At 63.7% G+C, this 900,217-nt stretch carries 918 protein-coding genes, 10 tRNA genes, 4 pseudogenes and 2 riboswitches; of the genes and pseudogenes, 346 read left to right on the forward strand and 586 right to left on the reverse strand.

Annotated elements, in window-relative coordinates; translation table 11 throughout:
* Window positions 1-47: 47 nt before the first annotated feature.
* Window positions 48-212 (forward strand): DUF465 domain-containing protein, encoded by a 165-nt coding sequence (locus tag QU596_RS03745; protein ID WP_308517255.1) that lies wholly within the window; start codon window positions 48-50, stop codon window positions 210-212.
* Window positions 213-277: 65 nt separating this feature from the next.
* Here the strand turns inward: QU596_RS03745 and QU596_RS03750 are convergent, their stop codons facing one another.
* Window positions 278-706 carry a DUF1622 domain-containing protein gene (locus QU596_RS03750; protein WP_308517256.1) on the reverse strand — a complete coding sequence of 143 codons (429 nt, stop codon included), beginning with the start codon at window positions 704-706 and terminating at the stop codon, window positions 278-280.
* Between the two features lie 60 nt (window positions 707-766).
* On the opposite strand from QU596_RS03750, the gene QU596_RS03755 reads away from it, so the two are divergent.
* Together QU596_RS03755 and QU596_RS03760 are read left to right on the forward strand one after the other, a co-directional pair.
* On the forward strand, window positions 767-1,144 hold the full coding sequence (locus tag QU596_RS03755; protein ID WP_308517257.1) for a YidH family protein: 378 nt from the start codon (window positions 767-769) through the stop codon (window positions 1,142-1,144).
* Entirely contained in the window at window positions 1,141-2,460 is a 1,320-nt protein-coding gene (locus tag QU596_RS03760; RefSeq protein WP_308517258.1) for an SLC13 family permease, read from the forward strand. The genes QU596_RS03755 and QU596_RS03760 overlap by 4 nt, the downstream gene beginning before the upstream one ends.
* Window positions 2,461-2,539: 79 nt before the next feature.
* Here the strand turns inward: QU596_RS03760 and dksA are convergent, their stop codons facing one another.
* On the reverse strand, window positions 2,540-2,905 hold the full coding sequence (gene dksA, locus QU596_RS03765) for an RNA polymerase-binding protein DksA (RefSeq protein ID WP_308517939.1): 366 nt from the start codon (window positions 2,903-2,905) through the stop codon (window positions 2,540-2,542).
* Between the two features lie 398 nt (window positions 2,906-3,303).
* On the opposite strand from dksA, the gene surE reads away from it, so the two are divergent.
* Entirely contained in the window at window positions 3,304-4,068 is a 765-nt protein-coding gene (gene surE / locus QU596_RS03770; protein ID WP_308517259.1) for a 5'/3'-nucleotidase SurE, read from the forward strand.
* Between the two features lies 1 nt (window position 4,069).
* Here the strand turns inward: surE and QU596_RS03775 are convergent, their stop codons facing one another.
* From QU596_RS03775 to QU596_RS03785, 3 genes are read right to left on the reverse strand one after another with little or no spacing between them, the layout of a single operon-like run.
* Entirely contained in the window at window positions 4,070-4,855 is a 786-nt protein-coding gene (locus QU596_RS03775; RefSeq protein ID WP_308517260.1) for a polysaccharide deacetylase family protein, read from the reverse strand.
* Window positions 4,855-5,877, reverse strand: a complete 1,023-nt coding sequence (locus QU596_RS03780; protein ID WP_308517262.1) for a GNAT family N-acetyltransferase — start codon at window positions 5,875-5,877, stop codon at window positions 4,855-4,857. The genes QU596_RS03775 and QU596_RS03780 overlap by 1 nt, the downstream gene beginning before the upstream one ends.
* A gap of 30 nt (window positions 5,878-5,907) precedes the next feature.
* Window positions 5,908-6,885 (reverse strand): aspartyl protease family protein, encoded by a 978-nt coding sequence (locus QU596_RS03785; protein WP_308517263.1) that lies wholly within the window; start codon window positions 6,883-6,885, stop codon window positions 5,908-5,910.
* A gap of 164 nt (window positions 6,886-7,049) precedes the next feature.
* On the opposite strand from QU596_RS03785, the gene QU596_RS03790 reads away from it, so the two are divergent.
* On the forward strand, window positions 7,050-7,733 hold the full coding sequence (locus QU596_RS03790; protein WP_308517264.1) for a PilZ domain-containing protein: 684 nt from the start codon (window positions 7,050-7,052) through the stop codon (window positions 7,731-7,733).
* Here QU596_RS03790 and QU596_RS03795 read toward each other — a convergent pair.
* The 8 genes from QU596_RS03795 to QU596_RS03830 all read right to left on the reverse strand — a co-directional run bounded on the left by QU596_RS03795 (window position 7,730) and on the right by QU596_RS03830 (window position 15,085).
* Window positions 7,730-8,365, reverse strand: a complete 636-nt coding sequence (locus tag QU596_RS03795; RefSeq protein ID WP_308517265.1) for a DUF938 domain-containing protein — start codon at window positions 8,363-8,365, stop codon at window positions 7,730-7,732. The two genes, QU596_RS03790 and QU596_RS03795, sit on opposite strands and share 4 nt — an antisense overlap.
* On the reverse strand, window positions 8,362-8,871 hold the full coding sequence (locus tag QU596_RS03800) for a CcdC protein domain-containing protein (RefSeq protein WP_308517266.1): 510 nt from the start codon (window positions 8,869-8,871) through the stop codon (window positions 8,362-8,364). Before QU596_RS03800 ends, QU596_RS03795 begins: the two co-directional genes overlap by 4 nt.
* On the reverse strand, window positions 8,871-10,466 hold the full coding sequence (gcvPB, locus tag QU596_RS03805) for an aminomethyl-transferring glycine dehydrogenase subunit GcvPB (RefSeq protein WP_308517267.1): 1,596 nt from the start codon (window positions 10,464-10,466) through the stop codon (window positions 8,871-8,873). Before gcvPB ends, QU596_RS03800 begins: the two co-directional genes overlap by 1 nt.
* The gene (gcvPA, locus tag QU596_RS03810; RefSeq protein WP_308517268.1) at window positions 10,463-11,821 is read right to left on the reverse strand and encodes an aminomethyl-transferring glycine dehydrogenase subunit GcvPA; all 1,359 of its coding nucleotides are present in this window, start codon (window positions 11,819-11,821) and stop codon (window positions 10,463-10,465) included. Before gcvPA ends, gcvPB begins: the two co-directional genes overlap by 4 nt.
* The gene (locus QU596_RS03815; protein WP_308517269.1) at window positions 11,821-12,570 is read right to left on the reverse strand and encodes a class I SAM-dependent methyltransferase; all 750 of its coding nucleotides are present in this window, start codon (window positions 12,568-12,570) and stop codon (window positions 11,821-11,823) included. The genes gcvPA and QU596_RS03815 overlap by 1 nt, the downstream gene beginning before the upstream one ends.
* Window positions 12,567-12,938, reverse strand: a complete 372-nt coding sequence (gene gcvH, locus QU596_RS03820) for a glycine cleavage system protein GcvH (RefSeq protein ID WP_308517270.1) — start codon at window positions 12,936-12,938, stop codon at window positions 12,567-12,569. The genes QU596_RS03815 and gcvH overlap by 4 nt, the downstream gene beginning before the upstream one ends.
* A complete protein-coding gene (gcvT, locus tag QU596_RS03825; protein WP_308517271.1) occupies window positions 12,935-14,134 on the reverse strand; it encodes a glycine cleavage system aminomethyltransferase GcvT in 1,200 nt (399 codons plus the stop codon). Before gcvT ends, gcvH begins: the two co-directional genes overlap by 4 nt.
* Before the next feature lie 63 nt (window positions 14,135-14,197).
* Window positions 14,198-14,271: riboswitch (glycine riboswitch) on the reverse strand.
* A gap of 1 nt (window position 14,272) precedes the next feature.
* Window positions 14,273-14,364, reverse strand: a riboswitch (glycine riboswitch).
* A gap of 79 nt (window positions 14,365-14,443) precedes the next feature.
* A complete protein-coding gene (locus QU596_RS03830) occupies window positions 14,444-15,085 on the reverse strand; it encodes a hypothetical protein (RefSeq protein WP_308517272.1) in 642 nt (213 codons plus the stop codon).
* An 89-nt stretch (window positions 15,086-15,174) separates the two neighbouring features.
* Between QU596_RS03830 and ispH (QU596_RS03835) the strand changes: the two genes are divergently transcribed.
* Window positions 15,175-16,131, forward strand: a complete 957-nt coding sequence (ispH, locus tag QU596_RS03835; RefSeq protein ID WP_308517273.1) for a 4-hydroxy-3-methylbut-2-enyl diphosphate reductase — start codon at window positions 15,175-15,177, stop codon at window positions 16,129-16,131.
* Window positions 16,128-16,586, forward strand: coding sequence for a ribonuclease HI (rnhA, locus tag QU596_RS03840; protein ID WP_308517940.1), 459 nt, complete (start codon window positions 16,128-16,130; stop codon window positions 16,584-16,586). Before ispH (QU596_RS03835) ends, rnhA begins: the two co-directional genes overlap by 4 nt.
* A 124-nt stretch (window positions 16,587-16,710) precedes the next feature.
* Here rnhA and QU596_RS03845 read toward each other — a convergent pair whose 3' ends face one another.
* Window positions 16,711-17,805 (reverse strand): NAD(P)/FAD-dependent oxidoreductase, encoded by a 1,095-nt coding sequence (locus QU596_RS03845; RefSeq protein WP_308517274.1) that lies wholly within the window; start codon window positions 17,803-17,805, stop codon window positions 16,711-16,713.
* Window positions 17,806-17,855: 50 nt separating this feature from the next.
* On the opposite strand from QU596_RS03845, the gene QU596_RS03850 reads away from it, so the two are divergent.
* From QU596_RS03850 to QU596_RS03885, 8 genes are all read left to right on the forward strand, one after another.
* A complete protein-coding gene (locus tag QU596_RS03850) occupies window positions 17,856-18,341 on the forward strand; it encodes an A24 family peptidase (RefSeq protein ID WP_308517275.1) in 486 nt (161 codons plus the stop codon).
* A gap of 46 nt (window positions 18,342-18,387) precedes the next feature.
* Entirely contained in the window at window positions 18,388-19,419 is a 1,032-nt protein-coding gene (gene cpaB, locus QU596_RS03855) for a Flp pilus assembly protein CpaB (RefSeq protein WP_308517276.1), read from the forward strand.
* Window position 19,420: 1 nt separating this feature from the next.
* A complete protein-coding gene (locus QU596_RS03860) occupies window positions 19,421-20,875 on the forward strand; it encodes a type II and III secretion system protein family protein (protein WP_308517277.1) in 1,455 nt (484 codons plus the stop codon).
* Between the two features lie 29 nt (window positions 20,876-20,904).
* The gene (locus QU596_RS03865) at window positions 20,905-21,543 is read left to right on the forward strand and encodes a CpaD family pilus assembly lipoprotein (protein WP_308517278.1); all 639 of its coding nucleotides are present in this window, start codon (window positions 20,905-20,907) and stop codon (window positions 21,541-21,543) included.
* On the forward strand, window positions 21,543-22,808 hold the full coding sequence (locus QU596_RS03870; RefSeq protein WP_308517279.1) for a pilus assembly protein CpaE: 1,266 nt from the start codon (window positions 21,543-21,545) through the stop codon (window positions 22,806-22,808). The genes QU596_RS03865 and QU596_RS03870 overlap by 1 nt, the downstream gene beginning before the upstream one ends.
* Before the next feature lie 65 nt (window positions 22,809-22,873).
* Window positions 22,874-23,839: a type II secretion system F family protein gene (locus QU596_RS03875; protein WP_308517280.1), complete on the forward strand. Its 966-nt coding sequence runs from the start codon at window positions 22,874-22,876 to the stop codon at window positions 23,837-23,839.
* Window positions 23,840-23,857: 18 nt separating this feature from the next.
* Window positions 23,858-24,856: a type II secretion system F family protein gene (locus QU596_RS03880; RefSeq protein WP_308517281.1), complete on the forward strand. Its 999-nt coding sequence runs from the start codon at window positions 23,858-23,860 to the stop codon at window positions 24,854-24,856.
* 82 nt (window positions 24,857-24,938) lie between these two features.
* A complete protein-coding gene (locus QU596_RS03885) occupies window positions 24,939-25,202 on the forward strand; it encodes a hypothetical protein (RefSeq protein ID WP_308517282.1) in 264 nt (87 codons plus the stop codon).
* Here QU596_RS03885 and glyS read toward each other — a convergent pair.
* Together glyS and QU596_RS03895 are read right to left on the reverse strand one after the other, a co-directional pair.
* A complete protein-coding gene (gene glyS / locus QU596_RS03890; protein ID WP_308517283.1) occupies window positions 25,199-27,346 on the reverse strand; it encodes a glycine--tRNA ligase subunit beta in 2,148 nt (715 codons plus the stop codon). The two genes, QU596_RS03885 and glyS, sit on opposite strands and share 4 nt — an antisense overlap.
* Window positions 27,346-28,209, reverse strand: coding sequence for a glycine--tRNA ligase subunit alpha (locus QU596_RS03895; protein WP_308517284.1), 864 nt, complete (start codon window positions 28,207-28,209; stop codon window positions 27,346-27,348). The genes glyS and QU596_RS03895 overlap by 1 nt, the downstream gene beginning before the upstream one ends.
* Before the next feature lie 109 nt (window positions 28,210-28,318).
* On the opposite strand from QU596_RS03895, the gene QU596_RS03900 reads away from it, so the two are divergent.
* The 6 genes from QU596_RS03900 to ychF all read left to right on the forward strand — a co-directional run bounded on the left by QU596_RS03900 (window position 28,319) and on the right by ychF (window position 33,446).
* On the forward strand, window positions 28,319-29,221 hold the full coding sequence (locus tag QU596_RS03900) for a TraB/GumN family protein (protein WP_308517285.1): 903 nt from the start codon (window positions 28,319-28,321) through the stop codon (window positions 29,219-29,221).
* A gap of 210 nt (window positions 29,222-29,431) precedes the next feature.
* On the forward strand, window positions 29,432-30,238 hold the full coding sequence (locus QU596_RS03905; RefSeq protein WP_308517286.1) for a TraB/GumN family protein: 807 nt from the start codon (window positions 29,432-29,434) through the stop codon (window positions 30,236-30,238).
* Window positions 30,239-30,344: 106 nt separating this feature from the next.
* The gene (locus tag QU596_RS03910) at window positions 30,345-31,007 is read left to right on the forward strand and encodes a 50S ribosomal protein L25/general stress protein Ctc (RefSeq protein WP_308517287.1); all 663 of its coding nucleotides are present in this window, start codon (window positions 30,345-30,347) and stop codon (window positions 31,005-31,007) included.
* A gap of 89 nt (window positions 31,008-31,096) precedes the next feature.
* Window positions 31,097-31,678, forward strand: a complete 582-nt coding sequence (pth, locus tag QU596_RS03915; RefSeq protein ID WP_308517288.1) for an aminoacyl-tRNA hydrolase — start codon at window positions 31,097-31,099, stop codon at window positions 31,676-31,678.
* A complete protein-coding gene (locus tag QU596_RS03920; protein ID WP_308517289.1) occupies window positions 31,675-32,250 on the forward strand; it encodes a TIGR02466 family protein in 576 nt (191 codons plus the stop codon). Before pth ends, QU596_RS03920 begins: the two co-directional genes overlap by 4 nt.
* 95 nt (window positions 32,251-32,345) lie before the next feature.
* Complete coding sequence (gene ychF, locus QU596_RS03925; RefSeq protein WP_308517290.1) at window positions 32,346-33,446, forward strand: redox-regulated ATPase YchF; 1,101 nt, start codon at window positions 32,346-32,348, stop codon at window positions 33,444-33,446.
* Here the strand turns inward: ychF and QU596_RS03930 are convergent.
* From QU596_RS03930 to QU596_RS03940, 3 genes are all read right to left on the reverse strand, one after another.
* Entirely contained in the window at window positions 33,436-34,068 is a 633-nt protein-coding gene (locus QU596_RS03930) for a phosphatase PAP2 family protein (RefSeq protein ID WP_308517291.1), read from the reverse strand. The genes ychF and QU596_RS03930 overlap by 11 nt on opposite strands.
* 36 nt (window positions 34,069-34,104) lie before the next feature.
* Window positions 34,105-36,597, reverse strand: a complete 2,493-nt coding sequence (locus QU596_RS03935; RefSeq protein ID WP_308517292.1) for a TonB-dependent receptor — start codon at window positions 36,595-36,597, stop codon at window positions 34,105-34,107.
* Between the two features lie 133 nt (window positions 36,598-36,730).
* Complete coding sequence (locus QU596_RS03940; protein ID WP_308517941.1) at window positions 36,731-38,287, reverse strand: tetratricopeptide repeat-containing sulfotransferase family protein; 1,557 nt, start codon at window positions 38,285-38,287, stop codon at window positions 36,731-36,733.
* An 88-nt stretch (window positions 38,288-38,375) separates the two neighbouring features.
* Between QU596_RS03940 and QU596_RS03945 the strand changes: the two genes are divergently transcribed.
* Window positions 38,376-38,837 carry a MaoC family dehydratase gene (locus QU596_RS03945; RefSeq protein ID WP_308517293.1) on the forward strand — a complete coding sequence of 154 codons (462 nt, stop codon included), beginning with the start codon at window positions 38,376-38,378 and terminating at the stop codon, window positions 38,835-38,837.
* On the opposite strand, the gene QU596_RS03950 is transcribed toward QU596_RS03945, so the two are convergent.
* From QU596_RS03950 to QU596_RS03975, 6 genes are all read right to left on the reverse strand, one after another.
* A complete protein-coding gene (locus tag QU596_RS03950; protein ID WP_308517294.1) occupies window positions 38,834-39,316 on the reverse strand; it encodes a hypothetical protein in 483 nt (160 codons plus the stop codon). The two genes, QU596_RS03945 and QU596_RS03950, sit on opposite strands and share 4 nt — an antisense overlap.
* 81 nt (window positions 39,317-39,397) lie before the next feature.
* Window positions 39,398-40,990 (reverse strand): M20/M25/M40 family metallo-hydrolase, encoded by a 1,593-nt coding sequence (locus QU596_RS03955; protein ID WP_308517295.1) that lies wholly within the window; start codon window positions 40,988-40,990, stop codon window positions 39,398-39,400.
* A 78-nt stretch (window positions 40,991-41,068) separates the two neighbouring features.
* Complete coding sequence (locus QU596_RS03960) at window positions 41,069-42,007, reverse strand: cytochrome c1 (protein WP_308517296.1); 939 nt, start codon at window positions 42,005-42,007, stop codon at window positions 41,069-41,071.
* A 16-nt stretch (window positions 42,008-42,023) separates the two neighbouring features.
* The gene (locus QU596_RS03965) at window positions 42,024-43,337 is read right to left on the reverse strand and encodes a cytochrome b (RefSeq protein ID WP_308517297.1); all 1,314 of its coding nucleotides are present in this window, start codon (window positions 43,335-43,337) and stop codon (window positions 42,024-42,026) included.
* Between the two features lie 15 nt (window positions 43,338-43,352).
* Window positions 43,353-43,931, reverse strand: coding sequence for a ubiquinol-cytochrome c reductase iron-sulfur subunit (petA, locus tag QU596_RS03970; protein ID WP_308517298.1), 579 nt, complete (start codon window positions 43,929-43,931; stop codon window positions 43,353-43,355).
* A gap of 304 nt (window positions 43,932-44,235) precedes the next feature.
* Window positions 44,236-45,129 carry a TSUP family transporter gene (locus QU596_RS03975; protein WP_308517299.1) on the reverse strand — a complete coding sequence of 298 codons (894 nt, stop codon included), beginning with the start codon at window positions 45,127-45,129 and terminating at the stop codon, window positions 44,236-44,238.
* Window positions 45,130-45,337: 208 nt separating this feature from the next.
* Here QU596_RS03975 and glnA point away from each other — a divergent pair, with 208 nt between their 5' ends.
* Both glnA and QU596_RS03985 read left to right on the forward strand, forming a co-directional pair.
* On the forward strand, window positions 45,338-46,750 hold the full coding sequence (glnA, locus tag QU596_RS03980; RefSeq protein WP_308517300.1) for a type I glutamate--ammonia ligase: 1,413 nt from the start codon (window positions 45,338-45,340) through the stop codon (window positions 46,748-46,750).
* A 146-nt stretch (window positions 46,751-46,896) separates the two neighbouring features.
* A complete protein-coding gene (locus tag QU596_RS03985; RefSeq protein WP_308517301.1) occupies window positions 46,897-47,796 on the forward strand; it encodes a PilZ domain-containing protein in 900 nt (299 codons plus the stop codon).
* On the opposite strand, the gene QU596_RS03990 is transcribed toward QU596_RS03985, so the two are convergent.
* The 3 genes from QU596_RS03990 to QU596_RS04000 are packed head-to-tail and all read right to left on the reverse strand — an operon-like array spanning window position 47,793 to window position 51,873.
* Window positions 47,793-49,181 carry a hypothetical protein gene (locus QU596_RS03990; protein WP_308517302.1) on the reverse strand — a complete coding sequence of 463 codons (1,389 nt, stop codon included), beginning with the start codon at window positions 49,179-49,181 and terminating at the stop codon, window positions 47,793-47,795. The genes QU596_RS03985 and QU596_RS03990 overlap by 4 nt on opposite strands.
* Window positions 49,181-50,455: an MFS transporter gene (locus QU596_RS03995; protein WP_308517303.1), complete on the reverse strand. Its 1,275-nt coding sequence runs from the start codon at window positions 50,453-50,455 to the stop codon at window positions 49,181-49,183. The genes QU596_RS03990 and QU596_RS03995 overlap by 1 nt, the downstream gene beginning before the upstream one ends.
* Window positions 50,452-51,873: an amino acid permease gene (locus QU596_RS04000; protein ID WP_308517304.1), complete on the reverse strand. Its 1,422-nt coding sequence runs from the start codon at window positions 51,871-51,873 to the stop codon at window positions 50,452-50,454. Before QU596_RS04000 ends, QU596_RS03995 begins: the two co-directional genes overlap by 4 nt.
* Window positions 51,874-52,283: 410 nt before the next feature.
* On the opposite strand from QU596_RS04000, the gene QU596_RS04005 reads away from it, so the two are divergent.
* Window positions 52,284-53,036: a hypothetical protein gene (locus tag QU596_RS04005; RefSeq protein ID WP_308517305.1), complete on the forward strand. Its 753-nt coding sequence runs from the start codon at window positions 52,284-52,286 to the stop codon at window positions 53,034-53,036.
* Window positions 53,037-53,083: 47 nt separating this feature from the next.
* On the opposite strand, the gene QU596_RS04010 is transcribed toward QU596_RS04005, so the two are convergent.
* The 4 genes from QU596_RS04010 to QU596_RS04025 all read right to left on the reverse strand — a co-directional run bounded on the left by QU596_RS04010 (window position 53,084) and on the right by QU596_RS04025 (window position 62,838).
* Window positions 53,084-56,233: an efflux RND transporter permease subunit gene (locus QU596_RS04010; RefSeq protein WP_308517306.1), complete on the reverse strand. Its 3,150-nt coding sequence runs from the start codon at window positions 56,231-56,233 to the stop codon at window positions 53,084-53,086.
* Window positions 56,234-56,393: 160 nt separating this feature from the next.
* Window positions 56,394-60,563: a translocation/assembly module TamB domain-containing protein gene (locus tag QU596_RS04015; RefSeq protein ID WP_308517307.1), complete on the reverse strand. Its 4,170-nt coding sequence runs from the start codon at window positions 60,561-60,563 to the stop codon at window positions 56,394-56,396.
* On the reverse strand, window positions 60,563-62,575 hold the full coding sequence (locus QU596_RS04020) for an autotransporter assembly complex protein TamA (protein WP_474198362.1): 2,013 nt from the start codon (window positions 62,573-62,575) through the stop codon (window positions 60,563-60,565). Before QU596_RS04020 ends, QU596_RS04015 begins: the two co-directional genes overlap by 1 nt.
* A 53-nt stretch (window positions 62,576-62,628) precedes the next feature.
* On the reverse strand, window positions 62,629-62,838 hold the full coding sequence (locus QU596_RS04025) for a hypothetical protein (RefSeq protein WP_308517309.1): 210 nt from the start codon (window positions 62,836-62,838) through the stop codon (window positions 62,629-62,631).
* A 111-nt stretch (window positions 62,839-62,949) separates the two neighbouring features.
* On the opposite strand from QU596_RS04025, the gene QU596_RS04030 reads away from it, so the two are divergent.
* Entirely contained in the window at window positions 62,950-63,120 is a 171-nt protein-coding gene (locus tag QU596_RS04030) for a hypothetical protein (protein WP_308517310.1), read from the forward strand.
* Here the strand turns inward: QU596_RS04030 and QU596_RS04035 are convergent.
* Entirely contained in the window at window positions 63,117-63,761 is a 645-nt protein-coding gene (locus QU596_RS04035; RefSeq protein WP_308517942.1) for a S24 family peptidase, read from the reverse strand. The two genes, QU596_RS04030 and QU596_RS04035, sit on opposite strands and share 4 nt — an antisense overlap.
* 271 nt (window positions 63,762-64,032) lie before the next feature.
* Between QU596_RS04035 and QU596_RS04040 the strand changes: the two genes are divergently transcribed.
* Window positions 64,033-64,368: a hypothetical protein gene (locus QU596_RS04040; protein WP_308517311.1), complete on the forward strand. Its 336-nt coding sequence runs from the start codon at window positions 64,033-64,035 to the stop codon at window positions 64,366-64,368.
* Here the strand turns inward: QU596_RS04040 and QU596_RS04045 are convergent.
* Together QU596_RS04045 and QU596_RS04050 are read right to left on the reverse strand one after the other, a co-directional pair.
* Window positions 64,365-64,898, reverse strand: coding sequence for a hypothetical protein (locus QU596_RS04045; RefSeq protein WP_308517312.1), 534 nt, complete (start codon window positions 64,896-64,898; stop codon window positions 64,365-64,367). The two genes, QU596_RS04040 and QU596_RS04045, sit on opposite strands and share 4 nt — an antisense overlap.
* 36 nt (window positions 64,899-64,934) lie before the next feature.
* Window positions 64,935-65,516, reverse strand: a complete 582-nt coding sequence (locus QU596_RS04050) for a DJ-1/PfpI/YhbO family deglycase/protease (protein WP_308517313.1) — start codon at window positions 65,514-65,516, stop codon at window positions 64,935-64,937.
* Window positions 65,517-65,566: 50 nt separating this feature from the next.
* Between QU596_RS04050 and QU596_RS04055 the strand changes: the two genes are divergently transcribed.
* Genes QU596_RS04055 through QU596_RS04070 form a run of 4 tightly spaced genes read left to right on the forward strand, consistent with a single transcriptional unit; the run spans window position 65,567 to window position 69,594 of the window.
* Entirely contained in the window at window positions 65,567-66,697 is a 1,131-nt protein-coding gene (locus tag QU596_RS04055) for a DNA topoisomerase IB (protein ID WP_308517314.1), read from the forward strand.
* Window positions 66,698-66,734: 37 nt separating this feature from the next.
* Window positions 66,735-67,907 carry a mechanosensitive ion channel family protein gene (locus QU596_RS04060; protein WP_308517315.1) on the forward strand — a complete coding sequence of 391 codons (1,173 nt, stop codon included), beginning with the start codon at window positions 66,735-66,737 and terminating at the stop codon, window positions 67,905-67,907.
* Between the two features lie 39 nt (window positions 67,908-67,946).
* Window positions 67,947-68,402: a MaoC family dehydratase gene (locus QU596_RS04065; RefSeq protein ID WP_308517316.1), complete on the forward strand. Its 456-nt coding sequence runs from the start codon at window positions 67,947-67,949 to the stop codon at window positions 68,400-68,402.
* Window positions 68,403-68,412: 10 nt separating this feature from the next.
* The gene (locus tag QU596_RS04070) at window positions 68,413-69,594 is read left to right on the forward strand and encodes an acetyl-CoA C-acyltransferase (RefSeq protein WP_308517317.1); all 1,182 of its coding nucleotides are present in this window, start codon (window positions 68,413-68,415) and stop codon (window positions 69,592-69,594) included.
* A gap of 7 nt (window positions 69,595-69,601) precedes the next feature.
* Here the strand turns inward: QU596_RS04070 and QU596_RS04075 are convergent, their stop codons facing one another.
* Together QU596_RS04075 and QU596_RS04080 are read right to left on the reverse strand one after the other, a co-directional pair.
* On the reverse strand, window positions 69,602-70,069 hold the full coding sequence (locus tag QU596_RS04075; RefSeq protein WP_308517318.1) for a hypothetical protein: 468 nt from the start codon (window positions 70,067-70,069) through the stop codon (window positions 69,602-69,604).
* Window positions 70,066-71,310, reverse strand: coding sequence for a TCR/Tet family MFS transporter (locus QU596_RS04080; RefSeq protein WP_308517319.1), 1,245 nt, complete (start codon window positions 71,308-71,310; stop codon window positions 70,066-70,068). Before QU596_RS04080 ends, QU596_RS04075 begins: the two co-directional genes overlap by 4 nt.
* Window positions 71,311-71,384: 74 nt before the next feature.
* Here QU596_RS04080 and QU596_RS04085 point away from each other — a divergent pair, with 74 nt between their 5' ends.
* Genes QU596_RS04085 through QU596_RS04095 form a run of 3 tightly spaced genes read left to right on the forward strand, consistent with a single transcriptional unit; the run spans window position 71,385 to window position 73,662 of the window.
* Window positions 71,385-71,984, forward strand: a complete 600-nt coding sequence (locus QU596_RS04085; RefSeq protein WP_308517320.1) for a DUF4126 domain-containing protein — start codon at window positions 71,385-71,387, stop codon at window positions 71,982-71,984.
* Window positions 71,985-72,010: 26 nt separating this feature from the next.
* Entirely contained in the window at window positions 72,011-72,262 is a 252-nt protein-coding gene (locus QU596_RS04090) for a hypothetical protein (protein WP_308517321.1), read from the forward strand.
* Complete coding sequence (locus QU596_RS04095) at window positions 72,259-73,662, forward strand: MFS transporter (RefSeq protein ID WP_308517323.1); 1,404 nt, start codon at window positions 72,259-72,261, stop codon at window positions 73,660-73,662. Before QU596_RS04090 ends, QU596_RS04095 begins: the two co-directional genes overlap by 4 nt.
* Before the next feature lie 9 nt (window positions 73,663-73,671).
* Here the strand turns inward: QU596_RS04095 and QU596_RS04100 are convergent, their stop codons facing one another.
* Both QU596_RS04100 and QU596_RS04105 read right to left on the reverse strand, forming a co-directional pair.
* On the reverse strand, window positions 73,672-74,904 hold the full coding sequence (locus QU596_RS04100; RefSeq protein WP_308517324.1) for a polyhydroxyalkanoate depolymerase: 1,233 nt from the start codon (window positions 74,902-74,904) through the stop codon (window positions 73,672-73,674).
* A gap of 86 nt (window positions 74,905-74,990) precedes the next feature.
* A complete protein-coding gene (locus QU596_RS04105; protein WP_308517327.1) occupies window positions 74,991-75,977 on the reverse strand; it encodes a hypothetical protein in 987 nt (328 codons plus the stop codon).
* A gap of 136 nt (window positions 75,978-76,113) precedes the next feature.
* Here QU596_RS04105 and QU596_RS04110 point away from each other — a divergent pair, with 136 nt between their 5' ends.
* Window positions 76,114-77,892, forward strand: coding sequence for an ABC transporter transmembrane domain-containing protein (locus QU596_RS04110; protein WP_308517328.1), 1,779 nt, complete (start codon window positions 76,114-76,116; stop codon window positions 77,890-77,892).
* 108 nt (window positions 77,893-78,000) lie between these two features.
* Window positions 78,001-80,124: a M13 family metallopeptidase gene (locus QU596_RS04115; RefSeq protein WP_308517329.1), complete on the forward strand. Its 2,124-nt coding sequence runs from the start codon at window positions 78,001-78,003 to the stop codon at window positions 80,122-80,124.
* Between the two features lie 53 nt (window positions 80,125-80,177).
* Here the strand turns inward: QU596_RS04115 and QU596_RS04120 are convergent, their stop codons facing one another.
* From QU596_RS04120 to phaR, 3 genes are all read right to left on the reverse strand, one after another.
* On the reverse strand, window positions 80,178-80,741 hold the full coding sequence (locus QU596_RS04120) for a hypothetical protein (protein ID WP_308517330.1): 564 nt from the start codon (window positions 80,739-80,741) through the stop codon (window positions 80,178-80,180).
* A gap of 358 nt (window positions 80,742-81,099) precedes the next feature.
* The gene (locus QU596_RS04125; RefSeq protein WP_308517331.1) at window positions 81,100-81,546 is read right to left on the reverse strand and encodes a hypothetical protein; all 447 of its coding nucleotides are present in this window, start codon (window positions 81,544-81,546) and stop codon (window positions 81,100-81,102) included.
* A 4-nt stretch (window positions 81,547-81,550) separates the two neighbouring features.
* A complete protein-coding gene (gene phaR, locus QU596_RS04130) occupies window positions 81,551-82,075 on the reverse strand; it encodes a polyhydroxyalkanoate synthesis repressor PhaR (RefSeq protein ID WP_308517332.1) in 525 nt (174 codons plus the stop codon).
* A gap of 64 nt (window positions 82,076-82,139) precedes the next feature.
* Between phaR and QU596_RS04135 the strand changes: the two genes are divergently transcribed.
* Both QU596_RS04135 and QU596_RS04140 read left to right on the forward strand, forming a co-directional pair.
* On the forward strand, window positions 82,140-83,156 hold the full coding sequence (locus QU596_RS04135; RefSeq protein ID WP_308517334.1) for an alpha/beta hydrolase: 1,017 nt from the start codon (window positions 82,140-82,142) through the stop codon (window positions 83,154-83,156).
* A gap of 29 nt (window positions 83,157-83,185) precedes the next feature.
* Window positions 83,186-83,262, forward strand: a tRNA-Arg gene (locus tag QU596_RS04140).
* Here QU596_RS04140 and QU596_RS04145 read toward each other — a convergent pair.
* The 12 genes from QU596_RS04145 to QU596_RS04200 form a co-directional block, all read right to left on the reverse strand.
* Window positions 83,233-83,757, reverse strand: coding sequence for a hypothetical protein (locus tag QU596_RS04145; RefSeq protein ID WP_308517335.1), 525 nt, complete (start codon window positions 83,755-83,757; stop codon window positions 83,233-83,235). The genes QU596_RS04140 and QU596_RS04145 overlap by 30 nt on opposite strands.
* Window positions 83,758-83,781: 24 nt before the next feature.
* The gene (locus QU596_RS04150; RefSeq protein WP_308517336.1) at window positions 83,782-84,513 is read right to left on the reverse strand and encodes a PEPxxWA-CTERM sorting domain-containing protein; all 732 of its coding nucleotides are present in this window, start codon (window positions 84,511-84,513) and stop codon (window positions 83,782-83,784) included.
* Between the two features lie 915 nt (window positions 84,514-85,428).
* Window positions 85,429-86,277: an N-acyl homoserine lactonase family protein gene (locus QU596_RS04155; protein WP_308517337.1), complete on the reverse strand. Its 849-nt coding sequence runs from the start codon at window positions 86,275-86,277 to the stop codon at window positions 85,429-85,431.
* 10 nt (window positions 86,278-86,287) lie between these two features.
* Window positions 86,288-86,764 (reverse strand): c-type cytochrome, encoded by a 477-nt coding sequence (locus QU596_RS04160; RefSeq protein ID WP_308517339.1) that lies wholly within the window; start codon window positions 86,762-86,764, stop codon window positions 86,288-86,290.
* A gap of 15 nt (window positions 86,765-86,779) precedes the next feature.
* Window positions 86,780-86,980 (reverse strand): hypothetical protein, encoded by a 201-nt coding sequence (locus tag QU596_RS04165; RefSeq protein WP_308517340.1) that lies wholly within the window; start codon window positions 86,978-86,980, stop codon window positions 86,780-86,782.
* Between the two features lie 50 nt (window positions 86,981-87,030).
* Window positions 87,031-87,921, reverse strand: a complete 891-nt coding sequence (locus QU596_RS04170) for a shikimate dehydrogenase (protein WP_308517341.1) — start codon at window positions 87,919-87,921, stop codon at window positions 87,031-87,033.
* Between the two features lie 42 nt (window positions 87,922-87,963).
* The gene (locus QU596_RS04175; RefSeq protein ID WP_308517342.1) at window positions 87,964-91,026 is read right to left on the reverse strand and encodes a TonB-dependent receptor domain-containing protein; all 3,063 of its coding nucleotides are present in this window, start codon (window positions 91,024-91,026) and stop codon (window positions 87,964-87,966) included.
* A 36-nt stretch (window positions 91,027-91,062) separates the two neighbouring features.
* Window positions 91,063-92,313, reverse strand: coding sequence for an MFS transporter (locus QU596_RS04180; RefSeq protein WP_308517343.1), 1,251 nt, complete (start codon window positions 92,311-92,313; stop codon window positions 91,063-91,065).
* A 351-nt stretch (window positions 92,314-92,664) separates the two neighbouring features.
* A complete protein-coding gene (locus QU596_RS04185; protein WP_308517345.1) occupies window positions 92,665-94,422 on the reverse strand; it encodes a thiamine pyrophosphate-binding protein in 1,758 nt (585 codons plus the stop codon).
* A complete protein-coding gene (locus QU596_RS04190) occupies window positions 94,419-95,285 on the reverse strand; it encodes a citryl-CoA lyase (RefSeq protein ID WP_308517346.1) in 867 nt (288 codons plus the stop codon). Before QU596_RS04190 ends, QU596_RS04185 begins: the two co-directional genes overlap by 4 nt.
* A complete protein-coding gene (locus QU596_RS04195; protein ID WP_308517347.1) occupies window positions 95,282-96,475 on the reverse strand; it encodes a CaiB/BaiF CoA transferase family protein in 1,194 nt (397 codons plus the stop codon). The genes QU596_RS04190 and QU596_RS04195 overlap by 4 nt, the downstream gene beginning before the upstream one ends.
* Window positions 96,476-96,477: 2 nt before the next feature.
* Window positions 96,478-98,001: an aldehyde dehydrogenase gene (locus tag QU596_RS04200; RefSeq protein ID WP_308517348.1), complete on the reverse strand. Its 1,524-nt coding sequence runs from the start codon at window positions 97,999-98,001 to the stop codon at window positions 96,478-96,480.
* A gap of 121 nt (window positions 98,002-98,122) precedes the next feature.
* On the opposite strand from QU596_RS04200, the gene QU596_RS04205 reads away from it, so the two are divergent.
* Complete coding sequence (locus QU596_RS04205) at window positions 98,123-98,896, forward strand: FadR/GntR family transcriptional regulator (RefSeq protein ID WP_308517349.1); 774 nt, start codon at window positions 98,123-98,125, stop codon at window positions 98,894-98,896.
* Between the two features lie 2 nt (window positions 98,897-98,898).
* Here QU596_RS04205 and QU596_RS04210 read toward each other — a convergent pair whose 3' ends face one another.
* The 4 genes from QU596_RS04210 to QU596_RS04225 all read right to left on the reverse strand — a co-directional run bounded on the left by QU596_RS04210 (window position 98,899) and on the right by QU596_RS04225 (window position 102,770).
* On the reverse strand, window positions 98,899-99,219 hold the full coding sequence (locus QU596_RS04210) for a hypothetical protein (protein ID WP_308517350.1): 321 nt from the start codon (window positions 99,217-99,219) through the stop codon (window positions 98,899-98,901).
* A gap of 19 nt (window positions 99,220-99,238) precedes the next feature.
* Window positions 99,239-99,652: a pseudoazurin gene (locus QU596_RS04215; RefSeq protein WP_308517351.1), complete on the reverse strand. Its 414-nt coding sequence runs from the start codon at window positions 99,650-99,652 to the stop codon at window positions 99,239-99,241.
* A gap of 101 nt (window positions 99,653-99,753) precedes the next feature.
* Window positions 99,754-100,737 (reverse strand): ThuA domain-containing protein, encoded by a 984-nt coding sequence (locus tag QU596_RS04220; RefSeq protein WP_308517354.1) that lies wholly within the window; start codon window positions 100,735-100,737, stop codon window positions 99,754-99,756.
* Window positions 100,738-100,739: 2 nt separating this feature from the next.
* Window positions 100,740-102,770: an outer membrane protein assembly factor BamB family protein gene (locus tag QU596_RS04225; RefSeq protein ID WP_308517355.1), complete on the reverse strand. Its 2,031-nt coding sequence runs from the start codon at window positions 102,768-102,770 to the stop codon at window positions 100,740-100,742.
* A 148-nt stretch (window positions 102,771-102,918) separates the two neighbouring features.
* Here QU596_RS04225 and QU596_RS04230 point away from each other — a divergent pair, with 148 nt between their 5' ends.
* A complete protein-coding gene (locus QU596_RS04230) occupies window positions 102,919-103,299 on the forward strand; it encodes a VOC family protein (protein ID WP_308517356.1) in 381 nt (126 codons plus the stop codon).
* The gene (locus tag QU596_RS04235) at window positions 103,296-104,135 is read left to right on the forward strand and encodes a sugar phosphate isomerase/epimerase family protein (RefSeq protein WP_308517357.1); all 840 of its coding nucleotides are present in this window, start codon (window positions 103,296-103,298) and stop codon (window positions 104,133-104,135) included. Before QU596_RS04230 ends, QU596_RS04235 begins: the two co-directional genes overlap by 4 nt.
* Here the strand turns inward: QU596_RS04235 and QU596_RS04240 are convergent.
* From QU596_RS04240 to QU596_RS04270, 7 genes are all read right to left on the reverse strand, one after another.
* A complete protein-coding gene (locus QU596_RS04240) occupies window positions 104,119-105,141 on the reverse strand; it encodes a Gfo/Idh/MocA family protein (protein ID WP_308517359.1) in 1,023 nt (340 codons plus the stop codon). The two genes, QU596_RS04235 and QU596_RS04240, sit on opposite strands and share 17 nt — an antisense overlap.
* The gene (locus QU596_RS04245; protein ID WP_308517360.1) at window positions 105,138-106,169 is read right to left on the reverse strand and encodes an alpha/beta hydrolase family protein; all 1,032 of its coding nucleotides are present in this window, start codon (window positions 106,167-106,169) and stop codon (window positions 105,138-105,140) included. Before QU596_RS04245 ends, QU596_RS04240 begins: the two co-directional genes overlap by 4 nt.
* A gap of 48 nt (window positions 106,170-106,217) precedes the next feature.
* Window positions 106,218-107,876: a carboxylesterase/lipase family protein gene (locus QU596_RS04250; RefSeq protein WP_308517362.1), complete on the reverse strand. Its 1,659-nt coding sequence runs from the start codon at window positions 107,874-107,876 to the stop codon at window positions 106,218-106,220.
* A 654-nt stretch (window positions 107,877-108,530) separates the two neighbouring features.
* Window positions 108,531-108,719: a hypothetical protein gene (locus tag QU596_RS04255; RefSeq protein ID WP_308517364.1), complete on the reverse strand. Its 189-nt coding sequence runs from the start codon at window positions 108,717-108,719 to the stop codon at window positions 108,531-108,533.
* A 21-nt stretch (window positions 108,720-108,740) separates the two neighbouring features.
* Window positions 108,741-109,001, reverse strand: a complete 261-nt coding sequence (locus QU596_RS04260; protein WP_308517366.1) for a hypothetical protein — start codon at window positions 108,999-109,001, stop codon at window positions 108,741-108,743.
* A gap of 18 nt (window positions 109,002-109,019) precedes the next feature.
* A complete protein-coding gene (locus QU596_RS04265; RefSeq protein ID WP_308517369.1) occupies window positions 109,020-109,229 on the reverse strand; it encodes a hypothetical protein in 210 nt (69 codons plus the stop codon).
* A gap of 122 nt (window positions 109,230-109,351) precedes the next feature.
* The gene (locus tag QU596_RS04270) at window positions 109,352-109,558 is read right to left on the reverse strand and encodes a cold-shock protein (protein WP_308517373.1); all 207 of its coding nucleotides are present in this window, start codon (window positions 109,556-109,558) and stop codon (window positions 109,352-109,354) included.
* A gap of 1,217 nt (window positions 109,559-110,775) precedes the next feature.
* On the opposite strand from QU596_RS04270, the gene QU596_RS04275 reads away from it, so the two are divergent.
* Window positions 110,776-111,027, forward strand: a complete 252-nt coding sequence (locus QU596_RS04275) for a hypothetical protein (protein WP_308517375.1) — start codon at window positions 110,776-110,778, stop codon at window positions 111,025-111,027.
* Between the two features lie 847 nt (window positions 111,028-111,874).
* On the opposite strand, the gene QU596_RS04280 is transcribed toward QU596_RS04275, so the two are convergent.
* The gene (locus tag QU596_RS04280) at window positions 111,875-112,252 is read right to left on the reverse strand and encodes a hypothetical protein (protein ID WP_308517379.1); all 378 of its coding nucleotides are present in this window, start codon (window positions 112,250-112,252) and stop codon (window positions 111,875-111,877) included.
* 40 nt (window positions 112,253-112,292) lie between these two features.
* Complete coding sequence (locus QU596_RS04285) at window positions 112,293-113,234, reverse strand: LysR substrate-binding domain-containing protein (RefSeq protein ID WP_308517383.1); 942 nt, start codon at window positions 113,232-113,234, stop codon at window positions 112,293-112,295.
* 234 nt (window positions 113,235-113,468) lie between these two features.
* Here QU596_RS04285 and argH point away from each other — a divergent pair, with 234 nt between their 5' ends.
* Window positions 113,469-114,875 carry an argininosuccinate lyase gene (argH, locus tag QU596_RS04290; RefSeq protein ID WP_308517388.1) on the forward strand — a complete coding sequence of 469 codons (1,407 nt, stop codon included), beginning with the start codon at window positions 113,469-113,471 and terminating at the stop codon, window positions 114,873-114,875.
* Here the strand turns inward: argH and QU596_RS04295 are convergent.
* Genes QU596_RS04295 through argC form a run of 5 tightly spaced genes read right to left on the reverse strand, consistent with a single transcriptional unit; the run spans window position 114,864 to window position 119,983 of the window.
* Entirely contained in the window at window positions 114,864-116,093 is a 1,230-nt protein-coding gene (locus QU596_RS04295) for an argininosuccinate synthase (protein WP_308517390.1), read from the reverse strand. The genes argH and QU596_RS04295 overlap by 12 nt on opposite strands.
* Window positions 116,094-116,095: 2 nt before the next feature.
* The gene (locus tag QU596_RS04300) at window positions 116,096-116,947 is read right to left on the reverse strand and encodes an ornithine carbamoyltransferase (protein WP_308517391.1); all 852 of its coding nucleotides are present in this window, start codon (window positions 116,945-116,947) and stop codon (window positions 116,096-116,098) included.
* A complete protein-coding gene (gene argB / locus QU596_RS04305) occupies window positions 116,944-117,822 on the reverse strand; it encodes an acetylglutamate kinase (protein ID WP_308517392.1) in 879 nt (292 codons plus the stop codon). Before argB ends, QU596_RS04300 begins: the two co-directional genes overlap by 4 nt.
* A complete protein-coding gene (gene argJ, locus QU596_RS04310) occupies window positions 117,819-118,979 on the reverse strand; it encodes a bifunctional glutamate N-acetyltransferase/amino-acid acetyltransferase ArgJ (RefSeq protein WP_308517393.1) in 1,161 nt (386 codons plus the stop codon). Before argJ ends, argB begins: the two co-directional genes overlap by 4 nt.
* Window positions 118,976-119,983, reverse strand: coding sequence for an N-acetyl-gamma-glutamyl-phosphate reductase (gene argC, locus QU596_RS04315; protein WP_308517395.1), 1,008 nt, complete (start codon window positions 119,981-119,983; stop codon window positions 118,976-118,978). The genes argJ and argC overlap by 4 nt, the downstream gene beginning before the upstream one ends.
* 54 nt (window positions 119,984-120,037) lie before the next feature.
* Between argC and argR the strand changes: the two genes are divergently transcribed.
* Window positions 120,038-120,490, forward strand: coding sequence for an arginine repressor (gene argR / locus QU596_RS04320; RefSeq protein WP_308517397.1), 453 nt, complete (start codon window positions 120,038-120,040; stop codon window positions 120,488-120,490).
* On the opposite strand, the gene QU596_RS04325 is transcribed toward argR, so the two are convergent.
* Window positions 120,482-121,669, reverse strand: a complete 1,188-nt coding sequence (locus QU596_RS04325; protein WP_308517398.1) for a hypothetical protein — start codon at window positions 121,667-121,669, stop codon at window positions 120,482-120,484. The genes argR and QU596_RS04325 overlap by 9 nt on opposite strands.
* Window positions 121,644-123,065: an MBOAT family O-acyltransferase gene (locus QU596_RS04330; RefSeq protein ID WP_308517399.1), complete on the reverse strand. Its 1,422-nt coding sequence runs from the start codon at window positions 123,063-123,065 to the stop codon at window positions 121,644-121,646. Before QU596_RS04330 ends, QU596_RS04325 begins: the two co-directional genes overlap by 26 nt.
* Before the next feature lie 170 nt (window positions 123,066-123,235).
* Here QU596_RS04330 and QU596_RS04335 point away from each other — a divergent pair, with 170 nt between their 5' ends.
* The 5 genes from QU596_RS04335 to QU596_RS04355 all read left to right on the forward strand — a co-directional run bounded on the left by QU596_RS04335 (window position 123,236) and on the right by QU596_RS04355 (window position 127,768).
* Window positions 123,236-124,015: a nucleotidyltransferase gene (locus tag QU596_RS04335; protein WP_308517400.1), complete on the forward strand. Its 780-nt coding sequence runs from the start codon at window positions 123,236-123,238 to the stop codon at window positions 124,013-124,015.
* 3 nt (window positions 124,016-124,018) lie between these two features.
* Window positions 124,019-124,726 (forward strand): metallophosphoesterase family protein, encoded by a 708-nt coding sequence (locus QU596_RS04340; RefSeq protein ID WP_308517401.1) that lies wholly within the window; start codon window positions 124,019-124,021, stop codon window positions 124,724-124,726.
* Window positions 124,727-124,794: 68 nt separating this feature from the next.
* Window positions 124,795-126,291, forward strand: a complete 1,497-nt coding sequence (locus QU596_RS04345) for a sensor histidine kinase (RefSeq protein WP_308517402.1) — start codon at window positions 124,795-124,797, stop codon at window positions 126,289-126,291.
* Entirely contained in the window at window positions 126,288-126,728 is a 441-nt protein-coding gene (locus QU596_RS04350; protein WP_308517403.1) for a response regulator, read from the forward strand. Before QU596_RS04345 ends, QU596_RS04350 begins: the two co-directional genes overlap by 4 nt.
* Window positions 126,728-127,768 (forward strand): response regulator, encoded by a 1,041-nt coding sequence (locus QU596_RS04355; protein WP_308517404.1) that lies wholly within the window; start codon window positions 126,728-126,730, stop codon window positions 127,766-127,768. Before QU596_RS04350 ends, QU596_RS04355 begins: the two co-directional genes overlap by 1 nt.
* Before the next feature lie 3 nt (window positions 127,769-127,771).
* Here the strand turns inward: QU596_RS04355 and QU596_RS04360 are convergent, their stop codons facing one another.
* The 11 genes from QU596_RS04360 to paaI are packed head-to-tail and all read right to left on the reverse strand — an operon-like array spanning window position 127,772 to window position 138,626.
* On the reverse strand, window positions 127,772-128,551 hold the full coding sequence (locus QU596_RS04360; protein ID WP_308517405.1) for an SDR family NAD(P)-dependent oxidoreductase: 780 nt from the start codon (window positions 128,549-128,551) through the stop codon (window positions 127,772-127,774).
* Entirely contained in the window at window positions 128,538-129,761 is a 1,224-nt protein-coding gene (locus QU596_RS04365; RefSeq protein WP_308517406.1) for a zinc-dependent alcohol dehydrogenase, read from the reverse strand. The genes QU596_RS04360 and QU596_RS04365 overlap by 14 nt, the downstream gene beginning before the upstream one ends.
* A 10-nt stretch (window positions 129,762-129,771) precedes the next feature.
* Window positions 129,772-130,458 (reverse strand): SRPBCC family protein, encoded by a 687-nt coding sequence (locus QU596_RS04370; protein WP_308517407.1) that lies wholly within the window; start codon window positions 130,456-130,458, stop codon window positions 129,772-129,774.
* Between the two features lie 51 nt (window positions 130,459-130,509).
* Entirely contained in the window at window positions 130,510-131,712 is a 1,203-nt protein-coding gene (locus tag QU596_RS04375) for a dihydrolipoamide acetyltransferase family protein (RefSeq protein ID WP_308517408.1), read from the reverse strand.
* A 1-nt stretch (window position 131,713) separates the two neighbouring features.
* Window positions 131,714-133,765, reverse strand: coding sequence for an alpha-ketoacid dehydrogenase subunit alpha/beta (locus QU596_RS04380; protein WP_308517409.1), 2,052 nt, complete (start codon window positions 133,763-133,765; stop codon window positions 131,714-131,716).
* A 2-nt stretch (window positions 133,766-133,767) separates the two neighbouring features.
* Window positions 133,768-134,961 (reverse strand): amino acid aminotransferase, encoded by a 1,194-nt coding sequence (locus tag QU596_RS04385; RefSeq protein WP_308517410.1) that lies wholly within the window; start codon window positions 134,959-134,961, stop codon window positions 133,768-133,770.
* A 19-nt stretch (window positions 134,962-134,980) separates the two neighbouring features.
* Window positions 134,981-136,054, reverse strand: a complete 1,074-nt coding sequence (gene paaE, locus QU596_RS04390; protein ID WP_308517411.1) for a 1,2-phenylacetyl-CoA epoxidase subunit PaaE — start codon at window positions 136,052-136,054, stop codon at window positions 134,981-134,983.
* Window positions 136,054-136,881: a 1,2-phenylacetyl-CoA epoxidase subunit PaaC gene (gene paaC / locus QU596_RS04395; protein WP_308517412.1), complete on the reverse strand. Its 828-nt coding sequence runs from the start codon at window positions 136,879-136,881 to the stop codon at window positions 136,054-136,056. The genes paaE and paaC overlap by 1 nt, the downstream gene beginning before the upstream one ends.
* Complete coding sequence (paaB, locus tag QU596_RS04400; RefSeq protein WP_308517413.1) at window positions 136,881-137,165, reverse strand: 1,2-phenylacetyl-CoA epoxidase subunit PaaB; 285 nt, start codon at window positions 137,163-137,165, stop codon at window positions 136,881-136,883. The genes paaC and paaB overlap by 1 nt, the downstream gene beginning before the upstream one ends.
* Entirely contained in the window at window positions 137,162-138,142 is a 981-nt protein-coding gene (paaA, locus tag QU596_RS04405) for a 1,2-phenylacetyl-CoA epoxidase subunit PaaA (RefSeq protein ID WP_308517414.1), read from the reverse strand. The genes paaB and paaA overlap by 4 nt, the downstream gene beginning before the upstream one ends.
* A 31-nt stretch (window positions 138,143-138,173) precedes the next feature.
* A complete protein-coding gene (gene paaI, locus QU596_RS04410) occupies window positions 138,174-138,626 on the reverse strand; it encodes a hydroxyphenylacetyl-CoA thioesterase PaaI (RefSeq protein ID WP_308517415.1) in 453 nt (150 codons plus the stop codon).
* Between paaI and paaG the strand changes: the two genes are divergently transcribed.
* Window positions 138,625-139,404 (forward strand): 2-(1,2-epoxy-1,2-dihydrophenyl)acetyl-CoA isomerase PaaG, encoded by a 780-nt coding sequence (gene paaG / locus QU596_RS04415; protein ID WP_308517416.1) that lies wholly within the window; start codon window positions 138,625-138,627, stop codon window positions 139,402-139,404. The two genes, paaI and paaG, sit on opposite strands and share 2 nt — an antisense overlap.
* A 2-nt stretch (window positions 139,405-139,406) precedes the next feature.
* Window positions 139,407-139,598: a hypothetical protein gene (locus tag QU596_RS04420; RefSeq protein WP_308517417.1), complete on the forward strand. Its 192-nt coding sequence runs from the start codon at window positions 139,407-139,409 to the stop codon at window positions 139,596-139,598.
* Here the strand turns inward: QU596_RS04420 and QU596_RS04425 are convergent.
* Both QU596_RS04425 and QU596_RS04430 read right to left on the reverse strand, forming a co-directional pair.
* Window positions 139,595-140,614 (reverse strand): phosphotransferase family protein, encoded by a 1,020-nt coding sequence (locus QU596_RS04425; protein ID WP_308517418.1) that lies wholly within the window; start codon window positions 140,612-140,614, stop codon window positions 139,595-139,597. The two genes, QU596_RS04420 and QU596_RS04425, sit on opposite strands and share 4 nt — an antisense overlap.
* Window positions 140,611-141,846 carry an acyl-CoA dehydrogenase family protein gene (locus QU596_RS04430; protein ID WP_308517419.1) on the reverse strand — a complete coding sequence of 412 codons (1,236 nt, stop codon included), beginning with the start codon at window positions 141,844-141,846 and terminating at the stop codon, window positions 140,611-140,613. Before QU596_RS04430 ends, QU596_RS04425 begins: the two co-directional genes overlap by 4 nt.
* Window positions 141,847-141,891: 45 nt before the next feature.
* Here QU596_RS04430 and QU596_RS04435 point away from each other — a divergent pair, with 45 nt between their 5' ends.
* Window positions 141,892-142,641 (forward strand): SDR family NAD(P)-dependent oxidoreductase, encoded by a 750-nt coding sequence (locus tag QU596_RS04435; protein WP_308517420.1) that lies wholly within the window; start codon window positions 141,892-141,894, stop codon window positions 142,639-142,641.
* A gap of 11 nt (window positions 142,642-142,652) precedes the next feature.
* Here QU596_RS04435 and QU596_RS04440 read toward each other — a convergent pair whose 3' ends face one another.
* Both QU596_RS04440 and QU596_RS04445 read right to left on the reverse strand, forming a co-directional pair.
* Window positions 142,653-143,336, reverse strand: a complete 684-nt coding sequence (locus QU596_RS04440) for a PEPxxWA-CTERM sorting domain-containing protein (protein WP_308517421.1) — start codon at window positions 143,334-143,336, stop codon at window positions 142,653-142,655.
* 95 nt (window positions 143,337-143,431) lie between these two features.
* Window positions 143,432-144,598: a JmjC domain-containing protein gene (locus QU596_RS04445; RefSeq protein ID WP_308517422.1), complete on the reverse strand. Its 1,167-nt coding sequence runs from the start codon at window positions 144,596-144,598 to the stop codon at window positions 143,432-143,434.
* Between the two features lie 73 nt (window positions 144,599-144,671).
* On the opposite strand from QU596_RS04445, the gene QU596_RS04450 reads away from it, so the two are divergent.
* Together QU596_RS04450 and QU596_RS04455 are read left to right on the forward strand one after the other, a co-directional pair.
* Window positions 144,672-145,187: a DUF1993 domain-containing protein gene (locus QU596_RS04450; protein WP_308517423.1), complete on the forward strand. Its 516-nt coding sequence runs from the start codon at window positions 144,672-144,674 to the stop codon at window positions 145,185-145,187.
* Window positions 145,184-145,444 (forward strand): hypothetical protein, encoded by a 261-nt coding sequence (locus QU596_RS04455; RefSeq protein WP_308517424.1) that lies wholly within the window; start codon window positions 145,184-145,186, stop codon window positions 145,442-145,444. Before QU596_RS04450 ends, QU596_RS04455 begins: the two co-directional genes overlap by 4 nt.
* A 273-nt stretch (window positions 145,445-145,717) precedes the next feature.
* On the opposite strand, the gene QU596_RS04460 is transcribed toward QU596_RS04455, so the two are convergent.
* The 3 genes from QU596_RS04460 to QU596_RS04470 form a co-directional block, all read right to left on the reverse strand.
* A complete protein-coding gene (locus QU596_RS04460) occupies window positions 145,718-147,748 on the reverse strand; it encodes an FG-GAP repeat domain-containing protein (RefSeq protein WP_308517425.1) in 2,031 nt (676 codons plus the stop codon).
* Window positions 147,749-147,974: 226 nt separating this feature from the next.
* On the reverse strand, window positions 147,975-151,271 hold the full coding sequence (locus QU596_RS04465; protein WP_308517426.1) for an FG-GAP-like repeat-containing protein: 3,297 nt from the start codon (window positions 151,269-151,271) through the stop codon (window positions 147,975-147,977).
* Between the two features lie 215 nt (window positions 151,272-151,486).
* Window positions 151,487-151,816 carry a hypothetical protein gene (locus QU596_RS04470; protein WP_308517427.1) on the reverse strand — a complete coding sequence of 110 codons (330 nt, stop codon included), beginning with the start codon at window positions 151,814-151,816 and terminating at the stop codon, window positions 151,487-151,489.
* A gap of 233 nt (window positions 151,817-152,049) precedes the next feature.
* Between QU596_RS04470 and QU596_RS04475 the strand changes: the two genes are divergently transcribed.
* The 3 genes from QU596_RS04475 to QU596_RS04485 all read left to right on the forward strand — a co-directional run bounded on the left by QU596_RS04475 (window position 152,050) and on the right by QU596_RS04485 (window position 153,996).
* Window positions 152,050-152,556, forward strand: a complete 507-nt coding sequence (locus QU596_RS04475) for a fasciclin domain-containing protein (RefSeq protein WP_308517943.1) — start codon at window positions 152,050-152,052, stop codon at window positions 152,554-152,556.
* Window positions 152,557-152,620: 64 nt separating this feature from the next.
* Window positions 152,621-153,259 carry a sigma-70 family RNA polymerase sigma factor gene (locus QU596_RS04480; RefSeq protein ID WP_308517428.1) on the forward strand — a complete coding sequence of 213 codons (639 nt, stop codon included), beginning with the start codon at window positions 152,621-152,623 and terminating at the stop codon, window positions 153,257-153,259.
* Window positions 153,256-153,996, forward strand: coding sequence for an anti-sigma factor (locus QU596_RS04485; protein WP_308517429.1), 741 nt, complete (start codon window positions 153,256-153,258; stop codon window positions 153,994-153,996). Before QU596_RS04480 ends, QU596_RS04485 begins: the two co-directional genes overlap by 4 nt.
* Window positions 153,997-154,106: 110 nt before the next feature.
* Here the strand turns inward: QU596_RS04485 and QU596_RS04490 are convergent, their stop codons facing one another.
* Window positions 154,107-155,924: an FG-GAP-like repeat-containing protein gene (locus QU596_RS04490; protein ID WP_308517430.1), complete on the reverse strand. Its 1,818-nt coding sequence runs from the start codon at window positions 155,922-155,924 to the stop codon at window positions 154,107-154,109.
* Between the two features lie 119 nt (window positions 155,925-156,043).
* Complete coding sequence (locus QU596_RS04495; RefSeq protein WP_308517431.1) at window positions 156,044-157,000, reverse strand: threonine ammonia-lyase; 957 nt, start codon at window positions 156,998-157,000, stop codon at window positions 156,044-156,046.
* Window positions 157,001-157,207: 207 nt separating this feature from the next.
* On the opposite strand from QU596_RS04495, the gene paaZ reads away from it, so the two are divergent.
* From paaZ to QU596_RS04510, 3 genes are all read left to right on the forward strand, one after another.
* Window positions 157,208-159,226: a phenylacetic acid degradation bifunctional protein PaaZ gene (paaZ, locus tag QU596_RS04500; protein ID WP_308517432.1), complete on the forward strand. Its 2,019-nt coding sequence runs from the start codon at window positions 157,208-157,210 to the stop codon at window positions 159,224-159,226.
* 14 nt (window positions 159,227-159,240) lie between these two features.
* On the forward strand, window positions 159,241-160,899 hold the full coding sequence (locus QU596_RS04505; RefSeq protein ID WP_308517434.1) for an FAD-dependent oxidoreductase: 1,659 nt from the start codon (window positions 159,241-159,243) through the stop codon (window positions 160,897-160,899).
* Between the two features lie 62 nt (window positions 160,900-160,961).
* Window positions 160,962-161,390, forward strand: coding sequence for a CBS domain-containing protein (locus tag QU596_RS04510; RefSeq protein WP_308517435.1), 429 nt, complete (start codon window positions 160,962-160,964; stop codon window positions 161,388-161,390).
* Between the two features lie 63 nt (window positions 161,391-161,453).
* On the opposite strand, the gene QU596_RS04515 is transcribed toward QU596_RS04510, so the two are convergent.
* From QU596_RS04515 to QU596_RS04535, 5 genes are read right to left on the reverse strand one after another with little or no spacing between them, the layout of a single operon-like run.
* Complete coding sequence (locus QU596_RS04515; protein WP_308517436.1) at window positions 161,454-162,002, reverse strand: F0F1 ATP synthase subunit B family protein; 549 nt, start codon at window positions 162,000-162,002, stop codon at window positions 161,454-161,456.
* Window positions 161,995-162,486, reverse strand: coding sequence for a F0F1 ATP synthase subunit B family protein (locus QU596_RS04520; RefSeq protein WP_308517437.1), 492 nt, complete (start codon window positions 162,484-162,486; stop codon window positions 161,995-161,997). The genes QU596_RS04515 and QU596_RS04520 overlap by 8 nt, the downstream gene beginning before the upstream one ends.
* 45 nt (window positions 162,487-162,531) lie before the next feature.
* Window positions 162,532-162,759 carry a F0F1 ATP synthase subunit C gene (locus tag QU596_RS04525; protein ID WP_249830143.1) on the reverse strand — a complete coding sequence of 76 codons (228 nt, stop codon included), beginning with the start codon at window positions 162,757-162,759 and terminating at the stop codon, window positions 162,532-162,534.
* 21 nt (window positions 162,760-162,780) lie between these two features.
* Complete coding sequence (locus QU596_RS04530; protein ID WP_308517438.1) at window positions 162,781-163,557, reverse strand: F0F1 ATP synthase subunit A; 777 nt, start codon at window positions 163,555-163,557, stop codon at window positions 162,781-162,783.
* 12 nt (window positions 163,558-163,569) lie between these two features.
* Window positions 163,570-163,908, reverse strand: coding sequence for an AtpZ/AtpI family protein (locus QU596_RS04535; protein ID WP_308517439.1), 339 nt, complete (start codon window positions 163,906-163,908; stop codon window positions 163,570-163,572).
* Between the two features lie 149 nt (window positions 163,909-164,057).
* Here QU596_RS04535 and QU596_RS04540 point away from each other — a divergent pair, with 149 nt between their 5' ends.
* Window positions 164,058-164,795, forward strand: coding sequence for a PdaC/SigV domain-containing protein (locus QU596_RS04540; RefSeq protein ID WP_308517440.1), 738 nt, complete (start codon window positions 164,058-164,060; stop codon window positions 164,793-164,795).
* Here QU596_RS04540 and QU596_RS04545 read toward each other — a convergent pair.
* From QU596_RS04545 to QU596_RS04555, 3 genes are read right to left on the reverse strand one after another with little or no spacing between them, the layout of a single operon-like run.
* Complete coding sequence (locus tag QU596_RS04545) at window positions 164,777-165,139, reverse strand: YdbL family probable chaperone protein (RefSeq protein WP_308517441.1); 363 nt, start codon at window positions 165,137-165,139, stop codon at window positions 164,777-164,779. The genes QU596_RS04540 and QU596_RS04545 overlap by 19 nt on opposite strands.
* On the reverse strand, window positions 165,139-165,342 hold the full coding sequence (locus QU596_RS04550; protein WP_308517442.1) for a YnbE family lipoprotein: 204 nt from the start codon (window positions 165,340-165,342) through the stop codon (window positions 165,139-165,141). The genes QU596_RS04545 and QU596_RS04550 overlap by 1 nt, the downstream gene beginning before the upstream one ends.
* Before the next feature lie 8 nt (window positions 165,343-165,350).
* Entirely contained in the window at window positions 165,351-168,593 is a 3,243-nt protein-coding gene (locus QU596_RS04555) for an intermembrane phospholipid transport protein YdbH family protein (RefSeq protein WP_308517443.1), read from the reverse strand.
* A gap of 115 nt (window positions 168,594-168,708) precedes the next feature.
* Here QU596_RS04555 and radC point away from each other — a divergent pair, with 115 nt between their 5' ends.
* The 3 genes from radC (at window position 168,709) to QU596_RS04570 (ending at window position 171,698) form a co-directional block, all read left to right on the forward strand.
* Entirely contained in the window at window positions 168,709-169,404 is a 696-nt protein-coding gene (radC, locus tag QU596_RS04560; protein ID WP_308517444.1) for a RadC family protein, read from the forward strand.
* A gap of 42 nt (window positions 169,405-169,446) precedes the next feature.
* A complete protein-coding gene (purB, locus tag QU596_RS04565; protein WP_308517445.1) occupies window positions 169,447-170,772 on the forward strand; it encodes an adenylosuccinate lyase in 1,326 nt (441 codons plus the stop codon).
* Window positions 170,773-170,852: 80 nt separating this feature from the next.
* On the forward strand, window positions 170,853-171,698 hold the full coding sequence (locus tag QU596_RS04570; RefSeq protein ID WP_308517446.1) for a hypothetical protein: 846 nt from the start codon (window positions 170,853-170,855) through the stop codon (window positions 171,696-171,698).
* A gap of 4 nt (window positions 171,699-171,702) precedes the next feature.
* Here the strand turns inward: QU596_RS04570 and dnaJ are convergent, their stop codons facing one another.
* The 4 genes from dnaJ to fabD all read right to left on the reverse strand — a co-directional run bounded on the left by dnaJ (window position 171,703) and on the right by fabD (window position 176,629).
* The gene (gene dnaJ / locus QU596_RS04575) at window positions 171,703-172,818 is read right to left on the reverse strand and encodes a molecular chaperone DnaJ (RefSeq protein ID WP_308517447.1); all 1,116 of its coding nucleotides are present in this window, start codon (window positions 172,816-172,818) and stop codon (window positions 171,703-171,705) included.
* 70 nt (window positions 172,819-172,888) lie between these two features.
* Window positions 172,889-174,832 carry a molecular chaperone DnaK gene (gene dnaK, locus QU596_RS04580; RefSeq protein WP_308517448.1) on the reverse strand — a complete coding sequence of 648 codons (1,944 nt, stop codon included), beginning with the start codon at window positions 174,830-174,832 and terminating at the stop codon, window positions 172,889-172,891.
* 129 nt (window positions 174,833-174,961) lie between these two features.
* Entirely contained in the window at window positions 174,962-175,702 is a 741-nt protein-coding gene (gene fabG / locus QU596_RS04585; RefSeq protein WP_308517449.1) for a 3-oxoacyl-[acyl-carrier-protein] reductase, read from the reverse strand.
* On the reverse strand, window positions 175,703-176,629 hold the full coding sequence (gene fabD / locus QU596_RS04590; protein ID WP_308517450.1) for an ACP S-malonyltransferase: 927 nt from the start codon (window positions 176,627-176,629) through the stop codon (window positions 175,703-175,705). It abuts the gene before it with no gap.
* An 81-nt stretch (window positions 176,630-176,710) separates the two neighbouring features.
* Between fabD and QU596_RS04595 the strand changes: the two genes are divergently transcribed.
* Window positions 176,711-178,051 (forward strand): APC family permease, encoded by a 1,341-nt coding sequence (locus tag QU596_RS04595; RefSeq protein ID WP_308517451.1) that lies wholly within the window; start codon window positions 176,711-176,713, stop codon window positions 178,049-178,051.
* Here the strand turns inward: QU596_RS04595 and QU596_RS04600 are convergent.
* The gene (locus tag QU596_RS04600; RefSeq protein ID WP_420030941.1) at window positions 177,984-179,180 is read right to left on the reverse strand and encodes an aromatic ring-hydroxylating oxygenase subunit alpha; all 1,197 of its coding nucleotides are present in this window, start codon (window positions 179,178-179,180) and stop codon (window positions 177,984-177,986) included. The genes QU596_RS04595 and QU596_RS04600 overlap by 68 nt on opposite strands.
* A 135-nt stretch (window positions 179,181-179,315) precedes the next feature.
* Here QU596_RS04600 and rpsF point away from each other — a divergent pair, with 135 nt between their 5' ends.
* The 4 genes from rpsF to QU596_RS04620 all read left to right on the forward strand — a co-directional run bounded on the left by rpsF (window position 179,316) and on the right by QU596_RS04620 (window position 181,271).
* The gene (rpsF, locus tag QU596_RS04605) at window positions 179,316-179,723 is read left to right on the forward strand and encodes a 30S ribosomal protein S6 (RefSeq protein WP_308517452.1); all 408 of its coding nucleotides are present in this window, start codon (window positions 179,316-179,318) and stop codon (window positions 179,721-179,723) included.
* The gene (gene rpsR, locus QU596_RS04610; protein WP_308517454.1) at window positions 179,723-179,947 is read left to right on the forward strand and encodes a 30S ribosomal protein S18; all 225 of its coding nucleotides are present in this window, start codon (window positions 179,723-179,725) and stop codon (window positions 179,945-179,947) included. The genes rpsF and rpsR overlap by 1 nt, the downstream gene beginning before the upstream one ends.
* 12 nt (window positions 179,948-179,959) lie before the next feature.
* Entirely contained in the window at window positions 179,960-180,571 is a 612-nt protein-coding gene (gene rplI / locus QU596_RS04615; protein ID WP_308517455.1) for a 50S ribosomal protein L9, read from the forward strand.
* Window positions 180,572-180,734: 163 nt separating this feature from the next.
* A complete protein-coding gene (locus QU596_RS04620; protein WP_308517457.1) occupies window positions 180,735-181,271 on the forward strand; it encodes a hypothetical protein in 537 nt (178 codons plus the stop codon).
* 57 nt (window positions 181,272-181,328) lie between these two features.
* Here QU596_RS04620 and QU596_RS04625 read toward each other — a convergent pair whose 3' ends face one another.
* Window positions 181,329-181,820, reverse strand: coding sequence for a DUF6456 domain-containing protein (locus QU596_RS04625; protein WP_308517458.1), 492 nt, complete (start codon window positions 181,818-181,820; stop codon window positions 181,329-181,331).
* A 90-nt stretch (window positions 181,821-181,910) separates the two neighbouring features.
* Here QU596_RS04625 and QU596_RS04630 point away from each other — a divergent pair, with 90 nt between their 5' ends.
* Window positions 181,911-182,474: a helix-turn-helix domain-containing protein gene (locus tag QU596_RS04630; RefSeq protein WP_308517459.1), complete on the forward strand. Its 564-nt coding sequence runs from the start codon at window positions 181,911-181,913 to the stop codon at window positions 182,472-182,474.
* Between the two features lie 13 nt (window positions 182,475-182,487).
* Entirely contained in the window at window positions 182,488-182,880 is a 393-nt protein-coding gene (locus QU596_RS04635) for a DUF1801 domain-containing protein (RefSeq protein ID WP_308517460.1), read from the forward strand.
* A gap of 12 nt (window positions 182,881-182,892) precedes the next feature.
* On the opposite strand, the gene QU596_RS04640 is transcribed toward QU596_RS04635, so the two are convergent.
* The 4 genes from QU596_RS04640 to QU596_RS04655 all read right to left on the reverse strand — a co-directional run bounded on the left by QU596_RS04640 (window position 182,893) and on the right by QU596_RS04655 (window position 185,934).
* Window positions 182,893-182,968 (reverse strand) — tRNA-Val (locus QU596_RS04640).
* Window positions 182,969-183,011: 43 nt separating this feature from the next.
* Window positions 183,012-183,935, reverse strand: coding sequence for a MarR family winged helix-turn-helix transcriptional regulator (locus tag QU596_RS04645; RefSeq protein ID WP_308517461.1), 924 nt, complete (start codon window positions 183,933-183,935; stop codon window positions 183,012-183,014).
* Between the two features lie 393 nt (window positions 183,936-184,328).
* Window positions 184,329-185,153 carry a 3'(2'),5'-bisphosphate nucleotidase CysQ gene (gene cysQ, locus QU596_RS04650; protein ID WP_308517462.1) on the reverse strand — a complete coding sequence of 275 codons (825 nt, stop codon included), beginning with the start codon at window positions 185,151-185,153 and terminating at the stop codon, window positions 184,329-184,331.
* Between the two features lies 1 nt (window position 185,154).
* Entirely contained in the window at window positions 185,155-185,934 is a 780-nt protein-coding gene (locus QU596_RS04655) for an SDR family NAD(P)-dependent oxidoreductase (RefSeq protein ID WP_308517463.1), read from the reverse strand.
* Between the two features lie 146 nt (window positions 185,935-186,080).
* On the opposite strand from QU596_RS04655, the gene QU596_RS04660 reads away from it, so the two are divergent.
* Window positions 186,081-187,388, forward strand: coding sequence for a L,D-transpeptidase family protein (locus tag QU596_RS04660; protein WP_308517464.1), 1,308 nt, complete (start codon window positions 186,081-186,083; stop codon window positions 187,386-187,388).
* 69 nt (window positions 187,389-187,457) lie between these two features.
* On the opposite strand, the gene QU596_RS04665 is transcribed toward QU596_RS04660, so the two are convergent.
* The 24 genes and pseudogenes from QU596_RS04665 to QU596_RS04780 form a co-directional block, all read right to left on the reverse strand.
* A complete protein-coding gene (locus QU596_RS04665; RefSeq protein ID WP_308517465.1) occupies window positions 187,458-188,294 on the reverse strand; it encodes an outer membrane protein in 837 nt (278 codons plus the stop codon).
* A gap of 143 nt (window positions 188,295-188,437) precedes the next feature.
* On the reverse strand, window positions 188,438-188,935 hold the full coding sequence (locus QU596_RS04670) for a DUF2793 domain-containing protein (RefSeq protein ID WP_308517466.1): 498 nt from the start codon (window positions 188,933-188,935) through the stop codon (window positions 188,438-188,440).
* Between the two features lie 13 nt (window positions 188,936-188,948).
* The gene (locus QU596_RS04675) at window positions 188,949-191,072 is read right to left on the reverse strand and encodes a phage tail protein (protein ID WP_308517467.1); all 2,124 of its coding nucleotides are present in this window, start codon (window positions 191,070-191,072) and stop codon (window positions 188,949-188,951) included.
* 3 nt (window positions 191,073-191,075) lie between these two features.
* Window positions 191,076-191,465, reverse strand: a complete 390-nt coding sequence (locus QU596_RS04680; RefSeq protein ID WP_308517468.1) for an NlpC/P60 family protein — start codon at window positions 191,463-191,465, stop codon at window positions 191,076-191,078.
* Window positions 191,466-191,467: 2 nt separating this feature from the next.
* On the reverse strand, window positions 191,468-192,274 hold the full coding sequence (locus QU596_RS04685; protein ID WP_308517469.1) for a DUF2163 domain-containing protein: 807 nt from the start codon (window positions 192,272-192,274) through the stop codon (window positions 191,468-191,470).
* Window positions 192,275-192,276: 2 nt separating this feature from the next.
* Window positions 192,277-194,577 carry a DUF2460 domain-containing protein gene (locus QU596_RS04690; protein ID WP_308517470.1) on the reverse strand — a complete coding sequence of 767 codons (2,301 nt, stop codon included), beginning with the start codon at window positions 194,575-194,577 and terminating at the stop codon, window positions 192,277-192,279.
* Complete coding sequence (locus tag QU596_RS04695; RefSeq protein WP_308517471.1) at window positions 194,574-195,143, reverse strand: tail tape measure protein; 570 nt, start codon at window positions 195,141-195,143, stop codon at window positions 194,574-194,576. Before QU596_RS04695 ends, QU596_RS04690 begins: the two co-directional genes overlap by 4 nt.
* Window positions 195,136-195,342: a phage tail assembly chaperone gene (locus QU596_RS04700; RefSeq protein WP_308517472.1), complete on the reverse strand. Its 207-nt coding sequence runs from the start codon at window positions 195,340-195,342 to the stop codon at window positions 195,136-195,138. The genes QU596_RS04695 and QU596_RS04700 overlap by 8 nt, the downstream gene beginning before the upstream one ends.
* On the reverse strand, window positions 195,342-195,656 hold the full coding sequence (locus tag QU596_RS04705) for a gene transfer agent family protein (RefSeq protein ID WP_420030942.1): 315 nt from the start codon (window positions 195,654-195,656) through the stop codon (window positions 195,342-195,344). The genes QU596_RS04700 and QU596_RS04705 overlap by 1 nt, the downstream gene beginning before the upstream one ends.
* Window positions 195,653-196,060, reverse strand: a complete 408-nt coding sequence (locus tag QU596_RS04710; RefSeq protein WP_308517475.1) for a phage major tail protein, TP901-1 family — start codon at window positions 196,058-196,060, stop codon at window positions 195,653-195,655. The genes QU596_RS04705 and QU596_RS04710 overlap by 4 nt, the downstream gene beginning before the upstream one ends.
* Before the next feature lie 25 nt (window positions 196,061-196,085).
* Window positions 196,086-196,508 (reverse strand): tail completion protein gp17, encoded by a 423-nt coding sequence (gp17, locus tag QU596_RS04715; RefSeq protein ID WP_308517477.1) that lies wholly within the window; start codon window positions 196,506-196,508, stop codon window positions 196,086-196,088.
* The gene (locus QU596_RS04720) at window positions 196,460-196,669 is read right to left on the reverse strand and encodes a hypothetical protein (RefSeq protein WP_308517478.1); all 210 of its coding nucleotides are present in this window, start codon (window positions 196,667-196,669) and stop codon (window positions 196,460-196,462) included. Before QU596_RS04720 ends, gp17 begins: the two co-directional genes overlap by 49 nt.
* A complete protein-coding gene (locus QU596_RS04725; protein ID WP_308517479.1) occupies window positions 196,666-196,992 on the reverse strand; it encodes a phage head closure protein in 327 nt (108 codons plus the stop codon). Before QU596_RS04725 ends, QU596_RS04720 begins: the two co-directional genes overlap by 4 nt.
* Window positions 196,989-197,507 (reverse strand): head-tail connector protein, encoded by a 519-nt coding sequence (locus tag QU596_RS04730; protein ID WP_308517480.1) that lies wholly within the window; start codon window positions 197,505-197,507, stop codon window positions 196,989-196,991. Before QU596_RS04730 ends, QU596_RS04725 begins: the two co-directional genes overlap by 4 nt.
* Entirely contained in the window at window positions 197,507-197,791 is a 285-nt protein-coding gene (locus QU596_RS04735; protein ID WP_308517481.1) for a phage fiber-tail adaptor protein, read from the reverse strand. The genes QU596_RS04730 and QU596_RS04735 overlap by 1 nt, the downstream gene beginning before the upstream one ends.
* Window positions 197,792-197,813: 22 nt before the next feature.
* Window positions 197,814-197,954 (reverse strand): hypothetical protein, encoded by a 141-nt coding sequence (locus QU596_RS04740; protein WP_308517482.1) that lies wholly within the window; start codon window positions 197,952-197,954, stop codon window positions 197,814-197,816.
* A complete protein-coding gene (locus tag QU596_RS04745; RefSeq protein ID WP_308517483.1) occupies window positions 197,951-200,173 on the reverse strand; it encodes a glycosyl hydrolase family 28-related protein in 2,223 nt (740 codons plus the stop codon). The genes QU596_RS04740 and QU596_RS04745 overlap by 4 nt, the downstream gene beginning before the upstream one ends.
* 72 nt (window positions 200,174-200,245) lie before the next feature.
* A pseudogene (locus QU596_RS04750) lies at window positions 200,246-201,365 on the reverse strand (phage major capsid protein).
* A gap of 96 nt (window positions 201,366-201,461) precedes the next feature.
* Window positions 201,462-201,845 carry an HK97 family phage prohead protease gene (locus QU596_RS04755; RefSeq protein ID WP_308517484.1) on the reverse strand — a complete coding sequence of 128 codons (384 nt, stop codon included), beginning with the start codon at window positions 201,843-201,845 and terminating at the stop codon, window positions 201,462-201,464.
* Window positions 201,842-202,168, reverse strand: coding sequence for a DUF6127 family protein (locus QU596_RS04760; protein ID WP_308517485.1), 327 nt, complete (start codon window positions 202,166-202,168; stop codon window positions 201,842-201,844). The genes QU596_RS04755 and QU596_RS04760 overlap by 4 nt, the downstream gene beginning before the upstream one ends.
* Complete coding sequence (locus QU596_RS04765) at window positions 202,161-203,204, reverse strand: phage portal protein (protein ID WP_308517486.1); 1,044 nt, start codon at window positions 203,202-203,204, stop codon at window positions 202,161-202,163. The genes QU596_RS04760 and QU596_RS04765 overlap by 8 nt, the downstream gene beginning before the upstream one ends.
* 113 nt (window positions 203,205-203,317) lie before the next feature.
* Complete coding sequence (locus QU596_RS04770) at window positions 203,318-204,667, reverse strand: DNA-packaging protein (protein ID WP_308517487.1); 1,350 nt, start codon at window positions 204,665-204,667, stop codon at window positions 203,318-203,320.
* Window positions 204,549-205,136, reverse strand: a complete 588-nt coding sequence (locus QU596_RS04775) for a protein kinase family protein (protein WP_308517489.1) — start codon at window positions 205,134-205,136, stop codon at window positions 204,549-204,551. The genes QU596_RS04770 and QU596_RS04775 overlap by 119 nt, the downstream gene beginning before the upstream one ends.
* Window positions 205,137-205,765: 629 nt before the next feature.
* The gene (locus QU596_RS04780; protein WP_308517491.1) at window positions 205,766-206,374 is read right to left on the reverse strand and encodes a DUF4145 domain-containing protein; all 609 of its coding nucleotides are present in this window, start codon (window positions 206,372-206,374) and stop codon (window positions 205,766-205,768) included.
* Between the two features lie 241 nt (window positions 206,375-206,615).
* Between QU596_RS04780 and QU596_RS04785 the strand changes: the two genes are divergently transcribed.
* Window positions 206,616-206,936 (forward strand): cupredoxin domain-containing protein, encoded by a 321-nt coding sequence (locus tag QU596_RS04785; protein ID WP_420030943.1) that lies wholly within the window; start codon window positions 206,616-206,618, stop codon window positions 206,934-206,936.
* 7 nt (window positions 206,937-206,943) lie between these two features.
* Here QU596_RS04785 and QU596_RS04790 read toward each other — a convergent pair whose 3' ends face one another.
* From QU596_RS04790 to QU596_RS04800, 3 genes are all read right to left on the reverse strand, one after another.
* The gene (locus tag QU596_RS04790; RefSeq protein ID WP_308517493.1) at window positions 206,944-207,432 is read right to left on the reverse strand and encodes a GAF domain-containing protein; all 489 of its coding nucleotides are present in this window, start codon (window positions 207,430-207,432) and stop codon (window positions 206,944-206,946) included.
* A 69-nt stretch (window positions 207,433-207,501) separates the two neighbouring features.
* Window positions 207,502-208,062 carry a hypothetical protein gene (locus QU596_RS04795; RefSeq protein WP_308517494.1) on the reverse strand — a complete coding sequence of 187 codons (561 nt, stop codon included), beginning with the start codon at window positions 208,060-208,062 and terminating at the stop codon, window positions 207,502-207,504.
* 184 nt (window positions 208,063-208,246) lie between these two features.
* Window positions 208,247-209,365, reverse strand: coding sequence for a lipase family protein (locus QU596_RS04800; RefSeq protein WP_308517495.1), 1,119 nt, complete (start codon window positions 209,363-209,365; stop codon window positions 208,247-208,249).
* 826 nt (window positions 209,366-210,191) lie between these two features.
* On the opposite strand from QU596_RS04800, the gene QU596_RS04805 reads away from it, so the two are divergent.
* The 3 genes from QU596_RS04805 (at window position 210,192) to QU596_RS04815 (ending at window position 214,529) form a co-directional block, all read left to right on the forward strand.
* Entirely contained in the window at window positions 210,192-212,480 is a 2,289-nt protein-coding gene (locus QU596_RS04805) for an ATP-dependent helicase (RefSeq protein ID WP_308517496.1), read from the forward strand.
* Between the two features lie 148 nt (window positions 212,481-212,628).
* Window positions 212,629-213,126 (forward strand): L,D-transpeptidase family protein, encoded by a 498-nt coding sequence (locus QU596_RS04810; protein ID WP_308517497.1) that lies wholly within the window; start codon window positions 212,629-212,631, stop codon window positions 213,124-213,126.
* A 119-nt stretch (window positions 213,127-213,245) separates the two neighbouring features.
* Window positions 213,246-214,529, forward strand: a complete 1,284-nt coding sequence (locus QU596_RS04815; protein WP_308517498.1) for a L,D-transpeptidase family protein — start codon at window positions 213,246-213,248, stop codon at window positions 214,527-214,529.
* On the opposite strand, the gene QU596_RS04820 is transcribed toward QU596_RS04815, so the two are convergent.
* Genes QU596_RS04820 through QU596_RS04840 form a run of 5 tightly spaced genes read right to left on the reverse strand, consistent with a single transcriptional unit; the run spans window position 214,526 to window position 219,705 of the window.
* The gene (locus tag QU596_RS04820; protein ID WP_308517499.1) at window positions 214,526-215,146 is read right to left on the reverse strand and encodes a hypothetical protein; all 621 of its coding nucleotides are present in this window, start codon (window positions 215,144-215,146) and stop codon (window positions 214,526-214,528) included. The genes QU596_RS04815 and QU596_RS04820 overlap by 4 nt on opposite strands.
* Before the next feature lie 41 nt (window positions 215,147-215,187).
* Window positions 215,188-215,700, reverse strand: a complete 513-nt coding sequence (locus QU596_RS04825; RefSeq protein WP_308517500.1) for a superoxide dismutase family protein — start codon at window positions 215,698-215,700, stop codon at window positions 215,188-215,190.
* Window positions 215,701-215,732: 32 nt separating this feature from the next.
* The gene (locus QU596_RS04830; RefSeq protein WP_308517501.1) at window positions 215,733-217,634 is read right to left on the reverse strand and encodes an acetyl/propionyl/methylcrotonyl-CoA carboxylase subunit alpha; all 1,902 of its coding nucleotides are present in this window, start codon (window positions 217,632-217,634) and stop codon (window positions 215,733-215,735) included.
* Complete coding sequence (locus QU596_RS04835) at window positions 217,631-218,101, reverse strand: nuclear transport factor 2 family protein (RefSeq protein WP_308517502.1); 471 nt, start codon at window positions 218,099-218,101, stop codon at window positions 217,631-217,633. The genes QU596_RS04830 and QU596_RS04835 overlap by 4 nt, the downstream gene beginning before the upstream one ends.
* 2 nt (window positions 218,102-218,103) lie before the next feature.
* Window positions 218,104-219,705, reverse strand: a complete 1,602-nt coding sequence (locus QU596_RS04840; protein WP_308517503.1) for a carboxyl transferase domain-containing protein — start codon at window positions 219,703-219,705, stop codon at window positions 218,104-218,106.
* Window positions 219,706-219,818: 113 nt separating this feature from the next.
* Here QU596_RS04840 and QU596_RS04845 point away from each other — a divergent pair, with 113 nt between their 5' ends.
* Window positions 219,819-221,891 (forward strand): M13 family metallopeptidase, encoded by a 2,073-nt coding sequence (locus tag QU596_RS04845; RefSeq protein WP_308517504.1) that lies wholly within the window; start codon window positions 219,819-219,821, stop codon window positions 221,889-221,891.
* 290 nt (window positions 221,892-222,181) lie between these two features.
* Here QU596_RS04845 and QU596_RS04850 read toward each other — a convergent pair whose 3' ends face one another.
* Window positions 222,182-223,333: an acyl-CoA dehydrogenase family protein gene (locus tag QU596_RS04850; protein WP_308517505.1), complete on the reverse strand. Its 1,152-nt coding sequence runs from the start codon at window positions 223,331-223,333 to the stop codon at window positions 222,182-222,184.
* 105 nt (window positions 223,334-223,438) lie between these two features.
* On the opposite strand from QU596_RS04850, the gene QU596_RS04855 reads away from it, so the two are divergent.
* The 4 genes from QU596_RS04855 to QU596_RS04870 all read left to right on the forward strand — a co-directional run bounded on the left by QU596_RS04855 (window position 223,439) and on the right by QU596_RS04870 (window position 225,646).
* Window positions 223,439-224,632, forward strand: a complete 1,194-nt coding sequence (locus tag QU596_RS04855; RefSeq protein WP_308517506.1) for a thiolase family protein — start codon at window positions 223,439-223,441, stop codon at window positions 224,630-224,632.
* 12 nt (window positions 224,633-224,644) lie between these two features.
* The gene (locus QU596_RS04860) at window positions 224,645-225,040 is read left to right on the forward strand and encodes a GFA family protein (protein ID WP_308517507.1); all 396 of its coding nucleotides are present in this window, start codon (window positions 224,645-224,647) and stop codon (window positions 225,038-225,040) included.
* A 61-nt stretch (window positions 225,041-225,101) separates the two neighbouring features.
* Window positions 225,102-225,527 carry a hypothetical protein gene (locus QU596_RS04865; RefSeq protein WP_308517508.1) on the forward strand — a complete coding sequence of 142 codons (426 nt, stop codon included), beginning with the start codon at window positions 225,102-225,104 and terminating at the stop codon, window positions 225,525-225,527.
* Complete coding sequence (locus QU596_RS04870; RefSeq protein WP_308517509.1) at window positions 225,524-225,646, forward strand: hypothetical protein; 123 nt, start codon at window positions 225,524-225,526, stop codon at window positions 225,644-225,646. The genes QU596_RS04865 and QU596_RS04870 overlap by 4 nt, the downstream gene beginning before the upstream one ends.
* 6 nt (window positions 225,647-225,652) lie before the next feature.
* Here QU596_RS04870 and QU596_RS04875 read toward each other — a convergent pair whose 3' ends face one another.
* A complete protein-coding gene (locus QU596_RS04875; RefSeq protein ID WP_308517510.1) occupies window positions 225,653-226,384 on the reverse strand; it encodes a class I SAM-dependent methyltransferase in 732 nt (243 codons plus the stop codon).
* Window positions 226,385-226,479: 95 nt separating this feature from the next.
* Here QU596_RS04875 and QU596_RS04880 point away from each other — a divergent pair, with 95 nt between their 5' ends.
* Complete coding sequence (locus tag QU596_RS04880) at window positions 226,480-227,517, forward strand: glycosyltransferase family 2 protein (protein WP_308517511.1); 1,038 nt, start codon at window positions 226,480-226,482, stop codon at window positions 227,515-227,517.
* On the opposite strand, the gene radA is transcribed toward QU596_RS04880, so the two are convergent.
* Window positions 227,514-228,881, reverse strand: a complete 1,368-nt coding sequence (gene radA / locus QU596_RS04885; protein ID WP_308517512.1) for a DNA repair protein RadA — start codon at window positions 228,879-228,881, stop codon at window positions 227,514-227,516. The two genes, QU596_RS04880 and radA, sit on opposite strands and share 4 nt — an antisense overlap.
* 97 nt (window positions 228,882-228,978) lie before the next feature.
* Between radA and QU596_RS04890 the strand changes: the two genes are divergently transcribed.
* From QU596_RS04890 to QU596_RS04915, 6 genes are all read left to right on the forward strand, one after another.
* On the forward strand, window positions 228,979-229,863 hold the full coding sequence (locus QU596_RS04890; RefSeq protein WP_308517513.1) for an alpha/beta fold hydrolase: 885 nt from the start codon (window positions 228,979-228,981) through the stop codon (window positions 229,861-229,863).
* A gap of 71 nt (window positions 229,864-229,934) precedes the next feature.
* Window positions 229,935-231,101 carry a Na+/H+ antiporter NhaA gene (gene nhaA, locus QU596_RS04895; RefSeq protein WP_308517514.1) on the forward strand — a complete coding sequence of 389 codons (1,167 nt, stop codon included), beginning with the start codon at window positions 229,935-229,937 and terminating at the stop codon, window positions 231,099-231,101.
* Window positions 231,092-232,315 (forward strand): cation:proton antiporter, encoded by a 1,224-nt coding sequence (locus QU596_RS04900; protein ID WP_308517515.1) that lies wholly within the window; start codon window positions 231,092-231,094, stop codon window positions 232,313-232,315. Before nhaA ends, QU596_RS04900 begins: the two co-directional genes overlap by 10 nt.
* A 22-nt stretch (window positions 232,316-232,337) precedes the next feature.
* Window positions 232,338-233,618: an MFS transporter gene (locus tag QU596_RS04905; protein ID WP_308517516.1), complete on the forward strand. Its 1,281-nt coding sequence runs from the start codon at window positions 232,338-232,340 to the stop codon at window positions 233,616-233,618.
* Window positions 233,615-234,541, forward strand: a complete 927-nt coding sequence (gene cysK / locus QU596_RS04910; protein WP_308517517.1) for a cysteine synthase A — start codon at window positions 233,615-233,617, stop codon at window positions 234,539-234,541. Before QU596_RS04905 ends, cysK begins: the two co-directional genes overlap by 4 nt.
* Window positions 234,542-234,649: 108 nt before the next feature.
* Window positions 234,650-237,331 carry a putative bifunctional diguanylate cyclase/phosphodiesterase gene (locus tag QU596_RS04915; protein WP_308517518.1) on the forward strand — a complete coding sequence of 894 codons (2,682 nt, stop codon included), beginning with the start codon at window positions 234,650-234,652 and terminating at the stop codon, window positions 237,329-237,331.
* Between the two features lie 4 nt (window positions 237,332-237,335).
* Here QU596_RS04915 and QU596_RS04920 read toward each other — a convergent pair whose 3' ends face one another.
* From QU596_RS04920 to QU596_RS04930, 3 genes are all read right to left on the reverse strand, one after another.
* On the reverse strand, window positions 237,336-238,658 hold the full coding sequence (locus tag QU596_RS04920; protein WP_308517519.1) for a L,D-transpeptidase family protein: 1,323 nt from the start codon (window positions 238,656-238,658) through the stop codon (window positions 237,336-237,338).
* A 159-nt stretch (window positions 238,659-238,817) separates the two neighbouring features.
* A complete protein-coding gene (locus QU596_RS04925) occupies window positions 238,818-239,297 on the reverse strand; it encodes a hypothetical protein (protein ID WP_308517520.1) in 480 nt (159 codons plus the stop codon).
* A gap of 169 nt (window positions 239,298-239,466) precedes the next feature.
* A complete protein-coding gene (locus tag QU596_RS04930; protein WP_308517522.1) occupies window positions 239,467-239,991 on the reverse strand; it encodes a DUF4402 domain-containing protein in 525 nt (174 codons plus the stop codon).
* Between the two features lie 303 nt (window positions 239,992-240,294).
* Between QU596_RS04930 and QU596_RS04935 the strand changes: the two genes are divergently transcribed.
* The gene (locus QU596_RS04935; RefSeq protein ID WP_308517523.1) at window positions 240,295-240,705 is read left to right on the forward strand and encodes a PilZ domain-containing protein; all 411 of its coding nucleotides are present in this window, start codon (window positions 240,295-240,297) and stop codon (window positions 240,703-240,705) included.
* Window positions 240,706-240,720: 15 nt separating this feature from the next.
* Here QU596_RS04935 and QU596_RS04940 read toward each other — a convergent pair whose 3' ends face one another.
* Complete coding sequence (locus QU596_RS04940; RefSeq protein ID WP_308517525.1) at window positions 240,721-242,517, reverse strand: acyl-CoA dehydrogenase C-terminal domain-containing protein; 1,797 nt, start codon at window positions 242,515-242,517, stop codon at window positions 240,721-240,723.
* Between the two features lie 298 nt (window positions 242,518-242,815).
* Between QU596_RS04940 and msrA the strand changes: the two genes are divergently transcribed.
* From msrA to QU596_RS04955, 3 genes are all read left to right on the forward strand, one after another.
* Complete coding sequence (msrA, locus tag QU596_RS04945) at window positions 242,816-243,412, forward strand: peptide-methionine (S)-S-oxide reductase MsrA (RefSeq protein WP_308517526.1); 597 nt, start codon at window positions 242,816-242,818, stop codon at window positions 243,410-243,412.
* Between the two features lie 96 nt (window positions 243,413-243,508).
* Entirely contained in the window at window positions 243,509-244,957 is a 1,449-nt protein-coding gene (gene purF / locus QU596_RS04950; protein WP_308517527.1) for an amidophosphoribosyltransferase, read from the forward strand.
* An 18-nt stretch (window positions 244,958-244,975) separates the two neighbouring features.
* Complete coding sequence (locus tag QU596_RS04955) at window positions 244,976-245,710, forward strand: SDR family NAD(P)-dependent oxidoreductase (RefSeq protein ID WP_308517528.1); 735 nt, start codon at window positions 244,976-244,978, stop codon at window positions 245,708-245,710.
* 217 nt (window positions 245,711-245,927) lie between these two features.
* Here the strand turns inward: QU596_RS04955 and QU596_RS04960 are convergent, their stop codons facing one another.
* The 7 genes from QU596_RS04960 to QU596_RS04990 all read right to left on the reverse strand — a co-directional run bounded on the left by QU596_RS04960 (window position 245,928) and on the right by QU596_RS04990 (window position 254,683).
* Entirely contained in the window at window positions 245,928-246,392 is a 465-nt protein-coding gene (locus tag QU596_RS04960; RefSeq protein WP_308517529.1) for a pyridoxamine 5'-phosphate oxidase family protein, read from the reverse strand.
* A gap of 81 nt (window positions 246,393-246,473) precedes the next feature.
* A complete protein-coding gene (locus tag QU596_RS04965; protein ID WP_308517530.1) occupies window positions 246,474-247,856 on the reverse strand; it encodes an RNB domain-containing ribonuclease in 1,383 nt (460 codons plus the stop codon).
* The gene (locus QU596_RS04970) at window positions 247,853-249,100 is read right to left on the reverse strand and encodes a class I SAM-dependent methyltransferase (protein ID WP_308517531.1); all 1,248 of its coding nucleotides are present in this window, start codon (window positions 249,098-249,100) and stop codon (window positions 247,853-247,855) included. The genes QU596_RS04965 and QU596_RS04970 overlap by 4 nt, the downstream gene beginning before the upstream one ends.
* A gap of 22 nt (window positions 249,101-249,122) precedes the next feature.
* Complete coding sequence (locus QU596_RS04975; RefSeq protein WP_308517532.1) at window positions 249,123-250,034, reverse strand: metal-dependent hydrolase; 912 nt, start codon at window positions 250,032-250,034, stop codon at window positions 249,123-249,125.
* Between the two features lie 14 nt (window positions 250,035-250,048).
* A complete protein-coding gene (locus QU596_RS04980; protein ID WP_308517533.1) occupies window positions 250,049-251,059 on the reverse strand; it encodes a 2-oxoacid:ferredoxin oxidoreductase subunit beta in 1,011 nt (336 codons plus the stop codon).
* 76 nt (window positions 251,060-251,135) lie between these two features.
* A complete protein-coding gene (locus QU596_RS04985; RefSeq protein ID WP_308517534.1) occupies window positions 251,136-253,031 on the reverse strand; it encodes a 2-oxoacid:acceptor oxidoreductase subunit alpha in 1,896 nt (631 codons plus the stop codon).
* A 56-nt stretch (window positions 253,032-253,087) separates the two neighbouring features.
* Window positions 253,088-254,683 carry a Na+/H+ antiporter gene (locus tag QU596_RS04990; RefSeq protein ID WP_308517535.1) on the reverse strand — a complete coding sequence of 532 codons (1,596 nt, stop codon included), beginning with the start codon at window positions 254,681-254,683 and terminating at the stop codon, window positions 253,088-253,090.
* A 116-nt stretch (window positions 254,684-254,799) separates the two neighbouring features.
* Here QU596_RS04990 and QU596_RS04995 point away from each other — a divergent pair, with 116 nt between their 5' ends.
* The 3 genes from QU596_RS04995 to QU596_RS05005 all read left to right on the forward strand — a co-directional run bounded on the left by QU596_RS04995 (window position 254,800) and on the right by QU596_RS05005 (window position 256,749).
* On the forward strand, window positions 254,800-255,120 hold the full coding sequence (locus QU596_RS04995; protein WP_308517536.1) for a hypothetical protein: 321 nt from the start codon (window positions 254,800-254,802) through the stop codon (window positions 255,118-255,120).
* Window positions 255,121-255,235: 115 nt separating this feature from the next.
* Entirely contained in the window at window positions 255,236-256,237 is a 1,002-nt protein-coding gene (locus tag QU596_RS05000; protein ID WP_308517537.1) for a transporter, read from the forward strand.
* Between the two features lie 38 nt (window positions 256,238-256,275).
* The gene (locus tag QU596_RS05005) at window positions 256,276-256,749 is read left to right on the forward strand and encodes an RNA pyrophosphohydrolase (RefSeq protein ID WP_308517539.1); all 474 of its coding nucleotides are present in this window, start codon (window positions 256,276-256,278) and stop codon (window positions 256,747-256,749) included.
* Between the two features lie 50 nt (window positions 256,750-256,799).
* Here QU596_RS05005 and QU596_RS05010 read toward each other — a convergent pair whose 3' ends face one another.
* The 4 genes from QU596_RS05010 to QU596_RS05025 all read right to left on the reverse strand — a co-directional run bounded on the left by QU596_RS05010 (window position 256,800) and on the right by QU596_RS05025 (window position 258,745).
* Window positions 256,800-257,441, reverse strand: a complete 642-nt coding sequence (locus QU596_RS05010; RefSeq protein ID WP_308517540.1) for a hypothetical protein — start codon at window positions 257,439-257,441, stop codon at window positions 256,800-256,802.
* 108 nt (window positions 257,442-257,549) lie between these two features.
* Window positions 257,550-258,137, reverse strand: a complete 588-nt coding sequence (locus QU596_RS05015; protein WP_308517541.1) for a PilZ domain-containing protein — start codon at window positions 258,135-258,137, stop codon at window positions 257,550-257,552.
* A 116-nt stretch (window positions 258,138-258,253) separates the two neighbouring features.
* Complete coding sequence (locus QU596_RS05020; RefSeq protein ID WP_308517542.1) at window positions 258,254-258,499, reverse strand: hypothetical protein; 246 nt, start codon at window positions 258,497-258,499, stop codon at window positions 258,254-258,256.
* Window positions 258,500-258,550: 51 nt separating this feature from the next.
* Entirely contained in the window at window positions 258,551-258,745 is a 195-nt protein-coding gene (locus QU596_RS05025) for a hypothetical protein (protein ID WP_308517543.1), read from the reverse strand.
* A gap of 193 nt (window positions 258,746-258,938) precedes the next feature.
* Between QU596_RS05025 and QU596_RS05030 the strand changes: the two genes are divergently transcribed.
* Window positions 258,939-259,508, forward strand: a complete 570-nt coding sequence (locus QU596_RS05030) for a hypothetical protein (protein WP_308517544.1) — start codon at window positions 258,939-258,941, stop codon at window positions 259,506-259,508.
* Complete coding sequence (locus tag QU596_RS05035) at window positions 259,481-259,807, forward strand: hypothetical protein (protein ID WP_308517545.1); 327 nt, start codon at window positions 259,481-259,483, stop codon at window positions 259,805-259,807. The genes QU596_RS05030 and QU596_RS05035 overlap by 28 nt, the downstream gene beginning before the upstream one ends.
* On the opposite strand, the gene QU596_RS05040 is transcribed toward QU596_RS05035, so the two are convergent.
* On the reverse strand, window positions 259,804-261,123 hold the full coding sequence (locus tag QU596_RS05040) for a surface lipoprotein assembly modifier (protein WP_308517546.1): 1,320 nt from the start codon (window positions 261,121-261,123) through the stop codon (window positions 259,804-259,806). The two genes, QU596_RS05035 and QU596_RS05040, sit on opposite strands and share 4 nt — an antisense overlap.
* A gap of 14 nt (window positions 261,124-261,137) precedes the next feature.
* Window positions 261,138-261,953, reverse strand: coding sequence for a HupA family protein (locus tag QU596_RS05045; protein ID WP_308517547.1), 816 nt, complete (start codon window positions 261,951-261,953; stop codon window positions 261,138-261,140).
* Between the two features lie 391 nt (window positions 261,954-262,344).
* Here QU596_RS05045 and QU596_RS05050 point away from each other — a divergent pair, with 391 nt between their 5' ends.
* A complete protein-coding gene (locus QU596_RS05050) occupies window positions 262,345-263,754 on the forward strand; it encodes a winged helix-turn-helix domain-containing protein (RefSeq protein ID WP_420030944.1) in 1,410 nt (469 codons plus the stop codon).
* On the opposite strand, the gene QU596_RS05055 is transcribed toward QU596_RS05050, so the two are convergent.
* The 3 genes from QU596_RS05055 to QU596_RS05065 all read right to left on the reverse strand — a co-directional run bounded on the left by QU596_RS05055 (window position 263,751) and on the right by QU596_RS05065 (window position 268,222).
* Window positions 263,751-265,775 carry a TonB-dependent receptor gene (locus QU596_RS05055; protein ID WP_308517549.1) on the reverse strand — a complete coding sequence of 675 codons (2,025 nt, stop codon included), beginning with the start codon at window positions 265,773-265,775 and terminating at the stop codon, window positions 263,751-263,753. The genes QU596_RS05050 and QU596_RS05055 overlap by 4 nt on opposite strands.
* A gap of 82 nt (window positions 265,776-265,857) precedes the next feature.
* The gene (locus QU596_RS05060) at window positions 265,858-266,166 is read right to left on the reverse strand and encodes a hypothetical protein (protein ID WP_308517550.1); all 309 of its coding nucleotides are present in this window, start codon (window positions 266,164-266,166) and stop codon (window positions 265,858-265,860) included.
* Between the two features lie 76 nt (window positions 266,167-266,242).
* The gene (locus QU596_RS05065) at window positions 266,243-268,222 is read right to left on the reverse strand and encodes a transglycosylase domain-containing protein (protein ID WP_308517551.1); all 1,980 of its coding nucleotides are present in this window, start codon (window positions 268,220-268,222) and stop codon (window positions 266,243-266,245) included.
* 102 nt (window positions 268,223-268,324) lie between these two features.
* Here QU596_RS05065 and QU596_RS05070 point away from each other — a divergent pair, with 102 nt between their 5' ends.
* Window positions 268,325-269,788: an ABC transporter substrate-binding protein gene (locus QU596_RS05070; RefSeq protein ID WP_308517552.1), complete on the forward strand. Its 1,464-nt coding sequence runs from the start codon at window positions 268,325-268,327 to the stop codon at window positions 269,786-269,788.
* A complete protein-coding gene (locus QU596_RS05075; protein WP_308517553.1) occupies window positions 269,788-270,216 on the forward strand; it encodes a DUF4112 domain-containing protein in 429 nt (142 codons plus the stop codon). Before QU596_RS05070 ends, QU596_RS05075 begins: the two co-directional genes overlap by 1 nt.
* Here the strand turns inward: QU596_RS05075 and QU596_RS05080 are convergent.
* The 16 genes from QU596_RS05080 to QU596_RS05155 form a co-directional block, all read right to left on the reverse strand.
* Window positions 270,213-270,932 (reverse strand): TonB family protein, encoded by a 720-nt coding sequence (locus QU596_RS05080; protein ID WP_308517554.1) that lies wholly within the window; start codon window positions 270,930-270,932, stop codon window positions 270,213-270,215. The genes QU596_RS05075 and QU596_RS05080 overlap by 4 nt on opposite strands.
* A 15-nt stretch (window positions 270,933-270,947) precedes the next feature.
* The gene (locus tag QU596_RS05085; RefSeq protein ID WP_308517555.1) at window positions 270,948-271,271 is read right to left on the reverse strand and encodes a hypothetical protein; all 324 of its coding nucleotides are present in this window, start codon (window positions 271,269-271,271) and stop codon (window positions 270,948-270,950) included.
* Between the two features lie 127 nt (window positions 271,272-271,398).
* On the reverse strand, window positions 271,399-271,968 hold the full coding sequence (locus QU596_RS05090) for a CAP domain-containing protein (RefSeq protein ID WP_308517556.1): 570 nt from the start codon (window positions 271,966-271,968) through the stop codon (window positions 271,399-271,401).
* A 133-nt stretch (window positions 271,969-272,101) separates the two neighbouring features.
* Entirely contained in the window at window positions 272,102-273,142 is a 1,041-nt protein-coding gene (gene nadA / locus QU596_RS05095; RefSeq protein WP_308517557.1) for a quinolinate synthase NadA, read from the reverse strand.
* Window positions 273,143-273,199: 57 nt separating this feature from the next.
* Complete coding sequence (locus tag QU596_RS05100) at window positions 273,200-273,943, reverse strand: DUF4230 domain-containing protein (protein ID WP_308517558.1); 744 nt, start codon at window positions 273,941-273,943, stop codon at window positions 273,200-273,202.
* Window positions 273,928-274,773: an MBL fold metallo-hydrolase gene (locus tag QU596_RS05105; protein ID WP_308517559.1), complete on the reverse strand. Its 846-nt coding sequence runs from the start codon at window positions 274,771-274,773 to the stop codon at window positions 273,928-273,930. The genes QU596_RS05100 and QU596_RS05105 overlap by 16 nt, the downstream gene beginning before the upstream one ends.
* A gap of 32 nt (window positions 274,774-274,805) precedes the next feature.
* Complete coding sequence (locus QU596_RS05110; RefSeq protein WP_308517560.1) at window positions 274,806-275,651, reverse strand: hypothetical protein; 846 nt, start codon at window positions 275,649-275,651, stop codon at window positions 274,806-274,808.
* Window positions 275,652-275,693: 42 nt separating this feature from the next.
* Window positions 275,694-276,938 (reverse strand): glycosyltransferase, encoded by a 1,245-nt coding sequence (locus QU596_RS05115; protein ID WP_308517561.1) that lies wholly within the window; start codon window positions 276,936-276,938, stop codon window positions 275,694-275,696.
* 255 nt (window positions 276,939-277,193) lie between these two features.
* Window positions 277,194-277,445 carry a Grx4 family monothiol glutaredoxin gene (gene grxD / locus QU596_RS05120; RefSeq protein ID WP_420030959.1) on the reverse strand — a complete coding sequence of 84 codons (252 nt, stop codon included), beginning with the start codon at window positions 277,443-277,445 and terminating at the stop codon, window positions 277,194-277,196.
* 63 nt (window positions 277,446-277,508) lie between these two features.
* The gene (locus QU596_RS05125) at window positions 277,509-277,748 is read right to left on the reverse strand and encodes a BolA family transcriptional regulator (protein WP_308517563.1); all 240 of its coding nucleotides are present in this window, start codon (window positions 277,746-277,748) and stop codon (window positions 277,509-277,511) included.
* A complete protein-coding gene (locus QU596_RS05130; protein WP_308517564.1) occupies window positions 277,748-278,074 on the reverse strand; it encodes a DUF1476 domain-containing protein in 327 nt (108 codons plus the stop codon). Before QU596_RS05130 ends, QU596_RS05125 begins: the two co-directional genes overlap by 1 nt.
* Window positions 278,075-278,132: 58 nt before the next feature.
* Window positions 278,133-278,489, reverse strand: coding sequence for a VanZ family protein (locus QU596_RS05135; RefSeq protein ID WP_308517565.1), 357 nt, complete (start codon window positions 278,487-278,489; stop codon window positions 278,133-278,135).
* A complete protein-coding gene (locus QU596_RS05140) occupies window positions 278,486-279,472 on the reverse strand; it encodes an NADPH:quinone oxidoreductase family protein (protein ID WP_308517566.1) in 987 nt (328 codons plus the stop codon). Before QU596_RS05140 ends, QU596_RS05135 begins: the two co-directional genes overlap by 4 nt.
* On the reverse strand, window positions 279,472-280,362 hold the full coding sequence (locus QU596_RS05145) for an N-acyl homoserine lactonase family protein (protein WP_308517567.1): 891 nt from the start codon (window positions 280,360-280,362) through the stop codon (window positions 279,472-279,474). Before QU596_RS05145 ends, QU596_RS05140 begins: the two co-directional genes overlap by 1 nt.
* A 24-nt stretch (window positions 280,363-280,386) precedes the next feature.
* Entirely contained in the window at window positions 280,387-281,043 is a 657-nt protein-coding gene (locus tag QU596_RS05150) for a CoA transferase subunit B (protein WP_308517568.1), read from the reverse strand.
* Window positions 281,043-281,750 (reverse strand): CoA transferase subunit A, encoded by a 708-nt coding sequence (locus QU596_RS05155; RefSeq protein WP_308517569.1) that lies wholly within the window; start codon window positions 281,748-281,750, stop codon window positions 281,043-281,045. Before QU596_RS05155 ends, QU596_RS05150 begins: the two co-directional genes overlap by 1 nt.
* Before the next feature lie 125 nt (window positions 281,751-281,875).
* On the opposite strand from QU596_RS05155, the gene QU596_RS05160 reads away from it, so the two are divergent.
* Window positions 281,876-282,238 (forward strand): bleomycin resistance protein, encoded by a 363-nt coding sequence (locus tag QU596_RS05160; protein ID WP_308517570.1) that lies wholly within the window; start codon window positions 281,876-281,878, stop codon window positions 282,236-282,238.
* Window positions 282,239-282,245: 7 nt separating this feature from the next.
* On the opposite strand, the gene QU596_RS05165 is transcribed toward QU596_RS05160, so the two are convergent.
* Both QU596_RS05165 and QU596_RS05170 read right to left on the reverse strand, forming a co-directional pair.
* The gene (locus tag QU596_RS05165) at window positions 282,246-282,758 is read right to left on the reverse strand and encodes a DUF2306 domain-containing protein (protein ID WP_308517571.1); all 513 of its coding nucleotides are present in this window, start codon (window positions 282,756-282,758) and stop codon (window positions 282,246-282,248) included.
* 4 nt (window positions 282,759-282,762) lie between these two features.
* Window positions 282,763-283,062 carry an SCP2 sterol-binding domain-containing protein gene (locus QU596_RS05170; RefSeq protein ID WP_308517572.1) on the reverse strand — a complete coding sequence of 100 codons (300 nt, stop codon included), beginning with the start codon at window positions 283,060-283,062 and terminating at the stop codon, window positions 282,763-282,765.
* A gap of 74 nt (window positions 283,063-283,136) precedes the next feature.
* Between QU596_RS05170 and QU596_RS05175 the strand changes: the two genes are divergently transcribed.
* Genes QU596_RS05175 through QU596_RS05185 form a run of 3 tightly spaced genes read left to right on the forward strand, consistent with a single transcriptional unit; the run spans window position 283,137 to window position 287,049 of the window.
* Window positions 283,137-284,558 carry an NAD-dependent succinate-semialdehyde dehydrogenase gene (locus tag QU596_RS05175; protein WP_308517573.1) on the forward strand — a complete coding sequence of 474 codons (1,422 nt, stop codon included), beginning with the start codon at window positions 283,137-283,139 and terminating at the stop codon, window positions 284,556-284,558.
* Window positions 284,555-286,228, forward strand: a complete 1,674-nt coding sequence (locus tag QU596_RS05180) for a thiamine pyrophosphate-binding protein (RefSeq protein WP_308517574.1) — start codon at window positions 284,555-284,557, stop codon at window positions 286,226-286,228. The genes QU596_RS05175 and QU596_RS05180 overlap by 4 nt, the downstream gene beginning before the upstream one ends.
* A gap of 17 nt (window positions 286,229-286,245) precedes the next feature.
* Entirely contained in the window at window positions 286,246-287,049 is an 804-nt protein-coding gene (locus tag QU596_RS05185) for a class I SAM-dependent methyltransferase (protein WP_308517575.1), read from the forward strand.
* Here the strand turns inward: QU596_RS05185 and QU596_RS05190 are convergent.
* Window positions 287,042-287,833, reverse strand: coding sequence for a bifunctional sulfur carrier protein/thiazole synthase protein (locus tag QU596_RS05190; RefSeq protein ID WP_308517576.1), 792 nt, complete (start codon window positions 287,831-287,833; stop codon window positions 287,042-287,044). The genes QU596_RS05185 and QU596_RS05190 overlap by 8 nt on opposite strands.
* The gene (gene thiS / locus QU596_RS05195; protein ID WP_308517577.1) at window positions 287,834-288,052 is read right to left on the reverse strand and encodes a sulfur carrier protein ThiS; all 219 of its coding nucleotides are present in this window, start codon (window positions 288,050-288,052) and stop codon (window positions 287,834-287,836) included.
* A 108-nt stretch (window positions 288,053-288,160) separates the two neighbouring features.
* Between thiS and accB the strand changes: the two genes are divergently transcribed.
* Entirely contained in the window at window positions 288,161-288,685 is a 525-nt protein-coding gene (gene accB / locus QU596_RS05200; protein WP_308517578.1) for an acetyl-CoA carboxylase biotin carboxyl carrier protein, read from the forward strand.
* The gene (accC, locus tag QU596_RS05205) at window positions 288,685-290,040 is read left to right on the forward strand and encodes an acetyl-CoA carboxylase biotin carboxylase subunit (protein WP_308517579.1); all 1,356 of its coding nucleotides are present in this window, start codon (window positions 288,685-288,687) and stop codon (window positions 290,038-290,040) included. Before accB ends, accC begins: the two co-directional genes overlap by 1 nt.
* A gap of 34 nt (window positions 290,041-290,074) precedes the next feature.
* On the opposite strand, the gene QU596_RS05210 is transcribed toward accC, so the two are convergent.
* Window positions 290,075-290,311, reverse strand: coding sequence for a GCG_CRPN prefix-to-repeats domain-containing protein (locus QU596_RS05210; protein ID WP_308517581.1), 237 nt, complete (start codon window positions 290,309-290,311; stop codon window positions 290,075-290,077).
* 149 nt (window positions 290,312-290,460) lie between these two features.
* Here QU596_RS05210 and QU596_RS05215 point away from each other — a divergent pair, with 149 nt between their 5' ends.
* Window positions 290,461-291,162: a TonB family protein gene (locus tag QU596_RS05215; RefSeq protein ID WP_308517582.1), complete on the forward strand. Its 702-nt coding sequence runs from the start codon at window positions 290,461-290,463 to the stop codon at window positions 291,160-291,162.
* Here the strand turns inward: QU596_RS05215 and QU596_RS05220 are convergent.
* Window positions 291,159-292,532 (reverse strand): L,D-transpeptidase family protein, encoded by a 1,374-nt coding sequence (locus tag QU596_RS05220; protein ID WP_308517946.1) that lies wholly within the window; start codon window positions 292,530-292,532, stop codon window positions 291,159-291,161. The two genes, QU596_RS05215 and QU596_RS05220, sit on opposite strands and share 4 nt — an antisense overlap.
* Window positions 292,533-292,594: 62 nt before the next feature.
* Window positions 292,595-293,164: a hypothetical protein gene (locus QU596_RS05225; protein ID WP_308517584.1), complete on the reverse strand. Its 570-nt coding sequence runs from the start codon at window positions 293,162-293,164 to the stop codon at window positions 292,595-292,597.
* Window positions 293,165-293,362: 198 nt separating this feature from the next.
* On the opposite strand from QU596_RS05225, the gene arsC reads away from it, so the two are divergent.
* Both arsC and aat read left to right on the forward strand, forming a co-directional pair.
* Window positions 293,363-293,710 (forward strand): arsenate reductase (glutaredoxin), encoded by a 348-nt coding sequence (gene arsC, locus QU596_RS05230; protein WP_308517586.1) that lies wholly within the window; start codon window positions 293,363-293,365, stop codon window positions 293,708-293,710.
* Between the two features lie 9 nt (window positions 293,711-293,719).
* A complete protein-coding gene (gene aat / locus QU596_RS05235) occupies window positions 293,720-294,457 on the forward strand; it encodes a leucyl/phenylalanyl-tRNA--protein transferase (RefSeq protein ID WP_308517588.1) in 738 nt (245 codons plus the stop codon).
* 35 nt (window positions 294,458-294,492) lie between these two features.
* On the opposite strand, the pseudogene QU596_RS05240 reads toward aat, so the two are convergent.
* The 5 genes and pseudogenes from QU596_RS05240 to QU596_RS05260 form a co-directional block, all read right to left on the reverse strand.
* Window positions 294,493-294,726, reverse strand: a pseudogene (locus QU596_RS05240) (DUF2155 domain-containing protein); the annotation flags it as partial.
* Window positions 294,727-294,863: 137 nt separating this feature from the next.
* Window positions 294,864-295,247: an NADH:ubiquinone oxidoreductase subunit NDUFA12 gene (locus QU596_RS05245; protein WP_308517590.1), complete on the reverse strand. Its 384-nt coding sequence runs from the start codon at window positions 295,245-295,247 to the stop codon at window positions 294,864-294,866.
* 47 nt (window positions 295,248-295,294) lie between these two features.
* Window positions 295,295-295,654: a DUF192 domain-containing protein gene (locus tag QU596_RS05250; RefSeq protein ID WP_308517591.1), complete on the reverse strand. Its 360-nt coding sequence runs from the start codon at window positions 295,652-295,654 to the stop codon at window positions 295,295-295,297.
* A 113-nt stretch (window positions 295,655-295,767) separates the two neighbouring features.
* Window positions 295,768-296,370, reverse strand: a complete 603-nt coding sequence (locus QU596_RS05255; protein ID WP_308517592.1) for a cold-shock protein — start codon at window positions 296,368-296,370, stop codon at window positions 295,768-295,770.
* A 40-nt stretch (window positions 296,371-296,410) separates the two neighbouring features.
* Entirely contained in the window at window positions 296,411-296,950 is a 540-nt protein-coding gene (locus QU596_RS05260; RefSeq protein WP_308517594.1) for a regulatory protein RecX, read from the reverse strand.
* Window positions 296,951-297,060: 110 nt separating this feature from the next.
* On the opposite strand from QU596_RS05260, the gene QU596_RS05265 reads away from it, so the two are divergent.
* Window positions 297,061-298,833: a fatty acyl-AMP ligase gene (locus QU596_RS05265; protein ID WP_420030945.1), complete on the forward strand. Its 1,773-nt coding sequence runs from the start codon at window positions 297,061-297,063 to the stop codon at window positions 298,831-298,833.
* Window positions 298,834-298,882: 49 nt separating this feature from the next.
* Here QU596_RS05265 and QU596_RS05270 read toward each other — a convergent pair whose 3' ends face one another.
* The gene (locus QU596_RS05270; protein WP_308517596.1) at window positions 298,883-300,508 is read right to left on the reverse strand and encodes a sensor histidine kinase; all 1,626 of its coding nucleotides are present in this window, start codon (window positions 300,506-300,508) and stop codon (window positions 298,883-298,885) included.
* Window positions 300,509-300,634: 126 nt separating this feature from the next.
* On the opposite strand from QU596_RS05270, the gene QU596_RS05275 reads away from it, so the two are divergent.
* The 4 genes from QU596_RS05275 to QU596_RS05290 all read left to right on the forward strand — a co-directional run bounded on the left by QU596_RS05275 (window position 300,635) and on the right by QU596_RS05290 (window position 302,979).
* Window positions 300,635-300,919: a PilZ domain-containing protein gene (locus QU596_RS05275; protein WP_308517597.1), complete on the forward strand. Its 285-nt coding sequence runs from the start codon at window positions 300,635-300,637 to the stop codon at window positions 300,917-300,919.
* Window positions 300,920-301,021: 102 nt separating this feature from the next.
* Window positions 301,022-302,053 carry a glycosyltransferase family 2 protein gene (locus QU596_RS05280; protein WP_308517598.1) on the forward strand — a complete coding sequence of 344 codons (1,032 nt, stop codon included), beginning with the start codon at window positions 301,022-301,024 and terminating at the stop codon, window positions 302,051-302,053.
* Window positions 302,050-302,859 (forward strand): COG4705 family protein, encoded by an 810-nt coding sequence (locus QU596_RS05285; protein WP_308517599.1) that lies wholly within the window; start codon window positions 302,050-302,052, stop codon window positions 302,857-302,859. The genes QU596_RS05280 and QU596_RS05285 overlap by 4 nt, the downstream gene beginning before the upstream one ends.
* A 44-nt stretch (window positions 302,860-302,903) precedes the next feature.
* Window positions 302,904-302,979, forward strand: a tRNA-Trp gene (locus tag QU596_RS05290).
* 117 nt (window positions 302,980-303,096) lie between these two features.
* Here QU596_RS05290 and QU596_RS05295 read toward each other — a convergent pair.
* Window positions 303,097-303,678 carry a PEPxxWA-CTERM sorting domain-containing protein gene (locus QU596_RS05295; protein WP_308517601.1) on the reverse strand — a complete coding sequence of 194 codons (582 nt, stop codon included), beginning with the start codon at window positions 303,676-303,678 and terminating at the stop codon, window positions 303,097-303,099.
* 214 nt (window positions 303,679-303,892) lie between these two features.
* On the opposite strand from QU596_RS05295, the gene secE reads away from it, so the two are divergent.
* Together secE and nusG are read left to right on the forward strand one after the other, a co-directional pair.
* The gene (gene secE / locus QU596_RS05300) at window positions 303,893-304,090 is read left to right on the forward strand and encodes a preprotein translocase subunit SecE (protein WP_308517602.1); all 198 of its coding nucleotides are present in this window, start codon (window positions 303,893-303,895) and stop codon (window positions 304,088-304,090) included.
* A gap of 25 nt (window positions 304,091-304,115) precedes the next feature.
* The gene (nusG, locus tag QU596_RS05305; RefSeq protein WP_308517604.1) at window positions 304,116-304,655 is read left to right on the forward strand and encodes a transcription termination/antitermination protein NusG; all 540 of its coding nucleotides are present in this window, start codon (window positions 304,116-304,118) and stop codon (window positions 304,653-304,655) included.
* A gap of 145 nt (window positions 304,656-304,800) precedes the next feature.
* Here the strand turns inward: nusG and QU596_RS05310 are convergent, their stop codons facing one another.
* From QU596_RS05310 to QU596_RS13715, 3 genes are all read right to left on the reverse strand, one after another.
* Window positions 304,801-305,244, reverse strand: coding sequence for a cupin domain-containing protein (locus QU596_RS05310; RefSeq protein ID WP_308517606.1), 444 nt, complete (start codon window positions 305,242-305,244; stop codon window positions 304,801-304,803).
* A gap of 86 nt (window positions 305,245-305,330) precedes the next feature.
* Complete coding sequence (locus QU596_RS05315; RefSeq protein WP_308517607.1) at window positions 305,331-307,193, reverse strand: ABC-F family ATP-binding cassette domain-containing protein; 1,863 nt, start codon at window positions 307,191-307,193, stop codon at window positions 305,331-305,333.
* Between the two features lie 112 nt (window positions 307,194-307,305).
* Window positions 307,306-308,274 (reverse strand): helix-turn-helix domain-containing protein, encoded by a 969-nt coding sequence (locus tag QU596_RS13715; protein ID WP_308517609.1) that lies wholly within the window; start codon window positions 308,272-308,274, stop codon window positions 307,306-307,308.
* A 148-nt stretch (window positions 308,275-308,422) separates the two neighbouring features.
* On the opposite strand from QU596_RS13715, the gene QU596_RS05325 reads away from it, so the two are divergent.
* From QU596_RS05325 to rplL, 6 genes are all read left to right on the forward strand, one after another.
* Entirely contained in the window at window positions 308,423-308,635 is a 213-nt protein-coding gene (locus QU596_RS05325; RefSeq protein WP_308517611.1) for a hypothetical protein, read from the forward strand.
* A 201-nt stretch (window positions 308,636-308,836) separates the two neighbouring features.
* A complete protein-coding gene (gene rplK, locus QU596_RS05330; protein ID WP_308517613.1) occupies window positions 308,837-309,268 on the forward strand; it encodes a 50S ribosomal protein L11 in 432 nt (143 codons plus the stop codon).
* 4 nt (window positions 309,269-309,272) lie between these two features.
* Window positions 309,273-309,968 (forward strand): 50S ribosomal protein L1, encoded by a 696-nt coding sequence (gene rplA, locus QU596_RS05335; protein WP_308517615.1) that lies wholly within the window; start codon window positions 309,273-309,275, stop codon window positions 309,966-309,968.
* A 76-nt stretch (window positions 309,969-310,044) separates the two neighbouring features.
* Entirely contained in the window at window positions 310,045-312,711 is a 2,667-nt protein-coding gene (locus QU596_RS05340) for a M1 family metallopeptidase (protein ID WP_308517617.1), read from the forward strand.
* A gap of 260 nt (window positions 312,712-312,971) precedes the next feature.
* Window positions 312,972-313,487 (forward strand): 50S ribosomal protein L10, encoded by a 516-nt coding sequence (rplJ, locus tag QU596_RS05345; RefSeq protein WP_308517619.1) that lies wholly within the window; start codon window positions 312,972-312,974, stop codon window positions 313,485-313,487.
* A gap of 61 nt (window positions 313,488-313,548) precedes the next feature.
* Window positions 313,549-313,926 carry a 50S ribosomal protein L7/L12 gene (rplL, locus tag QU596_RS05350; protein WP_308517620.1) on the forward strand — a complete coding sequence of 126 codons (378 nt, stop codon included), beginning with the start codon at window positions 313,549-313,551 and terminating at the stop codon, window positions 313,924-313,926.
* Between the two features lie 71 nt (window positions 313,927-313,997).
* On the opposite strand, the gene QU596_RS05355 is transcribed toward rplL, so the two are convergent.
* Genes QU596_RS05355 through QU596_RS05365 form a run of 3 tightly spaced genes read right to left on the reverse strand, consistent with a single transcriptional unit; the run spans window position 313,998 to window position 315,828 of the window.
* Complete coding sequence (locus QU596_RS05355) at window positions 313,998-314,321, reverse strand: DOPA 4,5-dioxygenase family protein (protein WP_308517621.1); 324 nt, start codon at window positions 314,319-314,321, stop codon at window positions 313,998-314,000.
* A 17-nt stretch (window positions 314,322-314,338) separates the two neighbouring features.
* The gene (locus QU596_RS05360) at window positions 314,339-315,196 is read right to left on the reverse strand and encodes an alpha/beta fold hydrolase (protein ID WP_308517622.1); all 858 of its coding nucleotides are present in this window, start codon (window positions 315,194-315,196) and stop codon (window positions 314,339-314,341) included.
* On the reverse strand, window positions 315,193-315,828 hold the full coding sequence (locus QU596_RS05365; protein ID WP_308517623.1) for a TetR/AcrR family transcriptional regulator: 636 nt from the start codon (window positions 315,826-315,828) through the stop codon (window positions 315,193-315,195). Before QU596_RS05365 ends, QU596_RS05360 begins: the two co-directional genes overlap by 4 nt.
* Window positions 315,829-315,944: 116 nt before the next feature.
* Here QU596_RS05365 and QU596_RS05370 point away from each other — a divergent pair, with 116 nt between their 5' ends.
* Window positions 315,945-318,401: a TonB-dependent receptor gene (locus QU596_RS05370; RefSeq protein ID WP_308517625.1), complete on the forward strand. Its 2,457-nt coding sequence runs from the start codon at window positions 315,945-315,947 to the stop codon at window positions 318,399-318,401.
* A gap of 64 nt (window positions 318,402-318,465) precedes the next feature.
* Here QU596_RS05370 and QU596_RS05375 read toward each other — a convergent pair whose 3' ends face one another.
* Together QU596_RS05375 and QU596_RS05380 are read right to left on the reverse strand one after the other, a co-directional pair.
* On the reverse strand, window positions 318,466-319,848 hold the full coding sequence (locus tag QU596_RS05375; protein ID WP_308517626.1) for a phosphatase PAP2 family protein: 1,383 nt from the start codon (window positions 319,846-319,848) through the stop codon (window positions 318,466-318,468).
* 101 nt (window positions 319,849-319,949) lie between these two features.
* The gene (locus tag QU596_RS05380) at window positions 319,950-322,514 is read right to left on the reverse strand and encodes a hypothetical protein (RefSeq protein ID WP_308517627.1); all 2,565 of its coding nucleotides are present in this window, start codon (window positions 322,512-322,514) and stop codon (window positions 319,950-319,952) included.
* Window positions 322,515-322,882: 368 nt separating this feature from the next.
* On the opposite strand from QU596_RS05380, the gene rpoB reads away from it, so the two are divergent.
* The 3 genes from rpoB to QU596_RS05395 all read left to right on the forward strand — a co-directional run bounded on the left by rpoB (window position 322,883) and on the right by QU596_RS05395 (window position 332,196).
* Entirely contained in the window at window positions 322,883-327,055 is a 4,173-nt protein-coding gene (gene rpoB / locus QU596_RS05385) for a DNA-directed RNA polymerase subunit beta (RefSeq protein ID WP_308517628.1), read from the forward strand.
* Between the two features lie 52 nt (window positions 327,056-327,107).
* Entirely contained in the window at window positions 327,108-331,379 is a 4,272-nt protein-coding gene (rpoC, locus tag QU596_RS05390) for a DNA-directed RNA polymerase subunit beta' (RefSeq protein WP_308517630.1), read from the forward strand.
* A gap of 118 nt (window positions 331,380-331,497) precedes the next feature.
* Window positions 331,498-332,196, forward strand: coding sequence for a hypothetical protein (locus tag QU596_RS05395; RefSeq protein ID WP_308517631.1), 699 nt, complete (start codon window positions 331,498-331,500; stop codon window positions 332,194-332,196).
* 277 nt (window positions 332,197-332,473) lie between these two features.
* Here the strand turns inward: QU596_RS05395 and QU596_RS05400 are convergent, their stop codons facing one another.
* Window positions 332,474-332,614, reverse strand: a complete 141-nt coding sequence (locus tag QU596_RS05400) for an entericidin EcnA/B family protein (protein WP_308517632.1) — start codon at window positions 332,612-332,614, stop codon at window positions 332,474-332,476.
* Between the two features lie 136 nt (window positions 332,615-332,750).
* Between QU596_RS05400 and QU596_RS05405 the strand changes: the two genes are divergently transcribed.
* On the forward strand, window positions 332,751-333,962 hold the full coding sequence (locus tag QU596_RS05405) for a S41 family peptidase (RefSeq protein ID WP_308517633.1): 1,212 nt from the start codon (window positions 332,751-332,753) through the stop codon (window positions 333,960-333,962).
* Here the strand turns inward: QU596_RS05405 and QU596_RS05410 are convergent.
* Window positions 333,940-334,734, reverse strand: coding sequence for a thymidylate synthase (locus QU596_RS05410; protein ID WP_308517634.1), 795 nt, complete (start codon window positions 334,732-334,734; stop codon window positions 333,940-333,942). The two genes, QU596_RS05405 and QU596_RS05410, sit on opposite strands and share 23 nt — an antisense overlap.
* 127 nt (window positions 334,735-334,861) lie before the next feature.
* On the opposite strand from QU596_RS05410, the gene QU596_RS05415 reads away from it, so the two are divergent.
* Window positions 334,862-335,266 carry a JAB domain-containing protein gene (locus QU596_RS05415; protein WP_308517635.1) on the forward strand — a complete coding sequence of 135 codons (405 nt, stop codon included), beginning with the start codon at window positions 334,862-334,864 and terminating at the stop codon, window positions 335,264-335,266.
* Here the strand turns inward: QU596_RS05415 and QU596_RS05420 are convergent, their stop codons facing one another.
* The 4 genes from QU596_RS05420 to QU596_RS05435 are packed head-to-tail and all read right to left on the reverse strand — an operon-like array spanning window position 335,267 to window position 340,607.
* Window positions 335,267-335,962 (reverse strand): class I SAM-dependent methyltransferase, encoded by a 696-nt coding sequence (locus tag QU596_RS05420; protein WP_308517636.1) that lies wholly within the window; start codon window positions 335,960-335,962, stop codon window positions 335,267-335,269.
* Window positions 335,952-337,079 (reverse strand): peptide chain release factor 2, encoded by a 1,128-nt coding sequence (prfB, locus tag QU596_RS05425; protein ID WP_308517637.1) that lies wholly within the window; start codon window positions 337,077-337,079, stop codon window positions 335,952-335,954. The genes QU596_RS05420 and prfB overlap by 11 nt, the downstream gene beginning before the upstream one ends.
* A 37-nt stretch (window positions 337,080-337,116) precedes the next feature.
* Complete coding sequence (locus QU596_RS05430; RefSeq protein WP_308517638.1) at window positions 337,117-339,741, reverse strand: penicillin-binding protein 1A; 2,625 nt, start codon at window positions 339,739-339,741, stop codon at window positions 337,117-337,119.
* Between the two features lie 44 nt (window positions 339,742-339,785).
* Window positions 339,786-340,607 (reverse strand): N-acetylmuramoyl-L-alanine amidase family protein, encoded by an 822-nt coding sequence (locus tag QU596_RS05435; RefSeq protein WP_308517639.1) that lies wholly within the window; start codon window positions 340,605-340,607, stop codon window positions 339,786-339,788.
* A 455-nt stretch (window positions 340,608-341,062) separates the two neighbouring features.
* Between QU596_RS05435 and QU596_RS05440 the strand changes: the two genes are divergently transcribed.
* From QU596_RS05440 to QU596_RS05450, 3 genes are all read left to right on the forward strand, one after another.
* Window positions 341,063-343,540, forward strand: a complete 2,478-nt coding sequence (locus QU596_RS05440; RefSeq protein WP_308517640.1) for an Rne/Rng family ribonuclease — start codon at window positions 341,063-341,065, stop codon at window positions 343,538-343,540.
* Between the two features lie 78 nt (window positions 343,541-343,618).
* Window positions 343,619-345,019 carry a M48 family metalloprotease gene (locus QU596_RS05445; protein ID WP_308517641.1) on the forward strand — a complete coding sequence of 467 codons (1,401 nt, stop codon included), beginning with the start codon at window positions 343,619-343,621 and terminating at the stop codon, window positions 345,017-345,019.
* The gene (locus tag QU596_RS05450) at window positions 345,016-345,741 is read left to right on the forward strand and encodes a DsbA family protein (protein ID WP_308517642.1); all 726 of its coding nucleotides are present in this window, start codon (window positions 345,016-345,018) and stop codon (window positions 345,739-345,741) included. Before QU596_RS05445 ends, QU596_RS05450 begins: the two co-directional genes overlap by 4 nt.
* Here QU596_RS05450 and QU596_RS05455 read toward each other — a convergent pair.
* Genes QU596_RS05455 through QU596_RS05465 form a run of 3 tightly spaced genes read right to left on the reverse strand, consistent with a single transcriptional unit; the run spans window position 345,734 to window position 348,769 of the window.
* On the reverse strand, window positions 345,734-347,026 hold the full coding sequence (locus tag QU596_RS05455) for an NRAMP family divalent metal transporter (protein WP_308517643.1): 1,293 nt from the start codon (window positions 347,024-347,026) through the stop codon (window positions 345,734-345,736). The two genes, QU596_RS05450 and QU596_RS05455, sit on opposite strands and share 8 nt — an antisense overlap.
* A gap of 34 nt (window positions 347,027-347,060) precedes the next feature.
* Window positions 347,061-347,717, reverse strand: a complete 657-nt coding sequence (locus tag QU596_RS05460) for an RlmE family RNA methyltransferase (protein WP_308517644.1) — start codon at window positions 347,715-347,717, stop codon at window positions 347,061-347,063.
* A complete protein-coding gene (locus QU596_RS05465; protein ID WP_308517645.1) occupies window positions 347,714-348,769 on the reverse strand; it encodes a Ppx/GppA phosphatase family protein in 1,056 nt (351 codons plus the stop codon). The genes QU596_RS05460 and QU596_RS05465 overlap by 4 nt, the downstream gene beginning before the upstream one ends.
* A 144-nt stretch (window positions 348,770-348,913) precedes the next feature.
* On the opposite strand from QU596_RS05465, the gene QU596_RS05470 reads away from it, so the two are divergent.
* A tRNA-Gln gene (locus tag QU596_RS05470) sits at window positions 348,914-348,987 on the forward strand.
* 28 nt (window positions 348,988-349,015) lie between these two features.
* Entirely contained in the window at window positions 349,016-350,437 is a 1,422-nt protein-coding gene (locus QU596_RS05475) for a glycoside hydrolase family 43 protein (protein ID WP_308517646.1), read from the forward strand.
* On the opposite strand, the gene QU596_RS05480 is transcribed toward QU596_RS05475, so the two are convergent.
* Window positions 350,421-350,984: a GIN domain-containing protein gene (locus QU596_RS05480; RefSeq protein WP_308517647.1), complete on the reverse strand. Its 564-nt coding sequence runs from the start codon at window positions 350,982-350,984 to the stop codon at window positions 350,421-350,423. The genes QU596_RS05475 and QU596_RS05480 overlap by 17 nt on opposite strands.
* 101 nt (window positions 350,985-351,085) lie before the next feature.
* Here QU596_RS05480 and QU596_RS05485 point away from each other — a divergent pair, with 101 nt between their 5' ends.
* Complete coding sequence (locus QU596_RS05485) at window positions 351,086-351,835, forward strand: glutathione S-transferase family protein (RefSeq protein ID WP_308517648.1); 750 nt, start codon at window positions 351,086-351,088, stop codon at window positions 351,833-351,835.
* On the opposite strand, the gene QU596_RS05490 is transcribed toward QU596_RS05485, so the two are convergent.
* Complete coding sequence (locus QU596_RS05490; protein ID WP_308517649.1) at window positions 351,832-352,335, reverse strand: LytR/AlgR family response regulator transcription factor; 504 nt, start codon at window positions 352,333-352,335, stop codon at window positions 351,832-351,834. The two genes, QU596_RS05485 and QU596_RS05490, sit on opposite strands and share 4 nt — an antisense overlap.
* A gap of 171 nt (window positions 352,336-352,506) precedes the next feature.
* On the reverse strand, window positions 352,507-353,271 hold the full coding sequence (locus tag QU596_RS05495; protein ID WP_308517650.1) for a cell wall hydrolase: 765 nt from the start codon (window positions 353,269-353,271) through the stop codon (window positions 352,507-352,509).
* A 329-nt stretch (window positions 353,272-353,600) separates the two neighbouring features.
* Here QU596_RS05495 and QU596_RS05500 point away from each other — a divergent pair, with 329 nt between their 5' ends.
* Window positions 353,601-354,002, forward strand: coding sequence for an EVE domain-containing protein (locus tag QU596_RS05500; RefSeq protein WP_308517651.1), 402 nt, complete (start codon window positions 353,601-353,603; stop codon window positions 354,000-354,002).
* Window positions 354,003-354,016: 14 nt separating this feature from the next.
* Here QU596_RS05500 and typA read toward each other — a convergent pair whose 3' ends face one another.
* The gene (typA, locus tag QU596_RS05505; protein WP_308517652.1) at window positions 354,017-355,834 is read right to left on the reverse strand and encodes a translational GTPase TypA; all 1,818 of its coding nucleotides are present in this window, start codon (window positions 355,832-355,834) and stop codon (window positions 354,017-354,019) included.
* Between the two features lie 127 nt (window positions 355,835-355,961).
* Between typA and QU596_RS05510 the strand changes: the two genes are divergently transcribed.
* Window positions 355,962-356,186: a plasmid stabilization protein gene (locus QU596_RS05510; protein WP_308517653.1), complete on the forward strand. Its 225-nt coding sequence runs from the start codon at window positions 355,962-355,964 to the stop codon at window positions 356,184-356,186.
* 3 nt (window positions 356,187-356,189) lie between these two features.
* Here QU596_RS05510 and QU596_RS05515 read toward each other — a convergent pair whose 3' ends face one another.
* A complete protein-coding gene (locus QU596_RS05515; protein ID WP_308517654.1) occupies window positions 356,190-356,600 on the reverse strand; it encodes a MarR family winged helix-turn-helix transcriptional regulator in 411 nt (136 codons plus the stop codon).
* 86 nt (window positions 356,601-356,686) lie between these two features.
* Between QU596_RS05515 and QU596_RS05520 the strand changes: the two genes are divergently transcribed.
* Window positions 356,687-357,871 carry an MFS transporter gene (locus QU596_RS05520; RefSeq protein WP_308517655.1) on the forward strand — a complete coding sequence of 395 codons (1,185 nt, stop codon included), beginning with the start codon at window positions 356,687-356,689 and terminating at the stop codon, window positions 357,869-357,871.
* Here the strand turns inward: QU596_RS05520 and QU596_RS05525 are convergent.
* Genes QU596_RS05525 through QU596_RS05535 form a run of 3 tightly spaced genes read right to left on the reverse strand, consistent with a single transcriptional unit; the run spans window position 357,831 to window position 361,545 of the window.
* Window positions 357,831-358,463 carry a cytochrome b gene (locus QU596_RS05525; protein WP_308517656.1) on the reverse strand — a complete coding sequence of 211 codons (633 nt, stop codon included), beginning with the start codon at window positions 358,461-358,463 and terminating at the stop codon, window positions 357,831-357,833. The two genes, QU596_RS05520 and QU596_RS05525, sit on opposite strands and share 41 nt — an antisense overlap.
* A gap of 57 nt (window positions 358,464-358,520) precedes the next feature.
* On the reverse strand, window positions 358,521-359,417 hold the full coding sequence (locus QU596_RS05530) for a hypothetical protein (RefSeq protein ID WP_308517657.1): 897 nt from the start codon (window positions 359,415-359,417) through the stop codon (window positions 358,521-358,523).
* Between the two features lie 46 nt (window positions 359,418-359,463).
* Window positions 359,464-361,545 carry a 3-hydroxyacyl-CoA dehydrogenase NAD-binding domain-containing protein gene (locus QU596_RS05535; protein WP_308517658.1) on the reverse strand — a complete coding sequence of 694 codons (2,082 nt, stop codon included), beginning with the start codon at window positions 361,543-361,545 and terminating at the stop codon, window positions 359,464-359,466.
* A gap of 149 nt (window positions 361,546-361,694) precedes the next feature.
* On the opposite strand from QU596_RS05535, the gene QU596_RS05540 reads away from it, so the two are divergent.
* A complete protein-coding gene (locus QU596_RS05540) occupies window positions 361,695-362,687 on the forward strand; it encodes a sensor histidine kinase (RefSeq protein ID WP_308517659.1) in 993 nt (330 codons plus the stop codon).
* Here QU596_RS05540 and QU596_RS05545 read toward each other — a convergent pair whose 3' ends face one another.
* Window positions 362,688-363,722 (reverse strand): NADH:flavin oxidoreductase/NADH oxidase, encoded by a 1,035-nt coding sequence (locus QU596_RS05545; RefSeq protein ID WP_420030961.1) that lies wholly within the window; start codon window positions 363,720-363,722, stop codon window positions 362,688-362,690.
* A gap of 79 nt (window positions 363,723-363,801) precedes the next feature.
* Window positions 363,802-364,812 (reverse strand): LLM class flavin-dependent oxidoreductase, encoded by a 1,011-nt coding sequence (locus QU596_RS05550; RefSeq protein WP_308517661.1) that lies wholly within the window; start codon window positions 364,810-364,812, stop codon window positions 363,802-363,804.
* A gap of 225 nt (window positions 364,813-365,037) precedes the next feature.
* Between QU596_RS05550 and QU596_RS05555 the strand changes: the two genes are divergently transcribed.
* Genes QU596_RS05555 through purQ form a run of 4 tightly spaced genes read left to right on the forward strand, consistent with a single transcriptional unit; the run spans window position 365,038 to window position 368,303 of the window.
* Entirely contained in the window at window positions 365,038-366,198 is a 1,161-nt protein-coding gene (locus tag QU596_RS05555) for an acyl-CoA dehydrogenase family protein (RefSeq protein ID WP_308517662.1), read from the forward strand.
* Between the two features lie 4 nt (window positions 366,199-366,202).
* Window positions 366,203-367,333, forward strand: a complete 1,131-nt coding sequence (locus QU596_RS05560; RefSeq protein ID WP_308517663.1) for an acyl-CoA dehydrogenase family protein — start codon at window positions 366,203-366,205, stop codon at window positions 367,331-367,333.
* A gap of 59 nt (window positions 367,334-367,392) precedes the next feature.
* Complete coding sequence (gene purS, locus QU596_RS05565) at window positions 367,393-367,638, forward strand: phosphoribosylformylglycinamidine synthase subunit PurS (protein WP_308517664.1); 246 nt, start codon at window positions 367,393-367,395, stop codon at window positions 367,636-367,638.
* Complete coding sequence (gene purQ / locus QU596_RS05570) at window positions 367,635-368,303, forward strand: phosphoribosylformylglycinamidine synthase subunit PurQ (protein WP_308517665.1); 669 nt, start codon at window positions 367,635-367,637, stop codon at window positions 368,301-368,303. Before purS ends, purQ begins: the two co-directional genes overlap by 4 nt.
* Here purQ and QU596_RS05575 read toward each other — a convergent pair.
* Window positions 368,300-368,509 carry a hypothetical protein gene (locus QU596_RS05575; RefSeq protein ID WP_308517666.1) on the reverse strand — a complete coding sequence of 70 codons (210 nt, stop codon included), beginning with the start codon at window positions 368,507-368,509 and terminating at the stop codon, window positions 368,300-368,302. The genes purQ and QU596_RS05575 overlap by 4 nt on opposite strands.
* Before the next feature lie 55 nt (window positions 368,510-368,564).
* Window positions 368,565-369,305, reverse strand: a complete 741-nt coding sequence (locus QU596_RS05580) for a queuosine precursor transporter (protein ID WP_420030962.1) — start codon at window positions 369,303-369,305, stop codon at window positions 368,565-368,567.
* Between the two features lie 90 nt (window positions 369,306-369,395).
* Here QU596_RS05580 and QU596_RS05585 point away from each other — a divergent pair.
* Window positions 369,396-369,472 (forward strand) — tRNA-Arg (locus QU596_RS05585).
* A 17-nt stretch (window positions 369,473-369,489) separates the two neighbouring features.
* On the opposite strand, the gene QU596_RS05590 is transcribed toward QU596_RS05585, so the two are convergent.
* Together QU596_RS05590 and QU596_RS05595 are read right to left on the reverse strand one after the other, a co-directional pair.
* Window positions 369,490-369,831: a hypothetical protein gene (locus QU596_RS05590; protein WP_308517668.1), complete on the reverse strand. Its 342-nt coding sequence runs from the start codon at window positions 369,829-369,831 to the stop codon at window positions 369,490-369,492.
* Window positions 369,832-369,985: 154 nt separating this feature from the next.
* Window positions 369,986-371,401, reverse strand: coding sequence for an FAD-binding oxidoreductase (locus QU596_RS05595; RefSeq protein WP_308517669.1), 1,416 nt, complete (start codon window positions 371,399-371,401; stop codon window positions 369,986-369,988).
* 52 nt (window positions 371,402-371,453) lie between these two features.
* Here QU596_RS05595 and QU596_RS05600 point away from each other — a divergent pair, with 52 nt between their 5' ends.
* Window positions 371,454-371,939, forward strand: coding sequence for a dihydrofolate reductase (locus QU596_RS05600; protein ID WP_308517670.1), 486 nt, complete (start codon window positions 371,454-371,456; stop codon window positions 371,937-371,939).
* On the opposite strand, the gene QU596_RS05605 is transcribed toward QU596_RS05600, so the two are convergent.
* From QU596_RS05605 to QU596_RS05790, 38 genes and pseudogenes are all read right to left on the reverse strand, one after another.
* On the reverse strand, window positions 371,936-372,589 hold the full coding sequence (locus tag QU596_RS05605) for an adenylate kinase (protein ID WP_308517671.1): 654 nt from the start codon (window positions 372,587-372,589) through the stop codon (window positions 371,936-371,938). The two genes, QU596_RS05600 and QU596_RS05605, sit on opposite strands and share 4 nt — an antisense overlap.
* Before the next feature lie 30 nt (window positions 372,590-372,619).
* Window positions 372,620-373,987 (reverse strand): preprotein translocase subunit SecY, encoded by a 1,368-nt coding sequence (gene secY, locus QU596_RS05610; RefSeq protein ID WP_308517674.1) that lies wholly within the window; start codon window positions 373,985-373,987, stop codon window positions 372,620-372,622.
* Window positions 373,988-374,084: 97 nt separating this feature from the next.
* Complete coding sequence (rplO, locus tag QU596_RS05615) at window positions 374,085-374,630, reverse strand: 50S ribosomal protein L15 (protein ID WP_308517948.1); 546 nt, start codon at window positions 374,628-374,630, stop codon at window positions 374,085-374,087.
* 51 nt (window positions 374,631-374,681) lie between these two features.
* The gene (gene rpmD, locus QU596_RS05620; protein ID WP_308517675.1) at window positions 374,682-374,864 is read right to left on the reverse strand and encodes a 50S ribosomal protein L30; all 183 of its coding nucleotides are present in this window, start codon (window positions 374,862-374,864) and stop codon (window positions 374,682-374,684) included.
* Window positions 374,865-374,870: 6 nt separating this feature from the next.
* Complete coding sequence (gene rpsE / locus QU596_RS05625; protein WP_308517676.1) at window positions 374,871-375,629, reverse strand: 30S ribosomal protein S5; 759 nt, start codon at window positions 375,627-375,629, stop codon at window positions 374,871-374,873.
* On the reverse strand, window positions 375,630-375,983 hold the full coding sequence (gene rplR, locus QU596_RS05630) for a 50S ribosomal protein L18 (RefSeq protein ID WP_308517677.1): 354 nt from the start codon (window positions 375,981-375,983) through the stop codon (window positions 375,630-375,632).
* A 3-nt stretch (window positions 375,984-375,986) separates the two neighbouring features.
* Window positions 375,987-376,523, reverse strand: coding sequence for a 50S ribosomal protein L6 (gene rplF / locus QU596_RS05635; RefSeq protein ID WP_308517678.1), 537 nt, complete (start codon window positions 376,521-376,523; stop codon window positions 375,987-375,989).
* Window positions 376,523-376,918: a 30S ribosomal protein S8 gene (rpsH, locus tag QU596_RS05640; RefSeq protein ID WP_308517680.1), complete on the reverse strand. Its 396-nt coding sequence runs from the start codon at window positions 376,916-376,918 to the stop codon at window positions 376,523-376,525. Before rpsH ends, rplF begins: the two co-directional genes overlap by 1 nt.
* A 10-nt stretch (window positions 376,919-376,928) precedes the next feature.
* Window positions 376,929-377,234 carry a 30S ribosomal protein S14 gene (gene rpsN / locus QU596_RS05645; RefSeq protein WP_308517681.1) on the reverse strand — a complete coding sequence of 102 codons (306 nt, stop codon included), beginning with the start codon at window positions 377,232-377,234 and terminating at the stop codon, window positions 376,929-376,931.
* Between the two features lie 37 nt (window positions 377,235-377,271).
* A complete protein-coding gene (gene rplE, locus QU596_RS05650) occupies window positions 377,272-377,850 on the reverse strand; it encodes a 50S ribosomal protein L5 (RefSeq protein ID WP_308517682.1) in 579 nt (192 codons plus the stop codon).
* The gene (gene rplX, locus QU596_RS05655; RefSeq protein ID WP_308517683.1) at window positions 377,843-378,160 is read right to left on the reverse strand and encodes a 50S ribosomal protein L24; all 318 of its coding nucleotides are present in this window, start codon (window positions 378,158-378,160) and stop codon (window positions 377,843-377,845) included. Before rplX ends, rplE begins: the two co-directional genes overlap by 8 nt.
* Before the next feature lie 2 nt (window positions 378,161-378,162).
* The gene (gene rplN / locus QU596_RS05660) at window positions 378,163-378,531 is read right to left on the reverse strand and encodes a 50S ribosomal protein L14 (protein ID WP_192585726.1); all 369 of its coding nucleotides are present in this window, start codon (window positions 378,529-378,531) and stop codon (window positions 378,163-378,165) included.
* A gap of 194 nt (window positions 378,532-378,725) precedes the next feature.
* Window positions 378,726-378,956, reverse strand: a pseudogene (gene rpsQ / locus QU596_RS05665) (30S ribosomal protein S17); the annotation flags it as partial.
* A gap of 13 nt (window positions 378,957-378,969) precedes the next feature.
* Entirely contained in the window at window positions 378,970-379,176 is a 207-nt protein-coding gene (rpmC, locus tag QU596_RS05670) for a 50S ribosomal protein L29 (protein ID WP_308517684.1), read from the reverse strand.
* Between the two features lies 1 nt (window position 379,177).
* Window positions 379,178-379,612, reverse strand: coding sequence for a 50S ribosomal protein L16 (gene rplP / locus QU596_RS05675; protein WP_187537824.1), 435 nt, complete (start codon window positions 379,610-379,612; stop codon window positions 379,178-379,180).
* Between the two features lie 22 nt (window positions 379,613-379,634).
* Window positions 379,635-380,348, reverse strand: a complete 714-nt coding sequence (gene rpsC / locus QU596_RS05680) for a 30S ribosomal protein S3 (protein WP_308517685.1) — start codon at window positions 380,346-380,348, stop codon at window positions 379,635-379,637.
* Between the two features lies 1 nt (window position 380,349).
* Window positions 380,350-380,727, reverse strand: a complete 378-nt coding sequence (rplV, locus tag QU596_RS05685; RefSeq protein ID WP_308517686.1) for a 50S ribosomal protein L22 — start codon at window positions 380,725-380,727, stop codon at window positions 380,350-380,352.
* Complete coding sequence (gene rpsS, locus QU596_RS05690; protein WP_308517687.1) at window positions 380,727-381,002, reverse strand: 30S ribosomal protein S19; 276 nt, start codon at window positions 381,000-381,002, stop codon at window positions 380,727-380,729. The genes rplV and rpsS overlap by 1 nt, the downstream gene beginning before the upstream one ends.
* Before the next feature lie 3 nt (window positions 381,003-381,005).
* Window positions 381,006-381,842 carry a 50S ribosomal protein L2 gene (gene rplB / locus QU596_RS05695; protein ID WP_308517688.1) on the reverse strand — a complete coding sequence of 279 codons (837 nt, stop codon included), beginning with the start codon at window positions 381,840-381,842 and terminating at the stop codon, window positions 381,006-381,008.
* A complete protein-coding gene (locus QU596_RS05700; RefSeq protein WP_308517689.1) occupies window positions 381,842-382,165 on the reverse strand; it encodes a 50S ribosomal protein L23 in 324 nt (107 codons plus the stop codon). The genes rplB and QU596_RS05700 overlap by 1 nt, the downstream gene beginning before the upstream one ends.
* Complete coding sequence (gene rplD / locus QU596_RS05705; protein ID WP_308517690.1) at window positions 382,158-382,784, reverse strand: 50S ribosomal protein L4; 627 nt, start codon at window positions 382,782-382,784, stop codon at window positions 382,158-382,160. The genes QU596_RS05700 and rplD overlap by 8 nt, the downstream gene beginning before the upstream one ends.
* 1 nt (window position 382,785) lies before the next feature.
* Window positions 382,786-383,664: a 50S ribosomal protein L3 gene (gene rplC / locus QU596_RS05710; protein WP_308517691.1), complete on the reverse strand. Its 879-nt coding sequence runs from the start codon at window positions 383,662-383,664 to the stop codon at window positions 382,786-382,788.
* Between the two features lie 179 nt (window positions 383,665-383,843).
* Window positions 383,844-384,155: a 30S ribosomal protein S10 gene (rpsJ, locus tag QU596_RS05715; RefSeq protein WP_187480673.1), complete on the reverse strand. Its 312-nt coding sequence runs from the start codon at window positions 384,153-384,155 to the stop codon at window positions 383,844-383,846.
* Window positions 384,156-384,382: 227 nt separating this feature from the next.
* Window positions 384,383-384,688 (reverse strand): hypothetical protein, encoded by a 306-nt coding sequence (locus QU596_RS05720; RefSeq protein ID WP_308517692.1) that lies wholly within the window; start codon window positions 384,686-384,688, stop codon window positions 384,383-384,385.
* Window positions 384,689-384,842: 154 nt separating this feature from the next.
* Entirely contained in the window at window positions 384,843-386,033 is a 1,191-nt protein-coding gene (gene tuf / locus QU596_RS05725) for an elongation factor Tu (protein ID WP_308517693.1), read from the reverse strand.
* Between the two features lie 75 nt (window positions 386,034-386,108).
* Window positions 386,109-388,202 (reverse strand): elongation factor G, encoded by a 2,094-nt coding sequence (fusA, locus tag QU596_RS05730; RefSeq protein ID WP_308517694.1) that lies wholly within the window; start codon window positions 388,200-388,202, stop codon window positions 386,109-386,111.
* A 66-nt stretch (window positions 388,203-388,268) separates the two neighbouring features.
* On the reverse strand, window positions 388,269-388,739 hold the full coding sequence (gene rpsG, locus QU596_RS05735) for a 30S ribosomal protein S7 (protein ID WP_308517695.1): 471 nt from the start codon (window positions 388,737-388,739) through the stop codon (window positions 388,269-388,271).
* Window positions 388,740-388,803: 64 nt separating this feature from the next.
* Entirely contained in the window at window positions 388,804-389,175 is a 372-nt protein-coding gene (gene rpsL, locus QU596_RS05740; RefSeq protein WP_109270953.1) for a 30S ribosomal protein S12, read from the reverse strand.
* Window positions 389,176-389,357: 182 nt separating this feature from the next.
* Entirely contained in the window at window positions 389,358-390,092 is a 735-nt protein-coding gene (locus tag QU596_RS05745; protein ID WP_308517696.1) for a sulfotransferase-like domain-containing protein, read from the reverse strand.
* A complete protein-coding gene (locus QU596_RS05750; RefSeq protein ID WP_308517697.1) occupies window positions 390,089-391,006 on the reverse strand; it encodes an aminotransferase class IV in 918 nt (305 codons plus the stop codon). Before QU596_RS05750 ends, QU596_RS05745 begins: the two co-directional genes overlap by 4 nt.
* 35 nt (window positions 391,007-391,041) lie before the next feature.
* A complete protein-coding gene (locus tag QU596_RS05755; RefSeq protein WP_308517698.1) occupies window positions 391,042-391,437 on the reverse strand; it encodes a cupin domain-containing protein in 396 nt (131 codons plus the stop codon).
* Between the two features lie 3 nt (window positions 391,438-391,440).
* Window positions 391,441-391,788, reverse strand: coding sequence for a DUF3140 domain-containing protein (locus QU596_RS05760; protein WP_308517699.1), 348 nt, complete (start codon window positions 391,786-391,788; stop codon window positions 391,441-391,443).
* A 50-nt stretch (window positions 391,789-391,838) separates the two neighbouring features.
* Entirely contained in the window at window positions 391,839-392,771 is a 933-nt protein-coding gene (locus QU596_RS05765) for a cation diffusion facilitator family transporter (RefSeq protein WP_308517700.1), read from the reverse strand.
* A 76-nt stretch (window positions 392,772-392,847) separates the two neighbouring features.
* Window positions 392,848-394,212 carry a hypothetical protein gene (locus tag QU596_RS05770; RefSeq protein ID WP_308517701.1) on the reverse strand — a complete coding sequence of 455 codons (1,365 nt, stop codon included), beginning with the start codon at window positions 394,210-394,212 and terminating at the stop codon, window positions 392,848-392,850.
* A 53-nt stretch (window positions 394,213-394,265) separates the two neighbouring features.
* On the reverse strand, window positions 394,266-395,681 hold the full coding sequence (lpdA, locus tag QU596_RS05775) for a dihydrolipoyl dehydrogenase (RefSeq protein ID WP_308517702.1): 1,416 nt from the start codon (window positions 395,679-395,681) through the stop codon (window positions 394,266-394,268).
* A complete protein-coding gene (locus QU596_RS05780) occupies window positions 395,674-396,063 on the reverse strand; it encodes an acyl-CoA thioesterase (RefSeq protein ID WP_308517703.1) in 390 nt (129 codons plus the stop codon). The genes lpdA (QU596_RS05775) and QU596_RS05780 overlap by 8 nt, the downstream gene beginning before the upstream one ends.
* Window positions 396,064-396,068: 5 nt before the next feature.
* Entirely contained in the window at window positions 396,069-396,278 is a 210-nt protein-coding gene (locus QU596_RS05785) for a hypothetical protein (RefSeq protein ID WP_308517704.1), read from the reverse strand.
* Window positions 396,279-397,610, reverse strand: coding sequence for a pyruvate dehydrogenase complex dihydrolipoamide acetyltransferase (locus QU596_RS05790; protein WP_308517705.1), 1,332 nt, complete (start codon window positions 397,608-397,610; stop codon window positions 396,279-396,281).
* 126 nt (window positions 397,611-397,736) lie between these two features.
* On the opposite strand from QU596_RS05790, the gene QU596_RS05795 reads away from it, so the two are divergent.
* Complete coding sequence (locus QU596_RS05795; protein ID WP_308517706.1) at window positions 397,737-398,204, forward strand: universal stress protein; 468 nt, start codon at window positions 397,737-397,739, stop codon at window positions 398,202-398,204.
* Here the strand turns inward: QU596_RS05795 and QU596_RS05800 are convergent.
* From QU596_RS05800 to QU596_RS05810, 3 genes are read right to left on the reverse strand one after another with little or no spacing between them, the layout of a single operon-like run.
* Window positions 398,201-398,680 (reverse strand): GAF domain-containing protein, encoded by a 480-nt coding sequence (locus tag QU596_RS05800; protein ID WP_308517707.1) that lies wholly within the window; start codon window positions 398,678-398,680, stop codon window positions 398,201-398,203. The two genes, QU596_RS05795 and QU596_RS05800, sit on opposite strands and share 4 nt — an antisense overlap.
* Window positions 398,680-399,090, reverse strand: a complete 411-nt coding sequence (gene arfB, locus QU596_RS05805) for an alternative ribosome rescue aminoacyl-tRNA hydrolase ArfB (protein ID WP_308517708.1) — start codon at window positions 399,088-399,090, stop codon at window positions 398,680-398,682. Before arfB ends, QU596_RS05800 begins: the two co-directional genes overlap by 1 nt.
* Window positions 399,080-399,730 (reverse strand): RluA family pseudouridine synthase, encoded by a 651-nt coding sequence (locus tag QU596_RS05810; protein ID WP_308517709.1) that lies wholly within the window; start codon window positions 399,728-399,730, stop codon window positions 399,080-399,082. Before QU596_RS05810 ends, arfB begins: the two co-directional genes overlap by 11 nt.
* A gap of 165 nt (window positions 399,731-399,895) precedes the next feature.
* Here QU596_RS05810 and ctrA point away from each other — a divergent pair, with 165 nt between their 5' ends.
* Window positions 399,896-400,609, forward strand: coding sequence for a response regulator transcription factor CtrA (ctrA, locus tag QU596_RS05815; protein ID WP_308517710.1), 714 nt, complete (start codon window positions 399,896-399,898; stop codon window positions 400,607-400,609).
* A 52-nt stretch (window positions 400,610-400,661) separates the two neighbouring features.
* Here the strand turns inward: ctrA and QU596_RS05820 are convergent, their stop codons facing one another.
* The 3 genes from QU596_RS05820 to QU596_RS05830 all read right to left on the reverse strand — a co-directional run bounded on the left by QU596_RS05820 (window position 400,662) and on the right by QU596_RS05830 (window position 403,296).
* On the reverse strand, window positions 400,662-401,078 hold the full coding sequence (locus QU596_RS05820; RefSeq protein ID WP_308517711.1) for a hypothetical protein: 417 nt from the start codon (window positions 401,076-401,078) through the stop codon (window positions 400,662-400,664).
* A 69-nt stretch (window positions 401,079-401,147) separates the two neighbouring features.
* On the reverse strand, window positions 401,148-401,957 hold the full coding sequence (locus QU596_RS05825) for an arginyltransferase (RefSeq protein WP_308517712.1): 810 nt from the start codon (window positions 401,955-401,957) through the stop codon (window positions 401,148-401,150).
* Window positions 401,958-402,078: 121 nt separating this feature from the next.
* Window positions 402,079-403,296: a threonine ammonia-lyase gene (locus QU596_RS05830; RefSeq protein WP_308517713.1), complete on the reverse strand. Its 1,218-nt coding sequence runs from the start codon at window positions 403,294-403,296 to the stop codon at window positions 402,079-402,081.
* A 51-nt stretch (window positions 403,297-403,347) separates the two neighbouring features.
* Between QU596_RS05830 and QU596_RS05835 the strand changes: the two genes are divergently transcribed.
* Window positions 403,348-404,994, forward strand: a complete 1,647-nt coding sequence (locus QU596_RS05835; RefSeq protein WP_308517715.1) for an amidohydrolase — start codon at window positions 403,348-403,350, stop codon at window positions 404,992-404,994.
* Here the strand turns inward: QU596_RS05835 and QU596_RS05840 are convergent.
* From QU596_RS05840 to QU596_RS05860, 5 genes are read right to left on the reverse strand one after another with little or no spacing between them, the layout of a single operon-like run.
* On the reverse strand, window positions 404,963-406,948 hold the full coding sequence (locus QU596_RS05840) for a protein-disulfide reductase DsbD family protein (RefSeq protein ID WP_308517716.1): 1,986 nt from the start codon (window positions 406,946-406,948) through the stop codon (window positions 404,963-404,965). The genes QU596_RS05835 and QU596_RS05840 overlap by 32 nt on opposite strands.
* A 28-nt stretch (window positions 406,949-406,976) precedes the next feature.
* Window positions 406,977-409,607, reverse strand: a complete 2,631-nt coding sequence (gene metH / locus QU596_RS05845) for a methionine synthase (RefSeq protein WP_308517717.1) — start codon at window positions 409,605-409,607, stop codon at window positions 406,977-406,979.
* 4 nt (window positions 409,608-409,611) lie between these two features.
* Window positions 409,612-410,658 (reverse strand): homocysteine S-methyltransferase family protein, encoded by a 1,047-nt coding sequence (locus QU596_RS05850; protein WP_308517718.1) that lies wholly within the window; start codon window positions 410,656-410,658, stop codon window positions 409,612-409,614.
* A complete protein-coding gene (gene metF / locus QU596_RS05855) occupies window positions 410,655-411,557 on the reverse strand; it encodes a methylenetetrahydrofolate reductase [NAD(P)H] (RefSeq protein ID WP_308517719.1) in 903 nt (300 codons plus the stop codon). Before metF ends, QU596_RS05850 begins: the two co-directional genes overlap by 4 nt.
* The gene (locus QU596_RS05860; protein ID WP_308517720.1) at window positions 411,554-412,513 is read right to left on the reverse strand and encodes an ArsR/SmtB family transcription factor; all 960 of its coding nucleotides are present in this window, start codon (window positions 412,511-412,513) and stop codon (window positions 411,554-411,556) included. The genes metF and QU596_RS05860 overlap by 4 nt, the downstream gene beginning before the upstream one ends.
* A 171-nt stretch (window positions 412,514-412,684) precedes the next feature.
* On the opposite strand from QU596_RS05860, the gene QU596_RS05865 reads away from it, so the two are divergent.
* Window positions 412,685-412,924, forward strand: a complete 240-nt coding sequence (locus QU596_RS05865) for a hypothetical protein (RefSeq protein WP_308517721.1) — start codon at window positions 412,685-412,687, stop codon at window positions 412,922-412,924.
* Between the two features lie 279 nt (window positions 412,925-413,203).
* Here the strand turns inward: QU596_RS05865 and groL are convergent, their stop codons facing one another.
* From groL to QU596_RS05880, 3 genes are all read right to left on the reverse strand, one after another.
* Window positions 413,204-414,847 carry a chaperonin GroEL gene (groL, locus tag QU596_RS05870; RefSeq protein ID WP_308517722.1) on the reverse strand — a complete coding sequence of 548 codons (1,644 nt, stop codon included), beginning with the start codon at window positions 414,845-414,847 and terminating at the stop codon, window positions 413,204-413,206.
* 69 nt (window positions 414,848-414,916) lie between these two features.
* On the reverse strand, window positions 414,917-415,204 hold the full coding sequence (gene groES, locus QU596_RS05875; protein ID WP_249867751.1) for a co-chaperone GroES: 288 nt from the start codon (window positions 415,202-415,204) through the stop codon (window positions 414,917-414,919).
* Window positions 415,205-415,309: 105 nt separating this feature from the next.
* Complete coding sequence (locus tag QU596_RS05880; protein WP_308517723.1) at window positions 415,310-416,731, reverse strand: MATE family efflux transporter; 1,422 nt, start codon at window positions 416,729-416,731, stop codon at window positions 415,310-415,312.
* A 101-nt stretch (window positions 416,732-416,832) separates the two neighbouring features.
* On the opposite strand from QU596_RS05880, the gene sppA reads away from it, so the two are divergent.
* Complete coding sequence (gene sppA / locus QU596_RS05885; RefSeq protein ID WP_308517724.1) at window positions 416,833-418,692, forward strand: signal peptide peptidase SppA; 1,860 nt, start codon at window positions 416,833-416,835, stop codon at window positions 418,690-418,692.
* A 20-nt stretch (window positions 418,693-418,712) separates the two neighbouring features.
* A complete protein-coding gene (locus tag QU596_RS05890) occupies window positions 418,713-420,062 on the forward strand; it encodes a M28 family metallopeptidase (protein ID WP_308517725.1) in 1,350 nt (449 codons plus the stop codon).
* Here the strand turns inward: QU596_RS05890 and QU596_RS05895 are convergent.
* The 7 genes from QU596_RS05895 to mdh all read right to left on the reverse strand — a co-directional run bounded on the left by QU596_RS05895 (window position 420,059) and on the right by mdh (window position 428,808).
* Window positions 420,059-420,772: a DUF4336 domain-containing protein gene (locus QU596_RS05895; protein ID WP_308517726.1), complete on the reverse strand. Its 714-nt coding sequence runs from the start codon at window positions 420,770-420,772 to the stop codon at window positions 420,059-420,061. The two genes, QU596_RS05890 and QU596_RS05895, sit on opposite strands and share 4 nt — an antisense overlap.
* Window positions 420,773-420,788: 16 nt before the next feature.
* On the reverse strand, window positions 420,789-422,180 hold the full coding sequence (gene lpdA / locus QU596_RS05900) for a dihydrolipoyl dehydrogenase (protein ID WP_308517727.1): 1,392 nt from the start codon (window positions 422,178-422,180) through the stop codon (window positions 420,789-420,791).
* A gap of 107 nt (window positions 422,181-422,287) precedes the next feature.
* Entirely contained in the window at window positions 422,288-423,589 is a 1,302-nt protein-coding gene (gene odhB / locus QU596_RS05905) for a 2-oxoglutarate dehydrogenase complex dihydrolipoyllysine-residue succinyltransferase (protein WP_308517728.1), read from the reverse strand.
* A 9-nt stretch (window positions 423,590-423,598) separates the two neighbouring features.
* Window positions 423,599-426,430 carry a 2-oxoglutarate dehydrogenase E1 component gene (locus tag QU596_RS05910; RefSeq protein WP_308517729.1) on the reverse strand — a complete coding sequence of 944 codons (2,832 nt, stop codon included), beginning with the start codon at window positions 426,428-426,430 and terminating at the stop codon, window positions 423,599-423,601.
* The gene (gene sucD, locus QU596_RS05915) at window positions 426,427-427,314 is read right to left on the reverse strand and encodes a succinate--CoA ligase subunit alpha (protein WP_308517730.1); all 888 of its coding nucleotides are present in this window, start codon (window positions 427,312-427,314) and stop codon (window positions 426,427-426,429) included. The genes QU596_RS05910 and sucD overlap by 4 nt, the downstream gene beginning before the upstream one ends.
* Window positions 427,315-427,330: 16 nt before the next feature.
* Window positions 427,331-427,816 carry a hypothetical protein gene (locus QU596_RS05920; protein ID WP_308517731.1) on the reverse strand — a complete coding sequence of 162 codons (486 nt, stop codon included), beginning with the start codon at window positions 427,814-427,816 and terminating at the stop codon, window positions 427,331-427,333.
* A gap of 29 nt (window positions 427,817-427,845) precedes the next feature.
* The gene (mdh, locus tag QU596_RS05925; protein WP_308517732.1) at window positions 427,846-428,808 is read right to left on the reverse strand and encodes a malate dehydrogenase; all 963 of its coding nucleotides are present in this window, start codon (window positions 428,806-428,808) and stop codon (window positions 427,846-427,848) included.
* 225 nt (window positions 428,809-429,033) lie between these two features.
* Between mdh and QU596_RS05930 the strand changes: the two genes are divergently transcribed.
* The 3 genes from QU596_RS05930 to QU596_RS05940 all read left to right on the forward strand — a co-directional run bounded on the left by QU596_RS05930 (window position 429,034) and on the right by QU596_RS05940 (window position 430,745).
* Complete coding sequence (locus tag QU596_RS05930) at window positions 429,034-429,378, forward strand: hypothetical protein (RefSeq protein ID WP_308517733.1); 345 nt, start codon at window positions 429,034-429,036, stop codon at window positions 429,376-429,378.
* Window positions 429,379-429,490: 112 nt separating this feature from the next.
* Complete coding sequence (locus tag QU596_RS05935) at window positions 429,491-429,868, forward strand: hypothetical protein (RefSeq protein WP_308517734.1); 378 nt, start codon at window positions 429,491-429,493, stop codon at window positions 429,866-429,868.
* Between the two features lie 100 nt (window positions 429,869-429,968).
* Window positions 429,969-430,745, forward strand: a complete 777-nt coding sequence (locus tag QU596_RS05940; protein WP_308517735.1) for a succinate dehydrogenase iron-sulfur subunit — start codon at window positions 429,969-429,971, stop codon at window positions 430,743-430,745.
* On the opposite strand, the gene QU596_RS05945 is transcribed toward QU596_RS05940, so the two are convergent.
* Complete coding sequence (locus QU596_RS05945; RefSeq protein ID WP_308517736.1) at window positions 430,742-431,122, reverse strand: tetratricopeptide repeat protein; 381 nt, start codon at window positions 431,120-431,122, stop codon at window positions 430,742-430,744. The two genes, QU596_RS05940 and QU596_RS05945, sit on opposite strands and share 4 nt — an antisense overlap.
* A 99-nt stretch (window positions 431,123-431,221) precedes the next feature.
* Here QU596_RS05945 and QU596_RS05950 point away from each other — a divergent pair, with 99 nt between their 5' ends.
* From QU596_RS05950 to QU596_RS05970, 5 genes are all read left to right on the forward strand, one after another.
* Complete coding sequence (locus QU596_RS05950) at window positions 431,222-431,713, forward strand: PaaI family thioesterase (RefSeq protein ID WP_308517737.1); 492 nt, start codon at window positions 431,222-431,224, stop codon at window positions 431,711-431,713.
* On the forward strand, window positions 431,710-432,816 hold the full coding sequence (gene zapE / locus QU596_RS05955; RefSeq protein ID WP_308517738.1) for a cell division protein ZapE: 1,107 nt from the start codon (window positions 431,710-431,712) through the stop codon (window positions 432,814-432,816). The genes QU596_RS05950 and zapE overlap by 4 nt, the downstream gene beginning before the upstream one ends.
* Window positions 432,817-432,869: 53 nt before the next feature.
* A complete protein-coding gene (locus QU596_RS05960) occupies window positions 432,870-434,297 on the forward strand; it encodes a M20/M25/M40 family metallo-hydrolase (RefSeq protein ID WP_308517739.1) in 1,428 nt (475 codons plus the stop codon).
* Between the two features lie 7 nt (window positions 434,298-434,304).
* Window positions 434,305-435,744, forward strand: a complete 1,440-nt coding sequence (locus QU596_RS05965; protein WP_308517740.1) for a M20/M25/M40 family metallo-hydrolase — start codon at window positions 434,305-434,307, stop codon at window positions 435,742-435,744.
* Between the two features lie 198 nt (window positions 435,745-435,942).
* Complete coding sequence (locus QU596_RS05970) at window positions 435,943-438,354, forward strand: PAS domain-containing protein (protein WP_308517741.1); 2,412 nt, start codon at window positions 435,943-435,945, stop codon at window positions 438,352-438,354.
* Between the two features lie 162 nt (window positions 438,355-438,516).
* Here the strand turns inward: QU596_RS05970 and QU596_RS05975 are convergent, their stop codons facing one another.
* Window positions 438,517-438,990: a peroxiredoxin gene (locus QU596_RS05975; protein WP_308517742.1), complete on the reverse strand. Its 474-nt coding sequence runs from the start codon at window positions 438,988-438,990 to the stop codon at window positions 438,517-438,519.
* On the reverse strand, window positions 438,987-441,680 hold the full coding sequence (locus QU596_RS05980; protein ID WP_308517743.1) for a bifunctional [glutamine synthetase] adenylyltransferase/[glutamine synthetase]-adenylyl-L-tyrosine phosphorylase: 2,694 nt from the start codon (window positions 441,678-441,680) through the stop codon (window positions 438,987-438,989). The genes QU596_RS05975 and QU596_RS05980 overlap by 4 nt, the downstream gene beginning before the upstream one ends.
* Window positions 441,681-441,799: 119 nt before the next feature.
* On the opposite strand from QU596_RS05980, the gene QU596_RS05985 reads away from it, so the two are divergent.
* A complete protein-coding gene (locus tag QU596_RS05985; RefSeq protein WP_308517744.1) occupies window positions 441,800-441,937 on the forward strand; it encodes a hypothetical protein in 138 nt (45 codons plus the stop codon).
* 13 nt (window positions 441,938-441,950) lie between these two features.
* Here QU596_RS05985 and QU596_RS05990 read toward each other — a convergent pair whose 3' ends face one another.
* From QU596_RS05990 to QU596_RS06000, 3 genes are all read right to left on the reverse strand, one after another.
* The gene (locus QU596_RS05990) at window positions 441,951-442,589 is read right to left on the reverse strand and encodes a sigma-70 family RNA polymerase sigma factor (protein ID WP_308517745.1); all 639 of its coding nucleotides are present in this window, start codon (window positions 442,587-442,589) and stop codon (window positions 441,951-441,953) included.
* A gap of 88 nt (window positions 442,590-442,677) precedes the next feature.
* Window positions 442,678-442,833, reverse strand: coding sequence for a hypothetical protein (locus QU596_RS05995; protein WP_308517746.1), 156 nt, complete (start codon window positions 442,831-442,833; stop codon window positions 442,678-442,680).
* 63 nt (window positions 442,834-442,896) lie between these two features.
* Window positions 442,897-443,697 carry a response regulator gene (locus tag QU596_RS06000; RefSeq protein WP_308517747.1) on the reverse strand — a complete coding sequence of 267 codons (801 nt, stop codon included), beginning with the start codon at window positions 443,695-443,697 and terminating at the stop codon, window positions 442,897-442,899.
* A 298-nt stretch (window positions 443,698-443,995) separates the two neighbouring features.
* On the opposite strand from QU596_RS06000, the gene QU596_RS06005 reads away from it, so the two are divergent.
* Both QU596_RS06005 and QU596_RS06010 read left to right on the forward strand, forming a co-directional pair.
* A complete protein-coding gene (locus QU596_RS06005; RefSeq protein ID WP_308517749.1) occupies window positions 443,996-444,190 on the forward strand; it encodes a NepR family anti-sigma factor in 195 nt (64 codons plus the stop codon).
* A gap of 24 nt (window positions 444,191-444,214) precedes the next feature.
* The gene (locus QU596_RS06010) at window positions 444,215-445,747 is read left to right on the forward strand and encodes a sensor histidine kinase (protein WP_308517750.1); all 1,533 of its coding nucleotides are present in this window, start codon (window positions 444,215-444,217) and stop codon (window positions 445,745-445,747) included.
* Window positions 445,748-445,879: 132 nt separating this feature from the next.
* On the opposite strand, the gene tatC is transcribed toward QU596_RS06010, so the two are convergent.
* The 13 genes from tatC to ftsZ all read right to left on the reverse strand — a co-directional run bounded on the left by tatC (window position 445,880) and on the right by ftsZ (window position 458,175).
* Window positions 445,880-446,722 carry a twin-arginine translocase subunit TatC gene (gene tatC, locus QU596_RS06015; protein ID WP_308517751.1) on the reverse strand — a complete coding sequence of 281 codons (843 nt, stop codon included), beginning with the start codon at window positions 446,720-446,722 and terminating at the stop codon, window positions 445,880-445,882.
* Window positions 446,719-447,057, reverse strand: coding sequence for a Sec-independent protein translocase protein TatB (gene tatB / locus QU596_RS06020; protein WP_308517752.1), 339 nt, complete (start codon window positions 447,055-447,057; stop codon window positions 446,719-446,721). Before tatB ends, tatC begins: the two co-directional genes overlap by 4 nt.
* A 15-nt stretch (window positions 447,058-447,072) precedes the next feature.
* A complete protein-coding gene (locus QU596_RS06025; protein WP_308517753.1) occupies window positions 447,073-447,357 on the reverse strand; it encodes a twin-arginine translocase TatA/TatE family subunit in 285 nt (94 codons plus the stop codon).
* A gap of 28 nt (window positions 447,358-447,385) precedes the next feature.
* A complete protein-coding gene (gene scpB, locus QU596_RS06030) occupies window positions 447,386-447,964 on the reverse strand; it encodes an SMC-Scp complex subunit ScpB (RefSeq protein ID WP_308517754.1) in 579 nt (192 codons plus the stop codon).
* The gene (locus QU596_RS06035) at window positions 447,964-448,719 is read right to left on the reverse strand and encodes a segregation and condensation protein A (RefSeq protein WP_308517755.1); all 756 of its coding nucleotides are present in this window, start codon (window positions 448,717-448,719) and stop codon (window positions 447,964-447,966) included. Before QU596_RS06035 ends, scpB begins: the two co-directional genes overlap by 1 nt.
* 62 nt (window positions 448,720-448,781) lie before the next feature.
* Window positions 448,782-450,395: a S10 family peptidase gene (locus QU596_RS06040; protein ID WP_308517757.1), complete on the reverse strand. Its 1,614-nt coding sequence runs from the start codon at window positions 450,393-450,395 to the stop codon at window positions 448,782-448,784.
* An 87-nt stretch (window positions 450,396-450,482) separates the two neighbouring features.
* Window positions 450,483-451,493 (reverse strand): beta-N-acetylhexosaminidase, encoded by a 1,011-nt coding sequence (gene nagZ / locus QU596_RS06045; RefSeq protein ID WP_308517758.1) that lies wholly within the window; start codon window positions 451,491-451,493, stop codon window positions 450,483-450,485.
* Window positions 451,494-451,503: 10 nt separating this feature from the next.
* On the reverse strand, window positions 451,504-452,157 hold the full coding sequence (locus QU596_RS06050; RefSeq protein ID WP_308517759.1) for an SPOR domain-containing protein: 654 nt from the start codon (window positions 452,155-452,157) through the stop codon (window positions 451,504-451,506).
* Window positions 452,158-452,160: 3 nt separating this feature from the next.
* Window positions 452,161-453,891 carry an arginine--tRNA ligase gene (argS, locus tag QU596_RS06055; RefSeq protein ID WP_308517760.1) on the reverse strand — a complete coding sequence of 577 codons (1,731 nt, stop codon included), beginning with the start codon at window positions 453,889-453,891 and terminating at the stop codon, window positions 452,161-452,163.
* Window positions 453,892-453,992: 101 nt separating this feature from the next.
* Entirely contained in the window at window positions 453,993-454,307 is a 315-nt protein-coding gene (locus QU596_RS06060) for a hypothetical protein (RefSeq protein WP_308517761.1), read from the reverse strand.
* A 40-nt stretch (window positions 454,308-454,347) separates the two neighbouring features.
* A complete protein-coding gene (locus QU596_RS06065; protein WP_308517762.1) occupies window positions 454,348-455,511 on the reverse strand; it encodes a deoxyguanosinetriphosphate triphosphohydrolase in 1,164 nt (387 codons plus the stop codon).
* Window positions 455,511-456,674 carry a tetratricopeptide repeat protein gene (locus QU596_RS06070; RefSeq protein WP_308517763.1) on the reverse strand — a complete coding sequence of 388 codons (1,164 nt, stop codon included), beginning with the start codon at window positions 456,672-456,674 and terminating at the stop codon, window positions 455,511-455,513. Before QU596_RS06070 ends, QU596_RS06065 begins: the two co-directional genes overlap by 1 nt.
* Window positions 456,675-456,825: 151 nt before the next feature.
* Window positions 456,826-458,175, reverse strand: coding sequence for a cell division protein FtsZ (ftsZ, locus tag QU596_RS06075; protein ID WP_308517764.1), 1,350 nt, complete (start codon window positions 458,173-458,175; stop codon window positions 456,826-456,828).
* A gap of 406 nt (window positions 458,176-458,581) precedes the next feature.
* On the opposite strand from ftsZ, the gene QU596_RS06080 reads away from it, so the two are divergent.
* From QU596_RS06080 to QU596_RS06095, 4 genes are all read left to right on the forward strand, one after another.
* Window positions 458,582-460,480 carry a hybrid sensor histidine kinase/response regulator gene (locus tag QU596_RS06080; protein WP_308517765.1) on the forward strand — a complete coding sequence of 633 codons (1,899 nt, stop codon included), beginning with the start codon at window positions 458,582-458,584 and terminating at the stop codon, window positions 460,478-460,480.
* A 49-nt stretch (window positions 460,481-460,529) separates the two neighbouring features.
* Window positions 460,530-460,988, forward strand: a complete 459-nt coding sequence (locus tag QU596_RS06085; RefSeq protein WP_308517766.1) for a hypothetical protein — start codon at window positions 460,530-460,532, stop codon at window positions 460,986-460,988.
* Window positions 460,989-461,062: 74 nt separating this feature from the next.
* A complete protein-coding gene (locus QU596_RS06090; RefSeq protein WP_308517767.1) occupies window positions 461,063-461,281 on the forward strand; it encodes a hypothetical protein in 219 nt (72 codons plus the stop codon).
* Window positions 461,282-461,351: 70 nt separating this feature from the next.
* A complete protein-coding gene (locus QU596_RS06095) occupies window positions 461,352-461,858 on the forward strand; it encodes a hemerythrin domain-containing protein (RefSeq protein WP_308517768.1) in 507 nt (168 codons plus the stop codon).
* On the opposite strand, the gene QU596_RS06100 is transcribed toward QU596_RS06095, so the two are convergent.
* The 18 genes from QU596_RS06100 to QU596_RS06185 form a co-directional block, all read right to left on the reverse strand.
* A complete protein-coding gene (locus QU596_RS06100) occupies window positions 461,855-463,072 on the reverse strand; it encodes an MFS transporter (protein WP_308517949.1) in 1,218 nt (405 codons plus the stop codon). The two genes, QU596_RS06095 and QU596_RS06100, sit on opposite strands and share 4 nt — an antisense overlap.
* The gene (gene ftsA / locus QU596_RS06105; RefSeq protein WP_308517769.1) at window positions 463,069-464,322 is read right to left on the reverse strand and encodes a cell division protein FtsA; all 1,254 of its coding nucleotides are present in this window, start codon (window positions 464,320-464,322) and stop codon (window positions 463,069-463,071) included. Before ftsA ends, QU596_RS06100 begins: the two co-directional genes overlap by 4 nt.
* The gene (locus tag QU596_RS06110) at window positions 464,322-465,242 is read right to left on the reverse strand and encodes a cell division protein FtsQ/DivIB (protein WP_308517770.1); all 921 of its coding nucleotides are present in this window, start codon (window positions 465,240-465,242) and stop codon (window positions 464,322-464,324) included. Before QU596_RS06110 ends, ftsA begins: the two co-directional genes overlap by 1 nt.
* Window positions 465,239-466,165, reverse strand: a complete 927-nt coding sequence (locus QU596_RS06115; RefSeq protein ID WP_308517771.1) for a D-alanine--D-alanine ligase — start codon at window positions 466,163-466,165, stop codon at window positions 465,239-465,241. Before QU596_RS06115 ends, QU596_RS06110 begins: the two co-directional genes overlap by 4 nt.
* Window positions 466,162-467,055, reverse strand: coding sequence for a UDP-N-acetylmuramate dehydrogenase (gene murB, locus QU596_RS06120; protein ID WP_308517772.1), 894 nt, complete (start codon window positions 467,053-467,055; stop codon window positions 466,162-466,164). Before murB ends, QU596_RS06115 begins: the two co-directional genes overlap by 4 nt.
* A complete protein-coding gene (gene murC / locus QU596_RS06125) occupies window positions 467,052-468,461 on the reverse strand; it encodes a UDP-N-acetylmuramate--L-alanine ligase (protein WP_308517950.1) in 1,410 nt (469 codons plus the stop codon). The genes murB and murC overlap by 4 nt, the downstream gene beginning before the upstream one ends.
* Window positions 468,461-469,615, reverse strand: coding sequence for an undecaprenyldiphospho-muramoylpentapeptide beta-N-acetylglucosaminyltransferase (gene murG / locus QU596_RS06130; protein WP_308517773.1), 1,155 nt, complete (start codon window positions 469,613-469,615; stop codon window positions 468,461-468,463). The genes murC and murG overlap by 1 nt, the downstream gene beginning before the upstream one ends.
* Window positions 469,612-470,835 carry an FtsW/RodA/SpoVE family cell cycle protein gene (locus QU596_RS06135; RefSeq protein WP_308517774.1) on the reverse strand — a complete coding sequence of 408 codons (1,224 nt, stop codon included), beginning with the start codon at window positions 470,833-470,835 and terminating at the stop codon, window positions 469,612-469,614. Before QU596_RS06135 ends, murG begins: the two co-directional genes overlap by 4 nt.
* On the reverse strand, window positions 470,832-472,166 hold the full coding sequence (murD, locus tag QU596_RS06140; RefSeq protein WP_308517775.1) for a UDP-N-acetylmuramoyl-L-alanine--D-glutamate ligase: 1,335 nt from the start codon (window positions 472,164-472,166) through the stop codon (window positions 470,832-470,834). The genes QU596_RS06135 and murD overlap by 4 nt, the downstream gene beginning before the upstream one ends.
* Window positions 472,163-473,233 (reverse strand): phospho-N-acetylmuramoyl-pentapeptide-transferase, encoded by a 1,071-nt coding sequence (gene mraY / locus QU596_RS06145; protein ID WP_308517776.1) that lies wholly within the window; start codon window positions 473,231-473,233, stop codon window positions 472,163-472,165. Before mraY ends, murD begins: the two co-directional genes overlap by 4 nt.
* Window positions 473,221-474,606 (reverse strand): UDP-N-acetylmuramoyl-tripeptide--D-alanyl-D-alanine ligase, encoded by a 1,386-nt coding sequence (locus QU596_RS06150; RefSeq protein WP_308517777.1) that lies wholly within the window; start codon window positions 474,604-474,606, stop codon window positions 473,221-473,223. The genes mraY and QU596_RS06150 overlap by 13 nt, the downstream gene beginning before the upstream one ends.
* The gene (locus QU596_RS06155) at window positions 474,603-476,015 is read right to left on the reverse strand and encodes a UDP-N-acetylmuramoyl-L-alanyl-D-glutamate--2,6-diaminopimelate ligase (protein ID WP_308517778.1); all 1,413 of its coding nucleotides are present in this window, start codon (window positions 476,013-476,015) and stop codon (window positions 474,603-474,605) included. The genes QU596_RS06150 and QU596_RS06155 overlap by 4 nt, the downstream gene beginning before the upstream one ends.
* A gap of 6 nt (window positions 476,016-476,021) precedes the next feature.
* Window positions 476,022-477,734 (reverse strand): peptidoglycan D,D-transpeptidase FtsI family protein, encoded by a 1,713-nt coding sequence (locus tag QU596_RS06160; RefSeq protein ID WP_308517779.1) that lies wholly within the window; start codon window positions 477,732-477,734, stop codon window positions 476,022-476,024.
* Window positions 477,731-478,510 (reverse strand): hypothetical protein, encoded by a 780-nt coding sequence (locus tag QU596_RS06165; RefSeq protein ID WP_308517780.1) that lies wholly within the window; start codon window positions 478,508-478,510, stop codon window positions 477,731-477,733. Before QU596_RS06165 ends, QU596_RS06160 begins: the two co-directional genes overlap by 4 nt.
* Window positions 478,507-479,475 (reverse strand): 16S rRNA (cytosine(1402)-N(4))-methyltransferase RsmH, encoded by a 969-nt coding sequence (gene rsmH, locus QU596_RS06170; RefSeq protein ID WP_308517781.1) that lies wholly within the window; start codon window positions 479,473-479,475, stop codon window positions 478,507-478,509. The genes QU596_RS06165 and rsmH overlap by 4 nt, the downstream gene beginning before the upstream one ends.
* Complete coding sequence (locus QU596_RS06175; RefSeq protein ID WP_308517782.1) at window positions 479,472-479,960, reverse strand: division/cell wall cluster transcriptional repressor MraZ; 489 nt, start codon at window positions 479,958-479,960, stop codon at window positions 479,472-479,474. The genes rsmH and QU596_RS06175 overlap by 4 nt, the downstream gene beginning before the upstream one ends.
* A gap of 224 nt (window positions 479,961-480,184) precedes the next feature.
* Window positions 480,185-480,937, reverse strand: a complete 753-nt coding sequence (locus QU596_RS06180) for a Gldg family protein (protein WP_308517783.1) — start codon at window positions 480,935-480,937, stop codon at window positions 480,185-480,187.
* Window positions 480,934-481,209: a hypothetical protein gene (locus QU596_RS06185; protein WP_308517784.1), complete on the reverse strand. Its 276-nt coding sequence runs from the start codon at window positions 481,207-481,209 to the stop codon at window positions 480,934-480,936. Before QU596_RS06185 ends, QU596_RS06180 begins: the two co-directional genes overlap by 4 nt.
* A gap of 45 nt (window positions 481,210-481,254) precedes the next feature.
* On the opposite strand from QU596_RS06185, the gene QU596_RS06190 reads away from it, so the two are divergent.
* From QU596_RS06190 to QU596_RS06210, 5 genes are all read left to right on the forward strand, one after another.
* The gene (locus QU596_RS06190; RefSeq protein WP_308517785.1) at window positions 481,255-481,593 is read left to right on the forward strand and encodes a lipoprotein; all 339 of its coding nucleotides are present in this window, start codon (window positions 481,255-481,257) and stop codon (window positions 481,591-481,593) included.
* A gap of 60 nt (window positions 481,594-481,653) precedes the next feature.
* A complete protein-coding gene (locus tag QU596_RS06195; protein ID WP_308517786.1) occupies window positions 481,654-483,315 on the forward strand; it encodes a serine hydrolase domain-containing protein in 1,662 nt (553 codons plus the stop codon).
* 46 nt (window positions 483,316-483,361) lie between these two features.
* Window positions 483,362-485,653, forward strand: a complete 2,292-nt coding sequence (purL, locus tag QU596_RS06200; RefSeq protein WP_308517787.1) for a phosphoribosylformylglycinamidine synthase subunit PurL — start codon at window positions 483,362-483,364, stop codon at window positions 485,651-485,653.
* 80 nt (window positions 485,654-485,733) lie between these two features.
* Entirely contained in the window at window positions 485,734-486,066 is a 333-nt protein-coding gene (locus tag QU596_RS06205) for a hypothetical protein (protein ID WP_308517788.1), read from the forward strand.
* A gap of 26 nt (window positions 486,067-486,092) precedes the next feature.
* On the forward strand, window positions 486,093-486,533 hold the full coding sequence (locus QU596_RS06210; protein ID WP_308517789.1) for a hypothetical protein: 441 nt from the start codon (window positions 486,093-486,095) through the stop codon (window positions 486,531-486,533).
* Here the strand turns inward: QU596_RS06210 and QU596_RS06215 are convergent.
* The 5 genes from QU596_RS06215 to panB form a co-directional block, all read right to left on the reverse strand.
* Window positions 486,530-486,964, reverse strand: a complete 435-nt coding sequence (locus QU596_RS06215; protein WP_308517790.1) for an Hpt domain-containing protein — start codon at window positions 486,962-486,964, stop codon at window positions 486,530-486,532. The two genes, QU596_RS06210 and QU596_RS06215, sit on opposite strands and share 4 nt — an antisense overlap.
* Window positions 486,965-487,025: 61 nt before the next feature.
* Complete coding sequence (gene der / locus QU596_RS06220) at window positions 487,026-488,375, reverse strand: ribosome biogenesis GTPase Der (RefSeq protein WP_308517792.1); 1,350 nt, start codon at window positions 488,373-488,375, stop codon at window positions 487,026-487,028.
* A 41-nt stretch (window positions 488,376-488,416) separates the two neighbouring features.
* Window positions 488,417-489,751: a PQQ-binding-like beta-propeller repeat protein gene (locus tag QU596_RS06225; protein WP_308517793.1), complete on the reverse strand. Its 1,335-nt coding sequence runs from the start codon at window positions 489,749-489,751 to the stop codon at window positions 488,417-488,419.
* Between the two features lie 7 nt (window positions 489,752-489,758).
* Window positions 489,759-490,457, reverse strand: coding sequence for a tetratricopeptide repeat protein (locus tag QU596_RS06230; RefSeq protein WP_308517795.1), 699 nt, complete (start codon window positions 490,455-490,457; stop codon window positions 489,759-489,761).
* A gap of 121 nt (window positions 490,458-490,578) precedes the next feature.
* Window positions 490,579-491,448, reverse strand: coding sequence for a 3-methyl-2-oxobutanoate hydroxymethyltransferase (gene panB / locus QU596_RS06235; RefSeq protein WP_308517796.1), 870 nt, complete (start codon window positions 491,446-491,448; stop codon window positions 490,579-490,581).
* A gap of 143 nt (window positions 491,449-491,591) precedes the next feature.
* Between panB and QU596_RS06240 the strand changes: the two genes are divergently transcribed.
* Window positions 491,592-491,771, forward strand: coding sequence for a hypothetical protein (locus QU596_RS06240; RefSeq protein WP_308517797.1), 180 nt, complete (start codon window positions 491,592-491,594; stop codon window positions 491,769-491,771).
* 1 nt (window position 491,772) lies between these two features.
* Here QU596_RS06240 and QU596_RS06245 read toward each other — a convergent pair whose 3' ends face one another.
* Complete coding sequence (locus QU596_RS06245) at window positions 491,773-492,204, reverse strand: RrF2 family transcriptional regulator (RefSeq protein WP_308517798.1); 432 nt, start codon at window positions 492,202-492,204, stop codon at window positions 491,773-491,775.
* A gap of 178 nt (window positions 492,205-492,382) precedes the next feature.
* Between QU596_RS06245 and QU596_RS06250 the strand changes: the two genes are divergently transcribed.
* The 4 genes from QU596_RS06250 (at window position 492,383) to QU596_RS06265 (ending at window position 495,448) form a co-directional block, all read left to right on the forward strand.
* On the forward strand, window positions 492,383-492,640 hold the full coding sequence (locus QU596_RS06250) for a hypothetical protein (RefSeq protein ID WP_308517800.1): 258 nt from the start codon (window positions 492,383-492,385) through the stop codon (window positions 492,638-492,640).
* A 92-nt stretch (window positions 492,641-492,732) separates the two neighbouring features.
* Entirely contained in the window at window positions 492,733-493,416 is a 684-nt protein-coding gene (locus QU596_RS06255; protein WP_308517801.1) for a winged helix-turn-helix domain-containing protein, read from the forward strand.
* Between the two features lie 17 nt (window positions 493,417-493,433).
* Complete coding sequence (locus QU596_RS06260; protein WP_308517802.1) at window positions 493,434-494,801, forward strand: sensor histidine kinase; 1,368 nt, start codon at window positions 493,434-493,436, stop codon at window positions 494,799-494,801.
* A 101-nt stretch (window positions 494,802-494,902) separates the two neighbouring features.
* On the forward strand, window positions 494,903-495,448 hold the full coding sequence (locus tag QU596_RS06265) for a hypothetical protein (protein ID WP_308517803.1): 546 nt from the start codon (window positions 494,903-494,905) through the stop codon (window positions 495,446-495,448).
* Between the two features lie 39 nt (window positions 495,449-495,487).
* Here the strand turns inward: QU596_RS06265 and QU596_RS06270 are convergent, their stop codons facing one another.
* From QU596_RS06270 to QU596_RS06310, 9 genes are all read right to left on the reverse strand, one after another.
* Window positions 495,488-496,063: a L,D-transpeptidase family protein gene (locus QU596_RS06270; protein WP_308517804.1), complete on the reverse strand. Its 576-nt coding sequence runs from the start codon at window positions 496,061-496,063 to the stop codon at window positions 495,488-495,490.
* 100 nt (window positions 496,064-496,163) lie between these two features.
* The gene (locus QU596_RS06275; protein WP_308517805.1) at window positions 496,164-497,657 is read right to left on the reverse strand and encodes a M28 family peptidase; all 1,494 of its coding nucleotides are present in this window, start codon (window positions 497,655-497,657) and stop codon (window positions 496,164-496,166) included.
* Window positions 497,648-499,207 (reverse strand): glutamine-hydrolyzing GMP synthase, encoded by a 1,560-nt coding sequence (gene guaA, locus QU596_RS06280; RefSeq protein WP_308517806.1) that lies wholly within the window; start codon window positions 499,205-499,207, stop codon window positions 497,648-497,650. The genes QU596_RS06275 and guaA overlap by 10 nt, the downstream gene beginning before the upstream one ends.
* A 65-nt stretch (window positions 499,208-499,272) precedes the next feature.
* Window positions 499,273-500,850, reverse strand: a complete 1,578-nt coding sequence (locus QU596_RS06285; RefSeq protein WP_308517807.1) for a toll/interleukin-1 receptor domain-containing protein — start codon at window positions 500,848-500,850, stop codon at window positions 499,273-499,275.
* A 155-nt stretch (window positions 500,851-501,005) separates the two neighbouring features.
* Window positions 501,006-501,524, reverse strand: a complete 519-nt coding sequence (locus QU596_RS06290) for a hypothetical protein (protein ID WP_308517808.1) — start codon at window positions 501,522-501,524, stop codon at window positions 501,006-501,008.
* Window positions 501,525-501,629: 105 nt separating this feature from the next.
* The gene (locus tag QU596_RS06295; protein WP_308517809.1) at window positions 501,630-501,827 is read right to left on the reverse strand and encodes a hypothetical protein; all 198 of its coding nucleotides are present in this window, start codon (window positions 501,825-501,827) and stop codon (window positions 501,630-501,632) included.
* Between the two features lie 78 nt (window positions 501,828-501,905).
* Window positions 501,906-504,038: a prolyl oligopeptidase family serine peptidase gene (locus QU596_RS06300; RefSeq protein ID WP_308517810.1), complete on the reverse strand. Its 2,133-nt coding sequence runs from the start codon at window positions 504,036-504,038 to the stop codon at window positions 501,906-501,908.
* A gap of 85 nt (window positions 504,039-504,123) precedes the next feature.
* Complete coding sequence (gene rplQ, locus QU596_RS06305) at window positions 504,124-504,543, reverse strand: 50S ribosomal protein L17 (RefSeq protein ID WP_308517811.1); 420 nt, start codon at window positions 504,541-504,543, stop codon at window positions 504,124-504,126.
* Window positions 504,544-504,665: 122 nt separating this feature from the next.
* Complete coding sequence (locus tag QU596_RS06310; protein WP_308517812.1) at window positions 504,666-505,769, reverse strand: fatty acid desaturase family protein; 1,104 nt, start codon at window positions 505,767-505,769, stop codon at window positions 504,666-504,668.
* A 103-nt stretch (window positions 505,770-505,872) separates the two neighbouring features.
* Here QU596_RS06310 and QU596_RS06315 point away from each other — a divergent pair, with 103 nt between their 5' ends.
* Window positions 505,873-507,015, forward strand: coding sequence for an N-acetyltransferase (locus QU596_RS06315; RefSeq protein ID WP_308517813.1), 1,143 nt, complete (start codon window positions 505,873-505,875; stop codon window positions 507,013-507,015).
* A 17-nt stretch (window positions 507,016-507,032) separates the two neighbouring features.
* Window positions 507,033-507,359, forward strand: a complete 327-nt coding sequence (locus QU596_RS06320) for a hypothetical protein (RefSeq protein ID WP_308517814.1) — start codon at window positions 507,033-507,035, stop codon at window positions 507,357-507,359.
* 7 nt (window positions 507,360-507,366) lie between these two features.
* Here the strand turns inward: QU596_RS06320 and xth are convergent, their stop codons facing one another.
* Both xth and QU596_RS06330 read right to left on the reverse strand, forming a co-directional pair.
* Complete coding sequence (gene xth / locus QU596_RS06325) at window positions 507,367-508,140, reverse strand: exodeoxyribonuclease III (RefSeq protein WP_308517815.1); 774 nt, start codon at window positions 508,138-508,140, stop codon at window positions 507,367-507,369.
* A gap of 23 nt (window positions 508,141-508,163) precedes the next feature.
* The gene (locus QU596_RS06330; RefSeq protein ID WP_308517816.1) at window positions 508,164-508,901 is read right to left on the reverse strand and encodes a helix-turn-helix domain-containing protein; all 738 of its coding nucleotides are present in this window, start codon (window positions 508,899-508,901) and stop codon (window positions 508,164-508,166) included.
* Window positions 508,902-509,364: 463 nt separating this feature from the next.
* Between QU596_RS06330 and QU596_RS06335 the strand changes: the two genes are divergently transcribed.
* Window positions 509,365-510,000 (forward strand): hypothetical protein, encoded by a 636-nt coding sequence (locus tag QU596_RS06335; RefSeq protein ID WP_308517817.1) that lies wholly within the window; start codon window positions 509,365-509,367, stop codon window positions 509,998-510,000.
* On the opposite strand, the gene QU596_RS06340 is transcribed toward QU596_RS06335, so the two are convergent.
* Both QU596_RS06340 and QU596_RS06345 read right to left on the reverse strand, forming a co-directional pair.
* Window positions 509,997-510,329, reverse strand: a complete 333-nt coding sequence (locus QU596_RS06340) for a HesB/IscA family protein (protein WP_308517818.1) — start codon at window positions 510,327-510,329, stop codon at window positions 509,997-509,999. The two genes, QU596_RS06335 and QU596_RS06340, sit on opposite strands and share 4 nt — an antisense overlap.
* Window positions 510,330-510,366: 37 nt before the next feature.
* Window positions 510,367-511,416 carry a M23 family metallopeptidase gene (locus tag QU596_RS06345; RefSeq protein ID WP_308517819.1) on the reverse strand — a complete coding sequence of 350 codons (1,050 nt, stop codon included), beginning with the start codon at window positions 511,414-511,416 and terminating at the stop codon, window positions 510,367-510,369.
* Between the two features lie 363 nt (window positions 511,417-511,779).
* Here QU596_RS06345 and QU596_RS06350 point away from each other — a divergent pair, with 363 nt between their 5' ends.
* Both QU596_RS06350 and serA read left to right on the forward strand, forming a co-directional pair.
* Complete coding sequence (locus QU596_RS06350) at window positions 511,780-512,913, forward strand: phosphoserine transaminase (RefSeq protein ID WP_308517820.1); 1,134 nt, start codon at window positions 511,780-511,782, stop codon at window positions 512,911-512,913.
* A 32-nt stretch (window positions 512,914-512,945) separates the two neighbouring features.
* Window positions 512,946-514,499 (forward strand): phosphoglycerate dehydrogenase, encoded by a 1,554-nt coding sequence (serA, locus tag QU596_RS06355; protein ID WP_420030963.1) that lies wholly within the window; start codon window positions 512,946-512,948, stop codon window positions 514,497-514,499.
* A 74-nt stretch (window positions 514,500-514,573) separates the two neighbouring features.
* Here the strand turns inward: serA and QU596_RS06360 are convergent, their stop codons facing one another.
* The 3 genes from QU596_RS06360 to QU596_RS06370 all read right to left on the reverse strand — a co-directional run bounded on the left by QU596_RS06360 (window position 514,574) and on the right by QU596_RS06370 (window position 515,571).
* The gene (locus QU596_RS06360; protein WP_308517822.1) at window positions 514,574-514,837 is read right to left on the reverse strand and encodes a hypothetical protein; all 264 of its coding nucleotides are present in this window, start codon (window positions 514,835-514,837) and stop codon (window positions 514,574-514,576) included.
* A 150-nt stretch (window positions 514,838-514,987) separates the two neighbouring features.
* Entirely contained in the window at window positions 514,988-515,266 is a 279-nt protein-coding gene (locus QU596_RS06365; protein WP_308517823.1) for a type II toxin-antitoxin system RelE/ParE family toxin, read from the reverse strand.
* Complete coding sequence (locus tag QU596_RS06370) at window positions 515,263-515,571, reverse strand: CopG family ribbon-helix-helix protein (RefSeq protein ID WP_308517824.1); 309 nt, start codon at window positions 515,569-515,571, stop codon at window positions 515,263-515,265. Before QU596_RS06370 ends, QU596_RS06365 begins: the two co-directional genes overlap by 4 nt.
* A gap of 228 nt (window positions 515,572-515,799) precedes the next feature.
* On the opposite strand from QU596_RS06370, the gene QU596_RS06375 reads away from it, so the two are divergent.
* The gene (locus tag QU596_RS06375; protein WP_308517825.1) at window positions 515,800-517,089 is read left to right on the forward strand and encodes an adenylosuccinate synthase; all 1,290 of its coding nucleotides are present in this window, start codon (window positions 515,800-515,802) and stop codon (window positions 517,087-517,089) included.
* Here QU596_RS06375 and fabI read toward each other — a convergent pair.
* The 3 genes from fabI to QU596_RS06390 form a co-directional block, all read right to left on the reverse strand.
* A complete protein-coding gene (gene fabI, locus QU596_RS06380) occupies window positions 517,086-517,889 on the reverse strand; it encodes an enoyl-ACP reductase FabI (RefSeq protein ID WP_308517826.1) in 804 nt (267 codons plus the stop codon). The two genes, QU596_RS06375 and fabI, sit on opposite strands and share 4 nt — an antisense overlap.
* Window positions 517,886-518,866 carry a YihY/virulence factor BrkB family protein gene (locus QU596_RS06385; protein WP_308517827.1) on the reverse strand — a complete coding sequence of 327 codons (981 nt, stop codon included), beginning with the start codon at window positions 518,864-518,866 and terminating at the stop codon, window positions 517,886-517,888. Before QU596_RS06385 ends, fabI begins: the two co-directional genes overlap by 4 nt.
* Before the next feature lie 63 nt (window positions 518,867-518,929).
* The gene (locus QU596_RS06390; RefSeq protein ID WP_308517828.1) at window positions 518,930-519,901 is read right to left on the reverse strand and encodes a DnaJ C-terminal domain-containing protein; all 972 of its coding nucleotides are present in this window, start codon (window positions 519,899-519,901) and stop codon (window positions 518,930-518,932) included.
* 80 nt (window positions 519,902-519,981) lie between these two features.
* Between QU596_RS06390 and pdxH the strand changes: the two genes are divergently transcribed.
* Genes pdxH through QU596_RS06405 form a run of 3 tightly spaced genes read left to right on the forward strand, consistent with a single transcriptional unit; the run spans window position 519,982 to window position 522,274 of the window.
* Window positions 519,982-520,560, forward strand: coding sequence for a pyridoxamine 5'-phosphate oxidase (gene pdxH / locus QU596_RS06395; RefSeq protein WP_308517829.1), 579 nt, complete (start codon window positions 519,982-519,984; stop codon window positions 520,558-520,560).
* A gap of 11 nt (window positions 520,561-520,571) precedes the next feature.
* Entirely contained in the window at window positions 520,572-521,495 is a 924-nt protein-coding gene (locus QU596_RS06400) for a cation diffusion facilitator family transporter (protein ID WP_420030964.1), read from the forward strand.
* Window positions 521,492-522,274 carry a PhzF family phenazine biosynthesis protein gene (locus QU596_RS06405; protein ID WP_308517830.1) on the forward strand — a complete coding sequence of 261 codons (783 nt, stop codon included), beginning with the start codon at window positions 521,492-521,494 and terminating at the stop codon, window positions 522,272-522,274. The genes QU596_RS06400 and QU596_RS06405 overlap by 4 nt, the downstream gene beginning before the upstream one ends.
* Here the strand turns inward: QU596_RS06405 and QU596_RS06410 are convergent, their stop codons facing one another.
* From QU596_RS06410 to QU596_RS06425, 4 genes are all read right to left on the reverse strand, one after another.
* The gene (locus QU596_RS06410) at window positions 522,275-523,342 is read right to left on the reverse strand and encodes an alpha/beta fold hydrolase (RefSeq protein WP_308517831.1); all 1,068 of its coding nucleotides are present in this window, start codon (window positions 523,340-523,342) and stop codon (window positions 522,275-522,277) included.
* A gap of 3 nt (window positions 523,343-523,345) precedes the next feature.
* On the reverse strand, window positions 523,346-523,810 hold the full coding sequence (locus QU596_RS06415; RefSeq protein WP_308517832.1) for an NUDIX hydrolase: 465 nt from the start codon (window positions 523,808-523,810) through the stop codon (window positions 523,346-523,348).
* Entirely contained in the window at window positions 523,794-524,906 is a 1,113-nt protein-coding gene (gene mnmA, locus QU596_RS06420; protein ID WP_308517833.1) for a tRNA 2-thiouridine(34) synthase MnmA, read from the reverse strand. The genes QU596_RS06415 and mnmA overlap by 17 nt, the downstream gene beginning before the upstream one ends.
* Before the next feature lie 80 nt (window positions 524,907-524,986).
* The gene (locus QU596_RS06425; protein WP_308517834.1) at window positions 524,987-525,178 is read right to left on the reverse strand and encodes a hypothetical protein; all 192 of its coding nucleotides are present in this window, start codon (window positions 525,176-525,178) and stop codon (window positions 524,987-524,989) included.
* Between the two features lie 124 nt (window positions 525,179-525,302).
* Between QU596_RS06425 and sciP the strand changes: the two genes are divergently transcribed.
* On the forward strand, window positions 525,303-525,602 hold the full coding sequence (gene sciP / locus QU596_RS06430; protein WP_308517835.1) for a CtrA inhibitor SciP: 300 nt from the start codon (window positions 525,303-525,305) through the stop codon (window positions 525,600-525,602).
* A 166-nt stretch (window positions 525,603-525,768) separates the two neighbouring features.
* Window positions 525,769-526,020, forward strand: a complete 252-nt coding sequence (locus QU596_RS06435; RefSeq protein WP_308517836.1) for a GlsB/YeaQ/YmgE family stress response membrane protein — start codon at window positions 525,769-525,771, stop codon at window positions 526,018-526,020.
* 62 nt (window positions 526,021-526,082) lie between these two features.
* On the opposite strand, the gene QU596_RS06440 is transcribed toward QU596_RS06435, so the two are convergent.
* The gene (locus QU596_RS06440) at window positions 526,083-526,793 is read right to left on the reverse strand and encodes an SIMPL domain-containing protein (protein ID WP_308517837.1); all 711 of its coding nucleotides are present in this window, start codon (window positions 526,791-526,793) and stop codon (window positions 526,083-526,085) included.
* Between the two features lie 75 nt (window positions 526,794-526,868).
* Entirely contained in the window at window positions 526,869-527,129 is a 261-nt protein-coding gene (locus QU596_RS06445; RefSeq protein ID WP_308517838.1) for a GlsB/YeaQ/YmgE family stress response membrane protein, read from the reverse strand.
* A gap of 195 nt (window positions 527,130-527,324) precedes the next feature.
* Between QU596_RS06445 and QU596_RS06450 the strand changes: the two genes are divergently transcribed.
* The 4 genes from QU596_RS06450 to QU596_RS06465 are packed head-to-tail and all read left to right on the forward strand — an operon-like array spanning window position 527,325 to window position 534,002.
* Window positions 527,325-528,500, forward strand: a complete 1,176-nt coding sequence (locus QU596_RS06450) for an efflux RND transporter periplasmic adaptor subunit (RefSeq protein WP_308517839.1) — start codon at window positions 527,325-527,327, stop codon at window positions 528,498-528,500.
* Between the two features lie 31 nt (window positions 528,501-528,531).
* Entirely contained in the window at window positions 528,532-531,924 is a 3,393-nt protein-coding gene (locus QU596_RS06455; RefSeq protein ID WP_308517840.1) for an efflux RND transporter permease subunit, read from the forward strand.
* Between the two features lie 48 nt (window positions 531,925-531,972).
* Window positions 531,973-533,232, forward strand: a complete 1,260-nt coding sequence (locus QU596_RS06460; RefSeq protein WP_308517841.1) for a DUF445 domain-containing protein — start codon at window positions 531,973-531,975, stop codon at window positions 533,230-533,232.
* Window positions 533,229-534,002, forward strand: coding sequence for a GNAT family N-acetyltransferase (locus tag QU596_RS06465; RefSeq protein ID WP_308517842.1), 774 nt, complete (start codon window positions 533,229-533,231; stop codon window positions 534,000-534,002). Before QU596_RS06460 ends, QU596_RS06465 begins: the two co-directional genes overlap by 4 nt.
* Here QU596_RS06465 and murA read toward each other — a convergent pair.
* A complete protein-coding gene (gene murA, locus QU596_RS06470) occupies window positions 533,999-535,282 on the reverse strand; it encodes a UDP-N-acetylglucosamine 1-carboxyvinyltransferase (RefSeq protein ID WP_308517843.1) in 1,284 nt (427 codons plus the stop codon). The two genes, QU596_RS06465 and murA, sit on opposite strands and share 4 nt — an antisense overlap.
* 82 nt (window positions 535,283-535,364) lie before the next feature.
* Here murA and QU596_RS06475 point away from each other — a divergent pair, with 82 nt between their 5' ends.
* Window positions 535,365-535,697 carry a DMT family protein gene (locus QU596_RS06475; RefSeq protein ID WP_308517844.1) on the forward strand — a complete coding sequence of 111 codons (333 nt, stop codon included), beginning with the start codon at window positions 535,365-535,367 and terminating at the stop codon, window positions 535,695-535,697.
* A 3-nt stretch (window positions 535,698-535,700) separates the two neighbouring features.
* Here the strand turns inward: QU596_RS06475 and clpS are convergent, their stop codons facing one another.
* Both clpS and QU596_RS06485 read right to left on the reverse strand, forming a co-directional pair.
* A complete protein-coding gene (gene clpS / locus QU596_RS06480) occupies window positions 535,701-536,051 on the reverse strand; it encodes an ATP-dependent Clp protease adapter ClpS (RefSeq protein ID WP_420030946.1) in 351 nt (116 codons plus the stop codon).
* A gap of 135 nt (window positions 536,052-536,186) precedes the next feature.
* Complete coding sequence (locus QU596_RS06485; protein WP_308517845.1) at window positions 536,187-536,930, reverse strand: phasin family protein; 744 nt, start codon at window positions 536,928-536,930, stop codon at window positions 536,187-536,189.
* Between the two features lie 125 nt (window positions 536,931-537,055).
* Here QU596_RS06485 and gmk point away from each other — a divergent pair, with 125 nt between their 5' ends.
* Window positions 537,056-537,700: a guanylate kinase gene (gmk, locus tag QU596_RS06490; protein ID WP_308517846.1), complete on the forward strand. Its 645-nt coding sequence runs from the start codon at window positions 537,056-537,058 to the stop codon at window positions 537,698-537,700.
* Here the strand turns inward: gmk and QU596_RS06495 are convergent.
* Genes QU596_RS06495 through QU596_RS06520 form a run of 6 tightly spaced genes read right to left on the reverse strand, consistent with a single transcriptional unit; the run spans window position 537,694 to window position 541,413 of the window.
* Window positions 537,694-538,389 carry an ATP12 family chaperone protein gene (locus tag QU596_RS06495; protein WP_308517847.1) on the reverse strand — a complete coding sequence of 232 codons (696 nt, stop codon included), beginning with the start codon at window positions 538,387-538,389 and terminating at the stop codon, window positions 537,694-537,696. The two genes, gmk and QU596_RS06495, sit on opposite strands and share 7 nt — an antisense overlap.
* Window positions 538,386-538,604 (reverse strand): hypothetical protein, encoded by a 219-nt coding sequence (locus QU596_RS06500; RefSeq protein WP_308517848.1) that lies wholly within the window; start codon window positions 538,602-538,604, stop codon window positions 538,386-538,388. The genes QU596_RS06495 and QU596_RS06500 overlap by 4 nt, the downstream gene beginning before the upstream one ends.
* Window positions 538,597-539,262, reverse strand: a complete 666-nt coding sequence (locus tag QU596_RS06505) for an HAD-IA family hydrolase (RefSeq protein WP_308517849.1) — start codon at window positions 539,260-539,262, stop codon at window positions 538,597-538,599. The genes QU596_RS06500 and QU596_RS06505 overlap by 8 nt, the downstream gene beginning before the upstream one ends.
* Window positions 539,259-540,353: an RluA family pseudouridine synthase gene (locus QU596_RS06510; RefSeq protein WP_308517850.1), complete on the reverse strand. Its 1,095-nt coding sequence runs from the start codon at window positions 540,351-540,353 to the stop codon at window positions 539,259-539,261. Before QU596_RS06510 ends, QU596_RS06505 begins: the two co-directional genes overlap by 4 nt.
* A gap of 20 nt (window positions 540,354-540,373) precedes the next feature.
* The gene (locus QU596_RS06515) at window positions 540,374-540,742 is read right to left on the reverse strand and encodes a ribose-phosphate pyrophosphokinase (protein ID WP_308517851.1); all 369 of its coding nucleotides are present in this window, start codon (window positions 540,740-540,742) and stop codon (window positions 540,374-540,376) included.
* Window positions 540,739-541,413, reverse strand: coding sequence for a DUF4893 domain-containing protein (locus QU596_RS06520; RefSeq protein ID WP_308517852.1), 675 nt, complete (start codon window positions 541,411-541,413; stop codon window positions 540,739-540,741). Before QU596_RS06520 ends, QU596_RS06515 begins: the two co-directional genes overlap by 4 nt.
* A 94-nt stretch (window positions 541,414-541,507) precedes the next feature.
* Here QU596_RS06520 and rarD point away from each other — a divergent pair, with 94 nt between their 5' ends.
* Genes rarD through QU596_RS06535 form a run of 3 tightly spaced genes read left to right on the forward strand, consistent with a single transcriptional unit; the run spans window position 541,508 to window position 543,247 of the window.
* Complete coding sequence (gene rarD / locus QU596_RS06525) at window positions 541,508-542,416, forward strand: EamA family transporter RarD (protein WP_308517853.1); 909 nt, start codon at window positions 541,508-541,510, stop codon at window positions 542,414-542,416.
* Window positions 542,417-542,432: 16 nt separating this feature from the next.
* Window positions 542,433-542,654 carry a hypothetical protein gene (locus QU596_RS06530; RefSeq protein WP_308517854.1) on the forward strand — a complete coding sequence of 74 codons (222 nt, stop codon included), beginning with the start codon at window positions 542,433-542,435 and terminating at the stop codon, window positions 542,652-542,654.
* Window positions 542,651-543,247, forward strand: coding sequence for a YdeI/OmpD-associated family protein (locus QU596_RS06535; RefSeq protein WP_308517855.1), 597 nt, complete (start codon window positions 542,651-542,653; stop codon window positions 543,245-543,247). The genes QU596_RS06530 and QU596_RS06535 overlap by 4 nt, the downstream gene beginning before the upstream one ends.
* Before the next feature lie 4 nt (window positions 543,248-543,251).
* Here the strand turns inward: QU596_RS06535 and QU596_RS06540 are convergent, their stop codons facing one another.
* Window positions 543,252-545,024, reverse strand: coding sequence for a PHA/PHB synthase family protein (locus QU596_RS06540; RefSeq protein WP_308517856.1), 1,773 nt, complete (start codon window positions 545,022-545,024; stop codon window positions 543,252-543,254).
* Window positions 545,025-545,042: 18 nt separating this feature from the next.
* Here QU596_RS06540 and QU596_RS06545 point away from each other — a divergent pair, with 18 nt between their 5' ends.
* The 3 genes from QU596_RS06545 to QU596_RS06555 are packed head-to-tail and all read left to right on the forward strand — an operon-like array spanning window position 545,043 to window position 547,391.
* Complete coding sequence (locus tag QU596_RS06545) at window positions 545,043-545,663, forward strand: trimeric intracellular cation channel family protein (protein WP_308517857.1); 621 nt, start codon at window positions 545,043-545,045, stop codon at window positions 545,661-545,663.
* Window positions 545,660-546,886, forward strand: a complete 1,227-nt coding sequence (locus QU596_RS06550; RefSeq protein WP_308517858.1) for a serine hydrolase domain-containing protein — start codon at window positions 545,660-545,662, stop codon at window positions 546,884-546,886. Before QU596_RS06545 ends, QU596_RS06550 begins: the two co-directional genes overlap by 4 nt.
* Window positions 546,887-546,902: 16 nt before the next feature.
* Window positions 546,903-547,391, forward strand: coding sequence for a hypothetical protein (locus QU596_RS06555; RefSeq protein WP_308517859.1), 489 nt, complete (start codon window positions 546,903-546,905; stop codon window positions 547,389-547,391).
* A 1-nt stretch (window position 547,392) separates the two neighbouring features.
* On the opposite strand, the gene QU596_RS06560 is transcribed toward QU596_RS06555, so the two are convergent.
* Window positions 547,393-547,824 (reverse strand): DUF4440 domain-containing protein, encoded by a 432-nt coding sequence (locus tag QU596_RS06560; RefSeq protein ID WP_308517860.1) that lies wholly within the window; start codon window positions 547,822-547,824, stop codon window positions 547,393-547,395.
* 116 nt (window positions 547,825-547,940) lie between these two features.
* Here QU596_RS06560 and QU596_RS06565 point away from each other — a divergent pair, with 116 nt between their 5' ends.
* From QU596_RS06565 to QU596_RS06575, 3 genes are read left to right on the forward strand one after another with little or no spacing between them, the layout of a single operon-like run.
* Window positions 547,941-548,348, forward strand: a complete 408-nt coding sequence (locus QU596_RS06565; protein ID WP_308517861.1) for a hypothetical protein — start codon at window positions 547,941-547,943, stop codon at window positions 548,346-548,348.
* A 44-nt stretch (window positions 548,349-548,392) separates the two neighbouring features.
* Entirely contained in the window at window positions 548,393-548,755 is a 363-nt protein-coding gene (locus tag QU596_RS06570; protein WP_308517862.1) for a hypothetical protein, read from the forward strand.
* A 36-nt stretch (window positions 548,756-548,791) separates the two neighbouring features.
* Window positions 548,792-549,379, forward strand: a complete 588-nt coding sequence (locus QU596_RS06575) for a thermonuclease family protein (RefSeq protein WP_308517863.1) — start codon at window positions 548,792-548,794, stop codon at window positions 549,377-549,379.
* 1 nt (window position 549,380) lies between these two features.
* Here the strand turns inward: QU596_RS06575 and QU596_RS06580 are convergent, their stop codons facing one another.
* Complete coding sequence (locus QU596_RS06580; protein WP_308517864.1) at window positions 549,381-549,566, reverse strand: hypothetical protein; 186 nt, start codon at window positions 549,564-549,566, stop codon at window positions 549,381-549,383.
* Between the two features lie 244 nt (window positions 549,567-549,810).
* On the opposite strand from QU596_RS06580, the gene QU596_RS06585 reads away from it, so the two are divergent.
* Both QU596_RS06585 and QU596_RS06590 read left to right on the forward strand, forming a co-directional pair.
* Window positions 549,811-550,395 (forward strand): hypothetical protein, encoded by a 585-nt coding sequence (locus QU596_RS06585; protein ID WP_308517865.1) that lies wholly within the window; start codon window positions 549,811-549,813, stop codon window positions 550,393-550,395.
* Between the two features lie 106 nt (window positions 550,396-550,501).
* Window positions 550,502-551,548, forward strand: a complete 1,047-nt coding sequence (locus tag QU596_RS06590; protein ID WP_308517866.1) for a PAS domain-containing protein — start codon at window positions 550,502-550,504, stop codon at window positions 551,546-551,548.
* 170 nt (window positions 551,549-551,718) lie between these two features.
* On the opposite strand, the gene QU596_RS06595 is transcribed toward QU596_RS06590, so the two are convergent.
* From QU596_RS06595 to QU596_RS06610, 4 genes are all read right to left on the reverse strand, one after another.
* A complete protein-coding gene (locus tag QU596_RS06595; RefSeq protein WP_308517867.1) occupies window positions 551,719-552,039 on the reverse strand; it encodes a hypothetical protein in 321 nt (106 codons plus the stop codon).
* A gap of 136 nt (window positions 552,040-552,175) precedes the next feature.
* Window positions 552,176-552,400, reverse strand: coding sequence for a hypothetical protein (locus QU596_RS06600; RefSeq protein ID WP_308517868.1), 225 nt, complete (start codon window positions 552,398-552,400; stop codon window positions 552,176-552,178).
* A 281-nt stretch (window positions 552,401-552,681) separates the two neighbouring features.
* On the reverse strand, window positions 552,682-552,837 hold the full coding sequence (locus tag QU596_RS06605) for a hypothetical protein (protein ID WP_308517869.1): 156 nt from the start codon (window positions 552,835-552,837) through the stop codon (window positions 552,682-552,684).
* A 131-nt stretch (window positions 552,838-552,968) separates the two neighbouring features.
* Window positions 552,969-553,151, reverse strand: a complete 183-nt coding sequence (locus QU596_RS06610; RefSeq protein WP_308517870.1) for a hypothetical protein — start codon at window positions 553,149-553,151, stop codon at window positions 552,969-552,971.
* 262 nt (window positions 553,152-553,413) lie between these two features.
* Here QU596_RS06610 and QU596_RS06615 point away from each other — a divergent pair, with 262 nt between their 5' ends.
* The 3 genes from QU596_RS06615 to QU596_RS06625 all read left to right on the forward strand — a co-directional run bounded on the left by QU596_RS06615 (window position 553,414) and on the right by QU596_RS06625 (window position 555,314).
* Window positions 553,414-553,950: a thermonuclease family protein gene (locus QU596_RS06615; protein WP_308517871.1), complete on the forward strand. Its 537-nt coding sequence runs from the start codon at window positions 553,414-553,416 to the stop codon at window positions 553,948-553,950.
* Window positions 553,951-553,959: 9 nt separating this feature from the next.
* Complete coding sequence (locus tag QU596_RS06620) at window positions 553,960-554,568, forward strand: YdeI/OmpD-associated family protein (protein WP_308517872.1); 609 nt, start codon at window positions 553,960-553,962, stop codon at window positions 554,566-554,568.
* Between the two features lie 203 nt (window positions 554,569-554,771).
* Window positions 554,772-555,314 (forward strand): hypothetical protein, encoded by a 543-nt coding sequence (locus tag QU596_RS06625; RefSeq protein ID WP_308517873.1) that lies wholly within the window; start codon window positions 554,772-554,774, stop codon window positions 555,312-555,314.
* Here the strand turns inward: QU596_RS06625 and QU596_RS06630 are convergent.
* The 8 genes from QU596_RS06630 to QU596_RS06665 form a co-directional block, all read right to left on the reverse strand.
* Window positions 555,311-555,970 carry a DUF4145 domain-containing protein gene (locus tag QU596_RS06630; protein ID WP_308517874.1) on the reverse strand — a complete coding sequence of 220 codons (660 nt, stop codon included), beginning with the start codon at window positions 555,968-555,970 and terminating at the stop codon, window positions 555,311-555,313. The two genes, QU596_RS06625 and QU596_RS06630, sit on opposite strands and share 4 nt — an antisense overlap.
* 5 nt (window positions 555,971-555,975) lie before the next feature.
* Window positions 555,976-557,037, reverse strand: a complete 1,062-nt coding sequence (locus QU596_RS06635; protein ID WP_308517875.1) for a ribonucleotide-diphosphate reductase subunit beta — start codon at window positions 557,035-557,037, stop codon at window positions 555,976-555,978.
* A 2-nt stretch (window positions 557,038-557,039) separates the two neighbouring features.
* Window positions 557,040-557,399, reverse strand: coding sequence for a hypothetical protein (locus tag QU596_RS06640; RefSeq protein ID WP_308517876.1), 360 nt, complete (start codon window positions 557,397-557,399; stop codon window positions 557,040-557,042).
* Complete coding sequence (locus QU596_RS06645; protein ID WP_420030947.1) at window positions 557,399-557,713, reverse strand: hypothetical protein; 315 nt, start codon at window positions 557,711-557,713, stop codon at window positions 557,399-557,401. Before QU596_RS06645 ends, QU596_RS06640 begins: the two co-directional genes overlap by 1 nt.
* On the reverse strand, window positions 557,710-558,132 hold the full coding sequence (locus tag QU596_RS06650; protein WP_308517877.1) for a PepSY domain-containing protein: 423 nt from the start codon (window positions 558,130-558,132) through the stop codon (window positions 557,710-557,712). The genes QU596_RS06645 and QU596_RS06650 overlap by 4 nt, the downstream gene beginning before the upstream one ends.
* A 75-nt stretch (window positions 558,133-558,207) precedes the next feature.
* On the reverse strand, window positions 558,208-558,438 hold the full coding sequence (locus QU596_RS06655; RefSeq protein WP_308517878.1) for a hypothetical protein: 231 nt from the start codon (window positions 558,436-558,438) through the stop codon (window positions 558,208-558,210).
* Window positions 558,435-560,672 carry a transferrin receptor-like dimerization domain-containing protein gene (locus QU596_RS06660; RefSeq protein WP_308517879.1) on the reverse strand — a complete coding sequence of 746 codons (2,238 nt, stop codon included), beginning with the start codon at window positions 560,670-560,672 and terminating at the stop codon, window positions 558,435-558,437. The genes QU596_RS06655 and QU596_RS06660 overlap by 4 nt, the downstream gene beginning before the upstream one ends.
* Before the next feature lie 225 nt (window positions 560,673-560,897).
* The gene (locus QU596_RS06665; protein WP_308517880.1) at window positions 560,898-562,769 is read right to left on the reverse strand and encodes a ribonucleoside-diphosphate reductase subunit alpha; all 1,872 of its coding nucleotides are present in this window, start codon (window positions 562,767-562,769) and stop codon (window positions 560,898-560,900) included.
* 387 nt (window positions 562,770-563,156) lie between these two features.
* On the opposite strand from QU596_RS06665, the gene QU596_RS06670 reads away from it, so the two are divergent.
* Together QU596_RS06670 and QU596_RS06675 are read left to right on the forward strand one after the other, a co-directional pair.
* Window positions 563,157-564,845: a M20/M25/M40 family metallo-hydrolase gene (locus QU596_RS06670; protein ID WP_308517881.1), complete on the forward strand. Its 1,689-nt coding sequence runs from the start codon at window positions 563,157-563,159 to the stop codon at window positions 564,843-564,845.
* 55 nt (window positions 564,846-564,900) lie between these two features.
* A complete protein-coding gene (locus QU596_RS06675; protein ID WP_308517882.1) occupies window positions 564,901-565,662 on the forward strand; it encodes a sterol desaturase family protein in 762 nt (253 codons plus the stop codon).
* Between the two features lies 1 nt (window position 565,663).
* Here the strand turns inward: QU596_RS06675 and QU596_RS06680 are convergent, their stop codons facing one another.
* Window positions 565,664-565,966, reverse strand: coding sequence for a hypothetical protein (locus QU596_RS06680; protein ID WP_308517884.1), 303 nt, complete (start codon window positions 565,964-565,966; stop codon window positions 565,664-565,666).
* Window positions 565,967-566,171: 205 nt separating this feature from the next.
* Between QU596_RS06680 and QU596_RS06685 the strand changes: the two genes are divergently transcribed.
* Both QU596_RS06685 and QU596_RS06690 read left to right on the forward strand, forming a co-directional pair.
* Window positions 566,172-566,423, forward strand: coding sequence for a PilZ domain-containing protein (locus tag QU596_RS06685; protein ID WP_308517885.1), 252 nt, complete (start codon window positions 566,172-566,174; stop codon window positions 566,421-566,423).
* A 10-nt stretch (window positions 566,424-566,433) separates the two neighbouring features.
* On the forward strand, window positions 566,434-567,075 hold the full coding sequence (locus QU596_RS06690; RefSeq protein ID WP_308517886.1) for a L,D-transpeptidase family protein: 642 nt from the start codon (window positions 566,434-566,436) through the stop codon (window positions 567,073-567,075).
* 47 nt (window positions 567,076-567,122) lie between these two features.
* Here QU596_RS06690 and QU596_RS06695 read toward each other — a convergent pair whose 3' ends face one another.
* Window positions 567,123-567,809, reverse strand: coding sequence for a PEPxxWA-CTERM sorting domain-containing protein (locus QU596_RS06695; protein WP_308517887.1), 687 nt, complete (start codon window positions 567,807-567,809; stop codon window positions 567,123-567,125).
* Between the two features lie 137 nt (window positions 567,810-567,946).
* Here QU596_RS06695 and QU596_RS06700 point away from each other — a divergent pair, with 137 nt between their 5' ends.
* The 4 genes from QU596_RS06700 (at window position 567,947) to QU596_RS06715 (ending at window position 570,119) form a co-directional block, all read left to right on the forward strand.
* Entirely contained in the window at window positions 567,947-568,273 is a 327-nt protein-coding gene (locus QU596_RS06700; RefSeq protein WP_308517888.1) for a hypothetical protein, read from the forward strand.
* Window positions 568,264-568,704: a PilZ domain-containing protein gene (locus QU596_RS06705; protein ID WP_308517889.1), complete on the forward strand. Its 441-nt coding sequence runs from the start codon at window positions 568,264-568,266 to the stop codon at window positions 568,702-568,704. The genes QU596_RS06700 and QU596_RS06705 overlap by 10 nt, the downstream gene beginning before the upstream one ends.
* A gap of 85 nt (window positions 568,705-568,789) precedes the next feature.
* Entirely contained in the window at window positions 568,790-569,584 is a 795-nt protein-coding gene (locus QU596_RS06710; RefSeq protein ID WP_308517890.1) for a transporter, read from the forward strand.
* Window positions 569,585-569,651: 67 nt separating this feature from the next.
* Complete coding sequence (locus QU596_RS06715) at window positions 569,652-570,119, forward strand: hypothetical protein (RefSeq protein ID WP_308517891.1); 468 nt, start codon at window positions 569,652-569,654, stop codon at window positions 570,117-570,119.
* Between the two features lie 3 nt (window positions 570,120-570,122).
* Here QU596_RS06715 and QU596_RS06720 read toward each other — a convergent pair whose 3' ends face one another.
* From QU596_RS06720 to QU596_RS06735, 4 genes are all read right to left on the reverse strand, one after another.
* Window positions 570,123-571,298 (reverse strand): LL-diaminopimelate aminotransferase, encoded by a 1,176-nt coding sequence (locus tag QU596_RS06720; RefSeq protein WP_308517892.1) that lies wholly within the window; start codon window positions 571,296-571,298, stop codon window positions 570,123-570,125.
* A 43-nt stretch (window positions 571,299-571,341) separates the two neighbouring features.
* The gene (locus QU596_RS06725) at window positions 571,342-571,674 is read right to left on the reverse strand and encodes a hypothetical protein (RefSeq protein ID WP_308517893.1); all 333 of its coding nucleotides are present in this window, start codon (window positions 571,672-571,674) and stop codon (window positions 571,342-571,344) included.
* A gap of 80 nt (window positions 571,675-571,754) precedes the next feature.
* Entirely contained in the window at window positions 571,755-572,186 is a 432-nt protein-coding gene (locus QU596_RS06730; protein WP_308517894.1) for a hypothetical protein, read from the reverse strand.
* 63 nt (window positions 572,187-572,249) lie between these two features.
* Window positions 572,250-572,510, reverse strand: coding sequence for a DUF2171 domain-containing protein (locus QU596_RS06735; RefSeq protein ID WP_308517895.1), 261 nt, complete (start codon window positions 572,508-572,510; stop codon window positions 572,250-572,252).
* 102 nt (window positions 572,511-572,612) lie between these two features.
* Here QU596_RS06735 and pepN point away from each other — a divergent pair, with 102 nt between their 5' ends.
* Both pepN and QU596_RS06745 read left to right on the forward strand, forming a co-directional pair.
* Window positions 572,613-575,246, forward strand: a complete 2,634-nt coding sequence (pepN, locus tag QU596_RS06740; protein WP_308517896.1) for an aminopeptidase N — start codon at window positions 572,613-572,615, stop codon at window positions 575,244-575,246.
* Between the two features lie 52 nt (window positions 575,247-575,298).
* Window positions 575,299-575,853, forward strand: a complete 555-nt coding sequence (locus tag QU596_RS06745; RefSeq protein ID WP_308517897.1) for a CAP domain-containing protein — start codon at window positions 575,299-575,301, stop codon at window positions 575,851-575,853.
* 3 nt (window positions 575,854-575,856) lie between these two features.
* Here QU596_RS06745 and QU596_RS06750 read toward each other — a convergent pair whose 3' ends face one another.
* Genes QU596_RS06750 through QU596_RS06765 form a run of 4 tightly spaced genes read right to left on the reverse strand, consistent with a single transcriptional unit; the run spans window position 575,857 to window position 579,309 of the window.
* Window positions 575,857-576,459, reverse strand: a complete 603-nt coding sequence (locus QU596_RS06750) for an ABC-type transport auxiliary lipoprotein family protein (RefSeq protein ID WP_308517898.1) — start codon at window positions 576,457-576,459, stop codon at window positions 575,857-575,859.
* Window positions 576,456-577,409 carry an MlaD family protein gene (locus QU596_RS06755; protein WP_308517899.1) on the reverse strand — a complete coding sequence of 318 codons (954 nt, stop codon included), beginning with the start codon at window positions 577,407-577,409 and terminating at the stop codon, window positions 576,456-576,458. The genes QU596_RS06750 and QU596_RS06755 overlap by 4 nt, the downstream gene beginning before the upstream one ends.
* Window positions 577,409-578,209: an ABC transporter ATP-binding protein gene (locus QU596_RS06760; protein WP_308517900.1), complete on the reverse strand. Its 801-nt coding sequence runs from the start codon at window positions 578,207-578,209 to the stop codon at window positions 577,409-577,411. Before QU596_RS06760 ends, QU596_RS06755 begins: the two co-directional genes overlap by 1 nt.
* Window positions 578,206-579,309: an ABC transporter permease gene (locus tag QU596_RS06765; RefSeq protein WP_308517954.1), complete on the reverse strand. Its 1,104-nt coding sequence runs from the start codon at window positions 579,307-579,309 to the stop codon at window positions 578,206-578,208. The genes QU596_RS06760 and QU596_RS06765 overlap by 4 nt, the downstream gene beginning before the upstream one ends.
* A 97-nt stretch (window positions 579,310-579,406) precedes the next feature.
* Here QU596_RS06765 and QU596_RS06770 point away from each other — a divergent pair, with 97 nt between their 5' ends.
* The 5 genes from QU596_RS06770 to QU596_RS06790 all read left to right on the forward strand — a co-directional run bounded on the left by QU596_RS06770 (window position 579,407) and on the right by QU596_RS06790 (window position 584,404).
* A complete protein-coding gene (locus QU596_RS06770) occupies window positions 579,407-580,528 on the forward strand; it encodes a CDP-alcohol phosphatidyltransferase family protein (RefSeq protein WP_308517901.1) in 1,122 nt (373 codons plus the stop codon).
* A complete protein-coding gene (locus QU596_RS06775; protein ID WP_308517902.1) occupies window positions 580,525-581,289 on the forward strand; it encodes an NTP transferase domain-containing protein in 765 nt (254 codons plus the stop codon). Before QU596_RS06770 ends, QU596_RS06775 begins: the two co-directional genes overlap by 4 nt.
* Entirely contained in the window at window positions 581,286-581,957 is a 672-nt protein-coding gene (locus QU596_RS06780) for an HAD family hydrolase (RefSeq protein WP_308517903.1), read from the forward strand. The genes QU596_RS06775 and QU596_RS06780 overlap by 4 nt, the downstream gene beginning before the upstream one ends.
* Window positions 581,958-582,000: 43 nt before the next feature.
* Entirely contained in the window at window positions 582,001-583,338 is a 1,338-nt protein-coding gene (locus tag QU596_RS06785) for a cryptochrome/photolyase family protein (RefSeq protein ID WP_308517904.1), read from the forward strand.
* A gap of 181 nt (window positions 583,339-583,519) precedes the next feature.
* Window positions 583,520-584,404, forward strand: coding sequence for an alpha/beta fold hydrolase (locus QU596_RS06790; protein ID WP_308517905.1), 885 nt, complete (start codon window positions 583,520-583,522; stop codon window positions 584,402-584,404).
* Window positions 584,405-584,438: 34 nt separating this feature from the next.
* Here QU596_RS06790 and QU596_RS06795 read toward each other — a convergent pair whose 3' ends face one another.
* The 5 genes from QU596_RS06795 to lgt are packed head-to-tail and all read right to left on the reverse strand — an operon-like array spanning window position 584,439 to window position 588,933.
* The gene (locus tag QU596_RS06795) at window positions 584,439-585,749 is read right to left on the reverse strand and encodes a cystathionine gamma-synthase family protein (protein ID WP_308517906.1); all 1,311 of its coding nucleotides are present in this window, start codon (window positions 585,747-585,749) and stop codon (window positions 584,439-584,441) included.
* Window positions 585,750-585,801: 52 nt separating this feature from the next.
* Window positions 585,802-586,569, reverse strand: coding sequence for a peptidoglycan editing factor PgeF (gene pgeF / locus QU596_RS06800; RefSeq protein ID WP_308517907.1), 768 nt, complete (start codon window positions 586,567-586,569; stop codon window positions 585,802-585,804).
* A complete protein-coding gene (locus QU596_RS06805; RefSeq protein WP_308517909.1) occupies window positions 586,566-587,093 on the reverse strand; it encodes a GNAT family N-acetyltransferase in 528 nt (175 codons plus the stop codon). Before QU596_RS06805 ends, pgeF begins: the two co-directional genes overlap by 4 nt.
* Complete coding sequence (locus QU596_RS06810) at window positions 587,066-588,043, reverse strand: class I SAM-dependent methyltransferase (protein WP_308517910.1); 978 nt, start codon at window positions 588,041-588,043, stop codon at window positions 587,066-587,068. The genes QU596_RS06805 and QU596_RS06810 overlap by 28 nt, the downstream gene beginning before the upstream one ends.
* Entirely contained in the window at window positions 588,040-588,933 is an 894-nt protein-coding gene (gene lgt, locus QU596_RS06815) for a prolipoprotein diacylglyceryl transferase (RefSeq protein WP_308517911.1), read from the reverse strand. The genes QU596_RS06810 and lgt overlap by 4 nt, the downstream gene beginning before the upstream one ends.
* Window positions 588,934-588,990: 57 nt before the next feature.
* On the opposite strand from lgt, the gene QU596_RS06820 reads away from it, so the two are divergent.
* Genes QU596_RS06820 through QU596_RS06840 form a run of 5 tightly spaced genes read left to right on the forward strand, consistent with a single transcriptional unit; the run spans window position 588,991 to window position 594,748 of the window.
* Window positions 588,991-590,655: a class I adenylate-forming enzyme family protein gene (locus tag QU596_RS06820; RefSeq protein WP_308517912.1), complete on the forward strand. Its 1,665-nt coding sequence runs from the start codon at window positions 588,991-588,993 to the stop codon at window positions 590,653-590,655.
* Window positions 590,652-592,754: a molybdopterin cofactor-binding domain-containing protein gene (locus QU596_RS06825; RefSeq protein ID WP_308517913.1), complete on the forward strand. Its 2,103-nt coding sequence runs from the start codon at window positions 590,652-590,654 to the stop codon at window positions 592,752-592,754. Before QU596_RS06820 ends, QU596_RS06825 begins: the two co-directional genes overlap by 4 nt.
* Window positions 592,751-593,755, forward strand: a complete 1,005-nt coding sequence (hemH, locus tag QU596_RS06830) for a ferrochelatase (protein WP_308517914.1) — start codon at window positions 592,751-592,753, stop codon at window positions 593,753-593,755. The genes QU596_RS06825 and hemH overlap by 4 nt, the downstream gene beginning before the upstream one ends.
* A gap of 31 nt (window positions 593,756-593,786) precedes the next feature.
* Entirely contained in the window at window positions 593,787-594,509 is a 723-nt protein-coding gene (gene phbB / locus QU596_RS06835; RefSeq protein WP_308517915.1) for an acetoacetyl-CoA reductase, read from the forward strand.
* On the forward strand, window positions 594,509-594,748 hold the full coding sequence (locus tag QU596_RS06840) for a ribbon-helix-helix domain-containing protein (RefSeq protein ID WP_308517916.1): 240 nt from the start codon (window positions 594,509-594,511) through the stop codon (window positions 594,746-594,748). Before phbB ends, QU596_RS06840 begins: the two co-directional genes overlap by 1 nt.
* Here QU596_RS06840 and QU596_RS06845 read toward each other — a convergent pair.
* From QU596_RS06845 to QU596_RS06855, 3 genes are all read right to left on the reverse strand, one after another.
* Window positions 594,705-595,565 (reverse strand): ATP-grasp domain-containing protein, encoded by an 861-nt coding sequence (locus tag QU596_RS06845; protein ID WP_308517917.1) that lies wholly within the window; start codon window positions 595,563-595,565, stop codon window positions 594,705-594,707. The genes QU596_RS06840 and QU596_RS06845 overlap by 44 nt on opposite strands.
* A 1-nt stretch (window position 595,566) precedes the next feature.
* Window positions 595,567-600,207: an NAD-glutamate dehydrogenase gene (locus QU596_RS06850; RefSeq protein WP_308517918.1), complete on the reverse strand. Its 4,641-nt coding sequence runs from the start codon at window positions 600,205-600,207 to the stop codon at window positions 595,567-595,569.
* Window positions 600,208-600,304: 97 nt separating this feature from the next.
* Window positions 600,305-601,627 carry a PAS domain-containing protein gene (locus QU596_RS06855; protein WP_308514355.1) on the reverse strand — a complete coding sequence of 441 codons (1,323 nt, stop codon included), beginning with the start codon at window positions 601,625-601,627 and terminating at the stop codon, window positions 600,305-600,307.
* A gap of 138 nt (window positions 601,628-601,765) precedes the next feature.
* Here QU596_RS06855 and QU596_RS06860 point away from each other — a divergent pair.
* Window positions 601,766-601,841, forward strand: a tRNA-Thr gene (locus QU596_RS06860).
* A 200-nt stretch (window positions 601,842-602,041) separates the two neighbouring features.
* Here QU596_RS06860 and QU596_RS06865 read toward each other — a convergent pair.
* The 3 genes from QU596_RS06865 to QU596_RS06875 are packed head-to-tail and all read right to left on the reverse strand — an operon-like array spanning window position 602,042 to window position 604,286.
* Window positions 602,042-603,616 carry a recombinase family protein gene (locus QU596_RS06865; RefSeq protein ID WP_308514357.1) on the reverse strand — a complete coding sequence of 525 codons (1,575 nt, stop codon included), beginning with the start codon at window positions 603,614-603,616 and terminating at the stop codon, window positions 602,042-602,044.
* Window positions 603,613-604,017: a DUF2924 domain-containing protein gene (locus tag QU596_RS06870; RefSeq protein WP_420030965.1), complete on the reverse strand. Its 405-nt coding sequence runs from the start codon at window positions 604,015-604,017 to the stop codon at window positions 603,613-603,615. Before QU596_RS06870 ends, QU596_RS06865 begins: the two co-directional genes overlap by 4 nt.
* A gap of 35 nt (window positions 604,018-604,052) precedes the next feature.
* Window positions 604,053-604,286, reverse strand: coding sequence for a DUF3489 domain-containing protein (locus QU596_RS06875; protein WP_308514361.1), 234 nt, complete (start codon window positions 604,284-604,286; stop codon window positions 604,053-604,055).
* Between the two features lie 284 nt (window positions 604,287-604,570).
* On the opposite strand from QU596_RS06875, the gene QU596_RS06880 reads away from it, so the two are divergent.
* Window positions 604,571-604,987 carry a hypothetical protein gene (locus tag QU596_RS06880; RefSeq protein ID WP_308514363.1) on the forward strand — a complete coding sequence of 139 codons (417 nt, stop codon included), beginning with the start codon at window positions 604,571-604,573 and terminating at the stop codon, window positions 604,985-604,987.
* A gap of 613 nt (window positions 604,988-605,600) precedes the next feature.
* Here the strand turns inward: QU596_RS06880 and QU596_RS06885 are convergent.
* Window positions 605,601-606,104: a hypothetical protein gene (locus QU596_RS06885; RefSeq protein WP_308514365.1), complete on the reverse strand. Its 504-nt coding sequence runs from the start codon at window positions 606,102-606,104 to the stop codon at window positions 605,601-605,603.
* Window positions 606,105-606,156: 52 nt separating this feature from the next.
* Entirely contained in the window at window positions 606,157-606,654 is a 498-nt protein-coding gene (locus QU596_RS06890) for a hypothetical protein (RefSeq protein ID WP_308514368.1), read from the reverse strand.
* Between the two features lie 86 nt (window positions 606,655-606,740).
* On the opposite strand from QU596_RS06890, the gene QU596_RS06895 reads away from it, so the two are divergent.
* A complete protein-coding gene (locus QU596_RS06895) occupies window positions 606,741-607,220 on the forward strand; it encodes a hypothetical protein (protein WP_308514370.1) in 480 nt (159 codons plus the stop codon).
* A 344-nt stretch (window positions 607,221-607,564) separates the two neighbouring features.
* Entirely contained in the window at window positions 607,565-608,068 is a 504-nt protein-coding gene (locus QU596_RS06900) for a hypothetical protein (RefSeq protein WP_308514372.1), read from the forward strand.
* 121 nt (window positions 608,069-608,189) lie between these two features.
* On the opposite strand, the gene QU596_RS06905 is transcribed toward QU596_RS06900, so the two are convergent.
* From QU596_RS06905 to QU596_RS06920, 4 genes are read right to left on the reverse strand one after another with little or no spacing between them, the layout of a single operon-like run.
* Complete coding sequence (locus tag QU596_RS06905; RefSeq protein WP_308517955.1) at window positions 608,190-608,600, reverse strand: DoxX family protein; 411 nt, start codon at window positions 608,598-608,600, stop codon at window positions 608,190-608,192.
* A gap of 44 nt (window positions 608,601-608,644) precedes the next feature.
* A complete protein-coding gene (locus QU596_RS06910; RefSeq protein ID WP_308514374.1) occupies window positions 608,645-609,373 on the reverse strand; it encodes a DNA-binding domain-containing protein in 729 nt (242 codons plus the stop codon).
* Window positions 609,363-610,190, reverse strand: coding sequence for an MNIO family bufferin maturase (gene bufB, locus QU596_RS06915; RefSeq protein ID WP_308514377.1), 828 nt, complete (start codon window positions 610,188-610,190; stop codon window positions 609,363-609,365). Before bufB ends, QU596_RS06910 begins: the two co-directional genes overlap by 11 nt.
* Before the next feature lie 3 nt (window positions 610,191-610,193).
* A complete protein-coding gene (locus tag QU596_RS06920; protein ID WP_308514379.1) occupies window positions 610,194-610,472 on the reverse strand; it encodes a BufA1 family periplasmic bufferin-type metallophore in 279 nt (92 codons plus the stop codon).
* 165 nt (window positions 610,473-610,637) lie between these two features.
* On the opposite strand from QU596_RS06920, the gene QU596_RS06925 reads away from it, so the two are divergent.
* A complete protein-coding gene (locus QU596_RS06925; protein WP_308514381.1) occupies window positions 610,638-611,609 on the forward strand; it encodes a LysR family transcriptional regulator in 972 nt (323 codons plus the stop codon).
* Here the strand turns inward: QU596_RS06925 and QU596_RS06930 are convergent.
* The 3 genes from QU596_RS06930 to QU596_RS06940 all read right to left on the reverse strand — a co-directional run bounded on the left by QU596_RS06930 (window position 611,547) and on the right by QU596_RS06940 (window position 613,680).
* Window positions 611,547-611,942: a carboxymuconolactone decarboxylase family protein gene (locus QU596_RS06930; RefSeq protein WP_308514383.1), complete on the reverse strand. Its 396-nt coding sequence runs from the start codon at window positions 611,940-611,942 to the stop codon at window positions 611,547-611,549. The two genes, QU596_RS06925 and QU596_RS06930, sit on opposite strands and share 63 nt — an antisense overlap.
* On the reverse strand, window positions 611,939-613,135 hold the full coding sequence (locus tag QU596_RS06935; protein WP_308514385.1) for an MFS transporter: 1,197 nt from the start codon (window positions 613,133-613,135) through the stop codon (window positions 611,939-611,941). Before QU596_RS06935 ends, QU596_RS06930 begins: the two co-directional genes overlap by 4 nt.
* Window positions 613,136-613,233: 98 nt before the next feature.
* A complete protein-coding gene (locus tag QU596_RS06940) occupies window positions 613,234-613,680 on the reverse strand; it encodes a cupin domain-containing protein (RefSeq protein WP_308514387.1) in 447 nt (148 codons plus the stop codon).
* A gap of 248 nt (window positions 613,681-613,928) precedes the next feature.
* On the opposite strand from QU596_RS06940, the gene QU596_RS06945 reads away from it, so the two are divergent.
* The 6 genes from QU596_RS06945 (at window position 613,929) to QU596_RS06970 (ending at window position 619,422) form a co-directional block, all read left to right on the forward strand.
* Window positions 613,929-614,753, forward strand: a complete 825-nt coding sequence (locus tag QU596_RS06945) for a 3-hydroxybutyrate dehydrogenase (protein WP_308514389.1) — start codon at window positions 613,929-613,931, stop codon at window positions 614,751-614,753.
* 38 nt (window positions 614,754-614,791) lie between these two features.
* The gene (locus QU596_RS06950) at window positions 614,792-616,060 is read left to right on the forward strand and encodes an NAD(P)/FAD-dependent oxidoreductase (RefSeq protein WP_308514391.1); all 1,269 of its coding nucleotides are present in this window, start codon (window positions 614,792-614,794) and stop codon (window positions 616,058-616,060) included.
* A complete protein-coding gene (locus tag QU596_RS06955; protein ID WP_308514393.1) occupies window positions 616,057-617,196 on the forward strand; it encodes a patatin-like phospholipase family protein in 1,140 nt (379 codons plus the stop codon). Before QU596_RS06950 ends, QU596_RS06955 begins: the two co-directional genes overlap by 4 nt.
* A 107-nt stretch (window positions 617,197-617,303) precedes the next feature.
* Complete coding sequence (locus QU596_RS06960) at window positions 617,304-617,825, forward strand: DUF302 domain-containing protein (RefSeq protein ID WP_308514395.1); 522 nt, start codon at window positions 617,304-617,306, stop codon at window positions 617,823-617,825.
* Window positions 617,822-617,995, forward strand: a complete 174-nt coding sequence (locus tag QU596_RS06965; protein WP_308514397.1) for a hypothetical protein — start codon at window positions 617,822-617,824, stop codon at window positions 617,993-617,995. Before QU596_RS06960 ends, QU596_RS06965 begins: the two co-directional genes overlap by 4 nt.
* Window positions 617,992-619,422 (forward strand): hypothetical protein, encoded by a 1,431-nt coding sequence (locus QU596_RS06970; protein ID WP_308514399.1) that lies wholly within the window; start codon window positions 617,992-617,994, stop codon window positions 619,420-619,422. Before QU596_RS06965 ends, QU596_RS06970 begins: the two co-directional genes overlap by 4 nt.
* A 1,283-nt stretch (window positions 619,423-620,705) precedes the next feature.
* On the opposite strand, the gene QU596_RS06975 is transcribed toward QU596_RS06970, so the two are convergent.
* The 3 genes from QU596_RS06975 to QU596_RS06985 all read right to left on the reverse strand — a co-directional run bounded on the left by QU596_RS06975 (window position 620,706) and on the right by QU596_RS06985 (window position 622,502).
* Complete coding sequence (locus QU596_RS06975) at window positions 620,706-621,113, reverse strand: hypothetical protein (RefSeq protein ID WP_308514401.1); 408 nt, start codon at window positions 621,111-621,113, stop codon at window positions 620,706-620,708.
* A 235-nt stretch (window positions 621,114-621,348) separates the two neighbouring features.
* Window positions 621,349-621,741, reverse strand: coding sequence for a PIN-like domain-containing protein (locus QU596_RS06980; RefSeq protein WP_308514403.1), 393 nt, complete (start codon window positions 621,739-621,741; stop codon window positions 621,349-621,351).
* A 5-nt stretch (window positions 621,742-621,746) separates the two neighbouring features.
* Window positions 621,747-622,502 carry a DUF433 domain-containing protein gene (locus QU596_RS06985; protein ID WP_308514405.1) on the reverse strand — a complete coding sequence of 252 codons (756 nt, stop codon included), beginning with the start codon at window positions 622,500-622,502 and terminating at the stop codon, window positions 621,747-621,749.
* Between the two features lie 292 nt (window positions 622,503-622,794).
* Between QU596_RS06985 and QU596_RS06990 the strand changes: the two genes are divergently transcribed.
* The gene (locus QU596_RS06990) at window positions 622,795-624,150 is read left to right on the forward strand and encodes an HD-GYP domain-containing protein (protein ID WP_308514407.1); all 1,356 of its coding nucleotides are present in this window, start codon (window positions 622,795-622,797) and stop codon (window positions 624,148-624,150) included.
* Window positions 624,151-624,289: 139 nt separating this feature from the next.
* On the opposite strand, the gene QU596_RS06995 is transcribed toward QU596_RS06990, so the two are convergent.
* The 3 genes from QU596_RS06995 to QU596_RS07005 are packed head-to-tail and all read right to left on the reverse strand — an operon-like array spanning window position 624,290 to window position 625,199.
* The gene (locus QU596_RS06995) at window positions 624,290-624,550 is read right to left on the reverse strand and encodes a DUF5985 family protein (RefSeq protein WP_308514409.1); all 261 of its coding nucleotides are present in this window, start codon (window positions 624,548-624,550) and stop codon (window positions 624,290-624,292) included.
* Entirely contained in the window at window positions 624,550-624,831 is a 282-nt protein-coding gene (locus QU596_RS07000; RefSeq protein WP_308514411.1) for a DUF5985 family protein, read from the reverse strand. The genes QU596_RS06995 and QU596_RS07000 overlap by 1 nt, the downstream gene beginning before the upstream one ends.
* A 2-nt stretch (window positions 624,832-624,833) precedes the next feature.
* Window positions 624,834-625,199: a hypothetical protein gene (locus QU596_RS07005; RefSeq protein ID WP_308514413.1), complete on the reverse strand. Its 366-nt coding sequence runs from the start codon at window positions 625,197-625,199 to the stop codon at window positions 624,834-624,836.
* Between the two features lie 170 nt (window positions 625,200-625,369).
* Between QU596_RS07005 and QU596_RS07010 the strand changes: the two genes are divergently transcribed.
* The 7 genes from QU596_RS07010 (at window position 625,370) to QU596_RS07035 (ending at window position 637,217) form a co-directional block, all read left to right on the forward strand.
* Window positions 625,370-630,745 (forward strand): HAMP domain-containing protein, encoded by a 5,376-nt coding sequence (locus QU596_RS07010; protein ID WP_308514415.1) that lies wholly within the window; start codon window positions 625,370-625,372, stop codon window positions 630,743-630,745.
* Between the two features lie 22 nt (window positions 630,746-630,767).
* The gene (locus QU596_RS07015; protein WP_308514417.1) at window positions 630,768-632,816 is read left to right on the forward strand and encodes a response regulator; all 2,049 of its coding nucleotides are present in this window, start codon (window positions 630,768-630,770) and stop codon (window positions 632,814-632,816) included.
* Between the two features lie 46 nt (window positions 632,817-632,862).
* Complete coding sequence (locus QU596_RS07020; protein WP_308514419.1) at window positions 632,863-633,048, forward strand: hypothetical protein; 186 nt, start codon at window positions 632,863-632,865, stop codon at window positions 633,046-633,048.
* Between the two features lie 61 nt (window positions 633,049-633,109).
* Window positions 633,110-633,538, forward strand: coding sequence for a response regulator (locus QU596_RS07025; protein ID WP_308514421.1), 429 nt, complete (start codon window positions 633,110-633,112; stop codon window positions 633,536-633,538).
* Window positions 633,502-633,918, forward strand: coding sequence for a response regulator (locus QU596_RS07030; RefSeq protein WP_308514423.1), 417 nt, complete (start codon window positions 633,502-633,504; stop codon window positions 633,916-633,918). Before QU596_RS07025 ends, QU596_RS07030 begins: the two co-directional genes overlap by 37 nt.
* 1,627 nt (window positions 633,919-635,545) lie before the next feature.
* A complete protein-coding gene (locus tag QU596_RS13675) occupies window positions 635,546-635,749 on the forward strand; it encodes a helix-turn-helix domain-containing protein (RefSeq protein ID WP_420030966.1) in 204 nt (67 codons plus the stop codon).
* A gap of 802 nt (window positions 635,750-636,551) precedes the next feature.
* Window positions 636,552-637,217: a PilZ domain-containing protein gene (locus QU596_RS07035; protein WP_308514426.1), complete on the forward strand. Its 666-nt coding sequence runs from the start codon at window positions 636,552-636,554 to the stop codon at window positions 637,215-637,217.
* Between the two features lie 34 nt (window positions 637,218-637,251).
* Here the strand turns inward: QU596_RS07035 and QU596_RS07040 are convergent, their stop codons facing one another.
* From QU596_RS07040 to QU596_RS07055, 5 genes are all read right to left on the reverse strand, one after another.
* Window positions 637,252-637,617, reverse strand: a complete 366-nt coding sequence (locus QU596_RS07040; protein WP_308514428.1) for a MarR family winged helix-turn-helix transcriptional regulator — start codon at window positions 637,615-637,617, stop codon at window positions 637,252-637,254.
* Window positions 637,608-638,084, reverse strand: coding sequence for a hypothetical protein (locus tag QU596_RS07045; protein WP_308514430.1), 477 nt, complete (start codon window positions 638,082-638,084; stop codon window positions 637,608-637,610). Before QU596_RS07045 ends, QU596_RS07040 begins: the two co-directional genes overlap by 10 nt.
* A gap of 40 nt (window positions 638,085-638,124) precedes the next feature.
* Window positions 638,125-638,289 (reverse strand): hypothetical protein, encoded by a 165-nt coding sequence (locus QU596_RS07050; RefSeq protein WP_308514432.1) that lies wholly within the window; start codon window positions 638,287-638,289, stop codon window positions 638,125-638,127.
* Window positions 638,290-638,503: 214 nt separating this feature from the next.
* Window positions 638,504-638,986 (reverse strand): response regulator transcription factor, encoded by a 483-nt coding sequence (locus QU596_RS13680; protein WP_420030967.1) that lies wholly within the window; start codon window positions 638,984-638,986, stop codon window positions 638,504-638,506.
* 123 nt (window positions 638,987-639,109) lie between these two features.
* Window positions 639,110-639,448: a helix-turn-helix domain-containing protein gene (locus QU596_RS07055; RefSeq protein ID WP_308514434.1), complete on the reverse strand. Its 339-nt coding sequence runs from the start codon at window positions 639,446-639,448 to the stop codon at window positions 639,110-639,112.
* Window positions 639,449-640,371: 923 nt separating this feature from the next.
* Between QU596_RS07055 and QU596_RS07060 the strand changes: the two genes are divergently transcribed.
* Together QU596_RS07060 and QU596_RS07065 are read left to right on the forward strand one after the other, a co-directional pair.
* Complete coding sequence (locus tag QU596_RS07060; protein WP_308514435.1) at window positions 640,372-642,552, forward strand: bifunctional diguanylate cyclase/phosphodiesterase; 2,181 nt, start codon at window positions 640,372-640,374, stop codon at window positions 642,550-642,552.
* 3 nt (window positions 642,553-642,555) lie between these two features.
* Window positions 642,556-643,242, forward strand: a complete 687-nt coding sequence (locus QU596_RS07065) for a TorF family putative porin (RefSeq protein WP_308514437.1) — start codon at window positions 642,556-642,558, stop codon at window positions 643,240-643,242.
* A 110-nt stretch (window positions 643,243-643,352) separates the two neighbouring features.
* On the opposite strand, the gene QU596_RS07070 is transcribed toward QU596_RS07065, so the two are convergent.
* The 3 genes from QU596_RS07070 to QU596_RS07080 form a co-directional block, all read right to left on the reverse strand.
* Window positions 643,353-644,012, reverse strand: a complete 660-nt coding sequence (locus QU596_RS07070) for a PilZ domain-containing protein (RefSeq protein ID WP_308514439.1) — start codon at window positions 644,010-644,012, stop codon at window positions 643,353-643,355.
* A 103-nt stretch (window positions 644,013-644,115) separates the two neighbouring features.
* Window positions 644,116-645,057, reverse strand: coding sequence for a hypothetical protein (locus QU596_RS07075; protein ID WP_308514441.1), 942 nt, complete (start codon window positions 645,055-645,057; stop codon window positions 644,116-644,118).
* On the reverse strand, window positions 645,054-646,427 hold the full coding sequence (locus tag QU596_RS07080) for a glycosyltransferase family 2 protein (protein ID WP_308514443.1): 1,374 nt from the start codon (window positions 646,425-646,427) through the stop codon (window positions 645,054-645,056). The genes QU596_RS07075 and QU596_RS07080 overlap by 4 nt, the downstream gene beginning before the upstream one ends.
* A gap of 178 nt (window positions 646,428-646,605) precedes the next feature.
* Here QU596_RS07080 and QU596_RS07085 point away from each other — a divergent pair, with 178 nt between their 5' ends.
* Window positions 646,606-646,857, forward strand: a complete 252-nt coding sequence (locus QU596_RS07085) for a hypothetical protein (RefSeq protein WP_308514445.1) — start codon at window positions 646,606-646,608, stop codon at window positions 646,855-646,857.
* Between the two features lie 200 nt (window positions 646,858-647,057).
* Here the strand turns inward: QU596_RS07085 and QU596_RS07090 are convergent, their stop codons facing one another.
* From QU596_RS07090 to QU596_RS07125, 8 genes are all read right to left on the reverse strand, one after another.
* Window positions 647,058-647,342, reverse strand: coding sequence for a GatB/YqeY domain-containing protein (locus QU596_RS07090; RefSeq protein WP_308514446.1), 285 nt, complete (start codon window positions 647,340-647,342; stop codon window positions 647,058-647,060).
* Window positions 647,343-647,377: 35 nt separating this feature from the next.
* Complete coding sequence (locus QU596_RS07095) at window positions 647,378-648,064, reverse strand: fimbrial biogenesis chaperone (protein WP_308514448.1); 687 nt, start codon at window positions 648,062-648,064, stop codon at window positions 647,378-647,380.
* Window positions 648,061-650,529, reverse strand: a complete 2,469-nt coding sequence (locus tag QU596_RS07100) for a TcfC E-set like domain-containing protein (RefSeq protein WP_308514450.1) — start codon at window positions 650,527-650,529, stop codon at window positions 648,061-648,063. The genes QU596_RS07095 and QU596_RS07100 overlap by 4 nt, the downstream gene beginning before the upstream one ends.
* A 10-nt stretch (window positions 650,530-650,539) precedes the next feature.
* A complete protein-coding gene (locus QU596_RS07105) occupies window positions 650,540-650,980 on the reverse strand; it encodes a hypothetical protein (protein ID WP_308514452.1) in 441 nt (146 codons plus the stop codon).
* 131 nt (window positions 650,981-651,111) lie between these two features.
* On the reverse strand, window positions 651,112-651,657 hold the full coding sequence (locus QU596_RS07110; RefSeq protein WP_308514454.1) for a hypothetical protein: 546 nt from the start codon (window positions 651,655-651,657) through the stop codon (window positions 651,112-651,114).
* Between the two features lie 139 nt (window positions 651,658-651,796).
* Window positions 651,797-652,069, reverse strand: coding sequence for a hypothetical protein (locus tag QU596_RS07115; RefSeq protein ID WP_308514456.1), 273 nt, complete (start codon window positions 652,067-652,069; stop codon window positions 651,797-651,799).
* Window positions 652,070-652,213: 144 nt separating this feature from the next.
* On the reverse strand, window positions 652,214-652,423 hold the full coding sequence (locus tag QU596_RS07120) for a hypothetical protein (RefSeq protein ID WP_308514457.1): 210 nt from the start codon (window positions 652,421-652,423) through the stop codon (window positions 652,214-652,216).
* Window positions 652,420-652,758, reverse strand: coding sequence for a hypothetical protein (locus QU596_RS07125; RefSeq protein WP_308514459.1), 339 nt, complete (start codon window positions 652,756-652,758; stop codon window positions 652,420-652,422). Before QU596_RS07125 ends, QU596_RS07120 begins: the two co-directional genes overlap by 4 nt.
* 284 nt (window positions 652,759-653,042) lie before the next feature.
* Here QU596_RS07125 and QU596_RS07130 point away from each other — a divergent pair, with 284 nt between their 5' ends.
* The 3 genes from QU596_RS07130 (at window position 653,043) to QU596_RS07140 (ending at window position 654,635) form a co-directional block, all read left to right on the forward strand.
* On the forward strand, window positions 653,043-653,516 hold the full coding sequence (locus QU596_RS07130) for a MarR family transcriptional regulator (RefSeq protein ID WP_308514462.1): 474 nt from the start codon (window positions 653,043-653,045) through the stop codon (window positions 653,514-653,516).
* Between the two features lie 53 nt (window positions 653,517-653,569).
* Window positions 653,570-654,025: a hypothetical protein gene (locus QU596_RS07135; protein WP_308514464.1), complete on the forward strand. Its 456-nt coding sequence runs from the start codon at window positions 653,570-653,572 to the stop codon at window positions 654,023-654,025.
* Window positions 654,026-654,179: 154 nt separating this feature from the next.
* Entirely contained in the window at window positions 654,180-654,635 is a 456-nt protein-coding gene (locus QU596_RS07140; RefSeq protein ID WP_308514465.1) for a hypothetical protein, read from the forward strand.
* 246 nt (window positions 654,636-654,881) lie between these two features.
* On the opposite strand, the gene QU596_RS07145 is transcribed toward QU596_RS07140, so the two are convergent.
* Window positions 654,882-655,160: a CopG family ribbon-helix-helix protein gene (locus QU596_RS07145; protein WP_308514467.1), complete on the reverse strand. Its 279-nt coding sequence runs from the start codon at window positions 655,158-655,160 to the stop codon at window positions 654,882-654,884.
* 292 nt (window positions 655,161-655,452) lie between these two features.
* Here QU596_RS07145 and QU596_RS07150 point away from each other — a divergent pair, with 292 nt between their 5' ends.
* On the forward strand, window positions 655,453-656,742 hold the full coding sequence (locus QU596_RS07150) for an adenylosuccinate synthase (protein ID WP_308514469.1): 1,290 nt from the start codon (window positions 655,453-655,455) through the stop codon (window positions 656,740-656,742).
* Between the two features lie 1,043 nt (window positions 656,743-657,785).
* Here QU596_RS07150 and QU596_RS07155 read toward each other — a convergent pair.
* A complete protein-coding gene (locus QU596_RS07155; protein WP_308514471.1) occupies window positions 657,786-658,403 on the reverse strand; it encodes an SOS response-associated peptidase in 618 nt (205 codons plus the stop codon).
* A 249-nt stretch (window positions 658,404-658,652) separates the two neighbouring features.
* On the opposite strand from QU596_RS07155, the gene QU596_RS07160 reads away from it, so the two are divergent.
* Window positions 658,653-658,874: a hypothetical protein gene (locus QU596_RS07160; protein ID WP_308514473.1), complete on the forward strand. Its 222-nt coding sequence runs from the start codon at window positions 658,653-658,655 to the stop codon at window positions 658,872-658,874.
* Window positions 658,875-658,900: 26 nt separating this feature from the next.
* Here the strand turns inward: QU596_RS07160 and QU596_RS07165 are convergent, their stop codons facing one another.
* From QU596_RS07165 to QU596_RS07185, 5 genes are all read right to left on the reverse strand, one after another.
* Window positions 658,901-659,512 carry a tyrosine-type recombinase/integrase gene (locus tag QU596_RS07165; RefSeq protein ID WP_308514475.1) on the reverse strand — a complete coding sequence of 204 codons (612 nt, stop codon included), beginning with the start codon at window positions 659,510-659,512 and terminating at the stop codon, window positions 658,901-658,903.
* Window positions 659,513-659,669: 157 nt separating this feature from the next.
* The gene (locus QU596_RS07170; protein WP_308514477.1) at window positions 659,670-660,011 is read right to left on the reverse strand and encodes a thermonuclease family protein; all 342 of its coding nucleotides are present in this window, start codon (window positions 660,009-660,011) and stop codon (window positions 659,670-659,672) included.
* Between the two features lie 82 nt (window positions 660,012-660,093).
* A complete protein-coding gene (locus QU596_RS07175; protein WP_308514479.1) occupies window positions 660,094-660,972 on the reverse strand; it encodes a sigma-70 family RNA polymerase sigma factor in 879 nt (292 codons plus the stop codon).
* Window positions 660,962-661,429: a carboxymuconolactone decarboxylase family protein gene (locus QU596_RS07180; protein ID WP_308514481.1), complete on the reverse strand. Its 468-nt coding sequence runs from the start codon at window positions 661,427-661,429 to the stop codon at window positions 660,962-660,964. The genes QU596_RS07175 and QU596_RS07180 overlap by 11 nt, the downstream gene beginning before the upstream one ends.
* A 161-nt stretch (window positions 661,430-661,590) precedes the next feature.
* Window positions 661,591-662,043: a GreA/GreB family elongation factor gene (locus QU596_RS07185; RefSeq protein WP_308514483.1), complete on the reverse strand. Its 453-nt coding sequence runs from the start codon at window positions 662,041-662,043 to the stop codon at window positions 661,591-661,593.
* Window positions 662,044-662,064: 21 nt separating this feature from the next.
* Here QU596_RS07185 and QU596_RS07190 point away from each other — a divergent pair, with 21 nt between their 5' ends.
* On the forward strand, window positions 662,065-662,202 hold the full coding sequence (locus QU596_RS07190) for a hypothetical protein (RefSeq protein ID WP_308514484.1): 138 nt from the start codon (window positions 662,065-662,067) through the stop codon (window positions 662,200-662,202).
* A gap of 257 nt (window positions 662,203-662,459) precedes the next feature.
* Window positions 662,460-662,711: a hypothetical protein gene (locus tag QU596_RS07195; protein WP_308514486.1), complete on the forward strand. Its 252-nt coding sequence runs from the start codon at window positions 662,460-662,462 to the stop codon at window positions 662,709-662,711.
* A gap of 26 nt (window positions 662,712-662,737) precedes the next feature.
* Here QU596_RS07195 and QU596_RS07200 read toward each other — a convergent pair whose 3' ends face one another.
* The 10 genes from QU596_RS07200 to QU596_RS07245 form a co-directional block, all read right to left on the reverse strand.
* Window positions 662,738-663,496 carry a hypothetical protein gene (locus QU596_RS07200; protein ID WP_308514488.1) on the reverse strand — a complete coding sequence of 253 codons (759 nt, stop codon included), beginning with the start codon at window positions 663,494-663,496 and terminating at the stop codon, window positions 662,738-662,740.
* Between the two features lie 154 nt (window positions 663,497-663,650).
* The gene (locus tag QU596_RS07205) at window positions 663,651-664,436 is read right to left on the reverse strand and encodes a hypothetical protein (RefSeq protein WP_308514490.1); all 786 of its coding nucleotides are present in this window, start codon (window positions 664,434-664,436) and stop codon (window positions 663,651-663,653) included.
* Between the two features lie 180 nt (window positions 664,437-664,616).
* On the reverse strand, window positions 664,617-666,200 hold the full coding sequence (locus QU596_RS07210) for an ABC-F family ATP-binding cassette domain-containing protein (RefSeq protein ID WP_308514492.1): 1,584 nt from the start codon (window positions 666,198-666,200) through the stop codon (window positions 664,617-664,619).
* Between the two features lie 543 nt (window positions 666,201-666,743).
* Window positions 666,744-668,261: a phage terminase large subunit gene (gene terL, locus QU596_RS07215; RefSeq protein WP_308514494.1), complete on the reverse strand. Its 1,518-nt coding sequence runs from the start codon at window positions 668,259-668,261 to the stop codon at window positions 666,744-666,746.
* A complete protein-coding gene (locus QU596_RS07220) occupies window positions 668,258-668,755 on the reverse strand; it encodes a DUF5681 domain-containing protein (protein WP_308514496.1) in 498 nt (165 codons plus the stop codon). Before QU596_RS07220 ends, terL begins: the two co-directional genes overlap by 4 nt.
* Window positions 668,691-670,001, reverse strand: a complete 1,311-nt coding sequence (locus QU596_RS07225) for a site-specific DNA-methyltransferase (RefSeq protein WP_308514498.1) — start codon at window positions 669,999-670,001, stop codon at window positions 668,691-668,693. The genes QU596_RS07220 and QU596_RS07225 overlap by 65 nt, the downstream gene beginning before the upstream one ends.
* Window positions 670,002-670,072: 71 nt before the next feature.
* Window positions 670,073-670,774: a hypothetical protein gene (locus tag QU596_RS07230; RefSeq protein WP_308514500.1), complete on the reverse strand. Its 702-nt coding sequence runs from the start codon at window positions 670,772-670,774 to the stop codon at window positions 670,073-670,075.
* A gap of 241 nt (window positions 670,775-671,015) precedes the next feature.
* Window positions 671,016-671,894: an alpha/beta hydrolase gene (locus QU596_RS07235; RefSeq protein WP_308514502.1), complete on the reverse strand. Its 879-nt coding sequence runs from the start codon at window positions 671,892-671,894 to the stop codon at window positions 671,016-671,018.
* Window positions 671,895-671,978: 84 nt separating this feature from the next.
* Window positions 671,979-672,959 (reverse strand): 4-hydroxy-3-methylbut-2-enyl diphosphate reductase, encoded by a 981-nt coding sequence (ispH, locus tag QU596_RS07240; protein WP_308514504.1) that lies wholly within the window; start codon window positions 672,957-672,959, stop codon window positions 671,979-671,981.
* Window positions 672,960-673,023: 64 nt separating this feature from the next.
* On the reverse strand, window positions 673,024-673,449 hold the full coding sequence (locus tag QU596_RS07245; protein ID WP_308514506.1) for a DUF2141 domain-containing protein: 426 nt from the start codon (window positions 673,447-673,449) through the stop codon (window positions 673,024-673,026).
* A gap of 56 nt (window positions 673,450-673,505) precedes the next feature.
* Here QU596_RS07245 and crtY point away from each other — a divergent pair, with 56 nt between their 5' ends.
* The 3 genes from crtY to QU596_RS07260 are packed head-to-tail and all read left to right on the forward strand — an operon-like array spanning window position 673,506 to window position 677,007.
* Window positions 673,506-674,648, forward strand: a complete 1,143-nt coding sequence (gene crtY, locus QU596_RS07250) for a lycopene beta-cyclase CrtY (protein WP_308514507.1) — start codon at window positions 673,506-673,508, stop codon at window positions 674,646-674,648.
* Window positions 674,645-676,123, forward strand: a complete 1,479-nt coding sequence (locus QU596_RS07255) for a phytoene desaturase (RefSeq protein ID WP_308514509.1) — start codon at window positions 674,645-674,647, stop codon at window positions 676,121-676,123. The genes crtY and QU596_RS07255 overlap by 4 nt, the downstream gene beginning before the upstream one ends.
* Window positions 676,120-677,007, forward strand: a complete 888-nt coding sequence (locus QU596_RS07260) for a phytoene/squalene synthase family protein (protein ID WP_308514511.1) — start codon at window positions 676,120-676,122, stop codon at window positions 677,005-677,007. Before QU596_RS07255 ends, QU596_RS07260 begins: the two co-directional genes overlap by 4 nt.
* Here QU596_RS07260 and QU596_RS07265 read toward each other — a convergent pair.
* From QU596_RS07265 to rpsM, 7 genes are all read right to left on the reverse strand, one after another.
* The gene (locus QU596_RS07265) at window positions 676,973-677,686 is read right to left on the reverse strand and encodes a sterol desaturase family protein (RefSeq protein WP_420030968.1); all 714 of its coding nucleotides are present in this window, start codon (window positions 677,684-677,686) and stop codon (window positions 676,973-676,975) included. The two genes, QU596_RS07260 and QU596_RS07265, sit on opposite strands and share 35 nt — an antisense overlap.
* Window positions 677,687-677,721: 35 nt before the next feature.
* Entirely contained in the window at window positions 677,722-678,213 is a 492-nt protein-coding gene (locus QU596_RS07270) for a sterol desaturase family protein (protein WP_308514514.1), read from the reverse strand.
* Between the two features lie 47 nt (window positions 678,214-678,260).
* Complete coding sequence (locus tag QU596_RS07275; RefSeq protein ID WP_308514515.1) at window positions 678,261-679,148, reverse strand: leishmanolysin-related zinc metalloendopeptidase; 888 nt, start codon at window positions 679,146-679,148, stop codon at window positions 678,261-678,263.
* Between the two features lie 131 nt (window positions 679,149-679,279).
* Window positions 679,280-679,465 (reverse strand): hypothetical protein, encoded by a 186-nt coding sequence (locus QU596_RS07280; protein ID WP_308514517.1) that lies wholly within the window; start codon window positions 679,463-679,465, stop codon window positions 679,280-679,282.
* A gap of 95 nt (window positions 679,466-679,560) precedes the next feature.
* Window positions 679,561-680,637, reverse strand: coding sequence for a DNA-directed RNA polymerase subunit alpha (locus tag QU596_RS07285; RefSeq protein ID WP_308514519.1), 1,077 nt, complete (start codon window positions 680,635-680,637; stop codon window positions 679,561-679,563).
* 88 nt (window positions 680,638-680,725) lie between these two features.
* A complete protein-coding gene (rpsK, locus tag QU596_RS07290; RefSeq protein ID WP_241447108.1) occupies window positions 680,726-681,115 on the reverse strand; it encodes a 30S ribosomal protein S11 in 390 nt (129 codons plus the stop codon).
* A gap of 51 nt (window positions 681,116-681,166) precedes the next feature.
* Entirely contained in the window at window positions 681,167-681,535 is a 369-nt protein-coding gene (rpsM, locus tag QU596_RS07295) for a 30S ribosomal protein S13 (RefSeq protein WP_308514524.1), read from the reverse strand.
* A gap of 219 nt (window positions 681,536-681,754) precedes the next feature.
* Between rpsM and QU596_RS07300 the strand changes: the two genes are divergently transcribed.
* The 8 genes from QU596_RS07300 (at window position 681,755) to QU596_RS07335 (ending at window position 688,668) form a co-directional block, all read left to right on the forward strand.
* Window positions 681,755-682,231: a DUF2127 domain-containing protein gene (locus tag QU596_RS07300; RefSeq protein WP_308514526.1), complete on the forward strand. Its 477-nt coding sequence runs from the start codon at window positions 681,755-681,757 to the stop codon at window positions 682,229-682,231.
* 10 nt (window positions 682,232-682,241) lie between these two features.
* A complete protein-coding gene (locus QU596_RS07305; protein ID WP_308514528.1) occupies window positions 682,242-683,165 on the forward strand; it encodes a bifunctional riboflavin kinase/FAD synthetase in 924 nt (307 codons plus the stop codon).
* 56 nt (window positions 683,166-683,221) lie between these two features.
* Complete coding sequence (locus QU596_RS07310) at window positions 683,222-683,632, forward strand: endonuclease domain-containing protein (RefSeq protein WP_308514530.1); 411 nt, start codon at window positions 683,222-683,224, stop codon at window positions 683,630-683,632.
* A gap of 58 nt (window positions 683,633-683,690) precedes the next feature.
* Entirely contained in the window at window positions 683,691-686,642 is a 2,952-nt protein-coding gene (locus QU596_RS07315) for an isoleucine--tRNA ligase (RefSeq protein WP_308514532.1), read from the forward strand.
* A gap of 159 nt (window positions 686,643-686,801) precedes the next feature.
* Window positions 686,802-687,320 carry a signal peptidase II gene (gene lspA, locus QU596_RS07320; RefSeq protein WP_308514534.1) on the forward strand — a complete coding sequence of 173 codons (519 nt, stop codon included), beginning with the start codon at window positions 686,802-686,804 and terminating at the stop codon, window positions 687,318-687,320.
* Window positions 687,313-687,723 carry a DUF3035 domain-containing protein gene (locus QU596_RS07325; RefSeq protein ID WP_308514535.1) on the forward strand — a complete coding sequence of 137 codons (411 nt, stop codon included), beginning with the start codon at window positions 687,313-687,315 and terminating at the stop codon, window positions 687,721-687,723. The genes lspA and QU596_RS07325 overlap by 8 nt, the downstream gene beginning before the upstream one ends.
* Before the next feature lie 10 nt (window positions 687,724-687,733).
* Complete coding sequence (locus tag QU596_RS07330; RefSeq protein WP_308514537.1) at window positions 687,734-688,285, forward strand: winged helix-turn-helix domain-containing protein; 552 nt, start codon at window positions 687,734-687,736, stop codon at window positions 688,283-688,285.
* A 35-nt stretch (window positions 688,286-688,320) separates the two neighbouring features.
* Window positions 688,321-688,668, forward strand: coding sequence for a hypothetical protein (locus QU596_RS07335; protein ID WP_308514539.1), 348 nt, complete (start codon window positions 688,321-688,323; stop codon window positions 688,666-688,668).
* Here QU596_RS07335 and QU596_RS07340 read toward each other — a convergent pair.
* On the reverse strand, window positions 688,665-689,495 hold the full coding sequence (locus tag QU596_RS07340; RefSeq protein WP_308514541.1) for a sulfurtransferase: 831 nt from the start codon (window positions 689,493-689,495) through the stop codon (window positions 688,665-688,667). The genes QU596_RS07335 and QU596_RS07340 overlap by 4 nt on opposite strands.
* A gap of 45 nt (window positions 689,496-689,540) precedes the next feature.
* Here QU596_RS07340 and queF point away from each other — a divergent pair, with 45 nt between their 5' ends.
* Window positions 689,541-689,987, forward strand: coding sequence for a preQ(1) synthase (gene queF, locus QU596_RS07345; protein ID WP_308514543.1), 447 nt, complete (start codon window positions 689,541-689,543; stop codon window positions 689,985-689,987).
* A 3-nt stretch (window positions 689,988-689,990) separates the two neighbouring features.
* A complete protein-coding gene (locus QU596_RS07350; protein WP_308514545.1) occupies window positions 689,991-691,007 on the forward strand; it encodes a 2-dehydropantoate 2-reductase in 1,017 nt (338 codons plus the stop codon).
* Here QU596_RS07350 and QU596_RS07355 read toward each other — a convergent pair.
* From QU596_RS07355 to hflK, 7 genes are all read right to left on the reverse strand, one after another.
* A complete protein-coding gene (locus tag QU596_RS07355) occupies window positions 691,004-693,010 on the reverse strand; it encodes an OPT family oligopeptide transporter (RefSeq protein ID WP_308514547.1) in 2,007 nt (668 codons plus the stop codon). The two genes, QU596_RS07350 and QU596_RS07355, sit on opposite strands and share 4 nt — an antisense overlap.
* A gap of 3 nt (window positions 693,011-693,013) precedes the next feature.
* A complete protein-coding gene (locus QU596_RS07360; protein WP_308514549.1) occupies window positions 693,014-693,421 on the reverse strand; it encodes a nuclear transport factor 2 family protein in 408 nt (135 codons plus the stop codon).
* A 24-nt stretch (window positions 693,422-693,445) separates the two neighbouring features.
* Window positions 693,446-694,054, reverse strand: coding sequence for a hypothetical protein (locus QU596_RS07365; protein WP_308514551.1), 609 nt, complete (start codon window positions 694,052-694,054; stop codon window positions 693,446-693,448).
* Window positions 694,054-695,664, reverse strand: a complete 1,611-nt coding sequence (locus QU596_RS07370; protein ID WP_308514552.1) for a helicase HerA-like domain-containing protein — start codon at window positions 695,662-695,664, stop codon at window positions 694,054-694,056. The genes QU596_RS07365 and QU596_RS07370 overlap by 1 nt, the downstream gene beginning before the upstream one ends.
* Window positions 695,665-695,732: 68 nt before the next feature.
* Window positions 695,733-697,298: a Do family serine endopeptidase gene (locus QU596_RS07375; RefSeq protein WP_308514554.1), complete on the reverse strand. Its 1,566-nt coding sequence runs from the start codon at window positions 697,296-697,298 to the stop codon at window positions 695,733-695,735.
* Between the two features lie 90 nt (window positions 697,299-697,388).
* The gene (gene hflC, locus QU596_RS07380; RefSeq protein ID WP_308514556.1) at window positions 697,389-698,252 is read right to left on the reverse strand and encodes a protease modulator HflC; all 864 of its coding nucleotides are present in this window, start codon (window positions 698,250-698,252) and stop codon (window positions 697,389-697,391) included.
* Window positions 698,249-699,355 (reverse strand): FtsH protease activity modulator HflK, encoded by a 1,107-nt coding sequence (gene hflK, locus QU596_RS07385; RefSeq protein WP_308514558.1) that lies wholly within the window; start codon window positions 699,353-699,355, stop codon window positions 698,249-698,251. Before hflK ends, hflC begins: the two co-directional genes overlap by 4 nt.
* 250 nt (window positions 699,356-699,605) lie before the next feature.
* Between hflK and QU596_RS07390 the strand changes: the two genes are divergently transcribed.
* Together QU596_RS07390 and QU596_RS07395 are read left to right on the forward strand one after the other, a co-directional pair.
* Entirely contained in the window at window positions 699,606-700,361 is a 756-nt protein-coding gene (locus QU596_RS07390; RefSeq protein WP_308517956.1) for an Mrp/NBP35 family ATP-binding protein, read from the forward strand.
* Window positions 700,362-700,383: 22 nt separating this feature from the next.
* Window positions 700,384-700,821: a CoA-binding protein gene (locus QU596_RS07395; RefSeq protein ID WP_308514560.1), complete on the forward strand. Its 438-nt coding sequence runs from the start codon at window positions 700,384-700,386 to the stop codon at window positions 700,819-700,821.
* Here the strand turns inward: QU596_RS07395 and QU596_RS07400 are convergent.
* Genes QU596_RS07400 through QU596_RS07415 form a run of 4 tightly spaced genes read right to left on the reverse strand, consistent with a single transcriptional unit; the run spans window position 700,818 to window position 704,427 of the window.
* Window positions 700,818-702,164, reverse strand: a complete 1,347-nt coding sequence (locus tag QU596_RS07400; protein WP_308514562.1) for a TldD/PmbA family protein — start codon at window positions 702,162-702,164, stop codon at window positions 700,818-700,820. The two genes, QU596_RS07395 and QU596_RS07400, sit on opposite strands and share 4 nt — an antisense overlap.
* Before the next feature lie 9 nt (window positions 702,165-702,173).
* Window positions 702,174-703,088, reverse strand: coding sequence for a 4-hydroxybenzoate octaprenyltransferase (gene ubiA, locus QU596_RS07405; protein ID WP_308514564.1), 915 nt, complete (start codon window positions 703,086-703,088; stop codon window positions 702,174-702,176).
* Between the two features lie 41 nt (window positions 703,089-703,129).
* Window positions 703,130-703,741: a hypothetical protein gene (locus QU596_RS07410; protein ID WP_308514566.1), complete on the reverse strand. Its 612-nt coding sequence runs from the start codon at window positions 703,739-703,741 to the stop codon at window positions 703,130-703,132.
* Window positions 703,742-703,761: 20 nt separating this feature from the next.
* Window positions 703,762-704,427, reverse strand: coding sequence for a hypothetical protein (locus QU596_RS07415; RefSeq protein ID WP_308514568.1), 666 nt, complete (start codon window positions 704,425-704,427; stop codon window positions 703,762-703,764).
* 100 nt (window positions 704,428-704,527) lie between these two features.
* On the opposite strand from QU596_RS07415, the gene QU596_RS07420 reads away from it, so the two are divergent.
* The 3 genes from QU596_RS07420 (at window position 704,528) to pip (ending at window position 707,677) form a co-directional block, all read left to right on the forward strand.
* The gene (locus tag QU596_RS07420; protein ID WP_308514570.1) at window positions 704,528-705,268 is read left to right on the forward strand and encodes a 16S rRNA (uracil(1498)-N(3))-methyltransferase; all 741 of its coding nucleotides are present in this window, start codon (window positions 704,528-704,530) and stop codon (window positions 705,266-705,268) included.
* 70 nt (window positions 705,269-705,338) lie between these two features.
* Window positions 705,339-706,709, forward strand: a complete 1,371-nt coding sequence (locus tag QU596_RS07425; protein ID WP_308514571.1) for a glutamate--cysteine ligase — start codon at window positions 705,339-705,341, stop codon at window positions 706,707-706,709.
* Entirely contained in the window at window positions 706,709-707,677 is a 969-nt protein-coding gene (gene pip / locus QU596_RS07430) for a prolyl aminopeptidase (protein ID WP_308514573.1), read from the forward strand. Before QU596_RS07425 ends, pip begins: the two co-directional genes overlap by 1 nt.
* Here the strand turns inward: pip and QU596_RS07435 are convergent.
* The 8 genes from QU596_RS07435 to QU596_RS07470 all read right to left on the reverse strand — a co-directional run bounded on the left by QU596_RS07435 (window position 707,674) and on the right by QU596_RS07470 (window position 721,267).
* Window positions 707,674-709,839, reverse strand: coding sequence for a penicillin acylase family protein (locus tag QU596_RS07435; RefSeq protein WP_420030903.1), 2,166 nt, complete (start codon window positions 709,837-709,839; stop codon window positions 707,674-707,676). The genes pip and QU596_RS07435 overlap by 4 nt on opposite strands.
* Window positions 709,832-712,330, reverse strand: a complete 2,499-nt coding sequence (gene ligD / locus QU596_RS07440) for a DNA ligase D (protein ID WP_308514575.1) — start codon at window positions 712,328-712,330, stop codon at window positions 709,832-709,834. The genes QU596_RS07435 and ligD overlap by 8 nt, the downstream gene beginning before the upstream one ends.
* A 17-nt stretch (window positions 712,331-712,347) precedes the next feature.
* Window positions 712,348-713,247 carry a non-homologous end joining protein Ku gene (gene ku, locus QU596_RS07445; RefSeq protein WP_308514577.1) on the reverse strand — a complete coding sequence of 300 codons (900 nt, stop codon included), beginning with the start codon at window positions 713,245-713,247 and terminating at the stop codon, window positions 712,348-712,350.
* Between the two features lie 24 nt (window positions 713,248-713,271).
* Window positions 713,272-714,060 carry a tryptophan synthase subunit alpha gene (trpA, locus tag QU596_RS07450; RefSeq protein ID WP_308514579.1) on the reverse strand — a complete coding sequence of 263 codons (789 nt, stop codon included), beginning with the start codon at window positions 714,058-714,060 and terminating at the stop codon, window positions 713,272-713,274.
* Window positions 714,057-715,220: a tryptophan synthase subunit beta gene (trpB, locus tag QU596_RS07455; RefSeq protein ID WP_308514581.1), complete on the reverse strand. Its 1,164-nt coding sequence runs from the start codon at window positions 715,218-715,220 to the stop codon at window positions 714,057-714,059. The genes trpA and trpB overlap by 4 nt, the downstream gene beginning before the upstream one ends.
* Window positions 715,211-716,602 (reverse strand): bifunctional indole-3-glycerol-phosphate synthase TrpC/phosphoribosylanthranilate isomerase TrpF, encoded by a 1,392-nt coding sequence (gene trpCF / locus QU596_RS07460; protein WP_308514582.1) that lies wholly within the window; start codon window positions 716,600-716,602, stop codon window positions 715,211-715,213. The genes trpB and trpCF overlap by 10 nt, the downstream gene beginning before the upstream one ends.
* Window positions 716,595-717,653: an anthranilate phosphoribosyltransferase gene (gene trpD / locus QU596_RS07465; protein WP_308514583.1), complete on the reverse strand. Its 1,059-nt coding sequence runs from the start codon at window positions 717,651-717,653 to the stop codon at window positions 716,595-716,597. Before trpD ends, trpCF begins: the two co-directional genes overlap by 8 nt.
* Window positions 717,654-717,865: 212 nt before the next feature.
* Window positions 717,866-721,267 carry a trifunctional glycoside hydrolase family 18/polysaccharide deacetylase/glycosyltransferase family 2 protein gene (locus QU596_RS07470; RefSeq protein WP_308514586.1) on the reverse strand — a complete coding sequence of 1,134 codons (3,402 nt, stop codon included), beginning with the start codon at window positions 721,265-721,267 and terminating at the stop codon, window positions 717,866-717,868.
* Between the two features lie 175 nt (window positions 721,268-721,442).
* On the opposite strand from QU596_RS07470, the gene QU596_RS07475 reads away from it, so the two are divergent.
* Window positions 721,443-721,516: transfer RNA gene (locus QU596_RS07475), tRNA-Gly, on the forward strand.
* Window positions 721,517-721,680: 164 nt separating this feature from the next.
* Window positions 721,681-721,766: transfer RNA gene (locus tag QU596_RS07480), tRNA-Tyr, on the forward strand.
* Between the two features lie 19 nt (window positions 721,767-721,785).
* On the opposite strand, the gene QU596_RS07485 is transcribed toward QU596_RS07480, so the two are convergent.
* From QU596_RS07485 to QU596_RS07495, 3 genes are read right to left on the reverse strand one after another with little or no spacing between them, the layout of a single operon-like run.
* The gene (locus QU596_RS07485; protein WP_308514588.1) at window positions 721,786-723,174 is read right to left on the reverse strand and encodes an efflux transporter outer membrane subunit; all 1,389 of its coding nucleotides are present in this window, start codon (window positions 723,172-723,174) and stop codon (window positions 721,786-721,788) included.
* Window positions 723,171-726,374: an efflux RND transporter permease subunit gene (locus QU596_RS07490; RefSeq protein ID WP_308514590.1), complete on the reverse strand. Its 3,204-nt coding sequence runs from the start codon at window positions 726,372-726,374 to the stop codon at window positions 723,171-723,173. Before QU596_RS07490 ends, QU596_RS07485 begins: the two co-directional genes overlap by 4 nt.
* A gap of 3 nt (window positions 726,375-726,377) precedes the next feature.
* Entirely contained in the window at window positions 726,378-727,544 is a 1,167-nt protein-coding gene (locus tag QU596_RS07495) for an efflux RND transporter periplasmic adaptor subunit (RefSeq protein ID WP_308514592.1), read from the reverse strand.
* 139 nt (window positions 727,545-727,683) lie between these two features.
* Between QU596_RS07495 and QU596_RS07500 the strand changes: the two genes are divergently transcribed.
* The 6 genes from QU596_RS07500 (at window position 727,684) to QU596_RS07525 (ending at window position 731,347) form a co-directional block, all read left to right on the forward strand.
* Window positions 727,684-728,271, forward strand: a complete 588-nt coding sequence (locus QU596_RS07500) for a TetR family transcriptional regulator (protein WP_308514594.1) — start codon at window positions 727,684-727,686, stop codon at window positions 728,269-728,271.
* A 185-nt stretch (window positions 728,272-728,456) separates the two neighbouring features.
* Window positions 728,457-729,071: a response regulator transcription factor gene (locus QU596_RS07505; protein ID WP_308514596.1), complete on the forward strand. Its 615-nt coding sequence runs from the start codon at window positions 728,457-728,459 to the stop codon at window positions 729,069-729,071.
* Window positions 729,072-729,142: 71 nt separating this feature from the next.
* Window positions 729,143-729,484 carry a hypothetical protein gene (locus QU596_RS07510; RefSeq protein WP_308514597.1) on the forward strand — a complete coding sequence of 114 codons (342 nt, stop codon included), beginning with the start codon at window positions 729,143-729,145 and terminating at the stop codon, window positions 729,482-729,484.
* A gap of 42 nt (window positions 729,485-729,526) precedes the next feature.
* Entirely contained in the window at window positions 729,527-729,946 is a 420-nt protein-coding gene (locus tag QU596_RS07515) for a hypothetical protein (protein WP_308514599.1), read from the forward strand.
* Between the two features lie 40 nt (window positions 729,947-729,986).
* Entirely contained in the window at window positions 729,987-730,730 is a 744-nt protein-coding gene (rlmB, locus tag QU596_RS07520) for a 23S rRNA (guanosine(2251)-2'-O)-methyltransferase RlmB (protein ID WP_308514601.1), read from the forward strand.
* On the forward strand, window positions 730,730-731,347 hold the full coding sequence (locus tag QU596_RS07525; protein WP_308514603.1) for a DNA-3-methyladenine glycosylase family protein: 618 nt from the start codon (window positions 730,730-730,732) through the stop codon (window positions 731,345-731,347). Before rlmB ends, QU596_RS07525 begins: the two co-directional genes overlap by 1 nt.
* Here the strand turns inward: QU596_RS07525 and QU596_RS07530 are convergent.
* The 7 genes from QU596_RS07530 to QU596_RS07560 form a co-directional block, all read right to left on the reverse strand.
* The gene (locus tag QU596_RS07530; protein ID WP_308514605.1) at window positions 731,344-732,627 is read right to left on the reverse strand and encodes a hypothetical protein; all 1,284 of its coding nucleotides are present in this window, start codon (window positions 732,625-732,627) and stop codon (window positions 731,344-731,346) included. The two genes, QU596_RS07525 and QU596_RS07530, sit on opposite strands and share 4 nt — an antisense overlap.
* A 136-nt stretch (window positions 732,628-732,763) precedes the next feature.
* On the reverse strand, window positions 732,764-733,456 hold the full coding sequence (locus QU596_RS07535) for a pirin family protein (RefSeq protein ID WP_308514607.1): 693 nt from the start codon (window positions 733,454-733,456) through the stop codon (window positions 732,764-732,766).
* A 640-nt stretch (window positions 733,457-734,096) separates the two neighbouring features.
* A complete protein-coding gene (locus QU596_RS07540; protein ID WP_308514609.1) occupies window positions 734,097-734,285 on the reverse strand; it encodes a hypothetical protein in 189 nt (62 codons plus the stop codon).
* A 67-nt stretch (window positions 734,286-734,352) separates the two neighbouring features.
* Window positions 734,353-734,838, reverse strand: a complete 486-nt coding sequence (locus QU596_RS07545) for a hypothetical protein (RefSeq protein WP_308514611.1) — start codon at window positions 734,836-734,838, stop codon at window positions 734,353-734,355.
* 52 nt (window positions 734,839-734,890) lie between these two features.
* Window positions 734,891-735,103, reverse strand: coding sequence for a hypothetical protein (locus tag QU596_RS07550; protein WP_308514613.1), 213 nt, complete (start codon window positions 735,101-735,103; stop codon window positions 734,891-734,893).
* 41 nt (window positions 735,104-735,144) lie between these two features.
* Window positions 735,145-735,363 (reverse strand): hypothetical protein, encoded by a 219-nt coding sequence (locus QU596_RS07555; RefSeq protein ID WP_308514615.1) that lies wholly within the window; start codon window positions 735,361-735,363, stop codon window positions 735,145-735,147.
* A 293-nt stretch (window positions 735,364-735,656) separates the two neighbouring features.
* The gene (locus QU596_RS07560; RefSeq protein WP_308514617.1) at window positions 735,657-735,941 is read right to left on the reverse strand and encodes a hypothetical protein; all 285 of its coding nucleotides are present in this window, start codon (window positions 735,939-735,941) and stop codon (window positions 735,657-735,659) included.
* Window positions 735,942-736,290: 349 nt separating this feature from the next.
* Here QU596_RS07560 and QU596_RS07565 point away from each other — a divergent pair, with 349 nt between their 5' ends.
* Entirely contained in the window at window positions 736,291-737,025 is a 735-nt protein-coding gene (locus tag QU596_RS07565; protein ID WP_420030969.1) for a TerC family protein, read from the forward strand.
* 60 nt (window positions 737,026-737,085) lie between these two features.
* A complete protein-coding gene (locus tag QU596_RS07570; RefSeq protein WP_308514620.1) occupies window positions 737,086-737,487 on the forward strand; it encodes a response regulator in 402 nt (133 codons plus the stop codon).
* Here QU596_RS07570 and QU596_RS07575 read toward each other — a convergent pair.
* From QU596_RS07575 to QU596_RS07585, 3 genes are all read right to left on the reverse strand, one after another.
* Entirely contained in the window at window positions 737,480-738,499 is a 1,020-nt protein-coding gene (locus QU596_RS07575; RefSeq protein ID WP_308514622.1) for a PAS domain-containing protein, read from the reverse strand. The genes QU596_RS07570 and QU596_RS07575 overlap by 8 nt on opposite strands.
* Before the next feature lie 125 nt (window positions 738,500-738,624).
* Complete coding sequence (locus tag QU596_RS07580) at window positions 738,625-739,197, reverse strand: DUF1993 family protein (protein ID WP_308514624.1); 573 nt, start codon at window positions 739,195-739,197, stop codon at window positions 738,625-738,627.
* 46 nt (window positions 739,198-739,243) lie between these two features.
* Window positions 739,244-741,280 carry a TonB-dependent receptor plug domain-containing protein gene (locus QU596_RS07585; protein WP_308514626.1) on the reverse strand — a complete coding sequence of 679 codons (2,037 nt, stop codon included), beginning with the start codon at window positions 741,278-741,280 and terminating at the stop codon, window positions 739,244-739,246.
* 134 nt (window positions 741,281-741,414) lie between these two features.
* On the opposite strand from QU596_RS07585, the gene creD reads away from it, so the two are divergent.
* Window positions 741,415-742,818, forward strand: coding sequence for a cell envelope integrity protein CreD (creD, locus tag QU596_RS07590; RefSeq protein ID WP_308514627.1), 1,404 nt, complete (start codon window positions 741,415-741,417; stop codon window positions 742,816-742,818).
* Window positions 742,819-742,822: 4 nt separating this feature from the next.
* Here creD and QU596_RS07595 read toward each other — a convergent pair whose 3' ends face one another.
* On the reverse strand, window positions 742,823-743,884 hold the full coding sequence (locus QU596_RS07595; protein ID WP_308514628.1) for a phosphatase PAP2 family protein: 1,062 nt from the start codon (window positions 743,882-743,884) through the stop codon (window positions 742,823-742,825).
* Window positions 743,885-744,055: 171 nt separating this feature from the next.
* Between QU596_RS07595 and QU596_RS07600 the strand changes: the two genes are divergently transcribed.
* Window positions 744,056-744,955 carry an LOG family protein gene (locus tag QU596_RS07600; protein ID WP_308514629.1) on the forward strand — a complete coding sequence of 300 codons (900 nt, stop codon included), beginning with the start codon at window positions 744,056-744,058 and terminating at the stop codon, window positions 744,953-744,955.
* 11 nt (window positions 744,956-744,966) lie between these two features.
* On the opposite strand, the gene QU596_RS07605 is transcribed toward QU596_RS07600, so the two are convergent.
* Both QU596_RS07605 and QU596_RS07610 read right to left on the reverse strand, forming a co-directional pair.
* Window positions 744,967-745,674, reverse strand: a complete 708-nt coding sequence (locus QU596_RS07605) for a c-type cytochrome (protein ID WP_308514630.1) — start codon at window positions 745,672-745,674, stop codon at window positions 744,967-744,969.
* Window positions 745,675-745,746: 72 nt separating this feature from the next.
* Window positions 745,747-746,649 carry an A/G-specific adenine glycosylase gene (locus tag QU596_RS07610; protein WP_308514632.1) on the reverse strand — a complete coding sequence of 301 codons (903 nt, stop codon included), beginning with the start codon at window positions 746,647-746,649 and terminating at the stop codon, window positions 745,747-745,749.
* Between the two features lie 117 nt (window positions 746,650-746,766).
* Here QU596_RS07610 and QU596_RS07615 point away from each other — a divergent pair, with 117 nt between their 5' ends.
* The 5 genes from QU596_RS07615 to QU596_RS07635 all read left to right on the forward strand — a co-directional run bounded on the left by QU596_RS07615 (window position 746,767) and on the right by QU596_RS07635 (window position 754,364).
* On the forward strand, window positions 746,767-747,312 hold the full coding sequence (locus tag QU596_RS07615) for a DUF721 domain-containing protein (protein ID WP_308514634.1): 546 nt from the start codon (window positions 746,767-746,769) through the stop codon (window positions 747,310-747,312).
* 4 nt (window positions 747,313-747,316) lie between these two features.
* Window positions 747,317-748,078 (forward strand): DsbA family protein, encoded by a 762-nt coding sequence (locus tag QU596_RS07620; protein WP_308514636.1) that lies wholly within the window; start codon window positions 747,317-747,319, stop codon window positions 748,076-748,078.
* A complete protein-coding gene (locus QU596_RS07625) occupies window positions 748,075-748,764 on the forward strand; it encodes a thioredoxin domain-containing protein (RefSeq protein ID WP_308514638.1) in 690 nt (229 codons plus the stop codon). Before QU596_RS07620 ends, QU596_RS07625 begins: the two co-directional genes overlap by 4 nt.
* Window positions 748,765-748,790: 26 nt before the next feature.
* Window positions 748,791-752,207 (forward strand): chromosome segregation protein SMC, encoded by a 3,417-nt coding sequence (gene smc / locus QU596_RS07630; protein WP_308514640.1) that lies wholly within the window; start codon window positions 748,791-748,793, stop codon window positions 752,205-752,207.
* Window positions 752,208-752,270: 63 nt separating this feature from the next.
* Window positions 752,271-754,364 (forward strand): TonB-dependent receptor, encoded by a 2,094-nt coding sequence (locus QU596_RS07635; RefSeq protein WP_308514642.1) that lies wholly within the window; start codon window positions 752,271-752,273, stop codon window positions 754,362-754,364.
* Here the strand turns inward: QU596_RS07635 and QU596_RS07640 are convergent.
* Genes QU596_RS07640 through QU596_RS07650 form a run of 3 tightly spaced genes read right to left on the reverse strand, consistent with a single transcriptional unit; the run spans window position 754,361 to window position 757,585 of the window.
* Window positions 754,361-755,821 carry a UdgX family uracil-DNA binding protein gene (locus QU596_RS07640; RefSeq protein ID WP_308514643.1) on the reverse strand — a complete coding sequence of 487 codons (1,461 nt, stop codon included), beginning with the start codon at window positions 755,819-755,821 and terminating at the stop codon, window positions 754,361-754,363. The two genes, QU596_RS07635 and QU596_RS07640, sit on opposite strands and share 4 nt — an antisense overlap.
* Window positions 755,821-756,309: a hemerythrin domain-containing protein gene (locus tag QU596_RS07645; RefSeq protein ID WP_308514645.1), complete on the reverse strand. Its 489-nt coding sequence runs from the start codon at window positions 756,307-756,309 to the stop codon at window positions 755,821-755,823. The genes QU596_RS07640 and QU596_RS07645 overlap by 1 nt, the downstream gene beginning before the upstream one ends.
* A gap of 31 nt (window positions 756,310-756,340) precedes the next feature.
* Window positions 756,341-757,585 (reverse strand): putative DNA modification/repair radical SAM protein, encoded by a 1,245-nt coding sequence (locus QU596_RS07650; RefSeq protein WP_308514647.1) that lies wholly within the window; start codon window positions 757,583-757,585, stop codon window positions 756,341-756,343.
* 103 nt (window positions 757,586-757,688) lie between these two features.
* On the opposite strand from QU596_RS07650, the gene QU596_RS07655 reads away from it, so the two are divergent.
* Entirely contained in the window at window positions 757,689-759,590 is a 1,902-nt protein-coding gene (locus QU596_RS07655) for a CocE/NonD family hydrolase (protein WP_308514649.1), read from the forward strand.
* On the opposite strand, the gene QU596_RS07660 is transcribed toward QU596_RS07655, so the two are convergent.
* Genes QU596_RS07660 through QU596_RS07705 form a run of 10 tightly spaced genes read right to left on the reverse strand, consistent with a single transcriptional unit; the run spans window position 759,587 to window position 766,830 of the window.
* A complete protein-coding gene (locus QU596_RS07660) occupies window positions 759,587-760,390 on the reverse strand; it encodes a DUF1206 domain-containing protein (RefSeq protein WP_308514651.1) in 804 nt (267 codons plus the stop codon). The genes QU596_RS07655 and QU596_RS07660 overlap by 4 nt on opposite strands.
* A gap of 55 nt (window positions 760,391-760,445) precedes the next feature.
* Window positions 760,446-760,832 carry a hypothetical protein gene (locus QU596_RS07665; protein WP_308514653.1) on the reverse strand — a complete coding sequence of 129 codons (387 nt, stop codon included), beginning with the start codon at window positions 760,830-760,832 and terminating at the stop codon, window positions 760,446-760,448.
* A 45-nt stretch (window positions 760,833-760,877) separates the two neighbouring features.
* Entirely contained in the window at window positions 760,878-761,369 is a 492-nt protein-coding gene (locus QU596_RS07670; RefSeq protein WP_308517958.1) for a demethoxyubiquinone hydroxylase family protein, read from the reverse strand.
* Between the two features lie 44 nt (window positions 761,370-761,413).
* The gene (locus QU596_RS07675) at window positions 761,414-761,935 is read right to left on the reverse strand and encodes a disulfide bond formation protein B (RefSeq protein ID WP_308514654.1); all 522 of its coding nucleotides are present in this window, start codon (window positions 761,933-761,935) and stop codon (window positions 761,414-761,416) included.
* A gap of 7 nt (window positions 761,936-761,942) precedes the next feature.
* The gene (locus QU596_RS07680; RefSeq protein ID WP_308514656.1) at window positions 761,943-763,286 is read right to left on the reverse strand and encodes a S41 family peptidase; all 1,344 of its coding nucleotides are present in this window, start codon (window positions 763,284-763,286) and stop codon (window positions 761,943-761,945) included.
* A 43-nt stretch (window positions 763,287-763,329) separates the two neighbouring features.
* Window positions 763,330-764,508: a murein hydrolase activator EnvC family protein gene (locus QU596_RS07685; protein ID WP_308514658.1), complete on the reverse strand. Its 1,179-nt coding sequence runs from the start codon at window positions 764,506-764,508 to the stop codon at window positions 763,330-763,332.
* 4 nt (window positions 764,509-764,512) lie between these two features.
* Window positions 764,513-764,935, reverse strand: coding sequence for a 23S rRNA (pseudouridine(1915)-N(3))-methyltransferase RlmH (locus QU596_RS07690; protein ID WP_308514659.1), 423 nt, complete (start codon window positions 764,933-764,935; stop codon window positions 764,513-764,515).
* Window positions 764,935-765,777, reverse strand: coding sequence for a serine hydrolase (locus QU596_RS07695; RefSeq protein WP_308514661.1), 843 nt, complete (start codon window positions 765,775-765,777; stop codon window positions 764,935-764,937). The genes QU596_RS07690 and QU596_RS07695 overlap by 1 nt, the downstream gene beginning before the upstream one ends.
* Before the next feature lie 5 nt (window positions 765,778-765,782).
* Window positions 765,783-766,190, reverse strand: a complete 408-nt coding sequence (gene rsfS, locus QU596_RS07700) for a ribosome silencing factor (RefSeq protein ID WP_308514663.1) — start codon at window positions 766,188-766,190, stop codon at window positions 765,783-765,785.
* Window positions 766,171-766,830 (reverse strand): nicotinate-nucleotide adenylyltransferase, encoded by a 660-nt coding sequence (locus tag QU596_RS07705; protein WP_308514665.1) that lies wholly within the window; start codon window positions 766,828-766,830, stop codon window positions 766,171-766,173. Before QU596_RS07705 ends, rsfS begins: the two co-directional genes overlap by 20 nt.
* A gap of 41 nt (window positions 766,831-766,871) precedes the next feature.
* Between QU596_RS07705 and QU596_RS07710 the strand changes: the two genes are divergently transcribed.
* Window positions 766,872-767,933, forward strand: coding sequence for a DUF3667 domain-containing protein (locus QU596_RS07710; protein ID WP_308514666.1), 1,062 nt, complete (start codon window positions 766,872-766,874; stop codon window positions 767,931-767,933).
* On the opposite strand, the gene QU596_RS07715 is transcribed toward QU596_RS07710, so the two are convergent.
* Complete coding sequence (locus tag QU596_RS07715) at window positions 767,934-768,311, reverse strand: hypothetical protein (protein WP_308514668.1); 378 nt, start codon at window positions 768,309-768,311, stop codon at window positions 767,934-767,936.
* Window positions 768,312-768,368: 57 nt separating this feature from the next.
* Window positions 768,369-770,324 carry an ATP-dependent zinc metalloprotease FtsH gene (gene ftsH / locus QU596_RS07720; RefSeq protein WP_308514670.1) on the reverse strand — a complete coding sequence of 652 codons (1,956 nt, stop codon included), beginning with the start codon at window positions 770,322-770,324 and terminating at the stop codon, window positions 768,369-768,371.
* Window positions 770,325-770,534: 210 nt separating this feature from the next.
* Here ftsH and QU596_RS07725 point away from each other — a divergent pair, with 210 nt between their 5' ends.
* Window positions 770,535-771,167, forward strand: a complete 633-nt coding sequence (locus tag QU596_RS07725; protein ID WP_308514672.1) for an exopolysaccharide biosynthesis protein — start codon at window positions 770,535-770,537, stop codon at window positions 771,165-771,167.
* A gap of 4 nt (window positions 771,168-771,171) precedes the next feature.
* Here QU596_RS07725 and QU596_RS07730 read toward each other — a convergent pair whose 3' ends face one another.
* From QU596_RS07730 to lysA, 10 genes are all read right to left on the reverse strand, one after another.
* A complete protein-coding gene (locus QU596_RS07730) occupies window positions 771,172-772,995 on the reverse strand; it encodes a DUF885 domain-containing protein (protein ID WP_308514673.1) in 1,824 nt (607 codons plus the stop codon).
* A 39-nt stretch (window positions 772,996-773,034) separates the two neighbouring features.
* Window positions 773,035-773,568, reverse strand: a complete 534-nt coding sequence (locus QU596_RS07735) for a PilZ domain-containing protein (protein ID WP_308514675.1) — start codon at window positions 773,566-773,568, stop codon at window positions 773,035-773,037.
* Between the two features lie 93 nt (window positions 773,569-773,661).
* A complete protein-coding gene (gene tilS, locus QU596_RS07740; protein ID WP_308514677.1) occupies window positions 773,662-774,624 on the reverse strand; it encodes a tRNA lysidine(34) synthetase TilS in 963 nt (320 codons plus the stop codon).
* An 18-nt stretch (window positions 774,625-774,642) separates the two neighbouring features.
* Entirely contained in the window at window positions 774,643-775,593 is a 951-nt protein-coding gene (locus QU596_RS07745; protein ID WP_308514679.1) for a tetratricopeptide repeat protein, read from the reverse strand.
* Between the two features lie 66 nt (window positions 775,594-775,659).
* Complete coding sequence (locus tag QU596_RS07750) at window positions 775,660-776,607, reverse strand: helix-turn-helix domain-containing protein (RefSeq protein ID WP_308514681.1); 948 nt, start codon at window positions 776,605-776,607, stop codon at window positions 775,660-775,662.
* A gap of 36 nt (window positions 776,608-776,643) precedes the next feature.
* Window positions 776,644-778,914, reverse strand: a complete 2,271-nt coding sequence (gene ptsP, locus QU596_RS07755) for a phosphoenolpyruvate--protein phosphotransferase (protein ID WP_308514683.1) — start codon at window positions 778,912-778,914, stop codon at window positions 776,644-776,646.
* 66 nt (window positions 778,915-778,980) lie between these two features.
* On the reverse strand, window positions 778,981-779,313 hold the full coding sequence (locus QU596_RS07760; RefSeq protein ID WP_308514685.1) for a PilZ domain-containing protein: 333 nt from the start codon (window positions 779,311-779,313) through the stop codon (window positions 778,981-778,983).
* Between the two features lie 91 nt (window positions 779,314-779,404).
* Complete coding sequence (locus QU596_RS07765) at window positions 779,405-780,388, reverse strand: NAD(P)H-dependent flavin oxidoreductase (protein ID WP_308517959.1); 984 nt, start codon at window positions 780,386-780,388, stop codon at window positions 779,405-779,407.
* Window positions 780,389-780,459: 71 nt separating this feature from the next.
* Window positions 780,460-781,710, reverse strand: a complete 1,251-nt coding sequence (locus QU596_RS07770) for an aspartate kinase (RefSeq protein ID WP_308514686.1) — start codon at window positions 781,708-781,710, stop codon at window positions 780,460-780,462.
* Window positions 781,711-781,721: 11 nt separating this feature from the next.
* Window positions 781,722-783,008, reverse strand: a complete 1,287-nt coding sequence (lysA, locus tag QU596_RS07775; RefSeq protein ID WP_308514688.1) for a diaminopimelate decarboxylase — start codon at window positions 783,006-783,008, stop codon at window positions 781,722-781,724.
* Window positions 783,009-783,065: 57 nt separating this feature from the next.
* Here lysA and ubiG point away from each other — a divergent pair, with 57 nt between their 5' ends.
* Both ubiG and QU596_RS07785 read left to right on the forward strand, forming a co-directional pair.
* The gene (ubiG, locus tag QU596_RS07780; protein WP_308514690.1) at window positions 783,066-783,779 is read left to right on the forward strand and encodes a bifunctional 2-polyprenyl-6-hydroxyphenol methylase/3-demethylubiquinol 3-O-methyltransferase UbiG; all 714 of its coding nucleotides are present in this window, start codon (window positions 783,066-783,068) and stop codon (window positions 783,777-783,779) included.
* Window positions 783,780-783,901: 122 nt separating this feature from the next.
* Window positions 783,902-784,939 carry a rod shape-determining protein gene (locus tag QU596_RS07785; RefSeq protein WP_308514692.1) on the forward strand — a complete coding sequence of 346 codons (1,038 nt, stop codon included), beginning with the start codon at window positions 783,902-783,904 and terminating at the stop codon, window positions 784,937-784,939.
* Here QU596_RS07785 and QU596_RS07790 read toward each other — a convergent pair.
* The 5 genes from QU596_RS07790 to QU596_RS07810 all read right to left on the reverse strand — a co-directional run bounded on the left by QU596_RS07790 (window position 784,936) and on the right by QU596_RS07810 (window position 788,207).
* A complete protein-coding gene (locus QU596_RS07790; RefSeq protein ID WP_308514694.1) occupies window positions 784,936-785,145 on the reverse strand; it encodes a hypothetical protein in 210 nt (69 codons plus the stop codon). The two genes, QU596_RS07785 and QU596_RS07790, sit on opposite strands and share 4 nt — an antisense overlap.
* 81 nt (window positions 785,146-785,226) lie before the next feature.
* On the reverse strand, window positions 785,227-785,898 hold the full coding sequence (locus tag QU596_RS07795; RefSeq protein ID WP_308514696.1) for a glutathione S-transferase family protein: 672 nt from the start codon (window positions 785,896-785,898) through the stop codon (window positions 785,227-785,229).
* A gap of 34 nt (window positions 785,899-785,932) precedes the next feature.
* Complete coding sequence (locus tag QU596_RS07800; protein WP_308514697.1) at window positions 785,933-786,361, reverse strand: hypothetical protein; 429 nt, start codon at window positions 786,359-786,361, stop codon at window positions 785,933-785,935.
* 59 nt (window positions 786,362-786,420) lie between these two features.
* Window positions 786,421-787,233, reverse strand: coding sequence for an undecaprenyl-diphosphate phosphatase (locus QU596_RS07805; RefSeq protein ID WP_308514699.1), 813 nt, complete (start codon window positions 787,231-787,233; stop codon window positions 786,421-786,423).
* A gap of 17 nt (window positions 787,234-787,250) precedes the next feature.
* On the reverse strand, window positions 787,251-788,207 hold the full coding sequence (locus QU596_RS07810) for a complex I NDUFA9 subunit family protein (protein ID WP_308514701.1): 957 nt from the start codon (window positions 788,205-788,207) through the stop codon (window positions 787,251-787,253).
* A gap of 90 nt (window positions 788,208-788,297) precedes the next feature.
* Between QU596_RS07810 and QU596_RS07815 the strand changes: the two genes are divergently transcribed.
* Both QU596_RS07815 and QU596_RS07820 read left to right on the forward strand, forming a co-directional pair.
* Window positions 788,298-788,384 (forward strand) — tRNA-Leu (locus QU596_RS07815).
* A gap of 88 nt (window positions 788,385-788,472) precedes the next feature.
* Entirely contained in the window at window positions 788,473-789,924 is a 1,452-nt protein-coding gene (locus tag QU596_RS07820) for an AMP nucleosidase (protein WP_308514702.1), read from the forward strand.
* On the opposite strand, the gene QU596_RS07825 is transcribed toward QU596_RS07820, so the two are convergent.
* Together QU596_RS07825 and QU596_RS07830 are read right to left on the reverse strand one after the other, a co-directional pair.
* A complete protein-coding gene (locus QU596_RS07825; RefSeq protein WP_308514703.1) occupies window positions 789,921-791,627 on the reverse strand; it encodes a bifunctional metallophosphatase/5'-nucleotidase in 1,707 nt (568 codons plus the stop codon). The genes QU596_RS07820 and QU596_RS07825 overlap by 4 nt on opposite strands.
* Window positions 791,624-792,460, reverse strand: a complete 837-nt coding sequence (locus QU596_RS07830; RefSeq protein ID WP_308514704.1) for a S1/P1 nuclease — start codon at window positions 792,458-792,460, stop codon at window positions 791,624-791,626. The genes QU596_RS07825 and QU596_RS07830 overlap by 4 nt, the downstream gene beginning before the upstream one ends.
* A gap of 67 nt (window positions 792,461-792,527) precedes the next feature.
* Between QU596_RS07830 and cdd the strand changes: the two genes are divergently transcribed.
* On the forward strand, window positions 792,528-792,938 hold the full coding sequence (cdd, locus tag QU596_RS07835; protein WP_308514706.1) for a cytidine deaminase: 411 nt from the start codon (window positions 792,528-792,530) through the stop codon (window positions 792,936-792,938).
* A gap of 61 nt (window positions 792,939-792,999) precedes the next feature.
* Here cdd and QU596_RS07840 read toward each other — a convergent pair whose 3' ends face one another.
* Entirely contained in the window at window positions 793,000-793,542 is a 543-nt protein-coding gene (locus tag QU596_RS07840) for a hypothetical protein (RefSeq protein ID WP_308514708.1), read from the reverse strand.
* Between the two features lie 483 nt (window positions 793,543-794,025).
* On the opposite strand from QU596_RS07840, the gene QU596_RS07845 reads away from it, so the two are divergent.
* On the forward strand, window positions 794,026-794,307 hold the full coding sequence (locus QU596_RS07845) for a PEPxxWA-CTERM sorting domain-containing protein (protein ID WP_308514710.1): 282 nt from the start codon (window positions 794,026-794,028) through the stop codon (window positions 794,305-794,307).
* Here the strand turns inward: QU596_RS07845 and QU596_RS07850 are convergent.
* Genes QU596_RS07850 through QU596_RS07865 form a run of 4 tightly spaced genes read right to left on the reverse strand, consistent with a single transcriptional unit; the run spans window position 794,294 to window position 798,139 of the window.
* On the reverse strand, window positions 794,294-795,241 hold the full coding sequence (locus tag QU596_RS07850) for an isopenicillin N synthase family dioxygenase (protein ID WP_308514711.1): 948 nt from the start codon (window positions 795,239-795,241) through the stop codon (window positions 794,294-794,296). The genes QU596_RS07845 and QU596_RS07850 overlap by 14 nt on opposite strands.
* 26 nt (window positions 795,242-795,267) lie before the next feature.
* Complete coding sequence (locus QU596_RS07855) at window positions 795,268-796,536, reverse strand: NupC/NupG family nucleoside CNT transporter (RefSeq protein WP_308514713.1); 1,269 nt, start codon at window positions 796,534-796,536, stop codon at window positions 795,268-795,270.
* A 41-nt stretch (window positions 796,537-796,577) separates the two neighbouring features.
* The gene (locus QU596_RS07860; RefSeq protein ID WP_308517960.1) at window positions 796,578-797,147 is read right to left on the reverse strand and encodes an LOG family protein; all 570 of its coding nucleotides are present in this window, start codon (window positions 797,145-797,147) and stop codon (window positions 796,578-796,580) included.
* Window positions 797,148-797,152: 5 nt separating this feature from the next.
* Window positions 797,153-798,139, reverse strand: coding sequence for an adenosine kinase (locus QU596_RS07865; RefSeq protein ID WP_308514715.1), 987 nt, complete (start codon window positions 798,137-798,139; stop codon window positions 797,153-797,155).
* A 77-nt stretch (window positions 798,140-798,216) separates the two neighbouring features.
* On the opposite strand from QU596_RS07865, the gene QU596_RS07870 reads away from it, so the two are divergent.
* The 3 genes from QU596_RS07870 (at window position 798,217) to QU596_RS07880 (ending at window position 802,268) form a co-directional block, all read left to right on the forward strand.
* On the forward strand, window positions 798,217-798,855 hold the full coding sequence (locus QU596_RS07870; RefSeq protein WP_308514717.1) for a queuosine precursor transporter: 639 nt from the start codon (window positions 798,217-798,219) through the stop codon (window positions 798,853-798,855).
* A gap of 144 nt (window positions 798,856-798,999) precedes the next feature.
* On the forward strand, window positions 799,000-801,657 hold the full coding sequence (locus tag QU596_RS07875; RefSeq protein WP_308514719.1) for a TonB-dependent receptor: 2,658 nt from the start codon (window positions 799,000-799,002) through the stop codon (window positions 801,655-801,657).
* An 89-nt stretch (window positions 801,658-801,746) separates the two neighbouring features.
* A complete protein-coding gene (locus tag QU596_RS07880) occupies window positions 801,747-802,268 on the forward strand; it encodes a gamma carbonic anhydrase family protein (protein ID WP_308514721.1) in 522 nt (173 codons plus the stop codon).
* Here QU596_RS07880 and sdhA read toward each other — a convergent pair.
* Genes sdhA through sdhC form a run of 3 tightly spaced genes read right to left on the reverse strand, consistent with a single transcriptional unit; the run spans window position 802,265 to window position 804,848 of the window.
* Complete coding sequence (gene sdhA / locus QU596_RS07885; RefSeq protein WP_308514723.1) at window positions 802,265-804,064, reverse strand: succinate dehydrogenase flavoprotein subunit; 1,800 nt, start codon at window positions 804,062-804,064, stop codon at window positions 802,265-802,267. The genes QU596_RS07880 and sdhA overlap by 4 nt on opposite strands.
* Window positions 804,061-804,456 (reverse strand): succinate dehydrogenase, hydrophobic membrane anchor protein, encoded by a 396-nt coding sequence (gene sdhD / locus QU596_RS07890; RefSeq protein WP_308514725.1) that lies wholly within the window; start codon window positions 804,454-804,456, stop codon window positions 804,061-804,063. Before sdhD ends, sdhA begins: the two co-directional genes overlap by 4 nt.
* On the reverse strand, window positions 804,453-804,848 hold the full coding sequence (gene sdhC, locus QU596_RS07895; protein WP_308514727.1) for a succinate dehydrogenase, cytochrome b556 subunit: 396 nt from the start codon (window positions 804,846-804,848) through the stop codon (window positions 804,453-804,455). The genes sdhD and sdhC overlap by 4 nt, the downstream gene beginning before the upstream one ends.
* Window positions 804,849-804,974: 126 nt before the next feature.
* Here sdhC and QU596_RS07900 point away from each other — a divergent pair, with 126 nt between their 5' ends.
* Genes QU596_RS07900 through QU596_RS07920 form a run of 5 tightly spaced genes read left to right on the forward strand, consistent with a single transcriptional unit; the run spans window position 804,975 to window position 809,406 of the window.
* On the forward strand, window positions 804,975-806,264 hold the full coding sequence (locus tag QU596_RS07900) for a methyl-accepting chemotaxis protein (protein WP_308514729.1): 1,290 nt from the start codon (window positions 804,975-804,977) through the stop codon (window positions 806,262-806,264).
* Between the two features lie 40 nt (window positions 806,265-806,304).
* The gene (locus tag QU596_RS07905; protein ID WP_308514731.1) at window positions 806,305-807,009 is read left to right on the forward strand and encodes an SDR family NAD(P)-dependent oxidoreductase; all 705 of its coding nucleotides are present in this window, start codon (window positions 806,305-806,307) and stop codon (window positions 807,007-807,009) included.
* Window positions 806,999-807,919 (forward strand): subclass B3 metallo-beta-lactamase, encoded by a 921-nt coding sequence (gene bla, locus QU596_RS07910; protein WP_308514738.1) that lies wholly within the window; start codon window positions 806,999-807,001, stop codon window positions 807,917-807,919. Before QU596_RS07905 ends, bla begins: the two co-directional genes overlap by 11 nt.
* Window positions 807,916-808,794, forward strand: a complete 879-nt coding sequence (locus tag QU596_RS07915) for a 50S ribosomal protein L11 methyltransferase (RefSeq protein ID WP_308514740.1) — start codon at window positions 807,916-807,918, stop codon at window positions 808,792-808,794. The genes bla and QU596_RS07915 overlap by 4 nt, the downstream gene beginning before the upstream one ends.
* 60 nt (window positions 808,795-808,854) lie before the next feature.
* Window positions 808,855-809,406 carry a hypothetical protein gene (locus QU596_RS07920; protein WP_308514742.1) on the forward strand — a complete coding sequence of 184 codons (552 nt, stop codon included), beginning with the start codon at window positions 808,855-808,857 and terminating at the stop codon, window positions 809,404-809,406.
* 3 nt (window positions 809,407-809,409) lie between these two features.
* Here the strand turns inward: QU596_RS07920 and ligA are convergent, their stop codons facing one another.
* The 9 genes from ligA to QU596_RS07965 all read right to left on the reverse strand — a co-directional run bounded on the left by ligA (window position 809,410) and on the right by QU596_RS07965 (window position 818,227).
* A complete protein-coding gene (ligA, locus tag QU596_RS07925) occupies window positions 809,410-811,452 on the reverse strand; it encodes an NAD-dependent DNA ligase LigA (protein ID WP_308514744.1) in 2,043 nt (680 codons plus the stop codon).
* The gene (locus tag QU596_RS07930; protein ID WP_308514746.1) at window positions 811,445-812,167 is read right to left on the reverse strand and encodes a dienelactone hydrolase family protein; all 723 of its coding nucleotides are present in this window, start codon (window positions 812,165-812,167) and stop codon (window positions 811,445-811,447) included. The genes ligA and QU596_RS07930 overlap by 8 nt, the downstream gene beginning before the upstream one ends.
* Entirely contained in the window at window positions 812,164-812,676 is a 513-nt protein-coding gene (locus QU596_RS07935) for a DUF1697 domain-containing protein (RefSeq protein WP_308514747.1), read from the reverse strand. Before QU596_RS07935 ends, QU596_RS07930 begins: the two co-directional genes overlap by 4 nt.
* Window positions 812,673-814,325, reverse strand: coding sequence for a DNA repair protein RecN (recN, locus tag QU596_RS07940; protein WP_308514749.1), 1,653 nt, complete (start codon window positions 814,323-814,325; stop codon window positions 812,673-812,675). Before recN ends, QU596_RS07935 begins: the two co-directional genes overlap by 4 nt.
* A gap of 16 nt (window positions 814,326-814,341) precedes the next feature.
* Window positions 814,342-815,145: an outer membrane protein assembly factor BamD gene (locus QU596_RS07945; RefSeq protein ID WP_308514751.1), complete on the reverse strand. Its 804-nt coding sequence runs from the start codon at window positions 815,143-815,145 to the stop codon at window positions 814,342-814,344.
* 80 nt (window positions 815,146-815,225) lie between these two features.
* Window positions 815,226-816,176 (reverse strand): protein translocase subunit SecF, encoded by a 951-nt coding sequence (secF, locus tag QU596_RS07950; RefSeq protein ID WP_308514753.1) that lies wholly within the window; start codon window positions 816,174-816,176, stop codon window positions 815,226-815,228.
* Between the two features lie 10 nt (window positions 816,177-816,186).
* A complete protein-coding gene (gene secD / locus QU596_RS07955; protein ID WP_308514755.1) occupies window positions 816,187-817,779 on the reverse strand; it encodes a protein translocase subunit SecD in 1,593 nt (530 codons plus the stop codon).
* The gene (gene yajC, locus QU596_RS07960) at window positions 817,779-818,120 is read right to left on the reverse strand and encodes a preprotein translocase subunit YajC (protein ID WP_308514757.1); all 342 of its coding nucleotides are present in this window, start codon (window positions 818,118-818,120) and stop codon (window positions 817,779-817,781) included. Before yajC ends, secD begins: the two co-directional genes overlap by 1 nt.
* 30 nt (window positions 818,121-818,150) lie before the next feature.
* A tRNA-Pro gene (locus QU596_RS07965) sits at window positions 818,151-818,227 on the reverse strand.
* Window positions 818,228-818,313: 86 nt separating this feature from the next.
* On the opposite strand from QU596_RS07965, the gene QU596_RS07970 reads away from it, so the two are divergent.
* The gene (locus QU596_RS07970) at window positions 818,314-819,015 is read left to right on the forward strand and encodes a TIGR02117 family protein (protein WP_308514759.1); all 702 of its coding nucleotides are present in this window, start codon (window positions 818,314-818,316) and stop codon (window positions 819,013-819,015) included.
* Here QU596_RS07970 and QU596_RS07975 read toward each other — a convergent pair.
* The 4 genes from QU596_RS07975 to QU596_RS07990 form a co-directional block, all read right to left on the reverse strand.
* Window positions 818,990-819,586, reverse strand: coding sequence for a hypothetical protein (locus QU596_RS07975; RefSeq protein WP_308514764.1), 597 nt, complete (start codon window positions 819,584-819,586; stop codon window positions 818,990-818,992). The two genes, QU596_RS07970 and QU596_RS07975, sit on opposite strands and share 26 nt — an antisense overlap.
* A 107-nt stretch (window positions 819,587-819,693) precedes the next feature.
* Window positions 819,694-820,989: an ATP-dependent protease ATPase subunit HslU gene (gene hslU / locus QU596_RS07980; protein WP_308517961.1), complete on the reverse strand. Its 1,296-nt coding sequence runs from the start codon at window positions 820,987-820,989 to the stop codon at window positions 819,694-819,696.
* A gap of 160 nt (window positions 820,990-821,149) precedes the next feature.
* Window positions 821,150-821,575: a DUF2147 domain-containing protein gene (locus QU596_RS07985; protein ID WP_308514766.1), complete on the reverse strand. Its 426-nt coding sequence runs from the start codon at window positions 821,573-821,575 to the stop codon at window positions 821,150-821,152.
* Entirely contained in the window at window positions 821,545-822,051 is a 507-nt protein-coding gene (locus QU596_RS07990) for a pyridoxamine 5'-phosphate oxidase family protein (RefSeq protein ID WP_308514768.1), read from the reverse strand. Before QU596_RS07990 ends, QU596_RS07985 begins: the two co-directional genes overlap by 31 nt.
* A gap of 120 nt (window positions 822,052-822,171) precedes the next feature.
* Here QU596_RS07990 and scpA point away from each other — a divergent pair, with 120 nt between their 5' ends.
* The 3 genes from scpA to QU596_RS08005 all read left to right on the forward strand — a co-directional run bounded on the left by scpA (window position 822,172) and on the right by QU596_RS08005 (window position 827,129).
* Window positions 822,172-824,298, forward strand: a complete 2,127-nt coding sequence (scpA, locus tag QU596_RS07995) for a methylmalonyl-CoA mutase (RefSeq protein ID WP_308514770.1) — start codon at window positions 822,172-822,174, stop codon at window positions 824,296-824,298.
* A gap of 211 nt (window positions 824,299-824,509) precedes the next feature.
* Complete coding sequence (locus QU596_RS08000; RefSeq protein WP_308514772.1) at window positions 824,510-826,519, forward strand: acetyl/propionyl/methylcrotonyl-CoA carboxylase subunit alpha; 2,010 nt, start codon at window positions 824,510-824,512, stop codon at window positions 826,517-826,519.
* Window positions 826,520-826,613: 94 nt separating this feature from the next.
* Window positions 826,614-827,129: a Panacea domain-containing protein gene (locus QU596_RS08005; protein ID WP_308514773.1), complete on the forward strand. Its 516-nt coding sequence runs from the start codon at window positions 826,614-826,616 to the stop codon at window positions 827,127-827,129.
* 342 nt (window positions 827,130-827,471) lie between these two features.
* Here the strand turns inward: QU596_RS08005 and QU596_RS08010 are convergent, their stop codons facing one another.
* Both QU596_RS08010 and purE read right to left on the reverse strand, forming a co-directional pair.
* Window positions 827,472-828,530 (reverse strand): 5-(carboxyamino)imidazole ribonucleotide synthase, encoded by a 1,059-nt coding sequence (locus QU596_RS08010; RefSeq protein ID WP_308514775.1) that lies wholly within the window; start codon window positions 828,528-828,530, stop codon window positions 827,472-827,474.
* Entirely contained in the window at window positions 828,527-829,009 is a 483-nt protein-coding gene (gene purE / locus QU596_RS08015; RefSeq protein WP_308514777.1) for a 5-(carboxyamino)imidazole ribonucleotide mutase, read from the reverse strand. The genes QU596_RS08010 and purE overlap by 4 nt, the downstream gene beginning before the upstream one ends.
* A gap of 195 nt (window positions 829,010-829,204) precedes the next feature.
* Here purE and QU596_RS08020 point away from each other — a divergent pair, with 195 nt between their 5' ends.
* Entirely contained in the window at window positions 829,205-829,783 is a 579-nt protein-coding gene (locus QU596_RS08020) for a GGDEF domain-containing protein (RefSeq protein ID WP_308514778.1), read from the forward strand.
* Here QU596_RS08020 and gpmA read toward each other — a convergent pair.
* The 3 genes from gpmA to QU596_RS08035 all read right to left on the reverse strand — a co-directional run bounded on the left by gpmA (window position 829,780) and on the right by QU596_RS08035 (window position 833,637).
* Complete coding sequence (gpmA, locus tag QU596_RS08025) at window positions 829,780-830,466, reverse strand: 2,3-diphosphoglycerate-dependent phosphoglycerate mutase (protein WP_308514780.1); 687 nt, start codon at window positions 830,464-830,466, stop codon at window positions 829,780-829,782. The genes QU596_RS08020 and gpmA overlap by 4 nt on opposite strands.
* Window positions 830,466-831,638, reverse strand: a complete 1,173-nt coding sequence (locus QU596_RS08030; RefSeq protein WP_308514782.1) for a M14 family metallopeptidase — start codon at window positions 831,636-831,638, stop codon at window positions 830,466-830,468. The genes gpmA and QU596_RS08030 overlap by 1 nt, the downstream gene beginning before the upstream one ends.
* 82 nt (window positions 831,639-831,720) lie before the next feature.
* The gene (locus tag QU596_RS08035; protein WP_308514783.1) at window positions 831,721-833,637 is read right to left on the reverse strand and encodes a potassium transporter Kup; all 1,917 of its coding nucleotides are present in this window, start codon (window positions 833,635-833,637) and stop codon (window positions 831,721-831,723) included.
* Window positions 833,638-833,762: 125 nt separating this feature from the next.
* Between QU596_RS08035 and QU596_RS08040 the strand changes: the two genes are divergently transcribed.
* The 6 genes from QU596_RS08040 to QU596_RS08065 all read left to right on the forward strand — a co-directional run bounded on the left by QU596_RS08040 (window position 833,763) and on the right by QU596_RS08065 (window position 839,065).
* A complete protein-coding gene (locus QU596_RS08040; protein ID WP_308514785.1) occupies window positions 833,763-835,103 on the forward strand; it encodes a DUF4118 domain-containing protein in 1,341 nt (446 codons plus the stop codon).
* A gap of 45 nt (window positions 835,104-835,148) precedes the next feature.
* Window positions 835,149-836,138, forward strand: a complete 990-nt coding sequence (galE, locus tag QU596_RS08045) for a UDP-glucose 4-epimerase GalE (protein WP_308514787.1) — start codon at window positions 835,149-835,151, stop codon at window positions 836,136-836,138.
* A gap of 147 nt (window positions 836,139-836,285) precedes the next feature.
* Window positions 836,286-836,717: a retropepsin-like aspartic protease family protein gene (locus QU596_RS08050; RefSeq protein ID WP_308514788.1), complete on the forward strand. Its 432-nt coding sequence runs from the start codon at window positions 836,286-836,288 to the stop codon at window positions 836,715-836,717.
* A 119-nt stretch (window positions 836,718-836,836) separates the two neighbouring features.
* Window positions 836,837-836,962 carry a type B 50S ribosomal protein L36 gene (ykgO, locus tag QU596_RS08055; protein WP_118857849.1) on the forward strand — a complete coding sequence of 42 codons (126 nt, stop codon included), beginning with the start codon at window positions 836,837-836,839 and terminating at the stop codon, window positions 836,960-836,962.
* A gap of 42 nt (window positions 836,963-837,004) precedes the next feature.
* Complete coding sequence (locus tag QU596_RS08060; protein WP_308514792.1) at window positions 837,005-838,771, forward strand: ATP-binding cassette domain-containing protein; 1,767 nt, start codon at window positions 837,005-837,007, stop codon at window positions 838,769-838,771.
* A gap of 6 nt (window positions 838,772-838,777) precedes the next feature.
* Window positions 838,778-839,065, forward strand: a complete 288-nt coding sequence (locus tag QU596_RS08065; RefSeq protein ID WP_308514793.1) for a hypothetical protein — start codon at window positions 838,778-838,780, stop codon at window positions 839,063-839,065.
* 2 nt (window positions 839,066-839,067) lie between these two features.
* Here QU596_RS08065 and QU596_RS08070 read toward each other — a convergent pair whose 3' ends face one another.
* The gene (locus QU596_RS08070; protein ID WP_308514794.1) at window positions 839,068-839,469 is read right to left on the reverse strand and encodes a hypothetical protein; all 402 of its coding nucleotides are present in this window, start codon (window positions 839,467-839,469) and stop codon (window positions 839,068-839,070) included.
* A gap of 12 nt (window positions 839,470-839,481) precedes the next feature.
* Complete coding sequence (gene purT, locus QU596_RS08075) at window positions 839,482-840,654, reverse strand: formate-dependent phosphoribosylglycinamide formyltransferase (protein ID WP_308514795.1); 1,173 nt, start codon at window positions 840,652-840,654, stop codon at window positions 839,482-839,484.
* 59 nt (window positions 840,655-840,713) lie between these two features.
* Here purT and QU596_RS08080 point away from each other — a divergent pair, with 59 nt between their 5' ends.
* Entirely contained in the window at window positions 840,714-841,598 is an 885-nt protein-coding gene (locus tag QU596_RS08080; RefSeq protein ID WP_308514796.1) for a peptidylprolyl isomerase, read from the forward strand.
* A gap of 15 nt (window positions 841,599-841,613) precedes the next feature.
* Here QU596_RS08080 and QU596_RS08085 read toward each other — a convergent pair whose 3' ends face one another.
* From QU596_RS08085 to QU596_RS08095, 3 genes are all read right to left on the reverse strand, one after another.
* Window positions 841,614-841,856, reverse strand: coding sequence for a hypothetical protein (locus tag QU596_RS08085; RefSeq protein ID WP_308514798.1), 243 nt, complete (start codon window positions 841,854-841,856; stop codon window positions 841,614-841,616).
* A gap of 117 nt (window positions 841,857-841,973) precedes the next feature.
* Entirely contained in the window at window positions 841,974-842,288 is a 315-nt protein-coding gene (locus tag QU596_RS08090) for a PilZ domain-containing protein (RefSeq protein ID WP_308514800.1), read from the reverse strand.
* A 22-nt stretch (window positions 842,289-842,310) separates the two neighbouring features.
* Entirely contained in the window at window positions 842,311-842,637 is a 327-nt protein-coding gene (locus tag QU596_RS08095; RefSeq protein WP_308514801.1) for a PilZ domain-containing protein, read from the reverse strand.
* A gap of 137 nt (window positions 842,638-842,774) precedes the next feature.
* Between QU596_RS08095 and QU596_RS08100 the strand changes: the two genes are divergently transcribed.
* Window positions 842,775-844,151 (forward strand): L,D-transpeptidase family protein, encoded by a 1,377-nt coding sequence (locus QU596_RS08100; protein ID WP_308514802.1) that lies wholly within the window; start codon window positions 842,775-842,777, stop codon window positions 844,149-844,151.
* A 5-nt stretch (window positions 844,152-844,156) separates the two neighbouring features.
* Here the strand turns inward: QU596_RS08100 and QU596_RS08105 are convergent, their stop codons facing one another.
* Window positions 844,157-844,672, reverse strand: a complete 516-nt coding sequence (locus tag QU596_RS08105) for a PilZ domain-containing protein (protein ID WP_308514803.1) — start codon at window positions 844,670-844,672, stop codon at window positions 844,157-844,159.
* Window positions 844,673-844,883: 211 nt separating this feature from the next.
* On the opposite strand from QU596_RS08105, the gene QU596_RS08110 reads away from it, so the two are divergent.
* The 4 genes from QU596_RS08110 (at window position 844,884) to QU596_RS08125 (ending at window position 849,738) form a co-directional block, all read left to right on the forward strand.
* A complete protein-coding gene (locus QU596_RS08110) occupies window positions 844,884-846,680 on the forward strand; it encodes a calcium-binding protein (RefSeq protein WP_308514804.1) in 1,797 nt (598 codons plus the stop codon).
* 78 nt (window positions 846,681-846,758) lie between these two features.
* The gene (locus QU596_RS08115) at window positions 846,759-849,161 is read left to right on the forward strand and encodes a PAS domain-containing protein (RefSeq protein WP_308514805.1); all 2,403 of its coding nucleotides are present in this window, start codon (window positions 846,759-846,761) and stop codon (window positions 849,159-849,161) included.
* Window positions 849,162-849,200: 39 nt separating this feature from the next.
* Window positions 849,201-849,497 carry a hypothetical protein gene (locus tag QU596_RS08120; protein WP_308514807.1) on the forward strand — a complete coding sequence of 99 codons (297 nt, stop codon included), beginning with the start codon at window positions 849,201-849,203 and terminating at the stop codon, window positions 849,495-849,497.
* Window positions 849,498-849,513: 16 nt separating this feature from the next.
* On the forward strand, window positions 849,514-849,738 hold the full coding sequence (locus tag QU596_RS08125) for a hypothetical protein (protein WP_308514809.1): 225 nt from the start codon (window positions 849,514-849,516) through the stop codon (window positions 849,736-849,738).
* On the opposite strand, the gene QU596_RS08130 is transcribed toward QU596_RS08125, so the two are convergent.
* The 3 genes from QU596_RS08130 to QU596_RS08140 form a co-directional block, all read right to left on the reverse strand.
* Entirely contained in the window at window positions 849,739-850,356 is a 618-nt protein-coding gene (locus QU596_RS08130; RefSeq protein WP_308514810.1) for a response regulator transcription factor, read from the reverse strand.
* Complete coding sequence (locus QU596_RS08135; RefSeq protein WP_308514812.1) at window positions 850,353-851,927, reverse strand: sensor histidine kinase; 1,575 nt, start codon at window positions 851,925-851,927, stop codon at window positions 850,353-850,355. The genes QU596_RS08130 and QU596_RS08135 overlap by 4 nt, the downstream gene beginning before the upstream one ends.
* A 154-nt stretch (window positions 851,928-852,081) precedes the next feature.
* Window positions 852,082-854,328 carry a putative bifunctional diguanylate cyclase/phosphodiesterase gene (locus QU596_RS08140; protein ID WP_308514814.1) on the reverse strand — a complete coding sequence of 749 codons (2,247 nt, stop codon included), beginning with the start codon at window positions 854,326-854,328 and terminating at the stop codon, window positions 852,082-852,084.
* A 362-nt stretch (window positions 854,329-854,690) separates the two neighbouring features.
* On the opposite strand from QU596_RS08140, the gene QU596_RS08145 reads away from it, so the two are divergent.
* Both QU596_RS08145 and QU596_RS08150 read left to right on the forward strand, forming a co-directional pair.
* The gene (locus QU596_RS08145; RefSeq protein ID WP_308517962.1) at window positions 854,691-855,764 is read left to right on the forward strand and encodes a sensor histidine kinase; all 1,074 of its coding nucleotides are present in this window, start codon (window positions 854,691-854,693) and stop codon (window positions 855,762-855,764) included.
* Entirely contained in the window at window positions 855,761-856,564 is an 804-nt protein-coding gene (locus QU596_RS08150; protein ID WP_308514816.1) for a LytR/AlgR family response regulator transcription factor, read from the forward strand. The genes QU596_RS08145 and QU596_RS08150 overlap by 4 nt, the downstream gene beginning before the upstream one ends.
* 132 nt (window positions 856,565-856,696) lie before the next feature.
* On the opposite strand, the gene QU596_RS08155 is transcribed toward QU596_RS08150, so the two are convergent.
* Together QU596_RS08155 and QU596_RS08160 are read right to left on the reverse strand one after the other, a co-directional pair.
* Window positions 856,697-857,704: an ATP-binding protein gene (locus QU596_RS08155; protein ID WP_308514818.1), complete on the reverse strand. Its 1,008-nt coding sequence runs from the start codon at window positions 857,702-857,704 to the stop codon at window positions 856,697-856,699.
* 195 nt (window positions 857,705-857,899) lie between these two features.
* Complete coding sequence (locus tag QU596_RS08160; RefSeq protein ID WP_308514819.1) at window positions 857,900-858,577, reverse strand: DUF2490 domain-containing protein; 678 nt, start codon at window positions 858,575-858,577, stop codon at window positions 857,900-857,902.
* 128 nt (window positions 858,578-858,705) lie between these two features.
* On the opposite strand from QU596_RS08160, the gene QU596_RS08165 reads away from it, so the two are divergent.
* Window positions 858,706-859,095 carry a hypothetical protein gene (locus QU596_RS08165; protein WP_308514820.1) on the forward strand — a complete coding sequence of 130 codons (390 nt, stop codon included), beginning with the start codon at window positions 858,706-858,708 and terminating at the stop codon, window positions 859,093-859,095.
* Between the two features lie 12 nt (window positions 859,096-859,107).
* Here QU596_RS08165 and QU596_RS08170 read toward each other — a convergent pair whose 3' ends face one another.
* The 10 genes from QU596_RS08170 to QU596_RS08215 all read right to left on the reverse strand — a co-directional run bounded on the left by QU596_RS08170 (window position 859,108) and on the right by QU596_RS08215 (window position 870,336).
* The gene (locus QU596_RS08170) at window positions 859,108-859,470 is read right to left on the reverse strand and encodes a hypothetical protein (RefSeq protein ID WP_308514822.1); all 363 of its coding nucleotides are present in this window, start codon (window positions 859,468-859,470) and stop codon (window positions 859,108-859,110) included.
* A gap of 201 nt (window positions 859,471-859,671) precedes the next feature.
* Window positions 859,672-862,464: a TonB-dependent receptor gene (locus QU596_RS08175; protein ID WP_308514824.1), complete on the reverse strand. Its 2,793-nt coding sequence runs from the start codon at window positions 862,462-862,464 to the stop codon at window positions 859,672-859,674.
* Window positions 862,465-862,596: 132 nt separating this feature from the next.
* Window positions 862,597-863,610 (reverse strand): inorganic phosphate transporter, encoded by a 1,014-nt coding sequence (locus tag QU596_RS08180; RefSeq protein WP_308514826.1) that lies wholly within the window; start codon window positions 863,608-863,610, stop codon window positions 862,597-862,599.
* Window positions 863,610-864,251 (reverse strand): DUF47 domain-containing protein, encoded by a 642-nt coding sequence (locus QU596_RS08185; RefSeq protein ID WP_308514828.1) that lies wholly within the window; start codon window positions 864,249-864,251, stop codon window positions 863,610-863,612. Before QU596_RS08185 ends, QU596_RS08180 begins: the two co-directional genes overlap by 1 nt.
* Window positions 864,252-864,312: 61 nt before the next feature.
* Entirely contained in the window at window positions 864,313-865,005 is a 693-nt protein-coding gene (gene phoB / locus QU596_RS08190) for a phosphate regulon transcriptional regulator PhoB (RefSeq protein WP_308514831.1), read from the reverse strand.
* A 2-nt stretch (window positions 865,006-865,007) separates the two neighbouring features.
* Entirely contained in the window at window positions 865,008-865,694 is a 687-nt protein-coding gene (gene phoU, locus QU596_RS08195; protein WP_308514833.1) for a phosphate signaling complex protein PhoU, read from the reverse strand.
* Window positions 865,695-865,705: 11 nt separating this feature from the next.
* Window positions 865,706-866,452: a phosphate ABC transporter ATP-binding protein PstB gene (gene pstB, locus QU596_RS08200; protein WP_308517963.1), complete on the reverse strand. Its 747-nt coding sequence runs from the start codon at window positions 866,450-866,452 to the stop codon at window positions 865,706-865,708.
* A 194-nt stretch (window positions 866,453-866,646) separates the two neighbouring features.
* Window positions 866,647-867,900 (reverse strand): phosphate ABC transporter permease PstA, encoded by a 1,254-nt coding sequence (gene pstA, locus QU596_RS08205; RefSeq protein ID WP_308514835.1) that lies wholly within the window; start codon window positions 867,898-867,900, stop codon window positions 866,647-866,649.
* Window positions 867,893-869,272 (reverse strand): phosphate ABC transporter permease subunit PstC, encoded by a 1,380-nt coding sequence (gene pstC / locus QU596_RS08210; RefSeq protein WP_420030904.1) that lies wholly within the window; start codon window positions 869,270-869,272, stop codon window positions 867,893-867,895. Before pstC ends, pstA begins: the two co-directional genes overlap by 8 nt.
* A gap of 23 nt (window positions 869,273-869,295) precedes the next feature.
* The gene (locus QU596_RS08215) at window positions 869,296-870,336 is read right to left on the reverse strand and encodes a substrate-binding domain-containing protein (protein ID WP_308514838.1); all 1,041 of its coding nucleotides are present in this window, start codon (window positions 870,334-870,336) and stop codon (window positions 869,296-869,298) included.
* Between the two features lie 141 nt (window positions 870,337-870,477).
* On the opposite strand from QU596_RS08215, the gene QU596_RS08220 reads away from it, so the two are divergent.
* On the forward strand, window positions 870,478-871,221 hold the full coding sequence (locus QU596_RS08220; protein ID WP_308514840.1) for an isocitrate lyase/PEP mutase family protein: 744 nt from the start codon (window positions 870,478-870,480) through the stop codon (window positions 871,219-871,221).
* Here QU596_RS08220 and QU596_RS08225 read toward each other — a convergent pair.
* Both QU596_RS08225 and QU596_RS08230 read right to left on the reverse strand, forming a co-directional pair.
* The gene (locus tag QU596_RS08225; RefSeq protein WP_308514842.1) at window positions 871,218-872,417 is read right to left on the reverse strand and encodes an ABC transporter permease; all 1,200 of its coding nucleotides are present in this window, start codon (window positions 872,415-872,417) and stop codon (window positions 871,218-871,220) included. The genes QU596_RS08220 and QU596_RS08225 overlap by 4 nt on opposite strands.
* A complete protein-coding gene (locus tag QU596_RS08230; protein ID WP_308514844.1) occupies window positions 872,414-873,352 on the reverse strand; it encodes an ABC transporter ATP-binding protein in 939 nt (312 codons plus the stop codon). The genes QU596_RS08225 and QU596_RS08230 overlap by 4 nt, the downstream gene beginning before the upstream one ends.
* A gap of 141 nt (window positions 873,353-873,493) precedes the next feature.
* Between QU596_RS08230 and QU596_RS08235 the strand changes: the two genes are divergently transcribed.
* The 4 genes and pseudogenes from QU596_RS08235 to queG all read left to right on the forward strand — a co-directional run bounded on the left by QU596_RS08235 (window position 873,494) and on the right by queG (window position 875,809).
* Window positions 873,494-874,102 (forward strand): SDR family oxidoreductase, encoded by a 609-nt coding sequence (locus QU596_RS08235; RefSeq protein WP_308514846.1) that lies wholly within the window; start codon window positions 873,494-873,496, stop codon window positions 874,100-874,102.
* Window positions 874,103-874,206: 104 nt separating this feature from the next.
* Window positions 874,207-874,260, forward strand: a pseudogene (locus QU596_RS13685) (hypothetical protein); the annotation flags it as partial.
* An 84-nt stretch (window positions 874,261-874,344) separates the two neighbouring features.
* A complete protein-coding gene (locus tag QU596_RS08240) occupies window positions 874,345-874,755 on the forward strand; it encodes a hypothetical protein (protein ID WP_308514848.1) in 411 nt (136 codons plus the stop codon).
* The gene (queG, locus tag QU596_RS08245) at window positions 874,742-875,809 is read left to right on the forward strand and encodes a tRNA epoxyqueuosine(34) reductase QueG (protein WP_308514850.1); all 1,068 of its coding nucleotides are present in this window, start codon (window positions 874,742-874,744) and stop codon (window positions 875,807-875,809) included. Before QU596_RS08240 ends, queG begins: the two co-directional genes overlap by 14 nt.
* Here queG and QU596_RS08250 read toward each other — a convergent pair.
* Window positions 875,767-876,123, reverse strand: a complete 357-nt coding sequence (locus tag QU596_RS08250) for a hypothetical protein (RefSeq protein WP_308514852.1) — start codon at window positions 876,121-876,123, stop codon at window positions 875,767-875,769. The genes queG and QU596_RS08250 overlap by 43 nt on opposite strands.
* Before the next feature lie 96 nt (window positions 876,124-876,219).
* On the opposite strand from QU596_RS08250, the gene QU596_RS08255 reads away from it, so the two are divergent.
* A complete protein-coding gene (locus QU596_RS08255) occupies window positions 876,220-877,215 on the forward strand; it encodes an adenosine kinase (protein WP_308514855.1) in 996 nt (331 codons plus the stop codon).
* Here the strand turns inward: QU596_RS08255 and QU596_RS08260 are convergent.
* Both QU596_RS08260 and QU596_RS08265 read right to left on the reverse strand, forming a co-directional pair.
* The gene (locus QU596_RS08260; protein WP_308514857.1) at window positions 877,212-878,855 is read right to left on the reverse strand and encodes an amino acid permease; all 1,644 of its coding nucleotides are present in this window, start codon (window positions 878,853-878,855) and stop codon (window positions 877,212-877,214) included. The two genes, QU596_RS08255 and QU596_RS08260, sit on opposite strands and share 4 nt — an antisense overlap.
* A 76-nt stretch (window positions 878,856-878,931) precedes the next feature.
* Window positions 878,932-879,309: a histidine triad nucleotide-binding protein gene (locus QU596_RS08265; protein ID WP_308514859.1), complete on the reverse strand. Its 378-nt coding sequence runs from the start codon at window positions 879,307-879,309 to the stop codon at window positions 878,932-878,934.
* Between the two features lie 49 nt (window positions 879,310-879,358).
* Here QU596_RS08265 and QU596_RS08270 point away from each other — a divergent pair, with 49 nt between their 5' ends.
* Window positions 879,359-879,859 carry an SspB family protein gene (locus QU596_RS08270; RefSeq protein WP_308514862.1) on the forward strand — a complete coding sequence of 167 codons (501 nt, stop codon included), beginning with the start codon at window positions 879,359-879,361 and terminating at the stop codon, window positions 879,857-879,859.
* Between the two features lie 103 nt (window positions 879,860-879,962).
* Window positions 879,963-881,357, forward strand: coding sequence for a class II fumarate hydratase (fumC, locus tag QU596_RS08275; protein WP_308514864.1), 1,395 nt, complete (start codon window positions 879,963-879,965; stop codon window positions 881,355-881,357).
* On the opposite strand, the gene QU596_RS08280 is transcribed toward fumC, so the two are convergent.
* Both QU596_RS08280 and QU596_RS08285 read right to left on the reverse strand, forming a co-directional pair.
* Window positions 881,354-881,875, reverse strand: coding sequence for an acyloxyacyl hydrolase (locus tag QU596_RS08280; RefSeq protein WP_308514866.1), 522 nt, complete (start codon window positions 881,873-881,875; stop codon window positions 881,354-881,356). The two genes, fumC and QU596_RS08280, sit on opposite strands and share 4 nt — an antisense overlap.
* A gap of 56 nt (window positions 881,876-881,931) precedes the next feature.
* The gene (locus tag QU596_RS08285; protein ID WP_308514867.1) at window positions 881,932-882,492 is read right to left on the reverse strand and encodes a DUF2585 family protein; all 561 of its coding nucleotides are present in this window, start codon (window positions 882,490-882,492) and stop codon (window positions 881,932-881,934) included.
* Window positions 882,493-882,578: 86 nt separating this feature from the next.
* On the opposite strand from QU596_RS08285, the gene QU596_RS08290 reads away from it, so the two are divergent.
* Window positions 882,579-883,556 carry a magnesium transporter CorA family protein gene (locus QU596_RS08290; protein ID WP_308514869.1) on the forward strand — a complete coding sequence of 326 codons (978 nt, stop codon included), beginning with the start codon at window positions 882,579-882,581 and terminating at the stop codon, window positions 883,554-883,556.
* Here QU596_RS08290 and QU596_RS08295 read toward each other — a convergent pair.
* A complete protein-coding gene (locus tag QU596_RS08295) occupies window positions 883,553-883,747 on the reverse strand; it encodes a hypothetical protein (protein WP_308514870.1) in 195 nt (64 codons plus the stop codon). The genes QU596_RS08290 and QU596_RS08295 overlap by 4 nt on opposite strands.
* A 200-nt stretch (window positions 883,748-883,947) precedes the next feature.
* Between QU596_RS08295 and acnA the strand changes: the two genes are divergently transcribed.
* The 3 genes from acnA to QU596_RS08310 are packed head-to-tail and all read left to right on the forward strand — an operon-like array spanning window position 883,948 to window position 887,538.
* Window positions 883,948-886,629, forward strand: a complete 2,682-nt coding sequence (acnA, locus tag QU596_RS08300; RefSeq protein WP_308514873.1) for an aconitate hydratase AcnA — start codon at window positions 883,948-883,950, stop codon at window positions 886,627-886,629.
* A 10-nt stretch (window positions 886,630-886,639) separates the two neighbouring features.
* Window positions 886,640-886,909, forward strand: coding sequence for a CBU_0592 family membrane protein (locus tag QU596_RS08305; protein ID WP_308514875.1), 270 nt, complete (start codon window positions 886,640-886,642; stop codon window positions 886,907-886,909).
* Window positions 886,876-887,538 carry a cyclase family protein gene (locus tag QU596_RS08310; RefSeq protein WP_308514877.1) on the forward strand — a complete coding sequence of 221 codons (663 nt, stop codon included), beginning with the start codon at window positions 886,876-886,878 and terminating at the stop codon, window positions 887,536-887,538. Before QU596_RS08305 ends, QU596_RS08310 begins: the two co-directional genes overlap by 34 nt.
* On the opposite strand, the gene QU596_RS08315 is transcribed toward QU596_RS08310, so the two are convergent.
* Window positions 887,535-888,809: a M20/M25/M40 family metallo-hydrolase gene (locus tag QU596_RS08315; protein WP_308514879.1), complete on the reverse strand. Its 1,275-nt coding sequence runs from the start codon at window positions 888,807-888,809 to the stop codon at window positions 887,535-887,537. The two genes, QU596_RS08310 and QU596_RS08315, sit on opposite strands and share 4 nt — an antisense overlap.
* On the reverse strand, window positions 888,806-889,516 hold the full coding sequence (gene ygfZ, locus QU596_RS08320; RefSeq protein WP_308514881.1) for a CAF17-like 4Fe-4S cluster assembly/insertion protein YgfZ: 711 nt from the start codon (window positions 889,514-889,516) through the stop codon (window positions 888,806-888,808). The genes QU596_RS08315 and ygfZ overlap by 4 nt, the downstream gene beginning before the upstream one ends.
* A gap of 23 nt (window positions 889,517-889,539) precedes the next feature.
* Here ygfZ and pyrC point away from each other — a divergent pair, with 23 nt between their 5' ends.
* Window positions 889,540-890,562, forward strand: coding sequence for a dihydroorotase (gene pyrC, locus QU596_RS08325; RefSeq protein WP_308514883.1), 1,023 nt, complete (start codon window positions 889,540-889,542; stop codon window positions 890,560-890,562).
* Here the strand turns inward: pyrC and QU596_RS08330 are convergent.
* From QU596_RS08330 to QU596_RS08345, 4 genes are all read right to left on the reverse strand, one after another.
* Complete coding sequence (locus QU596_RS08330; RefSeq protein WP_308514885.1) at window positions 890,559-891,278, reverse strand: Crp/Fnr family transcriptional regulator; 720 nt, start codon at window positions 891,276-891,278, stop codon at window positions 890,559-890,561. The two genes, pyrC and QU596_RS08330, sit on opposite strands and share 4 nt — an antisense overlap.
* 65 nt (window positions 891,279-891,343) lie before the next feature.
* Window positions 891,344-892,273, reverse strand: coding sequence for a Gfo/Idh/MocA family protein (locus tag QU596_RS08335; protein WP_308514887.1), 930 nt, complete (start codon window positions 892,271-892,273; stop codon window positions 891,344-891,346).
* Window positions 892,270-892,884 (reverse strand): 2-dehydro-3-deoxy-6-phosphogalactonate aldolase, encoded by a 615-nt coding sequence (locus tag QU596_RS08340; protein ID WP_308517965.1) that lies wholly within the window; start codon window positions 892,882-892,884, stop codon window positions 892,270-892,272. Before QU596_RS08340 ends, QU596_RS08335 begins: the two co-directional genes overlap by 4 nt.
* 16 nt (window positions 892,885-892,900) lie before the next feature.
* A complete protein-coding gene (locus QU596_RS08345) occupies window positions 892,901-893,782 on the reverse strand; it encodes a 2-dehydro-3-deoxygalactonokinase (protein WP_308514890.1) in 882 nt (293 codons plus the stop codon).
* 73 nt (window positions 893,783-893,855) lie between these two features.
* On the opposite strand from QU596_RS08345, the gene QU596_RS08350 reads away from it, so the two are divergent.
* From QU596_RS08350 to QU596_RS08365, 4 genes are read left to right on the forward strand one after another with little or no spacing between them, the layout of a single operon-like run.
* Window positions 893,856-894,731: an SMP-30/gluconolactonase/LRE family protein gene (locus tag QU596_RS08350; RefSeq protein WP_308514892.1), complete on the forward strand. Its 876-nt coding sequence runs from the start codon at window positions 893,856-893,858 to the stop codon at window positions 894,729-894,731.
* 48 nt (window positions 894,732-894,779) lie between these two features.
* Complete coding sequence (locus QU596_RS08355) at window positions 894,780-896,132, forward strand: family 1 glycosylhydrolase (protein WP_308514893.1); 1,353 nt, start codon at window positions 894,780-894,782, stop codon at window positions 896,130-896,132.
* Window positions 896,129-897,280 (forward strand): galactonate dehydratase, encoded by a 1,152-nt coding sequence (dgoD, locus tag QU596_RS08360; RefSeq protein WP_308514894.1) that lies wholly within the window; start codon window positions 896,129-896,131, stop codon window positions 897,278-897,280. The genes QU596_RS08355 and dgoD overlap by 4 nt, the downstream gene beginning before the upstream one ends.
* On the forward strand, window positions 897,274-897,714 hold the full coding sequence (locus QU596_RS08365; RefSeq protein WP_308514896.1) for a DUF2059 domain-containing protein: 441 nt from the start codon (window positions 897,274-897,276) through the stop codon (window positions 897,712-897,714). The genes dgoD and QU596_RS08365 overlap by 7 nt, the downstream gene beginning before the upstream one ends.
* A gap of 1 nt (window position 897,715) precedes the next feature.
* On the opposite strand, the gene paaD is transcribed toward QU596_RS08365, so the two are convergent.
* Window positions 897,716-898,141: a 1,2-phenylacetyl-CoA epoxidase subunit PaaD gene (gene paaD, locus QU596_RS08370; RefSeq protein ID WP_308514900.1), complete on the reverse strand. Its 426-nt coding sequence runs from the start codon at window positions 898,139-898,141 to the stop codon at window positions 897,716-897,718.
* Window positions 898,142-898,176: 35 nt separating this feature from the next.
* Entirely contained in the window at window positions 898,177-899,265 is a 1,089-nt protein-coding gene (gene hppD / locus QU596_RS08375) for a 4-hydroxyphenylpyruvate dioxygenase (RefSeq protein ID WP_308514902.1), read from the reverse strand.
* Window positions 899,266-899,449: 184 nt separating this feature from the next.
* On the opposite strand from hppD, the gene QU596_RS08380 reads away from it, so the two are divergent.
* Together QU596_RS08380 and QU596_RS08385 are read left to right on the forward strand one after the other, a co-directional pair.
* The gene (locus QU596_RS08380) at window positions 899,450-899,701 is read left to right on the forward strand and encodes a 4a-hydroxytetrahydrobiopterin dehydratase (RefSeq protein WP_308514904.1); all 252 of its coding nucleotides are present in this window, start codon (window positions 899,450-899,452) and stop codon (window positions 899,699-899,701) included.
* A gap of 128 nt (window positions 899,702-899,829) precedes the next feature.
* Entirely contained in the window at window positions 899,830-899,997 is a 168-nt protein-coding gene (locus QU596_RS08385; RefSeq protein ID WP_308514906.1) for a Flp family type IVb pilin, read from the forward strand.
* Window positions 899,998-900,217: the final 220 nt, after the last annotated feature.

Here is a 900,217-nt window from a genome sequence, read left to right on the forward strand (position 1 = left end):
GGTTTATTACGCGACGGTGACAAGCTGAACCGAAAGGAACCGCACCAATGGACAAGGCAATGGCCGAGGAACTCGAGTCGAAGCATGCCGCTCTTCATGCCCTGATCGAGCAGGAAGAGCACCGAACTCACCCGGACGAAGACCTTCTCCACCGCCTCAAAAAAGAGAAACTGAAGCTAAAGGATGAAATGGCCGGCCACCTCATGCACTGAGGCGGCCTTTTTTGTGCGCGGCGGCCGCGGCTGCCGCGCCCCAGACCAGTTTAGGCCAAGCGTGTTTACACCTCGCGCTGCGCGGCTCCTCGACGCCAAGGCAAACGGCCTTCGATCTCCGTTTCCAGGCTGAAGCTCAGGAACGTGCGGATCACCACGATGCCGGCCAAAACTGCCACGCTGCCCAACGTCGGCTGCACCGCGACGGTGTTGATGATGTCAGCGGCAACGAGAAACTCCAAGCCTAGTAGAATCGCTCGCCCGAGGCTTGATCGCAGATTGCTGACGGCTTGGTCGCGATCATAACCGCTGGCAAATCGATAGAGGAACAGCAGCAGCGTACCGAAGGCGCCGACGGCAATAATGGCTACTCCCGTGAGTTCGACGACACGGGTAACGCCATGCGCCGTGCTGACCGCAATCTCTTCCAACATCAGAACTGCCTGCAAAGAGAGGAAACGGCGGCAGCCAGTGACGCGTTCCACCAACGACATTCAAGACGCCGGATTGAACAGCCTGCTGGCACGAGCAGGAAGATTAAGCGTTCATTGGTAATGGCTGAGGGCGAGAGACGCACCAAAGAGCATGGGAAGAAGGCGTTATCGGAAGACCGAACGATCCTCGCGGGAGAGCGAACCTTCGCTAGTTGGACAAGGACGAGCTTGGGCTGCATCGCCGTCGGTGTCGGGTTTCACGCTCTCTTCTCGATGATGCAGCCGGCGTGGGCGCCGCGAGCAATCGCCACCCTCTTTTTGGCGTTGGCGGTCAGCATCGTCTGGCTCGCGGCGCGCCGAGCCACGAGCGTAGCCCATCGACTTGATGCGCACGTCGTCGCCAACGCCCGGCCGATGAATTTTACCTTCGTGTCCGTAGCGATAACATTTGCCGCGACTGCGCTCGCGGTCGCGGTCTGGCTGCTACCCGTCGCATGAATTGGCTCCAGCTCTCGCCGCAAGCGATCACGATATTGGTTCTCGTTGCGGTCGTCGCGGCGATGATCTGGGACAAGGTCAGGTCAGACATTGTCGCGCTCGCCGGCGCGGCAGTTTTGATGATGTCTGGGGTCGTCCGCCCGATCGAGGTTCAGAGCGCGTTTGCCAGCCCGGCGATCCTGACGCTCGCGTCGTTATTCGTCATTGCCTACTCGATGGAACAAGCCGGTCTGCTCGACGCGGCGATCAACGGTTTGGTCAGGCTGTGTCGCCGCATTGGGCGCGCAGGCTTGTGGATCGTGATCGGCATTTCGGGCGCGGCATCCGCATTCCTCAACAATACGCCGATCGTGGTCCTGGCGGCGCCGGTGATCCGCGACACCGCCCATTCGCTGAAACTATCCCCAAAGGGATATTTGATGCCCCTGTCGTATGCCGCCGTCCTTGGGGGCTGCTGCACGTTGATCGGAACGTCGACGAACCTGCTCGTGAACGATATGGCCAAGGTGGCGGGCCAGCCCAAGTTCGGCATTTTTGAGATTACCCCGGTGGGCCTCGTGGTCGCGATTGCTGGCGGGTTGTATCTCTTGCTTTTTAGCAGCCGCTTAATCCGCGAGACGAGCGAGGAGCCGCAGCACGAGTCCGCTGGACTACCGGAGCATGCCGGGCTCACCGCCGGCCAGGTCGGCTCGGTCAAGGCATTCGCTCCTGTTCGCAGTTTCAAAGCGGTACGTGCCGTCGTCTCGCTCGGTGTCTTTCTCGCCGTCATCGCGCTCGCTGCCTACAATGTCGCGCCAATTGCGGCCGCCGCGTTTGCGGGTGCCGTGCTGCTGGTCCTGCTGCGCGTAATCACCGCGGACGATGCCTATGGCGGACTTCAGGCCGACGTTTTGATGCTCATCGCGGGGATGCTCGTCCTCGGCATCGCGCTGCGCGTTTCGGGCGTCGCGGAATCGGCCACCGATATGCTGATCCACGCCATGGACGGGCTGAGTCCGCTTCTCGCCCTGATCATCATTTACGGCGTCACGTTGTTCGCGACGGAGCTTCTGTCGAACGCCACGGTGGCGGTGCTGTTCACACCGATCGCCGTATCGCTTGGCGAAGCCTTGCACGTCAGTCCGCGACCTTTTCTGGTCGCCGTCATGATCGCCGGCAGCGCGGCCTTTGCAACACCGTTCGGCTATCAGACGAACGTGCTCGTCTATCGCCTGGGAGGATATAACTACCTGGACTTCGTCAGGGTCGGCCTGCCGCTCAACATCATCACCTGGATCGCCGGCGTTGTGGCGATCCAGATGTTCTTCCCGTTCTGATTCATCACGCTGATCAGCTAGAACGTCATCTGGCTTCGGGCACGGCGCGTCCCCGGAGCCGCACTGACCAAATTAAGCTTTAATCGTCGCGGGAGACGCGCTCCACGCGCTCGTGGCGTTCCTGCGCTTCGAGCGTCATGGTGGCGATCGGGCGCGCTTCGAGGCGGCCGAGCGAAATCGGTTCGCCCGTCACTTCGCAATAGCCATATTCACCCTCGTACAGACGACGGATCGCCGAATCGATCTTGGCGATCAGCTTGCGCTGACGGTCGCGTGTGCGGAGCTCCAGGCCCCAGTCGGTCTCGCTCGAGGCGCGATCGGCAAGATCCGGTTCGCGGAAGCTGTCGACCTGGAGCTGTGCCATCGTGGCGCGTGACTCCTCGACGATATCTTCCTTCCACGCTTTGAGCTTGCGTAGGAAGTAAGCGCGGTGACGCCCGCACATGAAATCTTCTTCGTCCGAAGGGCGATAACCCTCGGCCAGAATGATGCGATCAAATGGTTCGAAGTCTTCGTTGCCGTAAAGGTCGACTAACGCAGTAGCCATGACAGTCCCTCCCCGCACAAGCCCGTGACTTCGTGAAGTCTCGAGCGCCCCATACGCTGCCACCTGCTGCAGCCGGGCCACCGGTGCAGCCGGAGGCAAAATAGAACTGTCTTTCCCGGGACTTATCCGGAAACGGCAGTCCTTCCCCAAGGCCGCCTATACTTACGCGCCGGACCGTTAACAAGAACTGACGAAGGCCAAGTGAACAAATCGACAAGCTGTTGCGAATATGGCGCATTTTTCGATTTCGGCCTTCGCAGTTGCAGCATCCCCGCAGGTTCCGCATAGCGCCCCACATGCGCATCCTGATCACCAACGACGACGGCGTAAACGCCCGGGGCATCAAGCTGCTGGAGACGATTGCGCGCAAGTTCAGCGACGATGTGTGGATCGTCGCGCCGACCGAGGAGCAATCGGGCGCCGGCCACTCGCTGACGCTGACGACCCCGGTGCGATTGCGCCGGTTTGATGAGCGGCGCTTCGCCGTGACCGGCACGCCGACCGACGCCGTCATGATGGCGCTTGCCCATGTCATGAAGGATTCGCCTCCAGACGTAATCCTTTCCGGCATCAATCGAGGCGCCAACCTGGCCGAGGACGTAACCTATTCGGGGACGGTTTCGGCGGCGATGGAAGGAGCCCTCGCCGGCGTCCGCTCGATCGCGCTCAGCCAGGCGTATTCCCGCGAGGGCATGGGCGACACCGTGCCCTTCGCGGCCGCCGAAGCGTGGGCGGAGCGCGTTCTCGGCCCGCTGCTCGAGTTTGGGACCGAGCCGCGGACGCTGATCAACGTCAACTTTCCCGCCCTGCCGCCCGGCGACGTCCGGGGTGTCCGCGTCTGCCGTCAGGGTATTCGCGATTACGGCCGGCTGCGAATCGTCGAGCGGACCGATCCGCGCGGCTACGACTATTTCTGGTTCGGGCTTGGGCCGATGGTCGAAACGCCGGGGCATTCGACCGATCTCGAAGCGGTGGCCGACGGCTTTGTGGCGGTTACGCCATTACATCTGGACCTTACGCACGACCCGTCGCTCGTCGCGCTGAGCCAGCGTTTCGCCTGATCTAGCGGCCGCGCTCGCCGCGCTGCGCGGGCGGATTGGCCGGCGGGTTGGTAGATTGCGCCAGCCAGGTCGATGTTGCGTTGCATGAGCTGGTTACGGTGACCGGCTGGCCCGCCTGGAACGGTGCGTTGTACGGGAAGAAACCACCGGGAATGGCTAGAGGCCCGGACGACGCCAAAGGCTGCTCCGCTTTTGCCAAAGTGTTGAATTCGGCCGCCAGAGACGCCGCACGCGAGCGGCTTTTGGGCGCCTGGCGGTATCCGACGATTCCAGCCAACGCCAGCAAAGTCTCGTGGGCGACGAGATTGCGCGGAAAGACAAACGTTCGGCTGCTGCGCACCGGCCCTTCGAGCCGCGCGAACAAGGCCATCTCTGCCGCCGCCAGCGTATCATCCATGTCGGTCCACGGCACATGCGTGACGCCGTGAAGCGCGATCTCGTGCGGGGTTTTGACGTGCGTGACCGCCTGCACCAGCTGTGCGCCATGCCAGCCCGACCCGTTCGCCGAGTCGATGTCGGCAAGCGCCGGGCGCAGAAAACCCGGCGCCTGCGCGGCGAAAGCCTCCACCTCCGGCCGCAACACGTTGAATTGCGCCGCGCTCTGCGAAAACAGGCCAGCGAAGGCAAAGGTCGCCGGCACGTTGTGCTGATCCAGCAGGCCCAGAATTTGCCCGTACGCGGCGGCCAGCGGATCGTCGGCCAGCCGCTCACGATGCACGGCCGTCAACCGGTCGGCCACGCCCCATTTGCCCTCGCAATCCAGGCTCAGGATGAATTTCGCGGGCATTAGTTGGTGTCCGAACCGAGCAGACTGAGCGTCCAGGGCGCGGCCACGATCTCGCCCGCCTTCGCGTCGAGCGGGCGGGCCCCGAAATTGATCTCGATCGGGCGAAACCTCGCCGGAAACGGCAGGAACCCTGCCCTCCGGTAGCTGCGATAAGCCGGCGCATGCGCCGGACACCATGCCAGTGCCGCGCCCGCGCCAGCTGCGGCGGCCGCCGCCAGTTCGCTGCGCAGCATTCTTGTCAGCGATTCTCCGTCCGAAGGCCTGGCGAGCGCGTCCATGACATAGCAGAGCCGGGCGCCATGCTTGTCCGCGATGCGCGTGGCAACGAGCGCGTCAAGCCGCGAGCCTTGCCGTGCACCGACGACACGATAGTCCGTCCCCGGCTTGTCGAACAGCCGCCAACGAAGCCACGCCGCCGAGCGATCGACCGATGTGCCTGACGACGACGCGAAATCCCCCCATAACTCGTCAAAGCCTTGGAGATCCGCCGGGCCGAGAGTGTCGAAAGTCTCGCTCGGCCGTCCGACCATCGGCACATCCAGTCGACCGAATGCCTTGTGCATCCGGCCCAGGACAAACCCGCTGCGCAAGGGTCGGATCAACATCGGGACCGGCCCGAAATTACGCCAGCCGAGGCGGCCGTACCAACCCGGTGCTGCGTTGGCGTTCGGCAATCCCCAAAGGACCGATCCGCCCAGCCGCTCCGCAACCTGTGCCAAGGCACCCAACTTCACAAAAAGTCCATGCCCACGGTAAGCTTCGTCCACCATCGTATCGATGGCTTGGTACCCAAGAGCTGCCTTGCCTCCAGACCGCAGCCTCGTTGGCACCAGCGCGATCATCCCGACCACCTCGCCGCCATCCATCGCGACGGCGAATTTCGCCGCGCCGTGCGGGTTCGCGGCAAAGCGCCAGTCGAGCAGCGCGGGCGCCTTGTCGGGATCGCCGGCGAACAGACGCGCGTAAGCCCGCCGCACGTCGTCACCGAAGCTGACAAGCGACAGCTTAACCGAGGAACTCAACACCGCTCACTTTGGCAGATGGTTTCCCGGTCAGGGCTGGCCGGCCGCTGCGAAACGCACGTCCAGCGCGCTTTCCTCAGGCAGCATGACGCGGAACTTCTTGTTCGCGAAGTCGATCGACACGCGCTTGAATGCGCGGATCGCGTTCATGCCCAGAAGCAACGCCGGCCGATCATTCAGCTTCAACTGCTTGAAGGTATGCGCATCGGCGAACACGATGGCGAGGTTGGTCAGGTTCAGTCCCCCGATTTCCAGCTTCCGGACGATCATATATTCACCGATGATCTTCTGCCCGGTCACCGATTCCAGCTCAACCTCGTGCGCAACGTCGACCAGGTTGTTCCGCAGCAGCTTCGCGCGCAGGGCCTGGTTGCCGATGCTGACCTGCGACCCGGTATCGACCACCACCGTCAGCGGCTGCGAATTTGCATAGGCGTCGGTGACGATCAGGCGGCCGTTCTTCCTTCGGGCCTCGATGACGATGGTGTCCGGCCCCCGAACGAACTCGGGCGTTGTCGAAGGCACGATCGACATGGTCTGCTTTTCGAAATCGAACTGCACGCGCTGCGATCGAAGCAGGTCCACGCCGACAATGCCGTCGGCACCCATATTGGCACCGCTCAGCACCGCGGCATCTACCGACCGCTCTGGACGGCGCGTCAGATGAACATCGCTGATCCGCGCCGTCTTCACTTCGCTGATCCCGGAAAGACTATGGAGTTGCGTTCCGCCTTCTGTTCGCAGGTTGAGCTTGCTGACGAGATCGGTCGATACAGCGGACCGGTCTGCACCCGTGTCGACCAGGAACTGATAAGGTCCCGCCCCCGATAGACGGACTGGAACCGTCATCCGGCTGTCGCGGGACTTGAACCGGATGTCTTCGGTCTGGGTCGTTTTGTCGATGACCGGCACGCCTGCCACGGAATCGAGTGTCGTCGTTGTGGTTTGCGCCGACAGCGGGGCAGACATTCCTGCCGCCATCGCCAAGACCCATCGCCGCTTCTGCATGCCCCTTCTCCGTCGCCATCAGTCTACGCCTGGCGGCGTCGATCGGCAAACCGCCAGAACGGACTAAGTTGAACGGCCCGAATGAAAGAGTTGGGTAAGCCTTGGCTGCTAAAAATCTGCAGCAAGTGGGACCGCTTCGACGAAAGCCGTGGCGGGAAAAGCAAGTGAGGAACGATCGAGAGACCGGAGCCCAGGATTTGCCCAAGAAAAAGCTTGTCGAAACGACCCTCTATTCATTGTCCACCGATGCGCCATCCTGTCCCGACCGTCGGAGCGGCGAACGATACGTCAGCTTGCTGCGGGTCGGCGCGATAACGGTCGATGGCCGGCGCGAATTATGCCTCATTCGTAACGTCTCCGCCGGTGGCATGATGATCCGCCCCTATTCGCCAATCCCGGTCGGTGCGCGGATCACGATCGAACTGAAGCACGGCGAGTCCGTCAGCGGTCAGGCCCAATGGTCGGACAACGGGCTGGTCGGCGTCGTGTTCGATGAGCAGATCGACGTGCTTGCGCTGCTCAATGCGCCTGGAGGCCAGCCGCGGCCGCGTATGCCGCGGATAGAGCTGAACTGCACCGCGACCCTGCGGCACGAGAAGACGGTATTCCGCGCGCCTGTTGCGAACATCTCCCAGGGCGGCATTTGCGTGAATTCTCCCGTCGACCTGACCGTTGGCAGCGACATTGTGGTCACGCTGTCGGGACTTCATGCGGCGGCCGGCGTTGTGAAGTGGCGCGACGGCGATTATTACGGGATCGGCTTCAATCGGGTCTACCCCATCTCCGAATTGATGCAGTTCCTGCAAATGCAGCAGCGTGAAGCCGCGGAACGCCGCAACGTCGCCTAGTCGCGGCGAAAGAGCAGCATCAGGTTATTCGCGGGCATTTCACGCGTTTCGGCCAGTTGCAATTCGCGCGCCGTCGCTGCCGCCGCAAAATCCTCCACCGTCCGCAATCCCCAGGCCGGATCTCGCCGTTTGAGATCGGTATCGAACGCCACGTTGCTCGGGGCCGGCTCGATGTCCCGCTGCAACCACGGACCGTAAAGGACAAGCGGCGCGCCCGACGCCAACACCCGTTGCGCTCCTTGCAGCAAGCCCAATGCGGCTGCCCACGGGCTGATATGAACCATGTTGATGCTCAGGACTGCATCGGCATGATCGATCGGCCACATCGGCGACGAAGCGTCGAGGGCGATTGGCTCCCGAATATTTGGCAATCCGGCGTAGGCCCGACGCGCCGAGATCGACGCGAGGGCCTCGGGATGAATGTCGCTGGGTTGCCAGTCCAGCTGAGGAAAGCGCTCGGCGAAGTGGACGGCGTGCTCACCAGTGCCGCTGGCAAGCTCCAGGACAACGCCGGTCTGGGGCAGCCACTCGGCAAGCACGTCGGCGATGACTTCTCGGTTGCGGAGCGCGGCTGGCGCCGAGCGAAAACCTCCATCGACCGGCGCTTCGTAAAAGCGCCGCTCGTCGGTCACGCCGCCGGACGCTCGGCAAGCAGGGCGCGCGCACGCAGGCCCATCTCGATCCGGGTCATGGCGATCAAGCCGACGGCGAAGCAGAGCAAGGCATCGGTCACGATCAACGTATGCTGGTCGAATTTGCCGGGCGCTGTCTGCCCTTGAAGATAATAGCGCGCGGCGAAGCGGATCGCGATGATGGCGATCAGCAGGATCATCGCGCCCGGCGAGGCCTGCTGGAACAGCGCGCCCGTCGCTGGGTCGCGTTCGATCCGGGTCAGCTTGCCGCGATGCCAGCCTAACAGCCCACCGACCGCTAGTGCGGCGGCGCAGGCTGCAAGGCCGAGAGTCCCCGGCGGATGAGCGGCAATGGTCGAAATTGCGATCACCATCAGGATCAGCGGCGCGAGCCACAACCGCGCGACATTCAGGGGTTGCCGGCGGCTCATCGACCTCAGCCGGAACGCGAGCACGACCCCGATGATCAGGATCGGTATCAGGGCCTGCAGCAGCCTCGGCTCCATCAGCGGCCCCCGACCTCTGCCATCGCGCCGTTCTCGGCGCCATCAGGGGCCGGCGTTTTGTACGCCAGCACCGGCTTGCGGGCGGCCAGCGTCTCGTCGAGTCGACGGCGTGGCGCATGGACCGGTGCCGACTTCAGGCTCTGGTCCCCGGCCTTGGCGCGTTCGGCGATCGAGCGGATGGCCATGATGAACTGGTCCAGGCTCGCCTTGGACTCCGTCTCGGTCGGTTCGATCAGCATCGCGCCGTGGACGACCAGCGGGAAATACATGGTCATCGGGTGGAAGCCCTCGTCGATCAGCGCCTTGGCGAGATCGATGGTGCTGACGCCGTCCGCGAAGCCTTTGTCGGAGAAGATGGCCTCGTGCATGCACGGCCCGCTTCCGGCGAACGGCGCGTCGAGGACGTCACTCAGGCTGCGCAGGACGTAATTCGCGTTGAGCACCGCGTCCTCGGCGACCTGCTTCAGACCGTCCGCGCCGTGACTGAGGATATAGGTCAGCGCCCGCGTGAACATGCCCATCTGGCCGTGGAAAGCGACCATGCGCCCGAACGCGCCCGGATGTTCGTCGCCTGCCGTCTCTTCCTCGACGATTCGGAAGCTGCCGTCCGGATATTTCGCCGCGAATGGCAGCGGGCCGTAGGGCGACAGCGCTTCGGAAAGGACGACCGGGCCCGAACCCGGGCCGCCGCCGCCGTGCGGGGTCGAGAAGGTTTTGTGCAAATTGATGTGCATCGCGTCGATGCCGAGGTCGCCGGGGCGGACCTTCCCGACGATCGCGTTGAAGTTGGCGCCGTCGCAATAGACGAACGCGCCCGCGGCATGAACGGCGTCGCTGATCGCCTTCATGTCGGGCTCGAACAGCCCGCAAGTGTTCGGATTGGTGATCATCACCGCCGCAACGTCGGGCCTGAGCCGCGCCTTCAACGCGTCGAGGTCGACGCGGCCGGCGGCATTGGCCGGGATGTTCTCGACGCGATAGCCCGCGAAGGCGGCAGTGGCGGGATTGGTGCCGTGCGCACTCTCTGGCACCAGAACGACCTCGCGCTTGTCGCCGCGCGCTTCGAGCGCCGCGCGAATGCAGAGTAGTCCACACAGCTCTCCGTGCGCACCGGCTTTTGGGCTCATAGCCACACCGTGCATGCCGGTCAGGTCGATCAGCCAGAATGCCAGCTGATTGATGACCTCCAGCGCGCCCTGCACCGTTTCCTGCGGCTGCAGCGGGTGCACGTCGGCGAACCCGGGCATCCGCGCGACTTTCTCGTTCAGACGCGGATTGTGCTTCATGGTGCACGATCCGAGCGGGAACAGTCCCAGATCGATGGCGTAATTCTGCCGCGACAGGCGCGTGTAATGACGGACGGTCTCCGGCTCGCTGAGGCCGGGCAGCCCAATCGCCTGCGATCGCTCGAGCCCACCAAGCCGCGAGGCCGTCTTGGGCAGCGGCGCGAAGTCGACACCCGTCGCATCGTCACCGTCCATTTCGAAGATCAGCGGCTCTTCGAGCATCAGCGCGCGATTGCCGGTGACCGTCTGCTGCTCGCCTTGCTCGTTGGTGGGCGTCGACGGGCGCCATCCCGACGGATTGACGGTCATCGGACGACCTCCTTCAGCGCGGCTTCCAGTGCGGTAATATCCTCGTCGGTCACCGTCTCGGTGACCGCCACGACCAGGCCGTTCTTCAGACTGTCCTCACCGGGATAAAGCCGTCCAAGCGAAACGCCGCCGAGCACGCCCCTTTTGACCATCGCGTGCACCGCGGGCCGCGCCTCGACCGGAAGCTCCAGCGTAAATTCGTTGAAGAAGCTGTCGTTGACCAGCCGCACGCCCGGGATGGCGCTCAGCCGGTCGGCAGCCTCGCACGCGCGCGCGTGATTCAAGGCCGCGAGCTGGCGCAGCCCTTTTTCGCCCAGCAGCGTCATGTGCGCCGTCCAGGCGAGCGCGCAAAGCACCGAGCTGGTGCAGATGTTCGACGTCGCCTTCTCGCGCCGGATATGCTGCTCGCGCGTCGACAAGGTCAGCACGAAGCCGCGCTTGCCTTCAGCATCGACCGTCTCGCCGGCAAGACGCCCTGGCATCTGGCGAACGTGCTTCTCGCGGCACGCGAACAGGCCGACGTACGGGCCGCCGAACTGCAGGCCGACGCCAATCGACTGGCCTTCGCCGACGACGATGTCCGCGCCCATCTCACCCGGCGAGCGGATCGCGCCGAGCGCCACCGGCTCGGTCACCACCGCGATCAGCAGCGCGCCCGCTGCATGCGCCGCTTCGGCGATCGGCGTCAGATCGGTGATCCGGCCCAAAATATCCGGATACTGGACGACCACGGCGCTGGTCTCGCCGTCGATCGCGCCGAGCAGCCGGTCCATATCCGGCTCGGCAGTCAATTCCGGCACGGTCGTCCGCAGATCGTCTTCGGTAAACTTCGCCATCGTGCTGGCCACGCTCACGTAATGCGGGTGGACACCCGAGCTGACGATGGTCTTGCGGCGCCGCGTAATGCGGTGCGCCATGACGATCGCTTCCCACATCGCGGTCGAGCCGTCGTACATCGACGCATTGGCGACTTCGCACCCGAGCAGACGCGCGACCTGCGTCTGGAACTCGAACATCATCTGCAGCGTGCCCTGGGCGATTTCGGGCTGGTAGGGCGTGTAGCTGGTCAGGAACTCGCCGCGCTGGATGATGTGATCGACGCTAGCCGGCACGTGATGCCGATACGCGCCACAGCCGAGGAAGAACGGCACGTCTCCCGCGACCATGTTCTTTCGCGACAATGCGCTCATGTGCCGTTCGACCGCGAGTTCTGACGCATGCATCGGCAGGCCGTGGATCGGGCCGGTCAGCCGCGCCTCTTCGGGCACGTCCTTGAACAGTTCGTCGATCGAGCCGGCACCGACTACCTGCAGCATCTCGCTGCGGTCGGCGTCGCTCAGCGGCAAATAACGCATCAGGCGGGCTTCCTCATGATGAAGCGAAGGCGGACATAATCGGCAATGTTGGATCCGACGCGGTCGGCGACGGCGGCGGCAATCTCCGCGCGCTCCCCTTCCGGCACCTCTGCCCGGTCGAGCCATCCCTTGCGGAACGTCGTGACCCAGGCGGCGATGCCGTGCTCGACCTTGGTCGGGCGTTCGATGAGCCGCGCGTCGATCTCACGGAACCCGGCCGCTTCGTAGACCGCGGCGAATTCCTCCGGTGAGGCGTACCAATTGCTGGCTTCAAGCGGCGGCGCGTAGCCGCGGATGATCAGCTCCTCGTCGAGGGCGTCGCGCAGTTTCCGGAGATTGCCCTCCCCGCCCATTTCACCGGCAAAGCGTCCGCCAGGCTTTAGCGCTCGGAAGATCGCCCGCGCCGCTTGCTCCTTTTGCACGACCCAGTGCAGCGTGGCGTTGGAAAATGCGGCGTCGAATTCCGCGAAGAACTGCATGTCCTCGGCTGCGAGCTGGACGGCGTCGACGCCACTCGCGCGGGCCGCCGCGATCATCTCCGGCGAATTGTCGATGCCGAGCACGGTCGCGCCGCGCTCGACGATCTTGCGGGTCAGCGTCCCCTCGCCGCACCCGACGTCGAGAATTCGCTCGCCCCGCTGCGGGTCGAGCAGGTCGAGCGCCGCTCCGCCCAGTTCGGCCACAAAGCCGCCCACGCGGGCATAGTCCGCCGCGTCCCACTTGCTGGTCGAGGCAGCGACTGCGCTCAAAGCGTAGCGACCCAGTCGCGATAGGCGCCTTCGTCCATCAGCCCGGCGAGCTCGCCCGGATTGTCGAGCTTGAGCTTGAAGAACCAGCCCTGCCCCTCGGGATCGCTGTTCACCAGCGCGGGATCGTCCGCGACCGCTTGGTTGCCCTCGACCACCTCACCGGAGACCGGCGCGTACACGTCCGACGCTGCCTTCACCGATTCAACGACCGCCGCTTCCTGACCCTTGTTCACGCGTCGCCCGGCCTCTGGCACTTCGGCAAACACGATGTCGCCCAGCTGTTCCTGCGCGTGATTGGAAATGCCGATGGTCGCGGTATCGCCTTCGACCCGGATCCATTCGTGCTCCTTGGTGAAATAGACGGTCATGCAGTGGCTCCCTTGCGGTGATAGCGGTGCGGAACGAAGGGCATCGCGACGACGCGGGCGTCGAACAGCTTGCCGCGCTGGCTGAGCTTCAGCTCGGTGCCGGTCTCGGCGAGATGGCTGGCGACATAGCCCATGGCGATCGGGCGTTGCAGCGAGGGCGAGAAGCCGCCGCTGGTGATCTTACCGATTTCATTCCCTTCGCTGTCGAGCACCAGTCCGCCCTCGCGAACAGGCTGACGGCCTTCTATAACAAAGCCAACCCGGGTTTGTGGTGCGCCCTTCTCAAGCTCGGCCAGGATACGCAGGTCGCCCGCGAAGCCGCCCTCGGCACGTCGGCGCTTTTTGATGGCAAAGGTCAGGCCCGCCATCACCGGCGTCGTCTGGGTGTCGATATCATGCCCGTAGAGGGGGAGACCGGCTTCCAGCCGCAGTGAATCCCGAGCGCCCAGCCCGATCGGCTTAGCAAGGTTATCGGCAATGATAGCATCGGCAAGGTCGACTGCAGCGTTCGCCGGCACGGAAATCTCGAACCCGTCTTCGCCGGTGTAGCCCGATCGGCTGATCCACAGGTTGCGGCCCTGCCAATTGAACGGCGCGCCCTGCATGAAGCCGAGTTCGCTGACGCCCGGAATGATCTTCTCGAGCACTTCGACGGCGCGCGGGCCTTGAAGGGCCAGCAATGCCTGCTCTTTCATGTAATCCACGACGACACCGCTAGGCAGGCGCCGCTCCATCACTGCAATGTCGCCGTGCTTGGTGGCGCCGTTGACAACCACGTAGAAATCGTCGCCCCGCCGCGTCGCCATCAGGTCGTCGATGATCCCGCCATTCTCATCAAGCAGCAGCGAATATTTGGGCGTCATGTCCTTGGCGGCCTGGAAATCGCCGGGCATCAGCTTCTCAAGCGCCGTCGCTACGTCACGGCCGTGGACGAGTAGCTGGCCCATGTGGCTGACGTCGAACAGGCCGGCATTTTCTCGCGTCCACAGGTGCTCAGCCATGATGCCTTCGTACTGGACGGGCATTTCGTAACCGGCAAAGGGCACCATTCGACCGCCGTGCTCCCGGTGCCAGGCGTCCAGCGGCAGCTTCTCCAGCGTCGGGGCTTTGCTCTCGCCGCCCTCGGGGTCGCCGCTATACGGGGTGCCACGCGCTTGCGTGTCGTCGGTCGGACCGTTGTGAACTTCCCTGCTCATCCCTGCGCTCCGGCAAAAGGTGCGACTCCCGCGCGCCAACATCGGACGCCTCGGCTGCCGCCCCCGTCTGTCCCTAGCGCCTGAGAGCTTTGCCCCTTCGGCGGCCCCGGCCACCGGCCAAGGCACTTTCCAGACTGTCAGGCTCGCGCGGTCCCTGATGCCTGAGAGATTCCGGGGGCGGTTGCTCCTTCGGCGCCGCACTTGCGTGCGAACTCTCCCGCGCGTCCATTCCGTTGATTTTCACCACCGGTGACGCCGCCGGCCTTGGCCGCGCCGCTCCCCCAAGTCAACGCAAGTTGCGGTGAGAATCTAGCGGGTTGCGTTGTACTTCAGCTGATCCTGCGTCAGCTGGAAGCCGACCAGGTGCTCGAAGGTCGCGTTGGCGACGGCCGACTTCACCGCCGGGTCAGCCAGCGGATCGATTGCCGCGTCAGCATCGCCGGCCTTGCGCGGGCGCGTCAGAATTGCGCGAACATTCGTAGGGAGCGTCGCGGCGTAGCGGCTGACCTTGATGCTGGCCTGCGCCCTCGTCATTGCGTGCTGACTGCCCGCCGGGAAATTCAGCGCGACGGCGCCCACCTGTTTGGCGGCAATGGTCTGCCCTCCGCGTAACGCAACGTCGAAATAAGGTAGAATGACTTGGCGAGCGGGGCCCGCATCGCGCCGAAGCGCGGTCACCGTAAAGGTGACGGTCGAAACCACGTCAGCATCACCGCTGGTGCACGTAGACCGAAGCTGACTGATGGCGGCCGTGACATCAATCGCGCTAGCGACGACGCTGCCCTGAGGATTGAACAACGTGATGTCGCCCGTTCCGGTCGGAATGCCGACAATCGGACAATTGCTCCGGACGGCGTAGACCCCGCCCCCATTGTCCGAAGTGATTTCGCCGGCGTGGCGGCAGGCGCTCAGTGCAGTCAGGGCGAGAAGAGCGGTGAGACGAAGCTTCACTTGGGCGCAATCCTTACAGCGGTCAGCAGGCCCGCGTTCATAGGAAGGGCCTTCTATGGCTGCAAGCGATGCCTTACATGGCCTGCATCGTGGCTGAATTCGATCCCTCCCTTCCTTCGCTCCGCCTGCTGGTTGCCGCTCCGCGCGGCTTCTGCGCTGGCGTCGACCGCGCCATTCAAATCGTCGAGCTTGCGCTCGAGCGATACGGCGCCCCCGTCTACGTTCGGCACGAGATCGTGCATAACCGCTTCGTGGTCGATCGCCTTCGTGACCAAGGCGCAGTCTTCGTCGAGGAACTGACAGACGTCCCGGACGACCGGCCGGTCGTGTTCTCCGCGCACGGCGTTCCCAAGTCCGTGCCGGCGGAAGCGCGGGACCGGGGCCTGAGCTATCTCGACGCAACCTGTCCGCTGGTGTCCAAGGTTCATCGTCAGGCGCAGCGGCTGATCGAAGAAGGGCGGCATATCCTGTTTATCGGCCATGCTGGCCACCCCGAAGTGATCGGGACATTCGGCCAGGTCCCGCCGGGGTCGATGACTTTGGTTGAGACAGTCGAGGATGTGGCCGAGTTGCAGGTTCCAGAAGCGGCCAATCTTTCATTTCTGACGCAAACCACCCTGTCGGTGGACGATACGTCGGCCATTGTGGCCGCCATCAAGACGCGGTTTCCGGAAATCCGCGCGCCACGCAGCGAGGATATTTGCTACGCGACCTCGAACCGCCAGGCGGCGGTGAAGGCGATTGCCTCCGAGTGCGAGAAGATGCTGGTAATTGGCTCGCCAAAGAGCAGCAATTCCCTTCGGCTGGCGGAGGTTGCCGAGCGGATGGACGTTCCTGCGCGACTTATTGAGCGGGCGAAGGATATCGATTGGGATTGGCTCGGGACGCCACAGACGTTGGGTCTGACCGCCGGCGCGTCCGCCCCGGAAATCCTGGTCCGTGAGGTCGTCGAGGCACTCCGCGAGCGATTCGTGGTGATTGAAGAGCAGGTCGATCACACGCCGGAACGCATGGTGTTCAAGCTTCCGCGAGAGCTTGTCGCCTGAACGAGCTTCCTGAAGTCGAGATGTTTACCGACGGCGCTTGCCGCGGGAATCCCGGACCAGGCGGCTGGGCGGCCTTGCTGCGCATGGGCGACAGGGAGCGTGAACTTGCGGGTGGCGAGCCGCTAACGACTAACAACAAGATGGAACTCCTGGCGGCGATCAGGGGGCTGGAAGCCCTCAAACGGCCTTGTCGCGTCGCGCTTCACACCGACAGCATCTACGTCCGCGACGGTATCACCAAGTGGGTTCACAACTGGCAGCGGAACGGCTGGCGGACCTCGGACAAGAAGCCGGTTAAGAACGCGGAACTTTGGCAGGAACTGATCAAGGCGGCGGCCCCGCACCGCATCGAGTGGCATTGGGTCAAAGGGCACAGCGGGCACCCGGAGAACGATCGGGTCGATGCGCTGGCCTGCGCCGAGGCGGACGACCAGCGCCGACATCACCGGCTTTAGAATGAACTAGAGTTCACTTGGGATGTCATCTTCGGGAGCCTAAAAATCGACCTGTCACCGACTCTCTCGTTCCCCCTGTTGGATGGTTGGTGAGGGGAGGCGTGACCCGCGCCTCCCCACTCCCTCAAACCTGAAATCGTCGAGGCGAGAAAATCGCCGGGTCGATCGCCGCGACACTCGGATGCGGTTCTTGATGCAACAGCATTGCCGCAGCGAGCCTAGCCGCTGCCGGGGAGGTCTGGATACCAAATCCCCCTTGTCCGGCGCACCAGAAAAACCCTTCCGCATCAGGATCATAACCGTAGACCGGCAGCCGGTCCGGCGCGAAGCTGCGTAAGCCGGCCCAACTCCTCTCGACCCGCTCCACCGGCCAGTCGACGACCCGCTCGAAGCGGTCGATCGCTGTTGCGATGTCGATCTCCTCCGGCGCGGCGTCGCAGGCTTCGGTTTCAATCTCGTCGTGTGGACTGAGCCACACGGTCTGGTCACTTTCCCCTTTAAAATAGAAGCTACCTTCGGCGTCATCGACCAGCGGCAGATCGCGGAGGCCCGCTTGAGTGACGCGCAGTTGGACCATCGTCCTCCGCTTCGGCGCGATTCCGAGCGGTTCAACCGCGCAAGACCGCGCCACGTGGTCGGCCCACGCCCCCGCCGCGTTCACAACGATTGACGCGCGGAGTTCGGCGCCGTCTTCCAGCGCTAACCGCCAAGCACCTTCTTCTCGAACGCCCGAAACTGCACGCGAACCGGTGGCAATCTGCCCACCATTTCGGCGAAAGCTGCGCAGAAAGGCCGCGTGAAGCGCGGCCACGTCGATATCGGCACAACCTGGCTCTAACAGTGCCCGCTTCCAATCGGCACGGACCCCGGGCACCAGCCGTTCGAGTTCTTCCCGCTCGACGATCCTCGTCGCCACCTGGGACGGAAGTTCAGGAAGGTCACCCTTCGTCAGATGGAGATCGCCGCGCTGTCGCAGGAAGCCATGGTCGGCGAATTCCGGTGGCGGCGACTCGAGAAAGTCACGCGAAGCCAGCGTCAGCTTGGCAACTTCGGGCCCACCGTAACTCTCCAGGTAAAAAGCCGCCGAGCGGCCGGTTGAATGGTAGCCGCAAGCGTTCTCGCCTTCGACAATCAGCGTCCGCCGGTGTGCCGCAATCTCCGCGCCGAGACTCGAGCCGGCGATGCCGCCGCCAATTATGATGACGTCAAAATCGTTCATTCTTGATCTTGGTTACGAATTGGAAAGCCCCGCCGTCTAGACCGAACAATATGTTGAACGGGGGGTTCACCGCGCTGCTGTTGCTTGCACTTGCCGCGACCTTGGTCGTTGCGGCGGTCGTCGACACGCGCACATTCACCATCTCGAACCGAATTACCGCTGGGGTCGCTCTTGGAGCTCCTCTCTACTGGATTTCGCTTGGCGTCGACCCGTTTCCCGGCATGGCGATCCAGGTCGCGGCTGGCGCAATCGTTTTCGCAGTGCTGGCGGTCGCTTTCTACACGGGCATGATGGGCGGAGGGGACGTGAAGCTCGCTGCAGCCCTCGCTTTGTGGTTCACGCCTGCCAACACACTAAAGTTTTTGATGCTGATGGCGATTGTCGGCGGCCTGCTGACCTTTGGCATCCTGGTCTGGCACCGAGCGAGGAAGAACGCCGGGCGACCGAAAATTCCTTATGGTGTGGCGATCGCCGCTGGAGCGCTTTTCGTGCTCGCGCCGATTCTCACCCAACGGTTTCTTAACCAATTTGTCTGATGTGTGAGGCTGTTCAAGGGGCCCGCAAGGGGGAGGCGACTACGCCATGGATGTGAAGAAGCTCGCGCTGCTCGTTGGAGCGCTCGTCATTGCAGTGATCACCGCTGTCATGGCAAAAAATATGTTCACCGGTGCTGGTTCCCAGCAGGCCGCGGCGGCACCTGTGCCGATGGGGCCAAAGGTGCTGGTTGCCAAGAAGGCACTTCCGGTCGGTACGATTATCGATGCGGACAGCTTCACCTATCAGCCGTGGCCGAAGGAGCTCATGCAGAGCGCCTACTACGTCGACGGACAGCCTGACGGCGATGCCAAGAAGCTGCTCGGTACCGTGGTGCGCAATCCGATCACGGCCGGTCAGCCAGTCACTCGCGGCGCCCTCGTCGGCCCGCAGGACCGCGGCTTCCTCGCCGCCGCGCTGGGCGCCGGAATGCGTGCCATCACGGTGCCTGTGAACGTCTCCTCGGGCGTTGCCGGCTTCGTCTTCCCGGGCGATCACATCGACCTGGTGCTGACGCAGCAGGTTGAAGGCGGCGGCGATGGGCCTGCCCTCAAGGTCTCGGAAACGATCATCCGCAACCTGCGCGTGCTCGCTACCGACCAGCGCATCACCAGCAAGGATGACGACGGCAAGACTGCGGTCAAAGTGTTCGCCAACGTGACCCTGGAGGTTACGCCGCGGATCGCCGAGAAGATCGCGGTTGCGCAGAGCCTCGGCTCGCTGTCGCTGTCGCTCCGCTCGCTGGCCGACAATACGGCCGACATCGAACGGGCGGTGGCCGCTGGCAACGTCAAGGTTCCGGCCGGCACCGATCCCGCCCAAGAGAAGCAGATGTTGCTGGCGATGGCCAACCGGCCGATCGACACCAACACGACCTACTCGACCGGCGGCGACGTGTCGCGCTTCCAGCGCCGCACCGTCCCTGCACGGACCAACAAGTCGGACACACTCGCCAAAGCTATGGGCAGCTTTGGCAAGGGCCTTGGCCAGGCAATTTCGGGCCAGGCTTCGTCCGAAGGTCCGGTCGTTCGTGTCGCTCGCGGCAATAATGTCACCGTTGTTCCGGTGGGAGCTCGCTAAGATGAAAACTCAGTCGATCAATCGCCGGGCTCGCCTCGGCACCGCAGTGGCCGCCCTGGCCCTTGCGTTCGGCACCTTGGGCGCCGCGGCTCCGGCCGTTGCCCAGCCGACCGCAGCCAAGCCGGCCGAGACGGTCAACCTCAGCAAGGGCACTGGCACGCTGGTTCGCCTGTCTGAGCCGATGAGCGACGTCTTCGTCGCCAACGACCAGGTTGCTGACGTCCAGGTCCGCTCGTCCACTCAGCTCTACGTCTTCGGCAAGGGCTCGGGCGAAACGACGGTCTACGCGACGGCCAAGAACGGTCGGGTCGTCTACGCCGCCAACGTCCGCGTCGGCAACAACATCAGCTCGGTCGGCGAAATGCTGCACCTCGCGATGCCGGAGGCCAGCGTCCAGGCGACGCCGATGAACAACCTCGTGCTCCTGACGGGCACGGTTGCGAACCCGGAAGATGTCGCGGAAGCGCAGCGCCTCGTCCAGGCTTACGTCGGCTCGGACACTCAGGTGGTCAGCCGCCTGCGTTCGGCCACGCCGCTGCAGGTCATGCTCAAGGTCCGGATCGCGGAGATCAACCGCTCGATGCTGAAGAAGTGGGGTATCAACCTGCTTACCAGCGACCCGACCGGCGGCTTCAAGTTCGGCGCCTTTCAGGGCCAGGGCATCTATCTGCCTCCGCCCGGTGGATCTTCTACCGGATCGGGTCAGATCATCCGCAGCACAATCGGCTCGACCTTCGGTGCTGCGACCAAGTTCCTGGGCCTGGATCTAACCGCGTCCTTGGATATTGCTGCTCAAGACGGCTTGGTATCGATCCTCGCAGAGCCAAATTTGACGGCGCTGTCGGGTGAAACGGCGAGCTTCCTTGCTGGCGGTGAGTTCCCCGTTCCAGTCAGCCAAGCACTTGGCTCGGTTACTATCGAGTACAAGCAATATGGCGTCGGCCTGGCCTTCACGCCGATCGTCCTGGGCGACGGCCGCATTTCGATGCGCGTCCGCCCAGAAGTGAGCGAACTGTCGAACGAGAATGCGGTGACGCTGAATGGCTTCACGGTTCCCGCTTTGACGACACGCCGCGCGGAAACGACGGTCGAGCTCGGGTCGGGGCAGTCGATGATGATCGGCGGCCTGCTCCGCAGCACGGCGACCAACAACATCGACAAGGCGCCATTCCTTGGCGACCTGCCGATCCTCGGTTCGCTGTTCCGTTCGACGCAGTTCCGCCGCAACGAGACCGAATTGGTGGTCATCGTGACGCCGTACCTCGTCCGCCCGGTCTCGACCCAGCTCGCGACTCCGGTCGATGGCTATCGTGTGCCGAATGACCTGCAGCGCGACTTCGGCGGCCAGTCATTCAGCGGTGTCAGCGGCTCGCGTGAACCGACCGCGGTCCCGGCAGCCACCGTTCCGGCCGCCGCCGGGACCGCCGCCGCTCCGGCCCCTGGGTTCAAGCTGTGATGCGCGGCCTCTTCAGGAAGGAATCGACGATGCGTTCGAAGTTTCTCCTCATCGCTCTCGGCAGCGGCGCGCTGGCAGCTTGCCAGACGCCGGGCTCACCGGACAATCCGGCGAAGGGCCTCGCTTCGGTAAACGTCCCGGTCGTCACCAGCACGGACTATGTGTTCGACGCTGCTGCGCCCGGCGGCACTCTCGCCCCCGGTGAGGCCGATCGCCTGAACGGCTGGTTCCAGGGCCTTGGCCTCGGCTATGGCGACACGGTTTACGTCGACGCCGGCTATGCGCCTGCTGCCCGTCAGCAAGTGGCCGCCGTCGCCGGTCGCTACGGAATGCTGGTCTCCACCGGCGCTCCAGTGACTGCCGGCTCAGTGCCAGCCAACGGCGTTCGCGTCGTCGTTGCGCGCCGTCGGGCCGAAGTTCCGAATTGCCCCAACTGGCGCAATCCGTCGCAGCCCGACTGGGACAACAAGACGATGAGCAACTTCGGTTGCGGCGTGAACAGCAACATCGCTGCAATGGTCGCCAACCCGGAAGATCTGCTGCGCGGCCGTGACGGCGCCGGCGTTCCCGATGGCGTCACCGCAACGCGGGCGATCGACATGTATCGCAAAAAGGCACCGACCGGCAGCGGCGATCTCAAGGCTGCCAGCTCGAAGGGAGGCAACTAATGAATGCTCCGTTTCAGGCACGCGCGGGTTTGCGTGACCCGTTCACGGCCTTCGTAAGCGACGATGCCACGGCAGACATGCTGCGGCCCGTTGCGGTCGAGCATGGCTGGTCGCCGGAGAAGGTGAACAAGGGCGGGCTGCGCAATGCGGTCCAGTCGCTCTCGGTGTCGGCCAGCCCGAACATCTTGTTCGTCGATCTAAGCGAAAGCGCCGATCCGCTCAATGATATCAACGCGCTTGCGGAAGTCTGCGAGCCGGGCACGATCGTCATCGCTTCAGGCACCGTCAATGACGTGCGCCTGTACCGTGATCTCGTCGCCAGCGGCATCCATGATTATCTGCTGAAGCCCTTCACGGTCGATCAGCTGCGCGACACCTTCGCGCATGCCCAGATGATCCTGTCGGGCCCGCGCGGCGAAACGCAGGCCGACAAGCCGCATGTCATGGCTGCGGTCATTGGCGTACGCGGCGGTGTGGGTGCCTCGACGATCGCGACCTCCCTCGCCTGGTTGTTCGGTGAGAAGTCGCGGCGTTCGACGGCACTGCTGGACCTCGACGTCCACTTCGGCACCGGCGCGCTTGCGCTCGACCTCGAGCCCGGCCGCGGCCTGACCGACGCGATCGAGAACCCGAGCCGCATCGACGGTCTGTTCATCGAGCGCGCGATGGTTCGTGCGAACGAGCGGCTTTCGGTCTTGTCGGCCGAGGCCCCGATCCACCAGCCACTGGTGACCGACGGCACCGCCTTCTTCCAGCTTCAGGAAGAAATGCGGAACGCCTTTGAGAGCACCGTGCTCGACCTGCCGCGCCACATGCTGATCCAGTATCCGCACCTGGTGCACGACGCGCATGTTGCCGTGGTGGTCGCCGAGCTCACGCTGGCCGGCACCCGCGACACCATCCGCGTGCTCGCCTGGCTGAAGTCGAACGCACCGCAGACCAAGGTCATCGTCGTCGCGAACGGCGTTCCTTCGGGCGGCGCGCTGGAAATCAGCCGCAAGGACTTCGAGCAGTCGATCGAGCGCTCTGTCGACGTGGTGTTCCCCTTCGACGCCAAGGTTGCTGCTCAGGCAGCCAAGCTTGGCAAGCCGATGGCGGAAGTCGCGACGGGGAAGCTCGCCGCGCCGTTCAACACCCTTTCCGGCATGGTTCTGAACCACGCGACGGAAGAAGGTTCGGCACCGGAAGCCGCCGGCGGCAATTCGAAGTCGTTGGTCAGTGGTCTGAAGTCGATGCTCGCGAAGCCCAAAGACAAGGCTGCGTAAATCGACTGGGGGTGCGCGGCGCCGTTCGCGGCGTCGTGCTGAAGAAGTGAGAGGCGAAGGCTGATATGCTCCTGTGGCTAATCATCGTCGGCGGCATCGGCGCGCTGTTTCTCGTCTTTATGGCGTTCTCGGGACCGTCTGCGTCCAAGAACGTCAAGCGGCGAATGGACCTGATCAAGGAGCGTCACGGCGACGTGCTTGCAGGGAACGCCCAGGCGCAGATCCGCAAGCTGATGACCGAACGTGCGGCGAGGATCGAAGGCTTCGCATCGACCCTCATTCCGAAGCCGGCCCTTCTGCGCAAGCGGCTGGAGCAGACCGGCAAGGACATCACGCTGGGCAAGTACGCCATTGCGTGCCTAGTAATCCTCGCGGTTGTGACCGTCGCGCTGTTGATCAAGGGCGCCCCGATCCTGCTGTCGGTCCTCCTTGGTGTGTTTTTCGGGGTGGGCGCGCCGCACCTTGTCATCGGTCGGATGATCAAGAAGCGGATCAATAAGTTCAACGTGAACTTCCCCGACGCGATCGAACTGATGGTGCGCGGTCTTCGCTCAGGTCTCCCGATCACCGAAACGCTTGGCATCGTCGGCAGCGAAATTCAGGGACCGGTCGGTGTCGAATTCCGGATGGTTACCGATAAGATGAAGATCGGCCGCACAATGGAAGCCGCGTTGCAGGACACTGCCGACCGGTTGGGCACGCCGGAATTCCAGTTCTTCGTCATCACGCTGGCCATTCAGCGCGAGACCGGCGGTAATCTAGCCGAGACATTGTCGAACCTGGCCGACGTGCTGCGTAAACGCGCGCAGATGAAGCTGAAGATCCGCGCGATGAGCTCGGAATCCAAGGCTTCGGCCTACATCATCGGCGCCTTGCCGTTCGTCGTGTTCGGCCTCGTTTACATGATCAACCCCCGGTACATGGGCGGGTTCTTCACCGACGAACGCCTGATTGTTGCCGGCATCGGCGGCATGATCTGGATGAGCATCGGCGCCATGATCATGGCCAAGATGATCAACTTCGAAATCTAAGGGAGGCACGTAGACATCATGCAAGTTGCACCGCCTCCTGGCCCAACCATCCTCGGCTTCGACGTCATCTGGATCGCCACGATCCTGAGCGCCGTCGCCACCTTCGCCGTCCTGCTTGCGATCTACGCGGCAACGACGGTCAAGGATCCCATGGCCCGCCGAGTCAAAGCGCTCAACGAGCGCCGCGAGCAGCTCAAGGCCGGCATCGTCGCATCGACCAACAAGCGCAAGAAGCTGACGAACCGCAACCAGGCGGCGGACAACGTCCGCCAGCTCCTGGGGCAGTTCAAGATGCTCCAGGACGACCAGGTCAAGAAGGCCCAGACGCGCCTGATGCAGGCCGGTATCCGGACCAAGGACCTCGCCTTCTTCGTGATCCTTGCGCGCTTCGTGTTGCCGGTGGTGATCGGGATTGGCGCGGTCGTCGCGCTGTACGGCATGGACTATTTTCCCGATTGGTCCTGGTTCCGCCGCTACGCGACCGTCGCTGGCATGATCGTCGGCGCGTACAAGGCACCGGACATCTGGCTGAAGAACAAGGTCACCAAGCGCAGCCACGCGATCCGAAAGGGCCTGCCGGACGCGCTCGATCTACTCGTCATCTGCGCCGAAGCCGGCCTGACGGTGGATGCGTCGTTCGGTCGCGTCGCCCGCGAACTTGGCAAGGCTTATCCGGAGCTCGGTGACGAATTCGGACTGACCGCAATCGAGTTGGGCTTTCTCAACGAGCGCCGCAACGCCTTCGAGAACCTGGCAGAGCGTGTCGATCTGGAGGCTGTCCGCGGCGTGGTCACGACCATGATCCAGACCGAGAAGTACGGTACGCCTTTGGCCAGCGCACTCCGCGTGCTGTCGGCAGAATTCCGCAACGAGCGCATGATGCGCGCGGAAGAAAAGGCTGCCCGTCTCCCCGCCATCATGACCGTGCCGCTGATCCTGTTCATCCTGCCTGTGCTGTTCGTGGTCATTCTCGGCCCCGCCAGCTGCTCGATCAACGACAGCTTCCTGCATGGCTAAACAACCGTCGCAGCAGCGATAAGGGAACGCGGCGGCTCGCTCAGGCGTAGTCGCCGCGAACCTTTTTCGTTGGGGACGCGACATGAACATCACGACCGATCCGAACCTGTGGGCCATTTGCGGTCTCGTCTTCCTGCTCGGCCTGTTGATTGGAATCTTCCTGACCGCTGGCGGCCGCCGCAAGTGGCGGACACGCTACGACACCGAAGTGTCGCGGCGCCGCGAAATCGAGAAGGCGCATGAAGACCGCGTCCGCGACTGGGAACTCAAGGAAAAGGAATGGCGGGAGCGGGACAGCCTGCGCGACGCCGCTGCGCGAAGCCCGCGCGATGATCGCCCGCTTTAACCTTCGATCTTCGAGAAGTCCGCGACGCCGTTCACCGCGTCGCGGAACCGCGCAAGGAGGTTGAGACGGCGCTCGCGCTTCGATGCGTCGGCGTCGTTGACCGTCACCTTGTCGAAGAAGGTGTCGATAGGCTGCCGCAGTGATGCCAACGCCGCCATCGCTCCCGTAAAGTCCTCGGCTTCCACAGCAGCTGACGAACGCGGATCGGCGCCGTTCAAGGCGTCGATCAAGGCTTGCTCCTCAGGCAAATCGGCACCCGCCTGCCCTGACGCAATTTCCGCAATCGCATCGCCGAGGATCGGGTCGTCAACCAGCACGAGCGGATCTTCCTCGCCGGTCTGTGGAATGCCTTGACTGCCGCGAACGCTCAGCACCCGCGGTGCCGACCAATTTTCCTTCTTCAGAATGTTGGCGGCGCGCTTGTAAGCGACGGTCAGATTGGTGCCGTCCTCGGTTTCAACGAAGCTTTGCAGTGCTTTGACGCGCGCCAAAAGGCGGACCAGGTCATCTTCGCCACCGATAGCAAACACAGCATCGATCAGGTCATGGCGGACGCCCGCTTCCCGTTGCTGCACCTTAAGACGGTCCGCGAAAAATTCGAGCAACTCGCCTGCGACACGGTCGAGCGAGTGTGCTTCCGTCGAATCGATGGCTTGGCCTGCGCGGTTGGCCAAGGCGCCGCGTAACGTATCGGTCAGGCTTAAGCGAAGTCCGTTGGCGATAATCAATTCGATCGATGAAATTGCTGCACGGCGGAGGGCGAAAGGATCCTTCGAGCCTGTCGGCTTCAAGCCGACGCCGAAGAAGGCGGCGATCGTGTCCAACTTATCAGCCAACGAGACGGCGACGGAGGTCGGCGCTGTCGGCTGTCCGTAATGGTCGCGAATCGCATCGGCAACGGCCTTCGGCTCACCCTGCGCCGACGCGAGGTACCCACCAATCACGCCCTGGAGTTCGGGGAATTCACCGACCATGCCGGTGACGAGGTCCGCCTTTGCAAGCCGCGCGGCGCGTTCCGCCTGATCGGAATCCGTGCCCTTCACGATTCCTTGCTCGACCAGCCATCGCGCCAGCTTGGCAACGCGTTCGACCTTGTCCGCGACAGTGCCGAGCTTTTCGTGGAAGATGATACCGCCAAGCTTTTTTGCCTGCTCGTCGAGCGGCACCTTGAGGTCTTGTTCCCAGAAAAAGCGCGCGTCCGCCAACCGCGCCGCGAGCACGCGGCGATTTCCTTCGACGATCGCCGTTCCGTTGTCGTTGGCGTCGACGTTGGCGACGCAGACGAATGCCGGTGCCAGCAAACCCTCGTCGTTGCTGCACGCGAAATATTTCTGGTTCGTCCGCATGCTGAGGACGATCACCTCGCGGGGCACATCGAGGTATTCGGCGTCGAAGCGGCCCAGTAGCGGGATCGGCCACTCGGTCAGCCCAGCGTTCTCGACGACCAGCCCCTCGTCCGGCAGCAGCGTAAGGCCGGCCGCGCTTGCCGCCGCAGCAGCACCCTCACGAATGGTTCGTTCACGCTCTTCCTGATCAACGATTACGTGGCAGGCGCGAAGCTTTTCGGCGTAATCGCCAGCACTGCCGATGGTGATCGGTCCGGGGTGGTGAAACCGGTGCCCTTTCGTCGTGGCGCCGCTTTCAATCCCCGCAATGCTGAAAGGAACAATGTCCTCGCCTAGCAGCGCAACAATGCCGTGCAGGGGGCGCACCCACCGCATTGCGCCGTCGCCCCAGCGCATCGACTTCGGCCATGGAAAATCGGCAACGATGCGCTTGACCACTTCGGCAAGAACGTCGGTGGCCGCGCGCCCTGCCCGCTCAATGATGGCAAAGTAGACGCCGTCGCGCTCTTGTAGCTGATCTTTGGACAGGCCGGTTTTGCGCAGGAATCCTTCGAGCGCCTGTGGCGGTGCCGGCGACCGTGGCCCCTTCAACTCCTCTCGGCTAGCTTCAGTCGCGCCCGCGACGTCGCGGGCGATAAGAACCAGCCGCCGCGGCGTCGAAAAAGTATCTATCGGGCCGATCGTCAGTCCGGCAGCTTCACAAGCGTCCGCAAACAGGCGCGCGAGATCGTTGCGGGCTTTCGCCTGCATTCGCGCCGGGATTTCCTCCGAGCGCAATTCAAGCAGAAAATCGGCCATCAGGCAGACCGCTCCAGCCAGGCCCCACACGCGCCCTTCGCGAGGTCACGCACGCGGCCGATATAGGCCTGGCGCTCGGCAACGCTGATTACGCCGCGCGCCTGCAGCGTGTTGAAGACGTGGCTGGCCTTGATCGCCTGCTCGTAGGCCGGGATCGGCAACTTGGCCTCCAGGCAGCGTTCGCACTCGCTAGCGGCCTTCCGAAACAGGTCGAACAGAGCATCGGTATCCGCCACCTCGAAATTATAAGCGGACATCTCGCGCTCATTCTCGAGGAATACATCGCCGTAGGTTACGCCACCGTTGTTGAACCGAAGGTCGTACACGTTGTCGACGCCCTGGATGTACATCGCAAGCCGCTCGAGCCCGTAGGTCAATTCGCCCGTCACCGGCCGGCATTCGAACCCGCCGACCTGCTGAAAATAGGTGAACTGCGTCACCTCCATGCCGTCGCACCACACTTCCCAGCCGAGGCCCCAAGCGCCCAGCGTCGGGCTTTCCCAATCATCCTCGACGAAGCGGATGTCGTGCTTGAGCGGGTCGATGCCGATTTCGGCCAAGCTTCCGAGATACAATTCTTGGAGCCTGTCCGGGCTCGGCTTCAGAACGACTTGGTACTGATAGTAATGGCCGAGCCGGTTCGGGTTCTCGCCGTAGCGGCCGTCCGTCGGTCGCCGGCACGGCTGCACATAGGCGGCGCGCCAGGCGTCCGGGCCGAGCGCTCGAAGCACCGTCGCCGGGTGAAACGTCCCTGCCCCCATCTCCATGTCATACGGCTGCAGGATCGCGCAGCCCTGCGCGCTCCAATAGTGATGCAGCGTCAGGATCAGGTCCTGGAAACTCAAGGAAGATGGTTCAGCCACGGGCGCGGGCTTTGGCGCATGACGGGGTGGCTCGCAAGGGAGCGGCCCTTTCCCAACGGCCGATACGTCCTACATCTGCAATTAACGGATGGCGCCCCAAGGACAGGACATGAACTTCAAACATTGGATCAAGCGCAGCCTTGCGGCACTCGGCATCCCGCTCTTGCTCGGCGCCGTGCCTGCGTCCGCGCGCGCACCCCAGAATGCCCATCCTGCCCTCTGGGAAGTGTCGGATCCCGACACGAAAATCTATCTGTTCGGGACAATTCACCTGCTGCCTGATGACTTGAATTGGCGTAGCGCCAAGTTCGACGAGGCGGTGGCCAACTCGCAGCAGCTGATCGTCGAAACCATCGTCGATCAGCAAAACCTTCAGGCGCTCCAACAGGCGAAGTTCCAGCTCGGCTTCGCCAAGGGGCTGAAGCCGATCGCCGAGCGCGTACCGGCCGCCGATGTCGCCAAGCTCCGCGCCGCGATCAAAAAGAGCGGCGCGCCCGAACAGGTTTTCGACCAGATGAAGACCTGGCTGGCCGCGATTACGCTGCTCAGTCTGCAATTTCAGGAGATGGGACTGCAAGGATCGCACGGGCCCGAAGAAATTCTCCGGCAGCAATTCCTCTCGACGAAGCGGCCGATCGGCGAGCTCGAGACCAACCTCGAACAGTTCAGCTACTTCGATCGCCTGCCGGAAAAAGCACAACTCCAGTTGCTCCAGGGCGCGCTCGAGCCGAGCGGTAACGTGGGTAAGGAGTTCAATGGCATGCTGGCTTCCTGGTCGCGCGGGGACGTCAGGCAGATCGCCAGCACCTTCAATCGCGAGCTGTCCGAATCGAAGGAGATCCGCGAGACCCTGCTCGAGGCTCGCAATGCCCATTGGGCGAAGTGGATCGAGCAACGGCTAAATCAGCCCGGCACGATCATGGTCGCAGTCGGTGCAGGCCATCTCGCCGGCAAGGGCTCGGTGCTCGATACCTTGCAGAAGAATGGCTACAAGGTGCGCCGGCTTCAGTAGCGACGCGGAAGCTATCCACCGATAAATGTTCACCTTTCGCGGCTTTCCGCTAGACATTTCTTAATCTGTTGGTGACCATCCTCATTGGGTATCGGGCTGGGGGGTCTGATGCGCGGATGAGGTGGCTGGCGGGTGATCCGCCGGGCGTTTTGTGGCCGCCTTATCCAAGCACTGACTGGCTCAGCGCCATTCGCCTCGGGAGGGTGAAGGATGCTGAACGTGATCGCCGCCGCCACATTGGCCGCCGCAACGCCTGCCGACTTGCCAGCTGCTGAACCCGATGCTGCACCCGCGATGTTCGAAGTGCGCGATGCGGACACTACCATCTACGTCTTCGGCACTTTCCACGCGCTCGATGCCAAGACCCAGTGGTTCAACGAGCGCGTCCGCGCGGCCTTCGAGCAGTCCGGCGAGCTTGTCCTTGAAACGGTCATTCCCGAGCGACCGCAGCTCTACCAGGCAACGCCTGGCTTCCGTCCTCCGTCGGTCACGCCCTCGGCCTCCTTTCTCGCAACGACCCGCATGGCCATCAATGCGGGCCGATCACGCGGTCTTCAGGTTGATAATGGCGCGGACATGATCTTGCGCTACGCAGCCGAAGCCGAGGGCAAGCAGGTCGAGGGCTTGGAAACGATGCAGTTCCAGCTCGACATGTTCAGCAAGATGCCTCCGGCTTTACCAGCCGCAGCGCCGTCTGGCCGATCGAAAGTGGCTGATGCCGCGGACGGCAACCAGATGCAGAGCCTATCGAAAACGATGGCGGACATGCAGGACGCCTGGAAGCGCGGGGACCAGAGAGTGTTCGTCAGCATGCTAGCCCAGCTCCGCGCCGCCTCTCCCGACACCTACCGCATGATGTTTACAGAGCGGAACGACCGCTGGGCGGACTGGATCAGGGCGCGCATGCGGTCACCCGGTACTGTGTTCGTTGCTGTTGGAGCGGGACATTTGGCTGGCCCCGATTCGCTCCTCGTTCGCCTCGCCGAGCGCGGCCTGTCCTCGCGCCGGGTGAACTGACGGACCAACTTGCTTTTCCGGCGCTTGTCCCGTAGGGCGCGCCCATCCCGGTCATGGTCATCCCTGGAGGCGTGGCGCGGGATTTTTTGCATATGGAGCATAGCTAATGAGCGATCAGCTGACGCTGCCCGCCGAAGCGCGCGACCGGGCTGGCAAGGGAGCCTCCCGTGAACTGCGCCGCGAAGGCCGGGTCCCCGCCGTGGTTTACGGCGAGAAGAAAGAACCTCTGTCGATTCACGTCGAGGAGAAGCTGTTGTCGAAAATGCTTTCGACCGGCCACTTCATGAACTCGGTCGTGATGATCGACCTGTCGGGCAAGGCGCACCGTACGCTGCCGAAGGCCGTGGATTTCCACCCGGTGACCAGCCGGCCGATCCACGTCGACTTCCTGCGGATCGGTGAGCACACCAAGGTGACCGTCGCCGTCCCGATGCGCTTCGACAATGAAGACGCCTCGCCGGGCCTGAAGCGCGGCGGCGTGCTGAACGTCGTCGTTCACGAGCTCGAGCTGGTCTGCGACGCCGCGGATATTCCAAGCGAGATCCACGTGCCGCTGGACGGCCTGGAAATCGGCGATTCGATTCACATCGGCCAGGTGAAGCTGCCCAGGGGCGTGACGCCGGCCAACACCGACGACGACTTCACGGTCGCCACCGTGGTCGCTCCGTCGGCGATGAAGTCCGAAGAAGACGAAGCCGAAGCACCGGCCGCCGATGCGGTCCCGACCGTCGGCGCCGAAGAGTCCGAAAACGAGGAGAGCGGCGAGTAATCGCCCTCTTCTTTTCGGGAAACAAAGAGCCGCCTGTCCGCAAGGATGGGCGGTTTCTTTTTGACCGCGCGGCACGCTAGGGAAATTGAATGCAGATCTGGGTCGGCCTCGGCAATCCGGGCGCGCAATATGCGCTGCACCGGCACAATGTCGGCTTCATGGCCGCCGACATTCTGGCGGAGACGCATAGCTTCGGCCCGTGGTCGAAGAAGTTTCGGAGTCTGGTTTCGGAAGGCCGGATCGGCCGCCACCGCGTACTGCTGCTGAAACCGCAGACCTTCATGAACGATAGCGGCGACGCGGTTCAGCAGGCGCTGCGCTTCTACAAGCTGGACGAGGATGCACTGACGGTCTTCCATGACGAGCTCGACCTTGCGCCATTCAAGGTGAAGGTGCGCGTTGGTGGCGGGCTTGCTGGTCACAACGGACTTCGCTCGATCAACGCGGCGCTCGGCCCCGACTTCCGCCGCGTCCGGATCGGCATTGGCCACCCCGGCCCCGGGCGAAAGGACCTCGTGACGCCACACGTGCTCGGCAATTACGCAAAGTCGGAAATGGAACCCTTGAGTGACATGCTGTCCGCGATTGCAACCGAGGCGGACTGGCTCGCGGATGGCGACGACGCCCGTTTCATGAGCGAGATCGCGCTTCGATTGCAGCAGGACCAATGACGCGGCACCTGTTCGCTACCCAGCTATACGAAGCGGAGCTTGGCGATAACGCGCTGCTCGAAGAACTCGCGTACTCGATCCACGCGCTCGCCAGCGACGATATCGCCGGCCGTAACTGGTCCAAGGAGCATCGGTACGCCGGCTACACCAGCTACGCTTCCCTCAACGATCTGCCGCGCCGCGATCCTGCTTTTTCAGCGTTGGGCAAGCTCCTGACGCGTCACGTGACCGCCTTTGCGCGAGATGCGGGCTTCGACCTCGACCGCAAGCCGCGCCTCGACAGCCTGTGGGTCAATCTGTTGAAAGCCGGTGGGCATCACAGTGGACACATTCATCCACACAGTCTGTTTTCCGGCACGCTTTATGTGGACGTACCCCCGGGCTCAGGCTCGATTAGGTTCGAGGATCCGCGGCTGCCGATGATGATGGCGGCACCGCCGCGACGCGATAGCTTCGTGACAATCGACCCTCATGCGGGGTTGGTGCTGATGTGGGAAAGTTGGCTTCGCCACGAAGTCCTGCCCGGCACCGGCCGCGGTGCGCGGCTAAGCGTTTCTTTCAACTTCGCCTGACTTTGATTTTGACGGTGGCCATCGCTAGGGGCCCCCCTTAAGCGATGCCGACGGCTCCCCGCCTCGCGCACTCTCATCAAACGAATAGGATAATCATGGGCTTCCGCTGTGGCATTGTCGGCTTGCCGAACGTAGGCAAATCGACCCTCTTCAATGCGCTCACCGAGACGGCTGCGGCGCAGGCGGCCAATTATCCGTTCTGCACGATCGAGCCAAATGTTGGCCGGGTCGCGGTGCCGGATGCGCGTCTCGACCAGATCGCGAAGATCGCCGGGTCGGCGCAGGAGATCGAAACCCAGATCGAGTTCGTGGACATTGCCGGCTTGGTCCGCGGGGCGTCGCAGGGCGAAGGGCTCGGCAACCAGTTCCTTGCCAACATTCGCGAAGTGGACGCGATCGTGCACGTCCTGCGTTGCTTCGAAGACGACGACGTGACGCACGTCGAAGGCCGCGTCGATCCCATCGCCGATGCGGAAACCGTCGAAACCGAGCTCATGCTGGCCGACCTTGACAGCCTGGAACGCCGCGTCCCGAACCTCACGAAGAAGGCGCAGCAGGGCGACAAGGAAGCGAAGATCGAAGCGAGCGTTCTCGGGCAGGCGCTTGAACTTTTGCGAGCTTCGAAGCCGGCGCGCCTGGTGACGCCAAAGGATCCTGAGGAAGAAAAGGCGTTGCAGCGCGCTCAACTGCTGACCGGAAAACCGGTGCTCTACGTCTGCAACGTCGGCGAAGGTGACGCGGCCGATGGCAACGAATTGTCCGCTCGGGTTGCGGCGAAAGCTGCAGCCGAGAACGCCAAGGCTGTCGTCGTTTCCGCCGCGATCGAGGCCGAAATCGCTACGCTAGCGGCTGAGGAGCGAGAAGCCTTCCTGTCCGATCTCGGCTTGCAGGAGACCGGCCTCGCCCGCGTGATCCGCGCAGGTTATGAGTTGCTTGGTCTAATCACCTTCTTCACAGCAGGGCCGAAGGAGGCGCGTGCCTGGACGACTCACCGGGGCGCCAAGGCGCCCGAGGCGGCCGGCGAGATCCATACCGATTTCGAACGCGGCTTCATCCGCGCGGAGACTATTGCCTTCGACGATTTCGTGAAGTTCGGCGGGGAGAGCGGCGCTCGTGACGCGGGCAAATTGCGATCGGAAGGCAAGGAATATGTCGTCCAGGACGGCGACGTGATGCTGTTCCGGTTCAACGTTTGACGTCGGTCTGAACGAAGCGCTGCGCGATACGCAGTGTAAGCAGCACCCACAACAGGCCGAACGACCAGCCGCCGACGACGTCGCTCGGCCAGTGAACGCCGAGCATTACGCGGCTGAGGCCGATCAGCAAAGATAGCAGAAATGCGGCGGCAGCAGCGGCGCGATGCCAGCGCGTGCCAGCCGTAAGCGTCAGCGCCATCACCATATAAAAAATCATGGAGCTGGTCGCATGGCCGCTCGGAAACGACTGGCTCTTCACGACGACCAAATGCGCCTCGAGATCGGGACGGGCCCGCCCGACCCAATATTTCTGCAGTTCGCTAAGTCCCCGTCCGAGCATGGTGATCGCGATCAGGATAAAGGGCAAATGCCGGTGCCCAGCGTACCACAGCCATAGCGCGGTCGCGACGCCTGCGCTGATCAGGACTGTCGGTTCGCCCAGCGCGGTGAAGGCCCTGGCAACAGCAGCAAGCGCGGGCCGGTGCCCCGCATAAAGTGCCTCGTAGATCGCACGGTCGAGGGGACCTCGGCCGCCGACAAGCATGAGTAGCCAGATGCTGGCGAGCATTACGATCGCCGCGGCAAAACGCCACTGGCCGCGGGTGGTCATTCGTTCAGTCATCGCGGGCCGAACGCGAAAACCGGCCCGGCGCTCCGCTTAGAACTTCATGCCGGCGCGAAGACCGATCGTCCGGGGCCTCCCGACAACAACCTTGGTCTGCGTACAGATGCTGCAGACCACGAAGCGGGACAGTTCGTTTCGTTTGTCGAAGATGTTGGAGCCGAACAATTCGAAGCTGTAGCGCCCCCAATCGTAGCCAGTGAACAGATCGACGACCGTGGAACTCTTGATCCGGCCCAAGAAATCGTTGGGATTGGTGCCGCCGTCGTTCTGACGAATGTCGGCAGTCGCCGACCCCTGATACGCGACGACGCCTTGAACGTGCGCATTGCCTGATCCCATTGGCCAACTGTAGCGGGCTGTCGCGCTTCCCTTGAACCTGGGCGTCACCGGAAGGCGCGTCCCCGATGGCGTTACGATATAGTCGCCCGCATCCGTACAATTGGGTGTGGTATCGACCGACGAGTGGCAGATCGCACCTTTGGTCTTGGCATCGGTGTAGGCACCGGAAAGCGTTAGCGTCAGGCCTCCACCGACATAGTTGATGTCGCTCTCGATGCCGTTGACGCTCGCGTTGCGGCCGTTCTGAATGACCGTCAGGCTATTCGCGCCGAGGAAGCTGAACTGAAAGCCACTCCACTTCTGATGATAGATGGCGCCGTTCCACCGGATCCGGCTACCCATGAACGTCGTCTTCCAGCCAGCCTCGTAATTGGTGAGGAAATCGGCGGCATAGGGAGGTGCGTTAGGCTGGCGATTGATGCCGCCCGGCCGGAAACCGCGTGACCACGTGGCGTAGAACATCAGCCCGTTGCTGGGCTTCCACTGCACGTTCAGCCGGTGGATGTGGCCGGACCCCTTGCTGCGCCGGGGGACGGCCTTTCCATCGACGACGTCGGCGACGTTATAGCAAGGGATATCCAGACCTGAGTTGCCCGTTGCCAAAGCGCTGGTGCGGTCGAAGCGAGCCTGCAGCCCGTTCACGGTCAGGCATCGGTTCTGGCCGGTGCTGAAGCCGCCTGGGTTGCCAGCGCCGAAGCCGGCAAAACCGTAGAGACTGTTGTTGAACTTATAGAAGCGAAGACCGCCCGTAAGGGTGATCTGCGGAGTAATGTCCCAGTTCGCCTCGCCGAACAGGGCATAGTCCTTGTCCTGCCGTCGCTGGTTGGTCAGCCAAATCGTCCCGGGATAACCAGTCACCGAAAGCGAAGTCGCAAGGTTATCCACCATGTAATTCTGGAAGATGTGGTTCTTCTGATCCTGGTAGAACGCGCCGACGAGCGCCCGGATCGGCTTGTCTGCAGGCGTCGCGATGCGCAGTTCCTGGCTCAGCTTCTGGAACTTGTCGGTGCCCAGAATGTGCTGCCGCGGATTGATGATGGTTCCGGAATTGTCGACATAGGTCTGATAGTCGAGCAGCCCCAGATAACCGAGACTTTGGTAGTAGGAATCGTACGCGTCGGTATACTCGGTATAGTCGCTCGCGGCGGAGCGCGGGCGGACCATGTAGGCGCCGGCGTAGGTGACGTCGAAATTGGCGATTTTGCCTTGGATCGTCAGCGCGGCTTGCGTGAAGTGATCCTTGGCCGGTTCTTTCTGGAACCGGACCGTCTGTAACTCGGGCAGATTCTCGTTTTCGTAGAAAACACCATTCGCCTTGGTGTTCTGGTACATGATCTGCGGAAGCACGGTCCAATTGTCGTCGAGGTCGATCTTCAGCGCAGCGCGACCGCCGTAAATATCGACATCGTTGAAGTTCTTCTTGACGAAGCCGCTGTTGTTAAAGCCGATGCTGCCGCCCGGGTAAAAATAGGTCCGGCTACCCGGCACATTGTCGATGTACCCTGCATCATGCTCGTAAAAGCCGACCGCGCGGAACGCGATGCGCGATGTGAGCGGCAGGTTGATCATGCCCTCGAGTTTGCCACCGATCCCACCGTGCGCGACGCTGTTGATCTCCCCGTCGACGCGGCCGTAGGTTTTGCCGAGGTCGGGCTTGTTCGTTATGATGCGGATCGTCCCCGCTTCGCTCGATGCCCCATATAAGGTGCCCTGCGGCCCAGCGAGGCTTTCGATGCGCGCGATGTCGTAGATATGGACGTCGAGCGTGCCGCCGATCGTCGTGACAGGTTGCTCGTCGAGATAGGTGCCCACCGACGGCAGCGAACCCGAATGGTTGCCGTCGCCGCCCGTGGCGACGCCCCGCATGTAAACGGTGGTGAATCCGGGCTGGGCGGTCTGGAAACTCACCGACGGAAGCTGCTTAGTGTACTGCTCGAAATTCGAGATGTTCAGCTGATCGAGCTTGCGCGTGCCCAGCACCTGGACGCTGATCGGCACGTTCTGCAGATTTTCTTCGCGCTTCGTCGCGGTGATGACGATCTCGCTCTGATCCGGGACCTGCCCATCTTGGGCCTTCTGGACCTGAGGCGGCGGCGCCGTCACGTCCGTGGCATTAGTGCCTGGGGCGGAAGACTGGCCCGGTGTCTGCGGCTGAGCGTTCTGCGCGATGGCTGGCGAAGCCAGCACTGTCGACGCGAGTAGAGTTAAGGCGAATGCGCGATTGCGGCCCATATACCCCCCAGATTTGATGAGCGGTATTGCGACATGCGGCGGGCGGCTTGTCAATGTAAGCGTCGGCTAGCCGACGAAAAATGTTTCGCTAGCGTTGCGAGAAGAGCGCAGGTGCGTCCGGATAGGCATCCAGGACAGACCCAAGCGCGTCCTTGAGTGGGCCCAAATGCTTCTCGTAGGCTCGCCATTCGTCGGTCGCGCTGCGGTAAATTGGTTGCCGCACCTGCTCCGAGCTGGCTGTCCTGACCGGACGTTCAGTCTTGTAGAACTCCAGACAGGCCGGCTCGAACTCGAGCCCGCAATGCGTCAGCAGCCGCCGAACTTCCGCCTCCGTATCGCCCACCATCTTCTCGTAGATGACGCGGTGCACCTTACCCGGCAGCACATCGTCGATGTGGACCATCATGTGCACGTAGTCGGCATAGTAACGACCGACGTCGGCAAGATCGTAGGTGAACGATTGCCCGTGGGCGAAATGCTGCCGGAAGTTCGACAGGCAGCAGCCCAGCGGATGGCGGCGCGCGTCGATGATCGTGGCGTTGGGCAGGATTAGCTGGATGAAAGGCACGTAAAGCCAGTTGTTCGGAAGCTTGTCGATGAAGCGCGGCTTGCCCGTTCGCCGTTGAACCGACGCGCGGCGCATATACTCCTCGCCAAGCGCCCAAAGCTCTGCGGCGGACAGGGTCGCTAAACCCTCGGGATAGCTTCCGGATTTCCTCGCAAGTACCGGAATATCCGGCAGTTCCGCAGTTCCTTCCACCGCGCTGTGACTGCTGAGAATCTGCTCGACCAACGTCGAACCCGCACGGGGCATCCCGACGATGAAGATTGGGTCCGCAGCCGAAGCCCCTCCGCTCCGCTCGGCGAAGAATTGATGGGTGAAAATGCCGATTGAGCGGTCGACCATACGCCGAACTTCCTGCGGATCATATGGATGGGAACCCAGCCGAAGGGCATTGCCGCCCGAGTAATGATCAAACGCCTCATCGAATCTGCCCGCGTCATGCTTCGCTTTGCCTAGCGCGAAGTGCAGATGAAGCCGGTCGGCATCTGTGGCACTCGGGTCGTTGAGAGCGCTACTCATCGAAGCAATATCGACGTCGTCCAGCGTTACGGTCTTGAGGTTCGCCAAGCTCCACCAGGCTTCCCCAAGGGCAGGCCGCAGTTCAATCGCATGCCGATACGCCGCAACCCCATCTGCCTGACGACCGAGCGTCTTCAGCATGTGCCCGTAACTCATCCATACTTTGGGCTGGTGTGGCGCGCGGTGGAGGACTTGCTCATACAAGCCGATGGCCTCCTCGAAATCTCCCAATCGGCCAAGCGTCGCCGCCTTCAGGTTCCAATGGCCGAGATCGTCCGGTTCCTCGTCAAAAATGCCATCAAGAAGGGAAAGCGCCTCTGCGGGGCGACCAGTACGGCCGAGCACGAGCGCAAGGTTGGCCCTCGCCGCCGTCCAGCTTGGTGCCAGCTCGACCGCACGCCGCAACAGATGCTCGGCGTCTCCCCATCGACCGATCCGAGCTGCGAGCTCGGCAAGCATGCGCATGGCTGCGACGTCGAATGGATCTTCCTTGAGGTGCGGCTTCAGGAGACGTTCCGCGACTTCCAGCCGATTGTCGTTCAGCGCGAGCGCTGCCTCCATTAGTCGTGGATGCACTGAACAGCCCCCGTTCGGATCGTCATGACGCGAGCGTAGCGATAACTGCCGGCGCCCGCTATGCGGCGGCTTGATGATCTATTTCGAAGACCTTGAGATCGGCAAGCCAGCCGTGTTCGGCACCTACGACGTGACCCGTGAAGAAGTGCTGGAGTTCGCGCGCAAGTATGATCCCCAGCCCTTTCATCTGTCGGACGAGGAGGCCGCCAAGACGCACTTCGGGCGCATTGCTGCCAGCGGCTGGCACACGGCGGCGATGGTGATGGCCGTTATCGCGCGCCGGGTCGTCGCGGAACAGCAGGCGGGCCTGGGTTCACCTGGCATCGACGAATTGCGCTGGAAGAAGCCGGTTTATCCAGGGGACACGCTAACGGTCAGCGGCGAGGTGCTGGAAAAGACCCCGTCCCGCAGCAGGCCGGACATTGGTTCCTTCCGCACCATGACGACCGTCACCAATCAACATGATGAGGTCGTGATGACGTTCATCTCGATCGTGCTGATCCGCCGCCGTCCCGCGGCTGACCAGCAGTCCTAGTCGTGACGCCTGCGTCGGCCTGACGTCGTTCCATCGCGGGTGTCGCGCCAGCTACGATCGCCGCTGCGGTCCCAACGTGACCAGTTCTCGCCGGAACCGCTATTCGTCGTGCCGCGGCTACTCTGCCAGCGGCTGGTCCGGTCCTGCCAGTAGCGGCGCTGCTGGTCGTTCCAGACGTGCCGGGTCCGTTGCCGATCGTAGACGTAGAACCCGGTGCCGGGATAATAATAATCGCCGTACCAGCCGAACGGATCGTACCCGCCGTAGTATCCGCCATAGGCATTGTACGGATAGCCGTAGCCATAGCCGCCGTAGCCATAGCCACCGTAACCGCCGCCATAGCCAACGCCGATCGAGACGCTGCTTCCGCCGTAAGGGCCATAGCCCCCATAACCGAAACCATCGTCGTAGAGGCCGTAAGCACAGCCGCTGAGGCTGACCGCGCTTGCTGCCGCGAGCAGTGCAAGAGGAACGCGCATATCCGAGTCTCCATTACGCCGGAGGAACGTCGGGATTGGCGCTCCGTCGGGTGAATGCCCGGTGAATTCAGTGGGTTCCGACTATTTCGGCTCCGGGTAGTCGACCTTGAACGGGTCGCTGGCAGTTGGCTGCGCTGGCAGCGGCGGCCGCGGCAAGTCCTTGTCGCTGTTGGCGGCCGACAGCAGCATGCTCGCCATGATGACAGCGGCCTGACGCAGATCGTCAGCTTTCAGATGGTCGAGCGTATCGATGTTCGAGTGATGAACCCGCGTTTCGTAATCGAGCGGATCCTGGATGAACTGGAAGCCAGGGATAGCCACCGCCTGGAACGGTTCGTGGTCGGTACCGGTCGTGGGACCGGCAACGACCGTGCCCGCGCCCATCGACGCGAAGGGCGACAGCCATTCGCGCAGCATCGGTACTGCAGCAGCATTGCCTTCCGCATAGACGCCGCGAATCTTCCCCGACCCGTTGTCGAGGTTGAAATACGCCTTCAGCGCGCCGTAGCCGGGCAGCGGCGTGATCGGGTAATTGCGGATAAGGTTGTCCCACAGCAACGTGCCTCCCGGACCGATCGCGCCTGGCCGCGAAGCCAAATGCTGCTGAACGTAATTGGCGGAGCCATAGAGCCCCTGCTCTTCCCCCGCCCAAAGCGCGAAGCGGATCGTGCGCTTGGGCCGTACCCCGAGCTGACGAATGATCCGCGCAGCTTCCAGTACGACCAATGATCCTGCGCCGTTGTCCGCGGCGCCGTCACCGGCGACCCAGCTGTCGAAATGCGCGCCGGCCATCACGTAGCCGGCCTTCGGATCGCTCCCCGGGATGTCAGCAATGACGTTGTACGCCTTGCTGTCGTCGTCGAGAAAGCGGACGTCGCTGTCGATCGTCAGCACCGGGTTTTCGCCCATCTTCGCCATGCGCGCGACACGGCGGTAATCCTCGGCCGCGACTTCGACGGATGGCAGCTTCGCGGTATCGCCGACCGCATGCTGATAGCCTTCGCCGAAGATCAGCTTGCCATCGTTCCGCGAGCGGCGGACGATCGCCAGCGCGCCTTCCGACGCGAGGAACTTGTCCATCTGCCGGTAGAAATCGATCCGCTTTAGGAAGCCGTTCTGCTCTGCTGGATCGAAATGCGGGACGTTGAACTTGTCTTCCTTGGCGATCTCGTCGCTGCTCAGACGCTGGAATGGCGCCTGGGATGGTTCGGCCACGTCGCCCGGAAGAGAAACCATCACGATCTTGCCCGCGAGCTTGCCGCGATAGGCGGCGAAATGCTCTGGCCGGTTCATCGGAGCGACGATCACGGGACCGGTCACGCCCCTTGCTGGCGGCGTCCACGCATTCGGAATGGCAGTCAGCTGCATGGCGCGCGGGCCACTCAGGCGGACGCTGGAGCTGACGAGGTCCCAGCCACGGCCGAAGGCGAAACCTTCGCGATGGATGTTGGTGAGTCCGTAGGTGGCAAACTTGGCGGTCGCCCAATTCTGGGCACGACGCATGTTCGTGGAAATGGTCAGGCGCGGCCCGATGCGGTCGAGCAACTCATGCGCGTTGATCATCACCTGGCTGCGATTAAAGCCCTCATCGACAATGCGCGAGGTATCCGGGGTCGCCGCGCCGGCCGCACTCGACATGAGAGCCGCCGAGATCAGCCAGGTCCATTTCCGCATCAGAACTTCCCCCAAAAAGAAAACCGCCGACATGCGGGTTGGCATGCCGGCGGTCGAATTGATCATCTTGTCTTCAAGTTAGCCGGCGATGCCCTGCTTCGTCTTGGCGCGCTTCGACTTTGCCTGATTTTCCACCTCGAGCGGACCCGTCACGCGGACTGCCCGCTTCGCTTCGTACCAAATCTGACGATAGGCGAAGTAGCCGAGGATGCTGGCAACCAGCAGGAAGATCGAAACCGCGATGCCCGCCGCGTGACGGCTCTCGAGGCTCGGCTCAGCCGTCCACACAAGGAAGGCCGCCACGTCGGTCGCCATCTGGTCGACCGTCGGCTTCGGGTTGCCCGGCGCATAGGTCACTTGGCCCGCGCTCGTCAGCGGCGGCGGCATCGCGATGTTCAGGTTCGCGAAGTACGGGTTGAAGTGCAGGTTCGGCGACGGCGGCTGCGCAGCCGCAGGCACCGCCATGCCTTCCTTGTTCCGATAGGTCTTCGGATCCGCATAGCCGGTCAACAGCGAATGGATGTACGCTGCGCCGCCTTCACGAGCCTTGGTCATCAGAGACAGGTCGGGCGGAAGCGCATTATTGTTGGCTGCACGTGCGGCAACCTCATTGGCGAACGGCGCTGGGAAGGCGTCCGACGGCAAGGCCTTGCGGGTTGCCGCTTCGCCCGTGTCCGGATTGATCGACGGAACCTGGGTCTTCCAGTCGGAAGCGATTTTCTTGATCTCGGCATCGTTGTAGCCGATTTCCTTCAGGTCGCGGAACGACACCAGCGACAGGCTATGGCAGGCGGAGCAGACTTCCGAATAGACCTGAAAGCCGCGCTGCAGTTGCGCCTTGTCGAACTTGCCGAAGGGACCGTCCGACGCGAGATGTAGCGGCTTGGGCGGGACGTGGAATTCTTCCGCGGGTAACGGTTCCGGCGGGTTACTGAAATGGGTCGCCAGGTTGCTGAAGAAAGAGATCAGCAGGACGCCGGCAAAGACCGCGCCGATTAATCCAAGAATGAAACGCATGTGTCTGCCTGTCCCCTTAACCGGCCACGACCGTGTCGCGCGCAGGCCTGTTCACGCCTGCCGGCGCCGCCTCGGCCGCTTCCCCGTGGAGCACGCTTTCCGAGATTGAGCTCGGCAGCGGCAGTGGGGTTTCGAAGGCCGAAACCAACGGCAGGATCACCAGGAAGTGGAGGAAATAATAAGCCGCCGCCGCCTGTCCCAGCGCCACGTTGAAGGCATTGATCTCCGCACCGCCGACGTAGCCGAGGATGACGACGTCAGCGACCAGTAGCCAGAAGAAGCGCTTGAAGACCGGGCGATACGCTCCCGAGCGAACCGGCGAACGATCGATCCACGGCAGGAAGAACAGCAGCAGGATCGAGCCGAACATCGCCAGCACGCCCCACAGCTTTGCCGGCAGGATGAAGTCCACCGTGAACGAACGCAGGATCGCGTAGAAGGGCCAGAAATACCATTCCGGCACGATGTGCGCCGGCGTCGCCAGCGGGTTGGCCGGGATGTAATTGTCCGGGTGTCCGAGATAGTTCGGCGCGAAATAGGTCACCAGCGCATAAGCCAGCAGAACCGTACCGGCGAACCAGCCGTCCTTCGCCGTGTAGAACGGGTGGAAGGGCAGCGTATCCTTCTCGCTCTTCACGTCGACGCCCGTCGGGTTGCTGGAACCCGGAATGTGCAGCGCCCAGATGTGCAGGATCACTACCGCCGCGATCACGAACGGCAGCAGATAGTGCAGCGAGAAGAAGCGCGTCAGCGCGGCCTGGTCCGGCGCATAGCCGCCAAGCAGCCAGACGCGCAGCGGCTCACCGATCAGCGGGAACGCCGAGAAGAAGCCGGTGATGACCTGCGCACCCCAGTAGCTCATTTGACCCCAGGGCAGGACGTAGCCCATGAACGCGGTTGCCATCATCAGCAGATAGATGACGAGGCCCAGCATCCACACAAGCTCGCGCGGCGCCTTGTATGACCCGTAATAAAGGCCGCGGAAGATGTGCACGTACGTCACGATGAAGAAGAAGCTCGCACCGTTCATGTGCGCGTAGCGGAGCAGCCAACCGGCGCTGACATCGCGCATGATCAGTTGGTTGACCGAATTAAACGCGCCGCCCGTGCTGGCGTAATAATGCATTGCCAGCACGATGCCGCTGACAATCTGCACGGTCAGGAAAATCCCGGCGAGGACGCCGAAATTCCAGAAATAGTTCAAGTTGCGCGGCACCGGGTAGCCGCCACCGATCGCGCCGTAGACCAGGCGCGGTAGCGGCAACCGGTCGTCCAGCCAACGCATGAACGGATTCTTGGGTTCGTAGGCCTTAGCCCAGGAAAAACTCATTGCTCGACCGTCCCCTTACCCGATCTGGACCGTGGTCGGCCCGGTGAACTTGTATTCCGGAACCACCAGATTCTTTGGCGCCGGCCCCTGCCGGATACGCGCCGCCGTGTCGTAGGCTGAACCGTGGCACGGGCAAAAGTAACCCCCGTACGGTCCGCGGTTCTCGCCTTCGCCGATACCCAACGGCACGCAGCCAAGGTGCGTGCAGACGCCGAGCGTGATCAGCCAGTTCGTCTTGCCCGGCTTGGTGCGCTGCGCGAGCGATTCCGGGTCGCGCAGGTCGCCCATTGGGACCGCATTGGCCTCCTGAATTTCCTTAGGCGTCAGGTTGCGGACGAACACGGGCTGCTTGCGCCAAGTCGTCTTCACGCCCTGCCCAGGCTGAATCTTCGAAACGTCGATTTCGGTCGTCGCCAGCGCCAGCACGTCGGCGGACGGCGACATCTGGACCAGCAGCGGCGCCAGCGCGGCAACGCCGCCAACGCCGGCGAAGCTGACGGCGGCAACATTCAGGAAGTCGCGGCGCCGGACGCCGTCCGAACCGCCGACCGCTTGCGTGTCGTTGACCTCAGCGGATTGTGCCTTGGTGGCCATTCTACCCCTTTGTGACGCTTGTTGCTTTGCGGTGCCGGGAGGCACCTAGGCGACGCCGAGCCGGGCGGCTGCCCAGCGCGATTGGCGGGCCTGATAGCGAGGGGTGAAAGCGATGTGAAGGGCCTCAAGCGCTGTTCGCCGCGCCCCGTCCACAGGCAGATCGGTCGCCTTGTCAGAAATGGTGCGTGCAAACCGCCAGCAGGAGGATGATCGGCAGGGGGATCCCGATAAACCACAGCAAAATGGAACGCATAAGCTCGCCTCCGCGACCACAATCCTCCGCCATTGAAAACGGTTCCCGGTGCTAGGCGGAGACGTGGGCGGTAGCGTCCATCGCCCGATGTTCGCGACGACCCGCTAGCGCCGAGCGAAACATGATTGCCGCCGCGTAGAGAACCACGACGAGAACCAACCAGCGCAAGGTCTCGACCGACATGCTCTTCACGACGAACGCCGCGACCAGCACTGCGGGAATGCCGCCCAGCGCAAGCCCGAGCACCACCGGCAATGTGATCTCTCCCATCCTGATATGACGAATGCTTGCCCCGGCTCCGCATAGCCCCGCCCCGGCCGCCATGATCGGGAAGCACAGCCGCGGGTCCATCCCCATCAGGCTTAGCAGGACTAGGGTCGGCGCGTAATTGCCGACGCCGAAATTCAGCAGGATTCCGAACATGAAGTTCGCAACGATGGCGACGATCATCAGCGGGACCGGGAGTCCGTTCGCGACGCCGCCGCCAGGCATCAGATTCAGGTTGGCGAGCAGATACATGAAAGCGGCCAGGACCAACGCCAGCGCGACCACCAACTGCACTATCCAAACGCGCGTGCGCATGACCAGCGGCGCGCCAAGCAGCCCGCCCATCAGCAGCGCAAGCACGCAACCGACGAGCAGGGCGGGATCGACCTTCACGCCCAGCAGGATGAGGAAGATGAAGCCTTCGAGGATCGACGGTGGCGTCAGGCCAACGAGCATGGTGCATGACAAAACACGGTCCGGAACCATGCGTCTGAATTTCAGCCATGCTGTCGTCGGCGCGAACGATCCGATCCCCAACGTGTCGAAGAAATTGACCACGACGCCGAGGCCGACAGCTTCCCAGGATGGCCGGGCGCGCGCTTTCACCACCGCTTTGACGAGGGTCGCGCTGAACAGCATCAGCGCGAGCGCGAGCGGCACCAGCAACGCAATCAGCATGGCGGATTCCCCTCCGGCCTGAGCCGCAGACTAGCCTAATCCCGAGTTTGGACAACCGACACTCGACCGAGTGAAAAGTTAACCCGCCGCCTGACTCTGGCCGACACCTCGGCAATCTCGTCCTCAAGCCCGAATCATCGGCCGCGCGGCCGTTGTTTCTGGCATTCCGACATCAGGCCTCGAGGCCGACACAGCGAAGGGCGAATTCATGGCGAACAGTGCCGACACAATCTTGTCGCGGATCAAGGACGAAGAACTCGATTGGGTCGACCTTCGATTTACCGATCCCAAGGGCAAATGGCAGCACCTGACCATGGCGTCCGGCGTGATCGACGAGGACATGCTGACCGACGGTTTCATGTTCGACGGTAGCTCGATCGCCGGATGGAAGGCCATCAACGAGTCCGACATGATCCTGAAGCCGGACCTGGACGCAGCCTATGTCGATCCGTTCAGCGCGACGCCGATGCTGGTCCTGTTCTGCAATGTCGTCGAGCCGTCGACCGGCGAACTCTATGGCCGCGACCCGCGCTCGACTGCCACCCGCGCCGAGGCCTATCTCAAGCAGACCGGCGTCGGCGACGAGGTGTTCATCGGCCCTGAAGCCGAATTCTTCATGTTCGACGACGTTCGCTTCGAAGACACGTACAACGCTAGCGGTTACCGCATCGACGACATCGAACTGCCGACTAACACCATGCGCGAGTATGAGGGCGGCAACCTCGCCCACCGTCCGCGCGCCAAAGGCGGTTACTTCCCGGTCGCACCGGTTGACAGCGCCGGCGACATCCGCGGCGAGATGGTCTCGACCATGCTCGAAATGGGCCTGCCGATGGACAAGCACCATCACGAGGTCGCGGCGTCGCAGCATGAGCTGGGCATGACCTACGGACGCCTGGTCGAGACTGCCGACCGTATGCAGATCTACAAGTATGTCGTGCACATGGTCGCCCACGCCTACGGCAAGACGGCGACTTTCATGCCCAAGCCGATTGCGCAGGATAACGGCAGCGGGATGCATACGCACATCTCGATCTGGAAGGGCGGCAAGCCGCTGTTCGCCGGTAATGGCTACGCCGGCCTGAGCGAGACGGCACTGTATTTCATCGGCGGCGTGATCAAGCACGCTCGCGCGCTGAACGCCTTCACCAATCCGACGACCAACAGCTACAAGCGTCTGGTTCCGGGTTTTGAAGCGCCGGTCCTGCTCGCCTATTCCAGCCGCAACCGGTCAGCGTCATGTCGCATCCCCTACGGCGCTGGCGAAAAGGCGAAGCGCGTGGAATTCCGCTTCCCGGACGCGCTCGCCAACCCCTACCTCGCCTATTCGGCGCTGCTGATGGCCGGTCTGGACGGAATCCAGAATCGCATCCACCCCGGCGATCCGATGGACAAGAACCTCTACGATCTTCCCCCGCAGGAATTGGTCAGCGTCCCGACCGTGTGCGGATCGCTCCGCGAAGCGCTGGTGAGCCTGCAGAACGATCGCGCATTTCTGACGCGCGGTGACGTGTTCAGCGACGATCAGATCGACAGCTACATCGAGCTGAAATGGGAAGAAGTGATGCGCTGGGAAACCACGCCCAGCCCGGTCGAATTCGACATGTATTATTCTGGATAAATTTAGGTTAGTATCACGACTTTCGAGACGCCGGTGGAGGGAACCCTCCCACCTTCCCAATCCCTTCACCGGCATCGCACCTTCGACGAGTGCACGATTCCGTAACCACCGCTGAGGCATGACGCTCCAGGATAACGGAGCAGGGCATGAACATCAGGGCAAAGGTGTACGGCGGCGCTGTCGCCTCCGAAGAACCCATTCTGAAAGCTAAGCAGCCCAAGGGCGCAAAGTCCGACTCGCTGCAAAGCGTTGCCCTCACGCGGAACGCGCGACGTGCCGCCAATGGCCGCGGCGAAGACCGTCATCGTTTGACGGACGAGCGTGCGACGGTCACCTGGAACAAATCCAAAATCGAAGTCGAGCTACTCAACCTTTCGGGTGGCGGCGCGATGATCAGCGGTGACTTTCAGCCGTTGATGTGGGACCGGGTCGAGCTTCATCTGGGCACGAACGGCATGATCGAATGCGCCGTCCGGTGGATCCGCGACGGCCGCATCGGGCTTGAGTTCGCGCACGAGACGCGTCTCGACTGGCCGTCCGATCAGGTCGCGACAGTGCTTCGTCACGTGATCGAGCGCACTTTCCCGCACATCGCTTTTCCCGTTAGCGCGGAAAAGCCGGAACCGGAGCCGGTGCATGACGCGGACGACGAGCATCGGGTCGCGAAACGCCATCCGTTGATCTGGAACGGACAACTTCATCACGATTACCAAAGTGACGACATTCGCGTCCGCAACATCTCCGCGACGGGCGCCATGATCGAGACCAAGGCAAAGGTCCGTGTCGGGGCCGAGCCGCTGCTGGAACTGAGCGAGGAGGTTCAGATGGCGGCGACTGTCGAGTGGGCAGTCGGCGACCAGGTCGGTCTGCGCTTCCACCAGCCGTTCGACCTCAACAAACTGACGGAATCACGTCCGAAAGTGGCGACGGCAGACTGGACGCCCCCTGCCTACCTCGACATCGATCGGCAGGGGACCAAAGACCAATGGGGCCGCCTGACCGTCGCCGAGCTACAGCGCGAGCTGGAAGGCTTTCTCCGCCACTAGTGTTGGCGAAGGTAGACCGAACCAACCTGATCGTGACGGATACGCCGCCAGCCGGCTGTCGTGTCCAGCAAGTGGATCATCGCCCTGCTATCGTTGGGAATGATCGCCCAGCGAATATTCCACTTCGCCACCGTCTCATCGAACGCCGCACGGTCGCCCTGGCCAATCCGTGAGAAGCCGACGACGAGTTGATCGCCGTACATGTCGCCGCGCCCATCGATGTATGGCCGGATGCCCGACAGAATTAGCGGGCCGCCCATCGAATAGCCGTTGAGGACTGGCTGCGCGCGAAGCTCTGGCGGAACGGATGCGATCAGCTTCCACGGATTGGCTTCGTTGTTGTCGGGCGTCAGCGGCATAATCGCTCGAAGCGCTATCAGGACCGCGGCGCCGGCAGCCGCGACCCAGCCCATCGTCCGGTCGGTCGACGCCGCGACGGCATCGCGTTTTGCAAATCCCTGCGGCAAAAGCATCGCCGCGAGGATCGCAAGCATCGCCTGGTGACGCACCTGGAGCAGTGCCAGCCCGAGCATGGCGGCGAGCAACAGCCAGCGCACCCACGGCAGCCGGGGCCGCTTCCACACAATCAGCGCGAGCGTGATCGCCAGCACGCCGAAAAAGAACGGCGTCTTGGCCGGGCTCGATGGCTTCCACTCGTCGATCAACGGCAGCATTTCCAGTTGCGTGAAGCGCAATGGGTGGAACACGCCTTCGACGCCATTGCCGTTGACGAAGACGGCAATGGCGCAAGCGAGGCCGAACAAACCCCATTGCCTGATGACACGGGATTTGTTGGGCGTACCGACGAGCGCTTCGAGGCCGAACGCGGCGGCGATGGCCAGACCGAACACGTAACCGCCGTGGAGATTGGCCCACAGCGTCATGAACAATGCCGCGTAGAGCGGTGGCGCCCTGTCCTCCTCGCGCGCCCGCAGCATCAGGCCGGTCCAGAACGCGAGCAGCGGCCAAGTCAGGACGTGCGGCCGCGCCAGCAACATTGGAATTAGCACGAAGTCCATCGCCACGATCGGCAACAGCGCGCCCCGGATCCACCGCGACGCATTGAGGTAGACCACGGCGTGCAAGGCAATCAGCGCCGCTGTGACCAGTGCTGCCACGCCGCTGTAATGGGCGAGGCGATAGGCGCTGGCGTAGAGCATCTCCGAGCCCCATTCGATCGGCACCCACGGCTTACCGCCCCAGGTAAAGGAGAATGGGTCGACGTTCGGGATCGCTCGATGATCGAGTATCCAAAGCCCCGTCGCGATGTGCCAGCTGACGTCGCCGTCATTGAAGATCATCGTTGAGCTGCCCAGCACCGCCGGGATCAGCAGGATGGCGATGAACAAGGTCAGGACCGACGGCTTCGGCGCTGCGTCGGCCATCAATCTTCCTCGATCAGACTGGTGTGCTTCGTTTCGCGCATCCGGATGTAGGCAATGAGCGATGCCGCCGCGAGCAGCGAGATGTAGATATAAAACCAGCGCTCGTGGCCCGCATTCTTGAACCACAGGGCCACATATTCTGCCGTGCCGCCAAAGAGGGCGTTGGCGATGGCGTAGGGCAGTGCCACGCCGAGAGCCCGGATGTCGGCCGGGAACATCTCCGCTTTGATGATGGCGTTGATCGAGGTGTAGCCGGTCACGATCACCAGCGATGCCATCACTAGCATGAAGGCCGGCACGACATCGTGTGTCCGCTCCAGGGCGACGAACAGCGGATAGGTCAGCAGCGTCGCACCGGCGCCGAAAAAGATCATCATTGGCTTGCGGCCGATGGCGTCGGAGATGCGTCCGGCGAGCGGCTGGATCAGCAGCATGATCGTCAGCGCCACTGTCATGATCCGGGATGCGGTGGCGCGGTCGAAGTCGCTGGTGTTGGCGAGGAACTTCTGGAGGTAGATGGTGTATGCGTAGAAGGCCGCGGTACCGCCCGCAGTCAGCGCCATCACTAGCAGCACCTCGCGCGGGTGGTCGCGGAACAGCGTCACGAGGTTCGACTGGCGGCGGTCCGATTTGGCAGCGACATTCTCATAGCTGAGCGTCTCGTCGAGGCGGCGGCGGATGAAGAACACAACGATCGCCAACACGCCGCCCGCCGCGAAGCCGATGCGCCAGCCCCAGGCTTGCAGCGCGGCTTCGCCGATCGTCACTTGCAGCAGTACCAGCAGAGCCAAGGCGGTGAGCTGACCGCCGATGATTGTGACATATTGGAAGCTGGACCAGAAACCGCGGTGCTCGCGGCTCGCCATCTCCGAGAGATAGGTCGCGCTCGCCCCATATTCGCCGCCGAGGCTCAGTCCCTGGATGATGCGGGCCAGCACGAGGATCGCCGGGGACAGGACGCCGGCAGCAGCATAGGTCGGCGCCACGGCGATCAGCAGCGAGCCGATGCACATCAGCGTGACCGACAGCGTCAGCCCCGCCTTCCGGCCCCGGCGGTCGGCGTAGATGCCCATGATCCACGCCCCGATCGGCCGCATGACGAAGCCGACGGCGAAGATCGCCGCGGTATTCAGCAGCTGGGCGGTGGCATCGCCCTTCGGGAAGAAGACCGGCGCGAAATAGAGCGCGAAGGCCGAATAGACATACCAGTCGAACCATTCGACGAGGTTGCCTGCCGAACCGCCGAGGATGTTGAAGGTGCGGCGCTGGTTCAACGGGTCGAAGCGGAACTGCGGAAGCGGGCGGCGGCGCGGTTGCCGTAGATGGCGTATAGGATGAGCCCAATCACCTGGGCGATGACGAAGTAGAGCTGGGTGCGGACCGGCAGGCTGTAGAACAGATACAGGCAGCCGAAGATGCCGCCGAGCCCAACGACCCACGGTAATGGCGTCCGGAACTTACGCTCCGCATTCGGCTCCCGCTGGCGGAGCACCAGCATAGCGGCACAGACGGCAACGAAGGCGGCGAGCGTACCGGCATTGGCCAATGCCGCGATGGCCGTCAGCGGGATCAGGCCGCCGAACGCCGAACAGACGATAGCGGTGAAGATGGTGATCCGCACCGGCGTTCCGCGGGACGACACGCGGGCCAATGTCGCCGGAAGCAGGCCGTCGCGGGCGACGGTGAAGAAGATACGGCTCTGGCCGTAGAAGAAAGCCAGGATGACCGTCGGCAAGGCGATCACCGCCGAAGCGCCGAGCACCCTCGCCGCCCAGGGCTGGCCGATTTCGCGGAGGATCAAAGCCAGCGGCTCGGCGCTGTCGGCGAAGCCGGTGTAGGCTACCGCTCCCACTGCGACCGCCCCGATGACCATGTAGATCAGCACGCAGACGGCCATTGAACCGACGATACCGATAGCGAGGTCGCGGCCGGGGTTCTTCGCTTCCTCCGCGGCGGTGGCGATGGCGTCGAAGCCGTAGAAGGCGAAAAAGATAATCGCCGCGGCGGCCATCACGCCGACTTCATGTCCTGCCGGGCCGCTGCGCGGAAAGCCGTTCGGCATGAATGGGTGGAAGTGGTCGGCGTTGAAGACCGGCAGCGCGACGGCGATGAACAGCGCCAGCGCGGCCATCTTGATGACGACGAGGATGGCGTTGAGCGTCGCGCTTTCGCGGGTACCTGCCATGAGCAGCCCGGCGACGACCCAGATTATGAAGATGGCCGGCAGGTTGATGACGCCGCCGAGCTCCGGCCCCTGAATCAGCGCCTTCGGCAGGCCCATGCCGATGGAATCGAGAAACCCCGCGGCGTAGCCAGACCAGCCGACCGCCACCGCGCTGACCACCAACGTATATTCGAGGATCAGGGCGACGCCGATCATCCAGGCGATCATCTCGCCGAACACGACATAGCTGTAGGTGTAGGCCGAGCCCGATGCGGGGATCATGGTTGCGACCTCGGCATAGGCGAGCGCCGCGCAGGCACAGATGATGCCGGCGATGGCGAAGCTCAGTATTACCGCGGGCCCCGCCTTCCCGGCCCCGACGCCGATCAGCGTGAGGATGCCGGTGCCGACGATCGCGCCGACGCCCAAGGCCACCAGATGCGGCCAGGACAAGGATTGCTTGAGCCGATGCTCCTCCGGCATGTCCTCGCGCGCCACGACCGCCTTGCGGAAATTCCAGCTTTTCATTCGGTGCGACCCCTCCGTCATCCCGGCCGAGAGCCGGGATCCGCCTGCTCCGCAGGTAGAAAAGAAGGCGGGTGCCGGGTCAAGCCCGGCATGCCGAGTGACCACCATCTGTCACCCTGACCGAGTGAAAACGGGGGGTCCTCCACTTCCTCCACTTTGTAACCTTGAGGCGAACGCTGACAGAGAGCGCGGTCGGCGCCCCAGGGTGACACCGGGCTCCCGTTCAGGGTGACAGCGAGGGTAACAACCTCCGCCAGATCGACGATACGAAAGAGCTTGCCCCGGCGCGCCGAAGCATTCGGCTTATTCCATGGCGATCAGCCTGTAGGACAGCACTTTTGCAGTGATTGCTTCCGACCCATTGCAGACATCCGTGCTCTGAATAGCTAATGCGCTCGACAGGGGGCGCCATGTTCAGGCTGATCAGAATGAAGCCGCCGCACGGATGGAACGCGGTCGCTTGGGAGCTGGCTATCGTGACTCTCGGCGTCGTTATTGCGCTGGGGGCGCAACAGATCGTCGAAGCGCTCCACGACCGAAGCACCGCCGCCCAGACGCGGGCGGAAGTCAGCGAAGAGCTGAATAGCGACCTCATGAGCATGCTGCTGCGAAGCCGAGCGGAACCATGCATCGAACGCCGCCTCAATGAGTTGCGTGCGCTGTTACTCCGATGGGAGCAGACTGGGACGTTTCCAACGCCCACGTGGGTTGCTCAAGCGCCGGTAATCGAGGTCGAGACCAGCCGCTACGATAGTGCCAACTCTGCTGGACGCCTCGCCCTCTTATCTGGTGACGAGCAGTATAGAGCGGGCGCATTGGTAAACCGCATCCGCCAATTCAACGAATGGCAGTTCAAGGAGCGCTTGCTGTGGGGACGCCTGCGCGGCCTACAACAAGGGCCACAGGCGTTGTCGGTGACGGACAAATCCGAGTTGCGCACCGCTCTGCAAGACGCGTCAGCTACCGATTACGAGATCAGGGTCGTAACAGCTCAAACATTGCCGATGGCCCGGAGATACGGCTTCAGCCCCGACCCCAAGGGGTTTCGCGACTTGGCTTCGCAAGTTTGGCCTGGTGGGAAGTTCACTCCCTCTATTTGCTCACCGATCGACACATCACCAAAGGAAGGGAATAAGAGGGTACTCATTCCGCTGCCGCTTTGATGGGGCGCAAGCCTTCGACCCATCACCGAGATATGCTCGTACTTTGCCTACTCTGCCGCCACCGGAGTGCTGACCTGGTGCGCGTCTTCGCCGATGACGCGGTGAAAGAGGCGGCCGATGCGGCTTTCGAGCGAGATGGCGATCGAGAAGTAGGCCGGCACCAGCAGCAGCGTCAGCAAGGTCGAGAAGATCAGGCCGCCGATGACGGTGACGCCCATCGGCGCGCGCCAGCTGGCATCGCCGCTGAGTGACAGCGCGATGGGGAGCATGCCCGCGACCATCGCGACGGTGGTCATGACGATCGGCTGGGCGCGCTTGTGGCCGGCTTCGCGGATCGCCTCGTCCTTGGGCATGCCGTGGTTCATCATCTCGACCGCGAAATCGACCAGCAGGATCGAATTTTTGGCGACGATGCCGAACAGCATGAGGATGCCGATGAACACGGGAAGCGACAGCGGCTGTCCGGCGATGTGCAGCGCCAGCGCGGCGCCGAGCGGGCAGAGCCACAACGATCCCATGTTGACGAAGGGCGAGAGGAACCGCCGGTAAAGCAGGACCAGCACGGCGAACACGAGCAGCACGCCCGCCAAGAGCGCGATGACGAAGTTGCGGATCATCTCGCCTTGCCACTTGGTCTGCCCGAGGTTCAGCCGCTGCACGCCGTCGGGCAGGTTCTTGACCGACGGCAAGGCTTCGATCTTCTTCCACGCCTGGCCCGTGACGAAGCCCGGCGCGAGATCCGCGCCGACGGCGATCCGCCGCTGCTGCGCCGTGCGCTGAATGCTGACCGGGCCGGCGCCGAAGCTGATCTCGGCGACGGACTTCAAGGGCACCGATCCGCCGCTCGATGTCGGGACGGGCAGATTCTCCAGCGTGGCAATATCCTTGCGCTGCGATTCCGCGAGCGAGACCTGGATGGGCACCTGCCGGTCGGACAGCGAGAATTTGGCGCTGTTCTGCTCGATGTCGCCGAGCGTCGCGATGCGGATCGCCTGACTGAGCGCGGCGGTGGTGACGCCGAGGTCGGCGGCAAGATCGAAGCGCGGCTTGATCACGATTTCCGGCGTGGCGAGATCGCCCGCCGTCCGCGGCGCGCGGAGCTCGGGCAGCTTCTGCATGTCGGCGGCAATCTTGTTGGCCGCCGCCTCCAGCTTCACGGGATCGTCGCCGCCCAGGAACAGCATGATGTCGCGCGCCGCGCCGCCCGGCCCGCCGCCGTTCTGGCTCTGGAAGTTGACGCGGGCGTCGGCGATCGACGCGAACCTGGGCGAGAAATTGCGTTCGAACTGGGTGCTGGTGACTTTGCGGTTTCCCTTGAGCTTGAGCTCGACCGTGCCGTTGCCGACGTTGATCCGCTCGAAGGCGCTTTCGACCGACGGATCCTGACGGACCATGTTGGCGACGCGGTCGATGACCGCCTCGGTCTGCTCGAGCGTCGATCCGGGGGGCAGGTTCACCTGAACCGTCGAGGTATCGACGTTGATCGGCGGCTGGAAGGTCATCGGCAGGGTGGCAACGAGCCCGCCCGTGATGATGAGCGCGACGAAGCCGGCGATAACCATCAGCATGCGGTGGTCGTAACGCAGGCTTTTGAGCTTACCCCATTTACCCGGGTGCCGCGCGGCATAATCGTGCGCCTTCGAGGTATCGAGCGACCAGTCGAGCACACCAAGATACTGGTTCATCGCCTTGCCCGAGGCGTGCGGCTGTTCCCCGTGCGAGCGCAGGAAGTAGGCGGCGATCAGCGGCGTAATCATGCGGGCGACGAGCAGGCTCATCAGCACCGCCATGACGACGGTGAAACCGAACGCCTTGAAGAACTGGCCCGAGATGCCGGGCATCAGGGCGACCGGCAGGAACACCGCGATGATCGACATGGTCGTTGCGAGCACGGCAAGGCCGATCTCGTCCGCCGCGTCGAGCGCGGCCTGATAGGCCGACTTGCCCATGCGCATGTGGCGGACGATGTTCTCGATCTCCACGATGGCGTCGTCGACGAGGACGCCCGCGACCAAACTCATGGCCAGCAGGGACAGGCCGTTCAGGTTTATGCCCAGCATGTCCATGAACCAGAAGGCCGGGATCGCCGACATCGGGATGGCCAGCGCCGAGATGGCCGTGGCGCGGATGTCGCGGAGGAAGAGCAGCACCACGAAGACGGCGAGGATCGCGCCCTCGATGAGGCCCTCCATCGCCGACTTGTACTGGTTCTTCGTGTAATCGACCGAATTGTTGATCTCGTAGAAGTGGACACGCGGATCCTCCTTCTCGATCTTGTGCAATTCCTTCATCGCATCGTCGTAAACCGACACGTCGGACGCGCCCTTGGCGCGCTGCAGGTTGAAGCTGATCACCTGGCGCCCGTCGAGCTTGGCGAGCGAGCGCTGCTCCGAATAAGCGTCGGAGACATTGGCGATGTCGGCGAGCTTCACGAACCGGCCGCCCGGCAGCGAGATTTGCGTCTGCGACAGGTCGTAAGCGGTGGCCGCATTGCCGAGGACGCGAACGGACTGTTCGGAGCCCGCGATCTCCGCGCGCCCGCCGGCGGCGTTGATGTTCGACTGGCGAAGCTGCTGATTGACCTGCGCGGCGGTGAGGCCCTGCGCTTGAAGCGCGGCGGGGTCGAGGGTGACGCGGATCTCGCGGTTGACGCCGCCTTCGCGGGTGACCGCCGCGACGCCGCTGATGCCGCGCAGCCGCTTGGCGACCGTGTTGTCGATGTACCAGCTGAGTTGCTCGAGGCTCATGCCCGTCGACTGGACGGCCATGAACATGATCGGCGCGCCCGAGGTGTCGAAGCGCTGCACGGTCGGCTCGAGGATGCCTTCGGGCAGGTTGCTGCGCGCCTGAGCGACCGCGTTGCGAACGTCGTTGACGGCGCGGTCGACGGGCGTGCCGATCTGCAGCTGGACGATGGTCTGGCTATAGCCTTCGTTGACCGAGCTATCGATCTCGTCGACGCCGTTGACACCGCGGACCGCGGCCTCGATCTGCTGCGTGACCTGCTTTTCCATTTCCGCGGGCGCGGCGCCGGGCTGGCTGACGCCGACGACCACGACCGGGAATTCGATGTCGGGGTTCTGGGTGATCGTCATCCGGCTGAAGGTGACAAGCCCCGCGATCATCAACGCAACGAACAAAACGATCGGCGCAACCGGGTTGCGAATGCACCAGGAGGAGATGTTGCGGAAATTCATGGGCGGATCAGACGCTTCCTGGTTGCAACCTCGACGGGCGAGCGACGCCGACGTGTAAGGCGGCCCACGCGAATTTCCAATGAACGAGCGAGGCCGGCAGGGCCGCGTACCGTTCGGCAGTCAGGCTGTTGCCATCGACCAACCGCCGAACGTGCCCGGGTCAATAATCCTTGCTGACGCGCACGCTCGCGCTGGAGCGGCCGATGGTCGAGACAGTCGAGAGAAGCGAAAGCCAGCGGGTGACCTGATATTCGACCTGGGTCGCGGAATAGCCCTGACCGTCGGTGACGACCTCCACGAACAATTTGCGGGTGATGTATTTGCCGGCGGCGATGGCGGTTTTCTGGCCGGTCGCGACGTCGGCGGGGACGATGCGCAAGCGGTCGAGGCCGATCGCGCGGCGCAGCGCGTTGATCGGGTCAAGGCTGCCGCTTCCCGACTGAAGCGCGGCGACGGCGGAGGCGAGCTGGAGCGCTTCGGGCGCGGACAGGTTGGTGATCGAGGTGCCGAACAGGATGCGCGAGAGCAGTTCGTCCTGCGGCATCGGCGGGGTGCTGGCAAAAGTGATTTCCGGGCGGAGACCCGTCCCCTGCACGTTCACGGTCGCACTGAGACCCTGCACATCAGCCTGGGCATGGATGTCGAGCTGGGGATCGGGCGGGCTCTCGCCGCGGAAGCGGATGATGCCGCGGTCGAGGCGGAAGTTGCGGCCCGCGAAATCGTAATTGCCCTGGACCAGATCGGCGCGACCCGTGAAGCGCGGCTGATCGGCAAGACCGCCAATCTGGAGGTTGGTGGTCCAGCGGCTGTTGATGCCGAGGCCGGTCACCGTCAGGTCGCTTCCGGCGAGCTTGAGATCGAGCTTCCAAGGATGGAGCTGTGCGGGTTCGATGACGTCTTCTTCGTCGAGCCCGGTCTCACGCACGTTGAGCTGCGGCACCGCGGCGGCGGCACTCGCGCGACCAAGCTGGAAGCGCCCCTTGTTGAGCTTCAGGTCGCCGGAAATGGTGCCGCCGTTGGCATCGGACTTGATCGCCAGCGGGCCGGTGACGCGGGCGGCAACGTCGTCGCGATTGAGAAGCAGCGCCTGGTTGGCGTTGAAGCTGAGGTTGATCAGCGTCTTTCCGCCGGAGAAGGTGACGTTGCCGCTGCCCGAGAGGCTGCCGCCGCCGCTGGTCTGCCCGCTGATCTGGTTGAAGATGAGCTGCGGGCCGGAGAAGCGCGCACTGGTTGCGAGATGGTCGATGACCATGCCGGTGACCTGGCTTTCAAGGCGGCCGGTCGACGTCCGCAGCGCACCGCGGATGACCGGATCGGCAAGCCGGCCGCCGACCTCCGCGCCGATCGCGACTGGGCCGGACATGTCGAGGATCTCGCTTCCGGTCAGCCGCCACAGGGTATCGGCTGGGCCGGTGTACCGAAGCTGGGCGAACAGCGGCGCGTTCATCAATTCGGCGACGAGCGGGCCGTTGCCGAGCGGCGCAAATTTCGCCTGGGCGCGGCCCACGACGGCACCGTCGCTGGCGGCAACGGCGCGGACGCCCGCCTGCCCGCCGTTCATGACCGCGGCGATGCCAACGTCGATCGGCTTGGACGCCAGCACGAGGCCGGCGCGGCTGAGCCCGCGGATCTTGAGGTTAAGGCTGCCGCTGCGGTTGCTCTTCCACGCATAGTCGACCCGCCCGGTCGCCGAGCCCGATAAATCGAGGTTGGGCCAGAACAGGTCGAGCATTTGGAGGGGCATGCCGCCAAGCTGGGCATGGACTTCGGGCGCGGAGCCGCTGCGGCCCGAGACCGTTGCGTTGCCGCCGGCGAAGCTGACGCTGGTCGGCGCGAGCGCCCAGCCGTCGCCCGAACGAGTAAGGACTGCGGGCTGGTTGAGCACCAGCGGCTGGCGCTCGATGCGGCCGTTGCCGGTCAGCTGGATACGGTCGGGCTCGATATTGGCGAGTGTCGAGAAAGCGAAGGCGGCGCCGCGGCGGCCGGCGAATGCCGCGCGGACTTGGCCCACGCCGTTGACCAGCTTGGCGTTGGCGGTGAGCCGGGCGAGCGTAACCGCGCCGAAGGAAATGCCGCGGCCGTCGATGGTGCCGTCGACCGTGGTGCGATTGTCGGCGAGGATGATCGTGCCGTCGGCGCGGCCGCTGCGGACCGAGAAAGCATCCTGGAACATGGCACCGTTCGCGGTCAGGTGCGCGTCGATCCGCTGGGCAGTGCCGGCGGGCGCGAAATCGAGCGTGCCGACAAGTGAGCCGTTGGCGAGTGCGAGGCGGCCGCGGAAGCCGCCCGGCAGCGACGTCAGGCTGCCCGTTGCATGGGCGCCGCCGGCATCGAGAGCAGCGATGGCGATGGTCGTCGGCGCGCCCTGGGGGAGCAGGATCTGTCCGTCGGACGTGAACGGGCCGAGCCGCGAGCCGCCGCTGGCGCGGTAATTGTACCCGGTCGCCATCGGATCGAGCAGCAGCCGCATGTTGGTGATGCCCATCGCCTCGTTCGGGCGTGCGAGGAGCAGGTCGACCTTCGGCCGCTCGATATGGCCGTCGAGGACGAGCTTGAGCGGGCCGTACTTGGCCTGGCGACCGCTGGCGACGATGTGGAAGGTGCCATCCTTGAGCCGCTCGCCCGCGCCGGAAAGGCGCAATTTCGGCGAGTATAGCTGGAGGTTGGTGAAATGGACGATGCCGTCGGCGCCGCGCTCGAGGTTGGTCGTCAGCGAGGGCAGCCCGCCGGTCAGGTCGCGGAAAAAGCTGTTGTCGAGGCGGCGGACCCACACCTTGCCGGTGCCGACGACGTGCGTCCCCTTCCCGCCCGGCCCCGGCTCGACGCGAAGGTCGGTGGTGACGTCGACGATGCCGAGACCCGGGATCAGGTAACGCTGCAGCGCGCCCGACAAGGTGACCTGGAAGCGCCCGCTGACGAGGTCGAGCAGCAACGACCACTTGCCGTTCCACTTTGCGCTGGTCAGGCGAAGATCGGGCGCCTGAACGAGCTTGGGCGTGACGGAGAGCCAGCCCTCGATCTGCGGATTGGCAAGCATGGCGCCGGCGACATCGCCGATCCCGGTGATCGCCCGCGCTGACAGCCGCAGAGGAACGCGCATCGGCCAGGGCGACAGCTTGCCGCGGCCCTCGGCGCGAAGGGCGGTAAAGCCCGTGTCGTCGAACTGCACGAAGTCCGACGTCAGGCGGTAGGAATAAACGGCAGTCGCAAACGGGCCGTCAAGCGTCCCGACCATCCGCACAGACTTGCCGGTCATGTTGGGGAACAGGGCCGTTGGTTTGAGCAGGTCGACGCCGACCTGCATGCCCCGATAGGCATTGCTGGCGAGATCGAGCCGACCCTTCGCGACTGCACGAAGCTCCGGCGTCGCGGCGGTGAGCCGACCGTCGAGCTGTCGGCCCTTGAGCGTCGCATCACCGCGGATCGCGACCCGAGGAACGGTCAGGCGCTGCAGCTTGCCGGTCAGGAATTGCGCCGGCGCCCAGGTGCCCTGCAACCGGTAGCGACCCTGGTCGACGCCAAGCGCCAGACGCGCGGTGGGCCGGCCGGACATGTCAAGCGCCGCGGCGCCCCGCCAGCGCGTCCAGCTGCCGTTGCCGCCGACTGACAAGTTGATGGAGCGCTTGGTCCCAATCAGCGCGGGGACGAGGCCGTCGGCCGGCGCAATGACCCGCGCGCCGACGTCGAACTTGTTGCGGTCGGGCTCGGCGTCGAGGCGCAGCGCGATGCGGTCGCCGCCGCCGCGGATCAGTGCCTGGAGCTCAACCAGCGCGCGGCCCGAACGAATGTCGGCCTTGCCGTGGAGCGAACCGCTGCGCGACTTGCCGCCGACTTGTGGGCCGATATCGAGCCGGTCGATGCGCAGTTCGCCGATGCGGATGTCGAAGCCGGGGAGGATCGGACCCTTTTTGGTGCTGGGCTTGAGTTTCGGGGCGCGGATCAGGGCGACGCGTTCGGCGGTAAGGCTGTCGATGCTCAGCCGGTTGTTGAGCCACGCCGCGGGTGCCCAGTCGAGTTTGATGTTGGGCGAAACGAGGAAGACGCCCTGCCCGTCCGATACCGTGACGTTGCGCAGCTGCGACTTGCCGAAGATCGAGCCATCGATCCGGCCGATGCGTATCTTCAGGCCGGATGCAGTTTCCAGCCCCGCGATGCGGTCGATGATCCAGCGATGGCCTGGCGCGCTGTCGAGGAGAATGAGTAGCCCGGCGAAAACCAGCAGTAGCGCGATGAACAGCGCGAACAGCTCGTTAAGCAGCCGCCGGCCCCAGTCCTGCCGCAACCTGACGGGTGGCGGCGGGCTGTCGCTATCGACGGCGGATTCCGTCATCAGAACGCCTGGCCGAGCGACACGGTAACGGCGAACGGACCGTCGCCCTTCTGCCGGTTCAGCGGTACGCCGAAGTCGACGCGGATGGGGCCGAAGCTGGAGTAATAGCGGACGCCGATTCCGGCGGCGATACGCCAGTTCTTGAAGTCCGGGAGTGCCTCCGTGCTTAGCGAGCCGCCGTCGATGAATGGCACGACGCCGAGGTTGCCGCCCAACTGCTTGAGGCGGACACGCGCTTCCAGCCCGAACTCGGCCAAGCCGCGCCCCCCGATTGGATCGCCGTCCTGATCCTTGGGCCCCAGTTGCTGGTAGCCGTAGCCGCGCACCGACCCGCCGCCCCCCGAATAGAAGCGCCGCGACGGGGCGATGTCGAACGCGCCCGAACCGATGATCGTACCAACCCGGACGCGCCCTGCGACAACCACATTGTCGGACACCGGCCGGTAGGTGCTCGCGTCGATCTGCGCCCGGGCATAGGTGAAGGCGCGCCCGCGATAGGAGATTTCTGGCGAGAGGCGACCGCTAAGGCGGAAGCCTCGTGTCGGATCGAGAAGATTGTCGCTGCCGTCATAGCCGAGTGTAAGCGGGGCCGCGGCGATCAAGAAAGTGCGCGTGTCCTTCTGGCCCGCGCTGTTGAACACACCACGCTCATCGGTTGCCAACCATTCCAACCCGTAAGAGTAGGTCCATTTCTTCTGCCAGATGAAGTTGCTCTGCCGCTCGATGTTGGCACCGAGCAGCACCGTTCGCGCGTCGTAGGCGTCGAATTTCTGATGCGACGCCGAGAGCTGCAGGTTGAGTGTCTGGTCCCGGCGCATGAAGTTCGAGCGGCGGAACTGGACACCCGCCAGCTGTTCGTTGGTGCCAGCGATGCCGCGCAGCGTTAGCGCCCCCTCGGGGTTGAGGAAATTGCGGTCCGTCCAGCTGCCCTCGACCCGCGCGCCCTGGGCAGTGCCGTAACCGAGTTCGCCAGCGATCGTATGTGACGGCGCGGGCTCCAGGCGAACGTTGATATCGACCGTTCGACCCCCGTCCACGGGAACGAGCTGGACGTCCGCGGTGGCCACCAAGGTGGTCTGGATCAGCGCGCGGCGCAGATCGTCGACCTTGGAGCGCTCGAAGCGCTCGCCGCGTTTAAAGCGGGCGATGGTTTGCAGGTGCCGAACACCGAAAGGCGGTTTGCCGATAACATGGATTGCCCCGAAGCGCGCCGCGGGCCCCGGATTAACCGGCAGGGTTAATGTCGCCAGATGAGTCTGGTGGTTCACCTCGACGTCCTGTTCGCCAACTTTGGCGCTGGCGAAACCGAGCTCGCCCAGCGCCTGCGTGAGCGCAGTGCCCGCGGCGATTACGTCGGTGGCGATCACGGGGTCGCCCTCCTTCACAGCGAACACGTCCCGCAATTTCGCCGCGTCGGGTCCGGCGGCATCGAGGCCCGGCAGCTCGACCGAAGCGAATGTGTATTGCTGACCGGGGTTGGCCGTCAGAACGACGCGCAGCTGATCGCCGGCATTCTCGGTCCTGGGCTCCACGTTGGCGTCGTAATAGCCTTGGGAGCGAAGCAGCTCTTCGAGCAAATCGGCATCCGCACTGGCGCGCCGTCCGATCTGCGCCGCGTTAGCCGGGCGCTTGCGCTCGGCCTCCAGGGTCGAGGCCTTACGAAAGGCTGCCAGCAAATCCTCGGCATCACCAATGGGCGCGAGGCCTTCCACGGCGATCGAATAACGGATGTTCCCGCTGGCATCCGCGGGTGCTCGCTCGGCCTGTTTGGGCGCGATAGCAGGAGTTGTGGCCGGCGGCTGCGGCGCATCGGGCGCATTGAGGTCGGGCCAGGCGACGCCGAGATCTGGCAAGGGCGCGAGCGGCGCATTCGGATCCAGCTCGGTGGGATCTGGCGGAGGCGGCAGCGCTGCCGGCGAGATTTGCGCCACAAGCTGAGCCGACCACAAGCCAGTGGCCGCCGCCGCGCATAGCAGCCGCGCGGTCCGCAACCTTTGTCCCCGCCCGATCATCCCGGCCAAGGCTTAGCCAGCGCCCCTGAACGGCGCCAGACTCTTAGCGCTGTTTAGTGAATAGTTCCGTAGGCTTCGTCGCTGCTGAGGGTCGCGATCACCCGCTCGATCTGCCGCCAGTGGCAAAATCTGGCGACGTTGCCCTCGTCGCGGCTGCGCTCGGCGCGCGCTGCGGCCTCGAAGCCCGCATCATCGCCGAAACGCTCGATCAGGTCCGACGCATCGCTCAGCGCCAGACGGCCATGGATGAATGGGCTGTCCATGACGTGGCCCTACACCCAGCCCTGTTTCCCGACTGCCGACAAACGTCGTCAACGAAGCATTGACCATCTTGCCGATTGGCGTCCGGCGACGGGTCTGCCATGGGCGCCGCCATGCCAAGTAACAGCAAAGCCGGCGGCTGCTTCCTGACCGTCTGCATCATCGCCGGCTTTCCGCTCGGCCTGGCAATCGGCGACCCGATGAAGGGCATCCTCATTGGCACGGCCGCGGGGATACTGATTGCGGTCGCCGTCTGGCTGCTCGACCGGCGCCGCAACGGCTAGACGATCCTCCTGCCCGACCAGATCACTCGCCCGATCGGGCTGATGTCTCCTAACGTACAGTCGGGCCAGTCCGGATAAGCCGGATTATCGGATTGCACGGTAATGCTCCGTCCAACCGGATTGAGCGCGATCCGCTTCACGACCAGCGCGTCGTCGATGCGCAGCACATAGATTCCGTCGCGCAGGCGATCCGCGCCATCGCCGAGATCCACGAGGATATCGTCGCCGGCATTGAGAGTCGGCGCCATGGAATCGCCTTCGACGCGGACAATGGACAGCCGTGACGGCCCGCTGGCCGTCAGCGCCTTTAGCCACCGCTCGTCGAACGCGAAGTACGGGCGTCCCAGTTCGCTCGCCGGAATGGCACCCGGGCCGGCCGAGACGGCGACGGGATGACGAGTAACCGTGACGAGGTCCCCGGCGGCGGCAGCGTCGTCGACCGGGCCACCGAGCAATGCCTCGGCAATCCCGAAATGCTGAGCCAGCTTGCGTCGCTCTTCCTCCCGAAGGCGCTTGGGCGTGCCGCGCCGGACATATTGCTGGATGTACGCCGCATTGCGCCCGAGCATGCGCGACAGCCCGGCGAAATCATCGCCGTGCTCCGCGCACAATCGCTCGAGAACCTTGCGGGGGTCGTTCATCATTAATGCGCCTTTAGTAGTGATAGGAAACTGCCTAGACAAGTAGGAATTGGATTGGAAAGTTAACGGTCGCCGAGTCGGGAAGACCATAGGATTCAAAAGTGAATTTGCTCAAAGAAATAGAAAAATTCCTACGCAGTAACGACACCGCTCCGACCCGTTTCGGACGCGATGTGGTCGGCGATCCGCGTTTCGTGTTCGACCTTCGCAACGGGCGCGACCCGCGGCCAAGTACAGAGGCACGCGTCCGCGCTTATCTGGAGACTGCCCAATGAACCGTCTTCCCATGTCCTCCGCGGCAAGTGCCCTGTTGCGGGCTCTGATTGCGCGCAGCGGCATGCCCCGTGAAGCCGTACTGTTGACCGATGTGCAATCGGTCGACTGGCGCTCCCTCACCTTCAACGGAGAACGGCACATTCTGGAGCTTAGGATTCCAGGGCCGCTGTCGTGGGATATTGTCAGACGCATGTGCGACGGACTTGCGGATGCCGAATTCAGCATTCCCGGAGCGATCGTCGCCGACATCAACGTCGTTGGATCACCTACCCGCGCGCTCGACGGGTCGACGAGCGTGATGATCGAAGCGTTGACCGTTGTTGCCGACTAACGGAGCGAGCGCCGCAGTTCGGCGAGCGCTTCCGAAAGCTGCTGCGATGCGTCAGGGTACGTTGCCTCCGACCGCGCCTTGTAGGCTTCGATGCGGGAATTCAGCTGGCCAGGCGTGGGCATCTTGGCCGGATCGAAGAGCCGCACGACACGCGAATCCGGCCGCAACTCGGCCAGCACGTCATCCAACTCCAGCGGCTCTTCGGCTGGCAGCCGATCGGCGTTTGTAAGCACCAGCTCGGGATGAACAATGTCAGCTTCGGTCAGCAATAGCTCATCCTGCACTTCGACCGGAACCTGGTCGAACGCGGGAACGATGAACTGTGGACCCGCTGCTGCCCACGCCTGCAGGGCACGGGTGCAAAGGAGGTTGGCAATAATTGCCGCGGCGGCTGCGCAAATTGCGCGCTCCGGCTGTCCAGCAAAGCCCAACAAGCCGACGAACACGGCAAAGCCGGCGGCGGCGCCCAAGATTGCTGCGGCGCCGCGTTCGGCGATCAGTTCGAGTCGATTGAGCCGTTTCCCGTCCATCCAGAAGGGCGATACGGCAAAATTCTTTCCAGCAGGTTAGGCGGTCAATTCCGCACTTTGAGTCCTTGGCTCGGCCTCGGGCGCCTGCTCGACGAGCGCAATCAGCGCCTCGGTGAATGCCGGAACGTCGTCAGGATTGCGGCTGGTGACGATGTTGCCATCCGTGACCGCTTCCTGGTCGACGACGTTGGCGCCGGCATTGCGCAGGTCGGTGCGAATGGAAGGCCAACTCGTCGCCGTCTTGCCGCGGACGAGATCCGCTTCGACCAATAGCCACGGCCCATGACAGATGGCGGCGATCGGTTTGCCCTGCTGGTCGAACGATTTGATAAGGTCGATCACCTCGGCATGCGTGCGGAGCTGATCGGGATTGCGGACGCCGCCCGGAAGGAGAAGCGCGTCGAATTCGTCGGCATGCGCTTCTTCGATCAGCAGGTCGGGGCGGATCGTCTTGCCGGGGTCGTCGTGAACGGTCGCCTGAATGGGGTCCCGCTTCAAAGACGCCAGGGTGACCCTGGCGCCGCGCCCTTGGAGGATCTCGCGCGGGCCGAACAGCTCGCTTTCTTCGAACCCGTCGGTGGCGACGATTAGGATACGGGCATTGGCGACAGACGGCATTTAGGCCTCCTATAGGAACCGGCCCCCCCGCCACTCGCTTATGCGCGGCAATGGCTGATGAGAAGAGCAATGGCGGCAGGCTGAGGCACTGCAGCGACAGCGAGCCCGGCTACACGCGCAAACGTCACGGGCGCTACTGGCAGTATTTCAACGAAAATGGAAAGCGGATCACCGACCGCGACGAGATCGACCGGCTGAATGCCATCGCCTTGCCTCCGGCCTATGAGAACGCCTGGTATTGCAAATATTCGAATGGCCACTTGCAGGCGACGGGGATTGATGCGCGGGGCCGCAAGCAATATCGCTACCATGCTGACTTCCGTGCCCGGCGCGACAAGAAGAAGTACACAGGCACTTTGGAATTCGGCGCTGCCCTACCCAAGCTGCGGCGACAGGTCGCCGCCGATCTGAAAAAGCGGAAATTGAGCCGAGAGGCGGTTCTCGCCGCCGTCGTGCGGCTGCTCGACACCCAATATCTTCGCATCGGCAACGAGCAGTACGCGAAGCAGAACAAGAGCTACGGCGCGACCACGCTCCGCTCAAAACACGTCAAGCGGCGCGGAAACAAGCTGATGATGCGCTTTGCCGGGAAGCACGGCATCGTCCACGAAGTCCCGATCACGGACAGTAACCTCAAGCGGATCGTCGCCAAGTGCGACGACCTGCCTGGTCAGCATCTTTTTCAGTACATCACGGAAGACGGCACGGCCTGCCCGATCACCTCCGCTGACGTGAACGAATATATCCGCGAGGCGAGCGGCGGCGACTTCACCGCCAAGAATTTCCGCACTTGGGGCGCAAGCGTCATCGCTTTCGACCAGATGCTGACCGCGCAGGAGCATCACAAGGCGCGGATCAGCCTGAAGACCGTGCTGGAGCCGGTTGCCGAGGCGCTAGGCAACACGCCGGCGATCAGCCGCAAGTCCTATGTCCATCCCAAGCTGATCGAAACAGCGCGCGACCATCCGCGCGATCCGCTCGGCGGCATGGAACGGCCGCGCGGGCGCAAGTGGCTGTCGTCAGCGGAGGTTGGCCTGCTCGACTTTATCGCGGGCAAGAAGCGGCGGCCAAAGAAGGCGAAGCAGGTCGAAAAGACCGCCGACGCAGCGGTCGAAGCGGCCGAAAAGAGCGGTCTATCAGCGGTGAAGCGCAAGGCTCAGCAGGCGGACGCCGCTGCCTGAGGTTGATTGGCTGGCCACGAGCCGCAATTAACGGAGCATGCAAATCGTTGAGAATGCGGGCGCCGCCATCAACAGCGGGCGCGAAGGCGTTGAATCGCTGGTTCAGTGGTTCGCGCTTAATCAAAAGGGATTGCTGATCGGGCTTGTCGTTGCCGCGGGGATCGTGTTCCTGATGCTGGGGATCCGACGGGCAGGCACATGGTTGGTGGGTGGCGATCCCGATTGTCAGCGCTGGCGCGGTGTCATCGGCAGAGTTCTGGAAAAGACAACTATAGCCTTCATGGTGGCGGCCGCCCTGGACATGGTTGCAACCTACACCGCCGTGCCCGCGCGCATCGAGCGGCTGGTCGACATTCTGTTCACGATCGCTTTCGCGTTTCAGGGTGCGATCTGGGCGCGCGAGCTGATCTTGGGGGTAGTCGCACGTAAGGCCGGCGAGGATCCGGCGGAGACCACCGTCGGCAATGCGCTCTCGGTCATTCGTGTCCTCATCAGCGTTGCGCTGTTTGCAATCGCCACTCTGGTGATCCTCGACAATATTGGGGTCAATGTGACCGCGTTGATCGCCGGCTTTGGCATTGGCGGCATTGCGATCGGTCTTGCTGCCCAAGGCATCTTTTCCGACCTCTTCGCCGCCCTGGCGATCTTGTTCGACAAACCATTCCGACGCGGCGACACGATCCAGTTCGACCAGACAACGGGGACGGTGCAGCGCATCGGTCTGAAAACTACGCGGCTGATTTCGATCACCGGCGAACAGGTGGTCATGGCCAATACGAAGTTGCTTGAGCGGGAAATCCACAACTACGCCGGGGGACGAACGCGGCGCGCCAGCCTACCGTTCGGACTGATCTACCAGACGCCGATCGAAAAGCTCGAGAAGGTGATGCCGATCGTGAAAGCCGCCGTCGAATCCCGAAAAGGTTGCACGCTGGTGCGCTGCGCCATGCTGGGTTTCGGCGCATCGAGCATCGATTTTGAACTGCTCTTCGATTGCCGAGGAACCGACGCGAACAAGATCGCGAGCGACCGGACGGCCGTCGCCTTGTCCGTCATGCGCGCATTCGAAGAGCACGATCTGCAGTTCGCCTACCCGACGCAAACCACCTTTACCGCAGCGCCGGACGGCACGATGATCATGCCTTACGCATCCGTTCAGCCCGTCGTCGCCCTTGACCAAGCGAAGCCCGGAAAGCCTGCAACAACCTAAGCCATTGCGTCTTACCTACACGGCTGCAAATAAGCCTGAATGCCTGTCGCCACCCTTGAGGACATCCGCAGTCGCGTGGGCCAGGAGATCGGCGTGTCCAGCTGGGTGACCGTCGACCAAGGGCGGATCGACGCCTTCGCGGAGGCTACCGAGGACCGGCAATTCATCCACGTCGATGCGGAAGCGGCCGCGCAAACGCCTTTCGGCGGCACCATCGCGCATGGTTTCCTGTCATTGTCCTTGCTGTCGCGCATGGGCGCGGAAGCCATGCTCATTCCGGAGGGCGTTCGGATGGCCGTGAACTACGGCCTCGACCGCGTGCGTTTCCTGGCGCCGGTGCGCTCGGGCAAGCGCGTCCGCGGCCGCTTCACGCTTGACTCGGTCGACGAGAAAGCGCCCGGACAGATTTTGATGCGCCACACCGTCACGGTCGAGATCGAGGGCGAGGAGAAGCCTGCCCTCACCGCCCAGTGGCTCGGTCTGATTTTCACCTGAGGAGATTCGAATGCCCCGCGACGCCGTCATCGTTTCGACTGCCCGGACGCCCATCGGCCGCGCCTACAAGGGTGCGTTCAACGCGACGCTCGGCCCTACGCTCGGCGCCTTCTCGCTGAAGCCGGCGATCGAGCGCGCAGGGATCGACCCTGGCGAGATCGACGACGTCGTATGGGGCGCGGTGCTGACGCAGGGGACGCAGTTCGGCAACATCGGCCGTCAGGTCGCGCTCCGCGCCGGCTGCCCGGTCGGCGTGTCGGGCATGACAATCGACCGCCAATGCTCGTCGGGGCTGATGGCGATCGCCACCGCCGCCAAACAAATCATCGTCGACAGGATGGATATCGTCGCCGCGGGAGGCCAGGATTCGATCAGCCTGGTGCAGACGCCGGAGATGCGGATCCAGCCCGACCCGTCACTGATGGCCATGCACAAGCATGTCTACATGCCGATGCTGCAGACCGCCGAGACGGTCGCGCGCCGTTACGGCATCAGCCGCGAGCGACAGGACGAATATGCGCTGAAGAGCCAGCAGCGCACTGCCGCCGCGCAGGCCGCGGGCCGCTTCGATGCCGAAATCGTGCCGGTCACCACGAAGATGAACATGGTGGACAAGGAAACGAAGGAAGTCTCGCAGCGCGAAATCACCGTGTCTAAGGACGAAGGCAACCGCGCGGATACGACGCTGGAAGGCCTGTCGAGCCTCAACCCGGTGCTGGGCCCGGATACGTCGATCACCGCCGGCAATGCCAGCCAGTTGTCCGACGGCAGTTCGGCCTCTATCCTGATGGAAGCCGAGGAAGCGGCACGTCGCGGCATCACGCCGATGGGTCGCTATATCGGCATGGCCGTCGCCGGCACCGAGCCGGACGAGATGGGCATCGGCCCGATCGATGCGGTCAACAAGCTGCTGGACCGCTTCGGCCTCAAGGTCGACGACATCGGCCTGTGGGAGCTCAATGAGGCATTCGCGGTGCAGGTGCTCTACAGCGCCGATCAGCTCGGCATTCCGGAGGATCGGCTCAACGTCGACGGCGGCTCGATCTCCATCGGCCACCCCTACGGCATGAGCGGCGCCCGCATGACCGGCCATGCTCTGATCGAAGGCAAACGCCGCGGCGTGAAGTACGTCGTCGTGACGATGTGCGTCGGCGGCGGCATGGGCGCCGCGGGGCTGTTCGAGGTCCTGTAGGCCGCCCCTAGCGCAGGCGGTTGAAGCTGTTGGTGCGCATCACCGGCTTGCCGTCGGCACCGAAATAGACGGCGGTCTCGGTCATCGTCTTGCCGTCGGGCGCGACGGTGTAGATGCGAGTCGAGGCCGGGATGCCGCCCTTCCCTAGCGCCAGAACCATGACGTTCGGCGCGGGCAGTTTTACGGCGGAGGTGTCGGCTTCCATCTGGTCGCCCTCGATCGGCGCCGCCGACCCGTCGAGCGCGTAGGTCGAGGTCATCTGGCGCACCGAGCCGTCGCCGCCGAGAATATCGACATTGGTGCGCCACTTGCCCGCGCCCGCATCGCTGAAGGTCATCGTCACGCTCTTCGGCCGTGCTTCCGGCGGCACCGGCAATTTCGTGACATCGACGCTCCAGCTGCCGAGCAGTGGCGACGCGGCGGAGGCGGCGGTCGACAGGCTGAAGGCGGCGAGTGTCAGGGCAATCCTTTTCATGCGGACTCCGTTGCTGGTTGCGGATTATCGGTGGTGTGCGGGAAGCGGGGCGTGCGTAGGGCAACGATCGCGGCGGCAAGGCCGATCAGACCCCCCGCGACGAGGAACGCCGTGCCGTCGAAGCCTTGACGGACGCCCCAGGCGAGGCTTTGCGCGGCGATCAGCGGACCGATGATCTGGGCGACCGAGTTCATGCTGCCGATCCCGCCCTGCAACGCGCCCTGGCGCGTCTCGTCGACCATGCGCGACAGCAGGCCGTTGAGCGCGGGCCAGGCCATCTGGCCAAGGCAGCCGGCGAGGAACAAGGCGTAGACCTGCCATCCGGCGGTGACGAACGCGAGCGCGATCAAGTTCGCGGCGCCCATGGCGAGGGCGATCAACGCGGTGGTGCGCTCGCCGATCGCCTTGACGAACCGCTGCGTCAGCATGCCTTGGACGATGACGCTGAGCAGGCCGACCCAGACGAGGCTGAGGCCGATGGCCTGCGCGTCCCAGTTGAAGCGGATCGCGCCCCAGAACGCCCACACGGCGGGATAGACGATGCCGCCGAGCTGCCAGAGGAACCAGGCAACGAGCAGCGGTGTCGCGTTGCCGGCTTCGAACAACGGCTTGAAGGCGCCGACGATGTGTGCGTCGCGCAGCCGGAACCGGCGGCGGTTTTCCTGCGCGAGCGTTTCCGGCAGCAGGAACATCATCAGCAAGGCGTTAATACCGGCCAGCACCGCGGCGACGATAAACGGCGCGCGTAGGCCGAAGCCCGCGACTAGCCCACCGAGCGCCGGGCCGATGATGAAGCCGATCCCGAACGCCGCGCCGAGCATGCCGAAGGTAGCCGCGCGCTTTTCCGGTGGGGTCACGTCAGCGATCACGGCGCTGGCAGGCCCGAAGCTCGCCCCGGCGAGACCGGCGACCGCGCGGCCGACGAACAGCCAGCCGATGGTCGGCGCCCAGGCCATCAGGAAGTAATCGATGCAGAAAGCAGTCATCGTCGCGACCAGCACCGGCCGGCGGCCGAAGCGATCGCCGAGATTGCCGATGACTGGCCCAGCGAAGAATTGCGCGATGGCGAACACCGCCAGCATCCAGCCCGCGATCCGCGTCGCTGATGCCAGATCGACCTTGGCGAGATGCGTGACGAGCCCCGGCAGTACCGGCATGACGATGCCGAAGCCGATCACGTCGATCGTCACCGCCATCAGGACGATGGGCACTGCACGATGCTCGAACGACGGCAATTTCATGCGTGTGACATGCCAGCGGAGTATGACATCAACAAGCGCTGGACCTCCGCCCGCTCGGCGCTACACTTCCCGCCATGTCCGCGGTCGAGCTCATTGCCCTCGCCTCGACTGTCAGCCTGCTCGCCGGCTGGCGGCTCTATCTCGTCAGCTTCGTCACCGGCCTCGCAATGAAGTTCGGCTGGATTGCGCTGCCCGACCAGCTGCAAGCGCTCGATATCCTCGCCAGCAACTGGCTGATCGGGATCGCGGGTGTCGGCGCGCTGGCGGAATTCTTCGCGGATAAGGTGCCGTGGGTCGACAGCGCCTGGGACGCCGTGCACTCGGTGGTCCGGCCGATCGGCGGCGCCTTGCTGTCGATGGCGATCATCGATGGTAGCGATCCCAAGTGGCAGGTGGCGAGCTTCCTGCTCGGCGGCGGCGCGGCACTCGTCGCCCACGCCGGCAAGGCAGGCGCGCGGACTTTGGTCAACGCCAGTCCCGAACCGGTGTCAAACATGGTCGTGTCCACCGGCGAGGACATCGCCACCGCGGGGCTGCTCGCGCTGGCCATCGCTAATCCCATTGCTGCAGCCGTCATCGCGCTCTTGCTTGTCGGCCTGTCGGTCTGGCTGGTGATGAAGGCGCGGCGGTTCCTGCGACGGCTGCTTGAACCCAAACGGCGGCCGGCGGGTTGAACGCTCTGACAAAGGGAGGAGCGAACATGGCCGTTTCCGAAAAGCCGCTGGTCGAGCGCATCGCGCGCGTGCTGGCGGGTGCTGCGCACAGCAGCAATGCCGAGGGCAGCGACCCGTCGGCGGGCGAGAAGATCGACAAGGTCTGGCCGGAGCATGTGAACCAGGCGCTCGCCGTCCTGCACACCATGCGCGAGCCCGACGAGGACATGGCGAAGGCCGGCGATCCCGACGTGTGGCGTAAGATGGTCGAGACCGCGATCGCCGAACGCGTCGATTGAGCCCGCGCGATAGCGGCGCGGCGAGCAAGAACCGCGCGAACCCGCGCTGGACGCTAATTGCTTGTATCCTGGCGTCGAGCCTGTCCTTCGTGGAAGGATCGGTGCTGAACGTCGCGCTTCCTGCGATCCGCGCCAGCTACGGTGCGGATGCGCAGGACGTGCAGTGGGTGGTCAACGCGTACTTGCTGCCCCTTTCGGCGTTGCTCTTGCTCGGCGGCGCACTCGGCGATCATTTTGGACGACGGCGGTTGCTGGTCGTCGGGACCGCCATCTTCGCCGTGACATCGCTCGTTTGCGCCTTGGCACCGAGCCTGCCCGTGCTGCTGGGTGCGCGGGCTGCGCAGGGGATTGGGGCTGCGCTGTTGCTGCCGAACAGTCTCGCGCTGCTCAATGCGGCATTCCAGGGTGAAAAGCGCGGACGGGCCGTTGGTATCTGGGCCGCCTCCGGCGCGGCAATGGCGGCGGTCGCGCCGCTAATCGGAGGCTGGCTGGTAGGGTCGGTCGGCTGGCCGGCGATCTTTTACATCAACCTGCCCCTTGCAATCGGCGCAATCCTGCTGGCGCTCCGTTTCGTGACCGAAAGCCGGGAATCCGGCGCTGGGCGCACGGATTACGCCGGCGCTCTGCTCGCGACGGCAGGGCTCGGTGGGCTAACTTACGCCCTCACATTGTGGTCCGCCACGCGACAGTTCAGCACGCCTGCCGTCGTCACGCTGATCGTCGGGACAGTCATGCTGGCCGGGTTCCTGTGGGTTGAGCACCACCGCGGCAAGCTGGCAATGATGCCGATCCAGCTGTTTCGGAACCGCTGCTTTTCGGGCCTGAACCTGCTCACGTTCCTGCTCTACGGCGCGTTCGGCGCGGCGATGCTGCTCATCCCCTACGTGCTCATTTCCAGCGGCGGCTTTTCGCCGGTTCAGGCAGGCCTGGCGATGTTGCCGCTGCCGATCCTGATGACCGCCGTGTCGCCGACGATGGGTGGTCTCGCGGCGCGGATCGGGCCGCGCATCCCACTCACCGTCGGGCCACTGATCGTCGGGGTGGGCATGCTGCTGTCGTGGCTGATCCACGAAGACGGCAGCTATTGGACCGGCACCTTCCCGGCGATTTTGGTGATGGCGCTGGGCATGACCATTGCTGTCGCCCCGCTCACCTCATCCGTCCTTGGCTCGGTCGAGGAACAGCATGTCGCGATGGCCTCCGGCTTTAACAGTGCCGTCGCGCGGACCGGCGGCCTGATCGCCACTGCGCTGCTCGGATCGGTGCTGGCGAGCGAGGGCTCGACGATGTTCGCCGGTTTCCATACCGCAATGATGGTCGCGGCGGCCGTCGCGGCGGCGGGCGGAATCGTCGCGCTGACGATGCTCGGCGGCGTGAAGATGAAGGGCGCCGCGAGCTAGCGTCGTGCGTCAGCCGTTGTGCGCGGCGACGAACTTCTCGAACACGGGCGCAATCTTCTCCCGCCATTTGCGGCCGTTAAAGATGCCGTAATGGCCGACTTCCCTGGCCATCAGATATTGTTTCATCGAACCCGGTAGCTTGGTCGCAATGTCTAGGGCCGCACGGGTTTGACCCAGGCCCGAGATGTCGTCGCGCTCGCCCTCGATCGCCAGCAACGCCGTGTCGCGGATCGCGGTCGGATCGACGCGCCGCCCGCGATGCTCCATCTCGCCCTTGGGCAGCAGATGGTTCTGGAAGACGACGTCGATCGTCTGCAGGTAGAATTCCGCGGTCATGTCGCAGACCGAGCGATATTCGTCGTAGAACTTCTGCGTCGCCGCGGCGCTTTCCTCGTCGCCGACGACGAGATGCTTGAACATCTCCCAATGGCTGATGAGGTGCGAGCCGAGGTTCATGGTCATGAAGCCGGCGAGCTGCAGGAAGCCCGGATACACCTTCCGCCCCGCGCCCGGATAGAGCATCGGTACCGTGGCGATGACGTTCTGCTCGAACCACGCGAACGGGCGCTGCGTCGCGAGCGTGTTGACTGCCGTCGGCGCCTGGCGCGTGTCGATCGGCCCGCCCATCATCGTCAGCGACCGGGGCCGCCATGGATTCTTATCCTGGTTCATCAGCGCCGTCGCGGCATAGGCCGGCACGGCCGGCTGGCAGACGGCGAGCATATGTGGGCGCTCGCCGGTCTTGTTGCCGATCAGCTCCAGAAACTCGATCAGATAATCGATGTAATCGTCGAGGTTGAATGAGCCCTCCGACGTCGGCACCATCTTCGCGTCGCGCCAGTCGGTGATGTAAACATCGAAGCTCGGCAGCAGTCGCTCGACCGTGCCGCGGAGCAGCGTCGCATAGTGGCCGGACATCGGCGCAACGATCAGCAGGCGGGGACCGCCCTCCACGCCTTCCCGGTTGAAATGCTTTAGCTGCCCGAACGGCTTGCGAAGCAGGATCTCTTCGTTGACGGCGACGTCCTTGCCGCGAATGCGGGTCTTCTTAAGACCGAACTCGGGCTTGCCGTGGGGCGCCGTCGCGTGGGCGAAGACCTCCAGGCTCGCGGCCGCCATCGGGCCCAGCGAACTGTATCCCCAAGGATTCGACGGGTTGTTGAGCCAGCCGGCGCCGAGTCCGGCTAGCTTGCTTGCACCTGCGAGGAAGGAGCGTTGAACCTCATAAGCATCGTAAAGCATCGAACCTCGCAGCAGCGGACTTGGCCGAAGGTGTGGCGCTCCTCAACGCGGCTGGCAAGCGAATGTTGCGGCGCAGCAGATGCGCGCTAGGAGCCTGCTTCTTCGAGAATCTGGTCCAGCACCTCGTCGGGGGTTGACTGCGGTTGCCCTCGGTTCTCCCCTTCGCCCTGAGGCAAATGGGCTTCTCTACCCGCATGGTTGGCCGGCAGCACCTCAAGGATTTCGACGATGCGGTAGCGCTCGGCCAGCACCTCATAGTCAGGGCCGTAGGAAGTCTCGACGTCCACGCGGCAGCGCAGTGCATCCCCGGGCCGAATGTCGAGCTCGCGGCGATAAAATTTGTCGAGCAACGTGCCCGGCTCGGCGATCGCCGTGGTCCGCGTGTTGCCGTGCTTCAGATGCCAGTGGGATGTGGCCTGGTAATCAGGCATCTCGACCACGAAGATCATGTCTGCCGACTGGTTGACGAGCGTACGCGACTGCAGCAGCGTCCGCGGCTCCGCGATGCGTTTCGAGGCATCGATCCTGGCCGAGCCGTTGTTGGTGATCACGCGCGCTTCGTCGTTCGACGACAGCGCTTCCTTTGCGCGCTGCCATGCCGACACCGCTTCTATCAGCTGCGCGGACGAGGGCAGAACGGGCTGCGACGGCGTGGTCATCGAAGTGCCCCAGGCGAGCACCCGGATGGCCTGCTGTAAATCGGCCAACTGATGCGTGGACGATCCGTCCATCCACGCAAGGATGGCGAGCGTGCCACGTGCGAGAAACTTCAGCTGAGCAGGGTTACTGGAGGCGGGCGCGCCCTCGTGGTCCTGCTTCACGCGTAGCCAGAGCGAAAGGCTTTTCCGCGTGATTTCTTCCAGAACCGCAACAGTCTCCAACCGCAGCGACGTTCCGGCAAGCGCGCGATAGGAAGCTTCGATCGCATCCTGCACCAGCCGTGCCGGGCCAGCATCAGGAATGCGCCGGCCCGCGGATCCGGCGGCCAGCTCTACCACGACGTCGCTGTCCGTCAGGTCCGACAACAGGTCGGTTACGTCGGCTCCGCGAGCGCCAGTGTCGGTGGTTGCCATGTACGCTTAGCCTCGATTCGTTAATCTGGCGTTTACTACGCTCTCGGCCCCGCCGAGCAAATGCCTGGATCGCCAAAGCAAAATACCCAATTCGGGACACAATTGAGAGCGCGCCGAGCGGCTGTTAGACGGCGCTATGGCCACTGCTCCCAACCGCCCCAAGGGGCGCTCGCTCCGCAGCCTGCGCATGGTGTGGGGCTTCGCCACCCGTTATCCGGGCCATATCCTCGTCGCCTCCATCGCGCTCCTATTCGCGGCGGGCGCGACGTCCGGCGTGCCCTACGCCTTCAAGCTCATCATCGATAAGGGCTTCGCCAGCGGCGCGGGCTCGCACGATCTGGCGCGCTGGTTCCAATATCTGATGATCCTCGTCACGGTCATGGCCATCGCCACCGCAGTGCGCTTCTACTTCGTATCGTGGCTTGGCGAACGGACGGTCGCGGACATCAGGCTGGCCGTGCACCGTAACCTGTTGCGGCTGTCCCCCGGTTTTTTCGAGGAAAACCGGCCCGCGGAAATTACATCACGCATCACGGTCGACACGACGATCATCGAGCAGGTGGTCGGCACGACGGTATCCGTCGCACTGCGCAACATCGTGATGGGGACCGCATGCCTCGTCATTTTGCTGGCGCTTTCGCCAAAGCTTGCGGGGATGATGCTGCTTGGCGTGCCGCTGGTGATCGGCCCGATCATCATCCTCGGGCGCCGCGTACGCAGCGTTTCGACCAGCAGTCAGGATCGCATCGCCGACGTCGGGACCGTCACCAGCGAAGTGCTCGGCGCGATGAAGATCGTCCAGGCGTTCAACCAGCAGGGTCGCGAAGCCAGCCGGTTCACCGACGCAGTCGAGCGCGTTTTCGCGACCGCCAAGAAGCGCATCATGTTGCGCGCGATCATGACGGCGATGGTCATCTTTCTGCTCTTCAGCGCGATCGTGTGGGTCATCTGGCAAGGCGCGCTGGACGTTGCGACTGGCCGGATGAGCGGCGGCACTATTGCCGCCTTCGTGCTCTATGGCGGCCTGCTTGCCGGCGCATTCGGCGCACTTTCCGAGGTCTATGGCGACCTGCTGCGGGCTGCCGGCGCCTCCGAACGGCTGGCAGAATTGCTCCATGCCGAGCCGGATATCCGCGCACCCGCGCAGCCCGCCGCGATGCCGGAACCCGGGCGCGGCGAACTGACGTTCGAGAACGTCACTTTTCGCTATCCGACCCGGCGCGAAACGTCGGCGCTCGAGAACTTCTCCCTCGCCGTGCGCGCCCGGGAACGGCTGGCCGTGGTTGGCCCGTCGGGCGCCGGCAAGACGACGATTTTCCAGCTCGCCGAGCGCTTCTACGATCCCGATAGCGGGCGCGTGCTGCTCGACGGCGTTGACCTCAAGGACGCTGACCCCGCCGACATCCGCCAGCGCATTGCGATGGTGCCGCAGGACACGATCATCTTCGCAGCGTCGGCGCGCGACAATCTGCGCTACGGCAATTGGAACGCGACCGAGGACCAGCTTTGGCAGGCCGCACGCGACGCCAATGCCGAGCAATTCCTGCGCGCGCTGCCAGACGGCCTGGACACTTACATGGGGGAAGGCGGCGCCCGGCTGTCCGGTGGCCAGCGACAGCGCGTCGCGATCGCGCGCGCGCTGCTCCGCGACGCCCCGCTTCTGCTGCTCGACGAAGCCACGTCGGCCCTCGATGCGGAGAGCGAGCGACTGGTGCAGGACGCGCTCGACCGGCTGATGGAGCATCGCACCACCATCGTCATCGCGCATCGCCTGGCGACCGTCCGCGCCGCCGACCGCATCGTGGTGATGGACGGCGGGCGCATCGTCGAGGAAGGCACGCATGCCAGCCTCAGCGGCCACGGCGGTCTTTATGCGCGGCTGGCGCGGCTCCAGTTCGAAGAGCGCGCTGCCTGAGCATCCCTTGGCAGACCGTTAGCAGCCGCCCGTCGAAACACGGGTGGTGAAATCATCCGTAAGCCGTTCGATCGGCTTTCTTTTCTAAGTTGGGAAATGGGGCAAATCATGAAGAAGAATTTCACGCTGCTCGCCGGCGCGGCAGTGCTTATCGCGCTCGTGCCGCACGCCGCGGTGGCGCAGACGGCTGCGGCGCCTGAGGAATATAAGGGAATGACCTTCCCCGGCTGGGGCTTCAACAAGGCTGACCTCGACAAGTCGGTGAAGCCTAACGACGATTTCTTCAAATACGTCAACGGCAAGTGGTTCGCGAACGAGGTCATCCCGCCGCAATATCCTTACAGCGGCGCCGCGCTGCAGCTCCGCCTCGGCGCCGAAGGCGATGTGCGCGCGATCGTCGAAGAAATGGCGGCACGCCAATATCCGGCCGGCAGCCTCGAGCAGCGCATCGGCGATGCCTATCGTGCCTTCCTCGACGTCAATGCGATCAACGCAGCCGGGCTCGCGCCGGCGAAGCCCTATCTCGACCGAATTGGGGCGGCGAAGAGCCGTGAAGACCTCGCGCATCTGTTCGCGCAACCCGGGATTCCATCGCCGATCGGCGCGTTCGTCTCGATCGACCGGCAGGATCCCAATGCGAACACCGTCTATGCCGCAGCGGGTGGCCTCGGCCTGCCCGACCGCGACTATTACCTGGTCGACAGCCCGAAGAACCTCGAGATCCGCGCCAAGTACAAGGAGTACCTCGCGTTCCTGCTTGGCAAAGCCGGCTACGCTGATCCTAAGACGTCGGCCGAGCGCGTTTACGATCTCGAGCGGCAGTTCGCAGAAATCGGATGGGATCGTGCCCTTGCGCGGAACCCGGAGCTGACGACCAATCGGGTCACGCGCGCCGAGCTCGAGCAAATGGCGGGCGGCTTCCCAGTCGCGGCGATGCTCAATGACCTTCAACTTGGCACCCAGCCGAGCTTCATCGTCGCACAGGTGCCCCCGACGCAGGAGGAAATCTCCAAGCTTGGTCTCACTCCCGACCAGCTCAAGAAGCTGGGTGGCGGCGTCCCCGCGATGTTCGCGCTGCTGAATACGGCGCCGATGGACGACATCAAAGCCTGGGCTGCGGCCCGCTTCCTGTCGAGTCAGGCAGCGGTGCTGCCGAGCGACATCGACGATGCGAACTTTGGCTTTTACGGCAAGCTACTTACCGGCCGCACCGAACAGCGGCAGCGCTGGCAGCGCGCGCTAGACTTCGTGCAAGGTGCGATGGGCGAAGCGGTCGGCAAGATCTACGTCGAGCGCCATTTCCCGCCGTCAAGCAAGGCAGCGATGGAAACGCTGGTCGGGAATCTGCGCCTCGCGCTGGCGAGCAACCTCAAGGATCTTGCCTGGATGACGCCCGCGACCCGGGTCGAAGCGCGGAAGAAGCTCGACGCCTTCGGCGTGAAGATCGGCTACCCGGTGAAGTTCGAAACCTATGATGGACTGGTCATCACCCCGGGGCAGGCGCTGGCGAACAATGTGTCGGCGTCCGACTGGGCCTGGAAGGACCAACTCGACGACCTCAGCAAGCCGGTCGACAAGACCAAATGGCTGATGACGCCGCAAACGGTGAACGCCTATTACATGCCGCCGGCGAACGAGATCGTCTTCCCGGCCGCCTACCTGCAGCCGCCCTACTTTAATCCGAAGGCCGACGCGGCCGTGAATTACGGTGCGGTCGGCGCGACGATCGGGCATGAGATCGGCCACGGGTTCGACGACCAGGGCTCGCGCTACGACGGCACGGGCAAGCTGCGGAATTGGTGGACCGATACCGATCGCAAGACCTTCGACGCGCTCGGCGCGAAACTTGCCGCGCAATATGATCAGATCTGTCCGTACGACGACGGCAAGACTTGTCATAATGGCAAGCTGACGCTCGGCGAGAACATCGGGGATCTCGGCGGCATCTCGATGGCCTATCAGGCTTACAAGCTATCATTGAAGGGAAAGCCCGCGCCGGTCATCGACGGGCTGACCGGCGATCAACGCTTCTTCCTCAGCTACGCCCAGGCATGGCGCTGGAAGTATCGCGATGCCTTCGCGCGCCAGCTGCTGCAGACGGACTCACACTCGCTCGCGGAAGCGCGGGTCAATGCGGTCGTCCGCAACTTCGACCCCTGGTACAAGGCGTTCAACGTGAAGCCGGGCGACAAGCTGTACCTGGCGCCAAAGGACCGCGTCCGCATCTGGTAAAACAAAGCCGCCGGCTTGAGGGCCGGCGGCGTCCTGTTGACCTTCGCTCTGGCTTAGCTCGAGGAGCTGCCGCCCGAGCTTCCGCCGCCCCTTGGCTTGCGCGGCGTCGTGCTCCGTTTGCGCGTTCCGCTCGAACGCTTGGCGGTCCCAGTTGCTGCCTTAGCGGTCGTCCGCTTGGCGGCTGCCGGCTTGCGAGCAGCGGTGCTGCGGGTCGCACCGGTTGCGGCGCGCGATGCAGTGGCCCGCTTGGCGCCCGTACTACGCTTCGCCGAGTTCGCGCGCGAAGTCCCGCCGGTGGACGCTGCACGCTGCGGCGTCGCGTCGTCGTCGGTCCATTTGCCCGACATCACGCGCTGCGCGGCGTCGGCCACCGCCTCGGCGATCAGCGAGCCCAGCTTGGTTGCGCTGGCCATCATGTTGGTCGCCGCCTGCGACGCGGTGTCGGCCGCATCGAGACCCGCATCGCGGATCGCGCGGCGCGCCTTTGGACTCGCGCTGATCGCGGCGGCCGCGGCAGCGAGACCGGCGGCGAGCATTTCCTTGCTCATCGCCGCCTTGGCCAGCTTGTCGACCGTCTCGTTGCGTGTGGATGATTTCTGTGAAGGTTGTTTGGCCATCGCTTTAATCTCCCAAGGTTGCGGGAAAGACACATGGAGCCCGTAACGGTTCCCGAACGATGCCCGAAATGCGAGACATTTTCAAAGTTGCGCGCCGGAAAAATGTAAAGGGCACCGCTGCGTGTCGCAGCGATGCCCTTCGACATGGTCAGCGGCCGGAAGTGACGGCCGTTCGTCAGCGATTAGAGCTTACGAACACCCCTTTCCGACCTCTTAGCTGAACCATGAGACATCGGATCACCTCCTTTCGCTGCGTAATTGCAGGACCGAAGATGAGTCGCTTTGGCGCTTAAAACAAGACTTGTTCTCAGGTGAAATATCGTCAAACTCTTTGGCTTCGCGCCGGAAGCAAGACGGCTCAGGAGCGGCAATCCTCAATTACACGCGCGGGCTCGGGCCATGGCGGTACGACGAGCGCCGGCTGAGTCCCGATCGTATAGCCCACGCGGCCCCGGCTACTGACGATGGCATCGAGTAGCGGGTCGAACGCCGCCAGACTTATCGTCAGCCGGTTCGTCGCCGGATTGAAGCTTGCCGGTGCCTGCCGGGTCAATGAGCTGGTCCAAACCATGAGAAACGGCGCGGCGCCTGTTGCGGCGCGGGCAATGCTAATTCCCCGGGTCGCTCGCGTGCATTGGATCCACAATTGCGGATTGCCCGCGGCATCCTGAAAGCGCGCTTCGGTCCCGGCAGTCGTCGGCGCGTACACCCAATTTCCCGCGATAGGCTGGATTGTCGACAGATCCTGCGCGGCGAGGGGCGACGCTGTGGCAAGCGCGACTGCGGCAGCAAACGTTTTGGTCATGCGGTCAGCGATTGAGGCGATCGACCTTCGCCTGCAAGGCCGCGAGCTCGGCTTTCAACTGATCGACGTCACTGTTCGCCGATGGCGCCTCCGCCTTGGCCTTGGGCTTGCCGCCGAAGGCCGACGCAGCGTCCTCGAAAATCGCCATGTTGCGCTTCGCGAGATCCGCGAAGACGTTGCCGCTGAAGGCGTCTTTAACCGCGCTCTGGTTGCGCTGGAATGCGTCCATCGCCGCTTCCAGATACGACGGCACGAAGTTCTGCATCGAGTTGCCGTAAAGGCCGATCAGTTGCTTGAGGAAGTTGGTCGGCAGCATCGTACTTCCGCGCGCTTCCTCGTCGACGATGATCTGCGTCAGCACTGAGCGAGTGATATCCTCGCCGCTCTTCGCGTCGACCACTTCGAATTCCCGGCCCTCGCGAACCATTTGCGCGAGGCGGTCGAGCGTGATGTATGTCGAGCTCTCGGTGTCGTAGAGACGCCGGTTCGCATATTTCTTGATCGTTACCTTGCCCGATGCCTTGGTCATGAACAGCTCTCCAGACGCGAGACGCGGCTTACTACCGCAACAGTGTGCACTGCAACATGAACCGGTGACGCACCGTGCACCGCGGCCGTTGCCGCTGTTCCTCGACCTTGTCCGCCAAGTGTCGATGCGCGATCCGGAACTGGGCGCCGACGCACTCGCGGGATTGCGCGCCTATGAGCATTCACCCCGGCGCGATCGCCCTGCGGCAGGAGCGGAGCTCGCGCGCGTTCACGGTGCAACGCTCCGCGATCACGGCGGCGACGGTCTGCCGGTCGTGCTGTTGCCGTCGCTGATCAATCCGCCCCGCATTCTCGACCTCGACGAGGAAGTGTCGCTGACCGGCGCGATCGCGGGGATGAGCCGCCGCGTAATGCTGCTCGATTGGGGGGTCGCAAGCGAGCGAAAGGAACTCAGCGTCGCGGGCCACATCGAACAATTGCTGCTGCCATTGCTGCGCAGCATCGGCGAACCCGTGTCGCTGGTCGGCTATTGCCTCGGCGGCACGATGGCGATCGCCGCCGCTGAATTGATGGAAGTCGAACGCGTCGCGACGCTTGCCGCGCCATGGCACTTCGCGCGCTATCCTGATGAGTCGAAGCAGGCGCTGCAGGACATGTGGCGCCATTCGCAAGCGGCGGCCCGAGCCCTCGGCGCATTGCCGATGGAGGTTCTGCAGGCGGCTTTCTGGTCGCTCGACCCGGAACGGACTGTACGCAAGTTCGCCGAGTTCGGTCGGCTTGATCCAGCCAGCGCGAACGCACGCCGTTTCGTCGAGCTGGAGGAGTGGGCCAATGAGGGTGAGCCCCTGCCCTACCCCGCCGCTCAGGAACTGGTTGAAGGCCTGTTCAGCGACGACTTGCCGGGAAGTGGGAGGTGGCAGGTCGCCGGCCATACCGTGTCTGGCCAACCCGACGTGCCGACGGTCCATTTGACCGCCGACCGCGACCTCATCGCGCCGCCGCAAACCGCCGCAACCGGTCCAAACGTTGTCATCCCGTCCGGTCATGTCGGCATGATCGTCGGCTCAGCCCGCCAGCGCCTCCACGAAGAACTCCGCGAATTCCTGACGCCTTGCCGCTAGGCCCAGGCCTCGCTAAGCCGCGCCGCGAAGCACCCGTAGCTCAGCTGGATAGAGCGCTGCCCTCCGAAGGCAGAGGTCACAGGTTCGAATCCTGTCGGGTGCGCCACTCCCGTGCAAAACTGGGCACCTTCGTGCCACCGCTTGCAGCCGTCGCTATTACGGCTCTTTCCAAGGCTTTCCGCGAGCCTCCGATATGGACCTTGTCAGTTTCGACCGTCACCTCATCGATGAGTAGACGTGTGTAGGCTTGGCGCAGAGCTGGATTGTCCGCCCGAAGACCATCTCTAAGCAGCTTGCCGAACCGCCCAATTACATCAGGCGTAATGCGACGCTGGCTGGAGGTGAGCTGTCGCTCCAGCGACGTGATGTCCGCTGTGAGAGCCGCGATACGCTGACGATGATGGGTCAAGCGCTCGGCGAAGTCCCGGTCGCCAGGTGACGCTAGGCCGGACTCCACCAGTTCATAAAGCCGGTTCAGCGCACCCTCGCTGTTCGTCCTGGCACCGCGGAGCAACGCCAGCTCCTCACGTCTGCGCTTGTCAGACTCGTCGCTCTTCTCCAGAAATGCCGTCAGCAGCTCAGGAAGCCGCTCGGGTGCCAATACTCGTGTTTTGTCTTTATGACCTTACGCGATCTGCAGTGAACCTTTGCGATTGCGGCTTCGGCGCATGGCCACTCCGATCCCGCCGAACCCGAGGAGCATCATGGCCCACGTCGCCGGCTCGGGAACCGCGCGAACGAGTTCAGCTGACGCTACCGGTAGCACGGTCAGATAGCCGTTAGTGCCGTTGACCTCACCCGGCGTTCCCGCACCCGGGCCCGCAGGGACCGTCAATCCGTGGAGGACGATCTCGCGTAAGCTAAGTTCATCAAGATTGGGGCCGAGCAAGCTCATAATGTTGAAACCGGCACCGTAGATGGTGGGATCGAGCAAATTAAACGTTCGATTGAAGTCGACCACGCCGTCCATGTTGGGGTCGGTGTTCATGAAATCGACGAGGATCGGCCCATAGGTTACTTGGCCCTCGGCAAGCTCGACGTAGCCATCGCGGTCCGTGTCCTGGGCGAGGGTCGGCGTTGTTGAGTCCAAAGGCATGCCATTCGCGTCGACACGACCATGAATGTGCCCGACATGGACGCCGCCGGGTTCAAGACCCATCACATGGATCATGACGTTGAGTGTTTTTGCATTTGCGTCGAGGGTTAGCGTGGTTGTTCCGCTCGCGCTGCTCCCGTTGAGTGCCGTAAAGGTCCCCGTATAGACCTGCGCCGAGGCGATTTGCGGGGTTGCCGCTGCAGCAAGAACGCACGCGATTGCTGCCGGACGCGTAAGCGCGCCCTTCAAGCTGTTCATCATTAAGATGTTCCTTCCCTGCCTCGCAAACGCGCAGCAAGATACGAGGCGCCGAGGTTACGCCGCTGCTGCAAAGCTTTGATCTGGAACAGTTTTGCGATGGTTAACGAAAATTAATCGAGGAAGTTCCGGGTGATGCGGACATGTCCGTCAATCGGATGCATTTCTTCAGAACTTCGCCTGCGACTGGTGAACTGAACCACCGGTGTCAGTGTCTGCTTTCCACCCAGAGCTGGCAATAGCGCTGACCCGGTCCAGGTGAGCCAAATTGAGTGAATCGCCCTCCCCGCTTACGCCAGAGAGAAAAAGGGTGAGCCAAAACCGGCATAAAAAGCACGCGGGCGAGGCGCGGGGACAAGCGCGCCGCGCGACACGCGCGAGCTTGAGTGAAATCGAGTGAATCGCCCTCCCCTCTCGTCACAGAGGGGAGACAGGTGAGTGAAAACCGACACGAAAAGCACGCGGGCGAGGCGCGGGGCTAAGCGCGGCGCGACACGCTCGACCTTGAGTGAAATCGAGTGGATCCCTCTGCCCTCTAATCGCAGAGAGGAAGCAGTTGAGTGAAAACCGATATGAAAAGTAGGCGGGCGAGGCGCGGGGCTAAGCGCGGCGCGGGTTGGTCATTGGCCTCGGCTAATGTCAGCTTTCGACCCTTTGCCGACATTAGACATGATGGAAAAATGACCGCACCAGCCGGGGATCGGTCGTAATGAGCCGAGCGTCAGACGCTTATCGCGAGCAATCTCAATTGCGCCGCTAACTGGCTGATCGCATCAAAGACATTGAAACAATCGCTAATTTGCTCGACGTCGCTAATCAGTATGACAACTCCGACGAGGCTGCAAAAAGAAAGGACGCAGGTTTGTAATGGCCGAGTTAAGTGTCACAGGTCGGTTGATCAGATTGATAAAATGGCAATCAACGTGCCGCTGATGGTGGCATTTTCGTGTCACGATCGTCGTGACCAATTATAAAGGATGCGCTGAGATTACGCGCAATCTGTTCGATTCGGTCCATCGAGGCTAACGAGTCAGCTCGGCTCGTATTGATTTTCGGCACGCCATGGATCCGAATTTGCTCTCGGAAGTGCCACAGGTCGCCGGTGAGAATGACTGACCCGGATGACAATTTGATCAACAAGGAATGATGTCCCGGCGTGTGCCCGGGCGTAGCGAGCATGATGACGCGGCCATCGCCGAATATATCTCGGTCGCCGACGACGCCGTCGACTTTCGCACCCCCGGTCAGCCATGGCCCGAATTCCGACCGCTCGAGGTTGAAGGCGGCTGCGGTGCTTCTGACGACCTCAAGGTCTTGTTGACCGATCATGAGCGTCGCCCAAGGTAAAGTCGCAAGCTGACCGCTATGATCGGAATGATAATGGCTGAGCGCGACTAGCTTCACCTGTCGGGGGTCGACCTTCATCGCCGAAAGCTGAGCAAGGATCGTCTTTGACAAGATCGCGCGGCCGCCGCCGACGCTGCGCCGTCCCGCACCCAGCCGAGACAGTGGCAGGCCCGCGTCCCAGAGCAGGAAGCGATCTCCGTCCCTGATCAGGTAGCAACTGACCACGACAGTCTTGTGCACGCCGGCAAGGGCGAAGCTGTCGTTCAGGAAATCAGCATCGGGGATATCGACCGAACCGCAATCCAGTCGCCACAACTCCAAACGGTTCGGCGTAGCCGCGAGGGCTTGAGGCCACGCCAACAAGGCCGCCAATGCAACCGCTCCCCACACGTGGCGGAACGCGTAGTGAAGCCGTTTCATGCCGATCTTCTTATTCTCTCCCGGTTCCTGCTGGCCCCGCCGGCGGCGCCGCTGACTTTGCCTGCGGATTCACCGCAGGTGTCGTCAGCGGCAAGGTCGCACCGCGATGGCAGGTGAAACATGATACTTTGATCGCTCCGTGGGCAGGCACGCCAAAATCCCGCTGATTGATGCCCTGGACCATTGCGAGCATTTTTCTTGCGATGCGCTTTTCGGGGTTTGCGTCGGAAGCGAAGTTTAGTCCGGTTGCCGGTTGAGAATTCTCGACATGACAGAATGAGCATTTCACGCCGAGCGCTTGCGTAAAGGACCGCATGTTGGCCATGAGCTCAGGACGCGGAATATCCTTGGGGAAGAACTGCAAATTGCTCGGCGCCGGCATCTCAGGTGCGCGGGAGGGCGCGGGGCTCTGCGCGTTGGCAACAGAAAGGCCGAATGCCGCAGTAGCCGCCATCAGGGCCAATTTCGGCAAGTCGAGGTGCGTCATTAACCTTCTCCCTCTCTACAGTGCGGGACGTTCTTGGCCGGCGCCGTCACAAACTTGGTGCCGCAGTCGCCAAAAATAGACGAAGGGATCGGCCGGGCCGCCGCGGCCGTGGCGCTGAATGAGCCCCTCTTCGAGCAATTCGGCGCAAACGCGCGCAACTTGTCCGGGGTATGCGGCCGACCCGTAAATTGCCTTGGCGACATCGGTCTGCGTCAACCCGGGTTGAGCATAAATCACCTCGCAGACTGCGGACCTCAGCGAACGTTTCACGATGGCGCATCTTTCTTGTCCGGTTGCCAGTGAGCGAGCGCGCGGGCGAGCATCCTTTCCCTGTCCGCCTCCAGCCCCGTGAAGATCTCGAACGCTGCCGCTGCTTGGAAAACCACCATCGCGATCCCGTCCACGGTTCGGCAGCCGATTTGGCGCGCTTCACGAAGAAGTTCGGTCTGCAAGGGAAAGTAGATGATATCCGCGACCCACGCTTCTTCCCGAAGCCATTCGGCCGGAATTGGCAGTCCGTCGTGACCAACCATTCCAACGGGGCTGGCATTCACGATGCCGTCAGCTGTCTGGACGGCGCTACGGAGATTCTGGACGACCGCAATTTGCGCGTCGAAATTTTCTCGCAGGCGCGCGGCTAACGCGTCCGCCTTCGCCGCATCAACATCGTGGATTTCGAGGTGCATCGTGCCTTGCTGCAAGAGCGCAAAGGCGGTTGCCGCCCCCGCTCCGCCCGCACCGATCTGAACAACCTGGCGAACACTCGCCCCGGTCAGCCCCCTTCGCAGACCTTCCGCAAAACCCGCGCAATCGGTGTTGTAACCGATTGAACGGCCATCGTGGAAAGCGACGGTATTCACCGCGCCGATCATCGCTGCTTCCGCACTGAGTTCATCCAGCAGCGGAATAATGGCCTGCTTGAAAGGATGCGTGACGTTGAGGCCGGAAAAGCCTGTCAGGATGGCTGCATCCAGCAGCGGCTTAAGGCCCGCGATGCCCCTCCCCGCCAGATCAAACAGGGAATAGATGAGGCGCGCGGAATGGGCGTCGGCTTCGCCTTCATGGAGCCAAGGCGATCGTGAACTTCCTATCCCTTCACCCACCAGTCCTGTGAGGAAACGATCGCGCGGGGCATGATGAGTTTGCAAGTCAGGCACTAGCGGGTTTGAGCCCGGCCGGTTGGCCGGGCCCACCTCCAACTACCAGCGCGACCGCAGGCCGACACTAACAACACGGCCCAGCGGATTCCCGGAGAACGGATCGTACCCGCCGTTCGTATTGTTATAGAACGGCGGCTTCTTGTTGCCGATGTTCACGACGTCCAGATAGATCGTCGCTTTCGGCAAGAACGTCAGCCGGTCTCCCGGAAGTTTGAAATCGATGTGGCCGTCAAAGGTCGTAAACGCCTTCACCGGGTCGCCACCGCTCGGCACACCACCGGTGATTACTACCGGGTTGATCGCGTTGCCGCTCCAGTTCTTATATTTTCCGGTGTGATTGACGTAGAGCACGCCGCGGACCGGCCCCACGTCGACCCCGACGTTACCGCGCAAATCAAGCTTGATCGATGGGAACGTCGTGTTGAAGCCGGTAGTGTTCAGAACGCTGAACTTGGGACCTGACCCGAAGCTCTGGTCAAACTTCGTTTTGTAGGAAACCGACAGGTCAACATCGACGCCACCCCAACGCGTATTGTGCCGGTAATAAGCTTCGCCATCGATGCCTTCGGCCGTCAGGTTGAGCACGTTCCCTTGCTGGAAACTGTAGACGTAATAGTAGGTCCCGGTGATCGTTGTCGCGATCGGCCGACCCGCGAGCAGGGCCTGGAGCGCTGGCGACGAGCCGGTCACGCCGCCGGGGAACAGCGTCAGTCGTGACGGATCACCAAGCACCGCGAAGGCTGCCTGGGGCGCCGTGATCCCACCCTTGATTTCGTTATGCCACCAGGTGGCGCTCAGTCGAAGTCCGTGCAGCAGCGACGGAAGGATGTCGCCACCGAGAGACCACGTCCGTCCCTTCTGCGGCTGCAACGCGGCGTTGCCGCCATTGAGCTGCAGTCCGCGGATGGCGGCAGTACCGATGGTGCATGTAGTCGTATTGCAGACCACACCCGGAATGCTGGTGACACTGGGGTAGGTAGCGATCGGAACGGCCAGGTTGGTCGGGCCATTGGCGACGTTCGTTTCCGCCGTCGTTCCGAGACTGTCGGCGCCGTAACTCGTCAGGGCCGGGGCAACGAATGACTTCGCCCAGCTGCCGCGGAGCCGCACCCCGCGAACGACTTCCCAGTTCGCGCCGATCTTGGGATTCTTCGTCGATCCAAAGTCGCTGTACTTGTCGTACCGACCAGCAAGATTGAGATCCAGGCTGTAAACGCCCGGCACGTGCATGTCGGCGTTGATGACCGGGATGTAGACCTCCGCGAAGGCAGACTTCGTGTTCCGCTTGTAATCGAGGTGCAGGTAGGTCGAATTGGTGCTGGCGCGACCGAGCCCGTTAGGACCCGTGCGCGTCTGACCGATGGTGTAGTGCATATATTCGCCGCCGACGGCGAGCTTCAGCATTCCCGCCGGCAATTGCAGAACATCGCCGTTCACTTGTGCGCGGAATTGCTCGAAACCTTGCTTGGTATCCTGGTCCACGGTCGAGTCCGTCAGCGCCTGACGGATCGTCGCCGAGGTCAGATTGGCGCCGCCAAGGCGCCAGACATCCAAAGCGTTTGCCGCGGTAAGCGGGCTGGCGGTAACTGACTGGCCCGAAGGCAAGGAAACCGGGCCGCCGTTCAAGGCGAGGACAGCGCAGCTTGTGCAAAGCCGACCGACGTCGCGAGAAATGCTGTCACTTTCCCCGATGACAAGTCCGGCGCTCGCCCGCCAATTCTCCGAGAATTTATATTCGGCGTGCGGGTAAACGTACCAGATCTTCTCGCCGGCGCGGTTGTAGGCGCCCGGGCCGAGCAATTGATCACCGGAAAAGCGAACGGTGTACGATGTGGCCGTCGTTCCCGGCACGGTGACGAAGAATGGATTGATGCTCGCGCCCGCTGGCGGCGTGCTGCCAGGGCCGTAAACGGTGGTCTGGACCGCGGTGCCGCCGGACGCCCGCGACGTGCGCGTGTAGTCCGTCAGGTTGGAGTAGACGAAGTCGACGCCAACCGTGAGACTGTCGCCGACCTGTTGCTCTCCCTTGAGCAGGAAGTTGTTTCGCTTTTCGTCAGGCAGCAGGTCCGAATATTGGTTCACGTCGCAAAAGGCGTTGGCCTGGGCATTCGACACCGGATTGCCGTACGTGGTGCCGTCAGACCGATATACCGTCGAACCAATTTGAATCGTCGCCGGATCGCAATTGAAGCTGCCGAGGTTGGCGCGATTTTGCGCAGTGACGGAGCTCAAATCGATTCCGGCTGCCTGAGCTTCGTCGGCGTTGAACGCGTCGAGGTAACTACGTGACCGGTAAGCAAGCGCGCTGCGATGCGAATAGTTGTAAGCCCCAAGGAGCCACCCGCTGTCCCAAGTGCGGCCGGCAACAATGCCGCCCTGCTGGGTACGATAATTTTTCGCGAAACCGACCTGCCCGCTGACTTCCACTCCGTTGAAACGGCGTCGCGTGATGAAGTTGATAACGCCGGCGACCGCATCGGACCCGTAAACCGATGATGCGCCGTCGGGGAGGACCTCGACGCGCTCGATGGCGTTCGGCGGAATGATATTCGGATCGGCCAGAGCGTGGTTGACGCCCGCCAGAGGAAAGCGGTGGCCGTCGATGATGATCAACGTCGAATTGCTCGCGCTCGCGCCAAGGCCGTGAATTGTCGGCGCATTGGTGCCGGACGCATCCGCGGAACCGAACGCACCCTGGCCGGCGCTACCAAGGCCGACCACGGCCGGCACCGTTTTCAAGATCTGCTGGACGGTTTGCACGCCAGTTTGCTCGATCGCCTGGCGCCCAACGCTGATCAGATTTGAACCGACAGGCGCCACGCCGCGGATGCTCGTTCCGGTAATGACGATCGCATCGGTGGGCGCATTGGTCTGGGCAGCTGCTGCGGGCGCGGCCGTCTGCGCCGCCTCGACAGCGTCGCTGGACTGTTCGGGGGCTCGGTCGCCGGCGGTCGCAGGACGTACGCCGCTGCTCGTGGGGGACGCTGATGGTACCGGCGGCGGGGGTGCAATCGTGGCCTGTGCAAATGCCGGTGTGGAAAATGCAAAGGCGAGCGAGATGACGGAGCACCCGCATGCCAGGGCATGGTTCAATTTTTTCACAAGTCCCTCCTGTAAAACGAATTCACTGACCGGCGCTCAAACCCCCTCGAGTTCGACCCGGCGAACGTCACCGACGATGAAAATGTAGGCCCCGGCGCCCACCAGGCCGAGCACGCCAATGTAGGCGAGCGCGCCGTAGAAGGAGCCGGTGTTCTGGACGACGAGACCGACGACGATCGGCGTGATGATGCCCGCAAGATTGGCGCACAAGTTGAACACGCCGCCCGTCAGTCCGATCATGGAACGAGGCGCCACGTCGGAGATCAGCGTCCAGCCGAGATTGACCATGCCTTGGCCGAAAAAGGCGATCGACATAATCGCGATAACGACATTGTTGTCGGTCACGTAATTGGCCGCGATCATTGTCGAACACATCAGCAGTCCGGCCACAATCGGTAGCTTGCGTCCAAGCGTTGCCGAGCCTGTGCTGCGAATGATTTTGTCGGAAACGAAACCGCCAAAAAGCACGCCGATGGACGCCGCGATATAGGGCAAGGATGCCGCAAAGCCGGACTTGATCCAGTCCATGTGCCGCTCTTCGGCGAGATAACTGGGAAACCAGGTCAAAAAGAAAACGAGCGTCGAATTTCCGCAAAACTGGCCGATGGACGCCCCGAGGATCTGCCGCTTCGACAAAAGCTTCATGATGTTGGCCAGCGTGAAGGGAACGCGGTTTACGCTCTCGGTCAGCCCTCCGCCCTCCGTGATGACCCGGTGCTCCGCTTCGCTAAGGCGCCGGCTGTGCTGCGGATCGCGGTAGAGCGCCCAGAAGACGACCCCGTAGAGCGCGCCCAATCCGCCCACGATAAAGAATAGCGAACGCCATCCCCAGCTGGCGACGATCCATACCAGCACCGGGAGCATGAAGCCGACGCCGACATACTGCCCGACGGAATAGACCCCGGTCGCGCGCGCCCGTTCGGTCTGCGGAAACCAGTTGTTGAGAATGCGGCTGTTCGACGGATAGCAGGGCGCCTCCGCAAGCCCGAGTGCCAGGCGCATCGAGAACAATCCGGCGACGCTCGACATGAGTCCGTGGGCGAAAGTCGCGAGGCTCCAGAGGATCAAGCTGCCGGCATAAGTGAGCCGAACACCCAATCGATCAAGCAAGGCTCCGCCGGGGATCTGCGCGAACGCATATGTCCAGGAAAAGGCGGAAAAGATGAAGCCCATCGTCGCCGCGGAAATGTGCAGCTCATCGGCCATGGCGGGCTTCGCCACACTCATCACCGACCGGTCCAGGTAATTGAGCATGGTGGCGATCGTGACGAGCGCGAGAACAATCAAGCGAACGCGAGATTTCCCGTCGGGCCGAGACCTCTGTGCATCACCAGAAACAGCTGTCACAGGCAATCAACCCGAAGCTGATGCAGGCGCGATGCGGTCGCGTTTGCACACGCCGGCTCGGCGCGCTCACTACGATCCAAAGTCTCTCTCCCCATGCGACGAAACTCTCATTCCGCCACGAATCGACCATATCCCGATTCATCGGTCGTGCAACGAAAATGTAGAACAAAAAACGTAATCAGCGGCTGACGGAGTTGAGCTGTTGCAAGGCAAGCACAGGCCCGCGAGCAGACGCTCTCCAGCTTCAAATTGATTTGCGCTACACCAAGCAGACTTCGGTCAACTCTGTCGTCACGTCGTGACGTGAGTGACCTTTTGTCCTGGCGAGTAGATATCCATGATGTTCCAGTGACCAGTAGTCGGCACCGGAGCATTCTCCATGACGACGTCCAGGACGACCGGACGGTTGCTTGCGATTGCCTGCTGGAGCGCCGGTCTGAATTGATCAGCGCTTTCGATGGTGACGCCTTCGACCCCGTACGCCCTGGCCATTGCCGCGAAGTCCGCCGAATAAGGACAGCCGTCCTTCTCGAATACCGTGCCCAACGTCGTGCCGAAATGCGCCTTCTGAAGCCCGGCGATGGTACCGAATGCACGATTGTTCATGACCACCCAGACAACAGGGATGTCTTCTTCAAAGGCGGTCGCGAGCAACGAAGGATTCTGCCCGAAACCGCCATCCCCGACGAGTGACACGACGACGCGATCGGGGGCTGCGATCTTCGCGCCCAGTGCCGCCGGCGCACCGAAGCCCATTGTCGCATAGCCGCCGGGTGTAAGGATTGATCCCGGGGTGTAGATCGGAAACTGCTGGCCCACGCCGTTCTTGTTCCAGCCGACGTCGGTCGTGATGATCGCGTCGCGCGGAAGCACAGCGCGCGCGTCGGCCAGGATTCGCTCGGGACGCATTGGGAACTGATCGCTGCAAGAAGCCTCGTCGTTGGTCGCCGCAAATTCCCGCCGGTACCGCTGAATTGAATCACGCAGTTCAGGATTGTCGCGTCCAGCCGGATACAGCTGGCGGGCCGCACGATTGAGCGCGATAAGCGCCTGCTTCAAATCCGCGATCGCGCCGATCGTAGCCGGATAGTTGCGGCCGATTTCTGACGGATCGATGTCGATGTGGATCAGCTTCGTTCGCGGAATGTCGAACGTATAGTCGCTCTCCCATGAACTGCTGTCCGCTTCCTTGAAGCTGGTGCCGAGGCCGAGCAGGACATCGGCATTGCGGCAGGCGTCGTTCACGAACTGCGTGCCCCAGAAACCGGTCATGCCAAGCGTCATCGGATGATCGTCGGGGATTGCGCCTTTGCCCATCAGAGAATGCGCGACAGGCATGCCCATATGGTCGGCAAACGCCGCGAGTTCTTCGCTTGCGTCAGCGATCAGGACTCCGCCGCCGGCGTAGATGACCGGCCGCTCCGCATCGCCAAGCGCCACAACGATCCGCTTGGCAATTTCCTCGTCGAGAGCTGGCTTCGCGACTTCGGTCGTGTGAGGCTTCACACGTTCGAAGAGGTCGACGTCAATCTCCGCGGAGAAGATGTCCATCGGCACGGACACGAGGACGGGTCCCGGGCGCCCGCTCTCGGCGAGCTGAAAGGCTTTGGCGACAATCTCGGGGAGGAGGTCTGGCCGATCCACCCGCCAGGCTCGCTTCACGAACGGACGGTAAACTTCCCATTGCGCGGCGTCGGCGTGCAGGTTGATTTCTTGGTGCGGATGCTTGCCATAATAGTGGCTAGGGACATCGCCCGCGATAACCACCATGGGGATGGAATCGAGCGCCGCATTGGCAACGCCTGTCGCAGCATTGGTGAGACCCGGACCGAGGTGTGACAGGACAACCGCGGCTTTTTTCTTGATGCGCGCGTAGCCATCTGCCGCATGTGCCGCGATCTGTTCGTGGCGGACATTGATGAACTTGATCGGGCTGTTGGTCAGCGCGGTGAGGACAGCAATATTCGTGTGACCGCAAAGTCCGAAAATATGTTCGACGCCGCGGTGCTCGAGATATCTGACTAGTTGATGGGAGACGAGGTCCTTCATGATTTGCTCCGTCCGGCCGCCGAAGCGGTTTTCGAGGATTCGAGCGACCGACGCTGCGGGCCCGTGTAAGTGAATGGAATGTTCTTCGGCATCGGGCCTTTGATCCGGCCACCTTGCTGCATCTGCTCCCAGGCGTGAGATAGAATGCCGACCGATCGCGAAAGGATGAACAGGCCGCGGCCCATTGCCGGCTCAAACCCCAGCTCGCTGAAGATGACCGCTGTCGAGCCATCGATGTTCATCGGAATCGGCTTGCCCTTGTGGCGGGTCAGGACCGCTTCGACGGCGCGGCCAATCGCAATGTACTCGCCGGTGATTTCTCCGGCATCCGCCAGATCCTGGACCATTGCGAGCAAAGGCTCGGTCCGCGGATCGACGGGATGCCAGCGGTGCCCGAAGCCGCCGACGATCTTGCCGTGCTGCTCCCGATATTCCGGAAGGGCTGCTTCGACTGCCGACTCAAGGTCACTACCGGTGGTCATGTGCGACCGGATGATCTGGTAGAATTCCATGCATTGCTGACCGGCACCGCCGTGCACGTCCGCGAGCACGTTGATTGCCGAAGCCATGGCGTTGTTCAGCTCCGCGCCGCAACTGATGGCCATTCGCGAGATCGCGATCGACGGCGCGTGCGGACCGTGGTCCACCGAGGCCACCAACGCGGCTTCGAGCAACCTTGCCTGCCCCGGGGTCGGCAGATCGCCGCGAACCATCAGCCAGATCATCTGCGGAAAGCTGATCGCACCAATCAAGTCCTGGACCGGGTATCCGCGAATATCGATTTCGCCGGGATGGATGTCGATGATCGACGTGCTCCACCACCGCTCGGCGCCCGCGACGATGTCTTCCGCCGTATCGCTCATATCGCAGAAACCTTCCGAAGTTCGGCGATCTCCTCGGACGAGTAACCAACCTCGCCGAGGAGTTCGTCAGTATGTTCGCCGAGGCGTGGCGGTGCCGAATGAATCCTGCGCGTTTGGTCGGCCAGCCGATAACCGGCCGTCACAAGCGACAGCGGTCTGCCCAGGACCTCAAAATCTTCGAGCTGCTCGACCAACGCGCGCGACCTGATCTGCTCCAGATCAAGTGCAGACGGCACGTCCAGCACGCGGCCCGCCGGAACACCCGCCGCATTGAGAATCGTCTCCCAATCGGCGGCGGACCGCGTTCGAAGACTATCTGCGATCTCCGCCGTGAGCGCCGCGCGATTGCGCTTGCGTTCCTCGCGGTGAGCAAAACGCGGATCTTCAACCAGTTCGGCACGGTCGAGAAGGCTCATCAGCGTCACGAACTGTTCCTGCTTGTTTGCGGCGATATTAAGCAGACCGTCGGCGGTCTCGAACGCGCCCGAAGGCGCGGCGGTGAAATTGTCGTTCCCCATCGGCACGGGTCGTTGACCGGCGATGAGATAATTGGAGACGACCCAGCCCATGGTGGCGAGCGTGGAGTCGAGCATCGACACGTCGATGAAGGCGCCCTCCCCAGTTCTGCCCTGCCGAACCAGCGCGCTGGCGATGGCGAAAGCCGCGGTAATGCCTCCGATGCTGTCACACACGGGATAGCCGACACGCAGCGGCGCACTTTCCTCATCGCCCGTAATGCTCATGACGCCCGAAAGGCCTTGAACAATCTGATCGTAAGCCGGGGCGGCGCGCATTGGGCCTTCCTGCCCAAAGCCGGAGATTGCGCAGTAGACCAGCTTGGGGCTGACTGCTTTCAATTCTTCATAGCTGACGCCGAGCCTGGCCATCACCCCGGGCCGGAAATTCTCGACAAGGACGTCCGCCGTTTCCACTAGGCGGCGGAATGCGACTTTGCCTTCGTCGGCCTTCAGGTTGATCGTCACCGATTTCTTGTTGGCATTTTGCGCGAGGAAAGACGCGCCCATCAGCTCCGCGCTGAGTTTAGGTGAAGCCCCGAGTTGCCGTGCAAGGTCGCCCGTTCCCGGAGTCTCGACCTTAATGACCTCCGCGCCCAGCAGTGCCAGCTGATAGGCGCAAAACGGCCCGGCCAGGACATTGGTCAGATCTAGAACGCGCACCCCCTCAAGCATCGTCAGCGCCTGATAAACGGGTTCGGCACGTCGAGATCGCTCGACAGCCAGACGGTCTTGACGTCCAAATAATCCTTAATCGCGTCGGGGCCGGATTCACGGCCGATACCCGAGCGTTTGAATCCCCCGAAGGGGGATGTGAAACTCGTTGCGCGATAGTTGTTTACGTAAATCGTTCCGGCTTTGAGGCGGTCCGTGACGTACATCGTGCGCTTTAGGCTTTGCGTCCACACGCCGGCCGCGAGCCCGTATGCGATGTCATTGCCGATGCGCACTGCATCTTCCTCATCGGTGAACCGAATGACCGATAAGACCGGACCGAAGATTTCCTCCTGCGCCACCCGCATGCTGTTTTCGACGCCGGTGAAGATCGTCGGTTCGATGAATTGGCCGGAACCGATTTCCGACCGCGCCTTGCCTCCATAGGCAAGCGTCGCACCTTCCTGCTTCGCAAGCTCAATGTACGACATGATTTTGTCGAACTGCGGCTTCGTGGCGACGGGCCCGATCTGCGTCGTCAGATCCGCGGGGTCTCCGATCTTCGCATCGCTGATGAAGTCGATCAGGCGCCGCACGACTTCATCGTGAATGCTATCCTGTACGAGGAGGCGCGATCCGGCCTGACAGGTCTGGCCCGTGGCAGCGAAGATGCCGGAAACGATGCCCTTTACGGCCTGATCGAGGTCAGCATCGTCAAAGACAATGTTCGGCGACTTGCCGCCGAGCTCCAACGTCACGGTCTTCAGGCCGCGCGCGGCAGCCTCGTAGATTTTCTGACCCGCAACTTCGCCGCCAGTGAAGCCGATGTGAGCGACGCCGGGATGCGCAACGAGCGGCTCGCCGACTTCCTGTCCGAGCCCCGTTATGACGTTGATCACCCCTGGCGGGATTCCCGCGTCGGTAGCGATCGCGGCGAGTTCGATCATCGATGCGGACGTAAATTCGGAGGGCTTGATCACCGCGGTGCAGCCAGCGGCCAGCGCAGGCGCCAGCTTCCAGCTCGTCAGTGTAAGCGGCGAATTCCAGGGAGTGATGATCGCCACCACGCCTTTGGGCTCGAAGACAGTGTAAGCGAACACCCCGTCCTTGTCCGTCGGGATGACGGCGCTTTGGACCTTGTCCGCAAGGCCCGCGTAATAATGAAAATAGTCACCGAGATAGCGAACCTGCGCGTTCACCTCAGCAGCAAGCTTGCCGTTATCTCGCCGTTCGATTTCAGCCAGCCGGTCGGCATTGGCCACGATCGCGTCAGCGAACTTGCGCAGCACCTTTCCCCGCTGCGAGGGCCGCAGCCGTGACCACGACGCGAAGGCCTCCTTCGATGAAGCGACCGCCGCGTCTACGTCGGCGGAAGTGCAGCGCGCAATTTGCGCCCAATCCTTGCCGGTAAAGGGGTCCTGCGTAGCGAAATACTCGCCGCTGGCGGGCGCCTCTTCGCGACCGTCGATGTAGGCACCATATTGCCGCGACGCAGCCCCATGCGTCGCGCCATCGACGCCCGTTGGCGAGTTAACCGTTGCTGACATTCTCTCCCTCACCCCTACGGATATTGTAGTACATTATTTCTGTCGAGTCGGAATTTTGCTTTTTAGGCGGCGTGTGCGGAATTCTCGACACAAACCCGGCGGGTTCATAAAGCAGGAAGATATGGCCACTTCTCGCGTGCAAGGCAGCCGTCCCCGGAAAATCACCCGGCGTCCGACTGAGGAACTGAAGACCCGGCTCCATCAGTCGCTCGCGCGCGACCTCGGCTCGAAAATTCTGTCCGGTGAATACTCGCCCGGCGAGAGTTTGCCCGGTGAAATCGCTGCGAGCCAGCAACACCAAGTGTCACGCAACGCCTATCGCGAAGCCGTGCGAATTTTGGCCGCAAAAGGACTGGTCGAAAGTCGGCAAAAGGCTGGAACGCTGGTGACCGAGCGGAGCCGCTGGAACCTGCTCGACCCGGACGTTTTGGATTGGGCGTTATCGAATGATCCGACGCCCGAGTTTCGTGCCGCCCTGTACGAACTACGCGCGATTGTGGAACCGGCCGCGGCGTCCCTTGCTGCGCTGCGGCGGAGCGATCAGGACCTTGCCGCAATGGCCAGCGCGCTGGAGGAAATGCGAGTCAACGAACCCGATAGCCCAAGCGCGGAACAGGCGGACGAACGCTTTCACGCCGCGCTGTTCACGGCGGCTGGAAACGACGTCCTAAGCCGTCTCGCAAGCATCATTGCCGCTTCGGTGAAGTTCATTGCCGAATATAAGCGGGAGCAGCACATCGACCGCGACACGTGGCCAGACCACAAAGCCATCTTCGACGCCGTTAAGGCGCGTCGGTCTGGCCAGGCGCACAATGCGATGGAACGCCTGATCGCGCATGCCCGCGAGGACACTGAAACTGCCGATTCGATCAGGCCGAAGCGTGTGAGGAAGTAGCTCTATTTGGCGCCGTAATGGGCCACGAGAAATTGCTGAATCCGCTTGTTGTCTTCAGGCGTGATCTGCATTCCGTGATCGATCATCCGATCCATGGTTTCAGCCCAATCGGATGCATTCTTATTCGCGGCGGTGACCTGATCGACCGCATGGCATGACGAACAGTGCTTTTCGAGCAGCGACGTGTCGTCATTCGTAGAAGCAGCGGCCGCCTTTGCAGGCGCTGCCGATGAGCCCTTTACGGTGCCATGCGCGACCGCCGATCCCAGCAGAAGAAGAGAAGCGACAACCGAAGCCGCGGGAATGGAGAGGGTCAGGCGCATGTCGTAGCTCTTCCGTCGTTCACTTGGCCAACTGCAGAAATTTGGTCATGCGGGCGCGTGCTAGCGGCGGCAAGCTTCCCAGATTTGCGACGATGGCGGGGCGGTTCACCGCGCTGCCGACTTGAATGAGCCCCACCATGCCCATCGCGGTATGGGGCAAGCATTTGTAGCCGTAGAGGCCCGCACGAGAAAACTTGACGGTTACGTCCTGGTTGATCGCTCCCTGAAACGGCGATGCCCCGGCAGGCATCATGTTCCTGATGCTCTCAACATTGTGCGTTTTGTCCTTGGCCACGAAACGCACCGTGTCACCTGGCGCAATCTTCAGGAAAGCCGGCGTGAAATCCATCGAGCCGTTGGCGCCGCGGTTGACCATATCGACGCGCCATTCCCGGGCCGCAGCCGGCGAGTTAGCGAACAAAATCGCCGTCACGGCGAACAGAATGTTTGATACGCGCACTATCGAAACCTCATCGCTTGGCTGGGCATCTATTGATCGGCGCCTGAGCGACCGCTGAACAATTGTGGGACATTTCAGCGACAGAAGGGCTTTGCGCCCATCACCGACGCGATGCCGCCGGCGATCAGCTTCTGGAACTGCTGCGCACCCATGAAGCCGCCATCCGCCTCATATGCGCGCGCGTCATGGCCAAGGGTCGTGAGCCACGCCTTGCCGCCATCATAATATTGGCACCAGGCCACCGGATGAAAGCTGCCATGGCCCGGATGGCGCCCGACCACCGACGGCAATCGCGGCGGAAAACCCAGCGGAAATGCACCGCCAGGAGGACGCGGCTGTTCCAAGGTCGCACCATAGCTTTTCTCGTCGACGGTGGCGAGGAAGCGCACCTTTGTCGGGAACGGGACGAGGTTGTACCATTCGTCGCCAAATTCCCACCGCGCGGGCAGACCTCGAGTCGACGCATCGTTCTTATCGACCATGACAACGTCAGCTTTCCGGAATGGGCCGTGATCGTAGAAATTCGTGCCCCCGAGAAGCCCCTCATACCAAGGCCAATTGTACATCGTGCCGAACGCATTGTGGATGCCGACGAAGCCGCCGCCGGCGCGTAGATATTGCCGCAGTGCCGTCTTGCCATTGTCGTCGAGTGCATCGCGCGAGGTCGAGACGAAGACCACGGCATTATAGCCGCTCAGATTCACCATCTGCGCCGGATCTTCGGTGTAATCTATCGCCCAGCCGTTATCGGCAGCAATGCGCTGCATTTCGCGCTGGATAATGTTGTCCGGTCCAAGCATCGGGTTAAGACCGCTTCCCAAGGCCTTGCCCAAGGCTGCATGCCGCGGACCCGCAGTGCGGGTGAACAGGAGTATCCGATATTTGCTGGTGGGCTCACGCTTCCATTGGTGAAAGCATTTCGCGTCGACACCGCGGCAAACGCCATAATCCGGATTGCCAAGATTGTCGTTGATCGAGCCGCCCGGATTTCCATTCTGCGCCCAAGCTGGAGCGGCAATCGCTAAAGCGGTCACAATCGCCGACAGGCTCGCCTTCATGATCAATTCCCCTGCGGCAGCGCGAACACGGTCAGCTGATCGCTTTCGATGGGCGTGCCGAGAAAGCTGCCTCCCGTAGAAACGATCGCTACATACTGCCGGCCGTTGATCGCATACGTAATCGGATTGGTGTGGGCGGAAGCGGGAAGCTTGTACGTCCACAGCTCGCGGCCGGTTCTAGTATCGTAGGCGCGGAAACGGGCGTCGTCCGTCGCGGCAATGAAGGTCACGCCGCCTGACGTCGTGATGGGGCCCCCGATCGATGGCCGGCCCGTCGCTTGCTGGCCGCTCGGAAGATTGTCCGAGATACCGTGCGGCGAACGCCACACGATCTTTGCGGTGTTGACGTCGATGCCAACCATTTCTCCCCACAAACCATTTTGACAAGGCATGCGGGTTTTCGCGTCCCAGAAGCGCCCGTTGAGCGGACCACGATTGGCGAAGAACCCTTTGCCGTCGGGAACAATTTGCTGAATCTGCCCAAGGGCAAAAGCATTAACGACATAAAGGCCAAGCTTGGGATCGTACGATCCGCCGGCCCAGTTTACGCCGCCGAGCGTGCCTGGGAAATACAGGCCGGGCCGATTGTAGGTTGGCGGGTTGAACGGCCCGCCGAGCGCCAGCTTGCCGACAAGGTCGCGGCAGAATTGTTCGTGTTCAGGCGTTACTTTGGAGATTTCGGCGGCGGTCATCGCCATCCTGGAAAGCGGCTCCGGCGCGACCGGAAAAGGCTGCGTCGGGGATGCGATTTCTCCGGGGACATCGCTTGCCGCGACCGACCGCTCTTCGACACCGAAAATGGGCTTTCCGGTGCGGCGGTCGAGAATAAAAACAAGGCTGTTCTTGGTGACCACGACAATTGCCGGAATTGTCTGCCCATTGTGCCGGACATCGACGAGGGTCGGCGGCGCTTCTGAATCATTATCCCAGATATCGTGATGCGCGACCTGGAAATGCCAGAGGTAGCGGCCGTTGCTGGCGTCCAGGGCGACGATCGAAGAACTGAACAGGTTGTTGCCGGGACGATCGACGCCGATCCGGTCGCTCGTCGGCGCGCCGAAGGGCAGGTACACAATGCCGCGCTGGGCGTCGACCGTCATCAATCCCCAGACGTTGGTGCCGGAACGATTATGGCCGCTGTTGTTCGCCCAAGTGTCTCCGCCTGGCTCATTGGAGTCCGGCGAAGAGCGAAACTTCCACAACTGCTTGCCGGTCCGTGCATCCCAGGCTCGCACGTCACCGCGCGATCCTCCGATTGCTTCGCCAACCGCTGAACCGGTAATTACGATGTCGCGATAGATAATCGGTGGAGAGGTCAGCGAATAAGGCTTGTTAAGACCACCGACCATGACGTCGGGCGTCCGCAAATTCACGACACCGTTTTCGCCGAACCCAATTGAAGGCGCGCCGTCCGACAGCCGGATCGACCGCAGCTTTCCGTCGCTGGTTCCGAAAATCAGTGCCGGCGGCGATGTCTTGTCGCCGGGATAATATTCCATGCCGCGCGTCGCCGGGTTCACACCCTTCGGAAGTTCGTGCGCCCAACGCTCCGCACCATTGGCAGCATCGAGCGCGACGATCCGCCCGTACGGCGTTCCCACGACCATCACACCGCCGATCACCAATGGGATCGTCTCGGATGCGTTGAAGCGGCCGTTCGAAAAAGGATTGAAGCCGAGACCACCGCCGGCTCCGCCCGGCCCGCCCGCTGGCCCAGGCACGCCCGCACCCTGCCCCGGGCCACCGATCTGTTCGGCCTGCGCCTGTTGTCGCTCGGCGGAAGTCGGCGCTGCTGCCGTCGTGCCTGCCGGCTTCATGTGGAACGTCCAAGCCGGCTGCAGTTGCGCGACATTAGCCGGCGTGATCTGGCTGACTGGAGAGTGACGGGTTTCGCCACTATCGAAACCGACCGTCGGCCAGTCCGCGTTTGCAATCGGCGCCGAGGACATGGTGGCGCAGGCCGAAAGTGCCCACGCCAGGGTGCAGACGCTTCCGGCGCGCAACAACGAACCGGGACCGGCAAAACTTTTCATTCAGCGCCCTTCACAATCTCATCGCCGCCACCGTAACCTGGTGCCGACGCTCTCCCACTGATCAGTGCGGGTCGATTGCTCGCACCCGGCAGCAGGGTGGTCAAGTATTTTGTCGTACATTATAAGATAAGTTGAATGCGGAGGTGCGATGACGAGCCTGGGTCATGTCAACATTCGTACGCAAGATCTCGACGCCAGCGTATGCTTCTATCGTGATGTTATCGGACTCCGGCCGGGGCCTGCAGCGACCCGCCCGACCTCAGCCGATCACGTCTGGATGCATGACGACGCGGGCAGTCCTTGCATCCACCTGCAGCGAGCCCTCACCGCACAGGGCTGCGATCCCAATGATGGCCCGGGTGTGCACCATGTCGCGCTGAACTGCACTGGTCCCGAAGGTTGGCGTGAAAAGCTGGCCGCACTCGGCGTGCCGTTCCGAGAAATGTCATTCGAGGCCGCGAAGCTGTTGCAGTTCAATCTTGAGGATCCCGATGGGGTCAGGCTCGAGATGCTGTTCGCACAGCCGTGACCCAATATTCTCTCGCTCAACTGACCGTCCTCGAAGCGTCACCGCCCGAGCTGATCAAGATCGCAGCGCATGCCGGCTACGACCTCGTGGGGTTACGTCTGCTTGAGGTGACCGGTGGAGACGCGTGGCCGCTGACGACCGACAAGCATCTGCGACGATCTACGAAAGAAGCGCTGCGCTACTTCGGACTTGGCGTGCTTGACGTCGAACTCGTGCGGCTCACGCCTGATGTCGACGTCTCGACTCTGCGTCCCACGATCGAAGTTGCCGCCGACCTGGGTGCACGGCACATCCTGACGCAAGCGCACGATGACGAGTGGGGCCGCCTGTGCGATAACTTCGATCGCTTGTGCGATTTGCTCGCCGGCTATGGCCTGACCGCTGACTTAGAGTTTCTGACCTGGACGAAAATGAAAGGCGTGAACGACGTCCTCCGCCTGCTCGAAAAAGTAGACAAAACGAATGTCGGCGTCACCGTCGATACGCTGCACTTCTATCGGTCCGGCTGTTTGTTGGACGATCTCCAGCGCGTACCTCCTGAATTGCTGCATTTCGTGCAGGTCTCCGACGCTCCCGCTTGCGCGCCTTCGTCGACCGAGGGTCTGATCCGTGCCGCCCGCGGGGAGCGGCTCAACCCCGGCGAAGGGGAGTTGGACCTACTGGGTCTGTTCAGGACGTTGCCCGAGAACATTCCTGTGGCCGTGGAAATTCCTAATACGGGCCTCGCGAGCAGGATGCCCGTCGAGCAGCGTGTCCGCGATGCGCTCGATGCCACCAAGGCGTTGGTGGCGTCCGCCCGGAGGGTGCAGTCTTCGTCGATCAGTCCAGTTCAATGATCCGCGATTCGCGCGCCGATTGAAACAGCGCTTCAATAATTCGGAGGGTGAGCAGCGCATCCTCGATGGGCCAGTGCGGCGCGGGTTCCTGCCGGAATAGGGCTGAAAAGCGCTCGACCTGAAGCCGGTACTGGTTGACCGGCTCGAAGATCTTGGTGCTCGTCGGAAAGTTGGCCACGCTGCTGCTGTCGCCGATCGTTACGCTGCAGCCCGCGGGGCGGGCTTGCGCATAGGGAAAATCCGCGCGCATCCAGCCTTCGCTGCCAAGAACCGAAAAGTGCTGGTGAGTTGCCCAGGCCGATGTGCCACCTTGTGAGCTCACAACAAAGCTCGCCTGGGCATCCCCATAGTCGAGCGTTGCCGTGACAAGGCGGTCCACCTTGAACACCCGATCAAGATCCATGACAGCGCTAACGCGCGTGGGGGCACGACGGAAAACCGCATTGCAGGCGGCGATGACGTATACGCCGAGATCGTACGTCGCGCCGCCACCCAGCCCAGGCTGATTGCGAATATCCTGCGGGTCGAGGAATTGCTTTGCGATTGTGCCTTGGACCGCGAGCGGCACACCGATCGATCCAGCATTCAGTTGGTCGGCTATGAAGCCCCATTGCGGATGACTGCGGAAAACCAGTGCCTCTTCAATCAGACCAACCGTCTCGTCGCGGCAGCGAATGAGCTTTCGAACATCATCGGCGGTGAGACATAAAGGCTTTTCGCAAAGTACCGCCTTGCCCGCCCGCAAGGCCTGCCCTGCCCACTCGACATGAAGCTGGTTGGGTAGAGGAATGTATACGCAGTCGACATCAGGGTTGGAGAGAAGCTCAGCGTAGGTCCCATAGGCTCTCGGAACCCCGAACTGTTCCGCCACAGCCTGCGCGCGTGCGAGATCGCGCGAGGCAATGGCGATGCATTCAGCCCCCGATGCTTGCGCAAGTGCAGGGATCGTGCGCTCGACCGCAATATTCGCCGTCCCGAGGACGCCCCAACGGACGGCGCGATTCAATCAAGGCCGCTTTTCGTTACGTGCCAGTCCGGAGCCCGGCATAACGTGCAGGCGCGTCCCTTGAACATTGTTGCCGCTGAGGCCCTGCCCTTCAACTGCCAATCAAGCCAAGCCACTGCGATATCTGAGAAGAAGCCCCCATTGCGCTGACCGTAGGTGCCGAGGTGAGTCATTTTGTCCTGCCATGCGCCAAAAACAGGAATTCCCCGTTCACCCAAGCGCTTCACGTTGTCGACGCTGGCAAGGTGGGCAATGTCGTTTTGCGGATCGCCAAAAATATAGGCCACCGGCGTGTGAATGCTGGCCAGCACTGCGGCGGGATCGGCCGGGTTGTTCGGGATCATCCCGACCCCGCTGGACCAGATCATCATCGTCTTGATGCGCGGATCTGCAGCCACGCCCAAGGCCTGCACGCCGCCACAGGATTGGCCCATCACCGCGATCTTCGAGGTGTCGAGGCGATGGTAATAAGGACTTCCCTTTCGATCATTCTCCCGGATTGCCCAGTCGATAGATTCGACCAGCTGCTCCTTGGTCGTCGTTCCCGGCGCCCGGCGCGCGCTTGCCGCGCGCTGTTCTGCCGTTGGTGGAGGGGGTGGCGGCGTTCCTGGTGCGCGAACCGCCGGGTTCTCCTGCGGGCCTACTTCCAGCTTGTCGTTGGCCATGACCCCATTCGCGGCGATGAAATAACCGTGGCTCGCGATCTCCGTAAGAAAAAAGCGAAAGCGGTTTCCGGCATTGATACAAGCCCCGTTGCCCCAAGCTATGATCGGCAGCTTGCCAGCGCGCTGCAGATCCTTGGGATAATAAAGAACGTGGGCCGGAAGCCCCTGATCGGTTGCCATCACCGCCTTGAAGGCTCCCGTGCCGAGCGCCTTTCCGTAAGGTTCGACCGGCTGGCGTCCGAACGGAAGCGGGCGCCCGTCGGCGTCCTTTTCTGCACCTAGCACTGGAGCCGGCGGCAGCGGCTGCGCCAGAAGTGAGGACTGAGAAATCAACGCCGCGACAAAGCAGACGATCTTTTTCATGGTCGGATTTTCCTTTCAGCGTATGGCCCGTGTCGAAGCTCGCGGCCTTCAGTCCCGCGGGCGCGGAGCCTCGGCAGGGGCAATCGATTTCGCCGGGTGCGCAGCCAGCCAATCCATGCGCTTCAGGTTCATTTGCTCGATCTTCGCGCTGTTGCCGAACAATGCGTAGCTCGGTCGACTCTCGCTGAACGCAGGCCACGCAAACAGGTCTGTCGATGGAGTCCCCTTCTCGGCGATAGCGATCAAGGCGCCGGCCATGATGTTCGTCAGCTGCCGATCCCAGGCCATCGGTGCGCGGGTTGTGCGCAGCGAATTGTAACTGTCCAGCGTATCGAACCAGTATGGAACGTCGGCGGTATGATAAGCCCCTACGGTCGCGACGTTCTGATCCGCAAGCACGACTCCCGGCGCGTATGGATGCTTGTGCGTAAAGGTATCGATGAATGTCGGCGACTTATTGTATTTCGCCTTCACCGCCGCGCAGGTCCGGCTCGCCTTCATCATACCGTTTTCCATCGCGGCGCGATGCGCCATTGCCGGGACGTCGGCGTCGCTCTTTGCGGGAAACAGCCGCAGGAATGCGTCGGCATCCGCGCCGTACATCTGCCGGGCCGTCGCCTCATACTCGGCCACCGTTTTAGCTTTTGTCAGCGGCGACTGGCCGGAATCGAGATCGTCACCGTTTGAACTCGCGATGATCGGAACGTCGCTGGCCTGCCCCTTGGCGAATGCGTCTTCCTTGGTGCCCGTCCAGAAGTATCCGTCGATCATCGGCCTCGAACGAATTCCCTGAACGTTGGCCCCAACCTGCGTCTCGGCCTGCAGTGCGAGGATCTTGTCCGCCGGCACATTCCTCATCGCTGCCAGGTTCGAGACCTTCAACCGGCGCTGCGCCTCGAGCCCAACTTGTTCGGCCTCGGCGAGCGTCTGCGGCGTGTTCTGCCCCTGCGTCGTAAATCCACAGGCGCTGGAGAACATCGCGGCCTGAAACAGCCCTTTGGATAGGGCACTGGTATATTGCGCAGCGACCGATCCCGCGCCGAACGACTGGCCGGTCAGCACCACCTTGTCGGGATCGCCGCCAAACTTCGCGACATTGTCCCGGATCCAGCGCAACGCGAGATTCTGGTCGAGATAGCCGTAGTTCCCCGAATGACCCCCCTGCTCGGCGGTGAGCTCCGGATGAGACATGAAGCCGAGGAGTCCAACGCGGTAGTTAAAGTTGATGAATACCGCGCCGCGCTTGGCCATGTTGGTGCCATCGTAATTGGCCATCCCGGAAGAGCCGATGGTGCCACCCCCACCGTAAATGAACACGACGACCGGCCGCTTGTCGCCGGCCTTCGCACCCGCCGGCGTCCATAGATTCAGGTACAGGCAGTTTTCGCTGCTCGGCTCCTCACCAAAATAGTGATTGATATCGTGAGGGCGAAGCACCTGAATGCATTCAGCGCCCTTGCGGTCGGCGTTCCAGGTTCCGGTCCAGCTGTTTGGCTCCGGCGCCTTCCACCGCAGATCGCCCACCGGTGGTTTTGCGTAAGGGATTCCGAGGTAAGCCTTTACTTCGGGAGCGACTTGCGTCCCTGACACCAGACCAGAAGTTGTGCGAACGGGGTCCCCAGCCACGGGAACCATCGCACCGCTGGCGATCCCATGCGCCAAACACACCGCAGTCGCGCCGATCAGCCGAAAACGCCAAGCAATCATTCGAGTCTCTCCACAGAAACTCGTCACAGGCTAGGCCCGGCGTTGACAATAGCAACAGAAAATGTCGGACAATAAGCGTGTCGGTATTATTTCAGTGGCTAACCGCACGCTCGTCCGTCATTTAAGGGAAGCTCAGCTCATTAACTGATGCATTCCGGCTCATCTTCAGTGTCGAAATCGTCGGATGCCACCAGGGCCGAATGTCATGCTTGTCTCCGCCCTGATTATTGCTCGCCGTAACTCGAAGAGCCTGAAAGCCGACACTTCGCTGATTTGCCGGATGAGGGAAGCGCCGACATGCTAGACCGGTAGCGACACACATTCGAAAGGTTAGCGCTGTACCTTCGTATTGTGCTGCACACGCAAGCGCGGTCTCGTCAGGAGCCAACAATGTTTCATTATCGTCTCTTCGGTCACGACGGTGGCGGTAATTTCAACTTGGTTTCGGAATTTAGCGCAATCAACGACGCGGATGCCGCAACGATCGTCGAGCAATCACGCGTTCGGCCTCTTGAACTGTGGCAGGCGACCAGAAAGGTCAGACTTTGGTCGTGACCGGCTCGTTCTTGGCGTACCCGATATATGCGACTGTTTTCCCGCAACGGGTGGAAATGCTGACTATTCAACGAGAGTCGATGCGTCCTCGCGTAATCTCTAGAGACCGTCCTGCCTCAATTCTAGCTCGGCGATACGGAGCCTTATCCGTTCAATGTTCTCGGCGGTCGTCTGCCGTGTAAGCTGGCCTTTTTCGTTATCGTCAAAATGGCTCGTTGTGCCGGTTTTCAATTTGCCAAGGAGCACCCGAAGGCACGTAATTTCGTCTGGCCGGTTCTGAGTGGTCATGCCGTACTCCGAGGCAGGCGCTCAGCGACGCTCAACTACGAGTGCAAACAGCTGATCAAGATTGTGCTGGGCATCTTGAACAACCGGGTTATCTGCATTGCCTGCGAGCGAAAGCGGTTTGCTCATGATGTCATGCAAGCCCTTCGTCTCACCGTCTGTGAGCAGCCTTCGCTTGCGTAGAACGATGGCCAAGCTCAGGATGCCGTTGAATGCAGCAACATCGAGCGCTTCCTGCGCCTCCAACATCTGCTGCGCGGTGAGATCATGCTCCCGTTCGCTCACGCAAGCTTCTCCTTCATGTCATTTGGACGCGAACTGATCAGTCTCCGCGCCGAACTCCTGCTTGGCATGCGCTCGTGCCGCCATCGCGCTCTTGAACAGCTCAGGCTGCAAACTTGAAGTTACGAGAGGATAGTTCTGCGAATTGAACCGCGTTGTCCTGATGGTGATCCGAAACATTCCGTCTTCGTCCTTGGTGATCAGGAATGGTGCTACGGGGGTTCTGGACATAACAACCTCTCATAATGGGCTGACAATTCGCAGCCGACAGAGCGGCACGAATGCATTAGCCCTTTACCGAATGGCTCAGGCCGGAGGGGTAAGGGCGGATGACGGGCATCCGCCAGTTTTTGTTATGCGTTCTGCAGGTTCACTGCCGATGTCTTGCCCCGCCGGTCAGTCTCCAGTTCATAGGAGACCCGTTGTTCTTTGTTGAGCGTTGCCATGCCCGCGCGCTCGACCGCCGAGATATGGACGAAAGCATCGCTACTGCCGTCTTCTGGGGCAATGAATCCATAGCCCTTGTCATTATTGAAGAATTTGACGGTTCCGGTGATCATGATGGGTTTCCTTTTATCCCATGTGACGGGCATGCGCCAAAAGCGGCGCATCCCGGCGTCTTGAAGCTAGAAAGGGACAAAGGGAGGAGCCGAGGCGGCCCATCATCCGTCGCAGGCGACGTTCAGCAGAACCCTACATAGTCTACCAACTCAAAATTGAAAGAAGCCGGGGCGTCTAAATATGCGTGGGCGATCGAACGGGCTCTTTCGTCGCCCTTTGAAGTTAGGAACGGTCAATCGACGATTTGCGTGATCCAGGGAGTCTCTGGGTGCTACACCATTCGCAACAGGCGTGGTGCGCTGGTGCAACGCTAGAAACTGGTTGGGTTTTCAAAAAGAAGTTGACCAGTGAGGGTGAATCCCCGCGGCATCCAGTTCGCCTTTAGATACACTGAATCGATCCCGCCAAGCGGCGGAGAGCAAGGCAGTAATTGTGCGCTTCGGGTGGAAAGCTGACGTTAGGAGATTCCCGAAATTGGGCGTAATGAGCATCTATTGCCGTCTTCAGTCTCAGCCTGACGGTGACAGAGAGTGCTTGGAAAGCTCCCGCTGAATTGGGAGCATCGAACATGGCCTCCGAGAATCCGAGAAGCGGCAACGCGCGAGCGCACCGGTATCCGAAGCTACGCGTCGTTCGGTTGCTGTCGAGAGACGAAAAGAGACGCCGAGACCTAGTCCTGAGGTGCGCTTGGTTGCGCTTCGGCACCACCGAAGCAGGCATAGTGTTTCTCAATACGGAGAATGATGAACTGGGCGGGCGGCCTTTCCAGGTTGCGGTGGGGAGCGATGGCGGCCTTTCACTCGTGACGGCCCTCATTGGGCGTATGCCGATCCAGCCTTCGAGTGGCACTTATGAGTGACTTCCACGCAAGACCGGTCGGCAATCGGCGAAACGCCTTAGAAGCGCCGGAGCGTTACTCATCGCGACACATAGTTCTCGGTCAGCCATTCAAGCTAGGCAACGACCCGGACGTATATCCCGCCGGATGCTATGAAGTCGAAACGGCAGAGCGAGCTTTAGAGGCCGGTATTTCGACAGCTTATGTGCGGGCATCAACGACGCTGATTATTCCAACAAAAACTGGGACGGTGTCTCGGCAGGTCCGCGCCTCCGACCTCGTTGATGCCCTTGAGCGAGACAGAGAATTGAGCGTGTCAAAATCCGACGAGAGCCCAAATCGAGACCTGCTTAGGGATTCGCCCAAGGGGAGGACGTCGTGAACCCCGAGCTCGAAGCTTCGGCAAGAGCCGACAATGACCGGTACGTTCTACAATCCTGGCATGAATGGGACGTCGAGGAGGGCGAAAGGCGCATCGTCCTGTGTGTCGAAACCGCGTTAGAGCTTCGTCCGGGTTTTCCAGGCTTTGATAGCGACAAGTTGGACGTGTTGATTGCTGATGCGACCGACATGATGCACGCCAGCCCCAGCCCAATCGACGCGATCCGGATTATACCAGAGAAGCGCTAGGGCAACTGCGACGATGACCTCCCCGACAAAAGAAGAGTTCCTGAACAATCTTTATCGGATGAAACGCGATTGCGTCGCGTTCATGGAAGAGGCCAAGCGTCGCGGGGATGACCGGGAGGCCGCTGAGTTCAAAGAACATCTAGAGCGCGTTGAGTCCATGATCGACCAGAGTGGAGGCGACCCCGACGCGTGTAAGGCAGACAGAAGTAGCTAGGACGCGGCATCTTCCGCGGTCCGTTTTACATGCCGGCTCTAACAACTCATTTTAATTAGCCCTTGTGGCGAGGAGAACGGCTCGGAGCCCTTCTTCTGATCGCGATAAAAGCGATTGTGATCGCGGGCACCAGAAGCACCAGAACGTCTATTACTAAGCCAACGATGTCTCGAGTCGATAAACTGGTCTCTTTTCTCTGCGCTGTGCGGCCGAGATTGCATCTTGCGAATAGTATCCCGCGACTGAACCTTCGTCAGCCGCTCGGCTTGGGTCACGGCCGGCGCTAGCGGCCATTCCAAGGGATGTGCCACGTCGATCATAAAGGTAGTTTAGATTCATTTCGGTTCTCCCGTGAGCAAGCGGGAGCGCCGTTAGGTCTCTCAGCCGGACGGATGCTTAACAACAGGCACGTCCGATAGCGCTAAGTATCACATCCTGTGCGCCTGACCTAATGTCCAATTTGGGTCGAAAGCGGACACTAGCGCCTGCCTGAACGAATCGCCGTTTTCGGGATCACCAACTGCGCCGCCGAATGACCGCGAAGGGCGCAAACCTGACGTTAGGATGGCAGCGGGACGCAAATTTCCCAGTGATTTGAGTGCCCATCATATTCGTGCCGGGTGCGCCAGCCGGTCAGATACGTGTGTGCGGGACGAAGTCCCCAAGGACGCAGCTTGGTCCTGGGATGCCGCTGGTCCGGTCGACCGAGCGCACGATGTCGCCGCGACAATATTGCGTGCCGAGCGGCTGGAAGACGAGAATGTCGTTCCACCCGAAGCCGCAATGCGGGCCGAGCGAATTACTGTAGATCACGCGGCCACTGCCGGAAAGCAACGTATGCCGATCGCCTTCTGCGGTCCGCAGACCGGACGAAGGTTCGACGGAAATGCATTGCTGCGCCGGCCCCGCGGTGCGACCTGCAAGCTCTGGTGACGGTCCGGGGAACGGTTCAGGTGCTGGCGCAGTACAACCAGCGATCAGGCTCAGCAGGATCAAGGGAGTCGGCCGCATGCGGCTGCCTATCACCAAGGAGCCCCCGCCGTCGATGCAATCAGCCGTTGACGACCGCAGCTTCCTCCGGTGCCGCGAAATGGCTCACGACCCAATCGTGGAACTGGCGAACACCCCGCCGCTGAAGCGCGTTTGGCGGGCAGGCGAACCAATAGGCGTAGGGACTTGCGGCAGTCTGGTTGAAGATGCGCACCAACCGATCGTCGGAAGATGAATTGAGGTGGCTCTCCAGCATGAAGGCCACGCCCAAGCCAGCGGCAGCAGCATCGAGAATGAGCTGGCCTGCGTCATAATGCGTGATGCTGGCCGGACGGACGCCCGGGAAACCCGCCGCCCGGCACCATTCGTCGAACGCGCCCGGCATTTCGCGGTGCAGCAGGATCGGCAGGCGTCGCAGGTCCGTTGGCGATCTGACTGGCTCGCGTTCCTCGAGCAATTCCCGCGAGCCGATGGCGACGATTCGCCCCTGCTCCAGTGCGCGGGCGTAGTAACGGTCCGGGATGGCATCGGTGATGACGATCGCCGCATCGACGTCGCTATCGAGACGCGGAAGGCGATTGGCGCCGGTATCCACGTCGACGATCAACTGCGGGTGCAGCTGCCGGAGCGAGGGGAGCGCCGGAACCAGCCGCTGGGCGGCGAACAGCGACGGCACCGCGATCCGGATCCGCGTAGAACGCTGGTCCTCGCTGACCCGCTCTACCGCGGTGGCGATGGCATCGAGGTGCGGCCCGATTTCCTCGAGGAAGGCGAGGCCGCGCTCATTGAGCTCAACGACATTGTGGTGCCGACTGAACAATGCAGCGCCGACAAACTGCTCCAGCGACTGAATGCGACGGGTCAGCGCGGGGGACGACAGCGCCAGTGCGTCGGCGGCGGCCTTCAGCGAGCCAAGGCGCGCGACCTGGACGAATGCCTGGATCGATCCGAGGGGCGGCAATCTTCGCACCGAGTCGACCTCCGACGTTGTGCAGTGCAACATCGTAGGGACCGTTTCGCGCGTAGCGCAAGCGAAAAAGGAGCCTTCCCGGGAGAGAGAGTGGGAAGGCTCCTTGGTAACGCGTCACTTGGAGAGAGTCACTCGCGTGACATCCCCAACCTAGCCGCAGCCCATTTTGCTGCAATTGCGAAAAAGGCATTCGCAGATGCGGAATGGTTAATCGTGTCCGCAAGGAAGCGATTGTCCTGAAGGCGACCTTGCGCCATGCGGCACCGGATGAGCGACGAGACCTCCAAAGTCGAAGCACAGCGCACCTGGGGCGGCCGGTTCGGCGGCAGTCCCGCCGAGCTGATGACGCGGATCAATGCCTCGATCGGCTTCGACAAAAGGTTGTGGCGTGAAGATATCACCGCGTCGAAGGCCCATGCGGGAATGCTTCGCGATCAGGGGATCATCGGCCTCGACGACGCCGCGGCGATTCTCGATGGCCTCGACCAGATCGCGGCGGAATATGAGCGCGACGGGGTGCCCGAGCGCGCCGAGCTTGAAGACATCCACATGACCGTCGAGCACCGGCTCGGTGAATTGATCGGCGCAGCTGCTGGCCGCTTGCACACAGCCCGGTCGCGCAACGACCAAGTCGCGACCGACTTTCGAATCTGGGTTCGCACGAGTTGCGAAACCGCCGTTCAGGCCATCCAGGGGCTGCAAGGCGTACTTGTCGCTCGCGCCGACGAGCATGCCGAAACGGTGATGCCGGGCTTCACCCACCTTCAGGTCGCACAGCCAGTGACGCTGGGCCATCATCTGATGGCCTATTACGAAATGCTCCGCCGGGACGTGTCGCGCTTCGCGGACGCGCGGGCGCGGATGAACGAGAATCCGCTCGGCGCGGCGGCGCTGGCTGGCACGGGCTTCGATCTCGACCGCGAAGCAACGGCGAAAGCCCTCGGCTTTGAAAGGCCGACTGCCAACAGCCTCGACAGCGTTTCCGACCGCGACTTCGCGCTTGATTACCTCTCGGCCGCCGTGCAGTGCAGCTTGCATCTATCGCGCCTCGCCGAAGAACTGATCATCTGGGCGAGCCCGCAGTTCGGCTTCGTGAAGCTCTCCGACCAATTCTCCACCGGCTCGTCCATTATGCCACAGAAGCGCAATCCGGACGCCGCGGAATTGGTGCGAGGCCATAGCGGCCGCATCCTCGGCTGCCTCACCTCGCTAATGGTGACGATGAAGGGCCTGCCGCTCGCTTATTCCAAGGACATGCAGGACGATAAGGAGCCGGTGTTCGAAGCCTTCGACCTGCTGATGCTGTCGCTGGAAGCGCTGGCCGGCATGGTCGAGACGATTACCTTCGTGCCCGAGCGGATGCGCGCCGCTGCTGAGCACGGCTATTCAACCGCGACCGACCTCGCCGACTGGCTGGTGCGCGAGGCCGACGTTCCGTTCCGCGAAGCGCATCACATCACCGGTCGCGCCGTGAAGTTGGCCGAGGAGCGCGGCTGTCAACTCGACGCGCTTCCGCTTGATGACCTCAAGGCGATCGACGCCCGCATCGACCAGCGCGTGTTCGACGTACTCAGCGTCGATGCCTCGGTCCGCAGCCGCACCAGCTACGGCGGCACCGCCCCTGCCCGCGTCCGTGAACAGATCGCGAAGGCGAAGGCCGAACTAGGCCGGTGACCGCCGGTCGCGCTGCGCCAACGTGCGCAGGCGGAGCGCGTTCAAGCGGATGAAGCCCGCCGCGTCGCGGTGGTCGTAGCTGCCGCTGCCTTCCTCGAAGGTGACGAGGTCCTGGTCGTAGAGCGACTGCGGGCTCGACCGGCCGATGACCGTCGCATTGCCCTTGTAGAGCTTCATCGTGACCTGGCCGGTGACCCGCTCCTGGCTCTTGTCGATCGCGGCCTGCAGCATTTCGCGTTCCGGCGCGAACCAGAAGCCGTTGTAGATCAGGCTCGCGTACTTCGGCATCAGCTCGTCTTTGAGGTGCATCGCGCCGCCGTCGAGCGTGATGCTTTCGATGCCGCGATGCGCCGCTAGCAGGATCGTGCCTCCCGGAGTTTCGTACACGCCGCGCGACTTCATGCCGACGAAGCGGTTCTCCACGAGGTCGAGACGACCGATGCCGTTGTCATGGCCGAGCTGGTTCAGCTTGGTCAGCAACGCGGCCGGCGATAGCGCCTCACCGTCGATCGCCACCGCATCGCCACGCTCGAAATCGATGGTGATCGTCGTCGCCTTGTCCGGCGCTTCCTCGGGCGAGATCGTGCGCTGGTGGACGTACTCGGGCGCCTCCGCGCTCGGATCCTCCAGCACCTTCCCTTCGGATGACGAGTGCAGCAGGTTGGCATCGATCGAGAAGGGCGACTCCCCACGCTTATCCTTGGCGATGGGGATCTGGTACTTTTCGGCAAAGTCGATCAGCTGCTCGCGGCTCTGGAACTCCCATTCGCGCCACGGGGCGATGACGCGGATGTCCGGCTCCAGCGCGTAATAGCCGAGTTCAAACCGGACCTGGTCGTTGCCCTTGCCGGTCGCGCCGTGACAGACGGCATCGGCGCCCACTTGCCGCGCAATCTCGATCTGGCGCTTGGCGATCAGCGGGCGCGCGATCGACGTGCCGAGCAAGTAGTCGCCCTCGTACTGCGTGTTGGCGCGGAACATCGGGAAGACGAAGTCGCGGACGAATTCCTCGCGCAAATCTTCGATGAAGATGTTTTCCGGCTTTACGCCCAGCATCTCAGCCTTGCGGCGCGCCGGCTCAACCTCCTCGCCCTGGCCGAGGTCGGCTGTAAAGGTGATCACCTCCGCGTCGTACTGCGTCTGCAGCCACTTGAGGATGATCGAGGTGTCGAGCCCGCCCGAATAAGCGAGCACGACCTTGGGTTTGATAGCCTTCATTCTTAGCCTTCCAGCATCCAGAGCATGGCGCCGCGCGCCGTGTGCATGCGATTTTCCGCCTGCCGCCAGACGGCTGAGCGCGATCCGTCAATGACCGGCGCGGTGACTTCTTCGCCGCGCCGCGCGGGCAGGCAATGGAGGAACCGGGCGGACGGCGCACGCTCCATCAGCGCTTCGTCGACCTGATAGGGCTCGAAGGCCGCGCGGCGCTCGTCGCTGTCGTCGCCACCCATCGACACCCACACGTCGGTGTAGACGATGTCTGCGCCTTCGACCGCGTCCGCCGGGTCGCGCGCTTCCTGCACGTCGGCGTTGCCGAAGCCGTAGCCTTCGGGGCTGGCGATGACGAACTCAGCACCCGCCAGCGCGCTAGCCTCCGCGAGCGAGCGCGAAACATTGTTCGCCTCACCGATGAAGGCGACCTTTACGCCTTCGATACGGCCGAGCAGCTGCTTGATCGTTAGCAGGTCCGCCAGCGCCTGCAGCGGATGGTCGGTCGCCGACAGCATGTTGAGCACCGGCGCCGCGTTCACCCGCGCCATTTCCTCGAGCAGGCCGTGGTCGAACACCCGCCCCGCGATGATCGCGTGATAACAAGCGAGCGTGTGCGTCAGGTCGGGCACGCTCTCGCGCGTTCCGAAACCAAGCTCATCCTTCTGGATGTAGACGGGGTGACCGCCCAATTGCGCGGTCGCCAGTTCCATCGAGTTGCGCGTGCGCGCGCTCGGCTTTTCGAAATAGAGCGCGACGCCCTTGTCCGTCAGCACCTTGGGCGCCGGCTGCTGCTCGGACAGCGCGAGGATGCGGTTGAGGTCGCTCTGGCCGAGGTCCCGGATCGATAGCAGGTGCCTCACGCCACTTTCTCCCGCGTGATCATGGTGCCGACGCCATGGTCGGTAAGCAGCTCGATCAGCAGCGAGTGATTGACGCGGCCATCGATGATGTGGGCGAAATTGACCCCCTGCTCGACCGCGTCGGCGCAGGCCTTTAGCTTGGGGATCATGCCTTTGCCGATACTGTCGCTACCCAGCCGTGCCCGCAGCTCTTCGGCAGTCAGGCGCTGGATCAAAGTGGTCTCGTCCTTTGGGTTCTCGAGCAGCCCGGGCACCGCGGTCAAATAAACGATCTTCTCCGCGTTCATTGCCACCGCGATCGCCCGCGCGGCTTCGTCGGCGTTGACGTTATAGGGCTGGCCGTCGGCGTCCGCACCGATCGTCGAGATGACAGGGGTCAGCCCATCGTCGAGCAGGCGGTGAATCAGCTCGGCGCGAACGTCGGTGACGTTGCCGACGAAGCCGAGCGAGGGGTCGGCCGGCGTCACCGTCAACAGGCCGGCGTCCTCGCCCGACACCCCCACCGCGACCGGCTCCTCACCCGCCTGACTGTTAATGGTCGAAACCAGATCGCGGTTGATCTTGCCGACCAGCACCATGCGGACGATTTCCAGCGTCTCGGCGTCAGTCACGCGGAGGCCGTCGCGAAACTCCGGCTGCTTGCCGACCCGGCGCAGCATGGTGTCGACCTGCGGCCCACCGCCATGCACAAGCACGCACCGCACGCCGACGCTTCGCAGCAGGAGCACGTCCTGCGCCAGCGCAAGGTCGCTTTCGCGGTCGATCGCCGCGCCGCCCAGCTTTACCACCACCGACTTGCCGGCGAACTGGCGAATGTAGGGAAGTGCCTCGACCAACACGGTCGCGATCTCTGACGGAAGAAGGACAATCTTCATGACGTCTTGCTGTTTTCCTTGATGTAGCCGGGGCCGAGATCGATCCCGATCATCCGCGCCGACCCCTTGCCCGCGCCGAGGAAGACTTCGATCTCGACCTCGTCGCCCATCATGTGCTCGGTCAGCGCCTGACCGTCATGCTCGATGCCGACGCCGCTTTTGGCGACCTTGATGCCGCCATAAGCGACGAAGCTCTTGTCGACGTTCATGTCCACACCGGCGGACCCTGCCGCGGCCATGAGCCGACCCCAATAGGGGTCACCCCCGTACCAACTGCATTTGACGAGATTGTTCTCAACGATGTTCTTTGCGGCGATCCGAGCCTCCTGCTCATTCGCCGCGCCGGTGACGGTCAGATGCGCGATCCGCGTCATGCCTTCGGCGTCACGCGCCATTTTCATCGTCAGGTCGCGGCAGACGGCGAGCAGGGCATTGGCAAACTCGTCGGGATCGGCCTTGCCGCGCTTGCCCGAGGCCAGCAGCATCGCCGTGTCGTTGGTTGAGGTCGCACCGTCGACGTTGAGCGTATTGAACGTCGCGTCCGACGCCGCCTTCAGCGCCTTCTGCATCACCGCCAGCGGCACGTCGGCGTCGGTGGTCAGGAAGGCGAGCATCGTCGCCATGTTCGGCGCGATCATGCCGCAGCCCTTGGCCATGCCGCCGAGCGTGAAGGTCGAACCGCGGACGACGACTTCCTTGGCTTCGTGATCGGTGGTCAGGATGCCGCGCGCCGCATCGTGCGCGCCCTCGACCGACAGCTTTTTCGCGAGACGCGGCGTCGCGGTCAGGATCGGCTCCATCGGCAGCGGCGTGCCGATGATGCCGGTCGAGCAGACCAGCACATGGCTGTTGGCGACCTGCAGCGCTTCACCTGTCGCCGCGGCCATCAACTGCGCGTCCTTGTAACCGGGCTTGCCGGTGCCGGCATTGGCGTTGCCCGAATTGACGATGATCGCCGCGGCCTTGTTGCCGTTGGCCGCCAGCGTCGCACGGTCCAATTCGACCGGCGGCGCGGCAAATTTGTTCTGCGTGAACACCGCCGCGCAGGGCACGGGCTGCAGGTCGTCGGTCGCGATCAGCGCCATGTCGAACTTGCGCCGCTTGATGCCGGCGTGACAGCCGGCAGCGACGAAGCCTTCCGCCGCGGTAATGCTCATGGGTAAACTCCGATCGTCGTCAGCCCGGCCGTCTCGTCGAGGCCGAGCATCAAATTTGCGCACTGAATCATCTGACCCGCCGCGCCCTTGCCGAGATTGTCGATCGCCGACAGCGCGACCACGCGCCCGGTCCTCTCGTCATAGCGCGCCGTCAACTGCACGCCATTCGAGCCGCTCACCCACTTGGTCGCGGGCGGTTGGTCCGTAACGTGCACGAAGGGCTCCGCGGCATAAGCGTCGCGTAAGATTTGCAAAGGGTCGGATGTGCCGGTCGCCTCGCCGTAGCAGGTCGCCAGGATGCCTCGCGTCATCGGGACCAGGTGCGGCGTGAACAGAACCGTGCCGCCGGTGGCCATCTCCATTTCGGCCGTGTGGCGGTGGCTGAGCAGGCCGTAAGCGGAGAAGCTGCCGTCGACCGTGCTGAAGCCTGTCGCTTCCTTCGCCTCGCGGCCGGCACCGCTGACGCCCGAAGCCGCATCGACGATCAGGCTGTTGGCCTTGACCACGCCGGCCTCGACCAGCGGCTTCAGTGCAAGGATTGCGGCGGTGGCGTAGCAGCCTGCAGCGGCGACAGCTTTGGCTTGCCTGATGGCGTCGCGATGCAGCTCGGGAATGCCATAGACGAACTGTCCGAGCAGCTCCGGCGCCTCATGTGCATGCCCATACCAGCGCTCATAGGTCGCGCCATCGTCGAGCCGAAAATCCGCGCCGAGGTCGACGAATGGGATACCCTTGTCGAGGATCGTCGCCGCCAGCCGCTGGCTGTGGCCGTGCGGGAGCGCGGCGAAGACCAGATCGACATCGTCGAGCGAGCCCTCGCCGAACTTCTCGACAACCGCATCGGGATAAGCCGCCGCCAGATGCGGATGGACCGCCCCGAGCGCCTGCCCAGCCTTGCTGTCGCCGAACAGCGTCGTCGCGCGCAGTTCGGGGTGCGCGGCGATCAGCCGCAGCAGCTCGCCGCCGACATAGCCCGATGCTCCAAGGATTGCTGTCCGAATCATCGGCGCCCTATTCACGCGATTGCATATTTATGCAACCCAATGCATATTCATGCGATGACCGAGTTGAAGGAACGTCGTCAGAAAGCGCTTGCGGAAGTGATCCGTTCCGGACCGCGCGCCAGTCAGGACGAATTGTGCGAGCAACTCGCCGGGCTGGGCTTCACGGTCACGCAGGCGACCATCTCGCGCGATCTCGACCAGATTGGCGCCGTCCGGGTGCGCCGCGATGGAAAACTCGGCTACGTACTGCCGGACAATGGCGCCGCCTCCGGATCACGCCTCGCCACCGTCTTCCGCGACTTCGTCCGCTCCATCGATCCGGCCGGCAATCTCGTCGTCATCAAGACCCCGCCAGGCTCGGCGCACCTCGTCGGCGTGGTGCTCGACGAGGCAAGCCTGCCGCAAATCGTCGGCACGATCTGCGGCGACGACACGATATTCATTGCCTGCACAACGACCGCCGCCGCAAGTGCGCTGACGGAAGAACTGCGCGCCGCGTCAGCTTGACGGCGAAACGCAGTTGGCGCGGGTGAGCGGCGGTGGTGCATCCGCCCGCAACTTGAGCCGGTGCGTGAGCTCGGTCAGCCGCCGGACATAGGCGTCGGTAAACACCACGGAGCACTTGCGCGTGAGGTGCGAATATTCGGGCAGCGTTAAGTTCTGCACGCTCGCCGGCAGATCGTCGACGTGCACACCGACGCTTCGCGTATTTCGCAAGAGGACATCCCAACCCTTCGCCTTGGGCACCTGCGCCTCTTCGTTGACCCGCAGCTGTGGCCCGGACGGCGGCCGCACGAACACGACCTCGCCGCCCCGCGCGCGAATCTTGTCGACGGCCGCCTTCGCCCGCGCCTGACCCTTGGCGATCAGCTGCGGCGTGTACGGGAACTTCTCCTTGAAACCCTTCCAGGCCCAGCGCGCATGGTCCTGCAGCGCCCCCGGCTGCTCGATCCGGTCCCACATCCAGGTCTGGCGCCGCTCGCCGACTTCCTGGATCTTCCATATGTCGTCCTTCGGCCCCTCGACGCCCTTGCGGAAATCGGGATCGAGCCGATGCGCCAGCACGCTTAGCCGGTAATTGGAATCCAGGAACGCCAGCCGGCGCTGTAGAAAGTGATCGATCTCGATCCCGATGTGCCCCGACGGTGACTTGAAGTCGTTGCGGTGGCGGACGTAGCCGCCGTAGCCGTCGAACGGCTGGAAAAACATGGTGTCGGCCAGCCCGACGATCAGCAGGCCATGGAAATTCTCATTGCTGGCGACGTCCTCCAGCAAGGTCAGCGCGGACGTGCCGTGAATTGCCAACTGGACCGGGCGCACGCCCGTCAGCCGCTCGAACCGCGCCAGGTCGGTATCGAACAGGATGCGCGAATCCCCGACGATCGCGACCGCCGCGCCTTCCGACCGCGCACGCTCCTTCACCCACTCGACCTCGCTATTGTCGATATCGCCCGCATGGAGGCCAATCCGCCGCGCATTCACCTCGATCGCGGTGACTCCCAGCGTCACGATGATCAGTGCCGACAGTGCGATCCCGCCCCAGGGATGACGCGGCACATCGCGCGTGGGCACCGGCTGTGCTTCACCCGGCCGGTCCGACGCGGTCAGCCGCAGCCCCGCGGGCAGCGCACCTTCGCGGCGAAGGACGCCCTTGGGCGGATCAGAACTGGAAGTAGATGAAGGCACTGCCCTTCCCCTGTTCAGCAACGATGGTGATCGCCATTAGCCCCAGCAGACCGCCGACCACCCATGACGGTGTCCGCTCGACGGCAATCTCCAGCGTCCTGTCGCGCATTGCCCAGTGCGTGCCGACGATCGCCGTCACGATGACGATTGCGTAAATCATCGGCAGCAGCGCGATCATCGGCACCGGCTTCGCCGCCATGCCGGCCATCGACTGCAGCATGTTGGACGCGATGGTGAAGTTCTTGGCGCGGAAGAACACCCAGGTGATGTTGACCAGCAAATAGGTGAGCAGCCCCAGCCCGACGATCGCCAACGGCCCCGGCCGCCACCCGCCGAACCGCGACCGCAGCCACCGCTCGATCGCCAGATAGGTGCCGTGCAACCCGCCCCAGACGACGAACGTCCACGACGCGCCATGCCACAGCCCGCCGAGCAGCATCGTCCCCATCAGCGCGGAATAGGTCCGCGCCGGCCCGTGCCGGTTGCCGCCCAGCGGAATGTACAGATAGTCGCGCAGCCACGACGACAAGGTGATGTGCCACCGCCGCCAGAAATCCGAAAAGCCGACCGCCGCATAAGGGAAGCGGAAGTTGTCGGGCATCGCGAAGCCCAGGCACATGGCGACACCAATTGCGGTGCTCGAATAGCCGGCGAAGTCGCAGAAAATCTGCCCGCTGAAGGCCAGTGTCGCGACCCAGGCGTCGAGCGCCATCGGCACGCCTTCCCGAGCATCGTAGACCTTCTCGACCACCGGCGCGAGGAAACCGTCGGCGAGCACGACCTTCTGGAACAGGCCGAGGGTAATCAGCGCCAGCCCGAAGTAAATCTGATGCAGGCTGGTCTTCGGCTGCCGCTCGAACTGCGGGACCAGCTCGGTCGGCCGCATGATCGGCCCCGCGACCAGGTGCGGGAAGAAGGTTACGAACAGCGCGTAGTCGAGAAAATGCGCCGCCGGCTTCGCTCGCCGCAGATAGACGTCCAGCGTGTAGGACAGGGTCGCGAACGTATAGAAGCTGATGCCGACCGGCAGGACGATGTCCCACTTCGGCGGCTGATAGGCGACGCCCACCGCCTTCATCAGCTCGACGAAATTCTCCAGAAGGAACCCGCCATATTTGAAGTAGCCGAGCATGCCGAGGTTCACGACGACGCTGGTCACCATCCACAACTTGCGCGTCCGTTCGTGCTTCGCGCGCACCATCCACTGCGCGGCCCACCAGTCGACGACCGTCGAAATCCATAGCAGCACCACGAAGGGCGGGTTCCACGCGGCGTAGAACAGGTACGACGCGATCAGCAGGTTGATCTTCTTCTGATGCCACGAGAACAGCGGCGCATGATGCATTGCCATCACGATCGCGAAGAAGACCACGAAGGTCAGCGAATTGAAGATCATCGGACGCGCACCGCGCGCCCACCTGCCCCATCGATCATACAGCGCCCCCGCGTCTGTACGCCCGTCCGCGGCACTCAGCGGAACGATTGTCTCTTACACCGCGCGACAATCGGATGAAAGTGAACACGCCACTAGCGGAACCCCCTCCTCATCCCCTCCGTTCAGTGCGCGTGGACAATGTGCATACGCTCGAGCGCAAGCCGCCGCTCATCACCCCGCCGCCCGCGGCCGAGGCTTTCTACACGGAAGTCCTGAAGCTCCTGTCGGACTCCGGCATCCCGTTCCTGGTGTCGGGCACCTACGCGCTCGCCAGCTACACCGGGCTCGACCGTCCGACCAAGGACGTCGACGTCTTCGCCAAGGCCGGCGATGCCCTCAAGATGCTCCACCATTGCAAGGCGCATGGCTTCGACGTTGAGATCGTCGACGAGCGCTGGCTCAGCCGCATCACCCGCGGCGAGCTGTTCGTCGACGTCATTACCAACATGCCGACGGTCACCACGCACGTCACCGATGAATGGTTCGTCAATGCGCCCGAGACGGAACTGTTCGGCGCCACGGTGAAGCTCGTTCCGGTTACCCAATTCATCTGGTCGAAGATCTTCGTCCAGGACCATCACCGCTATGACATGGCCGACGTCGCACACATGATCCTCAAATGTCATGAGGCGATCGACTGGAAGCAGTTGCTCAGTCACATGGAGCTTTATTGGGAAGTGCTGCTGATTGCCCTTCTCAATTTCCGCTTCGTCTATCCCAGCGAGCGCAACGTCATCCCGAAATGGCTAATGGACGAGTTGCTCGAACGCCTGCGCGACCAGTCTGACGTGAAGGGGCCGGGCAAGAAGGTCTGTCGCGGCCGCATCTTCTCGCCGCGCGATTATGCGATGGACGTCGAAAAATGGGGCTTTTCCGAGGCGGTCGGCAATCTCGAAGAACAATACGGATAGATCATGCGTGTAGCGGCAATCGGCGACCTGCACGTCCAGGAGACGGACGAAGCTCCTTATCGTGACATGTTCGTGGAGATTTCCAATCACGCGGACGTGCTTTTGCTGTGCGGTGACCTCACCAATTTCGGCAAGACGCGCGAGGCGGAGATTCTCGCTGACGACATCAAATCGTGCGGGGTCCCTGTTCTCGGCGTTCTCGGCAATCACGATTACGAATGCGGCCAGCCTGAAAAAGTCGCAGAGATCCTGTGCGAAGGCGGCATGACCCTGCTGGACGAGCAGGCGCACGAAATCGACGGCGTCGGCTTTGCGGGCGTGAAAGGCTTTCTCGGCGGATACGGCCGCGGCGAGCTCGCGCCGTTCGGCGAACCCATCGTCAAGGCCTTCGTGGACGAAGCGCAAAAGGAAGCGCGCAAGCTGGAAAACGCGCTTCGCACGATCCGCACCGACCGTAGCGTCGCGGTGCTCCATTATTCTCCGGTCCCCGACACGCTCGACGGCGAGCCCGAGGAGATTTTCCAATATCTTGGATCTCAGCGTCTCGCCGAGCCGATCGACCGCTTCGACCACGTGAAGGCGGTCGTGCACGGCCACGCCCACCACGGCACCTACGAAGGCCGCACCCCGCTTGGGAAGCCGGTCTACAACTGCGCGCAGTTCGTGGTGCGGCCCAAGTTCGGCCGTCCCTACGCGCTGATCGAGGTCTAACGCCCGCTATTGCTGCCCGGTGCCCGCCCGATTAGGGCACGCATCAAGCGCGGGGAGTTCCACAGCTAATGCCGATCGACCTGCGCCTCGACACGCGGCGCTTCAACCAGCTGGCGCTGCTCGCCATGATCGTCGGGTTCAGCCTGCTGCTGATCGCCTTCGCCGTCATCATTACCAGCGCCATCAGCAACCAGCGCGCGACCACGGCGGTCCGCCATACGTATCAGGTTATCGATGAGTTGGACGCGCTGTCACTCGCCATTGAGCGCGTTGAAACCGCGACGCGCGGTTACCTGCTCTCGCCCAGCCCCATCCGGTCGGAGACGCGGCGACGCTATGCCGCCCAGATACCGGCGCGCCTCGATCGGCTGCGGTCCATCACCAGCGATAACCAGCGCCAGCAGGCAACGTTGAAGATACTGCGCGCCAAGATTGAAGATCAGGTCGCGACTACCACCGATATGATGGCCCGCGCGGAAGCGGGCCAGCTCGAAAGCGCCCGCGCCGAATTCGTCGAGCGTGTGAAGATCCGCCAGATCGACCAGATCCGCGACCTCGAAAAGGCCGTACGCGACGAGGAATTGCGCCTGCTCGACTGGCGTCAGTCTGTCGAAAGCGGGCGCCGCACGCAATTTTCAATCATCCTTGCCGTCACTGGCCTCTTACTGCTGCTCGTCGGCGCGGCGACCTACTGGCTCGTGCGCCGTTACACGCTCGACCTCACGGCCACGCGCGATCGCCTGCATTTGCTCAATACGGACCTCGAAGCCGCCGTCTCCGAGCGCACAGCCGACCTGCAGCGCGCCAACGATGAGATCCAACGCTTTGCCTATATCGTCAGCCACGATCTTCGCTCGCCGCTGGTCAACGTGATGGGTTTCACCGCCGAGCTCGAAGCGGCGAACAAGGCGGTCGGCGACCTGCTCGACCGCGCCGAAAACGAAGCGCCGCAGCTCGTGACCACCGAAGCGCGCTATGCACGCGAGGATCTGCCGGAGGCGATCGGGTTCATTCGTTCGTCGACCGAGAAGATGGACCGGCTCATCAATGCCATTCTCAACCTGTCCCGGCAGGGCCGGCGCGTACTGTCTCCAGAGCATCTCGACATGCGGCGGGTCGTCGACGACATCGTCAACAGCCTCGCGACGCAAATGGACGAGCGGTCGGCCACGGTGGAAGTCCAGGGCGCCCTGCCCGACCTTCACCACGATCGCCTGGCGGTCGAGCAGATCTTCCAGAACCTGATCGAGAACGCGACCAAATATCTGAAACCCGGCGTTCCGGGCCGCATCAAGGTTCGCGGGCAGCGGTCCGGAAAACGCGCCATCTTCGAAATTGAGGACAATGGCCGCGGCGTCGATCCCAATGATCACGAGCGCATTTTCGAGCTTTTCCGACGGTCCGGTGCGCAGGACCAACGAGGCGAGGGCATTGGCCTTGCCCACGTCCGTGCCCTTGCCTACCGCCTTGGCGGTACCGTAACGATACGGTCCGCGCTCGATGAAGGCTCGACATTTATCGTCGATCTGCCAATCACTTACGCAAAAGAAGGAAGCGATCAGTGAACGCTCAGCAACCCGTCGGCATCGTCATGATCGAAGATGACGAGGGCCATGCGCGCCTTATCGAGAAAAACATCCGCCGCGCGGGCATCTCGAACGACTTGCGTCACTTCCTGAATGGGACGGAAGCGCTCGAATATCTCTTCAATTCGCCCGAAGGACCGGCGCACAACGGGCCCGCCCTTGTCCTGCTGGACCTCAACCTGCCGGACATGAGCGGCACCGACATTCTCGCCAGGATCAAGGGTGACGAGAAGCTCCACCGCGTCCCCGTGGTCGTCCTGACCACCACCGACGACAAGGTCGAGATCCAACGCTGCTACGACCTTGGCTGCAATGTCTACATCACGAAGCCGGTGAACTACGAAAGCTTCGCCGACGCCATCCGCCAGCTTGGCTTGTTCCTGTCGGTGATCCAGGTTCCGGATAACGCCGGCTGATGAAGTCTCCCCGGCGTATACTGTACATCGATGACGATGCCGGCACCCGGCGGCTGGTCCAGAAATTGCTGGGCCGGCGTGGTCACGACGTCGTCACCGCCGAGGGAGGTGCCGAAGGTCTGGACCTCGCGACCAAGGATCGGTTCGACCTGATCGCCGTCGACCATTACATGCCGGGCATGGATGGTCTCGCCACGCTGAACGCCATCAACAAGCTGCCGGCCCCGCCACCGGTCATTTACGTCACCGGCTCCGAAGAGAGTTCGGTCGCGGTTGCAGCGCTCAAGGCGGGCGCCGCCGATTATGTCGTCAAGTCGGTTGGTGACGATTTCGTCGACCTTCTGGAACGCGCGTTTCAGCATGCGCTGGACCGCGAGCAGATGCGCAAGGGCAAGGAAGAAGCCGAGCAAAAGCTCGTCGCCGCCAACGAGCGCCTTGCTGCCCTGCTGCGGGAGGTCAATCACCGCGTCGCCAATTCGCTCCAGATGGTCACGACGATGGTCATGATGCAATCGCGCGTCCTGACCGATCCGGCCGCCAAGGCCGCACTTGCGGACACCGAGCGCCGCATTCAGGCGATCGCGCAGGTGCACCGTCGCCTTTACACATCGGGCGACGTCGAAAGCGTCGCGATGGACGAATATCTAAACGCGATCGTGGAAGAGCTGGAGGCGACCCTGTCGTCGCCGATCAACCCGCGCACGATTCTGCTCAACGCGGAACCGCTGAAGCTCAAGACTGACAAGGCCGTGTCGCTCGGCGTGATTGTGACCGAGCTCGTCACCAACGCCTGCAAATATGCTTATGGCGAGGGCGAGCCCGGCGAGATCCGCGTTCGTTTCGGGCAGGCTTCGGCGCCGCGACCGGATCGCTTCATGCTCGAGGTCGAGGACGATGGTTGCGGCCTGACAGATGACGGCCCGCGTGGCACCGGCCTTGGCACGCGCCTCATCGCGGCGATGGCGCAAAGCCTCGAAAGCGCGGTCGAATATGACCGCGCCTACCGCGGCTGCCGCGCCGTGCTCGTCGGCAGCGTTTAGCCTCTAGTCGAGACCGCTGCCTGGCTCTGCCTGCTTGCGATGGATTTTGGCGGTCTGCGCATCAGGCAGCACCTCCGACACCGCGACCTGCATCTTGTTCTTAAGGCCGTAGATCACCGCGGGTTCGCCGCTCTTCATCGCCTTCCAGCCAACCTTCGCGACATCGGCGGGATCGTCCTTTTTGGCTTGCCCGACTTTTGTGTCGTCCATCTCGGCACGGTGAAAGAAGTTGGTGTCCGTGGCGCCGGGCTTCAGGCAAGTGATCGTCACGCCGCTGCCTTTGATCTCCTCGTTGAGCGCGGCGGCGAAGCTGTCCACGAAGGCCTTCGATCCGTTGTAAACGGCCTGGAACGTGCCGGCGATGTGGCCCGCAATGGAACCGGTGATCAGCACCTTCCCCTCGCCGCGTTCAACCATCCGCTGCACGATCGGCTGGATCAGCAACAATGTGCCGGTGATGTTGGTATTGATCACGTGCTGCCACTCGTCAGGCGCTTGGTCGAGGAAGCCGTGCCCGAGCCCGTGACCCGCATTGGCAACCAGCACGTCGACCTGCCGGTCACCGATCATGTCGAGCAGCTGCTGCACGCCCTGCTGCGACGACAGGTCGGCTTCGATCTGCTCGACGCCGACGTCGAAATCCTCGAACGCCGGGCCTGCTTCCACGAAAGGTGTGTCCGCCGCCACGATCAGGTCAAAGCCATCTTCGGCAGCGAGCTTGGCAAGTTCCAAGCCGATGCCGCTGGAAGCGCCGGTGACGACGGCGAGTTTAGGCTGGCTCATGTGCATACTCCTTGAGGGTCTCGACGTCGCCCTTCTGCAGCTCGGGTTTCAAGACGATCTTCGTGTATTCGTTCTGCTCGTCGTGCCAGTGCCGGTACATGTCCGGCGCATCCTCGAGGCTGGCGTGGTGCGAGATCAGGAAGGTCGTATCGATCTTGTCCTGAAGGATCATGTCGAGCAGCAGCCCGGTATATTTCTGGACGTGGGTCTGGCCGGTCTTCACCGTCAGCCCCTTTTCCATCATCTGACCGAGCGGAAACTTGTCCGCGAAACCGCCGTAGACGCCGGGGACAGAAACGCGTCCGCCCTTGCGGCAGGCCAGGATCGCCTGGCGAAGCGCGTGCGGCCGCTCGGTGCCAAGGAACAAAGTCTGCTTCACCTGGTCGGCGATATTGTCGATGCTGATGCCGTGGCTTTCCATGCCCACGCAGTCGATTACCGCGTCCGGCCCGATGCCCCCGGTCATTTCCGCAAGCGCGGCGCGCACGTCGACCTCGTTATAATCGAGGATCTCCGCGCCGAGCTGCTTCGCAAGCTGCAGCCGCGTCGGGAAATGGTCGATCGCGATGACGCGCTCGGCGCCCATGATCAGCGCGGACTGGATCGCGAACAGGCCGACCGGGCCGCAGCCCCAGACGGCGACCGTGTCGCCTTTCTCGATCATGGCATTTTCCGCCGCCATCCAGCCGGTCGGCAGGATGTCGGACAGGAACACGACCTGATCATCGTCGACCCCGTCCGGGATGACGATCGGGCCGACATCGGAATAGGGCACGCGCAGATATTCGGCCTGCCCGCCCGCGTAGCCGCCGGTCAGGTGCGCGTAGCCAAAGGCACCGCCCATCGGGTGGCCCATCAGGATCTCGGACGCGTCCGAGGTCTCGGCCGGGTTGCTATTGTCGCAGGCGCTATACTGCTGCTTCTGGCAGAAGAAGCACTGCCCGCAGCTGACGGTGAAGGGGATGACGACCTTCTGGCCTTTCTGCAGCGTGCTCTTGGGCCCGACCTCGACCACCTCGCCCATATTCTCATGGCCCAGGATGTCGCCCGCGCGCATGCCGGGGATGTAGCCGTCATAAAGATGAAGGTCTGATCCGCAGATCGCCGTCGATGTGATCTTGATGATCGCATCGCGCGGGTTGACGATTTCGGGATCGGGAACGGTGTCGACGCGGACGTCGTGGCGCCCGTGCCAGGTAACTGCGCGCATCGGGGTACTCCTAAACTCGGGCTTCAGTGGGGGATTCGGATTCACGGGCCGACGGCGACGCATTCTTGGTCACCTCACCCGTTTCCATTAGTTGCTTGAACCGGCGGAGGTCGCGGCGGGCCTGAACGGTCGGCTCGCGCTGCAGCAGCTTGGCAATGCCGCGGCCGACCGTGCCGCCCGGCGGGTCGTAGGCCATGAGGAAGCGCACGTAGGTCCCGCGGTCGGCCGGCGCGTCGGTGAACTCGATCACGCCGGACGTATCGATGTCGCTGTCCGGCGCGCTTTCCCACGCCAGCTTCGATCCCGGCACATCCTCGACCAGCTTGCTGACGATCTCCACGTCCGTCCCGGCCGGTCCCTTTATCGTCCAGCGCGACGTCTCGTCGTCCACGCGCTCGATTTTGCGGACATTGTCCATGAATTGCGGCAACCGCTCGAAGCCGCGCCAGAAGTCGTAGAGTTCTTGCCGCGGTCGGCCGATGGTCACGGTTCGTCCGACCACCGCCTCGTCCCCTTGCACCTGCCTGGCAGCATCGCCGCGAAGCACGTGCGGCGGCGCGTCGCTGATCACATCCGCGTCGCCCGTCGCGCCTTTCCGTCCCCACAGGAACGCGGCGCCGATCGTCGCAGCCGCCAGTCCCGCGCCGATCCACGCACCCGAGCGATCGCTGCGCTCATTCTCTGTATTTTCAGCCAATTGGGCCTCCGTCGCGTCTGCCGAGCAAGCGGATTAGGAGGGCTTAAGTTCCTACGGCTGTTGCCAATTCTCGAGGATTTCGACGAAGCGCGACAGCCACGCGTTGGTCTGGTGACCGTCCACCACGCGGTGGTCGATCGTCAGCGTGACATAGGCCATCGGGCGCACCAGGATGGCGTCCTGCCCGCCGATCTCGCGAACGACGACGCGCTTTTCCAGCTTGCCGATGCCAAGGATCGCCGCCTGCCCCTGGTGCAGGATGATTGGCGCCGCGAGCAGCGACCCGGAAACGCCGTGGTTGGAGATGGTGAAGCTGCCGCCAGACACGTCCGACCGCTCCAGCTTCCCCTCGCGGGCACGGCGGGTGAGGTCGTCGAGCCTGGCGCCAATCTGCTCGAGGCTAAGCGAGCCGGCGTCCTTGACGACGGGAACGACCAGCCCCTTCTCGCCAAGCGCAGTGCCGACGCCGATGTCGATGGTCGGCGATACCGCGATCCGGTCTTGCTCCCACCGCCCGTTGATCGCGGGTGCGACCGCCATCGCCTCGGCAGCTGCCTTCACGATATAGGCGGTGTAGCTGAGTTTCGTGCCCCGAGCTGTCATCGCGGCCTTGTGCGCGGCGATGGCCGAGAAATCGGCTTCGAACACCGCCGTGACATGCGGCGCGTCGCTGACCGCGCGCGTCATGTTCTCCGCGATCGCCAGCCGCATGCGGTCGTGAGGGATGTCCTGCGCCGAAAACTGCCGCGGCTGAGCGGTCGTCGGTTCGCCGACGCTGACGACGGTCGCCGAAGCTACCGCCCGGTCGACGTCCTCGCGAGTGACGCGCCCATTCCGCCCCGTCCCCTGAATCCGGGAAGGATCGATCCCGTTCTGCAAGCACGCGCGCCGCACCGAGGGGCTCAAGCGCGTCTCCCCGCCCCCGTTCGGGCTGAGCTTGTCGAAGCCCTGCTTTTCTTCGGCAGGCGGGCTGGAAGAACTCAGCCCTTCGACAGGCTCAGGACGAACGGCGGGTTGGGTGGCGTCAGTCTCGATCCGCGCCAGCAGGGCCCCCGGCACCGCCTCATCATCGGTCCGAAGAACAATCTCGGCCAGTACGCCCGCAGCCGGCGCCGGCACTTCCTGCGTTACCTTGTCAGTTTCCAGCTCGACCAGCGGATCGTTCTCCGCCACCTCCTCGCCAATCTGCTTCAGCCAGGCGCGGACGACCGCCTTGGTGCCCTCCTGCTCGTCGGGAACGCGGACTTCGATCACGTCAGAAACCCACCAGGCGGTCGATCTCCGCACGGATGCTTGTGGGACTCGGCAAAGCCCACTCCATCAGCTTGGGATGATGCGGGCTCGGGATGTCCGGCATGGTAACCCGCGCCACCGGCGCGTCGAGGTCGAGGAAAGCCTCGTCGGCGACGACCGCGGCGATCTCCGCCCCGAAACCACCCGTCCGCAGATCCTCATGCACGATCAGGCAGCGCCGCGTGCGGCGGACGCTGTCGAGCACCATATCCTTGTCCCACGGCTGCAAGGTGCGCAGGTCGATAAGGTCTGCGCTGACGCCTTCCGCCGCCGCCTCGCAGCGCGGCACCATCGCGCCCCAGGTGACAATCGTGATCTTGTCGCCCTCGCGCGTTTTCTTCGCCCGCCCGAACGGCAGCACATAGCGATCGCCGGGCCACGGACGCCGAGCCCAGCTATCGTCCAGCATCGCGCGATGTTCGAAGAACAGCACAGGGTCGTTCCCGCGCAGCCCCGCGCGCAGCAATCCGACCGCATCCTCCGCGTTCGACGGCACCGCGACTTTCCAGCCGGGATTGTGGACGAACTCCACCTCATTGGTCATCGAATGCCAGGGATCGCCGCATTTGAAGAAGCCGCCAGGCACGCGGAGCACCATCGGCGCCGCGAACCGGTTGTTCGTCCGCCAGCGCATCGTCCCGCAATCATGGATCTGCTCGGTCGCCGGCTCGGCATATTTGCGGAACTGGATTTCGGGCACCGGCATCAGCCCTGCCAGCGCCATCCCCACCGCGCGACCGACGATACCTTCTTCATTCAGCGAAGTGTCGAACACCCGCTCGCGCCCAAAGCGTTCCTGCAGCCCGAGCGTCACCGCATGCACGCCGCCCTTCGGCCCCACGTCCTCGCCGAACACCAGCACCTTGGGATTGGCATCGAGCTCCTGCTCCAGCACGCGGCGGATGGCCGTGACCATATTGATCCGCTGGCCTTCCGGCTTCGGCTCGTCGGTGGTGCCGTCGAGGCTGAGCCCCGCACGCCCACCGACCTGCTGCGGCTCGCCCTCGTCGAAGACGTTGCGCGTCACGGTCTCCGGCGACGACACGCCCCGCGCTTCCGCCTCGGCACGCGCCGCCTCCACCTGCCACGCCGTCTCGCGCTCCAGGTCGGCCCAGGCATCGTCGCCGATCTGCCGCTGCGCGCAATGCGCCTTCAGCTTCGGCAGCGGATCGCGCGCCCATTCGGCCTCGATCTCCGCCTCGCTCTTGTAGGTCTGCGTGTCCTGGTAGCTATGCCCCTCAAGCCGCGGCACGCGCAGCCGCAGCAGCACCGGCGCGCGTTTGGTCCGCACATGCCCGACCGCCTCGTCGATCAGCCGCGAAGCTTCGACCGGATCGGTGCCGTCCCCATTGAAGATGGTCAGCCCGGTGAAGCTCGCCAGGTTCGCCGCAATGTCCTGCCCCGGCGTCTGATAGTCCGACGTCACCGAGATGCCGTAGCCATTGTCCTCGACATAGATGAGAAGCGGCAATTGTTGAGTAGTGGCAATGGTTAGCGCGGACCAAAATCCACCGGTTGCGCAGCTCGCATCGCCGCCCAGCACCAGCGCAATGGCGTCATCCGGCCCTTCGCCCAGCGCCTCGACCTTATATTTGATCGCCTGCGCCCAGCCGGCCGCCGGCGTGTATTGCGCGCCGACCCCGCCGCACATCGGCAGCGCATGAGCACCGCCCGGATTGGGGTAATTGAAGACGACGCCGATATCGCGCCCGTCCGAATAGCCTCCGGCCAACCCCATCCCCGAGCCAAGCGCATCCGCCAGCGGAACGCCAAGCGCCAGCAGCAGCGGCCGCGAGCGGTAATAGCCACAGGCTGCGTCGCCATCCTTAAGGTGCATGCCCAGCAGCACCTGCGCCATGTCATGACCGCGGGCGCTGAACTGATAGAGCACTTTCTTCGCCGGAACGAGCTCCTGCTCCTCCAGCCGGTCCATCTCGCGGCTGGTGAGCACCAGTCGGGCGACCTCACGCCAGTCGACGTCCGCAGCGACGCGGCCCGGGTCGCGATCGGCCATGATCAGGCGTCCAGCGCGCCGACCACGGCGGCGGCAAATCGATCGATCTGATCGTCGCCCAGACCGACGACGTTGAAGCGGCCGCTATCGGCCATGTAGATCGCGCTGTCCTCGCGCAGCTTGAGCACCTGCTCCTTGCTTAAGGGGAGCATCGAAAACATCCCGAACTGCCGTCCAATGAAGGCCAGGCGCGGGTCGGCCGACGCGATCCGCTGACGAACGCTGTTGATGCGGTCGCGCATCGCCGTCAGCTCGCCGAGCCACCGCTCACGCAGCGCCGGGTCCTCAAGGATGATGTGCACCGCCGCTGCGCCGTGATCGGGCGGCATCGACCACATTTCGCGCGCGATCTGGTGTACGTGGTTCATCGCCGTCTCGCTTGTCGCGCGCGATCCAGTCTTGATCCACAGCGACCCGACGCGGTCGCGGTAAACGCTGAAATTCTTGTCGCAGCTCTGCGCGACGATCACCTCGTCGCACGCCTCAAGCATCAACCGGACACCGAGCGCATCCTCGTCCAGACCGCGCCCAAACCCCTGGTAGGCAATGTCGACCAGCGGCACGAGCCCGCGCTCGACGACCACATCGCGCACCGCGCGCCACTGGTCCTCGTCCAGGTCGGCGCCGGTCGGATTGTGGCAGCAGCCGTGCAGCAGCACGATGTCGCCCGCCTGCGCCTCGCGCAGCGTCGCCAGCATGTCGTCGAAGCGGATCGCGCCCTGCCCGCGCTCGTAATAGGGATATTCCACCAGCTCGAGCCCGACCGAGCGGATGATCGGCGGATGGTTCGGCCAGGTCGGCGTACCGACCAGCACCCGCGCACCGGGATTGGCCCGTGCCAGCAGTTCGAAGCCCAGTCGCAACGCCCCGCAACCGCCTGGCGTCTGCAGCCCGAGGATACGCTCATCTCCGGCATGCTCGCCAAGCAGGACCGGGCGCAACAGCTCGGCAAAGCGCTTGTCGCCGGCGCTGCCGAGATACGCCTTCGTCTCCTGTGTATCGACCAGCCGCTGCTCGGCTTCCTTCATGACCTTCAGGATCGGCGTATTGCCGACCGCGTCGCGAAAAACTCCGACGCCGACGTCGATCTTTTCCGGCCGCGGGTCCGCATCGCACAGCGCAATCAGCGCTAGCAGCGAGTCGTTCACAACGGGCGGGAGATCGGCGAGCCCTCTCGCCTTCGACTGCGTCAGCATGAAACGGCAATTAGCGGGTTCAAGCGTCGTAATCCACTGCGACCCCATCCCCGACCGGGACGGACTGGCAGGTGAGCACATAGCCCTCCGCCACCTCCTCGTCGGTGAGGCCGTAATGCACCGCCATCTCGACCTTGCCGCGGGTCACCTTCGCGCGACAGGTGGCGCAGACTCCCGCCTTGCAGGCGAACGGCGCGGGCAACCCCGCCTCACGCGCGCTGTCGAGGATGTTGCCCGCGGTGAACGGCACGCGCCGCGTGCGTCCGTCGAGCGTCACCGACACCTGCACGCCCTCGGCACGCGTCTGAAGCTGCGCCATCTCCTGCGCGACCGCACCGGCGGGGCGCCCGGCGGTGAAGCGCTCGATGTGGATGCGGTCCTTCGGAATGTGCTGGTCGAGCAGCGCCTGTTCCGCCGCGTCCATCATCGGCCCCGGGCCGCAGATGAACCAGCCGTCGACGCTCGCCGCTTCGGGCACCAGCGCCGCGATGGCCGCGTCAAGCCGCTCGCGATTCAGCATGCCGTTGAACAGGTCGATGTCCTGGTCCTCGGCATCCAAGAAATGGTAGATTTCCAGCCGCCCGAGATGCTTGTCCTTCAACCCTGCGAGCGCTTCGAGAAAGATCACCGAGCTGCTGTCGCGGTTGCCGTAGAACAAGGTGAAGCGGCTGTTCGGCTCCTCGCGCAGCAATGTCTTCACCAGCGACATCACCGGCGTGATGCCGGAGCCGCCCGCGATGCCGACAAGGTGCCGGCTCCGCGCGGGGTCAAAATCGGTCGTGAAGCTGCCATGCGGCACCATCACCTCGACCGTGTCCCCAGCCTTCAGCTGGTCGCCCACCCAGTTGGAGAAAAGCCCACCACCGATCCGCTTGACGGTGACCATCCAGTCACCCTCGACCGGCGCCGTGCACAGCGAATAATTCCGCCGCACTTCCTCGCCATCGATGGTCGCCCGCAGCGTCAGATGCTGCCCCGCTTTGAAGGCAAATTCCTCGCGCAATTCTTCCGGGATTTCGAAGCGGATCGAATTGGCATCGGCGGTCTCGGGCACGATCTCCGCGACCTTCAGCGCGTGGAAGCGAACGCTCATTACCAGACCGCGTCGGGATAGGTGCGCGGCAGGAACTGCATCACCGCCAGCAGATGGCCGAGATGCTCGCTGTGGTGACCTGTCCGCCCGCCGAGAATCGCGCGCTGGTCGTCCGGCACCACCAGCTGCGCCTCGCCGAGCACCGCCGCGATCGCCTCGCGATACTCATCCTCGAATGTCCGCGGGTCTGGTACCAGCCCGCGATCAATCGCCGCCCGCATCGGCTCGTCGACGTCAAACAGCTCGGGCACGAAGCGCCAGCACCAGTCGAGACCCTCGGCCATCCGCCGCGCGCTCTCGTCCGTCCCGTCGCCCAGCCGCACCACCCAGTCGGCGGCAAGCTCGCGATGATAGGCGACTTCCTTGACCGCCTTGTGCGCGAATTCGCTCAGGAACTTGTCGCTCGACCCCGTCAACCGCTGCAGCAGCATGTGCTGCCACGTCGTGTACAGCAGGTGCCGCGCCATCGTCTGCGCGAAGTCGCCGTTCGGCTGCTCGACCAGCAGGCAATTTTTGAAGTCCAGCACGTCGCGGTGAAACGCCAGCTGGTCGCCGTCCCCCGCTTCGCCCAACAGCAAGGTCGCCTGCCCGACCAGGTCCAGCGCCAGGTTGGCAAGGCTGATGTCGACCTCCAGCGCCGGCCCATGCCCACACCATTCGCTCAGCCGCTGCCCCAGGATTAGCGCATCGTCGCCCAGCCGAAGCAGCAGGTCCCGCCGCACCGGCTCATGGTCATCCTGCGCCTTCGGATCGAACGCGCCACGCGGGCGCAGCTTCGCGGCCACGGCCTCATCCTCGGGCCGGATCGGCGGCAATGACGGCGCCATCAGATGTGCTTCACTTCGTCCGGAATGTCGTAGAACGTCGGGTGGCGGTAGATCTTGCTCTCGGCGGGCTCAAACAGCTCGCCGGCTTGGTCAGGATCGGACGCGACGATGTCCGCCGACCGCACGACCCACAGGCTCACGCCTTCCTGCCGCCGCGTGTAGGTGTCGCGCGCATGGGCGAGTGCGAGCTCCGCGTCAGGAGCATGAACGCTGCCAACATGGCGATGCGCAAGGCCACCCTTGGCGCGGACGAAGACCTCCCAGAGCGGCCAATCGCCACTCACGCCGCCTTCCTCGCACGGCGCTTCCCGGCGTGCGCCTCCGCGGCTTCGCGGACCCAGGCGCCATCCTCCCAGGCATCGCGGCGCGCTTTCATGCGCTCCTTGGCGACAGGCCCTTCACCGCGCACCACCGCGTAGAATTCTTCCCAGTCGATCGTGCCGAAATCGTAGCCGCCCTTCTCCTCGTTCCAGGCGAGATCCGGGTCCGGCACGGTCAGGCCAAGGAAGTCCGCCTGCGGCTTGGTGATGTCGACGAACTTCTGCCGCAGCTCGTCATTGGTCTCGCGCTTGATTCGCCAGCGCATCGACTGCGCCGTGTTGGGGCTATTCTCGTCGGGCGGGCCGAACATCATCAGGCTCGGCCACCACCAGCGGTTCAGCGCGTCCTGCGCCATTCGCTTCTGCTCGGGCGTCCCGTTCGCCAGCGCGATCATGATCTCGTAGCCCTGGCGCTGGTGGAAGCTCTCTTCCTTGCACACGCGAACCATCGCGCGGGCGTAGGGGCCGTAGCTCGTCCGCTGCAGCGGCACCTGGTTCATGATTGCCGCACCGTCGACCAGCCAGCCGATCGCGCCGATGTCCGCCCAGGTCAGCGTCGGATAGTTGAAGATCGTCGAGTATTTCGCTTTGCCGCTGAGCAGCGCCTCGGTCATCTGATCCCGGCTCGTGCCCAAAGTCTCCGCCGCGCAATAGAGGTAGAGCCCGTGCCCCGCCTCGTCCTGCACCTTCGCGAGCAGGATCGCCTTGCGCCGAAGCGACGGCGCGCGCGTGATCCAGTTACCCTCAGGCAGCATGCCGACGATCTCGCTGTGCGCATGCTGGCTAATCTGCCGCGTCAGCGTCCGCCGATAGGCCTCGGGCATCCAGTCCTTGGGCTCGATGAATTCATCCGCCGCAACCCGCGCCTCGAACGCTTCGAGCAGCTTCGGGTCCTCGAGACTCTCGATCTTCGCGGTCTTCTGCAATTCCGTCGTGTACATGGCTGCGATGTAGCTCCTGAGGGCGTAACGTTCAAACCTCGACGACCGCTCCGCCGAGCGTGCGCGAATAGCCGGTGAACTCGGCGACCTTGCGGCCATCTCCTGCACTTACCGCAACGCGCGTCACGCCCGCTCTTCCCTCGCGCGCAATCTCGCTCGCTTCGGCGATCAGCGTCTCGCCCTCCTGCACCTTGTCGAGGAACACGATCGACGCCTGCGCCGCGACGCTGGCGTTATTGGCGCCGTTGCAAACGTAGGCGAAGGCGCTGTCCGCGAGGGCGAAGATCATCCCGCCATGCGCAAAGCCGTGGCCGTTCAGCATGTCCGCGCGCACCACCATCGACACCCGCGCATAATCCTCGCGCACGTCCTCGATCTTCAGGTCCCAGGCCGGCCCGGTTCCCTCCGCCGCCAGCATGTGATCGGCCACGCGCCGCGCAAGTGAGTTTGCGTCCACACCCTCTCCTTCGCTACGCTTTCGCATGGCTTACGAGACCATCGACTTCAAGGCGGACGGCGCGATCGCCCGCATCACGCTCAACCGCCCAGACCGGCTCAACAGCTTCACCAAGGCGATGCATCAGGAATTGCGCGCGGCGATGGCCGAGGCTGAGACCGCGCGCGTCATCGTCGTCACCGGCGCGGGTCGAGGCTTCTGCGCGGGGCAGGACCTCAACGACCGGGCGGTGGCGCCCGGCGAAGCGGTCGATCTCGGCGACACGGTGGAAGTCTCCTGGAATCCGCTGGTCAGGCTGCTCGCCGAGGCCCCTCAGCCCATCATCGCCCGCGTGAACGGCGTCGCGGCTGGCGCAGGCGCCAGCCTCGCGCTCGCCTGCGACCTTGTCGTTGCCGCCCGCTCTGCCAAGTTCATCCAGAGCTTCGCCGCCATCGGCCTGGTGCCCGACACTGGCGGCAGCTGGCACCTGACGCGCCACCTCGGCCAGGCCCGCGCGATGGGCCTTGCGCTCACTGGCGAACCACTGACAGCCGAGCAGGCCGCGGACTGGGGCCTGATCTGGAGGTGCGTCGACGACGACGCGCTCGACGCCACGGTCGACGCGCTCGCCGAAAAGCTGGCCGCCATGCCGCCGCTCGGTCTCGCCGCGATCAAGAGCATGATCCGCACCAGCTGGGACCGCAGCCTCAATGAAGAACTCACGCTGCAGCGCGACGAAATGCGCCGCCTCGGTTTCACCGAAGACTATCGCGAGGGCGTCGCCGCCTTCCTCGAAAAGCGTCCGGCGACGTTCACGGGGCGCTGACGATGCGCAGCGCGCTGATGATTCTAGGCATTCTCTGCGTGCTCATGGGCCTGCTGTGGGTCGGGCAGGGTTTCGGGATCATCCACTGGCCGGCATCGAGCTTCATGATCGACGAGCGCCCTTGGGCAACGCGCGGCGCAATCCTATCGGTTGTGGGCATCGCGCTGCTGATCGTTGCAACGCGAAAGCGCTAAGCGCCCGCCCTCTGTGCAAAACTCCACGCCGTCTGCGCCAGCATCGGCACGCGCTTCGCCATTTCCGCGGCCTGCGCATGGCTCGCCGTCCGGTCGATCACGCGTTTCTTGATGCCCTGGACGATCCCCGCCAGCCGGAAGAGATTGTAAGCGAAATACCAGTCGAGCTGGCCCGCAACCGGCACGCCGGAGCGCTCCGCGTAACGCTCGGCCGCTTCATTCAAGGTCGGAATTCCCAGCGCCGCCAAATCCAGCCCCGCCAGCCCAGCGGCCCCATCCGCCGGCATCATCCACTGCATCGCCAGGTAGGAAAAGTCCGCCAGCGGATCGCCCAAGGTTGCCAGCTCCCAGTCGAGGACCGCGGTCAGCGTCCCGTCGCCGTCGAACACGACATTGTCGATGCGATAGTCGCCATGCACCACCGACACCCGGGACTGCTCCGGCAGCGTGCCCGGCAGGAAGGCGATCAGCCGCTCCATCTCCGGAATATAGTCGGTCTCGGAATCGCGATACTGCCGCGTCCAGCGCGCGACCTGCCGCTCGAAATAATTGCCCGGCCGACCGAAGTCGCCGAGTTCGGCTTTCTCCGGATCGATCGTGTGGAGCTCGGCCAATGTGTCGACCAATTGCTCGTACATGCGACGCCGGGTCGCCGAGTCGAAATCGGGCAGCGCGCCGTTCGCATAGGGCCGACCCTTGGCCATCTCCATCACGTAAAAGATCGCGCCAATGATCTCCGGATCGTCACACAGAGCCAGCGGCTCCGGCACCGGAAACCCCAGCGGATACAGCCCCGACAGCAACCGATACTCGCGGTCGACCGCATGCGCTGAAGGCAGCAACGGCCCGAACGGCTTCCGCCGCAGCACATAATCGCCGGACGTCGCGTGGATGCGGTAAGTCGGGTTCGACTGCCCCGACGGGAACTTGGTCAGCGTAAGCGGCCCGGCGAACCCCTCGACATTGGCCTCCAGCCAATCCGCTAGGGCGCCTTCGTCGATCGCCTGCTCGCTCATCGATGCTTTTTATATTCCAGCCGGGCGATCGCGCGGCGGTGCACCTCGTCCGGCCCGTCTGCCAGCCGCAGCGTCCGGATCGACGCATAGCTGCGGGCCAGCCCAGCATCCTCGGACACACCTGCCGCGCCGAAGGCTTGGATCGCATCGTCGATGATCTTCAGCGCCATGATCGGCGCCGCAACCTTGATCATTGCGATCTCGCCCTGCGCGGCCTTGTTGCCGGCGCGGTCCATCATGTCTGCCGCCTTCAAGCACAGCAGCCGCGTCATCTCGATGTCGATGCGCGCATTGGCAACGCGCTCTTCCCACACGCCCTGCTCGGCGATCGTCTTGCCGAAGGTGGTGCGCGACATCAGCCGCTTGACCATCGCGTCGAGCGCCTCCTCGGCCGCGCCGATGGTCCGCATGCAATGGTGGATGCGCCCCGGCCCAAGCCGCCCCTGCGCGATCTCGAACCCGCGGCCCTCGCCCAGCAGCATGTTCGACGGCGGCACGCGCACGTCGTCGAGCTCGATTTCCATGTGCCCGTGAGGCGCATCGTCATAGCCGAACACCGGCAGGTGCCGCTTGATCGTCACGCCGGGCGCGTCGAGCGGCAGCAGGATCATCGACTGCTGCTTGTGCTTCTCGGCCTCCGGATCGGTCTTGCCCATCAGGATCGCGACCTTGCAGCGCGGATCCCCCGCCCCGCTCGACCACCATTTGCGTCCGTTCACGACATATTCGTTGCCGCGCATCTCGATGCGGCACTTGATGTTGGTCGCGTCGGACGAGGCGACGTCCGGCTCGGTCATCAAAAAGGCCGAGCGGATCTGGCCTTCCATCAGCGGCTCGAGCCACTCGTCCTTCTGCTCGCGCGTGCCGTAGCGGTTGAGCACCTCCATGTTGCCCGTGTCGGGCGCGGAGCAGTTGAAGACCTCCGACGACCACAGGATGCGCCCCATCTCCTCGGCGCACAGCGCATATTCGAGGTTGCTCAAACCCGGCCCGTCGAATTTGAAGCTGTCGTCCACCGGGGTGGCGCCGTGGGACGGGGGCATGAACAGGTTCCACAGCCCCTGCGCCCGCGCCTTTTCCTTCAGTTCCTCGACGACCGGGAGCTCTTTCCATCGCCCGCCCTCGCGCTGCTGCGCGTCGTAATCGCCGGCGCGGGGCCGTACTTCGCTGTTCATGAAATCGCGGACGCGGTCGCGCCAACCGGTCTCCGTGGAGCTGAGGCTGAAGTCCATGGCCGCGGCCTATCAGCAACAGTGTCGGTTGGCTATGAGGGCCGCATGGCAAGACTGGCAGGCAAGGTCGCGATCGTCACCGGCGCGGCATCGGGCATCGGCAAGGCGACGGTCGAACTGTTCCGAAGCGAGGGCGCAACGGTCATCGGCGCGGACGTCGGCGATGGCGCGGACCGCCGCTCGGACGCCGGCGACGAAGCGGACGTCAAAAGCCTGATCGAGGAAGTCGCCGCGGAATACGGCCGGCTCGACATCATGTTCGCCAACGCCGGCGTCTCCGGCGGCTTTTCCTCCATCGCCGAGCAGACCGCCGAGGACTGGGCCGAGATCCTCCGCGTCAACCTGATCGGCCCGTTCCTCGCCATCAAATATGCCGCGCCTTTGATGCGCGAGCGCGGCGGCTCGATCATCTGCACCGCCAGCGTTGCGGGCCTGCGCAGCGGCGCCGGCGGCGCAGCCTATTCCGCCAGCAAGGCGGGCGTCATCAACCTCGTCCAGACCGCCGCGCAGCAGCTCTCCGGAAGCGGCATCCGCGTCAACGCCATTTGCCCCGGCCTCATTGAAACCGGCATGACCAAGCCGATCTACGACATGGCCCGCGACCGCGGCCAGGAAAAGCGCATCGGTGAGCTCAACCCGCTCGCCCGCGGCGGCGAACCGAGCGAGATCGCGCAGGCCGCCCTCTTCCTTGCATCCGACGACGCCAGCTACGTCAACGGCACCGCGCTGGTCGTCGACGGCGGCCTCGCGAGCAGCCACCCGACCACGCGCCGCTTCGACATAAGAATGCTTTGAAGCGCTTGCGCTCAGACTAGCTGGGGAAATGCGTGCTCGGCACGGCGGCTCCGCCGCGCGATGGCGCCGATCGCGAAGAACCCGACCAGCAGCATCGCCCAGGTTGAAGGCTCCGGCACGGCCGTCGTCGAGAAGCGGGTCACCAGGCCGTTCGACCCGGTGGCATAGGGACCGGTACCGCTCGTGCGGTACATGTTCGACATCTGGTCCCCGACCGTCGAGCTGTAGCTCCAGGCGTTGAAGTCGTTGGGCGAACCCGCGGTCTGGATGTCGAGCAGCAGATTGCCCAGGGCTGGATTGTAGGTGAAGCTGTTGCCCACGAACGTGTAGCTGGTGCCCGGCGTGAACGTGCCGAAGCTCGACAGCAACGTGCCGCGATTGAGCGCCGGGTTGGTCGTCAGGCCATCGACCGGCAGGTTCGTCAGGTAAAATGAGAACGTGTACGAACTGAGATTGCTCGTCAGCGCGCCAAACCCTGCCGCGGCGAAAAAGTCGACGGTGTTGATCGTCGTCACACCCGAGAACGCCGATGCGCCGTAAACCTGCTGGTAGGTCCCAGTGTAGCTGCAGCTGAACGGGAAACAATTCCCGCCGATCGACGGCGTGCCAACGGTCACGGACGCCGCGGCCGGCGCGACCAGGGCAGAACTCATGATCAACGCGGCCGTCAGCCGCAGGCTTATACGCTTGTACATCTTGTCCCCTTCCACCGCGGGATCGCGGCGAGAGGCCGATTAATCGCGTGCTGATTAATTTTTAGTATAACGATCTGCGTTAACGCGAAGGTTGATCAAATTTGTGGCTGGTAAGACATGAACAAACCAGCATCGCGGAGGAGTCTGATGACATGGTCGACCTCTTCGGGGGTCAGCCACGCGTATCGCGCCTGGAGTTGCTCTCGTGAAAACGTCTGCTGACCGAGCGTCCACTCAATAAGCTCGCCGAGAATGCCCACGGTCTGCGTCCCGCCCGAGTGTCGCAACAATGCGCCGGCCTCAGTCCATAGCACCGCACCCGGCTGCCCCGTGGTTGCAAAGTGTTCCAGCGGCTGACGGTCGCGCAGCGCCAGCGCCGGATCACCGAGCACCCGCTCACGCTGTTGCTTGATAACCTCCGTCTCCAGCAATGGCGAACCCAGCAGCTCGCCCACTGCCGCGCCCAGTTCCTGCAACCGCGCGCGCAAGGCCGCCGGATCATCCCGCCCATCGGGAAGATAAGCGCGGAAGCGAGGGTCCCGCTTCGCCAATCTTTCCATCAGGCTGAACAGCGCCAGCCCGTTCATCGGCTCGACGCCGAACGTCAGGTGCAGCGATGCGTCACTACTCGCCAGCGCATCGTGGAAGAACCCGCGAGGGATATACAGCAGGTCACCCGGCTGCATCGTAACGGTCATCATCACCCGACCCTTGGCGCGGTCGATCGTGCCTTGCGCATCCGGCCCCTGGATCGTCTCCACCGGCGCATCGGCGCGGTTCTCGTAGATCTGCCAGACCTTTTCGCCCTCAAGTTGGACGGCGAAGACCTCGTGCAAATCGCAGTGGCTCGCAAAGGCGCGAACGCCCTGGAACGAGCAATATACGTTGGCCCCCGCCGTCCCGGCGAACTGCCGCGACAGCATGGCCGTCGCGCCGCGCACCACCGGCTCGATCGCCTCGACATGATCGCCGACCAGGCTGGCGCCCATGCGCAAGAACATCTCGACCTTCGCCGGGTCCGCCAGCCGCGTGGCGCCCTTCGCATCCAGGAAATGCTCGCCAGCCACCGGGCGGCTGTTGAGGATCAGCTTGATGTTCTGCTCGGTCCAGTGCGGCCGCACCGCCAGCAACTGCTCCAGCCGCTCCATCGAGAGCAGCCCGCCACGCGGCGAAGCGCCACGGATGTGCACGGGTCGCTTGCCGAAATAGTCGGCAACGAACGTCTCGACGGCCATCGGCGCGATGAAGTCGGCAAATTCCATCGCCGCGGCTTACCGGCATTGCGGCGAGGCGGCAAAGCGCTCATGCCACGCGCGAAATCGACGGGAGAAAGCGATGAGTTTCGGATTGTGGGAAGCCTCGGTGCCGCTGTTCGTCAACACCCTCACCGACATGCGCGCCTGGCTCGATAAGGCTGCGGCCGAAGGGGACGAGGCCGCGCTCCTGGCGGCAGCGCTCGCCCCCGACATGAAGCCGCTGCCCGCGCAATATCAGATCGCCTCGGACACGGCGAAGAACGCGCTCGCCCGCCTCACGGGAACCGAAGCGCCCGCCATGCCGGACACCGAGCAAAGCTTTGCCGAGCTTCGCGAGCGGTGCGACAAGACCATTTCCTATCTGCAGCAATTCGACGCCGCATCGCTCGCAGACGCGGAGACGCGCGATGTCGAGCTGCGCTTCCCCAATGGCATGGGTTATCGCTGGCCCGGCGCCGCCTATCTCACCGGTTTCGCGCTGCCCAACTTCTACTTCCACGCGACCACCGCCTACGCGATCCTGCGCAACGCCGGCGTCGCGCTAGGCAAGCCCGATTTCCTCCAACACCTCGGCCCGCCCAACCTCACCGCATGAACTTCGACGACCAGATCCGCCGCTACTTCGGGACCGCGGACCTCGCCGCCGTCCCGCCCGCCGCGCTCGAAGCGGGTATCGAGCGCATGCAGGTCGACCTCGGCCTTGCCCAGGACCGCGGCGAGCGCTTCGCCTTGTGGGCGATCCTCCAGACTCTCGGCGCTTCGCCCGACCTCGACGCGGTGTTCAAGGACTCGAGCGAACGCGACGCGGCCCGCAACTTTATGGAACTGATGGGCGGCGAAGCTCAGACCTGAAATGCTGGTCGCTGCCGTCGGCTTTCGACCCATTGCGGACATTCACGATACTTCTGATGATGAGGTATGAACCCGCTCCTCTGTGCGGGCATCTTTGGGTTACTTGCTGATCTTCAGTGGTTGCCCCGCACCCCTTATCCGCGATGTGCGAGCCCGGCACCTAACGATGCCAGGCCATACATGCTTTTCGAGACCTATCAGCTGACGCTGGGCCCGATCGGCGGTGGCGCGAAAGAGCAACAGGGAACTGGCCAGGGTCCGTGAGACTGGCAGCTACGCGAATAATTCCTGCTGCACTTGCCATCCCGTTGGCACCGAGCCGACGTCCGGCCAGCCGGCGAAGTATCCGTCGCCGCCGTCGGTTCCGAACGTAACCAGTAGCTGGCCGCTTTCGCCCTGCCAAAGTACGTCGTCAAACCCATCGCCATCGTAGTCGCCGATGCCGACCGCATCGAAATGCGACAAAGTATTCGTGCCACAAGCCGGAATGAAACCACCGTCTCCTGTTCCGATCCAATAAGAGACGGAGCCGTCTGTGCTGCGCCAGAGCACATCCGACTTGCCGTCCCTGTTAAAGTCACCTGTTCCGACGACGTCCCACTCGCTCGAAAGAACCGTACCCCACGTTGGAATGAAGCCGCCATCTTTTGAGGCTAGCCACGTGGCGAGGGAGCCGTCGGTGCACCGCCACAAGATGTCGTCTTTGCCATCGCCATTGAAGTCACCTGTGCCAGCAACACTCCAGGATAGGTCGACGATGGTGCCCCAACCGGAGCTAAATCCGCCGTTCGCAGAGGCTATCCAATCAGCCAGCGCGCCTGAGGTGCTCCGCCATAGGATATCGTCCTTGCCATCGCCGTTGAAGTCACCAGTCCCAGCAACTTTCCACGACAGGTCAACGCTCGTGCCCCACGCAGGGGTAAATGCACCATTTGCGGCCCCCGACCATTGGGCAAGCGTACCGGTAACGCTTCGCCAAAGAATGTCGGCTCGTCCGTTACCATCAAAGTCCCCTGCTCCTGCCATCTTCCATTCATTGGAAAGGGGCGTGTCCCAGATTGCCTTGAAGGCTATTTTGTCGAAGACCAATAGAGAGATCGCGCCATCGTCGTGGCGCAGGATCACATCGCTGACGCCATCACCATTATGATCATTGGCGCGTGTAGGGGGAGACTCGCCGGCAAAGATCTGAAAGCGCGTACTGCCCTCGTCGGCCCAGGCAGCAATCAGTCGACCCCTCGGCGTCGATAGGATCGAAGGCATCGACTCCCAGGACGGCTGACTTGCCACTTGAAAGGCAGCGCTTGTCGCCCCGCCCAATCGGTCGAAAAACTGCGCATATACGTCAGAGTTGATATCTCCGTCATGGCGATCCCAAGCCAAAGCAAATCCGCCTGACGGGAGCTTTGTCACCGATGTGTTCTCGAAGACCGTATTGGCCGGTGCCACGATATCGATAAGCTTTCCTTGCGGCGTTCCATCCGAAGAGAAGATTTGCGCCTGCACATGATTGCCGGGGTCACCTGGGCTCAGAACCCACGTCAAAAGCACCTCGCCGTTGCGCAGAGGAGCGGCTTGAACTCGATCAGGCCGACCGACGATGGTCCCTCTTGTGGTTTCTAAGATGGTTGTCGGGAGCGTCATGGAGAAGGATCTGAAGACTGAGCCGTCAGCGTTGTAAGACGTGGTGCCGACGTCGTAGATCGGAAGTCCGTTGCTATCCTGCTGCCCGGTGTCCCCGACCCAAGCTAAGACGGGACGATTGTCGTTTACCGCCGCGTCCGCAGACCACTGGCCTGCCGGAGGAGGACTGACCCAAAGCGGTTTCCCGGAGGGTGAGAAAGTCCCGAAGCCTTTCGATTCGGACGATTGCTGCCCTGCCCAATGTAGGACCGCATTGCCAAAATTATCGCCTGCAACCGAAAATGTGGTCAGCAGCGAGCCAACGTTAGTGGCAGCAATGCTGCTCGCGGCAATAGCAATCCCTTGATCCGTGAAGCTCTGAAGCTTCAGATTACCAGCATCGGTCCAGGCGACCGCCAATCCGCCAAAAGCGAGGTCAGCTAACCGAAATTCTCCCACTTGGTTGATTACGATGTTGCTGTTCTTTAGCGCCCCGGCAGCGTCATAGATTTCGACTATGAGCTGAGTGGGAGATTCGCTGGTGCCAGTTGGCGTCAGCCATCCGATGGCAAACCCGCCATTTCGTAGAGCTACAGTTTGCGGAACAGAATTAGAGGCAAAGTTGCCACTTCCAGCATGCGCCGTGATAGTCTCGCCAATGCGATCGGTTAAGCTACGCATGAGAACCCCCCATTTCTGCCGAGTTTAAGCAAAACCACAGTCGAGGATTATGCATGTTCTCGGCTCGGAGGCGCTGATGATTTCGTGATCATGACATGATCATGGGCATTGCGGCCGAATGGTCTTACTCGACTCTTGCTATCAGCCGCTGACGAGCTCGCGATTTTTCAAGAATTGCTATTGCCGGCGATGACGCGCATTCGTCGACGATGCGGGCATCGGGAACTTAAGCGAAGGCGTCCTGGATCGCCCATCCGGTGGGCGCCGACAAACCCCAGCTCGCATTTTCGACCAGACCGCCATTCGTGGCGCCGAGCCACTCACTTAGCTGGCCATTGTCGTTTTGCCAGACGACATCGTCGCGGCCGTCGCCGTTGAAATCGCCGATGCTGACGAGGGCGAGGTTGGCCGCAACGCTTGCGCTCCAGGTCGGCGCGAAACCGCCGTTGGCGGCGCCGAGCCAGGTTGCGAGCGTGCCTGTGTCGCTGCGCCACAGCACGTCCGACCGGCCGTCCCCGTTGAAATCGCCCGTGCCTGCGATCTCCCATTCGGTACCGACAGTCGTCCCCCAAGTGGGCGTAAAGCCGCCATTAGGGGCGCCAAGCCACGTCGCGAAAGCACCGGCGTCCGAGCGCCACAGCATGTCGTCGCGCCCGTCACCGTTGAAGTCGCCGGTCCCGACAATCTTCCACTCGGTTGCGACACTCGTCCCCCACGCGGGCGAGAAGCCGCCGTTGGCTGCGCCCAGCCAGCTGGCCATGGCCCCGCTGTCGCTCCGCCACAGGACGTCGTCGCGTCCGTCGCCGTTGAAATCGCCCGCGCCGGCCACCTTCCACTCAGACGAAACCGTCGTTCCCCACGCCGGGGAAAACCCGCCGTTGCTCGCGCCCAGCCAGTCCGCGAAGGCGCCGCTGTCCGATCGCCACAAGATGTCGGCGCGGCCGTCCCCGTCGAAATCGCCTGATCCGACGATCTTCCAGTCGGTGCTGACGCTGGTTCCCCAGGCCGCGGTATAACCGCCGCTGGCATTGGCGAGCCACGACGACATGGCGCCGCTTCCGCTGCGCCAAAGGATGTCGCTGCGCCCGTCGCCATTGAAGTCATTGTGCGTCTCGCGCAGGCTTAGCGCGAACTGCACGCCGCCGCCCACCGCCGCCTTCGCCGACAGGTGGCCGACCAGATTGCCCTGCAGCGTCATCCAGCCGCCAGTGTAAGTGAACACGTCGCCGACCAGGCTGAATGTGGCGTCGTTGATGTTCAAGTCGGTGACGACGATCCTGTCGCCTGGTCCGAAATCGGTGATCTTGTCGTAGCCAAGACCGACCTTGCTGTCCCTAAAGGTATCGTTGCCACCCCCGCCGGTAAGCGTGTCCGAACCACTGCCCCCGGTCAGAACATTGTCTGCGCCATTGCCGATAATGAAATCGGCGGAACCGCCACCGATTGCGTTCTCGATGACGACGCCGCGTGCAATGGACAGATTGCCCCGACCCGAATTGACGCTGGAAAATGTCTCGGGGTTGAGGTTGATGATCTGCGTGCTGTTGCCATATCGATAATCGAGCGTATCGATCCCGCCGCTATCGTAGATCGTCAGTGCGCCGGTGTACTTGCTAGCGTCATAGACACCGCCGGCGTTCGAATTGAACCCGTACACCGTGTCGCCCGTGCGCGTGTCCGTCGCCGCGCCATACATCGATTGCGCCGCGATGATGTCCGCCTGCATTGGCGACATGGCATAGCTGACGGTGAAATTCTGTTTGTAGAAGTACAGGTTTTCCTGCTGGTTGAAATAGGACATGACCGACGTCGACCACGCGTCGTCTGCGAAGAGTGCGTCCGAATAATAGCTGCCGTCAAAGTTGTACGTGCCGGGGTGCCCGAGGCCGAGGGCGTGCCCGATCTCATGCACGTACGTCTGGAAGCCGTAGCTGCCGATATTCCCGCCGTTCTGCGTCAGCCATGAACTTGAGATCTGGATGTGCGCATGGCTGGTGATGCCGTTCGCCCAGGTCGCATCCGTCGCCGCGATCGAACCGCTTGAACCCTCGCTGTGGTCGAAGGTGATCTGCGCGTTGCCGACGACCTCCTGAAAGCGGATGCCGATGATGTCGGTCCATTCCTGCAGCGCAGCCCGCGCCAGGTTCTGCTCCGTTGTCGAGAGCGTCGAGATGTCGACCGAAATCGACCCGCCCGGCTGCACCGCGAAGTGATGGGCATCGCCGTTCCAGTACCCGGTCACCAGTTGCTGCGCGATCGCGTCGATGGTCGCCAGCGGCGGCTGACGCAGCGTGATCTGCACCCCGCCTCCCGGCGCCGCGGCGGCGATGAAAGTCCCCTGGATTTCGCCAACGTTGAAGTTCAGCGAGCCACCAGTGAAGTTCAGCGTCTTGCCGGTCAGGCTGAAGGTAAAATTGTTGATGTTCGCATCGGTGATGATGATCTTGTCGCCGATCTCGATGCTGCCGATGTAGTCGCCGTTCAGGTTCGCGGCGGTGTCGATGTAGGTGTCGTTGCCTTCGCCACCATTAAGTCCATCCACACCCGCGCCGCCGCTCAAAATGTCGTCGCCGGCATCGCCCCGCAGCTCGTCGCTTCCGCTGCCGCCGAAGAGCTGGTCGTTCCCGTTTCCGCCCGACGCAATGGCCCCGTCCGCCCCGATGTAGATAATGTCGTCGCCATCATCGCCGTTCAGATTGTCCCGGTTGGCGGAGGTCGAGGGGTCGAACCCGATCCCTCCGTAGATGACGTCGTTCCCGGCGCCGCCGTAGATCCAGTCCACGCCCGCGCTTCCGGTGATCGTGTCGTTGCCGCCAAATCCCTGGATGTTGGCGCCCTTCACGCCCTGCACGGCCCCGGCGACGATGACGTCGTCGAAATTGGACCCCATGATGCCCATGACATATTCGATGCCGGTCAGGGACGCGCCCGCGACCGTCATCGAATTCCCGCTCGTCAGCGTGCGGAAGTCGACGTTGATCCCGGCGCTCGCGCCCCAGGCGTTGAAATACAGGGTGTCGTTGCCGATCCCGCCGTCGACGATATCGCCCGTTTGGGCAGCGAGGCTGTCGTCCCCCGCGCCGCCCAGCAGGACGTCCGTCGCATAATCGTCCTGATTGGTGCTGCCGAGGTAACCATTCAGACTGTCATCCCCGTCGCCGCCGTCGAGATGGTCGGCACCGAGGCCGCCTTCCAGCGAATCCCGGTCCGCGCCGCCGTCGAGGTCATCATTGCCGCCGCCGCCGTGGAGGTTGTCGGCGCCCGCTCCGCCGCGGAGGATGTCGTTGCCGTCGGCCGAACCGGCAAACATATCGTCGCCGTAGAGTGAATCGATGCCGTCCCCGCCATCGATCGTGTCGTTCCCGCCCTGGCCGTAGACCGTATCATTGCCCGCGCCGCCGGAAACGGTGTCGTCGCCCGCGCCGGCGTAGATGACGTCGTTGCCCTCCAGCCCGGAAATATCGTCGGCAGTGTCCTTGCCGAAAAGAACGTCGTCGCCCGCCGTCCCCACAATCACCGCCATACGCACCCCCACTGACCGGACCGACCGGCATATCGTTCGTTAAGTGTTCGCCCCATGCATAAGGCAGCTAGCGAGGACCGCCAAACGGTAATCAGAGCAACTCCCGAATTCGGTCGAATGTCCGCTATCCACCCATTGCGGGCGTTAGATCGTCGGGCGACGTCGGGGCGGGTATCGGGGCGGCGCAATTGCAAATGCGCCGCCGCCGTCTTGCGTTACTGAATGGGGCAGACCGTCTCGTCGTACTCATCGAGTTGCGCGAGCAGGGAGCCGAGGCTGCTAACGTTAGGGCTGTCGATCAGACCCATCTCAAAAAACAGCCGCGCCACATTGCCAAGGCCTAGCCGCGGCGTGGCCTGCGACGAAGAATGCTCGCCAATACCGCCTTCGACCTGAGCCAACTGCGAGCTCACGACGCCCCAGCAATTCATGGTCGTCGTCGGCTGCCGCGTCGGCGCACCGCGGTTCGGCGCAGCGGCTTGCGACGCGCTGGCCAATAAGAGCGCGGGAACGACGGCGAACATGGTAAGGGATTTAAGACGCATGCTTTCCTCCTGATCGGTGGTCCGCGCGTTGAATGCGGCCACTGATAAGCTACGAGCGCCACTGGCCGCCGGACGCAGCGTCCGCGGCGATATTTTAATCCCCCCGCAATCTTTCGAGTTGCCGGATCGGAAGTGCATCCGACCTCCGCCGTCTCCCGTATCTCCAGCACCACGAACACCAAGAGGAGGATTGAATGCGGAAGTTGATCGTCGCGGCCTGCCTGAGCGGAGCCATGCTGATCCAAGGCCCCGCGAACGCCCGCAACCCGATGGTCGGCGGCGCTGCCATGTATCCAACTAGGAACATCATCGAGAATGCTGTCAATTCAAAGGACCACACCACTTTGGTCGCGGCGGTAAAGGCGGCTGGATTGGTCGACACCTTGTCGGGCAACGGACCTTTCACGGTCTTTGCGCCGACTAACGCGGCATTCGAAAAGCTACCGGCCGGAACGGTCGAAAGCCTTGTGAAGCCTGAGAACAAAGACACACTGACCAAGATCTTGACCTATCACGTAGTTCCCGGCCGGATCACGGCGGGTCAGATCGCCGCCATGGCCGCGAAGCATCACGGAACCGCAACCCTCAAAACGGTCGAAGGTGAAGACCTGCGTTTCATGAAAAGCGCCGGCGGCTGGACGGTCGTTGACGCGAAGGGCGGCAAGGCGCGCATCACCATTGCCAACGTCATGCAGTCCAACGGCGTCATCCACGTCATCGACGCCGTCCTGATGCCCTGACGAACTGCTGTCGCATGGGTGTTACCCCCTGCGCCCATGCGCAGCCGGGCGAGAGAGGAGCGCCATGTCGTCCCGTCCGACCAAGGACTCCTTTCTCGTCATCCCCTTCTCAAGTCTGGCGAGCACGGGCATGAAGGGTGCGATGGATGGGCCGCCCGACAAGTTTGACCAGCGCGAACTCGTCACCCTGTTGCGGTCGCTCGCGGATGGCGATCGAAAGGCGCTGCAGCCGCTGTACGTGCGAACTTCGGCGAAGCTTTATGGGATTTGCCTGCGAATGCTGGGCAATCCCGACGACGCGCAGGACGTCCTGCAGAGCGTCTTCCTGAGCGCTTGGCAGAAGGCGGGTGCCTACGATGCCGCCAAGGCCAGCCCCATCACGTGGCTTGCTACCATGGCGCGCAATCGCGCCATCGATCGATTGCGTCAGGGCCGGCAGATCTTCGAGAAGATGGACGCTGCCGTCGACGTGCCGGACGAGCATCCCTCGGCGCCTCAGGTGATCGAGGATGCGCAGGATCGTGAACGGCTAGTGCAATGCTTGGATGAACTGGAAGAGCGGCAGCAGGCCATGATCCGTGCCGCATTCCTCGACGGCGCGTCCTATCCGGAGCTCGCGCGCCGAGAAGACGTACCATTGTCGACCATGAAGAGCTGGATCAGGCGCGGGCTGCTGCGCTTGCGGGGGTGCATGGAACGATGACCGACAATCGTGACGATGACGAACTGTTTGCGCTGGCCGCAGAATATGCATCAGGCGTGCTCGAGGGCGACGCGCTGGCTGAGGCACGGCGGCGTGAGACAAGCGACCCCGCGTTTGCCAAGGAGGTTGCTCGTTGGCGCGGCCGGCTGGCGCCGCTGTACCGCGAAGTTGCCGAGGTCGCGCCCCCGCGCTCAGTCTGGACGCGTATTGAGCAAGCGCTCGGCCCTGCGCCGGCGGCTAACGACAACATTGCGGCACTGCGCCGATCGGTCGGTCTGTGGCGTATCTCCACAGGCGTGATGGGCGCGCTTGCTGCAAGCCTGGCGTTTGCCCTGATAATTCGCGCGCTGCAGCCGCCAGCTTCCGCTCCGTCGACGGCTCAGCCCTCTGCAATCACATCCACGCCAATGGTGGCCATGGTCGGCGACAAACAGGCGACCAAGGTCATGATCAGTTGGGACCCCGCCTCACGACAGATGATCATGGCGGTCGCCGGCAATTTACCGGGCGACGCTCGTCACTCGCATGAACTGTGGGTCATCCCCGCCGATGGCACGCCGCGTTCGCTCGGTACGCTCGGCACCGACAAGCAATCGCACAAGAGGTTGGCCGACACGCTCGCAACCTTGCTGCAGCAAGGAGCGACGATCGCCATTTCGGTCGAGCCGCGAGGAGGCTCGCCGACGGGTTCACCCACGGGACCCGTCGTGGCGTCAGGAGCGCTGACGGCCGCTTGATCTGGTCGTTGCCCCCCGACACCACGCCGACAATCGGTCCTTCCTTACTCGTGCTTTCCGCTGAGGCGTGACGCCGCGAACGCGCACGCGGAGCGGCGCCGTCCAGGGACTCAGTAATCCCAGGCGCCCGCGCCAGATTGGGCGGATTGGGTGAACAAATCCTCGATGCTCCAGCCGCCCGATGCGACCCCCCCGAATGCAGGGTTGGGGATGAAGCCGGTGCCCGTACTCAACCACTGGCTGAGCTGACCTACGTCGGACTGCCAGATGATGTCGCTGCGACCATCACCGTTGAAATCACCAACGGACTCAATGTGCAGATTCGAGGGGAGATTTGTTCCCCAGGCAGCGGCGAAGCCTCCGCCAAGCGAACCATTCCACTCGGCAAACGCACCACTCGCGCTCTGCCAGGCGATGTCTTCGAGCCCGTCGCCATTGAAGTCGCCTGTCGCAGCAACATGCCAATCGGTTGAAAGTGCAGTTCCCCAAGCGGCGTTGAAGCCGCCGTTGGCGGCCCCCAGCCAGGTCGAAACATCACCTGTCAGCGTACTGCGCCACAAGATGTCGGTGCGATCATCACCGTTGAAGTCGCCAGTGCCGACGACAATCCAGTCAGCGCTAAGCGTCGTCCCCGAGCCAGGCGCGAAACTGCCGTCCGTCGCCGCCAGCCACGTGGCGATGCTGCCGCTGCTATTCCGCCACAACACATCGTCTCTGCCGTCGCCATTGAAATCGCCAATCCCGGCAACTTTCCAGTCGACCGCGACGCTCGTTCCCCACACTGGCGTGAAAAAGCCGTATGGTGAGCTTTGCCAGATTGCCAAGCCACCGGTGTCGCTTCGCCAAAGAATATCTGCCCGACCGTCATCGTTGAAGTCGCCGGTCCCGGCAATCTTCCAGTCGCTCGGGACTAACGCTGAACCAGCGGGCACAAAACGACCGTCTCCCACTGCTGACCATTTGACGAATGTGCCGTCCGTATTGCGCCACATCAGATCACTGAGACCGTCTCCATTGAAATCATTTCGCAAAGCCGGATCGGCGATCTCAAGCTGCACGCCGCCACCCGACGCTGCATGTGCGGCTATCCGGCCAGTGGGCGCATTCTGCAGCGTCAACGACCCGCCGGTATAGGTAAGGATGCTGCCCGAAAGACTGAACGCGAACTCGGCGACGGCCGCGTCGGTCAGGACAATTTTGTCGCCGAAACTAAAGTCCGTAATCGTGTCGCCAGCCAATCCTGCGGCGCTGTCTCGGAAAATGTCGTTGCCCGTTCCCCCGGTCAGTGAATCGAAGCCAGCGCCGCCGGTGAGAACGTCCTGGCCTTCCTCGCCGTATAGGACGTCCACGCCGCCGTTTCCGGAGAGAAAATCGTTTCCGGATCCTCCAGTCAGCTGGTCCGAACCGGCCCCTCCGACCAGGGAATCATCTCCGCCCTCACCTGCAAACAGAATACCGGCGTCACCGGCAATCATTGTGTCGTTGAACACACTGCCGCCGATGAGTTCGATGCCGACGAGCGTATCGATCCCGATGTTTGCGGCATCCCCTGTTCCGGTCGACTGGACCTGTCCGGATGCTAAGCGCAGGTCGACGACAATGGCGGCGCCGGCATATCGGTACAGGATCTGGTCGAACTCGAAAGTGTCCTCGGCGAATCCCGTTCCGCCATCGTAATAGTCATTGCCGGGTGACGAGTAAAAAACATCCTGATCGGCGTCGCCGTAGACCCGGTCGTTCCCCGGTCCGTCGGTGATCGTATCGCCGCCCGCACCGCCGTGAATCGTGTCGTCACCTGGACCACCGTCTATTCGGTCCTGGCCCGCACCGCCGTCGATGACGTCGTTACCTTCTTGGCCCAAGATAAGGTCACGATCGCTCGTGCCGTTGAGGACGTCGTCGCCGCTCGTTCCGCTAATGTCTGCCACCGGTCAGCTCCCACAGCCAAAGCTTAGCATGAGGCAACAACCTTATTTAGCAGATGGAATGCCGCCGAGGTAGCCACCACAACGCAAAACTCTGCGCCACTAATTGCCCCCTATCGGAGTTAAGGGGCGATCAGCTCGGCAAATTTTCGAAGATCGATATTGCCCCCCGACACCACGCCTACAATCGGTCCTTCCAGCGTCTGATCGCTGATTGCCGCGGCCAATGACAGTGCCCCTGCACCCTCCGCGATCGTGCGCGTCTTTTCGGCGATCAGGCGCATAGCGTCCGCCGTCTGGTCGAGCGTCACGGTGATCGCGCCGTCCACCACGGGTTGCATCCGGAGCCACATGCGCCCCGTGACGCTTTGGCCGCCGGCGCCGTCGACGAAGCTTGCCTGCCACTCCGCGAATTTCTGCGGGGAGCCCTTGGTCAGCGAAAGCGCGTAAGGCGCGGCCGTCTCTGGCTCCGCACCAAGGACCCGCGCTTCCGGCCGCCGCGCTTTGATGGCGCTGCCGACGCCGGTGATCAGCCCACCCCCGCCAATGGCGCAGATGACGGTGCCGACGTCCGGACAATCCTCTAGGATCTCCAGGCCCATCGTCCCGTGGCCGGCGATGAAGTCGTGGCTGTCGAAGGGGTGGACGAACGTTCCTTCCGCGCCGGCAAATTCGTGCGCTTCCGCGGCAATCCACGCTTGCTCGTACGACACCGGCAGGATCTTCGCGCCCAGCGCGCGCATGCGATCGAGCTTGGTCTTCGGCGCGCTCTCGATCGCGACCACCGTGCAGGGAATGCCGAACGCCCGCGCGGCATAAGCGACGCCCTGCCCCGCATTGCCGGCGCTGATCGTCCACACGCCCCGCGCGCGCTGCTCGTCGGACAATGCAGCCACCGCATTGGCCCCGCCGCGGATCTTGTAGGCGTTGGTCGGCTGCAGATTTTCCAGCTTCAGCCGAATGTCGCGGCCGTCGCCAAGGTCGATCCGGACGAGTGGCGTCCGCAGCACCGTGCCAGCGATGCGCGCCCGTGCCGCCTCGATGTCTTCGATCGCAATTGGCCGTACCGGATCGATCACCAGCGCCTCCGCCTTTCAATGTTGGGTTTGGTGTGCCAGCCTTGGGCCCGTGGCGGCAACCCATCGCCACCTGCGGTGCGCTAAGTTCACGGGTAAGCTGCTGCCCGGCGTGAACTTAGTGAACCTAAGCCTGTTTCACGCTGTGCAGACGCCCTTGTTTCACGGTCCATTTGCGTCGATTGGCGGCGAATTGAACGGGTGAAACGCATGAAAACGCCGCAACTTCTCAATTACGAACGCGATTCCTGGGTGGCCGGCGATAACGCAGTCGAGATTCCCAGCGCCATCGACGGCACGCCGGTTGCCAGCACCGGCTCGGGCGGACTCGATTTCGGCGGCATGCTGCGCCACGCTCGCGAGGTCGGCGGCCCGGCCTTGCGCAAGCTGACCTTCCACGAGCGGGCACGGATGATCAAGGCGCTCGGCCTCGCCATCCTCGCCCGCAAGGAAGAACTGTACGAGCTGAACTACCAGACCGGCGCGACCCGCAAGGACGGCTGGATCGATATCGAGGGCGGCGCGGGTACCCTGCTCTCCTTCTCCTCCAAGGGCCGCCGCGAATTGCCCGACGCGCACGTACTCCTCGACGGTCAGCTCGAGGGCTTGTCGAAGCAAGGCACCTTCGTCGGCCAGCACATCTACACCTCGCTGCAGGGCGCGGCGGTGCACATCAACGCCTTCAACTTCCCTGTCTGGGGAATGCTGGAGAAGCTGGCGCCGACCCTACTCGCGGGTGTCCCGGCGATCGTGAAGCCCGCGTCGGCAACCTCCTACCTCACCGAGGCCGCGTTCAAGATCATGATCGACGCCGGCGTGCTGCCGCCGGGCGCGGTGCAGCTGATCGTCGGCGGCGTCGGCGACCTGTTCGATCACCTGACCGGTCAGGACGTCGTTAGCTTCACCGGCTCGGCCTCGACCGCCCTCAAGCTCCGCACCCACCCGGTCGTGATGCGCGAGTCCGTCCGCTTCGTGGCCGAGCAGGACAGTCTCAACGCCTCGCTGCTCGGCCCAGACGCGGCGCCTGGCACGCCGGAGTTCGACCTGTTCATCCGCGAGGTCGCGACCGAGATGACGGTGAAGGCGGGCCAGAAATGCACCGCGATCCGCCGCGCCATGGCCCCCGCCCAATATCTCGATGCGGTCGAGCAGGCGCTCGGCGAACGGCTGGCCAAGACCAAGGTCGGCGACCCACGTGCGCACGACACCCGCATGGGCGCTCTCGTCAGCCTCAGCCAGCGCGACGACGTCCGCCAGAAGATCGCCGAGCTGGAAGCCGCCGGCGCGCGCGTCGTCGCCGGCGATCCGAACGCGGAGCCGCCGATCCCGGGCGGCGCCTTCCTGTCGCCCGTGCTGCTTCGCACCGACGATCCCTGGGCGACCGACGCCGTCCACGACTGCGAGCCGTTCGGCCCCGTCTCGACGATCATGCCCTACCGCGACATCGCGGACGCCATCGCGCTCGCCAATCGTGGCAAGGGTAGCCTCGCGCTGTCGCTGTTCACCCACTCAACCGAAGCCGCGCGCGAGTTCATCCAGGGCGCCGCCGCCTACCACGGACGGATGCTCGTCATCGACCGCACCAATGCCGCCGAATCGACCGGACATGGCTCGCCACTTCCGGTCCTCGTCCACGGCGGTCCCGGCCGCGCGGGCGGGAGCGAGGAAATGGGCGGCATCCGCGGCGTGAAGCATTACATGCAGCGCACCGCGATCCAGTCGTCACCCGCCATGATCGCCGCCATTACCGAGCAGTACATCCCGGGCGGGCCGAAGCATTTCGTGGACGGCCATCCGTTCCGCCGCCGCATGAGCGAGCTGAACGTCGGCGACACGCTGAAGACGGCGGGCCGGACCGTCAGCATTGAAGACATCGAGCATTTCGCCGAGTTCACCGGCGATAATTTCTACGCCCACATGGACGAGGAAGCCGCCAAGGCCTCGCCGATCTTCGAGGGCCGCGTTGCGCACGGCTATCTGATCCTCAGCTTCGCCGCCGGCCTGTTCGTCGATCCGGATCCTGGTCCCGTGCTCGCGAACACCGGCCTCGAGAACCTGCGCTTCCTGACGCCGCTCTACCCCGGCGACACGATGCGGGTGGAGCTGACCGTCCGCTCGAAGTCGCTCAAGAGCGAGGACACCGGCGTCGTCCGCTGGGCGGTTGAAATCTTCAACCAGAAAGATGAGCTGGTTGCGACCTACGATCTGCTGACCGAAAACCTGCCTTAGGAGCACCCGAGACCATGGATAGCATCGGCGGCGAACTGCAATTCATGACCCCGCGCCCCTTCGGGGGTGAGCAGCTGGAAGCCATCCGCAGCATCTCGACCGAGCGCAGGTACAAGGCCGGCGAGGACGTCCTGCGTGTCGGCCAGCCTTACGATCGCTTCGTCGTCGTCGTCGAAGGGCGCATCCAGGTGATCGATGCATTCACCGACGAGCCGGTCGAAGATGCAATCATGAACCCCGGCCAGTTCATCGGCGAACTGGCGTTCCTGAATGCCGGCAACAATACGCTTCCGCTCCGCGCGGCGATCGACACGGTGACCTTGGAAGCGCCGCGTGAGGCGATGCTCGAACTGATGTCGCGCGTGCCGGAAATCGGCGACCACGTGCTGACCGTTTTTGCCGCGCGACGGCGCGCTTTGTTTGAGGAAGGGGAAAGCGCGATCAAGCTGATCGGCGCCGACGCCGATCCCGCCGTGCAGCGAGTGGCCATCTTCCTCTCGCGCAATCGCATCCCGTTCCAGTCCTACGATCTCGATGAAAAGAGCGAAGAAGGCGTAGCGGTTTGCCGGCTCGCAGCGCACCAACCAGCGGTCCTGCTCGGCCGGGGCAACAAGGTCGAAGATCCCACGCCGCGCAAGGTCGCGGCGTTACTCGGTCTGGATCTCGAAAGCTGCGACATCGGCCAACTCGACTTGCTTATCGTCGGTGGCGGGCCGGCGGGCGTCGCGGCTGCGGTCTATGCCGGATCCGAAGGGCTGAAAGCCATCGTCATCGAGGACAGCGCGATTGGCGGCCAGGCCGGCACCAGCAGCCGCATCGAGAATTACATGGGCTTCCCCACCGGCATCTCGGGCGCTGACCTCATCTTCCGCGGCCAGGTGCAGGCGATGAAGTTCGGCACTCGCTTCGCCATGCCGCGCCAGGTGCGCTCGCTGGAGCAAACCGGGGATGGGTTCTGCGCTACGCTCGACGGCGGCGACACTTTGTGCGCCCGGGCAGTGCTTGTCGCGACCGGCGTTCAATACCGCCGCCTTCCCGTACCCCGCATCGAAGAATTCGAAGGCGCGGGCATCTATTATGCGGCGACTGAGATGGAGGCGCGTTTCTGCCGTGAGACCGAGGCGGTTGTTGTCGGCGGCGGCAACTCCGCAGGTCAAGCGGCAATGTTCCTCTCGCGCTTCGCCAACCACGTCCATGTGCTCGTTCGCGGCCCCGACCTTGCAAGCTCAATGAGCGCCTATCTACGTTCGCGCCTCGAAGCCGACCCGCACATCACCATCCACTATCGGTGCCAGCTGGCGGGTCTCGAAGGGGACAAGCACCTCTCGGGCGTGCGCATCAGCACTCCGCAGGGCGAGGAGGAGATCGGGGCTTCCGCGCTGTTTCTGATGATTGGCGCGCAGCCTAACACCGCGTGGCTGTCAGGACTCGTTGATCTGGACGAGCGCGGCTTCGTTAAGACGGGCGCCGCAGCCGGCGTTACCAGCGACTTCGAAACCTCCTGCCCCGGCATTTTCGCCGTCGGCGATGTCCGGTCGGGATCGGTGAAGCGGGTCGCCTCATCCGTCGGTGAGGGATCGGTCGTGGTCAGCGCCATCTGGTCGCATCTCGATACCCTTGATCGCGCTGCGAAGCCTGTCGTCGCGCCACCGATGCCGGCCACCGCCGCCTGACCGATCAAGCGCAACGGGGCGCCGAATGGTTCGTTGACGCACCGGACAGCAGGAGGTGCACCATGAAAGTCAGCGAAGTGATGACGCGCAACGTCGAGACGATCACGCCCGATCAGCCTGTCAGCGAAGCCGCGGGCTTCATGCTGAGCGCCGACACCGGGTCGATCCCGGTGCTGGAGAACGACCGGCTGGTGGGTATGATTACAGACCGCGACATCGCGGTTCGCGGCGTAGCCAATGGCCGTGGACCCGATACTTCGGTGCGCGAGCTGATGACCAGCGACATCGTTTCAGTCCGCGATACCGACGATGTTTCCGAAGCGGCTGCCCGCATGAGCGAGGCGCAGGTGCGGCGCGTGCCTGTCGTCGATAGCGATGAGCGTCTCTGCGGCATCGTCAGCTTGGGCGACCTAAGCCGCGAGACCGACGGCAATAATGCTGCGCTGGCGCTTGAGGGCGTGAGTCAGCCGGGCGGCCAGCACCAACAGTAACCACGAACGAAAAACGCCGCGGGATTTAACCGCGGCGTTTTCATAAGCGATTGTAGAAGCTGGCTAGCCGGCGATCTGCTTAATGGCGTCGTCGACCAGCCGCGCGTCGCTGCCGGCGTCGTGGCTCTGGGCGATCAACTTGGCGGCAGCGCGAGCCGCGGCCTCGGCTGCCGACGAGCGAAGCTGCTCGACCGCGGAACGCTCTTCGGCCGCGATCTTGTCTTCCGCCATCCGCGTGCGACGATCGATCAGCGCCTCGGCGTCGGTCTTCGCCTTGGCGACAATTTCCTCGGCCTCATGCTTGGCCCGCTCTAGCAGTGCCTCGCGGTCCTTATCGGCCGAAGCGGACTTCGCCTCATACTCCGCCTTCAGCGCCTCGGCTTCCTTGCGAAGGTTCTCAGCTTCCTGAAGCTGCTCACGGATCAGCGCGATCTTGCTGTCGAGCGCGCCAGCGATTGCGCCGGGCACCTTCTTCCAGATCATCACGGCGATCACGACGATCATCGCCAGCGAGATTGCCATCGGTGCCGTCAGGAAGCCGAACGCGACTGGCTCCGCTTCATGCGATGGCACTTCGGTGCCGGTGGTCGTGGCGTGCGTCTGCTCAGCCATGCATTTCCGCCTTCACCGCAGCTGCGGCTTCCGAGGCATCGACAGTCAGACCGGTCAGGCGCTGGACCATCTCGGCAGTCAGGTCGGCGGCAACGGTCTCGATCTCCGCGCGTGCCGAAGATACGGCCTCGCGGATCTTCGCCTCCGCGGACTCGACCTTCAGGTTGATCTGGTCCGCTGCCGCCTTCACCCGCGTCTCGGTCTCCCGAGCGCTTTCCTGCTTCGCATCCTGGGCGAGGCGCGCGGCCTCGGCCCGGGCAGCATCCATCCGCGAACGCCAGGCCGCTTCGGTCGCTTCCGCTTCCGTGCGCGCCGCCTGCGCCCGCTCGAGGTCACCGCTGATCTTGTTCTCTCGCGCGTCGACGGTCGACTGGATCTTCGGCAACATCCCCCGGCCAATGCCGAAGAAGATGATGGCGAACACCACCAGCAGCCAGAACAGCTGCGAGAAGAAAATCAGCGGAAGCTGGGTAATCTGAGGCATCGGACCCTCTGGCTTACGCCCTGTCGAACCTAATGGCCGTCGAACTCAACGGGCGTAGAGGATGATCATCGCAACGGCGAACGCGATCAGGCCGAGAAGCTCGGCGGCCGCGAAGCCGATGAAGAGACGGCCCTGCTGGCTGTCGGCAGCGGCCGGGTTGCGCAGCGCGCTCTCAAGGAACGAGCCGAACACGTTGCCGACGCCGACGGCGGCAGCGCCAACGCCGATCGCCGCGAGACCGGCACCAATGACCTGAGCGGAAGCGAAATCCATGGGTAACTCCTTTGGTGAAACTTAGTGAAGGTTGATTGCGTCGTTGAGATAAAGCGTCGTCAGCAGCGCGAACACGTAAGCCTGGATCGCGCAGACCAGCAGCTCGAGCGCGGCAACCCCGACGATGAACAGGAAGCTAAGCGCGCCAACGCCCCAGCCCATCGGGCCGCCGTTGAAGCCGCTGACGATGAAGCTGCCGAACACTTCCATCAGGATGTGACCGGCGATCATCGCCACGAACAGTCGCAGACCAAGGCTGAACGGGCGGACCATGAACGACACGAATTCGATCGCCGCGATCAGCGGAACCATCACGGCCGGCGTGCCGTGCGGGACGAACAGCGAGAAGAAATGAAGACCATGGCGCCAGAAGCCGACGATCAGGACGATCGAAAAGCTGAGGACTGCCAGAATGCCGGTGATCGAGAAGTGACTGGTGGTCGTGAAGGCGTGAAGCCCCGGCACTACCGCCAGCGGCAACAGGCCGAGCAGGTTGGCGACGAGGATGAAGGTGAAGAGCGAGAAGATGTAGGGCACATACTTCTTGCCCTCGGGACCGATGTTCACCTTGACCATGTCATCGATGAAGCCGGTCAGGCCTTCGACGGCCATCTGCCACCGGCCGGGCACCAGCTCGCGCTTCATGCCCATCGCCATGAAGCCGATGATCAGCGCCAGCGCGACCAGCAGCCACGCCGAGCTCGTCGTGAAGCTGATGTCATATTTGCCCAGGTGCAGCGGAACCAGGGGTTCCACCGTGAACTGGTGCATCGGGTCGATCTTGCCTTCGGCCGCCACGCTGTTCTCGCCTCAATTGCCCGGTTCAGACCGGGTGTTCGTAATCCGGACCACGTTCCGTAGGCCGACGCCGAATCCGAAGAACAGCATCAGCAACAGGAACAAGGGGAACGTCTTGTAGCCGGCCATCGCCGCCAGTGAGTCGATCCCCCACCCGATCACCGCGCCGCCAACCGGCGCTCCGATCAGGTGCCCGAAGGCCTGCTGCGCAATCCGGGTCCCCGGACTGACCTGCGGCACTTCGGTCCGCTTCGCTTCCGCCTGCTGCAAGCGCTCGAGCCGCTCATCGAGCGATTCGAGCCGCGCGTCTGGTGGAAGCTTCGGAACCTCGCCAGTCTCGTCCTCTGCCATGCGTCTCCCCTGTGCGTCGCCCCGGCTGAAATCCCAGGGTCAGACGGGTACGAGAAGCATGGCGGAAATCGATACCGCCAAGGCGCCGCTCCTTTATGAACCGCACCGGCGATAGTCAACCGCGCGCCACCGCTGTAAGCTCAGCGGCCATGAGACACCCATGGGTCTTGGCTTGCCTTGTCGCCGCGGCGGCATCACCCGCCAACGCCACCTCGGTGAAGATCGTCCGCAACACCTCTACGCTGAAGTTCAGCTACGCGTGGTCGACTGAGGCAGCTGCCATACCGGCTCTCAGGCGCTGGATGCAGGCGGACGCAGAGAAGATCTTTAAGCGTGAAGCGGCTTCAGCGACCAGCGATGCGCGCCAGGCGGATAAGAGCAATTATCCGTTTCACCAGCACGAGATTCAGATGAGTTGGGAAACTGCTGGACAGTCCGCCCGATTGTTGTCGCTCGAAGGCAGCTTTTGGGGCTTCACCGGCGGCGCGCACGGCAACGGATCAACAACAGCGCTTCTGTGGGACCGTGTTCGGAACGTCCGGAGCGACATTCAAAAACTCCTGATCGCTGGTCAAAGCTGGACCGGAGCGATCCGCCAGCCATTCTGCATACTGCTGGACCGTGAGAGAATAAAACGCCGCGGCGGCCCGCTCGAAAAAGGCGGGATGTTCAGCGGCTGTCCTGCCTACACGGAAGTGACCGTCGTGATCGCCGACAAAAACGGCAACGGGCGCTTCGACCATATCCAGGTGACCGCCGATCCATATGTAGCCGGACCCTATGTCGAAGGTTCATACGACATCGAACTGCCGATCACCGCGGCAATGATCGCTCGGCTGAAGCCGGAGTATCGCTTCTCGTTCGAAGCTCAGCCCCCGGTGCAGTAATTTGGCACTGGCGCGGGTTGACCAACCCCGCGCCGCCGCCAGCTGCCGTCAGAGAGCAGGTAAGCCTGGCCCACGCCAACGCGCCCGAGGAGTTGGCAGCCCGCGGTTATGCCCACATCCTGCGGGCTAACGCGGCGGCTCGTCGCGAAATTCGAATAGATTGAGCGCCGCTCGATGTTGATGCGCGCAACCTGGGCCCGGACGGCGGGGCTGACGGCCGAGACGACGCCCAGATAGCCATCGTAGCGCTCTCCCACCTGGCCAGCCGCGATAGCCGCATCGACCGCGGGCGACTGGGCGGCGGCGGGCGATGCAAGCAACAGAAGAATCCAGAGGCGACGCATCACGGCTTCTTTTGCTGCGGGAAGGCCTGCGGGTTCTGGTTGATGAGGGTCTCGACGTCGCGCTGCAGGCGCACGACGACCTCCTGCCGGATGGTAACGTTGAGGTTGATGTCGATCGGCTTTTCCGGCGTCTTGAGCGAGATACATCCCGCCAGCGGGGCCGCGATAATCGCTGCGCCGAGCAGCCTGGGTATGTTGGTCATGGGCACTCTCACTTCGTCTTGGTTGGCGTGGGATTGGGCGGAGCGACATTGACCTGCTCCGGCACCGGGGTTTGCGTTTGCTGCTGCTCGTCCTCGAGCTTGCGGACTTCGGTCGTGATGCCGGGCACGTCGCCGAGCGGCCGCGGCAGCACGTCGCTGATGACGGTACGCGGGTCCTGCATGGACTTGGCAGTCGCGATCAACGCGCGGAATGGGCCGGTAATGCTCACGTTGAGATGCAGCGGGATCTTCTTCAACAGGCGCTTGATCAGCCGCTGGGTGCCCGTCGACTGGCCCAGTCCCGCGCCATCGACGTTCAGGCGTGCGGCGAATTCGCCCGCGAGATCGCCGTCGAGACGGATCGTCATCGCCTTGAATCGGATGTCCCGAAGCGCATTGAAGGCGATGTTGCCCATGATTCCCAGGTCCGACTTGCTGACCGTGCCGACGTAAGCGAGCGAACCCCCGCCCGGACGGCTGTCGAGGCGGCCTCCGACAATGCGGCCACCATTTTCGTCGAAAATCATCGGTAGCACGCCGTCAAACCGCCCGGTCGCGTCGATTTCCTTGAAGCCGAGGGTCGACACGAACGTGTGGGCATCCAGTCCCTCGACCCGGAAGGTCAGGCGCTTGGCGGTCGGGTGATTGAAGTTGAGCACTGTTTCCTGAAGGATCAGGCGCCCGCCCATAAACGGCCATTCGCCGCGTTCCACCTTCACCAACTGGCCCGGCAGCAATTGATAGCGGATCACGCCGTTCTCGACGAGGATGCCGGGGTTGATGCTCGCTACCGTGAAGGTCTGGCCCGGCGCCGTTGTCAGTCCGAGCAGGTCGGTGAAGTGCATGTTGCCCTTGATGCCGGTCACCGGACCGAAGGGGGCCGCAAGGTTCAGATCGGCGGTCGAAAAGTCGCCGGTCGAAGTCACTTTGCCCGAAGAATTCCAGTCGATCCGGCCGTGGCCCTGTATCGTACCCTCGACGAGCGCGATGACACCTTCGGTGAGGCGGGTCAGTTCCGCAGGCTGGAAGCTGGGTCCGAAGGTCAGGCCCGGTATGTTGAGGTCGGCGTGGCCAGCACCATTGGACAAGCGATGCTCGATGTCGACCGACGTGACCGGCGTGCCGGATGCCGGATGGCGCAGCAGGCCATCGGCGCGGATGTAGTCGCCGGCTAGCGAGAAGCGGATATTATCGCTGCGCAGCGGATAGAATCGAGGGTTGGCATCGCGGTCGGAGACGGTCAGCGCGCTGGTGATCCCCAGCTTGTTACCAACCAGCTGCCACTTGCCGCTGGCGTCACTGAGCTGCAGCGGAACGTTTCCGATCGTACCACCCGCGTCGGCGAAAGCGCCGTTTAAATTCTTGCCACCGAAATTGCCGGTGAGACGCGCCGCATTAAAGAGCACCGGCGAAGCGGAGCGGCCCAGGCTCATCCCCATGCGACTGAAAACGAACTGCTGCCCGGTGAGCTGGCCATTTGCCGCCTGCAAGCGGAGCGGCGACTTGCCGATGCTGCCGTTCAAAACCGGATGGGCGAGGTTCGCGGCCATGATCACCGGCCCGTCGCCGTTTTTCCGGATCATCGCGGTCCCGATTGGGCAAACGGGCAATCTGGTAGTGCCAAGCTGAAGCGAGCTGACCTGCAAATAGTTGAAGCTGACCACCGCGCAGGAGGTGCCGACCGCAAAGCTGCCTGCCTTGCCGACCTGCCCGTCGATCGGCAGCCGCAGCGCCTGAACGCGCCCATTGGGGAAGCGCCCGTCGAGCTGGGCGATGGTGCTGACGGTGGTGACGCCGCCAGGTCCTGGACCGAAACGAATGGGGGTAAGTGCCAGCCGTTGGCCATTCGCGGCGTAGGGCGCGAGATTGGCGACGCCGCTCATCGGCGCGCCAGCGCGCGGCTGGCGAAGGCTAACTTCGGCTTGGGGCAAGCCGCCACCGTTCATGGCGAGATCGCCATCGATCCGCAGGCCACCGGACGGCCAATAATAGGTAACGCCGCTGCCGCCGGTAACCTTTGCCCGAGCGCCACCCGGTCCAATGATGTTCGCGTCGGTGATCCGCACCGCACCACCGCCGGGGAAGTTGACGACCTTGATATGGCCGGCCGAATTGAAATTGCGCGCTGTCCGCAGCACGGCATTGCCGATCGCCGTCGTCACGGGCCCGATCGGCGTCTTGGCAGCAGCCGCGAGCGGCCCTGTCACGCCCGCGGTCATGCTCGGATCAAGCGCGCCGCTATCCGCGCCATATTGGCCCGCCAACCGGAATTCACCGCTCCGGATGCCGAGCGCATAGTCGCCGGCGAGACGGGTGCGGTCCGCGTAAATGGTGCCGACCCGCGACTTTTGCGCCGACAGCTTCACCTTGCCCGCAACCGCGCCAAACGAACCTTTATAGCTGATGTCGCCAACGAAGTTCGCGAGACCGTTAGCCCCAGCGATCAGCGTCGCAATCGCCATGCGGCCGCTGCCGTCGATGCTGGTGAAGCTTTCGTTGAAGGTCGCTTTCGCGTCGAAACGCGGGCTTGCGATGTCGAAGCGGCTTACCGGGCAGCTGAACCGATCCAGCGTGACCGGGCCGTCGATGCGTGGGCGCCGGGCGGTCACCGAGACCGCCACCGCCGCCCGCATGTTGACCGCCGCACATTTACCCGGAACCAGCTGCGGGCTGATGACCACGGCATTGCCCTTGAAGCCACCGCTGAGCTTCCCGTTCCCCGCAAGCGCGAATCCGAGCGGGCCGAACGGCGTGCTGAGGGAGATCGTGCTGTCAGCGACGTTCAGGACGAAGTCCGGGAGTGCGAACGGCTTGTTCGACGGCGGCGGCATAAGCTTGTCGATCTGGCCCCAGCTGACCCGGCCGTTGACCAGCTTGCCGCGGAGGCGGACGCCGCGCGCGACGATCCTATAGACTTCGAAGCTTCCGTTCCACTTCAGCCGCGTCTCGATATGCGCGTATTTGGCGATGAGATCCGGTCGCTTCGGGTCGCCGATGACAAGATCGCTAACTTCTTGCGTCCGCAGACCGACGCGGTCGAGATGATAGGTCGCGGCGACACCGCGTCGTTCGAGTTCGCTTTTCAGATAATGCGTGGCGATCGACCGCCGTTGCGTCCACACAATCGCGACACCGATGATGAGGGCGATTAACAGACCAAGCGCGACGAGGCTGGCAATGCGGCCCCACCGCCCATTGCGCCGCACGACGATCGTATCGTGCACGCTGTCTTCGTTCGGCCGCTCCGCCATCGGGTCTAACTAACCATCCCCAAGCTTGACCGTTCCAGAACCGGCATGACCCCTAGCCAACCCGCAGCTTTCTGTGGTCTTATGGTCACGCTCGGACGGACCAGCGATCGGTGGCATGAACGAGCACGTCCCCACTTCACGAAACAGCAAGGTCGGCGGCCACCGCGGGCGTCTGCGCGACCGCCTGCTGAGTGCCGGCGCTGGCGGCTTCCACGATTACGAGCTGGTGGAGTATCTGCTTACCCTCACCATCCCGCGGGTCGACACGAAGCCGTTGGCGAAACGGTTACTCGGGGATTTCGGTGGAATCGGACCGTTGCTCCAGGCCAATGCCGACGTGCTACGGCGCGAGGGGCTTTCTGACGCCACGATTGCGGCGCTCAAGATCGCGGAGGCCGCGGCGCTTCGCATGCTTGAAACCAGGATCGAGGGGCAGCCGGTGCTGTCGAGCTGGGACGCCCTTAACGATTATCTTCACGCGCAAATGGCCCATCGGCGAACCGAGGAGGTTCGCGTGCTCTTCCTCAACGCCAAGAACATGCTCCTTGCCAATGAAGCGTTGTGGCAGGGAAGCGTGGACGAGGCGTCAGTCCATGTGCGCGAAGTCATCGCCCGCGCCATCGCGCTGGGCGCTACGGCGCTCATTATCGTTCACAACCATCCCAGCGGCGACCCGACGCCATCGACGCAAGACATTCGTCTCACGCGCGACCTCGTCGACGCTGGCCGGCATATGAAGATTACCGTCCACGATCACGTCGTCGTCGGCACCCAAGGACGGACCAGCATGCGCGCGATGGGGCTGATGTAGCGGGTTTGATGCGCTGCGGCCCCTCTGCTAGCCGCCCTAGCCATGGTCCCTCGCTATTCCCGCCCCGCCATGACCGCCATCTGGTCAGCCGAAAACCGCTACCGGATTTGGTGGCAGATCGAGGTCTTTGCCGCGGAGGCGATGGGCAAGATCGGGATGATTCCCGCCGACGATGCCGCGACGATCCGGGCCGCTTACGACCGGAATGCCCTGGGCGAGATCGATATTGAGGCAATCGACGCAATCGAGGCGGTCACGAAGCATGACGTCATCGCTTTCCTGACCTGGGCCGGCGAGAAGCTGGGCCCGGAGCGGCGCTGGCTGCATCAGGGCATGACGAGCTCCGATGTGCTGGACACGGCCCTCGCGGTTCAGCTGAAGCAGGCCGCAGATCTGCTGATCGCCGACCTCGATGCGTTGCTTGAGGTACTGAAACGGCGGGCCTTCGAACATAAGCTGACGCCGACCATCGGGCGCAGTCACGGCATTCACGCCGAACCGACCACCTTCGGTCTTAAGCTGGCCCAGGCTTACGCAGAGTTTGCGCGCAATCGCGAGCGGCTCATTGCGGCGCGGGACGATGTTGCGACCTGCGCGATCTCCGGTGCAGTCGGTACCTTCGCCAACGTCCCCCCCGCGGTCGAAGAGCATGTCGCTGCCGAGCTCGGGCTAACCGCGGAGCCGATCTCCACCCAGGTGATTCCGCGCGATCGCCACGCCATGTTCTTCGGAACATTGGGCGTTATCGCGTCATCGATCGAGCGGCTGGCGACCGAAATTCGTCACCTGCAGCGGACTGAGGTTCTCGAAGCGGAAGAATATTTCTCGCCCGGGCAAAAGGGCAGCTCGGCCATGCCGCACAAGCGGAACCCGGTGCTGACCGAGAACCTGACCGGCCTCGCGCGCATGGTGCGCAGCGCAGTGACGCCCGCGCTCGAGAACGTCGCTCTGTGGCATGAGCGGGATATCTCGCACTCTTCGGTCGAGCGCTTCATCGGCCCCGACGCAACGATCACACTCGACTTCGCCTTGGCGCGCCTAGCCGGCGTGGTCGACAAGCTGCTCGTCTATCCGGAGCGGATGCAGAAGAATCTGGACCGAATGGGTGGTCTGGTTCACTCCCAGCGTGTCCTCCTTGCGCTCACTCAGGCCGGGATGAGCCGCGAGGACAGTTATGCGCTCGTCCAGCGCAATGCGATGAAGGTATGGGAATCGGACGGCCAGCTGTCGTTGCTTGAATTGCTCAAGAGCGATGCTGAGGTGACCTCGCGGTTGTCGAACGCGCAACTCGAAGAGCTGTTCGATCTTCAACACCACCTGAAGAACGTCGATGGGATTTTCGATCGGGTGTTCAAACCGACGGCCTAAGTGCCTAGCATCAAGCAAGATTCTTGACCGCGGAGCAGGAATCGGGGTCTAATCGGATCGCCGAATCTGCCGGGGGGCCGATGAACGCGATTGACGAGACGATAGAGCGAGTAGCTGCGGCCATGCCGACGCCTGAGGGAGTGCAGACGGGCACTTACTTTCTCGAGCTGTCGCCCGATTGGATCGTCCGGCGAGCGTCCGAAAACATCCATCATCTTCTCGGCGAATCTCACGTCACGCTAATCGATGAACCGCTCGGTCGGTTCGTGCACGGCCAGGCGCTCCACGACATCCGCAATCTATTCTCACGACTGAGCGGCACCACGGGCATTGGGCGCGCCTACGCGATCCGGCTGACGGATGATCCGGACCTCGTCGACGTAGCGTTTCAGTTGGCGCAAGGCCGCGTATTGCTGGAAGCAGTCCCAACCGAGGGGACGTTCGGCGAGCATTTCGGCACGGTGGGCGGCCTGATCGCCGGACTGTCAGGCGCTCATGGACAGGCTTTGCTGGATGGCGGTGCACGACGCATGCGGGCACTGACGGGCTACGATCGGGTGATCCTGCGCTTGGGAGACAGCTACGCTGAAAGCAGCCGCGGCCTGTTTCCCGGCCCCGCGGAGGACGTTGCCGATATTCCGCCTATCATGGCCGACGCAGATGCGCCGACAGTCAGGCTTTTTCCCCGAGAAACAAAGAGCGCGGCTGCAGATCATGCCTTGATGGCCGGCCTTGGCGACGGGACGCGGTCAAGTCTCGCCCGCTCCGGCGTTCGCGCCGCGATGCGCCTGCCTTTCGAGGCGCGGGGCCTCTACGGTGAATTTCGCTGCGACAGCCGGGTGCCACGGCCAAGCAGCCTCGAACTCCATGCAGCCGCGGAACTGTTCGCCCAGATGTTCGGATTGCGACTCGAGATAGACGGCTAGCGCGTTAGCCGAACATATCCCGTGCGCGGCCGAAGAAACCCTTCGACGCGGGACATTCGTCGCCAGTCTCGGTGGCGCGGAACTCCTCGAGTATCTTCTTTTGCTTCGCGCTCATCCGCGTCGGCGTCTCGACCAGAATGCGCGCGACCAAATCGCCGCGGCCGCGGCCGTTCAGAACGCTCATTCCCGCACCGCGATGGCGCAATTGCTCGCCAGACTGAATGCCGGCGGGGATTTTTAGATCAACCTTATGACCATCGATCCCCGGAAGGCTTATGCTTCCCCCGAGCGCTGCAGTCGTGAAGCTGACTGGGCAATCGGCAACCAGCGTCGTCCCCTCGCGGCCGTAGATCGGATGCCGCTTCATGTGGACGAAGAGATAAAGGTCACCACTGGCAGCACCGCGAACACCGGCCTCGCCCTCGCCCGCGACGCGAATGCGCGTACCCTCGTCGACGCCAGCCGGGATTTTCACGGCCAGCTTTCGCTGGGTCATCGCCCGGCCTTCGCCATGGCAATGTGTGCACGGATCCGCGATCACTTCGCCGGAACCCCGGCAAGTCGGGCAACCGCGCTCCACTACAAAGAAACCTTGCTGCGCGCGTACCTTGCCCATGCCGCCGCATGTCTGACATGCGCTCGCACAGCTGTCCGATTTCATGCACCCGCGCCCACCGCACTGCTCGCACGTCGCGTTGGCCTGGACTGTAATCGTCTGCTCGCTGCCCGTGAAAGCATCTTCCAGGCTTAGCTCGAGGTCGTAGCGAAGATCGGCACCGCGCGCGGCATTCTGCTGCGCCCGCGGATCCATGAACTCGCCGAAAATGGTCGAGAAGATATCGGAGAATCCGTTGAACCCGGCTTCGGCAAACGGATCATGCCCGCCGCCGCCGTTCTGGAACGCCGCCTTGCCAAATCGGTCGTAGGCGGCGCGCTTCTGCGGGTCCTTCAGGACGTCATAGGCTTCGTTGATCGACTTGAACCGCGCTTCCTGGTCGCGGCAGCCCTGGTGCCGGTCCGGATGGCATTCCTTGGCCATCCGCCGGTACGCGGACTTGATCGTGGCGTCGTCCGCACCGCGGGCAACACCCAGCAGTTCATAATAGTCCTGCTCGACCATCTTTATTCCCCGTTACGCGCAACTGGACGAGGCGCGGCCTCTCCGCTCTCCGAGAGACCGCGCCAGGTCATCAGGCCTTGTTCTCGCCTTCGTCGACTTCGGAGAATTCCGCGTCGACGACTTCTTCCTGGCCCGGCTGCTCGCCGCCTGCTTCGCCCGACGCGCCGGCTTCACCGCCGGTCTGCTGGGCTTGCGCCTGCTGCTGCTCGTACATCGCCTGGCCGAGCTTCATCGCCGCCTGGGTCAGCGCCGCCGTCTTCTGCTGCATGTCATCGGCGTCGCCGCTCTCGACCGCAGTTTTCGCTTCGGCCAGCGCCTTCTCGATCTCTTCCTTGACCTCGGTCGAAACCTTGTCGCCATGTTCGGCGAGCTGCTTCTCGGTTGAGTGGATCAGGCTTTCCGCATTGTTCTTGGCTTCGGCCGCAGCGCGCCGCTTCTTGTCCTCTTCAGCAAACTGCTCGGCTTCCTTGACCATCTTTTCGATGTCGGAATCGTTGAGCCCGCCCGAAGCCTGGATGCGGATCTGCTGTTCCTTGCCCGTGCCCTTGTCCTTGGCGGACACGTTCACGATGCCGTTGGCGTCGATGTCGAAGGTGACTTCGATCTGCGGAATGCCGCGCGGCGCCGGCGGAATGCCGACCAAATCGAACTGGCCGAGCACCTTGTTGTCGGCCGCCATCTCACGCTCGCCTTGGAAGACGCGGATGGTCACCGCATTCTGATTATCCTCGGCAGTCGAAAAGACCTGGCTCTTCTTGGTCGGGATCGTCGTGTTGCGGTCGATCATCCGGGTGAACACGCCGCCCAGCGTTTCGATGCCCAGCGACAGCGGGGTCACGTCCAGCAGCAGCACGTCCTTGACGTCGCCCTGCAGAACGCCGGCCTGGATCGCCGCGCCCATGGCGACGACTTCGTCCGGGTTCACGCCGGTATGCGGATCCTTGCCGAAGAACTCCTTCACCTTCTCGCGGACCAGCGGCATGCGGGTCATGCCGCCGACCAGGACGACTTCGTCCACGCCCTTGGCGTCGATGCCCGCATCCTTGAGCGCCTTCTTGCACGGCTCCATCGTCCGCTCGACCAGATCCGCCACCAGCTTCTCCAGGTCCGCGCGGGTAATGGTCTCGACGAGGTGAAGCGGCGTCGTCGCGCCGCCTTCCATGCGGGCGGTGATGAACGGCTGGTTGACCTCGGTCGTCTGCGCCGACGACAGTTCGATCTTCGCCTTTTCGGCAGCTTCCTTCAGCCGCTGCAGCGCGAGCCGGTCGGTGCGAAGGTCGATGTTCTCCTTCGCCTTGAACTTGTCGGCCAGGTAATTGACGATCTTGGCATCGAAGTCTTCGCCGCCGAGGAAGGTGTCGCCGTTGGTCGACTTCACCTCGAACACGCCGTCGCCAATCTCAAGCACCGACACGTCGAACGTGCCGCCGCCAAGATCGTAAACGACGATCGTCTTGCCGTCGTCCTTTTCCAGACCATAGGCCAACGCGGCCGCGGTCGGCTCGTTGATGATACGCAGCACTTCCAGACCCGCAATCTGTCCGGCGTCCTTGGTCGCCTGGCGCTGCGCGTCATTGAAGTAAGCGGGAACAGTGATGACCGCCTGGGTGACCGTCTCGCCGAGATAGGCTTCGGCCGTTTCCTTCATCTTCTGCAGGATGAAGGCCGAGATCTGCGACGGGGAATAATCCTTGCCGCCGGCCCCGACCCATGCGTCGCCGTTCTGGCCCTTGACGATCTTGTAGGGCACCAGCTCGGTGTCCTTCTTGGTGATGGGATCGTCGAACCGGCGCCCGATCAGGCGCTTCACCGCGAAAATCGTATTGTCGGGATTGGTGACCGCCTGGCGCTTCGCCGGCTGGCCGATCAGCCGTTCGCCGTCCTTTGTGAAAGCGACGACGGAAGGCGTGGTGCGCGCGCCTTCGCTGTTCTCAATGACCTTCGGCTTGCCGCCTTCCATGACGGCGACGCAGCTGTTGGTCGTGCCCAAGTCGATTCCAATGACCTTGGCCATGTTTTCTCTACCCTCTCTCTTCAGCCCCACTCGGCCCCTTAAAGGCGGCCGAAATGTTGATTTTGTGAGAGGGATATAGGTGCGATGAAATGAGCGACAAGGAGCGCCGCAACGAAGCGCAAATTGCGCTTACGGCATCGCCATCCCGCCGTTGACGTGAAGTGTCTGGCCGGTGACGTAACCGGCTTCCTTCGAGGCCAGGTAGACGCACGCCGCGCCGATGTCGTCGCCACTGCCCATGGACCCCATCGGGATGCGCGACAGAATGCCCGCGCGCTGCTGCTCGTTTAGCGCATCGGTCATGGCCGAGGTCATGAAGCCCGGCGCGATCGCGTTGGCGGTAACGTTGCGGCTGGCAAGCTCCTGCGCCACCGCTTTGGTCATGCCGATAAGACCGGCCTTCGACGCAACGTAGTTGGCTTGACCCGGATTGCCCGTGACGCCAACGACCGAGGTGATCGAGATGATGCGGCCGAAGCGCGCCTTCATCATCGGCTTGGCCGCCGCGCGCATCAGCCGGAACGCGGCTTCGAGGTTGATGCGAATGACCTCCTCGAATTCCTCATCCTTCATTCGCATCAGCAAATTGTCGCGGGTGACGCCGGCATTGTTGATGAGAATGTCGAGTTTGCCGCCGAGTGCCGCCAAGGCTGCTGGGACGAGGTTGTCGACGGCCAGCGGATCCGAGAGGTTGGCTGGGACTGCGATGTGATCGCCACCCAGCTCCGCGCGGAATGCCGTCAGCTTCTCCGCGTTGGACCCCGAAAGCGCTAGACGAGCACCCTGCCCCGCAAGCGCTTTCGCAATGGCGCTGCCGAGGCCGCCGCTGGCGCCCGTCACCAGCGCCGTCATGCCGGTCAGATCGAACATCTATGCAATCTCCTTCGCCATCGCTTCGATATCTTCGATGGTGACGACGCTCGTCACCTTGGCGTCGGGCGCGATGCGCTTGACCATTGGACCCAGGACCTTGCCGCCGACCTCGACGAACTCGTGGACGCCGGCGTTGAACATGTTGGCGACGCTTTCCCGCCAGCGGACCATGCCGGTGACCTGCTCGACGAGCTGCGTGCGAATAGTGTCAGGATCGGTCGTCGGCTGCGCCGTTACATTGGCGAACAGCGGAACGGCAGGCGTCTCGACGACGACGTAGCTCAATGCATCCTGCATAGCGTCGGCCGCAGGCTGCATCAGCGGGCAGTGAAAAGGTGCCGAAACCGGCAGGGCGATCGCGCGCTTCGCACCCATGTCCTTGGCCATCTCGATCGCCCGGTCGATCGCGGCTTTGTGGCCTGATATCACCACCTGGCTCGGATCGTTGTCGTTGGCGACGGTGCAGACCTCGCCTCGCTCTGCCGCGTCGGCAATCTTCTGAGCGAGAACGAGATCAGCGCCCAGCAGGGCAGCCATCGCGCCCTCGCCGACCGGCACCGCCTGCTGCATCGCCTGACCCCGAAGCTTCAGCAGCTTGGCCGTCGTGGCAAGATCGAACGCGCCCGCGGCGCAGAGCGCGGAATATTCGCCAAGGCTGTGGCCCGCGACGAAGTTTGCGACGCCCGCAAGATCGACGCCCAGCGTCCTGAGCACCGCGATCGAATGCGCCATGATCGCCGGCTGCGCATTCTCGGTGAGCTTCAGCTTGTCGTCCGGTCCTTCGCGCATCAGGCGGAACAGGTTCTGACCGAGTGCTTCGTCCACCTCCGCGAAGACGTCCTTGGCTGGCCGGCTCGCTTCGGCCAGCGCAGCGCCCATGCCGATGGCCTGGCTCCCCTGCCCCGGAAAAATGAAAGCGCGCATCTTACTCCCCTGATTTGGCGCGCGGCCTAGGCCCAAGGGCTTGGATTGCCAACCCTGCCCGGGGGTGCAAAGCGGACGCGCATGACCGACCACAGCATCAGCATCGACACCCATCCCGAGCCCGCATCGCGGATGCTCGGCAAGTGGATGAGCGCGGCAATGGTGGTCGGGACGATGGTTGGGTCGGGCATTTACCTACTGCCGACCACGCTCGCGCCCTACGGCTACAATTTGGTCATCGCCTTCCTGCTGACCGGCTTCGGAACGATGTGCCTCGCCTTCTGCCTCGCCCGTCTCGCGGCGCAGATCCCGGGCGGCCCTTTCGCCTATGTGACGGAAGCCTTTGGCGAGACCGCAGCCTTCCTGACCTTGTGGAGCTACGTCGTCTCGCAGATTACCGGCGTGGCAGGTGTTGCGGTGGCGATCGCCGGGGCGTTGAGCCATGTGGTTCCACAGGTCGGCTCCGGCCCGGGCCTTATCGCGGTCGCGCTAGGCTCGATCGTGATCCTTAGCCTCGTGAACCTTCGCGGCGCCCGTTCGGCCGGCGTGCTCCAGGTCATCGCGACGCTGATCAAAATCGTGCCGCTGCTGGCGGTCGTTTTGTTCGTGCTCGTGCGATTGGGAACCGGCCAGCCGCTCGAACCACTGGAGCCTACGCCGATCAACGTCAGCGCCATCACCATCGCGGGCGCGCTAATGCTCTTCTCGCTCACAGGCTTCGAAGCCGCTGCCGTCACCGCGAACGTCACGCGTGATTCAACCTCTACGGTGCCCACGGCGACCATCGTCGGGACCGGCTTTACGGCGGTAATCTATCTTCTCTCGACCGTGGCGACTCTGATGCTCCTGCCCAGCGCTTTGGCAGCAAAAAGCGGCGCACCGTTCGCCGATGCAATCGCGCCGATCCTCGGGCCCCTGGCTGGAGCCGTCGTGGCCGTTATCGCGGCGATCAGCGCGTTCGGGACGGCCAACGCCTTGTTGCTATTCGCTGCTGAGATCAGCCGGACCATTGCCGGCGCCCGGGACCTTCCTCCGGTCTTTCGAAAGACGAACCGGGTTGGTGCGCCAGTCGGCGCGATCCTGATCGTAGCCGCGATTTCGGCACTGCTGGTGCTGGCGAGCTCGTCGAAAAACTTCGTTGCGCTTTACGTGTTCATCACGCTGGTTTCGACCGTGGCCGCATTGGTGCTTTACATCGTCTGCGCGGCCGCCGCGCTCAAGCTGAAGGTGGTCGGTCGCTGGGCGATCATCGCGGTGATTGGCGTCTTTTACTCGATCGCGATGTTCATCGGGGCGGGCCTCGAAGCCACGTTATGGGGCTTCGGGCTGGCGCTGATCGGCTTGCCAATCCGCGCTATCTCGCGTTGGCTAAACGGCTCCAGCCGGTCGGCGGAGGCGAGTCCAACCGCGCCTCGGGGATGAGTTTTCGCAGTTTCTGCGCGAAGCTCCGCAGGCAGACCTCGCTCGTCCCCAGCGGTCCCGCCCGATAGCTCGACGACTGCATGCCGAGCTGGACGCGGGTGATCAGCTCGGTGTCCTCGGCATTTACGCGGCGATTGATCCGCCAGTTCAGGTAGCGCGCCGCGCGCATCTCGCGCCGGTCGTCCGGTAAAGCATAGCTGATCTCGCGGATCACCGTCTCAGTCGCGCTGACCGGCAGGAATTGCATGAAATCGACCTGGTCGGGGTAGATGTCGAAGGCGACATTTGGAAACAGCTTGTAATAGAGCCACTTGCGCTGGTGGCTCGCCGGCAGATGTTCCGCGGCCGGCAACAGCTCCTGGTAGGCACGCTCGCTCGGATTCGTCGAAGCCGCTTCGACCAGATCGCCCTCCATCCGGTCGACATTCTCACGCGCTTCGATGCGATAATTGCGTCCGAACAGCCGCGTCAGTCCCGGATGCCCGACGGGGATGTGCAGCCCGTCAGAATAGTTGTCCGCGATCGTCTTCCAGTTGAGCGGCCGCTCACGCAGCGTAACCCGCCCAATCGCTCGCAGGTGCTCGAACCGGTATGGCGCGACCTCGGCCTCGTAGGGCGCCATCATCTCCGCGACCGACGGCGCGCCCGGCTCGAGCGAGATGAACAGAAATCCGTGCCACTTCTCCAGCGCGACGGGCACCAACCCGAGTTCCTCGGTCCGAAGGTCGGGATACTCACTGCGATGCGGTACACCGACCAGCCGCCCGTCCCGCGCATAGCTCCACGCGTGGTACGGACAGGTCAACACCCGAGCACAGCCGCCGTTGCCATCGACCAGCCGCGACCCGCGGTGCCGGCAGACGTTCGAAAAAGCCCGGACCTGGCCGTCGTCACCGCGGATGACGATGACGCTCTCGCCAAGATATTCCAGACTCCGCCATTCTCCCGGCTGCGGAATCTCGTTCTCATGGCACACCACCTGAGGCGCCGCTCGAAGGAACGCCGCCTTCTCCGCTTCGAGAAATTCCGGATCACGATACAGCCAACCAGGCAGGCTCATGCCGTCGAGCGGATCGGAGCTCGTGCTCACCGGCTTCAGCTGTGTCGCCATCGCTGCAAGCCTTGCCATTTCGGTCACTTTGCGGCAATGGGCCCACCGCTGGCGCGAGAGGCTTGGCCTTTCGCGCTTGTTTATTTTGAACGACAGCCGGAGGGGCGTCCGCATTGGGCGGCGTCAGCGATCGGCCAACATGGACGAGAACACATGCCGCTCTACGAGCATGTTTTCCTTGCGCGTCAGGATCTGGCTCAGGCCCAGGTCGATGCACTCGCGGAAAACGCCACCAAGATCATCACCGACAATGGCGGATCGATCGCCAAGACCGAGACCTGGGGCTTGCGCAGCCTCGCGTACCGGATCGCGAAGAACCGCAAGGCGCACTACGTCGCGCTCGACATCGATGCCCCGGCCGCGGCGATCGCCGAACTGGAGCGTCAGTCGAACATCAACGAAGACATCATCCGCTTCCTTACCCTGCGCGTTGACGAGCATGAAAAGGGCCCGTCGGCCATGATGCGCCGTGGCGAAAAGGACCGCGAGCGCGGCCCGCGCCGCGACGACCGCGGTGACCGCAGCGAATATCGCGCCAACCGTGAAGAGGAGGTCGAATAATGGCCCGCGCATTTTTCCGCCGCCGCAAGTCGTGCCCCTTCTCGGGCAAGGACGCGCCGAAGATTGATTACAAGGACGTGCGCCTGCTTCAGGGCTTCGTGTCCGAGCGCGGCAAGATCGTGCCGTCGCGGATCACCGCCGTCTCTTCCAAGAAGCAGCGTGAGCTGGCGAAGGCGATCAAGCGCTCGCGCCACATCGGCCTGCTTCCCTACGTCGTGAAGTAAGGAGCGCTCACAATGGAAGTCATTCTGCTTGAGCGTGTCGAGAAGCTCGGCGCCATCGGCGACGTGGTGAAGGTCAAGGACGGGTTCGCCCGCAACTTCCTTCTGCCCAACAAGAAGGCGCTGCGTGCCAACGAAGCCAACCGCAAGGTCTTCGAGGCCAATCGTGCGCGCATCGAGGAAGAGAACGCGAACCGCCGCGGCGATGCCGAGAAGGCGTCGAAGGGCGTCGACGGGAAGACCGTTCAGCTCATCCGCCAGGCGTCGAACACCGGCCAGCTCTACGGTTCGGTAAGCGCTCGCGACATCGTCGAGGCGCTGGAAACCGAAGGTGCGCACGTGACGAAGAGCCAGGTTGTCCTGGATCGTCCAATCAAGGCGATCGGTATGTACGACGTGAAAATCGCGCTTCACCCGGAAGTGGCCGTCACCGTCAAGGTGAACGTCGCTCGCTCGCCGGAAGAAGCCGAGCTGCAGGCGCAGGGCGTCGACGTCATGGCGCAGATGTTCGAGCGCGACGACGCCGGCTTCACCGAGGCCTACGATCCGAACGCCGAACCGGGCGCGACGGCGGAAACGCCGACCGAAGCGCCGGCTGCGGCCGAGGGCGAAGCCGGGCAGGCCTGACTCGCCCGCGGCTAAGAAAATGAGGGTCGCCGGTCGCATGATCGGCGGCCCTTTTTCGTGCGCCGAGCCGTTCGTCGCATAGGCCTATCAGCCGTAGGAACGTCTGCTCGCCAACGCTTGTTTAACGGTCAGAGCAATGCGGGGGCCGTGTGGAGTAATCACAATGGCTGAAGAACGGGACGATCAGGATTTCGGCGGCAGCGAAAGCCAGCAGAACCAGCAGACGACGACAGGCCAACAGAGCCAGCAGAATGAATTTGGCCAGCAACAGGGCCAGCAAAGTGGTGGACTCGGCTCGCAGCAGAATATGAGCCAGGGCAATCAACCGATCGGTGGAAACGACAGCGAAAGCGGTTCGGGAACCACGATGAGCCAGGGTGCCGATTTCGGTGGCCAAAGCTCAGGCGGTCAAAGCTCCAGCGGCCAGACGCAGTCTAGCGGCGATGGCGACAGCATGATCGCCGATCAGTTTGGCGGCAACGGAAACGTTGAAGGCTCTTCGTCGCGCTCGTCCGATGAAAACTTCATCGGCTCGCAGGGAACGGGCTCCGGCGACTATCTGCAGGAAGGTGGATCGTCCGGAAACGCGACTGGCGGCAGCGACTTCGCCGAACAGGGCCAGGGCGCCCTCGACGAAGACGACAGCAATTCCGACAGCAACCAGACCGATGGGTCGGGCAGTTCGGGTAGCTCGTTCTAAGGGCGCAAGTCTTGGAACACGGCGCCGCGCCTCGCGAGGGGCGCGGCGCTTTCTTGTTCAGCGGATCGCATAATGATCCGCCACTCGGTCGAGTGCGAACGTCAGGACTAGTCGGCCCGACCGTGCCGGCCAGCCCAGCGCCGTCTCGGCATCGCGCATCCCCTCACCTGCGCAAACGATCCGCCACAAGATGTCGGTCAGTCCGGGTCCTGCGGCCGCGATCGCGCTGTCGAACCGGCGCTTGGCATCGATCTGGCTCCCGCTGAGATCAGGCTGTCCAGCTGCTCCACCGCGCCCCCGCGCCACGGGCGCAGCATCCCACGACATGGTGACCCGCTCCGATAGCTGGGCGCGCTCCCAATCGCAGCGTAGCCGCTCTCCCGCTTCATACTCGCGCCGGGTGATGAACTTGCGCGCAAACAGCCAGCCAAGCGGCGATTCCGTGACGTTGACCGTTACCGAGCGCGAGGATGCGTCTCCCCGCCCATCACTGACCACATCGCGCTCGACTCTACGTTCTTCCAATATCCGTGTTTGTTTTTGGGACATGCGCGTCTCCTCGGTACGAACCCCGCTTGCCACATCGGCAAAACTGTAGGACAGTCATAAAACCTAAATGGTTAGTTGGACCGAAGCCCAATGATCACTCGTATTCGTGAAGTCCGCCGCGCCCGTGGGATGACGCTGGACGACGTCGCGTCGCGCTGCACGCCCCCAACCACTGCGCAAACGATCGGGCGCCTCGAAACCGGCACGCGTACGGTGTCGGTCGGCTGGCTCAACCGGATCGCGACAGCATTAGGTGTGGAGGCACAGGACCTGGTCGAGGGCGGCGACAAGGCCGAGCTCAAGGTCGTGGCGGTGCTCGGCGCTGGCGGCGCGCTGGCCCCCCGCAGGGAATCGATCGTGGTGTCTCCGCGCACCGACGAAGGGCAGGTTGCGGTCCTGGTCGGCGGAAGCGTCGGCGATTATCGCGCTGGCGACGAGCTATGGTGCCAGACGCTGGACGCCGCCAACTATGGAAAAGCGATGAACCGCGACGTTCTCGTCCCCCGCCCCGCCGGCCGCTTTCTCTTCGGGCGCCTCATCAATCGTGACGACGACAAGCTGCAGATCCTACCGCTCGAAGCCGGCGGCCGGCAGCAGATCGTGGCAAGTCCGCCTTGGTTAGCCGTGGCGACAAAGCTGGTTCGAACCCTTTGATCAGGATGGCTACATGACGGAAGCATCGGAAGAGATTGACCGTAAGATCGCTGGCATCGGCGACTGGCGGGGAACGATGCTGGGCGATCTACGCAGCGTCATCCGATCCGCCGATCCTGACATCGTTGAAGAGATCAAATGGCGGAAGCCGAGCAATCCGTCAGGCGTGCCCGTCTGGTCGCTAGACGGAATGATCTGCACCGGCGAGGTCTACAAAAGCGCGGTTAAGCTGACCTTCGCCAACGGCGCCTCACTCGATGACCCGGCGAAACTGTTCAATGCGAGTCTTGCCGGCGGCACGCGGCGAGCCATCGATTTTGCGGAAGGCGACAAGATCGATGAAGGAGCGCTCGCAAACCTTGTTCGCGAGGCGATTGCGTTCAACCGCGCGAAGGGCCGCGGGTGATCGCCAGCCACCTGGTGGGCGGTGACGGGCTCGAACCGCCGACCCTCTCGGTGTAAACGAGATGCTCTACCAACTGAGCTAACCGCCCGCGGGAGCTGCCCTGCCATGCGGGCCGCCGGGCCGCAAGTCGCTCAGATCGCCGCGACCGGTCCAACTTCCGCAAAGTAGCGCTTCATTGCGTGACTCGCGTCGGGCGCTAGCTCGACATAGACACGTCGGCCATCGTGAGGATCGGGGCGCCGCACGAACAGGCCCTGGTCGACGAGCGTCTTCAACCAGCGAAGCGCAGTAGTCGCAGGCACGGACGCGGCAATGCACAGGCTGGACACGGGCACGCGCAATTGAGCGATCTCCGCCTGCAACAGATCGAGAAGCATATCCCAGGCAGGATCCGCGAAGAGCTCCTCAGAGAAAAAGCGGCTCCGAAGTCGGCGCGCCCGGATCACCTGCCGTACCGTCTCGATTGAAACTGCCGGCATGTCCCCAGCGGGCATGGGTTGGACGAGAGGACGCGTTGTATCTGGTCCGACGGACAGACGCGCGAGCGTACTCGCGATCCGGCTGACTTCCTCACTCAGTTGCCTCAAGCGCTCGGCATTACGATCCGACCCTATATCGCCGTAGCGAGACGTGCGCCCCCGTTGCGCTAATGCCAAAGACAGCGCAGTCGTCCGCTCGACCTCATTGGCGTCGACAATAAGTTCGACAGCGCTATCGCCAATCTTCGCACTAACGGCGTCGAGTACCTCCGATGAAGTGGAGACGATTGCTGCGTAGAAGCCCCGCGACACATCGTGATCGACTTGCTTGAGAAGCGCATCCATCGGCTCTCCGCAGTCGCGATCCAGTTCAAGCCAGACAGCGGCGGTGGTCGGCTGCGATCTGATGCGTGCTAGCGCTTCTTCGACAGGAAGCCGAGCGCCGACTCGCAGCCCGCTGGCATCCATGATCGACGCTGCTTCGCGCATTGCCCGACCGCTGCTCGCAGCGATTAAGACGGGGGCCGACCCACCGGAATAATTGAGATCGTCTGAGCTGCTCGAATACGCGTCCATGGATGCCCCTTAGTGGCGAGCGGGTCCGAGCAAGACCTGGATAACCGGCATTTTGGATGGAAGTTAGTCGGTTTTAAATCCGAAATGGACCTATCGACATGGAAGTCTGCATTTCTTGTTTTACAGCGCTCGAGGGGGCCCTGAGAGCAGATGTGCAGCGTACCGATCGAACATCCAGCGGCGGAAAACGCTCGTTGGCTCGCGGAGATTTCTGAAGCTCTGGATGCGGCCCGGGATACGCTCGTCGGCTTGGAAGCGCGGCTCGTTGACCGTCAGCTCGCGAGCGAACTTTATCAAAGAATCGAGGCAGCCCGGTTCGAAGTTCGCTCACTGCGACTTAGCCGATCGATCACTGGACGAAGATTGCATCCATAATGGAGCAATTTGTTCGATTCAGAGGCCCTCGGGTAGATTTCCGCCGCCCGCAAATGGTTCGAGATACGGCTCCAGCCGCGGCGGCTTCCACCCTGAGGTCGCCACGAAGGCTCGATTGACGAAAGCCGTCTTGCCGTAATGAAGCGAGTTACCATCGGGCCCGTCGACCCGTCCGCCTGCGGCCAGCAATACCGCGTGCCCTGCGGCGGTATCCCATTCGCTGGTCGGGGAAGCGCGCGGATAAATGTCCGCTTCGCCCTCGGCTACGATGCAAAATTTGAGCGAGGACCCGACGGCCGCATAGCCGCAACCACCGGCCGCCCGTTCCAAATAGTCGATCGTCGCCTGGTTAAGGTGAGACTTGGACGCGACGGCCGTTAGCAATTCGCTTCTCGACCGCGTGCGGATTTCCTCGCGCTTTCCGTCGGCCTCAAGCCAAGCGCCTGTCCCCACGACACCAGCGTGCAATTGGAGCGTGGCAGGCGCGTAGACGACGCCCGCGGTTGGCTGCCGATGTTCGATAAGCCCGATGTTGACCGTGTAATCCGTCCCACCGCGAACGAACTCTTTCGTGCCGTCGAGAGGATCGACCAGAAAGTACGTATCGCCGTGTGTCGGTACCCGCCCCGCGGCAACTTCTTCCTCCGCGATCACGGGCACGCCCGGCGCTGCGCGCGCGAGTGCAGCAAGAATGATTAGCTCGGCCGCGCGGTCGGCCTCAGTAACTGGCGAACGATCAGCCTTAGTCTCAACATCGAAACCGCGCCGGACGATCTGCTGGATCGCCTCTCCGGCCTCGCGCGCCGCCTCGGCTAAAGCCTCGACTAAGCGCGCGCGGTCCATCTCAGCGCGGGGCCATCCGGATACCGCCGTCGAGCCGCACAGCCTCGGCATTCATGTAGACGTTTTCGATCATGAAGCAGGCCAGCCGCGCATACTCTTCAGGCTGTCCAAGCCGCTTGGGAAACGGCACCTGCGCGCCGAGCGCATCCTGCACGTTCGGCGGCATCATCGCGACCATGGGCGTTTTGAACACGCCCGGAAGGATTGTGTTGACGCGCACGCCTTCATTCATGAGGTCGCGCGCGATCGGCAGCGCCATCGCCAGCACGCCGCCCTTGGACGCGGAATAGGCGGCCTGGCCGATTTGCCCGTCTTCCGCGGCGACCGAGGCCGTGTTGATGATCACGCCCTTCTCGCCGTCGGCGAGCGGCTCTAGGTCAACCATGCCGAAAGCGCTTGTGGCCAGGCATCGGAAGCTGCCGATTAGGTTGATCTGGATGGCCAGTTCGAACTGTTGGATCGGGTAAGCCTTGGCGGCTTTGGTTTCCTTGTCGCGTGAAACCGTCTTCGCTGCGTTGGCGACGCCGGCGCAATTGACGAGGATGCGCTCCTGGCCGTGCGCCGCCCGAGCTTTTTCGAAAGCAACCTTGACCTTCTCGTCCGACGTTACGTCAACCTCGCAGAACACCCCGCCAATGTCCTTGGCGACCTGTTCACCGCGCTGGGTGTCGCGATCGAATACTGCCACCTTTGCGCCGCGCCGCCCCAATTCGCGCGCCGTGGCTTCGCCAAGCCCTGAAGCGCCACCGGTGACGACCGCCGCCACGCCGTTAATATCCATCGTGCTCTATCCTGCTGCAGCTTTCGGCTCGGCCTATGCGCCGGCGGGCCCACGTTCAAGATGGAGACCGGACGATTCATCGTCGATGCAGCTTGGTTATCGGATAAGGTGCGCTAGACTCTGGGCAAATTTTGAGGGGAGCTGCTGTGCAACGGAAATTGAAGGCGCTTTTGCTGGCCGGTCTTGGCGGCCTTGCTTTGGCCTCCAGCCCCGTTTCCGCCCAAGTAAATACTACGCCCGCTGTCAGGCCCGACGTCAGCGCGGCGTACGGCCGATATCATTTCAAGCCAATCTGGTTTCGCGCCGGCGCCCAGGACCCAGCGCCCGCGCAACTTGTTGCGATCCTTCAGCGTGCGCCGTTCGACGGGTTCGCCGAAGGTCCTCAGCTTGCCGCGCAAGTTCAAGCAGCGGTCTCGGCTGCTTCTGCAAATCCGGCCGCGTTGGCGACCGCCGAGCAGACGTTGTCCACCGCGTGGGTCCGCTACGTGCAAGCGCTGAAGCGGCCGACGGATGGCATGATCTATGCTTATCCTGTCCTGCGCCCGCAGGGCGTGCAGACCGATGAGATCTTGCTGACTGCGGCGGCGGCGCCGTCGCTAAGTCAGTACTTGACGACAACGTCGAACCTGAACCCGATCTATCAGCAACTCCGCGATGCCGGCTGGGCGGCTGCGCAAAGCAGTGGCAACCTCGCTCCCGATCCGCGCTTGCTCGCTAACCTCGACCGAGCGCGCTCGATCCCCGCACGCGGCCGCTTCGTGCTGGTGGATTCGGGTTCGCAAATGCTGACGATGTTCGAAAACGGGCAGCCGGTGGACCGAATGAAGGTCATCGTTGGCACCAACGAACTCCCGACGCCGCTAATCGCCAGCATGATGTATTACGTCACCTACAATCCCTACTGGCATGCTCCCGATCATCTGGTTCGAAAGACCATCGCCCCGACGTATCTCAAGCAAGGCGCGGGCTACCTGAAGTCCCACGGCTACCGCGTGATCGATCAGTGGAGCGAGAATCCGACAGTCCTCGATGCTTCGACGGTGGACTGGAAAGGCGCCGCGGCAGGCACGAGCCATCTGTTCGTGCGGCAGGATCCCGGCCCGCTCAATTCGATGGGGAAGCTGAAATTTCCTTTTCCCAACCCCGAAGGAATTTACCTCCACGACAGCCCGGGCAAGGATCTCTTCGCCAAGGCGAGGCGTAACCTGAGCAATGGTTGCGTGCGGCTTGAAGATGCCCGCCGCCTCGGTCGCTGGTTGATCGGCCAGGATCCGGTCGCTCCGTCCAACGAGCCGGAACTACGCTCGCAGCTGCCGCAAGGCGTCCCGGTCGTGCTGACCTATTTCACTGCTCAGGTGAAGGATGGAAAGCTCGTCTACACCGACGATTTCTACGGCTGGGATAAGGCGGCTCCCCGCTGGGCCTCTGCCGCTCCGGGCAACATCGCTCGATAAGCTTCCACGCAAAGAAAAACCGGCCCGGGCGCTAGCCCGAGCCGGTCAATCGTTCCGTATGAACTTCGCTTAGAAGCCGCGTTCCGGCGCCGGTGGCGGCGGCGGCGGCGGCGGCGGCGGAGCCGGGCACGCTGCGTCAGCCGGGATCACCGAGCCATCCGGGCACGTCTGCGTCGCCGGAGGCGGCGGAGGTGGCGGCGGTGGCGGCGGAGGTGGAGGCGGCGGTGGCGGCGCGTAAAAGTTGTAGATCGCGCTCGCCAGCAGGCTGTGCGAACGGAACCGCGCGCTGATGTCGCCCGTGCGCGTGCCACCCGTGATCGGGAACGCGCCGTTGAACCGCAGACGCGAAACGTTGAACAACCGGTACTTCAAACCGATGTCGACATTGGGCGTCACCGCATAACGCACGCCGGCGATACCTTGCCAAGCCAAACGGCTATCGGAATCGGAGAAGCCAACCGCGCCGATGTACGGCGGCAGAGAGGCGGCGCTGAAGCTGTACTTGGCACGCGCCATTCCGACGCCGCCGCCAAGATAACCGCTCAAGCCTTCGTCGCCGAAGTCGAGCAAAACATTGCCCATCAACGACAGCACATTGGCATGACCGTTGACCGGATACACCGTCGTAACCGAGTTCAGGCTGGCATTACCGGCCCGCTTCCAGCCCAATTCCGCTTCGACCCGAACAGCACCGAAATCATAGCCGGCGACCGCATCGACGTCGTAACCAGACTTATGATCGATCACATACTGCGGATTGGTCGCGGCATCTGTGACGTTGAATTGAGAATCCTCAACCCACATCACGCCGCCTTCGAGGCCCACATACACCGAATGATCCTTAGCGACGGCAGGCGTCGCAAGACCAGTCGATGCGAGCGCCATCGCAATGGCCAGCTTGCGCATAATTGTCCCCTTTCACGTGCGTTTTAATACTAAAGCGCAACCATACATTATGAGAGGGCCGGGGAGCGTGCAAGCGTGGTCGTGGCCGCTGCTGTTGCCGAAATGCCGCAGTCGAACCGCCTCCGAACCGAAACGACATTTGGTTAGGCGGCGATGAGGCCGTGAATGCGGAGCGCGGCGAGTATCTGACCGATTGCTGCGCGGGCCTCGACGTCGACGGTCGCGCCGTCGCTCGGCGCTGCGATCGCTTCCGCCTGAGCGCCGACGACTTGTACGCCATTTATGAGAAGTCTAGCGGCTCGCGCGCTGCCAATCTCCCAGGCTTCGCCCGCATAATTGGCCCATTGCGCCAAGGATGAAACATAGACGGACATCCCGTCCGCAGGAGCAATGAAGCGCCACCCTCCCTCGGAGAAACCGGCAAGAGCTCCCGCCCGCCCCGCCCATGCGCCACTGGGCTCAGCACCGACGATATAACAATCGCCCACTTCAGGATTTTCGGGTGGGTCACTTTGCGGTGGCGCAACCGCGGATCCCGCGACGGCAAAGTCCAGTATCTGCAAACTTTCGTTGACGGTCGTCTCCTTCTGCGCCTGGCCGGCGGTCAGGAAGGGCAAGCTCAATCGCGGCGTAGCTGCCATCGTCGTTCTCCGATTAGCTGAAAGTGATTTGGACGGCTCGCGAAACCGCATAGTCGCCGACCTGCTGAACCTCGGCAGTGAAAGGACCAGTGCCCAGCAACGCCATCGTCATCCGCTCAACCGCCAACCGCGGTTCGGTTGATGAAAGCTCGAGCCGCTGCGTCGGCGACGACAAGATGATCCGGTATTGCTCGCTCGCCTCGCCCAGCGGCGTGTCGACGCCATCCGCCCAGCCAAAACCCGTGCGGCTCCGCCTTGTCCAGCGGATCAGCACATCCTCGCCAGCCGATTTTTCGACGCTTAATCCGACCGGGCTCGGCGGTCGTAGCGCTTCACCGAGAAGTTTCGCGCTTGCGCTCGCCTCCCCAATGCGGGCTTCGACCATCGCTCCCAAGTTCGCCCGTGAAAGTCCGACGCGCTCGACGGCACCGCTCTGCAGCAAGCAGAAAGGCTCGCCCGCTTCGTGCGTCGCGCCCGCCCATTCGGTACCGCCGCGGCCGCGCAGGAGGCGGCTGAGACGGTATCGGCCGCCGCCTAAAGCTTCGGCCTGTCCGAACTGGATCAACTCGCGTCCCAATATCGCGGCGTTGGAACCCGCTGCCAGCGCGTCATCGTCGCAATTGAGAAGGACCTGTTCCTCGTCGATGAGCTGGACATCGACCCCATTTATCAGGTCCAGCAGATGCGGCGTACCAGTCGGCAGGCTTCCAAGCGAGCGGCCGAGAATGCTCTTCCTGCGTGGGGTGCTGACGACCCTTTCGGCTGCCCCGACTCGCAGTTCCATCACGCGCGCCTTCCAGTCTCCCGTGCCCGATACCGCGAGTAACAGCGAAGGTTCGTCGGAAGCCTCAAAGGGGTCAGGAACATCGAACAGCGCAATCGTCAAAGGCCCAGTCAAATTGTCTGAATTCACCGCGATCTGGCCACCGTCGGCTGGCAAAGCGCCGACACTTCTGAACGCGGGACGCAATTCGAGGACCGTAACCAAAGCCTCGAGTGTCACACTTTCCACCCGCCAGCGCGGCGGCGCCAACGGCAGTGTGACAATCGCGCCCGGACCTAGGGTCATTCTGGCGGTGGGCAGTCGGAGCGTCAGGTGATCACGCTCCGCCCAGGCCCGCGCCAGCATCGTGTTCGCCAGTCCTTTCGCTTCCTTCACGGAGAGCGCGGCGGTAATTTCGCGCTGCTCGTCCATACCCGGCGCCCCGATGCTCGAACGCGCCTCGCCAGTCTGGTAATCTCGCGCTGGATCGTAATGGGTCAGGCGAAGCGAGCTCGGCAGCGACCGTGCCGGCACTTGCTCACGCTTGAATTGGGCCACTGCCCGATCTTCCGCCCCCTTTCCAAGCTCTTCGATGCGCACCGGCGCTTCGAACGGAGGCGGCGAACGAAGCACCTCGCCATCGTCCCACAGGTCGACGTCGAACGTCGAGACGATCGGTTCCACGGCATCACGTATCGAACGCCCATAAGCGGCGAAGCCTGGCAGCGATCGCTGGCTGTTGCTGTAAATTCGCCCAGCAGAGGCGTCGTTCAGCACATCTCCGAGCGCCGGCGGTTCGGGATCTGCCACCACCTCGAAGGTCAAGAACGGCAGCCGATTCCCGAACTCGGCAAGCGCCAGATCCTCGAACACGCAAACGGCCATGCCGCGATAGGCCGGCGTGGTCGTAATCCCTTCGCTGGCCGCGATCAGCGGATCGACGTCCTGATCTTCATCGCCATTGTGAAAGCGAAACTTGGTGTCGACCTTGAAGTCGCCTGCCGCTCCCCGAAGCAATTTCCCGTCCGCCCAGATTCGGCCGATGGACGAAACAGGTCGTGACGACACTGCGACGGCTAGTGAAACCGAGTAAGTGTAGGCCACATCCGGCTGCCCCTTGGCGCCGCCGATCGCCGCCGTTTCGACGAGATCAGTTGACCAGATCACACTGCCGGCAACGCGCATCGCGCCGTAAATGCGTGGCACCTGCGTGCCGTAGCTCGACGTTTGCACGGCGAGATCACCAACGCGCGGACCTCGCCTCGGCGGCGCCAGCAGCTGCTGGTCAATCGACTGCCCGATGAGCGCACCGATGGCGCTTCCCGCCGGCCCGCCAAGGGCGGTTCCGATCGTACTGAAAACTAATGTCGCCAAGGTTCAGCGCCTCCGCTTGCGAAAGACGCCGAGTAGCGGCCACTCAGGCAGGCCGGGGACTTCCACGACGCGCCGCAGTGCCGCGTGCGCATGGACGAACCCGCGCGCCGTCCGGACGGCGAGATGGAACTGGCGGCTACCCGGCTGAAGCAAAAGAACGTCGCCTGGCTGCATGGCGTCCGCGCCCACGCGGCGAAATTGATGCAGCAAGCCGGCCTTGACCTTGGACAGGTCCTGCGCGCGCAGGGAATAGTCCGCACGGACTTGCCCCGCCGGTATCGAGAACGCCGCGGCGACAACGCCGATACAATCGAACCCCTCCGCGCCGCGGCCCTGCGGGCGAAAGCGCGCGCCGACGAGTGCCTGCGCGCGCGCCGCATAATCGATGGTCATGTTCAGGCTCCCGGGTAGCGGGTCAGCAGGTCGGTGCCGGGCAGATGCGGCTCGCCGCGGAAGTTGGCGGCGTTGTCAAAACGCGTTGCGCACGTCGCGAGCCTTTTGTCGCACCCCTCACGAAGTTCGACGACGCAACCCTCGCCCAAAGCGCCGCGGGGCAAATCGCGAACGATTAGGCGATCTTCGTCCACGCCAAGAATGGTCGTGATGGCACCGCAATTGTCCCCACTTAGGTATCGCAGCCGGCCCATGAAGAACCGATCCTCGACAACGCGATCGAGGCTCAAGCTCGTCCCGTCAACGCCCGCGACCGCCGCGCGAAGTGTCCGGCCCGCCAAATCCACGCGGCAACTTTTGTCTCCAAAATCCGCACGGCATTCAGCTGAGGTCGATGGACACACCGGCCGGTCGAGTTGGGCCGCTGCTCCGCTGACTTCCACGGAAAAGCCGTCGCCCTCGATCGAGACGCTACCGATCTCGCCGCTCAGCAACGCTAACGGGCCAAGGTCCATTTGCTCCCAGTCATGGGCGGTCGCGCTAATCCTCGCGCCGTCCCACCGCCCAAGGGCAAAATCTGCTTCATCCAAAGCGTCTGCGCTCAAAGCACCGCTGATCTCGCTACTGTCCGGGCTCAGTCCCAGTGTCCGCTTGATCGACGCCGGCACCATTCCCGGCGCAGGATCGTAGATTACATCTGCCCGCGCGAGCACCCGATCGTGACTAGTCAGCGCCACACCCGCGCCGTCACTCCGCTCCAACGCCCAGCAAAAGGCGATGCTCGTCAGTTCCCCATCGGCAATGCTCATGATCAGCGCTCGCGCACTTCGATCAATGGTACGGACGGGGCCTCGCCCGCCATGAAAGTCGCGCGATTTATCTCGATTTGATCCTGCGCAAAGCGGACGGGAACATCGAACGAAAACCCCGCCGTGACCGATGCCCTGGCGGCCGGCGGGGTAGCAAATTCGATCGCGCCGCCCTCCTGGAGCGTCCACCCGCTCGCCTGCTCGACGCCGTTTACCCCCACGCGAACGGAGCCAGGTTCAGGACGTGTAATCCGTCGGATCTCCTCGCCACCGTAGGACTTGCTGAGCGGGAAACGCTGGGTAAATCCATCTCCGCTACCGATCTGCTGATCGAACGCGCCGGGAAGGCCCGTCATTCCATTCGAACTATGATCGAACGGATCTCGAAAGCGGAACGCCACGGCCGATCCGTGCCGTGCCCGAAAGAATGCGAGCAGCGTCTCGAGTTCGGCCTCGCTTCTTACCCCGGGGCCGGCATCGAAGCGGAGACGCGCCTGGGCCCAATTGGCATTGCGTGTCTCGAATCCGCTCGCGCTCGTCACGACATTGGTCGAAAAGCTCGGCGCGACACTTGCGTCCTGGCCGATCTCAATTGGGAAGATTACATCCTCGAAGGGCGCCACCGCCTGCTCCTTTCCGAAAATGGTCAGGCCATCGCGCATCACTTGCGGAAGCGCCCACAGAAACACTTCGCCCGTTCCGGCCTGCTTGGCTGCCTCGGCGGCTTGAGCAATTTCACGCCACTGGGCGCGGTCGGCTCGGTTGGCCACGAACCCCGCGAAGTAATGACGTTCACCGATCGGATAGCCGAGCCGCGCGTCGACCACCGCGTAGGCGGCCGCACGCTTGGCAGCGCTTAGTGCGGTGACCCATTCGTAATCCTCTAGCTGGAGCACGTCGAACGCCGGCTTCGCCCAACCGAGGGGCAGGTTCGCGCGCCGCACTTCGGGCATCGAAGGATCGAGTACAGTGGGCAAATACGCCAGGAGCAGCGTCTCGGCGTTGGGCGAGGCAGTCTTCACTGCCTCACTGATCGCCGAGGTCGATGCCGCCAGCACGGCCCCCGCCGCGTCGAGCAAATCACGTTGGGCGCCGTTCAACGGCTCGCGCACGTCGGCAATCTCAATCGGCGCGCCTCCCAGCGACGCCCGCGCCGCGGGATCGTAAAGGCAGATCGAACCGTCCGGGCGAACCCACCACCATGGTTCCCCGATCTGCACTCGGGGACGCAGTCCAGCTTCTTGCGAAATGCCGACCAACGTGCTCGCGACGGCCTGCAAAAAGGCAATGGCTTCGACATTTGCCGGCGACAGCAACACCGACGGCGGTTCCCAACCGGTAAGCGCCGCAGCCCCGTCGAAAGCACGCTGCTTCCATGCCTCCGGGCAGAACATGTCGAGGATCTCGTAGGACAGCGACCAGATCAGCTCGTATCCCCGAGCCTGACAGGCGCGCGCCAGGTCGCGATGCCACTGTAGCGCGGGCTGGTTGAAGGTTCGCGCCGCATCCAATTTGCCAGCGCCGGTAAGCCCGAAGAAGTGGCTCATCCCAATATAATGGCTGATGACCTTGCGATAACCGAGCCGCTCGATCGCATCGACGATCCGCTCGGGTGCCAGATTGTAAAGATCGTCGTAAGCCGAGGCGATCCGAAGTCCGTGCTCGGGAACAACGGCGTCGTTCAGCGTAAGCACGCTGCCCGACCCGTCGCACCTGATGTTCTTCAGGCTAACTGCTGCTGATACGGGCTCGGCAAATCGCTCTTCGGACCCTTCCTGATAACCCGGCGCCACCAGGCTGATGAAGATGCGGTCAATGCGGGTTGGATCGACACGGTCGGCATCCGCCGGCAAGCTGTAACCGCCGTCGAGGGCATCGAAATCCAGCGCGATCGTCGCCGAATTTGCCGTGCCTTCGGCATAATTCCACAGTCGCACGAACCAGGACCGCGGGTTTCCGTCCTTATCCCGGCCCTCGATCGTCAACGTCGGTCCGTTCGCCTCGTCCAGCGCAACGACACCTTCCGACTGCCAATCAAAGGTGAGCCGGCACCGCGAATAGTCGCGACTGGTCTGTCGTGCATGAGCAGGATGGGAATGCCTGTCCTCGCTGTCCCAGATCAGACCGACCAGATCGCCTTTGCCGAGAAACTCGCAGTGGACCGTCAGGCCATGGGCATCCGCGGCGGTCACAAGGCTTGCGATCGTGCCGCGCGGAAAATCCACTGACCAGTGCAGCGGATCAAATCGCTTCACATGCGTCTGCACAATCTTCGCGTCGCGTTGCGTGAACCAAAGATTCATCGTTGGTCCGCCACCGCGGCGCGGATCGCGCGCGCAACCTGTCGGCTCGACTGCCGCAAAATCTGCGGGTCCCCTGGTGTCGGTGACTGAATCGTGATGCCCACGCGCACATCGCGCCCGCCGGCTCCACTGACGTGCTCGATGCGGCCGCCGGTCGAGGGGACGAAGACCTCGGGTCCGCGTTCGCCAACGACGTAGCTGCGGCCCGCGCTAACCGGCCCACCCGTTGCTCGTCCCGGTGAGCCGAGCAGCGACGATACGAGGCCGCTCAATCCATTGATCAGGCTCGATCCGACGCCGCCTCCACCAATCGAACCGAACAAGCCGCGCAGCGACGCCTGCGCAATCTCGTTCATTGCCGATAGCGCGACTTTCTTCAGATCGTCGAACCCGAATTTGCCTGTGGTTACGGCGCGCGCCAGCGCATTGTCGATCATCCGCCCGGCTCGGCCGGCACCGGCGACCAGCGGTCCTTCCAGTTGTCCACGCATCGACTGCACGTCGCGCGCGAAGCCTGCGGTGTCGGCTCGGACGCTGACCACCAGCCGCTCGATTTCCTCATCCATGGCTTATCTCATCATCAGGAAAGCGCTTCCGCAGCGCGTCAATCACATCTCGCTCCGGCCCATCGGCCGCTGGGCCCGGCCCGCTCAGTGCAAGCGCCAACTCCGCCGGAGTCGCATTCCAAAATTCTTCGGGCCGCCAGCCAAGCAGCAACGCCGCGGCGCCGCTCAGCCGCGCCGCGCCTTGGCCAAACTCAAGCATCAGCGCCCTTGCAAAACCTGTGTCAGCACCAGCTTCAGGGTCGGAGTCACGCCTGCCAGGCCGCGCTCGACAACCGCATCGCCAATCCGCTCTCGCGTGATCCCCGCGGCGCGTCCCCGCGACAAATGATCGAACAGCGCCGCAATCTCCTGCAGCTTCAGCCCACCCTCGGCCGCTCGTTCAACCAGCGCGAACAGCGACCCAAGCTCCTCCTCGGCGGCCACCAGCGCGCTGAAGCTCGGCCGCAGCAGCAATCGCTCGCCGCCTACGTCGAGGCTCGCCTCCCCTCGGTGAATATTGGCGTGCACACTCACAGCGCAGCGACCTCGCCGGAGCTTTCCAGCGCGAGCGTGTAATTGCGCTCGCCGTTGAAATCACCGGCATATTCCAGCCGCGTGACAAGGAAGCTTCCCCGCATCCGGTCGCCGCTTTCAAAGCTCAGCTCATAGCTCTGCAGCACGCCGCTGAGCGCAAGGCTCTTCACTTGCGCCTCCGCCGCGCTGCCGGTGAAGATGCCGCTCGCCGCCACCGACACCGACCGCACGCCCGCACCAGACAGTAGCTCGCGCCACCCGCCGCTGCCTTTGTTGGTGATCGCTACCGCATCGCCGTTGATTGACAATTGCGTGGTCTTGAGGCCCGCGACCGTCGCGAAGCTCGGGCTCGCCGCGCCATCGCCGATCTTGAGCAGGAATGCGCTGCCGCGTTCCGCCGCCATTTGCTTCTCCTTCAGATTTCTAAAGTCAGGAAAGCGCGAGCATCCGCGCGCGAAAATCGACCGCCGCGGCCCAGGGTCCCGCCACATCGCGCACCACCCGCCGCCGCATCAGCCGCATCGAAACCAGCTGCCACTCTTGCACTTCGCCAAGCGCCTGCAGCCGTGTCTCAACCGCATCGGCCAACGCATGCAGCCGCACCGGTTGGTCGTCCCACAAGGTGATCGCGACCAGCACCTCGCGCCCCTCAGCGCTCTTGTGGCTCCAGTCGGTCTCCGTCGTCGCGTCGAGCGCCGCATACGGAAATGCCGCGCGAGCCGGCGGACCGTCGAACACCCCTGTCAGCCCATCGACTCCCGCCAGCGCCTCCGCGATCGCCGACTGCAGATTGCCGCCCGCGCTCATCGTGCGAACCGCTGCAGGAAGCGCAGGTTCGGATCGACCAGCCATCGTTTGATCAGCCCCTTGCCGCGCACCAGCACGTGAGCTTCATCGATCACGACGGCTGCGTCGCTAAACACTTTTCGCAATTCGGCCGCCACACGATCGATCCGCTGCCGTTGCCGCTGCGCCGCGAGCCGAGCGCCGCGCGATACAAGATCTGCCATCATCCCCGCACCTCTTCGCATCGCATGACGATCCGGTCTCTGGCGCGCGGATCGTCGAGAATCTGCCGCACCGCGAGGCTGCGCCCGTTCCAGCGCACGCGCTGGTCGAGCTCCACGCCGTCGCGCTGACGAATGGTCACGCGATATCGCGGCATGGCGCTCAGCGCCTGCGCTTCGCTTTCCGGACCGACGGTTTCGAGCACGACCGAGGCTAGGCACCGGCAGACCGTCTCCCAGCCCGGCTCCTGCAGCCCCATCGCGTTGCGCGACGATACCGGCCGCTCGATCACGATCCGCTCGCGCAGCGTCCCCGCGAACTCCGTCACGCCAACCTCATTCGGCGATACGGCCGCCACAACGCGGTCACCGCCGCCGGCGGCTCCCCGCCGGCTGCGTTATCGCGCGCCGTGAACATGTGCGCGATCAAGCGCAGGACTCCCTGCCGGATCGGCTCGGGAATCCCGTTCTGACTTTCCCCCATTCCGGCACGGCCCGCAACCCTTAGCCGCGTGGCATCTCCCGACAGCATCCTCACCCAGCCATCGCCGTTGAAGTCGATGTCCGCGGCATACTGGTCCGACGGGATCGGCGTCGCTCCCGCGGCATCGACAATTGCCACATTGGTGATGGCGCGTACCGGCGTGACCGGGAGCCGCACCCAGGCGCTGCTTGCCGGCACATCGAGTTCGAAATCGCGCGCCACCGCAACCTGGTTGATGAACGCCTCGCACAACGCGCTCGCCGTCCTGATCAGCCCCGCAAGCAGGGCCTCTTCTTCTCCCGTTTCGATCCGGACGAAGGCCTGCGCCTCGCTCATCGTGATGATCGGCTCTGCCAGCATCAGCGCTTCTCCACGCGAAGGACGATCGACCGCTCGTCCGTTCGCCCTGCCAGCGTGACTACGCGGTTCGACAAGCGGTAAACCCGGCCGGCAATCCCGCCGCTCGCCTGGACGCTCGACAGGCTGCCGCCGATGTTGCTGCCGGCGATGATCACCCCGCCAGGTTCGTCAGGCTCGACCGACCAGCTGCTGTCGCTGAGCGCGTCCCCTTCCCCAAGGTAATCGGCACCCCAGTCGATCGCATAATCGAGGGCAGCCGCCGGATCCTTCAAAAGCAATGTCATGACGTTCCTTCGCCGTGATGGGTCAGCGCGCTTCTGGCAGCACGACCGGGTCGCTGGCCGCGATGATGATGCGCTTGGGCGGCGGGTTGCTCTTGCCGCCGGTGGTCGCGTCGGCCTGGGCGGAAATTGCCGCTGAACTGATCGGGTAAGCGCTCAGGCTCATGCCGCTACCGCCTTGCCAACGGCAAAGTTGAAGGTCAGCGCCTCGGCTAAGGACCCGGCGGACACATTTTTGATCGCAACCACGAATGAACCCGCGCTCACTTTGTCGACCTGGTAAGCGTAGCTGCCCGCCGCTGCAGCGCCGCCCGCCAGCGCCAGCGTCACAACGTCGCTGCCCGCCACCAGGCTGTTGCTCACCGTGAAAGACACCGACGCGCCGGCCGCCAGCGACGCTCCGCTCGTGACGATCTGGCCGCACGCCTTATTCAGCAATACGCCGGTCGACTTACTCGTCACCTGCGTGACCGTTCCGCCGGCACCACTGCCGTAACCCAGCAGCCCGCCGGTTACGCTCATCCCTGCCGCGCTGATCTCCGCGATCTCCAGCCCGCCGCAACGCAGGCGAACCCCGTTCACGCCGTTGATGTAATAGGTGCCGAGGACGTTGCGGAAATAACCGTCCAGCGCGCCATTGCGCCACGAATAGAAGCCGCTCTCCGTAGCGCCGGTGCGCAAATTGATGACGGGGTCGATCGCGCTGTCGTTACCGAAGCTATGATCGGTACCGGCGAAATTACCATTCGTTCCCGCGATATTGCCGGTCGACGCGATGGCGCTGGAGGTGGCGAACAGCACCGGCACGCCCCTAACGTTCGGGCGCATCGAGCCTCCGCACACCAGCGCCGGCCCGTCGATCTGCGCGAAGCCTTGCCCGCCTTCGATGTAGCAGCCCGACCACAAATTGTTCGCGTTGCCGCCGCCGTCGGACCGATAGGCGCCGCCGTCGCGATAGGACGCTCCCGACGTCCAGGCGGGAATGTTCAGCCCCGCCGATGGCCCGCCGGCACCAAGATAGTACCACCAGCTGTTGTCCGCCGCGCTGCCGGTCGGCGCATTCGTCGATGCGCCCGCACCCTGATCCTTGCGAACGCAATACCGGTTCCCGTTGTAGCTAACGATGGTCGCCAACGACCCCGGCACGATGCCGTTCGCTTCGGCGTGACAACCGAAATAGCTGTTGCCCAGGAACGATCGGTCGAAGATGCCCCAACGCCGATTGACGCTCGCGTCGACGCCGATGACCGAACTGATGTTCGCATCCGCGCCGGACAGAAAAAGTCCGTTGCGATTGCCGCGAAACGACCCGCCAATGATGTGGCAAAGGTTGGCATTGCCTTCCGTCGGCGCTCCAGCCCCTGCGCTGGCTTCGACGAACAGGCCGTCGCCTTGGAAGTTCTCGACCGCGCAATGCTCGATGCGAACTCGCGCCTTCGCGTGAATGCCATGGAATTCGCCCTCGACGCCCGAATAGCCGCCGGACAGCGCAAGCCCGCGGAGGACGGCGCCATCGCCGCCGAAGTGGGTCGTCGCATCCACGGTACCGGCAAGCGACGTGTTATAGCGCTGCACGCGGATGCCTGTCGCACCGGCCGCCCACCGCAACTTCGTACCCTGCGCCGTGCCCATCATCCCGCTGCTTTCGCCCTCAACGATGAGCGTCTGCGTGATGTCGAGCGTCGTCGTGCCGAGAAAATAATGACCGGTAGGCACGAAAAGCCTGGCGGAGGCGCGATTATAGGCGGTGCTGTTGACCGTCATCGCGGCCAGCCAGCGGATCGCACTGAGAAAGGCTGCGCCGTCGTCCGTCGCGCCGTCGCCCGTTGCGCCGAACCAGCGGACATTCAACGGTCCCGAATATTTGCGCACCCAGACGCCTGACGCGCCGCTTGGATCGCTGAAGGGCGCGACCACGACGCCCTGCGCGCTATCGGCTGCGACGAGGGCTGACTGATTTCCGCCTGTCCACGTGAAAAGCCCTTCATGCCCGGGCTCGGTCAGGATCGCAGCCATCTTCGCGGATGGCGATGCAGCCAGTGCCGCGCGGCTCGGTGCGGCAGCGTCGGCCTGGACCTTGGCAAACCATTCGGCCGCCGCAATCAGCGCGATCGACTTGGCGCCGTTGCTGAAATCCGTTCGCGGACCGCCGATCGGGTCGCGCCGGATGACGCCCCCGGACAGCATCGTCCCGCGGCCGACTTCGCGCTCGGTCGGCTTGTCGATGCCAATGGCCGAATAATAGAATTGGTCGCCCACCGCGCAGGCGGCGGTGAAGCTGGTGAAGCCCATCGTCGCCGCGCCCACCACGAAATCGGCGGTGCCGGTCGTGGTCGTGTTGTTGCGCACAAGATCGACGAACTTGGGCTGGAAGAGCTCCGCCATCGCGGCTCCTTGCAAAGATCGGGAAAGAATTGGGGGGCTGGGATCAGGGGCAACCCAGCCCCCGCGACAGGCTCAGGCGAACTTCAGCAATTTGATGCTTTCCGAGTTCACGACCTGGCCGCCGATTCGCTTCGTTGCGTAAAAGTGGACGTACGGTTTGTGGGTGTAGGGATCGCGCAGGATCGTCGTCGCATTGCGCTCGGCGATCACATAGCCCGCCTTGAAGTTGCCGAACGCGATCGACAGGCTGCCCGCCGCAATGTCCGGCATGTCCTCCGCCTCGATCAGCGGATAGCCCAGCAGCGTCGCCGGCTGGCCCGCCGCCAGGCTCGGCTGGAACATGAAGGCGCCGTCCGCAGTCTTGAATTTGCGCACCGCGGCCGCCGTCGCCGAGTTCATCACGAACACCGCGCCCTGACGGTACGGCGAGCGCAACGTCTGGACGAGGTCGATCAGCTTGTCCGCCGGATTGCTCGCCGGGAACGCGCCCGCCGCCCCGGTCCCGAGAACCTGCAGCGTGCCCATCGCCCGCGCCCCGTCTGAAGTCGTCGCGTTCGGCGACGTCAGGAAGCCGAGCGGCTGGTTGACGCCCGTCCCGCTGACGAACGCCTTGCCCTCGGGCGCGCGCGAACTCGGTGGCGATCTCATTTGCGAGCCATTTCTCGACATCGAACGCGACGTCGTCGAGCATCTGCTGCGACGCCGCCGGATTGGCGTACAGTTCGCCGCCCGCCGGCACGATCTCGCTGAAAGTCGGTGTCCCCGTCTCCGGCCGCGCCGCCTCGAATCCCACCCAGCCCGACGGCGTGCCGCCCGTGGTGATCAGCTTGCGGTAACCCGCGCTGCCGACTTTCACGACATTGGCGATGCTGCGGATCGGCGAAATCGCCACCAGCGTCTCGTCGATGACGCGGTCGATCTCTTCCGGCACCGCATAGCCGCCGATGGCATCGCTCGAGCCGCCGATCGCTTTCGTCTCCATTCCGGACTCGATCCCGCGCCGCACATATTGGTCGACGAAGTTCACCGCTTCCGCCGACTTCACGCCGTCCAGCATCGGCCGCTGCGCCTGGATCGCGCCGCTCGCGATCTTCGCCTTCAGCGTCTCCAGCTCCACTTTCAGCGCGGCGACGCCATCATCCTCGAACTGCTCGAACGACTGCTCGAGCGCGTCGGCCTTAAATTCCAGCATTCACTCTTCTCCCGTGTGAAATCCGCAAACAAAAAGGGCCGCGAAAACCGCGACCTTCACCACCTTCGTCATCCCCGCGAAGCGGAGACCCTGCTCCTACTTTACGACTGCATGCACCCGCGCCCGCGGCTGCATCGGGTTCGCGACCAGGCTCACCTCGACCAGATCCAGCTCGACCAACTCGCGATGCGGCCCGGCGCTCTTCGCCTCACGCACGCGATAGCCGAAGCTCAACCCGTCCAGCCGCCCGCTTTCGACCAACCGCGACGCCCGCGAGTCCGCGACCCGCGCAATCACCCGCAGCCCCCGCCGGTCCTCGCTCAAATGCTCGATCCGCCCGACCACCGCGCCAGCCTTGTGCTGCCACAGCAACGGCACCTCGCCCGCACGTTGCAGCGCCCGCGCAAACGCGCCTTTGCGAATGATGTCACCGCCCTTGTCCGGCCGGTCGAACACTGCCGCGTAGCCCGCAAACCTCACTGCGCCACCAGGTCGGTCAGCCGCAGCTTCACCGCGATTCCGATCAGCACCGCCGCCCCCGCGACCCGCACGACCCACGTCACCACCGCCCGCCACGCACTCCGCTTCGCGTCCCGCCAAGCGCTCAGCAGCTCGCGCAGCTCATCCATGTCGCGCCGCGCGCTCGCATCATCCAAACCTAACGACGCCAATGCCCGCCGCGCCCCCGCCTGACTCGACTCCTCGACCAGCGCGCGCAGCGTCACCAGATCCACCCCGCGCCCCTCGGCCTGCGCCATCAAGCTCGCCAGCAACCCTTCCGCGCTCAAGACCCGCTCAGTCATTTGCCTGTCCTGAGCTTGTCGAAGGGGAAAACCCCAGCATGTCGCGCTTCTCCGCATCGCTGAGGAAGTCCGCCTTCCCCACCGCATCCCACAACCGCGCCCGGTCCTCCGCAAGCTCGCTCAGCTGATCCGTATCCACCGCCAGCCGCACCGGCCCCAGCCAGTCGCTCAGCATCCGCCCCAATTCTTGGAGTACCCGCTCCGCCATCGGCAGGATCGTCTGCCGGTACAGCGCCCGCCCCGCTTCCCGCGCATTGGCGTAAGTCGCGTCGCCCGGCAGCCCGACCAGCACCGGCGGCACCCCGAACGCCAGCGCGATATCCCGCGCCGCCCCCTCCTTCAGCGCGACGAAATCCATGTCCGCCGGCGTCAGGCTCATCGCCTGCCACTTCAGCCCCCCTTCCAGCAACATTGGGCGCCCGGCGTTCGCGCTCCCGGAAAACTCGCTCGTCAGTTCGTCCTTCAGCCGCGCGAACTGCTCCGCCGACAAGGCCGCACCGTCCGCCGGCTCATAACTCAGCGCCCCGCTCGGCCGCGCTGCATTGTCGAGCAGCGCCTTATTCCATCGCGCCGCCTTATTGTGCACCGTCGCCGCCGCGATCGCCGCCTCGACGCAGCCCATCCCGTAATGGTCGTCGCGCGGATGCAGCGCTTTCACGTGCGCGACCTGCGCCCGCTCCAGCCCGTCGCGCCGCTCGATCCGCACCGCCTTGCCGCCAGCCCGATAAAGGTACGCGACCGGCCACCCGCGCTCGTCGCTGATCACCTGCACCCGCTCGGGCCGCAACGACGCCAGCTCCGCCGGCGCGTCCCTCCCGTCGGCGATCAGCTGCACATAGGCATTGCCGTGCAGCAGCAGGTTCGCGGCCACTGTCTCCAGCAGCCCGCCCTCCTTGACCAAGGCCACCGCCCGCGCATCGCCGTCGATGGCCAGCCCGCCGAGCATCCCCGCGACCAGCCGCACCGCGCGCTGGCCGACCGGATTGCGCCGGTACACCTGCTCGAACTGCTCCGCGTAAGAACGAGCGAACCCCACCTCCGTCGGCTCACTGGCCAACCACGCGGGCACAAACGGCCTCGCGTCTGGCGCCGCAGACTTGCGGCCAAACCACCACCCCATCGCTCGTCACTCCTGAACCTATTTGGATGCTAAAGCCGCCGCACCCGCGGCAGCCCGCCGCGCGTCACGCTCAGCGCTGTCATCGCCCACACCATTGCATCGGCCCGGTCGGGCGACCGCCCGGGCCCCTCGTACCCGCCGCCGGCAATCATTCCGCACAGCTCGCCCTCTAGCTCCGGAAACTCCCCGGCGAACGCCGCCTTCCCGCTCTCGAACTTCAGCGCCACCGGCTCCGCCCTGGCGCTCTTGCCCTTCGACGCATGGACCAGCCGCACGTTGAGCCCCAGGTCCGCCGCCTGCAGCACGCTCAGCACCATCGCCCCGCCGTTGTTGGCCTCGGCCACCACCTGCGCCGTGTCCCAGCGCGCCGCCGCGGCCGCCACGCGGTTCGACCAGCCTTCAGGCGACAGACCGCGCACGCTGGCATCCTCCATTACGAACAGCCGCCCGCCGCGCGCGCCCGCCACCACGATCCCGCAGGCATCGGACGTTTCGCCAGCCCCCGCTGGCGGATCGACGCCAACCACAATTCGATCGAACGTCGCCGGCCGTTCCACCCGCGACCGCTGGCAAATCTCCCGCGTCCACAACGCCCCCTGCACATCCTTCAGCAGCACCCCGTCGAGCTCCTGCGCGCCCACCCGCGTCCCGCCGTAGGTCGACGTCATGATCTCCACGAACCGCTCGTCCAGGTTGATGTTGTCGCTCGTCCGCCCCGTCGTCGTCACCGTATGTTTATCGTCGCGGATCCGCTCGAGCAGCGGCCCTGGCCGCGGCGTCGTGGTGATGAGGGCGCGCGCCCGATGCCCGCCGCGCAGGCCCATCTGCAAGTTCATCCACGCCTCCTCCGCCTGGCGCCATTTCGCCAGCTCGTCGGCCCAGGCAAAGTGATGCTCAGGTCCGCGCAATCCGTCCGCATTGTCGCCCGAGAACAGATGCGCCTCGCTCCCGTTCGGCCAGCGCAGCCGCCCGAGGCTCGACTCCCACCGCAGGTTCACGCGGTGCCGCCGCGCCACGCTCAACAACCCGCTCACGCCCTCGACCATGATGCTCCGCGCTTCGGCGATCGTCGCTCCGACCAACGCGATCCGGCTGTTCGGCCGGTTCTTCCCCAACCTGTAAACCCATTCCGCCCCGGCGCGCGTCTTCCCGAACCCGCGCCCGGCCATCATCAGCCAGGTGCGCCAGCCCTCCCCGTCGGGCGGCAGCTGGTTCTTGTGCGCCCAATGCTCGAACTCCGCGTCCAGGCACGCCAGCCGCTCAATCGTCATCCCCTTGATGATCTTGTGCTGCTGCTCCGGCGTCGCATCGGACAGCATCGCCATTTCCTCGCGCAGCACTCCGTAATTGGGCTCTTTCCGCTTCCTGCTCTTGCTCATTGCGCTTCTTCAACCGCTGCAGCTTGCGGACCAGCCGCTCGCGAATTTCGTCGACGTCTTCGGGGGGCAGATCGGCATTAGCCTCGGCCGCCGTCGGCTGGTGCATCTGCAACAGCTTCAGGCCCAGCGCGTCCGAATATTCGCGCATCCGGCTTTCGCTGCCGTCCTTGTGCCGGATGACCCGCTCGACCCCGCTGAACGCCCGCTCCAGCAGGATCAGCTCGAGCCGCGAATAGGCAACGCCGATCGCCTCGATCCACGAAGCGCGAAAGCCGGCGTCCAGCTTCCGCTGGCGGTAGGCCACCGTCATCGGCACCCCGCTCCGCCGGCACGCCTCGGACACGTTGCAAGTCTCCGCCAGCACGCCCAGAAAGGCCCTGGCCTTCGCCGCCGACCAGTCCCGCACCGCGCGCTTGCGCAGCTTCCTTTCCCTGCCGCCCACCAGCGTCAGCTCCCTCTTCCGCCCCACGGCGCCCTCCTCGTTTGTATCCCGGCGAAGGCACGCACCCGGCCTCCTCGTCATCCCCGCGAAAGCGGGGACCCAGCCCGCTCGTCATCCCTGCGAAGGCGAGGATCCACCCCTCTCGTCATCCTCGCGAAAGCGGCGACCCACCCCTCTCGTCATCCCCGCGAAAGCGGGGACCCAGCCCTAATCCTCAAACCCCGCGCAGCACACAGATCGCGCAACGAAGCACCCGCGACCCAGCCACCGAAACCGGCTGTTAAATCCATGTTAATTCTGTTAATGGAGTCGCCGTCGGTTTCGGCTTGAGACCTCCGCAACCGATGGGCCCGCGACTGCCCAAAACGAGCGGAAGCGGGCCCTCCCCTGCACGCAGGCAGAATGCTTCCCGACACCCCCAACAAAAACGGGCCGCCTCCCGCAGGGGAGCGACCCGCTAAACGCCACCGCTCCGCCGCGGCGCATTTCTCGACTGTTCCTGACGTGTACCCAAACAGCGTGACGATGTCAAGAACTATTTTGCCTATTTGGTTAGTTTTTCGCTATTGATTGCTTGAACGGCGTTCCATTGGGTGCTGTTGACGTCCGCCCCATGTATCAGCGACCGATGAGTCTACTATTATGTCGCCGCAATCTCACTGCGACGGATGCAGCGCGTTTAGATCGCTAGCCTTCATTGTCCTGAAGAATGCTTGAATGCTTTCCGGCCCCTCTACAGATCCGATGATCTGATCCGCGTGGAGTCCGCAGATCTGTAAGTAGAAGTTTCGGATATTAGTTCGCGGCCACGTCTCTAGATCATCTGCCTGTTCGGGACGAAGCATGGTGCCCAAGGCTTGCTTGACGATTTGAGTATCGAAATTGACTTCTATGTGAGCGTGGGCCGCAGCATTGCGAATAAATCGAATGGTGTGAAGGCCGTTGGCTCGCTCCTTGATGATTAGCCCTGTTGCCAACGCGAAATCGATGCGCCTCGAGAAAGAGCCAAGAGGGCCGTCTGGACCGAAGATCGCCTCCCGAGTTTCGCTGTTTGAGTATCTCGTCAAGCGTTCTAGCACGGTGCGCAGCGCATCTTCGATTAGAGTGGCGGCCAATATCATAACGCCGCGATCGCTTTCGGATTTTAGACGCGCGATATGATCTTCAATTTCAACCGCCTTCACCCGCACTTTGCTCAGGCTCTTGAGTTCTGTGAGGATTGAAGCACGGCCCATCCGCTGACCAGTTTTAGGATTGAGTGCCATCGTTGACCTTCCGCAACTCCAATGAGGATCGAGCAACGTCAGGCGGACGCCGAAAACGCGCCAATGGCTGCGGAGAAATCTCAACCACGGCCCTGCCTCGTTTCGCTATGTGGCCAGATGCCAAATCACCTGTTTCGTTGGACTCCGCGTGTCGTGTTATGCCCCACCGCCAGACAGGAGTCGCGCCGTGCTCAATCTCCGCATCGCAGCCGTAGCTGTCAGTTTGCTTACCCTCCCAACTGTGACGTCTGCCCAACCCGCCACCCAAACCATCACCGTCTCCAGCTTCAGCTTTGCGCCCAAGCCGGTTCACCTCACGGCCGGTCAGCCGGTCACGCTGACCTTCGTCAACAGCTCGGGGAGCAGCCACGACTTCACGGCGAAGACCTTCTTCGGCGCCTCGCGCATCACCGCCGGCGCGGCGCCGGGCGGGGAGATCGAATTGCGGGGGCATGAGACGAAGACGATCACGCTCGTTCCCGCCCGCGGCACCTACACCGCCCACTGCAGCCACTTCTTCCACACCCAGATGGGCATGACCAATCAGATCATCGTCGACTGAGCGCGGATTAGGCGACCGCCGCGGACCCTAGCCTTTGGCCTTCCGACAGGATGCTCCCGACGCGCCGGGCCAGTCCGGTGAACGTCTGCACGATGACTTCGTCGTTCACCTTCCGCGGCTCCGGGTCGATGGCGCATAGCGTCCCGAAGAAACTTCCGTCGTCCAAGTAAACGGGGAACGAGCAGTAGCTCTTGAACCCATAGATGACCGGGACCGGGTGGCGCGACCATTTGATGTCCGTGCTCGCGTCGTCGAACACCACGCCCTCGCCGCTGTCGCGGATCTCGTCGCAGATCGTCTCGCACACCTTCAGTTCCTCGCCCGGATTGAGGCCGAACTCGATGCCGTCCAGAACCTGGCATGCGATCCAACGGTCTTCCGTCACCCTCGCGACTGCAGCGAAGCCCATGCCGGTCAATTCGCAGACTTCGCTAAGGATCGCCCGCAGGCGGGCGTCGTCGCCCTGCGCTACGGCCTCGGTCGCTATTTCGTCCATGGAGCAACATTAGACGAGCCCGCCGGATTTACCAGCGGGCCCGCCTCGATCGGAACTGCAACGGCTTGCTTAGACCAGATGCTCCGAATGGCCGTAGACCAGGATAGTCATGTAGCCATCGCGGGAGCCGGCGCTCGACTTCGCGCCGCCGACGCTCGCTTCGAACTTTTCGGCGGCGGCCTCGTCGCATCCATATTGCGGCGTGACCGCGCCGGACGTGGCGACGATCTTGCAATGCTTGACTGCGCCGCGCGCGTCGATCGCCAGCGCCATCACCTGGCCCCCTAGCAAGGTCTCACCGGGCTCGAGGGTCTGGGTCTGCGGCGTCACGCCGGGCGTGAAGCGCCGCTCGAACGTGATCCGCGAATATTGATCCTTCGCGCTCTGCTGGCCGCCGGACACGCTGGCGCCCAGCATCTTGGCGTTGGCGCCGCCCTCGGTCGAGCAATCCTGGCCGGCAGCTTCGCGGCTCGTTTGATACATGCAGCTATGCGTGGTCCCGTCGTCGCTGACGGTGACAGTGACGCGCTCCCACCAGCTGTTCGCGGGGTTTAGGGCGGCGGGAGACTGGGCGCCCATCGTCTGGGCGGATGTGGTGGCCAAAGCCAAAGCAGCAATCGCGCGGAACACGTTTCACTCCTTCGCACCCGCCGCTCCAACGGCCCGATCGCCGCTGCCACCTGAAGGCCCAAACGGGCGGTCGCGAATTTATATCCGTCGGTTCGTCGCAAGGCGCCCGCGCCGTCTGACACGTCCCATTCCGGACCATGCGTATCCCCGCGAAGGCGGGGACCCAGCCCCTGTCAAAACCCCGTCAAAAACGCCCGCAATCGCTGGGCGCCGGCCGACCGGCAAAGCGGTCCGCGACCCAGCTGAGCGTCTGCCCCGCACTATCCTTGCCGCTCGTGACATGGCCGCCGCTGCCGTTGAGCGTGATCCACGCCAGCCGTTGACGGCTGCGGCACAGCGCCTGCGCATAGGTCCGCGTTACTTGCGGCGCGACCAGTTGGTCGCCGCTGTTCTGCGCAATCAGCAACGGCACGCCGAAGCCGCCCGTCTGCGGACTATTGGCGACCGCATAGCCCGCCCATGGCGGGGTCGACGCCAGGTCGACGTCGCGCAGGTTGCGCTGCAACGTCGCGATGCCCAGCAAAGTCATCACGTTCGGCTTGCTGTCGACCGAAATGCATTTGTTCGCGAGGTTGTTGATGATGCCGCGGGACAGCGGCCGGACGAAGGTCAACGGAATCCCGTAATGCTGCGACCAGCTCGCGGCGATCAGCGCCGTGAAGAAGGTCCGCGCGCCGGCATTCGGCGCCTGCCGCAAATTGGCCGGCAGGTTGGTTGGCGGCGCGGCGGCGGCCGCGCCGACCAGCTGCAGTTCGGGCGCGTATGTCGGCTGAACCTGCGCCGTCCACAACGCCGCGTGCCCGCCCTGGCTTTCGCCCCAAACGGCGAACCGCCGTCCGGCACTCGCGCCATTGACCGATTGCGCCGCCCGCACCGCGTCCAGCACCGCGCGGCCCGTTGCGATCCCGACCAGGAACGGGTGCATCCCGCCGCCCCCGCCCAGGCCGATGTAATCGGGCGCGACGACCGTCATGCCCTGTTGCAGCGCGCCAAGGCCTGGGGTCTGGACCCAGAAGTTCGGGCTGGCCGAGGGAGAACAGGCTTGCTGGATGCCCCATGTCCCGTGCGTCCACGCCAGCACGGGCCGCGGCCGCGCGGACGGCGTCGCCGGCGCGACCACCATGCCGGTCGCCTGAAAAGGCTGGTTATTCTCGTCGGTGGTCCAGTAGCGAATGCGCCAGGCGTTGCTGCCCGCCACCTGGCTCGCCACCGGGTCCGCCGCGATCAGCTGGCCCGCGCGCTGCGCCTGCGCGCTGCTCCCGAACAGAACGATACCGAAAAGTGCCCCGATGATGCGTCGCATGCCTTTGCCCCTGCTGCCGATGCACAGGGCATACCGCAGACAACAGCCGTAAGCGACTGAACTTTCGGGCATGTTTCTTGATCGAGTTCGCTGCCGGGCAGACCCAGCGGCAGAGTGCAGCGCCGATGGCGTGCCGGGTGAGGCCTTCGTCTCGCTAGGCCCAAACGAAATGGGGGCCGGCATTGCTGCCAGCCCCCAATGCGCCGAGCGAAGGATCTGCCGGTATTCGATCTACCTTGGTCCCGCCCTCACGAATGAGTTTGTAACCCCGCTTCTCGATCCTGGCTCACCAGCTCAGGCGTCGCATTCCATCTTGCAGCTCCCTCTAGGAGGAGCCCGTCCGATCTGCCGTCCAGCTCGCCCGAAGGCTCCCTGGTCGTCTGATCTAACCAGCCTGCTGTGACCGAAGTCCCAGCGAAAACCGCCCGATGTTCCGCGGCCCTTCTTGGGAAAATCTCTCTCGCGTCCCGCTTTGCTCACCTCGGTTCCGAAGAACCGCGGGAGCCGCGTCGCGCGACAGGAAGATTTTCTCTTCCGGCGCCTCCTACCAGCTGGCCTCAATCGAAATCCGAAGAATTCGATCACTGCCTGCCGGCGGAGATCGGATCTTAGGCCCTGCCGCTGTCGCCTACCCTTGCGGGTTCTTGTCAGAGGCCGGAACCGCCGTCCCGATCACCTGATGACAATGCACCTCGCCTCCGAGTCGGGGAAGCGGAATCTTCAACGCGCGGCCTGTGGATAATGTGGATATTGGTAACAACCGTTCGCAGCGCTTCGCCGATACTGACGAGTTGCCGTTTCGTTCCCTTATCCCTACTTCGGCCAAGTGCCTGAATCCTCTGCATTGAATACCGAGCCTGCCTATTTGCAGGGGCTCAACGAACCGCAGCGCGACGCCGTCCTCACCACCGAGGGACCGGTACTTGTGCTCGCCGGCGCAGGAACTGGCAAAACCTCAGCACTGACCGCCCGCCTCGCCCATCTGATCGCGACTCGGAAGGCGTGGCCAAGCCAGATTCTCGCCGTCACCTTCACCAACAAGGCCGCGCGCGAGATGAAGGAGCGGATCAGCCGGATCAGCGGCGGCGCAATCGAGGGCATGCCCTGGCTAGGCACCTTTCACTCGGTTGCCGCGCGCATGCTCCGCAGCCATGCCGAGCTCGTCGGCCTGCAGTCGAACTTCACGATCCTCGACACCGACGATCAGCTCCGCGTCCTCAAGCAGCTCATCCAGGCCGCGAACATCGATGAAAAGCGCTGGCCGGCCCGTCAGCTCGCTGGCCTGATCGACCGATGGAAGAACCGCGGCTGGACTCCTGCGCAGGTCGATGCCGGCGAGTCCGAAGGCTTCGCCGCCGGCCGCGGCGCCGAGCTCTACGGCCAGTATCAGGATCGCCTGCGCGCGTTGAACGCCTGCGACTTCGGCGACCTTCTGCTGCACATGCTCGTCATCTTCCGCACGCAGCCCGACGTGCTGGAACGCTACCGCGAGCGCTTTCTCTACATCCTCGTCGACGAATATCAGGATACCAACCAGGGCCAGTACGAATGGCTCAGGCTCCTCGCCGAACCGCGCCGCAACCTGTGCTGCGTCGGTGACGACGACCAGTCCATTTATTCCTGGCGCGGCGCCGAAGTCGCCAACATCCTTCGCTTCGAAAAGGATTTCGCGGGCGCCAAGGTCATCCGGCTCGAGCAAAACTACCGCTCGACCAGCCACATCCTCGGCGCCGCCGACGGCTTGATCGCCAATAATGCCGGCCGTCTCGGAAAGACCTTATGGACCGACGCCGGGGACGGCGAGAAGGTGCGCGTCATCGGCGTATGGGACGGCCCCGAAGAAGCGCGCCGCGTTGGCGAGGAAGCGGAATCGCACATGCGCTCGGGCGGATCGCTCGATGACATCGCCATCCTCGTCCGCGCGCAGTTTCAGACCCGCGAATTTGAAGAGCGCTTCATCGCGATCGGCCTGTCCTATCAGATCATCGGCGGTTTCCGCTTCTACGAGCGGGCCGAGATCCGCGACGCCATCGCTTACCTGCGGCTCATCGCGCAGCCAGCCGACGACCTCGCCTTCGAACGCATCGTCAACCAGCCTAAGCGGGGCCTCGGCGACAAGGCGGTCGCGACGATCCACCGCCACGCCCGCGCCGCCCAGCAGCCGCTGCTCCTCGCCTCCGCTGCACTGCTGGATAGCGATGAACTGACGCCACAAGCCCGCCGGTCGCTCGGCAACTTCGTCGCCGACATCGCACGCTGGCGAAAGATGGCCGGCGAGCTTCCGCATGCGGAGCTGGCCCGCATCCTGCTCGACGAGAGCGGCTATACCGCGATGCTCCAGGCCGACCGCTCGGCGGAAAGCAGCGGTCGCCTCGAAAACCTCGCCGAGCTCACGCGCGCGATGGAAGAATATGAATCGCTCGGCGCGTTCCTGGAACACGTCAGCCTCGTCATGGAAAATGATGAATCCCGCCAGGGCGACCGCGTCACCATCATGACGATCCACGCCGCCAAGGGCCTGGAGTTCGACATCGCCTACCTCGCCGGCTGGGAAGAAGGCGTGTTCCCGTCGCAGCGCTCGCTCGATGAAGGGGGCCTTGCCAGCCTCGAGGAGGAGCGCCGCCTGGCTTACGTCGCGATCACCCGCGCCCGCCGCCGCGCGACGATTTTCCACGCCGCCAATCGTCGCATCTACGGTCAATGGACAAGCAGCATCCCCTCCCGCTTCATCGCCGAATTGCCAAAAGTGCATATTGATGAAGAGACCACGATGACCGGCGGCGAGAGCTTGTGGCGGGCTCAATGGTCGGAACGCGCCGACCCCTTCGCCCATCTCGGCCCGGCCCAATCGATGCGCGCTTCTACCCGAGGACCCGGTTGGCAACGCGCCTCGCGAGGCAATTTCAACGCCGAGCCGCAGCGGGTGATTGAAGCGCGGGCATCCGCCGTATCGCTCGGTAACCAGGGCCGTACGGATTTGACGCTCGGCCAGCGCGTCTTTCACGGGAAATTCGGCTACGGGATCATCGCGGCAATCGAAGGCAACAAGCTCGAAATCGACTTCGAGCATGCCGGTCGCAAGAAGGTGCTCGACAGCTTCGTCACCGCCGCCTGAGGGCCCTCTCTCCCTCTTAAAACGACAGAAACGCGGAACCCGAATCGGGCCCGGTGCATTTTTGCGTCAAAAGTCAACAAATAAATTCAGGTGTGAAATGAAGCGTATAGCCCTTGCGCTCGCGTTTGCGAGCTCGTGCACTCTTGGCTTGGCAGCCTCCCCCGCCCTCGCCCTTGAGACCCCCGAAGCCCAGTTGGAAGCCGCCGACGCAGCCAGCCAGGCCCGCTTGGATATGATGGAAGCGTTCGGCCCCAACTTCCTCAAGCCGGGTCAATATGTCTGGCGTGACGTGCCGGCATCCGCCGGTGCCGAACGGGTCGTGGTCAGCCTCGCCGATCAAATGGCGTATCTCTACCGTGGCGACACGATCGTTGCTGCCTCGACCATTTCCAGCGGTAAGGCCGGAAAGGACACGCCGACGGGCATTTTCTCGGTCCTCGACAAACGTCCGATGTACCGCTCGAAGAAGTACGACAACGCGCCAATGCCTTGGATGCAGCGCATCGATCAGTACGGCATCGCGCTTCACGCCGGGTACAATCCCGGACAGCCCGCCAGCCACGGCTGTGTGCGCTTGCCCAGCGCTTTCGCCAAGAAGCTGTATTCCGTCACCGACCTCGGCACTCCGATCTACATCGGCGCCTAATTGTTCTTCGGCGGGACAGCTTCACATACGGCACAACGGCCGGTTGAACCTCGTCCCGCCAAGAGCGTTGTGGACTTCAGGTGGGCTCGCAAGAGCCTGAAAAAGAAGCGAGTTTAGACGTGAAAAACCGGATGCTGGCCGGCGCCGCTTTTGCGGTGCTGACGGCTTTCGCCATGCCGGCGAATGCCGCAAATTCTCCCGAACTCCCCGATGCGACCTTCCGCGCTCCAGCGGACAATGAGGTCAATGCATTCTATGCGTCGCGCGGCGGCAAATCGTTGTGGTCGCCGACGGCCGCTTCCGCGCTGATTTCGACGCTAGAGCGCGCACCGCTCGACGGTCTCTCGACCGGCCCGGCCCTCGCGGCCCAGGCACGTGCGTTGATGGCTCGGGCTAATGCGGGGGACGGGGCTGCCCGCAACGATGCGGACCGCCTGCTATCATCTGCTTGGGTCCAGTACGTTCAGGCGCTGCGCACGCCGCCCGCCGGCATGACGTACGCCGACCAGTGGGTCGCGCCGCGCATGCTGTCGGCCGGGACGATCCTGGCCCAAGCGGCTGCAGCTCCGTCACTCGCAACGCACGTCGCGCAAGTTGCAGCGGTGAACCCTCTCTACGCACGCATCCGCGACGCGGCCTGGTCAGCCGCGCAAGCCAATGGCGGCGCGATCGATCCCCGCGCGCTGGCGAGCCTCGACCGAGTGCGAGATGACCCCCCGCAAGGCCGCTACATCATGGTCGATACCGCGGGCGCGCAGCTCTACATGATTGACAACGGTCAGATCGTTGACTCAATGAAGGTCATCGTCGGGAAGGCCGATCCCTCCACCCAGACGCCGATGATCGCCAGCACGATCTATTACGCGACGTTAAATCCGTATTGGCACGTGTCGGGCGAGATCCTGCGTTCGACGATTGCGCCGAACGTACTTTCCATGGGTACGGGCTATCTCAAGGCTCGTGGCTACCAGGTGATGGCTGCAGACGACAGCGACACGCAGCTCGATCCGGCCAAGGTCAACTGGCGCGCCGTAGCTGCGGGTACGGAGACGGTTCGCGTCCGCCAGTTGCCTGGACCGGCCAATTCCATGGGCAAGATGAAGATCCCCTTCCCCAACGGCTCGGATCTCTATCTCCATGATACTCCGAACAAGAACCTGTTCGCATCGGACGATCGGAGCCTTAGCCACGGGTGCATTCGACTCGAGGATGCCCAGCGTCTCGGTCGCTGGCTGATGGGCCGTGATCCGCAGACCGCGTCAAGCACGCCCGAGCAAAACGTGCTCCTGCCCGCCCCCGTCCCCATCTACCTGACCTATCTGACGGCCCAGGTGAAGGGCAATCAGCTAAGCTTCATTGACGACGTCTACGGACGCGACCGGCAGATTGCCGCGCTGCGTTAATTCGCGCTGCCGCCGTTCGCGGCGGCACTTGGATCGACCGAGGGACGAGTGGCGTCGTACTGGCGCCACTCGCTCACTTGGGCCCGCTGCTCCTCACTAAGGCCGGACTCCCACTGTGCCTGCGCTTCTCCCGACGTCATGCCGAGGTCAGTTCTCTGACCCTGCTCGATTTGGGTCGCAAGCTGCTGCAACAGCGGTTTGGCGGTAAGGTTCAGCATCCAGTCTGGCGCATAAGCCAGCCGCGCCTTGCTGGTTCCGGCGAGCACCGGTCGCAGTACCGCACGGTCGGCGTCAAGCTTCGCCACGACGAGCGTATCCTTGCCGTCGTTCTGCGGTACGAACGTGAAGTCCGCCGCCGCGCCCGGCTTGCCGTCAAAATAAAGCCTCACGAGCAAATGCTTGTCGGCATCGCGCTCAACCTTGATCTCGTAGGGCACCGGCGTTCCTCCATCGAAGAACGTCGTTCCGCTCGACCGGATGTTGCCGATAGCCTGAGAGACGCCGTCATACGTCGCGCTGGGACTCTTGTGCACGAGTTGCTCGGCATCGGCACCATAAATGCTGCCGGTAAGATATCCGGCGCCCACCAGGGCCGGGCCAACGATGAACTTCAACATGGCGGGCGCGATACGCCCGCTGGGCTAAGAAGCGATTAAGGCTACCGGAGTTCGGCCGACGGTCGGATCACCGCGCAAGCGATCTTCGCACCGCTGTTTCCTGCAGGCTGGCTGACATAATCGTCGGGGCCAGCATGTATCATGATCGACGAGCCGTCGGCATCAAGCAATTGGCCCATGGTCGCCTTGGGAAGAACAACCGTTTCCTGCAGGACCCCATTCGCCGCGACCGTCACGTTGGGCATGTCGCCGTCGTGCGGGCCCTTGGGATTATTCATCCCATGCTCACGGCCACTTGGGTTCCAGTGCGTGCCCGCAGTCGAAAAATCCGGGGGATCGCACCGGCCAATCGGGTGGACGTGGATGCCATGCACACCATGTGGAAGCCCGCGCGCGTCAATCCGAAAGCTGACACCGCCCGCAGTCTGCCACGCGCGAACAGTGCCGATTGTCTGGCCACTGGCGCCAATCAGCGGCATCGCAGCGCCGCCCCGCGGTTCATTGTAGGCACAGGCACTCATTAGCAACGGAATGACGATAGCTAGTTTGCGCATCTGCTTCCTCCTTCGAAACCGATGCCGCGCCATCAGGACGCGGGCGGATTGCCTTCGACTTTCACCAACAACGCGTCCACCTGCACTTGGGCTCCGGCCGTCGCATTGAGCTCAGTCACTGCCCCGTCGAATGGAGCGATCAGGCCATGCTCCATCTTCATTGCCTCCAGCGTTAGCAAGCGTTGCCCTTTGACAACTTTGTCGCCGATCGAAACGTCGACCGACGTCACCTTGCCCGGCATTGGCGCGACGATCTCTCCATCGTGAATGCCGCGCGAGGCTCCGTCGCCGAAGCGGGGCGGCGTGAACAGAAGCGGCTGCGCGTCGCGGAAGACCAAGGCGCCGTCGTCGAACGGCAGGCTGAACCCTGAAGCATCTGTGCACTGCTCCAGATCGAGTGTCCGCCGCTCCCCCTTGTGCTGCAGGGTGATGTGCGAATTGTCTTCCCGGTTGATCCGAAAGCCCATGTTCTGCGTCCATGGTCCGGCCATCGGCGCTTCGGACTGGGCGTAGAAGGGCGCAAAGCTCTGCAGCGCGGCGAGCTTCCAGTCGGCGTCCTCCGCTTCGGGCGCGGCAGAAAGCGCGTCGCCGCGATCCGCGATCAGGGAGGTGGTCACGTCGCCGCTCTGGAAATCCGCGTCTTGCAGGCAGGCGAGCAGGAAAGCTGCGTTCGTCTTCACCGGCCAGATGCGTAGCCCGTACAGGGACGCAGCGAGGTTCATCATCGCTTCGCCGCGGTCTTCCCCGGTCGCGACCAGCTTTGCGATCATCGGGTCGTAATAGGGACTGATCGCGTCCCCCTCCTCCACGCCGGTCTCGACCCGCACGACCTCGTCCGGAAATTCGGCCACATCCAGCTTGCCGGTGCTGGGCAGGAATCCCGTCGCGGGATCCTCGGCATACAGCCGCGCTTCCATCGCCCAGCCGTTGATTGAAAGCTCAGCCTGCGACAGCGGAAGCGGCTCGCCCGACGCGACGCGAAGCTGCCACTCGACCAGGTCCTGCCCGGTAATCTCCTCGGTGACGGGATGTTCGACCTGAAGCCGAGTGTTCATTTCCATGAACCAGATGCGGTCGGCGCGGAGACCCTCGGACGCGTCGGCAATGAACTCGATCGTCCCGGCGCCCTCGTAGTTCACGGCCTTGGCCGCGCGCACCGCGGCGCCGCACACAGCCTCCCGGGTCTCTTCGTCCATCCCGGGCGCGGGCGCTTCCTCGATCACCTTCTGGTGACGGCGCTGGAGGGAGCAGTCGCGTTCGAACAGGTGAACCACATTGCCAAAGCTGTCGCCGAACACCTGCACCTCGATATGCCGCGGCGACAGGATGTATTTCTCGATCAGCACGCGGTCGTCGCCGAAGCTCGACGCGGCCTCTCGCTTGGCGCTGTCCAGTGCGTCGTCAAATCCAGCGGCATCGTCGACGCGGCGCATGCCCTTCCCGCCGCCGCCGGCCACCGCCTTAATGAGCACTGGATAACCCACCTTTCCGGCCTCGGACTTGAGGTGAGCCGGATTCTGGTTCTCACCCAGGTAGCCCGGCGTCACCGGCACGCCGGCATCCGCCATGAGTTTCTTGGCGGCGTCCTTCAGGCCCATGGCGCGAATGCTGTCCGGCTTGGGCCCGACCCAGATAAGACCGGCATCGATCACCGCCTGCGCGAAGTCCGCATTCTCGCTGAGAAAGCCGTACCCAGGATGGATGGCCTCGGCGCCGGACTCCTTCGCCACAGCGATGATTTTCTCGCCGACCAAGTAACTTTCGCGCGCGGCCGGAGGCCCGATACGTACCGCCTCATCCGCTTCCCGGACATGCAGCGCGTTGGCGTCGGCGTCCGAATAAACGGCGACTGTCCGCACGCCCATTTCGCGCGCCGTGCGAATGATCCGGCAGGCAATTTCACCCCGGTTCGCGATGAGAAGCGAACCGATCATTTGCCACAACCGGTGGTCCGCGAGGAGAAGGTCACATTCATGATCTTCCACTCGCCGTTCTGACGGATCAGATCGAAATGGTCGGTGCCGCAAGTTTCGAGCTTGCCGCCGACTTCGACCGTAAAGGGCGCCCAGACCATCGCGATGTTGCCGTCGATCTCGATCGCCGGATCGGTGATGCGCTCCTTGAAACCTTCTCCCGGTTTCAGCCGCGCTGCGAATTCGGTGAAGCTCTGCAGCCTGACACGATCGCTTCCGTCCGGGACTTTCCCCACGGCGGTGACCCGACCTTCGGGAACCACATAGCGCAGCATTGCGGCACTGTCGCCCGTTTCGAAGGCGGCAAACGCGGCATTGATTGGCGCGAGCACCGCCTGCTGGTCGACCGTTGGCGGTGGGAGCGCTTGAGCGGGCGGGAGCTTCGTCGACGGCGATTGAGCGGCAAGAGCAAGTAAAATCGTAAACATTGTTACATCCTGAAAACGCCGAACCGCGGCCGCTCGGGGATCGGCGCATTCAGCGTTGCGGCAAAGGCGAGGCCAAGTACACCGCGGGTCTGGGCCGGGTCGATGATGCCATCGTCCCACAGCCGCGCCGTCGCGTGCCATGGATTGCCCTGCGCTTCGTAATCGTCGCGGATGGGCTGTTTGAAAGCTTCCGCCTCTTCGGGCGTCCATTTGTCGGCATCGCGGTGCACGGTCGCCAGCACGCTCGCCGCCTGCTCGCCGCCCATGACGCTGATGCGGCTGTTCGGCCAGGTGAACAGGAAGCGCGGCGAATAAGCGCGGCCGCTCATCCCGTAATTGCCGGCGCCGAAGCTGCCGCCGATCAGCACGGTGATTTTGGGCACGTTTGCAGTGGCGACAGCGGTGACCAGCTTCGCGCCATGCTTGGCGATGCCCTCGGCTTCATATTTTCCGCCGACCATGAAGCCGCTGATGTTCTGCAGGAACAGCAACGGGATGCGGCGCTGGCAGGCGAGTTCGATGAAGTGCGCGCCCTTCACCGCGCTTTCGCTGAACAGCACGCCGTTGTTGGCGAGGATCGCGACCGGCATGCCCCAAATGTGCGCGAAGCCGCAGACGAGGCTGGTGCCGTACTGCGCCTTGAACTCGTGGAATTCCGATCCGTCGACGATCCGCGCGATGATCTCGTGCACGTCGTACGGCGCGCGAACGTCCTCCGGGATGATGCCGTACAATTCTTCGCCGTCGAACCGCGGCGGCTTGGGTTCGCGCATCTCTATGTCGCCGATGCTGCTCGGCGGCAGCGTCGCAACGATGTCGCGGACGATGCTCAGCGCATGCTCGTCATTCTCGGCAAGGTGGTCAACGACACCGCTCTTCTTGGCATGCAGGTCGCCGCCGCCGAGGTCCTCGGCGCTGATCTCCTCGCCCGTCGCCGCCTTCACCAGCGGCGGCCCGGCAAGAAAAATCGTGCCCTGGTTGCGGACAATCACGCTCTCGTCGCTCATCGCCGGAACGTAGGCGCCACCCGCCGTGCAGCTTCCCATGACGCAGGCGATCTGCGGAATGCCCTTCGAAGACATCTGCGCCTGGTTGAAGAAGATGCGGCCGAAGTGGTCGCGGTCGGGGAACACCTCCGCCTGATGCGGCAGGTTCGCGCCGCCGCTGTCGACCAGATAGACGCACGGCAGACGGCTCTGCTCGGCGATCTCCTGCGCGCGGAGATGCTTCTTGACCGTCATCGGATAGTAAGTGCCGCCTTTGACCGTGGCGTCGTTGCAGACGATCATCACCTGCCGCCCGCTGACGCGCCCGATGCCCGCGATCATTCCCGCGCCCGGCACCTCGCCTTCGTACATGTCGCACGCCGCGAGCTGCCCGATCTCGAGGAACGGAGAGCCCGGATCGAGCAGATGCTCGACGCGATCGCGCGGCAAAAGCTTGCCCCGCGCGACGTGGCGCTCGCGGCTCTTCTCGCTTCCGCCAAGCGCTGCCTGCGCAACGTCCGCGCGCAGCTTCCCCGCCAGCGCCCGATTATGCGCCGCGCGATTGCGGAACTCGTCGCTGCCGGTGTCAATCTTGCTGTCGATACGCGGTGCGCTCATGCCGCTATTGGGTCCGTTCATCGAAAAGCCGTGCGGCTGGCCTAGCCGCTGCTTGCGCCCTTGCAAAGCAGCCGCTTGAGGGAACAGCAATCACGCTCTTGAAAGGGTTTCGCATGACCAAGCCGCTCCTGCTCATCGTTGCATCCGCGCTCGCACTAAGTGCCTGCCACGTGCAGTCGGGGGGCAATGCCGCGACTGAGCAGAAGGCACCGGGTTCGGAGATCGGGCTTGAACTCGGCTGGATGGACAAGACCGCCGTGCCGGGCGACGACTGGTACAAATATGCCAACGGCAATTGGAAGACGGAGATTCCAGCCGACCGGTCACGCATTGGCGGTTTCTGGCTGGCCGACCAGATCCGCGAGAAGAACACCAAGGAGCTGTTCGACAACATTCTGAAGGCGAAGCCGACCAGCGGAAACGATGCACTGATCGCCAATTACTACAACGCCTACCTGAACACCGACGCCATCGACAAAGCTGGCCTAGCGCCCGCAAAGGCCGATCTCGACGCCATCGCGCGCATTGCCGACAAGAAGCAGTTGAGCGCGGCCATCGGCAGCAACATTCGCGCCGACACCGACCCGCTCAACGCGACTAATTACAAGACAGAAAACCTGTTCGGCATCTTCGTCAGCCAAGGTCTCGCGACGCCCGGTGAAACGCTGCCTTACCTGATGCAGGGCGGCATCGGCCTGCCTGACGCGCAATATTATCTCTCCGCCGATCCGAAGATGACGGACACGCGCACGAAGTATCGTGCCTACATCGCGACCATTCTGAAGGCCGCCAACTACGCCGACGCCGACGCGGCAGCGGGCCGGATCATGGATCTCGAGACCAAGATCGCGAAGGCGCACGAGCCGCGCGAGCAGAGCGAGGACTTCGCCAACGGCGCGCAGGTCTGGACCCGACAGCAGCTGGAGCAGAAGGCCCCCGGCCTTGACTGGGCGGCACTGCTCGACGCCGCGCAGCTCGGCAGCGTCCAGAAGTTCGACGCCTATCACTTTGCTTCGATCCCGAAGCTCGCCGCGCTGGTGGGGTCGGAGCCGTTGCAGAACTGGAAGGATTGGCTGGCCTTCCACCAGCTCAACCAGCAGGCGCAGGTGCTGCCGAAGCCCTTCCGCGACGCGAATTTCGCCTTCTTCGGCACCACGCTCGCCGGAACGCCGCAGCAACGGCCGCGGGACCTCCTCGCGCTCAACGAGACGAGCAACAAGCTGCAGGATGCGGTCGGCAAGGCCTATGTCGACAAATATTTCCCGGCCTCGTCGAAGGCCGAAATCCAGAAGATGGTCGACAACATCAAGGCTGCTTTCGCAAAGCGCGTTGAGGCCATCGACTGGATGGCGCCGTCGACCAAGGCAGAGGCGCTGAAAAAGGTGAAGAATATCGTGGTTGGCGTCGGCTATCCCGACACCTGGCGCGACTACGCCGGGCTGCAGCTGTCCGCCGACAACGCTTACGCCAATCAGAAGAACGCGCAGCTGGCGACGTATAAGAGTCAGATCGCGAAGATCGGCAAGCCGATGGACCGCGCCGAATGGTGGATGCCGCCGCAGCTGGTCAACGCGGTCAACCTGCCAGTCCAGAACGCGCTGAACTTCCCCGCCGCGATCCTGGTCAAGCCGTTCTTCGACCCGGCCGCCGATGCCGCCTTCAACTATGGTGCAATCGGCAGCGTCATCGGGCACGAGATCAGCCACAGCTTCGACAATGGCGGCGCCTTGTTCGACTCTACCGGCGCGCTCCGCAATTGGTGGACGCCGGCCGACCTGAAGAAGTTCACCGCCGCCGGCGACGCGCTCGCGCAGCAATTCGACCAGTATGAAGCGCTGCCCGGGCTACACGTGAACGGCAAGCTGACGCTCAGCGAGAACATCGCCGATGTCGCCGGACTTGGCGCGTCCTACGACGCCTATCGCGCATCGCTTGGCGGTAAAGAATTGCCGGCAAAGGACGGGCTGACCGGCGACCAGCGCTTCTTCCTGGCTTACGGTCAGGTGTGGGCGACGAAGTCGCGGCCGGAAACGCTGCGCCAGATCGTTCTCACCAATGGCCACGCGCCGGAGCAATTTCGTGCGCTGACCGTGCGCAACCTGGATGCGTGGTATCCGGCGTTCCAAGTGAAGCCGGGGCAGAAACTCTATCTCGCGCCCGACAAGCGCGTGAAAATCTGGGGCTAGGCTGGCTGGGTCGCCACGACAAAGCGGAGTCACGGGATTTGCTCCCGTGACGTCGTCGGCACCATCCGTTAAGAAAGAGGAATGCCCAGGCCAGACCTTTCCGGCAGGCCACGACGACGGTGGTACTTATTCAAACGAGGAGTCACCCCGCCGATATGGTTTGATACCTTCGACCGACCAAAGCCACGTCGTCGCGACCTGGACGATGGCGTTCCGGTCACACCAAAAGTGCCAAACAATCTTCTAGGCGGCGCGGCTGCATCGTTCGATGCGGACGATATTTTGAGCGCCTAAGCTCCGATGACCTCGCGCCCGATCAGCATTCGGCGAATCTCGTTCGTCCCCGCACCGATGTCGAGCAGCTTGGCGTCGCGGTAATAACGTTCGACCGGCCAGTCCTTTGTGTAGCCGGCACCGCCCAGCGCCTGCACCGCCTCGTTCGCGACCTTCACCGCATTCTCCGACGCCAGCAGGATCGCGCCCGCCGCGTCGTAGCGCGTCGTCTTGCCGGCGTCGCAAGCCCGCGCGACCTGGTAGACGTAGGCCCGCGCCGAATTCAGCGCGACGTACATGTCGGCGATCTTCGCCTGCATCAGCTGAAAACTGCCGATCGGCTTGCCGAACTGCTTGCGCTCGCGGACGTAGGGCAGGACCGTGTCGAGGCACGCCTGCATGATGCCGAGCTGCAAACCGGCGAGCACCGTGCGTTCGTAGTCGAGCCCGCTCATCAGCACCTCGACGCCCTTGTTTTCCTCGCCGAGGATGTTCTCGGGCGGCACGAAGCAGTCGTCGAACACCAGCTCCGCGGTCGGCGATCCGCGGATACCGAGCTTGTCGACCTTCTGCCCGATCGAGAAGCCGTCCATGCCCTTTTCGATCATGAAGGCGGTGATGCCGCGGCTGCCCTCACCAGTCTTCGCGTAGACGACGAGCGTGTCCGCCTCCGACCCGTTGGTGATCCAGAACTTGGTGCCGTTGAGGCGATAGCCGTTGCCACTCTTGTCGGCCTTCAGCTTCATGCTGACCACGTCGCTGCCCGCTCCCGCCTCGCTCATCGCCAGCGCGCCGACATGCTCGCCGCTGATTAGCTTGGGCAGATACTTCTGCTTCTGTTCGGGGTTCGCCCAGCGGCGGATCTGGTTGACGCAGAGATTGGAGTGCGCGCCGTAGCTGAGGCCCACCGATGCCGAGCCGCGCGCCACCTCTTCCTGCGCGACGACATGCTCGAGATAGCCCAGGCCAAGTCCGCCATCCGCCTCCTCAACCGTGATCCCATGCAGGCCAAGCTCGCCCATCTGCGGCCATAGCTGGCGCGGAAATTCGTCCGTCGCGTCGATCTCCGCGGCGATCGGCTCGATCTTGTCCTTGGTGAACCGCCGCGTCGTTTCGCGGATCGTGTCGGCCATCTCGCCCAGGTCGAAATCGAGCGTTGCTTCGGTCATTGGTCTTCTCTCCTGACCAGCGCCGCTAGCAGAGCGGGCCGCGTTTGAACAACCGCGCCCGCGGTCCTATGTGCACTGCAACAAATCGACTCCGGAGCTCAGCACATGGCAACCCAGGCAACCGATCCCACCGTCATTCTTTCCATCGCCCGCACGCCGATGGGCGCGATGCAGGGCTCGCTGGCCGGCGTGTCGGCGACGGAGCTGGGCGCGACGGCGGTGAAGGCGGCGGTCGAGCGCGCGGGCGTCAGCGGCGACGACATCGATCGCATCTACATGGGTTGCGTGCTGCCCGCCGGCCTCGGCCAGGCCCCGGCGCGTCAGGCGGCCTTGAAGGCGGGCCTGCCGAAGTCGGTCCAGGCGACGACGGTGAACAAGGTTTGCGGCTCCGGTATGCAGACGGTGATCATGGGGGACGAAGCGATCCGCACGGGCAATGCCGACGTGATCGTCGCGGGCGGCATGGAATCGATGACCAACGCGCCCTACCTGCTCAAGAAGCATCGCTCGGGCGCGCGGATCGGCCACGACACCGCCTATGACCACATGTTCCTCGACGGCCTCGAAGACGCCTATGAGGAAGGCCGCGCGATGGGCAGCTTCGCCCAGTGCACCGCCGACGAATATCAACTAACCCGCGAGCAGATGGACGATTACGCGATCGAAAGCCTGCGCCGCGCCAAGGACGCCATCGACAATGGCGGCTTCAAGGATGAGATCGTGCCGGTCACGATCAAGAGCCGCGCCGGCGAGACCCAGGTCGACACCGACGAGGCGCCAGGCCGCGGCCGTCCGGACAAGATCCCGCAGCTGAAGCCCGCTTTCGCCAAGGAAGGCACGATCACGGCGGCAACGTCATCATCGATCTCCGACGGCGCGGCTGCGGTCGTGCTGACCAGCGAGTCCAAGGCCAATGAAAAGGGCCTCCAACCCATAGCCCGCATCGTCGCCACCGCGGCGCATGCGCAGGAGCCCGCCCAGTTCACTGTCGCCCCCATTGGCGCGATCAACAAGGTCCTCGACAAGGCCGGTTGGAAGGCTGCGGACGTTGACCTGTGGGAAGTGAACGAGGCGTTCGCCTGCGTCGCCATGTTCGCGATGAAGGACCTCGGCATCCCGCACGAGAAGATCAACGTCCACGGCGGCGCGACCGCGCTTGGTCACCCGATCGGCGCGAGCGGCACGCGCATCCTCGTCACGCTGATCAACGCGCTAAAGGGCAAGGGCCTGAAGCGCGGCGTAGCGAGCCTCTGCATCGGTGGCGGCGAAGCCACGGCGGTGGCGGTGGAGCTGCTCTAGCGGACCATTACCATGGCGGCTCAGGTAACTGGTGGCTGCCTCTGCGGTAGCCTTCAAGTGGTCGCCACCGGCGATCCTAACCGGGTGGGCCTGTGCCATTGCCTCGATTGCCGAAAGCATCACGGCGCCACATTCTTTGCCGCCGCGATGTTCCCTGCGAATGCGATGACCATCACCGGCGAAACGCGCGCCTACGAGGGCCGACACTTCTGTCCGACTTGCGGCGGGTCTGTGTTCAATCGCTTCGGCGACGAGGTGGAAGTGCATCTCGGCGCGCTCGACGAACCCGGCCGCTTTACGCCAACTTATGAGTGCTGGACCGTCCGCCGCGAGCCGTGGCTGCCGCCGTTCCGTGTCGCCCACTCCTACGCCGGCAATCGCGAGGGACCGGGACGGACGGAGGACTAACCACAACAGCATTAGGAACGCGCCCTCCGCCACGCGGGTTTCTCCCGCGAAAGGATTTGGGATGGCAGAGGACAAAGAAACCGGCGCGGTTGGCGCCAAGCGCACCAGCAAAGGTCTGGGCTATTTCAGCATCGGGCTCGGACTAGCCGAGATCGCCGCGGCACGGCCGATTGCCCGCTGGCTCGGCCTTGAAGACAGTGGCACAGCGCGCAAGACGCTGCGGGCCTTCGGCGCTCGAGAGATTGCGGCGGGCGTGCTGGCGCTGCGTCAGCCCGCGGACTCCAAGGCCATGTGGAACCGTGTGGCGGGCGATGTCATGGATGCGACTGCACTTGGGCTCGCGCTGCGCGACTCAGACCGCAAAGGCGCGGTGGCTGGTGCGCTAGGCTTCGTCGGCGGCGCGATGATCGCCGACATCCTCACCGCGCGCGCTCTCGACCGCGACACTGGACGACTTCTCCCCACGAACCAGGAGGCCACGGCATGAGCACCCGCCCGCCCGAAGACGATGAACAACAGCCCGCCGACGCGGAACAGGAAGAAGCGATGGAACAGGCCCAGGAAGAGGCCACCGAAGAACGAAAGGACGAACGCGGCTATCAATAGGGCGGCTTAGGCCGGGCGGCGGACCACCGCGACCAAGCTCACGCCGAACGGCAGCGGGACCCGGCCGATCAGTCCCGCCTCCGCGCCGAATACCCGCTTCAGTGCACCGTTGACCGGCCTGCTCGGCAGCTGGTCGTCGGCGCTCTCGCGGCGGGTCATCTTTCCCACTGCCCGCGCGGCGGCGATCAGCGGGAACAGCAGGCTGTTGAAATAGCTCAGCAGCTGCACTTCCAGCCCGGCACGCAGGAACAGGTCGGCCAGCTGCGCACGCGTGTATCGGCGGAAATGGTGGTGGGCCGCGTCGTGCGCGCTCCACATCCACGGGTTTGCCGGGACGCTCAGCAGCAATGCGCCGCCTGGCTTCAGCCGTCGGTGGATCGCTCGCAGCGAGGCGAGGTCGTCCGGCACATGCTCGAGCACGTCGAGCAGGGCGATGAGGTCGTAGGCATTGCGCTCGAACATCGACAGGTCGGGCAGCTTGGCTTCCTTGACCGTTCCCGGATGCCGCGCGTTTGCCAGCGTCCGCGCCGAATGGTCGAGCTCGCTCGCCTCGACGGAGCCGAACGCCTTCAGCATCGGGATGTTGTGCCCGGTCCCGCACCCGACTTCCAGGATGCGCGCGTCCTGCGGCGGGCGAACCACCCGCCTGATCAGGTTGTCGAGGATGCGCCGGCGGGCGATGAACCACCAATGATGCTGGTCCAGTTCAGCCATGCGATCGAAGACGGCGCGTTCCATTCATTCCCCCCGTTGCCGCTCCGTCTTTCGCGACAACAGGTAAAGGTCTCGTAAACCATTCCGCCCTAGCTTCGCCAGCAACAGGGGAGGACAAGTTGGCCGCTCAGCGGAAGAAACTGGCGATCGCGCCATCACCGGCGATGGGCGACCTGCATGCCCAACTGGTCAAGCGCGGCATGGTCGCGCCGCTCCTCACGGTCGTCGTCCCGGTCAAGAATGAGGAAATGGCGATCCTGCCCTTCGTCGAGCGCGTCGGTGCGATCCTCGAGGAAACGGCCGAGGGCGCCGGATGGGAGATCCTGTTCGTTGACGACGGCAGCACCGACGCCACGCTCGCCGCCATCGTCGCCGCCAACCTCGAGGACCCCCGCGTCCGCGCGCTCTCGCTGTCGCGCAACTTCGGCAAGGAAGCCGCGCTCAGCGCCGGCCTCGACCACGCGCGCGGCAACGCCGTCATCCCAATGGACGTCGATATGCAGGACCCGCCCGAGGTGCTGCCCGAGATGGTCGCCAAATGGCGCGAAGGCCATGAAATGGTGTTCGGCGTCCGCCGCTGCCGCCAGAGCGACAGCTTCGCCAAGCGCCTCACCGCCGGCCTCTATTATCGCGCCCACAACATGGTCGCCACCGACAAAATCCCGGAGAATGCGGGCGACTTCCGGCTGATGGACCGCAAGGTCGTCGACGTCATCCGCGCAATGCCCGAGCGCAACCGCTTCATGAAGGGACTGTTCGCCTGGGCGGGCTTCCGCCAGGCCGCCGTCGAATATGACCGCACCGAGCGCGAGACCGGCACCAGCAAGTTCAACTACTGGAAGCTTTGGACACTCGCCCTCGACGGCATCACCAGCGCGTCGACCGTGCCGCTGCGCATCTGGAGCTATATCGGCGCGCTGGTCGCCCTGTTCGCTATTGGCTTCGCGGGGTGGCTGACGATCCAGACGATGATCTTCGGCAACCCGGTCCCGGGCTACGCGTCGCTGATGACCTCGGTGCTGTTCCTCGGCGGCATCCAGCTCATCTCGCTCGGCGTGCTCGGCGAATATGTCGGCCGCATCCTTACCGAGACCAAGCAGCGCCCGCTTTATGTCGTGCGCGACACCGTGGGCATTGAATCGGAGCTGTTTCGCTAGCGCCCGAGAATCTGATCGACCAACTGCCGCAAGTTCGCGAACTCGCTGAGCCGCAAACCATCCGCACCCTTCGCGCCCTTCGGCACCCAGCCTTGCTCGAACCCCAGCTTCGCCGCTTCCTTCAGCCGCAGCCCCATGTGCGCGACCGGACGGATTTCGCCCGACAGCGCGATCTCGCCAAGCACCACGCTCTCGCTTGGCACGGGCCGCTCGGACATCGCCGACACCAGCGCGGCGGCCACCGCCAGGTCCGCCGCGGGATCGCTCAGCCGATAACCACCCGCGACATTCAGATAGACCTCCGCCGTCGCGAAGCTCAGCCCGCAGCGCGCCTCCAGCACCGCCAGGATCATGGCCAGCCGTCCGCTGTCCCAGCCGACTGCCGCACGCCGCGGCGTGGCGCCCGTCGCCAGCCGCACCGTCAGCGCCTGAATCTCGACCAGCACCGGGCGCGTACCTTCCATCGCCGGGAACACGCTCGTGCCGCTGACCGGCTCGCCGCGGTGCGTCAGGAACAAAGCCGACGGGTTGGGCACCTCGGTCAGCCCCTGCCCTTCCATCGCGAACACGCCGATCTCGTCGGTGCCGCCGAAGCGGTTCTTGATGGCCCGCATGATGCGATACTGGTGGCTGCGCTCGCCCTCGAAGCTGAGCACCGTATCGACCATATGCTCCAGCACGCGCGGGCCCGCGATCGACCCGTCCTTGGTGACGTGCCCGACCAGCACCATCGCTACGCCGCGCTCCTTGGCAAAGCGCACCAGCTCCTGCGCCGACGCGCGCACCTGGCTGACCGTGCCCGGCGCACCTTCGATCAGGTCCGAATGCATGGTCTGGATCGAATCAATGATCAGCAGCGCGGGCGCCTCGCCCTCACCCACCGTCGTCAGGATGTCGCGAACGGAGGTTGCCGCCGCCAGCCGCACCGGCGCGCTGCCAAGCCCCAGCCGCACCGCGCGCAACCGCACCTGCTCCGCTGATTCCTCGCCCGAGACATAAATGACGGGGCGCCCCGAACTTGCCAGCTTCGCCGCCACTTGCAGAAGCAGCGTGGACTTGCCGATCCCCGGATCGCCGCCGACCAGCATCGCCGACCCCGGCACGATTCCGCCGCCGATCGCCCGGTCGAATTCCGCGAGCCCGCTCGGCATCCGCTCCGGCAAAGCCGCCGGCGTATCCAGCCCAACCAGCGGAATTGCGCGGCCGCCGCCCTGCAGATTGTGCTTGGCGGCGAAGATGCTCGACACCTCGGCGCTCTCCTGCACCAAGGTGTTCCACTCGGCGCAATCGGCGCACTGACCCTGCCAGCGGGAAGTGACCGACCCGCAGGCCTGGCAGACGTATCGGGACTTGGGCTTCGCCATCGTGCAGCTGGTCTAAACGGTTGAGCAACGGTCGCAACCGCCTTCGATACCATCCGTTCAGCAGTCCGGCGGGGCGGGCAATCCAGGAGTTTTTTCAATGCCCTATGCAAAGGCCAAGGACGGCACCAAGCTTTATTACAAGGATTGGGGCCGCGGCGATCCCGTCGTCCTGATGCACGGCTGGCCGCTGACCGGCGACACGTTCGATGACGCCGCCATGCGCCTCGTCGAAGCCGGCAAGCGCTGCATCATCCCCGACCGTCGCGGCTTCGGCCGCTCGGACCAGCCGTGGGACGGCCACGATTACGACACCTACGCCGACGACGTCACGGCGGTTCTCGAAGATGCCGGCGTGCAGGAACCGGTGGCGCTGGTGGGCTTCTCGATGGGCGGCGGCGAGGTCGTGCGCTTCCTCACCAAACAGGGCAAGAACCGCGTCAGCAAGGCCGTGCTGATCAGCTCGGTCGTGCCTTACATGCTGCAGACCGACGACAATCCGAACGGCGTGCCTCAATCGACTTTCGACGAGATGACCGAGGGCATGAAAAAGGACCGCGAGGACTTCTTCCAGTCGTTCTTCAAGGACTTCTTCGGTGTTGGCGTCGTCTCGCATCCGGTCAGCGACGGCGTTCTGATGAACGCTTGGCGCCAATCGATGCTGGCTGGCCTGCGTCCGACGCTCGCCGCGGCCCAGGCCTTCGCGACGACGGATTTCCGTCCTGACCTGAAAAGCTTCGACGGCGTGCCGACGCTCGTCATCCACGGGACGTCGGACAAGACGGTGCCGATCAATGCCACGGGCCGCGTGGTCGCCGACCAGGTGCCCGGTGCCCAGCTGATCGAATATGACGGCAGCGCGCACGGCTTGTTCGCCACCGACAAGGAACGGCTGTGCGACGACCTCGTCAGCTTCCTCAGCGGCTCCGGCTCCGGCTCCGTCGGCCAGCAGGCCGAACAGCGCCAGGACGAAGCCGCTTACTAGTCGATCGCGAGGGGAGCGAGAAATCGCTCCCCCCTCTTTTCCCGACGGTGCGTGGTGGCTAACCCGCACCCGTGAAACGCTTCGTCCATTCATTGCTGGAAAGCGAAAGCGGTAGCGGGCTGGTGCTCATCGGCGCCGCCGCATTGGCGCTGCTTATTGCTAACTCCCCGTTAGCGCCGGCCTACTTCGCGGCGCTTGAACATCATGCGGGGCCGCTCAGCCTTCTGCACTGGATCAACGATGCCGCCATGGCCGTCTTCTTCCTGCTCATCGGACTGGAGATCAAACGCGAATTCGTTGGCGGTGAGCTTTCGGCCTGGCCGCAACGCGTGCTGCCGGGCCTCGCGGCTGCCGGCGGCATGGTCGTTCCGGCCGCAATCTATCTGATGTTCAACCGGCACTATCCCGAAAACGTAAGTGGTTGGGCCGTGCCGACGGCCACGGACATCGCTTTCGCACTCGGCGTCCTGTCCTTGTTGGGGTCGCGGATACCGAAATCCTTGAAACTCTTCCTCACCGCGCTGGCGATCATCGATGATCTTGGCGCCGTCGCGATCATCGCGCTGCTATATACTGCCGGCTTGCAGCCGTTGTGGCTCGCTTCCGCGACACTCGTCATCGCCGTCTTGTGGAGCTTGAACCGGTTCGGCGTCACGCGCCTGTCGCCCTACCTCGTGCTTGGCGCTGTCTTGTGGTTCCTCGTCCATGAATCTGGAGTCCATGCGACTATTGCAGGGGTGTTGCTGGCGCTGACCATTCCCGTGAAACCGGATCACGCCGCGTCGCCACTGCACAAGCTGGAGCACTTCCTGCAGCCGTGGGTGGGCTTCATCATCGTGCCGCTGTTCGGGTTTGCCAACGCCGGGGTAAGGTTGAGCGTAGCCGGATTGGAGGGAGCTGCCCTCCAAGTGCCAATGGGCATCGCCATCGGGCTTTTCGTCGGCAAGCAGCTTGGCGTTTTTTCAATGACCTGGGGGGCGATCAAGCTGGGCTGGGCGCCGCGTCCCGAAGGAACCTCGTTGCGGCAGCTGTATGGCGTCAGCGTCCTCTGCGGGATCGGCTTCACCATGAGCCTGTTCATCGGCCTCCTCGCGTTTCCGGAGGCGGCGGAGCTCCAGGGTGGGGTGAAGCTCGGCGTCCTCGCCGGCTCCGTGGCCTCGGCTCTGCTAGGCGTTGCCGTTCTCTTGAAGCCTTCTTCGCCAAGGGCCAAAATTCCGGTTCCGCCCTCATGGAACTGAGTGGCAACGCGCTCGCGCCAATCGGTGCGTTGCTGATCATCGCTTGCCTGATCGCCATGCTGACCCGGCGCTTTGGCTGGCCCTACGCGGTCGGGCTTGCGGCAGCCGGCATCGGCATCGCGTCACTGCCGAATGTGCCGACGGTCCCCCTATCGCGCGACCTCATCTTCAATATCTTTCTGCCGCCGTTGGTTTTTGAAGCAGCGTTGCAGCTCCGGTGGAAGGAGTTTCGCCGGGAAATGCCCGTTACCCTGCTATTGGCGTTCCTCGGAGTAGCTTTTGCCGCCGCCGTCGTCGCTGGCGGGATGCACTATTTTCTCTCTTGGTCCTGGCTGGGCGCAGCGCTGTTCGGCGTATTGATCGCGGCGACTGACCCCGTCAGCGTCATCGCGTCATTCCGTGAGATGAAGGTAGAGCCGCGGCTCAGCCTGTTGGTCGAGTCGGAAAGCCTGCTCAACGACGGTGTGGTAGCGGTCGCCTTCTCGGTGCTGCTCGGAATTGTCGCGTCGAGCGAGACTACTTCGGCGCTTTCGATCGCGGGAAATTTTGCCTGGACGCTGGGCGGCGGTGTGCTGATCGGCGCCGCCACGAGTGGTGCGATCTTGATGATGGCGGGACGCACCAGCGATCATCTGGTCGAGATCACCCTGAGCACAATTGCGGCTTATGGGTCGTTTCTACTAGCCGAACATCTTCACGCATCAGGTGTGCTGGCGTCGCTCACGGCCGGTCTGGTCATCGGCAACATTGGATGGATGGGCGCAATTTCGCACAAAGGGCGGCAGCATCTGATGGACGCGTGGGATTTCTTCGCGTTCCTTGCCAATTCGTTCGTTTTCCTGCTGATCGGCATGAACGAGGCAACGACTCCTCTCGGTTTGCTGAATTTCACGACGGCGGCCGTCGCGATCGCTCTTGTCCTGCTCGGTCGAGTCGCGGCTGTTTACCCGCTTTCCGCCGTGTTCACGCGAACGCACCTCGCCGTTCCAATGCGCTACCAGCACATTCTGTTCTGGGGAGGGCTGCGCGGGGCGCTGGCCCTTGCCCTAGCACTTGCGCTGCCCCCGGTTCCCGAGCGCACGGCGATTATCCTTACGACCTTTATCGTGGTCGCTTTCTCCCTCTTCGTTCAGGGCCTCACGATGCCCAAGCTGGTCCGTAGGCTCGGGATCGAATGTGGTGTCAATGACCAGGAAGGGCGTTGCTCCGGCTAGACCCGCTGGCTACGCGGCTAGGGTGAGCTTCCTCCCCGAACCGCTGCGAATTCCCGCTTTCCGCGCTTATTGGGTAGCGCGCTTTTCCGCGACGATCGCGCAAATGGCGATGGTCATCGTCATCGGCTGGCAGGTCTACGACATCGCCCGGTCCATTCATCAAATGAGCGTGCGCGACGCCTCGCTCCAGCTTGGCCTGATCGGCGTCGCGCAGTTCGTGCCGTTGTTCGCCCTAAGCCTGATCGCGGGCTGGACCGCCGACCGCGTCGACCGCCGCTGGATCGCGCGCGCCTCGGTCTCGCTGGAGCTGATTTGCGCGGTCGCCTTGGCCTGGCACGCGCATGCCCAATGGAACAGCCTGCCATTCCTCTACGCAATCGCCGCGCTGCTCGGCGTCGCCCGTGCCTTTGCCGGACCTGCGCTCGGTGCGCTCGCTCCCAACCTCGTTCCGCGCGACATTCTGCCCCGCGCAATCGCATTGTCCTCGATCGCTTGGCAGGTGGGCACGATCCTCGGTCCAGCGCTCGGCGGTTATCTCTACGCTGTCAGCCCGCAGACGCCTTACGAGGCTAGCGCGGTCCTGTTCGCGACGTCGCTCTTTTGCCTCTTGCTACTGCCCGTCATCGCCAAGCCGGAGATCGACCGCACCCGCTCTCCATGGAAGCAGGTGGTCGATGGCCTGCACTACGTTCGCCAGAACCGCCTCGTGCTCGGCGCGATCAGCCTCGACCTGTTCGCGGTGCTGTTGGGCGGGGCCACGGCCATGCTTCCGGTATTCGCCCGCGACATCCTTCATGCGGGGCCAGAGGGGCTTGGCCACCTCCGTGCCGCGCCTGCCGTGGGTGCCACACTCACCGCCATCTGGTTCGCCTTCCGGCCGCTCAAGCACAATGTCGGCGTGAAGATGCTGACCGCCGTCGGCGTCTTCGGCGGGGCGACCATCATATTCGGGCTGTCGAGATCCATGCCGCTCAGTCTCCTCTGCCTGGCGCTGCTCGGCGCCGCCGACATGCTCAGCGTGTACGTCCGCCAGTCGCTGATCCAGCTTTACACACCCGACGCCATGCGCGGCCGCGTGGCGGCCGTGTCGACGCTCTTCATATCCGCCTCGAACGAGATGGGCGAAGCCGAAAGCGGTTTTCTCGCCGCTCTAGTCGGGCCCGTCGTGGCGGTGGTCGGCGGCGGCATCGGCGCGATCCTCGTTGTTATTGCCTGGTCGCGAATATTCCCGGAATTGCGCCTTGCACGGACCTTCGAGGCCCCCAATCTGGACGCCACCCCCGCAAAGGAGATCAGCGCATGAAGGCCGCCAACATCCTCGAGACGATCGGCAAGACTCCGGTTATCCGGCTCAATCGACTGTTCGGCGATCGCGCGGAAGTCTGGGTCAAGTCTGAACGCGCCAACCCCGGCGGCTCGATCAAGGACCGCATCGCACTGGCGATGATCGAGGACGCGGAGCGCAGCGGCAAGCTCAAGCCCGGCGGAACGATCATCGAGCCCACCTCAGGCAACACCGGCATCGGCCTTGCCATGGTCGCCGCGGTCAAGGGCTACAAATTGATCCTCGTCATGCCCGACAGCATGAGCGTCGAGCGGCGTCGCCTGATGCTCGCTTATGGTGCCGAGTTCGAGCTGACGGACAAGGCCAAGGGCATGAAAGGGGCGGTCGAGCGGGCCGAGCAACTAATCGCGGAGAACCCCGGCAGCTGGATGCCCCGGCAGTTCGACAATCCCGCCAACGTCGAAGTGCACCGCAACACGACCGCTCAGGAAATTCTCGAAGATTTCGCTGATAATCCGCCCGATTATTTGATCACCGGTGTCGGCACCGGGGGACATATCACCGGCTGCGCGGAAGTCCTGAAGAAGGCCTGGCCCAACCTGAAGGTGTTCGCGGTGGAGCCGGCCTTGTCTGCGCTGCTGACAGGCGGTCCTCCGGGGCCCCATCCAATCCAGGGCCTCGGCGCGAATTTCATCCCGAGCATCCTCAACCGCGAGGTGCTGGACGGCGTGATCGACGTCGACGCCGGTCAGGCGAAGGAAATGGCTCGCCGCGCTGCGAGCGAAGAGGGAATCCTCATTGGTATTTCGTCCGGCGCATCCTTGGCAGCGATCGAGCAAAAGCTGCCCGAACTCGCCGACAAGCCGCGCATCCTGACCTTCAACTACGACACGGGCGAGCGCTATCTGTCGGTGCCTGACTTCCTGCCCGAAGAAAGCTAAGCTGCGCTTAACCCTGCTTCTTCAAGAGCCTGTTAACGGCGTAATGCTAAACACTCTGGATTACTGGGCTCGCGCGCGTTTCGGGCGAGCCGGGAGATCCGAGAAATCATGCGTCGCTCAAGGTTCGCTAACGAAATCGAAGCCAGCAACTCGGTTAGCGAGCGGCCCTCGATTCGCGACACCTTGTGGTTCGACGTCCGCAATCCAGAGCATAGCGACGAGGTCGAGCTTGCCGAATGGCGCGTGGCCGGCCTCGACCACCTCGCGCTGCTGCTCGGGTTCACCCATCTCCTGGTAACCATCGGCTACCTCTGCCTCTCGAGGTCGCTGCAGTGGATGCCCGCGCTCGATAACCCCTTGCTTCCCGCCGCGCTTGTGCTCTGCGTCGACGGCGCCGCGGCGTTCGCGCTGATTACCCGCGAGCGCTTCGAAATCGCGACTCAGACCATGGTCCGCGGGCTATGCGTCTATCTTGTCGTCGCCGGCCTCTTGTGGACGTGGTTCGGCCAGACGGTCGCCGACGATGCGTTCGCCGCACAGATCTCAGCGACCCAGGTTATCTTGTGCGCGGGCATCGGCATCGGAGCGATCGTCTCGATCAGTTCTCCCCCCTTAGCGCTGGTCAATACCATCGTGTCGGCAATGATGGCGGTCGTCCTCGCCGACACGCCGCTGGTCGCCGTCGGGGTCGAAATCTTCTCGCTGGTGCTGGTCGCCTACAGTGTTGCCGGGACGCGGCAGATCATCGCGACGGGCCGCGAGCGCATGAAGCTCGACGCGCTGGCGCGCAAATCGCTTCAGTTCATCAACGAGTTCGAAAATAGCGGGCGCGGCTGGTTCTGGGAAACCAATGCCCAGGGCACGTTGTCCTACGTATCGCGCCAGCTTGCCGACGATTTCGAATGCGAGCCCGCGGAACTGCTTGGGCGCCAATTCACCGACCTGCTCTCCGTCGACACCGGTTCGGATGTGATGGAGGAGCGCAAGACCCTCGGTTTCCATCTTTCGGCGCGCTTCCCATTCTCCGACGTGGTCGTTCGCCCGGCGAGCGAGCAGGACGTCCATTGGTCGTTGTCGGGCAATCCGATCTTCGACGTGCGTGGCCGCTTCCTCGGCTTCCGCGGTATCGGCACCGACCTCACCGAACAGCGGAAATCCGAGCGCGAGATCTCGCGTCTCGCCCGCTTCGACTCACTGACCGGCCTCCCCAACCGCGCCATGATGCGGCAGACGCTGGACGAGGCCCTGCGCAACGCCGCGCACCGCCGCAAGGGCTGCGCCTTGTTCATGATCGATCTCGATCGCTTCAAGAACGTCAACGACACGCTTGGTCATCCCATTGGGGATGCCTTGCTGCGCGAAGTCGCCGAGCGGCTGAAATCCGTGATGGGCAACCACGGCCAAATCGGCCGTCTCGGCGGCGACGAATTCCAGGCGGTGCTGCCGGGCGCGGTCGACATCGGCCTGCTGGAATCCCTCGCCCGGACGCTGATCGAGCAGGTTTCCCGGCCCTACAGCATCGAAGGCAACAAGGTGACGATCGGCGCGTCGGTCGGCATCGCGATTGGCGATCCGGAACGCGCCAGCGCCGACGCCCTCGTCCGCAACGCCGACCTTGCGCTTTATGCCGCCAAGGGCGCGGGCCGCGGCAAGCACCGGCTCTACGAGCCATCGATGCACAGCGAGGCCGCCGAGCGGCAGCTGCTCGAGAACGATTTGCGGCAGGCCATCGAGCGCGGTGAATTGGCAGTCCACTACCAGCCTATCGTCCACGCGGCCGGCGAGGAGGTCTCGGGCTTTGAGGCGCTCGTGCGGTGGAACCACGGCAAGCGCGGTGCCATCTCGCCCGCAAAGTTCATCCCGCTTGCCGAGGAGGCAGGCCTGATCGGCACCATCGGCTCGTGGGTCTTGCGCACAGCGCTCGAGGAAGCCGCGCACTGGCCGGACCGCGTGCGGGTCGCCGTCAATCTGTCACCGCTGCAGTTCAACGATCCGGCGATCGTCGATTTCGTCCGGGCGACACTCAAGGAAACAGGCGTTCGCGCCGGGCGCCTCGAGTTGGAAATCACCGAAGGCGTTTTCCTGGCCGATGGAGACTCCACCGACGAAACCTTCGCCAAGCTCAAAGCGATCGGGGTGCGCCTAGCGCTCGACGATTTCGGAACGGGATACAGTTCGCTCGGCTATTTGAAGAAGGCACCGTTCGACAAGATCAAGATCGACCAAAGCTTCGTGCGCGGCGCCGCTTCAAGCACCAACCGCAATGCGGCGATCATCCGAGCGATCGTCACGCTCGCGGAGACGCTGGGAATGGACACCTGCGCCGAGGGCGTCGAGACCCACGACGACCTGCAGCTCATTCGTGAACTCGGGGTGAGCATGGTGCAGGGCTACATCTTCAGTAAGCCGGAGCCCGCCGAGACGGCGCGCCACATCGCCAATAATGTGACGATGGAGGCTGCCGGTTTCGCGTGCGTCCGAGAACCGCGCCACCGCCTGATGCGACGCGCGATCGCTCTTCTGGAGGGCGAGATGGTGGAACTCCGTCTCCGCAACATTTCATCCATGGGCGCGCTTGCGGAATGCAAGGTCCCGGTGACGCCTGGCGATGAGCTGACCATCGATATTGTAGGCGTCGGCCCGGTTCGGGGCATTGTGCGGTGGTCGCAAGCCGACCAGTTCGGCATTCAGTTCGAAGGCCAATTCGACCTCGGCCGCCTCGCACCCAGAAGGGAAGCGAAGCCGTCGAACGCCCTGCCCTCCTGGCACGCCGAGCGGCGCGCCGGCTGACTCGCTAGCGCGTCGCCATCTGCCGGCCCTGGGCCCGGTCCTTGCCGTAGAAATCGTCGAAATAGACGATCGACGAACCACTCGGAACCGCAGTCAGATAAGTCAGATAGACGGGCACGGGCACCGGCAAGTTGACCTTTTGCTCGGGGCGGGCGCCTTTGACGCTCGGGGGATGGCCATTGAACAGCCAGCGCGCAAAACGGGCAGCGTCTTCAAGCCTCACGCAGCCGTTGCTTTCAAGGCGTCCGGCGTCTTCGATCTTCTCGCGTTCTGGCGTATCGTGAAGCCAGATTCCCTGGCCATTGGGAAACATGAATTTCATTTTTCCCATCGAATTTGCCGGCCCCGGCTTTTGCCGCATGATAACTTTCTCTCGCCCCGCGACGACGGCCTTCCAGTCGACCGACATCGGGTCAATTACCTTCGGGTTGTCCCAGCTGGACAAAATTTCGTAGCCCTTTTCGTTGAGATAGGCCCGGCCGCGCTTCAGCACATTCGGCGCGAGCTTCCGCGCGGCGATGTCCTCGGGTGCATGCCAGTAGGGGTTCAACGCCACGTACCGGATGAAAGCGTTCATCATCGGCGTCTGGGCGATCAGGTCGGGCCGGCCCGCGACAACCCGCATCGAGTCCACCACGCGGCCATCTTCATACATATAGAGGCGCGCGGCGGGCGGATTGACGATCACGTAGCGCCCATTGCCGGCCGGCAGCGCCCGTGCCCGCTCCAGGTTGAGCTGAAGGACCTGGTATTGCGCCGGATTGCGATACAGCCGGCTCGCAATCGCCTGTCGCAGCTTGGCGTAAATCGGGTTCATCCACCCGATCTGCTGGACATAGTCGGCCAAGGACGGGGCTTGCGCCGCCGAATTGAGCACTTCGATTGCGCTCGGCGGGGCGGGTTTCAGCTCCCGGTCGACGTAGACGATCCCAATTTGCGGATCGTGGCGAGAGTCGCGCACGTAACTCACGAATTCCTGGCTGAACAGGAGTTCGGCCCGCTGGCGGGCCGCAGGGTTGCCGGACCGCGCGTCCGCCAAAGCGCGGGTTAGTCCCCGAACATTGTAGTTCTTCGGGTTCAGCCGATCCGCCTGGGCCGTCGCGAGGAGCTGAATCAACGCGGGCGCGGCATTTCCGGAGTTGGGAGCGAACCACAGCGAGGCCCCGCCCCGTGCCCGGTAGAAATTCGCAATCTCGCTCGAAGCGGACGGGTCCGCCGTCCGAGCGCTGGCGGTCGTCGCAACCGTCACCGGAGCGGCGGCAAGCGCGATCCCCAGACCGGCCACGATGTTGCGAAGCGGCATCCGGCCGCGCGTGAACTTAACCATCTGGATCCCTTGTTATGGGCGCGGTTCTCTCCGCGCAACGTGCCCAACGCACGTGTCGTCGCGCGGTTACACCCCATTGCCGCTGACCGGCGGCTGAACCGCATGCAAAGAGGAGCGCCGGCGGGGCCGGCGCTCCGTCTCTTTTGCTAAAATAACCGCTTAGCGGCGGTTGATGTCCACCCTATAGATCTGGCCATTGGGCGCCACGTCGCAGCGGAAGCTAAGGTCAGCGGCATTTGCATAGCCGTAACCGACGGCGCCATACGCTCCGACGCCATAAGGGCCATAACCGTTGTTCGCATAGCGCCCGCTACTGGCGAGCCCGCGGACACGGACGAGGCCATTGTTGCGTGGCGTTACCTGCGTCACCGACAGCACCCGGCCGCTGGTGTTGGCACCGAGCAGGACGCCTAGGATGCCACCGATGTTCTGACGGTTATAAAGACGGCTCTGCACCGCCGCAGTGCACTGCTGTGTGGCGACGTTTGTGTTCATGTAACCGTAGTTCTGGGCATAGCCATAGGGCTGAGCATAGCCGTAGGGCTGCGCATAGCCGCGCTGGTAATATTGCGCAGAAGCAGGACTGGTTGCCGCAATCGCCGCGGCGCCGGCACCAAGGATCGCTAGTTTCTTCATCATCGACATGATTCTTCTCCACTGGAGGACCTGTCGACAAAACGTTTGGGTGGGCGGGGCGGCGCAGCATCCACCGCGCTAGGCTATCGATTCACCGCTCGGAGATGAACCGCGCATAAAAAAAGCGGCCGCGACCAAGTCGCGACCGCCCTTTCCTCTGGTCTTGATCGACTTACGGATAGACCGCCGTCAGATCGAACTGCGACGTGTACAGGCCGGCCGGCTGAGCAGCCGCCAGCGTGAACGTACCACCGACGTTGACGGTGAAGGCACCGGTGCCGCCCGTGCTGCGCGTCGTAAGGCCACCCTGGTCGAGCGACAGCGCCGCGCCGATCGTGTTCACGCAACCCGTGCCGTTACAGATCACGCCACCAGCGGGCTGCGTCAGGGTGAGCTGGACGTTGACGTTCGGCGACGCAAAGCCGTCGAACTGGGCGCGGTTGAAAGCACCCGGGAGCGCAACGACCGCACCGGTCGTCGAACGAGCACCGGTGTCGGAATTGACGACGACGGTGCCGCCGGTCGACGGGTCAGAAGCGACGGTGCCGAAATCCAGGTCCTTGACCCAGTTCAGCGTCAGCGACTGAAGCACAACGCCCTTCGCATTGGCGGTCGCGGTCGCGGTCGAGGCGGCCATGGCCGGCGTCGCAGCAACAAAGGTAGCGGCAAGCGCCGCGAGGCAAACATTCAAACGCATCTTGGTTCCCCACTATCGAAGGATGAGAGGGCCCCTTTGCATCGCAGCCCGTTCACACGGCTTGAAAGCTTGTGGTTGCCGAAAAATTTACCTTCTTCGTCCGTACTTGCCGAGCCATGCGGATAGTCCGCGCGAGCACGCGGGTGCATGCATGGGCGAGAGGAAACGCGAAATTTACCGAACCGCTTATTCAAGCGCGTGGACGGTAAAGAACGCGCTAAGCGTAGCGGTTCAGCCCAGCGCGCGAAATGTGAGGCGAAGCTTAAATCAACCGTTTACTCATTTCGACTAAGTAAGTCCGTGATGGACCAGAGCAGCATTTCACAGAACCGGCGTTCCAAGCGCTCTCCGCTGCTGTTAAGCGCGCAGATCGAAGTTGACGGAGCGCCCGCGTCCGTCGTGGTACGCAATCTTTCCTCAGAAGGCGCATTGATCGAAGGCGCCAAGCTTCCGCATGATGGAACGCTGACCACCTTCCGCCGCAACGACCTGACGGTCAGCGGCCGAATTGTCTGGGTTCAGGGACGGCTTGCCGGAGTCGCGTTTGATCGGGAGCTCGAGCGCGAGGAACTGCTTCGCCAGGTGCCCAAGCCGAGACAGAAGTTCGACGCGAATTTCCGCCGGCCGGGTCTTGCCTGCCAGCCACTCAGCGAAGCCGATCGCAAGATGCTCGAACTCTGGGCAACCTCGGCACCCGTCGCTGTCTTCGACTGAGCCGCTGTCCCCGCGCTAGAAAACTTCGGCGGGGATCTTCATCAGCGTTTCGGCGCCGGCCTCGATCTTCTTTCGCAACGCGCCGGACATCGGCAATTCGCGCTTCGCATAGAATTCCGCGGTCACCAGCTTGGCCTCGTGGAAGAGCTTGTCGCTCTCGCCCGCATCGAGTGCCCGCTTGGACGCCGCTGCCAGCTTCACCCACATCCAGCCGAGGCTGACAAGACCCATCAGATCCATATAGGCATAAGCGCCTGCGCCGGCATTGTTCGGATCGGCCATGCCATTCTGCGCCAACCACATCGTGGCGGCCTGTAGATCCTGCAGAGCGGGTTCTAGAGCAGCGGCAACACCTGACGGGTCACCGCCCTGCTTGGCTTCCGCAATGTCGCGTCCGACCAGCTCGAAGAATGCACGAACCGCGCGCCCGTTGTCCTTCGGCAGCTTGCGGCCGACGAGGTCCATCGCCTGGATGCCATTCGTGCCCTCGTAAATCTGGCAAATGCGGGCGTCGCGGACGAACTGCTCCATCCCCCATTCACGGATGTAGCCGTGGCCGCCCAGCACTTGCTGGCCGTATACTGCCGCCTGAAGCCCCTTGTCCGTCAGGTATCCCTTGATGACCGGCGTGATCAGCCCGAGCAGGTCATCGGCCTGCTGCCGCTCCGCCTCGTCCTGCGAGCGACGCATCAGGTCGACCTGCAGCGCGCCCCACAGCACCAGCGCGCGCCCCGCCTCGTTCCAGGCTTTGGCTTCCATCAGCATTCGGCGGACGTCCGGGTGGACGATGATCGGGTCGGCCTTGGCGCCTTCCTCGCGGTCGCTCTGCTTCAAAGCCCGGCTCTGCCGTCTCTCGCGCGCGTAGGCAGCCGCATTCTGGTAGGAGACCTCGCCCTGCGCGAGGCCCTGCAGGCCGACACCGAGCCGCGCCGCGTTCATCATGATGAACATCGCCGCCAGGCCTTTCTCGGGCTCGCCGACCAGCCAGCCCTTGGCGCCGTCGTAGTTCATGACGCAGGTCGCGTTGCCGTGAATGCCCATCTTCTTTTCGAGCGCGCCGCAGCTCAGCTTGTTGCGCTCGCCCAGCGACCCGTCGTCGTTGACCAAGAACTTCGGCACCACGAACAGCGAGATGCCCTTCACATTGTCCGGCGCCCCGGCCCGCTTGGCGAGGACGAGGTGGATGATGTTTTCGGCCAGGTCATGCTCACCCGACGAAATGAAGATCTTTGTGCCGGTGATCGAGTAGCTGCCGTCAGGATTCTCCTCGGCCTTGGTCTTGAGAAGGCCGAGGTCCGTGCCGCAGTGCGGCTCGGTCAGGTTCATTGTTCCGGTCCATTTGCCGGTAATCATCGTCGGCACGAACTTTTGCTTCAGCTCGTCACTGCCCTTGACCAGCAGCGAGGCAATCGCGCCAGACGTCAGCCCCTGGTACATCTCGAAGCTGTGGTTAGCCGAAAGGATATATTCGGTGACCGCGGTACCGACCACCTGCGGCAGCCCCTGCCCACCATATTCCTCCGGACCTGTCAGCGTCGGCCAGCCAGCCTCGACAAACTGATCGTACGCTTCCTTGAATCCCGGCGGGGTCACGACCGAGCCGTCATCGTTACGCTTGCACCCAACCTCGTCGCCGACGCGGTTCAGCGGTTGCAACACTTCGGCGGCGAAGCGGCCCGCCTCTTCCAAAATCGCGTCGACCAGGTCCGGCGTCGCATTGGCGAAGCCCGGCAGGTTCGAATAGCGGCCAATGTCCAGCACGTCGTTAAGGATGAACTGCGTGTCGCGAACGGGCGCGGTGTAGGTGGGCATTGCTTACCTCCGTGTCAGCAGCGTCTTTGCCGCGCGATTTGCACAACGTCCAGCGGGACGATGGTCGGTGAAAAATGCTGTCCTACAGGGCAAGCTCTGTGCCTAATTCCTCGCCCCTTGTTTAGCAGCGTGCGCGATCAGGGGGATTTGCGTTGTCATTCCGGCAAAGGTCACAAAGTGGAGGAAGTAGAGGACCCTTCGGTTTCACGCATTCTGGGTAACACGCAGCCACCGGCTATCGGCAGGTGCAGACGCCGTTAATCGACGAGAAGATAAACGGGCAGCCAGGAGATTCCCTATGAAATCGCGCTTCATTCTGCTGTCCATTCTTGCGCTTGGCGCCGCCGCCCCCGCTCAGGCGAAAGCCGAAACCGCCGTGCTGGCCGGCGGCTGCTTCTGGGGGATGGAAAGCGTATTCGAGCACGTGAAGGGCGTCACCAACGTCGTGTCTGGCTACGCCGGGGGCAGTGCGAAGGACGCGAATTACGACAAGGTCAGCAGCGAAAGCACCGGCCATGCCGAGGCCGTGAAGATTACCTATGACCCGTCGAAGGTCAGCTATGCCCAGCTGCTGCAAATCTATTTCACCGTCGCGCATGATCCGACGCAGGTGAACCGGCAGGACCCGGACACCGGCCCCAGCTACCGATCGGCCATCTTCCCGCAATCGCCGCAACAGGCCGCCTTCGCCCGCGCCTTCATCAGCCGGCTCAACGGCGCGCACATCTTCAAGGCGCCCATCGCGACAAAAATCGAAAAGGGTGGTTTTTATCCGGCGGAAGCCTATCATCAGGACTTCGCGCGCAAGAACCCGACCTATCCGTACATCGTGATCAACGATCGCCCGAAGGTGGTCGCGCTCAAGAAGAAATTTCCCGCTTTCTACCGCGCTTAGCGCGGCGAAAAGTTTTCACGCCGGGTTGGCTGGGGGCGACAAGTCCGCCCGTCCACCCTATATCGCGATTCCACGCCGCCAGCAGAGGCCGGAGACATGCTGACGACCAATCCGTTCGATGACGACAAGCTGCGCGAGGAGTGCGGCGTCTTTGGTATCTGGGGCGCCGACAATGCGGCGAGCTTCGTCGCGCTGGGCCTTCACGCCTTGCAGCATCGCGGCCAGGAAGCGGCGGGCATCACCACCTTCGATGGCAGCCATTTCCATTCGCACCGCGCGATGGGTCATGTCGCGGGCAATTTCGATCGCGATGAGGTGATGCGTCGGTTGGGCGGGCGTTCCGGTATCGGTCACGTCCGCTATTCGACCACGGGTGAGACGGCGCTGCGTAACGTGCAGCCTCTTTTTGCCGAATTGTCCGAAGGCGGTTTTGCCGTTGCGCACAACGGCAATCTTTCGAATGCGATGAAGTTGCGTCGCACGCTCAACCGCCGCGGGTCGATTTTCCAGTCCACCAGCGACACCGAAGTCATCATTCACCTGGTCGCGACATCGAAGCGAACGACGACGCTCGATCGCCTGACCGACGCGCTGAAGCAGGTCGAAGGTGCCTATGCGCTGGTCGTTCTCACCGAGGAAGGTCTCGTCGCCTGCCGCGATCCGCTCGGCATCCGTCCGCTGGTCATGGGAAAGCTCGGCGAAGCGACGATTTTCGCCAGTGAAACCGTGGCGCTCGACGTAGTCGGTGCCAGCTTCCTTCGCGACGTCGAGCCAGGCGAGCTGATCCTCGTCAACGGTTCGGGCATTCGTTCCTTCCGTCCCTTCGAGGCGAAGGCGCCGCGGCCCTGCGTGTTCGAGCACATCTATTTCGCACGACCGGATTCGATCGCCGAAGGCATGTCCGTTTACGAAGTCCGCAAGAACATCGGTGCCGAGCTTTCGCGCGAGGCGCCGGTCGAGGCCGACTATGTCGTGCCGGTGCCGGACAGCGGCGTCCCGGCGGCGCTCGGCTTTTCTCAAGCCAGCCAAATCCCATTCGAGCTCGGCATCATCCGCTCGCACTATGTCGGGCGCACCTTCATCCAGCCGAGCCAGGAAGTCCGCCACCTCGGGGTGAAGCTGAAGCACAACGCAAACAGCGCGCTGGTCGACGGCAAGAGCATCGTGCTCGTCGACGATTCGATCGTGCGCGGCACCACCAGCGTGAAGTTGGTGCAGATGATGCGCGACGCCGGCGCCCGCGAAGTGCACATGCGCATCGCCTCGCCGCCGACCAAGAACAGCTGCTTCTACGGCGTCGACACGCCGGAGCGCGCCAAGTTGCTCGCGGCGCAGATGAGCGTCGAGCAGATGCGCGACTACATCAACGCCGACAGCCTTGCCTTTATTTCGATCGAGGGACTGTATCGCGCTTTGGGTCAGGAACGGGATGCCGCGCAGCCGCAACGTTGCGATGCCTGCTTCACCGGTGCTTATCCGACGACGTTGACCGATCTGGTCGAGCGCGAAGGACCGTCAGCGCTTTCATTGGTTGCCAGCCGCTAAGCGGCTAACAGCCTCGGCATGAACGATTCGAAGAGTTTTGCCGGCAAGCTTGCGCTTGTCACCGGAGCCAGCCGTGGCATCGGCGCGGCCACGGCCGAAGCCCTTGCTGCAGAGGGCGCGCACGTGATCCTCGTCGCCCGCAGCGCCACCGCGCTTGAAGAGATTGAAGACCGCATCCACGCCGCTGGCGGCAGCGCGACCATCGCTCCTTTGGACCTCACGGAAGGCGAGAGCATCGGCAAGCTGGCGAGCGCGATTGCGGAGCGGTGGCAGAAACTCGACATCATGGTGCTCAACGCCGCGATGCTCGGCTCTCTGACGCCCGTGCAGGACATTGATCCAAAAGAATACTCGCGGCTGCTAAGTCTCAACCTGCTCGCGAACCAGGCGCTGATCGCCGCTTTTGACCCATTGCTACGCAAGGCTGAGACGGCGGACGTCGTCGTCCTGACATCCTCGGTGGGAAGCACGCCTCGCGCTTTCTGGGGCGCCTACGGTTCGTCAAAGGCCGCGCTCGAAAATCTCCTCGGCACTTATGCCGACGAAACTGCCTACACGAACCGCATTCGCGTGCAGATCATAGATCCCGGCGCGACTCGGACGCGGATGCGTGCCTTGGCTTTTCCGGGCGAAGACCCTGACGAACTCAAGACACCGGAAGTCGTCGCAACGGCAATCGTTGATACCATCCGGTCAGGCGCTGCGAGCAGCGACCACATTCGCGTTGATCCAGAACGCGGAACTGTCGGATAGATTTTTCGTTAAACGCTGATTGCCGAATCGTGGTAAATACTTATCAGTTTGTCGCGGACCTAAACCTCTGGCATGGCTGCTGTGGAGCCATTGGCCGGCGCCCTCACAAAGGTAGCAGGGGCTAGTGCGTAGAGATTGCTCGGTGCAACGTTGCCCCTGTGCCGGGCACGAGTGAGCTCTGCCAAACCTTTCGGTCGGCAGAGCTCACTCGACTCGATCAACGCGCGGTCTCCAACGCCGCCTCATGCTCTAATACGACTTCGCCTTCGTCATATCCGTCCCAATAGTGAAGCCGCTGTGCTTTCACCTTGATCAGGGTGAGGCCGGGCGTGTCCGTGCCTTCCTTGAACCATTCGTCCAGATCCTTGGTCCAATGTTCTTCGAACTGGGCCTTGTCGCGGATCAGTTCGGCACGGCCCTCGATGGTGATGAAGAAGGGCTTCATGCCGAGCATACCCGACTTAGACTGGTAATTTACGGCGACGTTGGGATCGCCCTCGATGTCCTTCACTGCGCCGTGGTGGTCGCAGGTGAAGAAGAAATTGTCGCCGTCATATTCGACTTGGCGATTATTGCTCATCGGTCGGCCGGAAATCGCGCCGCCGGCGGTCCGCGTCGACAGAATGGCAAAGTCGATGTCGCGCATTTTCTCGGAAATATCGCTGAGCTTGAGGTCGCCCATGGTTTCGCTCCTCGTGATTGTTCGAGGTTCAAACGTCAGTCGGGTGGCTACGGGTCCAAACCCCGACGAAAGCCCTAAATTTCAGGCCAATACGAACTGCGTCCGGCGCTGTGCGGGATCGCTCGCGACGAGCTTCAGCCGCAGGCGATCACCGATCGCCGGAGCATTTAGCGATACGCGGATGATGATCGCTTCGCCGCACAGCTGAACTCGCGCACCACGCTGGTCGATATCCGTCACTTGTCCATCGAAGGTTTGCCCGACCCGCGACTGCAATTCGACGGCCTCGGCAAGCTCCACAGCGGCAGCACCGACCTGCGCCGCTTTCGCATCCGCCTTGGCCATCGCCGCAGGAAGTTCCCGGAACGCTTGCTGCGCATATTCTGGAACCGAAAGTCCGTTTGCGACGGCGTGAGCCGCTTCGATCACATAACGATCGGCAAGCCTGCGTAGTGGCGCGGTGGCGTGGACGTAAGTTGCCGCCATCGCCCAGTGCCAGGGTCGCTCGCCGTCTTTGTAAGCCTCGTAAGCGGCGTGCGCGCCGGAGCGCCGGATCGCAAGCATCAGTGCCGCCTGGGCCTTGTCATTTGGGTTGAGCCGCCGTTGAAGATCCTGCAGCGATTCCTCCTTCGGCCAATCGATCCCCAGCGCTTTGGCGCTTTCTGCCACGCGGCGCCGCGCGCGCTTGTCGGGATCGGGCATCACCCGGAAAAGGCCGGTGTGATGCGCATAGAGCGTGTCAGCGATCGCCATGTTGGCGGCCAGCGACAGCGCCGCGTTGGCGATCTCGGCCTCGCTTACCGTCCGAAACTGCAATGCAAACGAGCCATCTGGGAGCTCGACGACTTCCTGTTGCGGCGGGTCGACTCGTGACGCGCCGCGCGATGCCTCATTAGCTGCGATCCGGCGGGCGAGTTCGAAAAACTCGCCTGGGAGCTGCTCCGGGGTCACGGTCGCATAGCCGAGCTTGGCCCGGCTCCGGATGATCGCCCGTTCGACAGCGTCGAGTTTCACCGCGCCGGCGGGATCGATCCGGACCGTGAACACCACCGCTGGCCGTGGACCGTCGGGCAACAGGCTTGCCACGCCCTCGCTAAGGATCGGTGGGTACAGGCCTACCTTGCCATCGGGCAGGTAGACCGTTTCGCCGCGCGCCCAAGCCTCGCGATCGATCGTCCCACCCGGATCGACGAAGCTCGCGACATCGGCGATCGCATAGTGGAGCAAGATGTCCGAACCGCTGGATTCGATCGCGAACGCCTGGTCGAGATCGGTGGAGCTTGTGGGGTCAAGCGTGACGAACGGCTGGTCCGAGCGATCGCGGTGCGTCGGAAAGGTCCGCTTCGCGGCGCGCTCCGCTTCCTCCAGTACGGCGGGCGGAAACGCCTGCGGCAAATGATATTGCTCGCGGATGGCAGCGAGGCCCGTCGCCAGTGCGTGGGCGTGGTCGTGGATTGCCTTCAAGATTTACCCAGCGTCACTTGCGCGACATCGATCCCCCGGCCCCGGAACCCGCCTTCGCAGTACATCAGGTAATAGCGCCACAGATTGTGGAATTCTTCGCTGAAATCGCGCAGGTCGCCGCGCTCGACCGCATCGTCATAGCGATGTCGCCAAGCTTCCAGCGTTCGCGCATAGTCCAGGCCGAAGCCTTCGCTTCTGTCCTGCCACGCGAGGCCTCGACCGCTCGCCAGTTCGGCAAATCGCGGCTCATTGATCAGCATGCCGCCCGGGAAAATATAGGTCTGAATGAAGTCGGCTGACGCAGCATAGGAGTCGAACAACTCCGGCCGGATCAGAATATATTGCAGGGCGGCGCGCCCTCCGGGTTTGAGGTTGCGCGTGACGCTGTCCATGAACGCAGGCCACCAGCGCTCGCCGACCGCTTCGACCATCTCGACCGAAGCGATGGCGTCGAACCGTTCGGCGATGTCACGATAATCCTGCAGACGGATCTGGATCCGATCGCCTAACCCTGCTTCGGCAATGCGACGCTCGGCCCAGGCCTTTTGCTCCGAAGACAGCGTGAGCCCGACCACAGACGCGCCCCTCTTGGCAGCTTCGATTGCCAGTGTGCCCCATCCGCATCCAATCTCGAGCAGGCGATCGCCGGGCTTCAGGTTCAGCCGGTCGAGCAACAGAGCGACCTTCACAATCTGCGCCGCTGTCAGGTCGTCAGTCCCGGCATAGCGGGCCGAGGAGTAGCTCATGGTCGGGTCGAGCCAGGCCGCGTAGAAATCGTTGCCAAGGTCATAGTGCGCGCTGACATTTTCCCGCGCGCCCGCCCGGTCATTGTCGCGCAGGCGGTGCGCGATGGCGTTGATTAGCCGAAACGGGCCCTTCGCGCGCGCGGCGCCGCGGAGACTTTCCGCATTCGCCATGAACAAGGCGAACAAGGGCACCGGGTCCGGCGATTCCCACTCGCCATTCGCCCAAGCCTTGTACCAGCCGACGCTGCCTGCCGTCGCCAGCCTGACCAGCGCCATCCAGCTGTTGAGCCGCACTTCGGCACGAAAGCCGGCACGATGGAAACCGATCCGGCGGTGGCTGCCATCGGGAAGCGTTGCGTCGATCCCGCCGGCTTCGAGACGCTTGTCGAGCGCGTCGAGCAGCCGGGCGAACGCTGGCGCAACCGCACGCCCGATCAGGCTCCCCCCGGTCGAAAAGCCGCGGTCGGCGCGGATTAGATGCTCGCCTCGCGTGCCCATCGCGGGCGAGGTATGAAGTCCCTCAGCGATTGTCGAGCGGGACCATGAAGGTCGTCCGGCGCAACGCCGGGAAACGCTGGTCGCTGAGATAAGCGCGGCCATCCCGCTCGATGACGTAAGGCATCCGCGACCAGAAGAGGAAATCGCGGACTTCCGAGCTCGTCTGAACTGCTCGCATGAAGCTAGGGTCGTCGAGGCGCAGCGGATAGGGTTTGGCGCTCAAAGTCAGTGCGCCAGTGAGGCCATCGTAATCGGCAGTCCCACCGAACTTGTCGCCGCGCCACATGATTTGCCGTTTCCAGAACGTGAGCGGAACCTCGCCGGCAACGATCATGCGCGGCGCTTCGATCTGCGCGATCTGCGGACGCGCAGTCTCGACCGCCCGCGCGGAGATGCCGGCGTTGAACGCGACATAGGTAAGCACCGCACCAAAGGCGACGATGGCCGGCATCTGCCAATTGCGACCGCGACGCTCGGCACGCCACGACATTTCAAGGCCAAGGATAAAGGCGATCCAGATCCAGGGATCGACGATGAAGATCATGTCGCCGTAGAACCAGCGCTTGGAGAACGGCTCGAGGAAGCGGACGCCGTAGGTGTTCATGAAATCGAGCAGCGGATGGCTGAGCGTCCCGACCGCGCAGGCGAGCAACAGGCCACCAAGCTTCAGCGGTCCATCCTTGCCGGGACGCAACCGTTCCCACAGCCAAATGATTGCCAACGTAACGAATGGCATGACCAGCAGGCCGCCGATGCCGTGGGTGAAGCCTCGGTGGAAAGTCCGGGCCGAGACGTTGAACAGGGGCGCCACGAAGCTGTCGATGTCCGGCAGATTGGCCGCGACGATCATCGCCGGCATCGCGCGCGGACTAAGGCGCCTGAAGCCCATGCGCCCGAGCACGGCGCCGGCGAGGCTGTGCGTGAGATTGTCCACTTAAGTCATGCAGGTCAGAGCTGGTGCGGCTCCTTTTCGACCTGCCAGGTCTGGCCCTTGCTGACCAGCGCCTGGAGGTCGGCCAGTTTGCCGGAGGCAGCGGCGGCGTTTTGCTCAATGACCGCGCTCTCGAAGGTCGGGGCGGGATCTTCGTAGATCACGCCGAGCGCGACCGGGAAACCCTGCGGCATCTCGATCAGCATCGCGGCGATGCCCTTGTTCTTCGGATCGTGGACAATGACCGATGGATCGTCGCCGTCGACAACCTTCAGCTTCAGCGTGGCGACATCGAGTGCAATGCCCTTGGCACCACCGGCGAACAGCATCTTCTCGCCCGGCTTCAGCCAGAGCTGCTTCTCCTGCGCGACGCTGCGTTCGGTAAAGCTGGCGAAGACGTCATCGTTATAGACGACGCAATTTTGGTAGATTTCGACGAAGCTGGCCCCGCGATGCGCATGCGCCGCCTTGAGCACGTCGGGCAAATTCTTGTGCACATCGATGCCGCGGGCGATGAACCGGGCGCCGGAACCTAGAGCCACCATGCATGGGGTCACCGGCCGGTCGACCGAGCCGAACGGCGTCGACGGCGAGCGGGTACCGACGCGGCTGGTCGGCGAATATTGGCCCTTGGTCAGGCCGTAGATCTCATTGTTGAAGAGCAGGATCTGACAATCGAGGTTACGTCGCAGCACGTGCATCGTGTGGTTGCCGCCGATCGACAGCGCGTCGCCGTCGCCGGTGATAATCCACACATCGAGCTCGGGATTGGCGAGCTTGATGCCGGTTGCGAAGGCCGGCGCGCGGCCGTGGATGGTATGGAAGCCGTATGTCGCCATGTAATAAGGGAAGCGGCTGGAGCAGCCGATCCCGCTGACGAACACGGTCTTTTCGCGCGCGACACCGAGGTCGGGCATCGTCCGCTGCACAGCCTTCAACACCGCATAATCGCCGCAGCCGGGGCACCAGCGCACTTCCTGGTCGCTCGCCCAGTCCTTGGCGGTGGTGACGGGTGTCATGTCATTCATCAGTGCGGCCTCAGCCAATATACGAGGAACAGGACTGCGATCAGCAGCATGATCAGCGGGAAGACGTTGAGCTGCTTCATGCCGCCACGCTTTCATCGAGTGCGGCGTCGATCGCCGCAGCGATCTCGGCGATGCGGAACGGGTGGCCGCTGACCTTGGTCAGCGACTGCGCATCGACCAGGAACTGATCGCGCAGCACCGTCTTGAACTGGCCCATGTTCATTTCCGGCACCAGGATATGGTCGAAGCTGTCGAGTAGGACAGCCATGTTCTTCGGCATCGGCCAAACGTGGCGGACGTGGACGTGGGCGACGTCCTGGCCTCGAGCTATCGCTCGGCGCACCGCCTGGTGGATCGGGCCGAAGGTCGAGCCCCAGCCGACGACAGCCAGCTTCGCGCCTTCGCGGCCAAGGCAGACTTCCTGATCGGGGATCGAGTTGGCGACGCCCGCGACCTTGGCAAAGCGCGTGTCGGTCATCTCCTGGTGCGCGGCAGGCGAATAATCGATGTTGCCGGTGCCCGGCTGCTTCTCGATGCCGCCGATGCGGTGCTCGAGACCCGGCGTGCCGGGCTTGATCCACGGTCGCGCCAAGCCGTCGCCACGCGCAAACGGCAGCACAGGCTGGCCCTCAGCGGGTGGCGTATCGAAGAATTTCACCGGGAACGGCGCATAACCGCTCATGTCCGGCACGCGCCACGGCTCGGCAGCGTTGGCGATGTAACCGTCGGTCAGCAGCATGACCGGCGTCATGTACTTCGTCGCGATGCGGCAGGCCTCGATTGCGCAGTCAAAGGCATCCGCGGGCGAGCGAGCCGCGATCACCGGCAGCGGCGCATCGGCGTTGCGGCCGTAGACTGCTTGGTAGAGGTCGGACTGCTCGGTCTTCGTCGGCAGGCCGGTTGACGGCCCTCCACGCTGCGAATTGACAATGACAAGCGGCAGCTCGGTCATGATCGCGAGGCCCATCGCTTCGGTCTTCAGCGCGATGCCCGGACCGGACGACGACGTGATGCCAAGCTGGCCTGCGTAGCTGGCGCCGATCGCCGAGCAGATCGCGGCAATCTCATCCTCCGCCTGAAAGGTGGTGATGCCATATTCCTTGAGCCGCGACAGATGGTGCAGCAGCGCGGATGCCGGCGTAATCGGATAGCCGCCGAAGAACATCTTCAAGCCCGCCAGCTGGCAGCCGGCGACGAGGCCAAGCGCCAGCGCTTCGGCGCCAGTCACGGTGCGATAGAGACCCGGCTCGGCAGGCGCCGCGGCAATGTGGTGCTGCTTGAACGGCACGCCGATCTCGACCGTCTCGCCATAAGCGTGGCCGGCGTTCAGGGCCGCGATGTTGGCTTCCGCGAGCTCGGGCGCCTTGGCGAATTTGGTGTTGAGCCAGTCGACAATCGGCTGGCGGTCACGGTCGAACATCCAGAGCGCGAGCCCCAGCGTCCACATGTTCTTGCAGCGCAGGGCTTCCTTGTTGCCGAGGCCGAAGGGCTTCACGGCATCGAGGGTCAACTGCGAGATGTTGAACTTCACGACCTGCCAACGCGACAGGCTGTCGTCCTCCAGCGGATTCTCCTCGTAACCCGCTTTGGCAAGGTTGCGCGCGCTGAATTCGCCTTCGTCGGCGATGATCAACCCGCCGTCGCGTAGCTGGCCCGCGTTCACCTTCAGCGCCGCCGGATTCATCGCGATCAGCACATCGGGCTGGTCGCCCGCGGTATCGATCGCCGTCGAGCCGAAGTTGATCTGGAAGGCGGAAACGCCGAACGTCGTGCCCTGCGGCGCGCGGATTTCGGCCGGGAAATCGGGGAAGGTCGCCAGGTCGTTACCGGCGAGGGCGGTCGACAGCGTAAACTGTCCTCCGGTCAGCTGCATGCCGTCGCCGCTGTCGCCCGCGAAACGGACGACGACGGCTTCCTGCGGCGGGTGGGCAGTGGCTTCTTTTTCGGTGAGCAGATGCGAGGCGGTGGCCATGCCCTGCCCTCTAATCCCCTCGCCCGCCTTGCGCCACCTTCTTAAGCGCCCAAGCCCTACGCACTGGGATCGCCCTCGCGCTGAAAGATCATCGCCATTTCCTCAAGGTCGAGGTCGCGCTCGAGATTGTGCAGCGTCTCATCCTCGATGAGGCCCGCGCGATGCTGCCGGACCAGTTCGGCCCGACCAGCGGCGATTGAAGCGAGGATCACCCCGAAATGCTCGCGCAGGCCCTCCATGAACTTGTCCGCGTCCGCGGCGTAACGCTCGGTCGCGCGGGCGCGGTTCTGATACTGCTCCAGCAGTTGCGGATGGATGAGCTTGCCGTCGGCATCATAGGCCTGCGCTTCGACGGCAGCGAGCCGCGCGCGGGCGACGGCGGCTTCCGATGCCGGCAAGTCCAGCGGCGCCTCCGGCTCCTTGTCCTCCGGGTTCACAAGACGGATTAGCCACGGCAACGTCGTCCCCTGGCCGACCACCGTCACGAAAATGACGGTAAAAGCCGCAATCAGCATGAGATCGCGTCCCGGCATGGTCTGGGGAAGCGACAGGGCCGCGGCCAGCGTGACGACGCCGCGCATGCCCGCCCAGCCGAGCACGGCGGACTGCCGCCAGCCCAAGGGCCGGGCGCGGGCGAGGCCGATGCCGCGCAAGAGCTTGAGGACGACTTCGCTGCCCGCGATCCAGGCGAAGCGCGCAAGAATCACTGCAAGCACGACGGCTACAACCGGCCAGAAGCTCGCAGCGAAAGAGGCCTCGAACCCACCGACACGCTCGATCGCGTCGCGGAGCGAGAAGCCGATGAGGATGAACACCAGCGCCTCGATCACGAACACCATCACCTGCCAGAAGGCATTGCCGCGCAGGCGCACGGCCGCAGGGAAGACGATGTGCTGATACCAGCCGAGCACCAGTCCAGCGGCAACGGTCGCGATGACGCCCGACACGTGCAGCGCCTCTCCGGCAAGATAGGCAACCCAGCATAGCATTGTCGTGGTGGCGACAATCAGTGTCTGATCGCGCAGCCGCTTGACAACGAATAGCCAGGCCACCGCCACGGCGAGACCAACCAGACATCCGCCGATGGCCAGGAAAAGAAAGCTCTGCGCCGCAGCGCCCGCATCGAACACGCCGCTGAGCGTTGCCGCCACGGCGAAGCGGAACAGGACCAGGCCGGTTGCGTCGTTGAGCAGGCTTTCGCCCTCCAGCAGTGCGGTCAGGCGGCGCGGCAGGTTGACCCGCTGCAGGATTGCCCGCGCCGAGACAGCATCGGGCGGTGACACGATCGCCCCGAGTGCGAAGCATGCCGCCATCGGCAGGCTTGGCACGAACCAGTGCACGACGAGCCCGACGACCAGCGTCGTGAACACGACCGCGCCCAGCGCAAGGCCGATGATGCCCGGCAAGTGCCGGCGGAAACGTCCGAGCGCCGTATAATAAGCGCCGTCCATCAGCAGCGGAGGGAGAAAGAAGACCAGGGCCAGTTCGGGATTGAGGCTGATGGACGGAATGCCCGGAATGAAGGCGAGCGCCCCGCCCCCCACCAGCAAGGCGGCTGCGGGCGGAAGATGCAGCCGTCGCGCGGCCCAGTGGAGGGCGATGACCATGCCAAGCAAGCCGAGCACAACTTCGACGGTCTGGGTGGGGCTCATCCGCCTCCTTTGCCCGACACGGCTGTTTTCGCATAGCGTGTGATGCTGACAGCCTGGCTGCGGCCCGCTAGTGCCGCCCCGTGCTCCGGCGAAAGTCCACAAGATCGCTGTTCGCGATGCTGTTCGCGCTTGTGGTCGGCGCGCGATTGCTCAGTCCGGCAGGGTTCATGCCGTCGTTCGCGAACGGGGGCATTGCAATTGTCGCGTGCCCGGAAGCTGGCCCCGCACGAGGTCATCAGGAGCATGATAAGCAAAAAAGCGCCCAGCCCTGCCCGTATGCCGCGGGTGCCGCGTTGGGCGCGCTCGGCGGCGCGCCCGGGTTGCTGCTCGCGCTCGTCTTCTTTCCCATTGTCTGGACGTTCGCGCCGCGCCTGATTGCGCCGTTTGGCGCGCAGCGGCTTCGGCCCCCGCCAACCGGTCCGCCAATCCTCATCTAAACCGAACAACGACAATTTATGCGTCCGCGCCTGCGCGGGGGCGATGAGGGTTATTATGAAATATCAGTACTTTGGGGGCCTCAGGGGGCGTCGTTATGTGTGGCTTGCTGCTAGCATGTCCGTCGCGTCTCCGGCGTTCGCTGACCATGTCGGCCCAAGCGGTTTCGGTGCGGGCGGCGGGATCAGCGTGTTCGCTCCCGACACGCTCGATGCAGGGCAGTGGGCCGCAGGGCTTCGGCTCACCTACACCCGGCCCGAACAGCGGTCGGACGCGCAACTCGCTGCGCTGGCAGCGCAACACGTCCACGCGCACAATAGCGATCACAATCTCAACGCGTCCGCGGGCGTGGCGTTCGGAATCAATCATCATCTGACCCTGTCCGCGGAGCTGCCCTGCGTCCGCCGCGACAGCTTGCGTGAGGGCACGCACGCCCATTCGGGCGGGGTCGCCGTGAATGCGGTGGAGCAGCTAGGCAGCGTCAGTGGCATCGGCGACGCGAACATCCTCGCGAAATATCGCCTGACCGACGATGAGCGCTTTGGCTTTGCAATCATCGGCGGGATCAAGCTGCCGACAGGGAGCACGCACCGGCGGAGTTTGGACGGCGAGCGGCTGGAAACCGAGCATCAGCCGGGCACCGGAAGCTGGGATCCGATCTTCGGCGCGTCCGGGTCGGCGAATCTCGGTGCGGTGCAACTGGCGGTGAGCGGCCTTTATCAACTTTCCACGCAGGGCGCGCAGCGCACCCGGCTCGGCGACCGCTTCCAGGGCGGGCTCGCGCTCTCACATCGCTTCGGTGGCGGGGTTCATGCACCGCATTCAAGCGTCAATCATCATCACGGCGATGAATTGGACGAGCATCACGGCGTCGCCGGCTCGAGTTGGGACGCGTTCGTCGAGGTCGGCGGCGAGTGGGAAGGCCGCCAGAAGGTTGCCGGCGAAATCGAAGCCGAGAGCGGCGGCTCATGGGCCTATGTCGCCCCGGGGCTGCGTTACAACGCCGCGGCGGGATGGTCGGCCGGCGCGGCGCTCGCGCTGCCGGTCTGGCAGCACATCCGCGCGTCGCACCCGGACAACCGGTACCGGCTCACGCTGTCGCTCGGCAAAGCCTTCTAGATCATTGCGGACCTTGGCCATGGGGCTACATCGGCTCCATGGCCCAGACCGATCATCTCTACCGCCGCGGTGTCGGCGTCATGCTGCTCAATGCGGAGCGCAAGGTGTGGGTCGGGGCGCGGATCGATAATCCGGACGACGCCTGGCAAATGCCGCAGGGCGGCATGGACAAGGGTGAGGAGCCGTGGGCGACCGCGCTTCGCGAACTCGAGGAAGAAACCGGGATCGCGCCGCATTTGGTGGAACCGGTGGCCGCGGCCCCGGAGCGTATCCGCTATGACTTGCCCGAAGAACTGCGCGGCAAGCTTTGGGGTGGAAAGTGGCTGGGCCAGGACCAGGATTGGTTTCTGACCCGCTTTCTCGGCCGCGACAGCGACGTAAACATCGCGACCGCGCATCCGGAATTTCGCGACTGGCGATGGGTGGAGCCGGCGCGGCTGCCCGAGCTGATCGTGCCATTCAAACGCGAGCTTTACTGCCGCGTCGTCGCGGAATTTGCGGAGTATCTATAGAGAGGTGAGGCAGCCCGCGTTCGACGGACTGCCTCACGACAATCAGTGTGTTACTTCGGCTGCGCGACCGGTGCTGCAGCCGGCAGGAGTGCGGCGACTGGAGCAGCAGCGACGGGTGCGGAAGCGATTGCAAGGTCTTCATCCAAGAAGCCCTTGACGCTCCCGCCCGCGGGTATCTTCGCGCTGGTCCCGGTCATGAAGAACCCGGCGATCGGCACGAACGCAATTGCCGCGACGACGCCCGCCGTGCCCGTAACGCCCTTGTCATCGAAAGTGCCGGCCAGGCGGATCAGGCGATCACCAACGCGAACGTTGAGGACACGCGCAGCGATCCGACCAGACTTGCCCCACATCCCCTTGCGGCGAAGATCCGTGATTTCAGCAACCGCCGGGCTACCGGCAGGGATCACGACCATGTTGCCTGCGCGCACGTCGCTGGCGACGGACATGCGTACCTGCTGGCCTTCGCGAAGTGTTTTGTTGTTGGAATCGAGTCCTTCTTCCATCCGCAGCGGCACCTCGGTCCCAGCGCGCAGCACCGACTGAGTTGGGGCGGACAAAATTACTGCCTGAGGCGCGGCCGGAGCCAGCATCGGCTGCGCAACAGCGGCGGGTTGCAAGGCCGTTGCATTGGACGGCAAAGAAGCCTGCGCCGCCGCAGCAGCGGCGAGCGCAAAGATCGAAATTGTCATCGAAAAAAGTCCCCTTGTTGAAACACGCTCGCCCCCGCGAGCCGGTGGAGACTGCAGCAGTTTGTTTAACTTTCCTACTGCCTTTGTTGGTTAACCCATTTTGCTAGGTCAGACACTCATTCGCTGCAGCAGCAGGTCGAGAACGGCGGGGTGGATTGCGTTCCGAAACGTCAGGCCGGCGGTGGCACCTTCGACCCAGGCGACGGTCGCCTCCAGCACATCGAGCCCGTCGAACTTCACTGACATCGCGTCGCCCACGAGCGGCCGTTCGACCAATTCTACCTTGCAGCCCTGGCTGGAGAGATCGAACACGCGGACGCGGAAGCTGTTGCGGCCGATCGAGCGAAGCCCGACCTCTGCGCTGACCTCCACGCGTGTCGCCTGGCGTTCGACCTGCGCCCGCGGCGGCGCCGGTTCGAAATCGAGCCCCGCCTTGCCGCTCCGATACCAGCGCACTTCGGCAGGAATCGCCCCGCGGTTGTGCACGGAAAGTTGGATGGCCTCGCCGGGATCGAGCGCGACGGGCGTTTGAATTCCGCAACCGCCATAGTTCAAGTCGATGATCTGGATGACGTGTGTCTCTCCGCCGCGCCGAATGATGTACCCACGCATGCTGACTGGCCGGCGTTCACGACGGCGGTCGCTGCTGCTCCGCTCACCTTCGCCTTCGCCGGCGCTTACGCGTCCTTCGGTCATGCTTTTGCCCCCGCATCAGACCAACTCGCGATTACGCCGCCATCTCAAGATATGGCAGGCGAGAGGCCGCGTCGAGGGATTAGCTTGAGGGGTAAAGCGCCGCGATCCGACGACGCCTAACCGCGTAGCGCGGCGATCTTCGGTGCTGGAGGCGGCGGGGCGCTCTTCTTGCGGCCCATCGACCAATTGGCCTGGAGACGGACCTGCGGATTGGGCACGCACCAGATTTCGCCGCCGTCATCCATGCCCACGACCCACAGCAGGTCGAATTCCTGCCCATAGTCGATGACGGCAATGGCGAACCCAGAACCCCGATCGACCACGTGAAGCGGAATGGGCGGATCGAGTTGGGTGAAGGCCATGGCGGAATAACCCGCCGAGGCTAACACCCGTTCCCGCCCGGGTCGAAAGCCCTAGGCCGCGCGCTCGGCGTTGAGCGTGGCGACGAGGTCGCGACCGTCCCAGATCTCGCACTTGGAGCCAAAGCCCATCGCCTCGACCAGCGCGATCGCTTCTTCGTGATTGCTCGCTTCGACGGAATCGGCGCTGACATTCATCGACGCCGCGTCGTAGCGGTAGATCTTATAAGTGTTTTTGGGTTGGGACACGCAACAGCTCTTCGAACAGCGGGAGCTCTCATTTGTCTCTCGGTTACCGCTGCGCTGAGGCAAGTGGCGGCAATGAGGGGGGGTATACACGGTTGCCCGCCGATCACCTAATGTCGGCCTTGCGACAGTGATTGTGCCTTCCCGCGAACCGCGGTTTCGTCCACAGTCGAGCAAATAGAACAAGGGGAAAGCGATGCGTAAGCTGGTTTTGGGAGCGGCGCTGATTGCCGGCGTGGCGGCACCGGCCGCGGCGCGCGATGGACTGCCATACGTCGGCGTTGACGCAGGGATCATGAAGCCCCGGACCTTCGACCTTCGCTACACCAGCGCAAATCTGTCGGTCGGCGACGGCGTTCGCTTGCGGCACAAGGTCGGCTACGATGTCGACGGCGTATTCGGGTACGACTTCGGCATGCTCCGCATCGAGGGTGAACTCGGCTACAAGCGCGCCTCGCTGAAAGATGCGTTTCTCGATCCGGCCGCGCTCTGGGGAGTCTCGACGCCCAATCTTCCGACGCGCGTCAATGCCACGGGCCGCGGCTCATTCTGGAGCGGAATGATCAATGCGCTCGTCGATCTCGGGCCAAGCGACGGGGTCAATGGATCGATCGGCGCCGGCGTCGGTGCGATCCGCGCGCGCTATCGTGCCGGCCTGGTGCCCAGCAGCGCGCCCTCAACTTCACCAGTTCCGATCGGGCGATCGCCTTCCAGGGGCTCGCCGAACTGCGTGCGCCGGTGTCCGCCAATTTCGATGTCGGGGTGAAATATCGGTATTTTCGAACCGCCAACCTGAACTTCGGCGACTTCTGCGTCACCACCTGCCCGGGCATCGCTCCATATCGGCTGCGCGGGCAGTTCCAGTCGCACAGCGTCTTGTTCAGCATGCGGTACAATTTGGGGATCGTTGCAGCGCCCCCACCGCCGCCACCGCCCCCCGCACCACCGCCGCCTCCGGCCACGCAAACTTGCCCCGACGGCTCGGTGATCGACGCCACGGCAGCCTGTCCAGCGCCGCCGCCGCCGCCGCCTCCACCGCCCCCCGCGCCGGAGCGCGGGCTTTAGAAAGCGCGCGACACGCCGAACTCGGTTCGGGTCCGGCGATAGTCGTAAAAAGCGACGGTACTGCGGTTGCGCTCGCGCGACACGCGCAGGAGTGGGGCGAAGCCGCGAAAAGCAAGCTGCCGGAACGTTGCCCCGAGCGAGAAGCGCGAGTACCTATCCTCTCGCCGTCCCGGCAGAAGCGCCAGGCGCTGGTCGGCCTTGAGCCTGCCGACTTCCGCGCCCAGCGTTAGCGTAATCCTCCCCAGGTCGCGCCAGCCGACGACACCCGCGCGCCAGCCCGTGGTCGAGTAAGCGGGCTCCTTGAGGCTTTGACGGTCACCGCCAAGGCTGAGGGCGAATCCCATCGTAGGGGTCAGCGCGTGCTCGATGCCAACCTGCGCGGAATAGCCGCGGCCGTCTTGGCGATGGCTCTGCCGGTTATCGATCAGGCTCGCCGCGCCGCTCAAGCGCAACATGGTCCGGCTGCCAGCCTGATGAGACAGGGTCGCGCCGATGCGGGCGGAGCGCAGGAACGGCCTTTGCCCGTACCAGCGCTGGGTAGCACCGAGCTCCATCTGCAGACGGTCACGCTTCCAGTTGAATTCCGGGCCGGCCGCAACGTCCGCCGCGATGTCGTTGAATCGCGCTTCCTTGTAGAGGTTGGCGATGCCGGTGGCCCGGATCAGCAGGCTGATGTCGTCGCTTACCGGCAAGCGGCGATAGGTTTGGGCGTTGATCGCGAGGCCCGTGCCTGAGCGCGCCTTGCCGTCATCAGCAATTTCAAAGTCGCCCAGGATCGTTCCCAGCCGGTCCGATCGCGTGGCGCGATTGATATTACTGTCCGGCGCCAAAGCGAGTTCGATGCTGGTGCCGGCAGGCCGCTGCGCGCGAAGCGCCTCCGAATAGCGATCGACGAGCCGCGTAACTTCGGGCGGCAGCGCGCCGGCGCGGATCGCGCGCACCTGGCGCCACGCCCCGTCCTTGTCACCCATCCGGTCGAGCACGCCCGCCAGCTCGAGCCGTACTCGGACGGCATCGGGGCGGCTGTCGACGACCTGCCGCAGCAGCATCGCCGCGCGCGTGAGATTCCCGCGCTTGCCCTCAATCAGCGCAAGCCTGAACCGGGCTTCCAGCCGGACTTCCTGCGAAGGGTCCTGAACCAGCGCTTCATAGGCCCGGACGGCGGTCGCTGTATCGCCCTTGGTCGCCGCTGACTCCGCGATGACGAAAAGTTGCGCCGCGCTGACGCGCACTATCGTTTGCTCGCTCGGAGCACCTTCAGCCGCGAGGGGCATCGGGCCTCCCGCGGCAAGCACGGCTCCAGCGAAAACGCTCATCCGCTTCATCGACACTAGGGGCGCTTGGCAATCCAGGCCCCGATCGCCGTGTGAACCTGACCCGTCGCCGGCTCGACGAACGGTACCGTCCATGCACCAATAGTCTCCTCGGCGTTGGGACCGGTGAAGCGGCCCAGAAAGTTCGCCGCCCCTGGCAGGTTGGTCTCGAATTTCCCCGAGTAGGTCGTCGCTCCGGCGCCGAAGACGGTGTCTCGAAATCGATAGGTCCCGACCGGCACCGGATTCATGCCGCCGTCGATCATCAGATCCATCAAGCCTGAGAGACTTGCCGCGCGAAAGTCGAAGACGAGCGACACCGTTCCGCCAGCCCCGTGGGAAAAAGTCCCACCGTAAAGATTATCGTATTCCAGCACGTCGGTCGTGCCGGAGATTTTCCCCGAGTACGTCGCCGAACCACTGACCGGGACCGCACCAGCGGGCGTCGGAACGCCGAAGGCGACCGCGCCATAACCACCTTCCAGGCTGAGGTTCAGGTTACCCCACGTGCCCAGTTCGGAATATTTGTAGCCCGAGTCACGTGCCTTCGAGATGACCAGGTAGCCATAATTCATCGGCACGCTGGCCGGCTGGAAGTAGTTGTTACCGGAGTCGGGATTGCCGATGCCTTTATAGTGCGTCAGGCGATCCCATTCGCGGCCAGGCATCTGGATTTCGTAATATCCGGCAGAAGAGTAGCGGATGCGCGGCAAATCGGCTTCGGAAAGTGAGATTGATTGGATCCGCGCGCTCGTGCTCCGGCTCAGATTGTCGCTGGTCGATGCCCCGACCGATACATATTCCCCGGGGACGGGTGCCGCGAATATGGTCACCGGCGGCGTAGAGGTTGGGGGCGACGGTGCTGGTGCTGGGGCTGGCGGCACTGTGGAGACGGTCGCAACAGTCCCGCCGCCACCGCCACAAGCGGCAAGGGCCACTGCAAGCCCAGTAAGTGCCGCCCCGCGTGTAAGTCGGAACATCTGCCCGGTCCCCGTTCCTTGCCCTTGGTCTTTGCGCGTAGAAACGTTGCGAACGATGTGCGATGATCATTGTCTGATGATCTTCTGATGATGTCCTGACGCGAACGGTGGGGCTGCTCTTCGGGTGTTGAAGTTGGTCGATTTGGCAGGTCGCGCGGATTTTCATGCCAGACCGTTGCGCGTCAGTCCCGGGCGCAGACTGGTCGAAGGTCCGGCAGGAAGCGCGCATCTCGAGCCCATCGTCATGAAGGTATTTCTGCTGCTGCTCGACGCCCGGGGCAGCGTGGTCACCCGGAACGACTTGTTCGATCAAGCGTGGGGTGGTTCCATCGTTGGTGATGACAGCCTCAATCGAGCCATTGCGCGCGTGCGGAAAATCGCGTCGGAAACGGCGCCAGGCTCCTTCGAGATCGAGACAATTCCGCGGACCGGGTACCGCGTCACAGGCGACATCGTCGACAATCTGATTGCGGAAAAGGCGTTACCGTCGGGCTCCACGCCCCGAATTTCCCGACGCAATGCCATGGTTGGGGCAGCCACCCTAGGCTTGGCCGGGGTGGCGGGGGTCGCGGTCTGGACCACGACCCGTCGCAGCCAAGGTCACTTCAGCGAGCTGATGCGAAAGGGGGATGACGCGCTTGCGTATAACCCCGGAGACGGCAAGGCTGCGAAGCTCTTCCAAGAGGCCGTTGACCTGCAACCGACAAGCGCCGCTGCCCAGGGGCGGCTCGCTTATGCACTGGCGGTAGGTCTCGGCGACCGCAACAATCTGTCGAGGAATGAGGAAGATCAGAGCGGCGCGGCGGCTGAGGCCGCCAAAGTCTCCTTGAGCCTCGATCCTACCGACCCTTCGGCAAAGCTTGCGCAAATTCTGCTTCAGCGCAGCACGCTGGATCTTCTGCAGACGGAGGATCGGCTGCGGCAGGTTCTGGCCGCATCTCCAAACAACATCTTCGCCATGCGGCACCTGTGGGACTTGCTGCAGTCGGTGGGGCGCAGCCACGAGGCGTTAGCAATTGTGCAGCGGGCCACGGCGATCGCGCCACTGTCGGCGGCATGCAATTTTCCATTGGCGCAGCTCCTTTGGATCAACAACCGCACCGCCGAAGCAGACCGGATCATAGACCGTGCGTTGGGGGTATGGCCTGAACACCGGGGCGTACGCTTTGCCCGCTTCACGATTTTCGCCTTTACCAACAGAGCGAAGGCCGCCTTCGCGATGCTGGAGACTAGGGACGTGAGTCCGCTGTATCCGCCGGCATCTGCCGCTCTTTGGCGCACGTCGCTGGAAGCCTTGGACGATCCGACGCCCGCGAAGATCGAAATTGCTCGCAGAGCCAACCTCGAGGCTGTCAGGAGAGCACCGCGCGATTTTGCGCGCCAAGCGCTGCTCTGTCTTCCAGCCCTTGGGCAGGTCGACGCCGCGTTCGAAACCGCCAAGCTCCTGTTTGCTTACAACATCAATGGCAAGAGCTCGCCCGACAAACGCAATGGAAGCAGCACGGCTTGGGCCTTTGTCCCATTTCTTTTCGTTCCCCCGACTGAGCCGCTCCGTGCGGATGTGCGTTTTGGAGCGCTTGCGGACGGGCTAGGCCTCACCGCTTACTGGATGAAGCGCGGCATTCGGCCAGACTATCCGATCGCAGGGCTCTAGAAGCGGGTCTCCACGCCGATGCCGACTTCTCGCGGCGCCTCGGCAACCGCGCTGTCATTGCCCGAGCGGTCGATCAGGACGAACTTGTCGAACAGATTTCGCGCGTAACCGAACACCGTCGCCTTGCCGACCGCATATTCCGCCCGCGCGTTGACCAGCGCGGCGCCGGGAACGCGAACCAGGTCCGAATTGACCTCGTCCCCGAAATAGGCCGATCGATAGCGAAGCTGCCCCGACACGCGCAGGCGCGGTGTCGCTTTCCAGTCCACGTCCACCGCACCGCTAATGTGCGGCGAGCGTGCAAACTCGTTCCCGCTGAACTCGGGATAATCGGAGCCCGCGTCGATCAACCGCGTGTGCAAGTATCCGCCCGACACGCTTGCCGACAGTTGCGGACTGACCCGCCACGACAGCTCCGCCTCCGCACCATAGCTTCGCGCTTTGGGCGCATTGAAAAGGTCGGCGAAACCAACCCGGCGTCCCAACGGCGTGCGGATCGCAATCGCTTTCAGCCGCTGCGCATTGTGCATGTCATAATAGAAAAAATTGGCGTTCGCGCTGATGCCCGCGCCCAGTCTCGCGCGGACAAACATCTCATAGTCCCACAATCGCTCGGCTTCGAACTCGTCTGGCCGCGCGATGTCGAACCGCAAGGTCGTTCCGCCAGGATTGTACGCGCGCTGCACCAGCACGCCGGCGCGAACGTCCGGCGTTAGATCATAGGCAATGGACGCCTTGGGCAGCCAAGCGCGGAAGGTGCGGTCATAGTTGAGCGGGATCGCGCCGAAGTTGGTCGCGAGCACGCCGTCGCGCTCTTGCCGGTCCTGCTGACGGCGAATACCCGCGGTGAGTGTCAGGCGCGGCATGACGCGGATGCTGGCTTCCCCGAACAGACCAAATGACTTCTGCCAATCACGGAAGCGTCCCATCGACCCGTCGAGCAGGGACAAGTCGATTGTCTGCTGCAGCCTGACATGCGTCCGGCTGATGCCCAGTACCGCCGAATTATCGCCGGAAACCCAGTTGACGACCGCTTCCGCCGACCAGTCGCGTCCCTTGTTCAGTGCCTCGCCGAAATGCGCCGGCGCCAGTCGCCGCGCGGCGCTGTGGCCGCCGGTGAGCGTGACACTTGCCCGCAAGGTTCGCGCGAGTTGTTGACTGATATTGGCCGTGACTGCGTCAACGTTGATGCGGAAGGTGCCATATTGGCCGGACACGTCACGACGCTCACGGAATGGGGACGTGAGGCCGAGCAATTGCGGCTTTTGCGACTGGTTGTGCGTGTAGGTGATCAGCAGTCGGGTGTCCGGCAGCGCTCGTGGCTGCACGAGCAGCTTGGCGCGGGCCACCCCATAAACATCATGGTTTGGATCGCCGCCCTCGATCCGGTCGGTGATCGTGCTGGTTGTCCGCGCGTAGCGGAAATCGCCAGCGGCCCGCAGGGCAATCTCGCTGGACAGCGGCACGTTTATTGCCGCCGACACTTGGCGCATCCGGAAATTGCCAAGACTCGCCCGTAGCGCGCCCTCCGGCTCAAAGCGCGGATCTTTCGTGTACACGAAGATTGCACCGGCAATGGAATTCTGGCCCTGCGTCGTCGCCTGCGGGCTCCTGAACACTTCGATTCGATCGAGGTCCCATGCTGGCACCGTGCTAAAGACGAATTCATTGTAGGTCGTTCGGCGACCGTCGACGATCACCGTCGTTCGCGGGCGGTTGCCACCCAGGAATGCCGGTAACGCCTGCAGCGCGCCAGTCGTGTCCTGCCCCCGGATGCTGGGACCCTCGCTTCCGCCACCAAGCTGAACGTTGGGAACTAGCTGGAGCATGTCGGTCACGCGATCGGCCGATGCTGCGGTAATGTCGCGCGTCGTGAGAACCGCGACGCTCGACGATGTTTCCTTCAGGCTACGGCGGGCCCGCTCACCGGTGATGACGATGGAGTCCGGGTCGGCGGGCATGGTCGCCGCCGCGCCCTGCGCGCCCGTCAAAATGATGAGGGCCAGTGCCTGCCCAGACACGATTTCCGCGCCTCCCCCCTAACCGTCATTGCTAACCGGCTTTTGCTTTCTGCCCTGCTTTGCGCAGGTTGTCAGCAGCGCTTCAGCGGACGCGACGCTTCAGTTTGGGATTGCGAATGCAATGATCGTACCCAACCCAGTCCACCCGCCCGCCACCGCGGGAGGCATTTCGGTTGCACAGGTGCACCAGGGCCTGTGGCGGCTTTTTCCGTGCCACGTAGGTGAGCGCGCTGGCCATGGCCGTTCGCTGACGGACGATGCACTCCGCCTGCCACTGACAGCCGACGCCGATGTTCAGTGCGACAGGATCATAGAGAATGGGACGGCGCGATGATGCGTCCGCCGACATCGCCGTCAGGAGTAGAACAGCCCCGAGCGTCCACCTCATCATTCGCTCAAACGACGAAAACGCTGTCCGGTGCCACACTTAGGTATTTGCCGCTAAGCCGACCCTTCACGCAAGCCACTCAACGCCCGCCGAATATTTCGTCCAATTGCTTGGCGAGATCGCGCAATGCCTTCGTGCCGTCACTCCATTCGGGCGGCAGCGGACTTTTGCTGGCCGGCAATCTTACCGGCTCCGGGCGATTGAACGCGATGGGAAGCGGCGGACCACGCGTTCCATCGACGGCCAGCGCGGAGGTCATGAAGCTGCGCCAGATGTCGGCCGGCACCGTGCCGCCACTGATCTTGCCCAGCGACTTGTTGTCGTCACGGCCGACCCATACCCCGACGACCAGGTTACCGGCGAACCCGATGAACACGGCGTCGCGGTTTTCCTGGGTAGTGCCGGTTTTGCCGAACGTGGGTACGGCAAGCGCCGCGCGCCTGCCCGTGCCGTTGTTGGCGGCGGCGTAAAGCAGGTCGAGCATCGGCGACCAGTCACGGTTCCGGCTGAGAGAACCATCGGAACGGAAAAAGGCTTTGAGGCCTTCGACAGGCTGCTCGTCGGGAAGGCCTTGGGGCACAATCGGATAGCGCCCGCTGGCGACCGCCGCATAAGCCGACGTCAGCTCGAGCAAACTCACGCCCGCCGTGCCCAGCGGCAAGCTCGGGCGGTCCGGCAGCGGCGTCGTAATCCCCAGATCCCTGGCAGCGCGAATGACGTTGTTGCGACCGACCGCTTCCGACAGACGGACCGTGGCGGCGTTGCTGGACCGGGCGAAGGCTTCGCGCAAAGTGATCTTCCCGCGATAGACACGATCGCTGTTGACCGGCGTCCAGCCGCCAATCGTGATCGGTGCGTCATCGATCAGGCTGTCCGGCGTCCAACCCGCGCGCATCGCTGCGAGGTAGACGAACAATTTGAAAGCGGACCCGGGTTGGCGCCTGGCTTGCGTGACCCGGTTGAACGGCGACGCCGCGTAATTCTTGCCACCAACCATGGCCACCACCCGGCCGTCCGGACGCATGGCGACCAGTGCGGCCTGCGCATCGCCGAGCGGCGCGCGGGTAATCGCCCGCACCGCCAGCCGCTGCAGGTCGCGATCGAGCGTCGTACGGACTTTCACCTCACCGAAATCGGATTCGAACGCCTGAGCCGCGGACGGCGCGACCCAGTCGGCGAAGTAAGTTCCCGCCGGCAACTTGGCTTCCTGCGCAACCGGCCGGGCCATTACCGTCGATTCGGCGCGCGGTGCGCTGATCGCGCCGGTATCGGCCATGGCACCGAGCACTAGGCGGCTCCGCTTCTGCGCTGCGGCAAGATGTTGCGTAGGCGCGAGCCGCGACGGCGCCTGGACCATCCCCGCAAGCATCGCCGACTGAGCGAGCGTCAGCCGCTCGGGGTCGCGGTTGAAATAATGATGGGAGGCGGCACGGAGGCCGTAGACGCCATCGCCGAAGTAAACGCTCGACAGGTAGCGGGACAGGATTTCCTGCTTGGTCAGCCATGCCTCAAGCCAGAAGGCGATGATCACCTCCTGCGCCTTGCGCTTGATGGTCCGGTCGCCGGAAAGGAAACTGGTTTTCGCCAATTGCTGCGTGATCGTGCTGCCGCCCTGGCGAACGCCGCCGCCGCGCAGATTGGTCACGAACGCCCGGCCGATGCCCCGGGGATCGATGCCCCAGTGGCGATAGAAACGCCGGTCCTCGATGGACACAAAGGCCGCGGGCGTGAGCGGGTTGAGCTTGGTCACATCGACCGGCGCTTCCTTGATCGCGCCGCGCAGCGCAATCGGATGCCCATCGTCGCTCACCATCAACATTGCGGGGTCCGCCAGCGGCTCCAGGGCGCGCGACAGCGGTGCGGTAATCACCAGCCAGATCAAGGTCACGACCATGATTACGGCCACAGTGTACAGCACGATCGGCCAGCGCCGGCGCTTCCTTGGCGCAACCTCCGGCTCGTCGCGGCCTGGCTCGGGTGAAAGTCCGAACGGGTCGGGCAATTCCTCCACCGGCACGCCGTTGCGAGTCCAGAACTCCTGATTATCGGCTAGCTTCATTTCCCTCGCCGGACTCGCACTAACTGCCTTACCTCAGTAATACAGCGCGAGCGATATATCCAGATGCTTGCTGAACCTCCCATTGCGATTAAAGCCGCTGCTATGCGGCGCGTCCCGATCCTGCTGCTTCTGCCAGCCATGATGCTGGGGGCGGCCGGCTGTCGTCAGCAGCCCGAGGGCACGATCAAGGCGATCGTCATCGGCGATGCGCAGCCCACGGTCGCGGATCCGGCACGCGGGCCGTTGTCACCACAGGACGCGGTGCTGGTGGGTAACGTGGCGCAAGGTCTCGTTCGCTTCGACGCCGCCGGAAATATCGTCGGCGGCCTCGCCGAGCGTTGGAACGTCAGCGACGATGGGCTCAGCTATATCTTTCGCCTGGCCAACATGCAGTGGGCCGACGGCCGCAAGATTACCGCCAAGGAAGTTGCCCGACTGCTCAAGCGTCAATTGGCGCCGGGCAGCCGCAACGATCTGAAAGATGCGCTTGGTGCCGTCGCCGACGTTGTTGCGATGACCGACCGCGTCATCGAAGTGCAGCTCGTCGCGCCACGCCCGAACTTCCTCTCTCTGTTGGCACAGCCCGAGCTCGCGATTCTTCGCGACAAGGAGGGCACCGGGCCGTTCACCGTCAAGGCGAGCGGCGCGGAGGGCCTGCAGCTTCAGCGGCTCCTGCCCGGCGACGCCGATGACGACGCGCCAGCCACCCGGGAACAGGTCTCGCTTTCCGCGGCTACGATCGGCCCGGCGATCGCGGCGTTTGCCAACAGTAGGGCCGACCTCGTGCTTGGCGGCACCTTCGCCGATCTCGCCATCGCGCAACGGGTCAAACTTCCGCGCAATGCTCTGCGTTTCGACCCGGCGTCCGGACTTTTCGGGCTCGTACCCATGCGATCGGGTGGCACGCTCGATAAACCTGAGGTGCGCCGTCTGCTGTCGCAAGTGCTGGATCGCGGCAATTTCATAGATCGGATGAACGTGCCCGGGCTCACCGCGCGCGCGACGCTGCTCGAGCCGGGGCTGAGCGACGTCCCCGCGCCGGTCGCGCCGGCGTGGTTCGGGGTGCCGCTCGGCAACCGATTGGCGGCACTGCGTGCCGACGCGGATCGCTTGCTAGGCCCGCAGAAACCGGTAATCCACGTCTCGCTACCCGAGAGCCCAGGCGGCGCGGAATTGCTGCGCGAGATTGCCCGCGACTGGGGGGCGCTCGGCATCCAGGTGAAATGGGCCGAAGAGGAAGGCGACGCGGATTTCGTGCTGGTCGATGAGGTGGCGCCCTCAACGTCCGCCGCCTGGTTCGTCCGCCGGTTTCGCTGCGCGACGGTTGCGGTATGCGATCCGCAAGCGGACGAATTGATGGATGCCGCCCGGCAGACCCCGGTGCCGGCGCAACGTTATGCCTTGCTGACCCAGGCCGCAGCCCGGATCGACGACGCGCAATTGTTCATTCCGATTACCGCCCCCGTTCGATGGTCATTGGTCTCCGCGCGAGTGCAGGGGTTCGCCGGGAACCGTTACGCCGCTCACACGCTCACCGACCTGCAACAGCCGCCGGGCAGAAATTGATGGTCGACAATACAGGTCCGCGCTTGCCGATCCCGCAATTGGGCACCGACCCGCAATCGGTGCGGCAGCGGGTGGAGGCGATGGAAAAGCTCCTTGAGCGGATGTTCGTTGTGCCAGGCATCAACAAACCCGTCGGTCTCGACGTCATTCTCGACCTTATTCCGGGGATCGGAGACGTGGCTGCGGCGGCGCTTGGTGCCTACATCGTGTGGGAAGCAAAGAATCTCGGTATGTCGAAGACCCAGATGACGCGGATGGCGGGCAACGTCGGTGTCGACTTCCTGCTGGGCCTCATTCCCTGGGTGGGCGCAATCCCGGACTTCTTCTTTAGGTCGAACACCCGCAACCTGAAGATCATCAAGCGCCACCTCGAAAAGCATCACGCCGGGACAGCGACCATCGATGCCCCGGTATCTCGCCGCTCCTAACGATGCGGGATCCATTCGTGCTCACCGTCTACAGTATCGGCAATCGGGCGGCCGTAGCGGTCGGTTGAGGGCCGGTAGCGGAACCGCTGCATGATCAACCGGCAGGTCAGCGCATCAAGCTCGGGCACACCGCTGGATTGGGTCACTCGGCATCGGCTGACCAGCCCATTCGCCTCGACCCTGAAGGACAGACCCACGGTCCCGCCGACGCCGGCGTCTCGCAGGTTCCTGGGGTAGTCCCGCGGGGTAATTTCGCCCGCAATCTGCTCGAGGTCGGTACCCCCGCCTCCACCTCCATAGCCGTCACCACCGGTGCCGCCGCCGGTCCCCGCACCCGCCGCGGGTCCGCTGCCCGTTCCGCCGCCGGAGGGCGCGGCGGTCGGCTTCACCGCCACTACGGGGGTTACGGACGGCGGCGCGTGCGCGGGTTTCGGCCCGGGCGATGCACCAGGTTTGGCCGGCGCCGTTTGCGGCGCAGCGGACTCCGGCCGCTTCGCGGGTTCAGGCTGCTCGATCGGCTGGGGTTCTGGCGGCGGCGGTTTGGCCAGCGTTATTTCCACCAGGCGTTGCACGCTGTCCACCGGATGACGAAAGTCGCCTTTCAACCCGGTCAGCAGCGCAAAAGCGATGGCACCTTGAACGACGACGACCGCGGCAAGCGCCTGAATGCGCTCCCGCGGCCGCGCCAGTTGCTTTCGCTCAGCGTAGGCGGGCACTTTGCCCGCACCTGCTTAGCGGTAATAGCAGCGCCGGTCCTTGGTCAGCGTACGGTCGACCGCACCACCTGCCACGACACCGCCTACCGCGCCGGCTGCCGCGCCGAGCAGGCCGCCGCCAAGCACCTTGCTACCAATCACCGCACCGGCAACGCCGCCGGCAACCTTACCGGTCGTCGCCGACGAGTGGCGGCAATATTTGCGCGCATAGCGGGTCTGACCCTTGTAGGTATGATGATGCGCATAATAGGTCGTGTGCGCCTGGGCCGGCGTAACCACTGGCACATTGCTCGTGCCAAGCACCGAGGCGGCAACCAAAATCTTCGTCAGTTTCGTCATCGTCATTCTCTCTTCTGTTCTGTTTTGCGTGACTAACGAGTGAAAGCTGAACCGAACTCCACTCGAAGCAATGGTATCGACAAGCCGTGCACCGCCGGAGACGTGCGCACGACGGTAACTAGCGCGGTTAACGGAGGGCCTGACGGACGGTTCCGTTGCGCGACCGGTCCGAAAAATAGCGGCTTGCGAACCCTACTGGGCGCCCGTCGATGTTGCCCTTGTTTGCGTACCGACAGACGAGATAGTCCGTGAGCGCTGTGGATGCGATGGCGCAGCCGACGCGGGTCGTCGCTGGCCATATCATCTGCGTGTAGTGTCCGACGTCCGCCCAATTCCCGGTGCGGCTTACGTTCGGGAACACGCCGGCATGGAACCAGCGCTTTTCCGACGACCAGCCCCCAATCATCGTCTCGATGCTGTAAATTCCGCGCGACCCCATCCAGAGATTTTCTCCGACACCGGGGCGGGCTCTGCGGTCTGAATGTGCGAAGCGCGAGGTTCGCGCCAATTGCTGAGCATAAGTCGCCGCCGCTGCGCCCAAGGCGCTATCCCAGATCAATGGCGAAACGCCGGCACGGGCGCGTTCCGCGTTGTGCGCAGCGATGATCCGTGCTGGAAATTGCGACGCGAATGATTGCGATTGGCCGGCAGCCGGTACCGCAGCGACTACCGCCGCGAAGACGATGCGAAAGAGCAAGGTACCTCCCCAGATTCCCCAGGCCGAAGCTAGGGGATCGGGATCAGCAAGCTAGCGGTCATCCAGTGGGGCGGCGAGACAAGGACTCAATTCGTCGTAAATCGGCGCAGGCGGGCCTATTAATCGATAGTTCTCAATCGCCGCTGATCGCCGGGTCGATTTCTTCCGGATGGTCGACGATCGGCAATAGAGGCTTGCCGACGTCGCCCTGCCCGACGGTTCGTCCGGCCATTTCGAGCATGCGTTCCAGCGGCACGCGCGCGCGGTTCATGACCTCCGCCGACAACTCGATCCGCGGCTCCAGGTCACGCAACGACACGTAGAGCTTCTCCAACGTGTTCAGCGCCATGTACGGGCACATGTTGCAGTTACAATTCCCATCGCCCCCGGGGACGCCGATGAACGTCTTGTGCGGCGCCGCCTTCTCCATCTGATGGATGATGTGCGGCTCCGTCGCGACGAGGATCGTGTCGGCCGGGGAGGTTAGCGCGAAATCGAGGATCGCCTTGGTCGACCCTACCAGGTCGGCGTGATCGACGATGTGCGGTGGACATTCGGGATGCGCCGCAACCGGCGCGCCCGGATGCTCGGCCTTGAGCTTCAGGAGCTCCGTCTCGCTGAAAGCCTGGTGAACGATGCAGATGCCTGGCCACAAAAGCATTTCGCGGCCCAAAGTGCGCGACAGATAGCCGCCGAGGTGCCGATCTGGGCCGAAGATGATCTTCTGATCTTTCGGGATCTGATCGAGGATGATGTGCGCGCTGCTGCTGGTGACGATAATGTCGCTCAGCGCCTTCACCGCCGCAGAACAGTTTATGTAGGTGAGCGCGATGTGATCGGGATGCGCTGTGCGGAAGGCTGCGAATTGGTCCGGCGGACAGCTGTCCTCCAGGCTACAGCCGGCGTCCATGTCGGGCAGGATCACCGTCTTCTCGGGCGACAATATCTTAGCCGTCTCGGCCATGAAGCGGACACCGCAGAAGGCGATGACGTCCGCGTCCGTCTCTGCCGCCTTGCGCGACAGATCGAGGCTGTCGCCGACGAAGTCCGCCAAATCCTGGATCTCGGGCTTCTGGTAATAATGGGCGAGGATGACTGCGTTGCGCTCTTTCTTAAGCCGCGCGATTTCGCCCAGCAGATCGAGCCCCCTCAGTGATGCAGGCTGGTCGTTCAAATCACCCTCCGAACCGTCATGCGCGAGATATGAAGCGCGAGGCCTTGCCGCAATGGCTCAGCGCTTACGCGCGGCCTCTTCCAGAACCTCGTTATAGCTGCGGCTCTGTTCGATGCGCTCACCGCCAAGCGGCACACCGTCCGTGGCGAAGCTCGCCTTCACCTTTGCATCCGCAAACCCGGCCGCCTGCAGCGGCATTGCGAAGCTGCGCTCGACAGCCTGGCGGGCAGCTTCGCGGGCAAGCCGCATGGGAACGCCACCGCTCGCCTGTTTGCGCAGATCGGCCACGGCCTTGGCCCGGTTGGCCTGGTCAAGTTGTTCGCTCGAATTCGTCAGCGTCGAAAGGACGCCGCCCTCGCCATATTCCTGCGCCGCGGTCAGATCGACATCCGGTCCCGCAATCTCGACTTCCGGCAAGCGGACGCTGAGCGTGCTGGTCTGCTTGTCCCAACGCACGTCGCCGGGCTGCAGCTTGGACAGGTCGACCTCGTAGCGCACGTCGCCCGGGAGAATTAGGGTTCGCTTCGACGAAAAGCCAAAGCGGCTGACGGTCGACGTTGTCACCGACACGTAGCGCGCGGCGAAGACATTGAGCCGATTCTGCGCGCGCATGGATTCCAGGCTGGCGGAGGCAATTGTCTGCGGGGTCGGCCCGCCCGTGACGCGATCGACTAGACGCATGCCGATAACGAGCACGATCGCCAGTGCAGCCAGCACCGCAATAAGCACACCGCCGAGGATCAGCGCGCGTCGCTGGCCATCGGCGGGCCGCGCAGTCGATGTGTTCAGCGGGTCGTCCATGCGTCTTGCTGCTGTTCAACGAGCCCGCGCCGCTCAAGGTCCCGGAGATGTGCAAGCACCGAACCGCCGGCCGCGATCGTCAGTCGTGGGTCAAGACCCGGGTAAGCGTTCGCGACAATGTCGGGGATTGTTCGCGCCTGCCCGCCGATCAGGCCCAGGATCTGCCGCTCGCGTTGCATCCGGTGGCCGACGAGGTGCCGGACATATTGCTGCGGTTTCGTCACCGCAGGCCCGTGCGCGGGATAGTAGATGCGATCCTCGCGCTGCCGCAGCTTCTCCAAGCTCGCCATATAGTCGGCCATGTCGCCGTCGGGCGGGACCACCACTGTCGTCGACCAGCCCATCACATGATCGCCGCTCAGCAAGGCGCCGCGATACGCGAAACAGAGATGGTTGGACGTATGCCCCGGGGTCGCGACAGCCGTCAGCCGTTCTCCGTCGATGTCCAGCCCCTCGGCATCGCCGAGGACGTCGTCGGGTGCATAATCGCCGTCGAACGAAGCATCCGCGCGCGGCCCGGCGGTCTCTAGCGCCAACGGCGCGCAACCGATGATCAGCGCTCCCGTCCGCTCGGCCAGCGGCCGCGAGGCGGGGCTATGGTCGCGATGCGTATGCGTGCACATGATCGCGGCGACCTTGCGGCCGCCAATTGCTTTGGTCAGCGCGTCGATGTGCTCGGGCAGATCGGGACCGGGATCGATGACCGCGATCTCATGGGTGCCGATCAGATAGGTTTGCGTCCCGTAGTAAGTGAACGCCGATGGATTGTGGGCAAGCACGCGGGCGATGCCGGGCTCCAGTTCCTCAAGCTTGGCGTAGGGCGCTTCCACGCTTCGCCTCTGCCACGCCGAGCCGCCGCGGGCTAGCAGCGCAGGTCGTATTCGCCGATCGGGCCCGCGACCGTTCCCGCAGGGGCCCCCGCGCCGAGCGCCTGGATTTCCACACGGCTCCGCACAACGCCGCTGCATACCGCTTTGGGCAAGCGGAGCTTTGCCGTCTGGCCCACGCGCAGCGCCGGCAGCTCAAGCTCCGCGCGCTGGTCGCCGTGCCGTGCAAAGCGCATCTCGACGCCACGCGGAAAGGCTTCGTCCGCGCGCAGCACCAGCACCGTATCCTTGTCGATCGTGTCGCAATCGGTTGGCCGGTCTTCATCCCCTGCCAAGGCGCAGCGAAGCGTCAGCCGAGGGGGGATGACGCCGAGCGCGCCACCGGGGCCGAGCAGGTTCGGCGGCGCCACCGCAGTTTCCGTTGGTAGCGGCGGCAAGGCGCCGAAGTCGCGCGACAAGGGCGCCGCGTCCGCCGCACGCGGCGCATTCGACTTCGCGATCTTCGAAATGTCCACGCCCCCAGGCAGGGACAGCGACGAGGATGTCAGCCGCGTGATTTCGGCATTCACCGCAGCGATGATCTGCTCCTTCGCGGCCAATGGCATCTGTGCGCTGAGCGAAGTCTTCTTCACCGCGTCCTGAAGCGTGTGGATCCAATCGGCATCGCTCTGCCCCTCGGTCCCGCACATCTTGACCTTGGACGAACGCGGCTTGCCGTCTGGTCCCTGAAGCTGAATGGTCGTTTCGAAACGATGGGCTTCGCAATTTTGCGCTGCGGGTGTTTTTTCGGTGGACTGCGTTGGCGGAGCTGCACTCATCAACGCTGACGCCGCACCGAGCAGCGCAATCATTCCCAGCGGTGTGCGGATCCCCCATCCCATCTGCCTACCGTCGCCCCCTGCCCGTGAACCGCCGTTGAACCGTCAGGCCGCCGCCACGACGGCGCCGGGCGTCGCGCTATGCTGCAGCCGCCGCCGTTCGAAGGCCGCCGGATAAACGCGGGTGAACAGGGCTTCCATGCTGCTGTCCCAGCTGAACTGGAGCGCATGCGCCCGAGCCGCTTCGCGCATGGTCTCGAGGTCGCCATTCCACACCTCGAGGATGTTCGCCGCCATCGCAGCACCGTCGGACACCGGGCCGAGTCGGCCGGTCGCTTCGGTAACCCGGTCCACCATTGCACCGGCAGCAACGCCGACGACGGGCAAACCGGAGGCCTGGGCTTCGATGATCGAAACGCCGAAGGTCTCGTCCGCCATGCCGGAAGCATAGATATCCGCACTCGCCAGCCACTTCGCCAGCTCGGCTCGGCCCTTCACATAGCCCGGCATCAGGATGCGGTCGTCGTTTAGTGCCGCGATCTCACTGCGCAGCGGACCTTCGCCGAGCAGCACCAGCTTGGCGCCCAGTTCGCGGGGCAAACGGCGGAATGCATCGACGACCACGTCGGGCTTCTTCTCGCCATCGAGCCTGCCGACGTAGATCAGCAGCGGCTGGCTGTCGCTCAGGCCCAGCTTGGCGCGCAGTTCCGGGCTGCGGCGATCGCGGCCGAACTCGCCAATCTCGACCCCGAGCGGCACCACGTCGATGCGCTTGATGCCCAACTGCCGCAGCTTCGCCGCCCCGCCATTCTCGCTGAGCGCGAACATATTGTCGAAGCGGCGATAGAGCAGGCCGCAATAAGCGTAGCAGATGCTGCGGCAGAGATTGGCGAGTGGCCGGCCGACGAACTTGGCGAACGGGCGTTCGACGTAGACCGTCGGAAAGTCGGTCATGTACGCCGCGATCAGCGCCGTGTCGGGATGCTTCCGGCGATGCGCGATGGCCGCCCAGGGCAGGTTGTAGGCATCCTGGCTCTCGATCAGATCGGGCTTGAAGCGTTCCAGCGCTTTCCGGACGGCCCCGTTGCGCAGCATGAAACGGTAATGTGGGCTTCCCGGGACGTGCGGTGACTTGATCGTCACGGTGATCGCGCGGTCCTCCTCGATGACCTCGTCGCGCTCGCCGGGGATGATCATCAAATGGCTGTGCGGCGTCTGCTCCAGGATATGGCGGCGCTTGTGGAGCAGGTAGGTGCGCACGCCGCCGCCGACGTCCGACCAGCTTTGGGTCAGGTCGCAGAACAGCTTCGGCCCGCCGCTGCGGACCGGTTCGGGGTCGTGACGGCTCACTGGCCTGTCCAACCGCACACGCACGGCAAAGTGCCAACAGCCGTACAATCCGGGCAAATCTGTCGGAAATTTTTACGCACGTGCTGTTCTGTCCTTGCTTCGCTCGGAAGAAAACGGCGGAAATCTGCCACTAATTCAATTTGGCACGCCGATTGCTACATATATCGCGTCCACTTGGTTCCACGCCATGAAGGGGCGGCACAGCGGTTCTCTGGTCCAGCTGTTCCGCCCCTTCTTCATTTCAGGCGTCAGAACTCATGCGGCTTCAAGCAGCTGCTGCAATTCGCCGCTCTCGAACATCTCCATCATGATGTCCGATCCGCCGACGAATTCACCCTTCACGTAGAGCTGAGGGATCGTCGGCCAATCCGAATATTCCTTGATGCCCTGACGGATCTCCGGATCCTGCAGGACGTCCACCGTCTCGTACTTGGCGCCGAGCCGGTCGAGGATGGCGATGGCGCGGCTTGAGAAGCCGCATTGCGGGAACAGCGCGGTCCCCTTCATGAACAGGACGATGTCGTCCTTGCCGACGATCTCGGCAATCCGTTCCCGGGCGTCACTCACGTTTCATTCTCCGTTCGGCACTGCTGTTTCGAGCTGCAGTGCATGAAGCTCGCCCCCGACCCGTCCGCCCAGCGCGGCATAGACCGCCTGATGCTGCTTGATGCGGGTCATTCCTGCAAAGCTGCGCGCAACGACGCGCGCCGCATAATGGTCGCCGTCGCCGGCAAGGTCGCGAATGGTGACGTCCGCATCGGGGATCGCGGTCTTGATCAGCCGCTCGATGTCGTCCGCCGCCATGGGCATCAGTTGGTAGCCTCGATGATCTGCCGCCGCGCCTCGATTTCTTTGTTACGCAGCGCCTCGCGGACCTTGTCCTCGTCGATTTCGACATTGGCTGCGGTCAGGTCTCCCAGCACCTTGCGGATAACGTCGTGATCGCCGGCTTCCTCGAAGTCGGAACGCACAACGTCCTTCGCATAAGATTCTGCCTCGACGTCCGACAGACCCATCTGCCGCGCTGCCCATTCGCCGAGCAGTCGGTTGCGGCGCGCGGTGATGCGAAACTGCATCTCCTCGTCGCGGGCGTATTTGGCTTCGAATGCGCGCTCGCGGTCGTCGAACTGGCTCATGCGTTCCCCTCGGATTGATTGGCCGCCGAGATAGGTGAGCGCGCGCCGCTAGGCAACGTTAGCGGCGGGTGAAGAAGGGCCGGACGGCAAGGAGGACGACGATGACGGCCGCCGTGTCGGCCAGCCAGTCGAGGATATCGCTGTCCCGGTGCAGCGCCGGAATCGCCTGCACCACCTCGATCAGGGCGCCGAACAGCGACAGCGAGACCAGCATGCGCACCAGCGTCACCCGCGGAAACGCGAAGCTGCCAAGCAGCGCAAGCGTTGCAAAGGCCGTGATATGCTGAATCTTGTCGTTCGGCTCACCGGGCACCGCCGGCGGGTGCGGCAAGACCGCCATCACGAAAGCAAAGACCGCCGCCGCCCAAAATGCGAGTTGCACGACGCGGCTGCCATGCCAGTCGGCAAGCTTCAAAGCGTAACCACCAACTTGCCAACGGCCTTGCGATCACGAAGCGCCTCGATCGCTTCGCCGGCACGCTCCAGCGTATAGGTCGCGCTGATCTTCGGCGCGATCTTGCCTTCGTTCCACCAGCGGAACAGCTGCGCGACATGCGCGGCATTGGCCTTGGGATCGCGCGCGGCGAAGGCGCCCCAGAACACGCCGCACACGTCGCAGCTTTTCAGCAGCGTCAGGTTGAGCGGCAGCTTGGCGATCCCGGCCGGGAAGCCAACTACAAGGAAGCGCCCTTCCCACGCGATGCTGCGCAGCGCCGCCTCCGTGTACGCACCGCCCACCGGGTCCAGAATCACATGTGCGCCGTCCGGCCCGACCGCATCCTTGAAAAGCTGCGACAGCGCCCTCGGGTCGGACGTATCGGTGGGATACACGACCGCCGTGTCGGCACCCGCCTCGCGCGCCGCCTGCGCCTTTTCCTCGGACGAAACCGCCGCGACCACGCGCGCACCGAGGGCCTTGCCGATCTCGATCGAAGCAATCCCGATCCCGCCCGCGGCGCCAAGCACCAGCAAGGTCTCTCCGGCTTGCAGCCGGCCGCGATCAACGAGCGCATGGATGACGGTCGCGTAGGTCAGCAGCAGCGCCGACCCTTCCTCGAACGAACGCTCGGCCGGCAAGCGGATCGCTTGCCCCGCGCGGATCACGATCTGCTCGGCCAATCCACCAAAGCCCGTCGCGGCGATGAGTCGGTCGCCGACCGCCCAGCCTTCGACGCCATCGCCGACGCCAATGACTTCGCCGGCAAACTCCCCGCCCGGGGCAAACGGCCGCGGTGGCTTCAGTTGATACTTGTCCTCGATGATCAGCACGTCCGGAAAGTTCATCGCGCAAGCACGGATGCGAACCAGCAACTCGCCCTTTTGCGGTGCTGGATCAGGAAGTTCGGTCAACTGCAGGGTCTCAGGACCGCCTGGTTGCACAGACAGAAGCGCGCGCATTATTCGGCCGCCTTTGGAAATACCGGTAACTTTCCGATGTCGGCAGGCTCATGCTGAATGATGACCTTGGCGCCGGTCTGCTTCGCCAGCGCCTCGAACTTGTCCATCGACTTCAACGTCTGCGCCTTGTCAGTGTTGAACGGCGGCACCCCGCGCTTCTCGCGTGCGGCGGTGCCGTGATACAGGTCACCGCTGAGCAGCACCGTCCCCGACTTCAGCTTGACCATCAGCGAGTGTGATCCCGGCGTATGTCCGGGCAGGTCGAGCATTACCACGCTGCCGTCGCCGAACACGTCCTTGTCGCCCGTCACAGCCTCGACCGGCTTTCCGCCCGTCAGCCACGGCGCCATTTGTTTTTGCGACATCTGCATGAAGCTGTCGTCCGACTTCGCCTTAAGCGCGTCGAGATCAGCTGCGCCGATCAGCAGCTTCGCGTTGGGGAAGATGTGCGCCTGGCCGGTGTGATCGGCGTGATAATGACTGATGCCGACGATGCTGACGCTTGCCGGATCCACGCCGCCAGCCTTGAGTTGATCGAGTAGGGACTGCTTCATCGACGCGGTCTGGCCCGGCTCGACATAGGGATGCCCGACCAGCGCGTCCGGCAAACCTGTGTCCCACACCATCGTCTGGTCACCGTGCCGGATCAGGTAGCAACTGTCGGTCAGCTTGTACGGCCCCGGCGGATAAACGTCCGCGCCGCCGGCGAACGACTTGTCCATGTCGTCGACGTGGATGCTGCCGCAATCGAGCCGAGCGAGGGTGACCTTCGCGGTTGGCGTCGCCTCGGTCGTCCGCGTTTCGGACGTCGACTGGTTTTTAGCCGGAGCGGTCGACACGCGACAGGCGCTCAGCGCGACCGTTGCCAGCAACATCCAGGTCACGCGCATGCTCATCTCCTGCCGCAAGGAACCTTATTCGTCGTACGCCGCCGTCGTCTTCTCGCGCACTTCCTCCGCCGTCACCCCCGGCGCCAGCTCGACTAATCGGAACGGGCTCATGTGGTTGGCGCGCTGGAACACCGCGAGGTCGGTGATGATCATGTCGACGACGTTCTTGCCAGTCAGCGGGAGCGTACAGGCAGGGATGAATTTCGGGCTGCCGTCTTTCGACACATGCTCCATGACGACGATGATCTTCTTGACGCCCGCGACGAGGTCCATCGCGCCGCCCATGCCCTTGATCATCTTGCCGGGCACCATCCAGTTGGCGAGGTCGCCGTGCTCGCTGACTTCCATGCCGCCGAGCACCGCAAGGTCGATATGCCCGCCGCGGATCATCGCGAAGCTCTGCGCGCTGTCGAAATAGGAGGTTTGGTCGAGCTCGCTGATCGTCTGCTTGCCGGCGTTGATGAGGTCCGGATCTTCCTCGCCAGCGTACGGAAACGGCCCGATGCCCAGCATCCCGTTTTCGCTTTGCAGGGTGACGGTCATGCCCTGCGGCACGTGGTTGGCTACCAGCGTCGGGATACCGATGCCGAGATTGACGTAGAACCCGTCCTGCAGCTCACGCGCCGCCCGCGCCGCCATCTGGTCGCGGGTCCAGCCCTTCGTCTCCACCTGCGTTGCCATCAGGCGGCCTCCCTTTCGCGCACGGTTCGGAACTCGATCTTCTTTTCATACGGCGCGCCGAGGATCAGCCGGTTCACATAAATCGACGGCAGATGGATGCAGTCGGGGTCGAGGCTGCTGACCGGGACAATCTCTTCTACCTCGGCGACGCAGACCTTGCCGCACGTCGCAGCCGGCAAATTGAAGTTGCGCGCGGTCTTGCGGAATATGAGGTTGCCGCTCTCGTCCGCCTTCCAGCCCTTGATGATGGCGAGGTCGGCGCGGATGCCGCGCTCGAGAATGTATTCCTCGCCATCAAATTCCTTGACCTCCTTGCCCTCGGCGACCTGCGTGCTGACGCCGGTTTTGGTATAGAAGCCGGGAATGCCCGCGCCGCCGGCGCGCATGCGCTCGGCGAGCGTGCCCTGCGGGCAAAATTCGACCTCAAGCTCACCAGCCAGAAACTGCCGCTCGAACTCCTTGTTCTCGCCAACGTAGGAGGAGATCATCTTCTTAACCTGCCGCGTGCGCAGCAGCTTGCCGAGGCCTTCATTGTCGATGCCGGCATTGTTGGAGGCGATGGTCAGGTCTTTCACCCCGCTCGCCTGGATCGCGTCGATCAGCCGTTCTGGAATACCGCACAGGCCGAACCCGCCCGCCGCAATCGTCATGCCGTCGGACAGGACGCCGGCGAGCGCCGCCTCGGCATTGGGATGAATTTTCTGCATCGTGCCTCCTGGACGCTCGGCTAGGCAAAGTTGAACCAACTTTCAACTTCACCGAGCGACTTGGTTGGAGCCATAGAAAGACCCCTGAGATGGTCAAGGCGCGGAGCGCTCGCTAGCAGGTTGCCATGGCCGACCATGCAACGCCGAACCTTCCCGCGCGCGACTTCGAGGCAACCTCGCGATTCTATGGCGCGCTCGGCTTCACCGAGAGCTGGCGCGACCTTAGTTGGATGATTCTGCGCCGCGGCGCACTGACGCTCGAGTTCTTCCCATACCCCGACCTCGACCCGGCAACGAGCTCGTTTGGTTCCTGCCTCCGGCTCGACGACATGCCCGCTTTCTATGCAATCTGTGTGGCTGCTGGCATTACAGAGCAGCCCAAGGGCAAGCCCCGCCTAAACCCTCCGCGGCGCGAACCCTCCGGGCTGGACATCGCCTACATGATCGACCCCGACGGCTCGCTGATCCGCCTGATTCAGAATCCCTGAGGCGAGCTCAGCCGAACGCCCACTGCCACATCGTTCGGCCAGGCAGGAAGGTGAACAGCCCGGCAATCAGGAGGGCGCTGACGTAAAGTCCGAGCACGACCTTGCGATGCGTCGCGAAATCGCGCCGCCGTGCCGCCAGATACGCCCGCGGGACCATCAGCAGGGTCAGCAACGTCAGCAGGTGGATCCAGCTGAAGTGACCTTGGTTGAGGTTCTTGATGAAGATTGTCGCCAGCGCCGACGTCAGCATCAGGCCGAGCCAGCTGCGGCCGAGCAGCCGGTGGCGCGGCCCGCCCTTCTTCACGAACAGGACGTACGCGCCAAGCGGAATGGCCGGGATGATCGTCGCCATATGGATGGCGAGCGCCGGCCGGTGCACCCACGGGGTCGGCGGCGCGAGGCCGGTCAGCCAGCGGAACAGGCCGAACAGGCATGTCGCAAGCAGCGCCGCCGCCAGTAGAAGCACGGCATTCCGCACCCACGGCCGATTGTCGATCGGCGGAGCGGCGCGGGTTGCCATCGTGCTAGCCCTTCAGTTTCGCCAGCACGCCCTGCAGCTGCATGGCGTTGGACATGTCGCCCTCGACCTTCAGCTTGCCCATCATGAAGGCGGTCATGCCGTCGAGCTGGCCCGCGGCGAGCTGCTGCCAATCATCCCAGCTGACGCGGATCGTGGTGTCGGCGTCGCCGTCTTCCTCGGTTACCTGATTACCGACGCCGTCGAGCATCGCCACGCCCTCGCTGCCGAAATCGATCTTCACGCGCTTGCCGGGCACCCACGCGCTGTTTTCCTGCATGCGCTGGACGAGTTCCTGCTTGGTCATCGCTTGCTTTCTCCTTTGTCAGTAGGCGTAGCGGGCCGTTGCGGGGGCATCAAGGCAGGCCTATCTGGCCCGCCATGGGATACGAAACCGAGCTTCAGAACTTCATCGACGGCGTTTGGATGGGCGGCGACGCCGGGCACACCGTGGTGAACCCGGTCGACGCGCAGCGGATCGCGGATGTGCCTTTCGCGACCAAGGCGGACCTCGAGCAGGCGCTGGCCGCCAGCGAGCGCGCCTGGCCCGAATGGCGCGCCACCGATGTCGAGAAGCGCGGCGCGATCCTGCATAAGGCCGCCAAGCTTTTGCGCGAACGCGCCGACCACATCGGCCAAACGCTGACCCAGGAACAGGGCAAGCCGCTCGCTGAGGCCAAGGCCGAAGTGCTCGGCTCCGCGCAATTGTTCGACTGGTATGCTGAGGACGCGAAGCGCGACTATGGTCGCACCCTCGTCCGTCCGGCCGGCCAGGTCAGCCGGGTGATCCGGCAGCCGGTCGGACCGACCGCGACCTTCACGCCGTGGAATTTCCCGATCTACCTGCTCGCCAAAAAGGTCAGCGCCGCACTCGCCGCCGGCTGCACGGTGATCTCGCGCCCGCCCGAGGAAGCACCCGGCTGCACAACCGAGCTATTCCGCGCGCTCGCCGATGCCGGCGTACCAGCGGGCGTTGCCCAGCTCGTTCACGGCGAAGCTGACGTCATCAGCCGCACGCTCATCGCCAGCCCGGTCATCCGCAAGGTCAGCTTCACCGGCTCGACCGCGGTCGGCAAGCATCTGATGAAGCTGTGCGCCGACAGCATGACGCGCGTGACGATGGAGCTCGGCGGCCACGCGCCGGTGATGATCTTCGACGATTGCGATCTCGAAAAGACGCTCGACATGGTCGTGCCGCAGAAGTTCCGGAACGCGGGCCAGGTCTGCGTCTCTCCCACCCGTTTCTACGTCCAGCGCGGCATCTACGATGCCTTCGTGAAGGGCTTTGCGGAGCGCACCGCGAAAGTGAAAGTCGGCAACGGCCTCGACGCCGATACGCGGATGGGCCCACTTGCCAACAGCCGCAGACCGGAAGCGATCGACAAGCTGGTGCAAGACGCCAAGGCGAAGGGGGCGCGCGTGCTCACCGGGGGCGAGCGCGGCGAAAGCGGCTTCTTCTTCCAGCCGACCCTCCTCGCGGATGTCCCCAATGAAGCCGACATCATGAACAATGAGCCGTTCGGCCCCGTCGCCGTCAGCCGCGCCTTCGACACGTTCGACGAAGTGATCGAGCAAGCCAATCGCCTGCCCTATGGGCTCGCTGCGTTCGCCTTCACCGAAAACGGCCGCCGCGCGAACCTCATCGGCGAGCTCGTCGAAAGCGGCATGGTGGGGATCAACACCTTCGCGCTTTCGACTGCCGACGCGCCGTTCGGCGGCGTGAAGGACTCCGGCTTCGGTAGCGAAGGCGGCAAGGAAGGCCTCGAAAGCTATCAGGTCGTGAAGGCGATCCACCAAGCATGACCGCACGCACCGGCGCCAGAACGGGCGGACGCATCCTCGTCGATCAGCTTCGCATCAACGGCTGCGACCGCATCTTCACCGTGCCGGGTGAGAGCTTCCTCGCGGTCCTCGACGCGCTTCACGACACGCCGGAGATCGAGACGATCGTCTGCCGGCAGGAAGGGGGAGTCGCCTACATGGCCGATGCCGACGGCAAGATGACCGGCCGCCCAGGCGTCGCTTTCGTCACCCGCGGGCCCGGCGCGACTAATGCCAGCGCGGGCGTCCACGTCGCGTTGCAGGACTCGACCCCGATAATCCTGTTCATCGGCGATGTCGCGCGCGGCGACCGCGACCGCGAGGGCTTCCAGGAAATCGATTTTCCGGCCTTCTTTGGGCCGATCGCTAAATGGGCGGCGCGGATCGAGGACGCGCGGCGCATTCCTGAATATGTCGCCCGCGCGTACCGTGTTGCGACCGCCGGACGTCCGGGCCCGGTCGTGCTGGCGCTACCCGAGGATATGCTGCGCGATGAGGTCGACACACTGGATCGGCCAGCCGTCCCACCGGTTGCCGAAGCCCCCGATCCCGGCGCCGTGCAGGCCTTGTTTGAGCTACTCAAGGAAGCGACCAACCCAATAGCTATCGTCGGCGGTGCCGACTGGAGCCCCCGCGCGTCGCATCATTTCGGCAATTTCGCCTTCCGCTACGGCATCCCGGTCGCCGCGGCCTTTCGCCGTCAGGACGCGATCTGCAACAGCTGCGGTGTCTACGCGGGCCAGCTCGGCTACGGCCCCAACCCCAAGCTGCAGCAGCGCATTCGTGACGCCGACCTGATCATCGCCGTCGGCGCGCGCCTCGGGGAATCCACCACCGACGGCTACACCCTGATCACCCCCGACCACCCCGGCCAGACGCTGGTCCACGTTCACCCCGACCCCAACGAGCTCGGCCACGTCTATCATGCGGACCTGCCGATCTGCTCGGACATGGGCGAGTTCGCCGAGATGGTCGACGAGTGGATCGACCCCGACCTCGTTCGCTTCTCCGCGGGTGAGGAAGCCCATCGCGAATGGCTCGAATGGTCGGAGCCTGCGGCGCGCGACGGCGTGAAGCTCGACCTCGGCCCCTGCGTCGCCGCGATGCGCGAGCGGCTCCCCGACAATAGCATCATCTGTAACGGCGCCGGCAATTTCTCCGGCTGGTGGCACCGCTACTGGCGCTACGGAAAGATGCCGACCCAGCTGGCGCCGACCAGCGGCACCATGGGTTACGGCCTCCCCGCCGCCGTCGCCGCCGCGATCCGCTTCCGCGACCGGCCGGTCGTCTGCGTCGCCGGCGACGGCGACTTCCTGATGAACGGCCAAGAGCTGGCGACGGCCGCGCAATATGACGCCGACCTGCTCGTCATCCTCGTCGACAACGGCGCCTACGGCACCATCCGCATGCACCAGGAACGCGAATATCCCGAGCGGCTGTCGGCGACCGAACTGCGCAATCCCAATTTCGCGGTGCTGGCCCAAGCGTTTGGCGGATGGGCGGCCACCGTCGAGACCACGGACGCCTTCACACGCGCGCTCGACGAAGCGCTCGGCCGCAAAGGCATCCGCCTGTTACACTGCAAAACCGACGTCGAAGTGATCAGCAACCAGACGACGATCACCAAGCTGCGGGAAAAAGCGAAGGCCTGACAACGGAGGGACATCCGATGGTCGCAGTCGACGTGCGCTTCTCCGGCGCGATACCGGAAAACTACGAGCGCTACATGGTGCCGCTGCTGTTCCAGCCTTACGCCGACGAGCTGGCGAAACGCGCGGCCGCGCTGCAACCCAAGCGCATCCTCGAGACGGCAGCCGGCACCGGCGTGGTTACGCAAGCGCTGTCGTCCGCGCTGCCGAATGCTGAGATCACTGCCACCGATCTGAACCAGGCGATGCTCGATGTTGCCGCGAAACGCGCGCTGCCGAACGTCACCTTCCGCCAGGCGGATGCGCTCGAACTACCCTTTGCGGACGCCAGCTTCGACCTCGTCGTCTGCCAGTTCGGCGCGATGTTCTTTCCCGACAAGGTTGCGGGAGGCGCCGAGGCCCGCCGCGTCCTCCGCGACGGCGGCACCTACCTTCTCGCCATCTGGGACGCGATCGAGTGCAACCCGATGACCGACCTTACCCAGCAGATCATGGTCGAGACGTTCCCCGACAATCCGCCGATGTTCATGGCGCGCGGCCCGTTCGGCTATCACGATCCCGAGTGGATCGAGCGCGATCTTCGGGCAGCGGGCTTCGATGGTATCGAGATCGAGACGATTGTGTTCGAAAGCCGCAGCAACTCCGCCGAGGAAGCGGCGCGCGGCCTCTGTTACGGTTCGCCGATGCGCCTCGAACTTGAAGAATATGGCGCCGATGCACTCGACGAAGTGTTCGCCAAGCTCGTGAAAGCGGCACAGAAATTCGAAGGCCCGGACGGCTTCGACGCGCCGATGTCGGCGCACATCGTGACCGCGACTAAATAAGCCCCGCGAGCGGGCTGCTCGGGTCCGCGTAACGCCGCTTCTGCATGCGGCCCGCCTGATAGGCCATCCGCCCGCTCTCGACCGCCAGCTTCATTGCCCGTGCCATCAGGATGGGATCCTTGGCCTCCGCAATGGCGGTGTTCATCAGCACACCGTCGCAGCCCAGCTCCATCGCGACGCTTGCATCGCTCGCCGTGCCGACGCCGGCGTCGACCAGCACCGGCACGCTCGCGCCCTCGACGATTAGGCGGATCATGACCTTGTTTTGCAGGCCAAGTCCCGACCCGATCGGCGCGCCCAGCGGCATGATCGCCACCGCGCCCGCTTCTTCCAACTGCTTTGCCGCGATCGGATCGTCCGAACAATAGACCATCGGCGCGAAGCCTTCCTTCGCCAGCACCTCGGTCGCCTTCAGCGTTTCGCGCATGTCGGGATAGAGCGTCTTAGCCTCGCCCAGCACCTCCAGCTTCACGAGGTCCCAGCCCCCCGCCTCGCGCGCGAGCCGCAGTGTGCGGATCGCATCGTCCGCGGTGAAGCAACCCGCCGTGTTCGGCAGGTAGGTGATCTTCTTCGGGTCGATATAATCCATCAGCACCGGCTGGTTCGGATCGCTAATGTTCACCCGCCGCACGGCGACCGTGACGATCTCGGCGCCCGAAGCTTCCACAGCCGCCGCGTTCTGCGCGAAATCCTTATACTTGCCGGTGCCGACGATCAGCCGTGACGTGAAGGTCCGTCCCGCAACGCTCCAAGTATCCGACTGCACTGAATTCGCGACGTTCACTCAACCGCCTCCGACGAAATGGACGATCTCATACGCATCGCCCTCACTAACCTGGACCTCATCGAACGTCCCGCGCGGGACGATCTCGCGATTGCGCTCGACCGCCACCTTGCGCGGATCGAGCCCAAGCTCGCCGAGCATGCCGGCGATCGTCGTCCCCGCGCTAACGCGGCGCGGCTCGCCGTTCAGCTGGATGCCGATGCTTTCCTTGAGGTCCATGCGGAACCGCAATAGGAGCGGCGCTCCCCCTCGCCAAGTCGTGCGAAGGCTGGACGCAACACCGCTCGTCTGACAGAGCGCACCGCCGACAGGAATAACAGGAAGACCATGGCTCAAGCGAAAGATCCCGGCGCCGCTGGCGAGAAGAAAGGCGACATGCGCATCGATACGAAATTGGTGCGTGAGCTTGCCGAATTGCTGAGCGAGAATTCGCTGACCGAGATCGCCGTCGAGGACGGAGACCGCCGTATAACCGTGAAGCGCGAAGCGCCGGCCATGATCAGCGCCGCCGCTGCCGCGCCGATGTATACCGCGGCCGCCGCGCCCGCGCTGACCGCGCCGCCGATGCACGCCAAGGAAGACCTCGGCGCCCCCGCGGCACCGGCCGAGGATGCCGGCGGTAACGCCGTTAAATCCCCAATGGTGGGCACCGCTTTCCTTTCGCCCGAGCCCGGCGCCGCGCCGTTCGTCGAAGTCGGCAAAACCGTAAAGGCCGGCGACACATTGCTCATTGTCGAGGCGATGAAAGTCATGAACCCGATCACCGCGCCGGAAGCGGGCACGATCAAGAAGGTCATGATCAGCGACGGCCAGCCGGTCGAGTTCGATCAGCCGCTGGTGATCATCGGCTGATGACCATCCAGAAGCTGCTGATCGCCAATCGCGGCGAGATCGCGCTCCGCATCCACCGCGCCTGCCACGAAATGGGCATCAAGACCGTCGCGGTGCACTCCACCGCCGACGCGGATGCAATGCACGTGCGCCTGGCCGATGAGACCGTCTGCATCGGCCCGCCCGCGGCGACCGACAGCTACCTCAACATCCCGAACATCATCTCGGCGGCCGAAGTCGTCCATGCAGATGCGATCCACCCCGGTTACGGCTTCCTCTCCGAAAACGCGCAGTTCGCCGAAATCGTCGAGAGCCACGACATCATCTGGGTGGGTCCCAAGCCCGAGCACATCCGGACGATGGGCGACAAGATCGAGGCCAAGCGCACCGCGGCCAAGCTCGGCCTTCCGCTCGTCCCCGGCTCGGACGGCCCGATCACCAGCGTCGAGCAGGCCAAGCAACTCGCCGCCGAAATCGGCTACCCGGTCCTGATCAAGGCCGCCTCGGGCGGCGGCGGGCGCGGCATGAAGGTCGTGCCCGACGAGGACCAACTCGAAAGCCTGATGAGCCAGGCGGCGTCCGAAGCCCGCTCCGCGTTCGGCGACGACACCGTCTACATGGAAAAGTATCTGGCCGACCCGCGCCACATCGAATTCCAGGTGTTCGGCGATGGCAACGGCCACGCGATCCACCTCGGCGAGCGCGACTGCTCGCTTCAGCGCCGCCACCAGAAGGTGCTCGAGGAAGCGCCCTCACCCATCATCACGCCCGAACAGCGCTTCGCCATGGGCACCACTGTCGCCAATGCCATGTCGGCGATGGGCTATCGCGGCGCCGGCACCATCGAATTCCTCTACGAGGACGGCGAGTTCTACTTCATCGAAATGAACACGCGGCTTCAGGTCGAGCACCCGGTGACCGAGATGATCACCGGCATCGACCTCGTCCGCGAACAGATCCGCGTTGCCTGCGGCGAGGGCCTGTCGTGCACGCAGGAGCAGGTCAATCTCCACGGCCACGCCATCGAATGCCGCATCAATGCCGAAGATCCCGAGACCTTCGCGCCGTCACCGGGCCTGGTGAAGAACTACGTCGCGCCGGGCGGCATGCACGTCCGCGTCGATAGCGGCCTCTACACAGGCTATAAGGTCCCGCCTTATTACGACAGCATGATCGGCAAGCTGATCGTCTACGGCTCCAACCGCGACAGCTGCATCCGCCGCCTGCGCCGCGCGCTGGAAGAGTTTGTTGTTGAAGGAATGAAGACCACCATCCCGCTGCACCAGAAGCTGGTCCGCGACGAGGAATTTTTGGCCGGGAATTACACCATCAAATGGCTGGAGCAGTGGCTCGAGCGTAGCCACCAAGCCAGCTAGGAGCGGGGCGGCAAGAAAGCCGCCCCACCCGTCCTTAGCGATAACGCCATTCGTTTTGGTGCCGGTAGCGGTGGCGCCACCAGCGGTTGTTGTACCAGTACCCTCGGCCCGGATAGTAGCGGCCCACGACCCAACGCTGGCCGCGGTTCGGCACACAGCGGCCGTTTGGCGCACGATGGAAGCCGACGCCGCAACCCTGGCGGGCGACGGCTGGCGTCGAAGCGGTCAGCGCCGCTGCGGACACTACGCCAAGTGCGATTGCCAATTTCATGGACTTTCTCCTCTCTGAGGAAGCGCCAACTCCGCGTCGCAAAGGCGCGTTCCATGAACTTTAGTTAAGGGTACAATGCCTGGCAGCGTCGAACCAACGGACCGCCCGGCCGTTTGACGTGGGCGCTTCATCCGGTCGAAGGACGGCAGGTGGCCAGTTATCGGGGAACAGCAGATCGCGGGGAACGGGCCGGCGCTCTCGCCGCAGTTGCTGCGGTCCACGTCGCGCTAGCCTTTATCATCCTGACCGGGCTCAGCGTCCCGATCTTCCGACATGCGGCTGAACGAATCACGACGATCGTTATCGAGTCGGCGCCTCCAGCTGTCCAGCCACCGCCCAAACCCATCCCGAAGCGCGAGTCCGCGAAGCGGCCAGAAGGGGCAGCGTCCAAACGCGCCGATCCCACACCTGTTGTTGCACCGGAAGCGAAGCTGCCGGTGCCGACCCCCATACCTGCGGCCAAAGTTGCGGGCACGGGCGCGCAGTCCAATTCGGGCGCCGCGGCGTCAGGCACTGGCTCCGGTGCGGGGGGCCAGGGATTGGGCGCCGGCGGCGGCGGCGATACGAGCGGCTACACGCCCGCCCGGCGCATCTCGAAAATACCCGATAGCGAGTATCGCGCTCTCTCTCGCACCGGCATCCGGAGCGGCAGCGTAGGCGTAACGATCAAGGTCGACACCGATGGCACCGTCAGCAATTGCCGCGTCGCCCGTTCCAGCGGCGATCCATCGATCGACGGCCTTATGTGCCGCCTCACCCTGCAATATGTGCGGTTCGATCCCGCGCGCGACAATCTCGGGCGTCCCGTCGCTCAGGACATCACCTTCTTTCCGAACTGGTACCGGCCCTAGCGGCTCGCCGTTGCCGCGGCCCCAGTCGTTGCTGCCGTCCCGGTTGCGGCCAGCCGCGCCGCATCGCGTCCGTACACGTCATCGAAATAGGCGATTGACGAGTTCGGCTGACCGTCGGGCAAGGCGGTCAGATACGTGATGTACACTGGCACCGGCATCTGCAGCGGCACCCGCTCCTCCGTTCCTGCGCTTTCCCAGTCCAGGTCGCGTCCGAACAGCCAGCGGCCCAGCCGCGCCGCATCGCCGAGGCGCACGCAGCCGCCGCTATAAAGGCGCGACGCCTCGGTGAAGAGTTCGCGCTCCGGATTGTCGTGCAGGTAGATCCCCGCCTCGTTGGGGAACATGAACTTCATCCGCCCCATGGAATTATGCGGTCCCGGCAACTGGCGGATCCGTACCTCGACCTTGCCCGCCGCGACGGCTTTCCAGTCGATCGTCTTGGGATCGATGATCTGGGCGTTCTCGTCCCAATCCGACAACACCTGATAGCCGAGGTCGTCGAGGTATTTCGTGCCGCGCCTGACGGTGTTTGGTGCGATCCGCTCGGCCGCGAGGTCGGGCGGCACGAACCAATAAGGATTAAGGCTCGCGAAACGGATATAAGCGGTCATCAGCGGCGTCGGATATTTGGGCTTGCCGACCACCACGACCATCGAATCGACCGGCTTGCCGTCTTCGAACATGTACAGGCGTTGCTGGGCCGCATTGACGACGATGTACCGTTGCTTGCCCGCCGGCAGCGCGCGTGCTCGTTCGAGGTTCAGCGACAGCAACTGGCGCTGATGTTCGTCGGCATATTGATGGTTGGCGAGTGCCTGTCGCAACTGCGCATAATAGGGGTGCATCCAGCCCATGCTGCGGATGTATTCGCGCAGGGATGGTTGGGCTGAGGCGGTAAGCAGCGCGGCCAGCGGTGAGGGCGGCTTCGGACGCAATTGCGGATCGACGTAAATGATCCCGATGTTGGGATCGCGCATCAGGTCGCTGACATAGGCGACGAACGCCGCAGACATCTGCTGCTCGGCAGCGTCGACGTCTTTCTTCTTCGCCCGCGGATTGCGGGCGGCGGCCAGCGCCTGTTGCAGGGCCGGCACGTTGTATTTGTCGGGGTATAGGCCATCGAGACTGGCGGTGGACAGAAGGCTAAGCAGTTGCTGCGCGGCGTCCCCGGCCGTCGGCGCCAGCCAGAGTGGATAGCCGTTCCGCGCCTTGTAGAAGTCGGCGACGCCCTGGCCTTGAGTCTGCGCGACCGCCGGAAGCGGCGGCGCGGCCGCCGCAATCGTAGGAACCGCGACCGCGAACGCGGCGGCAGCCATCGTCAACTTTCGAAAAAAGTGCACCGGCGCGCGGCCGGTGCACTCGATACGCATATTCTTCACGCTTCTTCCAATCGGATGTCCCGTCACGGACCCGCCTTGACGGGACCCGTTTGTTAGCCGCGTTCGCCGCTGCGCGACGGAGCCGGGGCCGGCATCGGAGCCGGTGCCGGAGCCGCCGAAGCCGGTCCGCCTGCGTAATACTGGCCGTTGTAGACGTATCCGTCCACCCGCCCGTCGTTGTCCCGGTCGGCCCACACCGCGCCGGCAAGACCGCCTACCGCGGCGCCGATGACTGCGCCCTGAAGGACGCTGACGCCCGGGATGACCGCACCGGCAACCGCGCCAAGCGCCGCGCCGCCCAGAGCACCCGTGGCCGCGCTGCCCAGAACGCTGCGGGTCGACGGATCATAGCCCTGCGGGGTACCGGCATAATATTGGCCGTTGTAGGTATAGCCATCGACGTAACCGTCATTGTTCGTGTCCGACCAGACAGCACCGGCCAGGCCACCGATGGCCGCACCGACCGCTGCGCCTTCGATCACGCTGACGCCAGGAACCACGGCGCCGACAGCCGCGCCGCCGATACCGCCGATCGCGGCGTCCTGTGCAACGCGCGGATTTTGGGCGCACGCACCGAGCATGGCAGTGCCGCCAAGCGCCAGGGCTAGAAATGATTTACGCATCGCTCTTTCTCCCGTTCTGATGAGCTGCTTGAACATGCGCACGCCGCCGCTACCGCGAGCGACGGTACATGTTACAGATGCGGGAACGACGACTTCGGCTCATCGTTCCGCCGCCGCGACGACGAAGCGATTCAAAAACGCGGTGGCGGCATTTACCAAGCGTTTAACTGGCTGAATCCGTTCGGGAAGAATTAGAGCATGAAAGCGACGATTTTTCACAATCCCAAATGCGGAACTTCCCGCAAGACACTCGAAATCCTGCGCAACGAGGGATGCGATGTGTGGATTAAGGAATATCTGAAGACCCCGCCCACGCGCGAAGAACTGGTCGCATTGTACCGTCGGGCCGGGCTCACGCCGCGCGACGGACTCCGATCCAAGGAACCCTTGGCGGCCGAACTCGATCTCAACCGGCCCGACGTGACCGACGGCGAGATCCTCGACGCGATGGTGCAGCACCCGATCCTTATCGAGCGGCCTCTTGTCGAGACAAGCAACGGGGTCCGCCTGTGTCGCCCGCAGGACAAGGTCCGCGAGATCCTGTAGGCGCGCTGCATGAGCCGGCTCGACCCGCGCCTGCTGTTGCAGGGCTACGCCAGCGGCATTTTCCCGATGGCCGACAGCCGCGATGCCGAAGAACTGTTCTGGGTCGAACCGCGCAGTCGAGCCATCCTGCCGCTCGACGGCTTCCACCTGTCGCGCTCGTTGCGACGAACGATCCGCTCCGGGCGGTTCGAAGTCACCCGAGACCGCGCCTTTCCCGAAGTCATCACCGCCTGCGCCGATCGGGAGGAGACGTGGATCAATGCCGAGATCGAACGGGCTGTCCTCGCGCTCCATGCGTCCGGCCATGCGCACTCGATCGAGGTGTGGTCAGGTGCGGAACTCGTCGGCGGCCTTTATGGGGTAAATCTCGGTCGCGCCTTTTTCGGCGAGAGTATGTTCAGCCGTGCGACGGACGCCTCGAAGGTGGCGCTGGCCTGGCTGGTCGCGCGGCTCAAGGCAGGGAATTTCACCCTGCTCGATTGCCAATTCATGACCGAGCACCTGGCCTCGCTCGGCGCAGTGAACGTCAGCCGTGACGACTATGTGGCGTTATTGTCCGCCGCGCTTGGCGGCGTGGCCTCGGTCGAAGGTGGCGGCGGGGCGGCATCCGTCGCAGGCGCAGCGGCTCGGGCGGGCGACGAAGCAGACTTCTTTGCATTCGATGCGTTGCTGGAGCTTGCCGGGGAAGCGGGCGCGGACGGTCCGGCCGGATACGTCATCTCGCAACTCTTGGGCCACACGTCATAGACAGGGTGTTCGACGACGTTGAGCGACGGCGATTCCTTGTAGAGCCAGCCCGAGAACACGCGTTTCCACTGCTTGTCCGGTTGCTGCACGTCTAGCTGGACGAAGGCGCCGGTCAGCTTCTCCGCTTCCCACGGCGCCGTCGCCTCACAAGCGCGCAGCCGGACGATCGCATCTTTCCAGCGCATCGATTGGCCGGGCCGCAGGGCCACCGTCTGGGTAATGCCGTTGCGCTTGTTCAGGATGCCGAGCACGGCGACGCGCTGCGCCATCGGGGTGACGCCGCCCTGCCCGCTGGCCGTCGCCGGCGCCTGCCGTGCCTGAGGCAGCGGCGTTCCCTGCTGCTTGTCGCCCTTGCCGCAGGCGGCGAGGGCCAGCGCGGTCAGCGCGACGCCCGCGATCCGCACGTCTATTCGGGGATCCAGGGCTCGTAATCCCCGGTCGACGCGGGGCGCAGCTTGCCGGAGCCAAGCGCGCCGTCGGGCCGGAATGCCGCCATCGTGCCGGTCAAATTCGGAGTCGGCGCCTGCTGGAACTTGCGTACCGGCGGCAGCGCCTTCTCGGGCAGGTCGGCGATCGTGCCACGGAGCCACAGCTGCCAGGCGGGGGGCACGACGCTGCCGTCGTTGTTGCCCGCGTATATCACCCAGCGACGCGCAGGGTCTTTCTTGCTCTGATAATAAACGTTGCCCGCGTCATCGCGTCCGACTTCGTTTCCGAAGCGGCGCGTGAACAGCGATGTTCCCACCGTCGCGCCGTTCCACCAGGTGAAGATCTTCGCAAGAATGCCCATGGCCGCCGCCTCTGCCGGAAACCGCCCTCGCCTTCAAGCGAAGGATGTCAGCGCGACCAGCGAACCGTGTCGCCTTCCTTGATGCCCAGCTCCGCGGCGCGGCCGCTGCGGATCTCCAGCACTGCCGAGATCGGCTCGCCCGACGGCAGCGGCGTCAGGTCCATCGCCTCAGCCTTGGTGATCCGCCCGATCTTGCCGTCCGGACGGATGTAGATGATGTCGAGGGGCACCAGCGTGTTCTTCATCCAGAACGCTACTTCCTGTGCCGGCTCGTAGGGAAAGATCATGCCGCGATCGGGCGGCACATCGGTGCGGAACATTAGGCCCCGCTCCTGCTGCTCAGGGGTGGCGGCGACCTCCACCGTGAACTTGTGGACACCGGTTTTCGAATGAATGGTCAGCGGCACTTCGCGGAGCCCCGTTTGCGCGCCCGGCTGGGCAGCTTCGGTCGTATTTTGAGGCGCGTTCTGAGCCGGCGCCTGCGGACTGCAGGCCAGCAGACCCGCCAGGGCTACGGCGGCTAGGCCGGTACTTCTGAGTCGCGCAACTCGATCGCCGTCAGGCCCTTGTTGCTGGGCGCGATCCGCGCCTCCAACCACTGGCCAGGCTCCAGATCCGGCAGATGCGACGAGCGGACCGTCTCCATGTGCACGAAGACGTCCTCGCCCCCGACCTCGTCCGGACGCTTGACGAACCCATAGCCGCGCACGCGGTTGAACCATTTGACCTCCACCGGCTCGAACGCACCGGCATTTTCCGCAAGGGCCTTGCGATCCGCGCGCTCACCCGATGGCATGGACGAGCGCGACTGCTGCGGCAAGGCCGATGAGGTATCGATGGAAATGACTCGCTTGGCCTGCAGTCCGCGGTCGAGACGGACCGGCACGCACTCGATCAACGCCCCTTCGGGCACGCTGCGGCGCCCATGCTCGCGCAAGACACTGAAATGGAGGAGCACATCCCCCTCCACGTCGTCGCTCACGAGGAAGCCGAAGCCACGCGTCGCATCGAACCATTTCACCCGGCCGGTGATTGGTTCCAGCTCGTCCTGAATCGACTCTTCAGCGGGCTCCATCGCGGCCCGATCCCCTTCCTCGGCGACTTGCAAAGCGCTCAGTGCCATGACCCTTATTAACATGGGTGTGTGTGTCGGCAAACCGACTTTAATCGTCGGTAGACCGAACGAACTCACGTAATTGATCCTCATCAACGTCTGCGCCCGGCGGCATGCTGGCAATGACCCGCGCCAATCCGAAACCGTGGCCGCCACGAATCATGGCGGCGATCCACCTCTCGCGCTGCGGGCGGTCTGGCTCAGCGTCCGCGAAGGGCCCCATCCGGCGCCGTCGCGCCAGCCGCACCGCCGAGCGGACGACCTCCTCATCCGCATGTCGCCGGGCCTCGGCACCATCATCGTCGTCGACCCCGGCCAGCCTTAGCTTTTCCGTCAGCCGCCGCTTGCCATAGCCGCGCGCGGTCAGCGACCGCGACTGGCCCAGCGCATATGCTGCGTCGTCAACGTAGCCGAGCTCGGCGAAGCGCGCGGCAAGTGCAGGGACATCCGACGGCCGCTCGCCCGCCCACCCCCGCTCGCGGATCTTTCGGTTGAGGTAGGCGGCCAGCTTCGCCTGCGTCGTCGCATATTTGCCGACATAGCGCAGCGCGAGTTCCTGCAGACGCTGCTGATCGAGCGGCGGCGGCACGCGGCGGGGTCGCTGAGATCGCTCCACGCCCGATTTGTGCCACAGTCACCGGCCAAGGGAATAGCGGCTGCGGCTTTTGTGCGGCCCAACAGCCGATCGGGAATGAAGGGATGGAAGGCTTGCTCGAGCGAAACACCTCGATGTCGGAGCAACTCGCGCCGCCGGGCGCCACCGCGACGCGCGACACGCTGCCACGCCGCCTGGCCGATTTTCGGACTTTGGGCGAGGCGCTCGACTATGCCGCTACGGGCCAGCGCGGACTCAACTTCCACGACGCGCGCGGGACGTTGACGCGCAACTATCCCTATTCTGAACTGCGCACCGACGCGCTGGTCGCCGCGCGCCGTCTCATGGCGATCGGCATCAAGCCCGGCGACCGCGTGGCCCTGATTGCCGAGACCGGCGCGGAATTCGCCGCCGTTTTCTTCGGCGCCGTCTATGCCGGGGCCTGGCCGGTTCCCTTGCCGCTGCCGACCAGCTTTGGCGGCCGTGACGCCTATGTCGACCAGCTCGCCGTGCAGCTGAACAGCTCCGATCCGGCGCTCCTCCTCTATCCGCCCGAGCTTGCGGATTTCTGCCAGCAGGCGGCTGAGCGCTCGGGCGTTCAATCGCGCGACTGGGACTCGCTTCAAAGTCTTGAGCCCGCGACCGGCGACCTGCCGTCGGCCAATCCCGACGACATCGCCTATCTGCAATATTCCAGCGGTTCGACTCGCTTCCCGCACGGCGTCGCGGTCACGCATGAAGCGCTGCTCGACAATCTTCACGCGCATGGCGTCGGACTTCAGGTGACCGAAGACGATCGCGTCATCTCCTGGCTCCCCTGGTATCACGACATGGGCCTGGTCGGTTGCTTTCTCTCGCCGGTCGCGATGCAGATGTCGGTCGACTATCTGAAGACCGAGGATTTCGCGCGGCGCCCCCTCGCCTGGCTCGACATGATTACGCGCAACCCGGGTAACAGCGTCAGTTACTCGCCGACCTTCGGCTACGACATTTGCTCGCGCCGCATGAGTTCGCAGACCCGCGCCGAGGACCGCTTCGATCTGTCGCGCTGGCGGATCGCCGGCAATGGCGCGGACATGATCCGGCCCGAAGTGATGCAGGCGTTCGTCGACAGCTTCGACGCCGCCGGCTTCAAGGCCAGCGCCTTCTGCCCGAGCTATGGTCTCGCCGAGGCCACGCTCGCCGTGTCGCTGATGCCCCCGGGTGAAGGCATCCGCCTCGAATTGGTCGAGGAGAGCGAACTGTCCGGTGGTGCGCAGGAGACCGGCCGTCCCCGCCGCTACCGCGCCGTCGTTAACTGCGGCCGCGCGGTCGAGGGCATGGAGATCGAAATCCGTGGGCCGGACGGCGACCTGTTGCCCGACCGCGGCATCGGCAAGGTGTTCGTTCGCGGCAAATCCGTCATGCACAGCTATTTCCGCGATCCGGAATCGACCGACGCCTGCCTCAGCGCCGACGGTTGGCTCGATACCGGCGACATGGGGTACCTCTCGTCGGGCTACATCTTCATCGTCGGCCGCGCGAAGGACATGATCATCATCAACGGCCGCAATCACTGGCCGCAGGACATCGAATGGGCCGTCGAGCAGCTGCCCGGCTTCAAGTCCGGTGACATTGCCGCCTTTGCGATCACCGGTCCCTCCGGCGAGGAAACACCCGCGGTGCTCGTGCACTGCCGCATCTCGGACAATGACGAGCGTGGCCGCCTGCGCGACGAGATCCGCGAGCGCGTCCGGGCCATCACCGGCATCACGCCGGTGGTCGAGCTCGTCCCGCCGCGCACGCTGCCGCGTACTAGCTCCGGCAAGCTTTCACGCACCAAAGCGCGCAATCTCTACTTGTCCGGCGAGATCCAGCCCTACGATATCGCCGCCTAGCTCAACGTTCGCGCGCCGCGCAGTTCGCGTGAACGCAACGAGCGCGGCGCTAACTCGGCAGTTTCGGAGGCACGGTTTTCTTCAGCCGGCCGGAGATCTGGCACACCAGCCCGTCCGGCTGGAAGTCGAGATCGACGGTCCCATGCAATTCGGCGGCCAGGCCGCGCTTAATCAGCCGCGTTCCGAAACCCTCGGTCGTGGGCTGCGTGACTGCTGGCCCGCCAACCTCGCGCCATGTCAGGTCGAAACGGCCATTATCTTCCGTCCACGATAGATCGATGGTTCCGCCGTCGGTGCTAAGCGCGCCATATTTGGATGCGTTGGTCGCAAGCTCGTGGATCGCCAGCGCCAGCGTCACCGCCGTCTGCGGGGCGATCTTGAAGTCGGGGCCGTCCATCGCGCAACGGCGCTCGTGACAGAAGGGCCGCAGCGCCGCGGTGACGATCTGCTTCATCGACGCGGCCTCCCACCGCTGCTCGGTCAGCAGATTATGTGCAGCTGCCAATGCTGTCAGCCGCGATTCAAACGATTTGATCGCCTCCCCGGGCGACGCTTGGTCGCGGAACGTCTGGTGGGCCAGACTCTGCACGATCGCGAGGGTGTTCTTCACGCGGTGATTGAGTTCGCCGATCAGGATTTGCTGATGACGCTCGCCCTCCGCGCGCGCGGCGAACGACTGGCGCAGCGTATCGCCAACCTCATCGATTTCCCGGATCCCCGTCCGCCTGATCCCGTCACCACCGCCGCCCGGACGGGAAGCGTCGACCAGCGCGTGTACCGACCCGACGAGCTTGGCACCGATCAGCGCCGCCAGTGCAGCCCCTGCGAGCAGGATGAAGAGTGCGAGCAACGATCCCCGCCAGACGGCGAGCCGCGTCGCGTTGTTCACCTGCTCAATGGGAGACCCGACGATCACCGACCAGCCCGTCAACGGGGATCGATTGAAGGCGGACAGCATTGCCACGCCTTCCAGGCTCTTTGTCTGCAGCACCGCCGAATTGGACCGCGACAAGGCCGCCTTCAACGGGCCCGTCGCGGGGTGACCGACAAACTGGTCGGGCTTGATGTTACGCCAGATCACGCGACCCGACGTGTCGACCAGCGTCGCAATATTCCCGGTTGCGGTACTCTCGCGCGTGATGATGTGATCGAACGACCGCGGCCGGTAGAGCACCGAAATCGCGAATTCCGGCCTCGCCTCCGTTCCGAGCGGCACATCGACGCACACGATGTTCGGCTCGACCGCGCCGCGCGACAGGTCGCAGATGTGGATTTTGCCCCGGTCGAACGCCCGCCACATTTCCGCGGGCGGCGTTGAGCGGGGCAAGGGCGCGCCCGCGGGCAACAGCGTGTTCACATATTGCTGCCCGTTACGATCGTGAATGACGACCCAGGCGTCGCTGTCTCCCAGCGCGACGCGCGCCTGCCTGTCGAGCCGCGCCCAATTGTGCGTCGCCGCAGCATTGGACGCGCTGATCGCGCGCAGAACGCCGACGGCCCTGCCAATCTTGCCATCGACGGCGATGGACAGCGCCTTGGCGGTCTCCCGCGTCTGCGCCTCGGCGCGCTGCCGGTTAACGGCATTGGCCTGCGCCATGACCAGTCCGAACGCGGTTGTCGCGAGGATGAGGCAGATCGCGACCAGCGCGAACAGATAAACCCGAATCGAACGCACGCGAACTCCCCCGCCCAATCCCGCTATTTAGCAGGTCTCCCGCCGCGCACTATTGGGCCAAAGGGCAAGTCCCTGCGTACTTGTATTAAATCCCGATTTACAACAATCTATGTGATAGGAACGGGAGTGGAGACGAAGATCGTGCACCGGATGCAAGGCTGGGTCGGCCGCAAGGACCGGCAACCCGTTGCCGTCGACGCAACCGTGCATGAAGATGACGGAACCGCGACCGACGTCCGTCTGACCGACATTTCCGAAGAAGGCTGCCGGATCGAGGGTGATCGCGATTTCCGGATCGGACAACGCGTGCAGATCGCCATTCCTGACGTAGGTCGCGTCAGCGCGCAAATCCGCTGGGCGCTCATGGGCAGCGCCGGCGCGAAGTTCGTGGACGATAGCGGGGAAGACTGAACTCAACTCGGGCGCGAATTCATCGGCGTCATGACAATCTTTTCATGCGATCGTCACGCGATTCATCTTTCGCCGTCGTGATGACTGACGCAAAGCCAAACCATGCGCGCGCCAACGGTTACCGCGATAGTGCCGGTCCACAACCGGGCGGGCCGGGTCAGCCGGGCCGTCGCTAGCCTGGCCGCGCAAACGCTTGACGATATGGAGATCATCGTCGTCGACGACGGATCGACCGACAATTCGGCTGAAGCCGCGGAGCGTGCGGCACCCGGCCAGGTCCGTGTTCTCCGCCACAGCAGCAACCGTGGCATCCCGGCCGCGCGGAATACGGGCCTCGAGGCAGCGCAAGGCCGCTACGTCGCGTGGCTGGACAGTGACGACATTGCAAACCCCCGTCGGCTAGAACGTCAAGTCCGCTTTCTCGACCGTCGCGTCGACCTGGCCATGGTGGGTTCCGCCGCCCGCTGCATCGGACCGGACGGACGGCGGAAGCGCGGCGTGCGCATGCCGCTGCTCGATCATCGCGCCATCGCACCCGCGCTGCTGTTCCGGTCGCCTTTCCAGCAATCGACCGTCATGGGCCGCGCATCGATCCTGAAGCAGTTTCTTTACCGGGAAGAGTATTCGGTCTGCGAAGACCTCGACATGTTCATTCGCCTCAGCGTCCGGCACCGCGTCGGCAACATGCACGACGTCCTTGTCGACCGCACCATCCACCCCGGCCAGATCGGGCGGCGCGAAGGCGATCTCGTCCGCGACCGCAAGCGGAAGCTGCTGGCCTCCCAACTCGCCGATCTGCAACTAGCCTTCACGCCCGATGACCTGGATCGCCACGTCACGCTTGGCGCTCCGAAGAACGAGCCCCAATCTCGCGAGATGATGGATTGGGCGCAGCAATGGCTCGAAAGGCTGCGGCAGGCGAACAACAGGGTCGGCAGATACGATCCCAACGGACTTGCGCTTGCTTCGGCGATGACCTGGGTGACGCTGTGCCGCGCCGACATGCGGGGTCATCACCCAATTCGCGCCTTGCGGGAGCTGGTCGGTTCGTCGCTCACGCTCGGATTTCTCGGCTCCGCCGGCATAAGCTGGATTTCGGAAGCCCTGCCGACGTTGTTAGGAAGCCTCGGATGACGACCCGCGACACGCTCAGCAAGGTCCCTGCGGTCACGCTCGGATTCTGGATCGTCAAAATCCTCGCGACGACGCTCGGCGAGACCGGCGGCGACACTGTCACCATGACCTGGCTGGGCGAGACGACGGCCCACCCCGCCCCCTACGGCTATTTGATCGGCACCGGGATTTTCGGCCTGCTTCTGATTGCATTTGTCGTCGCTCAGGTCCGCGCGCGCGGCTTCAATCCCTGGCTCTACTGGGCGACCATCATCGCCTCGACGACCTGCGGGACCACCCTTGCCGACTTCGCCGATCGATCGCTCGGCATCGGCTATCCCGGCGGGTCGTTGCTGCTCCTCGCCTGTGTATTGCTGTCGCTATTCGTCTGGTGGCGGACAATCGGCACCGTCGACGTCAACACCGTCGCCACCCCGCGGGAGGAGATCTTCTACTGGATCACCATCACCTTCTCCCAGACGCTGGGCACCGCGCTTGCCGACTGGAGCGCCGATCCGCTCAGCGAAGGCGGCTGGGGACTTGGTTATTCGGGGGGTGCGCTCGTGTTCGGCACCGGACTCGCGATACTCGCGATCCTCTATTTCTCGACGAAGGTGTCGCGCGTTTTCCTCTTCTGGGCTGCCTTCATCCTGACCCGACCGCTCGGCGCGACCGTCGGCGACTGGCTCGACAAGCCGGTCGCCAAGGGCGGCCTCGAGCTCAGCCGCCCGATCGCGACAGCCGTACTCGCGGTTGCCATCGTCGCCCTGATATTGCTGCTCCCGCAGCGCGCAGGGCGGCACCCGTCGGCCGCTCCCGCATCCTGAGCCTTGCGCCGGGCGCGCTGCCTAGCTACCTGCGCCGGCGGCCTAGGGGTATAGCTCAGTTGGTAGAGCATCGGTCTCCAAAACCGAGGGTCGTGGGTTCGAGTCCCTCTGCCCCTGCCAAAGCTTGATCCGCGGAGCGCGGCGAAGCAGCGCGAAGAGACGGAGAAGGCCGGATGGCCTGCGCGAAGCGACAGGACCGACGTCACGGGATCGCTCCCGTGACGCAAGCCGCTGCCCTTACGCCAACTGCGGCATGACCCGTCGGCGTTGCGAGCGCCGCATCGTCATGCCGATCCCCGCAAAGCCGACCAGCATCATCGCCCAACTTGCCGGCTCCGGCACCGCGCGAAAATTGAGGGATATCAGAGTCGCTCCGGACCTCTGATCGACAGTGCCGGTACCAACAAAACTCCCTGTCGCGCCGGTATAGGCGCCAGTGCCTCCAGTGATCGTGTAATTGGAGACGAGATCGAACAAGGTCGGACGCCCGATTTGACCCGGGACTGGTGTCGCCAAGCCAACTTGCGTGCCTGCAAATGATCCGTCCGCGAGCACGATATTGAAGGTGCCGGTAATCGGCTGCCCCACCGCTTGGCAGACGTCGGAACTGTAGGTGAAGCCTCCCAGCGTCGGGGACGTGCCTGCGGTTGGCAAGACGTAGGTATGGAAGAACCCCGACGCGCAGACGGACGGATCGCCAACATTGCTGACGGCATTCATTACCGACCCACTGAATGCCACATCCGCCGCTTGCGCCGGCGCGGCCGCTCCGATCACCGCCAGCGGCAGCGCTGCCCTTTTCAAGCCTCGCATCATCATCGTAAACTCCCTGTTAACTAGCGGACGCTGCCGCCTACGGCCCGCCGGCCCGCCGTTCGATGATGATGTTGTGATGATGTTGTGATGCGCCCGGCCGAACCCTTCTTGCCGGGCAACCTTGAAGACTCACGTCGCCGCCGCTAAGTGAGCCTCAGCCCCGCCGGCCGTCAGGTCCGCGGGGCGGTTTTTTATCCGCAAGCGAGCAAGGGCAAACGTGGCGAAAGTCTCCCCCGGCGAATTCATCCGTCAGGTCCGTGTCGAGACCTCCAAGGTCCATTGGCCGACCCGCAAGGAAACCGTCGCGACCGGCATCATGGTGATCATCATGACCATGGTCCTCGCTTTTTTCTTCTTCGGCGTCGACGCCTTCTTCTCGACCGTCGTCAAATATCTGCTGAGCCTCCTCGGCTAGCCCTTACAGACAAGAGATCCGACACATGTCCCGCTGGTACATCATCCACGCTTATTCCGGCTTCGAGAACAAGGTCCGCGACGCGATCATGAGCGAAGCGAACCGCATGGGCCTGACGCCCTATGTCGAGCAGATCGAGGTCCCGACCGAGACGGTGACCGAGATCAAGCGCGGCAAGAAGGTGCAGACCGACCGCAAGTTCATGCCTGGTTACGTGCTCGCGAAGCTGGAGATGAACGACGAGGTCTACCACCTCGTCAAGAACACGCCCAAGGTCACCGGCTTCCTCGGCAACGGCGGCAAGCCGCAGGCCATCCCGGACGCGCAGGCCGCGCGCATGCTCGACACCAAGGAAGAAGCCGCCGCCCACGGCGCCAAGCCCAAGATCAACGTCGACTATGAGATCGGCGATGCGGTCAAGGTGCTCGACGGCCCATTCGCCAGCTTCAACGGCGTCGTCGAGGAACTCGACTTCGACCGCGGCCGCGTGAAGGTCAGCGTCAGCATCTTCGGCCGCGCCACGCCGGTGGAGCTTGAGTTCGAACAGGTCGAACGCGTCAAGTAGCGCCGAGCGCAGCGAAGCGATTGCGCAGCGATCGTCAGCTGCGTCGAAGAGACGCTACTGACCGGCCGGCGGGGCGTGAGGCCAAGCCGAGCAAGCCCGTCCGACGAGGTCACGGGATTCTCTCCCGTGACCCTTCTTCATAAAGCTATTTCGACGTCCGCGGATCGTCCTTCGGATCGACATAGGTAATCGCGAAGGGCCCCATGCCATCGACCTGGACCTCCAGCGGATCGGCGGTGAACACATAATGGTTCATCCCCGCCATCATCGTCACGTGATAGCCCTTGGTCAGGCTGCCGACGTTCGCCTTATCCAGCTTGTCGCCCATGCCATATGACAGCGTTCCCGCCGTCACCACGCGCACGGTCTCGTCGCCCGGATGCTTGTGCGGCGGCACGGTGTAACCCGCCGGCATCTTGATCCGCACGGTGAACGGCGCCGCCTTGCTCGGGTCTCCTTTCACCACGGCGATCTGGCCCCCGGCGGGAAGCCCCACGCCGGTCGCGTCCATCCACTTCATTCCCTTGGATTGGGCCGGTGCGCCGGTGACGAAAGCGGCAGCAGCGGCAAGCAACAGAAAGCGGTGCATAAGTACCCCCAAATGCAAACCTTCCCGCCGCGCCGCATAGCAGGAAACAGCCGCGCATTCTCGTGACAAATGCGCCGGCCCCTGGCTCAGGCCGCAAGCGTCTCCAGCTGCTCGTTCGCCTCGATCCACCGCGCCTCCGCCGCCTCCAGCTTCGCCGCGATCTCCGCGCGCCGCCGGCTGAGCTCGCTCATCGGCAGCTTGCCCAGCTCCGCCGGCGCTGACGCCGGGTCGAACATCGCCCGCTCGATCGCCGACTGCTGCGCCGTCAGCCGCGCGCTCTCCGCCTCCGCATCGGCCGCCGCCTTCTTCAGCTGGCGCTCCTCTTCTCGCGCCTTCGCCGCCTTGCGGTCAAGCTTCGGCGCCTTCGCCTTCGCCTCTACCGCCGGCTGGTTCCGGCCCAGCACCAGGTCGATATAATCGTCGACGCTGCCCGCATATTCAGTCGCGCCGCCGTCCTCGACCAGCACCAGCCTGTCGGCGGTCAGCTCGATCATGTGCCGGTCGTGGCTGACGATGATCACCGCCCCGTCATAGCCGTTCAGCGCCTGCACCAGCGCCTCGCGGCTATCGACGTCGAGGTGGTTGGTCGGCTCGTCGAGGATCAGCAGGTGCGGCGCATCCCGCGTGATCAACGCCAGCGCCAGCCGGGCCCGCTCCCCGCCCGACAGCTTGCCCACCAGAGTCGTTGCCTTGTCGCCCGAAAAGCCGAACCGCCCGAGCTGCGCCCGCACCGAGCCCGGCGTCGCGCCGCTCATCGCCCGCGTCATATGCTGCAGCGGCGTAGCGTCGCCGTGCAGCTCCTCGACCTGGTACTGCGTGAAGTAACCGACCCGCATCTTGCCCGACGCGGTCACGCTGCCCTCCATCGGCTTCAGCTGCGCCGCCAGCAGCCGCGCCAGCGTCGTCTTGCCGTTGCCGTTCCGCCCCAGCAGCGCCAGCCGGTCGTCCGGGTCGATGCGCAGGTTCAGCCGCCGCAGCACCGGCGTCTCCGAATAGCCGACCGCCGCCATGTCCAGCGTGATCAGCGGTGGCTTCAGCTCCGTCGGGCTGGGGAAATCGAACGACAGGCTCGGATCGTCGGCCATCGCCGCGATCGGCTGCATCTTCGCCAGCATCTTGGCCCGCGACTGCGCCTGCTTGGCCGTCGATGCCCGCGCGCTGTTGCGGGCGATATAGTCCTGCAGCCGCGCCCGCTGCGCATCCTGCGACGCCTGCGCCGCGGCCAGCTGCGCCGCGCGCTCGGCCCGCTGCCGCTCGAAGCTGTCGTAGCCGCCCGCGTAGAGCGTGATCTGTCCCCGCTCGAGGTGCAGGATATTGTCGACGACATTGTTGAGCAGGTCGCGCTCGTGGCTGATCACCACCAGCGTCCCCGGATAGCTCTTCAGGAAATCCTCGAGCCACATCGTCGCTTCCAGGTCGAGGTGGTTCGACGGCTCGTCGAGCAGCAGCAGATCGGGCGCGGAGAACAGCAGCGCGGCCAGCGCCACGCGCATCTTCCACCCGCCCGAATAGCTGTCGAGCGGCCGCTCCTGCATCTCCTCGTCGAAGCCCAGCCCCAGCAGGATCCGCGCCGCCCGCGCCGGCGCCGTGTAAGCGTCGATCGCCAGCAGCCGTTCGTACACGTCGCTCAGCCGGTCCGGATCGGTGCAGGTCTCGCTCTCGACCATCAGCCGCGCCCGCTCAGCATCGGCGGCCAGCACCGTCTCGAACGGGCTCGCAGACCCCGCCGGCGCTTCCTGCGCGATATAGCCCAGCCGCGTCCGCCGAGGCAGCTCGATCGCCCCCTCGTCGGGCTCGATCTGCCCGATGATCGCCTTCATCAACGTCGACTTCCCCGCGCCGTTGCGCCCGATCAGCCCCACGCGAGCCCCCGGCGGAATCGACGCGCTCGCGCGCTGCAAAATCGGCCGCCCGCCCAGGCGGACCGTAATCCCGTTGATTGTCAGCATGGCCGCGCCCTAGCAGCGAAAGGTGGCAAGCTGAAGGCGGCGATTAGGCCGCTCGCACCACCCCACCGTCATCCCCGCGAAGGCGGGGCTCCAGCCCCTAAGCGAAATTCCCCTAAGCGGTCTTTCGACGCAAACGGTATGGCCTGACCAAAACCGACGCGGGCAGCCCGAGCCCCCCGTGCAATTTGCGGATCATAGGTAGGCTGAGCGCGCGCTTCTTCGAGAGTACTTCGGACACGCGCCCGCGCGCGCCAATGAATTTCCCGACGTCGGCGCGATCGAGTCGGCGCTGTTCCATGACGAACTCGATCAATGCTACCGGATCAGGGGCATCGATGCCGTGATGCTCCGCCTCATAAGCTTCGATCAGGGTAGACAAAACGTCGAGCCGGTCGCCCTCGGCCGTTCCGGCGCGCGCCATCATCAGCCCGTCGACCTCATCGATCGCAGCCTGGTAATCCGCTTCTGTCCGTGTTGGCCGGACTGTGACTGGCTCAGACACTTTCGATATCCAGTTCGTCATATTCCTTGTGGGTGCCGACGAAGCGTACATACACCACGCGGAAATCATAATTGATGTAGGCAACAAGCCGATACTTGTTGCCCGCGATATTGAACACGACCCGTTCGCCGACCGGACTGGCGGAACGGAATTGATCACTGCATCTAACAGTAGCTTCAAGTAGTGCGACGCAGTGGGATCGCAGTGCAGGTACAAACTCCCTGTCGGCTTCAGCACGCGATGCAACTCGATAAGCCGGATCGCCATCATCGCAAGATAGGCCATCATGTCGTTCTCGCCGAGGAAGCCGCGCATCGCGCGCAGCAGCTCGGCGGCCGCCGTATTGCCGCTGCGGATCACTTGGTCGAAAGCCTCCTCGGCATGGTCGTTCCAGTGCCAAGTATCCTCAAAGGCCTCGATCTGCGCATCGGCGCCGTCGCCAGTCTTCGACTTGAACAAGATGTTGTAATTGGCGTTCGAATTGAACGGCGGATCGAGGTAGATCAGGTCGACGCTCTCGCTCGCGATATGCTCGCGCAGCACATCGAGATTGTCGCCGTAAAACAGCTTGTTGGTCACGCACCCTCCGCCCCGAGCAGCAGCAGCGTAGGCTTCGCCGCACGCCGGCCGGCCTTCGATGTCTCTTCGCGCCGGCTCCCGTTTGCTTCGCAAAGCGCTCACCTGCGCTCGGCATCTCAGGGCTGTCCTACACCCCGCCCGTCATGCGATGATCGCCCTCGGCGGCATCTGCCTGCCCGGCTCTTTGCCATCGTTTGCTTCTGGTCAAACCTTCCGCCGCCCGCGGCCACGGCCGCTTAAGTTCACGCAAAAGGTGCTGCGCGGCGTGAACTTAGTGACTTTACGCCTGTTCCACGCCCGCGTTCAGAGGGCGTTTGCAGCGGCGTTTCACGCGCCTGCGCCGCTGTTTAGCATCGATTGAGCGTCAATTGGCGCAGATTGCACTTTAATTAAGCCCGATTAGGCGCACGTTGGTGCCCTTCACTTCTCGCCGGACATCCGCTAAGGGCCCGCGCTTCCAAGTCATTGGAAACCATTGCGGGAGGGCGCTTCGGCGTTCGCTAGCACCGCTAAACTGCAATCTCGCTTGAAATACCACTTCGAGCGAAACTGAGAGTGAGACATGGCAAAGAAAATTACCGGCTACATCAAGCTGCAGGTCCCGGCTGGCGCCGCGACCCCGGCTCCGCCGATCGGCCCGGCCCTGGGTCAGCGCGGCGTCAACATCATGGAATTCACCAAGGCGTTCAACGCCGCCACGCAGGAGCTGGAGCGCGGGTCGCCGATCCCGACGGTCATCACCGTCTACGCCGACCGGTCGTTCTCCTTCACCACCAAGACGCCGCCGGCGTCGTTCCTGCTGAAGAAGGCCGCGAACCTGAAGTCGGGCTCGAAGGAGCCGGGCAAGGTCTCCGCGGGGACCATCAAGCGTTCGGCGCTCGCACAGATCGCCGAGACCAAGATGAAGGATCTCAACGCCAACGATATCGAGGCGGCGACCAAGATCATCGAAGGCTCCGCCCGCGCGATGGGCCTCCAGGTTGTGGAGGGCTAACGACATGGCAAAGCTGACCAAGAAGCAGAAGGCTTTCACCGCGGTCGACCGCGAGAAGCTGTACGGCGTCGATGAAGCGATCGCGCTGGTGAAGACCAACGCCACCGCCAAGTTCGACGAGACCGTCGAAGTCGCGCTGAACCTCGGCGTCGATCCGCGCCACGCCGACCAGATGGTCCGCGGCGTCGTCAACCTGCCCAAGGGCACCGGCAAGTCGGTGCGCGTGGCGGTGTTCGCCAAGGGCGCCAAGGCTGAGGAAGCCACGGCCGCCGGTGCGGACGTCGTCGGCGCCGAAGACCTGATGGAAACCATCCAGGGCGGCACGATCGACTTCGACCGCGTCATCGCGACCCCGGACATGATGGGCGTCGTCGGCCGCCTCGGTAAGGTGCTGGGTCCCAAGGGCCTGATGCCGAACCCGAAGCTCGGCACCGTCACCATGGACGTCGCCAAGGCCGTCAACGACGCCAAGTCGGGCCAGGTCGAGTTCCGTGTCGAGAAGGCGGGCATCGTCCACGCCGGCATCGGCAAGGCGAGCTTCTCCGAGGGCGACCTCAAGGAGAATTTCACCGCGCTGGTCGACGCGATCATCCGCAACAAGCCGTCGGGCGCCAAGGGCAAGTTCGTCCAGAAGCTGTCGATGTCCTCGTCGATGGGCCCGGGCGTGAAGGTTGACCTCACCGAGGTTGCCGGCGCCTAACGAAGGTTAACTTACGTCTCTTTCCTTGGGGCGCGGTGGGCGCTAGCGGTTCCACCGCGTCCTCAAGGAAGAGTCCATGAAGTCTTCAGTACTGCTGCTTGCCACTGCCGCGCTGGCCCTCGTTGCCCCGGCCACCCTCCCCGCCCAGACTGCCGCCCGCGTCGACACCGTCGATGCCAGCCTGCCGACCCAGCTGCCGCGCACCGCGATCCCGCATCACTACGCGCTGAATGTCACGCCGCACGCCGAGCGGCTCACCTTCGACGGCACCGCCGCCATCGACCTCGAGATCATCAAGCCGACCCGCGAGCTGACCCTCAACGCCGCGGACCTGACCTTCTCCTCGGCCCGCCTCGTGCCGGCGAGCGGAGCGCCCCTGACCGGCACTTCCGCCGTCAACGCAGACTCGGAGACCGCGACCTTCACCTTCCCGAAGGTGCTGCCGGTCGGAACGTATCGCCTTGAGCTCACCTACGCCGGCAAGATCAACACCCAGGCCAACGGCCTCTTCGCGCTCGACTACAAGAACAGGGAGGGCAAGGACGCCCGCGCCATCTACACCCAGTTCGAAGCGGCCGACGCCCGGCGCTTCATGCCGAGCTGGGACGAGCCCGACTACAAGGCCACCTTCGACCTCACCGTTCGCGTCCCCGCGGCGCAGATGGCGGTCAGCAACATGCCCGCCGCGTCCAGCCGCAACATCGCGGGCGGCCTGAAGGAAGTCCGTTTCCAGACGACGCCGACCATGTCGTCCTACTTGCTGTTCCTCGGCGCCGGCGATCTCGACCGCGTCACCAAGCAGGCGGCGGGTCGCGAGGTTGGTATCGTCACCACCCGCGGCAACGGCGACAAGGCCGGCTGGGCGCTCGACGCCGAGGCGCAGATCCTGCCCTTCTACAACGACTATTTCGGCACGCCCTACCCGCTGCCCAAGCTCGATAACGTCGCGGGTCCCGGCCAGTCGCAATTCTTCGGCGCGATGGAAAATTGGGGCGCGATCTTCACCTTCGAGTCCGTCCTGCTCGACGATCCGGCAATTACTTCCGAGGCCCAGCGCCACGGCATCTTCTCGACCGAAGCGCACGAGATGGCGCACCAATGGTTCGGCGACCTCGTCACTATGGCCTGGTGGGACGACCTGTGGCTGAACGAAGGCTTCGCCAGCTGGATGGAGAACAAGGCCACCCAGCATTTCCATCCCGACTGGGCTGCCGACATCGATCGCGTCGGCTCGCGCGAAGCGGCGATGGGGCTGGACTCGCTCAACTCCACCCACCCGGTCGTGCAGCAGGTCCGTACAGTGGAGCAGGCCAACCAGGCGTTCGACACCATCTCCTACCAGAAGGGCGAGTCGGTCATTTCGATGCTCGAGGCGTTCGCGACGCCGGACGTCTGGCGCGCGGGCATCCGCCGCTACGTCGCGACCCATGCGTATCAGAACACGCGAACAACTGATCTGTGGGCGGCCGCCGAAGCGGCTGGCGCTCGGGGCCTGACGACCGTTGCGACCGACTTCACCACCCAGCCTGGCGTTCCGCTGATCACGGTCGGGGCTTCGCGGTGCGTCGGCGGCAATACGGTCGCCACACTGACTCAAGGTCAATATTCGGTCGACCGCCGTGCCGAGGTCTCAGCACGCCCGCTGAGCTGGCATGTCCCCGTCAGCGCCAGCGCGGGCGGCGCGATGGCCAAGCTCGTAACCTCCGGACGCACTGCTCAATTGAGCGTGCCGGGCTGCGGACCGCTACTCGTCAATGCGGGCCAGTATGGCTATTTCCGCACGCTCTACACGCCGCAGCAAAATAATGCCCTCGTCGGCGTCCTGCCGCGCCTTTCCGGCGTCGATCAGTATGGCCTGTTCTCCAACGGCTTCGAGATGTCGCTAGCCGGTTACCAGCCAATGGCCGCGGGTCTCGACCTCCTTGGCGCCGTTCCGCGCGATGCGAATGCGAAGGTCACTCAATATGCCGCCAACTATTGGACAGACCTTTACGATCTGCTGGAGGGCGACAAGGCCGCCCAGACAGCACTCGCGACACGTATTCGCGCAATCTACGGTCCGCGGCTGACGCAACTCGGGTTCGCACCGCGGACCGGTGAAGCGTCGACCGACGCACTGCTGCGACCGCGGCTGATCGACACGCTAGGCAAGGTCCAGGATCCGCGTGTTGCCGCCGAAGCCAACCGGCTGTTCGGCGCCTGGAAGGCCAACCCGAATGCGATCTTTGGCTCATTGAAGACGACGTGGCTGAGCGTGATCGCGCGCAATGCGGACGCGGCGACATGGGAGGCGATTCACCAGAAAGCGCTGTCGACTTCAGGCAATCTTGAGCGCACCGCGTTGTACCGCCTGCTTGGCAGCACGCGCGACGAAGCTTTGGCCCGCCGCGCGCTCGATCTTTCGCTGACGGCCGAGCCGGGGAAGACGACCAGCGCCGCGATCATCACGTCGGTAGCCGCTGCCCATCCGAAGCTGGCGGTCAATTTCGTTCTCAGCCACCTCGCGCAGGTCAATCAGCTGATCGACATTTCGGGGCGGTCGCGGTTCATGCAGCGGTTGGTGCAAGGTTCGCACGATCCGGCGTTCATTCCGATCCTGGAGGATTACGCCAGCAAGAACCTGAAACCGACGGACCGCAAGCCGATCCAGCAGGTCATCGACAGGCTACGGTCGGAATCGACCCAGCTGCCTCGCGTTCGCTCGGAGACGGCGGCGTGGCTGGCGGCGCATCCTGCGGGTTGATCGATCGGCGTTTTTCGCTATAGGCGCGGCTCGCGTCGGCTCTGCCGGCGCAGCCGTCCGAGACAGTTGCTGAGGTTCGCCTCTTAATTCGCAGCCTAGACGGGGACAGGAAATTTCGGAGCGGCCCGCCGCTTCGTCGTGCGTTGCCTGTGCAGCGCTCTCCAACTCCCCACGGACCTTAAGTGCTCAGACGCCTGGCGACTGAGTTTTGTTGAACCTCATCCGGCGCGTTCGCGCACCGGGTGGATTATGGAGTTGGCATGGATCGTTCGCAAAAAGCCGATCTGGTCGACGAGCTGAAGAACGTCTTCTCCGAGACGAGCGTGGTGGTTGTCACCCGCAATCTCGGCCTGTCCGTGGCGCAGTCCACGGACCTGCGACTGAAGATGCGCGACGCCGGCGCCCAGTTCAAAGTTGCGAAGAACCGACTTGCCCTGATTGCGCTCGAGGATACGCGTTACAAGCCGATCGGCGACCTGCTTACAGGCCCGACCGCGCTGGCAACGTCGAGCGACCCCGTTGCGGCGGCCAAGGTGGCCGTCGATTTCGCCAAGACGACCGACAAGTTCGAGATCGTCGGCGGCGCGATGGGCGACACCATCCTCGACGTGGACGGGATCAAGGCGCTGGCCGAGCTTCCCTCGCTCGATCAACTGCGCGCGACCATCGTGGGCCTCATCCAGGCGCCCGCGACCAAGATCGCCCGCACGATCAACGAGCCGGGTGCCCAGCTGGCACGGGTCTTCGGCGCCTACGCGGCCAAGGACGCCGCGTAAGCGACAGTTTTTCATCAACGCACGACATCAAGGGGCAGCAGCCCCGCACTAGGAGTTTACAATGGCTGATATTCAGAAGCTGGTTGACGATCTTTCGGCGCTCACCGTCCTCGAGGCGGCGGACCTCGCCAAGGCGCTCGAAGAGAAGTGGGGCGTTTCCGCCGCTGCCGCGGTTGCGGTTGCGGGCCCGGCCGCTGGCGGCGCTGCCGCTCCGGCCGCCGAAGAGAAGACCGAGTTTGACGTGATCCTCACCGGCGACGGTGGCAAGAAGATCAACGTGATCAAGGAAGTCCGCGCCATCACCGGTCTCGGCCTGGGCGAAGCCAAGGCGCTCGTCGAAGCCGCGCCGAAGCCGATCAAGGAAGGCGTCAACAAGGACGAAGCCGAGAAGATCAAGAAGCAGATCGAGGAAGCCGGCGGCACGATCGAGCTCAAGTAAGCTCGTTCAAGCAACCGACTTCAGCTTCTCGCTGAAACAGGGAGGGCGGCTCTTCGGGGCCGCCCTTTTTGTTATCGGAACATCGACAGGTTCAAGGTCTCGCTAGGCCCGAACCAAATCACGTGCTGCGTGTGATCGGCCAGGTCATCGCCAGTATTTGCATGCGCGAAGATGGTGAGCGGCCCGCGATTGAGCGTCAGCCACTGCGCAACCTCGCCAAAGCGGTCGGCGGGCACCGTCAGCTGGCAGCTGCCACGCGGATGCGGGCCAATCGGACGCAGATGGTAATGGCCCTCGGGCACGCCGAATTGCGCGCGGGCAGCAGCGCCCAGGGCGCGAGCCTGCTCGACCTCTTCAGGATCGAAATAGATATGCGCGTGGAAATCCCTGATCATCACCATAAGGTGGTGAGTCAGGCCAAACTTTCCAGGAAGTCGTCGATCGCCGCGAGCGCTTCCGGCTCATTGAGCTCAGGCGCATGCCCAACGCCCTCGACGACAGCGACCCTCGTGCCGGGGGCCGCTTCCTGCATCTTCTGCGTCGTTTCCGCGGTGAGCAGATCGCTCTCTGCACCGCGAATCACCAGGCAGGGCTTCTGCGCGAGCGTTTTGAACAGCGGCCAAAGATCGACATTCGGCGCAGGGCCCTTCACGCGAAAGGGCTCGGCGATAGCCATGTCGTAATCAAAGCCGATCTGGCCATCGATTTCCCGGCAGTTCCGCCGCGCCATCTTCACCCAATCCTCATGTGAATAGCGGTCGAACGACGCACCATAATTGGCGGCGATTGCCCGCGCTGCGTCGTCCCAGTCCGCAAAGCGGACATCATTTCCGACATAGGACAGAATGCGGTCGATGCCGCCCGGATGCACGTCGGGGCCGATGTCATTGAGTATCGATGCCGCGATCCGTTGCGGCGCCATGGCCGCCACCGTCATGGTCACGAGGCCGCCGAGGGATGTTCCGACAAAGATCGCTTGCGGAATACTGAGCTGGTCGAGCAACTCGGTCACGTCCGAGGCGTAAGTCAGCGGGTTGTACCGCATCGGCTGCGGATCGTAGTCGCTGGCCCCCCGGCCGCGAAATTCGAGCGCGAGCACGCGGAAACGCGGCGAATAACGTTCCGCCAATTCGGCGAAGTCGCGCGCATTGCGGGTTAGGCCGTGGAGGCACAGCAAAGGCGGCCGGTCGCTGCTGCCCGAATAATCGCGGTAGTGCAGCTTGAGACCGTCGCGGACCGTGAAAAACCTGTCGTCGAAAAGTCCGCTCATCCATTCATCCCCTGCCGCCACACGCGGTTCATTGCATTGGCGACACTCGCGGCATCGCTCTCGTCCCAAACGGCGAACCGAAGACCGAGAAAGACGTTCGCGCCCATCATTCCCCAAGCGATCACGTCCAGATCCGCATCGGTCAGGCCCCGATCAATCTCGCCCCGTCCGCGGGCAGCCGCAAGACGCGCCGCAATGCGGACCGCGGTGGTTTCGTAATGCTCGCGATACACGGCGGGCTCGACGAATTCCGATTCATCGATGATCCGGTAGATGTCACGATGCTCGCGCGCGAACTGCAGGAAGGCCTCGAGCGCCCGTCGCTCGCCATCCAGGCCATCGGCCGCTCCTGACAATGCCGGACCGACATTGTCGCGCACCTGGTTGGACATGTCGCGGACGAGGGCCTGAAACAGCGCCTCCTTGGAATCGAAATAGGTGTAAAAGGTGCCGAGCGCGACGCCGGCACGCTGGGTTATCCCAACGATCGAGCTTTCGGCATAGCCGCGCTCGCCGAACTCCTCACGTGCGGCATCGAGTATCTTGCGCATCGTGCGCTGACCGCGGGCGGTCCGTGGAGCCTTGGTCGCACCCGTCGCGCCAAGCAGCGCACTGTCACCCTCTGCCCCCATTCGGCTCCCCTAACGCCGCCGTGTTTCATCACAAGTTGAAACACGGTTCATGTTTCATTATGCCATCGGAATTGCTTCAGGCGCAACCACGTGCCTGCAAGGGGGAGAAACCGAGAATGCGCGTCACTTCCGTTCGCGCCGCTTTGTTCGGCACTGTCGCCGCAGCGGCTTTCTGCACCACGCCAGCCGCCGCGCAGGATGCGACGCCGCCCGTTCCGGCGGGGCCCGCTGCCCCTGCCGCACCGACTCCAACGCCGTCCACGAATGACGTGGAAACACAGGCGCAAGCCGCCACGGGCAGTGACCAGCAGATCGTCGTCACCGCCCGCCGCCGCAACGAATTGCTGCTCGACGTGCCGGTCGCGGTCACTGCTTATTCTGGCGAGCAGCTCAATCGCCAGGGCGCGCTCGATATCACCGACATCGCCGACACGACGCCGAACGTGACGCTGGAAGTCAGCCGCGGCACGAACAGCACGCTGACTCCCTTCATCCGCGGCATCGGCCAGCAGGACCCCGTCGCGGGTTTCGAGCAAGGCGTCGGCCTCTATCTTGATGATGTTTATTTCAACCGTCCCCAGGCGGCGGTGCTGAACATTTATGATGTCGAGCGCATCGAGGTTCTGCGTGGTCCGCAGGGTACGCTCTACGGTCGCAACACCATTGGTGGCGCGATCAAGTATGTGACGCGGCGTATCCCGATGGACGGCCCGCACATGAGCATTCGCGGCAACCTGGGTACTTACCGACAGGCAGACCTCATCACCTCGGTATCGACGCCCCTTGGCGGCGGCTTCGCCATCGGCGCAGCCGCGGCGCGGCTCAGCAATCATGGTTTCGGCAAGAACCTGACCAACGGGCTGCGCAACTATAACAAGGACGTGTTCGCCGCGCGCGGCACGATCGAGTTCGCGCCTTCCGACGGCGTCTTCGTCCGCGTTGCAGGCGACAAGACCTGGGACGACAGCAACCCTCGTGGCGGGCATCGCTATTACCCGAACCTCTGCGCCAACTCGGCCGGCGGCTGCGGCACGGCGGCCGGAAGCTTCCCGGTCCTCAATAATGTGTTCGACACTCAGGGCGGGCTCAATGATCCCAAGCAGAAGGTGCGCGCCTGGGGCGGCTCCATCTGGGGCGAAATCGCCTTGTCCGACTGGCTGAAGTTCCGGAACATCACGGCCTATCGCAAGGATGTGAACTACACGCCGATCGATTTCGACGCGACTCCGCGCGTCGACGTCGACGTCCCGGCGATCTATCGGAACAGGCAGTTCAGCCAGGAACTGCAACTGGTGGCCGACAAGGGCCCGCTGCAGGGCGTCGCAGGCTTCTATTATCTGAACGCCAAAGCCGAGAACATCTTCGACGTCCGCCTCTACACGACGCTCCCCGGGTTCACGCAGGGGACGACTGGCGACGTCCGGACCAAGACCTGGGCGATCTTCGGCGACTTGACCTATGACTTCACGCCGCAATGGTCGGCCTCGATCGGCGGTCGCTACACCAACGACAAGCGCCACGCGATCATCACCAAGAAGAACTTCCTCAACGGTGGGCAGCCTGGCCTCGGCGGATCGTCCGGCTACGGCGTCGGCACACCGGTCGCGACGCTGTCCAACTTCGATGGCAAGCGCACCGACAAGGCGTTCACGCCCCGCGCTTCGGTCAACTTCAAGCCGACGCCCAATCACAACATTTACGTAAGCTATTCGAAGGGCTTCAAGGGCGGCGGCTTCGACCCGCGCGGCAACAGCACCAACGCGCCGTCGCAGACGCCGCAGGCGATCTACGATTTCATGGCGTTCGATCCGGAGAAGGTCGATAGCTACGAACTCGGCTGGAAAGCGTCGCTGTTCGCTCGCCGACTGCAACTCGCGACTGCCGTGTTCGACGCGGAGTACAAGGACGTTCAGGTGCCGGGTTCGCAGGCCTGCCTGACGCAGGTCGGAACGGCGTTCGTCCCGGGCTTCTGCGGTATCACGACCAACGCCGGCAAGGCGCGGATGCGCGGTGTCGAGGTCGAGGCGAACGCTCGCCTTGCCAACGATCTTGCAACAGCAGGCGACCGGCTGTCGCTGGCAGGAACGCTTGGGTATCTGGACGGCAAGTACAAGCAGTTCATCACCAACATTGCGGGTCAGGGCCCGGTCGATGTGGCGAAGAACCGCAAGATCCAGAACACCCCCAAGTGGACGCTCAGCGGCTCGGTCGACTACGATACGCCGGCGTTCGGTGGCCGGCTGAATGCGAACACGACCCTGTCCTACCGCAGTGGCAGTCAGCAGTTCGAGGTCGCAAGCCCATTCCTCGATCAGCCGGGATTCGCGCTTTGGGACGCGAACCTCGTGTGGCGGTCGACGGGCAACCGCTTCGAGCTCGGCCTTCACGGCAAGAACCTGACGAACAAGAAGTACGTCGTGTCGGGGTATAGCTATCTGGCCGGAAGCGCGATCACCGGCGCCCTTACCACGGTCAACGGATCGCCGGTTCCAACGCTCGGCAAGACCGGCGTTGCGACGCAGTTCTACGGCAACCCGCGCCAGGTCTGGCTGTCAGGCGCGTTCAACTTCTAAGCGTCCGCGTTGGGCGCGCGAAGAATTGGGGGCGTCCTTGCGGGCGCCCCCTTTGCTTTGCCACTCAAGCAACCTGAGCAGTAGCGTCCTGCCGACGGCGACGGCGCTGGCGCAGTCCTATCGCGGCGAAACCGACCAGCAACATCGTCCAGGTGGAAGGTTCGGGCACCGCGCCGAAGGCACTTTGTGCCAGCGTGAAGGCGCCAACGCTCCGTCCCGCAGCAAGGCCGGCTTCCGTATCGAACGAGAAATGTATCCCGCCCCACACGCGGCTAATCGAGCCCTCCTCCGCCATCCCTGAGAAACTGGTGTAGCACCGCTGCGTGTTGATCAGCGTTTCACAAAATTGATTGCCGCCGAACGGCTCGTTTCCAAACCAAGCCGCTAAGACGCTCGACGCAGATCCCGACGCGATCGAATGGGTCGAAAGATAAGTAGGATGCTCCGGCGCGATCAACCACGAAGTCCAGTTCGGGTCGCCGGTCGTCAAAGCATTGCCGTCGGCATTACCTGCCTGAATCGCCGTGATGGGTCGCCAGAAATTGTAGGTATATTTCGTGTCGAATCCGACGATGAAGGCGTCCGCCAATGCCGATGTTAACGTCGCGAAAAGCGTTGAATTTTCGAGCGTGGAGAGATTCTTGGCTTCGGCGACATCAAGGCCGAACTGTAGCCACGTGGTTCCCGTCGCCGCGTTCCACCAGGTTGCGGCGTTCGTCTGGTCGAGCGATCGCGTGCTGCCGACCGACGCCCCGATATCCTTCACCTGGTTGTACGCGGCCGCATAGGCGGCGCTGTCGAGTGCAGGCGGGGGGCCCGGGACGAAATTGTCCGAATTCCCGATCACGAACTCAGCGACGTTGCCCCAGCCAGGCAACGCCGGCGTTGCGACTTGACCCTGCGGCGGCGGTGTCAGTTGCCAGTCGCCCGGATTGCTGCCGAACGAATAGGGCGTAGCGGGAAATGGCGCAGTCGCTGAACCATCCGAGGACCGGACGGTGAGCATTCGCGCCGCATAAGCCGATCCCGTGGCCGTGCCGTTCGTCTTGGCGACGGTGTTCGGGATCGTAGCGAGATAGCTTGCGAGCGCATTGTCATAGGAAGTCACTGCGGCCGCGTTGTTTTTATTCAGTTCCACCAGCACGTCATGCGCCGCTTGAGCCGCAGCCACATTCGGGTCCCCGACGCTGCCCGACACCCCCGTTAAATAGGATTTGTTCGGACTGCCCAGCGCAGCATTGGCGGCATCGTGCATCGCGATGTTGACCATCGCTGCTGCTCGCGATTGCGCCGGCGGGGACCCCGGCAAGCCCAGCACGAAGGTATTCCAGTAAAGCACTGGATTGCTCGAGGCATTGATGTTGTTGATGTTTGCCTGGGCCGCAGTCCCGGTCATCAGGCTGGTTACGGCGATCGCAATTGCGGCGGATGACAACAGCCTTTTCATACTCGAACCTCCCGTTGCCCCGGGCGAGGTGCCCTTGGGGGTGCCGGGCCGCTTTGCGCGCAGGGCGTCAACGCGAGCGTGAGAACAGCGTTAAAGGATCGTTAATTCGTCGTGGCGCTTCCGTCCGCGATCGTCTCGCGCCGCTCGCGCGCCAACTCCGCATTTAGGCTGGCGCGCAAAGCTTCGAAACGAGATTGCCCGCGGAGCGATCGAAAGGCCGGCTCATCGCCAATGTCGGGCAGCGACGAGTCATCCATGTCGGAGACATAGTCCCAGCCAAGGCCGCGTGCTTTTTCCAACGCGGACAATGCCAAATGAGCCTTGCCCTGCATTGCCCATGTGCCGGCGGCAGCGGCCAGGAAGCGAGCCGGTACCTGACCTCCGCTCTGGCGCTGGGCAAAAGCAATCTCCCGATCCAGACGGCTGAGCAGACGATCCGCCTCTTGCTCGCGGCCGACGCTGCGAAGGGCCGCCGCAACGACGGGGCCGTCTTCGAAAAAGCGGGAGCTCATCTTGGGCGCGGAGGATGAGATTTGCAGGACGCCGCCATGGTCATACTCGGCCGCCACCTCCCGCGCGCGTCCGGCGTTGATGAGTTGCTTGGCCGCTCGACCAACGAAGCCGAGATCTCGCCAGGAGTAGGCAATATTCCGGTTGCGCTTCTGGAAGTCGCCACCGCTGGGAAGACTGCCGGTCATGATGGTCACGTAGGGATCAGTCCAGGCGGGCGGCAGCTTCTCCCCCGCCTGCCGGCGAAGCGCGTAAGACGCGTCGAACAACCTTAGCTGCTCAAGCAGCATGCCGCGGCGCCAATCCAGCGACGCCCGGCGGCCGGCATCGGAGGCGACGTTGCGAGCGAGGCGATACTCCTTGGCAGCTTCGGACAGGTCGCCCCTCGCCCGTGCAAAGATCGCCCGGATTTCGTGCGCCTGCGCAGCGCTACCGTCGCTTTCCACCTGCCGAACGATCGCGCGAGCCTCATCCTGGTAACCCATGCTCCAGGTCGCCATCACCAGATATTCGTGCGACCGGGTGAACAGGGGGTCGATTGCAAAGGATCGACGATAGGCATCCAGCATCGGCCTGAAATTGGCCTGCTCCGCGTACACATTCCCGAGCCAATATTGATATTCGGCGTTGTTGGGATCGAGCTCCGCGGCCCGTTTAATATGCTGCCCGCCGACCGGATCGTCGAAGCCGCGGATCATGCCGAGCACGCCGTGCGCTTCCGCAAGATCGGGAGCGAGTTCGAGCGCCCGCTGGGCATGGGCGGTGGCCTGCCGGAGGGCCGCTACCGCATTCGGGGAATTGTCGCCGGGATACTCCGCCTGTGCGAGGCTCGACCAGCCAGGAGCGAAGTTGGGATCCAGCTTCACCGCGCGTTCGAGAAGGGTACGGGCCCGAACCCAGGCTTCAGGGTTACGCTCCCGGATCAGTCCACGGGCGGTCAGGTACAGGCTGTAAACCTGGCCATTGGTCGCCAAGGCGCCCGTCGGGATCCGATTGCTGACGAGCCTCTGTGTCAGCGCCTTGGCGACATTGGCACCGATCCGATATTGGATCGCGAGGATGTCATCCAAAGTGCCGTCGAAGGCCTCCGACCAAAACTGCATTCCATCAGACGTCTTCGTCAGAGCGACATTAACGCGGACTCGGTCGCCGACCGACCGAACGCTTCCCTCGAGGACGTAGCCGACATGAAGCCGGCGGCCGATCTGACGAAGATCGGCGTTCTGGGCTCGCAATTGTGCCGCGGACGCCCTGCCCGCAACCCGCAATCCCTGCTGGCGCGCAAGCTGGGAGGTAATCTCTTCGGAGAGTCCCTTGGCGAACGAGCTGTTCTCCGCTGCAACACCGGTGAACGGCAGCACTGCCACCGTTGGCACCCCGCCATCACCGCGCGGGCGCATGATCCAAAGTCCCAGGGCAACTGCCACAAGGCATGCGAAAGCGACGGCGACGATCGGCCATCGCCGCGACAATCGGCTGGATTGTACCACCGCTTGAGGAGCTGATGGCATCGGCGGTGCTGACGGTGACGTGGCAACCAGGCTCTCTGCTGCTGGATCGAACTCGCACCGTCGGGCGTGAAGCGCCCGGGCCGCGCGCACCTGACCTTGCGAAAGCGCCGCGGCCGAGGCGTCCGCGATCAGGGTGATAAGTGCGTCGGTCTGCCGCGCTCGTTCCAGCAAAAGCCAGTCGTCAAAAGCCTCATCGAGGCCTTCGAGGTTTGCGAACAAACGCTCGTCCCTTTCAGGAATCAACGCCGAAAGCTCTGCGTAATCGCCGGCTTCGAAAGCCTGGCGCAGGCGATCGATATCGGTCGAGATTGACCACGACCGCAGCAACAAGTGGTCGCGTTCAACGACGATCGCCGCGCGATCCGGGCCCGATAACGGCTTTAATTCGAGGATCGCCTGGCGCAGGCTGGCGCGGGCCTGCTCCTCCCCCCGGTCACCCCACAACAGCCCGGTCAGGCGCTCCCGGCTCACCGGCTTTCCAGGATGAAATGCGAGATAGGCGAGCAATGCTCGCGCCTTTCGTCCGCGAGGCTTCAAATCGAATTCCGACGCAGGGTCGGTCAGGCCAAAGTCACCCCAGCAGCGCAGGTGCGCGCACGGCCCCGCCGTGGCTTCGCTGACCCTGGTTTGCCCCCAAGCAGTCATCCGCGCCCCTTCGCGCACCTCATACAACAAGAGGACGCCCAGAAATATACGGATGTTAATGATTTGGGCCGGGTTATCTGACGTTCTGTCGAGAGGGGCCGCCCCTGAAGAATTACTGCGCGTACCCCTTCACAAGCGCGGAAATAGGATTATATCGGCCCAATCCAACAAATAGACGGCTCCGCCGCACGGTGACGTGCGCCTCGGGGCTTTTCCCGTCCTCTCCGGGACAGGGTCCGAAACGGCGCACGGACCGAACGCATTGGAGAGGGTAGCGGGGCAGCGCTCCAACATTCATCCCGGCCGCGGCCGGGAATCTCGGTGGGGGCGCGCACTTCGTGCGTCTTCGCCACAGCGCAGGGAAGCACATGGCCACCAAAGCGATCGACGCGCCTCGCAAGACTTCGAGCGGGCTCCAGACCAAGCAGCGGCGTATCCGCAAGATCTTCGGCAACATCCACGAAATCTCGGAAATGCCGAACCTTATCGAGGTTCAGCGGGAAAGCTACGAGCAATTCCTGCGCTCGAACCCGGCGATCGGTTACGTCTCCGGTCTCGAGAAGACCCTCCGTTCGGTGTTCCCGATTGTCGATTTCGCCGGCACTGCCCACCTCGACTTCGACCATTACGAGCTCGAGCCGCCGAAGTACGACACCGACGAGTGCCGCCAGCGCGGGCTGACCTATGCCGCGCCGATGCGCGTCACGCTGCGCCTGACCACCTTTGAGATCGATCCGGAGACCGAGGCCAAGTCGGTGATCGATATCAAGGAGCAGGACGTCTACATGGGCGACATGCCGCTCATGACGCAGAACGGCACCTTCATCATCAATGGTACCGAGCGCGTGATCGTCAGCCAAATGCACCGCTCGCCGGGCGTGCTGTTCGACCACGATCGCGGCAAGACCCACGCCAGCGGCAAGTTCCTGTTTGCTGCGCGCGTCATTCCCTACCGCGGCAGCTGGCTCGACTTCGAGTTCGACGCCAAGGACATCGTCAACGTCCGTATCGACCGCAAGCGCAAGCTGCCGGTCACAGCGCTGCTGCACGCGCTGGGCATGACGAGCGAGGAAATCCTCAACACCTTCTACAACCGCGTCAGCTATGTGCGCGGCAAGAACGGCTGGCAAATCCCCTACTCTGCCGAAGCATGGCGCGGCCAGAAGCCGAACCACGACGTGGTCGACGCCGACACTGGCGAAGTCACCTTCAAGGCGAACGAGAAGATCACGCCGCGCCGCGCCAACCAGGCGGCCAAGGACGGTCTCAAGAACCTGATCATCCCGACCGAGGAAATCTTCGGCCGCTATTCGGCCTACGACCTCATCAACGAGAAGACCGGCGAGATCTACATCGAGGCTGGCGACGAGGTCAGCGAAGAAAACCTCGAGAAGCTCGACAAGGCGGGCGTCAAGCAGCTCGAGCTGCTCGACATCGATTTCGTCAACACGGGCCCGTGGATCCGCAACACGCTGAAGGCGGACAAGAGCGAAGACGGCGACAGCGCGCTGGCCGACATCTATCGCGTCATGCGCCCCGGCGAGCCGCCGACGCGCGAGACCGCGGATGCGCTCTTCTACGGCCTGTTCTTCGATCCGGAGCGCTACGACCTGTCGGCCGTGGGACGCGTCAAGCTCAACATGCGCCTGGGCCTCGACGTCGAGGACACCGTCACGACGCTCCGCAAGGAAGACATCCTCGCGGTCGTGCAGGAGCTGGTGAACCTCAAGGACGGCAAGGGCGATATCGACGATATCGACAACCTGGCCAACCGCCGCGTTCGCTCGGTCGGTGAGCTGCTGGAGAACCAGTACCGCGTCGGCCTCCTTCGCATGGAGCGTGCGGTCAAGGAGCGCATGAGCAGCGTCGACGTGTCGACGGTCATGCCGAACGACCTCATCAACGCGAAGCCGGCGGTGGCCGCGGTCCGCGAATTCTTCGGCAGCTCGCAGCTGTCGCAGTTCATGGACCAGACCAACCCGCTGTCGGAAGTGACGCACAAGCGCCGTGTCTCGGCCCTCGGGCCGGGCGGTCTCACCCGTGAACGCGCGGGCTTCGAGGTCCGCGACGTCCACCCAACGCACTATGGCCGTATCTGCCCGATCGAGACGCCGGAAGGCCCGAACATCGGTCTGATCAACAGCCTCGCGTCGTTCAGCCGCGTCAACAAGTATGGCTTCATCGAGACGCCGTACCGCAAGGTCGTCGACAACAAGGTGACCGACGAGGTCGTTTACCTGTCGGCGATGGAAGAGGCGAAGCACACGATCGCTCAGGCCAACGCCGAGATCAACGCCGACGGCACCTTCGCCGAGGACATCATCTCAGCCCGCCGCGCGGGCGAATTTCTGATCGCCCCGCGCGAACAGATCACCCTGATGGACGTCAGCCCCAAGCAGCTGGTCTCGGTCGCCGCGTCGCTCATTCCGTTCCTGGAAAACGATGACGCCAACCGCGCGCTGATGGGTTCGAACATGCAGCGGCAGGCGGTCCCCCTCCTCCGTGCCGAGGCGCCGCTGGTCGGCACCGGCATGGAAGAGACCGTCGCCCGTGACTCGGGCGCCGCCATCGCGGCCCGCCGCTCGGGCATCGTCGACCAGGTCGACGCGGCGCGTATCGTCGTTCGCGCGACGGGCGAGCTGAAGCCGGGTGAATCGGGCGTCGACATCTATACGCTGATGAAGTTCCAGCGTTCGAACCAGAACACCTGCATCAACCAGCGTCCGCTGGTGAAGGTCGGTGCATCGGTCGAGGCCGGCGAGATCATCGCGGACGGTCCGTCGACCGAGTTCGGCGAACTGGCGCTCGGCCGGAACGTGCTCGTCGCGTTCATGCCGTGGAACGGCTACAACTATGAGGACTCGATCCTGATCTCCGAGCGGATCGTGAAGGACGACGTCTTCACCTCGATCCACATCGAAGAGTTCGAGGTCATGGCCCGCGACACCAAGCTCGGGCCGGAAGACATCACCCGCGACATTCCGAACGTCGGCGAGGAAGCGCTTCGCAATCTCGACGAGGCGGGCATCGTCTACATCGGTGCCGAGGTCGAGCCGGGCGACATCCTGGTCGGTAAGATCACGCCGAAGGGCGAAAGCCCGATGACGCCGGAAGAGAAGCTCCTCCGCGCCATCTTCGGTGAAAAAGCGTCGGACGTGCGCGACACGTCGCTGCGCCTGCCGCCGGGCGTTGCGGGCACGATCGTCGAGGTTCGCGTGTTCAACCGCCACGGCATCGACATCGATGACCGTACGCGGGCGATCCAGACCGAAGAAAAGGAGCGGCTGAAGAAGGACGCCGACGACGAACGCGGCATCCTCAACCGCGCCACCTTCTCGCGCCTCAAGGAGATGCTGCTTGGTCAGGTCGCCACGGCCGCGCCGAAGAGCATCAAGAAGGGCTCGACCGTGGACGACGCGGCGCTGGAAGGCACCGACCGTCACGAATGGTGGAAGATCGCCGTCAAGGACGATCAGCGCCAGGCCGACATCGAAGCGCTGAAGGCGCAGTATGACGAAGCCAGCAACGTCATCACCCGCCGCTTCGAAGACCGTGTCGAGAAGCTGGAGCGTGGCGACGAACTGCCGCCGGGCGTGCTGAAGATGGTCAAGGTCTTCGTCGCGGTGAAGCGCAAGCTGCAGCCGGGCGACAAGATGGCTGGCCGTCACGGCAACAAGGGCGTCATCAGCCGCATCCTGCCGATCGAGGACATGCCGTTCCTCGAGGACGGGACGCATGCCGATATCGTGCTGAACCCGCTGGGCGTGCCGTCGCGCATGAACGTCGGGCAGATCTTTGAAACGCACCTTGGCTGGGCTTCGCGCGGCCTGGGTCGCCAGATCGAAGAGATGCTGGAAGGCATGCACGACCGCGGCAAGGATGTTGCCGGCAAGGACGTGAAGGCCATCCGCGAGAAGTTGAAGGACGTCTACGGCGACGGTTACGTCAAGGACATCGACAGCCGCGACGACGATCAGGTGATGGAGCTCGCTTCTAACCTGACGGCAGGCGTTCCGATGGGCACTCCGGTGTTCGACGGCGCGCGTGAGCCGGACGTCAGCGCCATGCTGGAGAAGGCCGGGCTGGATACGTCGGGACAGGTCACGCTGTATGACGGCCGCACCGGCATGCCGTTCGACCGTAAGGTGACCGTCGGCTACATCTACATGTTGAAACTGCACCACCTCGTCGACGACAAGATCCACGCGCGGTCCATCGGCCCGTACAGCCTCGTCACCCAGCAGCCGCTGGGCGGCAAGGCGCAGTTCGGCGGACAGCGCTTCGGCGAAATGGAAGTGTGGGCGCTGCAGGCTTACGGCGCGGCCTACACCCTCCAGGAAATGCTGACGGTGAAGTCGGACGACGTGATCGGCCGGACCAAGGTTTACGAGGCGATCGTCAAGGGCGACGACACGTTCGAAGCCGGCATTCCGGAGAGCTTCAACGTGCTCGTCAAGGAAATGCGCTCGCTCGGCCTCAACGTCGAACTCGAGAGCATTGCCGACGAGGACGACGCGCCGACCGCGATTGCCGCCGAGTAACTGAACACATCACCCAACCCCTCCCCGGCGCGGGAGGGGTCAGGAGCAAGACATGAACGAACTGACCAACTTCGCGAACCCGGTGGCCAAGCCGGAGACCTTCGACGAGATCAAGATCGGCATTGCTTCGCCGGACAAGATCCGCAGCTGGTCCTTCGGCGAGATCAAGAAGCCGGAAACGATCAACTACCGCACGTTCAAGCCCGAGCGTGACGGCCTGTTCTGCGCGCGCATCTTCGGCCCGATCAAGGACTATGAGTGCCTGTGCGGCAAGTACAAGCGCATGAAGTACAAGGGCATCGTGTGCGAAAAGTGCGGCGTCGAGGTCACCGTCTCGAAGGTCCGCCGTGAGCGCATGGGCCACATCGAGCTGGCCGCGCCGGTCGCGCACATCTGGTTCCTGAAGTCGCTGCCGAGCCGCATCGGCCTACTGCTCGACATGCAGCTCAAGCAGCTCGAGCGCGTGCTCTATTTCGAGAGCTATGTCGTGATCGAGCCGGGCCTGACAGCGCTTGAGAAGTATCAGCTGCTGACCGAGGACGAGCTCCTCTCGGCGCAGGATGAATATGGCGAAGACGCCTTCTCCGCCGGCATTGGCGCGGAAGCGGTCAAGACCATGCTGATGGACCTCGACCTTGAAGGCGAGCGCAAGGCGCTGCTCGAGGAACTGGCCGTCACCAAGTCCGAGCTGAAGCCCAAGAAGATCATCAAGCGCCTCAAGGTCGTCGAGAGCTTCCTGGAATCCGGCAACCGCCCGGAATGGATGATCCTGGACGTCGTTCCGGTCATCCCGCCTGAGCTTCGCCCGCTGGTGCCGCTCGACGGCGGCCGTTTCGCGACGTCGGATCTCAACGATCTCTATCGCCGCGTGATCAACCGTAACAACCGCCTCAAGCGGCTCATGGAGCTGCGCGCGCCGGACATCATCGTCCGCAACGAAAAGCGCATGCTTCAGGAAGCCGTCGACGCCTTGTTCGACAACGGCCGCCGCGGCCGCACGATCACCGGCGCCAACAAGCGTCCGCTGAAGTCGCTCAGCGACATGCTGAAGGGCAAGCAGGGCCGCTTCCGTCAGAACCTGCTCGGCAAGCGCGTCGACTATTCTGGCCGTTCGGTCATCGTGACCGGTCCCGAGCTCAAGCTGCATCAGTGCGGCCTGCCCAAGAAGATGGCGCTCGAGCTGTTCAAGCCGTTCATCTACTCGCGCCTCGACGCCAAGGGCCTCAGCATGACGCTGAAGCAGGCGAAGAAGTGGGTCGAGAAAGAGCGCAAGGAAGTCTGGGACATCCTCGACGAGGTGATCCGCGAGCATCCGGTGCTGCTGAACCGCGCGCCGACGCTCCACCGCCTCGGTATCCAAGCGTTCGAGCCGGTGCTGATCGAAGGCAAGGCGATCCAGCTTCACCCGCTGGTCTGCGCCGCGTTCAACGCGGACTTCGACGGCGACCAGATGGCCGTTCACGTCCCGCTGAGCCTCGAGGCGCAGCTGGAAGCGCGCGTCCTGATGATGTCGACCAACAACATCCTGTCGCCCGCGAACGGTAAGCCGATCATCGTTCCGTCGCAGGACATGGTGCTGGGCCTCTACTACCTCAGCCTCGAGAAGGAGGATGAGCCGGGCCAGGGCATGCTGCTCAGCGACATGACCGAGGTTCACCAGGCCCTGTCGGCCGGTGCCGTCACGCTTCACACCAAGATTGTCAGCCGCGTCCCGCAGACGGACGAGGAAGGCAATAGCTACATGAAGCGCTTCGAGACGACCGCGGGCCGCATGCTGCTCGGCGAGACCCTGCCGAAGAGCCACAAGGTGCCGTTCGAGACGGTCAACCGCGTCCTGACCAAGAAGGAGATCGGCGACGTCATCGACACCGTCTATCGCCACACCGGTCAGAAGGAGACGGTGCTGTTCGCCGACGCGATCATGCAGCTCGGCTTCCGCCACGCGTTCGCGGCCGGCATTTCCTTCGGCAAGGACGACATGGTCATCCCGGCTGCCAAGGAAAATCTGGTCGAGGAAACCCGCACGCTCGTGAAGGACTACGAGCAGCAGTACCAGGACGGCCTGATCACCCAGCAGGAAAAGTACAACAAGGTGATCGACGCCTGGTCGCGTTGCGGTGACCAGGTCGCGACCGCCATGATGAAGGAAATCTCGTCGACCCCGAAGCGTCCGGACGGACGTCAGGCGGACCTCAATTCCATCTACATGATGGCGCATTCTGGTGCCCGCGGCTCGCAGGCGCAGATCAAGCAGCTCGCCGGCATGCGCGGCCTCATGGCCAAGCCGTCGGGTGAGATCATCGAAACGCCGATCATCTCGAACTTCAAAGAAGGCCTGACCGTCCTTGAGTACTTCAACTCGACCCACGGCGCCCGCAAGGGCCTGGCGGACACGGCGCTCAAGACGGCGAACTCGGGGTACCTGACCCGCCGTCTCGTCGACGTGTCGCAGGACGCGGTGATCATCGAGGAAGATTGCGGTACCGACCAGGCGCTCGAAATGCGCGCCATCGTCCAGGGCGGCGCGGTCATCGCCTCGCTTGGCGACCGCGTGCTGGGCCGCACCACGGCCGAAGACGTGGTGGATGCCAAGACGGGCGACGTGATCATCGCCGAGGGCACGCTCCTCGACGAAGCCATGGTCGCGCAGATCGAGGCGATCGGCCTGCAGGGCGTTAAGATCCGCTCACCGCTGGTCTGCGCGTCGAAGCAGGGCGTCTGCGGCAAGTGCTACGGGCGTGACCTCGCCCGCGGTACGCCGGTCAACATCGGTGAAGCGGTCGGCGTCATCGCCGCCCAGTCGATCGGTGAGCCGGGCACGCAGTTGACGATGCGGACCTTCCACATCGGCGGCGCGGCGCAGCTCAACGAGCAGTCGAATCTCGAATCGCCGGTCGACGGCACGATCGAGTTCCGTGACATGCCGACGATCACCGACCCGCGCGGACGGCACATCTCGCTGTCGCGTTCGGGAGAGATCGCGATCCTCGACATGGACGGCCGCGAGCTCTCGACGCATCGCGTTCCATACGGCGCCCACCTGCTCTGCGACAGCGGCCACATCGTGAGCCGTGGCGACCGCATCGCGGAATGGGATCCGTCGTTCAGCCCGGTCATCACCGAGAAGGCGGGTACGGTTAAGTATCAGGACCTGATCGAGAACCGCACGATGAGCGAGCAGGTCGACGAATCGACCGGCATCGCCCAGCGCGTGGTCACCGACGACAACGCCAAGTCGAAGAAGGAAGCGCTTCAGCCGCGGCTGACGCTCACCGGCGACAAGGCGGCCGAAGCGGGCGTCTATCGCCTGGCGCCGGGTGCGATCGTCGCGGTCGAGGACGGCCAGCAGGTCGAAGCCGGCGAAGTGCTGGCGCGTATGCCGCGGGAAGCCGCGCGTACGCGTGACATCACCGGCGGTCTGCCGCGCGTTGCCGAGCTCTTCGAGGCCCGCAAGCCGAAGGAGAATGCGATCATCGCGAAGGCGTCCGGCAAGGTCACCTTCATGCGCGATTACAAGGCCAAGCGTAAGATCGCGATCGTGCCCGACGACGGGTCGGATCCGGTCGAATATCTGGTGCCGAAGTCGAAGATGATCGAGGTCCAGGAAGGCGATTATGTGAAGCGCGGCGACAACCTCGTCGGCGGTTCACCCGATCCGCACGACATCCTGGAAGTCCTCGGCGTGGTCGCCCTGGCCGAATATCTCGTCAGCGAGATCCAGGAGGTCTATCGACTGCAGGGCGTGAAGATCAACGACAAGCACATCGAGGTGATCGTTCGCCAGATGCTGCAGAAGGTCGAGATCACCGACGGCGGCGACACCACGCTGCTGGCCGGCGAGCAGGTCGATCGTGCAGAAATGGACGAGACCAACGCCAAGCTCGAGAAGAAGCAGAAGAAGGCGGAAGGCAAGCCCGTCCTGCTCGGCATCACCAAGGCGTCGCTGCAGACCCGCAGCTTCATCTCGGCGGCGTCGTTCCAGGAGACCACCCGCGTCCTCACCGAGGCGGCGGTCCAGGGCAAGGTCGACACGCTCGAAGGCCTGAAGGAGAACGTCATCGTCGGCCGCCTGATCCCGGCGGGCACGGGCGCAGGCATGAACCGCCTGCGCGTCGCGGCCTCATCGCGCGATACGGCCCTGCGCGCGGCCCAGCGCCGCATGCAGGAGGCGCTGATCGCGCCGGACTCGGCCGAGGAAGAGCACCAGGCGGAACTGGCCCGGTCGGCGCGTGACAGCGCCGGCACCGGTCCGGACCCGCTCGCCGAGGTCGTCCCCAGCGGCCATGGCACGGATGCTGACGCTGGCGATTATCTGAAGGACTAAGGTCCGTTCAACGAACAAAGAGACCCCGCCGGAGCAATCCAGCGGGGTCTTTTTTCCGTTCAGAATACCGACAGGCGGACCCAACAATACCGGACCCGTAACGAGAGAGGGGTTCGGCATGTTGAAGCTCGCACGTGTGACGGTATGTTCATTGGCTGCGTCGTTGGGCGCATGCGCAATCGCTCCGATCGCCGTTCCACCCGAGCTCGCGCAGGCTGAACGGTTGGACATAACAGGCATGGGCTTCGGTGAACGCGGACGTTTGGCCGTCGGCGCATCGTCGGGGACGTTCTACAGGCACTCGCTTGAAAACCGGCGGCGAGACTTCGGCGCACGTGGACGTATCACATCTTACGCTGGCGATAGTGGGTTCGACGTGCAGGGACCGGATTTCGCCGGATCGGTCACGGCGTCCTGCACTCATTTCGAGCAGGAAGTCGGCACCCGGAATTTCAGCGTCACGACCGAACCCTTTAGCTACCGCTGCCGTTTCATGCGGAACGGCGCCAATCCGTCAGGGGAGTTGCTGCTCCACTCGGCCCCGCGTGCGGTCGGACCGCTGCTGGCGGAGACGCGGATCGGGCGGATGTCGCTCGGCGGTAATCACATTGCGATCGAGCCGATCCACAATTCACCTGGGTTGAAGGTCTCGACTAGCGAACCCCTGGGCTACCGCTTTTTTTCGGGCGGCCGGGTCATCGGCGCAGTGGACCTGAACGGCGAGCGTAAAACGATTTATGCGCCTCGAACCAATCAGGATGAGCGGCAGGCTGTGTTGATTGCCAGTCTCGCCCTTTCGGTCCTGTGGAGAGCCTGATCCGTCACAAACAAGAAAAACCCCGCCGGATCGCTCCGGCGGGGTTTCCTTTTGTGTTTCGTGACCGGCTTAGCAGCGGCCGCCGTGCATCGCATTTTCCGTGCAAGACGCTGCGGAATTCACATCGGCCGCCGCACCGCGAACGGTGTTGCATGCCGTAACCGCCAACGCTGCGCCGATCAGTACGATCGCAGCCAACTTCTGAACCATTGTCGCTCCTCCCTTAGTGTTTCGGAGCCCCAATGAATCATCGATGGGCTGTCTGTCTACTGAACGATCAGCAATTGCGTCCGTTGACCGCATTTTCGGTGCAATTTGCGACCGAATTGACGTCGCGCGCAGCGCCACGAACAGTGTTGCAGGCAGCGAGCGCGAGCGCGGTGCCGATGAGAACGACAGTCGTCACTTTCTGGAACATGGTTGGTCCTCTCTTGGTCTGACGGCAAAGGTAACGCTGCGCTTCCGAAACGGCTCCATGGTCTGCAGGATTAGGTGTGGCGCGCGGCGCACGCTGGCGCCTTGCGCCTTGATCGACGCGAGTGTATTATTTGACTATGACACCTAAATTTCTTGCTGCAGCTCTCCTTACAGCCGGCACTAGCTTCGCATGCCCGGCCGAGGCCGCGACCATCGATCGCGCGGCTTGGAATTCAGACTATGCCCGGCTGAAGGTCGCGCTCGCCCAAAATTACGCAAACATGGACTGGCAAGTTGAGCGTCGTGGGATCAATCTTCAGCGGGCCGACAAATTCATCGCCGCCGCCCTCGACGCCGCCAATGACGACACTGCGGCCACGCTAACCATGGTGAAGCTTGTCGCAGCGTTCGACGATCCGCACCTTGAACTCCGTGCCGGAGCTCCGCCGGAATCTGCAACGCTGGTACCTCGATCGAGCTCGGCGGACGGACCCGCGCCCCTGCCCGTTGGCTGCGGCAAATCCAGCTATGTCGACGGGCCAGCTACAACCAAACTTCCATATCCGGCGTCGCCTCGCTGGGCTTCGGTCAGCGAAGGACCGTTTCAGGCGGGCCTTCTGGACGATATTGGCATCATCCGCATTCCGGCTTTCGGCGAGGATCGATACAAGTCGGCGTGCGACGCGGTCGCTCGCCCCGGCCTGCAGGGACGGGAATTGCAGTTGGCCACACGTGCCGAACTCAACCGACGTCTCACCAAGCTCATCACCGTTCTCCGGGCGCGGGGAATGAAACGGCTTGTGATCGACCTCAGCGGCAACGGCGGCGGGAGCGAGTGGAGCAGCGAGGCGATCACGCTTTTCACTCCGGGCAAGCTTCATCGGCAGCTGCCACGGCTGGCAGCGCCGTCTTGCGACCGGAGTGGAATATGGCGCGGCGAGAAAGCGCCCTGCTCGATCTACTCGACGCCGGCAGAAACGGAAACGGTGGTCGCGCGGGCCGCCGCATGGACGGGTCCTCTGGCAATCATCGGCGACCGCCGCACAGCCTCCGCTGCTGAAGAGTTCATCACCTGGGCCCGCGATAACGGTCGCGCGGTCTATGGCGGCGAACGCACCGCCGGCGCGGGTTGCGGCTATGTCGATGGCGGCGCGGCTTTCCAGTTCAGCGCAGTGCCAATGCACCTGATGATCCCGAACTGCAGCCGCTACACTCGCGACGGCGTCAATGAAATCGAAGGCCAAAAACCTGACCTCGCCATCGACTGGTCCACAACGGCTCCGGAGGCGATCCCAACCGCATTGAACGCGCTTTTCGCGCTTGGCGCTAAACAGCCACTGGTGCGCTGATATGCGGGTGCGGGTCGTAGGCTTCGAATACGAAGTCCTCGGGCTCGTAGTCGAAGAGACCCTGTCCGCGATCCTTGATCACCAGTTGCGGCAGCGGCCGTGGCTCGCGGCCGAGCTGGAGCCGGGTCTGGTCGAGATGATTCGAATAGAGGTGGCAGTCGCCGCCGGTCCAAACGAAGATGCCGGGTTCAAGCCCGCATTCGCGAGCCAGCATATGCGTCAACAATGCGTATGACGCGATGTTGAAAGGGACGCCAAGGAACACGTCCGCGCTGCGTTGATAGAGCTGCAGATTCAGCCGTCCGGCCGCGACCTGCGTCTGAAACAGGCAGTGGCAAGGCGCGAGCGCCATCTGCGACAGCTCGCCGGGATTCCAGGCAGTGACGATCTGACGGCGCGAGTAAGGATCACGACGGATCAAATCGACAAGGTTTGCGATCTGGTCGACGTGGCCACCGTCCGCGGTACGCCAGTCGCGCCACTGCTTGCCGTAGACCGGTCCGAGATCGCCGTTCTCGTCCGCCCATTCGTCCCAGATGCTAACCTTCCGGTCGTTGAGCCAGCGCGTGTTCGTGTCGCCGCGCAGGAACCACAGCAGTTCAACAATGATCGACCGCAGATGCAGCTTTTTGGTCGTCAGCAGCGGGAATCCCTTGGCAAGGTCGAAGCGCATCTGTGCACCGAACACCGACAAGGTGCCGGTACCGGTGCGGTCCTGCTGCTCGACGCCTTCGTCGAGAATCCGCTGCATTAGATCGAGATATTGCTGCATGTCGCACACCCTAATGGCGCAGATGCCCGGCTCCAAGCGGGAAGCTCTGACACGGGATGGTTTTAATATCCTCCGTTATCGACCGGGTTCCGGTGGCGCCCTTCGCCTCGTCCTCTAATCTTGAGGAATGCGGTATCAGCGTGCCGAACTCCCGCTCAAACTCGACGGGCTTGCCGCGGCCCGTACATTCTTCTCCGACTGTCTCGCCGAAGCCGATCAGCGTCGGGAGACTTTGTGGGTGGCCCATGTCGACGGGCAGTCGCGGTGTCTCCACCTTGCCGCTTATCCCGGTGAGCAAACGGGAGGGGATTTTCCGCTGCGCGAGATCGTGATCGATGTGGCCGAGCATGGCAGCGAGGGTCTCGTCCTCGCCCACAACCACCCGAGCGGCGACGCCCGGCCCAGCGACAATGACAAGCGTGCCACACGCCGCCTCGCGATGGCTGCGGATGCGCTGGATTGCACCGTCCTGGACCACCTCATCTTCGCCGGTGACGAATGCGTCAGCCTCCGCCGGATGGGGTTGCTTTAACTAGCTTGTCGCCTTGCAAGGCTTGATTTGCTCCGGCCTTGGTCGCGGACCGGCAATCCGGAATGCCGCGAAGTAAACGTCGCCGCCGCTCAACATACTGAACTTCACCGGTTGCAGGCCGAGCGCGCCAAGCTCGCAACGCAATTGCTGCGGGGGCATGCCATGCTGCTTAACCGCGCGGTTGGAATCCACCACCACGATCAGTCCGTCAGGCTTCACGGCCTCGCGCAGATGCCAGAGGAAAGCGTAGGGCTGCTCCACCTCGTGATACATGTGGACGAGGAAGACGCGATCGAAGGAATTGGCCGGCAACATCGGGTCGTTGGCCGAACCCAATTTGACGGCAACATTGTCGAGCCGCTCACGCTGAATACGTTCGCCGAGTTCATCGCGCACTTCGGGGACGATGTCCTCCGCCAGCACCCGGCCCCTCGCGCCGACGACCTTGGCCAAGCGGACCGTATAATAACCCTTGCCCGCTCCGACGTCCGCGACAGACATGCCGGGCTTGATCCCGGCCAGCTCCATCACCTCTTCGGCCTCCCCGACGCGGTCGCGGGCATCTTCAGTCGAGAAAGTGTCGCCGACAATCGGCGCCACGTCGCGCTGAGCGCTGGGGAACTTCGGTTCGGACGGCTGGGCGCGGCAGCCGGCAAGGCTGACCAGCGTCGCGAGGGCGTAAGCCCTACTCCACATCCTCGACCTCAACGGTCTCGCCAGTCACCCGCTGGGACAGAGCGGCAGCCATGAAACGATCGAGGTCGCCGTCCAGCACATCGCCCGGCGCCGTTGAGGTGACGCCCGTCCGCAGGTCCTTCACGAGCTGATACGGCTGCAACACGTAGGAACGAATCTGGTGGCCCCAGCCGATGTCTGTCTTGGCCGCGTTGGCAGCGTTCGCCTCGGCTTCGCGCTTCTGCAACTCTGCCTCGTAAAGCCGCGCCTTGAGCTGCTTGAAGGCGGACGCACGATTCTTGTGCTGCGACCGCTCATTCTGGCAGGCGACAACGATGCCGGTGGGGATATGCGTGATGCGCACCGCGCTGTCGGTCGTGTTGACGTGCTGCCCGCCCGCGCCCGACGCGCGATACGTGTCGATGCGCAGCTCAGCCTCGTTGATCTGAATGTCGATGTCGTCGTCGACCTCGGGATAGACCCAGACGCTCGAAAAGCTGGTGTGGCGCCGCGCATTGGCGTCGTAGGGGCTGATGCGGACGAGGCGGTGAACACCGCTTTCGACCTTGAGGTTGCCGTAGGCATTCTCGCCTTTGACCAGCAGGGTCGCCGACTTGATCCCCGCCTGCTCGCCGGAGTGATGGTCGATCAGCTCAACCTTCATCTTGTGACGCTCGCCCCAGCGCGAATACATGCGCTGGAGCATTTCCGCCCAATCCTGGCTTTCGGTGCCCCCTGCCCCGGCATTGATCTCGACATAGGCGTTGTTGGCGTCGGCTTCGCCCGCCAGAAGCGCGGCGACCTTGTCACGGTCCGCTCGCTCGGCCAGCTCAGCGAGGCTGCGAATCCCGTCGTCGACCAGCGCCTGGTCGCCCTCGGCTTCCGCGAGCTCGATGAGCTCCACCGTGTCCGCTAGCTCGCGCTCAAGGGTTTGGGTCGCGCCGATCGCATCTTCCAGCCGTCGCCGCTCACGCATCACCTCCTGCGCAGCCTTGGGATCGTCCCACAGGGTCGAATCCTCGACGCGCGCATTTAGCTCATCGAGCCGCTTCAGCGCGCGGTCCCAGTCGAGGAAACGGCGCAGCAACGAGGTCGCGGCATTGATCTGATCGATATGGGCCTGCGCTTCGGCGCGCATCGTTCGAACTTTCTTCGGTAAGGTTCGTGGCGGCTTATTAAAGCGCGTTCGTGGTTGGCAAGCCCGCGCCCGGTTGGCTGGCAACCGGCGCCGGCTGCGACGCCAGCGGGTTGGCTCGGGGCTGCTGGCGCTGCTGTTGCTGTTCTTTCAGCCGCTCGAGCTGTTGCTCCTGCCAAGCTTTCAACGCCTCTTCACGTTGCGCGCTATTGTAAGGATCGCCAATCGAGCTGCGATAACTGCGCTGCTGCTCGGTCTGCGGCTGGAATGCTTCCCAGATGACCGACGACTTGGGGTCCACCGATGTCGGGAAGGTGCCGTAAACCGGCTTCCCAGTAGCCCGGTCGATCCGGACCCAGCGGATGCCGGCCGGCGCCACGAAGGGCGTCTTCGGCTGATTCTTCAGCGCCGTCTGCGCCCATTGCTTGAAGATCGGCGCTGCAATGCGTCCGCCCTGCGCATAGCCGCCCATCGAGCGGGGTTGATCGTAGCCCATGTACACGCCCGCAACGATGTCTGGCGTGCCGCCGACGAACCAGACGTTGGTCGGGCCCGACGTCGTGCCGGTCTTGCCGAATAGCGGCCGGTCGAGATCGCGAAGCACCGTCGCGGTACCGCGCTGAACGACGCCTTCCATGATGTGCACCATCTGGAAGGCAGCCATCGGGTCCAGGACCTGCCGCGTGCGGCTCGGCGGGCGCGGCATCGCCTGGCCGTTCCAGTCGGCAGCGTTGCAGTTGCCCATGACTTCGCAGCGATTGTCGTTGCGATAGATGACCTTGCCGTTCCGATCCTGGACGTAATCGATGAACGAGGACTTCACTGACCGGCCCTGGTTCGCCAGCTGCGCGTAGGCATTGACCATTCGCTGTACGGTCGTCTCGCCCGCACCGATGGCGATCGACAGATAATTGGGGAAGTCACCGACGCCGAGATCATGCGCTGTCTTGAGGATCTTGGGCATGCCCGTTTCAGCGGCGACCCGGATGGTCATCAGGTTGCGCGACTGCTCCACGCCCCAGCGCATCGTGTGGGGGCCGGCATAGCTGCGGTCGAAGTTGACGAAGCACTTCTGCCCAAGGCCGGCGCCCTGCCACACGCAATATGGGGCATCGACGACGATCGAGGCGGGCGTGAAGCCATTCTCCAGCGCGGTGACGTAGACGATCGGCTTGAACGACGAACCCGGCTGCCGGAGCGCCTGGGTGGTCCGGTTGTAGCTGGAGCCGACAACGTCGAAGCCGCCCTGCATCGCCAGCACTCGGCCGGTGTGAACCTCCTGCGCCAGGAAGCCGCCGGAAATCTCGGGGATCGACCGCAGCGCATAGTTGCTGCCGCCGATCTGCTTGACGATGATGACCTTACCCGGCGCCAGGAAGTCGAACGCGCGACCGCCTTCACCCCTTTTGGGCATCGATGCATCAGATGCGCTGACGGTGCCGGTCGAGCCATTGGCAAAGCCGATCGTGGCGGCCCCATCGCCTTTCTGCAGGACCACGGCCTTGCGCCAATCGGGATAGCCGACCCCGACCGCCGTCCGGTCGAGCTGACCAGCCCAATCGCCATCGGCATCGACCTTGAGCCCCGTGTCGCGCCAGCCGCGGCCGCCATCGAACCGGGTAAGGCCATCGCGCATGGCCTGGGCAGCCGCGTCCTGCATTTCGGGATTCATCGAACTGCGAACCCAGAGTCCGCCGGCGTAAAGGCTGTTCGCGCCGTCCTTCGAATCCTGACCGAAACGCCGGATCAGCTCGCGGCGGACTTCTTCCATGAAGTATCCGCCCTGCTGCCGGAATTTTTCGCTGCTTCCGTAGCGAATCGTGCCCAGCGGCGTTGCCGCCGCTTCCTTCCACTGCGCCTCGGTGATGTAGCCGTTGCGCGACATTTCCCGCAGCACGTAGTTGCGGCGGTCGAGCGCCTTCTGGGTTGCGCGCACCGGATCGTAATTCGCCGGCGCCTTGGGCAGCACGGCCAGGTAGGCCGCTTCCGGCAAAGTCAGCTCCGACACGTCCTTGTCGAAATAGGCGCGCGACGCGGCCTGCACGCCATAGGCGTTGCGCCCGAGGAAGATGGAGTTGAAGTAAAGTTCCAGAATCTGCTGCTTGGTCAGCGTCGATTCCAACCGGAAGGCAAGGATGGCCTCGCGTGCCTTGCGGCCAACATTGTAGCTCGAGTCCTGCAGCAGATATTTTGCGACCTGCTGCGTGATGGTCGACCCGCCGCGCGCGCGGCCGCCGCCCACCACGCTCTTGATCGAATAGTCTGCCACCGCGCCGATCAGGCCGGGAATGTCGATCCCATGATGCTCGAAGAAGCCCTTGTCCTCGGCCGAGATGAACGCGTGGACGACCAGCGGCGGATATTCGTCGAATGACAGTTCAACCCGGCGTTCCCGCGCGAATGTCTGCACTGGCATGCCGTCGTACCCGCGGATGTTGGTGGGCAGCGGAGGCTGATAGGCCAACAGCGTCTTTGACGAGGGCAAGCCGCTCGCGAAATAGATCCACATCGCCGCGAACAGGGCAAACATTCCTGCGGCCGCCCAACCCAGCCAGCGAACCCAGCGCCGTTCCCACCAAGGGTCGACGACCGCGTGCACACGGTTGTTGAATGCCACGAGGTCGGGCAGAGGCAGGGCAGGGACGTTGAGGCGCTCGAACTTCATGTTCGACTGCCGTCTAGCGGGTTCGGATGGACGCGGGAAGTTGCTTAGCGACGCGCGTGCGCCGCAACGTCGGCTTCGATCGCCTGCGCCAGCGCCAGGACCATCTTGGCGCGCTGCGCCGGCTCGCGCAGCATCAGCTCGTCGTCGGCGTTACTGAGGTAGCCCGCTTCGAACAGCACTGCCGGGGTGTCAGCGCGCCGAAGCACGTGGAAAGCCGCGAAACGATGCGGATTTGGACGCAGCTCCACCCGGCCCGCCGCCTTGTTGACCAGTCGGGCCGCGAGGTCGGCCGAGGCGGTCATCTGCGTGCGCATCGCGAGGTCAGCGAGCATGGCATCGATTGCGCTCGCCCCGCCACTGCCGCCGCCGGAAGCATTTTCGCGGGCGGCAAGCCGTGCCGCCTCGGCATCCGACGCAACATCGGACAAGGAGTAAACGCTTGCGCCGCGCGCCAGCGGGTTCGGCGCACTGTCGACATGAAGGGACAGGAACATCGCCGCGTTAAGCCGCCGCGCGACCGCAGCGCGATCTTCCAGTGTAAGGTAGCGGTCGTCGTCGCGCGTCATCGCAACCCGCACCCGCCCCCGTTTCACAAGTTCGTCGCGCAAGGCCTGCGCAAGGACCAGTGTAAGCTCCTTTTCGCGGATCTGGCCCGATACGCTGCCCGCCCCTGGGTCGCGCCCGCCATGCCCGGCATCGATGATGACGATCGGACGCCCTTTAGCGCTCGGCCCGGCGTAAATGCGGTCGTTGACGGGAGGCGGGACGTTGACAGTCAAACTGGCCTGCGCGGCGGCGTCGCTGCTGCGGCTGGCCAACGCGAAGATACCGCCCGCGAGCAACAGCGCCACGGCGGTGATCGCCATGCCCACCCTGTTACGCGCTTGCACTTCCAAACCCATCGAAACCGGCCGACCCCTGAATGTCTGACCTGTATCACGCCATATGGTTAATGCGAAATTGCTGAACCCCGTCGTTCACACGGGAATTAGCCGGGTGCGCCAGTTGCAGGGGCATAGCGGGGATGCTACCGCAGATGCCTGATCCGGCAACCGCCGGGGATTGTTACGCAGGCCCGGTCAGTGCGATGCACCGCGGTCTTACCAGGTTGAAGCTCGAATGACGCCACAGAACGCCCATCGTCCGCTCCGTTTGGAAGCGGCCGGCGCGTTCCCCGCACACGGTTGCGGGATGGCCCATCGAGCAGAGGCGCTTACCCATAATCTCGCCTTCGCCCATCCCAATTCGATTGGGCTCAAGGCCATCACAATCGCGCGCCGCAGCGCTACTTCGCTGCCCACGCGCGCCCGGAGAAAATTCAATGTCCATGCGCATGCTGATCGATGCGCGCCACCCGGAAGAGACCCGGGTCGCGGTCGTCAAGGGAAACCGGATCGAGGAGTTTGACTTCGAATCCGCTGAGCACAAGCAGCTCAAAGGCAATATCTATCTCGCCAAGGTAACCAGGGTCGAACCGTCGCTTCAGGCGGCGTTCGTCGACTATGGCGGAAACCGCCACGGCTTCCTCGCCTTCAGCGAAATCCACCCCGATTATTATCAGATTCCGAAGGCGGACCGCGAAGCCTTGCTCCGCGAGGAAGCCGAGCATGCCGCCGAGGAAGAGCGGCTGCGGTCGGCCGAGCTCGATCATGACGATGACGATCATGAAGACTATGCCGAAGAGTCTGAGGCGCACGACGATGTCGCCGAAGAAGCTGAGGGTGAGGAGAACGGGCACGCACCGGAAGAGACCGGCACGGGCTCCAACCGCTCGCCAGTCGATGAATCGGCTGCCGATGAGCTTCGCCGCAAGCGGCAGAACCTTCGCCGCCGCTACAAGATCCAGGACGTCATCCAGCGCCGCCAAGTGCTGCTCGTCCAGGTCGTCAAGGAAGAGCGCGGCAACAAGGGCGCGGCCCTTACCACCTATTTGTCGCTGGCCGGCCGCTATTGCGTGCTGATGCCCAACACCAGCCACGGTGGCGGCATCTCGCGCAAGATCTCCAACGGCGCCGACCGCAAGCGGCTGAAGCAGGTCATGTCCGACCTCAACCTGCCGAAATCGATGGGGCTGATCGTCCGCACCGCCGGCCTCTCGCGAACCAAGGTCGAGATCAAGCGCGACTTCGATTACCTCGCCCGCCTGTGGGACGAGATCCGCGAGCGCACGCTCGGGAGCACCGCGCCAGCGCTCATCTATCGCGACAGCGACCTCATCAAGCGCGCCATCCGCGACCTCTATCACCGCGAGATCGACGAAGTCTGCGTCGAGGGTGAAGAAGGCTATAAGGCGGCCCGCGGCTTCATGAAGCTGCTGATGCCGAGCCACGTGAAGCGCGTCTCGCTGCACACCGACACCACCCCGCTCTTCCAGCGCTCGGGTGTCGAGGACCAGCTCTCGGCGATGTACCAGCCGATCGTGCAGCTGAAGTCGGGCGGCTATCTCGTCATCAACCCGACCGAAGCCTTGGTCTCGATCGACATCAACTCGGGCCGTTCGACGCGCGAGCACAATATCGAGCAGACCGCGACCAACACCAATCTCGAAGCCGCGCAGGAAATTGCGCGGCAGCTCCGGCTGCGCGACATGGCGGGCCTGATCGTCATCGACTTCATCGACATGGAACAGAACAGCCATGTCCGGAAGGTCGAGAAGGCGATGAAGGAGGCGCTGAAGAACGACCGCGCCCGCATCCAGGTCGGCCGCATCTCCAGCTTCGGCCTGATGGAAATGAGCCGCCAGCGCCTGCGCACCGGCGTTCTCGAAGCCTCGACCAAGCCCTGCCCGCATTGCGAAGGCACTGGCCTAATGCGGACTGCCGCATCGGCTGGCCTGTCGGCGCTGCGGATCATCGAGGACGAAGCTGCGCGCGGACGCGGTGAGCGTATCCTGCTTCGCGCGGGCCGCGAGGCTGCCGTTTACGTCCTCAACAAGAAACGCTCGGAGCTTGCTGACATCGAGCGCCGCTATGGCGTGACGATCGAGATCGTCATCGACGAGACCTTCGAGGGCGCGCGCATGGCCGTCGAAAGTTCAGGCCCGCGCCCGGTTGCCGCGCCGCGGCCGCCGGCTGCGCCGATTGAGGACGATAGCGACGTAGAGGACGATGTCGCCGACGACGAGATCGACGAGGAAGACGCCGAGGAAAGCCGCGAACGTGAAGGCGAAGGCGACCGCCAGGGTCGCAAGCGCCGCCGACGCCGTCGCGGTGGCCGGGGCCGTTCGCGCCGCGAGGGCGGCGAGCAGGATCAGCAGCACGGCGAACCCGAAGAAGCTGGGGAAGCGATCGCGTTGGAAGCCGCCGAGGAGCCGGCGGAGGCCGAAGCGGTCACCGAAACCGAGGACGAAGAAGGTCGCGGCGACCAGCGTCGCTCCCGCCGTCGTCGTCGCGGTGGACGCGGCGGTGCTCGCGCTGAAACTGACGAGGCAAGTGTCGAGCCCGATAGCTCTCCCATGATCGAAACGCCGGTCGAAGACGAAGCGCCGATTGCCGAGACTGAAGCTGTTGAAGAGGCGAAGCCTGCACCGAAGCGCCGCAGTCGCAAGAAAGCGGTCACCGAAGCCGAGGTCGCCGTCACGGAGCCGGCTCCGGCCGAGGCGCCGCCAGCGGAAACCGCTGAAGACGCCGCACCGCCTGCCAAGCCTGCGCGCAAACGCCGGACCAAGAAGGCCGACGCGGAAGTCGCTGCAGCGGCAGAAGCGGCCGATGCAGTCCCCGTCCCTGCGGCCAACAACGACACCGCCGAGGAACCCGCGGCCGAGCCTCGCCGCGGTTGGTGGCAGAAGACCTTCGGCTGAGGTGCACTCACCGCACGGGCGGGTCGAGCGAGCGGTTTTCATGCGATGTTCAGCGGCTGGGGTGGTAAGCCGCCGCCGATGAACGCGCCGCTCGCCCGCTTCGTGCGTCTGATGATGCTGATCGTGATGCTGGGCGTCGCCGCAGCGCCACCAGCAGCCGCGCAGGATAGCGGGGGCCCAGCCCTGCTCCGGGACAGCGAGACGGAGCTGCTGTTCAAGGACATTTCGCGTCCGCTGATCAAGGCGGCAGGCCTTGATCCGAACGCGGTCGAAGTGGTCCTGCTCAACGATCCTGAGATCAATGCCTTCGTCGACCGCGGACAAACGGTCTATCTGCAATCGGGACTGATTTTCGCTGCGGATAACGTGAACGAAGTCCAGGGGGTTATCGCACACGAGCTTGGCCACGTCGCGGGTGGCCACTCCATTCGTCTGCAGAACGGCGTCAAGGAAGCGACCGGCCTGAGTATCGCCACGCTGGTGCTTGGCGCGCTCGCGATTGCGGCCGGCGCCGGGGAGGCGGCGATGGGGCTGATGGCGGCGGGACAGCAGGCCGCGATGGGCCAGTTCCTCTCATTCTCGCGGACGCAGGAAGCAACCGCCGACGCGTCCGCGATGAAATATCTCCACACCGCCGGCATCACCGGGAAGGGGATGCTGAGCTTTTTCTCGAAGCTGCAGAACCAGGAATACCGCCTCGCGATCTACGCCAAGGACAGTTACGACCGCACCCACCCGCTTTCGTCAGAGCGCATCGAGGCCCTGAAGCAAGGCTTCGAAAACGACCCCGCATGGAACACGCCCATCGATCCGAAGCTCGAGGCCCGGTTCGAGCGCGTAAAGGCGAAGCTTTACGGCTTCGCGGACCCGCGCCAAGCGGCCATCAAATATCCCGAAAGCGACCAGAGCATTCCGGCTCATTATGCACGTGCCTACGCCTATCACATGGGTGGCTATCCCGAGAAAGCGAACGCAGAAGCGGATGCGTTGCTCGCCAAGGAGCCGCAGGATCCTTTCTTCCTAGAACTCAAGGGCCAGATTCTGCTGGAAAACGGCAAGCCGAAGGAAGCGATCGCGCCGCTTCGTCAGGCAGTCGAACGCTCGGGCAAGATGCCTCTCATCTCCGCGATGCTCGGTCACGCCCTTGTCGCAACCGAAGATCCGAAGAATTATCCGGAGGCCAAGTTGGTGCTGAAGGAAGCGGTCAATCGCGACAATCGCGATCCATTTGCTTGGTACCAACTCGGCATCGTCTATGAGCAGGAGGGGGATGGATCGCGCGCGGCGCTGGCAACAGCGGAGCGCAGCAACCTGCAGAACGATCCCAAGCTTGCTTACGCCAGCGCCCAACTCGCCATGCGCGGCATTCCAGCCGGCACGCCCGACTACATCCGCGCCCAGGATATCGCGATGGTGTCGCGCGCCGAGCTTGCTAAGAAAGACAAGAAGTATCGCGATCCGAAAGAGCTGACGCAGTGAGTGAAGTGCAGGCGGCGCCCGTGCGCCGGGGTGGGTTTGGTGCAGCGCTGGCCGGCGGCATCATCGGATCGTTGCTGACGGCCGGGTTGCTCGTCTTTGCTGCTCCGTCGCTGATCGCGCCGAAGATCGTGCGTCAGGGTCTCCTGGCCGACCCGACTGTCCTTCCCGAGGCGATCGATGCGCTGCGAGACGCGCAATACCAACCGGCGTTGCAGGCCAATCGAGCGGCCATTGAAACGCCGTTCGGCAGCTCTTGGAAAGGCGCCGCCAAGCCTGAAGTCACCCTCGTCGAGTTTTTCGATTATGCCTGCCCCTATTGCAAGGCGAGCAATCCAGTCGTCGACCGCCTGCTGAAGGAAGATAAGGGCCTGCGCGTCGTCTATCGCGAATTGCCGATCCTGGGGCCCGATAGCGTCACGGCTGCCCGTCTATCGTTGCAGGCGAGCAAGCTTGGCCGGTTCGCGCAGTTCCACGACACTCTGTACGCCACTGGGCGCCCGTCGGCGCAAACCAACGCGGCCGCCGCCCAAAGCGTCGGCATCTCCGCGGAGCCCCAGCCCGATCAGGAGATCGATGCCGAGCTCAACCGCAACATGAAGCTTGCCGGTCAGCTCGGTGCGACTGGCACGCCCCTGTTCGTCGTCGGCGACAAGGTGATGAATGGTGCCGTGACGTACGAGACGATGAAATCCGCGATCGCTGCAGCGCGCGCCACTAAGTAAGCAACGTGTAGAAGAAAAAGAGGCTGGCCGCGGTCATCACCGCCGTTGCGGCCCAGCCTGCGGTCCGCAACATGGGCGACGCGGTGAACTTCCCCATGATCGCGGGACGCGTCGCCACGACCATCGTCGCAACCATCAACGGCACGGCCGCGACGCCGTTCAGCACCGCGCTCCAGTAAAGCGCCTTGATCGGGTTGGTATTTGTCCAGTCGATCAGCACGCCCGCCAAAGTGGCAATGACGATGATCGCATAGAAGCGCTTGGCGCGGCTCGGCGCATATTGCAGCCCCCCGCCCCATCCCGCCGTATCGGTGATCGCAAACGCGGCCGATCCGGCCAGAACAGGGATGGCGAGCAGGCCAGTCCCGATGATGCCAATCGCGAACAGCAGGAACGCCAGCGACCCCGCAACCGGCCGCAACGCCTCAGCGGCCTGCGCCGCCGTATCGATTTGTGTGATCCCCTGCAGGTGCAACGTGTCCGCAGTCGCAATCATGATCGCCAGTGCGACAAGGTTGGAAAACGCCATGCCCACGAAAGTGTCCAGACGCATTCGCCGGAACTGCTTCGGAGCCGCCCTGGGCGCGTCCAGCAGGCGGTGCTGGCCCGGATGATTGTCCAATTCCTCGACCTCCTGGGCGCTCTGCCAGAAGAAAAGGTAGGGACTGATCGTCGTCCCGAGGACGGCAACGATGGTGGTGATCGCCGCCTGGTCCATGCGCGTCGGCCAGACCATGCCACGCAGCGCGCCGGACCAATCGGTATGCACGACCAGCAACACGCCGACGTACGCGAACAGGCTGAGAGTCAGCCATTTCAGGACGCGGGCATAGGGGCGGTAGGGCACGAACACCTGCAGTCCCGCGACGATGACTGCAAAGGCGATGGTCATCACGTGGGTCGGACCACCGATCAGCAACTCGACCGCCGCAGCCATCGCGGCGAGATCCGCGCCGATGTTGATGACGTTGGCCAGCAGCAGGATCCCGACCAGCCCGACGACCAGCCAGCGCGGAAAGGCCTGGGTCAAGTTGCGTGCCAGGCCCGCACCCGTGACCCGGCCGATGTGTGCGCTGATCAGCTGGATGGCGCACATCAATGGATAGGTCAGGACCATCGTCCAAAGCAGGCCGTAACCGAACTGCGCGCCTGCCTGCGAATAGGTTGCGATGCCGCTTGGGTCGTCGTCGGCCGCGCCGGTGACGAGGCCAGGGCCGAGACTGTCGGCCGCCTGCACAAACCGGGTCTTGATGTCCTTGCTGTGAGCGGTCGGATGCGCGGTCATGGCTTCCCCTAGCCCGGGCAGCCCGTCTGACCAGTTACACCTCGGTCATGTTCCCCGCGCCCTTGAACCCTTGTGCCACAACATACCATTCGCTGGAATCCTTGCGGCTGGCTGGCGGCTTGGCATGCTTTACCGTCGTGAAATTGCGCTTGAGCTCGGCAACGAGGTCGTTGTCGGCGCCCCCCGCCAGGACCTTGGCGACATAGGCGCCGCCGGGCCGCAAGATTTCCTTGGCAAACTCCAGCCCTGTCTCGACGAGCGCCATGGTGCGAAGGTGATCGGTCTGCTGATGACCGACGGTGTTGGCCGCCATGTCCGAAAGCACGAGGTCCGCATCGCTGCCCAGTGCCTCGCGCAGCCGCTCGGGCGCCGCGTCGTCCATGAAGTCCATCTGCAGGATGGTGACCCCATCCAGCGGATCGGTCGGCAGCAGGTCGATCCCAACGACGGCGGCTTGCGGTATGCGGCGGCGCACCACCTGGCTCCAGCCGCCCGGCGCGATACCCAGATCCACGACGGCCTTGACCCCTTTCAGGAGGCCAAACTTTTCGTCCAGTTCGAGCAGCTTGTATGCCGCGCGGCTCCGGTAATTCTCCGCCTTCGCGCGCTGCACGTAAGGGTCGTTGAGCTGCCGTTCGAGCCAGCGGGTAGAGGAAACCTTGCGACCCTTGGCCGTCCTGACGCGCTTCACAATTGCCAGCCGTCGCGCGCCATCAGCGACCGCAGGATTCCTTCGCGAATGCCCCGGTCCGCGATGCCGAGGTTCTTCGCGGGCCAGATCTCCATGATCGCTTCCAGGATCGCGCATCCCGCCACGACCAGATCGGCGCGTTCGTTGCCGATGCAGGGCAGGCCGGAACGTTCCTCGTAATCCATGCCGGCGATCATCCCGCTAATCTTCTGCATCGCCTCGATCGGCACGTGCAGGCCATCCACCGCGCGTCGGTCATAGGATGGCAACGCCAGGTGGACGCTGGCCAACGTCGTTACCGTGCCGCTGGTCCCGAGCAGTCGAATGCCCTCTCGTTCTTCGGGCAGCATTGCGGTGAAATTGGCGAACGCGCGCCGGGCCCGCTCGCGCATACGCATGTAAGCCTTCAGGCGGTCAGGGCCCTCGAGCTGCTCCTTGCCCTCGCTCTCAGTCAGCGAAACCACGCCCCACGGCGCGCTCCACCAGGCGCGGATGCGGGGAACGCCGTCGTCCTGATCGATTAGCACAAGCTCGGTCGATCCGCCGCCAATGTCGAAGATCAGCGCTGGACCGTCGCCCGGCTCGAGCAACTTATGGCAGCCGAGCACGGCCAGCCGCGCTTCCTCCGCGGGCTCGATGATATCGAGGACGATGCCGGTTTCGTCGCGGACCCGCTCGGCGAACGCCTCGCCATTCTTCGCGCGCCGGCAGGCCTCGGTCGCGACCGATCGCACGAGCGACACGTTGCGGCGGCGCAGCTTGTCCGCACAGACTGACAGAGCGCCGACGGCGCGATCCATCGCCTCCTGTGACAGCTCTCCGGTGCGCGTTAGCCCCTCGCCCAGTCGAACGATGCGGGAAAAAGCGTCGATGACGGTAAAGCCCGAGTCATTGGGACGCGCGATCAGCAGCCGGCAATTGTTCGTACCGAGGTCGATCGCGCCATAAGTGTGACGGTGGGGCTCCCGCCGCTGCGGGAATGATTGGTCCGGCGGCCTGTCCTGCGCAGCATGATGATGCAGGACGGGCGCACTGGCGACACCTTGCGCCATGGCAGATTTCCTTCACCGCCCAAAAGAGGCGGCTGACTTGGCCGTGGTTTAATCACAATTTGCTATCTTTGGGCAAGTCCGCGAGGCCCGGCGCGGTGGCGTTGACAGCCACCCGGCTGCTTTCTATCTCGCCCGCTCCCAAGCTGCCCCGTCGTCTAATGGTAAGACTACGGACTCTGACTCCGTCAATCGTGGTTCGAATCCACGCGGGGCATCCATCCTCCTCCACGCGCATTGAAGCCGTCGATGGCCGACCAACTTTCGAGCGTAAGCGTCCGCGTCGAGAATGCGTCCGACGGATTTCGCATCGGGGTCGAGTGGAACGGCGCCGCCCGAGACTTTCTGGTGCCAACCGAGACGCAGCAGGACTTTTCGGCCTTCTACCGCGCCTTGTCCCAGGATTTTGGCACACGTCTACCGCATATCTTCGCCGGCGCCGTCGACCACCCGCCCGCCAGTTTTCCCTGGCAGCCGCTGCTGACCGAGAACGCCCATCCTAAGATCCTCGTCGGCTATGGCGACCCGGCGGTCGTGAAGACGGACGATGGCTGGTGGCTATTAGCAACGTCGAACGACGCGCCGGACGCTTTCCCGATCCTGCATTCCACCGATCTCATCCATTGGGAGCCGCGCGGGTTCGTCTTCCCTTCCGGACATGAACCCGGCTGGGCCGCGACAGGCCGCAACCGCGCCGACTTCTGGGCGCCCGAGATGCTTCCCGTCGGCGACGAATATTGGACGGTGTTCACGGCGCGCCAGGCCAGCAATGCGCTGGCCATCGGGCTCGCTAAGGCGCGGTTTCCGGAAGGTCCTTGGGTCGACAACGGCCAGCCGCTCATCGTCGGCAAGCCGGTCGATACGACGGGGCTCGGCTACGGTGCCGGCCAACCTGCGTTAAGCGGCGGCGTCATCGATTCCCACCTGTTCATCGACGCCGACGGCACGAAATATCTATTCTGGAAGGATGACACGAACAGCATCTGGCCGCGTCCGCTGGCGATGCTGCTCCGCGCCCATCCCGCGCTGATCGACAGCCTGTTCAGCGAGGAAGTGGATCGCCGGACCGCGACATTTGCCGCTGCGATCGTCCCTTGGGCTAACGCGCAGCGGCCGATGGTCCGCTTCTTCGCGATGCAACCCCTGATCGAGGCGGCACTCGCCAACTGGACGCAAGTGCGCTCGGCGCTGATGGACTTTGGCCTGGCCGGCACGATCGTCGAGGCGATGACCACGCCGGTCCGAGGCCAGCGCATTGCCGACGACGGCCGTTCGATGATCGGCGCCGATAAGCTCGTGCTTGCCAACGACCTCGATTGGGAAGGCCATCTGATCGAAGGTCCCTTCGTTACCCGCCAGGAGGGTCGATACTATCTGTTCTACGCGGGCAATGATTTCTCGACGCCCGCGTACGGCATCGGCGTCGCCGTCGCGGACCACCCGCTGGGACCCTACACGAAGCAAGGTCCTCCGCTGCTTCAGTCTACCCGTGAGTGGCTAGCGCCGGGGCATGCGTCGGTGGCGCCTGGCCTCGAAGGCAATCCGCAACTCTTCTTCCACGCCTTCCACCCTGGCACCGGCGGCTACAATTCGTTCCGCGCATTGCTAACCGCCGGCCTGGAATTCCGCGATGGTCGCGTCACCGTCGTGCCGCTTATGAGCCCTTCGTGACGGCGCCGCCGCCGCGGACCGCTGAGCTGACGCGCGGATCGCCCCAGTAGCGAACATGGCCGCCGCCGTTGATCGCGGCCGACAGGGAAGAGCGCGGCCGCACCAGGATTTCGCCACCACCATTCACGGCGGCGGAGACGCTGCCGGCCTCGACCGAGCGCGCGTCGATCTTGCCGCCGCCATTCACCGCAACCGACACCTGCGGCTGCGGCCGGAAGCCGCCCGCAGCCGTGATCAGCCCGCCACCGCTGATGCCGAGGCTCGGCACCGTCGGCGACTGGATTTCGACGCGCAGGCGATAAGTCTGCGGGCACCGCTCGTTGCAAGTATCGATTCGCAGCTGTCCGTCCCGCTCGATCCGCATGCCGGTGTACCGGCTGCTGCCCTCGACGATGGTGACCCGCTGGACCGGGCCGGGCACGACATTGACGACGCCGCCGCCGCGCAGTTGGACCGACCGAAAGTTGCCGACTGAAACGGTCTCGGCACCAATGGCCGGCACTGAAGCGGCCAGTGCCGCAGCGAAAATCGGAAGAGTGGAGCGCATGATGCGACCTTTCGAAATATGACGCTACATATGTAGCGCTACAATTGCAGCGCGTCTAGCCTTTTCTTGCGCGCGCCTGGCGACCGCTCCAAAACGCGCCGATGGATCGCGCAGTCACCATCATTGGCAGCTACGTCAGCCCCTATGTGCGCAAGGTTCTCGCCTGCCTGAACCTCAAGGGTGTCGGGTTCGAAGTCGATCCGATTACGCCCTTCTTCGGCAACGATGAATTTCGCAGGCTCAGCCCGCTCTGCCGCATCCCCGTCCTGATCGACGGTGATTTCGCCGCCAGCGATTCGAGCGTGATCTGCGGCTACATCGACGAAGCTTATTCCGGCCACGCGCTGTTGCCTGCAGACCCCAAGGATCGCGCCCGCGCGCGGTGGCTGGAAGAATTCGCCGATACGCGGCTTGGCGACGTGCTGATCTGGAGCTTGTTCTATCAAAAGATCGTCCATCCGCTCGTCTGGGGCGAACCGGGCGACCAGGCGCGGATCGACAAGGCGATTGGCCAGGATATTCCCGCCGCGCTCGACTATCTCGAGCAGCAGGCGCCGAGCGATGGCTTCCTCTTCGGCGACATTGGTATTGCCGATATTTCCGTTGCGACCTTCTTCCGCAACGGCAGCTTTGCGGGGTTTGAGATCGACGCCCAGCGCTGGCCGCGCGCGGCGCAGTGGGTCGATCGCACGCTCGGCCATCCATGCTTTGCCGACCTGTTCCGGTTCGAAGACGTGCAGCGCAATGCGGACATCAAAGGTCGGCGCCAGGCGCTCCTCGACGCGGGCGCACGTCTTACCCAACAGACGCTGGGCGAGCGCGAGCCACGGCGCGGGATGATGCGCCTTTAATGTTGGTGTCCCGAAATCCAGTGTTCGAGCCGGGTGCGTAGCGACGGCTTGGAGGGAATGAAGCCCACCTCCGGCATCGGGGCCTGTTCCGTCGGCTCGTAGAGCATTAGATTCTCCGGCATCTTCGGTCGCACCGCTTCGCGCCCGCGCAGCATGTCTTCGGCAGCCGCCAGCGACCGATGGACGTCTTCCGCCGTGAACGGCTTCATCAGGCAGCCGAGCGCCAGGTCGGGCATCGGAAACCGCGGGGCCTTGCCGCTCACGAAAAGGCACGCGACGCCGATATCGTTGAGCCGCGCCGCAACCGAAAAGCCGGTCGTGCCGTGCGCGAGGTGAAGGTCGAGCAGGACGAGATCGGGATGATATTCCTCGATCGCCGCCATCGCCTGATCGGCATCCTCCGCCATCGCCACGACGCGATATCGAGGGTTGTCCTCGACCAGATATTTCAAGGTAACGGCCAATTGGCTGTCATCTTCGACAATCAGGATGTTCAGCATCCAGCGACCCCTTCACGAGGCCGGATTTTACCCAAGTAAATCCGACACGTGGGATGCTGGCCCGCTTCTTGCGCGCTGCGAATCCCGCATGAACGAGGTTATCGCCAGCACGAACGCTGGCAGCGCCAAACGGAGGGAACGTAACCGGATTAACCGGCAGTCGCTCTTTGTCTAGCTACGGTAAAAGAGGTGCAGGCCAATCTTTTGGACCATCGCGAGGCGCCGTCCCCATGATGGCGCGACATAGGTCGCGTGATACCAAAGCACGTCGGATTCAACGCTTGGGACCACGTTAGCCATCGCCAGCCGCGCCACGCCTTGCGCACGCGCCCAGGCGGCTGAGCCTTCGTTGATCGCGGGGAACTGGCCGTTCCGGACGAAGGAGAATTGCCACGGCTGCTTGACGACGCTGCACCAGTCGGTGGGATAGCGGCCCGAGGCGGCGCGATTCATCACCACCCGAGCGACAGCCAGCTGGCCCTCGAGGCTCTCGCCGCGCGCCTCGAAATAGACGGCGGTCGCCAGGCAGTTGCCTTGCTCGTCGAGTGGGGCGCCAACACTGTATTTGTCGACCAGCGCGTACAGCGGCCAGCCGGCCTTGTAGAGCCAGGCAGCCTCGCGCTCGATCGAGGTCGAGACTGGCGCGGACGCAGGGGCTTGCGCCAACACTGCGCGCTGGACAATCGGCTTTGGCATCGGAGCGCCAAGCAGCGCATCTGTCGGGCCGCCCGTGCTCGACGGCAGGGCCGCCAGCGTCGCTGGCTGAACGCTAATCGTGGACGCCGCAACAGTGGCGGCCGGCGCGCTGTCCAGTGCTTTCACGGCTGTCGAAATGTTGCGCAGAGCGCTCAAATCTTCCGCCGCCGCGCCGGTGCTTCCCGCAAACAGCAACAGACCGGCGATCACGGACGCAACGCGTCCGCTGGCTGACTTCATCACTCTGTATCTAGCCCTTACTGGCGGGATGACCCCGCTGGAGGCGCTGCAAAAGCGCGCTTGAATTCCAGCGGGGCGTCACCCCGTCTGGCCGGTTCGGCTCCCTGCCGAGCGGCCGCTCTCAATCCGCTGATGGACTTGTTATGGGATGGCCTTCTCGAGTCCAAGCGTTCGGCGATGAATCGTTCGACTCGCGGGACGGAATCGGGAACTAACTGTAAAACATACGCTTTTTTGACTTATCCACACGAACTCTACGCGCTTCGTCGATGCTATCGCTCGGCTCACCGAGACGCTATCGGCCTCTGTCTCGGAAGGAGACGAATGGCGTGGCGCGTTGGCTGATGAAATCGGAGCCCGAGGCCTACAGCTGGGCCGATCTGGCCCGCGACGGCGGGACGGAATGGGACGGCGTGCGCAACAATGCCGCAAGGATCCATCTCCGCGCGATGAAAGTCGGCGACGAAGCATTCCTCTATCACAGCATGTCGGACAAGGCGGTCGTCGGCATCATGCGCGTCGTTCGCGAAGGGCAGCCCGACCCCAAGGACGCCAATTGGGTGTCCGTCCGCGTCGAACCCGTTCGCAAGCTCGAACACCCGGTCACGCTCGCCGAGATCAAGGCCGAGCCGTCACTCGCCAAGATGGAGCTGATTCGCCAGTCACGCCTGTCGGTCGCGCCGGTGCGCGACGACGAATGGGACAAGGTGCTCGAGCTGGCGAAGGCCTAGCCCGAGCCTGAACCTTATGCCGCTTCGAGCTTGCGCGCCTCGCGCTTGCGCTCATGCGGGTCGAGGTAGCGCTTGCGGATGCGGATCGCCTTGGGCGTCACTTCCACCAGCTCGTCGTCCTGGATGTAGGCGATCGCCTGCTCTAGGCTCATCCGCTTCGGCGGCGTCAGGCGGATGCCCTCGTCCTTGCCCGAAGCACGGAAGTTGGTGAGCTGCTTGGACTTCAGCGGATTGACCTCAAGGTCCTGCGGCTTCGCATTCTCGCCGATGACCATGCCCTCGTAAAGCATCTCACCCGGCGACACGAACAGGATGCCGCGCTCTTCCAGTGCGTTCAGCGCGTAAGGCACGGCGGACCCCTGCTCCATCGAGATAAGCACCCCGTTCTGACGGCCGCTGATCGGCCCCTTGTGCGGGCCGTACTTCTCGAACAGCCGATTCATGATGCCCGTGCCGCGGGTGTCGGACAGGAACTCGCCGTGATAGCCGATCAGGCCGCGCGACGGTGCCGAGAAGGTCAGGCGCGTCTTGCCACCGCCCGAGGGGCGCATGTCGGTCATCTCCGCCTTGCGCATGGCCATCTTGTCGATGACCGTGCCGGAAAACTCGTCGTCGACGTCGACGACCACCGTCTCGTACGGCTCCTCGCGGCCCGACGGACCGTCACGGAACAGCACGCGCGGACGGCTGATGCCGAGTTCGAAGCCTTCGCGGCGCAAAGTCTCGATCAGCACGCCCAGCTGAAGCTCGCCGCGGCCGGCGACTTCATACGCCTCGCCGCCGACGGTCTCGGTCACGCGGATCGCGACATTACCCTCGGCTTCGCGCATCAGGCGGTCGCGGATCACGCGGCTCTGCACCTTGTCGCCGTCCTTGCCCGCAAACGGGCTGTCGTTGACCGCGAAGGTCATGCTCAGCGTCGGCGGATCGATTTCGCGCGCGTGCAGCGGGTCGGTGATCGCCGGCGTGCCGATCGTGTTTGAAACCGTAGCCTTCATCAGGCCCGCGATGGCGACGATGTCGCCCGCCTTGGCCGTTTCGACCGGAACCCGCTCCAGGCCCTGGAACGCGAACAGCTTAGTCACGCGGCCGTCCTCGACGACGTTGCCATTGACGTCCATCGCGCGGATCGGATCGTTGATGTTGAGCGTGCCGCTCTCGATGCGGCCGGTCAGGATACGGCCGAGGAAGTTGTCGCGGTCGAGCAGCGTCGCGAGCATCTTGAACTCGCCCTCGGGATCCAGCGCCGGCGCCGGCACATGGTCGACGATCGTCTGGAACAGCGGCGTCAGGTCGCCCTCGCGCACGTCGTCGGTGCGGCCGGCATAGCCCGCACGCCCCGAAGCGTAGAGCGTCGGAAAGTCGAGCTGCTCGTCATTGGCTTCGAGGTTGAGGAACAGCTCGAACACCTCATCGAGCACTTCCGGCGCGCGCGCGTCCGGACGGTCGATCTTGTTGACCACGACGATCGGCTTCAGGCCAAGCGACAGCGCCTTGCCGGTCACGAACTTGGTCTGCGGCATCGGCCCTTCGGCGGCATCGACCAGAAGGATCACGCCGTCGACCATGCTCAGGATGCGCTCCACTTCGGCACCAAAGTCGGCGTGGCCCGGCGTATCGACGATGTTGATATGCGTGCCGTTCCACTCGACGCTGGTGCACTTCGCCAGGATCGTGATCCCCCGCTCTTTCTCGAGGTCGTTCGAATCCATCGCGCGCTCCTCGACGCGCTGGTTCTCGCGGAAGGTGCCCGACTGGCGGAAAAGCTGGTCGACAAGGGTCGTCTTGCCATGATCGACGTGCGCGATGATCGCGACGTTGCGCAAATTCATTGTGATTTTCCGGAAAAAAGAATGTGGCGGCCCCATAGGCAAAAGTGCGCGATGTTGCAACGCAGCATGGCACATGGTCCAAGTTCAAACGTTTGCATGACCGAACAACGATCGAAGGAGGCGAGTGATGCCCCGAGGTGCGTACACGGCCAAGCAGGAACGCAAGGCCGACCATATCGAAAAAAGCTACGAGAAGCGCGGCGTCGGCAAGAAGGAAGCCGAAGAGCGGGCGTGGCGGACGGTCAACAAGCAGGACAAGGGTGGCAAGAACGAAGGCTCGGGCCGTTCGTCGAGCCGCAGCGCCGCCGCCAAAAAGGGTTGGGAAACCCGTCGCCGCAACGGGAACGGCTAAGCGTCAGTTACCGCGTTCGAGGATTTCGATCGCGCGTTCGACGGCGCGGAGTTCGCTCTGCGCCAGCCGGCCCATTTTTTCCCGCAGGGACTTGCCGCCCGCCACGCGCGAGGCGAGTTGATCCTTCCCATCCTGCGTAAGCCGGAGGCATAACCGCCGCCGGTTGTCGGGATCTTGCGTCCGCTCGACCAGCCCGGCCCGCACCAGCGCATCGACCGAGCGGCTTACGGCCGGCGCTCCCCGTCCAATGGTGTCGGCAACCTGGTTGAGCGTCGCTGGCTCCTTGCTCGCAATTGCTCCGAGCAGCTTGCGCCGCGCGCGGTCGACCCGCTCATTGGGACCTTCGACCACCCATTGATGGGTGACGGCGGTGAAGCGCGCAGCCAGCGCCTCAGGCGAGCTATTGCCGAACATCGTTGCAGCCTAACAAATATTTGGGGCGGCGCAACGTTGCCGGATGTTCAGTTGCCTCGTCCAGCGTTTGCCCGCATTTCGCGACAATGTCGCAGCGTCCCCCGCTTCCCCGCAACGTCTGGATCCTCGGCTTCGTCAGCCTGTTCATGGACCTTTCGAGCGAGATCTATCACTCCCTGCTGCCCGCCTTCATTACATTGGTGCTCGGCCTTCCCGCGACCGCGCTGGGCGCGATCGATGGCGTCGCCGAAGCGACCGCCAACTTCGCCAAGCTTTATGCCGGCCGCCTCTCAGACCGCAGCCAGAAACGCAAACCGTGGATCATGGCCGGCTACGGCCTCGCCGCCCTGAGCAAGCCGCTGTTTCCGCTTGCGGCTAGTGCGCCGGCGGTCATGGTCGCGCGCTTCGTTGACCGCATCGCCAAAGGCGTTCGCGGCAGCCCGCGCGACGCAATGGTCGCCGACGAGACGCCGCCGGAAATCCGCGGCCGCGCATTCGGCCTGCGTCAATCGCTCGATACCGTTGGCGCCCTGCTTGCACCGCTGGTCGCCATCGGCCTCATGGCCTTGCTCGCCAACAACATCCGGACCGTCTTCTGGATTGCCGTGGTCCCGGCGGGCATCTCGTTCCTGCTCGCTTGGCTGGCCCTGCGCGAACCCGAACAGCACATTGCTTCAAGCAAGAAGTCACCATTATTTGCGGGCTTCCGCGACCTCGACAAGGACACGAAGCGGCTTCTTCAGGTTGGCTTCCTGTTCAGCCTTGCGCGCTTCTCCGAGGCATTCCTCATCCTGAAGGGCATCGATGTCGGTTTGAACGAAACGATGTCGCCGCTGACCCTCGCAGTCTTCAATCTCGCTTATGTTGTCTTAGCCTATCCCGCCGGCATCCTCAGCGACCGCGTGCCGCCGCGCACGATCCTGATGAGTGGCATCGTGTTGCTGATCGCCGGCAACCTCATTCTTGCGCGCGCGGAAAGTTTCACTGGCCTCGTGCTCGGCACGGTCCTGTGGGGCGCGCATATGGCACTGACCCAAGGCATCTTTTCGCGCATGATCGCCGACAGCGCGCCCGAAAATTTGCGGGCGACGAGCTTCGGCGCCTTCTACTTCGTGACCGGTATCGCGGGGCTGCTCGCCAGCCTTGGTGCCGGTTGGCTATGGGACCGCGAAGGTGCGTCAGCAACCTTCTACACCAGCGCAATGCTTGCTGCGGTCGCGTTGGCGATGCTCAGCCTGCTGCAGACGGACGATCGTCGCCCTGTCCGATGACGACGTGCTCCCCGTGGCGCGGCTGGAACGGCGGCATGCGCCCCGACGCCGACGAGCGGTCCACGAACTGGTGCTTGAGCGCCGCTCCGGCGTGAACGACGATCAATGCGATCAGGACCCACGCCAGCGCCTCGTGAAGCCCACCGGCCGTCTCCGCCATCGACTCCGAAATTCCGGGGATGACCGGCAGCGGGACGCCACCGAGCAGCGGCGTCGTCGGCCCTTTCGCGTGGCCTGAAACGGCGACCAAACCGCCGATCGGCAGACCGATCAGCAGGATGTAGAAAATGCGGTGATTCCACACCGCCGCCGCGCGCTCCCACTTTGGCAGGTCCGCGGGGAATTCCGGCGGCGGGTTCATCATTCGATAGGTCAGCCGCGCCAGCGTCGCGAGCAGGATCAGCGCGCCGATCGTCTTGTGCCATGTGAAAAGTTGCGCGCGTTCCGGCCCCGGCGCCATGTCGCCAAAGCTGAGGCCCAACCAGATCTGGAAGAGGACCAGTACCGCCGTGATCCAGTGGATCGCGACCGCCATATTCGAATAGCGCCGCACAGGCTCACTGGGCACCGCCTCCTCGATCATTCTGTCCATGGCCTGCTCCTCTTGGTGAGAACCGATACGACAGAGATTGGTTCGTTTCCACGCGAACTAGTTGAAGAGGCGTTCAATCCTGATGGCCAGGCTGGCATCGAACCCAAGCGCAAGTTCACCGGCCGGTAGCGGCACGAGGTGCAGGCGCCACAATGTGCCCTCTCGCGGCTGAAGGAGAAGGCGGGCCGGCCCGCTTCCGCGGTGCGAGGGATGGCTGAAGCGATCGATCAGGCGCTGCAACTGCCGGTCGTCAATTTCGCTGGCGGCGGAAATCCTCGCGCCCCGCATGACCAGCGGCGTTCCGCGCTCGATATGCTCGAGACCCGCGTCGCTCATGCCACAGACCCAGCCATGCTTGTTGAGCAGCACGACCGGCGCTGACGACTGTTCGAGCGCGTCGAATCGCAACTTCGTGCCCTGACCCGCCATTGCCATCTCAGCGCGCAGCGCTCGTCCAAGATCGACGATCAAATGCTGGAACCGGCCGACCATCGCCGGGTCGGCGGCCCCGTCCCGCTTGCCCCGCATCACGGCGAGCCCGATGAAGCCGGCCACATTCTGGCTGAAGATGGTCTGGCAGCCGTAAGGCATGTCCAGCTGATGCGACGCCTCGCAATAATCCCCTGACCCATGCCGCTTGCGATAGCCACGGTAATGCTCGTCGTGCTGGACTTCGAACGGTTTTGTGGTGACGCCCACGCGCCAGTTCGACCGACCCCACATCGCCGGGTCTGAAAAATATCGATCGACCTCGGCCTGGTCGAAACCGGCGATCATGTTCAGCGAGGGGACGGCGCCGCCCAGGCACACGAGGTTCGCGCCGCGGCTCCGCGTCGCGCGCGCGACCATGTCGATCGCGCGCAGCCATCCGCCGTCCACGAACGGCGCATTGCGGACGGCAAGCTTGGTTTCGGTAAGAAAGGCGCGGTCACGCGGACCTTCGGACGCGTACATTCAGCCGTTGTGAAACGGGCGGACATACCTGTCCACCCGCAGCGAACTACTTGCCGAACTTCTCGCCCTTGGCAGCCTTGTCGAGCAGCAGCTGCGAGAAGCTGAAGTCCGGCTTCATCCGCTCTTCCTGCCGCTTCAGGCCGTCGACGATGGCCTGCAGCCCTTCCGTATCGGCCCAGAACATCGGGCCGCCGCGATAGACCGGCCATCCGTAGCCATAGACCCACACCACATCGATGTCCGACGCGCGCTGGGCGATGCCCTCTTCCAGGATCTTCGCGCCTTCGTTGACCATCGTGTATAGCGTCCGCTCGACGATCTCCTGGTCGCTGATCTCGCGCCGCTCGACGCCCTGCTTCTTCGCGAAGTCCTCGATGATCTGCTGCACGACCGGCGACGGGGTCGGCCGCCGCTTTTCGTCATAATCGTAGAAGCCGGCGCCCTTCTTCTGGCCCCAGCGGTCGATCGCGCACAAAGCGTCCCGCACATTCTCGATCCGGTTCGGATCACGGTGCCAGCCGATATCGACGCCCGCGAGGTCGGCCATCTGGAACGGCCCCATCGGCATGCCGAACTCGACATGCACGCGGTCGACCTGTTCGGGACTCGCGCCCTCCAGCAGCAGCTTGGTCGCCTCGATCTGCCGCGGCATCAGCATGCGATTGCCGATGAACCCGTGGCACACGCCAGCGACCACCGGCACCTTCTTGATGCGCTTGCCAAGCTGCATGGCGGTCAACAGCACGTCCGGCGACGTCTTGTCCCCGCGCACCACCTCCAGCAGCTTCATCACGTTGGCCGGCGAGAAGAAGTGCATGCCGACCACGTCGCCCGGCCGCGAGATGCTCGACGCGATCTCGTTGATGTCGAGATAGGACGTGTTGGACGCTAGGATCGCGCCCGGCTTGGCGATCTTGTCCAGCCGGCCGAAGATTTCCTTCTTCACGTCCATATTCTCGTAGACCGCCTCGATGATAAGGTCGCAGTCGGCGAGCGCCGCGAAATCCAGCGTCGGCTGCAGATAGCCCATCGCCTGCTCGACCTGCTGCGCCGTCATCCGCCCCTTGGACGCGGTCGCCTCATAGTTCTTGCGCATGATGCCCGCACCGCGGTCGAGCGCCTCCTGGTTCATCTCGACGATCGTCACCGGAATGCCGGCGCTAAGGAAGTTCATCGAAATGCCGCCGCCCATCGTCCCGGCGCCGATCACCCCGACCTTCTTGATGTCGCGCGGCCGCACGTCGTCGGCGAGGCCCTCGATCTTGTTCGCCTTGCGCTCGGCGAAGAAGAAATATTGCTGCGCCTTGGCCTGCGTGCCGCTCATCAACTCCATGAACAGCTTGCGCTCTTCGATGACACCCTCGGCATAGGGCTTCTCGCAGGCGGCCTTGACCGCCTCGACATTCTTCAGCGGCGCTTCGAAGCCGCGGAACTTGCGTCCGTTCTCCTTGACGAAGGTCTCGAAGACATCGGCTGTGCAATCGTTGAGCCGGTCCTGCCGCTCGCTACTCTTGGGCAGCGGCCGCACATCGCGCACCTCCTCGGCATAGGCCACCGCATGCGGAAGCAGCTCGCCCTCGACCAGGCGGTCGATCAAGCCGCAATCGAACCCGTCCTTGGCGCCGATCGGATTGCCGGTGGCGCACATCTCCAGCGCTTTCCGCACACCCGCCACGCGCGGCAGCCGCTGCGTTCCACCCGCACCGGGCAGCAGCCCGAGCTTCACTTCAGGCGTTCCCAATTTCGCGGTCGGGAGCGCAACCCTGTAATGGCTGGCCAGCGCGACCTCGAGCCCGCCGCCAAGCGCCGTACCATGGATCGCCGCCACCACGGGCTTGCTGCAATTCTCGATGATGTCGACGACCGTCGGCAGCGGCTGCTCAAACGCTTTGGGCGTGCCGAATTCCGACACGTCGGCACCGGCGAAAAAGGTCTGTCCTTCGCAGGCGATGACCACCGCCTTCACGCTATCGTCGGCCTCGGCCTCTCCGATCGCCGCGACGAGTCCCTGCCGAACGGCCAGGCCCAGCGCGTTTACCGGCGGATTGTTGGACAGGACGATCAGCACGTCGCCGTGCTTGCGGGTCGAAATCGGGCTAGTGGTCGGCGCGTCGCGAACGTCGGTCATGATGGCGGGTCTCCTGTGGGCGCGGGCTAATGCGCTGCTGACACCCTTGCAAGTCCGCGCGGGCAGCACCCAGCCAGGGCGTCGTCATGGCGCGTCCACTTGCCGTTCATGCGCGCGCGCCGAAACAGCCGTCGTCCGGCAGGAAGATCATGCGTACAATCGATAATCGCGCGCTCGAAGCCTCGCACGCCTTCCTGCTTAAGCGCCGTTCGCTGTCTCTCCGCATCATTCTGGCCCTCGCCGCGGCCGCCATCGCGCTATCGGTGCAAGCCGCCATGACGCCCGTCATCGGCAGCGACAAATTTGTACTGTGGCTGGTGCCGATGATCCTCGTCCTGGCACTGACACTGGGCGGATCGGTCGCGCTGCTCGCCCTCATCGTCGCAATCGGGGTCGATTGGTTCGTCTACGTCGGCGAGCCGATGACCTTCGCGCTCGATCGCGCCGAGGCGGTGTTGATCGTCGGCTCGCTGGTCGATGCGTTGCTCGTCATCCTCGTCTGCGTCGTCGTCCGCGCGCTGGCTATCCGCTCGGCCATCGCCATCGAAGACCATCGCGTCCTGTCTGGCGAGTTGCGGCACCGCATCCGTAATATGCTCACCGTCATCGGATCGATCGCCCGCCAGAGCTTCCGTCCCGACGCACCGGTGCAGGACGGCTGGCAGAAATTCGACGCGCGGCTCGCCGCGCTCGCGGATGTCCATGGCCTCGCCAGTCACGGCGAAGCCAAGCCGGTCGCCCTGCGAGAGATGATCGATCATGCGCTGGCGCCTTTCGATGCGCCCGGAGCAGGACGCGCAACGGTCGAAGGGCCCGACGTCATGCTCCAGGCTGAGGCGGTCATGCCTTTCCGTCTTGCCATCCACGAGCTCGCTACCAATGCCCTCAAATATGGCGCGTTCAGCCAGCCTGCGGGTCGTCTTCGCGTCTCATGGTTCGACGATGCCGGACAGTTTGAATTTCATTGGACGGAGACTGGCTGCCAAATAGCGTCGCCGCCTAAGCGCACGGGCTTCGGCTCGCGCATCATTCGCCAGTATCTCGCCTCGCGGCTGGGCGGTACGTCTGCGCTTGACTTCGCCCCAGACGGTTTGCGCGTCCAAATCGACGCACCCGCCGCCAACGTCATCGACCCGGGCTGATCACTCGCCCAAATCGAACAGGTCGCGGCGGCCGCGCGGGGCTGCGCGATGATATTGCGGCGGCGCCTGCACCTTCGCGCCGAGATGCGCCGCGGCGTGCCAGGGCCAGCGCGGATCATAGAGGACGCCCCGCGCAAGCGCGACCATGTCAGCATCGCCGGTGCCGACGATCGCCTCCGCCTGCTCGTAATCGGTGATCAGCCCGACCGCGACGACCGGCATGTTCACCACCTGCTTCACCGCGCGCGCCAGCGGCACCTGGTAGCTCGGCCCGACCGGGATCGTCTGGCGCGGATCGAGCCCGCCGCTGGACACGTGGATCGCCGCGCAACCGCGCGCCTCCAGCGCCCGCGCGAACTCGATGGTCTGCTCGATGTCCCAGCCGCCCTCGACCCAGTCTGTCGCGGACACGCGCATCGTCACCGGCCGATCCGCCGGGAATGCCGCGCGCACCGCGTCGAACACTTCCAGCGGAAACCGCATCCTGTTCTCCAGGCTGCCGCCATATTCGTCGTTGCGCTGGTTGGAGAGCGGCGACAGGAACTGGTGCAGCAGATAGCCGTGCGCGCCGTGCAATTGCACTGCGGCGAGCCCCAGCCGACCGGCGCGCACCGCCGCATCGGCGAACGCCTGCCGGATGCGATCCAGCCCCGCGCCGTCCAGCGCCATCGGCGGGTTCTCGCCCGCTTCGAACGGCAGCGCCGAAGGCGCTTCGGTCTGCCAGCCATGCTCATGGTCGGGCGCGATCTGCTTGCCCCCGAACCACGGCTTGTCGGTCGACGCCTTCCGCCCGGCATGGCCGAGCTGGATGGCGATCGGCATGTCCGACCAGCGCCGGACGCTCGCCAGCACGCGCGCCATCGCTTCTTCGTTGGCGTCGGACCACAGACCCGTATCGCCATAGCTGATCCGACCCTCGGGCGTGACGCCCGTGGCCTCGATCGTCAGCAGCGCCGCGCCAGACAATGCCAGATGGCCCAAGTGAATCGTGTGCCAGTCGGTCATCGACCCATCCTCGGCCGAATATTGGCACATCGGGGCGATCACGATGCGGTTGGCGAGCTTGAGTCCGCCGACCTCCAGCGGACTGAACAATGCAGACAAAGGAGAACTCCTACTGAGCGGGCACAGCGGCAGGCTGCTGCACGGCCTGCATGAGCAATTCGTACGAACGCAGCCGCGCCTGATGATCGAAGACCTGCGCGGTGACCATCAACTCGTCGGGCTTGGTCCGCTCGACGAATTCCTCGACCTGCCGCCGTGCTGTTTCCGGGCTGCCGATTGCCGATACGGACAGGACGGAGCGCAGGATCGCGCGCGCCTCGAGCGGAAGCTCGTCGGTATAGCCGCGCTTGGGCGGCGGGAGCTGGATCGGATGGCCTGTGCGCAACGCCACAAATGCCTGCTGCACCGAGGTCGCCAGCAATTCAGCTTCCTCGTCGCTGTCGGCGACGATCGCGTTGAAGCCGAGCATGACGTAAGGCTCGGCGAGCTGCTCGGACGGCTCGAAGCGCTCGCGATAGATCTTGATCGCCTCCATCATCATCTGCGGTGCAAAGTGCGACGCGAAGGCGTAGGGCAGGCCCAGCGACGCCGCGAGCTGCGCGCCGAACAGGCTCGATCCCAAGATCCACAGCGGAATGCTCAGACCTTCGCCGGGAATGGCACGCACCCGGCCATTCTCGCCGCGGAAATAGCGCATCAGTTCGACGACATCCTGCGGGAACTGGTCGGCATCCGACGACAGGTTGCGCCGCATCGCATAGGCCGCCGCCTGGTCCGTGCCGGGCGCGCGGCCCAGCCCCAGATCCACGCGGCCGGGATAAAGCGACTCCAGCGTACCGAACTGCTCGGCAATGATCAGCGGAGCATGGTTCGGCAGCATGATTCCGCCAGCCCCAATGCGGATGGTCGAGGTCTGCGAACCGACGTAGCTAAGTGCCACCGCCGTCGCCGCGCTGGCGATCCCCGGCATAGAATGATGCTCGGCCATCCAAAAGCGCTGGTAACCCAACTCTTCCGCATGCCGCGCCAGATCGGCGGAGTTGCGGAGAGATGTCCCCGTGTCGCTGCCCTGAGGCACTGGCGACAGGTCAAGGACGGACAGGGGAATTTGAACCATCATCGCGATGTGGGCCTGCGCGCCGCGGATTCAACGTTGCGATCTGCAACGGATGCCGTAACTTTCCTAATAGGACTTGCCGTGCTTGGGTGGCGCCACCAGCCGCGAGCGGCACTTTCTACGCCCTCGACTGAAGCGCGCACTGACGCTTAAGTTCACGGGAAACGCGCTGCATGGCGTGAACTTAATGGCGATAAGCACAATCACCTTGTGCGGCGGGAGAGCAGAATGATGGCCGATCTCGACGAATTTCGCCAAGCTACGCGCGATTGGCTCGAAAATAACTGTCCGCAGGAGATGCGGCAGCCACTTTGCTCGGAAGAAGACGTCTGCTGGGGCGGCCGCAACTGGACCTTTGCCTCGGACGCGCAGCGCCAATGGCTGCAGGTCATGGCCGAGCGCGGCTGGACCGTTCCCGACTGGCCGAAGGCATATGGCGGCGGCGGCCTCTCGCCGGATGAGACTCGAATCCTCAAGCAGGAAATGACACGGATCGGCGCGCGCCCGCCGTTGACCAGCTTCGGCATCTCCATGCTCGGGCCTGCCCTGCTGAAGTTCGGGACCGAAGAGCAGAAGAAGCATTACCTCGGCCAGATCGCTCGCGGCGAGATCCGCTGGTGCCAGGGTTATTCGGAGCCCGGCGCCGGGTCCGACCTCGCGGGACTTCAGACCAAGGCGGAGGATCATGGCGATCACTGGGTCGTCAACGGTCAGAAGGTGTGGACCAGCTACGCCGACAAGGCCGACTGGATCTTCTGTCTCGTCCGCACCTCCACCGAATCCAAGCAAGGCGGCATCAGCTTCCTGCTGTTCGACATGCAGTCGCCGGGCGTCTCGACCAAGCCGATCCTGCTGATCAGCGGCTCCTCGCCCTTCTGCGAGACCTTCTTCGACGACGTGAAGGTGCCGAAGTCGCAGATCGTCGGAGAAGTGAACAAGGGCTGGGACGTCGCCAAATATCTGCTCGGTCACGAACGCGAGATGATCGCCGGCATGGGGCTCGGCACCGGCGGCAAAAGTGTCACGCTCGGCCCGGTGATCAAGCCGGGCGACCCCTTCCTTCGCGCAGAGATCGCCGCGTTTGATGTCGACGCCCTCGCCTTCGCGGCAATGAGCGAACGCTTCGCCGCCATGTGGAAGGCCGGCGAGGCGCACACCGCCTCGCCCAGCATGATGAAATATGCCGGGACCGAGCTGAACAAGCGCCGCAACGAGCTGTCGATGGCGGGCGGCGGCAGCGACGCGCTGGAGTGGGAAAGCGAGCGCTCGCGGAAAGGCCGGACACCGCGCGACTGGCTGCGCAGCAAAGGCAATTCGATCGAAGGCGGCACGAGTGAGATCCAGCTCAATATCGTCGCCAAGCATATCCTTCGCCTGCCGGGAGCCTGAGACAATGGCGCTACTCACCGACGATCAGAAGATGCTACAGGAGACGGCGGCCGCGTTCATGGCCGATGAAGGCGCGATCGCGAAGCAGCTGCGCCACTGGCGGGAGATCGGCTGCAAGGACGGCTTCGGCCACGGCCTGTGGAAGCAATTCGCCGAGCTCGGCCTCACCGGCATCTGCATCCCCGAAGCGCAAGGCGGCCTTGGCCTCGGCGCGACCGAAAGCGCGCTCGTGCTCGAGGAAATCGGCAAGAACCTGACGCCCTCGCCCTTCCTCTTGACCGCCGTGGTCAGCGCTCGCGCCATCGAGGGTACCGCGCATGCGGAGCAATGGTTTCCGGGCATTCTCTCCGGCGAGACGGTGCTGGCCCTCGCCATCGACGAAGGCAGCCGCCACACGCCCGAGCGCTTCGCACTGGAAGCGCGGCGTCAGGGCAACGGCTTCGTCCTCAATGGTGCAAAGCAATTCGTGGTCCAGGGCGGATCGGCGGACATGATCGTCACCGTTGCGCGGACTGCCGGCTCGCCCGGCGATACTGAGGGCCTGACCCTGTTTGCCGTTCCCAAGGACGCGGCGGGGCTTGAGACCGAGAATGTAGCGCTGGTCGACAGCTCCAAAGCCGCCCGCCTGACCTTCGCAAATGTCGAGCTCGACGCCGACGCCGTGATCGGCGAGGTCGACGGAGGCTGGCAGCCGCTACAACGCGCGCTCGCCGCTGGTCGAGCAGGTGCTTCCGCGGAGCTGGTGGGTGTCGCGGCGGGGTCTGCAACTATGACCCTCGACTATCTGCGGCAGCGCAAGCAGTTCGGCCGACTGATTGGCGAATTTCAATCACTCCAGCACCGCGCCGCGCACCTCTATTCGGAAATCGAGATTGCCCGCGCCGCCGCCCTCAAAGCCGCAAGACTGATCGACGAAAATGATGCTCAGGCCGAGCTGATTGTCTCGGTCGCCAAGGCCAAGGCGGCCGACGTTGCCAACCTCGCGGTTCGCGAAGGCGTCCAGATGCACGGCGGCATCGGCATGACCGACGAGCATGACATCGGCCTGTACATGAAGCGCGAGGCCGTCCTCGGCGAATTGTTCGGCGACGCTTACTTCCATCGCAATCGCGTCGCCGAGCTCAGCGGCTACTGAGCCACGCGAAGAACTGGCAAAAGCTTGCCCCGGTCGGGTGCGATAGCCATAGGAGGCCCATGAAAGCCCGCGTCTTCATCACCCTCAAGAACGGCGTCCTCGATCCGCAGGGCAAGGCCATTCACCACGCGCTCGAAGGGCTTGGCTTCGGCGGCGTCAACGACGTTCGCGCCGGCAAGATGATCGAGCTCGATCTCGCCGACGGCACCAGCGACGGCGACATAGAGGACATGTGCCGCAAGCTCCTGGCCAATACCGTGATCGAGAATTTCCGCATCGAGCGGCTGGAGAATGCTCCGACATGAAGACTGCGGTCATCGTCTTCCCCGGCTCCAATTGCGACCGCGATCTCGCGGTGGCGCTGGAACAGGTGACGGGCCGCAAGCCGGAGATGGTGTGGCACCGAGAAACCGGCCTGCCCGACGGCGTCGACTTCATCGGCGTGCCGGGGGGTTTCTCGTACGGCGACTATCTCCGCTCCGGCGCGATGGCTGCGCGCTCGCCGGTCATGCAGGCGGTCAAGGACGCCGCAGGCCGCGGCGTGCCGGTGATCGGCATCTGCAACGGCTTTCAGGTGCTGACCGAAGCGGGCCTGCTGCCCGGCGCACTGATGCGCAACGCACGGCTCAGCTTCGTCTGCCGCCCGGTCCCGCTCCGCGTCGAAAACAGCCAGAGCCTGTTCACATCCCAGTACGATGCGAATGAAGAAATTCTGCTGCCGGTCGCCCACCACGACGGCAACTACCAGGCGGACGAAGCGACCCTAGACCGCCTCGAAGGCGAAGGCCGCGTGGCCTTCCGCTACCTCGACCAGGTCAACGGCTCGGCCCGCCAGATCGCCGGCATCATCAACGACGCTGGCAACGTGCTCGGCCTGATGCCGCACCCCGAGCGGGTGATCGAGCCGGCGCACGGCGGCACCGACGGGCGCCGCCTGTTCGAAGGGCTGCTAGAGACGGTGAACGCCTAGGGGCGCTTGCGGATCGGCAGTTCGGTGCAGCCCGCTGTGCCTGGCGGCTGCATGCACATGAGGAAACGGTCGGGACCGCGGGTGTTGAAAACCTCGGTATGCTTGTCGAGCGTTATCGGATTCACGAACACGATCACCGTCGCTGCCTGGGCGACCGGCGCAGCAAGCATTACCGACAGTGCGAACGCCACTCGAAGAACACGCATGTCTTACCCCCTTGAACCAGACTTGTGTCCGGCCCGTTGAACGCTTGGTGAACGCCTAATCCTCGATCGTAAAGGGGGTGAAGTTGGTGCCCACGTCATAAACGTCGACACCTTCCTTCCGCTTAAGCCACCCGACCACAACGTAAGTGACCGGCGTCAGCAGAACTTCCCAACTCACTTTCAGGACGAACTGACTGAGCATGACAGCGCCGAGCGCGGAGACCGGCCAGTCGGGCATTCCATAGAATGCCAACGGGTAGAAGATGAGGCTGTCCGCCCCCTCCCCGACTACGGTACTGCCAATGGTGCGAGTCCAAAGGTGTTTGCCGTTGGTCCAAATCTTCATCTTCGCCAGCACGACCGAATTGAGGAAATCCCCGACGAAGAAGGCAGTCATTGACGCCAGGATGATTCGCCAGCCAGCGCCGAACACCCGCTCGTAAGCCGCCTGGCCGGTCCAGCCTTCGGCTACCGGGAGATGAACCACCGTCCATTCCATCACGGCCATGAACAGCAGCGCCGCGAAGCCGGCCCACAAGGCCCGCCGGGCCCGGGCAAAGCCGTAGACCTCGGTCAGAACGTCATCGATGACATAGGAAATGGGGAAGAAGAGGATGCCGGCGCCGAATGGCCAAAGGCCCAGCCCAGGCACATCGATGACCGAGCGCTTCTCCGCCCCGATCACGTTCGACAGCAGCAGCACGACTACGAAAGCCACCATCAGGAAATCGAAATAGCGGAAGTGCGCGCCATGCAGTGTCCGCGCTTCGACATGCCTGAGATGAGCCCCCGCCATCATGCGCAGAGGTAGCGCGGACTAACGGCTCGTCAATCGCCGCCGATCGGTTTCGTTCGGCGGCGATTGCAGCTAGTTGGTCGTCACCGCGCGCCCGTAGCTCAGTTGGATAGAGCACGAGCCTTCTAAGCTTGAGGTCGTAGGTTCGAATCCTACCGGGCGCGCCAGTCCCGGGGTCAGCTGGCTAGTGCCGACCACCGGTGCGGGTGGGGTTGCAGCCCTGCGCCGGGAAGGCGAAAATTTCCCGGAAAAGCGGATCGCTCGGATCGAAGAGCCCGAACTGCGCCATGAAATAGCCGTAGGATTGCACTTGCCCGCCTGGATCATATTCCGGGCTTCCCGGCGCCCCGGCTCCTTGGGGCGTATCGTTCAGGCCGGAGAAGGAGCAGCGCGAATTGCCATTACTGATGCTCGTCCCCGGCGGACTTGGCACGTTGGCCGTCGGCGGCGGCCCCTTGATCTCTCCAGCGAGGGCAGAAGTCGATCCGAGCAGAAGTCCTGCGGCAGCCAATGCTTTGATAATCATCTGATGATCCCCTCTGTGGCTATCAGAGAGTTTCGTTTACCATGTATTTAACAGCGGCTGAATACGCGGACGGTCACATCTTGACATGATCATCAGATCATCAGCTCTTCATTAGAAAAAACAGCCATTGCTCGGAGCGTAGACTTCACACCCATCAGGGCAGCAATTTGCCTGGATTCATGATCCCTAACGGATCCAGCGCCGTTTTGATCGCGCGAAGGGCACGAATGCGGCCCGGCGGCGCGAGGCGCGCGAGTTCGTCGCGCTTGAGCTGTCCGATGCCGTGCTCGGCGGAGATCGAGCCACCGGCTGCGGTCACCAGATCGTCCACCATTCGCGTAATTCGCTTGCCTTCACCTTCATACCAGTCAGGCCCGGCGTGAGCGCCAGCGCGAACATGGAAATGAATGTTGCCGTCGCCCAGATGGCCGAACCCGCTCGCCGTCACGCCCGGGAAAGCCTTTTCGACCGTGGCAGCAGCTTCGGTGACGAAACGCGGCATTGCCGAGACGGCGACGGAAATGTCATGCGCCAAGGTCTGCCCTTCGGCGCGCTCGGCCTCCGAAATGCTATCGCGGAGTTTCCAGAAGGCTTCTGCCTGTGCTTCGTTGGCGGCGATCGCCGCATCTCCGACGAGCCCTTGGCCCATCGCTTCTTCCAGCAGTTGCGACAGCGCTGCGGCAACGTCCTCTCCGCCCGAAGCCGTCGCTTCGATCAGAACATGCCATGAATGCGCACCGCCCAAGGGTGCGCGCGTACCGGGAATGTGTCGCAGCACGAGGGACAGCGAGTCGGCGGGGACGAGCTCGAAACCTTCCACCTGGGGCGTGCGCGCTTCAAGGTACCGCAGCAGTTCGAGCGCCTGCTGCGGACTGTGCAATCCCACCCAGGCTACCGACCGTGCGGTGATCGCTGGCACCAGTCGCAGCGCAACCGCGGTCACCACGCCAAGCGTGCCCTCCGCGCCGATCAGCAGCTGATCGAGGCTATAGCCGCGGTTGTCCTTCTTAAGTCCGGACAACCCATCGTGAACTGTTCCATCGGGAAGGACCGCTTCGATGCCCGCGACCAGGGATCGCATGGTCCCGAACTTCAGCACCTGCGTTCCGCCTGCGTTGGTCGAAGTCAGGCCCCCAATCGTACAGCTCCCCCGCGCTCCCAGCGTGAGCGGGAAGCGGAGACCGACGTCATGCACTGCGTCATGCAAGGTCGACAGAATCACCCCTGCTTCCGCGATGGCTTGCCGCCCCTCTGTGTCGATCGATCGAATGCGGTTCATCCGTCGCATTGAAAGCAGGACCGCGGATCCGTCGGCTGGCGGCGTAGCCCCGGCAGCCATTCCTGTATTGCCGCCTTGGGGCACGAGCGGGACTTGCAATTCCGACGCCAAACGGACGATCTGGACGACTTCGGCCGTGCTCGAGGGCGCAAGCATGGCTGGCGACTGGCCGCGTACCCGTCCGCGCCAATCGGTGGTCCACGGCTCAATCTCGCGGGGATCGGTCACTACCGCGCGCTCGCTCAAGGAATGGCGCGCACGGTCGATGAACTCGGCGATCCGGTCGGTCATGCCCCGCCATTAGCGTGCTTGGCACCGACGCGCGATATCGGCAGAGGGAGGCATGGCCGGACCAATCACGATCATCGTCGCGCGCGCGCAAAACGGGGTGATCGGACGCGACGGGAAATTGCCGTGGCACATCCCGGCCGATCTCAAGCGTTTCAAGGCACTCACCATGGGCAGCGTCATGGTGATGGGCCGCAAGACGTTCGACAGCCTGCCTGGCCTGCTGCCGGGGCGTCGGCACATCGTCCTGACGCGCGACCGCGACTGGCAGACCGAAGGCGCAGAAGTTGTTCATTCGGCGGAGGAAGCCCTGGCGCTCGCCGGTGATGCACCCGTCTCGATCATCGGCGGGGCAGAAATATTCCGGATGTTCCTACCGACGGCCGACCGTCTGGAGCTGACCGAAGTTCTGGCTGACGTGCCCGGCGACACCATCATGCCCGATCCGCGCGAAGATGGATGGCGTGAGACTGGCCGCGAAGATCATCCGGCCGTCGACGAAAGGCCAGCCTTCCGCTTCATATCGCTCGAAAGGGTTTAGGCCCCGCCGTCCAGGATCGCGTCGATTGCGGCGCCAACCTCGTCAACGCCGGCCATGCCGTCGACCCGGTGCACCAAGCCCTTCCGCTCATAATAAGGAAGGATCGGCGCGGTCTTGGCGCGATACTCTTCCATCCGCGTCCTCACAGTCTGCTCATTATCGTCAGGACGTCGTTTGAACTCGGTCGAGCCGCAAACGTCGCATACTCCCTCGACCTTCGTTGGACGGAAGGTGTCGTGATAGCCCGCGCCGCACTTGGCGCAGGTGAAGCGGCCCGTGATGCGGGTGACTAGCGCTTCTTCGTCCACGGCCAGCTCGATCACATAATCGAGCTTCCGCCCACGCTGGGCGAGCAGGATCTCGAGAGCTTCGGCCTGGTGGCCAGTGCGCGGGAAGCCGTCGAAGATCGCACCCTTACCGGCGGAGGCATCGAGCCGCTCGCCGATGAGCGCGCTTACGATGGCGTCGCTCACCAACTCTCCGCGCTCCATGATCGCTTTCGCCTTCAGACCGACGGGCGTCCCGGCCGCCACCGCTTCACGTAGCATATCGCCGGTCGACAGCTGGATCATGCCGCGGTTCGCCTGCAGCCGCGCGGCCTGGGTCCCTTTGCCCGCACCAGGCGGTCCCAACAGGATGATGTTTAGCATCGCGAGCGCTCCCCTGTGAACGCGTGGAAACTAGCGCCGTCGCGGCGTGGTCTTAAGCTTGGCCTTCTTGATAAGGTCGCCGTACTGATGCGCAATCAGGTGGCTCTGAATCTGGCTGACCGTATCCATCGTCACGTTGACGACGATCAGCAGGCTGGTGCCGCCAAGCCGAAAGTTCAGGCCAGCCTGGGCCGACAGGAATTCCGGAATGAGGCAGATCAACACCAGGTAAGCGGCGCCGATGACCGTGATGCGGTTGAGCAGATAATCGAAATAATGCTCGGTCGCCTTGCCCGGACGGACGCCCGGGATGAAGCCGCCATGGCGCTTCAGATTGTCGGCGGTTTCCTCGCTGTTGAACTGCACCGCAGTGTAGAAGAAGCAGAAGAAGGCAATGCCAATGCCGTACAGCGCCATGTACGCCGGCGAGCCGTGCTGCAGGAACGTGCTGATGGTGATCAGCCAGTCGCTAGCGGCCCCATCCGTCCCGGCGCGGTTACCGGCCCATTGGATGATCGTCAGCGGCATCAGCAGCAGCGACGAGGCGAAGATCGGCGGGATCACGCCGGCAGTGTTGAGCTTGATCGGCAGGTGCGAACGCTCCTGCTGCATGCCGCGCGCGGTCTGGCGCTTCGGATACTGGATCAGGACGCGGCGCTGGGCGCGCTCCATGAAGCAGATGAAAAGGATGAGCGCGACGGTCAGCACAACGATGCCGACGACGACGACCGCGCTCATCGAGCCCGTGCGGCCGCCCTCGAGCAGCTGGGCGATTGCCTGCGGGAGGCGCGCCACGATGCCGGCCATGATGATTAGCGAGATGCCGTTGCCGATGCCGCGGCTGGTGATTTGCTCACCGATCCACATCAGGAACAGGGTACCGCCGACGAGGCTGATCGTGCCCGCGATTTCAAACAGCAGGCCCGGCGCGACGACAGCCTGAATGCCCTGGTTGGCGCCCTGCGTCTCCAGGCCGCGCACGGCGAGATACCCCTGAACGAGGGTGATCACGACGGTCAGGTAGCGGGTGTACTGATTGAGCTTCTTGCGCCCGGTCTCACCTTCTTTCCGCAGCGCCTGCCACGGGCCGTAGAGCGTCGCGCCAAGCTGCACGACGATCGACGCCGTGATATAGGGCATGACACCCAGCGCCACGATGCTGAAGCGCTCCAGCGCGCCACCCGAGAAGGTGTTGAAAACGTCGAGGATGCCGCCGCTCTGCGTCTGGTACAGCGCATTCATCGCCACCGGGTCGATACCGGGCACCGGCACGAACGATAGTAGACGGAACAGGACGAGCGCACCGATGGTGAACCACAGCCGCTTCTTGAGTTCGGTCGATTTCTGGAAATTCGCGAACGAAATGCTGGAAGCGAGTTGTTCGGCTGCGGATGCCATGGACGTCAAATTCCCCGGAAAAACAAACGGCGGCGAAAGGGCTGAATAGCCTCCCCGCCGCCGATATAGTGGCTCAAGGCCGCTTGTCTAAGACCCCTCAGGCCTTTGGCGCAGCAGCCCGGTCGGCCAGCCGCTGTTCGCGGACCTTGCCCTTTTTCGCGGCAGCCAGTTCGGCCGGGTTCTTGCGCTCGATCAGCTCGACCGAACCGCCGGCCTTTTCGACCGCTTCGCGCGCACCCTTGGAGATGCCGGCGACCTTGCAGTTGAGCTTCGCCTTCAGCTCGCCTTTGCCGAGCAAACGGACGCCGTCTTTGCCACCGCGCGCCAGACCAGCGGCCTTCAGCGCGTCGTGGTCGAGCGTGTTCTTGGCGTCGAGCTTGCCGGCGTCGATCATCTTCTGAACGGCGCCGATGTTCACCTCGGCATAGTCCTTGGCGAAGATGTTGTTGAAGCCGCGCTTCGGGATCCGCATGTGGAGCGGCATCTGGCCGCCCTCGAAGCCGTTGATCGACACACCGGAGCGCGACTTGGCGCCCTTCTGGCCGCGTCCGGCAGTCTTGCCGAGACCCGAGCCGATGCCGCGTCCGACGCGAACGCGCGACTTACGCGCGCCGTTGTTATCCTTGAGTTCGTTGAGTTTCATGTTCGTGCACTCGCTTTCGCTTTTGTCGCGCATGCCCTCGCGGGCATCAGGTTAGGCGGCCTCTTCAACCGACAGCAGGTGATGCACCTTGCGGATCTGACCGAGCACTTCAGGCGTGCCCTCCACTTCCACGGTCCGGTGCAGCTTGTTCAGGCCGAGACCGACGAGCGTCGCCCGCTGCGTCTTGTCGCGGCGGATCGGCGATCCGGTCTGGGTGATCTTGATCTTCGCCATCTTGCGTTACTCCGCGAGCGCTTCGGCCTGGACTTCGGCCTCGGCGGCGCTGACGCCGCTGCGGCCGAGCAGGTCAGCGACCTTTTTGCCGCGGCGCTGCGAAACAGCGCGCGGGCTCGACTGATCCTTGAGCGCCTCGAAGGTCGCACGGATCATGTTGTACGGATTGGACGTCCCGACCGACTTGGTGACGACGTCGTGGACACCCAAGCTCTCGAAGATGGCGCGCATCGGGCCACCCGCGATGATGCCGGTTCCTGCCGGAGCCGTACGGATCGTCACGCGGCCGGCACCGAAGTGGCCGAGGCCGTCATGGTGCAGCGTGCGGCCATCGCGCAGCGGAACGCGGATCATCGCCTTCTTGGCTGCGGCCGTCGCCTTGCTGATCGCTTCCGGCACTTCTCGCGCCTTGCCGTGACCGAAGCCGGCGCGGCCCTTGCCGTCGCCAACGACGACGAGCGCGGCGAAACCGAAGCGCTTGCCGCCCTTCACGGTCTTGGAGACGCGGTTGATGTGGACGAGCTTTTCGATCAGCTCTTCGCCACCGTCGTCGTCGCCACCACGGCCGCCACGGCGGTCGTCACGACGTCCGCGGCCACCGCCACGATTGTCGCGGCCGCCACCCGGTCCGCCACGGCCGCGGCCGCCACGCGGGCCACGGCCCTGCGTCTGCTGCTCTTCGGCCTGCGCCGGGGTAGCGTCGGCAACCGCCGCCGTTTCGGCGGGGGCAGTGTTCACTTCGTTGGTCTGGTTTTCGTCAGCCATTTAAAACTCCAGTCCGCCTTCGCGGGCAGCGTCGGCGAGGGCCTTCACGCGGCCATGGAAGAGGAAGCCGCCACGGTCGAACACGACGGTCGACACGCCGGCCTTCTTGGCGCGCTCGGCGATCGCCTTGCCGACGGCAATGGCGCTGTCCTTGGTCGCGCCGGTCTTGCCCTTAACGTCCTTGTCCAGGGTCGAAGCCGAAGCGAGCGTCTTGCCCGCCGCGTCGTCGATGATCTGGGCGTAGATGTGGCGGCCGGAACGGTGCACCGAAAGCCGCGCCTTGCCCGAGGAACGCGCGCGGAGCGCAGTGCGCACCCGGCGACGACGGCGGTCGAATAGAGAAAGGTTCGCCATGGCTTACTTCTTCTTGCCTTCTTTGCGGAAGATGAACTCGCCGCGATACTTGATGCCCTTGCCCTTGTACGGCTCCGGCTTGCGCCAGCGACGGATCTCGGCCGCGACCTGACCGACCTTCTGCCGGTCGATGCCGCTGATCTCGACGGTGTTCTGGTCGGGAGTCTTGACCTCGACGCCTTCCGGCACCGGAAAGTTCACGTCGTGGCTGTAACCGAGCTGAAGGCGCAGGTTCTTGCCCTGGGCCTGTGCGCGGTAGCCGACGCCGGTGATTTCCAGCACCTTGGTGAAGCCCTCGGTCACGCCGGTGACGAGATTCTGCACGTTGGTGCGGGTCATGCCCCAGGCAGCGCGGTTGCGCTGGGCCTGGGTGAGCGGCGTAACGCGGATCTCGCCGTCGGCGATCTCATACTTCACGAGGTCGTCGAGCAGCTGCATCGACAGCGTGCCCTTCGGACCTTTGACGGTCAGGGTCTGGCCCTCGACGGTAGCCGTGACGCCTGACGGCATCGGGACCGGCTTTTTGCCAATGCGGGACATTAGAATACCTCCGCCAGGACTTCGCCGCCGACGTTCTGGTCGCGCGCTTCAGCGTCCGACAGCACGCCGCGCGGGGTCGACACGATGATCGTGCCGAGGCCGTTGCGGATGCGCGGAAGCTCGCGGGCGGCCGAATAGACGCGGCGGCCGGGCTTCGAGACGCGGGCCAGATGCTGGATCGCGGGCTGGCCCTCGAAATACTTCAGCTCGATCCGCAGGCCCTTCTGGCCGGCGAGCGTCTCTTCGGAATAGCCACGGATGTAGCCTTCGCGCTGGAGCACATCGAGCACACGGATGCGCAGGTTCGAGGCCGGCGTCAGGACGCTGTCCTTCTTGGCCTGCTGGCCGTTGCGGATGCGGGTGAGCAGGTCACCCAGGGGATCGGTCATTGCCATCTTCGTACCCTTACCAGCTCGACTTGATCACGCCGGGGATCAGGCCCTTGTTGGCCAGTTCCCGAAGCATGATCCGCGACAAGCGGAACTTGCGGTAATAAGCGCGCGAACGGCCGGTCAGCTCGCAGCGGTTGCGAACCCGGGTCGGGTTCCCGTTGCGCGGCAGTTCCGCCATCTTCAGACGCGCGATCAAACGCTCGGTCTCGTCCTTCGACTCATCGTCCGCGATCGCCTTCAGCTTCGCGTACTTCGCCGCATTCTGCTGGACGAGCTTCTTGCGACGCTCGTTCTTGTTGATCGAACTCAGTTTCGCCATGACTTAAGTTCTTCTCCTAATCGAAGCAGACACGCCCTCAGGCGGCCTGCTTCTGGTCCTCTTGCGGGAACGGGAAGTTGAACAGGCGCAGCAGCTCGCGCGCCTCTTCGTCCGTCTTCGCGGTGGTGGTGATGATCACGTCCATGCCCCGGACCTTGTCGATCTGATCGTAATTGATCTCGGGGAAGATGATCTGCTCTTTCAGGCCCATGGCGTAATTGCCACGGCCGTCGAACGACTTCGCATTGAGGCCGCGGAAGTCGCGCACGCGCGGCAGCGCGATCGTCACCAGACGATCGAGAAACTCGTACATGCGCTCACGCCGCAGCGTGACCTTGCAACCGATCGGCATGCCTTCACGCAGCTTGAACTGCGCGATCGACTTCTTGGCCTTGGTGATCACCGGCTTCTGGCCGGCAATCTGCTGCAGCTCGGCAGCGGCCGTCTCGACCTTCTTCTTGTCCTGGGTCGCTTCGCCAACGCCCATGTTGATGACGATCTTGTCGAGCTTCGGGACTTCCATCCGGTTCTTGTAACCGAACTTCTTGGTCATCTCCGGAACGATGCGATCGTCATAGTCCTTGCGCAGGCGCGCAACGTACTTGTCGTCAGCCATTGATCAGGTCTCCGGTCTTCGCGGCAACGCGGACCTTCTTGCCGTCACGCTCTTCGAAGCGGACGCGGGTCGGCTTGCCGTCGGCGGTCGCAATCGCGACGTTCGAGATGTGCAGCGGCGCTTCCTTGCGCTCGATCCCGCCCTGCGGGCTCTGCTGCGTCGGCTTGCGATGGCGCGCGTGGACGTTGACGCCCGACACGACGACCTTCGATTCCTTCGGGATCGAACGGATGACTTCGCCGGTCTTGCCCTTGTCCTTGCCGGAGAGGACGACGACCGTGTCACCCTTGCGGATTTTCGCAGCGGCCATGGTTACAGCACCTCCGGCGCAAGGCTGATGATCTTCATGTGCTTCTTCGCACGCAGCTCACGGACGACCGGGCCGAAGATACGGGTGCCGATCGGCTCCTCGTTCTTGTTGACCAGCACCGCAGCGTTGCTGTCGAAGCGGATCACCGAACCGTCGGGACGGCGGATGTCCTTGGCGGTGCGCACGATCACCGCGCGGTGAACGTCGCCCTTCTTCACGCGGCCACGCGGCGCGGCTTCCTTGACGCTGACGACGATGATGTCGCCGACGCCGGCCACACGGCGCTTCGAGCCGCCCAGCACCTTGATGCACTGGACGCGCTTGGCCCCGCTGTTGTCCGCGACGTCCAGGTTGGACTGCATCTGGATCATTGTTCGACCCTACCTTCTTTCAAATCTGCTCAGGCGTCCGCGTCGACGGCTTCGTCGGCTTTCGCCTTCTTGGCCGTCTTCTTGGCAGCGGTCTTCGTGTCGGCCTTCTCGTCGGCAGCCTTCGCAGGCGCTTCGTTGGTCGGCGCAACGGTATCCGGATCGGCGATCTCGATCGCTGCAGCCTCGGCCACACCGATACGGTCGACGACCGTCCAGGTCTTCAGCTTCGAAATCGGCGCGCATTCCTGGATGCGGACGATCTCGCCGGCGCGGAACTCATTGGCCGCGTCGTGAGCGTGGTACTTCTTCGACAGCTTGATGATCTTGCCGTACAGCGGGTGCTTCACCCGCCGCTCGACGCGGACCACAATCGTCTTGTCACCCTTGTCGGACACTACGGTGCCGGTCAGGACGCGCTTTGGCATCTCGATAGTCTCCTTACGCCTTGGCTGACGCGCTGGCGCGTTGGGTCTGCAGCGTCTTGATGCGAGCGATCGTGCGGCGAACTTCGCGCACGCGGCTCGGCTTCTCGAGCTGGTTGGTCGCCGACTGGAAGCGCAGGTTGAACTGCTCGCGCTTCAGGTCGCTCAGCTGCTGCTGCAGCTGGTCGTCGCTCTTCTGCTTGAGATCGTCGATCGCAGGCATCTTACTTTTCCTCTCCGGCCAGCGTCTCGCCCAGGCGAGCCACGACCTTGGTCTTGATCGGCAGCTTCTCGGCCGCGCGCTCGAACGCCGTCTTGGCAAGATAGCCAGGGACGCCATCGAGCTCGAACAGGATGCGGCCCGGCTTAACGCGGGCGACCCAGAATTCCGGCGAGCCCTTGCCCGAGCCCATGCGGACTTCGGCCGGCTTCGACGACACGGGGACGTCCGGGAAGATGCGAATCCACAAGCGCCCGGAGCGCTTGATGTGACGCGTGATCGCGCGGCGGGCCGCCTCGATCTGGCGCGCGGTGATCCGCTCCGGCTCCATCGCCTTCAGGCCGAAGGCGCCGAAATTGAGCTCGGTCCCGCCCTTGGCATTACCATGGATGCGGCCCTTGAAAGCCTTGCGAAACTTGGTGCGCTTGGGTTGCAGCATGATCTGTCTCTTTTCCTAGCGCTTACCGGTTGCCGCGCTCTTCGCGCGCCGGACGGACGCCGGAGGTCTGTGCCTCCATCATCAGCCGGTCTTGAGCGAGCGGGTCGTGGCCGAGGATCTCGCCCTTGAAGACCCACACCTTCACGCCGCACACGCCATAAGCGGTGTGCGCGGTGGCTTCGGCGTAATCGACGTTGCCGCGCAGCGTGTGCAGCGGAACGCGGCCTTCACGATACCATTCGGTGCGCGCGATTTCCGCGCCGCCGAGACGGCCCGAGCAGGTGATACGAATGCCTTCGGCGCCAAGACGGAGAGCCGACTGCACCGCGCGCTTCATGGCGCGGCGGAACGCGATACGGCGCTCCAGCTGGTCGGCGACGCCCTGGGCGACGAGACGCGCGTCGATCTCCGGCTTACGGATCTCGACGATGTTCAGGCTCACTTCCGAGCTGGTCATCTTCGACAGCTCAGCCTTGAGCTTCTCGATGTCCGCGCCCTTCTTGCCGATGATCACGCCGGGGCGCGCAGCATAGATGCTGATGCGGCAGGTCTTGGCCGGACGCTCGATCACCACCTTCGAGATCGCCGCCTGCGGCAGCTTCTTGATGATGTACTTCCGGATGTTGAGGTCTTCGAGCAGCAGACGACCATAGTCCTGGCCTTCCGCGAACCAGCGGCTGTCCCAGGTCCGGTTGATCTGCAGGCGAAGCCCGACCGGAGAAGTTTTCTGACCCATCTTAAGCTTCTTCCTGCTCGCGGACGACGACCCGAATCCGGCTGAACGGCTTGACGATGCGCGACGAACGGCCGCGCGCACGGGTCGCGAAACGCTTCATCGAGATCGACTTGCCGACGCTCGCTTCGGCGACGACCAGGGCGTCGACGTCGAGGTTGTGATTGTTCTCGGCATTGGCGACGGCGGAGGCGAGCACCTTGTACACGTCCTCGCTCATGCCCTTCGGGCTGAACTTCAGGATGTTCAAGGCTTCCTCGACCTTGCGGCCGCGGATCAGCGTCGCGACGAGGTTCAGCTTGCGCGCTGAGCCACGGATCGTGTTACCGACCGCGAGCGCTTCCTTGTCGCCGACCTTGCGTGGGGCTGCTGGCTTGCTCATTAGCGCTTGCCCTTCTTGTCCGAGGCGTGGCCCGGGAAGTAGCGGGTCGGCGCGAACTCACCGAGCTTCATGCCGACCATGTCTTCGTTGACCGACACCGGCACGAACTTGCGGCCGTTGTAGACATTGAAGGTCAGGCCGACGAACTGCGGCAGGATCGTCGAACGGCGCGACCAGGTCTTGATCGGCGCGCGGCCGCCCTTGTCCTGAGCGGCTTCCGCCTTCTTCAGGAGCGACAGCTCGACGAACGGACCTTTCCAGATGGAACGGGCCATGGATTAACCCTTCTTCTTCGCGTGACGGCTACGGATGATGAACTTGTCCGTGGCCTTGTTGTGACGGGTGCGGGCACCCTTGGTCGGCTTGCCCCACGGGGTAACCGGGTGACGGCCGCCCGAGGTCCGGCCTTCACCACCGCCGTGCGGGTGGTCGACCGGGTTCTTGGCGACGCCGCGGGTCAGCGGACGCTTGCCCATCCAGCGGGTGCGGCCGGCCTTGGCGAAGGTCTGGTTGGCGTTGTCCGGGTTGGACACCGCGCCGACCGTCGCCATGCAGTCCGAGCGCACATAGCGCTGCTCCCCTGAATTCAGCCTGACGATGACCATGCCGCGGTCACGACCGACGACCTGGACATAAGTCCCGGCGGCGCGCGCAATCTGGCCGCCCTTGCCGGGCTTAAGCTCGACGTTGTGAACAATGGTGCCGACGGGCATCTGGCCGATTTCCATCGCATTGCCCGGCTTCACGTCGACCTTCTTGCCGGCGACGACCTTGTCGCCCGGCGCGAGGCGCTGGGGCGCCAGGATATAGGCCTGCTCACCGCCTTCGTAGGTGACGAGTGCGATGAACGCAGACCGGTTCGGGTCGTATTCCAGCCGCTCGACCGTCGCCGTCACGTCCCACGTGCGACGCTTGAAGTCGACGATGCGATACTTCTGCTTGTGACCGCCGGCGATGCCGCGCGAGGTCACGTGACCCTTGTTGTTGCGGCCGCCTGTCTTGCGCTTGCCTTCGGTCAGCGCCTTGACGGGCTTGCCCTTCCACAGCGCGGACTTGTCGACCAGGATCAGCCCGCGGCGGGCCGGCGAGGTCGGCTTATATTGCTTGAGAGCCATTAGCCCCGGACCCCTTCGGTAATGTCGATCGACTGACCTTCGGCCAGCGTCACGATCGCCTTCTTCATGTCCGAGCGGCGGTACGGCGTGCCCTTCCAGCGCTTGGTCTTGCCCTTGACGACGATGGTGTTCACGCCGGTGACGGAAACACCGAACAGCGCTTCGACCGCAGCCTTGATCTCAGGCTTCGACGCATTTCCGGCGACCTTGAACACGACCGAGTTGTTTTCCGACAGCATGGTCGACTTCTCGGTGATGTGCGGCGCCAGGACGACGTCGTAATGGCGGTTCTCGACCGCCTTGGTGGCAGGCTTCTTAGCCATTGAACCGGGCCTCCAGCTTCTCGACAGCCGCGCGGGTCAGGACCAGCGTGTCATGCCGCATGATGTCGTAAACATTGGCGCCCATCGCCGGCAGCAGGTTGACGCTCTCGAGGTTCGACGAAGCGCGGGCGAAACCGACGTTGAGCGCGTCACCGTCGATCACCAGCGCCGTCTTGCCGAAGCCGAGCTTGCCCAGCTGCGCCTTGAGCGTCTTGGTCTTGCCTTCCGCGACATCGAGATTGTCGAGAACGACGAGGCTGCCGTCCTTGGCCTTCGACGACAGCGCCATCTTCAGGCCCAGCGCGCGGATCTTCTTGTTGAGGCTCGACGTGAAGACGCGGGCCCGGGGACCGTGCGCCTTACCACCACCGATGAAGATCGGGGCGCGGCGGTCGCCGTGACGAGCCGTACCGCCGCCCTTCTGGCGGCCGAACTTCTTGCCGGTGCGGGCAACATCGCTGCGCTCGCGAGCGGCACGGGCCGGCGCGCGGCGGTTGATCAGCTGCCACGTAACGACGCGGTGCAGGATGTCGGCACGCGGCTCGACGGCGAAGATCTCGTCGTTGAGCTCGATGTCGCCGCCAGCCTTAGCGTCGAGGCTTTGAACCTTGACCTTCATCTTAGCTTTCCTTGCTCTCGTCGGCCGCGGGCGAACCCTCGTCCGTCGAAGCTTCTGTTGCTTCAGTCTCAGCAGCCGCGCCGGCATCCTGCTCGGCGGCGATCGCCGCGACTTCCTCGTCGCTCGGCAGCGCCGGGATCTCGTGGACGGCCGCATCGTCGACCAGGCCCGCAGCCGGCAGTTCCGACTCGTCGATCTTCGCCTTGGTGTCGAGGAGACCCGCCGGATACGGCACGTTCACGTTGCGCGGCAGCTTGATGGCGTCGCTAACCGTCAGCCAGCTGCCCTTGTGGCCCGGAACCGAACCCTTGACGAACAGCAAGCCGCGGATCGGGTCCGTGCGGACGATCTCGAGGTTCTGCTGGGTGCGATTGCGGGCGCCCATGTGGCCCGCCATCTTCTTGTTCTTGAACACGCGACCCGGATCCTGGCGGTTGCCGGTCGAGCCGTGCGAGCGGTGCGAGACCGACACGCCGTGGGTCGCACGCAGACCACCGAAATTCCAACGCTTCATCGCGCCCGCAAAGCCCTTGCCCTGCGTTACGCCCGAGACGTCGACCATCTGGCCGGCGACGAAGTGATCCGCGCTGATGGTCGCGCCGACATCCAGCAGCGCATCTTCAGCGACACGGAACTCGGCGACTTTCGCCTTGGGCTCGACCTCGGCCTTGCCGAATGCACTGCGCTGCGGCTTGGCGACATTCTTTGCTTTCGCCTTGCCGGCGCCAAGCTGAACGGCGGTGTAGCCGTCACGATCCATTTCACGACGGCCGACGACCTGCAACTCTTCCAGCTGCAGAACGGTAACCGGCACGTGCCGTCCGTCTGCCTGGAACAGGCGGGTCATTCCGACCTTTTTCGCGATCACGCCGGTGCGCATGATCAAACTCCTCAACAGAGGCACAAGGGGACCATCCCCAAGTGCGTGCAGCCCATCAAAATGTTTGCGTGCCCCGCCTGGGCTAGTGCTCTCTCAGGCGAGAGCGGCGGGGACGCAGCCCGGAGCTAGCCTCCGGCGGTATCCACCGTTTTTGTCGCCCGGTGTGGGCGAGCCGGCTGTTAGGCCAGCTTGATCTCGACGTCCACGCCGGCGGCCAGATCGAGCTTCATCAGCGCGTCGACCGTCTGCGGGGTCGGCTGAACGATGTCGAGCAGCCGCTTGTACGTCCTCACCTCGAACTGCTCGCGCGACTTCTTGTCGACGTGCGGCGAACGGTTGACGGTGAACTTCTCGATGCGCGTCGGCATGGGAATGGGACCGCGAATGAGAGCACCCGTACGGCGCGCCGTGTCGGCGATGTCGCCGGTTGCCTGATCGAGCACTCGATGATCGAAAGCCTTCAGACGAATCCGGATGTTCTGCGTTTCCATGTCCCTACCGATGCGAAAGAGCCGCCGGGTTGTTGCCAACCCGAAAAACAAGAGGCCGCACCCGTTTGACCCCGGTTTCCCGGAACGGAGGACCTCATCTCTAATGTAAGTGACGGTGACGAATCCCCGTCGTGTGAGGCGCCTCTACAGAGGACGGGTGTGGAGATCAACCCCTGTACAATAAGTTGCGGGGTGAAAGTCTGCTTTGGACTCCGTTTGCCCCGTGATCAGGCATGGAGACAGAACAGGAGGAAGACCCCGAGCGTCAGTGGACTCGCCACGTTGCCAAATGAACCTAGCGGGCGTTTCATGTACTCCTCGCGCGTGTCCATCTCGGTGCCACGATAGAATGGCACCAGCGGACGCTTGCTCAAGAACAACATCAGCGCGTTGCCAAACGCCATGTAGAGACTTCCCGCTGCCAATGCGGCAAGCGCGACCGCAACTCCCTCCAAGTCGGCGCCCCGTAGTGCCGCAAAGGTGATCAAAGCAGTCAGTACCACAGCCACGGCTTTGGCGAGGGCCTCTTGCATCCGTCACGGGTAAGTCCGGTCGGTTACTCAACCGCTAATGTTGGTGAGACGTGCGCCGCCAACGTCCTCAGCTCTTGCCACACACAAAAGAAAAGGCCCGGCGCTTCAGCGAAGCACCGGGCCTTCTTTAAACTAGCGCCCTAGGGCGCGAGACTTATTTGGAGATCGTGCCGACGACGCCGGCGCCGACCGTCCGGCCGCCTTCGCGGATCGCGAAACGGAGGCCCGGATCCATGGCGATCGGAGCGATCAGCTTCACGCCCAGCGAAACGTTGTCGCCCGGCATGACCATCTCCGTGCCTTCCGGCAGCTGCACTTCGCCCGTCACGTCGGTCGTGCGGAAGTAGAACTGCGGACGGTAGTTCGCGAAGAACGGCGTGTGACGGCCGCCTTCGTCCTTCGACAGGACGTACACTTCGGCCTGGAAGTCGGTGTGCGGGGTGATCGAGCCCGGCTTGCAGAGAACCTGGCCGCGCTCGACGTCTTCACGGCCGACGCCGCGGAGCAGCGCGCCGATGTTGTCGCCGGCCTGGCCCTGGTCGAGCAGCTTGCGGAACATTTCAACGCCGGTGACGACGGTCTTCTGGGTGTCGCGGATGCCGACGATCTCGACTTCCTCGCCAACCTTGACGACGCCGGTCTCGACGCGGCCGGTGACGACCGTGCCGCGGCCCGAGATCGAGAACACGTCTTCGATCGGCATCAGGAACGGCTTGTCCAGCGGACGCTCCGGCTGCGGGATCCAGTCGTCGACGGCCTTCATCAGCTCCATGATCTTCTCGTCGCCGATATTCTGGTCGCGGTCTTCGAGAACCGCGAGCGCCGAACCGGCCACGATCGGAATGTTGTCGCCGTCGAAGCCGCGCTTCGAAAGCTCTTCACGGATTTCCAGCTCGACGAGCTCGAGCAGCTCGGGATCGTCAACCTGGTCGACCTTGTTGAGAAAGACGACCATGGTCGGAACGCCGACCTGCGCCGCGAGCAGGATGTGCTCCTTCGTCTGCGGCATCGGGCCGTCGGCGGCCGACACGACCAGGATCGCGCCGTCCATCTGGGCGGCACCGGTGATCATGTTCTTCACATAGTCGGCGTGACCCGGGCAATCGACGTGCGCATAGTGACGCTTGTCAGTCTCGTACTCGACGTGTGCGGTCGAGATGGTGATGCCGCGCTCGCGCTCTTCCGGCGCCTTGTCGATGTTGGCGAAGTCGACGGCTTCACCGCCGCCGTGCTTCGACAGCACCTTGGTGATTGCAGCCGTCAGCGACGTCTTGCCATGGTCGACGTGACCGATGGTGCCGATGTTGCAGTGCGGCTTGTTCCGCTCGAATTTAGCCTTCGCCATTTTACGCCTCTTCTTTTTCTGGAATTCGGGCGGCCCGCCCTCATCGCGGACGCGCCCTTAGCTACAAAATTACGGTTACGCTAGCTTCGCCTTCACCTCGTCGGCGACGTTCTGCGGCACTTCATCATAGTGCGAGAACTGCATCGTGTACTGCGCACGTCCCTGGGTGAAGGAACGCAGCTGGTTCACGTAGCCGAACATGTTGGCCAGCGGCACCATCGCCTCGACGACCTGCGCGTTGCCGCGGCTGTCGGTGCCCTGGATCTGACCACGGCGGCTGTTGATGTCGCCGATGACGTCGCCGAGGTAATCCTCGGGAGTTACCACTTCGACCTTCATGATCGGCTCGAGGATCTTGATGCCGGCCTTCTGCGCCGCTTCACGCATCGCGCCGCGGCCAGTGATTTCGAACGCCAGCGCCGACGAGTCGACGTCGTGATACTTGCCGTCGATCAGGTGCACCGCGAAGTCGACGATCGGGAAGCCGATCAGCGACCCAGTCTCGGCCGTTTCCTTGAAGCCCTTTTCGACCGACGGGATGTACTCGCGCGGGATGTTGCCGCCCTTGATCTCGTCGATGAACTGGAAACCCGAACCGCGCTCGCCCGGAACGACCTTCACCTTCACTTCGCCGAACTGGCCGGAGCCGCCCGACTGCTTCTTGTGGGTGTAAGTCAGCTCGATCGGCTTCGCGAGATATTCGCGATACGCCACCTGCGGCGCACCGACGTTCGCTTCTACCTTGAACTCACGCTTCATGCGGTCGACGAGAATCTCGAGGTGGAGTTCGCCCATCCCCTTGATGATCGTCTGGCCCGATTCATGATCGGTCGACACGCGGAACGAGGGATCTTCGGCGGCCAGACGGTTGAGCGCGATGCCCATCTTTTCCTGGTCGGCCTTGGTCTTGGGCTCCACCGCGACCTCAATAACCGGGTCCGGGAATTCCATCCGCTCGAGGATGATCGGCGCGCTCTTGGCGCACAATGTATCACCCGTGGTGGTTTCCTTAAGGCCCGCCAGCGCGACGATGTCGCCCGCATAGGCCTCTTCGATGTCCTCACGGCTGTTCGCATGCATCAGCAGCATGCGACCGATCTTTTCGTCCTTGTCCTTCACCGAGTTCAGGTACGAACCCTTGCTCAGCTTGCCCGAATAGATGCGGGCGAAGGTCAGCGAACCGACGAACGGGTCGTTCATGATCTTGAACGCCAGCGCGGCGAACGGCGCGTCATCGCTCGACGGGCGCGCGTCTTCCTCTTCGCTGCCCGGCTTGACGCCGCGGATGGCCGGCACGTCGAGCGGGCTCGGCAAATAGTCGACGACTGCGTCGAGGAGCGGCTGAACGCCCTTGTTCTTGAACGCCGAGCCGCAGACGACCGGAACGAACGCTCGGTCCAGCGTTCCCTTGCGGATCAGCTTCTTGAGCGTCGCGGTGTCCGGCTCTTCGCCTTCCAGGTACGCCATCATGACTTCATCGTCCTGCTCGACGGCAGTCTCGATCAGCTTCTGGCGATACTCGGCGGCCTTGTCCTTCAGGTCGTCCGGAATGTCGACGTAATCGAACTTCGCGCCGAGGCTCTCGTCCTTCCACACGATGCCGCGGTTCTGGACCAGGTCGACAATGCCCTTGAGATCGCTCTCCGCGCCGATCGGCAGCGTCAGCACCAGCGGCGTCGCGCCGAGGCGGTCGATGATCGACTGCACGCAGAAATAGAAATCGGCGCCGGTGCGGTCGAGCTTGTTGATGAAGCACATCCGCGGAACGCCGTACTTGTCGGCTTGCCGCCACACGGTCTCCGACTGCGGCTCGACGCCGGCAACGCCGTCGAACACCGCGACCGCGCCGTCGAGCACGCGCAGCGAACGCTCGACTTCAATCGTGAAGTCGACGTGACCCGGGGTGTCGATGATGTTGATGCGGTGCTCCGGACCCTGGCCGTCCTCGGCCTTCCAGAACGTCGTCGTTGCCGCCGACGTAATGGTGATGCCGCGCTCCTGCTCCTGCTCCATCCAGTCCATGGTCGCCGAGCCCTCGTGGACTTCGCCGATCTTGTAGGACTTGCCGGTGTAATAGAGGATGCGCTCGGTCGTCGTCGTCTTGCCGGCGTCGATGTGCGCCATGATGCCGATATTGCGATAACGTTCGAGCGGATGGCTGCGGGCCATGGTCGGTGTTTCCTTAGCGATGTGGGGAGCCGGCGGACCCGGCTATCCCCAATATAGGTACGGTTTTTACCAGCGGTAGTGGCTGAAGGCGCGGTTCGCTTCGGCCATGCGGTGCGTGTCTTCACGCTTCTTCACCGCGTTGCCGCGATTCTGCGCCGCATCCATCAGCTCGCCCGACAGGCGGCCGGCCATCGTCTTCTCCGAACGGCTGCGCGCCGCCGAGATGAGCCAGCGGATCGCCAGCGCCTGCGCGCGTTCCGGGCGGACTTCGACCGGCACCTGATAGGTCGCACCGCCGACGCGGCGGCTGCGGACCTCGATGCCCGGCTTCACGTTGTTCAACGCATCGTGGAACACGCCGATCGGCTCACGCTTCAGGCGAGTTTCGACGCTATCGAGAGCGCCATAGACGATGCCCTCAGCGACCGACTTCTTACCATCAAGCATGACGCTGTTCATGAACTTCGAGAGGACGATATCCCCGAACTTCGGATCGGGAAGGATTTCGCGCTTTTCTGGGCGACGACGACGAGCCATTGGAAAATTCCTTTCTCTTCAGCCTGATCCGGGACTTTGAACTGCCCGGGGCTTACTCTCGTGATTACTTCGGGCGCTTGGCGCCGTACTTCGAACGGGACTGCTTGCGGTCCTTCACGCCCTGCGTGTCGAGGACGCCGCGGAGCACGTGATAGCGCACGCCCGGAAGGTCGCGCACACGGCCGCCGCGGATCAGCACGACGCTGTGCTCCTGCAGGTTGTGGCCTTCGCCCGGGATGTAGCTGATGACTTCGCGCTGGTTGGTCAGGCGGACCTTGGCCACCTTGCGAAGCGCCGAGTTCGGCTTCTTCGGGGTCGTCGTGTAAACGCGGGTGCAGACGCCGCGCTTCTGCGGGTTCTGGTCCATCGCGGGGACCTTCGACTTGGCCTTCTGCGGTTCGCGACCCTTGCGGATCAGCTGGTTAATCGTTGGCATGAAGCCCTTCACCTTTCGTTGCGGGCAGTCCCCGCGGTTACTTTGCCCAATGCAAAAGCGTGAAGACCTGATGACCTCGGGTCATCCGGCTTCACGTGGCTTGAGCAATGTTCAGCTCTTGTCCGGCGCAAGAATCCCTGTCGCTCGGACGGGCGGGCACATAGCGGGGCAAGTGTTGAGGGTCAACCGCCCGGGAGGATGCGATGCATCGCAAGGTGGTCGTAATATGGCCGACAAGCTTCCGCGACCCCCCGCGCCTCGGCGGGCAATTTAACGTCCTCCGTCTCCGGCTGTCCGAAGCCTGTGCTGCTCTCGACCGCCGCATACCAGTACGGAGCCCAGGGACCATCCGTGTCGCGGCGTCCCGGCGCCCAGTTCAACATCGATGGGTCCCAGGGGATACCGACCGCTGCACAGAGCTCCGCCAGCACCCCTTCTGGATCCGCGAGAACGTCATTGGCGTCGACCACTGGTGGTGGGTGGCCAAGCCGGTCGCATTCCCGGTCGAAGAACTCGGCCTGTCGATCCATCCCGAAATCCTCGAACGCCGCAACTTCGCGCTGGCGCAGGTAAGACGCGATCATTCGCTGCGGCTCACGGATCAGGAAAGCGTGCGTGAACCCCTCAAAATCCGCATAGCCGATCGGCCCCGTCATATGGTGCCACATGTGCTTTTGGTACCAGATTGGCGCGCCGTTCGGCGGATCGCTGCGGAGCGTAGTCATCACGCTTGGCCACTCGCAGTCCATCGCCGCCATGATCTCGTCGCGCATCGGGTGATCCGCGCCAGTATCTTTCAAAAAGCAACCGTAGAACGGTTCATCCGACACGAACGTGTCGTCGCGGCTACCGAAGCTTCGCATCATCGCCGTGGAGAGGTTGCGCGGGCCCGACCACATCGCGATGCGGGTGGTCACGGGCGTTGCTGTTCCTCGGCGTCGCGGTCGACGCGGTCGACGTAGAGCCGCTGCAACCGCTCGACCATTGGACCGCGGCACGTCAACTGGCGACCATCGATTTCCCGGACCGGGACGATACCGGCGAAAGTGCCGGTCACGAACGCCTCGTCGGCGCCGTAGACGTCGGTCAGCGAGAAATCCTTTTCGATCGCCGGTATGCCTGCTTCGCGCGCGACCTCCAGCGCCAGCCCGCGCGTAATGCCGCCGAGGCAATATTTACCACTCGACGTCCACACCTCACCCTTGCGGACGATGAAGAAGTGCGTCGAGTTGCAGGTCGCGACGAAGCCGTGCGGGTCGAGCATCAGCGCTTCGTCAGCCCCGGCCTGCGTCGCCTGGATAGAAGCCAGTATGCAGTTGAGCTTCGAGTGCGAATTGATCTTCTGGTCCTGCACCGCCGGGTCGCCGCGCCTGACGTGAACGGTGAACAGCTTCAGCCCGCGCTCGTAGACGGCCGGGTCGGGCTGTTTGTACTCAGGGATGATGACGATGGTCGCCGGGGTCACCACCACGCGCGGGTCCTGGTAGGGCGTCGAGCGGACGCCGCGCGTCACCATTAGCCGGACGTGGACGCCCTCGTTCATGTCATTGGCATTGAGCGTCTCGTAGAGTCGCGAAGTCAGTTCCTCGCGGCTGACACCGACAACCATCGCCAGCGCCTTGGCACCTTCGAACAATCGATCAAGGTGGCGATCGAGAAAGCCGAGCTTGCCGCGGTGGACGCGCAGGCCTTCCCAAACGCCGTCGCCCAGCATGAAGCCGCTGTCGAACACCGAGACGACAGCTTCGGCCCGCGGCTTCAACTCGCCGTTGACGTTGATCAGGATCGACGCATTTCGCGGGTCCGACACGTCGTGCATGGATTGCGCCATGGCCGGACGCTGCCGCCTCGGTGCGGGATTGGCAACTACTCGGTGGTCTTGCCGTCCCACTCCTCATGCGCGGCCTCGGCTTCCGCCTTGGTCGCCTTGACCAGACCGTCGAGATGTTCGGGCGGTCCGTAGATCGTGTAGAGCCGAAGCGGCTCATCGCCGGTGTTCTTGACGTTGTGCCGGGCACCCGCCGGGACGATGACACCGAAGTCCTCTTCGACCTTATTCTCCGCACCGTCGATGAGCACGACGCCGCGGCCTTTTTCGAAGCGGAAAAACTGATCACGGTCTTCGTGCACTTCCTCGCCGATTTCCTCTCCCGGCTTCAAAGTCATCAGCACCAACTGCAGGTTTTGACCGGTGTACAGGACGCGGCGGAAATCATCGTTTTCAACCGTCCTTGTTTCGATATTGTCGCAATAGCCTTTCACCGCTCATGCCTCCTTCATTGGGTCGTGGCCCCAGTTCATCAGGCTGTAGCGCCAGTGCGAATGTTCGACGTCCTTCGGGCGCTGCGCCAGATGACGGTGAACGTATCCAATCACCTTGCGCATGTGATCATAGTCACCATCGGTCAGGTCCGCGACCTTCTTGCGCTTGATCGCGATGATCTTCCGGCCGCTGGCATGACCGACGCTCTCGCCCTCGCCGTCGCCGTGCTCGCCTTTCCAGCCGACCGCCCGGCTGTCCTTCGTGTCTAGCCACTTCTCGATCTCGGCGGGCGTCATGTTGACGGCCTCGCCGAAATCCTTGCGAACCTTGTCGCGGTCAATCGTCGCCATGACTAGCCAATGCTTCGAAGCGGCGGAGGTTTCACCGCACCGCCTTTAGGTCAGGGACGCGGCAGCTCCGCGTCGACCGGACTGCGCGGCCGGAGATAGAGACGCCGAACAGCCGGGAAGCGCTTCGCCGCCTCGACCTCGATTCCCCACACGATCGACTCGACGTCGCGCGCGGTGATGTCGTCGTCGAAGTCGACCGACAGCATTGCAGTGATCTGGTCCGGAGCGCTGTGAACGGTGAGAACCTGGCCGACCGCAGTCACGCCCTTCTTTTCGACGACCATGTCATGGAGCGCTTTGATCAATTCGGGATTGGCGGCCTCACCGATCAGTAGTGCCTTGGATTCAAACGCCAGCAGGGTTGCCGTGACGCCGAGGATAAGGCCGATCACGATGGACGCGGCGCCGTCGTAAAATGGGTCACCGGTCAATTGCGACAGGAAGAGACCGATCGCGGCGGCGATAATGCCCGCCATGGCAGCGCCATTTTCCAGCAGCACGATGAAGGCTGGCGGATCCTTCGATTTTCGGATGGCCCCGAACCAGCCGAGATCACCCTTCGCTTTCTTGAAGTCCTTGAATGCTTCGACCGTCGACCAGCCTTCGAGCAGGAATGCGACAACCAGCACGATGTAGGCGATGGTCGGCGAGATCGCCTCTTCCGGATTGGCGATGTGGATGATGCCTTCGTAAATCGACACGCCGGCGCCAAGCGCGAAGACGAGCACCGCGACCACGAAGCTCCAGAAGTAGAGTTCACGCCCGTATCCGAATGGATGAAGCTCGTCAGGCGGCCGCTTGGCCGCGCGCCGGCCCCACATCAGCAAGAGCTGGTTCGTCGAATCGACGACGCTGTGCACGCCTTCAGTCAGCATCGCCGACGAACCGGTGATCGCCGCGGCAACGAACTTCGAAACGGCAATGCCGAGGTTTGCCAGCAGCGCAACGACCAGCGTGCGCGTCGAAGTCGTATGTGCGCTCATCGCGTCGCAAGCCTTCCCGCATCTGCCATCCCGCACTCCCTGCACGAGGATGTGCCGATTAGACAGCCCTCAATGATCAGGCGCCCTGCCAGCGTACCATTTGCGCATAGTTGTCAGGTGCGCGCGGTGAAATCGCACGGGTCGTCAGCCCGCCGGCAATCACCAGAGCCAGAACAGCTGCGCCCGAGACCCAATGACGGCGTTCGATCCGCGGAGCGAGCAGGATCAGCGCCAGCGCCGAAGCAGTCATCGACCAAAGATGATATCGCAGGTCCGAGGCGATGCTGACGACCAGGAAGCTCATCTCAAGCGTCAACGCGGAAACCACCAGCGCCAAGGCCAGTCGCCCCGCGCGGTCGTTCCTCCGACGAACTGCGACCGGCAGCAGCCCGGCGGCCACCAAGGTCCAGACGATTGGCCATCCTAAGGGCGTGGCCGACTGTATACGGGCCGCATCCTGCCACACTGCGGCGAAGCGACTTTTCGGACTTGCAAGACCAAGATCGTTCGGCTCGGCCTCGTCCGGTGGCGCTGCACCGATCAAGCCGGCCGGGACAAGCCATCGCTGCGTCGAATTCCAGTGTGCCAGGCGATGCGCCGCATAGTCGACCGGGTGTTTCATGACGGCCGAGACCAGGTCCCGATTCAGGTCACGCTGAGAAAGAGCGATGGCCGACGCAGTGGCTGCCGCGCATTCCGGGACCTCGGTAAGCGGGTCCCAGAAGAACGGCATCACGCAACCGCTGCGGCGCAACTGGCGTATCTGCACGTCATCAAAGGGCGGGACGCGGGATTTTCCGTCAACCGCGAGGGCAGCAAGATCGTACACCGGCAGACTTTTGGCGACGCCGCTGGGTGAGGCGGCGAACAAGCGCTCGTTGATCGTCGGCGTCACCGCGAGCACCGCGATAATCATGACCGCACCGATCGCTGCCTGAACGCGAAATTTTTGGCCGCCCAGAAACAGGATCACCGCCAGCGGTACGGTAGCAAACACTGCATTCGCGCGGACCAGCGTCGCGTAAATAAGCAGGGTTGCCATCGCGATCATTGCGATTGACGGCGTCCGCCTGCCGGCAAGGCTGAAGAAGGCGAAAATCCCGGTTGCGGCGAGAAGCGCGCCCTCCATATGCGCGTCCTTCAGCACGACCATCTGCCAACCGACAAGCAATGGCGAGAGCGCCAACACCAAGACCGCCGCAAGCGCCCTAGTCCTAGCCACGCGGGCGATCGCAATAACGATCAGCGTAAAGCCAGCGACATAAAGCGCGACCTGCAGCGCGAAAATCGGCGCAGTGCCCGACCCGAGCGGCGCCAGTGTCCGCCAGAGCTGAACCATAGCCGGCGGGTGCCAGTCGTCCACCGCTCCGTCGAGAACCTGACGGTACTGGGTTACCGTGTCGTACATGGCGACGCCCGGCCAGAATGCAGCGGCAATCACCAAAACGGCCAGCGCAAACGCCGCGCCAGCCAGATAGGCGCGACGGCTCGAAATCAGATGTGGATGACCCGGCCGAAGGCGGCGAGAACGCTTTCGTGCATCATCTCGCTGAGCGTCGGATGCGGGAAGACCGTGTTGATGAAGTCGGTCTCGACCAGTTCCGCCGTCTTGCCGATGGTATAGCCCTGGATCAGCTCGGTCACCTCGGCGCCGATCATGTGCGCACCGAGCAGTTCGCCGGTCTTGGCGTCGAACACAGTCTTGATGAAGCCTTCGACCTCACCGAGCGCGATGGCTTTGCCATTGCCGATTGCCGGGAACTTGCCGACCCTGACCTCGTAGCCCGCTTCCTTAGCCTTGGCCTCGGTCAGGCCGACGCTGGCGACCTGCGGACGGCAATAGGTGCAGCCCGGAATGTTCTTCGGATCCATCGCGTGCGGGTGGACGTCCTTGTTGCCCAACTCCTGGGCGATCGCCTCCGCTGCAGTAACGCCCTCGTGGCTGGCCTTGTGCGCAAGCCATGGCGGCGCGGTTACGTCGCCGATCGCCCAGATGCCGGGAACACTGGTGCGGCACATGGGGTCGGTATCGATGTGGCCCTTGGTGGTTTTTACACCGAGCCCCTCGAGACCAATGTTTTCGGTGTTCGGGACGATGCCGACGGCGACGATGACATGGCTAAACCTTTGCTCGGCAGTCTTGCCGTCGCTGCTCTTGATCTTGGCCGCTACACCATTCGCGTCCGGCGCCAGGCTCTCGACGCCGGCGCCGGTCAGGATCGTCAGGCCCTGCTTCTGCAGGCTCTTGGCCAGCTGCGCGCTGATCTCGGCATCCTCGACCGGAACGACCCGGTCGAGCATTTCGACAACCGTCACCTTGGCGCCGAGGTCCGCGTAAAAGCTGGCGAACTCGATGCCGATCGCGCCCGATCCGATCACCAGCAACTCCTTGGGCATCTCCGGCGGAGTCATCGCGTGGCGGTAGGTCCAGATGCGCTTGCCGTCGGCCTTGGCGAACGGAAGGTCCCTCGCCCGCGCGCCGGTGGCGACGATGATGTGCTTGGCCGCGAGTTCGGTCGCCTTCCCGTCGGCGCCCTTGACGGAGAGCTTGCCTTTGCCGGTCAGCGCGCCCTCGCCCATGTGCACGGCGATCTTGTTCTTCTTCATCAGGTGCGTGACGCCCTGGTTGAGCTGCTTCGCCACAGCGCGGCTGCGCGCGACGACTTTGGCGAGATCGAACGACGGCTTGTCGTTGCTGAGGCCGTAGGCGTCAGCGTGGGTCATGTAATGGAAGACCTCGGCCGACCGCAGCAGCGCCTTGGTCGGAATGCAGCCCCAGTTGAGGCAGATGCCGCCCAGATTCTCGCGCTCGACGATCGCCGTCTTCAGCCCCAGCTGCGCCGCGCGGATCGCGGCGACATAGCCGCCGGGTCCCGAGCCGAGCACGATCACGTCATATTGGTCAGCCATTTGCGTCTTCCTCTGCCGCGATAACGCGCGGCCTATTGTCCTGGTCGAGGGCGACGAAAATGAACTCGCCTTCCGCCACCAGCTTTTCATCGCTGCCGTCGCGTTCGCGGGCGATCGCCTCGGCTTTCAATCTCATCGACGTCCGGCCGGGTTTCAACAACTCGACATAGACGCTCAATTCGTCGCCGACGGTCATGGCCCCGGGAAACTTCAGCGCATCCGCCGCGACGAGTATCGCCTTGCCCGCCGAATGGCGCGACGCGAATGATCCGCAGGCGAGACCCATTTGCCCCATCAGCCAGCCGCCGAATACGCCGCCGTACGGGTTGGTGTCGGACGGCATCGCGGTGACACGGATCAGCGGCTCCCGCGGCGACTGCACCGTTTTCAGCTGTGCCAGCTAAACAGCAGACGAAGTGCGGTAGCCGACCCAAGGAACAGGGGGATCGACAGCAGCAATCCGGGGGAATTGTCCAGCGGACGGACCGTACCCCATCCGGCCCAGCTATCGGTCCACAACCCCTCGCCGCCGTTCATCATGGTTGGCAAGACAATTCCAAGAATGAGCCCGAAAGCGAGCGCGGTGATCCACTTCATCTAGGCGAGCATCCCTAACGGATTTTCGACAAGTTCCTTGAACGCCTTCATCAACCGCGCTCCATCCGCACCGTCGATGGCCCGGTGATCGAAGCTGCCGGTGGCGCTCATCACCGTTGCGATCTGCAGGCTGTCGTTGACGACATAGGGTCGCTTCTCGCCTGCGCCGATGGCCATAATCATGCCCTGCGGCGGGTTGATGACGGCTTCGAACTGCTTGATGCCGAACATGCCCATGTTGCTGAGCGAGGCGGTGCCGCCCTGATATTCCTGCGGCTGGAGCTTACCCTCCTTCGCGCGCGCCGCGAGGTCCTTCATCTCGGTCGAGATGGCCGACGCGCTCTTGGTGTCGGCTCCGACGATGATCGGGGTGATGAGGCCGGCCGGGATCGACACCGCAACCGAAATGTCGGCTCGGCTGTACTTGAAAAGCTGGTCGCCGGCGAAGCTGACATTACATTCCGGCACTGCGATGAGCGCCTGGGCGAGCGCTTTGATCAGCAAGTCGTTGACGCTGAGCTTCACATTGCGCGCGGACAGGCCGGCGTTGAGCTCGCCGCGAAGCTTGAGCAGTGCATCCAGCTGGATGTCTACCGTCAGGTAGATGTGCGGGATCTGCTGCTTCGACTCGGACAGACGCCGCGCGATCGTCTTGCGCATGTTGCTGAGCTTGATCGCCTCGTGCGGGATCGCCTCCTCGTTCGGTCCGGGGAGAACGGCATGAGAGGTCGGCGCTGGAGCAGGAGCCCCAGCGGCTGGTGCGCCAGCCGGCGCAGCCGCCGGGGCCTTGCCGGCGGCGGCATCGATGTCCGCGCGGACGATGCGGCCGCCGGGGCCGCTTCCCTTTAGCGAGCCGAGGTCAATATTCTGGGCCTGAGCGAGCCGGCGCGCGAGCGGCGATGCCTTCACGCGGTCGCCACCTGGCGGTGCCGGCGCAGCGGCCTGCGCGGGGGCGGCGGGCGTTTCGACGGGTGCCTGTGGCGGTGGTGAAGCCTTTGGAGTCGCGTCGGCCTTGGGTTCGGGCGCAGCCTTCGGCGGCGCGGGCGGCGGCGTGTCCGCCTTGGGCGCGGCGCCGGCGTCCACCGTCTCGCCTTCGCCCGCCATGATCGCGATCGGCGCGCCGACCTTTACGCCGTCCGTACCCTCCGGCACCAGGATCTGCGCGATCTTGCCTTCGTCGACGGCTTCGAACTCCATCGTCGCCTTGTCGGTCTCGATCTCTGCGAGAATGTCGCCGGACTTCACCTCGTCGCCCTCCTTCACCAGCCATTTGGCGAGCGTCCCTTCCTCCATCGTCGGGGAAAGCGCGGGCATCTTGAGTTCGATCGGCATCAGGACCTGTCCTTGCGGAAGCTTGACCGGCTCAAAGCCCAATGCGGCAGGCGCGGTCAAGTCTGCGCAGAATGTCTAGTCGGCCGCTTGCACTTTGCGAGGGTTTGCCGCAGCACTCCTGTCCACATGGGGGACAGCCAGCGCACCTACCTGGTCGTGGTCGACGACAGCGCGGAATCGCGCGTCGCCTTGCGCTTCGCTGCGCGCCGCGCAGCTAAGACGGACGGCCGTATCGAGGTGCTGGGCGTCGTGGAGCCGCAGGACTTTGTCCAGTTCGGCGGCGTGCAGGCGGCGATGGAGGAAGAACAGCGCCTACGTATCGAGGGCGTGGTGAGCTCGGCGATCGGCGAGATCCTCGACGAAAGTGGTATTTCCGCCAACATCATCATCCGCCAGGGCGAAGTGGTGAAGAGCGTTCGCGATTATGTCGCGGGCCGCGACGAGATCGCTGCGCTGGTGCTTGGCGCTGCGCCGAGCGGGTCCCCGGGGCCGCTGGTGGTGAATTTCGCGGGCAACGATGCTGGCCAGCTGCCCTGCCCGCTGATGGTCATCCCCGGCTCGCTGACCGACGAGCGGCTGGAGCAGCTGAGCTAAAGCACCCGCGACAGGATCTCGCCGAGGCGTTCGCAGCCGGCGCGATCTTCCTCGTCGAAGCGGCCGGTCACCGGGCTGTCGATGTCGAGCACGCCGATCAGTTCGCCATCGTTGACGAGTGGCACGACGATCTCGCTGTTCGAGGCGCTGTCGCAGGCGATGTGGCCGGGGAAGGCGTGGACGTCATCAACCAGCTGCGTTTCGCGGGTCGCCGCCGCGGTCCCGCAGACGCCGCTGCCGAAGGGGATGCGGATGCAGGCCGCGCGGCCTTGGAACGGCCCGAGCACCAGCTCGCCGTCGACGTTGCGGTAAAAGCCCGTCCAGTTCACGTCGGGCAGCGTCTCGTAAATTAGCGCGGCGGCGTTTGCCATGTTGGCGACCGCGTCCGTCTCGCCCGAGATCAGACCCTCCAGGGCCGAAGCGAGGTCTCGGTATAGCGTCAGCTTGTCCTCCGCCATGATGCGATGGTCGAACATCAGTCGAAACTCACCTTTCCGCGGCCCTGCTTGACGGCGCTGCGCTGCTTTTTCCTGTCGACGCGCTGGGCCTTGGCCGCCCGGCTGGGCTTGGTCGGCTTGCGCTTCGCCTGCACCATATGGGCGGCCGCGATCATCTCTGCCAGACGGCGCCGCGCGTCGGTGCGATTGGCGTCCTGGGTGCGGAAGCGCCGCGCGGTGATCAGCAGCTCGCCGCCGCTCGTCACCTTGCTCCCCGCGATGTTGCGCAGCCGCTGATAGACATTGGGATGCAGCCCGAGCTTGAACAGGTCGACGCGGAGCTGCACCGCGGTCGCGACCTTGTTGACGTTCTGGCCGCCCGGCCCCGTGGCGGCGAGGAAGCTTTCGCTGAGCGCGTCCTCGGGCAGGATGACGTCCTCAGGCCGCATCGGCCCACTCGCCGAAATAGTCGGGCAGCGGCGCGGTGACGTCGATCGTGTCCTTACGGTCGCGCGGAACGACGAGCCGCGAGGCGTGGAGCAGCATCGGCCCGCCGGGCACGCCATACACGCGGTCGCCGACAATGCCGCGTCCGAACGCCTCGCGCGCGTGCACGCGTATCTGGTGCGTCCGGCCCGTCAGCGGCTGAAACTCGACCAGCGTGCGGCCATCGCGCACGGCCAACCGGCGCCAACGAGTGACCGCCTCCTGCCCTTTTTCGTCCGCGACCATCTTCCAACCGGCCAGCTCGCTCGAGACCTTCGCGAGCGAAGCGTCGATCGTGCCGCTTTCCTCTGCGACCTCCGCAGCGATGACGGCGAGATAATATTTTTCGACCGTGCGCCCCTCGAACGCCTGCTGAAACTGCGCGCGCCCGCGGGCTGTGCGCGCGAAGAGGAGGCAGCCGCTGGTGTCGGTATCGAGCCGGTGCATCGCGGTCGGCGGCCGCTGGAAGCCGCATTTCAACTCATCGATCCGCGCCGCGATGGACTCCCCGCCCCGGCGCGGCGCGTCGACGGGAAGGCCCGCGGGCTTGTCGAGCACCAGCGCTTCGGCGTCGATGAGGAGGATGCGGTCGGCAAGGTCCATCGCGCCCCTCTGGACGAGTTTGTGACTCCTTTGCAACGAATCCAAGGAATCCAGCGCGTTACACAATATTAACCTTTTCCCTTCAGACCCCGAATGGTTAATGGACGCTTCAAGGCTCTTAAGGGCGATTTACGTTTGCCCGGCGCCTGAATCGGGGGGATCAAAATGCGGGTTTTGCTGATCGAGGACGAGCCGACCACGGCGAAGAGCATCGAGTTGATGCTCGGCGCGGAAGGCTTCAACGTCTACACCACCGATCTCGGGGAAGAAGGCCTCGATCTCGGCAAGCTGTATGATTACGACATCATCTGTCTGGACCTGAACCTGCCCGACATGCACGGCTATGACGTGCTCAAGAAATTGCGCACCGCGAAGGTGTCGACGCCGGTCCTGATCCTTTCGGGCATCGGTGAAATGGACAGCAAGGTTCGCGCGCTCGGCTTCGGTGCCGACGACTATGTGACCAAGCCGTTCCACCGCGACGAGCTGGTCGCTCGCATTCACGCTATTGTCCGCCGCTCCAAGGGTCACAGCCAGTCGGTTATCCGCACGGGTAAGCTCGCCGTGAACCTCGACGCCAAGACGGTCGAAGTCGACGGCAGCCGCGTGCACCTGACCGGCAAGGAATATGCGATGCTGGAGCTGCTTTCGCTCCGCAAGGGCACGACGCTGACCAAGGAAATGTTCCTGAACCACCTGTATGGCGGGATGGACGAGCCGGAACTCAAAATCATCGACGTCTTCATCTGCAAGCTGCGCAAGAAGCTCAGCCTTGCCTGTGGCGGCGCCAATTACATCGAGACTGTCTGGGGCCGCGGCTACGTGCTTCGTGACGCCGACGACGTCGAGGACAGCCAGCCGGTGGCGGCTGTCGCCTGACACTTACGCACGGGGGTGGCGAGAAAGGCGGGGCCGCGAGGCTCCGCCTTTTTTACTTTATCGACCGAACTTCGTGTTTTGGGGCAAGCACGGCGGAAGCGCTGTAAATGCCATCGCGATCCGCTGGCAGTTCGCTTGCGTGCAGAAATTGAACCTGCAGCCCGATGCTCGGCTCGCGGTAGACATGACGCATGGGTGAGTTTGGATTTCCTCCGCCGATCGCCCCGCTCCAAGAATCGGAGTCTGCGGCGTTCGTGATCTGCTTGGAGAGAACTCCGAAAAAATCAAAACCGTGATCCAAAGCTGTTCGAGCCGCCAACTTCAGCGCTCGATGTTTGACGACGGCTTCCGAACCGCCGATTTCAGACGTCGTAATAAGCGCCGAATTGGAAGAGATCATCTTCGTCGACGTGGCGGTAGTGCAGCCGGCGAGAACGGCGGCGGAAATCAGAAGAACTGGACGGAGCATCTGAGCCTCCCATTCCGAGCGGACCCGTCCATATCGCATCCGGACGGCAACCGAAACTCGGCGGGCTGTCTACGCGTCGACGAGTATCTGCCGGGGGCGGCGGTTCGGAAGCGACAACGAGACCTTTGCAGTCTTATCGCCTTCGGACTGATCCATTCGCCGCCAGCCATCGCGGCCCAGGCGTTCGAGCGGACGGAAGCCCGTCTTGTAGGCCATCCGACCCGAGCCTTCGACCCAATAGCCAAGATAGACGTACGGCAGGTTCGCACGTGCGGCGCGGATGATGTGGTCGAGGATGATGAAGGTGCCGAGGCCCTTGCGGGCGTCCGGGCCGACATCGAAGAAGCTGTAAATCATCGACAGGCCATCGCTCTGCTGGTCGCTGAGGCAGGCGCCGACCAGGCGACCCGGCTTTCCGTCCACGGATGGTTCGCGATATTCGATAATGTAGGTCCGAACCGGCGTCTGCTCGACCATGTCGGCGAAATCGCTCTCGTCCATTTCCGCCATGCCGCCGCCGGGATGGCGGGCAGCGAGATATTTCCGCAGCAGAGAATATTGCTCGTCCGTAGTCCACGGCTTGCAGGCGGTGACCTCGAGGTCCTGATTGCGCCTTAGCAGCTTGCGCTGGGTCGCGGTCGCCTCGAATTCCGACGCAAGGACGCGGACGGAAACGCAGGCCGAGCAATCGATGCAACTGGGCCGATAGGCCACCGACTGGCTGCGGCGGAAACCAATTCGCCCAAGCGCTTCATTGAGTTCGTTGGCGTGCCGCCCGCTCAGTTCCGTAAACACTTTCCGCTCGACCTTGCCCGGAAGATACGGGCACGGCGACGGGTTCGTTACGAAGAACTTTGGGAAGCGGAACGGTGCGCTCACCCGGGCGACCTCACTCAAAGGGTTACGAACATCTTTATGCGGCGGGTTAACGCGGTTGAAAAGAGTTTGGCTCCGTCATTTTCGACAGACGAAAGGCCATGTCCCGTGAGGGGACACAAAGTCAGTCGAGACGGGCGCGTTCGACCCTGAAGCCAGCGGCTTCCAGCCGGCGCACGACGTCGTCGATCGACTCCGGATCGCGCGCCTCGCACTCGACCTCGATCATCGTGTCCTTCGCCGGCAGGCTGGTGAAAATGCGGCTGTGATTGATTTCCAGCACATTGACGCCGGCTTCGTAAACCTTGGCAGTGATCGCGGCGAGCGCGCCGGGCTGGTCGTGTGCCGCGATTTGCAGGCGGGCGATCCGGCCATTGCGCACAAGGTCACGGACGAGAACGTTGGCGAGCAGATGCGTGTCGATGTTACCGCCGCACAATAATGTTGCGACCTTCTTCCCCTTGAAGCGATCGGGATCGGCGATCATCGCCGCCAAGCCGGCCGCGCCGGCGCCTTCAACCACGGTCTTTTCGATCCCTACGAGCATCGCGACCGCGCGTTCGAGATCGCGTTCTGAAACCAGCGCGACATCGTCGGCATAATCCTTCAGGATCTGCGACGTCAGCGCGCCCGGCTGCTTCACCGCAATGCCCTCCGCCAGCGTGTCGCCGCCCAGCGGCAAATGGCAGTCCTGGATCGCGCATTTCATCGACGGATAAAGCTCGGCCTCAACGCCGATCAGTTCGATGTCCGGCTTGATCGCACGCGCGGCGATGGCGATCCCCGACATCAGCCCGCCGCCACCGATCGGCACGACAATGGTGTCCAGGTCCGGCGCGGCTTCGAGCATCTCGAGGGCGGTCGTCCCTGCACCCGCGATGATCTGCGGATCGTCGAATGGGTGAACGAAGACATAGCCTTTCTCGAGCGCCAGCTCGCGCGCCTTGGCATAGGCGTCGTCGAACATGTCGCCATGCAGTACGACCGTCGCGCCATGGCCGGCGGTCTGCGTGACTTTCACCGATGGCGTTGGCGCGGGCATCACGATCGTGGCCGGAATGCCGAGGCGCCTGGCGTGATAAGCGACGGCCTGCGCGTGGTTGCCCGCCGACGCCGCGATGACGCCGCGCGCGCGCTCGTCGTCGGTCAGCTGCAGCAACTTGTTGAGCGCGCCGCGCTCCTTGTAGGCCGCGGTGAACTGCAGGTTCTCGAACTTCAGCCACACCTCGGCGCCGATGATCTCGGAAAGAGTCCGGCTGACCTGCATCGGCGTGCGGACAACCGAGCCTTCGATGCGCTTTGCGGCGGCGCGAATGTCGTCAATCGTCGGCGGGACTTGCATCGCTGCGCGGCCTAGCGGTTCCCTTGGGACGCGACAATGCTAAGCAGCGGCATGCGCATCATGCTCTTCGCGCTCAGCGCGCTCCTCGCTTCGACCGCCGCCAACGCGGATACGCTTTTCACCAATGCCAACGGCATCACAGTCGACGACCAGAGCCGGATCCAGCATTTCACCGGCCTGCTGATCGGCGACGATGGCAAGGTTGTGAGGTTGCTTAACGGCTCTGCAACCGCGCCGCGAAATGGGAAGGTCGTCGATCTGGGCGGCCGCACGGTCCTGCCGGGGCTGATCGATGCGCATGGCCACGTGACCGACCTAGGCTTCACCGCGCTGCGCCTGAACCTGACGGGCACGAAATCGCTGGCGGAATTACAGCAGCGGTTGCGCGATTATGCGGCGGCGCATCCTGACCTCAAGTGGATCAGCGGCTTCGGCTGGAACCAGGAACAATGGGCCGACAAACGCTTCCCGACATCGGCCGACCTGGATGCCGCGGTCGGCGATCGGCCGGTCACGCTGGAGCGCGTCGATGGGCACGCCGTCGTCGCCAACGGCGCGGCGTTGCGCGCAGCGGGCGTGACGGCCGCGACGCCGGTTCCGGCCGGCGGCGAATTTCATGACGGACTGTTTGTCGACAATGCGCGCAGCCTGATCGACAAGGCGGTACCCCGGCCGACCACGGCGCAACTCGACGAGGCCCTGCAGAAATCGCAGGAAATTTTGCTCGGCTACGGCGTGACCGGCGTCGGCAGCATGAGCACGTCGGTTGACGACTGGAACGCCTTCAACCGGGCCGGACGCAGCGGGCGGCTCAATGTGCGGCTGATGAGCTATCTGTCGGGAACTGAGTCGATGGCCGCCGTGCCGCACCCGACCAATTGGTTGTTCGGCGATCGCCTTCGCGCGGTCGGCATCAAGCTGTTCGCCGATGGCGCACTCGGATCACGCGGCGCGTGGCTCAAGCAGCCTTATGCCGACAAGCCGGATACGCGCGGACTGCAGTTCCATTCGGACGCGGAAATGCTGGCGCTGGCGACGAAAGCCGCGGACGCCGGTTTCCAGCTTGCGACGCACGCAATTGGCGACGCGGCCAACGCGCAGATCATCACCGTCTATGAGCAGTTGTCGAAGCGTTATGGCGCAAACCGTCGCTGGCGGATCGAGCACTTCCAGATTGTCGATCCCGCGGACATCCCGCGATTGGCGCCGGCGGGAATCATCGCCTCGATGCAGCCGACGCACCAGACCAGCGACCGGCTAATGGCCGAAGCGCGGATGGGGCCGAACAGGCTCGGCGGCTCTTATGCATGGCATACGGTGCTGAAGAGTGGCGCACGGCTGGCATTCGGGTCGGACTTGCCGGTCGAATCGCCCAATCCCTTTCCCGGCCTGTCCGCCGCGATCAGCCGACAGGATGTCGAGGGGCAGCCGCCAGGCGGCTGGCGTCCCCAGGAACGCCTGACTCTTGGTCAGGCGCTTCACGCCTTTACCCGCGGCGCGGCCTACGCCGGCTTTGCCGAAGCGAAAATTGGCGCGCTGGAGCCGGGCAAATACGCCGACTTCATCGTCGTGGACCGCGATCCGACCAAAATCGATGCGCAGGTATTGGCCAAGACGGAAGTGTTGGAAACCTGGGTCGGCGGCAAGAAGGTCTGGAGTCGGGCGCCTAGCGCTTCGCGGCCTGAGCGCGGCCAGTGAGCATCGACGGCGTCAGCACCTGCGGAAGCTCCTCGGGAGGCTTTCCGGGCGCGTACCACAGGTAATAGGGCACACCGGCTCTGCCACGCGTCTCGAGGAAGCGCGTGATCGCCGGATCGCCGTTGGTCCAGTCGCCTTCCAGCACCGTGACCCCGGCGCGCTTGAAGGCGTCGCGGACTTCCGCCCGGTCGATGGCCGCGGCTTCATTCACCTTGCAGGTCAGGCACCAGTCGGCGGTGAAGTAAACGAAGACCGGTTTGCCCTGCTGCGCCAGCGCAGCGACGCGGACTTCGCTCCACTTCTCCGCGCTACCTGCCCGCTCAGCCTGGGCTTCGACAGGGATCGTGTTCGCAGCGACGGCCGACGCGGCAACCAGTCCCACGATTGCAGCGATGGCGGGCAAGCCTGTCGCAACGCCACGGCGTTGGCGGCGACCGATCCAGATGAGCAGCGCGATCAGGGCAATGGCGCTGAGCGCTCCTAATGCCAGCGCCTTCGGACCGCCGAGGCGGTAGACCAGCCACAACGCCGCAATCGCACTCGCGACCATAGGGACGGCGAGTAAGCGCTTCAGGCGATCCATCCATGGTCCGGGTTTCGGCAGCTTGGTGCGAAGCGCTGGAACGAAGGCGACCGCCACGAAGGGCAGTGCCAATCCAAGGCCGAGCGCGGCAAAGACGGCGAGAGATCCGGCTGGTGGCAGAAGCAAGGCGGTGCCCAGTGCGGCGCCGAGGAACGGACCTGCGCAGGGCGTGGCCACGAATGCAGCCAGCACGCCGGTACCGAAGCTGCCCGCGGGTTGCGCGCGGCCGCCGAGGACGGGCAATTCGAACAGGCCGAGCAGGTTGGCGGTGATCACGACCGCAAGGAGCATTAGCAACATGATCGTGCGCGGATCTTGAAGCTGGAAAGCCCAGCCCGCCTGGGCTCCAGCAGCCCGGATGATCAGCAATACCGCGCCGAGGGCGCCGGTGCCGATCACCGCGCCGGCCGCATAGCTCAGCGCGTCCGATCGGGCCTCGCGTTGCGAACCGCCGGCGCGGGACAGGTGCAGCGCCTTGAGGGCCAGGATTGGGAAGACGCAGGGCATGAGGTTGAGGAGGATGCCGCCCGCCAGCGCACCAAGGACGGCCCAAAAAATGGCCTGCGCACCTAACGCCCCTCCGCCGATCACCTCTCCGCCGGAGGGCACTGGTCCCTGCACTGCTCGGAATTCCAGTCCGCGACCGTCCTTGAGCGCCAGCACGCCCTCGAAAGTGTGCGGCGACGCCTTGGTCGTCAGCTCGGCGACGACCCAGTCGCCGCTGCGGCGGAATTGCTGCGGCGCTTCATAGTCGAACACGTCGTCGGTGATCGGGAACAGGTAGGGCTCGGCGACGGCGACGCTCGCCGGTAGCGGTATCGCGACGCGCAGGCGGTTGCCCTGCACGGCGAAATGCGCCGGTGTCGCGAGCGGCTGCGGAAGCGCCTGGCGCCATGCGTCGAACTGCGCGCGGTTGGGCGTGCCCTGCCCGACCGGCACGTCGAGCGAGAGTTCGCCGCGCTCCGGGACGCAGATCTTGTCCGTGCAGGCGAGCCAGGTCGCGGCGGCGCGCACCGGGATCGTGCCGGTCGCGTTCGCGGGCACCTTGAGGCGGACGAGCACTGCATAGTCCCGCTCAAATACGTAGTTCATGAGCCCAGCAACGGTGAGGCGCGTCGGCACCGGGTAGCTCAGTGGCCCGGCCGAAAAGCCTGGCGGCAGCCGCCAGTCGACCGTCATCGGCAGGCCGGCATCGCCGGGGTTCCGCCAATAACCGTGCCAGCCGCGCTCCGGCCGCATGTGGATGGCGAGCTCCACTTCGCCGCCTGGCGGAGCGGCGCCCTCGGCGACCAGCTGCGGCACGATGTGCTGAGCGCCAGCAGCAGCCGGTGCCAGCAGCAGACAGAGCAAAAGCAAGAGCCGACGGATCACGTTGCCGCCGCTAGTGCGAGTCGCAGGCCTAGTCGAGATTCGGCCGTAGCCAACGCTCGGCCTGCTCGACCGAGACCTCGCGGCGGGCGGCATAGTCTTCGAGCTGGTCGCGGCCGATACGGGCGACACCGAAATACTGGCTGTCGCGGTGGCCGAAGTAGAAGCCGGACACGGCCGAGGTTGGCAGCATTGCGAAATTCTCGGTCAGCGAGACCTCGCCCGGCGCACCGCCGAGCATCTCGAACAGAATCGGCTTCAGGCTATGGTCAGGGCAGGCCGGATAGCCGGGCGCCGGGCGGATGCCGACGTAATTCTCGCGGATCAGCTGGGCGTTGGAGAGATGCTCCTCCGCATAGCCCCAGAGGCGGTTACGGACGGTCGCATGCAGCGTCTCGGCAAAGCTTTCTGCCAGGCGGTCGGCGAGCGCCTTGAGCAGGATGTCGTCATAATCGTCGACCGTCTGCTTGAAGCGTTCGATGTGCGGCTCGAGCCCGTGGATGCCGAGCGCAAAGCCGCCGATCCAATCCTCACCATCGGGATTGATGAAGTCGGCGAGACAAAGGTTCGGGCGGCCCTCGCGCTTCTTCACCTGCTGGCGGAGCATCGGGACGCGCGTCCAGTCGTTTCCGGCGAGCACGAGGATGTCGTCGCCGTCGCGCCTGCAGCGCCACAGGCCGACGGTGGCTTTTGGCGTGATCCAGCGCTCGGCGATGATCTGGTCGAGCATCGCGTTCGCGTCGGCAAACAGGCTGCGCGCGCTCTCTCCGACGATCGGGTCGTCGAGAATTGCGGGATAGGTGCCGGCCAGCTCCCACGCGCGGAAGAAAGGCGTCCAGTCGATCGAGGCGCGTAGGTCGGCGAGCGGCCAGTCACCGAACTGATGCAGGCCGGGATAGTGCGGCGCGGGCGCCTGCCCTTCCGGATCGAACGGAAACGGGTTGGCGCGCGCGTCGACCAAGCTAGCGAGCTCGCTCTGCCCGCTGCGCTCGCGCGACTTGCGGAGCTTGTCGTAATCGTCCGCCGTCGCGGCGATCAGCGGCTCGCGCTGCGTGTCCGATACCAGCGAGGACGCCACACCAACGGCGCGGCTGGCATCGAGGACATGGATCACCGCGCCTTCATAGGCCGGATCGATCCGCAGCGCCGTATGGGCCTTGCTGGTCGTCGCACCACCGATCAAGAGCGGCGTCTTCAGCCCCAGCCGCTGCATCTCGCCCGCGACCGTCACCATTTCGTCCAGCGAGGGCGTGATCAGCCCGGACAGGCCGATCATGTCGGCGTTGTTGTCGTTCGCCGCCTGCAGGATGTCCTGCCAGGGCACCATGACGCCGAGGTCGATGACCTCGAAGCCGTTGCACTGCAGCACGACGCCGACGATGTTCTTGCCGATGTCGTGAACGTCGCCCTTCACGGTGGCCATTACGATCCGGCCCTTGCCCTGCGTCGCCCCGGACTTTTCCTTTTCCGCCTCGATGAACGGGATGAGGTGGGCGACCGCACGTTTCATCACGCGCGCGGACTTAACCACCTGCGGAAGGAACATCTTGCCCGTGCCGAACAGGTCGCCGACGACGTTCATGCCGTCCATCAGGGGGCCTTCGATGACCTCGATCGTGCGCCCCCCGTCGTTGGCAACCTGCTGGCGCGCTTCCTCGGTGTCGTCGACGATGTGCGCGTCGATGCCCTTGACCAGCGCGTAAGACAGACGCTCGCCGACCGGCAGCGAGCGCCATTCGGCAGCAGCTTTCTCGGCTGCGGCGTCGGTGCCCTTGTAGCGTTCGGCCAGCGCGATCAGCCGCTCGGTCGAGTCCTCGCGACGGTCTAGGATCACGTCCTCGCAGGCTTCGCGCAGCTCTGGATCGATCTGATCGTAGACATCCAGCTGGCCGGCGTTGACGATGCCCATGTCCATGCCGGCTGGGATGGCGTGATAGAGGAACACGCTGTGCATCGCGCGGCGCACGGGCTCGTTCCCGCGGAACGAGAAGCTGAGGTTCGACAGGCCGCCGGAAATGTGTGCGCCCGGACAACGTTGGCGGATTTCTTTCGCCGCTTCGATGAAGTCGATCGCGTAGCGGCGATGCTCGTCAATGCCGGTGGCGACCGCGAATACGTTCGGGTCGAAGATGATGTCGTTGGCGTCGGTGCCGTTGGCGACGAGCAGCTTGTACGCCCGCTCGCAGATTTCGACCTTGCGCGCCGCCGTGTCGGCCTGGCCGACTTCGTCGAAAGCCATGACGACCACCGCCGCACCATAAGCGCGGCACTTGGCGGCGAGTTCGAGGAATGGCCCCTCGCCCTCCTTCATGCTGATCGAATTGACGATCGGCTTGCCCGACACACACTTGAGGCCGGCTTCGATGACGCTCCACTTGGAGCTGTCGATCATCACCGGCACGCGGGCAATATCCGGCTCGGCGGCGATGCGCTTGAGGAAGACAGTCATCGCCTGCTCGCTGTCGAGCAAAGCCTCGTCGACGTTGACGTCGATGATCTGCGCGCCGTTCTCGACCTGGTCGCGCGCAACCTCGACGGCCGCGTCATAATCGCCGGCCATGACGAGTTTCTTGAAGCGCGCCGACCCCGTGACGTTGCAGCGCTCGCCGATATTCACAAAGCGCGCGCCGGCGCCGGCCTCATTCACGTCAGTCGTTTCCATTTTGTCAGGCGGCAATCAGCATCGGCTCGAGCCCGGCAAGCAGGGTGCCGGGGCGAGGTGCCGGGACGGCGCGCGGCGTGCAATCGCGCACCGCCCCGGCAATTGCGGCGATGTGCAGGGGAGTCGTCCCGCAACAGCCGCCAACTACGTTCACCAAACCGCTGGTCCCCCATTCGCGGACCTGCGCCGCCGTCTGTTCGGCGGCCTCGTCATATTCGCCTAGTTCGTTGGGCAGACCGGCGTTGGGATAGGCCATCACCAGCGTGTCCGCCTGCGCGGCCAACGCTGCCAGATGCGGCCGCAGCTGCGCCGCGCCGAACGAGCAATTGAGCCCGATCGTTACCGGCTTGGCGTGACGGACCGAAGCCCAGAAAGCTTCCACCGTGTGGCCGGACAGGTTGCGGCCGGAAAGATCCGTCAGCGTCATGGAGATCATCAGCGGCAGCTCGCGGCCAAGCGCCTGTTCGGCTTCCAGCGTCGCCATGATCGCCGCCTTGGCGTTCAGCGTGTCGAAGATGGTCTCGATCAGGATGAAATCGACGCCCCCCTCGACTAGCGCGTCGATCTGCTCGCGGTAGACGGCCTTGACCTGATCGAAGTCGACCTCGCGGAAGCCGGGATCGTTGACGTCCGGCGAGAGTGAGAGGGTCTTGTTGGTCGGACCGAGCGCGCCGGCGACCCAGCGGACTTTTCCGTCCTTCGCCGAATAGGCGTCGGCGACACCGCGCATGATCCTCGCGGATGCGCGATTGATCTCTCCGACGAGCGCTTCGGCGCCGTAGTCGGCCTGGCTGATCGAGTTGGCGTTGAAGGTGTTGGTCGCCAAGATCTCCGCGCCCGCATCGGCGAAGCTCTCGCAGATCGATCGCACCACGTCCGGCTTGGTAATGTTGAGCAGGTCGTTGTTGCCGCGCTGGTCCTTCAGCAGGTCCAGGCCGCCACAATAATCGTTGGTCTGCAGCTTACGGTTCTGGATCGACGTGCCGTAGGCTCCATCCTTGATGATGATGCGCTTGGCCGCTTCGGCGCGCAGGGATTGGGAAGCACTCATGATTTCGCCCTTGCGCCCAGCAGGTGGCAGATGGCGTAGCTGAGCTCTGCCCGGTTGAGCGTGTAGAAGTGGAAAGTTCGTTCACCGCCAGCGTACAGCTGGCCGCACAGTTCGGCCGCGACGGTGGCGGCGATCAGCTGGCGCGCCGCCGGGAGATCGTCAAGGCCTTCGAACAGGTCGTCGAGCCATTTGGGAATTGCAGCGCCGCAACTCGCTGCGAAGCGGCGCGTCGTGGCGACGTTCGATACCGGCAGGATGCCGGGCACGATCTCGACATCAATGCCCGCCGCTGCCGCGTCATCGCGGAAGCGGAAAAAGCAATCGGCGGAAAAGAAGAACTGCGTGATCGCCCGATCCGCCCCGGCGTCGACCTTGCGCTTCAGATTTTCGAGATCGAACTGCCGCGTCGACGAATCTGGATGGCACTCCGGATAGGCCGCGACGGAGATGTCGAATGGCGCCACCTCCTTCAGGCCGCGGACCAGCTCCACCGCATCGCGATAGCCACCGGGATGTGGCTGATATTTCGATCCCGGCTCCGTAGGGTCGCCGCGCAGCGCCACGATGTGACGGACCCCGGCGTCCCAGTAGCTGCGTGCGACCTCGTCCACTTCCTCACGGGTCGCGCCCACGCAGGTGAGGTGAGCGGCAGGCGTCAGCGACGTCTCCTTGAGGATACGTTCGACAGTCGCGTGCGTCCGTTCGCGCGTGGAGCCGCCGGCACCGTAAGTGACCGAAACAAAGCGCGGCTGCAGTGGCTCGAGAGTCTTGATCGACTCCCAGAGCGTCTGCTCCATCTTCTCCGTCTTCGGCGGAAAGAATTCGAAGCTCACCTGAACGTCGCCGCGGGCTTCCGCGAATAGCGGCAGATGCCGCCCGAGCGATTCGAGCGCATTCATGCGGCCCTCCGCTCTTTCTCGGCAGCCTTCACGCCTCGCCAGATGGTGACCGTGAGCTCGCCGCCTTCCAGATGGCGGACCTGATCGACCTCGAGTCCGGCCGCCGCGAACCAGCCGTTCATGACGTCTTCCTCGAAGCCGAGGCGGATGTGGGCATCGCGCTCGCGCAATTCCTCGCGCTCGTGCGCTGCGAAATCGACGACCAGCAATGTACCGCCGGGCGCAAGTACGCGCGCCGCCTCAGCGACCGCCTTTGCAGGCGAATGAGCATAATGGAGTACCTGATGGATGATGATATTGTCCGCCGTCTGATCGGCGAGCGGCAATGCGTACATGTCGCCCTGACGGAGGCTGGATGCGATACCGGCCGCCTCAAGCTTCACACGGGCGAGGCGCAGCATTTCCGACGAACGGTCGATGCCGATCGCCTGCGATGCGCGCGGACCGAATAGCTCGATCATGCGACCCGTGCCGGTACCGACGTCGACCAGCCGCCCGAGCGGGCGCTTGCCCAAGGCGCCGTCAATCGCCTGCTCGACCTCGCTCTCGGCAGCGTGAAGCGAGCGGATCTGATCCCAGATCTCGGCATGACCCGAGAAGTAGCGGTTGGCGGCCTCGGCGCGCTCGGCACGAATGCCTTCCGTCCGCGCTGCATCGGTAGCAAACCAGCGCGCTGTGTCCTCATCCGCCCACTGATCGATCAGCGCGAAGAGAGGAGCCACACGCTCAGCGTCTCCGAGCGTCAGGAAAACCCAGCTGCCTTCCTTGCGGCGATCGAGAACTTCGGCATCTGCCAGAATCTTGAGATGTCGCGAAACGCGCGGCTGACTTTGGCCCAGGATCTGCGCCAACTCTCCGACCGACAATTCCATTTGCCGTAACAAAGCGAGAATGCGCAGCCGCGTTGGGTCGGCAAGCGCCTGAAATCGGTCAGCAAGGGGCAAAGCGCCGGTCACGAGTTAAGGATATAAAGATATCTTTATATGGTCAATTCATTGCATGAATTTATACCCTTGTGCGGGAGTAGAGATTACCGCTAATGCCGAAGGTCTGGCCTGAAGCGACTCGCGTCCGACGGCCGGGTTGGATGCCCACCCCCACGGGCATTTTTGAGGGAGTGAAAGACCATGAAGAAGGTTGCCATCGTGACCGCCGCCGTTTGCGCCCTCGCGCTCGGTGCGTGCAGCAAGAAAGAAGAAGCCAACACGGCCGCCAACGAGACCGCAGTCGAGAACACCGCTTCGACCGACGTCAACGTTGCCGCCAACGACGTGACCGCGAATGCGGACGCGGCGCTGAACGCCGACGTCAATGCCATCGACAATTCGACGGCCAACGACGTCGCGAACGCGACCGAGAACAAGTAAGCTTCTCGCTTACCGCTCGATTAGAGAAAGGGCCGTTCCTTCGGGAGCGGCCCTTTTTTTGTGCTCGGACAAAGTGGTACTTGGCCGGAGTGAGAAGATTGATTGCCTGCTTCCTGTTGCTCGCGGCCTGCCGGGACGACCGTCCGCCAGCGCCCACCACGGAGGAGAGCGCGCAGCTGAACTCGGCCGAGGACATGCTGAACGACATGGCCCGCAACGAAGAAGGGCCAGCAGATCGCTCCGCCGGCCCTTCCAATCAGTCAGAGTGAACGTCCGGACTTAGAAGTCCATTCCGCCCATTCCGCCCATGCCGCCGCCGGCCATCGCCGGAGCCGGCTTGTCGTCCGGCGCCTCGGCGATCGAGGCTTCGGTGGTGATCAGCAGACCCGCCACCGACGCCGCGTCCTGAAGCGCGGTGCGGACGACCTTGGTCGGGTCGATCACGCCGGCCTGGACCAGGTTCTCGTAAACCTCGGTCTGAGCGTTGAAGCCGAGATTGACGTCGTTGCCGTCGATCAGCTTGCCCGCAACAACCGCGCCGTCATGACCGGCGTTCTCGGCAATCTGCCGCACCGGCGACTGAAGCGCCTTGCGGATGATGTCGATGCCGCGGGTCTGGTCGTCGTTGTCACCCTTGAGGCCTTCGAGCGCCTTGGTGGCGTAGAGCAGCGCGGTACCGCCGCCCGGAACGATGCCCTCTTCGACGGCCGCACGGGTCGCGTGAAGTGCGTCGTCCACGCGATCCTTGCGCTCCTTGACCTCGACCTCGGACGCACCGCCGACCTTGATCACCGCGACACCGCCCGCGAGCTTCGCCAGACGCTCCTGGAGCTTCTCGCGGTCGTAGTCGGAAGTGGTGTTCTCGATCTGCTGGCGGATCGCGCCAACGCGGCCCTCGATGTTCTCGCGGGTGCCGTTGCCGTCGACGATCGTCGTGTTGTCCTTGTCGATCGTCACGCGCTTGGCCTGGCCGAGCATGTTCAGCGAAACGCTCTCGAGCTTGATGCCGAGATCTTCGCTGATCATCTCACCGCCGGTGAGGATCGCGATGTCCTCGAGCATCGCCTTGCGGCGATCGCCGAAGCCCGGCGCCTTGACGGCCGCAACCTTGAGGCCGCCGCGCAGCTTGTTGACGACCAGGGTTGCCAGCGCTTCGCCTTCGATGTCCTCGGCGATGATCAGCAGCGGACGGCCGCTCTGAACTACAGCTTCCAGGATCGGGAGCATCGCCTGAAGGTTCGACAGCTTCTTCTCGTGGATCAGGATGTAGGGGTCGCTAAGCTCGACCTGCATCTTTTCCGGGTTGGTGATGAAGTAGGGCGACAGATAGCCGCGGTCGAACTGCATGCCTTCGACGACGTCGAGCTCGAACTCGAGACCCTTCGCCTCTTCGACGGTGATCACGCCTTCCTTGCCGACCTTTTCCATGGCTTCGGCGATCTTCTCGCCGACTTCCTTGTCGCCATTGGCCGAGATGATGCCGACCTGAGCGATCTCGCTCGAGCCCTGCACGTCCTTCGACCGGCTCTTGAGGTCCGCGACAACCTTGCCGACGGCGAGATCGATGCCGCGCTTGAGGTCCATCGGGTTCATACCGGCCGCGACCGACTTCATGCCTTCGCGGACGATCGACTGCGCCAGCACCGTCGCGGTGGTGGTGCCGTCACCGGCGAGGTCGTTGGTCTTCGAGGCCACTTCGCGCACCATCTGGGCGCCCATGTTCTCGAACTTGTCCTTGAGCTCGATTTCCTTGGCGACGGTGACGCCGTCCTTGGTGATGCGCGGTGCGCCGAAGCTCTTGTCGATGACGACGTTGCGGCCCTTGGGGCCGAGCGTCACTTTCACCGCATTGGCGAGGATGTCGACGCCGTTGAGAATGCGCTCACGCGCATCGCGGCTGAATTTCACGTCCTTGGCTGCCATCTGGCTACCCTTTCATAATCTGGAAGTTTGCTAAGTTCGTTCCTCAACGCGCGCGCGAGGAATGCGAGGTCAGCCGACGATCCCGAGGATGTCGCTTTCCTTCATGATGATCAGGTCTTCACCGTCGATCTTGACCTCGGTGCCCGACCACTTGCCGAACAGGATCTTGTCGCCGGCCTTGACGTCCAGCGGCGTGACCTTGCCATCGTCGGCGCGCGCGCCGGTCCCGACGGAGATGACTTCGCCTTCCTGCGGCTTTTCCTTGGCAGTGTCCGGGATGATGATCCCGCCGGCGGTCTTTTCATCGGCCTCGACGCGACGGACGAGAACACGATCATGAAGCGGCCTGAAACCCATGGGTTGAACCCCCTCTTTCTCTCTTCAAGTTGAACATGTTTCGTTGGCACTCATCATGTGAGAGTGCCAGCGACCCGGCGCATATGGGTTCGACACTCCAACCCGTCAATGGGTCGCGACGGCTTTGATTTTGGGGGGTTCGCGGTCCGCCAGCCCGAGCGTCCCGCGCTGCGTCCAGCGCCACAACATGAGGAGTGCGACGACGCCTAGACCGGCCGCCAGACCGACCCAAATTCCCACCCCGCGCCAGTCGAGAACAAACGCCAGGGCGATGCCGACCCCCAGGCCGATCGCCCAATAGCCGAAGAGCGCAAAGATCATCGGGACGCGCGTGTCATGCAGCCCGCGCAGCATGCCGGCGCCGACGACCTGAGCGCCGTCCGCGATTTGAAACAAGGCGGCGATCAGGAGAAACGAAACACCGAGCGAAATCACGTTCGCATTCGCGGCACTGTCATCGAGAAACAGCGTGATCAGTTCGCGCGGAAACAGGAACATGACGCCGGCCATCACCGTCATGAACGCAATGCCCAGAACGAAGGCCGTCCAACCCGCGAGCGCGACAGCGTGCGGGTCGTTGCGTCCATAAGCGAGGCCGACGCGGACCGTCGCCGCCTGGCCGAGGGCCAGCGGGACCATGAACGTCGTCGCCGCGATCTGTAGCGCAATCTGATGTGCCGCGACCGAGGGCGCTCCAAACAGGCCCATCAGATAGGCGGCGGCACTGAACACGCCGCCTTCGAAGCCCATCGTCAATCCGATCGGACCGCCGAGCCGGAACAGCTGGCGAAACCGGGGCCAGTCTGGCCGCCAGAACCGGCCGAACAAATGAAAGCGCCGGAATTGACGATCGGACAGCACCACGGCGGTGAGCGCCAGCGCCATGGCCGTCCACACGATCGAACTGCCGATCCCGCCGCCCAGGATACCGAGCGCAGGCAGGCCGAGATGGCCGAAGATGAGGGCCCAGCTGACAAGCGCATTGAGCGGTATGCCGACGGAGCTGATCACCAGGATCCAACCCGGCCGCTCCATCGCGGAAACGAAATTGCGCAGGGTCTGGAACAGCATCCACGGCGGAATGACCCACATGTATCCGCGCAGAAAGCGACCGGCGAGCGACGCCAGTTCAGGTTCCTGACCGAAGGCGAGGATAATGCCCTCGGCGTTCCACAGGACGACGAGAACGGGCGCGGCCATCAACGCGGCGGCCCACACAGACTGCCGAAACGTGCGGCGGACATCGCGCACGGCGTTGAAGCGCGCGCCAAGCGCGGAAGCGATCATCGGCGACGAGGCCGTGAGCACGCCAAGCGCAAACAACACCATGCCGAACGAGAGGCTGAGGCCCAGCGCGGCAGCTGCAAGCTCCTTTGCCCCTAGCCACCCAAGCAGGATGACATCGGTCGCCTGGATCAACTGCATGGTCAGATTGGCGAGGATCAACGGCCAGGCAAGCGCGAGCGTGGCGCGAAGTTCGTCGCGCCAAGGACTGCGTCGCCCGGCGATGCTGGTTTCCTGCCGCATGACGGGCGCGCCCTAGCCGTCCGCCGACCCGTCGAAAAGGTTTGGCCGCCTGCCCGCTCCTCCGCTAGCAACGGTGCAAAGTTGATGCAGAGGCTGTGGCAATGAAATTCGTTCGCGCAATCTGGAAGCTGCTGGTCGGAGTGAAGGACGCCTTGGTCCTGCTGCTTCTGCTGCTGTTCTTTGGCGGCCTCTATGGCGCGCTGTCCGCCCGTCCCGCGCCGGTGAAGGACGGGGTGCTTGATCTCAATCTCAACGGCAGCGTGGTGGAGCAGCCAGCGCGCCGTCAATGGTCGGACGTCGCCAGCGGCGGCGCGCTCGGGCAATACCGCCTGCGCGATCTGGTCGCCGCAATGGACAAGGCGCGCACCGACGACCGGGTGAAGGTGGTCGCCCTCGACCTCGACGGGTTCACCGGTGGCGGCGCAACGGCGATCAACGATCTGGCTGAAGCCGTGCGGCGCGTCCGTGGCGCGGGTAAGCCGGTGGTTGCTTATGGTGTCGGTTATACCGACGACAGCTACGCCCTGGCGTCGGCGGCATCGGAAATCTGGCTCAATCCGCTCGGCGGCGTGCTCATCTCCGGGCCGGGCGGATCGAACCTCTATTACAAGGGCCTGCTCGACAAGCTTGGCGTGACCGCCAACGTCTATCGCGTTGGCACCTATAAGTCGGCGGTCGAGCCTTACATTCGCAACGACATGTCGCCCGAAGCGCGGCAGAATTACCAGGCACTGGACGGAGCGCGGCTGGAGACCTGGAAACAGGCGGTCAAGCAGGCGCGGCCCAAGGCGAATATCGACCTCTTCCTGTCCAACATGAACGGCGCGGTGGCGGCCGCTGGCGGCGACATGGCAAAAGCCGCTTTGCAGGCGGGTCTGATCGATAAGGTCGGCGAGCGGCAGGATTTTGAGGCACGGCTGGCGCAACTCGGCGGCGGCGCGGGCGACCGCGGCAACGCGTTCAAGGAAATCAAGCTCGGCGCCTACATCAACGACGTGGTTGATCGAAAGCCGAGCGGACCCATCGGCGTGGTCACCATCGCGGGGATGATCGTCGACGGCAAAGCCGGCCCCGGAACTGCGGGCGGCGACACCATCGCCAAGCAAATCCAGGACGGGATTCGCAACAAGGGGGTGAAAGCGCTGGTCGTGCGGGTCGATAGCCCGGGCGGTTCGGTGCTGGCTTCCGAGCGCATCCGGCAGGCGTTGCTGGAAGCTAAATCCAAGAAAATCCCCGTCGTCGTGTCGATGGGCAGCGTGGCCGCTTCTGGCGGCTACTGGGTCTCGACCCCGGCCGATTTCATCTATGCCGAGCCGTCGACGATCACCGGGTCGATCGGCGTGTTCGGCGTGCTTCCGAGCTTCCAGGGCACCCTGGCCAAGTTGGGCGTCGGCGCGGATGGCGTGAAGACGACACCGCTGTCGGGCGAACCGGACCTGCTCAAGGGCCCTTCGCCGGAAGCCGGACAACTGATCCAGACAGGCGTCGAATCCACCTATGGACGCTTTCTCAGCATTGTCGCGCAGTCGCGGCACAAGACGCCGCAGCAGATCGACCAGATCGCGCAGGGGCGCGTGTGGGACGGCGGCACGGCGCGCCAGATCGGGCTGGTCGACGGCTTCGGTGGGATGAGCGAGGCGATCGGCAAGGCCGCCGAACTGGCCAAGCTCGGCGACGAGCGGCGCGTCCGGTACCTTGAGGCGCAGCCGAGCTTCAGCGATCAACTGATCGAAGCCTGGGCGACGAAGGACAATGACCAGGCTGCCCCGACCGACGCTTTCTCGCTGATGGCGCGCAAGCCGCAGGACCAGCTCGCGCAGGTGTTTGCCGAGGTGCAGTCGATCCTGAGCGGACCGAGCATCCAGGCGCGCTGCCTGGAGTGTCAGGTATCCGCGCCGGCGCGATCGCCCACGCACGATCAGACCCTGCTGGCGCTGCTGCGCAGCTGGCTGACCGTATAGATAAATCTGGGGGACCATCCTTGAAAACTATATTTGCCGCGCTCTGCGCGACTGCTGCGCTGGCGACGACACCGGCGCTGGCGCAAAGCACGATCACCGAGCGGTCGGTCGCCGCACATGAGGCATTTCTGGCAAGCGACGCCTTGCAGGGACGCGGCAGCGCAACCCGCGACGAAGCGATTGCCGCCGTCTATGTCGCGTCGCAATTCCAGGCGTACGGCCTGGTACCGGCGCCGGGAATGGACGGCTATCTGCAGAAAGCAGTTGTTGTACGCGAGACGCTGACGGCTCCCGCGACCTTGACGGTGGGCGGCGCAGCCATCGCCTCTCCAACGCTGTTGCTCAGCTCGGGCAAGCCGATTTCGGGCACTCTCGCGGTGGCGGCCGTTGCGGATCCGGCGAAACTTCCAACTGCGGACATCGTGCTGGTGTCGGCCAAGGACGCCGACCCGATGACGATCTATCGCGCGATCGCTGGCAAGCCCGTCAAGCTGCTCATCGTTCGCGAGAATGAAGGAAGCCGAAAGCTACTCGGCATGCTCGGCGGGAAACCCCGCCTGCCGGTGTATCTCGAGGAAAAGCCGCCACGCGAGCGGCCCAGCCTCATAACGTTGCCGGACGCTGCCGTTGACGCACTGGCGAGCAGAGTGGGCGCCCCAGTCATGCTGAATATCGCGACGACAAAAGAGCGCGCCACGACCACCAACGCCATTGGCTACCTAAAAGGCCGCGACGCGAAGGCCGGAACGCTGCTGCTGACGGCGCATCTCGATCACCTGGGTTTGCGTCCCGACGGCACGATCATGCCGGGCGCCAATGACGATGCTTCCGGAACCACGGCGGTGATGGAGCTGGCGCGCGCCCTGGCGACCGGCAAGCAGCCGCGGCGGAGCATTCTGTTCGTTTGCTACGGGAGCGAGGAGATCGGTGGCTACGGATCGACCTATTTCGGCGAGCATCCGCCGGTGCGGCTCGATCAAATCGCCGCGAACATCGAGTTCGAAATGATCGGCTCGCAGGATCCAAAGCTCCCGAAGAATACGCTGATGATGACGGGCTTCGATCGGTCGAACCTCGGTCCGGCGCTGAAGGCGCACGGCGCGCTGGTGACGAGCGACCCCTATCCCGAACAGAATTTCTTCCAGCGTTCGGACAACTACTCGCTCGCGCTGAAGGGCGTGGTCGCGCACACGGTGTCGGGTTGGGCGGTGGTGCCGACCTATCACCAGCCGACCGACACGGCAGCCAACCTCAACATCCCATTCATGACGAGCGCGATCCGCTCGCTGGTGGCGCCAATGCGATGGCTTGCGGACAGCAGTTTCACGCCCGCCTGGACAGCCAACGGACGACCGACGCAGGAACGTTAGGCCAAGTTGTCGGCAAGCCGCCTGAGGGTGGCAGCGGGGCGATCGATGATTTCGCCGTGCGACGGGATAAGACGGATCAAGCCGGGGATTTCGGACCAATCGCGCAACTGCGCGGCGAGCGCGGCTTCATCCTTCACGTAGCGCATTCGCAGCAGTCGCGGCACCGCCGGACGGGGTCCGAACCCTGTCAGCCGCGCCATGATCCGCGCGCCGATGCCCTGCGGCTGTGAAACGTTACCGACGATGTCGTTGACGACGAGCGTCGTGCCGCCGTCGTGACGGACGACGAGTGCGAGTTCGGCGTCACCCATGCCGGGTACGCTGACCAAATCGACATCCTTGCCGAGATCAGGCGTGGACGTGTCGACCCGCACAGCTTCGTCGACCTGAGCCTTGGCCCCCGGCGCTGCCACGACCTTGGCCTTCGGATAACGCGCCTTGAAGGGGCGGCTGTCGAGCCGGTGACCGCCGTTTGGCACGATGATAAAGGACGGCGTACCCAGTGCCTGGATCCGCGCCATCTCCGCGTCGGGCAGCGGGATCGGCGAGAAGATTGCCGTGCGCTTGCGGGGCAATGCAACAACCGTCATCCGCCGCGGAAAATTACCGAGCGGCATCGGGATCTGACCGACGACGGTCATCAGGCCCGGTGCAACCTCGCGCAGCGGGCCGTGCGGCAGGACTTCCCAGTCATCGTGGAGCTTCGCCATCGCGAAACCCAACGCATCAAATGTGGATCGGCTTCCCGGTCACGCCCATCGCCGCTTCCTTGAGCGCTTCGCTGTGCGTCGGGTGCGCGTGGCAGGTGTAGGCGATGTCCTCGCTGGTCGCGCCGAACTCCATTGCCAGCGCTGCCTCGGCGATCATCGTGCCGGCGACGCTGGCGATGCACCAGACGCCCAGCACGCGGTCGGTCTTGGCGTCCGCGATGACCTTCACGAAGCCGTCCGGCTCGTGGTTGGTCTTGGCACGGCTGTTGGCGAGCATCGGGAACTTGCCGACCTTTACCTCGCCATGCTCCTTGGCCTGTGCTTCGGTTAGGCCCACGCCCGCGATCTCGGGCATGGTGTAGACGACCGACGGGATGACGTCGTGGTTCACGATCCCGGTCTGGCCCGCGATGTTCTCGGCGACCGCAATGCCCTCATCCTCGGCCTTGTGCGCGAGCATCGGGCCGGGGATCACGTCGCCGATCGCCCACACGCCCTGCACCTTGGTGCGGAAGTCGTGATCGGTTTCGATCTGGCCGCGCTGATTGACCGACAGGCCCGCCTTGTCGAGCGCGAGGCCCTCCGTGTTCGGACGCCGGCCAATGGAGACTAGAACCACGTCGGCATCGAGCGTTTCCGCAGCACCGCCCTTTGCCGGTTCGACGGTCAAGCTGGCCTTGCTGCCATCGACTTTCACGCCGGTAACCTTAGTGCCGAGCCGGAACTCGATACCCTGCTTCTTGAAAATCTTGTTGGCTTCCTTGCGGACGTCGTCGTCGAAGCCGGGCAGGATCTGATCGAGGAACTCGACGCAGGTGACCTTGGCACCGAGCCGCCGCCACACGCTGCCAAGCTCGAGCCCGATCACGCCGCCGCCAATCACCACCATATGCGCCGGGACTTTTTCCAGTTCGAGCGCGCCGGTGGAAGAGACCACGATCTTCTCGTCGATCTCGACGCCTGGAAGCGGGGTCACCGACGAGCCGGTGGCGATGACGATGTTCTTCGCACGGACGGTCCGGTCGCCGACCTTGACGGTATCGGCGCTTTCGAAGCTGGCGCGGCCTTTCAGCCATTCGACCTTGTTCTTCTTGAACAGGAATTCGATGCCGCCGGTCAGGCCCTTCACCGCATCGCGGCGCTGCGCGTGCATGGTGTCGAGGTCGAGCTCGGGCGTGACCTTGATGCCCATCTTGGCCATCGCGCCATTAGCTGCAGCATCGAAATATTCCGACGCGTGCAGCATCGCCTTCGAAGGGATGCAGCCGACATTGAGGCACGTACCGCCAAGCGTTTCGCGGCTTTCGGCGCACGCGGTCTTCAGGCCGAGCTGCGCAGCGCGGATCGCCGCGACGTAACCGCCAGGACCGGCACCAATCACCAGCACGTCGAAATCGTAATCAGCCATGGAGAAACTCCGTTCGCCCTGAGCTTGTCGAAGGGCTGTCTTGGTTCTTTGCCTTCGCATTTAAGGAAGAACGGGGCTTCGACAAGCTCAGCCCGAACGGTGGGTGACTAAAGGTCGATCAGTAGCCGCGTCGGATCCTCGATCGCTTCCTTGATGCGGACCAGGAACGTGACCGCTTCGCGGCCGTCGATCAAACGGTGGTCGTAGCTGAGCGCGAGGTACATCATCGGGCGGATGACAACCTGGCCGTCCTTGGCAACCGGACGCTCCTCGATGCGGTGCATGCCGAGCACTGCCGACTGCGGCGGGTTGATGATCGGCGTCGACAGCAGCGAGCCGAACACACCGCCGTTGGAGATGGTGAAGGTGCCGCCCGCCATGTCGTCGGCGGTCAGCGTGCCTTCCTTGGCCTTCTTGCCGTAGCCGGCGATCGCCTTTTCGATCTCGGCGAAGCTCATCGCGTCGGCATTGCGGACGACCGGAACGACCAGCCCCTTGGGCGCCGACACCGCGACCGAGACGTCGAGATAGTCGTGGTAGACGATCTCGTCGCCCTCGATGCTGGCGTTGACCGAGGGGACGTCCTTGGCGGCCAGCGCGACGGCCTTCACGAAGAAGCCCATGAAGCCGAGGCGGATGCCGTGCTTCTTCTCGAACAGGTCCTTGTAGCGGGCGCGGGCGTCGATGACGGCGGTCATGTCGACATCGTTGAACGTAGTCAGCAGCGCGGCTGTGTTCTGCGCATCCTTGAGGCGCTTGGCGATCGTCTGCCGCAGCCGCGACATTTTTACGCGCTCTTCTGCACGGTCGCCAGTCGCGGCCTTCGTGGCAGGCGCTTGTTGCGCGGGAGCAGCCGCAGGGGCGGACGGTGCTTTGGCTTCCGGTGCCGGCGCAGCCTTCTGCGCTTCGGCGGCGGCGATCACATCGTCCTTGGTCAGGCGTCCGTCCTTGCCGGTGCCGCGGATGCGTGTCGGATCGACGTGATGCTCCAGCACCGCGCGGCGCACGGCCGGCGACAGGGATGTAATCCCCGCGTCCTGCGGCGCGGCGTCCGGGCTGGCGGGCGGGGTCGGTTGCGCATCCTCACGCAGGGCGGGCGTTTCGGCCGGTCCTGTCGGATTGGTCGAAGTCGCCGCAGCCGCCTGTGCGGGCGCGGCGGCGCTGGCCCTGCCCGACTGGTCGATCCGCGCGATGGCGGCGCCGACCGCGACGGTGTCGCCTTCCTTGGCCAACTGCTCGGTCAGTACGCCGGCGATCGGCGACGGCACTTCGACGCTGACCTTGTCTGTCTCCAGGCTGGCGATAGGCTCGTCGGCCGCGACCGTTTCGCCCGGCTGCTTGAGCCATTGGGCAAGCGTGCCTTCGGTAATCGATTCGCCGAGCGCCGGAACTTGAACTTCGGTGGCCATGCGTTTCCCTTATTCCGCGGCGACCGCGCCCGGCCGTTCAGTGGCCGCGGCGCCGCCGCTTGTCGTATTATGTCCGAGCGCCGCCGCGATCAGCGCCGCCTGCTCCGCCGCGTGCCGCTTGGCGAGACCGGTCGCCGGCGAAGCGCTGGCATCGCGCCCGGCATATTGGGCGCGCATTCCGGCGAAACCGGCGTCGGCGAGACAGCGTTCCAGCTGATCCTCGACAAACATCCAGGCGCCGTTGTTCTTCGGCTCTTCCTGCGCCCAGACCAGATCGGTCAGACGCGGCATCGCTTTCAACCGCTTGACCAGCGGCTCCGACGGGAACGGGTAGAGCTGCTCGATTCGCAGGACCTCGACGCCGAGGTCACCAGCTGCATCGCGTGCTTCCATGAGTTCGTAGCCGAGCTTGCCCGAGCAAAGCACCAGTCGCCGCGTATCGCCCTCTGCCGGCGGACTGAGGTCGCTGAGGATCCGCTTGAAATGGCTGTCGCCGGTGAAATCCGCAAGCTTCGAAACCGCCAGCTTGTGCCGCAGCAGCGATTTGGGCGTCATGATGATCAGCGGCTTACGGAAATCACGGCGCATCTGTCGGCGCAGAATGTGGAAATAGTTGGCCGGCGTGGTGCAGTTGGCGACCTGGAGATTGTCCTCCGCGCAAAGCTGCAGATAGCGCTCGAGCCGCGCCGAGCTGTGCTCCGGCCCCTGCCCTTCGAAGCCGTGCGGCAGCAGCATGACGAGGCCACTGGCCCGCAGCCACTTGGCCTCGCCCGCGGCGATGAACTGGTCGATAATCGTTTGCGCACCGTTGGCGAAGTCGCCGAACTGCGCTTCCCACAGCACCAACGTCTTCGGGTCGGCCAGCGAATAGCCGTATTCGAAGCCCAGCACGCCGAATTCCGACAGCGGGCTGTCGCGCACCTCGAAGCGTGCGTCACCCTCGACGTGGCAGAGCGGAATGTATTTCGCGCCCGTTTCCTGATTGACCCAGACGGCGTGACGCTGGCTGAACGTGCCGCGGCCGCTGTCCTGGCCAGACAGCCGGACGCAATTGCCGCCGGCGAGCAGGCTGCCGTAGGCGAGCGCCTCGGCGGTGGCCCAGTCAAAGCCTTCACCGCTGTCGAACATCGCCTTCTTGGCGTCGAGGATACGCTGCAGCGTCTTGTGGACGGCGAAGCCGTCAGGGACGGTCGTCAGCAGCTTTCCGAGCTTCTGGACGTCGTCCTCGCCGATCGCCGTCGCGATGTTGCGCCGGCCGAGAACGGGCTCGCCAGGACGGCCCAGACCCGCCCAACGGCCTTCGAACCAGTCGGCCTTGTTCGGCAGGTATGAGACCGCAGTTTGGAAGTCTTCTTCCAGCTGCGCGAGATAGCCTTTGGTCGCCTGGTCTATCCACGCTTGGTCAACGACGCCCTCCTCGATCAGGCGCTTGCCGTAGATTTGGCTGATCGGCGGATGCTGCTTGATCGCCGCATACATCAGCGGCTGCGTGAAGCTCGGCTCGTCGCCTTCGTTGTGGCCGAAGCGGCGATAGCACCACATGTCGATGACGACGTCGCGGTTGAACTTCTGCCGGAATTCGATGGCCAGCTTGCAGCAGAAGGTCACCGCCTCCGGATCGTCGCCGTTGACGTGCAGGATCGGCGCCTGGATGCCCTTGGCGACGTCCGACGGGTAAGGCGATGATCGGCCGAACTGCGGGCTGGTCGTGAAACCAATCTGATTGTTGATGATGAAGTGGATCGTGCCGCCGGTCGCGTAGCCGGGCAGGCCGGAAAAGCTCAGGCATTCCCAAACGACGCCCTGCCCGGCGAACGCGGCGTCGCCGTGGAGCAGGATTGGCAGCACAGTGTCGCCCTGGACATCGCCGCGGATGGTCTGGATCGCGCGCGCCTTGCCAAGCACGACCGGGTCGACCGCTTCGAGGTGCGACGGGTTCGGCAGCAGCGACAAGTGGACCTTGTTGCCGTCGAACTCACGATCCGACGAGGTGCCGAGGTGGTATTTGACGTCGCCCGAGCCACCGACGTCCGCGGGGTTGGTCGCCCCGCCGGCGAATTCATGGAAGATCGCTGCGGCGGGCTTGCCCATGACATTGGTCAAGATGTTGAGCCGGCCGCGGTGGGCCATGCCGACGTCGATCTCGGTGACGCCCATCTGGCCGCCGTATTTGATCACCGCTTCAAGCGCGGGAACAGCGCCCTCGCCGCCGTCGAGGCCGAAGCGCTTGGTCCCGACATATTTCTTGGCGAGGAATTTTTCCCACTGCTCGGCCTGGATGACCTTGGTCAGGATCGACTGCTTGCCCTCGGGCGTGAAGCTGATCTCGGCATCCTTGCCCTCCATGCGCTCCTGCAGGAAGCGGCGCTCCTCCAGGTCGTTGATGTGCATGTACTCGAGGCCGACGGGACCGCAGTAATTGCGCTGAAGGATGGCCACGATCTCGCGGACCGTCCCCTGCTCCAGCCCAAGGGTACCGCCGAGCCAGATCGGCCGGTCGAGATCCTTGTCGCTGAAGCCGTGATATTCGGGTGTGAGATCCGCCGGGACTTCGCGGCGGGTAAGATGCAACGGATCGAGGTCCGCGGCGAGGTGACCGCGCACGCGATAGGTGCGGATCAGCATCATCGCCCGAATGCTGTCCTCGGCGGCGCGGCGAATGGCCTGCGGATCGCTCGTCGTCTGCGCGGCCTTCTCGGCGGCAGCAGCCTTGACCGTATCGATCGTCGCCTGTGTCGGGTCGAGGCCGAGGTTCAGCTCGTCCAGCTCGGACAGCGGCCAGTTGGACCGCGCCCAGCTCGGGCCAGCCTCATGCTCCATCGATCCCAGCGCGTCGGTCATGCCGAAACGAGCAACTCCTTGAGTGTCTTGCCCAATTCAGATGGGCTCGGGGAGACGGTAATTCCAGCCGCTTCCATCGCCGCGATCTTGCTTTCCGCATCGCCCTTGCCGCCGGAGACGATAGCGCCGGCGTGGCCCATGCGGCGACCCGGAGGCGCCGTGCGGCCGGCGATGAAGCCGACGGTCGGCTTCTTGCGTCCGCGCTTCGCTTCGTCGGCCAGGAACTGCGCAGCGTCTTCTTCCGCGCTGCCGCCGATTTCACCGATCATGATGATAGATTCTGTCGCGTCGTCGGCGAGGAACATCTCGAGCATGTCGATGAACTCGGTGCCTTTGACCGGATCGCCGCCGATACCGACCGCGGTCGTCTGGCCGAGGCCTTCGTTGGTCGTCTGGAAAACCGCTTCGTAAGTCAGCGTGCCGGAGCGGCTGACCACGCCGACGCTGCCCTTTTTGAAGATGTTGCCGGGCATGATGCCGATCTTGCACTCGTCCGGCGTAAGCACGCCGGGGCAGTTCGGACCGATCAGCCGCGACTTCGAGCCGTCGAGCGCGCGCTTCACCCGCACCATGTCGAGCACCGGAATGCCCTCGGTGATGCAGACGATCAGCGGCACTTGCGCGTCAATCGCTTCGAGGATCGAGTCCGCGGCGAATGGCGGCGGCACGTAGATGACGCTGGCGTCGGCGCCAGTCTTGGCGACCGCTTCATGCACCGTGTCGAACACCGGTAGGCCGATATGCTCGGTGCCGCCCTTGCCAGGCGTCACGCCGCCGACCATCTGGGTACCGTAGGCCAGCGCCTGCTGAGTGTGGAAAGTGCCGGTTTCGCCGGTCATCCCCTGAGTAATGACCTTCGTATTACGGTCGACGAGAATGCTCATCTAGTCCGAGACCTTCTTAATCGCTGATGCGCAGTGAGAATGAGCGCGTTTGATGATACCGCCCGATATCCGCGTTGACGGTTCCGTTGGCGACACGCCACGTCGCAATAGCCTCGGGACCCTTACCCTGCCATAATGGCGCACCGAGCCCAAAACGAGCCGCGACAGCGCTGGCATAGGCTTGCGGATCGGGCTTTCCCTTCGCGACTGCGGTGACCTGGCAGCTCCGCTTGCTGCCCGGGAAGGCCGGACTTGGGGTGACAAGCAACACTGTGACATCGCCACGTTGAAAAGTCCGCGGCAAGATCACGCCTGCCGGCAGGGTGCTACCGGACGGTACGGAGACTTTGCGCTCAATCCACCCTGCCGCGTTCGCTGAGCGCGCCACAGTCTCGAAGCTCGGGAAACCGATGCGGCATGTTCGATCGAATGCGTCGATGACACCGTCACGAGTGTCTGCGCCCTCCGTCACCTGCGCGTTTACCGCGGGCGCAACGGTCATTAGTACAGCAGCAAGAGCGACGGTCGACTTCACGCGAGACTGCCGTCGATCTGCTTGCAGGCTTCGAGCAATTCCTTGACCGCGTCGACGCTGACCTGGAAATTCTGCTTTGCCTCGTCGTCGAGGGCGATCTCGATCACTTCCTCGACGCCGTTGGCGCCGATCATGGTCGGGACGCCGACGTACAGTCCGTCGAGACCATATTTGCCCTCGACGTATACGGCGCAGGGCAGGATGCGCTTCTGGTCGCCGAGATAGGCTTCGGCCATGGCAATCGCGCTAGTGGCGGGCGCATAATAGGCCGAGCCCGTCTTCAGCAGCGCGACGATCTCGCCTCCGCCGCCGCGGGTCCGCTTCACGATCTCGTCGATCTTCTCCTTCGAGGACTTGCCCATCTTTACGAGGTCGTCGACAGGAATGCCGCTGATGGTCGTGTAGCTGGTCACCGGAACCATGGTGTCGCCGTGGCCGCCGAGCACGAAGGCGTTAACGTCCTTCACGCTGACGTCGAACTCCTGCGCCAAGAACGTCGCGAAGCGCGCGCTGTCGAGGACGCCGGCCATGCCAACGACCTTGTTGTGCGGAAGGCCCGAGAATTCGCGCAGTGCCCACACCATCGCGTCGAGCGGGTTGGTGATGCAGATGACGAACGCGTCGGGGGCGTGCTGCTTGATGCCCTCGCCAACCGTCTTCATAACCTTGAGGTTGATGCCCAGCAGGTCGTCACGGCTCATGCCCGGCTTGCGGGCGACGCCGGCGGTGACGATGATCACGTCCGCCCCGGCGATGTCGGCGTAATCGTTGGTGCCGGTGAGCTTCGCGTCGAAGCCCTCGACCGGGCCGCACTGGCTGATGTCCAGCGCCTTGCCCTGCGGAATGCCCTCGGCGATGTCGAACAGGACGATGTCGCCAAGTTCGGCCTTGGCGGCGAGATGGGCCAGGGTTCCGCCGATCATTCCGGCGCCGATCAGGGCGATCTTCTTGCGAGCCATTTAGCTGCTGCTTTCCTCTGCTTTTCAAGAGCGGCGCCGAGGACCGGTGCCAGGGTTGGCGGCGCTCTAGACCGGTGAGGAGAGTCGGGCAACCGCTTGGCACTCATTCGATCCGCAGATGAAACTTCGATTACCTTTTGGTGAACTCAGAAACCGAGCCGAATGCGGCCCGTTCGGCCGGTCACGAGCCCGTTCGAGGTTCGATTGATCTGAGGAGTATCGACAATGAAATTCGTAATTGCGACGGCGGCCGCAGCAATCGCGGTCGCGGCTACGCCTGCCTCTGCACGCACCTATTCCGATGTAGTTCGATGCGTAAAGGTGGCCGATGGAAAGTGCACCAAGTGGGACCGCTTGACCACCGAGCAAGCGATGAAGGCGCAGTGGAAAACCGGCTACGTCTTCGGCCCGACCTACACTTACACCGATTTCAGCACGATCCCGCAGAACTTCGTGACCGAATACGGCCTCGATCCCAGTGGCCGGTACGTCTATCAGAACGGCTACATCTACGTTGTCGACCCGACGACCTATGCGGTCAGCAAAGTCATTTACACGACTAACCCCTGACGCCTTGTCCAGATTTGACACGAAAGCGCCGCCGGTCCGTTTCCGGCGGCCTTTTTGTAACCATTTCGGATGGCGGACGTTGAGAAGCCGAAACCAGTAGAGGGTAAGATAGATGAAACAGCTCATGCTTTTGGCCGGCATTGCGGCGCTCGGCTTTGCCGGTCCCGCCATTGCCAAGCTTGGCCATGGCAATGGTCACGGCGGCGATCGCGACAATTATGGCTACAACGGCCGCAACTGCCCACCGGGCCTGGCCAAGAAGCACAACGGCTGCATGCCCCCGGGCCAAGCCAAGAAGCGCTGGAGCCGCGGCGATCGCTGGCGAAGCAATTACGGCAGCTATTACACGTACAACCGGATCCCTTACGACATCCGGCAGCGCTACGACCTGAACTCGCGCTACCGTTATTATTACAACGACGGTTACCTCTATCAGGTCGATCCGCGCACGCAGCTGATCTCGCAGGTGATCAGCGCGCTGCTGCGCTAGGTCTAAAGTCTTGGGCTGAAGAGGCCGTCCGGGCGACCGGACGGCCTTTTCTTTGCCCTCCCGCGCGTGCTAGCGGCGCCGGCAAGACAGGAGTTTTCCCTTGGCCGAGTTCACGCTTCCCAAGAACAGCAAGATCACCAAGGGCCGCGAGTGGAAGCCCGAAGAGGGCAAGCGGCTCAAGACGTTCAAGATCTACCGCTACGATCCGGACAGCGGTGCCAACCCGCGTTTCGATCGGTACACCATCGATCTCGACAAGTGCGGGCCGATGGTCCTCGACGCGCTGATCAAGATCAAGAACGAGATCGACCCGACGCTGACTTTCCGCCGCTCGTGCCGGGAAGGCATTTGCGGATCATGCTCGATGAACATGGAAGGCCGTAATGGCCTCGCATGCACGACGGCGATCGAGGATCTGAAGGGCGACGTCCAGATCACGCCGCTGCCGCACATGGAAGTCGTGAAGGACCTCGTCCCCGACCTGACCAATGCCTACGCGCAATATGCGTTGATCCAGCCATGGCTGAAGACTTCGAGCCCGGCGCCCTCGCGCGAGCGGCTGCAGTCGCCGGACGACCGCGCGAAGCTCGACGGACTCTACGAGTGCATCCTGTGCTTCTGCTGCTCGACGAGCTGCCCAAGCTATTGGTGGAACAGCGACCGGTTCCTGGGCCCGGCGATCCTGCTCCAGGCCTATCGCTGGCTAGCGGATAGTCGCGACGAGGCCACTGGCGACCGGTTGGACACGCTGGAAGATCCGTTCCGCCTGTATCGCTGCCACACGATCATGAATTGCGCGAACGTCTGTCCGAAGGGCCTCAACCCGGCAAAGGCGATCGCCGAAACGAAGAAGCTGATTGCGGAGCGCGCGGCTTAGCGCTCAGCGTCCTTGTATCCCGCCCGGAAGGCGCGCGCCGTCCAATAGTCGGCCAACTTGAGGTCTTTGCCAACGCCCTCGCCGCGTTCGAATGCACGGCCAAGGATGTACATCGAGGGCGGGTCGTTACGAAGCGCGGCTTCGTAGAACCAGCCTACCGCAGCCTCGCGGTCGCGGTGCACACCCTGCCCCTTCCATAGAAGCAGTCCATATTCCCGCATGGCGGGAACATCCCCTCTCCTCGCCAGCCGCTCAAGACGAACGGCGGCACCGCCGTCATGAATGGCCTCGGCTGTCCAGGCGTTTTGGCCGCCCGGGTTCCATTGTTGCGTTGGTTGAGCAAGTCCGAGCGCGACGGCTGAGAGCAGAGCAAACATCAGGCAAGTCTCCTTCGCGGCCGGGCGCCCAAAATCTATCATCCTCTGTGCCCGGCTTCCAGTTGCGCGGTGCAACCGACCGCATTAGGCCAGCCAGCGATGAGCCAAGCCGAAGAAATGATGGACGACGTCGGCGTGCCGCGCGGCGCGCAGCCCGACCCGGAGCACGAGGGCTGGTACAGCTGGGGTGACTTCCCCCGGTCCAGCTTCGCGGCAGCAACCGGTCGCCTGCTGTTCCGGCCGGATGGCCCAAATCGCGGCGTGGTCCGGATGTTCCCCACCATCGACCACATGAACATGGGTGGCTCGATTCACGGCGGCGCGGTGATGAGCTTCATCGACATGTCGATGTTCGCTGGCGGCCTGTGCGCCGGGATGGAGCGTTCGCATTACGTGACGCTGGACCTCAGCACGCACTTCCTTGCGCGCGGCCAGGCAGGGTCCCCGCTCGATGCCCACGTCGAACTCGTGAAGCAGACGCGCGGCCATGCGTTCCTGCAAGGCGTCGTCAAGCAGAACGGGGAGAACTGCTACAGTTTCAGCGGAACGCTGAAGAAGGTGCATCGGCCCAACGGACCTTCTGCGCGATGAGAGGACCCGTTCGGGTCGCCTACGAAGCACTGATCGCCGCCAACGAGCTCAAGCCAGATCCCGCACAGGCTCGCGCGGCTGACGCACTCGATGTGATCGGCGCGAATAGGCATCGCGGCGGCCTCCTGTCGCGCCTGTTCGGTGAGCGCGCCAACGAACCTGCGGGCGTTTATCTGTGGGGTGGGGTCGGGCGCGGTAAATCGATGCTGATGGACCTTGCGTTCGATCATCTCGATATTCGGCCGAAAAGGCGAGTGCACTTCCACGAGTTCATGCTCGAAACCCACGAGCGGCTTCGCAAGGCGCGTGAGCGCGAGCAGGGCGACCCGATCGAGCCCGTCGCGGAGGAAATTGCGAGCGAGGCCGCGTTGTTGTGCTTCGACGAAATGCAGGTCACCAATCCGGCCGACGCGATGATCCTGTCGCGGCTGTTCGGAAAGTTGCTCGGGGAGGGCGTCAAGGTCGTGACGACGTCCAATCGCCCGCCCCGCGACCTCTACCAAGGCGGGCTCAATCGCGAGCTGTTCCTGCCCTTCATCGATCTGATTGAACGGCGGCTGGTGGTGGTCGAGGTCAACGGCCCAACCGATTATCGCCTCGACCGCTTGACCGGCGTCGAAGTCTGGCACGTTCCGAACGGCCCCGGAGCCACGGCTGACCTGAGCCGCGCTTTCTTCCAGCTCACCGACTATCCGGTTGAGGACCGCGCCAAGGTCCCGTCGGAAGAGCTTGACGTCGGCGGCGGGCGGACGCTGCACGTCCCCAAGAGCCTTAAGGGCGTCGCGGTGTTTTCCTTCAAGAGGCTCTGCGGCGAGGCGCGCGGCGCCGCCGATTACCTGGCGGTCGCGCGCCGCTACCACACCGTCATCATCGTCGGCATTCCGGTGCTGACGCGTGAAATGCGTAACGAGGCCGCGCGCTTCGTCACGCTGATCGACGCGCTGTACGAACACCGGGTGAAGCTTCTCGCCTCGGCCGATGCCGAACCAGGGGACCTTTACCCGACAGGCGACGGCAGCTTCGAATTCCAACGCACCGTCAGCCGCCTCGAAGAAATGCAGAGCGCCGAATATCTCGCGGAGGGCCACGGCGCTGTAACTTGACGAGACCGGGCACGCGCCTAGCTTCGGCGGTCATCGATCAGGGGGAGAATCAGATGCGCTTCTTGCTCGCTTCGGTGGCACTTGCCGCCATCGCTTCAGCCGCCAGCGCGGCTCCTCCCCAACTGACGGCAGCGCAGCGCACCGCCGCGCATGCCATGTTCGAGCATGTCGTAAACATGCCGACAGTCATCGGGCGTCACAAGGTTCCGGAGATGGCGGAGTATCTGGCCGGACAATTGAAGGCCGCGGGTTTTCCGGCGGCCGACGTCCACGTCGTTCCCTATCACACGGGCAGCGCGACAACCGGCGATGACGAGACCGCGGCGCTGATCGTCCGCTGGCGGTCGGGCAATGCGGCCGCCAAGCCAATCCTGCTGATGGGCCACATGGACGTGGTGGAGGCCAAGCGCGAGGATTCGACGACCGACCCGTTCGTGCTGACCGAGCGCGACGGTTATTACTACGGCCGCGGCACCATCGACATGAAGGATGGCATAACGGCTATCACGCAGTCGCTGATCAACCTGCGCGCAGCTGGCTTTAAACCGAGACGCGACATCGTCGTCCTGTTCACCGGCGATGAAGAGACCAACGGCATCGGCGCCAAGAAGGGCGCTACGGAATGGCTGGACATGCTCGGCCATCCCGAATTCGGACTGAATGCGGACGGTGGCGGCGGTGGGTTTAACGCGGACAAGTCCCCGGCCGGTTTCACCATGCAGACCGCCGAAAAGACATTCGCGGGCTATACGCTGACAGTCCGCAATCGCGGCGGTCACTCATCGAAGCCGCGCAAGGACAATGCGATCTACAGCCTGGCGCACGCGCTCGATAAAATCGAAGCCTATCGTTTCACGCCGGTGCTCAGCGAGACTACCCGCGCGTATTTCGCGGGCCGCGCGAAATTGGAAAAAGGGCCGCTTGGCGATGCGATGCGGCGCTGGCTAGCCAATCAAAACGATGGCGAGGCGGCGGACATGATCGAAGCCAGCGAGTCCGAAGTCGGACTGACCCGAACGCGCTGCGTGCCGACGCGTCTCTTCGCTGGTCATGCCGACAATGCCCTGCCGCAACTGGCGACTGCGATGATCAATTGCCGCATCTTCCCGGGCGTCGAACCCGACGCGATCAAGGCGGAAGTGGAGAAGATCGTGGCGGACCCGACCGTTGTCGTCACCCGCAACGACGACAATCCCGCCTCGCTGGCATCGCCCCTGCGACCCGACGTAACGGCAGCTTACACCAATGCCATCCATGCGCTGCACCCGGGCTCACCGGTCTTCCCCGAAATGTCGACGGGCGCCAGCGACGCGCGGCCCTTCCGCGTTGCCGGCGTGCCCGTCTACGGCGTCAACGGTGCCTGGGTGCAGGTGCCCATCGATTTCCGCGCCCACGGCAAGGACGAGCGGATCCCCGTGCAATCGCTGTACGATAACGTCGTGCACTGGCAGCTGATGCTGCGCGACCTCGCTGGCAAATGAGGAGCCAATGATGAAACGTGTTTTCGCCGGGCTGATGCTCGCCACTTGCGCCGTTGCCATTCAGGCCGCCCCCGATCCGCGTAAAGCCCCCTCTCCGCTTCCGGCGCCGTGGCAGGCGAGGACGCGCGAACTGTTCAAGCAGGTCATCGAGACACCGAGCGTCGAGGGCCGCGGTCAGACGCAGAAGGTCGCCAAGCTGCTGGCCGATCAGTTCCGCGCCGCTGGCATCCCCGAATCCGACATCCACATCATGCCGTACGACGCGCTTCCGGGCGACCATACGGCGGCGCTGATCGTCCGCTGGCGCTCGCCCAAGGCGACCAAAAAGCCGATGCTGATCCTCGGGCACATGGACGTAGTCGAAGCCAAGCGCGAGGACTGGAAGTTCGACCCATTCGTGTTCCGCGAGCAGGACGGCTACTTCCTAGGCCGCGGCAGTAGCGACATGAAGAACGGCGACGTCGCCACCACCATGGCCGCGATCAAGCTGATGTCCGAAGGGTTCAAGCCCAACCGCGACATCATCTTCTTCTACAGCGGCGACGAGGAAACCCGCGGCGTCGGCGCAACCCTGGGCTCGACCAAATGGCGCAACCTGACCGAGGCGGAGTTCGGGCTGAACGCCGACGGCGGCTGCATGGGCTTCGACGAGAAGTTCCGGAACCTCGGCTGCGCGGTGTCGACCGCCGAGAAGACCTTCCAGACCTACTTCCTGACGACGCGCAATCCCGGCGGCCACAGCAGCCGCCCGCGGCCGGACAATGCGATCTACGATCTGGCGGACGCGCTCGAGAAGCTGCGGACGCACCGCTTCACGCCGATGCTCAACCCGGTCAGCCGCGCCTATTTCGAGCAGCGTGCGAAACAGGAGGGCGACAACGCGCTCGGCCGCAACATCCGCGCCTGGCTCGCAGACCCGAACAACGGCGCCGCCGCCGACGCCGTCGAAGCCGATCCGCTAGAGGTGGGTCACACCCGCACGCGCTGCGTCGCGACGATGCTGAGCGGCGGCCATGCCGACAACGCGCTCCCGCAAAGCGCCACCGCGACCGTCAATTGCCGGATCATGCCGGGCGTGGAGCCCAAGGCGGTCCAAGCCGAGCTTCAGGCGATGGCGGGGCCGAAGGTCGAGGTGAAGCCCGATCCCAATTACATCGGTGAATCGACGCCGGCGTCGCCGCTACGTCCTGACGTGTTCAATGCCGTGACGAAGGCAATTCGCTCGCTCTACGGTGCGTCCACCGATGTCTATCCGGTGATGTCCACGGGCGCGAGCGACGGCAGCTTCTTCCGCGCCAAGGGCATCCCGGTTTACGACATCGACAGCAGCTACGGCATCAGCCCGATCGACGAGCGCGCCCACGGCCTGGACGAGCGCGTGCCCGTCAACGCCATGTACAACGACGTCGTCTACTGGACGATGGTCTATAAGTCGCTCGCTAGCTGACCGAGGGGGTCCCCGCTGGAGAGGCGTTGTGTCCGCAATGGATTGAAGGCGGACATCCGGACGCCTTGAGGATTTAGCCGCCGAACTGCTAGCGCGAGGGCGAACAGCGGGTTAGGGCAACCAAGACCGGCGAGATGACTGATGAGCGATGACAAGGCCCTCAGCTTCCTAGAGGGAAGCGGCGAAATGAGCCGACGAATGCGAGCGCTGGAGTGGTCGTCATCGCCGCTAGGATCTCCCGAAAGCTGGCCGCAATCCCTTCGATCGGTCGTCGGCCTGATGCTGGGCTCCGAGTTTCCCATGTTCGTCGCGTGGGGTTCCGAACTCGGGTTTCTCTACAATGAACCTTATGCTGAAATCTTGGGCTCGAAGCATCCAGAGGCGCTTGGTCGCCCCTTTCATGAAATCTGGGCGGAGATCTGGCCGGACATTTCGCCTTTGATAGACGCGGCCATGGCTGGCCAAGCCACGTATCGCAAAGACTTGCCACTCCTCATGCGTCGCAAGGGCTACGACGAGGAGACCTGGTTCACATTTTCCTATTCGCCGGTGCGCGATGAGAGTGGCGCAGTGGCCGGCATGTTCTGCGCGTGCACCGAAACGACGGACGCTGTGCTGGGAGCCAAGCGACGCGACGCACTGCTGGAACTGGACGATCGACTGCGCGATCTTGAAAACACCGCCGACCTGTCCTTCGCGGCGTCTGAGATCCTTGGTCGCCTGCTTCAGGCGGTTCGGGCCGGTTATGGAGCTATCGACATAGACGCCGGAACTATCTCCGTTGAACGGAACTGGTTCGCGCCGGGGTTCAGTGACTTGGCCGGTGTGCACAGCTTCTCTGATTACGGATCGTATGTCGACGATCTTCGGCGCGGCGAGACCGTAGCTGTTTCCGACGTCGCCCGCGATCCGCGCACGTCTCATAACGTCAAGGCGTTCGAGCGCCTTGAGATACGCGCGCACCTTGATGTGCCCGTCGTGGAAAACGGCCGGACCGTCGGCGAAATGTTCGTTCATTCTGCGACGCCCAGGGTCTGGACCGATGCTGAGATAGTTTTCGTCAGGGAGGTCGCTGAGCGCACCCGCGCGGCCGTAGCGCGTCGCAGGGCCGAGCGGGAGTTGCGCGACAGCGAGCGGGATCGCTTGTGGACCCTGTCACAGGACATGCTCGCCCGCGCCGATTACAGCGGCATGATGTCCGCCGTTAGCCCGGCCTGGACTCAAGTTCTGGGCTGGACGGCCGATGAGTTGCTGACCCGCGGATACGCGACGTTCATGCACCCGGACGACATGCCGCCGACACTCGATGCCATTACACGGATGAAGGAAACGCGGCTGCCGACCCGTTTCGAAAACCGGATCGCGACCAGCGACGGCGGGTGGAAACATATTGAATGGACTGTGGCTCCTGAGCCGGACGGCGAAAATTTTATTGCGGTCGGTCGAGACCTTAGCGACGCCAAGAAGCGGGACGAAGAACTGAATGCCGCGCAGGAACTGCTCCGGCAAAGCCAGAAGATGGAGGCAATGGGCAGCCTGACGGGCGGGGTCGCCCATGATTTCAACAATTTGCTGGCGCCAATCATCGGCTCGCTCGATTTGCTCCAGCGACGACAGTTAGGAAGCGAGCGAGAGCAGCGCCTGATCGATGGCGCCTTGCAGTCCGCGGAACGTGCACGTCTGTTGGTCCAGCGCCTCCTTGCATTCGCGCGGCGTCAGCCCCTGCAGCCCCGGCCCGTCGACATCGGCGCACTCGTGTCGGGCATGGCGGGCTTGGTGTCTTCAACGACTGGGCCGCAAATCCAGGTGGAGGTGCAAATCGCCAACGAGCTTCCGGCGGCCTTCGCCGATCCCAACCAGATCGAGATGGCGATCCTCAACCTGAGCGTGAATGCGCGCGACGCCATAGGTGGCGGCGGTGGCACGCTGCGCATTTCGGCTGACGAAGAGGTGATTCGCGAGGGCCATCGGTCTGGCCTGGAGCCCGGGCGGTACGTGCGACTTTCAGTCGCCGATACCGGCAGCGGAATGGACGAGGCGACGCTGGCGCGCGCGATCGAACCGTTCTTCTCGACCAAGGGGGTTGGCCGCGGAACGGGCCTTGGGCTGTCGATGGCGCATGGCCTCGCCTCCCAGCTTGGCGGAGCTTTGCTGATCGAGAGTAGGCCAGGCCTTGGCACCAATGTCGAAATGTGGCTGCCGGCCACGGAGGACGCGGTACGCCGGCAAGACGCCGTACAAGGGCCGGACAAACCGCTGCGTACGGGAAAAGCGCTTCTGGTCGACGACGAAGATCTCGTTCGGGCGAGCACGGCCGACATGCTCACCGAGCTGGGCTACAGCGTCGAAGTGGCGGGCTCCGCTGAGGAAGCACTGGAGTTATTCGACGGAGAAAGGCGTTTCGACCTCCTGGTCACCGATCATCTCATGCCGGGAATGACCGGTACTGAGCTCGCGCGGCTCGTGCGTTCTCGCCAACCAGCCACTCGAACGCTGGTGATTTCCGGTTACGCCGACGTCGACGGCGTCGCGCCCGATCTACCGCGTCTCACGAAGCCCTTCCGCAAGAATGACCTGTCATCGAAGCTCAATGAGCTCGCTAAAAGATAACGGTTTGGCTTCAGCTTCGCCGAGAGTTGGCGGGCCTATAGCTCCGATCGGAATATTTCCGGTCTACCGGAACCCCGCGAGGCGTATGTGGCGATGCGTTGAACGGTCGCGCTGCGCCAATGTCGCATTTGGTCGAAAGCAGACGCGGCGCTAACTTCGCATTTACGTGGAAAGCGGAGGCAAAGCTGATGCGGCCTTGAGTACTTCCTGGGCGTGGCCAGGCACCTTGACCTTGCGCCAAGCCTTTTGGACGCGGCCGTCTGCGCCGATCAGATAGGTCGCGCGCTCCATCCCCATATATTTGCGGCCGTACATCGACTTTTCGACCCATGTGCCGAACGCGTCCGAGACCCGGCCGTCCTCATCCGATGCGAGCGGCACCGCGAGCTCATATTTGCTGATGAACTTTTCGTGCTTCTTCATCGGATCGCGCGACAAACCCACTACTTTGACGCCGGCCTTCGCAAAGTCCTTCGCCAGCGCGGTGAAGTCCTGCGCTTCACGAGTGCAGCCCGACGTGTCGTCCTTGGGATAGAAATACAGGACCAGCGGCTGCCCGGGCGAACCGAGGTTTACCGTGCTGCCGTCGGTCAAGGTCACGTCGATGGCGGGAGCCTTGTCCCCTTCATTGATCATGCCGATGCCTCTTCCTTGATGCCGTTCCAAAGTGCCGCGATGCTCTGCCGCGCCGCGTCATGCTCGGCAAGAAGCTCGTCCCAATTCGCGGCGCCGCAAGCTTCCGCGACAAGCTGCCAGGTTTCGGCGGTCGGCTTCACGTCGCCCGGCGCAACAAGCCGCATCATCACCAGCATGCGCGACAGCAACTTTAGCGCATCAACAATATTTGCCGGCACCAAAGATTCCGCTGCTAATGCTTCAAGGGCGACTTCCAGGCGCGTGTCGAGCCCGATGTGGGTCGTCAGTTGCAGGACCTGCACCGCAAACTCGAGGTCCACGAGGCCGCCTTGACCAAGCTTGACATCGAGCGCCCCGAGCGCCGGTTTGTGACGCTCCATCTCGGCCCGCATCCGCACGGCGTCGCCAGCGATCCGGCCGCGATCGCGCGGCAAGCGAAGGATGGACTCGATCAATTCCGCCGTTCGCGCCTGCGCTTCCGTTGAACCAAGGACGGGGCGCGCGCGGCACAGCGCCATATGCTCCCACGTCCACGCCTCCTCCCGCTGATAGCGTTCGAACGCATCGAGCGAGACAACGAGCATACCTTTTGCCCCTTCCGGCCGTAGGCGCGTGTCGACGTCGTAGAGCGGGCCGGCCGCCGTGGGCACGCTCAGCGCTGACGTGATCCTGCTCGCGAGGCGATTGAAATAGTCGTTGGGGCCAAGCGGCTTTCGGCCACCGGACAGACCAGCCTGGGACGCAGTATGCAAATAGACGATATCGAGATCCGAAGCGTGCGTCAGCGAATGACCGCCGAAGCGGCCCAACCCGAGCGCGACCAGCTCGCCTCCCTCGATCTCACCGTGCGCCGCCACAAACTCTGTCGTTGCCGCCCGGGCCAACGCCAGCAGCGCGCCTTCCGCGACGCGTGCATAACCTTCCGTCACCTCCAGCGGGTCACGATGACGGTCGATCAGCTGCACGCCCAGCGCGAAGCGGCGCTCGTTCACGGCGCGGCGAACACGATCCAGGGCAACGTCGTAGGGCTGACCATCCATCGCCTGCTTCAGCGTCGCCGCGATTTCGATGGCGGGCGGCGGCATTGCGAAGCAGGAGGCGTCGAACAGGCCCTCGAACAACTCCGGCCGACGCGCGAGTTGATCGGCAAGGGTCGGCGCGTGCGCCAGAACCTTGGCCAGCAGTCCCGCGAGCGCAGGCCGCGCTTCCAGCAGGCGGAAGAGGTTCACTCCGCTCGACAGGCGTTCGACGATGTCGCTCAGCCGGTTGAGCGCCCGGTCCGGATCCGCGCCGGCGGCAATCGCTTGGAGCAGGCCTGGCAGCATCGCTTCGAACGCTTGCTGCGCAGGCGGAGAGCGCAGCGCGCGCGCCTTGCCGGAACGCCATGCCGCAATGTGGCGAATGGCCGCTTCCGGATCTGCAAAGCCGAGGCCCTGCAATTCGCTCGCGAGGATGTCGGGGTCGTTCGACAGGCGCTGCTGGGAATCAGGCCCAAGGCCGTCGAAAATTTCGCCGGCCAAGCCGATGTGCGGCCTCAGCCTGCGCAGCAGGTCCTCACCCGACTCCATCCCATCCAGTTGCGCGACATTGTCGAGCGCGGCCGGCTCGCGCGGAAGCAAATGGGTCTGCGCATCCGCGACCATTTGCACGCGATGCTCGACGGTTCTGAGTAGCCGGTAGGCAGCGGCCAGTTTGCGACCGGTTTCGTCGTCGAGGTGGCCGGCCTGCACCAGTGCGACGATCGCATCGAGCGTAGCAGCTTCGCGGACGGAGGCATTGCGCCCGCCGTGGATCATTTGCTGAATCTGGACGAAGAATTCGATCTCCCGGATGCCGCCGCGCCCGCGCTTCAAATCGTAGCCTGGACCGATGTGGGCGCCCTGCGCGAAATGATCGCGAATGCGGGCGGAGATCTGCCGCACCTCGTCGATCACCCCGAAATCGAGCGAGCGGCGCCACACGAACGGCTGAATGGCATTCAGAAATCGCTCGCCTAGCGCCACGTCCCCTGCTGCCGCGCGCGCACGGATGAAAGCCGCCCGCTCCCAGGGCAGAGCGCTAGACTCGTAATGCGAAATAGCGGCGTCGATCGGAAGCGCGATAGGGGTCACTTCAGGTGAAGGCCGCAGCCGGAGGTCGACCCGCTCGACGTACCCATGCTCGGTACGCTTCTGCAGGATCTCGACGATGCGCCGGGCGATGCGAACCGCCGCCTCCCCAACGTCATCCCGCGCCCGGCGCGGCAAGCTTCCGGGATCGAAAAGGAGCAGCAGATCGACATCGGAAGAATAATTGAGCTCGTGGCTGCCAAGCTTTCCCATTGCGATCACGGCAAAACCCGTTGGGTCGGCGTCCGGCGCGCGTTCGCGGATCGCTGCGGTCACTGCTTCGTCGATTGCGCGATCGGCGAAATCGGACAGGCGCCGCGTCACCTGCTCCAGCGGCAGTTCGCCAGCCAGGTCGCCGAGCGCGACTGCGAGCGCGAGGCCGCTTCGCTTGGCGCGCAGGACCTGCATCAATTCGCCGTCGCTGACGGCCATCGCGGCGTCGGCCGCGGCTGCCGCGCCGCTGTCAACGAAAAGCTCGACGAGATCCGGATGCGCCCGTGTCAGGGAGTACAGGAATGGCGAATGATCGCAGGCGCGGCGAAGCGCATCCTCACGGGCGGAAATCGACGAGTCGCCGGTCATGCGGTTGTTTGCACCGTTACGCGCGCGGGCCGGAAGCAACTTCTTTGCGACACCGCTCGTTGAATATTGCCATGAACGTACGATCCAAAATGGTTTCAGCGTCGGAAAGGAGTGGAAACGTGGATCGGCAATCTATCCATGTCGACATGGATCAGACGCAGGCGGGAATTACCGCCGCGCTTCGCCGTGCCTTTCAGGCGGCGGCGAACGAACCTAGCGATCGCGACTTTGCGGATTTGCTGCGCCGACTGAATTAGCGACGCCTGGCGATCATTCGTGATCGCGGCTCAGGTGGTCGACCTCACCCATAATCGTTTGCAGCGCCGACTTGTCGGGATCGGTCCGGTGCTGACGGCGTGACGGCAGCTTGCCGCTCGACAGCAATTGCTCGAGCGCAACACGTCCGCGCGCCACGCGACTCTTGATCGTGCCCACCGCGCAACCGCAGATTTCCGCAGCTTCTTCGTAGGCGAATCCACCGGCCCCCACGAGGATCAGCGCCTCGCGCTGCGGCTGCGGCAAGTGCATCAGCGCCCGCTGCATGTCGCCAAGCTCGATGTGGCGATCCTGGCTGGCCGGGGCCGCGAGGATTTTCGACGCCGTCACATCGTCCCATTCTCCCTTGAAGCGCGCACGGCGCATCTGGGAGAGGAAGAGGTTGCGGAGAATGATGAACGTCCACGCCCGCATATTCGTGCCGGCCTGGAAGCGTTTCCGGGCGGCCCACGCCTTGAGCAGCGTTTCCTGCACCAGATCGTCTGCAAGATCGCGGCTCCCGGACAAGGAACGACCAAAAGCGCGCAAATGCGGGATTACCGACGCAAGCTGATCCTTGAATTCCGGATCAGACAGCGGGGCCCAATCGTCCGATTGGACGGTCGGCCGGTCCTCGTCTTCAGCGTCGGTCAAACCTTACCCCACCCAATCCTGACCCGGCGGCAGTGAGCAACCGGGCGTGACAGCAACATGAACGGCAATCTTGGCAATAGTTAGTGGCTTAGGGCCGCCCAACCAAGAAGATGATGACGAAAAGTATCACGACCAGCAGTGTGCCGAAGATCAGCACATTGCGCGCAACGCCCGGTGTCGACCCAGCCCGCGCCTCCGTCGTGGTCTCGCGAATGGGTGCTTCTGATCGTTGCGGGTCGGACATTATGCTCTCGTTACGATTTACCGTTCCCGCGGCCAACGCGCCGGTTGGAGTCGTGTTCCCGCCCTATCCGGCGGGAACTGTCGCCGCGTCGAAGAACAGGGCCTGCGCGATCGCAGCCTTGACCGTCGAACGCTGAAACGGCTTCGTGATCAGGAACGTCGGCTCCGGTCGTGTGCCCGTCAGCAAGCGTTCGGGGAACGCCGTGATGAAGATCACCGGCACCGAGAACTCCGCAAGAATATCCTTCACCGCGTCGATGCCGCTGGAATCGTCGGCCAGTTGGATATCGGCGAGCACCAAGCCCGGCGGGCTCGAACGCGCTTGCGAAACCGCCTCATCGCGCGTGACGGCAACGCCGGTCACGTTGTGGCCAAGGTCGCGCACGATGGTTTCGATATCCATCGCGATGATTGGCTCATCCTCGATGATCAGCACGTCAGCCAACGTTTGCCGCTCGATCTCCTCAAGCGCTTCCGCGACGAGCGAGTCGACGTCCGAGGGCGAGGCGCCAATGAGATAGGCAGTGTCTTCTGACGAGAAACCTTCAAGCGAGGTCAATAGAAGAGCCTGACGAGACAGGGGTGTAATGCGCGACAAGCGGGCCTGCGCGATCCCTTCGGCGCCGGTTAGGTTGTCGCTGGGTTCCTCGCCCTCTTCAATATTGGCCGTCGACCAGATCGCGTGGAACGTTCGATACAATCCCAACCTCGGATCTACGTCACGCGGGAATTCTTCCGGCTGGGCGACAATCGCCTCCAGCGTAGCGCGAACGAAAGCATCGCCGTGCGCTTGGCTGCCCGTCAGGGCGCGCGCATAGCGGCGAAGGAATGGCAGGTGCGGAGCAAGTTCCTGGCCAAGCGACATGATCGGGTATTCTCCCTAGAAAACGCAAAGTCGGGCCGTCTTTAGGCGGCCCCCAAAGTGTTGCAACCCTGGAAGGGCTCGTATGCTTAGCCCTCCCGCCCCCAAAGATGTGAAGCAGCACTGGAACAAAGGACCGGCCATTTAGTTTCGTGGCTGAATGGGATCACCGCCGCGCGGACAATCGCGGAGCGGTCCCTCATTTTTGTGCGTGTCGACCCATGACAGATGCAGTGCCCATATTGCGCCTGCGAAAGAGTGGATTAAGAGCGCGATGGACCCGCGCGAGGGGGACTAGGAGTTGAGTGCAGAAAGTCGGAGCAAGACGGACCGAGCCGGACATTCCGGGCGCTCGACAAAGTCCCCTGCGACGGAGAAAAACGGACGTAAGCAGCGCTCGAGCGATCTCGGGCGCGCTCTGCGCTCGGTCTACGACGACACGCTCCGCGAAAGCGTTCCAGACGATTTCAACGACCTCTTGGGACGCCTGTCCTAGATTGCAGCTTTCGTTGGTAGTGCCGTGACCGCTACCGATCGTTTTGCTCGCCTGCCCACCGCAGCGAAACTCCTGCTGATCTTGACGGCGGTGCTTCTGCCCATCGGCGCCGCGCTTGCCTGGCTGGGCAATAACGGAATCCTTCAAGCTGACGCCGCACTTCAAGGCCGCAATCAGGATCAATCTCGCGCGCTCGCCTCAGCTGTCGAAAGCCTCATTGCGCGTAATGCGCTAGCGCTGCGCATCGCGGGCAACGCCGCGCTTGCCGACGGACCCGCCGGCGCGTGCGAACGCGCTCAACGGGCGTTGTCCATCGCCCCAGGCGTAGCCAGCAGTTTCGAGCTGGAAGACAGCAGCGGAAAGCCCATCTGCGCGGTCGGGGAAGTGGGTCAAACGGGCGTAATTCCCCTGACGGCGCCCGGCGATATCAAGGTGAGAATTGCAACGGGCGCCGACGCCGTCGCAATTCGCGTGGGCGTCATCAACGGCATCGTCACCGGCAATGTCCCGTTGGCCGAACTCAGCGCTGCTGCCCGCGATGCGGGCGGCAATATTGCGACGGTCATGCTGACTGATGAGGCGCGTGAATTGCGCGTGATTGGACCGCCGCCCGGCAGTGATATGCAGTTGCGGATCAGCCAGTGGCCGTTGGGCAACGGCAATATCATTGCGCGCATCGGCGTGCCGCGTTCCCAACTGACGACGCAGGATCAGCTGACGCTGCTCTTGCCTCTGCTGATGTGGTTTGCGGCCGCGATGATCGCCTGGCTCGTGGTCAGCAGGCTCCTGGTCCGGCCCCTGAAGAGATTAGAGCGGGCGGTGGTTGCCTATCGGCCAGGCGAAGGGCCACTCAAGCTGCCAACCCGCGTTGGTCCCAGCACCGAAATCCAGGAGCTACGCAACGCGTTCGGCCGAGCGATCGGGCGTGTGGAGGAGTCGGAACGAGAAACTGGCGCTGCCCTGGATGGGCAAAGGCGGCTGGTCCGCGAAGTGCACCACCGGGTGAAAAACAATCTGCAGGTGGTGGCATCCCTGCTCAACATCCATGGCCGGACCGCGGAGACCCCCGAAGCGCGCGCGGCCTATGCCTCGATCAGCCGGCGCGTCGGCGCCTTGTCGATCGTGCACCGCAACCATTTCGCTGAAATGGAAGAGAACCGCGGCATTTCGATCCGGCCTTTGGTCAACGAGCTTGCTGCTGAACTGCGCGGAACGGCGCCTGAGGACGCTCGAAGGGTCCGCATCGATTTGGACATCGATTCGCTCTCTACGACTCAGGATGTCGCGGTCGCCGTCGCGTTCCTGATCACCGAAATGGTAGAATTCGCGATGCTCAATGCGCCGGAAGCGCCAATTGAAATTTCGATGCGGCGCACGAGCGAACTCACCGCGCGGCTCGCGATCTCCAGTCCCGTCCTTGTGCCAGGCAGCGAAGATAGCCCGGAGAAAATTCAATTCGAACGGATCATTGGCGGCCTGGCCAAACAGCTGCGGTCTCTGCTTGAACGCAATCTCGGCCGGTACAGCGTCGAATTGCCGGTATTCCCCCCGCGCTAGGCGGGCGCAAGATCGTTACGGGCATGACCAAAAAAGTTTGATGGTCCGCAGATTTTCCCGGAACCCCATACGAACCATCGACGTTATGTTGTTCGGATAGTGACCTTTTGCCCCCCCGCTCTCGCTATCCGCTTAAATGGGCCCGGAACCGCCAACCCTCCCCCCCCCCGGTGGCGCTTCCGGGCCCTCTATTGTCTGGGGCCCATCGACAATCGCAGAGCTTGAACGCGCAGCCTTACGTGCTGCACGCCAGTGGGTGATGCGAATGGCCAGGATCGCGAATTCGTATAGGCCGTAGAGCGGCACGAGCAGCATCAGCATCGAGACGACGTCCGGGGGCGTCAGCACGGCAGCGATAGCCGCGGCGCCGACGATGGCATACCGACGCGATCTCGCGAGCTGTTCGCGGGTGACAATCCCCGCACGCTCGAGGATCATCAGCAGGATCGGCGTCAGGAACGCAGCGCCGAAACCGAACAGGAAACGGGTGACGAATGTCAGGTAATTGCCGACGCCTGGCAGCGCCTCCTGCTGGATACCGCCGACATTGCCTTGGTAACTCAGCAGAAAGTGTAGCGCCCAAGGCATGGCGAAGAAGTAAGCAAAGCTCGCGCCGGCCGCGAAAAACAAGGGGGTCAGGAGCAGGAACGGTAGAAACGCCTTCTTCTCCTTGGCGTAGAGGCCCGGCGCGACGAAACGCCACAGCTGCGTGGCGATCACTGGAAAGGCAAGCATCAGCGCGGCGAAAAGCGACACCTTAACTTGCGTGAAAAAAGCCTCAAAAATGTCGGTGTAGATGAGCTTGCCCTGCCCAGCGCGCAGCAATGGCTGAACCAGCACGGCAAAGATGTTCTTCGCGAAGGCAAAGCAAACAAAGAAGCAGATCACGAGAGTCGCGAGCGACCAGAGAAGGCGCCGCCGGAGCTCGATGAGATGCTCAAGCAAAGGCTGCTTGGTATCGTCGATATCTTTCATGGCAGCGGGCGCTGCTCAATGGGCAGCTCGTCTGCCGGCTCGGGCTCGGTGACCGGCGGCATGTCGTCTGGCTGCCCTGGTTCCGGATAGTGAGCGTCGGCCGGATGGAGCCGCATGATCCGTTCGTTTTCCTCTTTCCAGCGCTTCTCCATCTCCTCGAGCTCCGCCTCGCGGATCATGTTCTCGATGCCGGAGGTGAAGTGCCGAGCCATGCCGCGGACACGGCCAACCCAGTAGCCGACCGTTCGCAGCGCGTTCGGAAGCTCCTTCGGACCGATGAAGATCAGCGCGAGAATGGCGACAACCGCCAGCTCCGAAGAATCGACGCCGAACATCGGATCTGACGCTGGTTAAAGCGCGTCGTCCCGCGGCGGAGGCGGCGGCGCGACGGGATCGGCAGGACGCGAGGCCTGAGCATCGATAGGCGGCTGGTCGCGCGGAAGCTGACGCGGGTCGTTGCGCCGCTGCTCTTCGTAGCGGCGAACCCGGTCGTCATCCTCGTCCGCCATCCCCTGCTTGAAGCTTTTCAGGCCCTTGGCCACGTCGCCCATCATGGCCGAAAAACGGTTCCCGCCGAACAGCAGCAGGACGATGATCGCGAAGATCAGAATATGCCAGATGCTGAAACCGCCCATGATCGCGAAACTCCTTTGAGGGCGCTATCTAGTCGGCTTCCTCTTCGCTTTCCAGTTGAAGCTGACCAAGCGATTCGAAGACTTTTTCGTCCAATGGGTCGAGCAGCCCCGCGGCCTTGAGGTCGTCGATCCCAGGCAGGTCGCGTCGCGAGCCTAGCCCGAAGTGCGTGAGGAACGCCTCGGTCGTCGCATAGAGCAGCGGCCGGCCGGGCCCTTCCCGTCGCCCGGCCGGCCGCACCCACCCGGCGTCCATCAGGACGTCGAGCGTACCCTTCGAAATCTGGACGCCGCGAATGGCTTCGATTTCAGCCCGGCTCACGGGTTCGTGATAGGCGATGATCGCCAGCGTCTCGGTGGCGGCTCGCGACAGGCGGCGCGGTTCCTCGCGCGTCCGGCGCAGCAAATGGGCGAGGTCCGGCGCGGTCTGGAAGTGCCAGCGGCCACCACGCTCCACCAATTCGATGCCATGACCCGCGTAATGCTGGGCGACGCTGCGCAGACCCTTGATCACGTCGCCCTCACCGACATGCTCCGCGATCTCGTCGGCCGTCATCGGCTCCGAGGCCGCGAACAACGTTGCCTCGATCGCGCGGCACAGCTCGTCCATCAGGCGGCCACCTTGAGTCGAATGGGTGCGAACGCCTCGTCCTGCGCGATATCCAGACGGCCGCGACGGGCGAGTTCCAGCGCGGCAAGGAAGCTCGAAGCGAGCGCCGACCGGCGAAGCTGTACATCACCGGTCTCCGGTAAAAAGCTCTCGAGGAACGTCCAATCGAGCGCCATGCCGATCATTCGGCCTACCCGGTCGATCGCCTCCTCCAGCGTCATCACCGAACGGGCATGGACGACGTGCATCGCCGGCTGGGTGCGCGCGCGAACGGCGCCGTACGCTGCAAACAGGTCGAATTCGCGGACTTGCCACAATGCCTTGCGAACCAGGCGAAGCCCTTCCGGTGCGCCGCGCAGGAAAACGTCGCGGCCGATGCGGTCGCGGCCGAGCAAACGCGCGCCCGCCTCTCGCATGGCGTCCAACCTTTGGAGCCGCATCTGGAGCCGCAGCGCGATCTCTTCAGGAGAGGGATCCTGCTCCGGATCCTTCGGCAGAAGCAGGCATGATTTGAGGTAGGCCAGCCACGCCGCCATCACGAGGTAATCGGCGGCAATCTCAAGCTTCAAGGCGCGCGCTTCGGAGAGATAGGCGAGATATTGCTCGACCAGCTCCAGGATCGAAATCTGCGCAAGATCGACCTTTTGGGCGCGGGCGAGATTGAGCAGCAGGTCGAGCGGCCCTTCCCAGCCGTCGAGCGTCAGATTGAGTTCGTCCGACTGCCTCAGCGGCAGCTGCTCGAAATCTTCGTCCACATCGCCGTAATACCCATTAGTTGTGGCCCTGCGAAGCTAGGCCCACATTCTATTGTGGATAACTAGCGGCGGCGGCGCGCGGGTGCCGGAGCCCGGCCGGCCGCCGCGTCATACACGGCGGAGCGAACAAACTGCTCCACGTCCACCCGCATCTGATGCAGCGCCTCGGGGTTCAGATAGACCATGTGTCCGGCCGGGTAATATTTGTACTCAAGGTTCCGCTGCTGCGCGGGCTCGAGCATCATGTGATTGAGATCATATTCCGTGCCGAAGAACGGGGTCGCCATGTCGTACCAGCCGTTCAGCGACAGGACTTTGAGATAGGGGTTCTCCCGCATTGCCGCCGCGAGATCGAGCGCCGTATTCGGGGCGTTCAGCGCCTGCCGCATGCCCGGGGCCTTATGGCTGAAATCCCACTTGAAGCCTTCCTCCTCGCTCGCGCTCGCGCGGTACGCCATGTTGGTGGTGTAGCCGAGATCCTTGCTCATGTAGGTGTGCATGGTGCCGATGAAGGCGCCGCTAATCGCGGTGTCCGAGGCGTCATACTCAGGGCTTTCGCCCGCCGCGTCGGCGTCGATGCCGACGTAGCGCGAATCGAAGCGGCCGATCGTCTGCCGCTCGTTCCGCATCAATTCCTTGCGATAGCGCGACAGGTCGACGCGCAAGTTTGAGCGAAGGATAAAATCCGGCGACAGTCCGGTGATGCCGGCCATCTGCTGCGCGATCGATTGCGCTTCGGCGGGCGCGATCGTCTGCCCCTTCTCGAGCGCAACCGCATACGGCCCTTGCGCAAAGGCGCGGCCACGCGCCGCGGCTTCTTCCACCGTCGCGGGCGGATTGGCCATCTTGTGGTGGTACCAGGCGGTGGCCGCGTAACTCGGAATGTAGTTCAGATAATCGCGGTCGAGGCCGGGCTGACGGCGGCCGTAGTTCATGATCGACGACAGCAGGACGACGCCGTTCAGCGCCATGCCGCGATCTTGAAGTTGGTAAGCAAGCGCGCCCGAGCGCGTCGTCCCATAGCTTTCACCGAACAGGAATTTCGGGCTGTCCCAGCGGTTGAACTTGGTCGCGTAGCGAATAATCGCCTTGGCGAAGGCGTCCGCGTCCTGATCGACGCCGTAGAATTCGTTGCCCTTGGCATCGCCAAGCGCGCGCGAATAACCCGTGCCTGGCGCGTCGAGGAATACCATGTCCGTAACGCCGAGCAGGCTATCCGGATTGGCGCCGAAGCCGAATGGTGCGGGTCGGATCGTCTCCGGATTACCGGTCTGCAGGCGCATCGGCCCGAACGAGCCCATGCGAAGCCATAGCGACGCCGAACCCGGTCCCCCATTGTAGAAGAACATTACCGGCCGCCGCGCAGTGGCCGCGCCCTCGGCGGTGTAGGCCGTGTAGAAGATGCTCGCTTTCGGCTTGCCCGCCGCATCGCGGATAGTGAGCGTCCCCGCAGTCGCCGTGTACGGGATCGTCCGGCCGTCGACTGATGCGCTGTGGCGGGTGGCCACCGTCCGCTCCTCGACCGGCGCGTCGGCGTAGCCCGTCTTTGCCTGCTCAATCATCACCTCGTTGTGCGCGGCATCGAGCGCGCTGCCTTTGGGCTTGTCCGCGGTCTGAGCAAAGCAAGAGGTCGAGAAGAGCAATGCGGCGGCGGAAGCCGCGAGGAATCGGCGCATCAGGAAGCTTCACTTTCGATAGGCAAAGAAGGACGGAGAGATGGCCACAAAAGGCCGCGCTGCGCAACGTCCTGGATGAACGCGCCGTCAGGCGAGAGCGAGAAGCTGATCCCGCTTCGAAATCTCGGCTGCGAAGTCGAGCGGCGCCAGCTCCTGCCGGATCGTCGCCAAGGCGCGTTCAAGCCTTTCCTGCCCCTCGGCGCTTATCGCCGGCACTGCCGAGGCGACGGCGATCATCTCGTCCATCTTCCCCGAGCAGTGCAGCGCGACGTCGCAACCGGCCGCAACCACGCCACCCGCGCGCGATGCGAAGTCGCCCTGCAGCGCTTCCATTCCGATGTCATCGCTCATCAGCCAGCCGTCGAAGCCGATGCGCTCGCGAATGATGTCATGAATGACGATTGGCGACAGACTGGCCGGAACTTCCGGATCCCACGCCTCGTAAACGACATGAGCCGTCATCCCCATTGGCGACTTGGCGAGACGCTCGAATGGTTCGAGATCGACCTCCAGTTCTTCCGCGCTCGCCGGAACGATCGGCAATTCTTTGTGACTATCGACAAGCGCGCGGCCGTGCCCCGGAATGTGCTTGATGATGCCAATGACGCCGGCGGAGGCCATGCCGTCGAGCACCGCACGGCCCAACGCTGCCACCTGCATCGGCTCACTGCCCAAGGCGCGGTCACCGATGATGTCGGTCGCACCTTCCTGCCGCACATCGAGCAGCGGCAGCGCGTTCACGTTGATCCCGCACGACCGCAGCATCAGCGCCAGCGCCCGTGCGTTCGAGCGCACCGCCTCGATCGCCGACGAAGGCGCCACGCGATACAGGTCCGAGAAGCGCTCCGCCGGCGGAAAGGCTGGCCACACCGGCGGCCGCATGCGCGCCACGCGCCCGCCTTCCTGATCGATCAGGATCGGCACATCGTCCCAACCCATCAGCGCCCGCAGGCTGTCCGTGAGCGCCAGGAGCTGTTGCTCGCTCTCGCAATTGCGGCGGAACAGGATGAAGCCCGACGGGTCGGCGTCGCGAAAGAAGTCGCGCTCGTCGTCGGTCATGACGAAGCCTTCGAGGCCATAGATCGCAGCTTGGGTCATCGGTCGGTCCCTATCGCGCGACGAAACAATTCTCGCCCGCGGCCTTGAGCGTCTGGCACAGCTGCCGAGCGGCAGCCGGCGATGCGGTCGAAGCACGAAGGCGAATGCCGCCCGTGAACGGGACGATCATCTTGCTCGATGACCCCACCGCCGGAAAGCGCGAGGAGAGCGCAGTCCATGCCCGTTCCGCCTGCGCCTGATTGGCGAATGCGCCAAGTTGCACGACGCTGCCTGACGAAACCCCGGCTGTCGGCTCCTCCGCCTTCGCCGCCTCGGCGGGCTTGGCTTCAGGCTTTGGCGGTGCCGGGACTGGCTTGGCGATCGGCGTTTCGGGAAGCTTATTCAGATCGAGTTGCGCGTCCCGATCTTCGCCCGCGCTCGTTTCGAAGGCTGTCTCGCTTTCCCCCTTGATGTCCAGGCCGCCCGGGTTCGGCGGCTTGATCTTGTAGGGCGTCGAAGGCGCCGCAATGAGCTCAGGGGGACCGCCGATCGAGGAATTGCGTCTGCCGAGCCAAAAGAAAGCCCCGGCAATGATCACGACCGCGAGAGCGACCGCAACCAATGCACCGAGCATCCGACGTGCAGAAACGCCCCGCGGCTCATCCTCGTCCTCGACCGCTGCAAGCCACGGCAGCGGCTCGTCGTACGACCGGTCGTCACTCATGGATCAACGCATCTCCTCAGTGGCGGCAACCCCCATCAAATCGAGGCCACTGCGGATAATCTGCGCGATCCCCAGGGCGAGTTCCAGACGCGCCCGAGAAAGCTGTGGATTTTTATCGAGAAGGAACCGCCGTTCCGGATCGTCGTTACCGCGGTTCCAGAGCGCGTGAAATTCCGCCGCCAGATCGTAAAGGTAAAAGGCGATGCGGTGCGGTTCATGCGATAGCGCCGCGCTTTCGAGCACGCGTGAATATTGCGCCGCCCGCTTCACCAGCATGAGTTCCTCATCGTCGAGCAGCGACAAATCGGCCGGCCGGGTTAGATCGATGCCGGCTTCGGCCGCCTTCCGCTTCAGCGAGCTCACGCGAGCGTGCGCGTATTGGACGTAAAAGACGGGATTGTCCTTCGACGCTTCGACAACCTTGGTGAAGTCGAAGTCCAGCGGCGTGTCCGCGCGCTTGGTCAGCATCATGAAGCGGACGGCGTCCTTGCCGACCTCATTTACGACATCCGCCAGCGTGACGAAATCGCCCGCGCGCTTGCTCATCTTGAACGGCTCGCCGTTACGGAACAGCCGGACCATGTTGACCAGCTTGACGTCGAGGTCGACCTTGCCGTCGGTCAGCGCGCGGACCGCCGCCTGCACGCGCTTGACGGTCCCTGCATGGTCCGCGCCCCAAATGTTGACCAGATGATCGGCCTTCTGCGCCTTCTGGAAATGATAAGCGGCGTCGGCCCCGAAATAGGTCCAGCTGCCATCCGACTTCTTCATCGGGCGGTCCTGGTCGTCCCCAAACTCGGTCGAGCGGAACAAGGTCAGTTCGACCGGCTCCCACTCGTCATGCGGGTCGAGGCTCTTGGGCCGCTCCAGCACCCCCTCGAACACAAGACCCTTGCTGCGCAGTTCCCCCATTGCGTCGTCGACCGCACCGCTTTGCTGCAGTGCAGCTTCCGACGAGAAGAGGTCGTGGTGGATACCGAGCAGGCCGAGATCGTGACGGATCAGATCGAGCATAGCCTTGATCGCGGTGTCGCGGAACAGCGGCAACCACTCCGCCTCCGGCGCGTCCACGAAGCGGGCGCCATGTTCCGCTGCTAGCACGACACCGACCGGCTTCAGATAGTCACCGGGGTAGAAGCCTTCGCCGATCTCGATCGTCTCGCCGAGTGCCTCGCGGTATCGCAGGTGCACGGACCGGGCTAGCGTATCGACCTGCGCGCCGGCGTCATTGACGTAATATTCCTTCGTGACCCGGAAGCCGGCCGCTTCGAGCAGGCGCGCCAGGCTGTCGCCGACCACCGCGCCACGGCAGTGGCCCATGTGCAGCGGGCCGGTCGGATTTGCGGAAACATATTCGACATTGACCCGCTCGTTCGCGCCGACCTTGGATAGGCCATAGGCGTCGCCCTGCGACAGGATAGCGCGAAGCTCATCCCGCCAGGCATCGGGGTGAAGGCGGATATTGATGAAGCCGGGCCCCGCAATCTCTACTGATGCGACGGTCGGCAAGGCAGCGAGTTTTGATCTGATCAGTTCCGCAAGCGCGCGCGGATTGGTTTGCGCGGCTTTCGCCAGCACCATGGCCGCGTTCACCGCGAGGTCGCCGTGCGACGCATCGCGCGGCGGCTCGACCGTCACGTTCTTGCGGTCGAGGCCCGACGGCAACGCACCATCGTTCACGAGTTCGTCGAGCGCTCCATCGAGGAGTGCGGAATATTGGGCGTAGAGGCTCAAGTCGCTTTCACCGAAACTGGAAAGCGGCGCGTCTAGCGCAGCCGGTGCTGCGCGTCACCCGTTCGCTGGCGGGGCAAGGCCTGCCCCAGTCCATCTGACGTCTAGCGCCGCCGATAACGGCAGTTGGCTTCCCAATCGGTCCGTGCGTCGCCGGCCACCGGCACGGCCGAAGCGATGGCGCGGCATCGTTCGGCGACGGTTTGGCGAGTGGCGGTCGCAGACGCGGCAAGCGCGCTCAGGAAAGCAGCGTTCCGCTCCTCTGGCGTCCGTACCAGCGAAGAGCCATCCATTGAGAGCAGGTGGGTTTCGGGATCGGCGAGCCTCGCCGTGACTAACGGCTCGCCGCCTTCCGCGGAAGCCCCGCTGGTAAGCCCGAGGCCAGCTAGGGCCAGCCCGATGTTCCGCCAATATCCCACACGGCGATCTTCGGCGATGAGGGTTAAGAAATTGCGAGGCTTAAAAGCGGCTGGCCGGGAGCGTTACCGGCCCGATCAGTTCTCCGTGCCGGGCAATGGCGAAGCGGTCCGTCATCCCTGCGACGAAATCGCCGATGGTGCGCACCTGCGCGACGTCATCCTCCCCGCCCCGCCAGGATGCGGGGAGCAGACCGGGATCCGCGCGGTAGGCAGCGGCAAGATTGGCCACCACCCGCTCCGCTTCCGCGCGGATCGGCTTGAGCTCCGGCAGCCCATAAAGCCGCTGGTAAAGGAAGCGCTTCAGCAGCCGCTCCTGCGCCTCCACTTCTTTCGAAAAGCCGGATAGCTGACGGCGAGCTTGGCGGACCTCGTCGATGGAGATCACGCCGCTATCGATTACCCGGCGCTCGGTCTCGTCAAGCACATCGCCGACCAGATATCCGATGAGATCACGCACCAATGCTCGCTGTTTCTTGTCTACCGCCAGATCGGGATAACGTCGCCCGATCGCATCCCACAGGGAATGGATCAGCGGTTGTTCGATCAGTTCATCGAGGTGGAGCAAGCCAGCCCGGAGCCCGTCGTCAATGTCGTGGGCATCGTAGGCGATGTCGTCGGAGATTGCCGCGACCTGCGCCTCGAGACCGGGCCAGCTGTCAAGCTCCAGGTCCCATTCGTCATTGGTCTCCCGCATCGCCCACGTCAGCTCAGCTATCGGGCCGTTGTGCTTGGCTAAGCCCTCAAGCGCTTCCCAACTGAGGTTGAGCCCTTCGAATTCGGGATAGGGCGTCTCCAGCTTCGTCACGATACGTACCGTGTGAGCGTTGTGATCGAAGCCGCCGGCGTCGCTCATGGCGGCGCTGAGCGCGTCTTCGCCCGCATGGCCAAACGGCGGGTGACCAAGGTCGTGGGCGAGGCACAGCGCCTCGGTCAAATCTTCGTTCAAGCCGAGCGCCCGCGCCATCGTGCGACCGATCTGCGCTACTTCCAGGCTATGGGTCAGGCGAACCCGGTAATGGTCGCCGTCCGGGGCTACGAACACCTGGGTTTTGTGGCGCAAGCGACGGAATGCGACCGAGTGGATAATGCGGTCGCGATCACGCTGAAAAATGTCGCGCGGTCCACGGGGACCGGAATTACTTTCGGGATGAAGCCTACCACGCGACCTGGCTGGATTGGCGGCGATCGCTGGCGGCAGGCTCATCACATCGCGAGTGGCGCAATCCGATCGGTTTGGGAATTGGTAAAACGGAACGACGTGATGCCGACGCTTTCGAGATCCTCTGCCAGGATCTGGGCGTCGGACGGCCCGCGGAACGGCCCAATCAGAAGCCGGGCGCGGTCGGCGCTACGGGCCACATAGGGGCTGATGCCCTTGAAGATATCCGGATTCTGCGACTTCATTCGCTGAAAGCGGCTGGTGAAATCGTCGATATTCTGGCCGCTGGCGAGCTGGAGCCAAATCTTCGGCTGCGCCAGCGCCACCTGCTTTGCCGGGGACGGTAGACTGTAAGACGCTTGCACTACCGGCTGCGCCACTTGCCGGGCAGGCTGGACAGCCTGTTGCGGAGCGGCGAGCCAATTGTCGATGCCCGACAAGCGGTCGCCGCCGCTGTTTGATGCCACCGCGTAAGATCCGGCGTCCGGCACGATGCCGAGGTTCACCGCGGCGGCACGCTGCGCGGCGGAGAGGGTTGGCAGTCGCTGCAGGAACGGTGCGACGGCGAAGGACTGACCCGGCATGACTGCATTGATTGCGCGGATGGCCGAATTCGGGTCGCCGGTCAGTGCGAGGACGAAGGCGCGGACCCGGGCGACGCCGGGGTCTCCCTTGGCGGAGAGGGGGGCTAGCGCTTGAAGTGCATCGTTGCGGTTGCCGCTGATCGCGAGGCTCAATGCCAAACGGCGGCGGGTTTCATCGGAATCGCGGCCCGCAAGCGCAGCGCGGTAATCGGACTGGGCCTGAGCTTGCAGGCCAAGGAGATCGTAGGCGAGGCCGCGGTCGCAGCCAAAAGCGGACAAGGGCAGCCCGAGTTCCTGCGCGCGCTTGAAATAGGGAAGCGCTGCCTGGGGATCGCCGTTGGCAACAGAGACTGCCCCCATGCCCGCCTGAGGCAGCGGGCTTTGAGGATCGACCTCGTCAGCTCTGGCAAAAAAGCCGGCGGCGGCGTTCGTGTCGCCCATCTCCAGGGCGGCCTTACCGGCACCAATCAGGGTCTCGAAGTCCTTTGGATCCGACGCCAGCGTCCGGACGTAACGGGACAGCGCCGTCGCCGGACTTTCATTGTACGGCGAGTAGCTGCCTTGCGCCGACACAATGCTGGCCAACGCGCAGCCGAGCACGGCCGTCGCCAAACGAATTTTCACCGATCCCCGCATCATCCCTCCCCGGTGGCGCATGGAATCTTGCCGGAAGCTTTCTGGCTAGAGGGTTTACGGTGAGCCGTTTTCAGGAGCGGTTCACCTGAACGAAAAAGGGCGACCCAAGCGGGCCGCCCCCTTCGCAAGGCTACAAAGCCTATTGGTTGTTCTGGCGATTCAGGAATCGCGGGATGTCGATCGGTGCGCGTTCTTCGGGCGCGTCTTCGTCGATCTGCGCCTTTGGAGCCCCGCGAGCGATGTTCGACATGCGCTCGAACAAGGTGCCGCCGCCATTGGCCGGCGCCGCGGTCTCGTCCTCATCCTTCGGCGGCGCGATCGGCGGCGCACCTACCGGGCTGGTCAGGATGTCGTCAGCACCGAGCAGCAGCTCGTCATCCTCCTCGGCCGTCGGCGCAATCGCCGCTGGCTCTTCGGCTGTTTCGACAACCGGCGCAGCGGCCGGCTTGATTGGCGCCGGATGCGCGGTCGCGGTGCGGGCCGGGAAGCTGAACACCTTGCCAGGCGCCGGCTGCGCGCCAACCTCGGCCTCGATGCCTGTCGCGACGACCGACACGCGGATCTTGCCGCCAAGGTCGTTATTGAAGGCCGAGCCCCAGATGATGTTCGCGTCGGGATCGACCAGTTCCTTGATGTGGCTGGCCGCCTCGTCGACTTCCATCAGGCGCATGTCCTCGCCGCCAGTGATCGAGATTATCACGCCCTTGGCGCCCTTCATCGACACGCCGTCGAGCAGCGGGTTGCTGATGGCCTTTTCGGCGGCTTCGATGGCACGGTTGTCGCCGTCGGCCTCGCCGGTGCCCATCATGGCCTTGCCCATCTCGCTCATCACCGAGCGAACGTCAGCGAAGTCGAGGTTGATGAGGCCCGGCATGACCATCAGGTCGGTGATGCCGCGGACACCCTGCTGAAGCACCTCGTCGGCCATTTCGAACGCCTGCTTGAAGGTCGTTTCCGAATTGGCGAGACGGAACAGATTCTGGTTCGGAATGACGATCAGCGTGTCGACGTGCTGCTGCAGCTCGTTGATGCCCGAGTCCGCCGAGCGGCCGCGACGGGCGCCTTCGAACGCGAACGGCTTGGTGACCACGCCGACGGTCAGGATGCCCTTGTCGCGGGCAGCCTTGGCGATGACCGGCGCAGCGCCCGTACCGGTGCCGCCGCCCATGCCGGCGGCGATGAAGCACATGTGCGCGCCTTCGAGCGCCTGGTCGATCTCGGCGATCGTTTCCTCGGCAGCGGCGCGGCCGATTTCCGGACGCGAGCCAGCGCCAAGGCCCTGCGTAATCTTCAGGCCGAGCTGGATGCGGCGGTCCGCGGCGGAGGCGTTGAGCGCCTGCGCATCGGTGTTGGCGACGATGAAGTCGACGCCCTGGACGTCAGCATTCATCATGTTGGCGATGGCGTTGCCCCCGGCGCCGCCGACGCCGATCACGCTGATGCGCGGGCGAAGTTCGTCCACTTCAGGCCGAATGAAATCGATGCTCATGTCCCCAAACCTCCCCGTAACGCGCAACGCGTTGAGCTTCCGGGATGAATCTTTGAATCATTGCGAGTCCCAAGCCAAGGGAAAAAGTTAACGCGCACCAAAAATGTGGGGAAAGTGTCGCCAGCGGGACTCACTTATCCACAGCGCTGCCAATGGAACGTTCCAGTCCTGCGACCCATTCAAAGACCCGAAACGACCATCTCGACAGCAAGAAGGCATCGGCGCCTTCTCGAAATCATCGGACCGGCCTCGTGGCGCGGGCACGATGAGACTGGAGATCAAAATAGATGTTTGATGCCGGCCTACGCAACGACCGGCTAACCTCTGTTAACACGCAAGCAGGCGCAGCTTGCCCAATGTCCCGATGACGACCAAAGCGAGTCCGACCGTCAATACGGGATGTTGAATGCGTTCCACTAATACTCAAGACGAACTTACCGAACGGCGGTTCGAGCTGCTCGTCCAGTCCGTTACCGATTATGCGATCTACATGCTGGATCCCACCGGTCGCGTCGTGACATGGAACGCAGGTGCTGAGCGGTTCAAGGGCTATTCGGCGGATGAGATCGTGGGACAGCATTTCTCCCGCTTTTTCACGCCGGAGGACGCGGCGGCTGGCCTGCCGGCGCGGGCGCTGGAGACCGCCGCCCGAGAAGGAAGGTTCGAGGCTGAAGGCTGGCGGCTTCGCAAGGACGGCAGCCGCTTCTGGGTTCACGCCATCCTGGATCCGATCCGCGACGATGAAGGCCAGCTGATCGGCTATGCCAAAATTACGCGCGATGTGACCGAAAAGCGCCGGCTGGAGCAGGCGCGATACGAGAGCGAGCTGCAGTTCCGAATGCTGGTGCAGGGCGTGCGCGATTACGCGATCTACATGCTCGATCCCACGGGCAAGATCACCAGCTGGAACTCAGGCGCCCAAGCCATCAAGGGCTACGAGGAGCGCGAAATCATCGGCCAGCACTTCTCCCGTTTCTACACGGACGCGGATCGCAAAGGCGGCGTGCCGGCCACCGCGTTGGCCACCGCGCTGCGGGAGGGTAAGTTCGAAGCCGAAGCGCAACGGGTGCGGAAAGACGGCTCCCTGTTCTGGGCTCACGTGCTGATCGACCCCATCTATGATGAGACGGGCAAGCATGTCGGATTTGCCAAGATCACCCGCGACATCAGCGAGCGCAAGCACGCTGAGGAAGAATTGCGAAATACGCAGGAAGCGCTGTTGCAGTCGCAAAAGCTGCAGGCGCTTGGTGAGTTGGCAGGTGGGATCGCGCACGACTTCAACAATCTGCTGACCGTCATTCGCGGTTCGGCGGACTTTTTGCTGCGTCAGCCCGACCTGACACTGGACAAGCAGAAGCGATATCTCCACGTGATGCTGGAGACGTCGGAGCGGGCGGCGAGCCTGACCTCGCAACTGCTCGCCTTTGCCCGCCGCCAACCGCTCGAGCCTGAGGTGCTGGATCTGAGCGTCCGGTTGGACGCGATCAGTGAGATGCTGCAGCGAACACTCGGCAGCCGCTACGAGCTAGCGCTCGATTTCATGCCTGAATTGTGGCTGGTCGAGATCGACCCCACGGGACTGGAAGCGGCCTTGCTGAACGCGATCCTCAACGCGCGAGATGCCATGGCGGACGGCGGGCGGATCGATATTGCGCTCCGCAACAGCAAGCGCGATGGCGTTGAGGGCGTAAGCCTTACCGTGACCGATCACGGTGAGGGTATCCCAAAAGACAAGTTGGAGCGCGTTTTCGAGCCGTTCTTCACGACCAAGCCCACTGGCAAGGGCACCGGCCTCGGGCTCCCCCAGATCCACGGTTTTGCACTGCAATCGGGTGGCACCGCGGAAATCCGGTCAGAAGTCGGCCGTGGAACAACTGTAGAGATTTGGCTCCCTCGGACCAACAAAAGGTTGGAAGCGCGGGCTACCGATGGAAGCGGCCCAAAGGTCAAGCCGGGGCTGCGTGTTCTCCTGGTCGAAGACAGCGAGCACGTCCGCTATTTCGCGCATCAGCTTCTGACCGATCTTGGCTGTGAAGTTACGGAAACAGCGGACGCAGATCAGGCTCTTAGCAAGCTCGCGCAGCAGGATTTCGACGTAGTATTTTCCGACATCGTCATGCCCGGAAAAACCGGGCTTGAGCTGGCCGAGCTTGTTCGCAGCATTCGTCCGGACCTGCCGGTGCTGCTGGCCAGCGGCTACAGCAGCAAGCAGTTCATTCCCCTGGACCAGCGCCGGTTTCCGATCCTGCGCAAGCCTTATGACTACGAGGCGTTGGCCAGCGCGATCTCCCAACTGACGGATTGACGCAGGCAACGCGCTCGCCCGGCGTGAACGTATCGTCTACAGCGCGCAAATGCTCTCAATCCTCGTATTGGCCTCTGCGCCCCTCGCGAGCACGCCGCCCGATCGAGGCTGCTTGAGCCCGGATGCCGCTGCCGTAGTGGTGTGTGGGCGGGCGGCACAACAATATCGGATCGACCCGAACGTCGCGGCTGCTGCGCGACAAACCGATCGGGATCTTCAAAGCGCCTCGTCGGCGACACCCGCTGCACAGGCCGCGTGCGCGCGTTCGCCGATGGGATGCGGCAAAGGGCTCGACAGCCTGGATCTCGCAAACGTTGGCCTGGTCGTCGGCACAATGGCCGTGAAGGCGGCCACCGGAAAGGATTGGGCCGAACCGCTACGACCGGCAGGGCCCGGCGAATACCAGCGGTATCGCGAGGCAAAGCAAATGCGCGAGGAACGCGAGGCAAACCGGGCCGCGCGGGCGCTGCGGGACAAGGCACGCAACGCCGCCGAGCAGCAGCATTAGCTGCGCATTCAACCATGTGAATGCGCCCCGATCCGCGGGACTTCACCACACAGCCGCCATAACGAGGAAACGAAATGCTTGACTGGAAGCTGACCGGCTACCTGATTTCCAGCATCAGCGTATTGTTGCTTGGTGCGTCCGGCTGGCCCGGTGCGGAGCAAGCCGCGTGGAAACTGCCGGCACTTCTTGGCGGCATGGCGACGTCGATCGTGGGCATGGCATGCCGCGAATATTCGCACCGCCAGGAAAAGGCGGCGATTGCTTACGCCAAGCGCGAAGCAAAGAAGCGGTAGAAGTGTAGGCGACCCGACGGAACACAAGCGGAGCACGCGCGCTTCCTGCGCAAACAGGAGGAGCGTGGCCATGGCCGATAAACAGGATGCAATTGCGCTGCTTAAGGCGGATCATCGCGAAGTCGAAGAGCTGTTCGAACAGTTCGAGAAGGCAGCGGGCGACGGGCGCAAGCAGAAGCTCGCCGAGCAAATCTGCCTGCAGCTGTCAGTCCATTCCGCGATCGAGGAAGAGATTTTCTATCCGGCGTGCGAGGGCAAGGTCGAGGAAGATCTGCTCAAGGAATCCTACGTCGAGCATGACGGCGCCAAGGTGCTGATCGCGGAAATCCTGAATGGCGGCCCCGACGACGAATATTACGACAGCAAGGTCAAGGTGCTTAGCGAAGAGATCGAGCATCACGTCCAGGAGGAAGAAAAGCGCATGGAGGGCTTGTTTGCGCAAGCGCGCAAGGCGGGGCTCGACATGGACGCGCTTGGGGAACAGCTGGCGGCGCGCAAGCAGGAGCTGACCGCGGAGTATAAGGCGAGCGGCGTGCCCACACCGACGCTGACAACGATGGAATCGACGACCGTCTAATCCAGCTCAATCTGGTGGATTTTCGGAACCCCGATGATCCACCAGAGCGCGCCGAATGCGGCGACGGCGGCCGTAATGGTGCACGCCGTCGCATAGCCTGCGCGCTGAACGATAATGCCGGTCAGAATGGGGCCGAAAATTCCCGATGAGTTGCCGATCGCGTTTTGGATGCCGACCCAGGTGCCGACCGCGCGAGGCCCCGCGAACATCTGCGCAATGGCATAGGTGTTGAGCGAAAGGGCGCCTGTGGCGATGCCCGCGGTGCAAAGCAACATCGTGAGCTTCACCGGACTATCGGCGAAGGGCAGACAGAAAACCGCGGCGGCCGCGACAATCTGCCCCGCGAGCATCATGAAACGTCTTACGGCAGCTTCCGATCGACCCGAACGGGTCCACCAGTCAGAGACCAGACCCAGTGTTAGCGCCGCGACCGCCTGGGCAGCGTAGCCGAGCGTTGCGATCCAAGTCATTTCGGCAATGGATAGACCGCGCGACTTGGTCAGGAACAGCGGCAGCCAGCCAAGCAGGAAATAAAAGACGTAGTTGCTGGCGACATGGGCAATGGACATCGCCCATAGCGGCCACTGACGAAGGAGGTGGCGGGCGGGCACACTGACCTGCTGCGCACGATGATCCGGCGCCCCCACCCCGCGGCTAGCCCTTTGCCACGGCACGAGCCAGATCAGTGTCACGAGACCGAAGACGATGAAGATTGCCCGCCACCCATAGGCGCCGAGGATCATCCCCCCTGCGAGAGTTCCGGCGGCAGGGCCCAGGGCAATGCCAAGCGCCAGCGCCGAATTGGCTATGCCGCGTCGCTCAGCAGGCAGATGCGTGGCAATGATCTTAGAAGCACCGGGAAAGGCCACTGTTTCCCCCATGCCGAGGATCACGCGCAGGATCATCAACGGCGCAAAGGTCGACACGAAGCCCATCGCCAGCGTGGCCACGGCCCAAAGGAGGACGCCGGCCGCCATCAGCTTGAACACCGAGAAGCGATCGACCAGCCAGCCGACGAAAAGCTGGATCGGTGCGTAAACCCAGAAGAAGGCAGATAGGATGATACCGAAAGCTTCGGGGCTGAGCCTCAGCTCCGAAATCATCAGCGGCGCGGCAATGCCGATGGCGCCGCGGTCGACGTAGTTGAAGAAGACGGCGATGCCGAGCAGGGCAACGAGGAGCGTGCTGCTCCGCCGCGGCAGGGAGGCGGTCAGTAGCCGCCCTTCATTGCGTCGATCAGCCGGCCGACCATTCCCTTGTTGCGCGACGGCTTGACCACCGGACCCGCGATGTCGCGGATGTCGCCGCGGCCGCTGGCGGCGAGCATGGCGAGGCCGACGAGGGTCGAGAAAGCGGGGCCGCTGTGCGCATCGGGCAGGCCGGTGATCTGCTTGGGCCGTCCCAATCGGACGGCGCGGCCGAGGACGCCTTGCATGTAATCGGCGACGTTCTTCAGCTCGGCACCGCCGCCGGTCAGCACGACCTGGCGACCGACGGGGCCCGTGAAGCCGAGCGTCTTGAGCGCAGCCTCGATCTCGTTGGTCAGTTCTTCGACGCGCTGGCGAATGACCATCATCAGCTGAGCGCGAGTAAGCTTCATCGGCTCGGCCCCCTGCTCCGCTCCAATCTGCGTCGCCTCGATGATCTCGTGATTGTCGCGCGGACTCGTCATCGCCGAGCCGTAGAAGCACTTCAGCCGCTCGGCATCACGGCGCTGCACGGCGAAGGCCGCGGCGATGTCGTTGGTGATATCCTTGGCGCCGAGCGGGATCGAATGGAGGCCGAGCAGCATCCCGCCGTAGTGCACGGACACGTTGGTCACTTCAGCGCCCATCTCGACCAGCGCGACGCCGAGCTCGCGCTCTTCCTCGCTGAGGCAGGCGAGGCCCGCCGCGATCGGAGAGGCGACGATGGCACGGACGCCGAGGTGCGCCTGACGGATGACGGTGTCGATGTTGCGCAGTGGCGCGGGTTCGGCAGCGATGACATGGATGTCGACGCCGAGCTTGCTGGCGTGGAGACCGATCGGCTGGTGCACGCCCTGCGCGCGGTCGATGGTGAACAAAGCGGGGTGCGCGTGGAGAACGACCTGGCCGTTCTTGTCGATGGCGTCCTTGCCAGCCTGAAGGAGTTGGTTGATGTCCGCCTGCTCAATGGCGTGGCCGCCCAGCTCGACCTCGACATTGGCGAGGTCGCTGACTAGGCCGCCGGCGCCGTAGCTGGCCCACACGTCCTCGACGGTTAGGCCGGACATGCGCTCGGCAAGCTCGACCGCTTCGCGCACGGCGAACTCGCTGGCGGCCATGTCGGTGATGAAGCCGCGCTTGACGCCGCGACTCTCGCGCTGGCCGGTGCCGAGCACCGTCAGGCGGCCCGTCTCGTCGGCCCGCGCGATCATCGCGCTGACCTTGGACGATCCAATATCGAGGGCGGCGATGAGGGGTTGTTCGACCGGCTGCGCCACTAGCCCTCCTGCGGCGGCGGTGCGGCGGGCGCGATGGCTTCGCCCGGCGCGCGCGGCAGGCGGACGATCATCTTGCCGGGCACGCGAAGGTCGAAGCGCAAGATGCCGCGGCCGAGCAGGCCGGTCTGCTTGTCGAGGCGCACGAACTTGGTCAGCGCCGCCTTGGCCGCTTCCTCGCCTTCGGGCAGCGACACGGTCTCGCCGGACTGGAAGCTGAGGTCCCAGCGGCGGCCACCGACCCAGTTTGCAGATGCGAGTTGCGGCTTTAGGGTCGGAACGGCAGCCATCAGGCGGCCGAGCTGTTCCGATTGCGCGTTGGCGCCGGTGCCGATCACGAGCGGCAGATCTGGCATCTTGTCGACGGGAACGCGATCGAGAACGACGCCTTCATGGTCGATGAGCGCGAGACGGCCATCGCTTTGCCACAGGGCGGACGGCGTGCGCTCGACGATGTCGATGACGAGCGTGTCCGGCAGTCGGTGCGAGACGCGCGCGTCCTTGACCCAGCCGTAGCCGAGCAGGCGCTGGCGGATGGCGGACACGTCGACGAGGGCTTGCGGCGCTTTGCTCAAGCCAGCTTCGTCGGCCGCGCGCTTGAGCTCGTCGGTGACGACCGCGTCGACCAATTTGCGGTCCATCTTGTTAATGCCAACGATCTGATAGCCGCTGACGGTGAAGCCGGCGTGGCCGACCGCCACTCCCGCCGCGCGTTCCGCCTTGGCGGGGATATCGAGGGCGATCAGGGCGACGAAGGCAATGACGACGACGAAAGCGGCGAAGACGAGACCCGCGACCTTGTTGGCGCGCGCCTGATCGACCGGGAGGCGTTTCACGATCTTCTTGGGGACCGCGACCTTGGAGGATTTCTTGGCGTTAGCGCGACCGGCGCTGCCGCCGCGACGTACGTGGGCGGCGGTCATTTCAGCGCTTCCTCGATCAGGCGCTCGACCAGTTCGCCATAGGCGATGCCGCGATGCTTGGCCTGCTCGGGCACCAGGCTGAGCGGGGTCATGCCGGGCTGGGTGTTGACCTCGAGCAGATAGATGCCAGCCTCGCCCAGCTCATCGTCCCAACGGAAGTCGGAGCGCGAGGCGCCCTTGCAGCCGAGCAGCTGATGCGCCCGCGCGGCGATGTCCATCATCGACTGCGCGATCTCGTACGGCACCTCGGCGGGGCAGACGTGCTGGGTCAGACCGTCGGTATATTTGGCGTCGTAGTCGTAAAAGCCGGCCTTGGGCTTGAGCTCGGTCACCGCCAGCGGGTCGTTGCCGAGCACAGCGACGGTGAGCTCGCGGCCCTTGATGAAGGGTTCGGCCAGCAGCCGGTCGAAATGCTGCCAAGGTCCCTCGACGTCCTTGCCAATCGGGTTGCCGTAGTTGCCGTCGTCCGTGACGATCGCGACGCCGACGGACGAACCTTCGTTGACCGGCTTCACCACATAGGGCCGCGCGATCGGGTCTTCCTGGTGCAGGCTCTCGCTGGAAACGATGGTGCCTTCGGGCATGCGGATGCGGTGCGGCACCAGCACCATCTTGGTCAGCTCCTTGTCAATCGCGATGACCGACGTCTCGACGCCGCTGTGCGTGTAGCGGAAACCCATCAGGTCCATCATGCCCTGGACGGTGCCATCCTCGCCCGGCGTTCCGTGCAGCGCGTTGAAGACCACGTCGGGCTTCAGCTCGGTGAGGCGCGCGGCGACGTCGCGGTCCATGTCGAGCTCGGTCACGTTCGACCAGCCGCGCTCGCGCAGCGCGCCAGCGACGCCCTTGCCGCTCGTCAGCGAGACTTCGCGCTCCGACGACCAGCCCCCCATCAGGACGACAACGTGCAGATCCTTGTTCATTCCTTGCCGACCCGTTGGATTTCCCATTCGAGGGTGATGTGGGTTTTCGCTTCGACGCGGCGCCGCACTTCCTCGCCCAGCTCCTCGATCTCCGCACTGGTGGCGCTACCGAGGTTGAGGAGGAAATTACAGTGCTTTTCCGAGACTTGCGCGTCGCCGATCCGGAAGCCGCGGCAGCCCGCCGCGTCGACCAGTGCCCAGGCCTTGTGGCCCGGCGGGTTCTTAAAGGTCGAGCCGCCGGTGCGGCTGCGCAGCGGCTGCGATTCCTCGCGGGCGCGGGCGATGGCGTCCATCTCGGCCCCTATGGCCTCCGGATCGCCGGGCTGACCGCGGAACACGGCGTCGATTACGATCGCGCCCCCAGGCAGCGCGCTGTGGCGGTAGGTGTAGCCGAGCTTGTCTAGCGGCCATTCCTCGACCTCGCCGGAGCGCAGCGCGACGCGGGCGGAGACGAGGATGTCGCAAACCTCGCGGCCATAGGCGCCGCCGTTCATGCGAACGAAGCCGCCAACGGTGCCCGGGATGCCGCGGAGGAATTCGAGGCCGGCGATGCCTTTGTCGCGAACGGTCGAGGAGACGAGGATGCCGGTCGCGCCGCCGCCGCAACGGACGGTGGTTTCGTCAAGCTGCTCGATTTTGGCGAACGGCTTGCCGAGGCGGACGACGACGCCTCGCACGCCGCCGTCACGGACGATAAGGTTGGAGCCGAGGCCGAGGGCCATGACCGGCACGTCGGGATCGAGGCAACGGAGGAAGTCGGTGAGGTCCTGCTCGTCCGCGGGCTCGAACAGCCATTCCGCACTACCGCCGCTCTTGAACCACACCAGCGGGGCGAGCGGCGCGTTGGGGGTCAGCTTGCCGCGAACGGCGGGCATGGTGGCGACGCTCATTTGCGCGCCCTCGCATCGCAGATGCCGTCGGCGAGTGCTGCGGCCCATTTGGTGATGTCGCCGGCGCCCATGCAAATGACCATGTCGCCTTCGGCAGCGAGGTCCCGCAGTTCGCCGCACAGTTGTTCGAGACTGTCCACGGTACGCACCATGCGGTGTCCGTGGGCGCGCAGGCCCTCGACCAGCGCCGCAGCATCGACGCCGTCGATCGGCTCCTCACCCGCGGCGTAGACGGGCGTGACGAAGACGACGTCGGCGTCGTTAAAGGCGTTCTGAAATTCTTCCATCAGCCCCTGGAGCCGCGTGAAGCGGTGCGGCTGAACGACCGCGATGACGCGGCCTTCGGCTCCTTCGCGCGCCGCGGACAGAACGGCGCGGATCTCGGTCGGGTGATGCGCGTAATCGTCGATGACCGTGGCGCCGTCGACCTCGCCAACCTTGGTGAAGCGACGCTTGACGCCATCGAATCGTTCGAACCCGGCAATGATTGCATCGTCCGAAATGCCGAGTTCCAACGCGACGGCGATCGCGGCGAGCGCATTCTGTACATTGTGGCGGCCGGGGATCGGCACGCTGACCGGAATCGTGCGGCGTTCGCCTGACTTGTCGAGGATCAGAGCGTCGAACTTCGTGCCGCCGGCAACTGGCGTGACATTGTCGGCGCGCACATCGGCCAGTGCCGAAAAGCCATAGGTGACGATCCGGCGGTCGCGGATGCGGCCGATGATGTTCTGCACCTCGGGGTGGTCTACGCAGAGCACCGCGAGACCGTAGAAAGGCACGTTCTCGATGAACTCGACGAAGGCGTCCTTGACCCGGTCAAAGCTGCCGTAATGCTCGAGGTGCTCCGGATCGATGTTGGTGACGACGGCAATGGTGCCGTCGAGGCGAAGGAAGCTGCCGTCGCTTTCGTCGGCCTCGATCACCCACCAGTCGCTCTTGCCGAGGCGGGCGTTCGAGCCGTAGCGGTTGATGATGCCGCCGTTGATGACGGTCGGGTCGACGCCGCCGCTGTCGAGCAGCGCGGCGACCATCGACGTCGTCGTGGTCTTGCCGTGCGTCCCGGCGACCGCGACGGTCTTCTGCATGCGCATCAGCTCGGCGAGCATTTCGGCGCGGCGGACGCGCGGCAGGCGGCGCTCGGCGGCGGCCTGGACCTCCGGATTGCTGTCGGGGATGGCAGTCGAGCAGACAACGACCGCTGCATCACCGAGATTATCGCGGGCATGGCCGATGTGCACGGGGATGCCGGCCTTGCGCAGCTTCTCGACGACATAGCCTTCGGCGGCGTCGGAGCCCTGCACCTTATAGCCGAGCTGGTGCATCACCTCGGCGATGCCGGACATGCCGATGCCGCCGATACCGACGAAATGGATCGTGCCGAGGTCGGTGCCCATCGCCTTCATCATGCCGGCATGGCTCCATCCGGAGCGGCGGCGGTGACGCGCGGCGACAAGCCGACGGGCACGGGGGCGACACCGTTGCCGACGCGCTCGACCAAGTCGGCGAGGTCGCGCGCGGCGTGCGGGCGGCCGACTGAGAGGGCGCGGGCGGCGGCGTTGTTGAGCGCGACGGGATCCATCGCCAGCGCCTCGATCTGGCGCGCGAGCACGTCGGGCGTGAAGCCCGATTGCGGGATCGAGCGCGCGCCGCCGGCCTTCACCATCTCGCGGGCGTTGGCGGTCTGGTGATCGTCCGTCGCGGCGGCGAAGGGAATTAGGATCGCGGGGCGACCTGCGGCGGTCAGCTCGGCGATGGTCGAAGCACCCGCGCGGCCGATCATCAGGTGGCAGTCGCCGAGCTTCGCGGCCATGTCCTCGATATAGGTCATCAGCTCGGCCGGGATTCCGAGCTCGGCGTAGCGCTGGCGAACGCGTTCGATGTCGTCGGGCCGGCATTGCTGGACGACCTGCAGCCGGCGGCGCAGCGATGGATCGAGGAGGCCGAGGCCTTCGGGGACGACGCGGCCGAGGATGCTGGCGCCCTGACTGCCGCCGGTGACGAGGAGCTTGAGCGGCGCGGCTTCGTCGAACGCCGGGAACGGCATCGTGCCGAGGCGCGAGATTTCCTCGCGGACGGGATTGCCGACGACGACGACCTTGGCGCGGTATGCGGGTTTCAGGCGGTCGATCTGGTCGTAGGCAACGCCGATCGCTTCGGCTTCACCAGCCAGCAGGCGATTGACGCGGCCCATGACCGCATTCTGTTCGTGCAGGACGGTCGGGATTTTGCGCGAACTGGCGGCGAGCAGCGACGGGAATGCGGGATAGCCGCCGAAGCCGACCACTGCGTCGGGGGTGTGCTCGCGGTAGAGGCGCTTGGCCTGCCCCCTGCCCTTCATGACCGCGCTCGCGGCCTTGATCCAGCCTAGCGGACCGCCGCCCAGGCGTCCGGCGGGAAGGATATGGACCGGAACGCCGTCGAAGAGACCGGGAAAGCGCGCGCCGCGTTCGTCGGTGATCAGCAGCACGCCGTGGCCGCGAGCCTTGAACTCGGCGGCCAGCGCGTGCGCCGGGATCATGTGGCCGCCAGTCCCTCCGGCAGCGAGCGCGAAATTCATGCCGTGATGCTCTCCCCGCTCCACTTCACGACGTAGGGCGAGCGGGTCAGATAGGGATTTCGGCGGGTGAAGGCGAGCAGCAGGCCCATGCCGATCGAGAGCGCGAGCATCGATGAACCGCCATAGCTGATGAACGGCAGCGTCATGCCCTTGGATGGCGCGAGCTGCACGTTGACCATCATGTTGATCAGCGCCTGTAGCCCGAACTCGATGGCGAGGCCGGCGGCGGCGAGGATCGAGAAACTGTTGTCCTCGTCGAGCAACTTGATCAGCACCCGGGCGACGATGGCGAGATAGAGGAAGGCGATGGCGAGGCAGGCGATCAGCCCGAACTCCTCGCCGATGACGGAGAAGATGTAATCGGTGTGCGGCTCGGGCAGGCCGAATTTGCGGGTGCCCCCGCCCGGACCCATGCCGAACAGGCCGCCCGCGGTGATCGTCCGCAGCGCGTTCTCGACCTGGAAATTATCGCCTTCGCCGAACAGGAAGCCGTCGATGCGGACAGTGGCGACGGGATAGAAAAAGTAGGCGAGGATGACGCCGACCACCGCGCAGGCGGCGAGGATGCCGAGCATGCGCAGGCTGACGCCTGCTAGCGCCAGCATCGCGACCCACACCGAGCAAAAAATGATCGTGCTGCCGAAGTCCGGCTGCTTCATCAGCAGGATGGCGATGAGGCCGACGACGCCGGCCGAGATCGGGAAGACCGGCAGCGACTTGTCGGTGTTCTTCAGGCTGAGCAGCCACGCCATCGCGACGACGAAGAAGGGCTTGAGGAATTCCGACGGCTGCACCTGGCCGAGGCCGAATTCGAGCCAGCGGCGGGCGCCGTTATGCTCCGGCCCGACGATGGGCACGAAGATCAGCATGGTGAAGAAGATCGCCGCGCCGATCAGCGAGAAGCGGCGCACCCGGTCCTTGGGCATCATCGAGATGCCGATCATCACCGGCACGCCGACCGCGATCCACACCAGTTGGCGCCAGAAATAATAGAGTTCGGAGAAGCGGACGTTGCCGCCCGAATAACGCTGACCGGCAGCGGGCGAGGCGGCGGCGACGGCAATCAGGCCAATGGCGATCAGCACGGTCACCAGCAGCAGCAGGACCTTGTCGATCTCCCAGAACCAGCGGCCCATGGCGCTGGTGTCCGACCGGCCATAGCGTTCCGGATCGATCAGCGACGCCTTGGCCTTGATCTGGCCCGAGATGCTCTTGATCATAACTTCCCCACCAAATCCCGGAACTGGTCGCCCCGGTCCTCGAAGTCGCGGAACTGGTCGAAACTGGCACAGGCCGGCGACAACAGCACCGTATCACCGGGCGCGGAATCCGCAGCCGCCGCGCGTATGGCATCGGCCAGTTTTCCACAGTTTTTCACACAGATGCGCCCACCGAGCAGCCGCTCGAACAGGTCAGCCGCTTCGCCGATCGTGTAGGCGGCGACGACGTGCCCGAAAAAAGGCGAGCATTCGTCGAGATTGTCGGTCTTCGCCTGCCCGCCGCAGATCCAGCGAATGCGCTCAAATGCGGCGAGCGCGGGGGCGGTGGCTGTCGGGTTGGTGGCCTTGCTGTCGTTGACGAACAGGACGCCGTTCAGGTCGCAAATGCGCTCCATGCGATGTGGGAGGCCGGGGTAGGTTCGGAGAGCGTCACGGATCTTGTCCCAACTCACTACTGAGCGGCCGATGAAATTCGACCTAATGTTCCGTGCGGCCCACACCGCCGCGATCACGTTCTCTGCGTTGTGAGGCCCGGCGAGCGTCGGCCAGTCTTCTTGCCTGCCGATGCGGGATTGCAGGTCTTTTGATCTCAGTTCGCCCGCCGTTACGATCAATACGTTTTCGGAGAATTCTTCGTGCTCCGCGGCAATCTGTGACACCGCACCTCGATCTTCGACGAAAATTGGCGTGTGCCTAGCCGTTTGCACGGCAAACAGCCGAGCCTTGGACGCGGCATACGCTTCGAAGCTCTCGTACCGGTCGAGATGATCGGGCGTGATGTTGAGCAGCACCGCGACGTCGCAGTCGAGGCTTTGCGTCAGGTCGATCTGGTAGCTCGAGAGCTCCAGCACATAGACCCCGCCCTTGGGCAGCGGATCCTGCGACAGGATCGGAAGACCGATGTTGCCGCCCATGGTGGTGGGCACGCCCGCGGTCTTGAGAATGTGGTGGACGAGCGCGGTGGTGGTCGACTTGCCGTTGGTGCCGGTGATGCCGACGACCTTGTGCGGCGGCAGCTCCGGGCGGGCTCGCGCGAACAGCTCGATGTCGCCGATGATCTCGACCCCGGCATCGCGGGCGCGCTGCGCGATGGGGTGGCGGTTGAGTGGCAAGCCCGGCGTGACGACGAGGCTGTCGAACTGGGAGAGGTCGGCTTCGTCGAGGTTGGCGAGTTCTGTACCCGCGGGCGCGTTCGCCCTCGCCTCCTCTTTCGCATCCCAGGCGGTGACGTGCGCGCGGCTCGCCAGCAGCGCCTCAACCGTCGCAATCCCCGACCGCGCAAGACCGTAAACCGCGTAATGCTTGCCTGCGAAGGCCCGCGAGGTGATCACCGCAGCTTGAGCGTCGCGAGGCCCGCCAGGGCGAGCACGAAGCTGATGATCCAGAAGCGGATGACGACGGTCGGCTCCGACCAGCCGAGATGTTCGAAATGGTGGTGGATCGGCGCCATCAGGAAGACGCGCTTGCCGGTGCGCTTGTAGACGGCGACCTGGATGACGACGCTTAAGGCCTCGACGACGAACAGGCCGCCGACGATGGCGAGCACGAACTCATGGTGGGTGGCGACCGCAACTGCGCCGAGCGCGCCGCCGAGCGCAAGGCTGCCGGTATCGCCCATGAAGACCGCCGCGGGCGGCGCGTTGAACCACAGGAAGGCGAGGCCCGCGCCGACGATGGCGAGGCACAGCACGGTAAGGTCGCCGACGCCGGGGACGTGCGGGATGCCGAGATATTCGGCGAACTTCGCGTTGCCGACTAGGTAGCTGATCAGGAGGAAGGCGATGCTGGCGATTATCACCGGCATGGTGGCGAGGCCGTCGAGCCCGTCGGTCAGGTTCACGGCGTTGCCGAAGGCGACGATGACGAAGGCACCGAACAGGATGTAGCCCCAGCCGAGGTCCGCCACAGTCTCCTTGATGAAAGGCAGGTGCAGGCCGGTGCCGCCGGTGCGGACGATCAACCAAGTGGCCGCGCCCGCGATCAGGAATTCGAGGGCAAGGCGCGTCTTGCCCGACAGGCCCGCGTGGTGCGCCTTGCGGACCTTGTCGTAATCATCGAGCCAGCCGATCAGCCCGAACCCGCCAGTGACGAGCAGACACGCCCAGACATAGGGGTTCTTGAGGTCCATCCACAGCAAGACCGAGATCGCGACCGAGGTCAGGATGAGGAGACCGCCCATGGTCGGCGTGCCGCGTTTGGCGAGGTGGCTTTGCGGGCCGTCCGTGCGGATTGGCTGCCCCTTGCCCTGTTTGGTGCGCAGCCAGCCGATCAGCCAGGGACCGAGCAGCAGGCCGATCAGCAGCGCGGTCGCGCTCGCCGCGCCGGCGCGGAAGCTCAGGTAGCGGATGAGGTTGAGGATGCCGGGAAAGCCCAGCTGCTCGGCGATCACGTAGAGCATGTGACGCCCCCTGCAACGCGCTCGACCAGTTTCGCAAGCCCGACGGCGTTGGACGCCTTGACCAGCACGGCGTCGCCGCCGCGAAGGATCGACTGCAAGGCGGCGGTGGCTTGATCGACGTCGCTCACGCGGTCGACCGGCAGCTGGCCAGCAAGTGCGGCTTCGAGCGACGCCATTTCGGCGCCGATTAGGATGAGGTGGTCGACCTTTGCTGACAGAACCGCGGGGGCAAGGCCCGCGTGAAGCGCGTCGGCATGTGCGCCAAGCTCGCGCATCGTGCCGAGCACCGCAATGCGCCGCTGCACGCCCCGCTCTTCACCCAGACTCTTAAGCGTGGCGGCCATGGAGGCCGGATTGGCATTGTAACTTTCGTCGACCAGCAGGATCTCGCCGTCTTCGGCATCGATCCGGTGACGTTCGCCGCGGCCTTTCAGACCACCGAGATCCGCCAGCGCAAGCCCGGCAAGGCCCACGTCAGCGCCGACCGCTTCCACCGCCGCTAGCACGGCGAGCGCGTTCGAAACCCAATGCTCGCCCCGCTGGGAAATGGTGAGCGTCAACTCGCGTTCGAGGAGCGACGCGCTGATCAGGCTCCCGCCGCCTTCGGCGGTCACCGCATGAATCGCGAATACGTCAGCGTCGCCAGTGCCGAAGGTAATGATGCGGTCGGCATGGCGTCGCGCAGCCTTCACGAGCCGGTCGCGCTGCGGTGTGTCGTTAGGAATGATTGCGACACCATCCCGCTCAAGACCCTCGAATATCTCGCCCTTGGCGTCGGCGATCGCTTCGATGGAGCCGAGGCTTTCGATGTGCGCGGGCGCAATAGCCGTGACCAGCGCGACGTGGGGGCGGACCTGACGAGTCAGCGCCGCGATTTCGCCCGCATTGCTCATACCCATTTCCAGCACGGCGAACTCGGCGTCGCGCGGCATGCGGGACAGGCTGAGCGGGACGCCGGTGTGATTGTTGTAGCTTTTGACCGAGCGATGGACCTTGCCTGGGTGGGAACGCTCCAGCGCAGCGGCCAATGCCTCCTTGGTACTGGTTTTTCCCACCGAACCGGTGACGCCGATGATCCTTGCGCGGCTGCGCTCGCGCGAGGCGCGGCCGAGGGCTTCGAGTGCAGCTACGGCATCGTCGACGAGCACATGCGGTCCGTCCACGGGCTGGGCGACGATTGCTCCCGCGGCGCCTTTGGCGAAGGCGCCCTCGACGAAGCGATGGCCGTCATAGACCGTGCCCGGCATGGCGATGAACAGCTCGCCCGGCTCAACTTCGCGGCTGTCGAAGGTCACGCCAGTGACTTCGAAGCTACCACTTGCGGTGCCGCCGGTCACTTCCGCGATTTCGTCGGAGGTCCAAAGCGCGGTCACGCTGCGCACTCCCGCGCCACGAGCGCATCGTCGAATGGCAGCACCTTGTCGCCAATGATCTGGCCGGTCTCATGGCCCTTGCCGGCGACGAGGACGATGTCGCCTGCCCGCGCGATGCGGATCGCCTCGGCAATGGCTTCGCGGCGGCCGCCGACTTCGAGAGCGCCGGGTGCGCCGGCCATGACGTCGGCGCGGATGCGGGCGGGATCTTCGCTACGCGGATTGTCGTCCGTGACGATCGCGATGTCCGACAGCTCGGTCGCGACCTTGCCCATTTGCGGGCGCTTGCCCTGGTCGCGGTCCCCGCCGGCGCCGAAGACGGTGATCAGGCGGCCTTCCACATGCGCACGAAGCGCAGCGATCGCGGCTTCCAGCGCGTCGGGCGTGTGGGCGTAGTCGATGTAGACGGGCACGCCGGCGCGGCTGATCACCGCGCGTTCGAGGCGGCCGCGGACCGGTGCAAGACGCTGCATTGCCGCGAATGTCGCGTCCCAAGCGCCGCCGGTCGCGAGGGTGAGTCCGGCAGCGGTAAGCACGTTGGCCGATTGGTAGGCCCCGATCAGGGGGAGGGCGAGCCGGTGGGTCTTGCCGTCATGGTCAAGGATCAGTGTTTGTCCGAGCGCCGTCGGGCTTTGCTCGACCAGGCGGATGGTCTCGCCCTTTCGGCCGACCGTCTTGACCTGGTGGCCACGCCGCGCCGCGCGTTTGATGACTTCGCCCGATTTGGGATCATCGGTCCAAATTACCGCGGGCTTACCGGGTTCGAGCAAGTCGTCAAACAGCCGCATCTTGGCGTCGAAATAGGCGTCCATCGTCTCATGATAATCAAGATGGTCGCGGCTGAAGTTGGTGAAAGCGGCGGCCGCTAGCGGAATGCCTTCGGCGCGGTGCTGATCGAGGCCGTGGCTCGAGGCTTCATAGGCGACATGGCTGATGCCCATGCGCTTGAGGCCGGCCATGTTATTGAGGAAGGTGACGATGTCGGGGGTCGTCAGGCCGGTGCTGACCTGGTCGTCGGACGTGGTGACCCCCAGCGTGCCGATGGACGCCGAACGGTGACCGAGCATGCGCCACAACTGGCGGGTCATCTCGACCGTCGAGGTTTTGCCATTGGTGCCGGTGACGGCGACCACTACCTCTGGGAACGGGGCGTAGAACTTGGCCGCCAATCCAGCAAAGAGTCGACGGGGCTCTTTGTCCGCGAGAACAGGAACCGAAGCGTTGGCATCAGGTCGGGCAACGACCGCTACGGCGCCCCGCTCAACCGCATCGCCGATGAAATCTTCGCCGTTGAACTTCGCGCCACGGAAGGCGCCGAAGACGCTGCCGCGCGCGACCTTGCGGTGATCGATAGCAAAGCCCGTGACCTCGGAATCCGAATCCACGTCCGCGAGATCGCGCAGCCGCACCGGCGGTTAGTCCTTCTTTTCGACGATGTAAGGGAGGACCGTGGACATGTCGGGCTCGCGGTTCATGTCCGGCTGCACACCCAACATCGGCGCGATGCGACTGATCGTCTGGCTGACGACCGGCGCGACGTTCCAGCCCGCGGTCGTGAAGCCGTAGGTTTCCTTGGTGGCCTTGGGTTCATCGAGCATGGCGACGACCACATAGCGCGGCTCGTCCATCGGGAACACACCGGCGAAGCTCGTGATGTTGATCGTCTGGCTGTAGCGGCCGTTGATGAGTTTCTGCGCCGTGCCGGTCTTGCCGCCGACGCGGTAGCCGGGGGCATCGGCCTTTTTGCCGGTGCCCTTCATGACCACGACGCGCAACAGCGGTCGCATCCTTAAGCTGGTTTCTTCGCTGAAGACGCGCTTGCCGGCGGTCAGGGGGTGCGCGCGGTCGACCTTCACCAAGGTCGGCTGATGAAAGACCCCGCCGTTGAAGAGCGTCTGGTAGCCCATCGCCAGTTGTAGCGGGGCCACCGCGATGCCCTGGCCGAAACCGACGGTCAGCGTCTCGAACGGGCCCCATCGCGAACCCGGGGTCAGAGCGCGACCCCGTTCCTTCAGCTCAATCGGGACTGGGCCGGTAAAGCCCATCTTCTTGAGCCAAGCTTTCTGGCGTTCGGTACCGAGTTGATCGGCGATCCTTGCGGTACCGATGTTCGAACTTTCCCGCATGATGTCCGCGACGGAGCAAGCGCGTCCGAACGGGTGGGTGTCGTGAACGATATGGCCGTAAATCGGCAAGGTGTTCGGGCAATCGTACATCTGGCCGAAGCTCTTGATGAGGCCGCTGTCCATCGCCATCGCAACCGTGAACGGCTTGAAGGTCGAGCCGAGCTCGTAGACGCCCTGTGTCGCCCGGTTGAAACGCGCATCCGGGTTGACGGCGCCCGGCGCGTTTGGATTGACCTCCGGTAGCGAGGTCATCGCCAGTACTTCGCCGGTCTTCACGTCCATGATGACGCCCGCGGCACCGATCGCCGAGAAATGCGTCATCGCGGCCATCAATTCATGCTCGAGCGCCTGCTGCACGCGGCTGTCGATCGACAGCACGAGCGGTTCGCCGCGCGTGGCGGCGTCGGACAGGCGCTGATCGAACGCGCGCTCCATGCCGGCGACGCCATGGCCGTCGATGTCGGTGTAGCCGAGCACGTGGGCGGCCAACGTCGTCTGCGGATAAAGACGGTCGGGCTCGCGCTGGATGGCGAGACCGGGCTCGCCCAGTGCATTGACCGCTTCAACCAGCCCGGGCGAGGCGCGGCGGCGCAGATAGAAGAACGGCTTACCCGAGCGCAGCAGCGCGAAATATTGCTCTTCGCTTTGCTCCGGCATCAGGCGCGCGAGCTGACGGGCCAGCGCCAGCTTGTCGCCGATCACCTTGTTCGGGTGGATGGCGATGGTCCAGGCGTCGATGGTGCGGGCGAGCGGATCGCCGTTGCGGTCGACGATGTCGCCGCGGTCCGGAATCAACTGGGTCAGGCTTTCCTTGCGGCCCGCATGATCACCGAACGCGGCGAGATAGAGGATGCGAAGCGCAATGATCGCGACGATGCCGGCGTAGACGATCATGCCAAACATCAGGCGCTGGTGCATCAGCGCCAGAAGCTGGCGGCGCTGACCGACGAGTCGGAGCCGCTCGGGCCGTGGCGCGACGAGAGCGGGCGACGGTGCGTTCATCGTTCGGCAGTTTTGCCCTTCGAGGTTGCGAGATGCTTGGCCGGTAGCGGCGCCAGCGGGTCGATTTTCGCAAGCTGCACCGGCTTTGTCACCGGCTTGGCGGCAGGGACAGCGGGCTTATCCACCGCTTTTTTGGCCGGCGCCGTAACGGACTTAGGCGTGTCCTTCGACGCGACTTTGACCGCCTTGGGTTGGGCGGCCGCGAGGCCCGGCTTCCCTACGGACTTGGGTGATGCCGACCTATCCGCCGTGGCCGGCTTGCCCGTGGGTTTGGTCTCCGTCAGGGGCAATGTAACGGAGGACCGTGCCGGGACCTCGCGCGTCTCGGTCTTGTAACTGGCGACATGCATCAGCGCCGCCGGCGAAGCCGTGGCAGCGGGCGCGCCGCTGTCGTCCACTTCAGGCTGCGCGATCGGCGATGCCTTCTCCGGCGCCGGCGCAGAAGCCAGCACCATGGGCGCCTTAAAGTCGACCTGATGGTCCGGCCGGGCCAGGCGCGCGAGTTCGAAACTGCCCTTCAGCAATTGATCGGCCGCCGGCGCGGACAAGGCGAACGCACCGGCATTCCACCGCTCGAGCTGCGACAGGCGTCCGCGCGTACCGATCTCCGTCTGCAGCACGCGCATGTCGCGCTGCGCCAGGACGATCCGGCTCTCGACATCTTCCAGCGCCGCTCGCTCGGAAGCGACGCGGAGGGACACGAGATAGCAGCCAAGCGCCGCACCGGCGCAACTGGCGACCATGAAGACGGAGCGGAAACTACTACGGCCACTCATTGGAGGCGATCCCTGGAGATTGGGTTGCGGGCGGGGGCGGAAGTGCGGATGGCGCTGCGCAGGCGCGCCGAGCGGGCGCGCGGGTTGACTGCGAGTTCCTGCTCAGAGGGCGAGACGGGCTTGGCGACGCGCTCGAAGGTCGGCTCGTCGGTCGCTGCGACCAGCGGACGATGCCGCGAACCGGCAGGCGTGCTTCCGCTGCGTTCCCGGAAGAAGCGCTTCACGATGCGATCTTCGAGGCTGTGGAACGTGACCACGGCGAGGCGGCCGCCGGGCTTCAACGCGCGCTCGGCGGCTTCCAGGCCCTCTTCCAGCTCGTCGAGCTCGGCGTTCAGGTGAATGCGGATCGCCTGGAAGGTGCGGGTCGCGGGATCGCTTTTCTGGCCCGGTCGAAAGCCCGCGGCACGGCGCACGATGGCGGCCAGTTCAGCCGTGCGCTCGACCGGACGGGCGGCAACGATGGCGCGGGCGATCGCCCGGGCGCGCGGCTCCTCCCCAAAGTCGCGCAATACCCGGGCGATGTCGGCCTCCTCGGCCGAATTCAAAAATTCTGCAGCAGTAAGACCCGAGCGGCTCATCCGCATATCGAGCGGACCATCGGCCTGGAACGAGAAGCCGCGATCGGCGCGGTCGAGCTGCATCGATGAGACACCGATATCGAGCGCGATGGCATCGACCAGACCGATCCCGCGATCGGCCAGCGCACGGTCCATTTGCGAGAAACGCTCCTCGACCAGCGTCAGGCGCGGATCGTCAACGAGCGCGGGGCCGGCAGCAATCGCATCGGGGTCGCGGTCGAAGCCGATGACCTGGTCAGCGCCGGCGGCCAGGATCGCGCGGGTGTAGCCGCCCGCGCCGAAGGTGCCGTCGACCGCCGTGCCGCCGTCGTGCAGCGCCATCGCCGCGATGACCTCATTGACCAGCACCGGTACATGCGGGGCAAGCTTCGTGCCGGTGCTGGTCATGAGGCGCCTCGCTCTTCGAGGCGGTAACGGGCGATGTCCTTGAGGTCCTCTGGGATACGAGGATCGTCGAGAAGCAGCTGCGGGTTCCAGATCTGGAAGGTCTCGCCGGTGCCGAGGAACAGCGCGAGATCGCCGATCTGGCCTTTGCGGCGCATCATCGGCGGCATCAGGATGCGACCCGAGCTGTCGTAAGGCGTTTCTTCGGTGGCGGCGAACGCCATGAGGTTGCGCTGCTGATATTCGAGCTGCGCGTCCGGGCTCGTCTCTTCCTTTTCGGCCAGACGCTCGAGCTTTGCGTGCTTCAGCGCGGCGTAGGCAGGGTCATAGGCGCTGAGGCAGGGAAAAGCTTCGTGCTTGGCGAGGACGATCGTGCGGGCGTCGCCACGGCGTTCGATCACCCCGCGCAGGAATGCGGGAATGGATACGCGGCCCTTTGCATCGACCGCGTTCAGCGCACTGCCCTGAAACAGATGCTCTAGCGCCACGCCAAACCACTCCCCGTTCGTAGCGCACGAGCGGGTCCATCACGGATGCGCGCCATCGCGCGCACCGCGTCAGGATCGAATCAAAGGGTAAGCCCCCGCGCTACAGTCGATGTTGGTAACTCAACGACTTGCGGGATACAATGGGTTTTCATGGGAATTCGTGGGTTTTCGTGGGAAAGTCCGGAATTCCGTGCTTTTTTGGTGGGCGAAGGTTGGTTTTGTTCTTAACTTGTTCTTGCGGCGACCCCTGTGGATAAGTCTGTTTGTTGCGAATCGTTGCCGGATAGCCACGCCAGAAGATCCGTTATTGCGGCGAGCGCTGGCGAACCGGGTTCTGCATTGAGAAAATCCGCATCGGCGACGACGATGGCGCGGCCGTTACCGATCCGGCATACAGCGACGAAGCCATCGCTTCCGATGTTACAAGCTCCTTCTATCGCGCCCGGTGACACGGCGGTGACGTCGCGGCCGGCCAGCGCTCGTTTGGCGGGCCCGCGTGCGTCTGGCGCGTTAAGCCTCAGTCCCCAGTGCGCCAGGAGGCCAGTGTCGGTGAACATGATAGGCGGGTGCAGCGGATCGCCGAGCGGGCGGGCGCTCGGCCATTCCAGCATCGGGTCCGCAAGGACGAGGACCCTGCCGCCGCGTCGAACCCATGCATCCAAAGCGACGAGATCTTGCGGCGACTGGGCAGGCGGCTGCGCCATGAGCAATAAACGCCCCTTCGATAGTTCAGTCGCGCTGGAGGTACTGATCGGCCGAACATCGAATATCGCGGAAAGCGCGGTGAGCGTCGGCGATCCCTGGCCGCGCGGGTCGAAGCCCTCGCCAAATACGATAGGCAAACTGGTCAGCAGCATCACTTGCGGCTTCGCGACGGTGCGGCTCGACTTACGCTGCCAATAGGTTCCCGCCAGGAAAACAGCAGCAACAAACGCAACGAACAACCCTAAGAGCGCGCGTCGACGCGCGCGGGTCATTTGTTTTCAGTGGCGGAGTTGCTGTCTCGCGACGAAGCCCCAGGCGCGACACCTAGTTCTGCGAGAGGCTCGCTTGGCTCTTTATTCATTGATGCCTGCTCGGCCGCGTTCACCGTATCGTCCCGGCTCGAACGGCTGATGATCGAACCCAGGAGAACCAGCAAAAAGGCGCAGGCAAGCCCGGTCAACCCGATGCGGATGCGCTGCGCGCTACTGCCGGCTTGATAGGGCATCGTCTCGACGAAGCTATGTCTCGCTTCGACAATATGCAAGAAGTCGGCCTTGACGCTAACAGCGTTGCTAGCGAAGGCGACGCCATGACTCGCACCCCCATGCTATTCGCGCTTGTCGCTGCCGCTGCGTTAGCCGGCTGCAACAAGGAAGATCACACCATCGTGGCCGGCGGGCCGCAGGAAGATCCCAGCACTGCCGTTACGAACAACGAGCCGGTTGCTCTCCCCCCTTCGATCCAAGCGAGCAAGTCGTATCGCTGCAAGGATAATAAACTCGTCTACATCGACTGGATGTCGGACGGCACGGCACGCGTGAAGAAGACGCGCGAGGAAGCCGGCACCAGCGTCACCGTCGGCAATGAGCTCAAGGGTGACGCCAAGGCCTCGACGGTCACTTACAACGGCGAAAGCTGCAAAGCTTAAGTCGCTCCGCTTGAACTCCCCTCTCGCGCGCTTCATTGTCGCGGCGGGAGGGGATTTTTCATGATATTGACCCGGCGCGCCTTCACGACTGGCGCGATCAGCGCGACGGTAAGCGGCTCCCTAGCCACCCAGTCCTTAGCCCAAGCGTCGACGTCCGCGGTCGCCGCGGCCTTCGCTGCGATTCAGCGTTATGGCGAGGCCCATCGGCAACACTTTAACCTGCCGGGTATGACGCTGGCGGTCGGGGTACCGAACGGCGTACGGCAGACCTTCAATTTCGGCTTCGCCAACGCCGACGCGCGCACCCCGATCACGCCGGACACACTCTTCCAGATTGGGTCCATCAGCAAAGTCATGGTTGCGCTACTTGTGCACCGATACGCAGCTGAGGGCCGGCTGCGCCTCACCGACCGTGTTTCTGATTTATTGCCGTCCGTCCCCTTGCCGCGTGGGAACACGATTACGGTGCAGCACCTGCTCGATCACGTCGCGGGCATCCCGGGGGACGCGCCGACATTCGCGGCCGACGGACTGTGGACCGCTTATGCGCCCGGGTCTCACTGGCACTATTCCAACACCGGTTACGACATTCTAGGAAAGCTAACCGAGCATTTAAGCGGCAAGCCGCTCGCACAGTTGCTGCAGGAGCAAATCCTGCTTCCGCTCGGGATGGCTCGTTCGCGCGGCGCGATCATCGGCGCTGACCGCTTGCGATACGCGCAAGGATATGAGGCTGCCGACCAGTTAGCCCCATACGTTCGCGGCGTTCCGCTGGCTCCGGCCCCTTGGGTGGACGTTACATTTGGTGCTGGTAGCGTAGCCTCGACAGCCAACGAGATGTTGTCGTTCTTGCAGGCGCTGGCTGGCGCGGCGCAAGGCAAGGGCGTGCTGGGACTATCGCCAGCCCAAGCGCGCGAGTTCGTGACCCATGCGGTGCGTAGCGAGGCGCCAGGGATGACGTACGGTAACGGTCTGATGCACGTCGGCACGGGCGGCCGAAACTATCTTCACCATACCGGTGGAATGCTATCGTTCTCGTCTTCGTTTCACACGGACGTCGGCAGCGGCATCAGCGCCTTCGCGAGTTCGACGATCAACGCATTCGCCGAATATCGTCCGCGGCTGCTGACCATGTTCGCCGTCGATGCGATCGGCAGCGCAATGGCCGGCAAGCCGGTGCCGAGCACCCCGGGCCTGGAACCGACGCTGCCAAACCCCGCGAGTTACGCGGCACGCTACATAGGTCCCTCAGGCGGATTCGAGGTGCAAGCAGGCAAATTGCTGACCATCGTGGCCAACGGACAATCAGCGCCGTTGGAGTGGCTGACTGAGGACATTTTCCGGACGACCCATCCTTCCTTCCGCCAGAACAGTTTTTTGTTCGAGCGCTCTGGCGGCGCGGTGTCGCGCGCGGCGTGGGGATCGAGCAGCTTCATCCGCGCAGGTGCCGCCGGATCGATACCTTCGAGCGATCCTGCCATCGCAGCGCTCGCGGGACGCTATGTCAACGACGACCCCTGGTATGGACCGGCGCCAGTTGTCGAGCGCGGTGGTCGGCTCTGGCTGGGCACCGAGACCCCGATGACAAAAATCGGCGACAATCTCTGGCGCATCGGTCGCGAAAGCTGGTCGCCGGAGCGTGCCTCCTTCTCTGACTTTATCGACGGTCGGCCACAGACGTTTGTTTTCTCTGGAACGAAATTCACTCGTCACGACATCTAGGGCCGGTGACCTAGCCCCACTTGACCGCCATCGCTAAAGCGGCGCCATGGACGTTCTGGAAGCTTCCCGCATCACGCCCGAAATGGTCGTCGAACACGGCCTCAGCCCCGAAGAGTATGACCGGATCCTGAAAGCGCTGGGCCGCGAGCCAAACCTCGTCGAACTCGGCATTTTCTCCGTCATGTGGTCCGAGCACTGCAGCTACAAAAGCTCGCGCGTCCATTTGAAGAAGCTGCCGACCGAAGCACCCTGGGTCATCTGCGGTCCGGGCGAGAATGCTGGCGTGATCGACATTGGCGACGGCGACGCGGCAATCTTCAAGATGGAGAGCCATAATCACCCGTCGTACATCGAGCCGTACCAGGGGGCGGCCACGGGCGTGGGCGGCATCCTGCGCGACGTGTTCACGATGGGCGCGCGGCCCGTGGCGAACCTCAACGCCCTACGGTTCGGGCGGCCCGATCATCCGAAGATGCGGCACCTGATCGCTGGCGTCGTCGCGGGGATCGGTGGCTACGGCAATTGCGTCGGCGTCCCGACCGTTGGCGGCGAAGTCAATTTCGACCAGGCTTATGACGGCAACATCCTGGTCAACGCGATGACGGTTGGTGTCGCGAAGACGGACAAGATCTTTTATTCCGCCGCGAGTGGGATCGGCAATCCGATCGTCTACGTCGGCTCCAAGACCGGTCGCGATGGAATCCACGGCGCGACCATGGCCAGCGCTGATTTCGACGAGAACAGCGATGAGAAGCGCCCGACCGTGCAGGTTGGTGATCCCTTCACCGAAAAGCTTCTTATAGAGGCCTGCCTTGAGCTGATGGCGACCGACGCCATCGTCGCCATCCAAGACATGGGCGCGGCGGGGCTAACCAGCTCTTCGGTCGAGATGGCGTCGAAGGGCGGTGCGGGCATCCGGCTCGACATGAACAAGGTGCCCTGCCGCGAGACCGGCATGACGCCCTATGAAATGATGCTGTCGGAGAGCCAGGAACGTATGCTCATGGTGCTCAAGCCCGGCCGCGAGCCCGAGGCGGAGGCGATCTTCCGCAAGTGGGAATTGGATTTCGCGGTCATTGGCGAAGTGACTGACACCGGGCACATGGTCCTGGAATTCAACGGAGAAGTCGTGTGCGACATTCCGCTGGACCCGCTCGCGGACGAGGCGCCGCTATACGACCGGCCGCATCTTCCACTCCCCAAGTACAAAGCTTGGGCGAACGTGGCGCCACTTAAGGATCCGCCGAAAAGCAGCGATGTGATGGCCGACTTGCTCAAGCTCATGGCCTCGCCGAACCTCGCCTCGCGCCGCTGGATCTGGGAGCAGTACGACCAGCAGGTCGGTGGCGACACGGTCCAGCGTCCGGGCGGCGATGCGGCCGTCGTGCGCGTGCATGGATCGAAGAAAGCGCTCGCGATGACAACCGATTGCACGCCGCGTTATTGCTATGCCGACCCATATGAGGGGGGGAAGCAGGCGATTGCGGAAGCCTACCGAAATCTATCCGCGGTCGGTGCGCGGCCGCTTGCGGTCACCAACTGCCTGAACTTCGGCAATCCACAGCGCCCTGAAATCATGACGCAATTTGTCGAGTGCTTGCGCGGCATGGGCGACGCCTGCCGCGCGCTCGATTTTCCGATCGTGAGCGGCAATGTCAGCCTCTACAATGAAAGCAAGGCAACCGGGGGTGGCTCGGCGATCTTACCGACCCCGGCGATCGGTGGCGTTGGACTTGTCGATGATTGGGTCAAAACTGCCACGGTCGGATTCAAAGCCGAAGCAGAGAAGATTCTCCTGATTGGCGCGGATGCCCGGGCGCAGCCCGAAGTGGGCCAATCCTTGTGGCTGGATGTATGTCACGGTCGCCGTGATGGCCCGCCGCCGCGCGTAAACCTCGAGGCCGAGCGCAAGAACTCCGAATTCGTCCGCATGTTGATCGCCGAAGGCTTCGCCACCGCCGTGCACGACTGTTCGGACGGAGGCACTTTCGTCGCCGTTGCGGAGATGGCGCTGGCCGGCAACATCGGCGCGCGATTGGTGATCGACACGTTTGAGGACGAGGTCGACAGTGAGGTTGAAAATCATGCGGCGTCCCTCTTTGGCGAAACGCAGGGACGCTTCGTCGTCACCGAGCGGCTTGATCAGCACGCCGTCGAGAAACTTGCGCGCGACAATGGCGTTGGCTGCTGCTTCATTGGCTGGACCGCCGGCGACACGATCGCCATTGATCGGGCTGACCGGTCGGTGATCGCGGAGGTGCCGCTCGCCGAGATCCGTGCATTCAACGAGGGCTTCTTCCCCAAGCTAATGGGTGGCGAGCTGACGCCGGAGTTCTAGGGCTGGCCTCTGGCTATTCCGGCACGCCGCTCGGCAGGAAGCTCGGCTATCGGCCGGGCGCGCGAGTTCTCATTGATGGGATGCCGGATGCCGTCCGGCACCAGATCCAGGAGGACATCGGTGGCAGTCCGACCTGGCTCCGGATTGCCGAGCCCGGATTGGACGCCGCGCATCTCTTCGTTGTCGAGCGTGAGGTCCTGCACCAGCGGCTGATCGCCCTATTGCCGCTGCTGGATCGCGCCGGGTTCATTTGGGTGAGTTGGCCCAAGAAAGCCGCGAAAGTGCCGACCGCGATGACCGAGGACGTCATTCGTGAAGTTGCGCTGCCTTTGACCTTGATCGATGTGAAGGTCTGCTCGGTCGATGAGAGATGGTCGGGCCTGAAGCTGGTGATACGCAAGGAACATCGCTGAAGGGGGAATGGAAGATGCAGCGGTCAATGGTGAAGCCGATCGTACTCGCCACGTTGCTGTGCGGATCGCTGGACATCCTGCTGGCGATTATCTTGACGCTGTCGCGCGGCAAGGACGTCGGCAACATGCTTCGCTTCGTTGCGTCAGGCCCATTCCCAAGCGCCACGAGCATGGGGGATGCGGGCGCCCTGCTCGGGCTCGCTGTGCATTTTGCACTGATGGCCATCATGGTCGGCGTGTTCATGATCGCCGCCCGCGCGTGGCAACGGCTGACGGACTGGCCTTCGACAGCCGGCGTTATTTACGGCCTGATCACCTACGTCGTGCTTGACCTTGTCGTCGTCCCCTTGCGGTTTCCCGCCGCATGGCCTCCATCGGGTCTATCGATCGCGACCCAATTGTTCGCCCACGTCTGTCTGGTCGGCATTCCGACGGCTTTGATCGCGCGACGCTTCTTGCGCGGCTAGATCCGGCCGAAGCCCTGATTGGTGACCTTTCGGCCAAAGCCGCCCGTAGGCGTGCGCTGAACCAGCGGATTGGTGGCCTTCTCGAAAAGTTCGACAGTTTGATCGAACAGCTTTCGAAGCTGCACGACCTCCGGCACCAGTTCGTCGGGGAAGCGGCGGCTTTCTATGCAGAAGCGCGCGGTCGTCTCGATCAGCTCGGCAACCTTGGCGAGCGGTTCTGCGCCAAGCTGGCGAGCCTCTCCCTTGAGCGTGTGCGACGGCATGACCAGCGCGATCGTATTCTCGTCGCGCATCGCCTGTTCGATCTGCGCGATCGACTTCACGCCATCTTCCTTGAAGTAGCTGAGAATGCGGATGAAGCCCGGGCCGAGTTCGGACCGCCCCTTTTCGAAGCTCACCCAGTCGACGACGTCCAAAGCCTCTTCGGCCACTCAAAGCTCCCTGATTCTTCAGGGTGGGATAGGCCGGAAACGGTAAACTTTGCCTTACGACCTAGCGGCGATTGCGGTCGAACGGATTGCTGCGGCCTCGGAATTCGAGCCGCAAAGGGATCGCTTCCATGTTGAAGTCGCGCCGCATGGAGTTGAGCAGATAGCGGCGATAACTGTCCGGCAACTCGTCAGTGCGGTTCCCGAAGACGACGAAGCTGGGCGGGCGGTTCTTCACCTGCGTAATGTAGCGAAGCTTTATCCGCTGGCCTTTCGGAGCCGGTGGCGGATTGGCCTCGATAGCGCGCTCGAACCAGCGATTGAGCTCGCCCGTCGGCACGCGGCGACTCCACGCCTCCCGCATCTCGAACGCGACCTTGAATATCATGTCCGTCCCCTTGCCGGTCTTGGCAGACACGGTGAGCAACGGGACATTACGAAGCTGGGACAGGCCCTCGTCGAGCGCGGCTTTTACGCCGTTGAACAACGAAGAGGCGTTTTCGGCGACATCCCATTTGTTGAGGGCGAGGATCAGCGCTCGCCCCTCCTCGATGACTTGCGAGGCGATGCGCAGATCCTGCGATTCAAGGCCGCGGGTGGCGTCGAGGAGCAGGACGACCACTTCGGCATAGTCGATGGCGCGGCGAGTATCGGCGGCCGACAGGCGTTCAAGCTTGTCCTCGACCTTGGCGCGTTTGCGCAAGCCCGCGGTATCGACAAGTTGAACCGGATGGCCGTTCCATTCCCACTGCAGGCTAATGGAATCGCGGGTGATGCCCGCTTCCGGCCCCGTGATCATCCTCTCCTCGCCCAGCAATCGGTTCACCAGCGTCGACTTGCCCGCGTTCGGCCGTCCGACGATAGCAATCTTCAGCGGGGCGTCTTCGTCGTCTTCCGCCTCTTCCTCAAAGTCCTCGCGCTCGATCAGCGGCTGCAGCGCCCCAAACAGGTCGGCGATTCCTTCGCCGTGCTCGGCGCTGACCGCAATCGGCTCGCCGAGGCCCAAACTGAAGCTTTCGAGGATGCCCGCTTCAGCGGCACGGCCCTCTGCTTTGTTGGCGACGACGATCACCGGCGTGCTTTCCGCGCGCAGCCAGCGGCCAATTTCCTCGTCAAGCGGTGTCAGGCCGTCGCGTGCGTCGATCAGAAACAGCGCGGCGTCGGCTTCGCGAACCGCGGCCTCGGTCTGCGCCCGCATTCGGCCCGGCAATGTCTGTGGATCATCCTCTTCAAACCCAGCTGTATCGATGACTCGGAAGTCCATGCCCAGCAGGCTTGCGTCGCCCTCACGACGGTCGCGCGTGACGCCAGGCCGATCGTCGACCAGCGCGAGACGCTTACCGACCAGCCGGTTGAACAGGGTCGATTTGCCGACATTGGGTCGGCCGACGATGGCAACGGTCGGAAGAGGCATGAGGCGCCGATAGCAGCGCCACGTCGGCGCTGCGAGGGGGCTTAGCGGAACGCCGTCAGGCGGGCGCGATCATCGAGGATGTAAAGCGTCGAATTGGCCACCACTGGCGAAAGGCTGATCGGCGCGCCGATGCTCGTCTGGCTCTGCACCGCGCCCGTGGTCGGATCGGCATAGATCAAGGCGCCGTTTGAGCCTGTGACGATCAGCCGGTTGCCCGCTAGCACGGGACCGGAATAATCGATCTCACCCTTTTTCGACTTCGCCTTCTGGAACTGCGGCAGCTGGCTAATCCAACGCACGTGCCCGTTCTGCCGATAGACGCAGATGAGCTTGGCATCGTCGGTGACGACAAAGATCCAATCACCCGCGACCCATGGGGTCGAAATGCCGGCGACATTCAGCTCCCACTGACGCTGGCCGGTCGTCAGCTCGAGCGCGACCATGCGTCCGCCCTGTCCGATCGCGATGACCTGGCCGCTATCGATCACCGGATCGGCGTCGATATCGTTAAGCGAGGAAACGCTGGTACGGATACTCGTGCGCTGAAGGGCGTCCTGCCAGACCTGGCGGGCGTTCTCGTAGCGATAGGCGTTAAGCTCGCCCGAGGAGAAGCCGGCCACGACCGTGCCTTGGCCGACTGCCGGTGATGCCGAGCCGAATACGCCGGCGACCTCTAGAGAGGCTTGCTGCGACCAGTTGGTCGAGCCGTCCGCCGTCTTCAGCGAGTAGATCTGATTATCCTGGCTGATGACATAGACGGAATCATAGGCGACCGTCGGGGCGCCGCGCAGCGGACCGCCCGGACGAACCTGCCAGACGATCCCGCCATTCCGCTCATCGAGTGCCGCGACGAAGCCCAAGCCGTTGGTCGCGTAGACGCGGCCGTTGGCGTAGGCGAGGCCGCCGCCATAGAGCGACGCCTGGTTATTGCGCTCGGTCGGGGTCTGGCTCGCCCAGACCTGTCCACCCGTTGACGCGTCGAAGGCGCGTACCGAACCCAGCGTATCAATGGTGTAGACGCGGCCGCCGGCGACGATTGGAGCCGCGGCCAAGCGGGCCGTCAGCGAATTTCCCCGTCCGGCCTGCACGCTAAATGCGCGGTTGAGGGCCTGGCCAAGCGCCAGCTGCCCCATCGACTTGACGGCGTTCCCGCCCGACTGCGTCCATTCCGTATTTGCCGTTGCGGCAGGCAAGCTCATCGGCAGCGCCGCAGTCTCGGGATCGACCGCAACGTCGCCTTCACCGGTCAGGACGGCAATCCGTTGGCCAAGGACCGGCGTACTCGGCCCCTTCCCCTTCTTCAGGATGCCGCAGCCGCTGGCCGCGAGCGTCGCCGCGACAAGAAGGGTGGTCCGGGTAAGCGTCAGTTTGTTCATGCTGGTCCTATTGGGCCTGAGGCGGAAGCGCGCTGCTGGCGTCGACGCCAAGCGAGCCAGCGACCTGAACGGCGCGTGCGCGAATGGATTGCGGGACATTGACGTCCTTGACGATGGCCAGGAACAGCTGCCCGGCTTCCGCCTTCTTGTTTTGCTTGATTAAGGCGAGGGCGGTCATCTCACCGGCACTTCCGAACCAGGGATCGCCAGGCTTCGCAAGCGGCTGCAGACGTGAAATCACTTCTTGCGGTTGAAGCTGGTCGAACTGCAGGGCCGTTTGCCGGATTAGCGCCGCGTCACGGTACGGCTTCGGTAGGCCGCTATTGCCAGCAATGGACTGATAGATTCCGGTAGCCTGCTTCGGGTCGCCCTGCTGAAGCGCGACGGCCGCGCGCGCGAACATTGCGGTCCCGCGCACCGCCTTGCTGCCGTCCTTAGATAGCTCGTCGAACTTCTGAGGAGCCTGTGTAACGTTGCCCGACGCGATGTCGGTATAGGTTTGCGCAAGCTTCTCGACCCGCGCCTCATTCTGCTTTGCCTGGCGCTGCTTCCACCAGATGAAGCCGCCGCTGACGACCAGAAAAAGCACCACTGCGGCCGCGATCCAGCTGCCATAGCGCTTGAAAAAATCCTCAACCTGATCGCGACGCAGGTTCTCGTCGACTTCGCGGACGAAGGTGTCGCTGATTTCCGGGGGCTGCGCCAAGAAGGTTCCTCAGTCGGCTAGCAAAGGGGTCAAACTGCCGGTCGCTTCCCTCCCCCACCGATGATGAACGGAAGCTGGCGGCGCACCGTCTAGCGGCTATGGCGATAAACGCAAAGAGGCGTCAGGCCTTCGACCGGTAGGTCTGGTCCGCCGTCGGAAAGCGGCGCCTGCGCACTTCCTCCGCATAGGCTTGCGCTGCTTCGCCGATCCTCGTCGCCAAGTCGTCATAACGCTTCACGAAACGAGGGGTTCTTTCGAACAAACCCAGCATGTCGTCGGTCACCAGGACTTGGCCGTCGCAGTTCGCCGAAGCGCCGATACCGATCACCGGTACCGATACCGCGGAGGTAATCTCGTCGGCCAGTTCTTCGAGCACGCCTTCCACGACGATGCAAAAGGCGCCCGCCGCGTCGATTGTCCGCGCATCGAAGAGTATCTTGCGCTTTTCCTGCTCCTGCCGGCCTCGAGCGCCATAGCCGCCAAGTGTATTCACGGCCTGCGGCGTCAAGCCGACATGGCCGATGACAGGAATTCCCCGCTGAACCAGGAATTCGACCGTCGGCGCCATCGCCGCCCCGCCCTCCAGTTTCACCGCGGCACAACCGGTTTCCTTTAGGATGCGCGAGGCGTTGGCGAAAGCTTGCTCCGGTGATTGCTCGTAGCTGCCGAAGGGCATGTCGACGGCCACCAATGCGTGCCAGCTTCCGCGGACGACCGCGGCGCCATGCGCGCACATCATCTCCAGAGTCACTGGGATGGTCGATGGCAATCCATAGATGACTTGCCCGAGGCTATCGCCGACCAGCAGCATTTCGCAGTGCGGATCGAGCAGTTGCGCCATTCGCATCGTGTAAGCGGTCAGCATGACGATCGGTTCGGCGGTCGAACCATCGACTTTTCGCGCGCGAAGGGCCGGCGCCGTCATCCTCTTGCCTGGCACCGGCGATGGGGTTGCGCGACTAGTGGCGGTATCGATGGTGAAGGTGGACATTTTGCTCATCTAGCCGCTCACAAAGCCGCGCGCCAATCACGCTGTCGTTTCGCTGCCAAAACAGTCGGAACCTAGGCAGCTGTTTTTCGTCTTTGTCGCAAGTGCGCAGCAAGCCTGCGTGATTTGGAATGTTGGAGCTATCGATGACCACTCGCCATTTCTTTGGCGACCTTGCCCTCGCGGTCCTTCTCGCCATCCCCGTCTCGGCCATCGCCGCTACGTCTCACGCCGTCCATGACGTCAATCCCGCTCCGACGAGCAGGATTGCAAAGATGACGCAGTCGCCGGTCGATAATCGCTTTAGCCTGTTCGCGCCCAACTGATTCAGGTCGGTAGACGGTCTTCCCATTCCGCGCCCTGCGCCAGGCTGATACTGTCCAGTACGGTGGTGCTTTGATCGCGTAACACCATGAAAGCTCGCCGAATGGCGCAAGTAGCTTCGTCGTGACAGTCCCCGCACGGTGCGTAGAAATTCACGCTCGCGCACGGGACAAGTGCAATCGGCCCTTCCATCGTTCGGACAATTTCGCCGAAGGAGATCGCGTTGGCTTCTCTCGCCAATTGATAGCCGCCGCGAGGTCCCCGAGAGCTCTTCACCAGCCCCGCTTTCTTCAAGTCGAGCATGATCAGCTCGAGATACTTCGGCGGAACTCGCTGAGTTTCCGCGATGCGGCCGAGTTGAACCGGCACGCCGCTGGACTGCTCGGCGAGAAACAACAGGGAGCGTAACGCGTAACGGGTCTTCTGTGCGATCATTGGCTTGCGACCCTAGCCGCTCCCCGCATGCGCGCAATGCAAGAACCGGCCGATCGCCGCGACCGATCCAATGTCCCGTACCGATGTGAACTTCATTTAACCTGCTGGCCACGGCGATGAGAAATCTATCGCAGTACCGCGGAATCCTCGGCAGACTTTCGCCGCTGGAGAGTAAGACATGAAAACCTTGATTGCTTCGGTCGCTGCAGCCGCGCTCATGGCAACGCCGGTCCTGGCGGCCCCGACCGCGACCACCACAAAGACGGTAACGACGAAAACGCCCACGGCCAAGGCCACGACGACGGTCACGACCAAGGTCACGCCAGTGGCAACCACGGGCAAGGCGCACGCCCAGGTTAAGCAGCGCACGCACGTCACCAAGGTCAGCATGAAAAAGTCGACTTCCGCAAAGTCGGCCGGCACCAAGAAGAGCTGATGCGCCAGTCTTCGTACGACGCTGCTTCCGTCGACTCCCGCGAGGCAGCGTCGTACGGGACATTGACGCAAGGTGTTTTGTTGAGAGGTATTATGGGCCGCAAGATCTTGCTGATTGAGGACGATCGCGAGACCGCGTCCTATCTTGCCAAGGGACTCACCCAGGAAGGCCATTGCGTCGATGAAGCGCACAACGGCCAGGACGGCCTGTTTCGCGCCACCGACGGCAGTTTCGACCTGATCATTCTCGACCGCATGTTGCCCGGCCTAGACGGCCTCTCCGTTCTGCGCGCTTTGCGTGCGGCGCACATCGAGACCCCCGTCCTTGTCCTCTCCGCACTTGCGTCGGTCGGCGACCGGATCGAAGGCCTCGAGTGCGGGTCAGACGACTATCTCGTGAAGCCATTTTCCTTTGCGGAACTTCTGGCTCGGGTGAACGCGTTGTTGCGTCGCCGCGAGGCGCGGATCGACCCTGCCCAGCATCGGCTGACGGTTGGTGACCTGGAGATCGAACCGCTGTCGCGCACCGTCAAACGCGGCGGCAAGAAGCTTGATCTCAAGCCGCGCGAATACCTCCTGCTCGAGTATTTTGCCCGCAATGAAGGGCGCGTCGTCACTCGCACGATGCTGCTGGAGCAAGTGTGGGATTATCACTTCGACCCAGGCACGAACGTGATCGACGTGCATGTCAGCAGGCTGCGGCGAAAGCTCGACGAAGGATACGACAAGCCCCTGCTGCATACGGTTCGCGGCGCGGGCTACATGCTGGCGGCTTGACGCGCTAAACCTTGCGCGTGCCAACAACCCTTCGGATCGCCCTGCTGGCAGGGCTTCTTGCGCTGCTGTCGAATCTCGCGGTCATTGGATTCATCTATTTGCGCACCAACGACCAGGCTGTGGCCACGGTGCGCCAGCAGGTGGTTGAGCAGGGCAAGGTTCTGTCTGACGTTTACCGTTCAGGCGGTCAGCCGGCGTTGGATGACGCGATTGAAGACACGATGACCTACGCAGACCCGCAAACGGTCATCACGCTTCTGTCCCCGCAAGGACAGCAGATCAGGGGCAATATCGAGCCATCCTCGGCAAGCTCGCTGCCCCGGCAGGACGGGTATCAGCACGCTTTGGTTCGGGTGAAAGGCCAGACCACGCCGCATGAAGCAGCGCTGATCGCCTACCGGTTACCGACCGATCAATGGCTGCTCAGCGGTCGACTGGCGGGCGAAGCCTTCGCGCTGCGCGAAACGCTTGAACGATCTTTGTTCATCGCGCTCATCGTCGCCGGTCTGCTTGGCCTGTTCTGCGGTCTCATTCTCGCCAACTACGTGGGGCGCCGAGTGGGCGAGATCGCCAGCGTCGCCGACCGGATCAGTGCGCGCGACCTATCGCAGCGGGTCCCACTATCCGGTACCGGCGACGCGTTTGACCGCCTTGGCGTCCAAATTAACGCCATGCTCGATCGCATCACGGGGCTGATGGAAGAGTTGCGGCTGCTGACAGACAGTCTGGCGCACGACCTGCGGTCGCCAGTCAGCCGCTTGCGCTCGGCCGCACAGGCGGCTGCCGAAACGACCGACCCGGGCGAACAGGAAGAAAGACTGGGCAGCGTTGTCCGCCAAGCCGATTCCCTGATGCGCATTCTCACGGCCGTTCTGGAAATCAGCCGGTCTGAAGCCCTGACCGGGCGCAATCAGTTCAACTGGTTCGACTTGGGTGAACTAACGGCGGAACTCGCGGAGATGTATGATCCTCTTATCGAGGAGCGCGGAGCCGCGCTGGAATTCGAGCGCCCGGCACGAACCATACCGTTGTTCGGCCACCGCCAATTGCTCGCACAGGCGATCAGCAATCTCGTCGAAAATGCTATTCGATACGGGGCTGATGGCGGCAGTGTTCGAATCGGGATCACGCCCGGCGAGCGAGAGATCAAAATTGAAGTCTCCGATAGGGGGCCCGGCATTCCGGCCGATCGCCGGGCCGAGGCCCGCCGCCGTTTTGGACGCTTGGATTCCAGTCGCTCGGAGGAGGGTGCCGGGCTTGGCCTCGCGCTCGCTGAATCAATTGCGCATCTCCACCAGGGCAAGCTGCTGCTAGAGGACAATTCACCTGGCCTGCGCACCGTTCTGTTGCTCCCGGTGATCACTGGCGACAACGGACGCGGCTAAGGCTGCGACGAGCGCCGCACGCCGTCGACGAACCGCGCATCCGACCGCTTGCCGAAACGTTTCTCCCTCAGGGCAGCTGGCCCTCAGTCAGGAGAGAGTAAATGGCACACGGCTACATGCGCGAATATGATGAGGACTACGATCGCGATCAGATGCACGACCGCGACACTCAGCGCGATGATTTGCGCAATCGCGACTTCATGATGAACGACCGAAACCGCAGCTGGGACGAGAATCGCAACCGCGATTCAATGCGCAGGCAGGACGATATGTCCCGACCGCGCAGGCCTTGGAGCGATAGTCGCGAATGGTTCGGCGGCGACCAGAATCGCTCATCGCGGAGCCACGGTGCCAATCAGGACGACCATTACCGCAGTTGGCGCGACAAACAGATGGAAGCGCTCGACCGCGACTATGCGGACTATTGCCGCGAGCGTGAGCAGCAGTTCCATAGCGACTTCGACACATGGCGAAGCCAACGCCGCGACAGCGTCCAGCCGCTGCGCACCGGTATGACGCAGACTTCGACCGGCACCAATCCCGAGGGGATGCCGGACATTACGACGGATTTGGATACGTCGTCACAGGCCCAGCCGGCAATGGCCGACGCAGCGTTCGGGACGGCACCGAACCGGAACCGTCGGTAAGACTTCCTTGGGAGCGCGGACAAAACGGTCCGCGCTTCCTTATCCCTCGATGATGACCTTCGTGCCGAGCTTGGTGACCCCGTAAAGCTTCTGCGCGAATTTCATTGGAAGACGAATGCAGCCGTGACTGGCGGGATAACCAGGGTTCGCGCCACCATGGAACGCGATGCCGTAATCATCGATGCGCTGCATGAATGGCATCGGCGCGTTGTCGTACTTCTTTGAACGGTAGAAAGGGCGTTTTTCGAGGATCGTCCAGTTCCCGTAGGGCGTGATGTGCCCGGTTTTGGCACTAGACATGCTCGACGCACCAAGAAGCTTTTCGCCCCGGTAGACGTAAGTCATCTGCGTCAGCAGATCGACGACAATGCGCGTGTCTCCGGCCGCCGGGGCCTCCGTAGCCCAGACGAACTCACCCGGTTTCAGACCGACCTTGTTGAATTCCGCGACCATGTCCTTGTGGGCTTGCGGCGCATTGCCCAGCGTCCAGCGATACGGGACCTCGTTCGAAACCGACGGGCCGGCCTTTGTAGCCGCCATCTGCGGTGCCGACGCGGTCTGACAGCCAGCCAAGGCCATCGCGACGATCAGGGTCGCCGCCTTAGTAAATTTCATCAATTCCCCGCACCTCACCTTTGCCCACTTGCGAACAGCAAAAATGGACCGGAAGAGTCAATCCATCGTTTAACGCCAAGTTGCTGTTAACAGGCGCGATTTACCGGCTGGGGCGGAATTTGCTGGTCGATTTCCAGGCTGGTGCGGTCGGCTGATCAGCCACTCGCTCCACCAATGCGTAAAAGAACCGGTTGAAATCTTCCGCCGCTTTCCAGTCCATCGGCTGGTTCAGATCGTCCTGCGGCTTGTGATATCCGGTGCGATACCATTGCCGGTAAATTTGCTCGCTTCGCGAACCGGGGCGATAGCCGAACACGAAACCGGTTGCCGGAATACCCGCCTGCATGAACGGCCAATTGTCGGACCGCCGCAGCAAGTTGCGCTCCGGCTCGGGGTCGTGTCGCACGGCGATCCCCAGGCCGCCGGCCACCGCGCGCACATCGTCTCCCAGCGTGGAGTCATCGAGGGCGTGGACCGTGAGGATCTCAAGCGGGAAGATGGGGCGCAACTGGTCGAGGTTGATATCTGCGGCGATGCCGCTGAGCGGCGCGGTCGGATGCTTCACGAACCAGCGCGAGCCGAGCAGGCCCTTTTCCTCGCCGGAAACGACGGTGAACAACAGCGGTCGGCGGTATGCCTGCGCACGACGGCGCTCAGCGAGGCGGATGAGGAGGGCGACATAGGCCGCATCGTCCAAGGTGCCGTTGTAGAGCCGGTCGCCATTGACCGGCGTGCCAAAGCCGTAGCCGTCCAGGTGGGCGGTCAAGGCGATCGCCTGGTTGGCGGCGGCGGGATCGCGGCCGGGGAGCATGGCGAGCACGTTTGACGAGGCGATATCGCGCTCGCGGGTGGCGAATTGCGCCCTGAACTGCCCGGAAACCGCAAAGGTGGGCAGCGATTTGCCAGCACTTCCGGCCGCAATCAGTTGGATCGCTTTCGGGCCGACGACCTTGGACAGCGAGGCTGCGTTCAGCGTGAACTTCAGGAAAGCGTCGGGCTGCGCCGGATCGTCGGCCAGGGTCACCGAGCGCGCATAAGCGAACGGCCAGCGCGGGGGTTCGACGATAAAGCCGGGGTCGGCGATGGTCATGATGCCCACCGCGCCGGCGGCGCGGACGGCGGCTTCACGCGCGGCGGCGTCGGGCAGACCTTCGCGGTGAGTGCCGTGGCAGATGACGATCTTGCCGCGAACTCCCGCTAGCTGATCGGTGCCGCAGTAGCCGGCGTATACCAGTTCAGCGTTAACTCGCTGCGGCATGCCAGGACCGACCCCAACCGTGAGGTCGTACAGAAACCGCAAGGGCCGCCCGCCTACCGAGATTTGCACGCTGGTAAGGGCGATCTCGTGCATCGGCACGCGCTGGAACCAGCCGCCGTTCTCGCCCGCCGGCTTCAGCCCCGCCGCGGCGAACTTGCGCGCGACAAGCCGGGCGGCGCGTTCATAAGCGGCTGAGCCGGTATCGCGCCCTTCCATCGAGTCATTGGAGAGCTCCGCGGTCGTCGCCCACCACGCGCGCGTATCAGGGTCGAGCTTCGGCGGCGCCGCGGCGATGAGCGACAGCGCGGAGAGCGTGAGCGCGACCCTTATTCCCATTCAATCGTTCCCGGCGGCTTGGAGGTGTAGTCGTAGACGACGCGGTTGATGCCCTTCACCTCATTGACGATGCGGGTCGCGACGCGGCTGAGGAAGGCGGCGTCGAAGGGGTAGATGTCCGCCGTCATGCCATCGAGCGAGGTGACCGCGCGCAGCCCGCAGACATAATCGTAGGTTCGGTAGTCGCCCATCACGCCGACCGTGCGGACCGGCAGCAGCACGGCAAACGCCTGCCAAATGGCGTCATAGAGCCCAGCGTTGCGGATCTCCTCCAGGTAGATCGTGTCGGCTTTGCGCAGGATATCGCACTTGTCCTGCGTGACTTCGCCCGGGATGCGGATGGCGAGGCCCGGGCCGGGAAACGGATGGCGGCCGACGAATGCTTCCGGCAGGCCAAGCTCGCGGCCCAGCTCACGCACCTCATCCTTGAACAGCTCGCGCAGCGGCTCGACGAGCTGCATGTTCATGCGCTCGGGCAGGCCGCCGACATTGTGGTGACTCTTGATCGTCACCGACGGGCCGCCGGTGAAGCTGACGCTCTCGATCACATCCGGATAAAGCGTGCCCTGCGCGAGGAAATCGGCGCCGCCGATCTTCTTCGCCTCGGCTTCAAACACGTTGATGAACTCGGCGCCGATGAACTTGCGCTTCTTCTCGGGGTCGGTGACGCCTTCGAGGCCACCAAGGAAGTCGGCGCTGGCGTCCACGTGGACGAGCGGGATGTTGTAGCTGTTGCGGAACAGCGAGACGACCTGCTCCGCCTCCCCTGCCCGCATAAGGCCGTGGTCGACGAATACGCAGGTCAACTGCTCCCCGATCGCTTCGTGGATCAGCACCGCCGCCACAGCGCTGTCGACGCCGCCCGACAGGCCGCAGATCACGCGGCCCTTGCCGACCTGCGCGCGGATGTCAGCAATCTTGGCGTCGCGGAAGCTGGCCATCGTCCAGTCGCCCGCGCAGCCGCACACGTGGCGGACGAAATTTGCAAGCAGCTTCCCGCCGTCGGGCGTATGCACGACCTCGGGATGGAACATCAGGCTATAGCGCTTCTCCGCCTCATCAGTGGCGATCGCGTAGGGCGCGCCCTCGGAACGGGCGACGATTTCGAAGCCGGGCGCCAGCGTTTCGACACGGTCGCCGTGGCTCATCCACACCTGATGCTTGTCGCCGACGTCCCACAGGCCATCGAAGAGCGCGCTGGGCGCAACGATATCGATGAACGCGCGACCGAACTCTCGCTGGTCTGACGCGACGACCTTGCCGCCAAGCTGCTGGTGCAACGTCTGCTGGCCGTAGCAGATGCCGAGCAGCGGCAGCCCACTGTCAAACAGCACTTGGGGCGCACGCGGGCTCTCAGCGTGGGTCACCGAGGCCGGGCCGCCCGAGAAAATGATGCCCTTTGGCTTCAGCCGCTCGAACGCTTCCTCCGCGGCGCTGAAGGGCGCGATTTCGGAATAGACGCCGGCCTCGCGAATGCGCCGCGCGATGAGCTGCGTCACTTGGCTGCCGAAGTCGACGATGAGAATGGATTCGGTGGGCTGGACCGTCATGGTGGGCGATTAGGGAGGCGACCGCAGCGAGTAAAGCCGCTGGGTGTGTCCGCCGCGGGCACAGCCTACTGTATTCGGTAGTCAGGCAGGCTCCCGCTTTCGCGCCAATAGCGGTTGAGGCCGACCGCTTCCGTAAGCCGGTCGAATCGAGCGTCGGTCCGCATGCCCGCGGTGGAGGGAAGGAACAGCAACCTGCTACGCCTTTCATCCAGCGTTACAGCAGGGGCAGCGCCATCACGTGGCGCAAAGTCTGGAATGCTAAATCCAGCCGAGGTGAACAAAGCACCGGCATAATCGAACGCTGCATCCAATTGGCGCAGCAGTACCGCCAACTGGATACCGACCGTTGCGGCGCTGACGCTTTTCCTCACGTACTGGTTCAATTGGGCCTTGACGCTGCCGACCGCGGACGCTCCACCGGTCAGCGAGGCCCGTGCGGCCGCAGTAGCTACCTGCAGAAAGTCCTCATCAATTGAATCCGGTCGTCCTTGCGTATCTTCCGCTAAAGCGATTGCCGTCGTCGCCCTTCCCGAGTGCAGCGCCATGTCGAAGCGCTGCCGCCAGATCGCGGGGTGACTGCCATAGATACTGGCAGCCTCTTCGATCAGTCGATCTGCCTCATCGGGTTTACCGGACGCCCAAAGAGCCTGGGAATGCCACAGGTACTGAAACGCAGTCGGCGCCGTGCCCTTCAGCCCGCCGAATAACCGAGCCGCTTCCGCAAAGCGACCGACATCGCCAAGCAGCAACCCCAGGCTGTAGTTGACCAGAAATTTGCCGGGCTGAGCTTCCTCCGCTTTGCGAAACTCTTGTTCCATCAGCGCCCAATTTCCGCGCAGGGGACGAGCATAGGCCACACCAATGCGTCCGTAGGCATTGTGGGGGTCCAGGCTCAGGGCTCGCTGACCTGCTTCGCGCGCACGCTGCCACGTCGCTGCTCGCTCGGCCCCAGACAGGCCGTGGCCTCGATCTCCGTACGCACAGGACAGAAGGCCCCAGGCATCCGCATAAGTCGGGCTGATTTGGATGGCCCGGCGATAGAGACCGATCGCCTGTGCGTTGCTGTCACGCGTGCCCTGCGTCCACGCCTGCCAAGCCTGGGCCAGCAAAGCCTTCACCTCGGCTGGCGGCTCCTTGCCAATCACGAGAAACCGCCAGATTCCACCTCCAGCTGCGACCGCCGCCAAGCCTATGGTACCGCCGGCAAGTATGCGGCGGCGGGTGGTGTGAACCATGGGCCGCGCTGTCCCCGAAGGTGACGAAGCGCTTCCATCGATCACAGCTGCAATGGCTTCCTCGAGACGATTGCCGGATCCAGAGGGCGCCGAAAGATCCACCGTCTGATATTGACGGAATCCCAGCGGCGGCGGTGTTCCATCCAGCGTCACGGGCACCATGCGTCCGCGATCGCGCCCAGCCGCGGCTTCATCCTTCACCCAGTCGCTTTTGATCGAGTGCGCCGACCATAGCACGATGACGACGTCCGCAGCCTCGAGCGCCTGTTCGATCTCGCTTGCGAACTGCCGTCCGCCCTTGATGTGGCGGTCCCACCAGACGCTGTGCCCGCTGCGCTCCAGCAGTGCTGCGACCGACTCCGCTCGGGTCTCGTCGCGCCGGTCATAGCTCAAGAAGATCTGTGCCATGTGGAGCCCCCAACCCCACGAACATTAACGCCGGCACCAGTCTCCGCAACTTGCCCGTGATTTGCGCACTTTGCGGGGAGGCCGGCGACGGCAGCATAAAAAATGCGCCGGAGCCTTTCGGCCCCGGCGCACGTGTTTCGCTTAGCTAGGTCCGCTTAGTAGCGACGATAGCCGTACTGCGAGTAATCGTACGGCGTGTAGTTGCCGTAGCCGTAGTTGGCGCTCTGCCGATACAGATTCACGTCGCTGATGAAGCCGCGATAGTCAGTCTTGCACTTCCAGGTCATGTCGACCTGGCCCTGACCATAGCCGCCATACCGGCCGCTGGTCGCAACACCGCGGACGGTCAAACCACCGTTCCCGCGGGGCTCGACGCTGCTGATGCCGAGCACGCGCCCGCCACCATAATTGTTGTAGCCATAGCCGCCGTAGCCGCCGCCCAGACGCTGCTGAACCGCAGCCGCGCACTGGTTGACTGCAACCTGGCTGTTGGCGCCGTAGCTGTTGTAGCCATAGCCGCCGCCAAGCACCTGGTTGATCACCTGGCCCACGACGTTGCCGCCGTTCGGATAGCCGTAGCCGTAACCCGGGTAATATTGTGCCGCGGCAGGAGCCGCTGCGGCCAGGCCAGCAAACGCAATGCCGGCCGCCGCAATCTTCGTGAACGCCTTCATGGCAATTCCTCTCATTCCCTGTTCGCCGGCACAACGCACGACGACCCATTAGGTCGCCTTATCGTTACGGGATTGCACCGGCCCTGAACCGGCCGTTTGCTGCGGTTAAGCTTCGTCGTCCGCCGGCGGCGGCGCATCCCAATGCTTCAGCTTGCGATGGCGGTTCCACAATTCCATCGGCCGATCTTCCTGCCAGCCCAGCGCGACGGCGAGCGCAGCATCATCGTCCGCGGCTTCAAACTCGCGGAAGTGATCGATGTGGCCGCTGAAGCGGTCCAAGAAATACAGGCGATAGTAACGCAACCCCTGTCACCCCCCGGTGGCAGACGCCTGTCTAACACTTATCCCCAGCCCCGCCGAGTCAATTAACAGCGCGGTAGGTTAGGGCTTTAGACCCGTGAAATAACCGAGGAAGGCGTACACGTCCGAATATTCCTCGATGATCTTGGTCACCGGCTTGCCGCTGCCGTGCCCCGATCGCGTGTCGATGCGAATTAGATGCGGCGCATTGCCGACGTTGGGCGTGTTCTGCAGCTTCGCGATATATTTGAAGCTGTGGCCCGGCACGACGCGATCGTCGGTGTCGGCGGTCACGGCGATCAGCGGCGGGTAGGCCTTGCCGCCCTTGATGTTGTGATAGGGCGAGTAAGTCAGGAGCGTTTTGAAGTCGGCTTCCTGATCCGGGTGGCCGTAATCGTCGACCCAGTAACGGCCGGCGGTGAAGCGATCAAAGCGCAGCATGTCCATCACACCGACGCCCGGAGAGACGGCATCGAACAGGTCCGGACGCTGGTTGGTGACGGCGCCGATCAACAGGCCGCCGTTCGAGCGGCCAATTGCGGCGAGGCCCTTGGGCGCGGCGATGCCGTTGGCTTTCAGATATTCGCCGGCGGCGATGAAGTCGTCGAACACGTTCTGCTTGTTAGCGAGGCGTCCGGCGTCGTGCCACGGATTGCCATATTCGGAGCCGCCGCGGATGTTGGCAACGACGAACACGCCGCCCTGCTCGACCCAGGCGACGTTGGCCGGGCTGAAGCTCGGCGTCACACTGATGTTGAAGCCGCCGTAACCGTAGAGCAGCGTCGGCGCGGGGCCGGTGGCTCCCTTCTTGCGGACGACAAACATCGGCACCTTGGTGCCGTCCTTCGAGGTGTAGAAGCGCTGCTCGACCGAGATGGCTTCCGGATCGAAAGTCAGTTTGGGCACGGCCCATTCGCTCGCCTGGCCGGTCGCGGCATCGTAACGGTAGATGGTCGCGGGTCGGTTGAAGCTGGTGAAGGCGAAGAAGGTCTCAGGGTCGGAGATCTTGCCGTTGAACCCGGATACGGTGCCGATGCCAGGAAGCGCGATGGTCGAGTGCCGGTCACCGTTGAGACCGTAGACGCGGACTTCGGACTTGGCGTCGACGAGATAGCTGGCGATCAGCTTGCCGCCGATCAGGCTGACGCCGTCGAGCGCCTGCTTGCCTTCCGGGATGACGGTGACCGGCGCGATGCGGCGGATCGCGTCGACGGCGACCACGCGCTTGAGCGGTGCGCCTTCGTCGGTGGAGAAATAGAAGCGGCTGCCTTCGTTGCCGACGAAGTTCCACTGGTTCTTCATGCCGGTGAACAGGGCGATCGGCTTCATGCCCGGCTTGCGCAGGTCCATGACGTGGACATCGTTTTCGTCACCGGCGAGCGAGGTGGAGATGACCAGCCAGCGGCCGTCGTCGCTGACCTGCGCATAGTGGCTGAACTTGGGATTTGCGGGCGTCGAATAGATTAGCCGGTCGGCGGACTGCGGAGTGCCCAGCTTGTGGAAGTAGACCCGGTGATTGAGCGTCGCGTTCTGAAAGGTCTTGCCGGCGGCGGGCGCCGGATAGCGCGAATAGAAGAAGCCGCTGCCGTCCTTTGCCCAAGATACGCCGCCGCTATATTTCAGCCACTTGAGCTCGTCAGGCAGGATCTTGCCGGTGGCGACGTCCATCAGCCGGACGGTGCGCCAGTCGGTGCCGCCGTCCTGGATTGCGTAGGCGAGCAGCTTGCCGTCGTCGCTCGGCGTCCATTCGGCGAGCGCGGTGGCGCCATCCTTGGACCAGCCGTTCGGGTCAATGAGCTGACGAGCGTCGCCCTTGGCGCCGTCGCGGACGTAGAGGACCGACTGGTTCTGCAGCCCGCTGTTGCGCGTGTAGAAGTAATGCGCGCCCTTCTTGTCGGGGATGCCGAAGCGTTCGTAATCGTAGAGCGCCGTCATCCGCTGCTTGAAGATGTTGCGCAGCGGCAGCTTCGCAAGGAAGGCGTCGGTGACCTGGTTTTCCGCAGTGACCCAGGCTTCGACCTGCTTGTCGTTGCGGACGTCGTTTTCGAGCCAGCGATAGGGATCAGCGACCTTTACGCCGAACTGCGTATCGACGACACTGCCGGTGGGTGCGGCGGGGTAAGTGATGGCGGGGGCGGTTTGCGCGGCAGCCGCTGTCGGCAGGGTCATGATCGATACGCTCGACAGGAAAACGGCGGCCAGAACACGACGCATCAACTCCACTCCCCGGATAAACGAAAGGCGCCAACTGCTAGCAGCGGCGCCATCGTTTACTCAAGCGAGTGTTCGACGAACCGTCTTAGGCAGCCTCAAACTCTTCCGCGTTCTGGACCGGGCCCGAATCCTGGCCCTTGGCCGAGACGTCGCGGTCGACGAATTCGATAACCGCGATTGGGGCGGCGTCCGACGAGCGGATGCCGGCCTTGATGACGCGGGTGTAGCCGCCGTCACGGCCAGCGTAGCGCGGCGCGATAACGTCGAACAGCTTGGTCAGCTGCGCGTCGTCCATCAGGCGCGACTGCGCGAGGCGGCGGTTGCTGAGCCCGCCGCGCTTGGCCAACGTGACCAGCTTTTCGACATAGGGGCGCAGTTCCTTCGCCTTGGCGACGGTGGTGGTGATCTGCTCGTGCTTGATCAGAGCAGCAGCCATGTTCCGGAACAGGGCAGCGCGGTGGCTCGAGGTGCGTTGAAGCTTACGTCCGCCAACACGATGGCGCATGGGTCAGTCCTTTCGTTCGTCTGGGGACCGTACGAGGTATCCCCGGCCACGCAGCTCTTGGGGCGGCTGCGCTTTGCCCAAAAATGACAACGGCGAGCACCAAGCCCGCCGGACGCCTGCCCTCAAGCGGATTTGGCGCGGTTCGTCAAGGTTCGCGAGCCGAGCCGGACGACCAGCGACGACAAGCGACGATGGCTAGCGTGATGGTAGACCGAGCGTTCGTCGAGCTCACGGCACAGGCGCCGGTGCGCTTCCGCGAGGTTATGATACGGCAGGCCCGGCAACAGGTGGTGCAGCGCGTGGTAGCGGAGGCCAACCGGCGCCCACAGTGCAGGCAGCGTGCCTGGTGGCGGCACGTTGACGCTGTCGAGATACTGCGCGGTGACGCTCATTGGTTCGCCGTCATTCTCCCAGAGGTGAGCGACAAGAGTGCGAACTTGGTTGAGGAACATCGTTCCCGACGTCACGGCGAGGAAGATGAGGAAGGCGCGGAGCGGAACGATGCCGGTTGCGACCATCGTCAGCAGTGCGATTGCCCAGAGCGAGCAGGCAATCTCCATCACCTTCCAGTCGCGCGCGAACTGGCCCGTTGGCATTTGGCGGCGGAAGCTCGGATTGATCTGCAGGCCCGAATAGCGGGCAACGACGATCTGCCGCAGGCGCGGCGAAAGCAGCGATAAGGGCGCGAGGATGGCGAAGCGGATGAACAGGCCGATCGGCGCTAGCGCGGCGGCAATCAGGAAGACTGGCAGCGTCCATGGCTTCATTAGCGCGAGCGGCAGATATTCGGGATCGTCCGCGGTGCCATAATAGGTCTTGCCGTGGTGCTGGTTGTGAACGCCTTCGTACATGAAGCTCGGGATCAGCAGCGGCACCCCGATGAGCACGTTCCAAGTCAGGCGGAATCCGCGCACCGCACCCTTTTTGATGTGCGTCAGCTCGTGGATGAACGAGCCGGCGCGGTAGAGCGCGAGCACGGATACGAGGCCGCTCAACACGGAGACCCACGTCGGACGCGCGACCATCGCCGCGAACAAAGCCGCGTAACCGATGGCAGCCGATCCGATCATGTCCGCCCAGTAAATGCGGGAGTCCGGCACATTGAGATCGCGCGTGAGGCCCGCCGCGGCTTTCAGCATGGCGGCATCGTCCTTCGGGCGCGCAGGAACCCGCGGCGTGGAAGCCGCACCGGTGCGATCGCGAATAAGGGTCGCTGAAGTGTCCATCGGTCCGCGTGAAGTGTCTCTAATGCCATCAGATAATGGCGCGAATTGGGCGTTTGTAGGGTTCACTGGCGCAACGACCGATGAACGGCTAGCCCATGCGGCCATGAACAGCAGCGCCGTCACCATCCGCCCCGTCCTGACCAAGAAGGACCGCAAGGCCTTCGTCGACTTCGCCTGGGACGTCTACAAGGTCGATCCCGCCTGGGTGCCGCCGCTGAAGGACGAGGTGCATGGCCTCATCACGCCCGGCAAGAATCCGTGGTTCGAGCACGCTCGCGCCCAGCTGTGGCTAGCGGAGCGCGGCGGCAAGGTCGTCGGGCGCATTAGCGCGCAGGTCGACGAGTTGGTTCAAGAGCATATGGCCAAGGGCACCGGCCAGTGGGGCATGTTCGAGGCGCTCGATGGCGAGGCAGCAGCAGCTTTGATCGCGACGGCCGAGGATTGGCTACGCGCGCAAGGCATGAAGACGTCGATGGGCCCGATCAGCCTGTCGATCTGGGACGAGCCGGGTTTGGAGATCGAGGGTTTCGCGGAATCACCGACCGCGATGATGGGTCACCACCGTCCGGAATATCAGTCGTGGATCGAGGCCGCGGGCTACGGCAAGGCCAAGGACCTGATCACTTACGCGCTCAACATCGAGCATTGGGAAGACCCGATGATCGACCGCCTCATCGCGACCGGCGAACGCAATCCGCGCATTCGCATCCGTGAAATCGATAAGTCGAAATTCGCGGAGGAATCGCGGCTCATCCTCAACCTGCTCAATGAGGCATGGTCGGACAATTGGGGCTATGTCCCGCTAACCGAATCCGAGATCGCCTACGCAGGCAAGAAGCTGAAGCCGATCATCTTCAACGAGCTGGTGAGGGTCGCCGAGCTCGACGGTGAGCCGGTCGCCTTCATGTTGACGATCCCGGACATCAACGAACTAACCAAGGACCTGAACGGTGAGCTGTTCCCGTTCAACTTCATCAAGCTGCTGTGGCGGTTGCGCAAACCACGCACGCGTCGGCTCCGCGTACCGCTGATGGGCGTCGCGAAGAAGCTGCACGGCAGCCGCCTGGCCAGCCAGCTCGCTTTCATGATGATCGAGTTCACCCGCCGGGACGCGGTGACCAAATTCGGCGCGAAGGAAGGCGAGTTCGGCTGGATCCTCGAAGACAACAAGGGGATGCTGTCGATCGCGCAGCTACCCGGCGCATCGGTCAACCACCGCTATCGGATTTACGAAAAAGCGCTGTGAACGAGGCGAAGTGAGACTTGACTGACGAGTCCCGTCCGCATCGGTTTGGTCTTGGGTCGATCATGGGGATCGTCCTCGTCGCCGTGATCGGCGTGCCGAGCGCGTGGCTGGTGTGGAAGTTCCACGGCTTGCCACTGCAACCCATCCACCCTGCGAAGGCCAGAGTGGTTGCGATCGCGCCCACGTTTGGACGATCGCCCCGGCAATGGATCATCATCCGGAACGCTCATGGAACGGGCAGCGTATCCGTGCCGATCGGGGATAATCATTGCAGTATCGGTGACGTGGTTACGGTCAACCAGCGAGGGACGACACTGAGCCCGCAGCCAACGACCTGTCGGTGAACGGAGCTTAAGTCAGCTCCACCCAGGTCGGCGTATGGTCCGAGGCTTTCTCCTCGCCGCGTACCCATTTGTCGACGTCGGCGCCGGTGAGGCGGTCGGCGGCCTCCGGTGAGCAGAGCAGATGGTCGAGGCGAAAGCCGAGGTCGCGCTGCCAGCAGCCCGCGGTGTAGTCCCAGAAGGTGTACAGTTTCTCTTCGCTCGGGTGGTAGGCGCGTAAAGCGTCGGTCCAGCCCTGGCTGACCAAGCGGCGCCAAAGTTCGCGCGCGGCAGGCTGCATGACGGCGTCATGCTGGGTAGCCTTGACGGAAAAGACGTCGCGGTCCTCCGGGACCACGTTCCAGTCCCCACAGAGAACAACGGGGCGCTCGGTCTGCAACAGCTCATCCGCGTGCTCGAGAAGCCGTTCCATCCAACGGATCTTGTAGTCGAACTTCTCGGTGCCGACCGGGTTGCCGTTGGGCAGATAAATGGACGCGACGATCAGGTCACCGACCTCAGCCTCGATGTACCGGCTGTGTGTATCGTCAGGATCGCCGGGCAATCCCATCCGCCGCAGCTTCGGCGTATCGCCGCGGGCGAGGATCGCGACACCGTTGAAACCCTTTTGCCCGTGCCAGACGGCGCCGTAGCCGGCCGCCTCGATATCGGCGATCGGCAGCGATTCATCCGCGCATTTGAGCTCCTGCAAACAAACGACGTCCGGCTTGGCGCGGTCGAGCCATTCGAGCAGCCGCGGCAGGCGCGCGCGGATGCCGTTGAGATTGTAGGTAGCGAGCTTCACCGAACCCGCTTAGCGGGCCGCGCCTAGACGGGGAAGCGCGCGTATCCGCGCTGCGTCACGCGATCGACGCAGGTCCGGTAATCGTCGTAGTCCTTGTCGCCCGGGCGCACGACGCCGACAGCCTTCTCCTCGTCATCATCATGCGGAAGCAGCACGATCGGCAGCGATGCCGGCGTAAGTTGCGCGCCCTCGCCCGACGCCAGGGTCAGCAGAATGCCACTTAGCCACCGTCCCGAGGGGCGGTTGAGCAAGGCGATCCGGTACTGCCCCTGCCAGATCGTCACCAAGTAAATGGCGCCCGATATGTTGGGAAAGGAAACGAAGCCCTTCTGCTCGAACTCGCGGTCGGTCCGGGAAGCTTCGCTGAAGACGAGATGACCTTCCGCGTCATTCCAGCTGATCGAGGTCAGATAGGCGAAAATCGCACCGGCTTCGCTGAAGGAGGGCCGCAGCGTCAGATACCTGCCTTCCAGCCATTGCACCGCCGGCCGAGCATAAGCCCCCATGGTGTCCGGTGCGAACAGGCGCATGTCCTGGGGCATGGTGACCGGGGCGCGGAGCTTCGTGCCGAGCGCATCCTCCAGTCGAATCACCGTTGCCAGCGTGAAGGGGCGCCGGCCGGCAAGCGCTTTCTCCAGCGTCGACAGGCTCACCTTGGCTTCGTCCGCCAGCCACTGCCGTGACAATCGCCGGCGCGCGAGCTCCTCGCGCACGATCGTCGCGACTGACTCGCTATTCTTATTGCTCAGCTCGTGCTGCATGATTGCCCCAGAATCAGTGCGCACATCTCCGCACATTTCCGCACATCTCGTCAACTGGCTGGACACTCCCGGCACAACGCGACGGCGATTTCCAAACACTGCCTGTGGCGGCGGCGGGGCGACAGGCAGATATGCGGCGCAACGCTAAACCACCGCGAACTTGTGAAAGGGGCAACATGTTCATCAGTCGCGCGAAAACCGGGTTTGGTGGCATCATCACCGTAAGCGCGGTGCTGTTCGTCACCCAGCTCATCCAGGGCATTCAGGCATTCACGCTATGAGTCCGCTCTGGTCAGATTTAGCGCTCGCACGCGCCGCCTGGGCCAAGGCCGAAGGCAACGATTCGGCCGAAGGGGGTAAGGTTAAGCCGCATCAGGCACCCCGTTCTGACGCGACAAGCCGCCCAGCGCGGCGCGTGCTTCATCCCCGCTTGAACAGTTTCGCGCTGTAATCAGAGGTTTTCATGATCCCGAAACTCAGCAGCGGAGCGCTGGCGCTCGCGCTTGTCCTCTCGCATCCCGCAAAAACCGCATCGCCGGAGCCAGACCTGGACACCGTTCGGGCCGCGACCCAGCGGTTTAAGGACGTCAAGGTCGCGCTTGCCGAAGGCTACGTCCGCGATCCGTCCGACATGTGCGACACGGCCACCAACATGGGTCGTCCGGCAAGCCTTGGCGGAATGGGTATTCACTTCTTCCGTCCCGACCTTCTCGGCATCAAGGGACCGCCAAACCCGCGGGTGAACGGCAACGGCACGCACACGGATTTCACCAAGCCGTCGGTGCTCATCTACGAACCGCAAGCTGACGGATCGCTCACGCTGGTCGCGGTCGAAAACCTGGTGTTCAAACTGGCGTGGCGAGAGGCGGGCCATAATGCGCCGCCGAGCTTCCATGGGGTCGCGTACGACCTGATGGAAGACAATCCAGCGACCAAGGTCGATGAGGCGCACATGTTCGAGCCGCATTACGACCGACACGTCTGGCTGTTCCGCGACAATCCCAACGGGGTGTTCGCGCAGTATAATCCGAAGGTGAGTTGCGCGGCCCACAAGCCGGCCATGGCAGGTGCCATGAGCCACCATGACGCGGGGCACTAGACGGAGAAGCTGGATCCGCAGCCGCAGCCCGACTGGGCATTCGGGTTGGTGACTTTGAAGGCAGCGCCGCCGAGATCCTCGACGAAATCGACCGCCGAACCGCGGACCAGCTCGAGGCTCATCGGGTCGACGACGAGGCGAACACCGTCGGTCTCGGCAACCTGGTCGTCGGCTTCCGGCGCGGACGCGAGTTCGAATTTGTAGGTGAAGCCCGCACAGCCGCCGCCATCGACCGCAAGTCGCAGGATGGCCGGCTTGGCCTGCCGCTCGGCGATCCAGGCCACGCGGCGTGCAGCGCTAGGCGTCAGGATAATCTGAGGTTCGGTCACAAGCACGAAATAGGAAGCCCGGTTGGGCCGAACAATATCAGTGGCCGCCGCCGGGGCCGCCCATGGCCACTGCGTCCATCGACGCCGCACCCGAACGGCGCTGCATCGCAAGAACGTAATCGGTCGATTTCATGAAGGGGATCGGGTTGACCGCGCGACCGTCGATCCGGACTTCATAGTGCAGGTGGTTGCCGGTCGAGCGTCCGGTGGAGCCCATTCGCCCGACTTGCTGGCCGCGCTTAACGTGATCGCCCGCCGAGACGAGGACCGCCGACATATGGCCATAGCGCGTGGTGATGCCGCGTCCGTGGTCGATCTCGACCAGATTGCCGTAGCCGCCGCTGTTCCAGCCGGCGCGAAGTACGACACCATCGGCGGTGGCGTAGATGGGCGTCCCATAGGCGCCGGACAGGTCGATGCCGGGGTGCATGGCCGCGGCGAATTTGAAGGGATCCGAGCGGACACCGAAGCCGCTGGTGAACGTCACGCTGGCGCGGATCGGCTTGTCGGACGGGACGGCAATGACGCCGTCCTGCAGCTGATCGAGCTTCTTCCAGCTGTCGAAGAGCGCCTTGAAGCTGGCGTTGGCAACGCCCTCGAACGGGCCACCGACACCGGTCGGGCTGCCGACGCGAGCGGGGCTGATGCCTAAGCGCTTCAGCTCGGCGGCGGTGACCTGGTAACGGACGTCAAGTGCCTTCGCGACGAGCGCGGCCTGCTCGAGCTGCGCTTTTTCCACGCGAGCGAGCGGGCCTTCATTGCCGAGCTTGCCGCTGGCGGCAGCAGCAACCAAGGAGGGATCAATCTTATGGCCGGCAAGCGCGGCTTCGATAATCGCCTGGCGGCGCTCAATCATCTGCGCGCGCGCTTCGGTGGCCGCCGGCAAAGCAGCCGCCGCCGGGGCGTACGGGCGGGACAGCAGTTGGCCAGTTGCGTAGCTTGCCCATCCCACGATGGTCAGCAGAACAACGAAAAACACCGCCTGAAGCGGTGCGGAAATCCGGAAGCGGCGAAGCTTCGTGCCGTCGTGAATGAAAAAATCGCGATCGCGAAACAGGCCGGTCGTCGTGGCCAGAAGTTGCGTCATGCGTCCCGCTCCACCATCGGGATGCGCAAACAGGCGCACCGCCGAATGTCCCAAATCTAAAGGAGCTCCCCAGCCCCGCCGTCCGCGCGAATTGCCCCACCGCGCTCCGGCCCGACAGACACTGCTTTCGGATGGTTAACAAATTCAACCGCAATCGACCGATCGCGGGACGAGTCGTCAGGACGACACGGTGAATGGAAGATTCTCGGAGCATCCCGCCCCTCTTCTCGTCCAAGCGAAAGCGAAAAATCCGGATTTCCGCGAATCTTTCGCGCTGCCTTGCGAGCGCCGCAATCAACCGTACAAGCGGCCTCGGGCCACGCCGTCCCAACGCGGCGCGTGCTCTCTGCGAGGAGAGTTGAAATGGTTGAACGTCCCGCGGCGCGTCCTGCGCGTCCATATTTCTCGTCTGGTCCCTGCGCAAAGCCGCCGGGCTGGTCACTATCTTCCTTCGATATCGAGGCGCTTGGACGCTCGCATCGCGGCGCCATCGGCAAAGCGCGGCTGGCGGAGGCGATCGAGCGCACGCACGCGCTGCTCCAGCTTCCGGCGGATTACAAACTGGGCATCGTCCCCGCTTCCGACACCGGCGCCATGGAAATGGCCATGTGGGCGCTGCTCGGCACGCGGCCAGTGACGATGCTGGCATGGGAAAGCTTCGGCGCGGGGTGGGTCACCGATGTCGCGAAGCAACTGAAGCTGGATGCTGACATCCGGACGGCGGATTATGGAAAAATTGCCCGGTTGGAGGGCATCGATCCGGCAAGCGACATCGTCTTCACCTGGAACGGGACGACGAGCGGCGTGCGGGTGCCCGATGCCGATTGGATCGCCGCGGATCGCACCGGCCTTTCTATCTGCGATGCGACGTCGGCCGCCTTCGCGCAGCCGATTGATTGGCAAAAGATCGATGTGGGCACATTCAGCTGGCAAAAGGCACTTGGTGGCGAAGCGGCGCACGGAATGATCGTGCTTTCGCCGCGCGCGATTGAGCGGCTCGAGGGCGAGCCTGCTCCCCGCCCGCTCCCGAAGATCTTCCGCCTGACCAAGGGTGGCAAGCTCATCGATGGGATTTTCCACGGCGAGACCATCAACACCCCATCGATGCTGTGCGTCGAGGACTGGCTGCATGCAATCGGGTGGGCCGAGCAACTCGGCGGTCTCGACGCATTGATCGCGCGCGCAAACGCCAATGCACAGGCGCTGGACGCGTGGGTCGCGGAAGCGGCTTGGATCGAGCACCTCGCAACCGATCCGGCGATCCGATCGAACACGTCGGTATGTCTGCAATTCAGCGATCGAAGCGATCCTGAAACAAACACCAAGCGGCAGAAAGCGATGGCGAAGCTGCTGGAGCAGGAGGACGCCGCTTATGACATCGGCGCTTACCGGGACGCGCCGCCGGGCCTGCGAATCTGGTGCGGTGCGACCGTGGAAACCGCCGACATCGACGCACTCGGGCCGTGGCTCGATTGGGCCTGGGAGATGACGAAGTGAGCAATGCAGTTAACGTCCTGATCGCGGACAAGATGGATCCGCGCGCTGCGGCGGTGTTTCGTGACCGTGGCATTACGGTTGACGAAAAGCCCGGCCTGACGCCTGAAGAGCTCAGCGCCATCATCGGCGGCTATGATGGCGTCGCCGTGCGCAGCTCGACGAAGATCGGCGCCGCGGCAATGGATGCGGCCCTGCCGCGGCTGAAAGTGATCGGACGCGCCGGAATTGGCGTCGACACGATCGACGTGCCCGCTGCTTCGGCACGCGGCATCGTGGTGATGAACACGCCCTTCGGCAATTCTATCACGACGGCCGAGCATGCCATCGCGATGCTGTTCGCACTGGCCCGCGAAATTCCGCAGGCCGATCAGTCGACCCAGGCAGGCAAGTGGGAAAAGAACCGGTTCATGGGGGTCGAACTGGCCGGTAAGACGCTCGGCCTGATCGGCTGCGGCAATATCGGCTCGATTGTCGCCGACCGGGCGCATGGCCTCAAGATGAAGGTCGCCGCGTTCGATCCATTCTTGTCGCCGGAGCGGGCGGTGGAGCTCGGCGTCGACAAGGTCGAGCTCGACGAGCTGCTCGCGCGCGCCGACTTCATCACTTTGCACACGCCGCTAACCGATCAGACGAGGGGCATCCTTAGCCGGGATGCGCTGGCGAAGACCAAGCCGGGCGTGCGTATTGTCAATTGCGCACGCGGCGGCTTGATCGATGAAGCGGCGCTCAAGGAAGGCCTTGAAAGCGGCCACATCGCCGGCGCGGCGCTGGACGTGTTCGCGCAGGAGCCGGCGAAGGAGAACGCGCTGTTCGGGACGCCGGGCCTGATCTGCACGCCGCATCTCGGCGCGTCGACAACCGAAGCGCAGGTCAACGTCGCAATCCAGATCGCCGAGCAGATGAGCGACTTCCTGTTGCTTGGCGGCATTACCAACGCCGTGAACGTCCCATCGCTGTCGGCGGAAGAGGCGCCGCGCCTGAAGCCGTACATGGCGCTTGCCGAAAAGCTTGGGCGGTTGGTTGGGCAGATTGCCGGAACTTCGATCCGCTCGATCGACGTCGAGGTCGAAGGCGCCGCCGCCGCGCTCAACATCAAACCGGTCACCGGCGCCGTGTTAGCAGGGCTGATGCGGACCTGGTCGGACACCGTGAACATGGTGAACGCGCCTTATCTGGCCAAGGAACGCGGCATCGGCGTTCGGGAAATCCGCAATGAGGGCGAAGGCGACTACCATACGCTGGTCGCGGTGACCGTCGGCACGGATGACGGCCCGCGCCGGGTCGAGGGCACTTTGTTCGGCAATCGCGCGCCGCGTCTGGTCAAAATTTTCGATATTCCGGTGGAAGCAGAATTGACCGGCCAAATGATTTACATCGTGAACAACGACCAGCCGGGGTTCATCGGCGCACTCGGCACGCGACTGGGGGAAAATGGCCTGAATATCGCGACGTTCAACCTTGGCCGCCGCCAGGAGCGGGGCGAAGCTATCGCCTTGGTAGCAGTGGATGATCCGATTACGCCGGCAGTGGCGCAGCAGTTGCGCGATTTGCCGGGGGTACGCGAAGTGGTGCCGCTAAGCTTCTGACCAAAGAAAAAGGGCGCCCCGTTTCCGGGGCGCCCTTCGACCGGCCTTCTGCGTGCGGAAGGCTAGTCGATAACTTAGTTGGCGCTGTTGCCGTCGGCGTCCGCACCGTTGCGGACCGAGTCGGCCTTCACTTCGCCGGCGTTGCGAACGGCGTCCGCAGCGTTGTCGGCATTCGCCTGGATATTGTCCGAGGCGTTGTCGGCATTGGCTTCGATGTTGTCGGCAACATTTTCAGCATTCGCTTCGATGTTATCGGCAGTCGCTTCCTGCGGGCTCTTGTTGCACGCTGCGAGCGAGCCGAGGCCGAGGGCAATCGCCAGAACGGTGGTGGTCTTCATGATCTGCATTCCCCTATTGGTTTCGTTCGCATCCGCGTCGGGACGCGTCGCGGAACAGCTATACGCGTGGCGGCCGAATTCTGTTCCGTCAAGCTAACGATATGCGCGCGAATAGTCTCGCGTCTCGCTCGGCCTTCTCGAACCAGGCATTCAGAATCGATTCTCTCGGCCGTGGAAGATCCGCAGTACGCGGATTTCGGTACCCACGAGTTCGTACCTCAAAATGTAGCGTGCGAAGCGCAGTTCGCGGACTTCGCGTGGATCGAATTCGCTTAGCCTGGAACCCATCCTGTTGAAATGAAGCAATTTTTTGGGAGTCTCGTTTAGCGCTGCCTCAACCTCATCTGCCTTTGCGGTATCGTGGGCGGCGATGAAATCCACAAGACGGTCAACATCATGCAAGGCCTGAAGCGACCACCTGATGGTCACGCAGCGCGCTTCGCACTTCGAGCTTTCCGACGGGCCGCGAAATGCCTCTCAACTTCGTCCTGACTCAAAGATTCACCGCGATCCATGGCCTCGATCGCCTCCATCGTTAGTTCGTATCGCCGTTCTTCTTCGGCCAACCATTCAGCGACCGCCTCGCGAACGATCCAGCTCTTGCTGCGGTCAATCCGGTCCGCGACCTCGTCCAGCCTAGAAACGAGATCGTCCGGCAGCTTTGCGGTGACCACCCTTCCATCGTCCGCCATATTGATGTCCAATCTCAGGTATTCAAATACAATAATCTTCAATATGGACCAATATAGATCCATAAACAACGATTGTTGTCCGACCTGTTTCCATTGGGAATGTCGGCCAACCCATGTTTCTTATTGCAGAATAGAACGAAACAAGAACTACAAACATGTTCACTGTGGATGAATCCGTTACATCGAGGCATCCATCTACTTTGGTCCAAACTGGACCAAAGCCATTGAGCTTTCTAAGGCCGCGGCGTTTGCACAGCCGAGGAATCAAAAGTGGGAAACGTCACCGTCATTGGCGCCCAGTGGGGTGACGAAGGCAAAGGCAAGATCGTCGACTGGCTGGCCAGCCGCGCCGACGTCGTTGTCCGGTTTCAGGGTGGGCACAACGCGGGTCATACCCTCGTCGTCGGAGACCAGACTTATAAGCTATCGCTGCTCCCGTCGGGCATTGTGCGCGGCACACCGTCGGTCATCGGCAATGGCGTGGTACTCGATCCGTGGGCGCTGAAGGCTGAAATCGAGCGGATTGCTGCACAGGGTGTCGAAGTTACCCCGGACGTGCTGATGATCGCGGACAATTGCCCGCTGATCTTGCCGATCCACCGCGACCTCGATGCCCTTCGCGAAGATGCTTCGGGTGCGGGCAAGATCGGCACGACGCGCCGCGGCATCGGTCCGGCCTACGAAGACAAGGTTGGCCGCCGCGCCATCCGGGTATGCGACCTGGCCAAGCTGGATGACGTTGCGCCGCTGCTCGACCGTCTGTGCGCGCACCATGACGCGCTTCGCGCCGGTTTTAACGAACCGCCGATCGATCGTGAGCGCCTCCTCTCCGACCTGCGCGAAATCGCCGGCTTCGTGCTGCCCTATGCGCGGCCCGTCTGGCGCGATCTCGACCAGGCGCTGCAACAAGGCAGAAAGATGCTGTTTGAAGGGGCACAGGGCGTGCTGCTCGACGTGGACCACGGCACTTATCCGTTCGTCACTTCATCGAACACGGTTGCCGGCACGACTGGCTCCGGGGCGGGCATGGGCCCCCGCGCGGCGGGTTTCGTGCTGGGCATCGTCAAGGCTTACACCACGCGCGTTGGGTCAGGTCCCTTCCCGACCGAACAGGAAAATGAAGTCGGCCAGCGGCTCGGCGAACGCGGCCATGAATTTGGAACCGTCACCGGGCGCAGTCGGCGCTGCGGCTGGTTCGACGCGGTGCTTGTGCGTCAGGCAGCTGCGGTCAGCGGCGTGACGGGGATTGCGCTTACCAAGCTCGACGTGCTCGATGGCTTCGAGACGATCAGGATCTGCACGGGATATCGTCTTGACGGCGAAATCATCGATTACCTCCCAGCCCATGCCGCGGACCAGGCGCGGGTCGAGCCAGTCTACGAAGAAATTGAGGGCTGGCCCGGGTCGACGCAGGGCGCGCGAAGCTGGGCGGAACTTCCCGCACGTGCAATCAAATACGTCCGCCGCATCGAAGAACTGATTCGCTGCCCCGTGGCGCTGGTCAGCACCTCCCCGCAACGCGACGATACGATCCTCGTCCGCGACCCCTTCGCCGGTTAAGCGACGGAGATGTCAGGGGCGTCTTCGGCCTTCATGCCGATCACGTGATAGCCGCTGTCGACGTGATGTGTCTCGCCGGTGACACCGGACGAAAGGTCGCTCAACAGATATAGGCCAGCCCCGCCGACGTCCTCGATCGTGACGTTGCGGCGAAGGGGCGAATTATATTCATTCCACTTCATGATGTAGCGGAAGTCGCCGATGCCGCTGGCAGCGAGCGTCTTGATCGGTCCGGCCGAGATAGCGTTCACGCGAATGCCTTCGGGGCCGAGGTCCATCGCCAGATATTTGACGCTGGCTTCAAGGCCCGCCTTGGCGACGCCCATGACGTTGTAGTGCGGGATCACCTTCTCTGCGCCGTAATAGGTGAGCGTCAGCATCGACCCACCGTTGGTCATCAGCCGGCGCGCCCGCTGGGCAACCGCCACGAAGCTGTAGACCGAGATGTTCATGGTCATGAGGAAGTTGTCCATCGACGTATCGACGAACTTGCCGCGCAATTCGTTCTTGTCGGAATAGCCAATGGCGTGAACGACGAAATCGAGTGTTTCCCACCGCTCCTTGAGCGCGTCGAAAGTCCGGTCGAGCGCCTTCATGTCCGAAACGTCGCAGTCGACCAGCAAGTCGGAACCGAGTTCGGCGGCCAGCGGACGCACGCGCTTTTCCAGCGCGTCCCCTTGATAGGAGAAGGCCAGTTCCGCCCCCTGACTATGCAGCGCGCGTGCAATACCCCACGCCAGCGAACGGTCGTTCGCCAGCCCCATGATCAATCCGCGCTTGCCTTGCATCAGTCCGCTCAAAGTGCCGGCCCCTCCTTTTGCAGCGTCGGCTGGACGTCCTCGCCGGGCTGCGGTTCCTCAACCTCGAGCTCATCCGTATATGGCCCGTTGTAGACCTCGCCCTTTAGCGCGGTGGCGCCGCTTTCCGCCAGCGCCGCATTCAGTTCGGCGCCGATCACAACCCCAAGCCCCACGACGAAGAAGAAAATCAGCGCGATCATGACGCCCGCCAGGCTGCCGTAGGTCAGGCTGTAGCCCCCGAACAGGCCGATTACGTTCGGCAGGAGTTCGACCGTTGCCAGCCACCACAAGGTGATGAACAGCGCGCCCGGCCACTTGCGGCAATCCCGCTTGCGATAGCGGGCCGGGATCAGCGCGTAGAACAAGACGTAGAAGGTGAAGAAGAGGATGAACGCCGGCACGAGGCGATAAAGGCCCAGCGCGCTGGCGATGTCCTGCGCGAGCGGGAACCAGTGGATGATCAGCTGATGCGCCAGGGTTAGGGTCGCGCTCGCCGCGAAGGAGATCATCAGCAGAATGACCGCGCCCAGAATGACCAGCATCGATCCTAGCCGATACTCCCAGAACGGCGAGCAGAACTTCACGCCGTAGGCGCGGCGCAGGATGTCGCGGATCGTTTCGAGATAGCTGGTGGCGGTCCAAAGCCCGACAAGGGCGCCGAACCACAGAAGCGGACCGGTCCGCACGGTCAGCACCTCGTTGATCGGCTCTCGCAACGTACTCGCGACGTCCGGGGGCAGACGCCGAAGGACATTCATCACCGTCAGCTGCGCGTCCTGTCCCTGCCCCAGCAGATGGGCGACAGCCGCGGCTACGATGAAAAAGGGAAACAGCGCGACGATCGACAGATAGGCGAGGTTTCCCGCGTGGATGAAGCCGTCATTGTAGACGCCGACGGCCACCCGTTTCACGACTTCAATTGCAGTCGTCCGCGGCTTCAGCTTCTCCTCGACCTCGGTGCCGAAGGCGGCACGCATGCTTGCCAGGCGTTTGCGGCGTGCTTCGGGCGACTGAGGTGAAGCGTCTCTCATCCAGTTGCGCTAGACGCCGAGCCCTGCTCGCGGGTTGCCGCCCCCGGTCCAGTTCTCGGTGAACCGCTGTAATTCGGCGTCATTCGCCGGGATATCGACTACCACGGTCACCAATTGATCCCCGCGCCTACCGTCCTTGCCGGTGAACCCCCGGTCTTTGAGGCGCAGTACCTTGCCCGACGACGTTCCCTTGGGGATGGTGAGCATGACGGGTCCTTCGGGTGTCGGCACCTTCACCTTGGCGCCCTGCACAGCCTCACGAAGCGTGACAGGAAGTTCGAGGCGGATGTTCGCGCCGTCGCGCGTGTAAAAGCGGTGCGGAGCGATATCGATCGTCACGATCGCATCCCCGCGACCGCCGGGACCTTCCTGTCCCTTGCCCGCAAGGCGCATGCTTGTGCCGTCCTCAAGCCCCTTGGGCAGTTTGAGGTCGATCGTCTTGCCGTCACCGAGTGTGATGCGTTGCGGCTTCAGGGCAACGGCATCTTCGAACGGCACCTTCAGCCGATAGGCGATGTCCGCACCTTTCTGCGGCGCCTGCTGGCGCTGGCGGAAGCCGCCGAAGGGGCCGCCGCGCGCACGGCCGCCGGCGGTCCCACCGAACAGCCCCTCGAACAAATCGCCAAGGTCGGCGCCGTCACCACCGCCGAAGTTGAAGTTTTCAAAACCAGGGCCGCCGGGTTGCGGGCCACCCTGCGAATAGCCCCCGAAACCGCCGCCGCCGCCGAAACCGCCGCCCCCGAACGGCATCTTCGGATTGCCGTCCTCGTCGATCTCCCCACGATCGTAGCGGGCGCGCTTGTCCTTGTCGGACAGCAGATCATAAGCCTGGGTGACCTGGGCGAAGCGTTCAGCGGCCTTCGGATTATCCTGATTGCGGTCGGGATGAAGCTGCTTGGCGAGGCTGCGATAAGCCTTCTTGATCTCGGCTTCGCTAGCGCCCCGCTTCAATCCCAAGCGCTGATAGAGGTCGAGTGCCATAATCTTCCCATGCCGGAACAGTTTCGGCCTGACCAGATGGGTTGCCGCCGCGCCAAGGCCAAGCCTAAGGCGCAGACAAGATGACCGATCCCTTCGCCCTGTTCGACGATTGGTTCGCCGAGGCGCGCGCGGCAGAGCCTAACGATCCCGAGGCGATGGCGCTGGCGACCGCGGATGCGGATGGCCGGCCGAGTGTCCGGATGGTGCTGCTCAAGGGGCATGGGCCGGACGGCTTTGTCTTCTACACCAATGAGCAGAGCAACAAGGGGCGTGATCTCGCCGCGCGCGCCGAGGCGGCGCTGCTCTTCCACTGGAAGAGCCTGCGGCGTCAGGTGCGCATCAGTGGTCCGGTTAGTCGGGTCTCGCCGGAAGAGGCGGACGCTTATTTCGCATCGAGATCGCGCGACTCTCAACTCGGCGCCTGGGCGTCGGATCAATCGCGGCCGCTTGATCGACGCGAGACCTTCGAAGCGCGCGTGCAGGACATGACTCAAAGATTCGACGGCGAAGACGTGCCGCGACCGCCGCATTGGGGCGGCTTTCGTGTATCCCCCTTGCGGATCGAGTTCTGGCAGGATCGAGCTCACCGCCTGCATGAACGGCGGCTGTTCCTGGCCGACGCCGATGGCGGATGGACGGAAGGCCTGTTGTACCCGTGAGCAACCCCGCCATTACCCCTGCCGAGCGTTCGAAGCTGACGGCGCGCGCGGCGATGGCCAGCACGACCATGGCCGTCGTCCTGATCGTCCTCAAGACTTACGCCGCGCTGCAAACATCGTCGATGGCAATGCTCGGGTCGCTGGCCGACAGCAGCCTTGACCTTGTCGCGAGCCTGATCGTTCTGCTCGCGGTCCGCATCGCGGCGGCGCCCGCGGATCACGACCACCGGTTCGGGCATGGCAAGGCCGAAGCCCTCGCCGCCTTGGTGCAGGTGATCATCATCACCTTTTCGGCAGCGTTCATCGGTTTCCGAGCCGTTCAGCGGTTGCTCGCTGGCGCGGAGACGGCGCAGGCGGAATTGGGCATCGGTGTGTCCGTCATTGCCATCGTGCTGACCATCGCGCTGATCAGCTATCAGCGGCATGTGGTGAACCGAACGGGGTCACTCGCGATCGGTACCGATCGCTTGCATTATTCCTCCGACTTGCTGCTGAACGGATCGGTGATCATTGCCCTCGCGCTCGACCAGTTTCTTGGCTGGGTCGGGGCTGATGCGGTGTTCGGCATTCTGATTGCGCTGTGGCTTGCCTGGGGTGCCTGGAAAGCGTCGAGCCACGCGCTCGATCAGCTCATGGACCGCGAGTGGCCGGAGGAACGGCGGGCGAGCTTCCTCGCCGCCGCAAAGGAATATCCCGAACTTGCGGGGCTCCATGATTTTCGGACCCGCAGCAGCGGCACCCACCATTTCGCGCAATTCCACGTCTGGGTGCCGGCGGACTGGACCGTGCAGCATGCGCACGACCAGCTCGACCGCGTGGAAGAGGAATTGCAGAAGCGGTTTCCCGACACCGAAATCCTGATCCACGTCGATCCCGAAGGGCAGATCGACCGCGAGACGCTGTTGCCGCAAGCGATCACCGAGCAGGCGACGTGACCAGCCTGCCCTTCTTTCAGGTCGATGCGTTCGCCGACCGGCCGCTCACGGGAAATCCCGCGGCTGTCATGCCGCTCGACCGCTGGCTCGACGATGCGATGATGCAAGCGATCGCGGCCGAAAATAATCTGAGCGAGACGGCATTCACGGTGCCGAGCGATCGCGAGGACGTGGATTTCGAATTGCGCTGGTTCACGCCGGTCGCGGAAGTCGATTTGTGCGGGCACGCCACGATTGCCGCCGGGCATGTACTGATGACTGGTGATGATGTTCTGTTCTCGACGCGCGCCGGCACGCTTGCCGTAAGGCGGCGGGAGGGCTTCCTCGAACTGGATCTGCCGGCGGCGGATCTGACCGAGATCCACGAGCCTGAGCTCAACCGTGCCCTTGGCCTTCCTGACGGCCCGGCCTGGCTAGCCGCCGGCTGCAACGACGCGGCGATCATTGAAGTCGCGGACGAGGCGGCGGTCGTAGCGATGAACCCTGATTTTGCGGCCTTGAAGAAGCTGCCGCGGATGGCGGTGATCACGGCACGCGGCGATCACCACGACATCGTCGACCGCGTGTTCGTGCCATACCTGGGGATCGACGAAGACCCGGTCACCGGTTCGGCACATGCGGCGCTGGTGCCTTATTGGACCAAGCGGCTCGGCCGCGATCACTTCACCGCGCTCCAGGCGAGCAAACGCACCGGCGTGCTCCACTGCCGCCAGGAAGGTGACCGCGCCATCCTGGGCGGGACGTGCCACACGGTGATCGTCGGCCAGTTCCAGCTTTAGTCAGCGCTTGGGTTCTGAGCGCGCCAGAAGCGCGACCAGGTCTCCCTTCCAGAATTTTGCCCACGTGTGCGTGCCGTGGCCATGCGTCTGGGCCGACTCGGGAATTAGGCGAAATCGCACCGTTGGCATGCGCTTCAAGGCTTGCTGCGGGTAAGTGAAGTTGCGGGGATTGATGAAGTCGTCCGCCGAGTTGATCCACGTCATCGGAGCCTTGATCTGTTCCAGGCGCGGCCACGGATTGTAGTTTCGCGATGAATCTAGGGCGTAGATCAGGTCGTTGGCATCAAGGGCCTTGAGTGCCGCAGAAACCCGCTCCTCGGCAAACGCACCGGCCGCGATGCGCGTAGGATATTGCTGCTGATACAAAAGCGGGGCGGCACCCGCCACGAACAGCAGGTTTTGCGCGGCGCGTAGACCCATCATCGGTTGGGTGCTGTAATTTCCGCCTTGCCAGGAGGCGTCGGCTTTGATCCCGTTGATCGCAAGTTGCCGCCACATCCGGTTGAGCCCGGCGATCTCGATCGGCTCACAGGCCATGGGCATCAGTGCGCTGGCAAAGTTGGGGTAGGTCTCGGCCCAGACGAAGCTGTGCATGCAGCCCATCGACGTGCCCATGATCAGCCGGAGATGCGTTATGCCGAGGCCTTCCACCAGCATCCGCCGCTGCGCCGCGACCATGTCGTCATAGTCGTACTTTGGGAACTTCATCCGCAGGCCGTCAGAGGGTTTCGAGGACCCACCATGCCCAATGTTGTCGGGCAGGATGACGTAATAGCGACTGAGGTCGAGCGGCTGACCGGTGCCGTAGAGTTCGGCCGCGAATTGGGGTTGGAGGAACTGCTTGCCGGTGCCGCCGGTGCCGTGAAGCACCATGACGGCATTGTCGATCTGGCCGGCGGCATTGCGATGCGGCGTGCCGAGCGTGGAGACGTGCATGCGGAGCGTGGGGAGTGTTTCGCCCGTGCCGAACCGGAAATTTCTGAGCGTGATGTCCCGCTCGGTCGGCTCGGGAATGCGCGCCGGCATGGTCGCAACCTGCGCAGCGGCGGCAAGAAGCAAAGAAAGCATCGACTAACCTTTCAGCCTGGCCTCGAGAGCATCCAGCAACGGTAGCTGGCTTGGCAGCATCATGGCGCGTGCAGTGGCAAGCGTCATCCACCGTGCTTCCTCCGCTTCCGGGAAGCGCATGAGGCGACCTGTGCGCGGCGGCCATTCCATCTCGAAATCGATGGAGCGGATGGCGTCGGCATCGAGGTCACCCTCGACCGCGAATGCCTCGACGAGCTTGCCTGCCGACTGCCGAATGGTGGCCAGCGGGACGGGCACGCTTTCGAGCGCTACCCCCGTCTCCTCGGCGAACTCCCGCAACGCCGCTTCGACCGGGGTCTCCCCCGGTTCGATCTCGCCCTTCGGGATCATCCACGCGCCGGCATCCCTCCTGCGCCAGAACGGACCCCCGGGTTTGATCAGCAGCACTTCCGTCGCGCCCTGCCGCTCGCGGAAAAGCAGAATGCCCGCGCTACGCGGCGACGGCATCAAGCATTGCAGCGCTTGCCGTTTCGGCAATCCATCCACCACCGAGCAAACGCGTGCCGTCATAGAGGACGGCCGCCTGGCCCGGAGCGACTCCATATTCGGGCTGCGCGAAGCGGATCCGGTCCCTGTCACGGACAGCCGGGACGGGCGGCGCCAGGGAACGCACCTTTACGCTTACGTCTCGCTGATCCTCGGCGATCCAATTCCAGTGGGCGACACGCATCTCCGCGATCGCAAGAGCGCGCTTGGGCCCGACGACGATGCGCGCGGCCTCCGGCTCGATCCGGATCACGTAGAGCGGCTCCCGCTGACCGCCGATTTCTATTCCGCGCCGCTGGCCGACGGTGAAGTGAACCACGCCACGATGCCGGCCGAGAACCCGTCCCTCGAGATCGACGATGTCGCCCTGTTGCGCCGTTTCCGGCCGTAGCCGCTTGATCAGGCCGGCGTAGTCGCCGTCGGGTACGAAACAGATGTCCTGGCTGTCCGGCTTGGCCGCCACCTCGAGCCCAATGTCGGCAGCGATGCGGCGCACGTCGTCCTTGGGCAGGTCGCCAAGCGGGAAGCGCAGGAAATCGAGCTGTTCGCGCGTCGTGCCGTAAAGGAAATAGCTTTGGTCGCGGCGCGGATCGGCACCCTTGTGCATTTCGACCCGCCCGCCGTTCACCACGCGCCGAACGTAGTGCCCGGTGGCAAGACAATCGGCGCCCAGCTCTCGCGCGAAGGCGACGAGGTCGACGAATTTCACGCTCTGGTTGCAGCTGGCGCAGGGCACCGGCGTTCGGCCCTGCGCATATTCGTCGACGAAGCGGTCGATCACGCCATCGCGGAAGCGGCTTTCATAATCGAGAACGTAGTGAGGAATACCGAGCCGGTCTGCGACGGTCTTGGCGTCGTAAATGTCCTGGCCCGCGCAGCACGCGCCTGAGCGGCGGACGGCCTCGCCGTGATCGTACAGCTGGAGCGTGACGCCGATCACCTCCGCGCCCGTCTGCGCGGCCAGCGCCGCGGTCACGGAGCTGTCGACGCCGCCGGACATGGCGACGACGATACGGCAATCGCCCGCGGGGCGGCCCAGCTGGAAATCAACAATCATCGGAAGCTCTCGGCGGGTCTTTACCCGAATTTCACTCCTCGCCGCTAGACCGATGGGCAGGGTAGCAAAGCGAGGGGTTTTCATTGGCGCGTCACGACGGCGAACTTCACGCCGACGGCCACGAGCCGCTCAGTCTGTCCGAGACGCTCCTTCTGTTCGGCGATCATGCCGGCAGGACGGGGTGCTCGCGAGAGGCAATCGCCTGTTACCTTGCGAGTGGCGACGGCTGGCGTGAAGCGGCTAAGCTGCTCGACGGTGCGTTCGCCGATCACGGCACAGGGTTAAGGAGCCCGCAAAAGGATTGACCGGACCGTTAACCAGCCCGTTTCAGAATGTTTTCAACGGCTCCGGATTAAACAATGGCCAGTACCAATGATTAAGCAGGTGTGACCAAGAATGCTTGAGAACCAGAAGTTTCGTCCGGCCCAAGTCATCGGCCCGCTCGGCGAGCCGCTGACTCTCGATTCGTTGCCGCCGCCGTCGACCACCCGCTGGGTCGTTCGCCGTAAGGCCGAAGTCGTGGCCGCGGTCGCTGGTGGTTTGCTCAGCGTCGACGAAGCCTGCAAGCGCTATACCCTCAGCCTCGAGGAGTTCACCAGCTGGCAGCGTGCGGTCGACCGCAGCGGCATGCCGGGCCTCCGCGTGACCCGGATCAAGCAATATCGGGATCAGTACGAACGCCAGCAGCGTTACTAAACCGCTGTTTTCATTGCCGACTTGCCAGAAGTCGGCAACTGCCTCACCAAATTTCTGGACGAACCCTTCCGAATCCGGAACAATCGGGGCGCATCACGCGTCTGTGATGCCGGAACGGCGGCCCCAAGTGTTCGGGGTCAGCCGAAAATAACAGGAGGGAAGGCTGATGGGTATTATCATCTGGCTGATCGTCGGCGGTGTCTGCGGTTGGCTCGCCAGCTTGATTATGCGCACCGACGCTCAGCAGGGCGTCATTCTCAACATTGTTGTCGGCATCGTGGGCGCGGTTATCGCCGGCCTGCTGTTCGGCGTGAACATGAACGCCGGCATCACGATCGAAAGCTTCCTCTATGCGCTCATCGGCGCGGTGATCTTGCTTGCGATCGTCAACCTGATCCGCCGGGGCACCGTCCGCTAACGGACAGGCATCCGGTGAAATGAAGGGCCGTCCGGGATGACCGGGCGGCCCTTTTTCATTGGCTATTGAAGTTCGAACGTCATGTTGAGCGTGACTTGCAGCTTCTGCTCGCCCGGCTCGATCGACGTTTTCGCCATGTCCGCTCGCGCATACATCGGCATTGGCTGCACGATGGAATTACCGCCGCTCTCGCTCACGGCCACGAGACGGACCACCCGCATTCCCAGCGACCGGGCATAGGCCTGGGCGCGCTCGCGTCCGACGGCAATCGCTCTGGTCCGCGCTTCATCCAAGGCGCCTTCCGGCTTGTCGATCGTAAGGTTCGGGCCGCTGATCTGATTCGCCCCCTGCCCGACCAGCGCGTCGAGGATTTGCCCGGACGTCCGGATATCGCGGAAGCGGACGCTGACGTTATTCGACGCGCTATAGCCGGTCAGTTGCGGTGATTGGTTGTCGGGATAGCGATATTCCGGATTAAGGCTGACGTTGCTGGTCTGAATGTCGCGATCGGCGATCCCCGCCCGTTTGAGAGCGGCAACCACACGCTGCATCCGGCCGGCATTGTCCTGCAGCGCAGCGCTGGCGGTCGGCGCCTTGGTGACGACTCCCGCAGAAATGGTCGCCATGTCGGGCACCCGGCTGACCTCACCGGTCGCGGAAATGTCTAGCCTGGTGCCGGTGATGCTTTGGTTGATCATCGCCTGCTGCGCCGATGCGCTCACAGGGATAGCAGCGGCACCGATCATCAGTGCCGCCAGAAAAGCGGACTTCATGCTGGATTCCTTTCGGCTCGTTCCATGACGCCAACGATTAACGTGGCGCCATGGCTAGCCGCTGAACAGCCGTTGCTAGGCTCGTCGGCCGGCGACGATCCGATAAATGCCCAGCAGCAGGAAGGCGCCAACGATAGCCGCGAGGAAGCCCGCACCCTCGCCCGTATTGTACCATCCGACCGCGTGACCGATCCAGCCAGCAACCAGCGCACCGGCGACGCCGAGGAGGATTGTGATGATGCAGCCCCCGGGATCGCGTCCCGGCATCAGCATCTTGGCGATCGCGCCCGCGATCCCACCAATGACGATCCAGCCAATGATGCCGTAGCTTTCCATGGAATTTCGCCCTTTCGACGTTGATCTGAAGTTTGCTGCTGTTAACCGCAAACGCGCGCTCGCGTAATGAGTGCCACCGTTAGTCGAAAAGCGGTGGCGGGACGCAGGCATAGGGGGTCTGTTGCGCGGGGTGAGTTATTGGGCTAATACAGTCCAACTCCAGGGCAACACCAGATTCGCACGGGTATGGACATCATGAACAGGGAAACTTCGATCCACTCTTCCGACACGCTCGTGGTGGTGGATCGGTCGCGGCGGCGTCGGACGATCATCATTGCCGCGGCCATCGCCGCCGTCCTGATCATCGGTGCGATTGCTTTCTTCGTCTCCCGTGGACGCTCGGCGGAAGCCGCGAAGGAGGCCGCTGCAAGCCAGGGCCAGGTGCCCAGCGTGACCGTCGTCGTCCCGGGGCGCACCACGGTCGGGCGCACGATCACCGCTAGCGGTCCGCTGAGTGCCCGCCGCGATCAGCCGATCGGCATTGCCGGCGCGGGCGGCCGCGTCGTTAGCGTCAATGTGGATGCCGGCAGCTGGGTCCGCGCGGGGCAGGTGCTCGCGACCGTGGACCGCTCGGTTCAGGCGCAACAGGCGGCGCAGCTCGCCGCGCAGGTCGAGGCCGCACGGGCCAATGCCGTGCTGGCGCAGAACAACTACGAACGCGCCGTTGCCCTTCAGGGCCGCGGCTTCGTTTCCAAGGCGGAAATCGATTCCAAGCGTGCGGCGCGCGATGCGGCGAACGCCCAGGTTCGCGTCGCCCAGGCGCAGCTTGGCGCCACGCGCGCCCAGATCGGCCAGCTGAACGTCGTTGCGCCCGCTTCCGGGCTGATCCTCTCGCGCAATGTTGAGGTCGGACAAATCGTCAGCCCGGGGTCGGGCGCGCTCTTCCACCTTGCCGAAGGCGGGCAGATGGAAATGCGCGCACAGCTGTCGCAACAGGACCTCGCTTCGATCCACACCGGCATGCCGGCGCAGGTTACGCCTGTCGGTGCCGACCGCAGCTTCACCGGCAACGTCTGGCAGGTCGCGCCGATGATCGACGCGCAGACCCGCCTTGGGGATGTCCGCATCGCGGTTCCCTATGATCCGATCATGCGTCCGGGTGGGTTCGCCGAAGCGCGCATTACCGCGGGCACGACCGATGCTCCGATGCTGCCGCAAAGCGCGGTGCTGAGCGATGACAAGGGCAATTACGTCTACATCATCAACGCCAAGAAAGAGGTCGAGCGGCGCGACATCAAGATCGGCGCAGTCAGCGACAATGGCGTGACGATCACCGCTGGGCTCAGCGGAAACGAACAGGTCGTGCTCTCGGCCGGTCCGTTCCTGAACCCGGGCCAGAAGGTCAATCCGCAGCGGCAAGCTGCGCGCTGACGGCGCGGAGCGACAAGGAAAGCTTTAGGCCATGAATTTCCGGAACATTTCGTCCTGGTGCATTCGCAACCCGGTCGGTCCCATCGTGCTGTTCGTCGGCCTGATGCTGGCGGGACTGATCGCCTTCGCCCGGATGCAGGTGAACAACGCACCGGACATCGACTTTCCTGCCGCAGTGGTCTCGGTCTCTCAGCCGGGCGCCGCGCCGGGTGAGCTTGAAACGCAAGTCACGCAGCGCGTCGAATCCGCCATTCGCGGCATCTCTGGTGTCGAGGAGTTGAGCAGCACCATCCGAGAGGGCAACAGCACGACCTTCGTGCAGTTCGAGCTCGGCACGCCGACTGACCGCGCCGTCAACGACGTCCGCAACGTCATTGCGCAGATCCGCAGCAACCTGCCCGACGGCATCCTGGAGCCGCAGGTGCAGCGCGTCGACGCTGAGGACGAACCCTTCACCTATGTCGGCGCGCAAACCACTGACATGACGCTGGAACAGCTCAGCTGGTACATCGACAATACCGTCGCCAAGCGTGTGCTGGGCCTTGAGGGCGTCGCGGCGGTGACGCGCATCGGCGGCGTCGACCGCAATATCCGGGTCGTCCTCGATCCGGCTGCGCTGCAGTCGCAGGGCATCACGGCCGCGCAGGTCAACGCCCAGCTTCGACAGAACAATTTGAACGGCGCTGGCGGCCGCGCCGAGGTGGCCGGTTCCGAGCAATCGGTTCGCGTCATCGGCAATGCCCCCGATGCCTATCAGCTTGGGCAGACGCAGATTTCCCTGCCTGGCGGGCGGTTCGTGAAGCTGGCCGACCTTGGCGAGGTCAAGGACAGCAACAGCGAGCAGCGCTCGATCGCCAAGATGAACGGCCGCCAGGTCGTCACCTTCATGATCCAGCGCGCCAAGGGCTCGTCGGAGGTCACCGCCTACGATGCGTCGTGGAAGGAGCTGAAAAAGCTCGAGAAGGAAAACCCGAAGGTCCACTTCTCCGAGGTCTTCAACACCGTCGACTATACCAAGGCGCAGTACGAATCGGCGATGGAAGGCCTGATCGAGGGCGCCGTCCTGGCGGTTCTCGTCGTGCTCATCTTCCTCCGCGACATCCGCGCCACGGCCATCTCCGCGCTCGCCATCCCGCTCTCGGCGATCCCGGCCTTCTGGTTCATGAGCATGATGGGCATCACCATGAACTTCATGTCGACCATGGCGATGGGCTTGGTCGCGGGCGTTCTGGTCGACGACGCGATCGTCGAGATCGAGAACATCGTGCGGCACATGCGCATGGGCAAATCGGCCTATCAGGCGTCGCTCGACGCCGCGGACGAGATCGGCCTTGCCGTGCTGGCGACCACCATGGCGATCGTGGCGGTCTTCTTTCCCGTCGCGCTCATGCCCGGTATTGCCGGCCAGTACTTCAAGGCGTTCGGCTTCACCGTCGTGCTCTCCGTGCTGATGAGCCTGTTCGTCGCCCGCATGATCACGCCGCTGATCGCGGCCTACTTCCTTCGCTCGCACGGCGCCCAGCCGCACGCGGCGTGGAAGTGGATGGATTATTACCTGAAGATCCTGAACTGGAGCCTCGACACGTCTAAGGCGAAGGCCTTGTTGAGCCCGCTGCCGAAGCCCGCGCGCAATGCCGGCTACTGGGCGCTGACCGTGCTCTTCGCGCTGCCGGTCGTCGCCGCATTCGTGATTGTCATCGGTATGGTCATGGCCGCGCTGGGCAAGCTCGGTTGGACCGGCGGCGCTATCAATTTCTCGCTGGGCGTCCTCGTCGGCGCGGCCGCCGCCTACGGCGTGATCAAGTTCATCGCCTTCCTCATCCGGCTTCTGGCTCCGGAAGGGTTCGGGCGCTGGCACAGCCTCGTTTCCGCCCGGCTCCACGCGCGGATGCACGATCACCGGTTGGCGATGGTCGCCGCAGGCTTCGGCACGCTGTTGCTGAGCATTGTTCTGTTCGGAACGCTGTCGATGTCGTTCTTCCCGCCGCAGAATTCGGACTACTCGCGCCTCAACGTGACGCTACCGCCAGGCAGCACGCTGAAGCAGACCGAAGCGGCGACCGACAAGCTGGCGGCGATCGTATCGCAGGATCCGACCGTCGAGCGCGTATTCGAGCGCGTCAACGTCGGCAGCGGACGCGTGAACATCGTCCTCAAGAAGGACCGCGACGTCACCAGCACGGAATTTGAACGCAACCTGTCGCCGAAGATGTCGGCCTTTCCCGACGCCCGCGCGAGCTTCATGAGTCAGAACGGTGGCGGCCCCGATGCCGACCAGCGCGACATCATGCTCTATCTGGGCGGCGACGACCCGGTCCAGCTGACCGCGGTCGCGCAAAAGATAGCCAAGGAAATGGAGGGCGTTCCGGGTCTCCGCGCGCCGCGCGTCGGCAGCCAGCTGGCGCAGCCGGAAATCACCATCAAGCCGCGCTTCGATCTGGCGGCAGACCTTGGCGTAACGACTGCGGCGCTCAGCCAAACGATACGCATCGCGACGCTTGGGGACATCGAGCAGAACAGCGCGAAGTTCTCGCTGTCGGACCGCCAGGTACCGATCCAGGTCTCGCTGTCGGAAAACGCGCGCCGTGATCTCTCGACGCTCGAGAACCTGCCGGTGCCGACGTCAGGGGGCGGCTCGGTCCCGCTGAAGTCGGTCGCGGAGATCGGCTTCGGGTCGGGTCCGACGACGATCATGCGGTCGAACCAGCTACGCCGCCTCGCGATCGGCGCCGACCTCGCGCCGGGCGTGGTCGAGGGCGATGTGATGGCGAAGGTCAATCAGCTGCCTTCCGTGAAGAACCTGCCGCAGGGCGTGCAAAAGATGAACCTCGGCAACCAGAAGTGGCAGTCGGAGCTGCTGTTCAACTTCGCCGTGGCCCTCGCCTCGGGCGTGCTGCTGGTCTTCGCGGTGCTGGTGCTGCTGTATCGCCGGTTCCTGTCGCCGTTCGTGAACATGGGCTCGCTACTGCTCGCTCCGCTCGGCGCTGCGGTAGCGTTGCACATAGCGGACCAGCCAATTTCCCTGTTCGTGCTCATCGGCATCCTGATGCTGTTCGGAATCGTCGCCAAGAACTCGATCCTCCTGGTCGATTTCGCCGTCGAGATGATGAACCACGGGATGCCCAAGGACGCGGCGATCCACGAAGCTGGCCACAAGCGCGCGCAGCCGATCGTCATGACGACCGTCGCGATGGTCGCGGGCATGCTGCCAACGGCAATGTCCCTCAGCGGCGACAACAGCTGGCGCGCACCGATGGGCATCACCGTGATCGGTGGCCTGATCTTCTCGACGTTGCTGACGCTGCTGCTGGTCCCGGCCTATTTCTCGATCGCGATCTCGCTCGAGAGCAGGATCGGACGCCTGTTCCACAAGCTGGTCGGCAGCGAGGCGCACGCAACCGGTACGCCAGTTCCTGCGGAATGAACTGCCGGGACTTGTGAACCCATGGCCTGGCTCGTCTATTGAGCCGGCATGAGGACGGCCAACGCCCTTTCCCGCTTCAACCCCGTGCAGTCCGGCGCGCGGGGGATGAAGATCGTCGCGACCGGCCTGCTGGTCGCAATGGCGTTGGTGTTCTTCGCCGCCCGCGCCTTCGAACCGGCCTATCCGGGCCTCGGCTACGTCAAGGCATTCGCCGAAGCGGCGATGGTCGGCGGCCTCGCCGACTGGTTCGCGGTGACGGCACTGTTCCGGCATCCGCTCGGCCTGCCGATTCCGCACACGGCCATCATCCCGCGCAACAAGGACCGGATCGGGGAGTCGCTCGCGAACTTCCTGAAGGAGAATTTCCTCATCCCCACCGTCGTCGCGCGGCGCATGCGCAAGCTGGACGTAGCGGCCGCGGCGGGGCGCTTTCTTCAGACCCCGGCTGGGCACGGCACCCGTATTCGAGCAGGCGCCTCGCGCCTTATCGCCGATGTCTTTGAGAGCCTGGACGACGAGCGTCTGGGCGGGATCGTCAAAGGCGCGATTTCGACACGGCTTCGAAACGCCGAAGTCTCCCCCGTTCTCGGCCATGCTTTGGCGTCCGCCATCAATGAAGACCGGCATGTGCCGATGCTGGAAGCGACCATCCGCTGGCTGGCGCGCGCGCTTGACGCCAACGAGCCGCTGATCCGCGAAATGGTGCACAAGAAAGCCAACTGGGCGCTTAAGCTGGCGGGGCTCGATGCCAAGCTCGCTGACGCGATCATCGATGGGCTGCGCAAGCTAACCACGGAAATGTCGACCGACCCGGCTCACCCTGTCCGGGTCAAGATCGAGGAGGCGCTCGTCCAGCTTGCCAACGATTTGCAGACGAAGCCTGAAACGCGCGACCGGGTCGAAGCCATTAAGAACCAACTGCTCGACAACAAGTCTGTCGGCCTATGGCTCGATACCTTGTGGCAGAAAGGCCGGGAATCGATCATCCGCGCGGCCCGCAATCCCGATGCGGTGCTGGCGGGCAAGCTTGGCGAAATCTTGCAATCGATGGGCGGAACGCTGGAAAAAGACGCGCGCATCCGCGCCGCAATCAATCAGTTCGCCCGGCGCGCCGTCGTGGGCATGGCCGCGAGCTATGGCGGATCGATCGTCAAGCTGGTGTCGGAAACGGTACGCGGCTGGGATGCGCGGACGGTCACCGCGCGGCTGGAGTCTGCTGTCGGCCGCGACCTGCAGTACATCCGGATCAACGGCACTCTCGTTGGTGGCCTAGTCGGCCTGATCCTCTACGTGGTCGACAAATTGTGAGCGACGAACGGATCGATGCGCTGGCCGAAACGGCGCGCAATCGTGGGCTCAAGTTGGTGCGATCGCGTGTGCGGACCCCGGGCAAGCGACGGTTCGGCAAGGTCGGCCTTACTGACATGTCGGGCAAGCCGGTGTTCGGGATGGACGGCAAAGGCCCAATCGGATCGCCCGACGATGCTGAACACTATCTGCGCAATCTCGGCGCGCAGGATTGGGGCGCGTCGCTCGACGTTGCGGTCATGCCGCGCAAGAAGCCCAAGAAGCCCGCGCGCGACGCGGCCAACGACCGCGAACCGGCACAGGAGGCGAAGAATCCCGGTCCCCCGCCAAAGCCGAAAGAGCCGCCCAAGCCCAAGCTGCGCGATGCCAAACCGGGCGATTGCGGCCGCATCGCAGAATTGATCAATTTCCTTGGTCACGACGTGACGGAGAAGACCGTCCGCAGAAACCTCGGTGCGCTTAGGAAGCTGGGCGAGACGCCGATCGTCGCAACGCTCAACAAGCAGGTTGTCGGTCTGATCGGCGTTCATCGCATGGTGACGGTACACCGCGATGCGCCCGTCGGGCGGATCCCCGTGCTGGTCGTGGCCAAGGAGGCGCAGGGGCAAAAGCTGGGGCGACTGCTTATCGAGGCCGCGGAGCAATGGTGTCGCAAAAAAGGCTGCAAGCTCATCGAGGTTACGAGCAACGACAGCCGCGCCGCCGCTCACGCCTTTTACCGGCACATGGGTTACGAGCGGACGAGCATCCGCTTCTTCAAGAAACTCTAGCCGCCGCTGCGGCGCTCGATGGTTGCGCCGACGGCGGAGAGCTTGTCTTCCAGCCGCTCGTAGCCGCGGTCGAGGTGATAGACGCGCAGCACTTCGGTTTCGCCCTGAGCGGCAAGCCCTGCGAGCACCAGGCTCATCGAGGCGCGAAGGTCCGTCGCCATCACCTGAGCGCCAGTCAGTTGCCGTGGGCCGTGAACGATCGCGGAGCGCCCGTGCACCTCGATCTCCGCGCCCATGCGGCGAAGTTCGGGCACGTGCATGTAGCGGTTCTCGAAAATCGTCTCTTCGAGAAAGCTCTGGCCCTCGGCGACGCAGAGCATGGCCATCAGCTGCGCCTGCATGTCGGTTGCGAAACCCGGGAAGGGGGCGGTCGAGACGGCGACCGGCCGCAAAGGCTGGTGCGCGCTGACCCTCATGCCCTTCTCGGTGAACTCGATCGCCAAGCCTGCCTGCGCGAGGACGTTGGTGGTCGCCAGCATCTCGTCCGGCCGAGCCCCTAAAAGGTGCAACGAGCCGCCGGTAATCCCGGCCGCGCAGGCATAGCTGCCCGCTTCGATGCGGTCTGGCATCACGTCATATTCGCAGCCGTGCAGCGCCTCGACGCCCGTGATGACGAGATGGCCGCTGCCAATCCCCTCGATCTTCGCGCCCATCGCCACCAGCAGGTTGCAGAGGTCGACAATCTCCGGCTCGCGCGCCGCATTGAAGAGCTGGGTTTTGCCCGTGGCCAGAACCGCGGCCATCAGCGCATTCTCGGTCGCGCCGACGGACACGACGGGGAAGCTGAAGTCACCGCCGGGAAGCTTGCCCTTGGGCGCCGAGGCCTTCACATATCCCGCCGCGAGCTCGATCTCCGCGCCCATCGCTTCGAGCGCCTTGAGATGCAAGTCGATCGGACGGTCGCCGATGGCGCAGCCACCGGGCAGCGAGACGGTCGACTCGCCCATGCGCGCGAGCATCGGCCCGAGCACCAGGATCGACGCGCGCATCTTGCGCACCATGTCGTAAGGGGCGACGGTCGAGACGATGTCGTCCGCGGTCAGCGTCATCTTGCGGCTGATCTGGCCTTTCCGTGCGCCGGCGACCTTGGTCGTGACGCCGAGCTCGTTGAGGAGGTGGCCGAAACTATCGACGTCGGCGAGGCGTGGGAGATTGCCGAGCGTAACCGGCTCTTCTGTCAGCAGCGCGCATGGGAGCAGCGTCAACGCGCTGTTCTTCGCTCCACTGATCTGAATGTCGCCCTCGAGGCGTTTGCCGCCCTGGATCCAGATGCTGTCCATTGGCGCGCTTTAACGCGCAGCCGAAGTCGCGCAACTGCCGTGCCGTCTGGCTCCTGCCAGCAAGCGCGCCTACAGCCCGTGAATGCTGACCATCGGACTACTCGTCATCTCGAACATCTTCATGACGCTCGCCTGGTACGGACATTTGAAGTTCCCGCATCTGCCGATGGTCGCGGCGATCCTGATCGGATGGAGCATCGCGCTCATCGAATACAGCTTCGCAGTGCCGGCCAACCGCATCGGGTACACGCACGGCTTCACCGGCAGCCAGTTGAAGATCATTCAGGAAGTCATCACGCTCGGCGTGTTCGCCGTCTTCGCTGCGGTAGTCCTGAAAGAACCGATCGGCTGGCGCTATATCGGCGCTTTCTGCTGTCTTGGCGGCGCCGTGGGATTCATGTTCGTCGGGAAGTAGGCGTCAGGCCTTTTCGAGCGTGCACTGCAGGGGGTGCTGGTTCTCCCGCGCGAAGTCCACCACTTGCGTGACCTTGGTCTCGGCGACCTCGTAAGTGAACACGCCGCACACCGCCACGCCCTGCTGATGAACTTGCAGCATCACCCGCGTCGCATCCTCGATGCTCATCGAGAAGAACGTCTGGAGGACGAGCACGACGAATTCCATCGGCGTGTAATCGTCATTGAGCATCAGAACCTTGTAGTTCGACGGCTTCTTGGTCTTGGGCCGCGTGCGCGTCGCGACGCCAGTCTCGATATCGTCGAGGCCATCGTCGCCGTCCGGTCCGGCCATGGTGATGAAATGCGAAATCATTGCTTCCTAAAATATGGCAACCCGCCGGAACGCGGCAAGCCGCCCTTTAGCAGCAAATCGCGAAAAAAAAGGCGGCCGCCCCGATATGGGAGCGGCCGCCAACTATCGTTGCCCTTCCGTTAGGAGGGGAGAGGGTCAGGCAACGAGGGTGTTGAAACGCTCAGCGTTCGCCGCGGCGCGGTTCGACAGCGGCTGGAAAGCTTCGCCGGCCAGCTTGACCATCGTTTCCGTCAGCTTCGAGCTTTCGGCGACCATGCGGTCGAACGAAGCGCGGGCGAAGTCGCCCTGCAGCTGCAAATACTCGGTCGGGCTCTTGGCTTCGGCGAGCGAGCGGATCGCGTCCGCAGCCTGCTCGAAACCGTCGCGCTGCTTGGCAACGACGTCCTGGCCGAGCGAACGGGCGCCTTCGGTGGCGACGCGGCCGGCTTCGACCATCGCTTCGACGTTGGCGCGGGCGAGATCGGCCAGCTCTTCGGCGACCTTCTGGCTGCGCTTCGCCAGTTCCTGGCTACGCTCGTTGGCGTCGCTGAACATGTTCTGGAACGGCGCAAAAGCAGGGACGGCGTCGAAGCCGTTGAAGAAATTCTTGGTCATGGTTTCAATCCTTTCCTGGGCCGCAACGGCGACCGGCGCCGGCTTGCGGGTCTTGCGAGCGGTGCGGGTCACCGCGGCCTTGCTCGCCTTCGTTACAGTCTTGATCTTGTCCGCCACCGCAGCGCGCTTTGCACGACGCACGGTCTTGGCGCGTGTACGCTTGGCGACCTTGACGCTTTCATCAGCAACCTTTTCGATCGTCTTCGCGACCGTGTTGGCAACCTTTGCCGGCGCTTCAGCAGCCGCCTGCGCGACTTCGGCAACAACCGCGGTTTCGTCCGCCATCACACTTTCCTCCAAATATGTTGCATTGCACAATAATGTTTGCGCCGCACCATTTCAAGAGATTTTTTGTGCACTGCAACATGAGGTCGCTTGACGGGTACGGTTCGCCCGAAGCAAGAGCGGCCATGGACCAGCCCAACCGCCAGCGCCGCGGCCTACTGATCGTGCTCTCCTCCCCCTCCGGTGCGGGCAAATCGACAATTGCGCGAATGTTGCTTGACGCCGATCCGGAGGTGACCATGTCCATTTCCGCAACCACGCGCGCCCGGCGCCCAGGCGAGGTCGACGACGTCGATTATCATTTCGTGGACGACGCGCGGTTCGAGGAACTGGTGCAGGCCAATGAGTTTGCCGAATGGGCGTACGTCTTCGACCACCGCTACGGGAGTCCGAAGGAACCGATCAAGGACGCGCTGAAGCTGGGCCGCGATATCCTGTTCGATATCGACTGGCAGGGCACACAGCAGTTGCGCGGCGCCTTCGGCACCGACCTGGTCCGCATCTTCATCCTGCCCCCGTCAATGGAAGAACTGGAGCGCAGGCTGCGTGCGCGCGGCACCGATTCCGAAGACGTGATCGAAAGCCGCATGCGTCGTGCGGCGAGCGAGATCGGCCACTGGGGCGAGTACGACTACGTCCTGATCAACGAGGACATGGACCATTGCCTGGCCGAAGTCCGGGCGATCATCGACGCGGAGCGGATCCGCCGCGACCGCCGGCCGTATCTGTTCGATTTCGTCAGGCGACTGGTCGAGCGCCCGAACTACTGATCGAGCAGCGCCAGGAACGCCGCGCCCGCGAAGAAATCGCGTCGCCGCAGCGCGAGGGCCGCTTCCGCCTCCGCATCAGCGCCCCACTGCTCGGCCTGCCAGCATTCATCTAGGCTCACCGCGTCCCATGCCGCCTCGACGCCGACGGCCTCTTCAAGGACCGCCAAGGCGGCAATCAGGGAGCCGCCGATCGTGACAAGCGGCGAGAGGCCGGCGAGGTAGAAAGCGTCGAGCGCAGCAACCGCGTGCGCCAATTGCTCGATCGTCGCCTCGGGCTGACGGGCGTGCATCACGCCGTCGGTGACGATGAAATCGACATCGAAGCGGCGCCGTGCCCAACCGAGCAGCGGGTCCCATCGCTCCTGCTGGCGGGCAACGAGTGCATGCGGACCCTCGGCGCGATAGCAAAGCAGGTCCGCCTCGGCGTAGCGCGCGAGACCGGCAGCGAATTGCCGCGGGTCAGGAGCCACGCGGTCGATCGCGGCGTTGGCAAGGCCGGTGAAGGGCATGACTCGGGGATCGATGGTTTCACCAACCCCGCGCCACTCTTCGGCAACTTCGCCGGCCAAGACTTCGTTCGGCAAGGCGAGCGGCGCCCGAGCCGGCGTCTTTACCGGGCGCCCATCGAGCTGGACACCCCACGCGCTCCCGTCGCGTTCAACCGATACCGTTTGCCAAAACCGCTTCACGATCGCTCACGCCGCCGAGTCTTTCGAAAGGCATAGGTCACTGCGACCGACGCCAGCACGGAGACGATGCAGATGATCGCGCCGAGCTGCGGCCAGCCACCCACACGCAGCAGATCCGTGTACATGACCGCGATGCCGAGCATGAACGGGGCGAACGTCGCCAGCCGAAGCAGCGTGAGTCGCCAAAGCTGACGCCTTGCGAGATCGTCATCCATGCAAATGCTCCCTGAGCAGGCTCGGCACATCGGCGGGCTTGTCAGCCACCGCGACCGCGCCAGCCTCGATCAATTCGTGGGGATCGTGATAGCCCCAACCCGCGCCGATCCCGGTGGCACCGCCGTTGACGGCCATCGCCATGTCAAAGCTCGTGTCCCCGATGACGATCGTCGTTTCCGGCGCGGCTCCGCTGTCGGCGATTGCCTGGTCGACCATCGAGCGATGGGGCTTCGACGGATGCCGGTCAGCGGTCTGCAACGATACGAAACGTGCGTGCAGGCCGTGGCGATCGAGGCAATGGCGCAAACCGCGATCCGACTTGCCGGTCGCGACCGCGAGCATCCAGCCGTCGCCTTCCAGTCTGTCGAGAAGTTCGGCGACACCCTCGAACAATGGCTCTTCGACCTCGCCGGCGGCACGCAGGTCGATGAAGGCCTGCCGATAGTCGTCAGCAAGTTGCGCATGCTGGTCGGCTGACGCGTCTGGCAGCAGGCTCGCCATTGCCTCGACCAGGCTGAGCCCGATCACCCGACGCGAAACGGCTGCTGGAGGCACCGCAAAACCATTGCGTTCCAGGCTGGTGGCGAGCGCTGCATAAATTGGCGCGCCGCTGTCGACGAGCGTGCCGTCGCAGTCGAAAATTGCGAGCTTGTTCACCGGCGCTTCGGCTTCGCTGCGCTGCCCCGGGCGCGCCGCTCACCGCGCCGTTCGCGCCGCCGGGTCTTGGCCGCAGCCGCAGCCTTGCGCTGGGAGGCGCCGGGCGCAGCGGTTTGCCGCGCCGGGGCGGCATCTCCGGTGTTCAGATCGAAGCCGAGCATATCGAGACTCTCCGCAAAGTGCGGGGAAAGGTCGGCGGTCTGATCGATCTTGCCGCCCTCCAAGGCATCGACGCGGATCCGGCGGGCATGCAGGTGCAGCTTACGGCTGATGCCGCCGGTCAGGAATGCGTCCGGCCCGCCATATTTGCCGTCACCGACGATCGGATGACCAATGGCCGCCATGTGCGCGCGCAGCTGATGCGTGCGGCCCGTCAGCGGTTGCAACTCGACCCAGGCGGCACGATTGCCGGCGCGGTCGATGACCCGCCAGCGGGTCTTCGCGGGAAGTCCATGCTCCTCGCTGATATGCATCTTCTCGCCACCAGTGCCCGGCTGCTTCGCCAGCGGTGCGTCGATCTCGCCCTCGTTGGCGTCCGGCACGCCGACCACGATCGCCCAATAGATTTTTTTCGCGGTGCGTCCCGAAAATGCCTTGGCGAAGTGGGCGGCGGCGCGTGCCGTCCGCGCCACCAGCAGCGCGCCTGACGTATCCTTGTCGAGGCGATGGACCAGCTTGGGCCGGCCGCGTTCGTCACCGATCCCGTCCAGCAGACGGTCCAGGTGCTGCGTGGTCTTGGTTCCGCCCTGGGTCGCGAGGCCTGGCGGCTTGTTCAGAACAAACGCGTGCCCATCCTGATAGATGACCATGTCCTGGACATATTGCTCTTCTTCCTCCGTCAGCGGATCCCGCCGTGCCTGCCGGCGCGCAGGCTTCGCGGCTGCAGGCTCCACCGGCGGCACGCGGATCTCCTGACCAGCCTCCAGCCGATCGCCGGGCGTTGCGCGCTTGCCCGCGACGCGCAATTGACCGGTCCGCGCCCAGCGCGAGACCAGGTTGAAGCTGACGTCGGGCAAGTGCCGCTTGAACCAGCGGTCCAGGCGGATGCCGTCGTCATCTTCGGTGACAGTGAAGGTGCGTATTTCGCTCACGGGGGCGCGATTAGCGGAAGCTAGGCCTCGCGTCCCGCCCAAAACTTGAAAGCCTGCTTGTGCAGCTTGCGAATGAGCTTGGCGGCCTTCGGCCCTTCCCACAGGCCGGCAAATCCGTGCTTCGGCGCGCCGCCGATCCACCAGCCCTGGCCGGGCAGCCCGTCCGACTGCCGAACCACCAGCACGGCGAGTTCCGGCTCCCCCCTCGCCTCGGCATGGTCATCAACATAGGCCAGCACCTTGCATAGCGCGCGCATTTTCGGCCGCGTGAATCGGTGCCCGAGCAGGCCGAGCGTTTCAGCGTAGGTTATGCTTTCCCCCGCCTGGGCCGAAGCGACGAGGATCGCCCGCACCTCGGCCGGATCGGCCAGCAGTCCCGCCTCGCTCATCGCGGTTGCTTGGTGAAATCCACCGGGGTCAATTCGAACACGTCGAGCTTCGACGTGCTTTGCGGCCAGGGAATGACGAGGCGCCAACGGAATGGCCCGATGCGTTCCAGCGTGCCCGCCATGTCGCGCTTCGGATCGTCGCCGTAAGCGACCGGCGTCGTTTTATCGCTAAGCGCAAGACTGCCGAGGAAGATCAGCCGATTGGGATCATCGTCCGCCCACAGGCGTCCGGCAGGCCGCTGGCTGCCGGTCTGCTTCACGATGGTCAGCAGATCGTCTTCAACCTCGACATAGCAGAAGAACGGCTTGAACGTTTCAAACGCCCGGCCCCTTGGCGTCGCTTTGCCCAGTTTGATGAGGCGGCAATTGTAGCTGCCCGGCGTCGGATCAGGCCGAGGCAGTCCAGAGCGCGGCAATAGGAGCCCGCCCTCGCGCCGGACATCGGCGGCATTGGTCTTCTTTGCCTCCTCCAATGCTTCCTGCCACGCCAAACCCAGACGGGACAGTCGATCCTCGTCAGCAGCGGTGGCGATGGCTTTCCATGTTTCTGACTTGAGCGGCGCGCCGACTTCGACACTCGGGCGTACACCACTCGCGGCCTTCGGCGACGTTTCGCACGCTGTCAGCGTCAAAAGCGTCAAGCCCAGCAATGCGAGACCGCACCTCATCATTCCGGATAAGTGACAGCCGTTTGCGAAGGTTTCAACCAAGGCTTCGGTCACCATCGTCTTTAACGATAGGCGACAGCCAGCTAGGCGCCCGGGGATGAATGCGGCCGCGACCCATCGCCACCCTCACGATCGCACGGGCCTACTGCTTGGCCTTGGCGCCTACGGGCTGTGGGGCGTGCTGCCGCTCTACTTCAAGGCGATCGAGCATGTTCCCGCGTTCGATATCGTTGCCCACCGCGTCCTCTGGTCATTGCCGCTGCTGGCGCTGCTCATCACTGCCGCCAAGGGATGGCCGGCGATCAGGATGGTGCTGGCCGATCGGCCGACGCTTGGCATCCTCACGCTGACCTCGATCCTGATCGCGGTGAACTGGCTGCTCTACGTTTGGGCGGTGACCAATGGGCACATCCTCGCCTCGAGCTTCGGCTATTACCTGAACCCCCTGGCCAATGTGCTGCTCGGGCGGTTCGTCCTGCACGAGCGGCTAAGCCGTCTTCAATGGACGGCCGTCGCGATTGCCGCAGCGGGCATCTCGGTGCTGGCTGCCCGCGCGTTGTCGCAGCTGTGGATCAGCTTGGCCCTCTGCGCCAGCTTCGCGTTCTACGGCTTGCTGCGAAAAATCGTCGCCGCGGATGCGGTCAGCGGCCTCGCCGTCGAGACCGCGATCCTGTTTCCGGTTGCGATCGTCTGGTTGGGGTTTCAGGTCGCCGCAGGCCATCCCGCCATGGGCACGAGCACGCATGACACGGCGCTGCTCTTATTCGCGGGAATCGTCTCGACGACCCCGCTGCTGCTCTTCGCGGCGGCGGCCCGTCGCCTGCCGCTGTCGACGATGGGCATGTTGCAGTTCATCGCGCCTACGCTGCAGTTCCTGATCGGTGTCGCATACGGCGAGCACCTGACAGCAGCCCACATTATCGCCTTTGCTGCAATCTGGACCGCGCTCGCGCTCTACGTCGTCGGGCTGCTGCGCTCGCCGCGTATGCCGCAAGCGCCGGAATAATGTTAGGAGCGGCCCCATGTTCAACATCGCATCCATCATCATCGGCGTCGTCGCGCTCATCGGCGCGCTTGTCGCTTTCCTGCCGCTGCTCGGTTGGGCCAACTGGCTGATCATCCCGCTGGCGATCGTCGGTGCGGCGGTCGGCGTGCTGTCCCGCTCGACGGGCGGACGCAATCTCAACCTGCTGGTTATCGTGATCGGCGTCGTCCGTCTGATGCTTGGTGGCGGTATCCTGTGACCCGCGAACCGCGGATCGACGAGTATATCGCCAAGAAGGCGCCGTTCGCCCGCCCGATCCTCGAAAAGATCCGCGAGCGCGTGCATGCTGCGGTTCCCGAAGCTGAAGAAGCGATGAAGTGGAGCGCGCCGAGTTTCACGCTAGATGGCAAGATTCTGATCGTCATGGCTGCCTTCAAGGGACATGCGGCGCTAAATTTCTGGCGCGGGCAGGAAATTGGTGATGGCTCGGCCAAGGCAGGTGCGATGGGGCAGTTCGGTCAGCTGAAGTCGGTGGCTGACCTGCCGTCCGATGCGGAGCTCGACGCGCTGATCAAGGAGGCTGCGGCGCTTGCCGCTACCGCGCCGGCTACACGCAAGACGAAGCATGAGCCGAAGCCGGCGCCGACGCTGCATCCCGAGTTCGCCGCCGCGCTGGACCGTGCACCGGCCGCCAAGGCCACGCTCGACGGCTTCCCGCCGGGCGCACAGCGCGACTATTTCGAATGGATCGGCGAGGCCAAGCAGGATGCCACTCGCGCCAAGCGCATCGCGACGGCGATCGAATGGCTATCGGAAGGTAAAAAACGGCACTGGAAGTACCAGAACTGCTGAGCGCCTAACGCGCCTTCACGTAGCTACCCGGTGCATCCTCAATCGCCTTGAGCTTGCCCTGCCCGGGAATGCGCGCGCCCTCCACTTTCACCGTCTCGCCGTCCTGTTTGCGCAACCATTCGATCCAGTCTGGCCACCATGATCCCGAATGTTCGACCGCGCTCTCGATGAAGGCGTCAAGCGAAGGTGCGTCCTTTTCGTTGACCCAGTACTGATACTTCTGCGCGGCGGGCGGGTTCACGACTCCCGCGATGTGGCCTGAGCCAGCCAGCAGGAACCGCTTCGGTCCCGCGAAATGGTTCATGATTTTCCACACGCTTTGAGGCGGCGCGATATGGTCTTCGCGTCCGGCCTGCACATAGGCCGGCGTCTTCACCGCATCGATGTCGACCGGCGTTCCGGCGACTTTGATGCCGCCTTTTTCCGCCAGCTTGTTCCCCTTGTAGAGCGTCTCGAGATAGTCCCGATGCCAGCCGGCCGGCAGGTTGGTCGTGTCGCTGTTCCAGTGCAGCAGGTCGAACGGCGGCGGCTCCTCCCCCAGCAGGTAGTTGTTGACCACGTAATTCCAGATGAGATCACGGCCGCGAAGCAGGTTGAACGTCGCGGCCATGTAGCGACCGTCGAGATAGCCTTTCTCCGCCGTTAGCTGTTGGAGCAGGCCCATGGTCTCGTCGCCGAGGAACAGCTTGAGATCGCCCGCTTCGCTGAAATCCACCTGCGCGGTGAAGAACGTTGCCGACCTGACCTTGTCCGCCTGCTTCTCCGCTTCGAGGTAGGCGAGCGTGGCCGCAAGGGTGGTGCCGGCCACGCAATAGCCAATCGCATGCACGGCCTCGACGCCGAGTAGTTCGCGGATGGTATCGATGGCGTCGATCTGGCCGTTAAGGACGTAGTCGTCGAGCGTCGCATCCGCGAGGCTCTCGTCCGCCGACTTCCAGCTGACCATGAACAGCGAAATGCCCTGGTCCACGCACCACTTCACGAAGCTTTTCTCGGGCGCGAGATCGAGGATGTAGAAGCGGTTGATCCATGGCGGGAAGATCACGACCGGCGTCTTCATCACCTCCTCGGTCGTCGGCGTGTACTGGATGAGCTGGTAGAGCGGCGTCTGCTTGACGACTTTTCCCGGCGTCATCGCGAGGTTGCGGCCGACTTCGAACACGCCTGGCTTGGTCTGCGTAAGCTGTCCCGCCGCAATGTCCTTCAGCATGTTGCTGAGGCCCTTGAGCAAATTCTCGCCGCGCGTTTCGAGTGTCCGCTTCAGCACCTGCGGGTTGGTGACGGCGAAGTTGGACGGGCTCATCGCATCGACAAAGCTGCGCGTGGCGAAGCGCAGTTTCTCGCGACTGCCGGCGTCGAGACCCTCGATCTCGTCCACAGTGCCGAGCAGTTGGTCCGACACGCGCAAATAGGTTTGGCGGATCGTGTCGAAGATGGGGTTCTCGCGCCACTCGGGTGCGGCGAAGCGCCGGTCTTTCTTGGTCGCCGCATCCACCGGCGCACCCGCAGTGACGCCGCCCAGCATCTTCCCCCAGGTCTCCAGGCCCTTGGCCCATGCCTGCGCGCCCGCGGTCATCAGCGCCATCGGATCAGCGTTTGCGGGCTGCTCTGCGAAGCCAAACGCGCCCGGCGACCAAGCCGGAAACGGCTGGTCCTTCTTCAGGCTGTCGGCCCAGGCTTCCATCATCATTTGCTGGGCCCGGCCCATCACCAGCGTCCAATGTTGCCAATCCTCGAGCGTCGGGATCGCCGCGCCGCTGTTCGTCTCGTCCGCCATGTGATCTATGTAGGCCCGATGCCGGTAACGCCGCAAATCCCGTCGCTGTTGGTGACACTCGACTATTTCGGGATCGCAGTGTTCGCGATTTCGGGCGCGCTTCTGGCCGCCGAGAAGCGGCAGACGTTGGTGACCTTCTTTTTCTTTGCGGTGGCGACGGGCGTGGGTGGCGGGACGCTGCGCGACCTGCTGATCGGAGCGCCGGTGTTCTGGATCCACACCAATGCGACCCTGCTCATCTGCATCGTTGCGGCGCTCATCGTCTGGTTGATGAACCGCAAGCGCTTCAGCGGTGCCGCCTTGCTCTGGTTCGATGCAGCGGGGCTCGCCGCATACGCGACCTATGGTTCGGCCAAAGCGCTGGCCTACGGCGTTGCCCCGGTGCCGGCGTTCGCCATGGGTGTTCTCACCGCTTGTCTGGGCGGCATCATTCGCGACGTTCTGGCGGGCGAACCCTCGATCCTGATGCGGCCGGAGTTGTACGTGACGGCAGCCGCCTTGGCTGCGGGCCTTTTCGTCGGCCTGACGCTGGTCGGAGCTCCAGTCTGGATAGCTGCGGGTATTGCGGCGGTTGCGGCATTCCTGCTGCGGGGCGCAGCGATCGTGCGCGGCTGGTCCCTGCCGGCCTACCACGAATGAGCCAGCTCGCCCGGCAATCGCTGTTTGCCCTGTCTGTGTTGATTGGAGGTTGCACGACTGTTCCCGCGCCTAGGGCGATCAGCGGCGCGCAAGTTGGCGTCGCATTCGACCGGATGGGCGAGCTCGGGGTCTTCGCCGAAGGATACGCCGACCCCGCCACGAAGCGCCTAGTTACGCCGGATGACCCGGTCCGCGTGGCCTCCATCAGCAAAATGGTGACCGCAATCGGGGTCATGAAGCTGGTCGATCAAGGCAAGCTGGATCTGACCAGTAACGTGTCGCGCTGGCTTGGCTGGCCATTGCGAAACCCGAGCTTTCCGGACCGGCCGATCACGCTCGGCATGCTGCTGTCGCACACGGCCTCGGTGCGCGAGCATGACGACAATTACGTCGTCCCGCTCGACGGCTCATTGCGCGACGTCCTGAATGACCCGCGCAACTGGGACGCGCAGCACGGGCCGGGCGACGGCTATTTCGCCTACGTCAATATGAACTACCCGATCATCGGGTCGATCATCGAGAAGGTGACCGGTGAGCGCTTCGACATCTGGATGCGCCGCGAGGTGCTGGACCCGATGAAGCTGGACGCCTGTTTCAACTGGCCGACCTGTTCGGATGGCGCAGTCGCCCGCGCAGTCGAACTCGACGGCGCAGACGGCAAGCCGATCAAGGACGATTTGCACGGGGTTCGCCCCGCGTGCCCGGTGTTCGTCCGGGACGACGAGCCTTGCGATCTGAGCCGCTGGAAGCTGGGCGAAAACGGTTCGCTCTTTTCTCCTCAAGGCGGGTTGCGCATTTCGGCTCGTGGCCTTTCGCGCATCGGTCGGATGCTTCTGAACGGGGGCACGCTGGACGGCTCACGACTGCTATCCGTCAACGCAGTCGACACGCTGCTGCGCCAGGTTTGGCGTTTCGACGGGACGAACGGCGTGACGGATGGCACCTTTTACTGCAGCGCCGGCAACGGCACGCATCGGTTGCCCAACCCCGGCTGCGCGGACAATCTGCCCGGCAACGGCACTGTCTATGCCGGGCATGCTGGCGACGCTTACGGACTGAAAAGCGGGCTCTGGATCGACCGGCAGCGGGGTGTCGGCATTGCCTATTTCGTCACGGGCGTACCCGATCCCGCACCCAAAGCGGCGAGCAGCGCATATACGGCGGCGGAGGTGGCTGCGTTCAGACGGGCGGCTGCGCTCATTCATCCCCGCGAAAGCCGATGAGGTTCTAGACGGCCCGATGCTGCTTGCTCTGCCCGCCGCCCTGCTGCTCTCCGCCGAGGCCGCGGCGCAGCCGGCCAAGGATTGCGCGCCCCAGGCGCCGACCACCAATCCCAATGAAATCGTGGTCTGCGCGGTCAAACCGGACGGCTACCGCATCAGCCCGGACTTGATGGAAGCCCGGCGTCTCAAAAAGCAGGGTAATTCCGGCCCGCCGAAGAACCCCCACGAGAGCTTCGCGGATCATAGTTGCGCCACCGTCGGTCCGATGGGCTGCCGCGGCCAGCCGACCGTCAACCTGATCGCCGTCGCGGCGGTTGCCGCGCAAATGGGTCAGCGGCTTTCGAAAGGACAGGAAGTCGGCAGCATGTTCGAGACCACGCCGACGTCCAGTGAGTACCAGCTGTATCAGCAGGCGAAGAAGCAGCGCGAGGCGAAGGAAGAAGCCGAGGCGGCGGCCAAGGTGAAAGCCGCGGCCGAAGCGCAGGCTGCCGCCGCGAAGAACTAATTCATTTCCAGAGCTGCAGCGCGCGGATTGCTTTCGGCAGGGCCGGATCCTCGTCGGGTCGAGTGATGACGCGTTGCACCATCTTCCAGCCACGCCGGGTCATGCTGCGCCGCCATACATCGGTGACGAAGACGGTGCCTGACCAATCCGCACCGTCCATTCGTCCCTTGATCTCCAGCGGCGCGGCGAAGACGGCAATGCCGCCAGCAAGACTGCGAACGTAGATGTCGCCGAAGCGATAGCTGGAACAGATCCAGCGGTTGGCGGCGGCGTCGAGCCAGCTGGTGCGGTCGAGGATCATCGGCGGTTTGGACCCGGCCAGCAGCATGAAATGGCGGGAGGTCGTCGCTTTGAGCGCCTTCTTCTCGCCGTTCACCCAGCCCCGCATGAAGCGGTGTTCCATGGTCTCGATGTCGGCGTTCAGGTCACCCATGGCGACAGCGGTAGCCGCGGCGGAGCTTTTGGCAAGCGGCGTCGAATTTCGACGGGCGGCGGTTGCCGGGACAGACAACCGCGCTAGGCTGCGCGAAAACGGGGAGCATCAGAACCATGGGTAAACGTCCGCTGTCGATCGCCATCATCGCCTGGTTCCTGGGCGTCTTTTCCCTTCTCGGACTGTACGGCGTAATGACCATCGGCTCGAATCCGCAGGCGCAGAAGGTGATCGAGCAGAGTCACATGTCGCTGCAGTTCCTGCAGATCTGGGGGGTGATCGGGGCGGTCGTCACCATCACGGCCGCCGTCGGCATCTGGAAGGGCCTTCCCTGGGGCCGCGTGCTCTATGTCGTGTGGAACGTGATCGGGATTCTCGTCAGCTTCTACACGTCGCCGCAACAGGCGATGATCTTCGTCAGCATCCTGCTCTTCGTCGTGATCGCCGCATTCCTCTTCACCAATCGCGCCAACGAGTGGTTCCAGACCCGCGGCCTGGCACTAAGCCGGGAACCGCAGCGCTGATCCGGCGGGTCCTCAGCGTCATCCTGTACGTACTCGGGGGCTGGATGCTGGTCAGCGAAATCTTCATCGCGTTGCTCGACTTCGGTCAGTCCGCCGCAACGACGATCGGCATTCTGGCCTTCTTTGCGCTGTTGAGCTTGCCGTTCTTTCTGCTGGCCGTCTGGGCGACACCGGGTGACCGGACGGTCGAATTGGGCGCCGCGCTCGTCGTCACGGCGATCGTCGGAGCCGTCTTGTCGCTGGCCGTGGTCATCATGCTGAGCGATCCTCAGTTCAGACAATTCATGCCCGATGATCGGCCGATGCCGGAATTCCACTTCACGCCGCTGCTCGCGCTCGTGAACCTTGCGCTGATCGGCGGGACCGGATGGCTCTTGACCAGGCGCGGGCAGCAACCGGCGCGCTAACCGGGCGGTAACCGCCCGCGGACTAGGCTCGGCGGCATGAGCATGCACTGGAATCCCGGCAAGGCGACCGTCGACCTCAACCCCGCCGTCGCCAAGCCCCGTCCATCGATCCGCCGGGCGCCGGCGCCGGTCTCCGCCAAGCCGCGGGTACGGCGGTCAGACGAGGCCGAGACTTGGCGCGGCGTCGTCGGCATCAGCGCGATCGCGGCGATCCTGGTCGCAGCCATCGGCGCCGGTGCGTGGGTGACATTTTCCAAGAGTGACCCGGCCGCCGATGCGGCGCTCGCCCGCTTTTCCCAATGCTATGCGGCGCAGGGTCCGAATTGCGTGGTGGACGGCGACACCATCCGGATGGGCGGCGAGACAATCCAGATCGCGGGGCTGGATACGCCAAGGGTCGATGGATCGCGCTGCGAGGCGGAGCGGAATGCCGGCATTGCCGCCGCGGTCGGGCTGCTCGACCTGCTCGGCAACGGGCCGGTGAGCCTGAGCGATCCGTTCCGCGACGCCGGTGGCCGTACGGTCCGCAAGGTGTTCGTGAAGGGCCAGGAAGTCCGCGACGCTATGATCGAGCGGGGCCTGGGCCGCCGCTACGACGCGGAAAGCACGAAGGGCTGGTGCTAGGCTAGCCGCGCGGCTTGCAGCGCTTGCCGGCCGTCCGCGAAATCGCAGCGCAGGCCGCTTCGTCGCCGCGTTCGATGCGGACGCGCTGGTCGCCCGACTGCAGCGCCGACGACGGCAACGCCGAATAAGCGTATCCGGCGGCCAAACCGAGCGCAATTGCCGGCAAAGCGAGATCTTTCGCGCGCATTCCGCAGCATAACCCAGGCACGGTAAGCGAAGCGTAAAAGGCGTGAAACGGCCCGTGAAACAGGCTTAAGTTCACAAAGTTCACGCCGCGCAGCGCGTTTCCCGTGACTTTAGCGGCCCGCGGGGTGTGCCCGAGTGTCGTGCGAGCGGAGCACGGAACGGCCCGTGTAGGACAGTCTTTTCGCGCGGATGGACGGCGGCGCGCACGGCTGTAAGCTGGCCCGAGGATCCAGGCGGGGGCGCCGATGCCGGTCGAAGGCCACGACATCTACTTCCACCTGCGGATCATCATGGGGCTGGTGGTCGGCCTGGCGCTGACGCGGATGCTGTCGGGCGTGGCCAAGTTCATCACCCACCGCGACCGCGAGCATCTCTACGCCGGGCACCTGATCTGGATCGCGACGATGATCCTGATGGCGATCCACTTCTGGTGGTTCGAATACGGCCTGGTCCGCATCCAGCCGTGGACGTTCGACCTGTTCGTGTTCGTCCTGTTCTACGCCTTTTTGTTCTTCCTGCTGGCGGTGATCCTGCTGCCCGACGACATCGACGGCTACGAAGACTATCGCGAATATTTCATGTCGCGGCGGCAGTGGTTCTTCGGCCTGCTGGCGCTGACGGTGCCGGTCGACCTGATCGACACGTTGGCCAAGGGCCCCGAATATTACCGATCCTACGGCCCCGAATATCCGGTCCGGCTGGTAGGTCTGCTGGTGCTGTGCGCGGTTGGCGCCTGGTCGCGCAAGCTGAAGGTCCAGACCTGGATGGCGGCGCTCTGCCTCGCCTATTTCGTTTCCTGGATCCTGCGGTCTTACCGAATCCTGGAGTAGGACTATCGTGTCGCCGCGGACGAAATTTCCGGTTCCATTCGGCCCCGAAACGGATAAGTGGTGGGAAAGGCTGTGAAATTTCCGGCCGTCGCAGGGTTTTCTTCTGATGCAGTTGCCAAATTTCACCGAGATCGATCGTGCGCCCGCGCCCGAAGAAGCGATCGCGCTCGATTTTTTCGGAGCGACCGGCGTTCCCCTGAAGTCGGTCCTGCTGAGCCTCCTCGACCAGAGCGACGACTGCATCAAGGTCGTGGGCAGCGACGGTTCGCTGCAATTCATGAACTGCAACGGCAAGAAGGCCATGCAGATCGACGATTTCGACACCGTCGCCGGCAAACAATGGTCGAGCCTGTGGCCCGACGTGTCGCGGCCGCTGATCGACAGCGCGCTGGCCGAGGCACTGGCCGGCCGCGCGCACCGGTTCGAGGCCGCCTGCCCGACGGCGAAGGGCGAAGACAGGTTCTGGGAGGTCACCGTATCCCCCATCCGCGGCGACGACGGCGCGGTGCATTCGATCATGTCGAGCAGCCGCGACATCACCGAGCGGCGGCGGCGCGAGGACCAGTTGCAGACGATCGCCGCGGAGATGCGGCACCGCCTGCGCAATGCCCACACGATCGGCGCAGCGGTGGCGATGGCGGCGGCACGCGACCTGCCGGAGCATCGCGCCTTCGGCATGGACCTGGCCGCGCGCCTGTCGCGCCTGGCGGACGTGCAGGCGCAGCTGCTGGACGTCGAGGACGGCCTGACGGTCCGGGCGCTGTTCGAGCGGACGGTCGGCGCGTTCGGCGACAATCGCGCGCGCTTCGAATGCAACAGCGGCCGCGACATCGTTCTCAACGAGCAGGGCGCGCGCGTGATGGCGCTGGTGCTGGGCGAGCTCGCGACCAACAGCCTGAAATATGGCGCGCTGGGCCGCGACGGATCGGTACGGATGACCTCCACGCTGGAAGGGCCGACGCTGACGCTGACCTGGGAAGACATGTTCGATGCAGGCACCTCCCCGCCGATCGAGGTCGAATCGACGCGCCAGGGATCGAGCCTGATCGGACGGATGATTTCGCTAATGGGCGGAAGCTATCAGGCGGCGCTGACCGACGGCGGCTTCAAGGCCGAGATCATCGTCCTGCTGAAAGCGCTGAGCCGCGCCTGAAGCCTGACGGCCCGGGAGCGGGGGCAACCACTCACCGGGCCGGAGGTACGCTTTACAACGAAACCTCGCAGCGGCGTTTAGCGGTCCGAACATACCGGCGGGAATTTTTATTATCCGTTATCCGCCAGCCGCTTCTGATTCAAAACGGGACGATCCGGCTCTTGCTGAATTCAGCAGCGAACCGGCGGATCGTCGTAATGCGACACGCCGTTCGCATCGACATAATAGCAATAGCCCGACGCGTCCTTGTAATAGCGCCGCTGATGCCCGCCGACATTCTTGGTCACGTAGCCGGCGGTGCCGCCGACGACGAGGCCGGCCGCCGCGCCGGTGACCGGGTCGACGCCGATCAGCTGGCCGCCGAGCGCACCGACCGCCGCGCCCGCAAGCGCGCCGCCCATGGTGCGGGCTTCGACATTGTTGCCATAGGGATCGGTCGCGCAGGCGCCGAGCAGCGGCAGGGCTAACAGACAAACAGGCAGGCTTTTCACCGGCGCCTCCTTCAGGAGATGTGAGGTCAGAGCGCGCGACCACGGGCGTCTGTTCCAAACGGCGCTCCCGCGCGCGTCGGCGCGGATCGAAACTGTCCCGGCGCCGCGCCCCCATGCGGCACCGGGACATCCCCGCCTACCAGCCCGGCTTGCGCGGGCGGATGCGTTCGCGGGTGACCGCTTCTTCAATCAGGTGCGATTTGTATTTCTGCCGCATCTGATGCGCGCCTAAGCCGCTGTTGAGCACGAGGCGCACGCCACCCGTCGGGATGGCCTCGATCGTCGAAATTCCGACGTCCGCCGCCTTGCAGTCCGCGACGACCCGCTTTTCGTCCAGCCGGACGTAAAGCTCACGGCTCACCGGGGACCCCCTCGTCTGGCCGCGGCGTAGGCGTCGCGCACGTTGCCGAAGCGATATCCGCCCCGGAGGTAGACGGGGGTGGGGACGCGCTCGATGCCGGGGCGCTTAAGCTGGGCTTCTTCGATGTTGTCTGGATCCATGGATCTTGTCTCGCTTGCGGAGGATCGGGTTCGACCATGGCCGCGGAATCGGACTTCGCGGCTGTCTTCAACCGACGTGCGGCCTTGGCCTCCGCACGACGCGCGGCGATGGCCTGTTCGCGGGAAAGCGGCGGGATCACGTCAGGCCGCCGCCTGACGATCCCGTCGTGTCTTTTCAATCAGCGCGACATAGCCGCGCGCGAGCTGCAGGTGGGCTTCGCGAGAAGGCGCGCAGCGGGCCCGCGCGGCCATGAGCAGCGACTTGCCGCGGCGATGATAAAGGTAATTGAGGTCCACGCGTGGCTCCCGGGCAGTAAGCGGGAGCGCAACTGGTCTCTCAGCCGCACAGGCTTACAATAGGTTCCGTGCGATACGCCCTTGTAGCACGCCCGCCGGCCGCGACCTAACGATCATTCAGTTGCCGGCGGTCATTGCGTGACCGGCCGATAATTGCTGATCTTGAGCTCGACGCCCGCCAGCTTCTGGCGGAGCGCGGCAAGCCGTTGCGGGTCGGGCTGTTCGGCATCGGTCGCGAGGCTGACCTGGATCGCCAGATGATCCCGCTCGTCATTGAGCGCATCCAGCGCGGCATCGGTGCGGGGCAATCGCATAAAATGTCTCCGTTCTTACGGAGATGTAATGACGCTCGCGAAGAATACCATGCGTAGGTCGCTAACCCGACGGTAAGCGTGTCCGAGTTAGTCTGGCATCATGGGTCGCAATTGGGGACCTAGTCGCTCGGAATGGCTCCGACCGGAGGCGTATGATGCGCTAAGTCCGGCCGAGAAGCGTGCCTTGTGGGCGGGGCAAAATCGGCAGCGTCGCCGCAGTCGACTTACGCAGGGGCTGCTACTGGCATCCCTTGCAATAGTGATGGGCCTGATCGTGGGCTTCGCGTGGAGCCGTGACGGCGGCACGGTTCAGACCGCGCCGGGCGCGCCGATAGAGTGGAACGAGGTGCAGCCGGTGCCCGAGGCCCTGCCCGACCCGCAGGATAGCGACTGGTCGCGGCGCGGTGAAGTGGATGACGCTGGTTCGTCCGGCTCGGGGCAGAACGAGGCGATTCGCGCCAGCTTTGGTCTCTGTTTCACGGGGGGCGGGCGGAACTGCGTCGTCGATGGAGACACGTTCTGGATCGGCGGCGAGAAGGTGCGGATCGCCGGCATCGACGCGCCGGAGACGCATCCGTCGCGATGCCCGCAGGAGGCCGCGCTGGGAAGCCAGGCGACGACGATGCTGCGCGACCTGCTGAACGGCGGGGCGATCACGCTGACGCGGATCGACCGCGACCGGGACAGTTATGGGCGACTGCTCCGCAATGTGGCGGTGGACGGGCAGGATGTCGGTGAGGCGATGATCGCGGCGGGGGTGGCGCGAGAATATGGAGGCGGGCGCCAGCCTTGGTGCTAAACCGATTGCATGAGCGAGACACGCGCCGGGTTGCCGATCATCTCCTTTGAAAACAGCGAGGAGCTAGAGCGGTGGATGGAGGGGCAACCGGCGGATGCGCCGGGGGCGTGGATCAAGTTTGCCAAGGCGGGGTCGGGCGTGGCGAGTGTTTCCAAGTCCGACGCGATTGACGTGGCGCTGTGCCATGGGTGGATCGACGGGCAGCTCGACAAATATGACGAGCGGTTCTGGCTGATCCGCTTCACGCCGCGCAAGGCGCGGAGCAAATGGTCGCAGGTGAACCGGGAGCGCGTGGCCAAGCTGATCGCGGCGGGGCGGATGCGCGCGGGCGGACTGGCGCAAGTCGAGGCGGCGAAGGCCGACAGGCGGTGGGACGCGGCCTATGCGCCGGCGAGCAGGGCGAGCGTGCCGGACGATCTGCAGGCCGCGCTGGACGCCAGCCCGAAGGCCGCGGCCTTCTTCGCCACCCTGACGGGCGCGAACCGCTACGCCATCCTCTATCGCATCGGCGCGGTGAAGAAGCCGGAGACGCGGGCGCGCAAGGTGGCGGAGTTCGTGGCGTTGCTGGAGCGGGGTGAAGCACCGAGCGCAGCGAAGACGGCGCGAAGCGCCACCTGAGCAGCGCGAAGAGATGCGGAAGTCCGGCCGGCGGGTCGGCCTTAGCCGAACCCGTTCGACGTCACGGATTTACTCCGTGACGGCATTCCTGTCTGTTGCGGCGCCTGGATTACTACCGAGATTGAGAAAAACCTATGCGAAAGCCAGCGAGTGTCGACGCCTTAACGGAACTTGGGCGGGTTCGACTCTCCAAGAGCTTCTTCATGCGCGACATGCTCTATTCCGAGATTGCGCAGGTTCACGGCCTTCTTAATGCGCCAGACGATCCAGACCTCGCAATTCAGGCTGGAACACGGCTATGCGAAGAGCTGCTTGAGCCCCTCCAAGATCGTTTCGGCAGGGTAGCTATACGCTCCGCCTATCGCAGCCGCCAAGTCAACGCGCTCGGTAATGAGCGAGGCTTCAATTGCGCATCGAACGAGAAGAATGCGGCGAAGCATATCTGGGACATGCGTGACGAAGATGGTTGCTTTGGCGCGACCGCGTGCGTGATCATTCCATCAGCTTACGACAAACATCCTGAAGTGAGCGGTTGGCAGCACTTGGCGCTGTGGATTCACGATCACCTGCCCTACTCTTCGCTTTGGTTCTTCCCGAGCTACTGGGCCGTCAACATCAATTGGCATGAACATCCCAAACGGCAGATCGATAGTTACGCGAAGCCAAATGGGCGATGGGACCCAGAGAAGTTTCGACGCGAGACCTTGGAGAAGTTCGGTGATCGTCGCGTCTCATTCGGACCCTAAGCTGCTGCTGTTACGACAGATTCGTTTGCCGGTGTGCGTTTACCGCGATTAGCCTTTACCATGGCAGGTAACGTGAAGCTGTAGGTCAGAAACGCTTCCGCGAATCTTCGTAAAGATTTGGCATCCACTTCAGTTTCAGGCTCTTCGCCGTGCACAGCGTCGTTCCCGTCCAACCTTATTTCATGCGACCAATCGCCCATTGCAGCAGTCAATTGGCCATTGTTCACAAGCAGATGGATGCGCTTGAATAAGGTCTCGTCGCGATGATCAGGATCAATGACCTTAGTCGAGACATCAAGTGTCTTGCGGAACATGGCGCCAGCGGCGTCCCAATGTCCCGCTTTCAGTGCCCGTACACCTTGTTCGTAGAAGTTTGTAATATTGGCTGGAACGGCAGCGGGCGTTTTTGATTGATAATCAGGCCATTGTTGTTCGACCGTGATTCTAAGTTTCTCTTGCGAGCCTGTCGCTTTCACCAAATCAGCGCCGGACGTGTGCTCGTAAAGTCCGAGATGGAAGATAGCGCCCTTCCTGCAAGCGTTGCAGGTTGCGAGCATGTGTACTTCAGACTTAGATGAGCTAACTTCGAACTGGTAGCGCGCAACAAACGCTACCTTTTGGATGCCGCAATGCGGGCAATCGCCCGTAATGACCATTAGCCCTACTCCGCCGCCACCCCCGACGCCTCGAACATATCCGGCCCCTCGCCACCCGCGCTCGCGTCGTTCGCGGCGGCTTCGCCCTTGGCCTTCTGGCGGCGGTCGAAGCTGTCCCAGACCTCGTTCCAGTTCCCGCGGGTCGCCGCCTTTGAGTATTCGGTCGCGCGGGTTTCGAAGAAGTTGGCGTGCTCGACGCCGTTGAGCAAAGGCGCGAGCCAGGGCAGCGGGTGCTCGTCGACCATGTAGATCGGCTTGAAGCCCAACTGCCCCATGCGCCAGTCGGCGATGTAGCGGATGTACTTCTTGATCTCCTTGGGGGTCATGCCGTTGACCGGCCCCTGTTCGAAGGCGAGGTCGATGAACGCATCTTCGAGCGCGACCGTTTGATGGCAGGTGTCGCGGATGTCGTCCTTGACCGACTTGGTCAGGCAGTCGCGTTCCTTCACGAAGGCGTGGAACAGCTTGATGATGCCTTCGCAGTGGAGGCTTTCGTCGCGGACCGACCAGCTGACGATCTGGCCCATGCCCTTCATCTTGTTGAAGCGCGGGAAGTTCATCAGCATCGCGAAGCTGGCGAACAGCTGCAGCCCCTCGGTGAAGCCGCCGAACATGGCGAGCGTCTTGGCGATGTCCTCGTCGGTGTCGACGCCGAACGTGCTGAGGTAATCGTGCTTGTCCTTCATCTCCTTATACTGGAGGAAGGCGCTATACTCGCTTTCGGGCATGCCGATCGTGTCGAGCAGGTGCGAGTAAGCGGCGATGTGGACCGTTTCCATGTTGCTGAACGCGGTCAGCATCATCTTGATCTCGGTCGGCTTGAACACGCGCCCATATTTGTCGTGGTAGCAATCCTGCACCTCGACATCCGCCTGGGTGAAGAAGCGGAAGATCTGCGTCAGCAGGTTGCGTTCGTGGTCGGTGAGCTTCTGCGCCCAGTCGCGGCAGTCCTCACCCAGCGGCACTTCCTCCGGCATCCAGTGGATCTGCTGCTGGCGCTTCCAATATTCGAACGCCCAGGGGTATTCGAACGGCTTGTAGGTCTTGGACGCCTGAAGAAGTCCCATGGTTACGCTCCTGTGAGTTCGATGACGGTGGCGGCGCCGAGGATGACGGCACAGATCAGAACGGTGATGAGCAGGACCTGACGGTTCTTGCGCAATTGCTCGGTACCCGCTGGCGTGCCGGGGGCGCGGCGGGAGTGAATGAGCAGGATGCCAAGAAGCGGCAGGCTCGCGAACGGCTGCGTGGACTTGAGGTGAAGCGGGATCAGCCCCGCCTGGCCGAGCAAGGAAGCGAGCGAGTATATCCCGCCAACCACAACAATCACGAGGCCGGTCCACTGCACCCAATTATATGGGCGAAGTGGGGGCCCGGGCTGTTCGTAGGCGTACGGATCGTAGCCGGAGTTGTCGCGGTAGCCGGCCATCAGTCGATCCGCCGCGCGGTCGTATCGATGACGCGGTCGCGGTAGACGACGCGCTCGCCGCCCTTCTTGGCGCCGACGCCGAACACGACGATGCCGAGGAAATAGCCGAAATCGTACCAGCCGCCGTTGTTGGGCACGGCATAGACCGCGACCTGCGGCATAAACAAAGACACGACCCAGGCGACCGGGAAGATGAAGCCGTGCCACAGGCCGAGCAGGAAACCCGGCGCGGTGGGCGCGACGGCGGCGCTGGTCTGCGTCGCTGCGCAGGCGGTCAGCGTCGAAGTGGAAGCGGCGGCAGCCGCCGCTTTCACCAGAAGAAGCGGCCGCCTCTTAGCTTGCCGCCGTGCTGGGTCTTCACCAGCCGGCCGCGCCACATCTGGATGTACATCCACAGGCCCGAGAAGCTGAAGAAGACCAGCGACAGGCCGGACAGGATCGAGATGATCGTGCCGACGGGCCCGAAGCTCTCGCCCGAATGCAGGTGATGGAGCAGGCCGACGTTCCACGCCGGCTTGGTCGCGGGCTTGGGGCGGCAGGTCATGGTTTCCGGACAGACGAAGCCCGGCGGGGTCGCGGCCTTCGCCGCCGCGCGGGCCCGCGCCTCGCTTGCTTCCGTCTCGAACCCGCCCGAGTTGACCAGGCTGCCCACCTGACTGAGCACGCCCGTCACCGAGATCCACAGCAAGAACACGCCGAACAACACGGCCAGCCAACGATGCCACTTGCGCACAGGCGCCTCCTAATTGCGAACGTTTCGCAACAGAGAGACGATGCGAATAGCTTTGGCAAGTGTTGTTTCCGCCGATCATTGCGCCCCGCCCAACATCGCTTCGCGCTCCGCCTGGCTCGGGCGATAGTCCATCAGGCCGAGCGCATGGGCGCCCAGGATCGCCGCGATCACGAACATGATCACCGGGCCCTGCGTGCTCGGACGGCCGTCACCACCCGGGCGCCGATAGAACCAGATGCCCGCGCCGATCAGCAGGACCGCGACGGCCAGCTCGATCATTCGCCCGGTGGTGAGGTGCGCGATCACGCCGCGGGCCGTCCGATCGCGGCAGCCTGGTCGAGGCGGTTGGCATAGTCCTCGAGCACCTTGGCGGTGCGCTCGACGTAGGTGCGCGCGTCGTCCCAGCGGCGCTGCTCGATCGCCTCGCGGACGCCGGGCAGCGTCTTGGCGCCGTAGCCGGTTAGCGTGCCCGGAGCGTAGACGAGGTTCTTGAACCACGGACGGCCGGGCAGGCCCGCGGGATCGATCAGCAGCTGGTCGATGCGCGCTAGGCTGGCGTTGATGCGCGCCTGGGTCGCCGGCGGCAGATCCGACGCACGACCCAGCGTGGCGTCGGCGGCGCTGGCGGCGCGCTTGAGGTGATCGACCGCGTTCTCCAGCACCAGCATGTCGATCAGCGGCGTGACGCCCTGGTCGCGCGGGGCGACGATCGGATCGCGGGGGCTGGCGGCAAGCGCGAAGTCCCCCTCGCGGCGCAGGTCGGCGAGCGTGCGGTCCTTTTCGCGCTGATCGGCGGCGAGCTTCTTGATGTCGGTCAGGTAGCGCCCGACGGCGGTGGCGAAGTCGCCGTAGCGGGCGGGCACGCGCGGGGCGTCGGCGGCGCGCATGACGACGCGGCCGACCAGCTTCGACAGCGCTGCGCCATATTGCAGGCCCGGATCGTCGAAGTGGGTGACGTGATAGTAACTGTCGTAGACCGAGTGGTAGCTGCCGTCGGACTCATCCTCGCCGCCGAAGCCGAGGTTCAGCGAGGCGATGCCGAGATGCTGCAGGAAGGCGGTATAGTCGGAGCCCGAACCTAGCGCGCTGAGCGGAAAATCCCCGCCGGACTTGGCCGCCTCGAACTGTTCAGGGCGAACGCTTTCTTTGTCGCTATAGCCTCTCGCCAGGATCGCCGCCCGGCCACGGCGCGCGGCGGGGACGTTGGTCTTCGGGTCGAGGACGTCGTTGGCCGCCTGATTGACGAAATGCTGCAGTTCATGGCTGCCGCCCGCGCCTAGGAAGCCGCGGCCGTTGCCGTCGGTATTGATGTACATCAGCGCCTTGCGCTTCAGCTCATCGGCGTGCGCCTCGGCCCATTCGGTCGAGCCGAGCAGGCCCGGCTCCTCGCCGTCCCAGCTGGCGTAGACGATGGTCCGCGCCGGCCGCCAGCCGCCCCGGTAGAGCGCGCCGAGCGCCTTGGCCTCGCTCATCAGCGCGACCTGGCCGGTCAGCGGATCGGAGGCGCCGAACACCCAGCCGTCGCGGTGGTTGCCACGAACGATCCATTCGTCGGGATAGGTCGAGCCGCGCAGCGTCGCGATGACGTTGTAGACGGGCTTCTGCGACCAGTCGGACTTGACCGCGAGGTGCACCTTGACCGCATCGCTGCCGCCCCAGTGATAGGCGAGCGGAAGGCCGCCGCGCTGCTTGCCGGTCACCAGCGGGCCATCGAGCGCGGCGATGATCCGCGTCGCGTCGCGATACGAGATCGGCAGGGTCGGAATCTTGAGGATCGTGATTGCCTGCTCGCGCGTCAGGCGCTTGGCGCCCGGCGTCGAACCGATGCCCGGCGTCAGCGGATCGCCGGGGTAGATCGGCATGTCGGCGACCGAGCCGCGCTGCACGCCGGCATCGGGCCGTCCCCCGCCCTTCGGGAAGACGTCGGCCTCGGCGTAGCTGTCGTCGGCCGGGTCGGAGTAGATCAGGCAGCCGGCCGCGCCATGTTCCTGCGCCAGCTTGGGCTTCAGGCCCCGCCAGCCGCCGCCGTAGCGGGCGAGCACGATCTTGCCTTTGACCGAAATGCCGCGCTGCTCGAGCGCGTCATAATCGTCGGGCATGCCGTAATTGACGTAGACGACCGGTGCGGTGACGTCGCCGTCGCCCTGATAGGCGACATAGGGTGGCAGCGCGCCGGCAGTCTGGGACGAGGTCGGGTCCTCGGCGATCGCCGGCTCCTGCCCGCCCAGCTGAACGCGGGTCGGCGTGACCAGTTCGAGCGTCGTCGAGATCGGCGTCGGATAGAGGACGTCGAAGCGCTCGATCCGCGCGTCCCAGCCCCATTGCTTAAACAGGGCCAGCTGCATGTCGGCATTGGCCTTGTTGTGCGGCGCGCCGACATGGTTGGGCGCGGAGGACATGGTCTGCAGCCAGCCGAGCTGGTCGGCGGTGCTGATCATCGAGTCGAAGCTCTGTTCGAGCGCCTGGCCGCCCGATTGCGCGGTGGCGGCCGTGGCGACGAGGGCGAGCGCGGCGACGCCGCTGGCGAGCAGGCGCCTCACCGGAGCCACGCAGCGACAGCGACGGTGGCGACGCCGGCAAGGAGGTCGAGCGCAACGAGGCCAAGCACGACGTAGCCGGCGCGCTTGCCGTATTTGCGGAGCTTCTCTTTGCTCACTGGATTACTCCGTCTTGCCAGCGGAGGCTGGCATCCATGTCGTCGCCTGTCGTCGACGTCCGCCATTGCTCACCGACATGGACCCCAGCCTGCGCTGGGGTGACGAGGCTCACTGGCATGCCAGGCACTCGTCGTAGTCGGTGCTCGACGGGAGCTGGATTTCCTTGAGCTCAGGGGTGTTGTCGGCCTCGACCCCACCCGCGAAGCCGGCGCGCTGCACCGACTTGGAGCGGAGATAGTAGAGCGACTTGATGCCCAGCTCCCACGCGCGGAAGTGGAGCATCATCAGGTCCCACTTGTCGACGTCGGCGGGGATGAACAGGTTCAGCGAGGTCGCCTGGTCGATGTAGGGCGTGCGGTCGGCCGCAAGCTCGATCAGCCAGCGCTGGTCGATCTCGAACGACGTTTTGAACACGTCCTTTTCCTCGGGCGTCAGGAAGTCGAGGTGCTGGACCGAGCCGCCCTGCTCCAGGATCGAATTCCATACCTTGTCGCTGTCCTTGGACTTCGAAGCGAGCAGCTTTTCGAGATACGGGTTCTTGATCGAGAAGGAGCCCGACAGCGTCTTGTGCGTGTAGATGTTGGCCGGGATCGGCTCGATGCAGGCTGAGGTGCCGCCGGCGATGATCGAGATCGACGCGGTCGGCGCAATCGCCATCTTGCAGCTGAAGCGTTCCATCACGCCCATGTCGGCGGCGTCGGGGCACGGTCCGCGCTCTTTCGCCAGCATCATCGACGCCTGGTCGACCTGAGCGCGGATGTGCTTGAAGATCTTGAGGTTCCAGCTCTTGGCCATCGCCCCTTCGAACGGCAGGCCGCGCGCCTGCAGGAAGGAGTGGAAGCCCATCACGCCGAGGCCGACACTGCGCTCTCGCTCCGCGCTATATTTGGCGCGCGCCATCTCGTCCGGCGCGCGGGCGATGTAATCGCTCAGCACGTTGTCCAGGAAACGCATGATGTCTTCGATGAACTGCTTGTCGCCGTTCCACTCGTCCCAGGTTTCGAGGTTGAGCGAGCTCAGGCAGCAGACCGCGGTGCGATCCGCGCCAAGATGGTCGCGGCCGGTCGGCAGCGTGATTTCCGAGCAGAGGTTCGAGGTCGAGACCTTGAGGCCGAGGTCGCGGTGATGCTTGGGCATCGACCGGTTCACCTGGTCGATGAAGATGATGTACGGCTCGCCCGTCGCGAGGCGGGTTTCGACCAGCTTCTGGAACAGCGAGCGCGCGTCCACCTTGCCGCGGACGCTGCCGTCCTTGGGCGACTTGAGCTCGAACTCCGAACCGTCGCGAACGGCTTCCATGAACTCGTCGGTGACCAGCACGCCGTGGTGCAGGTTGAGCGCCTTGCGGTTGAAGTCGCCGCTGGGTTTGCGGATCTCGAGGAACTCCTCGATCTCCGGGTGGGCGATGTCGAGATAGACGGCAGCCGAGCCGCGGCGGAGCGACCCCTGGCTGATCGCCAGCGTCAGGCTGTCCATCACGCGGACGAACGGAATGATGCCGCTGGTCTTGCCGTTCAGCCCGACGGGCTCACCGATGCCGCGCACCCGACCCCAATAGGTGCCGATGCCGCCGCCTTTGGAGGCGAGCCAGACGTTCTCGTTCCAGATTTCAGTGATCGCCTGCAGGCTGTCGTCCACGCTGTTGAGATAGCAGCTGATCGGCAGGCCGCGGCCGGTGCCGCCGTTGGACAGCACGGGCGTCGCGGGCATGAACCACAGGCGCGAGATGTAGTCGTAGACGCGCTGGGCGTGATCGGCATCGTCGGCGTAGGCCGCGGCGACGCGCGCGAACAGGTCCTGATAATTCTCGCCCGGGAGCAGGTAACGGTCGACCAAAGTGTCCTTGCCGAACTCGGTCAGCAAAGCGTCGCGCTTGTCGTCGGTGGTGACGGCAAACTTGGGCGCATGGACGGACTTCGATCCGCTGGCGGTGGTCGAAACGTCGTCGCTCGTTACTTCTGAGCCGGTCGAGAAATCCATCGCGCTACCCCGTCCTTAATCGGCCAAGGCGTAATCGCCGAGAACCGTTTGTTCCTGACTTGTTCGACTCGGAGCCATCGCGGCACCCTAGCCGTTTTCGCGCCTTCAGGGGACCTTTGCACACCCGCCGCCTGTGGAAAGCGGGGACGACCGCGTCTCCCTCCGGAATATAGGGATTCCCGAGCGAAACACTAGTGGTTGAGTACTCCCCCTCGACCGCTACTAGCTATAGTGCCTTAATTGGATTTGGGCGCAAGCCGGTAAATGGCGCATCAACGCAAAATCCTGTGGATTTGACGCTACCGCAACGTTGCGCCGCAAGGCGTTCGCACTGGACTTGCGGTAAGCACCGCCGCACAGCATGCCCGGTTCGAAAAAGGGGATGCGATGCGCACGAAATTGACCGCCGTCCTGGCCGCATCATTGCCGCTGATGGCCGCATCGCCCCCTGCCCCGAAGGTCGACATGAAGCGCATGTCGGAAATCGCGCGCACGCTCGCGTCCGACGAGTTCCAAGGCCGTGCACCGGGGACAGCGGGCGAAGAAAAGACGATCCCCTACCTCATCCAGCAGTTCAAGGCTGCCGGACTTCAACCAGCGGGCGAAAACGGGGGCTGGACGCAGGAAGTGCCGATGATCCGCACGCAGCTCGGCGCGCCGTCGACGGTCGGCGTCACGCAGACGGGCGCGACGACGCCGCTGCGCTATCCAGACGACATCTACATGTCGACGGTGCGCGCGACGGAGGCGGTCAAGATCGCCAACGCGCCGATGGTCTTCGTCGGCTACGGCATCAGCGCGCCAGAGCGCGGCTGGGACGATTTCAAGGGCGTCGACCTGCACGGCAAGGTCGCGGTGATGCTGGTCAACGACCCGGACTTCGAGGCGACCGCGGGCGAACCGGTCGCAGGAAAGTTCGGCGGCAAGACGATGACCTTCTACGGCCGCTGGGTCTACAAATATGAGGAAGCGGCGCGGCGCGGCGCAATTGCCGCGCTCGTGGTCCACGATACCGAGGGCGCCGGTTACCCGTGGACCGTGGTGAAAAGCCCGGCCGGTGAAGGCTATAACGTCGTGCTCCCGGCCGGTGCGCAGCAACCGGTGCTGCTGCAGGGATGGATCCAGCAAAACGTCGCGGCGGACCTGCTGAAGCGCGCCGGTTATGACCTTGCGGCGGTGAAGCGCCAGGCGCGGACGGCGGCGTTCAAGCCAATCGATCTAAAGGCGACGCTGACGGTCGACGCGCCGGTGAAGCTGACGCGGCTGACCAGTCACAACGTGCTCGGCAAGCTGACGGGCAGCAAATACCCCGACGAGACGATCAGCTACGGCGGGCATTGGGACGCGTACGGCATCGGCCCCGCGGATGCGCAGGGCCGGACGATCAAGCCGGGCGCAGCCGACGATGCGCTGGGCCTTGCGGCGATGATCGAGAATGCGCGGCTGTTCGCGGCGGGACCGCGGCCGCAGCGAACCTTGGTCTTCGCGGCCTGGACCGCTGAAGAGCGCGGGTTGTTGGGCTCCGAATATTACGCGCAGCACCCGCTGTTCCCCATGGACAAGATGGTCGCCAACCTGACCTTCGACACGCTGCAGTGGAATGGGCCGGTCAAGGACGCAGTGGTCGTCGGTCAGGGCCAGAGCGAGATGGAAGATTATCTTGCCGCCGCAGCCAAGGCGCAGGGACGGTACGTGACGCCGGAGAATCATCCGGAACGCGGTTTATTCTACCGCGCGGACCATTTCTCCTTCGCCAAGCGCGGGGTGCCGGTCCTGCTCGATATGGCGCTGGCCGGGGCCTACGACATGGTCGACGGCGGGCGCCCAGCCGGCGAGAAGTGGCTCACTAGCTTCACGTCCAACTGCTATCACCAGACGTGCGACGCCTGGTCGCCGAGCTGGGACCTGCGCGGCGCTGCGCAGGAAGCGGACATGTTCTTCGCGATCGGTAACAGGCTGGCGAACAGCCGCGCCTGGCCGCAATGGCGGCCGACCTCGGAGTTCGCGAAGGTGCGGGCGCAAAGCAGCGGGGCGCGCAGCAGTGCTTCATCCTCGCGACCGGAGCGCGGCCGCTAGGCCCATCGCCCAAGTTACGCTATCAGCCGCCTGGTCTTGTCGCAGGGGGTTGGCGATGGATTTCGACACCGCGATGCTGCTCGCGCTGCCCGCGAGCCTGCTATTGTTCATGGCCTTCGAAGCACTCGTGCCATCGGGCCGCGAGATGCCGGAGATTCGCCGCTGGCGACTGATCGGACTTGCCGGTTTCGCGCTGACTCTGGTCGTCTTCGTCGGCGCACCGCTGCTGATCGTGCCTCACTTGCCGCCGATGGCCATCATCGACCTCAACACGTGGGGGAACTGGGCCGCCCTCCCCGTCTGGGTGCTCACGACATTCTTCGGTTACTGGGCGCACCGTACCATGCATTATTTTGACCTGCTGTGGCGCGCCGGGCATCAGCTGCACCACGGGGTCGCCCGGGTCGACATTGCGTCCGCGATGATCTTCCACCCTTTCGATAGTCTGGTCCAAGGCGTGCTGTGCGGCCTGTTGGCCGCGGGCCTGACCAATTCGACCGCGCACGCGGCCGCCTGGGCCGGGCTGTGGGGGTTTTGCGTGGCGCTCTATCAGCACTGGAACGTGCGGACGCCCGCGTGGACCGGCTGGTTTATCCAGCGGCCGGAAGCCCATCTGCTGCATCACGAACGTGACGTGCACGCGCGCAATTTCGGCGACATGCCGCTGTGGGACCGGCTGTTCGGAACCTATGGCGAGCCAGTCCAGCGTACCGTCGAACTGGGCTTCGAGCCTGAGCGGGCGCGGCGGTGGGTGGCGATGCTGGCGATGGTCGATGTCAATAAAATCGAGAAGATGGACGGCAGGATCCGGCTTTAGTCTAGCGCGGGTTACCCGGCAGAATTGAACCGATCTCGTCCAGCGAAAGCTGGCGGTAGAATTTCAGCTGCGCTTCGTTGTCCTTGACTGAGACCACACGGACGGCGGCGAACAAAGGTCCGCGGCGCAAGATGGCATCGCACTCCGGCGGCACCGTTCGTGCGCCGATGACATGAGCGCTCGTCTTCGAAATGTCGCGAAGGGTGACGCGTACCGTGTTGATCGGCGTCAGCAGCTCACATGAGATGAGCACGCGCGTCGGCTTGGGCTTGCCGGTTCCGCTGATTTCCGCCGGGACCGTCATGCGGACCGCGCTTTGAAAACCTGAACCATCGTTGACCCCCCGATGCCGCCGATTGGTTCGGGTCTGGGTATCAAAAGTTGATAAAGTCCAAACTTCCCTGCGCCGACGCCAGTCCGCGTTCGGATTTGGGACAAGCAGGACTCGCGGGAAGCGCGGGCGGAGTGCCTTTGATAAGGACGTTACCGGACATTCAAGGGGCAAACTGATGACCGCAAAGACCTTCATTCGACGCGCCGACCGCAAGCACGTGAGCGACATGCGCGGCTTCGCCATGTCGGCATCCCGCGATAGCGACGTGACCGTCGCCGACCTTTCCTACGGCGGCTGCAAGCTCATCTCGAACGACCGCTTCGACGAGGGTGAGGTGGTCGAGCTCCGCATCATCAAGCGCGGCGCCGTCGCTGCCGAAATCCGCTGGGCGGACGAAGGCCGCGCGGGCGTGCGCTTCATCAACTAGGCTGAAAGCGTTGCCGCGATGGCGATCCTTCGGGCGACTGATCGGCGGGGCCGCCTTCTTCCTGCTCGGCGGGACGACGGCGGCAACTTTATCGGTGGCACGCCAGCCTGCTCATCCGGCGGCTGCGAGAGCGGTCGATGCCGCGACCCCATCCGCAAACCGGATCGAGGTCAGTCCCGCCGCCATGCGCCAGGCGCTTGCCGCAGGCCAGATCGACCGGCCAGTCAAGTCGGTCCTGCAAGTCCCCGCGCGCATGCAATATGGCGACTTCAAGTGGGACGACGCCGGCGTTCCTGCCGGTCCGCTGTGGATCCGCGTCGACACGCGCGCGCAGCTTATCTCCGTGTTTCGCGCCGGCCATGAGATCGGCACCGCGGTCATTCTTTATGGCGCGGATGGGCTCGAGACCCCGGCCGGCAAATTCCCGATTCTGGCGAAGCTCAAGGACCACCATTCGGCGACCTATGACGCGCCGATGCCTTACACCCTGCGCCTGACCAAGGACGGCGTTGCGATTCACGCCAGCGACGTCCGCTGGGGGCTCGCCACTCACGGCTGCGTGGGTGTGCCCGAGGGCTTCGCCAAGCAGCTCTTTGCCGCAGCCTCGGTCGGCGACGAGGTTTTCGTCGTCGGCAACCCCAAGCGGGCGTAACCTTTCACTTTCGATCCATGGTCCGGCCGCGCGGCGGCGGTGCTAGATCAGGCCAGCTTGTGTTGGCGCGCTTTGGTCCGCCGCACGCGCCAGCCCATGAGGCCGAAGCCGAGGAGCATCATGGCCCAGGTGCTCGGTTCGGGCACGGCGGCGACGGGAGTCTTCGTTTCCTCAGGCCGGTAGATAATTGGCGGACCGCCGGGCGAACCGCCGCCACCACCGATGCCGCCGGGGGATCCGCCGGGAGAACCGCCCGGGCCCACGATCGGTGGGCCGCCGCCCGGCGCGGCCGGTGGCGCGACAAAATCGGCGAGCTGCGGCGCCGGACCGGCAATCGCAACCGGCGGCACGATGGCCGCATCAGCCCCAACCGGCCCCGTTGGCATCAAGACCTTGGCGAGTTCGCTGGTCGAGGGCCCGGCCGGCCTTTCGCGGGTACGCACCTTGGCAAGTGCGTGCTGGATTTTCTTGTGCTTGGTCTGCGCGCCGGCGACCCGTTCCCCTGGCGAACGCTGGTCGAGCAACTGGGTCAGGCTCTGGGCCTGCTGAACCGCCGCGGCCACCGCGTCGCTGCCGGTCACGCCGACCAATGAAAGAAAGGCGCCGCTGCCGGCCAGCGCAATCGCACAGGCTCCAGCCACCAGCCGGAGCTTGCGGCGCTGCATTGCTGCGCGCGCCGCACGCGAGCGGCGAACCGCCCTGGCGATGTCCCGTCGTGCAAGCGCGTTTTCCATGACCGGATAGAGCAGGCAAAGCGCGGCCCGCTACAAGGTTAACAAACGGATTGCCTCAATTCGGGGCAGTTAGTTCCGTCGCCTTGCTTCGAATCGCGTCGGCAGCGAGCAACGCGATGGCAAAAGGGGCAATGGGCATGAAGAGCCTGGGGATTGTGACAGCTTTGAGTGTCGGGGTGACGGCTTTGGCGCCGAGTGCGCAGTCGCACGCCCCCGATGGCTTGAACACCAGCCGGAGCGTCCAGAGTTTCACCGATTGCTTCACCGCCGCGCAGGACCGCCAGGAGGCGGCATGGGCTTTCGCGCCGAGCAAGCATGGCGGGACCTTTTCCAACCTTGGCGCGGCGGGAGTCGCCAAGCCTTATTTCATCGTGATCAGCGACCGCGGCAACCGCCGCACCATCATCCTCGAAAACGTCAAAGCGGGAACGCCCGCCGCCATGGGAGTGAGCCAATGCGCCTGAACAATCAGCAGACCCAAAGCCGCCGCCGCCGCATCGCCGCCGCCGCCCGCGCCGCCCTGACTTCGGACATGGCGAAGACGACTTATGCTACCGCACCCACGCCGTCAGAGGTTGCCGCAAGTCCGGTCGAGCAGGAGCGCCGCGGCCTGCCGCGCGTCAGCACCGACAGCGAGATCATCGTCCGGCGGATCGGTGGATTCAATTTCGAGGTCGCACTGCACGACGTGTCAGCGCACGGCTGTCAGGTCGAATTGATCGAAGCATGCGAAAGCGGTGACGCGATCATCGCGCGTTTCCCGCAACTCGAGCCGCTCGGCTCACGAGTTTGCTGGACGCGCGGGACGACCACCGGCATCGAGTTCCAGACCAAGATTCATCCTGCGGTGTTCGACCATTTGCTGGGCCGGCTGAACGTCGCGAAGGCCGCATAAAGAAGGCAGGTGGAATGCGGTGCGCGAATCGCGCGCGCCGCATTAACCTCTGGACGCGCGCACCGACGTGCCGCAGTCCGATGCGATGCGCTTTCCGAAACCCTTTGTCGCGATCCTGATCCTGACGTGCAGCACCGCCGCCCGGGCCGACGACGATTCGATCTGCGCCGATCGTCCGGGCAAGGCGACCAGCCCCTGCACGGTTCCGGCAGGTCACTGGCAGATGGAAAGCGGGCTGGCCGACTGGTCCTTGCAGCGGTCGGACCGCCAGCGACAGACGGTGCTGACGCTGGGCGAGACGGCAATCAAATATGGCCTGTCTAACAGCACCGATGTCGCCATCGACATCACGCCATTCGTCCGTGTCGCCACCCGGGACCATGGGTCGCGCAGCAGCGCCGAAGGCGTCGGCGATCTTTCGTTTCAGCTCAAGCATCGGCTGACGGACGACAAGGCGGCGGTGCAGGTGTCCATCCTGCCGATCGTCACTGCACCCATCGCGAAAAAGGATATTGGCGCGGACGCGTGGCAATTCGCGCTGCTGGTGCCCGTGAGTGCGGACATCGGACAATCGCCATTCAGCATCGGCCTGACTCCGGAAGTGGACTGGGTCGCCGATGCCGACGGGCGCGGCCGCCATGTTGCAATGGCGCAGGTCGCGAGCCTGGGGTGGAAAGCGACCGACAAACTCAACCTGTCGGCCGAACTTTGGGGCCAGTGGGATTGGGACCCGGCGGGGACCACACGGCAGGTATCCGTCGACGGTTCGATCGCTTACCTTGCAAGCAAGAGACTGCAGCTGGATGCAGGCGCCAATGTCGGCCTCAATCGCAACACGCCGGACCTCGAACTTTACGGCGGATTCTCCCTGCGCTTTTAAAGTCGCCTGAAATCAGATGCTTGACTTGTGGCGTCCGGCGAGGAAGCTTCGACGCAGGGGGTGTCTCATGCGAAAAAGGAATTTCGCAGCGCTGTTAGCGATGCTCGCGCTGGCGGCCTGTTCGTCTCGGCCGCGCGAATTCACCCCGACGCTGGGCGTCGCGCCGACCGATCAGAACAAATTCGATGCCGCCTATGCCGAGTGCAAGGAACTGTTTGTCACCGGCAAGCTCGATACCAGTGGACGTTTGGCGTCCGGTGGCGCCGGGGCTGCGGCGGGCGGCGCGATCGGTGCGGCAGGGGCGGCCGCAGCGACGAGTGCGGGGCTGTACGGCGGGATGGCGGTGGCCAGTGCGACGCTGGTGCTGATGCCCGTCGCAATTGTCGGCGGCGCCGTGGGCATGGCCAAGATCAAGCGCCACAAGAAAGAAGTTGCCGTCCAGCGCGCGATGGCGGGCTGCCTGCGCGAACGAGGTTACGAAGTGCAGAGCTGGCAGAAGGCGGCGAAGCGGCCGAAAGCGGTTGCCGCTAGCTGATGCTTACGAGCTCAGCAGCTTCTTAACCCCGCGCGCAGCCTGCCGAAGCCGTTGTTCGTTTTCGACCAGCGCGATCCGCACGTAACCCTCGCCTTCTTCGCCGAAGCCGACGCCTGGAGCCACCGCAACCTGCGCCTCCTGAAGTAAGCGCTTCGAAAATTCCATTGCGCCGAGATCGCGAAAGCGCTCGGGAATGGGTGCCCAGGCGAACATGCTCGCGTGCGGAACCGGGATGGGCCAGCCCGCGCGACCGAAGCTCTCGACCAGCACGTCGCGGCGTTTGCGGTACAACGCACGGTTGGCATCGACGATGTCCTGCGGGCCATTGAGCGCGGCGACGGCAGCAGCCTGGATCGGCGTGAAGGCCCCGTAATCGAGATAGGATTTCACCCGCGCCAGCGCTTCGATCAGCCGGGCGTTGCCTACGGCGAACCCCATTCGCCAGCCGGCCATGCTGTAGGTCTTGGACATGGAGGTGAACTCGACCGCCACATCCCTCGCGCCGTCGACTTGCAGGATCGATGGCGTCGGCTCATCGCCGAAATAGATTTCCGCGTAGGCCAGGTCGGAGATGACGATCAGATCGTGCTCGCGCGCGAAGGCGACGAGACGCTGATAGAAAGCGAGATCGGCGACATAAGCCGTCGGGTTCGACGGATAGCCGACCACGAGCACCTTCGGGCGAGGCACCGTGTAGCGCATGGCGCTCGTCAGGCGCTCGAAGAATTCTTCACCCGGGGCGGCAGGAATCGAGCGGATCGCGGCGCCGGCGATGATGAAGCCGAACGTATGGATCGGGTAGGACGGGTTGGGCGCGAGAACGACGTCGCCGGGCGCGGTGATCGCCTGCGCAAGGTTCGCCAGCCCTTCCTTTGAGCCGAGTGTGACGATGACTTCCCGGTCGGGGTCCACCGTAACGCCGAAGCGACGTTGATAATAAGCGGCCTGCGCTTTGCGGAGGCCAGGAATGCCGCGGCTGGCCGAGTAGCGGTGCGCAGTGGGCTTGGCTGCAACTTCGGCAAGCTTGGCAATGACGTGCGGCGGCGGCGCGCCGTCCGGATTGCCCATGCCGAGGTCGATGACGTCCTCGCCCCGCGCACGGGCCGCGGCCTTCAGCGCGTTGACCTCGGCGAAGACATAGGGCGGCAAGCGCCGAATCCGGTAAAAATCGCTGTCCATTACCCGCCTGTGCAGCCGATGCTGCACTGCATCAACCCAAGCGCTAGCCGTGGAATTGTTTCTCGGCGTCCTTGAACCAGCCCGGGGCAGCGACTCCACGCTCAGATTGCGCGGCGGCAGCGTGCGGCTGCCGCGAGGGCTGGTTGCCAGGATAAGCAATGATCATGATCGACACGGCCAGGATCGCGAGCACGGCGAACACCGCAACGAACGGCAAGGTCGACAACATCAGTCGCGGGCGCTCGGGCTGCGTCCGGGGACGAGCGCTGTGGACACGGCGAAAGCGCCGCTTGCGCGCCATCGCTTCGACATAGGTATCCGGCTTGGTCCAAAGTTGCTTCGGCTTGACGCCGAACAGACGTTGCAGGTCACCCATGCGGCGCAGGTGCGCCTTGCCCGCGATCATTGCAACCAGACACTTGGCCTATTCGGCGAAGTGCCGCGCGATTGCGCTGATCAGCCTTTCGTCGCGACCTTTATGTCGGCGACCGTCTCGGCGCCACAAGTTACGCGGACGGTGTCGATGGCGGCGCTGTTCGGGATGGTGGCGCTGACGTCCCACCAGTCTTCCGGCGCGCCATAGGCGGCGGAATTTTGTTGGAGGGTTGGCGACAGCTCGGCGGTCGTGCCGTCGATGACCGGTTCCCCGAACACGACCTTGTAGCGCGAGTCGGAGCGGTAGACCTTTCCTTTGGCGGTGATGTTGCCATCCTTGCCGCGGCTGGCTGACCAGCCCTTCATCTCCGCAGCCTTGAAGAAGCAATGGGCCGGCATCTTCTTGGGCTGCGCGGCGTTGGCGGCCGCTTCGTTCGTCGTGTTGGTTTCGGCGGATTGCCCGCAGGCGGCGAGCGCGCCCGCGATAACGATCAGTGACCAGGTTTTTCGCATGTCTTCGTCCCCTTTGACTCCATTGGAGGCAAAGGCGGACGAAGGATCAAGTGACTTCGAGCGTCAGCCGATCGGCTGGCCGCCCTCTTCCTGCTCGAACAAATTCGCGGCGACGTCAGCATTCGACGACAGGCGGACCTTGTCGCCCTCGACGTCGGCGACCAGGCCGCGCGGAATATAATGGTGGTGTTCTTCATGGCCCATGCCGCTGTCGGCACGGGTCATCTTTATGCGGTCGCCTTCGACGCGATCGACCGTGCCGAGATGCACGCCGTCGGCGCCGATGATTTCCATATGCTCTTTTACGTCTTCAAAGCCGCTCATGCGGGCCTCCTGCCGTTGTTCTCGTCGACCTAACGCACATGCCGCGCGATAGGCTCCGGCGCGCCGCTTGTGAGGGACGCGGGGGCCGCCTACGTGCTGGGCATGGCCGATATTCGTACGACAACCGACGGCGCGCAAGCCGCCGAAGCCCCGCCCTCCCCGACTCACGTCGCGATCCGCCGCGAGGATTATCGACCGCCGGAATGGCTGGTGCCCCAAATCGAATTGAAGTTCACGCTCGGACTTGAGGAGACCAGGGTTCAGTCGAAGCTGCGGGTCGAGCGCAATCCCGCCGGATCGGGACAGTCACGGCTGACCCTCAATGGAGACGGCATCGCGCCCGTCGGGGTCTGGGTCGACGGCGCGGCAACGAGCGCATGGAAGATGCAGGGCGACGACCTCGTCATCGACCTGCCTGGCGACCGCCACGAGATCGGTATCGAAAATCTCGTCCATCCCGCCGCGAACACGAAGCTGATGGGACTGTACGCGTCGAACGGCATGCTGTGCACGCAGTGCGAGGCGGAAGGCTTCCGTCGGATCACCTTCTTCCCCGACCGCCCGGATGTGCTGAGCAAGTATCGCGTGCGGATGGAGGGCGACGCCACACAATTTCCCGTGCTGCTGTCAAACGGCAATCGGGTCGGCGCTGGCGAGAGCGAGGGCAGCCGTCACTGGGCTGAGTGGGAGGATCCATTCCCCAAGCCCTGTTACCTGTTCGCGCTGGTCGCCGGTGACCTGAAGGCCAACCGCGACAGCTTCACGACGATGAGCGGGCGCAAGGTCGACCTGGCCATCTGGGTGCGCGAGGCGGACCTGCCCAAGACCGGGCACGCGATGGAAAGCCTGAAGCAGTCGATGGCGTGGGACGAGCGCGTCTACGGGCGCGAATATGACCTCGATCTGTTCAACATCGTCGCGGTCAGCGACTTCAACATGGGGGCGATGGAGAACAAGAGCCTCAACATCTTCAACACCGCCTACGTGCTGGCCGACAAGGAGACCGCGACCGACGGCGACTTCGACAATATCGCGCGGGTCGTGGCGCATGAATATTTCCACAACTGGTCGGGCGACCGCGTCACCTGCCGCGACTGGTTCCAGCTGAGCCTCAAGGAGGGGTTCACCGTCTTCCGCGATCAGGGGTTCTCGGCCGACGTCGGCAGCCCGGCGGTCAAGCGGATCGAGGATGTGCGCGTGCTTCGCGCGGCGCAGTTCCCGGAGGACCAGGGGCCGCTGGCGCACGCGGTGCGGCCCGACAGCTACATCGAGATTTCGAACTTCTACACGGCCACCGTTTACAACAAGGGCGCCGAGCTGATCCGTATGTTCCACACGGTGCTGGGACCAGAGAAGTTCCGCGCGGGGACCGACCTATATTTCGAGCGGCACGATGGGGAAGCCGCAACCTGCGACGATTTCGTCGCGGCGCTGGAGGATGGCAGCGGCGTCGACCTCAGCGCGTTCAAGATCTGGTACAGCCAGGCGGGCACGCCGCGCGTGCGCGCGCGGCTCGACCACGACGCCGCCACGCGGACGGCGACGCTGCATCTGGAGCAGCAGGAAGATCCCACGCCGGGCCAGCCGTTCAAGGAGCCGATGCCTTTGCCATTACGTACAGCGCTGTTCGGCGAGGAAAGCGGCGCGCAGTTGGGCGAGGAGCAACTGATTATCCTCGACCGCGCCAAGCAGACTTTCACGTTCGAGAACATCGGCGAGACGCCGCTGCTGTCGATCAACCGCGGCTTCTCGGCACCGGTGGTGCTGACGGCCGAGCGGCGGCCTGGCGAGCTCGAGAAGCTGGCGCAGGCCGACACCGACCCGTTCGCGCGCTACGAGGCGATGCAGGAGCTGATGATGTCGGCGCTGACCGCTGCCGCTCGTGGCGAGAAGCTCGACGCGGAGCCCGTCATCCGCGCGATCGGCGCGACGCTGCGGTCGAACGCGCTCGACCCCGCGTTCAAGGCGGAAGCGATTTTGCTGCCCAGCGACACGTTGCTCGCCGATCGAATGCAAGTCGTCGACCCGGACGCCATTCATGCCGCGCGCGACGCGCTGCGCGAGGCGATCGGAACGGCGCTCAAGGACGACATGCTCGCGGCTCATCGGACCGACGGTGCTTCCGGAGACGATTTGTCCCCGGCGGCCAAGGGCATCCGGCGGCTGCGCACCGTGGCGCTCGGTTACGTCGCCGCGGCCGACGAAGCGCAGGCGGCGGGCCTGGCCAAGGCGCAGTTCGATGCCGCGGACAACATGACGGACCGCCAGGGCGCGCTCGGCGTGCTGGTTTCGCTCAACCAGCCTGAACGCGAGGAAGCGCTGCAAGCCTTCTATGACCGGTTCCGCGACGATGCGCTGGTGATCGACAAATGGTTCGCGTTGCAAGCAGCAGCGCAGCGCCCGGACACGATCGACCAGGTCCTGCGGCTGGTCAGCCACCCCGATTTCACCATGGGCAATCCCAATCGCCTGCGCGCGCTGGTCGGGATGTTCGGGGGCAACCATTGGGCGTTTCACAACGCGGATGGGCGTGGCTACGACTTCCTCGCGGACATGATCATCGCGGCGGACAAGCTGAACCCGCAGATCGCGGCGCGGCTGGTGCCGGCGTTCGGTCGGTGGAAACGGTTCGAGCCGAAGCGCAGCGCGATGATGAAAGCGGCGCTGGAGCGGATCGTGGCATCGCCCGGCTTATCGAAGGACGTCTACGAGCAGGTGTCGAAAAGCCTCGCCTGACGCGCGTTAACCATGCGCGCTGACGCCAGCTTAGGGGTTGGCGGGCCATGCCATGCGCATGGTTCGATCGCTCGCCTTTGCTACCTTCTTCGCGCTGGCCGTTCCCGCGGCGGCGCAGCCCGTACTGCAAGGCGCGACGGGGGCGACGGCCGAGCGGCTGCTCGCCGCGCATAACCGCGAGCGCGCGGCCGTCGGCGCGCCGCCGCTGCAGTGGGATGCGACGCTGGCAGCGCACGCGGCATCCTACGGTCCGGTGTTGGCGAGCCTCGGTGCGCTGGTCCATTCACCTCGCGAGGGGCGGCCTGGTGAACGCGAGAACCTGGCGAAGGCATGGTACGGGACGATGTCGCCCGAGGCGCTGGTCGATATGTGGAGCCGCGAGCGGCAGCTGATGGTGCCGGGCAGCTATTTGTTCCCCGCGACCAGCCGCACCGGCCGCTGGGAAGATATCGCGCACTACACACAGATGGTCTGGCCGACGACGACGCATGTCGGCTGCGCGATTTATTCGGCCGACTGGGACTATCTGATTTGCCGCTACTCGCCGCCCGGGAACAAGGACGGCAAGCCGATCTTCACGAGCGCCGCGTTGCCGGTAAACCCCTGAGGGCTAACGCCCCGAACTGCCCACCCATTGGGCGACCTCGCGCGCGACCTGGTTCGCGGCGATGTTGAGCGCTGGACCAACGGTGGTCGACGTGCCGTCAGCCGGCGAGCTGGCGGTGAAGCGCCGCGTTTCGACGCGGTTACCACCCTGGGTCGACAGCGCGCCGTCGTACGTCACTACGACCTGCCCGGTAGCGGCGTCGTAGCCGAAGCGCTGCAGCGTGCCGTTGACGACGAGGCCGGGGTCCAAGGTTGCCTGGCCGGGATCGAGCACGACGCGGTTTGTCGTCCGCCGCACCGTCTCAGCGAGCAGGTTGGTGAACAGGTTGGCCGGTGTGTCCACCAGCTGCATCTTGCCGACATATTCGACGTTGGTCGGCGAAACCTGCACGGGCACGCGGACGGTACCGAGCTCGCGCGCGACTGCTGGCGTGCCGATGGTCACGGCCTGGCCCGGTGCCGAGCTGCGCGCGATCGATGCCGGCTCCGCCGCGTCGGGGGTGATCGAGAACAGGGTCGCCGGCGGCTTCCCTCCGCCGAGCAGACCGCCGCAGCCGGCAAGTTCCAGAGCCAGGGCCAGTGCGGCCGTCGTCTTAAGCAGCCTCATTTGGATTTCCCTGGCTTGTAGTCGGGCAGTTTTTCGGGGCCGAGCGTGCCGCCGATCCCTTGTTGATTGACGCGGTTCGACACGGCCTTCAGCGACTGCGTAAGATCGCGCATGTCGTGAACCAGGCGGTTCGCTTCCGGCAGCGTCGATTTGCTAAAGTTCTGGATGCCCGGCTTCGCGTCGGTGATCACAGAATCCAAGTTGTCAGCCGCTTTCTGCACCGAGGCGATCGCGCGGCGCAGGTCCTCAGCGGCGGGTTGCCCCTGTTCCACAACCAGCTTGTTGGTGCTGTCGGTGAGGGTCGTCACGTGCTGGGCGGCGATGCCAGCCTGGCGGACGGCTTCGCGCGCATCCTGCATCGCGTCCGCGAGATCGGGCGCGCGCTCGGCCAGCACCTTGCTGGTCTTGTCGATGTTTTCGAGGATGTCGGCGATCGAATTCTGGTTCTTGTCGCTCAGCAATTCGGTCAGCCGCTCGGTCAGCCGCTGGATGCGATCGATCAGTTCCGGCGCACTGTTCAGAAGGGCACTGATGCCGCCCGAAGTCGCCGGAATGACCGGGCAACCCTGCGGCCCGATCTGTTCGATCGGCGGACGGCCGCGCTCTGCGCCCGCGAGTTGGATCTCGCTAACACCGGTGAACCCGACGCCGTGGATTTGCGCGCTCGTGCCCTGAAGCACTGGAGTCTGTTCATCGACGTTGATGCGGACCCAGACGAATTCCGGACGATTGGGCAGCAGCGAAATCTTCTTCACCTGGCCGACGGGCACGCCGGAGAAGCTGACGTTTGAACCGGTGTTAAGGCCGCCCACGCCTTGCGCGAAGTAGATGTCGTAGCACTTCTCAGCCTTGTTCGAGAGGCCGGCGAGCCAGACGATGAACAGGAGCACGCCGGCCAGCAGCGCCAGTGTCACCGCACCGACCATCACGTAGTTCGACCGGGTCTCCACTACGCCGTCGCCCCCTTCTCATAACTCGCTTCGGCAGCACGACCGCGCGGCCCGTTGAAATATTCTTGTATCCAAGGATGATCCAAAGCCAATAGCTCCGGGATCGTTCCAACCCCGATCACCTTGCGATCGGCGATCACCGCGATGCGATCGCAGATTGCGTGAAGCGTATCGAGATCGTGGGTGATGAGGAAGACGGTCAGACCAAGGCGCTCCTGTAGCGACTTGATCAGCTGGTCGAACGCCGCAGCGGCAATCGGGTCGAGACCGGCGGTCGGCTCGTCGAGGAACAGCAGTTCGGGGTCGAGCGCGAGCGCGCGTGCAAGGCCGGCACGCTTGATCATTCCGCCCGACAGTTCCGAAGGAAACTTGGGTCCGACGTCAGCCGAAAGCCCGCCCATCGCGATCTTGTAGCCCGCGATCTCGTCCAGCAGCGGCGGCTTGATGAACGGGAAATACTCGCGGATCGGGACCTCAACATTCTCCGCCACGGTGAGCGTCGAGAACAGGGCGCCATTCTGAAACAGGATGCCCCAGCGGCGGCGAATGTTCTTCGCTTCATCCTCGGTCCGGCCCACCATGTTCTCGCCGAGAACCTCAATCTCGCCGGCTTCGGGAGTCTGCAGTCCGATGATCGAGCGGAGCAGCACCGATTTGCCGGTGCCGGACCCGCCGACCACGCCTAGGATCTCGCCACGGCAAACCTCAAGATCGAGGCCGTCGTGGACGACCTGATCCCCAAACGCGTTGCGCAGGCCGCGAACGGTGATGATCGGCTGGCAATCGTGCGGACGGCTCATACCCAGCCGACCGAACTGAAGAAGACGGCGAAGATCGCGTCGAGCACGATCACGAGGAAGATCGACTGCACCACCGCAGTGGTCGTTCGCGATCCGACTTCCTCGCTGTTACCCTCGACAAGCATGCCCTGGAAGCACCCGGCGAGGGCGATGATGAACCCGAATACGGGAGCCTTGATGAGCGCGATCCACAGGTCGGTCATCGGAATGACCTCTTGCAGGCGCTGGATGTAGGTCGCAGGCGGAATCTGCAGGTCGAGCCACACGAAGAGCCCGCCGCCGAACAAAGCTGTCAGGATCGCCCAAAATCCCAGCAGCGGCATCATCAGCACTGCCGCCATTAGCCGCGGCAGCACCAGTGCCTCGATCGGCGACACGCCAATCGTCCGCATGGCATCGATTTCCTCGGTGATCTTCATCGTGCCGAGCTGGGCCGCGAAAGCGGAACCGGAACGGCCGGCGACCATGATCGCCGTCATCAGCACGCCGAGTTCGCGGACCGTGATCCGCCCGATGAGGTTGATGGTGTACACCTCGGCGCCGAACTGAGCGAGCTGCACCGCGCCCTGCTGCGCAATAACAATGCCGATCAGGAAACTCATCAAGCCGATGATGCCCAGCGCACGGACGCCGACGACGTCGAAGCGCTGAACGACGGCGTTGAAGCGGAACCGCTTGGGCCGCTTGATGATGTTGCCGAAGCCGATCAGCGCCGCGCCGAGGAATCCGAGAAGGCCGACAAAGGTCCGCCCGCTTTCGACCACCCAACCGCCGAGTTCCTGCAGCACGGTGAAGAAGTTGTGCTTCTGGAGCGGTGCGACGCGCACGGGGTGGTCGAATTCCCCAACCTGCTCGACCAGGCTGGTTTCGTCCCGGCTGGCGCCGACGACCTTCGCGTTGCGGTCGCGAACCGCGCGGTAGACCAGCCAGGCACCGACCGTATCCATGCGATCGATGTCGCTGAGATCGATCGTCAACGGATCTGGCAACGCATCGATTTCACGCTGGGTCGTGGCGGCCCGGGTAATCGTCAGCGCACCAGCGACCCGGTAGACCGAGCCCTTGCCGTCGTGCGCGTCCTGCTCGGGTTCTTCCGCCATGCCGGGCGGTTGATGCGCGAAATGGCCGCCCTCGGCAAGCGAGAGGTGACCGCCTGCCTCTTCCCTGCCGAGTCCTGCGCCATTATGCGCGGCCGTAATGAGTGCCGACACGCCCATGCTCTTCGTGCCGATCGGCGAGAATGCCGCACGGCCGTTCGGCATGGCTGCGCGCGACCGCGCCTGCCGGCTGGCGACGAATGCCGGGTTCGAATGCGCCGACGAAGCAATTGATGGGCGCCCGGTCCTGTTGGCAAGCATGGCCTATGGCTGGGACCCAGCGTGGATCCGCGAAATGCGCAGCCGGCCGGGTTCGGTGCTGACGCTCGGCGCCAAGCCGGTATTGGCGCACGTCGCCGCTGGCGGAGATGCCGCGGCCGTTCGCAGCGCGATGGCTGCGGGAACGCCGGTAGCCGGCTTCGAGCCTGTCGCTGCAGAGCATGCCGAACTGACCAACACCGCCCTTCGCAAACGGGAACGGCCGTTCGTGCTGCCGCTCAACCCTGCCGACCCCGACCCGGTCGAGCGCGCCGCGTACGACGCCGCCTACAAAGGCGTCACGGATGCACTGACGCTCTACCTGTGGCGCAAGCCCGCATTCTATCTGACCCGTTGGGCGGCGCGCGCGGGCCTGAAGCCGAATTTCATCACGACGATCGGCGCAGTGGGTTGTGTGCTGGCATTCTGGCTATTCTGGATCGGGCAATACTGGCTCGGTATTGCGGCGGGCTTCACCTTCATGGTGCTCGATACCGTCGACGGGAAGCTCGCGCGGTGCACGGGCGCCTCGTCGAAATGGGGCAACGTGTTCGACCACGGCATCGACCTAGTTCACCCTCCCTTCTGGTGGTGGGCCTGGGCGCACGGCCTCGCGGCCTATGGCCGGCCGCTGACGCATTTCTATGAGATCATGGTGCTGTCGGTGATCGTCGGCGGGTACGTCGCGCAGCGGCTGATCGAAGGTCTGTCGATCAAGCGCTTCGAGGGCATGGAGATCCACGTCTGGCAGAAGCTCGACAGCCAGTTTCGATTGATCACCGCGCGGCGCAATCCGAACATGGTGATCCTGTTCTTCGCGTTGCTGGTGGGCCGGCCGGATGCGGGGCTGGTGCTGGTTGCCTGGTGGACGTTGGTCAGCCTCATCTTCCACGCGGTGCGACTGGCGCAGATGACCGAGCGCAAGCGCCGTGGACGCAAGGTCACGTCCTGGCTGGAGGCGTGAAGCACACCGCTATCCTGCTGGCCGGGTCGCGGCCCGGCCGCGACGATTTTGCAGCGCAGTTCGGCACCGACTTGAAGGCGCTAATCCCCATCCGCGGCGAGCCGATGGTGCGGAGGCCCGCCCGCGCGCTGCTTGAAAGCAGAACCGTGGGCGACATTCAGATCCTATCCGAAAGTCCCGACCGGCTGGCATCGATCATCCCGAACAACCTGCGCGTTAGCCATGCCGCGTCCGACGGCACGATCGCCGAGACGATCTTGAGGCTGTGTGATGACCCGGCGACAGTCTGGCCATTGCTGGTAACGACGGCTGACCACGCATTGCTGACTCCGGCCATGGTCGACGAGTTTTGCGATCGCGCCGGCGACAGCGAAATCGCAATCGGCGTCGTCGAGCGCTCGACATTGTTGCAGCGCTTTCCGAACGCTGCGCGTACGTGGATCAAGTTCCGCGGCGGCGCTTACACCGGTGCAAACCTCTTCCATCTCCGCTCGCCGAAAGTTCGACCCGCCATCGAACTGTGGCGTGCCGTGGAACAAGACCGCAAAAAGGCGATGCGCGTGGTTTCGTTGCTTGGTCCCCTGATATTGCTGCTTGTCGCCCTGCGAATGATCAGTTTGGATGCGGTGATGCGTAAGCTCGGTGCCCGTCTGGGCCTCAACGCCAGGGCGGTGCCACTTTCCGATCCGCTCGCCGGAGTCGACGTGGACAAGCCCTCCGATCATCGTCTGGTCGAGGCCATTCTTGCAGGTGAAGCATGACCGACCTCGCCATCTACGACATGGATCGAACGGTGACGCGGCACGCCACCTATACCCCGTTCCTGTTGCATTGCGCGGCGCGGCGGGCGCCTTGGCGGCTTATCTTTCTGCCGCTCGTGGTGGGATCGATGCTCGCCTATGTCGCGAAGCTCATCGACCGGGCGCGTCTCAAGGAAATCAATCATCGGCTATTGCTGGGCGGCAAGATCCACCCTCGCAATTTGGCGCCACTGATCGACAGCTTTGCCGAACGGCAAGTGGCGACGAACATTCGTCCCGGCGCACTGCGCGCCATCGCCCGCGACAAGTCGGAAGGCCGCCGGGTGGTGATGGCGACCGCTTCCTACACGCTATATGCCCGCGCGATCGCGGAGCGCCTCGGCTTCGACGACGTGATTGGGACCGGGTCGATTATTGGCCTGGACGAACGCGTCCATGCAAAAATCGATGGTGAGAATTGCTACGGTCCCGCCAAGCGACGGATGATCGCGGACTGGGTCGAACGTTCGGGGCTGACCGGGACGCATGGGCATGTGCGATTCTATTCTGATCATGTCTCGGACGCGCCAGTGTTCGAATGGTCCGACGAACCGGTCGCCGTGAATCCCCACGACAAATTGAAGCGGCTGGCAACGCAGCGGGGCTGGGCGATCGAAGACTGGGGCTAAAGCCCTAGTGGCCACCCCCCGCGCGCCCGGGCGTTAGTCGCGAATGACTTCACCAACGCTCGTCTGGCTCCGACAGGACTTGAGGCTCGACGACCAGCCGGCCATCGCCACTGCAGCGGCGGCTGGACCTTTCGCGGCGCTTTACGTCCTCGACGACGAAATGCCTGGCGACTGGGCCATTGGTGGCGCGCAACGCTGGTGGCTGCACCACAGTCTCGTCGCCCTTGGTGAATCGCTGGAACGGCGGGGCGGCAAGCTACTTCTTCGACGCGGCTCAGCGAAGAAAATCGTGGCCAAGGTCGCCGACGAACTCGGTGCCCCGACCGTGCACGCGACAGCGCATTACGAGCCTTGGTGGAGCGAGACCGAAAAAGCGCTTGGCGAGCGACTGACGCTCCATTCCGGGGACACACTCGTCTCGCTGGATGCCGTGCGAACCGGGTCTGGCCAGCCGTTCAAAATCTATGGGCCGTTCTACCGGGCCTTGTCGGCCCTCGACGTCGCGGACCCGGTCGGCGCTCCGCAATCGATATCGGCCCCCGATCACTTGCCGGAAAGCGATGACCTAGCCGATTGGCAATTGCTGCCGACCAAGCCGGATTGGGCGACCGGATTTTCGATCTGGGAACCCGGCGAGGATGGCGCGCACGCGCGGCTCGAACGCTTCGAGGATGCGGTCGGGAATTATGCCGAAGCGCGCGACCTTCCGTCGGAAGACGGCACGTCGATGCTGTCCCCTCACCTGCACTTCGGCGAGATCAGTCCGAGACGCATTTATCATTCGCTGCGCGACGCAGGCGGCGAGAAATTCCTGAAGGAGCTGGCGTGGCGCGACTTCGCGCGGAGTGCAGTTCTCGCCGATCCGGACGTCGGGGCGCGCAGTCAGCGGAACACGGGAATCCGCTGGCGTTCGGGCAAACACGCCGTTGCGGATTTCCTCGCATGGACCCGCGGCATGACCGGCTACCCAATCGTCGACGCAGGAATGCGGCAGCTTTGGGCGCTCGGATGGATGCACAACCGCGTTCGCATGCTGACCGCAAGCTTTCTGGTGAAACATTTGCTGATCGACTGGCGCCGGGGCGAGCGCTGGTTCTGGGACACGCTGGTCGACGCAGATTACAGCAACAACAGCCTCAACTGGCAGTGGATCGCGGGCACGGGGATCGACAGCCAGCCGTTCAACCGGATTATGGCGCCGCTCTCGCAATCGGCGAAGTTCGACGCGGCCAGTTATATCCGCGAATGGGTGCCCGAGCTTGCGCACTTGTCGGACGAGGACATCCACGACCCGCAGGAGCGAGGCTCCTATCCTGCCCCGTTGATCGGTCACAAGGAAGCGAGAGAGCGCGCTCTGGCGGCGCGAGGAAGCGCGGGGTGAAAACTTTGCAATCGGATTTCGCAGGACGAGTCGACTGCTGTTTCGATCAGTAGCGCGATGCTACGGACACCCCGACTCGACCGTGAGTCCCCGCGTACGATGGTCCAGTAGTTCGCCACCGATGGGCGCGATCGAAACCGGCGCCGGCCCCGACGGCCGGAACGCTCGCAGGGGCAACGCGATGACGCACGTCAAGACCGCCGATGGCGCACATATTTTCTATAAAGATTGGGGACCGAAGGACGCGCAGCCGATCGTCTTCCACCATGGCTGGCCGCTCAGCGCAGACGACTGGGACGCGCAAATGCTGTTCTTCCTCGGCCAAGGCTATCGAGTGATTGCCCACGACCGGCGCGGGCACGGACGGTCCAGCCAGACGAGCGACGGTAACGAGATGGACACGTACGCGTCCGACGTCGACGCGCTCGTGACCGAGCTTGGGCTGACGAATGCAATCCACATCGGCCATTCGACTGGCGGCGGTGAGGTGGCCCGGTACGTGGCACGCCACGGCAAGGGACGGGTCGCAAAGGCGATCCTGGTCGATGCCGTGCCGCCGGTGATGGTCAAGAAGGAGTCAAACCCGGGCGGCCTCCCGATCGAGGTGTTCGACCAGTTCCGCGCGGCGCTCGCCGCAAATCGCGCGCAATTCTACCTCGATGTCGCGAGCGGACCTTTCTACAATTTCGACAAGCCGGGCGTGAAAATATCCGAAGGCCTGATCCGCAACTGGTGGCGGCAGGGCATGATGGGCAGCGCCAAGGCGCACTATGAGTGCATCAAGGCCTTTTCGGAGACGGACTTCACGGAAGACCTGAAGGCGATCGATGTGCCGGTGCTGGTAATCCACAGCGAGGCCGATCAGATCGTGCCCTACGCGGATTCAGGCCCGCTTGCGGCGAAGCTGCTGCGGAACGGGACGCTGAAGACCTACAAGGATCTTCCGCACGGGCTGCTGTCGACGCATCCCGAGATCATCAATCCGGACATGCTGGCGTTCATTCGCGGCGACACGACCGCCGCGACGGCCGCCCCCGCAGCCGCCGAGCCGGTTCCGGCTGAATAATGGATCGAGGTCGGGGCCGCCAAGGCGGCCCCGATCAGACCGCTTGCAACGCGTTGGCGAAGTCAGCGATCAGGTCGTCGGCATTCTCGCAGCCGATCGAAATGCGGACGAGGTTGTCGGTGATGTCGAGTTGCTTCTTGCGCTCGTCGGGCACGGAGAGGTGAGTCATCGCGGCGGGCGCGCTGGCAAGTGTTTCCGTGCCGCCGAGGCTGACGGCGAGGTTTGCAATCTGTAGCGCGTCCAAGAACGCGAAAGCCTCCTTTTCTCCCCCCTTCAGATAAAGCGAGAAGGTCGAGCCGGCGCCCGTGCAGTGCCGTTTGTAGATATCGGCCTGACGCGAACCCTCTTCGAGGAAACCGAGGTAGCCGATCTTTTCGACCTTCGGATGGCTCTTGAGGAAATCGCACACCTTGGCAGCGTTCTCGCCGGCGCGGCTCATGCGCAGTTCGAGCGTCTCCAAGCTTCGCAGCAGCATCCAGGCGGTGTTCGGGTCGCAAATGGTCCCGATCGTATTCCGGAAGCTACGGATCTGGTTGATCAGGTTTTTCTCACCGACCAGGCCACCTGCGACGAGGTCGCTGTGCCCGCCGACATATTTGGTGAGGCTGTAGACCGACAGGTCCGCGCCCTGCGCAAGCGGCTTGGCCCAGAGCGGGCCGAGGAAGGTGTTGTCGATGGCGATCGGCGGCTTCTCGCCATCGCCGAACGCCGCGTCGACCGCCGCGCGGACGGCTTCGACGTCGACCAGCTGGTTCGTCGGGTTTGCCGGGCTTTCGAGATAGACGAGGCTGACTCGGCCCTTTTCCTTGCCGCGAGCGATTGCGGCGTCGATTTCCTCGCGGGTGGCGCCCGACGGAAAGTCGATCCAGGAGACGCCGAACTGCCCGAGGATCTTGCCAATTAGCGTTTCCGTCGCAGCGTAAAGAGGGCCAGAGTGAACGACGCAGTCGCCAGGACGAACGAACGTCAGCAGCAACGTCGCGATCGCCGCCATGCCGCTGGAGAAAGCCAAGGCGTCGTCGGCATCTTCCCAGACCGCCAGGCGATCCTCGAGGATTTCCTGGTTGGGACCGTTGAAGCGGGAGTAGATGAGGCCCTCCGCCCCGCCGGGTCGCTTGCCGGTAACACCTTCGAAAAAGCGCTTACCTGCGGCCGCGTTCTCGAAAACGAAGGTCGAGGTGAGGAAGATCGGCGGCTTGAGCGAACCTTCGCTCAGTTCCGGGTCAAAGCCATAGCCAAGCATCAGGGTCTGCGGGCTGAGCTTGTGGTTGCCGACGGTGGTCGGCGACGGCTTCGGCGAGCGCTGGTGGGAAATGGCGCCGCTCAGTTCGTCTTCGGTGGGCAAGATGTCTCTCCTTTGCGCCGCGCCTTAGCCCCCGCGGCAGCCTGCGCCAACCTCAGCCCGGAATAGCGATCGCGCTCAATTGGCGACCGTAATCGGGCTCGCCTCGATGGGTGGCGCGGCGGAAGCTGTAGAAGCGGTCATCGTCGGCATAAGTGTCGAGGTTGAGTGCTTCGACTTCGCCAATCCCGGCCGCGATCAGACGGTGAACGACATAGGCCTCGAGATCGAAGTGCGGCTTCCCGTTGGGGCCGTCGACGAAAAAGCGGGCGTTGTCAGGATCGGGCGCGAGGAAGCGTGCGCGGAAGTCGTCGTCGACCTCGTAATTGGGCTGAGCGATGCACGGGCCGACCGCCGCGTGGATGTGGTCGCGGCGGGCGCCGAGCAGTTCCATCGCTTCGATCGTCGCATCGGTCACGCCCGCGAGCGCACCGCGCCACCCGGCATGCGCCGCACCGACGACCACGGCGTCATGGTCGGCGAACAGCACCGGCGCGCAATCGGCGGTCAGGATGCCGAGCAGCAGGTTGGGCCGGTCGGTCACGAGCGCATCCACACGCGGGCGCTCATCATTGGGCCATGCTTCATAGGCCACAACGGCTTTGGCGGAATGGACTTGGTGAACCGTCGCCAATTCGGCTTCAGGCAACAGCGCCGACACCGCGAGGCGCCGGTTGCCCGCGATGGTTTCGGGGTCGTCCTTGCTGCCGAGCCCGACATTAAGCCCGGCGCATTCGCCAACGGAAATTCCACCGCGGCGGCCTAAAAAGCCGTGCGGCAGGCGGCCGAGGCTGATCGCGCGATTGACCTCGACGCTGCTCACAGCCGCTTCCGCATGATGATGTCTTCGTCGGCCTGATTGCCGACCATGAAGTCGTAGCGGCCGACCTCCTCAAAGCCGTAGCGCTCGTAGAAGCGCTTCGCCCGGTGGTTGTCGGTGTAGACGGTCAGGTAGAGTTCTTCGTTGCCCTGCCGCCTCGCTTCCGCGATGCCCCAGTCGGTCAGGGTGGCGGCAAGGCCGGTGCCATGGTGGGGTTTCAGCACATAAAGCTGACGCAGCTCGATGGCTTGCGCCGTGGTCTCGTAAGGAAGGGCCGACGGACCGAGCTTCAGGTAGCCAACGACCTCCCCGTCCACTTCGGCAACGCGAAACCGGTACCGCGGGTCATGATATTCTGCCGCCCAAGCTTCGGGCGTGAACTTTCCGAGAAACGCGTCGAGATCTGCAGGCGCATATAGATGCGCGAAGGTATCACAGAAGCTCTGGCGAAATACGCGGTCGATTGCCGGCAGGTCGTCCTCGGTCGCATCGCGATCCATCAGGCGAGCCCGGCCGGCGCCGGCCATTCGGGCGCGTGAATCGCCATGACTTTGAATAGCTCCCCCATGTGCGCACGACTGGTAAGCCGATCGAGCGCGTTCGCAATCTCTTCGACGCGTTCCGGGTTCGCCCGCGACAGCGCTTGCGCGCGCGCCTCGATGCCCAGCCGGAGCAGCCAATCGCCCTGTGGAACCACCGGCTTTGCGGACGCGCGGGCATCGGCGGCGACGCGGCCGATGGCCTCGAAATCGACATGGCTGGTCAGATCCTGCTCGCCCGGATCGGCCAGCACCGGCGCGTAGCCATGGCCGCGTACGGCCTGCAGCGTGTCACCCGGCGCGGATTTCGCATGGCCGTAGTCGATGAACAGCGCGACGCCTCCATGCCGCGCGAGGCAGAGCGCGATGCTGCCGGCGGCCTGCTCGCGCGCCGGCGACGTTTCCACGATTTCACCATCGCGGTCGAAGGCCAGTCCGCCTGCAGCAACCGTCACGCGCCGCTCGACGGCGCCCACGTGCTGGCGGATCGGCAGCGCGTCGAGGAATTCATTGGCGACCAGCAGCAGCGGCCGCGCGGGCAAATCCTCGACCCGTTCGTGCCACGCGGCCTGTCCAACCGCTTGTTTCTGCGCCTCGCGCAGCACTGGGCTGGTTTCGACCAGATGGACTTCGCCGGCGAAGCCACTGGCGCGCAGCATGCGCAGCGCATCCGCAGCTAGCGTCCCGCGCCCCGGGCCAAGTTCGGCATAAATCGCGTCGGCCGGCGCACCGGCGCGTTTCCAGCAATCCGCGAGCGCAGCGCCGACCAGTTCGCCGAACATCTGGCTGATTTCCGGCGCGGTCGTGAAGTCGCCGCGCGCGCCGAGCGGATCACGCGTCGCGTAATAATAAGCGTTGCACGCTTCCATATACGTCTCGACGCTGATCGGGCCCTCGGCGGCAATTCGCTCACGAAGGGCCCGCTCAAGCGGCGTCACGCGACGCTTTCGGTTCCCAGCGTGGGTTCGACGCGTGTGCGGCGTCGGGGCGCGGTCAGCATCAGGTACAAGCCGCCCAGGATCATAGGCAATGACAGCCACTGACCCATGTGCAGGCCGGCGTTCTGGAACATCGTGCCCGCAAATTGCGCATCGGGTTCGCGGATGAATTCGACGCCGAAGCGGAACAGGCCGTAGAAGAAGATGAAGGCACCGACGAGCTTGCCCGGCTCGTATCGCGCCTTGGTCCGCCAAAACAGGAAGGCGAGGATGGCGAAGAGCAAAAGGCCTTCGAGGACGGCTTCATAAAGCTGACTGGGGTGCCGGGGCGGGCCGAGCATCGGTCCCAGCGGCGTCGGCTCGACGAAGCGAACTGCCCAGGGAACGGTCGTTGGCGCGCCCCACAATTCCTGGTTCACGAGATTGGCGAGGCGGCCGAAGCCGAGCCCGAACGGCACGCAGCAGGCAACGTAATCGTGCAGGCGTAGCCAGTTCAGCTTTTGCTTCCATGCGTAATAGATGATGCCGAGCGACGTGCCGATGACGCCGCCGTGGAACGACATTCCGCCGTCCCATAATTTCAGAATCTCCAGTGGATGCCGGAGGTATTCGCCGAAATTGTAGAACAGTACGTAGCCGAGACGGCCACCAAAGATGATGCCGAGCGCAGCGTAAAAAACGAGGTCGTCGGCATGTCGGCGATCCATCGGCGCACCAGGCTGCTTGAGGATTTTTAGCAGGTACCAATAACCGATGAAAATGCCGGCAAGGTAAGCCAGACTGTACCAGCGCAGGTCGAACGGACCGATGTGGAGCGCAACCGGGGACAACCCCAGATCGGGGAAAGCAACGAACCGGCTATTGTCGACAGCTTGCAAGGGCTTCCCCATCAAAGTTCAGCGCCTCATAAGGCGGCTCTGAGCAAAGGCAAAGGAAGCTCACCCACGATGCCCAACGAACTGGATCGGCGCTTCGACGAGATACTGGCCGCGGTCTACGGGCCAGGCGGGCGGTTGACGACGGGCCATGATGAATTGGGCCGAACCATCGTCACCAACTTCCCGGCGACGTTACCGAGCTTTTTCAAAGCCTTTTCCGAACTGAACGGTGCCAACGAGGCAGTGGTCGCCGGTGACGAGCGGCTCAACTTCGCGGATCTCGATCGCATTTCGGAGCGCTTGGCGCACGCGCTGGTCGCGCGCGGAATTGCAAAAGGTGACCGCGTGGGAATCGCGATGCGCAACTGTCCGGCGTGGATCGTCGGCTACATGGCCATCCTGAAGGCCGGCGGCATCGCGACCTTGCTGAACGGCTGGTGGGAACCGCTGGAGATGGAGCATGCAATTGCGCTGACCGAGCCCAAGCTGATCATCGCCGACGCGCCGCGTGCACGACGCCTCGCCGAACGCTGCGGCAGGATTGAAACGATTTCGCTACCCATCGAGCAGCCGGTCGAACAAGCGATCGCGCCGCTGCTCGACGCAGCCGATCTCGACAACAGCTTGCCAGAGATTCTGCCCGACGATGATGCGACGATCTTGTTTACCTCCGGCTCGACGGGGGAATCCAAAGGGGCGCTGTCGACGCATCGCGCAGTGACGACCGGGGTCTACGCCTACTCGACCGGGTTGATCGTCTTGAAAGGGCTGCTGGAGCAGGACGGCAATCCGCCTCCCACGCCGCGAACCCTCCTTAGTGTGCCGCTGTTTCACGTCACCGGCGAAGTGCCCGTGATGCTCAACAGTTTCGTCGTCGGCCGCTGCATGGTGATCATGCCCAAATGGGACGCGACCGAGGCGTTGCGGCTGATTGAAAAGGAAGGCGTCACCTATTTCGTCGGGGTGCCGACGATGAGCCTCGAGCTGATGAACCACCCCGACAGGCACAAATATGACCTGTCGTCACTCAAGGACATTACGGCTGGCGGTGCGCCGCGTCCGGTCAGCCACGTCGAGCGACTGAAGGGCGAATTCCCGAACGCGCAGCCGGCGTTGGGATATGGCTTGACCGAAACAAACGCCACCGGCTGCGCGAACTTCTGGAGCAGCTACGCCGCCAAACCCGCATCGACCGGACGCGCGCAAAAGCCGCTGGTCGAGGTCAAGATCCTGGGCGCCAACGACGCTGCGCTGCCGGCCGGCGAAGTGGGCGAGATCGGCATCCGGACCGCGGCCAACATCAAGGGCTATTATCGCAATCCCGAGGCGACGCGCGCGACGATCGCCGACGACGGCACGGTGCGCACGGGCGACATCGGTTATCTCGACGAGGACGGCTACCTCTTCATCGTCGACCGCAAGAAAGAAATCATCATCCGCGGCGGCGAGAACATCTCGATGGCCGAGGTGGAGGCCGAATGTTACGCTTGCCCGGCCGTCGCCGAAGTGTCGGTGATCGCAGCGCCCGATGAGCGGCTCGGCGAGGTTCCGGTCGCCATTGTTTACGTGAAGGACGGCCAGACGCTGAATGAGGATGAGCTTCGCGCATTTCTCGACGGGCGGCTTGCGAAGTTCAAGATTCCCGAGCGCTTCATCTTCGCGACCGAATCGCTTCCCCGCTTGGGTACGGGCAAGATCGACCGCCGCGCGCTGAAGGCCCAGTACGCGCATTGAACCTCGATCGCCGCACGGTCCTGATCGGCGGCGGCGCGGGCATCGGCCTGATCGTCGCTTATTCGCTGTGGCCGAGACATCTGCACAGCGAACTCAGCGCTGGCCGCGGCGAGGAGACGTTCGGCAACTACATCAAGATCGCGCGCGATGGGCGCATCACGGTGGCCGTGCCGCAGGTAGAAACGGGACAGGGCATCTGGACGGGACTGCCGCAGATTGTTGCTGACGAATTGGGTGCGGCGTGGGAATCGATCGCGGTCGAGCCGGCGCCGCTGAACAAGGCTTACGCCAATCCGCTGGCCAAGACGGAGGGCTGGCCCGAGGACATCCGCATCACGGCAGGGTCCACGTCCATCCGCGCGTTCGAACGGCCGGTGCGCGAAGCGGCAGCGGTGGCACGGACAATGCTGGTCGGAGCGGCGGCGGACCGCTGGAACGTCGATCCCGCGCAGTGCGAAACGGCGGATGGCTTCGTGCTCAACGGTGGGCGAACCGTGACCTTTGGCGAATTGGCTGAGGAAGCTGCTAGCCGCAATCCGCCGCGGGACGCGCCATTGCGCCAGACACACAAGGCGCGACTGTTGGGCCAGCCGCTGCCGCGGCTCGACGGTCCTGCGAAGGCGGAAGGAACCTGGCGGTTCGCTGGCGACGTCCGGCATCCAAACATGCTGTACGCGTCGGCACGGCTGGCACCGCCGGGCGGCAAGATTACCGGATTCGAGCGCGCCGCGATCGAGGGGCGGCCGGGCATCCGCCACCTGAGCGCCAGCGAACAATGGGTCGCGGTCGTGGCCGACAGCTGGTGGCAGGCAGAACAGGCACTGCGTTCGGCGAACGTGCGATTTTCGGCACCGCGTTCAGAAGCGATCGTAAGGCCGCTGTTCGACAAGGCGCTAGCGGAAGCGCGCGCAGACGAATGGTTCGCGCAGGGCGACTATGATGGTGCGGTAAGCGGGTCGCGGCCGCTTACAGCGACATATTATGCGGCGCCGTCGATGCATCTCGGAGTGGAATCAGTTTCCGCGACCGCGCGGGTCATCAATGGCGCCGTCGAGCTGTGGGCGCCGATGCTCGCGCCTGGCTTGGGTATCCCAGAGGCAACGCTTTATCCCATGCCTCCTGGCGCGCCGTCGGGCCGAGCAATGGAGGCCGACGCGTCGGCTATTGCCATGGCGCTGGCGAAGACGGTCGGGCGGCCAGTGCAGGTCATCTTGTCGCAATCGGCCAGCCAGAATGCTGACGCCCTCTCGCCCGGCGCGCTGGCACGACTGACAGCCTTGCCGGGGCCCGGCGGCATTACGAACGCCTGGGCGGTCAAAGTCGCCACAGCGGATGGCTTGGGATCGACACTGGCACGGCTTGAGGGAGGAAACACTTCCGCCAATTTAGGCCGGACGGCGTTGGACGGATCGGTTCCGCCCTATTCCATTGCAAATGTCCGCGTGGAGTCCGTCCCTGTCCCCCTCCCTATGCGCGCGGGGTACATGCGCGGTTCGCCGCAGCGCGAGTTCGCCTTCTTCACGGAAAGCTTCGTCGACGAACTTGCACGCGCGGCCGGCCTTGAGCCGCTGTCGTTCCGCATGGCCATGCTAGGCGGCAATGGACGGCTGGCGCGCTGCCTGCAGTCCGCCGCCACCCTGGCGCAGTGGGACGGCGGCGGGGCGGGCAGCAGCATGGGGCTGGCCGGTGCGTCGGCGTTCGGATCGCACATCGGGCTCGTCGCCGTCGCGAGCGTTGGCCCGGACCAGAAGATCAAGGTGCACAAACTCTTTGCCGCCGTCGATTGCGGCCGGGTCGTCAACAGCGGACTCGTCACCCAGCAGATCGAGGCCGGTTTGGTCTGGGCGATCGCGCAGGCGACGTCGCCTGCCCCCGAGTTCGTTGCCGGCGCGCCGCGCGCACGGCCTTTGGGCGCGCTTGACCTGCCGCGTCTCGGCGACGCACCGGAAATCGTGGTCTCGATTCTTCCCAGCGCCGAAGCACCGGGCGGCATCAGCGGGCTCGGCACGCTCCCGCTCGCGCCTGCCGTCGCCAACGCAATCCACGCGGGTACCGGTCGTCGCCTGCGCTCCCTGCCGTTCGACCTCGCCGCAGCATGATCAGGCCGGCTGACCATCCGGCGATTCCGGCTGAGAAAATTGGCGTGCTGCTGATCAATCTCGGCACGCCGGACGCGCCGCATGCGCGGGCGGTGCGCAAGTATCTGGCGGAATTCCTCAGCGACCCGCGTGTCATCGAGATTCCGCGGCTGGCGTGGAAGCCGATCCTGCACGGCATCATCCTGCGCACCCGCCCGCAGAAATCGGCTGAGGCGTACAATCAGATCTGGACCAACGAAGGATCACCGCTGCGCGTGATCGCCCAGCGCCAGGCCGAAAAGCTGCGCGCGGCAATGCCCGATGTCAGCGTCCACTACGCGATGCGCTACGGCAGCCCCGGCATTGCGGCGGCAATCCACAACATGTTTCGCGAGGGCTGCACGCGCATCCTGACCGCGCCACTCTATCCGCAATATTGCGCGGCGACGACAGCAACGGCGAACGACGCGGTGTTCGCGGCGCTCGCCGCGATGCGTTGGCAGCCAGCGCTGCGCACCCTCCCGCCTTATTACGACGATCCGCTATATATCGATGCACTGTCCGCGAGTCTGACACGCCAACTCAAGGCGCTCGATTTCGAGCCGGACCGGCTCGTCCTAAGCTTCCACGGAATGCCTGCGCGCACGCTGGAGCTTGGCGATCCCTATCATTGCCACTGCCATAAGACGGCGCGGCTCGTCGGCGAGAAAATGGGCCGCGAGGTAGACATTACGTTCCAGTCGAAGTTCGGCCGCGCCAAGTGGCTCGAGCCGGCGACCGACGCGACGTTGGCTGCCTATCCTGGCCGAGGCATCAAGCGCGTCGCAATCGCCGCACCGGGCTTCTCGGCGGATTGCATCGAGACCCTGGAAGAACTCGGCATCCGCGGCCGCGAAACATTCGAACATGCGGGTGGCGAGCGCTTCGCCCTGCTCGACTGTCTGAATGATTCACCCGAAGGCATGGACATGCTGACCCGGCTAATCAGCCGTGAACTTGCAGGCTGGCAGCCGCGCTCATAAGCCTGTTCCCGAGAGAGACAGGAGAGAGTCCATGGCACGAGTGGCAGTCGTTACCGGAGGGACCCGCGGCATTGGCGAGGCGATCAGCGTCGCGCTCAAGAACATGGGCATGCAAGTCGCGGCAAACTACGCCGGAAACGAGGAGCGCGCTCGCGCCTTCACGGACCGCACCGGGATACCCGCCTATAAATGGGACGTGTCCGACTTCGACGCCTGCCAAGCCGGTGTGAAGCAGATCGAAGCCGACCTCGGCCCCGTCGACGTGCTGGTAAACAATGCCGGCATAACCCGCGACACGACGATGAAGCGGATGGACCACCAGAAGTGGCAGGACGTCATCGACACCAACCTCGGCGGTTGCTTCAACATGGCCAAGGCGGTGTTCGAGGGCATGCAGAGCCGCGGCTATGGGCGTATCGTCAACATCGGCTCGATCAACGGCCAGGCGGGGCAATACGGCCAGGTCAATTACGCCGCCGCGAAGTCGGGCATCCACGGCTTCACCAAGGCCCTGGCGCAGGAAGGCGCGCGCAACGGTGTGACCGTCAACGCCATCGCGCCGGGCTATATCGACACCGACATGGTCGCCGCGGTGCCGGAGGAAGTGCTCGGCAAGATCATCGCCAAGATCCCGGTCGGCCGCCTCGGCAAGGCCGAGGAGATTGCCCGCGCCGTCGGCTTCCTAGTCGACGAAAATGCCGGGTTCATCACCGGCTCGACGCTGAGCATCAACGGCGGGCAGCACATGTACTGATGCCGGACTACGCACCGCCGAAGAAGCGGTCGGTGCTGATTGCCGGCCATCAGACGTCGATCAGCCTGGAACCCATGTTCTGGGCAGCCTTGGAGCAGGCGGCGCGGGATCGCGGGTGTCCGCTCAACGCACTGGTGGCGGAGATAGACGTAGCGCGGCTGGATGCAGACCAGCCGCCGAATTTGACGTCAGCGATCAGGCAGTGGCTGTTCGAGCGGACCGCAGAACGGCCTTCGTGAATGCGGCGCCGCCGCCCGGCGCGTCATCCAGAAACAGCGAAGGTTCGATCAGTTCGAGCTCCATCAGGAGCAGGCTCCCGTCATCATCGGGCACCATGTCCACCCTGGCGTAGGTCGCAGGTGCGGGCGCGCAAGCCAGCGCTGACTGAGCCAACTCAACGCCGCCGGGTGGCGGCGCGGTTGGCCGGGTGACGCCGCCAAGGTGCGGCTGAACGCGGAAGTCGCCGCGCTTCGGGCGCTTGACCACGGCGTGGCTGTATTCGCCGTCGAACAACATCAGGGAGAACTCGCCGGTCCGCGAGATTTCCTCAATAAGCGGTTGGACGATCATCGGCTGTCCGCGACTCTCCCCCGGCAAGTCGTCGAAAGGACCCAGACGGTAGGTACCTGTCGCACTGGCAGAAACAGGCGGCTTGATGACGAGCCATTCGCTCTGGAAGCGGCGGCGAGCCTCTTCCAGGTCCGCGTCCCCGCACGCTTCGACGGCCAGCGTCGGCACTGTCGCAACACCGCGATCCGCAAGCTCGGCGAGGTAGGCCTTGTCGCTGTTCCAACGCAGCAACGCGGGCGGGTTGAGCATCGGCCAATGCTCATTCTCGGCGCGATCCAGCAAGGCGAGCCAGCGCGGATAGTCGAGGTGATAGCCCCAGGCCACCAGCGGCATGACCAGGTCGAAGCCATTCGTGCTCCGAAATTCAGTCCATGGGATCGGCACGACCGCACACCCGCCTTGCTCGAGCGCATTCGCCTCGATGTCGTAGGCCCACGCCCACGGCTCCTCATAACCCGGGTCGGGCACGAGGACGGCGATACGCACGTCAGCGGCCGAGCAGGATTCGCGCCTGTCCGGCGATTTGCGCCAGCATCGGCGCGCTGACATTGCCTTCGCTGCGCGCGCGGTCGATCAGCTTGCGGAACTGTTCGATGCGCGGCTGCTGCTCGGTCACCCACTCCTCGACGCCGGTGTCGATCTTCTTGCCCCGGCAACGCTGCAGGAATTCGATGCGCAATTGCTCGAAATCGCGGGCAAGGCCGGCCGTGAGCAAGCGTTCCCACTGGTCGGCCGGCACAAAGCGCGCGACCTGCTGCTGCGCCCAGTCGAGACCAAGTGCTTCGCCCAATCGGGTGTAGGCAGCGGTGACTTCCAGCTCGTCGAGTTGGTGCTCGCTCGACAGCGCCGCGATCCCGAAGACGCCATCGAGTTCGTACAGCCGAACCAGCAGCCGAACGATGTCGTCGCTGGCGCCGAGCGCAATGAGCCGGTCGCGGCGCGCAGCCGCTTCGTTGCGGACCTCGGCGCGGATCAGCTTGGTAGCCGCAGCCGAAATCTTGCGGACCCCCGGTTCGAGCATCGCGCACATCTTGGCGACGCTGGTCTCGCCATTGGCGGCGCGGATCGCGTCGGCGATATGCGAGCGAATGCTTGCGGCGGCGATCGCGAACAATTCGATGCGCACAGTTTCCGGCAGCGCATCTTCCTCGATCTTCCGCCACAGCTTGTCGAGGTCGAGAAGCAGTTCGGTGACGAGGAACGCCGCCACGACTTGTTGCAACGACGCGCCTTCTTCCTCGATCAGGTCATAGGCAACGCCGGGTCCGAGGCGATTGACCAGTCGATTGGCGACCTTCGTTCCCAGGATGTCGTGGCGCAACCGGTGCGCGCGAATGGCGTCGGCATGCGTCTTGCGCATGGCCTTGGGGAAGGCGTCGAACAACTGTGGGCCGACCAACGGATCGTCAGCGAGGTGCAGTTGCTCGGCGGCATCCTGAAGCACGAGCTTCGAGACCGACAGCACGACGGCGAGTTCCGGCCTCGTCAGGCCGCGATTGTCCTGGCCGCGACGCAGCAATTCGTCGCTGTTGCCGAGCCCTTCGACCTTGCGGTCGAGACGGCCGGTAGCTTCCAGCATCTCGATCGTGCGAACCTGCCCCGGTAGCGCCTGCGCACCACCCGCTTCGGCAATCGACAGCGCCAGGCTCTGAAGCCGGTTGTCCTCGAGCACGATGTCGGCAACGTCCTCGGTCATCTTGACCAGCAGGCTGTTGCGCTTGTCGAGGCTTAGCCTGCCCTCGCTCATCTCCCGGTTGAGCGGGATCTTGATGTTCACCTCATTGTCGGAACAGTCGACGCCGGCACTATTGTCGATGAAGTCCGTGTTAATGCGTCCGCCCAGCTGCGCAAATTCGATGCGCGCGGCCTGCGTGATGCCAAGGTTGGCGCCCTCGCCAATGACCTTGGCGCGCAGCTCGTCTGCGCTCGCGCGAAGCGCATCATTGGACGGGTCACCGACGTCCGCATTGCCCTGCGCCGACGACTTCACATACGTCCCGATGCCGCCGAACCAGAGCAGGTCCACCGGCGCCTTGAGGATGGCGTTGATCAGGCTGACCGGGTCGATCGTCTTGTCCTCGATGCCCAGCACCGCGCGTGCTTCGGCGCTCAGCGTGATCGACTTTTCGGTGCGCGCGAAGACGCCGCCGCCCTTGCTGATGAGCTTCTTGTCGTAATCGTCCCAGCTCGACCGCGGCAGGTTGAACATCCGCTCGCGCTCGGCCCAGCTTTTCGCGGGATCGGGATTGGGATCGATGAAGATGTGGCGATGGTCGAACGCTGCCACCAGCTTGATCGACTTGGACAGCAGCATGCCGTTGCCGAACACGTCTCCCGACATATCGCCGCAGCCGGCCACCGTCACTTCATCCGACTGAACGTCGATGCCCATTTCAAGGAAGTGGCGCTGGACGGAAATCCACGCGCCCTTGGCGGTGATGCCCATCGCCTTGTGGTCGTAGCCGTATGATCCACCGCTAGCGAAGGCGTCCCCAAGCCAGAAATCGCGAGATTGCGCGATGCTGTTGGCGACGTCCGAGAAGGTCGCCGTGCCTTTGTCGGCGGCGACGACGAAATAGGGATCGTCGCCGTCACGAATGACGACACTATCCGGGTGCACAACCTTGTCGTTCACGAGGTTGTCGGTGATCGACAGGAGCGAGCGGATGAAAATGCGATAGCTCTCCGTGCCTTCCGCGAGCCATGCGTCGCGATTGGTCATCGGCGGCAGCTGCTTGGGATAGAAGCCGCCTTTCGCGCCCGTCGGCACGATCACTGCGTTCTTCACGACTTGCGCCTTCAGCAGGCCGAGGATTTCGGTCCGGAAGTCGTCGCGCCGATCGGACCAGCGAAGTCCGCCGCGCGCAACCGGGCCACCGCGCAAGTGAACACCCTCGACGCGGGGCGAATAGACCCAGATCTCACGCCACGGCACCGGACGCGGCAGGCCCGGCACCAGTGAGCTGTTGATCTTGAATGCCAAGGCTTCCGCAGCCGCAGGAGCGAAGGCATTGGTGCGCAGGATAGCTTCGACGACGGAGCGCAGGCGGCGCAGGATGCGGTCGTCATCGATCGAGCGGACAAGCGACAATGCTCGGTCCATCTGTTCGGCAAAACCGGTTACCTGCTCGTCTCGCTTCTGCGCGGAAGGGTCATGCGCGGCGGCGAACGAACCGATCAGTGCCTGCGTCGCCTTGGGCGCGCGGCGAAGGGCATCGACGACCGTTACGAGACCAAAGCTGCTGCCGGTCTGACGCAGGTAGCGGAACCAGGCGCGCAGCCAAACGACCGGCTGCGTGTCGAGCCCGGCGTAGAGAACGAGTTGGTTGAATTCGTCATTTTCCGCGGCGCCGCACAGAACGTTGGCAATCGCGCGCTCGATCTCGTCAATCCGCGACATAATGCCTTGGAGATCGGCTTCCGGGCCAACCTCCACGCGGAAATCGTGGATATAGCCGTTGCCGTTGGCGAGCGCGGTCGGGAACTCTTCCAAGACGCGAAATCCGAAATTCTCGAGGACCGGCACGACTTCGGACAAGGGGATCAGCTCACCCTTGCGATAGGTCTTCAGGCGCAGGTGTCCCGGCTCGTCATGCTCGAACCGGTAGATGCGGACGCCGCGGTCGGCATCGTCGGAAAGCTGGCAAAGTCGCAGGATGTCGGCGGCGCCTTCTTCCGGCGCGGTGCGGGCGCGATAGCCATCGGGGAACGTGTTGATGTACGTCAGTGCGAGGCGCGTAGCGCGCGGCGCACCCGCCGCGCTGATCAGCTCGGCCTCGACCGCCGGCGACCAGCCGCGAACCATTTCGACGACCGCTGCATCGAGCTCGGTCACGTCAGGCGCGGCTGCCTTCGCGTCGATATATTGCGTGTACCGGATGAGCGCGAGGTCGGCATCGCCGAGCTCGACCGACCAACTGGTGATTTCGCGGCCAATCTCGTTTTCCAGCAACGTCGCGATCGCGACGCGGCGCGCAGTGCTGAGTTCTTCGCGCGGTAGCCAGACGAAGGTGAACAACTGGCCCTTCAGGATCGAGCGAACCTGCATCAGCGCCGGCCGCGGACGATCCGCCAGCGACATCGCCATCAGCACGAGTTCACGCAGCTCATCATAATCGATGGCGATGACAAGATCGCGCGGCAGCGAGGCGACCGCGTGTCGGAGCGCCTTCCCGCTGTGACCCTTGGGATCGAAGCCGAAGTCCTTGTCGAGCTGCTTCAGGCGTGCGCGCAGGACCGGCACTTCTTCGGGCGGGACGCGCAGCGCTTCGCTGGTCCACAGGCCGGCATGGACACCGATACCGGTGACATTGTCGCCGGCGCGGATCGGGACCACAACGAGGTCGAGCGGCACGCGGCGATGGACCGTCGACTTGCGCTCGGCCTTGGCCATCAGCGGCACTTCGCCGCCTTTCTCGAGGTAGCGCATCGCGCCTAGCGCGCCGCCTTCGTCGGTGGGCGCACCTGGAACGCTAAAAATGCCGAGCGCATTGGTAGGCGCTTCGTACGGCTTTTCCACTTGGTATCCGAGGAGCGTCATCGCGCCGTCGGCGAACCAGTTGAGCAGGGCCGCGCCCTCCTCGTCATCGATGGATGCTGCGTCCTCGCGCATCTGGCGCTGCAGCGATTCCCAGTCCCGGACCGCAAGGCGAACGTCGTCGAGAACCCGGCGCAGATCGCTTTCGAGCTCACGCCGGCCGCGGGCGTCGGCACGATCGAGCTCGATATACATCAGGGATTCGCGGCGGTTCTTGTCGCTGCACAGCTTCTCGACATCCTGCAGCGCGCCCTTGGCATCGCGCGTTACGCAGACGACCGGGTGAAGCAGCCGATGGATGGTCAGCTGGCGCTGCGCAATCGCATTGGCGACGGAGTCGACCAGGAAGGGCATATCGTCATTGACAACCCCAATGCGCATGCGGCGATTGCCGGCCTCGCCACCGATGGATTCGATTTTCAAGGAAAGCTGGCCGCGCGTCCGATTGGTCGCGACCTGAGCAAGGAATTCGGCTGCCTCGCGCTCGGCGTCGCCGCTCAGGCCCTTCGTTTCGCCGGGTAGCGCGTTGCCGGTCAGCGCCTTTCTGATTGACTCGACCAAAGGCGGGTCCAGGCGCGTGTGAGCCGTCATGGAAATGTTCTGCTCCGAGGGATCAAAAGGGGGCGCGGGGGCCTATAGACCCGCCCCTCGCAGCCGGACAACCCTGCGCCCGGATTAGCCTCGGCGATTACGCCGCGCGGCGGATCGCACGCTCGACCAGGGCTTGGTCCTCGACCAACGCGACCGGCTCGTGCGTTCCATCGGCGCTGCGACGCGTAATCACCACCGCGAATTCGTCGGCATTGGGAAGGTCGGCGAGCGAAATCGGCGCGGCTTTACGCAATGCAGCGCGGGCCACGTCGGTCTTGGTATCCGGCTTCGTCGCGGTCCGGCGCGCCTCGCGCTCCGCGGCGACCAATGCCTTGAGACCGCCCGACTGCCTTTCGATGAAGTCCTGGAATTCGCCCGAGACCAAACCTTGCCGCTGGCCGTAGGATAGCGCGGCGGCGAACTCGGTCAGGCGCGCCTTGTCGTAGTCGATCCCGAAGACGAGCTTCACGATCGGCGTCATGGGTGCGCGGGCCTGCGCCTTCACACCCGATTCTTCGAGCAGCTCGGCATAGTCCTGCGGACATTCCTGCGCAGCGAGGGCGAAATCATAGGCCAGCGACAGTGCCTTGTAGAGGGCACTGCGGGTACGGCCCTCGCCCGCTTTCACCGACTCAGCTGTCTCGCGGGCTGCCCACAGGCGATCGGCCAGGCCAGCGTCCGCATCGAGTGCGATCTCCGGCAGCGCCAGTTCATCCGACTCATCGTGAAGCGGGCCATCCTGCCAGGCGAAATGCACCGGCGGTTCGGCAGATTCCGGCACCGTCGAAGATGGCACGGGAACGAGCAACTCGGTCAACTCAAGCGATTCGCTACCCGCGCTCTCGGGCGTCTCATCGACGACCGGTGCTAGGATGTCTGCTGGAGCAACCAGTTCGTTGCCCGATTTCCAGTTGATAACGCCATAGATGAAGTCGATCTGCTCGCCGTCGGACGAGAATGGCATCAGGATGCCGCGATAGCATAGCGTTTCGCCGCGCGGATTTTCGAATTCCGCCTCGAAGCCGACCGGCGCGCGATTGGCGATGATCTGCATGTAATGATCGGTCAGGCGCGACAGCAACGAGCGGCTTGGCACGTCGGCGATCGTCCGCATGTCGTCGCTGAGCTCGCACTCGTCGCGGATTGCCGCGCCGACATACGGCAGCGCTGGATTGTCACGGCCGCAGGTGAAATCAAGCAGGACGCTATTGGCCGCGAAGTCCTCGACCTCGCCCGGCTCCAGATCCTCGATCGAAGGAAAGTCCCGGTTGCCCAGCAGCGAAGCCCAGTAATTGTAGGCGCGCACGTGCATGCGCCGCTCGTCCGTGCCGATGACGGTGGTGGCGTCGGTCCCCGACGAACTGGCTTCGACGGACGTCCCCGTGTCGAAATCGTCCGGATGCTCGCGGTAACTATCCATGCACGCTCGTCCCACTTCCCCTGTTCCGATGGAAAATGGCTGAGGCGCCTTACCAAAGCGTTAAGCATAAACGGTAAGCGCGAACGGCTTGCAGCATGGGCGAGGCGCTGATAGGGGGCGCCGTCTTCCGACAGGCAAGCCGCTTTAGCTCAGCCGGTAGAGCACATCATTCGTAATGATGGGGTCGCGTGTTCGAGTCACGCAAGCGGCACCACCCTCTTCTGAAGATTCCAGCTTGGCACCATTCGAGCCGCCTATCTCTCGAAATTGCCGCGTAATCTCCGCGACTTGTTGAGCCGCCGCTTGCCCATCCTTCGAACAGAGACGAATTTGGCACCGGGTATATCGGCGGAGAGAGGGCCCGGTCTCTGGTGCCCACTTTTGCAGCCACCAGATGCAGATGCTGTTCTGATGTTAGTTGAAGCCGAGAACCCGGCGTTGACCTGCCCAGTCGAGCGGCAGGTCAGTCACCCGTAGCAGCCGCCGACCGGTGAGCGAGGGTGGCTGTTCCCCGTCCATGATTGCACTGATGATGTCTGGAGCCAGGAAGCTGATCCGAAGGAGCTGCCACAAGTGCCGCTTGCTGTAGTGGGAGGTAAGGGGGTCGACCTCTCGGGAGCCTAGTGACTTTCGCGCGCTCATCGCTAGCGCCAGTAGCTTGACCAGCACCGGATCGGGCGCGGCCTTCGACGTTCCATTTTCCAGGACAAGCTTCAACTCGTTCCCGCGGTGGACCATGCGCAGAGGCAAACTCACCGAAGCTTGAGCATTGTCCCCAATCGTGATCCGCAGGTTCGTCGCTTCGAGCTGCGCGCTTACTCGAAGCTCGAGGAGCACCTTCCGCTGCTCAGGCACCGAGAACCTGGGCAGCTCATCGGCGAGCTCGCGATCGGACACCAGCTGACCAGGCTCACAGGCCCGTTCGTGCGACCTGAGCCAGTCGCCAATGGACTTGAGTACAGCCCGATCGATCTCGCCGGCTGCCACTCGCCACGCGGGCGTCTTGGTCTCACCGGGCGCGAGCCGCGTAACATAGTAACGATGTCGCCTGCTGCCCTGATGCGTCGACACAGGCGTCATTGGTCGTCCGTCAGGGTCGATGATCATACCTGTGAGAAGGCTTGGGTACCTGGATTGCTTGCCAAGCTTCCGGTCATGACGGTTCTCGGCCAGGATCTGCTGAACTTCGTACCATTCCTCTGCACTGATGATTGCCTCGTGCTCACCGTCGTGGAGGGTGCCACGGTAGCTCACGCGACCGGAGTAGATTGGGTTCTGCAGAAGCTGGGACAGGGAGCCCCGGCCGAAGTGCACGCCACCCACGGTGCGGCCATTGCCGTACTGTCGCACTTTGGTCCTGACGTTCTGCTTGGCGAGCTCATCGACCAGCTTGGTCACTGAGCGCAGCTCTCGATAGCGCTGGAAGATCGACCGGATGCTCTCGGCTTCATTGTCATCGATGAGCAGCTTGCGGTCGCCAAGCTTATATCCGAGCGGCACCGGGCCTCCCATCCACATGCCCTTCTTCTTGGATGCCGCCACCTTGTCGCGGATCCGCTCGCTTGTGACCTCCCGTTCGAACTGAGCGAAAGACAGCAGCACGTTGAGCGTGAGCCGCCCCATGCTGTTCGTGGTGTTGAACGCTTGCGTCACGCTGACGAATGAGGCTCCAGCCTTGTCGAGCGTGTCTACTATCCGCGCGAAGTCCGCGAGGCTGCGGGTCAGCCGGTCGACCTTATAAACTACAATGACATCGACCTTGCCGGCGGCGATGTCTGATAGGAGCTGCTTGAGGGCGGGACGATCCATGTTGCCGCCCGACCAGCCGCCGTCGTCATAGTGCTCCTTGACCTGCTCCCAGCCTTCGTGAGCCTGGCTGAGGATATAAGCAGCGCATGCCTCGCGCTGTGCATCAAGGCTGTTGAATGCTTGCTCGAGCCCCTCCTCGGTCGACTTGCGCGTGTAGATGGCGCAGCGCTTCAGCGTCATGGCCGCAGCGCCGCCTTTCGGCTTTTCAGATCGAAGAAGCGTGGTCCTGACCAATGCACGCCAGTGATTGTAGAAGCGACTTGCGTAAGGCTGGCATACTGCCTGCCCTCGTGCTCGTAGCCGCTCTCCAGCACCACGACCTGGTGCAGGGTCCCTCGCCACTCACGAACGAGGCGCGTGCCGGGCTTGAGTGAAATGCGATCGTCGGCGACGGCAGCTTTGCCCTCGCTTAATCGTTTCAGCACCGCGTCGAGTTCGCGCCGGACATGTAACGGGAGATCTCCATGCACGCGCGATTGTCGCTTCCATGCGATACCTCGCCGCAGCAGGTCGGGCCCGATCTCTGGCGCCGGTCTTCGCCAGCATGTTCGCCACTCGGCTCGCAGCTGAGCTGGCGTCATGCCCCCTAGGTCCTCCAGCTCGCCCTTGCGCGTGCTCAAGCCTCGCCTCCGGCGATGGGCTCCTGAACCATTCGGTAGCTTGTCGCACCGTCTGCCCGCTCCTCGCGCACAAGCTGCGCCTTTTTGCGTACACCGCTCAGGAAGGCTCGACAGCTGTGCGGCTTCCAATGCGTTGCCTTGGCGATTTCGCTCAGTGTTGCGCCCTTCTCTCGCGAGAGGAGCCGCGTAACTGTCGCCGATTTGGTGCGCTGCTTTGGTGAGGTTGCCATTATGGGTCTCCTTGCTTCCCGGCGCGCAAATGCGCCGGCTTGCACTGACCCAAGCCGCTGGACCTGTAGGTCGAGCGGCATCGCTTCGCGCTATGACCGACAGCAATGCTCTGCTTGCGTCTTAAGTCCAGTCAGAACAGCACGAAACCAACGTCCGCTTTGCGCCCTTCCCGGCCGTTGGCGGGCGGCTCGCGTCCGCCCGGAACCTGACGTTGGTTCAGTCAGTCGCTTATGTCCGCTTTCGACCCATTGCGGACATTAGCGCTCACTCTAAACTGGCCTTGATGAGGACGATGCCGGTGCGTGTATGGCTGTTACTTGTGTTCTGGTCGGGCGCTGCCTTTGCTTCGCCTCAACACGTGCAGCAAAGCTGGCACTTACGCCCGACTGCGAAATCTCCGTATCGAGCCACGCTCACCGAGGACACTTACAACTTCGGAGAGAGCAACCGGTTCAGCCTGCGCATTGATGCATCACCTTCGAATGGAGATAACGGCTGGTTCTATGAGGGACCGCTTGAAGCTGGTGGTGCTGTGCATGCGCCCAAACCGGAGCTTGTCTGGACCTCCTCAACCGACCTCCTGGTGACGGTTCACACCGCCGAACTCGAAGGGAAAACGGTCAGACGATTTGGGGGTAATGGGCGTCCCAGAGGATCAGTCACAATCCGCTACATCCCGCACGGTCCGTCCATTTATTGATGTCCGCTTTGGAATTAGGCTTGCTTGGACTAGGTCTCTTGGCGGCAACGGTCATTCTCATGTCGATATTCGTGGGTTTTGCGACGGCGGTAATCTGCGCAGTCGTACATTTGACGCGTATTGGTGAAAGCTTGCCGAAAGTGAGGCTTGCGGTGGTGAGCAGCGCCGTTCCCTCAATCATGATTGCTCGAATTATCTATGTTGGAGATCGGCATCCCGACCCACCAACGGACATGTGGCCAATGCCAGTCTATTGGGCTTTGCTTGCGTGCCTCATCGCTTGGTTGGTCAGCATCTGGGTAGGTAAGCGGATACTTCTGAAGCCGAACGGATAACGTCCGCTTTCCACCCATTGCAGACATACCACTTTAGTCCCACTGGGCCGGTGTGAGCGGATACGAGCCACCTACGTTGCGTGACGCATTCCGCGTCTATGCAAAGTTTTGTCAGATGATCGTGGAGCCGACTCTTATCGCCGCGGTGCTCCTTTTTTTCGGAGCCGAATGGTGGTGGTTTGTTGGTCTGCTCGTCCTCTGGCTTCCCTTGGCCCGCGTGAGGCTACAGGAGCTGCGCGACGAATTAAGCAGGTAAGGGTCGACCCAAAGCTAATTCCTCATTTGATGTGTTCGCGACAGTCACTCGCAGCGAGAACATAGTCAGCGAACCATACTCGGCTCTTGCCGTTTCCATGCTCCCAATCGCCGGCCTCGCAACGGCTGTAGCCGTGACCGACCATGTATTCGGTGATCAGCGTTTCCCCGTAGGTCCAATCGAGCGCAAACCCACCGCCTATGATCAAAAGTACGGGCAGCAGTGATTTGGAACGCGACGAAAGGTCAATCCAGACGCCAGTCACGCGCGAGAAACCAAAAGCCATGACCCAGATCACAAGTATAAAAGGGAGCGTGAGGCCGTTCTTATCGACATCCACAACTGGCCTCGAACCAGCCGCCAGAAGGGCTGAGATTATCGAAAAAATTCCGCCCCGCTCAGTGAACCAGGACAGGAGATCCAAAAGGCAGAACACACCCAGAATGAGGGCGCCAAAAAGCAAGTGTGCGGACCTCGAACCGCCCAAGTCTTCTGGCTCATCCTGATCCGCACGATACCCTGTCACGACTAGAGGTGACTTACGGCGGGCAATGTCTGCTTTCCACCCATTGCAGACATTAAGGTGTTTCAGGGGGCGGCTCCGGCAAAAAGGTTGCACGTTCGACACGAAGGTCGTCGATGCGCTCGACATCGAAGACATAAGGCATGTCGTCCAGGTTAAGTGCGGCGTCTGGCGGAACGGGGCCTGACTGCACCTGACCAGTTCTCTTGCTGAGCGTCCCCGTGAACCGAGCGCTGAAGTCGGTCGCACGACTACCGCCTGCTAAGATGTCCCGGAAACCTTGTGCGTTCCCTTTCTGCTTATCGGCCAACTCCACCTCAAGTGACGGCGTGAAGCGTGGTTCAATCAGCGTTTGGGGACACTTTCCAGAACCTATTGCCGATCCAGCAAAGCCGATCGCACCGTACCATCCCATTATCGTGACCTGTTTTCCGAGCAGGGCAGGTGCGTCCCGCAGAGCTTCGCATACGTTCACGTCATGACGTTCGTCGGATCGTGAGCAAGACACCGTCACAAGGAGAAGCAGGGCGGTGAATGATCGTTTGAGGCGCATACGCGATGATGTGCACGGTTTCGACGTAGCGCAATGTCCGCTTTCCACCCATTGCGGACATTAGCTGCGGCCCGCATCATGCCCAGATGAAGGAACCGCCAAGTCCCTGTTGCTGCCGATCTCTGCCTGATCTGGCCGCAGTGCCGATGGGCGGCGATGGTCTCGATGAGCGAGTGTTTGGCACCGTTAAGAATGTGATCGACCATGGGGGAGATGCTTGGTGGCTGCACTTGTCGCAGTGCCGGACCTGCGGTCAGCATTGGATGATTGCTCAAGAAGAACGCATCTTCGATGAGCACTTCCTACGGCGATTGACTGACGATGAAGCTAATCACATCTCCATCAATGCCGAATGGCCGAGCGAGTTTCTCAGCTACGAACGGGTGCTCAAGACTGGACACGCGCTCGGCATTCGTCCTTGCATTTTCTTAGAGCGTCTCTCTCCGTCACTGGTGTGGACTGCGGAAGATCTACGCAAGGAGCGACCCGACATCTCAGTCGAAGAAGTTGCGCTTCTGCTCGGCGTCACCGTGAAGCAAGCTACCCGCCTTCTCAAAGCTGCGTAGGTCTGCTTTCCACCCATTGCAGACACTGAAAAATTACCTCGCGTCCCACGTCACTACGTCCACGATCTTTCCGGCCTGTTGCAGAGTGAGAATAGCAGCGCCGGTGCATTTGTAGGGAGCCGTCTGATCGAACACGACAACAGCTCGTTTGGTCGTCTCACTCCGCGCCACGGCCAATAGCTGTTGCTGATGCACTGTCATGAATTTCGGCGGCTGGACATTAGATGGTCGCGCAAAGGCCACGCGGCATTCGTCGTCCCGCGCTCTAACACTCACGACTAGCGGTGGCTCGCTATTGTTGAAACTGGCGCAACCGCAGAGTGCGAGAACGGCGGCGGTTAGCAATGATCTCATTTGCCAACACTGCCGAGAATTGCCCCTCCACACCAGTATTCGCTTTCCACCCATTGCAGACATTAGCGCCCAGTGTCAGCTTCCCGCCGATGAGCCGTTTTCTACTTCTGGCAATTGTGGCCTTTGTCGCGGAGGGATTTGGTCCGCCTGCCGCGCCGAAGTGCGACCGAAGTTTTCAGCAACACAGCGTATTCCTCTTTAGCACTCCCGAACAACGTTACCTCTTCTTCAAAACCGATCCTCGACTTCCGATTGGTTTCGACGTCGAACAAAATCAGGCGTTCGCCGAGAGGATAGAACGCGTCTTTCGTAGCAAGGTAGGTCGTGACCAAGGTGTGGAAGCCGTCGTCTGCGGGCGACTTGAGCCCGTTGACCTTCCGCTATCACCCTACGGTCACTATCTCGTCATCCGCCAAGCCTCATTCGTGCGAACGGTCGATATGACCACGATGATTCGAAACTATCGGAGAGCGATTGGTAGTTCCGAGCGGTAGAGCATGCCGCCTATGTCCAAATGTCCGCTTTCCACCCAAACGCGACATTAGCGCCCACCGGCTTCTGACCAACTAAGACATTAGCCGCTGCTCGCGAGCGACGAAGGCGCTTGCGACGGCTTTATGGAATGCGCAGCATTCGGTCGAGCGCCAGCCGGCCCCCGCCAAGAGCAATGAGCGGGAGCAATAGACCGGCCCAGCTCAGGTGCGTCGGCCACGCATCGGGGTAGACGAAGATTTCGATGACCGACGTCATCACCAGCAGCGCCGCCGCCGAGATGCGAGTGAACAGCCCGAGCACGAGCAGAATCGGGAACAGGTGCTCGCTGTACGTCGCCGCGTAAGCGGCAGTCACCGGATCGACGAAAGGAAGCGCATAGTCGGTCCTGAACAGCTCGAACGCACTGTCGTTGATAGTGAGGATCCCGTCGACCTTGGTCCGGCCGGACATGAAAAACACGGCGGCGATGCCGAGACGCTGCACGAGCAGTAGGAGCGACGGCGGAAGCAGCGTCCGCGCCGTCGATTCCATGAGGTCGAACGGAGCGCGCCACGCCGGGCGCATCACTTCGGTGTTCATAGCGGGTTCCTTTCAGGCGAACGGGGGATGAAGGCCCCGAGGTTGACGAGAGCGCCAAAGAGCGCGTCGGCATGATCTTGCGGGTAGAGGCGGGCTGCGGCGGCGATCGCCTGGCCAACCGTTTCGCCGAGGCGGATTCCCGAAAGCAGGCGATGCGCGGAACGGCTCATCCGCGGCGTGTGCATGATTTCGTGCCGCGGGCGTGCGAAGAGCGCGCCTTCGTGCTTCCATTCCGGCGCGAGCTCCGACGGAACCGTGCCCTGATGGGCGAGCCAGATCGTCATTGCCGGCGTCGATAGCCATGCGAAGCTAAGCGCCGGATGAAGCGCCAGGCGGAGATCCGAAGGATCGTCACCGAGCTCGCTGGCAGTGACCGCCTGCGCATCCGCGGCCATCAGGCTTTCGACGTACAGCCGCTCCACTCGCGCAACGTCAGGCACGTATGGCACATCGTCGATCCAGGGCTGATGCTGGAGCCATTCGGCGAAGCGAGCGCCGTACAGCGCGAGGACGGGTTGCCGCGGCGGGCATTCAGAGGCGTGATCGACCGCCGCGGCCTCGAACATCTCGTCGCCGAGGATCTGCGCGACGATCGGAAAATTGGCGCGCAGGGCTTCGACGGCGCCTTGAAGCACCGTGTTGCGGTAGACCGCCATGGGTCCGGTCGCCGGCGCGTCCAGCGCAGCCGCGAAGTCACGCTGAAAAGCGATGAGGTCAGGCTGCAAGGGCGAAATCTCCCATCAGCAGTGCCTGGGCGCGTTCGCGCTCGGCAAGCAGGTCGGCGAAGGGCGGAATGTTGCCGTCGCGCTCGATCAGCGTCGGCCGCGCGCCGATCCGCTCGATGAAGCGCGCATAGAGGTCCCACACCGCTTCGCTGACCGGCTGATCGTGGCTGTCGATCAGCAGCGTGCCTTCATCGTCGAGCGTGTGCCCGGCAAGGTGAATTTCCCCAACATAGTCGCCGGGAATCGCCTCGAGCCAAACGGCGGCGTCGAAGCCGAGGTTGTGAGCGCCGACGACGATGTTGTTGACGTCGATCAGCAGCCCGCAGCCGGTGCGCCGCGCAAGCTCGCAAAGGAAACTCGTCTCGCTCCAGCTATGGTCCTGGAGCGACAGATAATGCGTAGGGTTTTCAATCAGGATCGGGCGTCCGAGCGCGTCCTGGACACGGCCGATGTTCGCGGCGAGGCGCGTCAGTACGGCGTTGGTACGGGGTACCGGCAGAAGGTCGGGAAAGCAGCGTCCGTCGAGCCTCGACCAGGCTAGATGCTCGGAGACGAGCTGCGGGTCGAACCGGTCGACCAGCCGCTTCAACGCGGCGAGATGGTCCGCATCAGGTTCCGCCGGTCCGGCAAGCGACATGCCGACGCCGTGAAGCGACAGCGGGCGTTCGCAGCGGACCGTCTCGAGCATCGCGAGCCGCGGACCGCCGGCGACCATGTAATTTTCAGCGTGGACTTCGAACCACAGACCCGCCGCCGGCGCGGCGAGCGCGTCCGAAAGATGCTCGGCCTTGAAGCCGACACCGGCAGCGGGAAGCATGGCTCAGCGCCCGTTGATCGGGGTGAGGGAGCCGGCGCCCTTGGGCGTCTTGATCGACGTGCAGGTGCCCTTGGCGACGTACTTCCAGGCGTTGCCTGCATAATCCTTGCGCGACGTTCCCGCGCAGGTCGTGCCGGCGCCAGCGGCGCAGTCGTTCTTGCCGGCGAGGGCGACGCCGAAGCACTTGTCCTTTTCGGGCTGCGGCTTGACCGGGCCTGCCGATGCGGCTGTCGAAGCCAGGGCGGCGACCGCACCAGCCATGACGATGTTGCTGATCTTCATCTGGAACACTCCTTGAATGCGTGTGCGCGCGGCGTCCTTCGGCCGCGCGGGGAATTATCCCGCAGACGCAGCACGGGGTCACAGTCCGAGACAGCATGGGTTCGATGCGCAGGACGCATTGTGCGACCGCTGGCGAGTCCTATTCCGAAGGTGTAATGATGAGCTTTGCACCAGCTGGTGGGGGGAACCGCCATGGAGATGCAGCAAGTCCGTTATTTCGTTGCGCTGGCGAGAACGCTCAACTTCACGCGCGCGGCGGAGCAGTGCAATGTCAGCCAGCCGGCGCTGACACGCGCGATCCAGCAGCTCGAGCACGAGCTTGGCGGCCCGCTGTTCCACCGCGAACGCGGCAACACGCACCTTTCCGAGCTCGGGCGTATGATGCTGCCCTATCTTCAAACGGTCGAGGAAAGCTGTCGCGCCGCGCGTGACCGTGCGCGCGCGGTCAAGAAGCTCGAGCGCGCGACGCTGACCATCGGCACAATGTGCACGATCGGGCCGCAGCTGATCTCCGACCTGCTGATCCGCTTTCAGGCGCAACACCCGCACGTGGAAGTGCAGGTCGTCGACGCAGGCGCGCCGAACATGGTCGAGAAGCTTGAGAAGGGAGATCTCGAGGTTGCGGTCGTCGGCGTGCCCGGCGAGCTTCCCGACACTCTCCACCAGTTGCCGATTTTCGAAGAGCGCTTCGTGATCGTGCTGCCGCCCAACCACCGGTTGGTCGCGCACAACCCGGTTTGTGCGAAGGAACTCGACAAAGAGCCCTACGTCAGCCGATCGAACTGCGAAGTGTTCGAGCCGGTGCGCGCCGAGCTGCATGGCCGCGGCATCGTCATGCGCCAGGTGTTCAGCTCACCGCGTGACGATTGGGTTCAGGGCATGATCAGAGCCGGGCTCGGCCTCGGCTTCTTTCCCGAATTTAGCGTTTCGGATCCCGAGCTGGTCGTTCGACCGCTCATTGAGCCGAGCTTCACGCGGACCATCTATCTGGCGACCGTCCGCGGCCGGCCGCATTCACCGGCGGTCGGCGCATTCGTCCAAGAGGCGCGCCGCTATCCGTGGCCGCATTCGCGGCTATCCGCTGCAGCTCCCGCCGACGCAATCAACGTCGGTGAGAAGATCGTGGCAGTCGGCTAAGGCGTTCAGCGCTTGCGGGAAGCCCGCGTACACCGCGGACTGCATCAAGATTTCGACAACCGCACGGCGTGACAGCCCGAGCTGCAGCCCGGCCGCGATATGCGTCCGCAGCTGCTCGATATGGCCGAGCGTCGCAAGCGCCGAGATCGCGACCACCTCGCGTGTGACGAGGTCGATCTCCTCACGTGCGTAGAGGTCGCCGAACGGGAACTCGATCGCCATCCGAGCGAAGTCGGGCGCAAGCTCGGCGACGCGGCCAGCGCAGAATTTCTCGAGGGTACCCGGCGCGAGACGCTGGACGATCTCAACCCCGCGGCGGTAGCGATCGGTCATCGCGCGGCTTCGGGGCTGCCGAGTTTCAACGACAGCAGGGCCGCGGCAGCAAGAGCGGCGAAAACGCCGCCGACTGCCGCGGTCCACCCGCTGGCGTCGAACAAGGCGCCGACTGCCGCGGCTCCGGCGAGGCCGCCGCAGTAATAAGCCGAGAGGTAGAGGCCCGACGCCGCCGCCTTGTCGCCCATCGCGACGCGGCCAACATGGCCGGTGGCCACCGCCTGGGCGAAGAAGGTGCCGATTCCGACGAGCGTCATGCCAAGGATTACGGCGGCGAGGCTCGTAAGGAGCAGCAGGATGAGCCCGAAAAGCGCCACGGCAAGACTGCGGGCGGCCGTCACCGCTGGACCGACGCGGCGGACCATCGTCCCGGCAAGGGGCGTCGTCACCATCGACGGTGCGAACACCAGGAAGACGAAGCCGAGCGCGGTCATCGACAGCGAATAGGGCGGTCGCGCAAGGACGAAGCCGACATAAGTAAAGACGCCGATGAAGCCGAACAGGATCAGGAAGCCAATCGCGAAGGTGCGCCGGAGCTCGCCTTGCGACAGGTGCACCGCCCAAGCCTGCCAAAAACCGCGGGCTTCGCTCATCGGTTCAGGCGCGTTGCGGTGGAGCGCGATGCTGACCAGGGCGGCGCCGGCGAGATTGAGCAAAGCAAAGAACAGGAAGCTGCGCTCGGCGCCGATTAGGCTCGCGACGACCGCGGCTGTGAGCCGGCCGATCAAGTTGCTTGCGACCACGCCGGTCACATAAGCGGCAAGCGCATTGGCGGTGCGCACTTCGCAGCGTTCAGCGAGGTGAGTCAGCATCAATGTAAAGGCTGCAGCCATGAAAAGGCCCTGGACGATGCGCAGCGCCGCGAAGATCGTTAGGTTCGGCGCATAAGCGAGTAGCGCTGTCGGAACGGCCAGGAACAGCAGGCTCGCGCAGATTGCGCGCTTGCGTTCGACCGACCGGCTAAAGACGCCGACCAGGAGCCCGGAAATCGCCATGCCGAGCGTGCTCGCATTGGCGGCAAGCCCGATCCGCGCGGGCGTGACGGCATAGACTTGCGCGAGGCTCGGCAGGATCGCCTGCGTGGCGAACAGGTCGACGAGGGTAAGGAACCCGATGACCGCGATCAGCAGCGAGCGCTGCAGCGACAGGCCCGGCATCGGCGCCGGCGTCACTGGACTGGCGATATCAGGCATGGACGAACTCCGGTGAGCGAAAGAGGGGCATCCCGCCGGGGGCACGGCGGGATGCCAGGGGTGCCGGCGAATGGGAGGGAGCGCGCCGGCGGGGGAACTTACTGGCCGTGGTGCACGTCGGAGCTGAGCAGCACCGCCGGGACCTTGCCGTTGTTGATCCAATAGTGGCTGAGCCCATCGGCCTCCCGGCTGATGTCGCCGGCTTTGTGCTGGATCGGGGTGCTGCAGGTCGTGCTGTATTCGGTGATGGCGCCGCTGACGGTGTAGATCAGCGCGGGGCGATCTTTGTGGCTGTGCAGGGGGACGATGCCGCCCGGCTGGACGACGAGTCGGCGCGTGCGCAGCTGGCGGTCGGCAACGCCAATTTCACCGCCAAGATCGATCGAGCCGATCACGGTGTCGGTGACGCCCTTGGGCATCATCGGCGCATTGGCGAGCGCGTTTGTGCCAGGGGCCGAGCACTGGCCGGCGAGCGCCGGGGTGGAAACGCCACCGATGGCGGCAAATGCAATCGCCGCGGCGACGAACTTCGTAGAGTTGAACATCAGGGTCTCCTTGAGTGAAAAACTTGGCTGTCGCGAAAGCCGGACTGCAGGATGCGAGGGACTTTTCCTTCGATCTCCCGTGCGTCATCGGCTGAGGAGCCGGCTCTCGCGACGCCCTTTCAAAATGCCGCCGCCCAACCTCGCGCGGAAATCCCAAGGCCGCATGATGTCCATGCACGAAACGCATTTCCACTGAGCGCCCCGGACCCGCATCCTTTGGTTTCATTCTTATTCAGGAGAGCTCGAACATGGACATGCAGGTCCAATCGAAGATGGATTTCGACCGGCCGCTCACCGAGCGCGTCGCGATCGTCACCGGATCCACCAGTGGCATCGGTCTCGGCATCGCGCGCTCGCTTGCGCAGGCCGGCGCGAGTGTCGTCATCAACGGCCTCGGCGAACAAGGCGAGATCGATTTCGTCTGCGGCGAACTCGACAAGCTTTGTCCGGTCAGCCGCGTCGTCTACAACGGTGCTAATCTGATGAAGCCCGACGAGGCCACCGGCCTCGTCGAGGAGACCATCAAAGACTTCGGCCGCGTCGACATCCTGGTGAACAATGCCGGGATCCAGCACGTCAGCCCGATCGAGAGCTTCCCGCCGGATAAGTACGAGGCGATAATCGCGCTCAATCTGTCCGCCGCCTGGTACACGAGCCGTGCCGCGTTCGGGTTGATGAAGGCGAACGGCTTCGGTCGGATCATCAATATCGCCTCCGCGCACGGGCTCGTCGCTTCGCCGTTCAAGAGCGCGTACGTGGCCGCAAAGCACGGGATCGTCGGTCTTACCAAGACTGTCGCGCTCGAAGGCGCGGAGCACAACGTCACGTGCAACGCCATCTGTCCCGGCTACGTCTGGACGCCGCTAGTCGAGAACCAGATCGACGACACGGCGAAAGCGCGCGGCATTACCCGCGAGCAAGTTATTCGCGACGTGCTTCTCGCCGCCCAGCCGAACAAGCGCTTCGCCGAAGTCGAGGAGCTTGGCGCGCTCGCCGTGTTGCTGAGCGGCCCCGGCGGGCAGTCGATCACCGGCACCGCGATCCCCGTCGACGGCGGCTGGACGGCGCACTGATTCTTCTCATGCAAAGTCTCAGCTATAGGCCGCGGGTGGTGATCGTAGGCGCGGGCTTCGGCGGTCTCGCGGCCGCCAAGCGGCTCGCCGGTAAGCGATTCGACGTGACGATTGTCGATCGCCGCAATCACCACGTCTTCCAGCCGCTCCTTTACCAGGTTGCGACCGCGGCGGTGTCGCCTGCGGACATCGCCGGACCGATCCGCGCGATCTTCGCCGGCGTGCCGAACGTGCGCGTGCTGCTGGACGAGGTCAGCGCGGTCGAGCCATCGAACGGATGGGTGCGCTGCGCCAGCGGCCGCGTAATCGGCTACGACCATCTAATCCTCGCCACCGGCGCGCGGCATTCCTACTTCGGCCACGACAAGTGGGCCAGGCACGCGCGCGGATTGAAGTCGATCGATGACGCGTTGGCGATCCGGCGCCAGATCCTGCTCGCGCTCGAGCAGGCTGAAACCGAGTTCAACGCCGAGCTCCGCCGCGCACTGCTAACCTTTGTGGTCATCGGCGCAGGACCGACCGGCGTCGAAATGGCGGGCGCAATCGCCGAGCTCGCCCGGCGCTCGGTGTCGCGCGACTTCCGCAGCATCACGCCGAGCTGCTCGCGCGTGATCCTGATCGAAGGGGGCGAGCGCGTGCTTCCGACCTTCCCGGCCAGCCTGTCGCAAAAGGCGAAGCGTTCGCTCGAGGAGCTCGGCGTCGAGGTCCGCCTCGGCACAAAGGTGGCGGATGTCTGCGAAAGCTACGTCGACTGCAGCACCGAGCTGATCCGCGCGAGCACGATCATCTGGGCGGCCGGCGTCCGCGCGTCCAACGCCGCCGAATGGCTTGGAGCACCGCAGGATCGCGGCGGCCGTCTGTTCGTAAATGACGACCTGCGCGTGCCCGGGCACGACAATATTTTCGCGATCGGCGACACCGCCAGCGTTTCCGCGCTAGGGGGGCAGCCGCTACCGGCGATCGCCCCCGTCGCAAAGCAGCAAGGCCGCTACGCCGCTGACGTGATCCTCGGCCGCGCCAGGCGGCCGTTCGCGTACCGCGACTATGGCAATCTCGCGACTATCGGCCGCAGCCGCGCGGTCGCGGCTTTCGGCGAACTGCACATCGCTGGCCTTATAGCCTGGCTGATCTGGTGCTTCGCTCACGTGTGGTTCCTGATCGGCTTCCGCAGCCGCCTGTCCGTCATGATCAGCTGGCTGTGGAACTACGCCACGTTCGACCGGAGCGCTCGGCTCATCACCGGCGAGGAGATCCTTCGCGTGCCGATGCCGCCGCGGGCGCGACCCATTGAAAGGAAATGTGCATGAAATCGCTTGCGAAGGAAGTCGCCGCCCTCGGCCAGACCGTGCTCGTTCTTCAGGGTGGCGGCGCGCTCGGCGCCTACCAGGTCGGCGTCTACGAAGCGCTTCACGATGCTGGCATCGCGCCCGAATGGGTGATCGGAACCTCGATTGGCGCAATCAACGCGTCGCTTATCGCCGGCAGCAAGCCGGAAGACCGGATCGCAAAGATGTGCGAGTTTTGGCGGCGCGTCGAGAATGATCATTTCGTCCCCGGCGGCCTTCCCGTCTGGCTCGCTACAGCAACGCGCAACAGCCTTGCAGTGAGTAGCGGCGTCCCCTCGTTCTTTAGCCCAAACCCGTTCGCGTTCATGAGCCCGCACCACCGGCTCGGCGCGGAAGCAGCCGGCTATTACACGGTCGAGCCGCTTCGCCGCACGCTCGAGGAGCTGGTCGACTTTAAATACCTCAACAGCGGCGGAACCCGCATTACCGTGGGCGCCTCCTCCGTGCGGACTGCCGAGATGCGCTACTTCGATTCCCGCGACGAGCGGATCGGCGTTGAACACATCCTCGCGTCCGGCGCGCTGCCTCCCGGCTTCCCGCCCGTCCGCATCGACGGCGAGCTCTACTGGGACGGCGGCATCCTTTCGAACACGCCGGTCGAGGTGGTGTTCGACGATAATCCGCGGCGAAACAGCGTCGTCTTCGCGGTGCACATCTGGAACCCGCACGGGCCGGAGCCCGAAACCATTTGGGAAGTGATGAACCGCCAGAAGGACGTTCAATATTCAAGCCGTGCGGCGGCGCATATCAAACGTCAGCGGCAGCTTCACAAGCTGCGGCATATCGTTGCCGAGCTCAGCAAGCTCATCCCGGAAGAAAAGCGCCGCGACAACCGCATCTCCGACATGGCTGCTTACGGCTGCCTGACGCGCATGCACGTGGTTCGGCTCCTCGCCCCGGCACTCGACTACGAGGACCACAGTAAGGATATCGATTTCAGCGCACAGGGGATCCGCCGTCGCAGAGAAGCGGGTTACCGCGACACAATCGAGACCCTGGAAAAAGCGCCCTGGCGCGAACCGGCCGATGAGATCGAAGGCTTCATCCTGCACGAGGCGAGTGGCGGCCGCATGGTGGAGACGGCTGCGGCACATTGACCCGCGGCAGCATACGCCGGGCGCATGACGATCATGCCGAAACGCGATTTCCGCAGACGAGCGCCAGGAGCCAAGATCGGCGTCTGGTTGCAAGAAGGAGAATGGCCATGGGCCACAAACTCAAGAAGCTCGATTCCAAGTTACTGGCAGTGCTGCTGCTCGCCGGCCCGGCAGACGTCGTGTCGCCGCTCGTTGCGCCTGCCAATGCGGCGCAGCCGGTTGCCACCGCACCCGCCGACGGCGTCATCAAGCAGCGCAGCGATTATCCGTTCGACGAGACGATTGCGCGCGTGAAGGCGGATATCGCCAACAAGGGCATCCGCTTCTTCGACGAGATCGACCAGATGAAACTCGGCGACGGCGCTAAGCTCCCGATCAACCGTTCGACGCTGCTCTTGTTCGGCAATCCGCCGCTCGGCGTGCAGTTCCTACAGTCCAATCCGGTCGCGGGACTCGATTGGCCGGTGCGCATGCTTGTCACCGAGGACACGGACGGCACAGTCTGGGTGAGCTGGACCGACTTCGGGTTTGTCGCGAAGCGGTACCAGCTCACCGACCGGGACGCACAGATCAAAATGGCGAGCGAAGTTGCCGCCTCGATCGCGTCGGCGGCGAGGAAACAGCAATGAAACCCGCCGCGCAGTCCACCCGCGGGTCTTTCGAAGGCGCGCTCCGCCCGGACCTGATCGCAATCTTTGCCTATGCGAGTCCGTGCGGCCGCACCAGCAAGTCGGTGGACGGCACGACCGGCCCTGAAGTCCACCTCAGCCGACTGGCCGCAGCCGCCCGGATGCAATGATCGTCACTACCCCGGGAGCCCAGGCCCCCCTTCCCCAACTCGGCGACAGGGGCGCTTGGGCGGTTCGGCTGTTGTGGGCCTCTTTTGCGCTGGTGGCCGGCTGGCTGCTCGCCGACTTGGCGATCTGGCGAACGGAACCGCTGCCGATCATCGTCCTGCAGTTTGCCAAAAGCGCGGTGCTGATCGCCGTAAGCTTCATTCTAATCAAGCGGCGCCCCCGTGACTCGGTCGCCGCGCTGCTCGCGATGACCTTCCTGGTGTGGACGATCAGCAGCAGTTTCGGCTTCCGTTCTACGGACCTGCTGCCGGTCGTGATCGACCGCATCCGCTTCGTGCTGTTCACCTTTTCGCTGCTGCTTTTCCCTGACGGCGAATGGGGCCCAGACCGGACCCGCTTCATCGCCGTCGCGACGGCAGCCACGTTCATGCTCGGCATCATCGAAGCCACGGGACTGGTGCAGACACAGGCATTCCTGCCCATGGCCGTTGCCTGCGTCCTTGCGGCGATCGGCGGCCTCATCGCCCGCTTCCGGACCGCGGAATCCGACGCGGTCCGCCAGCAGCTGAAGTGGATTGCGCTTGGACTGGTTTTGGGCGTCGGCCTGATCCTGATCGGCCGCGCGAGTGCGGCACTAACCGCTCCCGCAGGTTTACCGGTGCTTTCGGAAGCCTTGTTCCAGCTCGGCATCATTTTCGTTGCGCTCGGATTCGTCGTGTCGTTGCTACGGTACCGGCTCTATGATGCTGAGACGGCGATCAGCCGCTCGGCTGCGCTCTTCGTCCTTACGGTCGCCGTCGTCAGCACGTTCGCAGGGACCGAGGCGGCCGTCGAATGGATGGGCCAGCAATATTTCGGGATGGGCATTGGCAGCAACATTTCGGGGGGGATTGCCGCCGGGGTGGCCGCGGTGCTTCTCAATCCATTGCATCAACGGATCAGCGAAGCGGCGGAGCACCGTTTCCAGCCTGACCTCGCCTACCTGAAGAACCACGTGCCGGAATTCCTTGAAGAGCTGTGTCTGAGCGAAGCGCCGCGCGAGGTCGCGCGCTTCTTCCTCCTCAGCGTCAACGAAGCACTCCATGCAAACTGTTCGGCGTTGCTGGGGTTCGACGAAGACGTAATCGCCGCCGTCGGCATTGCTCCGGAGCCGCTACTGCTCCAGAGTGCCGGCGAGCTGTTCCCGGTGTGGATCGAGGTGGCTTCCGTCTGCTCCGGCCGGAAGCGGCTGCTGCTCCTCGGAGGGCGCCCGGACGGCTCCTCGTTTGGGCGGGACGAGCTGGGTGCCATTAAATCCCTGCTTCCGCGGCTCCGTCGCGCGCTCGACATAAGCGATGCGGCAGAGGCTTTAAGGCGCCAATGCCGCGCGCAGAGGCAGCTCGGACCTGATGTGCTGCAAAGCGACCCTTCAGGTAGGCTAGAAGAATAGTCATCAGCCAACCAATGTCCGCTTTCCACCCATTGCAGACATTAAGCTGGGTTGCCACGATGCCGGGCTCCTGGAGGGATGAAGTATGAGCGACGAAGAGCTGCCGCCAGGATCTCCGACGCCTCATCCTGCGCAATCGACATCGGCGCGACCGAACGGCTGGCCGGTTGGCGTTCGTCCAATCTCTCTTGATGGGCTCGCACACCTAGGAGTTGCGAATGATGGATCGCTCTTTTGGGATGGCAAGCCCATTCAAGTCGCGCGGCGGTTTGATCTAAGCTTATGGCAAAAGGTTGGAGCAGTGCTGACGGTTTTGGCCGCTATAATCGGTGCGGGTGCGAGCGCAGCTTCGGCTGTTTCTGACTGGCGTGGCCCAGTCTGCACGCGCGCAAGTTCCTAATGTCTGCAATGGGTGGAAAGCGGACATTACATGGAAAGCGTGGCCTCAGGCTCTTGATCGCACATGACGTGAACTGCTCTGTCGAATGTCTTAATCACGTAATGCCGAAAAGGCCGGTCGCTGATGGCTCCGTTCCGCGAGGTCACACGAGAGAGCCACGATGATCGCTCAACCTCTTGAAAGGGCCAAGGGTAGTTCCAACCCGCTTCCCCCATCCTCTTGATCTCAAACGAACCGTTTTCCGCAACGTCGGAGCACTCCTCGTAGACCTTGAAAGCCTCTGGCTCATTGAACTTTAGGAGAATGTCAGGACTTTGGTTGCGAACGACTGATAACGTCAACACTCCCCTCGCGAAACGGACTTCGACCTCCACTAATACGTCATCTGAAAGGTCGGGTAGTGGGTCCCATCGACGCCAGCATTCCTGTTCACTCATCACCCGAAGGAGAGCATCAGACGTCGGCGTTGGCAACTGAGTGTCCGCAACGGGTGGGAAGCAGACACTAGCCACTAGTGCGTTCAACGATGGTCTGGTTGTATTTCGCCGCGTAGGCTCGGGCGACGGAACGCTGTCGGCTGCATGCCTCCGTCGTTGTGTCGGACGTGCCTTCAACCATTCGCGTTTGGTAAGCATCTGCCTCGGAGACGCCCGGAACCTCGCCTGCAAATCCGCCAAGCATGAGCAAGTGTTGGTCGCCTTTCGCCAATGCCTGGCGAGCATCCGCACCAGCATCCCGATGCGCCAGCATATTGATGGTGGGGCAGCCAACCTCCCGCTGTTGGATGCAGCCAGCGAGGACTATCAATAGTACTGCGTTTGCTGCCTTCATCCGGCTACCTAATCAGCAGGGGCCAATGTCCGCAGTGGGTGGAAAGCGGAAGTTAGCGAGTGGCCGCGTTGACCCGCTCCGCCACGCTCGGGTCTTCGACGATTTTATCGATTGACGTTAGTAATAGTGTGTATCGGCTAGGACCATCAGTAACGATGTAGCCTTCGCCTCTGGCGTTGAAGCCGACCACATCCTCGCGCTCCGCCGCAAGACGCTCCAACCGCTTATATACCTTTGGAGCATCGCCTACGAAGGCGAAGGGAAGTCGCAAGCTGGGGCAAACTGCCACTTCGGCCTTCGCGCCGACTTCTCCGAAGATGATGCCTCGCAAATGCTCCTCACGGATGCGTTGGCCGACCAGCGAGCAAGCGGGCTTAGCAGCGCCCTTGTCCTCGCGGTCCTCGGAAGCCGAACACCCTAGAAGCAGGATGGCAGATGTAGCGTACAAAATGGCTCTCATACCGCAGGCGTCCCATATGACCCTAATGTCTGCAATGGGTCGAAAGTAGACATAAGCGGACGGTCAGTTAACGGCCAAAAGCGGACCTCGCCCATTCCGCTCGACTTAAACGAGCCCTCCTGGCCGATCAGTGACATTCCGCCTAGGCATGCGGCAGGACAGATTCGGGTCATCGAGGCTGTCGTCATTGCCTCGCGAAAGCGAGTAGCGAAGTTAGTTGTATAGGCTTGTCCCATCAGCGCCCGATGGCGTGGAACTTCGTTCCGCTGATTGGCACCGCGAAGCACCCGTTTGCGGCGAGCGTGTGCTGAGCGCGGATTTGCGGCCATAAGGTGAGGAGCCGAGCCGCTTGCTTGTGGAGCGCCGACTTTTGCAAAGACGGCGCGAAGAAGAAGCCAACCAGACCGTTTCGCACGAAGAGATCGCGCGACGGCTTCCGTTTGGCGATGCGCTGGTCGGCGGAGATTACCGCCCACCCGCCTTCCGCGCCAAGCGCCGGAATCCACTCCTCATCCTTAAGATCGTGTCGACCGAACTTTTCCCGAAGGGAAACGATTTCGTCGCCATCCTCTTCAAAGATCGTGTGGAGCACGACCGCGAGCCGTGGCGGGAGGTCATTGTCGACCATCACCCTCACGCGGTCGCCAGCCCTCCAATTTGTCGTTCGAAGGCGAGGGCATCCTTGACCGCGATTTTTCCGATTTCGAACAGCCTGGCGACACGGTCGACCGACCGGCCTTCCGCCACAAAAACTTGAGCGATGCGCCGCGTCGGAACGCCGCCGTTCTCAACGATGGGCTGGCCGAAAGAGCGTTCCGGATCGGCGACGACCTCACGGCTCTTCGCTAATGGGAACCAGCGCGTCGCTTTCTCGTCGTCGAACTCAAGGTCAAGGAACGACGCCTCAATCACTTTGGGAAACGCATGCTGTAGTGTTTTGAGGTCGATGACATCTCGATTCCCCGTTTCGCCCATGCGCTCAAGGAAGAGCCGCTTGCCGTCCGTCCGGAAGTGAGCGCTAGAAAACGGATGAGGGTCTTCGGCGATCTGCGCGGCCGTCATGAGGCAAAGCCGGATCGTCGGCATTCCGATTCCGAATTCGCGAAGCCGAGCCACGAACCGGGCTTCGATGAGGTCACGGAAACCGAGAAGCGGTTCGTCCTGGTCGATGCCGTATTGCGGTTGCCAGAGCGGCGCCTGAGCGGTCTTTGGCCCGTGATGGGCATAGCTGTAGCCGAAGAGCCAACGGCGGATATTGGTGGCCGACGTACCGACCAGCTTTCCAGCTTCTGAAGGGGTATAGGCCCCGATGCCGAACTCCGCATAATGCATGCCGGCTCCCCTAGCACACGCGGGTTGAACAAAAACCCACGCGCGCTGGCGGCGCAACGCTTTTCTCCTGATTTCGCTTAGTGAGCCTTGTGAGGCGCAACGAAGGTCCGCTTTCTGGTTCTTCCGTTTCGGGCATGAGCGCCCAGGATTTGGCGGTAAGCGGTCATCCGCGCTTGACTCAGCCCCTCGCGTTTACACCGAGATGCTCTGCCGGATTTTACATAAAATCCCTTGTCATACTTCGCTCGCTTAGTCTGCTTTCGACCCATTGCGGACATTATCACTTTCATGTTCCGCTAACCGTCTTCGTTAAACTGACTTACTCGAGCTGGCGACTATTCGCCGCATCATGAAGTTTGAAAGATTCAAATTCGATAGGAGCGCGCAGAGCTTCGATCTTGGTGGTCTAGTGCGTGCCTTCAGCTACGCGCTCGACCTTACTGAAGGTCAGCCCGCCGGGCATTCTGTTCGCAGTTGCTGGATTGGCATGCACGTCGGCGAGGCACTGGGCCTTAGCCAAACGGAGTTAGTCGACCTTCAATACACGCTGCTGCTCAAGGATTTGGGCTGCTCAAGCAATGCAGCGCGCATTTGCGAACTCTACGACGCAGACGATCGCGCGTTCAAGAATGGCTTCAAGACCGCTGGAACGAGCCTCGCCGCGACCCTGTTGTTCGTGACCCGCGCATCGGCGCCCGGTCAGCACTTCCGTCGCCGTGCAGCGACGATCGGCAATATCCTGCGCAACGGCGTTGCGATCGCCGACGAGATGATCCTGTCGCGCTGCACCCGTGGCGCTGACATCGCCCGAACGCTGAGGTTTTCAGACACGGTACAGTGCGGCATCTATCATCTCGACGAGCATTGGGATGGTTCCGGGCGGCCGGGGCATCTGAAGGGGCAAGCTATTCCGCTGTTCGCGCGGATCGCGCTGCTCGCGCAGATCGCGGACGTCTTCCACACGCATGCCGGCCGAGAAGCTGCGATCGCCGAGGTGCGTCGGCGCTCCGGAACGTGGCTTGATCCCATGCTCGTCGACGCTTTTCTCTCGGCCACCAGGCGCGATGCGTTTTGGAGAGGTCTCACTTGTCCGATGATCGAGTCTCGGTTGGGAGCAATGGTGCAGACTGGCGAAATTCTGTCTGTCGATGACGATTATCTCGACGACATCGCTGCTGCGTTCGGACAGGTGATCGACGCGAAAAGCCCGTACACCGCAAATCACTCATCGCGTGTCGGGAGCCTGGCGGTGCGCCTGGCCGAAGCGATGGACATGCCGGCATCTCGCCGTCGCGGCTTGTTTCGTGCAGCAGTCTTGCACGATGTCGGCAAGCTCGGCGTCAGCAATTCCGTCCTAGACAAGCCAGGTCCGCTCAATGATCGAGAGTGGAAAGAAATGCGAGGCCATGCCTCACACACGTTGGAGATCCTCGATCGCATCGGCCCATTACACGAAATGGCGACAATCGCGGCGGCTCACCATGAACGCCTGGACGGACGCGGCTATCCGTTCGGCCTAACGCAAGATTCCATCCGGCGCGAAACCCGGATCATCACCGTCTGCGACTTCTTCGACGCGCTCACTTCCGACCGACCCTACCGTGCAGCGCTACCTCCCAAGGAAGCTCTCAATATCATGCGTGAATCCGTCGGGAGCGCCATTGATGGCGACTGCTTCGACGCCTTGGCGCATTTCGCAGGCTGAACAGGCGAAATCACAGTCTGCATTCGATCAGAGCTGACATCACGCACTCGGGGACAAACTAATGTATAGTCAATTGCTGTGACGCGCGGCGCGCGTGTTTGCGCCTAGGGGTGAGCACAGGGCCGCACTCGCCCCTGACTCAATCAACGGCGCGGTTCTTTCGGTAGATGGAAGCGAGGATCAGCAGGAAGGCGGTCAGGCGGAATAAATAGAGCGCTCCAAGTTCCTCGTCCGCGATATTCGCCAGCGTCAAAACTGCCTGGCCAGTTCCAAGGAGCGCGAAGGCCAGCCCAAACATCAAGAACAATTGGTCTCGCGAGCGATGCCAATAGCGAAAGAAGAAGAGCGCGCAGACGAAGAAGCCGAGCGCGACCGCCCCGGCGAGGAAAGCGCCAAGCATCACCGCTCCATCTCCTGGCTGTCCCAGATGAATCCCCATAGGAGGGAAACGACCGCGAAAAGAGAGAGTATGACCCGCGACAGGCGAAGGTCTCCGTCGGGCCAAAGGACGAGGTCGACCACCAGCGCAAGATTATTGATGGCAAGAAATACGAAGCAGACGCCGCTCCAGAAAAGCAGACGGACGCCTGTACGGTGATAGCTGCGCCCAAGCAGGAGCGCGCACGCCGCGCTCGTCAGGAAGCATAGTACATAGACGATGGTTGGAAAGGTCTCGCCCATCGTCAATCCTTTCGGAGCCGGAATGCATCGGCAAAGGCTGTGGCGCCACGTGCGGTGGCGGATACGATAATTCTTCGTACGGTGTCCGGACGCGTTGCATACAGTACTTCCAGCTGCTCGACGCAGGCAGTAACGTGATCGTTGATCGGCATGTACGCGGCCCCCTCGGGTTCGTCGATTGCCAGACCCGCCGACACAAGGCCATCCAGCGCCTTGCTCACGACGAGGTCGCTGGCGCGCATAGTGCTGACCAGCTCGGCATGTGGCCATGGCCGCAGCTCCCGCTTCAGGATCAGCATGAGCTCGAGGGCCCAGACCGACCGGAAACTCGATCCGATGAACCGCGACAGGTCGTCGTTTGGTGTCACGGGGGGCGGCCTAGAGGCGTTCCGGTTTGCTTGGCAACAACCTTCACAAAAGTTACTGCAAGCGTCGACTTTTTTAGTGAATATGAAACCGCTTTATGCGCTAGAACGGAAGCGCAGCCGGGGGGCTGCGGACGACCATCGGGTGGGGGAGTAGCGACACGGAGAGTTGAGTGAACATCCAGGCCCCGCGCGACTTCATTGATCGCCGCCAGCTCGTAACCGCGCTCCGCGCGCTGCGTCGCGGAGACTTTAGCGTCCGTCTTTCGGAGGAAGTGGACGGAGTCGATGGCGAGATCGCCACCCTGTTCAACGAAGTCGTGTCGATGAATCAATCGATCACCCGCGAGTTCGAGCGCCTCTCAAAAGTCGTCGGCAAGGAAGGCAAGATCACGCAGCGCGCCCGGGTTCGCGGTGCGAGCGGCGGCTGGGACACCAAGCTTCGGGCCGTCAATGAACTGATCGACGACATGGTCCAGCCGACCGCCGAAGTGTCGAGGGTTATTGGCGCCGTCGCCAAGGGCGACCTCTCCCAAAGCATGGCAACGGAAATCGACGGCCGTCAGCTGCGCGGTGAGTTCCTGCGCATCGGCAAGGTCGTGAACACGATGGTCGATCAGCTCAACGGCTTCGCCTCGGAAGTGACCCGCGTGGCCCGCGAAGTGGGCACGGAAGGAAAGCTCGGCGGCCAGGCGCGCGTGAAAGGCGTCGCCGGCACGTGGAAGGATCTTACCGACAATGTGAACTTGATGGCCGACAACCTCACCGGCCAGGTCCGCAACATCGCCGAAGTGACGACCGCGGTGGCGCGTGGCGACTTGTCCAAGAAAATCACGGTCGACGTGAAGGGCGAGATCCTCGAGCTCAAGAACACCATCAATACGATGGTCGACCAGCTCAACGGCTTCGCGTCGGAAGTCACCCGTGTGGCCCGCGAGGTGGGCACCGAAGGCAAGCTCGGCGGCCAGGCGCAGGTGCCGGGTGTCGCCGGAACCTGGGCCGACCTTACCGACAATGTGAACCTCATGGCCGCGAACCTCACCGGCCAAGTCCGCAACATCGCTGAGGTGACCACGGCCGTGGCGCGCGGCGACCTTTCCAAGAAAATTACCGTCGATGTGAAGGGCGAAATTCTTGAGCTGAAGGACACCATCAACACGATGGTCGATCAGCTCAACGGCTTCGCCTCGGAAGTGACCCGCGTGGCCCGCGAAGTGGGCACGGAAGGAAAGCTCGGCGGCCAGGCGCAGGTGCCGGGTGTCGCCGGAACCTGGGCCGACCTTACCGACAACGTGAACCTCATGGCGGCGAACCTTACCGGCCAGGTCCGCAACATCGCCGAAGTGACGACTGCCGTGGCGCGCGGCGACTTGTCGAAGAAGATCACCGTCGACGTGAAGGGTGAAATCCTCGAGCTCAAGGACACCATCAACACCATGGTGGACCAGCTCAACTCGTTCGCATCGGAAGTGACGCGTGTGGCCCGTGAAGTGGGCTCGGAAGGTAAGCTCGGCGGCCAGGCGCAGGTCGAAGGCGTCGCCGGCACCTGGGCCGATCTCACCGACAACGTGAACCTCATGGCCGGCAACCTCACCGGCCAGGTCCGCAACATCGCCGAAGTGACCACGGCCGTGGCGCGCGGCGACTTGTCAAAGAAGATCACCGTCGACGTCCGCGGCGAAATCCTCGAACTCAAGAACACCATCAACGTGATGGTCGATCAGCTCAACTCATTCGCCTCCGAAGTGACCCGCGTGGCTCGCGAGGTGGGCACCGAAGGAAAGCTTGGCGGTCAGGCGCAGGTCGAAGGCGTCGCTGGCACCTGGGCCGATTTGACCGAGAACGTGAACTCCATGGCCGCGAACCTCACTGGGCAGGTGCGCAACATCGCCGAAGTGACGACCGCGGTGGCGTCGGGCGACTTGTCCAAAAAAATCACGGTCGACGTGAAGGGCGAGATCCTCGAGCTCAAGAACACCATCAACGTCATGGTCGACCAGCTAAATGGCTTCGCGTCCGAAGTGACCCGCGTGGCCCGCGAAGTGGGCACGGAAGGAAAGCTCGGCGGTCAGGCGGCCGTGCCGGGCGTCGGCGGTACGTGGAAGGATCTCACGGACAACGTGAACGCCATGGCCGCGAACCTCACCGGCCAGGTCCGCAACATTGCCGAAGTGACGACCGCTGTGGCCTTGGGCGATCTGTCCAAGAAGATCACCGTCGACGTGAAGGGCGAGATCCTCGAGCTCAAGAACACCATCAATACGATGGTCGATCAACTCAACTCCTTCGCATCGGAAGTGACCCGCGTGGCGCGCGAAGTGGGTACCGAAGGGAAGCTCGGCGGTCAGGCCCAGGTCCGCGGCGTCGCCGGGACATGGAAGGACCTCACCGACAACGTGAACCTGATGGCCGACAATCTGACCGGCCAGGTCCGCAACATCGCCGACGTGACTACTGCAGTGGCGCTCGGAGATCTGTCGAAGAAGATCACCGTCGACGTGAAGGGCGAGATCCTCGAACTCAAAAACACGATCAACGTCATGGTCGATCAGCTGAACTCGTTCGCCTCGGAAGTGACGCGTGTGGCGCGCGAAGTGGGAACCGAGGGCAAGCTCGGCGGTCAGGCCAACGTGCCGGGCGTTGGCGGTACCTGGAAGGACCTCACCGACAACGTCAACCTGATGGCCAACAATCTGACCAATCAGGTACGCGGTATCGCCGACGTCGTGACCGCGGTTGCGCAAGGGAATCTCAAAAGGAAGCTGACACTCGACGCAAAGGGCGAAATCGCCGCCCTCGCCGAGACGATCAACTTCATGATCGAGACGCTGTCGACCTTCGGCGACCAGGTCACGAGCATGGCGCGCGAGGTCGGCATCGAAGGCCGTCTCGGTGGCCAGGCGCGCGTGCCGGGCGCCGCGGGCTTGTGGCGCGATCTTACCGACAACGTGAACCAGCTGGCGGCGAACCTTACAAACCAGGTGCGCTCGATCGCCGACGTGGCGACCGCCGTCACCAAGGGCGACCTTACCCGTTCCATCGCCGTCGAGGCGTCGGGCGAAATGGCGTCGCTCAAGGACAACATCAACGAGATGATCCGCAACCTCAAAGAGCAGACGCTCAAGAATGCGGAACAGGATTGGCTGAAAACCAACCTCGCGCGGTTCAGCCGTATGCTTCAGGGCGAACGCGATCTGACAACCGTGTCGAACCTGATCATGAGCGAGCTCGCGCCGCTGGTGAACGCGCAATATGGCGTGTTCTACGTTACCCAGCGCGACGAAAATGAGACGGTGCTGGAGCTTGCCGCGTCCTACGGCGCGGAGAGCAAGGCGGAGCTGAAGAGCAAGTTCGGGCTACGCGAAGGCCTCATCGGCCAGGCTGCGGCGGACAAGCGGCCGATCGTCCTCAAGGACGTGCCGCCGGAGTTCGTCCGGATCGGCTCGGGCCTCGGCCATGCCACTCCCGCGAACGTTGCCGTCCTACCTGCTCTCTTCGAAGACGATGTGAAGGCGGTCATCGAGCTCGCCTCGTTCGGTGAGTTCAACGAAACCCACCAGACCTTCCTCGACCAACTGATGGAATCGGTTGGCATCGTGCTCAACACCATCGCCGCGACGATGCGCACCGAAGGCCTGCTCAAGCAATCACAGCTGCTGACGCAGGAGCTTCAGGCGCGGCAGACCGAGCTGACGACCAAGCAGGAAGAGCTGCACAACACCAACGAGGAGCTGCAGGAAAAAGCGCAGCTTCTCGAAAACGAGAAGAAGCAGGTCGAAGCGAAAAATATCGAGATCGAGATGGCGCGGCGGGCCGTCGAGGAAAAGGCCGAGCAACTCGCGCTCACGTCGAAGTACAAGTCCGAGTTCCTCGCCAATATGTCCCATGAGCTGCGGACGCCGCTCAACTCGCTGCTGATCCTGTCGAAGCTTCTTGCCGACAACCCGCAGGGCAACCTCAACGATAAGCAGACGGAATTCGCCCGGACGATCAACTCGGCCGGCTCAGACCTCCTCAGCCTCATCAACGACATCCTCGATCTGTCGAAGATCGAATCCGGCACCGTATCGATCGAGATCGGCGACATGCCGATGTCGACGCTCAAGCAGCATATGGAGCGCACCTTCCGTCAGCTGGCTGCCGACAAGGGCCTCGATTTCAAGGTGCAGTTCGACAGCAAGTTGCCAGAGGCCATCCGGACGGACGAGAAGCGGCTGCAACAGGTTGTCCTTAACCTGCTTTCGAACGCCTTCAAGTTCACTGCGAAGGGAAGCGTTACGCTCGACGTCGGCTGCGTTACCAAGGGCTGGAGTTCCAACCACCCTGTGTTGCAGACGGCCGACCGCGCTATCGCCATCGCGGTCACCGATACCGGCATCGGCATTCCGGACGACAAGCAGAAGCTGATCTTTGAGGCGTTTCAGCAGGCCGATGGTACGACCAGCCGCAAATATGGCGGTACCGGCCTTGGTCTTTCGATCAGCCGCGAGATCGCGCGGCTTCTCGGCGGCGAGCTGCAAGTCCGGTCCAAGCCCGGAGAAGGCTCGACTTTCACCCTCTTCATCCCGGTCGAAGCCGCGCCGGTGGCGTCGGCAAACGCGGGCGAAACCCAGGCGAGCTACGACAATTCGGGCGCGGTGGTGACGAGCGCGCTATCTACCGGCTTCGAGGTCAACGACGATCGCGACGAGCTGGGAGACGATCCGTTCGTGCTCATTGTCGAGGACGACCCGACCTTCGCGGCCATCCTGCTCGATCTTGCGCGCTCGTCAGGCCTGAAGGGCGTGGTCTCGACGGCCGGTGCCGGCACACTGGCCATGGCGCGCAAGCTTCAGCCGAGTGCGATCACCCTCGATCTTGGCCTCAGCGATATCGACGGGTTCGTGCTGCTCGATCTCCTGAAGCACGATCCGGAGACAAGCCACGTCCCAATTCACGTTATCTCGGGGGCCGACAAGATTGCGTCAGTACTCGGCATGGGCGCGTTCGGCGTGACCGAGAAGCCGGCCGACCAGGCCAAGCTGGCCAAGGTATTTAAGACCCTCCTCGCCCTGACGAAAAAGACCAAGCGCCGGAAGACGCCGACTGCGCGCGAATTCTTACCGGCCACCCAGGAGGTTCCCGAGCTCGCCGGTGCGCGCGTGCTCATCGTCGACGACGACATCCGCAACATCTTCTCGCTGACGAGCGTGCTGGAAAGCTACGACGTTGAGGTCCATCACGCCGAGCGCGGCAAGGACGGCATTCAAATCCTCGAGGAGCACCCCGGGATCGACATAGCGCTGATCGACATCATGATGCCGGAGATGGACGGCTATGAGACGATGCAGCAGATCCGCCAGCGCCCAGCCATCGCCGACGTCCCGCTGATCGCGGTAACGGCCAAAGCCATGAAGGGCGACCGTCAAAAGTGCCTCGATGCCGGGGCGTCCGACTACATCGCCAAGCCCGTTGATATCGAGCTGCTGTTGGCGCTGATGCGTGTCTGGGTCGGCCGGTCGCGCGAAACGACGCTCGCATCGCCTTCTATCGTTCAGGCGGCGGAATAAGCATTTGAACGTGACTGGCGACATGACAGCGACCGGAGTTGTGTCGAGGCGCGAGACAGAACGCCCGCAGGATCTGGGCGGCGATGGTGCGCGCGTGCTCGTTGTCGACGACGACGAGCGCAACCTTCTCGCGATCCAGACGGTCCTCGAGGACATTGGTGAGATCGTCGTCGCGCGCTCCGGCGAGGAGGCCCTACGGCATCTGCTCAAGGGCGAGTTCGCCGTCATCCTGCTCGACGTCTACATGCCCGGCCTCGATGGTTACGAAACCGCGCAGATGATCCGCAGCCGCGAGCAATCCAAGCGCATACCGATCGTCTTCCTGTCGGCGGTGAACAAGGAGACCGAGCACCTCATCCGCGGCTACGCGATGGGCGCCGTCGACTATGTGTTCAAGCCGGTCGATCCCATCGTGCTCCGCTCCAAGGTCGCCGTGTTCGTCGACCTCTTCGCCAAGACAAAGGAGATCGAGCGCAAGGCGCAGCAGGAGCAAGCGCTCCTCGACGCGAATCTCAGGGCCAACGCGGAACTGCTGAGAGCGGAGCAGGATCTGCGCCGCGCCGAACAGCGCCAGGCGGCGATAATCGAGTCCCTGCCGATCATCCTCTACCTGGAACCGCTCGAGTACGAGCCGCGCTGTCCGAATTTCGTCAGTGGCGACCTGCAGTCCATGACGGGTTTCACCTTCGACGACGTGCGCGTGAATCCGAAGCTGTGGGCCGATCGCCTCCACGAGGACGATCGCGGTCGGGTCATAGCGGCGCTTGCCGAGCGAAATCGGACCGGCCGCTTCGCCGTCGAATATCGCTGGCGCTGCGCCAATGGAAGCTACCGCCATTTCCACGATCAGGCAGTCCTGCTCTCGGACGCGCATGGCCGGCCCACCGAGTTCGCGGGGACCTTGACCGACGTCACCGAGCAGCGGACGCTCGAAAGCCAGCTGGTCCAAGCGCAGAAGATGGATGCGATCGGCAAATTGACCGGGGGCATCGCGCACGATTTCAACAATCTGCTTGCTGCGGTGCTCGGAGGCTTGGGGCTGCTCGAGCGTCGAGCAGGCCTTGCGGAAGAGCACCTCAAGATCCTCGCCATGACGAAGCGAACCGCCGATCAGGGCGCGGACCTCGTCAAGCGGCTCCTGTCGTTCGCGCGACGCCAACAACTTGAGCCGAGGCCAATCGATGCAAAGACGTTGGTCGAGGGCGTTGATGACCTTCTCAGCCACACGCTTGGCGGCCGGGTGCAGCTGCACTGGAACTTAAGTGATGACGCTTGGTGCGCCTTTGCCGACAAGACACAGCTCGAGCTGGCATTGATGAACCTCATCATTAATGCCCGCGATGCCATGCCTGAAGGCGGCATCATCACCATTTCACTTGAGCATCGCCAGTCGGGCGGCGACGACGCGCTCAACCTTTCGCCCGGCAATTATGTAGTCTTCGCAGTCGAAGACACCGGCATTGGGATCGAGCCCGAACTGCTGGAGCAGGTGATGGAGCCGTTCTTCACTACGAAGGATATCGGCAAGGGAACGGGCCTTGGCCTCAGCATGGTCTACGGCTTCGCCAAGCAGTCGAGCGGCGCCATCCATCTGACGAGCGAACCCGGCGAAGGCACGCGGGCCGAGTTATGGATCCCGCGCGCTAATGCCGCGCCGACCCCGGCCGCGGAAGGTGGCGCAGTAAAGCCCTTGCCCGAGGCGCTTAGCGTGCTGCTGGTCGACGATCATGCGGAAGTCCGGCTGACGACAGCCGCTATGCTCGAGGACCTTGGGCACAAGGTCATCGAGTGCGGGAGCGGTCACGAGGCGCGGAAGCTCCTCGATAACGGCACGATCGACTTGTTGGTCAGCGACTACGCCATGCCGCAAATGTCGGGTATTTCCCTCATCGGTGACGCCCGGAGGAAGGATCCGACGCTCAAGGCGCTCATCATCACCGGCTATGCGGAACTCGACGACATCCACGACCTTCCAGCCGACGTCGCGGTGCTGTCGAAGCCGTTCAACCTTGCAGCTTTGTCTGAGGCCATTGCGCAGGCTACGAAAAGTCGCCCCTACTCGACAGATTGAGGCACCCAGCCCAAGCTTCGTCGTTTCAAGATGGCGGAACCAAGAGGTGCGGCTGATCGTGGGAGAGGCAGAAGGATTTGAATTACCGGCTGAGCTCGCAACCGAGACGTTGGAAGAAGGTCTCGAAACCTGTCATAAAATCGTCGCCGATTATCGATCGGCCCTGCTCGGTGTGCAGGACCGCGCCTTAGAGCCGCAAGATTCCGAGCATCCACAACCTACTCCGGCATGAAAATATTGAGCGGTGACGGCGCTTGGTTAGACCGCTAGCTGAGGTCTGAAAGGGGTGGCTGGTGACAAATGGCGAAGTGATTTCGGGACCTGGTGAAGATCATGCGCCCGTAATCCTGTTGGTCGAGGACGAGGTCCTCGTCCGTTTCGCAACTGCCGAGGTGCTTCGCGACCAAGGCTATGTCGTGCTTGAGGCTGTGAACGCATCCGAAGCGCTCGCCCTGATTGCGACTGGCCACCCGCTGGATCTGGTGTTGAGTGACATTCGGATGCCGGGCCTGATGGACGGTGTGGACCTGACGTTTGCGGTCAAGCAGGTGAGACAGAACCTTCCGGTCGCACTTGTCTCCTCGCATCTTGATCCCGACCGGGAACATGCGGCAGAGGCGTTCCTTGCGAAGCCGTATCGACCTGAGCAGTTGGTCTCTCTGGTCGCGCAACTGGTGGGGGCCGAATGGCAGACGAGGTGCATAAGTCCGACTGCGTCCTGATTGTGGACGGGGACGTACTGGCCCGCCATGCCATTGCCGACTATCTACGCGACTGCGGCTACATCGTTGTGGAAGCAGCATCGACGGATGAAGCAAGGGTGGCCCTTCTCGAACCTGCCTTAAAGGTCGATACGGTGATCTGCGCCGCGGACGCTCCAGGGTCCGCCAATGCCTTCCAATTTCGCGCGTGGGCGAGTCAGCTTGCTCCAAGCGTCGACGTGGCTCTCGCTGGCAACGTCGAACGGGCGGCTGAAAAAGCTGCGGATCTATGCGAGGAAGGACCGAGCCTCGCACGACCTTATGATCCTAAGAGTGTCGTCGACCATATCCGCCGACTTCAAGGCCGTTTCCGTTCGAAAACCATGGGGGCGGCGAGCTGAAGCAGCCGGTGAGTGATGGGAGCCCGCACTCCTGAACGGTCAGCTAAGCTAGCGACGCGCATTGTCCGATACTCCAGAACGGAGCAGTCATTAAGGGACCCTTTGTTCCTGAACTGTAACCAACGGCTCATGCATCATTCGAGCCTGCGATCATGGAAAAGGGATGTTGGCCGGCGCGAGTTTCCCCGGATCGAAATTGATTGCCGAGCGCGCATCCGGATCGGTAATCGGCAATACGCTGCCTACCTGTACAATATATCTCGCAAGGCGGGGCCAAGCTCCGGACTATCACCCCCATTCATCGCGTCGGCGGGGTCGTTCTGAGACTTCCTGATCTTTCCCCGCTGCACTGCGATCTGCGATGGAGGGATTCACACAACGCTGGAGTGATGTTCGGCAGGCAATTGTCGGAGGCTGACCTGCTCCGTTGGGCCGAGGCTCGTCTGGCGGTGATCGACCTGCCCGGCGCCTCCACGCCAAGCAGGAAAGCTAGTCACCGCGTGAGATGAGCCGTGCCGCTAACGTAGCTTTTGGGTCTAAAGCTTACATTAGCTACTGAGCAACGATCCTGTCCGACAGACAGGGCGCTAACAAATGACGGTTGTGCGGCGCATTGAGTCGACGGAAAGTCCATTCCGGAGTGAAGCTAACGCGGACTTAATGCAGCGCATTTAGTCCTCTCTTATGGCAGAATGCATCGCGGAATATCTCAGGCAGGCCGCATACTACCGATTCTTAGCTAGCACGACCGGCGATGCGCAAGTGATCGCGGATCTAGAAGATCTGGCAAAAGACTGTGAAACCGAAGCTAACAAACTCCGACAGGCTTTCGGGTGACTCCGGCAAGCCCAAAGAAGTCCTTGTGCCCGTCGCGGTTTTGCAACGGCCACAACCCACCTCAAAAGCTAGTAACTGAGCAACAAGGCATGCTCGCAAACGAAAGGGCAATCATTGGAGCGGTCATCTGCTCCAATTGCGGATCAGTCTGGATACGCGGGCGAGAGGGCCAAAGGCATATCCTGGGTCGGCTTCAAACTCGCGGAAACGCCTGCGTGTGGACGAGCGCATATGCTCCTCGAACGGCATCTGACTCGGGCTAACATGCGACATGGGGCAGAAGCAGCCCTGATCCACCTACCGATCCCACCTTTGCACCTTGCGAGAGGATTGCCAAAGCTCCACCGGCCTTACGAAAATACGATTGATGTCGGTGATAGCTTCGCTGTCTATTGGGCTGCACGGAAACTCGTGATCAATTCGAAATTGCCCTGCCCATCGTGGTTATGAAACTGGTAGTTCAGCACGCCGCACTCCGAAGGTGCTTGAACGTTGTAGGCACTGCATTTGTGCCGTACGCCTGCTGAAGGCCTACGGGCCTAGTGCTGCAACTGCCATGTTCCAAATACGTTTACCGTGCACTCGGTAATCCATCTGAAGGATTTGCCTGGTGACTGAGACACGGTTTCCGCTGCGGTGCTCCAAACCGGTTACTCTGACTGAAGACCATATCATGTCGGTCTTACTGCTCAGACGAGCTCGCCATGACATGCTGGCCGACAACCTCTTTTCAGACCCTGCTTGGGACATCCTGCTGGAGCTCTTCGGGGCTCAACTGGGTCATCGCAATATGACCGCGGCCGATCTGGCGAAGGCGACGGAGCTGCCGGCCTCGACCACAGCTAGGTGGATCGCGGCGTTGGAGCAGCGTGGGTTAGTTAGGCACGCAACGTTGGGGAATAAGGGTCGCGCAGTTGAGCTCACAGCAGAGGGCGCATCGCGAATGGAACGCCTCGCAGGCCGATGGGCAACCGCGTTTCTAGCAATTGCCTAGACGGCGCTGCGCTCGCTGCTTCAGGTCCCCCATGTGCTCCTCCAGCTGATGCGCCGCAAGGTCGACATGGGCCGCGATCTGAGCAGGGGCATTACTTTCATCAAGTAAGGCAAGCGCCCGGCGCAGGCATGCGAGCGCTGATGTGAGCGCATCCTCACTATTCAACATTTAAGCTCCCACCAAATATGCGACCCATTCGCACCGAGTAGCGCTTAACAACTGTTTAGCCGGATGTTTCCAGAGCGTATCCTTGACCCGTTCTACACGATAGCTGCGAGAACGCCGATGGAGCTTGTTCCACGCGCCCTTTCGGTAGCAAACGATGCTCGCCAAACGGCTTGTCACTTGCCCGACTATCTGAGTCTGATCCGATCCGGAGCCACTCGCAAACTTGAGTTAGGGTTGTGTCCGTCACAAGCTGGCGATGGACGTTCCCGCTGTTATCGCTCATGCCGTCGTCGCGCCCGCGCCCACTAACTCGGTGGCTAGCGGCCGCGCAATGGCGATCATTCGGGTAGTAAATATGGGAGCTGCCAACGAGAAGGGGTGGAACCAAGGCCGCGGCGGAGCGCGCCGCGAAGTCATTCTTACGGACCAGAACGGACGACCCATGCTGCTGCGAATTATCGACTATCCGTAAGCCAGATCGCAGCGTCCTTGGCTACGCGTGGTCCTAGATAATGGCAGAGCTTTAACCCGTGTCTCTTCCATTCCTCGAATCCGTTATGGAATTAGTTGCAGCCATCACGAACACTGTTGCAACTGGTCGCTAAGCTTCGCCGATTAACGATGATATCCAGCAATGGAGATCGAAGTGTCCAGCAAGCTTGTCGAGAAAACGCTCTATTCTTTGTCAACCGACGCGCCAGCTGTTCCGGACCGACGCGGTGAAGAACGGTATGTCAGTCTACTTCGGGTTGGTGCCATGACGATTGCCGGCCGACGCGAGTTGTGCCTCATCAAAAACGTTTCGGCTGGCGGCATGATGATCCGTCCTTATTCAAGGCTCAACGTGGGAACGGAGGTAACGATCGAACTTAAGCATGGCGTGACAACAACCGGCATCGCGCAATGGGCCGAAAACGGTCTGGTTGGTGTGGCCTTCGACAGCCAGGTTGACATGCTGGCCTTGCTTAGTGCCCCGGACGGCCACACCAAGGCACGCATGCCCCGGATCCAGGTTAGTTCCACCGCGTCGCTAAGGTACAAGGACTTCACGTTTCGCGCGGCCGTCGCAAACATCTCGCAGGGCGGCGTCTGTATCAACTCCCCCGTCGATCTCGAGCTTAGCGCTGATATCGTGATCAACATCGCTGGCCTGCGTCCGAACTCAGGGATCGTCAAATGGCAGGACGGTGAGCTTTTCGGTATCGGTTTCAATAGAATATACTCGGTCGACGAGCTGATGGGCTTCCTCAAGCAGCATCAGCAAAATCAGCAGCAACCGCGCGCCATCGGTCGGCGCTAAACGCTGCCGTTGCCGCTGGACTGCCCGCAACGCCTCACCGACGACCGACCTGCAGCATCGCGTTAAGGGCGCGCTCGAGGGCGGCTCGGCCATTGTTGGTTAGGGAGATCAAGTGATTGTCCGCACCGTCGGCGCTGCGGCTCACGAATCCCCGGCTGGTCAGCGCTATGATCCAGCGCATTACCGTTGTGGTAGGCGCGTCAAGTTCGGCGGCGATGTCTTCCGCACCGCAAGGCGACATACCTTCACCATAAAGCAGCAGCAGAATGTCCCAAGCCGGCTCACCGAACAAATCAGCCGGTAATCGCTGGTTGCGCGCTTGCCGCATGCACCGAATGTCCTCGGCGAGGCGGGCGAGATGCTTGGGGGCCTTTTCATTATCTTGGACGATCAATCGCAAGAATCTGTTCCTCTGTAACTGCGGGCCGGTTGGCTGAACGCTGGCCATTGACTGGCGAGAAGTACGGTTCGGAGCGAGGGAATGATGCGGGCCGCAATGAGCGTCAGAACCATTGGCCAAGCCCAAAATTTCAATAGGAAGGCGTAACTGAAGGGAATGGTCCCGACAGCGAGCAACTTTACCAAATGACCGAGCGTCCCATTTATCTGGAAAGCCGCGATGCAAATCGCGGCCCAGGTCGGGTTTCGGACTGCGATCGCGCAGAGGATCGCTGCCAAAGCGGCGTCCAAGGCAAGATAGCCCAGAGATACAGCCGCGAAATGGCCCCCGATGAAGCGTTCCAGAAGGATCGTAAGCACGTTGCCGCCGAGGACAACTGCCCCCACCCATCGTTCGCTACGCGACCCGAAGGTGATTGCGGATCCGGTCGCCACGAGCAGCAAGAAGACGTAGATCTCAACTCGCACTTGCGTTTACCCCTGCTGTGGAAACCAGACCCCCATGTCGTCACGCCGCTGAGCGCTCATCGTCAACGAGCGCCAATCCACCGGTCGGCGGGCAATCGCTTACGTCACCCATGCCATATGCGCGAAGGCCCGCGTCGATGCGGTCTTGCGCGAGCGCGGCGTGCGCCTTAGCGATGCTTTCGCGGGCCGCCACCAAGGAAGCCATGGTCCCGCTTAACGCTGTCAGGCTGCTCTGACCCATAGCGACGGGGAGTTTTGTGCTCTCGCGCCCTTCGGCGATGGCCGCAATCAGGCGTGACGTACTAGCGATAGCACTGTCGATGTCAGCTTCGCTTGGAATAAGGGCGTCTGCAATTTTGCGCGCTGCAGTCAATCTCACGTTCAACATCTTCCGAGTTCCTCTCTCAAGAGGAGCCCGGTCAGGCCGATACCAGTCTCCGCACTGCTTCCGCACAGGCTACCAGCAGCAGCAGCCCGACGATTGAAGCGAAGGACACGGCCGCGATGGTCAGTAGCGTCTGGCGAGGGGTGAGTGGCTGGTTGGGTGAAGGGGCTCCGCGATTGTCCCCGAGCTGGGCCGCGCTCGGTGTGACCGGCTGCCCGGGGACCTCACCGCTTTCATACGAACCGTCGTTACGCACGAGGTACGAGGGTCCGGAGTACAAAAACTCACTACCTTCCGCACTGCGCGCAAATAGACGCGCGGCCTCCGCGGTCGACGCCACGCCAAATTTTTCGCGACAGATGCGCAGATGCTTTTCGACGGCATGGGGGCTAATTCCGAGCTCGCGGCCAATCTGCTTGGCCGATTTAAGATCGAGAACCCCCCGGAGACACTCAGCCTGACGGCGACTGAGTGCCTGATTCCCTGATTGATCGGTATGTCCGGTTCGTAAGACCACTTCCGACCCATTTTTCTCCAAAGGATCCTAGAACACTAGGGACTACGGGAAGGCAAGGAGTGGCCCAATCGGATAATCTCGGACTAACCGAGATCGTTCGGAGCGACTTCCTCGGCATTCTACTCAGGCAACAATTCGCAGGACGCCAAGTTTGAGGAGCGCGTTGGCAGTCCGAGCAAACTCCTCCAACTGTACCCGGCTAATCAAATAGGCGTTAGTTCCCTGCATCCGCCCTTCCGCAAAGTGGATCGATCGATCCGCGCTTCGCTCAAGAATGCCGCGCTCAATAAGCTTTTGGATGACCCGGCGGGCCGTCTCGCGATTGAGGCCGGTCGCCTCTGCGATACTGCTTACATTACATCGGCCGAGGAGTGGGCGCGGCACAGCATTCGCCATATCCGTGAAGTTTGCGCCAACGTCTTGCGCAGCCAACCTGTCGCCGGTGATGGCGATGACTGCCATCAGGACCAGAGACTCACTGTGCCCGCCAGTCACCTGGCGCCACAAAGCGAGCAACCTAAGACGCATTCCAATGAGGCGATGCGCCGCAGTTCGGCTTTTCGCGGCCGCCTGGGCATCGTCGATGGCAATCCGCAACGCTTACACTCCTACATGTAAGTCTCGGGCTTTGCGCACAAAACGTGCGGTTTGACAGGCCCTTTCCGAACTAGCTCCGCCTAGTACTGCCGTGAGAACCCAAAGCGTTCTCCGACCCGGCCGCTGAACTTGCCCCTCATGCCGGGTCGTCAAGTCATTTGAGGAACCTATGGCCGGCGACGAACACCAAAAAGAGCGCGTTGAAAGCGTCCGCCAGATAATCGCACTGCTCGAAACCAGCCTTCGGCTTTGCCGCGAGCATTTGCGTCAGCTGGAAGCCGGAGAGCGGGCCCTCGACAGCCGCCTCGAAAATCTCTTTTTTAGAGGCGAAGCGTTTCGAGAAATCCCGCGAAGCAGGCCGTAAGCAATCGTCTGTCCGGAGCCGCGTGCAGGCAAGAATAGCGCTGGTTAGTGCCGGCCATTAATATTGGCAGGATGGCCTGCATAAGAGCCAGACCATCTGCCAATGAGGTGCCTAGGCTTTTTGCCCAAGAACATGAAGCGATTGCGGCGAGCGGTTGCACTGATGCCCCAAACACTCAGTAGCTTTATTGCCTAGGTCGTCGTTCCGGAGATGCGGCGACGGCGGCCAGCAAGGAACGCGCGAACACGGTCGACGCGGTTAGCGTGTCGGTAGACCGCGTAATCGCTATTTTGCGTTACCAACTGATCCACACGATGATCAAGATCGGGGCGATTATTCGATCCATTTCGGACCTTGCCAATCGCTGCGTTAACTATTTGCGGGCCAATATGTCGGCGGGCAAATTCCCCGGGGGCAATTCTCAATGTTAAAGTCGTGGACCGACAGCAGCATGATGCGGGCGGTAACCCTGCCGACCATCGTTGCGCTTGCCCTTCTTTCGCTACTTCTAGGCGCGGTTCTTCACGTGTCGACCAGCCGGTCCGATGCTTTTGCCTTGGGTCAACAGGAGAAACTAATCCGCCTGGCGGTCAGCGAAGCGCGTACGACGATTGCCAAGGATCAGGAGGCCTCAACCTATTGGGATGACGCAGTGACCCGCGTCCACCAGCGGCCGCTAGACCTCGCTTGGATCGACAATAATCTCGGCGTCTGGTTTTACACGTATTACAAACATGATGAGACCTACCTGCTCGATACGAGCGACCGGCCTATTTATGCGATGCAGAACGGTATCCGCGGTCAGCCAGCCTCATTCGACCGGGTATCGAAGGAGGTTCTGCAGCTGGCAGCCACGCTTCGTCATGCGCTTCGTACCAATTATATCGCGCCCGAAGGGTCGGTTGGCCAGACGATAGGCACGTCTGCGATCACCATGATTGGCAAACGCCCGGCAATCATCAGCCTGAAGCCTATCGTTTCGGAAACCGGTACCATCGCGCAAACTCCGGGAAGCGAATATCTCCACGTTTCAATTCGTTTCCTCGACCGCAGCTTCCTCGCGCAGATTTCTAGCGTGTACAGCATCGAGAAGCCCGCTTTCTCAACGACGAAGGACATTGCGTCGGTTCCGCTCGTAGATGGCAATGGCCGGACTCTGGGCTTTATTAACTGGCATCCGTTTGAGCCTGGCGACGAAGTCGAGGACAAGATGGTCCCCGCCCTGTTCCTCGCCCTTCTTACCGTCGGCGCGCTTCTCGGCTGGCTGCTGTCGCGCATCTGGCGGAGCCGGACCGAGCTCGAGGCAAGCAAGGTTCAGGCGCAACATCTCGCCTTTCACGATGTTCTCACAGGTCTTCCCAACCGGGCGTTATTCGAGGATCGCCTCGATCATGCGCTCAGCCGCCGCGACAATCTCGTTGCCGTGCTGCTGCTCGACCTCGACCGGTTCAAGAACATCAACGACACGCTTGGCCATCAGGCTGGTGATGCGCTCATCCGCGATTTCGGCCTGAGGCTTTCGGCGCTGGTCCGCGACGGCGATACGATCGCAAGACTAGGCGGCGATGAATTCGCCATCATCATTGAGCAGGGCAACCGCCCGGAGATCGAGCGTCTCGCACGCCGCATTGTCGAGGACGTGCGTCGCCCGTTCGAGCTGCTCGGCACACAGGCCTATGTCGGGGTAAGCGTCGGCATCGCCTTGTCACAAGGAAAAGTCATTGATCGCCTGGAGCTGATCCGCCGCGCCGACATCGCGCTTTATTGCGCGAAAGACGAGGGCCGCGACGACTACCGGATCTTCAGTCACAATATGGATGCGACCGTAAAATTGCGAAGCGCGATCGAAGACGAGCTGCGCGACGCGCTCTCCACCGGCAAGGGATTGTGCGTCCACTACCAGCCGCAGGTAGGCGCCAATGGCAATGTAATCGGGCTCGAGGCGCTGGTCCGCTGGCAGCACCCCAAGCGCGGCCTGGTCAGTCCGGAGCAATTCGTGCCGGTGGCCGAGGATACCGGGCTCATCGTTCCGTTGGGCGAATGGGTGCTCCGCCAAGCCTGCCTTGCATCGCGGCGCTGGCCGAACCTGTTCATTGCGGTGAATCTGTCGCCGGTTCAGTTCCGTTCGGCCGCTTTCTTCGACCGGCTGATGCGGCTGGTGCGGACCACCGGCGCCGACCCGACTTCGCTCCAGCTCGAAGTTACCGAGCGGGTCCTGCTCGACGACGACGATGCCGTCCGCGAAGTCCTCAACAAGCTTCGTGGTGCCGGCTTCACCATTGTTCTCGACGATTTTGGCACGGGCTATTCATCGCTCTCCTACCTGCGCAAATTTGAGGTCGATAAACTGAAAATCGATCGCAGCTTCGTTCAGCATCTGGGCGACGCGTCCGATTCCGCCGCGATCATCAGCGCCGTACTGGCACTTGGCCGCGCGATGGGCCTGGCGGTTGCGGCTGAAGGCGTGGAGACGGCCGAGCAGCAGCGCTTCCTCATGAGCGCGGGCTGCAAGGAAATGCAGGGCTATCTGTTCTCGGAAGCCTTGCCTCAGGACGAGCTCGCGCATTTGCTGGGGCCGTGCGACCGGCCGGCAGCCGCCGCCTAAGCCATGCGCACCAGATTGTGGCTCATTGAGGCGTTCGCCTCGCTGTTCTTCGTCGCGCCGCAAGCACAGGCAGCGGATTTGTCGGGCGAGGTAGGGGTTGTCAGCGACTACCGCTACCGCGGGCTCTCGCTCTCTGAAGCCGACCCTGCGCTTCACGCGTCGCTTAACCTCGATCTGGGCAAAGGCGCCTATGCGGGTCTCTGGGCCTCTTCGATCAAACAGGAAAACAAACTCCGGTCCGAGCTCGACTTCAACCTGGGCGAGGAATTCGAGCTAAGGCCGAACGTCTCGCTCGAAATTTCCGCCACATATTTCGCCTATCCTTCGAGACGTCACGACAACTATGCGGAAGCGACAGCGATACTATCGGCAGCCCGGGGAGCGCTCACCGGTAAAATCGGCATAAGTGTTGCACCCGCTCAACGGGCGATGCGCGACGAATTTGGCCGCAAGCGGGCTAACTTATATTACTTCGGGAGCGGTGAGCTGGAATTGGCCCATTTACCGGCGAAGGTCACAACCAGTTTCGGTTATGAGCGCGGAGCCTTCGACGAGGTTGGGCAAGGCGGCAAATGGGACTGGAGCTTTGGCGCCGAAATCCGCCTCGACGCCGCGAAGTTCGGCATCGCCTATATCGACAGTAATGCCGGCCGGCCGGCGTTGGTCGGTTCGCTTGGCTTCGTTTTTTGATTGGCGATCCCGAATTTTACAGCAATCAAGTGACGGGAATGGATGCCTCCTGACAAGCAAGGCAATGTTCTCATAAAGGAAAGAGTTTGGCCCGGTTTGCGCGGTCCGACTTAGGCGGCCGCAGCCCGGTTGTTCATCGCCGCCAGCGCCTGGTCGGCACTTCTCCGCAAGCTGATGATCTTCGTCGCGTCGGTCGCAAGATCGCTTTGACCGCTTAAAATGGCTTCGACGGCGCCGATCATTTGCATTGCGATATCCAGGTGCTGGAGTGCGGGGCCGTGCGAGGCGATGATGCGCTCGTCATTGGCAAGGCACTCGCCAAGCGTCTCGAGCAGGTCGGCAGCCAGGCGGAGGTCGGCCGAAAGAGGCCGTTCTTTTTCGCCTTCGCCAGGCCGCGTTTCCTCAGCCGAACGAAGTGGGACTGACCGGGCTTTAATCGTCCTTACGATATCGTCGACGCGCTGCTGGTCGCCATTGCTGAGTGCGATTCTCCATCGTTGCACGTCGACTACGCCGGAGAATTTCAGACCGCAGCGAAGCCCTTCGGTCCAGATGATCAGCGCGTGCACGATTAGCGACCCACGAACCAGCTGAACGACCCCGCCCTCCACTAACGGTGTTGAGAGCTCAACCAAAGCGCCAGTGTTTGAAAGATTGCGGATCTTCACCGGGACGGATTGACCTTCGCTATATAAGGAGGCGGCCAAGTACAGGCTCGCTCTTGGCTCCTCACGAAGCTCGGTTGGCAAAGATTGGACGGCGTTGGTCATCAGTGACTGTAGCTTGCCCCCACGCCCATTAAAACATCGCGCAACATCGGTCCAATTTGGATGAGTTTAATTGTTCCGGATGCCCGCCTCGCGTGGCAGGGACTTACTTAAGGCGAAGGGTCAGGCCGAGCCGCCCCGAGAGATACCGGTATCCGCCGCCACCCTCGTTGAGGGAGTTGTTCGAATATTGCAGCTGGGCGAAGGCCTGGAGCCTGTTCGAACGCGCCGGACTTTCCATTCGAAGGTCGACGAGCTGTGCGGACTGGCGGTGCGATCCGGTGGCCTTCTGAATGCCGTAGCCAACGGCCGCCAGATACATCCAGCCCCGATTGTCGAAGCGCCGCATCTGAAGGACGGGCACCAGCGACACGAAGTCGCGCGGCGAATAATAATCGAACTCGCCCGGCCGGGTGGAGTGAAAGTAGCGCGCGCGCAGCTGGGCGCTAAGCCCGAGCTCGGGCGCGAGAACGTGAACGGCGGTACCGCGCCAGTGAAGCCGAACGTTCTTGCCCGTAAACTCCTGAACGCCGCCCATCACATTGAGCGTGTCCCGGACGCCGAGCGGTACATCGAAGCTGGCGCCGCCAAAGGTGTAATAAATTCCGCGGTCGAGCCCCTGTTTGGTCTCGACGATCTCGCGTTCGAGAAAGACTTCCTTCGACCAATCCTTGCTGCGCAGTGAGGCCGCACCAAGGATTGTATCACCATTGGTCCCAACGCGGGCGCGCCATTGCCATTTGTCGCCGAGATTGTCGGCCAAGTCGATATAGACCCGCGTCTCGCGGCGCGTCTTGTTCCCTGATGGCGAAAACCATGCGCGCTCGACTGCAACGCCCTGATAATGGTCACGGTCCTGGAAGGTCCACAAGGCGCGGCCCAACAGTTTCACGACATCCGTGTGATCGGAATCGGTGCTGAAGTTGAGCTCCACGCCTGGCGCCGGGCCGCCGGAAGGCGCATTGCCTCCGCCTTGCGCGAGCGCGGCGCTGCTCAATGACGCACAGGCGAGCGCCAGGCTTGCCAATCGGCTGCGACGCAACCTCATTTGGTCCCCCATTTTTTTCGCTGACCCGTCAATTCGGAGATGTAGCCCCACAGGCACACAGGCTGCATGATGATCGCGTAGACGAGCACGTAGAACAGCAGCCCGAACACGTTGCGCCGGACCTTCAGGCCCTTGGCCTGAAACATTTGACGCTGAATGCGGAAGATCACGATGTTCCACACAAGCGCCAACGGCAGGAGCAGCAAAGTCAGTGGGCCCGCGATCCAATAATAGCCGAGCAGTGCTGCCGCGAGGCCGGGAATGAAAACGAAGGTGAAGGTGAAATCGAGCGGCAGGAACAGGCAGTTCCACCAAACGAAGAGCGTTGAGAGCCGGCGCTTGAACAGCAGGGTCTTGTGGCGTTGCATCGCCTCAATCAGGCCGCGCGACCAGCGCTTCCGCTGCTGGTAAAATTGACGAAAGCTCGTCGGCGCATCCGTAAAGACGATGGCGTCCTCGGCATAGCCGACGCGATATCCCTTTTGGAGCATCGCCCAGGTCATCACGATATCTTCGCCGACCGACTCCGGCCAACCGCCAACCGCCTCCAGCGCGTCTTTCCGGTAGAGCGAGAAAGCACCTTGGGCGACGAGCGTCCCTTGATACATGCTCTGCATACGCTTCACGGCCGCGATGCCATGGAAATAATCCCATTCCTGGGCCGCGGTGATCAGCGAAGCGCGCGAGTTACGGACCAAGACCGCGCCCGCGACTGCCATAGTGCCGGGAGGATCGGACAAATAACGCTCGACAATTTCCGTCATGCTGTCGGCGCGAAGCCGGCTATCGCCGTCGATGGTGCAGACGAGCGAATGACGTGCGGCGGCGAGGCCGCCGTTCAGAACCGCCGCCTTGCCGCGATTTTCGAAGAAATCGAGCAGGCAGATTGAGATGTTGGCCGGAAGCTTGAGCTTGGCCTGGGTGTCCTTGACCTTGGCGACCGTGCCGTCGCTCGAGCCATCATTGAGAACCAGGGCCTCGATCTCGCCGCGATAATTGAGCGCGGCAATGCTCTCTAGCGTCGCTTCGATGCCCGTCTCTTCATTGTAGGCGGCAATCAGCAAGGTGACGCCAGGATAGAAAGCGACGGGACGCCGGGCCGGACGCTTGTCCATCACCAGCGAGGTGGCGAGGAAGGCGTTCATGAAGCCTGGGACGAACGCGATGAAGGTGAGCGCCCAAAGCGCGAACAAAGGCGTCGTGAGCAGCGCCAGATCATGCATCCAGGCCTGCGCGAGAAAGACGCTGAAGCCGGTCCAGCTAAGGGCGACGGCAAGCGCGATCGCAAACTTTACCCGAATGCTCAGGTAGAAGGATCGACTGGATCGAGTGGCAAGTTCGAGATCCTCGAACCGCACTGGCGCGTTCATGGCTGCAACAATCGCTTTCGTTTGTAGGGATGACCGCAGGCGGCCCCGCCCCTCGTCTACAAGACAAGGGTAAACAGGTTCTTTACCGTGCAAGCTGGCGCCGCGGATCGGTCATGGATGCGCCACAGGCCTTCCAACCGCTGGCATTCCCACCGGACTTTGGGATAATGAGGCTTGGGTGAAGGACATTTTTCGCTTTCGGTCGCGCGACCGCTACTGGCGCGTCACCCTGCGCTCGGCGCCCTTGATTAGCGCCGTGCTGCTCGACCGCTGGGACCAGAAGGTCCGGATTTTTCGCTGGAAGTTTTTGGCCAGAGCCGTCGCCTATCGGCACCGCCTCGTCGTTCGCAATTTCGTGACGGAAGCAATAGTCGAAGCCTATCGGCCGGGCGGCAACATCGTCGATCTCGGAGCGCGCAGACAGCGCTGAACTGGCCGCCGCCAGCTCTAGCTGACCATACTGGTTTCGAGGATCGCCTTTATGGAGAGGCCCGCGAGCTGGAACTTGCCCTTACGGGCCTCTCCAAGGACTGATGGCGGCTCCAAGTGGGGTGGAACCGCCGAAGCAGCATGTACCCCGCCAGGTGCTAGGGAAGTCTTTCACATTGCTCCGAAGTGGATGCAGTAGCGCTACAAGGGTTTGGGTCTAAGACTGGTCGCTCCAAAAAGCGCGCGTTCAATGCGAGCGTGCCGCCCCTCCAGATGACGCTCCCAGGCATCATCGCGAAGTTTCGGGGGTTCTCCGGCAGCGCGGGACTCGAACAAGTCGCGCTCAATCTGTTTGGCGATTTCGGCGCTGATTTCGCCTTCGTCCAAAAGCCGCAAGAGTTCCTGCCAATGGTCCTTTGACACCTCGTCGCGGTTCGGCGCGGCAAGCTGCAGATAAGGTGGGCGACGCGAACCGGGGCGGGACAAGCGCAAATCCTTCTCACGTTTCGGTGGAGAGCCGGTCAGAACACGCGCCGCTCTTCTCCATAGGGCGTCTTCACCGTAAATTCTGCGGACTTGTCCGGCAACACCGGAACCGTCCACGACGCGCCGGCATAGAGCCGCTTACCGCTGATGGCCGAGCAAGATTTGCGCTGCGCGTCGCATTGGCGTCCGTCGATTAATTCGACGCTGCTGTTACCATCGTTGCGGACAGTCACCTGCCCGTTTTGCCGCGCACTCACGAGCGAAATTGTCGCCCGGGTGGGACGGACGAGCACAAGAATGTCGTATCCGACCATGATCTTTATACCCGATGCACTGGACTGAAGGGCACCAGCGACGGGTTTGACCGTAACCCTGTAAACGCGTTCGCGCTCCCCTGGCGGATTGAGCGCGGCGACGCGCAGGAGCCGCCGCTGACCCGGCTCGAGGATCACGCGCGACGGCGATGCCAACAAGCCCAATTTCTGCGGATCGGGGTCACGCCGTTCTGACTGGGCGGCGCTGCCCGCCGCAACGATCTCGCGCGGTTCGACCGCCACGAACGTTCGCTCGGGCGAGTCATTCCACAGCTCGATGTCGCCGGCCTTACTGCCCTGGCCCAGTTCGACGATGAGCTGGCTGAGCTTCAAGTCCGCCTGCGCGGCGGTCGGCGCCAACAGGCTCAAGACGGCGAGTGTCGCAACCAGCAATTTGCGAGGTATCATTGGCAAACGACTTTCCCGGCTGAGAGGAGATCTTCATTCGTCGCGAAGGCGGGAGCCGCCACACTACAAAGCGATGATCCCGACCGAGAGAACCGAAGAAGATCGCCCCGGCTGACATTGATCTGAAAATAACCCTGGTCGTCCGTCTCGGCAACGTTGCGCCCGGTCTGAACGAGCGCCAGCGCAATGGGTTGTCCGGCGGATGAAACGGCTTGCGCAAACAGGGTCACGTAACGTTCGGCCCGCCAATTCAGGGTTGCAACATTACCAGGGTACAGCGTGACTTCGCGAGGCTGCGGGTCGACTTCGGCGGCCGTAAACTCTTTGGGAAGCAGGCGAACCCTGTACGTACGGTAAGCCGGCATGAACAAGGACAAGCGCTCACCTGCATGAAGACGGCCTCGATCCGTATCGTCCACCAGCACTCGATAGCTGGAATCGCTTTTCTCGCCCGAAAGCGAGAGGATCATCGCGCTTTCGCTGTTCTGGCGTGCGCCGAAACGGAAAGCATCGGGATTGATCGCCAGACCGGACTGGAAATTGAGGTCGTAACGCGTTCTTGAAGGCCCCTCGAGCTGGTGCCGGATCTCGGCTCGCCCGTTGCCCCAGGGTCCGGCGTAGGTTGCGCCGCCGCGAACGCTCGAAGAGCGAAGATCGCGGTCGAAACCCGCCTGTCCCGTCAGCCCGTTTAATCCATCGCCCGTAAAGGCATATTGCGCATCTAGGCTCCCAATCGCGCGGCTTGCATCGCCACCATCGGGCCGGCTGTCGGACTCGAAGCCCTGCCCGATTGCACCCGCAACGGAAAGCCGACCGCGGGTCGAAAAAATTCTCATGGTCGCGAACACGGCCGTGGTTGTCCGGCTCCGTAACGCGGAGCCCTGGAAAATGACCTGCAGACCGTTGCGCATGGTGATCGGCCAAGCGAGGTTAGGGCCGATGCTATAATCGGCCTTGGCTGCATGGTCTTTACGATAGGTGCCGATCATCGAGAGCGAACCTGCGCCGAGACGCAGGCCGATACTCCCAGTCAGTTGCGTGAACGAACCCGTCGCAAGTTGAAATGACGGCGGCACTTCATTGTCGAAGCTTTGCACGTGGGGCGAGAGTGGAATGAGCGGCCCGCCATCGGCCGACCATACCCGGCGCAGATCAAGATTGAAATTGAACGGACCGGCATTCCGCGCACCAATCTGGACGAGCGAGCCCAAGTCGCCGCTCGTCGAGACGAGTCCGGCCACGCGCACCGTCGCAAGGGGCGTCAAAAACCATGCCCCGAGCTCGCCGATCGCTTTATGCCCAGTGCCGACCGCACTGACATCGACAGCAATCTGACGATCGAACCTCACCGCCGCGCCCGCGCGGTAATAGAGATCTGAACTCAAGGCGACAGGCCGGTGGTTTCGGGTATTAGCCAGAAAGCCGGCATAACCATAGACGATCGGCCGTCCCAACGGCGCGACGCGCGCGTTCTTGACGAAAAGCCGTCTTTCCTCACGGACCGCGGCGGCGCCATCTTCATGAATGCGAAGGGTCACGAGATACGATCCGTCGCTAAGGCTTGACGTATCCACCTCATTGTTGCCCGCCGGATAGGAGCTTGATCCGACCAGGCGCCCGTCAACCACAAGTTCGACCTGTGCGGGTCGCGACAGGAAAATGACTAACGGCGTCGCTTCCAACAGCTCGCGGTCGGCCGACGTATCGAACTGGGTACCAAAGCCGCCGCCGAGGATCCGGCGTTGACCCGTGAAATCGTCGCCGGGAGCCCATAGCAGGCCGACGGAATAGCGCATTGACCGCCGGTCGATCTCGGCCACAAAATCATCGACCACCCAGCCGAGCCCCGAGGCGACCGCATTGCTGGTCCGGATGCGTCCGTTCCGGAAACCGGCAATCGTCCGGTTTTGAAGATTGTAGCCGCCCCGCCCGCCGAAAGTCCCGGAGGCGGCGGCGCTGACGACGCTCGTCAGCGAGACGGGCCCCGCTGGAACTGGAAGATAACCTGTCGCGCCCGGCGCGAGCGTAGCTAGGAAACGGGGATTGATGAAAAGATCGACCCGGAATTGCTCTTCGTCGTAGATTATCCCGGCGACGTCCGGCGACAGCGATCCGCAACTGCGCTTTTCAAGCGCATTGCATACTTGTCCGGCATTCAGTGCCAGCGGCGCTTTGAACGTGGCGAGCAAGGCCGGGTCGGACGATGCAGCAGGCACCAGGGCGAGAACCGACTCTGGCGCGATGAAACTCAGAAAGCCCGGCTTTACCGTGGCCAGCGTCTCGCCGACTTTGCTTCCGCCGAAATAGACATCGACGAGGATCTGCCGGTCGGTCGCGAGCTCTTCGAACCCTTCGGGCGTTCCGACGGATACCAGCGACGCCGCGTCCGCATGAGCGGCTTTGGCCGCGCAATTTATGGTTAACGCCGCAAGGCAGAAAGTCGCGTGGAAGCAGGAGCGGCGCAAAGGGGTGAACTCACTCGGGTCCGACGAGAAGGGTCAGGGTTCCGCTGTAGCTCCCGGCCATCGCTTGCGAGAGAGCCGCCGAGCGGAGCAATATGATAAGGCTGGCACTTGTCGCCGGCCCGTTATTGCATGTCTGTTGAGTAGCCGCGCTGGTCTGTCCGATGAGCGGAACGTTCGGAAGCAGCTGACTGCCCGAAGTCCGGTTGGCCGATCCGTTCCATTGAACTTCATAGGCCATGCGCTGCGAGCCGGACGCGAGCTCGAAGGCGCCGCCCAGACCGCTGCCCGAAGCGGTCACGTTATAGCCGCTCGTGGCCGTGTCCGAGAACAGGCACATGCTCTGGCTTTGCACCGCATCGGCCGAAAGATTCGAGACGTTGCCGAAATCGACGTCGCTGAGCCCCGTAATGCGGACTTTGTTGCTCGCGGCCGCGGCGGGCGAAGCCGCCAACCAACAGGCGCTGAGGAGACAAAGCCAGACGAACACCCGGCCGCGATTGCGGCCAGGCTGTTTCGTTCCGTTCCCGCTTCGCCCACCCTCCGGAGAAACGGCAGCTTGCATGTGCGCTGCCACAGGAGAATTCACTCAGGCGCGACGACGAGGGTCAGCGTTCCGGTGTACGTCGCTGCCGCCTGCATCGACTGAAGGCTAGCGGTCGACATGCGGACGATAAGGCTCGCCGAGCTGCTCGGCCCGCTCCCGCAAGTCGGGTTCGTCGCCGTCGAGGTCAGGCCGTGCAGCGCCGTCGACGCGGTGAGCGCGGTGCCCGAGGTCTGGGCCGACGTTCCTGCCCATTCGACCGTGTAAGGAACGGTTGCCGCGCCATTGGCCAGCGTGAAGGCGCTGGCCGCTCCGCTGCCGGTCGCGGTAATGAAATAGCCACGCGTTGCCGAGTTGCTCCATACGCAGACATTCTGCGCGTTGGCAGCAGCGACGGTGGGATCCTGGTTCAGGAATGCAACGTCAGTTAGTCCGGTCAGCTGAATTCGGTTCGGCACCGAAGCATTGATCGTGACCGACCCCGTCGAGGTCGTGCCGAAGCTACCCTGGGTCGCGGCTTCCGCCGGCCCTGAAAGCGCTACGACGATGGCGCTCAAGGCAGCCAGCTTATTCCCGCGAATATGCATGTCTTTGATCCCCACTTTCAGATCGGCAAAAAACTAATCCGAAATGGAGATATCTAGACGGGGTAAATTAGCTGTTAACGCGCTGCTTAAGCCGCCCCGTAACCTCAACCTTATCAATAGCTAAGGGTGAGGCGCGATGCTATTCCGGAACGATCAGAAAAAGCCGCGTCGCAAAGTTGGCTTGGGGCGCGCTGCTGGGCACTTCGGCGACAGTGAAAGGCAGTGCGCTCCCACGATGGTCGTCGAGGATTTTGACGGTGGTCCCCTGCGTTTCAACACGAAAGCGCGGCGCTACAGAAACCCGGATCGTTATTCTGGCGGTGGCGCGACTTGTGAGCCCCTGAGCAGGAAGCGACTGGCACCAGCCACAGGCGATGCCGATGAGCGCAATCTTAGGACGCAGCCGGTTCATCTTGGAGGATCTTGCCGCCCCAAGCCTCAAGACTGTATTGAGCTTTGGACCGTTATGGATGCTGTTCGCTGGGATGAGTGCCGGTTACGGCCTTGCGACCGACATTCCGAAGCATTAATTGATTTAACGATAGTTTAACAACGCTTAGCGAAAGTGTGCGTAATGACGGGCAACGAAGCAACTCGAACGGACCTTATGACCGCAGCGCTGGACCACTTGCGCCGCGCGATCGACCTCCTCGATCAGGCCGAAGCGCCTGGCCAGATCGCGGCGCATGTCGATCTTGCTGTTCACCAGCTTGCCGATGCGATCGCGGACCGCCCGAGACCTAAGATGGTCGAACCGGCCGATCACCAGTTTCGAACGCTTCCCTCATCTTGAGCTCGCCGCGCTCCGTTATGGTAAACCACTGGGCGGACGGGGTCATAGTCGGTCTGACACTCGGCCAGCCCGGTTTCCTCCAAGACCCTCGCCCATCGAGCAAGCGCTGACTTTGGATACTGATCGCTTAGATCGTCCAGGCTGAAGCGGCTGCCGGCCACTCGCGCGGCATAAAGCTGCAGGAGGATGTCCCAACCCGGATCCACGGCGAAAGCGTTGCCGAAAAGCGCCCGCTTGCGGCCACGGACTTCAATCGCAAGCTTAACCAGATCGTTGGCGCTGGTGGCCTGCTGCGCTTCAACTGGCAAGACCTCTCCTTCCAAGGCTCCCGATTTTCGGGAAGCGGCAGGTAACAGCCCGCACAAGGACTGTCCGGTCGGTGATGGCAACTCGGCACGCTGACCCGTTGAAAGATCAAAAATGTACGCGTCGGAATGGTTCCGGCGAATGCGCTCCCCCGGCCTCGGCTTTCCCAGTTATTTCCGGAGGTTAGAGGGATACATCCGAAATGAATACGAAAGTGGCCTGACAAACGTCCGCAAGGGAGGCAAGTTGATCGAGCTCGGTAACCGTTGTTGTAAAGGATTTTGAGATGTCCGCTTATTCCGCAGACCCCAAAGCCGAGCATCTGCTGCGCTTGAGTGACGAAGTCGGCCGGATTGCCGGGACACTGGCCAGACTTTCGGCCGAGACTGTTAGCGAAGGTCCGGATGATGGCGATGCGGTCATCGATCCTGAAGTCGTCATGTCCGTGATCCGCGCGCGGCGCATGCGTGCCTATTTCCTTAACGGAGACCTGTTTGCCGATCCCGCGTGGGATATGCTTCTCGAGCTTTTCCACGCGGAATTGTCGCATCGGCGCATGGCGGTTAAGCATCTCACCGCCGGTGCCGCCGTTCCGGCAACGACCGCGCTGCGTTGGCTCACAACGCTGGTCGAAGAAGGACTTTGCTCGCGTCGCGACGATCCGCTGGACGGCCGCCGGGTTTACGTCGAGTTGACACGCAAGGGTGAACAGTCCCTTCGGCAATATTTCGCCAAGCTGAATCCAACGCCGGTGATCTAATGTTGGGATGCGTTCGACAGCTGGAGGTGCTCGAACCGGCATGTCCAGCTGTTGTGCCCGAGTATTGGCCGCGATTGCTTGCCGGGCAGAGTTGGCCCCTTGAGGAGCAGCACCGGCATTTCGAGCTTGGCCACGTACTAAATGGCGCGATCACCGATACGATTGAACCTATGCAGTCGGGTTCTCTGTCTCTTCACCACGCCGGCCTTTGGGAATGCGACCTTGGCAGCGGTAGGTTGATTTGGTCGGGCGGCGTCTATGACTTGTTCGGCCTTAAGCGCGGTCTGGAGATCACGCGGGTCAAGGCTCTGTCTCTTTATTCCGAGACGTCGCGCCGGATGCTGGAGCATGTCCGTAGCGAAGCCATCCGGACGCAGCGGGGATTCACAATCGACGTCGAAATCCATCCTGAACTCTTATGCGAACACCGTTTGATGAGGATCATTGCAGCACCGGTCATCGAAGCGGGAGTAGTCACGCGCCTGCACGGGGTTAAGCTCGCGATCTAGACAGCCGGCCTGTCGCGAGCCGGAACTGATAGGTCCAGTTCGGATAAATGCTTAAAAGATAAGGCAGAATCCGCCGATTACATGCATTGGCATGACAGTTCCCAACCGGAAGATGACGCATCAACGGTCCCGCGAATGGCGGCGACGCGTGGTCATGAAGGCGCGCTTACGTTGGGGCGCGTACTGGGGGGATGCCTGCATCCTGAACATCTCCTCGCAAGGGATGTTGATTCAAACCAGTCGGGTGGCCCCCGAGGGAAGCATTGTTGAACTGCATCGGGGCCACCACGTGATCCTCGCCCGCATCGTCTGGCGCGATGGCCTTAAAGCCGGTCTTCGGACCGATGACAGGCTGCCGGTTGATCAAATTCTGGCGGCCGGAGACCAAGGTCCCGTTCAACTGGTGACGTCAGACGGGGCGATTGTTGAACGGCGAACCAAAGCTCGATCGGAGGCCGGTGACGCAAAAAATTTCGGCAGGAAGCTTGAATTCGTGGGCGCTTGCGTGCTCGTGCTCGCTTTCGCTCTAATCGTTGGGCTCGCAGTCTTCGATGTGCTAGCGACGCCAATCGCGCGGATCGAGCGTGCTTTGGGGAACCAGGCCAAATGAGCCGTTCTGTGGTTGTATTGGAGCTGAACCGATAGGTCCGTTTTCCTAAACGCTCAGCGTCCATCGGCGTTTGGATCAGAACAGCAATTGCGATTTTGCACCGAGCCTCATTGGCCAAGTGGAAGCGTTCGCTCGCGAGGGTTGCTAGCTAACGCACTCGCCATCGTTGGCTGGGGCGACCGACCCCTCTCCGCAGGAGTTGGGAGAAGGTGGGATTAGAAAGCTGCTATCACGTGATCGTGCGGCTCATCGCTTGCTCCCAAAGCGCGCGGAGCGTTTTTTCGTGAAGTGCGTAGCGACTTCCTTTGCGCTCAAGGACATCCCGGCATCCATAGAGCCCATAGCCTCGAGTGTAAGCTGATAACGCCGCTCTTCTTCACTGAGCCATTCGGCAACCGCCTGACGGATAATCCAGCTTCGGCTGCGATCTAGACGGCTAGCGACGTCATCGAGTTTGGATGCGAGCTCTGCGGGGAGCTTAGCTGTAAAAACCCGATCGCTTTCGGCGAATTTATCTTCGGACACCACATGGTACTAAGCCGATAAGGCGGTCTCGGCAACTAATTGCGAGAGCATTGAATCTATTCACAAATGGCTTCGCAAATTGCTCTACTCGCGGGATACTATGCACTTAGAGCTTCTGGCTTTCTATGGACATTGCTCCGACACGGATCCTTTTATTTCGGGCTGACTAGATAATCTTCATCTTTATGCCTACCGCGCTCGCGCAAGCATTGCTCATGAGCATGGACCTCACGTTGTCAATCGTAGTTGCGTATTACGACTAGGAGTCGGCGCTCAACGCTAAGGATAAAATGTGGGAAACGTCACCGTCATTGGCGCCCAGTGGGGTGACGAAGGCAAAGGGAAGATCGTCGACTGGTTGGCCAGCCGCGCCGACGTCGTCGTCCGGTTTCAGGGCGGGCACAACGCCGGTCACACACTCGTCGTCGGCGATCAAACTTATAAACTTTCGCTGCTCCCGTCCGGAATTGTCCGTGGCACGCCTTCCGTCATCGGCAACGGCGTGGTCCTCGATCCGTGGGCGCTGAAGGCTGAAATCGAGCGCATCGCCGACCAAGGCGTCGAAGTTACCCCGGGCGTGTTGATGATCGCCGACAATTGCCCGCTGATCTTGCCGATCCACCGCGACCTCGATGCCCTTCGCGAAGATGCTTCGGGTGCGGGCAAGATCGGCACGACGCGCCGCGGCATCGGTCCGGCTTACGAAGACAAGGTTGGCCGCCGCGCCATCCGGGTATGCGACCTGGCCAAGCTGGATGACGTTGCGCCGCTGCTCGACCGTCTGTGCGCGCACCATGACGCGCTTCGCGCCGGTTTTAACGAACCGCCGATCGATCGTGAGCGCCTCCTCTCCGACCTGCGCGAAATCGCCGGCTTCGTGCTGCCCTATGCGCGGCCCGTCTGGCGCGATCTCGACCAGGCGCTGCAACAAGGCAGAAAGATGCTGTTTGAAGGGGCACAAGGCGTGCTGCTCGACGTGGACCACGGCACTTATCCGTTCGTCACTTCATCGAACACGGTTGCCGGCACGACTGGCTCCGGGACGGGCATGGGGCCTCGCGCGGCGGGTTTCGTGCTGGGCATCGTCAAGGCTTACACCACGCGCGTTGGGTCAGGCCCCTTCCCGACCGAACAGGAAAATGAAGTCGGCCAGCGGCTTGGCGAACGTGGTCATGAATTTGGAACCGTCACCGGCCGCAGTCGGCGCTGCGGCTGGTTCGACGCGGTGCTTGTGCGTCAGGCGGCTGCAGTCAGCGGCGTGACGGGAATTGCGCTTACCAAGCTCGACGTGCTCGACGGCTTCGAGACGATCAGGATCTGCACGGGATATCGTCTTGACGGCGAAATCATCGATTACCTCCCAGCCCATGCCGCGGACCAGGCGCGGGTCGAGCCAGTCTACGAAGAAATTGAGGGCTGGCCCGGGTCGACGCAGGGCGCGCGAAGCTGGGCGGAACTTCCCGCACGTGCAATCAAATACGTCCGCCGCATCGAAGAACTGATTCGCTGCCCCGTGGCGCTGGTCAGCACCTCCCCGCAGCGCGACGATACGATCCTCGTCCGGGATCCTTTCGCCGCTTAGGCGATCCTGTTCCTTCAGCCTTAGGCGTGCCTTATGGGATCTCTGCAAGCAGTCGCTTTTCTCCGTATGGAATTGAGTTGGGTTGGACGTGCTCGTCGCCTCCGACCCTCGGTTTTTTGATGGGTTTGCCGACACCACCGGCCTAAGCATGAGGGCTGGCTGGTTCGAGCCTTGGACCAAGGCGTTACTTAATGGGTCGTTGAGAGAGGCGGGGTAAGTGATCTCTGAGAAAGAACGGGTAAGGCTTCCAAAAGAGCTACGGCCTGACATCGTTATACGGGTGCCTTGGACCTGCCGACTGCGGATGCATCGCTATACGCCTACCGGCAAGACAGGCTCATTTGCCGGCCGGGCTATGCAGCAAGACATCTGCACAAGGTGTGGTCGGCTGCGTAACGTGGACGTCGGCTGGGAAATTGATGACAATCACCTTCTCGACTGTAAATTCTTTGAAGATTGAAGCTCGATCAGGCTAATCTCTGCGGGAGGAACAAACACAACTACCCTCGTGTTGCGGCTTCGAGGATGAACTCACTTGCTTTGTAGGATTTGAGCACGCACTTTCGCTCCTGTTCGCGTGTCGGATCGAACTGGAGCGGGCGTTCACTTTGTGCGCCCGCTTCCACATCCAGCTACAGATTGGGTGGCCGATCCCAGCAGCTGTCGGCTCCTCGTATTCGCATGTTCCCAAGCAGCTGCCGATTGGTCGCCGGGGATGCTGATCGCACCAGACTGGAGATCCGCACGAATCTTCGGCGCGTTAATGAAGTCTACGCGCGCGTTGAGCGAGGCAAAGCATGCCGGGTAAGCGCACGCGGAAACTGGCTGAGGTGCCAGTGCAAACCGAGCGACTTACAGCTGCCCGGCGATGATGACGCCCCCGAGAGCTTCACAATGCCGTCGAGTAGCACGCACCTACCTCAGATCACTAAAAAGCAGACGGCCTAGCTTCCCTCTGGAGTCGGCCTTTCCTGATGTCCGCTTTCCACCCAAAGCAGACATCAGCCCCCGATCGGCCCCGGGGGTGTTCTGGTGTCTAAGTCTCAGCCCGCAGCGGTAGCACTTCGCCGTACCCAGCTGTCGGTCGTGCGATCGCAGACCATCAAATCTGGATAGGGGCGGCACAAAAGGTTTGCCGCATCGGGTGGGCCGTCGAGCCAGTCACGCCAATCCTGACGCTTGAGGATGACTGGCATTCGATCATGGACGTCAGCCACGTGGATGCAGGCCTCGGTCATGATCATCGTGTAAGCAGGACCCCATTCCGGGGTGTCACGCCAAATGCCTGCCACGGCGAAAACTTCTTGGCCAGGCAGCGAGAACCAAGTCCTCGTTTTGGCGCCCTTTTCTCCCTCGGCTTCAGCAAAAGCGCTCACAGGGATCAGACAGCGCCGCTCCTGGAAGCTGAAGCGCCACATGAAGCTGTCCAGCTTGTCCGACCGCGCATTGTTCACGGGTTTGGGCTTGCTGCCAGGCTTTGAATCTCGTGACTTGAAAGGAAATCCCCATACCATCGAGCGCAAGGCGCCATTGACCAAGACGATGTCGGGGTAGCCCGGGTGAACCTCTCCACGGCCGGCGTTCCCGACTTCACCGACCTTAGCGTCGAACAGCTGGGCGACTTCCTCGTTGGAGTTTTTCAAGCGGTAGAGATTGCACATGGACGAACCCTAGCTCCCCACGGTCGCGGCCGACAGCGGTCAGTCACGCATTCGACGGTACAACTGCCGCCACCCACCTTCCGTGGCCGGGAAACGATCTTCACCGGGCAGTCTGTTGGTGGCCTTTACCCAGTTCGGTCGCAGACCACAGGCCGCGCACGTCAGCCGATAGTGCAGGGTCGCGAGCTGCGTATTCCAGCCCCGCAACAGGCAATATCGATTGAAGCGCTCAGCGCTGAGGATGCTGACGTGACCGCACCGGCATTGGACGTGCACGTTCGCGTTGAGGCGGATCAAATCAAGCAAGCAGTCGAGCCGACTATTAGCAGACATCAGGGCCGCCGGCGCACTGACCAGATCACAGCCGACAAGGCGGTCAGCAGCGCCGCCAATCCCATCATCAACGAACCATCAAGCACAAGCATCTCGCGACTCCATCGCAGCGCTTGTTCTACTTTTGTTCACATGTAGGAAAGCCGAATGTTGCTGCCTCGGGCTTAAATCTCCAGCGCTTCCGACATCTCCAGGGCATCATCCACCTCGACACCAAGGTAGCGCACCGTGCTCTCCAGCTTGGTGTGCCCGAGCAGCAGCTGGCAGGCTCGCAGATTGCCAGTCTTTTTGTAGAGCAGCGCCACCTTCGTCCGCCGCAAGCTATGAGTGCCGTATCCGGCTGGATCTAGGCCAACGAGCTGGACCCATTGGTCAACGAGCCGCGCATACTGTCTGGTCGTGATCGGGCGGCCGTGTCGCACCCTGCTTGGAAACAGAAAGTCGTCAGACTTTAGCGAGCGACGATCGATCCACGCGGCAATGGAGCGCCGTGCCTGCTCGGTAATCTCGAACTGGACGGGGCGACCGGTCTTCTGCTGCATTACCATGACACGAGACCTGACACCGCTTGCGGTCATGACATCGCCGACCCGCAGTTTGACAAGGTCACACCCGCGTAGCTTGCTGTCGAGCGCGAGGTCGAACAGGGCCAAGTCCCTTAATCGGTTACTGACCTGCAGGCGGACGCGGATGCCCCAGACATGAAAGGGCTTGAGAGCAAGCTTGGCTCCGGTCGGCGGGCGGCCAGGAAACCGGAAGGCGGGTGAGTGAAGCATCGGACAAACTCCAGCTAAGCTGAAAGTCGCTACGCGTCGCGCTCCTGCAGGGTCCGCTCCCGTCAGCCGATTACCAAGGCAAGCACCAGTACGAGAACGGTGGCTGCGAGGATTAAGCGCCAGTCGGGATGATTTGCCGGCCGCTGGCCTTTCGCCCTCAACGACATGCCCGGGCAATGATCCGTCCGTTGTCCCACCTCGGCTTGTAGACTGCCTGGGCGCGCTGAAGCTGCCAGCAGGACAAATTAATGGCTCCGGCCCACACAACAGCGACGGTCCGGCCAAATCTGTCGACAGTGATAGCTTGATATCGGACCCGGCCGTTTCGCAGGGCAGCCATCAGGCTGCGCTTCGAAGCCTGTCCGTCGCCTGCCGTGCAGACTCTCCACGCGGGGCAGTGGGAGATTTCCGGCGCATCGATGCCGAGCAACCTGATCCGCTCGCTTCCACAACGCAGCGAGTCTCCGTCGACGACGTAAGCACTGGGACAGTCAATCATATTGCTACTTTAGTCGCTCGCCGCACGCGCGCTAGCGTCAGCAATGGGTCGAAATCAGACATTCCGGCTATCTTACGTTTCGTCAGGCCGTTTGCTCGGCCAGCATCTCTTCAACATGGCTCAACTTGTCCGGGTTACGGACGATATAGAGTGCGGTAATTTTTCCGCCCTCCACTTCAAGTGCTGTAGTCTGCAGCACCTCTCCGCGATCGATGCTCACGAAGCCGGGAAGGCCATCGATCATCACGTTACATAGCAATCGCGGTCGGTAGGCAGCCTTTCGCGCCAACCCCTCGAACAAGCGGATTACGCGATCCATGCCGCGGACGACGTTACGGAAGGCAAGCACCTTGCCGCCACCATCGGAAAAGACCGCGACCTCGTCCGCAAGGATTCCGCTCAACATTTTGATGTCGCCTTTCGTGCTGGCCTCATGAAAGGCGCGCACGAGTTCCGACGCGCTTTGCGGCGATAGCGTAAAGCGGGGTCGCGCCTCACGCACGTGGCGGCGGGCGCGAGATGCGAGCTGGCGAACCGCTGCGGGTTCACGTTCCAGCGTGGCCGCCACTTCGTTCAGTGGGGTTTCGAAAATGTCATGCAATAGGAAGGCGGCGCGCTCGAGTGTGGAGAGCCTCTCCATGGCCATCATGAGCGTGAGGGTGACGTCGTCGGCAATTGCCTCCTCGTCGGCTTGCTGCAACAGCGGCTCCGGCAACCAGGCGCCGACATATTCCTCGCGCCGAGCCCGCGCCGATTTCAGCTGGTCGAGGCACAGGCGAGTCACGATCCGGGTGAGATAGGCGGCCGGCACGTCGACTCCGCCGCTGACTACTGCCCAACGGGGCCACGCGTCCTGGACGACGTCCTCCGCCTCGCTCAGCGACCCCAGCATGCGGTAAGCGAGGCGCAGCAACCGCGGTCGCTGCGCCTCGAAGACGGCCAGGCGCTGGTCAGGCTGCATCGCGCATCGCTGCGCCACGTGGCGGATGAGCGACTTGGAAGCCGACCTGAAGTCGATTCCAGACGTTGATCGCGCCGATGGCGAAGGTCAGTTGCACCCGCTCCTCCTCACTAAATTGTTCGGCGAGCGCGTTGTACGCGTCGTCCGGTGCGCCATCATCCGCGACCCGGGTCAGGGCTTCGGTCCACGCCAGCGCCGCCCGCTCGCGCTCTGAAAAGAGGTACGAGTCGCGCCAAGCGTTGAGCAGGTACAGCTTCATCTCGTCCACTCCACGCTTACGCAAGTCGCTGGTGTGCATGTAAATGCAGAAGGCGCAGCCATTGATCTGGGACGCGCGCAACTTCACCAGTTCCAGCAGTTCCGGATCGATCGCTTGGGCCAGCGCTTGCTCGAGCGCGACCATTGCCTTGAAGCCGGCGGGGAACACTGCAGACGGGTTGTCGAGGCGGGGGGTCATAGTCGGTCTCCTTGTAACGAGCATCGAGGCGCTCGAGACAAATGACGAGACGGGTCCGACCGATGTGACATCGGTTCGAAGAATTTTGAAAAATTGTCCCACGCCGGGCGCCAGCCAATGTCCGCAATGGGTCAAAGGCGGACGGAAACGCGTGGAGTAAGTCAGGCGATGGCCAGGATGGTGAGGGTGTGGCCGTTGGGGAGTTCAATCTCATCGCCCAGCTCAGCGCCAAGCATTGCCCGAACTAGCGGCGCATTGAAGCCGATGCGTGCGGTCGCCGGGTCGCTCTCGTCGTGGCCGACAATCTCAACAGTCCGAGACTGATTTTCGCGCTTGTAGGTCACCAAAGTACCAATCGCGACAGTCTCGCCAGAGGGCACCGGTGCCAACTGAGCGCTGGCTTGGCGGACGCGCCAGTATCGAGCATCTCGCAGCACGGCATTGCGCTCCTCTTCCGGAAGCGGATCCGCGAGACGAGCCTCAAGTTCGGCGACACGCGCTTCGATTAACGCGAGCCCGCGTGGCGTTACGAGGTTCGGGCCTGGAGGAATGGGCAGCTCGAACCTCGGCTCGAGATGCTCCTCGTCGCTCTCGCGTCGGAATGCGACGCTCATTGAACGGGATGTCCTTGGCTCATGCCCGTGAGGGTAGGCACGTCCGCAACGGGTGGAAAGCGGTCGTTAGCTCAACGCCAGTCGCTCGGCCCGCTGCGCGAGTGTCTCGAGGGCGTCGCGCTCCTCGCGACCCGCTGGCAATTCTACGGCACCAGCTAATTTTCGGATGCGGTTGAGTTCCGGGTCTCGAAGCGAGCAAGATGTGAAGTCGTCCCAGTCGTGCGCCCCGCCAGTTCCCTCAAGGAACGCCCTGATGGTCTGAACCACATAAGCGGCTTCCTCGCGCCGCCCCTCCAGTCGCCTGCCGCGTCTGAAATTGGCCCATGCTCGGAAGAAGCTCATTCCGGAATGCTATTCCGGGCGGTGCAGTGTCCACAATGGGTGGAAAGCTGTCACTCGACCTGTAAGCTCCAGGCATGAAGGTTGAACTCATGCAAGTCGGCGCTCCGCAATCTCTGGAAATGGACCGAGACGGATTGCAAGCGGTGCGCGCTTACTTGAAACAGACTTATCCGGACTTGAAGACGCGCACATCGGGCATTGTGACGTTCGTGTCTTTCGCTGGCTCTGAGTTCATCTTCGAGAATGAGTGGGATGAACCCTACCTTCTCGCGGCGACGGCAGAAGGTGATGACCTACTTAGGGGCGTCCAGAACCGTTTCAGCTAATGTCCGCAATGGGTGGAAAGCAGACATTAGACGCCAAGCAGGCGATGGCTCGCGCTTATCCAAACCGATGTATTGCCGATGGGCTCTTCCGTGAGATTCATGGCGAGGAGCACCGCTGCCCCAACGAGCGTTGCAATATGGATACCGCGGCGGCTCGCGATGTCGAATGCGACTACGGAGGCGATGAGTCCAACGAAGATGTAGAGCCCGAACGCGCTGATCTCATGTATTCGGCCGATGGCAGCGCCGAGCAGGCCGAGGCTTCCCATGATGACCCATCGCTTATGGAACTCAGGCTTGTCGCGCAGCAACATCGCCGCGCCGGCCAGGAGTCCGAACATGGCTAGATCTGCAAGTTCTCCATAGAAGAAGGAGAGAGCCGCATCGCCATCGCCAGCATAATAGTCGTGAATAGTATCGCGAGCTGCGACGATGGTCCCCATCAACAGCATCGGAATAATGAGCCACCCAGCAAAGGAACCGATCTTGCGGTGCAAACGCAGGCGCCTGGTCGCGGCCAGAAACGCCTGAAGGGCGAGAAGCGCAGTCCACGCGAAGAAGAGGGCACCGTGCACATGCACGACGAGCGGCTTTTCCAACGTGCCTTTCGCCATCGGCAGGAAGAAGCTTCGCGCAAACCCCGCGAGCACCAGCATCGCAAAAACAATTGCAAAGCCGACGAAGTAGGCATGAATCTTTTTAGGGACGCGGCGCTTGTGTTTGCGCTCGGGCATCGGAGCAAAACGGCCAGGTAACGCAAGCGGCTCAGTGGCCCCGACCGGCATTAGAAGTCCCCCTGGCCGCCGATCGTGTCACCCTTTGTTAATGTCCGCAACGGGTGGAAATCAGACGGTTAGCTTTCAGTGCGCGCGCTCATCCACAGTTTGTTGCGAGCAATTCCGATCGGAGCGAGCGAACTCTGCATATCGAATGCTTGGTTCAGTTCGATATGTACACTTCGGGGAAGCCCTGCTTGCGCCAGCGTTCAACGTCTTCCTGCATCGTCTTGCGCTTCTGAGCTGGAGACACATCGTCAGTCGCAAAACTTACATTCGCGCTTACCGGCGTGCCGCGTTTGCTGCACTCCTGCAACATCAGAGGAAAGTAGCTTTTGATAATCGGAAGCGCGTTCTTGAGACTGGGCCACGCCCCCCGATATCCTTCCGGCGCAGGCTTCGTCTTTGTTGCATGAAAGCAGAGCGAATTTTGACCATTGATCGGCTCGCGTAAATCGACCCACATGATAAAATTCATGGGCTCGCCAGGTTCCAGTGACTTCCCTGAAGCAGAGGATCGGTCTGAAGCCGATCCGGAAAGTTTATCGTTGCCAGGATGTGCTGACTGCTTCGGCTCGGCGACTTGGCTCGTGGCGACGTATTTCCAGACCTCGGAGGGGTCTGCGATCTTGATCTCGTGACTTGCCGGTGGCGCCTGCGCCAGCTGGATGTTGGCTTTGGCCTCGTCCATCGCATAGCTCTCACCGGGTTTGGACTTGCATTGGAACTGGGGAGTCCAGCCATTTGCTGCCGGATAAAGTCGCTCTGCTAAGGCTGCCAGCTGAGTCATCATTTTTGCTTCGCCGCCATAACCTGGATCTGCAAAATTTGCGGGTGCCACCACGATTAAGTTTGAGTTTGGGCCATCACATTCGCCTTGCGAACAGATTGTGACGATACAGCTCCGCCAATCCTGTCCTTGAGCATGTCCAGCTGCAGTAATGCACAAGACGCACAACCCGACTAAACTCGTTAAGAGCCGCAATTCCCGTCCCCCAGCCGTCATCGAAACTAGCTGAATGCTACTTAGCTCATTTTAGGTCTGCAAGCGTGAGGATAACGTCTGATTTGAGTGGAAAGCGGTCGTAAGCGGACCGTCGATAACAGCCAAAGTTCGCAGTACCGGCCCTCAGCGATCCAGATTCATTTCGCGACTGACGCCAATTCGATCAATAAACGATTGGTCGTGGCTGACGAGCAAGAGGGCACCGTCATACTGCGACAAAGCTTGCTCCAGGGCTTCGATCGATTCCAGGTCGACGTGATTGGTTGGTTCGTCGAGGGCAAGCAGCTGTGGAGGAGAAGCTCCGCCGAGGACGACTGCAAGGGCGGCTCGCAATCGTTCGCCGCCAGACAATGTGCCGACCGGCCGCTGTGCTTCGCGGTTGCGGAAGGCAAATCGCGCGAGAGCCGCGTGCGATGACTCCCGCGTCGCTTCACGGTGACGCCGTTGATAATTCTCGATCACGGTCAGCGTTGGATCGAGAAGAGCAACGTGCTGGTCCATCATTGCCAAGCAGCCTTCAGCGCGTTTGACGGAGCCGGAAGCGGGCATGATCTCGCCCATGGCAAGTCGAAGCAAGGTGGACTTTCCCGCGCCGTTAGAACCTCTGACCGCGACCCTTTCCGGGCCACGGATGTCGAGTGACCAGGGGCCGAGGACGCGATCTGGGCCGACCGCGACGGTTGCATCCTCAATGGACAACAGCTCCTTCGACGAAGAAAGGCGACTGCTGGGCAGGTCGAACGTCAGAGGGACGGTGAGTTCGACGAGGGCGTTCGCCTCTGAGAACTTCTGGGCAGCCTGGTTCAACTGACGCTCGGCGCGCTTTCCGTCTCGCCCGGTGCTGTTCTCCGCTCGCTCGGCTTGCCGCCCCATCAGGATTTTGGGCGCGCTTCCGCTCGCGGCGTAGGTCTTCCCGGCGCGGTCGCGGCGCGCTTTGTTTTCGTGGCGGGCCTGCGCGATGCGTTTCACTTCCTTCAGGTCCTGATCTGCTGCTGCCAATGTCGCCCGGGCGCGCTCCCGCTCGGCTTCCCTTGCAGCGGCAAAGTCCGACCACCCCCCGCCGAATTGGCGAACTGCGATCGGGTTAAGCTCGATGATCCGATCCATGCCCTCCAGCAGTTTGCGGTCATGGCTGGCGATGATCGCCGCTCCCGCCCATCTGGTGAGTAACTCGTCCACCGCTGCTCGACCCGCTGCGTCGAGGTTGTTCGTCGGTTCGTCCAGCAGGATCAGGTCGGAGGCTTCGATCAGCAGCTTGGCAATACCGATACGCGTCCGCTCACCACCGGAAAAACTCCCGACACGGCGCTCGAGGTCGATACCGGTCAAGCCGGACGACGCCAGTGCGCCCGCGACGCGAGCATCGAGCGTCCAGTCCGCCAGAGCAAAATCGCCCTCGGTGCCCTCACCCGCCTCGATGCGCGCGACCGCTTCGCGGATAGGCAAGATGCCGATTGCATCGGCTACGGTCCGTTCCGCGGGAAGATCCTGTGCGAGCGTTCCGATGCGTGCCGTGGCCGCGACGTGGCCACCGGACGGCTTTGCTTTACCGTCGATGATCGCCAGCAGTGTGGATTTACCGCTGCCGTTTCTTCCGACCAGGCCGACGCGCTGGTTTGTTGTGACTGAGAAGCTGAGGCCCGAGAAGAGCAGCCGGCCGTCAGGCGCGGAGGCGGAGACGGAATCTAGCGTAAGAAGGGAGGACACGGATCACCTAGGTTGGACGGAACGGTAGGGCTGATTAGTGCTGACCGTTCACCTGGCGATCCTTTCTTCCAGGGCCTCATTATGAGGGAAGTCGCACCGAACGCAAAGCTTGCGTCAGACCGTTGCTGAAAGGATCGCGCCGCAAGCTGATCTTGGTGGCTAGCGCCGAGCTGAGCGAAACTCGTCTGAGTCAGGCTTTCCGACGAGCCACTAATGTCTACACTGGGTCGAAAACGGACATTAGTGGCGCAGGCTTTCAGGAAGCCCATGGATCACTAGCAAGCGGTTTGGGGGTCGGTACTGGCCATTTTCCTCAAGCCACATAAGCAGCTAAGTGATCGCATCGACCTGATGATCAAATGCGGCCCTCGGAAAGCTTAATGGTTCAGCAAAGACATTGGCGGCCCAGTGAGCCTGTTCGGGGACAAATAGCTGGCCTGCCTTCACGTTGAGCGGTGCAGAAACGACCGGCGCGCAGTACACCACGGCTATAACGCGCAGTTTAGGCAGTCTGACGAAAAGGCAGCCAGTCCACGCGCGCATTTAGTACGCCCCCCACGGATCCAATTCAGCTGGCCAGTAACGTTCCGCGCTTTCGAAGTCGGAGTATTCGTCTATCAGCTCAGGCCCAGCGTTGATTATGGGCGGCCTGGCCTCACGTTCATCAACCCAGTTCATCAGTTGTGACAAGGCATCGACCTGATCATCATGCCGCGTCGACGGAAAGCCGAGCAACTCTGCCTTGAATGTGGCCAGCCATGGAGCCTCTTTGGGCAGGATTAGGTCTCCCGCTTCGATCATGATGCTCGCAGCCTCAAGCCTGGTGATTTTGTCGATCTTCGGCCGGCGAGCAATTGGCGAAGGAACGCCGCTCGGCGACTCGTTGCGGAGGCGCTGAATCAGTGCTGTCCCGTTCACCGTGTCTTCGACGAGAAGCGACTGGCACTCATGAAGACGTGCCAGGTCGATGCATGCCTTCCAGAGTTCGCTAAACTGAACCTTCCGCCGCCAAACATCGAGGAGGTACACCTTCCGGCCTCTCACCAGCGCCGTAATGCCGACGGAGAAGTCATTCCGCTCGTCATCCTTGGAAGCTGTGTCCCAGCTCTGAACAATGAGCCCGCCGTCACCTCTGCTCGGCGCTCGATCATACTCCAGCAGCCAATCCGCCTTGACGATGTGGCCCTTCGCGGGGACCGGGTCCTGTTGGTACTGCGCAGCGAACAGTCGTGAGCCAATCGATTTCTCGCGTTCGCGCAACTCGCTCAGCGGGCAAAAGCTAGGCGCCAAAGCCTGACCTTCCTCGCGAATGTGAATACGGCCGCGGGTCAGAGGAACGAGCTCACGCGAAGTGGCAATTGCGGGAAGAGAGAGTTGAGGCCAACCTCGCTCGGCCAGCATCCCAGCCAGGTCGTATTGGTGGAGCCGTTGCATAACGACAATGATCGCGCCCTCCGTGGGCTGATCTAGGCGGGAGCTCAGCGTTGAGAAGAACCACTCGACGACAGCCTCCCGCACAACATCTGACGTAACCTCGTCGGGCTTATGAGCATCGTCGACGATGATGTAGTCACCGCCTCGCCCTGTGAGCGTACCAGTGATGGAGGTTGAAAGGCGACCACCCGCGGCCGTCGTTTCGAAGTCGTGGACAGCGGACCGGCTGGCCCTGATCCTAGTTCGCGGAAAGAGCCGCTGATAGAATGTCGTTTGCATCAGCGTCCGACAGTCGCGGGCGAGCGCAGACGAGAGTTCATTCGAGTAGCTGACACAGACGAAGCGCAACGACGGATTGTGGCCCAGCTGCCAGGCGACCCACAGCACAGAGATCAGCAAAGACTTGAGATGCCGCGGCGGAAGGGTGACGACCAGGCCGCGGATCTCGCCCGCGCTGATCTGATCGAGGACGTGAGCAACGGCGTCGAAGTGCCAGTTGGGCTTGAGAGTACCTCCGCGGATCAGCGGGTAGGCACGAAGCACGAATGACACGAAGTCGCGGCGGCAGAGCTCGTCCATGAACGCTTCAGGGTCTTGGACAGACGCCAGCATCTGCGCGCGGTTCACTGGTCGTCTCCCGATGCGTTGCGGCCGTCGGAAGAGCGGGGACCGTTCTCACCGTCAGCCCTTGCGCCATCGCTCTGTTGCGCTGATCTGCCCAGGAAGTGCTCCAGAATGCTTTGATCATGCGACGACAGGGTAGTCTGCTTGGGACGCTGATCTTCGAAGCCCTCGAACTGAATGATCAGGCCAACGATCTTTTCTGCCGCGCGAACATCGCCTTTGGCTGCTTTCGCGATGAGGGATTTTAGGACGAGGCGGCGCTTGGGCAGCTTCCTGACCCTGCCGCCTTCGGTAACTTCCACGAGTTCGTTGAGCTCCTGCCGCAGCTCAGATCGCAGTCCCTTCGCTCCCGTGGGGCGCCCGCCTTTGTTACCGGACACGCCAGGAGGAAACTGGGTTCGTCGTGAGCCTTCCGATTTGCCCCGTCCGTCCTCAGTCATGGCCTTGGCCCTCCTGACGATCGGCAGCGACCTCATCGAAGGTACGCCCGTCGGCATGCGTCGGGACCAAACCTGTCGCGTCACGGAGGCGTCGAAGCGCCGTATCGACGAACACGGGGTCATATTCGATTGCAGCGCCCCGACGTCGCGTCCTGTGACATGCCTGCAGGGTTGTCCCGGACCCGCTAAATGGATCGAGGACGAGATCATTGGGATTGCTGAAATCCAGCAGGAAATCGGCCACAAGAGCAGTCGGCTTTATGGTACAATGGTCCTTTAGGTCCCGCTCCCGACCTTTGTAGAAGCCGCTCGCTCCGGTATATTCTACGACATTGGTGCGATAGCGGCCGGAACCGAGCACGTTGTTGACGTGCTTCGCGCGCCCTGACTTGAAGATCAGGATTAGTTCGTGACGTGATTTCAGGAACGCCCCTTGGCCTCCCGAGGGCTTGGCCCATACAACCAGTTGCTTGAACTCGCTGTAGACGCCGTCCCCGGCGTCCAGGATCTCCCGCAGATGCCGCCAGTCCATACAGTGCAAATGCAGCGAGCCGTCAGTGGAGAAGCGGACGCAATTGCGGAACACCATCCGCAGAAAGGCGGTGAATTCCGCCACTGACATTTCGCCAGTCGCCATGGCCCACTGGCGCGGCTTGACCTTGCCATTTCCGCCGACGTGGCCATCCAGCTTCACGTTATAAGGAGGGTCCGCGAAGATCAGCTTCGCCCGCTCACCCGCGAGCAGCGCTTCGTAGCTGGAGCTGTCTCGGGAGTCTCCGCAGTAGAGCCGGAGATCTTCGCCGATCATCCACAAATCACCCGGGCGGGTAACAGCAACAACGTCGTCGAGTGGCATTTCCACGAGCTCGTCGTCGGGTGGAGGTTCCTCGCTGATGCTGAAGTCCAACGCCGACAGATCGAAGCCGGTACCGTCGAGGTGTAGATCGTGGTCGAAGAGAAACTGAAGCTCGGACGCCAGTGCCTCGTTGTCCCATTCGCTGAGCTCCGCCAGACGGTTGTGGGCGATAATGAATGCGCGGCGTTCAGTATCGTTGAGGAACGCCATCCTGATGACGGGGACCTCTGTGTAGCCGGCGGCCCTCGCGGCTTCGAACATGCTGTTGCCGGCGACGATCATTCCATTAGCGTCGACGAGCAGGGCACCTCGAAAGCCGAAGCGGCGTAAGGATGATATTAGCTGCTCAATCTGCTTTTTGGACGGCTTGCGCAGGCGTTTCGGGTTCGTGTGCAGCTCTGAGAGCGGATGCATCTCGAGCTTTGGGTGGTTAAGAATCAGCGACATTTAAAGCTCCTCGGCAGAAGGGGAGCTCTCCAATGAGACTCGTTCGTTCGTCTCGCGAACGAGAAGAAGTTTTATTTTCTCGTCTTATTTCTCGACGGGAGGAGGCATTCCTGCAGATCGTCACTGCAAACAGACACGATGGCATCTAAGTGCGACGCAACGGGCTTCTGCCCTTTCGCGATCTCGCTGATCTTGTTGACCAGAGTTCGTGTCGACAATTGTGGGTCAATGCCTTGGAGCACGATACCCATTGCAACGGACTCGTTCGAAAGAAAGGACGGCTCGACGTCCTGGCGGCCTTGGCGAACCTTCGGTTTCTCGAGCCCGGCCGCCTCAAACGTGGCCATTAGGGCCCGAACTGCGTCATCCAGCGCAAAGTCTGCTGAACCATGAGAAGGCCTGAAGGCTCGATCGAAATGCTCAATTCGGTTGGCCCGGCGACGCAACTCTGCACCAAGGTCATGCAACGACATCGACCTTGCGTCGCCATCGACGCTGATGGCGACAGCGTATTCCGGCGCGATTTGCAGCATCAAGGTTTCTGCCTTTCTCAACGTGGCGGCCAGCTGCTGGAGGAGAAGCCTCTGCTCTCCTGGCTGACCAGATACACTTTGGAGGAGGCGGTTGCCCCAAAAGTCTTTCGCAAGGCGGGCAAGATTGGCCTTTAATGCAGCTTTGGGCTCATCATTCGCAAGGCGCAAAGCGGCGACGGCGCGCTCCGCAAGCTCGCTGATCCTTGGTTCAGCGTCGAACGGAACGGCGCTCTTTGACATGCAGCAATCTCTCCTGTTCGGCGAAATTACTCTCCTGATCCTTCTCGCAAGAAAACGACCGTGTTTCGTCCGTGTAGCAGACACTTGGACGCGGTAAGGTAGTCAGATTAGGCGAAGATATGCGAGATTATCCTGTAAATCTCCTGCTTGACAGGAAACCTGCGCCGGAGACGGATGAGCGCATGACTGCGTCGCGCACCACCCTTCACCGTTATCACTCGCCCTCTCGGGCGACGGGGGATTATTCGGCGATCAAGCCACGACCCGCGAGCCAGGCTCGCAACGCCGAAGGCCAGCTGTCGCTAGTTGTGCCGTGGTGACGAAAGCCAAACCCGTGGCCGCCATTTTCGTAGATGTGCAACTCCGCCGGCAAGCCCGCTTTGGTCCAGCGCTCGTACAGATCGATACTGTTGCTCGCGGGCAGTTGCGGATCGTCTTGCGCAGCACCGATGAAGATCGGCGGCGCGCCGGCGGGAGGGGGCGCCGCGTCGAGGGCCGCACCGTACATTACGATCGCGAAGTCGGGCCGGGCCGAAGGCTCTTCGCCAGCCGCGACTTCGGCGGTCGCCATCGCACCAGCCGAGAAGCCGATGATACCGATCTTGCCCCGGCGTAAGCGGTAGGTTTGGGCGTGCGTTCGAACATAGCGGACGGCCTGCCGCGCATCGGCCACGGCGAGTACCCGTCGGCTTCTCGTCGCCCGCGCGAAGTCCGCCAGCGTCTCGCCAAAGGACTCGCCCTTCTGCGGCGGACGCACCCGGTACTTGAGCACGAACGCGGTCACGCCATTCTTCGCCAGCCACTGCGCTGTTTCCACGCCATCGACGTCCCAGGCGAGCGCGCGGAATGAGCCGCCCGGCAGCACGATCATCGCGGTTCCGTTGGCGTCGGCCGCGGACGGTCGAAAAACGGTCAGAGTTGGCACAGTGACATTGGTAATCACATGAAGCTTGCCGACTGCCGGGAGCGTCACGTCGGCGACCTCCTCCGGCCCCTGCCAGTCCTCGCTTCCGGGCGCCTGACCCGGCCAAAGCCGGATGACCTCCCCGGTCGCCTCGTGGCGACGGCTGGTCGGTGCGGCAAAAGCATCGCCGCTCATGAGCGCAAGGAGAAGCGCCATCCACCCGCCACGCATACCGACCATCAACACCTCGCGATCAAAGAGGCGACGATGCTCCGTTCAACGCAGCAAGCCAATGTAAAATCAGATCACGGGCATTCGTTTAAAGACCGTGTCTTCAACGGGCCCCGCAAGGTCTTGGATGTCGAGGTCATACCGTTGCCGAAGCGCATCGATGACATCCTCGACCGAACGCTCGGGCGTCGAGGCGGCTGACGAAATGCCGAGTGTCCCATCCGGCGGGATCAGTCGCCAGTTTATGTCGTCAGAACTCGCAGCCAATTGCATCTGCGGACAATATTCGGCTGCCACTTCGGCCAGTCTCCGAGCATTGGACGAGAAGCTCTCCCCGACGATGATTACCGTGTCCGCTTGGGCCGCCATGCTGCGCACCGCTGCCTGACGATTGCTCGTCGCGTAGCAGATGTCGCTGCTCGACGGTCCGACCAGGTCGGAAAAATGAGCCGCCAGCGCCGTCACGATCAGCGCCGCATCATCAACTGAGTAGGTGGTCTGGACGGCGTAGGCGACAGGTTCTTCCCGGCGAAGCGGCAAAGCTGGGATCTGCGACGGGTCGTTGATCACAAATGCACCGGCCCGCGGCAAATGGCCCAGCGTGCCCGCGATCTCGGGATGTCCTTCATGCCCCACCAGCACGACACGGCGACCATTGCGGTAGTGCCGTTCGACTTCGCGATGCACCTTGGCAACGAGGGGGCAGACGGCGTCGTAGGCGATAAGCCCGCGCCGGCGTGCCTCCGCCGCAACCGCGGGGGCGACCCCGTGCGCTGAGAACAAGACCACGGCACCGTTCGGCACGTCATCCAGTTCTTCGACGAAAATTGCGCCTTCCGCTTCGAGCATGCGGACGACTTCGAGGTTATGGACAATCGGGCGCCGCACGTGGACGGGCGGCCCGTAAACCCGCAACGCGTCGCGCACCGCGTCGATGGCGCGCACGACGCCCGCGCAAAAGCCCCGCGGACTGGCGAGCAGGACCGTCAGCCCCGCGCGGGCCGATTTAACGCGATTGCTTGGGGGTGTGGTTGTGAGGTTTTCCGTCATCGGTGCCCGGGCTCATCACCCGCCGACCGAACGCTAGTTTCCCGCTTGGGAGCCGTGAACTGCCCTAAAGCAGGTATTGTAGGCGGATGCGTTCGCGCGTGAAGCCCGCCGGCACCTGAATGGCAACGGCATTGAAGCGCGGCGCGCCGAATCGAATGACGACCTTGTTGGAAAACCCAAACCCTTCGCGCGGGATGCCCAGCATCGTATCGAGCCGCTGATTGCCGTTTTCATCGTGAAACAGAGTGATCGCGTAGCGGCCGGGGGTCAGGCCTTCGAACTTCAGGCTTCCGACCGTCGCCGCAGCCGTCCGCGTCAGCGCATGGGGATCGCCCCGGCAGTCGGGGAAATGGCCAGGGTCCTGGGTGATGCAGACATGGATCTGGCCCTTGGCATTGCGCAATCCCGACACATCGACCTCGAGCACGTTGTCCGGCGTGGCGGCCGCGACGGTCAGCAAGGCGAGTGGAGCAAGGGCATATACGCGCATGATGGGGGAGCCTATCAGCCGTTTCGCATGCCCGCTATCGCCCCCAGGCCACAGTCATGAGCAAAGTTGTCATCGCCGGCGGGGGTCTGAGCGGCGGTCTCCTTGCACTCGCGCTCAAGGCGCGGCGCCCTGACGTCCAACTGCTGATTGTCGATCAGGGCGAGACATTCGGGGGCAACCACACCTGGTCATTCTTCGACACGGACATCGCCGCAGGCGATCGTTGGGTGCTGGATCGGATCGAGGCCGCGCACTGGCCCGACACCGAAGTCCGTTTCCCTAAACGGCAGCGGACGATCCCCATCGGTTACAACAGCATCGCGTCGGAGGCGCTCGACGCGGCAATGAAGCGAACGTTGCAGCCTGCCGAATATCGATTGCGCGTCGCGCTGGCTGAGGTCGGACCGAACCACGTCGTGCTCGCGACCGGCGAACGGATCGAGGCGGATGCGGTCGTCGATGCGCGAGGGCCCGGCCCGATGCCCGGGCAGGACCTGGGGTGGCAGAAGTTCCTGGGTAGGACATATCGCTATCCGGTGCCGCACGGCGTCAAGCGGCCGGTGATTATGGATGCCACGGTGGAACAGCGCGACGGCTACCGATTCCACTATCTGTTGCCCTTCGATCCGCACCGCCTGCTGATCGAGGACACATATTATTCACCCGACGCGTCGCTTGATCGGGATCGGCTCGCCGCCGACGTCGATCGGCGCGCGGCAAGTCTTGGTGACGGCGCGACCATGATAGCGGAGGAAAGTGGCGTTCTGCCGATCCTGATCCGCGGTGATTTCGACGCTTGGTGGCCCCGCGACGACGGCCTGCCGCGGGTCGGTCTTCGCGGCAGCTTTTTTCACCCCACGACGAGCTATTCGCTGCTCGATGCAGTGACGACTGCCACCTTTATCGCGGAGCAGCGGGAACTAACCTCACGCGTCCTCGCGGAGGTACTGCGCGCGCGCGCAGCCAAAAGCTGGAAGGACCGTTCCTTTTTTCAACTTCTCAACCGCATGCTGTTTGGCGCGGCGGAACCCCAGCAGGAATATCGAGTGCTCGAACATTTCTATCGGCTGCCCGCCGACATCATCGCGCGTTTCTATGCGGGGCAACTCACGACCTTCGACAAGCTCCGCATTCTCAGCGGCCGGCCACCGGTGCCGCTCGGTCGCGCCCTGCGCACGCTGACCGGGAAAGCGGCATGAGTAAGCGCGTCGCCATCATCGGCTCTGGTTTTGGAGGTCTGGCGCTCGCCATCCGCCTGCAATCGGCGGGGATCGACACGACCATCCTGGAAGCCCGCGACAAGCCCGGTGGCCGCGCTTATTATTGGGAAAAGGACGGGCACGTCTTTGATGCCGGCCCAACGGTGATCACCGACCCCGCCTGCCTGCGCGAGCTATGGGAACTGTCCGGCCACGATCTGGCCGAGGACGTCGACCTCGTCCCCGTGACCCCGTTCTATCGATTGTCGTGGCCGGACGGGACGACGTTCGATTACACGAACGACGACGCTGAATTGTTCGATCAGATCCGCGCGCTCGAGCCGGCGGACGTGGAGGGCTACCGCAAGTTTCTCAACTATTCCGCCGGTGTCCACGAGGAAGGTTACGTAAAGCTCGGCGCCGTGCCGTTCCTCGACTTCCGCTCGATGCTGAAGGCCGCCCCGTCGCTGGCGCGGTATCAGGCCTGGCGGTCGGTCTATTCGATCGTGTCGGGCTTCGTTCGCAATGAGAAGCTGCGTCAGGCGCTGTCCTTCCACACACTGCTGGTTGGCGGCAATCCGATGACGACCAGTTCGATCTACGCACTGATTCACAAGCTGGAGCGCGACGGTGGCGTCTGGTTCGCGCGTGGTGGCACCAACCGGCTGATCGCCGGCATGGTGCGCCATTTCGAACGGCTCGGCGGCAAAATCCGCTTGGGCGATCCGGTGGCTGAGATCGCGACCGACGGAACCCGCATAACGCGCGTCCGAACGCAGTCTGGCTTCGAAGAAAGTTTCGATGCCGTCGCATCAAACGCCGACGTTCTGCGCACCTACGAAATGCTGCAGCACCGGTCGGCCAAGCGATCCGCCGCCAGGCTGAAGCGCAAACGCTATTCCCCCTCACTGTTCGTGCTGCATTTCTCGACCAGCGGGACCTGGCCGGACGTCGCCCATCACAGCATTCTGTTCGGCCCGAAATATGCCGAGCTGCTCGACGAGATCTACAAGGGCGACGGCCTCCCGCACGACCCTTCGCTCTACCTGCACCACCCGACGATCACCGACCCCTCGATGGCGCCGCCTGACCGCTCGACCTTTTATGCGCTGGCGCCGGTGCCGCATCTTGGACAGACCGAATTCGACTGGGCGGTCGAGGGTCCGAAATATGCGGAGCGTATTCTTGAGGTTCTCGAGGAAAGAATGCTGCCCGGCCTGCGGGAACGTCTGGGCACGGTCTTTCACTTCGGACCGGCGGACTTTGAAAGCGAACTCAACTCCCACCTCGGCTCCGCATTCAGCCTCGAACCGGTGCTGACGCAGAGCGCCTATTTCCGCGTGCACAACCGCGACAGTAAAATCCCGAACCTGTACTTCGTCGGCGCAGGCACCCACCCGGGCGCCGGCATTCCCGGCGTGGTCGGCAGCGCGAAGGCCACTGCCGGGCTGATCATCGAGGACCTCGCCCGGTGACGCGCGACGAAATTGTTGCCGGCGCGCGCGATGCCATCCAGCAAGGCTCGAAATCCTTCCGCGCGGCCAGCCGTCTGTTCGACCACGTAACCCGCGAGCGCGCCTGGCTGCTCTACTGCTGGTGCCGCCATTGCGACGACGTGGCGGACGGGCAGGTGTTCGGGTTCGGACACGTCGCCCCGGGCAAGGTGTCGACGCTGCGCGACGAGACTCGCCGCGCTGTCGCAGGGCAGCCCGGCGACGCCATCGCCTATCAAGCGCTGGCGCTGTTGTTGACCGAGCGGCCGATCCCGACGCGTTATCTGGAAGATCATCTCGAAGGTTTCGCGCTCGACGAGATCGGGTGGCGGCCGACCACCACCGAGGACCTCACCAAATATTGCTACCACGTCGCCGGTGCGGTGGGTTGCATGATGGCGGTCATCATGGGCGTCCCCGCGGACGACGAGGAAACCCTGGGGCGGGCAGCCGACCTCGGCATTGCCTTCCAGCTGTCGAACATTGCCCGCGACCTGCGCGAGGATCTGGAAAACGGCCGCTGTTACCTGCCGACCGACTGGCTGGCCGAGTTCGGCGTCACACCCGACCAGCTGTTCCAGCCCGAGCACGAACCCGCGCTGCTGGCGATGGTAGACCGCCTCATCACCGAAGTCCGCGCCCGCGAGGTCAGCGCGCACAAGGGCGCCGAGCAACTCCCGTTCCGCTCGCGGCTGGCCGTTCTCACCGCGCTGCGCATCTACGGCGCGATCGGCCGCCGCGTGCAGGCGCTCGGCAGCCATGCCTGGGACGAGCGCGTCAGCGTCGGCAAGGCGCGCAAGCTCGCCCTGCTGATCCCGAGCTTTGCCGAGGCTACGGTTGGCGCAAAGGCCGCGGGCGCACGGTAGCGAAGCCGCCGATCCCCGCGTCGGTCCCGCACAATCGATCCCAGAACCGGAAATAGAGCCCGAAGTTCGTCAGGAATTTATCGTGGTGGCGCTGGTGATGGCTGGCGGTGATCAGCCAGCGGCCGAGCGGCCCGTGCACCACCCAGCGCGGGAACAGCTCCCACCCCATGTGATTGGTGACGCCCATTACCGTCATCACCGTCAGCACCACCCCCAGCGCGGCGACGTGTATCGGGATCAGCAGCACAAGCGCCGGAATGACAACGGCACCGGTGATCGACTCCCAAGGGTGAAAGCTCATGGCCGTCCAGGCGGTCGGCTGGCGGCTGGCGTGATGCACGGCGTGCATCCGCTTGTAGACCGCTGGCCGGTGCATCCAGCGGTGGGTCCAGTAAAACCACGTGTCGTGCAGAAAGAGGTAGAGCAGCACCGAGACCGGCAGCCACCACAACGGATAAGCGGAAACGTCGGTATACACTCGCGTCCAGCCATGTTCCTGCCACCCCCACGCCAGCAGTCCGGCAGGCGCGCCGTAGATAAAGGCGCTCGCTAATGACCAGCCGATCTCGTGCCGGATCTGTGGATCGCGGCCCGCGTAAAGTCCGGGAAACCGTCGCTTAGTTAGCCAAGCAAAGCCGCCGCTGACCGCCGCGTAACGCACGGCGACGATCACCGACATCGCAACGATCGAAACGAGGATCAACGTCAGCACCGCTAGCTCCGCGGCGAGCGGAGGCCCGCGTTCTCGCGCAGCTGCCGCTTCAGCACCCGCGGCTCCGGCGCCCACAAAAACCCGAAGCTCACCGTCCCGCGCCGTGTCTCCACGGCATGGTGCAATCGGTGCGCCTGGATGATCCGGCGCATGTAGTCGGACTTGGGCAGATAGCGCGTCGCGATCCGCCGGTGGACGATCACGTCGTGAAAGCCGAAATAGATCGCGCCGTAAGCGGCGATGCCCGCGCCGACCCACGGGGCCCACTGACCCCAGTCGGACTGCACCCCGCCCCATAGCAGCACGATCGACGGCACCGCGAAGATCGCCGCGTACCAGTCGTTCGCCTCGAACAACCCAGGCCGCTCGCGGTGATGGCTGGCGTGCAGGAACCAGCCGGGTCCATGCATGATCCAGCGATGGGCGGCATAGGCCACGCCCTCCATCGCCAGGATTGTCCCTAGAAACAACAAGATGCCGGTGGGGAGGTTCACGCGCGCCTTATACGCGGAAGACGCCGCGACCCAACCCCACAGAAGGACTAGATGACGGCGTAAGCGTCGGTATGGCTCGCGTATGTTCTGCTGAGGACATAGCCAAGGTCGGCGAACGATGCCGCGCTCATCGCGGAGAAGGGATTTTCGCCGCTGTCGATGTAGCCGGTCATCAGCTCGTTATGGAACGTGTCCTCGTCCCAGTGGGAGCCAGCCGTGCCCGTCCCCCCGTCTTGCTCGACCGCAATCCCGGCCGCGGTGCCGCCCAGATTGTGATACTGTTGAACGGCATTTGAGCCGGTAAACACGCCATCGGTGACCAGCCCGAGCCGATCCCAGATCGATCCGAAGCCAAGGCTGTGCGCCATTTCGTGGAGGACAACCTGGCTGAACACGGTCAGGCCGAGCGCTTCGACGTCCACGATGTCGAACTTCATCGTCGCTGTTGCCGGCAGTGATCCAACGGTACGGACCGATGTCGGACCCGCCTGGCCAAGAATGTTGTAGAGGCCGTCGATCTGGCCGAGCTCGGCAGTGATCAAGATATCGTCGACCACTTTAGGGCCGCCTTTGCCGACGATGACCTTCGCGTCCTCGACGTCCCCGACGATGATGCTGCTCAAACGGTCGGCGGCTGCAACAAACAGGTTGTAATATTCGGTCGTCCAGCTCGTTCCCTTGAACTCGATCGTGATGTTATACGCGCCGGCCGCCCCGCTGGTGTAAGTTCCGAAGGTTGTCGTTCCACCGCCGCCACCGCCACCGCCGCCGCCTGGACCGCCCCGCGCGGCCGCCACTTCATCGGTGTGAATGGTGTGCGTTAAGTCGATGCCGAGAATTTGATCCGTCGACTGCGGCAGAACCGGTCGAAGATCGAGGCCACGAGCGTGGATGCCATGATTCGCGGCGAACTCGCCGGGATTCAAATTGCGCATAGGTTTGCCCCCTGTTGACCCCGGCCAGAGCAGCCGGCGGTTCTCAACCAGAGAAAGGTACGCAATTCGGGCGATTCGGCAACCTTTTGGTAAGCATCACGAATTTTCCGTCCCCCGCAGGGACTATCGCGCTACCGCAATTTGGCGATTTTGAGCCCGTCTTCCTTGGCGCGCTGCTTCACCGACTCCTCACTCCGGGTTAGCGCCTTGGCGATGGCCTTTAGCGCCATGCCCTTCCCCGCCAACGTCCGCAGCTTGTCCAATTCGTCCGGCCGCCATGGCTGCTTGTGACGCTCGAACCGCTCTCCACTCGCCATCTTCCGTGTCCTTTCACGGGCGGCGTAGCACAGCCTAACAAAAAGGGCCGCCCGTTGCGGGGCGACCCTTGCTTGTTCCGTTCGAAGTCTGGCGGTTAGCCGAGCAGTTCCTGCTCCAGCTTCTTCGCCATCTCTTCGATGTTCTCCGGCGGCCAGCCCGGGATGTCCATGCCGAGACGAAGGCCCATGCTCGCGAGCACTTCCTTGATCTCGTTCAGGCTCTTGCGGCCGAAGTTCGGCGTGCGGAGCATTTCCGCCTCCGTCTTCTGCACCAGGTCGCCGATGTAGATGATGTTGTCGTTCTTCAGGCAGTTCGCGCTGCGCACAGACAGTTCCAGCTCGTCGACCTTCTTGAGCAGGTAACGGTTGAGCTGGTTGGTGTCGGTCGGCGTCGCCTCGGTCGCGGCCATCGGAACGGCCTGGCCGATCATCGGCGACGACGGCATGCGAACCTGGCTGTCGTCGAAGTGGACGAACAGCTGCAGCTGGTCCTGCAGGATCCGCGCGGCATAACCCAGCGCGTCTTCCGGCGTGACCGTGCCGTCGGTTTCGATCGTCAGCGTCAGCTTATCGTAGTCGAGCTCCTGGCCGACGCGGGTGTTCTCCACCTTATAAGCAACCTGGCGGACCGGGCTGTACAGCGCGTCGACCGGGATCAGGCCGATCGGCGCATCCGCCGGACGGTTGGCGGCGGCGGGCTGGTAGCCCTTACCGATGTCCGCGGTCAGTTCCATGTTAAGCGTCGCGCCATCGTCGAGGTGGCAGATGACGAGGTCGGGGTTGGTGACCTCGATGTCGCCGCTGGTGGCGATCATGCCCGCGGTCACTTCCGCCGGGCCAGTCGCGCTAAGGTGAAGGCGCTTCGGACCTTCGCCTTCCATCCGCAGCGCAATCTGCTTCACGTTGAGCACGATGTCGGTGACGTCCTCGCGGACGCCGGCGAGCGACGAGAATTCGTGGAGAACGCCGTCCATCTTGATCGAGGTGACGGCGGCACCCTGCAGCGAGCTCAGCAGCACGCGGCGCAGCGAGTTGCCCAGCGTCATGCCGAAGCCGCGCTCCAGCGGCTCGGCGACGAAAGCGGCGCGGCGGCGGCTGTCGCTACCGGACTGCTTCTTTTCGAGCGCGTTGGGCTTCTTGAGTTCCTGCCAGTTCTTTGCGTTGACGGCCATGTGTCTTCCTGCCCTGTGGCGAGGCGTCCCTCGCCTTTGTAAATTTGGTTCGCCGCGGGGAGAGCCGCGGCAGCGAAGCCAGGTCTCGTTAGACCCGGCGACGCTTGGACGGACGGACGCCGTTGTGCGGGATCGGCGTCACGTCGCGGATCGAGGTGATCGTGAAGCCGACCGCCTGGAGCGCACGAAGCGCGCTCTCGCGGCCCGAACCCGGTCCCTTGACCTCGACTTCGAGCGTGCGGACGCCGTGCTCGGCGGCCTTCTTGCCCGCGTCTTCGGCAGCGACCTGCGCCGCGTACGGCGTCGACTTGCGGCTGCCTTTGAAGCCCATCATTCCGGCGCTGGACCAGGCAATCGCGTTGCCCTGCGCGTCGGTGATGGTGATCATGGTGTTGTTGAAGCTAGCGTTCACGTGAGCGACGCCGGCCGTGATATTCTTGCGCTCTCTCCTGCGGAGGCGCTGCGGTGCCTGGGCCATGTTAATTCCTACAATCTAAGCTTGCTGACGGTCGGACGGGTGCGAAGAAGCTTACTTCTTCTTGCCCGCGATCGGCTTGGCCTTGCCCTTGCGGGTGCGCGCATTGGTGTGCGTGCGCTGGCCGCGGACCGGAAGGCCCTTGCGATGGCGAAGCCCGCGGTAGCAGGCGAGGTCCATCAGCCGCTTGATGTTCATCGCGGTCTCGCGGCGAAGGTCGCCCTCGACCGTGTGATCCTTGTCGATCGCCTCACGGATGTGCAGCACTTCCTGGTCGGTCAGGTCCTGGACCCGGCGCTCAGGCGTGATGCCCAATTCTTCGGCGATCTTCTTGGCCTTCGTGCGGCCAATTCCGTGAATGTAGGTCAGCGCGATTTCGACGCGCTTGTTGGTGGGGATGTTGACCCCGGCAATACGAGCCATTCTTTACCCTTCTTCAAGCTCCACGAGGCGCCAACCGCCCCATCTCGTCGCTAGAAACGCCCGCCCCACAGGCCCCATCAAAGTACTACTTTGATGGGAACCCCCGAAACGAAAAACCGACGCGCGCACGAAATGCGCCGCCGGAAACCGGTGGATCGGGATAGAGCGCAGATAGGAATGCGCCGGAGCCGAGTCAAGCGGTGCCGCGTTCACGCGCGCATGCGAGAACAACGGATCCACCAAATCTTCGTCGGCAGCGTCATTTTCAAGGGGCTGCACGCCCTGATCGAGATCGTCGGCGGTCTAACCCTCGCGCTGATCAGCACGCAGACCATTGTCCACGCGGTCGCCGGCTGGAGCTACGACGAATTGGCGGAAAACCGCCACGACTGGATCGCCAGCCACATGCTCGATTTCGCCCGCGGCTTCTCGGTCGCGGATCACGATTTCTACGCCTTTTACCTGCTGAGCCACGGGGTCATCAAAGCCGTGCTCGTCTACGGCCTGCTCCGCGAGAAACTCTGGGCCTATCCCGCCAGCTTCGCGGTCTTCGGCCTGTTCATCGCCTATCAGCTCTACCGCTTCACCTTCACGCACGAGATCGCGCTGATCCTGCTCAGCATCTTCGACCTGTTCGTCATCTATCTCGCGGTCCACGAATACCGCTTGTTGCGTCATCACCGCCCGACCCACTAAGCGGAGCGCAATGCAGCGCCTCTCCCTCGCCGGCGGCATCCCCGACGACCTCCGGGGGAGCATCGTCGCCCTCGGCAATTTCGACGGCTTCCACCTCGGCCACCAGGCGGTAGCGGGCCGCGCCATCCAGCGCGGCTTCCACGAACGCCGCCCGGTGATCGTCGCCACCTTCGACCCGCACCCGGTGCGCTACTTCAAGCCCGACCTGCCCCCCTTCCGCCTCACCACCCTCGACCAGCGCGAGGAATTGTTCGCCCACGCCGGCGCGGACGCCATGCTGGTGTTCGAGTTCGACGAGATGCTCCGCTCCACCAGCGCGGAGGATTTTGTCGTTGAATTGCTCGGCAAGCGGATCGGTGCCGCGGGCGTCGTCACCGGCGACGACTTCACCTTCGGCAAGCAGCGCGGCGGCAATGTCGAGCTTCTGCGGACTCTCGGCGCCGAGCACGGGATAGCCGCCGAAACCGTCGCCCCCGTCCTGCTCGACGGCACCCGCATCTCGTCCGGCCGCATCCGCGAGGCGCTCGCCGCCGGCGACCTCGCCACCGCCACCCACCTCCTCAGCCGCGACTATACCATCGCCGGCACCGTCCAGCGCGGGGACCAGCGCGGCCGCGAGCTCGGCTATCCGACCGCCAACCTGACGATGGGCGATTACCAGCGCCCGAAATACGGCATCTACGCGGTCCGCGTGACGCTCGACGACGGCAGTGAGCACCCGGGCGTCGCCAGCCTCGGCATCCGCCCCACTTTCGACCCGCCGCAGGAACTGCTCGAAGCCCATTTGTTCGACTTCGACGGCGGCCTCTACGGCCGGCGGATCGACGTCGCGTTGCACGGCTTCATCCGCGAAGAGCTGAAGTTCGACAGCCTCGATGCGCTCATCGATGAGATGCGGCGCGATGAGGCAGCGGCGCGGAAACTGCTCGCCTAAATTCCTCCCCGAGCTTGTCTCGGGGAGGGGGACCATGCGAAGCGTGGTGGAGGGGCATGCTGAAGGATATCGCACCAAAAGCGCGACGGTCCGCCACGCGCAACGCCCGCGCCCTCCGCCGCAAGATGACGCTCCCGGAGGTATTCCTCTGGCAGGCTCTTCGCCGAAATCCGAGCGGCCTGAAATTCCGCCGGCAGCACCCGACCGGACCTTATGTACTAGATTTCTTCTGCGGCGACGCACGGCTCGCAGTCGAGGTCGACGGCGAAGCGCACTCGCGGGGAGACCGTCCGAAGCGCGACGACCACCGCGATGCGTGGTTGCGCGAAGCAGGCATCGACACACTCCGCGTCCGAGCCGCCGACGTTCTGTCCGACCTTGATGCCGTCCTCCGCTACATCGTCAGCGAAGCAACCTCCCGCCTGCCCCTCCACCACCCTGCGGGCGGTCCCCCTCCCCGAGACTAGCTCGGGGAGGAATGGCGGTTGCGTATCGCGCGCCGCCACCGCTAATGCCGCGCGCGTAATGGCCGACGCTCCCGACAAACCCGAAAACTCCAAACAAGACTGGCGCTCCACCGTCTTCCTGCCGCGCACCGACTTTCCGATGAAGGCCGGCCTGCCGCAGAAGGAGCCGGGCATCGCCGAGCGCTGGGAGTCCGAGAACCTCTACCAGCAGATCCGCCAGGCCCGCGCCGGCCGCGAGAAGTTCATCTTCCACGACGGCCCGCCTTACGCCAACGGCGACATCCACATCGGCCATGCGCTCAACCATACGCTGAAGGACATGGTCGTCCGCACCCAGACCCTGCTCGGCAAGGACGCGCCCTACGTGCCCGGCTGGGACTGCCACGGCCTGCCGATCGAATGGAAGGTCGAGGAGCAGTACCGCAAGAAGAAGCTCAACAAGGACGAGGTCCCGGTCCGCGAGTTCCGCGCCGAGTGCCGCGCCTACGCCCAGCATTGGGTCGACACCCAGCGCGCGCAGCTCAAGCGGCTCGGCATCAGCGCCGATTGGGACAAGCCGTACCTGACCATGGCCAAGGGTGCCGAGGCGACCATCGTCTCCGAACTGTTCAAGTTCGCCGAGACCGGCCAGCTCTACCGCGGCGCCAAGCCGGTGATGTGGTCCCCGGTCGAAAAGACCGCGCTGGCCGAGGCCGAGATCGAATATGAGGACATCGTCTCGACCCAGATCGATGTCGCGTTTGAAATCGTCGAAAGCCCGATCCCGGGATTGGTCGGCGCGCATGCGGTAATCTGGACGACCACGCCGTGGACGATACCGGTCAACCAGGCGATCGCATACGGGCCGGACGTCGAGTATCTATTGGTCGGCGAACACCGCGGCCCAAAGTATCTTGTGGCTGAGCCAATGGTCGCATCCGCTGCACTTTATGGCCGGTTCCTCAGCCAGGATGCTCGCGAGATCTACTGGAAGGGCAAGGGCTCCGACCTCGCCGGCACCATCGCCCGTCACCCGATGCACAAGCTTGGCGGATTCTTCGCCAAGCCGCGTCCGTTCCTGCCCGGCGACTTCGTCACCACGGACCAGGGCACCGGTCTCGTCCACATGGCGCCCGACCATGGCGAGGACGATTTCGAACTGTGCCGCGCCAACGGCATCGACCCGGTGTTCGCGGTCGATGCGGGCGGCATGTACCGCGCCGACTGGGCGTGGCTGGGCGGCCAGGGCAGCGTCATCAACGCCAAGTTCAACGCGCCTGACGGCCCAATCTGCTCGGACCTCCGCGAAGCCGGCGCCCTGCTCGCGGCGAGCGCCGACTTCCAGCATAGCTACCCGCATTCGTGGCGGTCGAAGGCCAAGGTCATCTACCGCTGCACGCCGCAATGGTTTGTATCGATGGACAAGCCGCTGCCGCATCTGTCGGGCGAAACGCGGGCGGAACAGCGTTGGGACGACGAGGGGGGTGCCAATCCTGCCCCTCCACCGCCTGCGGCGGTCCCCCTCCCCGAGGCAAGCTCGGGGAGGAGTGAGCTACCGATAAATCCTCCCCCAGCTCGTCTGGGGGAGGGGGACCATGCGGAGCATGGTGGAGGGGCCAATCCCACCCTCCGCAAGCTGGCGATGAACGCCATCGCGAACACCCGCTTCGTCCCCGAAAAAGGCCGCAACCGCCTCGCCTCGATGGTCGAGGGGCGCCCCGACTGGGTGCTCAGCCGCCAGCGCGCCTGGGGCGTGCCGATCGCGGTGTTCGTCGACCGCAAGACCGGTGAGCTGCTGGTCGACCGCGAAGTCAACGCCCGCATCGTCGAGGCCTTCAAAAAGGAAGGCGTCGACGCGTGGTCAGCCGAGAACGCTGCGACCTTCCTCGGCAACCGCAACCCCGACGATTTCGAGATGATCACCGACATCCTCGACGTCTGGTTCGACAGCGGATGCACCCACGTCTTCACGCTGGAAAGCGGCCACTGGCCGGAAGAGCGCTGGCCCGCCGACCTCTACCTCGAAGGATCCGACCAGCACCGCGGCTGGTTCCAGTCGTCGCTGCTCGAGAGCTGCGGCACCCGGGGCCGTGCGCCCTACAATGCGGTGCTGACCCACGGCTTCACCATGGATTCCAAGGGCATGAAAATGTCCAAGAGCTTGGGCAACACGATCAACCCGCTCGACCTAATGCGCGACTATGGCGCGGACATCCTGCGGCTGTGGGCGCTGTCGGTGGACTTCACCGAGGACCACCGGATCGGCAAGGAGATCCTCGCCGGGGTCGCCGACCAGTACCGCAAGCTCCGTAACACTTTTCGCTACCTGCTCGGCGCGCTCGACGGGTTCACCGACGCGGAGCGGCTCGACGATGTCGCGCAATATCCCGAGCTGGAGCGCTACATGCTCCACCTTACCGCGGCGCTCGACCAGAAGCTGCGCAACGCGGTCGATGACTTCGACTTTAACACCTACGTTCGCGCGCTCACCGACTTCTGCAACGAAGACCTCAGCGCCTTTTACTTCGATATCCGCAAGGACAGCCTCTATTGCGACGCGCCGTCGTCGCTGAAGCGCCGCGCCTATCGGACAGTGCTCGACACCCTGTTCCAGGCGCTTGTCCGCTGGCTTGCGCCGGTGCTTGTGTTCACCACCGAAGAGGTGTGGGCGACGCGCTACCCGGACAGCGGTTCGGTGCACCTGCTGGAATGGCCCATCGTACCTCCGGTCGATGCCGACGAGGGCAAGTGGAATGAACTTCGCGCCCTGCGCGCTCAGGTTACCGAGGCGATCGAGCCGCTCCGCCGCGAGAAGGTGCTCGGCTCCAGCCTCGAAGCCGAAGTGACCGTGCTGAGCGGCGCCGACCGCGATTTCCTGCAGGAGCTGTTCATCACCTCGACAGTGCACGAGGGCGATTGGAAGGTCGCAAAATCCGACAACAACAAGTGCGGACGCTGCTGGCGCCTGCTTCCGGAGGTGACGAGTGACGGCGATCTCTGCAACCGCTGCGACGGGGTCGTGAATGGCTGACGATTTGCTGTCCTACACGCCCCAGTCCGTGCTTGATGGTCCGATGACCGGCACCCCTTTGATCACTTCCCGCACCCTCCATCGCGTGCGCGCGCGTGCTCACACGCATGCGCGTCGAGGCGCAAACTTGGCGAACTTCGGGCATCTGGATACCGCGCGATGAAGGCTCGTTCGTACGGTTTCATCGTTGCCCTGGTGGTTTTCGCAATCGATCAGCTGACGAAATGGTGGGTCACCGGCCCACTCGGCATTCGTCACATCGGCGATCAGCTGGTGCTGCTGCCGATCTTCAACTTCACCTACACCGAGAATAACGGGATCTCGCTGGGTCTACTCAACGCAACCACCGAAACCGGCCGCTGGATGCTGGTTGCCCTGACCTCCGCCATTGCGATCGGCGTGGCTTACTGGATGGGCCGGGAGAAGAACCGGATCGACCAGATGGCGCTCGGCCTGGTGCTGGGCGGTGCGCTCGGCAACATCATCGATCGCGTCCGGCACGGCTATGTCGTCGACTTCGCCGACCTGCACTTTGGCGCTTTCCGTCCATTTTTGATATTTAACGTCGGCGATGCCGCGATTAGCATTGCCGTGGTGATCCTGTTGCTGCGCGCGTTCCTCAGCCGTAAGGATCAGGAAACGGGCCGTGCCCCCGAGGAGAAACACGAACATGCGTAAAGTCCTGACCGTCCTGGCGCTGACAGCTGCTGTCGCCACTAGCGGCTGCGCCGTCTTGAAAGGCCGCGCGGCGACCCCGGACGAATTCGCGGTCGCGCGCAATGCGCCGCTGATCATTCCGCCGGACTTCAGCCTGGCCCCGCCGGTTGCCGGGACCGCCGGCCTGTCGCCGAGCGAAGCGCAGCAGCAGGCGATCGATGTTCTGTTCGGTGGCCCGGCGCCGCGCAGCGCCAGCGAGATGAGCTTGCTCGACACCGCCGGACGAAGCAGTGCGCAGCTGGGCATCCGCAGCCAGGTTTGGGATCCGGATACGCGCCTCGTCGACAAGGGGCCGACCACGGTGCAGATCCTCACCGCGGCGAACAGCAGCACCGACGTCGCGTCCGCGCAGCCCGGTCAATAAGAGAACAAGCATGGCCACTCCCAATCTTCCCGCACGCCTGGTCGAAATCGAATCGATGCTCGACCGCTCGCGGCGGCGGTTCGAAGAGGGCACCAAGCTCGTCGAGGAAGCGCACCAGCTGCTCGGCGAAGTCCAGCAGGCGATCATCGGCAGCCCGCGTAGCGTCTCGCCGGAGGACAGCGAGGAGGCGGCATCCAAGCTGCTCGCAAGCCTCAAGTCCACCGGCAGCGAAATGCCGGAAACGCTCTGCGGTGGCCGCCTGTCGGTCGACCAGGTGCAGCGCCTGATCCGCATCGACGGTCATCCGATCGGCATCACCGAGATGGAATATCGGGTGCTCGAACTGCTCGCCTTCGCGCGCAACAACGTGGTCACCCGGCAGATGCTCTTGAAGCATCTCTATCGCCGGTCGGACGATCAGCCGCAGCCGAAGATCATCGACGTCTTCATCTCCAAGCTGCGCAAGAAGCTGCGCAATGCGAGCGGCGGGGCCGAGTTCATCGAGACCATCCCGCAGCGCGGCTGGATCCTCCGCGACATCGACGAAAAGAGCGGCGCTTAAGATTCTGTTGACCGAATCCGGCCTAGTCCGGAGTCGTGCTCAATCTCGTCCGCCAAAGTGATTCTTCGCAGGTCTATGCCGAAGCGCTGACTCGTCTGGCGAGCGTCCGCCACGCGCTGCGCCTGGTCGACGGCGGTTTCTCCGCCGGCCCCGAAGGCGACCGCGACGACGAAATCGCCGACGCCTGGGACAGCGCCGGCGACGCAAAGCAGCGCTGGTTCGACCAGCGTTCGGGGCAACTGGTTGGCACCGCCGCGGCGGGCATCGAAGCCCTGCTCAGCCAGCGCGCCGAGGGCCGCGAGCCGCATGTCCTGGCCTGCAAGACCATGGTCGACGAGATCCGCCGCGAGCTCCGCGACGTCGCCGGCATCGTCCTGGCTTAAGCCGGTCCCTTCACCTTCGGGGTCGCCGGGTCGGCGCCCCACTCGCTCCAGCTGCCGTCGTACAATTTCGCGCGATCATTCCCGAGCAGATGCGCGGCGAAGATCAGGCTGTTCGCCGTTACTCCCGACCCGCAGCTTGCAATGAACGGCTGCGTCGGATCGACTCCCGCCTCGTCGAACAACTGCTGGATCTCATCGAGCGACTTGAACCGCCCATCCTCTCGATAAAGCGAAGCGAACGGCAGGTTGCGCGAGCCGGGTGCGTGGCCCGCGGCGACTCCTGGCCGCGGATCGTCCTCGGTCCCTTCGAAGCGCGGTCGCCCGCGCGCATCGAGCCAGGGCAGGCCGTTGCCCGCCAGCAACTGCTGCTTGGTGACAAGCTCGTCGCGCTCGACCGCCTCGAACCGCGCCTTGCGCGCCGGCGGCTCGCCGCTCTCGGTCGGACGCCCCTCGGCTAGCCATTTCTGCAGACCGCCATCGAGAATAGCGACCCGCGCCGCGCCGAAGTGCCGAAGCATGAACCACCCGCGCGCTGCATTCCGGGTTGTCGAATCGTCGTAGACAACGATGCGGTCGTCGCGTCCGATGCCGAGCGCCTGCATTGCCGCGCCGAAATCGGCTGCGCTGGGCAACGTATGCGGCACCGGACTGCTTCGGTCCGCGACCTCGTCGATGTCGAGATATCGCGCGCCGGGAATGTGCTGCGCCAGATACTCCGAGCGGCCGCTACGCCCGGTCGCAGGCATGTGCCAGCTGGAATCGACGACCACCAGATCGGACTCGCCGAGGTGCTCTGCCAGCCACTGCGTTGAGACGAGCGAGTCCATCGCGCAAGGATAGGCGCGCCGCGTTGCTGCTGCTAGCTTGGTCGGATGGAAACTCGCCATCTCGGTCAGACGAGCGCACTTCCCGCGTCGCCAGAAGAAGCGGCGCTCGATTACGTGCCCAATCCGAGGCGCGGCTCGCTGTATCTCGTTCGCTTCGCGGCTCCAGAATTTACCTCGTTGTGCCCAGTGACTGGCCAACCGGATTTCGCGCACCTCGTCATCGATTACGCGCCCGGCGATACGATCGTCGAAAGCAAGAGTCTCAAGCTGTTCCTTGGCAGCTTCCGCAATCATTGCGGTTTCCACGAGGACGTCACCGTGGGCATTGGGCAGCGATTGTTCGATGAGATGAAGCCGCAGTGGCTGCGTATCGGCGGCTATTGGTATCCGCGTGGCGGGATGCCGATTGACGTGTTCTGGCAGTCGGGCGCGCCGCCAGAGGGTCTCTGGTTGCCGGACCAAGGCGTGCAATCATATCGGGGGAGAGGATAAGCCATGTCTGGGGGGCCAAGGGTCGCTATCCTGGGAGCCGGCTCGGTCGGCTGCTTCATCGGCGGCGTTTGGGCGGCGGCCGGGATTCCCGTCACTTTCATCGGCCGGCCGAAAATTTCGCAGGACCTGGACGAGCACGGCCTGACGCTCAGCGACTACAGCGGCTGGCGCGTGCGGCTCGCGCCCGGTGACGTGGATTACCGCTGCGGGCCGGAAGCGCTCGACGAAGCTGAAGTCATCGCGCTGTGCGTCAAAAGCGGCGATACCGCCGCGGCCGCCGATGAGATCGTCAAGCACGCCGACCAAGGCACCACGGTTATCAGCTTTCAGAATGGCGTTAGCAACGTCGACGTGCTGGAGCAGGGACTTGGGGGCCGCTTCGAAATCGCGCGCGGCATGGTGCCCTACAATGTCGCCTATCTTGGCAGGGGCCAGTTTCATAAGGGCGTCGCCGGCGACCTTTATGCGGCACGGCGCGCCGGCGTGCGACGGCTGGCCGAAGCCGTTCGCGGTGGACCGGCGGCCATCAGGGTCTCGGACGACATGCTCGGCGTCGCGTGGGGCAAGCTGCTGATCAACCTTAACAACGCGGTCAATGCACTGTCCGGTGAGACGCTGATCGATGAATTGAAGCAGCGAGATTATCGACGTGTCTTCGCGGCTTCGATGCGCGAAGGCCTTGACCTGCTGAAGCGCGCCGACATCAAGCCCGCAACGGTTGGCGAGGTCGATCCGGACACGCTGCCGCGGATGATCGATTCACCCGATTTCCTGTTCAACAACGTCTTCCTCAAGCGTTGGAAAATCGACGCGAAGGCGCGATCGTCGATGGCGGATGATCTTGCGGCAGGACGCAAGACCGAGATCGATTATCTCAACGGCGAGCTCGTGCAGCTTGCCGACCGCCTGCAACGGGCGGCCCCGGTCAACCGCGCGATCGTCGACCTGGTTCGCAAGGCCGAGGCAGGAGCTCCGCCTTTATCAGCCGCCGCCCTTCGGGCCGCAGTGCTCGGAAGCTAGCGGTACGTCGCTTCCGGCGTGAAGGCGTCGTCACCCGGGAGCGCCGCGACGGCCGCCTCGCGCTTCGTCCACGCATAAAAACCCAGCACGATCGCGACAAAGGCGACGATGCTGACCGGAACGGCCCAGGCATTTTCCTCGACAAGCGCCAGCGGAGCATCCTTGCCCGTCGCCGCAACGAGGCCGGCAAACACAACGCCGAACAGGCTTTCGCCGACGATCAGGCCGGTCGCCAGCAGAACGCCCATGCGTTGCGCGAATTCCGGGTTACGCTGCTTGACGGCCCATTTGTCGTAGAAGTGACCAAGGGCCGCGCCGACGGGGATGAGCAAGGTGAGGGCCATCGGGAGGTAGATGCCCATACCCACGGCCAGAGGCGGTAATGCTCCGCGCTTGGTTGCCTTGAGTACCTCATCGATAACGACGATTGCCACGCCGATTCCGGCGCCGAGCCCGATTAGGCCCCAATCTAGATTACCGCCAAGGACTCCCTGCGCGATCGCCGAGATCAACGCCGCCTGCGGTGCGGCCAGCGAATTGGCGGTGGCGCCCGGCGCCCCCTGGAAGCCAAACGCCGTGTTGAGCAAATCGAGGATCGGCGGGATGACGGCCGCGCCGAAGACGACGCCGAGCACGAGCGCAACCTGCTGACGCCACGGCGTCGCGTCGACCAGCTGACCGGTCTTCAGATCCTGCAGGTTGTTGTTGGCAATCGTCGCGACGCCAAAGATGACGGCCGTCACGAACAACGCGAAGGCGACAAGCGACTTTGAGGCGTCGCCGGTGACACCCGGGAACAGCGCGGCAAGGATCAACGCAATGCCCAGCACCGACAGGATGCCGACACCCGAGACCGGGCTGTTCGACGCGCCGATGAGGCCGGCCATGTAGCCAGTCACTGCGGCAATCACGACGCCCGCGATGAGGATATACAGGATGCTGACAAGGATCGTCGCCGTTGGAGTCGACGCAATCGGATCCGTGCCGGCGAAGGCGTAAAGCAGCAACGCGACGGGGATCATCAGGACGAGGATCGAGATACCCACGATGCCGATGGGAATATCGCGCTCGGTCAGTGGCAGCTCATCGCCTTTACCCGCCTTGCGGGCGCGGCTTGCGGCCAATGCATCGGTCACGCCCTTGATGATTGGACCGATGATTTTGAGCAGCGTCCAGATCGACGCGACGCCGATCGTCCCCGCGCCGATGAACCGTACCTTGTTGCGGAACACGTCGTTGACCCACGCGCCGACATCTGTGCCCGCAGGTTGTCCGGCCAGGGCCGTATAATGCGGCACCAGATAGACCCAGCTGATAAGCAGGCCGACGAACATCGCGATCCCGACAGTGAGCCCGACGAGGTGCCCGACACCGATGAGCAGCATGGACATGCTGCCCGACACGGCCGATCCCCCGGAACCGACCTTGAACGCTTTGGCGGCGTCCGCGACGAGCAGCCGCGTCTGTGCCAGCGCGGCGAACCCTGCGGAAGCGATCGAACTCCAGACGATCATGAGGAGGCCGCGACGGTTCTCCTCCGCGCCTCCGGCACCGGTACCGACTTTCAGCACCTCGGCAGCCGCGACACCTTCGGGAAACGGCAAATCAGTGCCGGTTACCAACGCGCGTCGAAGCGGCACCGAATACATCACGCCGAGGATTCCGCCGACGCCAATCACCGCGACGGACAGCCAGTAGGGAAACCCGGTCCACCAGCCCACCATGATGAGGCCGGGCAGTACGAACACGATCGCGGACAACGTACCGGCGGCCGAGGCGATCGTCTGGACGATGTTATTTTCCTGGATGGTGGAGTCGCGGAAGCTCCGCAGGACGGCCATCGAGATGACTGCAGCCGGAATAGAGGTCGCAACGGTCAGACCGATTTTGAGGCCTGCGTAGACGTTCGCCGCCGTCAGGACGACGGTCAGGATTGCGCCGAGGATGATACCGCGAAGCGTCAGTTCCTTGACGCTGCCACGCGGGTCAGCCGCACTTGCCATTGCTTAGTTCCCCTTGAGATCCGGACACGCGCCCGGGGGCGCCGGTGTCGAATGGCGACGAATGACCTGCCAGCGACCGTCTTCATTGACCCAAACATCGGACAGGACGACGCAATCCTCGATCGTTCGCCCCAGATATTTCAGCCGCCAGCGTGCATGGACGGTGCCGATCATAACGTCCTTGACGATCGTCGCATCGCGCACGTCGACGTCGATCGCGTCGACCTCGCGCCGCTGGATAGCTTCAAACCAATCGTCCCGGGTCATCAGGAATGGTCCAGTCGAACGTGTCCCGATCAGGACGAAGTCTTTGTGGACCAAAGATTGCAGTCGATCGAGGTCCCGAACGCACAGCGCCTTGCACCAGTCGCGCTCAAGCCCTTCGATCACTGCACAATTCTGGTCCGCCACTAGTCTCTCACTCCCACGCCCTTCTTAAGGCCCGACACGCATAAAGCGAATCTCTGTATCGTAGCGTTTCAGGACTAGGCCATTACGTCCAGTCTCAAGCGGCTCACGCTCGAAGTCCGCAGTGGTTAGATCGTTAGCGTGAAAGCGAAGGCGCAGGCGGTGCCCGTGCCTCGGGTCGAGGACGAACCGCCCAGCAGGCGTGCCGTAAACAGGTACCAGCAGTTCAAGAGCGGTGATCGATCTCCCGTCCGCCTCCACGCGCCCATCGGTGTCGGTCTCAACGAGCCTTTGTTCTTTGGACATGAAGTCCGTCGCAAGGGCCTGCATCCGGAAGCCGTTGCCCAGACCGGGCGATTCAAGCTGAAGAAAGATTTCGCCGGGCGGCGCAGGGTCGTCGCGGACTAGTTCGAACCTTGGACTTTTAGGACGCGGCTCAGTGGTGAGGCGCACGGCGCCGCCTTCGGACGTCCAGCGGCCTTCAGCATGCTCCGATACCGCGCCGTAATCGAGCTGGTAGCGGAATGTGCCGTTGGCGTTCAGCTCGAGCGCGGCGCCGACTTCCATTTGTTGCGCCTGATACAGGCCGGCGAGCGCCGCGACTGGCGCGAGGAGCAGGACCCCGGCGGCCAGCATCAGCGGCCGCGCATCAGCCCGCCGAGAATGCCGCGAAGGAGCTGGTTCCCCAGTGAACGCCCGACCGAGCTGGCCGCCGCGCGTGTGGCCGACTGGATCACCTTGTCGGCCATCGACGGGCGGGCGGCCTCACGGGCGGCGCGTGCATCGGCTTGGGCTTGGAGTCGATCACGCTGGGCCTGCAGCCGCTCCTGCTCACGCTGAAGCTTCAATTGCTCGCGTTGCGCAGCGGCATCGGCTTTCGCTTGTTCTGCCGCTTGCCGATCGGATTCGGTCTTCGCCTGCGCTGCGGCGGCCGCTGCGGCAGCCTCACTGGCCTTGGCCTGCAGCATTTCCTCTGCCGAATCCCGATCGACAAGCGCGTCATATTTGCTGCCGATGGCGTCGGTCGTGACTATGACTTGACGCTCCTGCGCAGTTAGAGGCCCGACTCTCGTCGACGGCGGCTTGATCAGCACGCGCTGCACCGGTTCCGGCGCACCGTCCGGCTGAAGCAGCGAAACCAGAGCTTCCCCGATCTTTAGTTCGGTAATCGCGCTGGCAACGTCGATCGCGGGATTGACCCGGAACGTGTCCGCCGCCGCCTTCACCGCCTGTTGATCGCGGGGGGTGAAGGCGTTGAGCTTATGCTGGATGCGGTTGTTGAGCTGTGCCGCGACCTTGTCGGGGATGTCGATCGGGTTCTGCGTGATGAAATAGACGCCAACGCCCTTCGATCGGATCAGGCGAACGACCTGCTCAACTTTTTCGAGGAGGCCCGGGGGCGCATCGTCGAACAGGAGATGAGCTTCATCGAAGAAGAAACAGAGGATCGGCTTGTCGGGGTCGCCGATCTCCGGAAGCACTTCGAATAGCTCGCTGAGGAGCCATAAAAGAAACGTCGCATAAAGCCGGGGGCTGGCCATCAGCTTGTCGGCGGCGAGGATATTGACGATCCCGCGCCCGCTATCGTCGAGTCCGATGAAGTCGTGCAGGTCGACCGCGGGCTCACCAAAGAAATGGTCGCCGCCCTGGCTACGAAGCTGAAGCAGCGAGCGCTGGATCGAGCCGATCGATTGCTTGGAAACGTTGCCGTACTGCAGGGTCAGCTGGTCGGCTTCCTCGCCGCAGTGGACGAGCATCGACTGTAGATCGTCAAGGTCGAGCAGCAGCAGCCCTTCCTTGTCGGCAACGTTGAAGGCGATGTTGAGCACGCCTTCCTGCACGTCATTGAGATTCATCAGGCGCGACAGCAGCAGCGGACCCATCTCGCTAACGGTCGTGCGGATCGGATGCCCTTGTTCACCGAACAGATCCCAGAATTGCACCGGCGTGTCATGGTAGGACCAGTCGGTCATCCCGACGTCCGCCGCGCGCTGGGCAAACACCTCATGCATCTTCGACGTCGGCGATCCCGCCATCGCGAGACCGGAAAGGTCACCTTTGACGTCCGCGACGAAGGTGGGAATGCCGGCTGTCGACATGCCTTCGACAATGCCCTGAAGGGTTACCGTCTTCCCCGTGCCCGTGGCACCGGCGGCCAAGCCGTGCCGGTTGGCGCGTTTCAGCTCGAGGTTCTGCGCATTGGCGCCGCCGCTCTCGGCGCCGATGAAGATGCCACTATCGCTCACGCCTTACCTCCGGTTCGGGACTTCGCTAGCAACGGCTGTAGCGCAATCCCGAACGGGAGTGGAAGCGCCTAACGATTGGTGATGTCGACGCCGACGAACGCCTCAGGGGCGGTCCCGCGCTTGACCAGCAGCAGCACGCTCGACCGTCCAGCCTTGCGGGCCGCGTCAACCGCGGCAACGACCTGAGCCGGAGAACTCACGGGCTGGTTATTGATCGACACGATCAAGTCGCCTTGCTGCAAGCCCTTGTCCGCCGCCGGCGAATTGCCGTCGACGCGCGTAATCAGCACGCCCTGCGCGGTCGGCGGCAGATTGGCGGCCCTCGCTGCTTGCGGCGTGAGCGGCGTCAGGGACAGGCCGAGCGCCCGCTGCGGGGTCGTCGCCCCGCCGGGACCGGTCGCGGTATCGCCGGTGCCACCACCGGACATCTTGGCGAGGGCTTCCTCGGTCGGCCGCTCGGTCACCTGCACGGTCACCGTCGCGCGCTTGCCGCCACGGATGATCTCCACGGGAATGCGCGAGCCAACCTGCGTGTTGGCGACAAGGTAGGATACGGTCTGGTCGGGAGTCACGGCCTGGCCATTCACACGCACGATGACATCGCCCTGTTGCAGCCCAGCACGCGCGCCCGGCGTGCCAGGCACAACCGCGCGAACGAGTTCACCTGTGTCCTTGGCGATGCCCAGCGCGGGCGCGAGGTCCTCGTCGACCGGCTGCAGGCTGACACCGAGATAGCCGCGCGAAGGGCGCTGACCCTTGCGTAGAGCTTCGATCACCGGCCGTGCGAGTTCGGTCGGAATCGCAAGTCCAATGCCGACCGAGGCACCGGTCGGTGAGATCAACGCCGAATTGATCCCGATGACGTTGCCGTTCAAATCGAACATGGGGCCGCCGCTGTTACCCATGTTGATAGCCGCATCGGTCTGGATGTAGCGGTCGTAGGCGCCGACGCCGGTGATTCCACGATGCAGAGCGGAAATGATGCCGGCGGTGACGGTACTGCCGACCCCATAGGGATCGCCGATCGCGATAACCCAGTCGCCCACGCGCGCCTTGGTGCTGTCACCCCAATTCACATAGGGCAGGTTGCGGCCGTCGATCTTGAGCAGGGCGAGATCCGACGTCTCGTCGCGGCCGACGATCTTCGCCGGATATTCGCGGCGGTCGGTCGTCGTGATGGTGACGGTATCGACCGTCCCAGTGCCGGTTACGCCCTGGATCAGGTGGTTGTTGGTAACGACGTAGCCGTCGGGCGAAATGATGAACCCGGAGCCCAGCGAACCCGCTTCACGGGTGCGCGGCTGGCTGCCGCCGCCGCTGCTATTGTCGTTGCTGCCCTGGCCGTTGGGGTCGAAGCGCCGGAAGAATTCTTCGAATGGATCGGACTGCTGCGCCTTCACCGGCACGCGCTGCTTGGTCGAGATGTTGACCACCGCGGGCTGCAAGCGCGCCACGAGGTCGGCGAAGGACATCGGTGCGCCCGGCCGCGGCGCCAGCGCCGTTGTGCCCGGCCCATTTTGCGCGACCTGGGCACCGGCTTCACCGGTGGCGAGAGAGAATACCGATCCCCCGAGCAACAGGGCCGTAGCGACCCCATAGGCGTAGCGCACTTTTCCGGACTCCTTCGACCTCATCGATACTCCATCATTCGGGGGTGGACGCAAGGGGCGCTAAAGGCCGCCAGTCGCCTTAACGACAATTGAACGCGGCCACGGTTCCCTCGCCTAACGCGCTCTTCCAGAGAATTCCTTCAGATAGTCGTTCTGCGGCGACAAAATGATGGTCGTGGGCGACGCCTTTTCCTGGCCATCGCCAACGAACGTTGTCTGGTAGCTCTGCATCGCCCGGTAGAAATCATAGAAATCCGGATCCTTGCCGAAGCTGGCGGCGTAGGTCTTGGCCGCGTTCGCGTCCGCCTCGGCGCGGATGATCTGCGCCCGCTTGGCGCCCTCCGCGCGGATCGATCGCGCTTCCTGCTCCCGCGCGGTGCGCATGCGGTCAAATGCGGAGGACAGCGGCGCGCCATCGGGCAGGTCGGTGCGCTTAATGCGAACGTCGAGGACTTCGACGCCATATTGCCGCGCGATCCGGTTTAGCGACGTCCGCACGTCGTTCATGATGCCCTGCCGTTCCGGCGTCAGGAGCTGCGCGAATTCAATGCGGCCGAGCTCGTTGCGGACTTCCGAGCCAAGAATCGGACGGAGCTGCTCGGTCAGTTGCTGCTCGTTGCCGGCGCGAATGTACATCAGCAGCGGGTCGACGATGCGATAGCGGGCGAAGGCGTCGACCTGCAGACGGCGCTGGTCGGTCGACAGCACCTGCTGGCGCTGCATGTCGACATTCTGGACGCGCTTATCGATCCACACCAGCTGCTCGACGAACGGAATGCGCCAGCTGATGCCGGCCCCGGCACCGCCGATCGGGCGTCCAGCCTCATACTTGCCAAGGATGCGCACCGGCTTGCCGAAGCGGACCACCACGGCCTGCTTGGTTTCCGGGATGATCGGAAAGCTACCGAGCAGCACGAACAGCGCCAATAGCGCGATGACCGCAGCCATCATCGGGTGACGACGGATCGTATCGGTCATTGCGCGCGCTCCGGTGCCGGCGGCTGCTGACCGTTCTTGAGTTGCGGCAGCGGCAGGTAGGAGTTGACGCCGGGCGCCTCGATCACGGTCTTATCGACCTTGGAGAGCACCTGCTCCATCGTTTCGTAGTACATACGCTTACGGGTGACCTCCGGCGCTAGCCTGTACTGCTCATACACCTTGTCGAACGCCGTCGCCTCACCTTGCGCCTTCTGGCCGAGCTGAAGCGCATAAGCGTTCGCATTGTTGATGTAGGTCTGCGCGTCCTGCTGGGCCGCGGTGACCTGCTTGAAAGCGTCGTTCACGGCGTCGGGCGGGTCAGCCTGCTTGATGGCGATACCCTGCACCTGGATGCCCGATCGATAGGAATCGAGGATTCGCTGCATGTTCTCCGCGACCTGAGTCTCGATTTCGGCCCGTCGGTCACCCATCGCGTCATTAAGGCTGACCTGGCTGATCACCGCCCGCATGGCGCTCTCGGCGACTTCCCGGATCGTCTCATCCGGCTGGTCCATCTGGAACAAATAGCGCTCCGGATTGCGGATATTCCAACGCACCGAATAGGCCAGGTCGAGCAGGTTCTGGTCGCCCGTCAGCATGAGGTCGTCCGAACCTTCAGTGCCCATGTCGATAGAGCGAATGTTCTCGACGTCGATCTTGGCAACGCGCTCGATCGGCGATGGCAGCGTGAAGCTGACGCCAGGCCCGAGTGTACGGCTGTAGCGGCCGAACTGGGTCACGACACCGCGCTGGCCAGGGGAAATCGCATGAAAGCTCGTGAACAGCAGCCAAAGGAGGACCAGGGCAATGACGCCCCAGACGATGAGCGTACCCGGCGGTCGGCCTGGAATATGCCCGCCACCATCACCGCCAAGCCGCGCGCGGCCGCGACGCAACAATTCGTCCAGCGAGGTGACGTTGGCGCTTCGGATACCGGCGCGCCGACCGCTCTTCGGAGCGTCGCCCCACGGATTGCTCGCCTTGCCGCTATCACTGTCAGGCGTCGGATCCTCTCCGCCGTCGCTGCCGCTCGAGCCCCAAGGGCCCTTGGTATCCGCGAACAGGCCGCGAACGCGGCTGCCCCACCCCGTAAGAATGTCCATCGCGGCGAATATAGAGGCCCTCGGCGCGAAAAACAGTGGCAAGCGCTACGGGCCTTCTTATGTGGCCGTGATGAACGATATCGCACGACTACCCCATGCGACACGCATCCGATCAAGCCGTGTCGCTGATGGCATAGCGACCATCATCATCGATGCGACCGGCCTCAAGGATAACGAGGCAAAAGCTGTCGAGGATGAGGTGCGTGCCGCGGCGCTGACGGGTCCGGGAATTCGCGAGGCGCGCATCGCGATGACAGCGGCCCAAATTTCCAGGACCATGATCGCCATCGGCAGCGGCAAGGGCGGCGTCGGCAAGTCTACGGTATCGACCAACCTAGCCATCGCGCTCGCGCGGGCGGGCAAGAAAGTCGGCTTGATCGACGCCGACGTCTATGGCCCTTCCCAGCCAACGTTGCTCGGCAACAGCGCCAAGCCGATCGCGGAGAATGAGAAGCTTATCCCCGTCGAGGCGCACGGAATTCGATTCCTTTCCCTCGGGCAGCTAGTGTCGCCGGGCCATGCCCTCGCATGGCGCGGGCCGATGGCAACTGGCGCATTGACCAATCTCATCGAGGCGGACTGGGGCGACGCCGAGCTGCTGCTCGTCGACATGCCACCCGGCACCGGGGACGTGCAGCTGTCCCTGATCCAGAAATCGCGTCCGGCAGGCGCGGTGATTGTGTCGACCCCGCAGGACCTGTCACTGATCGACGCGCGCCGCGCAGTCGACCTGTTCAACAAAACCAGCGTGCCTGTGCTCGGCGTCATAGAGAATATGGCGGTCTACACCTGCCCGCACTGCGGCGAGGCTTCACATCCGTTCGGCACAGGCGGCGCTGAGCAGGCCGCGTCGGATATGGGGATTCCGTTCCTCGGCCGCTTGCCCCTGTCTCTGAAGGTCCGGGAAGCATCCGATGCGGGCGTTCCGCCAGCGCTCGGCGACGGTCCCGAGGCTGAAGCCTTCGCCGCACTCGCCGCGCAACTGTTGGCCGCAGTGGCGCATTGAGGCCCGCAACAGGAGGACAGCAATGCCGCTGACGCGCGACGAAGACATCGCTCAATTGCTCACGAAAGCCCGGACGATTGCCATGGTCGGCGCCTCCGATCGCCCGGATCGCGCCTCGTACGGCGTTATGAAATTCCTGCAGGACCACGGCTATCGCGTCCTGCCGGTCAATCCGCAGATCACGGGGGAGCATGTGCACGGCGAGTTCGTCTGGCGGGAGCTGGCGCAGATCGGCGTGCCGATCGATATCGTCGACATCTTCCGGCGCCCGGAAGCCGCTGCTGAGGCGGTCGATCAGGCCATTTTCGTCGGCGCCAAGGCCGTCTGGATGCAACTGGGCGTCATCAACGAGGACGCGGCGGCAAAGGCAGAGGCGGCTGGGCTGAAGGTGGTCATGGACCATTGCCCAAAGATCGAGATCGCGCGGCTTGGTCTGCCGCGTGTAGGCGCAGAGGCCTAAGCGGCTGCCACTGTCATTTCGGGCACCAAGATCGTCGGGGCATCGATGCCGCGCCGAAATTCGAGATCGCTTGCCGGCTCCAGGGTCGCGAACATGTCGATGAGGTTCGACGCAATGGTGATTTCAGCAACCGGCTCCGCAATTTCGCCACCGCGAATCATGAATCCGACTGCACCGCGGCTATAATCGCCGGTCACGCCGTTCACCCCCTGACCGATCAGTTCGATGATCAGGACAGCCTCGGGAACGGAAGCGAACATCTGGTCCCGTCTCCGTGATCCCGCAGCCATATAGAGATTGCTGGGACTGGCGCCCGGCGCTCCGCCGGCGCCACGCGCCGCATGGCCCGTCGGCTTGATGCCCAATTGCCGGGCCGATGCGGTTTCCGCAATCCAGCTCGCCAGCACGCCGTTTTCAACCAGCGCCTGACGGGACACGCGCAACCCTTCTCCGTCGAATGGACGAGACCGCAACCCACGGGCGCGAAGCGGATCGTCGACGATCTCAACACCAGATCCGAAGACGGCTGCGCCGAGCTTGTCCTGCAGAAAGCTCGTCTTGCGCGCGACCGATGCGCCACTGATCGCTGCCGAAAAATGACCAAGCAGGCTGCTCGACACGCGCGGGTCGAAGAATATCGGATATTTGCCCGGGCGTGGGCGCTGCGGGTCGAGCCGCGAGACAGCGCGCTTCCCCGCCCGCCTACCTAGTTCCTCCGAATCGTCGAGTTGGTCGAGGTACCGAACGCTGTGCCAAGCGTGATCGCGCTGCATGGACGACCCTTCGCCGGCGATGACGCCGACGGAGCAGCCATGCCCGCTTGCCTCATAAGCGCCAGAGAAGCCGCCTGAGGTTGCCAAGGCGATGACGGATGCGGAGGCACTCGCGCCGGCGCCGCTGGAATTATTGACGCCTTCAACTGCGAGGGCTGCGTTCTCCGCCGCAAGTGCGCGGGCCCGGAGCTGTTGCGGGTCGGGGTCGATGCCGTCGCCGCTTTCTAGAACGGGGATGTCCGGACCTTGCAGCAGCTCGGCCGGCGCGAGCCCGGCAAAGGGGTCCTCCGGCGCTTCGCGGGCCATCGCGAGGCAGCGCTCGACCAAGGTCGACAGTGCATCATCCGATAGATCCGAGCTGGCCACCGTCGCGGAGCGCTGCCCGTCGAACAGCCGCAGGCCGATCTGCGCGCCTTCCGACCGGCTGACGCTGTCGATCTCGCCCAGGCGGACCTGAACGCCGGACGATCGGTCAGCGGCGTAGAGCGCGTCCGCGGCGCTGGCGCCCGCAGCAATGCCGCGTTCGACCAGTTGCTCGGCGATGCGGCAGGCGTCTTGAGGATTCAGCATGGCCGGCGCCTAGCGCGCGGAAACGCCGACGACCAGCATGGCCAGAAATACGAGCAGGCCGCACCAACGATTCGAACGGAAAAGTCGCAGCGCGAGTTCGCCGTCGGCAGGATCAGCCCGCAACGCTTGGCTGGCGAGGTGCAAGGCTGCGGGCACCAAGGCCGCCAGCGCGAGCCAATCCGGCCGAACGCTCCACAAGGCCGCACCCCACAACGCGATGGCCAGCGCGTAGAAAATGCCGACGCCAACCGCAGCGCGAGCCCCCAGCCTTCGCGCCGAGGACTTTACGCCGACCAGAGCGTCATCCTCTTTGTCCTGGATCGCATAGAGCGTGTCGTAGCCCACCACCCAAGCGATGCTGCCGAACCACAAGAGGAGGGCGGGCAGGTCGAACGTTCCGCGCACGGCGGGCCAGCCGACCAGCGCCCCCCACGAAAAAACGAGTCCCAGCCAGGCCTGCGGCCACCAGGTGATGCGCTTCATGAACGGATAAGCGGCCACCGGCGCAACGCTGCCGAGCGCAACGGCCGCTGCAAGCCAGTTGAGCTGCAGCAGCACGACGAGACCGATACCGCACAGGAGAGCGATGAGCATCGCGGCCGCTCCCGCGGACACACGTCCACTCGCCAGGGGACGCAAGCGTGTTCGTTCCACCTGCCGATCGAGGTCGCGATCAACGAAATCGTTGTAAACACAGCCCGCACTGCGCATCGCGAACGCGCCCAGCGCGAACCAGACCAGAAGGCTCCAGCGCCCATCGACAACCGCCAGTGCGACGCTCCATGCGCAGGGCCAATAGAGTAGCCACGTGCCGATTGGCCGGTCGAGCCGCATCAGCGAGGCATAGGGCCGCAACCGCGGAGGCAGCGCGCCGATCAGGCCGCGCCGCTCGCTGTCGGGAACGATGTCGGTGGTGGCGGTCACGCCCGGCGGGTTAGCGCCGGGCGCGGCACCGTCAATGCAGCTTAGCGGTTGCTGCCGCCGCTGAGATCGGTCGCTGGCTTGCCGACGCTGTACGATTCGCTCGATTGCCGGGAGATTCGCGCCTCTTCATCAGCTTGGTGAAAGCTCGCGGCAGCCTCATCCATGCGCGCGTTAGCGTCGTTCATCATCGCTCCAGCGCTGGACATGGTGACCTGCGTTTGCACGTCCTTCTTCAACGCTTCATCGAACGGTCGGCCGGTTAGCTTTGCATCGACGGCTTCGGCGGCAAGCCGCTGGATCTGGTTCTTGATCAGCCGCCGCGCGTCGTCGTTGCGCCAATGATCGCCCGGCGCTGTGCCGTCGACATAGTAGACGTTCACGACGCTCGCGTTGTCGCCCTTCGGATCGATCTTGGCGATGATCCGGCCGATGTCCTCGCCTTCGTGCGTGAATTGCCAGACGACCGCGTTGTCGCCGGGAATGGATTCGAAGCTGGCGTGAACCGGATTGAGCCCGCCAGGCAGCGAGTCCATGCCAGGTGCCGTGCCGATCGAGCTGAGAGCCTCGAACGCCTGCACCGGCGCCACTTCGTAGGTCGTGCCGCCGCATGCGCTGAGCAGCAACGCAGCAATGCCGATGAATGTCTTACGCATGGTGTTCCCCTGTTCCCCTGTTAATCACGTCGAAGGTTGGTCATCGGTCGCGTGACCGCATCATTGGGCCGCGTTGCCGCAGCCATGCTGTCGCCAGCCGAAGTCGGAAGGCGGGCGGAACCGCCAAAGTCTCCGTTGCCGACGCCGGAACTCTTCAGTTGCTCGGCGACGCCCTGAAACATCTGCTGCGTCACCTGGCCGATTTCCTGCACCTGCTCGGGATGCGCCCGCGCATTGGCTGCGAAGGCCTGGAGCGCGCGACCTGGATCGGCGGTACGGCCATCCAGCGCGGCATCGACGCGCTCGTAGAAGCTGGTCTCGGCATAGCTGCGCATGAATTTGGTCGACATCAGACGATCGCCGAAGCCGCCGTCGATGCTGCCGTTGCGATAGGACAGGAAGACGCGCGTACGGTTCGGGCCTTCGGATCGAAGCGTTGCTGTAAAGCTGCCGGCAAGACGGTTGCCGGCCAAGGCGTTCCAGGTGAGCGTGTTGCCGACTTCGGTGGGACTGCTCACCGAGCCCCCCGTGGCGGCCGAGGTATCCGCGCTGAGGTCGATCGCCTCGAGCCGCATGCGCGCGTCGGGGAGCGAAAGGTCATAAACCTGCCCGCGATCAAAGGCGCCGCCCGCGTAAAGGCCGCCGACAGCCAGGCCCGATGCAGTGATGGCTGTCAGTGTCTTCACGCGAACCTGCCGTTGCCCAAACCAGCGGCACGGGCATGTAAGCGATTAATGTTAGCAAACCGATAATTGCGCCCGCGGGCAAAGGGCTTAATTCGAGCACATGCCCGCGACGCCAGCCTGGCCGCCAAAGAGTTTGCCGCGCTTATTCGTGCGGGAGCCGCTGGCACCTGCCGGAGACGTGACCCTGGACCCCGGGCAAGCGAATTACCTCGGCAACGTCATGCGCCTGGGCATCGGCGCAGAAGTGCTCGTTTTTGACGGTTCGTCCGGCGAGTGGCTGGCACGCGTGGCGGACGTCGGCAGGAAGCGGATGACGCTTGCAGTCGAACGCCAGACGCGGGTCGCCGAGACGATCCCTGACGTTTGGCTCGCATTTGCGCCGGTAAAGCGCGCGCAAACGGATTGGCTGGTGGAGAAGGCGACTGAACTTGGCGCTGCGCGGCTCCTGCCCGTCATTACCCGGCGGACCGTTGCCGAGCGGGTAAAGCTGGATCGGTTGCGATCGATCGCGATCGAAGCCGCGGAGCAATGCGGCCGCACAATCTTGCCGCGCATCGAGGACCCCGCGACGCTCAAGAAGCTGCTCGACGATCGAGATCCAGACCGCGCGCTTTACTTCGCTGACGAGACTGGTGGCTGTCGCGCGCAGGAGGCTTTCAGGCCCGGTTCGGCACTCATATTAGTGGGTCCCGAGGGCGGGTTCACCGAAAATGAAGGTGAGATGATCCGATCGGCGGCCAACGTAAGTGCGATTTCGCTCGGCCCGCGCATCCTTCGTGCCGAGACTGCGGCGCTGGCGGCACTTGCCGCCTGGATGTCGGCTGTCGGCGACTGGCGATAAGCAAAACCGGTTCGCCCATAAAACCTATTTGCTGGCGCGTGGTCGCGGGCGGGGCTAAGCGCCGCCGACCATGACGCAACGAACTGACACCGGTGAAAGTCCGCTGATCGAGAGCCGCGACGATCTGCTGTCGGTGTTTTCCGGCGGCGAGAAACCGGCGGAGCGCTGGCGGATCGGCACCGAGCACGAGAAGTTCGTATACAGAATCGCCGATCATCGCGCGCCGTCTTATGACGAGGCCGGCGGCATCCGCGATCTGTTGAACGGCCTGACCGAATATGGCTGGGAGCCGGTGATCGAGGGCGGCAATACTATCGCGCTGTCCGGCAAGGACGGCACGATCAGCCTGGAGCCCGCGGGGCAATTCGAGCTGTCGGGCGCACCGCTCGAAAATCTGCATGAGACGTGCGCCGAAGCGGCCCGGCACCTGGAGCAGTGTAAAACGGTTGGCGAGAAGCTCGGGCTCGGCTTCCTCGGGCTCGGCATGTGGCCGGACAAGACGCGTGCCGAGCTGCCGATCATGCCCAAGGGCCGCTACAAGGTCATGCTCAACTACATGCCGAAGGTCGGCAACCTCGGCCTCGACATGATGCTGCGCACCTGTACCATTCAGGTTAATCTGGATTACGCATCCGAGGCCGACATGGTGAAGAAGTTTCGGGTCGGCCTCGCGCTCCAGCCGGTCGCCACCGCGCTTTTCGCCAACTCGCCGCTCACCGAAAGCAAGCCCAACGGCTACAAGAGCTTCCGCAGCCACATCTGGGAAGACACCGACCCCGACCGAACCGGCATGCTGCCGTTCGTGTTCGAGGATGGCTTCGGGTACGAGCGCTACTGCGACTATATGCTCGATGTGCCGATGTACTTCGTCTACCGCGACGGCCAGTACATCGATGTCGCGGGTGAGAGCTTCCGTGCCTTCCTCGCCGGCAAGCTGCCGCAACTACCCGGCGAGAAGCCGACGCTGACGGACTGGGTCGATCATCTTTCCACGGCATTCCCCGAGGTCCGGCTCAAGAGCTTCCTCGAGATGCGCGGCGCCGACGGCGGACGCTGGGGCCGGATCTGTGGTCTCCCGGCGCTCTGGGTTGGCCTGCTCTACGACGATCAGGCGCTGGACGCAGCCTGGGACCTGGTGAAGCACTGGCACATCGACGGCCGTGAGAAGCTGCGCCACGACGTTCCTCGCCTTGCGCTCGACGCAGTAACGCCGGACGGCGAGAGCATGCGCGAGTTCGCGGGCCGCGTGCTCGACATCTCCGCCAGCGGGCTCACGAACCGCGCCCGACTTAATAGCGCCGGCGACAATGAGGGCGGCTTCCTGGATCCGCTGCGCGAGGTCGTCAGCACGGGCGCGACGCCGGCCGACCGCCTGCTGCAGAAATTTCAGGACGAATGGGGCGGCGACGTTTCCCACATCTACGAGGAGTTCAGCTTCTGATGGACGCGATCACGCCGCAGCGCCGGACGCTCTACCCAGCCATCGAGCCCTATGAGACCGGCATGCTCGACGTCGGCGACGGGCATCGGCTTTATTGGGAACTTAGCGGAAATCCTGACGGCAAGCCGGCGGTGATGCTCCACGGCGGTCCCGGCGGCGGATCGAGCCCTGATCACCGGCGCCAATGGAACCCCGAAAAGTACAAGATCCTGGTGTTCGACCAGCGCGGCTGCGGCAAATCGACGCCTTATGCCAGCCTGGAGAACAACACGACCTGGGACCTGGTTGAGGATATCGAGAAGCTCCGCACGCAGGTCGCGAAAGTCGACAAGTGGCAGGTGTTCGGCGGCAGTTGGGGATCCACCCTCTCCCTGGCTTACGCCGAGAAATATCCGGAGCGCGCGACCGAGATCATCCTTCGCGGCATCTTCCTGTTCGACCAGTACGAGATCGACTGGATGTACAAGGAAGGCGGCGCGTCGCAGGTCTATCCCGACAAGTTCGCCGAGTTCCTCGCGCCGATCCCCGAGTCCGAGCACGGCGACCTCGTCGCGGCCTACGCGCGACGCCTGACCGGCGACGACAAGGCCCAGCTGGAAGCCGCGAAGGCGTGGAGCAAATGGGAAGGCGACATCGTCACCCTGCTACCCAGCCCCTCGACAATCGAGCATTTCACTAGCCCCGATGTCGCCGTCGCGGTCGCCCGCATCGAGAACCATTACATGGCGAACAACGGCTGGTTCGAGGAAGGTCAGCTACTCCGCGACGCGGCGAAGCTGAAAGGCATCCCGGGCGTCATCGTCCAGGGCCGTCACGACACTTGCACCCCCCCGGCCGCGGCGTGGAAGCTCAAGCAGGCGTGGCCCGAGGTGGAGTTGAACATCATCCCCGACGGCGGGCACCTGTTCAGCGAGCCGGGCGTGCTCGACGGCCTGATCCGCGCGACGGACAAGTTCGCTGGACTTTAGTCGCCCGGGCGGTACGTCCGCTCAATGTGCCCCTTCAGCTGGTCGGGGTAATAATAGACTTCCCGCAAATCGCCTGAGGCGTAGCGCTGCGCTTCGTCGTTGAAGTGCGGCGAGGCGGGATTGCCGCTTTCGCCGCCGGCCGTGACCGCGCGGGCGCGGACGTGGTCCTGATTGAATTGGACGACGGCGACAAAGCTGTTGCCGTTAGTGCCGTACCAGCGCAGGGTACCCGGCTTCTGAGACGCGCCGAAGGACGCTAGCGAACCCCAGCGGTTCGACGTGAAGCCGACGGGGATGCTCGGCGCCTTGTCGTCGAAGGGTGAATCGATCAGCGGCGAGATACGCTGGAAGCGGTTGACCTCGCCCCACGGCACGCGCCAGCCGCCGAAGTTGCGTTGCAGGCGATCGACGGCGCGAACCATGGCGTCCAGTTTCTCGTTCGCGGAGAGCCGCTCCATGTGCCGGAACATGTTGTCCTGATCGTTCCATTTGCGCGAGCTAACCAGCTTGGCGAGCTCCTCGCCCCAGAAATTGGCAAGCGTGTTGGGCGCCGAGGTGACCGACCAGCGGCCATCCCAGGCCGCGAGTGCGGCGATCGGTTCGGCAAGGCGCGCGCGGCGCGGATCGGTCTGCGCGAGTCCGCGCCAGCCTTGCACGAGCATCGGCACCAGCGCTTCGAATGCAGGCTGTGCGCTGTCGTAGGCAGCGGCCTGCAAGCGATCCATCGACCAGCGGCCCGGTTGTGAAAGCAGCCGCGTCGCGTGAACCGTGCGGTAGTTCGCCCCAGCCATGTCGAGATAGGCCGGATAGTTGCCCGGGCGCGGCGATTCCGCACCCGCGGCCGAATAGAGCCAGTCATTGCTGTTGAAGAGCCAGCCCGTTCGCGGGCGAATAGTATTGGGTAATTCGGATACCGCGTGCAGCCCGCGCCAGTCGGTTCGCGGGTCGCTGCCATCGACCGGCTTGGTGTAGTCGAAGCGATTGTCGCGGCGCGGCATGAACTGCGGCGCCAGCAAGGCGATATCGCCCCGCGTGTCGGCAAAGACGGTGTTGTTCGAACTATTGGCCTTGAACTCGGCGACCTTCATGAAGCTCGGCAGATCGGTGGTCTTGGTGCGGAGGAAGCTCTGCTGCAGCGCTTCGACCGGCTTGTTCATCATCGCAAAAGCGATCCACCGGCCGCCGTCGTCGCGAACAATCGGTCCATGGTGCGTGCGATAGGTAATGAAGCTGCGCGTCGCCACGCGACCGCTTGCGGTGCGATAGCGCAATGTGATCGGCCGGACGCCAAGTGACCGACATTCGGTCCCGTAACGGTAGCAGCGCGCAGCGCCGCGTCGCTCGACCCGTTCTGCGAACTCGTCAACATTGTCGACGCCGCTCGACGTGTGCATCCAGCCCGCCTGGGCGTTGAAGCCCTGATAGATGAAGAACTGGCCCCAGGTTGCCGCCCCGTAGGCGTTGAGCCCTTCGTCGCTCGTCATCTGCAACTCGGACCGGAAGTAAAAGCTGGTGTGCGGGTTGATCAGCAACAGCGCGCCGCCGTCCGTCAGCTTGGGCGAAATCGCGATGCCGTTCGACCCGCGCGGCTCGGTATCCGGGGCAGCCAGCGCCAGCCGCTTCCCTCCGTAGAAGGCGGCGAGCCCCTTGAGGTCGATGCGCTCGATATCGCCGCCGATGCTGCCTTCGGTGAAACTTAGCGCCATCCATGGCTCGAACCGCGTCAGCACGCGCGGTTTCACCGTCGAATGCGTCGCCAGGAAGTAATTCAACCCGTCCGCCCAGGCGTCCATCAACCGCCGCATCGACTGCGGGCTGCGCCAGTAATCGGCCTTGAGCTCACTTTCGCTGACGTAAAGTCGCGCGCGCAGATCCTGCCAGATCGCCTTCTCGCCTTCCGCCTCCGCGGTGCGGCCCAGGTTCGTCAGGTAATTGGCCTCAATGCGCGGAAAGTCGTCCTCGGCTTGAGCGTAGATCATGCCAAACACTGCGTCGGCGTCGGTCTTGCCGCGAACGTGGGCGATGCCCCAGTCGTCACGCGTGATCGTGACACGCGCTGCCTGCTCCTTCCATTCGCGCATGCCGTGCGCGGGAATCGGCAAAGTTGCGGCGATGAGGGAATAAGCGAGCGGCAGCAGCGCGGCGGCGGTGGTCTTACGCATCCGGCAATGCTTGCTTGGCCTTGCCCCAGCCAGCAAGCAGTTTCGATGCTGCGCGCTTCAACAATTCGTCCGCGTCGCGGATCGTGAAGTGGTTGCCGCCCTGGTATTTGTCGAGTTCTTCCCACGCGATGGGCGCCGCCACCGGCGCACCTTCGCGGGCGCGCACGGAGAAGGGCATCACCGCCGTCGCCCCGCGCTGATTGCGCAGCCAGTCGAGGAAGATCCGCTCCTTGCGTTCGACCTTGCGAATGTTGGCGGTGAACATCTTGGGCTCCGCTTCGGCGATCGCGCGGGTGAAACGCTCCGCGAAGCTCTTCACGGTCGGCCAGTCGCGCGTCTGGTCGAGCGGCGCGACAACGTGGAGCCCCTTCCCGCCTGACAGCAGCGGAAAGGTTTTAAGACCGAGATCTCCGAGCAGCGCCTTCAGCCGCACCGCCGCTTCCTTCACCATCGCGAAATCCAAACCGACGTCCGGGTCGAGGTCGAATACCAGCCGGTCGGGATATTCGACCTTGTCGACCTTGCTGCCCCAGCCGTGGAATTCAATCGTGCCCATCTGCACGCAGGCGAGCAGGCCCTGGATGTCGTCGAAGTAGAGGTAGTCCTCGAAGTGCCCGTCCTTCTCCTCGATCGGGATTTGTTTGACGTGCGGACCGAAGGTGCCTTTGTCGTGCTTCTGGAAAAAGCCCTCACCGGTCCGGCCACTCGGGTAGCGGATGATGGTCATCGGGCGATTTGCGCTGTCGACCATGATCAGCGGCTCGACCGTCGCATAATAGTCGGCGAGGTCTTTCTTGGTGACGCCGAGCTCGGGGAAAATGACGCGGTCGGGGCTGCTGATGTCGATCCCGAAATCCTCCGCCGTCGCTGACTTCTTTGTGCGCCGCGCGGGCCTCTGCTCGGTCTTGGTCAAATGCTTGGGCACTTCGCGCACCACGTCCTTGGCCGGCTTGTCCTCGCGCAGTCCAACGAAGCTGGGGTGGCGGAGGATGCCTTCGTCGGTAAACTCGGTGAAGTTGATTTCGGCGACCAGCTTGGGCTCGATCCAGTGCGCGCCCTTGCGGTCGGCGCGCGGCACTTCGACTGCCGCCTTGTCGATGGCGAGCGGCGCCATGCGCTCCATCATCTCTTCGATCAGCGCGGCGTTGAATCCGGTCCCAACCTTGCCCGCATAGGTCAGCGTGCGGCCCTTCTTGGCGGCGAGCAGGAGCGAGCGGAAACCGCGCCTTTTGTCGCTTTCCGACCAACCGACGATGACGAACTCCTGGCGCTGGATGCACTTGATCTTGAGCCAGTTGCGCGTGCGGGTGCCGCTGTAGGTCGCGCTCGCCTTCTTTGAGATGATGCCCTCGCCGCCGGACTTGCAGACCGCAGCGAACATCTCCTCGCCGCGGCCGATGATGTGGTCGCCGTAGATGATCGGCGGCGATACGCCTTCGAGCAGTGCCGCCAGCCGCTCCTTGCGCTCGATGTTGGGCAGCTTGCGGATGTCCTTGCCGCCTTCGACCAGCAGGTCGAACGCATAGAACGCAAGCGGCGCGCCGCCGCCTTTCAGCGTTGACTGCAACAGCTGGAAGCTCGGCTTTCCTTCGTCGTCGAGCGCGACCGCTTCGCCATCGATCAGCGACCCGGCGGGTAGCCGCGCCGCCGCCTTCACCAGCGACTTGAACTTGTCGCTCCAGTCGAGGCCATTGCGGGTGTAGGCCGTGGCGACCCCGTCCCCGACGCTGATCAGCAACCGGTATCCGTCATATTTAATCTCGTGGATCCATGACGTGCCGGGTGGAACGTCGTCGACCAGCGTCGCCAGCTGCGGCTGCTCGAACGGCGGTGGCGCCGAAGCCGCTTTCTTCTTGCCGCGGCCACCCTTCTGGCCGCCACGATTGGAGCGCCACTCGTCCGACCCCGAAGCGATCTCCGCCATCGTCCGGCCGGTGGTGACGCTGGTCACGCAATTATCGACGAGGGCGTCGCCATCGTCGGGCTCGGCGAAGTCATCGGTCACCTTCTTGAGCATCCACGGCTCGGCCTTTTCCCCGGGCTTGGCCTTGAGGCGGAACATCACCCATTCGCCGCGCATCCGCTCGCCTTCGAGCGTGAAGTGCAGGTGCCCTTCCTCGATGGTCTTGCTCGGGTCCTTGCGCGGATCGGGCGTCCACTTGCCCTGGTCCCACAGCATTACGGTCCCGCCGCCATATTCTCCCTTGGGGATCGTGCCTTCGAACGTGCCGTAATCTAGGGGGTGGTCTTCGGTTCGCATCGCCAGCCGGTTTTCGCCGGGGTCGAGGCTCGGGCCCTTCGGTACGGCCCAGCTCTTCAGGACGCCGTCCAACTCAAGCCGAAAGTCCCAGTGCAGGCGCGACGCGTCGTGCTTCTGGACGACGAAGCTGTCGCCCTTGCCCTTGAGCTTGCGGCCCTTAGGCTCGCCGGTCTTCGTGAAATCGCGCTTCCGGTTGTACGTCTCGATGTCGAGCGGAACGCGCTTGGCCATAACTACCCTCGCCAGTGTCAGGCCCGTTTACGTGCGGGCGCCTTGGCAGGTTCCTTCTTGGCGGCGGACTTTTTGGCAGCGGGCTTCTTCGCCGTGGACTTGGCCTTGGCTCCGCCGTCCTTCTTGTCGTCGCCGAGGCTCTTCTTCAGCGCGGCCATCAGGTCGATGACATTCGATCCCTTAGGCAGCGGCGCATCGGCGTCCGGATCCTCGATGATCTTCTCGCCCTTCTTCTTCTGCTTCTCCTCGATCAGGCGGTGAAGCGCATCGACGTAGCGATTGTGGAATTCGGACGGATTGAACTCGCCGGCTTTGCGCTCGATCAGCATCGAGGCCATGTCGAGCAGGTCGGCATCGGGCTTGGTATCGCCGATGTCGCGGAAGAAGCCGGACGCCTTATGTACTTCGTCGGCGTAGCGAAGCGTCTCGAGCAGCAACCCGCGGCCGGACGGCTTGAGCGAAACCATATATTCCTGACCGCGCATCGCGAGTTGCCCGATGCCCACTTTCTTCGCGGCCTTCAGCGCGTCGCGGAGAACGACATAGGCCTCTTCGGCGAGGTCGTCCGCGGGCACGACGTAATAAGGCTTCTCGAAGAAGGTGGATTCGATCTCGCCTTCATCGACAAACTGGACGAGGTCGAGCGTCTTTCGGCTTTCGAGCTTCACGCTCTCGATCTCTTCGGGGTCGAGCAGGATGTAGTGCCCCTTGGACACTTCATAACCTTTGACGATCTCGTCGCGGTCGACGGGACCGATGCCCGGTACGACCTTCTCATATTTGATCCGCTTGCCCGATGGCTCGTGCACCTGGTGGAACTGGATCTGCGCCCCGCTGCGTGTCGCGGGGAACAGTTCGACGGGAATCGAGACCAGGGCCAGCCTGATCTGCCCACGCCAAATCGCTCTTGCCGCCATGAAAATCTCCCTTTGCGGGTCGATTCAATTCATCGCAGCCCCGACTCGTTCCGTCGTCGCTGCCTTCAGCGATCGTATCAGGCCCGTAATGTCTTCGCCAAGCGCGACTTTTTCGACGATGGCCGACCCGCAAATGACGCCGCGCGCGCCAGCCGCGACGGCGGCGCGGACGTGCTCCGGGGTTGAAATGCCAAACCCGAAGACGGGCGGCGGAGCGCTCACAGCTTTCACACGATCAACGAGTTCGACATTGAACTCGCCACCCGCGTGCGTGCCGGTAATTCCGCGGCGACTGACGCAGTAGGTGTAGGCCTTCGACAGCTCTCCGATGCGTGCGAGAGTAGCATCGGGCGTGTTGGCCGCGGCTATGAGCACGGGTTCGATTCCCGCCTGAATCATCGCCTTCGCAAACGGCTCAGCCTCAAGCGCTGGCAGGTCCGCAATGAGAAGGCTGTCGACGCCCGCTTCGGCCGCGTCACGATGGAAGCCTGCCCGCGCCATCACGAGATTCGCGTAAGTCAGGACTCCGATGGGTACATCCGGGTGACGGGCCCGGAAGTCGGCAAGCAGCTTGAAACAAGCGTCGACATTGGCGCCCGCCGCGAGCGCGCGCTGGGCTGCGGCCTGGATAACTGGGCCGTCCGCCACAGGATCGGAAAACGGAATCCCGACTTCGATCATGTCGGCACCGGCGTCTACCGCGTCGTCGAGCAAGCGCGCGCAAGTCGCCAGGTCCGGGTCGCCGAGCATTAGGAATGCGCCGAACGCGCCCTCCTCGCCGAGCCGGTCGAACAGCTGCGCGTAACGGCTCATGCCGACGGCCCAAGCAATTGCTGCGCCTGACCGACGTCCTTGTCCCCGCGTCCGGACAAGCCGACGAGGATAGCACTGCCCGGTTCGCCCTCAGCCAGCTTCAGTGCGTGTGCGAGCGCATGCGCAGACTCAAACGCGCAGATGATGCCCTCATTCTTTGCCAGTGCTTCGAAGGCCGCCAGCGCATCAACGTCGGTCGCGCCGACATATTCTGCGCGTCCGCTATCCTTCAGATGGGCATGTTCCGGGCCGACCGCCGGGTAGTCGAGGCCGGCGGAGACCGACCAAGTATCCGCGATCTGGCCGTCGGGATCTTGGAGGACATAGGTCTCGGCGCCGTGCAAGATTCCGGCAGTGCCACGCAGCAATGTCGCGCCGTGTTCCGCGCCGTCCAGGCCGCGCCCGGCGGCTTCGACCCCGATTAAACGTACACCCGCATCGTCGATGAAGTCGGCGAACAGACCGATCGCGTTCGAGCCGCCGCCGACGCAGGCAATTGCTGCGTCGGGCAGTCGCCCGACCTGTTCGATCATTTGCGCGCGCGCTTCGCGGCCGATGATCCGTTGAAACTCGCGGACGATAGTTGGAAAAGGGTGCGGTCCGGCGGCGGTCCCCAGCAGGTAGTGGGTCGTCTCGAAACTTGCGGACCAGTCGCGCAGCGCTTCGTTGATGGCGTCCTTCAGCGTCCGCCCACCGCTCTCGACGGGCACCACGGTTGCGCCCATCAACTCCATGCGAAACACGTTGAGCTGCTGCCGCACAACGTCCTCGGCACCCATATAAACGACGGTCTCGAAGCCGAGCAGCGCGCCGACGATGGCAGTTGCGACGCCGTGCTGCCCCGCTCCGGTCTCTGCGATCAATCGTGTCTTGCCCATTCGCTTGGCGAGCAAGCCCTGTCCCAACACCTGATTGGTCTTGTGCGCGCCGCCGTGCAGCAGGTCCTCGCGCTTCAAATAAATGTTGCCCGGCAGGTTGCGGCACTGGGTCAGCGGCGTTGGCCGACCCGCGTAGCTTGAGAGCAGCCCGTTCAATTCTGCGGCGAACGAAGGATCCTGCTGCGCGTCGAGGAACGCGGCCTCGAGCTGCTCTAGAGCCGGAACTAGGATTTCAGGCACATAGCAGCCGCCAAAGCGGCCGAACCGTCCGTTCAGGCGCATGCGTTATCCCGGTCACGCGCGACTGGGCGCAAAACATCAAAGAGTGCGGCTATCTTATCCGCCGACTTGCGGCCCGGCCACTCATCCACGGATGATCCGACATCGATAGCGAAGGCGCCCAGCGCTCGCGCCGCGCGGGCGTTGCGTGGTCCGATTCCGCCCGCAATCAAAGCTCTCGGAAGTTCGGCATGTCCCGCAATCCGAGCCCAGTCAAAAACCTGGCCGCTGCCGCCGTCGGCATTGTCGAAAAGGATTCGGTCGCCACGTCGGCTATCCAGCGGGTCGCGGCCAACGCTGGCGGCCGTCCAGATTTCGCAATCCTCGGGCAGATTTCGTCGCAAAGTGCGAACAGTGTCCGCATCCTCGCCACCATGCAGCTGGATTGCGTCGAGTTGCAGGTGCCGAGCGATACGCACGACATCGCGGGGCAGCGCATCACGGAAGACGCCGACCGTGCGCATGCCTGCACGACGCGCCTCTTCGGCCAGCGGCATCGCCTCCTGCTCCGTCACCCGGCGGGGGCTGCCGGGTACAAAGACGAAGCCGGCGAACGCCGCTGGCCGGGCGGCGCGCAGGTCCGCACCGCTAGTCAAACCGCATATTTTCGTGCGCCCGAACACCAGTTCACGCGCGGCCTGCGCGGGATCGTCGGCTTGCATCAGCGACGATCCGATCAGGAAGCCGTCGACCAGCGGCGAGAGCCGGTCGACGTCGCCGCGCGTGGCAATGCCGGACTCGCTGACGATAATGCGTTCCGTCGCCAACGGCGCCAGCTTCTCGGTCGTCGACAGGTCGATGCTGAGATCGCGAAGGTCACGATTGTTGATGCCGATGAGCGGGGCGTCGAGCGCGAAGGCGCGTCGGATCTCCGCTTCGTCGTGAACCTCGACCAGCGCGTCCATGTTGAAGCGGCGCGCTTCGGCGATCATCGCGCGTGCCGCATCGTCATCGAGCAGCGAGAGCATCACGAGAATGGCATCCGCGCCCGCGATCCGCGCCTCGGCGACCTGGCGAAGATCGATGAAGAAATCCTTGGCCAGGACCGGTCCTTCGAAGTCGGCACGCGCGGCGCTCAGGTCGGCGAGCGAACCACCGAAAAATTCCGCGTCGCAAAGAACGCTCAAGGCATCGGCCACGCCGGCAAAGCCCCGCGCGAGCGCGGCAGGATCAGCGGTGGCCCGGATCGTACCGGCGGATGGTGACGCCTTCTTTATCTCGAGGATGAACCGCGCGCCGCTTTTGCCAATAACCGCCGCAAGGCTGCGGTCGGTCGGATGTGCCTGACGGCGAATTTGATCCAGGCTCGTGCCAGCGAATCGGGCATCAAGCTCCGCCCGCTTGGCTTTGGCAATCCGACCGAGCACACCGACTGGCTCAGTCACGGCTCGCCTCCACGAAGCGATCCAGAACATCGCGGGCCTTGCCGGTTCGCAGCGCCTCGCGCGCCTGGCCCGCACCTTCGCGCAAGTCGGTCGCCTTACCGGCCGTGTGCAGGAGCGCTGCGGTATTCAGAATGACGATGTCCTCTTCTGCTCGCGCGGCTTTGCCCGCCAGAAGTGCACGAAGCCGCGCAGCATTCTCGCAAACATCGCCACCGGTCACGACTTTAAGTGGCGCTCGCTCAAGCCCAGCATCCTCCGGTGCGATCTCCAGTTCTTCGAGTTCGCCCTCAGACAGCCGGATCGCTCGCGTCTCACCGTGCAGCGCCACCTCGTCGAGCCCCGACCCATGCACGACCAGCGCTTCCCGGACGCCCATCGCCGCCAAGGTCTGCGCAATTCGCCGCAGCATCTTGGGATCGGCGACGCCGAGCAGTTGCACTGGCGGCCGCGCTGGATTGATGCACGGGCCGAGCAGATTCATGATCGTCCGCACCTCGAGCTGCCGGCGCACCAGTGCCGCATGCTTCATTCCAGGGTGGTACGCCGGTGCGAACAGGAAGCAGAAGCCGGTGTCGTCCAGCAGCCGGCGCGCCTTCTGCGGCGCAATGTCGATCTTGGCGCCCACCGCTTCGAGCACATCGGCTGAGCCGCATTTGGAGCTGACGCTCCGGTTGCCGTGCTTGGCGATCGGCAGGCCGCAGGCTGCCGCAACGAACGCCGTCGCCGTCGATACGTTGATCAGCCCGGACCCATCTCCGCCCGTCCCGCAGCAGTCCGCGTAGAGATAATCGGGCCGCTCGAAGGGCTGCGCAGCCGCACTTAGCGCTTGCGCGGCGCCGATCATTTCCTCTGCCGTTTCGCCTTTCATGCGGAGGGCGATCAGCATCCCGGCGATCTCGGCGGGCTCGAGTTTCCCGACCACCAGACGCTCGAACAGATGTTCGGCATCTTCGCGCGGCAGGTCTTCGCCGGTGAGCAGCTTGGGCAGCGGGTTGGGGACGGGGGTAGAAACATCGGTGGTGGGTCGGGGGAAGGCAACGATCTGATTCATGATGAACACCTGAAACAAAAAAGCCCGCCGGTTGGCGGGCGGGCAGTCGATGATCGGTTTGGCTAGTCGATCAGTCGCGCCATCGCGCCGCAAGGGTCGCGCTGCGCCACCAACGGCGAGCGTTCAGGGTTGCAGCGATGGCGATCTGGTGCGTCATGCGAATCGCGTGGTAGGGCAGCGGCTTGTCGATCGTCAACCGGGCCTAAGGCCCGTCAACCGACCCGAACCGAGCCCGACCGCGCAATTGACGTCCAGCCCACCCGCGGTCCGCGCACTGCCTGCACGATCGCCTTGATGACGACATAGTACATGATCTGCCGGTAGCCGAAGCGCTGAGGGATCAGCCAAGCCATAAGCCACCAGTTCTCACGCTTCTCCAGCGCGACGGCGATCAGGCCGGCCGTCACGTCGATCGCGGCAAACAGTATCCAGAACAGCGCGATGCGATGGAGGTCGCCCTGCATCGCCGTATAGCCGTGCTGGTAGATCGAGGTCGCGGTGGTCGCGATGCTGACTAACAGCGCCAGGTCGATGACCGGCGAAACAAGCGCGAAAAGCAGCTGGAACAACACGGCCTGCGGAATGCCGATCATGGCGAGCCCGCGCGGGCGTCCCGTCTTGAGCACCGCCCCATGCTTCCACAGGCACTGGATCGTCCCGAAGGCCCAGCGGAAGCGCTGCCGTGCAAGCTGCCGCACGGTCAGCGGCGCTTCGGTCCAGGCGATCGCGCTCTGATCGTGCGCGACCGTCCATCCCGCCCGCTGAACCGCAATGGTCAGGTCCTGATCCTCGGCCAGCGTGTCGGGCGGGTATCCGCCGACCTCGATAATTGCCTGCTTGCGCCACGCACCGACGGCGCCGGGCACCACCGTCATCGCCCCAAGGCTGGCCAGCGCACGCCGCTCGAGATTCTGGGCGGTGATGTATTCGATGGCCTGCCACTTGGTGACCAGATTGACGCGGTTCCCGACTTTGGCGTTGCCAGCCACGGCGCCCAGACGCTCATCGCTCGCAAACCATCGCGAAAGCCGTGCGATGGTTGAACGCTCGAACTGGGTATCGGCGTCGAGCGCGATGACGATGTCACTGCGAGCTAGCGCGAGTCCTTGGTTAAGAGCGCGAGCTTTACCGCCATTCTCGAGCTTCAGCAGGCGGACCCGGGGATCATTTCCATAAGCGCGTTCGACAAGTTCAGAGGTGCGATCCGCCGAACCGTCGTCGATCACGATCACTTCCAGCGCGACATCCTCGCTATCAAGCACGGTCGCAATCGATCGTTCGATCACGCGCTCTTCATTGTACGCGGGAATCAGCACCGTGACGAACAGGTTGGGATCGATCGCTGGTCGCTGCACCTCGCGCTCGCGGATGGCCGACCTAAGTCCCAGTCCCGCAAGCAGTAGAGCTCGTGCGATGCCCAGCGTAATCGCCGCCGCAAACAGGAAGCCCAACGCGCGCACGGCGAACCCAAGCAGCTCGAACAACGCTAGATCGATCCGCGCGGCCGTGCGATCCGCGGGCGTGAGCGCCGGCATTGCTTGCTCCGTGGACAGGCCGGCGAGCGATGACACTGGCACGAAGCGATAGCCCTTCGCGCGCAGCGTATCGATAATGATCGGAAGCGCGGCGACGGTCTGACTCCGGTCACCCCCCGAATCGTGCAACAGCACGACGTTGTGGCTGCATTGCGTCTCCGATGAGCTGTCGCAACGATCGTTCTTCAGCACGCCGCTGACGACGTTGTTGACGATCGTCGGGACGCCGGGCCGCTGCCAGTCTTCGCTGTCCACGTGGAGGCCGACGGATAAATAGCCCCTGTTCTGTGCTTCCCACGCAGGCACGATTTCGTCGGCGGTCGTCGGCTCCGCGTCGCCGAAAAACGGTGCCCTGAACAGCTTCAACGTCCGCCCGGTGAAGGCTTCGAACAGCCGCTGCGTTGCGTTGAGCTCAAATACGGTGCGACCTTTGTCGGTGTTGGCGAGATTAGGGTGCGTGTAGGTATGGCTCCCGATCTCATGACCTTCGCGGATTTGCCGCTCCAGCAATCCGCGCTCGGTCAGGGCGTTCTCGCCAACGATGAAAAAGGTTGCCGGGACGTGCTTGTCGCGCAGGATGTCCAGGATCTTCGGCGTCCAGGTGGGATCGGGACCATCGTCGAAGGTGAGCGCGACTTCGCCGGGCCGATCGCCGGTCCTGGTGATCGTGAACGGCCTGGGGACCCGCACGAAGTCGACATCGGCGATCAGACCGTTCGGGCCCAGCTTCACCTTGCGCTCACCCGGCGTGGGCAAAGCGGTGATCCGCAGGATCTCCCCCGGGCCCTCGATGTCAACGTTCGATCCCTGGGTGAGATGGCGCAGACCTTGAGTGCCCGGCAGGTCCGGAGCGGACCGTCCGAAGATCGACCACAAACCCGGGTCTTCCGCGCCCAGACGCCACAGGCCCACTTCGCGCAGGCCGGCGCGCCGGAGGATCGTCAATTCATTGAAGGCGCTCGCAGCATCGAGAAGCCACACCGTATGCGCGTGACCCTGCTCATCCTGGTACGCGAACGTGCTGTTGGCGCTGGCCCGGTCGAACACCGGCGGCGCCTGGCTGTCACCGGCGTCCACCCACGCTTCCTCGACATTTTCCGGATCGCCGGTGCCGTCATGCCAATCGTAGGCATAATTGCCGATCGTCACGATAGCCTTGTCGCGCGGGATTTCGCGGACGGCGGCGGCGACGGACCGGGCCCACCATTGTTCGGACGCGATCGGACCAGGCGGTCCGTCATTCGAATGCTCGTCATAAGCCATGATGAAGAGCTTGTCGGAAAGGGCGCTAAACCGCTTGAGGTCCCAGCCCTCGCCGACCGGCACGGCGACCGTGATTAGCCAGCGGTGCTTGGCAAAGCGCTGGCGCGCCTCGACTAGAAGCCGAAGGTAATTTTGCTGGCCTGTCCTATCCAGTTGCTCGAAGTCGAACACGGCGCCCGATGCACCATTTGCGGCCAGGAACGGCTCAAGCTGGCCCAAGAATCGGGCGCGTTCGCGAGGGTTGGCGAGCATCGATTGGACGCCCGCTTGATCGACCTCGCCGTTGGCGAAATTCTGAACCACCGGAAGGATCAGCGGGCGGTGCCGCGCACCGTTGAGGATGGCACGACCGGCACGGTCAGGGAGCACGTTGAAGGCGTGCGTTGGTCCCGTCACCGTAACCCACAGCGGCGCGAGCCAATCGATGTCCTGGAGATGCTGTTGGAGCGAAGCCGTCGAACTGGGGTCCCAAGGGACGTAGAAGCCGACGCTCAGGCGTTTGTTCATTGCCGTCGCAATTGCCGTCGCCCGGCGGGCTCCAACGCGTTCGTGGCTGGGCGGCCGCGTCCCGAGCATCCGCTGAATTGCCAGATTTATTTCCCTCGCTGTGCGGGAGAGCAGGGTCGGCTGAGGGCGCGTCCGGGCGATGCCATGTTCGAGGGCAACAGGAAGCGGCGCCTGTGCGGGCACTACTTCGATGGTTGCAAATAACGCCGTAACGGCGAGCAAATTCAGCAGGACGAACAGGCCAACGGCGATCGCAAAGCGCTTTCGCCGCCGGCCCGTCGGGTCATGGAAAATCTGTCGCTCGGCCACGGCTCAAGGGTAAGTGATCCCTAAATTGCTTACCAATGACCTTTCGTTCACACGCGATCATGATCGGCGAGAAGCCACCCGGGCAATGTTGACCGCGACAAGACCCTTGTGGCAATCGGCGCCCGGACCCGCTGCTGGCGAAAATCGGCAGCGACGCGAGCGTTCGCCATGGTTCGCGGGTGTAGCTCAATGGTAGAGCAGAAGCCTTCCAAGCTTACGACGAGGGTTCGATTCCCTTCACCCGCTCCAGCCAAGCCAGTCCCAGGGACTGGCCGATGGCTGGAGCGTTTAGGCGACGGCAAGTAGGGCAAGTCCGTTCGCGCGTTGACACGCCGCCCCTGCGCCGCCACATGGCGCGCCTGCCTCGTCATGCTCGCCCATCTCCCAGATGGTCTGCGCGTGGCAAGCCTCGTGGAGAGGTGGCCGAGTGGTTAAAGGCAGCAGACTGTAAATCTGCCCGCGCAAGCGTACGCTGGTTCGAATCCAGCCCTCTCCACCATTTCCCTTTAAAGGTCCGCCTAAGCGGCTGGTGTTTGCCAGCCGCCGCCGAGTGCCAGGAAGAGCGCGATCAGATTGTCCGACAGTTGCGCCTCGGACTGAGCGACGGCGGCATCGGTCTGCGCCACGTCGCGCTCGGCATCGAGGACGACCTGAAAGCTCTCGCGGCCAGCGCGATAGCGAAGGCGCGCAATGCGGGCGGCTTCGTTGCTGTTGGCGCGGGCGCGCTTGAGGGCCTGCAGGCGATCGAGCTCCTTGGCGTAGCGGGTCAGGCCGCCTTCAGTCTCTTCGAGCGCGCGCAGCCAGGTGCCGTCGAAATCGGCGAGCGCCGCGTCGCTGGACGCCTGAGCCTGTGCGATGCGTGCTCGCGCAGCAGCAACATTCGGGAAGCTCCAGCTGATCAGGCCGCCAAGGCTGAACCGGAAGCCCTTGTCCGAAAATAGATCGCCGACTGAGCCGGCCGCGGACGAGCCGAGCGAACCGCCTAGGCTAACGCTTGGATAAAGATCGGCGGTCGCAACACCGATCCGCGCAGTCGCGGCGGCAAGTCGCCGCTCAGCCGCACGAATGTCTGGCCGTCGCGCGATAAGGGTGGCGCCGCTGCCGACTGGGATCGCCTGCGCCAGTGTTGGCGGGGTAACGCAAGCTTCGACGAAGCGGGGGAACTCCGCCGGCGGCTTGCCGGTCAACACCGACAGGCGGAACAACGCCGTCTGGCGCTGCGCTTCCAAGGTGGGGATGGCTGCGCGCGTCTGCTCCAGTAGCGCGCCGGCGCGACTGGTCTCCAACGCAGTGCTCCGGCCGCCCTCGAACAGCCGCCGGGTCAAGGCGAACGTTTGTTCCTGCACGTTGAGTGTCTGACGCGCGACCTGCAGCTGATCGCCGTAGCTACAGACATCAGCATAGGCGCGCGTGGTCTCGGCGGCGACGGTGATACGGGCCAGGTCGTACGCGGCCTGCGTTGCTTCAGCATCGGCACGGCTGGCCTGAATGGCGCGGGCGATCCGGCCGAACAGGTCGAGCTGATACCCGACGTCGATGCCCGCATCATAATATTCGGTTGTGTCCGTGCCCGGCTGCTTCGCGTAGCTCGCGCTGCCCGAAATATCCGTGCTCGGCAGGCGTTGCGTACGCGTTTCGCGAAGCGCGGCGCGAGCCCGCCGCAGATTGGCCGCGGCAACCCGTAAATCGGTGTTCGCCGCTAGCGCCTGCCGGACAAGCAAGTCGATCTGCGGGTTGCGGAACAGGCTCCACCAATTGCCGGGCGGCTCAGCCGGAACGAAGTTTGGCGATTGCGCGGAGTAAAACTGCGTTTGTGCAGGAGCCGTCGGGCGCGGATCGACGTGGTTGGGTCCGACGACACAACCAGCCAGCAGAAGCGCGACCGCGCCAAGCGTAAGAAACCTCATGCCGATGTCCCTGCTTCCGCTTCCGGCGGCGGCGCATGGTGGCGATGCGCAACACGCTTGCTCACGAAGTCCGCCAGGTGCCGGCAGATGACGTAGAATACTGGGGTGAAAATCAGGCCGAAGATGGTCACGCCCAGCATGCCGAAAGCGACCGCCGTGCCCATGGCCTGTCGCATCTCCGCGCCCGGCCCGACGGCAATCACCAGCGGGATTACGCCGAAGATGAAAGCAAAGCTGGTCATCAGGATTGGACGCAAGCGCGAGCGCGCGGCGTGGATCGCCGCTTCATAGGGATTCATGCCGTGATCTTCCTCGCCCTGCCGTGCGAACTCGACGATCAGGATCGCGTTTTTCGCCGCCAGCGCAACGAGCACGATCAGGCCGATTTGCGTCAGGATATTATTGTCCATGCCGCGGATGTTGATGCCGGTGATTGCGGCAAGGATGCACATTGGCACGATCAGGATGACCGCCAGGGGCAGGGTCAGCGATTCATATTGCGCGGCGAGCACAAGGAATACGCAGAAGACGGCGATCGCGAAGATCAGCGGCGCGCTGTTGCCGGAGGAGCGCTGCTCGTATGCGAGACCCGTCCACTCGTAAGAAAACCCGGGTGGAAGGACTTTTGCCGCCATGCCTTCCATTGCGCTCAGCGCATTGCCGGAGGCTTTACCCGGCGGCGTCTGGCCCTGCAGTTCGGCGGCCGGATAATTGTTGTAGCGGGTCACCTGGACCGGGCCGGCGCCGTAGTGGAACGACGCGACCGACGACAGCGGAACCATCGCGCCCGACGATGAACGAACCTGCAGCCGGCCGACGTCGGCGATGTCGTCGCGCGCCTGCTGCTCCGCCTGGGCGGTCACGCGGAAGGTGCGGCCGAGCAAGTTGAAATCGTTGACGTAGGTCGACCCAAGATAGGTGCCCAGCGCCGAATAGATCTGTGGCGGCTGCACGCCGAGCAATTGCGCGCGATCGCGGTCGATATCGGCATCGATGCGCGGACTGCCCGTATTGAACAGCGAGAAAACCTGCGCGACGTCCTGATTTTGCGAAGCCGCGCCCATCATCGCGAAAGTGGCGCCCTGTAGCGCCTGATAACCAGCGTTGGACCGATCCTCGATCATCATCGAGAAGCCGCTGCCGTTACCCAGACCGGGAACCGGCGGCGGCGACAGGAAGAAGACCTGCGCACCTTGAATCTGGCCAGCCACTGCACCGGTCAATGCGCCCGCCAGCGCCGCCGCGCTCTGGTCCGCAGCCTTGCGGTCCTCGTGCGGTGCCAGTCGGAAGAACATGACGGCGCTGTTGGACGCCGCGCTGAATGTCGACCCGTCGAGACCGGCGAACTGCGCGGAATCGACGATTGCGTGGTTGGCCGTCGCGATGTTCCGGACCTTGTCGACCAGGTCGCTGGTGCGGTCGAGCGATGCGCCGGGCGGCAACTGGACGACGCCGATCAGGAAGCCCTGGTCCTGGTCGGGGATGAACCCCGTTGGCGTCGCGGTGAGCCGCCAAGCCGTCAGTCCAAGCAAGCCGCCGTAAATGAGCAGCATCAGCGACGCCCGGTGCACAGTTTTTGTCGTCAGCCAGCCATATTTTTCCGACGTGATCGCGAAGCCGCGGTTGAACTTCGCGGCGCCACGGCGAAGCGGTCGCATCCAGCGGCTGCCATTCTCCTCGCCTTCCTTGCGGTGCGGCTTGAGCAACAGCGCCGCGAGTGCAGGCGACAAGGTCAGCGACATCAGGGTCGAGATGGCGCCGGCAGCGGCGATCGTGACGGCGAACTGGCGATAGAAGATGCCGGGGATGCCGGAGATGAGGGCGGTCGGGATGAACACCCCGACGAGCACGAGGCCAATGGCGATCAGCGCTCCGCTGATTTCCCGCATGGTGAGGTGCGCCGCTTCCTTCGGCGTCTTGCCCTCTCTGATATGGTTCTCGACAGCTTCGACCACGACGATCGTGTCATCGACGACGATGCCGACCGCGAGGATAAGCGCGAACATCGACAGCGTGTTGATGGTGAAGCCAAGCGCGAGCAACACGGCGAACGACCCGACCAGCGACACCGGGATGGCAATGATCGGGATGATTGCCGCTCGCCATGTTTGCAGGAACACGACGATTACGAGGACGACGAGGACGATGGCCTCGACCAGGGTCCGTTGCACCTCGTCGACCGACGCCTGCACATATTCGGTGGGGTTGTACGGAATGGAGTAAGCCATTCCGGCGGGGAATTCCCTGGACGCTTCCTTCAGGTCCTTGAGCACCGCATCGGCCGTGCTCAGCGCGTTCGATCCGGGCAGCTGCTGGATCGCGATGGCGACGCCGCTCTTGCCGCTGAACTTGCCACGAATACCGTAGTCCTGGCTGCCAATCTCCACGCGCGCAACGTCGCGCAGCCGGGTGATCGCCCCGGTCTGCGTATCCGTCTTCAACACGACGTCGGAGAATTGGTTGGGGTCGGTCAGGCGACCCTGCACCTGGACGGGAAGCTCAAACGACGGACGGTTCTTGCCGAACGGCGCCTGGCCGATCGAGCCGCCGGCGACCTGCACGTTCTGCCCCCGCAAGGCAGTGATGATTTCGTCCGCGGTCAGGTTGCGCGCAGCCGCGCGGTCCGGATCGATCCAGATCCGCATAGAGTAATTGCCACCGCCGAACACTTGGACGTTGCCGACGCCCTGGATCCGCAACAGCCGGTCGCGCAGCTTGGAATTGGCGTAATTGCCGACATAGTCCGTATCGATTGCCGGATCGGTCGAAACCAGCGCGGCAATCAGCAGGAAGTCCGGCTGCTGCTTGGTCACCGTGACGCCGATCTGCCGGACCTGATCGGGCAGTCGCGGCTCGGCAAGCGCCACGCGGTTCTGCACCAGGATTTGGGCCGTATCGATATTCGTGCCCGGGTCGAAGGTCGCGGTGATCTGCGTCTGGTTCTGGGTTGAGGTCGAGCGCAGATAACGCAGCCCTTGGATGCCGTTCACCTCCTGCTCAATCGGCGCAGCGATGGTTTCCGCCATCGTCTCCGCTGTCGCCCCCGGGAATACCGCGATCACCGCGACCGAGGGCGGTGCGATCTCGGGATACTGGGCGAGCGGCAGCGCGAAGTAGGAGAAGGCGCCGGCCAGCATGATGAACAGCGCGATCACCGCCGAGAAGATCGGCCGATCGATGAAGAAGCGCGAAATGTTCAAGGATCAGATCCCGGCAGCGGTGGCGCTTGAGGCAGGCGGCGCCTGGACCGGCGTTTCCGGCGTCTCCACAGCAGCCGGCGGCGCGATCTTGCCGCGTTTTGGGGTGACCTTCTGGCCGGGCATGATCCGCTGCAGGCCGTCGATGACGACGAGATCGTTCGGAGCAAGGCCGCGACGGATGACGCGAAGGCCGCCAATCAGCGGACCAAGCTCGACGGGCCGATCCTTCACGTTGCCCTTGGCGTCCGCGACGTGAACCAGACGGCGAACGCCGTCCGTGGCGATCGCCGTGTCAGGCACCAGCAGCGCAGTGTAAGGCGTGGATCCGGCAAGCCGGATATGCGCCGTCATGCCTGGTCGGATGAAGCCGTCGGTATTCGGCACGATTGCCCGGGCCTGGATCGTCCCCGCCTGCGGGTTGATCGCATTGTCGACGAAGTCGAGCCGGCCGCGACGGACGAAGTCGCTCTCGTCGGCGAGGCGGATGCGGACTTCGCGGCCGAGACTGCTCCCGGCCTGCCGTTGGTAGCGAAGCAACAACGCCTCGGAACTGTCGAAGGCAAAGTGAATGGGGTCGGTCGAAACGATCGTCGTCAGCACGGTCTGGTCGGCGGTGACGGCATTGCCCGGATCGACCCGGCGCTGCGAGACGCGTCCGCTGATCGGCGCAGTGACACGGGTGAAGCCCAGGTTGAGCCCTTGCGCCCGCAACGTCGCGCGGGCGGCCGCGACATCGGCTTCGCCAGCTCGCAAAGCCGCACGGCGTTGCTCGACCTCTTCGGTGCTCGCAGCCCGCTGCGCCGCAAGTGTCTGCGACCGCGCCAGCTCAGTGCGCGCATTGACGACGACTGCTTGCGCCCGTGCCAGCTGAGCTCGCGCTTGGTCGACCTGCGCTCGCGCCGGGCGAGCATCGATGGTGAACAGCAACTGCCCCGCGCGCACATAATCACCATCGCGGAAGTTGGCGGATGTCAGATAGCCGGAGACGCGCGGCTTCACCTCGACGTCCTTGATGGCTTCGAAGCGCCCGACATATTCGTCCCAATCGACGATATTCTGCTGGACCGGCGTGGCTACTGTCACGGTCGGCGGCGGCGGTGCCGGCTGCTCCTTTTTTCCGCAGGCGGCGAGAATGAGAAGAGCCGCGACCGCGGCCAGCGTGCGAGACAAGCTCTGTTACCCCTTTTCGCTCGCGTTTTGCTTTACGAGTCCGGCGCCCATCTAATTGCTGTTCATCACAAGTCAACGACTGTGGACATATCGGAGCGCGTTAATTGCACAAACGCGAGCAGATGGTAGGACGCTTCGCATGATGATGGCGGGCCGTTGCGATTTCCGGCGGCGCAAATGCGCCACGACGACCCGAAGCGAGATTCTCGCTGCGGCACGCCGGCACTTCGCGCGTGAATCGTATGAGAACGTGGGCTTGCGTGAAATCGCCCGCGACGTCGGCGTCGATGTGGCGTTGATCGGCCGCTACTTTGGAAACAAGGAAGGCTTGTTCCGAGAAGTCCTTCAGTCGCAGCCGCCCAATCCGCCCGAATTCAACGTGTCCCGCGAAGAACTGCCCGCTTACCTCGCCTCGCTGATCGTCAGCGACACGCCCGAGAAGGGTCAGGATCATCCGGAAAAGCTGCTGATATCCCTCCGCTCAGCCTCGTCGCCGATCGCCTGTCCGATCGTGAGGGAGAGGATCGAGCGCGATCTCGTCGGCCCGATCGCGAAGATCATCGGTGCGCCGGACGCCAAGGGCCGTGCCCGAGCGCTCCTAGCCGTACTTTTGGGCGTGAAGGTGGTCGACGCGATCATGGCTGCCGACAGCCTTGCGGTGCAGGAGAAAGATCGATTCCGCGCCCGGCTCGAGCGCCTGTTTAGCGCGGCCATCGCCGAGAACTGATCGACGCTGCTTGGCGCTATGGGATGCGATTGGTTCGTTTCGAACGATTTATTCCCCGCAATCTGCCATTCATTTGACTGATTAATGTGATTGAAATGGCTGGAATTCAGGGCGAAGCTGGCCTTACTAAGGATAGCAATTTAGGGTGTGGCGACCCAGCTCGGGAGTGCCGCATGTTGAGCGGAGTGAGATTTTCCTTGGACGATCCGGACGGGACGCGCGGTAGGCGCGCAGGGCCGATCGGCCTGGTTCCATTCGACGACGACGTGACCGCTCGGGTTCGCAAGTTGAACGCGGGTCAGCTTGCTTGCCTTCGCCTTGTCGACCGCCATTGGAGCTCGAAGGAAATCGCCGCCGAGCTCGGCATTTCCCCGCACACCGTGGACCAACGGATTCGCCAGGCCCTTGCAACGCTTGGCGTGGAGCGGCGCACGCAGGCAGCCCGCCTCGTCGCTCAGCATGTTCCGGCTCCCGAGGGGGAATATCAGCGATTGATACATCAATCGCCGCACATTCCCGACCAGATCGAAACCGATCAACCAGAAGCCACGGTCAGTATTCAGATTCGGCACGCTGACCGTGCAGGGGAGGTCGGAGACGCTGGTTTCCTAACCGAGCAGAGGCCCGCTTCATTCCGGTCTTCCCTGCAACCGCCGTTCGCGACGAGGAGCAATCCCCGGAATGAGATGAGCGCTGGCCAGCGGCTGTTTTGGGTCGCGACCATCGCAATAGGATCGGCCTTTTCGGCGGGCATGTATCTCGCCGGACTCGAAAGCCTGGCGCGGCTTCTCAAAGGCTAGCCGCAGGGCGGGCCATTACTCAGTATCGGTCGACGCCCCTCCGACGCGGAACCCGTCGGAAAGGAACAGCCATGCGCAAACAGATGATGGAACACGCCGCTCACGAACTGGCCACGCAGGTCCGTGCCGTTGAAGACAGCATTGAAGCCACGCTTGCAGAACTCGCTGAGCTTCAGGCGCGGATGGTTCGCGCCAGGGCCGCCACCGGTGTGGGATTTGTGAACAGTCATGCGCCATTCGAACTGCTGGCCGCCGCGACCGCCGGGATCGTCAATGCCCGCGGAAGCATCGCCAACTGCCACGCTGCGTTGGTGGAAACGCGAAAGACGATTCCCGGCCTTCGTACCCTTGCCATCGGCGACAACGAATGTCCGCCGGCGCAGGGGTCGGCCAACCTTCGCATCGTCGCCTGATTCCCGTTGACCCCGGGCATCGTCATGATTGACGGGTGAGAAATGGCTCCAAACCTTTTTAGAATCCTGTTGCTGCTCGTCGCCCTTTTCGCGTTCTGGCGAGGGCGTCGCGACGAGCGAAGGGTTGGGGTCATTCTCGTCGCCGGTGTTATTGCCACGACACTCGCATTATCCCCCGTGCACGAACGGTTTGAGGGTCTGGAGGGCGCTGTCGCCGCCGTCGACGTGATCGTCTTTCTCGGCTTTCTGTGGGTCGCCCTGCAGTCGGATCGCTTCTGGCCGTTGTGGATCGCGGGGCTGCAGCTGACGACGATCCTCGGTCACCTCGTCCGGGCAGTCGATGCCGGACTTTTTCCACGGGCCTATGGGGCAGCGCTGATGTTCTGGGGCTACCCGATCGTCATCATCCTTGCGATCGGCACTTGGCGGTCGCACCGGCGATTGCAGCGCGAATACGCCTAGTGGGCTGGACAGCCGCGGCGACAAAGCTAAGCCGCTCGGCATGTCCCGGCGCAAGAAATCTCATCAAAGTCATGGTACGCCGAACCGTCCGCGACTGTGGGGAAAGCATGCCGTTGCGGCGGCGCTCGACAATCCCAATCGCCGGATTTTGAAGGCTTGGACAACGCGCGAAGCCGCGGCGTTCATGCAGTTCCCGAAAGACGTGCCAGTCACGATGGCGGAGGCTCCGGATCTCGGCCGGTTGGTCCCGAACGATGCGCCGCATCAGGGCGTCGTTATTGAAGTCGAGCCGCTCGAGGATGTGTGGCTCGACGGATTGCTGGCCGAGCCGCCGGATCGATCCTTGTTGCTGGTGCTCGACCAGGTGACGGATCCGCACAACGTCGGTGCCATCCTTCGCTCGGCAGCAGCATTCGGTGCCCTCGGAATCGTCACTCAGGACCGCCATGCTCCCCCGGAGAGCGGGGTAGTCGCCAAAGCGGCGTCGGGGGCCTTGGAGCGGGTACCGTGGGTGCGGGTTGTCAACCTGGCGCGGGCGCTTGAGGAGATTGCCGAGGCCGGGTTTTGGCGAATTGGACTGGCAGGCGACGCCGAGACGGAACTCAAGGACGCGCTCGGACCACAGCGCGTCGCTTTGGTGCTGGGCGCCGAGGGCGAGGGCATGCGCCACAACACCCGGCAGCATTGCGATGCGCTCGCCAAGCTTCCGATCAGCGACGCCATTGAGAGTCTCAATGTGTCCAACGCCGCCGCCGTTGCGATGTACGCTGCGGCGACTGCCTGATGGTTCGCACGACCGAGAGCATCGAGGCCCATCTAACGTCCCTCGCCGACCGCGAGCCTGCCTTCGCCAAGGTCATCGCCCAACTCGGGATGCCCGAGCCGCGCAATAGCAAACCCGGGGCGGAAACCCTGCTTCGCACCATCGTCGGACAGCAGGTCAGCGTCGCCGCGGCCCGCTCGATGTGGGCCAAGCTCGAAGGCGCATTTGGCTCGCCGCCGGACCTCGCCAAGCTCCTCGCGGCCAGCGACGAGGAACTGCGCGCTGCGGGAATGTCGCGGCAGAAATCCGGCTATATTCGCAGCCTCGCCGAGCTGGTGCTGTCGGGTAAACTCGACCTCGCCAATCTGCCGGCCGACGACGAAGAAGCCATTGCGCTGCTCACCAAGATCAAGGGGATCGGCCGCTGGTCGGCGGAAATCTACCTACTCTTCGCCGAAGGTCGGGCAGACGTGTTCCCGGCGGGCGACCTTGCTGTCCTCGTCGAGATTGGGAGGCTACTCGGCCTTCCGGATAAACCCACCGAGAAGCAGCTTCGCGAGCTTGCCGAGGCGTGGCGCCCCTATCGCGGTGCCGCGGCAGTGCTTGCCTGGCACAGCTACAATAGCGCGGTGCTCTAAGCCGCCAGCCGGTTCGGTAAGGCAAGAGTCCCGAGCCGCGTCACTTCCTTTGGCCCGTCGTCGGCACGCAGCGGCCCGAGCTTCTCGCCACCCGTGTCGCGGCCGACGAGGAAGGCGGCCGAGGTCTGACCCTTCGAACCGCCCCATTCATAGATGGCATTGAAGGCGATGATCGGAACGAAGGTCTTGCGGCCCGCCAGCTCATATTCCTGCAACGCGCCCCGCGGGGCCACGACCTGGCTGGTGAAGGTCATGCTGCGCATCGGAGGAATGGCGTCGACCCCCTGCCCCGTGACCGTCGGCCGGGCGAAGAACGCATCGAGTTCCTGATCCTGCGTCGCCCCTGCGTTAATCAGCTTGGCTTCGGCAAGGACGGCACGGGCTGGCGCGGTGCCGCCGTTGTGCAGCTCGATCTCGAAGTCGATGGTGACCTGCGCGTCGTCGATCGTGCAGCGAAGCGGACGCATCATGAGGTCGATGTTGGGCCGAAGCCGGGAGGCCACGATGCCCGCTGGGGTAGTCGCAACAGGCGGCGGGGCGGGTCGCCACGTGAATGCTGACGGTTCGGACCGCGGCGGTTCGGGCGTGGGTGCTGGCTCAGGCCGCGGCAGAGGTGGAACCGGTGCCGCCGCACGGGGTGCGGGACGAAGCGGCGCTGGCTCGGGCGCGACGAACGCATCAAACTGCGGAGCGCCGGCATAGGACATTCGCGACCGAGAACGCTGCCAGGCGAGCAGTGCAATACCCGCAATCAGTGCACCGGCGGCGGCAAGCCAAGGGAGCAGCCACAGCTTCGAACTATCCGTCGTCGTCGTTGCGGGAGGCGCCGGGGGTGGCGGCGCGCCGGTCGACGGCTGCGGTGTGGCGGCGAAGGGATCGCTTGCCGATCCGGTGGTCAGGTTCTGCGTCGGCGGGGACGCAACCGGCACTGCAACGGACGGTGCTGTCACGGCTGGTGCCGCGGTCGTTCGAACGGCAGAAGTTGCCGTTCGATCGGTTTCCGTTCGCTGCGTCCGTGCCGGGGCCGGCGCAGACCTCGCTGTCGTCTCCGCCGTCTCGGCCTGAGGACGCTGCGTCGACGGCACCGTGGTTGTCGAGGGTGCCTCATCGGCCGGGCGGGTCTTCGTCCCGGGCAGGCTGAAATTCTGCAGCTCGCGCGGGCCGACCGCGTCGGTGGCCGGCGTCGTCGTGTTGGTGGTGGCGGGCGCCGGTTGCGCCGTGTTCTGGGCAAGCGCCGCCGCGGGCAGGAGCAACGCCCCTGCCGCAAATAGTCTCTTCAAGCGCAAACCCGCCCTCATCAATCCCGCTCTGCCTGGGTTGCCGTCACGTATCGCGGCGCGAGCGCCCATGCCCGCGTCGCGTCCGTGATACAAGCACAGCTTCGATGAACCGCTCCAGACTCAAGCGGTTACGACGTTATCGGGCGTCGACCAAAACCAGCTCGGCATCTTCGTCGGCGGCAATCTCGATGCGTTGCTCGCCCGTGATGGCAACGCCGTCGCGCGCCGCGGCGGCAACGCCGTTCACACGGACGCCGGCACTCGGCACCAGATAGAGATGACGCGCGGGATCGGCGTCGATCGCGATCGATTCTCCGGCCTTCACGGTCGCGCCGAGAATGCGGGCATCGGCGTTGATGGTCAGGGCGCCGTCATCGGCATCGCCGCTGGCCAGCAACTGGAAGACGCCGTTCCGCGATTCCTTCGGGAACGGCATCGCGCCCCAGCTCGGCGGCGCGGACGGGCGGTCCGTTTCAATCCAGATCTGGAACAACGTCGTCTGCTCGTCCTCGAGATTATACTCAGCGTGCGTGACGCCGGTGCCAGCGCTCATCACCTGGACGTCGCCGGCGCCGGTGCGGCCCTTGTTGCCCATCGAATCCTGGTGGGTAATTGCGCCCGTGCGGACGTAAGTGACAATTTCCATGTCGCGGTGGGGGTGCGGCGGGAAGCCGGTCTGCGCCGCAATCTTGTCGTCGTTCCACACACGAATGCGGCCCCAGCCCATGCGGGACGGGTCGTAGTAATTCGCGAACGAAAAATGGTGACGGGCATCGAGCCAGCCGTGGTCGGCGTGGCCCAGCGAAGCGAAGGGGCGGATGTCGATCATGGATGGAATTTGGCGCCTTCCGCAGCCCCATCAAGTGTCACCGATGACACCGCCTCGCTTCACCCTCGCCACGGTCACGCACCATCGCCCTTAACGTGTCGAAACAGGGGGGGCCACTTCGTGACCTTCGGCGCTTCGTTGGATGCACGCACCACGCGATCGCACAAGGCCGCGAACAATACCCCGTCAGCGCGGGCGCAGGCGATAGGCGCTCTTCGGGCTCAGCCCCGCCGCAGCGGCGACACGGGCGACATTGCGCGTTCACGCAAGAGTATCGAGAAAGCACAACTGGCGCTCTGGGGTCCAGCCGTGGCGGCGAGGTTTGGAACCGCGTGTCGCTGCATCCAACAGCTTAAATCACCACAGCGCGGTTGTAGGACAGCGATTATCGCAAGTGTCTGATTTGGGTGGAAAGCGGACACTAACGTGCGGACCTCAATCTCCTCCATCCCCAGAGCAACAGTGTGTTGAGAAACAGAAATAGGATGATGCGAGCAAACCAGTCGGTTGCTGTGAAATAGGCAATGGCTGCCCACGCTGCCTCGACCAATACCAAGTTGAACCAGCGGGACGCCACAGAGGCAGAATGACGTCCAGTCAGAATGTCTGCAATGGGTGGTAAGCGGACATTTGGCAGCGCTTACTTTGGCTGGGTCAGTATGGACTTCTCGAACTCCACAGCGTGGGTCTGCATTGGGGTAACCAAAAGAGCCGCGCCGTTGAGCATGCCAGCAGCTGCCCAGACGTAACGCTTGGCGCGAAAATCCGCGATGCTGCGGCAAATGCAGAAGGCAGCAGCCAGTAAGCCGACAACTGCAAAGAGTATCATTGCGCCGTCTCCATCGGCTGCATCGTGGCAATGGCTCTTAATGTCCGCAATGGGTGGAAAGCGGACGTTAGGCGACGCCATTGAAATCGAGATGACTGACTTGACGCGATGCAACGTCGAACTCGGCACCAAAGAACGACGGCCCGCCATCGCACACCAAAGTGGGCGCTGATTGCCACCTTCCGACACTCTCGAAGTCCGCAGGAAAGAAGTTGCCGTAAATGAAGCGCCTCCCGCCCCGCACGGTGCCCACGTACTGTCGCCGCCACCCAATCAACAGATTTGCGAAGTTCACATCTTTTGCCTCGGGCTGCTTCGACAGAGCCTCAGGCAGTGCCGCCTCAAACGCGTCGATATCGGCCCGAGTTGGCGTCCACTGCGCCTGACCGGGTGGCGGCACACCGCGCGAACATTGATTGAAAAGCGCGCGACCATTTGCGTCTGAGAAGACAACCCGGTCACCCTGCTTCGCAGTTGCTGTCTCGGCTCCGTGGCAGCCGGTGAGCATTGCAGCAGCCAGCATCCAGCTTCGGGCATTCACGTTGCTCTTCATCTAACGATGCTGACGCAGTCATTCAATGTCCGCACCGGGTCGAAAGCGGACACTAAAGGTGGTCGTTTTCCGGCCCGGGACCGCCAAGCAATTTGTTGATCTCGCGCAGCTCGTCCTGCAGCTCGCCATAGAGACGCTTGTAGTTGGGAGAACCGCCGCCGAAATGGGTGAAGCCCAGGTTGGATGACACGTACCGGATGTCATCGAGTTGCGCGATGATCCGTTCCCGCGCCTCTGACAGCTCCTTGCGTAACTTCTCGTCCAATGCGCTCGTCCTTCTTCATCGGTCAGGATGGCACGCGCGAGTTAACGGCGGCGAAAGAACAAGGCCCAGCTTATCAAAACATAGGCGGTGGTCAGGACGATCGCGATGCCTAGCTGGATCTGGCCGCTCAGCTGCCCACAAGCCGCACCTTCCGGACCGCGCGGGCATTGGGAATCGGCAGAGAGCAGGAACAATGTGACCGCGACCAGCAGGTAGCCGATCGTCCAGACGCCAAGGCTGGCAAAGTTCCTGCCCTTCATGCGCGCAAGCTGACGCGGGACATGGCCGGCGGCAATGGTTGGAATGCGGCCGCGGGAAGACCTTGACCGGCGAAATGAAAAAGGGGCACCCGCCGGATGCCCCTTCCTCGCGCCGCGCTAGGATTGCCCCTTCCTCGCGTCGAAGCGATTGCGCCGGGAAGACGAGTACGGGGACTCGCCTGGCCCGGCGCTTAAATCGGCATCACGCTGGCGCAGAAATGGCGGGAAATCTTTCCCTGAATTATGAAAAACGATGAATTGGGCGTTGCAGCAAGCGGCCGCCACCGACGCCGTCAGCTCTTTTCGGCCAGAACCACGTCTTCCTGCGAATCTGCGGGGTCCGTGAAACCGCGGATGATCTGGATCAGGGCTTCGGTTCCGAAAAGTTGGTAAAGCGCAAACAGGCCGTTCGCGAGCGCGCCGTCGAACTGGAAGCGGAATCGGTCCATGCCGCAATTTTCCATGGTCAGGTCACCCCCCGCATATTTGAAAGTGACGTCGCGGAAGGTGCAGTCCTTGAAGCTGTTGCCGTCAAGGTCGACCGTCACTCCTTCGAAATTCTCGTTCTTGTAATCCACTGCGGTCTCCTTCCTGAATTCCCTGCGCGGGCGTTACGGCATGGCGTCCGCAGATGCCAAACCACGAAATGCGTGACCCTCGCCACCTGGCGCCCTGCGTCCCTTGAATGGGTGAAAGTGAAACCTTACACCGGTTTCGCGGACCGGGCCCCTCTGGCGGCCGTCTCCTCTGACGATCGTGATGTCGGACCGCATCGGGCTCGCTCGATGCAGTTCCTGACCCGGCGTCGTCCTGCATGCGCTCCCGATCGGCCAACGGCGGCAATCGCCTTTGTGGAAGGGACGTGCAGTGGAATATTTGACCGGCCTGTTCAGCGAGCCCGCCGTGTGGGCCGCGCTGCTGACCCTGATGGTGATGGAGGTCGTGCTGGGCATCGACAACCTCATCTTCATTTCGATCCTGTCGAACAAGCTGCCTGAAGCGCAGCGGCGCAAGGCCCGGCGGCTGGGGATCTCGCTCGCGCTCGTGCTCCGGCTTGGCCTGCTGTCGACGATCGCATGGCTGGTCGGCCTGACCGCGCCGGTCTTCGATCTCGGCATCCAGGGCAGCGTCGGCGCGCATGGCGAACCGACCTTCGAAACACAGTTTTCGTGGCGGGACCTGATCCTGATTGCCGGCGGCCTGTTCCTCCTGTGGAAGGCGACCAAGGAAATCCATCACAATGTCGATCCGCGGCCCAACGCCGACCTGTTCGACACGGCGAAGGCGAGCTTGGGGTTCGGCGCGGTCATTGGCCAGATTCTGCTGCTAGACCTCGTTTTTTCGGTGGATTCGATCCTGACCGCCGTGGGCATGACCGAGCATCTGCCCGTGATGGTGATCGCGGTGGTGACGGCGGTCCTGGTCATGCTGCTTGCGGCCGAACCACTCGCGAACTTCATCAACCGCAACCCGACGGTGGTGATGCTCGCGCTCGGATTTCTGCTGATGATCGGCGCCGTCCTGGTCGCTGACGGGTTCGGCGTGCACGTGCCCAAGGGCTACATCTACACGGCGATGGCCTTCTCGGCCTCCGTCGAAGCCTTGAACATCTGGTCCCGGAAACGGCGCGAGCGGAATGCGGTTTCGGATCAGGCTGGATGAATGGAGCGGGTTCCGGTCAGACAGCCGGAACCCCAGTGCCGAATGTCGGTTATCCGACCCATGCCTGCCAATATCCTGATCGTCGAGGACGAGATGCTCGTCGCGCTCGAGATGCAGAATGTTCTGGAGGACCATGGCTATCGCGTCGCGGGGATCGCCGTTGACCTCGACTCGGCGCTTGCCCGTGCGGGTGAGCAAATCGACCTGGCCCTGGTGGATCTCAATCTTCGCGACGGATTAAGCGGGCCGGAAATCGGCAAACGTCTTGCGAACGATCATCGCGCCGGCGTCCTCTTTGTGACCGCCAACCCGCGCTTGCTCGGCAAGGGGATCGCCGGAACCATCGGCGTACTTACCAAGCCGACGGACGAGCCGACGCTGACCTCGGCAGTGGCTTTCGCGCTTCGACGTATCAAGGGGGAACCGGCCGAAGCGCCTCCTGCGCTCCGTTGCTTCAATTAATTCGGCTGAGCGCCTTAACCGGGACGGAAATTGCTACCTGAAGGCCCTCACGCGTCCAGTCGCGATCAATCGTCCCGCCCAGCTGCTGAACAACGCTGAGATCGGTCAGACGAGTCCCGAAACCGCTGAGTCCGGGAGGTCGCATGATCGCCGGGCCGCCCGTTTCGCGCCAAGCGAGCGAAGCATTGCCGCCTGTCACCGCCAGCGCAATGTCAATGTGACCGGTCGGACTCGATAGCGCGCCATATTTGGTCGAGTTTGTTGCCAGCTCGTGGAACACGAGGCCGATCGGCGTTGCCCCACGATCGTCGACGCGAAGGTCATCGCCGGTCACGGCAATTCGGCCCTCGTCAAGAGCGGGATACGGGCTGAGGAGTTCGAGGAGCAGCGTCTTCAGCGTCGCAGGGCCATCGTGCCGGGCGCTTTCCTCGCTATGCGGCCGGACATAATCGTGCGCCCGCCCAAGGGCCGCGATCCTGTCCTGCAACTGACGCGCGAAACCGGAAATCTCCGGCGCTTGGCGACCGGACAGGCCGATAAGCCCGTTCACCACCGCAAAGATGTTCTTGATGCGGTGACTGAGTTCGCGGCTGAGGATCTGATTCTGCTGGGCAAAGCGCTTCTGCTCGTGGATGTCGGTACAGGTCCCAACCCACCGCACGATCTCGCCATCGTCGCCGCGTAGCGGAAGCGCGCGCCCCAGCGTCCAGCGATATTCGCCGCTATGGTGACGGAGCCGGTATTCGATCTCGTAAGGTTCGCCAGTCTGCAAGCTGCGGCGCCAGCGGGCCCAGGCCCGTTCCTGATCGTCCGGGTGGAACATCCCGTTCCAGCCCTCACCGTCGGTCGAACCCTCTGGCGCCCCGGTGAACGCATACCATTGCGCGTTGTAATAATCGTGCGAGCCGTCCGGCAGCGTCGACCAAACCATCTGCGGCATGACGTCGGCTAGCTGCTGAAAGGATAATCGATCCGCGCCGGACTTCATCGGGTCGGCTGTCGATGAAGTCACGCTGTCCCTTCCAAGCCGGCCATCTCGCAAGCGTTATAACATAGATTAGCGCCCTGCGAGGCGCCCCTGCCCCAATCCCCTAACTGGCGCGGAGTTCCACTTGCCGGTCGCGCGCGAAGGGCGGGTCAGACGCCCGGCATCGTCCCCGGGCGAAGGTAAGCGAACATGTGCGGCACGAAATCGACCTTTCCGAGGGGGACTCCGGCCTGACGGAGGATGGCGTAGGTCACGATCTGGTGGAATGCGCATTGCGGCAGCGCCCAGTCGCGCACGTAGCTCTGCCCAGTCATGTCGAAGACCATGCCCATGGGCAGGTCATGGGCGAGCGGTGCCGTGGCTGCCGCGTCGAAGGCGTCGTCCGCGACCGCGGCTAACGCGGCGGACGCTTCCGCAATGCGGGCACGGGCTTGCGGCCATGTGCCCGGGTTCTCCTCCGCGTCACGCCCCTCCTGCCGGACTTGCAGCAGCGCATCCGGCACCGATTCGCCGCGAAGCCGGTAGAGTGGCTCCTGCGCCTGGAAGCTGAGAAAGCGAAGCTGGGTGGCCAGCGGAAACATGTCGGGCGCGAGGCGAAGCGGCAGAAAATCGTCAGCCACCGTATTGCGCTCGGCGGCGAGAGCTTCAGCCTTGTCGAGCCAGCCGGCAACCGCCGCAAGCTGATTGGTGAGGCTGGGTACGAGAAGTGCGGTCAGATGCATGAAAAAGCCATGCGAAAAGGCGATTCAATGATCAAGGGGAGCGCAATCAGTTCTTGCCGAAGGCCTTCATCAACTTGACCTTCAGATCAGCGCGCTGCCGCTCGCGATAATATTCGTCGACCAGCGGAGCGACCAGCCGGTGCCCGAAATTCAGCTGTCGCGTGTCCGCGCTCGCCGTGACCGACCATTTGCGGTCGAGATTGTGCGTGTAGGACAAGGTCAGCTGGTTCCAAGAAAAATTGCGAAACTGAAATTCCGTTGCGGGACTTTCGTAATGCCAGGTCAACTGCGCAACGTCGCCCGGCTTGCCTCGGCGGTCGGGCCCGTTCCATTCGAGGGTGGTGTTGGTTGTGAATCGAAAGCGTTCTTCAGTGGCGTCGCCAATCACCGCGTCGATCGGCACACGGCTACTGAAGAGGTTGACGCTTGCGGAGACTTTGACACGCGGCAGCACGGGCGTGTTCACGTCCAGCTCCGCACCGCGATCACGCTTGTGTCCGACATTGACTGGCATGCTGACCGTGCGGCCCTGAGCGTCGATAGAGTAGCTGGTGGAGATGAGTCGCCGCGTTTCGCGGTCGTAGACGATGAGGCCGGCGTCAAGCTTGTTGCGATGGTAGTGCAGGTTGATCTCGTACGCATCGGTTGTCTGAGTGCGCAGCCGCGGATTTCCCTGTTCGATCGACAAGGTGTTGGGCTGCACCGCATATGGGCGCAACTGATCGGCGCCGGGACGATTGAGGCGACGACTGTAGCTGAGTGTTAGGACCAGGGTCTTGCCGATCGGGTGGTCGGCGTGAACCGACGGCACCCAATCGGTCTGGCCCAGGCGGAGCGTAGGGAAACCGGGTGTCTCAATCCGGCGCTCGTTCCTTTCCACCCGAAGTCCGGGCATGACCGTCCAAGTCTTGCCGATCGGCTGCTGATAGGTGGCATAGCCCGCGAACGTATCCTGGCCGGCGCGGAAGGAATCACTGAAACCCGTCGCCGGGACGTTGGGCGTCGTGCCAAGGAAGCTGTAGCGCTGATGGATCTGCTCGCGGTCCCACGCCGCCCCGAGGGAAAGGATCCGGTTCTTGCCGAGCGGGCGCGTCCAGTCGAGCTTGTCCTGCATGTAAAAGGTGGTCGACCGACGGTTGCTAAGCAACGATCCTCCATCATCCCGCTTCACGCTGTTGGTTCGCCGGTTGGTCGGATTGCCGAAGATGTTGATGCTGGCTTTGAGGGTTTCGCCGTCGCGCTTGCCCTTTTGGTCGAAGGTGAATTGCGAGGTGAAAAAGGTCGCCGACCCGCTATCGCGTTGCCGTTGGCCGAAGGAGATAAAATCCGGAGTCAAACCGACGAAACGCGCGCGGTTAAGCGACCTGTAGGACGCTGCGCCGCCGGTGAATTCCGCGGAGACACTGGTCTTGGGGTTGATTTCGTATGTCGCCTTGAGCTGTGCGTAGCCACCGTTGTCGAGCCCGGGACCGCCGCCGTTCTCGGTGTTGATCGTCACCGGGCCGCTTGGTGATTGCCGCGTCTCTCGCAACTTGTGATAGGTCGAGTGGCCCCAGGCGCCGACGCCGCCTCCCCCGCTAACTTCGTAGGTCCACCGCTTTCTTTTCAGCTTGAGCGTGCCGTTGGGCTGGGCGCGGCCTTGCGTCGACAGTTCCAGGCTCTCGTTGCCCGACACGCCGTCGGTGCGCTTCTTGCGCAGCACCAGGTTGATGATGCCGCCCGTGCCCTCCGCCGAATATTGCGCTGACGGGTTGGTGAGCACTTCGATCCGGTCGATGTCGCTGCCGTGCAGTGTCCGCAGGTTGGTGCGAGTCGCGTGGCCGTCGATCAGGACAGTCACATCGGGCGCGCCGAGCAGGTTGATCTGATCGTCCGCAGTAATGGTGATCGCGGGAAGGCCGCGCAGCAACTGGTAGGTATCTTTCTGCGCGGAATGCGGCGTCTGCTGAACCTGATAGGTACGCCGGTCGATCTTGAGCGCCTCGCCGGTGCGGGTGCCGACGATCTCAATCACGTCTGTTTGCGGGCTGGTCGGCTGCGTGATCGCTGGTGGCGGCAAGGCTTGCACAGAGACTCCAAACACCGATGCCGAGCCGCAGGACGATAAACGGACCGGCAGCGCTGACAAGAATTGCTCAGCAAATGCTCACCCCCCGCTCATGACCGGCGCCTTCATTCCGCGCGACATCCTTGGGCTCACGAACAAGGAGGCATTGCGTGTTCTATCCGGATGACGACCGAACCCCCGGGTTCAAACTGGGTTTGGCGATCATCATCGGCCTGGTGCTGACGATCCCGCTCTTTTCCATCTACCTGCTGAATTACGATCGGCAGACACAGTCGCGCGAAGCGACCTCGTCGATCACTGCGGGCTGGGGCGGCCCGCAGGCGATCGCGGGACCGGTGCTGGTCATTCCTTATCGTACGATGACCTCCGAAACGGTGGCGGAGAATGGTCAGAGCGTGACCCGCAGCCGGGACGTGAGGCGCGAGCTGACGCTGGCGCCGGAGGTCATCGAACTCGACACCAACGTGCGTCCGCAGGTACGCAAGCGGTCGATCTACGAAGCGGTGGTGTTCGATGCTCAGGCAAGCGGGCGGGCGCGTTTCGCCTTCCCGCCCGACTTGGCGCGAACGGGGGTCGACCCCAGCCAAATGGACCTGGCGCGTGCCGAGCTCCGCTTCGGCCTCAGCGACCCGCGCGGCCTTGGTGCCAATCCCCGCGTCGCGGCAGACGGCCGGCCGCTGCGCCTGCAGCCCGGCGGCGGGAGTGGTGGCGGCCGCGGTTTCTTTGCCTGGATCGACGCGTCGACGCTGAGCGGCAAACCGATCGCAATCGATTTCGCCTTCGATTTTCGCGGCAATCAGGCGCTCAGTCTGGCCCCGCAGGCCGGCGATACGCGCTGGACGGTGAAGTCGGCGTGGCCGAGCCCAAGCTTCGGCGGCGACTTCCTGCCGGCCGGGCGCAATGTCGCTGCGAAGGGTTTCGACGCCACCTACCGCATCGGCAACCTCGCGCTCGGGCGATCACTCGTCAGCACGGCCGAGGCCGGCGGACCTGGCCCGATCGAGCGCGTCGCGCCGCCCTCGCGCGACGGTTTGCCGCCGCCGGTTAGAGCCGAAGACGGAGCGGGCGCCGTCCAGACTGCGCAGATCATCCTGATCCAGCCGGTCGATCCTTATTCGCAGGTCAATCGCGCGACGAAATACGGCTTCCTGTTCATCGGCTTCACCTTCCTGGCACTGCTGATGTTCGACGTGGTTGGCGATGTGCGGGTGTCGGCGGTCGAGTATCTTTTGATGGGCGCAGCGCTGGTGCTGTTTTTCGTGCTGCTGCTGGCCTTCGCGGAGGTCGTCGGCTTCGCACCGGCATATGTCGTGGCTTCGGGCGCAATCGCGGGACTGAACACTGCTTATGCAGCGGCCGTGCTGCGTAGCTGGGGGCGGGCCGCGTTCATCGGCGGCCTGCTGATCGGTTTGTACGCCGTACTCTACATCCTGCTCAGCCTCGAAGCCTTCTCACTGCTGATCGGATCGGTGCTGTTGTTCGCGGCGCTGGCCGGCGTGATGTTTGCGACGCGGCGTATTGACTGGGGGGCAAAACGGGTCGCCGAAGCGTGATGGATTAGGCGGCGGTCGCTTCATCCCTGGGATAAGCGATCGCCGCCAGCCGTTTCGCGCCAAACCACAACGCAAACATCATCGCCGCACCGACGGGGCCATCGACGAAATAGTGCCAGCCGAAATGGATCGTCGCGATCCAGACGGCGAAGACCACGTAAGCGCCCAAGATGCCGAGCAGCCGATTATGCTGCCACGCAGCAAGCGCCACGAGCGTAATCATGGCGACGTGCATGGACGGCATGGCCGAGATCCCCCCGCCTGGGGCGAAATCATGCGTGCGATAAGTCAGCGTCAAACCCGATTGGTAAGTGAGCGAAGCAATCGGATGTCCTTGTGCGGCGGCCAGCCTGCCGATCGCCGCAAGCCGCCGCTGCAATTCCGCGTAATCAGGGTCGTAAGCGACGAACGTGTTGTAAAAGCAGGGTCCAGCGGATGCGAAGAACCAGCCTGCCAAGGTCCCAATGACAATCCACGACGCCGTCCAGGTAAACAGAATGCGGAAGCGGCGGCGTGTGTCGGTGATAAAGACCGCCGAAACGAGCGGCAGACCAAACATCAGAGGAAGCAACGAGCGATAAGCCGCGTCGAGGATGCGCGTGCCGGTGACCGTCCCGAAATAAACGTGCGTAATCGTCCACGGAGACTGGCCAAAAATAGCTCGGCCGACGTGCGCGAACGCCCGATCCCAGAGGAATCCGCGCATCGGGAGCACAAGTTCCTTGAACACGGCAAAAAACGGAAACGTCAGTGTCGTAATCACACTGGCAACGGCCAGCCAGAAGGCACGCGTTTGAAATTGCGATCGGTGGTGCGGCTGAATGACGCACAGCAGCGCAAAGCCGCAGGCGACGAGAATGCCCGCATAGAAGGACAAGGCCGCAAAATTGCCGAGCGATACCAGCAGCTGACCGATCGGCGGTTTGCCAAGCAGGTCGATGGCCAAGCCGTAAACGAGCATTAGCCCGATCAGGGCTACACCATTACGAAGGTCGAGCGGCGACAGGTTGTGCTGCGCGCTCGCCGCGGCCATTGGCCAGTCAAGTGTCGGATCGACGACGTTCACGTCGCCGGAACTACTCCGTTTTGGTTAATAAAGCGGCGGTGCTCTCAGGGCGACGTCCTGATGCTGCGCATAGCGGCGTCGGGCTGGTTGCTCAGGCGCCGCGTCGGACGGCAATGATCGTCGCACTTCGCAAGGCGTGACGGCGCGAATCTTTGCCGCTAACCGGCGTCGATGACTTCTCAACCATTGCCGCCAAAGCGGATTTTCCCAAGTTCCAAAGTCGACGCCCGCGCGGCGGAGCACGTTCCTTCCGTCCCGCAGACCGACAGCTCGGCGTACAAGCTGGCCTTCCAGGACACCGAGTTCCTGTTGCGCGAAGATTTGCGTCCCGTCCGCTTCCAGCTCGAGCTGTTGAAGCCGGAGCTTCTCCTCAACGAGGCGGATATTGGTTCGACCTTCGTATTTTATGGGTCGGCGCGGATTCCTTCACCGGAGATGGCGGACGCTTTGGTCGCCGCTGCCACGAACGAGCAGCAGGAGCTTATCGCCGAGCGGCTGAAGGCCAAGGCGCACTATTACGAGGTGGCGCGCGAGCTGGCGCGGCTGGCGAGCCGGTGCGGCTGCGACGAGGATGGCAAGCGCCATTTCGTGGTCTGCTCCGGCGGCGGTCCGTCGATCATGGAAGCGGCGAACCGCGGCGCGACCGACGAGGGCAAGGAATCCATCGGTCTCAACATCGTTCTGCCGCACGAGCAGATGCCCAATCGCTACGTGACGCCGGAGCTAAGCTTTCAGTTTCACTATTTCGCGCTGCGCAAGATGCACTTCCTGCTCCGCGCCCGCGCGGTCGCGGTGTTCCCGGGCGGTTTCGGCACGTTTGACGAGATGTTCGAGCTTTTGACCCTGATCCAGACCGGCAAGGTGCGCCCGCTGCCCATCCTGTTGTTCGGCAAGGAATTCTGGAATCGCGTTGTCGATTTCGACGCACTGGTCGAGGAAGGCGTCATTGCGCCGCACGACCTCGAGCTCATCCACTGGACGGAAAGCGCCCAGGAAGCATGGGACTTTGTCGTTAATTATTACGAAGATCACCCGCAGCCGGTGCCAGTACAGCACGCGCCGCCGGAGTAACGGCGCCTAGCCTATTTCTTGACCGGCTGGTTGGTCGCGTCGCCGCCCTTGGTCTGCGGCGACGTGCCCGCAGCCGCTGCCGGCAGCACGGGCTCGTTTTCGGCCTTCTGCGGTCCGTTGTTCGCACCCGTGCCCGGCGGATTGCTGCCCGCGGGCACGTCCGCGCCCGGCTTGGTCTCGGCAGCGGCGGCCGGCGCGGTCGGTAACGGTTTGGGCGCATCACTATGCTGGTTGAGGAAGGCGATCACGTCCGCGCGGTCCTGCGGATTGCTGAGACCGGCGAAGGTCATCTTGGTGCCTGGCGCGAACGCCTTCGGGCTGTTGAGCCACTGCGCGAGATTGTCGAAGTTCCAGGTGCCGCCCTTCTTCGCAAGCGCATCGGAAAAAGCGAAGCCGCGGCCTTGGCCGATCGCCTCGCCCAGCACGCCCCACAGGTTAGGACCTAGCTGGTTCGCGCCGCCCTTTTCGGCGTTGTGGCAGGCCGCGCACTTGTTGAAGACCTGCTGACCCTTGGCCGGGTCGGCCTTCGCCAGGAAGAATTCGATCGGCTGTTCAGGGGCAGCGCCGCCCTCACCTTCCTGAACCACGCCCTCGATCGGGTAGCCGCCCTTTTCCGGACGTTCGGAATGGAAGATTTCGCCGGCGACGATGGACGATCCGAGTGCGATGATTCCCGCGAACAGCACCCAGCCGGCGATGGTGTTAAAGCGATCGTCCATGAGTTTCCCTGATTTCCCCGCGAACGCGAGACATGAATTTGCGACGCCCTTTAAGGGCAGCTTGGCAAGGCATCAAGCCGCGCTCCGAGCGGTAAGAGCGAGATCGGCGGCGCGACGGTAGAGTGTCGGGAGGCCGGCGTCGGCCAACCCGTCGAGCGGCTGCCACCAACCTTCCCCTTCAGGGTCGGCACGGGGGACGATAGCGAGGTCGAGCGAGAAGTGCGTGAAGACGTGCCGGACTGTGCCAAGCGCGTTGACACTCGCCTCCGCCTGCTCAGTCCATTCGGGACCCGGAAGTGCGGCCATTCCGCCGAAAACACCGCGGGGAGGACGGCGCACCAGCCAGACTGATCCGCATTGCTCAATCCAGTAAGCGATCCCGAAGCGATGGGGCCGTACCGCTCGCACCTTGGGCTCGGGATAGGCGGCGGGCTCACCGCTCGCGAAGGCGAGACAGTCGGGCGCCAGCGGACACGCCGCGCAGCGCGGATTGCGGGGACGGCAGATGGTCGCGCCAAGATCCATCATCGCCTGCGTGAAGTCGCCTGCGCGTCCGGGCGGGATCATGTCGAAAACCAATCGATCGATTGCTCCTGGAGCCGGGCGCCTGAGCGCATGCAATCGTGCGACGACGCGCGCGACATTGGTGTCGACGGCTGCGGCATGCTCGCCAAAGGCAATCGCGGCGACGGCCGCCGAGGTGTAGGCGCCCAGCCCGGGAAGCTCTCGCAACTCGCGCGCTGTCCTAGGAAAGCTGCCTCGCGCAGCGACGGTGCGAGCGCAAGCGATGAGATTGCGGGCTCGGGCGTAATAGCCGAGGCCCGCCCATTCGGAGAGCACCTCTTCATCCGGCGCGGCGGCGAGCGCTTCGATCGTCGGCCAGCGCGCGAGGAACCGTTCGAACCGGGGAATCACGGTAGCGACTGTCGTCTGCTGGAGCATTACCTCGCTCAGCCAGACGCGGTAGGGCTCCATCGGCGGATCACCCGGCGCCGCGCGCCACGGCAATCGCCTGAAGTTATCCACATAATGTTGGAGCAGTCGCTCGGCGGCATTGGCGGGCACAATAGGCCTATGGCATGGTCGAGACCTATGTCGAAGCGGAAGCCAGAAGATTCGCCGCGAAGTTGCCGTGCGCGCTCCGCCGGGGAGCTGGTCGGCGACGTTGGCGGCCAATCATTCCGGCGATTTGGCTTCATCCAGAGCTCGATCGTCAGCCGCTGGGCAGAGATCGTCGGCGAGCGATATGCGCGGGTCTCCTGTCCTGAATCGATCAAGTTCCCAGCCGGCAAGAAAGCGGGCGGGGCGCTGACCCTGATGATCGAGGGGGCGCACGCGCCGCTGATCCAGCATCTGGCGCCGATGATCATCGAGCGCGTCAACCGCTTCTTCGGCTATGCGGCGATCAACCGGATCGTGTTTCGCCAGGGGCGGCTGCCGATACCGGCACCCAAGACCGAGCGGCCGCAACTACGCGCGGTACCGAAGGAACTGGGCGAAGGGCTGCGGGAAATCGCCGATCCCGAGCTTCGCCACTGCCTGGAGTCGCTTGCGGCGCAAATTGCCGCTAGCAGCGGCGCACCGTCACTGCCGGAAGACAGCGACGACCCGATACCCGTCATCAACCGGAGCGTTTGAACCGATGAAGGTCCGCAATTTCCTGACCGCCGGAATGGCCGTCCTGGCCCTTGGCGCCTGCAACAAAGACAACCAGACCAGCGGGGGCGGTGGCGACGCACCGGCTAGCACGGTGCAGATCACGCAGGCCAATCCGCCTCCGGGCGGCACCTGGGCCGACGTCACCAACGCGACATCCGCGGGTGGCTTCATGATGGGCAATCCCAATGCCAAGGTGAAGCTGGTCGAGATCGGCTCGCTGTTCTGCCCGGTCTGCAAACGCTTCGCTGACGAAGGCGTGCCGACCCTGGTCAACGATTACGTGAAGACCGGCAAGATCAGCTGGGAGTTCCGGCCCTACATCATTCACGGCCCGATCGACATGGCGGCGAACCTCGTCGCGCGTTGCAATGGCCCGAAGACATTCTTCCCGATCGCCGAGGCACTGTACCGCGACCAGTCGACGCTGCTTGGAAAGATGGAAGCGACGCCGCAGGACAAGTTGCAGCAGTTGCAGCAACTGCCGCCGGAGCAGGAGTTTGTGCAGTTCGCGAGCATCATGGGGCTGCAGGACTGGGCCGCCGCGCGGGGTCTGCCGCAGGCGAAGGCCAATCAGTGCCTGAGCGATCAGAAGATGATCAACAATGAGGTGCAGCTGACCTCCGACGTCAACAACAACTATCCGGAATTCAAGGGCACGCCCTCGTTCATCCTGAATGGCAAGCTGCTTCCGGACACGGCCAATTGGGCGGCACTGAAGCCGCAGCTTGAGGCTGCTGTAAAATGAGGCTGGCAAGGGCGTTGATCGGCGCGGCGGCTTTGCTGCTGACGGCGGTCGGCGCCCCGGCCGTCGCCAAACCCGCGGTCAAGGCCGCCCCGGTCGATTGGTCGCGCACCGTGGTTGCGACGCCGCAGGGCGGGTACCGCATGGGCCGTCCGAACGCGCCGTTGAAGCTGGTCGAATATGGCTCGCTGGTCTGTCCGCACTGCCGCCACTTTGCCGAGACCGGGGTCGACCCACTGGTCAGCGAATATGTGAAGAGCGGGAAGGTCAGCTATGAGTTTCGGCCGTACATTTTGAGTGGTCTGGACATCGCTGCGACGCTACTCGCGACCTGCAATGGGGCGCGCTCCTTTTTCCCAATTGCGCATGATCTCTATGCGACGCAGGCGACCTGGTCGCGGAGCATTGATCAGGCGCGGAGCGACCAAATATCAAGCCTGCCCGAGAGCCAGATGTACGCCGAGTTCGCGAAGGCGACCGGTATCGGCGCGATCGCCGGGAAGCGCGGGGTCTCTGCTCAGCGAGCGAACCAATGCCTGCGCGATGGAGCGGCGGCACTGCGGCTGGCGAAGATCGCGGAAGTTGCAAACGGCTTGGGCGTGACCGGCACGCCGACCTTCTTCATCAACGGGCGGAAGACCGACGCCTACGACTGGCCGTCGCTGAAGCCGCTGCTCGGCAAGAGCTAGGCGCTGGCGGAGGGGGTTCGGTCAGCGTGAGGATCAGGCGGCTCAAGCTCAGCGGATTCAAGAGCTTCGTAGAACCTGCCGAACTGCGCATCGAACCCGGTCTGACCGGGGTGGTCGGCCCCAATGGGTGCGGCAAGTCGAACCTGCTGGAAGCCATCCGCTGGACGATGGGCGAAAGCAGCCCGAAGTCGCTGCGCGGCGGCGGGATGGACGATGTCATCTTCGCCGGCACCGCGACCCGCCCGCCACGCGACTTTGCGGAAGTTTCGATACTGGTCGAGCGGGGCGATGCCGATGCCATCGTCGGCGGGGAGACTGAAATCACCCGCCGGATCGAGCGCGGCGCCGGGTCTGCCTACCGGATTGACGGGCGCGACGTGCGGGCGAAGGACGTGTCGCTGCTGTTCGCGGATGCGGCCACCGGGGCGCATTCCCCTGCGCTCGTCAGCCAGGGGCGCATCGGCACGGTCATTGCCGCCAAACCGGTCGAGCGCCGGCAATTGCTGGAGGAAGCGGCCGGGATTTCCGGGCTGCATGCGCGGCGCAAGGATGCCGAGCAGAAGCTGCGGGCGGCCGAGGCCAACCTAGCGCGGCTAGGCGAGATCCTGGGCGGCCAGGAGCAGCGCGCGGCACAGCTGCGCCGGCAGGCACGCGCGGCCGAGCGTTATCGCAAGCTGACCGACCAGATCCGCAGCGTCGAAGGGCGCCTGCTGCACGCGCGCTGGCGCGAGGCGGAGCAGGCAGCCGAAGCGGCCACGGCGGAAGCGCGCGCGACGGCGGAAGAGGTCGAGCGAATCCAGCAGGCCATTGCTACCGCGCAAAAAGCGCAGGAGCAGGCCAATGCTGCCTTGGCCGAGAAGCGCACCAAGCTCAATGAGCTGCGCGAGCAGGGCCACCAGCTGGCCCACCAGCTAGCAGCGGCGCGAGCGCGGCGGGACACGGTCGCGCGGCGGCTGCACGAGCTTGATCGGCTGGACGCCTCGCTTGAGGCGGACATTGAGCGCGAGACGGCGCTGAAAGGCGATGCCGAACGCGCCATTTCCGCGCTCGATGAAGAGCGGGCGGCGATTGCCCAGCGGCTGGAAGATTCCGAAGCGCGTTCCGCGCGGATCGCGACCGAGCTTAGCCAGGCTGAAACGCTGTCTCGTGAAGCCGAAGCGGCGCTTGCGGAGTTGCTGGCGCGCCAAGCAGCTATGCGGGCGGAACGGCGCGTGGCGGAGGCGGCGCTGGAGGCGGCGCGCGCACAACTCGGTCGGACGGAGCAAGAACGCCAGCGCCTTGGAGAGCAACGGCAGGCGCTTGGCGACGGCAGCGAGCAGGAGCGATTGCGTGCGGAAGCCGAGGCGAAGGGCGTCGCTGCGGCAGAGGCGCTGAAGGCAGCAGAAGCGCGCCGGGTTGCGGCTGAAGAAGGGCGGGCCGTTGCGGCAGAGGCGCGCGACGCGGCGGAAAGCGAGCTGGCCACGGCTCGGGCTGCCCATTCGGCGGCGCGGTCGGAGCATGATGCGCTGACGCGCGCCCTAGACCAGGGCGGCGGTGCGGTAATTGCGGCGCTACGAGCGGCGCCGGGCTACGAGCGCGCGCTTGCCGCGGCACTAGGCGAAGATGCCGACGCCGCCGTGGGATCTGAGGGCACGCGTCGATGGCAGGGTAGTGAGCCGCAAGCCGCGGATCCGATGCTGCCGGCGGGCACCGAATGCCTCGCTGATCACGCCGATGCGCCGGACGAGCTCAAGCGTCGCTTGCGCCAGGTCGGCGTTGCTGAACGCGACGAGGGCCAGTTGCTTGCGGTCGGACAGCGGCTGGTGACCCACGACGGGCGCGTGCGCCGGTGGGACGGGTTCGTTGCGGAGACGTCCGGCGCGGCAGCGGCGGAGCGATTGCTTCGCGCCAACCGCCTGGCCGATCTCGCCAAGCAATTGCCGGGCCTGGACCATGCGGTTCAAGCCGCTACCGACCAGCGCCATCAGGCGCTCGGAGCGATGGACAAGTGCCGAACGGATGCGGAGCAGGCACGCGCATCAGCGCTGACGGCCGAACGCGATGCGCGCGAGGCGGCACGAGCAATTGACGCCGCGACCGCTGCACTGGAGCGGCTGGAGGCGCAACGATCGGGGCTCGACCAGCGCCTCGCGGACCTCGACCCGGTGCTTGCTGCCTCACGCGAAGCCGTGGCAGCGGCCGAGAAGACGCTGGCTACCCTCCCCGACCCAGCGGCGCTGGAGCAGGAGGTCGAGACGGCGCGCGGCAAGGCGGCCGAGCTGGCGAATGCGGTTGCTGACAAGCGCGCTGAAGCGGCGACCAAGGCGCGCGAAACTGCGGCCGATCGCGAGCGGTCGGCTGCCGCCGGGCGCGAGCAAGCGGAATGGCGGGCACGTCAGACCAATGCTGAGAAGCGGCTGGCGATGGCCACGGAGCGGCAGGAGCAGCAGCGGGCGGAGCGCGAAGAACTGCAGCAGGAACCTGCCGCACTCGACGCGTCGATCCGCGAGTTTGAGCACAGCAACGATCACAGCCAGGTGCAGATCGGTGAAGCCACGACCGCCGAGCGGGAGGCCGAGCAGGACCTGATCGCGGCCGGCCAGCTAGTCTCCGCCGCCAACGAACGTTCAGCCGAGACACGCGAGCGGCGTGCCGCGGCGACGGCCCGCGCCGAAGCGCAACAGGCGCGCAGCGCTGAATATGCGCGGCAGACAGTCGAGAAGTTCGAAATCGTCCCGCAGCGACTGCCCGAGAAATTCGGCTTCGACGCGGACGAGCCCGCCAATGCCGACGAGCAGGCGACGACGCTGGAGCAGCTGGTCGCTGAGCGCGAGCGGATTGGGCCGGTCAACCTTGTCGCGGAGCAGGAACTCGCCGAACTCGACGCGGCGCGGATCAAGGGGGCGGAGGAAGCCGACGAGCTGACGCAGGCGATCAACCGGCTGCGGGGGTCGATCGGCAACCTCAACCGCGAGGGCCGAGTGCGGCTCCTTGCCGCGTTCGAGAAGGTTGACGCGCATTTCCGGCGCCTGTTCACAACGCTCTTCGAGGGTGGCCAGGCCCACCTTGAGTTGGTCGAGAGCGACGACCCGCTTGAGGCCGGCCTGGAGATCATGGCCCAGCCGCCCGGTAAGCGGCTGTCGACGTTGACCCTGCTCTCGGGCGGTGAGCAGGCGCTGACCGCAGTCGCGCTGATCTTCGCGATCTTCCTGACCAACCCTGCGCCGATCTGCGTGCTCGACGAAGTCGACGCGCCGCTGGACGACGCCAATGTCGAGCGCTTCTGCGAGTTGCTGCAACGGATGACGCAGGAAACAGATACTCGCTACCTCATCGTCACCCACAATGCAGTGACGATGAGCCGCATGGACCGGCTGTACGGCGTGACGATGATCGAGAAAGGCGTCAGTCGTTTGGTCTCGGTCGACCTCGGCGCAGCGGAGACGCTATTAGCGGCTGAATAGTTTTGCTATTGCGAATGACTTTCAATAACACTAGTCGAGCCCCGAGACGAAGGGGATCGAACATTGAACTACCGACTGTCGCTGGCTGCCATCTTGCTCAGCAGCGCTGCAGCCGCGCATGCGGCGGACAACGCGGATAGGGCCGAAGCCACCGATGCCGGGCCGGACATCGTCATCACCGGCGAGCGAACCCCCTATGGCGTTAAGGTCACCACGACGGCGACCAAGACGGCGACCAACCTTCGCAACGTTCCGCAGGCGATTACGGTCGTCACTCAACAGCAGATCGAAGACCAGCAATTGCGGTCGGTGTCGGACCTGCTCAACTTCGTGCCGGGCGCGTCCTACAATAGCGGCGAAGGCAATCGCGACGCGATCGTCCTGCGCGGCAATTCGAGCACCGCGGATTTCTTCATCGATGGGGTCCGCGACGACGTCCAATATTACCGCGACTTCTACAACGTCGATCGCGTCGAGGTCCTGAAGGGCCCAAACGCCATGATCTTCGGCCGGGGCGGCGGCGGCGGGATCATCAACCGCGTCCTTAAGCGGCCCACCATGAGTGTGGGCCGCAGCGCGACCGCATCCGGCGACCGTTGGGGTGCCCGGCGGCTAAGCGTAGATCTGGACCAGCCGCTGTCGCCAATCGTGGGAATCCGTCTGGACGGCTTGTTCGAAGACAGCGACAGCTTTCGCCGGAACGTCGAAACCAAACGCTATGGGATCAATCCGACCGCCGCTTTGCTGGCGGGTCCAGATACGCGCATCGACCTCAGCTACGAATATTTCCATGATCGGCGGACCGCGGACCGCGGCGTGCCCGCCCATGGCGACGAGCCCATTCGCGGCTTCACGCGGACATTTTTCGGTGATCCCGAAAAGAGCTTCGCGAAGGCCGACGTGAACATCGCAACCGTCGCGGTCGAGCATCGCGTCGCCGAGGGTCTGACCTTCAAGAACCGGACCATGTTCGGTCACTACGACAAATTCTACCAGAACATCTTTTCGGGTGCGTACAACCCGGCGACCGGACGGGTGGCCCTGAGCGGCTACAACAACCGCAACGACCGCGAGAATCTGTTCAGCCAGACGGACCTGGTGTGGGAGAATCGATTGGCGGGCATCGATCAGACCATGCTGGTCGGCTTCGAGGTTGGGCGGGAAAAATCGCGGAACCTGCGCAAGACGGCGGTCTTCGCAGCGGGCACGAACAGCGTTCCGATCACCAATCCGACCGTCGATGCGAACGTGACTTTCGTACCGGCGGTGAGCGATGCCGACAACCGCGTCCACGCCAACGTCGCGGCGCTGTACGTCCAAGATCAGATCCGTCCGGCCAGTTGGCTGGAAATCGTCGCGGGACTGCGCTTCGACAGCTTCAAAGTCGACGTAGACGACCTGCGCGCCGTCGGCGGCGGGCGTTTCGGGCGCCGTGATCACCTCTGGTCGCCGCGGCTGGGATTTGTCCTGAAGCCAACCGACAATCTCTCGCTCTACGCGAGCTATAGCCGCTCCTACCTGCCGCAGTCCGGTGATCAGTTCAGCGGGCTAACTTCGGTAACCGAAGGTTTGAAGCCGGAGCGGTTCGATAATTACGAGGTGGGTGGCAAGCTGCAGCTTCCCGGCGGGCTGCTGGCGACAGCCGCGATCTACCGGCTGGATCGCACCAATACGCGCGCTACCGATCCCGCCAATCCCAGCCTGACCGTGCTGACCGGTGCGCAGCGTAGCCGCGGGATAGAGCTTGGACTGGAACGCAGCGTGACCAGCCGCTGGCTCGTTTCCGGCGGCTATTCCTACCAGAAAGCGGAGATCACGAAGACGACCACGACCGCCCCCGCGGGGCGCCATGTCCCGCTTGTGCCGCGTCACAGCTTCTCGCTGTGGAATCGCTACGATTTCACCAAGATCATTGGTGCCGGCCTGGGCGTGATCGCGAGGTCCAAATCCTATGCTTCGATCAGCAATGCGGTGAAGCTGCCGGGCTATACCCGCGTCGATGGCGCGCTTTATTACGCGCTGCCGGGCGGGATCGAAGCGCAGGTGAACGTCGAGAACCTGCTCGGCGCGCATTATTTCCCGACGGCGAACGGCGACAACAATATCGCCCCGGGTGCGCCGCGGACGGTGAAAGCAAGCATCGGCTACCGCTTCTAGGCGGCCAGTTCCTCGGCCCGCTCGCGAATCCGCTTGAGGTCGCGCACGAAGAGGGCGCGTTCCTCCTGCCGGCGATCTTCTTCGGGGATGCGGAGCAGGAAGCTGGGGTGAACGGTGATCCAGCATTCGCTGCCGTCCGAAAGCTGCAATGGGGAACCGCGGTTTTTGCCGATCGCCATCGTCTTGCCGAACAGGCTGTGCGCGGCGGTTGCGCCAAGGGCGACGGTGACGGGCGGGCGGATTAGCTCGCGCTCATTGCTGATCCACCAGCGACAGGCCTCGATCTCGCCAGCGCCGGGCTTGCTGTGGATGCGCTTCTTGCCGCGCTGAACGAACTTGAAATGCTTTACGGCATTGGTCACGTAGGTCTCGGTACGGTCGATGCCTGCCTTTTCCAGTGCCGCATCGAATAACTGGCCGGCGGGTCCGACGAAGGGGCGGCCGGCGAGGTCTTCCTGATCGCCAGGCTGTTCACCGACGAACATGATGCGCGGGTTGAGCGGGCCCTCGCCGAACACGGTCTGGGTGCCGCATTTGTACAAATCGCAGCGCGTGCACTTCCGCGCATCCTTTAGCAGCGCTTCCCATGACGCCCGCAGGTTGCCGCCTGGCTCGATCGCGCGCTCGGCTTCGAGCGCATGCGCAAGGCCTTCCTTCGCTACGGCAGGTTCTCCAGCGGACTTGGCGATCATCTCAAGCTCCCGATTGCGCGCACCGGCGATAAGGGGGGCAACGAGCGAGGTCTCCGGCATGTTGCGCCAATATTTCTTGGGCATCTCCTTAAACATTGCGCCGACCTTCAGCCGCGCGGGGTTAAAGATAGAAGCGTAATAGGTGCGCCAGGTCTCCTCGAGCGGATCGCCCGACGGCGCGTCGGCGCGTGTCGCCCCCGGTCCTTCGGTCAGCTTCTGCCCGTCCCAATGGATCGACAGCTCGGGAGTCAGGAGAGACCAGCGCATGCTGGTGAAGCGGTTGACGAAGAAGCTGGCGGCGCGCCGGACGATGTGATGCTCGGGCTCGAAGAAGGCGACGAAGCGGTCATCGATCTCGCGGAAGCGGACGAAGGCGTGCATCTTGTGCACATCACGCCGCACCGACTTGGCGAGGTCCTGCAGGCGCCGGACCAGCGGATCGGCCTGATCCTCCAGCGCATGGCGGTCAGATTTCAGCCGCAGCAGTAAGGTGTAGAGCAAAGCGAACCGCTCGGGATCCGAGTGGCAGACCACCGCCCTGGCCAGATCGACGAAGCCGCGCGGGACCGCGAAACTCGGCGCCGGTGATGTGGCACTTTCAGTCGCGAACAGATCGCCGTCATCGCCCTCGACGCGCCACACGACGGCACTGGCAGGCACGCCCGCGTCGGCAAGATCGCGCGCGGCGTCGCGCCAGCCTTCGAAATCGTCAGGGGCCGACAAGGTGACGCGGTGCGCGTCGATCATCGGCCCCTCGCGCGGCATCAGCCGATCTTGTCGGCGATCTTCTCGTCAGCGCCGGATTCCGCGCGCTCGATCTCTTCCGGCTTGAGCGCGTTGAACGCATCCTTGAGCTCGACCGCCTTGTCCTCCCCCAAATCCTTGAGCGCGTCGGGAAAGATTGTCTCTTCTTCCTCTTTCAGATGGTCGAGATAGGTGTCTTTCAGCTTCTTGAATTTGGCGAGCCAGGCCGACGAAGCGGGATCGGCCTCTTCGACTTCCTTGAACGCGTCGGCGATGTCGTGGTGATCGGCGGCCGCGTGCTGCGCATATTCGCGCATCGTCACTTCAGCCATCAGGGTGCTGTACAGCGTGACTTCTTCGGTCGCGGCATGCGCGGTCGCGTCGGTCTTATATTGTTCGAATAGCGCGCGCCGCTCGTCGCTATCACCGCTCGTCCGCTCGATCTGCTCGATGAGTCGGCGATGCTTGTTGTGATCGGCGATCAAGCGTTCAAAGATGTCCTTGGCCATTGCTGTTAGCTCCTTTGCGCCGTGCAACGGCTCAGGCGCCAAAGAGTTCGAGCTGCTTCTCGCGCGGCGCGATGAGACTCTTCAGATTCAGGCGGTCGACCAGCACCGTCGGCCGCCAATCGGTGGTGACAATGAACGGCCGGACTTTGGTGATCGACAGGGTCAGGCGGCCCACGTCGTCGAGGGCCAGCTTCCGCCAGCGCCGCGATTGCAGGATTCGGCTGACGGCCTTGGTGCCGAGCCCCGGAACACGCAGCAGCATCTCCTTCGGCGCTCGGTTGATGTCGACGGGGAAGCTTTCGCGATATTTCAGTGCCCAAGCCAGCTTCGGATCGATGTCGAGCGGGAGCATGCCCTGCTCATCGGTCGCGCTTTGCACCTCCTTCGGCGCAAAGCCGTAAAAGCGCATTAGCCAGTCCGACTGGTAGAGCCGGTGTTCGCGCATCAGTGGCGGGCGTTTCAGCGGTAGCACCGCGCTGGCGTCGGGGATCGGCGAGAAGGCCGAATAATAAACACGGCGCAGCGCAAAGCGGTCGTACAGCGTGCTCGCCTTGCCGACGATGTCCGCGTCGCTCGCGGCATCGGCGCCGACAATCATCTGCGTCGACTGGCCCGCGGGCGCGAACTTGGGCGCAGAGCGATATTTACGGGTCGCATCCCTCGCGTCGACGATCGACGACTTCATGTCGCTCATCGCCCCTTCGATCTGCCCAGCATTCTTTTCCGGCGCGAGATTGGTGAGACCGCTAACGGTCGGCAATTCGACATTGATCGATACGCGGTCGGCGTGGATGCCCGCCTGCCGCACCAGTTCCGCGTCCGCGTCGGGGATCGTCTTGAGATGGATGTAGCCGCGGAAATCGTGGTCCTCGCGCAGGCTGCGCGCGACCTCGACGATCTGTTCCATCGTGTAGTTGGACGAACGGATGATGCCGGAAGAGAGAAACAGTCCCTCAATGTAATTGCGCTTGTAGAAAGCGAGCGTCAGGCGAACCACTTCCTCCGCCGTGAAGCGCGCGCGGCGGACGTTCGAGCTCTTGCGATTGATGCAATAGGCGCAGTCAAAAATGCAACTGTTGGTCAGCAGGATCTTGAGCAACGAAATGCAGCGACCGTCGGGCGCATAGGCGTGGCAAATGCCCATACCCTCGGTCGAGCCGATGCCTTTGCCGCCGCGGCTGTCACGCTTGGACGTGCCGCTCGACGCGCACGAAGCATCGTACTTTGCCGCATCGGCGAGAATCGCGAGCTTGGCCTGAACATCCAACTGAGCCACGAGTTCTCAATATGTTCCAAATATTCTCCTGTCCATACAGGTGTTTAGCGATACGCCGAACCGGCGCTTGCGAGCGGTCGGCGCCAGTCCTACCAACGTCGCCATGAGCAAGCCCGCCCTCCGCCTCGCCATCTCCATCCTCCCCTTGCTGTCGCTGGCCGCCGCGCCGCCGCCTGCACGCGTCACCCCGATGACGCCGGACGTCGTCGCCAAGTACGAACCGATGCTGCCGGAAGCCGATTTCGTGAAGCGCGTCGCGATGGTCCCGATGCGCGACGGCACCAAGCTCTACACCGTCATCGTCATGAAGAAGGGCACGCAGAACGGTCCGATCCTGCTCTCGCGGACGCCTTACGACGCGAAGGGAAGCATGAGCCGCAGCGCGAGCCAGTCGGTCGTCGACACGCTACCCATTATGTACAAGGAGTTCGTCAACGACGGCTACATTATCGTCCAGCAGGACATTCGCGGACTGCACAATTCGGAAGGGCAGTTCGTGATGAACCGCCCGATCGTCGGACCGCTCAACAATACCGGCATCGACGAAAGCACCGATGCCTATGACGCGATCGACTGGCTGGTGAAGAACGTGCCGGAGTCGAACGGCAAGGTCGGCACGATCGGTTCCTCCTATCTCGGGTTCCTGACGCTCGCGTCGGAGATCAATCCGCACCCAGCGCTAAAGGCGGCGGTGCCGCAGAGCCCGATGGTCGACGGGTGGATGGGCGATGACTGGTTCCACAACGGCGCTTTCCGCACCGGCAGCCTGGACTTCGCCGTGTCGCAGAGCACGGCGAAGGCCGAGGGCAAGGGCATCGCGCGCGGGCCGGGCGACGATTATTCCTATTACCTGCAGGCCGGATCGATGGGCGACCTCGCCCGCCACCTCGGCATCGAACATTATCCGTTCGTCCAGAAGCTGTTCCAGAACCCGGCCTACACCGAATTCTGGTCGGGTCAGGCGGTCGACAAGTGGCTCGCCGCGCGGCCGCTGACGGTGCCGACCCTGATCGAAGTGGGTCAGTGGGATCAGGAAGACAGCTACGGCGGGCCGGCGGTCTACAAGGCACTGAAGGCCAAATATGAGGGCAGCGGCCTGCTTCACCTGGCGATCGGCCCGTGGCGGCACTCGGGCGCCAACCATTACGGCTATGATCTCGGCGACATTACCTTCACCGGCGATACCGCGTTGGAGTGGCGCCAGAAGTGGGTGAAGCCCTTCTTCGACCATTATCTAAAGGGCGCCCCCGATCCGCAGACGCCGAACGCGCTAACCTACGCAACCGGGATCAACGAGTGGCAGGCGAGCCCGCGCTGGCCGATGGGCACGCAGACGCCGCTGTACCTGACGGGCAACGGCACTGCGGGCTTCGAACGGCCAACGGTCGCGGGCCGCGACGATTACATCTCCGATCCCGCCAATCCTGTGCCCTATTTGCCGCGGCCCATCGGCGGCGCGCAGTGGAAGTCATGGCTCGTGCAGGACCAGAGGTTCGTCACCAACCGCCCTGACGTCATCAGCTATACGACGGCACCGTTGACCAAGTCGGTGCACATCATGGGCGCTCCGCAAGTCGAGCTTTACGCGGCCACGAGCGGCACCGACAGCGACTGGGTGGTCAAGCTGATCGATGTCTATCCCAACGAAACGCCGGAGGGCGCGTCGCAGGGATCGAAGCAGGACATGTCCGGCTTCGAGCTGCCGATCGGGATCGAGATTTTCCGCGGCCGCTATGTCGACAGCTTCGCGAAGCCGCGCGCGCTGCGGGCAAACAAGGTCGAACATTACAGCTGGGGTCTGCCCAATGTGAACCACGTGTTCCTGCCGGGTCACAAGATCATGGTGCAGATCCAGTCGAGCTTGTTCCCGGTCTACGACCGCAACCCGCAAACCTTCGTCCCAAACATCTTCTACGCGAGGCAGGGCGACTACCGAAAGGCGACGCAGACCGTCTATCGCGGCGGCGCGACGGCCACCTCGGTGATGCTGCCCATCGTTCCCTAAGCGTCGACCGCCGCCGCCACCTTTCGCTTGATCTGCTGGGTCGGCGGATGGTGGATGGTGCGGTAGCGCGCCTCGATGATCGAATAGGCGCCGAAGAAAGCTAGGCCGGCCGCGATGGGGAACTGCAGCGGCCCGCGCAGCGCGTCCAGCGCCTGTTCAAGGCCGCCTGCGTCGGCAGCGCGGTGGCTCAGCGCAGCCTTGGCAAGCAGCCAGCCAACCGTAAGGAAGATAATGCCGCGCGCCGTGTAGCCGATGCGCCCGACCCAGCGCGCGAAGGGCTCGCTGGCAGCTTCGGACAGGTCATCTAGGAATGAGCAGCTCGCTGCCTTGTAAAATTGAACGACGCCCGCGCCGGCCAGAACGGCAGCGGCAATTCCGAGGGCTATATCCCCGGCCGGAAGGTGCAGCGCCGTGGCCGCGTTCTGATGGACGGAGGTTGTTTCGGCATAGTAGCCGAGCATGAACCGACACGCCTTCCAGGCGAGGTAAAGATAGATTGTCCCGCTGCCAGCGGCGGCAATGCGCTTCCGCCAGGCTTTGCCGTGGTGCCGGCCGCTGTCCATCCCGAAGGCGGCGTCGCACAGGCGCCAAGCGCCGTAACCCGCCATGCCGGCCGCAAGAAACACGAGTAGTCCGCGTCCAGCGCCGTGGCCCAAATACGCCATCGCTCCTGTGAGGTCCTCGGTGCGTCCGTTGACGATCACCAGCCAGGCGATGACGATGTAGAGAAGCCCGCGCATCACAAAGCCGAACCGCGCCAGCCATTGAAACTTCGTCTGGGCGGGCAGATCGTCGGTCACGGACGACAAATGCCGTGCGGGGTTGCGCGTTCCCGCCAACCCGTGCCGCGCTAGATTATTGCGGCGCTTGGTCGGCCTGATACTGCTCGCGGCTGTCCTTCTTCGCCCGATTGATTTCCTGGATCAGGCAGCCGGTCTGCCCGCCAGGTCCAACCGCCGAACAGCTGCCGACGCCCGTCGCGCCGACGGTCATCAGCGACTTCGATTTGTTCGCCCAGCTATTGCGCTCCTGCGGCGTGCCTTGCGGATTTTGCGATTGCGGCAGGCGGTAACGCTGGCTTTCCGGCGCGCGGATACAGATGGCATCGCGCGGGCACGGGTCATTGCCATAGATGGTGATCGACCGGTTGCCCGCCTGTGCCGTCGCAACGGTCGGAAATGCGGTCATGCCGACCAAGACGGTTGCAGCGCTAGCGGCGCCAAGCATCAGCCTTTTCATCATCTCAATCCTTTCAACGTTCCAGCGGCCGAGGCCTGCCGGAGTTCCTTAAATTCGCTTGGAAAGCCCGATCGCCACCTTGCAGCCAGCCCGGATCGCCGCAGTCAGCAGTGGGTAGCCGACCGCCTGAGCGGCGCCATTCTCCCGCGCAACGTCGCGATGCTCCAACTCCTCGGCCTGGAAATCGGCGATGTCGCTGGCAAGTTCGGGATCTTCGTCGCCAAGCTCACGCAGCTGCGCCGCATAATGCTTGTCGATTTCCGTCTCCACGGCATCGGTGCAGGCGAGCGCTGCTTTCTCCGACATCAAGGCCGTCGCGGCGCCGAGCGCAAAGCCGGCCACGTTCCAAATCGGCTGCAGCGCCGTTGGCCGAACGCGGCGCTCCGCCATCAGGTCATTGAAACGCTTGAGGTGGCGTTCTTCCTGCGCGGCCATGCGCGCGATCAACTTTGATTCCGGCGCGTTGCGGCGGAGCACAGCCAGCTGGCCCGCGTAAATGCGCGTCGCGCCATATTCACCAGCCTGGTCGACGCGCAGCATCGAGTCGCGATCGGCTTGGCGCTCGCCGGGCTTCCAGCCGCCGTTCACGCGCGGCGGCTCCGCAAGCTGAGGATGAGGATCGTCGCGGCACCACCAAGCGACAGGATGGCATTCCAGCCGGCCATCGAGATGCCAAGGAAACGAAATTGCACTTCGTCACACCGGACGATCGGCGCACGGCTGATCTGCTTGAGCAGGTCCGCGGCACTCAGGCCCCGGCCGGACGCGGTGCAGGTCGTCATGCCCTCGAAAATCTTAGCCTCGACGCCGGCATGATAAACACCAATGACGCCCGACACTGCGATCGCGAGCGCTGCTGCGAGCACGAAGAAGTGGGATCGGGACGAATTCACCGGCGCCGTGAAGGCGAGAGCCGCGAGCAGAATTGCGGCGCCGTGCGGCCAGCGCTGCCAGTAGCACATCTCGCACGGATGCAGTCCGCCCACATATTGCGAGAACAACGCACCGCCGAGGAGACCCACCGGGAGCAGAAGCGCGATCAGACGAGCCAGCGTCGCCGGGTCAAATCCTGCCGTGCCGCGGTTCGCGGCCAGAGCGTTCGCCATGCCGGACCTAGCGCGCGCCCTTGGCCGGGCCGGCCTGCGCGATCTTCGCCGTCGACGACAACCGCTTGATGGTGTTCAGCGCATAGTGAAGCTGGAAATCCTTGATGCCCTGCTTCTCAAGCGCCGCCGCCGTCATCATGAAGCGCGGATCGGGCGTGTCGTCCGCCTCGAGCAGCTTGTCGTCGACCTTGGACTGCGCCAGCAGGTGCCGGCGAAGGTCGGATTCGCGGATGACCTTGCGGCTCTTGTAATCAGGGTCGCTGAGCTGCGGCACGGGAATGTCCGGATCAATTCCGCCGGCCTGAACCGAGCGGCCTGAGGGCGTGTAGTAGCGCGCGGTCGTCAGCCGAAGCGCGGACTCGGGTCCAGTCTGGACGACCGTCTGTACCGATCCCTTGCCGAAGCTCTTCTCGCCCATGATCAGAGCCCGTCGGTGATCCTGCAGCGCACCGGCAACGATTTCCGACGCCGAGGCCGTACCGGCGTCCGTCAGCACCACGACAGGGAGGCCGTGCGCAAGATCGCCGGGGCGCGCGTAATAGCGCTCAATGTCGTCCTTCGTCCGGCCACGCTGCGAGACGATCTCGCCGCTGTCGAGGAAGTCGTCGGCGACGTCGACCGCCTGGTCGAGCAGACCGCCGGGGTTGGAACGAAGATCGATGACGTAGCCAAGCGGCTTGCCGCCCGTCGCCTTGTCGATGCCGACCAGCGCCGCCTTGGTCGCTTCCGCGACGTTGCCGGTGAAGGTGTTGATATTGATGTACCCGATGTTGTCCTTGATTTCCCACTTCACCGGATGAAGCTCGATCCGCTCGCGGGTCAAAGAGACATCGAGCGGCTTGTCGCGGCCCGGGCGGATGATCGTCAGCTTCACCTGCGTGCCAGGGTTGCCTTTCATCTTGGCGACCGCTTCGTCGAGCGTCAGGTTGTTGAGGAACTCGCCGTTGATGTGGGTGATGTAGTCGCCCGCCTTGATGCCGGCCTTCCACGCGGGTGTGTCCTCGGTCGGCGCGATGACCTTTACGACGCCATCTTCCATTGAGACCGTCAGGCCAAGCCCGCCATAATTGCCGTCGGTCGTCGCCTTGAGTTGATCGAAGTCATTCGCCTCGACGTAAGACGAGTGCGGGTCGAGCGCCTGAAGCATACCGTCGATCGCCCCCTTGATCAGTGTCTTGTCGTCGACCGGCTCGACATAGTTCGCCTTCACGCGCTCGTAGACGCTCATGAATTTCTCGAGCTCTTGGTAATTGGTCGTGTCCGCCGCCGCGAAGGAAGAGGCGGTCACGGGGATCAGGGCGAGCGCGCCGACAAGCGCGAGTGGCGGAAGATATTTGGCGTTGAAGTTCATCGGGTCGCGTCCTTGAGCCCAGCGGGCTGTTCTTCCTCGGTTTTTAGCCGCCTTTGACGGTCTTTGACAGGCTTTGAGATGAACCTGCGATGATGGCAGGCGACATTCGACGTCCGTTCTGGGACAATTCGACCTGTAGCGGTCCGAGCGCTCGTCCCACCGGTTGTCCTAGCGTCACGCGATCGCCGGCGCGAAGCGTCGAGCCGACGTTGACGATGAGGCTCAGCCAACCCGCGCCATGATCGATGATTAGCACTCCGTCATAATCGCGGAACGGGCCGGCAAACCGCACCGTCCCGGCGGCCGGCGCAGCCACAGGCGCTCCTCGCAAGGTAGCGAGCGTCAGCCCGCGTGACCGGACCCCGTTTTCATTCACCGCGGCAAGTCCCTCGGTAACAGGTGCGGAGGCCGGAAGCTGGTAGACGAACGGGAGGCGCTGCAGCGATCCCTCGGGGGCGAAGGGGCTCGGCGGAGCGGGAGGTTCTGATGCCAGCCGCCCCGCCACAGCCCGAATTGACTGACTGCTGGCCTGCTCGCCGCGCAATTTTTCGACCGTCTCCGTGGCCGCCATGGCGCTGTCGCCGGCGGTGAGGGCCTGGCCGCTGGTCGCCAAGGCCACCTGAATGCTCCGTCGTTCGAGGGCCGCATAACGACGGTGACGGGCAATAAGCTCACCGCGCGAACGCGCCAGTTCCTCTCGCGCGGCAAGCGCCGATTGCCGCATCCGCTCCCCTTCGGCGACTTCGCCGGACAGGCGTGCCGTTCGCTGGCGGATCACAGGCAAGGTCGCATCTAGCAATAGCCGCACGCGCACCAGTTCGTCGGTCCCGCCTTGGTCGGCGAGGAAGAGCAATGGCGGACGACGGGCCATGTTGGCCAGACCTGCAAGCAGCGACGCTACCGGCTGCTGTTCGGCGGACAGGCGCTGCCGGTAAGCGGCGACCATCGCGGAAGCGAGCTGAAGGCGAGCATTCGCGGCGGTTATCCGCGCTTCGGCGGCAGCAATTGCCTGGGCCGCCGCCGCTTGCTCCGCATGCAGTCGGGCAACATCCGTCTTCGCCTTTGACGCCGCCTGCTCCAGCTTGTCAGCATCAGCCTCGGCAGTGCGCTGCTCAAGCTCCGCGGCCTTCAAGGTTGCGTCGAGCGGTTGGGAAAGATCCTGGGCAAGTGCGCTCGCCGCCACGAAAGGACAGAGTAGCAAGGCGAGAAATGCGCGTTTCACGCGCTTATCCTTCGCGATGATAAGGATGGTTCGCAAGGATGGACGTGGCGCGAAACAATTGTTCGGCCAGCATGGCGCGCACCAGCAAGTGGGGCCAGGTCGCCTTACCGAACGACAGGAGAAGGTCGGCGGCCTCTCGCTCCACATTCCCATGTCCGTCGGCCGCACCGATCAGAAAGCGCGCCTCACGCTTGCCCCCGTCCCGCCAAACTTCGAGCTTTTTAGCGAGATCCATCGAGGATTGCGGCGTTCCACGTTCGTCGAGGACGATTAGGGCGCTGTTAGTGGGCAGGTCCGGCAGCTTGCCGCCCCGATCCGGCAACTCGGTCACCCTCGTCGGCCAGGCGATGCGCGCGAGATAGCGATCGACCAGCTCAGCCTCCGGAGATCGGCCGATCTTCCCGCGCGCAACGATGTGGAGCAGCACTACTTCTGGTAGGCGGGTGCGCCGAACGGCCAGGCGAGGACCGACTTGAAGCCGTCGTAGATGGCCCGCGCGGTCTCAGCGATGGTGCGCGGACGGTCGCTGCCGCCACGGGCGAAGATCGCGACCGCGACGCGGCGGCCATCGGGCAGGCTGATGAAGCCGATGTCGTCGCTCAATCCGTCCAGCGTGCCAGTCTTGTGCTCGACCACCGTGCCATTCGGGAGCAGCGCCCGCATGCGGTTCCGGCCGGTCTGGCACTGCGACATGAGGTCAAGCAAATAGTTACGGCTTTCGGGCTTGATCAGCTCTGCTTTGTAGATGCGCTTCAACAAGTCGACCATGGCCACCGGCGTGCTGGAATCGCGACGGTCCCACAGGTCGCGCTTTGAGCGCAACAGGTCGGCGATGTTGCGATCCACGCGCAGGCCCTTGACGCCGTTGTCCTGCAGCCAGTCGTGAACCGCCCGCGGGCCACCGAGATCGTTGAGCAGGATATCGGTCGCGCGATTGTCGCTGTGGATCAGCATCCGCTTCATCAGTGCACGCGCGGTCGTGCCGTTGATATTGTCGTCGAGCGACCGGCGGCCGTGATCGACCTGCGCCAGATAGAGCGCGGCGATCGCCACCTTGACCGTGCTGGCCATTGGGAACGGCGTGTTGCCTTTGATGCTGACGGTCTCGCCCGTGTTGAGGTCGAGGGCGGCAATGCCGACGTCGCTCGATTTGCCGGCCATCATGGCGGCCAACTGTTGTTCAAGATTGACGAGACTCGCACTCGAGGCCGCAGCCGCGGGCTGCGCGACCATCGCCAAAGCACCAACGAAAAATCCCAAGTACCGCATCTGCCCTAACCCCGTGCAGCGGCGCCCACGCCGGATTCATCACCAAATGCCCACATTCGTTCCAAATTGTAAAAATTTCGAACTTCGGGCCGGAAAATATGAACGATCACGTCGTCCGCATCAATCAGCACCCAGTCGGCCGCTGGAAGCCCCTCGACACGCACAATCCGTCCAAATTGCTGTTTGATCTTGTCCGCAAGCTTAACGGCCATCGACGCGACCTGCCGTGTCGACCGGCCCGATGCGATCACCATATGATCCGCGATGTTCGATTTGCCCGTCAGCGGGATCGACACAACCTCCTGCGCCTGATCGTCGTCGAGCGATTGAAGCACCAGCTTGTGGAGCTCTTCGACGCTCGCGGGCAGGCCGCCTGCGGTCTCCGCGGCGTCTTCAGATTGAGGTTCGGTCAAGTGGTCTCCTGGCCAACAGCGGCATGCCGAACCGATTGGCGCGGGTGCGCCCCGGCATTCGACGATACCAAGTAGGATCTTTCGCGCGGATGGCGGTAGCGGACATCGGGTCGGGCGGCAGGCGAAGGAAAAAGATCGCCGGTGCACTCCAGTCCGTCCACTTCCTGGCCTGGCCGGAAGGATGGACGAACCTTCGCAGCCAACCCATCGCGCGCGCCGCGTGGGCAGCCAAATCATAACCCGGGCGGCGAATCACCGCAATCGGCACTTCGCGGGCTAAGCCTCTCCAATCACGCCATTTGTGAAAATCTGGCAGAGTGTCGCTTCCGAGCAACCAGATGAATTGATGCTCGGGGTAGCGGCGCTTTAGGAGGCGCACCGTGTCAACGGTGTAGCGCGTGCGGTTCGTCTGCTCGAAGGCGCTCACGTGAATGGGGGCGCGGCGTGCCATCTGCTCAGCCGAGGCGAAGCGTTGGTCGAAGCTGGCCATGTCCTTGGCGCCTTCCTTCAACGGGTTTCCAGGCGAGACCAGCCACCACACGCCATCGAGCCCGAGCGTCTGGATCGCGCCGAGCGTGATGCGGCGGTGGGCCCGGTGCGCCGGATTAAAGGAACCGCCAAGGAGGCCGATGCGCGCCATGCCGGATGGCTAGCATGCGCCGCCAAGCGCGCATAATGTCGATGGCGGGGGTGAAGATGGACGGAATGGACGCGGTCGGCGATGCCGTGACAGGCGGGCTGCTTGCCCGCGCGGTCGAGCCATATGCCGGCGAGGCGGGCGCCGACGGTCACACCCACGAGAAAGCGTGCCTCAACTGCGGAACGGCGCTGACTGGCCCCTTCTGCTCGGCCTGCGGTCAAAAGGCGCACGTTCACCGCTCGGTGCGCGCCTTCTTCCAGGACCTCGTGGCGGGCATGTTCAATTTTGAGGGCAAAATCTGGCGTACGCTGCCGATGCTCGCCTGGTGCCCTGGCCTGATGACGCGCCGCTACATAGCCGGCGAGCGAGCGCGCTTCATCTCTCCGGTCGCGCTCTACCTCTTCACCGTCTTCCTGATGTTCGCGACCCTCAACTTCACGGGCGCACTCGGAGAAACCAATATCGGCAACCCGAAAGAGCGGCTGCGGACTGCCATCACTGAAGACCAGCAGCAGCTCGCCCGTATTGAGACGCGGCGACAGGAAGCTGCGGGGCGAGGGGAATCGACGGCCGCGCTCGACAGCCGGATCGCCAAGAAAAAGGCGGATATCGCAGAGGAACAGAAGCTCCTCGCCAATGGTGCGCTTGCCATCGCCGACGACAGTGATGCGAACGGCGCCCCCGAGTGGCTTCGGCCCTTCATCAAGAATGTGAAGGAGAACCCGGACATGGTCTCGATGAAGATCCAGGACGCAGCATCCAAGTATAGCTGGATGCTGATCCCGCTATCGGTGCCCTTTATGTGGCTGCTGTTCCCGTTCAGCCGCCGCTTCAACACCTACGACCACACGGTGTTCGTCACTTATTCCCTGTCATTCATGATGATGCTGGTGATCGTCGCCGGTTTGCTGGTCGCAATCGGATGGTCGGGATGGGCAGCGATGCTGTTCTTCGTGCCGCCCTTCCACATGTACCGGCACCTCAAGCAGACGTATCAGCTCGGCAGGGCAAGCGCGCTGCTGCGCACGTCGGCGCTGGTCACCTTCGCGTTCATCGCCGCTGGCCTCTTCGCCGCGGCGACCGTCGCGATCGGAGCAATGTAGCTACTTCCTGCAGGGATATTTGGCGATGAGGATGCGAGTCGTCGCCTCGGTCATGTCGATCCGCGCGCGTTCGGCGGCGGGGATCGCGGCCAGGCGCTGCATATATTCGTCCGAGCCCATCTGTCTTTTGCCCGGCGGCGGGCAGAAGCGGGTCGGCCTGCCGGCCTTCTTGTCGGCATCGTAAGCGGCGCCGGCGGCTTTCCCGGATGCCTGCCCTTCGTTCATCAACGCCTTGATCTCGCCGCCAGAGAAGATTGCCAGCGGCCCCTTCTTCTTGAGCGCGGTCGCGCGCTTATAGAAAGTCTGGGCATTCATCGACTGGGCAACGGCCGCGGATGAAAATGTAAGCAACGCAACGCCGAGTACCATGGAACGCATGAACGAACTCCCCTTCGAGCAACGCTAGCTCGAAGAGGAATTCGGATGAATGCGGTATTAAGCGCCGGCGGTGGCGGGACCGCCGATCGCCGACGGGCGCTTGGCCTTCGGGATCGAGGAGCCGGCGACGGGGATCGCGGGACCCTTGCTGCCGCCGCGGTCGATGCTTTCGCCTTCGACCACCTTCTTGATCTCGTCACCCGATAGCGTCTCATATTCGAGCAGCGCCTGCGCGAGCTTTTCGAGCTGGTCGCGGTGTTCGTCGAGCAGGTGCTTCGCGCGGTTGTAGCCGTTCTCGACGACGTCGCGGATTTCCTTGTCGATCAGCTGCGCCGTCTCGTTCGACATCTGGCGCGAGCGGTTCACCGAATAGCCCAAGAAAACTTCCTCTTCCGGCTCGGCGTACTGCAGCGGGCCGAGCGCATCGGACATGCCCCAGCGGGTCACCATGTCGCGGGCGAGCGTGGTGGCGTACTGGATGTCGGAAGACGCGCCGGAAGAGACCTTGTCGTAGCCGAAGATGACTTCCTCGGCGACACGGCCGCCCATGGCGACGGCAAGGTTCGCGTACATTTTGTCGCGATGGTAGCTGTAGCTGTCGCGTTCCGGCAGGCGCATGACCATGCCGAGCGCGCGGCCGCGCGGGATGATGGTCGCCTTGTGGATCGGGTCCGACGCCGGCTCGTGAAGCGCGACGATCGCGTGGCCGGCCTCGTGATAGGCGGTCATGCGCTTTTCGTCCTCGGTCATGACCATCGAGCGGCGCTCGGTACCCATCATGACCTTGTCCTTGGCCTCTTCGAACTCGCTCATCGCGACGAGGCGCTTGCCCTTGCGGGCGGCGAGCAGCGCGGCCTCGTTGACGAGGTTGGCGAGGTCGGCACCCGAGAAGCCCGGAGTACCGCGCGCGATGACCCGCGCGTCGACGTCGGGCGCCAGCGGCACCTTCTTCATGTGGACGGCGAGGATCTGCTCGCGGCCGTCGATGTCGGGACGTGGGACGACCACCTGGCGATCGAAGCGGCCCGGGCGCAGCAGCGCCGGGTCGAGCACGTCCGGACGGTTGGTCGCGGCGACGATGATGATGCCGTCGTTCGCTTCGAAGCCGTCCATTTCGACCAGCAGCTGATTGAGAGTCTGCTCGCGCTCGTCGTTGCCGTTGCCGAGACCGGCGCCGCGATGACGGCCGACGGCGTCGATTTCGTCGATGAAGACGATGCATGGCGCCGACTTCTTGGCCTGGTCGAACATGTCGCGGACGCGGCTGGCGCCGACGCCGACGAACATCTCGACGAAGTCCGAACCGGAAATGGTGAAGAACGGGACGCCCGCCTCACCCGCGATCGCGCGGGCGAGCAGGGTCTTGCCGGTACCCGGCGAGCCGACCAGCAGCGCGCCCTTGGGAATTTTGCCGCCGAGCCGCGCAAACTTGCTTGGGTCCTTGAGGTACTCGACGATTTCCTGAAGCTCTTCGCGCGCTTCGTCGATGCCGGCGACGTCGGCGAAGGTCACGCGGCCTTCCTTCTGCGTCAGCATCCGGGCACGGCTCTTGCCGAAACCCATCGCGCCCGAGCCCGCGTTCTTCTGCATCTGGCGCATCACGAAAAAGCTGATGCCGAGGATGAGGAGGAACGGCAGCGAATTATAGAGCATGTACAGCCAGATGGAGGATTGCTCCTCGGCCTTGACCTGAACCGCAACGCCCTTGGCGATCAGCTTGTCCGAAACATTGGCATCGCCCGGCGCGATCGTGTGGAAATCTTCACCGCTCGACATCTTGCCGGCGATCGTGCTGTTGCCGCCACCAGCCGGGCTGGCGATCGTCACCGTCCGGACATTGCCTTCATCGACCTGACGGACGAACTCGGAGTAAGGAATGGCCTGCCCAGCCGCGGCCGTGCGCGAGCCGCCGTCGATCATTTGCACGAAGATAACCAGCGCGAGGAGGACGCCTGCCCAGATGAGCAAGCTCTTGGTCCAGGGGTTGCCGGGCTTCTTGTCTTTGTCGTTCATCGCGATCTCTCGAGGCGGAAAGCCTATCGCCCTCTAAAATAGGGGAGTTCGGGCCAATAACAATCCGAGGCTTGAGAGTGGGTGAACGCAGTCCCGAAATTGGGCGGCGGGCGAAAATCGCCCCGTGAGTGGCAAATTAAGCTCTGGCGGCTATGCGACCTTCAATGGAACGCGGCGCCGGGTTCGTGCTTCCTGACGCAAGTGGAGCGAATGAACGACGCCAGCAAGATTCCCGGCACGCAGCCGTTGCCGCTGTCGAAGCTGCTGGAGCATGTCATTGCGCACCATGGCGGCGAGCGGCTGACGCTCAGCGAGCTGTCGGCGCGCCTGCGCGACCGCGCGTGGGGCGGACTGCTGCTCATCTTCGCCGCAATCAACATCCTGCCGCTGCCGCCGGGCGCGACGGCCGTCACCGGCATCCCCCTGCTGGTGCTGACCGCGCAGCTCGCTGCCGGCCGGGCCCGTCCGTGGTTTCCGCGCAAGCTCGACCAGCACGGCATTGGCCGCGAGACGATCGCCCGGCTGATCGCCAAGATCGAACCCATCGAGCATCGCATCGAGCGCATATTGAAACCGCGCCTCTATTCCCTGACCGGCCATCGCGGCGCGCGCGTCATCGGCGTCATCAGCTTTCTGCTGTCGGTGATCCTATGGCTGCCGATCCCGCTCGGCAATCACGCCCCCGCCCTGGCGATGACGCTGTTCGCGCTGGCGCTAATCTATCGCGACGGCGTGATGGCCATTCTTGGCGCCATCACCTCTGTCGTCAGCGTATTCCTCGTTTCCCTGACCGCGGCCGCCGCCTGGATGGCAGCGGTCGCGGTCTGGCACCGGATGTTCTGACGCACTAGCGGCGTGAAGCGATCCAGGTGTTCACGCGGGTCTCGAGCACGTCGAGCGGCTGGGAACCGGACCCGATCAACAGGTCGTGGAAGCCCTTGAGGTCGAACTTCGGCCCCAGCTCCTTTTCCGCCTTTTGCCGCAGCTCCATGATCTTGAGCATGCCGATCTTGTAGCCGGTCGCCTGGCCCGGGAGCGTGATGTAGCGGCGGACTTCCGATCGTGCGCCGTCCGGTGACTGGCGGCCGGTCTTGATCAGATAATCGACCGCCTGCTCCTCGGTCCAACCCTTGGCGTGGATGCCGGTGTCGACAACCAGCCGCGAGGCCCGGAACAGCTCGGCATCGAGGCGCATGAAGTCGGCCGCGACGTCCGGATAGGCATTCATCTCCTTGCAGAGCGCCTCGGTGTATAGCGCCCAGCCTTCGCTGAAGGCGACGTAGCCGTAGGCGCGGCGGAACTTCGGCGCGCCGGTCTGCCGGGCCTGGATGTCGCCCTGCATTACGTGGCCCGGAATGCCTTCGTGGCACATCAGGTCGTAGACCGCCGCCGGGTCCTCGGTTTTGCCGAGCAGGTGCACATAGACGCGGCCTGGGCGCGTGCCGTCGGGACTTGGGCCGGACGCGTGGGCCGCGCCGCCGGCCACTTCGCTGAACGCCGGTTCGCGGATGACTTCGACCTTGTAGGCAGGCAGCAGGCCGAAATAGTTCGGCAGCAACGTGCGGGTGTGCGCGATCGCGGCGTTGGCGATGCGGAGATATTCGTCGCGCAGCGCATCGGTCCACGGCGTCGGGGGGAAGCGCTTCTCGCGATCGGCATAGAAGGCGTTGCGGTCGGCGAAGCCGGCCGTCTTGGCCAGCGCGTCCTGCGCCGCCTCGATTCGCGAGACCTCTTTCAGGCCGATCTGGTGGATCTGCTCGGCGGTCAGATTGGTGGTCGTGTTCTGCTTGAGCGCCGCCGCATACCATTCGGCGCCGCCGGGCAGTGAGATCGCGCCGACCCGACCGCTGGGCGCCTTCGGTAGCTCCGACTGCTCCCAGGCGATGATGCGCTCGTACACCGGCTTCAGACCCAGCACGCCGGTCTTCGCGTCGGCGAGCAGGGTCTGCGCCTCGGCCTCGGTCACCTTGCCCGAGGACTGCAGCTTGGCGACCTTTGCCTTCGCATCGGCCCACAGCGGCGAGTCCTTCCCGCTGTCGAACGGGGCGCCAGTGATGATCGCCTTGCTGCCCGAAATCACGCGCTCGACCTGGAACTTAGGCGCGCGAATGCCAGCCGCGTCAGAGGTCTTGCTCTGCGCAATTGCGGTATCGAGCACCTTCGGAATGGCCCGCAGCCGCGCGTTGTAATTGCGCATGTCCTGCGCGTCCGTGACCGTGTGCGTGTTGATCATGAAGTTCGGCAGCTGGGCATGTGCCGAATAGAGGAAGGAATAGAAGGGCGGCTGGAAGCGGCGGAACTTGTAGCTGCGCTCGGCCCGCTCCAGCTCCAGCGCCCAGATGTCGTAATTCGCCTGCGCGTCCGGCGACAACTTGGCGCGGTCGAACTGCGCCTTCATCTTCGCAACGCTGGCGCGGCGCCATTCGAGCAAACGCAGTGCCGCCGCGTCGCTATTGTCGTCGAGCTTGTCCTGGTTTTCCTTGATGCCAAGGCGCGTCGCCAGGGTCGGGCGCATCTTCACTTCCTGCGCGAACTCACCGTCGAGAAAGGCAGTCAGTCGCGCGTCCTCGGCATTGACCGGGGCGACGGCCGGAGCCGTCTGGGCGACAGCGAGCGCCGTGGGAGCCGTGAGGCTCGCGGCGGCGAGCAACAGAAATTTCGAAATGCGCATGAAACCAGCCCTCCTGTTGGGCCAGCCTTGTATCAGTGCTTACGAGCGCGTGAAGCCTCCCGCGGCGCACGCGATTTGTTGCAATGCCCGGGCTAAGGCATCCAGCCGAACGAGTTCCTCGCCCACTTCCACGGTCATGGACGGAGAGGCAGCGATCCGCTCGCAAATCCCGTCGAGTTCGGCGCTGATCCGTACCAGCGTCGGCGTGTCGGGAGCTGCAGCCAGCCGCTGACCGTGGCGCAGGGAGTCAACAGCCTGATCGACCTTGCGCTGGCCGGGGTGGCCAACGCGCTTTACCCACGCGGCGACATCGATCTCCCGATCGAAGCGTAGGCCGGCATGACCTTCCGATTGCCACGCGACATTACCGGCGACCGCCAGGCTGCCACGCACGAGCCGGACATTCGCACCGACCGGCGGAATCCTTTCGCCGTCCAGAAAGGCACCACCGGGCGACAGGTTGCGGACGCGGACAGGCCGCGTTTCCTCGCCGCTGACCAGTACGGCCGTCAGGAAGACGTTTGAGCGAAGGTCGCTTCGATGCTCGATATCCGGATGCACGCCTGCCCCCATGCCGCGACCTGCTTGCGACGATGAGCCGGAATCGCAGGCAACGGCCGTATCGCCAAGGAACACTCGTGCCAGAATGGATGTAACTGACTTCGCTCAGGTGCGACGTGGCGCAGCGGCGCTGAAATGCCATTCGCGGCCGCCCTGACAACGGACCCCGCGCAAGGTCGCCGCCCGGCCTTCGGCAAGCGCTTCGAGGAGATGATCGAACTCGGCGCCGCGTGATTCTGCGTCCCCTTCCGTCGCCAGCCTCCGCAAAGCCCGAGCGACGATGCGTCGCCGGATTTCCGCAGGAGCATCGCCTGGGCGATAGGTGATACCACCGCGGCTCTCCCTAACCGACTGTGACCATTCGCGGCGCATCGCCCAGTCCAAACCAAGATCGGCGTCCGCCAAATGAGATGCGGAGCGCGCGACGGCGGAGGGGTTTAGCCAGTCCGTTTCGGCCAGCGCCTTACGGATGCGCACGCGTTCGAACCGCTCGTCATTATTGCTGGGATCGTCGGCGGGCGTCAGCTGCCGCGTCGCGCAGACCTGTTCGAGCTCGGATCTGCGCCAGGTGAGCAGCGGGCGCAGGAGGCGCACCTGCGCGCCCGGCACGACCGAGTGCGGACGCATCCCGGCCAGGCCGCGCACTCCCGCTCCCCGGGCGAGCCGCATCAACAGTGTTTCCGCCTGATCGTCAGCATGGTGCCCGGTTACAATGGCGTCGAGCCCCTGCTCTTCGGCCCAGTAGCCGAGCAGGCGGTAGCGCTCACGACGGGCGCGCTCCTGGATTGCCGTCGCCGGCGGATCGCGCCAACGCACGTTCAACGTTGCATGGGGAACGCTGATCTGATCGCACAGGGCCGCGACCATCGCCGCTTCAGCCGCCGCCTCGGAGCGCAGTCCATGATCGACGGTCGCGGCTTCTACAGTGTTCGGTCGCGCGGCGGCGGCCAGCGCCAGAAGCGCGAGACTGTCCGGACCGCCGGAAATCGCCAGGCCCAGGCGGAAGCTAGGCGCGGCGATGGCGTCGAGATCTTTGGCGAAGCGTTCGACCAGGGCGGCGGGAAGCATCCCGAGCGCCCTAGCACATCAATTGCACTGCGCCTGCGCCTTGGCATCGTTCTCGAGCTTCTTGAGGTCGGGCCTGATCTTGGCGCCGTAGACGGCATCCAACTCCGCGTAGGCCTTGCAGGCCTGGCCCGGCTGGCCGAGCTTCATCAGTGCCTGACCGAGATAATAAAGGCTGTCCGGGGCGCGCTCGCCACCCGGATTGCTGCGGTAGTTGGCGAGAAGGGCCGTCGCGGCGCCGCGGGCATCGCCCTTGTCGAGCAGGGCGCGGCCGATCAGGTTGTTGGCGTAGCTGGTGCGGCGGTGCTTCGGATAGGCGGCAGTGAATGCCTTCAACGTGGCGATCGCCTGGTCGTACTGACCGTCTTCCCACTGGTGGAAGCCGGCGGTGTAGGCGTCCTCGCCGGGATCCGCCGCAGCCGCGTCAGCAACCGGAACGGCGGGACCGCCGGTCGCCGGGGCAGCAGTCGTAGGCTTGGTCGGCGTTGACTTGGGCGATGTCGAGGTGGTGGTCTTGCGCGGCGGCGGGGCGGCTGGAGCGACGGAGTTGGTGCTGCCCGGTTCGGCAGGCGCCGCCGCAGGTACCCCAGCCGCCAGACGCTGCTCGATCGCGCCGATGCGCTGGTCCTGATCCGTCTTGAGCTGAGTGAGCCCGCCCTCAACGTTGCGCAGCCGGTTTCCATTCTCTTCGGACGAACGGACGAGGTCCGCCATCTGCCGTTCGAGCGAGTCCAGGCGTTGCGCGAGCGAGACCACCGACGATTGGCTGGCTGCGGGATCATCGTTGAACCCGGCCGTGTCGGCAGGGCGGCCTTTGGGAAACAGCTGACGCTGCATCTGCTGCACCTGCCGTTCGAGCCGGTCGATGCGCTGCTCGGGACTTGGCGGCGCTTGACGCTGGGCGAGCGCAATCGACGGCATGACGCCAAGAGCGGCCGTTGCCAGGATGGCCTTCACAAGGCGAGATTTCACTGAACTTCCCCCACGCTTCCGTTTCACCGTGACCTTGCCCGAGCGCAGCTTGCGCGCGGATGAATCTTATTCGCCGCTGTTCGTGGTCGGCGGCGTTTCCGTCGCGGCGGCGGGCGGCGGCGGTGCCGAGGGTGCCGGTACGGTAAGCGCGCCCGCCGGCGTACGGCGCGCAACTGCCGCCGGCGGCGCGGCGGAAGGCGGCGGCGTGGCCGCGGCAGCTTCAGCCGGTGCTTTCAATAGATCGGCGGGCAGCAGGCTGACGTTGGAGACCGTCGTGGCCGGCTTCCCGACCGGCCCAGCGGTGGTGCTGCCGACCTTGATCGACAAGGCTTCGGGCTTGCCGGTTTTGAGCACGGGCGCCGTCGCGGTGGCCGGAACCGTGTAGGTCTGGCCCGGCTGCAACGTGCCCGAAAAGAGGGTCGCGCCGCCGCGCTCGCTGACTTGGAGCCAGATCGGCGCCGTGGCGGTCAGGACCACAGGCCCCTGTGCCTGCGCGGCCGGAGCCTGAGCCGGCGCCCCGACAGGTGCTGCCGTGTTGGTTGGAGTGGCAACGGCGTTGGCGACAGACTCGTCCGGCGACTGGAGCGACCGGCTGTTGAGCCAGCTCATCAACGCGATGAGCACGACGACGGCGACGATCGCCCCGAGCACCAGCCACTTGGGCATCGTGCGCGCGGGGTCGGCGGGCTCGAAGACATCAGAAGAGGTCGAGGCAAAGCGCTGCCCGCCCATCTCCTCACGCAATTGATTGCCGATCTCCGTCCGGTCGAGGCCAACCGCAGAGGCATAGCTCTTGGCAAAGCCGATGCTGTAGGTTGGCGCCGGCAGATTGTCCCAGTCGGCCGTTTCGATGCTGGCAAGATGGCGCTGGGGAATACGCGTTTGCGCCGCCACGTCTTCGAGGCTCAGCTTCCTTGCTTCGCGGGCGAGCCGCAGCCGCTCGCCGGCAGTCACGGGTTCCGCCTCGACGATCTGTTCGTCGAGCGGTTCGGGATCGGGTTCGCGCTTGGCCATGTCTCTGTTTGAAGTCTGGGCCCGCAGTGTCAACCGCTAGCCGATGGTCACGTTGTGCTTGCGCGCCCAATCGGTCAGCGCCTTGCGCATGTCCTTGGGCGGCTTGGTGAGCAGGTGGCTCATCTTCGTGCGGATGGCGCCAGCATCGAGCGACCGGATCATCGCCTTCAAGGGCCCGATCCCCGCCGGCGTGATCGAGAAATTCTGCGCCCCGATGCCAAACAGCGCCATTGCCTCGAGCGGCCGACCAGCCATTTCGCCGCAGACACGGACGGTGACCCCGGCGGCATTGGCCTGATCGAGCACGCGCTTCAGGAAGCGAAAGATCGCGGGACTTAGCCAATCGTAGCGCTGGGCCAGTCGTGGATCGGAACGGTCGGCCGCGAATAAAAATTGGGTGAGGTCGTTCGTGCCGATCGACAGGAAGTCGACGCGCGGCAGCAGTATATCGAGGGTTTCGGCGAGGCTCGGCACTTCGAGCATGGCACCAAACTCGATCTTCTTGGGCAGCTTGCGGTGGGCGTTCCGCGCCCATTCGACCTGCTCCTCGAACAGCGCCCGCGCTTCCTCATACTCCCACGGTTCGGAAATCATCGGGAACATGACGCGGAGAATCTTGCCGGCCGAGGCGTCGATAAGCGCGCGCGCCTGCGCCTTCATCAGCGTGGTCCGGTCGAGCGACAGGCGAATTGCGCGCCAGCCCATGGCCGGGTTTTCCGCCTGCTCGGATGTTTCGTCGATCAGGTACGGCAGCACCTTGTCGCCGCCGATGTCCACGGTGCGGAACACGACCGGGCGGTCGCCCGCTTCATCGAGAACCTTTGTATACAGCCGCTGCTGGCGGTCGCGGCCCGGGAGCGTCGCGGAGACCAGGAACTGGAACTCGGTCCTGAAAAGGCCGATCCCATCCGCGCCCGTCATCCGGAGCGCGGCCGCGTCTTCCGCCAGACCGGCATTGACCATGACGCTTGCCTTGACCCCGTCGAGCGTCACGGCCGGCAGCGACTTAAGCGCTGCGAATTCGGCGCGCCGCTTCTGGCTCATCGTCATCCGCTGGTCGAAGCCGGTGGAAAGCTGGCGCGTCGGGCGAATGATCACGCTGCCGTTGTCGCCATCGACGAGGATCGTCTCCCCATCTTCGACGCTGTGACGGATGTCGTTCAGGCGCCCAATCACGGGCACGCCGATCGCCCGCGCCACGATTACCATGTGCGAGGTGAGCGAGCCTTCCTCAAGCAGCACGGCCTTCAGTCGGCGCCGGTCATATTCCAAGAGTTCGGCGGGCCCGAGGTTGCGCGCGATCAGCACGGCGTCCTGGGCAAGACCGGTTTGAGCAGCTGTCCCCATGCGGCCCGACACGATCCGTAACAGACGGTTCGACAAGTCCTCGAGGTCATGCATCCGCTCTTTCAAAAGCGGATCATCGATTTCCTGCATACGTGCCCGCGTGCGCTGCTGGACGCGCTCGATCGCCGCCTCGGCCGTCAGTCCGCTGTCGATCGCGGTGTTGATCCGCCGCGACCAGCCCTCGTCGTAGGCGAACATGCGGTAGGTCTCGAGGATCTCCTGATGCTCGCCCGCGGTACCAAACTCGACGTCGCGGGCCATGTTGTCGATCTGCTCGCGCATCTTGCGGAACGCGCCGTAGACTCTGTCGCGCTCGGCCTCGGTGTCTTCGGCCACGGTGTGCTCGACAACAACGCGCGGCTCATGAAAGACAGCTTGTCCCTTGGCCATGCCCGCGACCAGCTTGAGGCCGGACAGACGGAGCGGCCCGGCGCTGCGCAGCCGGCTTCGGCGGGCACCGTCGACCAGCCGCGCCGCGGCGATCATTTCCGACAGCACCATGGCGACGGTCTGCAGCGCCTCGATCTCAATCTCGTCATACCGGCGCGGATCGGCATGCTGCACGGCAAGGACGCCGATCGGACTTTCGAGCCGAACGATCGGCACGCCCGCGAAGCTGTGGAAGCTCTCCTCGCCAGTCTCAGGCTTGTAAGCGAACGCCGGATGCTCGGCCGCCTCGGCAAGGTTCAGCACGCGACCCTCGGCAGCGATGGTGCCGACGAGCCCCTCCCCCATGCTCAGCCGCGTGACGTGCACCGCTTCCTTGCGCAAACCGTGCGTGGCGAACAGTTCAAGCTTGTTGTCGCGGAGCAGGTAGATCGAGCAGACCTCGCTGCGCATGCTGGCCGCGATCAGGTTGACGACCTTGTCGAGCTTGGCCTGCGCACTGCCGCGCGCCCCCATGATGTCATGGAGCCCGGTCAGGATCTCCCGAGCGGAGGCAGCGGCGGAAAGCGGCATGCCCGCGGCGCTATCAGATGGGGCGCGCGCCTGTCACGCGCCGATCACGTCAAACCTTAACGGCGCTCAATTGTAATAGCAGGCAATCGAGCTCCACGCGGCTTCCTTCTTGATCAGCGCAAGCAGGTCTTCGCCGAGCCGATCGTCGAAGTGAACGCCGCAACGCTTCTCGGTTCGCCATACAACCCGCGCAAAGGCCTCCTGCGTGCCAGCAACCATCAGCAGTTCCTCGCCGCTGTCGGGAAGATCCTTGGCTTCGAACCGCGCCCCCGTCGCCGACAGATCGGAGACGATCACCGAGCGCGAGCAACCCAGCGCAAGCGCGGATGCGGCCAACGCTACACCTTCGCGCGCCGCGGCGCGGCGGCATTTAGGCACTTCGATCGGTCCATCACGCATACCAGCTCTCCCGATGGTTTGCGCATGGTCGTCTCACCAAGCGGCCGCGTAAGCAAAGGGCTGCGAAACGGCTGTGCCGCTCAGGGACGGATTATCCCCGGCTCTCCAGTGCGGCGGCAGCCTCGTCGACCAGTTCCCGGATAATTTCGGCGACCGGCTCCTCCCGAGTCACCATGCCAACCGACTGGCCGGCCATCACCGAGCCGCTCTCCACGTCGCCGTCAATGACTGCGCGGCGCAGTGCGCCGGCCCAATAATGCTCGATCTGGAGCTGGGCCTCAGCCATTTCGATGGCGCCCTCGTCGAGCTTGCCCGCAACTTCCCGCTGCTTGGCGGCAAAGTTCTCCATCTCGCGATTCTTCAGCGCGCGAACGGGGATCACCGGCAGGCGCGGGTCGATCTGCACCGAGGGGATGGCGTCGCGCGCCGAGGCGCGGATGAACGCGCGCTTGAAGTTGCCGTGGGCGATGCTCTCGGTGGCGCAGACGAAACGCGTGCCAAGCTGGACACCGACGGCACCCATTTCGAGGTAAGCCGCGATCGCCTCGCCCCGGCCTATACCGCCGGCGACGAACACCGGAATGTCCTTGGCGACGACCGGCAGAATTTCCTGCGCCAAGACGGAGGTGGACACTGGTCCGATGTGGCCGCCGGCTTCCATGCCTTCGATGACCAGCGCATCGGCGCCCGAGCGGATCAGCTTTTTCGCCAGCGCGAGCGCGGGCGCGAAGCAGATCAGGCGCGCGCCACTCGACTTGATCCGCTCGATCGCGCCGCCGGGCGGAAGACCGCCCGCCAGTACGACATGGCCAACTTCATGCTTGGCACAAACGTCGATCAGTTCGCTGAGCTGCGGGTGCATGGTGATGAGATTGACGCCGAACGGCCGCGCGGTGCGCGCCCTGGTTTCGGCGATCTCGGTATCCAGCAGTCCGGGCGACATTGCGCCGCAGGCGATCACGCCGAACCCGCCGGCGTTGGAGATTGCGGAGACGAGGTTTCGTTCGCTGACCCAGCTCATTGCACCGCCGAGAATCGCATATTCGCAGCCGAGGAACTCGGTGCCGCGATGCATCAGCTCGCGAAGGCGCGCGTGACCGACCGATTGGTGGACGGCGCGCGGCTCGGCGATCAGCCCCTCGCCGCTCACGCGGCCTGCTCCGCGTCGAGCCCGAAGGCGCTGTGCAGAACGCGCACGGCAAGCTCGGTGTAGTCTTCAGGCAGCAGGACCGACACTTTGATCTCCGAGGTCGAGATGGCGAGGATGTTGATGCCGCGCTCGGCGAGCGTATCGAACATCTTAGCTGCGATGCCGGCGTTGGAGCGCATGCCGATGCCGACGGCACTGATCTTCACCACGTCGGTATCGGTCATGATCTGCTCGAAACCGATCGACTCCTTCGCCTTTTCGAGCTCGGCGACCGCGTGGGCCAGCGACGCCGTCGGGACGGTGAAGGTCAGCGTCGTCGCGGTTCCGCGGCCGGCGCCGCTCTGGACGATCATGTCGACGATGATGTTCGCCTGAGCCAGCGGCGCGAAGATGGCGGCCACGGTCCCGGGGCGGTCAGGCAGGCCCGTCAGCGTTACCCGCGCCTCGTTCTTGTCATGGGCGATGCCCGTGATGAGTTGCTGTTCCATCTGATATTCCTCGATCTTGTCGTCGCCGACGATCAGCGTGCCAGGCTTTGCTTCGAAGGATGAGAGGACCTGCAGCGCCATGTTGTAGCGCATGGCGAGCCCCACCGAGCGGGTCTGCAGCACCTTGGCCCCGACCGAGGCCAGTTCCAGCATTTCCTCATAAGTAATGGCGTGGAGCTTGCGGGCGCGCGGGACGATGCGCGGGTCGGTGGTGAAGACGCCTTCGACGTCGGTGTAGATGTCGCAGCGGTCGGCCTTGGCCGCGACTGCCAGTGCTACGGCGGAGGTGTCAGACCCGCCGCGGCCGAGCGTCGCCACTTCGCCTTCGGCAGTGACGCCCTGAAAACCGGGTATCACGGCGATACCGCCGCTGGACAGAACGCCCTCGAGAATTTCGCTGTCGATGTGGTCGATCAGCGCAGAGCTGTGGCCCGAGGCCCGGATCGGCAGCTGCCAGCCCATGTAGGAGCGCGCGTTGGCACCCATGCCGGACAGGGTGATGGCGAGGAGGCCCGCCGTCACCTGTTCGCCGCTGGCGACGACCACGTCATATTCGCGCGGGTCGTAGAGCGGTGCCGCTTCCTTGCAGAGGTGGACCAGGCGGTCGGTCTCGCCAGCCATGGCGGAGACCACGACCGCGACTTCGTTGCCGCGGTCGGCTTCGGCCTTCACCAGGCCCGCGACGTGGCGGATGCGCTCGATACCGGCCATCGACGTGCCGCCGAACTTCATCACGATCCGTTGCTTGGCGCGGCTCATCGCGGCGGCTCTTAGCCCTTCGCGACCGCCGCGCAACCGGCGAGCCAGTCAGGCATAAGGTCGCCGGCGATCAGCTCCTCGACTTCGAGCCGTTTCCGAATGAGCGCCCAGCGGTCGCCGTCAACCAGCACTTCGGGCGTCAACGCCCGCGTATTATAGGTCCCGGCCATGGCGGCGGCATAGGCACCTGCGGTGCGGAACACGACGAGGTCGTCGGGCGCGACGGCGTCCATGTCGCGGCCGGTCGCGAAGGTATCGCCTGTCTCGCAGACTGGGCCGACGACGTTCGACCGCTGCGTCGCCCCACGCGGCCGGACTGCCTCGATATTGTGCCAGGCATCGTAGAGCGTCGGCCGCATCAGGTCGTTCATGGCCGCATCGACGATGACGAAGGGATCGGTTGCGCCCGGCTTCACGCGGATCACGCGAGACAGCAGCACGCCGGCGTTCCCCACCATGAGCCGCCCGGGCTCAAACACCAGCCGCGCGTTCCAGTCGCGCGTGACGCGGCAGACCATGGCGCCATAATCGGCCGGGCTCGCGGGCGGTGGCTGGCTCGGATCATACGATACGCCCAGACCTCCGCCGAGGTCGGCGACCGTGATGTCGTGCCCGGCGGCGCGGAGCGCCGCGAGCAGCTCGCCGACGCGAGTGAAGGCGCGTTCCAGCGGTTGAAGGTCGGTCAGCTGACTGCCGATATGCACGGCGACGCCCTGCACCTTGAGCCCCGGTAGTGCCGCCGCGCGGGCATAAGCGGCTGGCGCATCGCTGATGGCGATCCCAAACTTGTTCTCGGCCGATCCGGTGGTGATTTTGGCGTGACCGCCGGCGGCCACATCCGGGTTCACGCGGAAGCCCATCGGCGCGATGCGGCCCATCTCGGCCGCGACTGCGGAAAGCATCTCCGCTTCCTCGAACGACTCGACGTTGAATTGGAACAGACCGGTTTCCAACGCGAGACGCATCTCGTCGGCCGTCTTGCCGACGCCCGAGAAAACAATGCGATCAGCGGGCACGCCGGCCTTGATGGCGCGTCGATATTCGCCCCCTGACACAACGTCCGCGCCCAGTCCGGCGGCCGCAAACGTGGCGATCACGGCGCTGTTGGGATTGGCCTTCACGGCGTAGGCGATCAGGGGATCGGCGAGGTCCGACAGCGCTTCCTGCAGCGCCCGCGCCTGCCGCCGCATCGAGGCGGTCGAATAGACGTAGACCGGCGTACCCACCTCGGCGGCGATCGCCGTTAGCGCCACGCCTTCGCAGAACATCTCGCCGTCGCGAATTTCGAAATCATCCATCGCGCCCTTCACGCAGTGTCCCTTCCGCTTTGCAAGCGAAGAAGGCATGGGAGGCGCATGAGCAGCATCGTCGATACCGAGGTTCGGCAGTTCTCCGCGCAGGCGGGGGATTGGTGGGATCCCAACGGGTCCGAGGCGATGCTGCACAAGCTGAACCCGGTGCGCCTGAGATATGTGCGGGAGCAGATCGACCGGCACTGGCAGACGGACGAATGCTCGCGCCGACCGCTTGAGGGCAAGACCGCGCTTGATGTCGGTTGTGGCGCCGGGCTGCTGGCGGAGCCGCTGACCCGCCTCGGCGCGAAGGTCACCGCGCTCGATGCGTCGCCGGAGTTGATCGTCGCGGCGCGCGAGCATGCGGCAGCGGTGGGTCTGGACATCGACTATCGCGCGGGCGAGCTCGCCGCGCTCGACGGCAAGTTCGACCTTGTGACCTGCATGGAAGTCATCGAGCACGTCGCTGACCCCGCCGCCTTTGTCCGCGACCTCGCCGCGCGTCTCGCGCCCGGTGGGCTGCTGATCATGTCGACGCCCAACGCCACCGGCTGGTCAAAGCTGCTGACCATCACGCTGGCCGAAGGGCTCGGCCGGGTGCCGCGCGGAACGCATGACTTCGACAAGTTCATCCCACCGGAGCGCCTGAAGAGCATGCTAGCCGATGCGGGCCTGCAGTGCATCGACGTTGAAGGCATCGCCTTCTCGCCGACGCGCGGCCTTCATCTCAGCGAAGATTTACGGCTGAATTACTTGCTAGCCGCCAGTCACGGCTGAGACGCGTTCAACTCGGCTCGCGAAAATCACGCCCCGCGCTTAACCGCCATTAACCATCTGGCTGAATCCCCGGCCTGCCCTAAGCCTTTGACATCACCAAATTTCAGGCCGGGGGGCCGGACGTGCGTTCACTCTTCAATTTCTCCTCGCGCGACGTCGCGATCGATCTCGGCACCGCCAACACCGTGGTCTACGTCCGCGGCCAGGGCATCGTCTTCAGCGAGCCGTCGGTCGTAGCGCTGGAGGTGGTGCAGGGTGTGCGCAAGGTCCGCGCGGTCGGCGACGACGCCAAGCTGATGCTGGGCAAGACGCCGGAGAACATCCGCACCATCCGCCCCCTCCGCGCCGGAGTCATCGCCGACATCGAAGTCGCCGAAGAGATGATCAAGCATTTCATCCGCAAGGCGCATGGCGGGCCCAGCCGCTTCTTGCGCGGGCCTGAGGTCGTGATCTCGATCCCCTCGGGCGCGACCAATGTCGAGCGGCGGGCGATCCGCGACGCCGTCAGCAATGCCGGGGCCGATCGCGTGTCGTTGATCGAGGAGCCGATGGCCGCAGCGATCGGCGCGGGGCTGCCAGTCGCCGAGCCGGTGGGATCCATGGTCGTCGACATCGGCGGCGGCACGACCGAGGTCGGCGTCATCTCGCTGCAGGGTCTCGCCCTGTGCCGCTCGGCGCGGGTCGGTGGGGACAAGATGGACGAGGCGATCATTTCCTACGTCCGCCGCAATTATAATCTGCTGATCGGCGAAGGGACCGCGGAGCGGATCAAGCTGGAAATCGGCTCCGCCGTTCGTCCGCCCGAGGGCAATGGTAAAACGACGCTGGTGCGCGGCCGCGATGTCGGCCGCGGCATGCCGGGCGAAGTCGAGCTCAATCAGGCGCAGGTCGCCGAGGCGCTGGCCGAGCCCGTCAACCAAATCGTCGAGGTCGTGCGTACCGCGCTCGAGCACACCCAGCCGGAAATCGCTGCCGACGTCATCGACCAGGGCATCACCATGACCGGTGGCGGCTCGCTGCTGCGCGAATTTGACACGGTGCTGCAGGACGCGACCGGCCTGCCGGTAATCGTCGCCGAAGACCCGATGAGCTGCGTGGCGCTGGGCGCCGGACGGACGCTGGAAGACCAGGTCTATCGCGGCGCCCTGATGGCGGCTTAGGCCTTCTTCGCCATCGCTTTCTTGTGGGCCATATGATGCCCGACGGCGCAGCCCGCTGCCGCGCCGAGGATGGCATGGTGATGCGCAAGATGGCCGCCAACCCCGCCGACTGCAGCGCCTTTTAGACACCCGGCGGCTTGTGCTGGCGAAATGACGGCAATTGACGAAACAATCGATGCGGCGACGACCAATTTGAGAACGCGCATGACAAGCTCCTGTCGATTTGTGACGGCTTGCTCAACGAGTGGTTGCGGCGTTCCCCTCAATTAAATGTTGGTCATGCCCGTCTAGAAATCGACCTTGTCGTAGTGGCCGGGCGGGACGATTACTTCCATCCGCTCGGCCAGCAGCGGCCGGAAGCAGGGCCGCGACTTCATCACCGCGTACCAGTCCTTTGTCTGCTTGTGCCCGCGCCAGTCGAGCGCGCCGAGATAATCGATCACGCTGAGGTGAGCGGCTGCAGTGAAATCGGCGAGGCTTAGCCCGGGGCCCGCCAGCCAGCGACGGTGATCGAGCAGATAATCGAGGTAATCGAGATGCTCCGAGGCGGTGCGCATCGCCTCGCGCAGCACGCGGGTGTCAGGACTCTCGCGATTGACTAGCCGCTTGCGCATGCGCTCGTTCATCAGCGGCTCGACCGCTTCTCGGTAGAGCTTGATGTCGAACCATTCCGTCATCCGCCGGATCTCGGCGCGGAAGGCGGCATTGCCGTGGATCATCGGCATGCGGTCCACCGTCTCATCAAGATATTCGACGATCGGCTGCGATCCGATCAGCGTCACCGCCTGGTCGGGCTCGACCATGACTGGTGTTTCGCCGGCCGGGTTTAGATCGAGGAATTCGTCCCTCTTTTCCCAGGGATTCTCGCGGACGAGCTCATGCCCGACCCCCTTCTCGGCCAGCACGAGACGGACCTTGCGCGAAAAGGGGCACAACGGGAACTGAAAGAGCTGCCACATGACGTGGCTGCTTTAGCGGCTGGGCGCGGGGCGTCTAGCGGCGCGGATAAGTGGGATCGGGCAGATTCGCGACCGCGCGTTCGATCGAGCGCTGCGCCTGATCGAGGCTGCGCATAACTTCGGGCAAGGCGCGGTTCACGGCCTGCGCACCCTGCTGAATCGTCGGTCCAACGGCCGCCAGCTTCCCGTGCAGATGCCGGTCAAAGTCGGGATCGTCGCGGCGGGCCATGTCGCGAACTGTCGTGGCCCTCTCCTGCGGCGTCGGTTCCCGCCCGTCGATGGCGGCGCGAACCTCACCCACGCGCATGCCCAGCACCGCGTCGGTGATGGCATCGAGAACTCCGGTCAGCCGCTGCGCACTCGCCGGATCGGTGAGCACCGGCGGCAGCTGCGGAGCGACCGGCTGCGCGGCGGCTGGAACCGCGATGATCAGGGTCGAAAGGGCGACGACGGTCTTACGCATGGCGAGCACCAGTAAGTGATTGAATTCACTGCTTAGCACGCAGCACCGCCGAAGAAAATCTAGCGAATCGACAACCAGACGAGCGCGGCCGCACCGGCGATGATGCGGTACCAGGCGAAGGGCGCGAAGCCGTGCCGCGAGATGTAGGCAACGAAGCCGCGGACGACGACGATCGCGACGATGAAGCTGACGATGAAACCGACGGCAACGGCGGTGAAGCCGACGCCGCTTGCGCCTGAGAGCAAGGTGTCGTGGTGCTTGACCAGTTCTAGCGTGGTCGCGCCGACCATGGTCGGAATGGCGAGGAAGAAACTGAACTCCGCGGCGGTGCGCCGTTCGACCCCGAGCGACAGGCCGCCCATGATTGTCGCGCCCGATCGGCTGACGCCCGGAATCATCGCCAGGCACTGGACGAGCCCGACGCCGATCGCCGTCTTCAATGGCATTTCCGCGACGCCGATGATGTCGGTCCGCTTCACCATCTTCTCGATGATCAGGATGGCGACGCCGCCGACGATCAGCGCGACCGCCACGATATGCGCATTGCCGAGCAACGCTTCGATCTTGTTGATCAGCAGGAAGCCGAGAATCGCGGACGGCATGAAGCCGATCAGGACGTTGCGCACGAAGCGCCACGACACCGCGTTGCCCTTCAGCATGCCCTCCAGCACTGCCCAGAAGGTCCGCCAGTAAAGGACGACGATCGCCAGGATCGCGCCGAGTTGGATAATCACGTTGAACGCCGCCCACTTCTCTGCGTCGAAACCAAGTAGTTCCGTGGCAAGGATCAGGTGGCCGGTAGAGGAGACCGGAAGGAATTCGGTGACGCCCTCGACGATGCCGAGGATGATTGCGATCAGCAAAATAGGCATGAACGGAGCGTCGAGGCTCAGTTGGTCGCGGTCAAGTTAATCCGGCGCCCGGCGAATTTCCCGCCCTTGTGGTAGCGGCCGAGCCATTCGTAGCCGACGGCGGCGAGCGGCGTCGGCTGGATGCCAAAGGCCTCGAGGCCGGGCAGTCTACCGCTGGGCACGCTGCCCTGCTGAAGCATGATCCACTGGTCGGCCGTCAGCGGCGCACCGGGCAGGAAGCCGAGCTTTGACAGGATCGTCCCGGCGATGTTCGGCAGGACCGCGACCTCGGGGTTCTGCTCGGTCATTTCCAGAATGGCACGTTGCAATTCGAGCATCGTCATCATCTGTGGCCCGCCGATTTCGAAGGTCTGGCCGCCGAAGCGCTGCGGATCGAGCGCGGCCATGGCGATCGCTTGCCCGAGATCGCGGACGTAGACGGGTTGGAACTTGCTGCCCGGCGCGAGGACGGGGAGCACCGGCAGCTGCGCCATGCCGGCGAACCGGTTGGTGAGATTGTCTTCCGGTCCGAAGACCAGCGATGGGCGGACGACGGTCGCGCGCTCAAACGCCTTGCGGACCGCGGCTTCGCCTTCGCCCTTGGTGCGCGCATAATATGCTTCGCCGTTCGGGTCGGCGCCAATGGCGGAGATCTGCACGAGCGACCGGCACCCCGCTGCGCTGGCCGCTTTGGCAACATTCGCAGCGCCGTCGACATGCACGCTGCGCATGTTCTTGCCGAACACGCCGCACAGGTTGATCGCCGCGGTCGCGCCGCGCAGGGCGTGCGCAACGCTCGCCGGCTTCGTGATGTCGGCCCGTTCGTACCCGACCTGACCGACCTGTCCGAGCGGCTGGATGGTGTAGGCCGCGCGCGGATTGCGCTGGGCAATGCGCACCCGGGCGCCATTCTTCAGCAGATATTCGCAGACGTAGCGGCCGATGAAGCCACCGCCTCCGAACACGGTTACGAGAGTTTCCGAACGGTCGACCATGGCCGGGCGCTTTGCCCGTGCGAACCGGCGTTGACAAGGCGCGCCGCGCCCCTCTAAGCGCGCCGGCCTACCACATAGTTCGGTTCCCGTGCCCAGGTGGCGGAATTGGTAGACGCACCAGCTTCAGGTGCTGGCGCTCGCAAGGGCGTGGAGGTTCGAGTCCTCTCCTGGGCACCATCGCCGCCGGAAAGATGTCCGGAGGCCGTCCGACGCGGGCAATTTCCCGATACTTGCGCGAGTGCGCCCGGCACGATTAGTGCGGGCCATGAAATCCAGGTTGAATTCCCACGATGTCGTCGACCAGCTGACGGCCATTTACGATCAGTCCGTCGCCAATCTCCGTCAGGCCCTCGCGCGCTACGTCGAGGACGGTACGCCGCCCGATTCCCAGTCGCGGAAGGAAGGTGCGTTTTCCTACCCTGAGTTGCGGGTGGAATATTCGGGCAAGGCGCCCGCCGCGCCCATTCCACGCGCCTTCGCGCGGCTCAATCAGGCGGGGACGTACACGACCAGCATCGCGCGGCCCGAACTGTTCCGTGGCTACCTGGTCGAACAACTCGATCACCTCAGCCGCGATTATGACGTCCACGTGTCGGTGGGTCATTCGGCGAGCGAGATTCCGTATGCGTACGTTATCGAGAATAGCGGGATTCACGTCGGTGACATCGGGACGGCCGAGCTCTCACGCTTCTTCCCGTCGAACGAGCTAGTCCACCTGGGCGACGAGATCGCGGACGGAACGTGGATAAGCGCTCCCGACGCTCCCCGGCCGCTCGCCCTGTTCGACGGTCCGCGCACCGACTTCAGCCTCGCGCGCCTCCGGCACTATACGGGCACCCCCGCCGAGCATTTCCAGCAGTTCGTGCTGTTCACCAACTATGTCCGCTACGTCGATGAGTTCGTCGGCGTCGCGATCGACAGCCTTCGGCGCAAGGATAGCCGTTTCACCGGCCTGTCCGTCCCCGGCGCTGTCTACGAGCCCGGCGAGCTGACCAACGCCGAGGCGCAGATCGCCGCGGGTCAATGGCGTCGGCATCAGATGCCGGCCTATCATTTGATGACCGGGGACCGGACCGGCATCACCCTGGTCAACATCGGCGTGGGTCCGTCCAACGCGAAGACGGCCTGCGATCACGTCGCCGTGCTGCGGCCCGAAGTATGGCTGATGATCGGCCACTGCGGCGGCTTGCGGCCGAGCCAGACGATTGGCGATTACGTGCTCGCGCACGCCTATCTTCGCGACGACCATGTGCTGGACGAAATGCTTCCGCCCGAAATTCCGTTGCCGGCGATCGCCGAGGTCCAGAACGCCCTGTTCGACGCGACCACGACCATCACCGGGGAAGACGAGGACAGCGTCAAGAAGCGGCTTCGCACTGGCACGGTCGTCACCACGGACGACCGCAACTGGGAGTTGCGCTATGCCGCCTCGGCGCTGCGGTTCAACCAGAGCCGGGCGGTCGGCATCGACATGGAATCGGCGACGGTCGCGGCGCAGGGGTATCGCTTCCGAGTGCCCTATGGGACGTTGCTTTGCGTCTCCGACAAGCCGCTGCACGGCGAGCTGAAACTCCCGGGCCAGGCAAACGCCTTTTACGAGCGCGCGATCAGCCAGCACCTTAGGATCGGGATCGAGGCGCTGAACCTGCTTCAGAAAGAAGGCGAAGGCCTACACAGCCGCAAGCTGCGCAGCTTCGACGAACCGCCGCTGCGCTAGCGGATCGCGCGGGTGCGATTGGGCAGCGGCGGCGTCCGGCCGGGAGCGATCCAGTCGACATAGGCGTCCAGGTCGACAATGCCCTTGTCCGTGACATCCGTCCCGGCGGTGAAGCCCGTCAGGCCGTCGCCGCCCGAGGCAAGGTAGTTATTCACCACGATACGGTAGCGGCCGGTTGGCGCAATCGGCTTCCCGTTGAGACGCATGTCCCGGATGCGGTCCATCGCCGGGCGCGCGAGGTCGTAGGCGTAGGTGAAGCCGGCGCTGGGGGCGAGGACCGCCACCCGGCTCGACTTGGCAAGGTCGACGTCCTTGTATTGCTGCTCGATCACCGTCTTCAGCTGCGCGCCGGTCAGCGTCATCACGACGAGGTTGTTCCCGAACGGCATCATCTGAAAGGCTTGCCCATAGCGAATGTCTCCGGCGGGCATGCCGATGCGCACCCCGGTCGCATTGACCAACGCAATCTGTGCGCCACCCATTGCGTTCGACCGCGTGGCGCCAAGCATCGAATCGGCGATCATGTCCGCAGCCGGACTTTCGCCATCGCGCTCATCGCGGGGCGCCGGAGCGGTCAGCTTGCCGACGACCCGATCGGCGAGGGGTTTGACGGCGGCGGCGTAGCGGCCAACCAGCACTTTCTCACCTGCATCCTCGCCACGATCGCCATTGCCCACGATGATATTCTTCGCGTCCTGGGCAACCAGACGATGCGTGGCGGGGTCGAAGTTAAGCCGAAGGTCGGTGACGAAATAACCGTATTTGCCCGCGCTGGTCATCAGCCGGCCCGCGCCTACCTGCGGCGTCCCGCGGCAGACGTAGGCCCAGTGCGTGTGGCCAGAAACGACCGTCGCAATCGCGGGGTCCAGTTTGGGCAGGATCGGCAGGATCTCGCCGTACAAGCCTTCGCAGCCGTCACCGCTGGTGAAGGTCGGAAGCTTGCCGCCCTGGTGGATCAGGAGGACGATAGTGTCCGCGCCTTCTGCCCTGAGTTTGGGGACGAGCGCATTGGCGGTTTCAGCTTCGTCCTGGAAGGTGAGCCCGCGGACGCCCGACGGCGTCACGAGATTGCCAGTCCCTTTCAGCGTCATGCCGATGAAGCCGATGGTGATCGGGCCGGCAGGCGTCTCGAAGCGCTTCAAACCCGTCGATGGAAAGATCGTCGAGCCATCGGCCTGCACCACGTTGGCGGCGAGGTAGTGGAAGCGGGCGCCGGCGAAGGGTTCGACCGCGCACGGAATACGGCGCGTGTATTTGGCGCAGCCGCCGGATTGCATGCGCTTCAGCTCGTCGCTGCCACGATCGAATTCGTGGTTCCCCACGGAATTGAACTCGAGGCCGAGCAAGTTCATCGCGGCGATGGTCGGCTCGTCGAGGTAGTTCGCCGAGATCAGCGGCGATGCGCCGATCGTGTCGCCGGCCGACACCGTGACGGTGTTCGCGTGCCCGGTACGCAGACCAGTGAGCGCCGCCGCGAGATGAGCTGCGCCGCCGCTGACGACCTGGCGCTTGCTCCCGTCCGGCTCGACGATGTCGAAGGGCGGCGGGGTTTCGAGATTGCCGTGGAAGTCGTTGAAGGCGAGGATTTGAACCTCAATGGGAGCGGCCGCAACCGGCGCCTTCGTAGCGACCGGCGACGCGATCTGACCAGCGCAGGCCGACAGCAATAGCGCGGCAAGCGCCGCGGCGCCGCGACGGATCATTCAGTCACCGGCGGCTGGGCGAACAGCGCGTTCAGATAGGCAGCCAGACGCACGCCACCCTGGCTCAGGCGCTGCTCCATCAAAGGCGTAAACTTATAGACGTACGAGTAGGATAATTCCGGCAGCGGCTTCTCACCCTTCTTCACCTTTTGTCCGGGCTTCGGCTTGGCCGGTCCGGGGTAAAGCGTGTCACGGATTTCGGCGCTCTCGCTCGTCCAATCGCGCGGATTGATATCCCACCACTTGATCACTTCGTCATTCGAGATGTGCCGCTCCAGCTTCGCCGCCAGCTCGGTGAACGAAAGCTGCTCCTCATCGACCAGCTGCGAGTCCCATACGGCGTGGAGGTTGGTTGGCTTGCCGAACCAGGACACTTTCACGTCGTTGCCGCCCTTGTCGCAGCATTTGCCGTTGTGAAGCGGCTGGTGAAGATCGCCGACCAGATGGACGATGAAGCGCAGCGCCATTTGCTTGTCGGACTGGCTGGCGTTGGGATTGCGCAGCGTCTTGCTGAACTTCGCCAGCGCTTCCAGCGCATCGCCTTCGGGCGGCGCATGGTCGTAGATGATGCCGTTGAGCGTCACGTAGTGCCACGGCGTCGAAGTCTTCTGCCAGAACTGTCCCGGCGCCGAGCGCATCTCGTCAGGCCAGTTGGCGGCCTCGTCGAGTGTCTCGCCGGGGCCGAGGATCTTCTCCACGTTCGCTCGGGCAAGTCCGCTGAGCTGGGTGTCCGCGATCGCGGCGACCACGCGGTGGCCGGTCTTACCCCACGCTAAAGCAGGCGTTGGAACAACAGCCGCGGCAAGCAGCGCGGAAAGAGCAAGGAAACGCATTCGACTCGGCACCTTATCGTTCGGCATGGCTGGCGCATGCCCCGTGGCGGCGCTTAAGGACAAGAGCATGACGGATGAACAATTGCTGGGGCAGGCGCGCGCGGCGGCTGCCAAGGCCTACGCACCCTATTCCAATTTCCAAGTCGGCTGCGCGATCGAATCGGTCGACGGCGAAGTGGTTACCGGCGCAAACATGGAGAATGCCTGTTACCGGCTCGGCCTATGCGCGGAACAGAGCGCACTCACGGCGGCGCAGCATCAGTTCGGCCTCGACAAGGTAGCGCGGATCGCCGTCGTCGGCGGTACCGATGCCACGGTTTGCACGCCATGTGGCGGTTGCCGTCAGGCGATCTTAGAGGCAGCTCACCTAAGCGGTCGCGACGTCGAGATCATCTGTTCGAGCGGTGACGGTTCGGCGGTGGAGCGGCACCGGATCGGCGAGCTCATTCCCTTTGGATTCGGGCCGCAGAACCTCTGACGGAAAAAGCGAGCGTGTCAGCCCGGGCCGACACGCTTGCCTGCTTGGCAGCAATCGCTGCTTAGAGCGTGGACTCGGTTTGACCCGCTAACCGTGACTGGCCTCCGGCCGACGCACTGTGGCCACCTGATCGACGAAGAATTTCACGCGCCTCTTCGGAGTCGATACCCGATCGGTTCGGGTCGACCGAGACGAACGTGCCGCCCGAGCTCACGCGCTCGTCGTAATAGCTCGCGTCTTCATCGCTGACGCCGTGCTTCTGGAACATTTCCTTGAGCGTGCCTGCTGCGGCGCCAGCTGCGGCGCCGATACCAAGCGCGCTGGGTATAGCCGACGCAGCGATAGCGCCCGCTGCCGCCAGCGGTCCGACGCCCGGAATTGCCAAGGCGGCAACGCCGAGGCCAGCGCCCAAAGCACCGCCGCCGATGAGACCGCGAGCAACGTTTCCGTCATTGCCGTCGCCGTCATCCGAGGAAACATCACGCTCGCCGTGACGTCCGATCAGGGAGAGGCCATCGTCGCTGGCGCCCGCCGCCCTCAGGTCCTCCACTGCGCGATGCGCGTCATTCTCACTATCGAACACGGCCGAAATTACGCTGGTCATGATTGTCTCCGTTAAACTGGGAGCAGCCTTAACGAGGGTGCGCAGACGTTCGTTCAAATCGTTTCGGCGTCCAGTCGGACCTAGCGCGAAGTCCTTAGTAAAAGCCGCCGTCCGAAGTTCATCGGCAAACCATCAGGCGTCCATCATTCGGTCGGAATGGCCGCTCACGTACTCCGCTGTCTCCCGAAACAGGAGGCGAATATGTATCGCATACCAGTCATGGCAGTGGCGCTTGCAGCCGCTCTATCGCAACCCTCGGCAGCTAATGCCGACATCATCAATTTTTCCGGGTCCACGGCCGGTCCCGGCATCACGGCGCCCAGTGCTGGGACGTGCGGCGCCATCCCTTTCAGGGGAAGCATTACCAATGCACCAGGTACGTCGAATTTCGGAGCGATCACCTATAGTCACTCAGTTTGTACGTCAGGCTCCGCTGGCGGGCCCGTTCAAGGTACGTTTGAGATCGTGACCGGCGGCGGCGCATTGCAGGGTACTCTGGACGGGACCGTATCGGTGACTGGGACGCCCATCTCCAACCTACTCTTCAACTACCTGATCACTTCGGGAACCGGCCAGTTCCTCGGCGCGACAGGCAGCTTCATCGGCACCGGCACGGCCGATCTCAGCAGGGGACCGCCGGCGACCATCACGCTGAACTTCCGCGCCGTGCCGGAACCGGCAACCTGGGCGATGATGCTGCTTGGCTTCGCCGGGATCGGCCTGACGATCCGTCGCCGCCAGGCGCCTGCGCTCAGACCAGCTTGATCTCCCGCAGGCGCTCCTGGAGATAGTCGTTGGCGGTGATGGGCGGCCACTTCGGCTGCTCGCCCGCCGGCACTGTCTCCGGCAGCGCTTCGATCAGGAAATCCGACCGGAAGTGCAGGAAGAAGGGCATCGAGTAGCGCGCCTTGCTCGCGCGGTCGGGTGTCGGATTAACAACGCGGTGCGGCGTCGAGCGGAGGCGGCCGTTGGTCAGCCGCTGGAGCATGTCGCCGATATTGATGACGATCTCGCCCGGCCGGGGTGAAACGGGGATCCAGCGGCCGTCGCGCGTCTGCAGTTCCAGCCCCGCTTCTTCGGCGCCAAGCAGCAGCGTGATGGCGTTGATATCCTCGTGCGCGCCGGCGCGGATGTGTTCGCCGGTCGGCTCGCTCTGCGGCGGGTAGTGGAGCGCGCGGAGAACCGAATTGCCCTCGTGCACCGCGTCCTCGAAATAGTTCTCGTCGATCCTGAGGTAGCGCGCGATGGCCTTGAGAACCTTCAGGCCGCTGCGGTCGAAGGTCGCGAACAGCTCCTGGAATGTTTCCTTGAACCCTGCCACCTCGGACGGCCAGAGATTGTCGGGCATGTGGTTGCGGAAGCGGTGGCCTTGCGGCAGGTCGCGGCCGACGTGCCAAAATTCCTTGAGGTCGTGCGCCTTGTGGCCCTTGGCGGTTTCGATGCCGAATGGCGTGTATCCACGGGCACCGCCGCTGCCGGGCACCAGATACTTGCGCTTCACGTCCTCCGGTAACGCGAAGAATTCCTTGGCCTTGGCTTCGGCGCGTTGGATCAGTTCATCGGAAATGCCGTGATCGGCGACAATCGCGAAGCCATACTCCTCGAAGCTGCGGCCCAGCTTTTGCGCGAAACCGTCGGGATCCCGGTCCGCATCCTTGAGGGAAACGGACGCGATATTGTCAGCAGAAATCGTAGCCATGTTCGTATCTTAGCAGAGGTTTGAGATCAGGGCAGCATCAGCGAGGCGAGCGCCGCGCTCATCAGGTTGGCGAGGCTGCCGGCGAGAAGGGCGCGGATGCCGAGCTTGGCGATCACCGGACGCTGATTGGGCGCGAGGCTGCCGGTCACCGCCATCTGGATCGCGATCGAACTGAAGTTGGCGAAGCCGCACAGCGCGAAGGTGACGATCGCGCGGCTGCGGTCGCTGAGCACGGCCGGGCCCATCTGGCCGAGGTCGATGAAGGCGACGAATTCGTTGAGCACCAGCTTAGTGCCGAAAAGGCCGCCGGCGGTGCCCGCCTCGTTCCAAGGCACGCCGATCAAATACATGACGGGTGCGAAGACGTAGCCGATTATGCGCTGGAAGCTCAGGTCGGGGACGCCGACCACGTTGCCGAGTCCGCCGAGCAGACCGTTGGCGAGCGCCACAAGCGCCACGAATGCGAGCACCATCGCGCCGACCGCGACCGCCAGCTTGACGCCGGTCTGGGCACCTTGCGCCGCGGCCATGATGAGGTTGGCCGGTCGCTCACCCTCTTCAAACGTCTCCGCTACATCGACCTGTTCGTCTTCGCTGACGCCGCCGTCCAACGGCAGTTCACCCGGTGCGGCGACGTCGTCCGGCATGATCATCTTGGCCATCAGAATGCCGCCGGGAGCGGACATGAACGACGCCGCGAGCAGATAGGGAAGATATTGCTGACCGAGCAGACTGGCATAGGCGGCGAGGATGGTGCCCGCAACGCCGGCCATGCCGACGCACATCACGGTGAACAGCCGGGACGGCGGCAGCGCGGCGAGATACGGCCGCACGACCAGCGGTGATTCCGACTGGCCGACGAAAATATTGGCCGCGGCCGACAGCGATTCGACGCGGCTGATTCCCGTCACCCAGCCGATCGCCCCACCGACCCAGCGGACGATGCGCTGCATGATCCCGAGATAATAAAGGATGGCGACGAGGCTGGCGAAGAAGATGATTACCGGCAGCGCGGCAATGGCGAAGGTGTGCGCCAGCGGGTTGGCGTCGCTCGGGCCAAACAGGAATTCGGTGCCTTTGTTGGCGTAGCCGAGGAGATTGCCGACGCCAGTTGAAAGAGTCTGAATCACCGCCCGGCCGCCGCTGGTGTAGAGCACCAGGAACGCGATCGCGGCCTGCAGCGCGAAGGCGGCGCCGACAACCCGCAAGCGGATCGCGCGGCGGTTGGTCGACAGCGCAAAGGCGATGCCAAGGATCACCAGGATCCCGACGATCCCGAGCAGCTTTTGATTCATGAAAAGCGCCTCCCCCGCGCTTCTTACCAGACCATGCCCAACTACCAGACCATACCTTGGGTAGCGGCTGCGGCGGCTTCGTCCAGTTTTTCCAGCGCTTCCTCGGGACTCGCGGCGACCAGCAGCTGGCTGCGGCGTTGCGTGGACAGGAACCCGCTTTCCGTCGCATGGTCGATGAAAGCGATCATGCCGTTCCAGAAGCCGTCGACGTTGAGCAGGCAGAAGGGCTTGGCGTGATAGCCGAGCGCGTTCCAGCTCCACGCTTCGAACAATTCGTCGAGCGTGCCTACGCCGCCCGGCATGGCGAGAAACGCATCGGCGAGATCGGTCATCTTCGCCTTGCGCTCGTGCATCGTGTCGACGGTGTGGAGCTCGGTCACGCCTTCGTGCGCGACTTCGAGATTGACCAGCGCGCGCGGGATGACGCCGAACACCTTGCCGCCGCCCGCCAGCACATTATCGGCGATCAAGCCCATCAGGCCGAGACGGCCGCCGCCGTAAACGAGATCGACGCCGCGGCCGAGCATCGCCGCCGCGGTTGCCCGGGTCGCTTCCGCAAACTCTGGGCGCGACCCAGAAGCGGAGCCGCAATAAACCGCAAGACGCTTCACATGCTTCACAGGCCTGCAAGCTCCTTGATGTTCGCCTCGGGACGCGCGCCGAAGTGGGAGATGACTTCGGCTGCTGCGATGCCGCCGGTTTCGAGGCAGGCTTTCAGCGGCCGTCCGCGACAGCGCGCAGCGAGGAAGCCCGCCGCAAAAAGGTCGCCCGCGCCGGTGGTATCGACGACGCGCTGGACGCGCGGGGCGGAGACTTCGACCGTTTCATTGGCGGATCTGGCAATCGCACCATCGGCACCGCGCGTGATGACCAACGTGGCAACCTTGGTCGACAGTTGGGCGAGGCATTCGCCCAGCGTCCCGCAGCCGGTCAGGTGCCGCACCTCGTCCTCGTTGCCGAACAACAGGTCGATCGTTCCCGCGTCGATCATGCTCATCACGCCCGAGCGGCGATTCCCGAGGCACAGGCTTTCGGAGAGCGTGAACGCGACGGTGCGCCCGGCGGAATGCGCAATCTTCGCCGCTTCCAGCATCGCGGCGCGCGGCCGCTCCGGCCCCCACAAATAGCCTTCGAGGAAGGTCACACTGGCAGAACGGATCAACTCCGCATCGAGCGCGGCTGGCGTCAGCTCATGGCTGGCACCAGGGCAGGTGTTCATGGTCCGTTGCGCATCGGGCGTGACGAGGATCAGGCAGCGTCCGGTCGGCGGCGGCGAGGCAATCGCGGGCGTTTCGAACCACACGCCGAGTGAACGCATGTCGTGCGCGAAGATCGCCCCGAGCTGGTCGTCGGCGACCTGTCCGACAAACGCCGCGTTCAGCCCTAGCGCCGCCGCGCCGGCCATACTGTTCGCCGCGGAGCCGCCACTAATCTCCCGCGCAGGACCCATTGCCGCGTACAAAGCGTCGGCTTGCTCCGCATCGAGCAACTGCATGCCGCCGCGCGGCAGCCCGTGTCGCTCGATGAAGGCATCGTCAGTGGTTGCGATGACGTCGACGATCGCATCGCCGATCGCCACAATGTCGAGGCTGTCGGAAGTCACGGTGCGCGCGCTAGCCGCGCGGGGGATGCCCGGTCAACGGCGGTTGCACCGATACGCAAAGACGCTACGCATCGCGCATGAACGATCAGCCGCGCGCAATCCCGCCGTCCCTTTTCGCCTTGTCGATCTTCTACGGCGGCATGGTCTGCATCGCCGGCGTGCTCGGCAACAAGCAGGTCGGGCTCGGACCGCTTGCCGTGGAAGCCGGCATCTTTGCTTTCCTGCTGCTGGTCGTCACGTCGAGCTCGGTCGCCGAACTGCACGGGCGTGACACCGCGAATCGGCTGGTGCTCATCGGCTTCGTCCCGCTGATCATCTCGCTGTTTTTGAGCCTCGTTGTACTCGCGCTGCCCGCCTCGCCGCAGATGGATCCGGCGCGCCTTTCGGCATTCGAAACCGTGATGGGCGGAACGCCGCGCATCTGGCTTGGCGGCATTCTCGCCTACGGCATTTCCACGTTCCTCAACGTCACCATCTTCAGCCGACTGAAGGCGCGGGAAGGCACAGGCCTGCTGTGGCTTCGCGCGGGCATCGCCAGCGTGCTGAGCCAGGTCGTCGACACGCTGATCTTCATCACGGTCGCTTTCTATGGCGTGTTCCCGATCGGCGAGCTGCTGCTGGGGCAAATGCTGGCGAAGGTCGTTCTCTCCGCGCTGCTCGTGCCACCGCTCGTCTACGGATTCGTCGCGCTGGGGAAATCCCTCGATCGGCGCTGAAAATTGCTCGTAGTGGCATTCATGCAACGGTTCCGGATGAATCGTTAACGCGAGCCCCGCGGCTGTAACATTCGCGTCTCAATCCGCTAATAGCCCGCCGGGGTTTCCACCAGATTCGCAACTGTTTGCGGGGGAGTATTTCCTTTGAAGAAAATCGTGCTGTTCTGCACGACGGCACTCGTGTCGTCGGGCGCTTTCGCCCAGTCCACCGGTACGATCGAGACGGAAAAGTCGACGATCGTCATCACCGGCTCGCGCACCAAAGACGTCGGCGGCATCCAGACGCCGAACGCACCGAAGGCGAAAGCTGTCGTCACTCAAGAGATGATCAGCCGCAGCGGCCCGGGCCAGACCGTGCTCGACACGATCAACATCGTTCCGGGCGTCAGCTTCCAGAACAACGACGCCTACGGTAACGCCGGCGGCACGCTGACCATGCGCGGCTTCGACTCGACCCGCATCAGCTACACGCTCGACGGCATCCAGCTGAACGACAGCGGCAACTACAACATCTACTCCAACTTCTCGATCGACCCGGAAATCCTGGAGCAGGTCAACGTCAACCTCGGCTCGACCGACGTCGACTCGCCGACCGCTTCGGCCGTCGGCGGCACGATCAACCAGCGCAGCCGCAACCCGGGCACCAAGCCGGGGTTCATCCTGAACAGCTCGATCGGTGATTTCGATTATCGTCGCGTGTTCGGCCTGCTCGACACCGGCGAATTCACGCCGTGGGGCACGCGCGCCTATATCGCGGGCAGCACCTCGACCTACCGCAACCCGTATAACAACTACGGCAAGCTCGACCGGCAGCAGTTCAACGGCAAGGTCTACCAGCCGCTCGGCAGCAACGGTGACTTCGTCGCCATTTCGGGCCGCTACAACGAAGACCGCAACAACTTCTTCGGTTCGCTGCCGCTGCGTTGGGATGACCCGCGCGTCGTCGGTTCTGGCGCGGGCAACCGCTTCCCGCGCAACAACGACGAGCGCGAGTACAAGATCAACTATCCGTGCCAGATCGCGCCGGGCGTGCGCGGCGTGGCCGATGCGGCCAGCACCTGCGGCACCGAGTTCGATCGTCGTTACAACCCGTCGAACAGCGCGAACTTCCGCGGCAACTCGCGCTTCACGCTCACCGACAAGCTGACGCTGACAGTCGATCCGAGCTTCCAGTACACCAAGGCCAACGGCGGCGGCACGGTCGATGCGCGTGAATATGCTTACGACATCAACCCGACCGGTGGCCGCGCCAACTGCTCGACCACGGCTCCGAGTTCGAGCGTGCTCTGCGTCGGCGGCTACTTCGGCGGCAAGCCTTACCTGAACGGCGTCGACCTGAACGGTGACGGCGATACGCGCGACATCGTGAACGTCCTGGCGCCCAGCCAGACGCGCACCCGCCGTTATGCAGTCGTGGCCGGCTTGCGGTATCAGTTCACGCCGGACCAGAGCGTCCGCGTGGCATATACGCACGATTATTCGAACCACCGCCAGACCGGCCAGATCGGCCTGCTTCAGTCGAACGGCGAGCCGTTTGACGTCTTCCCGGTCAATGACCCGCTGTCGACGCCGACGGGAATCCTGCTCCAGAAGCGCGATCGCCAGTCCTACGCGATCCTGGACAAGCCGGCAGTCGAGTACAACGGCCGCTTCGGCAACCTGTTCGTGAAGGTTGCGGCCAGCATGCCGTTCTTCACCCGCGACCTGCAGAACAATTGCTTCACCTCGTCGGCCAGCGGCTTCGTCGAGTGCAGCGGTTCGAACAGCGCGCTGGACGCCATCATCGCCGCGAACAACCCGTATACGTTTAACGCGACGACGGGTGCCGTCACCGGCTTCTCGCCTCCGGGTCACCGCGTGCTAAAGTACAAGAAGTTCCTGCCCGACCTCGGCGTTGTGTATAACTTCACGCCGGCCCTTTCGGCCTTCGCGAGCTACACGAAAAACATCTCGGTTCCGAGCACGGACAACCTGTACAACGCCTTCTACTACCCGGCAGGCACGGATCAGGCGAAGCCGCGACCGGAAACGACCGACTCGTTCGATGGCGGCCTCCGCTATTCGACCTCGAAGATTCAGGCGCAGCTTTCCGGCTGGTACACGAAGTTCAACAACCGCCTGGCATCGGCCTACGATCCGGAACTCGACCAGACCGTCTACCGGAACCTGGGCCGCGTGAATAAGTGGGGTATCGATGGATCGGTGGCTTACGAGCCGATCAAGGAACTGACGCTCTACGCGTTCGGTTCGTGGAACCGGTCGAAGATTCAGGACAACATCCAGATCGGCCGCTTCGGCACGGGCGCGACGCAGGTTAACGACTGCGACAACATCCCGGCCGGTGCGACGCAGGCGAACATCATTCGCAGCTGCGCCTTCACCGCGGGCAATTATGAGTCTGGCGCACCGAAGTATCAGTATGGTGCGTCTGCCCAAGGCCGACTTTCGGTGTTCGAGCTGGGCGTCACCGCCAAGCGGACGGGTCCACGCTACATCTACGACACGAACGTTCCGACCTACAGCGGTGCCGTTGGTGGAACGAACGTCGTGGAAATCTTCCCGGCGACGGCCCCTGCCTACTGGCTCGTCAACCTCGACGCGCGCGTCAAGCTCACGATGATCCCGGGCCTCGAGAAGAGCTACTTCCAGCTCAACGTCTACAACCTGTTCGACAAGTTCTACGTCGGCGGCTTCGGCGGCGGCCTGAATCAGGCCTTCAGCGGCGCCAACTACGGCAACCCGAACTTCGTTCAGATCGGCGCGCCGCGGACGGTTTCGGGAACGCTCAGCCTGCGTTTCTAAAACCCGTCGTTTGAACACTCCGGAAGGCCGGGTGGGAGCAATCCTGCCCGGCCTTCTCTTTTGCGCCAAGCCCGCGTTAAAATGGATTCATGCCGTCCTACGAAATCGATGATCGGCGCCCGAAACTCGGCGATGGCGCCTGGGCCGCTCCTTCGGCCGACCTGATCGGCGATGTGAGGCTGGGGTCACGCGCGAGCGTATGGTTCGGGGCCGTGCTGCGAGGTGACAACACACCACTGATCCTCGGCGACGAAACGAATTTTCAGGACGGCGCGGTCGGGCATAGCGATGCGGACTTCCCGCTGACGATCGGCGCGCGGGTCACCATCGGCCACCAGGCGATCCTTCATGGCTGCACGATTGCCGACGACTGTTTGATCGGGATGGGGGCTCGCGTCCTGAACGGCGCGATCATTGAGACCGAGTGCATCGTGGGCGCCGGCGCGATCGTCACCGAAGGCAAGCGCTTTGCTGCGGGCAGCCTGATCGTCGGATCACCCGCGCGCGTCGTCCGCGAGCTGAGCGACCAGGAGCGCGCGATGCTGCGTGAAAGCGCGCGCCATTATGCCGAGAAAGCCGCGCACTACCGCGCGGCGTTACGCAAGGTTTAGTACACCCGCGCCTTGGGCTTGATATACTCGACGTCTTTGGTGAGCGTGTATTCGTGCACCGGGCGGTAATCTATCTTCACGCCGCCACCGGACCCGCCCCAGCCGTCGAACCAGCCAACCGTGTGCTTCATCCAGTTCGCATCGTCGCGCTTCGGGTAATCTTCCTGCATGTGCGCGCCCCGGCTTTCCTTGCGGTTGGCGGCGCAATGCATGGTGACGACCGCCTGGCCGATGAGGTTGTCGAGTTCCAACGTTTCGATAAGGTCGCTATTCCAGATCAGGCTGCGGTCGGTGACATGGATGTCCTTCATCCGGTCGTACACTGCATCGATCTTCGATACGCCTTCGCTCAAGGTTCGATCGGTGCGGAAGACCGCGCAATCCGCCTGCATCGTCCGCTGCATGTCGAGGCGGATATCGGCCGTCGAGCTGCTACCTTCGGCATGACGGAATTTATCCAAACGCGACAGCGCCAATTCGGACGAGGCGTCGGTCAGCGACGGCTGGATCGCGCCGGGATTCACGACCTCGGCAAGGCGTTTGCCGGCGGCGCGGCCGAACACGACAAGGTCGATGAGGCTGTTCGAGCCAAGGCGGTTAGCGCCGTGGACACTGACGCAGGCGGCCTCGCCGACCGCGAACAGGCCGGGCACGACCGCATCCGGATTGCCGTCCTTCAACGTGACGACCTCGCCGTGGTAGTTCGTCGGGATGCCGCCCATTGTGTAGTGGACCGTCGGCGCGACGGGCACCGGCTGGCGCGTCAGGTCGACACCGGCGAACGTCTTGGCCGTCTCGGTGATACCCGGCAGCCGCTCGTGCAGGATCTTCGGGTCGATGTGGTCGAGGTGAAGGAAAATGTGATCCTTATGCTCACCCACGCCGCGGCCTTCGCGGATCTCCATCGCCATCGAGCGTGAGACGACGTCGCGGCTGGCGAGGTCTTTCGCGCTCGGCGCATAGCGTTCCATGAACCGCTCGCCATTGGCGTTGGTGAGGTAGCCGCCTTCGCCGCGCGCGCCTTCGGTGATCAGCACGCCGGCACCGTAGATGCCGGTCGGGTGGAACTGGACGAACTCCATGTCCTGCAGCGGCAGACCGGCACGGAGCACCATCGCATTGCCGTCGCCGGTGCAGGTGTGCGCGGAGGTCGCCGTGTAATAGACCTTGCCATAGCCGCCGGTCGCCAGGACGACAGACTGCGCGCGGAAGCGATGGATCGACCCGTCGTCCAGGCACAATGCGACCACGCCGCGGCACACGCCATCGTCCATGATCAGGTCGATGGCGAAATATTCGATGAAGAAGTCCGCGTCGTGCGCCAGGCTCTGCGAATAGAGCGTGTGCAGCATCGCGTGCCCGGTGCGGTCGGCAGCCGCGCAGGTACGCTGAGCTGGAGGGCCTTCACCCATGTTCTGCGTCATGCCGCCGAACGCGCGCTGATAGATGCGGCCGTCGGCCGTGCGGCTGAAAGGCAGGCCCATATGCTCAAGCTCGACGACGGCGGCCGGTGCCTCGCGGCAGAGGTATTCGATCGCGTCCTGGTCGCCGAGCCAGTCGGAGCCCTTGACGGTGTCGTACATATGCCATTGCCAGCTGTCCGGGCCCATGTTGCCCAGTGCGGCAGCGATGCCACCCTGCGCGGCGACAGTGTGGCTGCGGGTCGGGAAGACCTTGGTGACGCAGGCCGTCTTCAGGCCCGCTTCAGCGGCGCCCATGGTCGCGCGAAGACCCGCGCCGCCGGCGCCGACAACGACGACATCATAGGTATGATCGACAATCTTGTAGGCGGTCACGCGACAGTCCCGAAAGCAATGCGGGCGAGCGCGAACAGCGCCAGTGCGCCGCCGCCGACCGCGAGGAAAAGCATGAATGTGTTGAGCGCGAAGTTATTTCCCGGCTCATGCACGTAATCGTCGATGACCACCTTCACGCCATCGAGCGCGTGCTTGAAACCGATGATGATCAGCAGGGCCATGGGCACTGCCGCGCTCGGTGCGCGCAGCCATTCAAGGACGGTGCGCTGGTCAAGCTGGGGCAGGAACAGCAGCGAAGCAATCAGCCACACGCCAAGCAGCAGCAAGGCAATGCTGGTGACGCGCTCGGTCAGCCAATGCTCGCCGCCGTGATGAGCGGAGCCCAGCCCGCGGACGCGGCCGAGCGGCGTTGCGCTTTTGCCCAAGCTCATCGTGCGCCCCCCAGCAGATAGAACCAGACGAGCGCCGTAAGGATCAGTGAGCCGACGATGGTCAGGATCGCCATCGTCTTGTTGACGCCCAGCTCGAAGCCCTGGCCGGTATCCATGATGAGGTGACGAATGCCCGACAGCAGATGCTGAAAGAAGCTCCAGGTCAGGCCGATCAGTACGACCAGACCGAGCGGATGAGCCGCAGCCTTACTGAACGCAGCATAACTTTCGGCGCCATCGGCCAGCGCCCACAGCCACCAGGTCAAAAGCCCCAGGCCGGCGAACGTCAGCGCGATCCCAGTGGCGCGATGCAAGATGGAAACGGCCATGTGCGGGCCCCATCGCCAGATCGACAGGTGCGGCGACAGTGGCCGGCTTGATGCGTTGCTCATGGCCGAGCCGCTTAAGACCCCCTCCCGCGAGAGGCAAGTTCGGCACTTCGGCCTAACCCGGTCTTAACCATTCGCGGCGCATGGACGGTGTCACACAGATCAAGCGCGACGACGGAGATTGAACGGATGGGTGCCGACACTGGACAGCTGCAGCGTCTGACCGACGAGCAGGTGAATGCGCGGCTGGCGGCCTACAATGGCGACAAGTCCCTTGATCGCGACGTCAAGCTGCTGCGCGACAATGTCGCCGACATCATCGCTTCCGAAGTCGTTTCGCAATTCGGGAAGCAGCGCGCCGAGCGTTTCTCCGCCGCTTATGCGGCCAGCGTGGACGCCACCTGGATCCAGAACATGGCCGGCTACGGCCGCGAAATCTACGCCGAACGCACATCGGTCCCCGCCTATATGGTCGCGAAGAGCCAAGCAGCCAGCCGGATCGTCGCCCGGATCGTCGAGCGCTATGCCGATGACACCGAGAAGATGGAGGAACTGCTGTGCGCATTCCACCGTGTCAGCCAGGCGGAGACTGACATCATTCTGGCGCAGGTCTCCCTGCTCGAAGCCAACGATGCCGCCGATCGCCGCGGCCGTGAAAATGGCGAGTTCGAGCGCCGCGTGTCGGATCTTGTCCGGGCCAGCACGGAACAGTCCAAGTCGCTGACCGAACGCACGCGTTCGACCGCCGCTTCGGCGCGGGGAATGTTGAGCAAAACGAGTGAAGTGGCGGCCGCTGCTGAACAATCGGCGGTCGCCATGCGCGAAGCCGCGCAAACGGCCGCCGGCCTGATCAGGGCGATCGAGGATGCGCGGACCGAGGTGGAAGTCGCGGCAGGCGTCGCCACGCGCGCCGGTGACCAGGCCAGCCAGGCCGTGAAGGTCAGCCAGGCGCTGTCGGCGCACGTCGAAGCTATCGAATCCATTTTGAGCCTGATTCGCGACATCGCGGGCCAGACCAACCTCCTCGCCCTGAACGCCACGATCGAAGCGGCCCGTGCGGGCGATGCCGGTCGTGGCTTCGCCGTCGTGGCCCAAGAGGTGAAGAGTCTCGCCTCGCAGACGGCGCGGGCGACTGACGATATTACCGCCAAGATCACCGCGATCCAGCAGGCCACCCGCCAGACGGTGGAAGCCAATGGGTCGATCGAAGATACGGTCGAAGAAGTGCAGCACTCCGCCGACCGCATCCGCGAGGCGATGGAATTGCAGGCGCAGACGGTGACCATGATCACCGCCGCCGTCGACGAGACCGCGCTCGCGGCCGACTCGATGAGCTCGACCATTGCCGCCATCCGCGCCGACACCGAGAACGTCGCGACCGACATCGATCAGGTCGAGCAGGGCTTCGGCCGCTTCTCCGAGCAGATCGCGAACTTCAATTCCACCGCTCGCGCATTCGTCAACGGGATGGCCGCCTAAACCTCTCCCGTTGATCGCGGGGGCGGGATATAGCCGCCCCATGAACATCCTGATCACCGGCGCGAGCCGCGGCATCGGCGGCGCCGCCTATGCCTTGCTCAAGAAGAATGGCCATCGGGTCGTGGGACATTCGACGCTCGGCAGCGACACGCTGATTGCCGGGGACCTGATGGACCCGGCCGCGCCGCGCAACATCTGGGACACTGCGCTCGATGAGCTCGACGGCCGGATCGACGTCCTCGTCAACAACGCCGGCGTCTATGAAGCCGTGTCCGACAATGCGCCCGACGAGGAATGGCACGCCGCCTGGTCGCGGACGATGACCATCAACCTGCAAGCGGCCGCTGACCTGTGCCGGCTCGCGGTCTCACATTTCCTCGACCGTGGCGGAGAAGGCCGGATCGTCAACATCGCCAGCCGCGCCGGCTATCGCGGGGATAGCCCGCAGCATTGGCACTATGCCGCGTCCAAGGCGGGGATGATCGGCATGACTAAGACCGTCGCGCGCGGTTATGCAGCGGACGGCATCCTCTGCTTCGGCGTCGCGCCGGGCTTCACCGTGTCGGAGATGACCGCCGAATATCTGCAGGGCCGCGGCGGCGCGAAAATCCTCGCCGACATTCCGCTGGGCCGCGTTGCCTCGACCGACGAGGTCGCCGAAGTCATCCGCTGGCTATCGGTCGACGCGCCTGCTTCATCGACGGGCAATGTCGTTGACGTGAATGGGGCAAGCTATGTTCGCTAGCCTCGTCCTTCTCGCCGCGATGCAAAACATCGTCGTTCCCCTCGGCAAGCCCCCGCGCGTCATCGAGCAGCCACGCGCGCCGATCGAAACGGCGGGGCCGCGCTGGGCGCTCGCCTGCGACGGCTCTGACGACTGGAACAAGCCGGCGCCCCCCGTCCGCATTCACGCGAACACCTACGAAGTAGGCACTTGCGGCATATCGTCGATCCTCATCGTCGGCGACCAAGGCGACATCCTGATCGACGGAGGGCCGGAGGCGGCCGCGGATGTGATCGCCGCCAACATCCGCAAGCTCGGCTATGACATTCGCGACGTCCGCTTCATCCTAACCAGCCACGAGCACTTGGATCACGTCGGCGGTATCGCGCAGCTACAGCGTGCGAGCGGCGCGACCGTCGTAACATCCGTGCCGGCGAAGAAGGTGCTGGAGACCGGGACGGTCGACGCGAACGACCCCCAGGCGGGTTTGCTGAAGCCGTTTCCCCCGGTCCCCGTCGGCCGCACCGTGGTCGACGGACAGGAAGTCCGGCTTGGCAACCTGATGCTCACAGCGATCGCGACCCCCGGACATACCGCTGGCGCGCTAAGCTGGCGCTGGGTCAGCTGCGACGGCGGCGTGTGTCGGACCATCTTGTATGCCGACAGCCTCAGCCCGGTGAGCCGCGATGGCTATCGCTTCAGTGATCATCCGGCATGGCTGACCGCCTACCGCGCCTCGATTGCGAAGGTTGCGACGAGCCCGTGCGAGATCCTGATCACGCCTCATCCGTCCGCGAGCCAGATGCCGCAGCGTTTCGCGCTTGGCCGGCCTTTGCTCGATGAAAATGCGTGCAAGGCCTACGCCGCAGCGAAGACAAAGGATTTGGATGAGCGGCTAGCCAAGGAAGCTGCCGTGGCACCCGCCAAGTGAGTTGGCGCGTCACAATTCCCTGTAATCGCGCGCAGGGAGAAGCGATCGAACAATTGGAGGATTTGCCCGCATTCGGCGAAAGCCCGCCCGTGCTGGTGGCGGATGAGCCTGATGAATCGCGTCCCGACGACTGGCTGATCCACGCCTATCTCGAGCATGAACCGACACCGGAAGAGGTTGCCGCGCTCGCAAGCCTGGGGTCGGGTGCGCCGAAGGTCGAGGCGCTCGGCGAGGATGACTGGGTGACCATGAGCCAGCAAGGCCTGGAGCCGATCCACGCCGGCCGTTTCACGGTCCACACGCCGACCTATCGGCCCGAACCCGATCGAGTCAGCTTCGAGATTGACGCAGGACTGGCTTTTGGGACCGGCCAGCACGCAACGACCAGCGGCTGCCTCGCAGTACTCGACCAGCTGGAACGCGATGGCGCGCAATTCTCCAATGTCGCGGACATCGGCACCGGGACCGGGCTGCTCGCCTTCGCGGCGATGGCGTTGTGGCCGGAGGCCCGCTGCATCGCCACCGATGTCGACCCGGTCGCCGTTGACGTGGCTCGCGACAATGCGGCAATCAACAGTGTCGCGCTGGGGCACGGCCCGGGCGAGCTACTCCTGGCGGTGGCCGACGGCTTGGACTCGCCAGTCCTGACTGCGCGCGCGCCTTTCGACCTCCTGATCGCCAACATCCTGGCCGGACCGTTGATCGAGTTCGCAGCTGCGTTCGCTGGTTCCGTTGAGCAAGACGGGAGGATCATCCTTGCGGGCCTGCTCGACACCCAGGCCGACAATGTGATCGCCGCCTACGCGGCGGTTGGCTGCCCGCTGGAGTACCGCAGTGCGGCCGAATGGCCGGTTGTCGTTTGCCGGAAGGCCTGACCGGCCGACCTTGTCGCGCTTGAACTGCCGTGCCAGCAAGCGCTCCGGGGGGATGCGCGGATGGGCGAGTTCGATTTCTATTATTCGTTCTACGGGCTGCTGCTGAGCCTTTCCGCCGGCACGGTCATCATCCGCTGCGCCGATGCAATCAGTGAGCGAAACGGCCGGCACATCGGGCTGCTGACGCCGCTGCTCGGCACCTTCATCCTGCTCGACATCACCAGCTTCTGGATCTGGGCGTGGCGCGCGCGAGCGCATTTCCACATCAGCTACGCATCCATGTATTTCGGGCTGGGGCTGTCACTTTGCTACTTCTTCGCCGCGACCCAGGTGTTCCCCAAGGAAGACGGCAACTGGAAGTCGCTCGACGAGCATTATTGGGCGCGGAAGCGGTACGTTTTGCCCGGCATCATTCTCGCCAACGCGGCCGTGATCGCGCAGGGTTTCGTGGTCGCGATGGGCAATTTTGACGCCGGATTCTACATCACGCAGGCATTCTACTGGGTGCCGCTGCTCGCGCTGATGTTCACCCGCAACAAGTGGGTCGACACGGCCCTGCTCGCGGCCCTTTGCCTCTATTACGTGCTCGGAGCTTTCGTGCTCGGCTGGTGAGCGTCAGGCGCCAGCGACGATTTCGGCCCACTCGGCTTCATTGACGACGCGGACGCCAAGTTCCTCCGCCTTCTTGAGCTTCGAGCCGGCACCGGGCCCCGCGACCACGAGGTCGGTCTTTGCGCTGACCGATCCGGCGGCCCGCGCGCCAAGCCGCTCCGCCTGCGCCTTGGCTTCATCGCGGCTCATGGTTTCCAAGCTTCCGGTGAAGACGATCGTTTTGCCCGTCCACTCGGTTTGCCGGGCATCGCTGACGTAAGGCGCCGGCCTCACCTCCGAGAGCAAGTCGTCGAGCGCTGTTCGATTGTGCTCCTCGTGGAAGAAGTCGACTAAAGCCTCGGCAACCACTGGGCCGACGCCCTGGACGCCGGACAGTTCAGCCTGTCCGCCTTCTGCCTCAGACGCGCGGCGCAGTTCCTCGACGGTTCCAAAGCACTTGAGCAAATCGCGCGCGGTGACGATCCCTACGTGGCGGATGCCGAGCCCGAATAGAAACCGTGGGCCGTCCGGAGCCCGCTTGGCCTCAATCGCCGCCAAAAGATTGTCGACCGATTTCTCCTTCCAGCCCTCGCGACCGAGCAGGTCGGCGCGATGCCTACGCAGGCGGAAGATGTCGGCCGGCGAATGCAGCCAGCCAAGCTCGATAAACTCCGCGATGCTCTTCTCGCCCAAGCCTTCGATGTCGAGCGCACCGCGGGACACGAAGTGGCGGAGCCGCTCGAACCGCTGCGCCGGGCAGATCAGGCCGCCGGTGCAGCGGACGTCGACCTCGCCTTCCTCGGCGACGGCTTCGGAATCGCACATTGGGCAGTGGTCGGGAAACACAAAGGCCTGACGCGGCTCCTCGCGCGTCAGATTCTCGACGACCTGCGGAATCACATCGCCCGCGCGCTGGATTCGGACGCGGTCGCCGACGCGCAGCCCCAGCCGCTCGATCTCGTCGCGATTGTGAAGAGTGACGTTCGCCACCATCACGCCGCCGACGCCAACCGGCTTCAGCCGTCCGACCGGCGTCAGCTTGCCCGTGCGCCCGACCTGAATGTCGATCGCTTCCAAGGTCGTCTCGGCTTTCTCGGCGGGGAACTTGTGCGCCAGTCCCCAGCGCGGTGCTCGCGCGACGAAGCCAAGCCGCTCCTGCCAGTCAAGCCGGTCGACCTTGTAGACAACGCCGTCGATGTCGAACGGCAGGTCGGCACGTGCATGCTCGATCGCACGATAGTGATCGAGCGCCTGATCAACGCCGTCGCATCGCTGCAATAGATTGCTGACCGGAATGCCGAAGCTGGCGATCCGCTGCATCGCCGCCATTTGCGTTGCGGCCAGAGGCTCGCTCAGTTCGCCCCAGCCATGAGCGAGGAAGCGCAGGGGACGGGCGGCGGTAATGCCTGCGTCCTTCTGCCGCAGGGAGCCCGCCGCAGCATTGCGCGGATTGGCGAAAATCTTGCCGCCAGCTGCCTCTTGCCGCTCGTTTAGCGCGGCAAAGTCGGCCTTGGACATGTACACCTCGCCGCGCACTTCCAGTACGGCCGGAGCGCCGCTCAGCTGTTGGGGGATGTCGGCTATGGTGCGCACGTTGGGCGTCACGTCTTCGCCGACCGCCCCGTCGCCGCGAGTGGCAGCCAGGACGAGTTTTCCGTTTTCGTATCGAAGCGAACACGACAGGCCGTCGATCTTCGGCTCGGCCGTCAACGCCACCGCTTCGTCGGCGGGCAGGCTCAGAAAACGGCGCACCCGCGCCACGAACTCACGCACCTCCTCATCGGAAAACGCGTTGTCCAGGCTGAGCATCGGCCGCGCATGCGTGATCTTGGCCAAAGCGCCGGTGGGGGCCGCGCCCAACCTTTTCGACGGGGAGTCCGCGCGGACAAGATGCGGGAAGCGTTCCTCCAGCGCGCGATTCTCACGAACGAGCGCGTCATAATCGGCGTCGGAAATCTCCGGCGCGTCCTGGTCGTGATAGAGCATGTCGTGCCGCGCGATCTCCTTCGCCAATCGCATCAAGCGATTGGCGGCCTCAGCCTCGCCTGGCGCGCGCGCCTCAGGCATCCGCGGCGAACAATTCCTCAAGCAAGTTGATGAAGCTGGTCCAGGACCGCTCAGCGGCCAGCTGGTTATAGGCTACGCCGTCGATCTGCAGCTTGCTGGCGTGCGGATTGGTGAAGCCGTGACCGACGTGGCCGTAGGCATGGATCTGCCAGTCGGCACCGCCCCCGGTCAGTTCCTTGCCCAGCGCGACGACCGCGTCCGGCGGGACCATCGGATCGTCCCAGCCGTGGAAGGCGACGACCTTGGCGCGGATCTTCTCGCTCGGCAGCCCCGGCGGATCGAAGAGACCGTGGAAGCTGACGGCAGCAACGATGTCCGCGCCACTTCGCGCGAGGTCGAGCGCGCACAGGCCGCCGAAGCAGTATCCTGCAACGACGATCTGGCCGTCCTGCACTTCGCCGAGACCGCGAGCCAGCTCGAGCACATGCTCCATCCGGCGGCGCAGCGCGGTGCGATCCGACTTCAGCCGCCCCATCTCTCCGAACATGGTGTCACGGGGAGCACCATGAAACTCCTTGCCGAACAGGTCGGCGACCAGAGCATTGTAACCTAGTTCGACCAGCTGCCGGCCGAATCCGATTTCGAGGTCCGACACGCCCATCACCGTGGGGATCAGGACGACCGTCGGCCGCGCCTGTCCGTCGCGGCGGCCGACGAAGACGCTCTCCAGCTCTTCGCCCTCAAAATTGTGCGGGACCGGGCGCTCTCTGCTCATTCCATTTCCCTTGCCAATTCGGCCAGCTTGGCCACGGTGTTCATGTTCCGCGCGGTGCCGAGAGCCTTGCCGCCGAGCTTCAGCTTCGACCGGCCCTGACCGCTGGGAAAATGGACATAGATTTCGCGTTTGCCGAGCGCCAGTCGTTCGTCGTCGACATTCCGCACGGAATCGATCGCTTCGTCGGATTGAGGTTCGTCGTAGAAGATAGCGACGACCCGATTGCCGGGCTCGTCGGCGAACGGATTGGCATCTGCGACCGCCTTCATCTCCGCTGCCGTCCGGATCATCACCTCCAGCGGCTTACCGAAATGCGACTTGAGCGCCGCTTGCAGCTGATCTTTCACTTCGGCCTCGGCGGCGCTGCTGACGAACAGCAGGTTGCCGCTGGCGATATAAGTCCGCACACATTCGTAGCCGAGCTTGTCCGCGAAGGCCTTGAGGTCTGTCATCTTGAGCTGGCGGCCGCCGACGTTCACCCCGCGCAGCAGCGCGACATAGGCGGTCATGCAGCGTCGAGCAGGCGCGCGGCCTGGGCGCGGGCTTCCTCCGTGACCGAGGCACCCGACAGCATCCGGGCGATTTCCTCGCGGCGCTCGTCCTCGCTCAACTTGCGAACCGTAGTACGCGTGCCGTCCGGTCCGCTGGCCTTTTCGATCCTAAAGTGATGCGCGGCCCGGGCCGCAACCTGCGGGGAGTGGGTGACGACCAGCACCTGGCTGCGTTCCGACAGCCGCGCCAACCGGTCGCCAATGGCGCTGGCAACCGCGCCGCCGACCCCGCGATCGATCTCGTCGAAGATCATCGTCGCTGCGCCGCCGGCTTCAGCCAGCGCGACCTTCAGCGCCAGGATGAAGCGCGACAACTCGCCGCCCGATGCGATGCGCGTGAGAGCGCCGAAGGGCGCGCCCGGATTGGTCGACACCTCAAACTCTACGCGATCTGTACCCGACGGTCCCGCTTCCGCAGGCGTTACTGCCGTGCGGAACCGCGCCGCCTCCAGCTTCAGAGGCTGCAGTTCGGCCATCACGGCAGCATCCAGACGCGCGGCGGCCTCGATCCGTTGCTGGCTCAGCGCCAACGCCGCTTCGCCGAACGCACGGCGGGCTTCGGCCAGCTGCACATCCAGTTCGTCAATCCTCGCTCCGCCAGCCTCAATGGCTAACAACTGCTCGCGCATCTGCGCCCCGAGAACCGCGAGCTGGTCCGGCTCCACGCGATGCTTTCGCGCCAGCCCGCGGATGTCGAACAACCGCGCCTCCACCTGATCCAGCCGGGCAGGATCGAACGCCATTGCTTCGGCTGCACGCGCAATTCGGTCATCGGCCTCGCTGGTTTCGATCACCGCGCGGTCGAGTGCCGCCAGCGCCTCGCCGAGAAGGGGATGATCCGCCGCCCCGCGTTCGATCCGCCGCGCCGCCTGCCGCAATTGCGCCAGCGCGCCGTCGGATCCGCCGAGAAGCTCGTCCAGCCCCGTCAGCGATTCCCCCGCCTTCATGCCGGCCTGCATCGAAGCCCGGTCTTCCGCCAGCCTTGTCTCTTCGCCTTCCTCGGGTCCAAGCGCCTCGATCTCTGCCGAGGCATGCTCCAGCCACTCGCGATCCCGTTCGGCGCTCGCGGCCGCCGCCCGCGCTTCAAGCAGGTCAGCCTCAATGCGCGTGACCTGCGCCCACGCACGCCCGACCACGGTCCCGTCAAGGCTACCGAAAACATCGAGCAGGGCGCGGTGGCCCTTTGGATTGAGCAATCCCCGATCGTCATGCTGACCGTGGATTTCAATCATCGCCGACCCAAGCTCACGCAGCAGTCCAGCTGGCACGCTTGCCCCGCTGACGAAGGCGCGGCTGCCACCATCGCTCTTGACGGTCCGGCGAATAATCACCGGCTCACCCGGCTCAGGATCGATGCCCTGCTCCCGCAGGACCGCGAATGCGGCGTGGTCCGGCGGCAAGTCAATCTCGGCGGATACAGACGCACTGTCCTGTCCTGCGCGAACGAGCCCCGTGTCGGCGCGCGCACCAAGCGCCAGGCCCAGCGCATCGAGCAGGATGGATTTTCCCGCACCCGTCTCACCCGTGAGCACGCCAAGACCCGGCTGAAATTCCAATTCAAGCCGCTCAACGAGCACGATGTTATTGACGGCGAGCTGCCTCAGCATGGCACTCGCCCGGGAGTCACTTGCGCGACGCGGTCCGCCGCTGGGTCTGGCGGTTCTCCTGGCCGAGCAGCTTCAGCGACTGCTTGTACCAACTCGACTCCGGATAGTTACGGCCGAGCACCGCCGCGGCCTTCTGTGCTTCCGCCGGGACGCCGAGCGCGAGATAACATTCGACCAGCCGCTCCAGCGCTTCGGGCGCGTGCGTCGTCGTCTGGTAATTGTCGATCACTGACCGGAAGCGGTAAGTCGCCGCCAGCCATTGGCCGGAGCGCTGGTAGAAGCGGCCGACCTCCATCTCCTTGCCCGCAAGGTGATCCTTGATGAGGTCGAGCTTGAGGCGCGCGTCGTCGGCGTATCGCGTTTCGGGATAACGGCGGATCAGCTCGCCGAAGGCGTCCGACGCTTGCTGCGTCGTCGTCTGGTCGCGCGAAACGTCGTCGATCTGCTGATAATAGCTCATGCCGATCAGATATTGCGCATACGGCGCTTCGGCGTTGCCGGGGTGAATGGTCACGAACCGTTGGGCCGAACTGACCGCATCCGGATACTTGCGCGCCAGATAATAATTGAAGGCACTCATCAGCTGCGCCCGGCGCGCCCAGACGGAATAGGGATGCTGGCGTTCGACTTCGTCGAACAGCTTGGCGGCCATTTCATAATCGCCATTATCCATCGTCCGCTTGGCGGCGGTGTAGAGCGAGCTCACGTCGCGGGCGACATAGGCGGTATCGCGCTTGGTCTTCCCAGTCGCGCAGCCGACGAGCGGCAGGACCGCGGCGGCCGCGAACAGGAGTGCAATCGAACGCGAAGACTTCAGCATGAGGACCTCATTAGCGTGGGCTCCAGGGGAGGCCAAGCGGGGCATGGATGGGCAAAGCTTGGCCTTCGCTGAACGGCAGTTCAGGCGGGCTGCGGCTCGGCATCTTCCTTCTCGTCACCCTTCAGGAAGCTGTCCGGTTGGACCCCAAGCCACACGAGCACCGGCGAGGCGATGTAGATCGACGAGTAGGTACCGATGACGACGCCCAGGAAGATTGCGATCGCCAGGCCGAAGATAACGGTCGGACCGATCAGCATCAGGATCCCAAGCGCGATCAGCACGGTGAAGGAGGTGACGACGGTGCGTGCCAGCGTCTCGTTGAGCGACAGGTTGATGAGCGGCAGGATCGCCATCTTGCGATACTTGCGCAGATTTTCGCGAATACGGTCGTAAATGACGACCGTGTCGTTAAGCGAATAACCGACGATGGTGAGGAACGCGGCGACCACGTTGAGGTCGACCTGCAGCCGGGTGAACGCGAAGAAGCCGAGGGTCATCGCCACGTCGTGCGCGAGCGTCAGCAATGCGCCGACGCCGAACTGCCATTCGAACCGGAACCAGATGTAAACCGCGATTCCGAGCATCGCGAGCGCCACGGCGATTGCGCTGTTTTGTGCCAGTTCCTCGCTGACCTTGCCCGACACCGTATCGACGGAGTCGATGGTTGCACCCGGATATTGGGCGGTCACCATCTGCTTCACCCGCGTCGCGGCGACGTTTGCAGCCGCATCGCCGCCGGCCGCCTTGGGCAGGCGAATCTGAACCGTGCGCGGGCTGCCGAATTCCTGGATCGCCGCCTCGCCGAGTTGCAGACCGTCCACCCGCTCACGCAGCTGCTCGACATCTACCGGCTGCGGGAACGTCACGCGCACCAGCTGGCCACCGACGAAATCGACGCCGAGATTGAGACCACGATAGGCGGTGTAGCCGATCGAGATCACCGTCACGATCAGCGACAGGATCAACGCGAAGTTGCGCCACCGCATGAAGTCCAGATTCGTATGGTCGGGGACCATCTTGAGCAGTTTCATGACGGAGCCCTTAGATGTTCAATGTGCGCGGACGGGCACGACGGAGCCACAGCGCGACCAGCATGCGGGTGAAATAGACGGCAGTGAAGACCGACGTGACGACGCCGATCAGCAGCACGATCGCGAAGCCGCGCACCGGGCCGGAACCGAAATAGGCCATGATCGAGGCCGAGATGACGTGGGTGACGTTGGCGTCGAAGATGGCCCGCATCGCTTCACGATAGCCGGTCTCCACTGCGTCGAGCAGTCGCCGGCCGCGGCGGATTTCTTCGCGAATACGCTCGTTGATCAGCACGTTCGCGTCGACCGCCGCGCCGATCGTCAGGATGAAGCCCGCAATGCCCGGCAAGGTCAGCGCCGCGCCGAAGAAGGCCAGCCCTGCCAAGATGAGGATCGCGTTCACGACCAGCGCAATATTCGCGTAGACGCCGAAGCGGCCGTAGGTCACCAGCATGAAGATGATGACGCCTAGCGTCCCGATCAGGCTGGCGATCACGCCCTTGTGAATCGAATCCTTCCCGAGGTCGGGACCGATGCTTCGCTCTTCGATTACGTTCAGCTTCACCGGCAATTTGCCCGATGCAAGGCTGACGGCGAGATCGTTGGCGGACTGAACCGTAAAGCTGCCACTGATCGACGCTCGACCGCCCAGGATCGGCTCGTTGATGTTCGGGGCCGACAACACCTTGTCATCGAGGATAATGGCGAACGGCTTGCCGACATTCTCCTGCGTGGCACGGGCAAAACGCCGCGCGCCGGCGCTGTTGAACGTGATCGAGATGTCCGGGCGACCATCCTGGTCGTAGCTTTGCTTGGCGTCGGTCAGCTGTTCGCCGGAGACCATGACGCGGCGTTTCACGGCCATGAACCCGCTGCCGTCGGCCATCGGCAGCACCTGACTGCCCGGGGGCGCGCGGCCCGCCTGAACGTCGGCGGGATTGGCCGAAAGATCGACCAGCTTAAATTCAAGCCGCGCCGTCTGGCCGATCAGCTGCTTGAGCTGGTCGGGATTCTCGACGCCCGGCACCTCGACGAGGACGCGGTTCGAGCCCTCCGTGACCACCGTGATTTCCTTGGTTCCGCCGGGATCGATACGGCGGCGGACAACATCGCGCGCCACGCTCATCGCGTCCTTGAGCGCCTGCGTTGTGCCGGATGCCGTCGGAGTCAGCACCACGCGCGTCGAATCGACCACCGACACGTCCCAATCCCGGTTCCCAGTAAGCGCGACCGGCCGCGTCAGCGTGCGCATGCGCTCGACGGCGGCGTCGACCTGCGTGGGGTTGCGGACCATGAACGACAGACGGCCACCTGCCGTGGAAATGTCGCCGATATCGATGCGCGGATCGCGGCGCAGCTCGGTGGACACCGAATCTTCCATCGACTGCAGACGCTGCTTTTGCGCATCGGCCGCATCGGCCTCAAGCAACAGGTGACTGCCGCCCGCGAGATCCAGACCCAGACTGATCTTGTGCTGGGGAAGCCACTTCGGCCACATGTTCGCATAGGGCGTCCCCGCGAGGAGGCTGGGGATCGACAGCAGAACGCCGAGTGCGATCACCGCCGCGATCGACCACACCTTCCACTTCGGGAAATCGAGCATCAGTCGTTGGCCGGCTTGGTGTTCGGGCGGACGACCGTGCTGATCGTCGACTTGATCACGCGAACCTTTACACCCTGCGCGATTTCGACCTCCGCTTCGTCATCGGTGACCTTGGTGACGCGACCGCGGATACCGCCGCCGGTGATGATATCGTCGCCCTTCTTGATAGCGCTGATCGCCGCCTGATGCTCTTTCACGCGCCGTTGCTGCGGACGGATCATCAAAATGTAAAAGATCCCGAAGATGACGATCAGCGGAAAGAACTGCAGAAAGGCCGCGGTGGCGCCCGATGGGCCCGCAGGTGCCGCCTGCATCAACATCAACAAGGGTGCGTTCGACATTCGGGCCTGCTGACTTTCTGTTGGGAAACCTGGTCGGGGCGACTGGATTCGAACCAGCGACCTCCACACCCCCAGTGTGATGCGCTACCAGGCTGCGCTACGCCCCGACCTGGCCGGGCGCATCTAGGCAGGGCTACCCGACAAGGCAAGGCGGGAGGGGAACGGAGTGCCGCGCCGACGCAGAAAAACAGCATTGCGTAAGTGGTTCAAACGTACGCTTGGCGCGCTTCTGCTGCCGCCGCTGCTCTATCTGGCCGCTGCGCTTCTTGGGTCGTTGTTGCCCGTCAACCGCGATTGGACCGAGCCTGCTGGCGGAACGACCGTATACCTGGCCGACAACGGCATTCATGCCGACCTGATCCTCCCGGTATCCGCGCAGGGGCTCGACTGGCGACCGTTGTTTCATCAAGATGCTTTTGCCTCGCCGATCGCCGGAGCCAAGTGGATCGCGTTCGGTTTGGGCGAAGAGCGCGTCTATCTGGATACGCCAACTTGGTGGGACATTACGCCCCGCACCATTTGGTCAGCGCTCGCGGGTGGAGCGCGCGTGATGCACGTCGAATATGTGACCGACCCGTCCTACGCGGTGCGTGAGATCCGGCTGCGGCCGTCCGAATACCGCCGGTTGTGGTCGGCAATCCGCAGCGATCTCGTGGTCGACCCTAGCGGTCGTCCGATCCCGCTCGACCACCCTGGCTACGGTCGAACAGACGCCTTTTACCGCGCCAGCGGTAAGGCGAGCGCGGTACGAACTTGCAACAATGTCGTAGCCGGATGGCTGAGGCTCGCCGGTGTGGAAACGAGCCTCTGGCCACCCTTCGTCGGCGGGCTGGTCTGGCGTTACCGCCGAACCGAGCCCGCCTCGAACGTTACTTCTTCTTCGCGGCGGCCTTAGGTGCCGCCGCAGCCTCAAGTTCGGCCTTGGTCATGCTCATGACCAGCCCCTTGTCGTTCTTACCGAAGCTGGCGGTCGGAATTTCAGCGCGCGCCTTGCCGGTGCTTACTACCGCGCCCTTGGCACTCACGCTCTCGACCTTGCCGACGACACCGCCCTTCTGATCGAACACCGGCACGCCGGCCTTGAAGTCGGCTTCAGTCGCCGCCGTCACCGCTGCACCCTTGGCGTCGGTCGCGGGCTCCGTCGTCGTGGTCGTCGTCGTCGCCGCCGGCGCGCCCGTTGTTGGGTCGGTGCCCACCGTCGTGGTCGACGTCGTGCTCGTGGTAGTCGGGGAAGTTGCCGTCGCTGGCTGCTCCGAGGTCGTCTGCGTCGTATCAGTCGTCTTTTGAACGGCGGTCATCGTGCCCGTGGCGTCGGTCACCGGCTGAGCCGTCGTCGTACTTTGCGTGGTGGTTGTCTTGGCCTTCGCCGGAGTCTGGGGAGCAACCGTCGGCGCAGCCTGGGCAAGCGCCACCGTCGATCCGCTCAGCGCCAGCGCCGTGAGCAATGATTTAGTGCCTAAGTTCATGAAATATCTCCGATTTTACAAAAAACTCGGAGGCACAACGAAGAAGTCGGTAGCTGGACGCAAACGCCTCGGCGAGTCGTTCAAAGTGTCGGATGGATGACGGAAATCTAAAGTACGTAGCGGCTCAGATCCGCGTTTTTCGCAATGCCCGACAACTGTTGATCGACAAATGCGGCATCGACGACAAGCGTTTCGCCGCGCCGGTCTTCCGCACTGAAGCTGATATCCTCGAGCAGCTTCTCCATCACGGTCTGCAAACGCCGTGCGCCGATGTTCTCGACGGCCTCATTAACCTCCGCCGCAACACGCGCGAGCGCAGCAATGCCGTCCTCGGCGAAGGTCACGGTAACGTCCTCGGTGCTCAGCAGAGCCTGATATTGCTCGGTCAAGCTGGCTCGTGTGGCAGACAAGATGCGGACGAAATCCTCTTGGGTGAGCGCCTTCAGCTCGACGCGAATCGGCAAGCGGCCCTGCAATTCGGGCAGCAGATCGGCAGGCTTGGCGATGTGAAACGCGCCCGAGGCGATGAAGAGAATATGGTCGGTCTTAAGCGGCCCGTACTTGGTCGCCACCGTTGTGCCCTCGATCAACGGCAGCAGGTCGCGTTGCACGCCCTCGCGACTCACCGAGCCGCCCCGCACGTCGCTGACGGCGATTTTGTCGATCTCGTCGAGGAAGACGATTCCGTTGGCCTCGGCGTCCGCTAGCGCGACGCGGTTGATGTCGTCGGGGTCGAGGCGCTTGTCCGCCTCTTCGTCGGTAAGGCGGCTGAACGCTTCCGGGACCTTGAGCTTGCGTCGCTTGCGCGGCTGCTGGCCGCCCAGCTTGCCCATCATCGACTTCAGGTCGAACACCTGCGCGCCCATGCCCGGTATCTCGAACGGCATCGCCGGCGCCTCGTCGACATCGATCTCAACTTCGGCCTGATCCAGGCTGCCGTCGGCGAAGCGCTGGCGGAAGCTGGCCCGCGTCGCCTCGCTCGATCCCTTGCCGGTGAGCGCATCGAGCAGACGCTCCATCGCCGCTTCCTCGGCGCCCTTGCGAACCCGAGCGCGGCGGCGCTCCCGCTCCAGCCGAACCGCTTCCTCGACGAGGTCGCGAGCGATCTGCTCGACGTCGCGGCCGACGTAGCCGACCTCGGTGAACTTGGTCGCTTCGACCTTCACGAACGGCGCGTCTGCGAGCTTCGCCAGCCGCCGGCTGATCTCCGTCTTGCCGCAGCCCGTGGGGCCGATCATCAGGATGTTCTTGGGCGTCACTTCATCGCGCAGTTCGGCCGAGAGCTGCTGCCGGCGCCAGCGGTTGCGCAGCGCGACAGCGACGGCGCGCTTCGCATCGTCCTGCCCGACGATATGCTCGTCGAGCGCAGCAACGATCGCCTTGGGTGTCAGCTTGTCCTTCAACATTTGGGCTTTCTCCCCGCCGTCTTGGGGAATGGTCGCTTGATAGTTCATCTCAAGCGATATGTCGGGACCACCCTAAATCTCTTCAAGCAGTGCGGCTGAAAGAACTGAATTGGCCGGATGCGCCAATCGACCATTCGACACGCGCTAAAAAGCAACGTCACTCACTGGCGTCGGTCGGTGGGGCGATCCGGTACCATACCTGCGACCGGCACAGGATCTTGCCAACGGCGCAACCCCGGATGCGCAGACGGTTTTCGTCAAGCAGTCGAAGCTCCGCCGTCGACCGCCGATTGAGGTCGGGGACGAACAATGTCCCGCGCCACCCGCCAGACCGTTGCGCTGCCACGCCGGTCAGCAGCCGAGTTCCGATCAGATTTTCCGTGCCGCCACGCCTGGCGTCCGCTCGAGCCTCGTCCGTTGCGGTCACGACCGTTCCGCAAAACATCCCATTATCGCAATCCGCGATGCGGACGACGACGCTTTGCCCTGCGTTGGTCCAATAGCCGTCGAGAGAGCCCGCGAACGCGAGCGCTCCAAGGAGCAGAGCAAGGTTCAGTGGTGCTGCTCTGCCTGCTTGCCCCAATCATCCTTCAGGACATCCGCTTCCACGGGCGTGCCATGATCGTCGAGGAGCAGCTGTTCGCGGTGGCCCTTGCCCTGCGTGAAATCGAGCACTGAAACGAACCTGCAGCGCGCGCGCATGAAGACGGCCTCGCTTTCTTCGGGAATCGAGAATCCTGCCAGGTTCGAATGGCGCTGCATCAGCTGCCGCCAAGCCTCCTGGCGCTCCGCCGCGTCGGTGATCTCTTCGGCATGCGCGCCCGCATAGACGGCCTGCAACTGTTCGAGCTCACGCGGCTCCGCGCCGACCGCGATCGAAACGCGATCGTCCTTGGCGATGTTCGCGAACTTCTGACCCGACCGGTAGATCATGAACAGCAATTCGAAGCCTCGATTGGCATATCCGACGATGGTGGTGTGCGGCCATCCATCCGGCCTGACCGTGGAGATTGCCATGATGCGGTTGGCATTCAGGATCCTGATCGCCGGATGTTCCACAAACAACTCCTCGCTCGGTATCCGACCCTTAACACGACTCATGTGAGCGACGAAGGTGGCTTGTGAGTCCGCTTCGGGTGATGCTGGCGGTCGGCCCAACCGCGCGCTAGTGACCGCGCCGTGACTGATAAACGACAGGATTGGGAAGCGCTCGCCGCCAGGGAATCGCGCGGCAAGGATTTGTCGCGGGAGACCGTGGAAGGCATTCGACTGCAGACCGTCTATGGCCCGGGCGAGGGCCAGGACAGCGGCTTTCCCGGCGTCGCACCATTCACGCGCGGACCCTATGCAACGATGTACGCCGGCCGGCCGTGGACCATCCGCCAATACGCCGGTTTCTCGACTGCCGAAGAGTCCAACGCCTTCTATCGCCGCAACCTCGCCGCGGGGCAGAAGGGCCTGAGCGTCGCCTTCGACCTCGCCACCCACCGCGGCTATGACAGCGACAATCCGCGCGTCGCGGGCGACGTCGGTATGGCGGGTGTCGCCATCGATACAGTCGAGGATATGAAACTGCTGTTCGACGGCATCCCGCTCGGCGAGATGTCGGTCAGCATGACGATGAACGGCGCGGTGCTGCCGGTGATGGCCTTCTTCATCGTCGCCGGCGAGGAACAGGGCGTCGAGCACGCCAAGCTGACCGGAACCATTCAGAACGACATCCTGAAAGAGTTCGCGGTCCGCAACACCTACATCTACCCGCCCGAGCCGAGCATGCGGATCGTCAGCGACATCATCGCGTACACCAATCGCGAGATGCCGAAGTTCAACAGCATCTCGATCAGCGGCTATCACATGCACGAGGCCGGGGCGACGGCGGTGCAGGAGCTTGCGTATACCCTCGCCGACGGCATGGAATATGTCCGCGCCGCGCAGGCCCAGGGCCTGGCCATCGACGATTTCGCCGGCCGCCTCAGCTTCTTCTGGGGCATCGGGATGAACCTGTTCATGGAGGTGGCCAAGCTCCGCGCGGGGCGCACTTTGTGGCACCGGATCATGACTGACCTCGGCGCGCAGAAGGACGAGTCCAAGCGGCTGCGGACGCATTGTCAGACGAGCGGCGTCAGCCTGACCGAGCAGGATCCGTACAACAACATCATCCGCACCACGATCGAGGCGCTGGCGGCCGTTCTTGGGGGCACGCAGTCGCTGCACACCAACAGCTTCGACGAAGCCATCGCGCTGCCGACCGATTTCAGCGCCCGCATTGCCCGCAACACGCAGCTGATCCTGGCCGAGGAAAGCGGCGTCACCGCAGTCGCGGATCCGCTCGGCGGCAGCTATTATGTCGAGGCGCTCACCCGCGAGCTGGAAGAAAAAGCCTGGGCGCTGATCGAGGAGGTCGAGGCGCACGGCGGCATGACCAAGGCTGTCGCAGATGGTCTGCCCAAGCATCGCATCGAGGAAGCTGCAGCCGCTCGCGCCGCCAAGGTCGATACAGGTGAGACGACAATCGTCGGCGTCAACCGCTACCGGCTCGCCGAGGAGCCGCCGGTCGAGATCCTCGAAGTCGACAACGCCAAGGTCCGCGCGTCGCAGATCGCCAAGATCGAAAAGGTCCGCGCCGGCCGTGATGAAGCCAGGGTTCGCGCGGCGCTGGACGCGCTTGAGCAGGGCGCTCGCGGGAACGAGAACCTGCTCCGCCTGAGCGTCGAGGCCGCTCGCGTTCGCTGCACACTCGGCGAAATTTCCGACGCGCTCGAACGCGCCTTCGGCCGCTACGGCACCAAGCCAGAACCGGTGCGCGGAATCTATGGCACTGCGCGGCAGGACGGACGCTGGAAAGCTGCCGAGGAAGGCACCCGCTCGGTTGCCGACCGACTCGGCCGCAAGCCGCGCATCATGGTCGCCAAGATGGGCCAGGACGGCCACGACCGTGGCGCCAACCTGGTGTCGTCGGCGTTCACCGATCTGGGCTTCGAAGTCGTTCCCGGCCCGCTGTTTCAGACGCCGCGCGAAACCGCGCAAATGGCGATCGACAATGACGTTGACGTGGTTGGCGCCAGCTCGCTCGCCGCAGGGCACCGGACGCTAATCCCGGAAATGATCGAAGCGCTGAAGGACATGGGCCGCGCCGACATCAAGGTCGTCGCCGGCGGCGTCATCCCGCCGCAGGATTACGCCGCACTCCGCGCCGCGGGCGTGCAGGCGATCTTCGGTCCAGGGACAAACCTGGCCGACGCCGCCGACGAGGTCCTGCGCCTGCTCGGCCACAACCGGCCCCCGCTAGACGAGGCGGCGGAATGAGCGAACCTAGGCGAGTAAATGCGTTCGCTTTCTCCGCATTTTGGATTCTGGCAGTGGTCATGGTCGACGGCTTTTTGACGATGGGCGACTGCGGTGTTCCCGTCGAAGCCTGCCAAGCCGCAAAACGCTCGACGTCTCTCCCCATATTTATCATTGGACTGCTAGTACTGCTTGCCGGGAATTGGTTCCTGCTTCGTCGTCGAAAGAACTAATGTTCAAGAAAATCCTGATCGCCAATCGCGGCGAAATTGCCTGCCGAGTGATCCGCACAGCGAAGCGCATGGGCATCAAGACGGTCGCCGTCTATTCGGACGCTGACGCTCGCGCGCCGCACGTAAAGATGGCCGACGAAGCCGTGCGGCTCGGGCCGCCGCCCGCGTCGGAATCGTACCTGAAGGCCGATCTCATCATCGACGCCTGCAAGGCGACCGGCGCCGAAGCCGTGCACCCCGGCTACGGCTTCCTGTCGGAACGCACCAGCTTCGCCGACGCGCTGAAGGCCGCCGGCATCGCGTTCATCGGCCCGCCGCCGAACGCCATCGCGGCGATGGGCGACAAGATCGAATCCAAGAAGCTGGCCAAGGAAGCGGGCGTCAACGTGGTCCCCGGATTCCTCGGCGACATCGCGACCACCGACGACGCGGTGAAGATCGCCGGCGACATCGGCTATCCGGTGATGATGAAGGCCTCCGCGGGCGGCGGCGGCAAGGGCATGCGGCTCGCGTGGAACGAGACCGACGTCCGCGAGGGGTTCGAGAGCGTCAAACGCGAGGGCCTCAACAGCTTCGGCGACGACCGCGTATTCATCGAGAAGTTCATCGAAGCGCCGCGCCATATCGAAATCCAGGTGCTCGGCGATCAACACGGCAACATCGTCTATTTGAACGAGCGCGAATGCTCGATCCAGCGCCGCCACCAGAAGGTGGTCGAGGAAGCGCCCTCCCCGTTCGTCTCCCCCGAAATGCGCAAGGCGATGGGCGAGCAGGCCGTCGCGTTGGCTAGAGCGGTCGGCTATTACAGCGCGGGCACGGTCGAGCTGATCGTCTCGGGCGCCGATCCCACCGGCAAGAGCTTCTACTTCCTCGAGATGAACACCCGGCTGCAGGTCGAGCATCCGGTGACCGAGGAGATCACCGGCCTTGACCTCGTCGAGCAGATGATCCGGGTCGCCGCCGGCGAGAAGCTCGCCTTCACCCAGGCCGACGTCGGCATCAACGGCTGGTCCGTCGAAACGCGCGTCTATGCCGAGGATCCGTACCGCAGCTTCCTGCCCAGCACCGGCCGCCTTGTCCGCTACTGGCCGTCCAAGCCGATCTGCGAAGACGATCTCATCGTCCGCGTCGACGACGGTGTCGCTGACGGTGGCGAGGTCAGCATGTTCTACGACCCGATGATCGCCAAGCTGGTGACCTGGGCGCCGACCCGCATCGAGGCGATCGACGCGCAGGTCGCGGCGCTCGACCAGTTCGTCATCGACGGCATCAGCGACAACGTCGATTTCCTCTCCGCGCTGATGCAGCACCCGCGCTACCGCGACGGCAACATCACCACCGGCTTCATTGCCGAGGAATATCCCGAAGGTTTCGAAGGCGCGCCGGCGGACGAACAGCTGGTCGCGGACCTGACCGCAATCGCCGGCATGGTCTCGGTTATCACCGACGAACGCGCCGTCGAGATTAGCGACCAGTTGGGCGATCGCCTGCAGTTGCCGAGCGAACGCATCGTCCGCATTGGCGGTGAAGAGCACAAAGTCCGCATCAAGCCGTACGAGGGCGGGACGCTCGCGGTCACTGATGACGGCGACCTGATCGACATCGTCGGGCGCTGGCAGCCCGGTCAGCGCCTGCTGGTCGCGACGCTCGACGGCCGCCGCCGCATCGTCCAGGTCCGCCGCACCGGCCGTAATTGGGAACTCCAGACGCGCGGCCGCACGCACAAAGTGCAGGTTCTCCCGCTTCACGTCGCCGACTTGTCGCGGCACATGATCGAAAAGCCGGCGCCGGACCTCTCGCGCCTGCTTCTCGCACCCATGCCCGGCCTGCTGACCAAGCTCGACGTCGCGGTCGGCGACAAGGTTGAACCCGGTCAGCCGGTCGCTGTGATGGAAGCCATGAAAATGGAAAACATCCTTCGTGCGCCGAAGGCAGCAACGGTAAAATCGACGCCGGCAAAAGCGGGCGATAGCCTTGCCGTAGATCAGGTCATCGTCGAGTTCGAGTGATTCCTGGCCGTCTAATCGGCTCAGGTGCGACCGATCTGGACCCGATAATTCTGACTATTGACTAGTCGGTTGCGTAACCTCGCCACGAGGTTGCATGCCCGCGTGGTCTACTGAGATTGCAAATGAGTTCCTCCGACTAGCGGTCGCCGATGGCAGGCTTCTAGATCAGATGCAGCTCCAGGATCTTACATACATCGCACACGGCTGGTGTCTCGCCGCTACTGACCAGCCTTTGACCGGTGACAGACCCGAGGCGCTAGCTGATGGTCCGGAATATCGGCTGCTCGCCAAAGCACTCAGGGCATGGGGGACTAAACCAGTACGCCATCAGATACCGGTTGCCGACCTATTCCCAATCGCGGTCAGTGCGAAAGCTGCACAATCTGTATCCGCCTTGGAAACGAAAGATCGTGACTGGGTAGCGCGGACATATATGCTCTATGCTATGCTGGACGTAGTCCAACTTTCGCCTCTGATCCGTCAGCAATCGACCGCTTGGGATAGGGTGTTCGCGCAAGGCAAAGGGGCGGGAAAAGAAATTCCGCACGCTTTGATCAAAGCGCAATTCGTCGAGTTATCCGCAAACCACAGCGGTCAAGTCCATGACTAAGCTCGCACCCGACGCATTGGTCGCCGAATCCCTGAAGCGGCGATTGCCCGGCGAAAGCTCTGACGATGCGCATTCGAGACTTTGCATGGAACGGGCACTTCGACGGCACGAACAAGCCGCACGTTGGCGAATAATAGAGCGAAACGACAGGCGATTCGGTTGGTGGCAATGCTTTGCTGCCGCCCTGTTGATGCTCATCGTTATGTTCCCGGCGAGACTTCACCTCGACGCAGCCGAGATTACTGGCTTCACCGCGATTTTCACGATTTCGGTCGGTTCATGCGTCAGAAACATCAAGGCCGCCCTGGCTAAATAATAGTCGCGAACTAGCGGATCGGGCCGTTACCGCACCACACGCGTGACGTGCCCCATCTTTCGGCCAGGCCGCGCTTCGCCTTTGCCGTAGAGGTGGACATGCGCGCCGCGTTCGGCGAGTAGCTCCGGCCACCGGTCGACTTCGTCGCCAATCAGATTGTCCATCGTCGCGCTGCCGCGGATCAGGCCGGTGAGGCCCGGCGGTAGATCGCAAATTGCGCGAATGTGCTGTTCGAACTGGGAAGTTACCGCCCCCTCGATCGTCCAATGGCCGCTGTTGTGCACGCGCGGCGCAATTTCGTTGACCATTGGGCCGCCGGCCGCCGCGAAGAACTCGACCGTGAGGACGCCAACGTGATCAAGGGCGTTAGCGATAGCGATCGCCGTTTCGCGGGCGCGAGGGACTTGCAGTGCCACCTGCTGGCTGCAGGGCACGGTTGACCGGCGAAGGATCCCGTCACGATGCGCATTTTCGGGCGATTCCCACAGCGCATTGCGGCCGTCCGCCCAACGCGCGAGGATCACTGAGAACTCGGCGCTGAAGGCCACGCCAGCCTCGGCCACTGCGGGTTGCTGGCCAATCGCGTCCCAGGCAGCGGCCGCCTCGTCCTCGCCGCGTATCCATGCCTGACCTTTACCGTCGTAGCCGAAGCGGCGGGTCTTCAGGACCAAGGGAACGCGAAGCTCGGCCACGGCGGATTCAACGTCGGCGAGGGTTTCGACCGCGCGCCATGGCGACACCCGAGCCCGGCATTGCTCAAGAAATTCCTTCTCGGCCGCACGATCCTGAGCGACTGCCAGCGAGCGCGTACCCGGGCGGAGCTTGTCCCCCAGGGCACTGAGAGCGCCAGCGGGGAGATTCTCGAACTCATAGGTCGCCACGTCGACGGCATCGGCGAAACGACACATGGCATCAGCGTCGTCGTAGGCGGCATGGGTCGCCTCAGCAGCGACATCTGCAGCAGGCGGATTTTCCTGCGGATCGTAGATGTGGCAGCGATAGCCGAGCTGGGCCGCAGCGATCGCCAGCATGCGGCCGAGCTGGCCGCCGCCGATGATCCCGATTGTCGAGCCTGGCGCGATCATTCCGGAGATTCGGCCACCGATCCGGTCTGCGCTTCCCGCCAGTCGGCGAGTCGGCCAGCAAGGCTGTCGTCGTTGGTGGCGAGCATCGCTGCAGCCAGAAGGGCTGCATTGACCGCGCCCGCACGGCCAATCGCCAAAGTGCCCACCGGGACGCCGGCGGGCATTTGCACGATCGACAGGAGACTATCCATGCCTTTGAGCGCCTGGCTTTCGATCGGAACGCCGAGGACCGGGAGCGCGGTCATCGACGCCGTCATGCCTGGCAGGTGGGCGGCACCGCCCGCGCCGGCGATGATCAGCTTCAGGCCGCGTCCCTGTGCGCCCTGCGCATAATCGTAGAGCCGCTGCGGCGTGCGATGTGCGGAGACAATTCGCGTTTCGTGCGGGACACCCAGTTGGCCGAGCGTGTCGGCGGCATGGCGCATCGTCTCCCAATCGGACTTGCTGCCCATGATGATGCCGATCACCGGCTGCGTCATCGTCCTGCCATCTGTTGCGTGAAGAGAAGGCCGTCCCTCTTAGGGACGCGATTCCGGCGTTGCAATCGGACCTTTCGCGGGGTGGGCAGCGTTTGATTCGCATGCGTAAATGTTCCCACATTTTCAGCGCCCTGGAATCGCGCTATGGGTAGGGAACAGACACTGAAGCGAGTCTCAGGGGCAATGTCTGATCAAATGGCCGACGTCGTCATCGACGTCGATGATCGGGATCGGCTGATCGAGGAGATCAGCCTGTTGAGGGCTAAGGTCGCGCGGCTTCAAGAGCGCGTCGAGCAGCTGGATCAGCTGGCGCACAGGGATTCGCTCATCGACCTGCCGAATCGGCGTGGTTTCATGCGCGAGCTGGAGCGGCTGATCGCGCGGGTCGAACGCTACAGCATCAGCGGGGCCATGCTGTTCGTCGATCTCGACGGGCTGAAGATCATCAACGACACCTTCGGTCATCGCGCCGGCGACGAGGCGCTGATCCAGGTCGCATCCTTGCTGGTGAAAGGCGTGCGCCACAGCGACGTGGTCGCGCGGATCGGCGGTGACGAGTTCGGTATCCTGCTTGAAAGCTCTGACGAGGCGGCAGCTCAGGAGACGGCCCTGCGCCTGATCGAGCAGATTTCGGCGTGCGAGTTCCTGTTCGAGGGCGAGGCCTTACCGCTCAGCGTCGCGGTCGGCGTCGGCATGATCGACGCCTGCGATACGGCGGAGGCAGTCATGGAGCGCGCCGACGAGGCAATGTACGCCCGCAAGCAGGCAGCTTAGGCTTCGTACAGATAAGAACGCCGGATGACCGAGAGATCCTCGGCAAGATCGTAGACGATCGGCTTGCCGGTCGGAATCTCCAGCCCGACGATGTCGTCGTCGCTGATGCCTTCCAGATATTTCATGATGCCGCGCAGGCTGTTGCCGTGCGCGGTGATCAGCACGCGCTTCCCGGCTTTTAGGACCGGCGCAATCTCAGCCTCGTAATAGGGAACGGCACGCGCAATGGTGTCCTTTAGGCTCTCCGTCTGCGGAACGGCGATCCCGGCGTAGCGGCGATCCTGGCTCACATCATACTGACTGAGTGCTTCGAGCGGCGGCGGCGGGATGTCGAACGAACGGCGCCAGATCTTGACCTGCTCGGCGCCGACCTTGTCGGTCATCTCCTGCTTGTTGAACCCGGTGAGCCCGCCATAGTGGCGCTCGTTGAGGCGCCAGTCCTTGGTCACCGGGAGCCACAACCGGTCCATCTCATGCAACACCAGGTGCAGCGTTCGGATGGCGCGGGTGAGGACACTGGTGAAACAGGAGTCGAAGTCGAAGCCCTTTTCGCGCAGCTGCGACCCGGCAAGCCGCGCTTCCTCGACGCCGGTCGGCGACAGATCGACGTCCCACCAGCCGGTGAAGCGATTTTCGAGGTTCCACTGCGACTGGCCGTGCCGCAGCAGGACGAGAGTCGGCATCAGGCGTCGGCCTTTTCGCGCTTCGCTGTGCCGCGCGCGGTCTTGGCCTGCTTCAGCTCAGGCAGAATGGCGTGGAGCGCGTCGAGGCAGGACGATGCGAGATATTTGGAACGCTGCGGCGACCAGCCGTAGACTTCGTCGGGCAGGTCGAAGTTGTCCTTGAACGGCATTTCGAGCGTCATCGACACGCAGCCGTAGCGCTCGGCGAGCTGGGTCGTGGACATCGACATATTCGCCTGGCCTGGCTTCGCGACTTCATAGCCCTGGCTGCGCTGGAAGTCGGGCGACAGCCGCTCCAGCGTCTCGCCGAACAGACCGAAAAGCTTCTGCTGCCCTTCGGTGATTGACGGGATGCCTTCGAACCCGGCGAGGAAATTGGCAGGGATGGCTTCGTCACCGTGGACGTCCATCGCGAAGTCGACCCCAGTCTCGTCCATCGCATTACGAACGTACAGCACTTCCGGGCTCTTCTCCGCGGACGGCGCGTGCCATTCTCGATTAAGGTTCACGCCGACCGCGTTGGTGCGCAGGTGCCCGCGGCGCGATCCGTCCGGATTCATGTTCGGCACGATGTTGAACGTGCACTCCTTGCGCAGAACACGGGCGACTGGATCGTCCTCGTCCGTCAGCCGCTCGAGCGCCCCTTCCATCCACCATTCGGCCATCGACTCGCCCGGGTGCTGGCGGGCGTAAAGCCAGACGCTCAGCGGACCTTCGCCGATCGTCAGGCAATCAAGGTCCTGGCCGTCGAGCGACTTGCCGAGCGAGCGATACTCAACGCCGTCGATTGCGGCAGTTTGCGTGACCAGGTCGTGGTGACGCTCCATCGAATAGGGTGCGAAATAAGCGACCCAGACGACGTCGGTGGGCATGGTGAAGCTCATCGTCAGCACGCCGTCGGCATAGCTGGTGTCGTCGATGCGGAACCACTCTTCACGATCGAAGCTCATCACGCCTTTGTAGTCGGGCCAGCCATTGGGATAGGCCGAGCCGGCGCAATTGGTGATCCGGAGCGTTGCATCGTCGCCAGCCTTGCCGGCGACCCGGAAATAGAACCACTGGTAGAAATCCGACATGTGATCGGCGACGATCTCAAGGTCGAACGTGTCGCCCTGCTGCTTCACGACGCGAATGTTGCCGGCGTCGAACGCGCTGGAAATGGTTAGAGGCATGCGAACCTTCAGATGCGGTGGGATTTGCGCGGGCTGATAGTGCCCGCCAACCGTTTGAGCAAACCCCGACCTCTCCCCGCCCTCACATCTGCAGCTGGCTGCCCAGCTCAACGACGCGGTTGGTCGGCAGCTTGAAGAACTCCATCGCGCTCTCGCTGCTCTTCAGCATCCAGGCGAACAGGCGCTCGCGCCATAATGCCATTCCTCCCCGTTTTGTCGCGATTAGCTTCTGACGGCCGAGGAAGAAACTGGTGCTCATCATGTTGAACGGTGCGCCGCAAGTTCGGATGGCGGCCAGGTCGCGCGGAATGTCGACTTCTTCCATGAAACCGTAGTGAAGCACGACCTGATAAAATCCGTGCCCCGCATCGTGCCATTTGACTCGATCGCTTGGTGTCACCGTCGGCACTTCCTCGACTTGAACATTGAGGATCAAGACCCGCTCGTGAAGCACCTGGTTGTGCTTCAGGTTATGGAGCAGCGCGGCCGGCACGCTGTCTGCCGAAGTCGACAGGAATACCGATGTGCCCTTGACCCGATGGACCGAGGCGCTGGTCGATTTCACGAATATTGCAATCGGCAGGGAGGCTTCTTGCAGGCGATCCCGCATCAGCGACCGCCCCTTTGCCCACGTCGTCAGGAGCGTGAAAATGATCAGGCCGACGATGATGGGGAACCACGCACCTTCAAACAGCTTCATCAGGCCCGAAGAGAGGAAGACCAGGTCCAGCGTGACGAAGACGGTGAACCCAATCAGTCCCTGCCACAGCGGCCGCTTCCAAATTCGGAATATCACGACATATTGCATAAGCGTCGTGATCAGCATCGTTCCGACGACGGCGAGGCCATAAGCCGGAAGCATCGATGCCGAGTGCTGGAAGGTGACCACCAGCAGCGCGACCATGATCGCCAGCGCCCAATTGACGGCCGGAAGATAAATCTGGCCACGCGCTTTCGACGACGTGTGCAGCGTGCGCAGCCGGGGCATGAAGCCTAGCTGGATCGCCTGGTGGGTCACGGAGAATGCGCCGGAGATGACGGCCTGGCTGGCAATAATGGTGGCGAGGGTTGCGATGACCAGCAGCGGGATGGTCAGCGACGGCGGGACCATGTGAAAAAACGGATTATCCACGAATTCCGGATGCTGGATCAGCATCGCCGCCTGTCCCATGTAATTGAGGATCAAGGCAGGGAAGACGACGTAGAGCCATGCCATCGTGATCGGGCGCCGGCCGAAATGGCCCATGTCGGCATACAGGGCCTCCGTGCCGGTGAAGGCGTAAACGATCGCGCCGAGCGAGAGAAACGAGTAGAGCGGGTGGGCGATGAAGAAGCCCCATATATAAACCGGGTTCAGCGCCTGCAGGACTTGGGGATGGCCGATGATGTGGCTGACGCCCATTACCGCGATACTCAGGAAATAGACGAGCATGATCGGCCCGAACATCTTGCCTACGCGGTCGGTGCCGTGACGCTGGATCGCGAATAGGCTGATTAGAATCGCGAGCGCGATCCAGACGATGTAGGGCTGGAACGCGGCGCTGACGACACCGAGCCCCTCGACGGCCGAGATGACCGAGATTGCAGGGGTGAGCATCGCATCCGCGTAGAACAAGGCCGTGGCGAACAATGCGCCGATGAGCAGCCACCGTTGTGGTGCAAGCGCGCCAAGCTGGCGCTGGATCAGCGCATAGAGGGCCAGGCTGCCGCCTTCACCGCGATTGTCGCATCGCATGACGATCAGCACATATTTAATCGTCACGACGGAAATGAACGACCAGAAAATCAGGCTGACAATCCCGTAAAGGTCCGTCACGTCCAGCGCGAGGTGATACCGCCGGTCCAGCGTCGCCTGCACCGCGTAAAGCGGGGACGTGCCAATGTCGCCATAGACCACGCCGATCGCGCCCAGCATCAATTTGGGCAGGCGCTCGCTGGGCGCATGGAAGGAATTGGATCCAGCGGCGGGCAGCGCGGCGGTAGATGCTAGGGTGGCCATGGCTAACAAGTGCGGCCGCACACCATAAAGATTCCATGTGGATTGGGATTTCCGTGCCCTGAAATGCCATAAAGTGGACCGGTTCGGTCTCGACGAAACATCCGTGCGAGCGCACTTAATTGGCAATGATCGCCACGGCACCACCGAACGACCGCCAGGCAGTTTCCGCACTGCAAAGCGCCGAGCATTATGCGGGCGCCCTCGCCATGGTTGCAGCAGCCACGCTGCTCGGCATGGTCGTTGCGCCGCGCTGGGGCACGTCGCCAGTGGACATGCTTTACCTGCCCGCCGTTCTTGCTGCCGCAGTGCTGTGGGGCCTGGGTCCGGCATTGACCGCCGGGATCGCTTCAGCCCTCGCCTACAACTTCTTTTTTACGGAGCCGGTTCACACCTTTCGCATCAACCGGATGACCGATGTTTTCACTGTCGTCATCCTGTTCCTCGTGGCGGTGGTGACCAGTCGCCTTGCGGCCGGCGTGCGCAGCCACGCCCGGCTGGCAGCAGCACATGCGGAACGCAACGCCACCATCGCCGGCTTTGCCGGACGGTTGCTTTCCTGTCGCGGCGAAAGCGAGATCGCGGCCACGGCCTGTGCCGAGGTGCGCCGGCTGTTTCATTGTAACACCATGCTCATGGCCGGACTGCCCGAGCCGGCGGTGATCGCCGCGGATCCCGCCGGCAATGAGCCAACGCCCAGCGATATCGCCGCCGCCGCTCTCGCCATCGAGGAGGGCCAGCCAGCGGGTCGCGGCTCGACCCGGCTGCAGCCGGCCGAATGGCTGTTCCATCCGGTGCGGTCCGGCAGCGGTATGGTGGCCGCGTTCGGCATCGCCCGCGACGACGGAATGCCGCCTATCGCGGAAGAACAATTGCCATTGCTGACCAGCTTGCTGGACCAGATGGCGCTCGCTTTGGAACGAGCGCGGCTAGAGGTCGAAGCGAGAGGCTTCGCCGCGGTGCGTGAACGCGATCGGGTGCGCGCGTCCCTGCTCTCGTCGATCGCGCAGGATATTACGCCGCGCCTCAACACAATCGGCGAAGCTGCCCGGCAATTGCGCCGCGCGGGTGAGGGTGACAAGCAACTGATCTCCGAGATCGCCACGGAGACGGGACGGCTTGACCGTTACCTCACAAACCTGATGGACATGGGGCCTGAACCGAACGAGCGCCCGATCGAAGCGGGCGACGTGACCATCGACCTGTTGCAGCGAACCGTCGTCAAGGCAGGCGAGCCGGTACATCTTACGCCGAAGGAATTCGCGGTACTCGGCGAACTGGCCAAGCATCGCGGACGCGTACTGACGCACCAGCATTTGCTGCGCGCGGTCTGGGGTCCGGCGCAGGAACGGCAGATTGAATATCTGCGCGTCGCGATCCGCTCGCTCCGGCAGAAGCTGGAGCGCGAGCCATCCCAGCCGACGCTGATCGTCAACGAGCCGGCGGTCGGTTACCGGCTCAGCGACTAGAACGAGGCTGGCGGGAACCCCGTGTGTTCGCTAGCGGCTCGAGGCATGAGCAAACCTGCAGTCCTCGTCACCGGCGGTGCCGGATACATCGGCAGTCACGCCGTTCTCGCCTTGAAAGATGCCGGCTGGCGCGTGGCGGTCATCGACGACCTGTCCAATGGAGACCGCTCGGTCGTGCCGGAGGGTGTCAAATTCTTTCATGGATCGATTGCCGAGCGCGTGCTGGTCGACAGCATCATCGACGACTTAGGCATCGGCGCCATCATGCATTTCGCGGGCTCGATCGTAGTCCCGGAATCGGTCGAAAAACCGCTCGATTACTATGCGAACAACACGGTTGCCTCGCACGCGCTGATGGAAGCGGCGGTCGAGGGCGGCATCAAGCATATCCTCTTCTCGTCGACTGCAGCGGTTTACGGCGCACCCGAAGTGGTGCCCGTGGTCGAGGACGCGCCCAAGCTGCCGATCAACCCGTACGGCGCGTCGAAGCTGATGACCGAGCGGATGCTTGAAGATGCTTCGGCGGCTTACCCGTTCAATTTCGGTGCTTTGCGCTACTTCAACGTGGCGGGCGCCGATCCGGAAGGACGCAGCGGGCAGAAGGGCAAAGGCTCGACCCACCTCATCAAGGTCGCGGTCGAGGCGGCGGTGGGCAAGCGCGAGCATGTCGCCGTCTACGGTACCGATTATCCGACGCCCGACGGCACCTGCATCCGTGATTACATCCACGTCAGCGACCTGGCTGCGGCGCACGTTGCCGCGCTTGAATGGCTGATCGCCAATCCGGAGCAAAATCTGGCGATGAACTGCGGCTACGGACGCGGCCTTTCCGTGCTTGAGGTGCTGGATGCCGTCGATCGCGCGAATGGAACGCCGGTAGAGCGGCAGATGGAACCCCGCCGGGCGGGCGACCCGCCGCAGTTGATCGCGGGCAACGAGCGGCTCCTACAAACCCTGGATTGGCAGCCAAAATACAATGATATCGATCGCATTGTCGGAGACGCGCTCACTTGGGAGCGCAAGCTCAGCGGCTGATTACGTTTCAAGCTTTCTTTACTGCGACGGCCGTAGCCTCGGTCGATGCTGCGACTGTACGTTACCGTTCTTGCGATCGCCGCCATCTTCGCGGTCATGGTGGGAAAGACGACTGCGCCTACCGCTTCACGTCGCGACGGCGTTATTATGACCGAAGCGGCGGACGCTACCTCTGGCCCGAGCAGCGGCTCCGCCGAGGAAAGTGTGAACCGCCTCGACGGCAGCGTCGAACTTGATCGCCAGCCAGACGGGCATTTCTATGCTGATGTCCGCATCAACGGGAACTTGGTTCGCATGATGGTCGACACGGGTGCTTCGGGCATCGCCTTGGCGCGTGACGATGCGCGGATTGCGGGGCTGGCGCCCTCCATCGGCATGAGCGACGTGGTCGGCGAGGGCGCGGATGGCGCAGTGCGCGGCGAGTATGTCCGGTTGGACCGCGTCGAACTTGGACCGCTCAGCGCCGAGAACATGGACGCGGTGGTGCTCAACGGCGGTCAGCAATCCCTGCTCGGCCAGAGCTTTCTGTCTAAGTTCAAGACCATGACGGTCGAAGGCGATCGCATGGTGTTGCGCTAGGGAGACTCCAATCCGGAGGGAGTGCCTTGACTTGGGCAGGCCCGCTCTCTAGGTGAGCCGCCGGTTCTCGGACCAATCCGAACAACTCGAAATTGAAAGAACGAGGCAGGCGCCCGGCCATGAAGATTCGCAACAGCTTGAAGTCGCTCAAGGCGCGCCACCGGGATTGCCGTGTCATCCGTCGTCGCGGCCGCACCTACGTCATCAACAAGACGAACCGTCGCTTCAAAGCGCGCCAGGGCTAAGCCCGCTCTAAGCATCGGCGCGAAAGCTGCTATCCGGTTCGCATGAGCCGGATGACGAGCAGCGGCATCGCCGCGCTTTTCCACGATTATCGAAGTTTCGCCGGCCCCCGGCTGTGGCTCGCGCTCGGCCTGATGGTTGTTGGAGCGGGCGCGGAAGCATTCGGCCTGCTAATGGTCGTGCCGCTCGCGAGCGTTGCAATCGATCGTGGCGCTGACGGTTCAATGATCCTCGCCTCCTTCGGGTTTCGTAATGGCGGCGGTGCAGGCCAGTGGTTTGCGGCCGCCCTCGCCCTCTTCGTTGCGGCAATGGCACTGCGCGCCATCATATTGTTTGCTCGCGACCTGCTGCTCGCGCGGTTGCAGGCGGAGTATGAGGCCGATCTTCGGCTGAGAGCGGCCGCGACGCTTGCGGCCCGTGGCTGGCCCTTTGCAAGCCGGGTCGGCCAAGAGGGCATGCAGGCACTGCTGCTTACCGACGTTCCGCGGGCCGCCCAAGCTAGCGCCTATCTTCAGACGATCGCCCTGTCAGGCGCGATGCTGCTTGCGCAGTTTGCACTCGCCATATTTCTGTCGCCCATGCTGGCACTGGTTGCATTCGGCTTCATGCTGGCAGGGGGGCTCCTGTCAGCGCGCTTCGCGATCCGGGGCGTGCGTCGCGGGTTCGCGATAAGCGACAGTATGGAAGACAGCGCGGTTTCAGGCTTTCGCCTTCATGCCGGGCTTAAGTCCGCTCTGGCCCAGGGGGCTGTTGGGTCTTTTTTGCGCGAATACCGCACCTCGCTCTTCCGCGCCGCGCATCAATATGGCCAGTTCGCACGCGACTATTCGCTTTCTCGGCAAGCGATTGGGTTTGGCGCGGCCGTGGTGGCGGCTGTGCTCCTGCTCGTGGGGGTGCAAGTTCTCGCCTTGCCGTTCCCCGTGCTGATCGCGAGCCTCGTGCTGTTCGCGCGGATGAACGCCCCGGCGCAACTGCTGCAGCAAAGCATCCTGCAGGCGACGGCCCACGCCCCATCGTTCGCAGCGATCGAGCGCCGCCTTGGCGCACTTGAGCGCGATCCACCGGCGCCGGTTCAAGAGGCAGCCGGCGAGTGGGCCCGCCTCGAACTTGAAGATGTCGGCTATCATCATGCGAGCGGCCGCGGGCTCGCTCCGATTTCATGTTTCCTTGCGCGGGGAGAATGGCTCGCGCTCGTTGGACCGTCTGGCGCTGGCAAGACCACATTCGTCGATCTCGTTGCCGGTCTGCTCGAGCCAAGTTCCGGATCGATAAGCGTCGACGGCAAGCCGCTCCCTGCCGTCCTTACCGAATGGCAGGCAGGTATAGCGTACACCGGGCAGGACGGTGCGCTGTTCAACGACAGCATTCGGGGGAACCTAATGCCACCGCCCGGGTCCGATGACGCAGATTTATGGCGCGCGCTGGAAAATGTCGGTTTGGCCGAGCGTGTCCGAGCCTTTTCTACCGGTCTGAATCAAAGCGTAGGGGATCGGGGCAGTCAGCTGTCAGGCGGCGAGCGCCAGCGTCTCGTCATTGCGCGCGCTTTGCTGCGCAAGCCGAGACTACTCATTCTGGATGAAGCGACCGCCGCGCTGGACGCGGAGAGTGAGTCTGCGATTATCGAGCGCTTGCGCGCGCTCGACCCTCGTCCCGCAGCGCTGGTTGTCGCGCATCGGGAATCGACGCTCGCCCATTGCGATTCACGTCTTGCGATCCAACATCATTTGAGGCTGGACGATCCTGCTTTCGCGAACGAAACGACTTCAGCCCGCATTAACGTCGCTACCGCTAAGGGTAGCGCCAAGGAGTGATCGAAAATGCGATTCGACGGGAAGATGTTGCTAGTGCTTGGGACGGTGGCCTTGGCCGCTGCGACGGGGCTCGCGACTGCGGCGTCGGCGCAGCAGCAGGGTCGGCAAACGCCCCAAAGCTGGAACTACGAGATTCGCGATGGGAAGCGCGTGCCGAAGAACAATCGCCAAACCAACGCGGATGGAAGTTGGCGGGAGGAGACTCGTCAAGGGAATTGCGTGACGATCAAGGAGCGTTCGGCGTCCGGCGAGTATAAGGAAACGCGCCAGTGCAACCCCGGGAATCCCGGGTAAGGCTACAGTTTGTTGAAATCGCCAGCAGGGCGTTTCGTGATCTTGCAAGCTGGCAATCCACCTGCAGCGACGTCCTTGCAATCCCGGACCTGAGCGCTGCCGTCCGGACCAGCAAAGATCGCCCAATCGCGCTCCGCCGAGCGGTCGTACTTGCAGTGCGCGGTCCACATATCGAGGTTTTGATAAGCGGCGACGAAGCCCGCGTCGGTAATGGTCTTGCAGGTATAGCCGGCGCTGTAGATCGCCCGCTTCAGCGCGATCGCCAGATTGATGGCGTCCAGCTTGTGCAGCGCCTGCTGCTCCGGACCAGTTACCTTGATGGGCGCCTGTTTTTGCTGCGGCTGCTCGTTGCAGCCGGCAAGCGCGACAACGGCGAGCAGCGGCAAAGCGATTGAACGGCGCATCAGCATTCTCCTTCAATCCTCATAACGTATGTGGACGCGCGCGGCTGCAGCCTTGGCGCGGGCAACCGCGTCCTCGGTCGTAATACTACGCGCCAGCGCGATGCCCATGCGACGATTCTCGAGCGTTTTCGGCTTGGCGAAAATTCGAAGATCGACGGGGTTGCCGGGAGCACCAAGGGAAAGTGCTTCGGCGAGGCCATCGAAAGCGAAATTATCCCGCTCTTTGTCCGCCAAGATGACAGCCGACGCTGACGGTCCAAAATTCTCGATGGAGGTGATCGGCAGTTCCAGTACCGCCCGCAGGTGCAGCTCGAACTGGTTTGGGAATTGCGAAATCAGAGTCACCATCCCGGTGTCGTGCGGCCGCGGGGAAAGTTCGGAGAAAATCGCCTGGTCGCCCCGGACGAAAAATTCGACGCCGAAGATTCCGTAGCCGCCGAGCGCCTCGACCACCTTGCGCGCCTGGAAGCGGGCTGATTGCAGCGCTTCGAGCGGAATTTGCGCCGGCTGCCAGCTCTCGCGATAGTCGCCCGCTTCCTGCCGGTGGCCCACGGGTGCGCAGAAGAGAACCCCGTCCTTGGTCGCCACCGTCAGCAGGGTTATCTCGCTGTCGAACTTGATGAACTCCTCAACGATGACGCGCGGACGGTCCCCGCGCATGTTCGCGACGGCGTAATCCCAGGCGCCGCCGACCTCGTCGGACTTCTTCGCGACACTCTGTCCCTTGCCGGAACTCGACATCACCGGCTTGACGACGCACGGCAGGCCGACCTCCGCAGACGCCGCAATCGCTTCGTCACGCGTTTCCGCAAAGCGATAATGCGACGTGACGAGACCGAGCTGGCTCGCCGCGAAATCGCGGATCCCATCGCGGTTCATGGTCAGCTGCACGGCCTTCGCCGACGGGGCGACGTGCCAACCCTCCTGCTCCAGCATCGCCAACGTCGCCGTGTCGATCGCCTCGATTTCAGGGATGATGACATCCGGCTTGTGGGTCTCGACGGCGGCTCGCAGCGCGGCGCCATCGAGCATGGAGAAGACCTCGCTGGCATCGGCCACCTGCATCGCGGGGGCGTTCTCATATCGGTCGCAGGCGATCACACGGCAGCCCAGCCGTTTTGCGGCAATCGCGAATTCGCGCCCGAGCTCGCCCGAGCCCAGCAGCATCAAGGTGGCGACATACATGCGGCGCGGATAGCGGCGGTGACCATGCTCCGCTAGAGCATGCGCAAGGGGAGAAATTCATGCGCTCGATTTTGCTCGCTGCCACCGCCGCCATACTGATTGGCGCTGCGCCGCCAAAGAAGTTGCCGACACCCAATGACATCGTCGCCGCGGCGCCCCCGAGTGCCTGGAAAACGATTCCCGCCGACGATCTCTTGGTGCTGGACCTCACGAACGGCGGTCGGATCGTCATCCAGCTGGCGCCGGCTTTCGCCCCGGTCCACGTCAATAACATTAAGTTGCTGGCGCGCGGCGGCTATTGGAATGACGCCACAATCTATCGCGTGCAGGACAATTACGTTGCGCAATGGGGTTTGAACGAGAGTGACAAGCCTTGGCCGGCTGGAGTCGTCGCCAAGCCGCCGGCCGAATATACGCGGCCGCTTAAGGGATTGAAGATCAAGCCGCTGGGCTCAACCGACCCTTATGCGCCGGGTGCGGGTTTCGCCGATGGGTGGCCGGTGGCCTACAGCGCCAAGGCGGGTTGGGCTGACCTCACCCATTGCTATGGCACCGTGGGCGTTGGCCGCGATCTGGCGCCTGACACGGGCACGGGCGGAGAGCTCTACGCAATCATCGGCCATGGCCCGCGCCAGCTCGACCGCGTCATCGCCATCGTCGGCCGCGTCGTCGAGGGCATCGAGCGGTTCAGCACTCTGCCGCGCGGGACTGAAGCGCTGGGCTTTTATAAGGACAAGGCGCAATACGTGCCCATCTCGAGCATCAGGCTGGCTAGCGAAATCCCTGCAAACTCCCGTCCGTCGTACGAGGTGATGGACACCAACAGCCCGACCTTCGCGCAATATTTGAAGATTCGCGCCAACAGGCACGATGACTTCTACACCGCGCCGGCTGGTGGCGTTGACCTCTGCAATGTGGGCGTGCCGATCAGGAAGAAAGCGTGACCAGCGCCGGGGGCGCTAAGCCGCCCAAGCGTGCAGGTCGCGGTTCTTGTGCTGGATGACGACCGGACCGTTGTGCGAGCGCATGCTTGCCTCGGCTAGTGGCAACGCGGTGGTGCAAAACGCGCACTCCGCGGACATTCGCCCAATAATCCAGTGGGTGCGGCCGCAGCCCGGGCAATGATTAACTTCATGCTCGCGGTAGACGGCGTGATAACCCCGCTCGGCAGGTTTCCAGGATTCGCCGGGTAAATTCGGCATGGCAGACCTTCCTTTCGGTCCGTCCCAACGAGCGACCATGGTCCCGGTTGCACGCGATGATGCAGGTTAGATTGCCGGCGAGAGAGAGCTTTACGGCAGAACGATTGCCACTGCAGATCAGCCGTTGGACAAGCGAGTAAGTTCCGCTACCGTCTGCAGTTCCGCGAATTCTGCGCCGATCTTGTCGCCGGCCGTCCATTTCACGACGGCGTTGGCCCGGGTGCGTCCAGGGATCATGAGCCAGACCCTGGCGCCGACTTCGAAGCGCGAGCCGGTGACAGCCATGAATCCGCGATCGGAGATGTTTAGGACCCGGGCCTCGGTGCCCGTCGATCCCAATTCGCGCATAGTCGCATCGAGCCTGACCGCCGTACGCTCCGATACCCGGCGATCATCTTCGCGGTCCTCGGCGATCCGAGCCCGTATCGACATGAAGTTCATGGCCGATGCTAGCTCAGTCAGCCGCGAAGGACAGGCCGATCCGGCCGTCCTTCACCCAGCGCACCTGGGCCCATAGAACGCCCCGGTCCAGGACCTGCAGAAGCAGCCGCTCCCCGATGTTCGGTGTGTTCGGAAAGATGACCATGGCACCTGACGCAGAAACGTTGATGAGCCGGACAACGTGCTTGCGCCCACGGAACTCGAGGACGCCGGTGCTCGATGCCGATGGATGACGGACTTCCGACCGTTCGTCGATGTTGCGCTTTTCCGAGCGCGGAATCATCGATCCATCGAGAAAGAAACCGGACGCCACGTTGAACTCCCACTTCGCGGCCCGCATCTTAGCCAGCGCCGCTTAAGGATTGGTTTGCGAGAGGGCCGTCCGGCGCGATTTTGAGTCGCTGTGTCGCTGGCGTGTCTGGCGTGGCGAATCGAAGCGCGATATGGATGAGGAACGCAGCGGGGTTATCGTTTAAAATGAACAAGTTGGTCTCGGCACTAGTAGTCGGTTTCATGGCTTCCGGCGCCTTCGTGAGTGCTCCAGCACTGGCGCGGATCCAGCCGTTGGGCGCTGCACCGCCCGCAAGCCCCCAAACCAAGGGTTCGGGCAAGACCATCGCGCCCGACGCGCCGGTGCCCGGAAATCCCGACTTCAAGGCCGACAATTCTCAGGTGCAGGCGCAAGTTGCGCCGCCTCCGCTGCCGCCTGCGATGTGGGACGTGCCGAACGCTCTCGATCTGCTTGCCGCTATCAATCGCTCCGGGGCGGACGGCCTCAATCCTGCCGACTACGACCCTGCTGGCCTGCAATCGGCAATCCAGAGCGGTAATCCGGTCCTCATCTCAACGGCTGCGACGCAGCGCTTCAACATGCTCTCGAACGACCTCGCACTCGGCCACATCCGCAAGCCGGCCCGCGTCGACTGGTTCGTGGTGGACAACGACCTGAACGCCGAAAAGCAGGATACCCTGCTGCGCGCGGCGCTTGCCCAGCATAATGTGTCAGCAGCACTTTCGTCGTTGCTACCCTCCCATCCCCAATATGCAGCGTTAAAAAATGCTCTCGCCGCCACTTCGGCGGAGGACATCGCCAAGCGTGATCGCATCCGTCTGAACCTCGACCGCTGGCGGTGGCTGCCGCGAGACCTCGGCAACAAGTACATCATCGTCAACGTACCGGGCTTCTACGCAACGCTTGTCGAAAATGGCGTCAATCGCTGGAAGCAGCGCGCCATCGCCGGCAAGTTGTCGACCCCGACGCCCCAACTTAACGCGACTGCGGTGGGCGTAATGCTCAACCCGGCATGGAATGTGCCGAAGAGCATCGAGAAGGAAGCGGCCGGGAAGAAGGGCTTCGTCCCGATCAAGACTCCCGACGGGAAGCGCGTACTTTATTGGCAGCAGCCGCCGGGACCGACCAATGCGCTTGGCCAGCTCAAGTTCGTGATGCCGAATTCCAAGGCGATCTACCTTCACGACACCAATGCGCGCAGTCGATTCAATGACAGCGCGAGGGCCCTAAGCCACGGCTGCATCCGAACGCAGCACATTGTCGACCTCGCGACTGAATTGCTTGGTGACGACAATGGCCAGTGGACGCCTGATAAAATCCAGGCCGCGCTCGACAGCAAGAAGTCGGTTCAGGCGAACTTCGTGAAGCCGGTGCCTGTCTACATCGTCTATTTCAGTTCGGCGGGCCTGAATGACGGGCGCATCGTCGACTACAAGGATCTTTACGGCCGCGATGCCAAGGCGCTCGCCGCTCTCAAGATGCGCGATGGTGGCGCGAGCCTAGCGGCACCGAAATCCGACGTTGCCGCCAAGCCAAAGCCGGCGCAGGTGGCGAACCGCTAAAGTACTCAGTTCGCGGCTTGCGATGTGCGGTCGAGCATGACCGGCGCGGTAAAGGCAAGTCCGACGTGGCCGTCCTCGCTCCACTTGACGACCGCGGGAACCAGGATGCCGCCTTCGAAGCGGACATGAACCTTTGCGCCAGGCGATAAATCGGGAGCAGCACCCATCGCGCCGCCCTCGGAAATGTTCTGCAAGGCGAAGTTCGTCGGGGACCCGTCGATCAGTAGCTGGAGCTTACGCCCTTTGGCCGACATACGCGGGTGTCGTCGCTGATCAGCCGATGACACTGGGCGTCGCGCCGCGGGCGCTGCGCGCGGCGCTTCCAGGACGGACGCTTCCGCCAAAGGTACAGCCGTTCCGCAAAAGCCGCACTCGGCGCTGACCCGGCCAATATACCATTGAGACCGGCCGCAACCCGGGCAATGGTTCGACTCATTGGCACGATAGACGATGTGGTGGCCACGCTTGGCGAGGCTCGCCGCGAAGGACTCCGACGCCCGTTCATAAACCAACACCGACATGGATACCCCCGTCCTAGATTCGACAGGCTACGCTTCAGTCGTTGCCGAGTGGTTACCGCCGCCGTCACCCAATTGGGGCTTACTGATCTGTCCCAGAGTGGGCGCAACCGACTGTTGTCCCGATCGTCCCGATTGCCTTCCTTTCCGACGCTGATAGCCTGGTTGCCTGGCACGCGAAGTGGTTGCGTGAGGGGGAGTTCTCGACGTGCCGATGATATTCGATCAACCCAACGGCAGTTTCTTCAACAGCGGGATCATCGATGATGGCGTGACCATCGCGGCCTCCGGCGTTCGGCTGACAAATACCGACTCGGGAAGGATCTACGGCGGCTTGACCTTCATGGTCGGCGGCAGCACGCTCACCAACGTTCTTGGCGGGTGGATCGGCTTCACCAGCAACGCCACGACCGACCCACTCATCGTCGGCTCCGACGGCGCGGACACTGTCGTCAATGGGGGCATCATTGCCGGAATTGTGTCACTAGGCGCCGGTGACGATATCTTCGTCAGTCAATCGCGATCTGTTGGCTCTATCCTGCTCGGCAGCGGCAACGACACGTACCGCGTGGAAACGACGGACCCTATGTTTATCAGCGCCTCGGGTGGCGACGGGGTCGATCGGCTCGTTTTTGCAGGCTCGGGCGGCCAATATTGGTACGACGCAAGCGCGGGCTTCGAGCAGCTGGTTTTCGTCACCGGCGGAAACTTTGAAGGTTTCTCCGGCTTCCAGTCAATCACCGTCCAGCCCATGTCGGGCAACTGGAGCTTCGTGAATTTCCTGAATGGGAACAATCCAGCCGCGGACGTCAATTTGAATGGACCCTGGTTCACGTTGAATCGCTCGGCCGTACGCAGCGTTATCGGCAATGATGCCAACAACACCGTCGAGTTATTCATCGATGCGACGGTCACCAATGGCATTTCCCTCGGCGGCGGCAACGACGGGCTCTGGTTGACTAGCCACCTGCAAAGTGGCGCGCCAACACTGATCTCTGCCGTCACGGGCGGCGCGGGCAACGACATGATTATGCTGAGCTGGGCATCCGGCGGAGATCGAAGCTACGACCTCCACCTGGCAACCGGGTTCGAAGAGTTGAACGTCAATCCCTGGGCACTCACAGACCCGGCGATTGCTCGTGTTTCGCATGCATCCGGGTTGACGGCCATCAACGTTGGGCAGAACGACACGCTGATCCTCAATGACAGTATATTGCCTGACGCCCGCGTTGGCGGCGGGTTCAATGGCGGCGTGACCCTTGGGTCGGGAGTGATCATCGATCGCTACGGCTTTCCGGAAGACGGCACCTGGGACGACGGCCTCAATAAGGCTCAGGGCGATCCCGGGCTGTCGACCAGGATCGTCAATCAAGGGACCATCGAGAACGACGTGCGCTTCTACATCGGCGACGATCTATACGACGGTCGCGATGGCGCGGTTGGCGGCACCGTCTATGGAAACGCCGGCAACGACCGCCTGCTCGGCGGACGCGGAATCGACCATTTCAGTGGGGGCTTCGGGGCCGACATCCTGCAGGGCGGTGGCGGGGCCGACATTCTCACGGGCGGCGCGGGCTATGACACGTTCCTCGACACGGCTGCGGATCACAACGGCGACACCATCACGGATTTCAGCCGTGGCGATCGCCTGATTTTTAGCGATGCTAACCTTGCAACTTTCGCGTTCAGCCTTTCGGGCGGAGTGCTGACTTACGACGGAGGGGCGATCACGCTGCCAGGTCTTGCTGGCGCTAATCTATCTTTCAGCAAGGCGCTCGAGGGAGGTATTCAGGTCTTTTTCTCGTCGCCGGCCATCATCATTGCCGGGACAACGGTGACACTGAACGATCTCAGCGCCGGGTCAAAAGCCTCGGCGGCCACCGCAGAGCTGGCGCTAGCGCCACCGTGGGCGCCCCCCGCGGCCGAAACGACCGACGGAAGCGGACTTGGCGAATGGTCCTCTAAGCTTGGAGTGACGGCCGACTTCGGCGATCTATTTGCGACGATCTGAGGAAGCGTAGCGTATTATTTGTAATCGCGGCTAACTTCGCATCGACAGGCGCTGCAAAGCCATTATTTTCCCATTGATATGGCAGACGGAGCAGAAGGACAGCCAAAGGCTCCCGCGGGGACGCCAGGCCCGATAGCTGAACTACTCCTCAGCGGCAGCTTGGACGGCGGCAAAGTCGACTTCTCGGCGGTGCTGGCAATCGCTGATTTGTTGCCGGTGATGATTGCCTACGTCGATCGCGACCTCCGTCTCGGCTTCGTCAATCAGCCGCTTGCGGAATGGTTCGAGATTCCCCGCAGGAAACTTCTCGGCGCTCGCATTCTGGACATCATTGGCGAGGATCGTTTCCACCAAAGGCTTCCAAATTATGAGAGGGTGCTCGGGGGTCAGCGGCTGTTCTTCGCGAGCGACTTCGACCATCCGACGCGCGGCAGCGTCGCCCTGCAGAGCAATTTTATCCCGTGGACGGGCCACGATGGCACGGTTCAAGGTTTCCTCATTCTCCAGCAGGACGTCACCGAGCAGCGAACCGCGGAGCGGGCGCTTCGGGAGAGCGAAGAGCGATTTCGTCGCATCGCGAATTCAGCCCCCGCTCTGATGTGGGTGACCCGGCTCGACCGGGTGCGAGACTTCGTCAACGAAGCTTACGCCGAGTTTGCCTGTGGGCCGGGCTGCAGCCTTGAGAAGGCCCGGAAGCTCGACTGGCGAGGCCGTATCCATCCTGACGACGTCGATCGGATCGTCGCTGAAAGCATTGCCGGCGAGGCGTCGCTCAAACCTTTCACGCTGGAAGGCCGATACAAGCGGCATGACGGGGAATATCGCTGGTTGCGTTCGGTTTCCCAGCCCCGGTTCGGACCGGATGGGGAGTTGGTCGGCTTCATCGGCGTCGGCAGCGATATCACTTTAGCGAAAGAAGCGGAGCTCGAACTCCGTCGTCAGGTGGACGAACGGACAGCCCAATTGGCAGCGTCGGAAGCGCAGTTCCGCGCCATTTTCGAGGCTGCACTTGAAGTGCTCGTGCTGCTGAAGCCTGACGGCACGGTTCTCGCCATCAACAATCGGCGCGAAGCCTGGCGCCATCGGCACCCTGCTGACGCGATTGGACAAAAGCTTTGGGATTCGCCGACGATGCGGGCGTTCCCGCAACATATCCCATTGCTCAAGAAGGCCGTCTCCGCTGCGGCCAGGGGGAAGGTCTTTACCACCGAGGTCCAGATGGACAGCGGGCCGACTCCTACCGCTCATCTCGACGTTTCGGTTCAACCGGTCCGCGACGATGCCGGAAAGATTATCTACCTACTTTTTGAAGCCCGGGACATCACGGACTTGAAGGTTGCCCAGGAGCAACTTCGGCAAAGCCAGAAAATGGAAGCGCTGGGGCAGCTCACCGGCGGTATTGCGCATGATTTCAACAATCTTCTCACCGTCGTCGTGGGAGGGCTGGATATCATCGCCAAGCGCGCCGAGGACTCAAAGACGAAACGCTACGCTGAGAATGCCCTCGCCGCGGCAGAGCGCGGCGCGCGTCTGACCGGCCAACTGCTGGCTTTTAGCCGGCTTCAACGACTTGAGGTCCGACCGACGCACGTCGCGCCGGTGATCGAAAACATGCGGCCGCTGCTCCGGAATGTTCTGGGTCCTGGCATCACTAAGCAATTCGACCTCGATCAAGCCGTCATGCCTGTAATGGCAGATCCCACCCAGCTGGAAGTCGCGGTTCTTAACCTCGCCATCAACGCGCGCGACGCCATGCCCAATGGCGGAACTTTGACCTTTGCAAGTCGCAAGGTGACTGTACCGATTGGTTCAGAGCTGGAGGCGGGCGAATATATCGAACTGAGCATCAGTGACACTGGCGAAGGCATGCCGCAGGAAGTCCTGGAGCGCGCGTTCGAGCCCTTCTTCACAACGAAGGAAGTGGGCAAAGGGACTGGGCTCGGCTTGTCCATGGTCTACGGAATGGCACGTCAGTCAGGCGGAACTGCGCGGCTGGAGAGCGCGCCAGGCAAGGGGACCACCGTCACTCTGTTGTTCCGCAAGGCGGAGATGACGGAGACTGGAATCAGCGACGTTGGAGAAGACGCAACCGGACTGGCAGCCGCCGGCGAGGCCAGTTCGATCCTCGTCATCGACGATGATCCGGATGTGCGAGGCTTCATCGTCGACAGCTTGGATGACCAGGGATTTGCGGTCCGTGAAGCCAGCGACGGGGCGCAAGGGTTAAAGCTTCTCGAGGCACAACGGGCTGACCTCGTCGTGCTCGATTTCATCATGCCGGGCATGTCGGGAGCCGAAGTCGCCAAGGCTATTCGCGAGCGATGGCCTGATCAGGCAATCCTCTTCGTTTCCGGATACAGCGAGACCGAGGCGGTTAGGAGCACAGCGCCGGACGCGCCGTTGCTCGCAAAGCCATTTCGCGCAGCGGCCCTACAAAAGGCAGTTCGCGGCGCGCTATCGGTCAGTGCGAAGGTCCATTAATTTCCGGGAAACCGCGACTGCCTGGAGCGTTGTGGGGTCATGGTCAAAGGATTGCTCTTAGCCGCGACTGGCCTTTTCGCCATTCCCGCCATCGCACAGCCTGTCCCCGCTAGTTTGAAGGCTGTGCCGGCGGCGCAGACGCTGTTCGAACGTGATTGGGTGCTGATGAATTGGGCGCTGAAAGTCCATGACGCCAATCGGGACATCCAATTAGAACCTTCCGAGGCTGCTTCCGCCGCGGCCGAATTTCGCAAGATCGCCGACGCCGACAACGACGGTCGGATAACGCCGCAGGAATATCGTGCCGCCCGCGAATTCCTCCTGGCGCGTTACTGAGGAAGGGGAAAAGGCTATGAGCGGGATCCTCGACAAATTTTATGTCGAACATGGTGCCCACGGTTCGCGCGTGCTTGCCCGTTCGCTTCAGCTGACCAGCTACCTTAGCGACGACGACAACATCGACACCATGATCGACCTGCTGAAGGAGGACCTCGACGCGTGCGCGCGGGAGATCAAGCGCGTTGCGCGCATCAACGCTCGTAGCGCCTTGTTCGAAGGCTGGGGCGCGGACGCGTGATTACCGTTTGACGAGCTCTGCTGCTCGCAATGCCAACTCTGTCCGGTTATCAACTTTGAACTTGTCGAAAATAGCGTGGAGGTAGACTTTTACCGTCCCTTCGGTGACGCCCAGTTCAGCCGCGATATCGCGATTTCTCAGGCCCTGGCGCACGAGTTCGACCAATTCGCGCTCTCGGCGCGTCAGCGGCGGGGCGGAGGCCGCGCGTTCCTGAGCCTGGTTTGTGCGCTCGACGATTTCCGGATCGATCCAGGGCTGACCCGACACCACCGCATCCATGCATTCGAGCAGTAAGCCGGGATCCGACGTCTTCAACACCATCCCTTCGGGCCTGAGGTCCTGCGCGGACAGTAACTGAGAATCGTCCATCCCCGCCGTGAGAAGAATGACTTTGAGACGTGCCCGGCCAAGCGACAGCTTACGCAATAAGTCCAGCCCGGAGCCGTCCGGCAGATGAACGTCTAGGAGCAAAAGGTCTGGCTTCAGCTTCGCGATCTGCTTGACGGCCTCGGCGACGGTGCGTGCGCGCTCCAGTAATTCATAATCCGTTTCCCGGAGGAGCATTTCCAGCGCCGCCGCAATCATCGGATGGTCATCGACAAGCAGTACTCGGGTCACGCTGCAGCTCCGGTTAAAGGGACAGAGATCAGAATATTCGTGGAACCCGGACGGGTCGTCAGATGCAAGGAGCCGTGGGCCCGTTCAACGCGTTCCTTGAGAGATCGCGGCTCGACGACGTTGGAGCCGGAGGCATGAGTAAAGCCGGAGCCATCATCAATTACGGTCATTTGCAGCTCCCCATCCTCCACGGCAAGATCGACGTCGACGCGATTGGCGCCACCATGACGGACCGCATTGGCTACCGCTTCCCGCAGCAATTGATGAAGATCGAGCTGGAGTCGAATAGGGATCGTGCTTCCGTCGCCGTGCGCAGTGACGTGGCACTCCACCGACCATTGTTGACCCAACCGGTCAGCTAACATCTTCAGTTCCGCGGTCGCTTCCGAGAGGTCGAGTTCGCGCTCACGCCGCAGCGCAAGCAGGAAGCCACGGATCTCGCCCTGCTCTTCCACCAGCAGCCGCTTTAGCTCGTCGAGCTCTTGACTCACCGAGCCCCCAGCCGTCGCCGACCGCTTGATGGCTTCGACACGAAAGGCTGCGCCGGCCAGAAACTGTACGATGCTGTCGTGGACATCGCGTGCCAACCCCAAGCGCGTCCTTGCAGCGGTGCTGCTCTCGATTGCCTGGAGCAGCGCATACCGATCGATGATCGCGCCGGCCGCTCTTCCCAGTTCACGGCCGAGGTCGATGAAATCGCAGGAAAGGTCAGGAATATTCCAGAGCAGGAGCCATCCCTGCTGCGTATCCGTCGCCACCCGCGCGGCCAGCCCTTGGGAAAGATGGATGCTGCGCGCTTCCTCCATCGAGACACGCGACGACGCAGTTCCAAAATCGAACGATCCGCGTTCCCGCCGGGTGAGCAGCCGATCGCGAGAAATATCGAATATGAAGGAACTGGCACCCGCGCTAGCGACGGGAGGCTGGCCCAGCGTGAGGCTGCGCGAATTTCCGCTGGTGATGATGATGCCTTCATTAGCCTCGTCGCCCATTGGAGCGATCAACAGTGCTCCATTTGCTGCGCCGGTGGCGGCCATTGTCGTGCCAAGCGCACGCACTAGCGGATTGGAAACTTGGTCAGGCCCCTCATCGATGTCTTCAGGCTGAAAGAACAGTCGCGAAAAATGCTGGTGAATGCCGAACCAGATCAGCAGCAGCGACAAGGTGATGAGGTGACCCGCGCGCGTCACGATCCGCTCCGGCTGCCATCCTTCGGTCCCTCCCAGAAGAAAGCCCGCCCCTAGAAACATGGCCGTGAGAACAACGGCGGTCAGCGCGGTTTCGCGCCACCCCCAGCGAACCGCTGCCGATAACAGCGGCAATACGAAAAACAGGAAGAATGGTCTGGTGGCACTATTGGTCGAAAAGATGATCGCCGTGAAAACGGCCATGTCGAAGGCGTGCATTGGCGCCGCCAGTCGTGCGTCGAGCCACCAGTTGCGCCAGGTGGCAGCGGCAATCGCCGCTGCTCCGGCCGCGTAGAGTATCAGAACCCCATAAGTGCCTAGAAATGAGCGATTTGGCTCGCTGCGATCCGCCCATACGGCAAGCAGGAACAGGATCGCGAGCATCACACGCCCAAGGGCGATGACCCTCCCACTCTGATATTTGAAAAGTCCTTGGGTCGTCGTCAGCAGGCTCAGATTCACGCCCTCCGCCCGACTTAGCCTAATTCAAACATAACCAAAGTAAACAAGAGGCGCGCGCCAGTAAGGAAGGCCTTGGCTAACTCGCCATCTTCTTCCGTCCGAGGCCCGTGACCATCTGGTTGGCGCGCTCGTATGGCAACGGCTTGCCGAACAAATAGCCCTGGATGACGTCGCAGCCGAGGTCGCGCATGCGCTCGAAATCCTCGGCGGTTTCGACACCCTCGGCCGTCACCGTCATCCGGAAGCTCTTGGCGAGTTGGACGATTGACTGGATGATGGCGACATTCTCCGGACGAGAGCCAGCCTCGCGGACGAAGCTGCCGTCGATCTTCAACTTATGGAACACCGCTTTGTTGAGGTAGCCGATCGACGAGTAACCCGTTCCGAAGTCGTCGAGGGCAATCCCGACACCAAGCGCGCGGAGACGCTTGAGGACATCGAGCGTCGAGCCATTATCGCCGAGAAACACGCCTTCGGTGACCTCGAGCTCGATTCGATTGCCGGCAAGCTTGTAGCGCGCGAGCGCTTCACTGACGATGTTCGGCAGCGCGGGAAGAATGATTTGGCGCGGGCTGATGTTGAGCGCGACGGTGATTGGTTCCGGCCAGGTTGCAGCCGTCCGGCACGCCTCGTCGATGACGAATTCACCGATGGCGCCCATGAGGCCGGTTTCCTCGGCAACAGGAATGAAGACGTTCGGCGGGACGAAGCCGCGCTGCGGGTGATTCCAGCGGATCAGCGCTTCAAACCCGACGAGTTTCTGCGTCTTCGCGTTGATCAGCGGCTGATAGACAAGATGGAACTGCTTGGACGAGATGGCGCTGCGCAGGTCCGCTTCAAGGCGAACACGGTCTTCCTGCTCCGACTGCAATTCCGATGAGAAGTAGCGCGCAACGCCGCGACCGGCATCTTTCGCCTGGTAAAGCGCGAGGTCGGCTTTGAGGATCAGGTCGTCGACCGTTGCGCCGTCGATCGGACCGAAGGCACAGCCGATCGATACACCGATGCGGATTTCCGTCTGGTCGATCATATAGGGTTCCTTGATCGACTGGATGATCCGGTCGGCCAAGTTTTCCACTTTACGGCGGCTTTGCGCGTCGGTGACGACGATCGCGAACTCATCGCCGCCCATGCGGCCGACCGTGCCATGCGGACCGACCTCGTCGACCAGGCGCTTGGCGACCGCGCGCAGCACAGCATCACCCTTGGGATGGCCGAACGTGTCGTTGACCGGCTTGAAGCCGTCGAGGTCTAAGAACATGATTGCGCAGGGCACATTGCCGCTAGTCGCGCCGCGCAGGGCTTCGCCGAGCAGCTGGCGGACACGGCCTCGGTTCGGCAACCCTGAGAGGACGTCGACGTTCGCGAGATGGGTCAGGCGTTCCTGCGTCTGGCGGATCTCGGTAATGTCCGAGCCGACGCCGCGAAAACCTTCGAAGCGCCCCGCGGTGTCGATGATCGGATCGCCGGCCATCGAGATCCAGCGTGCACCGCGCGGGGTCGCCAGCTCCATCTCAAGCGCGTTGAACGGCTGGCGTTCGAGCAGGACCTTTCCGAGCTCCGCATGGCCGCCAAGCAATGCGGGAAGCGAATGCCCGATCAGCTGGCTCGCGGGCCTCCCGAGCAGGGCGCTCATGCGTGAGCTGATATAGGTGCAGCGGTTGTCGGCATCGACCTGCCACAACCAACCCACGCCGCGTTGTTCGTATTCTTGAAGGAGAAGGCTCGCGCTCTCGCTCTGAGTTCCGACGTCCGCGTTCATCTTCAGCTGGTGGAACGCCCAGCGTGCCACCGTCATGACCCCCGTCACCGACACGCCAAGGGTGAAAAGGATCGATAGCATGTGCTGGAACGGCACTGAATGTCGTCCGATGACCAGTGCGCCGCCGATGCCCAGCGTGAAAGAGGTCATCCATGCCATCGCGGACTGCGGCATGACAACAAGGCCAAGCCCGCCGACCGCCAAGCCCGCCATCACGGATGCCGCGATGACCTGGGTGCCGGAATCGAGCGCCGGGAAGAAGTAAATCGGGACGCAAAGAAAGGTAGCGGCGCGGAGAACAATCTCACCGATCAGCATCCACATCGGGACCCGTTGGCCCGATCGTCCGACGCAGGTGATCGACTGATGGCGCGCAAGCTGCATGAAGACCAGGTTCACGCCCCCGACCGCGAGGGCCCAGGGCAGCAGCCAACTGGCTGAAACCACATCCCACAAGTTCGCGAGCATCATCAAAGCCGCGACGACGTTGGCGATTGCAAAGAAGGGCGCGAGTTGGGCGCGCGAAATCAACTGGACATCTCGAAGCGGCGAACTCTCCAAGTCCGCCGCTTCATGCGCCGCGATTCCCGCCGATTCCCCTCCGGGAAGGCGGGCTGAAATCAAACGCTTATACCTATCAGGAGCCTCGTACATCCGCCCGCCGTTCCACGTCCGATCAGCGGGATAGCCAAAGAGAGTTGAGGCGGAGTTAAGGGCTGATGATTTCTTCGGCGGTGAAAACGATGAGTTAGCGGCCGCCATTAACCGGGCATTAGCCCTACCGCGCTCGCATCTGCCGCCAGCCACCTCTATATGACGAGCTGATGGCTACCGACAGCGCGACACTGGACCGGCGAGCGAGCGTGAAGCGCGCGACGGACGTCCCGAAAATCCAGTCGCCTGCCGAGCCAATCGCACGTGGGATGGGGCTCAATCGCCCTTTCTTCGACGATAAAAATCGAGCTTTCTGGATTCTACAATCCATCGGTTGGGGCGGCTACCTGTTCCTCCGCACGCTCTCCGGGTTCGCCAATAACCTTGGCTGGATTCTGCTTGTTCACACGCTGCTGCTGACGGCGACCGGCTATTCGCTGACGCTGCTGATGGCTTCGCTCTATCGGCGGCTAATCAAGATCACGCCGATCTGGACACTCATTTTGTCCCTTGCGGCGGTAATCATCGCGTCGGTGACGTTCTCGATAATCGAAACGTGGAGCGTCGCCACGTTCCTAAAGCCGGAATTCAAGCCTGAGGGACTGGCTTACCTCGGCGCCCTTCCCCTTAATTTTGCACTGCTCGCGGCCTGGACGGCACTCTACTACGGCATCAATTACTTCCTCCTCCTCGAGCTCGAGATCAGGCAGCGCGAGAAATTGGAGGCGCAAGCGTCCAGCGCCCAGCTGGCGATGCTTCGATATCAGCTAAATCCGCACTTTCTTTTCAACACCCTCAATTCGATCTCGACCCTTGTCCTGCTGAAACAGACTGAACGCGCCAATGCGATGCTCGCCCGACTATCTTCGTTCCTGCGCTACACGCTGGCGAATGAGCCGACTGCGAAGGTGACGCTTGCGCAGGAAGTCGAGACGCTGAAGCTTTACCTTGAAATCGAAAAGATGCGCTTTGAGGATCGCCTGCGCCCGCACTTCAAGATTGAGTCGGAAACGATCGGCGCGCGCTTGCCATCGCTCCTCCTTCAGCCGCTGATCGAAAACGCCATCAAATATGCTGTGACGCCGGCGGAAAACGGGGCCGATATCTGGCTCACCGCAATGCGCGAGGGTCAGGCCGTGCGCATCGAGGTCGCGGACAACGGTAATGGACATGGTGCGGAGCTGGCCGCCAGCCCGTCGACGGGCGTCGGTCTGGCGAACATTCGCGACCGGCTGTCGCAGGCCTATGGCGGCGCACATCGGTTCGAGACCAAAGAGAACGACCGTGGGGGCTTTAGCGTTATCCTCGAAATACCCTTCGAAACCGGAGACAGAGCCGCATGAGCATTCGGACCATCTTGGTCGACGACGAGCCCCTCGCCACGCAAGGCCTTCAGCTTCGGCTGCAGGCGTTCGACGATGTCGAGATCATCGCGACCGCGGCCAACGGGCGTGAGGCGATCCGTCAAATCAAGACTCACAAGCCTGACCTGGTTTTCCTCGACATCCAGATGCCCGGATTCGATGGCTTCTCCGTCATTCAGGGGCTGATGGACGTCGAGCCGCCATTGTTCGTCTTTGTTACGGCTTATGGTGAGCACGCGCTGCGGGCTTTCGATGCCCAAGCCGTCGATTATTTAATGAAGCCAGTCGACGAAGATCGCCTCGCTGCAACGATGGATCGCGTTCGCCAGCGCCTCAATGAGCGGCGCAGCGCAGAGGAATCCGAACGCCTGAAGGAAGCGCTTGCCGAGCATGCACCGGAGGCGGCGGAAGAACTGGCCGACGCCACGCCGGACGCCCATGCCGCCAACCGCTTCGAGAAGATGATCAACATCAAGGATCAGGGCCAGATCTTCCGGGTCGACGTGGACACAATTGAGCGGATCGATGCCGCGGGCGACTACATGTGCATCCAGACCGGCGACAATACGCTGATCCTGCGCGAGACGATGAAGGACCTAGAGAAGCGGCTCGACCCCCGTCGTTTTCAGCGCGTCCACCGCTCGACCATCGTCAACTTGGACCTGGTGCGCCAGGTCAAGCCGCATACCAACGGCGAGTGCTTCCTCGTTTTGGACTCCGGCGCGCAAGTGAAGGTCTCGAGGTCGTATCGCGATGTCGTCGCTAGGTTCGTGCATTAGCACAGCCGAGGAAGACCCGCCCGCGCCGAAGCGCGAGCGGATCCCTTGGGCACCGAGACCTGCGAAGGTCGTCACCGGTCCCGGCGCGCGCGCCGTAGACGGTTAACTGTAATTTAACAACGAAATTTGCGGTTACGACGCGGCGGGCAGGCGAACAGTAACGGTCGTGCCGGCCCCAACGATGCTTTGGATGTCGAGTAGGCCGCGGTGCCGCTCGACAATGTGCTTGACGATTGCAAGGCCGAGACCGGTTCCACCGCTCTCACGGCTGCGCGCTGCGTCTGCGCGGTAGAACCGCTCGGTCAGGCGCGGAAGATGTTCGCGAGCGATCCCGGGGCCATGGTCTTGCACGCAAAGCTTAATCCAGCCGCCGTCCCGCTGACCGCGGACGTTTATGACGGCGCCGGGCCCTTCGCAGCCGTAGCGAACGGCATTGCCGATCAAGTTGTCGAACAACTGGATCAACTGGCCTCTGTCCCCGCGCACCGAGCCCAGGTCCGGCGCCAAATCGACCAAAACCTTGCAAGCCGCATTTTCCCGAACATGCCCGGCATTGGCGACCGACGTTCCCACGATGTCCGCAATGTCCACAACATCCGCAGGAGCAAGAAAGCGGTCGGCCTCAATTCGTGAAAGGCTCATCAGATCTTCGATGATCCGCAACATCCGCCGCGCCTCATCGCGGATGGTTCGGCCGAACTTCAGTCGCATCTCTGCTGGAAGTTCGCCCTCCTCCGCGAGGGTTTCCGCGTACCCGATCACGGTGGATAACGGAGTTCGAAGCTCGTGGCTGGCATTCGCGACGAAATCCACGCGCATTTTCTCGGCGGAGACCGAGGCCGAGCGATCGATCATCCGAACGAAGGCAGCGCCATTCGGCAAACGCCGGATGACGATCCGCCACGACCGGCCGGGCTCGACAATGCCGCTGGCATCGACATCGCCCGAGCGGTTCGACAAGATCAGTTCGAGCGCCTGCGGGTGCCGGATCGCTAGCCGGACGTCACGCCCCTCCACGCGCTGCCCCAACAGCTCCTGCGCGGAAGGATTGGCGAGCACGACGAGATTGCCCGCGACGATAAACGCCGCCTCGTCGATCGCATTAACCAGCGCACGTTCGGTTTCACCAAGAGCCGCCATCGAAGGCACTGTAGCGGATTGGCCGACAGCAGCCACGTCTTGCGTTTGGTCTATTTCTGTCACCCGGTTGGACCGCAGTCCAAACCAATGGGGAGAGGAGGATCGGAGAGCGGATCGCAACATCGGGTGACGGGGCGACAATGTCATCGTGCTGTTGCGGATCCATGACCCGGGCGGGTCGCATGGATGACTTGGCTAAAAGTTCGCGCTCAGGCCGAGGTAGGCAATATTGTCGCTGCTATCCGGTCCGCCGCGGACGAAGCCGTGCTGGTTCATGTAGCCGACCTCGGCATTGACCTTGGTGGAGAGCGGCCCGGAAATCGACACGAGATTGCGGACGCGATCGAGACCCTTCTGCCGCTGAAAACTTGTCGAGTTGAGATTGAAGAAAGTCTCGCTGCTGAAGTTGACTGCCGCCTTGCCGGCAAAAGGAAGGGAATACTTCACATAGGGACGCAGTCTCCACCCTGTCCCGTCGATGTGTTCACGCCAGCGCTGCTCAAGCCGCAGCCGCGCGCTCAACTTCCCGCGCCCGAGCTTGGCCACATTGTCGAAAGTCACCTGCTCGCGAGCCCGCCGCTCCATCACCGTGAAATCGCCACTCGCATATTGCGGGTTGTGAACATAACCAGCGGCTAGGGTGACATCTTTCGCCACCTTGTAATTGAGCATCGTGGTAGCTTCGATTTCGTACAGGCCGTTTCTGTTGTCACTGAACCGCGTGACCAGCTCTTCCGACAGACGCCAGCTATCCGAGAATTTGAAGTTGGCCGAAGCGGTTCCCCAAATCTGTGAATCCGACCGCGCCTCGGCGCCCGTCGAAGCGGCGAGAAACATCCCGGCCAAGCTGATACATGTGGCGCGACAAAGCATGGCTTCAGGCATAGCCGCCCGTCACAAATCTGCAATCAATCCGGCATCGGCGTGAACTATTCCCGCGGCACGACCGACGAATGGTCAGTCTCGGACGATTGCTTTCGTGTCCCGCGGCGCTGCTCGCAATGAGCATGGCATCGCCATCGACGGCCGCCGAGACGGCAACGTTTCTCAATGCCCCCGCGAAGGTCGGCATTGCCCCGGTGAAGCTGGCGGGCCAGTTCGAACTGAAATTGCATTTGCCGGACGGTCGCGGCCTTGCCCGCTTGCTGATTGATGCAGGCGTGGCGCAGGATGACGCCGCGGCCGCTGCAAAGCTCGCAGCCGGCCGGCTGGGCGATGGCAAGAACGGTTGTTTCGCCACGGTGTCGGTCGAGCGTGCTGCAGGCGGCGCGCTGAACCTCGTCCGCGTGATGCTGACCACGGATGACCAACGCACGATCATCGAACGCCGTGGCGACGAGCTCGCGATCGCCTCAGAAAGCCCGATCGCCAGGCAGCCGCGGCTGATCTAGCCCGCCCAACGACTAATGGCTTAGGACGCCGTTGCGGAGCGACGCCAGCGCGTAGCGAGCCAAGTCGTGGGACATGACCGTCTTCCCATCGGCGACGACCATTTCCACGTCCGCTTCCATCAGCACGTGATTGAATTGCTTGGCCGCCTCTTCTTGCCGGCCCTGCTTGGCCAGCGCGACGCCCAAGTTCATCGCCCGAGCGGGATCGTACTTCGACACATTCGCAGCGCGGATCTCACGTTCGGCGCTCGAATAGTTCGAGCTCAGCAGGGATGACGAGCCTGGCGCCGGATCATTGACAGAATTGAGCTGCGCGGTCGCCGGAGCGGCGAGCACAAGAACAGCGGAAAGCCCTGCGATTTGAAAAACTTTCATCACCATCTCCATCGATGTGTGAGAGACGGGATATGCCCAATTGCGATTAGGTGCAAACGTGTCATCAGACTGTCATAATTCTGCTTTACGCTCTGCTTGACGGCGGTGTGTGAGTTGCCATTAGGCAACATCCCACGAAAAAGCTTATTGCAAAAAGGCCGCCCCAGTTTCCTGGCGCGGCCTACACGTACCTAAAGAAACTTACTTGCCGCGTTCGGCCGTCGGTGCCGGCGGCGGCGGAGCCGGTGGCGGAGCCGGGCAGTTGCCGGGCGCCGTTACTACCGCGCCGCTTTCGCAGGTTACGGTTGCCGGTACTGGCGGCGGCGCCGGCGGCGCCGGTGGCGCGACATAAGGTTCGATCCTGCGCGGGGCACCGATCTTGAACGCAAGCTCAGCACCGAAGGTCCGTGGCGGATTGAAGTTGCCGTAGTCGCCCAGGACGCCTGAGTAGTTTAACTGATTGGTCGGCAGGCCGCCGGAGAATACCTGCGTTGGAGAAGAATTCGCCGCCGACCGGCGATAGATGTGCGTCTCGTTCAGCAGGTTCCGCGACCAGAGCGAGAAGGTCAGCAGCGCCGCGCCGTCATTAACGGAAACGTCGGCGAGCGCGACGCGGCCATTCACGATGAAGCTCTTGTCCGTCTTCACCGGCTCCGACTGGAAGCTGTACTGCCGCCCCGCATAATTGGCATCGAGGTGGAAGCGCAGCTTGCTCTCACCGATTGAGGTCGGGATCTCATAATCGACATAGGCTGAGCCAGCGTGTTTCGGGGTGAAGACCGTGTAGACCTGAAACAGCGGATTGCCGGGTAGGAAGGGATTCGGCGTCGGCGGCACCTTGATGTCGGTGTACGCATAGGATGCGCCAAGAGTCAGCGAGCGCAGTGGGCGGATGGTGAAATCGGCTTCGATGCCCTTGATCTTCGACACGCCAGGTGCGTTCCGCGTTTCTTCGGTGTGAAGGTTGAACGTCGGGCTGCGTGGATCGGTATCGACGTTGTCGAAGTCCGTCTGCGTGCCCTTGCGGCGCATGTAATAGGCCGCGAGGTTCAGGCGCGCGCGGTGATCGAGGAAGTCCATCTTCGATCCAATCTCGAAGCTCTGCACCGTTTCCGGATCGAACGCCGTGAAGGTTGCCGAGCGCGAGTTAGCACCGCCGGCACGGAAGCCGGTGGCGTACTTGGCGTAGAAATGCATGTCCGGCGTCGCGTCGATCGCCGCGACGACCATCGGATCGATCCGGTCCTTGTTGTAGTCGAACAGGAAATTGGTCGTGCGGCCGCCAACGATGTCGAGCACACCGTTCCGCTTATCCTTCGTGTAGCGTGCGCCCGCCGTCAGATGAAAGATATCGAAGCCCGCCGGCGTCCACGTTGCCTGACCAAAAACGCCATAGCTTTTCGCCCGGGCGCTGCTGTCACGCTGAAGGCTCCAGTTTTCGCGATTCCACAGAAGCGCGTTGTTGATGGTGTATCCAGTACCATTGGCATTCCAGGTGTTCGTCGTTGGCGTGGCCGCCAATTCCTTGACCTTCTCCCAGAAGTAGTAGGCACCGACCACATAATCGAGCGACTTCAAGCTGCCCACGGCCTGAAATTCCTGACTGAACTGATGCTGGTACAGCTCGGACAGAGAGTAGCGGCTGAAGCCCGTGTTAGGCGCATAAACCGTCCGGTGCGGTCCGCCGCTGTTGTCCCACTGGTGAACGCCGACCTGGCGGTAACCAGTGATCGACCGCAGCTCTAGCGCCGGCGAGATCTTGTATTTGATGGTGCCGGCGAAACCGTTGGTGCGATCGACGCTTGGCTGCTGCGGGACGCCGATCTCCGCCGTCTTCTGGCGATCGCCGCCCGTGACCTGAACGATGGGCGAGAGCGGTCGGATGCAGGGATTGGTGGTAACGCCGCCGACGGTCACGTTGCACGGCTGGCCATTGTAGACCAGCGTCGTGCCGTTGGTGCCGCCGTAAGTGCCGACGTTGTAGCCGTTGGGGTTGTAATTGATCAGCTGGCTGTAGTTGGGCGTGTTCTCATTCTTCGCCTGATCGTAGGACAGGTCGACGGTCAGCCCATCCACCGGTGTCCAGCGCGCGGCAACGCGGCCGCCGACGGTGTCGTGGTAGTTCCACCCCTTTTGGCCAGCGAGCGGGTTCTTCACCGTCGCATCCTGGTGGTCGTAAATCGCATCGAGCTTTACCGCGATGTTGGCAAAGGCGGGAAGGTCGATGTGCAGCGCGCCTTCCCGCGAACCGTAATTGCCCACGCCGACTGTGCCGCGAACACCAAACACGCCGGTCGGCGCCTTGGTGATGATGCTGACGGCACCGCCCTCGGTATTGCGGCCGAAGAGGGTGCCCTGCGGTCCGCGCAGAACCTCAATCCGGTCGATGTCGAGGAGAGCTGCGTTCAACCCCTGCTGCCGTGCAAGGTAGATGCCGTCGACGTAAACGCCGACGCCCTGGTCGCGCGCGGTCTGATTGGCGTCGAAAGGAACGATGCCACGGATGCCGACGGTGAGCGCCGACTGGCGCGCTTCGAAGGTCGCGACACGAAGGCTCGGGATCGAACCATCGCCAAGGTCGAGTAAGCTGGTGGCGTGCCGATCGGCCAGTGCTTGCGTGTTGGCGACGCTGATTGCGATCGGCGTGCGCTGCAAATTCGTCTCACGCTTCGTCGCCGTGACGACGATCGCCTGAAGACCGGCGTCATCTTGCGGTGCGCGCGGCGCATTCTCGATCACCGTCGACCCGGTTGCCGGCTGCGCCACGTCATCGGCCTGCGGCGCTGGTGGGAGCGGCGACGGGGTCGCGGGCGCATTGCTGGTCGTCTGTTCCTGCTGCGGGGTGTTGGTCGAGCCGGGGACGACCGCCTGCGCGAGGGCGATCGAAGCCGACGAAGCCAGCAGCGCACCGGTGAGTATTAGGCGAGCCGCGCGCGCGGAATTGCGGGTTGAGAGAGGAGTCGCGGCAACCGCGTCCTGCGAACGAATCTTCATGTTTAAACCTTTCCCCCAGGCCCGCTCCGGGCCGGATGAGGGCGGTCTAGGGGCGCGGCGGGTCAGGCTTGTGACGGGTCGCCGATCAGTTCGGTGAATCTGCTATTGCAGTTTTTTGACGGGCCCAGCGCTCTAAAAAAGCTTGGTCAGGAAATAGAACAGTGCACCCACGGCGGCCGAGGCCGGGATCGTGATCAGCCAAGCGATCATCACGCTACGCGCGACACCCCAACGCACTGCCGACGCGCGGCGGGCGGCACCGGCGCCGATCACACAGCCGGTGATCGTGTGGGTCGTGGACACGGGAATGCCATAATAAGAGGCGGTGAAAAGCATCGCCGAGCCGCCGAGCGAAGCGCTGAACCCCTGATGCTGGTTCAGCTTGGTGATGCGGCTGCCCATCGTCTCGATGATCCGCCAGCCGCCGGTAAGCGTGCCGAGCCCGATCGCGATGTAGCAACTCAGCGCCACCCAATGCGGGACGTGAAATTCGCCGTGGAGGTGCCCTGTCGAATAAAGAAGGACACTGATGATGCCCATGGTCTTCTGGGCGTCGTTGAGGCCGTGACCCAAGGAATAGGCGCCAGCCGAAACCAGGTGCAGGCCCCGAAAGGTTCGTTCGGCTCCGCGGGCTGTGGCCTTCACGCCTAGCCAGCTGGTCGCCAGCATGATGGCCATCGTCAGGAGCAGGCCCAGCGTCGGTGACAGCACGATCGCAATCAGCGTTTTGTTGAGGCCCGTCCATTGGATGCCCGTCATTCCGGCGTGTGCCACGCCGGCGCCAACCAGCCCGCCGACAAGGGCGTGACTGGACGATGACGGAATGCCCTTCAGCCAGGTGACGACGTTCCAGAACATCGCGCCGACGAGGGCCCCAAACACTACCGCGGGCGTCACGAGATCCTTGTCGATGATCCCTTTGCCGATGGTGTCGGCGACCTTGTGTAGTTGCGGCCATTGCAACGCGAGAAAGTAGGCGCCGAAATTGAAGAAGGCCGCAAAGGCCACGGCAGCAGCCGGGCTGAGGAGCCGCGTTCCCACCACCGTCGCGATCGAATTGGCGGCGTCGTGCAGGCCGTTCAGGAAGTCGAACGCCAGCGCGACGATGATCAGGCCGACCAGCAGCGGGAAAGCCAGCTCGTGCATCAGGCGTGGTCTATGACGATGCCGTCGATTTCGTTGGCTACATCCTCGAAGGCGTCCATCACCCGCTCGAGGTTCTTGAACACTTCGCGAGCGACCGCGAACTGCAGCGGACTGGCAGGCGCGTTCTGGAATGCCGTCTTCAGCCCCAGGGCATGGGTTTCGTCCGCGCGGCCCTCGAGGCTGACAAGCCGTCCGGTCAATTCATGGAGCCGAGCGCCGTTGGCGCCGACGTTGCGCAGTAGCGGCACCGCTTCGGCGAGCACCGAGGCCGCCTCATGGATCAGCTGCACGATCTCCTTCATCTCCGGGCGCAATTCCTTGAGCTCGTAGAGATCGATGGCGCGGGCGGAGGCAAGCATCTCGTCAATCGTGTCGTCCATCGCGCCGATCAGCGAAGTGATCGCCCCGCGATCGAACGGCGTCAGGAAGGTCTTGCGGACCTCGGTCAGGACCCGGCGAATGATGTCGTCGGCATCATGCTCACGGTCGCGGATGACCTTGAGCATCTCGCCCGTCGAGACATCGTCCTTGGACAGACTGAGCAGTGCGTCTGCCGCCCCGACGAGAGTCGCCGCATGGGCTTCGAACAAGCCGAAGAAATCACCCTTTTGGGGCAACAAGCGCTGGAACCAGCCGAACATCCGACCCCCTTTGAGTGGCGCGTCGGCTTAGTCTGCCGAAACGGCAGGGGCAACAGGCCTATCAGGCTTCCTGATCGAGCGAGTAACCTGCGGAGCGCACGGTCCGGATCAAGTCCGGGCGATCGCCGGCGTTGATGGCCTGGCGGAGACGCCGGACGTGGACGTCGACCGTGCGCACATCGATGTCCGGGTCGTGGCTCCATACTGCGTCGAGCAGACGCTCGCGCGAGAAGACGCGGCCAGGGTGCTCGAGAAAGTGGCGGAGCAGCCGGAATTCGGTCGGGCCGAGATTGATCAGCTCGCCGCCGCGGCGAACGCGGTGGGCAGCGGTGTCCATCTCAATGTCCGCATAAGCCAGGCGCTCGCCAGCCAAGGCCGGCCGGACGCGGCGCATAACGGCGCCGACCCGCGCGACCAGTTCGCGGGGGCTGAATGGCTTGGTAACGTAGTCGTCGGCGCCAGTCTCAAACCCGCGGATGCGGTCGCTCTCTTCACCGCGGGCGGTGAGAAGCATGATCGGCACATTCGCCGTGGTGGATCGGCGCCGAAGGCGGCGACAGACCTCGATGCCGCTGATGCCCTCGATCATCCAGTCGAGCAGGATGACGTCCGGCTTGACCTCGTCGACCAGGATCAGTGCTTCTTCGCCGTCGCCGGTGCGGGTCACGTCGTAACCCGACCGTTCGAAGTGGAAGGTCACGAGGTCCGCGAGTGCGCGGTCGTCCTCAACCAGCAGGAGGCGGGCGTTGGCCATGGCTATTTCGACTTGCCCGGGCGGTCGGCCATGTGGCGGCCGGTCGCAGCATAATAAACCATTTCCGCAATGTTGGTCGCGTGATCGCCGACCCGCTCCAAATTCTTGGCAACGAACAGCAGGTGGGCCGATTGGCCGATAGTGTGCGGATTCTCCATCATATGCGTAAGCAGGGTGCGGAAGATCGAATCATAGAAATCGTCGACCGCGCTGTCGCGTTCGCACACCCGCAGCGCCGCGTCGGCATCGCGTTCCACGAAAGCGTCGAGCACATCGTGAACCATCGCCGTCGCGATCCGCGCCATTTCCGGCAGGAGCGACAGCGGCTCGATCTTCCCCGCATGCTCCAGCATCGGCACACGCTTCGAGATGTTCTTGGCGTAGTCGCCGATCCTTTCGACCACACCCGAGATCTTGAGCGCGGCGACCACGTCGCGAAGATCGCCAGCCATTGGTGCCCGGAGCGCGATCAACTGGACCGCCCGCCGTTCCGTCTCCACCTCCAGCGCATCGAGCTTCTTGTCGTCGGCGATGACCTTCTGCGCGCCTTCGACGTCGCGCTGGACGAGGCAGCGCATCGCTTCTCCGATCGCATGCTCGGCGAGGCCGCCCATCTGGCTGATGAGGGCACGGAGCCGTTCGATATCTTCGTCGAAGGCCTTGAGCGTATGTCCGCTGGCTTGCTGCATATCTGCTCCGATCAGCCGTACCGGCCGGTGATGTAGTCCGTGGTGCGCTGCTGGCGCGGGTTGGTGAAGATTTCCGAGGTCTTGCCGTATTCGACCAGCTCACCGAGGTGGAAGAAGGCAGTCCGCTGCGACACGCGGGCGGCCTGCTGCATGTTGTGGGTGACGATCGCGATGGCGTAGCGGCCGCGCAGCTCGTGAATCAGTTCCTCGATCTTGGCGGTCGCGATGGGGTCGAGCGCCGAGCAGGGCTCGTCCATCAGGATGACTTCCGGATCGACCGCAATGGCGCGGGCGATGCACAGACGCTGCTGCTGACCGCCCGAGAGCGCCGTGCCGCTTTCGCCTAGACGGTCCTTCACCTCGTCCCACAGGCCGGCGCGCTTTAGCGAGCGTTCGACGATGCCTTCGAGCTCCGACTTGGAGGTCGAGAGGCCGTGAATGCGTGGACCGTACGCCACGTTCTCGAAGATCGACTTTGGAAACGGGTTGGGCTTCTGGAACACCATGCCGACTCGGGCGCGGAGTTGCACGACATCCATCGCCGGGCTGTTGATGTTCTCGCCGTCGAGCTCGATGTCGCCCGTCACCCGCGCCGCCGCGATGGTATCGTTCATCCGGTTGAGGCAGCGCAGAAACGTCGACTTGCCGCATCCCGATGGGCCGATGAAGGCGGTGACGCGGTCGTCGTAGATGTTGATCGAAATGTCCTTGAGCGCTCGCTTCTCGCCATAGAAGACGCTGACGTCGCGCGCGGACATCTTGGCCTCGCGGCCGGCGTCGTGCGCTTCCGGCGGCGCGGTCACCGACGGCTGAACATGGTCGAGCGCCGGCGCGGGCTCGGGCAATTCGCCGAGTTCCGTCGTGCGATCCTCCTTGGCTTCCGCGGCAATGGCCGCCGACGGCGTCGGCACCGGCGTCGTGGGTGTGATCGGCATCTTTTCTTTCATATCCATCACCAGCGGCGCTCGAAGCGGTTGCGAAGGTAGATTGCGAGCCCGTTCATGACGAGCATGAAGAGCAGGAGGACGATGATCGCCGCGCTGGTCTTCTCGACGAAGCCGCGGTCGACCTCATCGGACCAGAGGAATATCTGAACCGGCAGGACCGTCGCTGGTTGCGTGATTCCGCCCGGCGGCGCAGCAATGAAGGCGCGCATGCCGATCATCAGCAGCGGCGCGGTCTCGCCCAGCGCGCGGGCCATGCCGATGATGGTGCCGGTCAGGATGCCCGGCAGCGACAGCGGGAGGACGTGGTGGAAAACCACCTGCATCTTTGACGCGCCGACGCCGAGGGCCGCATCACGGATCGAGGGCGGAACGGTCTTGATGGCGTTGCGGCCGGCAATGACGATGACCGGCATTGTCATCAGCGCCAGCGTCAGGCCGCCGACCAGCGGGGCCGAACGCGGCAGGTTCATGACGTTGAGGAAGACGGCGAGGCCGAGTAGGCCAAAGATGATGGACGGGACCGCAGCGAGGTTGTTGATCGACACCTCGATCGCGTCGGTCCAGCGGTTCCGCCGCGCGAATTCCTCGAGATAGATGGCGGCCAACACACCGACCGGGAACGCCAGCAGCATGGTGATGAGGATCGTCAGGAACGTGCCCTTCAGTGCGCCCCAAACCCCTACTGAAGAACTGTCGGTGGAGTCGGAGGCGGTGAGGAATTGTACGTTGAAAGCGCCACGGAGCGCATCACGCTTGCCGACCAATCCCGCCAGCCGTTCGGAGGCCGCGTCGCCTTCACCCTTGGCGGCGACGTCGACATTGCTGTTGACCGGCAGCCAGAAGGTCTGCCGACCTGCGAGCAAATCCGGATTTGCGACGATGGCGTCGCCCAGCTTGCGTGCGGCGGCATCGCCGAACAATTGGGAGGCCGATGGCCCGTACGCGGCCACGGCAGCCTTGGAGACCGCGCCCGCAAGGTCCGCACCGGCAACCGTCTGGGCCGCGTCAGGACCGCGCAGGGCAGCCGGATCGAGGAACAGGTCGCTGCGGACGAAGTCGATCGGCAGGCGGGCTTCATAATGGACGAAGCCGCCGAAGCCGCGCGACGCCATTGTCACGAGCAGGAAGGCGAGGAACAGCACGGACAGCGCCACGGCGCCAAAGCCGAGCGACTTGAACCAGCGTTCCGACGCATAGCGGCGGCGGACCCGTTTCTTCATCGCGTCGCCGGTCCAGCGGCTGGGCGCGGCGCTACTCATATTGTTCCCGGTAGCGGCGCACGATGCGTAGCGCGATGAGGTTGAGCAGGAGGGTGATCAGGAACAGCGCGAGGCCGAGCGCAAAGGCGGCCAGCGTCTTGGCGCTGTCGAATTCCTGGTCGCCCGTCAGCAACTGGACGATCTGCGTCGTCACCGTGGTCACACTGGCGAACGGATTCGCGGTGAGGTTGGCGGCAAGGCCAGCAGCCATGACCACGATCATCGTCTCGCCGATGGCGCGGCTGACAGCGAGCAGAATGCCACCCATCACGCCCGGCAGCGCCGAGGGCAGTAATACCTTGCGGATCGTTTCCGAGGTCGTGGCGCCCATCGCCAGGCTGCCGTCGCGCATGGCTTGCGGCACGGCGGCGATCGAATCGTCGGCCATTGAGCTGATGAACGGAATGATCATGATGCCCATGACGAGGCCAGCCGCGAGCGCGCTTTCGCTGCTCGCCGAGCTGATGCCGATTGCCAGGCCGAAATCACGGACGGCGGGCGCGACGGTCAGCGCCGCGAAATAACCGTAGACCACGGTCGGGACGCCCGCGAGGATTTCGAGGATCGGCTTGAGCCACGAACGCAGGCGCGGCGGCGCGTATTGTGTGAGGTAGATTGCGCTCATCAGGCCGAGCGGCACCGCCACGATCATCGCAATGATCGCGCCGATGAAGAAGGTGCCCCACATCAGGGGGATCGATCCGAACGCGCCCGACGAGCCGGCTTGGTCAGCGCGGAGCGCGGTTTGCGGGCTCCAGTCGAGCCCGAACAGGAAGGACTGAACGGGCACCAGGCGGAAGAAACGCAGGCTCTCGAACATCAGCGACAGGAGGATGCCGAGCGTGGTCAGGATCGCGATCAGCGAGGCGGCGAACAGGAGGACCATGAGCCAGCGCTCGACGCCCGTGCGAGCGCGGAACTGGGGCGCACTGCGACGAAGCGCGAGTCCCGCCGCGACCAGTCCCGCGGCAATCGCGGCAAGACCACCGATCAGTGCATAACTTTGCTCGGCGTCGCGGACGCGCGGGGCGAGGGTCGTGGACTGAGCGTTATAGCCTTGCTGCAGGCGGCCATGGGCGATGTCGGTCGCTTCCGCGACGATCGCGTCGCGCTGCATGTCGAAGGTTGGGAGAGTCCGCCCCTCGGGGCTCGATAGTATTGACTGGCGGACCAGCCCCGATTGGACCGGCGCCCAAACCGCGAGGATCAGCAGCGCGGGGATCGCCGCCCACAGCAGCGCATAGGCGCCATGGTAGACCGGCAGCGAATGCAGCCGGCCCGCCGTGCGCAACCCACGCGCACGGCTGAAGCCGAGCCAGCCGGCTCCGGCGGCAATGAGCAGGATCGCGACGAGCGCGATGCCAAGGCTCATGTCAGGTCCCCGCGATCCGGAAGTTACTTGAGGATGCTGGGGTCGAGCGGCTTCAGCGCCGTCGACTGCTGCGTGGCCGCAGTGGCGTCCGCACCAGCGAACGGCACGAGGCCGCGGCGCTCGAGCGGCCCGCCGGTGCTCCACATCTTCGCATATTGCGCAATGAAGTCGCGCAGCTTGGGCTTGGCCGCCATGTGCTCGCCCTTCACGTAGACATAAAGCTTCCGCGCGCCGGGGTAGCTGAGGTTGGCGATAGTCGCCTCGGTCGGCGCCACGCCAGCGATCGTCACCGGACGAATCTTGTCTGCGTTCTGCTCGAGGTAGGAGTAGCCAAGGACACCCAGCGTGCCGGCATCGGCGGCAACCTTCTGCACCAGCAGATTGTCGTTCTCGCCGGCTTCGACAAAGGCACCATCTTCGCGAATCTTGGTGCAGACCTGCTTGTGCTGGTCCTCATTGCTCTTCTTGAGCGCCTTCATCGCAGGGTCGGTGTCGCAGCCCTTTTCGAGATACAGGTCGGCGAGGCTGTCGCGGGTCCCCGAAGTCGGCGGCGGGCCGAGCACGCGGATCTTGATCGCGGGCAGCGCCGGATTGACGTCTTTCCAGGTCTGCGCCTTGTTAGGGCCCTTACCGAACGGATTGGCGGCCAGCGCCTTGTAGATATCGGCCTGCGTCAGGTTCATCGCCGGACCCTGGTTCGATTCGATGATCGTCAGGCCGTCGATGCCGACCGGAACCTCGATGACGCTCTTCACGCCATTCTTCTGGCAGATGTCGTACTCGCTTTTCTTCATTTCTCGCGACGCGTCCTCGACATCGGGAAACTGGCTGCCGACGCCCGCGCAGAACAGCTTCATGCCCGCACCCGTACCGGTCGATTCGACGGTGACGCCGACGCCCGGGTTGGCGCGCATGAATTCTTCCGCGACCGCCTTGGTGAAGGGATAGACGGTCGACGAGCCGACCACACGGATGTCGCTGGCCGAACCGCTCGACCCGCCGCCGTTCGATCCGCAGGCCGCGACCAGCGCGACGAGGGGCAGCGCCACCAAATTCTTGTGCACGAGCAATTCTCCGCAATGTCTTGATTTGCAGGTCCCGCCCTAGCGACAGTTCGGCGAATGCCGCGTGACGGTTCGATTGCAGTTCTGTGACATGGCGTTCGCGATTGCGTGCGCCGGGAGAACAGGCGTAGTCGGCTTGCCATGGCCAAAGATTTCCAGAGCTTCGCGGCGCTCCACCAGCCCGGCAACCCCGTCGTCCTCTACAATATTTGGGACGTGGGAAGTGCGCTCGCGGTGGTCGAGGCTGGCGCCCGAGCGCTGGCAACGGGCAGCCATCCCGTCGCTGATGCCAATGGCTGGCCCGACGGTCAGCAGGTGCCGATGGATTTCGTCTTCGACAATGCGCGGCGGATCGTCGGCGCCGTCGACGTCCCGCTGACGGTGGACTTCGAAAGTGCCTATTCGATCGACCCAGCTGAGGGCGCTGCCAACGTTGCGCGACTGAAGGAAACAGGCGCAGTCGGCTGCAATTTCGAAGATCAGGTGATTGGCGGCGATGGCGTGCAGCCGCTCGACGAGCAGGCCCGCCGGATCCGCGCGATTCGCGATGCAGTCCGCAGCGACTTCTTCATCAACGCGCGGACGGACCTGTTCCTGAAAACGCAGATCTATGACGACGCGCTGGTCGACCAGGTTATCGAGCGTGGCAAGGCTTTCGCGGACTCGGGCGCGAGCGGATTCTTCGTGCCTCGCCTGGCCGACCCAGCGCAGATCGAGCGTATCGTCGCTGCGGTGCCACTACCGCTGAACGTCATCGCCTTCCCCGGCGCGCCGGACAAAAAGGTCTGGGCCAACGCGGGTGTGGCGCGGATCAGCCACGGCCCCTTCCCGCACCGCGCCTTGATGGCGAAGCTGACGGAAATGGCGCGCGACGCGATCGGCTAAGCCCGGCCGAATTTCCACCAAGGCTGGCGGGGACCGGACTTGAGCACAGTCCGACGGAAGAGCTGCGCTCCGAAGCGCAGGATGACGGCGATCCAGATCGCCTGCCAGACGATTCCCGCGAGATGCGGCCACAGACGCGGGTCCTCCGCCGCCCGCGCGATCATTGCCATAGGGGACGAGAGCGGAAATGCCGTCGCCGCAATGCCGCCTAGCGAGTCCGGACTGCCAACCGAGCGCGCGGCGAAGCCAAACAGGAGTACCTGCGCGAAGGTGGCTGGAAGAGACATCGTCTGCACTTCGCGAGCCGTCGAAGCCTGGGCGCCGATCATCAAAAAGGCCGCGCCGAACAACAGGTAGTTCATCCCGAAGTAGATGACAGACAGCGTCAGGAAGATTGGCCAGCCGACGGCCGGCACGGGCAAGGTGGCGACGCCGCCAGTCTTGACGAACTGGATCAGCAGCGCGCCGCACCCCATCCACACCAGCAGCGCCAGCACCGAAGCTGAGAGCATCGCGAAGAGCTTGCCGACGAACATCGCGTCGATCGGGATCGCGGCCGCGATGACCTCAATCACCTTGTTCGATTTTTCCTCGATCAGCTGGGACAGCACCATGGTCGAGAGCATCAGCGTCAGGATGAACAGGATGGTCTGCGCGATCTGCGCGGTATCCGTCCGCTGACTGTTGGTCGCACCGGACGAAGGCGCATCGTCGTGTACCGCGAAGTCGGGCTCGCGTGTCGCCGATCCCACCCGAGCGTTCGAAATGATCAGCTGCAACTGCCCGACCGTGTCGCCATCATTCGCCAGCGCGCCGACCAAGCGCGGATTGTCCAAGCCACCGCTGAGAACCGCTCGGATGGGCGGCGCGGGGCTGTTGAGAAGATGCTTCTGTTGCGCGGCGAGATCGGGCCCGGGTGCGTATCCGACCAGGGACACGAGATGCTCGTCTCCGACGGCCCGCGCCACCTGCTCTCGCGCGGCTGTCAGCTTGGCGAAGTCCGACTTGTCGCCGATGACTGCCACGACGGGCCGGTGGTTCTGCGCCGCTACTCGTGCGCTGATGGAGCTGAAGACCCCCCCGAACAGCAGTGGGAATAGAGGCGCGAGTAGGAAAAAGATGAAGGCTTTCGACAATACCGTCGCCGAGAAATCGCGGCGGGCAATGACGAAGGCGGAGCGAAAAAAGCGGGTCATGCGGCTTTCTCCTGGCCCATGGCCGCGGCGGCGGCATCACCGGCGATAGACACGAATGCATCGTGCAGTCCCGGTCGTTCGATCGCCAGTGTCTCGATCCCGGCCCCACCGTCTATTAGCGCCTTGAGAAGTGGCTCGGGCCCGCCGGCCGGCAGTTCGAAAACGAACTCGCCTCCTTCCTTCAGCGCGCCCCCCGGAATTGCGGCGCGCCACGGGCCGTCGACAGCGCGCGTTCGCAAGCGCACGATCGGACGGAGCCGGGCGCGAGCCTCGTCAACCCGGCCGTCGAACGCGACCTTTCCCTTGGCGATAATGGCGATTTGCTCGCACAGGCGCTCCGCATGGGCGATGACGTGCGTCGAGAAAATGACCGTCACTCCGCCATGCGCCTCTCGCCGGATCATTTCTTCAAGGCGCGCCTGATTGATTGCGTCCAGGCCGGAGAACGGCTCGTCGAGAACGATCAGCCGCGGCTTGTGGACGATGGTCCCCAGCAACTGCACGGTTTGCGCCATGCCTTTCGAGAGGTTCCGGATCGGCTTTCTGGCCCACTCCCCGAGATTGTGTTCCGCCAACAGAGCATCCGCGCGGCGCCGTCCTTCGGCGACGGGCAAGCCGCGCAGGGCGCCCATGAATGCAATTGCGTCGCGGGCATGCATTGCCGGGTACAGACCCCGTTCTTCCGGAAGATAGCCGATCTCCGGCGCGGCCTCGATGGGCCGTGAACGGCCCAGGACCGTCTGGCTTCCACTGGACGGGTCGATGATCCCCAACAGCATCCGCAGCGTCGTCGTCTTTCCGGCGCCATTGGGTCCAAGCAGGCCAAAAATCGAGCCGGTCGGGACCGCCAGGCTGACCCCGTCAACGGCCCGCGTATCGCCGAAATCTTTGACCAGGTCGTGAGCCTCAACGGCGAATGCGCTGGAAACAGCCATGGCACCTTTAACCTCGATCAACACTTCCGCTCCGCTCGCCGCACCATCGTTCAATTCATCGTATTCACCGAACGTCAACGCTTGGTAATCACATACTGCTAGGTATGTAATCGGTTACATGGCTGTGTGGCTTATCACTCAATGAGACGTTTTCGGGGTCGCGACGGGCCCAACTGCCGGGCCATCGTCGCCGGGGCGTCCGGGGCGATCGGCGAATTGTGCGCCCGCGCCTTGGCCGGCGATAAAGTCGAACTCGTGCTGGTCGACATCGACCGAATGATGGTGAATCGTCTCGCCGAGCAACTGGGCGCTCACGCCCACGGCCTCGATGTCTTGTCCGACGCTAGCGTCCGGCAATTCATGCGTTCGATCGACGACCGGCCGATGTGCGGCAACCTGTTGGTGAACGCCGCGGGCGCGGGATACGTCCGCACGCTGGGGATGACGCGCATGACCAGTGCGTTTGCGAAGCTGGTCCGCGCGAGTTCCAGCACCGTCGTCAACATTGCATCCCCAGGCCCGCAGCGGGATCCCTACCGGCACGCTGGTTCGCAACTGGGCTTTCATCGCGCCGCCGAAGATCTTGCAAGCGCCATCAACCGGCCCGACATGCAGGTGCTAACGTTCGGCACCGCCGATCCGCCCCACCTCATCCTGGACGCGTTGCGGCAGTGGCAGAGCCTTTGCACGGCTTCGGTGCAGACCGGCTGGAACAGCAGTCTTGCTCTTAGGGCCGGAGGTCGACAGTAAGAGGGACCGTTAACCACGAGGTTACAACGATTCCCTCCGGTTCTGTAAACGCGGATCAGCAGCAAACTCGGCAGCGCCTCCTCGCCGAGGCGCGACGAATCTTTTTGAGAAACGGGTATCAGGCGACCACGCTGGACGAGATCGCAAGCGCGGCCGGCTTCACAAAGGGCGCCGTTTACTGGCACTTTCCCAACAAGCGGGCCTTATTCCTCGCGCTGGTCGCCGAGAGCGTGGAAATAAACATGACGGCGCTCGAAGGCCTGGTTGCCTCGGCCACTGCTGATCCAGACAAGCTCAAGGCGTTACTGGGCGAGTGGATTGATGGGATGGATGCACGCGCCAGCCTGCCCGCCTTCGGCGCCGAGTTGGAGATCGAATCGCGCCGGGATCCGGAAGTCCGATCCATTCACCAGCGAATGATTGTCGAACACGAAGAAAAGCTGGCGGCGTTCCTTCACCGTTATTTCCAGGCCGTTCGCGAGACGCCCGCGATGACGCCGATGGAATTGGCGCGCGCGCTGGTGACGATCTACAAGGGCTTTGCGCTGTCACGTCAGAATCGGCCAATCGACCCGCCCAATTCCGCGCTGGTTGTCAGGCACTTGCTGGGGCTGCCCGTGACCCCCAATGACCACATGGATGGACAGGCTTGAAGACCAGATCCGGACAGAAGCGGAGCGGCTAGGGTTCGCGACCTGCGGATTCACGCCCGCTAACGGCGCGGATGCTGCCGGTCTGGAACTTCGGCAGTGGCTTGAAGCTGGGCATCACGGCACGATGGGCTGGATGGAATCCCGGGCGGCTCATCGAGTCTCGCCGCTCGCGCTCTGGCCCGAGGCTCGTTCGGCCATCGCGCTCGGCATGAGTTACGCGCCGGCGACCGATCCCCTGGCGCTCGCCAATCAGCCGGAAATCGGGCGGATTTCGGTCTACGCGCAGGGCGGCGACTATCACAAAACGGTCAAGAAGGCGCTGAAGGCCCTGGCGCGCTTCATCGTCGGCCAGGCTCCTTCGGAGCTGAAGGTCTTCGTGGACACCGCGCCGGTAATGGAAAAGCCGCTCGCGCAGGCCGCGGGAATCGGCTGGCAGGGCAAGAACACGAATTTGGTCAGCCGGGATCACGGTTGCTGGCTGTTCCTGGGAGTCATTCTAACCAGCCTGGAGTTGCGGCCAGACCCGCCTGCCGGTCCGGGACAGCATTGCGGAAGCTGCGCGCGCTGCCTGAGGGCCTGTCCGACCGACGCCTTCGACGGTCCGCACCGAATCGACGCGCGGCGCTGTATTTCGTACCTTACGATCGAGCACGACGGGCCCATACCGCTGGAATTCCGTGCCGCCATGGGCAACCGGATTTATGGCTGCGATGACTGCCTGGCGGTCTGCCCGTGGAATCGCTTCGCCGATGCAGCCGCCGCAAATCGAGCCTTCCTGCCCCGTGCCGAACTGGCGGCGCCGCGCCTTGGCGATCTGCTCGCGCTCGACGATGCGGCGTTCCGCGAGATGTTCGCCGGGTCGCCGATCAAGCGCGTCGGCCGCAACCGGATGATCCGCAATTGCCTGATTGCCGCGGGCAACAGCGGAGACGTCGCGCTAGTGCCGTCGGTCGAGCCCTTGCTGACGGACCCGGACCCGGTGGTCGGCGAGGCTGCGCGGTGGGCGCTCGATCAGATCGCGGCGTTGCGCAGAGAGAATATGCACGCGGACTGATCGATGTCCCCGCCGGTCAGGTTGCGGGTGTCGACATGGGTGACCTTCAGCGTTGCAGCGCTGCCCGTCGGATAGAGATAAGCATCCATGATGCACCGCCGCCCACGGAACTGCAGCTTCAGGCTGGATCCTTCGCGGATTTGCAGCGCGGGCGTGCCGAAGCGCCCGACCAGTTCCTGGGTCGTCAGCCCTGTTAGGGCGCTTCCAGCCTCGGGAGCCTGAACTGGCGGCGGTGGCGTAGTGGCGACGGTTTCCGGCCGCGGGGCGCAGGCGGCGACGAGCGAAACGATGGCTAAGGGGACAAAGTGGCGCATGATCGGACGATGGACTGCGATCATCGCAGGCGCAATGTTGCGAGCCGGTGAACAGGCGGCTAGGCGGCGCGCTTTCCCAATCGTCCGGAGTTAATGATGCCCGATCCGCGCCTCGATGTCCTGTGCATCGGCAATGCCATCGTCGACGTGATCGCCAATGCAGGCGACGACTTTCTGACGAAGGAAGGCCTGGTCAAAGGCTCGATGCGGCTGATCGACGCGGAAGAGGCCGAGCGCCTCTACGCGCACATGGGGCCCGCGCATCAAGTCAGCGGCGGTTCCGCCGGTAACACCGCGGCGGGCGTTGCGGCGCTAGGCGGGCGGGCAGGGTTCATCGGGCAAGTCGCGCCGGATCAACTGGGCCAGTTTTACCGGCACGACCTGACCGCGACCGGGGTGGAATTCATCACGCCGGCCACGAACGTCGGCGAACCCACCGCGCGGTCGATGATTCTGGTGACGCCCGACGGCCATCGGACAATGAATACCTTCCTCGGGGCTGCCCAGCATCTGCCGCCCGCGGCGCTGGACGAGGCGCAGATCCGCGACGCCGCCATCCTCTACCTGGAAGGTTATCTGTGGGATCCCGAGACGCCGCGCTCGGCAATGGTCCGGGCCATCGACGTTGCGCGCGACGCGGGCCGCAAGGTTGCCTTCACGCTGTCGGACACGTTCTGCGTCGACCGCCATCGTGACGGCTTCACCAAGCTGATCGAGGACGGGCAGATCGACATCCTGTTCGCCAACCAGGCGGAAATCGAGGCGATGGCCGGGGTGGCCCATCTGGACAGCGCCGTCGGCGCCTTTGCGGACAAGGTAGAGACGCTGGTCGTGACGCGGTCCGAAGATGGGGCCCTGGCGACTCGCGGCGGCGAACGCGCGGAAGTTCCTGCGCAACCGATCCATGAATTGGTGGATACGACCGGCGCCGGCGACTTGTTCGCCGCCGGCTTCCTGCTCGGCACGGCCCGTGGCCGCAGCCTGGAGGATTGTCTCCGGCTTGGCGCGATCTGCGCTGCCGAAGTGATCCAGCATTACGGCGCGCGCCCCGAGGCGAACCTCAGGGCGCTGGCCGGCGGCCTCGCCGCTTAGTTTCGATCGTCCGGCGGGACCGGCGCACCCGGCATCGGCGCAATGCCGATCGAGCCCGGTGCGTCGGCGGCTAGCTCCGGCACCTCCGTGATGCCGCGGCCGACGTGGCTGTTGCGATATCCGTAGAGGAAATAGATCACGAGGCCGATCACCGTCCACGAGACGAACAGCAGCTTGGACTCGATGTTCAGGTTGAGGAACAGCAGCGCGCAGCCGGCGATCGACAGCGGCGCCACGAGATACAGCGCCGGCGTGCGGAACGGCCGCGGACGGCTGGGATCCTTCCTGCGCAAGATCATCACGCCCAGCGAGACCGCCGCGAACGCGAACAAGGTGCCGGCGTTCGAATAATCGGCCAGGGTGCCGACCGGCAGGAACGCCGCCGCAATGGCAACGAACACGCCGGTCACGATGGTCACGACGTAAGGCGTCTGGAACCGCGGGTGCACGGCCGACAGGCGCTCGGGCAGCAGGCCGTCGCGCGCCATCACGAAGAAGACGCGGGTCTGGCCGTACATCATCAGCAGCACGACGGACGGCAGCGCGATCGCTGCCGCAAGACCGACGAGGTTGCCGAACAGCGGGTTCGAGACTTCACGCAGGATGTGCGCGAGCGCTTCCTTCGAGCAGACCGTCGGCGCATGCGCCGCCTGGCAAGCGGCCGAGGCATACAGTTCGGGTGAGCCTTCCTTGAAAAACTGGCCGGTGGCCGGATCCATCAAGGGCTGTGCGCCATAGGCACCGACCACACCGGCGGCAACGAGCAGGTAGAAGACCGTGCAGATCAGCAAGCTGCCGATCAGACCGATCGGCACGTTGCGCTGCGGATCCTTCGTTTCTTCGGCGGCCGTCGAGACGGCGTCGAAGCCGACGTAGGCGAAGAAGATCGACGCCGCGGCACCGAGAATGCCCGTCCCCGACGCGCTCAGGGGATTGCCCCAGCCGCGCGGCGCGAACGGTTCGAAGTTCGCCGCATGGCCGCTGATCATGGGCAGCGTGATGATGAGGAACAGGGTTAGCGCGGTGATCTTGATCACCACCAGCACGGCGTTGAACGTCGCGCTTTCCTTGGTGCCGATGACAAGGAGCGTAGTCACCAGGGCAACCACGATCACGGCCGGCAGATTGATCATTCCGCCGAGCTCGCCGCCTTGAAGGAAGCCCCACTGAATCTGCGGCCCGACCTTCAAGGCATGGGGTATGTGGACGCCGACGCTATCGAGCAACCCGCTGATGAAGCCGGACCAACCGACCGCCACCGCGGAGGCGCCGAGTGCATATTCGAGAATAAGTGCCCAGCCGACCAGCCAGGCGACCAACTCGCCCATGACGGCATAGGAGTAAGTGTAAGCGGAGCCTGCGACCGGGACCATCGAAGCGAGTTCGGAGTAGCAGAGCGCTGCGACCGCGCAGACTGCGCCGGCGACGATGAAGCTGATCATCATGCCCGGCCCCGCCTTCTGGGCGGCGGTGGCGGTCAGCACGAAGATGCCGGTGCCGATGACGGCGCCGATGCCGAGCAGGGTCAGCTGGAATGCGCCGAGCGAGCGCTTTAGAGACTTCTTCTCGGCTGTCGCCAGGATGTCGTCCATCGACTTGACACGTCCGCGTCCAACCGCGCGCGGTGCTGCTGTTGCCATCTCACTCCCCTAAGAATTCTTGGCCGCGACCCTAGCGGCTGTCATCATGAGGGCAATCCCCCTTCGACCGGCGGCATTAGCGGGCCAGCATCGGTCCCAGCGGGCGGCCCGCGAAGATGTGCACGTGCAGATGCGGCACTTCCTGGCCGGCGTTCAACCCCGCGTTCGCAAGCAGGCGGTAGCCGCTTTCGACCAGTCCCGCCTCACGGGCGATCTTGCCAACCGCACGGACGAAGGCGGCGATTTCCTCGTCCGAGCCCCGCGCCGAAAAATCGTCCCACGACACGTAGGCGCCTTTGGGGATGACGAGGATATGGGTCGGCGCCAGCGGATTGATGTCGTTGATCGCCAGCGTCTGCTCGTCTTCATAAACCCTGGTGGAGGGTATTTCGCCACGCAGGATGCGCGCGAAGATGTTGCCGTCGTCATAGGCTTCCGTCGCATTGATCGGCATCAGCAGGACTCCGCTTGACCGCGCTCGCTCGACCGCTACCACGAAAGCGATGACTGACGAGACCCCTGAAAGCCTGATTCCGTACGACGAGATCGTGCAGGACGCGCTGCGAGCGGTCGTCAGCCGTGTGCTCCGCGAGGTCGAGCAGACCGGCACGCTGCCGGGTGAGCATCATTTCTACATCACCTTCAAGACGCGGGCGCCCGGGGTGTCGATCCCCAAGCATCTGCTCGAACGTTTTCCCGACGAGATGACCATCGTCATCCAGCATCGCTTCTGGGATCTGAAAGTCGAAGAGGACAATTTCTCGGTCGGCCTGTCGTTTGGCGGCGTCCCCGCGATGCTGCATGTTCCCTTCGCCGCGGTGACGCAGTTCCACGATCCCGCCGTTGAGTTCGCACTGACGTTCCAGGCCGCAGCCGAGATGCAGCCGGATGAGCACGAAGCGGCCGAGAACGATACGCCGGCCGAAGAGGAAAGCGTGGCCGATGCCGAGCCGCGAGAAGACGGTTCCAACGTCGTCAGCGTGGATTTCACCCGCAAGAAGTAGCCGCGGTTCGCCCTGAACTTGTCGAAGGACTGATTTTTCTCTTTAGCGCGGCGCAAAGAAGGCAGGGCTTCGACGAGCTCCGCCGGAACGCTCAGGAGACATCATGCCCAACGACACGCGCAGCGAAACCGACAGCTTTGGCCCGATCGACGTCCCGGCCGACGCTTATTGGGGTGCGCAGACCGAACGGTCGATCGGCAATTTCCCGTTCGGCCCGCGCGAGCAGATGCCGATCGAGATCGTCCACGCGCTCGGTTTCGTGAAGCAGGCGGCTGCGCGGGTAAACGCGCGAATCGGTGGGCTCGACCCGAAGCTGGCGGAAGTCATTCAGCAGGCGGCTGCGGAAGTTGCGCGCGGCGATCTCGACAGCCAGTTCCCGCTCGTCATTTGGCAGACGGGTTCGGGGACGCAGTCGAACATGAATGCCAATGAGGTCATCGCCGGGCGGGCCAACGAGATCCTGACCGGCAGGCGTGGCGGCAAGGACCCGGTTCACCCCAACGACCACGTCAACAAGGCGCAGTCGTCGAACGACAGCTTTCCGACAGCGATGCATATTGCCGCGGCGCGCGGCGTGAACGACAAGCTGCTCCCAGCGCTGCGCCTCATGCATGCACGGTTGGCCGATCAAGCCGAACGCTGGGACCGCATCGTCAAGATCGGTCGCACGCACCTGCAGGACGCGACGCCGCTGACGCTCGGGCAGGAATTCTCCGGCTATGCCGCGCAGATTGCCGACTGCATCGAGCGGGTCGAGGGTGCCCTGCCCCGCGTGTTCCGCCTGGCGCAGGGCGGCACGGCGGTCGGGACTGGCCTGAATGCGCCGGCGGGATTCGCGAACGAATTTGCCAAGGAAGTCGCGAACCTGACGCAGCTGCCGTTCACCTCGGCTCCGAACAAGTTCGCCGAGCTGGCGGCCCATGACACGCTGGTCGAGTTGTCAGGCATCCTCAACACCATCGCCACCGCGCTGACGAAGATCGCCAACGATATCCGCCTCCTCGGCTCCGGCCCGCGTTGTGGGCTCGGCGAGCTCAAGCTGCCGGAGAACGAGCCGGGGAGCTCGATCATGCCGGGCAAGGTGAATCCGACCCAGGCGGAAATGCTGACGATGGTGGCGGCGCAAGTCGCGGGCAATTGCGTCGCGGTCACGATCGGCGGCATGCAAGGCCACCTCGAGCTTAACGTCTTCAAGCCGATGATCGGCGCTAACGTGGTTCGCTCGATCAACCTGCTGTCGATCGGAATGACGAGCTTCACCGAGCGGATGCTCGATGGCGCGGAGCCGGACGAGGATCGCATTGCCGAGTTGATGAATCGGTCGCTGATGCTGGTCACCGCGCTTGCGCCGGAGATCGGCTACGACAATGCGGCGGCCATCGCCAAGCATGCGCACAAGAAGCGGCTGACGCTGAAGGAAGCGGGCCTTGAGCTCGGACTGGTCGACGAAGAAACCTTCGATCGCGTGGTCAAACCGGAGACGATGCTGGGGCGTTAAAGCGCCAGATTCAGCCGGACGCCGAGATTATCGATGCCGGGGTTCTCCCGGCCGCGCAGCTGGGCGTGGCTCATGTGCACCCAGCTCGCCTCGGCGCTCAGCCGATCGTTGATCCGCGTCCCGATGCCGATTTCGGGTTCGAACAGGACGCGGCTGCCGAAGGCAATCCGATCCGTCCGGTAATATTTACCGGCCGAGCCGTCGTGAATTGCAATGCCGAGTCCCGGGCGGATGTAGAAGCCGCCGCCAACGCCGAACTTCGCCGACAGTCCGGTGGCGGCGTAGCTGGTGTCGCCCGCCGTGTTCAGCGCTCCGAAGGCATACCATTGCAGCGGCGTCTTCCCGATCCTTCCGCCGCGATAGCCGACCTGGAGATCAAATCCCTGTTCGAAGCCGCTGAGGTCGGTGGGAAGTTTCACGTCGTGGACGTAGACCCCGCCAAAGACTTCGCCGGCGGTCGCCGCGCTCGAAGTCGTAACCGCCAGCAGGGCTGCGCAGCCCATTGCGAACTTCCTCAAACCGAGCTCTCCCCAACAACGTCGGCTCCACAACACGCGGAAACGGCAATGGTGCCCTAGCGACCCGCCTGCCATGCCTGCAACGTCTGGTTCGGCGCGATCAAGGCAATGACGTTGAGCGTGAGATTGTCACGGATGACGAACAGTGGGGTAACTTCCAGGGCAATCAGCGCAATTGCGCTCGCCCAAACCGGAAGCTTTCGAGCGATCAAGAACCCCAGCGCCATCATGCCGACGTCCGAAAGCGAGTTGAGGACGCTGTCCCCGGTGTAGCCAACGGCCGCGGTCGTCGCCCGATAGCGATCAATGATCATGGGGGTGTTTTCGGTGATCTCCCACGCGCACTCGATGAGTAGCGCGACAACGAACCGCCAACCCACCGGCCAGCGCCGCGCGGCGAGCCAGAGTAAAGCATAGAACAGGAAGCCGTGGACGACGTGGCTGAAGCTGTACCAGTCGCTCAGCATCTGGCTGGTGCGCGGACTGTCGCGCGACCCGACCCATAAATCGACCGCGCCGCAAGTGCAGATTGGGTTCCGTCCCATTGCCAGCAGGACGGCGGCAGTCGCGATTACGATGGCGAGGGCAGCGAAGATCCACAGGCGCGACGGCTTCATTGGCCTGACTGTGCAGACTGCGGCGCGGGGACGCAATCAGCGGTGACGCATTGCGCGATGTGCCGGGGACTGACAGATGATGTCGAATGCTGCGCGCCTACGGACCCGGATGCGATGGAAGTCTCGTCGAGGCCAAGCTGACAAGCATCCCCGACACGGCGACCTGGGTCGACCTCGAAGAGCCGACCGAGGAAGAAGAGAAACTTGTCGAACGGTGCATCCGGATGGACGTGCCCACCGAAGACGAGATGGCCGAAATCGAGCCCTCCAGCCGGCTCTACGAAAAGGGCGGCGCGCTCTACATGACGGTCAGCGTCCTTTACGGCCTCGAAGACGGACAGCCCAAAACGACCCCCATCAGCTTCGTGCTAGCCAATAATCGGTTGGTCACCGTGCGCTATGCAACGCCAAAGCCGATCCGCGCCTTTTCGGACCATGCACGCCGGGACGGCGATCTCGTCCGCGATGCGCCGACTGCCCTGTTCCGCATGCTGGATGCGCTCATCGATCGCCTGGCCGACGAGCTGGAGAATGTCAGCGGCGACATGGAGCAATTGTCCGCGCATATCTTCCACCAGAAGATGGAAGAGCGCCGCATTCCGGCCAAGCGGCTGACCGCATTGCTCACCCGGATCGGGCGAACCCAGTCACTGCTGACGAAGATCCGTTACTCCGCCGTCAGCACGATTCGGATGCTTAGCTTTCTTTCCGGCGCCAACCGTTTCCAGGGGGTCGACCAGAACGACTTCAAGAATCATCTTTCGAGCCTGAGCACCGACGTTCACAGCCTGTCGGAGCATGCCAGCTTCCTATCGGACAACGTCACGTTCCTGCTCGACGCCTCGCTCGGCCTAATCAGCATCGAACAGAATGCGGCGATGAAGCTGTTCAGCTGGGCAGCGATCATCTTCCTGCCGCCGACCCTGATCGCCGGCGTCTTCGGCATGAACTTCCACTACATGCCGGAACTGGACTGGCATTACGGCTATCCGGTCTCGCTCGCCGTCATGCTGGCGAGCGCGATCGGCCCGTACCTGTTCTTCAAATGGCGCGGCTGGATCTAGGCGATCTGCGAGAAGGAGATTGCCGGCGTTTCCTCGGCGGTTGCGATGGCCGCCGCGCGACGGCGCGCCAAGGCCGCGTAAGCGAGAGCCAGCTCGCCCGCGATTTCCACCCGCTCCGGCTGATCCTTCGAGCAGGCCGCAGCGCGGGCTTCGGCAGCACGGCGTCGAAAATATTCGGTGTCGTGGGTCACGGTAGTGGCCTCCCTGCTTCGTTGTTCACCACATTTATTGCACCTGCGAGACGAATACGAGTGGCGCGGCGACAATCTGGCGCAGACGATTATCAGCTTAGCGCAAAATTACCCATTTGACTGACCGATTTGCGGCGCCTCGCGCGGGTTGCTAAGCGCGCCCCGGCGCCCATTTCCAACGCAGCCCCAGAAAGACAGCAATGATTCCTACCGGCCAGGACAGCCTCGGCACCCGCACGACATTGAACGTCGAGGGTAAGACTTACGCTTATTATTCGCTGGCGAAGGCCGCGACGACGCTGGGCGACGTGTCGCGACTACCCTTTTCCATGAAGGTCCTGCTGGAGAATCTGCTGCGCTTCGAGGATGGCACGACCGTCACCAAGGACGACCTGCAGAGCATGGCGGACTGGCTGAAGGAGCGGCGGATCAATCGCGAGATCCAGTATCGCCCGGCCCGCGTGCTGATGCAGGACTTCACCGGCGTCCCCGCGGTGGTCGACCTCGCCGCGATGCGCGACGCGATGCGGCAGCTGGGCGGGGATCCGCAGAAGATCAACCCGCTGGTGCCCGTGCATCTGGTGATCGACCATAGCGTGATGGTCGACGAGTTCGGCACCCCGAAGGCGTTCGAGAAGAATGTCGAATTCGAATATGAGCGCAATGGCGAGCGCTATGAGTTCCTCAAGTGGGGCAGCCAGGCGTTCGACAATTTCAAGGTCGTGCCGCCGGGCACCGGCATCTGCCACCAGGTGAACCTGGAGCATATCGCGCAGGGCGTGTGGACGGGTGAGGACCAAACCGGCGAGAAGGTCGCTTATCCGGACACGCTGGTTGGGACCGACAGCCACACGACGATGGTCAACGGCCTCGGCGTGCTCGGCTGGGGGGTCGGCGGGATCGAGGCCGAAGCCGCGATGCTCGGCCAGCCCGTCAGCATGTTGATTCCCGAAGTGGTTGGCTTCCGCCTCTCTGGCGAACTTAAGGAGGGCATCACCGCTACCGACCTCGTGCTGACCGTGACCCAGATGCTGCGCCAGAAGGGCGTCGTCGGCCGCTTCGTCGAATTCTACGGCCCCGGCCTGGACAACCTGCCGCTCGCCGACCGCGCGACGATCAGCAACATGGCGCCCGAATATGGCGCGACGTGCGGCTTCTTCCCGATCGACGAGCGCACCATCGATTATCTGAAGCTGACCGGCCGCGACGAGGATTCCATTGCGCTGGTCCGCGCCTATGCGCAGGTGCAGGGCCTGTGGCGCGATGCGAACTCGCCCGATCCCTTGTTCACCGACACGCTCGAACTCGACATGAGCACCATTGAGCCGTCGCTGGCCGGGCCCAAGCGCCCGCAGGACCGCGTGCTGCTAAGCGAGCTTGACGATCAGTTTAACGCCGAGCTGGACAAGACCTACAAGAAGGGTTCGGACCCGCGCGTGGCGGTCGAAGGGGAAAGCTACGACTTCGGCAATGGCGATGTCGCCATCGCCGCCATCACCAGCTGCACCAATACGTCGAACCCGTCGGTGTTGATCGCCGCCGGCCTGGTCGCCCGCAAGGCGCGTGAGAAGGGGCTGACGAGCAAGCCGTGGGTCAAGACCAGCCTCGCGCCCGGCAGCCAGGTGGTCACCGATTACCTGACCGAGAGTGGCCTCACGGAAGACCTGAACGCGCTCGGCTTCGACCTCGTGGGCTATGGCTGCACGACCTGCATCGGGAATTCCGGGCCGCTGCCCGAGCCGATCAGCAAGGCGATCAACGACAACGACCTGGTCGCCGCGAGCGTGCTTTCGGGCAACCGCAACTTCGAAGGCCGCGTGTCGCCCGATTGCCGCGCCAATTATCTGGCGTCGCCGCCGCTAGTCGTCGCCTATGCGATAAAGGGCACCGTGCGCTCGGACATGGTCAGCGAGCCGATCGGCACCGCGTCGAACGGGGAGCCTGTCTACCTGAAGGACATCTGGCCGACCAACGAGGAAGTGCGCAACCTGATCGATGCGCACGTCCATTCGGAGATGTTTCGCCGCCGCTATGCCGATGTCTATCGCGGTGACGAGCGGTGGCAGAAGATCGATATCACCGGCGGCGAGACCTATGGCTGGCCGGCCGGTTCGACCTACATCCAGAACCCGCCTTATTTCACCGGCATGACGATGACGGCAACGGCGTTGACCGACATCCAGCGCGCGCGGCCGCTGGCGATCTTCGGCGATTCGATTACCACCGACCACATCTCGCCCGCAGGCGCGATCAAGCCGGACAGTCCGGCCGGGCGCTACCTGCTCGATCGGCAGGTCAGCCGCGGCGAGTTCAACAGCTACGGTTCCCGGCGCGGCAATCACGAAGTGATGATGCGCGGCACCTTTGCCAACATCCGCATCCGCAACCGCATGCTCGACAATGTCGAGGGCGGCTTCACTAAATACGCCCCGACGGGCGAGACCATGCCGATCTACGACGCAGCGATGCTGTACAAGCATGACAATCGTCCGCTCGTGATCGTCGCGGGTAAGGAGTATGGTACGGGCAGCTCGCGCGACTGGGCGGCGAAGGGCACCATCCTGCTCGGCGTCCGCGCGGTGATCGCCGAGAGCTTCGAGCGCATTCACCGTTCCAACCTGGTCGGCATGGGCGTGCTTCCGCTTCAGTTCCAGGACGGTGAGAATGCCGAGACGCACCGCCTGACCGGCGCTGAGAAGTATACGATCGAGGGCATTGCCGATCTGAAGCCGCGACAGGACGTAACCGTGAAGGTCACGCGCGACAGCGGCGAGGAGTTCAGCTTCACCGCCCGCTGCCGGATCGATACCTACAACGAGCTGGAATATTACAACGCTGGCGGCATCCTGCAGTACGTGCTGAGGAAGCTCGCAGCACAGTGACGCGGCTCGCATGACCCCGGTCGAACTGGCCGTCGAGACGGTCGGCTGGGCCGGGGCCCTGCTGATCCTGCTCGGCTATATCCTGGTAACGACGGGCAAGCTGACCGGCCGCTCGCCGGCGTTCCAGTGGATGAACCTGCTCGGCGCGGCGGGCTTCATCGTCAACGGCTGGTGGCACAAGGCGCTGCCGTCCACGGTGCTCAACGTCATTTGGCTGCTGATCGCCGCCATGGCATTGCTGCGGCTATGGATCAAAGGATCGTCGACCTCAGCCACGTGATCGAGAGCGGGATGACGACCTATCCCGGCCTCCCCGGCCCGCACATCTGCGATTTCTGGACCCGCGAGGCTTCCGCGGCGAACTACGACGACGGGTCGAGCTTCCAGATTGGGCGCATCGACATGGTCGCCAATACGGGCACCTATCTGGACGCGCCGTTCCACCGTTACGCGGATGACGCGGACCTTTCGGAGCTGCCGTTGCGGTCGCTTGCTGACCTTCCCGGTGTGGTGATTCGGCGGCCTTTCGAGAGCGGTCTGGCGACAGCGGCAGAGCATTTCGATGGTCTCGACGTGCGCGGGAAGGCGGTGCTGGTGCACACCGGCTGGGACCGGCATTGGCGCACCGACCGCTACGGCGTGGACCACCCTTTCCTCACCGCCGATGCGGCCGACTGGCTAGCTGCAAATGGCGCCGCGCTGGTCGGCATCGACAGCAACAACATCGACGACACACGCGAGCGGGCGCGGCCGGTTCACACCCGGTTGCTCGCCGCAAACATTCCGGTTTGCGAGCATATGACCGGGCTTGATGCCTTGCAGCACAGTGGGTTTCGCTTTTCCGCGGTGCCGCCGAAGGTACGCGGCATGGGCACCTTCCCGGTGCGCGCCTACGCAGTGCTCGCTTAGGGAACGCCCGCCGTCGCGAGGATCGTGGCAAGAACGATCCGCTTGATCTTCACGTTCGGCGCCTTGTCGGTCTCGATAAATTCCGCCGGCGAATGCGCGCCCCCGGCCTTCGCGATGTGCGACATCGTGAGCGCCGGGATGCCGAGGTTCATCGGCACGTTGGAATCGGTCGAGGACGTGCTGTCCTTCACCTGCATGCCCTCGGCGCGATAGGCGGCGCGAGCGAAGGCGACAATGTCAGCATCGGGCGCGGTGTGGCCAGCGGGACGATCGCCGATCGGCTTGATGTCGGCGAAGACCGCGCCGGCGCGGACCGAACGCGTGGCGTTCTCGGCCGCAACCGTCCGGTCGACGATATCGAGGAACTGCCGCTCCAGCTTCCCCAATTCGGCGGCACTCACCGAGCGCATGTCGACCTCCAGCCAAACCTCGTTGGGGATGGCGTTCACCGACGTCCCGCCGCCGATCACGCTCGCGCTGTAGGTAGTCTTCGGGTCGGCGGGGACGTTCAGCTTGTAGAGTTCGGACACCGTTGCCGCGAGCGGCACCAGCGGATTGACGATACCGAACGCGCCGTAGCTGTGGCCGCCAGGGCCCTTGTAGGTGATGCGGTAGCGCTTCGACCCGGTGCCGCCGTTGGTGATGCTGTCGGTGCCGCCGCCGTCGAGCGAGAAGAAGGCGCCGATGCGGCCTTTGTACGCGCCCTTGTTGAACAAGTAGCGCGTGCCGCGCAGGTCGCCGGCCCCCTCTTCCCCGACGTTGCCGACGAAGAGGATGTCACGTTTGGTCTGGATACGGCCGGCGTTCATGGCGTCGACGATCGCGAGCAGGGTCGCGAGGCCGGCGCTGTCGTCGCCGACGCCCGGGGCGCTCAGGCGATTGCCCTCGCGGCGGACTTTGACGTCCGTCCCCTCGGGGAAAACGGTGTCCAAGTGCGCGGCGACGACGACTACGGGTCCACCCGCGATTCCCCTGCGCAATGCGAGGACGTTGCCTTCCGGGTCGATGCTTGGATCGAGACCGCGCTGACGAAGCAGGTCGGCGAAGGCGCGGGCGCGGGCCTGTTCCTTGAACGGCGGCGACGGCACCTCCGTGATGCGGATAACATCGGCCACCCACTGGTCGTGCTTCGCATCGAACGACGCCGCAGCGGTCCGATATCCGGGGCTTGCGAGAATGCGCTTAAGCGCCGCGTCCGCGTTGGTCGCCGAGGTGGCGGGCAACGCGGTGAGCAGCGCCAGTGCGCCGGCGATGATCTGAAAAGTCTTCATGCTTCCCCTGTTACAAGTGCCTGGTCGAGCCAGGCCGGACGGATGATGTCGCCGAGATCGTCGAGACGGCGATGCTCCACCGCAAAGCCAAGCTCAGGATAAAAAACGCGGGTCCGCGGGCCTTCGGAATCGGCAGGAACGACAACCAGCCGCCGATTGACTTTCTGCCGCCAATTCATGCGGGCGGTGTTTTCCTGACCGACGAAGCAGCCCTTGGTGAAGCTGACGCCGTTCAGCTCGACAGCATTGCATTCGAGCCAGAGGATATCTCCAAGCTCAGTTCGACCCTCGCAGACCCCAAGGCGAAGGCGGTGTTCAAGCCAGCCGGTCGACGGTTCGGCAGCCTGAGCGAGCCACCGACGGCCTAGGCCGGGCAAGCGCGGGTCCGGATCGCCATTCTCGCCCTTCGGCGCCCAATGCACGGCCAGCACATCCTCACGCGCAATCGTGATCGGCCGGCGCAAACGATAGATCGACAAGCGTTTAATCAGTTCGTCCGCCGCTTCGGCTTCGCAGTCGAGCAGCAGGTCGTCGCCGTCAGCCCACACCACGAAATCGAACAGGCATTTGCCTTGAGGGCTGAGCAGCCCGGCCCATACCGGCAATGGTCCCGCGACATCGTTGGTGACCAGCCCCTGCAGGAAGCCGCGAACGTCCTCGCCGGACAGGCGAATGAGGGCGCGATCGCTGAGGGTGGTGCCGGGCATGCGCCTTAGCTAGGTTACCAAACGTGGCATCGCAAACGCTGACCATCCGCAAACCCGACGACTGGCACGTGCATTTGCGTGACGGCGAAATGCTCATACGCGTCGCGCCCTACACCGCGCGACAGTTCGGGCGGGCGATCGTCATGCCCAATTTGGCGCCGCCGGTGACCTCGGTCGAAGTGGCGCGCGAGTATCGCAAGCGGATTATGGCGGCGACCGTGCCCGGCTTCACGCCGCTCATGACCTGTTACCTGACCGACCAGACGAACCCCGAAGAGATCGCGCGCGGTCACGGCGAGGGCGTGTGGATCGCCGCGAAGCTCTACCCCGCTGGCGCGACGACCAACAGCGCGTCGGGCGTCACCGACATCCGCAATATCTATCCCACGCTCGCCCGAATGGAGCAGACAGGTATGGTGCTCTGCGTCCATGGCGAGGTCACTGACCCCGACGTCGACGTATTCGATCGGGAGAAGGTGTTCATCGAACGCACGCTCTCGCGGCTCGTGCGGGACTTCCCCGCGCTGAAGATCGTGCTGGAGCACATCACCACCGCGGAAGCGGCGGAATTCGTTCAGCAGGGCGGCGTGAACATCGCAGCGACCGTCACGCCGCAGCACTTGGTGATCAACCGCAATGCCTTGTTCAAAGGCGGACTACGCCCGCATGCCTATTGCCTGCCCGTCGCCAAGCGCGAAGAGCATCGGCTCGCGGTGAGACGCTTTGCGACGTCTGGCGCCTCCAACGTCTTTCTCGGCACTGATAGCGCGCCGCACAGCCGTGAGGCCAAGGAAAGCGCATGCGGATGCGCGGGAATCTTCAACGCGCCCTATGCGCTGGAGAGCTATGCGGCAGTCTTCGAGGAAGAGGACGCACTCGATCGCTTCGAGGCCTTCGCCTCGATCAACGGCGCGCGTTTCTATGGGCTGCCACTAAACGACGAAACGATAACTTTGGAGCGGATGGCGACCCACGTTCCTGAAACAATCGACGGCCTCGTGCCATTTCAGGCGGGTGAGGCGTTGCCATGGAGTTTGCTGACTTAATCCCCATGCCCGCTGTGGCCGATGACTGCGGCGAAATGCCGTTCCAGTTGATCGTAGCACTCGCATGACCGTTTCTTGAGGCCTTGGCGATCCGTGACGCGGATAACGCCCCGACCCGTAGCGACGAGGTGATCGGCCTGAAGCGACTGAATGACTGCGTTGACTGTCGTGCGCTGCACGCCAAGCAATCCGGCGAAGGCTTCCTGCGTCAGGTCGATGCGATCGCCGGCGCGGTCCTGCGCATGCAATAGCCACCGCGCGGCCCGCTCCTGGATCGAATGGAAGGCGTTGCACGCCGCCGACTGCATGACCTGCGCCAGGAGATAGTCCGAAAAGCGGCAGAACAGGTTGGCAATGAACGGCGACTCGCTCTTCGCGCGTTCAAGTTCGCGCATAGGCACCCGAAGCGCCGGTCCCGGCATCAGGACTTTCGCCGTCGAAAAGGCCGGAGCCTGTCCGCAACTGACGATGCCGCCGACGGCGCCCTCGCGGCCGATCGACGCCACTTCGGCCGAGCGGCCACTGCTGAGTTCGACGCCGAGCGAGATCATGGTCGAGTCGAACGGAAAGATGCTGACCTTCGGCTGGTCGCCGCGGCCCAGGACCACTTCTCCCGTTTTTAATTCCACGAGCTCGCCATGGGGCTCGATCAGCTTCCGAGACTCTGTCTCGAACGTTGCAAGCAGGCGGTTTCCTGCAAACGCCTCGTCGGTCATTTCCCGCCGGTCCAACATCGCAATCATCACGTCAAGGCAACGATGTCGCGGCGTGAAGGTTGCCCTTACATCGTGATCGGATCGACGCGTGTCAGGGTTGCTGTCAGCAGGCAGTCGGCGACCAGCCGGAAGGGTGCCACATCAACCAGGCTGCGGCGCCCATCGATCAGGTCGACGAAGGTCCGGTAGATGTCGGGATACTCGCCTGGGCCGTCATCGTCCTGCGCCCTTCCGTTAAGCACCAGGCGTGCGCCCCCCTGCTCAAGCCGGACCGAAACGCCGTCGGTCGTCTCCGCGGCGATTGTCCATTCCTCGCCCTCGGTCCGGCGCCAGTCGAGACTGGCGGTGAGCGGGCCGTCCGCCTCCGTGCTCGAGAAGACGATATCGGCAGCAATCGGCGTCTGTGCATTCTCCGGGATCTGCAACGCCGCCGATTGAACGAACAAGGCGCCGGGAAAGATCTTGGTGGCGATCGACAGCGCGTTGATCCCCGGATCGAACACGCCGAACCCGCCTGCGTCCCAGATCCACTGCTGACCGGGATGCCATTTGTGGACATCCTCGTGCCACAGGATTTGCATCGATTTGACGCGCTTGCCCGCGAGCGCCTGCGCGGCCGCGTCGACGGTCGCGTGATGCTGGGCGTGCCAGGTCGTGAACAAGGTGACGCCTTTGGCCTGCGCCGCGCAATCCAGTTCCGAGATCTGGGCAAGACCGGCGGCCGGCGGCTTTTCGAGCAGGCAATGCAGCCCGGCGGCAATGCATTCGCTGGCAATCTCGAACCGGGGTCCTGGCGGCGTGGTGATGGCAACCGCTTCCAGACCTTCGGCGGTCCGGATCAAGTCACGCCAGTCGGTAAAGGTCTGTCCAACGCCCTGTCCTGACCGGCTGGAACTCGCGACAAGCTCGAAGCGCCCATTGCCTTCGATCGAGGGCCGGTGCTGGTCCTCCGCGATCTTGCCGTAGCCGATGATGGCGATGCGGATGGGTTTCATCGGCCGAGCCCCGCAACATAGGCTTTTGCCTTGGCCAGCGTGTCCGATGCGCTTTGACCGGCCTGGTATAGCCCGCCGCCAAGGCCGAAGCCCGCCGCCCCGGCGTCGAGCCACGGGCGCATATTATCCGGCTTCACGCCTCCAACGATAAGGATCGGGACGTCTTTAGGCAGCACCGCTAACTGCGCCTTCAGCACCGCCGGGCTCGCGCCCTCCGCGGGAAACAGCTTGAGCGCGGTTGCGCCCGCGCGGATGGCGGCGAAGCCTTCGGAAGGCGTGAAATAGCCCGGACTGGCGACCATCCCGGTGGAGGCGGCGGCCGCAATCACGTCGAGGTTGGTGTCAGGCGACACGATGATCTGTCCGCCCGCATCGCGGACGCGCGGCACGTCGGCGGGGTCGAGCACGGTCCCCGCGCCGACCAGCACCTGATCGCCAAATCGCTTCGCGAGTCGCTCGATGCTGTCCAAGGGTTTCGGGGAATTCAGCGGCACTTCGATGATCCGCATGCCGGCGTCGACAACAGCGTCGCCGACCGCTTCGGCTTCGTCTGGTGTCACTCCCCGCAGGATGGCCACCAGCGGGCATTGATCGAGATAGCGATGCAGCATTTCGCGGGCGTTCACGTCAGATCCTTTTCGCGATTTCGTGGATGCCGGCGAGGAAACAGCGCTCGCCGTCCAGTTCCCGGACTTCCCGTGAGGCTTCCCTAATGGCCGCTGCATAGAGCCGCGTCAGCTCCGGTCGGCCGACGGCCGCAATGTCCGCGCCGGTCGGATAAGACAGCCCGACACGCACGTCGGCGCCGATCAGGAGGCCGCTTGCGTAACTGGCTGCATCTTCCTTCCGGGCGACACCGAGCAGGACGCGGGCGCGAACTGAAAACAGATCGGCAGGCAGGCTTTCATTGTTGATGGCGAACCGAGCGGCGTCGCGGAAGACATCGTTCAGCTCGACTTCGCTTTGCAGCAGATCGGAGAGGATGCTGTGCTCCTTCAACAGACTGAACAGCTCGCCCGTCATCACCGTCCGGAAGCTGTCGATCTTGCCGCCACGGAGCGTGACCCATTTGTTGTGCGTGCCGGGATGACAGGCGAGACCGTCACGGCCGATCGATCCGTCCACTACCGCACCGAGCAATTGGACCTCTTCACCGCGCATTACGTCGGCGCGACCATTCTCCAGGTAGGAGACGCCGGGAACGATTGCCTCGCGTTCCCCAACCCACACCAACGCCTTGGCCAGGTCATCGAGCCCCGCGGGCGCCGGCACATAGGGCGCTTCCTTCCACCCGCGGTTCGAACCGATCATCCCGGCCAGCAGCAGCGGATGATCGCCGAGCCGCTTGCGGATCTCGGCCATCGCGGCGGGAAACCCGTCCGCAGCCACGGACAGCACACCCTTGTCATCCTCGAACTCGTCGACGCACTTCCCTGAGCCATCGAGGCGGTAGGCGCGGCGATTGGTCGTGCCCCAATCGACGGCGATAAATCCTTCAGGCCAGCGCATATCGCCTACAACCACGACACATCGTGGTTGCTCCACCGTTTTCTTTTCGGGCGGGCGCTCTATCGCATTTGTCATGTCCGCCGACTCGACCGTCCAATGCGTCGCCGACGTCCACGCCGTGCTGGGCGAAGGCCCGGTGTGGGTCGCGCGGGAGAACGCGCTCTACTGGCTGGATATCAAGGGCCTGAAGATCTTCCGTCTCGACGATCGCGGCCACGTCTCCGAATGGCCGACGCCCTTCCGGATCGGCTCGATCGCGCCGACGCGCCGTGGCGGCTTCATCGGCGGCACCGAAGGCGGACTGGCCGAGGTCGACCCCGGGTCGAAACTGTTCAAGATTTTCCTCGATCCGGAATCGGAGCGCCCGGACAATCGCTTCAACGACGGCAAGCTCGATCGGCAGGGACGCTTCTGGGCGGGAACGATGGACGATGCCGAGCGCCAGGACAGCGGCACGCTCTATCGGGTCGACGCCGACCGCAGCATCGTCGCCGTCGACGGGCAGTATCGGGTGACCAACGGCCCGGCGTTCAGCCCGGACGGAAGCATCATGTATCACAACGACAGCGCCCGGCAGGTAACCTACGCGTTCGATATCGACGGTGCCGGAGCCGCCTCGAATAAGCGTACGTTTTTGCAGTTCGGCAAAGGCGACGGCTTTCCCGACGGCATGACCGTCGACAGCGAAGGTTGCCTGTGGATCGCTTTTTGGGACGGCTGGTGCCTCCGGCGCTACGCACCCGACGGAGAGTGGGTGGAGACGATCAAGATGCCCGTGCAGCGGCCGACCAGCTGCACGTTCGGAGGCCCCGATCTCGACCGCCTGTACATCACCTCGGCCAGCATCGGGCTCGATGAAGAGGCGTTAAGAATGCAACCAAATGCGGGAGGGTTGTTTATGACCATGCCCGGTGTGCGGGGACTGGCCGACGTCCCGTTCGCAGGCTGAACGGGCCAACGAGAACTGACGACGGGAGAGTAAGCCATCGCCAACTTCATGTTCGCGACGGGGATCGAGAACAGTTACCCCACGATCAACCAGGGCAAGACCCGCGTCGATGAGATGGCTGTGTGCGGCCATTACGAGCGCTGGCGCGAGGACTTCGACTGCGTCCAGGAAATCGGCATCAACTATCTGCGGTACGGCCCGCCGATCCACAAAACTTGGCTTGCGCCCGGGAAGTACGATTGGGAATTCACCGACCTGACCTTCGCGGACCTCAAGCGCCGCGACATCACGCCAATCGTCGACCTCTGCCATTTCGGGGTGCCGGACTGGGTCGGCAATTTTCAAAACCCCGACTTCCCGCGACTGTTCGCAGCTTACGCCGGGGATTTCGCCGAGCGCTTCCCCTGGGTCCAGCTCTACACCCCGATCAACGAGATGTTCATCTGCTCGGTTTTCTCCGCCAAGTACGGCTGGTGGAACGAGCAGAAAAAGGACGACAAGTCCTTCATCACCGCGCTCAAGCACATCGTCAAAGCCAATGTGATGGCGATGATCGAGATCCTGAAGCGCCGCCACGACGCGATCTTCATCCAGTCGGAATCGTCCGAATATTATCACGCGGACTCACCCGCCGCGATCGGCCGCGCGGAAGTGCTGAACCAGATGCGCTTCCTGTCGCTCGACCTCAATTACGGGCGCCGGGTCGACAGCGGGATGTACCAATATCTGCTGGATAACGGCATGACCCGCGAGGAATATGAGTGGTTCCTCGAGCATCGGCTTAAACAGCACTGCATTTTCGGGAACGACTATTACGCGCTGAATGAGCATCGCGTGTTCGCCGACGGCCATACCGTCGCGGCCGGTGAGACCTTCGGTTACGCCGAAATCACGCGGCAATATTACAACCGCTTCCGCCTGCCGGTGATGCACACCGAGACCAATTTGTGGGAAGGCCAGCACGGCGACGAGGCGGTCAAGTGGCTGTGGAAGGAATGGGCCAACGTCTTGCGGCTGCGAAACGTGGGCATCCCGACCGTCGGCTTCACCTGGTACAGCCTGACCGATCAAGTCGACTGGGATACGGCGCTGCGTGAGCAGAACGGCAATGTGAATCCGCTCGGCCTGTTCGACCTCGACCGCAAGATCCGCAACGTCGGCAAGGCTTACAAGCAATTGATCGCCGACTGGCGCAACGTGCTGCCGGCGCAGAGCGTGTGCCTGGTGGTGCCGATCAAGAAGATCGGCGAAATGCCCGATAGCGACGACGCGGCCGGGCGGCATTTGTCGGCCAACGGGACGCAGGCGCAAACCGCGAGCAACGCAAGCAACGCGAATGAGCCGGACGACGGTGCGGCGAGCGGTGGCGGCGGAGCCGAAAGCAGCGGGGTGCAGGGATGACCGCGCGCAAGATCGGGAAGATCGAAACCTTTTTCGTCCCGCCGCGGTGGCTGTTCGTCCGGGTCGAGAGCGACGACGGCGCGGTCGGCTGGGGCGAGGCGAGCCTCGAAGGCTGGGCGGAAGCCGTCGACGGCGTGTTCGAGGCCTATCGCGACCGCTTCATCGGCGCCGATCCCTTCGCAATCGAAGACATCTGGCAGGTTGGCTATCGCGGCGGCTTCTATCGCGGCGGGGCCATCATCATGTCGGCCCTGTCCGGCCTGGAGCAGGCGCTGTGGGATCTGAAAGGCCGGGCGCTTGGCCTACCGGCCTGGGAGATGCTGGGCGGCAAGGTGCGCGAGAAGGTCCGGTCCTATGCCTGGATCGGCGGCGACCGGCCGCACGAAATCGCCGATGCCGCGGCGGGCCGGAAGGCGCAGGGCTTCAACGCCGTCAAGATGAACGCGACCGCCGAGCTCGACTGGATTGGCACGCCCAAGGCGTTCGACGAGGTCGTGAAGCGGGTCGAGGCGGCGCAGGCGCAGGGCATGGATGTCGGGCTCGACTTTCATGGCCGGGTGCACCGGCCGATGGCCAAGCAGCTCGCCAAAGTGCTGGAACCGATGGGGCTGCTGTTCATCGAAGAGCCCCTGCTCTCCGAGAACCTCGAAGGCCTTCAGGAAATCTCCGATCACGTCTCCACGCCGATCGCGCTTGGCGAGCGGCTCTATGGGCGGTGGGAGTTCAAGCCGGTGTTCGAGAAGGGCATCGTGGACATCATTCAGCCCGACCTCAGTCACGCCGGGGGCATCCTCGAGGTGCGCAAGATTGCCGCAATGGCCGAGGCGTATGACGTCGCTGTCGCGCCGCACTGTCCGCTCGGCCCGCTGGCACTTGGCGCGTGCCTCCAGATCGCAGCTTGCACGCCGAACCACGCCATCCAGGAAATCAGCCTCGGCATCCACTACAACACCGGTGGGCACGACCTGTTGAACTTCTGCACCAACAAGGAGGCGCTGACCCCGATCGACGGCTACTTGCCGGTGCCGGAAGGCCCGGGGCTCGGTGTCGATATCGACGAGGCGGCGGTGCGCGAGGCGGACAGGGACCGGCACCGCTGGCGCAACCCTATCTTCCGCAACAAGGATGGGAGTTTTGCTGAATGGTGATCGTTCTCATGCTCGCTGCCGCAGCCGCGCAGCCCTCGCCAGAAGCGCTTAGGCTTGGGCGGCAAATGGCCGAGAGCGGGACGCTCGCCTCGCTGCTGCCGATGATCCAGCAAAAGGAGACCGAGGAGCTGGTCGCCGAGCAGAAAGACCTGTCCGACGCCGACCGTACGCAGCTCCGTGCGACGGCGAAGCGGGTCTACGATGCGGGTCGCGATCGACTGATGAGCGCCGAGGCCGAAGCCTATGCGCGGCGGCTGAGCGTGCCCGACCTGCGGGTCGCGGTAGCGTTCCAGACGAGCGGCGCCGGACAGCGTGTCCGCGCGGCGATGCCGGCCATCATCGGTGACACGATGCAGCGGATCGGGACGATGGATTTCAAGGGCGATGTCCGCGCCGCTTACTGCAAGGAAACCGGCAAGCTCTGCGCCAAATAGCCTAATGGCATTTGAAGCGTTCGAACGGTTCCAGGCAGGCGCTGCAGCGCCATTGCGCCTTGCACGGTGTCGCGCCGAAGCGGCTGATCTCCGCCGTGTCGGAGGAGCCGCACTGCGGGCATTCGGCTGTCGCTGACGGGCTTGGCGGCGCAATGCCATAAGCCTGAAGTCGTTGGCGGCCGCGTTCGGTAATCCAATCGGTCGACCAGGGCGGGAACAGCACCCGCTCGATGTGAACATCCCGGAAGCCGGCCGCGTCGAGTGCCTCGCGAACCGACGTCTCGATCGCAATCGTGGCCGGACAGCCGGTGTAGGTCGGACTGATGAGCACCCGCGGTGGATCCAAGGCCAGGCCGCGGACGATGCCGAGGTCCATGATCGACAGGACCGGGATCTCGGGATCGGGCACCGTCTCGAGCACGGCCATGATGGCCGCTTCATCGATGGCGGCGACCGCAGCCGTCAGAGGACTCCGCGGCGGACCTGGTCGAGCTCGATGCTTTCGAACAGCGCCTTGAAATTGCCCTCGCCGAAGCCCTCGTTGCCCTTGCGCTCGATGATTTCGAAGAAGATCGGGCCGATCACGTTCTGGGTGAAGATCTGCAGCAGGAGCCCCTGCCCTTCGGTCGGCGCGCCGTCCATCAGGATGCGGCGTTTTTCGAGCTCGGAGATGCTTTCCTCATGGCCTTTGATCCGCTCCGGCAGCAGCTCGTAATAGGTGTCAGGCGTGTCCTGGAACGGAATGCCGCGACCCCGGATGATGTCGACCGCGTCGTAGATGTTCGAGGTGCCGAGCGCGATGTGCTGGATCCCCTCGCCTTTATACTCGCGGAGGAACTCCTCGATCTGGCTCTTGTCGTCCTGGCTTTCGTTGAGCGGGATGCGGATCTTGCCGCACGGGCTCGTCATCGCCTTCGAGAACAGGCCAGTCTGCTTACCCTCGATGTCGAAATAGCGGATTTCGCGGAAGTTGAAGAGCTTTTCATAGAAGTCGGCCCAGACGCTCATCCGCCCGCGATTCACGTTGTGCGTCAGGTGGTCGATGTAGGTGAGCTTCGAATCGGCCTCCGCCATCCGCTTCTGCCAGTCGGGATGGAAGTCGAAGTCGGTTTCGTAGATCGAGCCATTCGAGCCATATTGGTCGACGAAGAACAGGCGCGAGCCGCCGATGCCCTCGATCGCCGGGATGTCGAGCTCGCCGTCGCCCTTCGCCACTTGCACGCCGGTCGCGCCTAGGTCGAGCGCGCGTGCATGCGCGGCCTTGGCGTCCTTGACCCGGAAGGCCATCGCGCAGGCGCTGGGCCCGTGATCGCGGGCGTAATCTTCGGCATAGGAACCGGGCTCGGCATTGATGATGAAGTTGCAGTCGGCCTGCTTGTGCAGCGTGACGTTCTTGCTCTTGTGCCGCGCGACCTCGGGGAAGCCCATTTTGGTGAACAGCGAGCGCAGCAGCTCAATGTCCGGCGCGGTATATTCGACGAACTCGAAGCCGTCGGTGCCCATCGGGTTTTCGAGGCCCAACGGCCCTTTTTCGGCAAGTTGCGTCGCCATTTGTCTCTCCTTCGCGGCCCAACTGCGCTCCGGGGCGCTTCATTTCAAGGAGGCGGACGCGACTAAGGTCACTAAGTTCACGCCGAGCAGCAGCTTTACCGTGAACTTAGGAGGTCCGGCACCCTGCCTGCAGTGGCGGTGCCAAGGTATAGCGCACCCATCCGCGATAGGACAGGAGAAGAGGATGGACGTGCCCACGGGTTGGAACATCGAAGCCGGCGGCAAGGCATTGATCCGCAGCTTCACGTTCAAGAATTTCAGCGAAGCTTTCGGCGTGCTGACGCGGATCGCAATGCATGCGGAAAAGGTCGATCATCATCCGGAGTTCACCAGCGTGTGGAACCGCATCGATTTCCGGCTCACGAGCCATGATGCCGGTGGCGTGACCGAACGCGACGCGCGGCTTGCCGAGGCCATTAACCGGATCGCCGGATAAGGCTGAGTTTCGCAGCGCGGATGCACGGGGCTTAACCAACCGCGGCAAGCATTTGGCAGGGGCGGCAACCGGACAATGGTGCGGCCGGCGGGTGGAAGCGCGGGCGTGTCACCCGGGGGGAATGGCCCATGCGCAAGATCGCCAGACTGCTGCACTGCGAAAGCGGGGCCAATGCGATCGAATTCGCACTCGTCGCCTGCCTGATCGCGATCGCGGCCTACGCCGCCTTCATCCAGCTTGGAAACAAGGTCGACGGAATGTTCAACAACGTGTCGAACCAACTGCCTTCGAGCTGAGCGCCCATCATCAACTCAGCCATTGATCGTTCATGACGGCAATGGAATAAGGACCGTGATGACCTGTTCGTCAGCCTCCATTGTCTTGCTCCGCGCCGCCACGGCTGCGCCGGTGAGCTATTATTATATTCGGGAGGCTGGAACGGACTGACGCGCCCGCGACAGTTTCGACTGCCTCCACCCGCCCAGCACCCGCTCGGCGGGTTTTTTATTGTCTCGA

The sequence above is a fragment of the Sphingomonas flavescens genome (assembly GCF_030866745.1).
GTDB classification, from domain to species: Bacteria; Pseudomonadota; Alphaproteobacteria; order Sphingomonadales; family Sphingomonadaceae; genus Sphingomicrobium; species Sphingomicrobium flavescens.

Bases quoted from the DNA above. Each gene is read 5' to 3' on its own strand.
- QU596_RS03745 (WP_308517255.1), top strand. From the start codon at position 48: ATGGACAAGGCAATGGCCGAGGAACTCGAGTCGAAGCATGCCGCTCTT.
- QU596_RS03750 (WP_308517256.1), bottom strand. From the start codon at position 706: ATGTCGTTGGTGGAACGCGTCACTGGCTGCCGCCGTTTCCTCTCTTTG.
- QU596_RS03755 (WP_308517257.1), top strand. From the start codon at position 767: ATGGCTGAGGGCGAGAGACGCACCAAAGAGCATGGGAAGAAGGCGTTA.
- QU596_RS03760 (WP_308517258.1), top strand. From the start codon at position 1,141: ATGAATTGGCTCCAGCTCTCGCCGCAAGCGATCACGATATTGGTTCTC.
- dksA (WP_308517939.1), bottom strand. From the start codon at position 2,905: ATGTGCGGGCGTCACCGCGCTTACTTCCTACGCAAGCTCAAAGCGTGG.
- surE (WP_308517259.1), top strand. From the start codon at position 3,304: ATGCGCATCCTGATCACCAACGACGACGGCGTAAACGCCCGGGGCATC.
- QU596_RS03775 (WP_308517260.1), bottom strand. From the start codon at position 4,855: ATGCCCGCGAAATTCATCCTGAGCCTGGATTGCGAGGGCAAATGGGGC.
- QU596_RS03785 (WP_308517263.1), bottom strand. From the start codon at position 6,885: ATGCAGAAGCGGCGATGGGTCTTGGCGATGGCGGCAGGAATGTCTGCC.
- QU596_RS03800 (WP_308517266.1), bottom strand. From the start codon at position 8,871: ATGGAGCCGAGGCTGCTGCAGGCCCTGATACCGATCCTGATCATCGGG.
- gcvPB (WP_308517267.1), bottom strand. From the start codon at position 10,466: ATGACCGTCAATCCGTCGGGATGGCGCCCGTCGACGCCCACCAACGAG.
- gcvPA (WP_308517268.1), bottom strand. From the start codon at position 11,821: ATGCGTTATTTGCCGCTGAGCGACGCCGACCGCAGCGAGATGCTGCAG.
- gcvH (WP_308517270.1), bottom strand. From the start codon at position 12,938: ATGACCGTCTATTTCACCAAGGAGCACGAATGGATCCGGGTCGAAGGC.
- gcvT (WP_308517271.1), bottom strand. From the start codon at position 14,134: ATGAGCAGGGAAGTTCACAACGGTCCGACCGACGACACGCAAGCGCGT.
- QU596_RS03845 (WP_308517274.1), bottom strand. From the start codon at position 17,805: ATGAACGATTTTGACGTCATCATAATTGGCGGCGGCATCGCCGGCTCG.
- QU596_RS03850 (WP_308517275.1), top strand. From the start codon at position 17,856: ATGTTGAACGGGGGGTTCACCGCGCTGCTGTTGCTTGCACTTGCCGCG.
- cpaB (WP_308517276.1), top strand. From the start codon at position 18,388: ATGGATGTGAAGAAGCTCGCGCTGCTCGTTGGAGCGCTCGTCATTGCA.
- QU596_RS03860 (WP_308517277.1), top strand. From the start codon at position 19,421: ATGAAAACTCAGTCGATCAATCGCCGGGCTCGCCTCGGCACCGCAGTG.
- QU596_RS03865 (WP_308517278.1), top strand. From the start codon at position 20,905: ATGCGTTCGAAGTTTCTCCTCATCGCTCTCGGCAGCGGCGCGCTGGCA.
- QU596_RS03870 (WP_308517279.1), top strand. From the start codon at position 21,543: ATGAATGCTCCGTTTCAGGCACGCGCGGGTTTGCGTGACCCGTTCACG.
- QU596_RS03875 (WP_308517280.1), top strand. From the start codon at position 22,874: ATGCTCCTGTGGCTAATCATCGTCGGCGGCATCGGCGCGCTGTTTCTC.
- QU596_RS03880 (WP_308517281.1), top strand. From the start codon at position 23,858: ATGCAAGTTGCACCGCCTCCTGGCCCAACCATCCTCGGCTTCGACGTC.
- QU596_RS03885 (WP_308517282.1), top strand. From the start codon at position 24,939: ATGAACATCACGACCGATCCGAACCTGTGGGCCATTTGCGGTCTCGTC.
- glyS (WP_308517283.1), bottom strand. From the start codon at position 27,346: ATGGCCGATTTTCTGCTTGAATTGCGCTCGGAGGAAATCCCGGCGCGA.
- QU596_RS03900 (WP_308517285.1), top strand. From the start codon at position 28,319: ATGAACTTCAAACATTGGATCAAGCGCAGCCTTGCGGCACTCGGCATC.
- QU596_RS03905 (WP_308517286.1), top strand. From the start codon at position 29,432: ATGCTGAACGTGATCGCCGCCGCCACATTGGCCGCCGCAACGCCTGCC.
- QU596_RS03910 (WP_308517287.1), top strand. From the start codon at position 30,345: ATGAGCGATCAGCTGACGCTGCCCGCCGAAGCGCGCGACCGGGCTGGC.
- pth (WP_308517288.1), top strand. From the start codon at position 31,097: ATGCAGATCTGGGTCGGCCTCGGCAATCCGGGCGCGCAATATGCGCTG.
- QU596_RS03920 (WP_308517289.1), top strand. From the start codon at position 31,675: ATGACGCGGCACCTGTTCGCTACCCAGCTATACGAAGCGGAGCTTGGC.
- ychF (WP_308517290.1), top strand. From the start codon at position 32,346: ATGGGCTTCCGCTGTGGCATTGTCGGCTTGCCGAACGTAGGCAAATCG.
- QU596_RS03930 (WP_308517291.1), bottom strand. From the start codon at position 34,068: ATGACTGAACGAATGACCACCCGCGGCCAGTGGCGTTTTGCCGCGGCG.
- QU596_RS03940 (WP_308517941.1), bottom strand. From the start codon at position 38,287: ATGGAGGCAGCGCTCGCGCTGAACGACAATCGGCTGGAAGTCGCGGAA.
- QU596_RS03945 (WP_308517293.1), top strand. From the start codon at position 38,376: ATGATCTATTTCGAAGACCTTGAGATCGGCAAGCCAGCCGTGTTCGGC.
- QU596_RS03950 (WP_308517294.1), bottom strand. From the start codon at position 39,316: ATGCGCGTTCCTCTTGCACTGCTCGCGGCAGCAAGCGCGGTCAGCCTC.
- QU596_RS03955 (WP_308517295.1), bottom strand. From the start codon at position 40,990: ATGCGGAAATGGACCTGGCTGATCTCGGCGGCTCTCATGTCGAGTGCG.
- QU596_RS03960 (WP_308517296.1), bottom strand. From the start codon at position 42,007: ATGCGTTTCATTCTTGGATTAATCGGCGCGGTCTTTGCCGGCGTCCTG.
- QU596_RS03965 (WP_308517297.1), bottom strand. From the start codon at position 43,337: ATGAGTTTTTCCTGGGCTAAGGCCTACGAACCCAAGAATCCGTTCATG.
- petA (WP_308517298.1), bottom strand. From the start codon at position 43,931: ATGGCCACCAAGGCACAATCCGCTGAGGTCAACGACACGCAAGCGGTC.
- QU596_RS03975 (WP_308517299.1), bottom strand. From the start codon at position 45,129: ATGCTGATTGCGTTGCTGGTGCCGCTCGCGCTCGCGCTGATGCTGTTC.
- glnA (WP_308517300.1), top strand. From the start codon at position 45,338: ATGGCGAACAGTGCCGACACAATCTTGTCGCGGATCAAGGACGAAGAA.
- QU596_RS03985 (WP_308517301.1), top strand. From the start codon at position 46,897: ATGAACATCAGGGCAAAGGTGTACGGCGGCGCTGTCGCCTCCGAAGAA.
- QU596_RS03990 (WP_308517302.1), bottom strand. From the start codon at position 49,181: ATGGCCGACGCAGCGCCGAAGCCGTCGGTCCTGACCTTGTTCATCGCC.
- QU596_RS04000 (WP_308517304.1), bottom strand. From the start codon at position 51,873: ATGAAAAGCTGGAATTTCCGCAAGGCGGTCGTGGCGCGCGAGGACATG.
- QU596_RS04005 (WP_308517305.1), top strand. From the start codon at position 52,284: ATGTTCAGGCTGATCAGAATGAAGCCGCCGCACGGATGGAACGCGGTC.
- QU596_RS04010 (WP_308517306.1), bottom strand. From the start codon at position 56,233: ATGAATTTCCGCAACATCTCCTCCTGGTGCATTCGCAACCCGGTTGCG.
- QU596_RS04015 (WP_308517307.1), bottom strand. From the start codon at position 60,563: ATGACGGAATCCGCCGTCGATAGCGACAGCCCGCCGCCACCCGTCAGG.
- QU596_RS04020 (WP_474198362.1), bottom strand. From the start codon at position 62,575: ATGATCGGGCGGGGACAAAGGTTGCGGACCGCGCGGCTGCTATGCGCG.
- QU596_RS04025 (WP_308517309.1), bottom strand. From the start codon at position 62,838: ATGGACAGCCCATTCATCCATGGCCGTCTGGCGCTGAGCGATGCGTCG.
- QU596_RS04030 (WP_308517310.1), top strand. From the start codon at position 62,950: ATGCCAAGTAACAGCAAAGCCGGCGGCTGCTTCCTGACCGTCTGCATC.
- QU596_RS04035 (WP_308517942.1), bottom strand. From the start codon at position 63,761: ATGAACGACCCCCGCAAGGTTCTCGAGCGATTGTGCGCGGAGCACGGC.
- QU596_RS04040 (WP_308517311.1), top strand. From the start codon at position 64,033: ATGAACCGTCTTCCCATGTCCTCCGCGGCAAGTGCCCTGTTGCGGGCT.
- QU596_RS04045 (WP_308517312.1), bottom strand. From the start codon at position 64,898: ATGGACGGGAAACGGCTCAATCGACTCGAACTGATCGCCGAACGCGGC.
- QU596_RS04050 (WP_308517313.1), bottom strand. From the start codon at position 65,516: ATGCCGTCTGTCGCCAATGCCCGTATCCTAATCGTCGCCACCGACGGG.
- QU596_RS04055 (WP_308517314.1), top strand. From the start codon at position 65,567: ATGGCTGATGAGAAGAGCAATGGCGGCAGGCTGAGGCACTGCAGCGAC.
- QU596_RS04060 (WP_308517315.1), top strand. From the start codon at position 66,735: ATGCAAATCGTTGAGAATGCGGGCGCCGCCATCAACAGCGGGCGCGAA.
- QU596_RS04065 (WP_308517316.1), top strand. From the start codon at position 67,947: ATGCCTGTCGCCACCCTTGAGGACATCCGCAGTCGCGTGGGCCAGGAG.
- QU596_RS04070 (WP_308517317.1), top strand. From the start codon at position 68,413: ATGCCCCGCGACGCCGTCATCGTTTCGACTGCCCGGACGCCCATCGGC.
- QU596_RS04075 (WP_308517318.1), bottom strand. From the start codon at position 70,069: ATGAAAAGGATTGCCCTGACACTCGCCGCCTTCAGCCTGTCGACCGCC.
- QU596_RS04080 (WP_308517319.1), bottom strand. From the start codon at position 71,310: ATGAAATTGCCGTCGTTCGAGCATCGTGCAGTGCCCATCGTCCTGATG.
- QU596_RS04085 (WP_308517320.1), top strand. From the start codon at position 71,385: ATGTCCGCGGTCGAGCTCATTGCCCTCGCCTCGACTGTCAGCCTGCTC.
- QU596_RS04090 (WP_308517321.1), top strand. From the start codon at position 72,011: ATGGCCGTTTCCGAAAAGCCGCTGGTCGAGCGCATCGCGCGCGTGCTG.
- QU596_RS04100 (WP_308517324.1), bottom strand. From the start codon at position 74,904: ATGCTTTACGATGCTTATGAGGTTCAACGCTCCTTCCTCGCAGGTGCA.
- QU596_RS04105 (WP_308517327.1), bottom strand. From the start codon at position 75,977: ATGGCAACCACCGACACTGGCGCTCGCGGAGCCGACGTAACCGACCTG.
- QU596_RS04110 (WP_308517328.1), top strand. From the start codon at position 76,114: ATGGCCACTGCTCCCAACCGCCCCAAGGGGCGCTCGCTCCGCAGCCTG.
- QU596_RS04115 (WP_308517329.1), top strand. From the start codon at position 78,001: ATGAAGAAGAATTTCACGCTGCTCGCCGGCGCGGCAGTGCTTATCGCG.
- QU596_RS04120 (WP_308517330.1), bottom strand. From the start codon at position 80,741: ATGGCCAAACAACCTTCACAGAAATCATCCACACGCAACGAGACGGTC.
- QU596_RS04125 (WP_308517331.1), bottom strand. From the start codon at position 81,546: ATGACCAAAACGTTTGCTGCCGCAGTCGCGCTTGCCACAGCGTCGCCC.
- phaR (WP_308517332.1), bottom strand. From the start codon at position 82,075: ATGACCAAGGCATCGGGCAAGGTAACGATCAAGAAATATGCGAACCGG.
- QU596_RS04150 (WP_308517336.1), bottom strand. From the start codon at position 84,513: ATGATGAACAGCTTGAAGGGCGCGCTTACGCGTCCGGCAGCAATCGCG.
- QU596_RS04155 (WP_308517337.1), bottom strand. From the start codon at position 86,277: ATGAAACGGCTTCACTACGCGTTCCGCCACGTGTGGGGAGCGGTTGCA.
- QU596_RS04160 (WP_308517339.1), bottom strand. From the start codon at position 86,764: ATGACGCACCTCGACTTGCCGAAATTGGCCCTGATGGCGGCTACTGCG.
- QU596_RS04185 (WP_308517345.1), bottom strand. From the start codon at position 94,422: ATGAAGGACCTCGTCTCCCATCAACTAGTCAGATATCTCGAGCACCGC.
- QU596_RS04190 (WP_308517346.1), bottom strand. From the start codon at position 95,285: ATGAGCGATACGGCGGAAGACATCGTCGCGGGCGCCGAGCGGTGGTGG.
- QU596_RS04195 (WP_308517347.1), bottom strand. From the start codon at position 96,475: ATGCTTGAGGGGGTGCGCGTTCTAGATCTGACCAATGTCCTGGCCGGG.
- QU596_RS04200 (WP_308517348.1), bottom strand. From the start codon at position 98,001: ATGTCAGCAACGGTTAACTCGCCAACGGGCGTCGATGGCGCGACGCAT.
- QU596_RS04205 (WP_308517349.1), top strand. From the start codon at position 98,123: ATGGCCACTTCTCGCGTGCAAGGCAGCCGTCCCCGGAAAATCACCCGG.
- QU596_RS04210 (WP_308517350.1), bottom strand. From the start codon at position 99,219: ATGCGCCTGACCCTCTCCATTCCCGCGGCTTCGGTTGTCGCTTCTCTT.
- QU596_RS04220 (WP_308517354.1), bottom strand. From the start codon at position 100,737: ATGAAGGCGAGCCTGTCGGCGATTGTGACCGCTTTAGCGATTGCCGCT.
- QU596_RS04225 (WP_308517355.1), bottom strand. From the start codon at position 102,770: ATGAAAAGTTTTGCCGGTCCCGGTTCGTTGTTGCGCGCCGGAAGCGTC.
- QU596_RS04230 (WP_308517356.1), top strand. From the start codon at position 102,919: ATGACGAGCCTGGGTCATGTCAACATTCGTACGCAAGATCTCGACGCC.
- QU596_RS04245 (WP_308517360.1), bottom strand. From the start codon at position 106,169: ATGAAAAAGATCGTCTGCTTTGTCGCGGCGTTGATTTCTCAGTCCTCA.
- QU596_RS04250 (WP_308517362.1), bottom strand. From the start codon at position 107,876: ATGATTGCTTGGCGTTTTCGGCTGATCGGCGCGACTGCGGTGTGTTTG.
- QU596_RS04255 (WP_308517364.1), bottom strand. From the start codon at position 108,719: ATGACCACTCAGAACCGGCCAGACGAAATTACGTGCCTTCGGGTGCTC.
- QU596_RS04265 (WP_308517369.1), bottom strand. From the start codon at position 109,229: ATGTCCAGAACCCCCGTAGCACCATTCCTGATCACCAAGGACGAAGAC.
- QU596_RS04270 (WP_308517373.1), bottom strand. From the start codon at position 109,558: ATGATCACCGGAACCGTCAAATTCTTCAATAATGACAAGGGCTATGGA.
- QU596_RS04280 (WP_308517379.1), bottom strand. From the start codon at position 112,252: ATGCGGCCGACTCCCTTGATCCTGCTGAGCCTGATCGCTGGTTGTACT.
- QU596_RS04285 (WP_308517383.1), bottom strand. From the start codon at position 113,234: ATGTTGCACTGCACAACGTCGGAGGTCGACTCGGTGCGAAGATTGCCG.
- argH (WP_308517388.1), top strand. From the start codon at position 113,469: ATGAGCGACGAGACCTCCAAAGTCGAAGCACAGCGCACCTGGGGCGGC.
- QU596_RS04295 (WP_308517390.1), bottom strand. From the start codon at position 116,093: ATGAAGGCTATCAAACCCAAGGTCGTGCTCGCTTATTCGGGCGGGCTC.
- argB (WP_308517392.1), bottom strand. From the start codon at position 117,822: ATGAAGATTGTCCTTCTTCCGTCAGAGATCGCGACCGTGTTGGTCGAG.
- argJ (WP_308517393.1), bottom strand. From the start codon at position 118,979: ATGAGCATTACCGCGGCGGAAGGCTTCGTCGCTGCCGGCTGTCACGCC.
- argC (WP_308517395.1), bottom strand. From the start codon at position 119,983: ATGATTCGGACAGCAATCCTTGGAGCATCGGGCTATGTCGGCGGCGAG.
- argR (WP_308517397.1), top strand. From the start codon at position 120,038: ATGACCGAGTTGAAGGAACGTCGTCAGAAAGCGCTTGCGGAAGTGATC.
- QU596_RS04330 (WP_308517399.1), bottom strand. From the start codon at position 123,065: ATGATCTTCAATTCGCTGACCTTCGTGGTCTTCTTCGCGATCGTGATG.
- QU596_RS04340 (WP_308517401.1), top strand. From the start codon at position 124,019: ATGCGTGTAGCGGCAATCGGCGACCTGCACGTCCAGGAGACGGACGAA.
- QU596_RS04345 (WP_308517402.1), top strand. From the start codon at position 124,795: ATGCCGATCGACCTGCGCCTCGACACGCGGCGCTTCAACCAGCTGGCG.
- QU596_RS04355 (WP_308517404.1), top strand. From the start codon at position 126,728: ATGAAGTCTCCCCGGCGTATACTGTACATCGATGACGATGCCGGCACC.
- QU596_RS04360 (WP_308517405.1), bottom strand. From the start codon at position 128,551: ATGAGCCAGCCTAAACTCGCCGTCGTCACCGGCGCTTCCAGCGGCATC.
- QU596_RS04365 (WP_308517406.1), bottom strand. From the start codon at position 129,761: ATGCGCGCAGTTACCTGGCACGGGCGCCACGACGTCCGCGTCGACACC.
- QU596_RS04380 (WP_308517409.1), bottom strand. From the start codon at position 133,765: ATGGCCGATCGCGACCCGGGCCGCGTCGCTGCGGACGTCGACTGGCGT.
- QU596_RS04385 (WP_308517410.1), bottom strand. From the start codon at position 134,961: ATGCTGACGCAGTCGAAGGCGAGAGGGCTCGCCGATCTCCCGCCCGTT.
- paaE (WP_308517411.1), bottom strand. From the start codon at position 136,054: ATGAGCGTTCGCTTCCACGCGCTGAAGGTCGCGGAGATCGTGCCCGAG.
- paaC (WP_308517412.1), bottom strand. From the start codon at position 136,881: ATGGCGCCGTCATTGCCGCCGATCCGGCCCGAGGATGAGGCCGTGGCC.
- paaA (WP_308517414.1), bottom strand. From the start codon at position 138,142: ATGTACACGACGGAATTGCAGAAGACCGCGAAGATCGAGAGTCTCGAG.
- paaG (WP_308517416.1), top strand. From the start codon at position 138,625: ATGGCTTACGAGACCATCGACTTCAAGGCGGACGGCGCGATCGCCCGC.
- paaI (WP_308517415.1), bottom strand. From the start codon at position 138,626: ATGCGAAAGCGTAGCGAAGGAGAGGGTGTGGACGCAAACTCACTTGCG.
- QU596_RS04420 (WP_308517417.1), top strand. From the start codon at position 139,407: ATGCGCAGCGCGCTGATGATTCTAGGCATTCTCTGCGTGCTCATGGGC.
- QU596_RS04425 (WP_308517418.1), bottom strand. From the start codon at position 140,614: ATGAGCGAGCAGGCGATCGACGAAGGCGCCCTAGCGGATTGGCTGGAG.
- QU596_RS04430 (WP_308517419.1), bottom strand. From the start codon at position 141,846: ATGGACTTCAGCCTCAGCTCCACGGAGACCGGTTGGCGCGACCGCGTC.
- QU596_RS04435 (WP_308517420.1), top strand. From the start codon at position 141,892: ATGGCAAGACTGGCAGGCAAGGTCGCGATCGTCACCGGCGCGGCATCG.
- QU596_RS04440 (WP_308517421.1), bottom strand. From the start codon at position 143,336: ATGTACAAGCGTATAAGCCTGCGGCTGACGGCCGCGTTGATCATGAGT.
- QU596_RS04445 (WP_308517422.1), bottom strand. From the start codon at position 144,598: ATGGAATTTGCCGACTTCATCGCGCCGATGGCCGTCGAGACGTTCGTT.
- QU596_RS04450 (WP_308517423.1), top strand. From the start codon at position 144,672: ATGAGTTTCGGATTGTGGGAAGCCTCGGTGCCGCTGTTCGTCAACACC.
- QU596_RS04455 (WP_308517424.1), top strand. From the start codon at position 145,184: ATGAACTTCGACGACCAGATCCGCCGCTACTTCGGGACCGCGGACCTC.
- QU596_RS04460 (WP_308517425.1), bottom strand. From the start codon at position 147,748: ATGCGTAGCTTAACCGATCGCATTGGCGAGACTATCACGGCGCATGCT.
- QU596_RS04465 (WP_308517426.1), bottom strand. From the start codon at position 151,271: ATGGCGGTGATTGTGGGGACGGCGGGCGACGACGTTCTTTTCGGCAAG.
- QU596_RS04470 (WP_308517427.1), bottom strand. From the start codon at position 151,816: ATGCGTCTTAAATCCCTTACCATGTTCGCCGTCGTTCCCGCGCTCTTA.
- QU596_RS04475 (WP_308517943.1), top strand. From the start codon at position 152,050: ATGCTGATCCAAGGCCCCGCGAACGCCCGCAACCCGATGGTCGGCGGC.
- QU596_RS04480 (WP_308517428.1), top strand. From the start codon at position 152,621: ATGTCGTCCCGTCCGACCAAGGACTCCTTTCTCGTCATCCCCTTCTCA.
- QU596_RS04485 (WP_308517429.1), top strand. From the start codon at position 153,256: ATGACCGACAATCGTGACGATGACGAACTGTTTGCGCTGGCCGCAGAA.
- paaZ (WP_308517432.1), top strand. From the start codon at position 157,208: ATGAAAACGCCGCAACTTCTCAATTACGAACGCGATTCCTGGGTGGCC.
- QU596_RS04505 (WP_308517434.1), top strand. From the start codon at position 159,241: ATGGATAGCATCGGCGGCGAACTGCAATTCATGACCCCGCGCCCCTTC.
- QU596_RS04510 (WP_308517435.1), top strand. From the start codon at position 160,962: ATGAAAGTCAGCGAAGTGATGACGCGCAACGTCGAGACGATCACGCCC.
- QU596_RS04515 (WP_308517436.1), bottom strand. From the start codon at position 162,002: ATGGCTGAGCAGACGCACGCCACGACCACCGGCACCGAAGTGCCATCG.
- QU596_RS04520 (WP_308517437.1), bottom strand. From the start codon at position 162,486: ATGCCTCAGATTACCCAGCTTCCGCTGATTTTCTTCTCGCAGCTGTTC.
- QU596_RS04525 (WP_249830143.1), bottom strand. From the start codon at position 162,759: ATGGATTTCGCTTCCGCTCAGGTCATTGGTGCCGGTCTCGCGGCGATC.
- QU596_RS04535 (WP_308517439.1), bottom strand. From the start codon at position 163,908: ATGGCAGAGGACGAGACTGGCGAGGTTCCGAAGCTTCCACCAGACGCG.
- QU596_RS04540 (WP_308517440.1), top strand. From the start codon at position 164,058: ATGAGACACCCATGGGTCTTGGCTTGCCTTGTCGCCGCGGCGGCATCA.
- QU596_RS04545 (WP_308517441.1), bottom strand. From the start codon at position 165,139: ATGCGTCGCCTCTGGATTCTTCTGTTGCTTGCATCGCCCGCCGCCGCC.
- QU596_RS04550 (WP_308517442.1), bottom strand. From the start codon at position 165,342: ATGACCAACATACCCAGGCTGCTCGGCGCAGCGATTATCGCGGCCCCG.
- QU596_RS04555 (WP_308517443.1), bottom strand. From the start codon at position 168,593: ATGGCGGAGCGGCCGAACGAAGACAGCGTGCACGATACGATCGTCGTG.
- radC (WP_308517444.1), top strand. From the start codon at position 168,709: ATGAACGAGCACGTCCCCACTTCACGAAACAGCAAGGTCGGCGGCCAC.
- purB (WP_308517445.1), top strand. From the start codon at position 169,447: ATGGTCCCTCGCTATTCCCGCCCCGCCATGACCGCCATCTGGTCAGCC.
- QU596_RS04570 (WP_308517446.1), top strand. From the start codon at position 170,853: ATGAACGCGATTGACGAGACGATAGAGCGAGTAGCTGCGGCCATGCCG.
- dnaJ (WP_308517447.1), bottom strand. From the start codon at position 172,818: ATGGTCGAGCAGGACTATTATGAACTGCTGGGTGTTGCCCGCGGTGCG.
- dnaK (WP_308517448.1), bottom strand. From the start codon at position 174,832: ATGGCCAAGGTCATTGGAATCGACTTGGGCACGACCAACAGCTGCGTC.
- fabG (WP_308517449.1), bottom strand. From the start codon at position 175,702: ATGTTCGATCTGACCGGCATGACGGCGCTGGTGACGGGCGCCAGCGGC.
- fabD (WP_308517450.1), bottom strand. From the start codon at position 176,629: ATGCGCGCTTTCATTTTTCCGGGGCAGGGGAGCCAGGCCATCGGCATG.
- QU596_RS04595 (WP_308517451.1), top strand. From the start codon at position 176,711: ATGACCGACCACAGCATCAGCATCGACACCCATCCCGAGCCCGCATCG.
- QU596_RS04600 (WP_420030941.1), bottom strand. From the start codon at position 179,180: ATGGCAAGGCTTGCAGCGATGGCGACACAGCTGAAGCCGGTGAGCACG.
- rpsF (WP_308517452.1), top strand. From the start codon at position 179,316: ATGCCGCTCTACGAGCATGTTTTCCTTGCGCGTCAGGATCTGGCTCAG.
- rpsR (WP_308517454.1), top strand. From the start codon at position 179,723: ATGGCCCGCGCATTTTTCCGCCGCCGCAAGTCGTGCCCCTTCTCGGGC.
- rplI (WP_308517455.1), top strand. From the start codon at position 179,960: ATGGAAGTCATTCTGCTTGAGCGTGTCGAGAAGCTCGGCGCCATCGGC.
- QU596_RS04620 (WP_308517457.1), top strand. From the start codon at position 180,735: ATGGCTGAAGAACGGGACGATCAGGATTTCGGCGGCAGCGAAAGCCAG.
- QU596_RS04625 (WP_308517458.1), bottom strand. From the start codon at position 181,820: ATGTCCCAAAAACAAACACGGATATTGGAAGAACGTAGAGTCGAGCGC.
- QU596_RS04630 (WP_308517459.1), top strand. From the start codon at position 181,911: ATGATCACTCGTATTCGTGAAGTCCGCCGCGCCCGTGGGATGACGCTG.
- QU596_RS04635 (WP_308517460.1), top strand. From the start codon at position 182,488: ATGACGGAAGCATCGGAAGAGATTGACCGTAAGATCGCTGGCATCGGC.
- QU596_RS04645 (WP_308517461.1), bottom strand. From the start codon at position 183,935: ATGGACGCGTATTCGAGCAGCTCAGACGATCTCAATTATTCCGGTGGG.
- cysQ (WP_308517462.1), bottom strand. From the start codon at position 185,153: ATGGACCGCGCGCGCTTAGTCGAGGCTTTAGCCGAGGCGGCGCGCGAG.
- QU596_RS04655 (WP_308517463.1), bottom strand. From the start codon at position 185,934: ATGGATATTAACGGCGTGGCGGCGGTCGTCACCGGTGGCGCTTCAGGG.
- QU596_RS04665 (WP_308517465.1), bottom strand. From the start codon at position 188,294: ATGCGCAAGCTGGCCATTGCGATGGCGCTCGCATCGACTGGTCTTGCG.
- QU596_RS04670 (WP_308517466.1), bottom strand. From the start codon at position 188,935: ATGGCAGCTACGCCGCGATTGAGCTTGCCCTTCCTGACCGCCGGCCAG.
- QU596_RS04680 (WP_308517468.1), bottom strand. From the start codon at position 191,465: ATGACCATCGATTATGCGGCGCGCGCGCAGGCACTCGTCGGCGCGCGC.
- QU596_RS04685 (WP_308517469.1), bottom strand. From the start codon at position 192,274: ATGAGCATTGCCGATGGGGAACTGACGAGCATCGCCTTTTGCTGGGCG.
- QU596_RS04690 (WP_308517470.1), bottom strand. From the start codon at position 194,577: ATGAATCTTTGGTTCACGCAACGCGACGCGAAGATTGTGCAGACGCAT.
- QU596_RS04695 (WP_308517471.1), bottom strand. From the start codon at position 195,143: ATGGATGAGGAAATCGAGCGGCTGGTGGTCAGCGTCCGAGCCGACACC.
- QU596_RS04700 (WP_308517472.1), bottom strand. From the start codon at position 195,342: ATGCTTGAGTTTGGCCAAGGCGCGGCGCGGCTGAGCGGCGCCGCGGCG.
- QU596_RS04710 (WP_308517475.1), bottom strand. From the start codon at position 196,060: ATGGCGGCGGAACGCGGCAGCGCATTCCTGCTCAAGATCGGCGATGGC.
- gp17 (WP_308517477.1), bottom strand. From the start codon at position 196,508: ATGGCTGGTCGATCCGAACCTGCGCTTCCTGCAGCGGTTCGCACGATG.
- QU596_RS04720 (WP_308517478.1), bottom strand. From the start codon at position 196,669: ATGATGGCAGATCTTGTATCGCGCGGCGCTCGGCTCGCGGCGCAGCGG.
- QU596_RS04730 (WP_308517480.1), bottom strand. From the start codon at position 197,507: ATGCTGGCAGAGCCGATCATCACGATGAGCGAGGCGCAGGCCTTCGTC.
- QU596_RS04735 (WP_308517481.1), bottom strand. From the start codon at position 197,791: ATGACATTGCTTTTGAAGGATCCGGCGGCTGCCCTCGATTATGCGATC.
- QU596_RS04740 (WP_308517482.1), bottom strand. From the start codon at position 197,954: ATGAGCCTGAGCGCTTACCCGATCAGTTCAGCGGCAATTTCCGCCCAG.
- QU596_RS04745 (WP_308517483.1), bottom strand. From the start codon at position 200,173: ATGGCGGAGCTCTTCCAGCCCAAGTTCGTCGATCTTGTGCGCAACAAC.
- QU596_RS04760 (WP_308517485.1), bottom strand. From the start codon at position 202,168: ATGACTGAGCGGGTCTTGAGCGCGGAAGGGTTGCTGGCGAGCTTGATG.
- QU596_RS04770 (WP_308517487.1), bottom strand. From the start codon at position 204,667: ATGAGCAAGAGCAGGAAGCGGAAAGAGCCCAATTACGGAGTGCTGCGC.
- QU596_RS04780 (WP_308517491.1), bottom strand. From the start codon at position 206,374: ATGGCACTCAATCCTAAAACTGGTCAGCGGATGGGCCGTGCTTCAATC.
- QU596_RS04790 (WP_308517493.1), bottom strand. From the start codon at position 207,432: ATGGACGAAATAGCGACCGAGGCCGTAGCGCAGGGCGACGACGCCCGC.
- QU596_RS04800 (WP_308517495.1), bottom strand. From the start codon at position 209,365: ATGCGACGCATCATCGGGGCACTTTTCGGTATCGTTCTGTTCGGGAGC.
- QU596_RS04820 (WP_308517499.1), bottom strand. From the start codon at position 215,146: ATGTTGAAGTTCATCGTTGGCCCGGCCCTGGTGGGCGCCGGATATCTT.
- QU596_RS04825 (WP_308517500.1), bottom strand. From the start codon at position 215,700: ATGCGCAAACTAGCTATCGTCATTCCGTTGCTAATGAGTGCCTGTGCC.
- QU596_RS04830 (WP_308517501.1), bottom strand. From the start codon at position 217,634: ATGATCGGTTCGCTTCTCATCGCGAACCGGGGTGAAATTGCCTGCCGG.
- QU596_RS04835 (WP_308517502.1), bottom strand. From the start codon at position 218,101: ATGTTTACGATTTTACTTGCTCTTGCCGCTCAATCGCCGTCGACGAAG.
- QU596_RS04840 (WP_308517503.1), bottom strand. From the start codon at position 219,705: ATGAGCGCACCGCGTATCGACAGCAAGATTGACACCGGCAGCGACGAG.
- QU596_RS04845 (WP_308517504.1), top strand. From the start codon at position 219,819: ATGACCAAGCCGCTCCTGCTCATCGTTGCATCCGCGCTCGCACTAAGT.
- QU596_RS04850 (WP_308517505.1), bottom strand. From the start codon at position 223,333: ATGACCGAAGCAACGCTCGATTTCGACCTGGGCGAGATGGCCGACACG.
- QU596_RS04855 (WP_308517506.1), top strand. From the start codon at position 223,439: ATGGCAACCCAGGCAACCGATCCCACCGTCATTCTTTCCATCGCCCGC.
- QU596_RS04860 (WP_308517507.1), top strand. From the start codon at position 224,645: ATGGCGGCTCAGGTAACTGGTGGCTGCCTCTGCGGTAGCCTTCAAGTG.
- QU596_RS04865 (WP_308517508.1), top strand. From the start codon at position 225,102: ATGGCAGAGGACAAAGAAACCGGCGCGGTTGGCGCCAAGCGCACCAGC.
- QU596_RS04870 (WP_308517509.1), top strand. From the start codon at position 225,524: ATGAGCACCCGCCCGCCCGAAGACGATGAACAACAGCCCGCCGACGCG.
- QU596_RS04875 (WP_308517510.1), bottom strand. From the start codon at position 226,384: ATGGAACGCGCCGTCTTCGATCGCATGGCTGAACTGGACCAGCATCAT.
- radA (WP_308517512.1), bottom strand. From the start codon at position 228,881: ATGGCGAAGCCCAAGTCCCGATACGTCTGCCAGGCCTGCGGGTCGGTC.
- QU596_RS04890 (WP_308517513.1), top strand. From the start codon at position 228,979: ATGCCCTATGCAAAGGCCAAGGACGGCACCAAGCTTTATTACAAGGAT.
- QU596_RS04900 (WP_308517515.1), top strand. From the start codon at position 231,092: ATGGAACTGAGTGGCAACGCGCTCGCGCCAATCGGTGCGTTGCTGATC.
- cysK (WP_308517517.1), top strand. From the start codon at position 233,615: ATGAAGGCCGCCAACATCCTCGAGACGATCGGCAAGACTCCGGTTATC.
- QU596_RS04915 (WP_308517518.1), top strand. From the start codon at position 234,650: ATGCGTCGCTCAAGGTTCGCTAACGAAATCGAAGCCAGCAACTCGGTT.
- QU596_RS04920 (WP_308517519.1), bottom strand. From the start codon at position 238,658: ATGGTTAAGTTCACGCGCGGCCGGATGCCGCTTCGCAACATCGTGGCC.
- QU596_RS04925 (WP_308517520.1), bottom strand. From the start codon at position 239,297: ATGATGAAGAAACTAGCGATCCTTGGTGCCGGCGCCGCGGCGATTGCG.
- QU596_RS04930 (WP_308517522.1), bottom strand. From the start codon at position 239,991: ATGCGTTTGAATGTTTGCCTCGCGGCGCTTGCCGCTACCTTTGTTGCT.
- QU596_RS04935 (WP_308517523.1), top strand. From the start codon at position 240,295: ATGGACCAGAGCAGCATTTCACAGAACCGGCGTTCCAAGCGCTCTCCG.
- QU596_RS04940 (WP_308517525.1), bottom strand. From the start codon at position 242,517: ATGCCCACCTACACCGCGCCCGTTCGCGACACGCAGTTCATCCTTAAC.
- msrA (WP_308517526.1), top strand. From the start codon at position 242,816: ATGAAATCGCGCTTCATTCTGCTGTCCATTCTTGCGCTTGGCGCCGCC.
- purF (WP_308517527.1), top strand. From the start codon at position 243,509: ATGCTGACGACCAATCCGTTCGATGACGACAAGCTGCGCGAGGAGTGC.
- QU596_RS04955 (WP_308517528.1), top strand. From the start codon at position 244,976: ATGAACGATTCGAAGAGTTTTGCCGGCAAGCTTGCGCTTGTCACCGGA.
- QU596_RS04960 (WP_308517529.1), bottom strand. From the start codon at position 246,392: ATGGGCGACCTCAAGCTCAGCGATATTTCCGAGAAAATGCGCGACATC.
- QU596_RS04970 (WP_308517531.1), bottom strand. From the start codon at position 249,100: ATGGGCACGCGAGGCGAGCATCTAATCCGCGCCGACCGCGGCTTTTCG.
- QU596_RS04980 (WP_308517533.1), bottom strand. From the start codon at position 251,059: ATGAATGACATGACACCCGTCACCACCGCCAAGGACTGGGCGAGCGAC.
- QU596_RS04985 (WP_308517534.1), bottom strand. From the start codon at position 253,031: ATGGCCACCGCCTCGCATCTGCTCACCGAAAAAGAAGCCACTGCCCAC.
- QU596_RS04990 (WP_308517535.1), bottom strand. From the start codon at position 254,683: ATGAGCCCCACCCAGACCGTCGAAGTTGTGCTCGGCTTGCTTGGCATG.
- QU596_RS04995 (WP_308517536.1), top strand. From the start codon at position 254,800: ATGCTGTTCGCGCTTGTGGTCGGCGCGCGATTGCTCAGTCCGGCAGGG.
- QU596_RS05000 (WP_308517537.1), top strand. From the start codon at position 255,236: ATGTCCGTCGCGTCTCCGGCGTTCGCTGACCATGTCGGCCCAAGCGGT.
- QU596_RS05005 (WP_308517539.1), top strand. From the start codon at position 256,276: ATGGCCCAGACCGATCATCTCTACCGCCGCGGTGTCGGCGTCATGCTG.
- QU596_RS05010 (WP_308517540.1), bottom strand. From the start codon at position 257,441: ATGACAATTTCGATCTTTGCGCTCGCCGCTGCTGCGGCGGCGCAGGCT.
- QU596_RS05015 (WP_308517541.1), bottom strand. From the start codon at position 258,137: ATGACCGAAGGACGCGTAAGCGCCGGCGAAGGCGAAGGTGAGCGGAGC.
- QU596_RS05020 (WP_308517542.1), bottom strand. From the start codon at position 258,499: ATGGCCTTCACCCAACTCGATCCGCCCATTCCGCTTCACGTGGTCGAT.
- QU596_RS05030 (WP_308517544.1), top strand. From the start codon at position 258,939: ATGCGTAAGCTGGTTTTGGGAGCGGCGCTGATTGCCGGCGTGGCGGCA.
- QU596_RS05040 (WP_308517546.1), bottom strand. From the start codon at position 261,123: ATGAGCGTTTTCGCTGGAGCCGTGCTTGCCGCGGGAGGCCCGATGCCC.
- QU596_RS05050 (WP_420030944.1), top strand. From the start codon at position 262,345: ATGAAGGTATTTCTGCTGCTGCTCGACGCCCGGGGCAGCGTGGTCACC.
- QU596_RS05060 (WP_308517550.1), bottom strand. From the start codon at position 266,166: ATGATGAGGTGGACGCTCGGGGCTGTTCTACTCCTGACGGCGATGTCG.
- QU596_RS05065 (WP_308517551.1), bottom strand. From the start codon at position 268,222: ATGAAGCTAGCCGATAATCAGGAGTTCTGGACTCGCAACGGCGTGCCG.
- QU596_RS05070 (WP_308517552.1), top strand. From the start codon at position 268,325: ATGCGGCGCGTCCCGATCCTGCTGCTTCTGCCAGCCATGATGCTGGGG.
- QU596_RS05075 (WP_308517553.1), top strand. From the start codon at position 269,788: ATGGTCGACAATACAGGTCCGCGCTTGCCGATCCCGCAATTGGGCACC.
- QU596_RS05085 (WP_308517555.1), bottom strand. From the start codon at position 271,271: ATGACGAAACTGACGAAGATTTTGGTTGCCGCCTCGGTGCTTGGCACG.
- QU596_RS05100 (WP_308517558.1), bottom strand. From the start codon at position 273,943: ATGGACGACCCGCTGAACACATCGACTGCGCGGCCCGCCGATGGCCAG.
- QU596_RS05110 (WP_308517560.1), bottom strand. From the start codon at position 275,651: ATGGGATGGGGGATCCGCACACCGCTGGGAATGATTGCGCTGCTCGGT.
- grxD (WP_420030959.1), bottom strand. From the start codon at position 277,445: ATGAAGGGGACCGCGCTGTTCCCGCAATGCGGCTTCTCAAGCCGCGCC.
- QU596_RS05125 (WP_308517563.1), bottom strand. From the start codon at position 277,748: ATGCCCATGGCGGCGGACGACATCGAGCGGCTGATCAAGACCGCGATC.
- QU596_RS05130 (WP_308517564.1), bottom strand. From the start codon at position 278,074: ATGAGCCAGTTCGACGACCGCGAGCGCGCATTCGAAGCCAAATACGCC.
- QU596_RS05140 (WP_308517566.1), bottom strand. From the start codon at position 279,472: ATGCGCGCGCTTCTGTCTGTGCAACCAGGCGGTCCTGAGACCCTGCAG.
- QU596_RS05145 (WP_308517567.1), bottom strand. From the start codon at position 280,362: ATGCGCGTGACCTGGATGTTGCTGGCAACGGTCGCGCTGAGCGCCTGT.
- QU596_RS05150 (WP_308517568.1), bottom strand. From the start codon at position 281,043: ATGGCAACGCAGGTGGAGACGAAGGGCTGGACCCGCGACCAGATGGCG.
- QU596_RS05155 (WP_308517569.1), bottom strand. From the start codon at position 281,750: ATGCAGAAAATTCATCCCAATGCCGAGGCGGCGCTCGCCGGCGTCCTG.
- QU596_RS05160 (WP_308517570.1), top strand. From the start codon at position 281,876: ATGGCCGACCATGCAACGCCGAACCTTCCCGCGCGCGACTTCGAGGCA.
- QU596_RS05165 (WP_308517571.1), bottom strand. From the start codon at position 282,758: ATGGCAACCCGCGCCGCTCCGCCGATCGACAATCGGCCGTGGGTGCGG.
- QU596_RS05170 (WP_308517572.1), bottom strand. From the start codon at position 283,062: ATGACCAAGCAGGAACTCGTCCAGCGCATGCAGGAAAACAGCGCGTGG.
- QU596_RS05175 (WP_308517573.1), top strand. From the start codon at position 283,137: ATGGGATACGAAACCGAGCTTCAGAACTTCATCGACGGCGTTTGGATG.
- QU596_RS05180 (WP_308517574.1), top strand. From the start codon at position 284,555: ATGACCGCACGCACCGGCGCCAGAACGGGCGGACGCATCCTCGTCGAT.
- QU596_RS05185 (WP_308517575.1), top strand. From the start codon at position 286,246: ATGGTCGCAGTCGACGTGCGCTTCTCCGGCGCGATACCGGAAAACTAC.
- thiS (WP_308517577.1), bottom strand. From the start codon at position 288,052: ATGGACCTCAAGGAAAGCATCGGCATCCAGCTGAACGGCGAGCCGCGC.
- accB (WP_308517578.1), top strand. From the start codon at position 288,161: ATGGCTCAAGCGAAAGATCCCGGCGCCGCTGGCGAGAAGAAAGGCGAC.
- accC (WP_308517579.1), top strand. From the start codon at position 288,685: ATGACCATCCAGAAGCTGCTGATCGCCAATCGCGGCGAGATCGCGCTC.
- QU596_RS05210 (WP_308517581.1), bottom strand. From the start codon at position 290,311: ATGAAATTGGCAATCGCACTTGGCGTAGTGTCCGCAGCGGCGCTGACC.
- QU596_RS05220 (WP_308517946.1), bottom strand. From the start codon at position 292,532: ATGCGTATCGAGTGCACCGGCCGCGCGCCGGTGCACTTTTTTCGAAAG.
- QU596_RS05225 (WP_308517584.1), bottom strand. From the start codon at position 293,164: ATGCGTAAATCATTTCTAGCCCTGGCGCTTGGCGGCACTGCCATGCTC.
- arsC (WP_308517586.1), top strand. From the start codon at position 293,363: ATGAAAGCGACGATTTTTCACAATCCCAAATGCGGAACTTCCCGCAAG.
- aat (WP_308517588.1), top strand. From the start codon at position 293,720: ATGAGCCGGCTCGACCCGCGCCTGCTGTTGCAGGGCTACGCCAGCGGC.
- QU596_RS05245 (WP_308517590.1), bottom strand. From the start codon at position 295,247: ATGGGCATTCTTGCGAAGATCTTCACCTGGTGGAACGGCGCGACGGTG.
- QU596_RS05255 (WP_308517592.1), bottom strand. From the start codon at position 296,370: ATGGCACTGAGCGCTTTGCAAGTCGCCGAGGAAGGGGATCGGGCCGCG.
- QU596_RS05265 (WP_420030945.1), top strand. From the start codon at position 297,061: ATGGAAGGCTTGCTCGAGCGAAACACCTCGATGTCGGAGCAACTCGCG.
- QU596_RS05280 (WP_308517598.1), top strand. From the start codon at position 301,022: ATGCGCGCGCCAACGGTTACCGCGATAGTGCCGGTCCACAACCGGGCG.
- QU596_RS05285 (WP_308517599.1), top strand. From the start codon at position 302,050: ATGACGACCCGCGACACGCTCAGCAAGGTCCCTGCGGTCACGCTCGGA.
- QU596_RS05295 (WP_308517601.1), bottom strand. From the start codon at position 303,678: ATGATGATGCGAGGCTTGAAAAGGGCAGCGCTGCCGCTGGCGGTGATC.
- nusG (WP_308517604.1), top strand. From the start codon at position 304,116: ATGTCCCGCTGGTACATCATCCACGCTTATTCCGGCTTCGAGAACAAG.
- QU596_RS05310 (WP_308517606.1), bottom strand. From the start codon at position 305,244: ATGCACCGCTTTCTGTTGCTTGCCGCTGCTGCCGCTTTCGTCACCGGC.
- QU596_RS05315 (WP_308517607.1), bottom strand. From the start codon at position 307,193: ATGCTGACAATCAACGGGATTACGGTCCGCCTGGGCGGGCGGCCGATT.
- QU596_RS05325 (WP_308517611.1), top strand. From the start codon at position 308,423: ATGATCGCCCTCGGCGGCATCTGCCTGCCCGGCTCTTTGCCATCGTTT.
- rplK (WP_308517613.1), top strand. From the start codon at position 308,837: ATGGCAAAGAAAATTACCGGCTACATCAAGCTGCAGGTCCCGGCTGGC.
- rplA (WP_308517615.1), top strand. From the start codon at position 309,273: ATGGCAAAGCTGACCAAGAAGCAGAAGGCTTTCACCGCGGTCGACCGC.
- QU596_RS05340 (WP_308517617.1), top strand. From the start codon at position 310,045: ATGAAGTCTTCAGTACTGCTGCTTGCCACTGCCGCGCTGGCCCTCGTT.
- rplJ (WP_308517619.1), top strand. From the start codon at position 312,972: ATGGATCGTTCGCAAAAAGCCGATCTGGTCGACGAGCTGAAGAACGTC.
- rplL (WP_308517620.1), top strand. From the start codon at position 313,549: ATGGCTGATATTCAGAAGCTGGTTGACGATCTTTCGGCGCTCACCGTC.
- QU596_RS05355 (WP_308517621.1), bottom strand. From the start codon at position 314,321: ATGATCAGGGATTTCCACGCGCATATCTATTTCGATCCTGAAGAGGTC.
- QU596_RS05360 (WP_308517622.1), bottom strand. From the start codon at position 315,196: ATGAGCGGACTTTTCGACGACAGGTTTTTCACGGTCCGCGACGGTCTC.
- QU596_RS05365 (WP_308517623.1), bottom strand. From the start codon at position 315,828: ATGGGGGCAGAGGGTGACAGTGCGCTGCTTGGCGCGACGGGTGCGACC.
- QU596_RS05370 (WP_308517625.1), top strand. From the start codon at position 315,945: ATGCGCGTCACTTCCGTTCGCGCCGCTTTGTTCGGCACTGTCGCCGCA.
- QU596_RS05375 (WP_308517626.1), bottom strand. From the start codon at position 319,848: ATGAAAAGGCTGTTGTCATCCGCCGCAATTGCGATCGCCGTAACCAGC.
- QU596_RS05380 (WP_308517627.1), bottom strand. From the start codon at position 322,514: ATGACTGCTTGGGGGCAAACCAGGGTCAGCGAAGCCACGGCGGGGCCG.
- rpoB (WP_308517628.1), top strand. From the start codon at position 322,883: ATGGCCACCAAAGCGATCGACGCGCCTCGCAAGACTTCGAGCGGGCTC.
- rpoC (WP_308517630.1), top strand. From the start codon at position 327,108: ATGAACGAACTGACCAACTTCGCGAACCCGGTGGCCAAGCCGGAGACC.
- QU596_RS05395 (WP_308517631.1), top strand. From the start codon at position 331,498: ATGTTGAAGCTCGCACGTGTGACGGTATGTTCATTGGCTGCGTCGTTG.
- QU596_RS05400 (WP_308517632.1), bottom strand. From the start codon at position 332,614: ATGTTCCAGAAAGTGACGACTGTCGTTCTCATCGGCACCGCGCTCGCG.
- QU596_RS05405 (WP_308517633.1), top strand. From the start codon at position 332,751: ATGACACCTAAATTTCTTGCTGCAGCTCTCCTTACAGCCGGCACTAGC.
- QU596_RS05410 (WP_308517634.1), bottom strand. From the start codon at position 334,734: ATGCAGCAATATCTCGATCTAATGCAGCGGATTCTCGACGAAGGCGTC.
- QU596_RS05415 (WP_308517635.1), top strand. From the start codon at position 334,862: ATGCGGTATCAGCGTGCCGAACTCCCGCTCAAACTCGACGGGCTTGCC.
- QU596_RS05420 (WP_308517636.1), bottom strand. From the start codon at position 335,962: ATGTGGAGTAGGGCTTACGCCCTCGCGACGCTGGTCAGCCTTGCCGGC.
- prfB (WP_308517637.1), bottom strand. From the start codon at position 337,079: ATGCGCGCCGAAGCGCAGGCCCATATCGATCAGATCAATGCCGCGACC.
- QU596_RS05430 (WP_308517638.1), bottom strand. From the start codon at position 339,741: ATGAAGTTCGAGCGCCTCAACGTCCCTGCCCTGCCTCTGCCCGACCTC.
- QU596_RS05435 (WP_308517639.1), bottom strand. From the start codon at position 340,607: ATGGCGATCACCGCCGTGGCGCTGTTGCTCGCGGGCGGTATCTTCGCG.
- QU596_RS05440 (WP_308517640.1), top strand. From the start codon at position 341,063: ATGTCCATGCGCATGCTGATCGATGCGCGCCACCCGGAAGAGACCCGG.
- QU596_RS05445 (WP_308517641.1), top strand. From the start codon at position 343,619: ATGAACGCGCCGCTCGCCCGCTTCGTGCGTCTGATGATGCTGATCGTG.
- QU596_RS05455 (WP_308517643.1), bottom strand. From the start codon at position 347,026: ATGACCGCGCATCCGACCGCTCACAGCAAGGACATCAAGACCCGGTTT.
- QU596_RS05465 (WP_308517645.1), bottom strand. From the start codon at position 348,769: ATGGCGCAAGGTGTCGCCAGTGCGCCCGTCCTGCATCATCATGCTGCG.
- QU596_RS05475 (WP_308517646.1), top strand. From the start codon at position 349,016: ATGGCCGACCAACTTTCGAGCGTAAGCGTCCGCGTCGAGAATGCGTCC.
- QU596_RS05480 (WP_308517647.1), bottom strand. From the start codon at position 350,984: ATGCGCTCCACTCTTCCGATTTTCGCTGCGGCACTGGCCGCTTCAGTG.
- QU596_RS05485 (WP_308517648.1), top strand. From the start codon at position 351,086: ATGGATCGCGCAGTCACCATCATTGGCAGCTACGTCAGCCCCTATGTG.
- QU596_RS05490 (WP_308517649.1), bottom strand. From the start codon at position 352,335: ATGCTGAACATCCTGATTGTCGAAGATGACAGCCAATTGGCCGTTACC.
- QU596_RS05495 (WP_308517650.1), bottom strand. From the start codon at position 353,271: ATGAAGTCAGCCAGCGGACGCGTTGCGTCCGTGATCGCCGGTCTGTTG.
- typA (WP_308517652.1), bottom strand. From the start codon at position 355,834: ATGAATTTGCGCAACGTCGCGATCATCGCGCACGTCGATCATGGCAAG.
- QU596_RS05510 (WP_308517653.1), top strand. From the start codon at position 355,962: ATGCCCCGAGGTGCGTACACGGCCAAGCAGGAACGCAAGGCCGACCAT.
- QU596_RS05515 (WP_308517654.1), bottom strand. From the start codon at position 356,600: ATGTTCGGCAATAGCTCGCCTGAGGCGCTGGCTGCGCGCTTCACCGCC.
- QU596_RS05520 (WP_308517655.1), top strand. From the start codon at position 356,687: ATGTCGCAGCGTCCCCCGCTTCCCCGCAACGTCTGGATCCTCGGCTTC.
- QU596_RS05525 (WP_308517656.1), bottom strand. From the start codon at position 358,463: ATGGACAGAATGATCGAGGAGGCGGTGCCCAGTGAGCCTGTGCGGCGC.
- QU596_RS05530 (WP_308517657.1), bottom strand. From the start codon at position 359,417: ATGTACGCGTCCGAAGGTCCGCGTGACCGCGCCTTTCTTACCGAAACC.
- QU596_RS05535 (WP_308517658.1), bottom strand. From the start codon at position 361,545: ATGACCGACGTTCGCGACGCGCCGACCACTAGCCCGATTTCGACCCGC.
- QU596_RS05540 (WP_308517659.1), top strand. From the start codon at position 361,695: ATGCGTACAATCGATAATCGCGCGCTCGAAGCCTCGCACGCCTTCCTG.
- QU596_RS05545 (WP_420030961.1), bottom strand. From the start codon at position 363,722: ATGTGCCAATATTCGGCCGAGGATGGGTCGATGACCGACTGGCACACG.
- QU596_RS05550 (WP_308517661.1), bottom strand. From the start codon at position 364,812: ATGATGGTTCAAATTCCCCTGTCCGTCCTTGACCTGTCGCCAGTGCCT.
- QU596_RS05555 (WP_308517662.1), top strand. From the start codon at position 365,038: ATGATGGCCGATCTCGACGAATTTCGCCAAGCTACGCGCGATTGGCTC.
- QU596_RS05560 (WP_308517663.1), top strand. From the start codon at position 366,203: ATGGCGCTACTCACCGACGATCAGAAGATGCTACAGGAGACGGCGGCC.
- purS (WP_308517664.1), top strand. From the start codon at position 367,393: ATGAAAGCCCGCGTCTTCATCACCCTCAAGAACGGCGTCCTCGATCCG.
- purQ (WP_308517665.1), top strand. From the start codon at position 367,635: ATGAAGACTGCGGTCATCGTCTTCCCCGGCTCCAATTGCGACCGCGAT.
- QU596_RS05575 (WP_308517666.1), bottom strand. From the start codon at position 368,509: ATGCGTGTTCTTCGAGTGGCGTTCGCACTGTCGGTAATGCTTGCTGCG.
- QU596_RS05580 (WP_420030962.1), bottom strand. From the start codon at position 369,305: ATGGCGGGGGCTCATCTCAGGCATGTCGAAGCGCGGACACTGCATGGC.
- QU596_RS05590 (WP_308517668.1), bottom strand. From the start codon at position 369,831: ATGATTATCAAAGCATTGGCTGCCGCAGGACTTCTGCTCGGATCGACT.
- QU596_RS05595 (WP_308517669.1), bottom strand. From the start codon at position 371,401: ATGACCGACCGGATCGCCGAGTTCATCGACCGTGCGCGCCATTCCTTG.
- QU596_RS05600 (WP_308517670.1), top strand. From the start codon at position 371,454: ATGGCCGGACCAATCACGATCATCGTCGCGCGCGCGCAAAACGGGGTG.
- QU596_RS05605 (WP_308517671.1), bottom strand. From the start codon at position 372,589: ATGCTAAACATCATCCTGTTGGGACCGCCTGGTGCGGGCAAAGGGACC.
- secY (WP_308517674.1), bottom strand. From the start codon at position 373,987: ATGGCATCCGCAGCCGAACAACTCGCTTCCAGCATTTCGTTCGCGAAT.
- rplO (WP_308517948.1), bottom strand. From the start codon at position 374,630: ATGAAACTCAACGAACTCAAGGATAACAACGGCGCGCGTAAGTCGCGC.
- rpmD (WP_308517675.1), bottom strand. From the start codon at position 374,864: ATGGCGAAGATCAAGATCACCCAGACCGGATCGCCGATCCGCCGCGAC.
- rpsE (WP_308517676.1), bottom strand. From the start codon at position 375,629: ATGGCTGACGAAAACCAGACCAACGAAGTGAACACTGCCCCCGCCGAA.
- rplR (WP_308517677.1), bottom strand. From the start codon at position 375,983: ATGGCGAACCTTTCTCTATTCGACCGCCGTCGTCGCCGGGTGCGCACT.
- rplF (WP_308517678.1), bottom strand. From the start codon at position 376,523: ATGTCCCGCATTGGCAAAAAGCCGGTCCCGATGCCGTCAGGCGTCACG.
- rpsH (WP_308517680.1), bottom strand. From the start codon at position 376,918: ATGGCAATGACCGATCCCCTGGGTGACCTGCTCACCCGCATCCGCAAC.
- rpsN (WP_308517681.1), bottom strand. From the start codon at position 377,234: ATGGCGAAACTGAGTTCGATCAACAAGAACGAGCGTCGCAAGAAGCTC.
- rplE (WP_308517682.1), bottom strand. From the start codon at position 377,850: ATGGCTGACGACAAGTACGTTGCGCGCCTGCGCAAGGACTATGACGAT.
- rplX (WP_308517683.1), bottom strand. From the start codon at position 378,160: ATGGCCGCTGCGAAAATCCGCAAGGGTGACACGGTCGTCGTCCTCTCC.
- rplN (WP_192585726.1), bottom strand. From the start codon at position 378,531: ATGATCCAGATGCAGTCCAACCTGGACGTCGCGGACAACAGCGGGGCC.
- rpmC (WP_308517684.1), bottom strand. From the start codon at position 379,176: ATGCCTGCGATCGACGATCTCAAGCAGAAGAGCGACGACCAGCTGCAG.
- rplP (WP_187537824.1), bottom strand. From the start codon at position 379,612: ATGCTGCAACCCAAGCGCACCAAGTTTCGCAAGGCTTTCAAGGGCCGC.
- rpsC (WP_308517685.1), bottom strand. From the start codon at position 380,348: ATGGGTCAGAAAACTTCTCCGGTCGGGCTTCGCCTGCAGATCAACCGG.
- rplV (WP_308517686.1), bottom strand. From the start codon at position 380,727: ATGAGCAAGCCAGCAGCCCCACGCAAGGTCGGCGACAAGGAAGCGCTC.
- rpsS (WP_308517687.1), bottom strand. From the start codon at position 381,002: ATGGCCCGTTCCATCTGGAAAGGTCCGTTCGTCGAGCTGTCGCTCCTG.
- rplB (WP_308517688.1), bottom strand. From the start codon at position 381,842: ATGGCTCTCAAGCAATATAAGCCGACCTCGCCGGCCCGCCGCGGGCTG.
- QU596_RS05700 (WP_308517689.1), bottom strand. From the start codon at position 382,165: ATGGCTAAGAAGCCTGCCACCAAGGCGGTCGAGAACCGCCATTACGAC.
- rplD (WP_308517690.1), bottom strand. From the start codon at position 382,784: ATGAAGGTCAAGGTTCAAAGCCTCGACGCTAAGGCTGGCGGCGACATC.
- rplC (WP_308517691.1), bottom strand. From the start codon at position 383,664: ATGCGCACCGGCGTGATCGCGAAAAAGGTCGGAATGACCCGCCTGTTC.
- rpsJ (WP_187480673.1), bottom strand. From the start codon at position 384,155: ATGGAAACGCAGAACATCCGGATTCGTCTGAAGGCTTTCGATCATCGA.
- QU596_RS05720 (WP_308517692.1), bottom strand. From the start codon at position 384,688: ATGCAAGAGGCCCTCGCCAAAGCCGTGGCTGTGGTACTGACTGCTTTG.
- tuf (WP_308517693.1), bottom strand. From the start codon at position 386,033: ATGGCGAAGGCTAAATTCGAGCGGAACAAGCCGCACTGCAACATCGGC.
- fusA (WP_308517694.1), bottom strand. From the start codon at position 388,202: ATGGCCCGCAGCCATCCGCTCGAACGTTATCGCAATATCGGCATCATG.
- rpsG (WP_308517695.1), bottom strand. From the start codon at position 388,739: ATGGCTCGTCGTCGTCGCCCAGAAAAGCGCGAAATCCTTCCCGATCCG.
- rpsL (WP_109270953.1), bottom strand. From the start codon at position 389,175: ATGCCAACGATTAACCAGCTGATCCGCAAGGGTCGCGAACCGCAGAAG.
- QU596_RS05750 (WP_308517697.1), bottom strand. From the start codon at position 391,006: ATGGCGCAATCCATGCACGACGTGTCGGACCCGCGAAATGCGTCGATC.
- QU596_RS05760 (WP_308517699.1), bottom strand. From the start codon at position 391,788: ATGGCGACGATTGACCGCGACAAGGTTCGCAAGGATTTCGGCGAGGCC.
- QU596_RS05765 (WP_308517700.1), bottom strand. From the start codon at position 392,771: ATGAGCGCACATACGACTTCGACGCGCACGCTGGTCGTTGCGCTGCTG.
- lpdA (WP_308517702.1), bottom strand. From the start codon at position 395,681: ATGGCTGACCAATATGACGTGATCGTGCTCGGCTCGGGACCCGGCGGC.
- QU596_RS05785 (WP_308517704.1), bottom strand. From the start codon at position 396,278: ATGAAGTGGATCACCGCGCTCGCTTTCGGGCTCATTCTTGGAATTGTC.
- QU596_RS05790 (WP_308517705.1), bottom strand. From the start codon at position 397,610: ATGCCGATCGAACTCAAGATGCCCGCGCTTTCCCCGACGATGGAGGAA.
- QU596_RS05795 (WP_308517706.1), top strand. From the start codon at position 397,737: ATGGGGGACAGCCAGCGCACCTACCTGGTCGTGGTCGACGACAGCGCG.
- QU596_RS05800 (WP_308517707.1), bottom strand. From the start codon at position 398,680: ATGTTCGACCATCGCATCATGGCGGAGGACAAGCTGACGCTATACCGA.
- arfB (WP_308517708.1), bottom strand. From the start codon at position 399,090: ATGCGGCCTGAGGACGTCATCCTGCCCGAGGACGCGCTCAGCGAAAGC.
- QU596_RS05810 (WP_308517709.1), bottom strand. From the start codon at position 399,730: ATGGACCTTGCCGACCGCATCCTCCTCATCGACGCCGAAGCGCTGGTG.
- ctrA (WP_308517710.1), top strand. From the start codon at position 399,896: ATGCGGGTTTTGCTGATCGAGGACGAGCCGACCACGGCGAAGAGCATC.
- QU596_RS05820 (WP_308517711.1), bottom strand. From the start codon at position 401,078: ATGCTCCGTCCAGTTCTTCTGATTTCCGCCGCCGTTCTCGCCGGCTGC.
- QU596_RS05830 (WP_308517713.1), bottom strand. From the start codon at position 403,296: ATGCAAGTCCCGCCGACGATTGACGACATTCGCGCCGCCGCAAAGCGC.
- QU596_RS05835 (WP_308517715.1), top strand. From the start codon at position 403,348: ATGCGCATCATGCTCTTCGCGCTCAGCGCGCTCCTCGCTTCGACCGCC.
- metH (WP_308517717.1), bottom strand. From the start codon at position 409,607: ATGGAAACGACTGACGTGAATGAGGCCGGCGCCGGCGCGCGCTTTGTG.
- QU596_RS05850 (WP_308517718.1), bottom strand. From the start codon at position 410,658: ATGAGTGCTTCCCAATCCCTGCGCGCCGAAGCGGCCAAGCGCATCATC.
- metF (WP_308517719.1), bottom strand. From the start codon at position 411,557: ATGAATGCGCTCGAATCGCTCGGGCGGCATCTGCCGCTATTCGCGGAA.
- QU596_RS05865 (WP_308517721.1), top strand. From the start codon at position 412,685: ATGAAGAAGGTTGCCATCGTGACCGCCGCCGTTTGCGCCCTCGCGCTC.
- groL (WP_308517722.1), bottom strand. From the start codon at position 414,847: ATGGCAGCCAAGGACGTGAAATTCAGCCGCGATGCGCGTGAGCGCATT.
- groES (WP_249867751.1), bottom strand. From the start codon at position 415,204: ATGGGTTTCAGGCCGCTTCATGATCGTGTTCTCGTCCGTCGCGTCGAG.
- QU596_RS05880 (WP_308517723.1), bottom strand. From the start codon at position 416,731: ATGCGGCAGGAAACCAGCATCGCCGGGCGACGCAGTCCTTGGCGCGAC.
- sppA (WP_308517724.1), top strand. From the start codon at position 416,833: ATGAAATTCGTTCGCGCAATCTGGAAGCTGCTGGTCGGAGTGAAGGAC.
- QU596_RS05895 (WP_308517726.1), bottom strand. From the start codon at position 420,772: ATGGCGAAGCTCCACGATGACTGGGAAGTCCTGCCGCACGGCCCGCTG.
- lpdA (WP_308517727.1), bottom strand. From the start codon at position 422,180: ATGGCTGATTACGATTTCGACGTGCTGGTGATTGGTGCCGGTCCTGGC.
- odhB (WP_308517728.1), bottom strand. From the start codon at position 423,589: ATGGCCACCGAAGTTCAAGTTCCGGCGCTCGGCGAATCGATTACCGAA.
- QU596_RS05910 (WP_308517729.1), bottom strand. From the start codon at position 426,430: ATGACCGACGCGCTGGGATCGATGGAGCATGAGGCTGGCCCGAGCTGG.
- sucD (WP_308517730.1), bottom strand. From the start codon at position 427,314: ATGAGCATTCTCGTCGACCGTAATACGAAGGTCATTACTCAGGGGATG.
- QU596_RS05920 (WP_308517731.1), bottom strand. From the start codon at position 427,816: ATGACCGTTGCGCCCGCGGTAAACGCGCAGGTGACGGAGGGCGCAGAC.
- mdh (WP_308517732.1), bottom strand. From the start codon at position 428,808: ATGGCTCGCAAGAAGATCGCCCTGATCGGCGCCGGAATGATCGGCGGA.
- QU596_RS05930 (WP_308517733.1), top strand. From the start codon at position 429,034: ATGAAATTCGTAATTGCGACGGCGGCCGCAGCAATCGCGGTCGCGGCT.
- QU596_RS05935 (WP_308517734.1), top strand. From the start codon at position 429,491: ATGAAACAGCTCATGCTTTTGGCCGGCATTGCGGCGCTCGGCTTTGCC.
- QU596_RS05945 (WP_308517736.1), bottom strand. From the start codon at position 431,122: ATGTTTGCTCTGCTCTCAGCCGTCGCGCTCGGACTTGCTCAACCAACG.
- QU596_RS05950 (WP_308517737.1), top strand. From the start codon at position 431,222: ATGAGCCAAGCCGAAGAAATGATGGACGACGTCGGCGTGCCGCGCGGC.
- zapE (WP_308517738.1), top strand. From the start codon at position 431,710: ATGAGAGGACCCGTTCGGGTCGCCTACGAAGCACTGATCGCCGCCAAC.
- QU596_RS05960 (WP_308517739.1), top strand. From the start codon at position 432,870: ATGCGCTTCTTGCTCGCTTCGGTGGCACTTGCCGCCATCGCTTCAGCC.
- QU596_RS05965 (WP_308517740.1), top strand. From the start codon at position 434,305: ATGATGAAACGTGTTTTCGCCGGGCTGATGCTCGCCACTTGCGCCGTT.
- QU596_RS05970 (WP_308517741.1), top strand. From the start codon at position 435,943: ATGCGAGCGCTGGAGTGGTCGTCATCGCCGCTAGGATCTCCCGAAAGC.
- QU596_RS05975 (WP_308517742.1), bottom strand. From the start codon at position 438,990: ATGATCAATGAAGGGGACAAGGCTCCCGCCATCGACGTGACCTTGACC.
- QU596_RS05980 (WP_308517743.1), bottom strand. From the start codon at position 441,680: ATGACCGGCGACTCGTCGATTTCCGCCCGTGAGGATGCGCTTCGCCGC.
- QU596_RS05995 (WP_308517746.1), bottom strand. From the start codon at position 442,833: ATGTCCGACCCGCAACGATCAGAAGCACCCATTCGCGAGACCACGACG.
- QU596_RS06000 (WP_308517747.1), bottom strand. From the start codon at position 443,697: ATGTCGCTTGGCCAGGAACTTGCTCCGCACCTGCCATTCCTTCGCCGC.
- tatC (WP_308517751.1), bottom strand. From the start codon at position 446,722: ATGAAAGATATCGACGATACCAAGCAGCCTTTGCTTGAGCATCTCATC.
- tatB (WP_308517752.1), bottom strand. From the start codon at position 447,057: ATGTTCGGCGTCGATTCTTCGGAGCTGGCGGTTGTCGCCATTCTCGCG.
- QU596_RS06025 (WP_308517753.1), bottom strand. From the start codon at position 447,357: ATGGGCGGTTTCAGCATCTGGCATATTCTGATCTTCGCGATCATCGTC.
- scpB (WP_308517754.1), bottom strand. From the start codon at position 447,964: ATGGACGAGCTGTGCCGCGCGATCGAGGCAACGTTGTTCGCGGCCTCG.
- QU596_RS06040 (WP_308517757.1), bottom strand. From the start codon at position 450,395: ATGCGCCGATTCCTCGCGGCTTCCGCCGCCGCATTGCTCTTCTCGACC.
- nagZ (WP_308517758.1), bottom strand. From the start codon at position 451,493: ATGACCCAAGCTGCGATCTATGGCCTCGAAGGCTTCGTCATGACCGAC.
- QU596_RS06050 (WP_308517759.1), bottom strand. From the start codon at position 452,157: ATGAGTGACGACCGGTCGTACGACGAGCCGCTGCCGTGGCTTGCAGCG.
- QU596_RS06065 (WP_308517762.1), bottom strand. From the start codon at position 455,511: ATGAGCCTGCCGCCAGCGATCGCCGCCAATCCAGCCAGGTCGCGTGGT.
- ftsZ (WP_308517764.1), bottom strand. From the start codon at position 458,175: ATGAGCATCGATTTCATTCGGCCTGAAGTGGACGAACTTCGCCCGCGC.
- QU596_RS06080 (WP_308517765.1), top strand. From the start codon at position 458,582: ATGCGTTCCACTAATACTCAAGACGAACTTACCGAACGGCGGTTCGAG.
- QU596_RS06085 (WP_308517766.1), top strand. From the start codon at position 460,530: ATGCTCTCAATCCTCGTATTGGCCTCTGCGCCCCTCGCGAGCACGCCG.
- QU596_RS06090 (WP_308517767.1), top strand. From the start codon at position 461,063: ATGCTTGACTGGAAGCTGACCGGCTACCTGATTTCCAGCATCAGCGTA.
- QU596_RS06095 (WP_308517768.1), top strand. From the start codon at position 461,352: ATGGCCGATAAACAGGATGCAATTGCGCTGCTTAAGGCGGATCATCGC.
- QU596_RS06110 (WP_308517770.1), bottom strand. From the start codon at position 465,242: ATGACCGCCGCCCACGTACGTCGCGGCGGCAGCGCCGGTCGCGCTAAC.
- QU596_RS06115 (WP_308517771.1), bottom strand. From the start codon at position 466,165: ATGAACAAGGATCTGCACGTTGTCGTCCTGATGGGGGGCTGGTCGTCG.
- murB (WP_308517772.1), bottom strand. From the start codon at position 467,055: ATGAGCGTCGCCACCATGCCCGCCGTTCGCGGCAAGCTGACCCCCAAC.
- murC (WP_308517950.1), bottom strand. From the start codon at position 468,461: ATGAAGGCGATGGGCACCGACCTCGGCACGATCCATTTCGTCGGTATC.
- murG (WP_308517773.1), bottom strand. From the start codon at position 469,615: ATGAATTTCGCGCTCGCTGCCGGAGGGACTGGCGGCCACATGATCCCG.
- QU596_RS06135 (WP_308517774.1), bottom strand. From the start codon at position 470,835: ATGATCAAGAGCATCTCGGGCCAGATCAAGGCCAAGGCGTCGCTGATC.
- mraY (WP_308517776.1), bottom strand. From the start codon at position 473,233: ATGCTCTACGTGATCGCCGAGCAGCTGGGCTTTCCCGGCATCCTCAAC.
- QU596_RS06160 (WP_308517779.1), bottom strand. From the start codon at position 477,734: ATGAACGCACCGTCGCCCGCTCTCGTCGCGCCACGGCCCGAGCGGCTC.
- QU596_RS06165 (WP_308517780.1), bottom strand. From the start codon at position 478,510: ATGAGTGGCCGTAGTAGTTTCCGCTCCGTCTTCATGGTCGCCAGTTGC.
- rsmH (WP_308517781.1), bottom strand. From the start codon at position 479,475: ATGACCAGCACCGGCACGAAGCTTGCCCCGCATGTACCGGTGCTGGTC.
- QU596_RS06180 (WP_308517783.1), bottom strand. From the start codon at position 480,937: ATGACCCGCGCGCGTCGACGCGCGCTCTTAGGGTTGTTCGTTGCGTTT.
- QU596_RS06190 (WP_308517785.1), top strand. From the start codon at position 481,255: ATGACTCGCACCCCCATGCTATTCGCGCTTGTCGCTGCCGCTGCGTTA.
- QU596_RS06195 (WP_308517786.1), top strand. From the start codon at position 481,654: ATGATATTGACCCGGCGCGCCTTCACGACTGGCGCGATCAGCGCGACG.
- purL (WP_308517787.1), top strand. From the start codon at position 483,362: ATGGACGTTCTGGAAGCTTCCCGCATCACGCCCGAAATGGTCGTCGAA.
- QU596_RS06205 (WP_308517788.1), top strand. From the start codon at position 485,734: ATGCCGGATGCCGTCCGGCACCAGATCCAGGAGGACATCGGTGGCAGT.
- QU596_RS06210 (WP_308517789.1), top strand. From the start codon at position 486,093: ATGGTGAAGCCGATCGTACTCGCCACGTTGCTGTGCGGATCGCTGGAC.
- der (WP_308517792.1), bottom strand. From the start codon at position 488,375: ATGCCTCTTCCGACCGTTGCCATCGTCGGCCGACCCAATGTCGGCAAA.
- QU596_RS06225 (WP_308517793.1), bottom strand. From the start codon at position 489,751: ATGAACAAACTGACGCTTACCCGGACCACCCTTCTTGTCGCGGCGACG.
- panB (WP_308517796.1), bottom strand. From the start codon at position 491,448: ATGTCCACCTTCACCATCGATACCGCCACTAGTCGCGCAACCCCATCG.
- QU596_RS06240 (WP_308517797.1), top strand. From the start codon at position 491,592: ATGACCACTCGCCATTTCTTTGGCGACCTTGCCCTCGCGGTCCTTCTC.
- QU596_RS06245 (WP_308517798.1), bottom strand. From the start codon at position 492,204: ATGATCGCACAGAAGACCCGTTACGCGTTACGCTCCCTGTTGTTTCTC.
- QU596_RS06250 (WP_308517800.1), top strand. From the start codon at position 492,383: ATGAAAACCTTGATTGCTTCGGTCGCTGCAGCCGCGCTCATGGCAACG.
- QU596_RS06255 (WP_308517801.1), top strand. From the start codon at position 492,733: ATGGGCCGCAAGATCTTGCTGATTGAGGACGATCGCGAGACCGCGTCC.
- QU596_RS06265 (WP_308517803.1), top strand. From the start codon at position 494,903: ATGGCACACGGCTACATGCGCGAATATGATGAGGACTACGATCGCGAT.
- QU596_RS06270 (WP_308517804.1), bottom strand. From the start codon at position 496,063: ATGAAATTTACTAAGGCGGCGACCCTGATCGTCGCGATGGCCTTGGCT.
- QU596_RS06275 (WP_308517805.1), bottom strand. From the start codon at position 497,657: ATGGGAATAAGGGTCGCGCTCACGCTCTCCGCGCTGTCGCTCATCGCC.
- guaA (WP_308517806.1), bottom strand. From the start codon at position 499,207: ATGACGGTCCAGCCCACCGAATCCATTCTCATCGTCGACTTCGGCAGC.
- QU596_RS06285 (WP_308517807.1), bottom strand. From the start codon at position 500,850: ATGGCACAGATCTTCTTGAGCTATGACCGGCGCGACGAGACCCGAGCG.
- QU596_RS06290 (WP_308517808.1), bottom strand. From the start codon at position 501,524: ATGAAGGCGTTCACGAAGATTGCGGCGGCCGGCATTGCGTTTGCTGGC.
- QU596_RS06300 (WP_308517810.1), bottom strand. From the start codon at position 504,038: ATGCGTCGTGTTCTGGCCGCCGTTTTCCTGTCGAGCGTATCGATCATG.
- rplQ (WP_308517811.1), bottom strand. From the start codon at position 504,543: ATGCGCCATCGTGTTGGCGGACGTAAGCTTCAACGCACCTCGAGCCAC.
- QU596_RS06310 (WP_308517812.1), bottom strand. From the start codon at position 505,769: ATGGACACTTCAGCGACCCTTATTCGCGATCGCACCGGTGCGGCTTCC.
- QU596_RS06315 (WP_308517813.1), top strand. From the start codon at position 505,873: ATGAACAGCAGCGCCGTCACCATCCGCCCCGTCCTGACCAAGAAGGAC.
- QU596_RS06330 (WP_308517816.1), bottom strand. From the start codon at position 508,901: ATGCAGCACGAGCTGAGCAATAAGAATAGCGAGTCAGTCGCGACGATC.
- QU596_RS06335 (WP_308517817.1), top strand. From the start codon at position 509,365: ATGATCCCGAAACTCAGCAGCGGAGCGCTGGCGCTCGCGCTTGTCCTC.
- QU596_RS06345 (WP_308517819.1), bottom strand. From the start codon at position 511,416: ATGACGCAACTTCTGGCCACGACGACCGGCCTGTTTCGCGATCGCGAT.
- QU596_RS06350 (WP_308517820.1), top strand. From the start codon at position 511,780: ATGGTTGAACGTCCCGCGGCGCGTCCTGCGCGTCCATATTTCTCGTCT.
- serA (WP_420030963.1), top strand. From the start codon at position 512,946: ATGGATCCGCGCGCTGCGGCGGTGTTTCGTGACCGTGGCATTACGGTT.
- QU596_RS06360 (WP_308517822.1), bottom strand. From the start codon at position 514,837: ATGAAGACCACCACCGTTCTGGCGATTGCCCTCGGCCTCGGCTCGCTC.
- QU596_RS06385 (WP_308517827.1), bottom strand. From the start codon at position 518,866: ATGCGTGCCGCCTTCGGCACCGAGGTCGAGGAGAAGCTGAAGCCGCGG.
- QU596_RS06390 (WP_308517828.1), bottom strand. From the start codon at position 519,901: ATGGCACTCGACCTCTATCAGCGCTTGGGATTGAAGCGGGGCGCTAGC.
- pdxH (WP_308517829.1), top strand. From the start codon at position 519,982: ATGACCGATCCCTTCGCCCTGTTCGACGATTGGTTCGCCGAGGCGCGC.
- QU596_RS06410 (WP_308517831.1), bottom strand. From the start codon at position 523,342: ATGCTTTCTTTGCTTCTTGCCGCCGCTGCGCAGGTTGCGACCATGCCG.
- QU596_RS06415 (WP_308517832.1), bottom strand. From the start codon at position 523,810: ATGCCGTCGCCGCGTAGCGCGGGCATTCTGCTTTTCCGCGAGCGGCAG.
- mnmA (WP_308517833.1), bottom strand. From the start codon at position 524,906: ATGATTGTTGATTTCCAGCTGGGCCGCCCCGCGGGCGATTGCCGTATC.
- sciP (WP_308517835.1), top strand. From the start codon at position 525,303: ATGCTTGAGAACCAGAAGTTTCGTCCGGCCCAAGTCATCGGCCCGCTC.
- QU596_RS06435 (WP_308517836.1), top strand. From the start codon at position 525,769: ATGGGTATTATCATCTGGCTGATCGTCGGCGGTGTCTGCGGTTGGCTC.
- QU596_RS06440 (WP_308517837.1), bottom strand. From the start codon at position 526,793: ATGAAGTCCGCTTTTCTGGCGGCACTGATGATCGGTGCCGCTGCTATC.
- QU596_RS06445 (WP_308517838.1), bottom strand. From the start codon at position 527,129: ATGGAAAGCTACGGCATCATTGGCTGGATCGTCATTGGTGGGATCGCG.
- QU596_RS06450 (WP_308517839.1), top strand. From the start codon at position 527,325: ATGAACAGGGAAACTTCGATCCACTCTTCCGACACGCTCGTGGTGGTG.
- QU596_RS06455 (WP_308517840.1), top strand. From the start codon at position 528,532: ATGAATTTCCGGAACATTTCGTCCTGGTGCATTCGCAACCCGGTCGGT.
- QU596_RS06460 (WP_308517841.1), top strand. From the start codon at position 531,973: ATGAGGACGGCCAACGCCCTTTCCCGCTTCAACCCCGTGCAGTCCGGC.
- murA (WP_308517843.1), bottom strand. From the start codon at position 535,282: ATGGACAGCATCTGGATCCAGGGCGGCAAACGCCTCGAGGGCGACATT.
- QU596_RS06475 (WP_308517844.1), top strand. From the start codon at position 535,365: ATGCTGACCATCGGACTACTCGTCATCTCGAACATCTTCATGACGCTC.
- clpS (WP_420030946.1), bottom strand. From the start codon at position 536,051: ATGATTTCGCATTTCATCACCATGGCCGGACCGGACGGCGACGATGGC.
- QU596_RS06485 (WP_308517845.1), bottom strand. From the start codon at position 536,930: ATGGCGGACGAAACCGCGGTTGTTGCCGAAGTCGCGCAGGCGGCTGCT.
- gmk (WP_308517846.1), top strand. From the start codon at position 537,056: ATGGACCAGCCCAACCGCCAGCGCCGCGGCCTACTGATCGTGCTCTCC.
- QU596_RS06500 (WP_308517848.1), bottom strand. From the start codon at position 538,604: ATGGATGACGATCTCGCAAGGCGTCAGCTTTGGCGACTCACGCTGCTT.
- QU596_RS06515 (WP_308517851.1), bottom strand. From the start codon at position 540,742: ATGAGCGAGGCGGGACTGCTGGCCGATCCGGCCGAGGTGCGGGCGATC.
- QU596_RS06520 (WP_308517852.1), bottom strand. From the start codon at position 541,413: ATGATGAGGTGCGGTCTCGCATTGCTGGGCTTGACGCTTTTGACGCTG.
- rarD (WP_308517853.1), top strand. From the start codon at position 541,508: ATGAATGCGGCCGCGACCCATCGCCACCCTCACGATCGCACGGGCCTA.
- QU596_RS06530 (WP_308517854.1), top strand. From the start codon at position 542,433: ATGTTCAACATCGCATCCATCATCATCGGCGTCGTCGCGCTCATCGGC.
- QU596_RS06540 (WP_308517856.1), bottom strand. From the start codon at position 545,024: ATGGCGGACGAGACGAACAGCGGCGCGGCGATCCCGACGCTCGAGGAT.
- QU596_RS06545 (WP_308517857.1), top strand. From the start codon at position 545,043: ATGCCGGTAACGCCGCAAATCCCGTCGCTGTTGGTGACACTCGACTAT.
- QU596_RS06550 (WP_308517858.1), top strand. From the start codon at position 545,660: ATGAGCCAGCTCGCCCGGCAATCGCTGTTTGCCCTGTCTGTGTTGATT.
- QU596_RS06555 (WP_308517859.1), top strand. From the start codon at position 546,903: ATGCTGCTTGCTCTGCCCGCCGCCCTGCTGCTCTCCGCCGAGGCCGCG.
- QU596_RS06560 (WP_308517860.1), bottom strand. From the start codon at position 547,824: ATGGGTGACCTGAACGCCGACATCGAGACCATGGAACACCGCTTCATG.
- QU596_RS06565 (WP_308517861.1), top strand. From the start codon at position 547,941: ATGGGTAAACGTCCGCTGTCGATCGCCATCATCGCCTGGTTCCTGGGC.
- QU596_RS06570 (WP_308517862.1), top strand. From the start codon at position 548,393: ATGCTGGTCAGCGAAATCTTCATCGCGTTGCTCGACTTCGGTCAGTCC.
- QU596_RS06575 (WP_308517863.1), top strand. From the start codon at position 548,792: ATGAGCATGCACTGGAATCCCGGCAAGGCGACCGTCGACCTCAACCCC.
- QU596_RS06580 (WP_308517864.1), bottom strand. From the start codon at position 549,566: ATGCGCGCGAAAGATCTCGCTTTGCCGGCAATTGCGCTCGGTTTGGCC.
- QU596_RS06585 (WP_308517865.1), top strand. From the start codon at position 549,811: ATGCCGGTCGAAGGCCACGACATCTACTTCCACCTGCGGATCATCATG.
- QU596_RS06590 (WP_308517866.1), top strand. From the start codon at position 550,502: ATGCAGTTGCCAAATTTCACCGAGATCGATCGTGCGCCCGCGCCCGAA.
- QU596_RS06610 (WP_308517870.1), bottom strand. From the start codon at position 553,151: ATGCGATTGCCCCGCACCGATGCCGCGCTGGATGCGCTCAATGACGAG.
- QU596_RS06615 (WP_308517871.1), top strand. From the start codon at position 553,414: ATGGGCCTGATCGTGGGCTTCGCGTGGAGCCGTGACGGCGGCACGGTT.
- QU596_RS06620 (WP_308517872.1), top strand. From the start codon at position 553,960: ATGAGCGAGACACGCGCCGGGTTGCCGATCATCTCCTTTGAAAACAGC.
- QU596_RS06625 (WP_308517873.1), top strand. From the start codon at position 554,772: ATGCGCGACATGCTCTATTCCGAGATTGCGCAGGTTCACGGCCTTCTT.
- QU596_RS06630 (WP_308517874.1), bottom strand. From the start codon at position 555,970: ATGGTCATTACGGGCGATTGCCCGCATTGCGGCATCCAAAAGGTAGCG.
- QU596_RS06635 (WP_308517875.1), bottom strand. From the start codon at position 557,037: ATGGGACTTCTTCAGGCGTCCAAGACCTACAAGCCGTTCGAATACCCC.
- QU596_RS06640 (WP_308517876.1), bottom strand. From the start codon at position 557,399: ATGGCCGGCTACCGCGACAACTCCGGCTACGATCCGTACGCCTACGAA.
- QU596_RS06665 (WP_308517880.1), bottom strand. From the start codon at position 562,769: ATGGATTTCTCGACCGGCTCAGAAGTAACGAGCGACGACGTTTCGACC.
- QU596_RS06670 (WP_308517881.1), top strand. From the start codon at position 563,157: ATGCGCACGAAATTGACCGCCGTCCTGGCCGCATCATTGCCGCTGATG.
- QU596_RS06675 (WP_308517882.1), top strand. From the start codon at position 564,901: ATGGATTTCGACACCGCGATGCTGCTCGCGCTGCCCGCGAGCCTGCTA.
- QU596_RS06680 (WP_308517884.1), bottom strand. From the start codon at position 565,966: ATGACGGTCCCGGCGGAAATCAGCGGAACCGGCAAGCCCAAGCCGACG.
- QU596_RS06685 (WP_308517885.1), top strand. From the start codon at position 566,172: ATGACCGCAAAGACCTTCATTCGACGCGCCGACCGCAAGCACGTGAGC.
- QU596_RS06695 (WP_308517887.1), bottom strand. From the start codon at position 567,809: ATGGAAAACGCGCTTGCACGACGGGACATCGCCAGGGCGGTTCGCCGC.
- QU596_RS06700 (WP_308517888.1), top strand. From the start codon at position 567,947: ATGAAGAGCCTGGGGATTGTGACAGCTTTGAGTGTCGGGGTGACGGCT.
- QU596_RS06705 (WP_308517889.1), top strand. From the start codon at position 568,264: ATGCGCCTGAACAATCAGCAGACCCAAAGCCGCCGCCGCCGCATCGCC.
- QU596_RS06710 (WP_308517890.1), top strand. From the start codon at position 568,790: ATGCGCTTTCCGAAACCCTTTGTCGCGATCCTGATCCTGACGTGCAGC.
- QU596_RS06715 (WP_308517891.1), top strand. From the start codon at position 569,652: ATGCGAAAAAGGAATTTCGCAGCGCTGTTAGCGATGCTCGCGCTGGCG.
- QU596_RS06720 (WP_308517892.1), bottom strand. From the start codon at position 571,298: ATGGACAGCGATTTTTACCGGATTCGGCGCTTGCCGCCCTATGTCTTC.
- QU596_RS06725 (WP_308517893.1), bottom strand. From the start codon at position 571,674: ATGGGTGACCTGCAACGTCTGTTCGGCGTCAAGCCGAAGCAACTTTGG.
- QU596_RS06730 (WP_308517894.1), bottom strand. From the start codon at position 572,186: ATGCGAAAAACCTGGTCACTGATCGTTATCGCGGGCGCGCTCGCCGCC.
- QU596_RS06735 (WP_308517895.1), bottom strand. From the start codon at position 572,510: ATGAGCGGCTTTGAAGACGTAAAAGAGCATATGGAAATCATCGGCGCC.
- pepN (WP_308517896.1), top strand. From the start codon at position 572,613: ATGGCCGATATTCGTACGACAACCGACGGCGCGCAAGCCGCCGAAGCC.
- QU596_RS06745 (WP_308517897.1), top strand. From the start codon at position 575,299: ATGCGCATGGTTCGATCGCTCGCCTTTGCTACCTTCTTCGCGCTGGCC.
- QU596_RS06750 (WP_308517898.1), bottom strand. From the start codon at position 576,459: ATGAGGCTGCTTAAGACGACGGCCGCACTGGCCCTGGCTCTGGAACTT.
- QU596_RS06760 (WP_308517900.1), bottom strand. From the start codon at position 578,209: ATGAGCCGTCCGCACGATTGCCAGCCGATCATCACCGTTCGCGGCCTG.
- QU596_RS06765 (WP_308517954.1), bottom strand. From the start codon at position 579,309: ATGGCGGAAGAACCCGAGCAGGACGCGCACGACGGCAAGGGCTCGGTC.
- QU596_RS06770 (WP_308517901.1), top strand. From the start codon at position 579,407: ATGAGTGCCGACACGCCCATGCTCTTCGTGCCGATCGGCGAGAATGCC.
- QU596_RS06780 (WP_308517903.1), top strand. From the start codon at position 581,286: ATGACCGACCTCGCCATCTACGACATGGATCGAACGGTGACGCGGCAC.
- QU596_RS06785 (WP_308517904.1), top strand. From the start codon at position 582,001: ATGACTTCACCAACGCTCGTCTGGCTCCGACAGGACTTGAGGCTCGAC.
- QU596_RS06790 (WP_308517905.1), top strand. From the start codon at position 583,520: ATGACGCACGTCAAGACCGCCGATGGCGCACATATTTTCTATAAAGAT.
- QU596_RS06805 (WP_308517909.1), bottom strand. From the start codon at position 587,093: ATGGCCGGCGCCGGCCGGGCTCGCCTGATGGATCGCGATGCGACCGAG.
- lgt (WP_308517911.1), bottom strand. From the start codon at position 588,933: ATGGGGAAGCCCTTGCAAGCTGTCGACAATAGCCGGTTCGTTGCTTTC.
- QU596_RS06820 (WP_308517912.1), top strand. From the start codon at position 588,991: ATGCCCAACGAACTGGATCGGCGCTTCGACGAGATACTGGCCGCGGTC.
- hemH (WP_308517914.1), top strand. From the start codon at position 592,751: ATGATCAGGCCGGCTGACCATCCGGCGATTCCGGCTGAGAAAATTGGC.
- phbB (WP_308517915.1), top strand. From the start codon at position 593,787: ATGGCACGAGTGGCAGTCGTTACCGGAGGGACCCGCGGCATTGGCGAG.
- QU596_RS06840 (WP_308517916.1), top strand. From the start codon at position 594,509: ATGCCGGACTACGCACCGCCGAAGAAGCGGTCGGTGCTGATTGCCGGC.
- QU596_RS06850 (WP_308517918.1), bottom strand. From the start codon at position 600,207: ATGACGGCTCACACGCGCCTGGACCCGCCTTTGGTCGAGTCAATCAGA.
- QU596_RS06855 (WP_308514355.1), bottom strand. From the start codon at position 601,627: ATGGATAGTTACCGCGAGCATCCGGACGATTTCGACACGGGGACGTCC.
- QU596_RS06865 (WP_308514357.1), bottom strand. From the start codon at position 603,616: ATGACGCTGAAGCGCTGCGCCATCTACACGCGCAAGTCGACCGAGGAG.
- QU596_RS06870 (WP_420030965.1), bottom strand. From the start codon at position 604,017: ATGACGCCAGCTCAGCTGCGAGCCGAGTGGCGAACATGCTGGCGAAGA.
- QU596_RS06875 (WP_308514361.1), bottom strand. From the start codon at position 604,286: ATGGCAACCTCACCAAAGCAGCGCACCAAATCGGCGACAGTTACGCGG.
- QU596_RS06880 (WP_308514363.1), top strand. From the start codon at position 604,571: ATGAGGACGATGCCGGTGCGTGTATGGCTGTTACTTGTGTTCTGGTCG.
- QU596_RS06890 (WP_308514368.1), bottom strand. From the start codon at position 606,654: ATGCGCCTCAAACGATCATTCACCGCCCTGCTTCTCCTTGTGACGGTG.
- QU596_RS06895 (WP_308514370.1), top strand. From the start codon at position 606,741: ATGAAGGAACCGCCAAGTCCCTGTTGCTGCCGATCTCTGCCTGATCTG.
- QU596_RS06900 (WP_308514372.1), top strand. From the start codon at position 607,565: ATGATCTCATTTGCCAACACTGCCGAGAATTGCCCCTCCACACCAGTA.
- QU596_RS06905 (WP_308517955.1), bottom strand. From the start codon at position 608,600: ATGGAATCGACGGCGCGGACGCTGCTTCCGCCGTCGCTCCTACTGCTC.
- bufB (WP_308514377.1), bottom strand. From the start codon at position 610,190: ATGCTTCCCGCTGCCGGTGTCGGCTTCAAGGCCGAGCATCTTTCGGAC.
- QU596_RS06920 (WP_308514379.1), bottom strand. From the start codon at position 610,472: ATGAAGATCAGCAACATCGTCATGGCTGGTGCGGTCGCCGCCCTGGCT.
- QU596_RS06930 (WP_308514383.1), bottom strand. From the start codon at position 611,942: ATGACCGATCGCTACCGCCGCGGGGTTGAGATCGTCCAGCGTCTCGCG.
- QU596_RS06935 (WP_308514385.1), bottom strand. From the start codon at position 613,135: ATGCCTGATATCGCCAGTCCAGTGACGCCGGCGCCGATGCCGGGCCTG.
- QU596_RS06940 (WP_308514387.1), bottom strand. From the start codon at position 613,680: ATGTTCAACTCTACGAAGTTCGTCGCCGCGGCGATTGCATTTGCCGCC.
- QU596_RS06945 (WP_308514389.1), top strand. From the start codon at position 613,929: ATGGACATGCAGGTCCAATCGAAGATGGATTTCGACCGGCCGCTCACC.
- QU596_RS06955 (WP_308514393.1), top strand. From the start codon at position 616,057: ATGAAATCGCTTGCGAAGGAAGTCGCCGCCCTCGGCCAGACCGTGCTC.
- QU596_RS06960 (WP_308514395.1), top strand. From the start codon at position 617,304: ATGGGCCACAAACTCAAGAAGCTCGATTCCAAGTTACTGGCAGTGCTG.
- QU596_RS06965 (WP_308514397.1), top strand. From the start codon at position 617,822: ATGAAACCCGCCGCGCAGTCCACCCGCGGGTCTTTCGAAGGCGCGCTC.
- QU596_RS06970 (WP_308514399.1), top strand. From the start codon at position 617,992: ATGATCGTCACTACCCCGGGAGCCCAGGCCCCCCTTCCCCAACTCGGC.
- QU596_RS06975 (WP_308514401.1), bottom strand. From the start codon at position 621,113: ATGAGAGCCATTTTGTACGCTACATCTGCCATCCTGCTTCTAGGGTGT.
- QU596_RS06980 (WP_308514403.1), bottom strand. From the start codon at position 621,741: ATGGTCGACAATGACCTCCCGCCACGGCTCGCGGTCGTGCTCCACACG.
- QU596_RS06990 (WP_308514407.1), top strand. From the start codon at position 622,795: ATGAAGTTTGAAAGATTCAAATTCGATAGGAGCGCGCAGAGCTTCGAT.
- QU596_RS06995 (WP_308514409.1), bottom strand. From the start codon at position 624,550: ATGCTTGGCGCTTTCCTCGCCGGGGCGGTCGCGCTCGGCTTCTTCGTC.
- QU596_RS07000 (WP_308514411.1), bottom strand. From the start codon at position 624,831: ATGGGCGAGACCTTTCCAACCATCGTCTATGTACTATGCTTCCTGACG.
- QU596_RS07015 (WP_308514417.1), top strand. From the start codon at position 630,768: ATGACAGCGACCGGAGTTGTGTCGAGGCGCGAGACAGAACGCCCGCAG.
- QU596_RS07030 (WP_308514423.1), top strand. From the start codon at position 633,502: ATGGCAGACGAGGTGCATAAGTCCGACTGCGTCCTGATTGTGGACGGG.
- QU596_RS13675 (WP_420030966.1), top strand. From the start codon at position 635,546: ATGACCGCGGCCGATCTGGCGAAGGCGACGGAGCTGCCGGCCTCGACC.
- QU596_RS07035 (WP_308514426.1), top strand. From the start codon at position 636,552: ATGGAGATCGAAGTGTCCAGCAAGCTTGTCGAGAAAACGCTCTATTCT.
- QU596_RS07050 (WP_308514432.1), bottom strand. From the start codon at position 638,289: ATGGCTTCCTTGGTGGCGGCCCGCGAAAGCATCGCTAAGGCGCACGCC.
- QU596_RS07055 (WP_308514434.1), bottom strand. From the start codon at position 639,448: ATGGCAGTCATCGCCATCACCGGCGACAGGTTGGCTGCGCAAGACGTT.
- QU596_RS07060 (WP_308514435.1), top strand. From the start codon at position 640,372: ATGTTAAAGTCGTGGACCGACAGCAGCATGATGCGGGCGGTAACCCTG.
- QU596_RS07065 (WP_308514437.1), top strand. From the start codon at position 642,556: ATGCGCACCAGATTGTGGCTCATTGAGGCGTTCGCCTCGCTGTTCTTC.
- QU596_RS07070 (WP_308514439.1), bottom strand. From the start codon at position 644,012: ATGACCAACGCCGTCCAATCTTTGCCAACCGAGCTTCGTGAGGAGCCA.
- QU596_RS07075 (WP_308514441.1), bottom strand. From the start codon at position 645,057: ATGAGGTTGCGTCGCAGCCGATTGGCAAGCCTGGCGCTCGCCTGTGCG.
- QU596_RS07080 (WP_308514443.1), bottom strand. From the start codon at position 646,427: ATGAACGCGCCAGTGCGGTTCGAGGATCTCGAACTTGCCACTCGATCC.
- QU596_RS07095 (WP_308514448.1), bottom strand. From the start codon at position 648,064: ATGATACCTCGCAAATTGCTGGTTGCGACACTCGCCGTCTTGAGCCTG.
- QU596_RS07110 (WP_308514454.1), bottom strand. From the start codon at position 651,657: ATGCATATTCGCGGGAATAAGCTGGCTGCCTTGAGCGCCATCGTCGTA.
- QU596_RS07115 (WP_308514456.1), bottom strand. From the start codon at position 652,069: ATGAACCGGCTGCGTCCTAAGATTGCGCTCATCGGCATCGCCTGTGGC.
- QU596_RS07130 (WP_308514462.1), top strand. From the start codon at position 653,043: ATGTCCGCTTATTCCGCAGACCCCAAAGCCGAGCATCTGCTGCGCTTG.
- QU596_RS07140 (WP_308514465.1), top strand. From the start codon at position 654,180: ATGAAGGCGCGCTTACGTTGGGGCGCGTACTGGGGGGATGCCTGCATC.
- QU596_RS07155 (WP_308514471.1), bottom strand. From the start codon at position 658,403: ATGTGCAATCTCTACCGCTTGAAAAACTCCAACGAGGAAGTCGCCCAG.
- QU596_RS07165 (WP_308514475.1), bottom strand. From the start codon at position 659,512: ATGCTTCACTCACCCGCCTTCCGGTTTCCTGGCCGCCCGCCGACCGGA.
- QU596_RS07170 (WP_308514477.1), bottom strand. From the start codon at position 660,011: ATGATTGACTGTCCCAGTGCTTACGTCGTCGACGGAGACTCGCTGCGT.
- QU596_RS07175 (WP_308514479.1), bottom strand. From the start codon at position 660,972: ATGCAGCCTGACCAGCGCCTGGCCGTCTTCGAGGCGCAGCGACCGCGG.
- QU596_RS07180 (WP_308514481.1), bottom strand. From the start codon at position 661,429: ATGACCCCCCGCCTCGACAACCCGTCTGCAGTGTTCCCCGCCGGCTTC.
- QU596_RS07185 (WP_308514483.1), bottom strand. From the start codon at position 662,043: ATGAGCGTCGCATTCCGACGCGAGAGCGACGAGGAGCATCTCGAGCCG.
- QU596_RS07190 (WP_308514484.1), top strand. From the start codon at position 662,065: ATGCCCGTGAGGGTAGGCACGTCCGCAACGGGTGGAAAGCGGTCGTTA.
- QU596_RS07195 (WP_308514486.1), top strand. From the start codon at position 662,460: ATGAAGGTTGAACTCATGCAAGTCGGCGCTCCGCAATCTCTGGAAATG.
- QU596_RS07200 (WP_308514488.1), bottom strand. From the start codon at position 663,496: ATGCCGGTCGGGGCCACTGAGCCGCTTGCGTTACCTGGCCGTTTTGCT.
- QU596_RS07220 (WP_308514496.1), bottom strand. From the start codon at position 668,755: ATGCCGACGGGCGTACCTTCGATGAGGTCGCTGCCGATCGTCAGGAGG.
- QU596_RS07225 (WP_308514498.1), bottom strand. From the start codon at position 670,001: ATGTCGCTGATTCTTAACCACCCAAAGCTCGAGATGCATCCGCTCTCA.
- QU596_RS07230 (WP_308514500.1), bottom strand. From the start codon at position 670,774: ATGTCAAAGAGCGCCGTTCCGTTCGACGCTGAACCAAGGATCAGCGAG.
- QU596_RS07235 (WP_308514502.1), bottom strand. From the start codon at position 671,894: ATGGCGCTTCTCCTTGCGCTCATGAGCGGCGATGCTTTTGCCGCACCG.
- ispH (WP_308514504.1), bottom strand. From the start codon at position 672,959: ATGACGGAAAACCTCACAACCACACCCCCAAGCAATCGCGTTAAATCG.
- QU596_RS07245 (WP_308514506.1), bottom strand. From the start codon at position 673,449: ATGCGCGTATATGCCCTTGCTCCACTCGCCTTGCTGACCGTCGCGGCC.
- crtY (WP_308514507.1), top strand. From the start codon at position 673,506: ATGAGCAAAGTTGTCATCGCCGGCGGGGGTCTGAGCGGCGGTCTCCTT.
- QU596_RS07255 (WP_308514509.1), top strand. From the start codon at position 674,645: ATGAGTAAGCGCGTCGCCATCATCGGCTCTGGTTTTGGAGGTCTGGCG.
- QU596_RS07265 (WP_420030968.1), bottom strand. From the start codon at position 677,686: ATGTCGGTGATCGTCGCCGTGCGTTACGCGGCGGTCAGCGGCGGCTTT.
- QU596_RS07275 (WP_308514515.1), bottom strand. From the start codon at position 679,148: ATGCGCAATTTGAATCCCGGCGAGTTCGCCGCGAATCATGGCATCCAC.
- QU596_RS07280 (WP_308514517.1), bottom strand. From the start codon at position 679,465: ATGGCGAGTGGAGAGCGGTTCGAGCGTCACAAGCAGCCATGGCGGCCG.
- QU596_RS07285 (WP_308514519.1), bottom strand. From the start codon at position 680,637: ATGGCCGTCAACGCAAAGAACTGGCAGGAACTCAAGAAGCCCAACGCG.
- rpsK (WP_241447108.1), bottom strand. From the start codon at position 681,115: ATGGCCCAGGCACCGCAGCGCCTCCGCAGGAGAGAGCGCAAGAATATC.
- rpsM (WP_308514524.1), bottom strand. From the start codon at position 681,535: ATGGCTCGTATTGCCGGGGTCAACATCCCCACCAACAAGCGCGTCGAA.
- QU596_RS07300 (WP_308514526.1), top strand. From the start codon at position 681,755: ATGCGAGAACAACGGATCCACCAAATCTTCGTCGGCAGCGTCATTTTC.
- QU596_RS07305 (WP_308514528.1), top strand. From the start codon at position 682,242: ATGCAGCGCCTCTCCCTCGCCGGCGGCATCCCCGACGACCTCCGGGGG.
- QU596_RS07310 (WP_308514530.1), top strand. From the start codon at position 683,222: ATGCTGAAGGATATCGCACCAAAAGCGCGACGGTCCGCCACGCGCAAC.
- QU596_RS07315 (WP_308514532.1), top strand. From the start codon at position 683,691: ATGGCCGACGCTCCCGACAAACCCGAAAACTCCAAACAAGACTGGCGC.
- lspA (WP_308514534.1), top strand. From the start codon at position 686,802: ATGAAGGCTCGTTCGTACGGTTTCATCGTTGCCCTGGTGGTTTTCGCA.
- QU596_RS07325 (WP_308514535.1), top strand. From the start codon at position 687,313: ATGCGTAAAGTCCTGACCGTCCTGGCGCTGACAGCTGCTGTCGCCACT.
- QU596_RS07330 (WP_308514537.1), top strand. From the start codon at position 687,734: ATGGCCACTCCCAATCTTCCCGCACGCCTGGTCGAAATCGAATCGATG.
- QU596_RS07340 (WP_308514541.1), bottom strand. From the start codon at position 689,495: ATGGACTCGCTCGTCTCAACGCAGTGGCTGGCAGAGCACCTCGGCGAG.
- queF (WP_308514543.1), top strand. From the start codon at position 689,541: ATGGAAACTCGCCATCTCGGTCAGACGAGCGCACTTCCCGCGTCGCCA.
- QU596_RS07350 (WP_308514545.1), top strand. From the start codon at position 689,991: ATGTCTGGGGGGCCAAGGGTCGCTATCCTGGGAGCCGGCTCGGTCGGC.
- QU596_RS07355 (WP_308514547.1), bottom strand. From the start codon at position 693,010: ATGGCAAGTGCGGCTGACCCGCGTGGCAGCGTCAAGGAACTGACGCTT.
- QU596_RS07365 (WP_308514551.1), bottom strand. From the start codon at position 694,054: ATGCTGGCCGCCGGGGTCCTGCTCCTCGCGCCAGTCGCGGCGCTCGCC.
- QU596_RS07375 (WP_308514554.1), bottom strand. From the start codon at position 697,298: ATGAGGTCGAAGGAGTCCGGAAAAGTGCGCTACGCCTATGGGGTCGCT.
- hflC (WP_308514556.1), bottom strand. From the start codon at position 698,252: ATGACCGATACGATCCGTCGTCACCCGATGATGGCTGCGGTCATCGCG.
- hflK (WP_308514558.1), bottom strand. From the start codon at position 699,355: ATGGACATTCTTACGGGGTGGGGCAGCCGCGTTCGCGGCCTGTTCGCG.
- QU596_RS07390 (WP_308517956.1), top strand. From the start codon at position 699,606: ATGACAGCGGCCCAAATTTCCAGGACCATGATCGCCATCGGCAGCGGC.
- QU596_RS07395 (WP_308514560.1), top strand. From the start codon at position 700,384: ATGCCGCTGACGCGCGACGAAGACATCGCTCAATTGCTCACGAAAGCC.
- QU596_RS07400 (WP_308514562.1), bottom strand. From the start codon at position 702,164: ATGCTGAATCCTCAAGACGCCTGCCGCATCGCCGAGCAACTGGTCGAA.
- QU596_RS07410 (WP_308514566.1), bottom strand. From the start codon at position 703,741: ATGCGTAAGACATTCATCGGCATTGCTGCGTTGCTGCTCAGCGCATGC.
- QU596_RS07420 (WP_308514570.1), top strand. From the start codon at position 704,528: ATGCCCGCGACGCCAGCCTGGCCGCCAAAGAGTTTGCCGCGCTTATTC.
- QU596_RS07425 (WP_308514571.1), top strand. From the start codon at position 705,339: ATGACGCAACGAACTGACACCGGTGAAAGTCCGCTGATCGAGAGCCGC.
- pip (WP_308514573.1), top strand. From the start codon at position 706,709: ATGGACGCGATCACGCCGCAGCGCCGGACGCTCTACCCAGCCATCGAG.
- QU596_RS07435 (WP_420030903.1), bottom strand. From the start codon at position 709,839: ATGCGTAAGACCACCGCCGCCGCGCTGCTGCCGCTCGCTTATTCCCTC.
- ligD (WP_308514575.1), bottom strand. From the start codon at position 712,330: ATGGCCAAGCGCGTTCCGCTCGACATCGAGACGTACAACCGGAAGCGC.
- ku (WP_308514577.1), bottom strand. From the start codon at position 713,247: ATGGCGGCAAGAGCGATTTGGCGTGGGCAGATCAGGCTGGCCCTGGTC.
- trpA (WP_308514579.1), bottom strand. From the start codon at position 714,060: ATGAGCCGTTACGCGCAGCTGTTCGACCGGCTCGGCGAGGAGGGCGCG.
- trpB (WP_308514581.1), bottom strand. From the start codon at position 715,220: ATGCGCCTGAACGGACGGTTCGGCCGCTTTGGCGGCTGCTATGTGCCT.
- trpD (WP_308514583.1), bottom strand. From the start codon at position 717,653: ATGAATCAGATCGTTGCCTTCCCCCGACCCACCACCGATGTTTCTACC.
- QU596_RS07485 (WP_308514588.1), bottom strand. From the start codon at position 723,174: ATGAGGTTTCTTACGCTTGGCGCGGTCGCGCTTCTGCTGGCTGGTTGT.
- QU596_RS07500 (WP_308514594.1), top strand. From the start codon at position 727,684: ATGATGATGGCGGGCCGTTGCGATTTCCGGCGGCGCAAATGCGCCACG.
- QU596_RS07510 (WP_308514597.1), top strand. From the start codon at position 729,143: ATGCGCAAACAGATGATGGAACACGCCGCTCACGAACTGGCCACGCAG.
- QU596_RS07515 (WP_308514599.1), top strand. From the start codon at position 729,527: ATGGCTCCAAACCTTTTTAGAATCCTGTTGCTGCTCGTCGCCCTTTTC.
- rlmB (WP_308514601.1), top strand. From the start codon at position 729,987: ATGTCCCGGCGCAAGAAATCTCATCAAAGTCATGGTACGCCGAACCGT.
- QU596_RS07525 (WP_308514603.1), top strand. From the start codon at position 730,730: ATGGTTCGCACGACCGAGAGCATCGAGGCCCATCTAACGTCCCTCGCC.
- QU596_RS07535 (WP_308514607.1), bottom strand. From the start codon at position 733,456: ATGATCGACATCCGCCCCTTCGCTTCGCTGGGCCACGCCGACCACGGC.
- QU596_RS07540 (WP_308514609.1), bottom strand. From the start codon at position 734,285: ATGATACTCTTTGCAGTTGTCGGCTTACTGGCTGCTGCCTTCTGCATT.
- QU596_RS07545 (WP_308514611.1), bottom strand. From the start codon at position 734,838: ATGAAGAGCAACGTGAATGCCCGAAGCTGGATGCTGGCTGCTGCAATG.
- QU596_RS07555 (WP_308514615.1), bottom strand. From the start codon at position 735,363: ATGAAGGGCAGGAACTTTGCCAGCCTTGGCGTCTGGACGATCGGCTAC.
- QU596_RS07565 (WP_420030969.1), top strand. From the start codon at position 736,291: ATGGTGATGGAGGTCGTGCTGGGCATCGACAACCTCATCTTCATTTCG.
- QU596_RS07570 (WP_308514620.1), top strand. From the start codon at position 737,086: ATGCCTGCCAATATCCTGATCGTCGAGGACGAGATGCTCGTCGCGCTC.
- QU596_RS07580 (WP_308514624.1), bottom strand. From the start codon at position 739,197: ATGCATCTGACCGCACTTCTCGTACCCAGCCTCACCAATCAGCTTGCG.
- QU596_RS07600 (WP_308514629.1), top strand. From the start codon at position 744,056: ATGACTTCTCAACCATTGCCGCCAAAGCGGATTTTCCCAAGTTCCAAA.
- QU596_RS07605 (WP_308514630.1), bottom strand. From the start codon at position 745,674: ATGGACGATCGCTTTAACACCATCGCCGGCTGGGTGCTGTTCGCGGGA.
- QU596_RS07610 (WP_308514632.1), bottom strand. From the start codon at position 746,649: ATGGAGCCCTACCGCGTCTGGCTGAGCGAGGTAATGCTCCAGCAGACG.
- QU596_RS07615 (WP_308514634.1), top strand. From the start codon at position 746,767: ATGTCGAAGCGGAAGCCAGAAGATTCGCCGCGAAGTTGCCGTGCGCGC.
- QU596_RS07620 (WP_308514636.1), top strand. From the start codon at position 747,317: ATGAAGGTCCGCAATTTCCTGACCGCCGGAATGGCCGTCCTGGCCCTT.
- QU596_RS07625 (WP_308514638.1), top strand. From the start codon at position 748,075: ATGAGGCTGGCAAGGGCGTTGATCGGCGCGGCGGCTTTGCTGCTGACG.
- QU596_RS07640 (WP_308514643.1), bottom strand. From the start codon at position 755,821: ATGCCGCGCGAGGGGCCGATGATCGACGCGCACCGCGTCACCTTGTCG.
- QU596_RS07645 (WP_308514645.1), bottom strand. From the start codon at position 756,309: ATGGCCAAGGACATCTTTGAACGCTTGATCGCCGATCACAACAAGCAT.
- QU596_RS07655 (WP_308514649.1), top strand. From the start codon at position 757,689: ATGAGCAAGCCCGCCCTCCGCCTCGCCATCTCCATCCTCCCCTTGCTG.
- QU596_RS07665 (WP_308514653.1), bottom strand. From the start codon at position 760,832: ATGATGAAAAGGCTGATGCTTGGCGCCGCTAGCGCTGCAACCGTCTTG.
- QU596_RS07670 (WP_308517958.1), bottom strand. From the start codon at position 761,369: ATGCTGCGCGTCGACCAGGCTGGTGAATATGGCGCGACGCGCATTTAC.
- QU596_RS07675 (WP_308514654.1), bottom strand. From the start codon at position 761,935: ATGGCGAACGCTCTGGCCGCGAACCGCGGCACGGCAGGATTTGACCCG.
- QU596_RS07680 (WP_308514656.1), bottom strand. From the start codon at position 763,286: ATGAACTTCAACGCCAAATATCTTCCGCCACTCGCGCTTGTCGGCGCG.
- QU596_RS07695 (WP_308514661.1), bottom strand. From the start codon at position 765,777: ATGCGGTACTTGGGATTTTTCGTTGGTGCTTTGGCGATGGTCGCGCAG.
- QU596_RS07705 (WP_308514665.1), bottom strand. From the start codon at position 766,830: ATGGCGCGCATCGGCCTCCTTGGCGGTTCCTTTAATCCGGCGCACCGG.
- QU596_RS07710 (WP_308514666.1), top strand. From the start codon at position 766,872: ATGGCGGGGGTGAAGATGGACGGAATGGACGCGGTCGGCGATGCCGTG.
- QU596_RS07715 (WP_308514668.1), bottom strand. From the start codon at position 768,311: ATGCGTTCCATGGTACTCGGCGTTGCGTTGCTTACATTTTCATCCGCG.
- ftsH (WP_308514670.1), bottom strand. From the start codon at position 770,324: ATGAACGACAAAGACAAGAAGCCCGGCAACCCCTGGACCAAGAGCTTG.
- QU596_RS07725 (WP_308514672.1), top strand. From the start codon at position 770,535: ATGAACGACGCCAGCAAGATTCCCGGCACGCAGCCGTTGCCGCTGTCG.
- QU596_RS07730 (WP_308514673.1), bottom strand. From the start codon at position 772,995: ATGCGCATTTCGAAATTTCTGTTGCTCGCCGCCGCGAGCCTCACGGCT.
- QU596_RS07735 (WP_308514675.1), bottom strand. From the start codon at position 773,568: ATGGGGGCAGGCGTGCATCCGGATATCGAGCATCGAAGCGACCTTCGC.
- tilS (WP_308514677.1), bottom strand. From the start codon at position 774,624: ATGCTTCCCGCCGCCCTGGTCGAACGCTTCGCCAAAGATCTCGACGCC.
- QU596_RS07750 (WP_308514681.1), bottom strand. From the start codon at position 776,607: ATGGCCAAGCGCGAACCCGATCCCGAACCGCTCGACGAACAGATCGTC.
- ptsP (WP_308514683.1), bottom strand. From the start codon at position 778,914: ATGCCGCTTTCCGCCGCTGCCTCCGCTCGGGAGATCCTGACCGGGCTC.
- QU596_RS07760 (WP_308514685.1), bottom strand. From the start codon at position 779,313: ATGCGTGATGGACCGATCGAAGTGCCTAAATGCCGCCGCGCCGCGGCG.
- QU596_RS07765 (WP_308517959.1), bottom strand. From the start codon at position 780,388: ATGCATCGCGGCACCGAGTTCCTCGGCTGCGAATATGCGATTCTCGGC.
- QU596_RS07770 (WP_308514686.1), bottom strand. From the start codon at position 781,710: ATGAGCCGCGCCAAGCAACGGATCGTGATGAAGTTCGGCGGCACGTCG.
- lysA (WP_308514688.1), bottom strand. From the start codon at position 783,008: ATGGATGATTTCGAAATTCGCGACGGCGAGATGTTCTGCGAAGGCGTG.
- ubiG (WP_308514690.1), top strand. From the start codon at position 783,066: ATGAGCAGCATCGTCGATACCGAGGTTCGGCAGTTCTCCGCGCAGGCG.
- QU596_RS07790 (WP_308514694.1), bottom strand. From the start codon at position 785,145: ATGCGCGTTCTCAAATTGGTCGTCGCCGCATCGATTGTTTCGTCAATT.
- QU596_RS07795 (WP_308514696.1), bottom strand. From the start codon at position 785,898: ATGTGGCAGCTCTTTCAGTTCCCGTTGTGCCCCTTTTCGCGCAAGGTC.
- QU596_RS07800 (WP_308514697.1), bottom strand. From the start codon at position 786,361: ATGCGTAAGACCGTCGTCGCCCTTTCGACCCTGATCATCGCGGTTCCA.
- QU596_RS07805 (WP_308514699.1), bottom strand. From the start codon at position 787,233: ATGCCTATTTTGCTGATCGCAATCATCCTCGGCATCGTCGAGGGCGTC.
- QU596_RS07810 (WP_308514701.1), bottom strand. From the start codon at position 788,207: ATGGTCGACCGTTCGGAAACTCTCGTAACCGTGTTCGGAGGCGGTGGC.
- QU596_RS07820 (WP_308514702.1), top strand. From the start codon at position 788,473: ATGAAATCCAGGTTGAATTCCCACGATGTCGTCGACCAGCTGACGGCC.
- QU596_RS07825 (WP_308514703.1), bottom strand. From the start codon at position 791,627: ATGATCCGTCGCGGCGCCGCGGCGCTTGCCGCGCTATTGCTGTCGGCC.
- QU596_RS07830 (WP_308514704.1), bottom strand. From the start codon at position 792,460: ATGCGTTTCCTTGCTCTTTCCGCGCTGCTTGCCGCGGCTGTTGTTCCA.
- cdd (WP_308514706.1), top strand. From the start codon at position 792,528: ATGACGGATGAACAATTGCTGGGGCAGGCGCGCGCGGCGGCTGCCAAG.
- QU596_RS07840 (WP_308514708.1), bottom strand. From the start codon at position 793,542: ATGACCAGCGTAATTTCGGCCGTGTTCGATAGTGAGAATGACGCGCAT.
- QU596_RS07850 (WP_308514711.1), bottom strand. From the start codon at position 795,241: ATGGCTACGATTTCTGCTGACAATATCGCGTCCGTTTCCCTCAAGGAT.
- QU596_RS07855 (WP_308514713.1), bottom strand. From the start codon at position 796,536: ATGAATCAAAAGCTGCTCGGGATCGTCGGGATCCTGGTGATCCTTGGC.
- QU596_RS07870 (WP_308514717.1), top strand. From the start codon at position 798,217: ATGAACGATCAGCCGCGCGCAATCCCGCCGTCCCTTTTCGCCTTGTCG.
- QU596_RS07880 (WP_308514721.1), top strand. From the start codon at position 801,747: ATGCCGTCCTACGAAATCGATGATCGGCGCCCGAAACTCGGCGATGGC.
- sdhD (WP_308514725.1), bottom strand. From the start codon at position 804,456: ATGAGCTTGGGCAAAAGCGCAACGCCGCTCGGCCGCGTCCGCGGGCTG.
- sdhC (WP_308514727.1), bottom strand. From the start codon at position 804,848: ATGAGCAACGCATCAAGCCGGCCACTGTCGCCGCACCTGTCGATCTGG.
- QU596_RS07900 (WP_308514729.1), top strand. From the start codon at position 804,975: ATGGGTGCCGACACTGGACAGCTGCAGCGTCTGACCGACGAGCAGGTG.
- QU596_RS07905 (WP_308514731.1), top strand. From the start codon at position 806,305: ATGAACATCCTGATCACCGGCGCGAGCCGCGGCATCGGCGGCGCCGCC.
- bla (WP_308514738.1), top strand. From the start codon at position 806,999: ATGTTCGCTAGCCTCGTCCTTCTCGCCGCGATGCAAAACATCGTCGTT.
- QU596_RS07920 (WP_308514742.1), top strand. From the start codon at position 808,855: ATGGGCGAGTTCGATTTCTATTATTCGTTCTACGGGCTGCTGCTGAGC.
- ligA (WP_308514744.1), bottom strand. From the start codon at position 811,452: ATGCCTGAGGCGCGCGCGCCAGGCGAGGCTGAGGCCGCCAATCGCTTG.
- QU596_RS07930 (WP_308514746.1), bottom strand. From the start codon at position 812,167: ATGAGCAGAGAGCGCCCGGTCCCGCACAATTTTGAGGGCGAAGAGCTG.
- QU596_RS07935 (WP_308514747.1), bottom strand. From the start codon at position 812,676: ATGACCGCCTATGTCGCGCTGCTGCGCGGGGTGAACGTCGGCGGCCGC.
- recN (WP_308514749.1), bottom strand. From the start codon at position 814,325: ATGCTGAGGCAGCTCGCCGTCAATAACATCGTGCTCGTTGAGCGGCTT.
- QU596_RS07945 (WP_308514751.1), bottom strand. From the start codon at position 815,145: ATGCTGAAGTCTTCGCGTTCGATTGCACTCCTGTTCGCGGCCGCCGCG.
- secF (WP_308514753.1), bottom strand. From the start codon at position 816,176: ATGAAACTGCTCAAGATGGTCCCCGACCATACGAATCTGGACTTCATG.
- secD (WP_308514755.1), bottom strand. From the start codon at position 817,779: ATGCTCGATTTCCCGAAGTGGAAGGTGTGGTCGATCGCGGCGGTGATC.
- yajC (WP_308514757.1), bottom strand. From the start codon at position 818,120: ATGTCGAACGCACCCTTGTTGATGTTGATGCAGGCGGCACCTGCGGGC.
- QU596_RS07975 (WP_308514764.1), bottom strand. From the start codon at position 819,586: ATGAACTTAGGCACTAAATCATTGCTCACGGCGCTGGCGCTGAGCGGA.
- QU596_RS08000 (WP_308514772.1), top strand. From the start codon at position 824,510: ATGTTCAAGAAAATCCTGATCGCCAATCGCGGCGAAATTGCCTGCCGA.
- QU596_RS08005 (WP_308514773.1), top strand. From the start codon at position 826,614: ATGCCCGCGTGGTCTACTGAGATTGCAAATGAGTTCCTCCGACTAGCG.
- QU596_RS08010 (WP_308514775.1), bottom strand. From the start codon at position 828,530: ATGATCGCGCCAGGCTCGACAATCGGGATCATCGGCGGCGGCCAGCTC.
- purE (WP_308514777.1), bottom strand. From the start codon at position 829,009: ATGACGCAGCCGGTGATCGGCATCATCATGGGCAGCAAGTCCGATTGG.
- QU596_RS08020 (WP_308514778.1), top strand. From the start codon at position 829,205: ATGGCCGACGTCGTCATCGACGTCGATGATCGGGATCGGCTGATCGAG.
- gpmA (WP_308514780.1), bottom strand. From the start codon at position 830,466: ATGCCGACTCTCGTCCTGCTGCGGCACGGCCAGTCGCAGTGGAACCTC.
- QU596_RS08030 (WP_308514782.1), bottom strand. From the start codon at position 831,638: ATGCCTCTAACCATTTCCAGCGCGTTCGACGCCGGCAACATTCGCGTC.
- QU596_RS08035 (WP_308514783.1), bottom strand. From the start codon at position 833,637: ATGGCCACCCTAGCATCTACCGCCGCGCTGCCCGCCGCTGGATCCAAT.
- QU596_RS08040 (WP_308514785.1), top strand. From the start codon at position 833,763: ATGATCGCCACGGCACCACCGAACGACCGCCAGGCAGTTTCCGCACTG.
- galE (WP_308514787.1), top strand. From the start codon at position 835,149: ATGAGCAAACCTGCAGTCCTCGTCACCGGCGGTGCCGGATACATCGGC.
- QU596_RS08050 (WP_308514788.1), top strand. From the start codon at position 836,286: ATGACCGAAGCGGCGGACGCTACCTCTGGCCCGAGCAGCGGCTCCGCC.
- ykgO (WP_118857849.1), top strand. From the start codon at position 836,837: ATGAAGATTCGCAACAGCTTGAAGTCGCTCAAGGCGCGCCACCGGGAT.
- QU596_RS08060 (WP_308514792.1), top strand. From the start codon at position 837,005: ATGAGCCGGATGACGAGCAGCGGCATCGCCGCGCTTTTCCACGATTAT.
- QU596_RS08065 (WP_308514793.1), top strand. From the start codon at position 838,778: ATGCGATTCGACGGGAAGATGTTGCTAGTGCTTGGGACGGTGGCCTTG.
- QU596_RS08070 (WP_308514794.1), bottom strand. From the start codon at position 839,469: ATGCGCCGTTCAATCGCTTTGCCGCTGCTCGCCGTTGTCGCGCTTGCC.
- purT (WP_308514795.1), bottom strand. From the start codon at position 840,654: ATGTATGTCGCCACCTTGATGCTGCTGGGCTCGGGCGAGCTCGGGCGC.
- QU596_RS08080 (WP_308514796.1), top strand. From the start codon at position 840,714: ATGCGCTCGATTTTGCTCGCTGCCACCGCCGCCATACTGATTGGCGCT.
- QU596_RS08085 (WP_308514798.1), bottom strand. From the start codon at position 841,856: ATGCCGAATTTACCCGGCGAATCCTGGAAACCTGCCGAGCGGGGTTAT.
- QU596_RS08090 (WP_308514800.1), bottom strand. From the start codon at position 842,288: ATGTCGATACGGGCTCGGATCGCCGAGGACCGCGAAGATGATCGCCGG.
- QU596_RS08095 (WP_308514801.1), bottom strand. From the start codon at position 842,637: ATGCGGGCCGCGAAGTGGGAGTTCAACGTGGCGTCCGGTTTCTTTCTC.
- QU596_RS08100 (WP_308514802.1), top strand. From the start codon at position 842,775: ATGAACAAGTTGGTCTCGGCACTAGTAGTCGGTTTCATGGCTTCCGGC.
- QU596_RS08105 (WP_308514803.1), bottom strand. From the start codon at position 844,672: ATGTCGGTGTTGGTTTATGAACGGGCGTCGGAGTCCTTCGCGGCGAGC.
- QU596_RS08110 (WP_308514804.1), top strand. From the start codon at position 844,884: ATGATATTCGATCAACCCAACGGCAGTTTCTTCAACAGCGGGATCATC.
- QU596_RS08115 (WP_308514805.1), top strand. From the start codon at position 846,759: ATGGCAGACGGAGCAGAAGGACAGCCAAAGGCTCCCGCGGGGACGCCA.
- QU596_RS08120 (WP_308514807.1), top strand. From the start codon at position 849,201: ATGGTCAAAGGATTGCTCTTAGCCGCGACTGGCCTTTTCGCCATTCCC.
- QU596_RS08125 (WP_308514809.1), top strand. From the start codon at position 849,514: ATGAGCGGGATCCTCGACAAATTTTATGTCGAACATGGTGCCCACGGT.
- QU596_RS08135 (WP_308514812.1), bottom strand. From the start codon at position 851,927: ATGCTCGCGATCCTGTTCCTGCTTGCCGTATGGGCGGATCGCAGCGAG.
- QU596_RS08145 (WP_308517962.1), top strand. From the start codon at position 854,691: ATGGGGCTCAATCGCCCTTTCTTCGACGATAAAAATCGAGCTTTCTGG.
- QU596_RS08150 (WP_308514816.1), top strand. From the start codon at position 855,761: ATGAGCATTCGGACCATCTTGGTCGACGACGAGCCCCTCGCCACGCAA.
- QU596_RS08155 (WP_308514818.1), bottom strand. From the start codon at position 857,704: ATGGCGGCTCTTGGTGAAACCGAACGTGCGCTGGTTAATGCGATCGAC.
- QU596_RS08160 (WP_308514819.1), bottom strand. From the start codon at position 858,577: ATGCTTTGTCGCGCCACATGTATCAGCTTGGCCGGGATGTTTCTCGCC.
- QU596_RS08165 (WP_308514820.1), top strand. From the start codon at position 858,706: ATGAGCATGGCATCGCCATCGACGGCCGCCGAGACGGCAACGTTTCTC.
- QU596_RS08170 (WP_308514822.1), bottom strand. From the start codon at position 859,470: ATGAAAGTTTTTCAAATCGCAGGGCTTTCCGCTGTTCTTGTGCTCGCC.
- QU596_RS08175 (WP_308514824.1), bottom strand. From the start codon at position 862,464: ATGAAGATTCGTTCGCAGGACGCGGTTGCCGCGACTCCTCTCTCAACC.
- QU596_RS08180 (WP_308514826.1), bottom strand. From the start codon at position 863,610: ATGCACGAGCTGGCTTTCCCGCTGCTGGTCGGCCTGATCATCGTCGCG.
- QU596_RS08185 (WP_308514828.1), bottom strand. From the start codon at position 864,251: ATGTTCGGCTGGTTCCAGCGCTTGTTGCCCCAAAAGGGTGATTTCTTC.
- phoB (WP_308514831.1), bottom strand. From the start codon at position 865,005: ATGGCCAACGCCCGCCTCCTGCTGGTTGAGGACGACCGCGCACTCGCG.
- phoU (WP_308514833.1), bottom strand. From the start codon at position 865,694: ATGCAGCAAGCCAGCGGACATACGCTCAAGGCCTTCGACGAAGATATC.
- pstB (WP_308517963.1), bottom strand. From the start codon at position 866,452: ATGTCCGCGCGCGACGTCAGCGTCTTCTATGGCGAGAAGCGAGCGCTC.
- pstA (WP_308514835.1), bottom strand. From the start codon at position 867,900: ATGAGTAGCGCCGCGCCCAGCCGCTGGACCGGCGACGCGATGAAGAAA.
- pstC (WP_420030904.1), bottom strand. From the start codon at position 869,272: ATGAGCCTTGGCATCGCGCTCGTCGCGATCCTGCTCATTGCCGCCGGA.
- QU596_RS08220 (WP_308514840.1), top strand. From the start codon at position 870,478: ATGGCCAAAGATTTCCAGAGCTTCGCGGCGCTCCACCAGCCCGGCAAC.
- QU596_RS08225 (WP_308514842.1), bottom strand. From the start codon at position 872,417: ATGACCCGCTTTTTTCGCTCCGCCTTCGTCATTGCCCGCCGCGATTTC.
- QU596_RS08230 (WP_308514844.1), bottom strand. From the start codon at position 873,352: ATGGCTGTTTCCAGCGCATTCGCCGTTGAGGCTCACGACCTGGTCAAA.
- QU596_RS08235 (WP_308514846.1), top strand. From the start codon at position 873,494: ATGAGACGTTTTCGGGGTCGCGACGGGCCCAACTGCCGGGCCATCGTC.
- QU596_RS08240 (WP_308514848.1), top strand. From the start codon at position 874,345: ATGACGGCGCTCGAAGGCCTGGTTGCCTCGGCCACTGCTGATCCAGAC.
- queG (WP_308514850.1), top strand. From the start codon at position 874,742: ATGGACAGGCTTGAAGACCAGATCCGGACAGAAGCGGAGCGGCTAGGG.
- QU596_RS08250 (WP_308514852.1), bottom strand. From the start codon at position 876,123: ATGCGCCACTTTGTCCCCTTAGCCATCGTTTCGCTCGTCGCCGCCTGC.
- QU596_RS08255 (WP_308514855.1), top strand. From the start codon at position 876,220: ATGCCCGATCCGCGCCTCGATGTCCTGTGCATCGGCAATGCCATCGTC.
- QU596_RS08260 (WP_308514857.1), bottom strand. From the start codon at position 878,855: ATGGCAACAGCAGCACCGCGCGCGGTTGGACGCGGACGTGTCAAGTCG.
- QU596_RS08265 (WP_308514859.1), bottom strand. From the start codon at position 879,309: ATGCCGATCAATGCGACGGAAGCCTATGACGACGGCAACATCTTCGCG.
- QU596_RS08270 (WP_308514862.1), top strand. From the start codon at position 879,359: ATGACTGACGAGACCCCTGAAAGCCTGATTCCGTACGACGAGATCGTG.
- fumC (WP_308514864.1), top strand. From the start codon at position 879,963: ATGCCCAACGACACGCGCAGCGAAACCGACAGCTTTGGCCCGATCGAC.
- QU596_RS08285 (WP_308514867.1), bottom strand. From the start codon at position 882,492: ATGAAGCCGTCGCGCCTGTGGATCTTCGCTGCCCTCGCCATCGTAATC.
- QU596_RS08290 (WP_308514869.1), top strand. From the start codon at position 882,579: ATGCTGCGCGCCTACGGACCCGGATGCGATGGAAGTCTCGTCGAGGCC.
- acnA (WP_308514873.1), top strand. From the start codon at position 883,948: ATGATTCCTACCGGCCAGGACAGCCTCGGCACCCGCACGACATTGAAC.
- QU596_RS08305 (WP_308514875.1), top strand. From the start codon at position 886,640: ATGACCCCGGTCGAACTGGCCGTCGAGACGGTCGGCTGGGCCGGGGCC.
- QU596_RS08310 (WP_308514877.1), top strand. From the start codon at position 886,876: ATGGATCAAAGGATCGTCGACCTCAGCCACGTGATCGAGAGCGGGATG.
- QU596_RS08315 (WP_308514879.1), bottom strand. From the start codon at position 888,809: ATGAAGACTTTTCAGATCATCGCCGGCGCACTGGCGCTGCTCACCGCG.
- ygfZ (WP_308514881.1), bottom strand. From the start codon at position 889,516: ATGCCCGGCACCACCCTCAGCGATCGCGCCCTCATTCGCCTGTCCGGC.
- QU596_RS08330 (WP_308514885.1), bottom strand. From the start codon at position 891,278: ATGACCGACGAGGCGTTTGCAGGAAACCGCCTGCTTGCAACGTTCGAG.
- QU596_RS08335 (WP_308514887.1), bottom strand. From the start codon at position 892,273: ATGAAACCCATCCGCATCGCCATCATCGGCTACGGCAAGATCGCGGAG.
- QU596_RS08340 (WP_308517965.1), bottom strand. From the start codon at position 892,884: ATGCTGCATCGCTATCTCGATCAATGCCCGCTGGTGGCCATCCTGCGG.
- QU596_RS08345 (WP_308514890.1), bottom strand. From the start codon at position 893,782: ATGCGCTGGCCTGAAGGATTTATCGCCGTCGATTGGGGCACGACCAAT.
- QU596_RS08350 (WP_308514892.1), top strand. From the start codon at position 893,856: ATGTCCGCCGACTCGACCGTCCAATGCGTCGCCGACGTCCACGCCGTG.
- QU596_RS08355 (WP_308514893.1), top strand. From the start codon at position 894,780: ATGTTCGCGACGGGGATCGAGAACAGTTACCCCACGATCAACCAGGGC.
- dgoD (WP_308514894.1), top strand. From the start codon at position 896,129: ATGACCGCGCGCAAGATCGGGAAGATCGAAACCTTTTTCGTCCCGCCG.
- QU596_RS08365 (WP_308514896.1), top strand. From the start codon at position 897,274: ATGGTGATCGTTCTCATGCTCGCTGCCGCAGCCGCGCAGCCCTCGCCA.
- paaD (WP_308514900.1), bottom strand. From the start codon at position 898,141: ATGGCCGTGCTCGAGACGGTGCCCGATCCCGAGATCCCGGTCCTGTCG.
- hppD (WP_308514902.1), bottom strand. From the start codon at position 899,265: ATGGCGACGCAACTTGCCGAAAAAGGGCCGTTGGGCCTCGAAAACCCG.
- QU596_RS08380 (WP_308514904.1), top strand. From the start codon at position 899,450: ATGGACGTGCCCACGGGTTGGAACATCGAAGCCGGCGGCAAGGCATTG.
- QU596_RS08385 (WP_308514906.1), top strand. From the start codon at position 899,830: ATGCGCAAGATCGCCAGACTGCTGCACTGCGAAAGCGGGGCCAATGCG.